At 70.9% G+C, this 907,808-nt stretch carries 844 protein-coding genes, 4 tRNA genes, 3 rRNA genes, 1 other RNA gene, 5 pseudogenes and 1 riboswitch (2 of these 858 cut by a window edge); of the genes and pseudogenes, 359 read left to right on the forward strand and 498 right to left on the reverse strand.

What is annotated here, in order from left to right:
- The 8 genes from OG432_RS10335 to OG432_RS10370 all read right to left on the reverse strand — a co-directional run.
- Positions 1-375 carry the 5' portion of a response regulator gene (locus tag OG432_RS10335; protein WP_443058362.1) on the reverse strand. Its footprint begins 231 nt before the window's first position, so only the first 375 of its 606 coding nucleotides appear in the window; it begins with the start codon at positions 373-375; its stop codon lies beyond the left edge, outside the window.
- Positions 372-1,505, reverse strand: a complete 1,134-nt coding sequence (locus tag OG432_RS10340) for a sensor histidine kinase (RefSeq protein WP_328315060.1) — start codon at positions 1,503-1,505, stop codon at positions 372-374. Before OG432_RS10340 ends, OG432_RS10335 begins: the two co-directional genes overlap by 4 nt.
- A 71-nt stretch (positions 1,506-1,576) precedes the next feature.
- Positions 1,577-2,335, reverse strand: coding sequence for an ABC transporter permease (locus OG432_RS10345; RefSeq protein ID WP_328310002.1), 759 nt, complete (start codon positions 2,333-2,335; stop codon positions 1,577-1,579).
- The gene (locus OG432_RS10350) at positions 2,329-3,267 is read right to left on the reverse strand and encodes an ABC transporter ATP-binding protein (protein WP_328310004.1); all 939 of its coding nucleotides are present in this window, start codon (positions 3,265-3,267) and stop codon (positions 2,329-2,331) included. Before OG432_RS10350 ends, OG432_RS10345 begins: the two co-directional genes overlap by 7 nt.
- A 308-nt stretch (positions 3,268-3,575) precedes the next feature.
- The gene (locus tag OG432_RS10355; protein WP_328310006.1) at positions 3,576-5,711 is read right to left on the reverse strand and encodes a hypothetical protein; all 2,136 of its coding nucleotides are present in this window, start codon (positions 5,709-5,711) and stop codon (positions 3,576-3,578) included.
- A gap of 168 nt (positions 5,712-5,879) precedes the next feature.
- Positions 5,880-6,269, reverse strand: a complete 390-nt coding sequence (locus OG432_RS10360; RefSeq protein ID WP_328315061.1) for a DUF6113 family protein — start codon at positions 6,267-6,269, stop codon at positions 5,880-5,882.
- A gap of 14 nt (positions 6,270-6,283) precedes the next feature.
- Positions 6,284-7,168, reverse strand: a complete 885-nt coding sequence (mshB, locus tag OG432_RS10365; RefSeq protein WP_328310008.1) for an N-acetyl-1-D-myo-inositol-2-amino-2-deoxy-alpha-D-glucopyranoside deacetylase — start codon at positions 7,166-7,168, stop codon at positions 6,284-6,286.
- Between the two features lie 81 nt (positions 7,169-7,249).
- Positions 7,250-7,444: a hypothetical protein gene (locus OG432_RS10370; protein ID WP_120721566.1), complete on the reverse strand. Its 195-nt coding sequence runs from the start codon at positions 7,442-7,444 to the stop codon at positions 7,250-7,252.
- A 189-nt stretch (positions 7,445-7,633) separates the two neighbouring features.
- Here OG432_RS10370 and OG432_RS10375 point away from each other — a divergent pair, with 189 nt between their 5' ends.
- From OG432_RS10375 to OG432_RS10410, 8 genes are all read left to right on the forward strand, one after another.
- Positions 7,634-9,805, forward strand: coding sequence for a S9 family peptidase (locus OG432_RS10375; protein ID WP_328310013.1), 2,172 nt, complete (start codon positions 7,634-7,636; stop codon positions 9,803-9,805).
- A 350-nt stretch (positions 9,806-10,155) separates the two neighbouring features.
- Entirely contained in the window at positions 10,156-11,193 is a 1,038-nt protein-coding gene (locus OG432_RS10380; RefSeq protein WP_328310015.1) for an ABC transporter permease, read from the forward strand.
- A gap of 29 nt (positions 11,194-11,222) precedes the next feature.
- On the forward strand, positions 11,223-13,004 hold the full coding sequence (locus OG432_RS10385; protein WP_328310017.1) for an ABC transporter substrate-binding protein: 1,782 nt from the start codon (positions 11,223-11,225) through the stop codon (positions 13,002-13,004).
- A 68-nt stretch (positions 13,005-13,072) separates the two neighbouring features.
- Positions 13,073-14,050, forward strand: a complete 978-nt coding sequence (locus OG432_RS10390) for an ABC transporter permease (protein WP_328310019.1) — start codon at positions 13,073-13,075, stop codon at positions 14,048-14,050.
- Positions 14,051-14,081: 31 nt separating this feature from the next.
- Positions 14,082-15,149 (forward strand): ABC transporter ATP-binding protein, encoded by a 1,068-nt coding sequence (locus tag OG432_RS10395; protein ID WP_328310021.1) that lies wholly within the window; start codon positions 14,082-14,084, stop codon positions 15,147-15,149.
- A gap of 20 nt (positions 15,150-15,169) precedes the next feature.
- Positions 15,170-16,300 carry an ABC transporter ATP-binding protein gene (locus tag OG432_RS10400; RefSeq protein WP_328310023.1) on the forward strand — a complete coding sequence of 377 codons (1,131 nt, stop codon included), beginning with the start codon at positions 15,170-15,172 and terminating at the stop codon, positions 16,298-16,300.
- A gap of 233 nt (positions 16,301-16,533) precedes the next feature.
- On the forward strand, positions 16,534-16,647 hold the full coding sequence (locus OG432_RS10405) for a cittilin family RiPP precursor (protein ID WP_328310026.1): 114 nt from the start codon (positions 16,534-16,536) through the stop codon (positions 16,645-16,647).
- Between the two features lie 26 nt (positions 16,648-16,673).
- Positions 16,674-18,074, forward strand: a complete 1,401-nt coding sequence (locus OG432_RS10410; RefSeq protein WP_328310028.1) for a cytochrome P450 — start codon at positions 16,674-16,676, stop codon at positions 18,072-18,074.
- A 34-nt stretch (positions 18,075-18,108) separates the two neighbouring features.
- On the opposite strand, the gene OG432_RS10415 is transcribed toward OG432_RS10410, so the two are convergent.
- From OG432_RS10415 to OG432_RS10470, 12 genes are all read right to left on the reverse strand, one after another.
- Complete coding sequence (locus tag OG432_RS10415; protein ID WP_328310030.1) at positions 18,109-19,140, reverse strand: ABC transporter ATP-binding protein; 1,032 nt, start codon at positions 19,138-19,140, stop codon at positions 18,109-18,111.
- The gene (locus OG432_RS10420) at positions 19,133-20,107 is read right to left on the reverse strand and encodes an ABC transporter ATP-binding protein (RefSeq protein ID WP_328310032.1); all 975 of its coding nucleotides are present in this window, start codon (positions 20,105-20,107) and stop codon (positions 19,133-19,135) included. Before OG432_RS10420 ends, OG432_RS10415 begins: the two co-directional genes overlap by 8 nt.
- An 11-nt stretch (positions 20,108-20,118) precedes the next feature.
- Positions 20,119-21,093, reverse strand: a complete 975-nt coding sequence (locus OG432_RS10425) for an ABC transporter permease (protein WP_328310034.1) — start codon at positions 21,091-21,093, stop codon at positions 20,119-20,121.
- A complete protein-coding gene (locus tag OG432_RS10430) occupies positions 21,086-22,009 on the reverse strand; it encodes an ABC transporter permease (protein ID WP_328310036.1) in 924 nt (307 codons plus the stop codon). The genes OG432_RS10425 and OG432_RS10430 overlap by 8 nt, the downstream gene beginning before the upstream one ends.
- 80 nt (positions 22,010-22,089) lie before the next feature.
- Positions 22,090-23,721 carry a peptide ABC transporter substrate-binding protein gene (locus OG432_RS10435; RefSeq protein WP_328310038.1) on the reverse strand — a complete coding sequence of 544 codons (1,632 nt, stop codon included), beginning with the start codon at positions 23,719-23,721 and terminating at the stop codon, positions 22,090-22,092.
- Positions 23,722-23,911: 190 nt separating this feature from the next.
- Positions 23,912-25,060 (reverse strand): ABC transporter ATP-binding protein, encoded by a 1,149-nt coding sequence (locus OG432_RS10440; RefSeq protein ID WP_328310040.1) that lies wholly within the window; start codon positions 25,058-25,060, stop codon positions 23,912-23,914.
- Positions 25,053-26,111 carry an ABC transporter ATP-binding protein gene (locus OG432_RS10445; RefSeq protein ID WP_328310041.1) on the reverse strand — a complete coding sequence of 353 codons (1,059 nt, stop codon included), beginning with the start codon at positions 26,109-26,111 and terminating at the stop codon, positions 25,053-25,055. The genes OG432_RS10440 and OG432_RS10445 overlap by 8 nt, the downstream gene beginning before the upstream one ends.
- Before the next feature lie 14 nt (positions 26,112-26,125).
- Positions 26,126-27,067 (reverse strand): ABC transporter permease, encoded by a 942-nt coding sequence (locus OG432_RS10450; RefSeq protein WP_328310042.1) that lies wholly within the window; start codon positions 27,065-27,067, stop codon positions 26,126-26,128.
- On the reverse strand, positions 27,060-27,989 hold the full coding sequence (locus tag OG432_RS10455) for an ABC transporter permease (RefSeq protein ID WP_328310044.1): 930 nt from the start codon (positions 27,987-27,989) through the stop codon (positions 27,060-27,062). Before OG432_RS10455 ends, OG432_RS10450 begins: the two co-directional genes overlap by 8 nt.
- Positions 27,990-28,129: 140 nt before the next feature.
- Complete coding sequence (locus OG432_RS10460; RefSeq protein WP_328310046.1) at positions 28,130-29,761, reverse strand: peptide ABC transporter substrate-binding protein; 1,632 nt, start codon at positions 29,759-29,761, stop codon at positions 28,130-28,132.
- Between the two features lie 500 nt (positions 29,762-30,261).
- Positions 30,262-32,169, reverse strand: a complete 1,908-nt coding sequence (gene typA / locus OG432_RS10465; protein ID WP_328310048.1) for a translational GTPase TypA — start codon at positions 32,167-32,169, stop codon at positions 30,262-30,264.
- A 324-nt stretch (positions 32,170-32,493) separates the two neighbouring features.
- A complete protein-coding gene (locus tag OG432_RS10470) occupies positions 32,494-34,830 on the reverse strand; it encodes an ABC transporter family substrate-binding protein (RefSeq protein WP_328310050.1) in 2,337 nt (778 codons plus the stop codon).
- 322 nt (positions 34,831-35,152) lie between these two features.
- Between OG432_RS10470 and OG432_RS10475 the strand changes: the two genes are divergently transcribed.
- From OG432_RS10475 to OG432_RS10490, 4 genes are read left to right on the forward strand one after another with little or no spacing between them, the layout of a single operon-like run.
- The gene (locus tag OG432_RS10475; RefSeq protein WP_328310052.1) at positions 35,153-35,446 is read left to right on the forward strand and encodes a hypothetical protein; all 294 of its coding nucleotides are present in this window, start codon (positions 35,153-35,155) and stop codon (positions 35,444-35,446) included.
- Between the two features lie 19 nt (positions 35,447-35,465).
- Entirely contained in the window at positions 35,466-36,296 is an 831-nt protein-coding gene (locus OG432_RS10480) for a hypothetical protein (protein ID WP_328310054.1), read from the forward strand.
- Positions 36,297-36,321: 25 nt separating this feature from the next.
- Entirely contained in the window at positions 36,322-38,274 is a 1,953-nt protein-coding gene (locus OG432_RS10485; RefSeq protein WP_328310055.1) for a fumarate reductase/succinate dehydrogenase flavoprotein subunit, read from the forward strand.
- Positions 38,271-39,041 (forward strand): succinate dehydrogenase/fumarate reductase iron-sulfur subunit, encoded by a 771-nt coding sequence (locus OG432_RS10490; protein ID WP_328310057.1) that lies wholly within the window; start codon positions 38,271-38,273, stop codon positions 39,039-39,041. Before OG432_RS10485 ends, OG432_RS10490 begins: the two co-directional genes overlap by 4 nt.
- Before the next feature lie 33 nt (positions 39,042-39,074).
- On the opposite strand, the gene OG432_RS10495 is transcribed toward OG432_RS10490, so the two are convergent.
- The gene (locus OG432_RS10495) at positions 39,075-40,121 is read right to left on the reverse strand and encodes a glycosyl hydrolase family 18 protein (protein WP_328310059.1); all 1,047 of its coding nucleotides are present in this window, start codon (positions 40,119-40,121) and stop codon (positions 39,075-39,077) included.
- Between the two features lie 414 nt (positions 40,122-40,535).
- Between OG432_RS10495 and OG432_RS10500 the strand changes: the two genes are divergently transcribed.
- Both OG432_RS10500 and OG432_RS10505 read left to right on the forward strand, forming a co-directional pair.
- Positions 40,536-42,194: a TPM domain-containing protein gene (locus tag OG432_RS10500; protein ID WP_328310061.1), complete on the forward strand. Its 1,659-nt coding sequence runs from the start codon at positions 40,536-40,538 to the stop codon at positions 42,192-42,194.
- 49 nt (positions 42,195-42,243) lie between these two features.
- A complete protein-coding gene (locus tag OG432_RS10505) occupies positions 42,244-42,936 on the forward strand; it encodes a PspA/IM30 family protein (RefSeq protein WP_328310063.1) in 693 nt (230 codons plus the stop codon).
- 49 nt (positions 42,937-42,985) lie between these two features.
- On the opposite strand, the gene OG432_RS10510 is transcribed toward OG432_RS10505, so the two are convergent.
- From OG432_RS10510 to OG432_RS10535, 6 genes are all read right to left on the reverse strand, one after another.
- Positions 42,986-45,523 carry a SpoIIE family protein phosphatase gene (locus OG432_RS10510; RefSeq protein WP_328310065.1) on the reverse strand — a complete coding sequence of 846 codons (2,538 nt, stop codon included), beginning with the start codon at positions 45,521-45,523 and terminating at the stop codon, positions 42,986-42,988.
- 165 nt (positions 45,524-45,688) lie between these two features.
- Positions 45,689-46,093 carry an ATP-binding protein gene (locus tag OG432_RS10515; protein WP_328310067.1) on the reverse strand — a complete coding sequence of 135 codons (405 nt, stop codon included), beginning with the start codon at positions 46,091-46,093 and terminating at the stop codon, positions 45,689-45,691.
- Positions 46,094-46,186: 93 nt separating this feature from the next.
- The gene (locus tag OG432_RS10520) at positions 46,187-46,588 is read right to left on the reverse strand and encodes a (deoxy)nucleoside triphosphate pyrophosphohydrolase (protein WP_328310069.1); all 402 of its coding nucleotides are present in this window, start codon (positions 46,586-46,588) and stop codon (positions 46,187-46,189) included.
- A 45-nt stretch (positions 46,589-46,633) separates the two neighbouring features.
- Positions 46,634-46,816, reverse strand: a complete 183-nt coding sequence (locus OG432_RS10525; RefSeq protein WP_328310071.1) for an SPOR domain-containing protein — start codon at positions 46,814-46,816, stop codon at positions 46,634-46,636.
- Between the two features lie 192 nt (positions 46,817-47,008).
- Positions 47,009-47,761, reverse strand: a complete 753-nt coding sequence (locus OG432_RS10530; protein WP_328310073.1) for a GntR family transcriptional regulator — start codon at positions 47,759-47,761, stop codon at positions 47,009-47,011.
- 156 nt (positions 47,762-47,917) lie between these two features.
- Entirely contained in the window at positions 47,918-49,240 is a 1,323-nt protein-coding gene (locus OG432_RS10535; RefSeq protein WP_328310075.1) for a DUF4190 domain-containing protein, read from the reverse strand.
- A 235-nt stretch (positions 49,241-49,475) separates the two neighbouring features.
- On the opposite strand from OG432_RS10535, the gene OG432_RS10540 reads away from it, so the two are divergent.
- Positions 49,476-49,682 (forward strand): hypothetical protein, encoded by a 207-nt coding sequence (locus tag OG432_RS10540; protein WP_328310077.1) that lies wholly within the window; start codon positions 49,476-49,478, stop codon positions 49,680-49,682.
- Positions 49,683-49,868: 186 nt separating this feature from the next.
- Positions 49,869-50,576, forward strand: a complete 708-nt coding sequence (locus OG432_RS10545; RefSeq protein ID WP_328310078.1) for a thioesterase II family protein — start codon at positions 49,869-49,871, stop codon at positions 50,574-50,576.
- Here OG432_RS10545 and OG432_RS10550 read toward each other — a convergent pair.
- Positions 50,548-51,957 (reverse strand): class II 3-deoxy-7-phosphoheptulonate synthase, encoded by a 1,410-nt coding sequence (locus OG432_RS10550; RefSeq protein ID WP_328310080.1) that lies wholly within the window; start codon positions 51,955-51,957, stop codon positions 50,548-50,550. The genes OG432_RS10545 and OG432_RS10550 overlap by 29 nt on opposite strands.
- Before the next feature lie 257 nt (positions 51,958-52,214).
- Between OG432_RS10550 and OG432_RS10555 the strand changes: the two genes are divergently transcribed.
- Together OG432_RS10555 and OG432_RS10560 are read left to right on the forward strand one after the other, a co-directional pair.
- Positions 52,215-53,723 carry an anthranilate synthase component I family protein gene (locus OG432_RS10555; RefSeq protein ID WP_328310082.1) on the forward strand — a complete coding sequence of 503 codons (1,509 nt, stop codon included), beginning with the start codon at positions 52,215-52,217 and terminating at the stop codon, positions 53,721-53,723.
- Positions 53,724-53,773: 50 nt separating this feature from the next.
- Positions 53,774-54,376: an anthranilate synthase component II gene (locus tag OG432_RS10560; protein WP_328315062.1), complete on the forward strand. Its 603-nt coding sequence runs from the start codon at positions 53,774-53,776 to the stop codon at positions 54,374-54,376.
- Positions 54,377-54,380: 4 nt separating this feature from the next.
- Here OG432_RS10560 and pdxR read toward each other — a convergent pair whose 3' ends face one another.
- Positions 54,381-55,799 carry a MocR-like pyridoxine biosynthesis transcription factor PdxR gene (gene pdxR, locus OG432_RS10565; protein WP_328310084.1) on the reverse strand — a complete coding sequence of 473 codons (1,419 nt, stop codon included), beginning with the start codon at positions 55,797-55,799 and terminating at the stop codon, positions 54,381-54,383.
- Between the two features lie 124 nt (positions 55,800-55,923).
- On the opposite strand from pdxR, the gene trpD reads away from it, so the two are divergent.
- The gene (trpD, locus tag OG432_RS10570) at positions 55,924-56,985 is read left to right on the forward strand and encodes an anthranilate phosphoribosyltransferase (protein WP_328310086.1); all 1,062 of its coding nucleotides are present in this window, start codon (positions 55,924-55,926) and stop codon (positions 56,983-56,985) included.
- 6 nt (positions 56,986-56,991) lie between these two features.
- Here trpD and trpC read toward each other — a convergent pair whose 3' ends face one another.
- On the reverse strand, positions 56,992-57,804 hold the full coding sequence (trpC, locus tag OG432_RS10575) for an indole-3-glycerol phosphate synthase TrpC (protein ID WP_328310088.1): 813 nt from the start codon (positions 57,802-57,804) through the stop codon (positions 56,992-56,994).
- Between the two features lie 418 nt (positions 57,805-58,222).
- Here trpC and OG432_RS10580 point away from each other — a divergent pair, with 418 nt between their 5' ends.
- The 17 genes and pseudogenes from OG432_RS10580 (at position 58,223) to OG432_RS10660 (ending at position 85,088) form a co-directional block, all read left to right on the forward strand.
- On the forward strand, positions 58,223-59,020 hold the full coding sequence (locus OG432_RS10580) for an AfsR/SARP family transcriptional regulator (RefSeq protein ID WP_328310090.1): 798 nt from the start codon (positions 58,223-58,225) through the stop codon (positions 59,018-59,020).
- Positions 59,021-59,236: 216 nt separating this feature from the next.
- Positions 59,237-61,807: an amino acid adenylation domain-containing protein gene (locus OG432_RS10585; protein WP_328310092.1), complete on the forward strand. Its 2,571-nt coding sequence runs from the start codon at positions 59,237-59,239 to the stop codon at positions 61,805-61,807.
- Between the two features lie 79 nt (positions 61,808-61,886).
- Positions 61,887-62,900 (forward strand): TauD/TfdA family dioxygenase, encoded by a 1,014-nt coding sequence (locus OG432_RS10590; RefSeq protein ID WP_328310094.1) that lies wholly within the window; start codon positions 61,887-61,889, stop codon positions 62,898-62,900.
- A gap of 529 nt (positions 62,901-63,429) precedes the next feature.
- A pseudogene (locus OG432_RS10595) lies at positions 63,430-63,609 on the forward strand (helix-turn-helix domain-containing protein); the annotation flags it as partial.
- A gap of 24 nt (positions 63,610-63,633) precedes the next feature.
- On the forward strand, positions 63,634-64,407 hold the full coding sequence (locus OG432_RS10600) for a LysR substrate-binding domain-containing protein (RefSeq protein ID WP_328315063.1): 774 nt from the start codon (positions 63,634-63,636) through the stop codon (positions 64,405-64,407).
- A gap of 45 nt (positions 64,408-64,452) precedes the next feature.
- Positions 64,453-64,731 (forward strand): acyl carrier protein, encoded by a 279-nt coding sequence (locus OG432_RS10605; RefSeq protein WP_328310096.1) that lies wholly within the window; start codon positions 64,453-64,455, stop codon positions 64,729-64,731.
- Positions 64,732-64,760: 29 nt separating this feature from the next.
- Positions 64,761-65,993 carry a beta-ketoacyl-[acyl-carrier-protein] synthase family protein gene (locus OG432_RS10610; RefSeq protein WP_328310098.1) on the forward strand — a complete coding sequence of 411 codons (1,233 nt, stop codon included), beginning with the start codon at positions 64,761-64,763 and terminating at the stop codon, positions 65,991-65,993.
- The gene (locus OG432_RS10615) at positions 65,993-67,090 is read left to right on the forward strand and encodes a beta-ketoacyl synthase N-terminal-like domain-containing protein (protein WP_328310100.1); all 1,098 of its coding nucleotides are present in this window, start codon (positions 65,993-65,995) and stop codon (positions 67,088-67,090) included. The genes OG432_RS10610 and OG432_RS10615 overlap by 1 nt, the downstream gene beginning before the upstream one ends.
- A 116-nt stretch (positions 67,091-67,206) precedes the next feature.
- A complete protein-coding gene (gene fabG, locus OG432_RS10620; protein WP_328310102.1) occupies positions 67,207-67,953 on the forward strand; it encodes a 3-oxoacyl-ACP reductase FabG in 747 nt (248 codons plus the stop codon).
- A gap of 82 nt (positions 67,954-68,035) precedes the next feature.
- Positions 68,036-68,749 carry a 2-hydroxychromene-2-carboxylate isomerase gene (locus OG432_RS10625; protein ID WP_328310104.1) on the forward strand — a complete coding sequence of 238 codons (714 nt, stop codon included), beginning with the start codon at positions 68,036-68,038 and terminating at the stop codon, positions 68,747-68,749.
- A gap of 155 nt (positions 68,750-68,904) precedes the next feature.
- Positions 68,905-80,178, forward strand: a complete 11,274-nt coding sequence (locus OG432_RS10630; protein WP_328310106.1) for a non-ribosomal peptide synthetase — start codon at positions 68,905-68,907, stop codon at positions 80,176-80,178.
- The gene (locus OG432_RS10635; protein WP_328310108.1) at positions 80,175-81,026 is read left to right on the forward strand and encodes an ABC transporter permease; all 852 of its coding nucleotides are present in this window, start codon (positions 80,175-80,177) and stop codon (positions 81,024-81,026) included. The genes OG432_RS10630 and OG432_RS10635 overlap by 4 nt, the downstream gene beginning before the upstream one ends.
- Before the next feature lie 25 nt (positions 81,027-81,051).
- Positions 81,052-82,293 carry a cytochrome P450 gene (locus OG432_RS10640; RefSeq protein WP_328310110.1) on the forward strand — a complete coding sequence of 414 codons (1,242 nt, stop codon included), beginning with the start codon at positions 81,052-81,054 and terminating at the stop codon, positions 82,291-82,293.
- Positions 82,294-82,486: 193 nt separating this feature from the next.
- The gene (locus tag OG432_RS10645; RefSeq protein ID WP_328310112.1) at positions 82,487-82,720 is read left to right on the forward strand and encodes a hypothetical protein; all 234 of its coding nucleotides are present in this window, start codon (positions 82,487-82,489) and stop codon (positions 82,718-82,720) included.
- Positions 82,721-82,825: 105 nt separating this feature from the next.
- Complete coding sequence (locus OG432_RS10650) at positions 82,826-83,044, forward strand: MbtH family protein (protein ID WP_267056120.1); 219 nt, start codon at positions 82,826-82,828, stop codon at positions 83,042-83,044.
- 43 nt (positions 83,045-83,087) lie between these two features.
- Entirely contained in the window at positions 83,088-84,020 is a 933-nt protein-coding gene (locus OG432_RS10655; protein WP_328310117.1) for an ATP-binding cassette domain-containing protein, read from the forward strand.
- 39 nt (positions 84,021-84,059) lie between these two features.
- Positions 84,060-85,088 carry an ArsR/SmtB family transcription factor gene (locus OG432_RS10660; RefSeq protein ID WP_328310118.1) on the forward strand — a complete coding sequence of 343 codons (1,029 nt, stop codon included), beginning with the start codon at positions 84,060-84,062 and terminating at the stop codon, positions 85,086-85,088.
- Between the two features lie 125 nt (positions 85,089-85,213).
- Here the strand turns inward: OG432_RS10660 and OG432_RS10665 are convergent, their stop codons facing one another.
- The 8 genes from OG432_RS10665 to OG432_RS10700 form a co-directional block, all read right to left on the reverse strand.
- Positions 85,214-87,775: an FtsX-like permease family protein gene (locus OG432_RS10665; RefSeq protein WP_328310120.1), complete on the reverse strand. Its 2,562-nt coding sequence runs from the start codon at positions 87,773-87,775 to the stop codon at positions 85,214-85,216.
- Positions 87,772-88,572, reverse strand: a complete 801-nt coding sequence (locus OG432_RS10670; protein WP_328310122.1) for an ABC transporter ATP-binding protein — start codon at positions 88,570-88,572, stop codon at positions 87,772-87,774. Before OG432_RS10670 ends, OG432_RS10665 begins: the two co-directional genes overlap by 4 nt.
- On the reverse strand, positions 88,569-89,357 hold the full coding sequence (locus tag OG432_RS10675; protein WP_328310124.1) for a sensor domain-containing protein: 789 nt from the start codon (positions 89,355-89,357) through the stop codon (positions 88,569-88,571). The genes OG432_RS10670 and OG432_RS10675 overlap by 4 nt, the downstream gene beginning before the upstream one ends.
- Positions 89,354-89,587, reverse strand: coding sequence for a hypothetical protein (locus tag OG432_RS10680; protein WP_267056111.1), 234 nt, complete (start codon positions 89,585-89,587; stop codon positions 89,354-89,356). Before OG432_RS10680 ends, OG432_RS10675 begins: the two co-directional genes overlap by 4 nt.
- Positions 89,584-89,913 carry an ArsR/SmtB family transcription factor gene (locus tag OG432_RS10685; RefSeq protein ID WP_267056109.1) on the reverse strand — a complete coding sequence of 110 codons (330 nt, stop codon included), beginning with the start codon at positions 89,911-89,913 and terminating at the stop codon, positions 89,584-89,586. The genes OG432_RS10680 and OG432_RS10685 overlap by 4 nt, the downstream gene beginning before the upstream one ends.
- A gap of 252 nt (positions 89,914-90,165) precedes the next feature.
- Positions 90,166-90,690 carry a flavin reductase family protein gene (locus tag OG432_RS10690; RefSeq protein ID WP_328310127.1) on the reverse strand — a complete coding sequence of 175 codons (525 nt, stop codon included), beginning with the start codon at positions 90,688-90,690 and terminating at the stop codon, positions 90,166-90,168.
- A complete protein-coding gene (locus tag OG432_RS10695) occupies positions 90,687-91,985 on the reverse strand; it encodes a cation:proton antiporter (protein WP_328310129.1) in 1,299 nt (432 codons plus the stop codon). Before OG432_RS10695 ends, OG432_RS10690 begins: the two co-directional genes overlap by 4 nt.
- A 19-nt stretch (positions 91,986-92,004) precedes the next feature.
- Positions 92,005-93,555 carry a tryptophan halogenase family protein gene (locus OG432_RS10700; protein ID WP_328310131.1) on the reverse strand — a complete coding sequence of 517 codons (1,551 nt, stop codon included), beginning with the start codon at positions 93,553-93,555 and terminating at the stop codon, positions 92,005-92,007.
- Between the two features lie 293 nt (positions 93,556-93,848).
- Here OG432_RS10700 and sbnB point away from each other — a divergent pair, with 293 nt between their 5' ends.
- The 10 genes from sbnB (at position 93,849) to OG432_RS10750 (ending at position 104,167) form a co-directional block, all read left to right on the forward strand.
- On the forward strand, positions 93,849-94,916 hold the full coding sequence (sbnB, locus tag OG432_RS10705; protein WP_328310133.1) for a 2,3-diaminopropionate biosynthesis protein SbnB: 1,068 nt from the start codon (positions 93,849-93,851) through the stop codon (positions 94,914-94,916).
- Positions 94,917-94,931: 15 nt separating this feature from the next.
- On the forward strand, positions 94,932-95,909 hold the full coding sequence (gene sbnA, locus OG432_RS10710; RefSeq protein WP_328310134.1) for a 2,3-diaminopropionate biosynthesis protein SbnA: 978 nt from the start codon (positions 94,932-94,934) through the stop codon (positions 95,907-95,909).
- A 224-nt stretch (positions 95,910-96,133) separates the two neighbouring features.
- Positions 96,134-98,368 (forward strand): MMPL family transporter, encoded by a 2,235-nt coding sequence (locus OG432_RS10715; protein WP_328310136.1) that lies wholly within the window; start codon positions 96,134-96,136, stop codon positions 98,366-98,368.
- A 219-nt stretch (positions 98,369-98,587) separates the two neighbouring features.
- Positions 98,588-99,496, forward strand: coding sequence for a hypothetical protein (locus OG432_RS10720; RefSeq protein WP_328310138.1), 909 nt, complete (start codon positions 98,588-98,590; stop codon positions 99,494-99,496).
- Complete coding sequence (locus OG432_RS10725) at positions 99,493-100,035, forward strand: hypothetical protein (RefSeq protein WP_328310140.1); 543 nt, start codon at positions 99,493-99,495, stop codon at positions 100,033-100,035. Before OG432_RS10720 ends, OG432_RS10725 begins: the two co-directional genes overlap by 4 nt.
- A gap of 29 nt (positions 100,036-100,064) precedes the next feature.
- On the forward strand, positions 100,065-101,954 hold the full coding sequence (locus tag OG432_RS10730) for a fatty acyl-AMP ligase (protein WP_328310142.1): 1,890 nt from the start codon (positions 100,065-100,067) through the stop codon (positions 101,952-101,954).
- Between the two features lie 61 nt (positions 101,955-102,015).
- Positions 102,016-102,372, forward strand: a complete 357-nt coding sequence (locus tag OG432_RS10735) for an acyl carrier protein (protein ID WP_328310144.1) — start codon at positions 102,016-102,018, stop codon at positions 102,370-102,372.
- Entirely contained in the window at positions 102,369-103,064 is a 696-nt protein-coding gene (locus OG432_RS10740; protein ID WP_328310146.1) for a 4'-phosphopantetheinyl transferase family protein, read from the forward strand. Before OG432_RS10735 ends, OG432_RS10740 begins: the two co-directional genes overlap by 4 nt.
- 80 nt (positions 103,065-103,144) lie before the next feature.
- The gene (locus OG432_RS10745; RefSeq protein ID WP_328310148.1) at positions 103,145-103,513 is read left to right on the forward strand and encodes an ArsR/SmtB family transcription factor; all 369 of its coding nucleotides are present in this window, start codon (positions 103,145-103,147) and stop codon (positions 103,511-103,513) included.
- Between the two features lie 69 nt (positions 103,514-103,582).
- On the forward strand, positions 103,583-104,167 hold the full coding sequence (locus OG432_RS10750; protein ID WP_328310150.1) for a Uma2 family endonuclease: 585 nt from the start codon (positions 103,583-103,585) through the stop codon (positions 104,165-104,167).
- Positions 104,168-104,187: 20 nt separating this feature from the next.
- On the opposite strand, the gene OG432_RS10755 is transcribed toward OG432_RS10750, so the two are convergent.
- The 11 genes from OG432_RS10755 to OG432_RS10800 form a co-directional block, all read right to left on the reverse strand.
- Positions 104,188-107,913, reverse strand: a complete 3,726-nt coding sequence (locus tag OG432_RS10755) for a tetratricopeptide repeat protein (protein WP_328310152.1) — start codon at positions 107,911-107,913, stop codon at positions 104,188-104,190.
- Positions 107,910-109,715, reverse strand: a complete 1,806-nt coding sequence (locus OG432_RS10760) for a toll/interleukin-1 receptor domain-containing protein (protein WP_328310154.1) — start codon at positions 109,713-109,715, stop codon at positions 107,910-107,912. The genes OG432_RS10755 and OG432_RS10760 overlap by 4 nt, the downstream gene beginning before the upstream one ends.
- Positions 109,712-111,598 (reverse strand): hypothetical protein, encoded by a 1,887-nt coding sequence (locus OG432_RS10765; protein WP_328310156.1) that lies wholly within the window; start codon positions 111,596-111,598, stop codon positions 109,712-109,714. The genes OG432_RS10760 and OG432_RS10765 overlap by 4 nt, the downstream gene beginning before the upstream one ends.
- Entirely contained in the window at positions 111,595-111,897 is a 303-nt protein-coding gene (locus OG432_RS10770; protein WP_328310158.1) for a hypothetical protein, read from the reverse strand. The genes OG432_RS10765 and OG432_RS10770 overlap by 4 nt, the downstream gene beginning before the upstream one ends.
- Positions 111,898-111,904: 7 nt before the next feature.
- Positions 111,905-113,452: a hypothetical protein gene (locus OG432_RS10775; RefSeq protein ID WP_328310160.1), complete on the reverse strand. Its 1,548-nt coding sequence runs from the start codon at positions 113,450-113,452 to the stop codon at positions 111,905-111,907.
- A complete protein-coding gene (locus tag OG432_RS10780) occupies positions 113,449-115,032 on the reverse strand; it encodes a hypothetical protein (protein ID WP_328310162.1) in 1,584 nt (527 codons plus the stop codon). Before OG432_RS10780 ends, OG432_RS10775 begins: the two co-directional genes overlap by 4 nt.
- Positions 115,013-117,097, reverse strand: a complete 2,085-nt coding sequence (locus tag OG432_RS10785) for an Hsp70 family protein (RefSeq protein WP_328310164.1) — start codon at positions 117,095-117,097, stop codon at positions 115,013-115,015. Before OG432_RS10785 ends, OG432_RS10780 begins: the two co-directional genes overlap by 20 nt.
- 52 nt (positions 117,098-117,149) lie before the next feature.
- Positions 117,150-117,596, reverse strand: a complete 447-nt coding sequence (locus tag OG432_RS10790; RefSeq protein WP_328310166.1) for a hypothetical protein — start codon at positions 117,594-117,596, stop codon at positions 117,150-117,152.
- A 653-nt stretch (positions 117,597-118,249) separates the two neighbouring features.
- Complete coding sequence (locus tag OG432_RS10795; RefSeq protein WP_328315064.1) at positions 118,250-118,618, reverse strand: DUF5959 family protein; 369 nt, start codon at positions 118,616-118,618, stop codon at positions 118,250-118,252.
- Entirely contained in the window at positions 118,582-119,004 is a 423-nt protein-coding gene (locus OG432_RS34920) for a DUF6896 domain-containing protein (protein ID WP_443058363.1), read from the reverse strand. Before OG432_RS34920 ends, OG432_RS10795 begins: the two co-directional genes overlap by 37 nt.
- Positions 119,001-126,200 carry a polymorphic toxin-type HINT domain-containing protein gene (locus OG432_RS10800; RefSeq protein ID WP_328310168.1) on the reverse strand — a complete coding sequence of 2,400 codons (7,200 nt, stop codon included), beginning with the start codon at positions 126,198-126,200 and terminating at the stop codon, positions 119,001-119,003. The genes OG432_RS34920 and OG432_RS10800 overlap by 4 nt, the downstream gene beginning before the upstream one ends.
- Before the next feature lie 732 nt (positions 126,201-126,932).
- On the opposite strand from OG432_RS10800, the gene OG432_RS10805 reads away from it, so the two are divergent.
- Positions 126,933-131,345: an RICIN domain-containing protein gene (locus tag OG432_RS10805; RefSeq protein WP_328310170.1), complete on the forward strand. Its 4,413-nt coding sequence runs from the start codon at positions 126,933-126,935 to the stop codon at positions 131,343-131,345.
- 430 nt (positions 131,346-131,775) lie between these two features.
- Here OG432_RS10805 and OG432_RS10810 read toward each other — a convergent pair whose 3' ends face one another.
- A complete protein-coding gene (locus tag OG432_RS10810) occupies positions 131,776-132,345 on the reverse strand; it encodes a type 1 glutamine amidotransferase domain-containing protein (RefSeq protein ID WP_328310172.1) in 570 nt (189 codons plus the stop codon).
- A 164-nt stretch (positions 132,346-132,509) separates the two neighbouring features.
- Here OG432_RS10810 and OG432_RS10815 point away from each other — a divergent pair, with 164 nt between their 5' ends.
- A complete protein-coding gene (locus OG432_RS10815) occupies positions 132,510-132,935 on the forward strand; it encodes a hypothetical protein (RefSeq protein WP_328310174.1) in 426 nt (141 codons plus the stop codon).
- A gap of 322 nt (positions 132,936-133,257) precedes the next feature.
- Here the strand turns inward: OG432_RS10815 and OG432_RS10820 are convergent, their stop codons facing one another.
- The 27 genes from OG432_RS10820 to OG432_RS10950 form a co-directional block, all read right to left on the reverse strand.
- The gene (locus OG432_RS10820; protein ID WP_328310176.1) at positions 133,258-134,517 is read right to left on the reverse strand and encodes a tyrosine-type recombinase/integrase; all 1,260 of its coding nucleotides are present in this window, start codon (positions 134,515-134,517) and stop codon (positions 133,258-133,260) included.
- Between the two features lie 36 nt (positions 134,518-134,553).
- Positions 134,554-134,736 carry a helix-turn-helix domain-containing protein gene (locus OG432_RS10825; protein WP_328310178.1) on the reverse strand — a complete coding sequence of 61 codons (183 nt, stop codon included), beginning with the start codon at positions 134,734-134,736 and terminating at the stop codon, positions 134,554-134,556.
- Positions 134,733-135,014: a hypothetical protein gene (locus OG432_RS10830; RefSeq protein ID WP_328310180.1), complete on the reverse strand. Its 282-nt coding sequence runs from the start codon at positions 135,012-135,014 to the stop codon at positions 134,733-134,735. Before OG432_RS10830 ends, OG432_RS10825 begins: the two co-directional genes overlap by 4 nt.
- A 249-nt stretch (positions 135,015-135,263) precedes the next feature.
- Positions 135,264-135,692, reverse strand: a complete 429-nt coding sequence (locus OG432_RS10835) for a hypothetical protein (protein ID WP_328310182.1) — start codon at positions 135,690-135,692, stop codon at positions 135,264-135,266.
- Positions 135,689-136,159, reverse strand: coding sequence for a hypothetical protein (locus OG432_RS10840; RefSeq protein ID WP_328310184.1), 471 nt, complete (start codon positions 136,157-136,159; stop codon positions 135,689-135,691). The genes OG432_RS10835 and OG432_RS10840 overlap by 4 nt, the downstream gene beginning before the upstream one ends.
- Before the next feature lie 57 nt (positions 136,160-136,216).
- A complete protein-coding gene (locus OG432_RS10845) occupies positions 136,217-137,104 on the reverse strand; it encodes a deoxynucleotide monophosphate kinase family protein (protein ID WP_328310186.1) in 888 nt (295 codons plus the stop codon).
- 22 nt (positions 137,105-137,126) lie between these two features.
- On the reverse strand, positions 137,127-137,483 hold the full coding sequence (locus tag OG432_RS10850) for a hypothetical protein (protein WP_328310188.1): 357 nt from the start codon (positions 137,481-137,483) through the stop codon (positions 137,127-137,129).
- Positions 137,480-137,779, reverse strand: coding sequence for a hypothetical protein (locus OG432_RS10855; protein ID WP_328310190.1), 300 nt, complete (start codon positions 137,777-137,779; stop codon positions 137,480-137,482). The genes OG432_RS10850 and OG432_RS10855 overlap by 4 nt, the downstream gene beginning before the upstream one ends.
- A 36-nt stretch (positions 137,780-137,815) precedes the next feature.
- Positions 137,816-138,385 carry a hypothetical protein gene (locus tag OG432_RS10860; RefSeq protein WP_328310192.1) on the reverse strand — a complete coding sequence of 190 codons (570 nt, stop codon included), beginning with the start codon at positions 138,383-138,385 and terminating at the stop codon, positions 137,816-137,818.
- A gap of 15 nt (positions 138,386-138,400) precedes the next feature.
- The gene (locus OG432_RS10865; RefSeq protein WP_328310194.1) at positions 138,401-138,814 is read right to left on the reverse strand and encodes a hypothetical protein; all 414 of its coding nucleotides are present in this window, start codon (positions 138,812-138,814) and stop codon (positions 138,401-138,403) included.
- A gap of 16 nt (positions 138,815-138,830) precedes the next feature.
- Positions 138,831-140,123 carry a DNA cytosine methyltransferase gene (locus OG432_RS10870; RefSeq protein WP_328310196.1) on the reverse strand — a complete coding sequence of 431 codons (1,293 nt, stop codon included), beginning with the start codon at positions 140,121-140,123 and terminating at the stop codon, positions 138,831-138,833.
- The gene (locus OG432_RS10875) at positions 140,123-140,467 is read right to left on the reverse strand and encodes a hypothetical protein (protein ID WP_328310198.1); all 345 of its coding nucleotides are present in this window, start codon (positions 140,465-140,467) and stop codon (positions 140,123-140,125) included. The genes OG432_RS10870 and OG432_RS10875 overlap by 1 nt, the downstream gene beginning before the upstream one ends.
- Before the next feature lie 73 nt (positions 140,468-140,540).
- Positions 140,541-140,837 carry a hypothetical protein gene (locus OG432_RS10880; protein WP_328310201.1) on the reverse strand — a complete coding sequence of 99 codons (297 nt, stop codon included), beginning with the start codon at positions 140,835-140,837 and terminating at the stop codon, positions 140,541-140,543.
- Positions 140,827-141,045: a hypothetical protein gene (locus OG432_RS10885; RefSeq protein WP_328310203.1), complete on the reverse strand. Its 219-nt coding sequence runs from the start codon at positions 141,043-141,045 to the stop codon at positions 140,827-140,829. Before OG432_RS10885 ends, OG432_RS10880 begins: the two co-directional genes overlap by 11 nt.
- Positions 141,042-141,278 (reverse strand): hypothetical protein, encoded by a 237-nt coding sequence (locus OG432_RS10890; RefSeq protein WP_328310205.1) that lies wholly within the window; start codon positions 141,276-141,278, stop codon positions 141,042-141,044. Before OG432_RS10890 ends, OG432_RS10885 begins: the two co-directional genes overlap by 4 nt.
- 100 nt (positions 141,279-141,378) lie before the next feature.
- Positions 141,379-141,921, reverse strand: a complete 543-nt coding sequence (locus OG432_RS10895) for an antirestriction protein ArdA (RefSeq protein ID WP_328310207.1) — start codon at positions 141,919-141,921, stop codon at positions 141,379-141,381.
- A 62-nt stretch (positions 141,922-141,983) separates the two neighbouring features.
- Positions 141,984-142,172, reverse strand: a complete 189-nt coding sequence (locus OG432_RS10900; RefSeq protein ID WP_328310209.1) for a hypothetical protein — start codon at positions 142,170-142,172, stop codon at positions 141,984-141,986.
- 21 nt (positions 142,173-142,193) lie between these two features.
- Positions 142,194-142,258, reverse strand: an RNA gene (locus tag OG432_RS10905) — hammerhead ribozyme type II.
- Positions 142,259-142,267: 9 nt separating this feature from the next.
- Positions 142,268-142,615 carry a hypothetical protein gene (locus tag OG432_RS10910; protein ID WP_328310211.1) on the reverse strand — a complete coding sequence of 116 codons (348 nt, stop codon included), beginning with the start codon at positions 142,613-142,615 and terminating at the stop codon, positions 142,268-142,270.
- 80 nt (positions 142,616-142,695) lie between these two features.
- The gene (locus OG432_RS10915) at positions 142,696-143,010 is read right to left on the reverse strand and encodes a hypothetical protein (protein WP_328310213.1); all 315 of its coding nucleotides are present in this window, start codon (positions 143,008-143,010) and stop codon (positions 142,696-142,698) included.
- A gap of 13 nt (positions 143,011-143,023) precedes the next feature.
- Positions 143,024-143,458: a hypothetical protein gene (locus OG432_RS10920; RefSeq protein ID WP_328310215.1), complete on the reverse strand. Its 435-nt coding sequence runs from the start codon at positions 143,456-143,458 to the stop codon at positions 143,024-143,026.
- Positions 143,459-143,484: 26 nt separating this feature from the next.
- Positions 143,485-143,802, reverse strand: a complete 318-nt coding sequence (locus OG432_RS10925; protein WP_328310217.1) for a hypothetical protein — start codon at positions 143,800-143,802, stop codon at positions 143,485-143,487.
- Between the two features lie 77 nt (positions 143,803-143,879).
- Complete coding sequence (locus OG432_RS10930) at positions 143,880-144,686, reverse strand: hypothetical protein (protein ID WP_328310219.1); 807 nt, start codon at positions 144,684-144,686, stop codon at positions 143,880-143,882.
- Positions 144,687-144,729: 43 nt separating this feature from the next.
- Positions 144,730-145,002, reverse strand: a complete 273-nt coding sequence (locus tag OG432_RS10935; RefSeq protein WP_328310222.1) for a hypothetical protein — start codon at positions 145,000-145,002, stop codon at positions 144,730-144,732.
- A gap of 1,257 nt (positions 145,003-146,259) precedes the next feature.
- Positions 146,260-146,964, reverse strand: a complete 705-nt coding sequence (locus OG432_RS10940) for a hypothetical protein (RefSeq protein WP_328310224.1) — start codon at positions 146,962-146,964, stop codon at positions 146,260-146,262.
- Between the two features lie 71 nt (positions 146,965-147,035).
- Positions 147,036-147,848: a hypothetical protein gene (locus OG432_RS10945; protein WP_328310226.1), complete on the reverse strand. Its 813-nt coding sequence runs from the start codon at positions 147,846-147,848 to the stop codon at positions 147,036-147,038.
- 24 nt (positions 147,849-147,872) lie between these two features.
- Positions 147,873-148,811 (reverse strand): hypothetical protein, encoded by a 939-nt coding sequence (locus tag OG432_RS10950; protein WP_328310228.1) that lies wholly within the window; start codon positions 148,809-148,811, stop codon positions 147,873-147,875.
- A 721-nt stretch (positions 148,812-149,532) separates the two neighbouring features.
- Here OG432_RS10950 and OG432_RS10955 point away from each other — a divergent pair.
- The 16 genes from OG432_RS10955 to OG432_RS11030 all read left to right on the forward strand — a co-directional run bounded on the left by OG432_RS10955 (position 149,533) and on the right by OG432_RS11030 (position 164,210).
- Complete coding sequence (locus OG432_RS10955; RefSeq protein ID WP_443058365.1) at positions 149,533-149,976, forward strand: phage terminase small subunit; 444 nt, start codon at positions 149,533-149,535, stop codon at positions 149,974-149,976.
- Positions 149,977-149,999: 23 nt separating this feature from the next.
- Positions 150,000-150,608 carry a hypothetical protein gene (locus tag OG432_RS10960; RefSeq protein ID WP_328310232.1) on the forward strand — a complete coding sequence of 203 codons (609 nt, stop codon included), beginning with the start codon at positions 150,000-150,002 and terminating at the stop codon, positions 150,606-150,608.
- 40 nt (positions 150,609-150,648) lie between these two features.
- Positions 150,649-151,650 carry a terminase gene (locus OG432_RS10965; protein WP_328310234.1) on the forward strand — a complete coding sequence of 334 codons (1,002 nt, stop codon included), beginning with the start codon at positions 150,649-150,651 and terminating at the stop codon, positions 151,648-151,650.
- Positions 151,651-151,684: 34 nt separating this feature from the next.
- Entirely contained in the window at positions 151,685-153,109 is a 1,425-nt protein-coding gene (locus tag OG432_RS10970; protein WP_328310236.1) for a phage portal protein, read from the forward strand.
- On the forward strand, positions 153,106-154,230 hold the full coding sequence (locus OG432_RS10975; RefSeq protein WP_328310238.1) for a VG15 protein: 1,125 nt from the start codon (positions 153,106-153,108) through the stop codon (positions 154,228-154,230). The genes OG432_RS10970 and OG432_RS10975 overlap by 4 nt, the downstream gene beginning before the upstream one ends.
- Before the next feature lie 3 nt (positions 154,231-154,233).
- Positions 154,234-154,731, forward strand: a complete 498-nt coding sequence (locus tag OG432_RS10980; RefSeq protein WP_328310240.1) for a hypothetical protein — start codon at positions 154,234-154,236, stop codon at positions 154,729-154,731.
- Positions 154,732-154,799: 68 nt separating this feature from the next.
- The gene (locus OG432_RS10985; protein WP_328310242.1) at positions 154,800-155,882 is read left to right on the forward strand and encodes a hypothetical protein; all 1,083 of its coding nucleotides are present in this window, start codon (positions 154,800-154,802) and stop codon (positions 155,880-155,882) included.
- 75 nt (positions 155,883-155,957) lie between these two features.
- Positions 155,958-156,416 (forward strand): hypothetical protein, encoded by a 459-nt coding sequence (locus OG432_RS10990; RefSeq protein ID WP_328310244.1) that lies wholly within the window; start codon positions 155,958-155,960, stop codon positions 156,414-156,416.
- A complete protein-coding gene (locus OG432_RS10995) occupies positions 156,413-156,748 on the forward strand; it encodes a phage head completion protein (RefSeq protein WP_099201675.1) in 336 nt (111 codons plus the stop codon). Before OG432_RS10990 ends, OG432_RS10995 begins: the two co-directional genes overlap by 4 nt.
- Positions 156,748-157,131 (forward strand): DUF5403 family protein, encoded by a 384-nt coding sequence (locus OG432_RS11000; protein ID WP_328310249.1) that lies wholly within the window; start codon positions 156,748-156,750, stop codon positions 157,129-157,131. The genes OG432_RS10995 and OG432_RS11000 overlap by 1 nt, the downstream gene beginning before the upstream one ends.
- Positions 157,132-157,629 (forward strand): hypothetical protein, encoded by a 498-nt coding sequence (locus OG432_RS11005; RefSeq protein ID WP_328310251.1) that lies wholly within the window; start codon positions 157,132-157,134, stop codon positions 157,627-157,629.
- A gap of 77 nt (positions 157,630-157,706) precedes the next feature.
- Entirely contained in the window at positions 157,707-158,447 is a 741-nt protein-coding gene (locus OG432_RS11010; protein ID WP_443058366.1) for a phage tail tube protein, read from the forward strand.
- A gap of 103 nt (positions 158,448-158,550) precedes the next feature.
- A complete protein-coding gene (locus OG432_RS11015) occupies positions 158,551-158,889 on the forward strand; it encodes a phage tail assembly protein (RefSeq protein ID WP_328310254.1) in 339 nt (112 codons plus the stop codon).
- 110 nt (positions 158,890-158,999) lie between these two features.
- A complete protein-coding gene (locus OG432_RS11020) occupies positions 159,000-159,263 on the forward strand; it encodes a hypothetical protein (protein ID WP_328310255.1) in 264 nt (87 codons plus the stop codon).
- A 3-nt stretch (positions 159,264-159,266) separates the two neighbouring features.
- Positions 159,267-163,364, forward strand: coding sequence for a hypothetical protein (locus OG432_RS11025; RefSeq protein WP_328310257.1), 4,098 nt, complete (start codon positions 159,267-159,269; stop codon positions 163,362-163,364).
- Positions 163,365-164,210 carry a phage tail family protein gene (locus OG432_RS11030; RefSeq protein WP_328310259.1) on the forward strand — a complete coding sequence of 282 codons (846 nt, stop codon included), beginning with the start codon at positions 163,365-163,367 and terminating at the stop codon, positions 164,208-164,210.
- 145 nt (positions 164,211-164,355) lie between these two features.
- On the opposite strand, the gene OG432_RS11035 is transcribed toward OG432_RS11030, so the two are convergent.
- From OG432_RS11035 to OG432_RS11045, 3 genes are read right to left on the reverse strand one after another with little or no spacing between them, the layout of a single operon-like run.
- Positions 164,356-164,724 carry a hypothetical protein gene (locus OG432_RS11035; protein WP_328310261.1) on the reverse strand — a complete coding sequence of 123 codons (369 nt, stop codon included), beginning with the start codon at positions 164,722-164,724 and terminating at the stop codon, positions 164,356-164,358.
- 9 nt (positions 164,725-164,733) lie between these two features.
- Positions 164,734-165,120, reverse strand: coding sequence for a hypothetical protein (locus OG432_RS11040; protein WP_328310263.1), 387 nt, complete (start codon positions 165,118-165,120; stop codon positions 164,734-164,736).
- Between the two features lie 53 nt (positions 165,121-165,173).
- Positions 165,174-165,569 (reverse strand): hypothetical protein, encoded by a 396-nt coding sequence (locus OG432_RS11045; RefSeq protein WP_328310265.1) that lies wholly within the window; start codon positions 165,567-165,569, stop codon positions 165,174-165,176.
- Between the two features lie 246 nt (positions 165,570-165,815).
- Between OG432_RS11045 and OG432_RS11050 the strand changes: the two genes are divergently transcribed.
- The 5 genes from OG432_RS11050 to OG432_RS11070 all read left to right on the forward strand — a co-directional run bounded on the left by OG432_RS11050 (position 165,816) and on the right by OG432_RS11070 (position 170,668).
- The gene (locus OG432_RS11050; protein WP_328310267.1) at positions 165,816-167,981 is read left to right on the forward strand and encodes a siphovirus ReqiPepy6 Gp37-like family protein; all 2,166 of its coding nucleotides are present in this window, start codon (positions 165,816-165,818) and stop codon (positions 167,979-167,981) included.
- A 16-nt stretch (positions 167,982-167,997) separates the two neighbouring features.
- A complete protein-coding gene (locus OG432_RS11055) occupies positions 167,998-169,254 on the forward strand; it encodes a tail fiber domain-containing protein (RefSeq protein WP_328310269.1) in 1,257 nt (418 codons plus the stop codon).
- The gene (locus OG432_RS11060) at positions 169,244-169,597 is read left to right on the forward strand and encodes a hypothetical protein (protein WP_328310271.1); all 354 of its coding nucleotides are present in this window, start codon (positions 169,244-169,246) and stop codon (positions 169,595-169,597) included. The genes OG432_RS11055 and OG432_RS11060 overlap by 11 nt, the downstream gene beginning before the upstream one ends.
- Positions 169,598-169,673: 76 nt before the next feature.
- On the forward strand, positions 169,674-170,441 hold the full coding sequence (locus OG432_RS11065; protein ID WP_328310273.1) for a peptidoglycan-binding protein: 768 nt from the start codon (positions 169,674-169,676) through the stop codon (positions 170,439-170,441).
- Entirely contained in the window at positions 170,441-170,668 is a 228-nt protein-coding gene (locus tag OG432_RS11070; protein WP_328310275.1) for a DUF7439 family protein, read from the forward strand. Before OG432_RS11065 ends, OG432_RS11070 begins: the two co-directional genes overlap by 1 nt.
- Before the next feature lie 49 nt (positions 170,669-170,717).
- Here the strand turns inward: OG432_RS11070 and OG432_RS11075 are convergent, their stop codons facing one another.
- Positions 170,718-170,873, reverse strand: a complete 156-nt coding sequence (locus OG432_RS11075) for a hypothetical protein (protein ID WP_328310277.1) — start codon at positions 170,871-170,873, stop codon at positions 170,718-170,720.
- Positions 170,874-171,109: 236 nt separating this feature from the next.
- Between OG432_RS11075 and OG432_RS11080 the strand changes: the two genes are divergently transcribed.
- Positions 171,110-171,661: a hypothetical protein gene (locus OG432_RS11080; RefSeq protein WP_328310279.1), complete on the forward strand. Its 552-nt coding sequence runs from the start codon at positions 171,110-171,112 to the stop codon at positions 171,659-171,661.
- A 79-nt stretch (positions 171,662-171,740) separates the two neighbouring features.
- Here the strand turns inward: OG432_RS11080 and OG432_RS11085 are convergent, their stop codons facing one another.
- Both OG432_RS11085 and OG432_RS11090 read right to left on the reverse strand, forming a co-directional pair.
- A complete protein-coding gene (locus tag OG432_RS11085; protein ID WP_328310280.1) occupies positions 171,741-172,529 on the reverse strand; it encodes an IclR family transcriptional regulator in 789 nt (262 codons plus the stop codon).
- 125 nt (positions 172,530-172,654) lie between these two features.
- Positions 172,655-173,602 carry a quinone oxidoreductase family protein gene (locus OG432_RS11090; protein WP_328310282.1) on the reverse strand — a complete coding sequence of 316 codons (948 nt, stop codon included), beginning with the start codon at positions 173,600-173,602 and terminating at the stop codon, positions 172,655-172,657.
- A gap of 295 nt (positions 173,603-173,897) precedes the next feature.
- On the opposite strand from OG432_RS11090, the gene OG432_RS11095 reads away from it, so the two are divergent.
- From OG432_RS11095 to OG432_RS11215, 25 genes are all read left to right on the forward strand, one after another.
- Positions 173,898-174,164: a hypothetical protein gene (locus tag OG432_RS11095; protein WP_099201429.1), complete on the forward strand. Its 267-nt coding sequence runs from the start codon at positions 173,898-173,900 to the stop codon at positions 174,162-174,164.
- Between the two features lie 13 nt (positions 174,165-174,177).
- Positions 174,178-175,101 carry a hypothetical protein gene (locus tag OG432_RS11100; RefSeq protein WP_328310286.1) on the forward strand — a complete coding sequence of 308 codons (924 nt, stop codon included), beginning with the start codon at positions 174,178-174,180 and terminating at the stop codon, positions 175,099-175,101.
- Between the two features lie 59 nt (positions 175,102-175,160).
- Positions 175,161-175,607 (forward strand): hypothetical protein, encoded by a 447-nt coding sequence (locus tag OG432_RS11105; RefSeq protein WP_328310290.1) that lies wholly within the window; start codon positions 175,161-175,163, stop codon positions 175,605-175,607.
- Positions 175,608-175,725: 118 nt separating this feature from the next.
- Complete coding sequence (locus OG432_RS11110; protein ID WP_328310293.1) at positions 175,726-176,163, forward strand: hypothetical protein; 438 nt, start codon at positions 175,726-175,728, stop codon at positions 176,161-176,163.
- Between the two features lie 77 nt (positions 176,164-176,240).
- Positions 176,241-177,110, forward strand: coding sequence for an AAA family ATPase (locus tag OG432_RS11115; RefSeq protein ID WP_328310295.1), 870 nt, complete (start codon positions 176,241-176,243; stop codon positions 177,108-177,110).
- Between the two features lie 12 nt (positions 177,111-177,122).
- Positions 177,123-177,515, forward strand: coding sequence for a hypothetical protein (locus tag OG432_RS11120; RefSeq protein ID WP_328310297.1), 393 nt, complete (start codon positions 177,123-177,125; stop codon positions 177,513-177,515).
- On the forward strand, positions 177,512-177,658 hold the full coding sequence (locus OG432_RS11125; RefSeq protein WP_181143720.1) for a hypothetical protein: 147 nt from the start codon (positions 177,512-177,514) through the stop codon (positions 177,656-177,658). Before OG432_RS11120 ends, OG432_RS11125 begins: the two co-directional genes overlap by 4 nt.
- Entirely contained in the window at positions 177,655-177,798 is a 144-nt protein-coding gene (locus OG432_RS11130; RefSeq protein WP_328310302.1) for a hypothetical protein, read from the forward strand. Before OG432_RS11125 ends, OG432_RS11130 begins: the two co-directional genes overlap by 4 nt.
- Positions 177,783-178,214, forward strand: a complete 432-nt coding sequence (locus OG432_RS11135; protein WP_328310304.1) for a CHC2 zinc finger domain-containing protein — start codon at positions 177,783-177,785, stop codon at positions 178,212-178,214. The genes OG432_RS11130 and OG432_RS11135 overlap by 16 nt, the downstream gene beginning before the upstream one ends.
- Positions 178,096-178,713 carry a toprim domain-containing protein gene (locus OG432_RS11140; protein ID WP_328315065.1) on the forward strand — a complete coding sequence of 206 codons (618 nt, stop codon included), beginning with the start codon at positions 178,096-178,098 and terminating at the stop codon, positions 178,711-178,713. The genes OG432_RS11135 and OG432_RS11140 overlap by 119 nt, the downstream gene beginning before the upstream one ends.
- A 104-nt stretch (positions 178,714-178,817) precedes the next feature.
- Positions 178,818-179,063 (forward strand): hypothetical protein, encoded by a 246-nt coding sequence (locus OG432_RS11145; RefSeq protein ID WP_328310306.1) that lies wholly within the window; start codon positions 178,818-178,820, stop codon positions 179,061-179,063.
- Complete coding sequence (locus OG432_RS11150; RefSeq protein WP_328310308.1) at positions 179,060-179,266, forward strand: hypothetical protein; 207 nt, start codon at positions 179,060-179,062, stop codon at positions 179,264-179,266. The genes OG432_RS11145 and OG432_RS11150 overlap by 4 nt, the downstream gene beginning before the upstream one ends.
- A 4-nt stretch (positions 179,267-179,270) precedes the next feature.
- Entirely contained in the window at positions 179,271-180,464 is a 1,194-nt protein-coding gene (locus OG432_RS11155) for a hypothetical protein (RefSeq protein WP_328310310.1), read from the forward strand.
- Positions 180,461-180,808, forward strand: a complete 348-nt coding sequence (locus OG432_RS11160; protein ID WP_328310312.1) for a hypothetical protein — start codon at positions 180,461-180,463, stop codon at positions 180,806-180,808. Before OG432_RS11155 ends, OG432_RS11160 begins: the two co-directional genes overlap by 4 nt.
- Positions 180,805-181,188, forward strand: a complete 384-nt coding sequence (locus tag OG432_RS11165) for a sigma-70 region 4 domain-containing protein (protein ID WP_328310314.1) — start codon at positions 180,805-180,807, stop codon at positions 181,186-181,188. Before OG432_RS11160 ends, OG432_RS11165 begins: the two co-directional genes overlap by 4 nt.
- A 200-nt stretch (positions 181,189-181,388) precedes the next feature.
- Entirely contained in the window at positions 181,389-181,658 is a 270-nt protein-coding gene (locus tag OG432_RS11170; protein WP_240003588.1) for a hypothetical protein, read from the forward strand.
- The gene (locus tag OG432_RS11175) at positions 181,636-182,148 is read left to right on the forward strand and encodes a DUF6879 family protein (protein ID WP_328310319.1); all 513 of its coding nucleotides are present in this window, start codon (positions 181,636-181,638) and stop codon (positions 182,146-182,148) included. Before OG432_RS11170 ends, OG432_RS11175 begins: the two co-directional genes overlap by 23 nt.
- A 26-nt stretch (positions 182,149-182,174) precedes the next feature.
- Positions 182,175-183,017, forward strand: a complete 843-nt coding sequence (locus OG432_RS11180; protein WP_328310321.1) for a helix-turn-helix domain-containing protein — start codon at positions 182,175-182,177, stop codon at positions 183,015-183,017.
- A gap of 154 nt (positions 183,018-183,171) precedes the next feature.
- Positions 183,172-183,555 (forward strand): hypothetical protein, encoded by a 384-nt coding sequence (locus OG432_RS11185; RefSeq protein ID WP_099201442.1) that lies wholly within the window; start codon positions 183,172-183,174, stop codon positions 183,553-183,555.
- The gene (locus tag OG432_RS11190) at positions 183,552-184,091 is read left to right on the forward strand and encodes an NUDIX domain-containing protein (RefSeq protein ID WP_328310323.1); all 540 of its coding nucleotides are present in this window, start codon (positions 183,552-183,554) and stop codon (positions 184,089-184,091) included. Before OG432_RS11185 ends, OG432_RS11190 begins: the two co-directional genes overlap by 4 nt.
- Before the next feature lie 394 nt (positions 184,092-184,485).
- Positions 184,486-185,286, forward strand: coding sequence for a diaminopimelate epimerase (gene dapF / locus OG432_RS11195; RefSeq protein WP_328310325.1), 801 nt, complete (start codon positions 184,486-184,488; stop codon positions 185,284-185,286).
- On the forward strand, positions 185,283-186,374 hold the full coding sequence (locus tag OG432_RS11200) for a D-alanine--D-alanine ligase family protein (protein WP_328310327.1): 1,092 nt from the start codon (positions 185,283-185,285) through the stop codon (positions 186,372-186,374). The genes dapF and OG432_RS11200 overlap by 4 nt, the downstream gene beginning before the upstream one ends.
- A 37-nt stretch (positions 186,375-186,411) precedes the next feature.
- Positions 186,412-186,933, forward strand: coding sequence for a C39 family peptidase (locus tag OG432_RS11205; protein ID WP_328315066.1), 522 nt, complete (start codon positions 186,412-186,414; stop codon positions 186,931-186,933).
- The gene (locus OG432_RS11210; RefSeq protein WP_328310329.1) at positions 186,933-187,307 is read left to right on the forward strand and encodes a glutamate ligase domain-containing protein; all 375 of its coding nucleotides are present in this window, start codon (positions 186,933-186,935) and stop codon (positions 187,305-187,307) included. Before OG432_RS11205 ends, OG432_RS11210 begins: the two co-directional genes overlap by 1 nt.
- A 9-nt stretch (positions 187,308-187,316) precedes the next feature.
- Positions 187,317-187,610: a DUF6087 family protein gene (locus OG432_RS11215; protein ID WP_328310331.1), complete on the forward strand. Its 294-nt coding sequence runs from the start codon at positions 187,317-187,319 to the stop codon at positions 187,608-187,610.
- A gap of 252 nt (positions 187,611-187,862) precedes the next feature.
- Here the strand turns inward: OG432_RS11215 and ychF are convergent, their stop codons facing one another.
- A complete protein-coding gene (gene ychF, locus OG432_RS11220; RefSeq protein ID WP_328310333.1) occupies positions 187,863-188,951 on the reverse strand; it encodes a redox-regulated ATPase YchF in 1,089 nt (362 codons plus the stop codon).
- Between the two features lie 219 nt (positions 188,952-189,170).
- On the opposite strand from ychF, the gene OG432_RS11225 reads away from it, so the two are divergent.
- On the forward strand, positions 189,171-189,779 hold the full coding sequence (locus OG432_RS11225) for a DUF6542 domain-containing protein (protein WP_328310335.1): 609 nt from the start codon (positions 189,171-189,173) through the stop codon (positions 189,777-189,779).
- Positions 189,780-190,026: 247 nt separating this feature from the next.
- On the opposite strand, the gene ppgK is transcribed toward OG432_RS11225, so the two are convergent.
- Both ppgK and OG432_RS11235 read right to left on the reverse strand, forming a co-directional pair.
- Entirely contained in the window at positions 190,027-190,785 is a 759-nt protein-coding gene (gene ppgK / locus OG432_RS11230; RefSeq protein WP_328310336.1) for a polyphosphate--glucose phosphotransferase, read from the reverse strand.
- A gap of 38 nt (positions 190,786-190,823) precedes the next feature.
- Positions 190,824-191,813 carry a 4-hydroxy-3-methylbut-2-enyl diphosphate reductase gene (locus tag OG432_RS11235; RefSeq protein WP_328310338.1) on the reverse strand — a complete coding sequence of 330 codons (990 nt, stop codon included), beginning with the start codon at positions 191,811-191,813 and terminating at the stop codon, positions 190,824-190,826.
- Positions 191,814-192,014: 201 nt separating this feature from the next.
- On the opposite strand from OG432_RS11235, the gene OG432_RS11240 reads away from it, so the two are divergent.
- The 4 genes from OG432_RS11240 (at position 192,015) to OG432_RS11255 (ending at position 195,874) form a co-directional block, all read left to right on the forward strand.
- The gene (locus OG432_RS11240; RefSeq protein WP_328310341.1) at positions 192,015-193,445 is read left to right on the forward strand and encodes an APC family permease; all 1,431 of its coding nucleotides are present in this window, start codon (positions 192,015-192,017) and stop codon (positions 193,443-193,445) included.
- Positions 193,446-193,454: 9 nt separating this feature from the next.
- A complete protein-coding gene (xseA, locus tag OG432_RS11245) occupies positions 193,455-194,669 on the forward strand; it encodes an exodeoxyribonuclease VII large subunit (protein ID WP_328310343.1) in 1,215 nt (404 codons plus the stop codon).
- Between the two features lie 10 nt (positions 194,670-194,679).
- Positions 194,680-194,910 (forward strand): exodeoxyribonuclease VII small subunit, encoded by a 231-nt coding sequence (locus OG432_RS11250; protein ID WP_328310345.1) that lies wholly within the window; start codon positions 194,680-194,682, stop codon positions 194,908-194,910.
- Between the two features lie 373 nt (positions 194,911-195,283).
- Positions 195,284-195,874 (forward strand): malonic semialdehyde reductase, encoded by a 591-nt coding sequence (locus tag OG432_RS11255; protein WP_328310347.1) that lies wholly within the window; start codon positions 195,284-195,286, stop codon positions 195,872-195,874.
- A gap of 116 nt (positions 195,875-195,990) precedes the next feature.
- On the opposite strand, the gene OG432_RS11260 is transcribed toward OG432_RS11255, so the two are convergent.
- The gene (locus OG432_RS11260) at positions 195,991-196,533 is read right to left on the reverse strand and encodes a DUF4245 domain-containing protein (protein WP_328310349.1); all 543 of its coding nucleotides are present in this window, start codon (positions 196,531-196,533) and stop codon (positions 195,991-195,993) included.
- A 126-nt stretch (positions 196,534-196,659) separates the two neighbouring features.
- On the opposite strand from OG432_RS11260, the gene glpX reads away from it, so the two are divergent.
- Positions 196,660-197,691, forward strand: coding sequence for a class II fructose-bisphosphatase (gene glpX / locus OG432_RS11265; protein WP_328310351.1), 1,032 nt, complete (start codon positions 196,660-196,662; stop codon positions 197,689-197,691).
- Between the two features lie 120 nt (positions 197,692-197,811).
- On the opposite strand, the gene OG432_RS11270 is transcribed toward glpX, so the two are convergent.
- Positions 197,812-198,165: a WhiB family transcriptional regulator gene (locus OG432_RS11270; RefSeq protein ID WP_328310353.1), complete on the reverse strand. Its 354-nt coding sequence runs from the start codon at positions 198,163-198,165 to the stop codon at positions 197,812-197,814.
- Positions 198,166-198,316: 151 nt separating this feature from the next.
- Positions 198,317-199,015, reverse strand: coding sequence for a DUF1707 SHOCT-like domain-containing protein (locus OG432_RS11275; protein WP_443058367.1), 699 nt, complete (start codon positions 199,013-199,015; stop codon positions 198,317-198,319).
- Between the two features lie 234 nt (positions 199,016-199,249).
- Between OG432_RS11275 and OG432_RS11280 the strand changes: the two genes are divergently transcribed.
- Entirely contained in the window at positions 199,250-200,914 is a 1,665-nt protein-coding gene (locus OG432_RS11280; protein WP_328310355.1) for a fumarate hydratase, read from the forward strand.
- A gap of 159 nt (positions 200,915-201,073) precedes the next feature.
- On the forward strand, positions 201,074-201,388 hold the full coding sequence (locus OG432_RS11285) for a hypothetical protein (protein ID WP_328310357.1): 315 nt from the start codon (positions 201,074-201,076) through the stop codon (positions 201,386-201,388).
- Between the two features lie 22 nt (positions 201,389-201,410).
- Here OG432_RS11285 and OG432_RS11290 read toward each other — a convergent pair whose 3' ends face one another.
- Complete coding sequence (locus OG432_RS11290) at positions 201,411-202,934, reverse strand: ricin-type beta-trefoil lectin domain protein (protein ID WP_328310359.1); 1,524 nt, start codon at positions 202,932-202,934, stop codon at positions 201,411-201,413.
- A gap of 141 nt (positions 202,935-203,075) precedes the next feature.
- On the opposite strand from OG432_RS11290, the gene OG432_RS11295 reads away from it, so the two are divergent.
- The 3 genes from OG432_RS11295 to OG432_RS11305 all read left to right on the forward strand — a co-directional run bounded on the left by OG432_RS11295 (position 203,076) and on the right by OG432_RS11305 (position 207,645).
- Positions 203,076-204,467: a class II fumarate hydratase gene (locus OG432_RS11295; RefSeq protein ID WP_328310361.1), complete on the forward strand. Its 1,392-nt coding sequence runs from the start codon at positions 203,076-203,078 to the stop codon at positions 204,465-204,467.
- 56 nt (positions 204,468-204,523) lie between these two features.
- Positions 204,524-205,201, forward strand: a complete 678-nt coding sequence (gene fomD / locus OG432_RS11300; protein ID WP_328310363.1) for a cytidylyl-2-hydroxypropylphosphonate hydrolase — start codon at positions 204,524-204,526, stop codon at positions 205,199-205,201.
- 299 nt (positions 205,202-205,500) lie between these two features.
- Entirely contained in the window at positions 205,501-207,645 is a 2,145-nt protein-coding gene (locus OG432_RS11305) for an ATP-binding SpoIIE family protein phosphatase (protein ID WP_328310365.1), read from the forward strand.
- Between the two features lie 77 nt (positions 207,646-207,722).
- Here the strand turns inward: OG432_RS11305 and OG432_RS11310 are convergent, their stop codons facing one another.
- Entirely contained in the window at positions 207,723-210,014 is a 2,292-nt protein-coding gene (locus tag OG432_RS11310) for a transglycosylase domain-containing protein (protein WP_328310367.1), read from the reverse strand.
- A gap of 280 nt (positions 210,015-210,294) precedes the next feature.
- Here OG432_RS11310 and OG432_RS11315 point away from each other — a divergent pair, with 280 nt between their 5' ends.
- Genes OG432_RS11315 through OG432_RS11330 form a run of 4 tightly spaced genes read left to right on the forward strand, consistent with a single transcriptional unit; the run spans position 210,295 to position 216,276 of the window.
- On the forward strand, positions 210,295-212,673 hold the full coding sequence (locus tag OG432_RS11315; protein WP_328310369.1) for an ABC transporter permease: 2,379 nt from the start codon (positions 210,295-210,297) through the stop codon (positions 212,671-212,673).
- A 59-nt stretch (positions 212,674-212,732) separates the two neighbouring features.
- Complete coding sequence (locus OG432_RS11320; RefSeq protein WP_328310371.1) at positions 212,733-213,257, forward strand: PadR family transcriptional regulator; 525 nt, start codon at positions 212,733-212,735, stop codon at positions 213,255-213,257.
- A complete protein-coding gene (locus OG432_RS11325; protein WP_328310373.1) occupies positions 213,254-213,946 on the forward strand; it encodes an ABC transporter ATP-binding protein in 693 nt (230 codons plus the stop codon). The genes OG432_RS11320 and OG432_RS11325 overlap by 4 nt, the downstream gene beginning before the upstream one ends.
- Positions 213,943-216,276, forward strand: a complete 2,334-nt coding sequence (locus tag OG432_RS11330; RefSeq protein WP_328310375.1) for an FtsX-like permease family protein — start codon at positions 213,943-213,945, stop codon at positions 216,274-216,276. The genes OG432_RS11325 and OG432_RS11330 overlap by 4 nt, the downstream gene beginning before the upstream one ends.
- 127 nt (positions 216,277-216,403) lie before the next feature.
- Here OG432_RS11330 and OG432_RS11335 read toward each other — a convergent pair whose 3' ends face one another.
- On the reverse strand, positions 216,404-217,342 hold the full coding sequence (locus OG432_RS11335; protein ID WP_328310377.1) for a LysR substrate-binding domain-containing protein: 939 nt from the start codon (positions 217,340-217,342) through the stop codon (positions 216,404-216,406).
- Between the two features lie 166 nt (positions 217,343-217,508).
- Between OG432_RS11335 and OG432_RS11340 the strand changes: the two genes are divergently transcribed.
- Together OG432_RS11340 and OG432_RS11345 are read left to right on the forward strand one after the other, a co-directional pair.
- Positions 217,509-218,063: a peroxiredoxin gene (locus tag OG432_RS11340; protein ID WP_328310379.1), complete on the forward strand. Its 555-nt coding sequence runs from the start codon at positions 217,509-217,511 to the stop codon at positions 218,061-218,063.
- A 3-nt stretch (positions 218,064-218,066) separates the two neighbouring features.
- Positions 218,067-218,600: an alkyl hydroperoxide reductase gene (locus OG432_RS11345; RefSeq protein WP_161251190.1), complete on the forward strand. Its 534-nt coding sequence runs from the start codon at positions 218,067-218,069 to the stop codon at positions 218,598-218,600.
- Between the two features lie 90 nt (positions 218,601-218,690).
- Here OG432_RS11345 and OG432_RS11350 read toward each other — a convergent pair whose 3' ends face one another.
- Positions 218,691-221,111, reverse strand: a complete 2,421-nt coding sequence (locus OG432_RS11350) for an ABC transporter permease (protein WP_328310383.1) — start codon at positions 221,109-221,111, stop codon at positions 218,691-218,693.
- The gene (locus OG432_RS11355; RefSeq protein WP_328310385.1) at positions 221,111-221,878 is read right to left on the reverse strand and encodes an ABC transporter ATP-binding protein; all 768 of its coding nucleotides are present in this window, start codon (positions 221,876-221,878) and stop codon (positions 221,111-221,113) included. The genes OG432_RS11350 and OG432_RS11355 overlap by 1 nt, the downstream gene beginning before the upstream one ends.
- A 111-nt stretch (positions 221,879-221,989) precedes the next feature.
- Between OG432_RS11355 and OG432_RS11360 the strand changes: the two genes are divergently transcribed.
- Together OG432_RS11360 and OG432_RS11365 are read left to right on the forward strand one after the other, a co-directional pair.
- The gene (locus OG432_RS11360; RefSeq protein ID WP_328310387.1) at positions 221,990-223,210 is read left to right on the forward strand and encodes a sensor histidine kinase; all 1,221 of its coding nucleotides are present in this window, start codon (positions 221,990-221,992) and stop codon (positions 223,208-223,210) included.
- A pseudogene (locus tag OG432_RS11365) lies at positions 223,195-223,843 on the forward strand (response regulator). Before OG432_RS11360 ends, OG432_RS11365 begins: the two are co-directional and overlap by 16 nt.
- A 27-nt stretch (positions 223,844-223,870) precedes the next feature.
- Here OG432_RS11365 and OG432_RS11370 read toward each other — a convergent pair.
- The 4 genes from OG432_RS11370 to OG432_RS11385 form a co-directional block, all read right to left on the reverse strand.
- Entirely contained in the window at positions 223,871-225,349 is a 1,479-nt protein-coding gene (locus OG432_RS11370; RefSeq protein WP_328310389.1) for an AI-2E family transporter, read from the reverse strand.
- A 169-nt stretch (positions 225,350-225,518) separates the two neighbouring features.
- Positions 225,519-226,232 carry a transglycosylase SLT domain-containing protein gene (locus OG432_RS11375; RefSeq protein ID WP_328310392.1) on the reverse strand — a complete coding sequence of 238 codons (714 nt, stop codon included), beginning with the start codon at positions 226,230-226,232 and terminating at the stop codon, positions 225,519-225,521.
- 384 nt (positions 226,233-226,616) lie between these two features.
- Positions 226,617-227,939, reverse strand: a complete 1,323-nt coding sequence (locus OG432_RS11380; RefSeq protein ID WP_328310394.1) for a PhoH family protein — start codon at positions 227,937-227,939, stop codon at positions 226,617-226,619.
- Positions 227,940-228,680: 741 nt separating this feature from the next.
- Positions 228,681-229,442, reverse strand: coding sequence for an isoprenyl transferase (locus tag OG432_RS11385; RefSeq protein ID WP_114037243.1), 762 nt, complete (start codon positions 229,440-229,442; stop codon positions 228,681-228,683).
- A 136-nt stretch (positions 229,443-229,578) separates the two neighbouring features.
- Here OG432_RS11385 and mgrA point away from each other — a divergent pair, with 136 nt between their 5' ends.
- Entirely contained in the window at positions 229,579-230,616 is a 1,038-nt protein-coding gene (gene mgrA / locus OG432_RS11390) for an L-glyceraldehyde 3-phosphate reductase (RefSeq protein ID WP_328310399.1), read from the forward strand.
- Between the two features lie 366 nt (positions 230,617-230,982).
- Here the strand turns inward: mgrA and OG432_RS11395 are convergent, their stop codons facing one another.
- Together OG432_RS11395 and OG432_RS11400 are read right to left on the reverse strand one after the other, a co-directional pair.
- Positions 230,983-232,530, reverse strand: a complete 1,548-nt coding sequence (locus OG432_RS11395) for a DUF2079 domain-containing protein (protein ID WP_328310401.1) — start codon at positions 232,528-232,530, stop codon at positions 230,983-230,985.
- A gap of 11 nt (positions 232,531-232,541) precedes the next feature.
- Positions 232,542-233,345 (reverse strand): class I SAM-dependent methyltransferase, encoded by an 804-nt coding sequence (locus OG432_RS11400; protein WP_328310403.1) that lies wholly within the window; start codon positions 233,343-233,345, stop codon positions 232,542-232,544.
- A 46-nt stretch (positions 233,346-233,391) separates the two neighbouring features.
- On the opposite strand from OG432_RS11400, the gene OG432_RS11405 reads away from it, so the two are divergent.
- Positions 233,392-233,766, forward strand: a complete 375-nt coding sequence (locus OG432_RS11405; protein ID WP_328310405.1) for a DUF192 domain-containing protein — start codon at positions 233,392-233,394, stop codon at positions 233,764-233,766.
- Here the strand turns inward: OG432_RS11405 and OG432_RS11410 are convergent.
- The 15 genes from OG432_RS11410 to OG432_RS11480 form a co-directional block, all read right to left on the reverse strand.
- Positions 233,756-234,511 carry a hypothetical protein gene (locus OG432_RS11410; RefSeq protein WP_328310407.1) on the reverse strand — a complete coding sequence of 252 codons (756 nt, stop codon included), beginning with the start codon at positions 234,509-234,511 and terminating at the stop codon, positions 233,756-233,758. The genes OG432_RS11405 and OG432_RS11410 overlap by 11 nt on opposite strands.
- A gap of 203 nt (positions 234,512-234,714) precedes the next feature.
- Entirely contained in the window at positions 234,715-235,335 is a 621-nt protein-coding gene (locus OG432_RS11415) for an OmpA family protein (RefSeq protein WP_328310409.1), read from the reverse strand.
- A gap of 7 nt (positions 235,336-235,342) precedes the next feature.
- Positions 235,343-235,891: a hypothetical protein gene (locus OG432_RS11420; RefSeq protein ID WP_328315068.1), complete on the reverse strand. Its 549-nt coding sequence runs from the start codon at positions 235,889-235,891 to the stop codon at positions 235,343-235,345.
- 81 nt (positions 235,892-235,972) lie between these two features.
- The gene (locus OG432_RS11425) at positions 235,973-236,554 is read right to left on the reverse strand and encodes a pilus assembly protein TadG-related protein (RefSeq protein ID WP_443058564.1); all 582 of its coding nucleotides are present in this window, start codon (positions 236,552-236,554) and stop codon (positions 235,973-235,975) included.
- 50 nt (positions 236,555-236,604) lie between these two features.
- Entirely contained in the window at positions 236,605-236,898 is a 294-nt protein-coding gene (locus OG432_RS11430) for a hypothetical protein (RefSeq protein ID WP_443058368.1), read from the reverse strand.
- A 71-nt stretch (positions 236,899-236,969) separates the two neighbouring features.
- Positions 236,970-237,860, reverse strand: a complete 891-nt coding sequence (locus OG432_RS11435) for a response regulator (protein WP_443058369.1) — start codon at positions 237,858-237,860, stop codon at positions 236,970-236,972.
- Positions 237,857-239,161: a sensor histidine kinase gene (locus OG432_RS11440; RefSeq protein ID WP_443058370.1), complete on the reverse strand. Its 1,305-nt coding sequence runs from the start codon at positions 239,159-239,161 to the stop codon at positions 237,857-237,859. Before OG432_RS11440 ends, OG432_RS11435 begins: the two co-directional genes overlap by 4 nt.
- Entirely contained in the window at positions 239,158-240,051 is an 894-nt protein-coding gene (locus OG432_RS11445) for a DUF5936 domain-containing protein (protein WP_328310415.1), read from the reverse strand. Before OG432_RS11445 ends, OG432_RS11440 begins: the two co-directional genes overlap by 4 nt.
- Before the next feature lie 109 nt (positions 240,052-240,160).
- The gene (locus OG432_RS11450; RefSeq protein WP_328310417.1) at positions 240,161-241,096 is read right to left on the reverse strand and encodes a type II secretion system F family protein; all 936 of its coding nucleotides are present in this window, start codon (positions 241,094-241,096) and stop codon (positions 240,161-240,163) included.
- Positions 241,097-241,110: 14 nt separating this feature from the next.
- Positions 241,111-242,448, reverse strand: coding sequence for a CpaF family protein (locus OG432_RS11455; RefSeq protein ID WP_328310419.1), 1,338 nt, complete (start codon positions 242,446-242,448; stop codon positions 241,111-241,113).
- A gap of 82 nt (positions 242,449-242,530) precedes the next feature.
- Positions 242,531-242,932: a hypothetical protein gene (locus tag OG432_RS11460; protein WP_328310421.1), complete on the reverse strand. Its 402-nt coding sequence runs from the start codon at positions 242,930-242,932 to the stop codon at positions 242,531-242,533.
- 3 nt (positions 242,933-242,935) lie between these two features.
- Positions 242,936-243,319, reverse strand: a complete 384-nt coding sequence (locus tag OG432_RS11465) for a TadE/TadG family type IV pilus assembly protein (protein ID WP_328310423.1) — start codon at positions 243,317-243,319, stop codon at positions 242,936-242,938.
- Positions 243,319-244,557, reverse strand: coding sequence for an AAA family ATPase (locus OG432_RS11470; protein WP_328310425.1), 1,239 nt, complete (start codon positions 244,555-244,557; stop codon positions 243,319-243,321). The genes OG432_RS11465 and OG432_RS11470 overlap by 1 nt, the downstream gene beginning before the upstream one ends.
- A 7-nt stretch (positions 244,558-244,564) precedes the next feature.
- Positions 244,565-245,272, reverse strand: a complete 708-nt coding sequence (gene cpaB, locus OG432_RS11475; RefSeq protein ID WP_328310426.1) for a Flp pilus assembly protein CpaB — start codon at positions 245,270-245,272, stop codon at positions 244,565-244,567.
- Between the two features lie 70 nt (positions 245,273-245,342).
- Entirely contained in the window at positions 245,343-246,278 is a 936-nt protein-coding gene (locus OG432_RS11480) for a hypothetical protein (protein WP_328310427.1), read from the reverse strand.
- A gap of 431 nt (positions 246,279-246,709) precedes the next feature.
- Between OG432_RS11480 and OG432_RS11485 the strand changes: the two genes are divergently transcribed.
- The gene (locus tag OG432_RS11485; protein WP_328310428.1) at positions 246,710-248,410 is read left to right on the forward strand and encodes a chitinase; all 1,701 of its coding nucleotides are present in this window, start codon (positions 246,710-246,712) and stop codon (positions 248,408-248,410) included.
- Positions 248,411-248,513: 103 nt separating this feature from the next.
- Here the strand turns inward: OG432_RS11485 and OG432_RS11490 are convergent, their stop codons facing one another.
- The 6 genes from OG432_RS11490 to OG432_RS11515 all read right to left on the reverse strand — a co-directional run bounded on the left by OG432_RS11490 (position 248,514) and on the right by OG432_RS11515 (position 254,771).
- Positions 248,514-249,359, reverse strand: coding sequence for a S1 family peptidase (locus tag OG432_RS11490; RefSeq protein ID WP_328310430.1), 846 nt, complete (start codon positions 249,357-249,359; stop codon positions 248,514-248,516).
- 143 nt (positions 249,360-249,502) lie between these two features.
- On the reverse strand, positions 249,503-250,804 hold the full coding sequence (locus OG432_RS11495) for a hypothetical protein (protein ID WP_328310432.1): 1,302 nt from the start codon (positions 250,802-250,804) through the stop codon (positions 249,503-249,505).
- A 118-nt stretch (positions 250,805-250,922) separates the two neighbouring features.
- On the reverse strand, positions 250,923-252,401 hold the full coding sequence (locus tag OG432_RS11500; RefSeq protein WP_328310434.1) for a GntP family permease: 1,479 nt from the start codon (positions 252,399-252,401) through the stop codon (positions 250,923-250,925).
- 123 nt (positions 252,402-252,524) lie between these two features.
- Complete coding sequence (locus tag OG432_RS11505; protein ID WP_328310436.1) at positions 252,525-252,938, reverse strand: RidA family protein; 414 nt, start codon at positions 252,936-252,938, stop codon at positions 252,525-252,527.
- On the reverse strand, positions 252,928-253,710 hold the full coding sequence (locus tag OG432_RS11510; protein ID WP_328310438.1) for an IclR family transcriptional regulator: 783 nt from the start codon (positions 253,708-253,710) through the stop codon (positions 252,928-252,930). Before OG432_RS11510 ends, OG432_RS11505 begins: the two co-directional genes overlap by 11 nt.
- A complete protein-coding gene (locus OG432_RS11515) occupies positions 253,707-254,771 on the reverse strand; it encodes a sugar kinase (RefSeq protein ID WP_328310440.1) in 1,065 nt (354 codons plus the stop codon). Before OG432_RS11515 ends, OG432_RS11510 begins: the two co-directional genes overlap by 4 nt.
- A gap of 119 nt (positions 254,772-254,890) precedes the next feature.
- Between OG432_RS11515 and OG432_RS11520 the strand changes: the two genes are divergently transcribed.
- Together OG432_RS11520 and OG432_RS11525 are read left to right on the forward strand one after the other, a co-directional pair.
- A complete protein-coding gene (locus OG432_RS11520) occupies positions 254,891-256,198 on the forward strand; it encodes an amino acid deaminase (RefSeq protein WP_328310442.1) in 1,308 nt (435 codons plus the stop codon).
- Positions 256,199-256,679: 481 nt separating this feature from the next.
- Positions 256,680-258,293 carry an N-acyl-D-amino-acid deacylase family protein gene (locus tag OG432_RS11525; protein WP_328310444.1) on the forward strand — a complete coding sequence of 538 codons (1,614 nt, stop codon included), beginning with the start codon at positions 256,680-256,682 and terminating at the stop codon, positions 258,291-258,293.
- Here OG432_RS11525 and OG432_RS11530 read toward each other — a convergent pair.
- Complete coding sequence (locus OG432_RS11530; protein ID WP_328310446.1) at positions 258,223-258,561, reverse strand: alkyl sulfatase dimerization domain-containing protein; 339 nt, start codon at positions 258,559-258,561, stop codon at positions 258,223-258,225. The two genes, OG432_RS11525 and OG432_RS11530, sit on opposite strands and share 71 nt — an antisense overlap.
- A 103-nt stretch (positions 258,562-258,664) precedes the next feature.
- Positions 258,665-260,158 (reverse strand): cellulase family glycosylhydrolase, encoded by a 1,494-nt coding sequence (locus tag OG432_RS11535; protein ID WP_328310448.1) that lies wholly within the window; start codon positions 260,156-260,158, stop codon positions 258,665-258,667.
- Between the two features lie 108 nt (positions 260,159-260,266).
- On the opposite strand from OG432_RS11535, the gene OG432_RS11540 reads away from it, so the two are divergent.
- The 5 genes from OG432_RS11540 to OG432_RS11560 all read left to right on the forward strand — a co-directional run bounded on the left by OG432_RS11540 (position 260,267) and on the right by OG432_RS11560 (position 265,562).
- On the forward strand, positions 260,267-260,794 hold the full coding sequence (locus OG432_RS11540) for a hypothetical protein (protein ID WP_328310450.1): 528 nt from the start codon (positions 260,267-260,269) through the stop codon (positions 260,792-260,794).
- A 197-nt stretch (positions 260,795-260,991) separates the two neighbouring features.
- A complete protein-coding gene (locus OG432_RS11545; protein WP_328310452.1) occupies positions 260,992-262,497 on the forward strand; it encodes a pyridoxal phosphate-dependent decarboxylase family protein in 1,506 nt (501 codons plus the stop codon).
- 215 nt (positions 262,498-262,712) lie between these two features.
- Positions 262,713-263,924 (forward strand): pyridoxal phosphate-dependent aminotransferase, encoded by a 1,212-nt coding sequence (locus tag OG432_RS11550; RefSeq protein ID WP_328310453.1) that lies wholly within the window; start codon positions 262,713-262,715, stop codon positions 263,922-263,924.
- Between the two features lie 111 nt (positions 263,925-264,035).
- Positions 264,036-264,422 (forward strand): SCO4983 family protein, encoded by a 387-nt coding sequence (locus OG432_RS11555; RefSeq protein WP_328310454.1) that lies wholly within the window; start codon positions 264,036-264,038, stop codon positions 264,420-264,422.
- A gap of 126 nt (positions 264,423-264,548) precedes the next feature.
- Complete coding sequence (locus OG432_RS11560) at positions 264,549-265,562, forward strand: YdcF family protein (protein ID WP_328310456.1); 1,014 nt, start codon at positions 264,549-264,551, stop codon at positions 265,560-265,562.
- A 178-nt stretch (positions 265,563-265,740) separates the two neighbouring features.
- On the opposite strand, the gene OG432_RS11565 is transcribed toward OG432_RS11560, so the two are convergent.
- A complete protein-coding gene (locus OG432_RS11565) occupies positions 265,741-267,564 on the reverse strand; it encodes a phosphoenolpyruvate carboxykinase (GTP) (protein WP_328310458.1) in 1,824 nt (607 codons plus the stop codon).
- 298 nt (positions 267,565-267,862) lie between these two features.
- Here OG432_RS11565 and trhA point away from each other — a divergent pair, with 298 nt between their 5' ends.
- The gene (gene trhA / locus OG432_RS11570) at positions 267,863-268,543 is read left to right on the forward strand and encodes a PAQR family membrane homeostasis protein TrhA (RefSeq protein WP_443058371.1); all 681 of its coding nucleotides are present in this window, start codon (positions 267,863-267,865) and stop codon (positions 268,541-268,543) included.
- Positions 268,544-268,737: 194 nt separating this feature from the next.
- Positions 268,738-269,397: a TetR/AcrR family transcriptional regulator gene (locus tag OG432_RS11575; RefSeq protein WP_443058372.1), complete on the forward strand. Its 660-nt coding sequence runs from the start codon at positions 268,738-268,740 to the stop codon at positions 269,395-269,397.
- A gap of 663 nt (positions 269,398-270,060) precedes the next feature.
- Here OG432_RS11575 and OG432_RS11580 read toward each other — a convergent pair.
- Positions 270,061-272,082: a thioredoxin domain-containing protein gene (locus OG432_RS11580; RefSeq protein ID WP_328310464.1), complete on the reverse strand. Its 2,022-nt coding sequence runs from the start codon at positions 272,080-272,082 to the stop codon at positions 270,061-270,063.
- Between the two features lie 219 nt (positions 272,083-272,301).
- On the reverse strand, positions 272,302-274,332 hold the full coding sequence (locus OG432_RS11585; RefSeq protein WP_328310466.1) for an N-6 DNA methylase: 2,031 nt from the start codon (positions 274,330-274,332) through the stop codon (positions 272,302-272,304).
- Positions 274,333-274,956: 624 nt separating this feature from the next.
- On the opposite strand from OG432_RS11585, the gene OG432_RS11590 reads away from it, so the two are divergent.
- The gene (locus tag OG432_RS11590; protein ID WP_328310469.1) at positions 274,957-278,166 is read left to right on the forward strand and encodes a tetratricopeptide repeat protein; all 3,210 of its coding nucleotides are present in this window, start codon (positions 274,957-274,959) and stop codon (positions 278,164-278,166) included.
- Between the two features lie 75 nt (positions 278,167-278,241).
- On the opposite strand, the gene OG432_RS11595 is transcribed toward OG432_RS11590, so the two are convergent.
- Positions 278,242-278,514: a hypothetical protein gene (locus OG432_RS11595; RefSeq protein ID WP_328310471.1), complete on the reverse strand. Its 273-nt coding sequence runs from the start codon at positions 278,512-278,514 to the stop codon at positions 278,242-278,244.
- Complete coding sequence (gene mca / locus OG432_RS11600; RefSeq protein ID WP_328310473.1) at positions 278,507-279,388, reverse strand: mycothiol conjugate amidase Mca; 882 nt, start codon at positions 279,386-279,388, stop codon at positions 278,507-278,509. The genes OG432_RS11595 and mca overlap by 8 nt, the downstream gene beginning before the upstream one ends.
- A 127-nt stretch (positions 279,389-279,515) precedes the next feature.
- Here mca and OG432_RS11605 point away from each other — a divergent pair, with 127 nt between their 5' ends.
- Complete coding sequence (locus tag OG432_RS11605; protein WP_328310475.1) at positions 279,516-279,917, forward strand: DUF4307 domain-containing protein; 402 nt, start codon at positions 279,516-279,518, stop codon at positions 279,915-279,917.
- 205 nt (positions 279,918-280,122) lie between these two features.
- Positions 280,123-280,620, forward strand: coding sequence for a transcription elongation factor GreA (greA, locus tag OG432_RS11610; RefSeq protein ID WP_100574820.1), 498 nt, complete (start codon positions 280,123-280,125; stop codon positions 280,618-280,620).
- Between the two features lie 90 nt (positions 280,621-280,710).
- Here the strand turns inward: greA and OG432_RS11615 are convergent, their stop codons facing one another.
- The 3 genes from OG432_RS11615 to OG432_RS11625 all read right to left on the reverse strand — a co-directional run bounded on the left by OG432_RS11615 (position 280,711) and on the right by OG432_RS11625 (position 281,703).
- Positions 280,711-281,049, reverse strand: a complete 339-nt coding sequence (locus OG432_RS11615; protein ID WP_328310483.1) for a histone-like nucleoid-structuring protein Lsr2 — start codon at positions 281,047-281,049, stop codon at positions 280,711-280,713.
- A 163-nt stretch (positions 281,050-281,212) separates the two neighbouring features.
- Positions 281,213-281,434, reverse strand: coding sequence for a hypothetical protein (locus OG432_RS11620; RefSeq protein ID WP_328310485.1), 222 nt, complete (start codon positions 281,432-281,434; stop codon positions 281,213-281,215).
- Positions 281,431-281,703, reverse strand: a complete 273-nt coding sequence (locus tag OG432_RS11625; protein WP_328310487.1) for a hypothetical protein — start codon at positions 281,701-281,703, stop codon at positions 281,431-281,433. The genes OG432_RS11620 and OG432_RS11625 overlap by 4 nt, the downstream gene beginning before the upstream one ends.
- Positions 281,704-281,891: 188 nt before the next feature.
- Between OG432_RS11625 and OG432_RS11630 the strand changes: the two genes are divergently transcribed.
- Both OG432_RS11630 and OG432_RS11635 read left to right on the forward strand, forming a co-directional pair.
- Positions 281,892-282,644 carry a helix-turn-helix domain-containing protein gene (locus tag OG432_RS11630; protein WP_328310489.1) on the forward strand — a complete coding sequence of 251 codons (753 nt, stop codon included), beginning with the start codon at positions 281,892-281,894 and terminating at the stop codon, positions 282,642-282,644.
- Positions 282,641-282,829: a DUF397 domain-containing protein gene (locus OG432_RS11635; RefSeq protein WP_328310491.1), complete on the forward strand. Its 189-nt coding sequence runs from the start codon at positions 282,641-282,643 to the stop codon at positions 282,827-282,829. The genes OG432_RS11630 and OG432_RS11635 overlap by 4 nt, the downstream gene beginning before the upstream one ends.
- 103 nt (positions 282,830-282,932) lie before the next feature.
- Here OG432_RS11635 and OG432_RS11640 read toward each other — a convergent pair whose 3' ends face one another.
- From OG432_RS11640 to ilvA, 3 genes are all read right to left on the reverse strand, one after another.
- Positions 282,933-283,724, reverse strand: coding sequence for an ABC transporter permease (locus OG432_RS11640; protein ID WP_328310493.1), 792 nt, complete (start codon positions 283,722-283,724; stop codon positions 282,933-282,935).
- 5 nt (positions 283,725-283,729) lie between these two features.
- Positions 283,730-284,770, reverse strand: a complete 1,041-nt coding sequence (locus OG432_RS11645) for an ATP-binding cassette domain-containing protein (RefSeq protein ID WP_328310495.1) — start codon at positions 284,768-284,770, stop codon at positions 283,730-283,732.
- A gap of 149 nt (positions 284,771-284,919) precedes the next feature.
- Positions 284,920-286,149 carry a threonine ammonia-lyase gene (ilvA, locus tag OG432_RS11650; RefSeq protein ID WP_328310497.1) on the reverse strand — a complete coding sequence of 410 codons (1,230 nt, stop codon included), beginning with the start codon at positions 286,147-286,149 and terminating at the stop codon, positions 284,920-284,922.
- A gap of 155 nt (positions 286,150-286,304) precedes the next feature.
- On the opposite strand from ilvA, the gene OG432_RS11655 reads away from it, so the two are divergent.
- Genes OG432_RS11655 through OG432_RS11665 form a run of 3 tightly spaced genes read left to right on the forward strand, consistent with a single transcriptional unit; the run spans position 286,305 to position 287,637 of the window.
- The gene (locus OG432_RS11655; protein ID WP_328310499.1) at positions 286,305-286,808 is read left to right on the forward strand and encodes a MarR family winged helix-turn-helix transcriptional regulator; all 504 of its coding nucleotides are present in this window, start codon (positions 286,305-286,307) and stop codon (positions 286,806-286,808) included.
- 33 nt (positions 286,809-286,841) lie between these two features.
- Positions 286,842-287,351, forward strand: coding sequence for a sigma factor-like helix-turn-helix DNA-binding protein (locus OG432_RS11660; RefSeq protein WP_328310501.1), 510 nt, complete (start codon positions 286,842-286,844; stop codon positions 287,349-287,351).
- Between the two features lie 34 nt (positions 287,352-287,385).
- Entirely contained in the window at positions 287,386-287,637 is a 252-nt protein-coding gene (locus OG432_RS11665) for a hypothetical protein (protein ID WP_328310503.1), read from the forward strand.
- Positions 287,638-287,672: 35 nt separating this feature from the next.
- On the opposite strand, the gene OG432_RS11670 is transcribed toward OG432_RS11665, so the two are convergent.
- On the reverse strand, positions 287,673-288,827 hold the full coding sequence (locus OG432_RS11670) for a cystathionine gamma-synthase (protein ID WP_328310505.1): 1,155 nt from the start codon (positions 288,825-288,827) through the stop codon (positions 287,673-287,675).
- Between the two features lie 95 nt (positions 288,828-288,922).
- Between OG432_RS11670 and OG432_RS11675 the strand changes: the two genes are divergently transcribed.
- Positions 288,923-290,032, forward strand: a complete 1,110-nt coding sequence (locus tag OG432_RS11675; RefSeq protein WP_328310507.1) for a hypothetical protein — start codon at positions 288,923-288,925, stop codon at positions 290,030-290,032.
- A gap of 85 nt (positions 290,033-290,117) precedes the next feature.
- Complete coding sequence (msrA, locus tag OG432_RS11680; RefSeq protein WP_328310509.1) at positions 290,118-290,837, forward strand: peptide-methionine (S)-S-oxide reductase MsrA; 720 nt, start codon at positions 290,118-290,120, stop codon at positions 290,835-290,837.
- 51 nt (positions 290,838-290,888) lie between these two features.
- Here the strand turns inward: msrA and OG432_RS11685 are convergent, their stop codons facing one another.
- Positions 290,889-291,716, reverse strand: a complete 828-nt coding sequence (locus OG432_RS11685; RefSeq protein WP_328310511.1) for a helix-turn-helix domain-containing protein — start codon at positions 291,714-291,716, stop codon at positions 290,889-290,891.
- A gap of 144 nt (positions 291,717-291,860) precedes the next feature.
- On the opposite strand from OG432_RS11685, the gene OG432_RS11690 reads away from it, so the two are divergent.
- Positions 291,861-292,298 (forward strand): VOC family protein, encoded by a 438-nt coding sequence (locus OG432_RS11690; protein WP_328310513.1) that lies wholly within the window; start codon positions 291,861-291,863, stop codon positions 292,296-292,298.
- A gap of 57 nt (positions 292,299-292,355) precedes the next feature.
- Positions 292,356-292,940, forward strand: coding sequence for a DUF4291 domain-containing protein (locus OG432_RS11695; protein WP_328310515.1), 585 nt, complete (start codon positions 292,356-292,358; stop codon positions 292,938-292,940).
- A gap of 42 nt (positions 292,941-292,982) precedes the next feature.
- Here the strand turns inward: OG432_RS11695 and OG432_RS11700 are convergent, their stop codons facing one another.
- Positions 292,983-293,537, reverse strand: coding sequence for a hypothetical protein (locus tag OG432_RS11700; protein ID WP_328310517.1), 555 nt, complete (start codon positions 293,535-293,537; stop codon positions 292,983-292,985).
- Positions 293,538-293,877: 340 nt separating this feature from the next.
- Positions 293,878-294,915 (reverse strand): NAD(P)-dependent alcohol dehydrogenase, encoded by a 1,038-nt coding sequence (locus OG432_RS11705; RefSeq protein ID WP_328310519.1) that lies wholly within the window; start codon positions 294,913-294,915, stop codon positions 293,878-293,880.
- Positions 294,916-295,072: 157 nt separating this feature from the next.
- Here OG432_RS11705 and OG432_RS11710 point away from each other — a divergent pair, with 157 nt between their 5' ends.
- Complete coding sequence (locus tag OG432_RS11710; protein ID WP_328310521.1) at positions 295,073-295,930, forward strand: helix-turn-helix domain-containing protein; 858 nt, start codon at positions 295,073-295,075, stop codon at positions 295,928-295,930.
- A gap of 86 nt (positions 295,931-296,016) precedes the next feature.
- Here the strand turns inward: OG432_RS11710 and OG432_RS11715 are convergent, their stop codons facing one another.
- Together OG432_RS11715 and OG432_RS11720 are read right to left on the reverse strand one after the other, a co-directional pair.
- A complete protein-coding gene (locus OG432_RS11715) occupies positions 296,017-297,288 on the reverse strand; it encodes a L,D-transpeptidase (RefSeq protein WP_328310524.1) in 1,272 nt (423 codons plus the stop codon).
- A gap of 290 nt (positions 297,289-297,578) precedes the next feature.
- Positions 297,579-297,905 (reverse strand): hypothetical protein, encoded by a 327-nt coding sequence (locus OG432_RS11720; RefSeq protein WP_328310526.1) that lies wholly within the window; start codon positions 297,903-297,905, stop codon positions 297,579-297,581.
- A 108-nt stretch (positions 297,906-298,013) separates the two neighbouring features.
- Here OG432_RS11720 and OG432_RS11725 point away from each other — a divergent pair, with 108 nt between their 5' ends.
- On the forward strand, positions 298,014-298,295 hold the full coding sequence (locus OG432_RS11725) for an LPXTG cell wall anchor domain-containing protein (protein ID WP_328310528.1): 282 nt from the start codon (positions 298,014-298,016) through the stop codon (positions 298,293-298,295).
- A gap of 162 nt (positions 298,296-298,457) precedes the next feature.
- Here the strand turns inward: OG432_RS11725 and hutH are convergent, their stop codons facing one another.
- The 5 genes from hutH to OG432_RS11750 all read right to left on the reverse strand — a co-directional run bounded on the left by hutH (position 298,458) and on the right by OG432_RS11750 (position 304,744).
- Positions 298,458-299,999 carry a histidine ammonia-lyase gene (gene hutH, locus OG432_RS11730; RefSeq protein WP_328315071.1) on the reverse strand — a complete coding sequence of 514 codons (1,542 nt, stop codon included), beginning with the start codon at positions 299,997-299,999 and terminating at the stop codon, positions 298,458-298,460.
- Between the two features lie 400 nt (positions 300,000-300,399).
- Positions 300,400-301,560, reverse strand: coding sequence for a GGDEF domain-containing protein (locus tag OG432_RS11735; RefSeq protein ID WP_328310530.1), 1,161 nt, complete (start codon positions 301,558-301,560; stop codon positions 300,400-300,402).
- Positions 301,561-301,658: 98 nt separating this feature from the next.
- Entirely contained in the window at positions 301,659-302,447 is a 789-nt protein-coding gene (locus OG432_RS11740; protein WP_328310533.1) for an enoyl-CoA hydratase/isomerase family protein, read from the reverse strand.
- Between the two features lie 97 nt (positions 302,448-302,544).
- Positions 302,545-303,768 (reverse strand): adenylate/guanylate cyclase domain-containing protein, encoded by a 1,224-nt coding sequence (locus tag OG432_RS11745; protein WP_328310536.1) that lies wholly within the window; start codon positions 303,766-303,768, stop codon positions 302,545-302,547.
- A 115-nt stretch (positions 303,769-303,883) separates the two neighbouring features.
- Positions 303,884-304,744 (reverse strand): biotin--[acetyl-CoA-carboxylase] ligase, encoded by an 861-nt coding sequence (locus OG432_RS11750; protein ID WP_328310538.1) that lies wholly within the window; start codon positions 304,742-304,744, stop codon positions 303,884-303,886.
- A gap of 131 nt (positions 304,745-304,875) precedes the next feature.
- Between OG432_RS11750 and OG432_RS11755 the strand changes: the two genes are divergently transcribed.
- From OG432_RS11755 to OG432_RS11770, 4 genes are all read left to right on the forward strand, one after another.
- Entirely contained in the window at positions 304,876-306,486 is a 1,611-nt protein-coding gene (locus tag OG432_RS11755; protein ID WP_328310540.1) for an acyl-CoA carboxylase subunit beta, read from the forward strand.
- A 29-nt stretch (positions 306,487-306,515) separates the two neighbouring features.
- The gene (locus OG432_RS11760) at positions 306,516-306,722 is read left to right on the forward strand and encodes an acyl-CoA carboxylase epsilon subunit (protein WP_328310543.1); all 207 of its coding nucleotides are present in this window, start codon (positions 306,516-306,518) and stop codon (positions 306,720-306,722) included.
- A 660-nt stretch (positions 306,723-307,382) separates the two neighbouring features.
- Entirely contained in the window at positions 307,383-307,511 is a 129-nt protein-coding gene (gene mmpB / locus OG432_RS11765) for a morphogenic membrane protein MmpB (RefSeq protein ID WP_328310545.1), read from the forward strand.
- 112 nt (positions 307,512-307,623) lie between these two features.
- Positions 307,624-308,235 carry a Maf family protein gene (locus tag OG432_RS11770; protein WP_328310547.1) on the forward strand — a complete coding sequence of 204 codons (612 nt, stop codon included), beginning with the start codon at positions 307,624-307,626 and terminating at the stop codon, positions 308,233-308,235.
- Between the two features lie 20 nt (positions 308,236-308,255).
- Here OG432_RS11770 and OG432_RS11775 read toward each other — a convergent pair whose 3' ends face one another.
- Positions 308,256-308,711, reverse strand: coding sequence for a hypothetical protein (locus OG432_RS11775; RefSeq protein ID WP_328310549.1), 456 nt, complete (start codon positions 308,709-308,711; stop codon positions 308,256-308,258).
- Positions 308,712-309,099: 388 nt separating this feature from the next.
- Between OG432_RS11775 and OG432_RS11780 the strand changes: the two genes are divergently transcribed.
- The 3 genes and pseudogenes from OG432_RS11780 to ectA all read left to right on the forward strand — a co-directional run bounded on the left by OG432_RS11780 (position 309,100) and on the right by ectA (position 311,872).
- On the forward strand, positions 309,100-310,854 hold the full coding sequence (locus OG432_RS11780; protein WP_328310551.1) for an acetyl/propionyl/methylcrotonyl-CoA carboxylase subunit alpha: 1,755 nt from the start codon (positions 309,100-309,102) through the stop codon (positions 310,852-310,854).
- A gap of 260 nt (positions 310,855-311,114) precedes the next feature.
- A pseudogene (locus tag OG432_RS11785) lies at positions 311,115-311,327 on the forward strand (ectoine synthase); the annotation flags it as partial.
- Complete coding sequence (gene ectA, locus OG432_RS11790) at positions 311,324-311,872, forward strand: diaminobutyrate acetyltransferase (protein WP_328310555.1); 549 nt, start codon at positions 311,324-311,326, stop codon at positions 311,870-311,872. The pseudogene OG432_RS11785 and the gene ectA, both read left to right, overlap by 4 nt.
- 20 nt (positions 311,873-311,892) lie before the next feature.
- Here ectA and OG432_RS11795 read toward each other — a convergent pair whose 3' ends face one another.
- Positions 311,893-312,858 carry a GlxA family transcriptional regulator gene (locus tag OG432_RS11795; protein WP_328310557.1) on the reverse strand — a complete coding sequence of 322 codons (966 nt, stop codon included), beginning with the start codon at positions 312,856-312,858 and terminating at the stop codon, positions 311,893-311,895.
- Positions 312,859-312,929: 71 nt separating this feature from the next.
- Between OG432_RS11795 and OG432_RS11800 the strand changes: the two genes are divergently transcribed.
- Entirely contained in the window at positions 312,930-314,276 is a 1,347-nt protein-coding gene (locus OG432_RS11800; RefSeq protein ID WP_328310559.1) for an MFS transporter, read from the forward strand.
- Positions 314,277-314,385: 109 nt separating this feature from the next.
- Positions 314,386-314,964, forward strand: coding sequence for a TetR/AcrR family transcriptional regulator (locus OG432_RS11805; RefSeq protein WP_328310561.1), 579 nt, complete (start codon positions 314,386-314,388; stop codon positions 314,962-314,964).
- Here the strand turns inward: OG432_RS11805 and OG432_RS11810 are convergent.
- Entirely contained in the window at positions 314,961-315,920 is a 960-nt protein-coding gene (locus OG432_RS11810; RefSeq protein ID WP_328310563.1) for a DeoR/GlpR family DNA-binding transcription regulator, read from the reverse strand. The two genes, OG432_RS11805 and OG432_RS11810, sit on opposite strands and share 4 nt — an antisense overlap.
- A gap of 155 nt (positions 315,921-316,075) precedes the next feature.
- Complete coding sequence (locus OG432_RS11815) at positions 316,076-317,515, reverse strand: NAD(P)H-quinone dehydrogenase (protein WP_328310565.1); 1,440 nt, start codon at positions 317,513-317,515, stop codon at positions 316,076-316,078.
- A gap of 224 nt (positions 317,516-317,739) precedes the next feature.
- Between OG432_RS11815 and OG432_RS11820 the strand changes: the two genes are divergently transcribed.
- From OG432_RS11820 to OG432_RS11835, 4 genes are all read left to right on the forward strand, one after another.
- Complete coding sequence (locus OG432_RS11820; RefSeq protein ID WP_328310567.1) at positions 317,740-318,177, forward strand: gamma-glutamylcyclotransferase; 438 nt, start codon at positions 317,740-317,742, stop codon at positions 318,175-318,177.
- A gap of 221 nt (positions 318,178-318,398) precedes the next feature.
- Positions 318,399-319,223 carry a purine-nucleoside phosphorylase gene (locus OG432_RS11825; RefSeq protein ID WP_328310570.1) on the forward strand — a complete coding sequence of 275 codons (825 nt, stop codon included), beginning with the start codon at positions 318,399-318,401 and terminating at the stop codon, positions 319,221-319,223.
- A gap of 98 nt (positions 319,224-319,321) precedes the next feature.
- The gene (locus OG432_RS11830) at positions 319,322-320,968 is read left to right on the forward strand and encodes a phospho-sugar mutase (protein WP_328310572.1); all 1,647 of its coding nucleotides are present in this window, start codon (positions 319,322-319,324) and stop codon (positions 320,966-320,968) included.
- Positions 320,969-321,148: 180 nt separating this feature from the next.
- Positions 321,149-322,384 (forward strand): hypothetical protein, encoded by a 1,236-nt coding sequence (locus tag OG432_RS11835; protein ID WP_443058373.1) that lies wholly within the window; start codon positions 321,149-321,151, stop codon positions 322,382-322,384.
- Positions 322,385-322,406: 22 nt separating this feature from the next.
- On the opposite strand, the gene OG432_RS11840 is transcribed toward OG432_RS11835, so the two are convergent.
- The 3 genes from OG432_RS11840 to OG432_RS11850 form a co-directional block, all read right to left on the reverse strand.
- The gene (locus OG432_RS11840) at positions 322,407-323,042 is read right to left on the reverse strand and encodes a PH domain-containing protein (protein WP_328310574.1); all 636 of its coding nucleotides are present in this window, start codon (positions 323,040-323,042) and stop codon (positions 322,407-322,409) included.
- Positions 323,043-323,091: 49 nt separating this feature from the next.
- On the reverse strand, positions 323,092-323,709 hold the full coding sequence (locus OG432_RS11845) for a class F sortase (RefSeq protein ID WP_328310575.1): 618 nt from the start codon (positions 323,707-323,709) through the stop codon (positions 323,092-323,094).
- 82 nt (positions 323,710-323,791) lie between these two features.
- A complete protein-coding gene (locus OG432_RS11850) occupies positions 323,792-324,910 on the reverse strand; it encodes a hypothetical protein (protein WP_328310576.1) in 1,119 nt (372 codons plus the stop codon).
- Positions 324,911-325,153: 243 nt separating this feature from the next.
- Between OG432_RS11850 and deoC the strand changes: the two genes are divergently transcribed.
- From deoC to OG432_RS11865, 3 genes are read left to right on the forward strand one after another with little or no spacing between them, the layout of a single operon-like run.
- Positions 325,154-326,110 carry a deoxyribose-phosphate aldolase gene (deoC, locus tag OG432_RS11855; protein ID WP_328315073.1) on the forward strand — a complete coding sequence of 319 codons (957 nt, stop codon included), beginning with the start codon at positions 325,154-325,156 and terminating at the stop codon, positions 326,108-326,110.
- Positions 326,111-326,121: 11 nt separating this feature from the next.
- Positions 326,122-327,567, forward strand: coding sequence for an aldehyde dehydrogenase family protein (locus tag OG432_RS11860; protein ID WP_328315074.1), 1,446 nt, complete (start codon positions 326,122-326,124; stop codon positions 327,565-327,567).
- A complete protein-coding gene (locus tag OG432_RS11865) occupies positions 327,560-328,453 on the forward strand; it encodes an aldehyde dehydrogenase family protein (RefSeq protein WP_328310578.1) in 894 nt (297 codons plus the stop codon). Before OG432_RS11860 ends, OG432_RS11865 begins: the two co-directional genes overlap by 8 nt.
- A 138-nt stretch (positions 328,454-328,591) precedes the next feature.
- Here OG432_RS11865 and OG432_RS11870 read toward each other — a convergent pair whose 3' ends face one another.
- Positions 328,592-329,002: a hypothetical protein gene (locus OG432_RS11870; protein ID WP_328310580.1), complete on the reverse strand. Its 411-nt coding sequence runs from the start codon at positions 329,000-329,002 to the stop codon at positions 328,592-328,594.
- Positions 329,003-329,136: 134 nt separating this feature from the next.
- On the opposite strand from OG432_RS11870, the gene OG432_RS11875 reads away from it, so the two are divergent.
- On the forward strand, positions 329,137-329,766 hold the full coding sequence (locus tag OG432_RS11875; protein WP_328310581.1) for an ATP-binding protein: 630 nt from the start codon (positions 329,137-329,139) through the stop codon (positions 329,764-329,766).
- Between the two features lie 177 nt (positions 329,767-329,943).
- Here OG432_RS11875 and OG432_RS11880 read toward each other — a convergent pair whose 3' ends face one another.
- Positions 329,944-330,726 carry a SigE family RNA polymerase sigma factor gene (locus OG432_RS11880; protein ID WP_328310583.1) on the reverse strand — a complete coding sequence of 261 codons (783 nt, stop codon included), beginning with the start codon at positions 330,724-330,726 and terminating at the stop codon, positions 329,944-329,946.
- A gap of 193 nt (positions 330,727-330,919) precedes the next feature.
- Between OG432_RS11880 and afsQ1 the strand changes: the two genes are divergently transcribed.
- From afsQ1 to OG432_RS11905, 5 genes are all read left to right on the forward strand, one after another.
- A complete protein-coding gene (gene afsQ1, locus OG432_RS11885) occupies positions 330,920-331,597 on the forward strand; it encodes a two-component system response regulator AfsQ1 (RefSeq protein WP_189762146.1) in 678 nt (225 codons plus the stop codon).
- A 40-nt stretch (positions 331,598-331,637) separates the two neighbouring features.
- A complete protein-coding gene (locus OG432_RS11890; RefSeq protein ID WP_328310588.1) occupies positions 331,638-333,143 on the forward strand; it encodes a HAMP domain-containing sensor histidine kinase in 1,506 nt (501 codons plus the stop codon).
- Complete coding sequence (locus OG432_RS11895) at positions 333,140-333,769, forward strand: hypothetical protein (protein WP_328310590.1); 630 nt, start codon at positions 333,140-333,142, stop codon at positions 333,767-333,769. Before OG432_RS11890 ends, OG432_RS11895 begins: the two co-directional genes overlap by 4 nt.
- A gap of 140 nt (positions 333,770-333,909) precedes the next feature.
- Positions 333,910-334,461, forward strand: a complete 552-nt coding sequence (locus OG432_RS11900; RefSeq protein ID WP_443058374.1) for a VanZ family protein — start codon at positions 333,910-333,912, stop codon at positions 334,459-334,461.
- A 94-nt stretch (positions 334,462-334,555) separates the two neighbouring features.
- Positions 334,556-334,759: a PspC domain-containing protein gene (locus OG432_RS11905; protein WP_328310594.1), complete on the forward strand. Its 204-nt coding sequence runs from the start codon at positions 334,556-334,558 to the stop codon at positions 334,757-334,759.
- Positions 334,760-334,768: 9 nt separating this feature from the next.
- Here the strand turns inward: OG432_RS11905 and OG432_RS11910 are convergent, their stop codons facing one another.
- The 3 genes from OG432_RS11910 to OG432_RS11920 all read right to left on the reverse strand — a co-directional run bounded on the left by OG432_RS11910 (position 334,769) and on the right by OG432_RS11920 (position 337,139).
- Complete coding sequence (locus OG432_RS11910) at positions 334,769-335,485, reverse strand: hypothetical protein (protein WP_328310596.1); 717 nt, start codon at positions 335,483-335,485, stop codon at positions 334,769-334,771.
- Between the two features lie 77 nt (positions 335,486-335,562).
- Positions 335,563-335,859 (reverse strand): hypothetical protein, encoded by a 297-nt coding sequence (locus tag OG432_RS11915; protein WP_328310598.1) that lies wholly within the window; start codon positions 335,857-335,859, stop codon positions 335,563-335,565.
- Between the two features lie 125 nt (positions 335,860-335,984).
- Positions 335,985-337,139, reverse strand: a complete 1,155-nt coding sequence (locus tag OG432_RS11920; RefSeq protein ID WP_328310600.1) for an adenosine deaminase — start codon at positions 337,137-337,139, stop codon at positions 335,985-335,987.
- A 114-nt stretch (positions 337,140-337,253) separates the two neighbouring features.
- Between OG432_RS11920 and OG432_RS11925 the strand changes: the two genes are divergently transcribed.
- A complete protein-coding gene (locus OG432_RS11925) occupies positions 337,254-338,018 on the forward strand; it encodes an alpha/beta hydrolase family protein (protein ID WP_328310601.1) in 765 nt (254 codons plus the stop codon).
- A 5-nt stretch (positions 338,019-338,023) separates the two neighbouring features.
- On the opposite strand, the gene OG432_RS11930 is transcribed toward OG432_RS11925, so the two are convergent.
- Entirely contained in the window at positions 338,024-338,929 is a 906-nt protein-coding gene (locus tag OG432_RS11930) for a LysR family transcriptional regulator (RefSeq protein ID WP_328310602.1), read from the reverse strand.
- A gap of 120 nt (positions 338,930-339,049) precedes the next feature.
- On the opposite strand from OG432_RS11930, the gene OG432_RS11935 reads away from it, so the two are divergent.
- Together OG432_RS11935 and OG432_RS11940 are read left to right on the forward strand one after the other, a co-directional pair.
- Positions 339,050-340,333 carry an MFS transporter gene (locus tag OG432_RS11935; protein WP_328310604.1) on the forward strand — a complete coding sequence of 428 codons (1,284 nt, stop codon included), beginning with the start codon at positions 339,050-339,052 and terminating at the stop codon, positions 340,331-340,333.
- Between the two features lie 91 nt (positions 340,334-340,424).
- Positions 340,425-341,426: a sigma-70 family RNA polymerase sigma factor gene (locus tag OG432_RS11940; protein ID WP_328310606.1), complete on the forward strand. Its 1,002-nt coding sequence runs from the start codon at positions 340,425-340,427 to the stop codon at positions 341,424-341,426.
- A 154-nt stretch (positions 341,427-341,580) separates the two neighbouring features.
- Here OG432_RS11940 and OG432_RS11945 read toward each other — a convergent pair whose 3' ends face one another.
- Entirely contained in the window at positions 341,581-342,111 is a 531-nt protein-coding gene (locus OG432_RS11945; RefSeq protein ID WP_328310607.1) for a GNAT family N-acetyltransferase, read from the reverse strand.
- A 142-nt stretch (positions 342,112-342,253) separates the two neighbouring features.
- Complete coding sequence (locus tag OG432_RS11950; protein ID WP_328310608.1) at positions 342,254-343,357, reverse strand: helix-turn-helix domain-containing protein; 1,104 nt, start codon at positions 343,355-343,357, stop codon at positions 342,254-342,256.
- A 169-nt stretch (positions 343,358-343,526) separates the two neighbouring features.
- Here OG432_RS11950 and OG432_RS11955 point away from each other — a divergent pair, with 169 nt between their 5' ends.
- From OG432_RS11955 to OG432_RS11970, 4 genes are all read left to right on the forward strand, one after another.
- Positions 343,527-343,760 carry a hypothetical protein gene (locus OG432_RS11955; RefSeq protein WP_328310610.1) on the forward strand — a complete coding sequence of 78 codons (234 nt, stop codon included), beginning with the start codon at positions 343,527-343,529 and terminating at the stop codon, positions 343,758-343,760.
- Entirely contained in the window at positions 343,757-344,020 is a 264-nt protein-coding gene (locus OG432_RS11960; protein WP_328310612.1) for a hypothetical protein, read from the forward strand. Before OG432_RS11955 ends, OG432_RS11960 begins: the two co-directional genes overlap by 4 nt.
- 465 nt (positions 344,021-344,485) lie before the next feature.
- On the forward strand, positions 344,486-344,629 hold the full coding sequence (locus OG432_RS11965; RefSeq protein WP_328310614.1) for a hypothetical protein: 144 nt from the start codon (positions 344,486-344,488) through the stop codon (positions 344,627-344,629).
- 6 nt (positions 344,630-344,635) lie between these two features.
- A complete protein-coding gene (locus tag OG432_RS11970; protein WP_328310615.1) occupies positions 344,636-345,808 on the forward strand; it encodes a methyltransferase domain-containing protein in 1,173 nt (390 codons plus the stop codon).
- Positions 345,809-345,904: 96 nt separating this feature from the next.
- On the opposite strand, the gene OG432_RS11975 is transcribed toward OG432_RS11970, so the two are convergent.
- The 13 genes from OG432_RS11975 to OG432_RS12035 form a co-directional block, all read right to left on the reverse strand.
- On the reverse strand, positions 345,905-346,231 hold the full coding sequence (locus OG432_RS11975) for an STAS domain-containing protein (RefSeq protein ID WP_328310617.1): 327 nt from the start codon (positions 346,229-346,231) through the stop codon (positions 345,905-345,907).
- A 19-nt stretch (positions 346,232-346,250) separates the two neighbouring features.
- Positions 346,251-346,841 carry a Uma2 family endonuclease gene (locus tag OG432_RS11980; RefSeq protein ID WP_328310619.1) on the reverse strand — a complete coding sequence of 197 codons (591 nt, stop codon included), beginning with the start codon at positions 346,839-346,841 and terminating at the stop codon, positions 346,251-346,253.
- Positions 346,842-346,951: 110 nt separating this feature from the next.
- The gene (locus OG432_RS11985) at positions 346,952-348,229 is read right to left on the reverse strand and encodes a thymidine phosphorylase (protein ID WP_328310621.1); all 1,278 of its coding nucleotides are present in this window, start codon (positions 348,227-348,229) and stop codon (positions 346,952-346,954) included.
- 105 nt (positions 348,230-348,334) lie between these two features.
- The gene (locus tag OG432_RS11990; protein WP_328310623.1) at positions 348,335-348,727 is read right to left on the reverse strand and encodes a cytidine deaminase; all 393 of its coding nucleotides are present in this window, start codon (positions 348,725-348,727) and stop codon (positions 348,335-348,337) included.
- A complete protein-coding gene (locus OG432_RS11995) occupies positions 348,724-350,013 on the reverse strand; it encodes an ABC transporter permease (protein ID WP_328310625.1) in 1,290 nt (429 codons plus the stop codon). Before OG432_RS11995 ends, OG432_RS11990 begins: the two co-directional genes overlap by 4 nt.
- Positions 350,010-351,134 (reverse strand): ABC transporter permease, encoded by a 1,125-nt coding sequence (locus tag OG432_RS12000; protein ID WP_328310627.1) that lies wholly within the window; start codon positions 351,132-351,134, stop codon positions 350,010-350,012. Before OG432_RS12000 ends, OG432_RS11995 begins: the two co-directional genes overlap by 4 nt.
- Complete coding sequence (locus OG432_RS12005; protein ID WP_328315075.1) at positions 351,131-352,696, reverse strand: ABC transporter ATP-binding protein; 1,566 nt, start codon at positions 352,694-352,696, stop codon at positions 351,131-351,133. Before OG432_RS12005 ends, OG432_RS12000 begins: the two co-directional genes overlap by 4 nt.
- A 228-nt stretch (positions 352,697-352,924) precedes the next feature.
- A complete protein-coding gene (locus OG432_RS12010) occupies positions 352,925-353,989 on the reverse strand; it encodes a BMP family lipoprotein (protein ID WP_328310629.1) in 1,065 nt (354 codons plus the stop codon).
- 140 nt (positions 353,990-354,129) lie between these two features.
- Complete coding sequence (locus OG432_RS12015; RefSeq protein WP_328315076.1) at positions 354,130-355,377, reverse strand: amidohydrolase; 1,248 nt, start codon at positions 355,375-355,377, stop codon at positions 354,130-354,132.
- A 229-nt stretch (positions 355,378-355,606) separates the two neighbouring features.
- Positions 355,607-356,698, reverse strand: a complete 1,092-nt coding sequence (locus OG432_RS12020) for a hypothetical protein (protein WP_328310631.1) — start codon at positions 356,696-356,698, stop codon at positions 355,607-355,609.
- Positions 356,699-356,713: 15 nt separating this feature from the next.
- The gene (locus OG432_RS12025) at positions 356,714-357,634 is read right to left on the reverse strand and encodes an N-acetylneuraminate synthase family protein (RefSeq protein WP_328310633.1); all 921 of its coding nucleotides are present in this window, start codon (positions 357,632-357,634) and stop codon (positions 356,714-356,716) included.
- Between the two features lie 40 nt (positions 357,635-357,674).
- Positions 357,675-358,907 (reverse strand): acylneuraminate cytidylyltransferase, encoded by a 1,233-nt coding sequence (locus OG432_RS12030; protein ID WP_328310635.1) that lies wholly within the window; start codon positions 358,905-358,907, stop codon positions 357,675-357,677.
- On the reverse strand, positions 358,907-360,289 hold the full coding sequence (locus tag OG432_RS12035) for a DUF6716 putative glycosyltransferase (protein WP_328310637.1): 1,383 nt from the start codon (positions 360,287-360,289) through the stop codon (positions 358,907-358,909). The genes OG432_RS12030 and OG432_RS12035 overlap by 1 nt, the downstream gene beginning before the upstream one ends.
- Positions 360,290-360,477: 188 nt before the next feature.
- Between OG432_RS12035 and OG432_RS12040 the strand changes: the two genes are divergently transcribed.
- Together OG432_RS12040 and OG432_RS12045 are read left to right on the forward strand one after the other, a co-directional pair.
- Complete coding sequence (locus OG432_RS12040) at positions 360,478-361,461, forward strand: glycosyltransferase family 2 protein (RefSeq protein ID WP_328310639.1); 984 nt, start codon at positions 360,478-360,480, stop codon at positions 361,459-361,461.
- Positions 361,461-362,819, forward strand: a complete 1,359-nt coding sequence (locus tag OG432_RS12045; protein ID WP_328310641.1) for an alpha-2,8-polysialyltransferase family protein — start codon at positions 361,461-361,463, stop codon at positions 362,817-362,819. Before OG432_RS12040 ends, OG432_RS12045 begins: the two co-directional genes overlap by 1 nt.
- Positions 362,820-362,845: 26 nt before the next feature.
- Here OG432_RS12045 and dnaN read toward each other — a convergent pair whose 3' ends face one another.
- Both dnaN and OG432_RS12055 read right to left on the reverse strand, forming a co-directional pair.
- Positions 362,846-364,009 carry a DNA polymerase III subunit beta gene (dnaN, locus tag OG432_RS12050; protein ID WP_328310643.1) on the reverse strand — a complete coding sequence of 388 codons (1,164 nt, stop codon included), beginning with the start codon at positions 364,007-364,009 and terminating at the stop codon, positions 362,846-362,848.
- 74 nt (positions 364,010-364,083) lie between these two features.
- Positions 364,084-364,731: a TetR/AcrR family transcriptional regulator C-terminal domain-containing protein gene (locus tag OG432_RS12055; RefSeq protein WP_328310645.1), complete on the reverse strand. Its 648-nt coding sequence runs from the start codon at positions 364,729-364,731 to the stop codon at positions 364,084-364,086.
- Positions 364,732-364,769: 38 nt separating this feature from the next.
- Between OG432_RS12055 and OG432_RS12060 the strand changes: the two genes are divergently transcribed.
- Positions 364,770-366,242, forward strand: a complete 1,473-nt coding sequence (locus tag OG432_RS12060) for an FAD-dependent monooxygenase (protein WP_328310648.1) — start codon at positions 364,770-364,772, stop codon at positions 366,240-366,242.
- Positions 366,243-366,467: 225 nt separating this feature from the next.
- On the forward strand, positions 366,468-367,619 hold the full coding sequence (locus OG432_RS12065; RefSeq protein ID WP_328310650.1) for an acyltransferase family protein: 1,152 nt from the start codon (positions 366,468-366,470) through the stop codon (positions 367,617-367,619).
- Here the strand turns inward: OG432_RS12065 and leuE are convergent.
- The 4 genes from leuE to OG432_RS12085 all read right to left on the reverse strand — a co-directional run bounded on the left by leuE (position 367,606) and on the right by OG432_RS12085 (position 370,481).
- Entirely contained in the window at positions 367,606-368,256 is a 651-nt protein-coding gene (gene leuE / locus OG432_RS12070) for a leucine efflux protein LeuE (protein WP_328310652.1), read from the reverse strand. The two genes, OG432_RS12065 and leuE, sit on opposite strands and share 14 nt — an antisense overlap.
- A gap of 109 nt (positions 368,257-368,365) precedes the next feature.
- Positions 368,366-368,488: a hypothetical protein gene (locus tag OG432_RS12075; protein WP_328310654.1), complete on the reverse strand. Its 123-nt coding sequence runs from the start codon at positions 368,486-368,488 to the stop codon at positions 368,366-368,368.
- 14 nt (positions 368,489-368,502) lie between these two features.
- A complete protein-coding gene (locus OG432_RS12080; protein WP_328310656.1) occupies positions 368,503-368,802 on the reverse strand; it encodes a Uma2 family endonuclease in 300 nt (99 codons plus the stop codon).
- Positions 368,803-368,900: 98 nt separating this feature from the next.
- Entirely contained in the window at positions 368,901-370,481 is a 1,581-nt protein-coding gene (locus tag OG432_RS12085; RefSeq protein WP_328310658.1) for an acyl-CoA mutase large subunit family protein, read from the reverse strand.
- A gap of 204 nt (positions 370,482-370,685) precedes the next feature.
- Between OG432_RS12085 and OG432_RS12090 the strand changes: the two genes are divergently transcribed.
- Positions 370,686-371,591 (forward strand): L,D-transpeptidase family protein, encoded by a 906-nt coding sequence (locus OG432_RS12090; protein ID WP_328310660.1) that lies wholly within the window; start codon positions 370,686-370,688, stop codon positions 371,589-371,591.
- A gap of 292 nt (positions 371,592-371,883) precedes the next feature.
- On the opposite strand, the gene OG432_RS12095 is transcribed toward OG432_RS12090, so the two are convergent.
- Positions 371,884-372,909, reverse strand: a complete 1,026-nt coding sequence (locus tag OG432_RS12095) for a hypothetical protein (RefSeq protein ID WP_328310662.1) — start codon at positions 372,907-372,909, stop codon at positions 371,884-371,886.
- On the reverse strand, positions 372,909-373,571 hold the full coding sequence (locus OG432_RS12100) for an RNA polymerase sigma factor (protein ID WP_328315077.1): 663 nt from the start codon (positions 373,569-373,571) through the stop codon (positions 372,909-372,911). The genes OG432_RS12095 and OG432_RS12100 overlap by 1 nt, the downstream gene beginning before the upstream one ends.
- Before the next feature lie 1,090 nt (positions 373,572-374,661).
- On the opposite strand from OG432_RS12100, the gene OG432_RS12105 reads away from it, so the two are divergent.
- Both OG432_RS12105 and OG432_RS12110 read left to right on the forward strand, forming a co-directional pair.
- A complete protein-coding gene (locus tag OG432_RS12105) occupies positions 374,662-375,051 on the forward strand; it encodes an ATP-binding protein (protein ID WP_328310664.1) in 390 nt (129 codons plus the stop codon).
- Positions 375,052-375,186: 135 nt separating this feature from the next.
- Positions 375,187-376,101, forward strand: a complete 915-nt coding sequence (locus tag OG432_RS12110) for an RNA polymerase sigma factor SigF (RefSeq protein WP_328310666.1) — start codon at positions 375,187-375,189, stop codon at positions 376,099-376,101.
- A 102-nt stretch (positions 376,102-376,203) separates the two neighbouring features.
- Here OG432_RS12110 and OG432_RS12115 read toward each other — a convergent pair whose 3' ends face one another.
- Positions 376,204-376,731 carry a DUF6584 family protein gene (locus OG432_RS12115; protein ID WP_328310668.1) on the reverse strand — a complete coding sequence of 176 codons (528 nt, stop codon included), beginning with the start codon at positions 376,729-376,731 and terminating at the stop codon, positions 376,204-376,206.
- Between the two features lie 272 nt (positions 376,732-377,003).
- Here OG432_RS12115 and OG432_RS12120 point away from each other — a divergent pair, with 272 nt between their 5' ends.
- Positions 377,004-377,165: a hydrophobic protein gene (locus tag OG432_RS12120; RefSeq protein ID WP_267054796.1), complete on the forward strand. Its 162-nt coding sequence runs from the start codon at positions 377,004-377,006 to the stop codon at positions 377,163-377,165.
- 238 nt (positions 377,166-377,403) lie between these two features.
- Here the strand turns inward: OG432_RS12120 and OG432_RS12125 are convergent, their stop codons facing one another.
- Complete coding sequence (locus tag OG432_RS12125) at positions 377,404-378,591, reverse strand: PP2C family protein-serine/threonine phosphatase (protein WP_328310670.1); 1,188 nt, start codon at positions 378,589-378,591, stop codon at positions 377,404-377,406.
- Between the two features lie 84 nt (positions 378,592-378,675).
- Between OG432_RS12125 and OG432_RS12130 the strand changes: the two genes are divergently transcribed.
- Positions 378,676-379,191: a MarR family winged helix-turn-helix transcriptional regulator gene (locus OG432_RS12130; protein ID WP_328310672.1), complete on the forward strand. Its 516-nt coding sequence runs from the start codon at positions 378,676-378,678 to the stop codon at positions 379,189-379,191.
- A 328-nt stretch (positions 379,192-379,519) separates the two neighbouring features.
- Here OG432_RS12130 and OG432_RS12135 read toward each other — a convergent pair whose 3' ends face one another.
- Positions 379,520-379,726 (reverse strand): hypothetical protein, encoded by a 207-nt coding sequence (locus tag OG432_RS12135; RefSeq protein WP_328310674.1) that lies wholly within the window; start codon positions 379,724-379,726, stop codon positions 379,520-379,522.
- Between the two features lie 626 nt (positions 379,727-380,352).
- Between OG432_RS12135 and OG432_RS12140 the strand changes: the two genes are divergently transcribed.
- The 6 genes from OG432_RS12140 (at position 380,353) to OG432_RS12165 (ending at position 385,150) form a co-directional block, all read left to right on the forward strand.
- Positions 380,353-381,225 carry an STAS domain-containing protein gene (locus OG432_RS12140; protein ID WP_328310676.1) on the forward strand — a complete coding sequence of 291 codons (873 nt, stop codon included), beginning with the start codon at positions 380,353-380,355 and terminating at the stop codon, positions 381,223-381,225.
- A gap of 26 nt (positions 381,226-381,251) precedes the next feature.
- The gene (locus OG432_RS12145) at positions 381,252-381,632 is read left to right on the forward strand and encodes an STAS domain-containing protein (RefSeq protein WP_328310678.1); all 381 of its coding nucleotides are present in this window, start codon (positions 381,252-381,254) and stop codon (positions 381,630-381,632) included.
- On the forward strand, positions 381,616-382,086 hold the full coding sequence (locus OG432_RS12150) for an anti-sigma regulatory factor (RefSeq protein WP_328310680.1): 471 nt from the start codon (positions 381,616-381,618) through the stop codon (positions 382,084-382,086). The genes OG432_RS12145 and OG432_RS12150 overlap by 17 nt, the downstream gene beginning before the upstream one ends.
- A gap of 61 nt (positions 382,087-382,147) precedes the next feature.
- Positions 382,148-382,477 carry a hypothetical protein gene (locus OG432_RS12155; RefSeq protein ID WP_328310682.1) on the forward strand — a complete coding sequence of 110 codons (330 nt, stop codon included), beginning with the start codon at positions 382,148-382,150 and terminating at the stop codon, positions 382,475-382,477.
- On the forward strand, positions 382,474-383,736 hold the full coding sequence (locus tag OG432_RS12160) for a PP2C family protein-serine/threonine phosphatase (RefSeq protein ID WP_328310684.1): 1,263 nt from the start codon (positions 382,474-382,476) through the stop codon (positions 383,734-383,736). Before OG432_RS12155 ends, OG432_RS12160 begins: the two co-directional genes overlap by 4 nt.
- A 214-nt stretch (positions 383,737-383,950) precedes the next feature.
- Entirely contained in the window at positions 383,951-385,150 is a 1,200-nt protein-coding gene (locus OG432_RS12165; RefSeq protein ID WP_328310686.1) for a PP2C family protein-serine/threonine phosphatase, read from the forward strand.
- A 25-nt stretch (positions 385,151-385,175) separates the two neighbouring features.
- Here OG432_RS12165 and OG432_RS12170 read toward each other — a convergent pair whose 3' ends face one another.
- Complete coding sequence (locus tag OG432_RS12170; RefSeq protein ID WP_328310688.1) at positions 385,176-385,679, reverse strand: MarR family winged helix-turn-helix transcriptional regulator; 504 nt, start codon at positions 385,677-385,679, stop codon at positions 385,176-385,178.
- A 255-nt stretch (positions 385,680-385,934) separates the two neighbouring features.
- Complete coding sequence (locus OG432_RS12175) at positions 385,935-386,585, reverse strand: type III effector protein (protein WP_328310689.1); 651 nt, start codon at positions 386,583-386,585, stop codon at positions 385,935-385,937.
- A gap of 126 nt (positions 386,586-386,711) precedes the next feature.
- On the opposite strand from OG432_RS12175, the gene OG432_RS12180 reads away from it, so the two are divergent.
- Entirely contained in the window at positions 386,712-387,146 is a 435-nt protein-coding gene (locus tag OG432_RS12180) for an Hsp20/alpha crystallin family protein (protein ID WP_328310691.1), read from the forward strand.
- Between the two features lie 133 nt (positions 387,147-387,279).
- Here OG432_RS12180 and OG432_RS12185 read toward each other — a convergent pair whose 3' ends face one another.
- Complete coding sequence (locus OG432_RS12185) at positions 387,280-388,875, reverse strand: beta-N-acetylhexosaminidase (RefSeq protein WP_328315078.1); 1,596 nt, start codon at positions 388,873-388,875, stop codon at positions 387,280-387,282.
- Positions 388,876-389,289: 414 nt separating this feature from the next.
- Between OG432_RS12185 and OG432_RS12190 the strand changes: the two genes are divergently transcribed.
- The 7 genes from OG432_RS12190 (at position 389,290) to OG432_RS12220 (ending at position 394,378) form a co-directional block, all read left to right on the forward strand.
- Positions 389,290-389,937 (forward strand): 2-oxo-4-hydroxy-4-carboxy-5-ureidoimidazoline decarboxylase, encoded by a 648-nt coding sequence (locus OG432_RS12190; RefSeq protein ID WP_443058375.1) that lies wholly within the window; start codon positions 389,290-389,292, stop codon positions 389,935-389,937.
- Positions 389,938-390,103: 166 nt separating this feature from the next.
- On the forward strand, positions 390,104-390,484 hold the full coding sequence (gene sdhC, locus OG432_RS12195) for a succinate dehydrogenase, cytochrome b556 subunit (protein WP_100574740.1): 381 nt from the start codon (positions 390,104-390,106) through the stop codon (positions 390,482-390,484).
- Positions 390,485-390,492: 8 nt separating this feature from the next.
- Complete coding sequence (locus OG432_RS12200) at positions 390,493-390,975, forward strand: succinate dehydrogenase hydrophobic membrane anchor subunit (protein WP_328310694.1); 483 nt, start codon at positions 390,493-390,495, stop codon at positions 390,973-390,975.
- A 31-nt stretch (positions 390,976-391,006) separates the two neighbouring features.
- The gene (gene sdhA / locus OG432_RS12205) at positions 391,007-392,761 is read left to right on the forward strand and encodes a succinate dehydrogenase flavoprotein subunit (protein ID WP_328310696.1); all 1,755 of its coding nucleotides are present in this window, start codon (positions 391,007-391,009) and stop codon (positions 392,759-392,761) included.
- Positions 392,761-393,525, forward strand: a complete 765-nt coding sequence (locus tag OG432_RS12210; RefSeq protein ID WP_328310698.1) for a succinate dehydrogenase iron-sulfur subunit — start codon at positions 392,761-392,763, stop codon at positions 393,523-393,525. Before sdhA ends, OG432_RS12210 begins: the two co-directional genes overlap by 1 nt.
- 101 nt (positions 393,526-393,626) lie before the next feature.
- On the forward strand, positions 393,627-393,764 hold the full coding sequence (locus OG432_RS12215; RefSeq protein ID WP_328310700.1) for a hypothetical protein: 138 nt from the start codon (positions 393,627-393,629) through the stop codon (positions 393,762-393,764).
- Between the two features lie 65 nt (positions 393,765-393,829).
- Complete coding sequence (locus OG432_RS12220) at positions 393,830-394,378, forward strand: hypothetical protein (RefSeq protein ID WP_328310702.1); 549 nt, start codon at positions 393,830-393,832, stop codon at positions 394,376-394,378.
- Positions 394,379-394,419: 41 nt separating this feature from the next.
- Here the strand turns inward: OG432_RS12220 and OG432_RS12225 are convergent, their stop codons facing one another.
- Together OG432_RS12225 and OG432_RS12230 are read right to left on the reverse strand one after the other, a co-directional pair.
- On the reverse strand, positions 394,420-395,862 hold the full coding sequence (locus tag OG432_RS12225) for a serine/threonine-protein kinase (RefSeq protein ID WP_328310704.1): 1,443 nt from the start codon (positions 395,860-395,862) through the stop codon (positions 394,420-394,422).
- A gap of 145 nt (positions 395,863-396,007) precedes the next feature.
- Positions 396,008-396,469: an Lrp/AsnC family transcriptional regulator gene (locus OG432_RS12230; protein WP_443058376.1), complete on the reverse strand. Its 462-nt coding sequence runs from the start codon at positions 396,467-396,469 to the stop codon at positions 396,008-396,010.
- A 76-nt stretch (positions 396,470-396,545) separates the two neighbouring features.
- Between OG432_RS12230 and OG432_RS12235 the strand changes: the two genes are divergently transcribed.
- Both OG432_RS12235 and OG432_RS12240 read left to right on the forward strand, forming a co-directional pair.
- Positions 396,546-397,472 (forward strand): SMP-30/gluconolactonase/LRE family protein, encoded by a 927-nt coding sequence (locus OG432_RS12235; RefSeq protein WP_328310706.1) that lies wholly within the window; start codon positions 396,546-396,548, stop codon positions 397,470-397,472.
- A gap of 82 nt (positions 397,473-397,554) precedes the next feature.
- The gene (locus OG432_RS12240; protein ID WP_328310707.1) at positions 397,555-398,298 is read left to right on the forward strand and encodes a TetR/AcrR family transcriptional regulator; all 744 of its coding nucleotides are present in this window, start codon (positions 397,555-397,557) and stop codon (positions 398,296-398,298) included.
- 39 nt (positions 398,299-398,337) lie between these two features.
- Here OG432_RS12240 and OG432_RS12245 read toward each other — a convergent pair whose 3' ends face one another.
- The 4 genes and pseudogenes from OG432_RS12245 to OG432_RS12260 all read right to left on the reverse strand — a co-directional run bounded on the left by OG432_RS12245 (position 398,338) and on the right by OG432_RS12260 (position 403,546).
- On the reverse strand, positions 398,338-398,775 hold the full coding sequence (locus tag OG432_RS12245; protein ID WP_328310709.1) for a cytidine deaminase: 438 nt from the start codon (positions 398,773-398,775) through the stop codon (positions 398,338-398,340).
- A gap of 21 nt (positions 398,776-398,796) precedes the next feature.
- A pseudogene (locus tag OG432_RS12250) lies at positions 398,797-399,533 on the reverse strand (helix-turn-helix domain-containing protein).
- 110 nt (positions 399,534-399,643) lie between these two features.
- Positions 399,644-401,863 (reverse strand): alpha-N-acetylglucosaminidase, encoded by a 2,220-nt coding sequence (locus OG432_RS12255; RefSeq protein ID WP_328310711.1) that lies wholly within the window; start codon positions 401,861-401,863, stop codon positions 399,644-399,646.
- A 120-nt stretch (positions 401,864-401,983) separates the two neighbouring features.
- Positions 401,984-403,546 (reverse strand): ABC transporter substrate-binding protein, encoded by a 1,563-nt coding sequence (locus OG432_RS12260; protein ID WP_328310713.1) that lies wholly within the window; start codon positions 403,544-403,546, stop codon positions 401,984-401,986.
- A 305-nt stretch (positions 403,547-403,851) separates the two neighbouring features.
- Here OG432_RS12260 and OG432_RS12265 point away from each other — a divergent pair, with 305 nt between their 5' ends.
- The 3 genes from OG432_RS12265 (at position 403,852) to OG432_RS12275 (ending at position 406,568) form a co-directional block, all read left to right on the forward strand.
- Positions 403,852-404,085: an SCO4848 family membrane protein gene (locus OG432_RS12265; RefSeq protein ID WP_328310715.1), complete on the forward strand. Its 234-nt coding sequence runs from the start codon at positions 403,852-403,854 to the stop codon at positions 404,083-404,085.
- A 290-nt stretch (positions 404,086-404,375) separates the two neighbouring features.
- Positions 404,376-404,726, forward strand: coding sequence for a hypothetical protein (locus tag OG432_RS12270; RefSeq protein WP_328310717.1), 351 nt, complete (start codon positions 404,376-404,378; stop codon positions 404,724-404,726).
- A 519-nt stretch (positions 404,727-405,245) separates the two neighbouring features.
- A complete protein-coding gene (locus tag OG432_RS12275) occupies positions 405,246-406,568 on the forward strand; it encodes a D-alanyl-D-alanine carboxypeptidase family protein (RefSeq protein WP_443058565.1) in 1,323 nt (440 codons plus the stop codon).
- Here OG432_RS12275 and OG432_RS12280 read toward each other — a convergent pair.
- The 4 genes from OG432_RS12280 to OG432_RS12295 are packed head-to-tail and all read right to left on the reverse strand — an operon-like array spanning position 406,537 to position 409,395.
- Positions 406,537-407,460, reverse strand: coding sequence for a YihY/virulence factor BrkB family protein (locus OG432_RS12280; protein WP_328310718.1), 924 nt, complete (start codon positions 407,458-407,460; stop codon positions 406,537-406,539). The two genes, OG432_RS12275 and OG432_RS12280, sit on opposite strands and share 32 nt — an antisense overlap.
- On the reverse strand, positions 407,448-407,912 hold the full coding sequence (locus OG432_RS12285) for a GtrA family protein (RefSeq protein ID WP_328310720.1): 465 nt from the start codon (positions 407,910-407,912) through the stop codon (positions 407,448-407,450). The genes OG432_RS12280 and OG432_RS12285 overlap by 13 nt, the downstream gene beginning before the upstream one ends.
- On the reverse strand, positions 407,909-408,859 hold the full coding sequence (locus tag OG432_RS12290) for a decaprenyl-phosphate phosphoribosyltransferase (protein WP_328310722.1): 951 nt from the start codon (positions 408,857-408,859) through the stop codon (positions 407,909-407,911). The genes OG432_RS12285 and OG432_RS12290 overlap by 4 nt, the downstream gene beginning before the upstream one ends.
- Positions 408,856-409,395 (reverse strand): phosphatase PAP2 family protein, encoded by a 540-nt coding sequence (locus tag OG432_RS12295; RefSeq protein ID WP_328310724.1) that lies wholly within the window; start codon positions 409,393-409,395, stop codon positions 408,856-408,858. Before OG432_RS12295 ends, OG432_RS12290 begins: the two co-directional genes overlap by 4 nt.
- 273 nt (positions 409,396-409,668) lie before the next feature.
- Here OG432_RS12295 and OG432_RS12300 point away from each other — a divergent pair, with 273 nt between their 5' ends.
- On the forward strand, positions 409,669-411,078 hold the full coding sequence (locus tag OG432_RS12300; protein ID WP_328310726.1) for an FAD-binding oxidoreductase: 1,410 nt from the start codon (positions 409,669-409,671) through the stop codon (positions 411,076-411,078).
- Positions 411,079-411,122: 44 nt separating this feature from the next.
- A complete protein-coding gene (locus OG432_RS12305) occupies positions 411,123-411,878 on the forward strand; it encodes a decaprenylphospho-beta-D-erythro-pentofuranosid-2-ulose 2-reductase (RefSeq protein WP_328310728.1) in 756 nt (251 codons plus the stop codon).
- A 7-nt stretch (positions 411,879-411,885) separates the two neighbouring features.
- Here the strand turns inward: OG432_RS12305 and OG432_RS12310 are convergent, their stop codons facing one another.
- The 3 genes from OG432_RS12310 to glyA all read right to left on the reverse strand — a co-directional run bounded on the left by OG432_RS12310 (position 411,886) and on the right by glyA (position 415,076).
- Positions 411,886-412,464, reverse strand: coding sequence for a 2'-5' RNA ligase family protein (locus OG432_RS12310; RefSeq protein ID WP_328310731.1), 579 nt, complete (start codon positions 412,462-412,464; stop codon positions 411,886-411,888).
- Between the two features lie 125 nt (positions 412,465-412,589).
- Complete coding sequence (gene trpS, locus OG432_RS12315; RefSeq protein ID WP_328310733.1) at positions 412,590-413,603, reverse strand: tryptophan--tRNA ligase; 1,014 nt, start codon at positions 413,601-413,603, stop codon at positions 412,590-412,592.
- 201 nt (positions 413,604-413,804) lie between these two features.
- Positions 413,805-415,076: a serine hydroxymethyltransferase gene (gene glyA, locus OG432_RS12320; protein ID WP_328310735.1), complete on the reverse strand. Its 1,272-nt coding sequence runs from the start codon at positions 415,074-415,076 to the stop codon at positions 413,805-413,807.
- A gap of 29 nt (positions 415,077-415,105) precedes the next feature.
- Positions 415,106-415,196: riboswitch (ZMP/ZTP riboswitch) on the reverse strand.
- Between the two features lie 91 nt (positions 415,197-415,287).
- Between glyA and rocD the strand changes: the two genes are divergently transcribed.
- The gene (gene rocD / locus OG432_RS12325; protein ID WP_328310737.1) at positions 415,288-416,526 is read left to right on the forward strand and encodes an ornithine--oxo-acid transaminase; all 1,239 of its coding nucleotides are present in this window, start codon (positions 415,288-415,290) and stop codon (positions 416,524-416,526) included.
- A 10-nt stretch (positions 416,527-416,536) separates the two neighbouring features.
- On the opposite strand, the gene OG432_RS12330 is transcribed toward rocD, so the two are convergent.
- From OG432_RS12330 to OG432_RS12350, 5 genes are all read right to left on the reverse strand, one after another.
- A complete protein-coding gene (locus OG432_RS12330) occupies positions 416,537-417,520 on the reverse strand; it encodes a hypothetical protein (RefSeq protein ID WP_328310739.1) in 984 nt (327 codons plus the stop codon).
- A gap of 7 nt (positions 417,521-417,527) precedes the next feature.
- The gene (locus OG432_RS12335) at positions 417,528-417,917 is read right to left on the reverse strand and encodes a hypothetical protein (protein WP_328310741.1); all 390 of its coding nucleotides are present in this window, start codon (positions 417,915-417,917) and stop codon (positions 417,528-417,530) included.
- A 1-nt stretch (position 417,918) separates the two neighbouring features.
- On the reverse strand, positions 417,919-419,715 hold the full coding sequence (locus OG432_RS12340) for a hypothetical protein (RefSeq protein WP_328310743.1): 1,797 nt from the start codon (positions 419,713-419,715) through the stop codon (positions 417,919-417,921).
- Between the two features lie 188 nt (positions 419,716-419,903).
- Positions 419,904-421,088 carry a glutathionylspermidine synthase family protein gene (locus OG432_RS12345; protein WP_328310745.1) on the reverse strand — a complete coding sequence of 395 codons (1,185 nt, stop codon included), beginning with the start codon at positions 421,086-421,088 and terminating at the stop codon, positions 419,904-419,906.
- Between the two features lie 36 nt (positions 421,089-421,124).
- On the reverse strand, positions 421,125-421,394 hold the full coding sequence (locus tag OG432_RS12350) for a hypothetical protein (protein ID WP_328310747.1): 270 nt from the start codon (positions 421,392-421,394) through the stop codon (positions 421,125-421,127).
- 206 nt (positions 421,395-421,600) lie between these two features.
- Between OG432_RS12350 and OG432_RS12355 the strand changes: the two genes are divergently transcribed.
- Entirely contained in the window at positions 421,601-422,461 is an 861-nt protein-coding gene (locus OG432_RS12355; RefSeq protein WP_328315082.1) for a hypothetical protein, read from the forward strand.
- Between the two features lie 137 nt (positions 422,462-422,598).
- Here OG432_RS12355 and OG432_RS12360 read toward each other — a convergent pair whose 3' ends face one another.
- On the reverse strand, positions 422,599-424,080 hold the full coding sequence (locus OG432_RS12360) for an aminotransferase-like domain-containing protein (RefSeq protein WP_328310749.1): 1,482 nt from the start codon (positions 424,078-424,080) through the stop codon (positions 422,599-422,601).
- A gap of 46 nt (positions 424,081-424,126) precedes the next feature.
- Between OG432_RS12360 and OG432_RS12365 the strand changes: the two genes are divergently transcribed.
- Genes OG432_RS12365 through OG432_RS12375 form a run of 3 tightly spaced genes read left to right on the forward strand, consistent with a single transcriptional unit; the run spans position 424,127 to position 425,795 of the window.
- Complete coding sequence (locus tag OG432_RS12365) at positions 424,127-424,624, forward strand: carboxymuconolactone decarboxylase family protein (protein WP_328310750.1); 498 nt, start codon at positions 424,127-424,129, stop codon at positions 424,622-424,624.
- 23 nt (positions 424,625-424,647) lie between these two features.
- Complete coding sequence (locus OG432_RS12370) at positions 424,648-425,079, forward strand: carboxymuconolactone decarboxylase family protein (RefSeq protein ID WP_443058566.1); 432 nt, start codon at positions 424,648-424,650, stop codon at positions 425,077-425,079.
- The gene (locus tag OG432_RS12375) at positions 425,067-425,795 is read left to right on the forward strand and encodes an isocitrate lyase/PEP mutase family protein (protein WP_328310754.1); all 729 of its coding nucleotides are present in this window, start codon (positions 425,067-425,069) and stop codon (positions 425,793-425,795) included. Before OG432_RS12370 ends, OG432_RS12375 begins: the two co-directional genes overlap by 13 nt.
- Positions 425,796-425,799: 4 nt before the next feature.
- On the opposite strand, the gene OG432_RS12380 is transcribed toward OG432_RS12375, so the two are convergent.
- On the reverse strand, positions 425,800-426,306 hold the full coding sequence (locus tag OG432_RS12380; protein WP_328310757.1) for a hypothetical protein: 507 nt from the start codon (positions 426,304-426,306) through the stop codon (positions 425,800-425,802).
- Complete coding sequence (locus tag OG432_RS12385) at positions 426,303-426,548, reverse strand: helix-turn-helix transcriptional regulator (protein ID WP_328310759.1); 246 nt, start codon at positions 426,546-426,548, stop codon at positions 426,303-426,305. The genes OG432_RS12380 and OG432_RS12385 overlap by 4 nt, the downstream gene beginning before the upstream one ends.
- A gap of 52 nt (positions 426,549-426,600) precedes the next feature.
- On the opposite strand from OG432_RS12385, the gene OG432_RS12390 reads away from it, so the two are divergent.
- Positions 426,601-426,942: a hypothetical protein gene (locus tag OG432_RS12390; RefSeq protein ID WP_328310762.1), complete on the forward strand. Its 342-nt coding sequence runs from the start codon at positions 426,601-426,603 to the stop codon at positions 426,940-426,942.
- A gap of 113 nt (positions 426,943-427,055) precedes the next feature.
- Here OG432_RS12390 and OG432_RS12395 read toward each other — a convergent pair whose 3' ends face one another.
- The 4 genes from OG432_RS12395 to OG432_RS12410 all read right to left on the reverse strand — a co-directional run bounded on the left by OG432_RS12395 (position 427,056) and on the right by OG432_RS12410 (position 431,215).
- Positions 427,056-428,045: a malate dehydrogenase gene (locus OG432_RS12395; protein WP_328310764.1), complete on the reverse strand. Its 990-nt coding sequence runs from the start codon at positions 428,043-428,045 to the stop codon at positions 427,056-427,058.
- Positions 428,046-428,230: 185 nt separating this feature from the next.
- The gene (locus OG432_RS12400; RefSeq protein WP_328310766.1) at positions 428,231-429,256 is read right to left on the reverse strand and encodes a helix-turn-helix domain-containing protein; all 1,026 of its coding nucleotides are present in this window, start codon (positions 429,254-429,256) and stop codon (positions 428,231-428,233) included.
- A 130-nt stretch (positions 429,257-429,386) separates the two neighbouring features.
- The gene (locus OG432_RS12405; protein WP_328310768.1) at positions 429,387-430,052 is read right to left on the reverse strand and encodes a response regulator transcription factor; all 666 of its coding nucleotides are present in this window, start codon (positions 430,050-430,052) and stop codon (positions 429,387-429,389) included.
- Positions 430,049-431,215, reverse strand: a complete 1,167-nt coding sequence (locus tag OG432_RS12410; RefSeq protein WP_328310770.1) for a sensor histidine kinase — start codon at positions 431,213-431,215, stop codon at positions 430,049-430,051. Before OG432_RS12410 ends, OG432_RS12405 begins: the two co-directional genes overlap by 4 nt.
- Positions 431,216-431,482: 267 nt before the next feature.
- Here OG432_RS12410 and OG432_RS12415 point away from each other — a divergent pair, with 267 nt between their 5' ends.
- Positions 431,483-431,851, forward strand: coding sequence for a peptidoglycan-binding domain-containing protein (locus tag OG432_RS12415; protein WP_328310772.1), 369 nt, complete (start codon positions 431,483-431,485; stop codon positions 431,849-431,851).
- A gap of 101 nt (positions 431,852-431,952) precedes the next feature.
- Here the strand turns inward: OG432_RS12415 and OG432_RS12420 are convergent, their stop codons facing one another.
- On the reverse strand, positions 431,953-432,438 hold the full coding sequence (locus tag OG432_RS12420) for a DUF3017 domain-containing protein (RefSeq protein ID WP_443058377.1): 486 nt from the start codon (positions 432,436-432,438) through the stop codon (positions 431,953-431,955).
- 19 nt (positions 432,439-432,457) lie between these two features.
- Positions 432,458-433,315, reverse strand: a complete 858-nt coding sequence (locus OG432_RS12425) for a bifunctional methylenetetrahydrofolate dehydrogenase/methenyltetrahydrofolate cyclohydrolase (RefSeq protein WP_328310774.1) — start codon at positions 433,313-433,315, stop codon at positions 432,458-432,460.
- Positions 433,316-433,521: 206 nt separating this feature from the next.
- Between OG432_RS12425 and OG432_RS12430 the strand changes: the two genes are divergently transcribed.
- Positions 433,522-434,130 carry a hypothetical protein gene (locus OG432_RS12430; RefSeq protein WP_328310775.1) on the forward strand — a complete coding sequence of 203 codons (609 nt, stop codon included), beginning with the start codon at positions 433,522-433,524 and terminating at the stop codon, positions 434,128-434,130.
- A gap of 117 nt (positions 434,131-434,247) precedes the next feature.
- Here the strand turns inward: OG432_RS12430 and purH are convergent, their stop codons facing one another.
- Complete coding sequence (gene purH, locus OG432_RS12435) at positions 434,248-435,882, reverse strand: bifunctional phosphoribosylaminoimidazolecarboxamide formyltransferase/IMP cyclohydrolase (RefSeq protein ID WP_328310776.1); 1,635 nt, start codon at positions 435,880-435,882, stop codon at positions 434,248-434,250.
- Positions 435,809-436,447 carry a phosphoribosylglycinamide formyltransferase gene (gene purN / locus OG432_RS12440; RefSeq protein WP_443058567.1) on the reverse strand — a complete coding sequence of 213 codons (639 nt, stop codon included), beginning with the start codon at positions 436,445-436,447 and terminating at the stop codon, positions 435,809-435,811. The genes purH and purN overlap by 74 nt, the downstream gene beginning before the upstream one ends.
- Positions 436,448-436,824: 377 nt before the next feature.
- On the opposite strand from purN, the gene OG432_RS12445 reads away from it, so the two are divergent.
- Complete coding sequence (locus OG432_RS12445) at positions 436,825-437,724, forward strand: hypothetical protein (protein WP_328310780.1); 900 nt, start codon at positions 436,825-436,827, stop codon at positions 437,722-437,724.
- Positions 437,725-437,805: 81 nt separating this feature from the next.
- On the opposite strand, the gene OG432_RS12450 is transcribed toward OG432_RS12445, so the two are convergent.
- Positions 437,806-439,764 (reverse strand): cell division protein PerM, encoded by a 1,959-nt coding sequence (locus OG432_RS12450; protein ID WP_328310782.1) that lies wholly within the window; start codon positions 439,762-439,764, stop codon positions 437,806-437,808.
- A gap of 155 nt (positions 439,765-439,919) precedes the next feature.
- Between OG432_RS12450 and OG432_RS12455 the strand changes: the two genes are divergently transcribed.
- Positions 439,920-441,770 carry a sigma factor-like helix-turn-helix DNA-binding protein gene (locus OG432_RS12455; protein WP_328310784.1) on the forward strand — a complete coding sequence of 617 codons (1,851 nt, stop codon included), beginning with the start codon at positions 439,920-439,922 and terminating at the stop codon, positions 441,768-441,770.
- A 116-nt stretch (positions 441,771-441,886) separates the two neighbouring features.
- Here OG432_RS12455 and sucD read toward each other — a convergent pair whose 3' ends face one another.
- The 5 genes from sucD to OG432_RS12480 form a co-directional block, all read right to left on the reverse strand.
- Positions 441,887-442,771, reverse strand: a complete 885-nt coding sequence (sucD, locus tag OG432_RS12460; protein WP_328310786.1) for a succinate--CoA ligase subunit alpha — start codon at positions 442,769-442,771, stop codon at positions 441,887-441,889.
- 22 nt (positions 442,772-442,793) lie between these two features.
- Positions 442,794-443,972 (reverse strand): ADP-forming succinate--CoA ligase subunit beta, encoded by a 1,179-nt coding sequence (sucC, locus tag OG432_RS12465; protein ID WP_328310788.1) that lies wholly within the window; start codon positions 443,970-443,972, stop codon positions 442,794-442,796.
- A gap of 232 nt (positions 443,973-444,204) precedes the next feature.
- A complete protein-coding gene (locus OG432_RS12470; RefSeq protein WP_328310789.1) occupies positions 444,205-445,395 on the reverse strand; it encodes a VWA domain-containing protein in 1,191 nt (396 codons plus the stop codon).
- Positions 445,392-448,010: a DUF5682 family protein gene (locus OG432_RS12475; protein ID WP_328310791.1), complete on the reverse strand. Its 2,619-nt coding sequence runs from the start codon at positions 448,008-448,010 to the stop codon at positions 445,392-445,394. The genes OG432_RS12470 and OG432_RS12475 overlap by 4 nt, the downstream gene beginning before the upstream one ends.
- Positions 448,007-449,329 carry an ATP-binding protein gene (locus OG432_RS12480; protein ID WP_328310793.1) on the reverse strand — a complete coding sequence of 441 codons (1,323 nt, stop codon included), beginning with the start codon at positions 449,327-449,329 and terminating at the stop codon, positions 448,007-448,009. The genes OG432_RS12475 and OG432_RS12480 overlap by 4 nt, the downstream gene beginning before the upstream one ends.
- 137 nt (positions 449,330-449,466) lie before the next feature.
- On the opposite strand from OG432_RS12480, the gene OG432_RS12485 reads away from it, so the two are divergent.
- Both OG432_RS12485 and OG432_RS12490 read left to right on the forward strand, forming a co-directional pair.
- Positions 449,467-450,840 carry an SWIM zinc finger family protein gene (locus OG432_RS12485; RefSeq protein WP_328310794.1) on the forward strand — a complete coding sequence of 458 codons (1,374 nt, stop codon included), beginning with the start codon at positions 449,467-449,469 and terminating at the stop codon, positions 450,838-450,840.
- 143 nt (positions 450,841-450,983) lie between these two features.
- Entirely contained in the window at positions 450,984-452,714 is a 1,731-nt protein-coding gene (locus OG432_RS12490; protein WP_328310796.1) for a DUF5691 domain-containing protein, read from the forward strand.
- Between the two features lie 286 nt (positions 452,715-453,000).
- On the opposite strand, the gene OG432_RS12495 is transcribed toward OG432_RS12490, so the two are convergent.
- A complete protein-coding gene (locus OG432_RS12495) occupies positions 453,001-453,414 on the reverse strand; it encodes a cobalamin B12-binding domain-containing protein (protein ID WP_328310799.1) in 414 nt (137 codons plus the stop codon).
- 388 nt (positions 453,415-453,802) lie between these two features.
- Here OG432_RS12495 and OG432_RS12500 point away from each other — a divergent pair, with 388 nt between their 5' ends.
- Together OG432_RS12500 and OG432_RS12505 are read left to right on the forward strand one after the other, a co-directional pair.
- On the forward strand, positions 453,803-454,630 hold the full coding sequence (locus OG432_RS12500; protein WP_328310801.1) for an alpha/beta fold hydrolase: 828 nt from the start codon (positions 453,803-453,805) through the stop codon (positions 454,628-454,630).
- Between the two features lie 239 nt (positions 454,631-454,869).
- Entirely contained in the window at positions 454,870-456,534 is a 1,665-nt protein-coding gene (locus OG432_RS12505) for a M23 family metallopeptidase (protein WP_443058378.1), read from the forward strand.
- 120 nt (positions 456,535-456,654) lie between these two features.
- Here the strand turns inward: OG432_RS12505 and pcrA are convergent, their stop codons facing one another.
- Both pcrA and OG432_RS12515 read right to left on the reverse strand, forming a co-directional pair.
- Positions 456,655-459,114 carry a DNA helicase PcrA gene (gene pcrA / locus OG432_RS12510; protein WP_328310805.1) on the reverse strand — a complete coding sequence of 820 codons (2,460 nt, stop codon included), beginning with the start codon at positions 459,112-459,114 and terminating at the stop codon, positions 456,655-456,657.
- Positions 459,115-459,204: 90 nt separating this feature from the next.
- Positions 459,205-459,558 carry a hypothetical protein gene (locus OG432_RS12515; protein WP_328310808.1) on the reverse strand — a complete coding sequence of 118 codons (354 nt, stop codon included), beginning with the start codon at positions 459,556-459,558 and terminating at the stop codon, positions 459,205-459,207.
- Between the two features lie 364 nt (positions 459,559-459,922).
- On the opposite strand from OG432_RS12515, the gene OG432_RS12520 reads away from it, so the two are divergent.
- The gene (locus OG432_RS12520; RefSeq protein ID WP_328315083.1) at positions 459,923-460,978 is read left to right on the forward strand and encodes a C40 family peptidase; all 1,056 of its coding nucleotides are present in this window, start codon (positions 459,923-459,925) and stop codon (positions 460,976-460,978) included.
- 36 nt (positions 460,979-461,014) lie between these two features.
- Here the strand turns inward: OG432_RS12520 and OG432_RS12525 are convergent, their stop codons facing one another.
- From OG432_RS12525 to OG432_RS12540, 4 genes are all read right to left on the reverse strand, one after another.
- Positions 461,015-462,151: an alpha/beta hydrolase gene (locus OG432_RS12525; RefSeq protein ID WP_328310810.1), complete on the reverse strand. Its 1,137-nt coding sequence runs from the start codon at positions 462,149-462,151 to the stop codon at positions 461,015-461,017.
- Positions 462,152-462,232: 81 nt separating this feature from the next.
- A complete protein-coding gene (locus OG432_RS12530; RefSeq protein WP_328310812.1) occupies positions 462,233-463,492 on the reverse strand; it encodes an alpha/beta hydrolase in 1,260 nt (419 codons plus the stop codon).
- A 75-nt stretch (positions 463,493-463,567) separates the two neighbouring features.
- Positions 463,568-464,248: a response regulator transcription factor gene (locus OG432_RS12535; protein WP_328310813.1), complete on the reverse strand. Its 681-nt coding sequence runs from the start codon at positions 464,246-464,248 to the stop codon at positions 463,568-463,570.
- The gene (locus OG432_RS12540; RefSeq protein ID WP_328310815.1) at positions 464,245-465,528 is read right to left on the reverse strand and encodes a PspC domain-containing protein; all 1,284 of its coding nucleotides are present in this window, start codon (positions 465,526-465,528) and stop codon (positions 464,245-464,247) included. Before OG432_RS12540 ends, OG432_RS12535 begins: the two co-directional genes overlap by 4 nt.
- A gap of 296 nt (positions 465,529-465,824) precedes the next feature.
- Between OG432_RS12540 and OG432_RS12545 the strand changes: the two genes are divergently transcribed.
- Entirely contained in the window at positions 465,825-467,114 is a 1,290-nt protein-coding gene (locus tag OG432_RS12545) for a PspC domain-containing protein (RefSeq protein ID WP_328310816.1), read from the forward strand.
- A 156-nt stretch (positions 467,115-467,270) separates the two neighbouring features.
- On the opposite strand, the gene OG432_RS12550 is transcribed toward OG432_RS12545, so the two are convergent.
- Both OG432_RS12550 and OG432_RS12555 read right to left on the reverse strand, forming a co-directional pair.
- Positions 467,271-467,786, reverse strand: coding sequence for a DoxX family protein (locus OG432_RS12550; RefSeq protein WP_328310817.1), 516 nt, complete (start codon positions 467,784-467,786; stop codon positions 467,271-467,273).
- A 151-nt stretch (positions 467,787-467,937) separates the two neighbouring features.
- The gene (locus OG432_RS12555; protein WP_328310819.1) at positions 467,938-469,182 is read right to left on the reverse strand and encodes a hypothetical protein; all 1,245 of its coding nucleotides are present in this window, start codon (positions 469,180-469,182) and stop codon (positions 467,938-467,940) included.
- 335 nt (positions 469,183-469,517) lie between these two features.
- On the opposite strand from OG432_RS12555, the gene OG432_RS12560 reads away from it, so the two are divergent.
- Together OG432_RS12560 and OG432_RS12565 are read left to right on the forward strand one after the other, a co-directional pair.
- Positions 469,518-470,126 carry a TerD family protein gene (locus OG432_RS12560; protein ID WP_328310821.1) on the forward strand — a complete coding sequence of 203 codons (609 nt, stop codon included), beginning with the start codon at positions 469,518-469,520 and terminating at the stop codon, positions 470,124-470,126.
- Between the two features lie 162 nt (positions 470,127-470,288).
- Entirely contained in the window at positions 470,289-470,675 is a 387-nt protein-coding gene (locus OG432_RS12565) for a hypothetical protein (protein WP_328310823.1), read from the forward strand.
- Between the two features lie 93 nt (positions 470,676-470,768).
- On the opposite strand, the gene guaA is transcribed toward OG432_RS12565, so the two are convergent.
- Positions 470,769-472,358, reverse strand: coding sequence for a glutamine-hydrolyzing GMP synthase (guaA, locus tag OG432_RS12570; RefSeq protein WP_328310825.1), 1,590 nt, complete (start codon positions 472,356-472,358; stop codon positions 470,769-470,771).
- A 321-nt stretch (positions 472,359-472,679) separates the two neighbouring features.
- Here guaA and OG432_RS12575 point away from each other — a divergent pair, with 321 nt between their 5' ends.
- Entirely contained in the window at positions 472,680-473,015 is a 336-nt protein-coding gene (locus tag OG432_RS12575) for a chorismate mutase (protein WP_328310827.1), read from the forward strand.
- Between the two features lie 328 nt (positions 473,016-473,343).
- On the opposite strand, the gene OG432_RS12580 is transcribed toward OG432_RS12575, so the two are convergent.
- From OG432_RS12580 to OG432_RS12620, 9 genes are all read right to left on the reverse strand, one after another.
- On the reverse strand, positions 473,344-474,546 hold the full coding sequence (locus OG432_RS12580) for a hypothetical protein (protein WP_328310829.1): 1,203 nt from the start codon (positions 474,544-474,546) through the stop codon (positions 473,344-473,346).
- A gap of 298 nt (positions 474,547-474,844) precedes the next feature.
- On the reverse strand, positions 474,845-476,677 hold the full coding sequence (locus tag OG432_RS12585; RefSeq protein WP_328310831.1) for a GMC family oxidoreductase: 1,833 nt from the start codon (positions 476,675-476,677) through the stop codon (positions 474,845-474,847).
- A 61-nt stretch (positions 476,678-476,738) separates the two neighbouring features.
- The gene (locus OG432_RS12590) at positions 476,739-478,367 is read right to left on the reverse strand and encodes a succinic semialdehyde dehydrogenase (RefSeq protein WP_328310833.1); all 1,629 of its coding nucleotides are present in this window, start codon (positions 478,365-478,367) and stop codon (positions 476,739-476,741) included.
- A 144-nt stretch (positions 478,368-478,511) separates the two neighbouring features.
- Positions 478,512-480,275, reverse strand: coding sequence for a serine/threonine-protein kinase (locus tag OG432_RS12595; RefSeq protein ID WP_328310835.1), 1,764 nt, complete (start codon positions 480,273-480,275; stop codon positions 478,512-478,514).
- A gap of 73 nt (positions 480,276-480,348) precedes the next feature.
- On the reverse strand, positions 480,349-482,163 hold the full coding sequence (locus OG432_RS12600) for a serine/threonine-protein kinase (protein ID WP_328310837.1): 1,815 nt from the start codon (positions 482,161-482,163) through the stop codon (positions 480,349-480,351).
- Positions 482,164-482,307: 144 nt separating this feature from the next.
- Positions 482,308-484,017, reverse strand: a complete 1,710-nt coding sequence (locus OG432_RS12605; protein ID WP_328310839.1) for a serine/threonine-protein kinase — start codon at positions 484,015-484,017, stop codon at positions 482,308-482,310.
- A gap of 203 nt (positions 484,018-484,220) precedes the next feature.
- Complete coding sequence (locus tag OG432_RS12610; protein ID WP_328310841.1) at positions 484,221-487,025, reverse strand: protein kinase; 2,805 nt, start codon at positions 487,023-487,025, stop codon at positions 484,221-484,223.
- 298 nt (positions 487,026-487,323) lie between these two features.
- A complete protein-coding gene (locus OG432_RS12615) occupies positions 487,324-489,306 on the reverse strand; it encodes a serine/threonine-protein kinase (protein ID WP_443058568.1) in 1,983 nt (660 codons plus the stop codon).
- 1,603 nt (positions 489,307-490,909) lie between these two features.
- Positions 490,910-492,616 (reverse strand): glycerol-3-phosphate dehydrogenase/oxidase, encoded by a 1,707-nt coding sequence (locus OG432_RS12620; protein WP_328310843.1) that lies wholly within the window; start codon positions 492,614-492,616, stop codon positions 490,910-490,912.
- A gap of 235 nt (positions 492,617-492,851) precedes the next feature.
- Between OG432_RS12620 and OG432_RS12625 the strand changes: the two genes are divergently transcribed.
- Complete coding sequence (locus OG432_RS12625) at positions 492,852-494,096, forward strand: nucleotide sugar dehydrogenase (protein WP_328310845.1); 1,245 nt, start codon at positions 492,852-492,854, stop codon at positions 494,094-494,096.
- Between the two features lie 157 nt (positions 494,097-494,253).
- Positions 494,254-494,769: a hypothetical protein gene (locus tag OG432_RS12630; protein ID WP_328310847.1), complete on the forward strand. Its 516-nt coding sequence runs from the start codon at positions 494,254-494,256 to the stop codon at positions 494,767-494,769.
- 86 nt (positions 494,770-494,855) lie between these two features.
- Here the strand turns inward: OG432_RS12630 and OG432_RS12635 are convergent, their stop codons facing one another.
- The 4 genes from OG432_RS12635 to OG432_RS12650 form a co-directional block, all read right to left on the reverse strand.
- A complete protein-coding gene (locus tag OG432_RS12635) occupies positions 494,856-495,980 on the reverse strand; it encodes a GuaB3 family IMP dehydrogenase-related protein (protein ID WP_328310849.1) in 1,125 nt (374 codons plus the stop codon).
- A 107-nt stretch (positions 495,981-496,087) separates the two neighbouring features.
- The gene (gene guaB / locus OG432_RS12640; RefSeq protein WP_328310851.1) at positions 496,088-497,593 is read right to left on the reverse strand and encodes an IMP dehydrogenase; all 1,506 of its coding nucleotides are present in this window, start codon (positions 497,591-497,593) and stop codon (positions 496,088-496,090) included.
- A 205-nt stretch (positions 497,594-497,798) separates the two neighbouring features.
- The gene (locus tag OG432_RS12645; protein WP_267055859.1) at positions 497,799-498,383 is read right to left on the reverse strand and encodes a sigma-70 family RNA polymerase sigma factor; all 585 of its coding nucleotides are present in this window, start codon (positions 498,381-498,383) and stop codon (positions 497,799-497,801) included.
- A 254-nt stretch (positions 498,384-498,637) separates the two neighbouring features.
- On the reverse strand, positions 498,638-499,249 hold the full coding sequence (locus OG432_RS12650; protein ID WP_003948568.1) for a response regulator transcription factor: 612 nt from the start codon (positions 499,247-499,249) through the stop codon (positions 498,638-498,640).
- A gap of 428 nt (positions 499,250-499,677) precedes the next feature.
- Between OG432_RS12650 and OG432_RS12655 the strand changes: the two genes are divergently transcribed.
- A complete protein-coding gene (locus tag OG432_RS12655) occupies positions 499,678-500,007 on the forward strand; it encodes a WhiB family transcriptional regulator (RefSeq protein WP_328310856.1) in 330 nt (109 codons plus the stop codon).
- A 139-nt stretch (positions 500,008-500,146) separates the two neighbouring features.
- On the opposite strand, the gene OG432_RS12660 is transcribed toward OG432_RS12655, so the two are convergent.
- Positions 500,147-501,040 (reverse strand): LysR family transcriptional regulator, encoded by an 894-nt coding sequence (locus OG432_RS12660; protein WP_328310858.1) that lies wholly within the window; start codon positions 501,038-501,040, stop codon positions 500,147-500,149.
- Between the two features lie 80 nt (positions 501,041-501,120).
- Between OG432_RS12660 and OG432_RS12665 the strand changes: the two genes are divergently transcribed.
- Both OG432_RS12665 and OG432_RS12670 read left to right on the forward strand, forming a co-directional pair.
- The gene (locus OG432_RS12665; protein WP_328310860.1) at positions 501,121-501,789 is read left to right on the forward strand and encodes an MOSC domain-containing protein; all 669 of its coding nucleotides are present in this window, start codon (positions 501,121-501,123) and stop codon (positions 501,787-501,789) included.
- A 276-nt stretch (positions 501,790-502,065) separates the two neighbouring features.
- A complete protein-coding gene (locus tag OG432_RS12670; RefSeq protein WP_328310862.1) occupies positions 502,066-502,839 on the forward strand; it encodes an SDR family NAD(P)-dependent oxidoreductase in 774 nt (257 codons plus the stop codon).
- Positions 502,840-502,897: 58 nt separating this feature from the next.
- Here the strand turns inward: OG432_RS12670 and OG432_RS12675 are convergent, their stop codons facing one another.
- Positions 502,898-504,760, reverse strand: a complete 1,863-nt coding sequence (locus OG432_RS12675; RefSeq protein ID WP_328310865.1) for a DUF2264 domain-containing protein — start codon at positions 504,758-504,760, stop codon at positions 502,898-502,900.
- Between the two features lie 229 nt (positions 504,761-504,989).
- On the opposite strand from OG432_RS12675, the gene OG432_RS12680 reads away from it, so the two are divergent.
- The 5 genes from OG432_RS12680 (at position 504,990) to OG432_RS12700 (ending at position 510,864) form a co-directional block, all read left to right on the forward strand.
- Positions 504,990-506,225 (forward strand): substrate-binding domain-containing protein, encoded by a 1,236-nt coding sequence (locus OG432_RS12680; RefSeq protein ID WP_328310867.1) that lies wholly within the window; start codon positions 504,990-504,992, stop codon positions 506,223-506,225.
- A gap of 192 nt (positions 506,226-506,417) precedes the next feature.
- On the forward strand, positions 506,418-507,746 hold the full coding sequence (locus OG432_RS12685; protein WP_328310869.1) for an ABC transporter substrate-binding protein: 1,329 nt from the start codon (positions 506,418-506,420) through the stop codon (positions 507,744-507,746).
- Positions 507,747-507,819: 73 nt separating this feature from the next.
- Positions 507,820-508,845 carry a carbohydrate ABC transporter permease gene (locus OG432_RS12690; protein WP_443058379.1) on the forward strand — a complete coding sequence of 342 codons (1,026 nt, stop codon included), beginning with the start codon at positions 507,820-507,822 and terminating at the stop codon, positions 508,843-508,845.
- Complete coding sequence (locus tag OG432_RS12695; protein ID WP_328310871.1) at positions 508,842-509,777, forward strand: carbohydrate ABC transporter permease; 936 nt, start codon at positions 508,842-508,844, stop codon at positions 509,775-509,777. The genes OG432_RS12690 and OG432_RS12695 overlap by 4 nt, the downstream gene beginning before the upstream one ends.
- A 58-nt stretch (positions 509,778-509,835) precedes the next feature.
- A complete protein-coding gene (locus tag OG432_RS12700) occupies positions 509,836-510,864 on the forward strand; it encodes a hydroxyacid dehydrogenase (RefSeq protein WP_328310873.1) in 1,029 nt (342 codons plus the stop codon).
- A gap of 91 nt (positions 510,865-510,955) precedes the next feature.
- Here OG432_RS12700 and groL read toward each other — a convergent pair whose 3' ends face one another.
- The 4 genes from groL to OG432_RS12720 form a co-directional block, all read right to left on the reverse strand.
- Complete coding sequence (groL, locus tag OG432_RS12705) at positions 510,956-512,578, reverse strand: chaperonin GroEL (RefSeq protein ID WP_328310875.1); 1,623 nt, start codon at positions 512,576-512,578, stop codon at positions 510,956-510,958.
- A 112-nt stretch (positions 512,579-512,690) separates the two neighbouring features.
- Positions 512,691-512,999, reverse strand: coding sequence for a co-chaperone GroES (groES, locus tag OG432_RS12710; RefSeq protein WP_004955293.1), 309 nt, complete (start codon positions 512,997-512,999; stop codon positions 512,691-512,693).
- Positions 513,000-513,343: 344 nt separating this feature from the next.
- A complete protein-coding gene (locus OG432_RS12715; protein WP_328310878.1) occupies positions 513,344-514,330 on the reverse strand; it encodes a polysaccharide deacetylase family protein in 987 nt (328 codons plus the stop codon).
- Between the two features lie 19 nt (positions 514,331-514,349).
- Positions 514,350-515,246: a polysaccharide deacetylase family protein gene (locus OG432_RS12720; RefSeq protein ID WP_328310880.1), complete on the reverse strand. Its 897-nt coding sequence runs from the start codon at positions 515,244-515,246 to the stop codon at positions 514,350-514,352.
- On the opposite strand from OG432_RS12720, the gene OG432_RS12725 reads away from it, so the two are divergent.
- Positions 515,245-516,576 (forward strand): class I SAM-dependent methyltransferase, encoded by a 1,332-nt coding sequence (locus OG432_RS12725; RefSeq protein WP_328310882.1) that lies wholly within the window; start codon positions 515,245-515,247, stop codon positions 516,574-516,576. The two genes, OG432_RS12720 and OG432_RS12725, sit on opposite strands and share 2 nt — an antisense overlap.
- A gap of 228 nt (positions 516,577-516,804) precedes the next feature.
- Here the strand turns inward: OG432_RS12725 and OG432_RS12730 are convergent, their stop codons facing one another.
- The 10 genes from OG432_RS12730 to tsaB all read right to left on the reverse strand — a co-directional run bounded on the left by OG432_RS12730 (position 516,805) and on the right by tsaB (position 525,137).
- Positions 516,805-517,170: a hypothetical protein gene (locus OG432_RS12730; RefSeq protein WP_328310884.1), complete on the reverse strand. Its 366-nt coding sequence runs from the start codon at positions 517,168-517,170 to the stop codon at positions 516,805-516,807.
- A 69-nt stretch (positions 517,171-517,239) separates the two neighbouring features.
- Complete coding sequence (locus tag OG432_RS12735) at positions 517,240-517,878, reverse strand: hypothetical protein (protein ID WP_328310885.1); 639 nt, start codon at positions 517,876-517,878, stop codon at positions 517,240-517,242.
- Between the two features lie 116 nt (positions 517,879-517,994).
- The gene (locus OG432_RS12740) at positions 517,995-518,471 is read right to left on the reverse strand and encodes a VOC family protein (RefSeq protein ID WP_328310887.1); all 477 of its coding nucleotides are present in this window, start codon (positions 518,469-518,471) and stop codon (positions 517,995-517,997) included.
- A gap of 237 nt (positions 518,472-518,708) precedes the next feature.
- Positions 518,709-519,065 (reverse strand): YciI family protein, encoded by a 357-nt coding sequence (locus OG432_RS12745; RefSeq protein WP_328310889.1) that lies wholly within the window; start codon positions 519,063-519,065, stop codon positions 518,709-518,711.
- 157 nt (positions 519,066-519,222) lie between these two features.
- Positions 519,223-521,397 (reverse strand): RNA polymerase recycling motor ATPase HelR, encoded by a 2,175-nt coding sequence (gene helR, locus OG432_RS12750; protein WP_443058380.1) that lies wholly within the window; start codon positions 521,395-521,397, stop codon positions 519,223-519,225.
- A gap of 214 nt (positions 521,398-521,611) precedes the next feature.
- On the reverse strand, positions 521,612-522,451 hold the full coding sequence (locus OG432_RS12755) for a polysaccharide deacetylase family protein (protein ID WP_328310893.1): 840 nt from the start codon (positions 522,449-522,451) through the stop codon (positions 521,612-521,614).
- Positions 522,452-522,572: 121 nt separating this feature from the next.
- Entirely contained in the window at positions 522,573-522,824 is a 252-nt protein-coding gene (locus OG432_RS12760; RefSeq protein WP_328310895.1) for a hypothetical protein, read from the reverse strand.
- Positions 522,821-523,972: a tRNA (adenosine(37)-N6)-threonylcarbamoyltransferase complex transferase subunit TsaD gene (tsaD, locus tag OG432_RS12765; protein ID WP_328310897.1), complete on the reverse strand. Its 1,152-nt coding sequence runs from the start codon at positions 523,970-523,972 to the stop codon at positions 522,821-522,823. The genes OG432_RS12760 and tsaD overlap by 4 nt, the downstream gene beginning before the upstream one ends.
- Positions 523,972-524,454, reverse strand: a complete 483-nt coding sequence (rimI, locus tag OG432_RS12770; RefSeq protein WP_328315086.1) for a ribosomal protein S18-alanine N-acetyltransferase — start codon at positions 524,452-524,454, stop codon at positions 523,972-523,974. The genes tsaD and rimI overlap by 1 nt, the downstream gene beginning before the upstream one ends.
- A 29-nt stretch (positions 524,455-524,483) precedes the next feature.
- On the reverse strand, positions 524,484-525,137 hold the full coding sequence (tsaB, locus tag OG432_RS12775) for a tRNA (adenosine(37)-N6)-threonylcarbamoyltransferase complex dimerization subunit type 1 TsaB (protein ID WP_328310898.1): 654 nt from the start codon (positions 525,135-525,137) through the stop codon (positions 524,484-524,486).
- A 145-nt stretch (positions 525,138-525,282) separates the two neighbouring features.
- Here tsaB and OG432_RS12780 point away from each other — a divergent pair, with 145 nt between their 5' ends.
- Complete coding sequence (locus OG432_RS12780) at positions 525,283-525,828, forward strand: hypothetical protein (RefSeq protein WP_328315087.1); 546 nt, start codon at positions 525,283-525,285, stop codon at positions 525,826-525,828.
- A 24-nt stretch (positions 525,829-525,852) separates the two neighbouring features.
- Here the strand turns inward: OG432_RS12780 and OG432_RS12785 are convergent, their stop codons facing one another.
- The 5 genes from OG432_RS12785 to OG432_RS12805 form a co-directional block, all read right to left on the reverse strand.
- Entirely contained in the window at positions 525,853-526,029 is a 177-nt protein-coding gene (locus OG432_RS12785) for a hypothetical protein (RefSeq protein ID WP_328310899.1), read from the reverse strand.
- A gap of 152 nt (positions 526,030-526,181) precedes the next feature.
- On the reverse strand, positions 526,182-526,691 hold the full coding sequence (tsaE, locus tag OG432_RS12790; RefSeq protein ID WP_328310901.1) for a tRNA (adenosine(37)-N6)-threonylcarbamoyltransferase complex ATPase subunit type 1 TsaE: 510 nt from the start codon (positions 526,689-526,691) through the stop codon (positions 526,182-526,184).
- Positions 526,660-527,895 (reverse strand): alpha/beta fold hydrolase, encoded by a 1,236-nt coding sequence (locus tag OG432_RS12795; RefSeq protein WP_328310903.1) that lies wholly within the window; start codon positions 527,893-527,895, stop codon positions 526,660-526,662. The genes tsaE and OG432_RS12795 overlap by 32 nt, the downstream gene beginning before the upstream one ends.
- A 31-nt stretch (positions 527,896-527,926) precedes the next feature.
- A complete protein-coding gene (gene alr / locus OG432_RS12800; RefSeq protein ID WP_328315088.1) occupies positions 527,927-529,099 on the reverse strand; it encodes an alanine racemase in 1,173 nt (390 codons plus the stop codon).
- Positions 529,100-529,176: 77 nt separating this feature from the next.
- Positions 529,177-530,241, reverse strand: coding sequence for a L,D-transpeptidase family protein (locus tag OG432_RS12805; RefSeq protein ID WP_328310905.1), 1,065 nt, complete (start codon positions 530,239-530,241; stop codon positions 529,177-529,179).
- A gap of 844 nt (positions 530,242-531,085) precedes the next feature.
- Here OG432_RS12805 and OG432_RS12810 point away from each other — a divergent pair.
- The gene (locus OG432_RS12810) at positions 531,086-532,510 is read left to right on the forward strand and encodes an NAD(P)H-hydrate dehydratase (RefSeq protein ID WP_328310907.1); all 1,425 of its coding nucleotides are present in this window, start codon (positions 531,086-531,088) and stop codon (positions 532,508-532,510) included.
- Positions 532,511-532,889: 379 nt separating this feature from the next.
- Here the strand turns inward: OG432_RS12810 and OG432_RS12815 are convergent, their stop codons facing one another.
- Both OG432_RS12815 and glmS read right to left on the reverse strand, forming a co-directional pair.
- Positions 532,890-533,258, reverse strand: coding sequence for a holo-ACP synthase (locus OG432_RS12815; RefSeq protein ID WP_328310909.1), 369 nt, complete (start codon positions 533,256-533,258; stop codon positions 532,890-532,892).
- Between the two features lie 103 nt (positions 533,259-533,361).
- Positions 533,362-535,209 carry a glutamine--fructose-6-phosphate transaminase (isomerizing) gene (gene glmS / locus OG432_RS12820; protein ID WP_328310910.1) on the reverse strand — a complete coding sequence of 616 codons (1,848 nt, stop codon included), beginning with the start codon at positions 535,207-535,209 and terminating at the stop codon, positions 533,362-533,364.
- A gap of 133 nt (positions 535,210-535,342) precedes the next feature.
- Between glmS and coaA the strand changes: the two genes are divergently transcribed.
- A complete protein-coding gene (coaA, locus tag OG432_RS12825; protein WP_267055827.1) occupies positions 535,343-536,332 on the forward strand; it encodes a type I pantothenate kinase in 990 nt (329 codons plus the stop codon).
- A 23-nt stretch (positions 536,333-536,355) separates the two neighbouring features.
- On the forward strand, positions 536,356-537,291 hold the full coding sequence (locus OG432_RS12830; RefSeq protein ID WP_328310914.1) for a DUF389 domain-containing protein: 936 nt from the start codon (positions 536,356-536,358) through the stop codon (positions 537,289-537,291).
- Here the strand turns inward: OG432_RS12830 and glmM are convergent.
- The 4 genes from glmM to OG432_RS12850 all read right to left on the reverse strand — a co-directional run bounded on the left by glmM (position 537,288) and on the right by OG432_RS12850 (position 541,683).
- Positions 537,288-538,646, reverse strand: coding sequence for a phosphoglucosamine mutase (glmM, locus tag OG432_RS12835; protein WP_328310916.1), 1,359 nt, complete (start codon positions 538,644-538,646; stop codon positions 537,288-537,290). The genes OG432_RS12830 and glmM overlap by 4 nt on opposite strands.
- 134 nt (positions 538,647-538,780) lie before the next feature.
- On the reverse strand, positions 538,781-539,299 hold the full coding sequence (rpsI, locus tag OG432_RS12840) for a 30S ribosomal protein S9 (RefSeq protein ID WP_328310918.1): 519 nt from the start codon (positions 539,297-539,299) through the stop codon (positions 538,781-538,783).
- 44 nt (positions 539,300-539,343) lie between these two features.
- The gene (rplM, locus tag OG432_RS12845; RefSeq protein WP_328310920.1) at positions 539,344-539,787 is read right to left on the reverse strand and encodes a 50S ribosomal protein L13; all 444 of its coding nucleotides are present in this window, start codon (positions 539,785-539,787) and stop codon (positions 539,344-539,346) included.
- 273 nt (positions 539,788-540,060) lie between these two features.
- Positions 540,061-541,683 (reverse strand): ABC-F family ATP-binding cassette domain-containing protein, encoded by a 1,623-nt coding sequence (locus OG432_RS12850; protein ID WP_328310922.1) that lies wholly within the window; start codon positions 541,681-541,683, stop codon positions 540,061-540,063.
- A gap of 57 nt (positions 541,684-541,740) precedes the next feature.
- Here OG432_RS12850 and OG432_RS12855 point away from each other — a divergent pair, with 57 nt between their 5' ends.
- A complete protein-coding gene (locus OG432_RS12855; protein WP_328310925.1) occupies positions 541,741-542,586 on the forward strand; it encodes a hypothetical protein in 846 nt (281 codons plus the stop codon).
- A 9-nt stretch (positions 542,587-542,595) separates the two neighbouring features.
- Here the strand turns inward: OG432_RS12855 and truA are convergent, their stop codons facing one another.
- The 32 genes and pseudogenes from truA to rpsJ form a co-directional block, all read right to left on the reverse strand.
- The gene (gene truA, locus OG432_RS12860; protein ID WP_328310927.1) at positions 542,596-543,468 is read right to left on the reverse strand and encodes a tRNA pseudouridine(38-40) synthase TruA; all 873 of its coding nucleotides are present in this window, start codon (positions 543,466-543,468) and stop codon (positions 542,596-542,598) included.
- An 85-nt stretch (positions 543,469-543,553) separates the two neighbouring features.
- Positions 543,554-544,027 (reverse strand): 50S ribosomal protein L17, encoded by a 474-nt coding sequence (gene rplQ / locus OG432_RS12865; protein ID WP_328310929.1) that lies wholly within the window; start codon positions 544,025-544,027, stop codon positions 543,554-543,556.
- A gap of 199 nt (positions 544,028-544,226) precedes the next feature.
- Positions 544,227-545,249, reverse strand: a complete 1,023-nt coding sequence (locus OG432_RS12870) for a DNA-directed RNA polymerase subunit alpha (protein ID WP_010473911.1) — start codon at positions 545,247-545,249, stop codon at positions 544,227-544,229.
- 237 nt (positions 545,250-545,486) lie between these two features.
- Positions 545,487-545,891, reverse strand: a complete 405-nt coding sequence (rpsK, locus tag OG432_RS12875; protein WP_003956432.1) for a 30S ribosomal protein S11 — start codon at positions 545,889-545,891, stop codon at positions 545,487-545,489.
- A gap of 69 nt (positions 545,892-545,960) precedes the next feature.
- A complete protein-coding gene (rpsM, locus tag OG432_RS12880) occupies positions 545,961-546,341 on the reverse strand; it encodes a 30S ribosomal protein S13 (protein ID WP_053727621.1) in 381 nt (126 codons plus the stop codon).
- Positions 546,342-546,529: 188 nt separating this feature from the next.
- Positions 546,530-546,643 (reverse strand): 50S ribosomal protein L36, encoded by a 114-nt coding sequence (gene rpmJ / locus OG432_RS12885; protein ID WP_003956441.1) that lies wholly within the window; start codon positions 546,641-546,643, stop codon positions 546,530-546,532.
- 60 nt (positions 546,644-546,703) lie between these two features.
- The gene (infA, locus tag OG432_RS12890) at positions 546,704-546,925 is read right to left on the reverse strand and encodes a translation initiation factor IF-1 (protein ID WP_003956442.1); all 222 of its coding nucleotides are present in this window, start codon (positions 546,923-546,925) and stop codon (positions 546,704-546,706) included.
- 185 nt (positions 546,926-547,110) lie between these two features.
- Positions 547,111-547,269: pseudogene (locus tag OG432_RS12895) on the reverse strand (type I methionyl aminopeptidase); the annotation flags it as partial.
- A gap of 90 nt (positions 547,270-547,359) precedes the next feature.
- Entirely contained in the window at positions 547,360-548,205 is an 846-nt protein-coding gene (gene map / locus OG432_RS12900) for a type I methionyl aminopeptidase (protein ID WP_328310933.1), read from the reverse strand.
- A 541-nt stretch (positions 548,206-548,746) separates the two neighbouring features.
- Entirely contained in the window at positions 548,747-549,403 is a 657-nt protein-coding gene (locus OG432_RS12905) for an adenylate kinase (protein ID WP_328310935.1), read from the reverse strand.
- Entirely contained in the window at positions 549,403-550,716 is a 1,314-nt protein-coding gene (gene secY / locus OG432_RS12910; protein ID WP_328310937.1) for a preprotein translocase subunit SecY, read from the reverse strand. The genes OG432_RS12905 and secY overlap by 1 nt, the downstream gene beginning before the upstream one ends.
- Before the next feature lie 237 nt (positions 550,717-550,953).
- A complete protein-coding gene (gene rplO, locus OG432_RS12915) occupies positions 550,954-551,409 on the reverse strand; it encodes a 50S ribosomal protein L15 (protein WP_328310939.1) in 456 nt (151 codons plus the stop codon).
- Position 551,410: 1 nt separating this feature from the next.
- Complete coding sequence (gene rpmD, locus OG432_RS12920; protein ID WP_053682614.1) at positions 551,411-551,593, reverse strand: 50S ribosomal protein L30; 183 nt, start codon at positions 551,591-551,593, stop codon at positions 551,411-551,413.
- Entirely contained in the window at positions 551,593-552,195 is a 603-nt protein-coding gene (gene rpsE / locus OG432_RS12925; protein WP_267055816.1) for a 30S ribosomal protein S5, read from the reverse strand. The genes rpmD and rpsE overlap by 1 nt, the downstream gene beginning before the upstream one ends.
- Before the next feature lie 46 nt (positions 552,196-552,241).
- Complete coding sequence (rplR, locus tag OG432_RS12930) at positions 552,242-552,625, reverse strand: 50S ribosomal protein L18 (protein ID WP_100578126.1); 384 nt, start codon at positions 552,623-552,625, stop codon at positions 552,242-552,244.
- Positions 552,626-552,628: 3 nt separating this feature from the next.
- Positions 552,629-553,168, reverse strand: coding sequence for a 50S ribosomal protein L6 (gene rplF, locus OG432_RS12935; RefSeq protein ID WP_328310944.1), 540 nt, complete (start codon positions 553,166-553,168; stop codon positions 552,629-552,631).
- 20 nt (positions 553,169-553,188) lie between these two features.
- Positions 553,189-553,587: a 30S ribosomal protein S8 gene (gene rpsH, locus OG432_RS12940; protein WP_328310945.1), complete on the reverse strand. Its 399-nt coding sequence runs from the start codon at positions 553,585-553,587 to the stop codon at positions 553,189-553,191.
- Between the two features lie 223 nt (positions 553,588-553,810).
- Positions 553,811-553,996: a type Z 30S ribosomal protein S14 gene (locus tag OG432_RS12945; protein WP_003948630.1), complete on the reverse strand. Its 186-nt coding sequence runs from the start codon at positions 553,994-553,996 to the stop codon at positions 553,811-553,813.
- Between the two features lie 5 nt (positions 553,997-554,001).
- Positions 554,002-554,559, reverse strand: a complete 558-nt coding sequence (gene rplE / locus OG432_RS12950; protein WP_267055814.1) for a 50S ribosomal protein L5 — start codon at positions 554,557-554,559, stop codon at positions 554,002-554,004.
- On the reverse strand, positions 554,559-554,882 hold the full coding sequence (rplX, locus tag OG432_RS12955; RefSeq protein ID WP_053727612.1) for a 50S ribosomal protein L24: 324 nt from the start codon (positions 554,880-554,882) through the stop codon (positions 554,559-554,561). The genes rplE and rplX overlap by 1 nt, the downstream gene beginning before the upstream one ends.
- Positions 554,883-554,884: 2 nt before the next feature.
- Positions 554,885-555,253 (reverse strand): 50S ribosomal protein L14, encoded by a 369-nt coding sequence (gene rplN / locus OG432_RS12960; protein ID WP_053727611.1) that lies wholly within the window; start codon positions 555,251-555,253, stop codon positions 554,885-554,887.
- Positions 555,254-555,367: 114 nt separating this feature from the next.
- Positions 555,368-555,652, reverse strand: coding sequence for a 30S ribosomal protein S17 (gene rpsQ / locus OG432_RS12965; protein WP_100578124.1), 285 nt, complete (start codon positions 555,650-555,652; stop codon positions 555,368-555,370).
- Positions 555,652-555,876: a 50S ribosomal protein L29 gene (gene rpmC / locus OG432_RS12970; RefSeq protein ID WP_003966952.1), complete on the reverse strand. Its 225-nt coding sequence runs from the start codon at positions 555,874-555,876 to the stop codon at positions 555,652-555,654. The genes rpsQ and rpmC overlap by 1 nt, the downstream gene beginning before the upstream one ends.
- Entirely contained in the window at positions 555,876-556,295 is a 420-nt protein-coding gene (gene rplP, locus OG432_RS12975) for a 50S ribosomal protein L16 (RefSeq protein WP_053727610.1), read from the reverse strand. The genes rpmC and rplP overlap by 1 nt, the downstream gene beginning before the upstream one ends.
- A gap of 5 nt (positions 556,296-556,300) precedes the next feature.
- Positions 556,301-557,143: a 30S ribosomal protein S3 gene (rpsC, locus tag OG432_RS12980; RefSeq protein WP_053727609.1), complete on the reverse strand. Its 843-nt coding sequence runs from the start codon at positions 557,141-557,143 to the stop codon at positions 556,301-556,303.
- The gene (rplV, locus tag OG432_RS12985; RefSeq protein ID WP_004571827.1) at positions 557,143-557,490 is read right to left on the reverse strand and encodes a 50S ribosomal protein L22; all 348 of its coding nucleotides are present in this window, start codon (positions 557,488-557,490) and stop codon (positions 557,143-557,145) included. Before rplV ends, rpsC begins: the two co-directional genes overlap by 1 nt.
- 43 nt (positions 557,491-557,533) lie before the next feature.
- The gene (rpsS, locus tag OG432_RS12990) at positions 557,534-557,815 is read right to left on the reverse strand and encodes a 30S ribosomal protein S19 (protein ID WP_100578122.1); all 282 of its coding nucleotides are present in this window, start codon (positions 557,813-557,815) and stop codon (positions 557,534-557,536) included.
- A gap of 12 nt (positions 557,816-557,827) precedes the next feature.
- Entirely contained in the window at positions 557,828-558,664 is an 837-nt protein-coding gene (gene rplB / locus OG432_RS12995) for a 50S ribosomal protein L2 (RefSeq protein ID WP_053727607.1), read from the reverse strand.
- A gap of 39 nt (positions 558,665-558,703) precedes the next feature.
- A complete protein-coding gene (gene rplW, locus OG432_RS13000; protein WP_053727606.1) occupies positions 558,704-559,018 on the reverse strand; it encodes a 50S ribosomal protein L23 in 315 nt (104 codons plus the stop codon).
- Positions 559,018-559,668, reverse strand: a complete 651-nt coding sequence (gene rplD / locus OG432_RS13005; RefSeq protein ID WP_328310959.1) for a 50S ribosomal protein L4 — start codon at positions 559,666-559,668, stop codon at positions 559,018-559,020. The genes rplW and rplD overlap by 1 nt, the downstream gene beginning before the upstream one ends.
- Before the next feature lie 4 nt (positions 559,669-559,672).
- A complete protein-coding gene (gene rplC / locus OG432_RS13010) occupies positions 559,673-560,317 on the reverse strand; it encodes a 50S ribosomal protein L3 (RefSeq protein ID WP_120721902.1) in 645 nt (214 codons plus the stop codon).
- A 14-nt stretch (positions 560,318-560,331) separates the two neighbouring features.
- The gene (gene rpsJ, locus OG432_RS13015) at positions 560,332-560,640 is read right to left on the reverse strand and encodes a 30S ribosomal protein S10 (RefSeq protein ID WP_003948644.1); all 309 of its coding nucleotides are present in this window, start codon (positions 560,638-560,640) and stop codon (positions 560,332-560,334) included.
- Between the two features lie 978 nt (positions 560,641-561,618).
- Here rpsJ and OG432_RS13020 point away from each other — a divergent pair.
- Both OG432_RS13020 and OG432_RS13025 read left to right on the forward strand, forming a co-directional pair.
- Complete coding sequence (locus OG432_RS13020) at positions 561,619-562,461, forward strand: helix-turn-helix domain-containing protein (RefSeq protein WP_328310964.1); 843 nt, start codon at positions 561,619-561,621, stop codon at positions 562,459-562,461.
- A 52-nt stretch (positions 562,462-562,513) separates the two neighbouring features.
- On the forward strand, positions 562,514-563,104 hold the full coding sequence (locus OG432_RS13025; protein ID WP_328310966.1) for a Uma2 family endonuclease: 591 nt from the start codon (positions 562,514-562,516) through the stop codon (positions 563,102-563,104).
- Between the two features lie 63 nt (positions 563,105-563,167).
- Here the strand turns inward: OG432_RS13025 and OG432_RS13030 are convergent, their stop codons facing one another.
- Both OG432_RS13030 and OG432_RS13035 read right to left on the reverse strand, forming a co-directional pair.
- Positions 563,168-563,377, reverse strand: coding sequence for a DUF397 domain-containing protein (locus OG432_RS13030; RefSeq protein ID WP_328310968.1), 210 nt, complete (start codon positions 563,375-563,377; stop codon positions 563,168-563,170).
- Positions 563,374-564,252: a helix-turn-helix domain-containing protein gene (locus OG432_RS13035; protein WP_328310970.1), complete on the reverse strand. Its 879-nt coding sequence runs from the start codon at positions 564,250-564,252 to the stop codon at positions 563,374-563,376. The genes OG432_RS13030 and OG432_RS13035 overlap by 4 nt, the downstream gene beginning before the upstream one ends.
- 155 nt (positions 564,253-564,407) lie before the next feature.
- Here OG432_RS13035 and OG432_RS13040 point away from each other — a divergent pair, with 155 nt between their 5' ends.
- Entirely contained in the window at positions 564,408-564,842 is a 435-nt protein-coding gene (locus OG432_RS13040) for an ATP-binding protein (protein WP_328310972.1), read from the forward strand.
- Between the two features lie 154 nt (positions 564,843-564,996).
- Positions 564,997-567,033 carry a PIG-L family deacetylase gene (locus OG432_RS13045; RefSeq protein ID WP_328310974.1) on the forward strand — a complete coding sequence of 679 codons (2,037 nt, stop codon included), beginning with the start codon at positions 564,997-564,999 and terminating at the stop codon, positions 567,031-567,033.
- A 134-nt stretch (positions 567,034-567,167) separates the two neighbouring features.
- On the opposite strand, the gene tuf is transcribed toward OG432_RS13045, so the two are convergent.
- The 14 genes from tuf to OG432_RS13115 all read right to left on the reverse strand — a co-directional run bounded on the left by tuf (position 567,168) and on the right by OG432_RS13115 (position 585,480).
- Complete coding sequence (gene tuf, locus OG432_RS13050; RefSeq protein ID WP_328310976.1) at positions 567,168-568,361, reverse strand: elongation factor Tu; 1,194 nt, start codon at positions 568,359-568,361, stop codon at positions 567,168-567,170.
- A gap of 160 nt (positions 568,362-568,521) precedes the next feature.
- Complete coding sequence (gene fusA, locus OG432_RS13055) at positions 568,522-570,648, reverse strand: elongation factor G (protein ID WP_328310978.1); 2,127 nt, start codon at positions 570,646-570,648, stop codon at positions 568,522-568,524.
- A 38-nt stretch (positions 570,649-570,686) separates the two neighbouring features.
- On the reverse strand, positions 570,687-571,157 hold the full coding sequence (gene rpsG / locus OG432_RS13060; protein WP_014154599.1) for a 30S ribosomal protein S7: 471 nt from the start codon (positions 571,155-571,157) through the stop codon (positions 570,687-570,689).
- A 2-nt stretch (positions 571,158-571,159) separates the two neighbouring features.
- Positions 571,160-571,531, reverse strand: a complete 372-nt coding sequence (gene rpsL / locus OG432_RS13065; RefSeq protein ID WP_328310980.1) for a 30S ribosomal protein S12 — start codon at positions 571,529-571,531, stop codon at positions 571,160-571,162.
- 487 nt (positions 571,532-572,018) lie between these two features.
- Positions 572,019-575,918: a DNA-directed RNA polymerase subunit beta' gene (locus tag OG432_RS13070; protein WP_328310982.1), complete on the reverse strand. Its 3,900-nt coding sequence runs from the start codon at positions 575,916-575,918 to the stop codon at positions 572,019-572,021.
- 95 nt (positions 575,919-576,013) lie between these two features.
- Complete coding sequence (gene rpoB, locus OG432_RS13075) at positions 576,014-579,499, reverse strand: DNA-directed RNA polymerase subunit beta (RefSeq protein ID WP_161244510.1); 3,486 nt, start codon at positions 579,497-579,499, stop codon at positions 576,014-576,016.
- A 623-nt stretch (positions 579,500-580,122) separates the two neighbouring features.
- Positions 580,123-580,506, reverse strand: coding sequence for a 50S ribosomal protein L7/L12 (rplL, locus tag OG432_RS13080; protein ID WP_328310987.1), 384 nt, complete (start codon positions 580,504-580,506; stop codon positions 580,123-580,125).
- 113 nt (positions 580,507-580,619) lie between these two features.
- Positions 580,620-581,150: a 50S ribosomal protein L10 gene (gene rplJ / locus OG432_RS13085; protein WP_328310989.1), complete on the reverse strand. Its 531-nt coding sequence runs from the start codon at positions 581,148-581,150 to the stop codon at positions 580,620-580,622.
- A 304-nt stretch (positions 581,151-581,454) separates the two neighbouring features.
- Positions 581,455-582,342, reverse strand: coding sequence for a DUF1396 domain-containing protein (locus OG432_RS13090; RefSeq protein WP_328310991.1), 888 nt, complete (start codon positions 582,340-582,342; stop codon positions 581,455-581,457).
- A gap of 194 nt (positions 582,343-582,536) precedes the next feature.
- Entirely contained in the window at positions 582,537-583,259 is a 723-nt protein-coding gene (gene rplA, locus OG432_RS13095; protein WP_328310993.1) for a 50S ribosomal protein L1, read from the reverse strand.
- A gap of 90 nt (positions 583,260-583,349) precedes the next feature.
- The gene (gene rplK, locus OG432_RS13100) at positions 583,350-583,784 is read right to left on the reverse strand and encodes a 50S ribosomal protein L11 (RefSeq protein WP_053731185.1); all 435 of its coding nucleotides are present in this window, start codon (positions 583,782-583,784) and stop codon (positions 583,350-583,352) included.
- Positions 583,785-583,970: 186 nt separating this feature from the next.
- Positions 583,971-584,930, reverse strand: coding sequence for a transcription termination/antitermination protein NusG (gene nusG / locus OG432_RS13105; protein WP_328310997.1), 960 nt, complete (start codon positions 584,928-584,930; stop codon positions 583,971-583,973).
- A gap of 74 nt (positions 584,931-585,004) precedes the next feature.
- Entirely contained in the window at positions 585,005-585,301 is a 297-nt protein-coding gene (secE, locus tag OG432_RS13110; protein WP_053731183.1) for a preprotein translocase subunit SecE, read from the reverse strand.
- A 106-nt stretch (positions 585,302-585,407) separates the two neighbouring features.
- Positions 585,408-585,480 (reverse strand) — tRNA-Trp (locus tag OG432_RS13115).
- A gap of 259 nt (positions 585,481-585,739) precedes the next feature.
- On the opposite strand from OG432_RS13115, the gene OG432_RS13120 reads away from it, so the two are divergent.
- Positions 585,740-586,978, forward strand: a complete 1,239-nt coding sequence (locus tag OG432_RS13120) for a pyridoxal phosphate-dependent aminotransferase (protein WP_328311000.1) — start codon at positions 585,740-585,742, stop codon at positions 586,976-586,978.
- 148 nt (positions 586,979-587,126) lie between these two features.
- The gene (locus tag OG432_RS13125) at positions 587,127-588,146 is read left to right on the forward strand and encodes an adenosine deaminase (protein WP_328311002.1); all 1,020 of its coding nucleotides are present in this window, start codon (positions 587,127-587,129) and stop codon (positions 588,144-588,146) included.
- A gap of 116 nt (positions 588,147-588,262) precedes the next feature.
- Here OG432_RS13125 and OG432_RS13130 read toward each other — a convergent pair whose 3' ends face one another.
- Positions 588,263-588,898: a TetR/AcrR family transcriptional regulator gene (locus OG432_RS13130; protein WP_328311004.1), complete on the reverse strand. Its 636-nt coding sequence runs from the start codon at positions 588,896-588,898 to the stop codon at positions 588,263-588,265.
- A gap of 88 nt (positions 588,899-588,986) precedes the next feature.
- On the opposite strand from OG432_RS13130, the gene OG432_RS13135 reads away from it, so the two are divergent.
- A complete protein-coding gene (locus OG432_RS13135; RefSeq protein ID WP_328311006.1) occupies positions 588,987-589,619 on the forward strand; it encodes an NAD(P)-dependent oxidoreductase in 633 nt (210 codons plus the stop codon).
- A 137-nt stretch (positions 589,620-589,756) separates the two neighbouring features.
- On the opposite strand, the gene OG432_RS13140 is transcribed toward OG432_RS13135, so the two are convergent.
- From OG432_RS13140 to OG432_RS13175, 8 genes are all read right to left on the reverse strand, one after another.
- Positions 589,757-590,812 (reverse strand): UDP-N-acetylmuramate dehydrogenase, encoded by a 1,056-nt coding sequence (locus OG432_RS13140; protein WP_328311008.1) that lies wholly within the window; start codon positions 590,810-590,812, stop codon positions 589,757-589,759.
- Positions 590,813-591,086: 274 nt separating this feature from the next.
- Entirely contained in the window at positions 591,087-592,547 is a 1,461-nt protein-coding gene (locus OG432_RS13145; protein WP_328311010.1) for a DHA2 family efflux MFS transporter permease subunit, read from the reverse strand.
- 87 nt (positions 592,548-592,634) lie between these two features.
- Positions 592,635-593,195, reverse strand: coding sequence for a TetR/AcrR family transcriptional regulator (locus OG432_RS13150; RefSeq protein WP_328311011.1), 561 nt, complete (start codon positions 593,193-593,195; stop codon positions 592,635-592,637).
- 85 nt (positions 593,196-593,280) lie between these two features.
- Positions 593,281-593,715 (reverse strand): MaoC family dehydratase, encoded by a 435-nt coding sequence (locus OG432_RS13155; RefSeq protein WP_328311013.1) that lies wholly within the window; start codon positions 593,713-593,715, stop codon positions 593,281-593,283.
- Position 593,716: 1 nt separating this feature from the next.
- Positions 593,717-594,169 carry a MaoC family dehydratase N-terminal domain-containing protein gene (locus tag OG432_RS13160; protein ID WP_261712236.1) on the reverse strand — a complete coding sequence of 151 codons (453 nt, stop codon included), beginning with the start codon at positions 594,167-594,169 and terminating at the stop codon, positions 593,717-593,719.
- Between the two features lie 125 nt (positions 594,170-594,294).
- Positions 594,295-594,459 (reverse strand): 50S ribosomal protein L33, encoded by a 165-nt coding sequence (rpmG, locus tag OG432_RS13165; RefSeq protein ID WP_003956487.1) that lies wholly within the window; start codon positions 594,457-594,459, stop codon positions 594,295-594,297.
- 88 nt (positions 594,460-594,547) lie between these two features.
- A tRNA-Met gene (locus OG432_RS13170) sits at positions 594,548-594,620 on the reverse strand.
- A 44-nt stretch (positions 594,621-594,664) separates the two neighbouring features.
- Positions 594,665-594,737, reverse strand: a tRNA-Thr gene (locus OG432_RS13175).
- A 231-nt stretch (positions 594,738-594,968) separates the two neighbouring features.
- Here OG432_RS13175 and OG432_RS13180 point away from each other — a divergent pair.
- Both OG432_RS13180 and OG432_RS13185 read left to right on the forward strand, forming a co-directional pair.
- A complete protein-coding gene (locus OG432_RS13180) occupies positions 594,969-596,240 on the forward strand; it encodes a hydrolase (RefSeq protein WP_328311020.1) in 1,272 nt (423 codons plus the stop codon).
- 44 nt (positions 596,241-596,284) lie between these two features.
- Entirely contained in the window at positions 596,285-596,941 is a 657-nt protein-coding gene (locus tag OG432_RS13185; RefSeq protein WP_328311022.1) for an SDR family oxidoreductase, read from the forward strand.
- 93 nt (positions 596,942-597,034) lie between these two features.
- Here the strand turns inward: OG432_RS13185 and OG432_RS13190 are convergent.
- Positions 597,035-597,116 (reverse strand) — tRNA-Tyr (locus tag OG432_RS13190).
- Between the two features lie 226 nt (positions 597,117-597,342).
- Between OG432_RS13190 and OG432_RS13195 the strand changes: the two genes are divergently transcribed.
- The 3 genes from OG432_RS13195 (at position 597,343) to OG432_RS13205 (ending at position 599,118) form a co-directional block, all read left to right on the forward strand.
- A complete protein-coding gene (locus OG432_RS13195) occupies positions 597,343-597,831 on the forward strand; it encodes a YajQ family cyclic di-GMP-binding protein (protein WP_328311024.1) in 489 nt (162 codons plus the stop codon).
- Between the two features lie 109 nt (positions 597,832-597,940).
- On the forward strand, positions 597,941-598,450 hold the full coding sequence (locus OG432_RS13200) for a methylated-DNA--[protein]-cysteine S-methyltransferase (RefSeq protein WP_328311027.1): 510 nt from the start codon (positions 597,941-597,943) through the stop codon (positions 598,448-598,450).
- A complete protein-coding gene (locus OG432_RS13205; RefSeq protein WP_328311029.1) occupies positions 598,447-599,118 on the forward strand; it encodes an alpha-ketoglutarate-dependent dioxygenase AlkB family protein in 672 nt (223 codons plus the stop codon). The genes OG432_RS13200 and OG432_RS13205 overlap by 4 nt, the downstream gene beginning before the upstream one ends.
- A 29-nt stretch (positions 599,119-599,147) precedes the next feature.
- On the opposite strand, the gene OG432_RS13210 is transcribed toward OG432_RS13205, so the two are convergent.
- From OG432_RS13210 to OG432_RS13275, 14 genes are all read right to left on the reverse strand, one after another.
- Positions 599,148-599,417 (reverse strand): GlsB/YeaQ/YmgE family stress response membrane protein, encoded by a 270-nt coding sequence (locus OG432_RS13210; protein ID WP_328311031.1) that lies wholly within the window; start codon positions 599,415-599,417, stop codon positions 599,148-599,150.
- Between the two features lie 320 nt (positions 599,418-599,737).
- Positions 599,738-600,130, reverse strand: a complete 393-nt coding sequence (locus OG432_RS13215) for a YccF domain-containing protein (RefSeq protein ID WP_267055786.1) — start codon at positions 600,128-600,130, stop codon at positions 599,738-599,740.
- Entirely contained in the window at positions 600,127-600,990 is an 864-nt protein-coding gene (gene htpX / locus OG432_RS13220) for a zinc metalloprotease HtpX (RefSeq protein WP_328311035.1), read from the reverse strand. The genes OG432_RS13215 and htpX overlap by 4 nt, the downstream gene beginning before the upstream one ends.
- Before the next feature lie 147 nt (positions 600,991-601,137).
- Positions 601,138-601,602, reverse strand: a complete 465-nt coding sequence (locus OG432_RS13225) for a large conductance mechanosensitive channel protein MscL (RefSeq protein WP_328311037.1) — start codon at positions 601,600-601,602, stop codon at positions 601,138-601,140.
- Between the two features lie 226 nt (positions 601,603-601,828).
- On the reverse strand, positions 601,829-603,421 hold the full coding sequence (locus OG432_RS13230; RefSeq protein WP_328311039.1) for an NADH-quinone oxidoreductase subunit N: 1,593 nt from the start codon (positions 603,419-603,421) through the stop codon (positions 601,829-601,831).
- Positions 603,418-604,992: a complex I subunit 4 family protein gene (locus OG432_RS13235; RefSeq protein WP_328311041.1), complete on the reverse strand. Its 1,575-nt coding sequence runs from the start codon at positions 604,990-604,992 to the stop codon at positions 603,418-603,420. Before OG432_RS13235 ends, OG432_RS13230 begins: the two co-directional genes overlap by 4 nt.
- Positions 604,993-604,995: 3 nt before the next feature.
- A complete protein-coding gene (locus OG432_RS13240; protein WP_328311043.1) occupies positions 604,996-606,996 on the reverse strand; it encodes an NADH-quinone oxidoreductase subunit 5 family protein in 2,001 nt (666 codons plus the stop codon).
- Positions 606,993-607,385 (reverse strand): NADH-quinone oxidoreductase subunit NuoK, encoded by a 393-nt coding sequence (gene nuoK, locus OG432_RS13245; RefSeq protein ID WP_328311045.1) that lies wholly within the window; start codon positions 607,383-607,385, stop codon positions 606,993-606,995. The genes OG432_RS13240 and nuoK (OG432_RS13245) overlap by 4 nt, the downstream gene beginning before the upstream one ends.
- A complete protein-coding gene (locus OG432_RS13250) occupies positions 607,385-607,999 on the reverse strand; it encodes an NADH-quinone oxidoreductase subunit J family protein (protein ID WP_328311047.1) in 615 nt (204 codons plus the stop codon). Before OG432_RS13250 ends, nuoK (OG432_RS13245) begins: the two co-directional genes overlap by 1 nt.
- Positions 607,996-608,631, reverse strand: coding sequence for a NuoI/complex I 23 kDa subunit family protein (locus OG432_RS13255; protein WP_328311049.1), 636 nt, complete (start codon positions 608,629-608,631; stop codon positions 607,996-607,998). The genes OG432_RS13250 and OG432_RS13255 overlap by 4 nt, the downstream gene beginning before the upstream one ends.
- Positions 608,631-609,599, reverse strand: coding sequence for a complex I subunit 1/NuoH family protein (locus OG432_RS13260; protein WP_328311050.1), 969 nt, complete (start codon positions 609,597-609,599; stop codon positions 608,631-608,633). Before OG432_RS13260 ends, OG432_RS13255 begins: the two co-directional genes overlap by 1 nt.
- Complete coding sequence (locus OG432_RS13265) at positions 609,592-610,707, reverse strand: NADH-quinone oxidoreductase subunit C (protein WP_328311052.1); 1,116 nt, start codon at positions 610,705-610,707, stop codon at positions 609,592-609,594. The genes OG432_RS13260 and OG432_RS13265 overlap by 8 nt, the downstream gene beginning before the upstream one ends.
- Positions 610,704-611,327: an NADH-quinone oxidoreductase subunit B gene (locus tag OG432_RS13270; RefSeq protein WP_328311054.1), complete on the reverse strand. Its 624-nt coding sequence runs from the start codon at positions 611,325-611,327 to the stop codon at positions 610,704-610,706. Before OG432_RS13270 ends, OG432_RS13265 begins: the two co-directional genes overlap by 4 nt.
- Positions 611,318-611,725 carry an NADH-quinone oxidoreductase subunit A gene (locus OG432_RS13275; protein ID WP_328311056.1) on the reverse strand — a complete coding sequence of 136 codons (408 nt, stop codon included), beginning with the start codon at positions 611,723-611,725 and terminating at the stop codon, positions 611,318-611,320. The genes OG432_RS13270 and OG432_RS13275 overlap by 10 nt, the downstream gene beginning before the upstream one ends.
- A gap of 199 nt (positions 611,726-611,924) precedes the next feature.
- Here OG432_RS13275 and OG432_RS13280 point away from each other — a divergent pair, with 199 nt between their 5' ends.
- The 6 genes from OG432_RS13280 (at position 611,925) to OG432_RS13305 (ending at position 620,864) form a co-directional block, all read left to right on the forward strand.
- The gene (locus OG432_RS13280; RefSeq protein WP_328311058.1) at positions 611,925-613,148 is read left to right on the forward strand and encodes a sensor histidine kinase; all 1,224 of its coding nucleotides are present in this window, start codon (positions 611,925-611,927) and stop codon (positions 613,146-613,148) included.
- 163 nt (positions 613,149-613,311) lie between these two features.
- The gene (locus OG432_RS13285) at positions 613,312-614,637 is read left to right on the forward strand and encodes a sensor histidine kinase (protein ID WP_328315089.1); all 1,326 of its coding nucleotides are present in this window, start codon (positions 613,312-613,314) and stop codon (positions 614,635-614,637) included.
- 220 nt (positions 614,638-614,857) lie between these two features.
- Positions 614,858-615,517: a response regulator transcription factor gene (locus OG432_RS13290; protein ID WP_328315090.1), complete on the forward strand. Its 660-nt coding sequence runs from the start codon at positions 614,858-614,860 to the stop codon at positions 615,515-615,517.
- Between the two features lie 329 nt (positions 615,518-615,846).
- Complete coding sequence (locus OG432_RS13295; RefSeq protein ID WP_328311059.1) at positions 615,847-617,781, forward strand: 2-oxoacid:acceptor oxidoreductase subunit alpha; 1,935 nt, start codon at positions 615,847-615,849, stop codon at positions 617,779-617,781.
- Complete coding sequence (locus OG432_RS13300) at positions 617,774-618,838, forward strand: 2-oxoacid:ferredoxin oxidoreductase subunit beta (RefSeq protein ID WP_328311061.1); 1,065 nt, start codon at positions 617,774-617,776, stop codon at positions 618,836-618,838. The genes OG432_RS13295 and OG432_RS13300 overlap by 8 nt, the downstream gene beginning before the upstream one ends.
- Positions 618,839-618,914: 76 nt before the next feature.
- Entirely contained in the window at positions 618,915-620,864 is a 1,950-nt protein-coding gene (locus OG432_RS13305) for an APC family permease (RefSeq protein WP_328311063.1), read from the forward strand.
- A 1-nt stretch (position 620,865) separates the two neighbouring features.
- Here OG432_RS13305 and OG432_RS13310 read toward each other — a convergent pair whose 3' ends face one another.
- The gene (locus OG432_RS13310) at positions 620,866-621,279 is read right to left on the reverse strand and encodes a winged helix-turn-helix transcriptional regulator (protein ID WP_328311065.1); all 414 of its coding nucleotides are present in this window, start codon (positions 621,277-621,279) and stop codon (positions 620,866-620,868) included.
- A 116-nt stretch (positions 621,280-621,395) separates the two neighbouring features.
- Here OG432_RS13310 and OG432_RS13315 point away from each other — a divergent pair, with 116 nt between their 5' ends.
- The 4 genes from OG432_RS13315 to OG432_RS13330 all read left to right on the forward strand — a co-directional run bounded on the left by OG432_RS13315 (position 621,396) and on the right by OG432_RS13330 (position 626,050).
- Complete coding sequence (locus OG432_RS13315) at positions 621,396-622,253, forward strand: SDR family oxidoreductase (protein ID WP_328311068.1); 858 nt, start codon at positions 621,396-621,398, stop codon at positions 622,251-622,253.
- A gap of 246 nt (positions 622,254-622,499) precedes the next feature.
- Positions 622,500-623,456 (forward strand): EamA family transporter RarD, encoded by a 957-nt coding sequence (gene rarD, locus OG432_RS13320; RefSeq protein WP_443058569.1) that lies wholly within the window; start codon positions 622,500-622,502, stop codon positions 623,454-623,456.
- A 173-nt stretch (positions 623,457-623,629) separates the two neighbouring features.
- Positions 623,630-625,294: a ribosomal protection-like ABC-F family protein gene (gene abc-f / locus OG432_RS13325; RefSeq protein WP_328311070.1), complete on the forward strand. Its 1,665-nt coding sequence runs from the start codon at positions 623,630-623,632 to the stop codon at positions 625,292-625,294.
- A 180-nt stretch (positions 625,295-625,474) separates the two neighbouring features.
- The gene (locus OG432_RS13330; RefSeq protein ID WP_328311072.1) at positions 625,475-626,050 is read left to right on the forward strand and encodes a flavodoxin family protein; all 576 of its coding nucleotides are present in this window, start codon (positions 625,475-625,477) and stop codon (positions 626,048-626,050) included.
- Here the strand turns inward: OG432_RS13330 and OG432_RS13335 are convergent.
- The 4 genes from OG432_RS13335 to OG432_RS13350 form a co-directional block, all read right to left on the reverse strand.
- Positions 626,016-626,621, reverse strand: coding sequence for a TetR/AcrR family transcriptional regulator (locus OG432_RS13335; protein WP_328311074.1), 606 nt, complete (start codon positions 626,619-626,621; stop codon positions 626,016-626,018). The genes OG432_RS13330 and OG432_RS13335 overlap by 35 nt on opposite strands.
- 144 nt (positions 626,622-626,765) lie before the next feature.
- Complete coding sequence (locus tag OG432_RS13340; RefSeq protein ID WP_328311076.1) at positions 626,766-627,671, reverse strand: ABC transporter permease; 906 nt, start codon at positions 627,669-627,671, stop codon at positions 626,766-626,768.
- On the reverse strand, positions 627,658-628,608 hold the full coding sequence (locus OG432_RS13345) for an ABC transporter ATP-binding protein (protein WP_328311078.1): 951 nt from the start codon (positions 628,606-628,608) through the stop codon (positions 627,658-627,660). The genes OG432_RS13340 and OG432_RS13345 overlap by 14 nt, the downstream gene beginning before the upstream one ends.
- 161 nt (positions 628,609-628,769) lie before the next feature.
- A complete protein-coding gene (locus OG432_RS13350; RefSeq protein ID WP_328311081.1) occupies positions 628,770-630,023 on the reverse strand; it encodes a LolA family protein in 1,254 nt (417 codons plus the stop codon).
- A gap of 316 nt (positions 630,024-630,339) precedes the next feature.
- Here OG432_RS13350 and OG432_RS13355 point away from each other — a divergent pair, with 316 nt between their 5' ends.
- Positions 630,340-630,876: a COG4315 family predicted lipoprotein gene (locus OG432_RS13355; RefSeq protein WP_328311083.1), complete on the forward strand. Its 537-nt coding sequence runs from the start codon at positions 630,340-630,342 to the stop codon at positions 630,874-630,876.
- Here the strand turns inward: OG432_RS13355 and OG432_RS13360 are convergent, their stop codons facing one another.
- Entirely contained in the window at positions 630,877-631,887 is a 1,011-nt protein-coding gene (locus tag OG432_RS13360; RefSeq protein ID WP_328311085.1) for a polyprenyl synthetase family protein, read from the reverse strand.
- Positions 631,888-632,077: 190 nt separating this feature from the next.
- Here OG432_RS13360 and OG432_RS13365 point away from each other — a divergent pair, with 190 nt between their 5' ends.
- Together OG432_RS13365 and OG432_RS13370 are read left to right on the forward strand one after the other, a co-directional pair.
- A complete protein-coding gene (locus OG432_RS13365; RefSeq protein ID WP_443058381.1) occupies positions 632,078-633,577 on the forward strand; it encodes a peptide MFS transporter in 1,500 nt (499 codons plus the stop codon).
- A 30-nt stretch (positions 633,578-633,607) separates the two neighbouring features.
- The gene (locus OG432_RS13370) at positions 633,608-635,608 is read left to right on the forward strand and encodes a CocE/NonD family hydrolase (protein ID WP_328311089.1); all 2,001 of its coding nucleotides are present in this window, start codon (positions 633,608-633,610) and stop codon (positions 635,606-635,608) included.
- Between the two features lie 183 nt (positions 635,609-635,791).
- On the opposite strand, the gene OG432_RS13375 is transcribed toward OG432_RS13370, so the two are convergent.
- Together OG432_RS13375 and OG432_RS13380 are read right to left on the reverse strand one after the other, a co-directional pair.
- Positions 635,792-637,012, reverse strand: a complete 1,221-nt coding sequence (locus OG432_RS13375) for an FAD-dependent oxidoreductase (protein ID WP_443058570.1) — start codon at positions 637,010-637,012, stop codon at positions 635,792-635,794.
- 85 nt (positions 637,013-637,097) lie between these two features.
- A complete protein-coding gene (locus tag OG432_RS13380; protein ID WP_443058382.1) occupies positions 637,098-638,348 on the reverse strand; it encodes a carboxylate--amine ligase in 1,251 nt (416 codons plus the stop codon).
- A 204-nt stretch (positions 638,349-638,552) separates the two neighbouring features.
- On the opposite strand from OG432_RS13380, the gene fahA reads away from it, so the two are divergent.
- Positions 638,553-639,779, forward strand: a complete 1,227-nt coding sequence (gene fahA, locus OG432_RS13385; protein WP_328311093.1) for a fumarylacetoacetase — start codon at positions 638,553-638,555, stop codon at positions 639,777-639,779.
- 313 nt (positions 639,780-640,092) lie between these two features.
- Here fahA and recQ read toward each other — a convergent pair whose 3' ends face one another.
- The 15 genes from recQ to OG432_RS13460 form a co-directional block, all read right to left on the reverse strand.
- Positions 640,093-641,964 (reverse strand): DNA helicase RecQ, encoded by a 1,872-nt coding sequence (recQ, locus tag OG432_RS13390; RefSeq protein ID WP_328311095.1) that lies wholly within the window; start codon positions 641,962-641,964, stop codon positions 640,093-640,095.
- Between the two features lie 163 nt (positions 641,965-642,127).
- Complete coding sequence (gene nuoN, locus OG432_RS13395) at positions 642,128-643,780, reverse strand: NADH-quinone oxidoreductase subunit NuoN (protein ID WP_328311097.1); 1,653 nt, start codon at positions 643,778-643,780, stop codon at positions 642,128-642,130.
- A complete protein-coding gene (locus tag OG432_RS13400; protein WP_328311099.1) occupies positions 643,777-645,348 on the reverse strand; it encodes an NADH-quinone oxidoreductase subunit M in 1,572 nt (523 codons plus the stop codon). The genes nuoN and OG432_RS13400 overlap by 4 nt, the downstream gene beginning before the upstream one ends.
- Before the next feature lie 4 nt (positions 645,349-645,352).
- On the reverse strand, positions 645,353-647,308 hold the full coding sequence (gene nuoL, locus OG432_RS13405; RefSeq protein WP_328311101.1) for an NADH-quinone oxidoreductase subunit L: 1,956 nt from the start codon (positions 647,306-647,308) through the stop codon (positions 645,353-645,355).
- A 15-nt stretch (positions 647,309-647,323) separates the two neighbouring features.
- A complete protein-coding gene (gene nuoK, locus OG432_RS13410; protein WP_100578793.1) occupies positions 647,324-647,623 on the reverse strand; it encodes an NADH-quinone oxidoreductase subunit NuoK in 300 nt (99 codons plus the stop codon).
- A complete protein-coding gene (locus OG432_RS13415; protein WP_328311106.1) occupies positions 647,620-648,501 on the reverse strand; it encodes an NADH-quinone oxidoreductase subunit J in 882 nt (293 codons plus the stop codon). The genes nuoK (OG432_RS13410) and OG432_RS13415 overlap by 4 nt, the downstream gene beginning before the upstream one ends.
- Positions 648,498-649,199 (reverse strand): NADH-quinone oxidoreductase subunit NuoI, encoded by a 702-nt coding sequence (gene nuoI / locus OG432_RS13420; protein ID WP_443058571.1) that lies wholly within the window; start codon positions 649,197-649,199, stop codon positions 648,498-648,500. Before nuoI ends, OG432_RS13415 begins: the two co-directional genes overlap by 4 nt.
- Before the next feature lie 19 nt (positions 649,200-649,218).
- Positions 649,219-650,571 (reverse strand): NADH-quinone oxidoreductase subunit NuoH, encoded by a 1,353-nt coding sequence (gene nuoH, locus OG432_RS13425; RefSeq protein WP_328311110.1) that lies wholly within the window; start codon positions 650,569-650,571, stop codon positions 649,219-649,221.
- Positions 650,568-653,090, reverse strand: a complete 2,523-nt coding sequence (locus tag OG432_RS13430; protein ID WP_328311112.1) for an NADH-quinone oxidoreductase subunit G — start codon at positions 653,088-653,090, stop codon at positions 650,568-650,570. The genes nuoH and OG432_RS13430 overlap by 4 nt, the downstream gene beginning before the upstream one ends.
- A complete protein-coding gene (gene nuoF, locus OG432_RS13435) occupies positions 653,087-654,445 on the reverse strand; it encodes an NADH-quinone oxidoreductase subunit NuoF (protein WP_328311114.1) in 1,359 nt (452 codons plus the stop codon). The genes OG432_RS13430 and nuoF overlap by 4 nt, the downstream gene beginning before the upstream one ends.
- Entirely contained in the window at positions 654,445-655,260 is an 816-nt protein-coding gene (nuoE, locus tag OG432_RS13440) for an NADH-quinone oxidoreductase subunit NuoE (RefSeq protein ID WP_328315093.1), read from the reverse strand. Before nuoE ends, nuoF begins: the two co-directional genes overlap by 1 nt.
- A gap of 17 nt (positions 655,261-655,277) precedes the next feature.
- Complete coding sequence (locus OG432_RS13445) at positions 655,278-656,666, reverse strand: NADH-quinone oxidoreductase subunit D (RefSeq protein ID WP_328311116.1); 1,389 nt, start codon at positions 656,664-656,666, stop codon at positions 655,278-655,280.
- The gene (locus tag OG432_RS13450; RefSeq protein WP_328311118.1) at positions 656,666-657,388 is read right to left on the reverse strand and encodes an NADH-quinone oxidoreductase subunit C; all 723 of its coding nucleotides are present in this window, start codon (positions 657,386-657,388) and stop codon (positions 656,666-656,668) included. The genes OG432_RS13445 and OG432_RS13450 overlap by 1 nt, the downstream gene beginning before the upstream one ends.
- Positions 657,385-657,939 (reverse strand): NuoB/complex I 20 kDa subunit family protein, encoded by a 555-nt coding sequence (locus tag OG432_RS13455; RefSeq protein WP_328311120.1) that lies wholly within the window; start codon positions 657,937-657,939, stop codon positions 657,385-657,387. The genes OG432_RS13450 and OG432_RS13455 overlap by 4 nt, the downstream gene beginning before the upstream one ends.
- Positions 657,940-657,956: 17 nt before the next feature.
- Complete coding sequence (locus OG432_RS13460; RefSeq protein WP_030494815.1) at positions 657,957-658,316, reverse strand: NADH-quinone oxidoreductase subunit A; 360 nt, start codon at positions 658,314-658,316, stop codon at positions 657,957-657,959.
- Positions 658,317-659,039: 723 nt separating this feature from the next.
- Here OG432_RS13460 and OG432_RS13465 point away from each other — a divergent pair.
- The 4 genes from OG432_RS13465 (at position 659,040) to OG432_RS13480 (ending at position 662,027) form a co-directional block, all read left to right on the forward strand.
- A complete protein-coding gene (locus tag OG432_RS13465; RefSeq protein ID WP_328311121.1) occupies positions 659,040-659,876 on the forward strand; it encodes a C40 family peptidase in 837 nt (278 codons plus the stop codon).
- Positions 659,877-660,022: 146 nt separating this feature from the next.
- Positions 660,023-660,565, forward strand: coding sequence for a hypothetical protein (locus tag OG432_RS13470; protein ID WP_328311123.1), 543 nt, complete (start codon positions 660,023-660,025; stop codon positions 660,563-660,565).
- A gap of 194 nt (positions 660,566-660,759) precedes the next feature.
- A complete protein-coding gene (locus OG432_RS13475) occupies positions 660,760-661,332 on the forward strand; it encodes a dihydrofolate reductase family protein (protein ID WP_328311125.1) in 573 nt (190 codons plus the stop codon).
- Between the two features lie 71 nt (positions 661,333-661,403).
- Positions 661,404-662,027 carry a hypothetical protein gene (locus OG432_RS13480; protein ID WP_328311127.1) on the forward strand — a complete coding sequence of 208 codons (624 nt, stop codon included), beginning with the start codon at positions 661,404-661,406 and terminating at the stop codon, positions 662,025-662,027.
- A 62-nt stretch (positions 662,028-662,089) separates the two neighbouring features.
- On the opposite strand, the gene OG432_RS13485 is transcribed toward OG432_RS13480, so the two are convergent.
- The gene (locus tag OG432_RS13485) at positions 662,090-663,373 is read right to left on the reverse strand and encodes a geranylgeranyl reductase family protein (protein ID WP_328311128.1); all 1,284 of its coding nucleotides are present in this window, start codon (positions 663,371-663,373) and stop codon (positions 662,090-662,092) included.
- Positions 663,374-663,474: 101 nt separating this feature from the next.
- On the opposite strand from OG432_RS13485, the gene OG432_RS13490 reads away from it, so the two are divergent.
- Positions 663,475-664,074, forward strand: coding sequence for a GNAT family N-acetyltransferase (locus tag OG432_RS13490; RefSeq protein WP_328311129.1), 600 nt, complete (start codon positions 663,475-663,477; stop codon positions 664,072-664,074).
- Here OG432_RS13490 and OG432_RS13495 read toward each other — a convergent pair.
- Positions 664,061-664,756: a demethylmenaquinone methyltransferase gene (locus OG432_RS13495; RefSeq protein ID WP_328311131.1), complete on the reverse strand. Its 696-nt coding sequence runs from the start codon at positions 664,754-664,756 to the stop codon at positions 664,061-664,063. The genes OG432_RS13490 and OG432_RS13495 overlap by 14 nt on opposite strands.
- 125 nt (positions 664,757-664,881) lie before the next feature.
- Between OG432_RS13495 and OG432_RS13500 the strand changes: the two genes are divergently transcribed.
- Entirely contained in the window at positions 664,882-665,895 is a 1,014-nt protein-coding gene (locus OG432_RS13500) for a chitinase (RefSeq protein WP_328311133.1), read from the forward strand.
- 64 nt (positions 665,896-665,959) lie between these two features.
- On the opposite strand, the gene OG432_RS13505 is transcribed toward OG432_RS13500, so the two are convergent.
- The 4 genes from OG432_RS13505 to OG432_RS13520 form a co-directional block, all read right to left on the reverse strand.
- Complete coding sequence (locus tag OG432_RS13505; protein ID WP_328311135.1) at positions 665,960-666,598, reverse strand: amidohydrolase family protein; 639 nt, start codon at positions 666,596-666,598, stop codon at positions 665,960-665,962.
- Between the two features lie 15 nt (positions 666,599-666,613).
- Positions 666,614-667,813, reverse strand: a complete 1,200-nt coding sequence (gene mqnC / locus OG432_RS13510; RefSeq protein WP_328311137.1) for a cyclic dehypoxanthinyl futalosine synthase — start codon at positions 667,811-667,813, stop codon at positions 666,614-666,616.
- Positions 667,814-667,902: 89 nt separating this feature from the next.
- A complete protein-coding gene (locus tag OG432_RS13515; protein ID WP_328315094.1) occupies positions 667,903-668,640 on the reverse strand; it encodes an A24 family peptidase in 738 nt (245 codons plus the stop codon).
- A gap of 112 nt (positions 668,641-668,752) precedes the next feature.
- The gene (locus tag OG432_RS13520) at positions 668,753-669,337 is read right to left on the reverse strand and encodes a hypothetical protein (protein ID WP_328311139.1); all 585 of its coding nucleotides are present in this window, start codon (positions 669,335-669,337) and stop codon (positions 668,753-668,755) included.
- A 144-nt stretch (positions 669,338-669,481) separates the two neighbouring features.
- Here OG432_RS13520 and OG432_RS13525 point away from each other — a divergent pair, with 144 nt between their 5' ends.
- Genes OG432_RS13525 through OG432_RS13535 form a run of 3 tightly spaced genes read left to right on the forward strand, consistent with a single transcriptional unit; the run spans position 669,482 to position 671,003 of the window.
- Positions 669,482-669,817, forward strand: a complete 336-nt coding sequence (locus OG432_RS13525; RefSeq protein WP_328311141.1) for a hypothetical protein — start codon at positions 669,482-669,484, stop codon at positions 669,815-669,817.
- 7 nt (positions 669,818-669,824) lie between these two features.
- Positions 669,825-670,406 carry a hypothetical protein gene (locus OG432_RS13530; protein ID WP_328311143.1) on the forward strand — a complete coding sequence of 194 codons (582 nt, stop codon included), beginning with the start codon at positions 669,825-669,827 and terminating at the stop codon, positions 670,404-670,406.
- A gap of 12 nt (positions 670,407-670,418) precedes the next feature.
- Entirely contained in the window at positions 670,419-671,003 is a 585-nt protein-coding gene (locus OG432_RS13535) for a hypothetical protein (protein WP_328311145.1), read from the forward strand.
- A 31-nt stretch (positions 671,004-671,034) separates the two neighbouring features.
- On the opposite strand, the gene OG432_RS13540 is transcribed toward OG432_RS13535, so the two are convergent.
- From OG432_RS13540 to OG432_RS13550, 3 genes are read right to left on the reverse strand one after another with little or no spacing between them, the layout of a single operon-like run.
- Positions 671,035-671,730 carry a hypothetical protein gene (locus tag OG432_RS13540; RefSeq protein WP_328311146.1) on the reverse strand — a complete coding sequence of 232 codons (696 nt, stop codon included), beginning with the start codon at positions 671,728-671,730 and terminating at the stop codon, positions 671,035-671,037.
- A gap of 50 nt (positions 671,731-671,780) precedes the next feature.
- Positions 671,781-672,236: a hypothetical protein gene (locus OG432_RS13545; protein WP_328311147.1), complete on the reverse strand. Its 456-nt coding sequence runs from the start codon at positions 672,234-672,236 to the stop codon at positions 671,781-671,783.
- Between the two features lie 46 nt (positions 672,237-672,282).
- Positions 672,283-674,106, reverse strand: a complete 1,824-nt coding sequence (locus OG432_RS13550; protein ID WP_328315095.1) for a serine/threonine-protein kinase — start codon at positions 674,104-674,106, stop codon at positions 672,283-672,285.
- A 284-nt stretch (positions 674,107-674,390) separates the two neighbouring features.
- On the opposite strand from OG432_RS13550, the gene OG432_RS13555 reads away from it, so the two are divergent.
- Positions 674,391-675,437, forward strand: coding sequence for an alpha/beta hydrolase-fold protein (locus OG432_RS13555; protein WP_328311149.1), 1,047 nt, complete (start codon positions 674,391-674,393; stop codon positions 675,435-675,437).
- A gap of 43 nt (positions 675,438-675,480) precedes the next feature.
- On the opposite strand, the gene OG432_RS13560 is transcribed toward OG432_RS13555, so the two are convergent.
- Entirely contained in the window at positions 675,481-676,347 is an 867-nt protein-coding gene (locus OG432_RS13560; RefSeq protein ID WP_328311151.1) for a menaquinone biosynthetic enzyme MqnA/MqnD family protein, read from the reverse strand.
- A 363-nt stretch (positions 676,348-676,710) separates the two neighbouring features.
- Here OG432_RS13560 and OG432_RS13565 point away from each other — a divergent pair, with 363 nt between their 5' ends.
- Complete coding sequence (locus OG432_RS13565) at positions 676,711-676,914, forward strand: cold-shock protein (RefSeq protein WP_003967102.1); 204 nt, start codon at positions 676,711-676,713, stop codon at positions 676,912-676,914.
- A gap of 187 nt (positions 676,915-677,101) precedes the next feature.
- On the opposite strand, the gene OG432_RS13570 is transcribed toward OG432_RS13565, so the two are convergent.
- A complete protein-coding gene (locus tag OG432_RS13570; RefSeq protein WP_328311153.1) occupies positions 677,102-678,916 on the reverse strand; it encodes an AMP-dependent synthetase/ligase in 1,815 nt (604 codons plus the stop codon).
- 94 nt (positions 678,917-679,010) lie between these two features.
- Between OG432_RS13570 and OG432_RS13575 the strand changes: the two genes are divergently transcribed.
- Both OG432_RS13575 and OG432_RS13580 read left to right on the forward strand, forming a co-directional pair.
- Positions 679,011-680,018: an AraC family transcriptional regulator gene (locus OG432_RS13575; protein WP_328311155.1), complete on the forward strand. Its 1,008-nt coding sequence runs from the start codon at positions 679,011-679,013 to the stop codon at positions 680,016-680,018.
- 185 nt (positions 680,019-680,203) lie between these two features.
- On the forward strand, positions 680,204-681,355 hold the full coding sequence (locus OG432_RS13580) for a lipase family protein (RefSeq protein ID WP_328311157.1): 1,152 nt from the start codon (positions 680,204-680,206) through the stop codon (positions 681,353-681,355).
- 117 nt (positions 681,356-681,472) lie between these two features.
- On the opposite strand, the gene OG432_RS13585 is transcribed toward OG432_RS13580, so the two are convergent.
- Positions 681,473-682,114 (reverse strand): MerR family transcriptional regulator, encoded by a 642-nt coding sequence (locus OG432_RS13585; RefSeq protein ID WP_328311159.1) that lies wholly within the window; start codon positions 682,112-682,114, stop codon positions 681,473-681,475.
- A gap of 118 nt (positions 682,115-682,232) precedes the next feature.
- On the opposite strand from OG432_RS13585, the gene OG432_RS13590 reads away from it, so the two are divergent.
- From OG432_RS13590 to OG432_RS13600, 3 genes are all read left to right on the forward strand, one after another.
- Positions 682,233-682,763: a DUF4188 domain-containing protein gene (locus OG432_RS13590; protein ID WP_328311161.1), complete on the forward strand. Its 531-nt coding sequence runs from the start codon at positions 682,233-682,235 to the stop codon at positions 682,761-682,763.
- 98 nt (positions 682,764-682,861) lie between these two features.
- Entirely contained in the window at positions 682,862-684,076 is a 1,215-nt protein-coding gene (locus tag OG432_RS13595) for an acyltransferase family protein (protein WP_328311163.1), read from the forward strand.
- Between the two features lie 161 nt (positions 684,077-684,237).
- Entirely contained in the window at positions 684,238-684,456 is a 219-nt protein-coding gene (locus OG432_RS13600) for a helix-turn-helix domain-containing protein (protein WP_328311165.1), read from the forward strand.
- 103 nt (positions 684,457-684,559) lie between these two features.
- Here the strand turns inward: OG432_RS13600 and OG432_RS13605 are convergent, their stop codons facing one another.
- The 7 genes from OG432_RS13605 to OG432_RS13635 form a co-directional block, all read right to left on the reverse strand.
- Entirely contained in the window at positions 684,560-686,764 is a 2,205-nt protein-coding gene (locus OG432_RS13605) for a hypothetical protein (RefSeq protein ID WP_328311167.1), read from the reverse strand.
- Positions 686,761-687,450: an ABC transporter ATP-binding protein gene (locus tag OG432_RS13610; RefSeq protein ID WP_328311169.1), complete on the reverse strand. Its 690-nt coding sequence runs from the start codon at positions 687,448-687,450 to the stop codon at positions 686,761-686,763. Before OG432_RS13610 ends, OG432_RS13605 begins: the two co-directional genes overlap by 4 nt.
- A 974-nt stretch (positions 687,451-688,424) precedes the next feature.
- Complete coding sequence (locus OG432_RS13615) at positions 688,425-689,768, reverse strand: dicarboxylate/amino acid:cation symporter (protein ID WP_328311171.1); 1,344 nt, start codon at positions 689,766-689,768, stop codon at positions 688,425-688,427.
- Positions 689,769-690,228: 460 nt separating this feature from the next.
- Complete coding sequence (locus OG432_RS13620; protein ID WP_328311173.1) at positions 690,229-690,525, reverse strand: DUF4229 domain-containing protein; 297 nt, start codon at positions 690,523-690,525, stop codon at positions 690,229-690,231.
- A 59-nt stretch (positions 690,526-690,584) separates the two neighbouring features.
- Positions 690,585-691,109 (reverse strand): GNAT family N-acetyltransferase, encoded by a 525-nt coding sequence (locus OG432_RS13625; RefSeq protein ID WP_328311175.1) that lies wholly within the window; start codon positions 691,107-691,109, stop codon positions 690,585-690,587.
- A gap of 10 nt (positions 691,110-691,119) precedes the next feature.
- A complete protein-coding gene (gene mqnE, locus OG432_RS13630) occupies positions 691,120-692,283 on the reverse strand; it encodes an aminofutalosine synthase MqnE (protein ID WP_328311177.1) in 1,164 nt (387 codons plus the stop codon).
- A gap of 55 nt (positions 692,284-692,338) precedes the next feature.
- Positions 692,339-692,788 carry an Lrp/AsnC family transcriptional regulator gene (locus tag OG432_RS13635; RefSeq protein ID WP_100578735.1) on the reverse strand — a complete coding sequence of 150 codons (450 nt, stop codon included), beginning with the start codon at positions 692,786-692,788 and terminating at the stop codon, positions 692,339-692,341.
- Positions 692,789-692,930: 142 nt separating this feature from the next.
- On the opposite strand from OG432_RS13635, the gene OG432_RS13640 reads away from it, so the two are divergent.
- Entirely contained in the window at positions 692,931-693,053 is a 123-nt protein-coding gene (locus OG432_RS13640) for a hypothetical protein (RefSeq protein ID WP_267057076.1), read from the forward strand.
- On the opposite strand, the gene OG432_RS13645 is transcribed toward OG432_RS13640, so the two are convergent.
- Genes OG432_RS13645 through OG432_RS13655 form a run of 3 tightly spaced genes read right to left on the reverse strand, consistent with a single transcriptional unit; the run spans position 693,050 to position 696,181 of the window.
- Positions 693,050-693,775: a UbiX family flavin prenyltransferase gene (locus OG432_RS13645; RefSeq protein ID WP_328311181.1), complete on the reverse strand. Its 726-nt coding sequence runs from the start codon at positions 693,773-693,775 to the stop codon at positions 693,050-693,052. The two genes, OG432_RS13640 and OG432_RS13645, sit on opposite strands and share 4 nt — an antisense overlap.
- A gap of 46 nt (positions 693,776-693,821) precedes the next feature.
- Complete coding sequence (gene mqnP / locus OG432_RS13650; RefSeq protein WP_328311183.1) at positions 693,822-694,724, reverse strand: menaquinone biosynthesis prenyltransferase MqnP; 903 nt, start codon at positions 694,722-694,724, stop codon at positions 693,822-693,824.
- Positions 694,724-696,181 carry a menaquinone biosynthesis decarboxylase gene (locus OG432_RS13655; protein ID WP_328311185.1) on the reverse strand — a complete coding sequence of 486 codons (1,458 nt, stop codon included), beginning with the start codon at positions 696,179-696,181 and terminating at the stop codon, positions 694,724-694,726. The genes mqnP and OG432_RS13655 overlap by 1 nt, the downstream gene beginning before the upstream one ends.
- Before the next feature lie 88 nt (positions 696,182-696,269).
- Between OG432_RS13655 and OG432_RS13660 the strand changes: the two genes are divergently transcribed.
- Positions 696,270-696,548 carry a PLD nuclease N-terminal domain-containing protein gene (locus tag OG432_RS13660; protein ID WP_328311187.1) on the forward strand — a complete coding sequence of 93 codons (279 nt, stop codon included), beginning with the start codon at positions 696,270-696,272 and terminating at the stop codon, positions 696,546-696,548.
- 269 nt (positions 696,549-696,817) lie between these two features.
- Here the strand turns inward: OG432_RS13660 and ccsB are convergent, their stop codons facing one another.
- The 7 genes from ccsB to hemL form a co-directional block, all read right to left on the reverse strand.
- Positions 696,818-697,909: a c-type cytochrome biogenesis protein CcsB gene (gene ccsB, locus OG432_RS13665; RefSeq protein ID WP_328311189.1), complete on the reverse strand. Its 1,092-nt coding sequence runs from the start codon at positions 697,907-697,909 to the stop codon at positions 696,818-696,820.
- Positions 697,906-699,609, reverse strand: coding sequence for a cytochrome c biogenesis protein ResB (gene resB / locus OG432_RS13670; protein ID WP_328311191.1), 1,704 nt, complete (start codon positions 699,607-699,609; stop codon positions 697,906-697,908). The genes ccsB and resB overlap by 4 nt, the downstream gene beginning before the upstream one ends.
- Positions 699,610-699,612: 3 nt before the next feature.
- Complete coding sequence (locus tag OG432_RS13675) at positions 699,613-700,374, reverse strand: cytochrome c biogenesis CcdA family protein (protein ID WP_443058572.1); 762 nt, start codon at positions 700,372-700,374, stop codon at positions 699,613-699,615.
- A 7-nt stretch (positions 700,375-700,381) separates the two neighbouring features.
- Positions 700,382-700,990, reverse strand: a complete 609-nt coding sequence (locus tag OG432_RS13680) for a TlpA family protein disulfide reductase (RefSeq protein ID WP_328311193.1) — start codon at positions 700,988-700,990, stop codon at positions 700,382-700,384.
- A 77-nt stretch (positions 700,991-701,067) separates the two neighbouring features.
- On the reverse strand, positions 701,068-702,291 hold the full coding sequence (locus OG432_RS13685) for a hypothetical protein (protein ID WP_328311195.1): 1,224 nt from the start codon (positions 702,289-702,291) through the stop codon (positions 701,068-701,070).
- A gap of 286 nt (positions 702,292-702,577) precedes the next feature.
- Complete coding sequence (locus OG432_RS13690; RefSeq protein WP_328311197.1) at positions 702,578-703,270, reverse strand: histidine phosphatase family protein; 693 nt, start codon at positions 703,268-703,270, stop codon at positions 702,578-702,580.
- Positions 703,267-704,589, reverse strand: coding sequence for a glutamate-1-semialdehyde 2,1-aminomutase (gene hemL, locus OG432_RS13695; protein WP_328311199.1), 1,323 nt, complete (start codon positions 704,587-704,589; stop codon positions 703,267-703,269). The genes OG432_RS13690 and hemL overlap by 4 nt, the downstream gene beginning before the upstream one ends.
- A gap of 174 nt (positions 704,590-704,763) precedes the next feature.
- Between hemL and OG432_RS13700 the strand changes: the two genes are divergently transcribed.
- The 7 genes from OG432_RS13700 to OG432_RS13730 all read left to right on the forward strand — a co-directional run bounded on the left by OG432_RS13700 (position 704,764) and on the right by OG432_RS13730 (position 713,017).
- A complete protein-coding gene (locus OG432_RS13700) occupies positions 704,764-705,366 on the forward strand; it encodes a hypothetical protein (RefSeq protein ID WP_328315097.1) in 603 nt (200 codons plus the stop codon).
- A 247-nt stretch (positions 705,367-705,613) separates the two neighbouring features.
- On the forward strand, positions 705,614-706,009 hold the full coding sequence (locus OG432_RS13705) for a TOBE domain-containing protein (protein WP_267055710.1): 396 nt from the start codon (positions 705,614-705,616) through the stop codon (positions 706,007-706,009).
- Positions 706,010-706,159: 150 nt separating this feature from the next.
- Positions 706,160-706,975: a molybdate ABC transporter substrate-binding protein gene (gene modA / locus OG432_RS13710; protein WP_328315098.1), complete on the forward strand. Its 816-nt coding sequence runs from the start codon at positions 706,160-706,162 to the stop codon at positions 706,973-706,975.
- A gap of 111 nt (positions 706,976-707,086) precedes the next feature.
- A complete protein-coding gene (locus OG432_RS13715) occupies positions 707,087-709,198 on the forward strand; it encodes an ABC transporter permease (protein ID WP_328311204.1) in 2,112 nt (703 codons plus the stop codon).
- Between the two features lie 46 nt (positions 709,199-709,244).
- Positions 709,245-709,622, forward strand: a complete 378-nt coding sequence (locus tag OG432_RS13720) for an ArsR/SmtB family transcription factor (RefSeq protein WP_328311206.1) — start codon at positions 709,245-709,247, stop codon at positions 709,620-709,622.
- A gap of 115 nt (positions 709,623-709,737) precedes the next feature.
- Positions 709,738-712,386, forward strand: a complete 2,649-nt coding sequence (mgtA, locus tag OG432_RS13725) for a magnesium-translocating P-type ATPase (RefSeq protein WP_443058384.1) — start codon at positions 709,738-709,740, stop codon at positions 712,384-712,386.
- Positions 712,387-712,432: 46 nt separating this feature from the next.
- Positions 712,433-713,017 carry a GNAT family N-acetyltransferase gene (locus tag OG432_RS13730; RefSeq protein ID WP_328311208.1) on the forward strand — a complete coding sequence of 195 codons (585 nt, stop codon included), beginning with the start codon at positions 712,433-712,435 and terminating at the stop codon, positions 713,015-713,017.
- Here the strand turns inward: OG432_RS13730 and OG432_RS13735 are convergent.
- Entirely contained in the window at positions 712,998-713,429 is a 432-nt protein-coding gene (locus OG432_RS13735; RefSeq protein ID WP_328311210.1) for a GNAT family N-acetyltransferase, read from the reverse strand. The genes OG432_RS13730 and OG432_RS13735 overlap by 20 nt on opposite strands.
- Before the next feature lie 427 nt (positions 713,430-713,856).
- Here OG432_RS13735 and OG432_RS13740 point away from each other — a divergent pair, with 427 nt between their 5' ends.
- Complete coding sequence (locus OG432_RS13740) at positions 713,857-714,696, forward strand: NAD(P)H-binding protein (protein ID WP_328311212.1); 840 nt, start codon at positions 713,857-713,859, stop codon at positions 714,694-714,696.
- A 224-nt stretch (positions 714,697-714,920) separates the two neighbouring features.
- Complete coding sequence (locus OG432_RS13745; RefSeq protein WP_328311214.1) at positions 714,921-715,673, forward strand: Mut7-C RNAse domain-containing protein; 753 nt, start codon at positions 714,921-714,923, stop codon at positions 715,671-715,673.
- A 38-nt stretch (positions 715,674-715,711) separates the two neighbouring features.
- On the opposite strand, the gene OG432_RS13750 is transcribed toward OG432_RS13745, so the two are convergent.
- The gene (locus OG432_RS13750; RefSeq protein ID WP_328311216.1) at positions 715,712-716,215 is read right to left on the reverse strand and encodes a MarR family winged helix-turn-helix transcriptional regulator; all 504 of its coding nucleotides are present in this window, start codon (positions 716,213-716,215) and stop codon (positions 715,712-715,714) included.
- Between the two features lie 151 nt (positions 716,216-716,366).
- On the reverse strand, positions 716,367-716,948 hold the full coding sequence (locus OG432_RS13755; RefSeq protein ID WP_328311218.1) for a TetR/AcrR family transcriptional regulator: 582 nt from the start codon (positions 716,946-716,948) through the stop codon (positions 716,367-716,369).
- A gap of 128 nt (positions 716,949-717,076) precedes the next feature.
- On the opposite strand from OG432_RS13755, the gene OG432_RS13760 reads away from it, so the two are divergent.
- Entirely contained in the window at positions 717,077-718,567 is a 1,491-nt protein-coding gene (locus tag OG432_RS13760; RefSeq protein WP_328311220.1) for an FAD-dependent monooxygenase, read from the forward strand.
- Between the two features lie 63 nt (positions 718,568-718,630).
- On the opposite strand, the gene OG432_RS13765 is transcribed toward OG432_RS13760, so the two are convergent.
- Positions 718,631-719,275, reverse strand: a complete 645-nt coding sequence (locus OG432_RS13765) for a hypothetical protein (protein WP_328311221.1) — start codon at positions 719,273-719,275, stop codon at positions 718,631-718,633.
- Positions 719,276-719,463: 188 nt separating this feature from the next.
- Here OG432_RS13765 and OG432_RS13770 point away from each other — a divergent pair, with 188 nt between their 5' ends.
- Positions 719,464-719,799, forward strand: coding sequence for a YnfA family protein (locus tag OG432_RS13770; protein ID WP_328311223.1), 336 nt, complete (start codon positions 719,464-719,466; stop codon positions 719,797-719,799).
- An 86-nt stretch (positions 719,800-719,885) separates the two neighbouring features.
- Positions 719,886-720,650, forward strand: a complete 765-nt coding sequence (locus OG432_RS13775) for an SDR family NAD(P)-dependent oxidoreductase (RefSeq protein WP_328311225.1) — start codon at positions 719,886-719,888, stop codon at positions 720,648-720,650.
- A 32-nt stretch (positions 720,651-720,682) separates the two neighbouring features.
- On the opposite strand, the gene OG432_RS13780 is transcribed toward OG432_RS13775, so the two are convergent.
- The gene (locus OG432_RS13780) at positions 720,683-721,876 is read right to left on the reverse strand and encodes an RtcB family protein (RefSeq protein WP_328311227.1); all 1,194 of its coding nucleotides are present in this window, start codon (positions 721,874-721,876) and stop codon (positions 720,683-720,685) included.
- A 213-nt stretch (positions 721,877-722,089) separates the two neighbouring features.
- Here OG432_RS13780 and OG432_RS13785 point away from each other — a divergent pair, with 213 nt between their 5' ends.
- From OG432_RS13785 to OG432_RS13795, 3 genes are all read left to right on the forward strand, one after another.
- On the forward strand, positions 722,090-722,995 hold the full coding sequence (locus OG432_RS13785) for a DUF3558 domain-containing protein (RefSeq protein ID WP_328311228.1): 906 nt from the start codon (positions 722,090-722,092) through the stop codon (positions 722,993-722,995).
- A gap of 34 nt (positions 722,996-723,029) precedes the next feature.
- Positions 723,030-723,809, forward strand: a complete 780-nt coding sequence (locus tag OG432_RS13790; protein ID WP_328311229.1) for a DUF3558 domain-containing protein — start codon at positions 723,030-723,032, stop codon at positions 723,807-723,809.
- Between the two features lie 103 nt (positions 723,810-723,912).
- Complete coding sequence (locus OG432_RS13795) at positions 723,913-725,370, forward strand: DUF2637 domain-containing protein (RefSeq protein ID WP_328311230.1); 1,458 nt, start codon at positions 723,913-723,915, stop codon at positions 725,368-725,370.
- Between the two features lie 117 nt (positions 725,371-725,487).
- Here OG432_RS13795 and lysS read toward each other — a convergent pair whose 3' ends face one another.
- Positions 725,488-727,239: a lysine--tRNA ligase gene (lysS, locus tag OG432_RS13800; RefSeq protein WP_328311231.1), complete on the reverse strand. Its 1,752-nt coding sequence runs from the start codon at positions 727,237-727,239 to the stop codon at positions 725,488-725,490.
- 238 nt (positions 727,240-727,477) lie between these two features.
- Between lysS and argS the strand changes: the two genes are divergently transcribed.
- Positions 727,478-729,235, forward strand: coding sequence for an arginine--tRNA ligase (gene argS / locus OG432_RS13805; RefSeq protein WP_328311232.1), 1,758 nt, complete (start codon positions 727,478-727,480; stop codon positions 729,233-729,235).
- A 45-nt stretch (positions 729,236-729,280) separates the two neighbouring features.
- Here argS and OG432_RS13810 read toward each other — a convergent pair whose 3' ends face one another.
- Entirely contained in the window at positions 729,281-730,840 is a 1,560-nt protein-coding gene (locus OG432_RS13810; RefSeq protein ID WP_328311233.1) for a helix-turn-helix domain-containing protein, read from the reverse strand.
- Between the two features lie 353 nt (positions 730,841-731,193).
- On the opposite strand from OG432_RS13810, the gene OG432_RS13815 reads away from it, so the two are divergent.
- Entirely contained in the window at positions 731,194-731,970 is a 777-nt protein-coding gene (locus OG432_RS13815; protein ID WP_328311234.1) for a DUF4232 domain-containing protein, read from the forward strand.
- 12 nt (positions 731,971-731,982) lie between these two features.
- On the opposite strand, the gene OG432_RS13820 is transcribed toward OG432_RS13815, so the two are convergent.
- Entirely contained in the window at positions 731,983-732,744 is a 762-nt protein-coding gene (locus OG432_RS13820; RefSeq protein ID WP_328311235.1) for an SDR family oxidoreductase, read from the reverse strand.
- Positions 732,745-732,945: 201 nt separating this feature from the next.
- Between OG432_RS13820 and OG432_RS13825 the strand changes: the two genes are divergently transcribed.
- Entirely contained in the window at positions 732,946-733,821 is an 876-nt protein-coding gene (locus tag OG432_RS13825; protein ID WP_328311236.1) for a helix-turn-helix transcriptional regulator, read from the forward strand.
- 110 nt (positions 733,822-733,931) lie between these two features.
- Here OG432_RS13825 and map (OG432_RS13830) read toward each other — a convergent pair whose 3' ends face one another.
- Together map (OG432_RS13830) and OG432_RS13835 are read right to left on the reverse strand one after the other, a co-directional pair.
- Positions 733,932-734,708 carry a type I methionyl aminopeptidase gene (gene map, locus OG432_RS13830; RefSeq protein WP_328311237.1) on the reverse strand — a complete coding sequence of 259 codons (777 nt, stop codon included), beginning with the start codon at positions 734,706-734,708 and terminating at the stop codon, positions 733,932-733,934.
- 239 nt (positions 734,709-734,947) lie between these two features.
- The gene (locus tag OG432_RS13835) at positions 734,948-736,468 is read right to left on the reverse strand and encodes an MFS transporter (protein WP_328311238.1); all 1,521 of its coding nucleotides are present in this window, start codon (positions 736,466-736,468) and stop codon (positions 734,948-734,950) included.
- A 118-nt stretch (positions 736,469-736,586) separates the two neighbouring features.
- Between OG432_RS13835 and OG432_RS13840 the strand changes: the two genes are divergently transcribed.
- Entirely contained in the window at positions 736,587-737,228 is a 642-nt protein-coding gene (locus tag OG432_RS13840) for a helix-turn-helix domain-containing protein (RefSeq protein WP_328311239.1), read from the forward strand.
- 62 nt (positions 737,229-737,290) lie between these two features.
- Here OG432_RS13840 and OG432_RS13845 read toward each other — a convergent pair whose 3' ends face one another.
- Both OG432_RS13845 and OG432_RS13850 read right to left on the reverse strand, forming a co-directional pair.
- Positions 737,291-738,487 (reverse strand): aminotransferase-like domain-containing protein, encoded by a 1,197-nt coding sequence (locus tag OG432_RS13845; RefSeq protein WP_328311240.1) that lies wholly within the window; start codon positions 738,485-738,487, stop codon positions 737,291-737,293.
- 135 nt (positions 738,488-738,622) lie between these two features.
- Positions 738,623-739,027 (reverse strand): ATP-binding protein, encoded by a 405-nt coding sequence (locus OG432_RS13850; protein ID WP_328311241.1) that lies wholly within the window; start codon positions 739,025-739,027, stop codon positions 738,623-738,625.
- Positions 739,028-739,140: 113 nt separating this feature from the next.
- On the opposite strand from OG432_RS13850, the gene OG432_RS13855 reads away from it, so the two are divergent.
- Together OG432_RS13855 and OG432_RS13860 are read left to right on the forward strand one after the other, a co-directional pair.
- The gene (locus OG432_RS13855) at positions 739,141-739,968 is read left to right on the forward strand and encodes a helix-turn-helix domain-containing protein (protein WP_328311242.1); all 828 of its coding nucleotides are present in this window, start codon (positions 739,141-739,143) and stop codon (positions 739,966-739,968) included.
- Entirely contained in the window at positions 739,965-740,198 is a 234-nt protein-coding gene (locus OG432_RS13860) for a DUF397 domain-containing protein (RefSeq protein WP_328311243.1), read from the forward strand. Before OG432_RS13855 ends, OG432_RS13860 begins: the two co-directional genes overlap by 4 nt.
- Positions 740,199-740,214: 16 nt before the next feature.
- Here the strand turns inward: OG432_RS13860 and OG432_RS13865 are convergent, their stop codons facing one another.
- The 5 genes from OG432_RS13865 to OG432_RS13885 all read right to left on the reverse strand — a co-directional run bounded on the left by OG432_RS13865 (position 740,215) and on the right by OG432_RS13885 (position 745,215).
- A complete protein-coding gene (locus tag OG432_RS13865) occupies positions 740,215-740,913 on the reverse strand; it encodes a DUF4232 domain-containing protein (protein ID WP_328311244.1) in 699 nt (232 codons plus the stop codon).
- Between the two features lie 629 nt (positions 740,914-741,542).
- On the reverse strand, positions 741,543-742,016 hold the full coding sequence (locus OG432_RS13870; protein ID WP_328311245.1) for a hypothetical protein: 474 nt from the start codon (positions 742,014-742,016) through the stop codon (positions 741,543-741,545).
- Positions 742,013-744,166 (reverse strand): RHS repeat domain-containing protein, encoded by a 2,154-nt coding sequence (locus OG432_RS13875; protein WP_328311246.1) that lies wholly within the window; start codon positions 744,164-744,166, stop codon positions 742,013-742,015. The genes OG432_RS13870 and OG432_RS13875 overlap by 4 nt, the downstream gene beginning before the upstream one ends.
- Positions 744,163-744,807, reverse strand: coding sequence for a LysR substrate-binding domain-containing protein (locus OG432_RS13880; protein WP_328311247.1), 645 nt, complete (start codon positions 744,805-744,807; stop codon positions 744,163-744,165). The genes OG432_RS13875 and OG432_RS13880 overlap by 4 nt, the downstream gene beginning before the upstream one ends.
- A gap of 30 nt (positions 744,808-744,837) precedes the next feature.
- Complete coding sequence (locus OG432_RS13885) at positions 744,838-745,215, reverse strand: LysR family transcriptional regulator (RefSeq protein ID WP_328311248.1); 378 nt, start codon at positions 745,213-745,215, stop codon at positions 744,838-744,840.
- Positions 745,216-745,534: 319 nt separating this feature from the next.
- On the opposite strand from OG432_RS13885, the gene OG432_RS13890 reads away from it, so the two are divergent.
- Positions 745,535-745,750 (forward strand): hypothetical protein, encoded by a 216-nt coding sequence (locus tag OG432_RS13890; RefSeq protein ID WP_328311249.1) that lies wholly within the window; start codon positions 745,535-745,537, stop codon positions 745,748-745,750.
- Positions 745,751-745,892: 142 nt separating this feature from the next.
- Here the strand turns inward: OG432_RS13890 and OG432_RS13895 are convergent, their stop codons facing one another.
- The 13 genes from OG432_RS13895 to OG432_RS13955 form a co-directional block, all read right to left on the reverse strand.
- The gene (locus OG432_RS13895) at positions 745,893-747,305 is read right to left on the reverse strand and encodes a DUF6177 family protein (RefSeq protein WP_328311250.1); all 1,413 of its coding nucleotides are present in this window, start codon (positions 747,303-747,305) and stop codon (positions 745,893-745,895) included.
- A 166-nt stretch (positions 747,306-747,471) separates the two neighbouring features.
- Positions 747,472-747,702: a pentapeptide repeat-containing protein gene (locus tag OG432_RS13900; RefSeq protein ID WP_328311251.1), complete on the reverse strand. Its 231-nt coding sequence runs from the start codon at positions 747,700-747,702 to the stop codon at positions 747,472-747,474.
- A 57-nt stretch (positions 747,703-747,759) separates the two neighbouring features.
- Positions 747,760-748,179 carry a hypothetical protein gene (locus tag OG432_RS13905; protein ID WP_328311252.1) on the reverse strand — a complete coding sequence of 140 codons (420 nt, stop codon included), beginning with the start codon at positions 748,177-748,179 and terminating at the stop codon, positions 747,760-747,762.
- A gap of 22 nt (positions 748,180-748,201) precedes the next feature.
- Positions 748,202-750,304: an EndoU domain-containing protein gene (locus tag OG432_RS13910; RefSeq protein WP_328311253.1), complete on the reverse strand. Its 2,103-nt coding sequence runs from the start codon at positions 750,302-750,304 to the stop codon at positions 748,202-748,204.
- Between the two features lie 3 nt (positions 750,305-750,307).
- Complete coding sequence (locus OG432_RS13915) at positions 750,308-750,700, reverse strand: DUF6507 family protein (protein WP_328311254.1); 393 nt, start codon at positions 750,698-750,700, stop codon at positions 750,308-750,310.
- Positions 750,701-750,752: 52 nt separating this feature from the next.
- Positions 750,753-751,064, reverse strand: coding sequence for a pore-forming ESAT-6 family protein (locus OG432_RS13920; RefSeq protein ID WP_328311255.1), 312 nt, complete (start codon positions 751,062-751,064; stop codon positions 750,753-750,755).
- Positions 751,065-751,084: 20 nt separating this feature from the next.
- Positions 751,085-751,420, reverse strand: a complete 336-nt coding sequence (locus OG432_RS13925) for a hypothetical protein (protein WP_328311256.1) — start codon at positions 751,418-751,420, stop codon at positions 751,085-751,087.
- Between the two features lie 345 nt (positions 751,421-751,765).
- A complete protein-coding gene (hemB, locus tag OG432_RS13930; protein WP_328311257.1) occupies positions 751,766-752,758 on the reverse strand; it encodes a porphobilinogen synthase in 993 nt (330 codons plus the stop codon).
- A 287-nt stretch (positions 752,759-753,045) separates the two neighbouring features.
- A complete protein-coding gene (locus tag OG432_RS13935) occupies positions 753,046-754,692 on the reverse strand; it encodes a bifunctional uroporphyrinogen-III C-methyltransferase/uroporphyrinogen-III synthase (protein WP_328311258.1) in 1,647 nt (548 codons plus the stop codon).
- Entirely contained in the window at positions 754,689-755,648 is a 960-nt protein-coding gene (gene hemC, locus OG432_RS13940; protein ID WP_328311259.1) for a hydroxymethylbilane synthase, read from the reverse strand. Before hemC ends, OG432_RS13935 begins: the two co-directional genes overlap by 4 nt.
- Complete coding sequence (locus OG432_RS13945; protein WP_328311260.1) at positions 755,645-757,246, reverse strand: glutamyl-tRNA reductase; 1,602 nt, start codon at positions 757,244-757,246, stop codon at positions 755,645-755,647. Before OG432_RS13945 ends, hemC begins: the two co-directional genes overlap by 4 nt.
- Positions 757,243-758,013 carry a redox-sensing transcriptional repressor Rex gene (locus tag OG432_RS13950; protein WP_328311261.1) on the reverse strand — a complete coding sequence of 257 codons (771 nt, stop codon included), beginning with the start codon at positions 758,011-758,013 and terminating at the stop codon, positions 757,243-757,245. The genes OG432_RS13945 and OG432_RS13950 overlap by 4 nt, the downstream gene beginning before the upstream one ends.
- A gap of 460 nt (positions 758,014-758,473) precedes the next feature.
- The gene (locus OG432_RS13955) at positions 758,474-758,758 is read right to left on the reverse strand and encodes a glutaredoxin family protein (RefSeq protein WP_328311262.1); all 285 of its coding nucleotides are present in this window, start codon (positions 758,756-758,758) and stop codon (positions 758,474-758,476) included.
- Positions 758,759-758,896: 138 nt separating this feature from the next.
- Between OG432_RS13955 and OG432_RS13960 the strand changes: the two genes are divergently transcribed.
- From OG432_RS13960 to OG432_RS13970, 3 genes are all read left to right on the forward strand, one after another.
- Complete coding sequence (locus tag OG432_RS13960) at positions 758,897-759,892, forward strand: HAD family hydrolase (RefSeq protein ID WP_328311263.1); 996 nt, start codon at positions 758,897-758,899, stop codon at positions 759,890-759,892.
- 639 nt (positions 759,893-760,531) lie between these two features.
- Positions 760,532-761,320 carry an ECF subfamily RNA polymerase sigma factor, BldN family gene (locus OG432_RS13965; RefSeq protein ID WP_053724590.1) on the forward strand — a complete coding sequence of 263 codons (789 nt, stop codon included), beginning with the start codon at positions 760,532-760,534 and terminating at the stop codon, positions 761,318-761,320.
- Positions 761,321-761,593: 273 nt separating this feature from the next.
- Positions 761,594-762,766: a DUF5667 domain-containing protein gene (locus tag OG432_RS13970; RefSeq protein WP_328311264.1), complete on the forward strand. Its 1,173-nt coding sequence runs from the start codon at positions 761,594-761,596 to the stop codon at positions 762,764-762,766.
- A 146-nt stretch (positions 762,767-762,912) separates the two neighbouring features.
- Here the strand turns inward: OG432_RS13970 and OG432_RS13975 are convergent, their stop codons facing one another.
- From OG432_RS13975 to OG432_RS14025, 11 genes are all read right to left on the reverse strand, one after another.
- Positions 762,913-764,106: a lysophospholipid acyltransferase family protein gene (locus OG432_RS13975; protein WP_328311265.1), complete on the reverse strand. Its 1,194-nt coding sequence runs from the start codon at positions 764,104-764,106 to the stop codon at positions 762,913-762,915.
- 14 nt (positions 764,107-764,120) lie between these two features.
- Entirely contained in the window at positions 764,121-765,251 is a 1,131-nt protein-coding gene (locus OG432_RS13980) for an NAD-dependent epimerase/dehydratase family protein (protein WP_328311266.1), read from the reverse strand.
- Positions 765,252-765,470: 219 nt separating this feature from the next.
- A complete protein-coding gene (locus tag OG432_RS13985) occupies positions 765,471-765,569 on the reverse strand; it encodes a 30S ribosomal protein bS22 (RefSeq protein WP_003948845.1) in 99 nt (32 codons plus the stop codon).
- Between the two features lie 121 nt (positions 765,570-765,690).
- The gene (locus OG432_RS13990; RefSeq protein WP_162952545.1) at positions 765,691-765,903 is read right to left on the reverse strand and encodes a helix-turn-helix domain-containing protein; all 213 of its coding nucleotides are present in this window, start codon (positions 765,901-765,903) and stop codon (positions 765,691-765,693) included.
- Between the two features lie 128 nt (positions 765,904-766,031).
- Positions 766,032-766,847 (reverse strand): phosphatase, encoded by an 816-nt coding sequence (locus OG432_RS13995; RefSeq protein WP_328311267.1) that lies wholly within the window; start codon positions 766,845-766,847, stop codon positions 766,032-766,034.
- A gap of 461 nt (positions 766,848-767,308) precedes the next feature.
- On the reverse strand, positions 767,309-768,484 hold the full coding sequence (locus tag OG432_RS14000; protein ID WP_328311268.1) for an acetoin utilization protein AcuC: 1,176 nt from the start codon (positions 768,482-768,484) through the stop codon (positions 767,309-767,311).
- On the reverse strand, positions 768,453-769,661 hold the full coding sequence (locus tag OG432_RS14005) for an MFS transporter (RefSeq protein WP_328311269.1): 1,209 nt from the start codon (positions 769,659-769,661) through the stop codon (positions 768,453-768,455). The genes OG432_RS14000 and OG432_RS14005 overlap by 32 nt, the downstream gene beginning before the upstream one ends.
- A gap of 43 nt (positions 769,662-769,704) precedes the next feature.
- Entirely contained in the window at positions 769,705-770,349 is a 645-nt protein-coding gene (locus OG432_RS14010) for an HAD family hydrolase (protein WP_328311270.1), read from the reverse strand.
- A 73-nt stretch (positions 770,350-770,422) separates the two neighbouring features.
- Positions 770,423-770,539 (reverse strand): 5S ribosomal RNA (rrf, locus tag OG432_RS14015).
- A gap of 90 nt (positions 770,540-770,629) precedes the next feature.
- Positions 770,630-773,754, reverse strand: a 23S ribosomal RNA gene (locus tag OG432_RS14020).
- Between the two features lie 284 nt (positions 773,755-774,038).
- Positions 774,039-775,564, reverse strand: a 16S ribosomal RNA gene (locus OG432_RS14025).
- Together the 16S, 23S and 5S rRNA genes form the textbook arrangement of a ribosomal RNA operon.
- Positions 775,565-776,365: 801 nt before the next feature.
- Between OG432_RS14025 and OG432_RS14030 the strand changes: the two genes are divergently transcribed.
- The gene (locus tag OG432_RS14030; protein WP_328311271.1) at positions 776,366-777,070 is read left to right on the forward strand and encodes a hypothetical protein; all 705 of its coding nucleotides are present in this window, start codon (positions 776,366-776,368) and stop codon (positions 777,068-777,070) included.
- Positions 777,071-777,130: 60 nt separating this feature from the next.
- Here OG432_RS14030 and proC read toward each other — a convergent pair whose 3' ends face one another.
- The 4 genes from proC to OG432_RS14050 form a co-directional block, all read right to left on the reverse strand.
- Positions 777,131-777,940 carry a pyrroline-5-carboxylate reductase gene (proC, locus tag OG432_RS14035; RefSeq protein ID WP_328311272.1) on the reverse strand — a complete coding sequence of 270 codons (810 nt, stop codon included), beginning with the start codon at positions 777,938-777,940 and terminating at the stop codon, positions 777,131-777,133.
- 135 nt (positions 777,941-778,075) lie between these two features.
- The gene (locus OG432_RS14040) at positions 778,076-778,909 is read right to left on the reverse strand and encodes a class I SAM-dependent methyltransferase (protein WP_328311274.1); all 834 of its coding nucleotides are present in this window, start codon (positions 778,907-778,909) and stop codon (positions 778,076-778,078) included.
- 339 nt (positions 778,910-779,248) lie between these two features.
- The gene (locus tag OG432_RS14045; protein WP_328311275.1) at positions 779,249-779,776 is read right to left on the reverse strand and encodes a hypothetical protein; all 528 of its coding nucleotides are present in this window, start codon (positions 779,774-779,776) and stop codon (positions 779,249-779,251) included.
- Positions 779,777-779,811: 35 nt separating this feature from the next.
- Complete coding sequence (locus OG432_RS14050) at positions 779,812-780,105, reverse strand: hypothetical protein (protein WP_328311276.1); 294 nt, start codon at positions 780,103-780,105, stop codon at positions 779,812-779,814.
- 148 nt (positions 780,106-780,253) lie between these two features.
- Here OG432_RS14050 and OG432_RS14055 point away from each other — a divergent pair, with 148 nt between their 5' ends.
- Positions 780,254-782,485 (forward strand): serine/threonine-protein kinase, encoded by a 2,232-nt coding sequence (locus tag OG432_RS14055; RefSeq protein ID WP_328311277.1) that lies wholly within the window; start codon positions 780,254-780,256, stop codon positions 782,483-782,485.
- A gap of 148 nt (positions 782,486-782,633) precedes the next feature.
- Here the strand turns inward: OG432_RS14055 and ilvD are convergent, their stop codons facing one another.
- The 3 genes from ilvD to OG432_RS14070 all read right to left on the reverse strand — a co-directional run bounded on the left by ilvD (position 782,634) and on the right by OG432_RS14070 (position 786,981).
- On the reverse strand, positions 782,634-784,484 hold the full coding sequence (gene ilvD, locus OG432_RS14060) for a dihydroxy-acid dehydratase (RefSeq protein WP_328311278.1): 1,851 nt from the start codon (positions 784,482-784,484) through the stop codon (positions 782,634-782,636).
- A gap of 616 nt (positions 784,485-785,100) precedes the next feature.
- Positions 785,101-785,922 (reverse strand): sugar phosphate isomerase/epimerase family protein, encoded by an 822-nt coding sequence (locus tag OG432_RS14065; RefSeq protein ID WP_328311279.1) that lies wholly within the window; start codon positions 785,920-785,922, stop codon positions 785,101-785,103.
- Positions 785,923-786,048: 126 nt separating this feature from the next.
- Positions 786,049-786,981, reverse strand: a complete 933-nt coding sequence (locus OG432_RS14070) for a Ppx/GppA phosphatase family protein (protein ID WP_328311280.1) — start codon at positions 786,979-786,981, stop codon at positions 786,049-786,051.
- A gap of 52 nt (positions 786,982-787,033) precedes the next feature.
- Between OG432_RS14070 and OG432_RS14075 the strand changes: the two genes are divergently transcribed.
- Entirely contained in the window at positions 787,034-787,849 is an 816-nt protein-coding gene (locus tag OG432_RS14075) for a hypothetical protein (RefSeq protein ID WP_443058385.1), read from the forward strand.
- A 24-nt stretch (positions 787,850-787,873) separates the two neighbouring features.
- On the opposite strand, the gene OG432_RS14080 is transcribed toward OG432_RS14075, so the two are convergent.
- The gene (locus tag OG432_RS14080; RefSeq protein ID WP_328311281.1) at positions 787,874-789,547 is read right to left on the reverse strand and encodes a hypothetical protein; all 1,674 of its coding nucleotides are present in this window, start codon (positions 789,545-789,547) and stop codon (positions 787,874-787,876) included.
- Between the two features lie 267 nt (positions 789,548-789,814).
- On the opposite strand from OG432_RS14080, the gene radA reads away from it, so the two are divergent.
- Positions 789,815-791,212, forward strand: coding sequence for a DNA repair protein RadA (gene radA / locus OG432_RS14085; RefSeq protein WP_328311282.1), 1,398 nt, complete (start codon positions 789,815-789,817; stop codon positions 791,210-791,212).
- A gap of 101 nt (positions 791,213-791,313) precedes the next feature.
- Positions 791,314-792,438 carry a DNA integrity scanning diadenylate cyclase DisA gene (gene disA / locus OG432_RS14090; RefSeq protein ID WP_267058701.1) on the forward strand — a complete coding sequence of 375 codons (1,125 nt, stop codon included), beginning with the start codon at positions 791,314-791,316 and terminating at the stop codon, positions 792,436-792,438.
- Between the two features lie 233 nt (positions 792,439-792,671).
- On the opposite strand, the gene OG432_RS14095 is transcribed toward disA, so the two are convergent.
- Positions 792,672-793,529, reverse strand: coding sequence for a hypothetical protein (locus tag OG432_RS14095; RefSeq protein WP_328311283.1), 858 nt, complete (start codon positions 793,527-793,529; stop codon positions 792,672-792,674).
- A 233-nt stretch (positions 793,530-793,762) separates the two neighbouring features.
- Between OG432_RS14095 and OG432_RS14100 the strand changes: the two genes are divergently transcribed.
- From OG432_RS14100 to OG432_RS14140, 9 genes are all read left to right on the forward strand, one after another.
- A complete protein-coding gene (locus tag OG432_RS14100) occupies positions 793,763-794,389 on the forward strand; it encodes a phosphatase PAP2 family protein (protein ID WP_328311284.1) in 627 nt (208 codons plus the stop codon).
- A gap of 52 nt (positions 794,390-794,441) precedes the next feature.
- A complete protein-coding gene (locus tag OG432_RS14105; protein ID WP_328311285.1) occupies positions 794,442-795,374 on the forward strand; it encodes an A/G-specific adenine glycosylase in 933 nt (310 codons plus the stop codon).
- A gap of 284 nt (positions 795,375-795,658) precedes the next feature.
- Positions 795,659-796,216: a SigE family RNA polymerase sigma factor gene (locus OG432_RS14110; protein WP_328311286.1), complete on the forward strand. Its 558-nt coding sequence runs from the start codon at positions 795,659-795,661 to the stop codon at positions 796,214-796,216.
- A 20-nt stretch (positions 796,217-796,236) separates the two neighbouring features.
- Positions 796,237-796,944, forward strand: a complete 708-nt coding sequence (locus OG432_RS14115) for a hypothetical protein (protein ID WP_328311287.1) — start codon at positions 796,237-796,239, stop codon at positions 796,942-796,944.
- A gap of 133 nt (positions 796,945-797,077) precedes the next feature.
- Positions 797,078-797,782 carry a two-component system response regulator CseB gene (gene cseB, locus OG432_RS14120; RefSeq protein ID WP_328311288.1) on the forward strand — a complete coding sequence of 235 codons (705 nt, stop codon included), beginning with the start codon at positions 797,078-797,080 and terminating at the stop codon, positions 797,780-797,782.
- A 7-nt stretch (positions 797,783-797,789) separates the two neighbouring features.
- The gene (locus OG432_RS14125; protein ID WP_328311289.1) at positions 797,790-797,927 is read left to right on the forward strand and encodes a hypothetical protein; all 138 of its coding nucleotides are present in this window, start codon (positions 797,790-797,792) and stop codon (positions 797,925-797,927) included.
- Positions 797,924-799,249, forward strand: a complete 1,326-nt coding sequence (gene cseC / locus OG432_RS14130; RefSeq protein WP_328311290.1) for a two-component system sensor histidine kinase CseC — start codon at positions 797,924-797,926, stop codon at positions 799,247-799,249. The genes OG432_RS14125 and cseC overlap by 4 nt, the downstream gene beginning before the upstream one ends.
- Positions 799,250-799,287: 38 nt before the next feature.
- Positions 799,288-799,425 (forward strand): hypothetical protein, encoded by a 138-nt coding sequence (locus OG432_RS14135; protein WP_328311291.1) that lies wholly within the window; start codon positions 799,288-799,290, stop codon positions 799,423-799,425.
- Entirely contained in the window at positions 799,418-800,629 is a 1,212-nt protein-coding gene (locus OG432_RS14140) for a low temperature requirement protein A (RefSeq protein WP_328311292.1), read from the forward strand. The genes OG432_RS14135 and OG432_RS14140 overlap by 8 nt, the downstream gene beginning before the upstream one ends.
- Before the next feature lie 595 nt (positions 800,630-801,224).
- Here OG432_RS14140 and OG432_RS14145 read toward each other — a convergent pair.
- On the reverse strand, positions 801,225-802,811 hold the full coding sequence (locus OG432_RS14145; RefSeq protein ID WP_356615499.1) for an MDR family MFS transporter: 1,587 nt from the start codon (positions 802,809-802,811) through the stop codon (positions 801,225-801,227).
- Between the two features lie 173 nt (positions 802,812-802,984).
- Between OG432_RS14145 and OG432_RS14150 the strand changes: the two genes are divergently transcribed.
- Positions 802,985-803,569, forward strand: coding sequence for a TetR/AcrR family transcriptional regulator (locus OG432_RS14150; protein ID WP_328311294.1), 585 nt, complete (start codon positions 802,985-802,987; stop codon positions 803,567-803,569).
- 39 nt (positions 803,570-803,608) lie between these two features.
- Here the strand turns inward: OG432_RS14150 and OG432_RS14155 are convergent, their stop codons facing one another.
- On the reverse strand, positions 803,609-804,274 hold the full coding sequence (locus OG432_RS14155) for a M23 family metallopeptidase (RefSeq protein ID WP_328311295.1): 666 nt from the start codon (positions 804,272-804,274) through the stop codon (positions 803,609-803,611).
- A gap of 326 nt (positions 804,275-804,600) precedes the next feature.
- On the opposite strand from OG432_RS14155, the gene OG432_RS14160 reads away from it, so the two are divergent.
- The 4 genes from OG432_RS14160 (at position 804,601) to OG432_RS14175 (ending at position 811,523) form a co-directional block, all read left to right on the forward strand.
- Entirely contained in the window at positions 804,601-807,876 is a 3,276-nt protein-coding gene (locus OG432_RS14160; protein ID WP_328311296.1) for an NACHT domain-containing protein, read from the forward strand.
- Between the two features lie 78 nt (positions 807,877-807,954).
- The gene (locus tag OG432_RS14165) at positions 807,955-808,296 is read left to right on the forward strand and encodes a trypco2 family protein (RefSeq protein WP_328311297.1); all 342 of its coding nucleotides are present in this window, start codon (positions 807,955-807,957) and stop codon (positions 808,294-808,296) included.
- Positions 808,293-808,637 carry a trypsin-like peptidase domain-containing protein gene (locus OG432_RS14170; RefSeq protein WP_328311298.1) on the forward strand — a complete coding sequence of 115 codons (345 nt, stop codon included), beginning with the start codon at positions 808,293-808,295 and terminating at the stop codon, positions 808,635-808,637. The genes OG432_RS14165 and OG432_RS14170 overlap by 4 nt, the downstream gene beginning before the upstream one ends.
- Before the next feature lie 9 nt (positions 808,638-808,646).
- Complete coding sequence (locus OG432_RS14175) at positions 808,647-811,523, forward strand: NACHT domain-containing protein (RefSeq protein WP_328311299.1); 2,877 nt, start codon at positions 808,647-808,649, stop codon at positions 811,521-811,523.
- Positions 811,524-811,619: 96 nt separating this feature from the next.
- Here OG432_RS14175 and OG432_RS14180 read toward each other — a convergent pair whose 3' ends face one another.
- Positions 811,620-814,145, reverse strand: coding sequence for an ATP-dependent Clp protease ATP-binding subunit (locus OG432_RS14180; RefSeq protein ID WP_328311300.1), 2,526 nt, complete (start codon positions 814,143-814,145; stop codon positions 811,620-811,622).
- Between the two features lie 430 nt (positions 814,146-814,575).
- Here OG432_RS14180 and OG432_RS14185 point away from each other — a divergent pair, with 430 nt between their 5' ends.
- Positions 814,576-815,211, forward strand: coding sequence for an SCO3374 family protein (locus OG432_RS14185; RefSeq protein WP_328311301.1), 636 nt, complete (start codon positions 814,576-814,578; stop codon positions 815,209-815,211).
- Here OG432_RS14185 and OG432_RS14190 read toward each other — a convergent pair.
- The 10 genes from OG432_RS14190 to OG432_RS14235 form a co-directional block, all read right to left on the reverse strand.
- Positions 815,190-815,531, reverse strand: coding sequence for a histone-like nucleoid-structuring protein Lsr2 (locus OG432_RS14190; RefSeq protein WP_328311302.1), 342 nt, complete (start codon positions 815,529-815,531; stop codon positions 815,190-815,192). The two genes, OG432_RS14185 and OG432_RS14190, sit on opposite strands and share 22 nt — an antisense overlap.
- Before the next feature lie 153 nt (positions 815,532-815,684).
- The gene (locus tag OG432_RS14195; protein ID WP_328311303.1) at positions 815,685-816,215 is read right to left on the reverse strand and encodes an amino-acid N-acetyltransferase; all 531 of its coding nucleotides are present in this window, start codon (positions 816,213-816,215) and stop codon (positions 815,685-815,687) included.
- A gap of 9 nt (positions 816,216-816,224) precedes the next feature.
- On the reverse strand, positions 816,225-816,683 hold the full coding sequence (locus OG432_RS14200; protein WP_328311304.1) for a BlaI/MecI/CopY family transcriptional regulator: 459 nt from the start codon (positions 816,681-816,683) through the stop codon (positions 816,225-816,227).
- Positions 816,684-816,804: 121 nt separating this feature from the next.
- On the reverse strand, positions 816,805-816,978 hold the full coding sequence (locus OG432_RS14205; RefSeq protein WP_328311305.1) for a hypothetical protein: 174 nt from the start codon (positions 816,976-816,978) through the stop codon (positions 816,805-816,807).
- Positions 816,979-816,991: 13 nt separating this feature from the next.
- Positions 816,992-817,579 (reverse strand): hypothetical protein, encoded by a 588-nt coding sequence (locus tag OG432_RS14210; protein ID WP_328315101.1) that lies wholly within the window; start codon positions 817,577-817,579, stop codon positions 816,992-816,994.
- A 159-nt stretch (positions 817,580-817,738) separates the two neighbouring features.
- Positions 817,739-818,545 (reverse strand): type III pantothenate kinase, encoded by an 807-nt coding sequence (locus tag OG432_RS14215; RefSeq protein WP_328311306.1) that lies wholly within the window; start codon positions 818,543-818,545, stop codon positions 817,739-817,741.
- Positions 818,545-819,570 (reverse strand): carboxylating nicotinate-nucleotide diphosphorylase, encoded by a 1,026-nt coding sequence (gene nadC, locus OG432_RS14220; RefSeq protein WP_328311307.1) that lies wholly within the window; start codon positions 819,568-819,570, stop codon positions 818,545-818,547. The genes OG432_RS14215 and nadC overlap by 1 nt, the downstream gene beginning before the upstream one ends.
- The gene (locus tag OG432_RS14225; protein WP_328311308.1) at positions 819,567-821,318 is read right to left on the reverse strand and encodes an L-aspartate oxidase; all 1,752 of its coding nucleotides are present in this window, start codon (positions 821,316-821,318) and stop codon (positions 819,567-819,569) included. The genes nadC and OG432_RS14225 overlap by 4 nt, the downstream gene beginning before the upstream one ends.
- Positions 821,315-822,406 carry a pantoate--beta-alanine ligase gene (gene panC / locus OG432_RS14230; RefSeq protein WP_328311309.1) on the reverse strand — a complete coding sequence of 364 codons (1,092 nt, stop codon included), beginning with the start codon at positions 822,404-822,406 and terminating at the stop codon, positions 821,315-821,317. Before panC ends, OG432_RS14225 begins: the two co-directional genes overlap by 4 nt.
- Positions 822,403-823,326: a Rossmann-like and DUF2520 domain-containing protein gene (locus OG432_RS14235; RefSeq protein ID WP_328311310.1), complete on the reverse strand. Its 924-nt coding sequence runs from the start codon at positions 823,324-823,326 to the stop codon at positions 822,403-822,405. Before OG432_RS14235 ends, panC begins: the two co-directional genes overlap by 4 nt.
- A gap of 131 nt (positions 823,327-823,457) precedes the next feature.
- Between OG432_RS14235 and OG432_RS14240 the strand changes: the two genes are divergently transcribed.
- Complete coding sequence (locus OG432_RS14240; protein ID WP_443058386.1) at positions 823,458-824,672, forward strand: threonine aldolase family protein; 1,215 nt, start codon at positions 823,458-823,460, stop codon at positions 824,670-824,672.
- A gap of 83 nt (positions 824,673-824,755) precedes the next feature.
- Here the strand turns inward: OG432_RS14240 and OG432_RS14245 are convergent, their stop codons facing one another.
- The gene (locus tag OG432_RS14245; RefSeq protein WP_328311311.1) at positions 824,756-824,986 is read right to left on the reverse strand and encodes a hypothetical protein; all 231 of its coding nucleotides are present in this window, start codon (positions 824,984-824,986) and stop codon (positions 824,756-824,758) included.
- 165 nt (positions 824,987-825,151) lie between these two features.
- Between OG432_RS14245 and OG432_RS14250 the strand changes: the two genes are divergently transcribed.
- Positions 825,152-826,264: a DUF5937 family protein gene (locus OG432_RS14250; protein ID WP_328315103.1), complete on the forward strand. Its 1,113-nt coding sequence runs from the start codon at positions 825,152-825,154 to the stop codon at positions 826,262-826,264.
- A 66-nt stretch (positions 826,265-826,330) separates the two neighbouring features.
- Here the strand turns inward: OG432_RS14250 and OG432_RS14255 are convergent, their stop codons facing one another.
- The 3 genes from OG432_RS14255 to OG432_RS14265 form a co-directional block, all read right to left on the reverse strand.
- Positions 826,331-827,305 (reverse strand): quinone oxidoreductase family protein, encoded by a 975-nt coding sequence (locus OG432_RS14255; RefSeq protein ID WP_328311312.1) that lies wholly within the window; start codon positions 827,303-827,305, stop codon positions 826,331-826,333.
- Positions 827,306-827,405: 100 nt separating this feature from the next.
- Positions 827,406-828,080 (reverse strand): response regulator transcription factor, encoded by a 675-nt coding sequence (locus OG432_RS14260; RefSeq protein WP_328311313.1) that lies wholly within the window; start codon positions 828,078-828,080, stop codon positions 827,406-827,408.
- A 130-nt stretch (positions 828,081-828,210) separates the two neighbouring features.
- The gene (locus tag OG432_RS14265; protein WP_328311314.1) at positions 828,211-829,422 is read right to left on the reverse strand and encodes a sensor histidine kinase; all 1,212 of its coding nucleotides are present in this window, start codon (positions 829,420-829,422) and stop codon (positions 828,211-828,213) included.
- Positions 829,423-829,620: 198 nt separating this feature from the next.
- On the opposite strand from OG432_RS14265, the gene OG432_RS14270 reads away from it, so the two are divergent.
- Both OG432_RS14270 and OG432_RS14275 read left to right on the forward strand, forming a co-directional pair.
- Entirely contained in the window at positions 829,621-830,601 is a 981-nt protein-coding gene (locus tag OG432_RS14270; protein ID WP_328315104.1) for an SAM-dependent methyltransferase, read from the forward strand.
- A 290-nt stretch (positions 830,602-830,891) separates the two neighbouring features.
- Entirely contained in the window at positions 830,892-832,034 is a 1,143-nt protein-coding gene (locus OG432_RS14275; protein WP_328311315.1) for an NADH-quinone oxidoreductase subunit D, read from the forward strand.
- A gap of 282 nt (positions 832,035-832,316) precedes the next feature.
- Here OG432_RS14275 and OG432_RS14280 read toward each other — a convergent pair whose 3' ends face one another.
- From OG432_RS14280 to OG432_RS14295, 4 genes are all read right to left on the reverse strand, one after another.
- Complete coding sequence (locus OG432_RS14280) at positions 832,317-833,372, reverse strand: hypothetical protein (protein WP_328311316.1); 1,056 nt, start codon at positions 833,370-833,372, stop codon at positions 832,317-832,319.
- A gap of 86 nt (positions 833,373-833,458) precedes the next feature.
- Positions 833,459-834,454 carry an ABC transporter substrate-binding protein gene (locus OG432_RS14285; protein ID WP_328311317.1) on the reverse strand — a complete coding sequence of 332 codons (996 nt, stop codon included), beginning with the start codon at positions 834,452-834,454 and terminating at the stop codon, positions 833,459-833,461.
- 121 nt (positions 834,455-834,575) lie between these two features.
- Positions 834,576-835,244, reverse strand: coding sequence for an ABC transporter permease (locus tag OG432_RS14290; RefSeq protein WP_328311318.1), 669 nt, complete (start codon positions 835,242-835,244; stop codon positions 834,576-834,578).
- Between the two features lie 3 nt (positions 835,245-835,247).
- Positions 835,248-835,928 (reverse strand): ABC transporter permease, encoded by a 681-nt coding sequence (locus OG432_RS14295; RefSeq protein ID WP_328311319.1) that lies wholly within the window; start codon positions 835,926-835,928, stop codon positions 835,248-835,250.
- A gap of 185 nt (positions 835,929-836,113) precedes the next feature.
- On the opposite strand from OG432_RS14295, the gene OG432_RS14300 reads away from it, so the two are divergent.
- Positions 836,114-837,268: an ABC transporter ATP-binding protein gene (locus tag OG432_RS14300; RefSeq protein ID WP_328311320.1), complete on the forward strand. Its 1,155-nt coding sequence runs from the start codon at positions 836,114-836,116 to the stop codon at positions 837,266-837,268.
- Here the strand turns inward: OG432_RS14300 and OG432_RS14305 are convergent.
- On the reverse strand, positions 837,255-838,367 hold the full coding sequence (locus tag OG432_RS14305; protein ID WP_328311321.1) for an alpha/beta hydrolase: 1,113 nt from the start codon (positions 838,365-838,367) through the stop codon (positions 837,255-837,257). The genes OG432_RS14300 and OG432_RS14305 overlap by 14 nt on opposite strands.
- 150 nt (positions 838,368-838,517) lie before the next feature.
- On the opposite strand from OG432_RS14305, the gene OG432_RS14310 reads away from it, so the two are divergent.
- Positions 838,518-840,356: a phosphatidylglycerol lysyltransferase domain-containing protein gene (locus OG432_RS14310; RefSeq protein WP_328311322.1), complete on the forward strand. Its 1,839-nt coding sequence runs from the start codon at positions 838,518-838,520 to the stop codon at positions 840,354-840,356.
- Between the two features lie 445 nt (positions 840,357-840,801).
- Here the strand turns inward: OG432_RS14310 and OG432_RS14315 are convergent, their stop codons facing one another.
- The gene (locus OG432_RS14315) at positions 840,802-842,274 is read right to left on the reverse strand and encodes an MFS transporter (RefSeq protein WP_328311323.1); all 1,473 of its coding nucleotides are present in this window, start codon (positions 842,272-842,274) and stop codon (positions 840,802-840,804) included.
- 165 nt (positions 842,275-842,439) lie between these two features.
- On the opposite strand from OG432_RS14315, the gene OG432_RS14320 reads away from it, so the two are divergent.
- The 6 genes from OG432_RS14320 to OG432_RS14345 all read left to right on the forward strand — a co-directional run bounded on the left by OG432_RS14320 (position 842,440) and on the right by OG432_RS14345 (position 845,982).
- Positions 842,440-842,895 (forward strand): MarR family winged helix-turn-helix transcriptional regulator, encoded by a 456-nt coding sequence (locus tag OG432_RS14320; protein WP_328311324.1) that lies wholly within the window; start codon positions 842,440-842,442, stop codon positions 842,893-842,895.
- 16 nt (positions 842,896-842,911) lie between these two features.
- Positions 842,912-843,784, forward strand: a complete 873-nt coding sequence (gene folP, locus OG432_RS14325; RefSeq protein ID WP_328311325.1) for a dihydropteroate synthase — start codon at positions 842,912-842,914, stop codon at positions 843,782-843,784.
- Entirely contained in the window at positions 843,781-844,242 is a 462-nt protein-coding gene (locus OG432_RS14330) for a nuclear transport factor 2 family protein (protein WP_328311326.1), read from the forward strand. The genes folP and OG432_RS14330 overlap by 4 nt, the downstream gene beginning before the upstream one ends.
- Positions 844,243-844,459: 217 nt before the next feature.
- Positions 844,460-844,819, forward strand: coding sequence for a dihydroneopterin aldolase (gene folB / locus OG432_RS14335; protein WP_328311327.1), 360 nt, complete (start codon positions 844,460-844,462; stop codon positions 844,817-844,819).
- The gene (folK, locus tag OG432_RS14340) at positions 844,816-845,430 is read left to right on the forward strand and encodes a 2-amino-4-hydroxy-6-hydroxymethyldihydropteridine diphosphokinase (RefSeq protein WP_328311328.1); all 615 of its coding nucleotides are present in this window, start codon (positions 844,816-844,818) and stop codon (positions 845,428-845,430) included. The genes folB and folK overlap by 4 nt, the downstream gene beginning before the upstream one ends.
- A gap of 72 nt (positions 845,431-845,502) precedes the next feature.
- Positions 845,503-845,982 (forward strand): DUF3180 domain-containing protein, encoded by a 480-nt coding sequence (locus OG432_RS14345; RefSeq protein ID WP_328311329.1) that lies wholly within the window; start codon positions 845,503-845,505, stop codon positions 845,980-845,982.
- Between the two features lie 114 nt (positions 845,983-846,096).
- On the opposite strand, the gene OG432_RS14350 is transcribed toward OG432_RS14345, so the two are convergent.
- From OG432_RS14350 to dacB, 7 genes are all read right to left on the reverse strand, one after another.
- Positions 846,097-847,095 (reverse strand): aldo/keto reductase, encoded by a 999-nt coding sequence (locus tag OG432_RS14350; RefSeq protein ID WP_328311330.1) that lies wholly within the window; start codon positions 847,093-847,095, stop codon positions 846,097-846,099.
- A 173-nt stretch (positions 847,096-847,268) separates the two neighbouring features.
- Complete coding sequence (gene folE, locus OG432_RS14355; RefSeq protein ID WP_328311331.1) at positions 847,269-847,874, reverse strand: GTP cyclohydrolase I FolE; 606 nt, start codon at positions 847,872-847,874, stop codon at positions 847,269-847,271.
- Between the two features lie 117 nt (positions 847,875-847,991).
- On the reverse strand, positions 847,992-850,019 hold the full coding sequence (ftsH, locus tag OG432_RS14360) for an ATP-dependent zinc metalloprotease FtsH (RefSeq protein ID WP_328311332.1): 2,028 nt from the start codon (positions 850,017-850,019) through the stop codon (positions 847,992-847,994).
- A 203-nt stretch (positions 850,020-850,222) separates the two neighbouring features.
- A complete protein-coding gene (hpt, locus tag OG432_RS14365; protein WP_120727895.1) occupies positions 850,223-850,762 on the reverse strand; it encodes a hypoxanthine phosphoribosyltransferase in 540 nt (179 codons plus the stop codon).
- Between the two features lie 74 nt (positions 850,763-850,836).
- Entirely contained in the window at positions 850,837-851,904 is a 1,068-nt protein-coding gene (gene tilS / locus OG432_RS14370) for a tRNA lysidine(34) synthetase TilS (protein ID WP_328311333.1), read from the reverse strand.
- Between the two features lie 209 nt (positions 851,905-852,113).
- On the reverse strand, positions 852,114-853,253 hold the full coding sequence (locus OG432_RS14375) for a zinc-dependent metalloprotease (protein WP_328311334.1): 1,140 nt from the start codon (positions 853,251-853,253) through the stop codon (positions 852,114-852,116).
- Positions 853,254-853,302: 49 nt separating this feature from the next.
- On the reverse strand, positions 853,303-854,742 hold the full coding sequence (gene dacB / locus OG432_RS14380; RefSeq protein ID WP_328311335.1) for a D-alanyl-D-alanine carboxypeptidase/D-alanyl-D-alanine endopeptidase: 1,440 nt from the start codon (positions 854,740-854,742) through the stop codon (positions 853,303-853,305).
- A gap of 133 nt (positions 854,743-854,875) precedes the next feature.
- Here dacB and OG432_RS14385 point away from each other — a divergent pair, with 133 nt between their 5' ends.
- Positions 854,876-855,370: an inorganic diphosphatase gene (locus OG432_RS14385; RefSeq protein ID WP_100577700.1), complete on the forward strand. Its 495-nt coding sequence runs from the start codon at positions 854,876-854,878 to the stop codon at positions 855,368-855,370.
- 277 nt (positions 855,371-855,647) lie between these two features.
- Positions 855,648-857,300, forward strand: coding sequence for a threonine/serine ThrE exporter family protein (locus tag OG432_RS14390; protein WP_328311336.1), 1,653 nt, complete (start codon positions 855,648-855,650; stop codon positions 857,298-857,300).
- Between the two features lie 65 nt (positions 857,301-857,365).
- Here OG432_RS14390 and OG432_RS14395 read toward each other — a convergent pair whose 3' ends face one another.
- The gene (locus tag OG432_RS14395) at positions 857,366-858,064 is read right to left on the reverse strand and encodes a DedA family protein (RefSeq protein WP_328311337.1); all 699 of its coding nucleotides are present in this window, start codon (positions 858,062-858,064) and stop codon (positions 857,366-857,368) included.
- A 148-nt stretch (positions 858,065-858,212) separates the two neighbouring features.
- On the opposite strand from OG432_RS14395, the gene OG432_RS14400 reads away from it, so the two are divergent.
- Positions 858,213-858,578: a YbjQ family protein gene (locus tag OG432_RS14400; RefSeq protein ID WP_328315105.1), complete on the forward strand. Its 366-nt coding sequence runs from the start codon at positions 858,213-858,215 to the stop codon at positions 858,576-858,578.
- Positions 858,579-858,678: 100 nt separating this feature from the next.
- On the forward strand, positions 858,679-860,118 hold the full coding sequence (locus tag OG432_RS14405) for a glutamate decarboxylase (protein ID WP_328311338.1): 1,440 nt from the start codon (positions 858,679-858,681) through the stop codon (positions 860,116-860,118).
- A gap of 585 nt (positions 860,119-860,703) precedes the next feature.
- Here the strand turns inward: OG432_RS14405 and OG432_RS14410 are convergent.
- The 4 genes from OG432_RS14410 to OG432_RS14425 all read right to left on the reverse strand — a co-directional run bounded on the left by OG432_RS14410 (position 860,704) and on the right by OG432_RS14425 (position 864,393).
- Positions 860,704-861,273 (reverse strand): PadR family transcriptional regulator, encoded by a 570-nt coding sequence (locus tag OG432_RS14410; RefSeq protein ID WP_328311339.1) that lies wholly within the window; start codon positions 861,271-861,273, stop codon positions 860,704-860,706.
- 18 nt (positions 861,274-861,291) lie between these two features.
- Entirely contained in the window at positions 861,292-861,828 is a 537-nt protein-coding gene (locus tag OG432_RS14415) for a DinB family protein (RefSeq protein WP_328311340.1), read from the reverse strand.
- Positions 861,829-861,954: 126 nt separating this feature from the next.
- Positions 861,955-863,412, reverse strand: a complete 1,458-nt coding sequence (locus OG432_RS14420; RefSeq protein ID WP_328311341.1) for an aldehyde dehydrogenase family protein — start codon at positions 863,410-863,412, stop codon at positions 861,955-861,957.
- Between the two features lie 81 nt (positions 863,413-863,493).
- On the reverse strand, positions 863,494-864,393 hold the full coding sequence (locus tag OG432_RS14425; protein ID WP_328311342.1) for a helix-turn-helix domain-containing protein: 900 nt from the start codon (positions 864,391-864,393) through the stop codon (positions 863,494-863,496).
- Between the two features lie 291 nt (positions 864,394-864,684).
- On the opposite strand from OG432_RS14425, the gene OG432_RS14430 reads away from it, so the two are divergent.
- Positions 864,685-865,185, forward strand: coding sequence for an ATP-binding protein (locus OG432_RS14430; RefSeq protein ID WP_328311343.1), 501 nt, complete (start codon positions 864,685-864,687; stop codon positions 865,183-865,185).
- Positions 865,186-865,260: 75 nt separating this feature from the next.
- On the opposite strand, the gene OG432_RS14435 is transcribed toward OG432_RS14430, so the two are convergent.
- The gene (locus OG432_RS14435) at positions 865,261-865,500 is read right to left on the reverse strand and encodes a DUF397 domain-containing protein (RefSeq protein WP_053724624.1); all 240 of its coding nucleotides are present in this window, start codon (positions 865,498-865,500) and stop codon (positions 865,261-865,263) included.
- A 329-nt stretch (positions 865,501-865,829) separates the two neighbouring features.
- On the opposite strand from OG432_RS14435, the gene OG432_RS14440 reads away from it, so the two are divergent.
- Entirely contained in the window at positions 865,830-866,288 is a 459-nt protein-coding gene (locus OG432_RS14440) for a hypothetical protein (RefSeq protein WP_328311344.1), read from the forward strand.
- 61 nt (positions 866,289-866,349) lie between these two features.
- Here the strand turns inward: OG432_RS14440 and OG432_RS14445 are convergent, their stop codons facing one another.
- On the reverse strand, positions 866,350-868,410 hold the full coding sequence (locus tag OG432_RS14445) for an FUSC family protein (RefSeq protein ID WP_328311345.1): 2,061 nt from the start codon (positions 868,408-868,410) through the stop codon (positions 866,350-866,352).
- A gap of 489 nt (positions 868,411-868,899) precedes the next feature.
- Complete coding sequence (locus tag OG432_RS14450; protein ID WP_443058387.1) at positions 868,900-870,051, reverse strand: DUF2786 domain-containing protein; 1,152 nt, start codon at positions 870,049-870,051, stop codon at positions 868,900-868,902.
- A 188-nt stretch (positions 870,052-870,239) separates the two neighbouring features.
- Here OG432_RS14450 and OG432_RS14455 point away from each other — a divergent pair, with 188 nt between their 5' ends.
- Positions 870,240-870,923, forward strand: coding sequence for a DUF4232 domain-containing protein (locus OG432_RS14455; protein WP_328311347.1), 684 nt, complete (start codon positions 870,240-870,242; stop codon positions 870,921-870,923).
- A 103-nt stretch (positions 870,924-871,026) separates the two neighbouring features.
- On the opposite strand, the gene OG432_RS14460 is transcribed toward OG432_RS14455, so the two are convergent.
- On the reverse strand, positions 871,027-871,536 hold the full coding sequence (locus tag OG432_RS14460; RefSeq protein WP_328311348.1) for a carboxymuconolactone decarboxylase family protein: 510 nt from the start codon (positions 871,534-871,536) through the stop codon (positions 871,027-871,029).
- 35 nt (positions 871,537-871,571) lie between these two features.
- On the opposite strand from OG432_RS14460, the gene OG432_RS14465 reads away from it, so the two are divergent.
- The 3 genes from OG432_RS14465 (at position 871,572) to OG432_RS14475 (ending at position 874,448) form a co-directional block, all read left to right on the forward strand.
- Entirely contained in the window at positions 871,572-872,153 is a 582-nt protein-coding gene (locus OG432_RS14465) for a MarR family winged helix-turn-helix transcriptional regulator (RefSeq protein WP_328311349.1), read from the forward strand.
- Between the two features lie 163 nt (positions 872,154-872,316).
- Complete coding sequence (locus OG432_RS14470) at positions 872,317-873,327, forward strand: aldo/keto reductase (protein WP_328311351.1); 1,011 nt, start codon at positions 872,317-872,319, stop codon at positions 873,325-873,327.
- 128 nt (positions 873,328-873,455) lie between these two features.
- On the forward strand, positions 873,456-874,448 hold the full coding sequence (locus OG432_RS14475) for an aldo/keto reductase (RefSeq protein WP_328311352.1): 993 nt from the start codon (positions 873,456-873,458) through the stop codon (positions 874,446-874,448).
- A 292-nt stretch (positions 874,449-874,740) separates the two neighbouring features.
- Here OG432_RS14475 and OG432_RS14480 read toward each other — a convergent pair whose 3' ends face one another.
- Complete coding sequence (locus tag OG432_RS14480; RefSeq protein WP_328311353.1) at positions 874,741-876,078, reverse strand: MFS transporter; 1,338 nt, start codon at positions 876,076-876,078, stop codon at positions 874,741-874,743.
- Positions 876,079-876,105: 27 nt separating this feature from the next.
- Positions 876,106-876,549 carry a MarR family winged helix-turn-helix transcriptional regulator gene (locus tag OG432_RS14485; protein WP_328311354.1) on the reverse strand — a complete coding sequence of 148 codons (444 nt, stop codon included), beginning with the start codon at positions 876,547-876,549 and terminating at the stop codon, positions 876,106-876,108.
- A gap of 180 nt (positions 876,550-876,729) precedes the next feature.
- Here OG432_RS14485 and OG432_RS14490 point away from each other — a divergent pair, with 180 nt between their 5' ends.
- The gene (locus OG432_RS14490; protein WP_328311355.1) at positions 876,730-876,912 is read left to right on the forward strand and encodes a ribbon-helix-helix protein, CopG family; all 183 of its coding nucleotides are present in this window, start codon (positions 876,730-876,732) and stop codon (positions 876,910-876,912) included.
- 68 nt (positions 876,913-876,980) lie between these two features.
- On the opposite strand, the gene OG432_RS14495 is transcribed toward OG432_RS14490, so the two are convergent.
- On the reverse strand, positions 876,981-878,435 hold the full coding sequence (locus tag OG432_RS14495) for an NCS2 family permease (protein ID WP_328311356.1): 1,455 nt from the start codon (positions 878,433-878,435) through the stop codon (positions 876,981-876,983).
- 209 nt (positions 878,436-878,644) lie between these two features.
- Here OG432_RS14495 and OG432_RS14500 point away from each other — a divergent pair, with 209 nt between their 5' ends.
- Together OG432_RS14500 and OG432_RS14505 are read left to right on the forward strand one after the other, a co-directional pair.
- On the forward strand, positions 878,645-878,971 hold the full coding sequence (locus tag OG432_RS14500) for a DUF2530 domain-containing protein (protein ID WP_328311357.1): 327 nt from the start codon (positions 878,645-878,647) through the stop codon (positions 878,969-878,971).
- A 106-nt stretch (positions 878,972-879,077) separates the two neighbouring features.
- Entirely contained in the window at positions 879,078-881,495 is a 2,418-nt protein-coding gene (locus tag OG432_RS14505; protein WP_328311358.1) for a cation-translocating P-type ATPase, read from the forward strand.
- A 180-nt stretch (positions 881,496-881,675) separates the two neighbouring features.
- Here the strand turns inward: OG432_RS14505 and OG432_RS14510 are convergent, their stop codons facing one another.
- Both OG432_RS14510 and OG432_RS14515 read right to left on the reverse strand, forming a co-directional pair.
- Positions 881,676-884,771: a sacsin N-terminal ATP-binding-like domain-containing protein gene (locus tag OG432_RS14510; RefSeq protein ID WP_328315106.1), complete on the reverse strand. Its 3,096-nt coding sequence runs from the start codon at positions 884,769-884,771 to the stop codon at positions 881,676-881,678.
- Between the two features lie 883 nt (positions 884,772-885,654).
- Positions 885,655-886,572, reverse strand: coding sequence for a DUF3027 domain-containing protein (locus OG432_RS14515; RefSeq protein ID WP_328311359.1), 918 nt, complete (start codon positions 886,570-886,572; stop codon positions 885,655-885,657).
- A 339-nt stretch (positions 886,573-886,911) separates the two neighbouring features.
- Between OG432_RS14515 and OG432_RS14520 the strand changes: the two genes are divergently transcribed.
- From OG432_RS14520 to OG432_RS14535, 4 genes are all read left to right on the forward strand, one after another.
- Positions 886,912-888,267, forward strand: a complete 1,356-nt coding sequence (locus OG432_RS14520; RefSeq protein WP_328311360.1) for an MFS transporter — start codon at positions 886,912-886,914, stop codon at positions 888,265-888,267.
- A 136-nt stretch (positions 888,268-888,403) separates the two neighbouring features.
- Positions 888,404-888,892, forward strand: a complete 489-nt coding sequence (locus OG432_RS14525) for a DUF2771 domain-containing protein (protein ID WP_328311361.1) — start codon at positions 888,404-888,406, stop codon at positions 888,890-888,892.
- 17 nt (positions 888,893-888,909) lie between these two features.
- The gene (locus OG432_RS14530; protein WP_328311362.1) at positions 888,910-889,656 is read left to right on the forward strand and encodes a futalosine hydrolase; all 747 of its coding nucleotides are present in this window, start codon (positions 888,910-888,912) and stop codon (positions 889,654-889,656) included.
- A complete protein-coding gene (locus tag OG432_RS14535; RefSeq protein WP_328311363.1) occupies positions 889,646-890,497 on the forward strand; it encodes a 1,4-dihydroxy-6-naphthoate synthase in 852 nt (283 codons plus the stop codon). Before OG432_RS14530 ends, OG432_RS14535 begins: the two co-directional genes overlap by 11 nt.
- A gap of 16 nt (positions 890,498-890,513) precedes the next feature.
- Here OG432_RS14535 and OG432_RS14540 read toward each other — a convergent pair whose 3' ends face one another.
- Positions 890,514-890,897, reverse strand: a complete 384-nt coding sequence (locus tag OG432_RS14540; RefSeq protein WP_323177956.1) for a cold-shock protein — start codon at positions 890,895-890,897, stop codon at positions 890,514-890,516.
- Positions 890,898-891,075: 178 nt separating this feature from the next.
- On the opposite strand from OG432_RS14540, the gene OG432_RS14545 reads away from it, so the two are divergent.
- The gene (locus OG432_RS14545) at positions 891,076-891,330 is read left to right on the forward strand and encodes a hypothetical protein (RefSeq protein WP_328311364.1); all 255 of its coding nucleotides are present in this window, start codon (positions 891,076-891,078) and stop codon (positions 891,328-891,330) included.
- A 79-nt stretch (positions 891,331-891,409) separates the two neighbouring features.
- Here the strand turns inward: OG432_RS14545 and OG432_RS14550 are convergent, their stop codons facing one another.
- Both OG432_RS14550 and OG432_RS14555 read right to left on the reverse strand, forming a co-directional pair.
- Positions 891,410-892,033: an HAD family hydrolase gene (locus OG432_RS14550; protein WP_328311365.1), complete on the reverse strand. Its 624-nt coding sequence runs from the start codon at positions 892,031-892,033 to the stop codon at positions 891,410-891,412.
- Between the two features lie 244 nt (positions 892,034-892,277).
- Positions 892,278-893,426, reverse strand: a complete 1,149-nt coding sequence (locus OG432_RS14555; RefSeq protein WP_328311366.1) for a hypothetical protein — start codon at positions 893,424-893,426, stop codon at positions 892,278-892,280.
- Positions 893,427-893,550: 124 nt separating this feature from the next.
- On the opposite strand from OG432_RS14555, the gene OG432_RS14560 reads away from it, so the two are divergent.
- Complete coding sequence (locus OG432_RS14560) at positions 893,551-896,100, forward strand: helicase C-terminal domain-containing protein (RefSeq protein ID WP_328311367.1); 2,550 nt, start codon at positions 893,551-893,553, stop codon at positions 896,098-896,100.
- A gap of 565 nt (positions 896,101-896,665) precedes the next feature.
- On the opposite strand, the gene OG432_RS14565 is transcribed toward OG432_RS14560, so the two are convergent.
- From OG432_RS14565 to OG432_RS14575, 3 genes are all read right to left on the reverse strand, one after another.
- Positions 896,666-897,850: a flotillin family protein gene (locus tag OG432_RS14565; protein ID WP_328311368.1), complete on the reverse strand. Its 1,185-nt coding sequence runs from the start codon at positions 897,848-897,850 to the stop codon at positions 896,666-896,668.
- Between the two features lie 27 nt (positions 897,851-897,877).
- A complete protein-coding gene (locus OG432_RS14570) occupies positions 897,878-898,129 on the reverse strand; it encodes a hypothetical protein (RefSeq protein WP_328311369.1) in 252 nt (83 codons plus the stop codon).
- A 130-nt stretch (positions 898,130-898,259) separates the two neighbouring features.
- Positions 898,260-898,577 carry a hypothetical protein gene (locus OG432_RS14575; protein ID WP_328311370.1) on the reverse strand — a complete coding sequence of 106 codons (318 nt, stop codon included), beginning with the start codon at positions 898,575-898,577 and terminating at the stop codon, positions 898,260-898,262.
- Between the two features lie 289 nt (positions 898,578-898,866).
- Between OG432_RS14575 and OG432_RS14580 the strand changes: the two genes are divergently transcribed.
- Complete coding sequence (locus OG432_RS14580; protein ID WP_328311371.1) at positions 898,867-900,510, forward strand: DNA repair helicase XPB; 1,644 nt, start codon at positions 898,867-898,869, stop codon at positions 900,508-900,510.
- On the opposite strand, the gene OG432_RS14585 is transcribed toward OG432_RS14580, so the two are convergent.
- Both OG432_RS14585 and OG432_RS14590 read right to left on the reverse strand, forming a co-directional pair.
- Positions 900,468-901,646, reverse strand: a complete 1,179-nt coding sequence (locus tag OG432_RS14585; protein ID WP_328311372.1) for a glycosyltransferase 87 family protein — start codon at positions 901,644-901,646, stop codon at positions 900,468-900,470. The genes OG432_RS14580 and OG432_RS14585 overlap by 43 nt on opposite strands.
- 11 nt (positions 901,647-901,657) lie before the next feature.
- On the reverse strand, positions 901,658-901,873 hold the full coding sequence (locus OG432_RS14590) for a hypothetical protein (protein ID WP_328311373.1): 216 nt from the start codon (positions 901,871-901,873) through the stop codon (positions 901,658-901,660).
- 908 nt (positions 901,874-902,781) lie between these two features.
- Between OG432_RS14590 and OG432_RS14595 the strand changes: the two genes are divergently transcribed.
- The 4 genes from OG432_RS14595 to OG432_RS14610 all read left to right on the forward strand — a co-directional run.
- Positions 902,782-904,752, forward strand: a complete 1,971-nt coding sequence (locus OG432_RS14595; RefSeq protein ID WP_328315107.1) for a HelD family protein — start codon at positions 902,782-902,784, stop codon at positions 904,750-904,752.
- 111 nt (positions 904,753-904,863) lie between these two features.
- Positions 904,864-906,036, forward strand: coding sequence for a serine hydrolase domain-containing protein (locus OG432_RS14600; RefSeq protein WP_328311374.1), 1,173 nt, complete (start codon positions 904,864-904,866; stop codon positions 906,034-906,036).
- A 514-nt stretch (positions 906,037-906,550) separates the two neighbouring features.
- Entirely contained in the window at positions 906,551-907,102 is a 552-nt protein-coding gene (locus tag OG432_RS14605; RefSeq protein ID WP_328311375.1) for a hypothetical protein, read from the forward strand.
- Positions 907,103-907,302: 200 nt separating this feature from the next.
- A protein-coding gene (locus tag OG432_RS14610; RefSeq protein ID WP_443058388.1) for a sensor histidine kinase crosses the window boundary here: on the forward strand, positions 907,303-907,808 show its beginning. Its footprint extends 622 nt past the window's final position; the window shows 506 of its 1,128 coding nt (coding positions 1-506); it begins with the start codon at positions 907,303-907,305; its stop codon lies beyond the right edge, outside the window.

A 907,808-nucleotide genomic window follows, 5' to 3' on the forward strand; every position in this document is an offset into this window, starting at 1 on the left:
GATGACCCGCTCCCCGGTCAGTACGGTGCGTACCGCGGCGGCCAGTTGGGCGGCGGGGGCGTCCTTGACCAGGAACGCGTCCGCGCCGGCCTCCATGGCGCTGCGCAGATAGCCGGGGCGTCCGAAGGTGGTCAGGATCACGATCTTCACTGCGGGCAGCTCACGGCGCAGGACGGCTGCCGCCTCGATGCCGGTGAGGCCCGGCATCTCGATGTCGAGCAGGGCGACGTCCACCGCGTGGGCGCGGGCCGCCGCCGCGACCTCGTCGCCCCGCGCCGCCTGCGCCACCACCTCCAGGTCCGGCTCCAGACCGAGCAGGGCGGCGAGGGCCTCGCGGACCATGGACTGGTCTTCCGCCAGGAGAAGTCGGATCATGATCCGGATACTAGAGGGGTTTCGGACGCGTCCGGGATCAGCGGGATCCGCGCGATCAGCGTGAAGCCCTTGCGGCCGGCCTCGGTCTCCAGGATCCCCGCCACCTTCTCCAGGCGCTCCGCGAGCCCGGTCAGGCCGTTGCCCGCGACGGGCGCGCCGGCCCCGGCCCGGCTCGGGCCGTCGTCCCGGACGCGCAGTTCGAGGAACCGGCCGTCCAGGGTCTGGAGTTCGGTGAACGTGACCGCGCAGTGCCGGGCGCCGCTGTGGCGTACGACGTTGGTCGCCGCCTCGCGCAGGACCCAGGCCAGGACCTCCTCCTCGGCGGCGGGCAGCCCGGCGGGGGCTTCGGTCGGCACGTCCGTCCGGATGCCCGCCGCGTTCAACACGGTGCGGGCGCCGGCGAGTTCGGCGGGCAGCGTGACCCTGCGATAGCCGGTCACGGCGGCCCGTACGTCGACGAGGGCCTGTCGGCTCACCGCCTCGATGTCGGCCACCTGCACGGCCGCCTGCTCGGGGTGGGCGGGCAGCATCCGTCCGGCCAGCTCGCTCTTGAGGGTGATGAGGGAAAGCGAGTGGCCGAGCAGGTCGTGGAGATCGCGTGCCATCCTCAACCGCTCCTCGTTCGCGGCCAGTTGGGCGACGGTGGCACGCGCCTCGCGCAGCTCGACCGAGGTGCGGATCAGATGGCGTACGCCGGTCATCGCGAAGCCGCCGAGCAGCGCGGGGATGGCGAGGCCCGGCAGGACGTCGCCGACGTGGGCGACGTGCGTGCCGATCACGGTCATGGTGGCGGTCGTCACGAGGATCGCCCACGTCGCGAGGGCCGGCGAGAGCGTGGCCCCGCAGGAGACGGACACGTAGACGAAGAGCACGAGCCACGAGCCGCCGAGAGTCAGCGAGAGCGCGAGGGCCACGGCCGCCAGGAGCCCGAGGAGGCTGTAGACGGTCCCGTCGGCCATCGGGCGTGCGGTGTGCCGCAGCACCAGAGCCAGGTACACGGTGACGAAGCCGGTGAGGCCGGACCAGCCGAGGACGGTGGCCACGGTGGTGTGGTTCCCGTCCAGCAGATCACTGATCGGGGCGCTCATGAAGGCCAGCCAGATGCCGACCCACATCAGCTTCTGGAGCATCTGGCGGCGCGTCTCGGGGCTGAGCCCGATCCGCACCGCCGGTGCCTTGCTGTGGCCCTGGTTCACGGCACTCACGCCTTCAGGGTGTCCTTCCGGTACAGCCATGCCGCGCCGCCCGCGAAGAGCAGGAAGTAGAGGACGAGGATGGCGAGGTCCTTGCCGTGCGGGGCGTCGCCCAGCTCGATGGCCTGTCCGAGGGCAGCGTACGCGTGGGTGGGCAGCCATTCCGCGATGTTCTGCAGCCACTGCGGGAAGACGGTGCTGGGCATCCACAGGCCGCCCAGGATCGACATGCCGAAGTAGATGATCATCGTGATGGGGCGGACCGCGTCACCGCTGGCGATGTAGCCGATGGCCACGCCGAGCGCGGCGAAGCAGAGGGAGCCCGCCCAGATGGCGACGGTCAGCGCGCCCCACTGCCAGGCCTCGAACCGTACGCCCTTGGTGACGGCGGCCACGAGGAAGACGACCACGATGCACGGCAGGGTCACGACGCCCGCGCTGGCGATCTTCGCGAGGACGTAGCCCCGGCCCGGCAGGGTGGTCAGGCGCAGCTGGCGCACCCAGCCCTTCTCGCGCTCCTTGGCGATCTTCTCGCTGTTGCCCATGAGGACGGCGGTGATCGCGCCGAAGGACGCCATCGAGACCATGTACAGGGCGGGGAAGGTGAGGTCGGTGCCCTTGACCTTGTCGGTGCTGTTCTGCGAGGCCGCGAAGAGCAGGTAGAGCGCCGAGGGGTAGACGACCGAGAAGAACATGAACTTCTTGTTCCGCAGGGTGCGGATGATTTCGAGCTTGATCAACGACCCGGAGAAGAATGTGGTCAGCATGCTGCGTTGGCCTCCTCGGCCGAGGTGATGGCGACGAAGGCCTGCTCCAGGCCGAGGCCCGCGACTTCGAGGTTGCGCGGGTAGAGGCCGAGCCCGTACACCGCGTGCATCGTGGCGTCGGCGTCGTGCGACTGGATGCGGACGGTGCGGCCGGAGACGTCGATGGTGGAGAGGAAGGGCAGCGCGCGCAGGGCGGCCTCGTCGATGGCACCCTCCAGGTCGAAGCTGACGCGGCGGGCGCCGGCCTTGGCCTTGATCTCGGCGGCGGTGCCGTCCGCGAGGAGCCTGCCCTTGTGCAGGACGAGCACGCGGTCGGCGATCGCGTCGGCCTCTTCCAGGTAGTGCGTGGCGAACAGGACCGTACGTCCCTGCGCCGCCTGCTCGCGCATGGTCGCCCAGAACGCCTGGCGGGCGGTGACGTCCATGCCGGTGGTCGGCTCGTCGAGGACGATCAGGTCGTTGGCGCCGACGGTCGCGAGCGCGAAGCGGACGCGCTGCTCCTGGCCGCCGGAGAGCTTGTTGACCTTGCGGTCGGCGATCTGGGCGATGCCCGCGCGGTCCATGACCTCGGCCACGGGGTGCGGCTTGGGGTGCAGGTCGCAGCCGAGCTTGACCAGCTCGCGCACGGTCACGTCCTCCATGAGGCCGCCGCTCTGGAGCATCGCGCCGACCTTGCCGGCGTTGATGGCCTGGGCGGGCGTCATGCCGAAGAGGCTGACCGTGCCGGAGTCGGCGTTGCGCAGCCCGAGCAGCAGGTCGAGGGTGGAGGACTTGCCGGCGCCGTTGGGGCCGAGCAGCGCGACCGTCTCGCCGGGGTGGAGCCGCAGCGACAGGTCGGCCACGGCGCGGACGTCGCCGTAGCTCTTGTTCACGTTCTCGAAGCTCACCACGGCTTGCGCGGTGCGCTCGGCGGGAGGGGCTGTCTGCGTCATGGGTCCAGGTTCGCGCGGGGCGGTCCCGCACGGCAGTGCCCCGCGTCGTGACTCCACCATGACGAATGTCATGCGCCCACCCCGGGGGGCTCCGAGCCCCGTGAGGGGCGCGGGGAACTGCGCGAGAAGCGAGCACGGTCCGCAAGCCGAACCGGGGTTCCAAGGGGCGCGGGGAACTGCGCGGGACGCGGGCACGGTCCGCGGACGAAAGCGGGGTCAGGGGCGCGGGGAACCGCGCGTGCAGCCCCCGCCGGCCCCGCACCCGGAAAGCGCACCGGATCTCACCCGGACGCGGGGTGGGCGCGGGCCTACTCGATCGTGACGGTTCGCTCGGCCGTCGTCTTGCCGCGCAGCGCCGTCTTCATCGCCGCAGCCACGTCGTCCGCCGACACCTCGTGCTTCTGACCGCCCTGACTCACCGTCACCCCCTTGAAGGTGCTCCCGATCAGCTCGGTGATCGCCGCCTTGTCGTACACCTCGACCAGCTTCCCGTCGACCGCCTTCATCGACAGGATCTTTGGCAGCGACTTCTTCGGCCCGAAGGGCAGCGACTTCCCGCCCGCCTTGATCGTCACGTTCGCCGACATCGCCGGCTTCGCGAACTCGTTCATCGCCCGGTCGATCTCGGTCTGGCTGATGGTGGGCTCGCGGACCGCGACCGGCAGCGGCACCGCGTTGGCCTTGCCGGTCTGCACCAGCGTCCGGTACGCGTCCCTGACCGCGATCATCGAGCGGTTCACGTCGAGCGACTTGCCCGCCTTGCCCGGCACGGCCACCGCATTGCCCGGCACGAACTTGATCGTGCCCTCGGTCGCCGAACCCGACGCGCCCGCGAGGTCGGTCAGCGCGACGCCGAGCTTCTCCTCGTCGACCGGGATGACCGGCTCGGCCACGCGCTTGCCGCCGAAGAGCGAACCGATCACGGACATCGGGTTGTAGTCGGTGCCCGCCGCGTCCCGCACGGTGGCCTGGCTGTCCAGGGAGAGGCCGGCGATCTCGGGCTTCAGCTCCTCCTGCTTGCCGTCGACGGTGAGGTGCAGCGGCTGGTTGGCGCGCTTCCCGAGCGTCTGGTCGAGCCGGGAGACCGCCGCCTCCTTGGTTCCGCCGCCGATGTCGACGCCGAGGACCGTGGTGCCCTTGGGGACCTCGGAGTGGTTCAGGACGAGACCCGCGCCGTACGCCACCGCCACGAGGGCCACCAGGCCGCCGCCGAGCAGCCCCAGCTTGGAGCGGCCCTTCTTGGCGGGCTTGGCCGGGGCGCCGGTCCGGGCCGGCGGCGCCGGGGGCTCGGCCGCCTCGGCCTCGGGGGCGGGCGCCGGCGGCGGAGTGAGGTGCGGGCCGCCCGCGCCGGGGCCGCCGGACGGGAAGGACGCGCCGCGGTGCTCCGGAGGAACGACCGGGATGCCGCTGGTGAGGGTGTCACCGGAGACGTGGCCGGCGGGCGCGCCCGCGGCCGGGTTGACCAGGGGGTTCGCGAGCGGGTTGCCCACCGACGACTGCGCGAACGGGCTCGGCGCGGGGACCTGCGGCGTGAGGATCGCCGTGTCGTCGGACAGCACGGGTGCCGCTTGCTGACCACCGGGAGCGAAGGGATGACCGCCGCCGGGCTCCGCGTTCTGCCGCGGGCCGTCGCCGCGCCCCATGTCGCCCCCGGGGAAGGGGGCTTGGCCCGGCTCTTGGCCCATCGCCGACTGCTGGCCCGGGTGTTGACCCGGACCCCCGACGAAGTCCGGCGTGTCGGTGTTCCAGCCGTTCTGGCCGTTCTGGCCGTTCTGGGCGACCAACGGGTTCGAGGCGCCCAACGCGTCCTGTGCACCCAACGGGTCCTGAGTACCCAGCGGGTTCTGCGCACCCTGCGCGCCGTGGTTCAGGCCCGCACGGTTGCCGACGGGCCGGGTCGGCAGCGCGGCCTGGCCGGTGACGGGTCCCGTGGTCGGGCCGGACGGCGCGGCGGGTCCGCCGGTACCCGCGGCCCCGGTGCCCGATCCGTCCGTACCGTCCGAGAAGTACGGAAGGCCGGGCGCCGCCGGGGTGCCGGAGGGCGGGGTCGCCGAAGGGGTGGACGGCGCCGGGGACTTGCGGGGCGCGAACCAGTCGCTGGTGGGCGACCCGTCGGCGGCCGGCTCGTCGGGCGCGGACTCCGGCGCGTCGGGCCTGGGCACCGAACCGGTGCGCTCGGCCGCGCCCTCCGCCTCCGGCGCCCTGCTCACGTCGCTCATCGGCGTACGCATGACGACCGGCGGAATGGGGCGCGAGCCCGGGATGTTGATCCGGATCCGCGTCGTCAGCGTGGTCTCGGTCTTCGGTTCGTCCGGCTCGGCGGCGGGTTCAGGAGCGTCCTGGCCCGCTGACGACGGAGTCCCGTACGGCGGAGTACCCGAGGGGTACCCGGCTGTGCCCCGTCCCTGGGGGCCGGAGGACGGACTGTCAGTTTCACGACTCAAGGCTGGTTCTCTCCCGATTGGCTCCGCCACCCGGTTTGGTTCGTGTGGTCCTTCTGTGCGGGCGGCTCGGCGGCGCGCACCACCATACTGAACGCCGTCGTTGCGTACGGGGCGGGCCGTGGAAGGCGCACCCCGTCCCCTTCTACTGCGTCGCGGCGCCCGCGCACGTCACTTGCCCAGTCGACCGGCCGGGCCGCCGGGTTGCGCGAATCCGCCGATCGTGGCGCAGATCACAGCGCCGACCATCCCGCCGAGGAGGAAGACGTACGAGCCGATTCCGGCGCCGAACACGAAGTCGCCCTCGGGCCGCGAGGCGGTCAGCAGGACGACGGTGACGAGCCAGCCGGCCGCGGGCGCGCCCACTCCGCCCCGGCCGCCCATGAGTTGCGTGCCGGTCCAGAAGAGGCCGACGGCGCCGGCGAGGGACAGCAGGAGGCCGCCCGGGAACCAGGCGGCCTGGAGCAGCGCCCCGGCGGCGGCGACGAGCGCGCCGAGGACGACGAGCAGCGCGTACAGCGCGATGCGGGCCGCTGTGCCGCCCGTCCTTGCGTCATCCATGGCGGTACGACTACTCACTTGTCCACACCTTCAAACAGGTCGTGCTCGCGCTGCCCGGCCGCGGCGCCGGAGACACCCGCGGCCAATTGGTAGTACTCGGTGGTGAAGACCGGCTGGCCCAGGTCGTTGGAGAGCGCGAAGTAGGGCTCCTTGAGGGCGATCTGGGTCTCGTGCGCGCGCATCGCCGCGTACTTGGCGGCCGCGTACGCGGCTCCGTCGATCTCGGCCGTGATCTGCGACTCGTCCACCACGCCCGGTACGTCGTCGATGTCCGCGACGCCCGGGAAGTCCGGGTTCGCCGCGCGCAGTCCGGCGAAGGCGCGTTCGGCGACGGGGCGGGGTACGCGGTTCCAGTAGATCTTCGCGATGGCGTGCGGCTCGCCCCCGCCGAAGTGGCCGGGATCCGCGGCCAGCTCCGCGGCGCGCATCGCGACCCGGTGCGCCTGGATGTGGTCGGGGTGGCCGTAGCCGCCGTTCGGGTCGTAGGTGATGAGCACCTGGGGGCGCACCGATCGGATCACCTCTACGAGGGACGCGGCGGCGGCGTCCACGTCGGTGTTCCAGAACGCGCCGGGGCGGTGGTTCTGCTCGACGCCCATCATCCCGGAGTCGCGAAACCGCCCGGGGCCGCCGAGGAAGCGGTGGTCGCCGACGCCCAGTTCCTTCATGGCGGCGGCGAGTTCACCGCCGCGGTACGCGCCGAGGCCGCCCTCCCGGTCGGGCGCGAGATGGGCGAGCCCCGGCGGGATGACCTCACCCTCCTCGCCGAGCGTGCACGTCACCAGGGTGACGTGCGCGCCTTCGGCGGCGTACTTGGCCATGGTGGCGCCGTTGTTGATCGACTCGTCGTCCGGGTGCGCGTGCACCAGGAGCAGACGGCGGGCGGGGAGTTCCGACATGGGGCAAGCGTACGAGGCCCCGGGCCGGCGGCGCGTGCGGCCGGGCGCCCGCGGCGCCACGGGACCGGGCGGGGGCGCCCGCTAGAACTTGATCCCCCCGATCATCCCCGCCACGTTGCTGGTGACCTGGCTGATGGTCGGGGCGATCGACGAGCTCGCCAGATAGAAGCCGAGCAGGATGCAGATCGCCGCGTGTCCGCCCTTCAGCCCGGATTTCCGGACCAGCAGGAAGACGACGATCGCCAGCAGCACCACCGCCGAAATCGAGAGTGCCACGGCGGTTCACCTCCATCTGTTCCGGTGGGCGGACGGACCCAGCAGTGCGTACAGCCAGCGGGTTGTTACCCACTGAGCGCTACGGATCATAACTATCCGTGGGAACGCATTGATCGGGGCACGGGCGCACGAGGGGCGCACGAGGCTCGTGTCCGGGCGGCTCGCGCGGTGCCGGACTAGGTTCCCCTCATGACGACCACCGCATCCCAAGACCCCACGGACCCCGGGCACCTCTCCTTCCCCCGGCACTCAGCACGCACCCAGCGCTTCACCCTCGGTGCGCCCCGCGCCTTCACCGTGTCCCCCGACGGCGAGCGCGTCGTCTTCCTCCGCTCGTCGTCGGGCACCGAACGCAGCCATCTGCTGTGGGTGCTGGACCTGGTGCGCGGTGGTGCGGAGCGCCTCGCGGCGGACCCGGGCGCGCTGCTCGGCGGCCACGATGAGCGGCTCTCCGCCCAGGAGCGCGCGCGGCGCGAACGCAGCAGGGAGGGTTCGGCCGGAATCGTCGGCTACGCCACCGACGCCGCAGTGGAGCTGGCCGCCTTCGCGCTCTCCGGGCGCCTGTTCACCGCGGAGCTGCGGGCCGGGACGGCGCGCGAACTGGCCGTGCCGGGCCCGGTGCTCGACCCCCGCCCCTCCCCCGACGGGCGCCTCGTGGCCTATGTGGCCCGGGGGGCGCTGCGGGTCGTGGGCGCCGAGGGCGAGGACGACCGCGCGCTCGCGGAGCCCGAGTCGGCCGAAGTGACGTACGGGCTCGCGGAGTTCATCGCCGCGGAGGAGATGTCCCGCTCGCGCGGCCACTGGTGGAGCCCGGAATCGGACCGCCTGCTGGTGGCCCGCGCGGACGAGGCGCCGGTGCGACGCTGGTGGATCGCCGACCCCGCCAACCCCGGCCAGGAGCCCACGCGGGTCGCCTACCCGGCCGCCGGCACCCCCAACGCCGAGGTGCGGCTCTTCCTGTACGCACTGGACGGCGCCCGTACCGAGGTCGTCTGGGACCGGACCCGCCTCCCCTATCTCGCGAGCGTGCACTGGTCGTCCGACGGGGCGCCGCTGCTCCTGGTGCAGTCCCGGGACCAGCGCACCCAGCTCCACCTCGCCGTCGATCCCGCGTCGGGGACCACCCGGACCGTGCACGTCGACGAGGACCCCGACTGGCTCGAACTCCTGCCGGGCGTCCCGGCCTGGGCGCCGGACGGCCGGCTCGTGCGGATCGCCGACGAGGGCGGGGCGCGGGTGCTCGCCGTGGGCGACCGGACCCTGACCGGGTCCCAGTTGCACGTCAGGGCGGTGCTCGACATCGGCGAGAGCGATGTGCTGATCTCCGCGTCCGCCGGGCGCGGGACATCCGCCGCCGGACCCGGCGCCTCCGAAATCGGCGAGATCCATGTGTACCGGGTCAATGAACTGGGCACGGAACGCGTCTCGGAGGGGGCCGGCGTGCACTCGGCGGTGCGGTCCGGGGCGGTGACCGTGGTGAGCTCCGCGCGGCCCGACCGGGCGGGGACGACGGCCAGGGTGGTGCGGGACGGCAAGGAACTGGCCACGATCGTGTCATATGCCGCCACGCCGGGCCTCTCGGTGCGGCTCCGGCTGACCGAAGGGGGCGCACAGCGCATCCCGTGCGCCGTGCTGCTTCCATCCCACTACCGGGACGCGGACGGTCCGCTGCCCGTACTGATGGATCCGTACGGCGGACCGCACGGACAGCGGGTGCTGGCCGCGCACAACGCGCATCTCGCCTCGCAGTGGCTGGCCGACCAGGGCTTCGCCGTGGTGGTCGCCGACGGCCGCGGCACGCCGGGCCGCTCGCCCGCGTGGGAGAAGTCGGTCAGGGACGACTTCACCGTCGCCCTCGACGACCAGATCGAGGCCCTGCACGGCCTGGCCGGCGCCTATCCGCTGGATCTCGGACGGGTGGCGATGCGGGGCTGGTCCTTCGGCGGCTATCTCTCCGCGCTCGCCGTGCTGCGGCGCCCCGACGTCTTCCACGCGGGCATCGCGGGCGCCCCGGTGACGGACTGGGAGCTGTACGACACGCACTACACCGAGCGCTACCTCGGTCTGCCCGCCGAGAACCCCGGGGTCTACGCGGCCAACTCCCTTGTCGATCAAGGCGTGTTGACACAGCCGGCGAAGCCGGCCCGGCCCCTGATGGTCATCCACGGCATGGCCGACGACAACGTGGTGGTGGCGCACTCCCTGCGCCTGTCCTCCGCGCTCCTGGTCGCGGGCCACCCCCACGAGGTGCTGCCGCTCACCGGCGTGACGCACATGACCCCGCAGGAGCAGGTCGCCGAAAACCTGTTGCTCCTGCAAGTGGACTTCCTGCAGCGTTCGTTGGGGATGGTGCGCGGCTAGAGCCTCACGTCCGACGGCCGGCCGGGCCCGCGCGAGCCGCCCGGCCGGCCGCATGACCCGCCCGCCGTACGGTGCCCATCACGGCGTGTTCGCATAGCGGGAACGTATCCGTCAAGTTGCCTGCATGTTAAGGAATTTGATGGGTATTTAGCACCAGATTCCGGATACGTCGAAAGCCTGTCAAGCACGCGTGTGCACCAAAGGCGAAAATCTTGGGCCAAGTTACCCGATGAGTTCCACTCGGCCTGCTCAAACCCCTTGACGCCCACCGCCGGACGGTTGAATCTTCCGATCAACAAAGGACGCCACTCGGCTCTGATGAAACCTTCCGGTGCGGGGGGCATTGCGAAATGACGAGTTCCACAAGAGCTGCCATGGAGCCGACCGATCCACTTTCCGAAGAAGGCGGCGGTCCCACCCCTGACAGTGGTATGGAAGTAAAGACGAGTGAACTTGTCGGGCGGTCACCCGGGCGTCTCGCGTGGGTCCGGTTCAAACGCGACAAAGTCGGAATCCTTTGCGCCTTTACGGTTCTCGGATTCGTCCTGGTCGCGGTGGCCGCTCCACTCATCTCCAAGCTGTACGGCAAGGACCCGTATCAGCTGTACGGGCAGGACCGCGGGCTGCTGAACAGCTTCGGCACGCCGCTCAAGCCCAACGGCGGGATCGACGGCGACTTCTGGTTCGGCCTCGAGCCGAGGCTGGGCCGCGACGTCTTCACGCTGCTGATCTACGGCATCCGCACCTCGCTGCTCATCGCCCTGGCGGTGACCGTGGTCGCGGTGGTCATCGGGGTCCTGGTGGGCCTGGTGCAGGGGTACCTGGGCGGCAGGACCGACTACTTCGTCGGCCGGTTCTCGGACCTGATGCTGTCCTTCCCCGCGCAGTTGTTCTTCATCGCCTTCACACCGGTGATCGTGGCCCTCTTCGTCTCCCCCACCGAAGAGGAGCCGACGTACGTCCGCGTGGTCGCGCTGATCATCGTGCAGCTGCTCCTGGGCTGGATGACGATGGGCCGGCTCATCCGGGCCCAGGTGCTCTCGCTGCGCGAACGCGAGTTCATCGAGGCGGCCCGGCTCAGCGGCGCGTCGGGGTGGCGGATCATCCGCAAGGAGCTGCTGCCCAACATCTGGTCGACCGTGCTCGTGCAGGCGACGCTGCTGCTGCCGGTCAACGTGACCGCCGAGGCCGGGCTGTCCTACCTCGGCGTCGGAGTGAAGAGCCCCACGCCCGACTGGGGGCTGCTCTTCCAGGCCGGGGCCACGTACTACGACTCCGATCTCACCTTCATGTTCTTCCCCGGCATCGCGATGGTCGTCTTCGTCGTCGCGTTCAACCTGCTCGGGGATTCGGTCCGGGACGCTCTCGACCCCAAGACCGTGCGCTGAATTCCGATCATCCTGACAGGCAGGAATCCATGAGAATAAACAAGGCGCGCCAGGTTTCCGCGGTTCTGGCGGTGGGGGCCCTGGCGCTGACGGCCGCGTGCAGCAGCGGCGGCGCCAGTGACAACGGCTCGGGCTCGGACTCGGGCAAGAAGGCCCAGGTACAGAACTTCGGTGTGGGCACCAAGGCGGACTCCACCGGCCCCGCCGTCGCCGTCGACGGCGCCAAGAAGGGCGGCACCGCCTACAGCCTCGACCAAGCGGGCTTCGACTACCTGGACCCGGGCCAGCAGTACGTGAGCGACCAGCTCTCGGTGCAGCTGCTCTACAACCGCTCGCTCACGGGTTACAAGGTCGACCCGAAGACCGGCAAGACGACCATCGTCGGCGACCTCGCGACCGATGCCGGCACCCCGTCCGACGGCTCGAAGACCTGGACCTACACCCTGAAGGACGGGGTGAAGTTCGAGGACGGCACGCCGATCACCACCAAGGACATCAAGTACGGCATCGAGCGGCTCTTCGCCGACTACCAGACGCAGGGCCCGCAGTACGTCCAGAAGTGGATCTACGGCGACAACTACCGCAAGGAGTACGCGGGTCCCTACGACGGCAAGGAGATCCCTGACGACCACATCTCCACCCCCGACGACAAGACCATCGTCTTCCACTTCCTGCAGCCGCACGCGGACACCCCGTACGCGATGGCGATGCCCAACATCTCTCCGGTCCCCAAGGCCAAGGACGACAAGCAGAAGTACAACAACCACCCCGTCGCCACCGGCCCGTACAAGATCGCGGACTACAAGCCGGGCAAGTCGCTGACCTTCGAGCGCAACCCCAGCTGGGACCCGAAGACGGACCCGATCCGCAACGCCTACCCGGACAAGTGGGAGTTCCAGCTCGGCATCCAGGAGCCGGGGCTCACCAACCGGCTCGCGGCCGACACCGGGACCGACAAGTTCGCCATCAACATGTCGAACTCGGCCGACCCGTCGAAGATGCAGTCGCTGACCACCGACGCGCAGTACAAGAGCCGGACGGTCAACGAGTACCAGCCGTACGTCGAGGTCTTCAACATCAACACCAAGCGCATCAAGGACCCGAAGGTCCGCCAGGCGCTGGCCTACGCCTTCCCGATGCAGCAGGTGCAGCAGGCGTTCGGCGGCGGCGCCCAGGGCGACCTCGGCACCACGCTGATCAGCCCGACCGTGGCCGGCTGGAAGAAGTTCGACCCGTTCGGCAAGCTCGCCAAGCCCATGGGCGACCCGCAGAAGTCGCTCGACCTCCTCAAGGAGGCCGGCGTCACCACCCCGTACAAGATCTCGCTGGCGTACGCGAACACCCCGCGCTGGGACAACGTCACGCTGACCATCCAGAACGCCCTGCAGAAGGCCGGCTTCAAGGTGGAGCGCAAGGCCATCGACCCGACCTCGTACTACACGGTGGTCGGCAAGGTGGACACCCCGTACGACATGTACCGCACCGGCTGGGGCGCGGACTGGCCGAGCGGCTCGACGGTCATCCCGCCGACCATGGACGGGCGCAACCTGGCGGACGGCACCAACAACTACTCGTTCCTGAACGACCCGAAGGTCAACTCCGAGATCGACCGCATCAACCAGATCACGGACCTGACCAAGCAGGCCGACGAGTGGCGCACGCTCTCCGAGTACGTGCTCAAGACCGACACGTCGCAGATTCCGTTCATCTTCGACAAGTACTTCAACCTGTACGGTTCCGGGCTCGGCGGCGTCACCTACAACGAGGTCTACGGGACGATCAACCCGAACACGATCTTCGTGAAGCAATAGCATCTGCGGCTCGGTTTCCCCGGCCCGGCTGGGCCGGGGAAACCGCTTAGCGACGGAAGAGTCAACCGATGTTGCGTTTCCTCGTGCGCCGCGTGCTCGGTGCCATGGTCATCCTGCTACTGATCAGCATGATCACCTATTTTCTCTTCTTCTTCCTGCCGGCCGACCCGGCCCAGCTTTCCTGCGGCAAACAGTGCAGTCCCCAAAATGTCGCCCTGATCCGCAAGAACCTCGGTCTCGACCTGCCGATCTGGACGCAGTACTGGCATTACATGGTGGGCATTTTCGCGGGCCGTCACATGCCCATCGGAGACTGCCCGGCGCCCTGTTTCGGCTACTCCTTCGCCAATCAGCAGCCCGTCTGGGGCACGATCGCCGACAGCTATCCCACGACGCTGTCGCTCGCGGTCGGCGGCGCGGCGGTCTTCCTCACCGTCGGGGTCTCGCTCGGTCTCATCTCGGCCTGGCGTCAGGGCACGGTCTTCGACCGGGTGGCCAGCTCCTTCTCCCTGCTCGGGCAGTCGGTGCAGATCTACTTCATCGGCCCGCTCGCGATCCTGCTCTTCTCCACCAAACTGCACTGGCTCAACCGGGGCCATGACGTCGACTGGAAACACGACGCGTTGGGTTCGGTCGGCGGAATGATCCTGCCCTGTCTGGTTCTCTCGGTGATCTTCTGGTCCAACTACAGCCGCCAGACACGGTCGTTGATGGTGGAGCAGCTGTCGGAGGACCACATCAGGGCGGCTCGCGCCAAGGGAATGTCGTCCCGGTACGTCTTCTTCCGCTACGCCCTGCGCGGTGCGATGGCCACCATCATCACCATCTTCGGCGTGGACCTCAGCGCGGTGCTCGGCGGCGCGATCATCACCGAGGTCACCTTCGGGCTGCACGGCCTGGGCCTGCTCTCGGTGTCGGCCGTGCTGAGCAGCGACCTGCCGCTGGAGATGGCCGTCATGCTCATCGGCGCCACCATCATCGTGCTCTGCAACATCGTCGTCGACATGGCGTACGCCTTCATCGACCCCCGGATCAGGCTCACCTGACACCCGCAGACCACCCACAGGAGAACCGCCCGTGTCCACCTTGAGCCAGACCGCCGCCATTCCGGCGGCCCGAGGGGCCTCCTCCTTCCTCTCGGTCCGCGACCTGTACGTGCACTTCGCCACCGAGGACGGCACCGTCAAGGCCGTCGACGGACTCTCCTTCGACCTGGAGCGCGGCTCCACGCTCGGCATCGTCGGCGAGTCGGGCTCCGGCAAGTCGGTGACCAACCTCGCGGTCCTGGGGCTGCACAACCCGCGCAACACCACGATCCAGGGCGAGATCCTGCTCGACGGGCAGGAGCTGACCGGCGCCACGGAGCGGCAGCTGAACCGGCTGCGCGGCAAGAAGATGGCGATGATCTTCCAGGACTCGCTGGCCGCGCTCTCGCCGTTCTACACCGTGGGCCGCCAGATAGCCGAGCCCTTCATGAAGCACACCGGCGCCAACCGCCGCGAGGCGCGGGCGCGGGCCGTGGACATGCTGCGCAAGGTCGGCATCCCGCAGCCCGAGCTCCGTGTCGACGACTATCCGCACCAGTTCTCCGGCGGCATGCGCCAGCGCGCGATGATCGCGATGGCGCTGGTCTGCGACCCGGAGCTGGTGATCGCCGACGAGCCGACCACCGCGCTCGACGTGACCGTCCAGGCGCAGATCCTCGACCTGCTCAAGGACCTCCAGCAGGAGACCGGCGCGGCGATCATCATCATCACCCACGACCTCGGTGTGATCGCCAAGACCGCCGACAACGTGATGGTGATGTATGCCGGGCGGTGCGTGGAGCGCGGCACGGTCAAGGAGGTCATGCACCACCCTCAACACCCCTACAGCTGGGGCCTGATCAGCTCCATCCCGCGCCTGGACTCCTCGGTGGAGATTCCGCTGGTGCCGATCCCCGGCTCCCCGCCGAGCCTGCTGTCGCCGCCGCCGGGATGCCCGTTCCACCCGCGGTGCGGCTTCCGTGACGAGGTGCCGGCCGGCGCCTGCACCACCGCACGGCCCTCCCTCCTGGAGGCCCAACGGCGGGGTTCGGCCTGTCATCTGACGGGAGATCAGAAGGAAACCATCTTCATCGAGCAGATCCGCCCCCGGCTGCGCTGAGAAGGATTCGGGACATCGCCATGAGTGAGAAGACCATCAGCGTCGCCAAGGACCCGGGCGCCTCGTCCGGGCCCGGCACCACGACCCCGCTGCTCGAAGTGAACGGGCTCACCAAGTACTTCCCGATCACCATGGGGTCGTTCTTCAAGCGGCACGTCGGCGACGTGCGGGCCGTCGACGGCATCGACTTCCAGATCGGCCGGGGCGAGACCCTGGGCCTGGTGGGCGAGTCGGGCTGCGGGAAGTCGACCACCGGCCGCCTGGTCACCCGGCTCCTGGAGCCGACCGCGGGCGAGATCCGCTACGCCGGCCAGGACATCACGCACGCCTCACGACGGGGGCTCGCGCCGGTCAGGTCCGAGATCCAGATGATCTTCCAGGACCCGTACGCGTCCCTCAACCCGCGCCAGACGGTCGGCGACATCATCGCCAACCCGATGGAGGTCAACGGCATCAAGCCCGCGGGCGGCACCGAACGGCGGGTCCGCGAGCTCCTGGAGACCGTGGGCCTCAACCCGGAGCACTACAACCGCTTCCCGCACGAGTTCTCCGGCGGCCAGCGCCAACGCATCGGCGTGGCACGGGCGTTGGGCCTCGATCCCAAGCTGATCGTGGCCGACGAGCCGGTCTCGGCGCTCGACGTGTCGATCCAGGCGCAGGTGGTCAACCTGCTCCAGGAGCTCCAGCGGGAGCTGGACATCGCGTTCCTGTTCATCGCCCACGACCTGGCGATCGTGCGGCACTTCTCGCAGCGGGTCGCGGTCATGTACCTGGGCCGGATCGTCGAGGTCGGCGATCGCGACTCGATCTACCGCAGGCCCCGCCATCCGTACACCCACGCCCTGCTGTCGGCGGTGCCGGAGGCCGTGGTGGAGGAGGAGGGCGAGGGCCGCGAGCGGATCCGGCTCGCGGGTGACGTGCCGTCGCCGGTCAACCCGCCGTCCGGCTGCCGCTTCCGCACCCGCTGCTGGAAGGCGCGGGACAAGTGCGCCGCCGAGACTCCCCCGCTGGTCCGCATCGAGGGCAACCGGGAGGGGCACCTGACGGCGTGCCACTTCCCGGAGGAACCGACGGTCGCGGCACGGGACGAGGACGTGGTCCTCGACCCGGCGCTGGTCGCGATCGAGGAGGCGGCACCGGACACCCATTGACCCGAGTCCGCAGCCTCCGCTCGGAAAAGGCCCGCACCCGTACACCCCAGCACCACACGGGCGCGGGCCGCTCCATGTCCGGCCTACGGCGCCTGCCTTTGGACGAATTAATTCCGGTTGCCGCAGGTGAATGGGGCGCGGACAGTAGATAGCACGGAGAAGAAAGTCAACTCTTGTTACTCCCGAGGCAATTGCTTAGTGTTCAGGGCAGATCGCGGCCCGATAACCAGATCGTGGACGCTTTGCTGAGAGGGAGAATTACCATGCGCAAGCTGATCCTGACCGGTGCCCTGTTCGCCCGCCTTTCCCGCAAGGACCGTCTCACCAAGGCGTACATCTACTACTAGGCCGAACCGGCACTAGACGTAGGTCCATGATCCGGTGGCCGGGGCGCACACGCCTCGGCCACCGGCGTTTCTCCGCCCCTCCTCGATCGTCAAGTGAGGCCGTCGTGACCGCAGTCGATACCGTAACCGGCATCCCGGGCCCGGCCGATGACTCCTACCTGGGAAATCTGCACGCCTTCTCCAGCGACCCGCTCGCATTCCTCACCCGGTGCGCCCGCGACTACGGGGACGTGGTGCGGCTCGGCGACCACAATGTACTTCTGACTGGCCCCGAACTCGTCGAGCGGATGCTGGTGGACCGGAATGGAGTATTCAGTAAGAAAGGAATTGAGGATTCCGGGAGAGCGGCCCGCGGAAGGGGTTTTCCGCGGGCCATGATGAACAGCGACGGAGCGGACTGGAAAGCGAAACGGCAGCGTATGCAGCCCGCGTTCGGCCGCACGCTCGCGGTGAAGGCGGCCGGACTCGTCGACGCACAGGGCGAACGCATGCTGGCCGGATGGCGGCCCGGCGAGCGGCGCGATCTGCACGGCGACGTCTCGGTGCTGATCCTGCGCCTGGTCACGCAGCTGATGTTCGGCGACGAGTTCACCGACCAGGACGCGGCCCTGGTCTCCCGGCTGGTCCGCCCGATCATGGAGCTGTCCACCTCGCCGCTGCTGCTGCCCGACTGGATACCCACCCCGCGCCATCTGCGGCTCAGGCGCGGCCTGCGCGACATGGACCGGCTCCTGCGCCGGCTCACCGGGAATCCGGCCGCCGTCGACGCGGAGCGCGCCCCCGTGCTGCACGCCCTCGTCACCGGCACCCCCGCGCCCTCCCCCGCGGAGCTGCGCGACGAGCTGGCGACGCTCGTCCTGTCGGCGTTCGAGACGTCCAACGACGCGGTGGTGTGGACGAGTGTGCTGCTCGCCCGGCATCCCGAGGCCGCGCTGCGGGTACGCGACGAGGCCGTCGCCGCGTTCGCCTCCACCCCGCCCGGCCTGGCCCGGATGGAGCAACTGCCCTATACCAGCGCGGTGGTTCGCGAGTCGCTGCGCCTGTACTCGCCGGCCTGGATGACGAGCCGCGACTCGACGGCCGACCTGGAGTTCGGCGGCTTCACCGTGCCGGCCGGCACCACCGTGACGGTGAGCCAGTGGGTCAACCACCGCGACCCCCGGCACTGGGAGCGCGCCGGGGAATTCGACCCGGAGCGCTGGCTGGAGGGCGGCGCCAGGAAGATGCCGCGCGGCTCCTACTTCCCGTTCGGGCTCGGCGCGCGGGCCTGCATCGGCGCCTCGCTCGCCACCACCGAGATCGTGCACATCGTGGCCGACATCTGGCGCCGCCACCGCCTTGAGCTCGTCGACCCCGAAGGCATCACCCCGCGCCCGGCGCTCGCCCTCCAGCCGATGGGCGTGCGGGTCGTACCGCGCGCGTGGTGACCGGGACCCGTACCCGAAGGCCCACTCCGCGGGCTCACTCCGTCGGCGGGACCACGCGCTTCTCCTCCGCGAAGTGGCAGGCGGAGGGGTGGTGGGCCGGGCCCTCGGTCATCCGGAACTCGGCCGGCACCGCGAGCAGCGGCACTTCCTGCGCGCACCGCTCGCGCGCCTTCCAGCAGCGGGTGCGGAAGCGGCAGCCGGACGGCGGGTTGGCGGGCGAGGGCACGTCACCGGTCAGGATGATCCGTTCGCGGCGCTCGCGCGCGGCGGGATCGGGGACCGGCACCGCGGAGAGCAGCGCCTGGGTGTAGGGGTGCGTCGGGTGCTCGTAGATCTCCTCGTCCCGGCCGATCTCCACGATCCGGCCCAGGTACATCACGCCGACCCGGTCGGAGATGTGCCGGACGATCGACAGGTCGTGTGCGATGAAGACGTAGGAGAGCGAGAACTCGCTCTGGAGGCGGTCGAGCAGGTTCACCACCTGGGCCTGCACCGACACGTCGAGCGCCGAGACCGGCTCGTCCGCCACGATGATCTCGGGCTGGAGCGCCAGCCCCCGCGCGATGCCGATGCGCTGGCGCTGGCCGCCGCTGAACTGGTGCGGGTAGCGGTTGATGTACTCGGGGTTGAGGCCGACCACGTCGAGCAGGTCCTGGACCTTGGTGCGGCGGCTGCCCTTGGGGGCGACCTCGGGGTGGATCTCGTACGGCTCCCCGATGATGTCGCCGACCGTCATGCGGGGGTTGAGGGAGGTGTACGGGTCCTGGAAGACCATCTGGATGTTGCGGCGCACGGCCTTGAGCGCCCGGCCCGACATCCGGGTGATGTCCTCGCCCTTGTACATGATCTGCCCGGCCGTCGGGCGCTCCAAGTTGACCAGCATCTTGGCGACCGTCGACTTGCCGCAGCCCGACTCGCCCACGATGCCGAGCGTCTCGCCCGCCGTCAGGCCGAAGGAGACGCCGTCGACGGCCTTGACCGCGCCGACCTGCTTCCTGAAGAGGATCCCCCGGGTCAGCGGATAGTGCTTGACCAGGTCCCTGACCTCCAGAATGGCCTCAGCCATCGAGGGTCTCCTTCCAGAAGAAGCACGCGCTCTGCCGGTCGGGGCCCACGTCGAAGAGGGGCGGCACCTCGGTACGGCAGATGTCCTGGGCCATCGGGCAGCGCGGGTTGAAGGCGCAGCCCGGCGGGATGTGCATCAGGTTGGGCGGCAGACCCTTGATCGCGTACAGCTCCCGGCCCTTCTGGTCCAGGCGCGGGATCGATTCGAGCAGGCCCTTGGTGTACGGGTGCGCGGGGGCCTTGTAGATGTCGTGCACGGGGGCCGTCTCGACGATCCGGCCCGCGTACATGACCGCGATCCTGTCCGCGACGTCGGCGACCACGCCGAGGTCGTGGGTGATCAGGATGAGCCCCATGGACAGCTCGTGCCTCAACTCGTTGAGCAGGTCCATGACTTGGGCCTGGACGGTGACGTCGAGGGCGGTGGTCGGCTCGTCGGCGATGATCAGCGAGGGTTCGAGGGCCATCGCCATCGCGATCATGATGCGCTGCCTCATGCCACCGGAGAACTGGTGGGGGTACTGGCCCACGCGTTCCTTCGCGGCCGGGATGCGCACCCGGTCCATCAGCTCGACCGCCTTGGCCTTGCCGTCCTTGCGGGACATCCCGCGGTGGACGGTGAACATCTCCGAGAGCTGGTCGCCCACGCTGAGCACCGGGTTGAGGGAGGACAGCGCGTCCTGGAAGATCATGGCCATCTCGGAGCCGCGGACCTTGCGCCGCTCGTCCTCCTTGAGCGTCAGGAGGTCCCGGCCCTGGAAGAGGATCTCACCGCCGGCGATCCGTCCGGGCGGCACGTCGAGGATGCCCATGACGGCCTGCGCGGTGACGGACTTGCCGGAGCCGGACTCGCCGAGCACGGCGAGCGTCTCGCCCGCCTCCACCGAGTAGGTGACCCCGTTGACGGCCTTGGCGACCCCGTCGCGTGTCTTGAACTCCACCTGGAGATCACGTACTTCGAGCAGCATGACGGGGCTCCTCACCGCAGCTTGGGGTCGAGGGCGTCGCGCACCGCGTCGCCGAGCATGATGAACGCGAGCACGGTGAGGGCCAGCGCGCCGGCCGGCCAGAGCAGCATGTGCGGGGCATTGCGGATGTACTGCGAGGCGGACGAGATGTCGATGCCCCAGGAGACGGTGGGCGGCTTGAGGCCGACGCCGAGGTAGGACAGCGTCGCTTCGAGGGCGATGTACGTGCCGAGCGCGATGGTCGCCACGACGATGACGGGGGCGACCGCGTTGGGCGCGATGTGGCGCAGCAGCATGCGGGAGTTGGAGGCGCCGAGCGCGCGGGCCGCCTGCACGTAGTCGTTCTGTTTGGCGGTGATGACGGAGCCGCGGGCGATGCGGGCGATCTGCGGCCAGCCCAGCAGGATCATGAAGCCGATGACCGGCCACACGGTGGAGGAGGTGACCACGGACAGGAAGACCAGGCCGCCGAGGACGACCGGGATGCCGAAGAAGATGTCGGTGACGCGGGAGAGCAGCGCGTCCCAGCCGCCGCCGAAGAACCCGGCGAGCCCGCCGACGAACGAGCCGAACAGGGCGACGCCGATGGTGGTGCACACGCCGACGGTGACCGAGGTGCGGGCGCCGTAGACGGTCCTCGTGTAGACGTCGCAGCCCTGCCCGTTGTAGCCGAAGGGGTGGCCGGGCTGTGAGCCCTCCTGTGCCTTGGCGAGGTCGCACTGGAGGGGATTGCCGTCGGCGATCAGGGAGGGCCAGATGGAGATCACGACCAGGAAGAGGATGACGAGCCCCGAGATGATGAAGACGGGGTTGCGCCGCAGGTCGCGCCAGGCGTCGGACCAGAGCGAGCGCGGCCTCTCGGACGGGCCGGTGCCCTGCGGCCCGCCGGGAGTCCGCTCCAGGGTGGTCGCCTCGCTCGCCGCGAGGTCCATCGCCCCACCGGCGCCCGTGCCGGCGATCGCTCCTTCGTCGTACGGCTCAGGCATAGCGGATCCTCGGGTCGAGTACGGCGTACAGGAGGTCGACGATGAGGTTGGCGATCAGGAAGACCAGCACGAGCACGGTCACGAAGCCGACCACCGTCTGGGTGCTCTGGCGCAGGATGCCCTGGTAGAGCTGGTAGCCGACGCCGTGGATGTTGAAGATCCGCTCGGTGACGATCGCGCCGCCCATCAGGGCGCCGACATCGGTGCCGATGAAGGTGACGACGGGGATCAGCGAGTTGCGCAGCAGATGCCTGGTGATCACCCGGCGTCGCGGCAGGCCCTTGGCGATGGCGGTGCGGACGTAGTCGGCGCGGCGGTTCTCCGCGATGGAGGTCCGGGTCAGCCGGGTGACGTAGGCCAGCGACACGGACGCCAGCACGAGCCCGGGGATGAGCAGTTCGTTGAACGGGGCCTCCGGCGAGACCGTGGGCCTGATCACCCCCCACTCGACGCCGAGGAGCAGCTGGAGCAGCAGGCCCGTGACGAAGACGGGGATGGCGATGACGATGAGGGTCAGCATCAGGACGACGGTGTCGACGGGGCGGCCGCGCCGCAGCCCGGTGACCACGCCGAGGCTGATGCCGATGACCACCTCGAAGACGATCGCCACGATGGTCAGGCGGATGGTGACGGGGAAGGCGGCGGACATCAGCTCGGTGACCTTCTGCCCGTTGAACGCGGTCCCGAAGTCGCCGGTGAACACGTTCCCCATGTACGTCAGGTATTGCTGCCACACCGGCTTGTCGAGCCCGAACTCCTTCTTGAGCTGGGCCGCGGTCGCGGGATCGCACGCCTTGTCCCCGCACAGACCGGCGATCGGGTCGCCCATCACGTTGACCATGAGGAAGATCAGCAGCGTGGCGCCGAAGAAGACCGGGATCATCTGGAGCAGACGCCGGATCACATACCGTCCCATGAGGCCCTCCGGGGGTCGTCGGAACTCTCAACGACGCCGGCCCGGCGTCCAGTTGAGCGCCGGGCCGTGCGCCTGCGGCGTCAGCTGACCTTGATCTCGTTGTAGACCGGCACGCTGAACGGGTTCAGGGCGACGTTGGAGACGCGGTCGGAGTAGCCCGCGCTGCCGTTCTGGTACCACAGCGGGATCGCCGCCATCTGGTCCCGTACGACCCCTTCGGCCTGCTGGAAGTCGGCGACCGCCTTGGCCTTGTCTGTGTCGGCGTTGGCCTGGTCGACCAGCTTGTCGAACTCGGCGTTGGTCCACTTGCCGTCGTTGGAGGAGGCGCCGGTGTAGTACAGCGGCTGGAGGAAGTTCTGGATCAGCGGGTAGTCCATCTGCCAGCCCGCCCGGAAGGGGCCGCTCATCTTGGACTGGGTGATCTGGCTGCGGAAGTCGGCGTAGGTGCCGACCGGGCCGCCGACGCACGCCTTGTCGTTGCCGAGCGCGTTGTTGATGCTGTTGCAGACGGCGTCGACCCACTCCTTGTGCGAGCCGGTGTCCGCGTTGTACGCGATCTTCAGCTGGCCGCCGGGGATGCCGCCGCCCTCGGTGATGAGCTTCTTGGCCTCGGCCGGGTTGTAGGTGCATGCGTCGCCGCAGAGCCCGGCCTTGTAGCCGCCGGCCGCGCCGAGCACCGGCGAGGTCCAGTCGGTGGCGGGGGTGCGGGTCTTCTGGAAGATGGTGTCGGTGATCTGCTGGCGGTTGATCGCCATCGAGATGCCCTTGCGGACCTTGACCGCGTCCGGGGTGTTCCAGGCCGCGTCGTAGTACGGGAAGGCGAGCGTCTGGATGATGCCGGCGGGGGTGTTGATGTACCGGTCGCCGAGGTCGGCCTTGACGTTCTTGAGCTGGGAGGCGGGTACGTCGTCGATGAGGTCGAGGTTGCCTGCCGTCAGGTCGGTGTAGGCGGTGTTGTTGTCGGTGTAGACCTTGAGATCGATGCCGCCGTTCTGCGCCTTGTCCGGGCCCATGTACCCGGCCCACGTGCGCATCGACAGCTTGGAGCCCTTGGTGTACGAGTCCACCGTGTACGGGCCGTCGCCGATGGGCTTGGAGAGCCAGGAGGCGTGGTCGTCGAAGAACGCGCGCGGCAGCGGCGCGAACGCGGGATAGCCGAGGGTGTCCGGCCAGGTGGAGAACTTCTGGTTGAGCTTGACCGTGAAGGTCTTGTCGTCGACGACCTTCAGACCGGACAGGGTGTCACTGGCCGGGGTGCCGCTCTTGGGGTGGATCTTGTCGTAGCCGTCGATGTAGGAGAACATCGACGCGTTCTTCTGGTTGTTCTTCAGGTTCGCGCCGTAGTTCCAGGCGTCCACGAACGACTTGGAGGTGACCTTCTCGCCGTTGGAGAACGTCCAGCCGTCCTTCAGGGTGACCGTGAAGTTCTGCGAGTCCGACGTGTCGATCTTGTCGGCGATCATGTTCTGGGCCTCGCCGGTCTTCGGGTCGTACCGCTTGAGACCGCGCATCAGCATGTCGAGGACCTTGCCGCCCTGCACCTCGTTGGTGTTGGCCGGCTCCAGCGGGTTCTGCGGGTCGCCCCAGGAGGAACTCACGATGCCGTCGGCTCCACTGCCGCCGCCGCTGCTCCCCCCTCCACCGCAGGCCGTCGCCGCGAGGGCGATCACGATCGCACCTGCGGCCCACTTGGCGTGCGTGGCTCCGCGCATGGAGTCCTCCTAGAATCCCACTTGAGTCCAAGTCTCACTTAGGCCCAAATATCACCCCGGAGATACGCGAACCGCACCTTTACCAGCGCCGTACGGGCGCACGGCCGGGTGGCCGCGCACACGGGCGGTCACACGAACGGGTGGGCCCGCGGTTCCGGTGAAGGAACCGCGGGCCCACCCGTGAGGTGCGTCAGGCCGCGCCGACGACGTCCTTCTCCTCGGCGAAGTGGCACGCCGACTCGTGCGCGACCGGGCTGTCCAGACCCTGGAAGCGCTCCGGGATCGCGAGCAGCGGGACCTCGGTGGAGCAGCGGTCCTCCGCCTTCCAGCAGCGAGTGCGGAAGCGGCAGCCCGACGGCGGATTGGCGGGCGAGGGGACGTCACCGGTGAGGATGATCCGCTCGCGGTGCTCGCGCGCGTCCGGGTCGGGGACCGGGACGGCGGAGAGCAGCGCCTGGGTGTAGGGGTGCGTCGGGTGCTCGTAGATCTGCTGGTCGGTGCCGATCTCGGCCATCTTGCCCAGGTACATCACGCCGACCCGGTCGGAGATGTGCCGGACGATCGACAGGTCGTGCGCGATGAAGAGGTAGGACAGGTTGAACTCGTCCTGGAGCTTCTCCATCAGGTTGATGACCTGCGCCTGGACGGAGACGTCCAGAGCGGACACCGGCTCGTCGCAGATGATGATCTCGGGGTTGAGTGCCAGGCCGCGGGCGATGCCGATGCGCTGACGCTGACCGCCGGAGAACTGGTGCGGGTACCGGTTGATGTACTCCGGGTTCAGACCCACGACGTCCAGGAGCTCCTGGACCTTGCGGCGCCGGTCGCCCTTGGGAGCCACCTCGGGGTGGATGTCGAAGGGCTCCCCGATGATGTCGCCGACCGTCATGCGCGGGTTCAGCGAGGTGTACGGGTCCTGGAACACCATCTGGATGTTGCGGCGCACGGCCTTCAGCGCGCGCCCGGACAGCTTGGTGATGTCCTGGCCCTTGTAGAAGACCTCGCCGGCGGTCGCCCGCTCCAGCGTCATCAGGAGCCGGGCGACGGTGGACTTGCCACAGCCGGACTCGCCCACGATGCCCAGGGTCTCGCCCTGGAACAGGTCGAAGGAGACGCCGTCGACGGCCTTGACCGCGCCGACCTGCCGCCGGAACAGGATGCCGCTGGTCAGCGGGAAGTGCTTGACCAGATTGCGGACCTGGAGGATCGGCTCGCCCCGGTCGACCGGGGCGTCGAGGATCGCCTCGACCTCGCTGGTCGTGGAGGCGTCCACCTTGACGACGTCGGTGACGTTGGGGGTGGCGTCCACGGCCTCGTCCTTCTTTTCGAGGTCAGCCATGGATCGTCTCCTTCCAGAAGTGGCAGGCGCTGCCGCGACCGACCAGCTCGGTGCCGTCCTGCTCGGTCACCTGGTGCAGCACCGGAACGTCCGTGCGGCACACGTCCTGCGCCATGGTGCAGCGCGGGTTGAACGCACAACCGCCGGGGATGCGCATCAGGTTGGGCGGGAGGCCCTTGATCGCGAAGAGCTCCTGGCCCTTCTGGTCGAGGCGCGGGATCGATTCGAGCAGACCCTTGGTGTACGGGTGCGCGGGGCGCTTGTAGATCTCGTGCACCGGGGCCGTCTCGACGATCCGGCCGGCGTACATGACCGCGATCTTGTCCGCGACGTCGGCGACCACGCCGAGGTCGTGGGTGATCAGGATCAGGCCCATGTTGTACTCGCGCTGCAGCTCCGCGAGCAGGTCCATGACCTGGGCCTGGACGGTCACGTCGAGCGCGGTGGTCGGCTCGTCCGCGATGATCAGGTCGGGCTCGAGGGCCAGCGCCATGGCGATCATGATGCGCTGGCGCATGCCGCCGGAGAACTGGTGGGGGTAGTCGCTGACCCGGGCCGCGGCGGCCGGGATCTTGACCTTGTCCATCAGCTCGATGGCCTTGACCTTGGCGTCCTTCTTGGACAGGCCCTGGTGGACCCGGTACATCTCGCCGAGCTGGTAGCCGACGCTGAGCACCGGGTTCAGCGCGGAGAGCGCGTCCTGGAAGATCATCGCGATCTTCCGGCCGCGGATGGCGCGCCGTTCCTCGCCGGACATCTTCAGCATGTCCTGGCCGCGGAAGAGGATCTCGCCCTGCGGGATCTTGCCGGGCGGCATGTCCAGGATGCCCATGATCGCCTGCGCGGTCACGGACTTGCCGGAGCCGGACTCGCCGAGCACGGCCAGCGTCTCGCCTGCGGCGACGCTGTAGTTGACGCCGTTGACTGCCTTGGCCACACCGTCACGGGTGTGGAACTCGACGTGCAGGTCGCGGACTTCGAGCAGCGGGCCGCCCTTGTCGTCGCCCGAACGGGGCGCGGGGACGCTCGCGGTTTCTTCGATGATGGTCACGTCGTACGCCCTCCTCAGCGCAGCTTGGGGTCGAGAGCGTCGCGCACCGCGTCACCGAGCATGATGAACGCGAGCACCGTGATGCTCAGCATGGCGCTGGGGAAGAACAGCACGTGCGGGGCGGTACGGATGACGGTCTGGCCGGATGAGATGTCGTTGCCCCAGGAGACGGTGGAGGGCGGGAGCCCGATACCGAGGAAGGACAGCGTCGCCTCCGCGGCGATGTAGCCGCCGAGCGCGATGGTGGCGACGACGATCACCGGGGCGATCGCGTTCGGCAGGATGTGCCGGAGCATGATCCGGCCGGTGCCTGCGCCGAGCGCCTTGGCGGCCTGCACGTAGTCGGCCTGCTTGACCGTCAGCACCGAGCCGCGCATGACGCGGGCGAGCTGGGTCCAGCCGAGGACGCCGAGCGCGAGCACCACGGTCCACACCGTGCGGTGGGTGAAGGCGTTCAGGACGACGATCGCGCCGAGCAGCAGCGGGATGCCGAAGAACACGTCGGTGATGCGGGAGAGCAGCGAGTCGAACCAGCCGCCGAAGTAGCCGGCCAGCATGCCGACGATTCCGCCGAGGACGGTCACGACCAGCGTCACGCAGACGCCGACGATGATCGAGGCGCGGGCGCCGAACAGGACGCGCGCGAAGATGCTGCGCCCCTGGACGTCGTAGCCGAACCAGTCCTCCTGGAAGAAGTGGCTGTAACTCGGCACGCCCAGGTAGTGCTTGGCGAGGTCCGCGTGGTCCGGGTCGACCGACGTGAAGAGGCCGGGGAAGGCCGCCACCACGAGCAGGAAGACGATCAGGACGGCGGAGATGACGAAGACGGGGTTGCGGCGCAGGTCGCGCCACGCGTCCGACCAGAGGCTGCGGGCCTTCTCCGCGGTGACCGGCACCGGGGTGACGGCCGGGGTCTCGGCGGCCCCGGCGGAAGCCTTGTTGAGGGTCTCAGGCATAGCGGATCCTCGGGTCCAGAGCGGCGTACAGCAGGTCGACCAGGAGGCTGGACAGCAGGTAGACGATCACGAGGATCGTCACGATGCCCACCACCGTGGCGTTGTCCGACTGGTTGATCGACCGGTACAGCGTGTTGCCGATGCCGTGCACGTTGAAGATGCCCTCGGTCACGATCGCGCCGCCCATCAGGGCGCCGAGGTCGGTGCCGAGGAAGGTGACCACCGGGATGAGCGAGTTGCGCATCAGGTGGATGCCCACGACGCGACGGCGCGGCAGGCCCTTGGCGATGGCGGTGCGGATGTAGTCCGCGCGCAGGTTCTCGGCGAGCGAGGTTCTGCTGAGCCGCGCGATGTAGGCGAACGAGAGGGAACCGAGGACGGCACCCGGCAGGATCAACTGCGAGATGTCGTTGGAGTCCTGCACGGTCGGGGTGACCCAGCCGAGCTGGTCCGCGAAGATCGTCTGGAAGATGAAGCCGAGGACGAAGATCGGGATCGAGATCAGCAGCAGCGTGATCACGAGCACGAGCTTGTCCCAGACCCGACCGCGGTTCAGGCCGGCCAGGAGGCCCAGCGAGAGGCCCACCACGATCTCGACGGCGAAAGCGATCAGTGCCAGCCGGATCGTCACGGGGAACGTCTCGGCCATGACGTCGATCACCTTACGGCCGGTGACGAAGCTGGTGCCGAAGTTGCCGGTGACGACGTTGCTGAGATAGTGCCAGTACTGCGCGAGGACCGGTCGGTCGAACCAGTACTCGTGGCGCAGCCGCGCCATCGCCTGCGGGTCGGCAGGTCTGTCGCCCCACAGAGCCCGGACGGGGTCGCCGGGAAGTGAGTACACCATCAGAAAGATGAGCAGAGTGGTCCCGATGAACACCGGGATCATCTGGAGCAGTCGCCTTGCGACGTAGCGCCCCATCGAGCCTCCATAGTCAGCCGCTCAGCAGCCGGCCCGCCCCGCTCCTCGTGGGAGGGGCGGGCCGGCTGCCCTGCGCGAACGGTGTGGCGCCGACGCGATGTCGGAACGCCGTGGTGAATCGACCGTCAGCGGCCAGATCGCTACTTCTTGAGAACCTCGACCGCGGTGAAGACCGGCTTGCCGAAGGTGTCGTACGTGACGCTCTTGACGTTGGCCGAGTAGCCGGCGTTCGTCTTGTAGTACCAGAGCGGGATGGCCGGCATGTCGGCGAACAGCGACTTCTCGGCGTCCTGGTACAGCTTGACCGACTCGTCCAGGGTCGCCGCCTTGTCGGCCTTGGCCGCCAGGTCGTCGAAGGTCTTGTTCGAGTAGCCGCCCTCGTTGCCCGCGGCGGTGGTGCCGTACAGGTCCTTGAGGAAGTTGGCGTTCAGCGGGTAGTCCTGCACCCAGCCCGAGCGGTAGAAGCTCTGGACCTTCTTGTTGGTGCGGACGTCCAGAGCGGTCTTGAAGTCCGCCTTGGAGTCGCTCTCGCACTTGACGCCGGTGGCCTGGGTGATGTTGGCGCAGACCGCCGTCACCCATTCCTTGTGGCCGCCGTCGGCGTTGTAGAGGATCGAGATGGTGGCGTTGGCGCCGCCGGCCTCCGTGACGAGCTGCTTGGCCTTGGTGGGGTTGTACTTGCAGACGTCACCACAGGCGTCGGCGGCGTAGCCCTTGACGGCCGGCGGCACGAAGCCGGTGGCCGGGGTACGCGAACCCTGGAGCACCGTCTTGGTGATGGTGTCCCGGTCGATCGCCATCGAGATGCCCTGCATGAACTTCGGACGGTCCTTCAGACCCGTGATCGCCGGCGCGTAGGCGGCGACGGAGATCGTCTGGATCGAGTTCTGCGGGGCGTCCACGGCGCGCTTGCCGAGGTCCTGGTGGTACGTGGCCATGCCGCTCGGGGCGACCTGGTCGAGCACGTCCAGGTTGTTGGAGACCGCGTCCTTATAGGCGGCCTCGGAGCTGGTGTAGAACTTGAAGTCCACACCACCGTTCTTCGGCTTGTCCGCACCGGCGTACTTGTCGTAGGCCTTGGTGAGGAAGTCCTGGTTGTGGTTCCACTTCACGAACTGGTACGGGCCGTTGCCGATGGGCTCTTCGCCGTACTTCTTCGGGTTGGTGTAGAACACCGACGGCAGCGGCGCGTAGGCGCTGTAGCCGAGCTTGTAGGTCCAGTACGGAGCCGGGGTGGCGAGCTCGACCTTGATGGTGTAGTCGTCCGGGGTGGACAGACCCGACATCTTGTCGGCCTTCGGGTCACCCTTCTCCGGGTGGACCTCGTCGTAGCCCTTGATGTCCGAGAACCAAGAAGCGTTCTGCTGCGCGTTCTTGGAGTTGGCGCCCCAGTTCCAGGCGTCGACGAACGACTTGGCGGTGACCTTCTCGCCGTTGTGGAACGTCCAGCCCTGCTTCACCTTGATGGTGTAGTGGCTGGCGTCGTCCTGCTTGATCGAGTCGGCGACGACGTTGGTGATCGCGCCGGTCTTCGGCTCGAAGTCGACCAGCTTGGAGAAGAGGACGTCGGTGATGCGGCCGCCGCCGGTCTCCATCACGTTGGCCGGCTGGATCGGGTGCTGCGGTTCGCTGCTCTGGTAGCTGAAGACACCTGTCGGGTCCGCAGCCGCGCCCGAGTTGTCCGTGCTGTCCTTGCCGCCACCACAAGCGGTCGCAGCCAGGGCGATGATTGCCGCTCCCGCGACCCACTTGGCGCTCGTAGCACCACGCATGGGTTTCCTCCTCATGAGTCCACTTGTCACTACAAGAGGGGTACTTCTACGCGCGCTGACACCCCTGACAGCGCTTCGACGTCAAGTACCCCGAGTGTGCTCGTGAGTCGGCACTCCCCACAGTGCGTGACCCATTGACCCGAGCTCAATGGAGCCAACTATTAAGTACGGCCGGGCTGTAAACCACACTTAAAGGGTCTCGTTTTGACAACATCAGTACCGGGCAACGGCCCGAAATCCGGACAAACTGAGCACAGACAGACACACCCGAAACGGACCGTTAACACATCTTCCGGAGAGCGACGGTCGATATCCGAACAGGATGCCCCTTAAAACAACTTGACCCTAGGGGCGATCGGCCGAAGAGGACGGGCCACTTTGGCAGGGCTTTGTACTTGATCACCCTCGCGTGTGTACCGCGCCGCCCAAACCTTCCGGCCAACGCCGAAGGCCCGGCCCCGCGATGAGCGGGAGCCGGGCCTTCGGGCGTACGGGGTACGTCAGTTCCGCTTGGCGCGCGACGCGGTGCGGCCGCGCTCCTTGGCGTCCAGGACGACCTTGCGGATGCGCACGGCCTCCGGGGTCACCTCGACGCACTCGTCGTCGCGGCAGAACTCCAGGGACTGCTCCAGGGAGAGCTTGCGCGCCGGCACCACGTTCTCGGTGTTGTCGGCGGAAGCGGCACGCATGTTGGTGAGCTTCTTCTCCTTGGTGATGTTCACGTCCATGTCGTCGGCACGCGAGTTCTCACCGACGATCATGCCCTCGTAGACCTCGGTGCCGGGCTCGGTGAACAGCACACCGCGCTCCTGGAGGTTGATCATGGCGAAGGGGGTGACCGAACCGGCGCGGTCGGCCACGAGCGAGCCGTTGTTACGGGTCGTCAGGGTGCCGAACCACGGCTCGTGGCCCTCGTGGATCGAGTGGGCGATACCGGTGCCGCGGGTGTTCGTGAGGAACTCCGTACGGAAGCCGATGAGGCCACGGGAGGGAACGACGAACTCCATGCGGACCCAGCCGGAACCGTGGTTGGACATGTTGTCCATGCGGCCCTTGCGGACGCCCATGAGCTGCGTGACCGCGCCCATGTGCTCCTCGGGGACGTCCACGGTGAGGCGCTCGACCGGCTCGTGGGTCTTGCCGTCGACCTGCTTGGTGACCACCTGCGGCTTGCCGATGGTCAGCTCGAAGCCCTCGCGGCGCATCTGCTCGACCAGGATGGCGAGCGCGAGCTCACCACGGCCCTGGACCTCCCAGGCGTCCGGGCGCTCGGTGTCGAGCACGCGGAGCGAGACGTTGCCGATGAGCTCGCGGTCGAGGCGGTCCTTGACCTGACGGGCGGTGACCTTGCGGTCCTTGACGGTCGCCTTGGCGTCCGCGCCCTTGCCGGAACCACCGCGGCCGACGAGCGGCGAGGTGTTGGTGCCGATGGTCATGGAGATGGCCGGCTGGTCGACCGTGATCAGCGGCAGCGCGATCGGGTTCTCCGGGTCGGCCAGGGTCTCGCCGATCATGATCTCGGGGATACCGGCCACCGCGCAGATGTCACCGGGGCCGGCCATCTCGGCCGGCTTGCGGGTGAGCGCCTCGGTCATCATCAGCTCGGTGATGCGGACGTTGGAGATCGTGCCGTCCCGCTTGATCCACGCGACGGTCTGGCCCTTGCGCAGCTCGCCCTGCTCGACGCGGAGCAGCGCGATACGGCCGAGGAAGTTGTCGGCGTCGAGGTTGGTGACGTGCGCCTGGAGGGGGGCGCTCTCGTCGTACTCGGGGGCCGGGACGCTGGAGAGGATCGTCGAGAAGAACGGCTCCAGGTTCTCGCTGTCGGCCGGGACGGTGCCGTCCTCCGGCTTGGTCAGCGAGGCGACGCCGTCACGGGCGCAGGCGTAGACGATCGGGAACTCGATCTGGTCCTCGTCCGCGTCCAGGTCGAGGAAGAGGTCGTACGTCTCGTTGACGACCTCGTCGATCCGGGAGTCGGGGCGGTCCGTCTTGTTGATGCACAGGATGACGGGCAGGCGCTGCTGGAGGGCCTTGCGCAGCACGAAGCGGGTCTGCGGCAGGGGGCCCTCGGAGGCGTCGACCAGGAGCACGACGGCGTCCACCATCGACAGACCGCGCTCGACCTCGCCACCGAAGTCGGCGTGGCCCGGGGTGTCGATGATGTTGATGGTGATGACGTCGCCGCCATCCTTGGGGTGGTACTTGACGGCCGTGTTCTTGGCCAGGATCGTGATGCCCTTCTCACGCTCCAGATCGTTGCTGTCCATCATGCGGTCGTCGAGCGACTCGGCGGCGTGCGCGGCGAAGGCGCCGGCCTGCTTGAGCATGGCGTCGACCAGGGTGGTCTTGCCGTGGTCGACGTGGGCGACGATGGCGACGTTACGGATGTCGTGGCGCGTGGGCATACTGACTGGCGCTTCTCTCGATCGTGGGATCAGGCGTCTGACGCGGTCGAGTCCTCGTCCGCCCGCCGGGCAGACAGGCCACGGCTGCCTCCATGGTACGGGGCGGCCGCACCTACGGCCTCCCGGGCCGACGTCGGCGATCGTGAGCGGGGGGTTCTGCGGGGGTTTCGGCAACGGTCTGCCGGGGGGTGTGTCGTAAGGAAACCCGGGTCATGGGGCGTACACGACCTTGCCCGCCGACGGGGTCGGCGGGCAAGGGACTTGAGCAGGTTCTGAGCTTGGAGCCGCACCCGCGGCCCGCTTCTGACCTGCTGGTTTGCTCTTCTAGTCCTGAGAGTTCTTCGATCCGTTGTGCGCCGTTTCCGGCTTCTTGAACCCGATGTCCTGGAAGCGCGGGGCGGCGAATCCGAAGGCTCCCGCATTGGCCACATTCGGTTTCACGGCGACCAGCTGCGGGCGCTGGTAGAGGGGAATCGATCCTGCCGCCGCCCAGATCCTGGCGTCGGCCTTGTGCACGAGGTCGCGGGCCTCGTCCTCGTCCAGCTCGCCGGCGGCCTGGTCGAAGAGCTGGTCGATGTGGTCGGTGCCGACCCGGCTGTAGTTCTGCTCGACGAGGAGCGAGCCGTCGGCCGCGGGCTCCGGCTTGGCGAAGATCGGCCGGTCGTCGGTGGCCGGGTAGGCGGTGCCGGGCCACGAGTAGAGCGCCAGGTCGAAATCGCCCGACGCGATGTGGTCCTTGAAGTAGCTGTCGTCGGCGACCTTGATGATCTCGGTGTTGATGCCGACCGTCTTCAGCATCGCCGCGACCTTGTCGCCCACGTCGCGCAACGACTGTGAGCCGGGGCCCGACGGCAGCACGAAGCGCAGGGTGAGCGGCTTGCCGTCCTTGCCGAGCGGGCCGCTCTGGGGCGCGGGCGCCGCGGTGCCCTTCGGGGCGTACGCGCCGGGGGCGCCGCCCTTGAGCCGCGCCTCGGTCTTGGTGTCCTTGCCCGCGCCCTTGTTCACCTGCTCGGCGGGCTCGCCGTCGAAGATCCGGGCCTGGCTCATGAGGGCGGCCTGCTGGAGCGCGGCGACGCGGCCCGGTGCGAGCACGTACGTACGGGAGCCGGCGCCCGACCCGGAGCTGCCGGGCTTGTCGTCGCCGACGATGTAGGTGCCCTCGTCGTCGGGGTGGTTTCCGGCCGCGGGGCGCTTGCCGTCCTCCGACTCCTGCTCGCCCTCGGGCTTGCTGCCCGCCTTCGCCGCCTCCTGCTTGGGCTTCTGCCGGGCGCCGCCGGCCGTCCATCCGGCGTCCGCGAGCAGCGCCCGCGCCTCCTGGGTGTCCTGGCTGCCGAGGGCGTCGCTGCTGTCGGTGTAGGCGTCCTGCCCAGCGAGGGCGAGGTGGCTGCCGGGAGGCTGCGCGGGCAGACCGAGCGGCTTGAGGACCGCCTCGGCGATCTCCTTGCGGTTCAGGGCGCGGGCCACCGCGCGCCGGACCCGCTCGTCGGCGAGCGGCCCGGACGCGCCGTTCAGGGCGAGCTGGGTGTACGCGGGCTCCAGGGTCTTGCGGACCGCGAAGCCCCGTAGCGCGGACTGCTCGGAGGCGTACGTGTCGACGGCGGCCAGGGTCTCCTTACGGGCCTGCCGCTCCGCCTCGGCCTTCTCCTCCTCACCGCTGTGGGCGATGGCCCAGGAGCGCAGCGCGGAGGCGGGGGTGATCGCGGCCCCCGGGCCGTGGGTGACGGCCCGGCCCTTGTCGCGTTCGGCGAGCGCGATGCGGTCGGCGTCGCCACGGTCGATCTCGGCCACGTCGACGGAGCCCGCGGCGAGCGCCGCCGCCCGCTTGTCGCGCGCCACGGCCTGCAGGACGACGGTGTCGAGCTTGGCGGGCAGGCCCCACCAGCGGGGGTTGCGCTCCAGGGTGACCGTGCCCTTGGCCCGGTCGGCCTCCTTGAGCCGGAAGGCCCCCGCGGTCGCCTTCAGCCTGGTGCGGGCGCCGTCGTTGAAGGCGTCGGGGGTGCCGGTGACGTCCTTCGGGTAGAGCGGGCTGAACAGGGAGCGCCAGTCCGCGTAGGGCTTGGCGAAGGTGACCTTGACCTCCAGGTCGTTGGCGCCCTTCTCGATCTTCTCGATGCGCTCGTACCCGGCGTTGCGCGCTGTCCAGTACGCCGAGTCCTTGCCGCTGAGGGCGCGCCACTGGGCGACGAAGTCGGGGGCGCCGATCTCGCGGCCGTCGCTCCACACCGCCTTCTGGTTGAGCTTGTAGAGCACGACCTGCTTGGGCTCGCGCTGGACGACCTCGGCGGACTCCAGGTAGTCGGCGTTGCGCTGCGGGCGGCCGTGGTCGTCCAGGGTGAACAGGGCCGGCAGCACCGCCTGGGCGACCCGCTGGGTCGTGGCGTCGGCGTCGGCCTGGAAGGTGTTGAGCGTCTCGGGCATCGCGTCGACGGCCCACTTCAGGGTGCCCCCGTCGGCGACTTGCGTCCGGGCCGCGGCCCCGATGTCCTGGGGCGCGGCGCCTGCCGCGGTCCCGCCGTCGGCGGAGCCGCAGCCGGTCAGCACGGGGAGCGCGAGCACTCCGCTGGTCAGGAGCGCGACGGAGCGCGACCGCAGAGAGGCCGCGGTCCGGATCGCCGCGACGATCCGGGGCGCCCTCCCGTTCGGGTCACCGACGTGGGACATGGCTTGTACCTCTTCGTCAGACTTATGGGGTTTGTTGGCATTTCGCGATGATCACACGTATCCCAGTCACTGAAGAGGACGCTCGCGCCCCGGGGGCGGCGACACGGCGGGACGGACCCCGAAGCCCACCCGTGCGGCCGAACGCATCCGCGAACGCGGCAGCCCGGACCACCCGGATGGCCGACACCGGCTCCCCAGGGGGCGCCCGGGGAACGTGCGACCCCACAACCCCGTGCACGCACCTTCACAACCGCGCATGTGAGGCGCGACACTTTTCGGCGCATGAACATTGCCACCCGCTCCGGCGAAAGGCAGGCAAGTCATGTCCCTGCACGACGAGTTGACGGCCACTCAGCACTGTCTGGACGACCTGGTGCGCGCCGTGGGACGCCTGGAGAAGCAGGTCGGGCACGGCCTGGACATCCGGCGGGTACGGACCGACGCCGACCACCTTCGCGAGAGCCTCGCCCTGCTCCGCGAGTCCGCACCACCCGGCGCACCCGCCCGCCCCGACCTGGTCACCATCCCCGACGCCCCGTACGACGCCTCGCTCTGGACCGACTCGGACGACGAAGGACTCGGGAGCACCCGGTCCCGCGGCCGGCGCACCCCCTGACCCTCCACGGGAGCCACTCTTGGCCACAGGCACGGAACCCTCTCCCCTGACCGGGGACGGCACCGGCGTCCACGACGCCGCACGCGCCGCGATCGCCCCCCGCCATCTGCGCACCGACCGCTGGTGGCTCGCACCGGCGGTCACCGCGGCGGGGCTGCTCGCCTTCGTCGTCTACTCGACCTGGCGGGCGTTCGCGAACGCGGACTACTACCACGCGCCCTACGTCTCACCGTTCTACTCGCCGTGCCTCGCGGACACCTGCGCGCCCATGCGGCACGGCCCGAACGCGGACGTCTTCGGCGGCTGGTGGGGCCTGTCCCCCGCGCTCCTCATCCTGATCTTCCCGCTCGGCTTCCGGCTGACCTGCTACTACTACCGCAAGGCGTACTACCGCGGCTTCTGGGCCTCGCCGCCCGCCTGCGCGGTGGCCGAGCCGCACAAGAAGTACTCCGGCGAGACCCGCTTCCCGCTGATCCTGCAGAACGTCCACCGGTACTTCTTCTACTTCGCGGTCGTGGTCGCCGGGATCCTCACCTACGACACGGTGCTCTCCTTCCGCGACGAGCACTACCGGTGGGGCCACATGGGGCTCGGCAGCCTGATCTTCCTGGTCAACATCGCGCTGATCTGGACGTACACCCTGTCCTGCCACTCCTGCCGGCACATCGTCGGCGGGCGCCTGCGGCACTTCTCCAAGCATCCGGTGCGCTACCGGCTATGGGGCTGGGTCGGAAAACTGAATGCCCGTCACATGTTGCTGGCCTGGGCGTCGTTGATCAGTGTCGCGCTCGCCGACTTCTACGTGTACCTGCTCGCGACCGGGGCGTTCGACGATCCGAGGTTCTTCTAAGTCCTTCCAAGTGAAAGCAGCGTAGATGACTCAGCTGGAACGGCAGCAGTGGGACGTCGTCGTGATGGGCGCGGGCGGCGCCGGCCTCAGGGCCGCGATCGAGGCCCGCGAGCGCGGCGCCCGCACCGCGGTGATCTGCAAGTCGCTCTTCGGCAAGGCGCACACCGTCATGGCCGAGGGCGGCATCGCCGCCTCCATGGGCAACGTGAACTCCGGCGACAACTGGCAGGTCCACTTCCGCGACACCATGCGCGGCGGGAAGTTCCTCAACCAGTGGCGCATGGCGGAGCTGCACGCACGCGAAGCGCCGGAGCGGGTCTGGGAGTTGGAGACCTGGGGCGCCCTGTTCGACCGCACCGCCGACGGCCGGATCTCTCAGCGCAACTTCGGCGGCCACGAGTACCCGCGCCTCGCACACGTCGGCGACCGCACGGGCCTGGAGCTCATCCGCACCCTCCAGCAGAAGATCGTGAGCCTCCAGCAGGAGGACAAGAAGGAGTTCGGCGACTACGAGGCCCGCCTGAAGGTCTTTCAGGAGTGCACGGTCACGCGGGTGTTGAAGGCCGCGTCCGACAGCGGTTCCGCCGCGGGTGACCGGGTGTCGGGTGCCTTCTGCTACGAGCGCGAGAGCGGCCGGTTCTTCGTCCTCCAGGCACCCGCGGTCGTCCTGTCCACCGGCGGCATCGGCAAGTCGTTCAAGGTGACCTCCAACTCGTGGGAGTACACCGGCGACGGCCACGCGCTGGCGCTGCTCGCCGGGGCGCCGCTCCTGAACATGGAGTTCGTGCAGTTCCACCCCACCGGCATGGTCTGGCCGCCGTCGGTCAAGGGCATCCTGGTCACCGAGTCGGTGCGCGGCGACGGCGGGGTGCTGCGCAACTCCGAGGGCAAGCGGTTCATGTTCGACTACGTGCCGGACGTCTTCAAGGAGAAGTACGCGGAGTCCGAGGAGGAGGGCGACCGCTGGTACGAGGACCCCGACCACAACCGCCGCCCGCCCGAGCTGCTCCCCCGCGACGAGGTCGCCCGCGCCATCAACGCCGAGGTGAAGGCGGGCCGGGGCACCCCGCACGGCGGCGTCTTCCTGGACGTCTCCACGAGGATGCCGGCCGAGGTGATCCGGCGCCGGCTGCCGTCGATGTACCACCAGTTCAAGGAGCTGGCGGACGTGGACATCACGGCCGAGGCGATGGAGGTCGGGCCCACCTGCCACTACGTGATGGGCGGCATCGCGGTCGACTCCGACTCCGCGGCGGCCCGCGGCGTGCCGGGCCTGTTCGCGGCCGGTGAGGTGGCCGGCGGCATGCACGGCTCCAACCGGCTCGGCGGCAACTCGCTCTCCGACCTGCTGGTCTTCGGCCGGCGGGCCGGGCTGCACGCGGCCGAGTACGCGCACTCACTCGCCGTACGGCCCCCGGTGGACGAGGCGCAGATCGACGCCGCGGCCGCGGAGGCGCTGCGCCCCTTCAGCGCCGAGGCCCCCGGGGACGGCTCGCCCGCCGAGAACCCGTACACCCTGCACCAGGAGCTCCAGCAGGCCATGAACGACCTGGTGGGCATCATCCGCAGGGAGGGCGAGATGCACCAGGCGCTGCGCAAGCTCGCCGAGCTGCGGGCGCGGGCCCGGCGGGCCGGGGTCGAGGGGCACCGCCAGTTCAACCCGGGCTGGCACCTCGCGCTCGACCTGCGCAACATGCTCCTGGTGAGCGAGTGCGTGGCGCGGGCCGCCCTGGAGCGCACCGAGAGCCGCGGCGGCCACACCCGCGAGGACTGGCCGTCGATGGACCGCTCCTGGCGCCGCGTGAACCTGCTGTGCCATCTGGCCGCCCCCGCCGAGGGCATGGCGCCGCCCGACCCCGAGCGCGGCCAGATCAGGCTCGTGCGCGAGGAGACCGACCCCATCCGTGCCGATCTGCTCTCCCTGTTCGAGAAGGAGGAGCTGGTCAAGTACCTCGCCGAAGAGGAGCTGAAGAGTTGAGTACGTACGATGCGAGCTTCCGGGTGTGGCGGGGGGACACCGGCGGCGGTGAACTCACCGACTTCACGGTCGAGGTGAACGACGGCGAGGTGGTCCTCGACATCATCCACCGCCTCCAGGCGACCCAGGCGTCCGATCTCGCGGTGCGCTGGAACTGCAAGGCGGGCAAGTGCGGTTCGTGCAGCGCGGAGATCAACGGACGACCCCGCCTGCTGTGCATGACGCGGATGTCGACGTTCGGCCGCGAGGACGTCATCACCGTGACTCCCCTGCGTGCCTTCCCGGTCGTACGCGACCTGGTGACGGACGTGTCCTTCAACTACGCGAAGGCACGGGAGGTCCCGGCGTTCGTGCCGCCCAAGGGGGTGGCGCCCGGCGAGTACCGGATGCAGCAGATCGACGTGGAGCGCTCGCAGGAGTTCCGCAAGTGCATCGAGTGCTTCCTGTGCCAGGACACCTGCCATGTGGTGCGCGACCACGAGGAGAACAAGACGGCCTTCGCGGGCCCGCGCTTCCTGATGCGGGTGGCCGAACTCGACATGCACCCGCTGGACGCGGCGTCCGAGGCGGGCCTCGACCGCAAGCGGGACGCACAGGACGAACACGGCCTCGGCTACTGCAACATCACCAAGTGCTGCACGGAGGTGTGCCCCGAACACATCAAGATCACCGACAATGCGCTGATTCCGCTGAAGGAGCGGGCGGTGGACCGTAAGTACGACCCGCTGGTGTGGCTGGGCAGCCGCATCCGCCGCCGCGAAGCCTGATGGTGCCTCGACACCTGACCACCTGGCGAGCCATCAGTTGCCTTCTTTGCTCCACCCTTTGCGGTAAGCGCCCCAGTCCTCGCCTCGCTCGGCGAAGTCGACGTACAGGGCGACGCCGAAGTGCTGACGGTGGCGGTCGGTGCGGGCGAGTCCGAGCCGGGCTCCGCGCACGGCCGCCTCCACGGTCTCGGCGGAGCCGTGGTGGGTCATGCTCTCGTCGTCGTAGAACGGCAGACCCATGAGCAAGTCGGTTCGCTTCGGGGTCACTTGGAGCGCGAGGGCCGTCTGCCGTGCGACATACCCGCCGTACAGACTCTGCAGGGGCATCGAGGTGTCGTACGACATCACGGCGATCTGATCGACGCGGCGGGCCACCTGGCCGAAATAGGCCTGTGACCACCACTTGCCGTGGCCGGTGAGTTCATCGGCGGCCGAGTGCAGCGCGGGCAGCGGGTCTATCTGGTGCGCGGCCACCGAGAGCAGGGCACCGCGGGGCCGGGTGAGGGCGCGCAGCGAGTCGAGCAGGGCGAGGTAGTCGCGGTCGCCCGACGGCAGGGGCTCCAGGTCGAAGTGCACGCCGTCGACGTGGGCGGTGTCGAGCACCTGACGGGCGCTGGTGACGACCGACGCGCGCGTCGCGGCGTCGTCGAGCCGCATCCCGACGGGCCCCTCGCTCGCCAGCTCGTCGCCGAGCCACGCCTGTACGCGCACGCCGGGCAGCCTGCGGTGCACGCCGTCCACCAGCCAGCGGGCCCGGGGGTAGCGGGTGGCGGGCAGGGTGCCGTCGTGGTCGAGCGGGCCGGTGTGCACGAACAGGTCCTTGATGCCGCTGCCGCGCACCTTGGCGGCGAAGGCGTCGAGGTCCTTCTCGCCCTTGCGTCCGTCGACCCAGGCGTGTCCCAGCCAGTACGCGTCCCGGTCGCGGGTCCTGGTGTCGGCGCCGGGGTCGCCCGCGTACTGGGCACGCAGGCCGACGCCTGCGGCGGCGACGGTCACGGCGAGCGTGAGGGCGGTGGTGAGCAGGGCCCTGCGGATCAGGCGCCCGCCCCGGCCGTGCCACCAGGTCCGTATCCGTGCCATGCGTACGCTTCCCCCGCCCCCTGCCCGGCTTACCGGCGCTCAGCGTAGCCGCGCCCGAGCCGGGCGGGGAGTTTGGGGCGAAGCCCCTGGAACCCCGGTTTCGTTTCGTCCGCGGACCGTGCCCGCGTCCCGCGCAGTTCCCCGCGCCCCTGAAAACCCCGGTTCGCTTTCGGGTGCGGGCCGGTGGGGGCCGGTCGCACAGTTCCCCGCGCCCCTTGGCTACTCGGGGCCGGGCAGCATGGGCCACCTCAGCCCGTCATGGGGGTGCCCCTGGCCCTTGAGGCCTTGGGGGAGAGGTGCACCCTCAAGTGGCCGCACGGGCGGGAGGGTGGGCGAACGGGCGAAATGGGGGGGCGGGGCGGAGCCCAGGGGTTCCGGTCGCGGGGGGCTGGTTCCAGCCATACGCTCGGTCGTGTGACGCCGCCCGCCAGAAGAGCCCGTGCCGCCGCCCAAGGCCTCGCGGCGTGGCCCCTGGCCGCCCACGGCGGAGCCGGGTCGAGCACGTACCTCGTGCTTCCCATCGGCGTCGTCGTCCTGGCCTGCGCGCTCGCCGCATACGCGTACGCCAGACGGAAACGGCGTACCAACGCACGGACCACACCCGCGAGTTCGGGCGTGCAGCCCCAGCCCGTCCCGCTCGCCGCCCCCGCGTTCGCCGTGCTCGACGCCGAGGTCCGCGCCGCACTGGTCGCCGCGGACGAGGCGGTCCGCACGAGCGCGGAGGAGCTGGACCGCGCGCGATCGCGGGCCGGCGCCCAGGCCGTCCGCCCGTTCGGCGAGGCCCTCGCCCACGCGCGGAGCGAGCTCGCCGGCGCGTTCCGGCTGCGGCAGGAGCTCGACGAGGGCCGGCCCGAGGACGAGGCGGCCCGGCGCCGCGTACTGGCGGAGATGGAAGCACGCTGCGAGGGGGCCGGGCGGCGCCTGGACGCCGAAGCGGCCGCCTTCGACCGGCTGCGCGGCCTCGGTCCCAACGCCGCCCAGGCCGTCGCCTCCGCCGAGGCCGCCTTCCGCGAGCTGACCACCCGTACCGGCGCCGCGGAAGCCACCCTCACCGGGCTGCTCCGGCGGTACGCCCCTTCCGCGACGGCTTCCGTGGCCCGGCACGTCGAAGAGGCGAAGGACCGTCTCATGTTCGCCACGACCAGCCTGGGCGGGGCCCGCCAGGCGCTCGACGCGGACGACGGCGAGGGCGCCGCGGTCTGGGTGCGCGCCGCCGAGGGCGCCGTCGCCCAAGTGGCCCTCCTGGTCGCATCGGTCGAGCGGCGCGAACGCGAACTGGCGGATGCGGCAGGGATGTTGCCGGACCTGCTCGCCACCTGCGAGGCCGCTCTCGCCGACTCCCGCCGGATGGTGGAGGAGGGCGGCGAGCCCTCCGCCGCCCTGCGCGAGCGGATCACGCGGGCCGAGTCCGCGCTCGCCGCCGTCCGCGAGGAGTCGACCGCCGGGCCCTACGATCCGATCGACGCGCTGCGCCGGGTCCAGGCGGCCGACACCGCCGCGGCGGTGAGCGAGGACGAGGACGCGCTCCCCCCACCGCCCGCGCGGGCGGTCCTCAATGCGGCGACGCTCGCCGCGCGGGCCTCGGTCGCGGGGGCCGGCGACCACATCGCCACCCGCCGCGGCGCCGTGGGCAGCCGGGCCCGCACCCGCCTCGCCGCGGCCCTGAGCAGCCTGGAATCGGCGCCGCCCGTCGCATCGGACCCGGTGGGCGCGCTGGACGCGGCCCGCGCCGCCGACGCCCTGGCCCGCGAGGCGCTGGCCCTGTCCGAGCAGGACGCGGCTGCGTACGGGCAGCGGGACTTCGCGGGTCGCACCGGCGACGGCGGCCTGGGCGGCGCCCTGCTCGGCGGGATCATCCTGGACGCCCCCCACGACGGCTCCTACACCGACGACGCCGATGGCTCCGACGCCTCCGACGCCTCCGGCGGCTCCGGCGGCTCCGGCGGTGACGACACCGCCGGCCGCGGATCCGGCCGCCCGTCCGGCCACGCCATCCGGGGCCGCCCCGGCGGGCCGGCATGCTTCGGCGGCCCCGCTACCCGGGCCCGCAGAGCGGGCGGCGGCCCATGGTGAGCGGCGGCGCGGCGGCGACTCCGGCCGGTCACGCGCGAGGAGACACGCCATGAGCGACAAGCAGTCCGTACTCGGCCGCGCCGTGCGCCTGTCGACGACCGACGTGGGCGCCCTCGTCGAGCGGGCCGAGGACCCGAGAGCCGTGCTCGACCAGCTCGTCCGCGACTACACCGCCGCCATCGCCGACGCCGAGCGCGCCGTCTCCACCACGCTCGGAACGCTGCGACTGCTCGAACAGGACCACGCCGAGGACGTGAAGGCGGACGGCGAGTGGGGCGCGCGGGCCCGGACGGTGAGCCGGAAGGCGGACGTGCTGCGCGCCTCCGGTTCGGACGCGGCGGCCGACGCCTTCGACCGGCTCGCCAAGGTGGCACTCGCACGGCAGCTCAGGTCGGAGCGGGAGGCGACGGCCGCGGAGCCCGCGATCGCCGCCCAGCGCGACCTCGTGGCCCGGCTCGGCGCGGCGCTCGACGGAATGCGGTCCCGGCTCGGCGAGCTGAAGTCCCAGCACGACGGGGTGCGGTCCCTGAGCCGGACGACGGGCGCCTCCGAGAGCGTCAACGCTCTCGACACCACCAGCGAGTTGAGACGTTTCGAGGACAAGGTGCGGCGCGAGGAGACCCGGCTGGCGGGCAAGGAACTCCCCGCCTCCTGCCTGGACGGCCAGTTCGAGCGGCTGGACGACCTCGGCGACACGGCGGAGGTGGAGGCCCGGCTCGCCGCCCTGAAAGCCACCACCTGAAAGCCTCCACCTTCCGGCACGTCTCCCGACAGCGTCACCTGACGTCTCGTCAGAACATGCTGAGGATCTGTTCCTCGGTCAGCTCCACCGGACCCGACTCCCCGTCCGGCAGGGCGAGTTCGAACCAGACGGTCTTGCCGCGCGGGGTGCGCCTCGCTCCCCAGGCGGCACTGAGAAGGCCGACCAGCTGGAGTCCCCGGCCGCCCTCGTCGGTGTCGCGAGCCCTGCGCCGCCTCGGCTGCACGAGCCCGGCGTCCCACACCTCGCACACGAGCGTACGGTCGCGAAGGAGCCGGAGCCTGATCTCCCCGTCGCCGTAGCGCAGGGCGTTGGTGACGAGTTCGCTGACCAGGAGTTCGGTGGTGTCGACCAGGTCGTCGAGGTCCCAGGCGAGCAGCTGGGTGCGGGCGAGTTCGCGGGCGCGGCCCACCGAACGGGGTTCGCGCGGCAGCCGCCAGTCGCCGACCGCGTCCACCGGAAGGCCCTGGATGCGGGCGAGCAGCAGCGCGATGTCGTCCTCGCCGTGCCGGGTGTCGAGCGAGCCGAGCACTTGGTCGCAGACGTCCTCGAGGGGGCGGTCCGGGTCGGTGAGGGTCTTGCGGAAGGCGTTGAGGCCCTCGTCGAGGGGGTGGTCGCGGGACTCGACGAGCCCGTCGGTGTAGAGGGCGAGCAGGGCGCCCTCGGGCAGATCGACCTCGACCTCCTCGAAGGGCTCGCCGCCGACGCCGAGCGGCAGCCCTGGCGGCACGTCGAGGAGCATCGCGGGCTCCCCCGGGTCGTCGCCCGGTTCGACCAGCAGGGGCGGCAGGTGCCCGGCGTTGGCGAACGTACATCGCCGGGTGACCGGGTCGTAGACCGCGTACACACAGGTGGCGAGGTAGACCTCGCCGAGGTCCGCGTCGCGGGACTTGTGGGCGACCCGCGAGGCCTGCTGGCTGCCGCCGGGCGCGCCGAGACCGCGGGCGATCTCGTCGAGGTGCGAGAGGACTTCGGCGGGTTCGAGGTCGAGCAGCGCGAGCGTGCGGACCGCGGTGCGCAGTTCGCCCATGGCGACGGCGGCGCGCAGACCGCGGCCCATCACGTCGCCGATGACGAGCGCGGTGCGGTGGCCGGGCAGCTCGATGACGTCGAACCAGTCGCCGCCGACTTCGGACTCGGCGCTGCCGGGGAGGTAGCGGCAGGCGATGTCGAGCCCGGCCGCCTCGGGGGCGCCGGGTGGCAGCAGGGAGCGCTGGAGGATCAGGGCACGCTCGTGCTCCCTGCGGTAGAGGCGGGCGTTGTCGATGCAGACGGCGGCGCGCGAGGCGAGCTCGGTCGCGAGCGCGCGGTCGCGTTCCCCGAACGGCTCGCTTCCCTTGGCGCGGGCGAACTGCACCAGGCCGACGACGGTGTCGTGGGCGACCATCGGGACGGCGAGGGTGGTCTGTACGAGGCCGCCGTCGGCCGCGGGCACGGTGTGGATCCGGGCGGTGCGCAGGGCGCTCGCGTACGGGGAGTGGAAGCGGTAGCGGTGGACGTCGCCGACGCCCACCTCGGGCTCGCCGCCGGCCAGCGGCCCGTCCGACACGGCGCTCGCGAAGGCGACCCTGCGCAGTTCGCCGCGCCCGTCGGAGCTTCCGGCGGCGGCGTCGTCGCCGGCGAGCAGCGACTGGTAGAGGTCGACGGACGCGAGGTCGCAGAAGCCGGGGACGGCGATGTCGAGGAGTTCGCGGGCGGTGGTCTCCAGGTCGAGGGTGTTGCCCATGCGGGCGCCGGCCTCGTTGAGCAGGGCGAGGTTGCGGCGGGCGTCCGCGGCTTCGCGGGCCGCGTTGTGACGGCGGGTCACGTCGATGCCGAGGCCGGCGACGCCGATGGGGCGCCCGGTGCCGCTGTGCACCCGGTAGAGGTTGATCGACCAGTGCCTGCGGTCGCGGCCCCCGGGCGCCGAGCCCACTATCTGCAGGTCGATGACGGACTCGCCGGTGTCCAGGACCCGCCGCAGGGCGGCGCCCATCCGGTCGGCCTCGGCACGGGAGAGGTAGTCGTGCACGGTGTGGCCGCGGTGTTCCTCGGGGGCACCGCCGAAGACGGTGGCGAACCGCCGGTTGGCGCGCAGCACCGTGAGGTCCGTACCGAACAGCAGGAACCCGTAGGGAGATTGACCAAAAATGGCCTGCGACGCGGCCAGGTCGGTCTCGATTCCGCGCAGAGCGCGTACGTCGACGACGATACAGAGCGCGGCCCGCTCGTCGGTGGCCGTTCGGCTCGGCATGACGTACAGCTCGGCGAGACCCTGCGCGCGTTCGCCGCCCTCGGGTGCCGGCACCCGGAAGGGGACGACGCCCGTCCATTCCTTGCCGTCGAGGATCTCGGCGACCCGGCGGTGACCGCGCGGGCGCAGCTCGGGGGGCATGAACGCCTCGACGGGATCGCGCCCGATCACGGCGGACGCGGCCAGGCCGAACTGCTCCTCGGCCCGTAGGCTCCACTGCTCGATCAGTCCGTCCGGGCCGATCGAGAACGAGGCGACGCGGATGTAGTCATAGATCGAGCCAGGCGGGCTGCTCTGCCACACGACATCGCCAGCCTGCTCAGGTATCTCGCTCACGCGACCGTCCCCTCCAGCTCACCGCACCGGACCGGCCTTGACCGCAGTATTCAGCACTACGGCCCCAACCGGCACGGCGTTCACGATCACATCCCGGTCTCGTTCTTTTCCAGCCGTTGTCGGCGGGTTCACGCGAGGGTTGTGATCGTCCGTCCCTCCCTCCTTCTAACCATGCAGAGCCAGCTCGAACCACACGGTCTTGCCCGTTCTGCCGCGGCGGGTTCCCCACCGCCGGGCGGAACAGGCCACGAGCTGCATTCCCCGGCCCCCCTCGTCGTCGATTCCGGCGGTTCGTTCGACGGGCGGATCCGGCAGCGGATCCGAGACCTCCACCAGGAGGGTGGTGTGGTCGGGCCGGTCCAGCCGGACCCCGATGGGCCCCTCCGCGTAGCGCAGAGCGTTGGTCACCAGCTCGCTGACCAGGAGAACCGCGACGTCGACGGCCCCGGATTCGAGGTCCCAGCCGCGCAGCGCGTCCCGGACGGCATGCCGGGCGGTCCGTACGGCCCCCGGCTCAGCAGGGAAGGTCCACTCGGCGCACTCGCCCGAGGTGTCGATCACGCCGATCACCCGCATCCGATGGTTCGGGGGGTTTAGAAACGATTAATAGGCACATACCCGGTAATTGGGACGTCCTATCCCCAAGTGGGGCGGATGGCGGCACTAATGACCCAGGTTCCCCAGAATGCGCATGGCTTCCGCGACCGCGGGACGGTCCTGGGGGAGCCAGTCGACGGCGTCCGCCTCGTCGGGCGCGAGCCAGCGCAGTTCGTCGTGGTCCTGGAGCGGGCGGGCCTCGCCGACGAGCAGCCGCGCCGTCCACGCGTGCAGGACGAGTCCGGGCCGCAGCGGCCACTCCCCGTCGATCCGTTCCATCGGCTCGGTCTCGATGCCGAGTTCCTCGCGCAGTTCGCGCACCAGCGCCTGCTGCGGGCTTTCGCCCGGTTCCACCTTGCCGCCGGGCAGTTCCCAGCGTCCGGCGAGCTCGGGCGGGGCGCTGCGGCGGGCGGCGAGCAGGCGGCCCCGGTCGTACACGGCTCCGGCCACCACCACGGTCTCGTTCATGCGCCGGAGCGTAACGCGCGCTCCGGACGGTTCCTCATGCCGCGGTCACTGCGGGGCCGGGGCTCCGATCCGCTCGACCCAGTAGAGCTGCTTGTGCCCGCGGTCGTCGAGGCTGTCCGCGATGCGCTGGGCCTCCGCCTGCGTCGCGTACTTGCCGACGCGGTACTGGTTGCCGTTGTCGTCCTGACGTATCACCAGCCAGGCGAGCACGGCGCCACTGTCGTTCATCGCATCTCTCCCGGCGTCGGCGTGCAGGTCAGTAAGGATCCCCAGGAAACCGCAATCCGCATATGCCCGAGCGTACGCCTGACCTTCACTCAGCGGATCCGACTTTGCACAAAGAGATACGAATTCGGTCAACGCGCACATGCGAACGGGGGCGCACCCCCTGGGTGCACCCCCGTGACCGGCCCGCGCCGGCTACTTCACCGGAAGGTGGTACGCGACCCGGTAGCGGTCGGCCGGAACGACGACGTCGGCCGTCTCCACCGCGAGCCCCGACGCGAAGTAGGTCCGCTCGATGACGAGGACGACATGACCGGGGACGCCGCCGAGCGCCAGGAGCTCCTCCGCAAGCCCCGGGCGCGCACCGACCTCCTCGACCACGTTGTCCACCACGACGTCGATCGCGGCCATCCGCTCCACGACCCCGCACCCGCCGAGCGGCCCCTCCTCGGGCAGCATCACCGGGGTGCGGCCGGTGACGGCCAGCGGCTCCCACGACGTGGACAGCATCATCTGCTCGCCCGCGTCACGGAACACGTACCGCGTCCGCATCACGCGGTCGCCGGGGCGGATGCCGAGCCGCTTGGCGATCTCCGGGCTCGCCTCCTCCTGCTCGCTGTTCGACTCCCACGTCCCGCGCGCCGCCTCCTCCGCCTGTTCCTGGCGGAACGGGGTGGCGCCCTTGGCCGTCCGGTAACCGGAGCGGGCGACCCGGCGCGGCACCGGGCGCTCGCGCACGTACGTGCCCGACCCGGAGCGCCCCTCGACCAGGCCCTCGGCCATCAGCACCTTGCGCGCCTCGAGCGCCACGGTGTCCGAAACCCCGTACTCCTCGCGGATCCTGGCCTGCGAAGGAAGCCGGGTGTGCGGCGGCAGCGAGCCACTCACGATCTTCTCCCGCAGATCGCTGGCTACGCGCAGATAGGCCGGCTGCTCACCGAATGTCACTGGCCACTCCCATCAGGTTGACAGACTGCAACAGCGTGGCAACCGTGGGTTGACTCCCGCAAGCAGAGGCCAAACATTCACTCGAAGTGATGACTCGCCTCTGCGCAGGGCGTACCCGCGGTACAGCGGATACGTTCTGCCCGGCCCGTGACCTTCTCAGACGCTCTTGGAACCACCGATTCCGGAACCGGTGCCGCTTCCGTCGTCGCCCCCGTCGCTGTCGCCACCGGTGCCGCCGTCCGAGCCGCCGTCCGAGCCGCCGTCCGAGCCGCCGTCCGAGCCGCCGTCGGTGGCGGGCGGGGTCGTGCTGAGGCCGAGCGCGCCGCGGGCGGTGATCTCGTCCGTCTGCTTCCGGGCCGCGTCGGCCGCTCCCGCGTGCAGGGAGAAGTCGCTCGCGTCGGTGGCGGCCGCCGCCTTCGCCCACTCCTTCTGCGCGGCCTTCAGGCCGTCGATGTACGGCTGCACCTCCGCGCGGGCCGCGGGCCGCCAGCCGTACGCGCTCAACTCGCCCGTCTGCGCGTCCAGTACGCGGCCCGTCCGGCCCGCCCACGCCTTGAACCCGGCCAGGTCGTCCTCGACCCGGTCCTCGTCGGGGGCCTTGGCCATGGCGCTCTCGACGGCGTTGGCCGCCTTCAAAAACGCGATCTGGTCGGCGTCGAGGGTGGCGGCGTCATTGCGCACCGACCCTTGGAGCTGCCCGCCCTGCGAGGCGAAGGCACAGGTCACCGTGTGATCGCCGATCGACCAGCTCTGCCGGCTGGGCGTGTAGTAGTACGGGTCCGCCTCGGCCGGCACCTGCCACCGGTCCATGGCGTACGCCTGCTCCAGGTCGAGGCAGCGCGCGTCGGCCTGGGCGTGGACCGCGTCCTGGCCCGGGTAGGCACCCCCGCCGGCGAGCCGGAACGAGCCGGAGACCTCGGCGTCGTGCTTGCCCGCGCACGGCACGATCCGCACCGTGTCGACCTCGCGCTCCAGCTTGCCGCCCGGCACGTCGAAGCAGTCGCCCTTGCGGAGGTCGAGAATGCTGCGCGAGGTGCCCGAAGAACCCGAGGAGCGGGAGGAAACAGAGCTGTTCCAGCCGTCCTTGAAGCTCTGCCAGCTGTCGCCCAGTCCGCCCGTCACGATCGAGACGACCAGCAGGATCGTGCCGATGGTGGAGAGCACGATGCCGGCGACGGCAAGACCTGTGCCGCGCTGCCCCTCCTTCTTGATCTTCCGGAGGCCGAAGGCGCCGAGGACCAGGCCGAGCGGGGGTATGCAGCACAGGATGCCGGTGACGAGGGAGGCGACGGCGAGCCCGCTCACGGGCGGTCGCTGCGGCGCCACCGGATACGGGTACCAGGGGCCGCCGTTCATCGGCTGCCCCGGATACGGGCCCGGCGCGGCCCCCGGCGCCCGATGCGGCGCCGGCCGTCCGAACCCCTGCCCCGGCCAGGGCTCCTGGGGCTGGTCGGGCGCGGGCGGCGGGGGTATCTCCACGGGAACGGTGCTCCTCATCGGGTGGTGCGAACGCGCTGCGAACGGCTGCGCGAATGCGCATCGTACGCGGGCACCGGGGACCGGCCCGGGGCTGCCGCCTCCCCCTCCCGTCACGATCCGTAATCGTTGGGAATGCGCCGGATGTTCCCTCGTGCCACGCTGGTCGAGGCCCGGAGGAGCCGAGGGAGAAACCCCGGCCCGCCGCCCCCTCACACCCCCGTAGGAGTGAAGCCAGATGGGCATCAAGGACCAGTTCCAGGACAAGGCGCAGGAGCTCCAGAACAAGGCGAAGGACGCCATGGGCTCGGCCCGCGACGAGGCGTCGGAGCGCGGGCAGCAGGCCCAGGGCAAGGGCCGGGAGCGCGCCGACGAGGCCTCGGACCGGGCCCGTCAGGACGCTCAGGACCAGCAGGACAAGTTCGACATGGACTACGACGCCTGACGCGTCGTAGTCCCCCGAACTGAAGCGGCGCACCCGCGACACCGGGTGCGCCGTTTTCGTGTGCGGGGCGAGCGCGCGGGCGCCGGGTGTCAGGCCGCTGTCAGGCCCCCGCCCGATCCTGGCGGCACGTATGACGAGCCGGCTGGAACGGGTCTTGGGGGCACAATGGTCTGGATACAACGCGTCGTGCCTCAGCCGTTCGCGGCGCGACGGGTGATCTGTTTCCCGCACGCCGGGGGGTCGCCGTACTTCTTCCGGAGCTGGGGCAAGGCGCTCGGCGCGTTTGAGGTGCACGCGGTCTGCTATCCGGGCCGGGCCGAGCGGATAGCCGAGTCACCGGCCGGCGGCTTGATACCGATGGCCCATGAAATCGCCCGCGAAGCGGCCCGGTTGATGCGTGAGGACGCGCGGCCCACCGTGTTCTTCGGACACAGCATGGGCGCCATCGTCGCGTACGAGACCGCGGTGGCTCTGGAGGGCGAGGGAATTACGCTCGATCATTTCTTCGCCTCGGGCGCCCGCGCCCCGCGTCTGATGCGTCCCGATCCCGCCGCCCGGTGGGACGACGAATCCATTGCGGCCACTTTGGTGGAATTGGGCGGCACCGATGCCGAACTCCTGCGCAATCCCGCATTCGTGGAACTCGTCATGCCGTACATCGGCGCCGATTTCCGCATGCTCGCCTCCTACGACGGCCCCCGGCACGCCCCGCTGGGCTGCGCCGTGACGGCCCTGGTCGGGGAGGCGGACCCCCGGGTCGCCCTTGCCCAGGCCGCCGCCTGGCAGGAGACGACCCGGGGTCCCTTCGAGGTGCGCACGCTGGCCGGCGACCACTTCTACCTCGCCCAGAACCCGCCGTTCCAGATCATCGAAGGGTCCGCGGCCGGGCGCTGACCCGGGGCCGCTCGCGGTACATCCGGGCCAGCTGGAAGGCCAGGTCCAGCGATTGGGTGTGGTTGAGCCGAGGGTCGCACGCCGTCTCGTAGCGGTGGTGCAGCTCCTCGGCGAGCACCGCGTTGCCGCCGCCCACGCACTCGGTGACGTCGTCCCCCGTGAGCTCCACGTGGATGCCGCCCGGGTGGCTGCCCAGCGCGTCGTGCACCTCCATGAAGCCGCGCACCTCGTCCAGGATCGCGTCGAACCGGCGGGTCTTGTGGCCGCTCGCGGCGGTGATCGTGTTGCCGTGCATGGGATCGCTGACCCAGCAGACCTGGGCACCCTCCGCGTTGACCTTCTCCACGAGGGTGGGCAGCACGTCGCGCACGCGCTCCGCGCCGGCCCGCACCACGAAGGTCAGCCGGCCGGCCTCGCGGTCCGGGTCCAGCCGGTCGAGCAGGCCGAGGACGGTGTCGGGGGTGGTGGAGGGACCCAGCTTGACCGCGATGGGATTGTCGATGCGGGAGAAGTACTCGACGTGGGCCCCGTCCAGGTCCCTGGTCCGCTCCCCGATCCACAGCAGATGGGCGCTGGTGGCGTATGTGCGCCCCGTCTCGGCCTCGGTGCGGGTCAGGGCCGCCTCGTAGTCGAGGAGCAGGCCCTCGTGGCCGACGAAGAACTCGGCGGTGCCCAGCTCCCGCGTGTCCACCCCGCACGCCTTCATGAAGGCGAGGCTGCGGTCGATCTCGTCGGCGAGCTCCTCGTACTGCTCGCCCACGTGCGAGTCGGCCACGAACCCCTGGTTCCAGGCGTGCACTTGGCCGAGGTCGGCGAAGCCTCCGGTGGTCAGGGCGCGGACCAGGTTGAGCGTGGTGGTCGACGCCTCGTACATGGTGCGCAGCCGGCGCGGGTCGGGGCGGCGCGCCTCGGGGGTGAACTCCAGGCCGTTGACCGCGTCGCCGCGATAGGACGGCAGTGTCACGCCGTCGCGCACCTCCTGGTTCTGGGAGCGCGGCTTGGCGTACTGCCCGGCCATCCGGCCGATCTTGACCACCGGCAGGGCGGTGGCGTGGGTCAGGACGACGGCCATCTGGAGCAGCGTCTTGAGCTTGCCGTGGATGCCGTCCGACGTGGTGCGCGCGAACGTCTCGGCGCAGTCGCCGCCCTGGAGCAGCACCGCCTCCCCGCGGGCGACCGCCGCCATCCGCCGGCGCAGCAGATCGCACTCGGCGGCGAAGACCAGCGGCGGCGCCTGCTCAAGACCGGTGGTGACGGCGCGCAGTTCGGCGGGGTCCGGCCAGTCGGGCTGCTGCGCGGCGGGACGCCCGCGCCAGGATTCGGCGGCCTCGGCCGCCGCGTTCTCGGTCTTCACTTCGGTGTCCCAGATGCTGTTTCTCATTACTGCCTCCGGTACGGGCGGACGGGGAGATACGGGCGGGGAGAGATGCGGGCGGCGAAAGCGCGGGGAAATCGTTCGGCGGGCCTGCAACAGATCAGCCCAATCGCCCCGCCGGGGTCAAGTGAATCCCGAGTGGTCCGTATCGGGCGTCACCGATTGGTCTGGCACCCGTGGTGCGCCCGCTGATTTGCTGATCGCGGCCGAGTGGTCCGCTTCGGCGGGAATGCCAACCGCCCCGAAAGCAGGAGGAGTTCACCATGCCGGGAATCAGCACGATCGGTGTGCGGGTCACCGATACGGCGCTGCCGCACCACGACCCTCTCGATTTGTACGTCCGGCTGCGGGAAAGCCTCGCCGCCACCGACGTGTTCCTCTTCGAAAGCGTGGACGGCGCCGATCAGGACCGCCGCTGGGCCGTCGTCGGTTTCGGCAGGCTCGCCGAGATCCGGGTGCACGACGGGTACGTCGAGATCGACGGCGCCGAGCAGGTGGCCGACGCCCTCGCCGCCCGTGCGGGTGCCGCCGGGATGGCGGAGCACGACGTCGAGGCCGGGGTGCACCGGCTGACCTTCACCACCGCCGAGCAGATGTGGGACGTGCTCGCCGGGGCGCAGGCCCTGTTCCACGTCGCCACCGACATCCCGTCGACGGCGTACGCCTTCGGCTTCCTGACGACGTTCGCCTACGAGTCGGCCTGGCACATGGAGACGCTGCCCCGACGCACCAAGACGCCGCACGGCCCCGACATCACGCTGACGCTCTTCCGCGACACCGTCTGGTACGACCTGGTCAGCGGCTCGGTGCGTCAACTGCGCGCGGAGAGCCCGGCGTTCGCCGACCGCCCCCGGGTGGCGGACGCGGTGCGGGCCGCGGGCGACGCGTGGGGCGCGGGGCGCGCGGGGGCGGCCGCGGCGCCCGAGGCGCCGGCGCCGCTCTCGGTGCGGGACAGCGTGAGCCGTGAGACGTTCCTCGGCTGGGCCGAGCAGTGCCTCGAACACATCCGGGTCGGCGACATCTACCAGATCCAGATCGGTCATCGCATCGACGTGCGGACCGCGTTGGACCCGGTCGGGGTCTACCGCAGGCTGCGCGGCCGCAATCCGTCTCCGTACATGTATCTGATGCCGCGCGCGGGCCGCACCCTGATCGGCGCCAGCCCCGAGCTGTTCGTACGGATCGAGGGCGACGAGATCACGATGCGCCCCATCGCGGGCACCGCGCGGCGCTGCGCGGACCCGGAGGAGAACGAGCGCCGCGTCAAGGAGATGCGCGAGTCGACCAAGGAGCAGGCCGAGCACACCATGCTGGTCGATCTGTGCCGCAACGACATCGGCCGGGTGACCCGGCCCAGCACCCAGCCGGTGGACCAGCTGATGGCGGTGGAGACGTACTCGCACGTCTTCCACCTGGTCTCGACGGTCACGGGACGCCTGGAGCCGGACGTCGACGCCTGGCGGGCGCTGCGCGCGACCTTCCCGGCGGGCACCATGACGGGTGCGCCCAAGGTCCGGGCCATGGAGATCATCGACTCCCTCGAACAGGAGCGGCGCGGCAGCTACGCGGGCGCGGTGGGTCTGGTCGACGTACGCGGCTGGAGCGAGCTCGCGCTCACCATCCGCACCATCGAGTACGACGGCGAGACGTACTCCACACAGAGCTCGGCGGGCATGGTCGCGCAGTCCGATCCCGCGTCCGAGTGGCGCGAGACGCTGGCGAAGATGGGGGCCGCCTACTGGGCGCTCACCGGTGAGGAGCTGTCGTCGTGAAGGACGTGAGCGGCGTGAAGGACGTGAGCGACATGAAGGACGTGAGCGACATGAAGGTGCTGCTGATCGACGCGTACGACAGCTTCGTGCACATCATCGACCAGTACCTGCGCACCCTGGGGGCGCGCACGGAGGTCGTGCGGTCCCTGACCCTCTCGCCCGACGAGCTCGCCGACCGCGACCCCGACGCGGTGGTGCTCGGACCGGGCCCCGGGCATCCCGCGCAGTCGGGCCACGTGGAGCTCGTGCACCGGTTCGCCGGGCGGGTGCCGCTGCTCGGGGTGTGCCTGGGGCACCAGGCGATCGCCCTCGCGCACGGCGGCCGGATCGAGGTCGCCGACCAGGTGATGCACGGGCGGACCAGCACGGTGCGGCACGACGGCGCCGGTCTCTTCGACGGGCTCGGCCACACCCTGGAAGTGACCCGGTACCACTCGCTGATCGTCGCCGAGCCGCTCCCCGCCGAGCTCGTCTCCACGGCCGTCGCCGTCGACCACGGCTATCTGATGGGGCTGCGCCACCGCACCCTGCCCATCGAGGGGGTGCAGTTCCACCCGGAGTCCATCACGACCACGGGCGGGCTCGTCATGCTGGACAACTTCCTTGGTTCAGCGGCCCGTTGGGGCGCCCAGAGGCGGCTCGCCGGCGTCTGATCCGTCACCAGCGGGTGGCCGCCGCCAGCTCGCGGACGGCTTCGGTCACCCCCGAGCGCGGCAGATGGGCGTGGCCGACCACGAGGGCGGGGGCGGCACGCCCCGGCCCCGCGTGGAAGGCTGCCGCGCCGCGCAACAGCACGGAGCGGCGCAGCGCCCTGGCCACCACGGCCGCCTCGTCGGTGCCCCGGGGCAGCTGGAGATAGGCGTGCAGACCCGCGCCCCTGCCCAGGACCGCGGCCCCCGGCAGATGGCGGCGCACCGCCTCCTCCAGGGACTCCCGGCGGCTGCGGCACAGCGAGTTGAGCCGGCGCAGGTGGCGGTCGAAGAGCCCGGTGCGCAGCAGCTCGGCGAAGGCCAGCTGGGTGAGGGTCTCGGTGCCGAGGTCCTGGCGCGCGCGGGCGCGCATCAGCAGTTCGAGCATCGGCTCGGGCGCCGCGAGCCAGCCCAGGCGAAGACCGGGGGCCAGCGACTTGCTGGCCGTGCCCGCGTAGACGACCCGCTCGGGGTCGGTGCGCTGCAACGCCAGGGAGCGCGCCCCGCGTTCGTACCACAGGCCTCCGTCGTAGTCGTCCTCGATCACCCAGCCGTCCACGGCGCGGGCCCAGCGGATCAGCGCCTCACGCCGGCGCGGCGAGAGCGTGACCCCGGTCGGGAACTGGTGCGCGGGGGTCACGAGCACGGCGCGGGCGCCGCTCGCGGCGAGCGCGTCGACGTCGATGCCCTCGGCGTCGACCGGAATCGGCACGGCCCGCAGCCCGCTCTCGCGCACGAACTGCCGCTGCCCGGGATGGCCCGGGTCCTCGATGGCGAGCGCGTCGATGCCGATCCGGGGCAGCACGGCGCACATCAGACCGAGCGTCTGGGCGAAGCCTGCCACCACCATCAGCTGCTCGGCGGAGGTGCGCACCCCGCGCAACCGGCCCAGACAGTGGGCGAGTTCGAGCCTGAGGCCGTGCTCGCCGGCGAGCGAGGGATAGTCGTGGTCGCCCGAGTCCGCTTCGTAGAGGACCCGTTGGTAGCAGCTGAGCCATTCGCGCCGGGGGAAGGCGGGGAGGTTGCCGCCGCCCGGCCGCAGGTCCCAGCGGACCGGTGCGGGCGGCGCCCCGGCCTCCCGGCCGTCCACCCCGGGCTGGTCCAGGAGCGCCGGCACCACCGAGAGCTCGCCGCCGAGGTGGCGTACGACGCGGGTCCCCGCGCCCTGGACCGCCTCCAGATAGCCCTCGGCGACGAGCTGCCCGTACGCCTCCACCACCACGCTGCGTGACACGTCGAGGTCGTCGGCGAGGCGCCGGCTGGACGGCAGCCGGGTGCCGGGATGGAGAATTCCCTCGGCTATCTCCCGCTTGATGAAATTCTGTATCTGCGACGTCAGGGAATTCGCGGAGTCCCTGACCACCTCCACCGCCATGTGCAGGGCCACGGCGCCTGCCCCCCTTTACTGATTGGACCGTAGTTCTCGCCGGACAGTGGTCTGGAGGGCGCTTTGCGCTCCTCACACAATGGGTTGCGCACACTTCCGATGGCGCCGTTCAAGGAGATTCCCCGTGACTGTCGAGCCGCAGGGTCGTACCTGGCCGGAATTGCTGAACTCGCTTCTGGACCGCAGGGACCTGAGCCCCGAGGACGCCGCCTGGGCGATGGATCAGGTGATGACCGGGAGCGCCGGGCCGGCCCGGCTCGCCGCCTTCGTGGTGGCGCTGCGCGCGAAGGGCGAGACCGTCGGCGAGATCGAGGGCCTGGTCGACTCGATGCGCCGGCACGCCGTGCCGCTGCACGTCCCCGGCGCCACCCTCGACATCGTCGGGACCGGAGGGGACGGCTCCAACAGCGTCAACGTCTCCACCATGTCGGCGGTCGTCGCGGCCGCGGCGGGCGCCCGCGTGGTCAAGCACGGCAACCGCTCGGCGTCGTCCGCCTGTGGCTCCGCCGATGTCCTCGAAGAGCTCGGGGTGGCGCTCGACCTCGAACCCGAGGTGGTGGCGACGGTCGCCGAGGAGACCGGCATCACCTTCTGCTTCGCCTCGGTGTTCCACCCCTCGATGCGGCACGCGGCGCCGCCGCGCCGCGAGCTCGGGATCCGTACGGTCTTCAACGCCCTCGGTCCGATCGCCAATCCGGCCGATCCGACCGCGCAGGCGGTCGGGGTCGCCGACCGGCGCCTGGCTCCGCTGCTCGCCGAGGTCCTGGCCCGCCGTGACGTGTCGGCGCTGGTCTTCCGGGGCGACGACGGGATGGACGAACTGACGGTCACCACTACCTCCACGGTCTGGTCGGTCCATGAATCCCGGGTACGGAGCGAGTCGTTCGACCCGCGCGACATCGGCATCGGCTACGCCTCGCCGGACGCCCTGCGCGGCGGCGACCGGGCGTACAACGCGCGGGTGGCCCGCGAGATCTTCGCCGGGGCGCGCGGCCCGGTCAGGGACGCGGTGCTGCTCTCGGCGGCGGCGGGGCTCGCGGCCCTCGCCCCGAGCGGGCGCCCCGTCACGGAGCGGCTCGGCGACGCAGTGGCGCGGGCCGCCGAGGCGATCGACTCGGGGGCGGCGGCGGACGTCCTGGAGCGCTGGACGAGCGTCACCGCCAAGTACGCGGCGCAGGGCGCCTAGAACGGGCTAGAGCGGGCGGGCCGGGGCGGGCGCGCGTCGGCCCGCCTCGACGAGGGCGGCGACGGCGGCGGCCGGGCTCGTACCGGTCACGACCGCCTCGCCGACCAGGACGGCGTCCGCCCCGTGCGCGGCGTACGTGATGACGTCGGCGGGGCCGCGGACCCCGGACTCGGCGACGCGCACAATGCCCTCGGGGATCCCCGGGGCCAGGCGCGCGAAGGTCGTGCGGTCGACGTCGAGGGTGCGCAGGTCGCGCGCGTTGACGCCGACCACGCGGGCGCCGGCTTCCAGGGCCCGCTCCACCTCGGCCTCGTCGTGCGCCTCGACCAGCGGGGTGAGGCCGATCTCCCGTGCCAGGGCGTGCAGTTCGCCGAGGGCGGGCGGCGCGAGGGCGGCGACGACGAGCAGGACGAGTTCCGCGCCGTGGGCCCGCGCCTCCCACAGCTGGTAGGGGTCGACGATGAAGTCCTTGCGCAGCAGCGGCACGTCGACCCGCGCCGCGACGGCGTCCAGGTCGGCGAGCGAGCCGCCGAACCGGCGCCCCTCGGTGAGCACGCTGATGGCCGCCGCGCCGCCGTCCTGGTAGGCGGCGGCGAGCTCGGCGGGGTCGGCTATCTCGGCGAACGCGCCCTTGGACGGGCTGGCCCGCTTGACCTCCGCGACGACCCGTACTCCCGCGTCGCCGCGCAGCAGGGCCGCGGCATCACGCCCGGGGCCCGCGGCGGCCGCCCGTTCCCGCAGCTCGGCGAGCGGCACCCGCCGCCTGCGCAGGTCCAGGTCCTCGCGGGCTCCCTCGACGAGCTGGTCGAGTGTGTTCATGGGTGCGTCCCTCCCGGTTCGGACGCCGAAGGCCCCGGAGCCGGTCCGGCGGGTGACCGGCGGGTGGCGCCACGTCGGGGAACACTAGGGACGGGAACCGCGCACCGACCACCTCCTTAAGACTTGGCTGAAAGTCACAGGTGGGAACTCGCCGACGAAAAGAATTCACCGGACATGGTCCTGGATGTCAGCCATATGTCAGCCCCCTAAACGCCGCTCCGACCTGCACCAACGGCACCAACTCCCCCGTATCCCCACGTTTTCTCCACGCCGCGGGGCCCCATCCCGCAAACCGGTTAGTGGGTTTTTTAAAGCCATACCATCGGCGTCCGTGGCCGAAGGACAAGTGATATTTCCCGGACCCCGACGGCGTGGCCGACAGTGGCACCAACACTTGCTGATAACGGGGGTTACTGCTGTGGAAATCAAGGTCCTGGGTGAACTCTCTCTGTCCGACGGGGACCGCTACTCCCCCGTGGCGTCGAAGCGCGCGAGCACCGTCCTGACCCTGCTCGCCATGACTCCCCAGGTCCCGGTCCTCTTCGACCAGCTCGTGGACGAGCTGTGGGCGGACCAGACGATGACCAACCCGCGCAACGCCCTCCAGGCCATCGTCAGCCGGCTGCGCAAGCTCCTGGAGTCGGTGACCGGGCTCAAGGGGGACGAGATCGTCCGCACCGGCACCAACGGTTACCTCCTCGACGTCCCGGCCGAGACGGTCGACGCCCACCGCTTCCTCGCGCTCGCCGAGCGGGGCGCGGCCCTGGTCCACCGCGACCCGGCCGCCGCCATCGTCGCCCTGGAGCAGGCGCTCGACCTGTGGCGCGGGCCCGCCCTGATGGACGCGCGGGACGGGATGCGCTGCCAGATCCACGCCGTCGGCCTCGAAGAGCGCCGCATCACCGCCTTCGAGGACCTGACGATGGCCAAGCTCGCGGTCGACGTCGAGCGGATCCCGATGTCCGAGCTGCGCCAGCTCGCCGCCGAGCACTCCGAGCGGGAGCGCCTGAGCGAGCTCCTGATGCTGGCGCTCTACCGCGACGGCCGCCAGACGGAGGCCCTCGAGGTGTTCCACGGCGCCCGACGCCGGCTCGCCAGCGACCTGGCCCTGGAGCCCGGCCCGGCCCTGCACCTGGCGTACGAGGCGATCCTGAAGCAGGACGTGGAGCTCGGCCTGCCGCGGCGGGCGCTGCTCGGCTCGGGCCGCGCGCTCTGACCGCGCGACCGCCCACCGTCCGCGCACCCGGCGCACCCCGCGTGCTCCACGTACCCCGCGCGCTCCCCGTACCCCGGGCACCCCACGCACTCCGCACACCCCGCGCGGCCCCGGCCCGCGGGCCACGTTCTTCGGCGTACCGACGCCATGTCCGGCGTGACCGGACCACCACTCAGGTCCGGCCGTGCCGGACGACCATCAGGGAGGGCAGGGCCAGTGACGGCTAGGCAGAGCGGACCCGGAGAACGACCGGAAGCGCGGCCCGCCGCGTCCGAGGCTGAGGCCCTGGCGTTCTGGCGGGAGGTCCTGACCGCCGGCCGCTTCACCCCGCTCCCCGGCTGGTGCGCCGACGTGCCGGCGCGGGACCGGATCGCGGCCCGGCGCACCCTGCTCTCACCCACCGCGTCGGCCGCCCTGCTCGGGCTCGCCGCGGGTGGCGCCGAGCCCCTCGAGACGCTCCTGATCGCCGCCGCCGCCCGGGTGCTCGCCACCGTGACCGGCGACGCGACGGTGGTCACCGGATATCTGCCGCCCGGCGCCACGGGCCCCGGCGCGGAAGCGCTGCCCTGCCCGCTGGGCATCGGCGAGGGCAGCTGGCAGCGGCTGTTCGACGCGGCCGCCGCCGCACGGGCCGCCGCCGAGCACCACCGGGGCGTCTCCCCGGAGCGCGTGCGCGGCGAACTCGGCCGTACGGAGCCCCTGTTCGACACCGTCGTGGTGGCCGGGCGCCCGCCCGAGGCGGCCGACCTCGGTCCCGGCACCGTCCTCGCCCTCGGCCTCGTGCCCCAGGGCGGGCGTCTGGAACTGGTCCTCCACCACCGCGTGGCCGCCCTGGACGGCGGCGCGGCCGGCCGGATCGCCGGCTATCTCCTGTCGGCCCTCGATCAGCTGGCCACCCGCACGGACGCGGCGCAGCACCTGTGGCACCCGGTCCCCGCGAGCGAGGCCGCGTACCTGCGGGACGCGCTGGCCGGTCCCCGGCGCCCGCTGCCCGACCGGCGCTTCCACGAACTCTTCGAGGAACAGGCCCGGTTGACGCCGGACGCGGTGGCCGCCGTGCACGAGGACCGCTCCTGGACCTACGGGGAACTGAACCGGTACGCCAACCGGGTCGCCCACGCGCTGCGCCGGGGCGGGCTGCGCGACGAGGACGTGGTGGCGGTCGTCACCGAACGGGACCTGGAGTGGCTGGCGGCGGTGCTCGCGGTGTTCAAGGCGGGCGGCGTCTACCTGCCCGTGGAACCGCAGTTCCCGGCCGACCGGATCACCGCCATGCTGACGCGCAGCGGATGCCGACGGGTGCTGACCGAGCCCGGCGCGAGCGCCGGCCTCGACGCGGCGCTGAACGAACTGGGCTCGGTGGAAGCCCAGTTCGTGTCGCGGCTGCGTACCGACGAGAGCCACCCCGGCTCCGACGCGGACCCCGGTCTCGCGATCGGCGCCGGCCGGCTCGCCTACATCTACTTCACCTCCGGCTCGACGGGGCAGCCCAAGGGGGCGATGTGTGAGCACGAGGGGTTCCTGAACCATCTCCTCGCCAAGATCGAGGACCTCGGCGTGGTGCGCGGCACCGTGGTGGCGCAGACGGCGCCGCAGTGCTTCGACATCTCGCTGTGGCAGCTCGTCGCGGCCCTCGCCGTGGGGGGCCGCACCCTCATCGTGGCGCAGCGCGACATCCTGGAGGTCCCCCGCTTCGTGGCGCTCCTGGCCGAGCGCGAGGTGGAGGTCGCCCAACTCGTGCCGTCCTATGTGGAGGTGGTCCTCGACCATCTACGCCGCGCGCCCCGGCCGCTGCCGCGCCTTCGCTGTGTCTCGGCGACCGGTGAGGCGCTCAAGAAGGAGCTGACCGAGCGCTGGTTCGCGGCGCTTCCCGACATCACCCTGGTCAACGCCTACGGCCTGACCGAGACGTCGGACGACACCAACCACGAGGTGCTGCGCCGGCCCCCGGCCGGTGCCTCGGTGCCGCTCGGCCGGCCGGTCCGCAACGTGCGGGTGCACGTCCTCGACGAGCGGCTGCGGCCGGTGCCGCTCGGCTCGCCCGGAGAGCTGGTGTTCTCCGGGGTCTGCGTCGGGCGCGGCTATGTGAACGACGAGGAACGCACCAAGGCCGCCTACCTCCCCGACCCGGAGCGCCCCGGCGGACGGCTCTACCGCTCGGGCGACTTCGGGCGGTGGCAGCCCGACGGCCGGCTCGAGTTCCTGGGCCGGCGCGACGCCCAGATCAAGATCCGCGGATTCCGGATCGAGATCGGCGAGGTGGAGAACCAGCTGCTGCGGATCGACGGCGTGCGCGACGCCGCCGTCGTGGTCGTGGGCACGGGCGACGCCCGTCGGCTCGCCGCCTTCTACGCGGCGGCCGAGCCCGTCCCGGCCGACGACCTGCGCGCGGCCCTTGCCCGCTCGCTCCCCGCGTACATGCTTCCCGGCCGCTTCCACCAGCACAAGGAGCTGCCGCTCACCCCGAACGGCAAGATCGACCGCAAGCTGCTCACCCGGCAGGCCGAGGCGGCGCCCGACCCGGCCGCCGACGCGTCCGGCGGGCCCGAGCCGCTGCGCACGCCCACCGAACACCGGCTCGCCGCACTGTGGGCCTCGACCCTCAAGGTCCCCGTGGAGAGCATCGGCCGCGGCACCGACTTCTTCGCGGCGGGCGGCAGTTCCATCGCCCTGCTTCGCGTGGTGATCGCTCTGGACCAGGTGGTGACCGCGCCGGAGCTGGCCAGGACGCCGGTCCTCGGCGAGGCCGCCCTGCTCATCGACGGCAAGTCGCCGCAGGCCGCCTGACCGGGCGCTTCGCGGACGGCACAGGAGCCCGGCCGCGCCGTCCGCGCGGCCGGGCCGATCCACACAGGGAGACAGCGCAATGACAACGGTCAATGATCCGGGGAGCGTGGTGGCCCTTTCGCCGGGCTGGCACCTGACGCACGAGGAGGGCCGCCCACCGGTGCTCGCCGCGGCGGGCGCCGTGGGCGCGGAGGGCCTGCCCGCGGCGCGGGTGCGGGCGCTGCTCGCCGAGCACGGCGCGGTCGTGGTCCGCGGCCTCGGTCTCGCGGAGCCGGCCGATCTGGCCGTCGCCGCGCGGGCGTTGGGCGTGAGCGGCACGGTCGAACGCGAGGGCTTCACGGGCCGCACGGCCCACGCCGACGGCGTCTACTCCACCTCGGAGTGGGCCGCCGAGGACCAGCTCTGCATGCATCACGAACTGAGTTACGCCGCCGTCGTGCCCTCCATCGCCCTGTTCGGCTGCCTGGTGGCGCCGGAGCGGGGGGGCGCCACCACGGTGGCCGACGGGGAGCGCGTCCTCGGGCTGCTGCCGGCCGCGGTGGTCGACCGGTTCGAGCGCGAAGGCTGGGAACTGATCCGCAACTACTACGAGTTCGGCCTCGGCTGGGCCGAGACGTTCGGCACCGGGGACCGGGCCGTGGTCGAGGAGTACGGCGCCGCCAACGCGCTGGACTGCACCTGGACCGAGGAGGGCGGCCTGCGCACCCGCCAGCGCCGTCCGGCCGTGCTGCGCCATCCCGTGACGGGCCGGCGCGGCTGGTTCAACCAGGCTGCCTTCCTGCACGAATCGGCGCTCGACCCCGTCGTCCGGGAGTATCTGGAGTCGCTCTACGGACCCGAGGGCCTGCCCTTCCGCACGACGTACGGGAACGGCGCGCCCATCCCCACCGAGGTCGTAGACACCATCAACGGGGCCTACCAGAGCGCCTGTTGGAGCGAGCCGTGGCAGGACGGCGACCTCCTCGTCCTGGACAACCTGCGCATGGCGCACGGCCGCGACGCCTACGAGGGCGAGCGCCGGATCGTGGCCCTGTTCGGCGAGCCGGTCCGCGTCGCCGGCCACGCGACACCGCCGGCCGGCGCCACCCGCTGACGCCGCGCCCACCAGATCCGCCGGACGGACCCGAGCCCGCCCGCCCCTTCGACCCCGCCCGCGGGGGCGCCGGGACGGGCGGGCTCGTCCGTGCGGGGCCGGGCTCGTCCGTGCGGGGCCGGGCTCGTCGGTGCCCGGGGGAACCGACCACGGAGCGCCCCGCCGCGGACAATGTCCGGTTTACCCGCAATAAGGTTGCACAGCATTCCGAATTTGCTTGCAGCGGGTGCAGCGCGATGGCTAAATGTTAACGTGAGTGGACAGCCTGCGATCACTCGGAGGAACGGGCCGGACGACGGAATGGAGCCTTGCCGTCGAGGGGCTCCGGCATGCCGTCAAAGCGTGCAGTCGACACCGATTGCGGGGTGGGGGTACGGGGCGGGGGCCTTGCTCATTCCGGCTGCTCCCGGCCCAGGTCGGAGACGGAATGACAAGGCCGGACCGGTGATTCGGGGGAAGGAAGGGGCGGCCTGACAGCGGGCATCATTACAATTCAGCCGCGCCAATTGAATCACGAGATTGCAGGGATATGGATCTGGAACTGAGACATGCACGGGCTGTTTCCATCATCGCAGAGGCCGGGAGCATATCCAAGGCGGCAGTCCGGCTGAATCTTCCACAGCCCAGCCTGACCGCCCAATTGCGCAGGATAGAGAAAATGCTCGGCGGGGACCTTTTCGTACGGTCGAGTTCCGGCATCGTGCCGACCCCGCGGGGAAAGCGCTTGATTCCGATGCTGGCCGACCTCGTCCAGCAGGCCGACGACGTGATCGGCGAGGCCGCCGCGAGCACCACCATCACGCTGCGTTTCGGCAACACCGAGTGGACACCGCCGACGCTGCTCGGCGCGATCCAGGCGGCGGTGCCCACCGTGGACGTGGAGACCGAGACGCTCTCGCCGGCCGCCGCCGTCGACGCGGTCCACCGCGGGGCGCTCACCGTCGCGATGGTGCCCTGCTCGGCCACCGACATGCCGGAGTCCCTGCTGCAGAAGGGACTTGAGACCAAGGTCATCGTCCGCGAGCCGATCTGGCTCGCGGTGCCGCGGGGCCATCCGCTGGCCGGCCGCCCCTTCGTGGACGGCAGCCATCTCTCCACGCTCCGCTGGGTCCACTACTCGCGGGACCACTGGTTCCACGAGATCGAGAAGAAGCTCCTCGCCAAGCTGCACCACACCGACCTCGGGGCGGCGCACTACGCCGACGGCCACCACGAGGCGATGAGCTGGGTCAGGGACGCCGACGCCGCCGCGCTGACCACCGCGACGGGCGCCACCAACGATGTGGGCCTCGTGCCGATCCGCGAGACGCAGTCCATCGCCCAGCTGCTCGTGTGGCGCCGTGACACGGTCGCGCGGGACACCCTGTGCCGGCTCGTCGACACCGTACGGCAGTACTACTGCGCCTACGCGCGCTCCATTCCCCGCTATCTCGCCTGGATCATGGAACACCCGGCGGACTTCCCGGAGTTGGAGCGCTTCCTGCCGGTGCGGGCGCAGGCGGGATGAAGGTCTGTCAGTTCGCTGTCAGGGCCCTTCGGCAGCATCGCCCGCATGACGACGACACAGCACGTGGACGCCGAGGGCCGTGCCACGATCAAGGGCATCATCTGCGACATCCTTGAGATCGACGAGGCCGAGATGACCGACACGAGCCGCTTCAAGGAGGACCACGAAGCGGACTCGATGGGCGCCATCGAGATCCTCTCCCAGCTCGAGCGCGCCTTCGGGATCGACATCGACCAGGCCGAACTGGCCCGGATGGTCAATCTCGAAGGCGTGGTCACGGTGGTCGACGAGGCCGTTGCGGCCAAGGCGGCCGCGTCCCTCTAGGCGCCGGGACCGAGTGAGGGGAGCGCAGGTTGTACGACAACGACGAGCGGCCGCGCCGAGTGGTGATCACCGGGCTCGGCACGGTCACCAGCATCGGCCTGGGCGTCGAGGCCTTCCGCGCGGGGCTGCGGGCGGGGCGCAGCGGCGCCAAGCCGATCACGGCCTTCGACACGGCGGGCTTCGCACACGCCAACGGATGCGAGGTCGACGACTTCGATCCCGCCGAGTGGATCCACCAGGTGGACCCCGAGGAGCTGGGGCGGGCCACCCAGTTCTCGGTCGCCGCCGCCAACATGGCGGTGGCGGACTCGGGCCTCACTCTCGAAGAACTCAGGCGGCGCAGGGCCCTGGTCTCGGTGGGCACCACCGACGCCGAGTCCCGCGACCTCGACACCCTGATGGGCGTCCAACTGGAGCACGGGCCGGACCGGTTGGCTCCCACGGTGGCCCGCAGGGCGCAGGCCGGACGGCTGTCCACCGGCATCATCCGCGAGCTGGGTCTGGTCGACGTCGAGGCGCTCACCATCCCCACCGCGTGCGCGGCCGGCAACTACGCGATCGGCAGCGGCTTCGACGCCATCCGTGACGGCGAGGTCGACGTGGCGCTGTGCGGCGGCGCGGACGCGGTCTGCCGCAAGACGTTCGCCGGTTTCTACCGGCTCGGCACCATCGCCCCCGAGGTGTGCCAGCCCTTCGACAAGGACCGCAAGGGCATCCTCACCGGCGAGGGCGCCGGCATCCTGCTGATGGAGAGCCTGGACTCCGCGCTGGCCCGAGGCGCCCGCATCCACGCCGAGGTCCTCGGGTACGGGCTCAACTGCGACGCGCACCACCCGGTCGCGCCCGACCGGGACAGCCTGGCCCGGTGCATGGAGATCGCCCACCGCAACGCCGGGGTCAAGCCCGAGGACATCGACTTCATCTCCGCGCACGGCACGGGCACCCGGGCCAACGACGTCACCGAGGCCGGCGCGATCCGGCAGGTCTTCGCCACTCCCCCGCCCACGATCTCGATCAAGTCGATGATCGGTCACTCCATGGGAGCCGCGAGCGCGCTGGCGTCCGCCGCCTGCGCGCTGGCCCTCACCGAGGGCTTCATCCCGCCGACGATCAACCACCGCGAGACCGACCCGGAGTGCGGCCTCGACTGTGTGCCCAACGAGGCGCGGCCCGCCGAACTGAACGTGGTCCAGAACAACGCGCTCGCGTTCGCGGGCAACAACGCCGTGCTCATCCTGGGCCGGTACCGGGAGGCCGAGTGATGTCCGAACTGGTCCTCTCCGCCTGGTCGGTGGTCTCCCCCTACGGCGTGGGAAGCGAGCCCTTCGGCGCCGGGATCGGCGCGGGGGCGAGCGCGGTCACCGAGCTCGACCGGGCCGCCTGGCCCGGCCCCTTCGACCGGTGCGGCCTGGTGCCCGACTTCACGGCCGCCGAGTACGTCGGCAAGAAGGGCACCCGCACCATGGACCGCGTGACGGCGATCGCCGTCACCGCGGTGGGCCGTCTCCTCGCGTCCTGCGGGGACGGCCTCACCGCACGGCCCGAAGAGATCGGTCTCGTCCTCGGCACCGGCTCGGGCAGCGTCCAGAGCATCATGGACTTCACCCGCGACTCCCTCGTGGGCGAGCGTCCCTACCACGTCGATCCGGCCCGCTTCCCCAACACCGTGATGAACCGCGCGGCCGGCCAGAGCGCGATCTGGCACGGCATCAAGGGACCCAACACCACGGTCGCGGGCGGCTGGCTGACCGGCCTGCTCGCCCTGAGCTACGCGGTGCGGCTGCACCGCGGCGGCCACTGCGAGCGGGTGCTGTGCGGCGCGGCCGAGGAGTACTCCACCCAGCGCGCCTGGCTCGAATGGCACGGGCGGGCCCCCGAGGAGCGGGAGACACCGCTCGGTGAGGGCGCGGCGGTCTTCCTGATGGAGACCGCGTCCGCCGCGCGCGACGCGGGCCGTACGCCGCTGGCCAGGGTCCTCGCGACGCGGTTCAGGGCGTACGCCGAGCGGGCCGACGCGCAGAAGGCGCTGGCCGAGTGCGTGGGCAGCGCGCTGGAGAAGGCGGGGGTCGCCCCCGAATCCGTGCGGCTGGTCGCGCCGCTCGGCGCGGGCGCCGAGCTCGCCGCCCTGGAGGACGCCGGGATCACGGACGCGCTCGGCGCCGCCGCACGGCCGGCGTGGCTGCGCTGCCGGCCGCTGCTGGGCGACACCTCCGCGGCCTCCAACAGCCTGCAGCTGGCCGCGGTGCTCGCCGCGGCCGGCGAGTCGGGGCTCGCCCCCGGCGAGGCGGCCCTGATCACCGGTGTCGACCGGGACGGCACGGTCGGCTGCGCGGTGCTCGGCGGCGCCGACCGCGCCTGAGGAACACCGCAAGAACCCGGAGCGAAGGTGCGGCACGAGTCTCGTGCCGCACCTTGGCGAGCCCAATTCCCTTGACACATAAGGCCGTTGGGCCACACCCATGGAGAGGAACACGCATGACCGCAAGCGAACGACGCGTCGCGCTGGTGACCGGGGGCTCCCGGGGGATCGGCCGGCACGTGGTGACCCGGCTCGCCGCGGACGGCTACGACGTGGCCTTCTGCTACCAGTCCAACAAGGAGGCCGCCGACGCGGTGGCCGCCGACGCGACCGCCGCGGGCGCCCGGGTGTACGCGGCCCAGGTCGACGTGGCCGGGCACGGCGCCGTACGCGACTTCGTCCGCGACAGCGAGAAGGCTATCGGGCCGCTGCACACCGTGGTCTCCTGCGCGGGCATCGTGCGCGACAACCCGCTGGTGATGCTGGCGGAGGCGGACTGGGACGCCGTGCTCCGGGTCAACCTGGACGGCACGTACAACGTCTGCAAGGCGGCCGTCTTCTCCATGATGAAGCGCCGCGCGGGCGCGGTGGTCACGCTGTCCTCGGTGGCGGGCGTGTACGGCAACGCCACACAGACCAACTACTCGGCGACCAAGGCCGGGATCATCGGCTTCACCAAGGCGCTGGCCAAGGAGTCCGGGCGCTACGGGATCCGGGCCAACGCGGTGGCGCCGGGGTTCATCGAGACGGACATGCTCTCGGCGCTCACCGAGGAGCACACCCGCACGATGACCGGGCGGATCCCGCTCGGCCGTTTCGGCCGCCCCGACGAGGTCGCCGACCTGGTGTCCTTCCTGGCCTCCGACCGCGCCTCGTACATCACGGGGCAGGTCTTCGGGGTCGACGGCGGCCTCGTCGTCTGACCCGGGCGCCCCGGCCCCGTCCCTTTCCCGTGCCCGCGTCCCACCGAACACCGGGCCCCCGAGATGCAGGAGTGGAACTCCCATGTCCCCAGCCGCCAAGAACAAGACGCCGCGGTTCTATTTCAATCTGCGCAGCCCCTACTCCTGGCTCGCCCACCGCGAGGTGATGAGCAACCACAAGGACCTCGTCGACCGGCTGGAGTGGCTCCCCTTCTTCGAGCCCGACGCGGAGAGCACCCGCGAACTCACCGAGCGGGGCGGCACGTTCCCGTACTCGGAGATGTCGCGCGAGAAGAACCGGTACGTCCTTCAGGACGTCGGCCGGCTCACCAAGGCGCGCGGCATCACGGTGACCTGGCCGGTCGACCGCGCCCCGGTGTGGGAGGTCCCGCACCTGGGCTATCTGGTCGCCCAGGAGCACGGCCTGGGGCACGAGTACATCGCCGCGGTGTACGAGGCCCGGTTCGGCGCGGGGTTGAACATCTGCGACCGCGCGACCATCGCGGACATCGGCGGGCGGCTCGGCATCGACCGCGATCTGATCGCCGACGCGAGCGACGACCCCGACCTGCGCGCCGAGGGCGTGCGCATCCTGCTCGACGTGTGCAAGGACGGCGTGTTCGGCGTGCCGTTCTTCGTGCACGGATACACCCGCTTCTGGGGCCTGGACCGCCTCGACGACTTCGTCGCCCACCTCGGGTCGAAGAAGGCTCCGGCGCTCTCCCTGGTGGAGCCCTCCAGCGCGGTGGGCCTGGGCCGGTCGGTCGAGGACGCGCACGCGGGCGGCTGCGGCTGAGACCCGCCCGCGCGGCCGGGCCCGTCCGCCCGGCCCCGCAACGGAGCGTGCGCACAACTGGCGTGACGTTCAGGGCAGTTGGGAGTCAGCCCGCTGTCAGCGGCTTTCTCGATGATCGACGGTGTGCACTCGGTGACCTTCGCTAGGGGATTGCTATGACTCATGTTCAGACGGGCGGCCTGCCCCTCACCGCTGGCCAGAAGGACATCTGGTTCGACGAGAAGCTCTCCGGCGGAGGCGCGACCTACAACACCGCCATCTACTGGGACATCCGCGGGCCCCTGGACCGGACCCTGTTCCGGGCGGCGCTCGCGCGCCTGGTGGAGGAGTCCGAGTGCCTGCGGCTGCGCTTCACCGAAGTGGACGGCGAGCCGCGGCAGTTCGTCGAGCCACTGAGCGAGCTTCCCCTGACGGTCACCGATGTCAGCGCCGCCGACGACCCGGCCGCCGCGGCGCTCGCCGCGATCCACGCCGATCTGCGGGTCCCCCTGTCGACCACCGCGGTCCCCCATGTGCCGCTGTTCCGGCTGAGCGTCTTCACCCTCGCCGAGGACCGCACCTTCTTCTGCCTGCTCAACCACCACCTCGTCTCGGACGGCTTCAGCTACGTCATCTACTGGCAGCGGCTCTCCGCGATCTACGAGGCGATGCTGGCAGGCGCCTCCCTCGACGAGGACCGGTTCCCCCCGCTCAGTACGCTGATCGAGGCCGAGGCCGCCTACACGGACTCCCCCCGCATGGAGCGCGACCGCGCCTACTGGGAGAAGGAGTTCGCCGACCGGCCCGCGCCGCTCAGCCTCGCCGGCCGTGACGTGGAGCCGGCGCAGACCTTCCTGCGCGAGGCGGCCGTGCTGCCCGATTCGATCGCCGAGCGGATGCGTTCGGTGGGCTGGGACGCCCGCGTGACCTGGCAGACCGTCCTCGTCGCCGCCCTCGGGGCGTACTCGGGGCGGCTCGCGGGCACCGACGACGTCCTGCTGTCGCTTCCCGTCACCGCGCGGGTGGGCGGCACCATGCAGAACATCCCCGGCATGGTCGTCAACTATCTGCCGCTGCGGCTGGCCCTGCGGCCCGCGATGACGCGGGGCGAGCTGCTCGCCACCACGTACAAGGCGTTCTCGCAGGGTCTCAAGCACCAGCGCTACCGGGTGAGCCGTATCCGGCGCGCCATGGGTCTGACCAGCGACGACCGCAGGCCGTTCGGTCCGTTCATCAACATGATGCCGCAGGTCGAACAGCTGCGGATCGGTCCCTGCGCTGCGACCATCCTGAGCCCGTCGACCGGTCTCGTCGACGACCTGGAGTTCACCGTCGCCGACAAGGGCGCCGACGGGATCGGCGTCGACCTCAGCGGCAACGAGGCCCGCTACACCCCGGACGAGGTCCGCGGGCACCTGGCCCGCTTCGTCGCCTTCCTCGACCGCTTCCTGGACGCCGGCGCCGACGAACCGCTCAGCTCCCTGGGCCTGTTCTCGGCCGGCGAGGAGGCGGAACTGGCCGCCGGTCTGACCGGGCCCCGGCGCCAGGAACCCTACGTGGGCGTCGTGGAGCGGGTGCGGGCGCACGCCGCCGAGCGGCCCGACGCCGTGGCGGTCACCGACGACGGCGGAAGCCTGACGTACGCCGAGCTGGCCGGCCGGGCCGGCGCCGCCTCCCGGCACATCGCGGCGGACGGCCTCGTGGCCGTACTGACCGAGCCGGGCCGGGACTTCGTCACCGCGGAGCTCGCCGTGCTCGGCGCGGGCGCGGCCTTCCTGCCGCTGGACCCCCGCGCCCCCCTGGCCCGTCTGACGGACCTCCTCAAGGACAGCGGAGCCGTCCAGCTCCTCGCCGACACCACCCACCGCGCACTGGCCGAACGCGCCGCGGCCGCCACCGGCTCCGCGCTGCCCGTGCACGTGCTCGACGGGGCGCGGGACGGGGCGGCCGACCTGGCGCCCGTCGTCGGCGGCCCCCTGGACCTCGCGTACGTGATCTACACCTCGGGCTCCACCGGCAAGCCCAAGGGCGCCATGGTGCAGCGCGGCGGCATGGTCAACCACCTGCTCGCCAAGGTGGAGGAGCTCGCCCTGGACGCCGCCGACGCGCTCGTCCACAGCGCGCCCGTGACCTTCGACGTCTCGGTCTGGCAGTCGCTCGCCACGCTCCTGGTCGGCGGCCGGGTCCGGGCCGTCTCGCGCGCGGACGCCGCCGACCCCGAAGCCCTGTTCGGCGTCATCGCGGCCGAGCGCCTGACCGTGCTCGAAGTCGTGCCCTCGCTGCTGCGGGCCACCCTCGACGTGTGGGACGCGGCGGGCGGCGCGCCCGCCCTCCCCGCGCTGCGCTGGATGATCTCCAACGGCGAGGCGCTCCCCGCCGAGCTGTGCGTGCGCTGGTTCGCCCGCTACCCCGGCGTCCCGCTGGCCAACGTGTACGGACCGACCGAGTGCTCGGACGACGTCACCCACGGCTACGCGCACACCGCCGCCGAGGTGACCGGCGCCTCCATGCCGATCGGCCGGCCGCTGCGCGACACACGTCTCTACGTCCTGGGCGACGATCTGCGTCCCGTCCCGCGCGGCCTGCCCGGCGAACTGCACATCGCGGGCGCCGGCGTCGGGCGCGGTTATCTCGGCGACCCGGCCCGCACCGCCATCACCTTCGTGCCCGACCCGTTCGCGGGCGACGGCTCCCGCATGTACCGCACCGGCGACCAGGTGGTGCTGCTCGCCGACGGTCAGCTCGTCTTCACCGGCCGGCGCGACCACCAGGTCAAGATCCGCGGCCAGCGCATCGAGCTGGGCGAGGTCGAGTCGGCGCTGCGCGATCTGCCGGGCGTCGCCGACGCGGCCGCCGCGACCGCCGCGGACCCGGCGGGCAACCACCGGCTCATCGGCTACGTGGTGGCCGCCGCGGGCGCCGCCTGCGACACCGTCGCGCTGCGGGACCGGCTCGCCGCCGTCCTGCCCGAACAGATGGTCCCCGCCGTCCTGTTGACGCTGGACCGGATGCCGCTCACCGCGCACGGCAAGGTCGACCGCAAGGCGCTGCCCGCCCCGCAGTTCGCGGTGACGGCCGCCGGGCGCACGGCCCGCACCCCGCAGGAGGAGACCCTGTGCCGGGTGCTCGCCGAGGTGCTCGGCGTGGACCACATCGGTGTCGACGACAATTTCTTCGCCCTGGGCGGCGACAGCATCAGCGCCATCCAGGTGGTGGGCCGGGCCCGCGCCGCGGGCCTCCTCGTCACCTCGCGCGACGTCTTCCAGCACCGCACCCCGGCCGCCATCGCCGCCGTCGCCAAGCGGGCCGACCGGGCCGTCGACCGTGCCGGGAGCGCCGTGTCCGACGGTGTCGGAGCGCTCGAACTGACCCCGGTCATCGACCAGTTGCGCGAGGACCTGGCCGATGCCCCCGAGGCGGCCGCGCAGTTCGCCCAGTACGCCACTCTCACGCTTCCCGCCGGAGCGGCCGCCGACGAGGCCCGCCTGGAGCGCGCCCTCCAGGCCGTCCTCGACCGGCACGACGCGCTGCGCATCCGGCTCACCTCGCCGGTCGCGGGCCTGTGGTCGCTGGACACCCTGCCGCAGGGCGCGATATCCGCCTCCGCCGTACTGAGCAAGGTCGAGACCGCCCCCGACGCGGACCGCGAGGCGGTACTCGCCGAGCAGATCGCCGCGGCCAGGGCGCGGCTGCGCCCCGAGGACGGCCTGCTGGTCCAGGCGGTCGTCCTGGACGAGGGCGAGCGCGGATCCGGGCGTCTGCTCCTGGTGATCCACCACCTCGCCGTGGACGGCGTCTCCTGGCGGATCCTGCTGCCCGACCTGGAGGCCGCCTGGCAGGGCGCCGAGCCCGCGCCGGTCGCCACGTCCTACCGGCGCTGGGCCACCACCCTGTCCGAGCAGGCCCGCACCCCGGGCCGGGTGGCCGAACTCCCGCTGTGGACGGACCAGTTGGCCGGAGCTTCGATCGAGCTCGGCGAGCGGCCGCTCGACCCGGCCCGCGATGTGCACGCCGAGGCGGGCCGGCTGCGGCTCGAACTGCCCACCGCGCAGAGCGCCGCGCTGCTCGGCCGGGTGCCGGACGCCTTCCACGCCGAGGTCAACGAGGTACTCCTCACCGGCTTCGCGCTGGCGCTCGCCCATCACGGCGGCGGCTCCCGCGCCCTGGTGGAACTGGAGGGCCACGGACGCGAACAGCTCACCGACGGACTCGACCTGTCCCGTACGGTCGGCTGGTTCACCAGCGTCTTCCCCGTCGGACTCGACGTGGGCGACCCGGACTGGGCGCAGGTGTGGAACGGCGGAGCCGCCGTCGGCGCCGCGCTCAAGCGGGTCAAGGAGACCCTGCGCGCCCTGCCCGACCACGGCATCGGACACGGCCTGCTGCGCCACCTCAACCCGCAGACCGCCGCGGTCCTCGCCCGCTCGGCCACCCCGCGGATCGGCTTCAACTACCTGGGCCGGTTCGCCACCGACGACACCCGCGGCGCCTGGTCGATGGAGGCGGGGGCCTTCGGCCTCACCGCCGCACCCCGGACCCCTCTGCGCCACGCCCTCGAACTGGTCGCGACGACCGAGGACCGCGCCGACGGCCCGGTCCTGGTCGCGGAGTGGATCTGGGCCGGCGCCCTCCTCACGGAGGCCGAGGTCCGCCGGATCGCGGACGACTGGTTCCGCGCGCTCACGGCGCTCGCCGATCACGCCGAGCGGCCCGAGGCGGGCGGACGCACCCCGTCCGACTTCCCGCTGGTGCCCCTCACCCAGGCGGAGATCGAGGCGTACGAGCGTGACATCGAGGGGCTCGACGACATCCTGCCGCTCTCGCCGCTCCAGCGCGGCCTGCTCTTCCAGGCCGAGTTCGACCAGCAGGGCATGGACGCGTACACGCTTCAGGTGACCATGGACGTGGACGGCCCGCTCGACCGCTCCGCGCTGCGCGCGGCCGCGGCGGCGCTGCTCGCCCGCAACCCCAGCCTGCGGGCGTCCTTCCGCGAGCGCGACGAGGGCGACCCGGTCCAGCTGATCTCCTCGGCCGTGGAGCTCGCCTGGACCGACGTCGACCTCAGGGAGTTCGCCGCCGGACGCCCCGAGGCCGAGGTGGACGCGGAGGTGCGCCGGCGCACGGAGGAGGAGTGGCTGGACCGCTTCGACGTCACCCGTGCGCCGCTGACCCGCTTCACCGTCTACCGCATCGACGACACCAGGCACCGCGTGGTGTGGACGGCCCACCACATGCTCGTGGACGGCTGGTCGCTGTCCGCGGTCCTCGCCGAGGAGCTGGTCACCCTGTGGGCCAACGGCGCGGACGGCGCGGCGCTCGCGCCGGTCGTTCCGCTGCGCGGCTACCTGGAGTGGTCGGCGGCCCAGGACAAGGAGGCGGCGCGCGAGGCCTGGCAGAAGGAGCTGGCCGGCATCGACGAGCCCACCCGGCTCGGCCCCGCCGACCGTCCCCGTGTCTCGGTGCTGCCCGGCTCCCGCTCCCTCGACCTGCCCGAGGCGCTGACCGACGCGGTCACCGTCCTGGCGACGTCGCGGGGTCTGACGATGAGCACGGTCATGCAGGGCGCCTGGGCGCTCGCGCTCGGCCGGCTGACCGGGCGCCAGGACGTCACGTTCGGCGCGGTGGTCTCGGGACGGTCCGAGGAGGTGCCCGGCATCGAACGGACGGTGGGGTCCTTCCTCAGCACCCTGCCGGTACGCGTCGCCCTCAGCCCCGCCCTGACCTTCGAGGAGATGCTGACCGCGCTCCAGGAGCGTCAGCTCGACCTGGAGCCGCACCAGCACCTGGGGCTCGCCGAGGTCCAGCAGGGCGCCGGGATCGGCGAACTCTTCGACACCGTGGTCTCCTTCCACAACTACCCGACCGGTGCCCTCGACCGGATCGGCGAGCACGTCCCAAGTCTGAGCATGCGGGCCTGGGAAGCCCGGGTCATCGCCGAATACCCCTTCGCGCTCAACGTGTTCCCGGGCAGCCGGATGCGCCTGGAGGCGCAGTACCGCCCGGACATCTTCGGCGCGGGCGAGGTCGACGAGATCCTGCGGCGCTTCGTGCGCGTCCTCGATCAGCTCGCCGCGGCGCCCGCCACCTCGCTGGGCCGCCTCGACGCGCTCGGCGACGACGAGCGCGGCCTGCTGCTCGGCGACTGGTCGGGCGCGGCCGGCGCCAAGGTCGCCTCCGGCGAGCTGACCACCAAGATCTTCGAGGCACGCGCCGCCCGCACCCCCCGCAAGACGGCGGTCTCGCTCGGCTCCGAAGAGGTCTCCTACGCGGACCTGAACGGGCGCGCCAACCAGCTGGCCCGTCTCCTCGTCGAGCGCGGCATCGGCCCCGAGCAGACCGTCGCGGTGATGCTGCCCCGCTCCCCCGAGGTGATCGTGGCGGCGCTCGCGGTGCTCAAGACCGGCGCCGCGTATCTGCCGGTGGACTCCGCCTACCCCGTCGACCGCATCTCCTACATGCTGGCCGACGCCCGTCCCACCGCGGTGCTCACCGACGAGCCGACCCGCCAACGCCTGGACTCCGTGCCGGAGTTGGCGAGCGAGCCGCTGGTGCTCGACGCGCCCGGCACCGTGGCGCGCCTGACCGCGCTCGCGGCGGCCGACCTCACCGACGCCGACCGGACCGGGCCGCTGCGCCCGGAGCACCCGGCGTACGTGATCTACACCTCCGGCTCCACCGGCCGTCCCAAGGGCGTCGTGGTGGCGCACACCGGGCTGCTGTCGATGGTCGACAGCCTCGTCGAGCGCTTCGGCCTCGACGACGAGACCCGGGTGCTCCAGTTCGCGTCCTTCAGCTTCGACGCCTCCGTCTGGGAGATCATGCTCGCGCTGCTCACGGGCGGCACCCTGGTGATCGCGGACGAGGAGTGCCGGGCCCCCGGCCGGCCGCTGGTCGACCTCATCAACCACGCCCGCGTCAACCTCGCCGGCCTGCCGCCGGTCGTGGTCGGCGGGCTGCCCGAGGGCAGCGAGCTGCCCGGCGACCTGCGTCTGGCGGTGGCGGGCGAGGCGGTCCCGGCCAGTGTCGTGGAGCGCTGGGCCGCCACGGTGCGCCTCTACAACGGCTACGGCCCCACCGAGGCCGTGGTGAGCTCGACCGTCGGCGGCCCGCTCACGGAGGCCGGCCGCCCGCCGATCGGCCGCCCCACCAGCGCCCACCGGGTGTACGTCCTCGACCACCACCTGCGGCCGGCTCCGCGCGGCGTCGTCGGGGAGCTGTATGTGGGCGGAGGTCTGGCCCGCGGCTATCTGGGCCGCCCCGACCTGACCGCGCAGCGCTTCGTCGCCGACCCCTACGGCCCCGCGGGCGCCCGGATGTACCGCACCGGAGACCTGGTGCGGTGGCTTCCGGACGGCCAGCTCGACTACCTGGGCCGCGCCGACGACCAGGTGCAGCTGCGCGGGTTCCGCATCGAACTCGGCGAAATATCCACCGCGTTGCTGGCGCAGCCCGGCGTCGAACAGGCCGCCGTCGTCGTGTCCGAGAGCGAGGACGGCGACCGTCGCCTGGTGGCCTACGTCGTCGTGTCCGAACCCGCGGTCGCCGAGGGCCTGCGCGAGCAGCTCGGCCGCTCGATGCCCGAGTACATGGTGCCGTCGGCGGTCGTCGCGCTCGACGCCCTGCCGCTCACCGCGCAGGGCAAGCTCGACCGCAAGGCTCTGCCGGCGCCGGACCTGGGGCACACCCTGAAGGGGCGCGCGCCGCGCACCCCCGTCGAGGAGATCCTCTGCGGTCTGTTCGCGGACATCCTCGGCGTGGCCCAGGTCTCCATCGACGACGACTTCTTCGAGATCGGCGGCCACTCGCTGCTCGCGACCCGGCTCGTCAGCCGGGCCCGCAGCGCGCTGGGTGTGGAGCTGCCGATCCGCGCGCTGTTCGAGGCGCGGACGGTGGTCGCGCTCGCCGGTCACGTCGAGTCGGCGGACCGGGCGAGGCCCCCGCTCGTCCCGGCGCCGAAGGACGCGACGCCGGTGCTGTCCTTCGCCCAGCAGCAGCAGTGGTTCATCAACCGCAGCCAGGAGCACACCGACGGCACGTACAACACCCCGATGGCCTTCCGGCTCACCGGAACCCTCAACGAGGCGGCGCTGCAAGGGGCGTTGACCGATCTGGTGGAGCGGCACGAGGTGCTGCGGACGGTCCTGCCGGAGACCGACGGAGTGCCGTCGGTGCGGGTCCTCGACACCGCGACGGGCGCCCCGGTGCTGCGGACGCGGACGGTGTCGGCGGCGAAGCTGGAGGCCGCGCTGGTCGCCGAGGGCGACGTCGGCTTCGACCTGAGGTCCGAACCCCCTTTGCGAGCACGGCTGTTCGCGGTCGGTGTCGACGAGTGGGTGCTGGTGCTCGTCTTCCACCACATCGTCTTCGACGGCTGGTCGATCGCGCCGATGCTCGGCGACCTGGCGGCCGCCTACCGCGCCCGGTGCGACGGCCGGGTGGCGCGGCGGACCCCGCTGCCGGTGCAGTACGCCGACTTCGCCGTGTGGCAGCGCGAGCTGCTCGGCTCGGCGGACGACCCGGACAGCCTCGCCGCCGAGCAGGTCGCCTTCTGGCGGGACGCGCTCGCCGGCGCACCCGGTGAGCTGCCGCTGCCCACCGACTTCGCACGCCCCGAGGCGAGCACGTCATCGGGCGACATGGTGATGTTCGAGCTGGATCCGGCTCTGCACACCTCGCTGACCGATCTCGCGCGCCAGACGGGAACCACCGAGTTCATCGTCTTCCAGGCCGCGCTGTGCGCCCTGCTGACCAGGCTGGGCGCCGGCACCGACATTCCCGTCGGATCCCCCATCGCCGGACGCACCGACGAGGCACTCAACGACCTCGTCGGGATGTTCATCAACTCCCTTGTGCTGCGCGGCGACACGAGCGGCGATCCGACCTTCGTCGAGCTCCTGGAGCGGATCAGGGAGACCAACCTGGCGGCCTACTCCCACCAGGACATCCCCTTCGACCAGGTGGTGGAGGCCCTCAGGCCGGCCCGCTCGCGGAGTCTGCACCCGTTGTTCCAGGTGATGCTCAGCGTGCAGAACCAGGGCAACCTGCCGCTGGACCTGCCGGGCCTGAGCGTCGTGCCCGAGTACGTGGGCTCCGACCGCGCCAAGCTCGACCTGATGCTGGAGCTGCTGCCCTGGCCGGGCGGCGGTGGCGTCCGGGGTCTGCTCAGCTTCAGCACCGACCTGTTCACTCGGGCCACCGCGGAGCGCATGGCCGAGCAGTTCCAGCGTGTGCTGCGTGCGGTCACCGCCGATCCCGAGCTGCGTCTGAGCGGTCTCGAACTGCTCACCGGCACCGAGCGCGAGCAGGTGCTGCACGGCTGGAACGACACCGCGCACGAGCTGCCCGCGGCGACCGTGACGGACCTGTTCGCCGCGCGGGTGGCCGCCACCCCGGACGCGCCGGCCGTCGGCAGCGGTGCCAAGGCCCTCACGTACGCCGAACTGGACGTGCGTGCCGATCAGTTGGCGCGCCATCTCATCGCGCAGGGAGCCGGACCCGACCGGACGGTCGCCCTCGCGGTGCCGCGCGCCCTTGAGCAGACCATCGCGGTGCTCGCGGTGCTCAAGTCAGGAGCCGCGTACGTACCGGTCGCGGCGGACGAGCCCGTCGGGCGGATCAAGGCGCTGTTCGCCGAGACCGACCCGCTGTGCCTCCTGACGACGGCGGGGCTCGCGAGCAGGCTGCGCAGCACCGGCGTCACCGCGGTGGTGCTCGACGGTCCCGAGGTGCGGCGCGGCCCGTCCGCTCCGGTCACCGACGCGGACCGCACGGCGCCGCTGCGACCCGGGCACGCGGCCTATGTGATCCGGGCGGACGACGCGGCGGGCCGGCCTCGCGGCACGGTCGTCGAGCACCGGGCGGCCGCCGGCCACCTGGCCTGGGCGCTCGCCCGCGACGAGGCACCGGCCACCGGGCTCCTCGGACCGCTGCTGTCCGGCGCCGGGGTGCGGGCGGCGGAGCCGCTGGAGCAGGACTGGGCGACGCCGCGGACGGACGCGCCGGGCAAGGCGGTGTGGAACACGCAGACGTACGTCCTGGACGAGTGGCTCGCGCCCGTTCCGCCCGGTGTGGTGGGCGAGGTGTACGTCGGGGGCGCCACGCTCGCGCGCGGCTATGCCGGCTCCCCCGGCCCGACCGCCGAGCACTTCGTGGCCAACCCCTTCGGCCCGGCCGGCTCGCGGCTGCTGCGGACCGGGGAGCGGGCCAAGTGGGCGGCGAACGGCGCGCTGTCGGCGCCCGACGCGGCGCCGGCGGGCTCCGGCTCGCAGGACGCCGGGGCGCGGACGCCCGGGGCGCCCGCCGAAGCGGTGGCCGCGACCGGCGTCGAGGAGACGCTGTGCGCCGTCGTCGCCCAGGTCCTCGGCCGTGACGGGTTCGGTGTCGAGGAGAACTTCTTCGAGACGTCGATGACCAGCATGAAGTCGCTGCGCCTGGTGGCGCTGGCCCGCAAGGCCGGCGTGGAGATCACCATCGCGGACGTCTTCGAGCACCAGACGGTGCGGGCGCTCGCGGCCGTCGCCGGGCAGGCCGGCTCCCCGGCCGAGCAGGCGGCTCCCGAACGCCGGCGAAGTACGCAGATCATGGCGGACGCCATCGAGGAGACCGGCGCCCTGGAGTACGCCGATCCGTTCGGCACGGTGCTGTGCATGAAGCCGACGGGCGATCGCCCTCCGGTGTTCTGCCTGCACAGCGGGGTCGGGTTCGCCCTGTCGTACATGCCGCTCATCCGCCATCTGGGCGCCGAGCACCCCGTGTACGGCATCCAGGCCCCGTACGTGGTGGCGGGAGCGCCGCTGCCCACCAGCATCGAGGAGACCGCGGCCGAGTACATCAGCATGATCAAGAAGGTGCGGCCCGAGGGCCCCTACCACCTGCTCGGCTGGTCGCTGGGCGGTCTCCTCGCCTACGAGATCGCCGTCCAGCTGCGCGCGGCGGGGGACGAGGTCGGCCTGGTGGCCAACCTCGACTCCTACCCGCGCACCGCGGCCGACGAGGAACAGCCCCTGCCGGACGAACAGGCCATGCTGGCCTGGCTGTTGGAGGGCATCGGGCACGACCGCTCGGAATTCGGCGACCGCGCGCTGAGCGTCGGGGACGTCATCGACACGCTGCGGCGCGACAACAGCCCGCTGGCTCAGATGGGTGAGGAACGCATGGCCCGCATGGTGAACCTGATGGCCAACCACCAGGTACTGCACAGGCGTTACACGCCCCGGGACCTCGACACGGCGATGCGGCTCTTCGTCGCCGGCCGGTTCGAGCCGGTGGCCGGCGAGACGGACCCGGCCGAGCGGTGGAAGCCGTACTTCACCGGCACGCTCGACGTCCACCGCGTCGACTCCAACCACGACGACCTGCTCAACCCCGGCCCGCTGGCCGAGATCGGCCCGGCGATCGCGGCCGAGCTGGAGCGTCACCACCTCGACCGGGACGGACGTGGACAGCGATGAGCACCCTCACCAACCCCGCCACGGCGGGCCTCGGAGCGGAGCTGCCGAGCGCCCCCGGCGGTCTGCGCTCGGCCCTGGCCGAGATGTTCGCCATCACCGGCCGGCGGCTGCTGCACCTGCGCCGCGCGCCCGGCCGGGTCCTCGGCGTCGCGATGAGCCCGCTGGTGTCGATGGTCATGGTCGGCTACCTCTTCCGGGACGCCATCGCGCTGCCGGCGGGCGGCGACTACGGCGAGTACGTCTTCGCCGGCGGCGCGGTCCAGGTGGCGCTCGCCTGCGTCGGACCGACCGCGGTGTCGGTGGCGATGGACCTCAAGGGGGGCCTGGTCGACCGGTTCAGGTCGCTGCCCATCAGCCGCTCCGCGGTGCTGTTCGCCCACACCTTCGCCGACCTCCTGGTGGGTCTGCTCGGGCTGGTCGTGGTCACCGGCGCGGGCCTCGCGCTCGGCTGGCGGCCGCACACCGACGCCCTTTCGGTGCTCGCCGGGTTCGGTCTGATCGTGGTCCTGACGTACGTGATGCTGTGGCTCGGCGTGCTGTTCGCGATGACGATGGGCAGCGTCGAGACGATCAACGTGTGGACGCCCTTCATCGTGATCGTGCTGCCGTTCGTCTCCAGCGCCTTCCTCTCCCCCGACTCCATGCCCTCCCTGGTCCGCCCGCTCGCCGAGTGGAACCCGATCAGCGCGGTCATCGCGTCCTGCCGCGACCTGTGGGGCAACCCCGCCACGACCGGTGACAGCTTTCCCGCCCAGCATCCCGGGGTGGTGATCGTGGTGACCCTCGGCGTGCTGTTCGCGGCCTGTTTCACCGTGAGTCTGCGCCGCTACCGCACCGCTGGTTCCTGACCCCGCCCCCCGGAAGGAGACCCCCATGACCACTGCTCAGGAGCAGCGCGCCGTACCGGATCCGAGCATTGTCGACCTCACCGACCCGCAGACCTTCCTCGACCACGACCCGCAGGCCCTGTGGCGCCGCTACCGCGAGGAGAGCCCGGTCCACTGGCAGCCGGTGAACGGCAGCCGCATGCCCGGGTTCTGGGCGATCACCAAGTACGCCGACGTGGTGGACATCTACCGCAACAACAAGGAGTTCACCTCCGAGCGCGGCAACGTCCTGGTGACGCTGTTGCAGGGCGAGGACTCCGCGTCGCGCAAGATGCTGGCCGTCACGGACGGCCCGCGGCACCGCGAGATCCGCAATCTGATGCTCAAGTCGTTCTCGCCCCGGGTCCTGGAACCCGTGGTCGCGGGCATCCACCGCCGCACCCGCGAACTGGTCGAACAGGCCCTGCGGCTGGGCTCGTTGGACTTCGTGACCGATGTCGCCGACCACATCCCGATCAACACGATCGGCGACCTCATGGACATCCCGGCCGGCGACCGGGAGCGGCTGGTGGAGTGGAACACCCAGACGCTGTCGCGGCACAGCTCCGAGGACAGCGCGCTCGACGAGGTGATGGCCCGCAACGAGATCCTGCTGTACTTCTCCGAGCTCGCCGCCAAGCGGCGCAGGAACCCCGGTGAGGACGTCATCTCGGCACTGGCCACGGCCACCGTGGACGGCAAGCCGCTCTCCGAGGACGAGATCGTCTTCAACTGCTACAGCCTCATCCTGGGCGGCGACGAGTCGAGCCGCATGTCGTCCATCGGCGGTCTCATCGCCTTCAGCGAGCACCCCGAGCAGTGGCGCAGGCTGAAGTCGGGCGAGGTGGGCGCGGACAGCGCCACCGAGGAGGTGATGCGCTGGACCACCCCCGCCATGCACTTCGGGCGCCGGGCCCTGGTGGACGTCCCGGTCCGCGGCCAGGTGGTCAAGGCCGGTGACGTGGTGACGCTGTGGAACAGCTCGGCCAACTTCGACGAGGACGTCTTCGCCGATCCGTACGCCTTCGACATCGCGCGCACCCCCAACAAGCACGTGGCGTTCGGGCACGGCCCGCACTTCTGCCTCGGCGCCTTCCTCGGCCGCGTGCACGTGAACGCGATGGTCGAGGCCCTGCGCACCCGGGTCGCCCGCATCGAACTCACGGGCCCGCCGCAGCGGTTGTACTCCAACTTCGTGTACGGCTACAGCGGCCTGCCCGTCGAGCTCACCCCGGAACCGGCCGTCTGACCCCCCTCGACGGCCCACGCCGGCAGCCCGTCCCGCCCTCTCCCTGCGAGGGCGGGACGGGCTGTCGGCGTTCCCGGCCGGCGCCGGGTGCGGCTGACAACCGCCTGACGCGGGGCTGACCGGTCCGGGAACCTGGATACGATCCTTGAGGCCACGGGTACAGAGGACTCAACGAACCTAAGGGGAAGCCCACATGACCGGCGCAGTCATCGCCATTGCCATCGTGTTGATCGTCATCGGCGGCATTACGGCGAGTGTGGTCGCGTACTTCAGACTGCAGCGCCACCGCGCCGACGCCGTCGCCATGGCCGAGTACCGCAGGCTCGCCGACGAGGCGGTCGCCAACCAGGAGGTCCTGCAGGGCCAGTTGGCGGAGCTCGGCGACCGCCTCAAGTCGGTCGAGAGCCTGCTGCGCAGCGTCGACTGACCGCGCGTCGGGGCTGTCAGCTCCGCGTCAGCGGACGCCGGAAGCATGCAAGGCACGGGCCGTGTGGCCCGTGCCTCCATACGACCGGATACCGGAGTTCGCGACGTGTCGAATCCTTTTGATGACCAGGACGGAACTTTTCTCGTACTGGTGAACGACGAAGGCCAGCACTCCCTCTGGCCCGCCTTCGCCGAGCAGCCCGCCGGCTGGACCGTGGCGCTCGCCGAGGGCCCCCGCGACGCCGCCCTCGCCTTCATCGAGGAGCACTGGACCGATATGCGCCCGCGCAGCCTGCGCGAGGCCGCCGAAGCCCGGGTTTCTTGAGTTCCCGTCGGTTCGCCCGCAGGCCGGAGGAACAACAGTGAGCATGGCGATTCAGGCGGATGGGCTGCGCAAGCGGTACAAGCAGCACGAGGCGCTCAGCGGTGTCGACCTCGCGGTCCCCAGCGGCACGGTGTTCGGCCTGCTCGGCCCCAACGGGGCCGGCAAGACGACCACGGTACGCATGCTGGCGACCCTCAACGAGCCGGACGGCGGCCGCGCCGAGGTGGCGGGGTTCGACGTGGTGCGCCAGCCGCACGAGGTGCGGCGGCGGATCGGTCTCGCCGGCCAGTACGCGGCGGTGGACGAGCTCCTGACCGGGCGGGAGAACCTCGTCCTCATCGGCAGGCTGCTGCACCTGGGCGGGCGGGCGGCACGCGAGCGCGCCACCCGCCTGCTGGCCCGGTTCGACCTCACCGATGCGGCGGACCGTCCCGCCCACACCTACTCGGGCGGCATGCGCCGGCGCCTCGACCTGGCGGTCTGCCTGGTCACGACGCCGTCGGTGCTCTTCCTCGACGAGCCCACCACGGGCCTGGACCCGGTCAGCCGGATGGCGCTGTGGACCGCGGTCCGCGAGCTCGTGACGGACGGCGTGACCGTCCTGCTGACCACGCAGTACCTGGACGAGGCCGACGCCCTCGCCGACCGGATCGCCGTGGTCGACGCGGGCCGGGTCATCGCCGAGGGCACCCCGGACGAGCTGAAGCGGAAGGTCGGCGACGAGCGCCTCGAAGTCGAGGTCGCGCGCCCGGACGAGGTGTCCGCCGCGGTCAGGGCGCTGCGCCGCACATCGGCGGACGAACCCTCCGTCGACCTGGAGCGGCGCCTGGTCTCCATCGCGCTCGGCGACGGGATGACCGGCATCGCCAACGCGGCCACCGCACTACGGGAAGAGGGCGTGGAGGTGGTCGATTTCGCGTTGCGCAGGCCGACGCTCGACGACGTCTTCGTAACGCTCACCGGCCAGTCGGCCTGAACGGTTTCCTTGCGAACGAGCTTATTTACGGGGGCAGTTATGCAAAGAATTCACTTCACCGCTGCCGACATAGCCAAGACGAGACTCAAGACGAGCGCCGGTCCCCTCATCGAGACGGCGTTCGCGCACAGCCTGCTCGGCCGGGGCGTCCCCCCCGCGTACGCGCGCTGGCGCAAACAGGTCGCCAAGCGGCTGCCGTCCTGGCCGCGGCTGCGGTCGGGCGGCGTCAGCGTCGTCAGCGATCCGGAGGCGCTGCTCGACCTGATCGAGCACAACGGGAGCGAGGGCGGCGCGTGCGGTGACACCGCCGACGCGGCCGGCCAGGACGCCCTGGTGGCCCAGCTGTCCGCCTACCGGGAGGCGGCCGGCCTTTCCGAGGTCTGGCAGGCCGCGATCGCGCCGTACTGGGACCACATGGAGGCGTATCTCCAGGTCGAGTGCGAGGCACGCGGACGGGTGGTGATGGCCGGCGGGGTGGGGCTGCTTCTGGCCACGCTGCACCCGAAGATCAAGTGGCGCTCGCAGGTCCTGGAGATCCCCGGCGGACCCGACGAGGACGTCTTCCTCGACCGGCGCGGCCTCGTCCTGACTCCGTCGGTGTTCCTCAACCACCGGCCGGCCCAGCTCACCGGCAAGCACAGCGAGGGCGGCGAGCTGGTGCTGGCCTTCGCCGCGCCGCCGGACGTCCAGCGCGCGGCGAACCTGTGGGACGAGCCCGACGACACCGCCCAGTCGCTGGGCGCGCTGGTCGGCCAGACCCGGGCCGCGGCGCTGCGGGTGCTGCGCGCCACGTGCACCACGAGCCAGCTGGCCCACCGGCTCGGCATCTCGGCGGCCGGCGCGAGCCAGCACACGACGGTGCTGCGCCAGACCGGCCTGATCACGACCCGCCGGATCCGCAACACGGTCCTGCACACGGTGACCCCGCTGGGTCTCGCCCTCCTCGACGGTCTGCCCGCTCCCTCCACCGCGGAGCGGGTGCCCGCGCAGGGCTCGTCGTCCGAGATGTGGCGGCACGCCCTGGACGCCATCCCCCAGCAGGCGCAGGTCGCTCAGGCCGCCTGGTGATGTTGCTCGCACGGCCCGCGGGCCGACGCGGCTGACGCACCGGCGGCGCACCGCCCATGTACGACGAATCCCCCGGCCACGGTCTTCCGTGGCCGGGGGATTCGTCGTACGTGACGCGGTCCGTGTCACTCGCGCAGGCCCACCATCGTGCCGGGCCGGCCGCGCAGGACGAGCGCGGCCGAGATCAGGGTGGTGATCAGTGTGAGGACGAAGGCGGCGGCCACCACCGTGGCGAAGATCCACGGCGAGCCCTCGGGGACGGGCGAGCCGAGCACGCTCTCGCTCAGCGGCACCAGGGTCAGCACCGCGACCAGCGATCCGAGGACGAGCCCCGCGACCGCGACCAGGATCGCCTCCACCGTCATCATCCGCAGCACCTGCCGCCGGGTGGCCCCGATGAGCCGTTGCAGCATGAACTCGCGCCGCCGCTCGGTGGTGGCCAGGACCTGCGTGTTGACCAGGGCGATCGTGGCGTAGGCGACGACCACGCCGAGCACCAGATAGGCCATCCAGGCCTGGGTGTCGTCCTCGCTCTGGTGCACCGCGCTGACCATGGCACGGGGCAGCACGCTGAGCCCGGGGTGCGCTCCGGCCAGGGCCGACAGGCTCTGCGCGAGCCGTCCGGGGTCCGTGCCCTGGGCCGCGGTCACCGTGATCTGCGGGACCAGGCCCGCGTCGGTGTGCTGGATCAGGAGCGACGCCGGGAGCAGCGCCGTCTCGTAGCCGCGCCGCGCGTCGACGGTGGCCACCAGCTTGAGGGAGGCCTCGGCGCCGTCGCCGAACCGCATCGGGACCAGGTCGCCGAGCTGGAAGCCGCCGGCCTCGGAGGCGGGCAGGGCGACGGTGTCGCCGTGCAGTGCGCCGAGGCTGCCGGTCCTCGCGTGGAAGGCGGTGGTGCCGGCCACGCCTTCGGCGGTGACGCCCTGCATCGGCATCTCGGTGGGCTCGAAGTCGCCCTCGTCGATCTCGGACTGCGAGGGCGGGGTCTTGGGCTCCAGGTAGCCGAGGCTGGAGACCTGGGCGGAGGCGGCCGCGACTCCCGGCTGCTTCCCGATGGTGTCCACCATGGACAGCGGGAGGCCGCCGGAGACGGAGGTGACCGCGAGGTCGGCCCGCATGTTGTCGCTGAACGCCTGCTGCGAGCCGCTCGACTGGGTGGTCTGGAGGTAGATCAGCGCGGTGGCGAGCCCGGTGGCGAGCATGACGGGCATCACCGCTCCGGCCATCCGTCCGATCCGCGCCTTGGCGTTGAGCGTGGCGAGGCGTCCCGCGAGTCCGGTCAGGGCGCGCAGCGGCCAGCGGAGCACGGCCGTGATGACCTTGGCGAGTCCGGGTCCGAGCAGTCCGAATCCGGCGGTCCACAGCATCGCGGCCGGGGTCGCGGTGCTGCCGGCCATGGGCCCGGACATGCTCGCGGTGACCAGGGCGAGCGCGGTGCCGCCGCCGAGGAAGAGCAGGGCGAACACGACCCGCGGGACGCTGACCCACTTGCGTTGCAGGGAGGCCTCGGCGAGTGCCTCGGTCGGCCGGGTGCGGGCCGCGCCGCGGGCCGAGATGAAGGCCGCTCCGAGCGCGGTGAGCAGGGCCGCGCCCACACCGGTCACCATGGGGATCCAGCCGGCCCGGTACGCCAGGGCGTCGGGCACCACGTCGCCGCGGGCGAACGCGGCGAGCAGCCATCTGCCGACGCGCGGTCCCGGGTAGCAGGCGAGGCCGGTGGCGATGACGGCGATGAACAGGGTCTCGCCGAGGATCAGCCGGCGCAGCTGTCCCGGCGTGGTGCCGATGGCGCGCAGCAGTGCCATTTCGCGCTGCCGCTGCTGGATGGAGAGGCCGGTGGTGCTGGACACCACGAAGACGGTGACCATCGCGGAGAGCCCGCCGAACACCGAGGCCAGGGTGACCAGTTTGGTGCCGTCGGTGATGATCGAGGGGTTCTCGGCCCAGCCGCGCCGGTCGCCGGTCAGTACGGAGACGGGGGCTTCGCCGGCCGCCTTCTCGATCTCCGACACGACCTGGCCGCGGTCGGCGCCGGGCGTGGTGAGCACGCCGATGTTGTCGACCTTGCCGGGCCGCCCGCCGACCTGCGCGGCGAGCTGGTCGGAGAGGAACAGGGTGTCGCCGTCGCCGGCGCCGGTGGCGAGCCCGGAGACGGTGAGCTCCTTGGCGCCGCCGTGGACCAGGAGCTGGATCCGCTGTCCGGCGCCGATGCCGGCCTTCGCGGCGAGTCCCGCGTCGAGCACGACCTGGCCGGGCCCGGTGGGCGCGCCGCCCGCGGTGAGGCGGTAGGGCGCGAGCCCGGCCGACGACCAGCCGTGGCCCGTGGCCTTGAGGGGAGCCGTGGCGGGTGCGGACGCGGCGCCGGACGGCGCCACGGTGGCGTCGAAGGAGAGGTCCGGCACGGCGTCGGCCACGCCGGGCAGGGTCTTGATCGTGGTCGCCAGCGAGGCGTCGAGGCGGACGCGTTCGGTGAAGACGGTCTCGCCGTGGGTGCCGGGGTGGCTCTGGTCGCCGGTCACCACGATCGGCGCGGCGCCCAGGCGGCCGGGCGGAGCGGCGCTGCGCAGCCCCGTCTCGAAGAGGCCGCCGCATCCGATCACGATGGCGGCGCCGAAGAACAGCGCGATGAACGAGGCGATGAAGCCGCCCTTGTGGAAGCGCAGGGTGCGCAGCGCGATGCGGATCATCGGGGCACCCCGTGTCCGGCGCGGATCCCGGCGGAGTCCTGGCCCCAGGCGCCGAGGCCCGTCATGCGTTCGGCGACCTGGTCGGCGGTGGGACGGTCGAGGTGACTGACGAACTGTCCGTCCGCCAGGAAGAGCACACGGTCGGCGTGCGAGGCGGCGACCGGGTCGTGGGTGACCATCACCATGGTCTGGCCGGCCTCGCGCACGGCCTCGCGCAGCAGCATCAGCACTTCGCGGGCGGCGTAGGTGTCGAGGGCGCCGGTCGGTTCGTCGCCGAAGATGACCGCGGGCCTGGTGATGAGGGCGCGGGCGATGGCGACGCGCTGCTGCTGGCCGCCGGAGAGTTCGCCGGGCCGGTTGTCCCGGCGGTCCGCGAGGCCCACGCGCGCCAGGACCTCCTCCACCGCGGCCTTCTTCGGCCGGTGGCCCGCGAGCCGGAGCGGCAGGGCGACGTTGTCGACGACGCTCAGCGCGGGAAGCAGGTTGAACGCCTGGAAGATGAAGCCGATCCGTTCGCGGCGCAGCTTGGTCAACTCGCGTTCCTTGAGCGGCGAGAGGTCCACTCCGTCGAGCATGACCTTTCCCGAGGTCGGCCGGTCGAGCCCGGCCGCGCAGTGCAGGAACGTGGACTTGCCGGACCCGGAGGGGCCCATCACCGCGGTGAAGGTGCCGCGCGGCAGGCCGAGGGTGACGCCGTCGAGGGCGGCCACCCGGTTCTTGGACCCGCCGTAGACCTTGCGTACGGATTCGAGCCGTACGACGTCCTGTCGGTACTGCGGGCTCGGCGTCCCCGTCATGAGCTGTGTCCTTCGCTGAGGGTGAGCCCGGACAGCGGGCGATTCGATACGAGCGCCAGGGGGCCGGGCTCGGTGAGGATCCGCTTGGCCCGCTCCAGCGGGTCCGGCGGGGGGCGGAGCAGGGTGTGGGCGACGGTCAGGTGCAGCCGGGCCGCGGCGACCACGAGGTAGGAGGCGTACCCGAGGACCGCGAGGCACAGGACGGCGGTGAGCAGTGCCGCGGGCCAGCTCGCGATCCACAGGCCGGGGTCGCCGTCGTCGGGCCCGCCCAGCCATACACCGCGTACCCAACTGCCGTCACTCTGGCGGGAGTTGATGCTCCAGAACCACAGCGGCAGCGAGACGCCGGCGAGGAGGCCGAGCCACACCACGAGCGCGAGGAGGTCGAGCAGCAGCAGGAAGGGGAAGAGCAGCACCAGGCAGGCGATGTCGCGGAAGGTCACGGGGTCGCCGCAGCGCGCCTTGAACTGCCCGACCAGGCCCGGCTTCTGGGCTTCCCGGTAGGCGTACGGGACGGGCTCGTCCACGAGGACGGCGCGACCGCGCTCGACCTGGGCGCAGCAGCGTACGACCCACGCCGAGCCGACGGTCAGCGCCACCGTGACGGTGAGCTGCATGAAGACGAGCCCGAGCACGAGGGCCAGGGCCCCGATCGCGAAGAGGACCGGGCCCGCCACCAGATAGCTGGCCAGGTATCCGGTCGCGCGCCAGGGGGTGGCGGAGAGGAGCATCCGCAGCGGGTTGCGCCCGGCGGGCAGCTTGCGGCCGGGCCTGAGCGCGATCATCCGACGCTCCGCAGCAGGTTCTCGATCGACTTCATCCGCTCGTCGAGCGCGCCGAGCTGGGCCTGCAACGCCAGCTGCACGCCGGGCAACTCCTCCGCCAGCTTGCGGAATTCGGCCATGGCGACCGCGTCGGCGCGATGGCGCAGCAGCCGGAAGTAGGCGACCACGCTTCCCGTGATCCCGCCCACGACGAGCAGGGTGATGGTGATGGTGATGACGGCGCCGGTCATGCCGCGGTCCCCTTCTTCATGTTGACGGGCCCTTCCGTGTCCTGGGCCATGGCCCCGACGATCGTGGCGAGATTGACGTGCAGGTCGAACGGCGCCAGCTCGAAGTACTTCAACGCCTTGCCGTCCGGGGAGAGTTCGAGGTTGCTCACGACCAGTTCGGCCTTCTCGAGCCGTTCCAGGTGCATGTAGAGCAGGGGCCTCGACATCTCCAGACGGCGGGCCAGCTCGCTCACGTACAGCCTGCCGCCCGCGAGTTCGGCGATGGCGCGGAGCCGTTGCCGGTGGCCCACCGCGGCGAGAACTGCCAGCAGATCGTCGCTCGTCATGGCTCACCCTCTCCGTCGCCCCGAAGCCTGTAAGTTGAGACTTACACATGACGATGCGTTCGGTCAAGGGTAAGCCCCGGCAGTCCGGTGGCGCCGGGCCCGGTCTCACGCCGTCCCCAACTCCCTTTCCTGGTACGCGTTTCTGGTACGAGATGCGTACGAGATGAGCGCCCCGGACCCGGGCACGCGCGAAGGTCCGACCCTCGGGGCAGGGGCGGACCTGGTGGCGCTGTGCGGTAGGGATCGGGGGGATCAGAGCTGGGACCAGGAGCGGAACTGGCGCAGCCCGTACAGGAGCGGGGGGAGCTCGTGGTGCTGGATGAGCAGGCGGGCCTCGCCGAAGACGGTGACGTGGTCGCCGGTGCGGTGCACCGCGCTCACGTCGCAGTCGGCGACGGTGTGCGCGTCGCGCACCAGGTGCGGCCCGCCCGCGTCCGCCTCCTGCTCCCAGGGGACCAGGTGGAACCGCTCGGGGTTGCCGGAGGCGAACAACTCGGCCGTGTCCCGGGCGCCTTCGTGCAGCAGGTTCACCGCGAAGGTGCCGCGTTCCAGGATGGCTTCCAGGGTCGGGCTGCCGTCGCGCAGGCAGACCAGGAGCGTCGGCGGGCTGAGCGTGACACTGCACACCGAGGAGCACGTCATGCCCCGCGGCGCCCCGTCGTCCCCGGTGGTGGTGACCACGCCGACGCCGGTCGGGAATCCGCTCATCATGGCGCGGAAGCGATCGGGCGTCGCCAGATCGGCCGGCGCTTCGACGTTGACGGCGCGTTCGGTCATCGGACACTGCTTTCTGTCGCTACGGCAAACGCCCCGGTCGTGAGGCGGCTCTCTCCCCGGTCGAGGAGATTCAGGAGCGGTCCCGTCATGGCCGTCGTCGTCAGCGCCATCACGATCAGCGCGAGGACCATGGGACCGGTCAGGATTCCGGCGCTGAGGCCGGCCTGGAGGGCGATCAGTTCGGTGAGGCCGCGGGTGTTCATGAGGACGGCGATCCGGCGCGCCGTTCCCCGGGGCCGGCCGCCCCAGCGGGCTCCCAGATAGCTGCCGATCCCCTTGCCGGCGCAGCCGAGGACGACGGCCGACGTGAGCAGCAACCAGGACGTGTCGGCGAACGAGCCGGTGAGCACGGTGACGCCGGTGACCACGAAGAAGGCGGGTGCGAGCGCCGCACCCAGCCGCGAGACGCTGCTCACCGCCCGCTCCCAGGGAGCGTCCTCGCCCCCCGGGATCGCCATGCCGACCAGAGCGGCGCCGAGGATCGCGGTCATCCCCAGGTGTTCCATCGCGAGCGCCACGGCCAGGGCCGTCGCGCCGAGGAACACCGCCGCCGTGCGCGGCGCCCGTACGCAGCCGTTGCGGGCGATCCGGGTGCGCAGCCCGTACCGTACGGCCAGCGCGCACAGACCGCCGAAGGCGAGCGCGCGCAGCGAGTGCAGTACGCCGTCGAGGCTTCCCTTGCCGAGACTGATGGCGAGGGTCAGCAGCAGCCAGCCCACCGCGTCGATCACGATGGCCGCGGCGAGCGCGGTCTGGCCTGCGGGGGTCCCGGTCCTGCCCCGGTCCGCGAGGATCCGGGCCATGACGGGGACCGCGGTGATGGACATCGACACCGCCACCATCAGGACGAAGGCGGGGAGCGGAGCGCTGCCGCGCGCCGCGTCGTCGTCGCTCGCCAGCACGAGTCCGGCCAGCGCGAGCCCGGTGAGCAGGGGCACCACGAGGGCGCCGACCACCACCCGCAGCGTGCCGCCGCGCGGCGCCGCTCCCGCGGAGGCCGCGCCCAGCTTGTGGGCGAGACCGACCAGGAACAGCACGAGCCCGGCCTGCGACACCAGCTTGATCACGTCGAACACGGGCGCCGGAAGCGCCGCGTCGAGGGCGGGGCGCCCGAACAGGGCGATCACGGCGGGCCCGGAGAGCAGCCCCACCACGATCTCCCCGATCACCTCGGGCTGACGCAGCATCCTGGCGAGTGCCCGGCCCGCCAGGGCGATGAGCAGGATGACGGCGAGTGCCAATGTGACGTGGGCGATGCGCGGCGCGTCGCCGATGAGGCTTCCCAGCGATTCCATGGCTCGGACCGTCGCCCGCTCAGTGGTGCTGCGCGAAGTATTCGTACGCCTTGGGAAGCGTCTCGGTCAGTCGGCGGGTCTTCTCGCGGATCTCCGCGAACTCCCGCTCCGCGGCCCCCGGGTCGGACAGCGCGAGCGCGGGCGACGGCTTCATTTCGATGCCGCCCATCCCGAGCAGTACGCACATGTACGAATAGGCGGGCAGGCCGTGGTAATAGGGGAAGATGCTCTCGGAGTCCGGGACCTGGGTCTTCCACATTTCCAGGCGCTCGGCGAGTGCGTCGGGAATCGCCCGGGTCTTGGTGTCCTTCCAGTACTGCGTGTCCTGGCGCTTGGCCGCGACGTAGTGCAGGACGAGGAATTCCCGGACGCCGTCCATGACGTGGGCGATGGAGCGGTTGTAGAGCGTGCGCTGGTTGGGGTTCCAGTCCTCGTTCGGGAAGTTCTTGGCTATCTGCTCGATGGCGTGGTGGATGAAGAAGATTCCGGTGGATTCGAGCGGCTCGACGAATCCGCTGGAAAGGCCGACGGCCACGCAGTTGTTGACCCAGGAATTGCGGCTGCGGCCGATGCGCATGTTGATGTGGTTGGCGCTGACGTCCGCGGCGGCGGGGCCGACGAACTCGCGCAGGGTGCGCTCGGCGTCCTCGGGCGAGAGGTAGTCCTTCGCGTAGACGTATCCGGTGCCGACCCGGCCCATCAGCGGAATCGTCCAGATCCAGCCGGCGTCCTGGGCGGTGGCGGTGGTGCAGGGCAGGATGCCGCGCTTCTCCATGTCCATCGGGACCTGGAGGGCGACCGCGCTGTCGTTGGGCAGCGTGTCCTTGTAGGAGATGAACGGCTCGTCGAGCGCCTTGTTGATGAGCAGCGCGCGGAAGCCGGTGCAGTCGATGTACAGGTCGCCGGTGATGTCGCCGTGCTCGGCGGTGGTGACGCCGCTGATCCAGCCGCGGTCGTCCAGGTTGACCTGCTTGACGTCGTCGACGATGTGCTTGACGCCGCGCTCCACCGAGTACTTGGTGAGGTATTTGGCGAGCAGCGCCGCCTCGAACTGGTAGGCGTAGGGGAACTGGGTCTTGCCCTGGTGCTCGGACATCGTCAGGCCCTGCATCTCGTCCGCGCCCTCGTCGAAGGGCTGGTCGATGAGGGTGCCGTCGAGGCGGCGCGGGCTGAGCCCGGCGTCGATGACCGAGGCCATCACGAAGCAGTCCTTGTCGAACCGGTCCGTCGGGCCCTGCTGGAGCCACCAGTCGGTGAGCGGGAAGCCGTTGACCGACCGCATCTGCTCGAAGGGGTGGTAGAAGTAGTGGCCCTTCTCGCGCCAGTTCTCGAACCTGACCGCGAGCTTGTACGTCGCGTTGCAGGCCGGCATCCAGTCCTTCTCCTTGAGTCCGAGGAACTCGAAGAAGTGACGGATGTCGCTGAACGTGGCCTCTCCGACGCCGACCGCGCCGACGTGACCCGATTCCACGAGCGTGATGTCCATGCGCTCCCCGAACGCGGCCTTCAGATACGAGGCCGTCATCCATCCTGCGGTACCGCCACCCACGATCACGACTTTGTTGAGCACTGGTGACTCCCCTGTTCGGTAGCTCGATGAGTTCCGGGCAGTGGCTCCGGCCCATGGAGGGAAAGTGCTGGGTGGCGCCACCGGGGAAAGACACTACGGCCGGGTCAAATCGGCGCACAGATCATTAAGTGATGGCCGAAAAGCGCAGGTGGGGCCGGTTGTAGGGCCAGTTGGCGGCCCCAACCCGGGGTGCCGGTCCCGGCGTCAGCCCACTGTCAGTGCCGATGAGGAGCATGAAACGCGGGGTTACCGGGTGGGAATAGCTCCGCCCGCCCGCTGCAATGGAGAGTTGGATGACAAAGGAAGAACTTGTCCCGCCGTTCGCCGTGATCCCTGGCTCGCAGGTCCACAGCATTCTCACCGGCCATGAGCAGCACACCATTGATCTGGTGGAGGCCGCCTACCGGGTGCACGGCGAGGGCGACACGGTCAACCCACCGTCGTATTTCCTGCGCTTTCCGGACCGCCCCACCGCCCGGATCATCGCGCTGCCCGCCTCCATAGGCGGCGAGACGAGGGTCGACGGGCTGAAGTGGATCTCCAGCTTCCCGGAGAACGTGGCCGCGGGAATCCCCCGCGCCTCCGCGGTGCTCGTGCTCAACGACCACGACACGGGCTACCCCCTGGCGTGCCTGGAGAGCTCGATCATCAGCGCCGCACGGACTGCGGCCTCCGCGGCGCTCGGCGCCGACCTGCTCTCCCGGACGCCGGGACGCACCCGGCCCAGGCGGGTCGGCTTCATCGGCACGGGGTTCATCGCGCGCCACATCCACACCTATCTCGCGGGCGCCGGCTGGTCCTTCGACGAGGTGGGGGTGCACGACCTGTCGGCCGAGTACGCGGGCGGCTTCCGCTCCTACCTGGAGGGCTCGGGCGAGAGCGGGCACATCACCGTGCACGAGAGCGCCGAGGAGCTGATCCGCTCCTCGGACCTGGTGGTCTTCGCCACCGTCGCGTCCGCGCCGCACGTCCACGACCCCGACTGGTTCACGCACAACCCGGTGGTCCTGAACATCTCGCTGCGCGACCTGGCGCCCGAGGTGCTGCTCGCCTCGGCGAACGTGGTCGACGACATCGAGCACTGCCTGAAGGCCGACACCTCCCCCCATCTGACCGAACAGCTCACCGGGTCACGGGAGTTCATCGACGGCACGCTGGCCGAGGTGATGGCGGGGAAGGTGGAGATCCCGGCGGACCGGCCGGTGGTGTTCTCGCCGTTCGGGCTCGGGATCCTCGACCTCGCGGTCGGCAAGTTCGTGTACGACGAGGTCCTCGCACGGAACGAACTCAACGTGATCGAGGGCTTCTTCCACGAGGTGGACCGGTATGGCCGCGCTGGCGCGACCAGCGGCCGTTCCTGAGGCGAGGGGGCCCAAGTGCCGGTGATCTCCGTCCCGGAGGACTTCCACATGGAGGATCTCTATGTGGACCTGCGGTCCGTCCTGGACGCTCCGCTGTATCTGAAGTGCGAAGGCTTCAACTTCGCCGGGTCGATCAAACTCAAGGCGGCGCGGTCGATGATCGCGGACGCCGAGCGCAAGGGGCTGCTCACACGGGACTCGGTGATCGTCGAGTCCTCGTCGGGAAACCTCGGGGTCGCCCTGAGCATGATCGCGGCGAGCCGGGGTTATTCGTTCCTGTGCGTCACGGACACCCGCTGCAACCTCAACACCAGACGGTTGATGGAAGCGATGGGCGCCCAGGTGCACACCATCACCGAGCCCGACCCCGAGAGCGGCTTCCTCGGCGCCAGACTCGACTTCGTCCGCAAGCTGTGCGCGTCGGACAGCCGCCATGTGTGGCTCAATCAGTACGCCAATCCGTGCAACTGGCAGGCGCACTACCGCAGTACGGCGCCTGCCATCGCCGAACGCTTCCCGGACCTCGACGTGCTCTTCGTCGGGGCCGGCACCACCGGGACGCTGATGGGCTGCGCCCGGTACTTCAAGGACTCGGGCCGGCCGGTCACCGTGGTCGCCGTCGACTCGGTCGGCTCGGTCACGTTCGGCGGGCCGCCCGCGCCCCGGATGATCCCGGGCCTTGGCTCCGGCGTACGGCCCCAGCTGCTCGACACGTCGTTCGTGGACGACGTGGTGCACGTGCCGGAGATCGACACGATTCGGGTCGCCCATCAACTGGCCTCGGGCGGCTTCCTGTTCGGCGGCTCCACCGGGACCGTCCTCTCGGGCGCGATCAGGTGGCTGGCCGAGAACCGGGACGGCAGGCCCTGCACGGCCGTGGCCGTCTCACCGGATCTGGGCGAGCGCTATCTCGATTCGATCTACCAGAGCAACTGGGTGAGCGAGCTCTACGGGGCTCACGCGCTGGACTTCAGTGGCGCCCAGGCGCATTGACGGGATGTGGATGACACCCCGTCAAAACAGTTGCCCTGACCGGTTTTTGGCGGCCCCCGCCCCCTGCACCGCAGGTGGTGGGGGCCGCTTGGCGTCCGCGGAAGGCGCGCCGGGAAGAGCGGCGCCGACGCCCCGCCGTTCAGGGTTGACGGTCCACAGCACCACATGTAATTCTCGACTTACACCCGTTGGGTAGCAGCGACAGCCGTAAGGAGCTGGGTTCAGTGAAGAAACAGCCAATCACCGTGAAGGTGGCGAGCTGGAGTGCCCTGCACCCAGGACGGGCCATCCTCGGTTGGTTCGTCTTTGTCGCCTTGTGCCTCGTCATCGGCGGTGCCGTCGGCACGGTCGACGCCGGGGACAAGGACTACTGGGTGGGTGAGGCCGGCCACGCCGAGTCGATCGCCACCGAGGGCAACCTCCAGCACAAGTCCGCCGAACGGATCATGATCACCGACCCGTCCGGTGCGGCACCCGGAGCGGCCGCCCGCAGCGCCGCCGAGGACGTCGCGTCCCGGATGAAGCAGCTGCCCGAGGTCCAGAGCGTCGCCGCTCCGGTGCGCTCGGCCAACGGCAAGATGCTCATGGTCGAAGTGACCATGAAGGGCCTGCGGCTCGAGGCCCAGCAGCACATCCAGCCGCTGCTCGACCAGACCGCCGAGGTGCAGAAGAAGCACCCGGACGTGAAGGTCGAGGAGTCCGGCGACGCCTCGGTCGAGATGGGCCTGGACAAGTCGCGCGACGACGACCTCTCGTCGTCGGAGATGATCACCTTCCCGATCACGCTGATCACCCTGCTGGTCGTGTTCGGTTCGCTGATCATGGTCGGTGTGCCGCTGCTGCTCGCGGTCTCCTCGATCGGCGCCGCCATGGGCCTGTCGCAGCTGATCTCGCACCTGGTGCCCGACGCGGGTGTCGGCAAGAGCGTCATCCTGCTGATCGGCATGGCGGTCGGCGTCGACTACACGCTCTTCTACCTCAAGCGGGAACGGGAGGAACGGGCGCTGGCCGGCGGCCGGCTGAGCCCCGAGGCCCTGGTGGGCATCGCGGCCGCCACCTCGGGCCGTGCGATCGCGGTCTCCGGACTCGCCGTGGCCCTGTCCACCGCCACCCTCTTCCTCGCCACCGACATCGTCTTCACCTCGCTCGCCGTCGCCACCATCGTGGTGGTCCTGGTCGCGGTCCTCAGCTCCATGACCGCGCTGCCCGCCCTGCTGGTCGTGATCGGCCGGCGCCTCGACCGCAAGAGCGCACGCGCCGCCGAGCGCGGCAAGAAGGTCAAGCGTCACAAGTCCGAGGAGACGGGCCGGATGTGGTCCGCGCTGCTGCGGCCCGCACGGACCCGCCCGGCGGCCACCCTGCTGATCTCGGTGCTCGTCATGGTCGGCCTCGCGGTCCCCGCGTTCGGCATGCACCTGCGGGTCCTGAACCTCGCCACCCAGTCCCGGCAGATCCCCGAGCTGAAGACCTACGACCGCCTCAACGACGCCTTCCCCGACCTGCTGGCCGAGCACTGGGTGATGGTGCGCGACAACAACCCCGGCGAGAAGGCCGCGGTGCAGTCGGCCCTCAAGGACCTGGCCGCCAAGGCACAGGCCGACCCGATGTTCTCCAAGAAGCCGCCGAAGCTGGAGACGACCGCCGACGGCCGGATCAGCGTCATGACCCTGTCCGTCCCCTACAACCTGAGCTCCTCCCAGGCGCACGACTCACTGAAGGAACTGCGCCAGACGTATCTGCCGCAGACGCTCGGGAAGGTGCCGGGCGCCGACTTCGGGGTCAGCGGGCCCGTGGCACAGGACGCCGACTACCTCGCCCACCAGAACGACAAGCTGCCCATCGTCGTCGGGTTCCTGCTCCTGCTGACCTTCATCCTGACGCTGTTCGTCTTCGGCTCGGCGACCATCGCCGCCCTGGGCGTCCTGCTCAACCTGCTCTCCGTCGGCGCCTCGTTCGGACTGGTCGTCGTCTTCTTCCAATGGGGCCTGGCCTCGACGGTGTTCGGCTTCGAGGACAGCGCCACCCATGCGATCGGCTCCCGCGTTCCCCTGTTCCTCTTCGTGATCCTGTTCGGCCTGTCGATGGACTACCAGGTCTTCGTCGTCAGCCGGATCAAGGAGGCGGCGCTGCGCGGAGTTCCCACCCGGCAGGCCGTGATCGACGGGATCGGGCACTCGGCCAAGGTCGTCACCAGCGCGGCGGTCGTCATGGTCACGGTCTTCGCGAGCTTCATGTTCCTGCACCTGGCGGAGATGAAGCAGATCGGCTTCAGCCTCGCGGTCGCGGTCCTGCTCGACGCCTTCATCATCCGCGTCATGATCCTTCCCGCCGCCCTGATGCTGCTCGGCAACGCCAGCTGGTGGCCGTCCCGCAAGATGCGCCGTGCCCAGGAGCACGCCGCACCCGCACCGGCCGGCGGCGCGCCGTCCCCCCACCCGGCGGCGCAGCTCTACCGCTAGCCACCGGGTCCCCCTGACGGACGTCGGACCGGAATCCCCCGCTGGTCCGGCGTCTGATCCTCCCCGCCGCCGCCCCTCGTGGGCGGCGGCGGCTTTCGTCCCGCGGTACGCGGCGGCTTCCGTCAGCTCCCTGTCAGGCCCGGCGACGACCATCGTCACCGGGTCGTCGCGACGAGGACGGTCCACTGCCACGACCAGTGAGCCGACGCGGAGGCCGGGATGAGCGTGATCAGCGCCGTGGGATCGGCGGAGGCCGTAGAACGGTCACTCCGCGCGGTCGAGGACCTCGTGCTCGACGAGGTCCTCCTGTCGTTCCCCTACAACAGCGGGTCCCAGCTGCACGAGTACTTCGGCGCGGGCCCGGCGCCACGCGCCTTCGGCGGCTCCTGCGCCTGGCAGTCCTTCGAGGCGGGGCGCCTGGTGGCCGAGATGGCGGGCCGCCAGGCCGAGTACCGCATCGACGGACGCCATGTGGGGGTCGTCCACCGCGACGCCGACTCCCTCACCGTGCTCGACCCCTATCTGCTGCACTGCCGCCCGCTCCGGCTCGTGCGGGCCGGTGCGGTGGACGGGGTGGTCCACCTCGCGGCCGAGGCCTATCCCCACCGGGTACGCGCCGACGGCTCGCCCGCGCCGAGCGGCGTACGGGTGCAGTGGCGGCTCGACGACGACTCGGTACGCCTCACCTACGTACGGTTCAGCCCGCGCCGCGGCCACAACGTGATCTCGCGTTCCTTCCTGCTCGCCGCCGACCGGACGCTCGGCGCCGTACCGCCCGACCCCGCGTGGGTACGGCCGCAGCTGCTCCACCCGGAACAGCACAGCGTGTCGGTGCGGGTGCTGCACCCCGCGGAACGCCGGCTCGCCGAGCTCGTCCTGCCCCTCGCCGGGCCGTGGCCCGCCGGCCCCGCGAGCTCGCTGCTCCCCCGGCTGATCAGCAAGAACAACCAGGGCGCCGTCGCCCGGTACGGGACCGCGGCGTTCGACCGCGACAGCGAACTCGTCGCGGACGCCGTCGCCGTGGACCGCGCCGACGTGTACGGCTTCCTCCTGGAGGCGGCGGCGCTGCACCGGGCGGCCGCCCCCGCCGGGCTCGCACTCGCCGACTACAGCCTGGAGGACGAATGACGACCACAGCGCCGCCCCGCACCGCCGAGCGGGCGCGCTCGTTCTTCCTCGCCGGCACCATGCAGGGTGCGCGGACCGGCTCCAACCTCGTCGACCAGTCGTACCGGGCGGCGCTGACCTCGGCGATCCTCGCCCACCGCCCCGACGCCGTCATCCACGACCCCGGGGCCCTGATGGCCCAGTGGGAGGCGGAGTGCCGGGGCGACGTGCGTGCCGCGCACGCGGCGCTCAGCGCGCTGCCGGCCGTCCGCCGCGACGACCTGGCACCCGAACTCCTCGCCCTGACCGAGATGTTCCACCACCTCACACGGCTCGCCGCGCGCAGCGACATCTGCGTGGCGTGGCTGCCGGGACACGAACCCAGCATGGGGACGGCCGCCGAGATGCTGTCCGCCTTCCGCGCGGGCCGCACCGTCGTGGCCATCACGGCCATGTGCCAGAACCTCGCCGTGCTGGCCTGCTCGACGGTGATCCTGCCGGACCTGCCCGCGTTCCAGGAGTGGCTCGACGACGGCGCGCTGCCCGGCCACACCTTCTGACGAGCCGCGCCGACCGAGAGGAGCCGACCGTGAACCAGCTGATCCGCACCGCACAACCGCCGTCCCCCGCAACCGTCGTGGAGGCGCTGCTGCTCCGCGCCTCGGGACCGGACGCCGCCCGCCCCGTGTTCACCGCCCTCGGCGCCGGCGGCGAGCGGGCCGACCTGGTCGATGCGACGGAGCTGCTCGGTCGGGTCCGCGCCACCGCCGCGGCCCTGCGCCCGGTGGCATCCGCCGGCGACCGGGTCATCGTGCCCGCGCTGCCCGGAGTCGACTTCCCCGTCGGTTTCCTCGCCTGCCTGTACGCGGGGCTCATCGCCGTGCCCGTACCGCCGCTGCGCACCGGCGCCCGCCCCCGCACGAGCGAGCGCGCCGACCGGCTCGCGGTGATCCGCCGGGACTGCGGCGCCGTCGCGGTGCTGGTGTCCACGGCCGACGAGGCGAGCGCGGGCGAACTCCAGGACGCGGACGCGGTCCTGGGCGCGGAGGCGGTCCAGGGCACGGGGACGGGGACGGGGACGGGGACGGTCCAGGGTGCCGGCGCGTCCCGGTTCGCGTGGATCCCCGTCGCGCGGTCGCCTTCCGCGCCCGGCAGCGACGTCCCGGCCGCGCCCTCGGCCCTCGACCCCGCGGCCGTGGCCCTGCTCCAGTACACCTCGGGATCGACCAGCGACCCCCGCGGGGTGATGGTCGCCCACCGCAACCTGGTCGCCAACCAGGTCGCCCTGCGCGACCGCTGCGACATCGACTCCGCCACCACCGTGGTCAGTTGGCTGCCCTTCTTCCACGACATGGGGCTCTGCACCGGGGTCGTCCTGCCGCTGGTGTCGGGCGCGGCGGCCGTCACGATGGAGCCCGCCACCTTCGTGCGCGACCCCATGGTGTGGCTGCGCGCGATCGAGGCCGAGGAGGACGTGTTCGCGGCCGCGCCGGACTTCGCGTACGAGCTGTGCGTGCGGCGCGTCCCGGCCGACGAGCGCGCCCGCCTCGACCTGTCGACGTGGCGGGTGGCGGCCAACGGGGCGGAGCCGGTGCGGGCCGAGACCCTGCGCCGCTTCGCGGACGCCTTCCGCTCCTCGTTCTTCCGTCCGGAGGTGTTCTCGCCGGGCTACGGGCTCGCCGAGTGCACCCTGAGCGTCACCCTGAGCCGCCCGCTGTACGAGGCTCCGGTGCGCCGGTACGACCGGGACGCGCTGGCGCGGGGCGCGGCGGTACCCGCGGAGTCGCCCGGCAGCGCGGTCGAACTGGTCGGCTGCGGCACCGCGTTGGCCGATGTGCGGATGCTCGTCGTCGACCCCGAGACCCGCCGCGCGCTGCCCGAGGGCTCGGTCGGCGAGATCTGGGTGGACTCGCCCGGCAACTGCCTGGGGTACTGGGGCCGGGAGGCGGAGTCGGCGCAGGTGTTCGCGGCGCGGCTCGACGGCGAGGACCCGGAGACCGTAGAGGACCCGGAGGCCGCGGAGGACCCGGAGGCCGCGGACCGCGCCCGGGGAACGGTCTACGTGCGCACCGGCGACCTGGGATGCGTCGAGGACGGCGAACTGTTCATCACGGGCCGGCTCAAGGACGTCCTCGTGGTGGGCGGCGAGAACTACTTCCCGCAGGACATCGAGGCGGTGGCCGGCGCCGCGCACGCCGCGTTCGCGCACCAGCGGGCCGCCGCGTGGCCGCTGGACGAGGAGCGGCCGGGGGTGGCGGTGGTCGTCGAGACGACCGAGCGCGACCCCGAGGTCCTCGCCCACGCCGTGCGTGCCGCGGGCATCGCCGTCGCGCGGGCGCTGCCCGCGCCGGTGAGCGTCTTCGCCGTGGCACGCAACCAGGTGCCCCGCACCACCAGCGGCAAGACCCGGCGCCGCGACTGCGCCAAGGACGTGCGGGCCGGGCGGCTGCCGCTGCTCGCCCAGTGGTCGAGCCGGTGAGGCGGACCGGCCCCCCGGCCGCCCCGGCCCCCGCCCCGCACAAGCGAAGGAGAGCATGCCCATGAACAGCCAGGCCCCCACCGCACCGACGGCTGCAACGGAACGCCAGGTTGCGGACCACCTCGTCCAACTCCTCGCAGAACTATTGGAGTTGGATCCCGATCTCGTCGACCGGGAGGTACCGCTCAGTGCATACGGGATCGACTCGATGACCAGCACCTGGCTGGCGGGCGAGCTCGGCGAGCGGTGCGGGGTCGAGATCGACCGCGCGGTGCTGCTCGACCGGCCGAGCGTGACGGAGGTGGCCGAGGACGTGGTGGCGACGCTGAACCGCGCGCGGCGCGAGCCCCGGACCGACCCGGGCAAGGGCACTGCCACGGACACGGGTACCGATTCCCTCACCCCGCAGCCGAGTTGATCGAAGCCGTCCTGCCGCGCGCCGTCGCCGCCGCCGAGCACTTCGCGGACACGCCGGACTCGGGCCTCTTCCCCGCCGAGCGGGCGCTGATGGCGGGGGTGGGCGCCGGACGCCGCCGGGAGTTCACCACCGTGCGGCACTGCGCCCGCCTCGCCCTGCGCGAGCTCGGGGTGGCGCCGGCCCCGCTCCTGCCGGACGCCGGGGGCGCCCCGCGCTGGCCGGCCGGGACCGTCGGCAGCATGACCCACTGCCGCGGCTACCGGGCCGCCGTCGCCGCGCCGCACACCGCGGTACGCGCGCTCGGCATCGACGCCGAACCGAACCGCCCGCTGCGCGACGGCGTCCTCGCGTCGGTGGCCCGCGCCGAGGAACGGGAGGACCAGCTCGCGCTGCTGCGCCTCGACGCGGCCGTCCACTGGGACCGGCTGCTGTTCTGCGCGAAGGAAGCCGCGTTCAAGGCGTGGTATCCCGAGGGCGCCCGCCCCGGCCTCGCCCGGCCGCGCAGCCTGCACGACATCCACGTCACCCTGCGCCCCGCGACCCCCGGCGACCGCCCCGACCGGGGCACCTTCCAGGCACGGGTACTGCCCGGCCGCCCGGAAACGGCCCGCTTCCCGGGCCGCTGGCTGGCGACGGAGGACTTCCTCCTGACGGCGGTGGCGGTGCCCGCCGTTCCGCCCAGATGCCTGTAGGCCGGGACGAACGTTTGACAGCCGTTCATTCCATGGGAAAGTCTCGGCCTACAGGTTTCCGGGATCGCTAGAGGTGGGCCATGACGAGCGAGGAGCTTCTGGCTGTACTTGCCGCCGTCGGCCATGCCCAGCGGCTGAGGGTCATCGCCGAGCTCTCCGAAGGCCGGATGTACGTCAGCGAGCTGGCCCGCCGCCTCGGCATGTCGCGCCCCCTGCTCTACATGCACCTGGAGCGGCTGGAAAAAGCCGGTCTCGTCCTCGGCAGCCTGGAGCTCTCCGAGGACGGCAAAGCCCTCAAGTACTTCGAGCTGGCCCCCTTCGACCTGCGGGTGAACCTCGCCACCATCCTCGCAGCAGTGGCGGAGGACGCCGCGGCGGGCCTGCCCACGGGCGGAACGCAAGAGCCGGAACCGGCCGCCGGGGCGAAGCCGAAACGCAAGCGCGCGTAGCTCCGAGAACGGCTCGGGAGCCCCTGATCAGCGCCTCCGGCGCGGCGTCGCAGGCGCTATCGTGAAGCCATGACCGCACTGCCCGACTGGCTACGCCCGCCGCGCGCGGAAGGCTGGTTCGCGGAGGACCTGGACCACCTCCCGGAAGCGCCGCGTCACACCGAGCTGATCGACGGTGCCCTCGTATTCATGATGTCGCCCCAGCGTTGGTGGCACGGAGCACTTGTCACCGACCTCACCGTCGCCCTGCGCACGCAGGCTCCAGAAGGTTTCGAGGTCGGTCGTGAGATGACCATTCGCCTCGATTCCCGCAACCGCCCCGAGCCGGATCTGCTGGTGACAACAGCCGGCTTCGAGGGCGACCGCACCTGGTTCACCCCGGACGAAGTGCCCCTCGTCGTCGAGGTCGTCTCCCCCGAGTCGGCCCACCGGGACCGCACGGTCAAGCTCCGCAAGTACGCCGAGGCCGGCATCGCGCACTACTGGCGCGTCGAGGACGAGGACGGGGCGCCCGTCGTGCACGTCTACGAACTCGACGGCCCGACCCGCAGCTACGTGCCCGCGGGCATCTTCCGGGGCGCTCTGCGCCGGCCCGTGCCCTTCGCGATCAGCCTCGACCTGGACTCGCTCACGCCCGGCCGCCGGGCTCGCTGAGCTCGCCGTCCGGGGGCCCGTCAAGCCCGGTCCGGGCGGACCGCGCGGAGGATCTCCTCCAGTTTCGCCCGGCGGGTCTCGTCCTTGAGGGGGCCCGCGTCGACGACTTGTTCCTGCGAACCGGCCGCGTCCCCCGCGAACCTGGCCTCTCCGGTGCCGAGGAGCGCGGTGGCGTGGTGGGCGCATTCGGCGCGGGCCAGGTCGAGCCGGTCGCGCAGGGTGCGGCGGCCCGCGCCGGCGGACGAGCGGATCTGCTCGCGGAGCTGCCAGGCCTGTGCGTACAGCGCGGTCACCAGGTGGTAGCGCGCCTCCACGTTGCCCGGATCCGCCTTCCACAGGGCGCGCAGTTCATCCGCGAGCAGGCGGGCGTCGTCGGGGCGGTCGCGGTGCGCGGCCATGGTCGCCGCCACGACCAGGACGCGGCCGCTCTGGACCGTCTCGGCGTCGCTCCACCGCGCCAGGTCCTCGGCGATGCGCCGGGCCTGCGGCACCTGCCGATCCGAGCCGATCCAGCGGTTGTACGCCTCGATCAGGAGGTAGCGCAGCCGCTCGTCGTCGGATCCGCCGTCCAGGAGCGCCCGTAGCTGGGTGACGGCCTCGGCGTACGCGCCGCGGTCGATGTCGTGGCGGACGAACGCCACCGCGAGTTTCTGCCGGCCGCGTTCGCCGAACGCCTCGCGGCGCGCCGCCGACAGCGCCTCGCGCGCCTCGTCGTGCCGGTCGAGGCTGGTGAGCAGTCTGGCCAGGGCGCGGGCGGGCCCGGTGGCGCCGGGCAGGCGTGCCACCCATCGCCTCAGCCCGGTCACGGCGGCCTCCACGACCTGCCGTTCGGCGTCGTCACCGGGCGTCGCCTTCGTCTCCAGGAGGGCGAACGCGGAGCGCGCGGAGGGGTGGTAGAGCTGCGTCGGGTCGTCGAGGAGGTCCGCGTACCGTTCGGGAACGGCGTCGCCGCCGCGCCCCCAGGAGCGGGCGGTGCGCCGGAACCGCTCGGGAAAGTCCTGGGTCGCGGCGCCCGCCGAGGTCTCCTCCGCCGCGTCGTAGATCCTGCTCAGCGCGAAGGCGCAGGCGAGCTGGGCGAGTTGGTTGTGGCGTGCGACGGTCTCGGCCGGATCGCCCGGGATGCCGAGGAGCCGGGCGGCGCGCAGCACCACCTCGTTCGCCGGGTCGAGCGGCATCGCGTCCACGAGCCGCAGGTTGGCGATGACGTCGCCCGAGTACTCGGTGAGCGGCCACTCCGCGTCCGCTCCGGTCAGCGCCCGCACGAGCCGCAGCCGCCACAGGATGCGCCCGCGCACCCACTTCTCGTGCTCCTGCTCCTCGGCCTCGTCGCCGGGCCTGCGGGTGCGGCCGTGAGTCTGGGACGCGTCCCGGTACGCGTCGTCGATCCGCTGCCGGCACAGTTTCGCGAACGGCTCCCGCACCCGGGCCGGCAGCTCGCGTACGGCCGCGTCGACGGTCCGCGTGGCGCGGTCGCGGGCGGCTGCGAGCTCGGCCTCGCCGACCGAGCGGGCGACGCCGAGCAGCAGCGTCGGTGTGCGGTGGACGAGCATGTGGTTGAGCTCTTCGAGACGCAGGTGGGCCGTGGCGATCGCGACCTTGCCGGTGCTGGCGAGGACCGGCGGCACGTCACGCGGGTCCCCCTCCAGCTCGCTGTCGGGCGCCGCACCCGCGCACAGCGGGGCCGTGCCGAACGATCCGGCCAGGACGCGGTGCACTTCGGCGCGCTCGGCGGCGCCCCTGCGGATGTCGCCGTGGGCCAGGTCGCGCAGGTACAGCGCTTCGAGATGGCGGCGCCAGGCCTGCGCGGCCGGGACCAGGTCCCCCGCGGAGGTGTGTGCCACGGCGAGGTTGCGCAGCACGCCGGGGTGGACCGGGTCGTCCTTGAGCATGGCGTTCCAGCGCCGCCGGGCCGCGGCCGTGCGGCCGAGGCGCAGGTCCGACTCGCCCTGCTGCCCGCCGAGGTAGGCGCGGAGCAGGGTGACCGCCTCGCGGTGCCGCAGGGCGGGCGGGTAGGCGTCGAGGGTCCGCCAGGCGTCGTCGAAGTTGGCGTCGAGCCGGGCCTCGGCGGCTTCGAGGGCGTGGGCGACACGCTCGCGCGGGCCGGCGTCGGCGGGCGGCGGCGCGGGGGCCGGGATCCGGTCGGCTGGCGGGCCCGGGACGGCCGCGACGGAGCCGGGCCCGGCGGACCCGGACCCGGACCCGGCCCCGGGTCCTGACCCGGCCCCGAATCCGGAGGGCTGATCCGCCTCCAGCGCCGCGAGACGCTCCCCGAGCCCCAGCCCTTCGGCGGACGGAACAGGTCCGGCCCCCGCGAACTCCCCGGCCCTGGCGGCCAGTTTGCGCTCGACCTTCTTGGTCAGGATGCCGCGCAGACTGCCCAGCGGCTGCTGGAACAGCGCCTCGCACTCCTCCACCCGGCGGCGGAACTCCTCGAACTCCATGACGAGACCGGTGGGTTCGGCGTCCTTGAACCGGTGGAGCGCGGCGAGCCACGCCTGGCGCACCGCTTCGAGGCGGACCACGAGCGCGGCCAGGATCTCCTTGTCCCCCGCGACCCGGCCGAAGTCGTCCGCGGTGCCGAGCGCGCCCTTCGCCAGGACCTTGGCGTGCACGAGCGCGTCGTCGCCGAGCCCGCGCAGGCGGGCGGCGGCCTCCTCGAACACCGCGAGCCGTTCGTCGGGCCCCGCCGGCTCCGCGGCCGCGGTCACGGCCGGCGCCGGCACGTCCCGCATCGGCTCGGGCGGCCCCGCGCCGAGCGCCTTCCGCGCGGCGTGCAGCGCCTTCTCGTGCCGGCCGGGCTCGCCGTCCGTGACGCCGTCCCTGAAGGCCCTGGCCGCCGCGTGGGCGCCGAGGTCGGGGAAGCGCAGCGGCCGCCAGAACAGCCGTTGGCGGTGGATCAGGGCGGTGAGCGTGTCGGGCAGCGAGCCGTCCGCGAGGCAGGCCGCGAGCCGGTCGGGGAGTTCGGCGCGGTCGGTCTCGAACAGGTCGCAGACCAGGTGCAACAGGCGGATCGCCGGGCCGTCCCGCTCGGGCAGGCGCTCTGCCAGACGGCGTACCGTCGCGGCCGGATAGCCGTACACCAGCCACTCCACGGCGAGCACGGTGAACGCGGCGGTGCCGCCACGGCGCCGGTCCGCGAGGCCGGCGATGTCCGCGAGTTCGACGGCCAGGACGTCCCGGCCTCGCTCAGCGGTCCGCCCGCGCAGCCTCCCGTCGGCCGCCATGTCGCGGATGCCGGACCAGCGGCACTCGCCGGGCCGCAGCAGCGGCACCAGGGGCTCGGCCTGCGGGTCGAAGTCGTCGCGGCCCGCGCGGATCGTGTCGGCGATCGTCTCCGCAAGCCTGCGGTCGTCGCCGTCGTACCCCTCGGTGCCGGCGCGGGCCTCGTCGCGCAGGCGGTGGGCGAGACTCAGATGGGCCCGGATCCGGTGATGTGCGGGAGACAGCTCGGCGGCCGCCGTCAGCCAGCGGACCGCCGCGTCCAGGCGCCCGTGGCGCAGATGGAGCAGTCCCACGTGATACGGGTGCTTGGGGTTGGCGTTGTCGAGGCGGTGCGCACGGGCCAGCAGGGTCAGCGCCTGCGCGGGCTCGGTCGAACGGTGCACGCCGATCCGGAAGAAGGCTTCGACAACCGCGTCCAACTGCCCCTGGGTGATGGGCTGTTGGCGCTCGTAGTCGGCCCACAGCTGTCCGGCCATCCGCCACAGCACATCGGGCCTGCCCTCCAGCGCCTTCGAGGACGTCATGCCCGCTCCCTCCGCGCCGGGCCGCCGCCGCCCAGTTCTTCCGGCGGCACGATCAGGATCCGTTCGCCGTCCGACACCGCGACCCGCAGCCCGTCCGCGGACAGGGCCATCGGATGCTTGGACACATAGGTCGTACGGCCGTCGCGGACCAGCGCGTGCGAGCCGTCGGGGTGGGCGAGGACGAGCAGCCGACCGCCTCGGGCGGCGGCCACCGGCCGGGCGCCCGGCACCGTGTGGAACCCGACGCGCACCGCGAGTTCGGCGTCGAAGCAGACTCCGTGGCCGCCCGCGTCGACGATGGCGGTCAGTTCCTCACCGGGCAGCGTCGCGGTGATCGCGCCGATGGGCTGGGAGACCTGGAGCAGCCGGCCGCCGGCCGGGTCGAGGCGGTGGATCCGCCGCTCGCCGACGACCAGCACGAAGTCCCGCACCCTGGCCATCGCGAGCAGCATCGGCTCCAGAACGTGCTCGGCCCCGGCCCGGCCGCCGGTGTATCGGGTGAGTCCGCCGTCCAGGCCGCCCACCAGCAGCCCGTCGCTCACGGCCGTCAACACCTGGACGCCCGACCGGTGTTCGAGCACCCGCTCCGGTGCGCCGCCGTCGAGCGTGAGGCGCCACACGGTGCCGCCCCACAGGCCGGCGTACACGGTGTCGTCGGCGTCGAAGGCCAGCGCGCCCGGCACGTTGAACCGGGCGCCGCGCCGCGCCGGAAGGTCCACGGCGCGGACCCGGCCGTCCGGGTCGGCGAGGACCACACGACCCGACCAGTCGGCGACGGCGATGAGGCGCCGTCCGCGCGCCCAGAGCCGCGGCCGCTCCCGCAACTCCGCGGTGCCGCCGGACTCGTGTGCCGCCGTGTGGACGCTCAGGGTCCGGCCGTCGAGGACGGCGAGCGCCCGGCCGTCCGGGAAGAACACCGGGCGTCCGCGCGCGGCGAGTGCGGGCCGGTCGGGCTCGTTCCAGGCGGGCGGCTCGTCGGGCGCACCGACCGGGAAGGGCGCGGTGGTGGCGGGCTCGCAGCCGGGGGCCGACGCGACGAGCCGGACCTCGGCGGCGTCGCCCCGGAACGCGAGGTCGGCGAAGACGGCCGTGTTCCCCTCGACGGGCACGGTGAGCGTGCCCGTCAGCCCGGCCCCGGCCGGCTCGGCGCTGAGGGTGACCGCGGCGTCGGCCGGCCACTGCGGGGTGCCGTCCGGTACGGAGCCGATGACGGTGACCGGCGCCAGCGTGTGGCCGACGACCGCCCCGCCGGCCTGGGCGTCGAACCGCAAGGTGGTGCGCGTCCCCGCGGTGCGCAGCCCCACGGCCCTGCGCACCTCCTCGATCCAGTGCGGCCGCGTGGTGGGGATCCAGTTGATCCGGTTCACGATGTACGGAACCTTCGCGGCGGCGCCCGGGTCGATGAGCAGCGGAATGAGCCGGCCGCCCTCGGGCGGGTTCAGCTTGTACGCCTCGTGCAGTTCCCACTGGCAGACGGGCTTGTCGAAGTACGTCTGCGAATAGAGCGCGACCACGTGGCGGCTGCCCGGCAGGGCCTCTTCGAGGAAGCTCTGCCAGTCCACGCCGAGCGGGGTGCCGCTGGTGCGGGACACGTCGAGGTAGATCTTCGGCGCCCCGCCCTCGGCGGTCACGCAGCCGTTGAGGGCGTCGTGCAGGTCCTTGGCCTGGATGTAGTCCTCGCGCGCGTAGCTGATGAACACGTCCCACTGCCCGCCGGCGGGCGGCGCCGTCACCCCGCCGGCCGTCGTCGGGGCGCCGTGTCCGGCCGAGGTCGTCGCGGCGTCGTGCCCGGCCGTCGTCATCGCAGCGTCCCGGCGATCGTCGCGATCAGTTCGTCGAGCAGTTTCTGGTCGCGGGGATCGAGGGCGTTCTTGGCGCCGCGGCGCAGCCGGCGCGCGTCTTCGAGGATCCGGGTGAGCTGACCGCGCACGAGGTGCGGATCGGGGCGCAGCCGCGCCAGGGTCTGGGACTGCTGCTCGGCCAGCTGGTTGAACCGCCGTACGAGACTGGAGACTTCGATGCTCGCCTTCACCTTGTCGACCTCTGCCCGGCGGGTTTTCACCAGGGCGGCCAGTTCGTCCAGCTGGGCGGCCGCGCCCTGCCGCGCCGTCCTGCGCGCGCCGGTGATGTCGGCGGCGACCGCGTCCAGCGCACGCCCGAGCCGGACGGCTTCCGGCGTACTGGAGATACCGCCCTTGACGGTGGACATGACGCGGTCGTACTTCTCGTAGAGATCGGCCGCCACCATGGCGTCGGCGATCTCCACGAGCCGCTGCGCGACGGCCTGCCCGAGCTCGCGGACGATCTGGACGCCCGTCTCGCCGCGGACCGCCGAGGCCAGCGCGGGCAGCACGCGTTCGAGGTCGGTCAGGCGGTGGCGCAGCGCCAGAAGGCGTTGGACGCTCACGCCGTCGCGCACGGTTTCCATCGCGGCGACGTACTCGTCCACGACGGGGTTGACGAGCGAGGCCTCCTGCCAGCTCCTGATCGCACCCAGCAACTCGCCGGCCTGGGCGATGGTCGGGTCGCGCAGCGCGGTCTCGGCGCAGGCCGCCGCGCGGTCCGGGTCGCGCAGCAGCTGGTACAGGCAGGCGGCGTACAGGAAGTTGAGCCAGGGGAAGCGCGGCACGAGGGCGAGCACATGGGCGAGGAGGCGCTCGGCCTCCTCGTGCCGGCCGGCGCGCATCAGCTCGGCGGCGCGCTGCCCGTCGGCGTCGGCGATCAGCGCGTACAGGTCGTCGGCGCGGTCGGCGGGCAGCCGGGGCTCCGGGGGCGGTGCGTACCGGTCCGCCCGGCGCAGCAGCTGGGACAGGTACGTGTCGAAGTCGGTGACGGCGACGCTGTGGCGCCACCCGGGCTCCATGCGCGTCAGTTCGCGCCGGGCGCGGTGCAGGTCGCCCGTCTTGAACGCGGAGACGGCCGGTGCGACATGGGGTGCGACCACCACGAGCAGCAGTCTGCGCGCGAGGGCGGCCACCTGCTCGCCGTCGGTGTCGGCCTGCTCCGCGCCCCGCTCCGCGGTGCCGAGCGCCAGCTCCAGGTCGCCGTCGCGGGCCTGGCCGAGCGCGAGGAGGTAGGAGAGCGTGCCCTCCTCGGGTGCCAGCTCCACGAACGCCGCCACCCGGGCGAGCGCGCCCCGCGGGTCGGTGCGCACGGTCTGGGTGTACGCGGTGATCTCCACCGGGGTGAGCCGGCGGCGCAGTTCGCGGCGCAGGTCCCCGATCCGGTCGCGCAGGTCGTCGTCGGCCGGGGGCTCGTCGCGCAGGGGCCGCAGGATCCGCAGCGCCTCCACCTGGCCGGGCCCGCCCAGGTGGTAGAGACAGTAGGCGCGCAGATAGAGCCCTTCTTGATGCCCGGGGTGCGCCTCCAGGTACTCGTCGAGCAGTTCCTGGGCGATGGCGTACTGCTGTGCGGCGGCGTTCGCGCGGGCGTCTTCGAGGAGGTCCTCGTCGCCGCTGCCGAGGTCGAGCGACATCTCCAGGAGCGCGGAGACGGGCGGCGCGAGGATCAGTGCGGTCTGCGAGGCGACGGCGGCGGCCGCCTCGCGCGCCAGCTCTTCGAGCCGCCGGTCGTGCTCGGCGAAGTCGCCGTGCCCGGCGGCCTCGGCGAACTCGAAGGCGGGCGCCCGGAGCGACTGCACGGGGCGGATCTCCTGGAACGTGTGGTCGCGGCCGGTGCCGGTCACGGGCGCTCCCCCTCCTCGGGTGCTTCGCCGGGATCGGGCACCTGGCCGAGCGCGTGCTCGGCCAGCTCCCGGCACAGCAGGTACTCGGCTTCCTGGTCCACCTTCACCAGCAGGAGCAGCACCCGTGCGAGCGAGCTCTGCTCGAAGAGCTGGTCCTCGTCCGCCGTGGGGCTGTGCTCCACCGGCGGCAGCCGGTCGAGCAGCCCCGCGTGGTCGGCCACGGGATGCTTGTGCGGCAGAAGTCGCTCGAGGCGCCCGGGAGTTGCCCCGGACCGCCGGCTCGGCAGGTTCCTGGTCATCGGTCTCCTAGGACTCCTCGGGCAGCAGGATCTCTCCCGTACGGGTGATGAGCTGCTGTTCGGCACCGTGCAGGATCTCGGCGCCCTCGGCGTACGCGCCGGAGGCCCGGTCGAGGTCGGCGAGCAGGTCGCGCAGGGCGCGCTTGGCCGGGGCGTCGTCGGGCAGGTCACGGATGCGCGGGAAGACGATCAGCTCGATCCGCCGGCGCAGCGCCCGGGAGCGGCGCCGGTGGTCGTCGGCCGCGGCCCGCTGGTGCGGAACGGCGCCGTCGGCCAGGTCGCCCGGGTCGCCGAACGGGGCGAACCTGGCTTGGAGGCGCCGGAATTGGGCCCGGTCCTCCTCGGAGCGGTCGGGGTCGTCGAGGAGTTCCGCGACGAGGGTGAGGTAGCGCGAGATGGCGTCGCCCTCACCGCCCAGCGCGCGTTCGCGTTCCATGAGGTCGAGCACCTCGGGCAGCATGACGCCCTTGGCGAGTTCGGTGCCGGCGTCCAGGGCCGCGAGGGCCTGTTCGCGCTCGGGCTGGCTGAAGGCGAAGTAGTAGCGCACGAGCCCGTCCACGAGGGCCGCGTCGCCGAGCTCGGGGTCCGCATCGCGCACCGCGTCGACCCGGCGCCGCAGCTCCTCGAAGTCGTCCGGCGCGGGCGCCCCCGACAGGGCGGGCCTGGCCAGCCACTCCCGCAGGAGCACGACGAGCCGCAGGACGGCGATGCCGGTCCGCAGTCGCTCCGCCGCGGCACGCTCCTCCTCCGCGAGGCTCTCGTCCCCGGGGTCGACCTGCTCCGCGAGCCGCGCGAGCCACGCGCCCAGCTGCGCGGGGTCACCCTCCGCCCAGTCGCAGACGAGCAGCCCCAACTCCGCCTGCACCGTGGGTGTTTCACGCGCCACCGACCGCTCCCGGGCGTCGGCGAACGCCTCGCGCGCGTCGTCGGTGCGCCCGTCGAACACGGCCTGTACGCCCTTGACGAGCTGGAGGTCGTTCACCTCGGCGGGAATGTGCTCGGTGAGCTCGCCCAGCTCCCGCACCCGGTCGAAGTGGTGCAGCGCGCCGTCCGTCTCGCGGCGCCGCCAGTGTCCCGTGGCCAGCTGGAGGTGCGCGATGGCGGCGATACGGCGGCTCTGCGGCCGGGCGTCGAGAACGTCGTGGTGTTCGGCGTACAGATCGGTGACGCGGTCGTGGTTGCCGAGCCGCGCCTGGACGTACAGCTCCAGGTAGGCGGTGTCCCTGGTGGGCCCCTCGGCGGCGGTCAGTTCGTCGAGCACGGTCGCGGCGGCGGCGTAGCGGGCCGGCTCGTACGTACCGAGCATGGCCCGCACATAGGCCTGGGCGAAGCGGATCCGGTTGAGCGCACGGCCGCGCGGTCCTTCGTTGACGGCCTGCCCCAGCAGCCGGTCGGCGCGCTCCAGGGCGTCGCGGTCGTCGCTCGCGAGCAGGCCGAGCGCCTCCTCGTACGGCAGCCGCCAGCGGCTGGGCAGCACGAGGAGGAAGTAGCCGGCGCTCGCCACGCTCGTCAGGAACAGCACGGGCAGGACGACGAGCAGCAGGATCGTGGTCATGCGGGTGCCTTCCCGTCCTGTGCGCCGTGGCCGCCGTGGCCGCTGCTGGTGCCCGGACCGCCCTGGCCCCCTGGCTCTCGCGGCGCGCCGGATCCGCCCTGCGCCGCGTGCATCCGCAGGGCGAAGTCGGCGAGCCGCATGCCGTGTTCGTGGATCTCGCCCCGGTCCATCTGGCCGTTCTCACGCACACGCCGCAGCCCCGCCCTGACCTGTTCCGCGATGTGGGCCGCGGCGTCGAGGTGGCCGAGCCCGAGGAAGGTCTCGCCGTAGTCGAGCATCAGGTCGAACCGCCACCACATCAGCGTGCCGCCGTCGTGCAGCCAGGCGTGGACGAAGGCGTTGGCCTCGGCCAGTTCGCCCTGGCCGAGCAGGCAGGACGCCATGGCGTGCGCGTGCTCGCGGCGCAGGTCGTGCGGCAGCCGGTCGAAGGCGGCGCGGGCCGTCGCCCCCAGCCGCTGGGCGAAGGAGTCGTCGGTGGCCCCGGCTAGGCGGACCTGGACGGCCGCCCAGCCGCCGATGATGGACAGCTGCGCCGCGTACGCCTCGGTGCGCTCGGGATCGCCCTGCACCGCACGGTCGAGGAGCGACAGCGCCTCCAGGGGTTCGCCCAGGTCCTGGTGGGCGATCTCGGCCGCGAGGAGCAGCAGCGCGTAGCCGGGCCGGTCGACGAGGGCCGCGTGCGCGAGGCCGACCGCCCGGCGCGGCTCGCCCGCCTCGCGCAGCGACCGTACGGCCGTCAGCGGGTCCATCGCGCGGCGCGCCCGGTCGAGGGAGTCGGTCAGGCGCCGCACCGCCGCGTCGTCGAGCGCGGCGGCCCGAGGCCCGGTGAGTTCGCCCAGCTCCTCGCGCACGATGCGTACGGGTTCCACGCGCCGCGTCCAGGACGCGAGGCGGCCCTCGCGGCGCGGCGGGGCGAACACGGCCGCGCAGGCGGCCCGTTGGAGCAGCCGCTCGGGCTCGTCGTCCGGCAGCACCTCGAAGCAGCGCAGCGCGGCGACGCCCAGGCTGTGCAGCCCGGGGTCGCGGGGCCCGGCCGGCAGGCCGCGCGCGCCCTCGGGCGTCAGGTGCGCGATCCGCTCCGGCTCGGCGAAGACCTCCCCGAGCGACGGGGTTCCCCAGGGCGGCAGCGGCAGCAGCAGCGGGCGGTGCCCGGACAGCACGATGTCGGCGGGCAGCGCCACGAGCCCGGCGCCGATCGCCTCGCGCCAGCCGGGGAACGCCCGCAGCGCGGCGGCCACCGAGGCGACCCGGTGGGCGGGCTCGTGCTCGGCGAGGGCGTCGGACAGACTGCGTCCCGCGTCGGTCTCGTAGCTGACGATCTGGAACCAGCGGTCGGCGAACTGCCGCTGTTCGCCGCGCTCTTCGCGCACCACGGGCACGAGGCCGGGGCGCCGCGGCCGGGTCTGCCAGGCCAGCAGCTCGGCCCGCTGTTCCCCGCTGACCTCCTCGACGGGGATCAGCCGGTACCAGCGCCTGCGGCGGGGCGCGCGGTAGAGCGAACCCCACCAGCCGACCCCCGCGTACTCGGCGCCCAGCTCCTCCTCGATGACCCGGGTCCGGTCACCGACGGCTGTGGTCATATGCGTCCTCTAGCCGGTCGGCGAGATCGTCCAGGGTGTCCTCGTCGACGCCGGCGCGCACCCCGTCGAGGAACGCGCCCAGCGCGTCGGTGAGTTCGGCGGGCGCCTGACCGTCCTTGGCGGCCCGCAGCGCCTTCTTGACCGTGCGGCGGTACTCGGCGGGCACGTCACCGGGGTCGGCCTCGGCGGGGGGCGCGACGGCCTGGGCGGGGACGGCGGCGGGGGTGTTCGTGGTGGGCGGGGTGGTGGGGGCGGCCGGGGTGATGGGCGCGGGGACGGTGAACGCCCCGGGGCCGGCATCGGGGCCGCTGCCGGACGCGGCTCCGCCGCCGTACCCGGGACCGGCCGCCCCCGTACGCGTACCGGAATCACCGGAGCCACCGGAGCCACCAACGGGGTTGCCGGAACCACCGGGGCCGGGGTGGGCTCCGGCGGGCCGGACGGTGGCGTACAGCTCCACCAACACACCGCGCCGCTCAGCCAGTTCGTCGACCTTGCCGATGGTGGTGCTCTGGTCGAAGGTGGCCTGGTATTCGCGTCCGGTGTTGGTGTGGGTGACCTGCACGCCGAGCAGCCCGTTCACGTCGAGCGAGAACTCGACCTCGAACTGGTGGTAGCCCTCGGGCCTCGGCTCGATCTCGTCGAGGTGGATCGTGCCGATGAGGGAGTTGTCGTAGACGTACTCGCCCTCGCCCTGGTAGATCGCCGCCTCGATGCGGTTGGCCTGCTCGGGGTTGGTGTACGTCTTCACCTGGCGGGCCGGGATCTTGGTGCCGCGCGGGATCAGCGCGTTGAACCGGCCCTGCTGGACGCCGACCCCCAGGGTGTGTTCGGTGATCAGGGTGACGGTGTAGTCCTGCTCGTCCGCGGACCGCTCGGCGCTGGGCCGGGTGGCGAGGTCGAACGCGGGCGACGGCTCGAACCGGTTGGCCACGATGGCGGCGCCCCGGGCGACCAGGGTGTCGGGGTTGGCGTCGCCGCGCACGAACCCCTCGTCCTGGTCGAAGTAGTCGAGCAGCATCTGCTTGACCCGGGGGATGCGGGTCGAACCACCCACAAGGAGAACCGCGTTGATGTGGTCGCGCTCCACACCCTTGGCGGTCCTGGCGAAGTTCAGGGCTTCGTCGACCTGGCGCAGGGAGCGGTCGAGGATGGGCTGGATCAACGCCTCGAAGCCGGCCCGGTCGAGTTCGAGGGGGCCGGCGCCGGCGCCGAGGTCGACGACGGTCGAGGACCGCAGCGACAGCTCGCGCTTGGCGACCTCGGCGGCGGCCTTGATCCGCAGCCGGTCCATGTCCTTCGGGAGCGTGTCGCCGAGGCTCTCGACGATCCACGCGGCGACGGCGTCGTCGAAGTCGCCGCCACCCAGGCGCTGGTCGCCGGCGGTCGCGATGACCTCGATCTCGTCGTCCCGGGTCTCGATGATCGACACGTCGAAGGTGCCGCCGCCGAGGTCGAAGACGAGATAGATCTGCCGCTCGGACTCGGCCCGGTCGACGCCGTAGGCGATGGCGGCGGCGGTGGGCTCGGGGATGAGCTGGCGGGGGTAGAGCCCGGCGAGCAGGGCGGCTTCCTCGGTGGCCTTCTTCTGCCGCTCCATGAAGTACGCGGGCACGGTGACGACCGCGTCGTGGATGTCGGCGCCGAGCGCCTGTTCGGCGATGCGCTTCATCCGCATCAGGACGAGGGCGCTGATCTCCTGCGGCCGCAGCCACTCGGTTCCGAGCCTGGCCCGTACGGGGTCGCCGACGGCGTAACTGCCTCCGGCGCCGAAGTGCTGGAGGAGCTCCGGCGTGAACACGGCGCCCATCTCCCGCTTGATCTCGACCAACGCGTCGCCCGCGCCCGCCTCTTGGCTGATGGCGTCCTTGGCGTCGTGGCCGACGACGAGGGCGCCGGTGGCGGGGTCGATCCGCACCACCGAGGGCGTGGCGACGGCGGCCGCGCCCTGGTGTTCCGGATCGGCGAGGATCTTGGGCGCGAAGTCGTCGGGGTCGTAGGCGGAGACGGCGGAGTAGGTCGTGCCGAGGTCGATGCCGACGACCCGGTGCAGCTCGTCTTCCATGCGGGATCCTCCGGGTTTCACTCGTCGTCAAGCGTCGTTGGCTCGTCGTCGCTCACTCGTCGGCGAAGCCATCGAGCAGGTGGGTACGGGTGAAGTCGCTGGTGAAGTCGGTACGGGTGGTGTCCATGGGGTGGTGAACGCTCTCGCCGGCGGCCGCGAGAAAGCCCTCGATCTCCCGGCGCAGCACGGTGATCCCGGCGTCCCGGTCGTCGAGCACGGGCTCCCACGTCGGTTCGAGCCGGAGCAACGGCAGCGGCGGAAACCGCGCGTCGTGCGCGGCGCGCGCCTCGGCACTCTCCAGGCTGACGGCGTGCGCGGCCACGATCTCGTCCTCGCTCGCCCCCCGCGCCTGAAGCCGCGCGTCGTACCGGGCCGCGGCCGCGCGGATCTCCTCGGCGGTGGCCTCCGGCGCGACGCCGAGACGGGCGTACTCGGTGGCCCGGGGCACCACGATGGGCAGGGCGAACAACCCGTCGCCGCCCGCGCCACCACTCACCATCGTTGAGCCCCCGCTCCCCGTACGCAGCCCGCCCGCTCCCCGTACCCGCCCACCCGCCCGACGCACCCCGACCCGACCCCGGGCCGAAGTCCCGCCCCGACCCCGGGCCGACCCCGGGCCGCCGAAGCCTCGACCCGACCCCGCCCGGAGCCCACACCGACGCCGGGCACCGGTCGACCACGTTCACCGTAATGTGGGCTCGATTGTAGGGCTGCACGCCTCAACTTGCCGCCGATCTACGACAGTTGGGGCCGGAGTGACAGATGTGGCCGAAAGTCGCGGGCCACTGAGCCCCGCCGGCTTCGCCGCTCCCCGGACCGCGGCCCGGCGCTACCCCGCCCGATCAAGACCTACCAGATGACCGATCGGCACACATGCCGGGGCGGTGCAGCGGGTCCTCGCCGAGGTGGACTTGGCGGAGCCCGACGGCACCAAGGTGCGCAAGACCTCTGGAGGCATGCGCCAACGGCTGGCCATCGCGCTGGCCGTCATCGGCGATCCGGAGTTCCTCCCTAGACCCTGTGGGTGATATCGGCCGAAACTGCGCAGTGACTTTCCCTCGGTATCACACTGCAACGCCCGCATGGCGGGCACCCTTCCACACGGAGACACTCACGGAAGACACTTCGCAAAGCACCACCCGCCAACGGTTGTCACAGGCTTCCAATGAAGCGGCGGATGCGTGCCTGATGGCTAGCAACCCACCCCTCTTCCAGGGCAATCGGGATACGGACAGTCACCATGGAGATGGACTCGTCCTCCACGACGACTTCTGGGCAATCCCGTTCGCCCTCAAGCTGGATGCTCACCGTAGGGCCGCGATCCGTCTGCATCCACGTGATGTCTTGCCCCAGAGACAGCGCTTCCAGCGCCTGGGTCCAGCTTTCGAGCTTGGGACGAGAGAGGACGAGCAGAGTGGCACCTCTGACGAAAAGGCTAGTAATCTCGATCTTCGCCTCCCAGGAAGCGTCGCCCATTGACGACTCTACGACAACCCGGACCTCGTTTTCGACCCTGGCGATGCAAGGGAGTAACCTACGCCTACTCTCCGAAGAATACCCCGATCGACGAAATCCTCACACACAGCCCTCACGTCAGAATTCCCATAGCGCGCGCCACCGGAACTCTCAAAGAGGAAGGAGATGTCATACGAGGTGAAGAAGTCGCCCTCCGGATCGCCATCAATATGCACCTGCCCGCCCGAAGGCAGCACAACCGTATATCCGGCACCATGAACAAAATACTCGCACCCGTTGACACATAGACCTTTTCGGGGAATTTCGTCACGGCGCACGGCCGACACTAGTTCGAGTGCAGTTTCCCTCGAAAAGGTACACCTCATGGCGTCTCGAGCCTCGGAGAAGTGCACCAAGGCCCCCTGAAGGAGGGTCGCGCTGAACTCGATCACAACTTTCTCCTGTTCAGTCGATTCCCCAAGAACGTCGATGCCGACTCGACCACATCATCCATATCCTTGTAGCCGAGAAATCCGCCATCGTTCAATTGGGCAGTTACGTCCCGGATGCCTACGGCATCGACATTCGCCATGCGGGCAGCCGCAAGCCTGTGGTGGCCATCCACGACGTACTGTGTCCCATCTTCGTGCGTCACGACCGAGATCGGACTCTGCTCCCAGTCGAAGTCACCATTACGCATGGCATCACGATAGGTCTTGACCTTCTTGGTTGATGCATTCCCCTCGATCTCATGAGTGGGCTTCAATGAGTGCGGGTCGGCGGTATTGCAGTTGTGAACGAGTACCGGTGTGGCCCCCGCCAGCACATAGTACGTATGCAGTTGATCGACTGTCAGGTTGTGCGTGACGACCGCGTACTCATAGTTCCGCACCACCGTCACCGTGAGCGCGGAGCCGTCGGGCCGGCGGAGGTGTTCGCCGGGGTGGAGTTCGCCGGCGTCGACCCACGCGTGGCGGGTCTCGCTCCAGTACGGGTGGTGGTGGGTGGAGGTGATCTTCGCCGGCGGGCCGCGCGGGTTGGCGTCGTCGGTCAGGGTGAGGTCGGTGAAGTCCTTGTCGTCCGGCGTGGTGATGGTGGCCGTGACCGTTTCAGGTCGTGTTTGGCCGGTCTGCGGGTCGGTCGCCAGGACCGTGTCGCCCTCATGGATGTCCTGAATCGCCTTGGTCGTGCCGTCGGCCATCATGACCCGGACGCCGGAGGGGAAGCTGTTGCACGACGCGGGAGCGTCCCTGCCTTCGCCCGCCCCCCTGGTCTCGGCGTCGGCTTCGGATCTCGCGGCTTTGGATTCGGTTCCTGCCGCGTCGGTGGCTGTCTCCTTGGCGGCTTTCTCCTCGGCCGCCTTGGCCGCGACCTTCTCGGCGGCTCGCGCCTCATCACCGGCTCTCTTCGCCGCGGCGAAGGCCCTGGCGGCCTCGGCCGCCGTGCGTTCGGCGGCCCGGATGGCGTCGTAGGTCTTGTTGATCTCCCTGTAGACCTTGAAGATCTTGATGCCGATCTTCACGGCCTTGAAGATCTTGCCCCAGGGCACCGTCCCGAGCGCGGTGTTGAGGCAGGCCATGACGTCACCCTTGGTGAAGCAGTCGCGGGCGTCGTTGTAGCCGATGAGGTCACCGACGATGTTGATGACCGTCTTCTTCAGCTCTTCGCGCTTCTGCTTCCCCTTGGCGACTGCGGTGTTGGCCTCCTCCAGGGAGTTCCCGGCGCCGATCTCCTCGTCGGTCTCACCGGCCTGCTTCTGCGCCTGTTCGGCGAGATGCTGTCCGAGACCGATGCATTCCTGCGACGTGTCGCACTTGATCGCCAAGCCATTGGCATCCGAATTGTTGACCGGACTGTTGTTCGCGTACGCGTAGGCGTTCCACTGCTGCGGGTTGTCGGCGTCAACAATCGGGTCGGGGCTGATGAAGCGCGCGGTCTTCGGGTCGTACTCGCGTGCCCCGAGGAGTGTGAAGCCGGTCGTCTTCTCCTTCGTGCCGCCGACGAAGCCCTTGTCGCCGGCCCAACTGCCGGCCGTCGGCTGGGTGCCGCGGTCGTTGCCGAAGGGGTCGGTGGGGCGGCGCGCCTCGGCGAGATCGTTCGCGTTGATCTGGACGCCGTTGGTGCCGTGCGGGTCCGATGCCTGGTACGCCAGGGTGGACTTGCCCGCCGTCGTGGTGCGGACAATGGACAGGCCACCGGGGGCCGCGTAGGTGCGGACATCGGTGAGCTTGCCGCTCGCCACGTCCAGCGTGAGCTGGTCGGCACCCAGGTTCAGAGTGGTCTGGCCCGGGTCGCGCCGGATGAGCTGGTTGCCGCTCGTGTCGTACAGATAGCTGGTGCCCGCGCTCTCACCCGTGCCGGTGATTTTGTCGAGCTTGCCCTCTCCGTTCCAGGTAAGGGTCTTGGTGCCGGGGGTGCTGGTGATCGACGCCGTGTTGCCGGTCGCGTCGTACGTATAGGTCGTCACCTGCGCACCGGACGGGCCGGTTTCGGTGGACGACATCAAGGCGTGCGGCCCGCCTGTCCCGCCGCCCGTCTTCGGGTCCGAGGACGGAGTGTTGGGGCCGGCACCGAAGGCCTGATCGACCGTTACGTCCTTCGATGTGTCACCCGTGACGTCCTTCTTGACGAGCTTGGTCCGGTTGCCGAGCTTGTCGAAGCTGTACTGCTGCCAGTACGGGGCCGGTCCGCCGACACTTGGCTTGCCCGACCCGTCGGTCGCGGGGCCGTCGCTGTTGGCGCAGCCGCCGATGCCGCGCACGCTGGGCTGCGGGGCGGTCACCTGCGTGCCGGTGTCGGTCCAGGCCTGGGTGAGGCGGCCGAGGTAGTCGTGGGTGAAGCACTGCAGGTCGGAGGCCGTACCGTCCTGGGCGTCACGGACCGAGGTGACCTGGCCGAGTGGGTTGTAGGTGTAGTCGTTGACGTCGACACCGGCGGCCGGGGAGTTCTGCTTGTCCAGCGTGGACCGGATGACGCGGCCGGTCGCGTTGTCGTAGTCCTGGGTGGAGACGACCTGGCGGCCGGTGTCACCGATCGTGGTACGGATGGCGCGCCCGTAGGGGTCGTAGCGCAGGTCCACTACGTAGGGCGTGCGTGCCAGGCCGATACGGCCGCCCAGGCTGGTCATGTTGCCGCCGACGTCGACCCCATAACTCAGGGTCTCGGCCGCCAGGCCGGCCATGGCTGGCAGCGTGCTGGTCTGCAAGTGGCCCAGCGCGTCATAGGAGTTGGTGGTCTCGTAGGTTCCGGCGAGGCCCTTTTCGCCGGCCGGGATCGTAACCTTGGTGCCCAGCGGCCGGTAGCCGGCGTCGTAACCCGTGACCTCGGACACGTACGCACTCCCGGCGGCGCCACCGACGAACCGGGTCGTGGAGGACGGCTTGCCGAGGACCTTGCTGTCGTAGGCGAATGCGCCGACCTGTTTGGCGGGGTCGATCGCGGCGCCCTCGTAGGTCGCCGTGGTGCGGCCCAGCAGGTCGACGACCGTGGTGGCGCTCTTACCGCGTGCGTCCGTGGTGGTCGTGAGGTTCTTGCTGTCGTCGTAGACGGTGGTGGCGGTCCCTGAGTCGGGGTCCGTGGTCTTGACCGTGCGCCCGAGGAGGTCATAGGCGAAGGTCCACTCGCTGCCGGTGGAGTCCTTGCGCCACAGTTCCTTGCCCTGCGCATTGTGGCCGTAGGTCGTCTCGTCGTACGCGCCGACCGGGGTGTTGCCGTGGTACTGGCGCAATGCCACCGTCTGGCCCGTGCCGTCGGTGATGGACGCGGTGGCGTAGCCGCCCTTCGCCGGGACGGAGCGCGTCTCGTCGGCACCGGGGTACTGGGTCGTGGAGCGCCACTGCTCAACGCCGTAGGACTGGAAGACCGTGGCCGTGGTGCGGCCCAGGCCGTCGTAGACCTGAAGGCTCTGGGCGGGGATCTTGCTGTCGGGGTTGACTCCGCCGTTGGGCAGGAACAACTGCCCGGACGGGGCGGACTCGTTGTTGTAGTAGGCCGAACTGGTCTTGGTCTGCCAGCCGTGCGAGTCGAAGAGCGCGTCGGTGATCAGACGCCCGTCCACACCGGACGGGGTGGACGCCTGCGTCTGACGGACCCGGCCGAGCCCGTCGTAGATCGTGAAGCTGGAGGTGTAGGCGGGAGCGTCGTCGGTCAGCGCCTGACTGAGCACGGTGGAGGGCGCGTTGCTGCCGTTCATCGCGTACGAGAATTTGCGTGTGGGCATCGACCGGACCGCGCCCGGCTCCCATACGGCGGTGACCCGGCCGAGCGCGTCGTACTCCTGCTCGGCGACGTGACCGTTCTCGTCGGTCTGCTTCAGCGGCAGAGAGCGGCCGATGTCCAGGGTGGTGGTCGACTTCCAGCCCAGCGGGTTGGTGTGGACGACCTGGTTCGGCAGGGCGCCGGTGGCCGGGCTGAACTCGGTCCTGGTGACCGCACCACCGGGGTGGGCACCGTCCGTCCTGTTCGGGTCGGTGGTACTGGTGACCCGGCCGTAGGCGTCAAAAGTGGATGCGGCGTTCTTGCGGTACACAGGCTTGCCGTCGGAGCCGTAGCTCACCAAGACCTCGGTGGCCGTCTGGTCCGCGGTCGCCCCGGCCTGCCCCAGGGGCTTGTTGTCGAAGTACGCGTGAGTATCGGCAACGGTGTTGTCGGCGTTCGGCGTCTGGTCACAGGCACCCGAGAGCGTCAGCGTGCGCGCGGCGAGGCGCGTGGGCGCGCCGCCGGGACCGTCGGCGTAGGTGAAGGCGGTGCACAGGCGCTGCTCGGGATGGTCCACGTCGCTCTTGTCGTCGACCTGCGACGGGCGGGCGGCGAGCGTGGCGTCATAGGTGGACGTGCGCTCGGCCGTTCGCCAGCTGCCGTCCGCGAGCCTGGAGTACGTGGTGACCCTGCCCGTGTTGACGGTCCGGGCGGTGATCGCGGGCATGCCTCCGGACTGGGTACGGGTCGCTGTGACCGGCCCCTGCCACGGCGTGGTGAGCTCGTCCCCGACGAGGTCACCACCATCGCTCTCGTACGTCTTGGTATCGCGGACGAATCCGGACAGCACGTTGTCGTCGGTGAGGCTCTGCACCCGCGCGGCCTTCGGCGGCGGAGCCACGTCCACCGTGACGCTGCGCTTGGAGCCATTGGCGAGGACGTCGCCGTCCATGCCCCGCATGTAGGTGATGACCGTCTTGGTCCGTGGAGCCTCGGTCAGGTTGCCATCACCGGTGAGAGCTGTGACGGTGGCGTACCCGCGGAACTGGTCCCACGTACGGGATTTGGCGTCCGTCAGCTCGGAGTCGTTGCGGTGCCAGGCGATGCCGCCGCCGTACTCGTAGTTCGTCGCCTTGCTGACGGCGGTGCCGAACGGATCCTGCTCGGTGACGCTCTGTACGACGACCTTGTTGAACCAGTCGTTCACGGGGTCTGGGTAGGACTGGCCGGGCAGGTACCACTTCACCGGCATGCACGCCATGGTGTTGCCGTCCTCCGAGGACGGCATGGTCTTGTTGGTGCGGGAGCACTCGGGTGCCCGGTAGATGACATTGATCAGTCCACCGGTCTCGGTGGTGATGGTCTGGATGCGCGGACGCTTGTAGCTGGGAGCCGAGGCCATGGTGCCGTCGGGGCGAGCCACGTTGCCGTCGACCCGGTTGGCGATCTCAATGGGCTGGAAGGAGACCGGCGGCAGGGTGACGGGCGTCTTGCCGTTGGAACCCGTGTGCTGGACCGAGTCCAGCCACAAGGACGGCGAGGTGCCGTCACCCGGGTCCTGGAAGGACTGGTTGAGGGCGAAGGAGTCGACGGAACGGTAGGACGTTCCGTCGAGGACCTCGGTGTCGATCCGTCTCAGCCGCTTGGTGGTCCAGAACGTCGGCGACAGGTTGAGGCATTGGCCGGTGCTCGCGCAGTTCTGGTCGAGCGGTGTGTCGGGCCAGTACTTGGCGTTGTCCTTGGTCCGCTGAGCCTCGGCGCAGGTGATCGCGTCCTTGGGAAGGCAGCGCTCCTCGGTACGGAACCACACCTGGGCGGCGGGCTGTGCCTTCCCCTTGGCCTCGATCTGGTCCGGCAGGCGCTGTCCGTAGCCGATCCAGGTCGGGTAACTGGCGCGCTGGTAGAGCGTGGGCGTGCCGTTGCCGTTGTTCTGGCCGCCGCCCTTGCCGTAGTAGTTGTTCTCCTGCGCGTAGCGGTAGGTGATGAGGTTCTGGTGGGGATCGACGACGTAGTCGAGGTTCCACTGCCAGCCCATCTGTGACCAGGAGCCCTTGGCCGGAGAGTCGGACCCCAGGCACTTGTCGGCATCGCCGGGCCAGTAGACAGGCACGGTGGAGACGGAGTTGGCAGCAGTGTCGGTGCCGTCGCCACCGGGCAGGTGGTTCGAGCCGAAGTAGAACTGGCTGCCGTCGTTGGTGGTGACCTTGAAGCCCTCGCCATTCCAGGCGCCGTTGGCCCGCCCGGTCAGACGCTCGACCTTGGTGCCGTCCTCGCCCTGGAGGTGCCACTCACAGGTCGTGTCGTCCCGCACGAGCTGACCGGCGTGGCCGGCCAGTGAGAGGTTGAGCAGGTCGCCGCCCCAGCACTCGTCGCCCGAGTCCTTGACGCCTGCGTCGTCACAGCTCTTGTACGTGCGGGAGATGGAGCCGGGGTGGTAGTCCCAGCCATCGCCGATCCAACTGGCCTGTGCGTTGGTGGAGGCGGTTTTGCCATCCACCGACGAGGAGTCGTAGCCGAGCGAGACGCTCGGAGCGGGGCCGGCGACGGCGGACGGTACCTCGACCGTATAGCCGTAGGTGAAGTTACCGGCGTTCGCACCGGCCTGCCAGGAGGCGGACGGGTTCAGCGGAGAGGCCTTGTAGTCGCCCGTCGCACCCGACGGGCCGGGCTCCACTGCCAGCACGACGCCTTGTGGCGCCGAAATCGCTTGAGCCAACGGCGACTTGGCCACCGCCCGCGTCATACTGAAGGGCACTTCGACATCGGCCGTCAGCCGTCCCGAGGCATCCCGCCCGGACGCCAGCGGCGTACGCGTACGGCATCCGGCGGCCTGCGGTGTGGCGAGGGCGCAGGCGGGAAGCTCCACGAGCCGGGCGCGGTCGGCCCAGTTGGCGCCCGCGTCCCTGGCCCACGCAGAGACGTCCAGAGCGACCTGGACCCTGCCGGGCGCGACCCCCTTACCGGCGTCCGTCAGCGAGACGAGGGCGCCGCTGACGCCCGTGGCCGCGGCCTTCCCGCCGTCCGCCACCTCGACGCGAAGTTGAGCATGAACCGCGTCGTCGGCAGGGCCAGTTGCGTCCTTGCCCGTATGGCTCACGTTGGGCCCGGGGGCTATCCAGACCGGCAGGCTGCCGACCCTGACAGGTGTGGCGGACGTGTGGCCGCCGCTCGTGTCTCCCGCCGGCGGGTCCGGGAGCGTGGCGGTCCCGGCCCCCGAGGGCGTGTCCACGGCGCCTGTCGGCACCCACTTGACCCCGGCAGCGGGCGGCTTGGGACGCTGCTTGAGGCTGCTGCCCTTGACCGGCGGCGCGTCGGGGAGCGGGGTGTTCGGGGGCGTCCAAACCTTCGGGGGCGCCTCCTTGGCCTCGACCGCGGGAAGCCCTAGCCCGCCGAACAGCACCGAGAGCGCGGCGACCACGGCAATGCGTGACCGTCCGGCGCTCCAGCGCATGGAAAACCCACCCCGACGCGACAACTGGATCCCCCCACAGGACACAGAAAAGTGAAGACCACCGAGTCGAACGGTGGGCCAGATCACCGGACCTTAGGGAGCATGCGTTCGATCCGTACAGGAATTATGAGAAGTTCCTTAAGTGACCAACGTCGCGCAGTGCGTTTGAGTCACCACGCCGCGCTTACAAGCCACGCCAAGGTCTATGCAGTTGACGGGTGCATGAAGTGAAGGAAATGTGCGCGTGATCTCTGTCCGCTCAAAGCCCTAGCGAGGACCTCCACCTTGAGGCCATCAACTCCTTTGTCGTGGCTAGCGAGGCCGGAAGCCTCGCGAAGTCGCCGCCCCTTCAGAAACGGCCTGCGCCCCGCGGCCGTCACAGCAGTCCTGTCCCTCGGGCTCGGCCTGCTCGCCGTACCCGTCGCGACGGCCGACAGCCCCGGCCGGGGTCACGGCCCCGCCGACACCGCTTGGCCCGCGAGCCCGGCCAAAGCACCGACCGAGAGCGAGAAGGCTCTCGAGGGCGCCCGTGCGCAGGCCAAGAGCACAGGCAAGCCAGTCGTCATCGGGGCATTTACGTCGGAGAGTTCCCAGAGCACAGCCAATCCCGACGGCACTGTCACCTATGACTCCTCTGCCTCTCCTCAGCGCGTCAAAACGACCGACGGGTCCTGGCAGAACATCGATCCCACCCTGCACGCCCGTGCGGACGGGACCGTCACCCCGTCCGCCGTGCCCTCGTCACTGGTCTTCTCCGGCGGCGGCGACGGGCCGATGGCCACCATGGCCACCGGCGACGGCAGGAAGCTGGCCATCAAGGCGCCGTTCTCCCTGCCCAAGCCCGTCCTGGACGGCGACAGCGCGCTCTACCGTGGCGTATTGCCCGATGTGGACCTGGAGTTGACCGCCACACCGCTCGGCGGCTGGCGTCAGATCCTGGTTGTGCGGACGGCCCGAGCCGCCGCCGACCCCGCCGTCAAGAAGCTCCACCTCGATGTCGTGGCCGACGGATTGCGGGTTTCCGCCGACAGCGCGGGCAATCTCAGAGCCGTCGATGCCGACGGCACGTCCCGTTTCACCGCGCCCAGTCCGGTCATGTGGGACTCCACCGCGGCCACCGCTGCGGTCTCCCAGCAAAAGGGCATGGTGTCTCGCGGCCTTGCCACTTCGCAGGCTGCCACCGCGGAAGCCACGGGCCCCTCCAGCACTGACGGACCTGGCGCCGGCGCCGTCGTGGCCCCTGTGGCCGCCACCGCCGACAGCAGCGGGATCGACCTGGTGCCCGACGCCGCACTGCTCGGCCAGGGCACCGGTCCCTGGTTCATCGACCCGGGCTGGAACCCGTCCACGGACAGCCAGGGCGTCGAGGCCTGGGCGCAGGTCCAGGAGGCTTACCCCGGCACGGACGAGTACAAGGGCACGCAGTACGGCCAGGACACTCCGGCCACCGGATACTGCGGCTACGTGGACACCGAGCACCCCTGCTCCCCCACCGGCCGCACCCGCGCCTACTTCCAGGTCGGAATCGATCCGGCCCTCCACAGGAACGGCGCCGTGGTGCTCGAAGCCCGGCTGAAGGCGACCGTCATCGCCTCGTCCAGCCCGTCCACCAAGACGCCGCTGGGCCTGTACGACACGGGCAGTATCGCCTCTCCTACCAGCTGGAACCACCAGCCGTGCGGAACCGGTTCGGTCATGGGCGGCTGCGCGAAGATCGGCACCTTTTCGGCATCCGGTACGGGGGAAATCGATTACGGCGTACGTGACACCATCAGCTCGGGAGTGGCGAACGGCTGGCCCAACTTCACGTTCGGCCTCGCCCCGGACAACGAGACCAACAAGTACTACCGCCAGCGTTTCAGCTCGAAGTCCGGCCAGGCACCCCACCTCGTCATCACCTACGACGTCAAGCCCACCATCGGCGCCCCACGGACCGGGCCGACTCCCGGATTCGCGAGCACCAGCAGCTACGCCGCCTGCGGCACGTCCTGGGACAACCCGGGGTGGCTCGGCGCGAACAGCAACACATCCTTGACGGTCGCTGCCAAGTCGCCCACGGGCGAGACCGTCAGCACCAGTTTCAAGCTCTGGGACGACGACAACGGCGGCAGCACGTCGAACTTCACCACCCCCTGGAACGCGAGCGCCGACAGTGTCACGGTCAACGCCGGTACTCTCAAGGATGGCCACAGGTACGGCTGGCAGGCCAGCGCCACGGACGGCACCCTGGCCAGTAGCAGCAGCGCCACGTGCTACTTCCGCGTGGACCGGACTCCGCCCGTCGCCACCATCACCTCGACTGATTTCCCCGCGTCCGGCACCCTCAACGCGCAGCCCAAGTACGTTGGCCAGATGGGGACGTTCACGTTCACCGGCACCGATCCCCTGCCCGAGGGCGGCAGTCGCAGCTCGGGTCTGGCGTGCGCCCGCTGGACCACCGATCCTGTCAAAGCCGCGGCAACCGGCTGGAAATGCACCGACGCCGGGGTCGTGAAGATGCAGGACGGCAAAGCCGACGTCAGCATCACACCGCCACACTGGGGCACCAACTTCGTCTATCTGCAGACCCAGGACGAGGCCGGCAACATGTCGCAGCCGGCCGTCTACAGCTACTACGCTCCCTCCAACCCGAAGGCCCCGAGCCCCGTCTTCGGCGACGTCACCGGTGATGCCGCTCCAGACGTCCTGTTGCCCGACACCTCGGGCAACCTCCGACAGATCGGCGGCGGCACGGATCCCAACACCGCGCCCAACGCCGCATTCAAGACGGGCAACGCCGAGGACCCCAAGGCGGGTATGCACGCCGCCCCCGGGGCCAACGGCTGGAACGGCATCCAAATCACCCACCGGGGCAGCCTCGGATACAAGAACGTCGACGATCTGATCGCGCACAAGCCGGGCGACGCCAAGGCCTACGTCTACCCCAACGACACCAACGGGGGCCGATTCGACGGCCAGTACAGCATCGCCTTGGCCAAGCCCACCAGCTGTGTCCAGGCGGATACGACCACTCGTGTTCCCTGCTCCGAGTACGGCTACGGCGACGACTGGTCCAAGGTCACCCAGATCGCCGCGTTCGGAGCCCTGGACGGGGATTCCGCGGTTCTCGTGACCGATACCGGCCAGTACGCCCTGCACCGGTCCTCCGTGCTCTTCATCGAGAACGGCCGGCTGTGGCTGGGGCTGCCGGGCGACCCCAACCAACTCGACTCACAGGCAGTCCTCCTCTCCGGCAACGACCAGCAGTGGGACGGCTACGACCTGATCGCGCCGGGCCGCGCCAAGGGAACCGATCTGCCGACCCTGTGGGCCCGCTCACGGGCTGACGGCACCGTTCGCGCCTTTCCCGTCACGGGGACGGCGCAGGCTCCCGTCCTGACAGGGTTCGCCACCCCGGGCCAGGGTGCAGTGCTGGGCACGGTCGACCCCGGCCGCTTTCCGCGTATCGGTTCCGACGGCGACCTGACCGGCGACGGCATACCTGACCTGTGGGCCATCGACACCAACCAGCAGCTCGTCTCCTGGAACGGCCTCGGTACCGCGCCCACCGCCCAGGCTCCGCACCCGGACGTCACGGGTCTCGCACCGGACACGACTCCGCAGGGCAACCTCAACATGCCCACCGCAGCCTGGGACTTGAACGGCCCGGCGGCCGACGGCAGCGTCGCGAGCAGGACCGGCAACCACCCTGGCACGGCGGCCGGCATCGCTTGGCCGACCGGCATCATCGGTGGCCGACGCACCGATTACGCCGCGTTCGACGGCGCGCAGTCGACCATCACAGTCAACTCGTCCGTGGTCGACACCCGCAGCAGCTTCACCCTCAGCGCGTGGGCGAAGGCCTCCGGCGCCGGAGGCGTCGTCGTCAGCCAGGACAACGCCGCTACGCAGTGGAGCGACTTCCTCCTGTACCCCGACCCGGACGGAAGCACGTGGCGCTTCGCCCTCACCAACAGGACGAAGCCGGCCGGCTGGCAGTACGACAACACGGACGCCATCAACACCCAGTCCCGCGTCAACCCCAATGTCTGGACGAGACTCACCGCCGTCTATGACGCCGTGAGCGGGAGAATGAGCCTGTACGCCGACGGGGTCCTGATCGGCTCCGGCCATCACGACAAGGCCAACAGCCCAGTACCCACTGGCCCGCTCGTATTCGGGCGCTACCAGACCACGGGCGCGCCCAGCCCGATGGGTCCTGGTCTGCATGGCGGTGTCAGTAACCTCGCCGTCTACCCGTACGCCGCCTCGGTCACCGCTCCCGGCGCTCGCGGACCCATCACCGTCACCAGCGCCGCCACCACCTGCGTCGACACAGCCGACGGACAGAACACCGATGGCACCAAGGTCCAGATCTATACCTGCAACCAGACCGCCGCCCAACAGCTCGAACTTCGCGACGACGGCAGTCTTCGTGTGCTGGGGAAGTGCGTCGAAGCCGTCAACAGTGGTACGGCCAACGGCACCCTGCTCCAGTTGATGACCTGCAAGGGCACCAGCAACCAGCAGTGGCAGGCCCGCGCGGACGGCAGTTACCTGAACGTCAACGCGCAGCGCTGCATCGACCGCGACAACGACACCTTGGCCAACAAGGCGCAGCTTCAGCTGTGGGACTGCCGGGGCGTCGACGCCCAGACCTGGACCACCCCCAGCCTCGGCACCGCCGCCCTGCCCGCGCCCTCACCGCTGCCCGACAACGGCAAGGCGCCCACACTGCCGACGGGCGGTGTGCTCCACAACGTCAACAGCAACTCCTGCCTGGAGATCAGCGATTCGAGCAAGGAGGACGGCGCGCTCGCTCAGCAGTGGGCGTGCGGCGGCCAGCCCGGTGCCCAGTGGCAGTTCCGTCCCACCGCCTCCGCGGGGGTGTACGAGATCGTCAACGCCAACAGCGGGAAATGCCTGGAAATCGCGAACTCCAACACTGCCAACGGTGCCCGAGCCCAGCAATGGAGTTGTGCCCACATTCCCACCCAGCAGTGGACCATCCAGGCCATCGGCACCACGGGCCACCTGAACATCACCAACGTCAACAGCGGCAAGTCCCTGGAAATCGCCGACTACAGCAAGACCGACGGCGCCGCGGCCCAGCAATGGACCCACGCCCCCAACCCCGACCTGCCCTCACAGAGCTGGTACACGTAATCCGCGTCCCCTACCAGTGCCCAGTCCACAGCCGGCTGCTCTCCCGCGACGGGAGGTGGCCGGCTGTCGGTCTGTCGCCTGCTCAGCTGTGGGGTTGGCGCCCCGGGTCCATCGAGCTGCCACCGGAATTCGGCGACTGGGGACCCCAAGGCCGGGAGCGGCAGCCACGTCGGCCCCGCCCGGACGTGCGGAAGCCGGACGAGCGAAAGGGTGAGCCCTGCGAGGCAACGACGTTCCATGCGACGCCGCCGCCCGATCACGGAGGGTGCGTGACCGGGCGGCGGGCCTGGTTTCTCGGGGCTGTCTCTGTGAGGGCGACACTTCCAGCCGCTATCTCGCTCTGGACGCCGTCTCATTGGACACCGTCTCACTGGAGGCCGTCTCGCTCATACCGGATGCCGGATGCGCGAGCGCATGGGCACGGGTGCCGTCAACTCGCCACGCCGGCCAGCACGGCGTCCGTCTCCGCCAGGAACTGCTTCAGGTCGTCCGGCGTACGGGAGGTGATGAGAGGCCAGCCGTTCGCGCCGCAATTGAACACCGGCTTGTCGACCCACGTGCCGCCCGCGTTGCGGATGTCCGTGGCCACGGAGGCGTACGAGGTGAGGGTCTTGCCCTCGGCGACTCCGGCCTCCACCACCAGCCACGGCCCGTGGCAGATCGCGGCCACCGGGCGGCCCGTGCTCGCGAAGGCCCGTACGGTCTCCACCGCCTTCGGCTGGAGCCGCAGGGAGTCGGCGTTGACGGTGCCGCCGGGGATGAGAAGGAGGTCGTAGGAAGCGGGGTCGACGTCCGAGAGGGCGAGCGTCACCGGGACGGTGCGGCCCGGGTCCTTGTCGCCGACGAGCGTCTGCACCGGATCCGTGGTGACGGCGGCCACGTCCACCTCGGCACCGGCCGCTCGGAGGTGCTCGACCGGGACGATCAGCTCGTCCTGCTCGACTCCGTAGTTGGTCACCATCGCGAGAACGCGACGGCCGGCCGGCGTGTGGTCTGCCATGGTCTTTTTCCTTCCGGGAGGGAGCTGTCCTTCGAGGCGCTTTCCGCCGTACTGGTCGCTTTGCCCGGTGCGTGTGGCGCAAACCGTCGACCTGCCGGGAGGTGTGTTCTGGACCGAGGTGGAAACGTGCCCCGTACGAACCCGGACGTGAGGAGCACGACCCCATGGCATCCGACGAAGGCACCGCCGACGACGTCTATCAGCCCGGTGGCACGGTCGGTGACGAGGTCCGCGAGGACGAAGGCATCCTCGACCCCGAGGACACCCTCACCGCTCGCGCCGCCGACCCGTACGACGAGGGCTGGTCGCCGCCTGAGCGCCCCCTCGCGGTGAACCACTACGGCACCACCGCGGCGGAGCAGGCCGAGGGCGAGAGCCTGGACCAGCGGCTCGCGGAGGAGGTCCGCGATCCGGCCCTGGACGCCAGGGAGGGGGAGCCCGGTGACGCCATCGATGACGTGCCCGGCACTGACCGTGAACCGCTCCCCGACACCGACGCCCAGGCCGGGCGGCTCGAAGCCCCGGACGAGGGAGCGAGCCATGACCCCGAGGACGACGCCGAACAAGACATGCGGGACGCGTCCTCATAGCGGGACGTGTCCCCTGCAGCAGCACGCACTCACCGGGGAGCCGCTCTCGGCGGGCCGAACCCCGCGCCGCGCAGCCCCCGGTTCAACAGGTCACGGCACAGCGAAAGGGCCGGACTCAGCGGAGTCCGGCCCTTCCTCTGACACGCACGTTCCGAGATCAGCGGCGCCGTGGTGGCATGGTCACCCGCTACACGTTGAACACCCGCTACACGTTGAAGCGGAATCCGTAGTACAGGGCTCCCACCTGCGGAAACGTTCCTTCTCATGATCGCATCCAGCACAGATCCAGCACGGTAGAAACCTATCCAGCACATCCAGCACATCAGGCCACCGAGCTGTACTCGGAGCGCTCCTCCACGGCCTCGCTGGGGACCTCAACGGTAACCGGGCCCATGGCCTTCTGCATGATGGCTCGGCAGCGGTCCCACGCCTCGGGAACAAGGTGCCCGTAGATGTCGACCGTGGTCTTGATCGACTTGTGGCCGAGCCAACGCGAGACCTCGTGGATCGGGATGCCGGCCGCCAGGGCGGTCGAGGCGAAGAAGTGACGAAGCGAGTGCGGGTGGTACTTCGGCTTGCCATCAGCGTCCACCAGCCCGGCCAGCCTGCACGCCTTCCTGAAGTGGTAGCTGTAGGTGTTCGCGGTCGGCATGATCCCCTTGCCGCGCTCGCGTGGCGCGAAGAACACCTCAACTTGCCGGGCCTTGCCTGCCGCGTTCTGGAAGGTGAGCGGGATCGGGTCCCACTCCTCCACGTGGGCGTCGATCTCGTCGCAGACGAACGGCGCGGCCGGCACGTCGCGGTACTCGCCCTCTTCGCGGTGCTTGAGCGGCACGAGGCGGGTCTTGCAATCCTCGCGGTGTGCCTTCGAGCTGATCTGCCAGCGCACGCGGATGACGTCGTTGCGGAGGCAGCCGGTGTGAAAGGCGAGAGCTTCACTGACTCGCAGCCCAGCCCCTGCCTGAAGCCAGACGGTGAGCTTGTACTGCGGCGACATGTGCTCGTGCAGGAGGCGGACCTCTTCGAGGGTGGGGATCTCGTCCTCGTCGACCGCGCGCGACCCAGGAGCGTTCTTCACCTCCTTGGAGGGGTCCTCCTGGATGATCTTCTCTTCCTTGGCGGACCAGAAGATGTGCTTGACCATCTTCATGCGGTCGTACACCGTGCTGGCAGCGAGTTCCTTGCTGATGGCCGCCTTGAAGTGCTCGATGTCCCGCTTGGCGACTCCGGCCATCGTCTTGCGGCCGAGTCGGGGTATCAGGTGGTTGTCGATGAATCCGCGGTAGTTCGAGAACGTCGAGTCGCCGATCACGCGGCGGCTGAGCCAGTCCTCCACGTAGGCCCGCACGGTGATCTTCCCGGCGTTGGGGTCGATGTACGTCCCTACGCTCTTGTCGTTCTCCATCTTGCTGGCGAAGCTGTCCGCCGCCGTCTTCTTGGTGAACGACTCTTCGCGCTGGCGAGCCGTGCGCCCTCCGGGCTCTCTGTACCTAACCGTCCAGTCGTGGCCGCACCGCACCTTCTCGCAGGGGTACAGCGGACTGCGCTTGTCGGTCTTGCATCTCTGGAAAACGGTAGCCATTTGGCCCCCTCATAGTGCTGGGGCAAGGCCGTGCCGTTACCCGTAGTTGTCGTCGAGGTACGCGACGATGTCGCGCTCGCGGAATCGCAGGAGGCGGCCGACCTTCTGTGGCCGCAGTCCCCACGTTCGGTACTTGTTCTTGACGGTGATCTCGCTGACCCGCAGCCAGTCGGCCACCTCTTCCGGCGTCAGCAGCCGGTTGCTCCCGCCCGCGCTCACGTCTGGTCTCCGGATTGCCGGGTCAGCTCGTGCACTGCATTCCAGGCCGTCACCGCCGAGGCGAGGGCCTGCTTGCGCTCTACCTGGAGCCTTCGGACGGCGACCGGCAGTTGGGACGGGTCGTCGATGCCGAGGAGCTTCGTGACCCGTCCGAGCAGCTCCGCCGGGTCTTCCGCCGGAGCCTGCTGGGCGGGGCGCGAGTACACCCGGCACTCCTCGCCCGAGACGCCGAGGACCCAGCCCCAGCCGTTCGCGAGCGCCTTCTCGCTGTGTTTCACGCGGCAGCTCCGAGATACTCGGAGCGGGACAGTGTGGTCAGGTGGAAGAGACCGTGTTCGCACTGGTAGTACCGGTTCTCCCGACACAAGCCGCGACGGTGACCCTTGCGTTCTCCGACGCGGTCACGCTTCGCCTGGGCTCTCCCGAGCGCCTTCGCGGCCGTGTGCTCGTCCGGGTAGGCGCGGCCGTGGCCGCACTCGCAGCTCACAAACTTGACGGCCCTAATGGTCATGTCCGGTGTCCTTGCTCTACTTGCGAAATCGGTCGCACGGGCAGGTGGGTATCTGGCAAGCGCCCCGTGCGGCGCTTGCTGCGGAGTGAGTGAAGGGGGCATGGCCGCAGTCGGGATGCTGGCAGTAGCCCTTCCAGCCCTTCTTGCCGCCGACGTTGGCGAGCATGACCCCGGGACTATGGAGCTTGACCAGTCGGCCGGACCCGCCGATGGAGACCTTTTTCGCGAAGGCTTCGGCTTCGGCGGCGCTGCCGAACGGCGCCCAGTTCAGCCCGCGGCTTCCGTCGCTCCAGGTGTGGACGAGCGCGATCCAGTCGCGCATCTGGAGGACTTCGGCGATCTCCTTGATCAGCGCCTTGGCCATTTGGTCGGCGCTCTCGAATGAGGGGTCCTCCAAGAGCGCCTTCACCACCTCGACCTCCTCCTTGCGAGGAGTGAGCCTCACTCGCTGCCCTCGGTGTCGACGAGCTGCTCCAGTCGGCTCAGAACGGCGGCGAGCTTGTTGGAGTCCTGCTCCATGTGGATGTCGTACCGGAGCTCGTCCCAGCGCCGGAGGTTGCCGCTGGGCACGTCGCCGTTCTCGTCACGGAGCTCGTCGAGCTGGTTCTCCTGGCTCGTACGCAGCGTTCGGATGTCCCCAACGACACTGCGCAGCTCGGCCATGAGGTCGGGCAGCCGCTGAAGGCCGGCGAAGTCGGCTACCAGCATTGCTGTCTCGGGCGTCGGGTTGACGACCTCGACGGGGAACCTGAACCAGTCCGGGTCCAGCGCCACCGGGAAGCCGGTCACCTTCCAGGCTCCGTCTTGCATCTTCGTGCCGGTGTCCCCGTCCGCGTCGCGTATCTGCGTGCCGGTTGGCAGTTCATCGAGGACCACGGGGTGGCCGATGCGGTATGTCGTCGTGCTGGTCACGGGCTCTCCTCCTTCGACGCCAGTGACACTATCTCAATGAATCAGTCAGATCAACTCTTACATTCGAGTGGAGAGAAGGCACGTAGCAGACTTGTGCAGATCCGCGATCGTCCCCGTGTTGAACACGATGACGTCGAACTCCCAGTCCTTCAACGCGTTCTCACTGACGTGGTCCGCCCCACTGATCAGGATCTGCTTGGGGCGGCGCACCTCAACCACTAGGCCACCCCGGTGCTTGATGGCTTGGGCTTCATTCGGGAAGCGCACGTCGGTGATGACGACAGGTGCGTCCCAGTCCTCCTCGTCCTGGAAGAGCGCGTTGACCCACACGTCGGGGCCGAGGATGTGGCGGCCCGCCTCCGTGCCGCAGCGCTGGAGGTATCCCCGGACGGCAGGGTGCCCCTCCTTCACCCGCTCCCAGCCGTACCGGTCTACCTCGTCGGCGAGTTGGTAGGAGCCATTGATCTCGTCGTCCGGGAGCCAGGGGTTGATCTGGTAGAGGAAGTCCCGCACCTTGTCAGCGAATGCCTTGCGCTGCCAGCCCCGCTCTACGAGCGCCCTCCCGAGCTCATCCTTCCCCGCGCGAGCGGCACCCGAGAGCCCGATCAGCCGAGGGGCGACGAGCGGGCGGCTCGACCCACCGCTCAACAGCCGAGGGCCGTTCGCGCAAAGGCGCGTGGCCTTGGCTGCACGCCGGGCGTCGACCGCACGACGCTTGAACTCCTCGGCTTCGACCTCCAGGGCAGCCACCCAGGCGGGCCAGAACCGGACGGCCGGCACGCGCTCGCCCGCGATGACGCGGTGCACGGTGGACTCGGCGGTGCCGATCGCTTCGGCAAGCTGCTGGAGGCCGCCCGAGCGGGGTACGTCGACCGGGAACCCCGCCGTCGCGGCGGCCCCGGTCACCCAGGCCGCGAACTTCGGGTAGTCGGCGCGCATGGTCATTCGTTGCTCCTTGTCGTTGGGGTCAGCCTTCGTGGCTGTCGATGAGGCGGTACAGGCCGGGCGCGCGGACGTGGCCCTCGCACACGTCGCAGTCGCAGTCGTGCAGGCACGTCGGACACGGGCTCTCGTCGCAATAGGGGTCCGGCCCGTGCCAGGCGTGGGATGGGTCGGGGTCGGGGCAGTCCCACGCCTCGCATGACCGGTCCTTGGCCCACGTGGGGTAGACGATGTGCTCGCGCTGCCCGAGGAACCCGTGCACCAGCGGCTCGCCGGGGCACGGGAATATCGAACGCTTGGCGGAGGCTTCGTCGATGAAGGCGGCCCGGCAACGCAGGCACTGAAGGCGCTGCTCGGGCCGCTTACGGAGCTGGTGCCTCATGCCTCGGGGAGCAGCTCGACTTCAGCACCCATGGGGAGGGACAGGGAGTTGCGGTGGGCGGGCATGGCGCCGGGCTCGTCGGAGATGTGCAGGCGCCACTTCTTGATGCGCTTGTCCCAGTCCTGGGCCATCACGCGCTTGGGCGCGGCCAGAAGACGGCCGGCCCGGGTCACGGTGTACCCCCTGGTGTCCTTGCCGGTGGCCTTGACGCGCTGGCCGGCCTTCACGTCAGCGACCTTCCGCATCTGCGGGCTCGGCTCCGAGCTGGCCGAGTTGGTGGTGGCACTGGCAGTCATGTCACTCCTAGGTAAACTCTATCAATGGGGTCTGAATTACGCGGCGAGCATCGTCTTGCTCGTATGGGCTTCGAGTGCGGCGCGGGCCTGGGCGGCGGCCCAGCCATAGCCGTAGTGCCCCCAGCAGGAGTCGACTTCTTCCCAGGTGGACATGGTGTCGTCCGCGTCCGCCCGCAGCCAGTCGACCGCCTCTTCGACGATGTAGCCGTACACGTCGCCCTCGGCCCACGCCTCGTACTCGGTGCGCTCGGCGTCGAGGTATGCCTCGGGCAGCATCCCGAGGTCTTCGGCGTCCTCGCGCAGCAGGTACCACAGGGAGACGGGGCCGCGTGCCGGCCGCGACTCGATGACGATGGCGCCGTGGAAGATGCGGGCCCAGCGGGTGAAGATCTCGACACCTCTCCACCGGTTCCAGCTCACGCGGTCCCAGGCTTCGGCGAACGGGCCGCCGTCCTTGTCGATGTGGGCGTACTGGCCCAGGTGGGTGTCGATGGTGATCACGTGAGCCAGGTGGTCGAAGTCCTCGCGCGGGTTACGGGCGTACTCGTCGGGAACCAGGCGCACGCGGAAGCGGTGGTCGGTCGTGGTCGCGATGATGTTGTCCATGTTGGTCTTTGCAGATCAGAGGGTCGGGGCGGGGAAGTGGACAAGGCAGGAGGTCCGGCGGCAGGGGTGGCCGAGGGAGGCGATGAACTCCTTGTGCGCATCGAGTGCTTCGATCAGCCAGTCGTCGCCCTCGACGAACTCGGGGCGCTTCCCGGCCCACAGTCCGCGGGCCCATGCGATGTCGCGGACTTCGTGGAACTCGCTCGCACCGTGCTGGCGGATCACATCGATCCAGGAGGCGCGGGCGCGGTCGTACGCGGCGCGGGAGTGGTTGTATCCCGTGGCGGGATCGATGTCCTCGATCGCCACACCGGACGCGACGCAGATGGCTATGCGGGCGTCAGCCATGGATGTGAGCCGGTCGGCTTCGCAGGAGGGGCAGTCGAGGGCGCTGCGGGCGTAGTGCATCAGCAGGAGGTTGGCGCGCATGTTCTCTCTTCGGTAATCAGGCCGCGAGCGCGTGCTCAGGCCGTACGGGTTCGTGGTTATAGATCTCGGCGAGGTACTGCCGGAGCTGGTCCTCCCAGTGCTGGGACAGGAGGCTGCCGATCACGACGGCGCCCATCGGAGGAGCGACCACGTCGCCGATCTGCTGCGTGCAGCTCGACCGGGAGCCGGTCCACGGATAGCCGGGGCGGAAGCCGACCAGGAGCGCGGCCTCGTCGAGGCTGAACTTCCTGTCCTTGTCGTGCTCCCAGTACCATCCGCGGATCTTCGAGGTGATGCCCGTGGCGGCCTTGTCGGCACTCCAGCAGTTCCCTCCGGCCGTCCGCCTGACGCCCCGGGTGTTGACGCGGATGCCGGCGGGCCAGTCGAGGGCCTCGGCAGCGGTCGTGGCCGGGAGGGGGGTCTTGGGGGTGAGGGCGCTCATGTCGACGTAGGAGTGGCGGGCGGCCATGAGGAAGACACGCTTGCGACGTGAGGCGAGGCCGTAGTCCACGGCGTCCAGGACGCGGTACTCCGCGCTGCACCAGTCCGCCGACCAGAGTTCCTCGCGTATTCCGTCGAGGATGTTCTCTGGCAGGGCCGAGCTCTGCTCCATGGCCAACCAGCGGAGGTTGTCCCACCGGGCGGTCAGGGTAAGAGCCCAGATCAGCACCTCGGCGAGCAGCCCGATCCGTTCGTCGGTCATCTCGGCTATTGGCGCCCGGACCTCGTCGAGGGTGAGTAGGGGCCCGGTGAAGCCGGAGTAGCCGTCCCAGTCGGGGTCGCTACAGATCAGGCAGATGTCGGCTTCATCGCAGGGGCCGCATTCAGCGCTGTCATGCCAGTGCCCGAACGTGGCCTCGAAGGCTGCGGTGAACACGTCGAGCAGCAGGTCCTGATTCCGCGGGTCCTGCCCGGCCCTCTTGCCGGCCGGGGTCCAGCACTGGCACGGCGCCGAGACGATCAGTCCCCGCACCCAGCGCAGCGCGGGGTGTTTCGGGTCGAGGGAGCGAACATCGGCGACGATCCGCCGAAACCCTGCCGCGCGGGCGGTGGCCGAGGCGTCCTTGTGCATTTCGACGCCGACGGTGTCGAGGTCGTGTTGGAGTACGTCGCGCACTCCGACGTCCCAACCTCCGGGGCCTGCAAAGAGGTTGATGACGCGCTCGGGGTCTCCCGGCTTCGGCGGGAAGAGCCAGTGGACCGGCCAAGGCGCGGCGATCTCTTCCAGCTCTTCGGGCGTCTTGTTGCTGAGGTCCAGCTCTTCGGGGGTACCGAGCGCTCCAGCCGTGTCGAGGCGGGTGAGGGACATCAGTCCACGTCCGTCATGAGCAGGTCTGGGGTGAGGTAGGGCAGGCCGGCATTGAGGGCGTCGCGGAGTTCACTCACCGCGCGGCGGTACGCACGCAGGGCTTCCTGTGCTCGGGCCCAGTCCCCCGTGGGGAAGTCGGCGATCTCCTCCATCCACGCCAGGCAGGCCGCAGGCGTGAGGTAGGAGTGCAGGATTCCGCTCTCGTCCACGACTACCACTTCCTCCGGGTGGAAGTACGCGGTGTCAATGTCGAGTTGGTGGCCGCATTCGTCGCAGCGGAAGAGGCGGTCGGGCTGGGCCCCGTAGTTGCCGAGATGGCAGTCGCGGCAGGTCATCGTGCTCATGGGTATCCTTCGGGCGCGCCCGTCCCTCCGCGACTCCAACGGGGAGGGACGGGCGCCTTCGACGTGGGGACGGTCAGCGGTCGAGGTAGACGAGGAGCTCCTTGACGAGCCGCTCCTCGTACGCGCTGAGTTGGCGCGGCGCGGGCATGGGCTTTTCCTTGAACCAGGAGGCCGGCCAGGTATCGGAGGGAAGAGCGAGGATCAGCGCTTCGGCAGCATCGGCGAGGTTCAGCCCCGCAACGTGCTCGTCTTCCCAGGACCAGCTACGGCCGTCATCGGGCTCTTGGCGCATCGTGTCGATGGCCGCGTTCAGCTCGCTAACGAGGTGCTTGAAGCGCTCGCTGGTCCGGATGTCTCGCTCAGTTGACATCGACGAGCCTCACGACTTCAGAGATCTGGATCTCCTCGTAGATGGGGTTGAGTTCGTCCACCGATTCGTTGTCGTTGATCCAGTCGCACAGGCCGGCGTCGTCGAAGACTGCGCCGTCGTCGTCGAGGAACTCCTCCGGGACGTCTATCTCCAGCTCAACGTCTCCGTGGGTGGTGCGAGCGAGGGTGAACTTCACGAGCTTCTTCACAGGTCCGTGCCGTACACGTCAGTCACGTCGCGAGTGATGTCGTGGGCGTCGTCCGTGTCAAGCTCCTCGATCCAGGCGTCCTCGTTCAGATCGAGCCAGTCCTGAAGGGCCTCGTCGTCGTAGGCGATATCGGCGGGCACCTCAACTTCGGCCTCCACGTCGGTAATCGTCGTCTCGCTTACCTCGAAGCGGATGGTCAGGCTGATCATTTCGGGCTCGGCTATGGTCGTCATCTCGCGGTCTCCAGTCGGATTCGGATACGGCAGGAAGTGCAGGTGAGGTCTTCATCGAGCAGCTCGGGCACATGGCCGCACTCGACACATGGCTCCGCGTTCAGCACGCGTGGAAGACGTAGATGCCGCCGGGCGCCCGCTTGGCGAGGAAGCCGCCCGTGAACAGCTCGTGCGAGGCGCTGTCCCAGTCGATGTCGCGGAAGGGCCACTCGGTGAGTCGGGCCACCTCCGCAGTGTCGGAGGTCTCCTCGAACCACTCGCGGGCGAAGTCGGCCTCACTGTCGTGGAATCCGCGGTAGTCGTCCCTGAACTTCTCGACCCACTGGGCCCGGCCGGACTGCTGGCCGAACATCTCAACCCAGGACGCGAAGGCCCCGGTCTCGTCCTCGGACAGGTCGGCGAGGGCCTCGGCGATCTCGGCTGCCTCATGCGGCGAGCACTCGCCTTCCAGCGCGCCGCAGAAGTTCTCGTGGTCGAAGACCCACAGTTCCTCGTGACTGGTCGTGCGACCGTGGAGGTCTTCGGGGGTGACGAGGTTCGCTATATCGGCGTCGTACCAATCCCCGGTCAGGCGACCGCCGTTGTAGCAGGACAGGCAGCCGATCCAGACGCGCGGCCGGATGGCGGTGGGCAGGGTGAACATGTTGCTCCTTGCTGAGGATCGGGGGCCGCCGGACCGTTCGCCCGGCCCGGCGACGAGACGAATTAGCGCTCGTCGGTGCGCCGGTCGACGTACTGACGCAGCGACCGGACCGCCTCCAGGACGAGGAACGCGCCGACAGTCGAAGCCGCGAACTGCACGGTGCTCGGGTCCTCGCCGACCAGGACCCAGAAGGCGCTGGTGAGGGCGACGACCATCAAGGCGTCGAGGGCCACAGGGCCGATTCGCGTCATGGTGTTACTCCTTGTGCGCGATGCGGGCTGGCATCGTCAGGGGGGAGGGGCCACCTCCCGCCGACCTCCTTCCGGAGGTTTCGCCTTTGCGTCGGTCAGGAGTGGGCGGCGAGGTGGTTGGCGAGGTCGCGTCGTACGCCCTCCCATGCCGCGATGGCGAACTCTGCGGTGGACACGTCCAGCAGTGCCATGTGGCGTCGGGTGGTGGTCCTGGCGGTCGCCTGACGCTGCTTGGCCTCGGCGAGAGCGGCTTCGAGGTCGGCGGTGATGGTCGCCTCGGGCTTGCCCTTGATACGGGCCTCGGCGAAGCCGTTCAGGATGATCGGCAGGCCGTCGCGCATGATCCGATTGGCGTCGGCTCGGCGCATGTCGCCCTGGCGGACGTAGCGGTTGACGACCTCGCGGGCAGCCTTCTCCGCCTCCGGCGTCTTGATCTTGCTCATGTTGCGCTCCTGTTTTCGGGGCGCGGCCCTCTCGGCTCCAGCGCAGGAAGGGCCGCTAGTTACACTATTACAATGGGCTGTTAGAGAGGCTTCTTGCGTGTGCCGTCGAGCATCAGCGGCGTGTACTTCCCAATCAGCAGGGCATGCCACAGCGGCTCGTCGGCGAAGGAAACTCCAGCCCTGCGGGCCCCGGTGATGATGTGGTTGAGCAGGGCGCCCACGTCCCGCCCGTCCACGAAGGGGGCGCAGATGAAGCAGGCGTTCCACAGTCCGTCGTCCACGGGCAGCGGCGCAGCGATGCCGTCGCCTGCGGCCACCAGGAGCGGGATGTTCTCCTCGGGCACCTCGTAGAGCCAGGAGGCGGCCACGGTGCCGCAGAAGTCGCAGGGTGTCATGGCTCTCCCCCGGTCAGGACGCGAGGGCGAGCTCGACAGGCTCGGACCGCTCACCCTGGTAGTGCAGGTCGTCTTCGTCGTCGTCGCCCTCGGCGTGGCACTCCAGCCAGAGATCGGCGACATCGGGGTGGTCTACAGCGCGGAAGAACGTGGCGATCCCCTCTGCCTCTGAGCAGGTGAAGCGCTCCGCGACATGACTCGCCAACATGCCGTCGTTGAACAGGGAGGCGAACTCGCAGGCCGCATTTCGGTACTGATCGAGTCGCGACTCGATGATGTCGACCGTGTCGGCGGCATACGTCAGATACAGAGTCATTGCCTCCCGCTCCGCCCGAAGGGCACCCCACGGATTCAGGGCACAGCTCAGCCGTGACCAGACGGCCGGCATGTGGCTGAGCAGAGACTTGGTGGTCGCGAAGACCGTGTTGAGACGCTCGAAGGCACGCATGATGTGTTGCTCCTGGTGGTGGGTGTCTACAGGCAGAGCAGGGGCGGGGTGATCAGGGAGAGCTCTCCCGCGACCTCTTGGACCGAGATGCCGTGGGGCTCCCAGACGCCGCATTCGGGGTCGTCCTCGCACGGGCAGTCGCGGCGGGAAGTCTCGACGAGGGCCTCGGCGCCGAGCCGAGCGAACGACAAGGCGTCACCTTCGGTCTCGAAGCGGGTCTCATCGCGGTTGTCGTGGGTGACGACGAACTCGCCGCCCTGGTCCTGCTGGATCTCCCACAGGCCAAGCAGGTCGGCGATCTCGTTCCAGACACGCACCTCGTAGGGGCGGGTGGCGGTACGCATGTGTCCTCGCATTCGCATGAGGAGCCACCCCTCCCCGAGAGGGGAAGGCAGGGAGGGGTGGCGGTTCGGGGGAAGGGTCAGGCCGGCATGAGGGCGAGCTGACCGGGGATCTCGTTGCGCATGAACTCGCGCCCGAGATTCAGGAAGTGCTCACCGCGGCCGCAGTCGTACGCGTCACGGACGTCGTCCCAGTCCGCGTAGCCGTCCGGCTCGTTGTCGGACAGGTCCCAGAGCTGCTCGGAGGCGTGCTCGACGATGCTCTGGTGGTCGGCGTCGGTGTCGTACGGGTAGTGCAGCGCGACGTCTTCGAGGGCCTCATCGAGGTTCTTCTCGAACACATCGCGGCGCTGGTCGTAGTAGTCGTCCTCGTCGAGGAACGGGTGATCGTTCTTGACGAACTCCGCCAGGGCAACGGCCTCACGGAACGCTGCGGTGTACGTGCGGCGCCCGTTGCAGTTGCCTTCGCACTCGGCGCCGTAGCACTCGTCCTCATACGGGTCGCAATCCGGCTTGCAGCCGTGGGCGTGGGTGCCGAGACAGTCGAGCGGACAGATTTCCTCGTAGACCTGGACGAAGAGCTGGGCGGTGTCCCAGGCGCTCGCCCCTCCCCCGCACTCGTAGACGTGCTCATCGGAGACCTCGGTGTCCTCGCGGCCCGTGTCGGCGGCGGTACGTATCAGGTCGCGAGCCACCTCGAAGTTGCTCTTGTCGCCGATCCACCCGGCGGCATCCTGGCGCCACCAGAACATCTCTACGTGCGTCGGGAAGTCATCGCGGGAAGACCGGCCGGTGCACCAGGAGGGCCAGGCATGGCAGTCGTCTTCGAGCCGGGCGGCGTATGCCGCCAGCGTCTCGTCGGATGGTGTGTCGAGTCCGTGTTGCATGAGCACCCTTGCAGCTAGTTACACTATTACAAACGGACGGGCGTCAGGCGTGGAGCGTCAGCCCGAGCTCCAGACGGAGGCCCACCGACAGCGCCTCCACCGTGTCGCGCAGCACCTCGTTCTCGACCGCCGTCTCGAACGACAGGCGGACCAGCTCCAATTCGAGGTCCCTGCGGACAGCGAGCTCCGCGTTCACCGCGTCGAGCTCTCGCGCCAGAATCCAGACGCGCTCCTGGAGGTTCTGGAGCTGAGCCTCCATGGACACGCCTGCCGTCAGGTCGGACACCTTCGCCAGGGACACACCAGAAACGTTCATGTTTTCTCCATTCGGGTTGCGGCGGACACGACCCGCCTTGCAGACCGCCTCACCGATCAGCGAGGCGATAGATCACGATCGCAAGTGCAGTTCAACTATTTCAAACACATCGCAATCATGGCGCCCCCCGGCGGCTTTGCACCTACGCCCTACGGCGTCCGGGAGGCCCGGCCCGTAGGCCGGATGTTCATGGTTCGAGTGATTGGGGTGGGGCTCACTCGCGGCCCCGTTCGCCGTCTATCGTTCCGCCGTACCGCGTTCCGTTTGCCTCGCTTCCGAGGTTCCCGGTCCGTTTCCGGCCGCCCGATGGACGGTGAGCCCTGACACACTCCAGTCACATTCCTGCCGACCGATCCATCTGACCTCCTGTCCACCGCACCACAGGGCATCCTGCGGGACGGCACAGCGAGTTACGCCAGTTGAATGCGGTGCCCGACTGCTACCGGCTGGATTGACCGGTACGGGCAGCGTTCCTTACACCTGGGTGGCTGTACCCGACGGGGTTCTCGGTGCCGTCCGATCGCGCTCCCATCAAGCGGCAGGATGCCCTGCCTACGTTCGCGCTCACTTCCGGGCCGTGGTCGCCCTTCCTTCACCCCCAATGCCTGCCTCACGGCGGTAGAGGGACGGTGGTCGTGCTGTCCGCGCTGCGGCATGTAGGCCAACAGGCGGGGAGTTCGAGTGCCTGCCCGGCGGACCGGGCGGCTATGGCTCCGACCCTAGCGGATCTTCGCCGTTCGGTTCAACTCTATCAATCGCGGCTGAACTCTCCGCCTCCCCCGCCGTCCGGCGGCGCCGCTCATGCGGCCCGTTCTCAGTGGCTGGTGTGGCGTTGGCTCCGACTCTAGCGAGTCCAAGCCGTTGGTTCAACTCTTGCAATCGCTTCGAGTGACCGTCCCCGCTCTGGTCTGCCTGCCTTGCGGCTGGCGTCCCGTTGCGGCGACAGGCAGAAAGCTAGCCCATCTGGTTCAACTCTTGCAAACGCGGGCTCGAAAGCGCAGGTCAGAGGCTGTTTGGTGGGGGCTCCGGGATACTGCCTTGGGGGGTGCGGGGGGTGTGCGTGGTGCAGGCATACGCGTGCGTGCGCGACCCCCCGGCGCAGGGGTGGGGGATGACCCCCGGTACACACGCGCGCGGACCGCCCTGTCATAGCAGCTCGGATTCCGCCACGGTTCCAGGGCCGCCCAGACGGCCACACCCCGCCTACCGTCTGGGCAAGCGGGGTGAGCGGAGTGCTCGACTCTAGGCTGGCCTAGGTCACTCTGCGGCGCCGAAGCGGTTGATCCCGGCGTCGGGATTCTCGATCAGCAGCTCCAGAAGGTGCCGACCGTCCACCGCGGCCGGCAACGCGACGGGGTGCCTGGCCTCGCAGACGACGCGGACTTCTCCTGCCGGTGAGCCGAAGACCGTGTGGTTCTCCTTCGCGCCGCACGTCGGGCAGGTGACCACCTCCGTGCGGTCCGGCCCTATGGCGTACGTGATCTCGCCCCGCACCGTGAGGTCGTAGCTCTCGTCGGCGGGCCAGACCCCCTTGAGCTGCTTGAGGGCGGTTGGGCGGGACATGACGCGCCCCACTCGATCGGCGATCTTGTTCTTCGACAGGCCGCCCCACCTACATGCGTCCCGCATGGCTTCCGTCAGCTCGTCCCCGGTCCGGTCGGAAGCGAGGTCGGCGACGAGCTTCGCCTCGACCGCCGTTTCGAGGGCCTGCTCTACGGGCCCGGCTGGGGTGCTGTCGTCTATGGCGGCCCAGGCGCCGTGATCGCTCGACACCTCCACGACCGCCCGCGCGTCGGCATAGCGCTCCTCGGGTGGCGCTGCCTGCCAGCGCCTCAAGATGTCGCGGCCGAGGTCGTGGGCGGTACCGGTCCAGTCGGCAACGGTGCCGCGTTGCGCCGGAGAGCCCCATCCGTCCAGGTCGGGCACAAGGATCTCGTACTCAAAGACTGGTGAGTCCGTCATGGCATCCACTGTGGCAGTCAACGGCTTGACCAGTCAAGCGCTTTACCAGTCAAACCATTGACTACCGACTCCTAGGCGGCCTGCTGTACCTCACTCAGGTACCGGTACCCCGAGCGTGGGGAGCAGCCGAGCCGTTCCGCCAGGGTCGATCCGGTGATCTTCTCCCCTGCCACCTGCATGGCGGCGACGGTGTTTTTGACGACTGCCAGCGGGACGGCCTTCCTGGCAGCGCTTTTCCGCCGGGGCTCCTGCTCCGCCTTCTCGGCTTCTACCAGGTCGCTGGTCAGCTCGTCCGCGATCTCGTCCGCTTCGGCGGCCAGCTCGTCGGCGGCGGCTGACAGCTCCTCATACGCGTTGACGATGCCGTGGCTCTTGGCGACGAGCTCGCGGCCTGCCAGGTCGAGGACTTCTGCCAGCTCGCCCGCGAGGTAGGTGGCTGCCCCCTCCAGCTCTCGCATCTGCTCGGCGGCTGTGACTTCGGCGGTCGGCATGGCTGCCATGTGGAGCATGTGCGCCACGACGAGTGGCGGCACGGCCGAGACGGCTGCCACCAGGATCGCCGACGTTGCCATGTAGCCGCGATCAATCAGGTGTGCCACCACCTGAGCTGACAGTGCCAGGCCGAGGGCGGCGCCTGCGCCGATGGTGGCAGTGACGTGGCCGGGTGCCTTGGCACGGCGGCGAATGTCGGAGATGACAGCCGCGCAAGCGGCGTAGGCGGAGACGCACACCGGCATGAGCCATGTCGTCCATCCGTGCCAGCCTGCCAGTTCTGCCATGCGGATCTCGCCAGGGACGGACATGACGAGGGCGGCGACGAGTACGAGGGGCCTGCCAGCGGTGAAGACGACACGCGCGTACCAGGGCATGTGGATCGAAGACATGTCTTGCCTTTCAGGTACGTGGGGTCAGGCGGCGATGGCGGCGCGGCAGAGCGCGCGGCCTCGGCGGGCGGTGTCAAGGTCATCGGCCTGGTCCTCGTTGGCGGTGGTGCCAGACAGGAAGGCGGCGGCTCGGTCGAGTTCCTCTCGGCAGGCTCCGCAGACGTCACCTCGGCGGCCCTGGGGGAAGGGGGCTCGACAGACGTCGCAGCGGTCGCGGGTGTCCGGTGCCGGGGGAGCCTTGGGCGTGGGCTTGGCCGGCATCTGGTTGCGCAGGCGGTAGGTGACCAGGGCCGCAGCGGAGTCGACTCGTTCGGGGAGGCGCGTGCTGAGGACGGCGGTGATCTTCATGGTGCTGTGGCCCTCGGCGAGCCACTCGGCGGCAAGGGGCGCGAGGCGGAGTACCTCGTTCGTGCTGAGCTTGAGGCGGCTGTCGATGGCGCCGAGGTGGGCGAGGGTTGTAGCTGCCTGGCCGGTCTCGGCGTCAGCCGGGGCGGTCGGGGCGTTCTTCTCGCCGGAGGCTTCATCCTCCTCCGCGTCGACCTTGGGGGCCTTGTCGGCCTGGACCTCGGTGGAGGGGTCGGGGAGGAGGTTCTTTTTCTGGTTCTTATCCCCCTTGGGGAGATCGCCGACGTTCCGAAGCCTCGGTGCACCGACCGCCGGAATGCGGCTCATCGGCAGGTCGGAGACGTGGGTCTGCGTGCCCCACAGGCCCGTCTCGGGGTCCTGGCCGCGCTCCCGGCGCAGATAGCCCGCGTCCTCCAGGGCGCTGAACGCCTTGGCTACGGCTCGCCGGCCTTCGGAGACCTGCTCCGTGACGGTGTCGATAGTGGCCTTGGCGCCGTCCGGCATGGACAGCAGCCGGACCAGAAGGCCCACGGCGGTGAGCGACAGCCGCTCGTGTCTGGCTGCGGCGTTGGGCACGACCACGAAGGCGCGGTCGTGCCGGTTACGATGCACTCGCATCGAGAGCCAACCCCTCTCGGTGACGGCCCCGGGTAGGTGTTAGCGCACCTGCGACCCGGGGCCGTTTACGTTCTGTCCTGCGCAACGTACGACATAGTGTCACTCGTTTGCAAGACTTGAACCTAGAGCTCGGGAGATGACCCCTGTGTGACCGGCGTCACGCCGAGGAGTCTTTCCGGATCGCTCCGCCGTCTCCGTATATATAAGTAGAAGGCGCTGCCGCTAAGGCTTTCCGCTTTCTTAATTGGGCCCCTCCGGGGCCCACAGATTGAAGTCTCCAATCCCTTTCCGCCGCTGCTACCACCTGCTTTTTGGTCAGCGATTGGAGGGCTTATGGCTTGGTCTACCTCAGACCGAAGGGCTCGCCTTCCAGCGAATTGGCCCCAGATCAGGATTCGCATCCTCCGGCGTGACGGACACAGGTGCACAGCCAGAGATCAGTACGGTGTGCGATGTTCCGAGCCCGCTACGGATGTCGACCACATACAACCCGGTGACGACCATCGAGAGGCCAACCTGACATCCCTTTGCGGGTGGCATCACCGGGTTAAGAGCTCAAGGGAAGGGGCCGCGGCTCAAGCTGCCGCGCGCCGCCATGCCAGACGCAGGTTCCGCCGGACAGAAAAACACCCGGGCCTGCTTTGACCGCGCAGAGCTCCAGGCCCACGCCTGTTGAGCCGCGCCGGCCCCCGAGGACCCCTTCCCTCGGGGGCCTTCTGACTTGTGGAGGTGTGAGATCCCGGGCCCCGTACCAAACCGCGAGGCGGATCTTGCCCGCCCGCGCTCCCGAAAGGGAGCCGACGTCCAGCCCGTGGCCAAGGGCCTCATGCGCGACGTGAAAGTCCCGAATGCCGACCGGAACTGGCATCCCATCGCCAAGCGCCTCTGGGACGCCCTGAAGTCCTCGGGCCAGTCGGACTTCTACCAGAACAGCGACTGGGCCTTCGCCTACTCACTGTGCGAAGACCTGTCGTATTACAAGACGGCCGGCAAGCGAAGCGGCCAGATGCTTCAGACAATTTACTCCGCCTTCGAGCGTCTCCTCGTCACCGAAGGCGACAGACGCCGCGTGCGCATCGAACTCCACGAGCCCGAGCCGGAGGAGCAGTCCGCGGCCGTGCTCGCCATCGCCGACTACAAGAAGGATCTCGGACTCGCCGAGTAGCTCCGGGGAGGTGAGCCCACAACATGAAGGCTCCCCCGCAGCTCACCAAGGAGGAGATCGACGCCCTCGAACCGAGCTTCCTCGGGCCCACGTGGCTACGCGGGCCGGACGGCTCGTGGAAGCTCCCCGAGCACACGCTCGGGTGGCAGATCGCAGGCTGGTGCGCCGAGTTTTTGCGGGCCGACGACGGCGGGCCCTGGCGCTTCACGCGCGAGCAGCTCCGCTGGGTGCTCTGGTGGTACGCCGTCGACGAGAACGGCCGCTTCACCTACCGCAAGGGCGTCTTGCAGCGCCTCAAGGGCTGGGGCAAGGACCCGCTCTTGGCCGTGGTCTCCCTGGTCGAGTTCGTCGGCCCCTCCCGCTTCTCGCACTGGCAGAACGGGCAGCCGGTCGGCATCCCCCACCCCCAGGCGTGGGTCCAGATCGCGGCCGTCTCGCGCGACCAAACGCGCAACACCATGACCGTGATGCCGGGCCTCATGAGCGACAAGCTCATTGAGACGTACGGCATCAAGGCCGGAGCCGAGCTAATCCGTGCAAACGGCGGCCGACAGCGCCTTGAGGCGGTGACAAGTAGTTATCGCGCCCTGGAAGGGGCGCGGTCTTTAGCGATCCACGTTCGTTGTTCTTAACGAAACGCATCACTGGGTCGAGGGTAATAACGGCGACAAGATGTACGCCACCATCGACGGTAATGCTACGAAAAAGGATTCGCGCTACCTAGCGATCACCAACGCATATCTGCCCGGCGAGGACAGCGTCGCCGAGCGAATGCGTGAGGCTTTCGAGAAGATTCTCGAAGGCCGGGCTGCCGACATCGGCTTCATGTACGACAGCGTAGAGGCGCATCCCGCGACTCCGCTGACGCCGGAAGCGATTCGGATTGTTCTCCCGAAGATTCGCGGCGACGCCATTTGGCTGCGAGTCGAGACAATCCTTCAGTCGATTCTCGATACGACGATCGCGCCGAGTCGCAGCCGTCGAATGTGGCTGAACCAGATCGTCGCGTCCGAGGACGCGGTGTACTCCCCCGCCGACTGGGACGTTCTGCGGGACGACTCGAAGGTCCTCCAGCCCGGTGACGAAGTCGTATTGGGCTTCGACGGCGGCCTCCGCGACGACTCGACTGCTTTGTGCGCACTCCGCGTCAGCGATGGATTCGCCTGCGTGTTGGGCCTCTGGGAGAAGCCGGACGGCCCGGCCGGCAAGGAGTGGGAAGTCCCGCGTGATCGGGTAGACAGCGCAGTTCACGAGGCGTTCTCCACCTTCAGCGTGCAGGGCTTCTACGCGGACGTGGCTCTCTGGGAGTCGTACATCTCCGAATGGTCCGCGACGTACGGCGAGGGCCTGGCCGTCAAGGCTCCGGGAAAGGACTCAATCGGCTGGGACATGAGGACCAGCCTGAAGGCGTCGACCATGGCGCACGAGCGCCTGCTCCGTTCAATCCTCGACCGGAAAATCGTCCACGATGGCGACCGAAAGTTGCGCCGCCATGTTTTGAATGCGCGACGTCGTACCAACAATTACGGCCTGAGCTTTGGCAAGGAATCACGCGAGTCTCCGCGGAAGGTCGATGCCTACGCGGCTTTGATGCTTGCCCACGAAGCCCTTTTCGACCTTCGAGCCCGAGGCCGGAAGACCCGTATGCGCACCGGGCGAGGCTATTTCCTTTAATTGATTGACATAGTTTATCTGAGGCGGTGATGTTGTGGTCTTCGCTGCCTCGCCCCTCGCGCTCGCACGAGAACTTCTGGCCATCCTGCATCGAGACGGCGACCGTCTGCGTCACATCGATGACTACCTGCACGGTCGGCACTCGGACCCCTACATGCCGCCCCAGGCCGATGACGAGTACAGGCTCCTGGCGCGGCGCGCGGTCTCGAACTGGATGCCCCTGCTTGTCTCGACCCCGGCCCAGGCCCTCTACGTGGATGGCTATCGTCCAGGTTCGGGAACCTCGACTTCGTCCGAGCCGGACTCGGAGACTCCCGAGTGGGAGCACTGGCAAAGGTCCCGTCTCGACGGCCGCCAGGCCGCCGTCTACCGGGGCGCGCTGACGTATGGGCACGCCTTCACCGTGACGGAGCGAGGCCGCTCCGGGGACGTGGTCACCAAGGGGCTCTCCGCCCTCAAGACGAGCGCTCTCTATGAGGACCCGGCCAACGACCACACACCCCATGCGGCATTGACCGTGACGACGTGGCCGCAGGGCGACCAGCCGGGCACCGCCCGGCTGTGGGATGCCAAGCGGGAGTATGTGGTCACCTTCCGGTCGCTGAGCGATGAGAAGTCGGTGCGCCTCCAGGGCGGCACCCTTCACGGTTCTTCGGAGTGCCCGGTCACGCGCTTCGCCGCCTGGGTCGACCTGGAGGGAAGGACCCTCGGCGTCATCGAGCCGATGATCTGTGTCCAGGACCGCATCAACCAGACGGTGTTCGACCTCTTGCTGGCCCAGTCCTACGGCAGCACGAAGGTGCGGACGGTCACGGGCATGGCCCCTCCGGTCCAGCGCGATCCGGAGACGGGCGAGCCGGTGCTCGACTCCCAGGGCAACCCGATCCCGGTGCGGATCAATCACAACAGTCGCCGATTCCTCTTTGCCGAGGACCCCGACGTCAAGTTCGGCTCGCTGGACGAAACCCCGCTCGGGGGCTTCATCGACAGCATCGAGATGAGCATCCGGCACCTTAGCGCCCTTGCCCAGGTGCCCCCGCAGACGATCTTGGGACAGATCGCCAACCTGTCTGCGGAGGCCCTTCAAGCCGCCGAGGTGTCCCTCAGCCGGATGATCTCCGAGGTCCGCACGGGCTTCGGCGAGTCCTGGGAGAGGGTCTTCAGGCTCGCGGGCGAACTGGCCGGCAACGCGTCCTCCGCCGAGGACTTCCGCGGCGAGGTCGTCTGGCGCGACATGGAGTCGCGCAGTCTCGCCCAGTCGGCAGACGCCCTTGGCAAGCTCCGCACTCAGCTCGGCATCCCCGAGCGCGGCCTGTGGCGGCGCGTCCCGGGCGTCACGCAAACCGAGCTGGAGGACTGGGAGCAGATGCGCGAGGACGACGACTCGGTGGGCCAGCTCGCGGGTGCCCTCAACCGCGCAACCCCCGATGAGGCGGCGCCGATCGAGACGGCGGCGTGACGCGCCCCGTCAGGCAGGCCGAGACGGACGAGGTGGCGGCGGCGTTCCACGTGGCGCTGACGCAGATCGGCGTGCAGACCACGGCCGAGGCGCTGACCCTGTGGGCGGATGTGCCGACCGATCTGCGGGCCGCCACCGCTGGGGGCTGGCTGCGGCGGGCGATCTCTCTGGTCATGGGCCGCAGGCGCCAAGCGCGGGATCTGGCTCGCGCCTACTTTCGGCTTGCCCGTGCCCTTCAGACCGGTACGACGGTCGCCGACCCGTACCACCCGGAACCGGAGCACGTCACGCTCGGCGATCTGCGCCGCGAGTTCGCTGCGCTGGCCGGCACCTCCACCCCTTCCACCCCGCGTGCGAACGAGGGCGCGACCGGCAAGTCCGGGGAAGCCTCGCAATCGCGCGGGAAGAGTCCACACCCTGTGGAGGAGGACGTCCCGGCGGCCTCGGAGAAGGACGAGCACCAGGAGCTCGACGACGGTGACGACGACTGGGAGAAGATCCTCGTCGAGGAGCTGGAGGGACTCCGGGAAGAAGAGGAGCGCATCGAGCGCGCGGCCGAAGATGAGCTGCGCACGGTGCTCGATGCCCTCGGCACGCAGAACCTGAACAGGCGACTCGCCGAGGTCGACGACCAGCAGTCAGCTAAGGCCGCCGATGCCGCTCGCGCGGAAGCACACCGGCAGGCAGGAGCCCGGCAGGCAGCCGCGGCCTCACGGGTGGCGATGAACGGCGCCCGGTCCTCGAACTGGATGCACATGCGCCGTGACCGGCGAGCCCTCGGGTACGTCCGCCTGTCGCGTACCGGCACCCCGTGCGGATGGTGCGCCATGCTCATCAGCCGAGGCCCGGTCTACAAGAGCGAGTCGGCCGCCACTTTTGCGGACGGCGACAAGTTTCACGACAACTGCCACTGCTACGCGATGCCGGTCTGGAATCGGGATCAGTACCAGTCGAGCGAGCTGACCGCGCTGTCGCGGCAGTACGAGGCCCTGTGGCCAAAGGTCACGAGGGGCCACACCGGTAAGGACGCGATCAGCGTCTGGCGCCGGTTCATCCGCCAAAAGCAACGAGCCGCAGCCCAGGAGGCGCGGCAGACCACGAACACGACCCAGGAGGCGTGACCCGTGACCGAAGAGACCAGCACCCAGGCCGAGGCGACCACGCCCGAGCAGGAACAGACCCCGGCGGCCGAGCAGCCCGTATCTACCGAGACGGCCGAACCGTCCGGCGAAGACGCCCTCCCCGAGTGGGCGCGCAAGGAACTGGCCAAGGTTCGCGGCGAAGCCGCGAACTACCGCACTCGCCTGCGGGACGCCGAGACCAAGCTCGGCGAGGCCAAGGACCCAGCGGAGATCGAAGCGGCCGTCGCCGAGCTCAAGGCGCAGAACGCCGAGCTGGAGCGCTCCATTCTGCGGTCCAGCGTCGCCCGCCGGCATGAGCTCCCCGATGATCTCGCGGACGCGCTGCGCGGCGAGGACGAAGCTGCGCTCGAAGCGCATGCGAAGGTGCTAGCCAAGTACGTCTCGGCCCCGCTTCCCCCGTCGCTCGGTGGCGGCCTGACGCCCGACGACGGAGACGGAGAGATGGACCCGCGCAAGCTCGCGCGTCTCACCCGTCGCTGATCTGAGTCCTCACCCCCATTAGCTACGCCTCCGGTTCCCGGGGGCTTTTTTATGCCCCAGGAGGCTTAGTGACAGCGGAACATCAGGTAGTCAAGCCTGAGAAGCTGATCAACACCGCTATCGGGATGCTGGAGCAGGAGCTCCTCGTGCCGAACCTCTTCACCAAGGAGGGCGTGGACCGCTTCAAGGGCGCCAAGAACGACACGATCAACGTCACGGTCGAAGGCGTCCTGCCCTTCCACGACTACGAGTGGCGTTCCGGTTCTGCGGGCAGCTCCACGCCGGGCACCCGTCAGCGTGTCGTGTTCGACGAGTACGCCGAGCGGACCATCCCCGTGACCTTCGGCGGCAACGTCTACAACGGTGTGAAGCTCACGGACGAGCAGGCCGACTTCGACATCCACCAGTGGGGCAAGCTCCTGCGCCCGCAGGTGAAGGCAATTGCGCGCGGCCTGGCCCGCCGAGCGGTGAAGACCCTGGTCGAGCAGCCCTACGCGGTGACGGTTGGCAACGCCGAGAAGTCCATGCGCAAGGCGATCATTGAAGCCCGGCGCGTGATGAACAAGTTCAACGTGCCCGAGGGCAACCGTTACATGGTCGTCGGATCGGACTTCGAGACCGTACTGCTGTCCGACCCTGACCTGAACCTTGCCTCCAACGTTGGTGACGGGCAGGCGGAATCCGCCCTGGTGAACGCCACGCTCGGCAACCGCTACGGATTCCGGTTCATCGTGGATCAGACCATCCCGGCCGACTCGGCATTCGCCTTCTCCCAGTCCGGCTTCATCTTCGCCTCGGCGGCCCCCTCGGTGCCGCAGTCTGTTCCGTTCGGCGCCACCACGAGCTTCGAGGGCCTGGCCCTGCGCTGGCTGCGGGACTACGACAGCGAGTACTTCCAGGACCGCAGCATCGTCAACTGCTACCAGGGCTTCCGCTCGGTCAAGGACGTGCTCGTCGGCTGGGACCCGGCCAAGGAGAAGGAAGTCATCTCCACGCAGGAGCACTTCGTGCGAGGTATCCGGCTGACTCTCGACGGCAAGAGCGACTACCCCGAAGTGGGCTCCGAGCTCGCGACCATCACCGGCGTCTCCGCCGCGAAGGTCTTCACCCCGACCGGCCCGGCGGCCGAGACCGACCCGGCCAACGCCTGATCGCGACACAGCGGGCCGCGTGACCTGGAAAACCAGGCGCGCGGCCCGCCGGCCTTTGCGAAAGGAGGTCGTCGGTTGGCGTACGCCACCCTCGACGAGCTCAAGACTCGTCTCGACTGGGAGCTCGACGACGATGAGCTCCGCATCGCGGCCGGTGCCCTGGAGGATGCCTCCGACCTGGCCGCCGCCCACGGCCGCGACTGGCCCGAGGAGCACCCGCCCCGGCTGGTACGCACCCTCGTCCTCAAAGCCGCAGGGCGCTACCTACGCAACCCGCATGGCTATACGCAGAGCCGGGCCGGTGACGAGACGCTCGCCTGGAGCGATGCCCACGGTCGCGACGCCGGGTCCGTGTACTTCACCCGCGAGGAGATCAAACTCCTCGAAGGGCTGGCCGGCACTCGCCCGACCCTCACGAGCGTGATCGTCTCTGCCTGGGACTCACGCGACCGGCCCAGCCGCGCGGGGCTCGTGCCCGTCGACTACGACGGAGCCCCCTTCCCCCTGTTCCCCAACGACAGGGGGCCGTGGTGAGCATCCAGCGACGGCGCGGCCAGAAGGCCCGCGTCTGGCGAACCGTCGAGGTCACCGACTCACGCGGCAACACGGTCACCATGGCCGACCCGCACGGTCCTATCGAGGTACGAGCGGCGTTCGTCCCTCAGCGCTCGGCCCGCGCCGAAGTTCCTGGCCAGCAGGAGATCAACGTGACGCGGATGATCGTGGACGCACATCTAGAAGGCGTCTCTCTATGGTCTCGCGTCGAGTACGCGGGCCGCCAGTGGGACATCGTCTCGCCGCCCGCGTATCACCACGGCGACCGCCGCACTCGGCATTGGTCGATCGACATCCGGGAGCGGCCCTGATGGCGAAGGTCTACCAGAGCGTCAATGGTCGGAAGATCGAAAAGTACATCGCCGTGAACGAGGGCGTGCAGGCCGAGTTGACGGCCCGTGCCTTCGAGATCGCCGTGCGCGCCGAGGAGATCCTCGTGCAGCACCGTGCGGACGGCCACGCCGAAATCGACGTCGAGGCAGGCGACAACAACCGGTACGTAATTCTCTCGGATGATCGCGGCCAGAAGGCTGCCCTGTCCATTGAGTACGGCCGCGCGGAATCCGTCATCGTCCGCAAGGACAAGAACGGCGGGAAGTACCTGGACGTGCTCCCGGCGATGGACGGCCTCTACATCCTTGCTACCGCCTCGAATTTGCCCAAGAAGCGGAAGGGCAAGGTGAAGCTCGACTAAGTGGCCGGCATACCCGATCACATCAAGGCCCTGGCCGAACTGTCGCCCGTCGAAGACCTGCTCCTTGCGATCCTCCGCAAGGGCCTGCCGAGCATCCGAGTGAAGTCCCTCATCGACCGCCACGAACAGTTCCCGCTGGTACTGGTGCGCCGTGACCCCACGTTTGGCCAGTGGGCGGCCGACACGCGTTTCACGGACGCGGCCCGCGTAGTCGTGAACTGCTTCGCCGAGGACCCGGACGGCGACTCCGACGCCGCGATTCTGTCCGAGGCCGTGCGCGTGGTCCTGCGGGACTCCTGGCTCAACCATGAAGTCGTTCCCGGCCGAGGCCACATCACCCGGGTCGACATGAACTCCTCCCCTCGTCGGGCGAGTGACTGGGCCACGGCAACCGGGCCCGTGCAGTACGCGGACCTACCCACGGGCGTGTGGCGCTACGAGTCGGTGTACGACATCCAGATCCGCAAGCCGCGGACGCGCCCTTTCCCCCTCCCGTAATCCATCCCGCACGCACCCCAACACGCATATGGCGATGGGGGTTTCTGGCGTGCGCGAACTAGGAGAAACGTTCCTCTTTGGCGCTCAACGACAATGCAACCCTCGTCGTTGGGAATGGCAACTATCTGACCGCCCCGGTCGGAACCGCCATGCCCGGCGACCTTCTCGTGCCCACCTCCCCCTGGCAGAACGTCGGACACACCTCGCTTGAGGATGTCTTCGGCATCACCTCCGAGGGCGGCGAGGCGACCACGATCGGCACGCTTCAGAACAAGTCCCTGCGCACGAAGTACAGCGCGCGGACCGAGTCCATCACGTTCACCCTGAACCAGTTCGACACGGCCGCACTGCGCCTGTACTTCGGCGCCAACGCCCCGCTTCTGCCTGACGGTTCCATCGGCGTTCCTGCCGACCCGCAGCCGACTCAGGCCGCATTCATGGCGATCTTCATTGACGGCGAATCGCACTTCGCCGTCTATGCCCCGAAGGCCGAGATCTACCGGGCCGACGACATGGCGATTGGCGACACCGAGTCGCTCGCCGGTCTCCCCCTGGGCGTCAAGCCGATGGTCTACGGCGCCAACTCCTGGACCTACGCCGTGACCCCGCTCGGCGGCACCGTCGCCACGGGCGCCTCGGCCGGCACGCCCGGCTCCTTCATCCCGACCGGAGCTGTCGCCCCGGCCGACCTCGCCGCTTTGGCGTCTGTGATCGCCACGCCCACCGCGAAGTGGGCCACCGGCCAGTACGTGAGCCTCGGCGACTCCTCGAAGGCGTTCTGGGACGGCTCCAAGTGGGTTGCCGGCTCGGCCTCCTGATCTCCCCCTTCGCCCCGGTGTGAGCGCGCGGACCCGTTCACGCCGGGCCCTCCCCTTCGGTCCGCTCCCCTCTTGCATTTCGACCCCGGAGGTCCGCACCCCCATGGCATCTTTCTCCCTCGACGACATCCGCAACGCCGCCGAGGCGCGATACGGCTCGACCGACATCGAGCTGGGCGACGAAACGGTCCGCCTGCTCAACCCTCTCCGCCTCCCCAGGGACACCCGCACCAAGCTCTCGCAGCTCCAGGACGACATGGGCGGTGAGGACGCGGACCAGGAGGAGCTGCTGTCCGAGGCGATCCGCCTGGTCGCCGAGCACGCGGCGGCGGCCGACAAGCTCCTCAAGGCTGTAGGCGGCGACCTCGCCGTTCTGGCCGAGATCTTCGACCGGTACGGCAAGGGCGCTCAGGTGGGGGAAGCCTCGGCCTCTGCCGCCTGATCGACGACTACGGCGAGGGCCTGTATGCCGACCTGCGCTTCTACTACGGCGTCGACCTCGCCGAGGTAATCGCAGGCCGCGGACCCTCGCCCGCCCTCGTCCTCCTTCTCGTGCAGAGGCTGCCCGACACCTCTCTGACTGTCGCCCTCGCGTCGGGCGGCAGGGAGCACTTCGGCTGGGGCCAGGACCGACATCTGGCCGCCGATCTCTTCGACGCCATCAACTCCAACACGCGGGCCACCGGCCAGTGGAGCAAGGGCAAGGCTCCGAAGATCCCGCCGTTTCCCCGCCCGCAGGCAAAGGCCAAGGCGAAGAAGCCCAGCAAGCGGCCCGCCACCGTGGCCCAGCTCTATCAGCACTTCTCTCGGAGGTAGCCCTTGTCAGCGGGCCAGATCATCGGCCGCGTCGCCGTCAAGGTCTCCCCCGACACCCGTGAATTCAAGCGGGATGCGGAGAAGCAGCTCGACCGTATCGAGCAGCAGCTCGACAAGCTCAAGGTGTCGACGACGATCGACATGAGCAGCGCGTCGAAGGAGTTCGTCGAAGAGCTCCGGAAGATCAACAAGCGCAACAAGCAGTCCGACGCTCGCAAGATCCGCTTCTACACGACCATCTCCACCGATGGCATGGCGACGGCCGTACGGAACGCCGCCAAGGAGCTACAGCGTCGGGCGAACAGCCAGAAGGTTGACTTCAAGGTCAACGACCTCAAAGCCACGGGCAAGGTCGAGCTGGAGCTCGACCAGCAGTCGGCCGACCGCGTCAAGCACAAGCTCAAGGACTGGGCCGATGACCTCAGCCCGCTGAAGATCAAGGTCGAGCCGGATCTCGCCAATGGGTTCGGCGCGCGGATCTCGGCCCGGCTTCAGGTGCTGACCCGTCCGCGCACGGTGCCGATCGTCCCTGATCTGGACAACACGGCCGTGGCGAAGGTCGGCACTGCGCTCGCCGCGCTGTCCGGCGCGCGGGTGCTGAACAACATCTTCGAGCGGCTCGGTCGGACGCTGCGCAACCTCGACAAGAGCGTGCCGATCATCGGCTCGCTTTCCCTCGCGATTGCTGGCCTCGCTGGGTGGGGCCTGTCTGCCGCGAGCAACCTCGCTGCCCTGTCGAGCTCTCTCGCCTCGATCGGCGCCACGAGCCTTCTCCTGCCCGGCCTGTTCGGCGGCATGGCGGTCGGCCTCGGTGTGAGCGTCGCGGCCTTCCGCGACTTCAACAAGGTTCTACCCGAGGTCAAGGGTGCCCTGTCCGGTCTTCAGGACGCGATCTCGGCGAACTTCTGGGAGCAGGCCAAGAGGCCCATCCAGGAACTCGTCGACGGGCTTCTCCCAAAGTTCACGGCGGGCGTCCGGCAGACGGCCACCGAGCTCGGCCAGTTCTTCGGCGCCTTCGCCAAGGGCCTCCAGGGCGCCCTGGACCCCGCGCTGAACCAGATGTTCGTCGACCTTTCCAAGTCGATCGACATCGCCACCAACGGTACGGGCGCCTTCGCGAACATCATCGCCGTCCTCGGCAAGGTCGGCACGAGCTACCTGCCGTCGCTGGCTCAGTGGTTCGTCGACATCTCGGAGCGCTTCTCCGCCTTCCTCACCAAGAGCGAGGGGAACGGCAAGCTCAAGGGCTGGATCGATGAGGGAATCCAATCCCTCAAGGATCTGGGGTCGGTCCTCTACAACGTCGGCGGGATTTTCGCCGGCATCAGTCGCGCAGCCGAAGCTGCGGGCGGCTCCTCGCTCGGCATGATGGCCGACACCCTCGAAAAGATCCACGCGACCGTGGACAGCGAGGGCTTCCAGACCGGCCTGACCAACGTCTTTGCCGCAGCCCACACGGCGATGAACGCCATCGCTACCCAGTCGGGCCCGGCGGTCAAGAACCTCTTCTCGGAGCTTGGGCAGCTCCTGACCGAGCTCCTGCCGCAGGTCGGCGAGGTCATCGGCACCGCCCTGGACGCGGTCGCCTCGGCACTGGCGCAGCCAGCTGTGACCGAGGGCGTCAAGGCGATGTTCAGCGGCATCCAGGCCGCTGTCGAAGCGCTCGCCCCGGCGATGGCCCCGCTCGGCCAGGCACTCGGCGCGCTGATGCAGGTGATCGGCGCGTTCGCCACAATGCTCGGTCCGCTGATCGCAGCCGCACTGGTCCCGCTGGCGAACGCGTTCACGGCGCTCGCCCCCTCGATCACCCCGATCATCCAGCTCCTCGGCGGTGCGCTGACGCAGGCGATCCAGACCCTCGCGCCCGTCCTCACGCAGCTCGTTCCAGTGATCGGTCAGGCGCTCAACAGTGCCTTCCAGACACTGAGCGGCGTCCTGCCGACCATCGCGGAAGCGTTCGGGCAGATCGTTACGGCGATGGCTCCGGTCATCGCCCAGCTCGTGAGCGCGCTCGCGCCGATCCTGCCGATCATCGCGCAGCTCTTCGCGCAGATCTTCGCCGCGCTCGCACCGCTCGTCTCGACCCTGGCATCCGTACTGGCACCGATCCTGCCCGTGCTGTCGGCGGCCCTTCAGCAGGTGCTCACGGCACTCCAGCCGATCATCGCTACCGCGCTTCAGATCATCACGGCGGTCATCCAGCCGCTCCTGCCGATGCTGAGCGAGGTCATCCAGTCGGTTCTTCCGCCGCTGGCTGACGCGATTCAGCGCCTGCTCGAAGCACTCCAGCCGGTGTTCGACGCCCTGCTCAAGGTCGTCAACATCTTGATGCCCGTCCTCGTGCCGGTCATCCAGTTCATCGTCGAGCTGCTGGCCAAGAGCCTGGTAGACGCCGTCAACGGCGTCGCACTCGTCTTCGAGGGACTCGTCGAGATCGTCAAGGGCGTGTGGGACACCATCGTCGGCGTCCTGAAGATCGCGTGGGGCCTGATCGAAGGGCTCTTCACCGGGAACTTCGACACCCTGAAGGAGGGCTGGTCGCAGTTCTGGTCCGGTATCTGGAGCTTCGTCAAGGGCATCTGGGACACGATCCTCGGAGCCTTCGAGACGTTCCTGAGCATCGGCATCCTCGGCGCGGCCGGCAAGGGCCTCAAAGCCATCGGCGCAGCCTTCAAGTCCGGCTGGCAGGCCGTCAAGGGATTCGGCGAGGCCGCGTGGAGCGCGATCAAGTCGGGCTTCAGTTCCTTTGGTTCGTTCCTCGCCGACCTTGGCCGCTCGATGATGTCCGGGCTCGGCAGCCTGTTCTCGGCCGGATGGTCAGCGATCAGGGACGTCGCCAGTAGGGCGATGTCCGCCCTCGGCCGCGCCATCTCGACCGGCATCACCGAGACGATCGGCTTCGTCAAGGAACTGCCCGGCAAGGCCAAGGACGCGCTGAGCGGCCTCGGCTCCACGCTTGTTGACGCCGGTAAGTCGCTCATCCGCGGCCTGATCAGCGGCATCTCGTCGATGTTCGGCGCGGTGAAGGACAAGCTCGGCGATCTGACCAGCAAGCTCACGGACTGGAAGGGCCCGGCCCCCAAGGACGCGGTGCTGCTGTACGACGCCGGACGGCTCATCATCCAGGGCCTCGTCAAGGGTCTGGAATCGGAGTTCTCCAGCGTCAAGGAGGCCCTCAACGAGCTGACGGACAAGATCCCGAAGGACGCCTCCCAGGGCCTGAAGGATCGGATCAACGCCGACCGGACCGCCATGCTCAAGCTGGCTGCCCAGTGGGACACCGGGGCCGACCGGCTCAAGGTCGCCCGCGACAAGCTCGACAAGATGCGCGAGGAAGCAGCCTCCTACGCGCAGCGGGTCACGGATCGGATCATCGACACCGGCGATGTGACCAAGGCGAAGAGCTCCTCCTTCAACGGGATCACGAGCGCCCTTCAGGCGGCCATCGACAAGGCGAAACGGTTCGCCACCGCGCTCAAGAAGCTGAAGGACATGGGCCTTGGCCAGACGGCCATGGACCAGATCGCTTCGGCCGGGCCCGATGCGGGCCTGGCTGCGGCGGAGTCGATCGCGGCGGCCGGCAAGAACGGCATCGCCGAGGTCAACCGTCTTCAGGCCGAGCTCGCCAAGTACGCCAGTCAGGCCGGCGCGACCGCCTCGGATGCGATGTACGCCAACGGCGTCCATATCGCCGAGGGCATCGTGAAGGGCCTCCAGAGCCAGCAAGCGGCGATCGAGAAGCAGATGCTCCAGATCGCCGACTCGATGGTGGCCGCCATCAAGAAGAGCCTCGGCATCCACTCGCCGAGCCGCGTCTTCGCCCAGCTCGGCAGCTACGTCGGCCAGGGCTTCGCCCAGGGCATCGAGGGCGAATCCGGGCGGGTGGCCAAGGCGGTCGACGCCATCACCGCTCGCCCCAGCTCCGCCGACTACGCCAACGCGGCGCGGTCGGTGTCCGCCGCCATCGCAGGCGGTCTCAGCCCCACTGGAGGCGGCGGCGTGACCAAGGTTCTCAACTACTACGCAGCGGCGGGAAGTTCGCTCAGCTCCCAGGAGGAGCTGTTCGCGGCGTCCCACCGCGCACGAATGGTGGGGTGGTGAGTGACTGCACTCCTGCTGGAGACCGAGCGCGATGCGCTCGACCTCAACGGGCAGGCGATGACAGGTTTTGGGTTTCAGGCCACGGCTGGCATGACCGGCCGTGGCCTGCCGGCCGTAGACGTCCAGTGGCTCACCGGGGCTGGAGACGGCGCCCGGTGGCGCGGTCAACGCGTTCAGCCCCGAGACTTGGACATCCCGCTCGACATCCTCGGCCGCGACCGCAGCCATCTGTCCGAGCTGGTATCCCGGCTCGCCCAAGCGGTCGCAGGCGAATGCCAACTCGTCCTCGTTGACGATCAGGGGGTCCGGTGGTCCACGTCGGTCTACCGCACGGGCGGCGGCGACATCACCGACGACGGCACCAGCAGCCTTCAGACCGTGATCACCTTCCGCGCCCCGGACCCGTACTTCGTGGCATCGAGCGTCTCGACCCAGTCGGTCGGGGGCGATCCCGGCAGGAGGCCCTTCCTGTCCAGCCTGGCATCACTGCCTCTCGCGGCCTCGCAGGCGATCGGTGATGTGCAGCTCGACAACACGGGCGACGTGTCGGCCTACCCGGTCTGGGAGGTGTACGGGCCGGGCCGGGACCTTACGGTCACGGCGCCGACTGGCGAGACCTTGCGCTGGCAGGGAACTCTCGCAACAGACGAGCGCCTGATCGTCGATACCCGCAATGGTTCGGTGCGGGACGGTAAGAACGTCAACCGGTACGCCGACCTCGCGGCGGCTCCGCGCTTCTGGACGGTGCCGCCAGGCACCTCGACCGCAAGCGTCAGGATGCTCGACACCACCGCGGATTCCCGCATCGTGTGTTCCTGGCGCCCCCGTAAATGGATGGTGATCTAACCAGCCCTGCGGCGATCCCAGTGGTGGCGGGCTCGAACGGGTCGATGCCGCCCCTACATGGCTCCGCCCCGGCACAGTGTCGGCGCATGTACCGGGGCGAGGTGGATGCGTACAAGTCCTACTTCACTTGTTGAAGTCCGCTTGGTCAGCGACTCGTGCGCTCGTCCGTGAGCTGGTCTACTTCGATTTGCATTGCCGACCGATCCTCCTCGGAGTAGGTCCCGTTCGCACTCTGAATGGAGAGCACACGTCCGTGCGGTGTCTCTCCTGAGTAAGTTGCCCGAATTCCAGCCGGGGCGGAGCCGCTGGCCACCAGGGCAAACGCGCGGGCAAGGGTCTCAAGTCCCTCGGATGCTTGTCCGGCTCGCTGGTCGGCAAGGAATACGGCTTCGCGGCCGATGGCTTCCACGAGCCGTTCGCGGGCTACGGCGACGGTGGGCGATTCCGTCGCGGTGGTCTGCGCGGGGATCGCACCCAAGCCGTCGGCTTCGGGCGTTGCTTCGTTCTCAGACATGCGTGATCCTCATCCCTCTGTCGGCGGCTTGGCGGTCTTACTAATGGCCGCCGACGTGTTTCCGGCGACGAAGTCCTTAGCGAACGCAACCGGGTCCGCCAAAGCCCGACCGCTGATTGCCAGATGGGGAGACGCCGGCGAGGCAGCCAGCGCCGTGGCAGGGCTGGCCACCAGGGCGAAAGCCCGCGCGAGGCTTTCGAGCCCTGCGGACGCCTGTCCGGCGCGCTGGTCGGCGAGGAAAGCGGCTTCGCGGCCGATGGCTTCAACGAGCCGTTCGCGGGCTACGGCGACGGTGGGTGACTCGGTTACGGTGACCTGAGCCGGGATGCCGCCCAAGTCGGTTACCTCCAGTGTTCCTGCGTCCTCTGACACGTCTGTCTCCTCCTTGGCCGACATGGCGTCGACCTGTGGTGTTTGTTCGGGGTCTGTACGGGGCCAGCCAATTAGGGCTAGCGCCCAAGGCTGATGGGTTTGCAGTCGGGTGTGGCACAGACGAGGTCATTCTGGTCTTCGGGGAGCAGTCGGCTGGTGATCCGCTTGGGTGCGGGGCGTGCCTCGTATTCGGCGAGGATGTTCCCGGAGCCGTCGACGACCGTGATGAGGGACGGGACGATCGTTCCGCCGGTGAGGACGAGGGTGGGTACGGACCCCTTGTACCGCACGCTGAACATGCCGATGTCTTCTTTCTTGACGTCGGCAGGTGCGACCTCGGTCAGGCCGCTCTCGCTCTCCGGATGGATCTCGGTCACCGGGATCGAGCCCAGCTCCGGCAACGCAGGGCCGTCACCGCTTCCCTGGATCGCGCCCAAGTCGAAGTTCTCGGGTGCTGCTTGCTCGTCTGCCATGTCCTGGTGTCCTTTCCTGGCCGGCACGCTGCCGCCCTGGTCAGAGCGTCTCAGGACGCAGCGTTACCGATCAATGACTCTCGGCGGAACGGCCGGTAATCGCCAGGGTGGCGCAAAGGCGCTTCCGTGAACCCTGTCCAAGCCCCGACGCGGCTCCGCCCTGGCCCCGTGTCGTCACATACGCCCAGACCCACTCTTCATGACACGAGGTGCCCAACACTGAAACTCGAAGATCTCACTGTCGAAGTGCGGGACAAGCAGCTCACCCGGCTCGGCCTGATCCGCCCCGAGGACCTGACCTTGGAGCTGACCGACACCTTCAACAACGTCGGCACCTGGAAACTCACCCTCGCCAGCGAACACCCGCTTGCCGACACCCTGCGTACCCCCGGCGCAGGCGTGATCATCACGGGGCCGGACGACGTGCTGATGTCTGGCCCTGTCACCTCCTCCGAGTACGCGGCCACCCCCGAGGACCGGCGCGGCAGCATCGCGTTCGAGGGCGTATCCGACACGGTCATCCTGTCCGACATGCTCGCGTGGCCCGAGCCCACCAATCCCGACGTGGGCAAGCAGACGACCGGGCACGACGAGCGCAGTGGGGCGGCCGAGACCGTGATGCACGGCTACGTCAACGCCAACTGTGGTCCGGCTGCCCCGGCCGCCCGGCGTCGGGCAAACCTGGTGATGGGACCGAACCCGGGCCGGGGCCCAATGGTCAAGAAGAGCGCGAGATTCCCCACGTTGGGCGAGCTGCTCACCGAAATCGCGAGCGTGGCAGGGCTCGGCTTCCGCATCGTCCAGCGTGCCAGCCAGCTCGTGTTCGAGACGTACGCGGTCGCCGACCGTACGCGGGAGGTACGCCTCGACGTCCTAGCCGGCACACTCGCTGGACAGCGCGTCTCGGTGTCCACTCCCGGTGCCACCCGGGTCATCGTCGCGGGCCAAGGCGAACAGGAAGACCGGACGCTCATCCCTGTCGACAACACCACGTCCATCAGCGCCGAGACGGACTGGGGACGCCGCATCGAGAGGTTCGTCGACCAGCGCAACACCGACGACGAGAAGGAACTCACTCAGGCTGGCAACGAGGTCTTGGCCGACGCGGGCAAGACTGCAACCGCCGTACAAGCCATCCCCGTTGAAGACTCCCCAATGGAGTTCGGCGTCGACTGGCGACTCGGCGACCGCGTGACGATCGTCGCCGGGGGCCAAGAGCTGACCGCGCCCGTTACGGGCCTGGTCATCAAGGCCGGGGAAGACGGCTTCCGCGTCGGCACTCTGCTCGGCGATCCCAGCCCGTTCGACCCGAACGCGGCAGCCACCGCGCAGGCGGCTACCACCCAGTCGCGCGTCTCCGCCCTGGAACGGACGGCCGAGGCGTCTCCGCCCGGCCCCAGGGAGGTGTGGCCAGAGTCCTTCACGCAGGCCAGCCCGCCCACCGCCTATCCCGACGGCGCGAGCATCATGATCCTGTCCGCCGAGCAGGCCACGGCAGGTGGCTGGGACTTCGGGGGAAAGTACGGGCACATCACCACGCGCAAAGAGCCGTGGGGCGACGCCTCCCAGACGTGGAGTCGCGTCCACGCCGCCACGACCCCGCACGAGGAGTGGGTGCGGGGTGGCAACGCCAGAACCGGCTGGGGTCCCTGGCGCATGATCACGTACAAGCAGATCCTCTCGACCGACACAATCAACCAAGCCACCGACCCGACTGCCTACCCGTACGAGGACTCGCGCCTGTACCTCGACTCGGCCGCATCGAAGGCCGGGGGCTGGAGCTTCGCTCCGATGGGCGGCTACGTATGGACCACCGGCACCAGTACGGGTTACACCACGCAGCGCTGGTCCCGAACCCACGGCGGCGCCGAACCGCATGAGGAGTGGGTCCGCGGCGGCTCCCCCTCGTCCGGCTGGTCACCCTGGCGACAGACCGCCTTCCGCGACAACACAGCGCGCGGCCTGGTTGCCCTCGCACCCCTGAGCGCCTCGGGCTACGTGGGCGACACCCCCACCTTGATCTACTACTGGACTTTCCCGGCCGAAGCCCGCCGCATGTACCGCTTCGGGCTGCGCATCAGCTCGGTCGACACGGATGGCACGGGCGACTCGGGGTCGGGCACCCGGTATGCGAAGCAGTCCGGCTATACAGCTGTGCGCTGGGCCTCTGGAAACTCGGTGACTGCGTCCAGCGCGATCCTCGGCGACATGCTGACCACGACCTTCAACGACGACTCGGACTCGTCCAGCGGCCTGTACGCCGCCTTCCACCTCAACGGAGCACCGCCCGGTCCGACCACCATCGGCGTCTTCTTGAACGCCCGACGCGCGGCGGCTACCTACGGGCAGGTCCGCTACCTCACCGGAGCCGGGTCGGAGCTGTGGATCGAGGACGTGGGTCCGGCCCTCTGACACAAAGGAACACCTCTTGGCAATCACGTCCTTCCCCTTCGACTCCCAGGTCGTCACAGAGAGCCAATACGGCTACCTCTTCCGGGAGTTCCAGGACTCCGGTGTCGTCGCCGCGTACGACAGTCCCGGCTTCCAGGTCAGCGCGGGCAACGGCATGGTCGTGAACGTGCAGCCCGGTCTCGCGATCCTGCGCGGTCACATGGTGCAGTCCACTGCGGCCGAGGCGCTGACCATTCCAGCGGCCGGCACGAGCACCCGGGTCGACCGGGTGGTCCTGCGGCTCGACCCTGCCTCCAACTCGATCACACTGGCGGTTAAGGCGGGCTCGGTGGGATCGTCCGCTCCCCCGGCCCTCAGCCAGACCGACACCGGCATCTACGAGATGGCGCTCGCCAACGTCACCGTGTCCGCCAACGTCACGACGATCACGAGTGCAGATGTCTCGGCGACTCGGTCGGTGGTCGGCCACCGAGTCGGCGTCTGGGCCACGGCCACACGCCCGCCCTCCCCGCGCAAGGGGCAGCTCGGCTTCAACAACACCCTGGCCCGGTGGGAGTGGTGGGATGGCTCGACCTGGGCCGATCTAGCCCCGACCGTTTCGTGGGCGTCCCTCACAGGCAAGCCCTCTTCCTTCGCGCCGTCTGCTCACTCGCACGCATGGGGGGACATCACCGAGAAGCCGACAACCTTCCCGGCGGCTGAGCACTCCCACAACTGGGACAGCGTCGTCGGCAAGCCGTCGTACTTCCCCCCGACATCCCACGGCCATTCATGGGGACAGATCTCCGACAAGCCCGGGTCATACCCGCCGTCAGGGCATTCGCACGGCGAGTACCTCACCTCCGGCAGCACGATCTCCTGGGCCAACGGGTCGAAGATGCCGCACAACAACAGCGCGAGCGGTTCCGGCACTTGGTATGCGGTGTGGGTCGAGGGCGACGGGACGTTCTGCCGGAACACGTCCTCCATCCGCTACAAGGAAAACGTCCGGGACATCGAGGTCGATCCTGCCGCCGTCCTCGCCTTGCGGCCCCGCATCTACGACCGGAAGCCGACCGAGGGCAAGCCGCAGTCACGCAAGGACGAGTACGGCCTCATCGCCGAAGAGGTCGCAGCGACACTTCCCGAAATCGTCACGTACGACGAGGAGGGACGCATCGACGCCCTCCGCTACGACCTGCTCGGCGTCGCCCTGCTGCCGGTCGTGCAGGACCAGGCCAAGCGAATCGAGCGCCTGGAGGCCCTCGTCGAGGAGCTTGCCCGTGCAGCTTGAGCCCTCCGTGCAGGTGGCTCTCGTCTCGGCTGCCGGCGCCGTCGTCGCGGCCCTCGTCGGCGTCCTCGTCGAGCTCGTACGGAGACAGGGCACTGCGCTGGCCGAGGTGCGCGAGCACGCCCAGGAGGCGCGCGAGCAGGTCTCCAACGACCACACCACGAATCTCCGTGATGACGTGGACCGCGTGATTCAGGGACTCGATCGCGTCCTCGACGGCCAGGCCCAACACAGCCGGGACATCACTGCCCTGCGCACAGACCTTGCCCACGAGAGGGCAGAACGCCTCGCAGTCGCCGAGCGACTCGATTCGCACATAACGGCTTCTGTCCCCGACCCCAACTAAGCCAAATCCGCTGCCTATTGGCCCCGTTCCGGTCCTCCGGACGGGGCCTTCGCCATGTCTCGAAGGAGCAAGTCACTTGGGCAACGCCCAGACCATCATCAACATCGCCAAGGCCGAGGTCGGCTACCACGAGGGCCGATCCAACGGGCACTGGACCAACTGGCAGAAGTACAGTCCGGCCGTCCCCGGCCTGGAGTGGAGCCAGAATCAGGCGTGGTGCGCCGTGTTCGCCTCCTGGGTCGCCATGAAGGCCGGACTCGCCAGCCTCTACCCGCGTACCGCGTCGTGCGCGACGGGGGTCGAGTGGTTCAAGAGCCGTAACCGCTGGAGTGCCTATCCGGCAGTTGGCGCCCAGGTCTTCTACGGATCGGGCGGCGGCACCCACACCGGCATCGTGTACGCCTACGACTCCACGTACATCTACACCGTCGAGGGCAACACCAACGCGGACGGCTCGGCCGAGGGCGATGGTGTGTACCTGAAGAAGCGCGAGCGCCGCAGCTCGTACGTGTATGGCTACGGCTACCCGGCCTTCGCCGAGGGCATCGACTCTGCGGACCCGGCATGGAAGAGCAGCAAGGACAGGGGAGACAGCACCCCGTTCCCGGGCCGGCAGGCATTCCGTCTCGGCCAGTCCCACCCCGCCGTGACCGTCCTGGGCAAGCGACTCGTCGCGCACGGCTTCGGCCGCTTCTACTCCGAGGGTCCGGACCCCCGCTTCACGGAAGCAGACCGCAAGGCAACCGAGGCGTTCCAGCGGGCGCAGGGCTGGAGCGGTGCGGACGCGGACGGCTACCCGGGTCCGTCGACCTGGTCCCGCCTGATGGCGCCGGCAGGTCGCTGATGAGCAAGATGCTGATGCCCGGTTCCAAGCCCATCTCGCTGGTGAGCCTGCTGCCTGTCCGCTACCGCACGCGCGTCGGTGCGGTGCTTTCCGCGGTGGGTGTGGCGGTGTCCATCGCCGCCATCGTCTACGCCGACAGTCCGGAGGTGGCCGTCATCGTGCAGATCCTCACGGCGCTCGGCGTGGTTGCCCCGAGCGAGGACGACTCCCTGGAGGAGTCGCAGTAACCCCATCCCCCCGCCGGCCCATGTGGTCGGCGGGGGGCTTCACTGCGTTTCACGCCTTGTCGGCTTCCTTGGAGCGGTTGATCTCCTCGACGGTCGTCACCGTGGTACGCCTGCGCTTGCGGGAACCGCTGTCGGACGCCTGGGGCTGCGGCGCGGGTGCCGACTTGGACGCCTTCGCCCTGTTGATCTCCTCGACGGTCGTCACCGTGGTACGCCTGCGGGCCCGGTTCGTCGAGCGCCGATCGTGCTGGGTCAGTGCGGTCTCGAAAGGTTCGGCGTGATCGGCGCAGCGGTCGGCCTCACCCTTGCGGCCGTCCTCCGCTGTAATGGTGTACCTGACTACTGGTAGACCGGGACGGCGACAAACACCACAGACAGTAGTTGTTCCATCTCCCACAACCATTGCCTCCACTCGATCGTCTTGACTGGTTCAACTCTTACATGTCACTGTTGGGCTGTGCGCCTTGCGACCACAGGGTGTCACGCATAAGGGAGGACGAACGCGAGGAAGGGCCACACATGCCGCCGAGGAGCAAAGTACAGAATCACGACGAAGCCAAGCGCTGGCTCCTTGAAGGCAAGTCGTACGCCTGGATGGTCAAGACGTACCGGGAGAAATACAACATCGAGACCTCTCCCGGGTACTGGGCCACGTATGCCAATCGAGCGGACCTCCCGCTCCGGCTTGTTCGCGATACCGCGCTCATTCCGTGGAAGGTCGCGAAGCAGCACCGCTGGAACTACAACCTCGTCATGCTGCGCTGTGAAGCCCGCGAGCGAGCCGGGGAAAAGCTGAACGACGAGGAAGCCTCCAAGTTGGCGAGCTGGAAGAAGTGGCTCGAAGAGGACAAGCTCGTCATCTACTACGACCCCGAGACGAAGGACGGCTTCTACGCCGTCCCCCGAGAAGACCGGGATACGGATCTCATTCGAGTACCGGACAATCCCGCACTCCTGCGCAGTAAGTCGACGCGCACTAAGAGCGCTACCTAGCCCGCCTTTACCGTTTCTTGGCATGCAATAACGGCTACGAGCCGCTTCCCTCTACGCGAAGGGAAGCGGCTCGTGCGCGTTAGGCCACGGACTCCGGCGCCCACGGCATCGAAGCCAAGCGGCTCAGCATTTCGGCAGCGGTCATCGTTGCGGCTACAAGCCGGCTCGGGTCCTCGGGCATTTTGTCGACGTGCACCCACAGCAGGAGGGAGCCATGAATGGTGTCCCCCCACATGACGGGGACGGCCACCGAATCCCAGCCGGCCATGCACTCCTGTCGTCCGATGGCGAATCCCATGGCCCGGATGTCCTTCAGGGACTCGATGAGGGCCTCGTTGTCCCGGATCACTCCCGGGCCGACGCCTTCAGGCACGGATTCGGCGAGAACCTTCTCCTGGATGGGCGGCGGCATGTGGGCCAGGATGACCCTGCCCGACGCTCCGGTACGCAGGGAACGGCTGTACTTGACCAGCTCGAAGGGGTCGATGCCGATGCTGCGCGGGTCGAAGTCGCCGATCGCATAGTCGGTGCAGATACGTCGGGCGCCGACGACGGCGTAGTAGGCGACCAGGCCGCCAGTCACCCGCTGGAGCTTGTCGAGAACCGCCTGCGTGGCCTCGGGGTCGGGCGTCTGCGACAGGGCCTGCATCGAGAGCCGGAAGGCTCCCGGCCCCAGTCGGTACCGTCCCCCGGCCTCCTGCACGAAGGTGCCGTCCGCCAAACCGTCTTGGAGGATGCGGTACACGGTCGCCGCATCAAGATCCGTTTGTTTGGCGATGGCTGTGGGGCCGTGACTGTCTCCTTCGAGATCAGCGAATGCACGCTGAACCAGGAAGACTTTCTTTCCGTGTGCTGTTCCTTTGCCCATGACTTCCCTGAACGTCCGCCGCACGCGCACACGGCGGCACGACGAGAGCCTGATTTAACCGGTTCACGCCCTCTTCCCCGTAGGCGGACCGAACAGAGAGGTTACTACCCGAGTCGGACTTGTTACTACCGAGTTGTCTTGATCGTCACTTTACCCGTGGTCTTGCGGCTTTCGAGATCAGAGTGGGCCTGGGCCGCGTTGCTGAGTGCGTAGCACGGACCGATGACCGGGCGAAGATCACCGCGAGCGGTTGCCTCGAACAGGGCCTTGATCGAGTCCCGCAGTGCGTACCGGACGCCGTAGAGGTTCGGGAGCCAGAAGCCTGAGACGGTCTTGGATGCCTGCATGAGTTGGGCAACAGGGGCTTCGCGCTGGTCGCCCGAGACGCAGCCGTAGACGGCCATGTGGCCCCGGGGCGCGAGTGCGGCGAGCGTGGCGTCGAACACCTCGCCGCCAGTCATCTCCAGCGCGCGCGTGACAGGGCCCTCGTTCGCGTCGAGGATGCGGGCCGTCAGGTCCTGATGCGTGGATGAGTCAAGGACAGCGTCCGCGCCCAGGCCGCGGACAAGGTCTGCCTTCTCGGAGCTGCCGGCCAGCGCGATCACGCGGGCACCAGCGGCTTTGGCGAGCTGGACGGCGAGGGAACCGACACCGCCGGCCGCCGCAGGGATGAGAACTGAGTCTCCCTTGCCGACCTGGAGCACCGTGTGCAGCAGGTGCCAGGCGGACTGGCCCTGGAGAGCGAGGGCTACGGCCTGCTCATCGCTGATTTCGTCGGGCACCTCCCACGTAACTGCGCGATGCACCAGGGCCTGTTCGGCATATCCGCCACCACGGCTTAGTGCAACCACCCTGCGGCCATCGGCGAGAGTTCCCATGACTTCATTGCCGGGCGTGACGGGGTATTCGACCGGTGCCAAGTAGCCGTTTTCTCGCAGGTGAATGTCTGCGTAGTTCACTCCAGCCCGTGAGACCTTCACCACATGATGCCCGGCGATGGGCGCAGGTGCGGGCACTTCCTGGACCTGAAGCACCTCCGGCCCGCCGGGTCTGGCTATGACAATTGCGCGCATGATCATTCCTTGTGGGTGTCGCTGGAGCGATCAACTCTAGGGTGCTGAGCGCACCCCTCCGCACCTCTTTTCACCTCACGAAATGATCATGCCCGGGTTGACGGAAACCGCAGATCAGCGCCGTGTTGGGGCTCATTTCGCGTCGTGAAATCCGATCACGTGGACGCTGTGACTCCGGATACGGTTTGAAAGGGTTGACCCGATGTTGACCACCAGGCAAGATCCTGGAGGTGTCGCACGCATGTTCGATCGACTGGCGCGGAGGATGCCAGTCCGGGGAGAGGGGAGCTAGCGCATGACACACGACTGGCCGGTGGCCGCCACTGAGGACGAGGCGATCAGGACGGTCGAGCTCGTCTCCCTTCCTGGGGTCACGCTTCACGTAGACCACGACGACTGGGACTACCACATCACCGTGAGCCCTGACCACGCTCCCGGCCACCTGCGACGCATCATTGCGGCTGCCCAGAGCCGCGGCCTCGACCTGCTGGACCAGGACGCCTGCGTTCCCGTCCTCCTTGCCGACGACTCGGTCCGCCTCTACCTACAGTCCACATCCTGATCTTGGAGCTCGCTTGCCCATCACTCTCGTCGATCTCCCCGCACGAGCCCTTGGCGTGCCCCGTGACCGCTGGGGGCGCCCGCTCGTCATCCCGAGGGGTGGCGGTAGGCCGCGCGGGCTCACGCGGGTCACCACCTTCATCGATGCCATCGAAGACAAGAGCGCGCTGACCGCCTGGGGCAAGCGCATGACGCTCCTCGGCGCGGCCCGCGAGCCCGCTCTGCTGGCCGCTTTGCAATACTTGAACCCCGAGACTCGCGAGGGGAAGGCGGCCCTCGACCAGCTCGCCGAGCGGGCGGTCACCGCCGCCGGAGCCAACGCGAAGCGGGAGCGGGGTACCCACCTGCACAGCCTGTCCGAGCTGGTGGACCAGGAAAGAGCGCTGCCGCCTGGCACGTCCGCTTCGGATGCCGCAGACATGGCGGCATACAAGGCCGCCACCGCGATGTTCGATGTGGTGGCGATGGAACAGTTCGTCGTGGTCGACGAGCTGGGCACCGGAGGGACCTTCGACCGCCTGCTCCGATACACCGGCCCCGGCCCTGACGGGCGCCTCATCGACGGACTGATCATCGGCGACCTGAAGACCGGCAGCGTCCAGTACGGGGCCCTGAAGATGTCCTCGCAGCTCGCGGTCTACTCGCGGGGCGAGCTGTACGACCACACGGCGTTTCCCGTGGATGCCGAAGATGCCGGAGAGCTGGCGGCATGGAAGAAGCGTGAAGTGCCGGCGAACGTCGCCGCGACGGCCTACTCACGCATCCCCGACGTGAATCAGGACTGGGGCGTGATCATCCACCTTCCTGCGGGCGAGGAGTGCTGCACGCTCTACTGGGCAGACCTGCGAGTCGGTTGGGACGCCGCGCGCCTGGCGCTGGATGTCCGCCGCGCGAGGGTGACCAAGAATGCGCTGGTTCCATTCAGCCCGATCGATTGATATAGTGTATCCAGAGCGAGGGGCGGTTCACCTCTCGCATCGAAGGAAGGGGTTCACTAGTGACCGGCGAAGGCCGATCCGTCACCGTCACCATCAAGTGCGGAGCAGCACAGGAAGACCCGCAGCTCTCGTTTCGAGGGCCGGGCGCCGAGGTCCAAGAAGACATCGCCGCCTGTTTCGGCTTCGATCGTAAGAGTGTATCTGGATTGACTCTCCATGAGCTCGTCGCAGAGGCGAACCAGCTCGCGCAGGGCGCCTCGACTGTCATGCGGGGCTTCCCTGGCGCCCGCGTCGTCCCGCAGGGCGATAAGCGGAGCGAGAGCGCCCAGAGCAACACGCCCCCGGCAGGCCACCAGGAGACGGAGAACCCGCTCCTCGAACAGATCACAGCTTGTGCCACCGCCGACGACCTCCGTCGCCTGTGGGCCACCAACCAGCACGCCTTTACCGACCCGGCGGTGATGGACGCGTGGAAGGCCCGAGGCCGGGCCCTAGCGGGTTCGTGATGAAGAACCGCCTTCTCGGCGCGGCCATCGCCGTAGCCATCGCAGCGGGCACCCTCAAGGGCCGCGCCCCAGTCCGCCGCACCCCCTACCCCGTTCACCGACAGAGTGGAGATCAGTAGTGCCGCTGAACCTGAAGGACATCCCTACCGCCAACGGCGGATGGTTCAAGCCGAAGGAAGCCGCAGAGGCCATGGCCATCCTCGTAGAGGTCAAGGACTACGAACGCCAGCGCCCCACGCCCAATGGGCCGAAGGACAGCGCACTGTGCGATGTGACCGTCTTCAAGACCCCGGAGCAGCTCGACCGGCTCGCGCCCGAGGTCTCGAAGGGGCAGCGCATCGAACAGACGGTCCTCGCCCGAGACCTGGCGACGCTCATCGGCAGCGCCGTCCTCGTCACCGTCACCCAGGTCCCCGCAACCAAGCCCGGCGCCCACCCGGCATGGGTCTGGAAGCAGATCACCGACATGGGCATCCGCAACAAGGTCATCGCGTACGCCGAGCAGCGTGACGCGGCAGTCGACGCGGCCGTGGCCGCCGCCCCGTCCTTCGACTGACCGCACCCGACCTCCGCTGGGCAGGGGCGGCTTTCATGGCCGCCCCTGCCTGGCGGGTGATGAGGAGGAGCTCACGCTTGCTCAGCCCTGCACGATCCCTGACCCTGCACGCCGAGTCCGGCAAGGAGCTGCCGCGGATCGACGCCTTCGAGCCGCTCTACAACATCGGTTGCCGTCCACGTCACGGCGAGGTCGTGATGATCGCCGGTCGGTCCGGCACCCAGAAGTCCGGCCTGGCGCTCTTCTGGGCCGCCCAGATGAACTTGCCGACGCTCTACTTCAGCGCGGACATGAGCGCATTCACGGCGTCGTCCCGGCTGACCAGCATGATGACCGGCGACACCACGACGATGGTCGAGGCCGGCATGGCCGCTGGCGGCCGGTACCGCGAGGAGTACCTCGCCGCGCTGGCGCACCTGAACATCACCTTCAGCTTCGGCAGCCCGATCACCTGGAAGGCGGTGGACGAGGAGCTGGAGGCGTACGTCGAACTGTGGGACGCCTATCCGGCCGTGATGGTGTTCGACAACCTCATGGACTTCGACTCGGCGGAATCCGACTACACCGAACAGATGGCTGTGATGTCGGGCCTGACCGAACTCTCCCGCGCGACCGGCGCGACGGTGATCGTCCTCCACCACGCCAGCGACAAAAGCTGGGAGGCGAAGAGCGACCCGTGGGCTCCGCCCTCCCGAGACCAGGTCAAGGGCGGGTTGAGCGAGAAGCCCGAGCTGTCGCTGTCCGTGGCCCTGGACCCCACGTCGATGGAGTTCCGGATCGCGGTGATCAAGCAACGAATGGGGGCCTGCGATCCAACCGCGAAGCGGTACGCGACCTTGCGGTGCCAGCCCGAGTACACCCGCTTCACCAAGCCTGAACCTCGCATCTCCCCCCTTCCCCCGGCCGCACCACGACAGTGGTCGCCGCTCGACGCCCTGAAGCAGTGAGGATTGTAAGAGTTGAACGACATTACGGCGCGGAACCGCCGGAACAAGCGAGCAGGGGCACGGTGGGAGACCGAGTTCCGCGATCAGCTCCGCCAGGCTGGGTTCGACATCGAGCGGCTACGGCTCACCGGAGTCGAGGATGAGGGCGACCACGTCATTCGCCGACAGCCCGTGCGGCACCGCCCCTTCCTGATCACCGAGACCAAGAACGCCAAGTTCGAGCCCGGGACCTTCATCAAGGAAGCCCTCCGCGAGCGCGACAACTACGCGAAGCACCGGGGCCTCGATCCGCGGGACGTAGACGTGGCTGTGATCGTCCGGCGCAGGGGTGCAAGTTGGCGCCAGGCGTACGTGCTGAGCACGGTCGAGGAATTCTTCGACCTCCCGCCGGAGACGGACTCGTGAGGCAGTACGAGGAGATGGAAGAGCAGGCCCGCATCTGTCGCGAACTCGGCGAGCTGATGGACGACTTCACCACTCCCCAGGGACTTCGCGAGATCGGCTATGACCCGTACGCCCGCTTCTTCCGGGGGGAGCGCGTCGCGTGATGCCGGCCGAGGAGGTCTGCGGGTTCGAGGCGTTCCTCGACTGCCTCAACGATCCCGACTTCGACGGCCAACTCCTCATGGAGTTGGAGGAGTTCTTCGAGATCCCTGTACATGACCTCGACGAATGGATGCTGCCGTGAACCTGGCGCGTCTCCGGAACGACTTCGAGGACCAGGAGCACGAGAAGCCCACCCTGGCGGCCGTCCTCGATCACTACGAAATCGACTACAACCCCGAGCGCACGTCGGGCATGGCCCCGTGCCCCCTCCACGAGGACAACACACCGTCGTTCTCGTACCACCTGGACCGTGGCCTGTGGAAGTGCCACTCCTGCGGCGAGGGAGGGGACAGCTACACGCTGATCATGAAGAAGGAGAAGACCACCTTTGCCGGAGCACGAACCCTTGCGGCCTCTCTCGCCCTCGCAACGGGCGATGCTGGAGGAGGCGACCGCCACCTATCAGGCAGCGCTTACGGCGGACGCCGCTCAGTACCTTCTCGGGCGCGGGATCACCGAGGACGAGGCGGCTACGTACCGGCTTGGCGTCGTAGCTAACCCCCTCCCTGGACACGAGCGCCAGGCCGGGCGGCTCGCCATTCCCTACCTCGGGCACGACGGACGCGTCCTGACCATGCGGTTCAGGTGCCTCGAAACGCACAGCCACCGCGACTTCGGGCACGGCAAGTACAACTCGCTCAAGGACGATCCGCCACGCCTGTACGGCATTGACGCGATCCATGCAGCGGGCGATGAGATCCACGTGACGGAGGGCGAGCTCGACGCCATCACCCTGCGGCGGGTCGGCCTCCACGCAGTGGCGGTTCCCGGGGCAGCCCTTTGGCGTCCGCGCCATCGCCGGATGCTCGCAGGCTTCTCGCGAGTGTGGGTGTGGGCCGACCCGGACGAGGCCGGCGCCGAACTTACGACCCGCGTCTGCCGCTCTTTGCGATCAGCCCGAGGGGTCCGCCTGCGCGACGGCGATGTGACCGAGACCTACATGAAGGAGGGCGCGCAGGCCCTTCTCGACCTGATCGGCGAGGGGGGTCAGCAGTGACCGAGGGCAAGATGACGCGGCGGCCGGCAGGCCGAAGGCCCGACCCCGCAACGGCGATCTTCACTGAGGTGAGGGCGGCTCGCAAGCTCCTCGGGGACAAGCCCATGCCCCTCGCCGGAGGCCAGCGCCCCACCAAGGGACGAGCCCACCACCAGCGCGAGGCGAATCGATGGCGGTCGATCGAGACGAGCCGCCAACTCGCTAGCACCCCCGGCTGGGACTCCACGCTCCTGGCGGCCTGCTTTGAAGCCTTCGCCGAGCAGGACACCCAGCACTCTCGTGACCGGCTCGTCCGCCTGGCCGCCCTCGCCGTGGCAGCCGTGGAGTCCATCGACCGGGAGGCCGCGTGAGCGAAGGACTGCCCGGCAACCCCGGCCCCACCCTCCAGCGCATCTACGACGAACTGGAGCCCGACGAGCGCGAGTCCGTAATGATCCGCCTCCTCGACGGCTCCTCCGCCGAGCGCCTTGCCCTCGTCCTGCGCAGACATGGGCACGCCGTCTCCGCGTCCACCATCCGCACGTACCGTCGATCCCTTCAGGAGACCGCGTAAGCCCGTGACTACCTCTCTACTGACTGACCTTCTGGCCACACCCACCCCTCCACCCATACCTGCCCGCCAGACCGACCCTGACCGCGACTACACGAGGCAGATCGAGGTCTCCGGCAACGCGGCCGAGGTCACCGTGCGCGGCCCAGTTGAGATGGACCCGGACTCCTCGGCCGTCGAGGTGCTGCGCGCCCATCAGCTCGACCCGGCCGACTGGGACGTCAAGGCGTTCCGCAGCTCCGAGTGGACTCTGCCGAACGGTGAGCTCGGGGTGTCCGCACGCTTCACCTTCGCCCGGCGGCAGGACGCCGAGGCCGAGCGCCCGAACCTCGACGAGCTCCTGGCCCTCGTCGACCGCTACGACCCGCCCCGCCTCTCGACCGCCCAGCGTCAGGGCGACCACACCCTGATCGTCGCGCTCGGAGACATGCAGTTCGGCAAGGCAGACGGCGACGGGGTGGCCGGCACCCTCCAGCGGACGATCGCCTGCATCGACAAGGCCGCGGCTCTCCTGCCCGAATACCGGAAGCGGTTTGCGATCGGACATGTCCACCTTGCATGGCTCGGGGACCATATCGAGGGCTACCAGTCCCAGGGCGGCGCAAACGCCTGGCGGACCTCGCTGACGCTGACGGAGCAGATTCGCCTCACCCGCCGCGTGATGGCCCATGCCGTCCTGCGACTCGCCCCACTGGTCGAGCGCCTCACCGTGGCGGCCGTCCCCGGCAATCATGGCGAGGCCGTCCGGTTCAACGGCAAGGGCGTCACGCGGTACGACGACTCCCACGACACCGACGCCCTCGTTGCCGTGCAGGAGGCAGTCTCGCTGGCCCCGGAGGAGTTCGGGCACGTGGAGTTCTTCGTGCCTGATACCGACGAGCTGACCGTCGTGGTCGAGTGCTCGGGGAGCGTGATCGCCCATGCCCACGGCCACCAGTGGAGGTCGGGCAAGCACTTCGAGTGGTGGAAGGGCCAGAGCTTCAACAAGGCCAGCGCCATGCACCAGGCGGACGTGCTGCTGGCCGGCCACCTGCACCACGAGTTCGTGGACACCGACGGCCCGAGGACGTTCATCCAGGTGCCGGCCATGGAGTCCGAGTCGACGTGGTGGCGCCACCGCACGGGCACCCGAGGAGCCCCCGGCCTGATGATCATGATCACGAAGGACGGCGAGGTCCCGGTGAAGGAGGTCGTTCGATGACCATCACGCTCCAGGACATCGAGCATCCACCGCAGACCGCCACAGCCGACTGGGCTGTCTTGGCCGAGCCGCAGGTGGACAGCGTCTGCCGCGCCGTGGCGCGAGGCTTCTCACGCGACTACGGGCTGACGTTGGAGTACGAGGACGCCTTGCAGGAGTCGGTCATCATCGCCGCCGAGCGCGCCGCTTACGTGCGCCAGCTCGTCGCCGAGGGCGGGGCCGGGCTGCTGCACCGCTGGCTCTCGCAGAGGCTCCGCGACCGCTGGCTGACCGAGGCGAAGCGCCGGTCCGCACACGTGTCGTACGAGGTCGCACGCACCGTCGCCGAAAGCGGGGGCCGGTGACCGGATATGACCGGGCCCTGGTCGAGCATCTGCTTCCGGCGGTATGGGATGACGAGGCGGCCTACGGCATCCGCAACTTGCAGGCCCCGGACGCCGACATGCCCAAGGGCAGCGTCGATCCGAAGGCGGCGAGCCTGTTGTTCGCCCACCTCGCCGACATCCGGCGGGGTTGGGTAACTGCACCGCTCACCCCCGGCGAGCGCCAAGCCATCGTCCTGCGGTACGGCGCCGATCTCCCCGACGCGGAGGCCGCCACCCTCCAGGGCGTGACGGACCGAGCCGTCCGATACCGGCTCGAACGTGGGGTCGGAAAGATCGCCGCGCACCTGAACGGCAGGCCCTACGTGGACGGCTACGACGGCTTGGCGGAGGCGGCATAGCCCTGGACGCGAAGTCGATCAGTCCAATTCGGCCAATCCAGCGCTCCGCGAACGGCTGATCGACTTCTCGTCCCCCGCTCGTCTGCGCGCCTACAGTCACCCGTGAAGTGCTGGCAAGTTCGGGCAAGTTCCTCGCGTTCCAACGGGGGCGGGGGCAAGCTCTGGCATGGGAAGCATCACCCGCATCCGAGGAGGACATCATGGCCCTGCGCATGCTCGGTAAGGACCCCAACAGCCCTGACGGCAACTCGCCTACGATCTACGTGGACGACGAGACCGACAGGTACCTCGTCCAGGGGTTCAAGGTCCTGGACGAGGAGCGGCTCAAGCAGCTGAACCTCCCCCCGCACGAGGGGGCGGTGGAGATTCCCCGCTATATGGCGCAGTTCTTCCTGGCAGAGGACAGGGAGGCCGCTACCAAGGACACCGAGCCGGAGGTGGAGAAGGGTGTCGAATCCCCCGACGTTTAAAGAGCTGTTCCGCGACTGCCAGCGGACAGCCGTCCACCTGGAAGCCCGCGACGCCTACAGCAAGACGCACTCGACCTTCGTCGACTGGAAGGCCGGCAGGCAGATCGACCCGGCCGAGCGCTGGTCCGCATGGCACTCGATCGTCTCGGAGGCGGTCTCGCGAGGTGTCGAGGTGCGTCGAGCCCGCATCGTCTCGACGCCTGTGAGCGAGTACATCCGCTTCGAGCACGAGGTGACCGAGGGGCTCAACATCGCGGCGGGCGAGCAGGTGCGGTGGCTCCCTCGGCGGAACGCTTCGGATCTACTCGTGCCGGGCAACGACTTCTGGCTGTTCGACTCCCGGCTGCTGTACCTGAACCACTTCGACGGGGAAGGCGAACCCACAGAGCCCGAGATCACCGAAGACCCGGAGATCGCGAAGCTCTGCGAGTCGGCCTTCGATGCCATCTGGAGCAGGGCGATCCCGCATGCCGAGTTCGAAGCCCGCTAGGCACCACGCATAGGACCGTCACTCCCATGGAATCGGCATCTTCGAGCGCCCAGGAAGCACGCAAGGCGCTCGGGAAACGCCTCGCAGAGATCCGGGTTGCGGCCGGACTCACCAAGCGAGCCCTTTCTGAAAAACTGGAGTGGCACGAATCGAAAGCATCGCGCTTCGAGAGCGCCAAACGCGCGCCCTCGGAGCGCGATCTTCGCGAATGGTGCAGCGCATGCGGTGCTGACGACCAAGCGGACCTTCTCGTCCAGACTGCCCGCCGCATCGAGGGCATGTACGTCCAGTGGCAACAGTTGGAGAGCGGCGGGCTCAAGCAGGCCCAACAATCAGCCCTTCCCCTTTGGGATCGGACTCAGCAGTTCCGCTTTTACTCGCCGTGGCTGATCCCTGGACCGGTGCAGACGGCCTCCTACATCAAGGCGTTGCTGACCTCCATCCGCGACCGTCGCAACACGATCGACGATGTTGACGCGGCTGTTGAGGTCCGCCTTGAAAAACAGAAGATCGTATACACGCAGCGCACATTCGCCATCCTCTTGGAGGAGAGCGCCCTCTACAACCGGATGGGCGGCACCGATGTGATGGTGGGCCAACTCGGCTACCTGCTCAGTGCCATGGCCCTCCCCAGAGTGGCTATCGGGATCATTCCCCGCCACATCGAGCGACCGCTCATGCCCGTCGAAGGCTTTTTCATGTTCGACGACCACACAGTCAAAGTCGAACTCGTCTCAGCCCACCTTACGGTCGAGCAGGAGCCTGAACTCCGCATGTATGCACAGACCTTCGCCGAGCTTTACGAGATGGCCGTGTTCGGCTCGGCTGCTCGGGAAATAATCACTACTGCCATCGAATCGTTCGGGTGACCGACTGGCAAGTCCGGGCAAGTTCCGCTTGAGCGCGGCAAGTTCCGGCACGTTTCACTACCTCCTGGCAAGTGCGGGCAATTTCCTGGTGCTCCGGATATCTCCATCCGTAGCTTGATGCCACGGCTCCAGAACTTGCCCGGAGGAGGCTGGGATGGCTTTGGCAAGTACCGGCAAGGCGTTGGGGGCGGCCGAGGAATCGGCCGAGAATCCCCCCGTCGACACCGAAGGAATTTCCTTACGCACGGATTCGATCCTCGCGATGCGGATGGGGTCCACGACCCGCGAGGACATCGACGAGGTCACGCCGGCAGTCGTCCAACACCTGAACCTCCTGCTCGACCAGGACCTGGGGGCGGACGAGGACGCCGAGGTTCAGCAGCTCGTCCGCAAGGGTCTTACCCTGATCGACTCCAAGGAGCGCCCGACCGCGGAGACGCCGACCTTCGGGGCGTGGCTCTACGCCCGGGACGTCGCTACGCTCACGCGGCGGCTGCTCTGGGTCTACACCGAGCGCAACGGGCTGGGCGCGCCATGAGCGTCAAGGAAGACCAGATCATCCGGGAGCTCTCCCACTATCTCCACGAACACCCCGGCGACCAGATGGCGTTGATGCCGGTGTACGACGCCGCCCTCGACCACTCGCGGCGCCAAGCCTGCACGCACGACCAGCGCTGTCCGCTCGTGATGACGGCGGCCGTCGTCGTCGACGAGCGGGACCGCGTCCTGTGCCTGCGGCACCAGGGCGGCTACGCCCTCGCGGAGGCCGAGCCGGAGGATCAGGACGACTCACTCAGCGAGGCGGCCCTCCGCCTGCTGGTCGAGGAGGTCGGCATCCGGGACGTGTGGACGCAACCCGGAAACGAAGGCCCCTTCCTGGTCGACGTGACGCCCGCGAGTCAGCACGCGTATGGCCCCCGCCTCCGGGTCGGCATTCGTTACCTCTTCCGGGCACACGCAAGCGCCGTGCACTCGTCGGTGCTGGAAGCGGGCGCGGCGGCCTGGGTGCCGCTGTCCGAAGTCAGCATGCCGCCGCTCCGCGGCCGTCTGGAGAGCCTCCTGATCGGAACCTGATGAGCCCCCGAAACGAACAACTCGCCTACCTTGCCAGCCTTGTGATGCTCGGCGGCACCCTCCTCTACGCCATCTGGAGGGGCTGATGCACAAGCGCAAGGCTGCGGAATTGCAAGCCAAGCCGACTCCCCCTGTCGGGACAGTCGAGCAGCGGAACAGGCCGCCGGGCGATGTGCGCATAGGCGACTTCCTGTACCTCGATGGAGCGTTCCAGCGAGTCCGGGACATGAGGGCCGCCGGCACATCAGCCCACCGCGTCTTGCACTTCACCGGGCGCGCCCCGGTGATCATGCGCGAGCCCCGGACTATCTACCGGCCCCTCGAACTTCTCTGACCCAAAACCCATCCGATTATCTCTCGACCCTTCTCACCTCACGCCGCGAGGAGCTTCGCCATGCGCTTCCGCAAGATTCACGGGGCCGGCAACGACTTCGTCCTGCTTACCGACCTCGGCCCGGCCGACAAAAGGGAGTGGCCGAAGGAGGCCGAACGCCTCTGCGCCAGACGTACTGGCATCGGTGCGGACGGCCTTGTCATCAGCAGCCGGGTCAGCGATGAGCCGACCGTTCTCGAAGTCGACTGCTTCAACGCGGACGGCTCGGTCGCCACGATGTGCGGCAACGCGCTGCGCTGTGCGGCGTGGGCAGCCCAGTGCGATCAGGGCTTCCGGACGATGCAGCTTCGCATGGCAGGTGTCCTGCACGAGGCAACCGTCGACACCGACTCCGTATGGGTCACAGCCGAAGTGGGTGCCATCCAGCCCCGCGTCTTACAGACGATCATCAACGGCAGGCCAACGTGGTTCGACAGCGCGCACACCGGCACGGAACACGTCGTCGCCGTCGTGGACGACGTGGACGCCATCCACGCGGAAGTGGTCGGCCGAGTCGTTCGGCACCACAAGAACGTGGCGCCGATCGGCACGAACGTCAACTTCGTCCAGCGCCTCGGCCGTCAGGCGCTCAAGATCCGCACCTACGAACGCGGTGTCGAAGCCGAGACGCTCTCCTGCGGCAGCGGGGCCGTCGCAGCCGTTGTCGTCGCCACCATGCGCGGCCTCGTCGCCAAGCGCGAAGTCACCGTTCACAACCGGGCCGGTGAACCGCTCACCGTCCGTCCGCACCACGACCGCCCGGAACGGGCCGCCTGGGTTGGCGGACCGGTCACCCAGACCTTCGAAGGGGTATTCGCATGACCGTCTTTCTCGACTCGACCTCGAAGCAAGCGGCGCAGAACGCCGCCGAGAAACTCCGCGAGTGGGGGCGAGGCCGGCAGGGCCTCGGCGTCGCCCTCATTTACGGACCGGTGTCCGCCGAAGACAGGCTCTACCACTCCGAGTGCCCAGTCGAGCAGCGATCCGTGACCGCGCTGGGCAAGGCCCTCGAAGAGATCGGCGCGCGGTGGAACGTGCTGGACCCCACCCAGCCCGACTTCATCAGGGAGCTGGTCTCGTACGACGTGGCCCTCTCGAACCTGCACGGCCCCTACGGTGAGGACGGTCGTCTTCAGGGCCTGCTCGACTACCTTCGCGTGCCCTACTGCGGCAGCGGGGTGCAGGCATCCGCGGTGGCCGCTGACAAGATCCTCTGCAAGCGGGTCATGCTGACCCTCGGCGTCCCGACGCCCGGTTGGCGCGTCTGGTCCGGCGGACCGGTGAACTGGGGCACCCGGGACGTCATGGTGAAGCCGCCCTTCGGCGGGTCCAGCGTGGGCATGAGTCTCGTCCGTGACGCAGCCAACCTGCCCCGCGCCCTGTCGGAGGCCGCTGGCGAAAGCGGCGACGAGGTGCTCGTCGAGGACTACGTCGTCGGTACCCCCGTGACCGTGGGAATGCTGGAGCTTCCGGGCGGCTCGGTGATCGTCTTCCCGCCGCTGACCACCGAGGCGACCGATGCCGAGTTCTACGACGCCGACACCAAACTCGACGTGGACTCGAAGGGCGCCGTCACCGTCCGGGCCGCCGAGCTGGAGCCCGTAGCGATGAACCGGATCGCCAGGGATGCCCGGACCCTGTGGGATGGGATCGGACTACGCGGCTCGGCCCGCATCGACTTCATCGTCACCGAGAAGGACGACGCGTACGTGCTGGAGGTCAACAGCACGCCGGGCATGTCCCGTGACAGCAACTTCGCGGTCGGGGCGGCGATGGTCGGGCTCACGCACACGGATGTCGTGCTGGCGATGCTTCATGAGGCCCTGGCCCGGTCGCCGTACGATGTCCCCCTGCCCACTCCCGTGTTCTCCAGCACCACGGTGACGCGGGAGGCTGCCGTCTCCCTGTAGGAGCAATGCCACTGTGCCGCGCGCCCACGAAGTCCCCATGTGCCGACAGCTCATCACCCCCGCCGAATGGGATCTCCACGGAGGATGGGCACTGGGAGACAGGATCGAGTGGTCCAACCGGGCGTGCGGCCTGGCGTCACTGAGAATGATTTTGCTGGCCTACGGGTGCGAGGCACCAACGGTGACGGAACTCCTGAAGCTCGCCGTAAAGCACGAGGTTTTGACCCCGCGTGGAGCGCTTCACGCGGGGATCGCGAACCTGGCGACCGAGCTCGGAGTTCACTCCCAGGCGGAAGCCGTCCCCGTTGAAGGTCTGCTCGGCCGCCTCGACGACGCTCCGCTCATCGTGTCCGTGACCGAGCAATTCCCCGAGGACGGCCGCAAGGGCGGGCACCTCGTCATCCTTCGCGGCTACGAGAGCGGCCCGGACCCAACCATCCACTTCCGCGACCCATCGGCCTGGGGCCAGGAGAACGACCAGGTACCGCTCAGTCGCCTCTCCCACTCATACACCGGACGCGCGATCACCTTCGCGCCCCTAAACAACGGAGACTCTTGATGACCGAGGCAGACGGCGGAACGCGCCCGGCCGAGGGCGGCCGGACGATCGCCGTACTCGGAGAGATGCTCGAACTGGGCGACGACTCACTTGAGGCCCATCGCGAGATCGGGCGCTACGCAGCCGAGCAAGGAGTCGAGATCCTGCTCGGTGTCGGCAACAGCCCCAACGTGAAGCAACTCGTCCTCCACGCGGGCGCGGCCGGCGTACCCAACCTTGCCCTCGTTGCTGACAACGAGACCGCCGCCGACTTCCTGGAAAAGATCCTCGTGCCCGGCGACAAGGTGCTCATGAAAGCCTCACGAGGCGGCATGCTCTGGCAGATCGCCCAGCGACTCACCGGACAGCCCGTCACAGGGCTCGGGGACCACTAGGTTGGCAGGATGAACGACGAGCCACTGGAGGAGTGGGCGGAGCGCCGCGAAGCGAAGATCGGCCGACTTCGCGCTGTCCCCATCGTCACCGGCGACGGCCCCAGAGGGGCGCACCTGAACCCCGACGCACCGCGCGCCATCGAGCGATGGAACGGCTACTTCTGGGAGCCGTACGCCTTCGCGGCCAGCCTCGCAGAGGCGAAGCGCATCCTGTACCCCGAGGCCAATACTCCCGCCGTTAGCCCGCCCGGCCTCGCGGGGCAGCCACTCGCCCCGGGCAGGGGCAGACACCGAAAGCCGTAGGCACCTCAAGGCCCCGGCTCGTTCCCTCACCCGAGGTGGATGAGCCGGGGCTCTCTCATGCGGTGGAGGCCCCTGAGAATCCAGCACGAATCCAGCACGGTGCGGATGACGAGGGGTGATGACAGGTGACGAGCCGTCAGATTATCCAGCACCGATCCAGCACGGGAAAAACTAAGGGGCCCGTCTCAAGAGAGTCGGACCCCTTCTGACCTGCATGTTTGCCAGATCAGCGAAGTGGTGGTATGTCACCCACTACACGTTGAAGCGGAACTCCACCACATCCCCGTCCTGCATCACATACTCCTTGCCCTCCATCCGCGCCTTGCCGCGCGAGCGGGCCTCGGCCACGGAGCCGGCGTCGATCAGGTCGGCGAAGGAGATGACCTCCGCCTTGATGAAGCCCTTCTGGAAGTCGGTGTGGATGACACCGGCCGCCTCGGGGGCCGTGGCGCCCTGGGGGATGGTCCAGGCGCGGGTTTCCTTGGGGCCGGCCGTGAGGTAGGTCTGGAGGCCCAGGGTGGCGAAGCCGACGCGGCCGAGGGTGGCGAGGCCGGGCTCCTCCTGGCCCATGGACTGGAGGAGTTCGAGCGCCTCGTCGTCGTCGAGCTCGATCAGCTCGGACTCGATCTTCGCGTTGAGGAAGATCGCCTCCGCGGGGGCGACCAGGGCGCGCTGCTCGTTCTTGAAGTCCTCGTCGACCAGCTCGTCCTCGTCGACGTTGAAGACGTACAGGAACGGCTTCGTGGTCAGCAGGTGCAGCTCGTGCAGCAGGTCGCCCTGCTCGGTGCCCTTGGTGATGCCGTGCGAGAAGAGGGTGTCGCCCGCCTCGAGGATCTTCTGGGCCTTCTCGACCGCCGCCAGGACCGCGATCTTGTCCTTCTGGAGACGGGACTCCTTCGTCAGGCGCGGCACCGCCTTCTCGACGGACTGGAGGTCGGCGAGGATCAGCTCGGTGTTGATCGTCTCGATGTCGTCCTTCGGGGACACCTTGCCGTCGACGTGGACGACGTTCTCGTCCTTGAAGGCGCGGATGACCTGGCAGATCGCGTCCGACTCGCGGATGTTCGCGAGGAACTTGTTGCCGAGGCCCTCGCCCTCGCTCGCGCCGCGCACGATGCCTGCGATGTCGACGAAGTCGACGGTGGCGGGCAGGATCCGCTGGGAGTTGAACACCTCGGCGAGCTTGGCAAGGCGGGCGTCGGGGACGCCGACGACGCCGACGTTCGGCTCGATGGTGGCGAACGGGTAGTTGGCCGCCAGTACGTCGTTCTTGGTCAGGGCGTTGAACAGGGTCGACTTGCCGACATTCGGCAGACCGACGATTCCGATCGTGAGCGACACGTGGCGACTTCCCGGTACGAGGGCGGTGGACGGTCCGGAGGGTGGACCGCCCACCAGTTTACGGGCGCGCGATCCGGGCGGTGACGGCCCCGGCCACCACCCTCGATCCCGCCCGTCCCGCCTCGCGACCGGGCCCACGCCCTCGAACGTGTGGGCAAGCTCGGCCAAAGGGCGTGTCCAATGGTCGGTTACTCCCCCGCGGCGACCTACGTTGGTGCGGTGGAGCAATACAGGACACGCACCCCGCAGCGCGGACAGCGACCCCGGACACCGGGGCCGGCGGCTTCCCGGGCGCCCATCGGCGGAGCCGCCGGGGCCGCCGGGGCGGCGGTGAGCGGTGAGAGCGCCGCCGTCTACCGGGCGGCCGGCCGCACCAGGCCGGTGCCCCCCGTCGTCCTCGCGCTGCGCAGACTGCCCTCCCCCCGCCTCACCGGGCTCGGCGGCGGCCTGCTCGCCGCGGCGCTGATGTTCGCGCTCGGCGGCCTGGACTGGCTGCTCCTCGACGGCTCACCCGCGGTGTACGGGGTGCTGTTCCTGCTGGTCAGTGCGGTCACCGCGTTCTGGGTACGGCCCGCCGACCTCGTCACGGCGCCGATCTGCGTACCGATCGCCTTCGCCGTCGGGATCGTTCCCATCGCGGGCGGCGCCGGCGGCTTCGGCGGGCAGACGATGGCCGTGGTGACGGCGCTCGCCCTGCACGCGGGCTGGCTCTACGCCGGGACGCTGGTGGCCGGCGTCATCGCGACCGTAAGGAGGGTCCGGCTGATGAGGAGCCGGCGCACCCTCAAGAAGTCCGGAAGCGGCAGCGGGCCCGGCGGCCGGCGCTAGTCGGGTACGGCACGCGAGACCGGCCCGGTCCACTCCGGCCCGGTCCGCTCCGGCCCGGTCCACTCCGGTCCGGCCCGCTCCGGCCCGGTCCGGTCCAGTCGGGTCCGGCCCGCTCCGGTCCGCTCCGAGTACGCGTACGGGAGCAAGGCGGCGCCCCGGGCGGAAGCCCACAAGCCACGCACCCACAAGCCGTGCACTCGCAAGCCACGCCCCCACCCACCGCCGGCCCCGGCCCCGCGCCCGCCCCCTACCGTTCCGCCGCGGCCGCCACCATCGCCGCCCCCACGATCCCCGCGTTGTTCTGGAGCTCCGCCGGGACGATCTCGGCCGTGATGCCCTCGATCAGCGGGATGAACTTGTCGGCCTTGCGGCTGACGCCGCCGCCGATGATGAACAGCTCGGGCGAGAACAGCATCTCCACGTGGGCCAGGTACTTCTGGACCCGGCGCGCCCAGTGCGGCCAGCTCAGGTCCTTGTCCTCCTTGACCTTGGTCGACGCGCGCTTCTCCGCCTCGTGGCCGTTGAGTTCCAGGTGGCCGAGCTCGGTGTTGGGGACGAGACGGCCGTCCACGAAGAGCGCGCTGCCGATCCCCGTACCGAAGGTCAGCAGGATCACCGTGCCGTTGCGGCCGCGGCCCGCGCCGAAGTTCATCTCGGCCACACCCGCCGCGTCCGCGTCGTTCACGACCGTGACCGGCAGGCCGCCGAGGCGGTCGGCGACCAGGCGGGCCGCGTCGACGCCCACCCACTTCTCCGCCACGTTCGCGGCGGTCCGCACGGTGTTCGCGGTGACCACCCCGGGGAACGTCATGCCGACGGGGCCCGACCAGCCGAAGTGGCCGACCACCTCCGCGATGCCGTCCACGACCGCCTCCGGGGTCGCCGGATGCGGAGTCAGCACCTTGTGGCGCTCCTGCGCCACGTCCCCGCGGGCCAGATCGACCGGGGCACCTTTGATGCCGGTTCCGCCGACGTCCACTCCGAACACGTTCCTCATGGCGTTCATGAGATCCACGGTACGGGTGGACGGGCGGACCGGCGGGGCTACTCGCCCGAGAGCCCGGCCGCTTCGGCGCGCAGGTCGCGGCGGAGTTCCTTGGGGAGCGAGAAGGTGATCGACTCGTCGGCCGTCTTCACCGTCTCGACGTCGCCGTAACCGCGCTGGGCCAGCCATTCCAGGACGCCGTCCACCAGCACGTCCGGTACGGAGGCGCCCGAGGTCAGGCCGACCGTGGTGACGCCCTCGAGCCAGGCCTCGTCGATCTCGTCGGCGAAGTCCACCAGGTGGGCGGCGGGGGCGCCCGCGTCCAGGGCGACCTCGACCATGCGGATCGAGTTCGAGGAGTTCTTGGAGCCGACGACGATGACGAGCTGCGCGTCCTCGGCGAGCTTCTTCACGGCCACCTGGCGGTTCTGCGTGGCGTAGCAGATGTCGTCGCTGGGCGGCGAGAGCAGGTTGGGGAACTTGTTCTTGAGCGCGTCGACCGTCTCCATCGTCTCGTCGACGGAGAGCGTGGTCTGGGAGAGCCAGACGACCTTCGACTCGTCGCGGACCTCGACGTTCGCCACGTCGTCCGGGCCGTCGACCAGGGTGATGTGGTCCGGGGCCTCGCCCGAGGTGCCGATGACCTCTTCGTGGCCCTCGTGGCCGATCAGGAGGATGTCGTAGTCCTCCTTCGCGTACCGCACGGCTTCCTTGTGGACCTTGGTGACCAGCGGGCACGTGGCGTCGATGGTGGCGAGCTTGCGCTCGGCGGCCTCCGCGTGGACGGTCGGGGCGACACCGTGCGCGGAGAACATCACGATGGAGCCCTCGGGCACCTCCGCGGTCCGCTCGACGAAGATCGCGCCCTTCTTCTCCAGGGTCTGCACGACGTACTTGTTGTGGACGATCTCGTGCCGGACGTAGATGGGCGCCCCGTACTGCTCCAGGGCCTTCTCCACGGCGATCACGGCACGGTCCACGCCCGCGCAGTAGCCGCGGGGAGCGGCGAGCAGGACCCGGCGGGCAGCTGTAGCAGTCATGCCGTCCATGGTAGGGGCACGCGCCGACAGCCCCGCCGCACCCGTCGACCGCCCGGCCCGGCGACCGCCGGGTCCGTCAACCGTCCGACCCGGCAGGTCAAGCGTCCGACCCGCCGATGAAGCGACCCTTCGCACCGGCCCGGGTGCGCCCCTGCGCCCGACTGGCTTGCCCGGCGGGCCAAAGGGCGCCCGGCCGGTGAGACTGGCCGCATGAGTGGCGTACGAGGGGAACGCGAGCAGCACGCGGACGACGTGGCCGAGGAGGCCGGGCAGCTGCGGCGGAGCCTCGGGTTCCGGGACCTGGTGGTCTACGGGCTGCTCTTCATCGCGCCCATGGCCCCGGTCGGCATCTTCGGCACCCTGGACGCCAAGTCGCACGGCGCGGTCGCCCTGGTCTACCTGGTGGCGACCGTCGCCATGGGGTTCACCGCGTACAGCTACGCGCAGATGGTGCGGGTCGTGCCGCTGGCCGGATCGGTGTTCGCGTACGCGCGCAAGGCGCTCGGCGAGGGGCCGGGATTCATCGCCGGGTGGATGGCGATGCTCGACTACCTGCTCATCCCGGCCGTCGCCTACCTCTTCTCCGGCATCGCGATGAACTCCCTGGTCCCGTCGGTCTCGCGCTGGGTGTGGACGGCGCTCGCCGTGGTGCTCACCACCCTCCTGAACCTGTGGGGCGTGCGGGCCGCGGCCCGGGTCGGCTTCGCGGTGCTGGCCATGGAGATCGTGGTGCTGCTCGTCTTCGTCGTGTCCGCGGTGGTCGTGCTCGTACGGGACGGGGCGCAGCGCGGCTGGCTCTCGCCGCTGAGCGGGGACGCCGGGTTCACGCTCGGCGCGGTCCTCGGCGCGGTGTCCGTCGCCGTCCTGTCGTACCTGGGCTTCGACGCGATCGCGACGTTCGCCGAGGAGGTGACCGGGGGTTCGGCGAAGGTGGCGCGGGCCGTGCTGTTCTGCCTGGTCCTCGCCGGGTCCCTGTTCATCGTGCAGTCCTATCTGGCGGCGCTGCTCGAACCGATGTCGTCGGCGCAGCTGGCGGCCGATCCGGTCAAGCAGGGTTCGGCCTTCTACGACACCGTGGAGACCTCGGTCGGCGGCTGGCTGCACACCCTGGTGGCGGTCAGCAAGGCGATCGGTGCGGCGTTCGCCGCGCTCGCCGGGCAGGCCGCGGCGGGCCGGCTCGTCTTCGCGATGGCCCGCGACCGGCGGCTGCCCCGCGTCCTGTCGCACACCGGCTCCGGGGTGCCGCGGCCCGCGCTGCTGCTCGCCGCGGTGGTCACGCTGGTCGCCGCGGTGTGGGCGGCCCGGCGCGACGACGGCATGGACCACCTCGTCTCGGTCGTCGACATGGGCGCGCTGACCGCGTTCTTCCTGCTGCACGTCTCGGTGATCGCCTGGTACGCGGTGCGCCGCATGGAGGGCGCCTTCAGCTGGCTGAGCCATGTGGTGGTGCCGGTGCTCGGCGCGGCCGTCATCGTCGCGGTGGTCTGGGAGGCGACGGCCACCGCCCAGCTGGTCGGTCTCGGCTGGCTCGCGGTGGGCCTGGTGGTGCTCGCCATGCAGTGGGGCCGCCGCTCGGGCCCCGGCCCCGGCCCGGACTCCGAGCCGCCCGCGCGGGGCGGAAGTGTCGGTGGCGCGGGCTAGCCTGCGTACATGGCTCTGAATACGAGTGCGGACGCGCCGCTCCCGGTCGGCGAGGTGTCGCGCCTCATCGGGGGGTGGATCAACCGTCTCGGGGCGGTCTGGGTGGAGGGGCAGATCACCCAGCTCTCGCGGCGGCCCGGCGCGGGCGTGGTCTTCCTGACCCTGCGCGATCCCTCGCACGACATCTCGGTGGGCGTCACCTGCTACCGCCAGGTCTTCGACGCGGTCGCCGACGTGGTGTCCGAGGGTGCGCGCGTCGTCGTCCACGCGAAGCCCGAGTGGTACGCGCCGCGCGGCCAGCTCTCGCTGCGGGCGGTGGAGATAAAGCCGGTCGGCATCGGTGAACTGCTCGCCAGACTGGAGCAGTTGAAGCGGAGCCTGGCGGCGGAGGGGCTGTTCGCCCTGGACCGCAAGCGTCCGCTGCCCTTCCTGCCGCAGCTGGTCGGGCTCGTCGTGGGCCGCGCCTCCGCGGCCGAGCGCGACGTCCTGGAGAACGCGCGGCGGCGCTGGCCCGCGGTCCGTTTCGAGGTGCGCAACGTGGCGGTGCAGGGGGTGCACGCGGTGCCGCAGGTCGTCCGGGCGGTGCAGGAGCTCGACGAGCTGCCGGAGGTGGACGTGATCATCGTGGCGCGGGGCGGCGGCAGCGTGGAGGACCTGCTCCCGTTCTCGGACGAGGAGCTCGTGCGGGCGGTCGGCCGGTGTCGTACGCCGGTGGTGTCGGCGATCGGGCACGAGCCGGACGCCCCGCTCCTCGACCTGGTCGCGGACGTGCGGGCATCCACGCCGACGGACGCGGCGAAGAAGGTCGTACCGGACGTCGGCGAGGAGCTGGACCGGGTCCGGCTGCTGCGGGACCGCGCGCGGCGCCATGTCGTGGGCCTCGTCGACCGCGAGGAGCGGGGGCTTGCGGGGGTGCTCGGGAGGCCCTGGATGGAGCGGCCCCAGCGGATGGTGGACGACCGGGCGGACGAGGTGGACGCGCTGCTGCACCGCTCGCGCCGGGTGCTCGGCCACCTCCTGGACCGGGCCGACTCCGAGCTCTCGCACACCCACGCCCGGGTGGTGGGGCTCTCCCCCGCGGCGACGCTGGAGCGGGGGTACGCGGTGCTCCAGCGGGCGGGCGGCGAGGTGGTCCGCTCCTCCGGGGAGGTCGAGCCCGGGGAGGAGCTGCGGGCGCGGGTCGCCGAGGGCGAGCTGCATGTCACTGTCGTACCGCGGACATAGGGTGGAGCGCATGGCCAAGACGGACGAGGCGGCGTCGGGTGACGCGGCACTGGGGTACGAGCAGGCGCGGGACGAGCTGATCGAGGTCGTACGGCGCCTTGAGGCGGGGGGTACGACGCTGGAGGAGTCCCTTGCGCTCTGGGAGCGGGGGGAGGAGCTGGCCAAGGTGTGCCGGCGCTGGCTGGAGGGCGCCCGCGCCCGCCTCGACGCCGCCCTGACCGCCCCCTCCGACGAAGCCTGACCCCCTCAACCCCCTGGGGCTCCGCCCCAGACTCCGTAGCGCGTCGTAGGGCGCTCGTCCTCGATCTCCCCCAATGCCTCAAGGGCCCCGGGGGGACCCATGACGGGCTGAAGATGCCCATGCCGCCCGGCACCGAGTAGTTGCGGCGCGCGGGGAACTGCGCGGGAGGCGGGGCACGGTCCGCGGGCAAAAGGGGGTTTGGGGGCGCGGGGAACTGCGCGGGGAACTGCGCGAGCAGCCACGCACGGCCCGCATCCGAAGGCGCACCCCCTGTGACCCTGATCACCCACTGCCGCATTTAGTTGAAAGTTAACCTAAACCTGCCGTACCGTCGGAGACATCGGTTGATCAGTAGCCCGGAAGGTAATTCCAGATGTCTCTCGTTCTTGACCCCGCCGCGCAGGACCTCCTCTTCCGCGAGGCCCGCACCGCCAACACGTTCACCGACGAGCCGGTGACCGACGAGCAGGTCCAGGCGATCTACGACTTGGTCAAGTACGGCCCGACCGCCTTCAACCAGTCGCCCCTGCGCGTCACCCTGGTCCGCTCCCCCGAGGCCCGCGAGCGCCTGGTCAAGCACATGGCCGAGGGTAACCGCCCGAAGACCGCCGCGGCCCCGCTTGTCGCGATCCTCTCCGCCGACAACGAGTTCCACGAGGAACTGCCGACCCTCTTCCCCCACTTCCCCGCCGCCAAGGACGCCTTCTTCTCGGAGCGCCCGGTCCGCGAGGGTGCGGCCCTGTTCAACTCCGCGCTGCAGGCCGCGTACTTCATCGTCGGCGTCCGCGCCGCCGGCCTGGCCGCCGGCCCGATGACGGGTTACGACGCCGCCGGCGTCCAGAAGGAGTTCCTGGACGACGACCACACCCCGCTGATGGTCGTCAACATCGGCAAGCCCGGCGACGACGCGTGGTTCCCGCGCAGCCCGCGCCTCGCTTACGAGGACGTCGTGACCACGGTCTGAGCGACGCCTGAGCGGCGTCTGAGCGGCGACTGAGCCACGGACCGCTCACAGACGTACGGCGAGGGCCGCCGCACCCACCCGGTGCGGCGGCCCTCGCCGTATGTGTCCTGCCCGCGTCAGACCGTCGTCTTCTTCGACTCCAGCGCCCCCGCCATCACCACCAGCTGCTCGTACGGCGCCGTGCCCGTGACCACCGTGGTGGAGGCCTTGTCCTGGCGGACCAGCGCGTCGTACTTGGGGCCGTCCCAGAACGTCCAGGTCGCTCCGGCGATCTGCTGCGTCTTCTCGGTCCTCTTCGCCCTCTTGCTGACCTCGGTCACGAACTTCTCCGAGGGCGCGGTCGACTGCTCGACGGCGATGTACTGCTCCTCGGGGTCGAGGAAGCCCAGGTGCCAGGCGTTGTCCTTGGTTCCGTCGTACGAGACCGAGGTCGCCTTCCACTTGTCCTGGTCGGGCAGGCCGACCGGGGCCGCCACCGGATAGGGCGCGGCCCGGCGCACGGTCGTGAGCTCGACCGTGTAGTTGACCGCCTTGAGCGGGGGAGCGTCCGATTCGTCGTGCGGGATGAACACATAGATCACAGCCGCCGCGATGCCGATCACCGCCAGCGACTGCAGCATGTTCCGGACTGTCTGCTTGCTGCTGCGCGTTCCTGCCACGACCCTATGTTCTCAGGTCATGTCGGCGCTCATACGTGGGCCCCTCTGCTCAATTTGTCGACGTGCCGATAGAGTCCTAGCACCCTCTTACCTTGCGGCCGTCGCCGTACAGAAAGGTGCGCTCCGATGACCGAGCATCATCTGCCGTCCGAACTCGAGGTCTCCCCCGAGGCTCCCGACCGCAACCTGGCCCTTGAACTGGTCCGGGTCACCGAGGCCGCCGCCATGGCCGCCGGCCGCTGGGTCGGCCGCGGGGACAAGATCGGCGCGGACGGCGCCGCGGTCAACGCCATGCGGACCCTCGTCTCCACCGTCTCGATGAACGGCATCGTCGTCATCGGTGAGGGCGAGAAGGACGAGGCCCCCATGCTCTACAACGGGGAGCGCATCGGCGACGGCACCGGCGCGGAGGTCGACATCGCCGTCGACCCCATCGACGGCACCACCCTGAACGCCAAGGGCATGCCGAACGCGATCGCCGTGCTCGCCGCCGCCGACCGCGGCGCCATGTTCGACCCGTCCGCGGTGTTCTACATGGACAAGCTGGTCACCGGCCCCGAGGCCGCCGACTTCGTCGACATCAACGCCCCGGTATCGGTGAACATCCGCCGGGTCGCCAAGGCCAAGAACTCCTCGCCCGAGGACGTCACCGTGGTCATCCTGGACCGCCCCCGCCACGAGGGCATCGTCAAGGAGATCCGCGAGACCGGCGCGCGCATCAAGTTCATCTCGGACGGCGACGTCGCCGGTTCGATCATGGCCGTGCGCGAAGGCACCGGCGTCGACCTGCTCATGGGCATCGGCGGCACCCCCGAGGGCATCATCTCGGCGTGCGCGATCAAGTGCCTGGGCGGTGTGATCCAGGGCAAGCTGTGGCCCAAGGACGAGGCCGAGCGTCAGCGGGCGATCGACGCCGGGCACGACCTGGACCGTACGCTCTCCACGGACGACCTGGTCAGCGGCGACAACGTGTTCTTCGTGGCCACGGGCATCACCGACGGCGAGCTCCTGCGCGGGGTGCGCTACCGCGGGGAGACCGCTACCACCCAGTCGCTCGTCATGCGCTCCAAGTCGGGCACCATCCGCCAGATCGACTCCACGCACCGCCTGTCCAAGCTGCGCGCGTACAGCGCGATCGACTTCGACCGGGCCAAGTAGCCCCGGAAGCACGGCAGTTGAGCAGTTCGGCAGTTCAGTAGTTTGACAGTTCGACAGCTCGTACGTGAATGAAGGGGCGTCCCCGTTGTGCGGCGGGGGCACCCCTTCACTCACGCAGAGCTACGCGGCGGACGCGGACTTCTTCAGGTCGACCTCGCGCCGCCGGCGGCGGGCGATCACGACGCGGCGCTCGGCCGCCGTCAGGCCGCCCCAGACCCCGTACGGCTCGGGCATGAGCAGGGCGTGCTCGCGGCACTCCACCATGACCGGACAGCGGGCACAGACGCGCTTGGCCGCTTCCTCGCGGGAGAGCCGCGCGGCCGTCGGTTCCTTCGAGGGGGCGAAGAACAGGCCCGCCTCGTCCCGGCGGCAGACCGCCTCGGCGTGCCACGGACCCGCCTGGTCCTCCCTGGCTTGACCACGCTGCGGCGGAACGGCGGCGACCTGCAGGGGATGATGCGGCGGATGCAGCACGGTCTACTCCTGACGACGGCTTCGCGAGCGAGCGACGATGGCACAGTCCCTACCCGCTGTACGCGGGCCTATGCACTGAGTTCCGACAAGCGGAACTCCGCTCGGGCGCCCGATGGCCTGAACCCGCCGTCGCCTCAGGCCGGTTCCGCGGTCAGGATTCGAGCCGCTTGCGCAGCCGCTGATGCAGGTCGGCGATGAGCTTGCCCCGCTTCGGCTTGGCCTCGATGTTGCCGAAGACCGAATATCCATGGACGACGACGACCGGCGCCTCGGGATCGTCGGACTCCAGGGTGTGCACCTCGAAGTTGCCGAAAATTCCGGTGCCGCTGCCGCGCAGGCTCAGATTTTCCGGGACCCGCACCTCCACATTGCCGAAAATCGCGGTCGCGTTGATGACGGTCAGGCGCTGCTCGAAGAGCGCCTCGGTGAGGTCGATCTCCACGCTGCCGAAGAGGGAGAAGACGTTGGTGCGCCGGCCGACGCGCCAGCGACCCTTGCGGGTGGAGGCGGAGAACACGGCGACGAGGTTCTCGGCGTCGACCGGCGCGTCCGTCTCCGCCGTCTCGCGCGGGGCGGGGGCGGCCGCCGCGCGGGGGCGGGCGCCGCTCGCGGGCAAGTCCTTGACCAGCGGCTCCAGTTCGGCCACGGTCTTGGCGCGGTAGACCGCGTCGATCCGCTCGGAGTGCTCGGCCGCGTCCAGGCGCCCCTCGGCCAGCGCGTCGCGCAGGATGTCGGCGATCCGGTCCCGGTCGGCGTCGGAGGCCCGCAGCGCCGGGGGCTCGGCGTGCTGGGTGAGGTCGGCCTTCACGGGCTTGGCGGGCTCCGCCTTGGCGTGCTTTTCGAGGTCCACGGAGGCAGCGTACCCAAACGCGATAGATCGCGACTAGTCGCGGGAGGGTGCGAGCTCGGCCACCGAGCCGTCCCGGCCACGGACCCGCCCCGGCCAAGGGCCGGCCATCGGCCACGGGCCCGCCCCGCAACTGAGCCTTACCTCACAGGAACGGCGCCCACGGCGCGGCATACGCTGGAGGGCGCTGTGCCAATGGAGGTCCAGCAGCTGTCTGCCGAGTGAGGAATGGCCGCAATGCCAGAGTTTCAGTACTCCGATCTGCTCCCCCTGGGAGAGGACACCACGCCCTACCGCCTGGTGACCGCCGAGGGTGTCTCCACCTTCGAGGCCGACGGCCGTACGTTCCTCAAGGTCGAGCCGGAGGCGCTGCGCACACTGGCCGCCGAGGCGATCCACGACATCCAGCACTACCTCCGCCCGGCCCACCTCGCCCAGCTGCGCAAGATCATCGACGACCCGGAGGCCTCGGGCAACGACAAGTTCGTCGCGCTCGACCTCCTGAAGAACGCGAACATCGCCGCGGCGGGTGTCCTGCCGATGTGCCAGGACACCGGCACCGCGATCGTCATGGGCAAGCGCGGCCAGAACGTGCTGACCGAGGGCGGCGACGAGGCGGCCCTCTCGCGCGGTATCTACGACGCGTATCTGAACCTCAACCTGCGTTACTCGCAGATGGCCCCGCTGACCATGTGGGACGAGAAGAACACCGGCTCGAACCTGCCCGCGCAGATCGAGCTGTACGCGACCGACGGCGGCGCCTACAAGTTCCTCTTCATGGCCAAGGGCGGCGGCTCGGCCAACAAGTCGTTCCTCTACCAGGAGACGAAGGCCGTCCTGAACGAGGCCTCCATGATGAAGTTCCTGGAGGAGAAGATCCGCTCGCTCGGCACCGCCGCGTGCCCGCCGTACCACCTGGCGATCGTGGTGGGCGGCACGAGCGCCGAGTTCGCACTCAAGACCGCGAAGTACGCCTCCGCGCACTACCTGGACGAACTCCCCTCCGAGGGGTCGGAGTTGGGCCACGGCTTCCGGGACGAGGAGCTGGAGAAGAAGGTCTTCGAGCTGACGCAGAAGATCGGCATCGGCGCGCAGTTCGGCGGCAAGTACTTCTGCCACGACGTGCGCGTGGTGCGCCTGCCCCGGCACGGCGCCTCGCTGCCCGTCGCGATCGCCGTGTCCTGCTCGGCCGACCGCCAGGCCGTCGCGAAGATCACCGCCGAGGGCGTCTTCCTGGAGCAGCTGGAGACCGACCCGGCGCGCTTCCTGCCGGAGACCACCGACGAGCACCTGGACGACAGCGACGTCGTACGCATCGACCTCAACCAGCCGATGGACGCGATCCTGGCCGAGCTGACCAAGTACCCGGTCAAGACCCGCCTCTCGCTGACCGGCCCGCTGGTCGTGGCCCGCGACATCGCGCACGCCAAGATCAAGGAGCGGCTCGACGCGGGCGAGGAGATGCCGCAGTACCTGAAGGACCACCCGGTGTACTACGCGGGCCCGGCCAAGACGCCCGAGGGCTACGCGTCCGGTTCGTTCGGCCCGACCACGGCCGGCCGGATGGACTCCTACGTCGAGCAGTTCCAGGCGGCGGGCGGCTCCAAGGTGATGCTGGCCAAGGGCAACCGCAGCAAGCAGGTCACCGACGCGTGCGGCACGCACGGCGGGTTCTACCTCGGCTCGATCGGCGGCCCGGCCGCGCGGCTCGCGCAGGACTGCATCAAGAAGGTCGAGGTCGTCGAGTACGAGGAGCTCGGCATGGAAGCGGTGTGGAAGATCGAGGTCGAGGACTTCCCGGCGTTCGTCGTCGTCGACGACAAGGGCAACGACTTCTTCCAGGCGCCGGCCGAGCCGCCGACGTTCCTGAACATCCCCCTGCGGGGCGCCGCGCAGGCCTGATCCGACACCGGCCCGGTCCGGCACCGGCCCCCCGCAAACCGGTGGGCGAATAGGGTCCAAAGGCCCTAAGGGCCTGGTGAATTGGCCGCCTATCCTGGCATGTGTCCGCAATCGCACCGGCCGCCGCGATCGGCCGGTGCGGTTCAACCACCAGGAGGGGTGGCTCAGTTGGGGTGGTTCAGCGAGCCCGGCGGGTTACTCGCGGGGCTCGAACGGTCCTTGCTCCGGCGGCGCCGCGCGAAGGCCTCGCCGACGGCCGCCGCGATGATCGGCGCGGCCGGGCGCGTGGTCACCCCGATTCCCCGGGGCGGCTACGGCGAGGTCGTCTTCTGTGTCCACGGCCGGCCGCTCAAGTACGCGGCGCGGGCCCGCGTCCCGCTCGACTCCGGCGCGCGTGTGCGGGTGTCGGCGGCCCTGTCCCCCTCCGCCATCGAGGTGGCGCGCCTCGGCCCCGCCGCGGACGCGTGTCCGTGACGGGGCCGGGTTTCCGTGCCGGTCAGGCGAAGCGCTGGCTCGCGGTGCCGTCACAGGCGCGCAGGGTGAGCGGGTCCTTGGCGGCGCCCAGGGTGGCGCACAGACTGGTGGCCGCGGCCGGGCGCAGGGTGCCCGAGGCGCGCACCCACTCCTGGTTGGCCGAGCCCGAGCAGTTCCAGATGATCAGTTTGGCGCCGGCGGTGTAGTTCGCCCCCGGCACGTCCAGGCAGCGGTCCTGGGTGAGCTGGGTGTGGACGGACTTGCGGCCGGCGTCGTACCACCAGCCCTGATTGCGTCCGCCGTGGCAGTCCCAGCCGATGACGGCCGTGCCGTCGGCGCTGGTGGAGGCGGTGACGTCGAGGCAGCTGCCGGTCGCCTCGTTCTTCAGCGGCCGGTAGGCGTCGTCCCAGGCGAGCGGGTAGAGCGCCGGGGTGCCGGTGGAGGCGGGGTCCGCGCAACTTCCTTCCTGAACACCGGAGTTGTAGAGCTGGGTGAGGCAGGAGGCGAAGGCGCCGTGGCCCCGGTAGTTGGGGTGGAAGGACTGGCGGACCGAGTTCTCGTCCGGCAGTCCGGGCTTGGAGAGGTCGATGTAGAGGCCGCGTGCCCAGGTGTCCTCCATGCACACCTCGTGGCCGTTGAAGAGGCGCGAGTCGTCGAGGTAGGTCGCGCCGGTGGCCTCGGCGGCCTTGCGCATGCCGATCTCGAAGGCGGGCACCGCGGTGTTGCGGCCCCACACGGTGTCGGAGTCGTAGCCGAGCCCGCCGCAGACGAGCTTGCCGGGGAAGTCGGGGTTGTCGTGGAAGTCGGGGCCGATCGGGCTCGGGTAGCCCATCACGACGAGCTTGTACGAGCCGTCGGCGTACCCCGCGTCGCGCATCACGGTCTTGAGGTCGCTCACGGTCTGCTCGACCTTGGGCACGAGCGCGTCGACCCGGGCCTGCCAGCCGGGCTCGTACTTGGACTGGCACGGGCCCTGGAGCAGCAGGTAGCGCTCGACGCAGTCGGTCATGACCGGGCCGAACTGGAGGTCGTCGTTGGCGCCCGCGACCAGGAGCACCATCTTGATGCGGGTGTTGCGCGCCTTGATGGCGAGGCTGTCGCTCTGCACGAGTTCGTCGGCGTACTGCTTGGTGCCGCCGATCCTGATGTTGCCGGTGTACGCGCCGGAGCAGGCGACGTTGTACGTCTCGTCGGCCGGGATGCCGGTGCGGTGGATCGCGGAGTCGGGCGAGCGGTGGCACCAGTTGTCGGGGCCGTTGGTGCCCGCCTCGTAGGTGCCGACGCCCTCACCGGAGATCTCGCTGTCCCCCAGCGAGATCAGTCCGGTCCTGCGGTCCGCCATCGGCCGCTCGGCCGGGTCGCCGTACAGCTGGGTGGCCTCCGACGCCCGGATCTTCTCCAGGTCGGGCGGGAGCGGGGTGGACTGGACGGACGGTGCGGACGCGGCCTGCGCCGTGGCCGTCCCGGCCGCCATGCCGCCGAACGCCGCCGCGGCGGCCGCCACCGCCGCGAACGTACAGCGGAGTCTGTGCCTGGTGCGCCTCATTACGCCTCCCTGGTGGGCTCCGGGGGTACGGGGGTCGTCCCGCCGGAAGAATGCAGCCCACCGGTATTTACTGGCCGGTAAGGCGTGTTGGGAATAGGTAGAACAAGACAACTGCTCAACTTTTGCAGGAGGTTCCATCCCATGAACGACAGCGAGTACCGGACCGAGCACGATTCGATGGGCGAGGTGCGGGTCCCCGCGCACGCCAAGTGGCGGGCCCAGACCCAGCGGGCGGTGGAGAACTTCCCCGTCTCCGGGCAGCGCCTGGAACGCGCCCACATCGAGGCGCTGGCCCGTATCAAGGCGGCCGCCGCCAAGGTCAACGCCGAGCTCGGGGTGGTCGACAAGGACATCGCGGGCGCCGTCCAGGAGGCGGCCGGCGAGGTCGCGGAGGGCCGCTGGGACGAGCACTTTCCGGTCGATGTCTTCCAGACCGGATCCGGCACCTCGTCGAACATGAACATGAACGAGGTCGTGGCCACCCTGGCCACCGAGAAGCTGGGCCGCGACGTCCACCCCAACGACCACGTGAACGCCTCGCAGTCCTCCAACGACGTCTTCCCCTCCTCCATCCACATCGCCGCGACCGCCGCCGTCACGGGCGATCTGATCCCCGCGCTCGACCACCTTGCGACCGCCCTTGAACGCAAGTCGTCCGAGTTCGCGGACGTCGTCAAGTCGGGGCGTACGCATCTGATGGACGCCACCCCGGTCACCCTCGGCCAGGAGTTCGGCGGGTACGCGGCGCAGGTGCGCTACGGCGTCGAGCGGCTGCGCTCCGCCCTGCCCCGCCTGGCCGAACTCCCGCTCGGCGGCACCGCGGTGGGCACCGGCATCAACACCCCGCACGGCTTCTCGGCGGCCGTGATCGCCGAGGTCGCGCGCACCACCGGGCTTCCGCTCACCGAGGCCCGGGACCACTTCGAGGCGCAGGGCGCGCGCGACGGCCTGGTGGAGACCAGCGGGCAGCTGCGCACCATCGCGGTCTCGCTCACGAAGATCTCCAACGACCTGCGCTGGATGGCCTCGGGGCCGCGCACAGGATTGGCCGAGATCAGCCTTCCCGACCTCCAGCCGGGCTCGTCGATCATGCCCGGAAAGGTCAATCCGGTCATTCCGGAGGCCGTTCTCATGGTCGCGGCGCAGGTGATCGGCAACGACGCGACCGTGGCGACGGCGGGCGCGGCAGGCAACTTCGAGCTCAACGTGATGCTGCCGGTGATCGCCAAGAACCTCCTGGAATCGGTGCGGCTGCTCGCCAACGTCACACGGCTGCTGGCCGACCGCACCGTCGACGGCATCACCGCACATGTGGAAAGGGCCCGCGAATACGCCGAGTCCTCGCCGTCGGTGGTCACCCCGCTCAACAAGTACATCGGGTACGAGGAGGCCGCCAAGGTCGCCAAGAAGTCCCTCGCCGAGCGCAGGACGATCCGTGAGGTCGTCCTCGAATCGGGGTACGTCGAGCGCGGCGACCTGACGGTCGAGCAGCTCGACGAGGCGCTCGACGTGCTGCGGATGACCCGGCCCTGAGCATGTCGTGATCCACGTCGCAGCGGGGTCTTGACCTCACTCCGTAATATCTGCACATGGCAGGCACAGGAGGCGGCACCCCACACTGGGCGCCGGGGGACCAGATCCTCTGGCGCTATCGCGACCATGCCCCCGGCGGGAAGCGGCGGGTGCACATCTGCCGTCCGGTCACGGTCGTGCAGGACACCGACGAGCTGCTCGCGGTGTGGATGGCGCCCGGCACGCGGTGCGTGCGTCCGGTGCTCGCGGACGGCCGACCGCTGTACCAGGAACCGCTGGCCACCCGCTACACCGCGCCGCGCACCACGGAGCGTTCCCAGTGGTTCGGCACCGGCGTGCTGAAGCTGGCCCGCCCCGGCGAGCCCTGGTCGGTGTGGCTGTTCTGGGAGCGGGGCTGGCGTTTCAAGAACTGGTACGTGAACCTGGAGGAGCCCCGCGCGCGCTGGTCGGGGGGCATCGACTCCACGGACCACTTCCTCGACATCTCGGTCCACCCGGACCGCAGTTGGCGCTGGCTGGACGAGGACGAGTTCGCCCAGGCCCAGCGGGTGGGCCTGATCGACGACGAGCAGGCGCGGCGGGTCCGGGCGGCCGGGCACGCCGCGGTCGAGGTGATCGGGGCGTGGGGCCGGCCGTTCTCGGACGGCTGGGAGGCCTGGCGCCCGGATCCGCTGTGGCCCGTGCCCGCGCTCCCGGTGGACTGGGATCGCACTCCGGCGCACATGACGTCGTGAGACCCTTGATGCGCCCCCGGGGTTCAAACGTAGGATCGTCCTCCGCGGGGCCGTGCAGGGTCGACCCGCACCAATCGGCGGTACCGGTGCAAGAATTGACCGTATGTCACCACAGGGGGGTGGAGCATGCCCGGTGTCGCTGCCGCCCGGACGGGATCTGCCCCGCACCCCAAGGACCTGGGGGAGGGAGCCGCGCGTGAGGCGACCGCTTCGCGCGCCCCTGCCCCGCCGATGCCGCTTCCACTGCCGCCGCTCGCGGCAGGGCGGATGTCTCATCCCGGACGGACGGAACCCGACGCGTGACGGAGCCCCAGCCCACCTCGCACGAGAGCCGGCACAAGGAACGCGCCCGGCCCTCCGAGCAGACCCTTCCTCACGCTCTTGAGGAGCAGGGGAGGCCTCATGCAGACCCATCGGCCGCCGCGGCGGCGGGCGCCGACCCGCGCGCCGGGCACGGAGGCGCTCATGCCGCCGCGCCCGAGGGCCAGGACGCCGCGCGCGGCCCCGGCCGGCGCGGCCGGCTCAACGCCCGCGCGGGCGACCGGAGCGGCGGCGTGACCGCCTCCGTGCCGGGCCAGCCCGAGCGCGGCGGCCGGGACGCGGCGGCCGCATCGGCCGTGCCCGGGGTCGGCGCGCAAGGAGCCGGCGCGCCCGGCGTCGACGCATCCGGTGAAGGCCTCTCGGGCGGCGGGTCCGGCGCCGCGGTTTCCGCCGACGGCGCCGACGTGGCGCGGCGCGAGGGCGACCGGCTGCGATTCGTGGGGGCCGCGACCCGCCGCATCGCGCGCGGCATAGACCTCGACGAGATCGTGCTCGGCCTGTGCCGGGCCACCGTGCCGACGTTCTCCGACGCCATCCTGGTCCATCTGCGCGACCCGCTGCCGGTCGGCGACGAGCGCCCGGCGACCCCGTTCGTGCTGCGCCTTCGCCGCACCGACCGGCTGCGTTTAGTAGACGAGGCGCTGAGCGAGAGCGCGGAGGCCGAGGGCCTCACGGTGCTCGGCGGCGCAGGCCCCGACCTCACCCCCGCGTCCGAGCTGTGCGAGGTGCGCACCGGAGGCGAGCTCAACGAGGTCCTGCGCGGGGTGCGCCCGGTCTTCGCGGAGTCCCCCGCCGCCCGCGCGGCGCTGGCCGAGCTGCTCGGCCCCGACCGTACGGTGCCCGGCGGGCGTCGGGCGATACTCGCCCCGCTCCGCGGCCGTCGCCGGGTGATCGGCGCCGCCGTCTTCGTGCGCGGCCCCGAACGGCCCGCTTTCGAGGCCAACGACCTTCTGGTGGCAGCCCAGTTGGCCACCCACACCGCGCTCGGCATCGACAAGGCGGTGCTCTACGGACGCGAGGCGTACATCGCCGACGAGCTCCAGCGCACCATGCTGCCCGACAGTCTCCCCCAGCCCACCGGCGTGCGGCTCGCCTCGCGCTACCTCCCGGCGGCCGAGACGGCCCGGGTCGGCGGCGACTGGTACGACGCGATCCCGCTGCCCGGCAGCCGCGTCGCCCTCGTCGTCGGTGACGTCATGGGCCACTCGATGACGTCCGCCGCGATCATGGGACAACTGCGCACCACCGCCCAGACGCTGGCCGGCCTCGACCTGCCGCCCGCCGAGGTCCTGCACCACCTCGACGAGCAGGCCCAGCGGCTCGGCACCGACCGCATGGCGACCTGTCTGTACGCGGTGTACGACCCGGTCGCGCATCGCATCACCATCGCCAACGCCGGCCACCCGCCACCGGTCCTGCTGCACCTCGGCGGCCGCGCCGAGGTCCTGCGGGTGCCGCCGGGCGCTCCGATCGGGGTCGGCGGGGTCGACTTCGAGGCGGTCGAGCTGGACGCACCCGCGGGCGCCACTCTGCTCCTCTACACCGACGGCCTGGTCGAGTCGCGGCTGCGCGACGTGTGGACCGGCATCGAGCAGCTGCGCGAACGGCTCGCCGCCACCGCCCAGTTGACCGGCCCCGACCACTCTCCGCCGCTCGAAGCGCTCTGCGACGACGTGCTCGACATGCTCGGCCCCGGCGACCGCGACGACGACATCGCGCTGCTCGCCGCCCGCTTCGACGGGATCGCGCCGAGCGATGTGGCGTACTGGTTCCTCGACCCGGAGGAGACCGCGCCCGGCCGGGCCCGGCGCCTCGCCCGCAGGGCCCTCGAGCGCTGGGGTCTTGAGGAGCTGACCGACTCGGTGGAGCTCCTGGTGAGCGAGGTCGTCACCAACGCGGTGCGCTACGCCGAGCGGCCGGTCACGCTGCGGCTGCTCAAGACCGACGTCCTGCGCTGCGAGGTCGGCGACGACTCGCCGCAACTGCCGCGCCAGCGGCGGGCCCGCGAGACCGACGAGGGCGGCCGCGGCCTGTTCCTCGTCAACCGCCTCGCCCGCCGCTGGGGCGCGACCCGCCTCTCCGGCGGCAAGGTGGTCTGGTTCGAGCTGCCCACCCGCCCCTGAGGGGGCGTGGGCGGCCGCCCACGACGTACGGCGGCCCCCGCCCCGGGAAACCGGGGCGGGGGCCGCCGTACGTCGTGTCAGTTGGGGTTGGCCGGGTCGAACGGATCGTCCGGCAGACTCGGCCCGCCCGAATTCGTCGGCGTCGGCGACGTCGACTTCGTGGGACGGTGCGAACTCGTCCCGCTCGGCGTGCCGCTGGGCGACTTCGACGGGGTGCCGCTGGGCGACTTCGACACCGTGGCACTGGGCGACTTCGACACCGTGGCACTGGGCGATTTCGACACCGTGGCGCTCGGCGACTTCGACGGCGTGTAGGCGGGCTCCTTGGCCGCGCCCTGGTCGGTGTCCAGGTCGAACTTGTCGGCGCCGTTCTTGACCGCGTCGAAGGTGTACGCGGCCCATATGCGGGCCGGCACGGAACCACCGTTGACACGGCCGTCCTCGCCGGCGCCGTTGAGCATCGTGACCTGACCGCCCTTGGGAATGTGGACGTCCTTGCCGTCGACCTTCACGACGCGCGGGGTGGCTGCCTCGCCCCACATCCCGACCGAAGTGACCAGGTCCGGGGTGTAGCCGGTGAACCACGCCGACTTGTTGTCGTCGGAGGTACCGGTCTTGCCCGCGACCTGCTTGCCGTCACGGTTGTCGGCGTCGGCCACCGACAGTTTGGCCGTACCGTCGTCGACCACGCCGGTGAGCACCGAGGTGACGGCGTCGGCCGCGTCCCTGCTGATGACCTGGCTGCCGATCGGGTCGGGCTTGTCGTACTTGTGGTCCTTGTGCACGGCCGTCTTCACGATCGACGGCGTGACCTTCTTGCCGTGGTTGTCGAGCGTGGCGTACACGGCCGCCATCTGGAGCGGGCTCGCGCCGAGGGAGCCGAGGGTCATGGAGGGTACGGGGGCCTTGCCCTTGATGGACGTCATGCCCATCTCCACGGCGGTGTCGCGCACCTTGGACAGGTCGGCGTCGACGCCCATCTGCGCGAAGACGGAGTTGATCGACTTGTTCATCGCGACCTGGACGCTGACGGGGCCGTAGCTGACGTCGTCCTCGTTCGGCGGGGCGAAGGCGATCTTGCTGCCCTTGACCGGCCGCCTGTTCTTGCCGTCATAGACCGTGTTCGCCTTGATCGGCTGGCCGTCCTGTGTCTCGGCGCCCTGGTTGAGGGCGGCCGCGAGGATGACCGGCTTGAAGGTCGAGGCGGGCTGGTAGGTCTCGTTGGTGGCATTGCTGAGCTGGTGCTTGGGGTAGTCCTGGCCGCCGTAGAGGGCGACCACCGAGCCCGTCTTCGGGTCCACCGACGCCGCGCCGGCCTGGAGGTCGGCGTCGACCTTGCGCTTCTTCGGGTCGAGCTTGTCGGTGAGCTTCTCCTTGACCGCGCTCTCCAGGAGCTTCTGCTTGGCGGGGTCGATGTTGAGCGTGATCGTCCAGCCGCCGCGGGCCAGCAGGGCTCGGCTGAGGCCATTGTCGTCCAACTCGGCATTGGCGGCATCGATCAAGTAACCGGTCTGCCCCCCCATGCCCGGCGCGACCTTGGCGTCCATGGGCGGCTCGAACTGCGTGTTCTTGCGATCCTCCGGGGTCAGCCACTTCTTCTCGACCATGTTGTCGAGGGCCTTGTTCCAGCGGCCCTCCACCAGCTGCTTGCCCACCGGTCCCGCCGTCTGCCAGTCGTACTGGCTGGGGGCCTGGAGCAGCGCCGCGAGGTAGGTGCCCTCCGACAGCGTCAGCTTGGAGACGTCCTTGCCGTAGTACGCCTGCGCCGCGGCCTGGATGCCATAGGCGTTCCGGCCGTAGTAGCTGGTGTTCATGTACCCGGCGAGGATCTCGTCCTTGCTGTAGCGCTGGTCCACCTTGAGGGAGATCACGATCTCCTTCAGCTTGCGGCTGACCGTCTGCTCCTGCGTCAGGTAGTTGTTCTTGACGTACTGCTGGGTGATCGTCGAGCCGCCCTGGGCGCCCTTGCCCATCAGGGTCTTGAGGATGCCGCGGGTGGTGCCCTTGAAGTCGACGCCCTTGTCCTCGTAGAACGTCTTGTTCTCCAGGGCGACGAAGCTGTGCTGGATCGACGGCGGGACCTGGTCGAGGTCGACGTTCTCCCGGTTGACCGTGCCGGTGCGGGCGAGCACCTGGCCGTTGGAGAGCTTGTAGACGTTGCTCTCGAGGTGGGCGTCGGCGTTGTCCTTGGGGATCTGCACCATCAGGTAGATGGCGTAGAACGCGCCCATCGCGAGGAGGCAGAGTCCGAAGAAGGCGCCGAGCAGCTTCTTCCAGGTGAAGAACCGGCGTATGCCCTTCTTCTTCACCTTCTGTTTGCCCCGGCGCGCCCCGCCCTGCCGGGCGCGCCGCTCTTCCGCTCGGCCCATAACCTCAGTCGCTCGCCTTCATATGACTCAACCAGACTCACCGGACTCGCCAGATCAGCTCAGAAAACTAACACCGCACCTATGGACATAGCGGATCCGATCACGTCTTTTCCGTACGTGAGAATCAGCACCTGCCCCATGGGAACCGACGATCGAATCGTCCCAAGGGTTGCGAGAGTTCCGGACACCGCCCCTTTATGTCCCGTAATGACAGAGCTTCGCGGCGCTATGCACCCCGGGTATACACAGGAGGTATACCTCGTGCGTATAGTGCTGCCTCATGAAGCGACGCCTCCACGATCTGGGCCTCGGCATCCGGTTCGCCGTCGGCGGCGGCCGCGAGGGCTGGGTCCGCACCCTGCTGACCGCGGTCGGTGCCGGACTCGGTGTCGCCCTGCTCCTCGGCGCCGCCTCCGTGCCGCACCTGGGCGACGCGCGGGCGGACCGCATCCACGACCGGCAGCCCTACGCGGCCGACTCCGACCGGAACGCCGCACACCGCGGGGTCTCGCTCCTCTATGCCGTCGCCGACACCGAGTACCGCGACGACACCATCGGCGGGAAGGTGCTGCGCCCGGCCGACGCCGACCCGGTGCTGCCGCCCGGCCTCACCTCGATGCCCGCCGCCGGCACCATGGCCGTCTCCCCCGCCCTGCGCGATCTGCTGGCATCCCCCGAGGGTGAACTGCTGCGCCCGCGGCTCCCGTACAGGATCACCGCGACGATCGGGGACGCGGGCCTCGTCGAGCCCTCGGAGCTCTACTACTACGCGGGCGACGCGGCCCTTTCCACCGACGCCGGCGCCTTCTCGTCGGCGGGCTTCGGCGAGGTCGGCGAGACGCAGCCGCTCGATCCGATGCTGGTCGTGCTCGTCGTCCTGAGCTGTGTCGTCCTGCTGATGCCCGTCGCCCTCTTCATCGCGACGGCCGTACGGTTCGGCGGCGAGCGCCGCGACCGGCGGCTCGCGGCCCTGCGTCTGGTCGGCGCCGACGCCCGCACCACCCGCTGGATCGCCGGCGGCGAGGCGCTGACCGGAGCCGTGCTCGGCCTCGCCGTCGGCGCCCTGCTCTTCCTCGGCCTCGCCGAACTCATCGGCCCCCTCGGCCTGTGGAGCTTCGGCTTCTTCCCCGGCGACCTGAGGCCGCTGCCCTGGCTCGCGCTGCTGGTCGCCGTCGCGGTGCCGGCCCTCGCGGTCGGCGTGACCCTGGCCGCGATGCGTTCGGTGACCGTCGAGCCCCTCGGTGTCGTACGGGGCGGACGCACCCGGCGCCGCAGGCTGTGGTGGCGCCTCGCGATGCCCGGCCTCGGCGTGGTGCTGCTCCTGGTGTCCCAGAGCCCGGACGCGCGCACGGCGCCGGGGTCGGCGGCGTCTCCCGGCATCGTGGTCCGGCTGCTGGACGCGCTGGGCCCCGTGGTCATCGCCGCGGGCGCGACCCTGGTCCTCGTCGGTCTCATCACGCTGCTGCCCTGGCTGGTGGAGGCGGTGGTGGGTCTGCTGCGCGGCGGCGCGCCGTCCTGGCAACTGGCCGTGCGGCGGCTCCAGTTGAGAAGCGGCGCCGCCTCGCGTGCGGTCGGCGGGATCACCGTGGCGGTCGCCGGTTCGGTGGCGCTCCAGATGTTCTTCGTCGGCATCCACGACGACTTCAACGAGGTGACGGGCGCGGACGCGAGCCGCGCCCAGTACACGGTGCTCGTCGACCATCCCGACGCCGCGCTCGCCGCGCGCATGAGCGGGGCGTTCCGCGGGACGCCGGGCGTGAGCAAGGTGATCGGCTCCGTCGACAGTTATGTGACGCGGCCGGGACCGGTCGCTCCCGACGACATCCGGCCCACCACCCAGTTGACCCTCGGCGACTGCGCGACCCTGCGCGAGCTGGCCCGCATCGATGCGTGCGAGGACGGCGACACCTTCGTGGTGCACCCGTCCGATCCCGAGCGGGCGGCCTGGGTGGACCGCACGGCCCGGCCGGGTGAGCCCGTCAACACCGCGTCGGACGAGGACGGTGTCCCGCCGAAGCTGTGGACGCTGCCCGCCGCCACCCGCACCGTCGCGGGGCGCCCCGACCCCACCGGCCAGGTCCGGGAGGGCATCTTCGTCACACCCGGCGCGATGGACGTCTCGCTGCTCACCTCGGGGGCCCGCACCTCCGCGATGCTCACCGTCGACCAGCGGGTACCGGACGCCGCCGAGCACATCCGCAACACCGCGGCCGGCCTCTCCCCGCTGCTGCGCGTCGCGACCGTGCGCACCATCGAGCGCGACCGGCAGTACGCCGGGATCCAGACCGGGCTCCAGGCCGCGTCGCTCGCCACGCTCGGCCTGATCGCGGCCGGCATGCTCGTCTCGCAGGTGGAGCAACTGCGCGAGCGCAGACGCCTGCTCGCGGCCCTGGTCGCCTTCGGCACCCGGCGCTCCACGCTCGCCGGATCCGTCCTGTGGCAGACCGCGCTGCCGGTGCTCCTCGGGATGGTGCTCGCCGTGGCGGGCGGCACCGCGCTCGGAGCGCTCATGCTGCGGATCATCGGCAAGACGGTCACCGGCTGGTGGCTCTTCCTGCCGCTCGCCGGGGCCGGCGCCGCGGCGATCCTCGCGGTGACCCTGCTGAGCCTGCCGGTCCTGTGGCGCCAGATGCGCCCGGACGGCCTGCGCACCGAATGACTTTCCCCCAACCCCTTTGTTCATCGCGGCAGTTGACGTTGATAAGGAAGGAACATCCCATGTCCATCGGCCACACCCTCCTCGGGCTCCTCGAGTCGGGACCCCGTCATGGGTACGACCTGAAGCGCGCCTTCGACGAGAAGTTCGGGCACGACCGGCCCCTGCACTACGGGCAGGTCTACTCGACGATGTCCCGGCTCCTGAAGAACGGCCTCGTCGAGGTCGACGGAGTGGAGGCCGGCGGCGGTCCCGAGCGCAAGCGGTACGCCATCACCGAGGCCGGCGTCACCGACGTCGAGACGTGGATCAGGCAGCCCGAGAAGCCCGAGCCCTACCTCCAGTCGACCCTCTACACCAAGGTCGTCCTCGCGCTGCTGACCGGCCGCGACGCGGGCGACGTCCTGGACACCCAGCGCGCCGAGCACCTGCGCCTGATGCGCGTGCTCACCGACCGCAAGCGCCACGGCGACCTCACCGACCAACTGATCTGCGACCACGCCCTGTTCCACCTGGAAGCCGATCTGCGGTGGCTCGAACTGACCGCCGCCCGTCTCGTCCAGCTCGCCTCGGAGGTACGCCCATGACGCCCGCCGGCTCCCTGCTCGTCGCCCAGGACCTGCACAAGGTCTACGGCTCCACCCCGGCCCTCGACGGCGCGGCGTTCTCCATCCACCCCGGCGAGGTCGTCGCGGTGATGGGCCCGTCCGGCTCCGGCAAGTCGACGCTGCTGCACTGCCTCGCCGGGATCGTCACCCCGGACTCGGGCACGATCCACTACGACGGCCGCGAGCTGTCCGCGATGCCGGACGCCGAGCGCAGCGCGCTGCGCCGCACCGAGTTCGGCTTCGTCTTCCAATTCGGCCAGCTGGTTCCCGAGTTGACGTGTGTGGAGAACGTGGCGCTGCCGCTGCGTCTGACCGGCGTCAAGCGCAAGGAGGCCGAGCGCAGGTCCCTGGAGTGGATGGAGCGCCTGGAGGTCGCCGACCTCGGGAACAAGCGCCCCGGCGAGGTGTCCGGCGGTCAGGGCCAGCGGGTGGCCGTGGCCCGCTCGCTCGTGACCCGGCCCCGCGTCGTGTTCGCCGACGAGCCGACCGGCGCGCTCGACTCCCTCAACGGCGAGCGCGTGATGCAGCTGCTCACCGAGGCGGCCCGCTCCACCAACGCCGCGGTCGTCCTGGTCACCCACGAGGCGCGGGTCGCCGCCTACTCGGACCGCGAGATCGTCGTCCGCGACGGAAAGTCCCGCGACATGATGCTGGAGCACTCCGCATGAGCCTGCTGCGCGACCTCGCGTTCGGCGCCCGGTTCGCCCTGGCGGGAGGCCGCGAGGGCTGGACGCGCACCCTGCTCACGGCGGTCGGCGTGGGTCTCGGCGTCGCGCTGCTGCTCGGCACCACCGCTCTGCCCGGCGCCCTGAACGCCCGTACCGCGCGCGACGACGCCCGTAACGACTACGGGGCTTCGGTCAACAGCGGCCCCGCCGCCGACACGTTGCTGATCGGCCGCGTCGACACACAGTTCCAGGGCGCCGACGTACGGGGCCGGCTGGTCCAGCCGGAGGGCCCCCGGGCTCCGCTGCCGCCGGGCGTCTCGGCGCTTCCGGCACCCGGCGCCATGGCCGTCTCGCCGGCCCTGCGCGATCTGCTCGCCTCGTCCGAGGGCGCGCTGCTGCGCGAACGCCTCCCGTACACGATCACCTCGACGATCGCCGACAAGGGCCTGATGGGCCCGCACGAACTCGCCTACTACGCGGGCAGCGACCTGCTCGCGGCGCGCAAGGCGGTCGTGAGCGACCGCGCCGAGGTGCTGCGGGTCAAGGCGTTCGTCGACGCGGCGCCGCAGCAGAAGCTCGACCCGGTCCTCGCACTGCTCATCGTGATCATCTTCGTGGTGCTGCTCATGCCGGTCGGCGTGTTCATCGCGGCCGCCGTACGTTTCGGCGGCGACCGGCGCGACCGACGGCTCGCGGCGCTGCGCCTGGCGGGCGCCGACCGGCGGATGACGCGCTGGATGGCGGCCGGCGAGGCACTGGCGGGAGCCGTGGTCGGCGTCGTGGTCGGCGCCCTGTTCTTCGTGATCGGCCGCCAGTACGTGGGCGACATCTCGATCGCGGGGCTCAACGTCTTCCCCGCCGACCTCGATCCGAGCCCGCTGCTCGCGGTGGGCGTGGCCCTGGCGGTGCCCGCGTCGGCGGTCGCGGTGACCCTGTTCGCGATGCGCTCGGTGGTCGTGGAGCCCCTCGGCGTGGTGCGCACCTCGGTGCCGCGCAGGCGGCGCATGTGGTGGCGGTTGCTGCCGCCGCTGGCCGGGCTCGGCCTGCTCGTCCCGCTGATGGGCCACGGCCGCGACCGCGGGACCTTCAACCAGGTCCAGGTGATCGGCGGCACGGTCCTGCTGCTCATCGGCGTGACCGCGCTGCTCCCCTGGCTGGTGGAGGCGGTCGTACGCAGGCTCGGCGGCGGTTCCGTCGGCTGGCAACTGGCCGTCCGCAGGCTCCAGTTGACGTCCGGTTCGGCGGCCCGCATGGTGAACGGCATCGCGGTCGCGGTGGCCGGCGCGATCGCGCTGCAGATGCTGTTCGGTGCGGTCGAGGGCGACTACGTGAAGTCGAGCGGCGAGGACACCAGCCGCGCCCAGCTGTACATTCCGCTCGGCGACTCCACGCCCGGCCAGCTGGCCCGTGAGGTCGGTTCGCTGAAGAGCGTCGCCGGCGTGACGGGCGCGGCGGTCCTCGGCTCACTGGACGCCGGCGAGAAGGCCAAGGAGCCGCAGCACTACATTCCCGTCACCGTCGGCGGCTGCGACGATCTGCGTCAGGCCGCCACCCTGCCGTCCTGCAAGGACGGCGACACCTTCATCGCGACCGGCGGCGCATGGGCTCCCGAGTTCGCCACGCCCCCGGGCAGCACGATCTACCTCGACCCGGCCAACGGCGGCTCCGACACCAAGGGCGTGGCGGCCCGCTGGACCGTTCCCGCGGCCACCCGCGAGGCGGCGTCCCGCCCCGATCCCATGGGCCAGCGCCGCCCCGGCCTGTTGGTCACGCCGGGCGCGCTGCCGCAGGGGGTGAGCCTGCCGATCCACTCCACGGTGTTCGTCTCGACCGCTCCGGGCGACAACCTCGCCAAGGAGCGGGTGCTGAACCGGGCCGCCAAGGCCGACCCGCTCACCGCGGCGCGCTCCTTGAACGACGTCCAGACCTCGGCCCGGTTCGCCGGTATCCGCAAGGGCCTCTACATCGGGGCCGCGGCGGTCCTGATGCTGATCGGCGCGAGTCTGCTGGTGTCGATGCTGGAGCAGCTGCGCGAACGCAAGAAGCTGCTGTCCGCGCTGGTCGCCTTCGGCACCCGGCGCTCCACGCTGAGCCTGTCGGTCCTGTGGCAGACCGCGGTGCCGGTGGCACTGGGTCTGGCACTCGCGGCGGTGGTGGGTCTCGGGCTCGGCTCGGTGCTGCTGCGGATGGTGGGCCGCCCGGTGAGCGTGGACTGGGTCCCGGCGGTGTCGATGGTGGGCATCGGCGCGGGCGTGGTCCTGCTCGTCACGGCCCTGTCCCTGCCGCCACTGTGGCGGCTGATGCGGCCGGAGGGCCTGCGCACGGAATAGCCCGCACGAAGCGGGCCGAACCCCGAACTCCCCTGTGAACAGCGGGAGTTCGGGCAGCGAGCCCGCGCGGCCCACTCGGCCCGCTCCGGGCCGTTCCGGGCCGTTCCGGGCCCCCGGGCCCCCGGGCCTACGTCGACACCCGCACCGGAAGGTCGCGCAGCGCCCCGCGCAGGGCCGCCGCGAACTCCTCGAACTCGCCCTGGCGCGCGGCACCCGTCCGCATCGCCAGGGCGATCGTGCGCGAGGGCGCGGGCTCGGCGAAGTACCCGGTGACCAGGCGGTCGTTGCGGCCGGTCTCGATCTCGACGGCGGTACGGGGCAGCAGCGTCACGCCGAGTCCGCCCGCCACCAGCTGCACCAGGGTGGAAAGTCCCGCCGCGGTCGTCGTCACCGGCGCCCCGTCGGTGCGCCCGGCCTCCCGGCATATGTCGAGCGCCTGGTCGCGCAGGCAGTGCCCCTCGTCAAGGAGCAGCAGACGCAGCTCGCGCAGCGCCTCGCGCGGGATCCCGCTGCGACCGCCGAGCCAGTGGTCCTGCGGTGTGACGAGTACGAAGTCCTCGTCGAACAAGGGGAGTTCACTGACCCCGGGCACGCCGAGCGGCACGGCGAGCAGGAGCAGGTCGAGCCGCCCGGCGGCGAGCCCTTCCAGCAGTGAGGACGTCTGCTCCTCGTGGACCTGGAGGTCGAGCTCCGGGTAGCGCTCGTGGACGAGGCGCAGCACGGCGGGCAGCAGATAGGGCGCGACGGTCGGGATCACGCCGAGCCTGAGCACTCCGGTGAACGGGGCCCGTACCGCCTCGGCCTCCTCCATCAGCCCGCCGACCGCGTCGAGCACCGCCTTGGCTCGCACCGCGAGCCGCTCGCCCGCCGCGGAGAGCAGCACTTTGCGGGTCGTGCGCTCCAGGAGCTGGACCCCGAGCGCCTCCTCCAGGGCCGAGACCGCGCCGGACAGGGCGGGCTGGCTCATTCCGATCGCGGCGGCCGCGTCGCGGAAGTGCAGGTGCTCCGCGACGGCGGCGAACGCCCGCAGCTGGGCGAGGCTGGGCTGCTTGGCCCGGGTGTTCATGCCCCTATTACTCATGGCCACTGATAGGCACCTCCGATCACGGTGACCCAGTCTAGCTATTTCCCTGATCAATAACGCCTGTGCCAGGATCGGCAATCCGTCCAACCCCGCAGGAAGCTTCCCGAATCCGCTCGATTCGGACTTCCTCGTTCTGCAAGGAGAGCGCGTGCTCACTGTTGGTGACCAGTTCCCCACGTACGACCTGACTGCCTGTGTGTCGCTGGAGAGCGGCAACGAGTTCCAGCAGATCGACCACAAGACCTACGAGGGCAAGTGGCGTGTGGTCTTCGCGTGGCCCAAGGACTTCACCTTCGTCTGCCCGACCGAGATCGCCGCCTTCGGCAAGCTGAACGACGAGTTCGCCGACCGTGACGCCCAGATCCTCGGCTTCTCCGGTGACTCCGAGTTCGTGCACCACGCCTGGCGCAAGGACCACCCGGACCTCACCGACCTGCCGTTCCCGATGCTGGCCGACTCCAAGCACGAGCTCATGCGCGACCTCGGCATCGAGGGCGAGGACGGCTTCGCGCAGCGCGCCGTCTTCATCGTCGACCCGAACAACGAGATCCAGTTCACGATGGTGACCGCCGGTTCCGTGGGCCGTAACCCCAAGGAGGTCCTGCGGGTCCTCGACGCCCTGCAGACCGACGAGCTGTGCCCGTGCAACTGGACCAAGGGCGAGACCACCCTCGACCCGGTCGCCCTCCTGGCCGGTGAGTGACCCATGTCCCTCGACGCGCTGAAGTCCGCCGTACCGGACTACGCCAAGGACCTGAAGCTGAACCTCGGCTCGGTCATCGGCAACTCCGAGCTTCCGGCCCAGCAGCTGTGGGGCACGGTGCTCGCCACCGCCATCGCCTCGCGCAGCCCGATCGTGCTGCGTGAGCTGGAGCCGGAGGCCAAGGCCAACCTGTCGCCCGAGGCGTACACGGCGGCCAAGGCGGCCGCCGCCGTCATGGCGATGAACAACGTCTTCTACCGCACCCGCCACCTGCTCTCCGACCCGGAGTACGGCACGCTGCGGGCCGGTCTGCGGATGAACGTCATCGGCAACCCGGGCGTGGAGAAGGTCGACTTCGAGCTGTGGTCGCTCGCCGTCTCCGCGGTGAACGGCTGCGGCCAGTGCCTCGACTCGCACGAGCAGGTGCTGCGCAAGGCCGGTGTCGACCGCGAGACGATCCAGGAAGCCTTCAAGATCGCCGCGGTGGTCCAGGCCGTGGGCGTCACCCTCGACTCCGAGGCCGCGCTGGCCCAGTAGGCCGCGCACCGAGTAACACGAAGCAACGAGAAGGGTCCCGCCGGTGGTTCACCGGCGGGGCCCTTCCGCATGCCCGTGCGCGCTCGGCGATCACGGGCCGGGCGTGCCGGCCGGATCTGGCCGGCGCGGGGTCGTCGCGCTTCCCGCGCGCAGGGTCCGCCAGGTGACGGCCACGTTCGCCGTGACCGCAAGGACGAGGGAGCCGAGGATCACCGCGGCGATCGCGGACAGGTTCAGGTGCAGCCCGACCCGCGCGGAGGTCGCCTGGGACAGGCCGGATGCCATGCCGGCCAGCGGGCCGAGCGAGACCAGGACGCCGAGGGCGGCGCCGACGGCGACGACGAGGGCCGTCTCGACGACGGAGCACAGCAGGAGCTGTCGTACCGTGCCGCCGACCGAGTTCATGACGGCGAAGTCGCGGCGCCGGCTGTGCGCGGTCATGGCCATGCTGTTGGCCACGGCGATCCCGCTGTAGCCGACGGCGATGACGATCAGCATGGCGGCAAGGCTGTCGGTCAGCTTCGAGTCGGTGGCGTAGTCGTCGAGCGCGAACCGCACCGCGTCGTGCACCGTCGTGCCGGGCACGACCGAGGCGGGCTTCGCCTTCCCCGGCACGAAGATGTCGTCGGTGAGCGCCGCCGGGTCGTGCTCCCGCACCAGCTGACGCGCCATCACGAAGTCTCCCCGGGCGGGATCCTCGGGCAGGACCCGAGCGATGCGCACCGTCACCGTGGCACCGTCGGCGAACCTCACCGCGTACGCGTCACCGGCCCGTACGCCCAGGAAGTTGGCCATCCTCTCGCCGAGCACCGCCTGGCCCGGTCTGTCCCAGCGGGCGTCGCGCGAGCCGAGCGCGTCGATGACGGTGAGCGTGCCGTCCTTGCCGCGGACGAAGGCCCGGGTCGGCAGCGCGGCCCTGCCCACCGGGTTGGCGGCGACCACCTCGTCGGTGTTGCCCGGGGTCTTGTCCGGCGTGACGATGACCTGCCCTGCGAGCTTGAGCGCGTCGCCCGCCGGGTACGCCACGCGCATCGTCTCCACCATGCCGCTGAGCAGGACGGCGAAGCCGACCGCGGCGATGACGGGGGCCGCGAGTGCCGCGGCCCGGCGGGGGTGGGAGCCCAGCTCGGCCCGCACCAGAAGCAGAGCGGCCGACCCGGACCGCTTGAACGGGGCCGTGAGCGCCCGGCCCACGGGTCCGGCGAACACCGGGGCGAGCAGCGCCGCCGCCACGATGAGCGCCATGGTCGCGAAGATCGCCACGTTGATCCGCGTATCGGCGCCGACCGTTGCGGTGCCGATCGTGAGCGCCCCGCCGAGGCCGAGCACGGTGAGGCCGCCGACCCAGCGGGCACGGGTCATCGTCCGGCTCGTCCTGCTCTCCAGGAGGGCCTCGACCGGCGCCACCCGCGCGGCCGTGCGGCAGGCCGACGCGGCGGCCAGGACGCTGATGCCGACGCCGATCGTGGCCGCCGTGAACAGCGGCCACATCGCCACCCGCACGGTGAGTTCCGGCGGCGTCACGCCGAGGCCCTGCACAATGCCGCGGAGCAGGGGCGCGGCGGCGATGCCCGCCAGGCAGCCGGCCAGCGAGCCCAGCAGACCCATGAGGGCCGCCTCGCCCAGGATCATGCGGCGCACCTGGCGCGCGGACGCGCCGATCGTGCGCAGCAGGCCGATCTCCCGGCACCGCAGCCCGGTCGCGAGGGCCAGCATGGACGCGACGACGAACACCGTGGTGAACAGGGCGAGCGTCGCCATCGCTCCGATGAGCTGCGTGCCGAGGAACCGCTTGTGCTCCACATATGCGGGCTGGAGCGCGGAGCGCCCCTCCCCGCTGACCACGGCGCCCCGGTCGCCGACGACGTTCTCGGCGCCCGCCGTGATGTCACCGGCGGACGCGCCCTTGGCGGCGAGGACCGCGATGGCGCCGACGCCCGGCTGCTGCGTCGCGGCGAAGCCGTCGGTGAAGTAGTAGCCCGGCCCGTCGACGGTGCCGACCACGCGGAACGCGGTACGCCCCTTGGCGATGTTGACCGTGAGCTTCTCGCCCGCGGTCACGCCGAGTCCCCCGGCCACGACGACCTCGTCGGCCGCGGCCGGCGGCCGCCCGGTGACGAGTCGGTACGGGGCGAGGCGTGTGCTCGACCAGCCGTGGCCCGCCACCAGCGCTCCTTCGTCCTCGGCCGGCTCGCCGTCGAGGAACGCCTGCGCGTAGAACGAGCGGTCCGCCACCACGGAGGCCACTCCCGGCACCGCGCTCAGCCCGTCGATCAGCGGCCGGGCCTCGTCGGCGCTCCACGGCACCCGGTCCTGCGGAGTCCGGTCCTGGTCGACCGCCTGACGGGGGAGGGCGAGCGCGGCGGCGGCCGAGAGGCGGGACTGGACCCGGGGGCGGGAGGAGTCGTAGATGATCAGGGTGGTGGTGATGAGTGCCACGCCGACGAGCACGGCGACGAAGGCCGCCAGAAAGCCGGTCCAGCGTTCACGGACGTTCGCGAAGACCAGCATCACGCCTCCAGGCCCGTCATGTGCGCGGCGATCGAGGCCGCGTTGCCGCCGTCCACGTCACGGCCCAGGCCGATCCGGTCCGCGATGCGGCCGTCCTTGAGGAACACGACCACGTCGGCGAACACGGCGGCCACCGGGTCGTGGGTGACCATGAGCGTGGTCTGGCCCTCCTTGTCGACCAGGAGGCGCATCATCCGCAGCACCTCACGCGAGGTGGTGGTGTCCAGGGCTCCGGTGGGCTCGTCGGCGAACAGGACGTCCGGCCGCGTGACGAGGGCGCGGGCGAGCGCGACGCGCTGCTGCTGGCCGCCGGACAACTCGCTGGGCCGATGGCCGGCCCGCTCCGCGAGCCCGACCGCGGCGAGCGCGGCACCGACCTGCTCCCGGCCGACTCCGCGCCCGGCGAACCGGGACGGAAGCTCCACGTTCTGCGCCGCGGTGAGCGATTCGACCAAGTTGAACGCCTGGAACACGAACCCGATGTGGTCGCGCCGCAGTTCGGTGCGCCTCTTCTCGCTCTCCTGGCCGATGTCGACGCCGGCCAGCATCACCCGTCCCTCGGTGGGCCGGTCCAGGCCGGCCGCACACTGCAACAGCGTGGACTTGCCGGAGCCGGACGGGCCCATGATGGCGGTGAACGTCCCGCGCGGAAACCCGATGGAGACGCCGTCCAGCGCGGCGACCGAGCGGTCTCCGGTCCCGTAGATCTTCCGGACGCTCAGCAACTGAACCGCGTCCGCCGTGGATGTCTGCCTGGTAGTGGTCACGGGGTCGACTTCAGCGGACCGGCCAGGTCAACCACATTGATCCGCGCACTACTTCAGGAGTAGAGCCAGCTCTACCGCGGGGGAGCGAGCGCCTGACATACCGTTGGCCCCATGCGTCCCAGAACGGCTTGGCAGGCGATGGCTCAGCGTCCGCTGAGCTTCCTGACCTCCAGTTGGCCATGGCGGTCCCTGGCCTATCTGGCCACCGGTGTCGTGGTCGGCGCCGCGGCCGTCGCGGTGTTCGTGACCGGACTCGTGGCCGGGCTCGTCCTGCTGGTGGTTCTGGTCGGCGCGGCGCCCCTGGTCGGCGTCGTCCTGTCCTCGATCACCGTGGCGGCGGTCGAGCGGCGCCGGCTGCGGCTCATCGACCTCGACGCGATGGCGAACCCGCACCGGAGCGTGGCGGAGCCCGGTCCGCGCGCCTGGGTGTCGGCCCGTCTGACCGAACAGGTCACCTGGCGCGAGCTGCTCTTCACGCTCATCTCCGCGGCGGCGCTGTGGTGGCTCGACCTGCTGGTGCTCGCCTTCTCCTTCGGTCTGCCCGCGCTGACCTTCGCGTCGGCCGACCGGAGCAGCTGGCCGTGGGCGGTCTTCGGCGCCGTGGTGCTGCTGGCCTCGCCGTACACCGTGACATCGTGGGCCGGTGCGCGCGCGGCGCTCGCCCGGACCTTCCTCGCCCCCCGCGACGGCGAGCTCGGCGAGTCGCTGCGGGAGGTGCACGCGTCGCGGGCCCGGCTCATCGACTCCTTCGACGCGGAGCGCGTACGCATCGAACGCGACCTGCACGACGGCGCGCAACAACGGCTGGTCGCGCTCGGCATGACGCTCGGTCTGATGCGCCTCGACATCCCCGAAGGGTCCCCTCTCACCGCCCAGCTCACCGAAGCCGAGCATCAGCTCTCGGTCGCACACCAGGAGTTGCGCGGCCTGATCCGCGGGCTCAATCCACCGGTCCTCGCGGATCACGGCCTGGTCGCCGCGGTCGAGGACCATGCGGGCCGTTTCCCCATTCCCGTCACCGTCGATCTCCGGCTGCCGGGACGGCTTCCACGGCAGGTGGAGACCGGCGTGTACTTCCTGATCAACGAGGCCATGACCAATATCGCGCGACACAGCGGCGCCCGGAACGCCACCGTGCACGGCCGCTACCACTCAGACCTCTTGGTCCTGGAGATACGGGACGACGGGCTCGGCGGCGCGGATCCGGCCTCCGGCACGGGCCTGACCGGCCTGGCCGACCGGCTGACCGCCCTGGACGGCCGGATGCGGGTGTCCAGCCCGCCGGGCGGCCCGACCCTTCTGCACGTGGAGATTCCATGCCACTTCGGGTGATCGTCGCGGAGGACGCGGTCCTGCTGCGTGAGGGTTTGATCGGTCTGCTCCAGCGGTTCGGGCACGAGACGCTCGCCGCGGTGGGCGACGCCGACGCGCTCGTCGAGGCCGTCCACCGGGACCGGCCGGACCTGGTGATCACGGACGTACGGATGCCGCCCGCGAACGCCGACGACGGGCTGCGTGCGGCCGTCGCCCTGCGCGAGGCGCACGAGGGGGCTGCCGGTCCTCGTGCTCAGCCAGTACGTCGAGCGGTCGTACGCCGTCCGGCTGCTCGACTCGTGCGGCGGCGCCGGGGTGGGCTACCTGCTGAAGGAACGGGTCGGCGCGGTCGCCGACTTCATGACGGCCCTCGAACGCGTCGCGACCGGCGGGACCGTGGTGGATCCCGAGGTGATCCACCAGCTCGTCAGTCTGCGCCCCGACCCGCTGGAGCGGCTCAGCGCCCGGGAGAAGGAAGTGCTGAGCCTGATGGCGGAGGGGAGGTCCAACGCCAACCTCGCGGCGCACCTGTTCGTCAGCGAAGCCGCCATCAACAAGCACATCGGCAGCATCTTCACCAAACTCGATCTGCCGGTGTACACGGAAGGTCATCGCCGGGTCCTGGCGGTACTGGCGTTCCTGAGAGCCTGACGCGGCGGCCGTACGGGGACCGGCCGCCTACTCCCGCTCGCCTCCGGTCGCGGCGGGCACCGGCGCGGCCGGCGGGCCCTCGACGGCCTGGGCGCTGCGCAGGGCGTTGTCGCGGGCGTACTTGCGCAGGTAGCCGACCACCGTGTTGGTGACCGCGACCAGCGGGACCGCGACGACGGCGCCGCCGATGCCGCCCACCAAGCCGCCCGCAGCCACCGAGAGGACCACGGCGAGCGGGTGCACCCGCACCGCGCGGCCCAGGATGAAGGGCTGAAGCACGTGGCCCTCGATCTGCTGCACGGCCAGGACCACGAGCAGCACCATCAGGGCGTTGAACACCCCGTCGGTGACCAGGGCGACCACCACGGCGAGCGCGCCCGAGACGACCGCGCCGACCAGCGGGATGAAGGCGAACAGGAAGATGAACACGGCGAGCGGCACCGCCATGGGCACGCCCAGGAAGTAGATGCCGATGCCGATGCAGATCGCGTCGATCAGGGCCACTATCACCGTGCCGCGCACATAGGCGGTGAGGGTGCGCCAGGCCTTGGGGCCCGCGCCCGCGACGCCCGGCCGGGCCGCCGCCGGGACCAGGTTGAGGACCCACTGCCAGATCTTCGGGCCGTCGTACAGCAGGAACAGCGTCGAGAACATCGCGAGCAGTATGCCGGTGAGCACCTCGACGAGGACCGTCACGCCTTGGAGCCCGGCCGAGGTGATCTCGTTGGTGTTGGCCCCGATGGTGTCGCTGAGGTTCTTGGCGATCTGGTTGATCTGGTCCTCGGTGACGTGGAAGGGGCTGTTCAGCGCCCAGCGCTTGAGCTCCTCGATGCCGGCCCGCACCTTGCTCGACAGGTCGTCGAGGTTGTCCATGACCTGCCACACCACGAACCAGCCGACGAGGCCCATGATGACGAACCCGGAGATCGCGGTGACCGCGGTGGCCAGGCCCCTCGGCAGCCCCATGCGCTTGAGCCGCGCCACGGTCGGCTGGAGCAGCGCTGTGATCAGCAGCGCCGCGACGAACGCCAGGACCACCAGGCTGACCGCGCTGATGATCTGCGTCAGTACGTAGATGGCCCCGGCCAGCACGAGCAGCCGCCAGCCGACGGCGGCCGCGACCCGCATGCTCCACGGCACGGCGTCGACCGGATCGGGCCGGGCGGCGACCGCTGGCGCGTACGAGGGCGGCGGCGGTACGTGTTCGGGGGCCTGCTCGTCCGACGCGTCGGGCCCGGCCGACGCATCGGCCCCTTCGGCCACCGGGTCCGGGGCGGGGCCGGCCTGCACGGGAGCGGAAGGCGGGACGGCCGAAGGGCCGGGAGGCGACGGCCGAGGACCGGACGGCCGGGCGTGGGACGGCGCGGGGTCGGTCGGCACGGGTTCGGGGATCACCGAGTCGGGCCCGGTGTCGGCTTCCGCCTCCGCCCGGCGCTCCTCAAGGCGCTCCCCCATCCGCGTGAGACCGGCGCCGAGCCGTCCGAGCAAACTGGGCACTCTCGACATGATCCCGCCGTTTCCCTTGTCCCCGCAGTTGAGTCTCCCCACCGCCTACCCCCGAACCGTGCAGCTGACCGTACACGGACGGAGCCCCGCACCGAAGGACGGTGCGGGGCTCCGGAAGGTTGAGCGGTCCCGGGCTGTTTCTGTGCCGGGCCGGCCTACCGAACGATCTCTAGTACCAGCTGTGGGACTGCCAGTACGACCAGGCGCCGCAGGGGCTGCCGTAGCGGTCGTTCATGTAGTTGAGACCCCACTTGATCTGCGTGGCCGGGTTGGTCCGCCAGTCGGAACCCACGGAGCTCATCTTGGAGCCGGGCAGCGCCTGGACGAGGCCGTAGGCGCCCGAACCCGAGTTCGTCGCCGTGTAGTTCCAGCTCGACTCGTTGTTCACGATGTGGCTGAAGCACTGGAACTGGCCCGCCGGCACTATCTGCCGGGCGATCGACTGGATCTCGGAGATCGAGTAGGAGCTCTTGACCGCGAAGTCGGTCCGGTCGGCGGAACGGCTTGCCGCCTCCTCGGTCTGCAGTTCGCGGGCCTTGGCGTCCTTTTCGGCCTTGTCGGCCTTCTCCTTGTCCGCGGCGTCCTTCTTGGCCTTGGCGTCCTGCGCGGCCTGAACGCGCGCGGTCTCCTCGGCGGACTTCTTGGCCGCGGCACTGGCCTGGGCGGACTGCGCGTCGGCCTGCTGCGTCAGGGACGCGGTCTGAACCTGCGCCTGCTGTCCTGCGGGGATGTCCGCCAGGAGCGTCGAATCGGCGGCGGTGGCCTCGAAGTTGTCGTTCGAGGCGGCGGCGGGGCTGCCTGCGGCAACGCCGACGACGGCGCCAACGGTGGTAACCGCAGTGGCAGACGCCACCGCGAACCCCCGGACCGAGATCCGGCTCACACGGTTTCCTTCCAGCAGCGCCCGCACGGGTGACCTCGCGGACGCAATCGTGCCCCTGGCTCTCTCCTCCCAACTGCTGGGTCACGGGAGGATCTGACCCGGTGGGCAACTCCCTTGCGGGAAGTGCCGCGTGATACGCGGGCGGCATACGGCTCAGCTATTGAGTTGCGTGGGTACCGGGGTACCCGGATACAAGGGTGCCGTATGCGGGGCCTGACGGATGCAAGACTCTGCCGGAAGCCGGCACCGCGAAGCAATTCCCGATCGCGTGGGAAACCTCACACCGCGTTCACCCCTCGAATTAGCCCCGATCACCCGCACATGAAGGCGCCGCCCGGCTAAGCTGCTGCGCTTGCCCGGCGGCGCCAACTGGTGCGTACAGCCTCAGATGGAGACGTCCTCCAGCATTTCGGTCACCAGGGCGGCGATCTGCGAGCGCTCGGACCGGGTGAGGGTGACATGCGCGAACAGCGGGTGCCCCTTGAGCTTTTCGACGACCGCCACGACACCGTCGTACCGGCCGACCCTCAAGTTGTCGCGCTGGGCCACGTCATGGGTGAGCACCACCCGCGAGTTGGCCCCGATCCTGGACAGAACGGTCAGCAGGACGTTCCGTTCCAGCGACTGCGCCTCGTCCACGATCACGAAGGCGTCGTGCAGGGAACGCCCCCGGATGTGGGTGAGCGGCAGGACTTCGAGCATGCCGCGCGAGGTGACCTCCTCGATGACCTCACGGCTCGTCACCGCGGACAGCGTGTCGAAGACGGCCTGGGCCCAGGGGCCCATCTTCTCGGCCTCGGACCCCGGCAGGTAGCCGAGTTCCTGGCCGCCCACCGCGTACAGCGGCCGGAAGACCATCACCTTCTTGTGCTGCCTGCGCTCCAGGACCGCTTCCAGGCCCGCGCAGAGCGCGAGCGCCGACTTGCCCGTACCGGCCCGGCCGCCCATCGAGATGATCCCGATCTCGGGGTCGAGCAGCAGGTCGAGCGCGATGCGCTGCTCGGCGCTGCGGCCGTGGATGCCGAACGCCTCGCGATCGCCCCGCACGAGCTTGACGTTGCCGTCCGGCGAGACCCGGCCGAGCGCCTTGCCGCGCTCGGAGAGCAGCACGAGGCCGGTGTGGACGGGAAGCTCGGCCGCCTCGGGTACGTAGAGCGTCTCCTCCTCGAAGAGCAGATCGACCTGTTCGCCGCTGAGCGGCAGTTCGGCCATGCCGTTCCAGCCGGAGTCGGTGATGGCCAGTTCCGCGCGGTACTCCTCCGCGAGCAGCCCCACCGACGACGCCTTGATCCGCAGCGGCAGGTCCTTCGACACGACGGTGACGTCGTATCCCTCCGCCTGGAGGTTCCGGGCGACGGCGAGGATCCGGGAGTCGTTGTCCCCCAACCTGTAGCCGGCGGGCAGTACGCCGGGATCGGAATGGTTCAGCTCGACACGGAGGGTGCCGCCGAGCTCCCCCATGGGGATGGGGGCGTCGAGGCGTCCGTACCGGACCCGGAAGTCGTCGAGCAGGCGCAGGGCCTGCCGGGCGAAGTAGCCGAGCTCGGGATGGTGCCTCTTTGCCTCCAGCTCCGTGACCACGACGATGGGGAGCACCACTTCGTGCTCCTCGAACCGGGTCATCGCGTTGGGGTCGGCCAGCAGGACGCTGGTGTCGAGGACGTAGGTGCGCCGGTCGGGCATGCGGCGCTTTGTGCTGGTCACCACGGAAGGACGTACCCCCTCGTAAGAGGCGCATGAGAACGAGGTGCGACGGCGTCGCGGAAACGGGGACCGGGCTTCGACCGCGCTGCGCGGGCCGAGCTCCGGCCCTCCACGTCGCCCGCGCGCGATGCGCGGTCGTCCTGGTGCAAAGGGCCTCCCGGGCGGGTGGCGTTGCGGCCACCCACTGAGATCCGACGCCCGTGGGCCGGGCGTCGACCTGGGAGGGTTATGCCCTCGAACAAGCGAAGCCACACCCGCCCCGCACCCGAAACCCGGGCCCCCGGGGCTCTGCCCCGGACCCCGCTCGCGCGTTTTCCCACCCACCCACCCGTGCGGCAACTCCGAAGGTGCGGCCCCCCTGGTGCTCCGCCCCAGCCCCCGACACGTTCACCCACCCACCCGCCCGTGCGGCAACTTGAGGGCCTCGGCTCCCTGGGGGCTCCGCCCCCAGACCCCCGTTCGCGCCTGAAGGGCGCTCGTCCTCAATCTCCCCCAAGGCCTTAAGGGCCAGGGGGGACCCCCATGACAGGCTGAGGATGCCCATGCGGGCCGGCACCGAGTAGCTAAGGGGCGCGGGGAACTGCGCGAGAAGGGGGCACGGTCCGCACCCGAAAGCGAACCGGGGTTTTAGGGGCGCGGGGAACTGCGCGGCCAGCCGTCCACGGCCCGCGGACGAAAGCGGGGTCAAGGGGCGCGGGGAACTGCGCGAGCGAGCCTCCACGACCCGCGCCCGAAGGCGCACCCTCAGGTGCCGTACCTCCGATGCCGCGCAGCGTAGTCGCGCAGGGCGCGCAAGAAGTCGACCTTGCGGAAGGCCGGCCAGAAGACCTCGCAGAAGTAGTACTCGGAGTGCGCGGACTGCCACAGCATGAAGCCGGACAGACGCTGCTCACCACTCGTGCGGATCACGAGATCGGGATCGGGCTGCCCCCGCGTGTACAGGTGCTCCGAGATGTGCTCGACATCGACGATCTCCGCGAGCTCCTCGAAGGACGTGCCCTTCGCCGCGTGCTCCAGCAGCAGGGAGCGGACCGCGTCCGCGATCTCCTGGCGCCCGCCGTAGCCGACGGCGACATTGACCAGTATCCCGTCGATGTCGTGCGTGGCCTGCTCGGCCTCCTTGAGCACCGCCTGGGTGTGGCCGGGAAGCAGATCCGCGTTGCCGACGTGGTGCACCCGCCAGCGCCCGTCCGCCGCCAAGTCCCGTACCGCGTCCTCGATGATGCCGAGCAGCGGGATCAACTGGTCCTCGGGGCGGTCCAGGTTGTCGGTGGAGAGCAGCCAGAGGGTGACGACCTCGACGTCCGTCTCGGCACACCAGCCGAGGAGTTCCTGGATCTTGCTGGCGCCGGCCTGGTGGCCCTGCTCGGGGCTGCGCGCCGATGCCTTGGCCCAGCGCCGGTTGCCGTCCAGAATGACGCCGATGTGCTTGGGCACCTGGTCGTGGTCGAGGCGGCCTTCCACCCGGCGCGCATAGAGCCTGTAGACCAGGTCGCGCAAACTCACCGATTTCACCCTCTCGTTGCCTTCCGGGGGCCCGCCGCCGCCCCGCACACCGGCCGCCCCAGGGAAAGCACAGTACTGCGCACGGGTCATGGCGGCCCAACTCGGTCTGTCACAAGTCCGTGATAAGCAGGGAAACGTGACTGAATCGCTCCGCTTCCTCGCCGCCGCCGACCGCTACGACTCCATGGAGTACCGCCGCACGGGCCTCAGCGGCCTCAAGCTGCCCGCCGTGTCGCTCGGCCTGTGGCACAACTTCGGTGACGACCGCGCCCTCGAAACCCAGCGCGCGATCCTGCGCCGCGCCTTCGACCTGGGCGTCACACACTTCGACCTGGCCAACAACTACGGCCCGCCGCCCGGCTCGGCCGAGCTGAACTTCGGCAAGATTTTCGGCCAGGACTTCGCTCCGTACCGGGACGAGCTCGTCATCTCCACCAAGGCCGGCTATCTGATGCACCCCGGGCCGTACGGCGAGTGGGGTTCGCGCAAGTACCTGATGTCGTCGCTGGACGCATCGCTCAAGCGGATGGGTCTCGACCACGTCGACATCTTCTACTCGCACCGCTTCGATCCCCACACTCCGCTGGAGGAGACGATGGGCGCGCTCGCCTCCGCCGTCCAGCAGGGCAAGGCGCTGTACGTGGGCGTCTCCTCCTACAACAGCGAGCAGACCGGGCAGGCGGCGCGCCTGCTGCGGGAGATGGGGGTGCCGGCCCTGATCCACCAGCCCTCGTACTCCATGATCAACCGCTGGACGGAGCAGGACGGCCTGCTCGACACCCTGGAGGCGGCCGGCATGGGCTGCATCTCCTTCGCGCCGCTCGCCCAGGGCCTGCTCACCGACAAGTACCTCTCGGGCATCCCGGAGGGCTCGCGCGCGGCCCAGGGCAAGTCCCTGGACCCGAACCTGCTCTCCGATGACGTCGTACGCCGTCTGCGCGGCCTGAACGACATCGCCGCCCGGCGCGGCCAGTCGCTCGCGCAGCTGGCGCTGACCTGGGTGCTGCGCGATCCGCGCATGACGTCGGCGCTGATCGGCGCGTCCAGCGTGCGGCAGTTGGAGCAGAACGTGGCGGCGCTGGCCGGACCGGCGCTCACCGACGCGGAGTTGAAGGAGATCGACACCTTCGCCGTGGACACCGAGGGCACCAACATCTGGGCCGGACGCGGCTGACGCACTGCTGCCGCGCGGGGCGGCGCGGGGCGCCGGAAATGAAAAAACGGGCCGGTCCGTGGGGGGGATACGGACCGGCCCGAGGGGGGGTTTCCACCATAACCCTTCGTAAGTACTCCTGGGTGCCACGGCGCTCCAGAACTACGCTCCGAAACCGGGCCAGTACGGTTTCGCGGTCCCTCGCAGGGGTGACCCGGACCCCGGACCCGGCTTGACCGTGCAGGTCACAGGGGTTGCCGCCGCGCGAAGGCGGGGCCGGCGGCCGCGTCGGCGGGGTGAGAATTCGCTCCGGGTGTGCTTCACCCCACTGGCGCAAGGGCGGCGGCGCCGCGTGACTGTGCGGTGCCACCCCGTACACGACAGCGCTTACTTCGCGGGCCCTCGGGCCGCCGCGCGACGCAGCAGCGAGATCCCGTCCGCCTGTGCCACCCGTACGTATCCGTACCGGGCGAGCGCGAGGGCGTACTCCCGTTCCTGACGGTCCGCCGGATAGGGCCAGGTGCCGGGCGGGTACGGCCAGGACGGCGCGGGACGGCGGTCGTAGGCGATCCACTGTGCCGTGGGGCGCGGGACGGAGCGGTCCTTCTCGTACAGCTTGCCCGCCACCGGGAACGTCGGGAACAGGACGACCGTTGCGCGCGAAGTGAGCTGGGGCGCAAGGCGGTTGGAGGCGGCGACGGTCGCGCCGTCGGGGATGTGCCGCAGCAGGCCGCGTACGGCGAGGACGTGCGGGTCGGTGCGCCAGGTGGAGCGGTGGGCGACCTGGGCCAGGGGGAACGACGGCGCGAGGACCAGGGTGACGGCGGCGACGGTCGCGAGCGAGGCCCGCACATGGCGCCGGGCGAGCGGATCGCCGGCGGCGGCGTAGGGACGCAGGGCGTCGACGAGGGCCGCGAACACGACGGGCATCAGGACGGCCGTGTAGTGGAAGGCGGTCCCCCAGTGGAAGGCGTTGGTCGACAGCATCCGCCAGCCGAGCGTGGGCGCGGCGATCAGGGCGAGCGGCGAGCGCAGGGCGATGAGCGCGGCGGGCGCGAAGACCAGAACGAGGGTCGTCGCCTTCACCTCCGGGCGCACCGCGTCCAGCGGCGCGAGCAGGAGCGTGGTGAGGAGCGAGTGGTGGGCGGGTGCGAGGTTCGCGGCGTGTGCGTAACCGCCCGCCGGGTTGAAGAAGGGCAGCGCCACCTTGAATTCGAGGGCGCTGCCCAGGAGGCCGAGCGCGGCGGTGGCCAGGCCGAGGCGGCGCGGTCCGCGCCAGGCCACGTACGCCCCGATCGCGGCCAGCGTGAGCCCGAGGTCCTCCTTGACCAGGAGCAGCGGCACGCCCCAGGCGACCGCGCGCCGCCAGTTGCGGCGGGCCAGCGCTTCGAGGGCGTACGAGACGAGCGGGACCGCGAAGCAGACCTCGTGGAAGTCGAAGCCGACCGCCGAGGCGATGCCCCAGCTCAGCCCGTATCCGAAGGCGATGACGTGGGCGGCTCCGCGGCCGATGACCCGCGCGGCCTGGCGCGCGAGCGGCACCACGGCGAGCGCGAGCAGCGCGGCCTGCGCGAGGAGCAGCGTGTACGGGGAGGGGGCGAGGCGGTACAGGGGGGCGAGGACGGCGAGGACGGGGTGGAAGTGGTCACCGAGGAGGTTGAAGCCGTCGCCGCGCAGCGGGGCGACGGGCGCGTCGAGGCGGGCGTAGGCGCGCACCGCCTGTTCGAAGATGCCGAGGTCGTAGCCGGTGGTGCGGACCAGCGCCTGGCGGCGGGCGGAGACGGTGGCGTACAGGAGGAACAGCGCGGCGGCCCACCCCCACCACAGGAGGGCGGGCCGGCCGACGCGTACGCGCGGGATGCGGAAGGCGACGGGCAGAAGCGTGGTCGGCGACTGGATACGCCGCTCTACCCTTTGGTCAGCAATTGTCCCCATATGGCCCGATGCTAGGCAGTGCGGGACGGCCTCAGGGGCTTCCGTGCCTCGATCAGGAAGCGTGTCGTGTGCGCGACGAAGGGGCCTTCGGTACGGATCTGCTCGTCGAGCGCCTTCAACTGGTCGCGGTACTCCTCGACGGTGAAGCCGGGCACCATCCAGATCACCTTGCGCAGGAAGTAGACGACGGCGCCGATGTCGTTGAACTCGGTACGCAGCTTCTCCAGCCGCAGGTCGACGACTTCGAGCCCGGCGCTCTCGGCCTCCTTGCGCGCCTTGCCGGGGTCCCGCCCGCCCCGCACTTCGGGCGGCTGCGGGCCCAGGAAGTACTCGACGAGCTCGAACACACTGGCCGGGCCCACCTGTTGGGAGAAGTACGTGCCCCCGGGCGACAGCACTCGGGCGATCTCCGACCACCAGGTGGTGACCGGATGCCGGCTGACCACCAGGTCGAAGGCGCCGTCGGCGAACGGCAGCGGCGGCTTGTCCTCGTCGGCGACGACCGCCACTCCACGTGGGTGGAGCAGGCCGGTGGCGCGGGCGACGTTGGGCGGCCAGCCCTCCGTGGCGACGGCGAGCGGCGGCAGCTGGGGCACGGCGGCGAGGACTTCGCCGCCGCCGGTCTGGATGTCGAGGGCGGCGGTCGCCTTCGCCATCCGGCCGGCCATCGCACGGGCGTACCCCCAGGACGGCCGCTCTTCGCTGGCCCGGCCGTCGAGCCAGGAGAAGTCCCAGCCGTCGACGGAGACGGACGCGGCCTCGTCGATCAGTTCCTCGAAGGGGCGGTTGTTGTGGTTCCTGATGTTTCGGCCCATGTTGCGGACCCTACGCGGCGGCCCCGCGAGCCACTACCGTTTATCCATGGGCCGATGGAGGGACGGAACGGGCGTGTTGAGCGTGCTCGACGGCGCCGGGGCGGCGGTCGCGCTGGAGATCGCGGCGTCCTACCGGGCCCGTACGCGGGGCCTGCTCGGCCGGGACGGCATCGACGGCGTGATCCTCCTCACTCCCGCGAGCAGTGTGCACACCTTCCGGATGCGCTTCGCGATCGACGTGGCCCATCTGGACCGGCATCTGAGGGTGATCGCGGTACGCACCATGGCGCCGGGCCGGCTCGGCGCGCTCCGGCCGCGCGCGCGGCACGTCCTGGAGGCGGAGGCGGGCGCGATGGCCGGGTGGGGACTGCGGCCGGGCGTCGTCGTGTCGGTCGCGACCGGTCAGGGTCTCAGGACTTGAGCTTGGCCGCCTGCGCAACGGCGAGCTCGGCGGGGATCTGGGGCGTGTCGTCCCCGGTGACGTCGACGGCGTAGTACGTCACCACGGTCGTCCCGCTCCGCACCACCAGGAAGACCATCGGCACGGGGTCGCCCTGGGCCACGCCCATCAGCTCGTACGCGATGGCCTCGTCGCCCGCCTTCGGCGCGGGCAGCTCCCTGACCTCGGTGAAGGCCGACGGCTCCAGGTCTCCGCCCTTGGTGGTGAACCCGTCCGCGCAGGCTTCGATGGCGGCACGCAGCCGGGGCAGCACCTCGGTGGCGCCGGAGGGGTGGGCGCCGAGCACCTCGGTGACGACAGTTTGGTCGGCCTGCCCGTCCTCGGTGGTGTTGGTGAGCCGCCGGAAGACGGTCGCGGAGGGGGCGGGCTGGGGCGTGCCGTTGATGACGGACACGAAGGGCATGCAGGCGGCCTTCGAAGTGCGCGAGCTGCCGGTGGGGGTGCCGCCCTCCATGGGCTCGGCCGCGAAGTCCTTCACGTCGCCCGTCACGAGCGCGGCGGCGGCGAGCCGCCCGCTGTCGAGCGCTCCCGGCGCCGCCTTGACCTGCGTGGACGCGCTCGCACCGGGCGCGACCCCGGTCTCACGCACCGAGCCCCCCTCGCCCCCGGCCCCCGCGTCGGCGGGCCCGCACGAGGCCGCGGCGGCAAGCGCGACGAGACACACCCCGGCCGTCGCCGTACGGCTCCGTAGCAGCCTTGGCTTCATACCCAGCACCGTAACAACCACTCCTGTGGATTGGCTGGGTCCCGCCCACCCATTTCCGCCCGCGCATCCGCGCCGCGCACGCCGTGTGGGGGGCGGGTACCCGGGCCCGGCGAGGCTTAACTCCTGCCGGCGGCCCGGCGATTGGCGAGCGCACCATTCGACCGCACCATTCGGGGGGAGGCGGAGCAGCACACCCCCGCCTCCTAACCGCCGCTCCGGGTGAAGCTGACCTCCACGCGGCGGTTCTTCTTGCGGCCGTCCTCCGTGGAGTTGTCGGAGATCGGGTAGTCCTCTGCGTAGCCCCGGATCTCGAACGTGACGTCGGGGCCGAGGGAGAGGGAGAGCGCCTTCTGTACGGCGTCGGCCCGTTCCTTCGACAGGACCACGCCGTGCTCGTGCGTACCGAGGTTGTCCGTGAAGCCGAAGACTCGGACGCTCGTCGCCTTCTGCTTCTTGATCTCCGCGGCGATGCCCTGGATGCGGTCGTTGGCATCGGGTGACAGGGCCGCGCTGTCCATCGCGAACAGCACCTCCGCCTGCAGCGCGAACGTCACGTTCGTGTTGGTGTCGGAGCGCCGCTCCTCGCCGCCCTGGTCCTCGACGATCGACTTGATGTCCAGCACCTTCGGCGCGGCGAGCGTGCCGCCCTCGGGGAGCTTCAGGTTCGGCGAGGTCCCGTCGACCTTCATCGAGGGATCACTCGTCGCCTCGGTGCCGGGCAGCGGGGGGCTGCTGGGCGTCTCGTCGGCGTATGCGGTGCTGGTGCCGGCGGCAAGAACTAGCGCGGCGGCGAACGCTACGGCTGCGTGCCGGGTTCTGGTCATGGCGTGATCACCCGGAGACGGGAACGGTCATGGTGGGGAAGGTGGGGAGTTGGAAGTCGACTTGCTGAGTGCCGTTCGGAGGGGCGGGGAACTGGGCGAAGAAGGGGATCGTCTGCCCAGCCTTCACTCCTACGATGCCCATCGTGCAGAGGCATTTCCCGCCCGTGTCCCTCAGCACGTAGTAACGCTTCTTGCCCACCTTGTCGATCAAAGTCGCTCCAGCCACCGAGTCACCGCTGGCCAACACATCCTTCTCGGTACCGACCCAACCGGACGTGTCGACGAAGTTCTCCGAGCCAGGATTCTTCAGTTGGCCGGACACGGTGACGAACCCGCCGGAGTCCCGCGCCACACTATTGATGGTGAGGACGATCCCACCCTGCCCCGTGGACTCCGCGATTTTTGTTGCCGGAGAGGGACCGGGCGACGCAGCGCCAGACTGTTGGCCACCTCCGGACGTAGTCTTGGACTGCGAACTGCCCTTCGTGGCACCGGACTTGTCGCCCTTGCCGTCGCTGCCGCATCCACCGACAGCCAACGCCAGGGACACAGCCATCGCCGCCACTGCCGCCCCCCTACGGGCTCTCAACGTATGCCGAACGCTCATCGGTGCCAATCCTCTGCTTGTCACTTGCGGTCAGTCGACCAATTTCACGGTGAACAACTCTTCCGGAGCGGGCATGGGATCGGTGGGCAAGTCCTTGCCGCCACAGGTGATCGTGCCCGGAGACGGCGGCGTAGACGTGGGCGTGGGTGTCGGTGTCGGTGTCGGTGCCTGGCTGGAGCCGGCGACACCGCCGGGTGGCAGGCTGCACCGCAGCTCGACTACCGCCGTGGCGGCGGCAGTGCCATGATCCTGTTCAGTGCCGGGGATGACCGACTTGCCCACCGTGTACTGGGTCTTGACGATTGCCTTGAAAGTGAACCGGCCGACACCGTCGGGGCGAGGATCCAACGTCTGCAGGTCGGCGTGGTTCTTCGCCGCAAAGTTCGCGGCTTCGGCGTGCGCGTCCGCGAGGACAACTCCGTCGTCAAAGATGGTCTCGAGACCGCCGGACGTCATGAGCGCAGCCAGAACCTTCGGCGCCACCTCCTCGCGAGCACGCTGCGCCGCCGCCAGTGCGGCCGAATCGGCCGCTCCCTGCGCGCCGTTACGGGTTGCCGAGGCCTGGCCGACCGCGAAGAAGGCGAACGCGAGAAAGAGCAGGCCCGCCACCATCACCACATAGATGGGGAAAGCCTGCCCTCGATCCTGACGAAGACCTGTGATCAGCCGCCAGCCTTGATCTTGTCGATCTGCTCCTTGATCTTGTTGGTGATGGACGTCCCGATCCCCGTCGCCATAATCCCGCCAATAATCGCCACCACCACCAAAATGATCCCCAGATACTCGAACGAAGTCTGCCCCCGGTCGCGCCCCGCCGTCGCGTACCGGCGTCGGATGCGGGCGATGGACGTGTCCCTCCAGCCGCTCACCCGCATCTGCGCAGCGACGGCGGTCTTCAGCAGCGTGTCCTGCGGCATTTCGCGGCTCTCCTCCGGTTGCGGCATCGCGTACGTCACCGGGAACGTAGGCCGGGGCCCCGGTCCGTGCCGAGGGCCCAGGGGCCCAAATGCGGGCCCAAACCGCGAGGTTACGCATCGCTCGCCCCCAGCCAGCGCGCGATCGCCTCGCCGCGGGTCGTCGCGTGCAGCTTGGCGAAGATGCGGTTGATGTGGTTCTTGACCGTCTTCTCGCTGATGAAGCACGTGGCCGCGATTTGCTGATTGCTCATGCCCGCAGCGATCAACTCCATCACCTCGGCCTCCCGCGAACTCAGCCTGGAATCTTCCCTGTTGCGCATGGGCGCCGCCCGTCGTGCAGTTGAAGACTGTGCCACAACCGGTTGCAGTTGCGAAAGGGATTGTGCGGAAATGGTGGAGAGCGGATCCGGGCCGACAACCGGGGGCGGGTGCTCGCGTACGTGGGCCAGCAGGGCGTTCGCCGCCGTGGCGGTGAACGCGGCCCTCCCCTGGCTCATCCCCCTTACCGCCGCGACCAGTTCGTCCGCCGTGAACTCGCCGTGGACCAGGTATCCCCCGGCTCCCAGGCGGAGCGCCGCCCGCACGATCTCGCTCTCGCGGCTGTACGTCAGCATCATGACCGGAGCGAGGCGCACCAGGTGCGGGAGCGCGGTCATGCCGTCGACGCCCGGCATGCGGACGTCCAGCAGGATCACGTCCGGGCGGTGGCGCACCGCGGCCTCGTACGCCTCGTTGCCGTCGGCGGCCTCTCCGGCCACCTCGATGTCGTGCCGGCCGTGCAACAGTGCCGCGAGGCCCGCCCGTACGACCGGGTTGTCGTCCGCGACGACGACGCGCAGCGGGTCGCGCGACGGTCGGAGCGGGTGCGGGGGCGAGGCCGGCTGCGGAGGCGGGCACGGGGGCGGGGTCACGTCCGGGATGGCGGCACCTCCTGTCCAGGGATGCGTCACGGCACCACTCGTGCAGGGATCCGTCGCGGCACCACTCGTCCAGGGATTCATGGCATCGCCCCGCTCGACTCATGCCTCCCGGCCAGCGGGAGTTCGACCCGTACCTCCGTGCCCGACGGCGCCGTCCCCCGGCCGATCCTGATGCGCGCGCCCATCGACGCGGCCCGCTCCACCATGCCCACCATGCCGAAGTGGCCCGTACGTTTCAGGGCGTCCAGGGTGGTGCCGGGCGGCAGGCCGCGGCCGTCGTCCTGGACGCTGAGGCGGAACACGGCCCCTTCGACTCCCGCGGTCACCTCCAGGCGGGCGGCCGGCCCGGCGTGCCGGTGGGCGTTGTCCAACGCCTCGCTCGCGATCGTCAGGAGCTGGCGAGCCGCCCCGGCCGGGAGCGTCACGTCCGACGTATCCCCCAGTGCCGTCCACCGCGCGGGTCTGCCCGTGCGCACGGTGACGTCCTGCACCAGGGTGGCCAGTTCGGGCATGACCGCCACCTCCCCCCTGGTGCGCCGCAGGTCACCCAGCAGGTCCCGGGACTCCGCGGCCGCCCGGCGCGCGGCCCGTGCCACGAGCTCGGCCTGGTGGCGTACGGCGGGCGGGTCCATGTCGTCGGCGGAGGCGGCCAGGCCGTCCGCGGCGAGGGCCAGCCCGTGCAGGGTCTTCGCCACCGAGTCGTGCATGTCCCGGGCCAGGCGGGCCCGCTCCTCCTCCACCGCGTCGTGCACGGCCAGGCGCGCCCGGGTCTCGGTGAGGGCCTGGCTCGCGGCGCCGAACCGGAACAGGAGGTTGCGGATCGTCACGCCGATCGCGCCGACGATCACGCAGAAGCCGGGGAGCAACAGGGCGGAGGTGTCGTCCAGTTGGTGGCGGGGGCCGGTCGCGTACACCAGGGTCAGGATGGCGACCTGGAGACCCGCGAAGAGGCCGGCGCCGCGCCAGCCGTAGACCAGGCCCGCGAGCAGCGGGGTGCAGATGGTGACGTAGCCGAGCGGGGACTCCGGGGTCGCCGTGATCAGGAGCAGCGCCCCGAACACCGCGTCCACGGCGAGCAGCCACGGGTGGTTGAGCAGCAGTGGCCCGAAGCGCTCCCAGTCCCGGAACAGGACGTACGAGCCCATGAAGGTGACCAGGACCGCCGCCCCCACCAGTACACCGGGCGCCCCTTTCGCGGCGCCGGCGAGCGCGAAGGGGGCGCCTATGGCGATCATCGCCAGGCGGAAGCCGAACACCTGGCGACACATCGCCTGGAGCGCGTTGATCTGGAGGGCGAGGGTGGGGGCCGGCACTGGCGGCACCGCCCCGCGCAGACCGGGCATGGTCAACCCCCTGGAATGTACGGCTAATTGGAGGGTCATTTCGGGCCTCCCAGGAAGCCGCCGAAGTCCAGGTTCGCGCCGTACACGAAGCCGACGCTGAGCAGGATCAGGGTGCCCGGCAGGAGGAAGGTCGTCACGGCGAAGGTCGCCTTGGGGACGGCGCGGGCCGCCTTGCGGCGGGCGTTCTGCGCGTCGGTGCGCCGCATGTCGGCGGCGATCGCTATCAGCGTCTCGACGATGGGCGCGCCCAGCTCCTCGCCCTGCTGGAGGGCGGTCACGAACATCGCGACCTGCTCGGAGTCGTTGCGTTTGCGCAGCTCCTCGAAGGCCTGGCGGCGGCTGACGCCCATGTCCATCTGGCGCAGCGTGATGCGCAGTTCGTCGGCCCAGGGCCCCTCGTACTTGTCGGCGACCCGGTCCAGGGCCTGGCGGAAGCCCAGGCCCGCGCTGACCACGACGGCGAGGACGTCGAGGAAGTCGGGCAGGGTGCGTTCGATGTGGTCGCGGCGCACCCGGACCGCCGACCAGATGCCGGCCTCCACCCAGAACAGGGCGAACGCCACCATCACCAGAGCGATGATCCAGTGCCCTTCGAGCAGCATGATCAGCGCCGCCGTCGCACCGAGCAGGCCGTACACGGCACGGCGGGCCGCGTACCGGTCGACGGTGAGGCCCCCGGGGTTGCCCGCGAGGTCGATCTGGCGGCGTTTCCTGCCGACCCGCTCGGGGCCCATCATCCGCAGCACGGCGGGCGCCCAGCGCATGCCGAGCCGGTCGACGGCCGACCCGACGGCCGTGGTGCGCGTGGCGCCGACCTCAAGGGCCACCGAGAGGTCGCTCGGGAGCTTCACCTCGGCCCGGTACATGCGGATGCCGAGGAACATCCCGTACACGCTCAGGCCCGTCAGGGCCGCGAAGAGCAGTCCCATGTGTCGCTCACTCCCCTCTCTCGTGCCGGTGGATTCTCATGTGGCGGTGGATTCTCACGTGCCGGTGGTTCCGGCTCGTACGTCGATGCGGGTCGTACATCGATGCGGGTCATACGTCGATACGGGACAGGCGGCGGACCACGAAGAATCCGAGGGCGTACAGGGCGATCGAGACCAGCACCGCCACCTGGCCGATGAAGGCGCCCGTCATGCGGTCGAGCGCGCCCGGCATCACCGCGTTCAGCATGAGCAGCGCGGCCATGCCGAAGCCGGGCACGGCGTATGCGGTGACCGTCACCTGGGCCAGGGTCGTGCGCACCTCGCGCCGGGTCTCCTTGCGCTCCTCCAGGGTGGTGGTGAGGTTGCGCAGGCTGCTGACGACGGTGCCGCCGGCGCGGTTGGCGAGCACCAACGTCGTGACGAGGACGACGAGTTCGCGCGACGGCAGGCGCTCGGCGATCTCACCCAGGGCGTCCTCGAGGGACTCGCCGACGGCGAGCCGGTCGGTGACCCGTCCCAGCTCCTCGCCGGCCGGCGCCTCCATCTCCTCGGCCGCCATCGCGATGGCGGTACGCAGCGCGAGGCCGGCCTGGGTGGCGTTGGCGAGGATGCGGGAGAGTTCGGGCAGCTGGTTGATGAAGCGCTCGATGCGTTTCTGGCGCTGCCAGTTGAGGAAGGAGTTGGCCCCCCACAGCCCCGCGAGGCCCGCGAGGGGGCCGAAGAACGAGGCGAGGACCGACGCGGCGATCAGCCACAGGGCGGCCACCCCGGCCAGCATGTAGACGAAGAACTCGCCGGGCGTGAGATCGAGGCCGGTCGCGGCCAGCTTTCCTTCGATGCGGCGGCCCAGCTTCGTGCCGCGCAGCCTGCGGTCCACGCCCCCGAACGGCCGGTGCCGCCCGCTCCCGGCCGGGGCGCCGGGGTTGCTGAGCCGGTCGATGAGGGCTTCGCGCTGGGCGCGGCCCGCGCCGTAGGAGCGCAGCCCCAGGACCGCCAGCACCCCGGCGAGCAGGGTGACGCCGAGCGTGAGGAAGGAGAGGTTCATCTGCGCGTTCCCTGTCAGTTGGCGTGGCGGACGGCCAGTTGTTCCGCGCTCGACGCGACCCCGTACGCCTGCGGGACGGGCTGGCCCGCGAGGTAGAGGCGGTCGGCGACACGGCGGGGCAGCGGGTAGTAGTGGAAGCGGCCGTGGATGAGGCCGTCGGCGGCCATGGGCTGGGCGTCGAAGCGGCAGACGGTGGTGATGCGGTACGGGTCGCGGCCGTGCGATTCGAGGATGGCGATCTCGGTGATCTTGCGGGCGCCGTCCGCGTGCCGGGTGAGCTGGACGATGACGTCGACGGCCGAGTTGATCTGGTCGTGCAGCGCCTCGAAGGGGACCTCCACCTCGGACATGGACGCGAGCGTCTGGAGCCGCATCAGGGCGTCTTCCGCGCTGTTGGCGTGGACGGTGGCCAGCGAGCCGTCGTGACCGGTGGACATCGCCTGGAGCATGTCGAGCGACTCGCCGCCACGGACCTCGCCGACCACGATGCGGTCGGGGCGCATGCGCAGCGAGTTGCGTACGAGGTCGCGGATGGAGATGTGGCCCTTGCCCTCGACGTTCGGGGGCCGCGACTCCAGGCGGATGACGTGGGCCTGCTGGAGCTGGAGTTCGGCGGAGTCCTCGATGGTGATGATGCGTTCGTGCGGCGGGATCAGGCCGGACAGGGCGTTGAGCAGGGTGGTCTTGCCGGTGCCGGTGGCGCCCGACACGATGATGTTGAACCGGGCCTGCACGAGCCCGGCGAGCAGCAGCAGCATGTGCTCGTCGAGGGAACCGAAGGTGATCATCTCCTGGAGGGTGAACGACCGGGGGAAGCGGCGGATGGTGAGCGTCGCGCCGGTCAGGGACAGCGGCGGGATGATCACGTTGACGCGCTCGCCGGACGGGAGGCGGGCGTCCACCATCGGGTTCGACTCGTCCACGCGCCGGTTGACCGTCGACACGATCCGTTCGATCGTCTGCATCAGCTGCTCGTGCGAGGCGAACCGCAGCGGCAGCTGCTCCACCCGGCCGCCCCGCTCGACGAAGATCTGGTCGGGACCGTTGACCATGATCTCGGTGATGGAGGCGTCCTCCAGGAGCGGTTCGAGGATGCCGAGTCCGAGCGCCTCGTCGACGACCCGGCGGATCAGCTGGGCGCGTTCGGCGGTGGACAGGACCGGGCCCTCGCGGCTGATGATGTGCCCGAGCACCCGCTCCAGGCGCGCCCGGCGCTCGGCGGCGGCGAGCGAGGACATCTCCGCGAGGTCGATCTCCTCAAGGAGCTTGGCCCGGTAGGAGGCGACCAGGTGGCCGTCCTCGCGGCTGGGGCCGCTCTCCTCGGGAGCGGCGATCCGTGCCCGCAGACTCATGTCTCGTCTCCAGTCCAGTCGTCTCGGGTCGGGTCAGGCGGTCGGGTCGGGTCGGTCAGGTCGGGTCGGGCGGTCGGGTCGGTCAGTTCGGGTGCTGGAGCTTCGGCATGGTGGAGGTGCGGGTGGTGGTGCCGAAGTCGCCGATGCCGGGGATGACGCTGGGAATCGTGATGGTGACGGTCCAGGCCACCGCGTCACCGCCCCCGCCGGCGGAGGCGACGTCGGGCTTGAGCCAGCCGCTCACCGCGGCCCTGCCGGCGGCCGCCGGGTCCGGCGCCGGTTCGCCCGGCCGCGGCTGGTCCAGGCTCGCCGCGCGCGCCGCCGCCCGTGCCCCCGTGCCCGCCTGGTTCGCCGCGTACGCGGCGATCCCGAGCTGGATGGCGGCGAGGCCCACGAGGAGCAGGATCGCGACGAAACCGATGTATTCCAGGGCCACTTGACCCCGGTCGTCCCGGTCGCGCCCTCGGTGCGTACGGATGCGCACGGCTCAGCGCTCCTTCACGTGGGCGGCGCTGCCCTCGACGGGGAAGCCGTTGAGGACGCCCGGGATCAGGAGGGGAACCTTGAGGGTGACGGTGACCCGGTACATCCCGCCGTCACCGCCGCCGGGGCAGGCGGGGTCGCCGTCGAAGGACGACGGCAGCTCGTGCAGCGCCGCCGTGCGGCACGCGGCCCCCGCGTCGCCCTCCGCCGCCGCCCCCGCCCGCGCTCCCTCGTCCGCCGCGTTGCCCGCGAGGACGAAGGCGTAACCGACCAGGGCGCACTGCCACAGCGCGACGAGCAGGAGCAGGATCAGCGGGACCACGCCGATGAACTCGATCACGGTCTGCCCCCGGTCCCGCTCGCCCGCGGGAATCCGCACCCGGTTCATCAGCCGCCCCTGCGCCGCAGGACGAGCCCGGAACCACGGGCGGCCCGCGCCTTCGCTCTGCCCTCGGGAGCCTTGAGGAGGCCCAGCTCACCGGCCAGCGCCCACAGGGCCTGCTTGACCGTGCTCTTGTGGTCGAGGTCGTGCAGCCGGCCCGCGTCGACGACGGACTGCAACTCCTTGAAGTGGGCCGGCACGGAGGTCTGGGCGACCCGGGTGCCGGTGATCTTCTGGACGAGCGGGGGCTGGATCTCGGTGGTGCGGGTGTGCCGGTTGACCACGGTGGTGGTCTCCTCGGCCTTGCGGATCTGGAGCCGGTCCCACATGCGTACGGTCCGCTTGGCACCGCGTACGGAGATGACGTCGGGGGTGGTGACGAGGAGCGCAACGTCGGCCATTTCGACGGCGGCCGCGTTGGCGGCGGTGGTCTGGGTGCCGCAGTCCACGACGACGGCCTCGTAGCGGGTGCGCAGGGCGCCGATGATCTGGCGGGCGGACCGGTCGGTGACCTCCTCGCCGCGTTCGCCCTCGCCGGGGGCGAGCAGCAGGGCGAGACCGCTCTCGTGGTTGAAGACGGCGTCGGCCAGGACACGCGGCGAGATGTCGGTGATGGAGGCGAGGTCGGCGATGGAGCGGCGGAACTGGACGTCCAGGTAGGAGGCGACGTCGCCGGCCTGGAGGTCCAGGTCGAGCAGCACGGTGGTGCGGCCCGACGCCCGTGCGGCGAGGGCGAGTTGAACGGCGACGAGCGTGGTTCCGACGCCTCCCTTGGCCCCGGTGACGGTGGTGACGGTGCCGCCCGGCCCGGTGAAGACGTCGAGGCTCGCGCCCAGGTGACGGCGTACGCCCGCGGACCACTGGGCCGCCGCCTGGACGCGTACCGCGAGCTCTTCGTACGACAGGGGCAGCGCGACCAGGCCGCGGGCGCCGGAGTCCATGGCGGCGGAGAAGACGGCGGGCCCGGCGTCGGAGGAGATCAGGACGACGCCGACCGCCGGGAAGCGCAGCGCGACCTCCCGGATCAGTTCGAGGGCCGGGAGCGGGCCGATGCGTTCGTGGACCAGGACGACTTCGGGGAGCTCGTCGAGGGATTCGCCCGCGAACCTGGCCAGGGTGTCGAGCAGCTGGGTGGAGTCGCCGACGGGCATGGCCGGTTCGGCGTCGGGGAGCTGGCTGAGCAGGGTGGTGACGGATCGGGCGGCGTCCGCGTCGGCGACGGCCGGAAGGATGCGAGTGGTCATCCGCGCCTCACTGGTCCTTTTCGAGCCGGTACGTACGGTCACCGGGCGGGATCGTGGTGTCGCCGTTGCCGCGGCCGACGAGCGCGAGGCGGACGTGGGTGGCGAACGACTCGGCGTAGGCGACCCGTTGGGCGTCGAGGGTGCCGAGGGCGAAGGTGATCGGGACGGCCTGGGTGGTCTGGTTCTTGTCGGACGCGCTCGGGGTCAGGGCCTGGACGGCGCCGACCTGGATCACGCGGGCGCCCGCGACGATGAGCTTGGACTCGGGGGTGTCCCCCTGTTTGGTCGCGGCGAACGTGGCGAAGATGTTGACGCTGTCGTTCCCGTTGATCTTTCCGGCGACGCCGGTCGACGCGTCGATCATGATGGCGATCTCCTGTTCACCGGGCTTGAGTTGGGGCCGGTCGGTGAACATGCCGGCCTGGAGCAGCGAGCCCTTGGTGAGGTGGGTGGCGGCCATTTTCCCGATGACGTCGGAGAGGTCGGTGACGGCGCCCTGGGAGAGCCATCGTTTGGGCATGCTGGTCTTCTCGAACTGATCGGACGCGAGCGTCGCGTAGGCGTCTATGTCGTCCTTGAGCTTGTACGCGGTCACCTCGGGGCCCACCTTGGAGTCCACGTCGCTGATCACCGTGAACACCCCGGCGAAGGCGCCGAGGGCGCACAGGGCCGAGAGGAGGAGAAGGATGATGCCGCGGCGCTGGCGGGAGTTCATTGACCGTACGACCTCGTTCGCTGACGTGGGGCAGAGCGGGCAAGTGGCGGACTGCTGACGCGCGTTGGGGTCAGGGGCCCGGGGCGATGGCGCGGCGGCGCTGGGCCCGGGTGAGGGGCCGGGCGCGGTAGGCGGATGCGGGGACGGGGCCGAGCGCGGAGGGGCCGTACGCGGTGGCGGGCGCGTCGTCGGCCGGCTGGCGCGACGCGCAGAATCCGCAGCGGTCGCCGATGAGCTCCATGGCGCACCACCGGCACTGCTCGCGCCGCACGGAGGCGACGAGCTGGTAGAGGACCGCGATGTCCGGGAGGTAGGCGACGAACTCGGTCAGCTTGCCGGTGCCCCACCAGGCGGCCGAATCGGCGGGCGGCGCGGCGTCCTGCACGGCGCCGGCCTGCCAGGCGGGGGCGAGGGTGCCGGTGACCCAGTCGGCGCCGACGGAGCCCTTGGCCACCAGGAGGTGACAGGCGAAGTCGGGGCCGGTGAGGGTTCCCGCCGAGCCGACCTTGACGAGCTCGGGCCGCGGGTTGGCGAGCACCGCGAACTGGCTTCCGGGCACCCAGGACCTGGCGTGCGCGGTGAGGCCGACCGGGATGCGCTCCAGGCGGGTCACGGAGTTCAGGACGGCGCCCGCGTAAATGTAGTGGGAGAGGAGCCGGGCCGCCGACGCGATGACGCCGGGGCTGAAGTCGCAGACCGAGAGCTGTCGCAGCTGGCGCACGAGAACCGCGAGTCCGAGCGGCGGGAGCGGGGATTTGATGAGCGTGATCCGGTCGGTTTCCAGAAGCGAGCGAACGGTGTGCAGCCGGCGTTCGTGCGCGGCGGAAAGGGACGCCGGATAACAGGCGACGACGTAACCGTGCTGTTCCAGGAGACGGCTCATGTCGACGAGCGCCGCGTCGAGGGGCTGGGCCTGCGGCGACTGGAGCAGCGCCGCGAGCGGCGTCTGTGGATCGGTCGGCGCCAGCACCAGATCGGGGCTGGTGACAGCTATCGCGGTCGGCATGGCGCGGGCCCCCGTTCACTGATCGCGGTCGCCACCTTGCGGCCCCCGGTTCCCTCGGACGGGAGGGCCTGTGCGAGCCCCCACGACCGCAACTGATCACTGCGTTTCCCACCTGCCTCAGCACTTTATCCACGACATACCGGCGGGAGAACCGTCTTCTGCTTTCCTATGTGCCCCCGCGGCCGGATTTGGTACCGGTGGGACGGGAGTTGCGTGCAAAGTCGGCCAGTCGCGCGGCCTGAATTGATCCTTCGACCGATGTGCTCGGCCGACGGCGCCCGGGGCCGGGGCGCGCGCGGTGTCCGCGTGCGGGTCTCCGCGCGAAGTCTTGACAACCCAATTGGTCTGGACCATGTTGTGCGACCAGGGCGCCCCACCCCACTTGTCCGTCCCACCCCTCACCCTCCCCACTCCCCTCCCGGAGGCAGCAAGTGAACCGCGCGAGACATGCAAGGCTCGGCCTGGCCGTGGCCGCGGCCGGCGCCCTGTCCATAGCCGGGCTCTCCGGCACCGCCCATGCGGCGGACGTCAACAACGCCAAGAACGCCGGGTTCGAGTCGGGCCTCGGCAGCTGGACCTGCTCGGCCGGCAGCGGCGCCACCGTCTCCTCCCCCGTCCACGGTGGGACCGCCGCGCTCAAGGCGACCCCCTCGGGCTCGGACACCGCCCAGTGTTCGCAGACCGTCGCGGTCAAGCCCAACTCGACCTACACGCTGAGCGCCTGGGTCCAGGGCAGTTACGTCTACCTCGGCGCCAGCGGCACCGGCACGACCGACACCTCGACCTGGACGCCCGGCACGGGCAGCGGCTACGGCCAGCTGACCACCACGTTCAAGACCGGCGCCTCGACCACCTCGGTGCAGATCTACACGCACGGCTGGTACGGCCAGGCCGCGTACTACGCCGACGACATCTCCGTGTTCGGGCCCGACGGCGGCGGGGGCGGCGACCCGGCCCCGACCGTTCCCGCGGCGCCCGGCGGCCTCGCGGTCGGCGCGGTCAGCTCGTCGTCGGTGAACCTGTCGTGGGGCGCGGTGTCCAACGCGACCGGGTACAACGTCTACCAGGGCGGCACCAAGGTGCAGTCGGTGACGGGAAGTTCGGCGAGCGTGACCGGGCTCAGCGCGTCGACCGCGTACCAGTTCCAGGTGACCGCGACCAACGCCGCGGGCGAGTCCCCGAAGTCGGCGGCGGTGACCGGCACCACCTCGGCCTCCGGCGGCACCCCGCCGAGCGGCGGCGGCACCGTGCCCAAGCACGCGGTGACCGGCTACTGGCAGAACTTCAACAACGGCGCGACCGTCCAGAAGATCAGTGATGTGCCGGCGAACTACGACATCATCGCGGTGGCCTTCGCGGACGCCACCACCACGCCGGGCGCGGTGAGCTTCACGCTCGACTCGGCGGGTCTCGGCGGCTACACCGTCGACCAGTTCAAGGCGGACATCGCCGCCAAGCACGCGGCCGGCAAGTCGGTGGTCATCTCGATCGGCGGCCAGAACGGCACGATCTCGGTCAGCGACTCCACCTCGGCGAACAACTTCGCCAACTCGGTCTACTCGCTGATGCAGACGTACGGCTTCGACGGTGTCGACATCGACCTGGAGAACGGCCTCAACTCCACCTACATGACACAGGCGTTGAAGTCGATCGCGGCGAAGGGCGGAGCCACGACCGTCATCACGATGGCCCCGCAGACCATCGACATGCAGTCCCCGTCGAACGAGTACTTCAAGACGGCGCTCAACATCAAGGACATCCTGACCGTCGTCAACATGCAGTACTACAACAGCGGTTCGATGAACGGCTGCGACGGCAACGTCTACGCGCAGGGCACGGTCGACTTCCTGACCGCGCTCGCCTGCATCCAGCTCCAGGGCGGCCTCGACCCCTCACAGGTCGGTCTCGGTGTGCCGGCCTCCACGTCCGGCGCGGGCAGCGGCTACGTCTCGCCGTCCGTGGTGAACGCGGCGCTCGACTGCCTGACCAAGGGCACGAGCTGCGGCACCTTCAAGCCCTCGAAGACCTACCCGACGCTGCGCGGCGCGATGACCTGGTCCACCAACTGGGACGCGAAGTCGGGCAACGCCTGGTCGAACGCGGTGGGCCCGCACGTTCACGCCCTGCCGTAACCCGCACGACCCGCACGAAGGCGGCGCCCCCCGTTCCCCCGGGAGGCGCCGCTGTCGCGTGGTGGCGCGTTCTGTCATGTGCCGGCGTGTGCCGACCAGCGGATCACGGCTTGGGCAGGGTGCAGCCCGCGCGGCTCAGGTCGATCTTGTTGCCGGCACCGATGCAGGGGACGATGATGTACGTCTCCTCGGCGTAGTTGATGCCCTGGCGGACGGTGACGTTGCCGTTCTGGTCGACCTCGCACGGGTTGTTCTCCGTGCACCGCTCGCCGTCCTCGTTACCGGTGTTGTTGACGGCGACGACCTTGCCGGTGGTCGTGTCGATCACCGGGGAGCCCGAGGTGCCGCCGATGGTGTTGCACGACGAGGTGTAGCGGACCGAGTCCTTCCAGGTCCAGTCGCCCTCCTTCAGGCGGTAGACGAAGCCGTCCACGTTGCAGCTGTACGTGCGCTTCCAGTACCCGGAGACGACCTTGATCGCGGAACCCTGGGTCGGGTGCGCGTCGTTGAGGGTCAGCGCGGCGATCCCGTACTGGCTCTGGATCTGGGCGTAGGTCGTGTTGAGCTGGTAGATCGATATGTCCGTGTCGGTCATCGTGGCGTACGCGACCTTGCTGGCGCGCAGGGTGGCGACCTTCGAGCCCGAGGCGTTCAGGAGCGAGAACGTGCGGGACGACGCCTGGTTGGTGATGACTTCGCCGGGGCCGGGGAATCCGGTTTCGAGGCAGTGGCCGTTGGAGAGCACGAGCGCGGGGTCGCTCGGCTGCGAGCTGGGCGTGCGGACCACGGAGCCGGAGCAGTTGCTCAGCGCCACCGTGCCGGCGAAGGTGACCGCCTTGACGGCGGGCTTGGCGGGCGCGGGTGTCGCCGTCTGTGCGGCCAGGGCCGGGGCTGCGGAGGCTCCGACGAGGAGCAGGCCGAGCAGCGCGCCGACGAGAGGCTTCTTCATGTGGGGGTTCCCCTCTGAATGACGGTGCCGAAGATCTTTCGACTTGTCATGGGCACCGCCATTCTTGGGGGCCTTCGCGCCAACGGGCAAGTGGGCGGACCCGGTTGACCGTCGACGTACGAGGCCATCCATCGCCGCTCGCCCTATGCGGGACCGAGCCATTGCGCGAGGAACCGGGCGGGAGTGGACACCCAGGGGCCGAGGGACGCGGGCAGGCACAGTCCGTAGATGAGCACCAGGCACGCGAGGGTCGTGTAGACGGTCATCTTGGTGCTGAAGTCGTGATCGCCGTCCCAGCCCCCCACCACGAGAATCATGGTCTTCAGGAAGAACCCCAAGAAGTAACCGACCACGAGGGAGACCAGGACGTAGGCCAGCCCCCACAGGACCGCCGGGCCGTGCGGGCCCCCGTACACCTCGCGGATGCTCGCCCCGACGAGCAGCGGCGGGGCCATGGAGACCAGGAACCCCAGAGTCGTCATCCTCAGGCCGATATGGCCGGCCTCGGCCGGCGGGGCGTCCGATGCGGCCGGGGCCGCCGCGTCGAGGGTGTCGGAGCCCACGGCCTCGGAGCCCACGGCCTCGGAGCCCTCGGCGTCGTGAACCGGCAGCGGTGCGGTGTGGGCGGCCGGGCCGGGCAGCGTCGACCTCGGGTCGCGCATCTCCTCGTCCCGGAAGCGGTCTTCCGCCTCGGCCGGATCCCCCTGGGAGACAGGGTGCCCCGGCGTCTCCTCCCCGGCCGACGCCGGGACCGATGACGATGCCGGGCCCGGGGCCGATGGCGATGCCGGGGCAGGGGGCAGCGGGCCGGCCGGGGGCTCCCCCGCCGCGCCGCCCGGATCGACGACTTCCCCCGCCACCATGCGGCCGCCGCCCTCGCCCCCGTCGGCCCGCAGCGACATCTCGTCGCCGAGCCGCTCCAACGAGGTTCGCAGGGCGGCGAGTTCGGCGTCCGCCGTGTCGATGAAACGGTCGTAGTCGCCGAGGGTGGGGCCCGTCTCCTGCACGGGCTCGTCCGGCGGCTCGGGGGCGGCCTGCCGGCGCCGCAGCTCCTCGGCCTCCCGGCGGTACTCCTCCGCCGCGCGACGCGCTTCGGTGAGCAGCCGCTCGGCCACCTCGCGATCCTGCTGCGCCTCCTTCAACTTGCCCTGGACGCGGCGCAGTTTGAGGCCCGAGGCCTGGAGCTCGGCCTGGATCTCGGCGTACGCCTCGGCCCGCCCGGCGGCGCGGGCGCGCACGGACTTGCGTTCCAGCGCCTCGCACCGCTCCTCCAGGGAGCCCACCGCGTGCAGCAGGACGGTGACGATGCGGTCGGCCTCCCCGCGGTAGGTCTCCGCGTCGGCGCCCCGGTCGAGGAAGACGTTGAGGGTGTAGTCCCGCTGCTCGATCCGCTGATCGCGGCGCGCCTGGTACACGCGCCCGTCGTCGGATGCCTCTCCGCGCATTCCGCCGGCCCCCCGAGTCCCATCGGATCGAACACAGCACTTTAGCGCTCTCGGCGGTTCAACGCCGCTCGGGATCAAGCGAGTTGAGGGCGGAACGCGGTTCGGACCGGGTCCGGTCCTAGATGACGAGGCTGAGCAGGGCCGCCACCACGAAGCCCGCCACCGACAGGACCGATTCCAGGACCGTCCAGGACTTCAGGGTGTCGCGCTCGGTGATGCCGAAGTACTTGGCGACCATCCAGAAGCCGCCGTCGTTGACGTGCGAGGCGAAGATGGAGCCCGCCGAGATCGCCATGATGATCAGGGCCAGGTGCGCCTGGGAGTAGCCGGAGCCCTCCACCAGCGGGACCACGATGCCTGCCGTGGTGACGATGGCGACCGTCGCCGAGCCCTGGGCCACGCGCAGGACGACCGAGATCAGCCAGGCCAGCAGAATCACCGGGAGGCCGACGCTGTGGAAGGTGCTGGCGAGCGCGTCCGCGATGCCCGACGCCTTCAGGACCGCGCCGAAGATGCCGCCCGCGCCGACCACGAGCAGGATGTTGCCGACCGGCTTGAGGGACGAAGTGGACACCGTCTCCAGGGACTTGCGGGACCAGCCGCGCCGGATGCCGAGCAGGTAGTAGGCGAGGACCAGGGCGATGGTCAGGGCCACGAACGGGTTGCCGAAGAACTCCAGGACCGAGCGGAGCGTGGAGGGGTCGAGCGCGATCGAGGAGAACGTGGCGGCCAGGATCAGGATCAGCGGGGTGCCGATGATGGCGAGCACCGCGCCGAGCGACACCGGCTCCTCGCGCGGGGTGACGCCGGAGGCCTGCTGTTCGGCGGCGACGGCGGCCTTCGCCTCCTCGGCGGCCTCGACCATGTCCTGCGGGACCGCGACGAAGATGCGCTTGCCGATCCAGGCCGCGTACCCCCAGGCGGCGAGCACCGACGGGATGCCGACGAGGGCGCCCATCAGGATGACCCAGCCGAGCGAGACGTGGAACAGACCGGCGGCGGCGACCGGGCCGGGGTGCGGCGGCAGGAAGGCGTGGGTCATGGACAGACCCGCGAGCAACGGCATGCAGTAGAGCAGGATCGACTTGCCGGAGCGCTTGGCGGCGGCGTACACGATCGGCGCGAGGACGAAGATGCCGACGTCGAAGAAGACCGGGATGCCGAAGATCAGGCCGGTGAGGCCCATCGCGAGGGGAGCGCGCTTCTCGCCGAAGAGCGTGAGCAGGCGGGTGCTCAACACCTCTGCGCCGCCGCTGACTTCGAGGATCGCGCCGAGCATGGTGCCGAGCCCGATGATGATCGCGACGTGTCCGAGGATGCCGCCCATGCCGGACTCGATGACCGAGACGGCGGCGGACTTCTGGACGGTGCCGAAGAGCTCGGTGACCGAGAGCCCGGCGCCGAGGCCGACGGCTATGGAGACCGCGAGCAGCGCCACGAAGGGCTGGAGCCTGACCTTGATGATCAGGAAGAGCAGCAGGGCTATGCCCAGGACGGCGACGGTCAGCAGACCGGCGGTGCCGCCGATGAGGGGGAGGATGCCGCCCGTGTGTACGGGGGGTGGTGGGGCGGCGGCCGCGACAGCGTGGAACAACATGTGCCAACTCCGTTGTCAAGCAGGGGGGTTCCAGGGCAGGGGGGACCGCGGCACGGCGCCCCGGCGGTCCGGGGCGCCGCACCGTGCGGCGGGTCGAGCGGTGTGGCTAAGGCGGTCAAGGAATTACGCGTCCAGGACCGCGAGGGCGTCGATCTCGATGAGCAGGCCGGCCGGCAGGCCCACGTACACCGTGGTGCGGGCGGCGGTGGGGGCCGTGAGGCCCTGCTCCTCGAAGTACGCGTTGTAGATCTCGTTCATCTCCGCGAAGTGGTCCACGTCGGTGAGGTAGACGCGCATCATCATCACGTCGTCCCAGCTCGCGCCGCCCTCCTCCAGGATCGCCTTGACGTTGGCGAAGGTCTGGAGGGTCTGCTCGCGCAAGGTGGGGCCCGCCGGGGTCGGCGCCTGGCCCTCGACCGCCGGCAGGAAGCCGACCTGGCCCGCGACCTGGAGGATGTTGCCCTTGCGCACGCCGTGCGAGAACTTGGCGGGCGGGGTGGTGTGCGTGGCCGGGGTGATGGCGGTCTTATCGGTCATCGGAACGTCCTTGTGCGGATGGGGTGTTGGGTGCGGTGCCGGAATACTCGCGGCTGATCGCTTCCGCGGTGCGGCGCACCTGGGGAAGCAGGGTGAGGAGTTCCTCGGCCGTGACGACGACGTTGGGCGCGGACACCGACATGGCGGCGACGACCCGGCCGTCCGCACCGTGGATGGGGGCCCCGACGCAGTTGATGGACTCCTCGTGGCCACCGAGGTCGGTGGCCCAGCCCTGTTCGCGCACCGTCGCCAGTTCCTTGAGGAAGGCTGCGGCGTTGGGTGTCGAACGGGACGTGTAGGTGGGGTAGTCGAGCTTCTCCGCGACGGCGCGGCGCTCGGCCTCCGGCAGGTCGGCGAGCAGCAGCTTGGCCACGGCGGCCACCGTGATGGCGACGGGCTTGCCGATGCGGGAGTACATCCGCACCGGGTAGCGGCTCTCGACCTTGTCGATGTAGAGGACCTCGCCCTCCTCGTGCACGGCGAGGTGGACGGTGTGCCCGATCCGTTCGTTGAGCGCGACCAGGTGCGGGTGGGCGATCTCGCGGACGTCCAGGTTCTCGACGGCTTCCTGCGCGAGGGCGAAGAGGCGGGCGCCGAGCCGGTAGCGCTGGTCCTCCTGGCGGTAGACGAGCCCGTGCTCGTGCAGGGTGCGCAGGAGCCGCAGCGCGGTGGACTTGTGCACCCCGAGCCGGTCGGCGACCTGCCCGAGGTCGGCGGGGCCCTGCGCGAGCAGCGGCAGGATGCTCAGCGCCCGGTCGACGGTCTGGCTCATGGCGTACGTACCTCCTGGTCGTCCCCCGTCCACCCGGGGCCGAGACGAAGTCTCCCCCAGGCGGTGTCGTCCAGGGCCACGAGCCGGTCGGCGTGGGCGCGCGCCGGGGGCTGGGTGAGGTCGCCGGGGACGGTGAGCACGGCGGCGGCCATGAGGTGCCCGTGCCGGATGCGGTCGCGCAGGGGCAGGTCGCGCAGGGTGGCGCTGAGGAACCCGGCGGCGAAGGCGTCGCCCGCGCCGACGGGGGCGACCACGTCGACGCGCGGGGAGGGCGCGAAACACCCGGGGGCCCCCGTGACGGCGGCCGGATCCTGCCCGGCGAACACGGTGGCGCCCGCCGCGCCCTGCTTGACCACGAGTACGCCCGGCTCGGGAAGAGCGGCCCGCACGGCGGCGGCGCCGCGCAGGCCCCAGGCGGCCTCCGCCTCGTCCTCGCCGACGAAGACGATGTCCGCGCCCCGGGCGAGGTCGAGCAGGACGCGCGGCCCGGCCGCGTCCCGCCACAGGCCCGGCCGGTAGTTCACGTCGAACGAGACCAGGGGGCGGCCGGGGCGGTGCATCAGGAGGTCGCGCATCAGGGCGAGGCAGTCGTCGGACAGGGCCGCGGTGATCCCGGACAGGTGCAGGATGCGGCCCGTCCACAGATCGCGGTACGGGACGGTCGCCGGCGACATCGCGGAGGCGGCGGATCCGGCGCGGTAGTAGAGCACCTCGTGCCCGTCGGCCGCCCGGTCGTCGGCGGTGCGGAAGTAGATGCCGGTGGGCCGGTCCGGGTCGCGGGCCACCGCCCGCACGTCGACGCCGTACGAGCCGACCGCCTCGACGAGGTGGTCGCCGAAGCCGTCCGCGCCGACCCGGCTGACCCAGCGTGTGCTGTGTCCGGCGGCGGCGAGCGCGCAGGCCACGTTCGACTCGGCGCCGCCGATCGCCCGCTCGAAGGCCGGAACATCGGCGAGGCGGCCCGGCAGCGCGGGCAGGAAGGTGACCATGGACTCGCCGAGGCAGACGACGTCGACGGGGGTGTCGGCGTCGTCCGTGACGGCTGGGGATCCGGTGGTCACTGCTGGCTCCTCGCTGCTGGGCGGCCGGGGCCGGTCATTGACCCGGCGCTGGCCCGGATGTTAGACAGCATCAAGCGATATACGCAATGGGTGTTGCAGATGTTGCAACACCCTTCTCGATGGAGGGTGAGGTTTCCGTGGCAGCCACCGATCGCGAAGACAGGCTTGCGGCGCTGGGCGCCGAACGCGTCGACCACCGCTTCAAGGGCCTGCCGCCGGACGCCGAGGGACTCACCGTGGCCGAGCTGGCCGCCGAGCGCCGCGACCTGTTCACCGGCGGCTTCACCACGCCGGTCCTGACCTTGTCGGCGGAGGCCGTCGAGCACAACCTCTCTCTCCTGGAGACGTACGCGGAGCGCCACGGCCTCGCCTTCGCGCCGCACGGCAAGACCTCGATGGCGCCGCGGCTCTTCGCCCGCCAGATCGAGCGCGGCGCCTGGGGCATCACCCTCGCGGTGCCCCACCAGGTGCGCGTGGCACGGGCGTTCGGGATCGAGCGGATCTTCCTGGCGAACGAGCTCGTCGACGCGGCGGCGCTGCGCTGGGTCGCCGGGGAGCTGGAGCGCGACCCGGCGTTCCGCTTCATCTGCTACGTCGACTCCGTACGCGGCGTCGAGCTCATGGACGAGGCACTGCGGGGCGCCGCCCGGCGGGTGGACGTAGTGGTGGAACTCGCGGCGGGCGAGGGCGCGCGCACGGGGGTGCGTACGGAGGCGGAGTGCGCGGAGGTCGCCGACGCGGTGGCCGGCACGTCCACGCTGCGGCTCGTGGGGGTCGCCGGATACGAGGGCGAGGTGCCGTCGGCCGACCCCGAGCGGGTCCGCGCCTACCTCGCCCGGCTGGTCTCGCTGGTGGCGGACTTCGACAGGGCGGGACGGTTCGCCGGGCTCGGGGACTGCGGGATCGTGCTCAGTGCGGGGGGCTCCGCGTGGTTCGACGCGGTGGCGGACGTGTTCGCGGCCGTGCCCGAACTGTCGCTGCCCGTACTGAAGTTGCTCCGCTCCGGGGCGTACGTCTCGCACGACGACGGGCACTACCGGAAGCTGACCCCCTTCAACCGGGTGCCCTCCGAGGGCTCCCTCCAGCCGGCCTTCCGCCTCTGGGCCCAGGTCGTCTCGCGCCCGTCCCCCGAGCAGGCCTTCGTCAACGCGGGCAAGCGGGACGCGGCGTACGACCTCGATCTGCCCGAGGCGCAGGTGGTGCGGGACGCGGCGACGGGGGTGGTGCGGGACGCCGCGGGGATCTCCGTGACCGGGCTCTCCGATCAGCACGGGTGGCTTCGCACGGAGCCGGGGGTTTCGTTGTCCGTCGGGGACTGGGTGGGGATGGGGCTCTCGCATCCGTGCACGGTGTTCGACAAGTGGGGGCTGGTACCGGTGGTGAGCCCGGACGGCTCGGTAGCGGACTACCTCCGCACCTACTTCTGACCCTCCACCCCGCTGGGGCTCCGCCCCAGACCCCGTTCGCGCGTTCTCCCACCCTCCCGCCCGTGCGGCTACGTGAGGAGTGCGGCTCCCTGGGGCTCCGCCCCAGACCCCGTATCGCGCCTCAAGGGCGCTCGTCCTCAAACTCCCCCAAGGCCTCAAGGGCCAGGGGGGACCCCCATGACGGGCTGAGATGGCCCATGCTGCCCGGCACCGGACACCTAAGGGGCGCGGGGCTGTGACATGGCGCGGCTCCGCCGCGGTGGGCGCGAGCCATCGGCGCCGGGTGCCCTACAGGGGCGCGGGGAACTGCGCGGGACGCGGGCACGGTCCGCACCCGAAAACCGGCCCTTCAAGGGGCGCGGGGAACTGCGCGACCAGCCGTCCACGGCCCGTATCCGAAAGCGAACCGGGGTTTTCAAGCGGCGCGGGGAACTGCGCGAATGGCCGCGGGGGAAAGCCCACCACACACGAGAGGCCCAGCATGGACCTGGTCATCCGGGACGCCCGCGTCATCGACGGAACAGCCACCCCCTCCTACCGCGCCGACCTCCACCTCAGCAACGGCAGGATCGCCGAGATCAGACGCCCCGGCGACCCCTCACTGACCGGCGCCGCACGGCACACCCGCACCCTCGACGCCCACGGCCTCGCCCTCGCCCCCGGGTTCATCGACATGCACGCCCACTCCGACCTCGCCCTGCTCCGCGACCCCGACCACAGCGCGAAGGCCGCCCAGGGCGTCACCCTGGAAGTCCTCGGCCAGGACGGGCTGTCGTACGCGCCCGTCGACGACCGCACGCTGGCCGAGGTCCGCCGGGCCATCACCGGGTGGAACGGCGACGGCGGCGACATCGACTTCGACTGGCGCACCGTCGGCGAGTACCTGGACCGCCTCGACCGCGGCATCGCCGTCAACGCCGCCTACCTCGTCCCGCAGGGCACCGTACGGATGTACGCCGTCGGCTGGGACGACCGGCCGGCCACGCCCCGACAGCTCGACCACATGCGCCAGTTGGTGGCCGAGGGGCTCGAACAGGGCGCGGTAGGAATGTCGTCCGGGCTCACCTACACGCCCGGCATGTACGCCACCGACGCCGAGCTCGCCGAGCTCTGCCGCGTCGTCGCCCGGTACGACGGCTACTACTGCCCCCACCACCGTTCCTACGGAGCCGGCGCCCTTGAGGCGTACGAGGAGATGATGCGGCTCACGCGGGACGCGGGGTGCGCGCTCCACCTCGCCCACGCCACGATGAACTTCGGCGTGAACGAGGGCCGCGCGCCCGACCTGCTCGCACTGCTCGACGGCGCCCTGGCCGACGGCGCCGACATCTCGCTCGACACCTATCCGTACACCCCCGGGTGCACGACTCTCGTGGCGATGCTGCCCAGTTGGGCCGGGGAGGGCGGACCGGAGGCGATTCTCGCGCGGCTGCGCGACGACGACGGCGCCGAACGCATCCGGCACCACATGGAGGTCGTCGGCGCCGACGGATGTCACGGCGTGCCCATCGACTGGAGCACCATCGAGATCTCGGGCGTGAGCCACCCCGCGCTCGCCGGATGCGTCGGCAGGACCGTCGCCGAGTCCGCCGCCCTGCGCGGCGAGACGCCCTGGGCCACCGCGCGCCGGCTGCTCATCGACGACGAGCTGGGCTCCACCATCCTTCAGCACGTCGGCCACGAGGAGAACGTGCGGGCCATCATGCGCCACCCCGCGCACACCGGGGGCAGCGACGGCATCCTCCAGGGGGTCAAGCCGCATCCGCGCGCCTACGGCACGTTTCCGCACTATCTCGGGCACTACGCACGGGAGTTGGGCATCCTCCCGCTCGAAGAGATGGTCGCCCACCTCACCTCGCGCCCGGCCGCGCGCCTGCGGCTGCCCGACCGGGGCCTGATCCGCGAGGGCTATCGCGCGGACCTCGTCCTGTTCGACCCGGACACCGTCGCGGCGGGCTCCACCTTCGCCGCGCCGCGCACCCTGCCCGTCGGCATCCCGTACGTCCTGATCGACGGCCGGTTCGTCATCGAGGACGGCAGGCGGACCGGCGTGCTGGCGGGCCGCTCGGTGCGGCGGACGCCCGCGGCCCGCTGAGCGGGCCCGTCGCCAGTTCGCGTGCCGCCGTCAGATAGACGGTGCGCAGCGGGCCGTAGTCGGCCGAGTAGGCGAGCTGGGTGAGGGCGAGGGCCTGGAGGGCCTTCGCGCTGCGCAGCGCGGCGCCGGGCACCGCGGCGCCCACCACCTGGTCGAGCAGCTCGATCACCCGGTCGTAGTGGGGAGCCGGGGCGTCGTACTCGCGCCGCGCGGCGGCGAGCAGCCGCCGCCAGCGCAGCCGTCCAGGGGACCGGTCGGTCACGGGCATGGCCACTGCCTCCAGGTGCGTACGGAGCGACGGACGTGCGGCCGCGCACAGGACGCTAGGAACACCCCGCGCCCCGGCACAACACCGCGGGACCGGACGTGGCTCAATCCGCTCCGGCGCCCGCGCGCGGGCGGATCCGTACGGTGACCGTCCCCGTGCCCGCGTGCGGCGAAGTGACGTGCAGGATGCGCGAGTCGGCCTCCCACTCCCCCGCCTCGGCGCCGGTGACCGCGGCGCCGCGCGGGAAGAACCGGGCGGGCAGATACACCTCGGTGTCCCCCCGCACGCCGGGCTTCGGGCGCCAGCTCACCGTGAGCGTGCGGTGCGGTTCGTCCCAGCCGTACGCGACCGGGTCTCCGGCGATCGCCCGTGGCTGCGGGCGGTCGAGGACAGGGAGCAGCGGGGTGGGGTGCAGGCTCCGGTCCCAAGGGGCCCAGGATCCTGGGTCGTTGGACCAGTAGGCGGTGCCCGCGCCCATGGCGTCGGCGAGGGCGCGCACCGCGGTGACGTAGTCCAGCGCTCCGGGCAGGGTCGCGTCGAGTCCGTACTCGCCGATCAGGACCGGCGCGCCGAGCCGCCGGGCGGTCCTCTCGGTCTGCTCGCGCCAGGAGGCGAGGGTGCGGTCGACCCACCTGCCGGTGTCTGCGGTGTAGCCGCCGCCGAGGTCCATGGGGAGCGGGTAGAGGTGGGGCGCGTACGCGATGCGGGCCGCCTCGCCGGCGCCGCGCGGGTCGGCGAGGTACGGAAGTCCGCTCGGCAGGCCCCAGTTGGCGCTGACCGCCTCCGGTTCCACGAAGATCCAGGAGTCGTGGTCGACGGCGCGGACGGCGGCGATGGTCTGCCGGTAGAGCGCGGCGAGCGGTCCCGCCTCGAAGGCGGGCCCCTGCACACTGCCGCCGAAGGGCTCGTTCATCAGGTCGTAGCCGAGGACGGCGGGGTCGTCGGCGAACCGCGCGGCGACGTGCGCCCAGGCGGCCGCGTAGTGCGCCCGAAGGTCGCGGCTCGCCCGGCGCGTACCCCAGAAGTGGTCGAAGGCGCGCACGGTGCCGGGCTCGATGTACGTCAGCTCCCACGGGTCCCGCCCGGCGACCGGGAGCCCGTCGGTCTCGGTCGCCCAGGCGGGCGCGCCGTTGCCCTTGACGGCGGGGCCGTAGACGTCCTGGTGCAGGTCGAGCATGACGTGGAAGCCGCGCGCCCCGTACCAGCGCACCCGCTCGGCGATCCCCGCGAGGTAGCCGTCGTCGTACACGCCGGGGCTCGGTTCCACGTTCCGCCACTGGATGAGCAGGCGTACGAAGTCGGAGCCGAGCTGGTCCGCTTCGCGCCGCACGTCCGCCTCCTGGATCCAAGGCAGGCCGTCGGGGCGGGACTTGGCGCTGCTCGCGGTGTTGAGACCGGTCAGGACGAGCGCGCGGCCCCGGTCGTCGGTGATCCAGCGGTGGCCGGTGGCCGTGTGCGCGGGGCCCGCGCCGGCCGGGCCGACGGCGATGAGGAGCGCCGCGGCGGCGAGGAGTGCGGCGACCGCGGCGACCGCCCTGCCGAGCGCCGTCCCCCCGATCGCCCATGGCGTCGTCCATGGCGTCGTCCGTGGCCGCATGGCCGGACTCTAGGGGCTCGGGGACGCACTCGACACCCCTGTTCACAGCCTTAGTTGAGACTTGTTCAGCATCTTCTCATCGGAGGACGCGTCCTCTAGGGTCCGGCCATGCGTCTGCCCAGAATCGCTCCGGCGGTGGCCGCGGCGGCCGGGCCCTGCCTGCTGCTCGCCCTGCTCCTCGGCCTTGCGCCGGTCCTGACCGCGCTCACCGCGCACGCGGGGTGGGCCCTGGTCCCGAGCGCGCTCGGGGCGCCACTGGCCCTGCCGCCGCTGCGCGCGGTGCCGCTGGGCAGTACGGGCTGGACCCAGCTGCTGTGCGAGGACTTCGCGGTGGCGGTCCTGGTGACGGCGGCGGCGCTGCGCATGCGCCGCCATGTCCGACTGCGCCCGAAGGCGGGCCCCGGGCGCCGCGCCCTCGCGGGCTGGACGTCGTTGGTGGCGGGCGGCGCGGCGTCGGGCCTGTGGCGCGGCCTGGTCACGGCCCGCATGACCGACGCGGGTCCGGTGGGCTGGCTTGCGTACGGGGCGGTGGGCGCGGTGTCCGGAGCGGCCTGGGGCCTGTGCCTCGGCTGGCTGCCGGGCCTGGCGTCGTCCCTGACGGCCCGGCGCGCACCCGGTCCTGCGCGGGAGGGGTAGCGCCCTCGAGGGGCGAGCGGGGCCGGGGCGGACCGGTCGACCTCCGAGTCCGGCCGGCCGGATGGCCATGGACCTACGAGCTACGGGCTCGACGGGCCATGGTGCGGGGAAGCGACGGCGCGTTACCTTCACACAGAGGCGTCGTTCTGGATCATGGCCATCCGGCCGAGCCACCCGAGCGAAGGCGCAGCCGCCCCATGTCTACATCGCCAGAGATCGACCGCCCGTTCCAACCGGCCGCACACCAGGCCGAGTTGGGTGGCAGTGCCGGTCCGTTGGCCGTGGCGCCGAAGGTCTTCCGGGACGAGCTGGCAGCCGCCGCCGAGTGGGTTGCCGCCTATCTCCAGGGGATCGGACAGCGTCCGGTGTCCCAGCCGATGCCGCAGGCCCACCGGCAGGCCATGGCCACGGGGTCGCTGCCGCAGGACGGCCAGGATCTCGGCGCCCTGCTGGAGTTCGTCGACCGGGCCATCGCCCCGTACCCGACCGGCAACGGTCACCCCGCCTTCTTCGCGTGGATCAACTCGCCGCCGTCCCCGGCCGGGGTGATCGCCGAGCTTCTGGCGACCGCGGTCAACGCGACCTGCGGCATGGGCGAGCACGCCCTGATGGATCTCGAACGCGGAGTGCTCCGGGACCTGGCCTCGCTGGCCGGCCTTGCGCCGACCGCGGGCGGAGTGCTGACCAGCGGCGGCTCGATGGCCAACCTGCTCTGTCTGGGCGCTGCCCGCACCTGGTTCCTGCGGCGGCACGGCGCGGCCGCGGGCCCCGCCCACGACCAGGCCCACGCGCGTCTCGTCGCCTACCACAGCGACCAGGCCCACATGTCGGTCGCGAAGGCCGCGGCCGTGATCGGCCTGCCGCCCTGGCGGCTGCGCGCCGTGCCCACCACGCCGGACCGGTCCATGAACGTCGAGGCCCTGCGGGCGATGGTCGACGCCGACCGCACGGCCGGCCTGCTGCCGTTCTGCGTCGTCTCCAACCTCGGCAGCACCGCGACCGGCGCCATCGACCCGATCGAAGAGATCACCCAGGTGTGTCGCGGGGCGGGCCTGTGGCACCACGGCGACGGCGCCTGGGGCGGGCTCGGCGCCCTGGTCCCCGAACTGGCCCCCCTCTACCGGGGGGTCGACGGCTTGGACTCCCTCACCGTCGACCCGCACAAGGCGCTGTCCGTACCGGTCGGCTGCGGCGCCGCCCTCGTCACCGACCCCTCCCGGCTGCGCGATGCGTTCGCCTTCCGCGCCTCCTACCTCGACGGCGACCAGGACTGGCCCTGGATGTCCGACTACACGATCGAACTCACCCGGCCCGGCACCCGCGCCCTCACCCTCTGGGCCACCCTGCGCCACCTCGGCCGATCCGGTGTGATCGCCCTCCTCCAGCACTACCAGGACCTCGCCCAGCACCTGCGCCGACGCGTCCGGGAGCATCCTCTGCTGGAGCTGTGCGCGAGCGGCCCGCTGCCGGTGATCTGCTTCCGCCTGGCCGCGCGACCGGACGTCCGGCAGGGGCGGACGGACCCGCACGCGGCGGTGGCCTCGCGCGTCCAGGCCCGCGGCCGCGCCTATGTCGCCACGGTGCACCACGACGGGGAAACGGTCCTGCGCGCCTGCGTCTGCAACTACCTCACCACCGTCGACGACGTGGACACCCTCATTCGCGAGGTCCTGGCCGCCGCCGAAGACCTGCGGACCGCCTAGCCCCCGCCCGGCGCCCTTGCGGGGAATGGGTGGGGAACGTCTCACCCCGGTCCGCACGGACCCGCATTCCAAGGCCCTTCCCACCCCCTCACCCCCCATTCCCCCACCCCACCCGACCCCGCCGCATTGCGATGGAAGCCGACCGCACGGGCCCCCCACCCGGGCGGCCCCAAAACGCTGGGCGCCCCGCGAAACGCGCCCGTAAGGTGGCCGTCATGCAGGTGATCCAGTCGACGAAGCTCGCGAATGTCTGTTACGAGATCCGGGGCCCGGTGCTCGAAGAGGCCATGCGCCTCGAAGCGCAGGGCCACCGCATCCTCAAGCTGAACACCGGCAATCCGGCGGCGTTCGGCTTCGAGTGCCCGCCCGAGATCCTGGAGGACATCCTCCGCAATCTGTCGGGCGCGCACGGCTACGGCGACGCGAAGGGCCTGCTGTCCGCGCGCCGCGCGGTGATGCAGCACTACCAGACCAAGGGCATCGAGCTCGGGGTCGAGGACGTCTACATCGGCAACGGCGTCTCCGAGCTGATCCAGATGTCGATGCAGGCCCTGCTCGACGACGGCGACGAGGTGCTCGTACCGGCCCCGGACTACCCGCTGTGGACGGCCTCCGTCTCACTGGCGGGCGGCACCGCGGTGCACTACCGCTGCGACGAGCAGGCCGACTGGATGCCGGACCTCGCCGACATCGAGCGCAAGGTCACCGACCGCACCAAGGCCATCGTCATCATCAACCCGAACAATCCGACGGGCGCGGTGTACGACGACGAGATGCTGCGCGGGCTCACCGAGATCGCCCGCCGCCACAACCTGGTCGTCTGCTCGGACGAGATCTACGACCGCATCCTGTACGACGGCGCCACGCACACCCCGACCGCGGTGATCGCCCCCGACCTGATGGTGCTCACCTTCAACGGTCTCTCCAAGAACTACCGGGTGGCCGGCTACCGCTCGGGCTGGCTCGCGGTGTGCGGGCCGAAGGCCCACGCCTCGTCGTACATCGAGGGTCTGACCATCCTCGCGAACATGCGCCTGTGCGCGAACATGCCGTCCCAGCACGCGGTGGCGACCGCGCTCGGCGGCCGGCAGTCGATCGATCAGCTGGTGCTGCCGGGCGGCCGCCTCCTGGAACAGCGGGACACGGCGTACGACCTCCTCACCAAGATCCCCGGCGTCACCTGCGTGAAGCCGAAGGGCGCCCTGTATCTGTTCCCGCGCCTCGACCCGGACGTCTACAAGGTCAAGGACGACCGGCAGATGGTGCTCGACCTGCTCAGGGCCGAGAAGATCATGGTGGTGCACGGGTCCGGATTCAACTGGCCCGAGCCCGACCACTTCCGGATCGTGACGCTGCCGGCGGCGAAGGATCTGGCCGACGCGGTGACACGGATCGGGACGTTCCTCGAGGGCTACAGCCAGATGTAGCCAGAGCCGCCCGCCGCCCGGCCACTACCGGCCACCACGACTGGGCCGGGCTCAACTTTAGACAGAATCTAAGCTAGGATGGCTTCCTGAAACGTTCAGGAGGCCATTCCCATGTACGAGCCGATCCGCACCAAGTCGGTCCACCGCACCGTGGCCGCCGACAGCGAGCGCATCCCGCACCGCTCCCGCGAGGACGAGCTCGACATCCAGCTGGCCGGCCACCTCTCCGCGCTGCTCGCCGTGACCGACGAGCTCGGACTCACCGAGGCCGGCGACGCCATCGCCCGCCAGGTGGCCCGGCTGCGCGGCGGTCTCCCCCCGGTGCGGCACGCGGGGCTCAGCGGCGCCGATGCGAGCGCCCTGCACGCGCGCGCCCACGCGCTGGCCGGCCGCGCTCTGGTCGTCGCCGCCTCGCGCGCCGACACCGCGTCGGCGATCCTGGCCGCGGAGCGCATGGACGCCCACGCCGCCGCCGGCGCTCTCACCGCCGCCTCCTGAGCGGCCCCTGATCGGCCCCGGTCCGCGAGCCGCGGAGGTCTGCGGACCGGGTGCCCCTGAAGTGCGGGGGGGGGCGGGCTTCGGCCCGGCCCCGCGCAACTCCCCGGCGCTGCCTACGATGTGGGCGTGTTCGCCTATGCCCTCGCGGCTCTGTTCCTCCTCCTGTTCGTCATCGGCGTCCTGCGGGACCGCCGCCGCTTCAGCAACGCCGTCTACCTCGGCCTCGCCATCGTCTTTCTGACCCTCGCCCTGCTCGTCCTGGTCGACGACACGACCGGCCCCGCGCACCCGGTCCTGAAATGGGCCACGATCGCGCTCCTCCTCGTGCCGGTGGCAGGCGCGTGCGCGCTGCCGTTCCTGCTGCTCTCCAACGGCATGAAGATGATCCGCAGGGAGGGCCGCAGCCCGGCCAACCTGCTGTCCTTCCTGGCCGGCCTCGGCATCCTCGGCCTCGTCGCCCTTCTCATCGCCGCCGTGGTGAGCGGCTCCCGCACCCTGGCGATCGCCGGCGTCACCCTGACGCTGATCGTCGGCTACGTGTCGTTCCTGTTCTTCTGCTTCATCGGGTACGCCTTCCTCTACGGGCGCCTCCAGCCGCGCAAGAACCTCGACTACGTGGTCGTCCTCGGCTGCGGACTCACCGGCGGCGACCGGGTGCCGCCGCTCCTGGCCAGCCGTCTCGACCGCGGACGGCGGATCTACGAGGGTCAACGCGACCGGGGCAAACGCCCGTTGCTCCTCGTCTCGGGCGGCCGGGGCTCCGACGAGAAGCTGCCCGAGGCGCATGCCATGGCCGCGTACCTGACCTCGCGCGGCGTTCCGGCCGGGGACATCCTGCTGGAGGACCGCTCCGCCACGACGGAGGAGAACCTGCGCTACAGCGCGGAGCTGATGGCCGCCGGTGCGCCCGACTACACGTGTGTGATCGTGACCAACAACTTCCACGCCTTCCGGGCGGCACTGACGGCGCGCGCCACCGGCGTCGACGGGCAGGTGGTGGGGTCGCCCACGGCGGCGTACTTCTGGCCCAGTGCGACGCTCCGCGAGTTCGCGGCGATCTTCCTCGCGCACAAGGGCGTCAACCTGACGGTCTGCGGCGTCCTGGCCGCCATGGGAGCCGGAGCCTGGCTGCTGAGCTGAAAAGGTCCTGCCCCCGGAGCCGTGAGGGGGCTCCGGGGGCCGGACGGGGCGCGGCGGGTCACGTGTGACCCCCACAGGTCAGGGCGGATGTCGAACCGGCCCGCCGCGTACACCTCCGGCCCGGCCGTGCCAGGACAGGCGGCCGGCCAGGACCGGAGGGGGTTTCGAAGGGGCCGGTTCAGCCGAGGCGGGAGACCAGGGCGCGGTACTCGTCCCACAGCTCCTTGGGCGCGTGGTCGCCGAAGGTGTTGAGGTGCTCGGGGACCAGCGCCGCCTCCTCGCGCCAGATCTCCGTGTCGACCTTGAGCAGGAAGTCGAGGTCGGCCTCCGGCAGGTCGAGGCCGTCGGTGTCGAGGGACTCCTTCGTCGGCAGGATGCCGATGGGGGTCTCGACGCCGTCCGCCTTGCCTTCGAGGCGCTCCACGATCCACTTCAGGACGCGGCTGTTCTCGCCGAAGCCGGGCCACACGAACTTGCCGGCGTCGTTCTTGCGGAACCAGTTCACGTAGTAGATCTTCGGCAGCTTGGCGGCGTCGGCGGTCGCGCCGACCTTGACCCAGTGGGCCATGTAGTCGCCCATGTTGTAGCCGCAGAACGGCAGCATCGCGAACGGGTCGCGGCGCAGTTCGCCGACCTTGCCCTCGGCGGCGGCGGTCTTCTCGGACGCGACGTTCGCGCCGAGGAAGACGCCGTGGTTCCAGTCGAAGGACTCCGTCACCAGCGGCACCGCGGAGGCGCGTCGGCCGCCGAAGAGGATCGCCGAGATCGGCACGCCCTTGGGGTCCTCCCACTCCGGCGCGATGGTCGGGCACTGCCCGGCCGGCACCGTGAAGCGGGCGTTGGGGTGGGCGGCCGGGGTGTCGGAGGCGGGCGTCCAGTCGTTGCCCTTCCAGTCCGTGAGGTGCGCGGGCGCCGTCTCGGTCATGCCCTCCCACCACACGTCACCGTCGTCGGTGAGCGCGACGTTGGTGAAGACGGAGTTGCCCCACAAGGTCTTCATGGCGTTGGCGTTGGTGTGCTCGCCGGTGCCGGGCGCGACGCCGAAGAAACCGGCCTCCGGGTTGATCGCGTACAGCTGGCCGTCCTCGCCGAAGCGCATCCAGGCGATGTCGTCGCCGATCGTCTCGACCTTCCAGCCGGGGATCGTCGGCTCCAGCATGGCGAGGTTGGTCTTGCCGCAGGCGCTCGGGAAGGCCGCCGTGACGTACTTCGCCTCACCGTTCGGCGGGGTCAGCTTCAGGACGAGCATGTGCTCGGCGAGCCAGCCCTCGTCGCGCGCCATGACGGAGGCGATGCGCAGCGCGTAGCACTTCTTGCCGAGCAGGGCGTTGCCGCCGTAGCCCGAGCCGTAGGACCAGATCTCGCGCGACTCGGGGAAGTGCGAGATGTACTTGGTGGTGTTGCAGGGCCACGGCACGTCGGCCTCGCCCTCGGCGAGCGGGGCCCCCAGGGTGTGGACGGCCTTCACGAAGAAGCCGTCGGTGCCGAGCTCGTCCAGGACGCGCTGTCCCATGCGGGTCATGGTGCGCATCGAGACGGCGACGTACGCGGAGTCGGTGATCTCGACGCCGATCGCGGACAGCGGCGAGCCGACCGGGCCCATGCAGAACGGGACGACGTACATGGTGCGCCCGCGCATCGAGCCGCGGAAGATGCCCTTCTCACCCGCGAAGATGTCCTTCATCTCGCCGGGGGCCTTCCAGTGGTTGGTCGGGCCCGCGTCCTCCTCCTTCTCGGAGCAGATGAAGGTGCGGTCCTCGACCCGGGCGACGTCGCGCGGGTCGGACGCGGCGTAGTACGAGTTGGGGCGCTTGGCCTCGTCCAGCTTCTTGAACGTGCCCTTGGCGACGAGCTCTCCGCACAGGCGCTCGTACTCGGTCTCGGATCCGTCGCACCAGACCACACTGTCCGGCTGGGTCAGTTCCGCGATCTCGTTGACCCACGAGATCAGTTCCTGGTGCTTGGTGGGGACAGAGAGGGGAGCCGCGATATCGCGCGCCACGATCGCTCCTAGATGAGGTCTTCGGGAGGGTTTGACGTACTACTTCATTGCCGCCCCGTGGGGGCTGCGACCCGGATGCTTGACCCCGTGGATCCTCTTGGCGCTCATCCGGTGCCGACCGCACTCATCTGATCTTCCGCGTCGTTCGCCCATATGTCCAGGGGGCCTCTCACGTGAGCATCACCACTTACCGCCTTCTTAACTGCCATTTGCCGTTCACTTACCCGACGACCACCCGACGTTGAGTAACAAGCCGTACCTATGCGTAACTTACGGAGCCGTAGGTAGCATGCGGACCATGACTGATCAGGTGATGGCTCACGCGATCGACCCGGTGACCCAGATGGTGAAGCCGAAGATGCGCGGCTGGCTGCACGCCGGGATGTTCCCGGCCGCGCTGGTCTCGGGCCTGGTACTGACCGCGTTCGCGGGCTCCACCAAGGCTCGGATCGCCTGCGGGATCTTCGCCCTGACCGCCTGTCTGCTCTTCGGGGTCAGCGGCCTCTACCACCGGGGGAACTGGGGCCCGCGCGGCGAGGCGATCCTGCGCCGCCTCGACCACGCCAACATCTTCCTCATCATCGCGGGCACCTACACCCCGCTGACCCTGCTCCTGCTGCCCGGATCCACCGGCCGGGTCCTGCTGTGGGCGATCTGGGCGGCCGCGGTGGCCGGCATCCTGTTCCGGGTGTTCTGGATCGGCGCCCCGCGCTGGCTCTACACCCCGTGCTACCTGGCGATGGGCTGGGCCGCCGTCTTCTTCCTGCCCGACTTCATGCGGGCCGGCGGCGTGGCGGTACTGGTCCTGGTGATCGTGGGCGGCCTGCTCTACAGCGCGGGCGGCGTCATCTACGGCCTCAAGCGTCCGAACCCGTCCCCGCGCTTCTTCGGCTTCCACGAGGTGTTCCACTCGCTGACGCTCGCGGCGTTCGTCGTGCACTACGTGGGGATCTCGCTCGTGGCCTACCAGCACGGATAGCACGGACGGCACGGATAGCACGGACGGTACGGACGACTCTCGGATCGGCCGTCCCAAGGGCCACGGCGCAGCGCGCGCCGGGGCCGCGTCCGAATGCGCGTCCGACGGCGTGGGCGGTGCAGTGGGCCGTGACGTGGGCCGTGACGTGGCCGGGGCCGCATCCGGGCCGCGTCCGACGGCGGACAATGACGACCATGGCCGCCACGTCCCGCACCAGCCCCGCCGCCGACCCGGCCGGTTCCGCCGGCTCGTTCGCCGAGAGCCTCCACCCGCAGCTGAGCCTGCGTGAACGCAAGAAGGTCAAGACGCGCATCGCGATTCGCCGGGCCACCTACGGGCTGATCGCGGAGCAGGGCTACGAGGCGACGACGGTCGAGCAGATCGCGGAGGCGGCGGAGGTGTCCCCCTCCACGGTGTTCCGCTACTTCCCTTCCAAGGAGGACATCGTCCTCACCGACGAGTTCGACCCGGTCCTGCTGCGGGAGATGCGGTCCCGGCCGGCCGGGGAGCCGCCGCTACAGTCGCTGCGGTACGTGGTGACCGAGGCGATGCGGCTCTCGCTGGTCGACGACCGCGAGGAGGTCGTGCAGCGGACGCGGCTGATGGCCGAGGTGCCGGCGCTGCGGGCCCGCATGATGGAGTCGATGACCTCGACGAGCCGGCAGCTCTGCGAGGTGCTCGCGGAGCGGAGCGGGCGGGGGGAGGTCGACCTTGCGGTGCGGGTGTTCGCGATGGCGGTGTTGGGGGCGTTGCACGAGACGACGGTGTACTGGGCGGAGCGGGGCCATGAGGACGACGTCCTGATACTCATCGGCCAAACCCTGGACACCCTGGAGGCGGGCCTTCCCCTGTAGGGGCCCGGCCCCGGACCCCGTGGACCGCGTCCGGGCGGGGTCGACGCGGTCGACTGCGAGCCGGTGGGGCCGTTCGCGCAGTTCCCCGCGCCCCTTGAAACCCCGGTCGCCCGCGGGCCATGCGTGGCTGGTCGCGCAGCTCCCCGTGCCCCTCACCCCGCCCTGCGGGTGCGGACCGCGCCCGCTTCTCGCGCAGTTCCCCGCGCCCCTTGAAACCCCGGTTCGGCTGCGGACCGTGCGTGGCTGGTCGCGCAGTTCCCCCGCGCCCCTTGGGCATCCGGTGCCGGACGGCGCGGACAGCCTCGGCCCCGCCCGGCTGCTCGACACAGGCCCACATGGGCATCCTCGGCCCCGCCCGGCTGCTCGATGCCGGCCAGGAGAGGCAACCTCAGCCCGTCCAGCTGCTCGATGCCGGCCAGCAGAGGCATACCCAGCCCGTCCGGCGTTTGAGGACGAGCGCCCTTTAGGCGCGAACGGGGGTGCAGGGGGCGGAGCCCCCGCCGGGGTTGGAGGGGCGGAGCCCCTCGGGGGGTCCGGGGCGCAGCCCCGGGGAGCCGCACCTTCGGAGTTGCCGCACGGGCGGGAGGGTGGGAAAACCCCCCGGGGTCCGGGGCGCAGCCCCAGGGAGCCGGGGCCGGCCCCGGTCAACTCCCCGCGGCGGGGCTACGTCAGGGCCTCGGCCAGGTCCTCCGGGGTCGTGACCGGCGCCTCACACGTGAACCGGCGACACACATACGCCGCCGGCCCCCCACCCACCAGCCCCCGCCCAGCGAGCAAAGGAAACTCCCCCTCCGGCACCCCCACCGCCACCACCGCCCCCGGCGCCGCCGAAAGCAACGCCGTACGGTGCAACGCCCCCGTGAGGGGATCCGTGGGCGCGCCCACGACCGCGACCTCCCGGGGCCCGTCGAGCACCGCCTCGGCCGCCGCAAGCCCCCACCCGATGAACCGCGGCGCCCGCGGCCCGAGCGCCCGGACCACCCCCAACGCCCCCTCCGCCGCCTCCCGGTGCGCCGAGGACCCGGTGTGTGCGGCATAGCTCAGCAGGGCCGAAGCCGCCGCCGTCCACCCGGAGGGCGTCGCGTTGTCGGTCGGGTCCTGGGGCCGCCGGATGAGCTTCTCCGCGTCGTGTGCGGTGTCGTAGAGCACACCCTCCTCGCCGACGAACTGGTCGAGGACGATGTCGAGCAGGAAACCCGCGAACTCCAGCCACACCCCCTCCCCCGTAACCGAGGCCAGCGCGAGGAAGCCCTCGGCGACATCGGCGTAGTCCTCCAACACGCCGCCATGCAGGCTGACTTGGCCGTCCTTGGACGTACGGGAGAGCCGCGCGTGGGCGTCCATGTGGATGCGCACCACGACGTCCGCCGCCTCGGTCGCGCGCTCGACCAGGTCCGGCCGGTCGAAGAGCGCGCCCACCTCGGCGAGCGCCGCGATCGCCAGGCCGTTCCACGCCGCGACCAGCTTGTCATCCCGCCCCGGACGCACCCGCAGCCCACGCGCCGCGAGGAGACGATCACGTACACCATCCGCCAACTCACCCTCACCGTGCGGGAGTTGAAGCACGGACGCTCCCTCCTCGAACGTGCCCTCCTCGGTCACCCCGAAGTGCCGCGCCGCCGCCTCGCCGTCCCGCTCGCCCAGCACCTCGGCGAGCTGCGCGGGCGTCCACACATAGAACGCGCCCTCCACATGGCGACCCGCACCGTCGTCGCTGTCGGCGTCCAGCGCGGAGGCGTACCCGCCCTCGTTGGTGCGCAGCTCGCGCACCATGAAGTCGGCGGTCTCCAGGGCTACGCGGCGCGCGAGTTCCGACCCGGTGACCCGCCACAGGTGGGCGTAGACGCGACACAGCAGGGCGTTGTCGTACAGCATCTTCTCGAAGTGCGGCACGAGCGTGGCCCCGGGACGCGGGCGCAGGACGTAGCGGTGGAAGCCGCCGCCGAGCTGGTCGTAGAGGCTGGAGCGGGCCATCGCCTCGCAGATGCCCTCGGCCATCTCCAGGGCCGCCTCGGATCCGGTCCGCACGTGGTGGCGCAGCAGGAACTCGATGACCATGCTCGGCGGGAACTTGGTGTCCCCGGCGCCGAGCCAGCCGCTCCCCGGGTCGTACTCCCGCGTGATCCCGAGCAGCGCCTGCGCCAGCTCGTCCTCGCCGGGCAGCCCGCCCGCGCCGTGGTCGAGCTCCCGCGCGGCCAGATCCCGGGTGATCTTCCCTGCGACGTCGGCGACCTCGTCCCGCCGGTCGGCCCACGCGCTGTGGACGCCTTCGAGCACCTGCCGGAACGACGGCATGCCGTGCCGCGGCTCGGGCGGGAAGTACGTACCGAAGTAGAACGGCTCGCCGTCCGGCGTCATGAACACGGTCATGGGCCACCCGCCCTGCCCGGTCGCGGCCTGCACGGCCTCCATGTACACGGCGTCGACATCGGGCCGCTCCTCGCGGTCCACCTTGACGCTCACGAAGTGCTCGTTGAGATAGGTGGCCGTGGCGTCGTCCTCGAAGGACTCGTGCGCCATGACGTGGCACCAGTGGCAGCTGCTGTAACCAACACTTAGCAGCACCGGCACCCCGCGCTCGCGGGCCTCCTCGAATGCCCCGGGCGACCAGGGCCGCCAGTCGACGGGGTTGTCGGCGTGCTGCAGGAGATAGGGGGACGTCTCATGGGCCAGGCGGTTCGGCATGGACCCCATCCTCGCGCACGACAGTGACCGAGTCCCCCTGCGGCACAGCCACGTCGCCCCGGTCTGGGCCGAAACGGCCCGCTGCGGGCCTCCGGCGAACTCGCTCCGGATCGGTCGCCGGGGTTGACCAGCAATGTCACCGAGGCAGTCAAGCACCCGTTCGGAGACGGCCCTGCGCACCCGAATGCCGGCGGTACTTCCGGGCAGGGTTCCACGTCCTCATCTCGCCAGGTAGCTGTTCAGGGCCTGACTGCGCATCTCGCGTGTCATCGCCAGTTGGTCCAGCAAGCGCCGCTCATGGGCGTCGAAGCTCGTCATGGCTTCGCCGATGGACCGTTGGACGTCGAGATCGGGAAGGGCGATGGGCAGCATCCCGAGCACGTCGAGCGAGATGGTCCGCAGAGCCAGACTCCCGGTCGCGTGGGTGTCGAGCCACGCGCGAGCTCCGGGGCTGCGCAGGAACGCCGCCAAGTAGCGGGGGTCGACGGTGCCGGGAGGACTAATCACGAAGCAGCCGGTGCCGCAGAGCCAGCCCTGCTGCTCTTCTCCGACCACGGCGCATCGCCCGAGGTCGCCCCTTCGGGCGACCACGATGTCCCCGGGATGCAGCCGGAAGCGGTCGAGTCGTTCGGCGTGCCGCTCGGAGATGTACTTGATGCCGTCCTCGACGAAGCCGGTGTCCGAGATGTCCTTCGGCATGACAACGGGCACCCCTCCGGCCTCCACGTAGTCCTGAGCGCGGACCAGGCTTCCCGAAGGCCCTGCGAGCAGCCGCACGGGACGACCGCCGGCTGTCGACCCGCCGCTCACCACGTTCTTCAACGGCAGCTTCTGGTATCGAATGCCGTCCGGCTCCTGCGCGCCGGCGATCCGCGCCAGTTCCACCCCGAACTCTGACGTCTCGCGGTTGCGCCGCTCGAAATCGGCCAGCATGGCGTTCAGATCTGTGGCCTCGCCCGGACCGGTCTCCGTCCACAGATAGGCCCGCGGGTCCAAGTTGCCCGCGTTCTCGATGAGTTCGGCGTAGGCGACCGACCGGGAGAATCCCGGCTCGTCGACCTCCTCCGAGCCTGTGGACCAGAGCCGGAAACGGTCCGCGATGCGATCGACGGTCTCGGCGGACAGTAGGCGGGGGCGCTCCGACGACCGGCCCCCGGTGCTGCGCGCATCGATGAACATCACGGAGTCACGCCGGCGCTCCGGACGGGACCGGCCTCGACCGAGGACCCAGACATGCACGGCGATGTTGGTGCCCGCGAAGAGATGCGCGGGCAGAGCGATCACCGCGAGAACCGCGGCTTGGGCCATCATCTGACGACGTATCAGTGCCTCTGCGCCTCCCGCCCATGCCGCTCGCGCAGGCATCACGACCGCCGCGACGCCTCCTTCTTTGAGCTGGGACCAGGCGAGCTGCAGCCAGGCGAAATTGGCGCTCGACTCCGGCGGCGCGAGGAATTGCCGTTGTCCCCACCCCTCGATCCGCTGGTGGAACGGCGGGTTGCTCAGCACCCGGTCGGCACGGCCCAGGTTCCGGTCCCGCAACAGCGTCTCCGGGTCTGCCAGTTCGACCTGCGGCACACTCACCCCGTGCAGGGCCAGGTTCAACATCGCCGGGCGCACGTTGTTCCGATCCACCGCGTACGCCTCGAACGAGCTGTCACCCAGCGGCCCCCGTTCGGCAAGGTGCCGAACGGCGGCCGCCAGCACGCTTCCGGTACCGCAGGCCGGATCCATGATTCGATCCCCCGGGCAGGGGTCGGCCAGCCGCACGAGCAGATCAGCGATCCCACGCGGCGTGTAGAACTCTCCCCCCGACAAAGCCCCTTCTGCGGCGTGGCGTTGAAGCAGCTGCTCACATACGTCGGACACCGCGACCTCTCCGAGGCCGGGGCCCCGGTCGAGCGCCGCGACGAAAGCCGTCATCCAGGCGGCGTCGTCCGGCCCGGCCCCGAGGTCGAGGTCGGCCGACCAGGGCAGTGGAAAGCCCGGTCGCCCGGCCGCCTCCTGCAAGGCTGCCCGCAGGCCGGCCACCGGCGAGAAGCCGACGGCAGCCTCCGCCGAGACTCGCTTCCACCGCTTCACGAAATCGCTCTCGAACCGGCCTTCCGCCTCCACAAAGGCGGCCAGCACCAGAATCGCCAGCATCGCGTCGAGGTCTCCGGCCGTGCCGCGGCCGCGCCTATAGGGCGCGTACGCCCGCCACAACCGCTCGGCCACCTCTGCTGCCCGGTCTGCCGCTTCTGTGATCACCGATGCCTCTTCCTCTAAGTCCCTCGCGTCCTACTTCACCTGACTGACGAAGTACGCCCCGGCGGTGACCGTGATCAACAAGCACAGTCGCAACGTCGCCCCGGTGTTCTGCATCGCCTTGCCCAGCAATTCGATGAACGCCTTCATGATGCCCGACTCCTTCGATGAAGAATGTATGCGCAGCATCACTGCGCACTCTCAACTATCCTTGCCAACTGCCAAGTTGACGCTCCGACAGTTCGAACTGATGCTCAGATTAGCGGCAAGTCACCGCGAGCAAAGGAGGTCGTCACGCCGGATGGAAGCCGAGCAGTTTTGTGCGCAGCATCGCTGCGCATCGTCGCTCGCATCGATGCGCAGCTCCAGGCGTCGAACCACCGGGTGGGGTTGTGGCGACAAAGCCCCAGCGGAAATGCAGTGCGTGACTCACGTCACAGTCCGTGATGCCCAGTTCGGGTCCTCCGACGCCGGCCGGCCCCGCGGCTCCCCGATCCGGCGCTGGAACGCCATGGCCGCCCCCCTGTCCCCCACAAGCGAGATGATCCGCCGACTCCCTCGCGCCCAGCCCCCTCACCCACGACACTGGACACACGCGGACGACGGGGCTCTCGGAGGGGGACGTATATGCGGGACAGCCATCGGGCCGAGGCCGAGAGGCTGTTGGTGCGTGCCGTGGAGGAAGAGGTGCGGCGCTCCGGAGGGCGGTCCGACGGCAGCGCGCTGCTCTCGCGTGGCCGGGGTGCGCTCGACGCGCTGGCGCAGAGCGCGGCGGAGGAGTACGCGGCCTACACCCACGCCTTGGACGAGGCGGCAGTCGGGCAGCTCTCGTTCGGGGAGCGGTTCGGGCGCGACGGCGGCACAACGGGCCTGCTGGCCACCGGGGTTGGGGCGCTGGCCGCCGTGGTCGTCGACCTGGCGCTCGGGCTCGGCGCGGGCGGCGCCGTCGGCGCGGGGGCGGCCGTGCTGGTGGCCGGGGCCGCCGCGACGGTCGCCAAGGTGACCCTGTCGCACCTGCCGGCCGCGCACCACAGGGCCGGGGCGCTCGGCCAGCCCGGCGGCCTCGAACAGCTGCGGCTGCAGTGGCTGACCGCGCTGGAAGTGCGGGGCATCCGGCCCTTCCTGGACCAGCAGCGGGCGGTGAGTCCCAAGCCGCAGCAGAAGAAGAAGGTGCCGACGCAACTGCGCGGCACCGACAAGAGCGCGGCGGCGCGGCGCAGGTCGGTCCTTGAGCAGTCGTTCGGCCATCTGCCCGATCCGCAGGGCCCGTTCGCGGGCCGACGGGCCGAGCTGGCGCGGATCGGGCAGTGGGTGCAGGCGGCCCGCGCCTCGACCGAGACCCGCCCGGTGGTGGTGGTCCTGCACGGCGCGCCGGGGTCGGGCCGCAGCACCCTGGCGCTGCGGGCGGCGCACGGCCTTCGCGACCAGTTCCGCGGCGCCTGCCTCGTCGACATGCGCGGCGGCGGCCTCGCGGGCGAGCACCCGCTGCCCACCCGGGACGCACTGCTGCACCTGCTCAACCGGCTCGGGGCGCCACGCGAACAGCTCCTGTTCCGGGAGAGGTCCTCGCCCGAGCAGCAGGTGCGCCGCCTCGCCGAGCTCTACCACCAGCATCTGACCGGCCTCGCCGTCACCGTCGTCCTGGACGACACCGACGACGCCGAGCAGGTGAGCACGCTGGTGCCGCAGCGCTCCGAGGGCCTGGTCCTCGTCACCTCCTCAAGGCCGCTCGCTCTGCCCGACGACTTCCCGGCGTGGGTCCACCACCTGGCGGTCGAGCCGCTGGACGCGGCGGGCGCCGAGGAACTGCTGCGGGAGGCCGCCGAGGAGAAGGAGACCGGCCCCTACGACGCCGAATCGACCGCTCTCGTACGGCAGTTGTGCGGTGGGCTGCCGCTGGCGCTGCGCGTCGCCGGGTCCTCGCTCGGGCCGCGCTCCGCGCGGGCGCTCGCCGCCGATCTGGGGGCGTACGGCCCGGTGGCGCCCACCGAGCGGGCCCTGTGGCTGCGGTACACCGATCAGGCCGAGCCGGCCCGCCGCCTCCTGCGCCGGCTCGCCCTCGCCGGCCGGGCCTCGCTGGGCGCGGCCGCCGCGGCGGCGCTGCTCGGCGCCGACGAGCAGGAGGCGCAGCGCCAGCTCACCGCGCTCGCCGCGGCGGGCCTCATCGACCATGTGCGGGGCAGCCGCTACCGGCTGCACGACGTCGTACGGGCCTTCGCGGAGGCCCGTCTCGCCGACGAGGAGGAGCAGGCCGAGCGGGTCGCCGCGCAGGAGCGCCTGATCCGCAACTACGCGGAGCTGGCCGACGCGGTGGGCCGCATGGTCGACGGCAAGATGTCGACCCGGGCCGGCCAGTTCGGCGGGCACGGCTTCCCCTCGCTCGACGCGGCACTGCGCTGGCTGGACGACGAGTCGAGCTTCATCACGGCGGCGCTGCGCCAGGCCGAGGGGGTGGATCAGGAGGCCGTGCTCAGCCTGCTCGGCGCGCTGTGCGACTACTGCCTGCTGCGCGGCGACCTCTACCGCCTGGGCGAGATCAGCGAGTTGACGCAGGCCGTCGACCAAGGGCTGCTCGTACGTTCCGTGCAGTGGCGTACCGGCATCGCGGCCCGCCAGCTCGGCGAGCTGGACACGGCGCGTACGACGCTGTCCTCGGTGGTCAACCTCTACCGGGAGGCACAGCACGACGCGGGCCAGGCCCTCGCGCTGTGCTCGCTCGGCATCACCCTGCACCACCAGGGCAATCTGATCGAGGCGGCGGCCCGGCTGCGGGAGGCGATCGATCTCCAGGCGGGCGAGGAGCTGGCCGGCGACCGCGCGTGGTCGCTGCACGCGCTCGCCGCCGTCGAGCGGGACCGTTCGAACCTCGCCACCGCGCGCACCCTGCTGGCCACCGCCCTGGAACTGCACGGTGAGAACGAGTCGCTGCACGGTGAGGCGTGGACCCACTTCCAGCTCGGCCAGCTGCACTTGCGCACCGGTGAAGTGCCGCGTGCGGAGGGCGAGTTGCGTACCGCGCTCGATCTGTACGGGCGGACCCGCGACGGCCGCGGCGAGGCGTGGGCGCTGACCCAGCTGGCGCGGGCCCGCCTCGTCGAGGGCGACGCGTCGGCCGCGGTCGACGGACTGCGCCAGGCCCTGTCGCGCCACCGGGAGCAGGAGGACGCGCGGGGCGAGGCGTGGACGCTGTACTACCTGGGCCAGTCTCTCGAGGAGCGCGGCGACCGCGACCAGGCGGTGCGCGAGCTGGAGCGGGCCCGCACGATGTTCTCGCGCATGCGCGACGTGTACGGGCTCGCCTGCGCCCGCCACCACTCGGGCCGGGTCACCCGCGACCAGCGGGCCGCCCAGACCGGCAATCTGCGCAACTCCGGCTTCGCCCGGCAGCTCCTGGTCGACGCGCGCGCCGACTTCCACCGCATCGGGGTGGCGCACGGCGAGGCCTGGACCTGTCTGGAGCTCGCGCTGATCGACGCGGGCAACAACCGGCCGGGCCCGGCGCTCGCCCTGTGCGACGAGGCGACCGCACTGTTCGCCTCGTACGACGACCGGCGCGGCGGCGACTGGTCCCGCTTCCTGCGCTGCACGCTGCTGCCGTACGCGGGCGCCGGCGGTGTGGACGTCGGGACCGCGGTCGCGCAGGAGGAGGTGGCGCAGTTGCTGCGCGCCGCCCACGACGCCCGCGACGGCAAGCTGGAGGACTGCGCGGAGGCCTTCGCCCTCGTGCTGGAGCGCGGTGTCTCCCTGGAGACGGGCTGGCAGGCCTGGCACCTGGGCATGGTCCCGGACCGGCACGCCCGTGAGGTCATGGGGGTGCCGGCGGGGTCGGGACGCTGACGCCCGGGACGCGGCCGTGCGCCGCCCGCCCCGCGTCCTCCGCGGGCACGGCGGGGGCGTTCGGCGGACCGGGGGTCAGGCCTTGTTCGGCGCGCCCTTGGCCGAGGCGGCCGGAGCCGGGGCCGAGGCCGCCGGGGCCGCCGGGGTGTCCGCGGACGGGTCCGGGGCCTCCTCGAAGTCGACCTTCCGCATGTGGCGGTTCATCGACTTCATCAGCATCCACACCCCGAGGGCGAGTGCCGCGAAGACGATGAACCCGAGGACGCCGGGCGTCACCTTGTCGTCGTTGATTTCGTCGGCCAGCGGGACCAAGTGCGTCATTGCCAGGCTTGCGCTCATATCAGGCATTGTCGCGTACGCCCGCGAAGAGGTCGTCCTCGGGGAGGGAAGTGTCCACGAGCGACTTTGCCAGCTCGTACTCCTCGGTCGGCCAGACGTCCTTCTGGAGGTCGAGCGGAACGCGGAACCAGCCGCCGTCGGGGTCGATCTGGGTGGCGTGCGCGATCAGCGCCTTGTCCCGGATCTCGAAGAACTCCGCGCAGGGAACGTGCGTGGTCAGGGTGCGTTCGGCGCGGCCGAACTCCTTCCAGCGCTCCAGCCACTCGCCGTAGGGGGAGTCCATGCCGCGGGCGAGGAGCGCCTCGTGCAGGGCGACCGTGCGCGGCTTGTTGAAGCCCTGGTTGTAGTACAGCTTCCGCGGCTGGTAGGCCGGGCCGAACTCGGCCTCGGGGAACCTCTCGGTGTCGGCCGCTCCGTCGAACGCCACCATCGTGATCTTGTGGGTCATGATGTGGTCGGGGTGCGGGTAGCCGCCGTTCTCGTCGTAGGTCGTGATGACCTGGGGACGGAAGTGACGGATGGAACGGACCAGGCGGCCGGCCGCGACATCGACGTCCTCCAGCGCGAAGCAGCCCTCGGGCAGCGGCGGCAGCGGGTCGCCCTCGGGCAGGCCCGAGTCGACGAATCCGAGCCACTCCTGGCTGACGCCGAGGATCTCGCGGGCCTCGTCCATCTCCCTCTTGCGGACCTCGTGGATGTGCTCCTCGATGTAGGCGTCGCCCTGGAGCTTGGGGTTGAGGATGGAGCCACGCTCGCCTCCCGTGCAGGTCACGACCAGCACGTCCACCCCCTCGGACACATACTTCGCCATGGTGGCCGCGCCCTTGCTCGACTCGTCGTCGGGGTGGGCGTGGACGGCCATCAGTCGCAGCTGCTCAGTCAAGACTCGATCCTCGGTGACTCAGTAAGTAAACGGGGCGCCCTCTGTGATCCGCGCACGGGGCGGCTTCTATAGTGACCGAATCGGGGGACGGAAAATTCCGGGTATCCCCACCAGCAGGAGGACGATCATGGCCGCTGTGCGCGAGCAGCTTCCCCAGGGGCGCTACGGGCGTTCGGCGGACCAGCGCGCGGACCGCAAGCTGAAGATCGTCGGCTCGGTGCTGGGCGTCGCGCTGCTGGGCGTGGTCGCCTGGATCGGCTTCGACTACGTGGGCGGGCAGTCGCTCTCCGCGCAGGTGATCAAGTTCAAGGTGGTCTCGGACACCAAGGTCGAGGTGCACCTCGAAGTGACCAAGGACAAGGACGCCAAGGGCACCTGCACCCTGCGTGCCCAGCAGACCAGCGGGGACGACGTGGGCCGGGCGGACTTCCGGTTCGACGAGCCGGTCAAGCAGGTGGACAAGGTCCTCACGATCACCACGACCTCGCGGGCGACCTCCGCCAATCTGGTCGGCTGCCAGTCCGGCTGAGCCCTCCACGCCGCCGGACGTCCGAACGGGCCTCGGGCAACAGCGCCGACGCATGGTTTCTGACCTGCGTTGATGAAGTTCTAGCGGTTTATGTCCTCCCCCTGGGGCACCGGAATTGTTAGGCTCGTGGTTTCGCCCACCCAACCAGGCACATGCTTCTGGGTAGGGCGATGCTTTGTATATCCAGTACCGACGAGGAGCACCTGTGACCCAGACCAGCGACAACGTCACCTGGCTGACCCAGGAGGCGTACAACCAGCTCAAGGCCGAGCTGGAGTACCTGTCTGGTCCCGCGCGCACGGAGATCGCCGTAAAGATCGCGGCGGCCCGTGAGGAGGGTGACCTCCGGGAGAACGGCGGGTACCACGCGGCCAAGGAGGAGCAGGGCAAGATGGAGCTCCGGGTGCGCCAGCTGACCCAGCTCCTCGAACACGCCAAGGTCGGCGAGGCCCCCGCCGCGGACGGCGTGGTGGCTCCCGGCATGCTCGTCACGATCGCCTTCGACGGCGACCCGGACGACACCCTGGAATTCCTGATGGCGTCGCGCGAGTACGCCTCGACGGAGATCGAGACGTACTCGCCGCAGTCGCCGCTCGGCTCCGGCGTGAACGGCAAGAAGGTCGGCGAGGACGCCGAGTACGAGCTGCCCAACGGCAAGAAGGCCTCGGTGAAGATCCTCGCGGCCGTCCCGTTCAACGGCTGACGTCCGCGGCGCACAGAACGCGCGCACGCACGCACCAGGAAGCCCCCGGCCGCCTTCGAGCGGCCGGGGGCTTCGTGTCGTGCACCCGTGCTACTTCGCGGCCTTCTCGTAGGCCTCGCGGACCTCGGCGGGGACGCGGCCGCGGTCGTTCACGTGGTGGCCGTTCTCCTTGGCCCACGCCCTGATGGCCGCGGTGTCGTTGCCGCCGGCGCCGTTCGACCGGGCGGGCGCCGCCTTCGCCTTGCCGGAGCGGACCCGACGGCCGGCCTTGGTGAAGGGGGCCACCGCTTCGAGGAGCTTGTCGTAGCTCTCCGGAGCGAGGTCGATCTCGTAAGCCACGCCGTCGATGACGAGCTGGTGCGTGGCCGCCTCGGTGGTTTCTTCACCCGTGAGGTCATCGGTGTAGATGGTGACGATCTTCTGTGCCATGGAGGGAGTCTAGGCGCGTTTCCGGTCACCCCCGTCCCCCATGAGAGACGGGGGAGGACCGGCCCTCGGCGGCCGGAATGCCGTTTCGGTGTTCATCCGTACCGGCCCGCGTACTGGACGGCCATCGCGGCGCAGAAGGCGCCGGCGGCCAGGGCCGTGAGGATCAGGGTCGCCACCGCGAGAACGAGATGACGCGGATGGCTCCGCCGGGGGTGAGGGACGCGGCCTCGACGGGGCTTGCGGGCCTGCACTGGTCGGCCTCCTGCTCCCACACACCCCGGCCCTCCGAGCGCGCCAGGGTCAGTACGGTGTGGCGGACATCCATGACCTGGCCCGCCAGGTTCCGCGCCATGTCCACGACGACCTCGCCCTTTCTGTACTTCACTTCGGCTGCCTCCGCGCGGACCGGCAGAGGTCGGTCAGTTTCCTGGCCCCGGCGATCGTGACCCGGCCGAACCGGATGGTGTGGAGGTCGACATGGCGTCCGGCGGCGGGGTCCCAGGCCTGCGCGCACTCCAGCGTGAGCTCCCCCACGTCGACCCCGGCGTCCTCCAGCGCCGCCCGCAGGTCCAGATAGACCTCGTCCACGATCTCGGCTCCGCGCGGGATGAAAGGGGTTTCTCTTGTCGGCATGGGCATGTTGCTGGCGAACATGTATTCGTCCTTCCTCGACTCAACTCCGTTGCTCGATAGAAGAGTTGCTGGTCGTGGGTACGCTCACCAGTAGCTGAATACCGGAGTACGACAGAGGTAAAAGGCATATGCCAAGAACGCGTGAACTGGAGCCGGGCGACAGCCTTGAGCAGTACATCGGGCACCTTGTCCGGGAAGCTCGCGCCGCCATGGACAAGGCCGAGGGCAGAAAGCTCTGGACCCAGACGCACCTCGCCGAGCGCGTGTTCGTGAGTCAGACCCGGATCTCCGAGGTCGAGCTCGGCGAAGTACCGCCGGACCGGCGCCTGGCCGAGAAGATCGAGCGGACGCTCACCATGCGATCGGGATCACTGGTCGATCTGGTCAAGTTGCTGGAGCGGGAGAACGTTCGCGACTACGCCAGACCGTTCGTGCGCCGACAGGAGGAAGCCCGGCTGATCCACGACTTCAGGCTGACCGTCCCCGCACTCCTCCAGACCCGCGACTATGCACGCGCCCTGCTGGTCACCGGTGACGCGGACCCCAAAGTGATCGACACGTACGTCGAGCAACGCATGGAGCGGCGGCGGATTCTGAACCAGGACGATCCTCCGTGGTTCGCGGCGATCGTGGATGAAGCGGTGCTCCTGCGCGGCACCGGTTCGGGGCCCATCATGGCTGCGCAGCTCAAGGTGCTGCTGGAAGCCCAGGAAGTCCCGACCACCAGCATCCGGATACTGCCGCTCGGATCACCCCATGTCATCGCCGGTTCGTTCACGCTCGTCACCCTGGCCAACGGGGTCCGCGGCGCGTACACCGAGGGGTTTTCAACCGGTAACTACACCGAGGAGTTCGCCGAGGTGATGACATACCAGAGGGTCTATGATCGGCTCGCCGCCAGCGCGCTGACAGCCGAGGCGTCCACAGCCCTGATCTACGAGGCGATGGAGAGGTTCACGTGAACGAAGCACCGAACTGGCACAAGTCCTCGTACTCCGGGGGCAACACCAACGACTGCGTCGAGGTCGCGGACAACCAGCCACGCGTCCTGGTCCGTGACACGAAGGACCACAGCAAGGGCACTCTGATTCCGTCCCGCCCCGCCTGGGACGCCTTCGTGACGTACGCCAAGCGAGCCGCGGGGTAACGGCACGCCGCCTCGACCGAGCGACAGCGCATGCCGGGGCCCCCTCTCCAGGCTTCGCGGAGAGGGGGCCCCGGCACGTCGGGCGCACCCAGAACCCGGCGTATCAGCCGGCGGCACGCCGGTACTTGCGGACCGCGAGCGCGCGGAAGACGACCAGGATCAGGAGCGACCACAGCACCGACGCGAGAATCGCGTGCCGCATGGGCCAGGCGTCGGGGGTCTGGAAGCCCGGGGGCAGGTTGCCGAACAGTTCCCTGGCCGCCTGGACCGTGGTGCTGAACGGGTTCCACTCCGCGATGTGCCGGAAGAACGTCGGCAGGTTGTTGGAGTCCACGAACGCGTTCGAGATGAAGGTCAGCGGGAACAGCCAGATGAGCCCGCCGGACGTGGCCGCCTCCGGGGTCCGTACGGACAGGCCGATCAGGGCGCCGATCCAGGAGAACGCGTACCCGAGCAGGAGCAGCAGGCCGAACGCGGCGAGGGCCTTGGGGACGCCGTCGTGGATGCGCCAGCCGATCAGCAGGGCGACCCCGGCGAGGACGACCAGGGTCACGGCGGTCTGCGCCAGGTCCGCCAGGGTGCGGCCGGTGAGCACCGCCCCGCGGGCCATGGGCAGCGAGCGGAAGCGGTCGATGAGGCCCTTGTGCATGTCGTCCGCGATGCCGGCGCCCGCGCCCGCCGTCGCGAAGGTGACGGTCTGCGCGAAGATGCCGGCCATCAGGAACTCGCGGTAGCTCTGCTGCGAGAGCGAGCCTCCGACCTGGATGGATCCACCGAAGACGTAGGTGAACAGGACCACGAACATGATCGGCTGGATCAGGCCGAACAGGACCACTTCGGGGATCCGCTTCATGCGGATCAGATTCCGCTGGGCAAGGACCAGGGAATCGCTCATGGCACTCACCGTGTCTGCTCCTTCTGTGCGTCGGGCCGCTGTGCGCCGGAGCGCTGTGCGTCCTCGCCGTCCGGGCCGGCTTCCGCGTCGGCCTCTTCGGCGGCGGTCTCGGCCGCGTGGCCGGTCAGCGAGATGAAGACGTCGTCGAGGGTGGGGCGGCGCAGGCCGATGTCGTCGATCTCCACTCCCCTGGCGTCGAGTTCGCGGATGACCTCGGCGAGCAGCTTGGCGCCGCCGGTGACCGGCACGGTGAGGCGCCGGGTGTGTTCCTCGGACTTGACCTCGCCCTTGCCGAAGCCCGCGAGGACGCCGCGGGCCGGGGCCATCTGGTCGCCCTGGTGGACGACGACCTCGACGCGCTCGCCGCCGGTACGGGCCTTGAGCTGGTCGGAGCTGCCGCGGGCGATGACCTTGCCGTGGTCGACGACGCAGATGTCGTGGGCCAGGCGGTCGGCCTCCTCCAGGTACTGCGTGGTGAGCAGCAGGGTGGTGCCGCCGGCCACCAACTCCTGGATGACTTCCCACAGTTGCTGCCGGTTGCGCGGGTCGAGGCCGGTGGTCGGCTCGTCCATGAACATGACGGGCGGCGAGACCACGAGGGCGGCCGCGAGGTCGAGGCGGCGGCGCATGCCGCCGGAGTAGGTCTTGGCGGGGCGGTCCGCGGCGTCGGCGAGGTTGAAGCGCTCCAGCAGTTCGCCCGCCCGCACCTTCGCGGCCTTGGCGCTCATCTGGTAGAGCCTGCCGACCATCCGCAGGTTCTCGCGGCCGGTGAGGTATTCGTCGACGGCGGCGAACTGGCCGGACAGGCCGATCGCGCGCCGCACCTCGGTGGGGTGCTTCAGGACGTCGATGCCCGCGACGACCGCGGTGCCGCGGTCGGGCTGGAGCAGGGTGGTCAGGACACGTACGGCGGTGGTCTTGCCGGCGCCGTTGGGGCCGAGCAGGCCGAGAACGGTGCCCTCGGGGACATCGAGGTCCACGCCGTCCAGAGCCGTTACGTCGCCGAAAGTCTTCACCAGGCCTTCGGCATAGATGGCGCCTGGCATGTGAGTACCCCCAGTGTGGGTGTGACTTCCTGGACAAATCCTAGATTTGCCGGGCGGGGAACGCCCGGTGGAGCCCTCGCGGGCCCGAAGGAGCCACACCCTAACGCGATACATCGCGTCCTGTCAGCGGTTCAGCCGGATCAGCCGGATCACCCCAGGACGATGTAGCCCGCCTCCCCCAGCGCCGCGGTCACCTCGGCGCAGTGCTCGGGCCCCTTCGTCTCCAGGTGCAGCTCGACCTCCACCTCGGTGAGACCGAGCCGGGGATCGGTCCGTATGTGGCTCACGTCCAGGACGTTGACGTCGAGCACCGTCAGCTCCCCGAGCAGCGAGGCCAGCGCGCCGGGGCGGTCCTTCAGACGCAGCCGCACCGACAGATAGCGACCGGCCGCCGACATGCCGTGCCGCAGTATGCGCTGCATCAGGAGCGGGTCCACATTGCCGCCCGACAGCACCGCGACCACCGGCCCGCGGAACGACCCGGGGTCACTGAGCAGCGCGGCCACCGGGCTCGCCCCCGCCGGCTCCACCACCAGCTTCGCCCGCTCGAGGCACAGCAACAGCGCACTGGCGAGCTCGTCCTCGGAAACCGTACGCACCTCGTCCACCAGCTCGCTGACCAGCGAGAACGGTATGTCGCCCGGCCGCCCCACCTTGATCCCGTCGGCCATCGTCGGCGACGTCTCGACGGCGACCGGACGGCCCGCCGCAAGGGAGGGCGGATACGAAGCGGCGGCCGCCGCCTGCACGCCCACGATCCTGACGTCGGGCCGCAGCGCCTTCACCGCGACGGCGATGCCGGCCGCGAGCCCGCCGCCGCCGATGCCGACGACGATGGTGCGCACCTCGGGACACTGCTCCAGGATCTCCAGGCCCACCGTGCCCTGCCCCGCGATGATGTCCGGGTGGTCGAAGGGGTGGATGAACACCGCGCCCCGCTCGTGCGCGTAGGCCTGGGCGGCGGCAAGCGTCTCGTCGACGACCGTGCCGTGCAGGATCACCTCAGCGCCGTAGTGCCGCGTCGCCGCCACCTTGGGCAGCGGCGCCCCGATCGGCATGAACACCGTGGAGTGCACCCCGAGCAGCGAGGAGGCGAGGGCCACGCCCTGCGCGTGATTGCCGGCGCTCGCCGCGACGACCCCGGCCGCCCGCTCCTCGGGCCGCAGCCCCGCGATCCTCACGTAGGCGCCGCGCAGCTTGAACGAACCGGTCCGCTGGAGGTTCTCGCACTTGAGGTGGACGGGGGCGCCCACCAGCGACGACAGGTGGCGCGATCCTTCCATCGCGGTGGCGCGGGCCACCCCCGACAGCATCTTCTGCGCGCCGCGGACGTCATCGAGGATCAGGTGGTGCAGGGGACTGGGCGTACCGAAGCTCATGTCCTCAAGTCTCGCAGCTCACCCCCGTCGCGGCCGTCCGGATTCCGGGCGGCCGGGCAGTTGTCCACAGGATTGTGCACCGCCGGTACGTACGCCGGTCGGGCCGCGTACTCTGTCCCCCACCAGACCGACACCCGCACGAGAGAGCCCCGGCCATGCCCCCAGTTCAGGACATGACTCCTCCGCTCGAACCCGGCCTCCTCGATGCCCTCCAGCACCAGGTGGCCGTGTTCGCCCGCCGCGCAGAGCAGACCAGGCTCGGCGGCGTCGGACAGGTCCGCAACTCGATGGACCGGGCGGCCTACCTGCTGCTCAACCGGCTCGACCTGGAAGGCCCGATGGGCGTCAAGGCGCTCGCCGCGGGCATGGGGATCGACTCGTCGACCGTGACGCGTCAGGTCGCGCCGCTCGTCGACACCGGCCTGGTCAAGCGCACCTCCCACCCCGAGGACGGGCGGGCTGTCGTGCTGCAGCTGTCACCGCGCGGCCAGTCCCGCCTCGAAGAGGTGCGCTCCTCGCGGCGCGAGCTGATGGCGCAGGTCACGGACGGCTGGACGGACGAGGAGCGGGAGTCGTTCTGCGCGCTCCTGACCCGCTTCAACTCGGCGCTCTCGGCCCGCCAGTCCGCCACGCAGGAGCCGGTGGCTCCGACCTCTTGACCCGGGGCTCGCGCCTGCCCTCATATGAGGCTCATGCGCGAGCGGCAGTTCACCCGACACCGCCGCCGCACCCGGGAGTTCGAGGCATTCGTGGCGGGCGCGGGGGGCCGGCTGCTCCATGCCGCCACCCTGCTGACCGCCGAGCCGCCCGACGGCAACCCGCGCGCCCGGGGCCTGCTGACGGCCGCCCTCGCCGAGACGTACGCCCGATGGCACCGGCTGCGCGGCGAGGACCCCTACGACCGCACCCGCCAGGAACTCGCCGCCCGTTTCGCCCGCACCGCCTGGCGCCACCACCGGCCGGCCGTACCCGGCATGCCCCGGCCCGCCGCCGACGCGGGACTCCTCGCCCGGCTGACCCCGCAGGAACGCCTGATCCTCGTCCTGCGCCTGTACGAGGGGGTCGCCGAGGAACAGACCGCGGCGCTCGTCGGACTGCCGGTGGACCGCGTGCGCGCCATCTGCACCCGGGCCGTCACCGCGATGCGCAGCGCCCCGAAGCCGGCCGCGCCCGCGACCCCCGCTCCCGAGGCGTCCCCGTGACGCGGCGGCCCCGCGGCGAGGGGCAGGCCCCGCGATGAGCGCGCCCGACCGCAAGACCGCCGAGGTCCGCCGGCTCCTGGAGAGCGCGGGCCACCCGGCCGTACCCGCCGAACTCGCGGACAGGGCAGCCGAGTTGGGCCTTCGGATGCTGCGCAGACGGCGCGTGGTGCGGCGGCTGCTGTGGCTGCTCGTCGCGGCGGCCGCGGTCGTGTTCGTGGTCTGGGCCTCGATCGCCCAGCCCTGGGTGGCGCCACCGTCCACGGTGACGCCACCCGTCGGGATCTAGGGCCTCCCGGCCCGTCTCCCGGCCGTTCGCCGCCGCTAGCCCAGCGCCTGCTGAAGGTCGGCGAGCAGGTCGTCCGCGTTCTCGATGCCCACCGAGACCCGGACCAGGTCCGCGGGGACTTCGAGGGCGGAGCCCGCGACGCTCGCGTGCGTCATCAGGCCCGGGTGCTCGATCAGCGACTCGACACCGCCGAGGGACTCGCCGAGCGTGAACAGCTTCGTACGGTTGCAGACCTCGACGGCCGCCCGCTCGCCGCCCTCGACGCGGAAGGAGACCATGCCGCCGAACGCGCGCATCTGCTTGGCCGCCACCTCGTGGCCCGGGTGATCGGGCAGTCCCGGGTACAGGACGTGCGTGACCTTGGCGTGCCGGGACAGCATCTCGGCGACCTTGCCCGCGTTCTCGCTGTGCCGGTCCATGCGGACCGGAAGCGTCTTGATGCCGCGCAGCACCAGCCAGGAGTCGAAGGGCCCGGCGACCGCGCCCATCGCGTTCTGGTGGTACGCGAGCTCCTCGCCGATCTCCGCCGAGTCGGTGACCAGGGCGCCGCCCACGACGTCGGAGTGGCCGCCCATGTACTTGGTCAGCGAGTGCACCACGATGTCCGCCCCGAGCGAGAGGGGCTGCTGGAGGTAGGGGCTCGCGAAGGTGTTGTCGACGACGAGCCTGGCCCCCGTGTCCGCGGCCACCTGCGCCACGGCCGCGATGTCGGTGATGCCGAGCAGCGGGTTGGACGGCGTCTCGACCCAGATGACCTTCGTGCGGTTGGTGACCGCGGCCCGCACCGCCGCCGGGTCGGAGGTGTCGGCGACCGACCACTCGACGCCCCAGCGCGAGACGACCTTCGCGAACAGCCGGAACGTGCCGCCGTACGCGTCGTTCGGAATCACCACGTGGTCACCGGGCGCGAGCAGCGTACGCAGCAGGCAGTCCTCGGCGGCGAGACCGGAGGCGAACGCGAGTCCGCGGCGGCCGCCTTCGAGGGCCGCCAGGTTCTCTTCGAGGGCGGTCCTGGTCGGGTTCGCGCTGCGGCTGTACTCATAGCCGCCGCGAAGCCCGCCGACGCCGTCCTGCTTGTACGTGGAGACCTGGTAGATCGGGGGTACGACCGCACCGGTCAGCGGATCCGCGGTGTTCCCGGCGTGGATCGCGAGGGTCTCGAAGCTCTTGTCGTGGTGCTCGTGGCTCATGGACGCAGAGCCTAGTTCGTCGGCAGCACAGGTTCGCCCCATACGGCGACGCTCCGGTTCGCGGTATGCGGGCACGGTCTGGTTCGCTGGTGGTCATGGAGATTCTGTGGACCCTGATCGTGCTGTGCATGATCGTCGCGATCCTCGGCCGGTTCGTCCTTGGACGCGGTGGCGGCGGCATCCGCCTGTCCCGGCCCGGTGCGCCGGACGCCGCGGACCCGGCGGCGTACGGATTCGTACGCCAGGAGGAACTCGACGTGCGCCTGCCGGGGCCCGACCAGGATCTCCTCGACGTACTCGCGGTGGTGCAGGGCACCCAGGACTGGAAACCGGCCCAGCGCCTCCTCGCCGCGACGCCCAAGGAGGGCGAGCGGCGCTGGCAGCGCGTCCAGGCCTTCGCGGGCGCGGCCTCGCTCGAACTGGCCCGGCGGCCGGGCGTCGGCGGGGCGTGGTTGCGCAACTGGCGCTCGGAAGCACCCAAGGACGCGGGGGCGGCGCAGGTGCACGCCGAGTTCCTGGTCCAGCAGGCGTGGCGCTCCTCGTCGGTGGGCCGGGACGACTTCCGCATCATCCTGGAGGAGGCCCGCACGGTCTGCGGCGAGGCCGCCCTGCTCGCCCCGGGCGACCCCGTGCCCTCCATCGTCGAACTCGCCGTGGCCCGCGGACTCGCCTACCCGCGCCCGGAGTTCGACCAGCTGTGGGCGAAGGTCCTCGACCGCGCCCCGCAGCACATGGGGGCGCACGTGGCGGCGCTGCACTACCACTGCGAGAAGTGGCACGGCTCGCGCGCCCAGGCCGACGAGTTCGCGACGGCGTCCGCGGCCCGCGCCCCGCGCGGCGCCCTGCTCTCGGCCCTTCCCCTGTTCGCGGTGTACGAGCACATGCCCGACATCGTCCTGGTCAGCGACTTCCACCGCACAGCCGTGGTGAGCCGGGCCATGGAGGGCGCCCTGCACGCCGTCCACCACGCCCGCCCCGACGACCCGGCCCTGCCGCTCGTCCGCCACCTCCTGGTGTCCTTCCTCGTGCCGGCCCAGCGGTGGGCGGAGGCGATGGAACAGTTCGTCGCCCTGGACGGCCATGTGGGCGCCGTCCCCTGGACGGTCTCCGAGGACCCGGCGGCGCAGTACGCCCTGCACCGGGCGCTGGCGGTGGCGGGCTACGAGTCGAACGGCGGCAGCCCGGCGACGCTGGGGCGGCTTTGACGGCAGCTTCCGCGGCGCGCGGCGGAATCTCCGGGCCCGGCCGTACGTTCACCCTAGGCACCCGAACCTCTCCGAGGAGCCCACGATGATCTTCGGCCGCCGCCCGCCCGAGCTGCCCACCCCCGAGCAGGCCCTCAAGGGCCGTCCGGAGCCCGAATTCACCCTGCCCGAACGGCACACGGTCCTCGGCAACCCGCTGGCCGGCCCCTACCCCGAGAACCTGGAGGTCGCGGACTTCGGGATGGGCTGTTTCTGGGGCGCGGAGCGCAAGTTCTGGCAGACGCCGGGCGTCTGGACGACGCTCGTCGGCTACCAGGGCGGCAGCACCGTGAACCCGGCGTACGAGGAGGTCTGCTCCGGCCTGACCGGGCACACCGAGGCGGTCCGGGTGGTCTACGACCCCGCCCTCGTCCCGTACGCGCAGCTCCTGAAGGTGTTCTGGGAGAACCACGACCCGACGCAGGGGTTCCGCCAGGGCAACGACGTGGGCACGCAGTACCGCTCGGCGATCTACACCCACAGCCCCGCCCAGGCGGCCACGGCCCAGGCCTCCCGCGAGGCCTACCAGGAGGTCCTCACGGCCTCGGGCCACCGCGCGATCACGACGGAGCTGCTGCCGGCGCAGGGCCGCCCGTTCTACGCCGCGGAGCCCTATCACCAGCAGTACTTGGACAAGAATCCGGCCGGGTACTGCGGCATCGGCGGCACCGGCGTCAAGCTCACGGCCCCCTTCGAGACGAACTGGGGCGCGTCCTGCCCGACGGGGATCGCTCCGGCACCCGAGGTCACGGAAACGACCAAGTAGCCGCGGCCCGGTCCGGTCCGAACCGGGCCGGGCCGGACCGGACCGGACGCCCTAGCGCCGCTCCAGGCGCTGGACCAGGATCGAGTCGGTGCCGGACGCCGTTCCCGGATAGAGGACGGTCATCGTCGAGCGGAGCGGGGGCGCGGGCGGGGCGGGGACCAGCTCCACCGTGCGGGAGGCGAAGTCGCCCACGGAGCGGCAGGACCACCAGGCGTCCAGGTCGGGCCGCGTCTCGCGCAGGCGGGCGGTCAGACGGCGGACCCGGGCGTCGTCGGGGCTGCGGTCCGCGCGGCCGCGGAAGTGCCGGTGCAGATCCATCGCGACCGGCTCCCAGGTGGGCAGCAACCGCTGGTGGGCCGGGTCGGTGAGCAGCAGCAGGAGCAGATTGCGGTCCGCGACGGGTACGCGTCCCGGATCGGGCCACAGACCCGCGTACGCCTCGTTCCACGCGGTGATGAACAGCGCCGGGTCCAGGGAGAGGGCCGGAGTGTCGGCCCAACTCTCCATCAGGGCACGGGTGTTGGGGTCGGGTGCCGCGAGCGGCTCAGGAGCCGCGTACCCCGCGAGGGTCAGGACGTGGGCGTGGGACGTCGCGTCCAGGCGCAGGGTGCGGCTCACCGCGTCGAGGACCTGCCGTGATGTCTCCACCCGCCCCTGTTCGAGCCAGGAATACCAGGCCACGCCCACCCCGGCCAGGGCGGCGACCTCCTCGCGGCGCAGGCCCGGTGTGCGGCGCCGTGCGCCCGGGGGCAGGCCCAGGTCGGCGGGGCGCAGGCGTTCGCGGTGGGCGCGCAGGAAGCCGCCGAGTTCGCGCCGCCGTGACGCGTGCCCCGCTCCCGCGCGGGTGTCCGCGTCCGTGTCCGTGCCCGTGTCCGTCACGATCTGCACCCTCCTCGGCGGGCACGACTCCCGCACCCTGTTGCCGCGCCGCGCGGCCTCTTGCCCGCCCCTCAGCCTATGACCAGCACTCACCGCATCAACCGGGACCTGGCTGGGGGGCCGTCGGGGGCGGAGGCTGCCGTCATGACGAATCAACAGGACACCGCACCTCTGGTACGGCGGCGCAGCAACGACTCCTCCGCCCTCACCGCGCCACGCGCCTTCATCCGCGTCTTCACCCCGCCCGGCACCCTGGAGCGGCTCACCCGCTTCTACGAGGAGGTGCAGGGCGTCGAGCGGGACATGTGGATCACCTATCCGGCCAAGGGGCTCGTGCTGGCGGCGGTCGGCGGTTTCCTGATCATCGAGGGGTCCGAGGAGGCCGTCGCGCCGTTCCTGTCCGCCGCAGGGACCCTGCTCGTCGACGACGCGTCCGCGCATCTGGCCCGCCTGACGGAGCGCGGCGCGAAGATCGTCGTCCCTCTGCACGAGGTGCCGACCGGCGCCGCCTTCTACGCCCGGCACCCGGACGGCACGGTGGTCGAATACGTCGAGCACCGGCCGACCCCCGGCGGCGATTAGCCCACGCGCTCCGGATATTCGCTGGTCACCCGGGCCCCGTGGCGTCACGCTTGCCCCATGGAAGCCCAGACCACGCTCCCGCCGCGGCGCCGGATCCGCGCCCTGCACACCGCGTCGACGATCACCGTCTACCAGGCGTACGCCCCGGCGCTCGGGCTGGCCGCCGCGCGGGACGGGCGGTTTCCCGCGGCGTGGAAGCGCGAGCGGATGACCTGGATCAAGCCGTCGTTCCTGTGGATGATGTATCGCTCGGGGTGGGGCACGAAGGAGGGGCAGGAGACCGTGCTCGCCGTCGAGATCCGGCGGGACGGGTTCGACTGGGCTCTCGAACACGCCTGCCTCTCGCACTACGACCGCGAGGTGCACGGTGAACCGGGCGACTGGAAGCGGGAGTTGAAGCGGGCGCCGGCGCGGGTGCAGTGGGACCCCGAGCGCGACCTGCACCTCCGGGCGCTTCCGTACCGGTCCTTGCAGCTGGGGCTCGTCGGGGAGGCGGCGCGGCGGTACGCGGACGAGTGGATCGTGGATGTGCGCGATGTGACGCCGCTCGCACATCGCGTACGCGACCTCGCGCGCGGCGGCCAACTCGCCTCCGCGCAAGCCCTGTTGCCCGAGGAGCGGGTCTATCCCGGGCCCGAGTAGCCGTTCGCGGCCCGCCCGGTCGCCGCGGCCCGCACCCCACGGTCACACAATGGCCGGGGGCGCGCCGGGCCGGGTCCGCCGGCCCTCCCTGACCGCGGCCCGGCACCCCATCGCGACGTACGCGACGGCTCCGGCCAGGGAGAGCAGCAGCACCGGGTCGACCCAGGACGGGACGAGCTGCACCGTGGCGCCGTCCGGCCAGGTGCAGAGCACCGACGGGGGGAGGGGCCGGCTGTCGATGGTGATGCCTGCGTCGGCTGCGTAGTGGTAGGACCGCACGGCGTCGTGACCGGTGCGTGCCGTGACGCAGGCCCGTGTGGGCCGGGTGTCGAACCCGCTGAGGTTTCCGACGGCGAGCGTGACGACGAACACGCACAGGCACAGCGTGGCCGCCTCGCCGCAGCGGCCGGGGCGGGTCCTGGCGTACCCGACGCGCCGGGTCGCGAGCAGGTGGACGGCCTTGGCCGCGAGGAGGACGGCGGCGGGCAGGGTCAGGAGGAGGATGGCGGCGTAGAGGATGGTGCGCTCCGGCGGGTGGCGGTGGCGTGCGGTCGCGGCCGCACGGCCGCGCACACGGCCCGGCCCGGCCGGAACCATCCTCCCCCACACGGCAGTTGAGCCTGCGGGCCGTCCCGGGTTACCCACGATGGGTCCGGCCTCCGGCCTCCGGCTTTCGACTGCGGGCCGTGCCTGGCTGGTCGCGCAGTTCCCCGCGCCCCTGGCGGGGCGGCCCTTGGCAGGGTGCCCAGCAGAGGCAACCTCAGCCCGTCCGGCGATTGAGGACGAGCGCCGTTCAGGCGCGAACGGGGTCCGGGGCGGAGCCCCGGGGAGCCGGGCCGAAGCAACCCCGCCGCACGGGAGGTGGGTGGGAGAACGCGCGGACGGGGTCCGGGGCGGGGCCCCGGGGGGACCCCCGGGGCTCCGCCAGGGCCCGGGGTCAGATCGTGGCGGTGTCGATCACGAAGCGGTAGCGGACATCACTCGCCAGCACCCGCTCGTACGCCTCGTTGATCTGGTCCGCACGGATCAGCTCGATCTCCGCACCCAGCTCGTGCTCGGCGCAGAAGTCGAGCATCTCCTGCGTCTCGTCGATGCTGCCGATCATCGAGCCGGCAAGGATCTTGTTGCCGCCGATGAGGCCGAACATGTTGAGCGAGTTCGGCTCCTCCGGGGCGCCCACGTTGACGAACGCGCCGCCCGTCTTCAGGAGCGCCAGGTACGCGCCCAGGTCCAGCGGCGCGGAGACGGTGGAGACGATGAGGTCGAAGGAGCCGGCAAGCTCCTTGAACGTGGCCTCGTCGCTCGTCGCGTAGTAGTGGTCCGCGCCCAGCTTGAGCCCGTCGTCCTTCTTGCGCAGCGACTGGCTGAGCACGGTCACCTCGGCGCCGAGCGCGTGCGCGATCTTGACGCCCATGTGGCCGAGGCCGCCGAGCCCGAGGATGGCGACCTTCTTGCCGGGGCCGGCCTGCCAGCGCTTGAGCGGCGAGTACAGGGTGATGCCGGCGCACAGCAGCGGGGCCGCGACGTCGAGCGAGATGCCTTCGGGGATGCGCAGGGTGTGGTCGGCGTCCACCACGACGTGCGTGGAGTAGCCGCCATAGGCGGGCTTGCCGTCCCGGCCGGTGTCGTTGTACGTCGAGACGCCGTCCTTGCAGAACTGGTTCTGCCCCGACCGGCAGGCCTCGCACGTGCCACAGGAGTCGACGAAGCAGCCGACGCCCGCGTGGTCGCCCACCTGGAACGTGGTGACGTCCGAGCCGACCTCGGTGATCACGCCGGCGATCTCGTGGCCGGGCACCATCGGGAAGATGCCCTGGCCCCAGCCCTCGTTCACCTGGTGGATGTCGGAGTGGCAGATGCCGGCGTACTTGATCTCGATGAGCACGTCGTTCGCGCCGACCGGACGGCGCTCGATGGTGGTGCGCTCCAGGGGAGCCTTCGGGGCGGGTGCGGCGTAGGCGGCGACGGTGGTCATGCCGTTCTCCTCAGATCTTTGGGGTACCTGATCAGCCTGCCCGAGTTCCTGCCTGTCACCCAGGCCTCTGTTCTGCCTACGACCAGCGTGCGTACTACTGGCAGGGACAGGCTCCCGGTCGTACGTCCACGCCGCCGAGCACGGATACTGGGGTGTCATGGACCAGCGCGCCGAACTCAGCGAATTCCTCCGCTCACGCCGGGCACGGCTGAAGCCCGAGGACGTGGGGCTGCCCGACCACGGGCGCCACCGCAGGGTGCCGGGCCTGCGCCGGGAGGAGCTGGCGCAGCTGGCCGGGGTGTCGGTCGCGTACTACACGCGCCTGGAGCAGGGCAACGCGCAGAACGTGTCGGCGGAGGTCCTGGACGCGATCGGGCGGGCGCTGCGCCTCAACGACATCGAGCAGGACCACCTCACCCACCTCGCCAAGGGCAAGGCGAAGAAGAAGCGCGCGGCGGCCTGCAAGCCCCAGCAGGTGCGCCCGGCGCTCCAGCAGCTGATGGACTCGATGGACCACGTGCCCGCCCATCTCATCGGCCGCCGCCTCGACATCCTCGGCTGGAACCGGATGGCGGCCGCGCTACTGGGCGACATGTCCCAACTTCCGCCGCAGGAGAGGAACTTGGCGCGCCACGTGTTCCTCGATCCGGCCTCCCGGTCGCTGTACGTGGACTGGCACGGGAAGGCGATCGACGTGGTGAGCATCCTGCGGCTGTGCGCCGGCTGCTACCCCAACGATCCTCAACTGACCGCCCTGGTCGGCGAGTTGTCGGTCAAGAGCGAGGACTTCCGCACCATGTGGGCGGCCCACACCATCGCCGACAAGGGCCATGGCGTCAGGCGGCTGCGTCATCCGGTCGTGGGCGAGCTGACGCTTGCGTACGAGACGCTGAAGCTGCCGGAGGAGCACGACCTGTCCCTGGTCACCTTCCACGCGGAGCCGGGCTCGGCGTCCGAGGAGTCGCTGCGCCTGCTCGGCAGCTGGAGCGCCGACCAGCCGGTCCGGACGGGCTGAGAAGAGGCGGCGGAAAGGCCGCGGAAAATGCTGCGGGGGCCCCGAAGGGCCCCCGAGCGGATCAGGCGGTCACACCGTCGAGCGGGTCAGGCGGCCGAGCCGGCCTTCCACTGGTCCCAGCTCATGTTCCAGCCGTTGAGGCCGTTGTCGGGCTGGACCGTCTTGTCGTGGGAGTTCTTGATGATCACGACGTCACCGGTGATGGAGTGGTCGTAGAACCAGGCGGCCGTGGTGCCGTCGTCGTTGGCACCCTTGGTGTCCGACAGGCCGACGCAGCCGTGGCTGGTGTTGGCGCTGCCGAAGATGGACTTCGCGCCCCAGTAGTTGCCGTGGATGAAGGTGCCGGACGCGGACAGGCGCATGGCGTGCGGCACGTCCTTGATGTCGTACTCGCCCTTGCCGTCGTCGTCCGTGAAGCCGACCGTCGCACCGTTCATGCGGGTCTCCTTGTACTTCTCGGAGATCACCATCTGGCCGTTGTAGGTCGGGTGCTCGGGGGAGCCCGCGGAGATCGGGATGCTCTTCACGGTCTTGCCGTCCTGGGTGACGGTCATGGTGTGGGTGTTCGCGTCGACGGTGGAGACCTGGTTGCGGCCGATCTTGAAGGTGACCGTCTTCTCCTGGACGCCGGTGATGCCGTTGGCACCCTGGACGCCGTCGAGGTCCATCTTCATGGTGACGGTCGAGTTCTCCTTCCAGTACTCCTGCGGGCGGAAGTCGATGCGCTGCGAGCCGAACCAGTGCCCGACGACTTCCTGACCGCTGCTGGAGGAGACCGTGATCTTGGCCTGCACATCCTTCTTGTTGGTGATCGCCTTGTCGAAGTTGATGGACACCGGCATGCCCACGCCGACGGTGGAGCCGTCCTCGGGCGTGAAGCTGCCTATGAAGCTGTTCTTCGGGGAGACGGTGCTGAAGGAGGCGTTCTCGTGCGCCTGACGCCCCTTGGCATCCGCCGCGGTCGCGGTGATCTTGTACGTGGCCGAACGCTTCAGCGCCTTCTCGGGGGCCCAGCTCATCCCGTCCGCGGATATCTTCCCGTCGACCTTGGTGCCCTCGGGGGAGGTCATCGTCACATCGGTCAGCTTGCCGTCGGCGACGGTGACCTTGGTGTCGCTGTTGATGCCGACGTTGGTGGCGCCGTTCTTCGGAGTGATGGCGATCTTGGCGTCGGAGGTGTCCTTCTCGGCGGCCTTGTCCGCCGCCGCCTGCGCCGATGACGAGCTGTCGGCCTTGGCGGCACCCTTGTCGCCGCCCCCGTTGCAGGCAGAAAGGACCAGTACGCCGCCGAGCACCGCGCACGCCGCCGCGAGACCCTGCTTGCGCCGCTTACTCTCCGTCTTCACACGCTTCTCCATCGTCGCCGTCCCCCACGTCATCACAACTAGAACATCAGACTGCTCTGTCCAGTTCCGCAGTGGGGGTGAATGTGGGGCACACCACGCGTCCGAGGACGGGTCGGGGCGGGACGGTACAAGATCGCCAAATGGTGCCGCTCGGTGCCGTCCCGGCCCCGCCCCACCGCCGCCCGGCCGGGCGGGCGTGCCCGTCAGGTCATGGCCGCCGCCGGTCCCCGCCGGTCCCGTGAGATCCGCCGACCCCGCCGGGACTGCCGGGACTGCCGGATCTGCCGGATCTGCCGGATCTGTCAGTCCTCGTCATTGCTGTCCTCCTCGTCGAGGTCCCACTCCTCGTCGTCGGGGTCGTATCCGACGCGCTCGCTGCTCCAGGAGGCCTGGACCAGCTCCGCGCCGGGCAGCGCCTCCACGAGGCCGACCGGGTCCACCAGATACGCGAGGGCCTCCGCTCCGTCTTCCCGTACCGCCGCCTCGGCATGCGCGCGTTCCTCGGGGCGCATCGCCGGATCCTCCGCGACGCGGGTCAGCGCGGCCGCCGCCAACCGGCCCGCATCCTCGATCTCCAGGACCAAATCGACGCGGAGCCGCACATACCGTGATGTCTCTTCTTCGCTCATGCGAGGGAGCGTAGGGCTCAAGCCATCCGCGACTTTCCCGCGACCCGCTACTTTCACTAGCATCAGCGCATCCCGTCAATTCGACGTACTCGCAAGGGGATCGCTCACTTGTCCGTCGCTCGTCGTCCCCTGCTCACCGCCACCGCGGCGGGGACTCTGCTCTGCGCTCTGTGGTTCGTGCCGTCCGCCAACGCCACGGATGAACACCACCCCTCCACCACCACCGCGCACTCCGCCTACCGGACCGGTCCGGCCCCCGACGAGGCCCCGATGGCCCTCGCCGACACCGGCGGCGCGGACACCTCCCCCTATCTGGTCGGCGGCACGCTGTTCCTGGGGCTGGGAGCGGGGTTCGTGATGTATTCGGTCCGCCGCTCCCAGCCCTGTTGATCCATCCTGTTGATCCGATTGATCCAAGCCCTTTTGAACCGAGCCCTGTTGAACCCCGCGGGCTCGCGTACGGGAACCTGTTGAAACCCGCGGGCTCGCGTACGGGAAAGGGCCGCCCGGGATGCGACATCCCGGGCGGCCCTTCCGTACGTCGGGGGCGGGTCAGGCGAGCCGGCCCGTCACCGTCTCCACCGCCGCGACCAGCTTGCCCTCGCGTACGAAGGCGTCCGCGGCGGCCAGGTCGGGGGCGAGGAAGCGGTCCGGTCCCGGGCCCTGGACGCCGGCCGCGCGGGCCGCGGTGATGGCGGCCTGCGAGGCGGGGGCCGGGGTGAGGCCCTTGCGCAGCTCGATGCCGCGGGTCGCCGCGTACATCTCGACGGCGATGATGCGGGTCAGGTTGTCGACGGCGGTGCGCAGCTTGCGCGCGGCCGACCACCCCATGGAGACGTGGTCCTCCTGCATGGCGGACGACGGGATGGAGTCGGCGGAGGCCGGCACCGCGAGCCGCTTCATCTCGCTGACCAGGGCGGCCTGGGTGTACTGGGCGATCATCAGGCCCGAGTCCACACCGGCGTCGTCGGCGAGGAACGGCGGCAGGCCGTGGCTGCGGTTCTTGTCGAGCAGCCGGTCGGTGCGGCGCTCGGCGATGGAGCCGAGGTCGGCGGCGGCGATGGCGAGGAAGTCCAGGACGTAGGCGACCGGGGCGCCGTGGAAGTTGCCGTTCGACTCGACGCGGCCGTCGGCCAGGACCACCGGGTTGTCCACGGCGGAGGCCAGCTCGCGCTCGGCGACGGTCAGGGCGTACGCGATGGTGTCGCGTCCGGCGCCGTTGACCTGGGGGGCGCAGCGCACCGAGTACGCGTCCTGGACGCGCGGCGCCTCTTCCTCCTGGAAGTGGCCGGTCAGGCCCGAATCCTTCAGCACGGCGAGCATGTTGGCGGCGGAGGCGCCCTGACCGGGGTGCGGGCGGATGGCGTGCAGCTCGGGCGCGAGCACCTTGTCGGTGCCGAGCAGTGCTTCGAGGGAGAGGGCCGCGGTGATGTCGGCGGAGGTGTAGAGCTTCTTCAGGTCGGCGAGGGCCATGCACAGCATGCCGAGCATGCCGTCGGTGCCGTTGAGGAGGGCGAGGCCCTCCTTCTCGCGCAGCTCGACGGGCTCGATGCCGGCCGCGGCGAGCAGTTCGCCCGCGGGCTTCACGACGCCGTCGGGGCCCTCCGCGTCGCCCTCGCCCATGAGCGTGAGGGCGCAGTGCGACAGCGGGGCGAGGTCGCCGGAGCAGCCGAGCGAGCCGTACTCGTGGACGACGGGGGTGATGCCGGCGTTGAGCACGTCGGCCATGGTCTGGGCGACGGAGGGGCGTACGCCGGTGTGCCCGGAGGCGACGGTCTTCAGGCGCAGGAACATGAGCGCGCGCACGACCTCGCGCTCCACTCGCGGACCCATGCCGGCGGCGTGCGAGCGCACGATGTTGCGCTGGAGCTGGGCGCGGAGTTCGGGGCTGATGTGCCGGGAGGCGAGCGCACCGAAGCCGGTGGAGACGCCGTACACCGGCTCCGGCTTGGCGGCCAGCGCGTCGACGATCTCGCGTGCGCGGGCCAGTGCGGCGAGGGCCTCGGCGGAGAGCTCGACCTTCGCGTTGGCGCGGGCCACGGCGATGACGTCCTCGGGGGTGGTCCCGGAGGTCCCCACCACGACAGTGTGCATATCCATATTCAGCACCCTACGGATTGAATCGCCAAGTGTCACTAGCCCTGGCCCCCTGGGGCTCCGCCCCAGACCCCGTGTCGCGCCTCAAGGGCGCTCGTCCTCAAACTCCCCCAAGGCCTCAAGGGCCAGGGGGGACCCCCATGACGGGCTGAGGATGCCCATGCCGCCCGGCACCGAGTAGCTAAGGGGCGCGGGGCTGTGACATTGCGCGGCTCCGCCGCGGTAGGCGCGACCGTTCGGCGCCGGGTGCCCTACAGGGGCGCGGGGAACTGCGCGGGACGCGGGCACGGTCCGCAGTCGAACCAGGGTTTTTCGGGGCGCGGGGAACTGCGCAATTCGGGCCCCCGCCGGGCGGGGGTGGGGCGTGGGGGCGCCCCGGGGCGAGGGGGCACGGGGGTCAGCTCCGGCCCCGGAAGCGGCGGCGGTCGTGCGGCGGGGTCGGGGGATTCTCGGCGAGGGCCAGGACCGCCCCGTCCCGCCCCGCCACCACCGGCTTCGCCGACCGCGCCGCCTTCGCGCGGTACTGCGCCGCGTCCGCGAGGCGGAACAGACGGCGGGCCGAGCGCACCTCGCCGATGGGATCACCCGTGGAGGCGATCCCGCACGCGACCCCTTCGCCCAGCTCCAACTCCCCTGCGCGCAAGCAGAGTTGCTCGCCCACCGTGACGACCTCGTCGGCGCGGGGACCGACGGCGAGAAGGCAGAACTCGTCGCCGCCGAGCCGCGCGGCCAGCGCGCCGGGCAGCATCGCCCCGCAGAGGGAGAGGACCGAGCCGAAGCGTTCGAGAAGACGGTCCCCGACCGCGTGCCCCAGCGTGTCGTTGACCCGCTTGAGTCCGTTCAGGTCGCACACGACGAGGCTGACGACGGAGCCGTCCGCCCGGTGCCGCTCGATCGCCTCGTCGAGGTGCATGTCGACCGCGCGCCGGTTGGCGAGCCCGGTGAGGGGGTCGGTGAAGGCGAGGCGGCGCACCTCTTCGAGGCGTTCGGTCTGGGCGATACCGGCCGCCACGACCGACGCGAGGACGGTCGCGAAGTCGGCGTCGGCCGTGGCGAAGACCGGCGCGCCGACCGGCCGCGCCACGTAGAGCTCGCCCCAGGCCCGCCCGTGCAGCACGATCGGAGCGACCACGCAGCAGCCCCGCCCGCGGCGGCGCAGCGCGGTCACCCTCCCCCAGCTGCCGGTGGGAGGCGCCCCCAGGTGGCGGTGGCCCGCGTCGTCCGCGGGAGGCGCGACGGCGGTCTCGACCCAAGCGTTGGGCTCGCCCCCGCCCGCCCACCGCTCGTGCAGGAACTCGGTGATCTCGGGGAACTGGTGCACCGGGTACGTCTCGTCGTCGGGGAACTCCTCCTCCCCGTCGGCCCGTTCACCCTCGTTCACCAGGACCCGCAGGCGTCCCAGTTCTCGCTCCCACACCGAGAGCGCGGCGAAGGTGCCGCCGAGCGCGTCCCGCGCGCCGAGCGCCGCGGCGCGCCAGGACTCGCGCGGCGTGTGGGCCGCGGCCATGGCCTGTGCCAGCGAAACCACGGCCCGCAGCCGGGCATCCTCTCCACCCATTCCTCCAGCTTAGGGAGGTTTGGGTGGTTTTGACCCATGGAGGCGCCGACGCGCATCCGCTCACACCCGACGGCGGACCTCGCACCAACCCCAGCGGGTCACTGGCCGGGCCACTCCGGCTTGCGCTTCTCGTTGAACGCGGCCACGCCCTCGGCACGGTCCCCGGAGAACGCCACCGACCGCCAGGCCGCGTCCTCGACCTCAAGACCGGCCCGCAGGTCGAGCCCGTGCCCGAGCCGCATCGCCCGCTTCGCCGCACGCAGCCCGACGGGCGAGTTGGCCGCCATCCGTCCCGCGAGCGCGAGCGCTTCCGTACGGGCGTCGTCGGCCAGGACGTCCACGAGCCCCAACTCCCTTGCCTCCACGGCCTCGACGCGCCGGGCGGTGAAGACCAGCTCGGCCGCGCGGGCCGCGCCGACCCGGCGCGGCAGGAGCTGCGTACCGCCGCCGCCGGGGATGACGCCGACCGACACCTCGGGCAGCCCGACCACCGCGGTCGCGTCGGCCACGATCACGTCGCAGGCGAGGGCGAGCTCGAAGCCGCCGCCGAGCGCGAAGCCGTGCACGGCGGCGACGGTCGGCATGGGCAGTTCGAGCACGCCGGTGTAGGCGGCACGGGCGGTGGGGCGCTGGCGTACGAGCTCGGCGTCGCTGAAGGAGTTGCGTTCCTTCAGGTCCGCGCCGACGCAGAAGGCGCGTTCGTTCGTCGACGTCACCACGGTGACCCGGGCGTCCGGGTCGGCGCCGAGCGCGTCGCAGGCGGCGGCGATGGAGCGGGCCATCTCCGTCGACACCGCGTTCATGGCCTTGGGCCGGTCGAGCACCAGCTCGGCGACATACCCCTCGCGCCGTACGACGACGAACTCCCCGAACCGCTGCTCAGCCATGGCGACCCCTCCGTTAACGAACGTTACGTCGGGGCCGATCCTAGGCCGTGCCCCGGCCCTGCCCACGAGAGCCCCGGGACAGACTCCCGGCCAGGCTCTAGGACAGGCCCTGGGTCTCGCGGCGGTGCAGGAGCCACGGCTCGACCACGCCGAGGCCGCGCACCGGTCGCTGCCACATGGGCTGGAGCGCGAAGCGGTACTTCGCGGGCGGGGCGGGCTCCTCGCCCTCCTTCTCGGCGGCCAGCGCGTCCTGGGCGGCCTGCGCCTCGGAGACGGGGGCGTCGCCGGCGCGGGCCAGCTCCTCGGCGAAGGCGCCGTCGACCAGGACGGCGTCCTTGGGGGCTATCGAGGTGAGCCGGCTCGCGAGGTTCACGGTGGTGCCGAACACGTCGCCCATGCGGGTCGTGACGGTGCCGAAGGCGATGCCCACGCGCAGCGCGGGCATCGTCTCGTCGCCGGCCATCGTCTCGATGAGCCGCAGCGAGATCTCGGCGGCCGTGCCCGCGTCGTCCGCGGCGAACAGGACCTCGTCGCCCAGCGTCTTGATGAGCCGCCCGCCGTGGGCCGCGACCAGGTCGGCGGCGGTCGTCTCGAAGGCCTCGACGAGCTCGCCGAGCTCCTCCTCCTCCAGGCGCCGGGTGAGCCGGGTGAAACCGACGAGGTCGGCGAAGCCCACCGCGAGGCGCCGGTCGACCATCTCCTCGTCGTCGGCCGCCTGCACCACGCGCCCGGTGGCTGCCGCCAGCTGGCGCCGCCACACGTAGACGAGGAACTCCTCCAGCTCCGGCAGCAGCAGCTCGACCAGGGGGTACGTGACCTCGGTGCGGGTCATGCCGGGCTCGGGGGGCTCGGTCAGGCCCTCCAGAAAGGAATCGATCTGCCATTCGGCCAGCCGGGCGGTGGTCTGCCCCGTGGACCGCGCGACCTGCACCGCCATCGGCTCGCTGAGCAGCCCCGCCTCCACGAGACCGGCGAGCCGGCGCAGGGCGAGGACGTCGGCCTCGGTGAGCGCCTTGGCCTGCCCGATGTCGGCGAACCCCATGGCCCGCCAGAACCGGGACGCCAGCTCCATCGACACACCGGCGGTACGGGCCGCCTGGAACGGCGTGTAGCGCCGGTCCGCACCGAGGATGAGCTGTTCGAGACGGATCGCGAGCGGGTCGTCGGTGGGCTCGGCGGTGTGGTCGACGGCGTGGTGCGGCGTCGGGTACGCGGACGGCGCGGGTTCGGCGGGGGTACGTGAGCCGCCCTGGGCGGCGCCGGAGTCACCGCCGGTACCGCCATCGCCATCCGCACCGGACCGTGTCTCGTCGACGGTCACCGGCCGCCTCCTGCCCGTTGCCTGCGCACTGCCCTGCCGATCTGTCGCTGGATCGGGCTCCACGATACGGCAGGTGTGCCGTAGCTCACGTCGCGGGAGCGTGTCCTGGCCGGGCTTACGGCGCGTCCGGGCGCAGGTGGACGATGTCGCCCGCCGCCACCGGGCGCTGCACGCCCTCCTCGGTGGCCAGAACCAGGCGCCCGTCGCCGTCGACGGCCACCGCCTCACCCCGTACCGACTGCCCGCCGGGCAGCTCCGCCCGCACCGTGCGGCCCAGGGTCGCGCAGGCCGCCGCGTACGCCTCCTGGAGCCCGGACCCCGCGGGATCGCCCGAGGCCGCACGCCAGGTCCCGTACCACTGTTCGAGCGAGCGCAGCACGGCCCGCAGCAGGGTGTCGCGGTCCGTGGAGACGGCTCCGGCGAGCGCGAGGGAGCCGGCGCCGGGCACCGGGAGCTCGGCCGCGCGCAGCGTCACGTTGAGGCCGATGCCGATGACGACGCCGTCCGTGCCGGCCCGCTCGGCGAGGATGCCGCCGGCCTTGCGTTCCTCCCCGCCCACCGTGACGAGGAGGTCGTTTGGCCACTTCAGGGCGGTGTCGACGCCTGCCGCCCGCGCCAGCCCGGACGCCACCGCGACGCCGGTGAGCAGCGGCAGCCACCCCCACCGCTCCACCGGAACCGCCTCGCCGGGTTTCAGGAGCACGGAGAAGAAGAGCCCCGAGCGGGCCGGCGCCGACCAGCGCCGGTCGAGACGGCCGCGCCCCGCGGTCTGCTCCTCGGCGACCAGGACCGCCCCCTCGGCGTGCGCGTCCGCCTTCGCCGCGAGGTCGGAGTTGGTGGAGCCGGTCGCCGTGACCACGTCCAGGGACGTCCACAGCGCGTCGGGTCGCAGCAGGGCGCGGCGCAGCGCGGTGGCGTTGAGGGGCGGCCGGTCGAGGTCGGACCAGCGGCTGTCGGAAGCGTCCGGGGGTGTCATGCAGCCAGGTTAGGCGGCAAATGCAAGGCCCTCCGGGTGTGGCCAATGCCGCACTGCCGAACCGTATCGGCACCACTACCCTACGAGTCAGTAGCCACCATCCCCGTGACCAGGCAGGGAGCCGCATCCCGATGTCCGAGCCGGAAAACGCCCAGAGCGACGCCACCGTCGACATCCACACCACCGCCGGAAAGCTCGCGGATCTTCAGCGCCGCATCGACGAGGCGACCCACGCCGGCTCCGCGCGTGCGATCGAGAAGCAGCACGCCAAGGGGAAACTGACGGCCCGTGAACGGGTCGAACTCCTTCTGGACGAGGGCTCGTTCGTCGAGCTGGACGAATTCGCCCGGCACCGCTCGACCAACTTCGGCATCGAGAAGAACCGCCCGTACGGCGACGGCGTGGTGACCGGGTACGGAACGGTCGACGGCCGCCCGGTGTGCGTGTACTCGCAGGACTTCACCATTTTCGGCGGGTCGCTGGGCGAGGTGTACGGCGAGAAGATCGTGAAGGTCATGGACTTCGCGATGAAGACCGGCTGTCCGGTCATCGGCATCAACGACGGTGGCGGCGCCCGCATCCAGGAGGGCGTGGTCGCGCTCGGCCTGTTCGCCGAGATCTTCCGGCGCAATGTGCACGCCTCCGGTGTCGTGCCGCAGATCTCGCTGATCGTCGGCCCGTGCGCCGGCGGCGCGGTGTACTCCCCCGCGATCACCGACTTCACGGTGATGGTCGACCAGACCTCGCACATGTTCATCACCGGGCCCGACGTCATCAAGACGGTCACCGGCGAGGACGTCGGCTTCGAGGAGCTGGGCGGCGCCCGCACCCACAACACCACGTCGGGCGTGGCGCACCACATGGCGGGCGACGAGAAGGACGCGATCGAATACGTCAAGTCCCTTCTCTCCTACCTGCCGTCGAACAACCTGAGCGAGGCGCCGGCCTTCCCCGAGGAGGCCGACCTGGAGACCTCGGACGAGGACCGCGAGCTCGACACGCTCATCCCGGACTCCGCGAACCAGCCGTACGACATGCACACGGCGATCGAGCACGTCCTGGACGACGGTGAATTCCTGGAGACCCAGGCCCTGTTCGCGCCGAACATCATCACCGGCTTCGGCCGGGTGGAGGGCTTCCCGGTCGGCATCGTCGCCAACCAGCCCATGCAGTTCGCCGGTTGCCTCGACATCGACGCCTCCGAGAAGGCCGCGCGCTTCGTGCGCACCTGCGACGCCTTCAACGTGCCGGTCCTGACCTTCGTCGACGTCCCCGGCTTCCTCCCCGGCGTCGACCAGGAGTACGGCGGCATCATCCGGCGCGGCGCCAAGCTGATCTACGCCTACGCCGAGGCGACGGTCCCGCTGATCACCGTCATCACCCGCAAGGCGTTCGGCGGCGCGTACGACGTGATGGGCTCCAAGCACCTGGGCGCCGACCTCAACCTGGCCTGGCCGACGGCGCAGATCGCGGTGATGGGCGCGCAGGGCGCGGTCAACATCCTGCACCGCCGCACGATCGCGGCGGTCACGGACCCCGAGGAGGCGGAGTCGACCCGGGCGGAGCTGATCACGGCCTACGAGGACACGCTCCTCAACCCGTACATCGCGGCGGAACGGGGGTACGTGGACGCGGTGATCATGCCGTCGGAGACGCGGGCGCACATTGTGAAGGGCCTGCGGCAGCTGCGCACCAAGCGGGAGTCCCTGCCCCCCAAGAAGCACGGCAACATCCCCCTCTAACCGACCGTCGAGCCGAGTCAGGAGCCGCTGTGATCAAGGTAGTTCGGGGCAACCCGACCCCGGAGGAGCTGGCTGCCGCGCTCGCGGTCGTCCAGGCGCGGGCCGCGGCGACGGCCGCGGGCGCGGCCGGGGCGCCGCAGCCGCCCGAGGGCTGGTCCGACCCCGCCCGCATCGCGCGGCGCGCGCTGCCGAGGCCGGGGGCCCGGACCTGGGCCCGCACGTACTGGCCGGCGTAGCCCCACTCCCCCACCCCGGCCGGCCGCGGACACCCGCCCGCGAGCCGCCCGGGGCCACCCCACGCAGTTCCCCGCGCCCCCAACCCCGCTTTCGCCTGCGGACCGTGCTGGCGTTCCGCGCGGTTCCCCGCGCCCCTGAAACCCGCCTTCGGCTGCGGACCGTGCATGGTTGCTCGCGCAGTTCCCCGCGCCCCCAACCCCGCTTTCGCCTGCGGACCGTGCCCGCGTCCCGCGCAGTTCCCCGCGCCCCCAAAAAACCCGCCTTCGTGTGCGGACCGTGCCCGCGTCCCGCGCAGTTCCCCGCGCCCCTGTAGGGCACCCGGCGCCGGACGGCTCGCGCCCACCGCGGCGGAGCCGCGCAGTGTCACAGCCCCGCGCCCCTTAGCTGCTCGGTGCCGGGCGGCATGGGCATCCTCAGTCCGTCATGGGGGTCCCCCTGGCCCTTGAGGCCTTGGGGAGTTCGAGGACGAGCGCCCTTCAGGCGCGATACGGGGTCTGGGGCGGAGCCCCAGGGGCTCTTCACCCCCGGAGGGTTGCGGGAAGGGGCGGGGTGGGGCGGCTCCCGGGTTCTGGGGCGGAGCCCTGGGGAGTTCGATTGAGGGGGTAGCTGAGTACCCATACTCAGGCGCGGCTGCACGGCCCCGCCGCACTATCGGTTGCATGCTGTCGTCGGACCCGAAGAACGAACCCCCCAAGGAACTGCGCGACGCCCAGGCGATGATGCGCCGGGCGGGCCTCCTCCTCGCCCTCGCCATGGTCGTCGCGATGGTCGTGGTCGGCCTCCACTGAGGCACGGACCGAGCCCCGGCCAGAGGCACGGACCGAGCCCCGGGCGGGCCCCCGGACCGAGACCCGGACCGAGATCCGGCCTCCGCTCGGGCGCCGGCGCACGGCGCCTACGATGGCGCCCATGACTGCTCAGCGCCGCCTCGTCCTCGCCTCCCAATCCCCCGCCCGGCTCGGGCTGCTCCGGCAGGCCGGGTTCGCGCCCGAGGTGATCGTCAGCGGCGTCGACGAGGACGCCCTGACCGCACCGAGCCCCGCCGAACTCGCCCTCGTCCTCGCCGAGGCGAAGGCCGATGCCGTGGCGGCCCGCCCCGAGGCCGCCGGCGCCCTCGTCATCGGCTGCGACTCCGTACTCGAACTCGACGGCCGCGCCCTCGGCAAGCCCGCCGACCCCGAGGACGCGACGGCCCGCTGGCAGTCGATGCGCGGCCGGTCCGGCGTCCTCCAGACCGGCCACTGCGTGATCGACACGGCGACCGGTGAGCGCGCCGCGCGCACCGCGTCGACCGTCGTACGGTTCGGCGAGCCCACCGACGCGGAGATCGCGGCGTACGTGGCGAGCGGTGAACCCCTGTACGTGGCGGGCGCGTTCACGCTCGACGGCCGCTCGGCGCCGTTCGTCGACTCCATCGAGGGCGACCACGGCAACGTCATCGGGCTCTCGCTGCCGCTGCTGCGCAAGCTGCTCGCCCAGCTCGGCCTCTCCGTCACCGACCTCTGGGCGTAGGAGCGCAAGGGCGCGGGACGTCAGGCGGCGGCCGGGGCCCCGCCGGGGGCATCGCCCGGCTCCGGCTCCCGCTCCGGCCCCGGGCGCTCCTTCACGTACGCGAGGAGGACGAAGACGAGCAGCGCGAGCACGACCATCAGGGCGGCGAACGCCGACCAGCCGACCAGGCCCACCAGGAACGCGCCGAGCACCGCGTGCACCACCGCGCAGGCGATCACCGCGATGCGCGCGACCCGGCCGGGCGCCCGGTCGCGCACGGCCATGACCAGCAGCACGATCCCGCACACCACGAGGAAGACCCCGAAGAGCCCGCCCGCGATCCACGCGCCGGTGGAGATCGCCTTCGGATCAATGCCGGCGAGGGACATGTGCTGGCTCGCCGCGAACCTCCCCAGCAGCCAGTTGACGACCACGATGGCGCAGGCCTCGGCGAAGAGAACGAGCGCGGCCACGATGGCGATCAGTCGTCGCAGCACGGCACGACCCCCTGTTACCCCTAGTACGTATGTGGCGCGCACGCTACTAACCAGTAATGGTTCGTACAAGGGTCCGGGCAACAATGGCGGCGCTCCCGGGGCCGCCCACCCCGTCGCGCGGCCTTCCGGTCGCAAAGAATCATTCGGCCGTTCGTAGGGACCCCACAAAGAAACGCGGGGACCTGCTGGCGCCCGAGACAGAGACCTTGACCACACCCCACCGCTACTGTGCGGTACGGGAGCCCGGCGTACCGTGGTGCGACAAGGGATTTCGCGACTTGAGCGTGCCTCGAATCACACTCCGTGTGGGCAAGCTCACCATTGGGGACGGGTCGTAAGCCAGTGTGCGGCTTCCCTAAACTCAGCTTGTTTCAAGGAGGGAGCCATCGTGCGCAAGGTGCTCATCGCCAACCGAGGCGAAATTGCTGTCCGCGTTGCTCGGGCCTGCCGGGATGCCGGAATCGCGAGCGTAGCCGTCTACGCCGATCCGGACCGGGATGCACTGCATGTCCGGGCGGCGGACGAGGCATTCGCCCTGGGCGGTGACACCCCGGCGGCCAGCTATCTGGACATCGCCAAGGTGCTCGCGGCCGCGGCCGACTCGGGGGCGGACGCCGTCCACCCGGGTTACGGATTCCTCTCCGAGAACGCCGAGTTCGCCCAGGCGGTGCTCGACGCGGGTCTGACCTGGATCGGACCGCCCCCGCAGGCCATCCGTGACCTCGGCGACAAGGTGGCGGCCCGTCACATCGCCCAGCGCGCCGGCGCCCCGCTCGTCGCGGGCACCCCGGACCCGGTCTCGGGCTCGGACGAGGTGGTCGCGTTCGCCAAGGAACACGGCCTGCCCATCGCCATCAAGGCGGCCTTCGGCGGCGGCGGGCGCGGCCTGAAGGTCGCCCGCACCCTCGAAGAGGTGCCCGAGCTCTACGACTCGGCCGTCCGCGAGGCCGTCGCCGCCTTCGGCCGCGGCGAGTGCTTCGTCGAGCGCTACCTCGACAAGCCGCGCCACGTCGAGACCCAGTGCCTCGCCGACACCCACGGCAACGTGGTCGTCGTCTCCACCCGTGACTGCTCGCTCCAGCGCCGCCACCAGAAGCTGGTCGAGGAGGCCCCGGCGCCGTTCCTGACGGAGGCCCAGAACGCGGAGCTGTACGCCGCGTCCAAGGCGATCCTGAAGGAAGCCGGCTATGTCGGCGCGGGCACCGTCGAGTTCCTCGTCGGCGTCGACGGCACGATCTCCTTCCTGGAGGTCAACACCCGTCTCCAGGTCGAGCACCCGGTCACCGAAGAGGTCACCGGCATCGACCTGGTCCGCGAGATGTTCCGCATCGCGGACGGCGAGGCGCTCGGCTACGGCGACCCCGTCATGCGCGGCCACTCCTTCGAGTTCCGCATCAACGGCGAGGACCCGGGCCGCGGCTTCCTGCCCGCCCCCGGCACCGTCACGGTGTTCGCGCCGCCGTCCGGCCCCGGTGTCCGCCTCGACGCGGGCGTCGAGTCCGGCTCGGTCATCGGCCCCGCCTGGGACTCGCTGCTCGCCAAGCTGATCGTGACGGGCGCGACCCGTGAGCAGGCGCTCCAGCGTGCGGCGCGTGCGCTGGCGGAGTTCAACGTCGAGGGCATGGCCACGGCGATCCCCTTCCACCGCGCGGTCGTCGTCGACCCGGCGTTCACGTCCGACCCGTTCACCATCCACACCCGGTGGATCGAGACGGAGTTCGTCAACGAGATCCCGGCGTTCACGGCGACGGCCGACGCGGAGACGGACGAGGAGCCGGGCCGCGAGACGGTCGTCGTCGAGGTCGGCGGCAAGCGGCTCGAGGTCTCCCTGCCGTCCTCCCTCGGCATGACGCTGGCGCGGACCGCCGCGGCCGGTGGCGCCAAGCCCAAGCGCCGCGCCGCCAAGAAGGCCGGCTCGGCCGCCTCCGGCGACACCCTCGCCTCGCCCATGCAGGGCACGATCGTGAAGGTGGCGGTCGAGGAGGGGCAGGAGGTCAAGGAGGGCGACCTCATCGTCGTTCTTGAGGCCATGAAGATGGAGCAGCCGCTGAACGCGCACCGTGCGGGGACGGTCAAGAGCCTCGCGGCGGAGGTCGGCGCGTCCGTCTCCTCCGGCGCGGCGATCTGCGAGATCAAGGACTGACCTCCGGTCGTACCCAGGAGCCCCGGCCGCCGTGCGGCCGGGGCTCCTGTGCGTCGTGGGCCCGCGGCGCCGCGGGAAGCCCCGAGGGCGTCCCTCAACAGCCCCTCCTCGTAACGGCGTTGGCCCGGTGTGCGGGGCGCCGGATGCCCGAGCCCGGCGCCCCGCACACCGATCGGGCCCGCTCCGTGTCCGCGCGGTGATCGTTTTCGGCCATCGTGAGTCGACAGCTATCCCGGCGGGGACGGTACCCATGCCGCCGATCCGGACATGCCCGGTATCCGACGACGTACGGATCTTCGCGCGTGCTGATCACCCCCGGCACGATGTACCTCCTCGACGGACACGAGAAGCACACCCTGCGCCCCCGGGTCGACTCGACGTTCGTCTGCGTCTTCAACCCGCCCGTCACCGGACGCGAGGACCACGACGCCGACGGTGTCTACCCCCTGCTCACCGAGGAGGCCACCGCATGACCACCGCGACCACCACCCGGGTCCGCCCCCACTTCCGCACCCCGCGGGTGGAGGACGCCCACACGCTCTGGCAGATGGTCGACGAGAGCGACGCCCTGGACAACAACAGCCCCTACTACTACGCGCTGTGGTGCCGGGACTTCGCCTCCACCTCCCTCGTGGCCACCGTCGAGGACGACGTCGTCGGCTTCCTGACCGGCTACTTCCGCCCGGAGGCACCCGACACCTATCTGGTCTGGCAGGAGGCCGCGATGCCCTGCCACGGCATCCCGTTCCTCGGCGTGAAGCTGTTCGAACAGGCCGCCGACCGCGCCGTGGCCCAGGGCGCCCGCTACATCGAGGCCACCGTCTCCGCCGACAACAAGGCCATCATCATGGTCCTGAAGAAGGTCGCGAAGCGGTACGTCGCCGAGGTGGAGACCCGGGTTCTCTTCTCCGGCGACCTCTTCCCGGACGAGCACCACGACGAGGTGCTGTACCGGATCGGGCCCCTCGTCCCGGACGCTGCCGGGGCGACCCCCGGCGGGGCGGGCCCCGCCCGGTGACGACGGCGCGCGCGTACCGCTCAGTCCGTTCCACGGAACGTGTTGCGGTACGCGCGCGGCGACACCCCCAGGCTCTCCCGGAAGTGCAGGCGCATCGCCGTGCCGGTGCCGAAGCCGGCTTCCGCGGCGATCCGGTCCACCGGTTCGTCGGTCCCTTCCAGCAGCCGCCGCGCGTGCTGCAGCCGCTGCTCGGCGAGCCAGCGCATCGGTGTCGTGCCGGTCTCCGATACGAAGCGCCTGCTCAGCGTCCGTACGCTGACCGCCGCCTTGCGGGCCAGATCGTCGAGGGTCAGCGGCTCCCCCAGGCGGGAGAGCGCGTAGGAACGGGCGGCGGCCGTCGCACTGGCCCCGGGCTCGGGCACCGGCCGCTCGATGTACTGGGCCTGCCCGCCTTCCCGGTGCGGCGGGACGACCGTGCGCCGCGCGACCGTGTTGGCGACCTCGGCGCCGTGGTCGGACCGGATCATGTGCAGGCACAGATCGATGCCGGCGGCGACGCCCGCGGAGGTGAGCACGCCGGGATCGACGTGCACCTCCGGGTACAGGGTCCGCAGTTCGTCGCACGACTTCCAGTGGGTCGTCGCCCGCCGGCCCGCCAGCAGCCCGGCCGCTGCCAGCACGAACGACCCCGTACAGATCGACGCGATCCGCGCCCCCGCCGGAACGCGTGCCAGTGCCCGGCGCACCGGTTCCGCCAACCGCCCCCGCTCCTGCGGCTCGTAGTCCTCCACGGCGGCCGGCACGAGCACGGTGTCGGCGGCCTCCAGGGCTTGCGGACCGAGGGCGACGTTCACGGTGAAGTCCGCGTCCGTGGTCAGTTCGCCGGGCTCCGTCGCGCAGGTCACCACCGAGTACAGCGGTCCGCCACTTGCGTCGAGCGCGGTCCCGAACAGCCGGTGGACGATGCCCAGTTCCATCGGCAGCAGCCCGGGACGGACCAGGGTGACCACGCGGTGCGGGCGCTTCTCCTCGCGCAGGCCTGTCATGGCCAGATGCTTTCACTTCGCGTCCAGCAGGCCAGTGGTCGGGGTCGATCTCTTCACGAAGGATGGAACACATGGGTAAAGCGACCACCGAAGACCTCCGGGAACGCCGTCAACAACTCATCGACGACCACTCCTCGCCGGCTCCCCGGCGCGGGCCGACGGGTCACCGCGCCTGGTGGGTGGCGGCCGCCGCGGCGCTCGCGATCGTGGTCGCCGGTTCCTTCTCGACGATGCCCGGCATCCTCCAGGACCCGCTCCAGCAGGACTTCCACTGGTCGCGCGGGAGCATCGGCGTCGCCTCGTCGCTGAACATGGTCCTCTACGGGCTCACCGCGCCGTTCGCCGCCGCGCTCATGGACCGCTTCGGCATCCGGCGGGTGGTCGTCGCGGCCCTGACCACCGTCGCGGCCGGCGCCCTGCTCACCACGGTGATGAACGCCTCCTGGCAGTTCACGCTCTTCTGGGGGCTGCTCGTCGGGATCGGCACCGGCTCCATGGCCATGGCCTTCGGCGCCACCGTCACCAACCGCTGGTTCACCACCCGGCGGGGCCTCGTCACCGGAATCCTCTCCTCGGGCAGCGTCTTCGGGCAGATGGTGTTCCTGCCCGCGCTGTCCTGGACCATCGACCACTACGACTGGCGTCCCGCCCTGGTCAGCCTCGCGCTCGCCGCCCTGGCAGTGGCGCCGCTGGTGTGGCTGATCCTGCGCGACCATCCCGCCGACATCGGTCAGAAGCCGTACGGCAGTGAGGAGTTCGTGCCCAAGCCGGCGCCGGTCACGGGCGCGGCCCGCCGCACCCTCGTCGTGCTCCGGGACTCCGTACGCACCGCGCCCTTCTGGCTTCTCGCGGGCGCCTTCGCGATCTGCGGCGCGACCACCAACGGGATCATGTGGACCCACTTCACCCCTGCCGCCCACGACCACGGCATGGCCGTCACGACGGCGTCGACGCTGCTCGCCGCGATCGGCGTCTTCAACGTGGTGGGCACGATCGCCTCGGGCTGGCTCACCGACCGCATGGACGCGCGGCGCCTGCTCGCGGCGGCCTTCACCCTGCGCGGTCTGCTCCTCGTGCTGCTGCCCCTGATGATGGCGGCGACCGTCAACCCGGCGATGATGGTCTTCGTGGTCGCCTTCGGCCTGCTGGACCTCGCCACGGTGCCGCCCGTCATCGCCCTGTGCCGCACTTTCTACGGCGAGGACAGCGCGATCGTCTTCGGCTGGGTGAACGCGGCGCACCAGGTGGGTGCGGCGCTGGCGGCGCTGCTCGGAGGTGTGGCGCGGGACGTGTTCGGCAGCTACGACCCGGTGTGGCTCGTGCTGGGGGCGGCGTGCGCGGGGGCGGCGCTGGTGTCCCTGCTCATCCGCAAGCCCCGCCCGGCGGAGCCCCGCCGGGCCGTGCCGGCCGGGGCATGACCGCCCCGGCCCCCTCGTACGGCACCCGGCTCCGCCGCGCCCACCGCGGCGGAGCCGGGGGCAGGGGTACGGCCCCCGCACCCCCGGCAGGGGGTGGCATGCTGGTGGCATGGATGGGAAAACGGGTACGGGGGCCCGCCCCCTGCGCGCCGATGCGCGACGCAATCACGACCGCCTCCTCACCACCGCCCGCACCGCCTTCGCGGAACACGGCACGGACACCTCCCTGGAGGACGTGGCCCGCCGGGCCGGCGTGGGCATCGGCACCCTGTACCGGCACTTCCCCACCCGGCACGCCCTGCTGAGCGCGGTCTTCCAGAGCGAGGTGGACGTACTGCTCGCGCGGTCACGGGAGTTGCTCCATGCCGAGCAGCCCTGCACCGCGCTCATCGAGTGGCTGCGCGAGATCATCACGCACGCCGGCCTGTACCGCGGACTGGCCCGCGCCCTCATGTCCGCGTCGGGCGACGCGAGTTCCGCGCTCGCGCGGTGCAGCGAGCCGATGCGGCAGGCGGGCGACGCCCTGCTCGTACGGGCCCGTGACGCCGGTTCCGTACGCGCCGACGTCACCATCGCCGACCTCATGCAGCTGACCAACGCCATCGCGCTCGCCGCCGAACAGACCCCGGACGACCCGGAGTTGGCCGACCGGCTGCTCGCCCTCACCTACCGGGGCCTCAAGGCCTAGCGCCGTCGCAGGTCCGCGACCCTCGCCCGCTCCGCGGGGCCCTGCGGCTCGCCCATCGCCGCCGCGCTGCGCAACTGCGGCCCCGTACCGGGCGCGTGGGTGCGGCGCTGGCCGGGGAGCGGCATGTCGCGGCGCGGGGGGCGGCCGGGCGCGGGCTCACCGGCCGGGGTGCCCGAGGCGCCCGCCACGGCGATCTGCACCCCCTGGTCGGCGAGCGCCTGCAACTCCGTGGCGGCCCGGTCGTCGTGACCCGGGGGCTCGTCGGTGACGAGGCGCGTGATCACGTCCGTCGGCACCGTCTGGAACATCGTGTCGGCGCCGAGCTTGGTGTGGTCGGCCAGGACCACGACCTCGGCCGCCGCCTGGACCAGGGCGCGGTCCACGCTCGCGGAGAGCATGTTGGAGGTGGACAGGCCGCGCTCGGCGGTCAGACCGCTTCCGGACAGGAAGGCGCGCGAGACCCGCAGGCCCTGGAGGGACTGCTCGGCTCCGCTGCCCACGAGGGCGTAGTTGGAGCCGCGCAGCGTGCCTCCGGTCATGACGACCTCGACGCGGTTGGCGTGGGCCAACGCCTGCGCCACCAGAAGGGAGTTGGTGACGACGGTCAGCCCGGGGATCCGCGCGAGCCGGCGGGCCAGCTCCTGCGTGGTCGTCCCAGCGCCGACCACGATGGCCTCGCCCTCTTCGACGAGGCCCGCGGCGAGGTCGGCGATGGCCGTCTTCTCCGCGGTGGCTAGATGGGATTTCTGCGGGAAGCCGGACTCGCGGGTGAACCCGCCCGGCAGTACCGCACCGCCGTGCCGGCGGTCGAGGAGTCCTTCGGCCTCCAGCGCCCGCACGTCCCGCCGTACGGTCACTTCGGAGGTCTGGACGACACGGGCGAGCTCACGGAGCGATACCGCCCCGTTGGCGCGCACCATTTCGAGGATCAATTGGCGACGTTCTGCAGCGAACACGAAACTGACAGTAACCTGGGCGGCCGAATCTTCTCAGCAGTTTCCGCCGAATAACGGAAGGTGCACCCAAAGGGGGTCACCGAGTGGTATACGGGCCCCGAGCGCCCTCCGTCGGTCCGCTCCGCACTCGCCAACCCCCTGTCCCACCAGGGGTGTTACGCCTCTCCGGCCTTCTTGCGGGTGTGCAGCTGCCGCGCCACTTCGGCGATCGATCCCGACAGCGACGGGTACACGGTGAACGCATTCGCGATCTGTTCCACCGTCAGGTTGTTGTCGACCGCGATCGAGATCGGGTGGATCAGTTCGCTGGCGCGCGGCGCGACGACGCAGCCGCCGACGATGATGCCGGTGCCGGGGCGGCAGAAGATCTTCACGAAGCCGTCCCTGATGCCCTGCATCTTGGCGCGCGGGTTGCGAAGGAGCGGGAGCTTCACGACCCGGGCGTCGATCTTGCCCGCGTCCACGTCGGCCTGGGTGTAGCCGACGGTGGCGATCTCGGGGTCGGTGAAGACGTTGGAGGAGACGGTCTTCAGGTTCAGCGGGGCCACCGCGTCGCCCAGGAAGTGGTACATCGCGATGCGGCCCTGCATGGCGGCGACCGAGGCGAGCGCGAAGATGCCGGTCACGTCGCCGGCCGCGTACACGCCGGGGGCGGAGGTGCGCGAGACCTTGTCGGTCCAGATGTGGCCGGACTCCTTCAGGCGTACGCCCGACTCCTCCAGGGCCATGTTCGCGGTGTTGGGGATCGCGCCGACCGCCATCAGGCAGTGGCTGCCGCTGATGACCCGGCCGTCGGAGAGGGTCACCTCGACGCGGTCGCCGACGCGCTTGGCGGACTCGGCGCGCGAGCGGGCCATGACGTTCATGCCGCGGCGGCGGAACACGTCCTCCAGGACGGCGGCCGCGTCCGGGTCCTCGCCGGGCAGCACCCGGTCGCGGGAGGAGACCAGGGTGACCTTGGAGCCGAGCGCCTGGTAGGCGCCGGCGAACTCGGCGCCGGTGACGCCGGAGCCGACCACGATGAGCTCCTCGGGCAGCTCGTCCAGGTCGTACACCTGCGTCCAGTTGAGGATCCGCTCGCCGTCGGGCTGCGCGTCGGGCAGCTCGCGCGGGCTGCCGCCGGTGGCGATCAGGACGGCCTCGCAGGTGAGGATCTCCTCGGTGCCGTCGGCGGCCGTGACGATCACGTCGCGCGTGCCGTCGATGCCCTGCGGTCCGGCGAGCCGGCCGCGGCCGCGCATGACGCGGGCGCCCGCGCGCGTCACGGAGGCGGTGATGTCGTGGGACTGGGCGAGCGCGAGGCGCTTGACGCGGCGGTTGACCTTGCCCAGGTCCACGCCCACGACCCGGGCGGCCTGCTCCTCCGGCGGGGTGTCGTCGGCGACGAGGATGCCCAACTCCTCGTACGAAGAGTCGAAGGTCGTCATCACCTCGGCCGTCGCGATCAGGGTCTTCGACGGTACGCAGTCGGTGAGCACCGACGCCCCGCCCAGACCGTCGCAGTCCACGACGGTCACCTCCGCGCCGAGCTGGGCGCCCACCAGGGCCGCCTCGTATCCGCCCGGTCCGCCACCGATGATCACGATCCGCGTCACGAAAAAGTCCGCCTCGTAGTGTCGATCCCGGCCTGCCTGCCCGCCCGGCCGGGGGTCCGGGGCGGGGCCCCGGGGGAACGCAGTACGTACCTCATTGTCCCGCACGCTTCAAGTGTCTTCGCCCCGGGGGCGCCATTCGGCCGCGGTGGCGGATTCCGGCGTGGCCGCGGTGTGGGCGGGCGGCGCGAAGTGCCCCCGCGGGCCACTGTCGTACCCTCGACACCATGTCGCTCTACGCCGCGTACGCCGGCAACCTGGATCCGCGGCTGATGACCCGCCGCGCCCCGCACTCTCCGCTGCGCGGCACCGGCTGGCTCAACGGCTGGCGCCTGACGTTCGGCGGGGAGCAGATGGGCTGGGAGGGTGCCCTCGCGACGATCGTCGAGGCGCCCCGCTCGCAGGTCTTCGTCGCCCTGTACGACATCGCGCCGCCCGACGAGGAGTCGATGGACCGGTGGGAGGGCGTCGGGCTCGACATCTACCGCCGGATGCGGGTGCGGGTGCACACCCTGGACGGCGAGGACGCGGCCTGGCTGTACGTCCTGAACGGCTACGAGGGGGGCCTGCCCTCGGCCCGGTACCTCGGTGAGCTGGCCGACGCGGCCGAGTCGGCGGGCGCGCCGCACGACTATGTGATGGAGCTGCGCAAGCGCCCCTGCTGAGACCCGCCGCAGGTCACAGGCGCCCGGCCACGATGCGTGGCCGGGCTTTCGTGTGAAGCCACAAACGGATCGGACAGTTCCGTTATCCTGCACATCTACGCGCGTAGGACTTCACCGGTTACGCTCGTGCGCGTACTTCTTCTTTACCGGGGGAAAACCCCTCGGACCCGGCCGGACAGACACCGGGCGGGACGACGTTCCTTCGCGAGGCGAGAGACCCAGTGAACGCATCTGCCATCCCGGACCTGCTCCAGGACGACCCCCACTCCGCGGCCGACGCCGCCGCCGCGCGCCTGCGCGAGCTCACCGGCGCCGAGACCCACGACGTCGCCCTGGTGATGGGCTCCGGCTGGGCCCCGGCCGTCGACGCCCTCGGCACCCCCGAGGCCGAGTTCCCCGTGACCGAGCTGCCCGGCTTCCCGGCGCCGGCCGTCGAGGGCCACGGCGGCAAGATCCGCTCGTACAAGATCGGCGCCAAGCGCGTGCTGGTCTTCCTCGGCCGTACGCACTTCTACGAGGGCCGTGGCGTCGCCTCCGTCTCGCACGGCGTGCGCACCGCCGTCGCCGCCGGCTGCAAGACCGTCGTCCTGACCAACGGCTGCGGTGGTCTGCGCGACGGCATGCGCCCCGGCCAGCCGGTCCTCATCAGCGACCACATCAACCTGACGGCCACCTCGCCGATCATCGGCGCCAACTTCGTGGACCTCACCGACCTGTACTCGCCGCGACTGCGCGCGCTGTGCAAGGAGGTCGACGAGACGCTGGAAGAGGGCGTCTACGTCCAGTTCCCCGGCCCGCACTACGAGACCCCGGCCGAGATCAACATGGTCCGCGTGCTCGGCGGCGACCTCGTCGGCATGTCCACCGTGCTCGAAGCCATCGCCGCCCGCGAGGCCGGCGCCGAGGTCCTCGGGATCTCGCTCGTCACCAACCTCGCCGCCGGCCTGACCGGCGAGCCCCTCAACCACGAAGAGGTGCTCCAGGCCGGCCGCGACTCTGCGGCACGCATGGGCGAGCTGCTCACCCGGGTGCTCGACCGCATCTGAGCCGCACCGCGGCGCTTCCCCGCAAGCACTCCAGCACCGCAGCACCGCAGCACCGCAGCACCGCAAGCACCGAAAGCCCTCCCCGAAAGGCTGACAACGTGACGCAGGATCTGATCGCGCGGGCCCAGGCCTGGCTGGCCGAGGACCCCGACAGCGAGACGCGCGACGAGCTGGCCAAGCTCATCGAGAGTTCGGCCGACGCCGAGCACGCCGCGGAACTGGCCGCGCGGTTCAGTGGCACGCTCCAGTTCGGCACCGCCGGGCTCCGCGGCGAGCTGGGCGCCGGGCCGATGCGGATGAACCGCTCCGTCGTCATCCGCGCCGCCGCCGGCCTCGCCGCGTACCTGAAGGCCAAGGGGCAGGGCGACGGGCTCGTCGTCATCGGGTACGACGCCCGTTACAAGTCCGCGGACTTCGCGCGGGACACCGCGGCCGTCATGGTCGGCGCCGGGCTGAAGGCGACGGTCCTTCCGCGGCCGCTGCCGACGCCCGTACTGGCCTACGCCATAAGGCACTTGGGCGCCGTCGCCGGTGTCGAGGTGACGGCCAGCCACAACCCGCCGCGGGACAACGGCTACAAGGTGTACCTCGGCGACGGCTCGCAGATCGTGCCGCCGGCCGACGCGGAGATCGCCGCCGAGATCGCCGCCGTCGCCTCGCTGCACGACGTGCCGCGGCCCGAGAGCGGCTGGGAGGTGCTCGGGGACGAGGTCCTCGACGCCTATCTGGCGCGTACGGACGCGGTGTTGACCCCCGGGTCGCCGCGCACCGCGAACGTCGTCTACACGGCGATGCACGGCGTCGGAAAGGACGTACTGCTGGCCGCGTTCGCGCGGGCCGGGTTCCCCGAGCCGGTGCTGGTGGCCGAACAGGCCGAGCCCGACCCGGCGTTCCCGACGGTGGCCTTCCCCAACCCGGAGGAGCCGGGCGCGATGGACCTGGCGTTCGCCACGGCCCGCCGCACCGACCCCGACATCGTGCTCGCCAACGACCCGGACGCCGACCGGTGCGCGGCCGCGGTCAAGGACCGCGACGGCCAGTGGCGGATGCTGCGCGGCGACGAGGTCGGCGCACTGCTCGCCGCCCACCTCGTCTCCAAGGGCGTGACCGGCGTGTTCGCCGAGTCGATCGTGTCGTCCTCGCTGCTCGGCCGCATCGCCGAGGCGGCGGGGCTCGGCTACGAGGAGACGCTCACCGGGTTCAAGTGGATCGCCCGCGTGGAGGACCTGCGCTACGGCTACGAGGAGGCGCTCGGCTACTGCGTCGACCCCGAGGGCGTGCGCGACAAGGACGGCATCACGGCCGCCCTGGCCTTCGCCGAGCTGGCCTCCATCCTGAAGGAGCAGGGCCGCACGGTCCTCGACCTCCTCGACGAGTTGGCCCTGGAACACGGGCTGCACGCCACCGACCAGCTGTCGGTCCGCGTGGAGGACCTCACGGTGATCTCGGACGCGATGGCGCGCCTGCGCGAGCAGCCGCCGACCTCGCTGGCCGGCCTCGCGGTGACGAGGGCGGAGGACCTGACGGAGGGCACCGAGCAGCTGCCGCCCACCGACGGTCTGCGGTACTACCTGGAGGGCGCCCGGGTGATCGTGCGCCCGAGCGGCACCGAGCCGAAGCTCAAGTGCTACCTGGAGGTCGTCGTTCCGGTCGCCTCCGCCGACGAGCTGGACGCGGCCCGCGCCAAGGGCGCCGAGCTGCTCGCCGGAATCAAGAAGGACCTGGCGGCGGCCGCCGGAATCTGACGCACACGGGCAGCAGGACCGGGGCGGTGGTCAATCGACCACCGCCCCGGTCCTGCTTTCGGGTGATTTCGTACGGCAGTTGACGCAACGGTGCCGCATCCGGCCGGGGCGCGCGAGAAAGGGTGACCCGTACCTGGTGACCCGTACCTTTCGCCGCGCCCGAGCCAAGGAGCTGTCGCAGTGCCCCCGACCGCCCCGTCCCCAGCGACGGCCACGGGCCGTCGCGGACCCGTCCCCGCCGCCCGCCGCCGGGCCGCCCCGCGCGGCACGGCCGCCCGGCCCCCCGCCCGGGAGCGGGCCCGCACCGCTCTTCGGTACGCGGGGCCCGCCCTGCTCGGCTACCTCGCGGTGCGCCTCTTCGGGGTACTCGTCCTCGCGAAGTGGGCGCACGTGCGCCACCACGGCCTGTGGCCGGTCCTCGCGAAGTCCTGGGACTCCAACTGGTACCTCGGCATCGCGAACCACGGCTACGTGCTCCCCTCCGACCCCCACGAGCCGAGCGACCTCGCGTTCTTCCCGCTGTATCCGGCCCTGGTGAAGGCGGTCGCCGCTGTCACGCCGGGCTCGCGGGCCAGCGTCGGGCTGCTGCTCGCCGTCGCGTTCTCGCTGGTGGCCGCCTGCGGGGTGTTCGCGGTCGGCGACCGCCTGCACGGCCGGCGCGCGGGCACCCTGCTAGCGGTGCTGTGGGCCGCGCTGCCGGTCGGCGTGGTGCAGTGGATGGGCTACACCGAATCCCTGTTCACCGCGCTGACGGCCTGGTCCCTGTACTGCGTGCTGACCGGGCGCTGGGTCGTGGCGGGCTCGCTCGCGGCGCTCGCGGGCCTCACCCGCCCCACCGGCGTCGCGCTCGCGGCCGCGGTCTCGCTCGCCGCGCTCACGGCCCTCGTACGCGACCGGCGCGGCGCGGGGCGACCGGCGCGGGGAGCCGTCCTGGGCGCGGTGCTGGCCCCGGCCGGCTGGTGCGCCTACGTGGCCTGGGTGGGGGTGCGGGTCGGGCGCTGGGACGGCTACTTCGCGGTGCAGAAGGTGTGGGAGAACCAGTGGGACGGCGGCGTCGGCACCCTGCGCGACATCCGCGGGCTGCTCGTGTACGCGAACCGGCCACCGCTGTTCCTGGTCCTGGTGACCGTGATCCTCATCGGGTCCTGCGCCCTGTACCTGCTCTGCCTCGCCGACCGCCAGCCGCTGGTGCTGCTGGCCTTCACGGGCGCCCTGCTCGTGGTCGTGCTCGGCAGCGGCGGGGTCTACTTCCCGCGGGCCCGCTTCCTGGTGCCCGGTTTCCCGCTGCTGCTCCCGGTCGCGCTCGCCCTGGCGCGGGCCCGGCGCACGACGACCGTCCTGGTGCTCGGCGCGGCCACCCTGTCCTCGGCGTGGCTCGGCGCGTACATGCTGCTGGTGTGGCCGGGCCCGCCGTGAGGGCGGCCGGCCGGCGGCGCGGTCAGCCGATGGCCAGCAGGACCACGAAAAGGACCGCGCCGACGGCCGCGGGCACGATGATCTCGTACGCCCAGCGGATGCCCACCGTGCCCTGCGCACTCTCGCGCGAGGCGCCCTGTTCGGCGAGTTCGCGCAGGTCACGGATGTTCTGGTCGGTGGAGGCCATCCGGGCCTTGGTGTCGGTGACGTCGGCGAACACGGACGCGTTCCGGCCCGTGTCGAGCGAAGCGTCCCTGGCCTGACGGCGGGCGGCCCGCTTGCGCTGGCGCAGCGACACGGGGATCGCCCACAGCTGGTACTTGCCGCCCGACTGGTCGAAGACCTCGCTGGAGTATCCGGCCCGTACGTCCGCGACACACGCCCAGGGCAGGGTGATCGTGCGGAACGGGTTGCGCACCAGGAGCCGGTCGCCGCTCGCGAAGACCGCGGGGCGCAGGCTGAAGCCGACGATCAGCGGCACCACGCAGAGCAGCACGGCGAGCGCGAGCCAGGGCGCGTTGCCGTGGCCCTGGACCACGGCGTCGATGCCGAGCCAGAGGCCGAGCGCGAGCAGCAGCGCGCCGCCTGCGATGCCGGCGGGTGAGCGGTAGATCCGGTCGGCGTAGGCCGGCTCTGCGGGCGGCGTGGGGCTCGTCATGGCCCGATTCTGCCTCACGTCCACCGCGCGCCCCTTCGGCCGGTCCTCCTCAGCCCACCAGATCCGCGTACACGATGATGTTGTCGGGCCGGTGGCCCCCGGTCAGCCGGCCGCCGCAGGTGATGATCCGCAGCTCGGGGCGGTCGGTGTTGCCGTACACCTTCGCGGTCGGGAAGGTCTTCTTGTCGACCTGTTCGAGGGCGCGGACCGCGAACTCGGCGGTCTTGCCGTCGGCGCGCGTGACCGAGACGGTGTCGCCGACCTTCACCTGGGAGACGTTGCGCAGGACGGCCGGGCCCTTGACGGTGTCGAAGTGTCCGATGAGCACGGCGGGCCCGGTCTGGCCCGGGGTGACCCCCTTGTCGTACCAGCCGATCCTGTCCGCGTCGGCCACGGAGGGCACCTCCACGCTGCCGTCGGCGGCGAGCCCCAGATCGAGGATCGGGCTCGCGTCGACCCCGGCCGCCGGGATCCGCACGCGCACCGGCTTGGAGGCGGGCAGCGCGGTCGCGGCCTTGGCGGCGGCGGGGGCACTGGAGGGGGCGGAGATGTTCGGCGGGGGCGTGGCGGGCTTCGCGGCGTCGGAGCCGCAGCCGACGGCCGAGGTCCCGAGGGCGAGCAGGAACAGGGCGGCGGCGGCCGAACGGGCGGCGCGGCTACGGGACATGAGGTGCTCCGGGAGCAGAAGGGCGGCGGGCCTCCGTTCGGGGAGGCCCACCGTGGACGAGCCGTGGACGAGCCGTGGACGATCAGATGCGCGCGGCCGACCGGCGCCGCAGCGCGACGAACCCGATCCCGCCGGCGGCGGCGGCCGCGGCCCCGCCCGCGATCAGCGCGCCCTTGTCGCTGCCGCCCTGCTTGAACTCGGCACCGGCCGCGACCGCGCCCTTGGGCACGACGGTGGTCTGCCCGCCGTTCTGGACCGGGGAGTTGACCGGACTCTGCGCCGGGGTCTTGGCGGGCGTGGTGTTCACGCAGCCGGCCGGCAGCTTGGGGAATGCGGTGTAGCCGTAGGGGGTGTTCCCGCCCTGGGTGCGCTGGCCGAGCCGGGGGGTGGCGCCGTTCGCGCCGTCGATGATCACGCCGAGCGCCTTGTCGTTGGGGTGGGCGCGGTCGACGGTGGAGATCGTCTTGAACTGGGAGTCCCGCAGGACCGCCTTCGGACCCTGAGGGCTGTTGGTGAGCTTCACCGACTCGCCGGCGCGGTAGACGCTGGTGACGACCGTGGTCACCGTGCAGCCGGAGCGGCCCGAGGTGTACTCGGAACGCACCGCGCCCGTCGTGGCGTTGAGGGTCAGGTGCATCCCGCGGAAGAACCCGTCCACGTCCTCCCCCTCGGTCTGGAGCACCGTCACCGTCTTGCCCCCGGTGACGACGTCGGCGCGGTAACGGCCCGGGGCGGTCCTGCTCACCTTGACCTTCTCGCCGTCGGCCAGCGTGTAGGTGCCGGAGACGAGGCAGGACGCGGGGACCTCCGGGAAGGGCTGCGACTTCCAGGATTTGTTCCCGCTCTCGCTGCGCTGGAAGAAGGTCACCTTGCCGTCCGTGCCCACCTCGAGCCGGATGCCGTGGCCGTAGTCCATGGGGTGGGCGCGGTCGACGGTGGCGACGACGTTGCCCTTGGCGTCCAGGAGCTCCGCCTTGGGGCCCTTCGCCAGGTCGTCACTGAGGACGACGGTCGTGTCCGGCAGCTGCGACGGGACGGTCTTGCTGACGTGGCAGGGGGCGGCGGCCGGCGCCGTGGCAGAGGTGGCCGCGAACGCGGTGGCCGGGGTGAGGAGGGCTCCGGCAAGGGCGGCGACGGCGATCGCGGCGCGAAGGGAAGTGCGGAGCGAGGTGCGGAGCGAGGTGCGGGCGTAGGTCGACATGAACGACTCCATGGCACGGGGCGGCCGAGTGGCCGGAGAAGGAAGAAGTGGAGGTCACATGCCGCCTCCTCTGCCGGGTGGGGCCGTTGAGGCTGGGCGGGGCTGCAAGAAGAAATCTAGGGAACACCTGTGTGGGAAGCGTCCGCTCACTGTCACGGGCGCGTGACAGAACTCACCCCCTCCCACCTGCACCCCCAGGGCTGTACAGGCAGCTACGCGCGTAGATATGCTCATCTGGTGACCATGCCCACCAATGCACCTTCTGCTGCCCTCGCCGACGCGACCGCGTCCGACGGCGCGCTGCGTCGCTTCCTCCACGGGCTCCCCGGCATCGACCCGGTGGGCCTGGAAGCGCGTGCCGCGTCCCTCGGCACCCGCTCGATCAAGACTTCGGCCAAGGCGTACGCCATCGACCTGGCCATTTCGATGATCGACCTGACGACGCTGGAAGGCGCGGACACCCCGGGCAAGGTCCGGGCGCTCGCCGCCAAGGCCGTCAATCCCGACCCGACCGACCGCTCCGCCCCCCACACCGCCGCCGTCTGTGTCTATCCGGACATGGTGGCGACCGCCAAGGAGGTGCTGAAGGGCTCGGACGTCAAGGTCGCGTCCGTCGCCACCGCCTTCCCGGCGGGCCGCGCCGCCCTTCCCGTGAAGCTCGCCGACGTGCGGGACGCGATCGCGGCCGGGGCCGACGAGATCGACATGGTGATCGACCGGGGCGCGTTCCTCGCCGGTCACTACCTCAAGGTCTACGAGGAGATCGCGGCCGTCCGCGCCGAGTGCGGCGAACAGGCCCGCCTCAAGGTCATCTTCGAGACCGGCGAGCTGTCGACGTACGACAACATCCGCCGCGCCAGCTGGCTCGGCATGATGGCCGGCGCCGACTTCATCAAGACGTCGACGGGCAAGGTCGCGGTCAACGCCACCCCCTCCAACACCCTCGTCCTGCTCGAAGCCGTACGGGACTTCCGCGCGCAGACCGGGACGCAGGTCGGCGTGAAGCCGGCCGGCGGCATCCGCAACACCAAGGAAGCCATCAAGTTCCTGGTCCTGGTCAACGAGACCGTGGGCGAGGACTGGCTGGACAACCGCTGGTTCCGCTTCGGCGCCTCCTCGCTGCTCAACGACCTGCTGATGCAGCGTCAGAAGCTGGCGACCGGCCGCTACTCCGGCCCCGACTACGTGACGGTGGACTGATCACCATGGCAATGGAAAACAAGACGGCCGCGTTCGCGTACGCGCCCGCGCCCGAGTCCCGCTCGGTCGTCGACATCGCGCCGTCCTACGGCCTGTTCATCGACGGCGAGTTCACCGAGGCCGCCGACGGCAAGGTCTTCAAGACCGTCTCGCCGTCCACCGAGGAGGTCCTGTCCGAGGTCGCCCGCGCCGGCGCCGAGGACGTGGACCGCGCCGTGAAGGCCGCGCGCAGGGCGTTCGAGACGTGGTCGGCCCTGCCCGGCTCCGAGCGCGCCAAGTACCTGTTCCGCATCGCCCGGATCATCCAGGAGCGCAGCCGCGAGCTGGCCGTCCTGGAGACCCTGGACAACGGCAAGCCGATCAAGGAGACCCGCGACGCGGACCTCCCCCTGGTCGCCGCGCACTTCTTCTACTACGCGGGCTGGGCCGACAAGCTCGACCACGCCGGGTGGGGCGCGAACCCGCGCCCGCTGGGCGTGGCCGGCCAGGTCATCCCGTGGAACTTCCCGCTCCTGATGCTGGCCTGGAAGATCGCCCCGGCGCTCGCCACCGGCAACACGGTCGTCCTGAAGCCCGCCGAGACCACGCCCCTCTCGGCGCTGTTCTTCGCGGACATCTGCCGACAGGCGGGCCTGCCCAAGGGTGTCGTCAACATCCTTACGGGCTACGGCGACGCGGGCCAGGCCCTGGTCGAGCACGCGGACGTCAACAAGGTCGCCTTCACCGGCTCGACCGCCGTCGGCAAGGCCATCGCCCGCTCGGTGGCCGGCACCGACAAGAAGGTCACCCTTGAGCTGGGCGGCAAGGGCGCCAACATCGTCTTCGACGACGCCCCCATCGACCAGGCCGTCGAGGGCATCGTCACCGGCATCTTCTTCAACCAGGGCCAGGTCTGCTGCGCGGGCTCGCGCCTGCTCGTCCAGGAGTCGATCCAGGACGAGCTGCTCGACTCGCTCAAGCGCCGTCTGTCCACGCTGCGCCTCGGTGACCCGCTGGACAAGAACACCGACATCGGCGCCATCAACTCCGCCGAGCAGCTGGCCCGTATCACCGCGCTCACCGAGACGGGCGAGGCGGAGGGCGCCGAGCGCTGGTCCGCCCCGTGCGAACTGCCCTCGGCCGGTTACTGGTTCGCCCCGACGCTGTTCACCAACGTCACCCAGGCGCACACCATCGCCCGCGACGAGATCTTCGGCCCGGTCCTTTCCGTGCTGAGCTTCCGCACCCCGGACGAGGCCGTCGCCAAGGCCAACAACAGCCAGTACGGCCTCTCGGCCGGCATCTGGACGGAGAAGGGCTCGCGCATCCTCGCGGTCGCGGGCAAACTCCGCGCCGGAGTGGTGTGGGCCAACACGTTCAACAAGTTCGACCCGACCTCGCCGTTCGGCGGCTACAAGGAGTCGGGCTTCGGCCGCGAGGGCGGCCGGCACGGCCTGGAGGGCTACCTCGATGTCTGAGACTCCGACGCGGCTGAGCGTCTTCAAGACCTACAAGCTGTACGTGGGCGGGAAGTTCCCGCGTTCCGAGAGCGGCCGGGTGTACGAAGTGGTCGACAGCAAGGGCAAGTGGCGGGCCAACGCGCCCCTTTCGTCCCGCAAGGACGCGAGGGACGCGGTCGTCGCGGCCCGCAAGGCGTTCGGCGGCTGGTCCGGCGCGACCGCCTACAACCGCGGCCAGATCCTCTACCGCATCGCCGAGATGCTGGAGGGCCGCAAGGGCCAGTTCGTGCACGAGGTCGCCGACGCCGAGGGCCTCTCCAAGTCCAAGGCGGCCGCCGTCGTCGAGGCGGCGATCGACCGCTGGGTCTGGTACGCGGGCTGGACCGACAAGATCGCCCAGGTCGTGGGCGGCGCCAACCCGGTCGCGGGCCCCTTCTTCAACCTCTCCACGCCCGAGCCGACCGGCGTGGTCACGGTCCTCGCCCCGCAGGAGTCGTCCTTCCTCGGCCTGGTCTCGGTCGTCGCGCCCGTCATCGCGACCGGCAACACCGCGGTCGTCATCGCCTCCGAGCAGGCCCCCCTGCCCGCGCTCTCACTGGGCGAGGTGCTCGCCACCTCCGACCTGCCGGGCGGCGTGGTCAACATCCTGTCCGGGAAGACGGCGGAGATCGCCGCGCCGCTCGCCGCGCACCAGGACGTCAACGCGATCGACCTGACGGGCGCGGGCGCCGAGCTCGCGCGCGACCTGGAGATCGCCGCGGCGGACAACCTCAAGCGCGTGCTGCGCGCCAAGGCCGTCGACTTCACCGCGGACCCGGGCACCGAGCGTCTCACCGCGTTCCTGGAGACCAAGACGGTCTGGCATCCGACGGGTTCGCTGGGCGCGTCCGGCTCCGCGTACTGACCGCGTACTGACCGCGTGCTGAGCGCGTGCTGAGCCGTCGTACGGCACGGAGGGCGGCGTACGTCACGGAGGCCGCCGAGCCGTGCTGAAGGGCCCCGCCGAGAACGGCGGGGCCCTTCTTGCGTGTCCTTCGGCCGGTCAGCCCGGCAGCGCGCCGGTGACCCCGCCCACCACGGGGAGGTCCTTGAGGGCGGCGCCGCTCGTCAGGACGCCGGTCGCCGCGGTCGTCGACACCGGCTTGAAGTCGGCGACCTGGGTGGCGACTCCGTTGGTCAGCGGGTCGACGCCGGTGTTGGCCAGCGGGTCGAGCCGCAGACCCGTCAGCGGCCCGACGGCGTGGCCGACCGACCCGGTCAGGCCCTGCACGCCCGCCGCGAGGTCGTTGGCGGTCGCGCTGTGGCCGAGCGCGGACGCGGGGAGCGGCGCGGCCTGGGCTGCCGTGCCCGCGCCGGCGAGGGCCGCGCCGGCCGCGGTGACGGTGAGCCCGGCGCGCAGCAGTGCCCGGCGGCGCCGGGCGCCGGCCGGGTTGGGGGCCTCGTGATGTCCCATGGGGTTCCCACTCACTCTCGTACGGTGTGGAGCGTAATCACGCGATCGCGAAGCGTAGTTGAGATGTGATGCTCGATACCAACGGCGTCCCGGAGGGGTCCCACGCACGGGTGCATGGCCCACACTGGTGACCCGTGAGTTCATCTGCCATTGTGACGCGCGTCGTTCTGCTCTCGGGGCCCTCCGGCTCCGGCAAGTCGTCCCTCGCGGCGCGCGCGGGCCTGCCCGTACTGCGCCTCGACGACTTCTACAAGGAGGGCGACGACCCGACCCTGCCGGTGGTGACGGGCAGTTCGGACATCGACTGGGACTCCCCGCTGTCCTGGGACGCCGACGCGGCGGTCCGGGCCATCGTCGAGCTGTGCGACACGGGACGCACCGCGGTGCCCGTCTACTCGATCGCGACGAGCTCCATCACCGGCGCCACCGAGCTCGGCATCGGCCGCACCCCGCTCTTCGTCGCGGAGGGCATCTTCGCCGCCGACATCGTCACCCGCTGCCAGGAACTCGGGGTGCTCGCGGACGCGATCTGTCTGCGCGGCCGCCCTTCCACGACCTTCCGCCGCAGGCTGCTGCGCGATCTGCGGGAGGGCCGCAAGTCGGTGGCGTTCCTGCTGCGCCGCGGCTGGCGCCTCATGCGCGCCGAGCGTGCGATCGTCGCCCGCCAGTCGGCGCTCGGCGCGCACCCCTGCGACAAGCGGGAGGCGCTCGGCCGCATCGCCGGGGCGGCCGCGGGCCGCTCCCGCACGGCGGCCGCGGCCTAGGTCGTGTCGTCGAAGTCCCGCCCGGCCGGCTCCGCCCGCATATACAGATCCGCCCGCATCCGTGCGGGCACGACGAAGCGGCGGGGCCGATGGCCCCCCCGCTTCCCCCCGTACCCCCCGTACCCCGCGCGGGGTCCCCGTGTCCCCCGTGGACCCCGCGTCCCCTCCCCCGGGCCTTCAGGCCACCAGCTCGCCGAAGGACTCCTCCTCGTCACGGCCGAAGCTGAGGACGTCGTCCTCGCGCAGCCGGCGCAGCGAGCGCCAGATGCTGGACTTCACCGTGCCGACACTGATGTCCAGTATGTCCGCGATCTCCGGGTCGGTACGCCCCTCGTAGTAGCGCAGGACCAGCATCGTGCGCTGCGTCTCGGGAAGGCGGGCCAGCGCCTGCCAGAGCACCGCGCGCAGTTCGGTGCCGCGCATCGCGTCCGTGTCGCCCGCCGTCTCGGGCAGCTCCTCGGTCGGGTACTCGTTGAGCTTGCGCCGGCGCCAGGCGCTGATGTGCAGATTGGTCATGGTGCGGCGCAGGTAGCCGCCGACCGCCGCCTTGTCACTGATGCGGTCCCAGGCGCGGTAGGTGGAGAACAGCGCGCTCTGCAGCAGGTCCTCCGCCTCGAAGCGGTCGCCGGTCAAGTGGTAGGCGGTGGCGTACAGGGAGGCGCGGCGCTCCTGGACGTAGGCGGTGAACTCCGCCTCCGACGCGGTGGCCGGCTCCCCCGAGCCCTCCCGGTACGCCGCCTCCCCGGTTCCCCCCGGATTGTTGCCCGCGGCCGGAACCGCGGGAGCGTCGAGCACCGTCATGTAGGGCACGAGCCCCTGCTGTGCCGACGACGAGTGCTGACGTCCGGCGCTGCGAGCGCACCCCCGCATGCTCGCGGCACCGGACTTCTCGGTGCTCCGTACGACGTCGTGGAGACGCGTCACAACTGCGCCGGAGTTGGTGCTGTGCAGTGCGTTCATCTCGCGCCCCCCGTCGGGTGGAGTCTGTGTTTCATCGGCGTGCTTGGTTACGAGGAAGAGCCTGCACGGGCAGTTTCATGGGGTTGTCCGCCAAGTGTCACGAGCCTGTCACAGGGGCCTGTGAACGGGGTGGCGCGGGTCAGGGGCCGGACGGGGGTCGTGCTCATCTCCCCCATGGGCCAGAATGACCTCCGTGCCTTTCCTGTTGCTGATCGAGGACGACGACGCCATCCGCACGGCCCTCGAACTCTCCCTGTCACGCCAGGGCCACCGTGTGGCCACCGCGGCGACGGGAGAGGACGGTCTGAAACTGCTGCGCGAGCAGCGGCCGGACCTGATCGTGCTGGATGTGATGCTGCCCGGGATCGACGGTTTCGAGGTGTGCCGCCGGATCCGGCGCACCGACCAGCTGCCGATCATTTTGCTGACCGCGCGCAACGACGACATCGATGTGGTGGTGGGCCTCGAATCCGGGGCCGACGACTACGTTGTCAAGCCGGTCCAGGGGCGGGTGCTCGACGCCCGGATCCGGGCGGTGCTGCGCCGCGGAGAACGGGAGGCCACCGACTCGGCGGCGTTCGGCAGCGTGGTGATCGACCGGGCCGCGATGACCGTCACCAAGAACGGCGAGGACCTCCAACTCACGCCCACCGAGCTGCGGTTGCTGCTCGAACTGAGCCGCAGGCCCGGCCAGGCGCTGTCCCGTCAGCAGCTGCTCAGGCTCGTCTGGGAGCACGACTACCTCGGCGACTCCCGGCTCGTCGACGCCTGTGTGCAGCGGCTGCGCGCCAAGGTCGAGGACGTGCCGTCGTCGCCGACCCTGATCCGTACGGTCCGCGGCGTCGGCTACCGCCTGGACACCCCGTCGTGAATCCGTCGCACCGTCCCCGTCCCCCCGAGAAGCAGGGCAAGTGAAGCGAGCCGTACTCGCCGGTCTGCGCTGGACCAGTCTGCGTCTGCGGCTCGTCGTCGTGTTCGCGCTCGTCGCGCTCACCGCCGCCGTCTCCGCGTCCGGCATCGCGTACTGGCTCAACCGCGAAGCCGTACTGGTCCGTACGCAGGACTCGGCGCTCAATGACTTCCGCCAGGGCATGCAGAACCGGGCCGCCTCCCTTCCGCTCCAGCCGACCGAGCACGACCTCCAGGTGGCCGCGCAGCAGATGGCGGACAGCTCCAACTCCCGTTACAACGTGGTGCTCGTGGACGAGCGCGCGCCGGGCAAGCCGATCGTGGGCGCCTCCAGCCTCGACGACTTCACGCTCGACGACGTCCCCGCGTCCTTGCAGGAAGCGGTCACGAAGAAGCAGAAGGTCACCCAGGCCAACGCCTACCCGTACCACCTGTTCTGGCAGCGGATCACCCTGCACGGCCGTCCGTACCTGGTCGGCGGCACGAAGGTCATCGGCGCCGGTCCGACCGGCTACATGCTGGCCCCGCTCGACCAGGAGCGGCGCGACCTCAACTCCCTCGCCTGGTCCCTCGGCATCGCCACCTTCCTCGCACTGCTCGCCTCCGCGCTGCTCGCGCAGGCCGCCGCGACCACCGTGCTGCGGCCCGTCCAGCGGCTCGGGGACGCGGCGCGCCGGCTCGGCGAGGGCAAGCTCGACACCCGTCTGAGGGTCTCCGGGACCGATGAACTCGCCGATCTGTCAAGGACGTTCAACCGCACGGCCGAGAACCTGGAGAAGAAGGTCACCGACATGAGCGCGCGCGAGGAGGCGAGCCGCCGTTTCGTCGCCGACATGTCGCACGAGCTGCGTACGCCGCTGACCGCGCTGACCGCCGTCGCCGAGGTCCTCGAAGAGGAGGAGGACAGCCTCGACCCGATGATCGCGCCCGCGGTGCGGCTCGTGGTCTCCGAGACGCGGCGGCTGAACATCCTGGTGGAGAACCTGATGGAGGTGACCCGCTTCGACGCGGGCACCGCCCGCCTCGTCCTGGACGACGTGGACATCGCCGATCAGATCACCGCCTGCATCGACACCCGGGCCTGGCTGGACGCCGTCGAACTCGACGCGGAGCGCGGCATCATGGCCCGCCTCGACCCGCGCCGCCTGGACGTGGTGCTCGCCAACCTGATCGGCAATGCCCTCAAGCACGGCGGCTCCCCGGTGCGGGTCGCGGTCCGTGTCGAGGGCGATGAGCTGGTCATCGCGGTACGCGACCACGGACCGGGCATCCCCGAGGACGTGCTGCCGCACGTCTTCGACCGGTTCTACAAGGCCAGCGCCTCGCGGCCGCGCTCGGAGGGCAGCGGGCTCGGCCTGTCCATCGCGATGGAGAACGCACACATTCACGGCGGCGACATCAGCGCCGCCAACTCGCCCGAGGGCGGCGCCGTTTTCGTGCTGCGCCTTCCCCTGGACGCCACCCCGCCCGCCGGCCCCGAGACGCCGGAAGGAGGCACGGAGCAGTGAGAGGACGTGTCCACCGGACAGCCGCCGTGCTGGCCGGGCTGCTCGCGCTGACCGCCACCGGCGGCTGCGGCATCCGCCCCACCTCCGTGCCCGTCGACGCGGGCCCGGCTCCGTCGAGGGTGGCGTGCACGGTCCCGCAGAACGCCATGACCCCGCAGTTCGAGGGGGTCACCGTCGAGGTCTATCTGGTGTGCGGCGCCCAGTTGGTCACGGCGGAGCGTTCGGTGCGCGTCCCCGAGAACAAGGGCACGGCCGACCGGGTGCGCTTCGCGCAGACGCTGCTGGACGAGCTCATCGCCCAGCCGTCGGACGCCGAGAAGGACGCCGGGTACACCACGGAGGTCAAGGGCCCGCTCACCGTCACCGCGGCCCGTGCCCATGACCCGGCCGGCGCCCTGCGGCTGAGCCGCGAGCCCGACGACCTGTCGGCGCTCGCGCTGTCGCAGGTGGTGTGCACGTACGCGGAGAACACCCCGGCCGCGCCCGGCACCCAGCAGGTGCTGCTCGGCGGCCCCGGCGAGGACCCGGCGCGCGGCTACACCTGCACCTCCGAGATGAAGTCCCGTCCGGACAACGCGGCCACCCTCGGCGAGATCCCCGCGCCCCTGCGGTCGCCGGGCTCCTAGGATCGGTACGGCGGCCGTGCGCGGGGCGGGGGCGGCCGCCGTCGACGTGGCGGCCCCGGGCGCGGGTGTGACGCGTCACGCACCCGGAATCTCCCGGGACCGGCGGAACCGTTCGCGGCGCGGGCCGCGTCTTGGGCAGCGTGCAGCAGCATCATGGTCAGGACGGCAGCGCCGTCATCCGGTTCCGCGTGGCGGGATGTGTGCTCCTCCTCGCCCATCTGCTGCTCGTGGCATGGGTCACGCTGAGGCCGCGGGACGTGATGTGGGTGACGGCCACCAATCTCACGCCGTTCGCCGGCATCAAGGCCGACCTCGCGCTCGGCCCCCTGGAGGCGGCCCACCGGATCGGCGAGGGCCTGCTGCTCCTTGCCCCGCTGGGGATACTGCTCCCCCTGGCCGGCGGGCGGCTCTCCGTCTCGCCGTTCGCCTCGCTGGTACGCACCGTCCTGGCCGGGGCGCTGATCTCGCTCGGCATCGCGCTGCTCCAGACGTCGGTGCCGGGGCAGGTGCCCGATGTGGACGCGCTGCTCCTGAACACGGCGGGCGTGGCCCTCGCGCACCTCGCGGTGGTGCCGGCGGGCCGGCGGGGCATCCGCCGCAGGAACCAGCGCGTGAGCCCCGCGCCCGTCCTTCGGGAGGACTCCCCTCAGGGACGTACCCCGACGATTCCCAGGGTCGGTATCGCCCCGTAGCCCGACGCCCCGTGCGGCGGCGGGCGCGACCATGGACACATCGCGAGGGAGTCCACGCAGAGCGGCTCCCCTCCAGCTCCCGAAGGAGCCTTCCATGAGCGCCCCTCTCATCCGCCCCACCGAAGGCCGCAGGATCGGCGGGGTGTGCGCCGCACTGGCACGGCGCTTCGGCACCTCCGCCACGACGATGCGCGTGATCTTCCTCGTGTCGTGCCTGCTGCCGGGACCGCAGTTCGTGGTCTATCTGGCGATGTGGGCGCTGATCCCCGCCGAGAAGTCGCCGCGCGCCGCCTGGTAGTGCCGGCGCTCAGCCCGGCGGCGTCCGGGAGAGCTTGGTGAGCTGCGCGTCGGCCACCTCGTGCGGCACGGTGACCGTCGAGGGCGCCCGCTCGGACAGGTCGATCGCCATGAACCGCACGACGGTCGCGCCGCGGCGCACCACGACGATGTGCACGGGTGCGCTCTCGCCCTGGCCGAGCACCGACGCCGTCCAGCTGACCGATTCCTCGCCCGCGACGGCGTACGGCAGGCTCCGCACGTTCCGGTAGGCGGCCGCGTGGCCGTCGAGCACGGTGCCGAAGCCGGCGCCGCAGCGGGTCACGGCGGTGCGCAGCCGGGCGAGCAGGTCCCGGGCGTCGGGGGCGGCGTAGTCGGAGAGCGACGCGGACACGGCGAGACCCGGGGTGTCGTGCGAGCCGAGCCCGCGGCTCACGGTCGCGCGGGCGCGGTCGTCGGGCCGTTCGCCCATCACCTCGGCCAGGGGCGCGCAGGCGTCGCGATCGGCCCGCGGGGTGCCCCGGGTGTCGTCGGGCGCGGGATCACCGGAGACCTGGTAGCCCGGTACGTCGCCCGCGGCGAGCGCGGCGCGTTCCAGGGCGGCCTGGGCGGCCGACGGCCGGGAGGCGCCGGCGACGGATTCGACCGGCCCGTCCGGTCCGGTGCAGGCGGCCGCGGCGAGCAGCACGGTCAGGGTGAGCACCGCCGCTCGGGCGGATGCCTTGGCACGCGTGACCCGGAGCCGCATGATCCCGACCCTACTCACACGCCGCGGGGGCGCGCACCCGGCTCATGGGTGTGCGCCCCCGCGGGGGTCGGCGTGGGTCAGCCGGAGAGGCCGGGCAGCCCGCCGCCGGCGAGGTTGCTCGCCACGGGGCCGGTGGGCAGGCCGCCGAGCAGCCCGGCGACGGGGTCGGAGCTGGTGCCCTTCTGGCCGCCGGCCAGCGCCTCGGGGGAGGCCGCGGGCAGTGCCCGGGAGACGAGGCCGAGCGGGGTCCCGGCGGTCACGGTCGACAGCGTGCCCATCGGGAGCGCGGGGGCGGCGGACGCCGTCCCGGCGGCAGCGGCGGCGAAGGCGGCACCGAGGGCAACGACACCGAGCGTCCTGGCAGACTGCTTCATCAGAAATTTGTCCTTGGGGTGGGGAGGGTGAGCGGCTCGCCAAGTTAGTCAGCGAAACGTCCTGGCCGCAAACACCCGAAAACGGCCGGTCGTTCACACGTCCGGCCGTTCTACGCTCCCCGCAATCAGCCGCCCGTGACCGCGGAACCGCTGGTCGTAGCGGTCTGCTGGAACAGCCATTCGGACTTCAACTCGGCATAACCGGGCTTGATCACGTCATTGATCATGGCCAGTCGTTCGTCGAAAGGAATGAATGCTGATTTCATCGCATTGACCGTGAACCACTGGATGTCATCGAGCGTGTAGCCGAAGGCATTCGCCAGGTGCTCGAATTCCTGGCTCATGCTGGTGCCCGACATGAGACGGTTGTCCGTGTTGACCGTCGCGCGGAAATGCAGCTTGCGCAGCAGCCCGATGGGGTGGTCGGCGTACGAGGCCGCGGCGCCGGTCTGGAGGTTGGAGGTGGGGCACATCTCCAGCGGGATCCGCTTGTCGCGCACGTACGAGGCGAGCCGGCCGAGCTTCACGCCGCCGTCCTCGGCGACCTCGATGTCGTCGATGATGCGTACCCCGTGGCCGAGCCGGTCGGCGCCGCACCACTGGAGGGCCTGCCAGATCGACGGCAGGCCGAAGGCCTCGCCGGCGTGGATGGTGAAGTGGTTGTTCTCGCGCTTGAGGTACTCGAAGGCATCGAGGTGACGGGTGGGCGGGAAGCCCGCCTCCGCGCCCGCGATGTCGAAGCCGACGACGCCCGAGTCCCGGTAGGAGTTGGCGAGTTCGGCGATCTCCAGGGCGCGGGCGGCGTGCCGCATCGCGGTGAGCAGCGCGCCCACCCGGATGCGGTGGCCGCCCGCGCGAGCCCGCTTCTCCCCTTCGCGGAAGCCCGCGTTGACGGCCTCGACGACCTCGTCGAGGGTGAGGCCCTGCTCCAGGTGCTGCTCGGGCGCGTACCGCACCTCGGCGTAGACGACGCCGTCCTCGGCGAGGTCCTCGGCGCACTCGGCGGCCACCCGGAACAGCGCGTCGCGGGTCTGCATGACGGCGCAGGTGTGCGCGAAGGTCTCCAAGTACCGTTCCAGGGAGCCCGAGTCGGCGGCCTCGCGGAACCAGATGCCCAGCTTGTCGGGCTCGGTCTCGGGCAGGCCTTCATAGCCTGTGTCGCGGGCGATGTCGATGATGGTCCCGGGACGCAGGCCGCCGTCGAGGTGGTCGTGGAGCAGCACCTTCGGGGCACGGCTGATCTGATCCGGGGTGGGCACGGATGCGGTCTGGCTCGTCATCCGGGCACTCTAGCCCCTACGCGCGTAGATCGCCGGGTGTCCGAACGCCGCCGATACGTAACAGTGACCGTGCGGACGGGTGGCGTACACCCCGGCTTCTGAGACTGTTCTGCCATGGCACAGCAAGCGATTCCCCTGCCTGCTGCCCGGCTGGGACGGGCCGTCGGTGCGACCGGCACCGGCGCGACGGTCAGCGGCGTGGTCCTCGTACTGCCGGACGGCGACCCCGTCTCGGTACGGCGGCCCTCCCCCGTGGCGTACGCGGCCGCGCTGCCGCTGGCCCGCAGACTGGCGCGGGACGGACGAGCAGCGGGTCTGGTGGCGCACGGCGTGCACTACCGCGGCAACGGCTGGAACGGCGGCGACGCCCGGCTCGCCCTGGACGCGGAGTGGGCGGCCGACGAGGCCGTGCGCCGCTACGGAGACGTGCAGGTGTGCCTGGCCGGGCACGGCATGGGCGGCCGGGCCGCGCTGCGGGCGGCGGGCCATCCCGCCGTCAACTCCGTTCTCGCACTTGCCCCTTGGATCCCGTCGGACGATGTGGCGGCCGATCCGGAGCCGGTGAAGCAGCTGGTGGGGCGGCGCGTGATGATCGTGCACGGCACCAATGACGCGCGCTGCGATCCGGAGCTGTCCTTCCGGCTCGCCGAGCGCGCCAAGAAGGCCAACCGGGACACCTGCCGTTTCGAGGTCCACTCCGACGGCCACGCGATGCGCCAGCACCGCCCCGAAGTCCACGCGCTGGCCGTGGACTTCGTGCTCGGCACGCTGCTCTCGCGCCCGTACGCCCGCCCGGTCGAGGACGCCTTCGCCGCGCCGCCGCCGCTGGGGCTGCGCATGCCGCTGGCCTCGGGATTCGGCAAGTCCCTTCGCCCCTGAGGGAGTTACTCGGGGATCAGCTTGCCCCGCCGGGAGAGCAGAAAGGCCTTGAACGCGGCCACCGGCGGGGTGTCGGGATGCCCGTCGAGCCACGCCACGCCGATCTCGCGCACCGCGCGCGGCGCGGTGACGGTCAGCTCGACGACGCCCGGCCGCGCCACCGCGGGCGGCGGAAGCAGGGCCACGCCGAGCCCGGCCGCGACCAGGCCCCGCAGGGTCTCGGCCTCCTCGCCCTCGAACGCGATCCGCGGCGCGAACCCGGCCTCCGCGCACAGGTCGTCGGTGATGCGGCGCAGGCCGTAGCCGGGTTCGAGGGTCACGAAGGTCTCGTCGGCGGCCTCCGCGAGCCGCACCCGCTTGCGCCCCGCGAGCCGGTGGTCGTCGGGTACCACCAGGCGAAGACGCTGCTCGTCGAGGCGCCGGGCCACCAGGTCGGGCGCGTCGGGCACCGGCGAGGTCAGACACAGGTCGAGCCCGCCCGCGCGCAGCCGCTCGATCATCGCCTCGCCGTAGTTCTGTACGAGGGTGAAGCGGATGCGGGGGTGGTCGGCCCGGAAGGCGCGGATGAGGCCCGGCACGGTCTCGGAGCCCATGGTGTGCAGGAAGCCGAAGGCGACCTTGCCGGCCGCCGGGTCGGCGTCCGCGCGGACCGACTCGGCGGCCCGGCCGACCTCCGCGAGCGCCCGCTCGGCGGAGCCGAGGAAGGTGCGGCCCGCGGCGGTCAGCGCCACGGTGCGGCCCTTGCGCGCGAACAGGGCGACACCCAGGTCCTCTTCGAGGCGGACCATGGCGCGCGAGAGGGTCGACTGCGGCACGCCCAGCTCCTGAGCGGCGCGGGTGACGTGCTCGTGCCGGGCCACCCCGACGAAGTACGCGAGCCGCGGCGCGAGCGCCAGCGCGGCGTCTTCCATGGATTCTTCGTAACTGTTCAATGACACGCGCGCCTCTGAACTGGGCTGATGCAGGAGTGGATCGATTATCCCCCATCTGTGCATTGGACGCATAAATGCAGGCGGGCCTACGGTCTTGGCATGCCTCCCGCCAGTACCGGGGCGTCCACCACCGTGGCCGCCTCGACCTCGCCGTCCCCGCTCCAGCTCACCCCGGGCGCCGCCGGTTACCGCCGGATGAGCTTCGCGCTCTTCGCCGCCGGTGTCGCCACCTTCGCCCTCCTCTACTCCACGCAGGCCCTGCTGCCGCTGATCTCCGCGGACCTCGGGGCCACGGCGAGCGCGGCCAGCTGGACGGTGTCGGCGGCCACCGGCGCGCTCGCCCTGTTCGTGCTGCCGCTCAGCGCCCTGTCCGAGCGGTTCGGGCGGACCCGGATGATGACGGTGTCCCTCGCGGTCGCGGTCCTGGTGGGCCTGCTCGTCCCGTTCGCACCGAACGTGGGCTGGCTGGTGGCGCTGCGCGCGGTCCAGGGCGCGGCGATCGCGGGCCTGCCCGCGTCGGCGATGGCGTACCTGGCGGAGGAAGTGAAGCCGAAGGCGCTGATCGCGGCGATCGGCCTGTTCGTCGCGGGCAACTCGATCGGCGGCATGAGCGGACGCATCCTGACCGGCTGGGTCGCGCAGGCCTGGGGCTGGCGCGCGGCACTGCTCTCGGTGGGCGCGCTGGCCGCGGTGTGCGCGGTCGTCTTCAAGCTGCTCCTCCCCAAGGCCCGCAATTTCACGCCGGGTTCGCTGAACCCGCGGGCCCTGGCCCGCACCGTGCGCGGCCACCTCACCGACCCGCTCCTGGTCCGCCTGTATGTGATCGGCGCGCTGTTCATGACGGTGTTCGGCGCGGTCTACACGGTGATCGGCTACCGGCTCACCGCGGCGCCGTTCAACCTGCCGCAGGGCCTGATCGGCTCGATCTTCCTGGTCTACCTGGTCGGCACGGTCTCCTCGGCCACCGCCGGCAAGCTGGTGGCCCGGGTCGGCCGGCGCGGCGCCCTGTACCTGGGCGTGTCCACGACCGCGGCGGGCCTGCTGCTCTCCCTCGCCTCCTCCCTGCCCGCGATCCTGGCCGGCCTCGTCCTGATCACCGCGGGTTTCTTCGTGGGCCACTCGGTGGCCTCCTCCTCGGTCAGCCACACCGCCAAGCAGGGCCGCGCCCAGGCGTCCGCGCTCTACCAGTCCGCCTACTACCTGGGCTCCAGCGCGGGCGGGACGCTCGGCGCGGTCGCCTTCCACGCGGCGGGCTGGCCGGCCACGGTGCTGCTCGGGCTCCTCGCGGTCCTGGGCGTCGTCTCGGTCACCCTGTACGGATCGCACGCGGCCCGCGCCGAGCGCCGCAGCCACGGCCTGCACCTGGCACACGCCCGCCACTGACCTGCGCCTTCTTCGGTAACCGCGCGATTGTCAGTGGGGTCCGGTAGCTTCCGAAGTGCTGGTATCGCGCGGCACGACACGGGGTGGACCGATGAGTGATCTGGTTACGGCGGCGGACCTGGACGTACGCCTCGAAGAGCACCGCAGAGAGCTGACGGGGTACTGCTACCGGATGCTCGGCTCGGCCTTCGAGGCGGAGGACGCGGTGCAGGACACGCTGGTGCGGGCGTGGCGCAGCATCGACAAGTTCGAGGGCCGCTCCTCGCTGCGCTCGTGGCTGTACCGCATCGCGACCAACGTGTGCCTGGACATGCTGACCGCGGGCAACAAGCGGGCCCGCCCCATGGACCTGACCGCCGCCACCCCGGTGGCCAACGCCCAGCTCAACTCCCGCCCGGAGGTGACCTGGCTTGAGCCGGTGCCGGACGGGCGGGTGCTGCCCACGATCGAGGACCCGGCGGAGGCCGCGCTCGCCCGCGAGTCGGTGCGGCTCGCCTTCGTCGCAGCCCTCCAGCACCTGCCGCCCAAGCAGCGGGCGGTGCTGATCCTGCGCGAGGTGCTCGCCTGGAAGGCGGCGGAGGTCGCCGAGCTGCTCGACACGACGGTCGCCTCGGTCAACTCGGCGCTCCAGCGGGCCCGTTCGACGCTGGCGGAATCGGAGCCCAAGGAGACGGACGCGGCGGACCCTCTCGACGACGAACAGCAGAAGCTCCTGGACCGGTACGTGGCGGCCTTCGAGGGCTACGACATGACGGCCCTGACCGCGCTCCTCCACGAGGACGCCACGCTGTCCATGCCGCCGTACGACCTGTGGCTGCGCGGCCACGACGACATCGTGGGCTGGATGCTGGGCGTGGGCTCGGTCTGCCGGAATTCCCGCCTCGTGCCGACGGTGGCCAACGGGACCCCGGCCTTCGCCCACTACCACCCCGATCCCGCGGGCGGGTTCACCCCCTGGGCGCTGATGGTGATCGAAACGACCGGGGGCAAGATCTCCGGCATCACGTCCTTCCTGGACACGTCCCGCTGGTTCCCCCTCTTCAACCTCCCGGCCCGCCTCGACGAGGACGGCGACCCGGCCCCGGCGCGCTGAAGGACAGGGCGTCCGGGCGGCACCAACAGCCGACAGCTGGACAAGATTGCTCTCGTCCACCAGGCGGGTCCGGCTCCGTCCTCGCGCCTGACACGACTCCCTGATCAAGTCACCGATGGCCATGTGGTCAGCGGAGGCGCCCCTCGGGCCGCAGTCACCGAGACCCGGCGGCCGGTCCGCAAGCCTTCTCCAGGAGGGTGAACGACTTGGGTGCACCGCCCGGCTGCGGTTTGTCCGCCGTGTGGCCGACGACCTGGTAACCAGCGTTCAGGTAGTAGGAGTTCAGGCGCGCGTTGCCGGCCAGGCAGTCCAGACGCGCGAATGCCCGCCCCGTCGCCGCTATGCGATGCTCTGCGGCACGCAGCAGGAGCCGCCCCGTCCCCGGCTGCACGTTGCTGCGGGCGATCGTCAGCCGATGCACGTAGCCGGCCACCGGCGGCTGCGGTCCCCAGGCGTCCTCGTCCTCCCACCACAGCTCCCATGCCCCGGCCACGCGGCCATCAGCCTCGGCGAGCCAGACCTCACCACCGGCCATGGTCCTGCGGAAGTGATCCTGGTCGAGCTGACCGGGCTCCCACTGGCCGGTGATGCCTTGAGCGAGCATCCAGCGGGCGGCGTCGTCACGCAGTCGGACCAGAGTGGCGAGGTCGGTCTCCTCGGCGAGGCGGAAGCGCAGATCGTTCACGTCGCGATCCTCCCATGGGCTCCCACGGGCGCTCGATCTCACTGGTCGTTGACGCGGAGGTCGTCGGTTGCACCGCCGACGGCACCTGCCTTCCAGTTGAGCGGGAGGCCCGGCGCTTCAGGGGGTAGGGGCGGGCTTCCCCTCACCGCTGAATCTCGCGCATGAGCATGCGCAGAGTAAGACTGTGCTTTTCGGGTGGCAGAGCATCCATGGCCGCCTGTGCGTAAGCAGTGCCGCCCTCCTGATCGCCGGCACGCGCCAACATCAACCCTCGGTGCAGTTCCAAGTGCGTGGCGAACCGTGGCAGTTCTGGGGGGAGTTCCGCGCGGGCCGCGTCCTGTGCTTCAACCGCTCCGCGCTCATCACCGAGCCGGGCCAACAGCAGCGAACGGAATACGTTCAGCCGCCAGTGAGGGACCGCATAGTCCGAAGTTTGCGCATGCGACCCCGCCTTGTCGAAAATGCGTCGCCCCTGCGTGTCCAGTTGGAGGGCCGTTTCACGGTCACCCCGGAGCGCCGCCGCGTGCGCCTTGCCATAGATCGCGTTCAGGAGCCCCAGCGAGGGTTTGTCGCTGATCTCCAGAGCCTGTTGCGCGAGCACGTCCGCGACGCCCAGCGAAGCCCCTTCGTAGCCCAGGGCGATAGCCGCACGGCCCCGCACCCACACTCGGGTCGCACCATCCCCCGACTGATCGGCGGCCCTCGCGGCCATGCGGTACCAGTGAACTGCCTTGGACCCGTCTGATCCCGGAAAGGTCTTGGCGTAGAGCGTCATGAGCCGCGAAGCCACTGACCAGAGGTGCGGCGTATCGAGTTGTTGCTGCACCACCACCAGCTCGCCGGAGATCCGGCGTTGAATGTCCGCGGCGCCGAGCGACATGTACTCGGTGCCGTACGTGGCCAGCTTGCTCTCCCAGGCATCCGCCGTGGGCCCACCCGTCAGACGGGCGGCGAACCCCGCGGAGAGGAGGTCAGAGGCGATCACAGGGGCTATGGCAGCTCCGGCAGCATCCGTCAGAAACGTGCGTCGATTCACTTCACCCTCAAGGACGGCTAGCGGCACGTCGAGAACAGCCGACAGCTTGGCAAGGTAGAAGGCCCTGGGCGTGACCTTGCCGCGCCACCATTTGCTGACGTACTCACGGGTCAGGTTCGTGCCATACCGCTCATTGATCTCGTCCGCCAGGCGGGTCTGGCTCCATCCTCGCGCCTGACACAACTCCCTGATCACGTCACCGATGGCCATGGGCCCATGGTGCCCCAGAGAGACCCTGCCGTCCTGTAACTCCGGTCAGCGAAAACGTACTTGCCCCTACTTATGCCCCTAGTCGGCACCCTTCCCGACCGCGACAGTGTCCGAGCAGTGACACACCGCAATGAAGAGGTGACCTCATATGACAGTCGAGCCACCGGTCGTGGCCATCCGAACCGAGGTGTTCACCGAGGGGACCGCCGAGTACGTGGTGGACACGGCGAACGGCAACAAGATCGGCGCAGTGCAAGAACGCTTCGAGGGGAGCGTGTACCTCCGCCCGCCGGGTGGCGGTGTCGAGTGGACCACCCCGCCCGAGGCTCTGCGCCACCTGTCGGCCGCCGAACTCACTCAGGCACGCGTATGCGATACGCCGGTTGAGGGGCGGCGCCGATGAGCAGCGAGAGCACAGCGCGGTTCGCGCGCTACTCGGTCGCGGCGCTCCCGGACGCAGCCTTCCGCGTCTCGGCCACGTGCACGAACGGGGCGTGTCACTACGTGGTCCTGCCGACGGCAACGACCGACGAGGTGAGCCAAGCCATGCGGGAGCACACGGCTCGCACCGGTCACGCCATGTTCTCCCGCACGATCCAGGACGCGGCCGTCGTAGTGCCGGCCGACCGGGCCGAGCAGGCCGAGGCAGAAGGCACCGAGTAGCCACCGCACGCGTCCAGCAGTGACGGCAAGTGGCGCGAACTGTTCGGCGGGGTAAGGGTGTTGGCCCCGGCCAGGCCGGCCCGCATCCACTGTGCAGGCAGGAAGTCGACCATGTGGCGAGCGAAGAGGCTGGAGAGTGAGCATGGAAGACAAGTCCGCTGCCAAGGCGGTCCAGTTCGAGTACGTGACCTACACGGTGAAGCGCGAGACATGCCCGGCCTGTCACCAACCGATCCCCCTCCACCTGCCCGCCCGGCGGGGCTTGCTCGCCGACAGGGACGGACCGCCCGGTGTCGCCTATTGGCACCCTCGGTGCGCTGAGGACGACGGGACCCGGCGGTGAGGTCCGTAACCGGCACGCGCAGCACATCGCCGTCATGGATCGGGTCGACAAGACCCCCACACACTCCCACCCCGCCAGGGTGGGGCAGCATCCCCCCACCATCACGAGTGAAGGAGCATCACATGTCGAAGCACGGCGGCGGTACCGGAAGCGGCCAGGGCGGCAGCCAGCAGGATGACGGCAGCAGCGGACGCGGGCACGGTGGCGGCGGTTCCGAGACGAGCGGTGGCAACTCCTCCGACGGCTCCGGCCCCGCGAAGAAGTAGCACCGGATGATCACGCGCACAGAGGGGGCGGGCCCTGCGGGGCTCGCCTCCGCGCTCGTTGCCTCGGGCGCCCTGCAACCGGACTGGCTGCCCGCCTTCCGCGCGGTTCCCCGGGACTTGTTCGTCCCTGACCGCATCTGGCCGGGCATCTCCGACGGCACCCGGCAGAACCCACTGATCGACCGCAGGAAGGACCCGGACGCGTGGCTCCGGGCGGTGTACTCCGACATCCCGCTGACTACGCAATGGGACGACGGCAGCCACACCGGGGATGGCCTGGGCAGGACTCCGTCGAGCTCCAATTCCCAGCCCCGCATGGTGTTCTCCATGCTGGCCGATCTCGACGTGCGGGACGGGCTCCGGCTCCTGGAGATCGGGACGGGAACTGGCTGGAGTTCGGCCCTGCTCGCTCACCGGCTCGGCAAGGGGAACGTCGTCTCCGTCGAGTACGACCCCGAGGTCGCGAAGGCGGCCGGAGAGCGTCAGCGCAGAGCCGGGCTGTCTCCCTTGGTGATCGTCGGAGACGGACAGCTCGGCCACGCGGGTGGGGCCCCTTACGACCGGATCATTGCCACCTGTTCAGTCGGATGGGTTCCGGGAGCGTGGGTGGACCAGACACGCGTCGGCGGGCTGATCGTGGCTCCCTGGGGGACGCTGTACGGGGGTGAGGCCATCGTCAGGCTGAGCGTGGAGGGCGACGGGACCGCCGGCGGGCGGTTCACGCGCTCCAGTGCGTTCATGCGGCTTCGGCAACAGCGCCCTGGCCTGCCCCCGCATGACGCTTTCCTCAAGGGCGAGGCGTGGCCGGCCGACGGCGCCGCGACCACGACCGGGCTTTCCCCCGCCAAGGTGGGCGGCTGGGTGGAACAGTTCGCCATCGGGCTCCAGATGTCCGGGGCGTTCTGGAGCGTGGAGCGCTACGGCGACGGCTCGTACACGCTGTGGACGTACAGCACCGACCTGCTGTCGTGGGCGTCCGCCGATTACGAGCCGGAGGCGGACTCCTTCGCGGTGGTGCAGAGCGGGCCACGACGCCTGTGGGACGAAACGGAGGCCGCGTATCTCTGGTGGGAGGCGCGGGGCCGGCCGGGGTTTGACCGGTTCGGGCTGACCGTGGGTGGCGACGGTGAACGGGCCTGGCTCGACTCCCCGGACAACCCCGTTCCGGCGGTGAGCTGACGGCCCGCACTGGAACCCGCGCAGGAAGGTGCACGCACGGGAAAGTGAGGCAAGGGGCGCGGCCAGCCGCGCACCGACTCGCAGCCGAGGGCGGGTTCACGGCGCCTCCGCCCCCAGCCCCGCCAGCTCCAGCAACGCCACAAGCCCGGCCCCGGCGCCCCGCATCCGCAGACGCCCCCCGGCCCGCCGGGCGGTCAGCCGCAGCCGGGCCACCGCCTCGACCGCGGCGAGGTCGGCCCGGGTGAGCGCCGCGAGGTCGCACACGACCTCCCTCGCCCCACCCCCGTACAGCCCGCGCAGCCGCTCGCAGAGGAGGGGAACGTCGGCGAAGGTGAGCGGGTCGGGGAGGACGAGGACGGCGTGCTGCTCCGCGGGGTCGGTGGCTTCCACACCGATGAGACCGGCGCGGGGTGCCGAACTCATCGGTGGGGATGCGGGAGGGCTAGCGAACCGGGAAGCCTCCGGTGTCGATTTCCAGGTCGAAGGGGGCGGGCAGCGACAGCTTCTCGCCGTATTCGACCGTGGCGAGCACCCGGTAGGTGCCGTCGTGCGGTTCGCCGTAGAGCGTCGCGGTCGGTCGGCCCGAGTGCCAGGGGTCGAGCAGCAGGTACAGCGGCACACCGGACTTGGCACAGCCGTGGGTCTTCATCACCCGGTCGTGGTTCGCGTTGCTCTTGGAGGTGATCTCAACGACGAGCTCGGCGTCCTCCGCGGCGGTACGGCCGTCCGGTCCTTGGCGCAGCCGCGCACGCGGCATCACCAGCAGATCGGGCACGTAGAGGCCCGCGCTCTGCTGGAGGACGACCCCCAGCGTCTGGTAGATCGCCCAGCCGTCCGGCAGCACGGTGAGGAGCTGCTGCTGCACGAGCCAGGCGGTGTCATTGTGTTCTTCGGACGGTGCCGGCGACACGGTGACGATCCCCTCGATGATCTCCACCTTGCAGCCCTCGGGTGCGTCCGTCCCCTCCCAGATCCGGACGATGTCGTCCCACTCGTGGCCGGTGCCGGAGTGGTCGACGGTGGGTGCGCTCACGGCGGTCTCCCTGCGTCGGTTCGTCACGCAGTCCAGCATGCCGAACGGGACCGGCGGAGGTCCACCGATCCCGTTCACCCGTACGAGGGTCCAACCAAAAGAACCCCAGCTCAGGCGATACGTTCCCGCACGATCGGCGTCGCCGAGAACGCCGTGCCGGCCGGCGCCACGTCGTAGGATCCGGACACCGACTCAAGCGCGTACTCGAACTTCTCCGGCGTGTCCGTGTGCAGGGTCAGCAGGGGCTGGCCCGCGGTGACCGTGTCGCCGGGCTTGGCGTGGAGTTCGACGCCCGCACCCGCCTGCACCGGGTCCTCCTTGCGGGCGCGGCCCGCGCCGAGGCGCCAGGCGGCCACGCCGATGTCGTACGCGTCGAGGCGGGTCAGGACGCCCGAGGAGGGGGCGGTGATGACGTGCTGCTCGCGGGCGACCGGGAGCTTCGCGTCCGGGTCGCCGCCCTGCGCCGCGATCATCCGGCGCCACACGTCCATCGCGGAGCCGTCGGCGAGGGCCTTCGCCGGGTCGGCGTCCTTGATGCCCGCCGCGTCCAGCATCTCGCGGGCGAGCGCGATGGTGAGCTCGACGACGTCGGCGGGGCCGCCGCCCGCCAACACCTCGACGGATTCCCGCACTTCGAGGGCGTTGCCGGCGGTCAGGCCGAGCGGGGTGGACATGTCGGTGAGGAGCGCCACCGTCTTGACGCCGCTGTCGGTGCCCAACGCGACCATCGTGGAGGCGAGTTCGCGCGCGTCCTCGATGTTCTTCATGAACGCGCCGGTGCCGACCTTCACGTCCAGGACGAGCGAGCCGGTGCCTTCCGCGATCTTCTTCGACATGATCGAGCTGGCGATGAGCGGGATGGCTTCGACCGTGCCGGTCACGTCGCGCAGCGCGTAGAGCTTCTTGTCGGCCGGGGCCAGGCCGTCGCCCGCCGCGCAGATGACCGCGCCGGTGGTGTCGAGGACGTTCAGCATCTCCTCGTTGGAGAGCAGCGCGCGCCAGCCGGGGATGGACTCCAGCTTGTCGAGCGTGCCGCCGGTGTGGCCGAGGCCGCGGCCCGAGAGCTGCGGCACGGCCGCGCCGCACGCGGCGACCAGCGGGGCGAGCGGCAGGGTGATCTTGTCGCCGACGCCGCCGGTGGAGTGCTTGTCGGCGGTCGGGCGGGAGAGCGAGTCGAAGTTCATGCGCTCGCCGGAGGCGATCATCGCGGCGGTCCAGCGGGCGATCTCCGTGCGGTTCATGCCGTTGAGAAGGATCGCCATGGCCAGGGCGGACATCTGCTCGTCCGCGACCACGCCGCGCGTGTAGGCGTCGATGACCCAGTCGATCTGCTCGGGAGACAGCTCGCCCCGGTCTCGCTTGGTGCGGATGACGGAGATGACGTCCATGGCATTCCTTCCGGCTTGGTGCACGTTGGTACATACGCGACTCTACGCGCATAGAGGGGAGTTGAAAGTGCGGCCCCCGCACGGACAGTGCGGGGGCCGCGGAGGTTACTTCAGGTGGTCCGGGCCGAAGGCCTGCGGCAGCATCTCGGCCAGCGTCAGGATGCCCTTCGGGGTCTCCAACACGAGCTCGGGACCGCCGAATTCGAAGAGCAGCTGGCGGCAGCGGCCGCACGGCACGAGCACGTCGCCGTGGCCGTCGACACACGTGAAGTGCGTCAGCCGGCCGCCGCCGGACAGCTGGAGCGCCGAGACGAGCCCGCACTCGGCGCACAGGCCGATGCCGTACGAGGCGTTCTCCACGTTGCAGCCGGTGACGGTGCGCCCGTCGTCGACCAGGGCGGCCGCCCCGACCGGGTAGCCCGAGTACGGCGCGTACGCGCGGGACATGGCCTCGCGCGCCGCCGTGCGCAGCGCCTCCCAGTCGGGCGTCGGCGTCACTTGCCCTGGCCCTTCCGGTAGCGCATGCCGTCCGCCTTGGGCATCCGCAGACGCTGGGCGGAGAGCGAGAGGACGAGCAGCGTCACGACGTACGGCGTGGCGCCGACGAAGTCGCCGGGCACGTCGTCGGTGACCAGGTACCAGACCAGGATGAGCGCGGCCATCACCGCGCTGATCACGGCCTGGATCATCGCCTTCTTGTACGCCTTCCAGCCGGCCAGCGCCGCGAGCAGCACGACGAGCAGGAGCAGCAGGGCGTGCACGGTGGTGCCGCCGTTGCGCAGCTGGAGCGCGTCGGAGAAGCCGAACAGGCCGGCGCCCATGGCGAGTCCGCCCGGACGCCAGTTGCCGAAGATCATCGCGGCGAGGCCGATGTAGCCGCGGCCGCCGGTCTGGTTCTCCAGGTAGATGTGCGAGGTGACCAGGGCGAGGAAGGCGCCGCCGAGGCCGGCGAGGCCGCCGGAGACGGCGACCGCCGCGTACTTGTAGGAGTACACGTTGACGCCGAGCGACTCGGCCGCGATCGGGTTCTCGCCGCAGGAGCGAAGGCGCAGGCCGAAGGCGGTCTTCCACAGCACCCACCAGGTGCCGACGAAGAGGCCCACGGCGATGACGGTGACCCAGGAGACCTCGGTGACCAGGCCGCCGATGATGCCGGCGAGGTCGGAGATCAGGAACCAGTGGTGGTTCTGGAGGGATTCGAGACCGGAGGACAGACCCGGGATGGAGAAGCTGGGCAGTGCGTCCGCGGGCGGGGACTGCTTGGGGTTGCCGCCCTTGACCTGGGCTTCGCCGCCGTTGAAGAACAGCTTGGCGAGGTACTGCGTCACGCCGAGCGCGAGCAGGTTGACCGCGACACCGGAGACGATGTGGTCGACGCCGAAGGTGATGGTGGCGACCGCGTGGATCAGACCGCCGAGGACGCCGAAGCCGATGCCCGCGAGCAGGCCGAGCCAGGGGCTGGACTGCCAGCCGATCCAGCCGGCGCCGAAGGTGCCGAGGATCATCATGCCTTCGAGGCCGATGTTGACCACGCCGGCCCGCTCGGACCACAGACCGGCGAGGCCCGCGAGCCCGATCGGCACGGCCAGGCCGAGCGCGGCGCTGATCTGGCCCTCGCTGGTGAGCTGGTCGGCGCCGGTGATCATGCGTACGGCGGAGACGAGGATCAGCGCACCCGCGATGATCATCAGGACCTGCGCGAGGGAGAACTTGCGCTTGGCGTTGCCCCGCTTGACCCCGGCCGGAGGCGGTGGGGTCGTGGTCGTTTGGGTCGTGACGCTCATGCCGTCACCTCCGTCTCGGTCTTGGCGGCCTGGGCCGCGAGCTCGGCGCCGACGCGCTGTTGCTGGCGCTTGAGGCCGTAACGGCGGACGAGTTCGTAGGCGATCACGACGCACAGGACGATGACGCCCTGGATCACGCCGAGGATCTCCTTGTCGTAGCCGATCACTTCGAAGTGGCCGGTGGTGCGCTCCAGGTAGCCCCAGAGCAGCGCGGCGAGCGCGATGCCCACCGGGTGGTTGCGGCCGAGCAGGGCGATGGCGATGCCGGTGAAGCCGAGCCCGAGCGGGAAGCTGTTGTCGAACTGGTGGCTGTCGTTGAGCAGCGTCGGCATGCCGACGAGACCGGCCACCGCACCCGAGATGATCATGCTGGTGACGATCATCTTCTTGACGTTGGCGCCGCTCGCGGCGGCCGCCGACTCGGACTGGCCGACGGCCCGCAGGTCGAACCCGAAGCGGGTGCGGCCGAGCGTGAACCAGTACGCCACGCCGACGAGCACGGCGACGACGATGAAGCCCCACAGCTGTCCTGCCGGGCCCATGTCGATGGTGAAGAACCAGGACGACGTCGGCAGCGGCTTGGTGGAGACCAGCGTGCCGGCCTCGTCGAGCTGGCCGAGCCGGTCGGGCTGGAGCAGATAGGCGATGATCGCGGTCGCGATGGCGTTCAGCATGATGGTCGAGATGACCTCGCTGACGCCCCGGGTGACCTTGAGGATGCCCGCGACCGCCGACCACATCGCGCCGACGAGCATGGCGACGATGATGATGACCGGGATCTGCACGATGCCGGGCAGGCTCATCGCGCCGCCGACGACGGCCGCGAGGAACGCCGCGAGGCGGTACTGGCCGTCGACGCCGATGTTGAAGAGGTTCATGCGGAAGCCGATGGCCACCGCGATGCCCGCCAGGTAGTACGTCGTCGCCTTGTTGAGGATGTAGACCTGGCTATCGCTCGCCGAGCCGTACGACAGCATGTCGTTGAAGGCCGGGAACGGGTTCTTGCCGGTGGCCAGGATGATCAGGGCGGTGACGACAAGGGCCGCGACGAGCGCGAGCACGGGGGCCGCGATCGCGAGGAGCAGCTTCTCCTTGTCGATCCGGGAGGTGAGCTTCTTCATCGGTCCTCTCCCCCAGCGTTCTCCTGGTGCTCCAGGTGGCCGGTGGCGGCACCGGTCATGGCGGAGCCCAGTTCCTCGGGGGTGATCGTGGCGGGGTCGGCGTCGGCGACCAGACGGCCCCGGTACATCACCCGCAGGGTGTCGGACAGGCCGATCAGCTCGTCCAGGTCGGCGGAGATGAGGAGCACGGCGAGGCCCTCACGGCGGGCCTCGCGGATCTGGTCCCAGATCTGCGCCTGCGCGCCGACGTCCACGCCCCGGGTGGGGTGCGCGGCGATCAGCAGCTTGGGGTTGTGGCTCATCTCGCGGCCGACGATCAGCTTCTGCTGGTTGCCGCCGGACAGCGACGCCGCGGTGACCTCGATGCCGGGGGTGCGCACGTCGTACTCGCGCACGATCCGCTCGGTGTCGTGGCGGGCGGCCTTGTTGTCGAGGAGGGCGCCCTTGGAGTTGGGCTTCTCGGTGACGTGTCCAAGGATGCGGTTCTCCCACAGCGGCGCTTCCAGGAGCAGGCCGTGGCGGTGGCGGTCCTCGGGGATGTAGCCGACGCCGGCCTCGCGGCGCTTGCGCGTCGGGGCCGTCGAGATGTCGGCGGCGCCGAGCGTGATGACACCGCCGTCGGGGATGCGCATGCCCATGATGGCCTCGACGAGCTCGGCCTGGCCGTTGCCCTCGACACCGGCGATGCCGAGCACCTCACCCTTGTGGATGGTGAAGCTGACCGAGGACAGCACCTCGCGCACCATCCCGTCGGGGTCGGTGGCGGCCAGGCGCAGGCCGTCGACCTGGAGCATCGGCGTCGTGGTGACGGTCGACTCGCGGGTCTCGGGCGAGGGCAGCTCGCTGCCCACCATCAGTTCGGCGAGCTGCTTGGTGGTGGTCGTGCGGGGGTCGGCGGTGCCGACGGTGGTGCCGCGCCGGATCACCGTGATCTCGTCGGCGACCGAGAGGACCTCGCCCAGCTTGTGCGAGATGAAGATGACGGTCAGGCCCTCGGCCTTGAGCTCGCGCAGGTTGTCGAAGAGCGCCTCGACCTCCTGGGGGACCAGGACCGCGGTCGGCTCGTCGAGGATGAGCGTGCGCGCGCCGCGGTAGAGGACCTTGAGGATCTCCACGCGCTGGCGGTCGGCGACTCCGAGGTCCTCGACCAGGACGTCCGGGCGGACGCCGAGGCCGTACGCGTCGGAGATCTCCTTGATCTTGGCGCGGGCCTTGGAGCCGATGCCGTGCAGCTTCTCGCCGCCGAGGACGACGTTCTCCAGGACGGTCAGGTTGTCGGCCAGCATGAAGTGCTGGTGGACCATGCCGATGCCGAGCGCGATGGCGTCCGCGGGGCTGGAGAAGGAGGCCTGGGTACCGTCGATGGTGATGGTGCCCTCGTCCGGCTTCTGCATGCCGTAGAGGATCTTCATCAGGGTCGACTTGCCGGCGCCGTTCTCACCGCACAGCGCGTGCACGGTGCCCTTGCGGACGGTGATGTCGATGTCCTTGTTGGCGACGACACCGGGGAATCGTTTGGTGATGCCGCGCAGTTCGACGGCGGGAGGGCTGGACGCGTTGATGGCGCACTCTCCTCGTGGGCAGGAGCAGGGGGGCGGGGAGCTTCCGGGGAAGCCGGGAAGCGTACTGATGTGCCACGCCGGGCCTCCGGCGTAGTAGTTCAGCACACTCACGGTGCGCCAACTCCGGCCTACGCGCGTAGAGTTGACACTTCGTTACGGCCCGGTGAGCAGGGCGGTCCCTGCTCACCGGGCCGGTTCGCGACGGGGGCGGTCAGCGACCGCCGTGGGTCACGGGGTCGTCTTGACCTTGATGGAGCCGTCGACGATCTTCTTCTGGGCCGCGTCGAGCTGCGGCTTCAGGTCGTCGATGAAGCCACCGCTCGTGGCGAGCGAGACGCCGCCCTTGGCCAGCGGGTAGCTGTTGGTGCCGACCAGCGGCTTGCCGTCCTTGATCGACTTGATCAGGTCGTAGACGCCGATGTCGACGTTCTTGACGACCGAGGTCAGGATCGCGTTCTTGTACTTGGACAGCGAGGCCTGCTGGTACTGGTCGGAGTCGACCCCGATCGCCCAGGCACCCTTCTTGCCCGCGACGGCCTCGATCGCACCGGTGCCGGAGGAGCCGGCGGCGGTGTAGATCACGTCGGCGCCGTTGTCGAGCATGCCCTGCGCGGCTTCCTTGCCCTTGTCGGGGCTGGCGAAGCCGGAAGTGTCCGAACCGTGCGACAGGTACTGGTTGTCGACCTTGACGTCCGGCTTGGTGTCCTTGACGCCCTGGTTGAAGCCCGCCTCGAACTTCTTGATGAGGGGAACGTCGACGCCGCCGATGAAGCCGACGTGGTTGGTCTTGGTCTTCAGCGCCGCGGCGACACCCGCGAGGTAGGAGCCCTGCTCCTCGGTGAAGACGATGTTGTCGATGTTCTTCGGGCCCTCGACGACGGAGTCCACGATGCCGAACGTGACGTTCGGGTACTTGACCGCGACCTTCTTCATCGAGTTCGCGTACGCGTAGCCGATGCCGATGACCGGGTTGTAGCCCGCGCCCGCGAGGTCGGTCAGCCGCTGCTCGCGGTCGGCCTCGGTGTCGGTGGTCTTGGCGGTCAGCTCCTTGACGTCACCGCCGAACTCGGCCTTGGCCTTGTCGATGCCGCGCGCGGCGGAGTCGTTGAACGAGTGGTCACCACGGCCACCGACGTCGTACGCGACACCGATCTTGACGCCCTTGCCGCCCGCGGAGGACGACGAGGAGGTGCCCGAGTCCTTCTGGGAGGACGTGGAGCCACAGGCGGTGGCGGAAAGCGCGAGCGCGGCGGTGGCGATACCTGCCGCAGCGATCTTGGATACCCGGCGCAAGAGGAGGTCCCTTCAAACCTGAACCGAGGCGCCCCTACCGGCGCTGGTTTCGCGTCGGATCGTAACGCGCGTAGATGTCGCGTAAAGCCCTGTTCGGAAGCCGTTATCGAATCGCCGCGAACAGGGGATGAAGTGTCCGGTTACGCGCGGTTGCCATCGAGGAGCGCCGCGGCGGTGAAGAGCTCCACGCCCACCTTGATGGCGGCCTCGTCCGCGTCGAAATCACCCCGATGGAGGTCAAGCCGGGCATGGGAGCCGGGCGTGCGGACCCCGAGACGGGCCATCGCCCCTGGTACGTGCTCCAGGTACCACGAAAAGTCCTCGCCACCCAGCGACTGTTCCGTGTCCTCGACGGCGAAGGGGCCGCGGCGGGCCGTCATGGCGTCGCGCAGCAGCTCGGTCACGGCCGGATCGTTGACGACCGGGGGCACCCCGCGGACGTAGTTGATCTCCGATTTGGCCCCGTGCAGGGTGGCGACTTCGTCGATCGCGGCGTGGACAAGGTCGGGCGCGTCGCGCCAGGCGTCGAGGTCGAGGCAGCGCACCGTGCCGGCCAGCTCGGCGTGCATCGGGATGACGTTGCAGGCGTGGCCCGACTCGATGCGGCCCCAGGTGAGGGCGAGCCCGGCGCGGGCGTCGATGCGGCGGGCGAGGAGCGCCGGCACGTCGGCGGCGACGCGCGCGACCGCGGTCACCAGGTCGGTGGTCAGGTGGGGGCGCGCGGTGTGGCCGCCGGGCCCGTCGAGGAAGACCTCCAGGCGGTCGCAGGCCGAGGTGATGGGGCCGGGCCGCAGCCCGATCCGACCGGCGTCCACGCGCGGGTCGCAGTGCACGGCGATGATCCGGCCCACGCCGTCCAGGGCCCCGGCCACGATGGCGTCGGCGGCGCCGCCGGGCAGCACCTCCTCGGCGGGCTGGAACAGCAGCCTTACGGGAGCGGGCAGCCGGCCCTCGCGGTGCAGCTCGGCAAGGACGAGGCCGGTGCCGAGAACGGTGGTGGTGTGCACGTCGTGGCCGCAGGCGTGCGCGCGGTCCGGGACGGTGGAGCGGTAGGAGATGCCCGCCTTGGCGTCCGGGATGGGCAGGGCGTCGATGTCCGCGCGGATGGCGAGCACGGGACGCGCGGCGCCGCTCTGCGCCGAGCCGCGCGCCGGGGTCGTGCCGATGTCGCAGATGAGCCCGGTGCCGCCCGGCAGGACGCGGGGTTCGAGGCCGGCCGCTTCGAGGCGCGCTCTGATCGCGGCGGTGGTCCTGAACTCTTGATTGCCCAGCTCGGGGTGCATGTGCAAGTCCCGCCGGAAGGCGATGAGTTCGGCACACAGGGCCTCGCTCAGCTCACCGGGCAGCGGTGCTTCGCCGGGCAGATCGGCTTCGGACTCACGGGACATCAACTGGTTCACTCGTTGAGGGTAGGCCTTTTCGAGGCTCAACTCGCTCGCGATCAACAAAAGTTCAGCCGCATAGGGGAAAGAAAGCCGGTCGCATGGCGCATGTCGATCGCTTCGACTGGGTAAGGTATTTCGTCCTTCTGCCCGATGCGCAGAACTGACGTTCTACGTCGGCGGTCCGCGCGGGTGCTTCGGCCTGCGGTCCGGTCCTGCGGTCCGGGCCGGTGCCCTACGCCGCCACCGTCGCCAGCCCGTGGGCCTTGCGGGCCGCCCCCGTCACGCCGTCGAGGAAGCCCTGGGCCCGGGGCGAGGCCCGTTCGGTGAGCCACCGCGGGTCGATGTCGCAGACCACGACGGTCACACCCGTGCCGGCGAGCGCCAGCGGCAGGGTGTGGACGACGGTGGAGGGGAAGCTCAGGACCGTACGGCCGACCGGCCCCCGGCGCGCGATGAGTTCGAGCGGCAGATCGGGCCGGACGATTTCGAGCCCGGTCCGGGCGTGCAGCGTGTGCAGTTTGTCGGCCGATTCGCGGCGGTGCGCGAAGTAGCGGGTCACGCCGTGCGTACGGGCCAGCAGGCCGACCGCGTCGAGGTAGCGCTCGGGGTCGACCACGCCGGTCTCCACCAGCGATGTCCCCACCAGGTCGGCGCCCTTGGTCAGGCGCGGCGGGCCGAAGTGCGCCCGTGTCCAGCCGAAGGTGTTGGGCGTGACCGTGACGCCTTCGGGCGCCTCTATGGGCATCGCGCTGAACACTTCCACGGCGCGGCGCCGCGCGGGGGTGAGCCGGCGCCGGGCCGCGGCGGCGACGGGGGCGAACAGGAGGTCGCGCGCGCCGGCCCTGCTGCCCCGCCGGTGCCAGCGCACCAGGCGCTCCCCGCGGGCGAGTTGGGCGACGAACTCCATGGTGGCGGTCCCGTCGTCGACGACCACCAGGTCCCGGGCGCGGGCCACGGTCAGGAGCAGCTGTACGTAGCGCGAGAAGGGGTCGCCCATGACGATGCGTTCCGCGCGCCGCAGCATCGGGGTGAGCCCGGCCACGGTGTGCAGCGGGGCGGTGGGACCGCCCCTGGCCTCCTCCCACCGCACCGTCGCGCCCGCGTCCCGGGCCAGCTCCGCCATCCGGCGCAGCTGGCCGCGCGACATGGGGTCGGTCGGCGAGAGCACCACGACGGTGAGGCCCGCGAGGTCCGGCGCCGCGGACCGCTGCTGTGCGGGCACGCCGTCGAGCAGCGGGCCGGGCGCGTGGGCCCACTCCAGGACGTTGAGCAGCTGGACCGGGCTCTCCACGAAGGCGACGGTGTCGGTGGTCTCCCGAGGCACGGCGGGTACGTCCTCTCAGACCGCGGCCGGAGCGCGGTCGCCGGTGGCGGCGACGACACCGGCGACGCGGCGCAGCTTCTTCATGGGGGCGAGCTCGGAGTCGTAGACCTTCTTGACGCCGTCGCCGAGCGCCGCCTCGATGGTGCGGATGTCGCGGACGAGGCGGGTGAGGCCGCCGGGTTCGACGGAGGCGGCCTGGTCGGAGCCCCACATGGCGCGGTCGAGGGTGATGTGGCGCTCCACGAAGGCGGCGCCGAGCGCGACGGCGGCGAGCGTGGTCTGGAGTCCCGTCTCGTGGCCGCTGTAGCCGATGGGCACGTTCGGGTACTCGGCCATCAGGCTGTTGATCACCCGCAGGTTGAGCTCGTCCGCCTTCGCCGGGTACGTCGAAGTGGCGTGGCACAGAAGGATGTTGGCGCTGCCGAGCACCTCCACGGCGTGGCGGATCTGCTGCGGCGTGGACATGCCGGTCGACAGCACGACCGTACGTCCGGTGGCGCGCAGGGCCCGCAGGAGTTCGTCGTCGGTGAGCGAGGCGGAGGCGACCTTGTGGGCCGGCACGTCGAACTTCTCCAGGAAGGCGACGGCCTCGGTGTCCCACGGGGAGGCGAACCAGTCGATGCCGCGCAGGGCGCAGTGCGCGTCGATCGCGCGGTACTCGTCCTCGCCGAATTCCACCCGGTGGCGGTAGTCGATGTACGTCATCCGGCCCCACGGAGTGTCCCGCTCGATGTCCCACTGGTCGCGCGGGGTGCAGATCTCGGGGGTGCGCTTTTGGAACTTGACGGCGTCGCAGCCGGCGTCGGCGGCGACGTCGATCAGGGCGAGCGCGGTGTCGAGGTCGCCGTTGTGGTTGATGCCGATCTCGCCGGTGACGTACACGGGGTGGCCCGGACCTGCGGTGCGGCTGCCGAGGGTGCGCAGACGGTTGCTCATGAGGAAGTTCCTTAGCTGTGCGGGGGTGTGGTGGGGAGCGTCACGGGGTGTACGGGGTGTGGTGGGTCGTGGGTGCGGGCGGGGTGCGGTCGAGTTCGGGTCCCAGGAGCCAGCCGGCGATCTCGCGGACGGCTCCTTCGCCGCCGGGGGCGGCGGTGACGGCACGCGCGGCGGCGCGCACCGCGTCGTGGGCACTCGCGACGGCGACGGGCCAGCCGGCGAGCGCGAAGCAGGGCAGGTCGTTGACGTCGTTGCCGGCGTACAGCACGCGCTGCGGGTCGACGTTCTCGTCCTCGCACCACTGCTTGAGTGCGAGGTCCTTGCGGTCGATGCCGTGCAGGACGGGGATCTTCAGCTTGTGGGCGCGGGCGGCGACGACGGGGTTCTGCTCGGTGGACAGGACGAGCAGTTTCAGGCCGGCCCGGCGCAGGGCGGCGATGCCGAGGCCGTCGCCCCGGTGCACGGCGACGAGTTCGCGTCCTTCGGAGTCGATGAGCACCTTGTCGTCGGTCTGGGTGCCGTCGAAGTCGAGGACGACCGCGTCGACGTCGTCGAGGGTGGGGCCGGGCGCGTGGTCGACGAGGGGGGCGAGCGCGCGGGCCCGTGCCAGGTCGTGCGGTTCGTCGATCTCCAGGACCCGGGCCGGGTCGGTGCGGACGAGCGCGGTGCGGCCGAAGAAGCGGTGCTTGTGCGTGCGGAACCCGGCCGCGTCCATGGCGTACGCGGCGCCGGTCTCCAGGAAGTCCTGGGGGCGGTCCTGTCGGCGCGGCCGGACCGTCTTGTCGTGGCCCATGCCCTGGCCGCAGGCGGCTCCGTCCTCGATGGACTCGCGCCACAGGAACCCGTGGAAGGGGGCGACGGTGACGGCGGTGTCGGCTCCGTCCTCGACGACCGCGGCGGCCACGCCCTCGACGTCCTCGCGGGTCAGGAACGGGCTGGTGCACTGCACGAGCAGCACGGCGGCGGTGTCCGGGTAGGCGTCGAGGGCGTGCAGGACGGCGGCTTCGCTGGAGGCGGTGTCGCCCGCGATGGCGGCCGGGCGGACGACCACGTCGGCGCCGGCGGCCCGCGCCGCGGCGGCGATCGCCGGGTCGTCGGTGGAGACGGCGACGTCGGTGACGTGACGCGCGGCCCGGCAGGCGAGCACGGCCCGTACGACGAGCGGGACGCCGGCGACGGGGGCGAGGTTCTTGCCGGGCACGCCCTTGGAGCCGCCCCGTGCGGGGATCACGGCGAGGACCCGGAGGGCGGGGGCGGCGGTCGCTGCGCTCATCACAGTTCTCCCATCCGGCGGATCACGGGCGCGACCCGCTGTACGCCGTGGCGGTAGGCGCCGCGCGCCGCGTCGCGCACGGCGTCCCTGATCAGCCGGCGCAGGCCGGTCGGCTCGTGCGCGGGGGCCGCGCCCGGCAGCGGGGTGCCGTCGGGGGCGAGGTGGTGCCGGGCGAGGAGGCCCGGCAGGTGGCCGGGGGCGGTGGTGGCGGTGTAGTACGGCGCGATGGGCGGCAGGCTCTCCTGCCCGAGGAGCGCGCCCAGCCGCTCGCGTGCGAGGTCGAAGGCGCGCTGGTACGCCTCGCCCGGCGCGACGCCCTGGGCCGCGAGCCACGCCGCGTCGGGCTCGGGCCGGTGTCCGGCGTCGAGCCGGTCCCAGGAGGTCAGGCAGCCGGAGCCGAGGAAGTGGTGGTTGCCGAGGACCTCGCGTACGCCGAGGTCGGTGAGGACGGCGGTCGGGACCGAGCGGTGCAGGGATTCGAGTGCGGCGGTCGAGGAGACGGTCACCAGGAGGTCGGCGCGGTCCAGGACCTCGCCCATGTTTCCGTACGCGAGACGGACGTTGGGCGGCAGGTCCATGCCGCGGGCGAGCCGCTGGTAGGGGTGTTCCTCGATGTGGGTGGTGTGCTCGCCGGGCTTGGAGCGGAGCTTGAGGACGACGTCCCGCCCGGGGTGGCGCCGGGCGTGCCCGGCCAGGCGCCGCAGCAGGTACTGCCGGTCGGCGCGGCTCTCGGGCACCGACGGCTGGGCGGCGAAGACGACCGTGTCGCGGCCGGCCTCGGGCCGGTAGGCGGCCCCGCCGAGGAAGGGCAGCGCGGCCTCGGTGACGGCGCGGGAGCCGGCGCCAACGCCCTCGTACACCGCGCGGAAACGCAGCGCGTCGTGGCGGGAGTTGGCGAGCACGATGTCCGCGCCGTGCCGCAGCAGCAGACCGTCGGCGAGCTTCTCGTAGACGACGCCGACATAGCCGGTGACGACGACGGGCCGCCGTGCGTGGCCCCGCCACCGTGCGGCGAGTCCGTGCAGCGCCGCCTGGGCGGCGCCTCCGACGAGTGCGAGCACGATCACGTCGTACGCCCGGTCGCCCCGCCCTTCGTGCGCGGCGGGCCCCAACGCCTGTGCGTGGTCCAGGAATTGGGCCAGCGTCACTTCGCGCAGGCTGTCCGCGCCCGCTCCGACCTCGTCGAGCTGACGCGGGGTGGGGGTGGCGCGGCCGCGCAGCAGGAAGCCGTCGAGGTCGGGGGAGGCGGGCCGGGGCTCGGCGGTGTCGGTCCCTGGCACCCGTTCGGCGAGACGGCGCGCGGTGAGCGCGCCCCATTTCCACCGGGTGTCCGAATCCGCGAGAACCGCGATCCGCAGCCGTGAGTCGGTACGTGATGGCACGCCGTAGAAACTAGGAAGCCGTGCGGGTTCGCGGCCCAACTCGGCTGCAACAACGGGTTAACAGCGTGACTACGAACGGCGTGCGGGGCTGTCGGGCGGGCCGGTTAACGGTCCCGCCGTCCGTCGTTCATCCGGCATCCGGCCGCCGGACAGGACGAAGGACGCGCGGCGCCCCTAGCGTCACCGCCGTGGTCAAGCTCTCCGTCATCGTGCCGTTCTACAACGTGCGCCCGTACGCACCCGACACCCTGCGAAGTCTGCGCGCGAACGCCCGTGACGACTTCGAGTTCCTCCTCGTCGACGACTGCTCGTCGGACGGCACGGTCGAGCTGCTCGAACGCGCCGAGCGCGAGCTGCCCGGGGCGGTGCTGCTGCGGCACGCCCGCAACGGCGGCCTCGCCACGGCCCGCAACACCGGCCTGGACGCGGCCCGCGGCACCTATCTGGCCTACCTGGACGGCGACGACTGGGTGGCACCCGGATACTTCGCCCAACTCCTTTCCTCTATCGAGGAGTTGGGCTGTGATTTCTTGCGCACCGATCACGTCCAGGTGACCGGCCAGGAGCGTACGGTGCACCGCGTGCCGCACGGCAGGCGCGGCGAGGTGATGTCGCCGCGGGACGCCATACTGCCCGCCACCCGTTCCACGTCGGTGGACTACGCGTACGCCTGGGCCGGGATGTACCACCGCAGGCTCGCCGACCGTGGGCTGCTGCACTTCACCGACGGCCTGCGCACCGCGGAGGACCGGCCGTGGATCTGGCGGCTGCACCGCGAGGCGGAGTCGTTCGCCGTCACGGGTCAGCTGGGCGTCTTCTACCGGCGCGGGGTCGCTTCCTCGCTCACGCAGATCGGCGATGTGCGTCAGCTCGACTTCATTCGCGCGTTCGACCAGGTGATCGAGGAGACGGCGAAGGACCGCGACGCCGCCGAGCTGCTCCCCAAGGCGGTACGGACGTACTGCGCGATCATTTCCCACCACATGAGCAGCATCGAGAGGTTCGAACCCGCCGTGGCCAGACAACTGCGCTCCCTCACCGCGGGCGCCCTGAGGCGGCTGCCGCAGGACCACCTCAAGGAGGCGCTGGGTTCCATGGACGCGCGCCGCGCCGCCAGGCTGCGCAGGCTGCGCCGCCGGCCGGCCGGGGCCTCCGCGCAGGCGGTCGCCTGATGCGTACGGCACCCGGTCCTCGCACGACGCAGGTCTTCGCCGCGTCCACCCTGTACGGGGTGGCCACCCTGGCGGCCGCGCTCGACAGCGGCTGCTTCCCGACGGCGGACCGGCGGCTGCTGCTCCTCAGCAACAACGCCTACGCGCCGGAGACATCGGCGCCGCTCGACACCGTGCCGGGGTTCGAGCACCTGCGGGACCGCTTCGACGGCGTGCTCTCCTGGAACGACACCATCGCCCCCTTCCACCCCGGCGGCTGGTCCCCGCGTCCGGACGACGCGCCTTTGTGGGAGCGGCAGTTGAGGACGGTGTGGGGTCTCGGCGACGACCGGATCGAGCTCGCCCTGGAATCCATCCAGGTGAACCCGGCGCAGGCGGTGGCCCAGCTCTTTCCCGACGCGCCGATCACGGTGTACGCGGACGGCCTGATGACGTACGGCCCGACGCGCAACAAGCTCGACCCGCTGATCGGCGGCCGGGTGCGCAGGGTGCTCCACCTGGACCTGGTGCCGGGTCTCGAACCGCTGCTCCTCGGCGAGTTCGGGGTGCCGTCCGAGCCGGTACCGACGGCCGCCTTCCGCAAGGTCGTCAGCGAACTGGCCTTGCAGGACGTCGAGTTGGTGCCACGGGCCGACGGCGAACCGGTGGCGCTCCTGCTCGGCCAGTACCTGTCCGCGCTGTCCATCCTCACCCCGGAGCAGGAGGAGGAGCTGCATCTGCGGATGGTGCGGGGCGCGGCGGCGCGGGGGCACCGTCACCTCGTGTTCAAGCCGCACCCCTCGGCGCCGCCCGCCGGGGCGCAGGCCCTGGTGCGTGCGGCGGCGGAGCTGGGCGCCCAACTGACCGTGCTGGACAGCCCGTTGCTCGCCGAGGTCCTGTACGAGCGGCTCTCCCCCGCGCTCGTGGTGGGCTGCTTCTCCACCGCGCTGCTCACGGCGTCGGCGTTCTACGGACTGCCGGTCGCCCGGGTCGGCACCGAGCTGCTCCTGGACCGGCTCGCGCCGTACCAGAACAGCAACCGGGTGCCGGTGACCATCGCGGACGCGCTGCTCCCGCCCCTCGATCCGGGCCCGGACGCACCGTCCGCCGACCTTCCCGGGCTGCTGGGCGCGGTGGGGTACGCCATGCAGCCGGAGCTGCGGCCGGACCTGCGGGGCGCGGCCGAGCGGTATCTCGCGGGGTCGCTCGACGCGTACACGTGGCGCTACTTCAAGCGGCGGCGGCTGACCGTGCTGGGGCTTCCCGGCGCGGTCCCGGCGCGGCTCGGATTCGTCCCGCGCAACGCGACGGTGCGCAGGATCGCCCGCCGCGCCCGCACCCTGGCCCGCACCCGCACCCGCACCCCGGCCCACCGCTGATCCCGGCGCGGCCGGCCCGGCTCAGCTCAGCTCAGCTGCCGTACGGACATCAGCAGGTGCCGGTGGTCGTCACGGACCGGGTCGCCCTCGCCCTCGCCGTCGGTGTCCGGGGCCGCGCCGAGCAGGGTCCGCTGACCGGGGCCCAGGAGTTCGAAACGGACCCGGGGCGCGCGGAAGGAGGCGAGGGCGTCCAGCAGGTACGCCGGGTTGAAGGCCACGGCCACGTCACCGGCGCCGGTCAGGGTGGTGGCGAGGCGCTGCGAGGCGACGTCGTCCTCGTAACCCGCCTGGAGGAGCACCGTCCCGTCGGCGTGGAAGTCGAGCCGCACCGGGCTGTTGGGTTCCGCGACGACCGCGACCCGGCGGACCGCGTCGGCGAGCGCCTCGCGCCCGGTGACGGCCACGGCCGGGTTCTCCAGCGTGAACAGCTTGTCGTAGCGGGGCAGGCGTCCGTCGATGAGCCGCAGGGTGGTGCGCATCCGGGAGCCCTCGAAGGCGATCAGGCCCGCACCCGAACCGGGCCGGTCCGCGGGCCCGTTGAGACCGACCCGGATCGTCCCCGACTTGGCGAGGGAGCGGGAGAGCTCGGTGAGCCGGCGCCCGGGAACCACCACCTCCACCGGCTGCGCGCCCTCGTCGTCCGGCTGCCACGGCAGGGTGCGCACGGCGTAGCGGTAGCGGTCGGACGCGGCCAGGGTCATGGCGGCGCCGTCCAGGCGGAGCTGGATGCCGGTGAGTACCGGCAGCGCGTCGTCCCGGCCCGCGGCGACCGCCACCTGCGCGACCGCCTCGGCGAACCGCGCCGCGTCCACCGACCCGCGCGGCGCCGGGAGTCCGGGCAGCGCCGGGTACTCCCCCACCGGCAGGGTGGACAGGCCGAAGCGGGTTCCGCCGCCCTCGATAGTGAAGCGTGAGCCTTCCTGGGCGCAGGTCACCGTCGACTCGGGCAGCACCTTGCAGATGTCGAGCAGCCTGCGGCCAAGGACCAGGACCTGCCCTGCGGCCCCGGTCCCGGCCGCCACCTCGATGTGCGCGGACGCCTCGTAGTCGAACCCCGACAGGGCGAGCCGCCCGTCTCCCGCCGTCAGGAGGAGGCCGCCGAGGACCGGCACCGGTGACCGCGCGGGCAGCGACCGGGCCGCCCAGGCGACCGCTTCGGCCAGCGCGCCCCGCTCGATACGAAACTCCATGCGGACGTCCCCGTTCCCTCGCCGGCTGTGGTGCGCGCACGCTATCCGGCACCTGACAACGGGCGGCGCCCGCGCTACCCGTGCGGGCGGTAGGTGGCCTCGATGCCGGCCACCAGCACGGTCAGGCCCTCCTCGAAACGCTCGTCGTACGACGTGAAGAGGTGCGGTCCCGCCGCCGCGGCCAGCGGGTAGGCGGCGAGGCGCTCGGCGCGCGCGGCGACGTCGAACGGCTCGCCCCGCTCCTCCGGCCGGGGCGCGCTGCCCTGCTCCTCGGCGACGAAGCCCATCGTGTAGGCGTAGGCGAGCGTCCCGGCCCGTACCGCGTCGCGCAGCTCCCAGCCCTCCTGGCACATCCGGCCGAGGTAGAGCTCAAGGGACTCCGCATGGTCGGTGCCGGTGAAGCGGGCGCCTCCGTACACCTTCGCGCCGTCGCGGTGGCTGAGCAGCATCGCGCGCAGGGCGCGGTTGACGGCGCACAGCTGGTCCTGCCAGGTGGGCTCGTCCGCTCCGGGCGGCCCGTCGGCGGCCATCCGCCGGTACATGACCGTCGCCATCTCGTCGAGCAGCGCCTGCTTGTTCTTGAAGTGCCAGTAGAGCGCGGGCGCCTGGACGCCCAGTTCCTTCGCGATCGCCCGCAGCGTGAGGCCGTCGAGCCCCACCTCGTTCAGGAGCCTCAGCGCGGTGTCGGCGACCTGCGCGCGGTCGATCTTCGTCGTAGCCACCTTGACAATTTAACACCGTTAAGCGCACTCTTCCGAGCATGGAACTTAACGGCGTTAAGGAGCCCGTGCCGGTCGCCACCACCGACGTTCTCGTCGTCGGGGCGGGCCCCACCGGCCTCGTGCTCGCGATCGACCTCGCCCGCCGCGGCGTCCCCGCCCTGCTCGTGGAGAAGTCCGACCGCCTCTTCCCCGGCTCGCGCGGCAAGGGCATCCAGCCCCGCACCCTGGAGGTCCTCGACGATCTCGGGATCGTCGACGCCGTCCTGCGGGCCGGCCGCGCCTACCCGCGCATGCTCAGCTGGGAGGGCCCCGACGGCACCGAGCGCGGCCACGAGTGGGACATGATCGAGCGCGCGACCCCCACCGAGCAGGAGCCCTACGCCAACGCCCTGCTCATCGGCCAGTCCCGCTTCCAGGACCTGCTCCACGCCCGTCTGCGCGCCCTCGGCGGCGATGTCGTGTTCGACTCCGAGGTCTCGGGGCTCGTTCAGGACGCCGACGGCGTCACCGCCGCGTTCGCCGACGGGCGCACCGTCCGCGCCCGCCACCTCGTCGCCGCCGACGGCGGCCGGTCGGCGGTGCGGCGCGCGCTCGGCATCGCCATGGAGGGCGAGAGCGTCGACCCCAAGCCGATGCTCGTCGCGGACGTCCTGCTCACCCCCGACGCCATCGTCGACGACCTCAACTGGCATGTGTGGCGCACCGCGACGGACAGCGGCGCCGTCCTCTGCCCGCTGCCCGGCGAGCCCGGCCTCTACCAGCTGATCGTCCGGTTCGACGACGAGAACGCGGTGCCCGACACCAGCGACGCCGGCGTCGTCGGCCACCTCACCGCGCACACCCCGGTCACCGGCGACCAGGTCACCAAGGTCGTCTGGGCCTCGGACTTCAGGCCGCGCGCGGCCCTGGCCACCCGTTACCGCGCGGGCCGGGTCCTCCTCGCGGGCGACGCCGCGCACATTCACTCCCCGGCCGGCGGACAGGGCCTCAACACCAGCGTCCAGGACGCCTACAACCTCGGCTGGAAGCTCGCCCAGGTGCTCCGCCACGGCGCGTCCGACGCGCTCCTCGACACCTACGAGGACGAGCGGCGGCCCATCGCGGCCGGGGTGCTCGGCATGAGCACGCGGCTGCACCGTCACCGCCTCCTGAGCCAGGACGGCCACGCCCGCGCGCAGACCCGCCAGCTCGGCCTCGGCTACCGCGGCGGCCCGCTCTCCACCGGCCGGGCGGGCGCCCTGGAGGCCGGCGACCGCGCGCCCGACGGCCGACTCCCCGAGGGCCGCGTCTTCGACCTTCTGCGCGGCCCGCACTTCACCCTCCTCGCCTTCGGCACCCCGGCCCCGGCGATCGCCTCCGCGCGGCTCCACGTCCACGAACTGGGCGCGTACGAGGCGTACGGACGCGGCCTGTTCCTGGTCCGTCCCGACGGCTACGTCGGCTGGGCGGGCGAGGACACGACCGGGCTCGACGCCTACCTGGCGGCCGTCGGATGCGCCGAACGGCCTTGATGCTGCGACGAGTCGAGCCGCGCGTTCTCTTCGGCCCGGGTTCGGGTGCGAGCCCGCCCCCGGGGAAACCGACGTCCGGGCAAACGCGTCGCTGCGCCGGATGAACATGCCGCGTCGGGCGCGGGAACTCCCGGGCGGCGGCGCCTTTTCCGGCTCGCGGCGGTCCTACTCTGTCGACGCCGGGGCCCACCGGGCCGCAGCACGACGCCGGGCAAGAGGAGAACCGTGTCCAACACCCTGCCGCGGGTACGCACCACCACCGGCCACCGGCCGCACCCGCCGACGGACGCGCACACCCCGGTCGCGGCCCCCGTCTCCCGGCTCGGCGCACTCGACGGCCTGCGCCTCGTCGCCGCCCTGATGGTGGCGCTCTACCACTACGGCGGGCGCTCCGGCGACATCAGCAAGGGCTGGGGCGCCTCGCCCAAGAAGCTGTTCCCCACCGCCCACGAGTGGTTCTCGTACGGCTGCCTCGGGGTGCAGATCTTCTTCGTCATCAGCGGCTTCGTCATCTGCATGAGCGGCTGGGGGCGCCCGCTGCGGTCCTTCTTCGCCTCGCGCGTCTCGCGGCTCTACCCGGCGTACTGGGCGGCGCTGATCATCGTGACCGCGGTGTTCGCGCTGCCCTGGGTGGTCTACAGGACGGTCACGCCCAGCGAGTTCGTGGTGAACCTGACCATGCTCCAGATGCCGGTCGGCGTGCACCGGGTGCTCGGGGTGTGCTGGACGCTCTGGGCCGAGCTGCGCTTCTACGCGCTGTTCGCCGTCTGCGTGGTGCTGCCCGGCGCGACCCGGCGGCGCGTCGTGCTGTTCTGCGCGGGCTGGACCCTGGCCGCCGCGCTCACCGCGACGACGAAAGTCCCGTTCCTGGATGCCGTGTTCATGCCCCAGTACGCGTCCTTCTTCATCGGCGGCATGGGCCTGTACCTGCTCCACCGCAACCGGCGCGACGTGACCGCGTGGGGCATCGTCGCCGTCAGTTGGGCCATCGGCCAGCACTGGGCGGTCGCGGGCCTGTGGCACAAGCCCAATCCGGCGGCCTTCTCCAACCGGCACGCCTCGGTGATCATCGTCATCGTCACGCTGGGCTTCGTGCTGGTCGGCGCGATCGCGCTCGGCCACCTGCGCTGGGCGAACCGGCGTTGGCTCACCGTGGCGGGCGCCCTCACCTACCCGTTCTACCTGGTCCACGAGCATCTGGGCTGGGTCGTCGTCGGCGTGCTCCACCGCGGCCTGCACATCCCCGCGCCGGTCACCTTCGCCCTCACCATCGCGGCGATGCTGTTCCTGGCGTGGCTGCTGAACCGCTACGTGGAACGCCGGGCGACGCCGCTGCTGCGCGGGGCGCTCGCGCGGCGGCCGGTCACACCCCGCTGAGCGACAGCTTCACCGCGAAGCCGAGGAAGAGCACACCCGCCGCCGACGAGGCGCCCGCCGAGAGCCGCTTGCGGCGACGGAACGCGGCCGCGAGGCGCGTGCCGCTGAAGATGAGCGTCGACAGGTAGAGGAAGCTGCCGAGCTGGAGCAGCGCGCCGAGCAGCAGGAACGACAGGGCGGGGTAGGCGTAGTCGGGCCGCACGAACTGCACGAAGAACGAGATCATGAAGAGGATCGCCTTCGGGTTGAACAGGCTCAGCATCAGCGCCCGCCGGTAGGGCCGCTCGCCCGCCACCTCCTGGGTGGCCGCCCGCTCCTGCGTCTTGTCGTGCCGCGAGCGCCACATCGCCACCGCCTGCCGCAGCATGCCTATCGCCATCCAGGTCAGATAGCCCGCGCCCGCGTACTTGACGACGGCGAACAGCAGCGGCGTCGTCTGCAACAGCGAGGCCGCGCCGACCGCGGAGAGCGTCATGAGCACCGTGTCGCCGGTGAAGACACCGGCGGCGGCAGCGTAGCCGTCCCGCACCCCGCGCCGGGCGGCGACGGACAGCACGTACAGCGAGTTGGGCCCCGGCAGCAGAATGATCAGCACGAGGCCGGCGAGATAGGTCGGAAGATCGGTCACACCCAGCATGCGGCCGAGTCTCGCACGCGGGTACGACAGGGGTCACATGGGTTTCACGGAGCGGAATGGGGTGTTCCGGTGTGCACGGAGCGTCCCCCCCTCCCGCGTCGGCGTCCCCTCAGTCCCCATCCCCGTCGAGCAGGACGTCCACGGGGATCTGCAGGTCCACCCCGACCGAATCCGGGAGCACCACCGTCGCACCACGCTGGTACTCGGAGCGGGTGCGGTAGGAATCGCCCATCGGACCGGTGTACATCAGCACTGTGCCGTGCTTCCGGTCGGCAACGAGGTGATGGCCCAGTCGGGCTGCGCGAAGTCGTCGGGACCCGTGCCGAGCCAGAGACCGATGCCCTGGAGCGACTTGAGGCCGCCTTTTCTGCCGCCTGCCTGCCGAAACCGGAAGGCGATTTCGTCCAGAATCTCTTGATGCGGGCCATCCGGCGGTGGTGTCACCATGATGCTCCCCTTGAGGACCTCCACACGATGTCCGGGCAGCGCCTCGGAGAGACGGTCGGCTGCTTCCCCGATCGTCATCTCGCACAGTGTTACGGCCACGGCATCCTCCGTTCGGGAGACCACGCTCTACGAGCGCATCCCGGGCTGCCGGCACAGGCCCGGGATCACCCGTTCGGGGACACACCCCGGCGCGCCCCTCAGAACGCGTCCGTCGGCACGTACGTCCCCCACACCTCCCGGAGCGCGTCACAGACCTCGCCCACCGTGGCGCGGGCCTTCAGCGCGTCCTTCATCGGGTACAGGACGTTGTCCTCGCCCGCCGCCGCCTTCTTCAGCCCGGCCAGGGCCGCGTCCACCGCCGGCTGGTCGCGTTCGGCGCGCAGGGCGGCGAGGCGGGCCGCCTGCTGGGCCTCGATGGCCGGGTCGACGCGGAGCGGCTCGTACGGGTCCTCGGTCTCGACCTGGAAGCGGTTGACGCCGACCACGACGCGCTCGCCGGAGTCGGTCTCCTGGGCGATGCGGTAGGCGGAGCGCTCGATCTCACCCTTCTGGAAGCCGTGCTCGATCGCGTCGACCGCGCCGCCCAGGTCCTCCACACGCTCCATGAGGCCGAGGGCCGCCGCCTCCACCTCGTCCGTCATCCTCTCGACCACGTACGACCCGGCGAAGGGGTCGACGGTGGCGGTCACGTCGGTCTCGTACGCGAGGACCTGCTGGGTGCGCAGGGCGAGCCGGGCGCTCTTGTCCGTCGGCAGGGCGATCGCCTCGTCGAAGGAGTTGGTGTGCAGCGACTGGGTGCCGCCGAGGACGGCCGCGAGGCCCTGCACGGCGACGCGGACCAGGTTGACCTCGGGCTGCTGGGCGGTGAGCTGCACGCCCGCGGTCTGCGTGTGGAAGCGCAGCATGAGCGACTTGGGGTTCTTCGCGCCGAACTCGTCCCGCATCACGCGGGCCCAAATGCGGCGCGCGGCACGGAACTTGGCGACCTCTTCGAGGATCGTCGTGCGGGAGACGAAGAAGAAGGACAGGCGCGGGGCGAAGTCGTCGACGTCCATGCCGGCCGCGACCGCGGTCCGTACGTACTCGATGCCGTCGGCCAGGGTGAACGCGATCTCCTGCGCGGGCGAGGCGCCGGCCTCGGCCATGTGGTAGCCGGAGATCGAGATGGTGTTCCACCTGGGGATCTCGGCCCTGCAGTACTTGAAGATGTCGGCGATCAGCCGCAGCGAGGGCTTCGGCGGGAAGATGTAGGTGCCGCGCGCGATGTACTCCTTCAGCACGTCGTTCTGGATCGTGCCCGTCAGCTGGTCGGCGGCAACTCCCTGTTCCTCGCCGACCAGTTGGTACATCAGGAGCAGCAGCGCCGCCGGGGCGTTGATCGTCATCGACGTCGACACCTTGTCGAGCGGGATCCCGCCGAACAGGATGCGCATGTCGTCGACGGAGTCGATGGCCACGCCCACCTTGCCCACCTCGCCGGAGGCGATCGCGGCGTCGGAGTCGTGGCCCATCTGGGTCGGCAGGTCGAAGGCGACCGAGAGACCCATGGTGCCGTTGGCGATCAGCTGTTTGTAGCGGGCGTTGGACTCGACGGCGGTGCCGAAGCCCGCGTACTGCCGCATGGTCCACGGGCGGCCGGTGTACATCGACGGGTACACGCCGCGGGTGAAGGGGTACGCGCCGGGCTCGCCGAGCTTCTCGGCGGGGTCCCAGCCGGAGAGGGTGTCCGGCCCGTAGACCGGCTCGATGGGCAGACCGGATTCGGACTCGCGCGTCATGTGCTGTGCCTCCCGTTGGAGCTCTGCTGCTCATTACTCACTGGTACGCAACCCTCGCGACGGACTGTAGCGGCGGGGGCGCTACGGGTGGACGGGCGCACGCTGGGAGCTTGCTCACAACTTTCGCGATACGGCCTGCCGCTTTTGCAACCGTTCGCCGCGGGAATCTGTCTCTGGGGACACAGAGAATCAGGGGGGCGACCGATGCGCCGGAACCACCGCACCACTGTCATAGCCACATCCCTCGCCGCGACCGCCGTCGTCGCCGTGACCGCCGTCGGCTGCGGGCCGCAGAACGCCAAGGCCGTCCCGGCCACTCCGGCCGCCCCCGGATCGCCCTCGGGCCCGGCGGCGTCCGCCGCGCATTCGCCGTCGGCGTCCGCGTCGGCTTCCACCGACGACAAGCCCGCCGCCAGGCCCAGCGCGTCGTCCGCCGCCACCAGGACCGCGGCCAAACCCGCCACGAAGCCCGCGCCCAAGGTCTTGATGGCGAACGGCTCCAAGGGCGCCCAGGTCAAGGAACTCCAGGCGCGGCTCGCCCAGATCGGCTGGTTCGACGACACCCCGACGGGCACGTACGGCGCCGCGACCACCGCAGCCGTCAAGGGCTTCCAGGGCAAGCGCGGGCTCGCGGCGACGGGGAAGACCGACAGCGTGACCTGGGACAAGCTGCTCGGCATGACCACGAAGCCCACGGCGCAGGAACTGGCGGGCCGCGCCGTCAACAAGCCGGTCGCCAAGCTCGACCCGCGGTGCATGACGGGCCGCGCGATCTGCATCAGCAAGACGAGCCGCACGCTGTCGTGGGTGGTCAACGGCACGGTCCAGTCGACGATGGACGTCCGCTTCGGCTCGCAGTACACGCCGACCCGCGAGGGCGTCTTCAAGGTCTTCGAGAAGAGCCGTGACCACGTGTCGACGATCTATCACACGGCCATGCCGTACGCGATGTTCTTCAGCGGCGGCCAGGCCGTGCACTACTCGTCGGACTTCGCGGCGCGCGGCTACAACGGTGCCTCGCACGGCTGCGTCAACGTGCGCGACAAGGGCAAGGTCGCGGCGCTCTTCGACCAGGTGAAGATCGGCGACAAGGTCGTCGTCTACTGGTGAGGTCGTCTCATGACAGTGGACGTCCACGGGATGAGGACGTCCACTGGTGAGTGAGCGGCAAGCTCGTGGGGTGGGCCGGCCGGGGCGTGCCCGGCCGGTCAAGTGGGGGGCGCGGGCGGGACCGGGGGAACGTGTCCCGCCCGCGCCATTCGCGCGGAGCCGTGGGTACGGGGGGAACCCCGGCTCATCTGCGCCGCCGATGACCAGTCGGCTCACTCAGTACTGCGCCGCCGTCTCAAAAAACGTTACTGCTGGTCCTGGGCGGCGTTTCCGTCCGTGTGACCGGCTGCGCTCACGAGTGCGCGGGCACGGCGGGCCCGAGCCGGTCGAGGAGACCGTCGGGCCGGGTCACCGAGCTCTGCCTGCCGCCGCCACCGCCGCCCGTCTTGTTCCCGGGGCCGTCGCCCTTCCCTTTGCCCGAGCCGTCCGAACCGCCGCCGTCCGGGCCCCCGGACTTGCCGCCCTTGCCGCCGTCGTCGCCGCCCTTGCCGCCCTTGCCGTCGAGCAGCAGATCGCAGAACGCCTTCACCGCGGCCGGGCCGTGCGCGGCCGACTCCAGGGTGCGGCGCTTGTTCTGGTCGAGCCGGCCGGAGCGGTAGTCGCGGCAGTCGTCGGCCGTATTCGCGAGCCACTGCTGCTTGCCGCCGGTGTCCTCGCCGGGGGGCGGGCCGCCCTGCTGGGTGCCGTCCCTGTGACCGGGTCCGGTGCCGGGGTCCGCGCTCGGACCGCCCGGGGTGGGCGCGTACGAGGGGTCGCCGCCGGGCGTGCCCGGCGCCGACGACGGCTCGTGCCGGTCGGGCGCCGGGGTCGGGGAGCCGGGCGGCAGGGCGTGCGAGGGCGACGTGTCGACGGGCCCCGGGGTCATGTCGGCGGACACGGTCGACGCGGGGGCGGGGTCCTGCTCGTCGAAGGCGAAAGGCCCCGGCAGCACACCGGTGCCCGCGGCGACGGCGACCCCGCCGAGCGCACAGCAGGCCAGCGCCGCGGCGAGGCCCAGGCGCACGGGCGCGAAGCGTCTGCGCCGGGGGGCATCGGAAAGCCGCGCCGCGTGTCCGACCCGGACGACACCTCCGACCCGGACGACACCGAGGGCTTCGCCGGGCGCGTCATCGGCGCGGGCCTTGCGGAAAGCGGCCAGCGCCGCTTCCTCGCCGCGGAGTTCGGTGGTGGCCGGTCCGGCGGGGCCGAGGGAACGCAGCAGGTCAGCGAGGTGGGCGGCCTCGGCCCGAGCGCGCTCGTCACCGGACTCGACGCCTTCGCCGCGCAGCAGTCGCTCGGCGGCATCCCCGTCAAGCCACTCGTGCCGCTCGTCAGCCATCACATGTCCTTCTGCGTCCGGGCGCGTGATTGCGTCACACCGCGTTCCGGCGCGCGCTGCGACGGCACGGCGTCCAGCTCCTCCGCGTCCTGGGCCACGTCCCCCACGGAGCCGTCCGCGCCCAGCAGTTCAGCAAGCCGCTTCAGGCCCCGGTGCGCGGCGGTCCGCACCGCGCCGGGCCGTTTGCCCAGGGTCTGCGCCGCGCTCTTCGCGTCGAGGCCGACCACCACGCGCAGCACCACGGCCTCGGCCTGGTCCTGCGGGAGCTGGGCGATGAGCGCCATCGTACGTCCGGTGCCGAGCGCCTCCATCGCCTCGTCGGCGGTGTCCGACTCGGCGGGGCGGGCGGTCAACTCGCTCTCGTCGCCGCCGACGGCGGGCCTGCGGCCGCGCATCCGAACGTGGTCGAGGGCGCGGTTGCGGGCGATGCGGGCGGCCCAGCCGCGGAAGCGGTCGGCGTCGCCCTCGAACCGCTGGAGGTCACGGGCGATCTGGAGCCAGGCCTCGGAGGCCACGTCCTCGGTGTCGGGTTCGCCGACCAGGGTGCGGATGTAGCCGAGCAGGCGCGGGTGCACGGCGCGATAGACGGCACGGAAGGCGTCCTCGTCCCCGTCCTGCGCCCTGAGCACCGCGGCGGTCAGCTCCGCGTCGTCCCCCAGCAATCCCTGCACCCTGTCTTGACTGACTGTCCCGATGTCACCGCTGGTCATCACGGTCGCATCGCCGTACGCGAATCAGCACGCTACGGCCTAGGTGCCCCTTACGTCCACGCCTTGTACAACCTGCAACTATCTCCTGACACAGCGCGGTGTGACAGAAAACGCACGCTCGGCGCTGAAGGGAGTACGGGGTCGCCACAACGACCCCGCCGGAAGACGGCCGGGGCCTCTCCTGTGGGGGGTGGCGGCCCCGGTCGTCCTCCGCACCTTCAGACCTCGTGGCACGGGAACGCGCTTGAGGGGCCCGGGTGCCATGTGGCACCCGGGCCCCGAAGGAAACTGCTCACACCATCTGCCGGCCCTGATTCCGCGCCGGCCTTCTGGGTCCGCACGTCCACCCGTGAGAGGGCGGGAAATGCGGGGATCGCGGTTGCTTGACCGGAGACCACCTCACTATCGATGTCCTGCGGTACCCGGACCGGTGATGACGTCCGGGCGATCCTGATGGCGTCGCGTTCCTCCGTTCTTCCCTCTGGATGAGCTGCCTGCTGAACTGCGTACTGCTGATACCGCTGATACCGCTGAACTGCGTACTGACTGAACTGCGTACCACGGGTGATGCGAACCGCCCGGTGCGCGCGTCCGCAGCCGACGCCTTCACCGGGGTACCGCTCACTGACTTCACTGCGGGGTTCTGCACTTACCGGTACTTCTCCCGGCGGCCCCTGATCACTGCGGGCCGCCCGGTGCGGTGGTCAGCCCCGTCGCCGTCCTGCAACAACCCTGGCTTCGACACTCCACCACCGCACCGTTCAGCGAACTGCAACTGCGGTACTGCTGCCCGGCAGTTCGTCTCTGCCGGTCCTGCGGTCCTTCTTGGCTACGACAGGAACCATACCCACACCACAACCCAATGTCTACTCTCGCCAGTACAGATTTCTATGCGCGTGACGGAGAGGTAATGGGTATCGAACAGTGGAGCGAGCGGAGGGCGAACCGGGCGTGGTGATGGTTGAGGGGCCAGGGTGGGGGGCATGAGGCCTGCCAAGAAGGACCCGGGCATGGACGAACCAGAGACCAGGTGGTGTGACCGATGGACACGATGGGCCTCAATGCCGCGATCATCAGCACCCCGGCATCCCTCGCCGACGCACGCGACAGCGCCCGGAACTTCGTCGCAGGGCTCGCGGATCCGGTCGCGGCCGACGCGGCCGACACCGTGGTCCTGGTCGTGTCGGAGCTCGTCACCAACTCCCTGCGCCACGGTGGAGGCACCTGCACCCTGGACCTGACCGAACACCCGGGCAGCATCGAGGTGGCCGTGCACGATCGCAGCACGCGCGCTCCGCTGATGCGCCGCCCGGACCTGCACGACGGCACGGGCGGGTTCGGCTGGCCGATGGTCAACCGCCTGGCCCACGCCACCTACGTCACCCACAGCAGCGCCGGCGGCAAGACCGTCAGCGCCTTCCTGCCCCGTTAGCACCCGAGCCCACCGCCTGCGCCACCGCCCCGCCGGGGGTTTACGACGTGACGTGGGTCGCAGGGCGCATGCTTCCGGAAGGTCGGGGTATGCGGCTGGCCGATCGAGATCGGCGAGGGTGAGGGAGTGGTTCCGATGACAGTGGTGACGGGACCGGAGCTGCTGGACCGGACGACGGCCGGCACAACGGGGTCCAGCGCTGCGGCGGCTGTGACGGGTGAGCTGCCGTGGGTGGAGGACGCGGGCAAGGTGGCCCCCAAGGACGCCCGAGCGCTGTCGAAGGTGTTCTTCGATCAGCTCCAGGTCCTGGAGGAGGGAACGCCCGCATACCAGTACGCGCGGAACACGTTGATCGAGATGAACCTGTCCCTGGTCCGCTTCGCGGCCAGCCGGTTCCGCAATCGCGGTGACGGCGAGATGGAGGACATGATCCAGGTCGGCACGATCGGCCTGATCAAGGCCATCGACCGTTTCGACCTGTCCCGCGAAGTCGAGTTCACCTCTTTCGCGATCCCCTACATCGTCGGCGAGATCAAGCGCTTCTTCCGCGACACCACCTGGGCCGTCCACGTCCCCCGCCGCCTCCAGGAACTGCGCACCGAGATCGCGAAGGCGAAGGAGCACCTCTCGCTCCGGCTCGACCGCGACCCGACCGTCAAGGAACTGGCCGCGCACCTCAAGCTGGACGAGGACGAGGTCATCGACGGGATCGTCGCTTCCAACGGCTACACGGCGGGCTCGCTCGACATGTCCGCCGACACGGTGGAGCCGGGCCAGTCGGCCGGCGCCAAGGCCCGCACCCTGTCCGATTTCATCGGCGAGGAAGACCCCGGCATGGAGAAGGTCGAGGACCTCCACGCCCTGGCGCCCCTGATGGATCAGCTCGACGAACGCGAACGCCGCATCGTCAGCATGCGCTTCGGACACGAGATGACGCAGGCCCAGATCGGCGTCGAACTCGGCATCTCCCAGATGCAGGTCTCCCGGCTCCTGACCAGGATCATCGCCAAGCTGCGTACCGGCATGCTCGACGGACTCGGCGCCGTCTAAGGACTGTCCCGTAAATGATCTCCGAGCTGCCTACGGCGGTTCTGGACGGTCCGGTCTCACCGAACCTTGAGCGGCGCTCCTCACAGGCCCCGGTGACCTGAGTCAGTCGAAGAGGACAACGAGTCCGTTCACCCAGATCGCGAGGAACACAAGGACCGCCGTCAGGCAGCCGACGCCCGCCAGCACACCGCCGACCGTCCACGGCGCGGAGGGCGCCTCGTACTCCCCTTCCAGGTCGTCCCGGTAGGAGGCGGGGTCGTCCCAGTCGACGGGGTGCCCCAGCTCCTCGGCGCAGGCGGTCCGCACCGCGACCAGCTGCCCCTTCGCGAAGGCAGTGGCCGCCTTCGTCTCGGGGCCGGGCCAGGCGAGGGCCTTCATCCGCCACCCGGGAGACCCGTACCGCGCCTCGAAGGTGGCGGTCTCGTCGGCATTCCGGTCCTCTTCGAGGTACATCCAGCGTCCAGCCTCGGCGGCGTCGCCGTAGAGCCGGTACACCTCGGCCAGACGACGGCGGAGCGTCAGGTCGTGCGGGAAGGACGAGATGAGACCGCGCAGGCGCTGGCGCGCGACGGGAACCCGGCCGGCGGCCAGGTCTGCATCGACTCGGGCAAGGGTCTCTCTCAGGGACATGAACGCATGATCGGATACCGCACTGACCTACGTCGACCTGGTTTTGCCGCTTGGCACCGCTCGCTCTCGACGGCATCGGCTGAACCTCACTGCGACGGGGCACCGCCAGTTACGGGACAGCCCTCAGGCGAAGCGGTACTGGTGGTCACCCGGCGCATTCCACCAGCGAAAAGCCAAAAACAATTGCCCGGATAAGAAATTTATAAACAGTCGCACCGGGACCGTGTAACCCCGCTGCGGCGGGGCATTCGCTGGCTCGGAGGTTGATAACTATGGTTCCCCTGCTTCTCGTTCTTCTGCTGGCTCTGATCCTCTTCGGTGCGGGCTTCGCACTGAAGGCCCTGTGGTGGATCGCGATCATCGTGCTCGTCGTGTGGCTGGTCGGGTTCATCGCCCGTCCCAAGGGAGGAAGCGGCCGCTGGTACCGCTGGTAGACGCCGGCCGCGCGGACTCGACGCAGGGGGCTCCCCGCCCACAGCAGGGCGGGGAGCCCCCTCCGTATGTCCGCATGCGTATCGAGAAATTCAGGAAGCGCGGGTCGTGTGCCGATCGCCGGGTACACGGATCCCATGGCCGTGGCGTCGGCCTCCGCGCACCGGAACCACGCCTCCAGGAATCCGCCGCCACGGCCCTCGAACGAGGTTCTCGGCCACGGCGCCGCGGCGGGCGCCGTTACGGGTCGGACCGGACTCGTTGATCGCGGCCTCTCCAGTCGAGGCAGACAAGCATGGCGTCGTCGTCGGCGTCGATGGGGCCCCGGTGCCCCGCGAGTTCCTGCAGTACGGCCCGGGGGACCTGGGAGGCGGGCAGGAGGCGGGTGTTGGTGAGCGCTCGCATCAGGGCCTTCTCGCTGTAGCGCTCGCCGGCGGGGGAGGCGACGTTGTAGATGCCGTCGCTGACGAACACCAGGCGGTCCCCGGGCTCCACCTGGAAGGGTTCGGAGGTGTAGGGGGTTTCCTCGAACATGCCGAGCGGCATCAGGGCCTCGGGCTGGATCCGTTCGGCCTTGCCCTGCCGCAGGCGCCACATACGGGGAGATCCCGCATCGACGATCTGCGTGTTCCCGGTGTCGAGGTCGAAGCGGAGCAACAGCGAGGAGAGGTAGACCCGGCCCTGATAGTGGCCGTAGACGGCCTGGTCGGCCAGACAGGCCTGGTCGGACAGGGACAGGCCGGCGCGGCGCGCGTTCCGCAGCGCGTTGACGGCCAGGTTGGTGAGCAGGGCCGCTTCGATTCCTTCGCCCATGCCGTTGGTGATGACGAGCGTCAGGTGGTCGGCGGAGGAGGACCAGTCGAAGTTGTCGCCGTAGATGGCGTACGCGGGCTCGAGCTGGGCGCCGATGTCGTACTCCGGACGGGAGCAGGAACGGCCCGGCAGGAGCTGCCACTGCATCTCGGCCGCCAGGGTCAGGCGGCTGGCCCGGCGCGCCTGGAGGTAGACGTCTGTGTCGCGCTCGGCCACGACGATCTCGTGTCCGAGTACTTCGGCGATCTCCCAGAATTCACGCTCGGTGACGGCGTCGTAGGCGTTCCGGTCCAGGCCGACGGTGAGGACTCCGAGGCGGTCGCCGCGCACGCTGATGGGGAGATGGGCGTTCAGCAGGCCGGTTCGGTCGTCGGTCTCCACGTAGGGTTGCTGCGCTCCGAAGGCGCGCCCTGCTGGACTGCTGTGGACAGGGATCGGTTCTCCGGTGTAGGGGAGTTCGCTGACCGGTTGCAGTATGGTCATCGCGTAGTCGGCCATCAGCAAGTCGACGGAGACGGCCCCGTAGTGCGTGGTGAGGGTGTCCTGCACCGCTTGCAGCAGAGCGTGCGGCGCCGCTTGGCGCAGTGCGCGTTCCGCAGCCGTGAATCTGTCCACCGTTCGGTGACCGCCTGTTCGGGAGGATGAAGAGGAGTGGAAGGGTCTCTTGTGTCTCAGCGACTGCCAAGACGGCTGACGACCGTGACCGTTGAGAGCGGACACTCCGACGGCGCCGAGGCCCACGGCCAGGGGGCCGCCGCGTTCGCGGCGGGCGAGGCCATCGAAGTGCTCGAGGTGCTGTGGGGCCAGAGCCGCGACCTGGCGTCGATCGCTCCCGTCTCGACCTCTCAGCTGAGGGTTCTGTACATTCTCGCCGACCGGGACGGAATCAACCTGCGGGCCCTGGGCGACGAACTGGGTTCGGCTCCCTCTTCCGTAAGCCGCATGTGCGACCGGCTTCACGCGCTCGGTTTCATCGAGCGGACCCCCAGTTCGGCCAGCCGCCGGGAGGTCGAGCTCGGCCTTTCGGGCAAGGGCGTCCAGTACCTCAGTGATCTGCGGAGGCGTCGTGAAGCCGCGCTGGCCGATGTCGTGGCCATCATGACTCCCGCGGAACAGGGCGCCTTCGCTCAGGGGCTCGCCTGCTTCCGTACGGCGGTGCGGCGCGGGGGGAGCGCCGCCGGGCCGAGCCGAAACGAGGCGACAGGCACCGAGTGACGCCGCCGCTCGGGCGGTACGTCAACAGGTTCACGTGGGTCAGACCTCCACCGGGCTCGATGCCCACGTCCGACCGTGAGCCGCGTCTAGATTGCGACCGCACGGCATTGTTGTCAAACAGCAAGTGTTTCCCTGCGGCACGTGTGAGTCCGCCTCTTCTGGGCCCGCTCCCGTCACCGGCCGGTCAGGGCACACGGCCACCCCGGCGCAGGGCACACGGCGCGGTCGGCGCGGTGGACGCGTGGCCCGTCCGCAACCGTTGCGTGGCGGTCCGGCCGGGAGGGCGACGGCCGCGGACGCGCACAGAAAACCTGCCCGGTGCGCCGGGTCAGACCACGGGGATCTCGCCCGTCAGCTTTTCCAGGCGCAGCAGGTCATGAGGATTGAGGCCGGAGAGCGCGCAGATGGCGTCTACGGCCCCGCCGCCGCGAAGAGCGGCCACGGCCTCCAGTTCGGCGTCGGCGCGCGCCGCGTCCAGGGCTTCCTCGGCATCACGCAGGCGGTGGACGGCCAGTTCCAGTGCAACGAGTTCCATGCGCGGATGATGCCACGAGCCTGCCCGCCCTCCCCCGCCCGCGCCGGAGACGCGCCCGTCGCCCGTGACGCGGGTCCGTCCGTCTCCGCAGGCCGCGCCGTCGCCTCCCCTGAGAACCCCCAGGACTCGAACGCGGGAGCGCCCCCTTCTTCTACCCCTTCAGGCGCCACGCGCGCCGTGCGTTGACGCGCGACGGCAGCACGCGCGGCGGCAGCGCCATCTCCCTGGGGCACCGCCAATCCCTTCGCGACGGCCGCGGCAGCCGCGCCGAGGCGCCCGAGCGCGACTCCGTCCCATGACGGGACCGGCACCGGGTCCCTCGCGGAGTGAGATGTCGCACAGGTGTACATCGCCGGCGGTTCGCCGGGCAACTGGCCCACGGGGCTGGGTCGTTGAGACGGCCCGGCCGGCGGCGCCCCTCGGCGCCGGGGCGCGCTCGGGCAGGTGCCGCTTCGACTGTCCGGTTTGCCGGGGGGGGCGACCCGGGTGGCCGGAGGCTGGCCTTTCATGTCCGTTGTACGCGTGCGTATATTTGCCACACGACAATAGTTAGCGTGCGGGAGGTATTCGGCAGACGACATGCGCGAGTTCCTGTCGCGCGGGCCGTACGGATGGAAGGGGCCCGAGTGGGTGTCACGGAGACCATGGTGCGCCGACGTGTGGTGAAGGCGCTGCGGGAGAGCTCTCACGCGGTGGCCGACCGGTGGGTTGAGCTGCAACTGGCGCAGGCCGGGCCGAGAGCGGGTTTCGACGGGCGCGAGCTGCGTGAAGAGGCCGACGCGCTGATCACCGCTCTGGCCGGTGGACTGGACTCCGACCTGCCCGTGCATCAGGTGGTGAACTCGCATCAGGAGCTGCGCCGGGCGGTGGTCGACCTGTCGCTGCGCCGGGTCCGCGAAGGAGCCACTCCGACGGCGACGTCACTGGCCGTCCTGGCGCTGAAGGAGGCGGTCCTTGAGACGCTGCAGGCCGCGACGGACGACGCGGCCGAGCTGTACACCGCCGCTCTGCTGATCAACCGGCTGCTGGACGCGGCAGGCGCTTTGTCCTTCGACACCTATGTCGAAGGACGCGAAGAGATCATCCGCAGACAGAGCCGGCAGCTGCTCGGGCTCTCCACGCCCGTGGTACGGCTGTGGCGGCACGTCCTGGCGGTTCCGCTCATCGGCACGCTCGACTCCGCGCGCACCCAGGTGGTGATGGAGAACCTGCTGGAGGCGATCCAGCAGGATCAGGCGAAGGTCGCGATCATCGACATCACCGGTGTACCGACGGTCGACACGGCCGTGGCCCAGCACCTGATGCAGACGGTCAACGCCGTGCGTCTCATGGGCGCGGACTGCGTCATCAGCGGCATCCGCCCGTCGACCGCGCAGACCATCGCGCAACTGGGCATCGATCTGTCGAAGATACTCACGCGCGCCCGCCTGGCCGACGCCCTGGCCGAGGCCATCCAACTGACCGGGGAGCCGGTCCACGAGGCGGCGGTGCCGCGGTGAGGGCGCAGGCGGGCGGCGGATTCCCCATGCTCCGGCTGGGCGATGTTCTGATCACCGGGCTGCTCAACGAGCTGGACGACCGATCCGCCCGGATCTTCGCCGACGAGCTCACCCACCGCATATCGGCCGAGGGGGCCGGCGGTGTCCTGATCGACATCTCCCGCCTGGAGATGGTCGACTCGTTCGTCGCCCGCATGCTGATGGAAACGACGTCGATGGCCCGTCTGCTGGGAGCACGCGTCATCGTGGCAGGACTGCGGCCCGCCGTGGCCATCACGCTGGTCGAACTGGGCCTTGAGCTCGACGGCGTGGAAACGGCCCTGAACACCGAACAGGGCATGGCGGCTCTCGGATGGCACGAGAGCCCCAGGCCCCCGGGAGGGGCACGACATGACCCGACTCGCTGAGAGTGACACCCCCACGGCCCATGCGGCCCCGTACGCGCAGGAGTCCGAACCGGAAGGCGCCGAACGAATCGTCCTGGACACGGAGGAGGAACTCCTGACGGTCCGGCACGCGGTGCGCGCGGCCACCGTCACCGCGGGGTTCGGCATCGTCGACCAGACCCGCATCGTGACAGCGGCCAGCGAACTGGCCCGCAATGCCTACGTCCACGGCGGAGGAGGCACCCTCACCATCGAGTACCCCTCCCGCGGCGCAGGCAAGGGACTGCGGCTGACCATACGGGACGACGGCCCAGGCATCCCCGACCTCGACGCCGCCCTCACGGACGGATTCACCACGGGTGCCGGGCTCGGCCACGGCCTGGGCGGCGCACGACGGCTCATGCACGACTTCGCCGTGCACACCGAGGTGGGCAAGGGCACGACCGTGATCGCCACCCGGTGGACCGGCCCGTGAGGCCGGCCGGCACACCGGCCGCCCACGTCCGCATCGACAGCCCGGTGTCGTGGGACGGCGCATGCCCACCCCCAAGACCCACACCCTCCCGCTGCCCGCCGGCACAACAGTCGTTCTGCATACCGACGGCATCAACTCCCGCTGGGCTCAACCCCCTTCGCCGTTCGTGCTGCGCATGCCCACCCCCAAGACCCACACCCTCCCGCTGCCCGCCGGCACAACAGTCGTTCTGCATACCGACGGCATCAACTCCCGCTGGGCTCAAGCCCCTTCGCCGTTCGTGCTGCGCCTGCCCCCACAGCTGTTCACCGCATCGGTGACGCACCACTTCCGCAGCACCCGAGACGACGCGACGGTCCTCGCGGTCAGACCCCACCAAAGGCACTCATGACCGGCACCTTCTACGACCTGCCCGCCCTGCGCAGCGCAGCCCGGCGCGCCGCCCACCGCTACGGACTGCCCGCCGAGACCCGCGCCCGCCTCGTCCTGTCCGTCGCCGACGTGGCCGCGGCCGAATTCACCGCCCGCAGGCCCGCCCTGTTCACCACCGAGATCGACACGGGCCAGGACCAGGGAGCCGCCGTCCTCGTCGCCACTCTGAGCGCCCCCCAGGCCCCCGGGCCGCTCATCCGGGCCGGCCTGCCGCTGCCCCCCGCCCCGGCGGTCGCAGCCACCTCGGTCAGCTGGCGCATCCCCCTCACCGAAGACACCAAGGCCCGGCCCGGCAGCCGCTTCCGGGCGGGCGGCGGCGCCGTACAGAGCGAGACGGAGGCCGCCGACGAGGAACTGCGCGCCGCGCTCGCGCTGGCCGATGCGCTCAAGGGGGAGCACCGTCGTCTCAAGCACGAGCTGGCCGAGACCAACGGCGGCGTCCTCGCCCTGTATGTGCAACTCGAAGAACACGAGGAGCAGTTGCGCAACGCCCACGGCTTCATGCTCCAAGAACTCGAAGACGCGCTGCGCCCCGCTCCGCTGCACGTCGAAGGGCTTGAGCTCTCCGTCCACTACGAGCCGGCCGATCCGCACGCCCCCACGGGAGGCGACCTCTACGACTGGTTCCTCCTGCCGGACGGCACGCTCCACATCACCGTCGTCGACGCGCTCGGCCACGGGGTGCGCAGCACCAGAAGCGCCCTCGACGTCACCCATGCCGTCCGCACCCTCGCCCTTGAGGGACACCCGCTGCAGTCCATTCTGGCCCGCGCCCACGAACTGCTCATCCCGATGGCTCCCGCGCTGATGGCCACCGCCCTCCTCGCCCGGATCGACCCCCTGACCGGCGACGTGGAGCTGGCCAACGGAAGCCACCCACCCGCCCTCCTGCTCCAGGCCGACGGCAGCGCCCGCTACCTGCAGGTCCGCGGCAGAGGCATCGGCTTCCCCCTTCCGGGCAGCGAAGGGGTTCTGCGGACCCGGCTCGACCCGGGCGACCTGCTCGTGCTGTACACCGACGGTCTGACCGAGAGCCGGAGAAACCCCTTGGAGGGCGAGGAACGACTCGTCGAAGCGGCACGACGGCACGCGTCCGAACCGCTGGCGGGCATTCCCGCCGCCATCGCCGCCGACATGCGCAGCCTTGTTCTCCACCCCGATGACACCCTCGCCCTGGCCATCCGCATTCCCCACCCGTCCCCCGGAACGCCCAGGTAGTGACGCGCGGGCGAGGCCGGCCCACCCAGTCAGGGGAATACGCTCACCGCCGCGGAGCGGGACGCCGACACGGGACGGTGGCAAACTTCCCCTTGGGGATGTTCCGGGGCCGGCAAGGGAGTCCGGAACAGGGGAAGAACGAGACGGCCGCCGATCGTGCGGCACCATCCGGGTTCTCTTGGCGGGACCGTTCGCGTGACAAGGGAAGAAGACCATGGAACGTCCCTCGACAGGCTGGCTGGGCATCGCGGAAGGCGCTTTGCGTCAGGCAGCCCCGACAGCATTGCTGTCCACGGCCCGCTCGCTGCTGGCCGACTACGTGCAAGCCCGCGATGTGACGCTCCTGCTCGCCGACTACGGCCTGACCGTCCTCCAGCCCGTGACCAACCTGCCCCACACCGGTGAGGCGACAGCCGTCCGGGACGGAAGCGCCGCGGGCCGTGCGTTCACAGCCGAAGCACCCGTCATCGAAGCGGCGGACGAACCGGGCACGGTACGGGTACATCTGCCGGTCACCGTGCGCGGAGACAGGAAGGGCATTCTGTCCGTCCACCTCCCCGAGCCCGCCGTGCAGGGCGCCTCCGGCGTGCTCGAACTCGCCGCTTTCGCCACCGCCCTGGGACACGAGCTGCTCGTCGCCGAACGCGACACCGACCTCTACCTGCAGGCCCGCCGTCGCAGACGCCTCACCCTCGCCGCGGAAATGCAATGGCAGCTCCTGCCCGGCCGGGGCTTCGCCCGCGACGAATTCACCCTCGGCGCCCACCTCGAACCGGCGTACGCCGTCGGCGGCGACAACTTCGACTGGAGCCTCGACGACGACGCCCTGACCCTCACGGTCACCGACGGCCAGGGGCACGGCATCCAGGCAGCGCTGCTGACCAGCCTCACCGTCAACGCCCTGCGCAACGCCCGCCGCGCCGGCACCTCCCTCGCCGACCAAGCCTGCCTCGCCGACCAGGCTGTCTACGGCGAATACACCGGCCAGGTGTCGGCGCCCACCCTGCTGCTGCGCATCGACTTGGCGACAGGGCGGACGGAGGCGGTGGATGCCGGCTCCCCCCAACTGTTCCGGATGCGCCACGGCACCGTCGAACAGATCCAGCTCGACGCACAGCTGCCGCTCGGCATGTTCGAGGAAACCGAATACCGTGCGGAACAGTTCGCCCTCGCCCCCGGCGACCGGTTGATCATCGTCAGCAGCGGTGTCCACGCGGCCAAAGCACCCGGCGCCAACGCCTTCGGCGTGCAGGCCCTGCGCGAGACGATCGCCGCCGCCCGCAGCGCGTCGACCCACGAAACCGCGCGCGCCGTGGTCGACGGACTGCTGCAGTACCACGGTGAAGGAGCCCTGTCCGCCGACGCGGCCGTCGTCTGCTTGGACTGGCGCGGACCACGGGCGAGGCAGGAGTGACCGGCCCGGCCGGCCGCTCCACGCCTCAGTCGCCCGAGCCCGGGTCGGCAGCCCTCTTCGTGGCCTCGGCAAACGCGACCAAGCCGCTACGGAGCGCTTCGCGCTGATCGACGGGCACATGCCGAAGCACCTGGTTGATGGCCGCCAGGCGCCGCTCGGCCAGGTCCTCCAACATGGCGAGCCCCTGGGGCGTGAGGATCAGCCCGATCTCGCGGCGACTGGTCGTGCCGCGGCGGCGCTCCAGCAGCCCCGCTGCCTCCAGCCTGTCGCACAGCCGGCTGGCCGTGGGGGGCGCGGCACCCACGCGTTCCGCCAGACCTGTGAGATTGATACCCGGGGACCGGCGGGCGACCGTCAACGCCTGCAACTGCAAACTCGACAGACGAGGCAGCGCACCCTGCGCCGCCTCGTTCCACGTCACGATCAGGGTTTCCGCGGCCTCGAGCACCTGCTGGACAAGGTCGTCCGGGGAATCGGCCGAAGATCCCGCACGGTCCATCTGGCCGTCACTCCCACTGAGCAGGTACATGTCCCATCAGGAGGCTATCGCCGCGCCCCACGGCGCTCCCCGAACGGTCACCCTCAAATATGCCCTCAGCGACGAATCTATGCCTGTCCACGCATCTTCCGCACCTGAAGCCTGGAAAGGCTACATATCTCCCCCGGCGGTCCGGTGCGGAGGATGCCGTGGGCGGCAGGGGCATCTGCCGCCCACGGCGATGCGCGCCCGCGGGGCGGCGGCGCAAACACGTGAAGCTTCGCCATGGCGTACGGCCTCCACGGCTCAGCGGGGCTCGTGGCCGGCTCGGCGGAGCCGGTCGGCGTGGTCCGTGATGCTGGTGACGCGTGCCGCGAGGTCGGGGTGGCCGGCTTCGAGGTGTACGCGGGTCTCGGCGAGGGGGGCGATGAGGCGGGCGGCGTCGTTGTCGGCGAGCGTCTCGGTGAGGTTGGCGAGCGGTGTGCGCGCGCGTGCCGGGAGATCGGTGAGTGCGGTGATCTGGCCTGCCAGCTGACGCAGTTCGCCCGCGTTGGTCCGGGCCCAGGCGGTGACGGTGCGGTCGGCGGCGCGGCGGTCGCGGGTGGCCTGGACGCGCTGCTCACCCGTCTCACCGGGGGCGCCCGGCCGCACCCGCAGATAGCGGCGCTCGGCGGCCTGCCGACTGGCCACACCCAGCGGGCCGGCGAGATCGGCCCAGCTGGAGCCCGCCGCTCGGGCCGCCTCGATCAGGCCGGGCTCCCATCCGGCCAGCTGGTCGCGCAGTTCCCGCAGCATGAGCAGAGCGGCCAGCGCCTGGTCCGAGCTGGCCTGCCCGTCCTGTCGTGCCGTCGCGGCCTGCGGGGTCTGGGCGGTGCGTACGGCTTCGTTGATCGTGTCGAGCGCCGCCGCGGCGGCGAAGAACGACGTGGGATCACGGGGCTCCGGGGAGACGCGCACGAGGACACTCCTTCTAGTCACTGTTCGGATGACGTCGAAACTTGTCATCGTTTCGATGACATGTTACAACGGTGTCAGACCCAGCGCATTGGCAGGTTCTGCCAGACCAATGGAGGTGTTTTCGCGATGTTGATGCGCACCGACCCGTTCCGCGAGCTCGACCGTCTCGCCCAGCAGCTCACCGGCACCACCGGCACGTGGTCCAGGCCCTCGGCGATGCCGATGGACGCCTACCGTGAAGGCGAGGAGTACGTGATCGCCCTCGACCTGCCCGGTGTCGCGAAGGACGCGATCGATATCGATGTCGAGCGGAACATGCTCACCGTCAGGGCCGAGCGCCGCCCCGCCGTCAAGGCCGACGACGTGCAGCTGGAGCTTTCCGAGCGGCCCCTGGGCGTCTTCTCCCGCCAGCTGGTGCTGGCCGACACCCTCGACACCGAGCGCATCACCGCCGACTACGAAGCGGGCGTCCTGACCCTGCGCATTCCGATCGCCGAGCGCGCCAAGCCCCGCAGGATCGCCATCGGCGGACAGGCCGAACACGGGCAGATCAGCGGCTGACCAGCCGGTTCTCTGGCCGCACGGACGGCAGCCGCACCGACGGCAGGGGACGGGCCCTCCCCCTCGGATCCCGTCCCCGCACGTCCTGCCCGCACGTCCACCCCGCCGTCCCCCGCATCACCGGCCCCTCGGCTCACCCCAGCCGGTCCGCCAGGGACTTGAACTCTTCCCAGGCCATGGACGGCGCGCGCGTGTCCCACAGTTTCTGCGCCGTCGCGCGCAGCGGCATCCGGATGCCGCGGGCCACCTGCTCCTCGGTCTGGGCGCTCGGGATGTCGCCCCAGACCGCGAACCGGCCGCCCAGGATCTGTCCGGCGTACTTGGCGTCCACCGGCTTGGTCCCGCGCAGCACCAGCGGGGTCCACTCCTCGTAGATCCGCTTGCCCGTCGGGTACTTGAAGGTGTTCGGCTCGCCCAGCACGTAGTAGAGGTACTCGTCGTTGAGGTTGACCACCTTGCGCCCTTCGGCGAGGTAGTCCTCGGGCGGGCGGGCCCCGATCTCCTTGCCCGTCCAGTACTCGACCTCGCGGCCGGGGTCGGCGGAGACCTGGCCGCCGGAGAAGAACCCGTCGTTCCACGCCTTCGACGTGCGGCCCGCGCTCGCCGCGTCGACCGTCTCGGCGCGGTCGTTGAGCCAGCCCGTCGCCAGGTCCTTGATGTCGCCCTTGGAGCCGTACTTGTCGCGGGCGGCGGCCGCGAGACCCGGATAGGTGGATTCCGGGGTCGCCGGCGCCTTCACCACGAGCGCCTGGTACTCGTCGCCGCCCAGGTGCCAGTACGGCCCGGGGAAGAGGTCCGCGTACTCGCGCAGCAGGTCGTCGACGATGCGTGCGGAGTCGGGGTTGGCGATGTCGATGGCGCCCTTGACCGCCTTGCCGTCCTTGTCGCGCAGCTGGAGGTCGGGATGGGCGGCGATCACCGCGCCGAGGTGGCCAGGCGAGTCGATCTCGGGCACCACCGTGATGTGCAGCTTGGTGGCGAGGGCGACGATCCGCTGGACGTCGCGCTTGCTGAGGTGGTCGCGCGAGACGATCTCGGGGTGGCTCTGCGACTCGATGCGGAAGGCCTGGTCGTCGGAGAAGTGCAGCCCCAGCTGGTTCATCTTGAGGTCGGCCATCTGCCGCAGCTGGCCCTCGATCCAGGTCTCGCTGTACGGCTTGCGCGCGATGTCGAGGTTGAGCCCCCGCTGCGGCTTGTCAGGACGGTCCTTGACCACGCCCTCGGGCATCACCCCGCCGCCCTTGAGGGCCTGCTTGAGGGTGCGGGTGCCGTAGAACACCCCGGCATCGTCGTCACCGGTGATCCGCACCCGCCGGTTGGCGGTGGTCAGGGTGTACCCCTCGGGCACGGGCTTCTGCCCCGCGGCCGGTGTGGTCAACGCCAGCTCGATGTCGCCCGCGCCCGGCTTCGCGCCGGTGGTGTAGCCCACGCCCAGCTCCTGCGCGAACAGCTTCCCCTCGTCGGCGAGACTCTCGCTGCCGGTGGCCACGATCACCCGGGTCGAGCCGACCGGCCGGAAACCCGGCCCGCGGGCCGCCCGGTGTTCACGCACGGAGGGGATCGTGCGGGGCGGCGAGGAGATCGGGTAGATCGGCGAAGGGGCGGGCAGTGCCGACGAGGCGCGCCTGGTGTCGACCGGGCCGCCGTGGCCGCCGTGGGTGTCGTCGTCGGGCCAGACCGCGATGACCAGCGCGAGCGCCGCGAGGCAGGCGAGGCCCACCCTCAGCATCAGCGCGCGCCGGCCGCGCGGCCGGTGCAGCCAGGCGGGCCGTGCCCACGCGCGCGGCTGGGAGGCGCGCGCCTCGGACGACGGCGACGACGGCCCCTTCGGGTCGCCGGACCGCGACGTCCGGGCCCGTGACATCCTGAAACGCGACATCACTCAGTAACCTCCCGTCGCACAAGGGTAAGGGCCAACCCGGCTCCCGCGCCTGTCGGGCGGGCGGCCCGGCGACGGGGCGCCGAAGTGCCGGGGAAGTCGTCCACCACGCGTGACCCGGCGCTCACGTCCGGGTGAAATTTCGCGCAACCGTCGGGCGACTCCCGCTCCACGTCGATAGCGTGGCGGCACTCCCACCTCCCTTTCCCCTCCAGTCTCCGCGCTCCGAGCCCGTCCGTCCCGCACTGCACCGTCCCGCGCGGTGTGTTCGAGGAGCCCACGCTGTCCAGCGATTCCCACACCGGCCCCCGGAAGCGACCGCCGACACTCCATCACACTCCTCGTGCCCAGGGGCGAGCGGCCATACCGAATCAGGTACGGGGCACATCCGTTCCGGCCGCCCCGCCGCGCCTGGGCGGACTCGACCGGTTCAACCACGCGCCGGCCGGCGCCGCCGAGACCGCCCTGCTCGCGTGCTGTGCGAGCAGGCGCTGGGCGCTGCGGATCGCCGCCCACCGCCCCTACCCCGACCTGGGCTCCCTGCTCGCCGCGGCCGACGAGGCCAGCTACGACCTGAGTGCGGCCGACCTCGCCGAGGCGCTGGCCGACGAGTCGTCCCCCGGCCTGCACGAGAGCGCTCCCCAGGCGGCCCACACGGCGCTCGCCGCCGCGCACGCCGCGTACGAGAGCAGCTTCCGGCACGCCTTCGTGATCTGCCTCGACGGCGTCGAACCGGCCGAGCACCTCGACCGGGTGCTGACCGGGATCCGGGTCCGGATGAACAACGAGCAGGACGAGGAGCGCTCGATCGCCGCCGACGAGCTGCGCCGGCTCGCCCGCGCACGGCTCGCCCATCTCGTGGCAAGCCAGTCCGAACCGGATGCCCCGAGCGCCGCGCACGGCGTCCTCTAGGCCGTACGAGCCTGTTTGATTGCCTGTTTGATCACACCTATGGACCCGGCGCGAGGGAACCGACAACTCGTCGCTACGATGACCGGGGCCGGTGGACCGTACCCGGCCGGGTCAGACCGACACTGAAGCCGGCCGGCCCTTCACACCGCTCCCGGAGGGTTCTTCCGTGCCGGCTGGAACGCTGTACCGCGGCCGGGAAGGAATGTGGTCCTGGGTGGCTCATCGAGTCACCGGCGTCCTCATTTTCTTCTTCCTGTTCGTCCACGTCCTCGACACCGCTCTCGTGCGTGTCTCCCCCGAGGCGTACGACAAAGTCGTGGCGACCTACAAGACGCCCATCGTCGCGTGTCTGGAATACGGCCTGGTGGCCGCGATCCTGTTCCACGCGCTGAACGGCCTGCGCATCATCGCCGTCGACTTCTGGGCCAAGGGCCCGCGCTACCAGAAGCAGATGCTCTGGACCGTCGTCGGCGTCTGGGTCGTCCTGATGGTGGGCGCGCTCTACCCGGTGCTCGGCCACGCCGTCCGTGAACTGTTCGGGAGCTGAGGACTGAGATGTCTGCCGAAACCTCTTCCGCTGCCGCCATCGGTGAAGTCGAGGGCGCGAGCCTGTACGACACCGACCACCCGGCCCCGCTCATCGAGGCCCCGCGCCAGCGGACCAAGAAGACCCCCAAGTCGACGCGTACGAACTTCGAGCTGTACGGCTGGATGTTCATGCGGCTGTCCGGCATCGTGCTGGTCGTCCTGGTCCTCGGTCACCTGCTGATCCAGCTCGTCCTCGACGGCGGCGTCTCCAAGATCGGCTTCGCGTTCGTCGCGGGCCGCTGGGCGTCCCCGTTCTGGCAGATCTGGGACCTGGCCATGCTGTGGCTGGCCATGCTGCACGGCGCCAACGGCCTGCGCACCGTCATCAACGACTACGCGCAGCGGGACAACACCCGCTTCTGGCTGAAGATGCTGCTCTACACCGCCACGGTGTTCACCATCCTGCTGGGCACGCTGGTGATCTTCACCTTCGACCCGAACATCCGCTAGGCCACGGGCTGAGGGACTGAGGAATTCTCTGATGAAGATCCACAAGTACGACACCGTCATCGTCGGCGCCGGCGGCGCCGGCATGCGCGCGGCCATCGAGTCGACGAAGCGCAGCCGCACCGCCGTGCTGACCAAGCTCTACCCCACCCGCTCCCACACGGGCGCGGCGCAGGGCGGCATGGCCGCCGCGCTCGCCAACGTGGAGGAGGACAACTGGGAGTGGCACACCTTCGACACGATCAAGGGCGGCGACTACCTGGTCGACCAGGACGCCGCCGAGATCCTGGCGAAGGAGGCCATCGACGCGGTCCTCGACCTGGAGAAGATGGGCCTGCCGTTCGGCCGCACGCCCGCCGGTGAGATCGACCAGCGCCGTTTCGGCGGTCACTCCCGCAACCACGGTGAGGCCCCGGTCCGCCGCGCCTGCTACTCGGGCGACCGCACCGGCCACATGATCCTCCAGACCCTCTACCAGAACTGCATCAAGGAGGGCGTGGAGTTCTTCAACGAGTTCTACGTCCTCGATCAGCTCCTGGTCGAGGAGGACGGCGTCAAGAAGTCCGCGGGCGTCGTCGCCTACGAGCTGGCGACCGGCGAGATCCACGTCTTCCAGGCGAAGTCCGTCGTGTACGCCTCGGGCGGCACCGGCAAGTTCTTCAAGGTGACCTCCAACGCGCACACCCTGACCGGTGACGGCCAGGCCGCGTGCTACCGCCGCGGGCTGCCCCTGGAGGACATGGAGTTCTTCCAGTTCCACCCGACGGGCATCTGGCGCATGGGCATCCTGCTGACGGAGGGCGCCCGCGGTGAGGGCGGCATCCTCCGCAACAAGGACGGCGAGCGCTTCATGGAGAAGTACGCGCCGGTCATGAAGGACCTCGCGTCCCGTGACGTCGTCTCGCGCTCCATCTACACGGAGATCCGCGAGGGCCGCGGCTGCGGTCCCGAGGGCGACCACGTCTACCTCGACCTGACGCACCTCCCGCCGGAGCAGCTCGACGCCAAGCTCCCGGACATCACGGAGTTCGCGCGCACCTACCTGGGCATCGAGCCGTACACGGACCCGATCCCGATCCAGCCCACCGCGCACTACGCCATGGGCGGCATCCCGACCAACGTCCAGGGTGAGGTCCTCAGCGACAACACCACGGTCGTGCCGGGTCTGTACGCGGCCGGCGAGGTCGCCTGTGTCTCCGTGCACGGCGCCAACCGTCTGGGCACCAACTCGCTCCTGGACATCAACGTGTTCGGCAAGCGCGCGGGCATCGCCGCCGCCGAGTACGCGCACACCACCGAGTTCGCGGAGCTTCCGGAGAACCCGGCGGCGCTGGTCGAGGCGCAGGTGGCGAACCTGCTGTCGGCGACCGGCACGGAGCGCGTCGCGGTCATTCGCAAGGAGCTGCAGGAGACCATGGACGCCAACGTCATGGTCTTCCGCACCGAGCAGACGATCAAGACGGCGGTCGAGAAGATCGCCGAGCTGCGCGAGCGCTACCTGAACGTGTCCGTCCAGGACAAGGGCAAGCGGTTCAACACCGACCTCCTGGAGGCCATCGAGCTGGGCAACCTGCTCGACCTGGCCGAGGTCATGGCCGTCTCGGCCCTGGCGCGCAAGGAGTCCCGCGGCGGTCACTACCGCGAGGACTACCCCAACCGCGACGACGTCAACTTCATGCGCCACACCATGGCGTACCGCGAGGTCGCGGACGGCGGCAAGGACTCGATCCGCCTCGACTACAAGCCCGTCGTCCAGACCCGCTACCAGCCGATGGAGCGTAAGTACTGATGGCAACCCCGACGATGGACAAGCTGCAGGAGCTCGAGGCGGACAACGGCTCGCACCTGATCACGGTCACCTTCCGCATCCGCCGCTTCAACCCGGAGATCTCCGAGGAAGCGACGTGGGAGGACTTCGAGCTGGAGATCGACCCGAAGGAGCGCGTGCTCGACGGTCTCCACAAGATCAAGTGGGAGATGGACGGGTCCCTGACCTTCCGCCGCTCCTGCGCCCACGGCATCTGCGGTTCCGACGCCATGCGCATCAATGGCAAGAACCGCCTCGCCTGCAAGACGCTGATCAAGGACATCAACCCGGCCAAGCCCATCACCATCGAGGCCATCAAGGGCCTCACGGTCCAGAAGGACCTGGTCGTGGACATGGAGCCGTTCTTCCAGGCGTACCGCGACGTGATGCCCTTCCTCATCACGAAGGGCAACGAGCCGACGCGCGAGCGTCTGCAGTCCCCCGAGGACCGCGAGCGCTTCGACGACACGACCAAGTGCATCCTGTGCGCGGCGTGCACGTCGTCCTGCCCGGTCTTCTGGAACGACGGCCAGTACTTCGGCCCGGCCGCGATCGTGAACGCGCACCGCTTCATCTTCGACAGCCGTGACGAGGCGGGCGAGCAGCGCCTGGAGATCCTCAACGACAAGGACGGCGTGTGGCGTTGCCGCACCACGTTCAACTGCACCGACGCGTGCCCCCGTGGCATCGAGGTCACCAAGGCCATCCAGGAAGTGAAGCGCGCCCTGATCACGCGCCGCTTCTGACCGTTCCTGCAAGGGCCCGAGCCTGTAAGGGCCTGAGCCCCTACGGGCCTGCCGAGGGCCCCGCACCTGGAAGTTCGCTTCCGGGGGCGGGGCCCTCTCGCATGTACGGGGGAACGCCCCTGAGCGCCGAGGGCCCCGGCGAACTCGTGACGCTGCCCGAGCCGATCGGCGCGAAGGCCACCCTGGACGTGGCGGAGATCCTCGCGTCCGCACAGCCCAAGGGCCGCCAGGAGTCCTGACCCGTCGGCTGTGCGAGGATCTCCCCCGCAGCACATGCGAGCGCGCCGAATTGAAGCGGGGAGAAATGAGCGAGCCGAATCCGTACGGGACCGAGGGCCGGCAGTGGGGGCCCCAGGGAAGCCAGCCGCCCAACTCCGGGCCCGGCTACGGCTACCCGGCCGGCGCCCCGCAGGGCGGCCAGGTCCCCAACTCCGCTCCTGGCTACGGGTATCCGGGCGGCGCCGCCCCGCAGTGGGGGCCGCCGCAGAACCAGCCCGTGATGGGCGGCGGGGTCCCGGTCCTCTCGCTCGGCGACATCACCGTGGTCAACGGCTCGATCATGACCCCGGCCGGCGCCCTCCCGCTCAAGGGCGCGGTGTGGAACGCCACCGACATGTCCCGTACGGAGGAGAAGATGCCGACCGTCGCCATCGTCCTGGCGGTCATCTTCTTCATCTTCTGCCTGCTGGGCCTGCTCTTCCTCCTGATGAAGGAGAAGAAGACGACCGGCTTCGTCCAGGTCACCGTGAACAGCGGCGGCCGCCACCACTCCACCATGATCCCCGCCACCGACGCCGGCACGTTCCAGTGGGTGATGGGTCAGATCAACTACGCCCGCTCGCTCAGCATGTGAGCACGGCGTGTGAGCACGGCGTGTGAGCACGGCGCCGGACCCTACGGCGCCGACAGCACCGTGCCGAGGTCGATGAGGGACGCGAGTGCGAGCGCGGCGTGCGTCACCAGCGGGAACAGGGCACTGACCTGAAGCAGCCCGGACCCCACCCGCCGCGACTCGGTCCGTGACGCCGCCCCGCCCTTGCCCGCGAGCCAGAATCCGCAGGCGGAGGACGCCAGGGGCAGCACCACGAGCCCTCGGGGGATGTCCGCGCGGTACAGCAGGACGTCGAGCAGCAGCGTCAGCACGACGAGCCCGTACGAGCGGCCGATCAGTCGTCGGCGCTCGCGAAAACCGCGGGGCGCCTCGGGCAGCGCCGGTCCGCCGAAGGGCGTGGTCGGCGGCAGGACGTGCGCGGGCGCGGGCAGGAGGTGCGCGGGCGCGGGCAGGAGGTGCGCGGGCGCGGGCGGCGGTGCGGGCGCCGCGGGCTCGGGGTGCCCCGATGCGGCCTGTCCCGGCCGGCCGCCGCCCCACGCCCCGACGCCGGTCCGGGTGCGGGCCGCGTGCAGATCGCCCTCGTGCGGCGCAGCAGTGCCGTTGCGCACGGTCGGGCGGTAACCACCCTCCTCCTCAAGGCGTTTGGGCAGCAGCCGCTCCACCGCGAGCCGCATCGTCCGGGCGTCCGGGAAGCGGTCCTGCCGGCTCTTGGCCAGCGCCCGCGCGACGATGTCCTCGACCGTCGAGGGCACGTCGGCGCCCGCATCGGCGAGGGTCGGCGGTGTCATCGTGCAGTGCTGGTAGCCGATCGCGTTCCCGGTGTCCGCGTCGAACGGGACGGTGCCGGTGAGGAGTTCGAAGAGCATCACACCCACCGCGTACAGGTCCGCGCGCTCGTCGACACCGCCGCGCCCCTCGAACTGCTCGGGCGCCATGTAGTGCGGGGTACCGATGACGATGCCGGTGCCGGTCAGTGCCGTGCCGGCGCCGTCCTGGCCGAGCGCCCGCGCGATGCCGAAGTCCGTCACCTTGACCGAACCGTCGTCGGCCACCAGGACGTTGGCGGGTTTGATGTCGCGGTGCACCATGCCCTGGGCGTGGCTCGCGGCGAGCGCCATCAGCACGTCGGCGGTGATGCGCAGCGACCGGTCGAGGGAGAGCCCGCCGGGCCGGTCCCGCAGGCACGCGCCGAGGTTGCGTCCGCGTACGTGCTCCATGACGAAGAAGGGGACCGGGGCGCCGCCCAGGGTCTCCTCCCCCACGTCGTGCACCGCGACCACATGGGGTTCGCTCAGCCGCGCCATCATCCGGGCCTCGCGTCGGAAGCGCTCGCGGTTGCCGGGGACCGAGGCCACGGCCGCGTTCATGGTCTTCACCGCGACGACCCGGCCCAACGAGGTGTCCATGGCCCGGTACACCACGGCCATGCCGCCTTCGCCGATCAACTCCTCAATGACATACCGCCCTTGGGCCAGTTCCTGGCCCGCCCCGAGAATCGCCGCCACCGCCGGATCACCCTCCCCTGTCCGACGGCCACGCTACAACGGGCTGCCCGTGGTGATCTCGGCGCGTGCCCGGTCGACCCCGCTCGGCGACGACGCGACGAAGCGGGGCGCGACGAAGCGGTGGCGCGGTCCGGATCCTGTCGCGTCACGCCTCGGCGGGCGGCAGCGGGGAGAGGGGGCGTTCGAAGAACGTCTCCAGGGACACGGTCGCGTGGGTGCCGCTCACTCCGTCGATCGCGTACAGACGGCGCAGCACGTCCTGGAGTTGTTCGGTCGTGGTCGTGCGCACCTTGACCAGGACCGAGGCGCTTCCCGCGATCACGTGGGCCTCCTGGATCTCGGGTATCGCGGCGAAGGCCGCCGCCGAGTCGCCCATCCACGCGGTCGAGTCGACCATCACGAAGGCCAGCACGCCCTGGCCTAGCGCCGACGGGTCCACCTCGACGGTCGTGCGCCTGATCACTCCGCGCTCGCGCAGCTTGCGCACCCGCTCGTGCGCGGCCCCGGCCGAGAGGCCCACCGCCTTGCCCAGCGCCGCGTACGCCGTGGTCGCGTCCTGCTGGAGCAGGGAGATCAGCTTGCGGTCGATGTCATTCACGTGAGCCATGGCGCAACCATATCTCGTTCTGTCATAGTCACCGAGGAACGAATGTAATTCTGTGATGTTGCGCGAAGGGGAGATTGTGTCCGATCAGCTGCGTGCTCCGTTGTACGAGATCCTGGACGAGCGATTCCGCACCGGGCGCTGCGCCGCCGGGGACGACCGGCTCGACGTGCTCCACGACGGCTGCCGCTGGGCCGAGGGCCCGCTGTACCTGCCGGCCTGGCGGCAGCTCGTCTGGAGCGACATCCCCAACGACCGGATGCTGCGCTGGGACGAGGAGACCGGCGCGGTCTCCCTCTTCCGCTCCCCCGCCGGGCACCCCAACGGCAACACGATCGACCGCGAGGGGCGGCTCATCACCTGCGAGCAGGGCAATCGCCGGGTCACCCGCACCGAGCCCGACGGGCGGCTCACCGTGATCGCCGAGCGCTTCGGCGGCAAGCGGCTCAACAGCCCCAACGACGCGGTGGTGCGCTCGGACGGATCCATCTGGTTCTCCGACCCGGACTTCGGCATCACCAGCGACTACGAGGGCTTCCGCGCCGACCCCGAGATCGACGGCTGCCACGTCTACCGGGCAGATCCGTCGACCGGCGAGGTACGGCTCGTCGCGGACGGGTTCGGGGCGCCCAACGGCCTCGTGTTCTCGCCGGACGAACGGCAGTTGTACGTGTCCGACACCCGGGGCGGACGCATCCGCGTCTTCGAGGTGAGGGCGGACGGCACGCTCGACGACGGCAGGGTCTTCGCCGAGGTCGCGGACGACGAGAGCCGGTTCGACAACATCCGCTTCGACGACGGCGGCAGGCTCTGGGCCGCCGCCATGGCGGGCGGAGTGCACTGCTACGACCCCGACGGCACGCTCATCGGGCGGCTGCGCGTCCCCGAGCCCGTCTCCAACATCGCCTTCGGCGGACCCAAGAACAACCGCCTCTTCATCACCGCGACCACCTCGCTGTATTCGCTGGTCATGAGCGTGACGGGGCTGCCGCGCGTACGGGTGTGACCCACGGCGGCCGGGCCGCCCCGCCCGTCGGCGGCCGCGACCCTGTCGGCCCGGCCGGACCCCGTCCGATTAGGCTCGTGACGTGCCAGCACAGAACGCGCCCGAAGAGACGGCCCCCGACGCGGACGGGGCCCGCCCCGCCAAGGGCGAGCAGACCCGCACCCTGATCCTGGAGACCGCGATGCGGCTCTTCCAGGAGCGGGGGTACGACAAGACCACGATGCGGGCCATCGCCCAGGAGGCCGGGGTCTCGGTCGGCAACGCGTACTACTACTTCGCCGGCAAGGAGCACCTGATCCAGGGCTTCTACGACCGGATCGCCGCACAGCACCACGAGGCGGTGCGCGAGGTGCTCGACACCGAGACGGATCTGGAGGCCCGGCTCGCCGGGGTGCTGCGGGTCTGGCTCGACATCGCCTCGCCGTACCACGAGTTCGCGGCGCAGTTCTTCAAGAACGCGGCGGATCCGGACAGCCCGCTCAGTCCGTTCTCGACGGAGTCGGAGCACGCGCGCGAGGCCGCTATCTCCGTGCACCGGGAGGTGCTGGCCGGCACGAAGAGCAAGGTACCGGCCGAACTCGCCGACGTACTGCCCGAGTTGATGTGGCTGTCGCAGATGGGGCTCGTCCTGTACTGGGTGTTCGACCGGTCGCCGGGCCGCGAGCGCAGCTACCGTCTCGCGGCACGGGGCGCCAAGCTCACCACCCGGGGGGTCGCGCTCGCCCGGTTCCGGGTGCTGCGGCCGCTCGTGCACGAGGTCCACGAGCTGTTCACGGACTTCCTGCCGGGGATGTCCCAGGCGGCGGCCTCCCGCAAACGGAGCTAGTGCCGTAGCAGGCAACGTTTGCCCTGTAACCGCCGGGGGTCAGCTCGTGCTGAGTGGTGCGCTCTCCTCGGCGTCGAGCTGGTGGTCCGCCCAGATGTAGCTTTCGGGAAGCAGGTCGGTGACGGGCACCATCCGGAGGCTGTCGTTCGTCCCGACGATGACGTTGAGGGCGGGGAAGTAGTCAAGAAGGACCTGGCGGCAGCGGCCGCATGGGGGTACGACGCCTCGGTCGCGGTCACCCACGGCGACGATGGTGTCCAGGTCGTAGGCGCCCTGGGCGGCAGCAGCGCCGATGAGGACCAGTTCCGCGCAGGGGCCTCCGGTGAAGTGATAGGCGTTCACCGCGGTGACGATCCGGCCGTCTCGGGCGCGGGCCGCGGCCGCCACGGTGTGGTTGTCGCCCCGGCAGCGTGTGGCCGCGATGTGCGCCGCTGCCCGGATCAGTTCGTGGTCGACACGGTCGGTCTGTGTGGTCATCTTCTCTGCCTTCATGCGGTTTCAGGCGACGTTGGCCCTGTGGACGACAGCGCGTAGGTGCTTGTCGTCGGCGTGGCGGTTTCGCCGGATGATGTGGCGGCGGATCATGCTGCCCCGCTCCTTGTGGCCGGCGTGGGCGGTGCCGTCGAGGGTGAAGTAGCGCAGGGCGGTGAACTGGGCTTCGACGCGGTTGAGCCAGGAGCTGTTGGCCGGGGTGCAGGCGATTTCGACATTGTTCGCCGCCGCCCAGGTGCCGACCCGCTGGCACTTCTTCGTCAGGGGTCGCGGGAGGTCTTCCAGGTCTTCAGGCGTGGAAAGGAGACGCCTTCCTCGCGGAGCAGGATGCGCAGGCCCTCGTGGCTGATGTCGTCGACCACCCCCTCGGCGGCCAGGAAGTCGGCCAGCTTGGTCAGGCTCCAGGTCGAAAAGGGCAGGTGGTGTTCGGTCGGCTTGGACTTCGCGATCTTCTTGATCTCGCGCCGCTCGGGCAGGGTGAAGGTCTTGGGCCGGCCGCCCTTGTACTTCGGATACAGGGAGTCGAAGCCGTCGGCGTTGAAGTTGTGGATCACATCCCGGACCCGGTCATCGCTGGTGAAGGTGACCTCGGCGATCTTCGCCACCGGCATGCCCTGGGCGGACAGCAGGACCATCTGGGCACGCCGCCAGGTCACCACCCACCCGGCGCCCCGGCGGACGATCCGAAGCAGCCGTCTGCCTTCGCCATCGTCGATCTCGCGTACACGTACTCGTTCTGCCACCCGGACAGGGTGACGGCCACGCGCCGCCCGGCACAGCACAGCACCCGGACGGCGCGTCACATCACAACAGGGCAAACGTTGCCTGCTATGGCACTAGCGGGAGGCGGGAGTCACAGCCCGAGGGCCCGGGTCACCTCCCCCGCCACCTTCACGATGTCGCCGCTGGGCTCCGTCGCGAACGGCGGGTGGGTGCGCACCCACGCGTCCTCGAGGGCGAACCAGTCGACGGGGGCCGGGGGGCGGCCCGTGGTCAGGGACGTGGCGAGCGTGTCGAAGCAGGTGCGCCAGCGCAGCGTGTAGAGGCCGCCCACCAGGCCGGACCACTCCCGGTTGGCGTAGTCCCGCAGATGCCCGCCGTCGGCGGCCGCGCGCGGGCCCCACACCGTGAGGAGCGTCAGCAGGTCGTACTCCAGGCGGTCCTTCTCCTGCGCCGTCGCGCCCCACGACCGGGCGTCGGCGAGCCGGCGTCCCAGCAGGTGATTCCGGTCCGTGGTGACGACCCGTTCCAGGAGGGCGAGGTCGCGCATCCACTGCTCCGTCAGGCTCGCGAACCGTGCCGTGTCCTTCGCCTGGTAGGCGGTACGGATGTCCGGGAGCAGCAGCCGGGACCGGTTGGAGAGGGTCTGGCGGGTCACGTCGAGGAGGTCGTACCGGTAGGCCGACGAGGTCCGCAGGGCCGGGGCCACGGCCAGGAGCTCGGGCAGCGCCTTGGCGAACTCGGCCGCGTCGTAGCGCAGTTGACGGGGCGACCAATATCCCGCCGACAGGGCGTTCAGGTCGGGCCGGGCGCCGAACAGGCCGTCCGCGCCCTCGCTCCAGGAGTCGGCGCGCGTGGTGCCGTACGCGGTGCGGCGCAGCACGTCCCAGGCGCGGGCCGCGTGCGCGTCGTCGGCGCCGTACCGGTAGCGCGGCCACTGCCGGAACCACTCCTCCAGGTCGAGCGTCCCCTCCGTCCAGGGCAGGTCGGAGAAGAGGGCGAACGCGGCGGGATTGTTGTCCGCGCCCTCCGGCATGAGCGCGATGCCGTCGAGCGCGCTGTCGGGCTTGGTGCGCCAACGCTCGTACAGGGAGGCCCAGTCGGGAGTGTTGGCACCCATCACCGTGTGGCCGCCGAAGTTCCAGATGGAGCCGAACGCGTACGGCGTGCCCTCCCAGGTCTCCTCGCGGTCGGTGACCGAGGGGAAGCGGTCGGAGAGGCCGTCGACGATGAACAGCCTGGCCTTGTCGACGGCTTCGACGATCTCGCGGTGCGGGTTGTTCTGCCAGCCCAGGATGGTCCAGAGCGCCCCAGGACGCGCCGTGCGCAGCGCGCTCTCGACGGCCCGCGCGGCGTCGCCGATCGGCACGTCGCCGGGGGTGCCGCCTTCGTGCAGCAGGTCCATCTTGTACGAGGGGGCGGCGCCGAGCAGCTCGTTCTGTACGTCGTAGAACGTACCGGCGACGCGGCCGAAGGCGTCGCAGCGGGGGTCGAGCCAGTCGGGCCGGGGGAAACCGCCCCACACGCCCTGCGGCACCACGCGGGCACCCGGCTCGCGGTCGGTGAAGCCGGGCGGGACGGTCCCGAAGTAGCCGGGCAGCACCGGACTCATGCCGAGTTCGCGCAGCCGGGTCACGACGCGGACCGCCAACTCGGCCCTTTCGTGGAGGAGTTGTCGGGACAGGGGGCCGCCGAATCCGGACATGTTCTGGAGCAGCCACCAGGGCTGATGCGCGGGCCCGGGGAGCCAGGCGCGCAGCTCGGTGTCGTCGTAGCCGTGCTGGAGGAAGGTGCGGTGGTAGACGGTGTCGGCGCCGAGGTAGACCAGCACCTCGTTGTATCCGTGCAGGGCCAGGACGTCGAGCTCGCGCTCCCAGTACGTCCAGTCGTGGTAGGGGCCGGTGTAGCCGTCGTTGGTGTCGTTGAAGGCGAAGCGATGGGTGACGCCGGCCGTCTTCTCGATGGGCGCGGGCACGGCGGGCAGCGTGGCGGGCAGGCCGGTCTGCTCGCCCGTCCAGGAGATGTGGGCGTGGGCCACGTGCCGCAAGTACCAGTGGAATCCGGTGAGTTGAACGGCCGGGGTGCTGCCCTCGACGAGGATCCGCCCGGCGCCGCCCGAGACGCGGAAGCGGTCGCTGTCGCGGCCGGCCGCGCGGGGCGCGATCGCGCGGGGCGTGGCGCGGAAGGTGACCTGCCCCGCGTGGCGGGGCAGCAGCCGGGCCAGTGCCCGTGCGGCCGGGTCCGGCGCGGCGGGGGCGCCGGCCTGGGCGGCGTGCCCGGTCCCGGTGCTCGCCCCGAGGGCGAGGGCCGATCCGGCGAGTGAGCTCAGGAGCGTACGGCGGGAAAGGCGCATCCTTCGACGGAAGCAGCGACTCCGGGCGCGGTCAATGGAGCAGAACCGGTGGCGCCTTGGACAGAAGCCCTTTGGGTGAACCCCACCGGTTCACATCCGCCCCCGCGGCCCCACCCGGGCTCAGATCCAGCCCAGCTCCCACAGCCGCCACACGCCCGTGCCGTCGGAGAGGTACTGCGAGCCGCTGATGTCCTTGCTGCCGAGCACATAGTTCTTGCCCTGCCACAGCGGGATCAGCGGAACGTCCTCGGCGACCTTCTCCTGGAGCGCCTTGAAGTCGTCGGCGGTGCGTCCGCGGTCGGTGTACTCCTGGGTCTGGCGGATGAGTTCGTCCGCCGTCTTGTCGGAGTAGTTGTTGTGGAGGCTGTTGCCGGTACCGACGAGCGGCTGGCTGAAGTTGTCGGGGTCGGGGAAGTCGGCGAGCCAGCCGGCCGTGTACGCGTCGTACTTGCCCTCGGCGTAGTTCTGCTGCATCTTCCGCCAGTCGGCCTCGGCGATCAGGTTGACCTTGAACAGGCCGTCCTTTTCGAGCTGCTTCTTGATCTCCTCGGCCTCCGCGCCGTTCGCGCCGAGCTTGCGGTAGGCCAGGTCGAAGCGGACCGGGAGCTGCTCGCCCTTCAGGAGCGCCTTCGCCTTGGCCGCGTCGGGCTGCGGGTAGGCGTCGAAGAACGCGGTGCTGTGGCCGGTGAAGCCCTGCGGGATCACCGAGTACAGGGGGTCGACGGTGCCGCTGTAGACGGCGTTGACGAGCGCCCCGCGGTCGATGAGGGAGGCGGCGGCCTGACGGACCTTGACCTTGGAGACCGGGCTCGACGACTTGAGGTTGAAGTTCACCGCGCGGATGTCGTAGCCGGGGGAGGTGGTGATCCGCAGATCGGGTCCCGGCGACAGCTTGGCGAGGACCTGCGGCGGCATCTCGCGGTGGGTGACGTCGATCTGCTTGGCCTGCCAGGCGTCGTTGAGCTGGTCCGCCTCGGCGAAGTAGCGCACCGTGACGGGCAGCCCCCTCTTGGTCACCGCGCCGTGGTAGTGGGAGTTGGGCTCCAGGCTCGCGCTGACCGGGCGCCCCGAGGAGTCCTTCGTGTACCCCTTGAGCACGTACGGACCCGAGCCGGTCACCGAGTCGCCCTTGCGCAGGGAACCCGCGGGGTAATCGGTGCTGTCGACGATCGAGCCCGCGCCGGTGGCGAGCTTGGAGGGGAAGGTGGCGTCCTTGGTCTTCAGGTTGAAGGTGACCGTGTTCCCGTCGGCCTTCACCGAGCCGATCATGGCGAACAGCGGCTGGGGACCCAGATCGGAATTGATCTTGAAGATCCGGTCGAAGGAGAACTTCACGTCCTCGGCGGTCACCTTGCGCCCGCTGGAGAAGGTGAGGTCGTCCCGGAGCACGCACTGGTACGTCTGGAGCTTCTGCCCGACGAAGGTGCAGCTCTTCGCGGCGTCCGGGACCGGCGTCGCGCTGCCTTCGCGGAAGGTCATCAGCGACTGGTAGACGTTGTTGTAGATCGCCCAGGATCCCGCGTCGTAGGCACCCGCCGGGTCGAGCGAGGTGATCACGTCGGTCGTCCCGACGGAGATGGGGTCCTTCTTCGCCTGATCGGACGGCAGCAGCTGCCAGCCCCCCACGCCGGCGACCACCACCGCCGCGCCTATTGCCACCATCCGCATACGGATCGACCGCATCGCCGTGCTCTCCTCGGAACGCCCCACCCTTGCCGAACGCGCGGTGTCGGCACGCTGCGCCCGTGATGGGGCTCACCCAATCACACGACCTTCACATTGTGGAAGGGACAACCTTTTTCTCACAGCCACTCGTTAGCCGAGCGTGACGGAACCCTCCGTATCCGCCTGTTCACGGCGAAGTGTGCGCGGCGAGAGGAATCCGAGCGTCCGCAGGTTCTTCACAGAGCCCCCGCCCACCGGGCCCGGCGAGGCCGGCTCGATACTGGCTGGGAACGCCGTGCCCGACCCCCCGAAGGACTCCCCTCATGAAGCTCAGCCGTCGCGTCTCCTGGTTCCTGCTCGCGTTCGGGGCCTGGTCCTGGGTGGTCTGGGTGACCTTCGCCAAGAACCTGTGGGCCGATGCCAGCGGACTCGCCTTCGACCACGGCCGGCCCACGGCGTACTTCTGGGTCCACCTGACGCTCGCCATCGTCTCGTTCATCCTCGGGACGATCATCGGCGTCATCGGGCTTCGGGGCGTTCGGGCGAACCGCACGTAGAAGCCCCGGCCGTGCTCGACGGGAAGGGGAAGCGTACCGACGGGGCGGCCTACGGGTGGAGCGGACAGCCGGTTCCGGGGGCGCAGGGGCCCCCTCCCGGCAGGGGCGGGCGGGCGTGGGGGTCCGGGCGTGGGGGTCCTCCACGTGGCGGTAGAGGTATCGCTTCTGCGCCCTCCCTACGGGTGGCTTCCGCCGCCGAGGATGTATCGGAGCTGGCCACGCAATCCTGAGAGGGAGGCCCCAGACCTCGGCGCCCACATCCCCAACCCCCTGCCCCCTAGCAGCACTTCGTGCGTTTCCGCCATACGGTCGGCGCCGCCCTCGGCGCCCTCGCCCTCGTCGTCACCCTGCCCACCTCGGCCAACGCGGTCGACGGCTATGCCACCTACTCGTGGGGCACGGCGGAGAACCCGAAGTTCGGCAAGCTGGACCACCCGGAGGGAAGGGTCTGCATCAACATCCCCGAGGTCGAATCCGGTAAGAGCGCTTACGCCTGGAACTTCAAGAACAACACCCACTCGAACCTGTTCCTCTTTCCCGACGCCGAATGCCAGGGTGACCACACCTCTGTGAACGCCGGTGGAAAGCCTGATTCCAAGATCAAGTTCAAGTCCGTGTACTTCCGCCTGACCAACACCTGACCCACCGTCCAAGCCCTGGCTCATCGCCCCGGCGCAGCGTCAACGCCGCGCCGGGGCGGAGTCGTGTCACGCCACGCGAGCGGCCCCGAACTCCGTACGCGACGTGAGCCGATGGCAGCCGTAAGCCAATCCCGCATTCGCAGCCGCGTAAACCGGTCAGGGGGCCGCGGTGACGGTCGCTCCGGCCGCCGGCATCGTGGCCTTCGCCGCCACCTGGTCGCTGGTGACCTTGGCGTCCGCGGAGACGTCAGCTGACACGCAGGGGCTCACTGCCCTCTCACCTGCTCATTTCTGTCAGCAAGCCTCCACTGGTCAGTTGTCTGTGGAAGGTGATCCGGATGACCCAGCTCCACGCGCCGAAGGCGAGCAGGAACGAGGAGAGGGGGGCGGCTGAGTTTCATGGCTCCCCTACCGGCGCCACTCTCCGCGCACCTCCGGCCGGGTGGAGGCTCTCGGCGGGTCATCCGTACGATGATCGGTTCGGTGGACGCAGCATGTACGTTCTCGAACGTGCCTCCCGTGAACGTGATCAAGAGCGCCCTGCCTCTTCGACTCCCCGCGTCGCCTGCGCGCGCGCCGAAGCGAGCCGCCGGGCTCGCCCTGTCCGTCGCCGTGGCCGGCGCCGCCGTGCTGCCCGCGCTGGCCGCGGTCCCCGCCGCCGCGGTGCCCCGGGACGACAAGCCGGCCGCCTCCGCGACGCCCGGCGCCCCCGGCCAGCGCAACGACGCGCCGCCGACCGCCATGTCGAAGGTCGGTGGGGACCAGCTCGGCGAAGCCGGCACGCAGGTGCGTCTGGGCACCGGCGCGCCCGTGCTGCCCAAGGACGTGACCGGACGGTCCTGGATCGTCGCGGACGCCGAGAGCGGCAAGGTGCTCGCCTCGCACAACGCGCACTGGCGGCTGCCGCCCGCCTCCACCCTGAAGATGCTGTTCGCCGACACCGTGCTGCCCAAGTTCCCCCGGGACGAGCAGCACCTGGTGGTCGCCAAGGACCTGGCCGGACTCGGCGCCGGCAGCAGCCTGGTCGGGGTGAAGGAGAACCTGTCGTACTCGGTGCACGACCTGTGGCTCGGGGTCTTCCTGCGCTCGGGCAACGACGCCGTGCACGTGTTGTCGTCGATGAACGGCGGCGTGGCCCAGACCGTCACGGACATGCAGCACAAGGCCGACGACCTCCAGGCCCTCGACACCCGGGTCGTCTCGCCGGACGGCTACGACATGCCGGGCCAGGTCTCCAGCGCCTACGACCTGACGCTGTTCGCCCGCTCGGGGCTGCAGAACAAGGACTTCCGCGAGTACTGCGCGACGGCGACGGCGAAGTTCCCCGGCGCCGAGAACAAGGACAAGAAGCGCGAGGCGTTCGAGATCCAGAACACCAACCGGCTGCTCACCGGCGACTTCGGGCTCAACCCGTACAAGGGCATCGCGGGCGTCAAGAACGGCAACACCACCAACGCGGGCGCCACCTTCACCGGGGTCGCCGAGCGGGACGGCAAGGTGCTCCTCGTCACCGTCATGAACCCCGACTCGCGGGAGAGCCAGGCCGTCTACAAGGAGGCCGCGCGGCTGCTCGACTGGGGGTTCGCGGCCGGCGGGAAGGTCACCCCGGTCGGTGAGCTGGTCCCGCCGAAGTCCGCGACGGCCACGAGCCCCGCGGGCACGGGCGCGAGCGCCGGAAGCGTGCAGGGCGGCGCCAAGAACCGCCCCGATCAGGCGGGCGCCGCCAAGGGGAGCGAGAGCGGCGGCGCCGGCATCGCGCTGGGGATCATCGGCGGCGCGCTGGTCCTCGTCGCGGGCGCGGTCTTCCTGATCAACCGGCGCTGGCCGCTCCGGAGGCGGTGACCTCCGGTCCTTCGTCCTCGGTGAGAGCGGGGTCGTCCTCCTTGGACGGGGTGGCCGTCCACGCCGCGCAGAACAGGAGCAGCTTCGCCGTGAAGTTGATCCACAGCAGCAGCGCGATGGGCACCCCGAAGGCGCCGTACATGCTCTTGGCCGCGACGCCCTTCATGTAGCCGCCGAGCAGCAGCTTCAGGAGTTCGAAGCCGATCGCGAAGACCAGCGCGGCCACGAAGAGCCGGCGGCGCGGCGGGCTCACGCCGGGCAGCAGCGTCAGGACGTACAGGAGCAGCAGGAAGTCCGCGACGACGGCGACGGCGATCGCCGCGACGCGCAGCAGCACCCCGCCCGCGCCGCCCTCGTCGATGCCGAGCCTGTCGGCGGTCCAGCCGACGGCGGTGGAGCCGATGGAGGAGGCCGCCCAGGAGGCGAGTCCCGCGGCGCCGAGGCCGAGCAGGATGCCGCCGTCCTTGAGCTTGCGCAGGACGGGGTTCTCGTCGGCGTCGGCGTCCTCGGCCTCCCACACCACGCGCAGGCAGCCGCGCATCTGGGAGACCCAGCCGATGCCGGTGAACAGCAGCAGGGCTCCGGCGACGATGCCGACGGTGCCCGCGTTGTCGATCAGCGCCTGGAGGTCGAGCTGGTCGGAGATGCCGGGGACCTGCTCGGCGATGGTGTTCTGCAGCTTGTGCACCTGGTCGCCGGAGAGCAGCGCGGCCGCGATGGCGGCGCCGACGGTGAGCAGCGGGAACAGCGCGAGGAAGCTGATGAAGGTGATGGCGGCGGCCAGCCTGGACCAGTAGACGCGGTCGAGCCGCTCGTAGGAGCGCCAGGCGTGGGTCCGCATGAGGCGGGTGATCCAGGGCCCCACGACGGGAAGTTTCTTCAGCCAGTCCATGACGTACGACTACCCTCTCCGGCTCGACTGTGTCCGTGCGGAGGCAATCCTTCCGGTCCACCGCCGAAGACCAGCGTTCTCGTTCCCCAAAAGCGCAAACAGGTCGCGAGAGCCATGCCGAAGACGGCTCCGGAGAGGGTGTCGGCGCGCGGGGAGGTGAACCCGAGGCCGTAGTGCGAGACGGCGATGCACAGGACCTGCACGAGGGCGCCCGCGAGGTTCACGGCGAAGAACACGGCGTACTCGCGCCGGCCGGCCCGGCGCCCCCGGTAGGTACCGAAGGCGTTGCCGAGGTAGGCGACCGTGCAACCGGCCACGAACGAGAGGGACTTGGCGGCGACCGGGTCCCAGTCGAGGCCCGAGCGCAGCCATACGAACAGGCCGAGGTCGGTGACGTACGCGCAGACGCCGGCCAGCGCGAAGCCGATCAGCTCGGACCGGGAGACGCTCACAGGTCGGTCACCGCGAGCGCGTACATGGCGATCCAGACGAGGCCGATGACGGCGAGGGCGCGGTCGTGCAGCACCACGTCCTCGGGCGCGCCCGCGCCGCCCCGGTCGGCGAAGACGGCGTAGCGCAGGATCGCGCCGATGAACGGCACCATCGACAGCTGCCGCCAGGGCAGCAGCGCGCCGTTGGCGACGCCGCCGGCCTCCAGCGCCCACATGCAGTAGGCGAGCACGGCGACGCCCGCGGCGAGCTGCCACACGAAGCGCAGATAGCCGGTGGTGTAGGCGTCGAGGAGCGCGCGGGTGGCCGCGCCCCGGCCCTCCATCTGGAGCGCCTCGGAATACCGCTTGGCCGACACCATGAACAGGGCGCCGAACCCGGCGGTGATGAGGAACCAGCGGGAGAGGGGGATGCCGAGCGCGACCCCGCCGGTCATCGCCCGCATCAGGAACCCGCTGGTGACCACGACCAGGTCGACGACGAGGACGTGCTTGAGCTTGACGCAGTAGGCGAGCTGCATGACCACGTAGCAGGACAGGAGCGTGGCCGTCATCGCGTTGCAGGTCAGGGCGGCGCCCAGCGGTGCGAGCACGGCGAGGATCCCGCCGGCCGCGTAGGCGGTGGACACGGAAACCTGTCCGGCGGCGACCGGGCGGCGGCACTTGTCGGGGTGGGCGCGGTCGGCCTCGGCGTCACGGGCGTCGTTGATGAGGTAGACGGCCGAGGCGGCCGCGGTGAACAGGAAGAAGACCAGGGCGAGTTGGGTGATGTCTCGTGGGCTCGACAGTCGCCCGGCGGCGGCCGGCGCGGCCGCCACGAGCACGTTCTTGACCCACTGCCGTGGCCGGGCGGTGCGGATGAGCGCGCCGGGCAGGGCGAGCAGGCGGCGGGGCGCGGAGGCCGCGCCCGCCCCGTGTTCGTCGAGGAGCACGACACCGGGCTCGGTCATCGGCGCGTCCTTTCGAGGGTGCCCAGCATCCAGGCCGCGCCGGCTCGCGCGGTGACACCGCCGAGCAGCGCGCCGGCCGCGATGTCGCTCGGGTAGTGCACCCCGGCGACGAGACGCGAGACGCACATCGCGGCGGCGAGCGGCGGCACGAGGTGGGCGCCCGCGGGCCGCAGCGCCCCGTACGCGACGGCCGCGGCGGCCGCGGAGCTGGCGTGCGAGCTGGGGAAGGAGTGCCGCCCCGCGGTACGCACCAGGGGTTCGGCCGCCGCGAGCAGGGGGCGCGGCCTGCGCACCAGGCGCTTGACGCCCATGCTGGCCAGGTGGGCGGCGGCGACCAGGGCGGTGCCCCGCAGCCAGGCCCCGCGCCGGTCCCGGTCGACGGCGGCCCCCGCGAGCCCGGCCGCCAGCCAGAGCGCGCCGTGCTCACCGGCCCAGGACAGGGTGCGGGCGGCGGCTGCCACCCGCGGGTCCGCACCGCAGTCGCGCAGCGCGGCCAGGAGCCGCTCGTCGGCGTCGGTGCACGACGGCTTCTGCATCTTCCACCCCTCTTCCGTGACGTCGTCGGCCCGCCAACTGGCCGCAGGCCACCGGCGACTCTCCTGCGCCCGGCGAGTGGAATACGGGATAAATGGGACTGACACACAGGTAATCACCCATTTCGGTGAATGATTATCGGGATGGACGCCGCATCGACCGCGCTCCGCTCCGGACGTCGACACAGGGGCGCGAAGGCGGGGCGCGAACGTGGGCGCGCGCATGGGGCGCGTGACTCGGGCAAAGCGGACGACCAAGGCGATACGGTCACATTCATGTCTGCCGACACGACACCCGATACGGCGCCCCCCACGGCGCCCGCCGCCGCGCCCGCCCCCACCGGGGTGCCGACGTCCGTGAGCGGCTGGGGCCGCACCGCCCCCAGCACGGCCCGCGTGCTGCGCCCGCGGAGCTACGCCGAGGCCGCGGACGCCGTGCGGGCCTGCGGGGCGCGCGGCACCATCGCCCGCGGGCTCGGCAGGGCGTACGGGGACGCCGCGCAGAACGCGGGCGGCGCGGTCCTGGACATGACGGGGCTCGACCGCATCCGCACCGTGGACGTCGAGGCCGGCGTGGTCGTCTGCGACGCGGGCGTCAGCCTGCACCGACTGATGGAGGTGCTGCTGCCGCTCGGCTGGTTCGTGCCCGTGACCCCCGGCACGCGCTACGTCACGGTCGGCGGGGCGATCGGTGCCGACATCCACGGCAAGAACCACCACGTCTCGGGCTCCTTCACGCGCCACGTCCTCGACCTCGAACTGCTCACGGCGGACGGCACGGTACGGACCGTCTCCGCGGACAGCGCGCTGTTCGACGCGACGGCCGGCGGGATGGGCCTGACCGGAGTGATTCTGCGGGCCACCATCCAACTCCTGCCGGTGCAGACCTCGTTGATGGCGGTCGACACCGAACGCGCGGTGGATCTGGACGACTTGATGACCCGGCTCGAATCGGGTGACCATCGCTACCGGTACTCGGTGGCCTGGATCGACCTGCTCGCGCGGGGCGCCGCGACCGGCCGGTCGGTGCTGACCCGCGGCGAGCACGCGCCGCTCGACATGCTGCCGCCCCGCGCCGCCCGCAGCCCGCTCGCCTTCCGGCCGCGCCGGCTGCCGGCCGCCCCTTCCTTCCTGCCCGAGGGACTGCTCGGCCGCGCATCGGTCACCGCGTTCAACGAACTCTGGTACCGCAGGGCGCCCAAGCACCGCACGGGCGAACTCCAGCGCATCTCGACGTTCTTCCACCCCCTGGACGGGGTGCCGCACTGGAACCGCGTGTACGGGCGCGGCGGCTTCGTGCAGTACCAGTTCGTCGTCGGGTACGGCCAGGAGGAAGCCCTGCGCGCCATCGTGCGCCGCATCTCACGGCACGGCTGCCCCTCCTTCCTCGCCGTGCTCAAGCGCTTCGGCGAGGCCGACCCCGGCTGGCTGTCCTTCCCGCTCCCCGGCTGGACCCTCGCACTCGACATCCCCGCGAACCTGCCGGGCCTCGGCGCCCTCCTCGACGACCTGGACGAGCAGGTGGCGGGCGCGGGCGGCCGCGTCTACCTGGCGAAGGACGCGCGGATGCGCCCGGAGATCGTGGAGCGCATGTATCCGATGCTGCCCCAATTCCGTTCCCTGCGCGCCGAGTTGGACCCCCGCGGAGTCTTCACCTCGGACATGGCCCGGCGCCTGGGCCTGTAGCCCCCACCCATTTCTCTTCTTCCGCTAGCCCTCAAGGAGCCCTGATGAAGGACGCGTTCGGCACCCCGCAGTCGCTGCTCGTGCTCGGCGGTACCTCCGAGATCGGCCTCGCCACCGCCCGCCGCCTGGTCGCCCGCCGCACCCGAACGGTCTGGCTCGCGGGCCGCCCCTCCCCCGCCCTGGAGTCGGCGGCGGCCGGCCTGCGCGAGCTCGGCGCCGACGTCCACACCCTCGCCTTCGACGCGCTCGACTGCGCCGGGCACGAGGTCGCGCTCGGCAAGGTGTTCGCCGAGGGCGACATCGACATGGTGCTGCTCGCCTTCGGGGTGCTCGGCGACCAGACCCACGACGAGGGCGAGCCGCTCGCCGCGGTGCGGGTCGCGCAGACCAACTACACCGGCGCGGTCTCGGCCGGCCTCGTCTGCGCCAAGGCGCTCCAGGCCCAGGGCCACGGCTCGCTCGTCGTGCTGTCGTCGGTGGCCGGCGAACGCGGCCGCCGCAGCAACTTCATCTACGGATCGAGCAAGGCCGGGCTCGACGCGTTCGCCCAGGGCCTCGGCGACGCGCTGCACGGCAGCGGGGTGCACGTCATGGTGGTACGCCCCGGATTCGTCCGGACGAAAATGACGGCCGGCCTCGCCGAGGCGCCGCTCGCCACCACGCCCGAGGCGGTGGCCCTCGCCATCGAGACGGGGCTGCGTCGGCGGGCGGAGCTGGTGTGGGTGCCCGGGGCGATGCGCCTGGTGATGTCGGCGCTGCGGCACGTGCCGCGCGGGGTGTTCCGGCGGCTGCCGGTATGAGGCGGAACTAGCGCAGGGAGGGGTGGTCCAGGCAGGCGCCCTGCGCGGGGACGCCGAGCGCCCCGATGCCGAAGGGGTAGTCGCGCAGCTTGCGCCACACCCCGTCGGCGCCCTGCTCGTAGAGGGCGAACCCGCCGCACGTCCAGGACGCGGAGAATCCGGCGAGGGACTCGTGCGCCACGTCCATCGCCTCGTCGGAGATGCCGTGCGCCACGGTGACATGGGGGTGGTACGGGAACCGGAGCTCGCGCACCAGCGGGCCCGCCTCGTCCCGCACCCGCTGCTGGAGCCACGCGCACTCGCCCGCGCCCTCCGCCACCTTCACGAAGACGACCGGGGAGAGCGGGCGGAACGTGCCCGTGCCGCCCAGCCGCATCGTGAACGCGCGGCCCGCCGCCGCGACCGAGGCCAGGTGCGCCTCGATGTCCGGCAGGCACGCCGCCTCGACCTCGTGCGGCGGCAGCAGCGTGACGTGCGTGGGGATGCCGTGCGCGGCGGGGTCACCGAAGCCCGCGCGCCGCTCCTGGAGCAGGCTGCCGTAGGGCTCCGGGACCGCGATCGAAACGCCGAGCGTTACGGTCCCCACGTCGTTCTCCTCCGTGCTGTGGTGTCGATGCTGTGGTGTCGATGGTGTGCAGTGTGACGGGCCGGACGGCCGCTGACCAGAGGCCCGGGGCGAGCTCCGGCCACGCCGTCCCGATCCGGACCCGGTCAGTGCTTGGCGGGCAGCATGCCGACCTTGTCGTACGCCGTCGCCAGCGTCTCGGCGGCGACCGCGCGGGCCTTCTCGGCGCCCTTGGCGAGCAGCGAGTCCAGCGTCTCGGGGTCGTCGAGGTACTGCTGCGTACGGGCCCGGAACGGGGTGACGAACTCCACCATCACCTCGGCGAGGTCGGTCTTGAGCGCGCCGTACATCTTGCCCTCGTAGTCGGCCTCCAGATCGGCGATCGTCCTGCCGGTGAGGGTCGAGTAGATGGTGAGCAGGTTGGAGACACCCGGCTTGTTCTCGGTGTCGTACTTGATCACCGTGTCGGTGTCGGTGACCGCGCTCTTGACCTTCTTCGCCGTCGTCTTCGGCTCGTCGAGCAGGTTGATGAGGCCCTTCGGCGTCGACGCCGACTTGCTCATCTTGATCGACGGGTCCTGAAGGTCGTAGATCTTCGCCGTCTCCTTGAGGATGTACGGCTCCGGGACGGTGAACGTGTCACCGAAGCGGCCGTTGAACCGCTCGGCGAGGTCGCGGGTGAGCTCGATGTGCTGGCGCTGGTCCTCGCCGACCGGGACCTGGTTGGCCTGGTACAGGAGGATGTCGGCGACCTGGAGGATCGGGTACGTGAAGAGGCCGACCGTGGCGTTGCCGGCGCCCTGCTTGGCCGACTTGTCCTTGAACTGGGTCATCCGGCTGGCCTCGCCGAAACCGGCCAGGCAGTTCATGATCCAGGCGAGCTGGGCGTGCTCGGGCACGTGGCTCTGCACGAACAGGGTGCAGCGCTCGGGGTCCAGACCGGCGGCGAGCAGCTGCGCCGCGGCGAGCCGGGTGTTGGCGCGCAGCTCGGCGGGGTCCTGCGGGACGGTGATCGCGTGGAGGTCCACGACCATGTAGAACGCGTCGTGGGTCTCTTGCAGCGCCACCCACTGGCGGACCGCGCCGAGGTAGTTGCCGAGGTGGAACGAGCCTGCGGTGGGCTGGATTCCGGAGAGCACGCGCGGACGATTCAGGGCCATGCTCAGCATTCTCTCAGGTGGGCGCGCCCACCCGGAAACCCCGAGCTTGTGACCGGCCCCACAAGGTGACCCAGCACGCCGGGGGCTGCCGCCCCCGAAGCCCTCCGCGCCCGTGGCAGGGTGCCCGTCCTCAGCCCGTCCGGCGTTTGAGGACGAGCGCCCTTCAGGCGCGACGCGGGGTCTGGGGCGGAGCCCCGGGGGCTAGTCCAGGGGGAGGCCCGGGGCGGGGTGGGCGGAGAGGAGGTCTGCCACCTCCGCACGGATCACGGACAACGTGTCCTCGTCCCCGGCCCGCGCCGCGGCCACCCCCCGGTCCAGCCATTCGGCCACCCGCGCCATGTGGTCGACCCCCAGCCCCCGCGACGTCAGGGACGGCGTCCCGATCCGGATCCCGGAGGGGTCGAACGGCTTGCGGGGGTCGTACGGCACGGTGTTGTAGTTGACGACGATCCCCGCCCGGTCGAGCCCCTTCGCCGCGATCTTGCCCGAGACGTCGCGCGACGTCAGGTCCATCAGGATCAGGTGGTTGTCCGTGCCGCCCGACACGAGGTCGAAGCCCCGCTCCAGAAGCGCGTCCGCGAGGGCCTTCGCGTTGGCCACGACCTGGTGCGCGTACGCGCAGAACGCCGGCTGCGCCGCCTCGTGCAGCGCGACCGCGATCGCCGCCGTGGTCTGGTTGTGCGGGCCGCCCTGGAGCCCGGGGAAGACCGCCTTGTCGAGGGCCTTCGCGTGCTCCTCGCGGGACATCAGCATCGCGCCCCGCGGCCCCCGCAGGGTCTTGTGCGTGGTGGTCGAGATGACGTCGGCGTACGGCGCGGGCGAGGGGTGCGCGCCGCCCGCGATCAGGCCCGCGATGTGCGCGACGTCCGCGACGAGCACCGCGCCGGCCTCCTTCGCGATCTCCGCGAACGCGGCGAAGTCGATCGTGCGGGGCAGCGCCGTACCCCCGCAGAAGATCAGCTTCGGCCGCTCCTTGAGGGCGATCTCGCGCACCTCGTCGAGGTCGACGAGCCCGGTGTCGGCGCGCACCCCGTACTGCACGCCCCGGAACCACCGGCCGGTCGCCGAGACGCCCCAGCCGTGCGTGAGGTGGCCGCCCATCGGCAGCGCCATGCCCATCACGGTGTCGCCCGGCTCGGCGAAGGCGAGGTACACGGCGAGGTTGGCGGGCGAGCCCGAGTACGGCTGGACGTTGGCGTGCTCGACGCCGAAAAGGGCCTTGGCGCGCTGGACGGCGAGCCGCTCGACCTTGTCGATGTTCTGCTGGCCCTCGTAGTAGCGCCGGCCCGCGTAGCCCTCGCTGTACTTGTTCTGGAGCACCGTCCCCGACGCTTCGAGGACGGCCGTCGAGACGTAGTTCTCGCTGGGGATCAGGCGCAGGGTGTCGGACTGGAGCCGCTCCTCGGCGGCGACCAGGCCGGCCAGCTCGGGGTCGGCGGCCAGTAGGGCGGGGTGGGAAAGGGGAAGGCTCATGGCGTCCTCCGGGGTCCGGTGTCGGGTTCCCGGGGTGCCCAGGCGGGCGGCACCTCGTGCGGCAGGCCGCGCACGGCTTCCCCGGGGTCGTTTCCCCGCTCGCCAGTCGCCGCGCGTACCGAACACCCTACCGGCCGCCCGGAACGGCAAGGTTTCTTCGTCCGGCATCCGAGCGACGATAGAAAAGGGCACCATCGACGCCCCAAGCCGCATGACGATCGGAGAACCCGTGTCGACCCACGCAGCGACCGAAGACGCCATCCGTTCCGCCGAGGCCCACAGTGCGCACAACTACCATCCCCTGCCCGTCGTGGTCGCCTCCGCCGAGGGCGCCTGGATGACGGACGTCGAGGGCCGGCGCTATCTCGACATGCTGGCCGGCTACTCGGCGCTCAACTTCGGCCACGGCAACCGCCGTCTCATCGACGCGGCCAAGGCCCAACTGGAGCGCGTCACCCTCACGTCGAGGGCGTTCCACCACGACCGCTTCGCCCAATTCTGTACGGAGCTCGCCGAGTTGTGCGGCAAGGAGATGGTGCTGCCCATGAACACGGGGGCGGAGGCGGTGGAGACCGCCGTGAAGACCGCCCGCAAGTGGGGCTACAAGGTCAAGGGCGTACCGGACGGGCAGGCGAAGATCGTGGTCGCCCGGGACAACTTCCACGGCCGTACGACCACGATCGTCAGCTTCTCCACCGACCCGGAGGCCCGCGCGGACTACGGGCCCTACACGCCGGGCTTCGAGATCGTCCCGTACGGCGACCTCACCGCACTGCGGGCCGCGGTCACCGACAACACCGTGGCGGTGCTGCTTGAACCCATCCAGGGCGAGGCCGGCGTGCTGGTCCCGCCGGCCGGATACCTCGCGGGCGTACGGGAGTTGACGCGCGAGCGGAACGTGCTGTTCATGGCGGACGAGATCCAGTCCGGGCTCGGCAGGACCGGCAGGACGTTCGCGTGCGAGCACGAGGACGTGGTGCCGGACGTCTACATCCTGGGCAAGGCGCTGGGCGGCGGCGTGGTGCCGGTGTCCGCGGTGGCCGCCTCGTCGCAGGTGCTCGGCGTGTTCCGGCCGGGTGAGCACGGCTCGACGTTCGGCGGGAACCCGCTGGCCTGCGCGGTGGCCCTTGAGGTCATCGCGATGCTGCGCACCGGCGAGTACCAGCAGCGCGCTGCCGAGCTCGGCGACCATCTGCACCACGAGCTCGGGCTGCTGACCGGCGGCACGGGCCCCGTCGAGGCGGTCCGGGGGCGCGGCCTGTGGGCGGGCGTGGACATCCGTCCCTCGTACGGCACGGGGCGCGAGATCTCGGAGAAGATGATGGGCCGCGGGGTCCTGGTCAAGGACACCCACGGCTCGACGATCCGGATCGCCCCTCCCCTGGTCATCAGCAAGGAGGACCTGGACTGGGGGCTCGACCAGCTGCGCGAGGTCCTCGCGCAGCGCTAGCCGCCTTCCGTCAACGTGCCGGCCGCGACGGGCAGTCGGAGCCGGCACAGAAGACGGTGAGCGCCGTCCTGAGCGTGTCCTCCTGTTCCGGCCACGCGTCGGCGGGGGCGGCGGACAGGACGGCGTACTGCTCGCCGCCGGGCGTCGGGAAGGCGTAGTCCGCCACCTGGCGCCGGTGGCCGAGCTGCTGGTTGTCGTAGGCGTACACGAGGCGCGCGACCGGCCCGGTGATGCCGGGCACGGTGGCGTCGCCGGTGAGGCTGATCTCCTGGTACCCGGGGTTCTTCGCGAGCTCGCCCGAGGTCTGCTTGAGCGCGTCGTACGGGCTCAGACCGGCCTCGGAGACCGGGTACACCTGGATCAGCCGGGCTCCGTCCGGTGCGTTGTAGAAGACGCCCTTGGCGCCCTGGTCCCGACGGGTCCAGCCCGTCGGCACGTACATCCTGAACCCCCGTGGATCCTGGACCAGTTGGAAGCCGGCGGGCACGGTGGCGCTCGGCGACGCCGATGCCGAGGGCGACGGTGTCGGGCCGCCGCCACCGGTGCGCTCGGCCGTGCCGGAGGGCAGGGGCGAGGGCGGCGCGGAGGGTGAGGCGGCGGCCTTCGGGTGGTCGGAGCCGCCGCGGGCCAGGAACCAGCCACTGCCCGCGCCGGCCGCGGCGACGACGACCAGCGCGATCACCACGGCGACCGGCACCCGCCGGGCCCGGCGCGGCTCGGGGTACGGCGGGGGTTCGGGGTACAGCGGGGACTCGGGGTACGCAGGAGACTCGGGGAACGGCTGGGGTTCCGCGTGCGCTCCCGTCGTCGGGTGCGCACCCGTCGTCTTCGGGTACGGGTCCGGATCCGGTGTCCGGGGCGGCATCGCCGGAAGCGGCGGGGGTGCGGGTGGCGCGGTCGGCACCGGGGGCGCGGGCGCCCCGGAGCCCTCTTCCACCGTCTCCCACTTCTGGGTCGCCGCGTTCCAGCGGACCTCGCCCGTGCCCCCGCTCACCGCGGCCTCACATCCCGATCAGTTCGCGGACCCGCTGCACCAGCGTCTCGCCGGAGGCGAGCAGGCCGGTGAGGGCGGTGGCGCCGGCGAGCAGCTCGCCGAGGCGGGCGAGCCGTCCGGGGCTCGCCTGCCCCTCCGCGCGGATCTCCTCCTCGGTGTCGGCGAGTTCCGCGTCCAGGACGCGGGTCTGGTCGTTGCCCACGAGCTGGGCGAGTCCGGCCCTGAACTCCGTGATGGCGTCGAGGAGTTGGAGCTGGGCCTCGTCGGAGGCGCCCGCGCGGTAGACGCTGGACACCTTGTTGTGGTCGCCGACCGAGACGGACCCGGTCACTCCGCTGATGTGCACGGAACGCTGCGCGCCGCCCCGCTGTGTGCTGTCGTCACCCGGCATGGTCATCTCAGCCCTCGTTGTTGACGGTGTTGTGGTCGCCGACGCTGATCGCCCCTCGGGCGTTCTCGATCATGACGCCGCCCTGGGCGACGTTGACGATCTTCTGCTCGAACTGTCCGGTGTCGTAGCCCGCTTCGTAGAGCGCGTCGCGCACACCGGTGGTCACCCGGTCCTCGATGGACTTCACGTAGCGCCGGTAGTCCATGGCCTGGAACAGGGAGGTGCCGGGCGCCGCCGCCAGTTCGCGCACCGAGCGCGCCGGGCCGTCGGGCAGCGCCCCTGCGTGCCCGCCGGTGAGCCGGCGCCACAGGGAGGCGACGGCACGCACCAGGACGGCGAGGGCCTCGATCAGGGACCTCGGCGTCCGCTTCAGCGCCCACGCCGCCTTGCCCACCGGGGTGAGGCAGGCGAAGTTCCGGGCGGTGTGGTCCGCGCGCAGGAAGTCCTCGCGCAACGGCGGCAGGACGTGCGGGGCGATCTCCAGGACCAGCATGCCGCCCTGGGTGTGGACGCGCACGAACACGGTGGTGACGAGGTGCTCCTCCCAGCCGCCCACCCGGATCCGCAGGAAGTGCCGGCGTGCCTCGCCGCCCTCCTCAAGCGCGGCGGCCCGGTGCTGCTCGAACGCGTCGTCGCGGTAGGGCGCGTGGGTGCGCGAGGGCAGCCCGTCGACCGGCAGGAAAACGTACTCGGACACTTCGAGCTGGCGCAGCCGGTCGCGTACGGCCGCCGCCTCGGCGGGCGCGGTCGGCGCGGGCACGCGGAGCCGGGTGACCAGGGGTTCGACGATGCGCAGGATCTCGGCGTTGCTGACCCGGGCCGGGCTGCGGTCGCCCAGGGACTTGCGCGGGCGCAGCTGGATGGAGACCGACCAGGGCTCGAAGGGGTCGCCCGCGCCGCGGAAGGGCGCGTCGGAACGGTAGACGGCGAGCGGGGCGTGCTGCTCGGCGCGGATCGTGGCGGCCAGGCGCTGGAACCTGCCGTTGTCGCCGCGCTGCGCGGGGTCGGCGGCGAAGTCCTGGAAGCCCCGCGGGGAGAGCTCGGCCGCCATGGTCCGGGCGAACTGGAGGCGCTGGAGTCCGACGCAGAGCGCGATCACGGCGAAGCAGCCGACGATCCCCCAGCCGAGCCCCGGGCTGAGCCCCCGGTCCGCCAGGCCGACGGTGCCGCCGCCGAACACCAGGGCGGGGCCCGCGACGACCGGCGGGACGGTGTTCCCGCCGGCGGCGGCGTCGCCGAAGGCGTCGTATCCCCCGCTGCCCGAGCTTGCGTAGCCGCCGTAACTCCCGTACCCGGACGAGTAGGTGTGCGCGGAGGTGTCGTAGCCGCCGAACAGCGAGACCAGCAGGACGGCGGCGAACAGGGCGAGCACCAGCCGCGCCCACCAGCGCAGGAAGAAGGCCGGCACCGCGCGGTACCAGGGCGCGGTCCTGGCCCCGCCCCGGACGAGGCGGGCGAGGCCGAGCTGGAGGCAGGGGCCCACGAGGATCAGGAGGGCGTAGTCCGTGACGACCACGGCGAGCACCCAGAGCACGACGATGCCGACCGACCAGGCGATCTGCAGGTTGCGGGCGCGCAGCGCGTAGGCGAGGACGCGGGCCGCGTCGAAGCCGAGCGAGGGCGCGACGACCCGCTCCTCGTGGACGTACAGCTCGTCGATGACGGCGTCGCGGTACTCGTCGTCGAGATAGGTGCCGGCGGCCATCAGGCGGGTCGCCTCGCTGAGCGAGGGATGCACCGGCGGCAGTCCGCCGGCCGGCGCTCCCGTCGGCTGCGCCTGCTGCGGCACCTGACCCTGCGTCATGTCCTGCTCCCCCGGGACGGTGGGCGGACGCCTGACCTCAACTGGGCTCAACGGAAGGGGTGTTCGAGGCGCCGCCAGGGTGAACATGGTAGCGGCGCGCCATGGGCCGCGCCGCCCCGTTCACCGTGCGCACACATCACGTCGTCGGCGGGGCAGCGGCCGCCACCGGGGGCGCCCGGCCCCCGCGTTCAGCGGATCACATGGGGGACGAACCTCGCGTACTCGTCCGTCACCAGCCCCGCCGACTCCCGGATCCCGAGCCCGGCCGCCTCGTCCTCCACGACCCACGCCCCCAGCACCACCCGGTTGCCGTCGAAGTCGGGCAGCGGCGCCAACTCCTGGTAGCAGCAAGCCTCTTCGGGCCGGGGCGCAGGACCGGACCCCGGCGGGTGCAGGGTGACACCCGCGCCCTCCCGGCCGAGCAGGGGCTTCGCCACGTACCCCCGCCCGGAGGCGAGGTCGCGGGGGCCGTCCAGGTAGGCGGGGAGCAGGTTGGGGTGGCCGGGGTAGAGCTCCCACAGCACCGCGAGCAGCGCCTTGTTGGAGAGCAGCATCTTCCAGGCAGGCTCGATCCAGCAGGTCGCGCCCGTGCCGCCCCCGTTGTCGAGGGTGTCGAGGACCTGCGGCCCGAAGGGGTCGGAGGCCAGCCACTCCCACGGGTACAGCTTGAAGCAGGCCCGGATGAACCGGAGGCGGTCGTCCACGAAGCGGCCGGTGATGCTGTCCCAGCCGATGGTCTCGACGGAGAGCGCCTCCGTGTCCAGCCCCGCCTGCTCGGCCGTCTCGCGCAGATAGGCGACGGTCATGAGGTCCTCACCGAGCTCGTCGCCGTCGGAGTGGGCGAAGTGCACGGGGCCGGGCGGCAGCAGGCGCGCCTGGCGCCGCCAGGCCTCGACGAGGCGTTCGTGCAGCGAGTTCCACTGGTCGGCGCCGGGGAAGCGGTCCTCCATCCAGAACCACTGGGCGCTCGCCGCCTCGACGAGCGAGGTCGGGGTGTCGGCGTTGTACTCCAGCATCTTGGCGGGGCCGTCACCGTCGTACCGCAGGTCGAACCGGCCGTACAGGGAGGGGAGTTCGGAACGTCGGCGCCAGGACTCGGCGACCAGGTCGGCGAGCCGGCCGTCCAGGATGCCGAGGTCGGCGAAGCGGCCCTTCTCGACGATGTGGGCGGCCGCCGCCAGGCACATGCCGTGCAGTTCCTCGACGGTCTCCTCGAGCGCCTCGACCTCGGGCAGCGTGAAGGAGTAGTAGGCGCTCTCGTCCCAGTAGGGCCGCAGCGAGCCGTCGGGATAGCGGGTGAGCGGGTAGATCACACCCTGTTCCTCGACGGTCCGCTGCCAGTCGGGGCGCGGCTGTATGTGATGGCGTTCCATGTCTTCGCCCTACGTCGTTCCTGTGCCCGTGGTCCCTCAGCCGCCGCTGCTGCCGCTGCCGTGGCCGATACCGCCGCGCGAGACGCCGGACTTGTCGAAGGAGCCGCCGGAGACCTTGCCGCCCCGGCTGGTCCCGCCGTAGTAGTACGTGCCGCTGCCGCCGCTCTTGCACTCGTACTTCGGCAGTTCCTTGTACGTGACCGGGTTGACGCACCGCTTGTCCGGCTCGTCGCTGCACGCGGTGAGCGTGGCCGCGAGCATTCCCATCCCGCCGAGCACCACGGTCGTGGACCTGAACCTGCGCATCGTGCGACCTCCCCCATTCACCTGCTGGCTTCGCGTACTGGCTTCGTACGCGGACCGACTTCGTGCGCGTACCGACTTCGTGCGTGTACCGACTTCGCTGTGGGACGCGTTTCGGCCACACCCTAGTTCCCGCCCTGCGGCGAGCCACTCCCGGGCTTTCCCCCGCCCTCGCGGCCTGCGACTACAGTCCCTGTGTGTTCCTCGGAATGATCTGCGCGCTCGCCTCCGCCGTCTGCTTCGGCACGGCCACCGTCCTCCAGGCCGCCGCGACGCGTGCCGCCGAGCCCGGCACGGGGGCCGGCGCCGGTTCCGGTGTCGACGCGGCGCTGCTCCTGCGGGCCGTACGCCAGTGGCGCTATGTCGTGGGCCTCGCGCTCGACGGGCTCGGCTTCGTCTTCCAGATCGTGGCCCTGCGCTCGGTGCCGATCTACGCGGTCGGCGCGGCGCTCGCCGCCTCGCTCGCGGTGACGGCGGTGGTCGCCTCCCGCGTCCTGAAGGTGCGGCTCTCCGGTACGGAGTGGACGGCGGTCGGCGTGGTGTGCGCGGGCCTGGCCATGCTGGGCCTGTCCTCCGGCGCCGAGGGCACCGAGCCGGGCCCGGCCTCGCTGCCCTGGTGGCTGCTCGGGGTGGCCGCGGCGGTGCTCGCCGCGGGCATGGCCGGCGGGCGGCTGCCGGACCGGTCGCGGGCGCTGGTCCTCGGGCTCGGTGCGGGCTGCGGCTTCGGCGTGGTGGAAGTCGCCGTCCGCCTGATCGACGACCCCTTCGACTTCACCAACCCCGCCCTGTACGCGCTGCTGCTCGGCGGCGGCGCGGCGTTCCTGCTGCTGACCTCGGCCCTGTCGCGCGGCTCGGTCACCACCGCGACGGCCGGCATGGTCATCGGCGAGACCATCGGCCCCGCACTGGTCGGCGTCGCCTGGCTCGGCGACCACACCCGCGAGGGCCTCGGCTGGCTGACCATCACCGGCTTCGCGGTAGCGGTGGCGGGCGCCCTCGCCCTGGCCCGCTTCGGCGAGGCACCGACGGCCCAGGCGGAGGCGGCGCCGGGGACGGGACAGCGCCGCTGAGGCGTGGTGCCGGGTGACGCTTGGGCCCGGGGCCGGGCAGGTTTCCCTTTCAGCAGCCAGGCTCCGCTCGCGTCAACCAGACCGGCGCCGCCTCCGCAAAGGCTTCGACGGGAAAGGCTTCGACGGGCCGGCCCCCTTCACTCCTCCACCGCCGACAGGACGTCCAGCAGAACGTCCAGCGTGCCCGCCCACGCGGAGTCGGACGGCGTGCCGTAGCCCACCACCAGGCCGCCCCACTTCGCGGACGTCGCGTCGGGATGGCGGAACGCCCCGAGTCCCTGGATGGCCAGGCCTCGCCAGTTGGCCGCTCGGACCACGCTGCGCTCGTCCAGGCCCGGCGGCAGGCTCAGTACGACGTGGAGGCCCGCGGCGAGGCCGGTCACCCCGATGTGCGGCGCGTGTTCGGCCAGGGCCGCCACCAGTTCGTCGCGGCGGCGGCGGTAGCGCAGCCGCATTCCGCGGACGTGACGGTCGTACGCGCCGGACCGGATGAACTCCGCCAGCGTCAGCTGGTCGAGGGCTCCGCACGAATCTCCGGCGCCCTTCGCCTCCGCCACCTCCGTGACGAGGGACTCCGGCAGCACCATCCAGCCCAGACGCAGCGCCGGCGCGAGGGACTTGCTGGCGGTACCCATGTAGACGACCCGGTCGGGGTCCAGTCCCTGGAGGGCGCCCACCTGCCCCTTCCAGTACCGGACCGGCTTCCCTCGGGGTTGCAGGGGTGCGGGGGCCGTCGGGTGGCGGTCGTAGCGGAACTCGCCGTCGTAGTCGTCCTCCAGGATCAGGCCGCCGGTGGCCCGCGCCCAGTCGATGGCGGCCGCGCGCCGGTCGGGCAGCAGCGGAAGCCCGATCGGGAACTGGTGCCCGGGGGTCATGAGTACCGCACCCACGCCCCGGTGGTCACTCAACTCCCCTGTGTACGTGCCGAGTTCGTCGATAGGCAGGGCCGGGGTGCGCAGCCCCGCGTCGGTGAGCAGCTTCCAGTGGAAGTCGAGCCCGTACGACTCGACAGCCACGTCACGCACCCGGCGCGCCCGCAGCACCCTGCTCATCAGCGCCAGACCGTGCACGAACCCGGAGCAGACGACGATGCGCTCCGGCGAGGCGTACACCCCGCGGGAGCGGGCCAGATAGTCCGCGAGGACCGTGCGCAGCTCGACGCGGCCGCGCGGATCGCCGAACCCGAAGGCCTCGTGCGGGGCGGCCGCGAGCGCCCGGCGGGCCGCCTTGAGCCACTCGGCGCGCGGGAAGGAGGCGAGGTCGGGCGAGCCCGCCATCAGGCTGTAGGTGGGCTTGCCGCGGGCCGGCGGGCGGTGGGCGTGGGCGCGGTCCCGGCGGGCCTCGGCCCGCTGGGCCACCCGCGTCCCGGAGCCCTGGCGCGCGGTGAGCCAGCCCTCCGCCACCAGTCCCGCGTAGGCGTCGGCGACGGTGTTGCGGGCGATCCCCAGGTCCGCGGCGAGCGTGCGCGAGGACGGCAGACGGGTGCCGGGGGTGAGCCGTCCGCTGCGCACGGCCTCGCGCAGGGCGCCCATGAGGCCGGAGCGCAGGCCGGCGCCGCCCAGGTCGATGTGCAGGTCGACACCGAGCGTCTCCGGGGAAGTGGCCCAAGGTTTCACCATGGAAATGGACCATACCCGTGTGCCACACGAGACGTACGGTCGTTCCATGACGACGAACGAGAACACGAACTACGCGCCCGAGCACACCCCCCGCCTCCAGTGGGCCAAGGCCGCGCCCGAGGTCTACAAGGCCATGATCAAGCTGAACGCCGCGGCCGAGCAGGGTCTGGACCCCACGATCGCCGAGCTGGTGAAGATCCGCGCCTCGCAGCTCAACCACTGCGCCCTGTGCCTGGACATGCACACCAAGGACGCGCTGGCCGCGGGCGAGTCGGTGGAGCGGATCATCCAGCTCAGCGCCTGGGAGGAGTCCGCGCACTTCTACACCGCGAAGGAGCTCGCGGCCCTGGAGCTGACCGAGGCGATCACCGTCCTCACCGACGGCTTCGTACCGGACGACGTGTACGAGAAGGCCGCCAAGCAGTTCGACGAGGCCGAGCTCGCGCACCTCATCGCGACGATCACCGTCATCAACGCCTGGAACCGCTTCGGCGTGACCACCCGCGGCGTCCCGGGCCACTACACCGCGGGGATGTACAAGTGAGCACCGCGGCACGGGAGTTCCAGATTCCCGAGACGGTCCATCTGAGCCTCGCGGGGCTCGGCGCCGCCGCCAAGCGGGGCCTGGGCGACCCGGCCCTCGCCGAGCTCGTCATGGTGCGGGCGTCGCAGCTCAACCACTGCGCGTTCTGCCTCGACATGCATCTGGCCGCCGCGCGCGAGGGCGGCGAGTCCCAGAAGCGGCTCGACCTCCTCGGCGCGTGGGAGGAGGCCGGTGACGTCTTCAGCGAGCGGGAGCGCGCCGCGCTCGCCCTCACCGAGGCGATCACGGTCCTGACCGAGGGCTTCGTACCGGACGACGTGTACAAGAGCGCCGCCGCGCACTTCACCGAGGCCCAACTCGCCCATCTCGTCGCGGCGATCACGGTCATCAACAGCTGGAACCGGCTGATGGTGACCCGCCGCACCGCACCAGGAGAGACCCAATGGCACAGCTGAACCCCGCCGCCGTCTTCCGCGCCCTGCACCAGGGGCGCGCCGCCGGTGACCCGCTGATCCTGCCGGGGCCGTGGGACGCGGCCAGCGCCCGGGTCTTCGAGGAGGCCGGTTTCCCGGCCCTTGCCACGCCGAGCGCGGGCGTCGCGGCGTCCCTTGGGTACGAGGACGGGTCGACCCCCGCGGAGGAGATGTTCGCCGCGGTCACGCGGATCGTCCGGTCCGTGTCGATCCCGGTGTCGGCGGACATCGAGGGCGGGTACGGGCTGGCACCCAAGGAGCTGGTGGACCGGCTCCTGGAGACCGGAGCGGTCGGCTGCAACCTGGAGGACTCCGCCGACGGAGCCCTGAAGGACCCGGCCCGGCACGCCGACTACCTGGCCGAGGTGCGGGCCGAGGCGGGGACGCGGATCTTCGTCAACGCCCGCGTCGACACCTACCTGCGCGGCCGGCCCGAGCGGGACGAGACCATCGCACGCGCCCGCGCCTACGTGGCGGCCGGCGCGGACGGTGTCTATCCGATCGCGGCGCTCCCTGAGCACCTCCCGGAGATCGCCGCGGCCGTGCCGGTGCCGGTCAACATGGCGGCCCGGCCCGACGGCCCGACCCCGCGGCACCTGGGCGAACTGGGCGCGGGACGCATCACGTTCGGACCGGGCCTGCAGATCCGCGCGACCCAGGCCCTGCGCGACATCGCCCGCCAGGTGCGCGAGCTGTAGGCGCTCAGTCCTCCTCGGGCTCGTCCTGGACACGCAGGGCCGCCACCCACCTCGGCATCAGCCAGTGCGTGACCAGGGCGCCGACAAGCACCGGGAGCGTCACGGCCGTCGGGGACCGGCCCGTGGTCCCGTAGGCGCCGACGGCCACGGCGGTGGCGAGCAGCAGAACGGTGGTGATCCGGTGGGCCCGCGCCAGGACCTCGCTGCGCTCGGCGCGCTGGCGCTCGTCGAGGGCGCGGCGGCGCAGTTCGAGCAGGCCGCGGGTGGCGGCGTTGATGGCGCCGGTGGCGACGCACCACGGCAGCACCAGGGCGAGCATCGCCCAGGCCGCGGTGGTCGACGGGCCGGTGATCGTGGCGAGCCAGGCCGTCACGGTCGCTGCGCTCAGCGCCATGTGCGCGACGACGAGCACCCGCCTGCGGGCCGCGGTCGCGTACAGCGGCGCCGCCTCGCGCCGGTTCATGGTCCGGTGCATCCACCGGTCGTAACGCGTCAGCCGCGCGTCGCTCACTGGTTCCTCCCATAGGCCTCGTCGGTGAGCGGGCGGAACGGTGTCAGGGAGAACAGCGCCTCCACCGGGAGCCCGAAGTGCTCCGCGATCTTCAACGCCAGATCGAGGCTCGGGTTGTACTGCCCGCGCTCGATGTAGCCGATGGTCTGGTAGTGGACCCCCACCGCCTCGGCGAGGCTCTGCCGCGACACCTTCCGTTCGGCCCGCACCATCGCCAGCCTGTTGTGCACCTGCTCGCTCATGTATAAGAAGTACTACATTGATGAGCAGGTGCACAACGATTGGGGAGTTCACATGTCGAGCGGGGATTTCGATCTGTTCGGCCGTCGCAAGAAGCTGGCGGTCCTGGTGCTGCGCGACGCCAACGACATCGCGCGGGCGCTGCGTCAGGCGCTGGAGGACGCCGGGGAGGCGGAGCGGCCCGGCCTTGAGGCGGCGCTGCGGATCGCCGAGGAAGCGGTGGCCGTACCGGACCGGGAGCTGCGCGGGCGCTGGGTGCGCGAGCAGCGGGCCTCGGTCGGCTACCCGGGCCCGGACGACGAGTCGGTGCACGCCGTCAAGGCGCTGCGCAAGGCCCAGCCGGAGCTCAGCCTGCTCTCCGCGGTGCAGCTGACGCGGGACGCGGTGCGGGACTAGGCGGGGCCGGTCGGGACCGGTCGGGAGCAAGCGGCGTAAGCGGAAACGGGCGAAGCCCCGGCAGTGGCTGCCGGGGCTTCGTCACGGGTGCTTCAACAGGCGTCCGGACGGGCTCAGATGAGGCCGAGCTCGCGGACCGCGTCGCGCTCCTCGGTGAGCTCCTTGACGGAGGCGTCGATGCGCTTGCGGGAGAACTCGTTGATGTCCAGGCCCTGGACGATCGAGTACGCGCCGTCCTTCACGGTGACCGGGAAGGAGGAGATGATGCCCTCGGGGACGCCGTAGGAGCCGTCCGACGGGATGCCCATCGAGGTCCAGTCGCCCTCGGCGGTGCCGTTGACCCAGGTGTGCACGTGGTCGATGGCGGCGTTGGCGGCCGAGGCGGCGGAGGACGCGCCACGGGCCTCGATGATCGCCGCGCCGCGCTTGGCGACGGTCGGGATGAACTCGTCGGCCAGCCACTGCTCGTCGCCCACGACCTCGGCGGCGTTCTTGCCGGCGATCTCCGCGTGGAAGATGTCGGGGTACTGGGTCGCCGAGTGGTTGCCCCAGATGGTCAGGCGCTTGATGTCGGAGACCGTGGTGCCGGTCTTCTTCGCCAGCTGCGAGATCGCCCGGTTGTGGTCGAGGCGGGTCATCGCGGTGAAGCGCTCGGCCGGAACGTCCGGGGCCGAGGCCTGCGCGATGAGCGCGTTGGTGTTGGCCGGGTTGCCGACGACGAGGACCTTGATGTCGTCCGCGGCGTTGTCGTTGATGGCCTTGCCCTGCGGCTTGAAGATGCCGCCGTTGGCGGAGAGCAGGTCGCCGCGCTCCATGCCCTTGGTACGCGGGCGGGCGCCGACGAGCAGGGCCACGTTGGCGCCGTCGAAGGCGACGTTGGCGTCGTCGGTGATCTCGATGCCCCGAAGGAGCGGGAAGGCGCAGTCGTCGAGCTCCATGGCGGTGCCCTCGGCGGCCTTCAGGGCCGGGGTGATCTCCAGGAGGCGCAGGTTGACCGGCACGTCCGGGCCCAGCAGGTGACCGGAGGCGATGCGGAAGAGCAGCGCGTAGCCGATCTGGCCGGCCGCGCCGGTGACGGTGACATTCACGGGAGTGCGGGTCATGGCGATCTCCGTTGGAAACAGCGGGTGGTGGGGGGTTGCCCCTCGGCTCCGGGCACCCCGTAAACGCCGGGAACCTGACGTGCGACCGTCTGAATCTTGACGTGAAGAGATGTCCAGCGGTCAGGCTATCCGACCCGGGGGGTTCTACACCCCCGCCGCCCTGTGGGACGGCTCACGCTGATCGATCATCGGCCGGTTGCGGCCGTGCCCGCCGCACAGCCGCCCCTGCCGTCCTTCAGCGTGGCGCAGGCCTTCGCGGCCGCGGGCCCGTCGACGGCGAGCATCTTCGTGTAGACCTCGCGGCGGGCGGCCGCCACCACCGCCTCCTGCGCCGCGGCGCCCGCGCCGATCCGCACCCGGTCGCCGGGGGCGGCCTGCAGGAGCCGCGCCCAGGCGGCCTTGCACGTCACGCTGTAGCGCACCTCGACGACCGCGGCGCCGGCCTTGGCGCTGCCCACGGTGCGGACCAACCGGTCGGTGCAGTGCATCAGTTCGGGGTCCCGGCCGGCGCACGAGGCGGCGACGCACTTCACGCCCGCGGGCAGCGGGACCGCAGGGGACGGACGGCTCGGCGACGGCGGCCCGGCCGGCACGGGCGCCGTGCCGCTCGCGCCCGGATCGGCGCTCCTGCCCGAGTTCTCGCTCTTGCCCAGACCGGTCAGCAGGACGGCAGAGGCGATGACGAGGAGCGCGCCGACGACCCCGCCCACGAACATCACGATCCGGCGCCCGCGCCCCGGCCCTCCGGGCGGCCCGCCCGCCGCGGGCGCTCCGCGGACCCGCCCCGCCCTCCCCGGGTCCGGTGGACGGTCGGCGAGCCCCGCGCCCGGCGCCTGCGCGCGGGCCGTACCCGGCGGCGGGCCTTCGAGACCGGCCTCCTCCGGCGCGGCCCGCGCCCGGTCGGCCCGCATCGCCTCCACGGTGCGCTCGCGGCGCTGCTCGGAGCGGCTCCAGGCCCGCTCGGCCAGCTCCCACATCGTGGTCAGATGGACGGGGTTCGCGCCGGTCACTTCGGCGAGCGCGACGACGGCCGCCCTGGGGGCGAGCAGCCGGCCGCCGAGATACCGCTCCCACGACGTCCTGTCGTACCCGGTGCGGTCGGCGACCGCCGCGACACTGAGCCCGCTGCGGTCCACGAGCCGGCGCAGCTGACTCGCGAACTCCCTTACCTGCGGGTCGAGTTCATCCGGCAGCGCCTTCCAGCGAGGCATCGCTTCCCCCAGAGTCGTCGCGTCCCCCGGCGTGCTCGGCACGCGCCGGTCCAGGATGGCAGTTCCGGGGGTGGTGCGCACCGGCGCGCGACCCCGGGCGGGCCCCGGCCGGCGGGGTGGCCTGCGGTGGTCAGGGCCGGGGACCGCCCGGGGTGACCAGGCCGGTCTCGTACGCCATGACCACCGCCTGGGCCCTGCTGGCCAGGTCCAGTTTGCTCATGGCGCGGTTGAGGTGGGTCTTGACCGTTGCCTCGCTGATGAACAGCCGGTCCGCCATCTCCAGGTTCGACATGCCGCACGCGGTCAGCCGCAGCACCTCGGTCTCGCGGGCGGTGAGGGCGTCGAGCCGGGCCACCGGGCCGGTCTCGGGCCGGCGGGCGAAGGCCTCGACGAGACGGCGGGTGACGCTCGGCGCGAACAGGCCGTCGCCACCGTCGACCGCTGCGACCGCGGCCAGCAGCCGCTCCGGCCCCGAGTCCTTGAGCAGGAACCCGCAGGCTCCGGCCCGCAGCGCGTCGTAGACGTACTCGTCGAGGTCGAACGTGGTCAGGACCAGGATGCGCGGGGCGGGGTCGGCGGCTTCGGCCAGGATGCGCGCGGTGGCCTCGATGCCGGTCATGCCGGGCATCCGGACGTCCATGAGGATCACATCGGGCCGGGTCGCTGCGGCCTCGCGCACCGCTTCGACGCCGTCGGCCGCCTCCCCCACCACCTCCACCCCGGGGGCGGCCCGCAGCAGCCCGACCAGGCCGGCCCGGATGAGGAACTGGTCGTCGACGACGAGCACCCTGGTCATCCCGATGCGTCTTCTTCCCCCGGAGCCGGCGCTGCGGAGGTCGGCAGGGTCAGGGTCACGGCGAACCCGCCTCCGCTCCGCGGGCCGACGCTGACCGACCCGCCGTAGAGCTTGGCCCGCTCCCGCATGCCAATCAAGCCGTGACCGCCGCCCGTGCGCACTCTGTCCTGAATCACCTCCTCCCGCGCTGCGCCGTTGCCCCCGTTGACGACGGAAACCACCAACTGACGCCGTTCGTACCGCAGTTCCACGTCTGCCCGGGTGTCCCCCGCATGCTTGAGTACGTTGGTGAGGGCCTCCTGCACCACGCGGTACGCGCACAGCTCGACCCCGGGCGGCAGCGGGCGCGGAGTGCCGGCGACGCGCAGGGCGACGGGAACGCCGGCCGCGCCGATGCGGTCGGTCAGCTCGCCCAGGCGGCCGAGGCCGGGCATCGGGGCACCGGGCGGCTCGTCCTCCGCCTCGCGCAGCACCTGGAGCATCCGGCGCAGTTCCTCCAGCGCCTCGGCGCTGGTGCCGGAGATGGTGGAGAGCGCGGCGCGCGCGGTGGGCGGATCCGAGGCGAAGACGAACCCGGCGAGCCCGGCCTGCACGGAGATCACCGACATGTGGTGGGCGACCACGTCGTGCAACTCCCGCGCTATCCGCCCGCGTTCGGCGAGGACCTCGCGCCTGGCCCGGTCGGCCTGTTCGACGCGGAGCCGGCGCGCGAGCTCCGTGGAGCGCCGGGCCAGCACCCCGAAGCGGAGCAGCACGACCACGAAGACGAGGGCCTGTGTGACGACGGACGGCATGGCGCTGTGCGGGCTCGCCACCCCGGCGTACATCCAGGCCGCCGCCATGAGGACCCCGCAGGCGACCGCCGTCCGCAGGGGGCGCAGCGAGGCCACCGTGTACATCGAGAGCATCGGGCCGAAGCTGGTGACCACCGGCCAGTACCCCGAGGCCACGTACACGACGAAGACGAGGTGCGCCCAGAGCAGTACCGCGACCGGCGCGCGGACGCGGAACGCGAGCGGCAGCCCGGCGAGCGCGGCCAGCGCGTACCCCCGGGCGTCCAGCGCGTCCCACCCCTGCCGCGCCGACTCCTGCCCGAGCACCACGGAGGCACACGTCAGCGCCACGGCCATGAGCGCATCGGCGAACTGGGGGCGGATCCGCATCGTCGCAGCGTAGCCGCGGTGCGACCGGCGGGCGTCAACTTCACGACGTACCACGGGAGTTGCAGTTCCACATGGCCTACTGCCCCTGTAGGGGCGGGAGTTCAACCCGTCGCGGGACGCGCCGGACCGGGCGCCGGCCGTAGTTTCTTGGCCCAGCGGCACCGCGGAACCGGCCGACCACCGGGGCCGCGTGCACAGGCACCACGGGCCAATTCGGGGGACCCAACGGGGGGACCCGGCCCGTCCCGGGAAGGGAAACCACCACCCATGAACGTATCCGAGCGTCTCGTCCTCGCCATGGCGACCGCCGCCCTCGGCACCGGACTCGCCGTCGCACCGGTGGCTTCTGCGGCGCCGGCCTCCGCGAGCGTCGTCGGCGCGTACGGCTGCAAGTACACCGACAAGCAGCCGCAGATCAGCCGGGGCAGCTCCGGGCTCCCGGTGCAGGAGGCCCAGTGCCTGCTCAAGTACTGGAACGTCAACATCGGCCGGTACGGCGTCGACGGTCGGTTCGGCGCCGACACCGACCACGCCGTGCGCGAGTTCCAGAACCGGGTGAAGACCATGTGCCACATGCCCGTCGACGGGATCGTCGGGCCGAAGACGTGGAGCGCCCTCAAGCACAGCGGCTGCTGAGCCCCTTCAGGAACGACGGCCCGCACTCACCCGGGGGAGAGTGCGGGCCGTCCCGCGTTCCGGGCGGGCACGGCACGGTCCGAAGGAGAGGACCTGCCCGGTTAGCGCACGGTGAAGTGCACCGCGTCCTCCAGGAACGGCACGTTCAGCCAGGGGCGGGGCTGGGCCATGAGGGCGAGCAGCACGATGGCCACGCCGAGCACCCCGTAGGTGGAGATGTCGGTGAAGCGGGACCTGACGGCGAGCATCCCGACCGACGGCAGGGTCCAGCGCAGCGCGGCGCCCGCCATGAGGGCGGCGCCGATGATGACGAGCCCGACCCGGAAGGCGCTGCCGAACGGCTCGATCGCCACCATGAGCAGCCCGAACCCGACCGCGAGCAGCACGGAGAGCAGCGGCCACTGGCGGGCGGGCGCGGGCGCGTCGCCCGCCGCGGCCCGGCCGCCGCCCTCGGGGCGCGCGGTGTCCCGGGTGACGGAGGGAGGCCGCCGTGAACCGGCGGCACGCGCGGGTGCGTCGGGCTCGCCCTCCGCGGGCGCGGAAGGCTCCGCGTCCTTGGACGGCTCGTGACTCGTACCAGCACCCATGGGGTCAGGCCCTTTCGTGTCAGCCCGCGGCGGCGAGCTCGGCCGCTTCGACGACGTTGACGAGCAGTTGCGCGCGGGTCATCGGGCCGACGCCGCCCGGGTTGGGCGAGAGCCAGCCGGCGACCTCGGCGACGCCGGGGTGCACGTCTCCGAGGATCCTGCCGGTCTCGTCGCGGCTGACGCCGACGTCGAGCACGGCCGCGCCCGGCTTCACGTCCTCGGGCTTGATGAGGTGCGGGACACCGGCCGCCGCGATGATGATGTCGGCCTGCTTCAGGTGCTTCGACAGGTCACGGGTGCCGGTGTGGCACTGGGTGACCGTCGCGTTCTCGGAGCGGCGGGTGAGCAGCAGCGGCATCGAGCGCCCGATGGTGACGCCGCGTCCGACGACCACGACCTCGGCGCCGTTGATCTGCACACCGTGCTTGCGGAGCAGCTGGATGATGCCGTACGGGGTGCAGGGCAGCGGGCCCGGCTCGTTCAGGACGAGGCGCCCCAGGCTCATCGGGTGCAGTCCGTCGGCGTCCTTCGCCGGGTCCATCAGCTCAAGGACGCGGTTCTCGTCGATGCCCTTGGGCAGCGGCAACTGGACGATGTAGCCGGTGCACTCGGGGTTGTCGTTCAGCTCCCGCACCACCGCCTCGATCTCGTCCTGCGTCGCGGTCGCGGGCAGTTCGCGCTGGATGGAGGCGATGCCGACCTGGGCACAGTCGCGGTGCTTGCCCGCGACGTACTTCTGGCTGCCGGGGTCCTCCCCGACGAGCACCGTCCCCAGACCGGGGGTGATGCCCCTCTCCTTCAGGGCCGCCACACGGACGGCCAGTTCGGACTTGATCGCTGCGGCGGTGGCCTTGCCATCGAGAATCTGGGCGGTCATGTTTCCCATTCTTTCAGGACGACGCTTGATCGCCCAAGTTGCACTTGCACAACACATCCAGCGTTCAGCTGGACAAACTTATGTCTTATTTAGAACGATGATCCGCGTAGTGCCGCGGGCAGTGCCGGGGGGCGATCCGCTCAGAACAGTTCATCCTCCGCTCGGGCCGCGTCGTCCCCGCACAATCCAACGGAGGAAAGTCCGCCATGAGCTTCGGCGACCCGAACAACCCCTACGGGCAGCAGCCCCAGCAGGGCGCCAACCCGTACGGCCAGCAGCCGGGCGAGCAGCCCGGCTACGGCTACCCGCAGGGCCAGCAGGCCCCGCAGGGGGTGCCGCAGCAGGGCTACGGATACCCGCAGCAGCAGTACGGCGGTGCCCCCACGGGCCCGCAGACGATGCCGGGAACCGTCTCCGCGGCCCGCGTGATGCTGTGGGTCATCGCCGGCCTCCAGGCCATCGGTGCCGTCGTGATGACGATCGGCGCTGTCGGCATGAGCGCCGCCAAGGACCGGGCCCAGGCGAGGGACGACGTCCAGTTCCAGCAGCTCGCCGACTACCCGGTGGGCGTGCTCTACCTCATAGCCGCCTTCGCGGTGGCCTGGCTCGTTTTCGCCATCGTGCTCGCCGTGAAGTTCGGCAAGGGCGGCAACGGGGTGCGCGTCACCACGATGGTTTTCGCCATCGTGACCGCGGTGCTCGGCATCTACCCGTTCGTCATCGTCGGCCTGATCCACACCGTGCTCGCCATCCTGGTGGCCGTGTTCGTCGGCAAGGAAAGCGGCGCCCAGTGGTTCAAGCGTCCGCGCTACTGAGCCGGTGAGCTTCGGAGCGCCGAGCTCCGAACGCCGACCACGAGGGCCGCATCCCGCACGGGGTGCGGCCCTCTTGTTTCCCGGGGTCGGCGGATCAGCGGGTCAACGGGTCAGCGTTCAGTGGAAGAAGTGGCGCGTGCCGGTGAAGTACATCGTCACGCCCGCCTTCTTCGCCGCCTCGACCACCAGCTCGTCGCGGACCGAACCGCCGGGCTGGACCACGGCCTTGACCCCGGCGTTCGCGAGGATCTCGAAGCCGTCGGGGAACGGGAAGAACGCGTCGGACGCGGCGTACGAGCCCCGCGCGCGCTCCTCGCCCGCCCGCTCCACCGCGAGCTTCGCGGAGTCGACCCGGTTGACCTGGCCCATGCCGACGCCGACGGAGGCGCCGTCCTTGGCGAGCAGGATCGCGTTGGACTTGACGGCCCTGCAGGCGATCCACGCGAAGGCGAGTTCCTTCAACTCGCCCTGGCTCAGAGCCTCGCCGCTGGCCAGCGTCCAGTTCGCGGGGTCGTCGCCCTCGGCTTGGAAGACATCGGTGTGCTGGAGCACCGCGCCGCCCGAGACCGCCTTGAGGTCGCCCGGCTGGTGCGGGGTGCCGTCCACCTTGAGCACCCGGATGTTCTTCTTGCGGGCCAGCACCTCGACCGCGCCGTCCTCGTAGTCCGGGGCCGCGATGACCTCGGTGAAGATCTCGGCGACCTGCTCGGCCATCGCCACGGTCACCGGCCGGTTGACCGCGATGACGCCGCCGAACGCGGACAGCGGGTCGCACTCGTGCGCCTTGCGGTGCGCGGCCGCGAGGTCCGCGTCGACCGCGATGCCGCACGGGTTGGCGTGCTTGATGATCGCGACGCAGGGCTCGTCGTGGTCGTAGGCGGCGCGGCGCGCGGCCTCGGTGTCCACGTAGTTGTTGAAGGACATCTCCTTGCCGTGCAGCTGCTCGGCGTTGGCGAGCCCGCCCGGCTGCCCGTCGGTGTAGAGGGCGGCGGCCTGGTGCGGGTTCTCGCCGTAGCGCAGCGTCGACTTGCGCTCCCAGGTGGCGCCGAGGAACTCGGGCAGCTGGGCGTCGCCCTCCTCGGGCGCGTATACGTTGGTCATCCAGGACGCCACGGCCACGTCGTACGCGGCGGTGTGCTGGAACGCTTCTGCGGCCAGGCGCTTGCGGGCGGTCAGGTCGAAGCCGCCGTTCTTGACGGCGTCCAGGACGGCCGCGTACCGCTTTGGGCTGGTGACGACCGCGACCGAGGGGTGGTTCTTGGCGGCGGCGCGGACCATGGAGGGGCCGCCGATGTCGATCTGCTCCACGCACTCGTCGGGGCTCGCGCCGGAGGCGACGGTCTCCTTGAACGGGTACAGGTTCACCACGACCAGCTCGAAGGGGTCCACGCCGAGCTCGTCGAGCTGGGCCCGGTGGGCGTCGAGGCGCAGGTCGGCGAGGATGCCCGCGTGGACCTTGGGGTGCAGTGTCTTGACCCGCCCGTCGAGGCACTCGGGGAACCCGGTGAGCTCCTCGACCTTGGTGACGGGGACCCCTGCGGCGGCGATCTTCGCGGCGGTCGACCCGGTGGACACCAGCTCGACGCCGGCCGCGTGGAGCCCTTGCGCCAGCTCCTCCAGACCCGTCTTGTCGTAGACGCTGACCAGCGCCCGCCGGATGGGCTTGACGGTGTCCGTGTTAACCGAGTTCACCGATCTGAACCTTTCGTCCCTCAATGCGGTAGCCGTTACGGGCCAGGCGCCCCACGACATCGACGAGCAGCGTGCGCTCGACTTCCTTGATCCGCTCGTGCAGAGCGGCTTCATCGTCCTCGTCCCGGATCTCGACCACGCCCTGGGCGATGATCGGGCCGGTGTCGACGCCGTCGTCGACGAAGTGGACGGTGCACCCGGTGACCCTGGCGCCGTACGCGAGCGCGTCGCGTACGCCGTGGGCTCCGGGAAAACTGGGCAGCAGCGCGGGATGGGTGTTGACCACCCGGCCGCCGAACCGGGCGAGGAACTCCTTGCCCACGATCTTCATGAACCCGGCCGAGATCACCAGGTCCGGCGCGTGCGCCCCGGTGGCGGCGGCGAGCGCCGCGTCCCACTCCTCGCGCGAACCGTGGTCCTTGACCCGGCACACGAAGGTGGGGATCCCGGCCCGCTCGGCGCGCTCCAGGCCGACGATGGCGTCCCGGTCGGCGCCGACGGCCACGATCTCGGCACCGTATCCGGCCGGATCGGCCGCGATGGCGTCGAGCAGGGCCTGCAGATTCGTACCGGAACCCGACACCAGCACCACGAGCCGGGCCGGGCGGGTGCTCACGGGTGGGATTTCGTCGGGAGAGGCGGACGCGGAGGGGGGCGGGGAGGCCACAGCGGGGCTCTTTCTCGCGGTCGTACGTCTTTGTATGGTCGTACGAACGAATCGCGCCCCTCGATACGGGGAACTCTACGAAAGCGCCGACCGTCAGCAACGATACCGGCACACCGGACGGCCCCCACGGGACGGGGGCCGGACCGCCAGGTAGCGTCTGCGAGGACGCCGCGAGACGAGACCCGCCCCCGTGTGGGCGAGACCGGGAACAACACCGGCCTCACCTACGTGTTCCACGTGTTCGACTACTTGACGTACTTGTTTCACTTACATGCGAGATGCGACCCCCTGGCCCGACCGGCCGGTCGCGGGTCCGAGGGGAAGACGTTCACCAGATGCCGGACCGACGCCACCAGCTGTTCGCAGCCCGCCAGTCCTCCTCCCCCGGCTCCTCTCATTCGACGGACCCGGAGGACTCGGGACCGCAGGGCACGGGGAACGGCACCGGAGCGGGCCCCGCCGACGACAACCCCTTCGCCCCGCCGCCCGAGGGCAGGCCCGACCAGCCCTGGCGGCCGCGTCACCCGGTGCGGGGAGGCCAAGGGGGGCAGGGCGGTCAGGGTGACGGCCAGGGCGGCCCCGGTCACGGTTCCGGTCAGGGCCACGGTCCCGGCCAGGGTTCGCCTTGGGGCAGCCAGTGGAGCGACCGGCAGCCGGGGCGCGCGCAGGGCGGGTTCGGGCAGCGGCCGGAGCGGCCCGAGGGCGGCTCGGGCCAGACCCCGCCGCCCGCGCCCGGCCTGCGCTGGGACCCCACCGACCCGGCACAGCGCCGCGCCCGTTACGCCCTGCTCTCCGGAATGTGGGCGTTCTTCTTCGCCCTGTTCGACATGCCGGAGATCGCGCTGCTGCTCGGCGCGCTCGGCCTGTACTGGGCGATCAGCTCCCTGCGGGCCAAGCCGAAGCCGCCGCAGGAGTCGTCGGCCGCATCCGCCACGGGGACCGCGGCCACCCCGCCCGGCGTCCCGGCGGCGCCGCCCGTGCCGCAGTCCGCGCCGCGGCCCGCGGGCCCGCCCGCGCCCCGGGTCGCGCCGGGCAAGCCGCAGGTGACGGCGGCGGTGACCGGCCTCGTGACGGCGGTGCTCGCGCTGACGGTGGTGGCGTCGAGTTTCACGATGCAGATCGTGTACCGCGACTACTACAGCTGTGTGGACGACGCCCTGACCAAGACGGGCCAGCTCTCCTGCAACGACCTGCTGCCGAAGAAGCTGGTCCCGCTGTTCGGTGTGAAGGAGTAGATCCCGCGCCGATTGCGGGCGAGCCGCTTCGGACCGGATCCCGGGCGGCCGCGGCCCTCCTGGTCGCTCCGGGTAGGCCGGTCAGCCCGCCGGGGGCTGCTGCTCCCCGGGCCGGTCCTCGGCCCCGGGTAGGGGACCGGGACCGGGCGCGGCACCCTGTGGGGGCGGGTTGTGCGGCGGCCGTGATTCGGGGGCGGGTTCGGGTGCTGGTTTCGATGCGGATTCCGGTGCGGATTCCGACCGGGATTCCGGTCGCGGCTCCGGTGCGGATTCCGGTCGCGGCTCCGGTACGGGGTCGCGGTCCGGCCGGGGTTCGGGGGCCGGGGCCTGCGGCAGGTTCCCCTCGGCGCCGGGCGGGGGCGCGCCCTCGGCCCGCAAGGGATGCGGGGGTGCGGGAAGGTCCGTCGTAGCGGGGATGTCCGCCATCAGGCCGCCCGACGCCTCCTTGAGCGCGGCCCAGCGGGCCTCGCGCGCGCCGTCCTCGTGCCACAGCCCGGCCCCGCCGACCGGCAGGAAGTCGTACGCCTCGTCGTCGCCACCGTCGGACCCCGCGAACCCGTCGTAGCCGCCGTAACCGTCACGTCCGCTGTTACCGCCGTCATATCCGCCGGCCGTGGCCGCGACCGTGGCCGTGGACACCGGTGTCGTGTCCGGTGTCTTCCCGCGTCGGGCCGGCCGCCACGAGAACACTCCGGCGATGCGGGCCCGTACGGTGGCCCGCGCGGATCCACTCCCGGATTCCGGGGAGGTGCCGGCCCGCTCGGGGGCCGCCGCCCGCAGGCGCACGCCCCGCAGGAGCACCGCGCACGGCGCGCCCACGATCGCCGTCCACAGCAGCGCCGCGCCTGCGGTACGCCACCACACCGGGCCCAGCGAGGCGAGGGCCCCGCTGCCCAGCGGTCCGCTCGCCAGGGCCGCGAGGGCGGCGAGGGCGCAGCCGCACAGGGCCGCGCCGAGCAGCGTGTTCCGCGCGGTCTCCCGGCGCCCCCACCCCTCGGTCGCGGCCGCGCGGGCGGTGAACCGGCCCAGGACCGCTCCGGCCGCGACCGGCACCGCGGCGGCCGCCCAGTTCCACCAGGAGCCGTGTCCGCCGACGGGCACCGCCGCGAGCAGCGGGAAGTGCGGCAGGGCGGGGGCGCCCGCCACGCCGAGCGGGTTCGCCACCGCTCCCGCGCCGACGGCGAAGCCGGGGCCCAGCCCGTACGCGGCGCCCCACACCGCGGCGTTCGGCACCAGCGCGAGGGCGAGCAACAGGACCGCGATCCGCCCCGACCAGTCCTCCGCGAGCCGGAGGAACGCGTCCTCCGCCACCCCGATGTGCCACGCGAGCCCGGCGGCGGCCAGGAGCGCCCCGCCGCCGACCAGCGTCGCGGCGGCGGCACCCGCGGCGCGTGCCGCGGCGCTCGTACGGACGTCCAGAAGGGCGGTGCGCACACGGGCCGGGACGCGGGCGGGCAGCGGCCCGAGCGGGCGGCCGTGCGCGGTCCACACCCCGGCGGCGGTCGCGAGCACCACGGCGAGCGGCAGGTGCAGGGCGGCGCTGAGCGGGTCCGCGGGGAGCGGGCCCGCGGAGGCGTACAGCACGGTGGCGCCCGCGACCACGAGGTAGCCGCAGCTGACGGCCGCGAGCACGAGCCACCCCGAGGGCAGCGGGGCCGCGTCCTCCGCTTCGTACGCGTCGTCCTCGTCGGGCATCAGCGCGTCGCGGGCGGCGCGGTGCGCGAGCCAGACCGGCAGGGCCACCAGGAGGAGCGGAACGATGCCGACCGGGGCCGGGGTTCCGGTCAGCGTTTCTGGTCTGACCAGCTGCGTTCCATGGGCGAGCAGCCAGAGCGAGGCCGCGGTGCGCAGGGCGCCGCCGGGTCCGCTGTCGGGGTACGGGGAGCTGATCCACAGCACCATCACGAGCACGGCCAGGGCGCCGAGCCCGAGCCCCGCCGCGATCGCGCCGCGCAGCAAGCAGGTGGCGAGCACGGAGGAGCGCGCCTGGACGGAAAGCAACGGCAGGCCGCGGTCGGTCACTTGGGTCACGCGGCCCATGCTGCCAACGACACGCGCTTTCTCCGCGTAATAGGCGAATGACCGATGTGTCGCCCAATATACGGTTATGTACTTTTCATCCGGGTCATATCGAGCCGCCTCGCCCCGGATGCACGCGCCGACACGGCCTTCGCGGGGAGTCCTGGGAGCCCTTGATGACACAGAGCACGGCCGGTACCGATGAAAGCGATGCCATGTCCCCCCTGCCCACCCCCAAGGAGCGGCGCCGGCTGCGCGAGGCGAAGGCGCTGAGCGAAGCGCAGGTCGCGACGGCCCTCGGCGTCACGCGAGCGACCGTCCGTTCCTGGGAAACCGGCCGCACCACGCCGCGCGGGCGCAGGCGCGCCAGTTACGCGAGGCTGCTGGCCGCCTACGAGGCAGAAACGTCACCGCAGTCGGCCGCGCAGCCGGCCGCGGACTCGGCGGGGGCGCCCGGGGTGCCGCCCGCGGCCCCGGCCGAGCCGTCGCCGGTCGCGCCGTCGGCCCAGTCGGCCGGCGGGGCCGGAACGCCCGAGGTGACCGTCGAGGACGAGGCCGCCCACGTCAGCGGCAAACCCGGCGCCACCCATGACAGCGCCCCGAACGCCCACGCCGGCGATGACGACGCCCCGAACGCCCGCGCCGCCGACACCCGCGCCGCCGACGACCACGCCACCGACCCCGACCCCGACAACAAGCCCGGCGACGACCAGCGCGGCGGCGAGCACGCGGCCGACCGGCCCGCCGCCGCCCGCGCGCAGTCGGCGAACCCGGCCAAGCCGCCGGCCAGACCGCACGCGGTGAACACCCGGCCCAAGCCCGCCGCCGACGGGGCCGCCCCCAAGTCCTCGCGGCCCGGGGGAAGGACCGCGAGGCCCTCAGCGGCGCCGCACCCGGCGCCGGCTCCCGCCGCACCAGGCGCCTCCGTCACCGTGCCCGAACCCGCCAAGGAGGCGCCGAAGTCCACCGCCCTGACGGGTGCGGGAGCCGCGGCCACGGGTCACCTCCGTACCCTTCCCGAGCGTCCGCCGGAGGCCGGCGACGAGTCCTGCCCGGCCACGCCCGGCGAACCCCACGGCGGCACCACCCCCAAGAGGCGCACCGCGCCGGCCCCCGACGCCTCCGTCCCGGACGCCTCCGCCGTGGACGCGCACACCGCGCCCGCCGCGCACACCGAGCCCTCGTCCGCCGCCTCCGCGGGGCTCACCCCCGCCGAGGCGTTCGACGCGCTGTACGCGGCCACCGCCCCCGCGCTCGCCCAGCAGACGTACCTGCTGACCGGGCGCACCCGGCTCGCACGGGAGTCGGTGGCGCGCGCCTTCCACCTGGCATGGGAGAACTGGCCCCAGGTCGCCACCGACCGTGACCCGGCGGGCTGGGTGCGGACGGCGGCGTACGAGTACGCGATGGCGCCCTGGCACCGCTTCCGGCGCACTCACAAGCACCCCGACCAGCCGCCCGTGGAGCCTGAACGCCGGCAGCTGCTCGACGCGCTGCTCGCCCTGCCGCCCGCCTACCGCCGCACGGTGCTGCTCTACGACGGGCTCGGGCTCGACCTGCCGGAGACGGCGGCCGAGACGGAGGCCAGCACCCCGGCCGCCGCGAGCCGGGTGATCCAGGCGCGCGCCGCCATCGCCGAGCGGGTGCCCGCGGCGGGCCACGCCAAGACCCCGCAGGCCCTGTCGTCGGTGCTGCGCGATCGCATCACCGACCTCGCGCAGGCCGGGCCCGCCTCGCTGACCGCGCTGCCGGCGGCTCGGGTCGTACGGGTCGGTGGCGAGCGGCGCCGCCGGTTCTGGACCCGGGCCGCGATCGCCTTCACCACGCTGATCGTGGGCGCGACGGCCTTCACCGTCGTGACCGTCCCCCACCACCACGTGCGCCCGGTGCCGGTCGGCGCGCGGGTCGGCGGTGTGCCCGTCAACAGCGGCCCTCAGCGCCTGACCGGCGAGGACATCGAACTGCGCGACAAACTCCGCACGAACCCGGCCCGCGGCCCGCACCGCCTGGTCCTCGACATCCGCTGACCGCGCCACGCCGAGCCACGCCGGTCCGCGGCCCGGCACGCACGAGGGCCCGCACCCCCAGTGGGGTGCGGGCCCTTCATGCGTGCTCGCGGAGGCCGGCTCCGCGAGGCGGGTGCTCAGCTGCCGAGGATGGCGCGCGCGAGCTTGGCGGTCTCGGTCGGCGTCTTGCCGACCTTGACGCCGGCGGCCTCCAGGGCCTCCTTCTTCGCCTGCGCGGTGCCGGAGGAGCCGGAGACGATGGCGCCGGCGTGGCCCATGGTCTTGCCCTCGGGCGCGGTGAAGCCCGCGACGTAGCCGACGACCGGCTTGGTGACGTTGGCCTTGATGTAGTCGGCCGCACGCTCCTCGGCGTCGCCGCCGATCTCGCCGATCATCACGATCAGGTCGGTCTCGGGGTCGGCCTCGAACGCGGCGAGCGCGTCGATGTGCGTGGTGCCGATGACGGGGTCGCCACCGATGCCGACGGCGGACGAGAAGCCGATGTCGCGCAGCTCGTACATCATCTGGTAGGTCAGCGTGCCGGACTTCGACACCAAGCCGATACGGCCCGGCTTGGTGATGTCGCCCGGGATGATGCCGGCGTTGGACTGGCCCGGCGTGATGAGACCGGGGCAGTTCGGGCCGATGATGCGGGTCTTGTTGCCCTTGGAGTTCGCGTACGCCCAGAAGGCGGCGGAGTCGTGGACCGCGATGCCCTCGGTGATGACGACGGCGAGACCGATCTCGGCGTCGATCGCCTCGACGACGGCGGCCTTGGCGTGGGCCGGCGGCACGAAGAGGACGGAGACGTCGGCGCCCGTCTTCTCCATCGCCTCGGCGACGGAACCGAAGACCGGGACCTCAGTGCCGTCGAAGTCGACGGTCGTGCCGGCCTTGCGCGGGTTCACGCCGCCGACGATGTTGGTGCCGTCGGCCAGCATGAGCTTGGTGTGCTTCATGCCCGTGGCGCCGGTCATGCCCTGGACGATGACCTTGCTGTCCTTGGTGAGGAAGATAGCCATGGTGGTGTCTTAACCTCTTCCCTTACTTCGCAGCCGCGAGCTCGGCGGCCTTGTCGGCCGCGCCGTCCATGGTGTCCACGCGCTGCACCAGCGGGTGGTTGGCGTCGCTGAGGATCTTGCGACCCAGCTCCGCGTTGTTGCCGTCGAGACGGACGACCAGCGGCTTGGTGACCTCTTCGCCCTTGTCGGCGAGCAGCGCCAGAGCCTGGATGATGCCGTTGGCGACCTCGTCGCAGGCGGTGATGCCGCCGAAGACGTTGACGAACACGGACTTGACGTCCGCGTCGCCGAGGATGATCTCCAGGCCGTTCGCCATCACCTGGGCGGACGCGCCGCCGCCGATGTCGAGGAAGTTGGCCGGCTTCACGCCGCCGTGGTTCTCACCGGCGTACGCGACGACGTCCAGGGTGCTCATGACGAGACCCGCGCCGTTGCCGATGATGCCGACCTCGCCGTCGAGCTTCACGTAGTTGAGGTTCTTGGCCTTGGCGGCCGCCTCGAGGGGGTTGGCCGCGGCCTTGTCCTCAAGGGCCTCGTGGTCGGGCTGACGGAACTCGGCGTTCTCGTCGAGCGACACCTTGCCGTCGAGGGCGAGGATGCGGCCGTCCTTGGTCTTCACCAGCGGGTTGACCTCGACGAGGAGCGCGTCCTCGGCGACGAAGGTCTTCCACAGGGTCACCATGGCCTCGGCGACGCCCTCGGCGACCTCGGCCGGGAACTTCGCCTGGGCCACGATCTCGCGGGCCTTCTCGATGTCGACGCCGTCGACGGCGTTGACCGGGACCTTCGCGAGGGCCTCGGGGGTCTTCTCCGCGACCTCCTCGATGTCCATGCCGCCCTGCACCGACGCCATGGCGAGGAAGGTGCGGTTGGTGCGGTCGAGGAGGTACGAGACGTAGTACTCCGCCTCGATCTCCGGAGACAGCTCGGCGATCATCACCTTGTGGACCGTGTGGCCCTTGATGTCCATGCCGAGGATGTCCGTGGCGCGGGCGACGGCCTCGTCCGGCGTCGCCGCCAGCTTGACGCCGCCGGCCTTGCCACGGCCACCGACCTTCACCTGCGCCTTGACGACCGACTTGCCGCCGAGACGCTCAGTGGCCTCGCGCGCCGCCTCAGGCGTGTCGATCACTTCACCGGCCAGCACCGGTACACCGTGCTTGGCGAAGAGGTCCCTCGCCTGGTACTCGAACAGGTCCACGCGCGTCCGTCCCTTTTCAGTGGTATCGCGGTTGCGTTGTCTGCTGGGCGTGCCGCGAAGGGCAACGTGACGGCGCTGTCACTGAGGGAGGCGTACACGGTGTCCGAGTACGCGGCATGTCCGTCTCGCAGGTTATCTCCGAGGGACGTAGGTCCCTAAATCGCAGATCACACCTGGGCGGTGATACCTGTCACAGATCACCTGCTCGGGGCGCGCCCCGGTATGACCTCCCTCACGCCTCGGGTATCGGCAGCGGCCTGCGCTCGATCGCCGCGGCCATCACGTCGGGGAACAGGTCCGGGGTGCAGGCGAAGGCCGGGGCGCCGAGGGCGGCGAGCGCCGCGGCGTGCTCGCGGTCGTAGGCCGGGGCGCCCTCGTCGGAGAGTGCCAGCAGGGCCACGAACTGCACGCCCGCGGCCTTCATCGCGGCGACCCTCTTCAGCATCTCGTCCCGTATCCCGCCCTCGTAGAGGTCGCTGATCAGCACGACCACGGTGTCGGCGGGACGGGTGATCTGCGACTGGCAGTACGCCAGGGCCCGGTTGATGTCGGTGCCACCGCCGAGCTGGGTGCCGAACAGGACGTCCACGGGGTCGTCGAGCTGGTCGGTGAGGTCGACGACGGCGGTGTCGAAGACGACCAGGCGGGTCGCGATGGAGCGCATCGAGGCGAGCACGGCGCCGAAGACGGAGGCGTAGACGACGGACGCGGCCATCGACCCGGACTGGTCGACGCAGAGCACGACGTCCCTCTTCACGCCCTGCGCCGCCCGCCCGTACCCGACGAGCCGCTCGGGCACGACCGTGCCGTGCTCGGGCAGGTAGTTCTTGAGGTTGGCCCGGATCGTGCGGTCCCAGTCGATGTCGCGGTGGCGGGGCCGGCTGACGCGGGCGCCGCGGTCGAGGGCGCCGGTGAGGGTGGCCCGGGTGCGGGTGGCGAGCCGCTTCTCCAGGTCCTCGACGACCTTGCGCACCACGGCTCGGGCGGTCTCCCGGGTGGTCTCGGGCATCGCCTTGTTGAGTGACAGCAGGGTGCCGACGAGGTGCACGTCGGCCTCGACGGCCTCCAGCATCTCCGGTTCCAGGAGCAGCGCGGCGAGACCGAGCCGCTCGATGGCGTCGCGCTGCATGACCTGCACGACGGAGCTCGGGAAGTACGTACGGATGTCGCCGAGCCAGCGCGCGACGGACGGCGCGGACGCCCCGAGCCCGCCGCGGCTCTTGGCCCCGCTCCGGGCCGCGCCATCGGCCGCGTTCTGTGCCGTGTTCTGTGCGCCGCCGTAGAGGGCGGCCAGCGCGCCGTCCATCGCGGCGTCCTGTCCGGTGAGCGCGCGGCCGGTTCCCTCGGCGCCCGGCTCCCCGCCGAGCACCAGCCGCCAGCGCCGCAGCCGCTCGTCGTCACTTGGTCGCATGCTGGTCGTCATCTGCCCACCCCCACAGGGTTGTTGGAGCCTTCAAGGTTGCTCGGGCCATCGAGGTCGCCGGGTCCGTGGGGGCCGTCGGGTGGGGCAAGGGCGTCAATCCCCTTCATGTCGCCGGGAGTCACAGAGGGAGTCGTAGTGGGAGTCGTGGAGGGAGTCGTAGTGGTGCCGGTCCGGCCGAGGAGGAGGCCGATGAGCGGCAGTACGGCGTCGGCGCGCGCGGCGTCGAGGCCGGCGCCGAATCCGGGGGCGGCGGCGTCACCGGGCGCGGTGCGCGGCGCGGGGCCGCGCCGCACCAGCTCTCCCAACGTGCGCCGCACGCCGGCCTCGTAGGCGGCGAACGTCCGCCGCAGCAGCGGCAGTACGTCGGTGAACGCCTCCGGTGCCACGCTCGTGAGCCAGCCGTCCACCAGGGCCCGCAGCCGGTCGTCGTGTACCAGCAGCATGCCGCCGGAGGCCGCGCCGACGAACCCTTCGATCCACGCGGCCGCGTCGGCGGGCGCCGTGCCCGGCGAGAGCGCGAGCCCCATGTACCGGGCCGCTTCCTCGCTCTCGATGCGTCCGTCGTCCAGCAGCAGCCGTGCCGCGCGGCCGCGGATCACGCCGGGCACGGTGTCCCGCGCGGCGAGCCGGGCGAGCGTCGTGGCCCAGCGGCCGCGCAGCCCGGCCGCTGCCGACCCGGGCGGATCCGGGAGGAGACCCATCGCGGCGTGGACGGCGTCGAGGTGCGTACGCATCTCGGCCGCGCCGTCCGCGTCGAGGCCGGCGCAGGCGGGCGGCAGGCCCACGCAGATGCGCTCGGCGAGGCCCGCCGCCACCTCGGCGAGGCCGGCGGCGGGAGTGCCGCGGACGTCGCCGTAGCGCAGGGTGCGGGCGAGGGCCGGCAGGGCCTGCGCGAGGTGGGCGACGTCCGTGTCGAGCGCGGCCCGGTCGGCCAGGGCACGCATCACCACCCCCAACGCGTCCGGCAGTTCGGCCGCGAGACAGCGCTCGGCGAGCATGGCGATCGCACCGAGGGAGGTCGTGGCGACCGCGTCCGACTCCGCCTTCGCGGTGGCGGCGGCCCGCACGGTGGTGCCCCACACTCCGGCTTCGGCGACCCGCACCGACAGCTCGGGCTCCCAGCGCAGCCGCCAGCTCTCCCGGAAGGTGCCGGTGGAGCGGGCCTGGGTCCGCTCGCCCCAGCCGATGCCGAGCAGCCGCAGCCGGTGCAACAGCCTGCTGCGCCCCGCATCGGTCTCCTTGCGCAGATCGAGCTCCACCTCCCGCTCCAGCGCTTCCGGTTTGAGCCGCAGGCTCCGCTGCGTCCGCACGAGGTCGCGCTGGAGCGGGACGGCGGGCGCCGCGTCGGGCACCTCGCCGAGCACGTCGCCCACGACGAGGCGGTCCTGGACCAGGGCGAGCGGCACGTCGGAGCCGTCGCACATCACGGCCCGCACGGCGTCCGTGGTCTCGGCGAGACCGGGCAGCGGGCGGCCTCGCATCGCGGCGAGCGTCCCCGCGAGCCGGACGGCCTCGATGACGTGGGCCGGCGAGACTTGGCGGTCCTCCGCGCGGAGCAGCCCCGCCACCTTGGTCATCCACCGCTCGACCGGCCGGTCGGGGGCGCTGAACAGATGCCCGTACCAACCGGGCGAGTCGATCCCCGCGCCGTAGCCGCTGCGCCTGGCGAGCCTGCGGTGCGTCCAGGGCACCCAGGTCATGTCCGCCTTCACCTTGGGCAGCCCCTTGAGCAGGGCGCGGTCGGCGGCGACGGTGAACCTTCCGGCGAGGGCAGGCACATGCCAGGCCCCGCAGACCACGGCGACCTCGCCGGACCCGAACTCCCTTGTCGCAGCGCGCAGTTGCTGCCGCATGTAGGCCTCGCGGACGAGGTCGAGCGGGTGGCCTCCGTCGCCGTACGCCTCGCGCAGCGCGGTCATGGCCTCGCCGAGCGCGGCGAACGGGGCCCGCGGGTCCCCCACGGCGTCCCGGTGCTCGACGACGTCCTCCCACCAGCGCTCCGGGTCGTCGTATCCGGCGGCCTCGGCGAGCACGCCGATCGGGTCGACGAGGTGGGCGGGGTGGGCGGTATCGATCAACGGGCCGCTCCCGGCGGGCGCGGAGGCCGGCGGACCTGCGGGGGCAGCGGCCTCGGGCGCTCCGGGAGCAGGTGCTGCGGGGGCGGGTGCTGCGGGGTCCGGGGCATCCGTGGGCTGCACCCGGCCGTCCCCGCCCTCGGGGTCCTGACCGCTTGCGGGGCCCGCCGGCGGTTCGGCCTCCATCGCGAGCGAGTGGGCGGCGGGCAGATCGATGAAGCGAACCTGTGCACCGTGGGCCAGGGCCCATCGGATGGCCACCCACTCCGGGGAGAACTCGGCCAGCGGCCAGAACGCGGCCCGCCCCGGATCGTCGACGACGTGGGCGAGCAGCGCGACCGGCGGCCGCATGGCCTCGTCGGCGGCGAGGGCCAGCAGGGCGTCACCCTCGGGAGGGCCTTCGACGAGGACGGCGCTCGGCCGTGCGGCGTCCAGCGCGGCACGCACCGCCCGCGCGGAGCCGGGCCCGTGGTGGCGCACCCCGAGCAGCAGCGGCCCCGCCCCGCGCGGCGGGACGGTGCCCGGCACGGGCGTGGTCATACGGACACCTCGCGGCAGGCCCGGTAGAAGTCCTTCCAGCCGTCCCGCTCGCGGACCACCGTCTCCAGGTACTCCTGCCAGATGACACGGTCCGCCGCCGGGTCGCGCACCACGGCGCCGAGGATGCCGGCGGCCACGTCGCCGGACCTGAGCACCCCGTCGCCGAAGTGGGCGGCCAGCGCGAGGCCGCCGGTCACGACGGAGATCGCCTCGGCCGTGGAGAGCGTCCCCGAAGGGGATTTGAGTTTGGTGCGGCCGTCGGTGGTCACCCCGTCCCGCAGTTCACGGAAGACGGTGACAACGCGGTGGATCTCCGCCATGCCGTCGGGGACGGCCGGCAGGTCGAGCGAGCGGCCCAGCTGATCGACCCGGCGCGAGACGATGTCCACCTCGGCGTCTGCGGTGGCGGGCAGCGGCAGCACCACCGTGTTGAAGCGGCGCCGCAGGGCGCTGGAGAGGTCGTTGACGCCGCGGTCGCGGTCGTTGGCGGTGGCGATCAGGTTGAAGCCGCGCACCGCCTGCGTCTCGGACCCCAACTCCGGGATCGGCAGCGTCTTTTCGGACAGGATCGTGATCAGCGTGTCCTGCACGTCGGCCGGGATGCGGGTCAGCTCCTCGACGCGCGCGGTCATGCCCTGCGCCATGGCCCGCATGACGGGGCTCGGCACCAGCGCGTCCCGGCTCGGGCCGTGGGCCAGCAGCTGGGCGTAGTTCCAGCCGTAGCGGATCGCCTCCTCCGGGGTGCCGGCGGTGCCCTGCACGAGAAGGGTCGAGTCGCCGCTGACGGCGGCCGCGAGATGCTCCGACACCCAGGTCTTGGCGGTGCCGGGCACGCCGAGCAGGAGCAGGGCCCGGTCGGTGGCGAGCGTGCTGACGGCCACCTCGACGATGCGCCGCGGGCCCACGTACTTGGGGGTGATCACGGTGTCGTCGGGCAGGGAGCCGCCGAGCAGATAGGTGGCCACGGCCCACGGCGAGAGCCGCCAACGGGCCGGGCGCGGGCGGTCGTCGGCCGCGGCGAGCGCCGCGAGCTCGTCCGCGAAGGCGTGCTCGGCGTGCGGACGCAGGGCCTCCTGCGCCGCCGCCTCCCCACGCGATACGTCCTCCCCACGCGACGTGGGACGCGCGGCGGCACGGGAGTCGGCGTGCGGCTCGGCGTCGGAATCGGCGTGCGGCTCGGCGTCGGAATCGGCGTGCGGCTCGGCGTCGGAATCGGCGCGCGGCTGGACATGGGAATCGGCGCGGTACGCGACAGGGAAATCGGCGCGGGCGGGCTCGGTTTCGGATGCTGCCGCGGACCCGTTTTCGGACACGGTCATGGCTCCCCCTCCAGATCGTTCGACACGTTCGACCGGCTTGTGTTCCAACCGTGCACCACGCCACTGACAATCAGCGCCCGAGAGGGCTTTCCCGCAGGTCAGGGGCGATTGTCAGTGGTCGCCCGTACCTTCGGAACATGACTCAGCAGGGGGTCCGCTGGACGACGGAGCAGGTGCTCGCACTGGCACCTGACGATGCGTCACGCACGGCGGGAAGCAGGCTCGGCGCCGCCGGGTCGTGGTCGGGGAGCGGATGCGACGGATCGGGGGCGGTGTGGGGCCTGTGCAAAGGCAGCGGCAGCAAGCCGTACCGGACGGTGGTCGACACAAGTGGCCCCGCCTACATGTGCAGTTGCCCGAGCCGGAAGTTCCCGTGCAAACACGCGCTGGGGCTGCTGCTGCGCTGGTCGGAGGGCGCCGAGGGGGTGGTGCCGGACGGGGCGCCACCGGAATGGGCGGAGCAGTGGCTCGCGCGGCGCGGGCGCGCGGGGGCGGGCGGCACGGGCGACAAGAGGGAACCGGACACAACGGCCGCGGGCAGCGGTGTCGTTGATCCCGAGGGGGCACGGCGCAGGGCCGAGAGGCGGGCGGAGCGCATCACCTCGGGGTCGGTCGAGCTGGAGCAGCGGCTCTCGGATCTGCTGCGCGGTGGGCTCGCCACGGCGGAGCGGCCCGGGTACCGCCTGTGGGAGGAGACGGCGGCCCGGATGGTCGACGCCCAGGCACCCGGACTCGCGGTGCGTGTAAGGGAGTTGGGCGCGATACCGGGCTCGGGCACGGGGTGGCCGACGCGGCTGCTCGAAGAGTGCGCCCTGCTGCATCTGCTCGACCGGGCCTGGCTCGGCCGGGACGCGCTGCCCGAGCCCCTCGCCGCGACGGTGCGTTCCCGGGTCGGCGCGCCCACCGCGCCCCGGGGCCCCGCGATCCGCGACAGCTGGCAGGTCCTCGCCCAGTACGACACGGCCGACGCGAAGCTCACCACCCGCCGGATCTGGCTGTACGGAAGGGAGTCGGGCCGCTCGGCGCTGATCCTGGACTTCGGCGCCGCGGGCCGGGCCCCGGCGATCGCGCTGCCCGTCGGCCGGGCGATCGATGCCGACCTGACGCCGTACCCGGGCGCGGGCCGGGTGCGGGCCGCTCTCGGCGAGCGGCACGCGGACCCGGTCGCGGCCGACGGTCCGCCACCGGGCGGCACGACGGCCGAGGCGATGGAGCGGTACGGCCGGGCGCTGCTGGACGACCCCTGGCTCGAAGCGTGCCCGGTGACCCTGACCGAGGTGATACCGGTGCCGCCGGAGAACGATCGCGACGGGTGGCAACTGGCTGACGCCAAGGGCGACTTGGCGCTGCCGGTGACTCCGTCGTCGGGGCCGGCCCGCACCGGCCCGTGGAAGCTCTTGTCGGTGTCCGGCGGCGCGCCGGTGACGGTCTTCGGCGAATGCGGACACCGGGGCTTCACGCCGCTGGCGGTGTGGCCCGAAGGCGGGGTGGAAGCGGTGGCGTTGACGTGAAGGGCCGGGCCGCGGGGCGAGCCGGAAACGGCGGGGCGGCGCAGGCCCCAGCCGCCGAGAGGCCGGCCGGCCTCTCCGCCGACGGCCGAGAAACGGAGACGAACACGGAGACGGACACGGACACGGACGGAACGAGGGAGCCCATGACCAGCACCACCACGATCAGCGACGTCGACACCGATACCGCCGATACGGCTGACGCCCATGGCACCGATGCCCACGCCACTGACGCACACGCCGCTGACGCACATGCCGCTAACGCACACGCCGCTGACGCACACGCCGGAACCGGTGATGCCGACGCGGGCTCCTGCTCGTGGGACGAGCTGGTGACGGCGGCGCTCCTCGGGACCGATCGGCGCCCGGCGACCGGCGCTCCGGAGGAGCTTCTCGGGGCCGCGGCGAGGCAGACCGTACGGCGCAGGGCGGGACTGCTTCCGGCGACGGCCGCCGGTCGCCCGACCCCCGCACCGCCCGACGGGCGCCCCGCACTGCCGGACGCGGCCCGGCGCCGCCTGGCGCTGCTTCTCGCCGACCGCTCCGCGCCCGCCCACGCCGGAGGCCGGCGCGGGACCGCGCCCGATCTCGGCGAGCTCCTCCCGCAATGGCTGGCCATCGCCAACGAGCGGGGCCTGCGCCCGCCGGCGGCGCTCATGCCGGCGCTGCTCGACGCGGCACGCGCCCGCACCGATCTGCGTCCTCAGGCGCTCGCCTTCGCGGGGCCGTACGGCCTGTGGCTGGCCAGGTTCAACCCGGAGTGGCGCTTCGCGCTGCGGGGCACGTCGGGCGGCGCGGCCCTGCCCGACCCCGGGGACACCGGCGCCGTACAACTCCTGTGGGAGGAAGGGCTGTTCGCCGAGCGGGTGACGCTGCTTGCGGCGGTACGGGCACACGACCCCGAAGCGGGGCGGGTGCTGCTCGCCGGGACATGGACGACGGAGCGGGCCGAGGACCGGCTGATGTTCCTGGATTCGCTGCGGGGCGGCCTCTCCGCGTCGGACGAGCCGTTCCTGGAACGGGCGCTGGCCGACCGGAGCCGCAACGTACGGGCGACCGCCGCGGAGCTGCTCTCGGCGCTGCCCGGCTCCGCGCTGGCGGGACGGATGGCACGGCGCGCGGCGTCCTGCGTGTCCCTGGACCGGACGGGCGACGGGGCGGCGATATCGGTGGAGGCACCGCACGAGTGCGACGCCGACATGCAGCGGGACGGGATCGCTCCCAGGCCTCCGGCCGGGCGGGGCGAACGGTCTTGGTGGCTCGGTCAGTTGGTGGAGTGCGCCCCGCTCGACAGCTGGCCGGCCCGGCTCGGCGGACGGGCGGCCGACGCGATCGTGGCGCTGCCCGTGGCCGACGACTGGGGTGCGGAGCTGCACGCGGCGTGGTGCCGGGCGGCCGTGCGGCAGGGGAACGCGGAGTGGTCCCGCGCGCTGCTCGGTGCCCCGTCGGCGCCGCCCGGCGAGGGCGCCGGCACGGGCTCCCTGGCCGAGCGGGCCAAGCTCCTGTCCGTCCTTCCGCGGGACGAACGGGCGGACTGGGTGGCCCGGTTCATATCCGCGCACGGGTTGTCGGAGGCGTTCCAGTTGCTCGGGGGCTGTGTGGTCCCGTGGGCCGGGGCGCTGGGGCGGGCCGTGGTGGACGCGCTGGAGATCGCGCGGGATGCGGGCAGTTACCCGTGGAGCTTCAGCGGGGTCATGGGCTTGGCGGAGCGCTGCCTCGATCCCTCGGAGTCGCCCCGGCTCGAGGCGCTGACGGCTACGCCGCCGGAGGAGGAGGGGGCGTCGCCGGGGGCCGGGGGGTATTGGGCGGAGGCGTTTCAACGGTTGGTGGCTACGTTGTCGCTGCGGGCGGCGATGCGGCGAGAACTCGGCGCGTAACCCCCGGCCCTTCCCGGCCCGTGCCGCGCGCCCCTGAACCCGCCGTCGTGTGCGGACCGTGCCCGCTTCCCGCGCAGTTCCCCGCGCCCCTGACGGGGCTCGGCAGAGGCAACCTCAGCCCGTCATGGGGTCCCCCCCTGCTCATGAGGAGCTTGGGGGAGGGTGGGCGAACGCGTCGGGGGCCGGGGCCGCCCGATCCCGGGCAGCTGGGTTACGCCCCTGCCGGCTGGCGGCAGGGTGGGCGAACGCGTCGGGGGCCGGGGCCGCCCGATCCCGGGCAGCTGGGTTACGCCCCTGCCGGCTGGCGGACGTTCGCGTTCACCCAGCTCACGATCGACGTCGTAGTCGCTCCGGGAGTGAAGATCTCCGCCACACCGAGTTCCTTCAGCGGCGGGATGTCCGCCTCAGGAATGATCCCGCCGCCGAACACCTTGATGTCCTCCGCGTCCCGCTCCTTCAAGAGCTCCAGCACCTTCGCGAACAGCGTGTTGTGCGCCCCCGAGAGGATGGAGAGGCCGATCGCGTCGGCATCCTCCTGGATCGCGGTGTCCACGATCTGCTCGGGCGTCTGGTGCAGCCCGGTGTAGATGACCTCCATGCCGGCGTCACGCAGCGCCCGCGCGATGACCTTGGCCCCGCGGTCGTGACCGTCGAGCCCCGGCTTGGCCACCACCACGCGGATCGGACCAGTTACACCCATCACTGCCTCCACATGTCCCACCTGCGCACCCCGCGCCAAAGAGCCGGGGAAGTGAACGAACGTTATCCACAGCATCCCGCAACCCGCCGTTTCGCGGTGGGGAGGGAGGGGGAAATCACACGTGGGACACGTTCGTTTTGCACCGTACCCGCACGAGTCGGCCCTCGGCAGCAGTCGGCGGGCCGTTCCGTCCGGTCGGGCACGGCGCAAGGGGAGCCGCTACGAAGGCGCCGCACCACCGTGCTGCCAGCCGCGCAGCACGGTGGTCCGGCCCTCGCTCTTTGGGGCCGGTCCGGCTGCGGCCCTTCTCCCGCGGAGCCCCATGACGGCATACGGGGGACGGAGTGGCCTTCCGTATGTCATTCGGGAGGTCGCCGCCGTGCCGGTCATGTCGCTCTTACCGCTCGCCCTGCCGCCGCTCCTGCGCCGCGCCTGGCTGTCCGCGGCGCTGATCCGGGCCACCGCGCTCGACCTGGCCGTGCTCGCCGGGCACCTGCTCCTCTATCCGTCCGGCCTGACCCCCGAGCGCCACCCCGTGGCCGATCCCGCGGCCACCCCTCAGCTGCCGACATCCGGCAGGTCGCACCCGCCCGTGATCCTGCTGCACGGCTTCATCGACAACCGGTCCGTCTTCGTGCTGCTGCGCCGCTCGCTGGCCCGGCACGGCTGGCGGCATCTCGAATCCCTCAACTACTCGCCGCTGACGGTCGACATCAGGGTCGCCGCCGAGCTGCTCGGCCGGCACGTCGAGGAGATCTGCTCCCGCACCGGCCACCGCGAGGTGGACGTGGTGGGGCACAGCCTGGGCGGCCTGATAGCCCGCTACTACGTGCAGCGCCTGGGCGGGGACGCCCGGGTCCGTACGCTGATCACCCTGGGCACCCCGCACTCAGGGACGCGCTCGGCGCACCTCGCGCCCGCGCATCCGATCGTGCGGCAGATGCGTCCCGGCTCGGACCTCGTCGAGGAGCTACGCGCTCCCGCGCCCGGCATCCGTACCCGCTTCGTGAGCTTCTGGAGCGACCTCGACACGCTGATGATCCCGGTCGGAACGGCCCGCGTCGACCACCCCGATCTGCTCGTCCAGAACGTCAGGGTGACGGGAATCGGCCACCTGGCCATGCCGGTTCACCCGGCCGTCGCCGCGGGAGTGCGGCAAGCGCTGACCGCGGGGGAGCCGGAATCGGCCGACCAGGACGCGTTCTCGGTGGCCTGAGCACACCACCCCCAGGCCCGGGGCCCGCCGGGCCTCGCCGCCGCGTGGCCTGATCGCATCCCGAACACATCGCCCACATCTCGAACGTCCCTCGAACGCAGGGCCAAGGCTCTGCCCATAGTCCGCCGAAAGGCGGCCGATTGCCCGTTTCCCGCAAGCGCGAAGCCCCCCGAAGATTGTCGCTGTCGCGTACCGCCGGGTACAGTCACGCCACTGCTGCCCCCGGGACCCCCACCCCCATGGGGACCCCGGCCGCAGGTTCTGTTGCCGAGGCGAGAGAGAAGTTGGTGACTGACCAGCACGCCCACGCCGGGTACGTCGGACACGACGGTTACTTCAGCGGCAGCAACGGCCCTGGCGGCAACGGCCCCCACGCGCCGAGCACGCACAGCACCGGCGGTTTCGACGTCGATCCCCTCTTCGGCGCGATGGGGAACCCCTCCCCCGGTCCGGCCGGGCCCGCCGCGCAGAACGGCTACGCGACAGGCCGGGCAGGCCAGTTCGACACCGGCGCCTTCGCCACCGATGCCTTCGCCTCCCCGTACGACAGCACCGGCCAGTGGACGGTTCCGGCCCAGGCGACGGCGTACGAACCGGACGGCGCGACCGGCACGTTCGACACGAGCACGTTCGACACCGGCACGTTCGACACGAGCGGTTTCAACACCGGGGCCCTGCACGCCGGGACCACGGACAACACCGGCGCCTTCCCCAACGGTGCGTTCCACACGAGTGCCACGCACAGCAGCGCCACGCACACCGGCGCTTTCGACACCGGCCAGTTCGACACGGGCAGCTTCGACACCACGGGCCAGTGGGACGCGGGTGCCTGGACCCAGGCGCAGGACACCGGCCCGTACGATGCCGGCGTCTTCGCCTCCGCGTACGACACCACCGGCCAGTGGGCGGTGCCCGGCACCCACGCCGACACCGGGGCCTACGACGCCACCGCGTGGAACGCCACGCCAACCGCCCCGACACCCCCCGACGCCCCGGCCGCGCAGCCCGCCGCGCCCCAACTCCCGCACGAGACCGCCCAGTTCCCCCAGGTGGAGCTCGGTGACGCGGTCGACGAGGGGACCGGCGCGACCAACGGGCCCGACGAGAGTGCGGAGCTTCCCGCCGTGACGGTCGCGGCTTCACGGGCCGAGGCGCGGCGCGCCGGCAACCGTCGGCGGCGTACCCCCGCCAAGCGTTCGGCGCTGCTGACCGTCGCGGTGCCGTCGGTGTGCGTGATGGGGGTCGCCGGTGTCGCGGTGGCCTCGGTGGGCGGGCTGAGCGGCGGCAAGGACGAGGGCTCCGCCGTGGCGGCCGCGTCCGACCCGGCCTCGGTCAAGCCGGTCGCCGCCAACAAGAACCTCGACACCCAGCTGGCCAATCTCAGCGCCGACGCGAGCAGTTTCGCCGACCGGGCCAGCCGGACGCAGGAACGTATCGACCTGAAGGCCCGCCAGGACGCGGAGAAGAAGAAAAAGGAAGAGGCGGCCGCAGCCAAGGAGGCCGCGCGCCCCAAGTTCGTCCTGCCGGTGACGCAGAAGGGGCTGAGCGCCTACTACGGGCAGGCCGGCGTCAACTGGATGTCGGTGCACACCGGCATCGACTTCCCGGTCTCGTTCGGCACGCCGGTGATGTCGGCGATCGACGGCACGGTGCGCACCCAGTGGAACAGCGCCTACGGCAACATGGCGATGGTGACGGGCGCCGACGGCACGGAGACCTGGTACTGCCACCTGTCCAGCACCAAGATCCGTTCGGGTCCGGTGAAAGCCGGCGAGGTCATCGCGTACTCGGGCAGCTCCGGCAACTCCACCGGGCCGCACCTCCACTTCGAGGTGCGACCGCACGGCGGTTCGTCGATCGACCCCCTGCCGTGGCTGCGCAGCCACGGCCTGGACCCGACGTAGACGGCCCGGACCGACGTGGACGGCCCGGACCGACGTGGACGGCCCGGACCGACGTGGGTGGACGACCCGGACCCGACGTAGGCCGGGAAACCCCGGCCCGCCCCGCCTACGACCTCTCGACTACAGCTTCTCGACCGGCGCGTACCGCAGCAGCAGCTTCTTCGGGCGTTCGTCGCCGAAGTCGATCGTGGCCTGCGCGTCCGAGCCGGAGCCCGTCACCGTCATCACGGTGCCCAGGCCGAACTGGTCGTGAGTGACGCGGTCGCCGACCGACAGGGCGATCACCGGCTTGTCGGCGCCGCCGCGCCGGGTCGCGAAGCCCGAGGGGCCCGACTTGGAGCGCGAGGACGACAGCGAACTGCCGATGCCGCCGCCGAGCGACTTGCTGGACATCGGGCCGGCGGGCGCGGCCATCGGCCCGGTCCGCTTCCACTCCAGGTGCGCCGCAGGGATCTCTTCGAGGAAGCGCGACGCCGGGTTGTACGAGGGCTGGCCCCAGGCGCTGCGCATCGAGGAGCGGGTGAGGTACAACCGCTCGCGGGCGCGCGTGATGCCGACGTACGCGAGGCGGCGCTCCTCTTCGAGTTCCTTGGCCTGACCGAGCGCGCGCATGTGCGGGAAGACGCCGTCCTCCATGCCGGTGAGGAACACGACGGGGAATTCGAGGCCCTTGGCGGTGTGGAGCGTCATCAGGGTGATGACCCCCGAGCCGTCCTCGTCCTCGTCGGGGATCTGGTCGGAGTCGGCGACCAGGGCGACCTTCTCCAGGAACTCGGCGAGGGTGCCCGTGCCCTCCTCCTCGCCGCGCTCCTGCTCGAACTCCAGGGCCACGGCGGCCAGTTCCTGGAGGTTCTCGATGCGGGTCTCGTCCTGCGGGTCGGTGGAGGCCTGCAACTCGGCCAGATATCCCGTGCGTTCGAGGACCGCTTCGAGGACGACCGCGGGCCCGGCGCCGGAGTCCACGATCGTACGGAGCTCCTCCATCAGCGTGTTGAAGCGCTTGACGGCGTTGGCCGAGCGGGCCGCCATGCCGTACGCCTCGTCGACGCGGCGCAGCGCCTGCGGGAAGCTGATCTTCTCGCGCAGCGACAGCGCGTCGATCATCGCTTCGGCGCGGTCGCCGATGCCGCGCTTGGGCACGTTGAGGATGCGGCGCAGCGGGACGGTGTCCTCGGCGTTGGACAGGACGCGCAGATAGGCCAGGACGTCCCTGACCTCCTTGCGCTCGTAGAAGCGGACGCCGCCGACGACCTTGTAGGGCAGGCCGACGCGGATGAAGATCTCTTCGAATACGCGGGACTGCGCGTTGGTGCGGTAGAAGACCGCGACGTCACCCGCCTTGGCCTCGGCCTTGTCGGTGAGCCGGTCGATCTCGTCGGCGACGAACTGCGCCTCGTCGTGTTCGGTGTCGGCGACGTAGCCCGCGATCTGGGCGCCCGGTCCCGCGTCCGTCCACAGGTTCTTGGGGCGGCGGCCCTCGTTGCGCTCGATCACCGCGTTGGCGGCGGACAGGATCGTCTGGGTGGAGCGGTAGTTCTGCTCCAGGAGGATCGTCGTCGCGTTCGGATAGTCCTCCTCGAACTGGAGGATGTTGCGGATCGTCGCGCCGCGGAAGGCGTAGATCGACTGGTCGGCGTCGCCCACCACGCACAGCTCGGCCGGGGCCTGCGCCTCGCCGGAGGGGCCCACCAGTTCCCGTACGAGCGTGTACTGGGCGTGGTTGGTGTCCTGGTACTCGTCGACCAGGACGTGCCGGAAGCGGAGCCGGTAGTGCTCGGCGACGTCCGGGAAGGCCTGGAGCAGGTGGACCGTGGTCATGATGATGTCGTCGAAGTCGAGCGCGTTGGCCTCGCGCAGGCGCGCCTGATACAGCGTGTAGGCCTGGGCGAGCGTCTTCTCGAACCCGTCCGCAGCTTGGCCCGAGAACGTCTCTTCGTCGATCAGCTCGTTCTTCAGGTTGGACACCTTGGCGCTGAACGCCTTCGGCGGGAACTTCTTCGGGTCCAGGTCGAGGTCGCGGCAGACCAGGGCCATCAGGCGCTTGGAGTCGGCGGCATCGTAGATCGAGAACGACGAGGTGAAGCCCAGCTTCTTCGACTCGCGGCGCAGGATGCGCACGCACGCGCTGTGGAAGGTCATGACCCACATCGCGTTGGCGCGCGGCCCGACGAGCTGCTCGACGCGCTCCTTCATCTCGCCGGCGGCCTTGTTGGTGAAGGTGATCGCGAGGATCTGGCCGGGGTGCACACCGCGGGTCGCGAGCAGGTGGGCGATGCGGTGGGTGAGCACCCGGGTCTTGCCGGAGCCGGCGCCTGCGACGATGAGCAGCGGCGAGCCCGCGTGCACCACGGCGGCGCGCTGCTGCTCGTTCAGCCCCTCCAGGAGCGCCGCCGCGTCGATCGCGGGACGCGGGGCGCCGCCGCGGTAGTACGCGTCGCGGTCCACGGGTGCGTCGAACCGGCCCCCGAACAGGTCGTCCGGCACCGGCTCGGGTGCGTGCGACTCCTCGGGGGGCGGCGGGTGCTCCTCCTGCGAGGGCTGGAGGTCCGCCAGGAAGCTGTCGTCAAAGAGGCTGCTCATCGTCTCCCGAGTCTAGGCCGCCCCTCTGACACCGTGCCCCCGCCTTCGGGAACCCGGGCGTGAACCGGGTCTCGGCGCCGGAGGAGCGTCTCAGTGCCAGAGCAGCGCGATGAAGATGTTCACCACGGTGAGGGCACCGACCGCGCCGAAGACGCCCTTCTCGATCCTCTCGTCGTCCCGCTTCACATAGACGAGGCCGAGGATGACGATCAGGACGGCGAGCTTCACACCGATCTTGAGGGTGTTCACCGTCTCGCCGTTGGCCTGGCTCAGTCCGACCAGGGCGACACCGGTGACCAGCATGGTCAGGGCGCCGTGCAGCATCCCGGGGACGAAGCGTGCGGTGCCCGCGCTCATCGCCTTCATCTGCGTGAGGAATCCGCCGAGCAGCGCGGCGATGCCGATGATGTGCAGGCCGACGACGACATTGATGAGTACGTCCATGGGCCGGAGCCTAATTCCCGCTTATCAGGCTCTCTGCGGCGGGTGGGGCCCAACGGGCACTTCGGTCACAGCAGGCGCACAGTCCGGGGGCCAACGCCCCGGCTCCGGTCAAAAGTGGTCAGCGCAGCGCCGGAAAGCGGCACTTCCCGTCATGACCTCGCTGGGCCGTGTCGCCCAGGTTTAGCGTCCTCCCCCAGGTGGCCGACTCCCCACCGCCGTCGCACCACTGGGCGGCTGTCGGTCACCCCGCCGAAAGGTCCGGCGGCGGGCCGCTCCCCCTGTGCGGTCCGTCGTCGGAACGGGTTCCCCTCCCGGGGTGCCGCAGCCCGGAAGCACCGCCGTACGGAAGGACGTGAAGGCCCTCGTGGCTGCGCACCGCAAGCCCAGGCAGCATCCGCTCACCGGTCCCGCCGCCCGCACCGCCGCGACGCTCGCTCTGGCGTCCGCGGCCACCGCGACCCTCTTCGAGGGGTCCGGGCACGCGGATCCGAAGCTCACACCGGCGCAGGTGAAGGCCAAGGTCGACCAGCTGTACCACGACGCGGAGGTCGCGACGGAGGCGTACGACGGGACGAAGCAGAAGGCGGACGCGGCCGAGCGCGCGCTGAACGCGCTGCGGGACGAGGCGGCGCGCAAGACGGAGCAGCTCAACACCGCGCGCACCGCGCTCGGCTCCCTCGCGGCCGCGCAGTACCGCAGCGGGACCGTCGCTCCTGAGCTCCAGCTCTTCCTGTCGTCCGACCCGACGCGGTACCTGGACGACGCCGCGCTCGCCCAGCACGCCGGGGACCGGACCGCGATCGCGGTCGCCGGGGTGCGCAAGCAGCTCTCCGAACTCGACCGGCTGCACTCCACGGCCGACACCAAGCTCACCGAGCTGCGCGGGCAGCAGTCGACGCTGCGACAGCAGAAGAGCGACATCCAGTCGAAGATCACCTCGGCCGAGGATCTGCTCGCCCAGCTGAGCAAGCCCGAGCGGGCCGCCTACGAGGGGGCCGACGCGGCGCCCGCCGACGTCCGGGCCAGCCGGGCGTCCGACCTCCCGCGCGGGCCCGTCGTGGCCGCACCCAGCTCGCGCGCCGCGGCCGCCGTCGCCTTCGCCTACGGCGCCCTCGGCAAGCCGTACGTCTGGGGCGCGACGGGCCCCTCGTCCTTCGACTGCTCGGGGCTCACCCAGGCCGCCTGGCGCTCGGCGGGGGTGCAGCTGCCGCGGACCACGTACACGCAGATCACCGCGGGCTCCCGGGTCTCGCGTTCCGATCTCGCCCCGGGCGACCTGGTCTTCTTCTACGCGGGAATCAGCCACGTCGGGCTCTACATCGGCGGCGGCAACATGATCCACGCGCCGCATCCGGGGGCTCCGGTGCGGGTCGCGCCGATCGACGAGATGCCGTTCGCCGGGGCGGTACGGCCCGCGTGACGCGACTCGCGGACCGACTCGGTACCTGACGATCCGTCAGACCCCGCGTCCGACGGCCGGTCGCGCGCCTGCGCCCATCTCCTTGGTCAGCCAGCGGAAGACGTCCGGGACCTGGGCCTTCCACACCGCGCTCGCGTGGCCGCCGCCGTTGAGCTTGACCGCCGTCACCGCGGTGGGCGCCTTGGCGGCCTTCTTCAGGGCGAGCCCGTCGCTGTAGCCGTCACTCTGCTCACCGGAGACGAACAGCGAGACGCGGGGCGGGGCCGCCGCGTGCTTGAGGATCCACAGCGGGTTGGACTCCTCGCGGAGCTTGGGGTCCTTCGCGGTGATCGAGTCCTTCTCCGCGGCCGGATCGTTGTAGCCGGACAGGTCGACGCCGGCCCGGTAGCGGTCGGGGTGCTCGATGGCGAGCTTGGCCGCGCAGTGGGCACCCGCCGAGTACCCGGCGACGGCCCAGCCGTCGGCGCCGGGGGTGGCGCGGAAGTTGTCGGTGACCATCTTGCGGACGTCCACGCTCAGCCAGGTGTCGGCGTTGACGACGCCCGGCACATTGGCGCAGCCGGTGTCCTTGCCGCTCAGGAGCGTGGTGCGCGGCGAGACGAGGATGAAGGGCGCGACCTCGCCCCGCTCCATCAGCGGCGTGAGCTGCTCCTGCGACTTCAGGGTGCCGAACCAGGCGCCTATCGACCCCGGGTAGCCGGGCAGCAGCTCGACGACGGGGAAGGTCTTGCCCTGGTAGGCGGGGTCGTCGTACTGCGGCGGCAGCCACACCGCCACCTCGCCCTCGACCCCGGAGACCTGCCCCTTGAGCGTGGTCTTCATGACGCCCTTGCCGACCTTGTTCGTGTACGGCACGAACTTCTGCTTCACCTTGGGCTCGGTCGCCGTGTTCATGCCGCCGGTGCCGTCGGGGCCGAGGTCGGGGGCCGCGTTGACGTGGTCGCCGCCGCCGAGCAGGTCGTCCCAGGTGTCGTACAGGCCGTTCGCGTTGTTGACGAGCAGGAAGACCACGAGGATCGCGGTGACCTGGGCGAAGCCCAGCATGAGGAGCCGCGAAACCCAGCGCACGAGGGCCGGACCGCCGATCCTGGTCCACAGGAGGAGGGGCAGCAGCAGGGCGGCCGCGGCCGCGAGGATCGCGGCCACGAAGAAGGGGGTTCCGGTCAGGCTCATCACGCCCCCGAAGAGGGCAGGCCGTGAACACCAGTTGCCCTCTTTGCCAGCGTTTTACCAAAAGGTGATGCCTCGCGCCCTTTACTTCTCGGCGTGCCTCTCAGCGGGCTTCTCAGCGGGCTTCTCGGTCGGCGCGCTGCGGACGCCCGTCCCGGGGTCGGCGCCCGCCCCGGCCCGGGACCTTCCCGCGTCCCGGGGTGCGGCGGCCCTGACCCCGCCCACCTGGCCGGACAGCCAGCGGAACACGCGCGGCACCAGCGGCTTCCACACCACGTTCAGATGGCCCCCGCCGGTCTTGCGCACCCACACCTCGGTGGGCGGCTTGGCGGCGGCGTGCAGCGCGAGCCCGTCCTCGTAGCCGTCGCCCGGCTGGCCGGTGAGGTAGAGGGAGGTGCGCGGCGCGCGGCCGGCGTGGGTGAGCAGCCACAGCGGGTCGCTCGTGCGCCGCAGCACCGGATCGCCGGCGGTGATCGAGTCGGGCTCGGCGGCCGGGTCGTTGTAGCCGGACAGCGCGACGCCAGCGCGGTAGCGGTCGGGGTGCTCGACGGCGAGTTTGGCCGCGCAGTGCGCGCCGGCCGATATCCCGGCGACGGCCCAGCCGTCGGCTCCGGTGACGGCACGGAAGGTGTCGGTGACCATTTTGCGGACGTCCACGCTCAGCCAGGTGTCGGCGTTGACGACACCCGGCACGTTGGCGCAGCCGGTGTCCTGCCCCCCGGCGAGCAGCGCGGTGCGCGGCGCGACCAGAATGAACGGCTTGACCTCACCGTCCGCCATCAGCGGTCGGAGCTGCTCGGCGACATCGAGATTGGTGAACCAGTCCCGGGCCGAACCGGGATGACCGGGCAGCAGCTCGGCCACGGGGAAGTCCTTGTTCCGGTACGCCGGGTCGTCGTACTGCGGCGGCAGCCACACGTACACCTCGCCTTCCGCCCCGGAGACCCGGCCGGTCAGCCGCGTGACCTGGACACCCGGCCCCATGTCCGGGTCGCCGGCCGGCGCGAAGGCCTGCTTGACGCGGGGCTCCTGGGCGATGCGCCGCCCGCCGGTGCCGTCGGCGCCGAGATTGGGGGCGGCGGCGACATGGCTGTCGGTGCCGAGCAGGTCGCCCCATGTGTCGTAGAGGCCGTTGGCGTTGTTGACGGCGACGAACACCACGAGGACCGCCGTCGCCTGGGCGACGACCACCATGAAGAGCCGGACGGCTCCGCGCACCACGACCGGCCCGCCGACCCGGTGCCACATGAGCAGCGGCACCAGCACGGCGAGCGCGGCCACCACGATCGTGGTGACGAAGAAGGGCGTTCCGGTCAGGCTCATCACGTCCGGCAAGAGTGACATGAGCGCGCCCGGGTTGCCGGTTTTGCCATGGTTTTACGCGGGTGAACCGCAGGCTCCGATCGGCCGATCAGCCGGTCAGACCAGTCGTCGTGCCGTCGCCCACCGGGTCAGCTCGTGGCGGTTGGAGAGCTGGAGCTTGCGCAGCACCGCCGAGACGTGCGACTCGACCGTCTTGACGGAGATGAACAGCTGCTTGGCGATCTCCTTGTAGGCGTATCCGCGGGCGATCAGGCGCAGCACCTCGCGCTCGCGCTGAGTGAGGCGGTCCATGTCCTCGTCGGCCGGTGGCGCGTCCGTGGAGGCGAACGCGTCCAGGACGAAGCCCGCCAGGCGCGGCGAGAACACCGCGTCGCCGTCCTGCACGCGGAAGATCGAATCCACGAGGTCGGCGCCGGTGATGGTCTTGGTGACGTAGCCGCGGGCGCCGCCGCGGATCACCCCGATCACGTCCTCCGCCGCGTCCGAGACGGACAGGGCGAGGAAGCGCACCGGGTTCTCGGCGTCGGCCATCATCGCCGCCGAGCGGCGCAGCACCTCGACGCCGCCGCCGCCGGGCAGATGGACGTCGAGCAGCACGACCTCGGGGCGGGTCGCGGTGATGACCGTGACCGCCTGGTCGACGTCGGCGGCCTCGCCGACCACCTCGACGCCCGTGGTCGCGGTCTGGCCGATCTCCGCCTGGACCCCGGTGCGGAACATCCGGTGGTCGTCGACGAGGACCACCCTGACGTGGCGGCCTGTCGTTTCCTCGGTCATCCCTGTGCCCTCTCCATCTCCAACTCGACCTCCGTGCCCCCGCCGGGCACCGAACGCAGCCTGGCCGTACCGCCGTTGCGCTGCATCCGGCCGATGATTGATTCTCGTACGCCCATCCGGTCGCCGGGCACCGCGTCCAGGTCGAATCCGGGTCCCCGGTCGCGCACCGAGACGAAGACCGTGCGGCCCTCGACCTCCGCGTACACCTGGACGGCGCCTCCCTCGCCACCGTACTTGGCCGCGTTCACCATGGCCTCGCGTGCGGCCTGCATCTGTGCGGACAGGCCGTCGTCCAGCGGGCAGTCGCCGACGACGACCACCTCGATGGGCACGCCGTGCTTGTCCTCGACCTCGGCCGCCGCCTTCTTCACGGCCTCGGCGAGCGTCTGGGGCTCCTCCTCCTTGTCCTTGCCGGTGCCCTCCGGCTTGTAGAGCCAGGCCCGCAACTCCCGCTCCTGGGCGCGGGCCAGGCGCCGCACCTCTCCGACGTTCTCCGCGTTGCGCTGGATCAGGGTCAGGGTGTGCAGCACCGAGTCGTGCACGTGGGCGGCGACTTCGGCCCGCTCCTGGGCCCGGATGCGCATGAGGCGTTCCTCGGACAGGTCCTGAGTCATGCGCACCAGGTAGGGCCCGGCGAGCAGCGCGATGCCGGCGAGGACGGCTATCGCCGCGGTCAGGACGTTGCCGAGCTGGGCGGCCGAGCCGTTGACCACGACGAAGCCGGTCAGGCCCGTGCCCACCAGGGCGACCCCGGCGAGCCCCCGGGCCACCGGGAGCCACCGGCTGCGGCGGGCGCCCTCGGTCCAGCGGGCCCGGCGCGCGTTGTCGGCCTGGCGCCACACCAGGATCACGCCGACGCCGATGAGGAGGCTGGGCAGGACGTACGGGTTGGCCCAGCCGCCCACGTCCACCTTGGAGGCGAAGATCGTGGCGCCGAAGACCAGCGCGATCAGCGCGACGATCTGCCCCTTGTCGGGCTTGCGCAGTCTGCGCCGGCCGTCCGCGCTCACCTCGAACGCGGAGCGCTGCCCGGTCGTGGTGCCGCCGAGCCCCAGCGGCACCACGAACCAGAACGCCGCGTACAGGAGCGCCCCGAGGCCGTTGACCGACAGCAGCCCGAGGAAGACGATCCGCACCCACACCACCGGAAGGCCGAGGTGCCCTGCGAGCCCGCGCGCGACGCCGCCGAGCATCCGCCCCTCGGCGGAGCGGTACAGCTTGCGGACCGGCGCTTCGTCGGCCTCGGGCGGCGACGACAGGCGGGGGGTGGCGACTGGCATGCCCCGATCGTCACACGGCCACGGCCACCGGAGCATCAGGGTTGGCCCCCAGGCTTCCCTGAGGCCGGCCCCCGCACGAGGGGGAGGCCACCTCCCCCTCCCGGGGGACACCCTCTCCCCCGGGGGCCGGCCTCAGCCGCGGGCCGGCCCGACCCGTCGCGGGCCGGTCTCTCCCCTCCCGGGCCGGCCTCTCCCCTCGGGGGCGAAATCAGGGTGAGGCCAGGGTCGGGGCGGGTGCCGTGTGCCGCGCGGGGCCGTCACCATGTACGTATGAGCACGCCGACCGAGGTGTCCGTATGAGCACGCCGACCGAGACGCCCCCCGCGCCGCCCGACCCGGCCCCCGCGCCCCCGCAGCTGCGCCGCAGCAGCCGCAACAAGGTCATCGGCGGCGTCTGCGGCGGGCTCGGCCGGTCCTGCGACCTCGACCCGGTGATCTTCCGCATCGCGCTCGGCGTGCTCGCGGCCACGGGGGGCCTCGGCCTGGTCCTGTACGGATTCGCCTGGCTGCTGCTGCCGCTCGACGGCGAGGACGAGAACGAGGCCCGGCGCCTGCTCACCGGCCGCGTCGAGGGCGCGGCGCTCGTCGCCGTCCTGATGGCCCTGGCCGGCTGCGGGATCTTCCTGACGATGCTGAGGAACGGCCCGGTGATGACGTTCGCCGTGCTGCTCGTCCTGCTCACCGCGGGCGCGGGCGTCTGGTCGCAGCGCCGCTCCGCGGCCCCGGCGGACACCCCGCTCGACCCGGTCGCCGCCCAGGCCGCGGCGGACGCGCCGCCCGAGACGAAGGCTCCGCCCGCGCCGTCCCCGCCGTCCTGGTGGCGGGACCCGATCATCAAGGACGGCACCACGGGGCCGGTCGCCACGGGCTACCTGTGGGGCCCGGCGGACACGTTCGCGGTGCCGGCCCCCAAGGCCGGCAAGGCCGCGAAGGCGGCTGTCCGCGCCGGCCGCGGACCGCGCCCCATCGGCGGCCTCCTCTTCCTCGCGGCGCTGCTCGCCTTCGGCGCGGGCCTCGGCGCCCGTTGGGGCCACCAGCCGCTCGGCACCGGCCTCCAGACCGGGTTCGCGGCCGCGCTCGCCGTGTTCGGGCTCGGCCTGCTCCTCAGCTCGTTCCTCGGCCGTACGGGCTTCGGCACCCTGTTCCTCGCGGTGCTCACGGCCGCCCTGCTCGCCGGCTCCGCCGCGCTCCCCAAGACCATCGACGCGCACTGGGTGCGCACCGGGTGGGCGCCGGCCGCGATCGGCGAGGTGCGGCCCGAGTACCGCCTCGGCACCGGCGTCGCCACCCTCGACCTGAGCCGGATCGCCGTGCCCGCGGGCCGGACGCTCACGACCCGCGCCGAGGTCGGCGCCGGCCGCGCCAAGGTCGTCGTACCGAAGGACGTGACCGTGAAGGTGACCTTCGACCTGGGCCTCGCCGACATCCGGCTGCCCGGCGAGAAACCGGACGACCTGCGGGTCTCGGCGGACGACAAGCGCACGACGACGCTGGCACCGCCGGCCGGCGCCGCGGCCGCCGGCACCCTGGATCTGCATCTCGCGGTCGCCGTCGGCCAGGCGGAGGTGGACCGTGCAGCGTCATGAGTTCCGCCCCGGCCGGGTCGTCGCAGGGCTCGCCCTGATCGCCACCGCCGTGCTGTTCGCCGGGGACGCGGCGGGCCGGTGGAACACACCGTCGCCGGTGGTGATCCCGTTGATCTGCGGCGGGCTCGGGATCGCGTCGCTGGTGAGCTGGGTGGACTACGGGTTCCGGCGGCGCCGTCTGGCGAGGAAGGCGTCGGCGGACAGCAAGGGTGTCCCGGCCAGCACCAGCGGCAGCCAGGCCATCAAGTAGGCCAGGTCGTTGCCGTAGTAGTACGGGGTCGTCTGCCAGCTCACCGTCAGCCACAGGGAGAGCGAGATGAGGGCCCCGCCCAGCGCGGCGAGCCGCCCGAACAGGCCGAGCAGCGTGCCGATGCCGACGGCCAGCTCGCCCAGCGCGATGGCGTACCCGAAGCCGACCGGGCTCTTGAGGGCGAGGTCGACGAGCGCGGGGATCGCCGAGCTGTCCCGCACCCCGTGCATCAGCTCGCCGATGGAGCCGGTCCCGCTCGCGTGCAGGAACGCGCTGTCCGTGAGCTTGTCGAGGCCGGCGTAGATGAACGTCACCCCGAGGAAGACGCGCAGCGGCACCAGCGCATACGTGCGGGCCGTCGCTCGCCACCCCTGGGCCCGGTCCGCCCCGGTCCGCACCCCGGTCGCATGTCCATGAGCCATGGCTGATCCCGCCTCCATCCGATTCACCTGTCACCAGACGATACGGACGGGGGGAACGCGTGTCTCAATCCCGCACCGGTAGCCTCCCGCGCGCCGCGGCGCGGGGCCGGGGCGGACCGTGGCAGGAGCGGCGCCGGGCAGGGCCGGGCCGCTATTCCGCGACCTCCACCAGCACCCCGTTCGTCTCCACTCCCGCGGCCGTCACCACCCGCACCTCCACCCGCCCCGCCTCGACGTCCACCGGCACGGGCACGGTCAGCAGGGTGTCCGTCGGGTTGGCGAAGCCGCCGGGGACCGGGATCAGCGGGACGTGGACGTGGACGGCGCCGATGCGCACCACCATCCGCGCGAGCCGGTCCGGGGTGCCGGCGCCCGGCGGCACGAAGCCCACGCCCCGGATCTCGATGTCGTCCCCGGTCCTGATGGGCGCGTCCAGATCGCCCGCCTCCCGGGCCCGTACGACGGACAGGACCACCGGGCGGCCGCCCTCCGCGTACTTCGCGGCGAGGTACGTCGCGGCCGAGACCACGACGAGAACCGCCAACCCCCAGGGCAGGTCCGGGAGTTGCTCGGGCCGACGTGTCAGGCGTACGACCGCGAAGAGGAGCGCGACCAGGCTCACCGCCACGTACTGGGCGTCCGCGAGGCTGCCCCTGCCCGCGTCGTCGGCCAGGAGGTCGGCGCCGCGCGGGCGGTCGGCCCGCACCTTCTGGAGGCGCTGCCCGTGGATGCGCACGGTCACGACCCGGCGGACGAGGACCGCGATCGACGAGGTGAGGAAGACGACGGTCAACAGGCCGCCGCAGCGCGCCAGTTCGAGACCGTGCAGAACCCTGGCGCGCTCGGCGGCCTCCGATGCGGCGGCCAGCCGCAGGGCGAGGACCAGCGTCGTGAAGAGCGCGAGCAGGACCCAGGCCGCGGCGACCGCGCGCGAGGTGGAAAGGCGGTTGTCCTCCCCGAGCACCGGGGCGAGCAGGCCGCCGCCCGAGCGGTACAGGTGGGCCGTGACCGTCAGGAGCACGGCGACGGCGAGGGCCGCCAGGAGCCCGGCGGTGCGGGCCGGCGTCCATCCCGCTCCGACGGCGGTGGACGCCTCGGCGAGGGCGAGGGCGACCACGCCGCCCCAGACCGTCGCGAGGGTGGCCCGCCACACGCGGTCCGGCCAGCTCAATCCGGCTTCGCGGCCGCGTTCGGCGACCGCTCGGGCGGACTGGGTCAACTCGTCGGACACCCACTGCCGCGAGGCCCCGGCGGAATGGGCGAGGGCGGCGGGCAGCCCCTCTCCGGCGGCGAGCCCGTCCCGCTGGGCGAGGAACGCCGCCACCGCGCGCCGGTGCCCGTCCCGCGCGCCGTGCACGCAGTCACCGCCGCATTGCCGAGCCTCCTGGACCGCCACTTCGGGACTCCGCCTTCCGTCAAACCCCTTGGACCGTGGGAGGAATTGTCGCGCACGAATCCGGCCCGGATGCGGGCACTGCCCGGTCCTGAGGGTGATTGGCTAACCATCAAATTGACGTACTACGACACGAGTTCGGTACGGCACGCGAGGGCCGGCACGCTCGACGGCCCTCGGAACCACCTCCCCCGGGTGAGGCGTGTGCGAAGGAGGAGGCCGGTGACGCTTCATGACGGTGTGGCACCGACCCTGCCGTTTTAACCCATCCGGGTGGTTGAATAGCGCACATCACGTCACGTGACTTGACAAATCAGACACTGGAAAGGTTTCACATCATGACCACTCCGCCCACACCCAGCGTCCTCACCCTGACCAAGGAGCACGGCGCCGCCGACCTCGACGGTGTGACGAAGATGGGCATCGGCGCTTCCTGGGACACCACCTCCGGCGGGAGCGGCGCACTGCTGGGCGCCCTGCGCAAGGCGCGCGGCACCGACCTGGATGTGTTCGCCATCCTCATGAACGGCAAGGACCCGGTCCGTTTCGCCGGCCTGGACGTGACCGACCCCCTGCAGAACGGCGCCGTGACGTCCACCGGTGACAACCAGACCGGGCGCGGGGACGGCGACGACGAACTGATCGAGGTCACCTTCGACCGGGTGCCGCCCCAGGTCACCAGCATCGTGTTCATCTGCGCCGCCTACAAGAAGGGCAGCGACTTCCGGAAGGCCGCGAACGTGTCCTTCAAGGTCTACGACAGCACCGGCGGCACCACCCAGCAGGTCGCCGACATATGGCCCTCGCTCCTGGGCAACGGAAACGCCATCGCCGTCGCCAAGGCCTACCGCGTGGGTGCGTCCTGGAAGCTGGAAGTCATCAACACGCGCGGCACGGTCAAGCAGGGCGACCAGGACAGCCTGCTGCGGTTCGCGGTCAACAAGTAACCGTCGACGCATGACGGTCAACACGTGACGGGCGCCAAGTGGCGGTCACCCGGCAACGGCGCCTCGGCGGCCCGCCGTTGGGGGCCTTCCGGGGCGGCCGGTGCACAGATCTTCTCGTCTTCGCCGGCTCGTGCGATCGTGACCTGACGACATGTCAGACGCATGTCGGACACCGGACTCTGCGAGTGGGAGGTCACCGACGTGGCGCAGGACTGGACGGCGGTCTATCTGGCGCACCGGGAGACGTACGCCGCGTTCTTGACCGCGACGGACATGGAGGCCCGGGTGTCGTGGCATCGCTGGCGCGGCGAGTACGAGGACCGGCAGCAGGCGCTCGCCGCCACCGATGCCGCCTTCTCGACGACGCAGGCCGCCTTCAACATGATCGACCTGGAGGCCGTGGGCGCGGCCGCGGAGGCCGCGGCGCTCGTGGCGGCGATCCGGGCGATGCACGAGGCCGACGAGGAGCCCGCCGGCGTCTGGGAGGAATTCACCAGGCTGCGCACGGAGTTCGTCGCGGCGGCACGCGAACACCTCAAGGCCCATTGAGCCCGGTACGTCCATGGCGTCGCCCCTCGCGAGGGGCGACGCCATGGGCCGAGCGGTGGAGCTACTTCCCGTGCCGGGTCTCCCCGTGCCGGGTCACTCCCATTCGATCGTCCCCGGCGGCTTGCTCGTCACGTCGAGCACGACGCGGTTGACGTCGGCGACCTCGTTGGTGATGCGGGTGGAGATCTTCGCGAGCACGTCGTACGGCATCCGCGTCCAGTCCGCCGTCATGGCGTCCTCGGAGGAGACCGGGCGCAGCACGATCGGGTGGCCGTAGGTGCGGCCGTCGCCCTGGACGCCCACCGAGCGCACATCGGCGAGCAGCACGACCGGGCACTGCCAGATCTCGCGGTCGAGCCCGGCCGCGGTCAGCTCCTCGCGGGCGATCGCGTCGGCCTCGCGCAGCAGGTCCAGGCGCTCCTTGGTGACCTCGCCGACGATGCGGATGCCGAGGCCGGGGCCGGGGAACGGCTGGCGCTGGACGATCTCGTCGGGCAGGCCGAGCTCCTGGCCGACCATGCGGACCTCGTCCTTGAACAGCTTGCGCAGCGGCTCGACGAGCTCGAACTCGATGTCGTCGGGCAGGCCGCCCACGTTGTGGTGCGACTTGATGTTCGCGGTGCCGGTGCCGCCGCCGGACTCGACGACGTCCGGGTAGAGCGTGCCCTGCACGAGGAAGGCGACCTCGGGGCCGTCCTCCTGGAGGATCTCCAGCTGGGCCTGCTCGAAGACGCGGATGAACTCGCGCCCGATGATCTTGCGCTTCTCCTCGGGATCGCTGACCCCGGCCAGCGCGTCGAGGAACCGCTCCTGCGCGTCGACGACCTTCAGGTTCGCACCGGTCGCGGCGACGAAGTCCTTCTCGACCTGCTCGGTCTCGCCCTTGCGCATCAGGCCGTGGTCGACGTACACGCAGGTCAGCTGGGAGCCGATGGCCTTCTGCACGAGGGCCGCGGCGACCGCGGAGTCCACGCCGCCGGACAGGCCGCAGATGGCGCGCTTGGTGCCGACCTGCTCGCGGATGAGGGCGACCTGCTCCTCGACGACGTTGTGCGTCGTCCACGTCGGCTCGATGCCCGCGCCGCGGTAGAGGAAGTGCTCAAGGATCTGCTGGCCGTGCGTGGAGTGCAGCACCTCGGGGTGGTACTGGACGCCGTACAGCTTCTTCTCGTCGTTCTCGAAGGCCGCGACGGGCACGACGTCCGTGGAGGCCGTCACCGTGAAGCCCTCGGGGGCCGCCGAGCAGGCATCGCCGTGCGACATCCACACCGACTGCTCGGCCGGGGTGCCCTCGAAGAGGGTGGAGCCCATCTTGGAGACGGTCAGCGGCGTGCGGCCGTACTCGCGGGCGCCGTTGTCGTCGACCGTGCCGCCGAGCGTGGTCGCCATCAGCTGGAAGCCGTAGCACATGCCGAAGACCGGCACCCCGGCCTCGAAGATCGCGCGGTCCAGGCGCGGGGCGCCCTCGGCGTACACGGAGGACGGGCCGCCGGAGAGGATGATCGCCTTGGGGTTCTTGGCCAGCATCTCGGCCACGGGCATGCTGCTCGGGACGATCTCGCTGTATACCCGGGCCTCGCGGACGCGGCGGGCGATGAGCTGGGCGTACTGCGCGCCGAAGTCGACGACCAGGACGACGTCCGGGTTGTTGTCGGGCGCGGCTGCGGAGGGTGCTGCTGGCACGGGTGGCGGCCTTCCGGCGGTGGGAGGGGGTCGATGTTTGTCGATTCTACCGGGGCGGGCGGTGGCCGGTTCGTCTCACCATCCGAACCCGGATTGGTCCCCGCTGCGGGCGCCGGTCCATACTGTGCGCATGCGCGAGCACCAGACCTTCGTCTTTACCTATGGCACCCGGCCCGCCGGGCGCCATGGGTTCGTGGGTTTCGCCGCTTGAGCGACTGACACACACTTCCCAGAGCGCCCCGGGCCGACAAGGCCCGGGGCGCTCTGCGGTTTCCGGTCCTTGCCGATCCGGGGCGCCGCATCCCTCACCAGGAGCCCCCCATGAGCAGCACGACCGTCACCGGCACGACCCTCGCCGGCGCGCCCCTCACCGGCCCGGACGTCGCCGAGAGGACCGGCGCGCGCACCGACGAGGCCGCCGCGGTGATCACCGGCGCACGCGAGCGCATCGACGCGCTCGACGACCGCATCATCGGCCTGATCCAGGAACGCATGGCCGTGTCCGCCGTCATCCAGGAATCCCGCATCGCCTCCGGCGGCCGCCGGGTCAACCTCAACCGCGAGATGGAGGTCCTGGCCCACTTCCGCGACGCCCTCGGCAAGCCCGGCACCGCCCTCGCGATGACGATGCTGGAGCTGTGCCGGGGCCGTATCTGAGTTCGGGCGCTCCTCACCCGTACGGCGCCGTGACCGTCCCCGGCCCGGCTTCGTTGGTGGGGTGTCCGCGCCAGCCAGGGGCGGGCCCGAAGAAACCACGCGTGGCTCCGCTGGGGCGTGTGACGTATCTGCAAGTACGTCGTGGGACCTCGCCCCAGTGTGCGTGACCGGACGGCAGGGGACAGCAGCCCGGTCACACCCAAGAGCGGTCGGTTCCGGGGACGCCCGGAACCGACCGCATCCGGTCGGACGACCGCCCAGGTCGCGACCCTTCTCCTTGCTTCACTTCACCTTTCACCCACGGCAGTTGTGCCGTGTTCCCTCACACTCAGGTGCGGCTGACGACGCCGCATCCCTTCTGGCGCTCCGCGTCCAGCTGCTTGCTGCGGTCGTACGGGTCGACGGCGGAGCCGCTCGGCGAGGGGCCCGCGGGCGCGTCGCCGAACTGGGGATGCACGTATCCGTCGTAGACGTCGCACGCCGAGTTGGCGATGTTCTCGTCGTACGCGCCGATCCAGAGCCTGCCGCCGGTGGAGGCCTCGCCGGCCGGTCGTGCGACCTCGACGTCCAGGATCCGGCGCACGATCGTGCGGGCCACCTCCGTCGAGCCGGGCGCCGTCTTCGCCAGCGGATAGACGAAGGTGTAGTCGGCGTGCACGAGGACTCCCCCGCCGGACTTGGCGCTGAACGTCATGCGGCCCCGGGTCTTGACCACGCTCCCCACCAGCGCGACCTCCTTGGGGTCGAACCGCGTGAAGAAGGTCAGCGGGTCGTGGCCCTTGTCCGGCTCGGCCAGCGCGGTGGTGAGGTGGCCCAGGAAGTCCTTCTCCCGCGGGTCGATCAGCGCGAGCGCCGCCTCGGGACGGCCGCCGGCCAGGGTCACCGGGTTCAGGTCGGCGTCGATCAGCAGGGCGCGCGTATCGGCGAGGGCCGCGGCCACTCGCTCCTTGGAGAGTCCCCCGACCGCGGTGGCCCCGGGCACCTCGATGCCGGCGGCGCCGTCCGCGTACTGCGCCGCGGGAGAGCCGCGGAACGGCTCCTTGAGAGTGGGCTCGTCCGGGTCGAAGGAGGGCGGGGCGCCGGTGGGGGCCGCGGTCTCCGCCGGGAGCGGGGTGGCGGCCGTGGCCGTGTCGTCACCGCTGTCGTCACCGGTCAGCACGGACAGGGCGCGGGCGGGGTTGAGCGCGACCAGCAGGAGGCCCGCACACAGGAGGATGCCCAGCACGCCCCACGTGCGGCGCCTGCGCCCGGCCCGGCCGTCCATCTCCTGCCACGCGGGCCCGGACCGCCAGCCCTGGGGCTCGGCGGGCCGCCGCTTGCCCTTGCCGCCGCGGCCCCGGCCTGCGGCCTCGGCGGCCTCCCGCTCCTTGCGCAGCCGGTCGGTCACCAGCCGGGCGCGCGCCGAGGGCTCCTTGGGCGCCGCTGACGCCTTGATGTCCAGCTCGCTGTCGCGGACGAACCGCTCCCAGACCTCGTCCGGCACCGCGTCGTCGCCCGACGTCCCTCCCGAGGCCGGCTGCTTCTCGCTCACGTGAATCCCCTTGACGTGTCCTGGGCGGCACGGGCGGCCGCGGCAGCCGTTCGACAGGCGGAACAGCGCGATAGTTGCCCCGCCGGCGAAGTGGCGTGGATCACATAAGGATTTCGTGAAGACGGACAACCATTCACGTGAGTCGCAGGTCATGCAGACGGAACCAACAGCCTCGCCCGTGCTCTGTTCACGCCTGCGGGGCTCCACCAGGTCTCCGCGTTCGCGAGAGGCGCTGCACTCGGAGGGGGGTGCAGCGCCTCTCGCGTGTCCGGGTCTGCCGCACGGCAGCGGCGGCCGCCTACGCCTTCGGCTTCGTCGCCGGCCGCGCCCCCTGCGGCTTCGGCGGGACCGGCGGCAGGCCGAGGAACGGCAGCTTCAGCGCACCGAACGCCTCCGCCGGAACCGCCGGCGCCTTCGGCTCGACCGGAGCGAGCCGCACATAGGCCGCACCCTGCGCCGGGCGGGGGTCCTCATCGCCCTTGTTCGGCCACAGCGACATCGCCCGCTCGGCCTGCGCGGTGATCGTCAGGGACGGGTTCACGCCCAGGTTGGCCGAGACGGCCGCGCCGTCGACCACCGAGATCCCCGGGTGCCCGTAGAGCCGGTGGTACGGGTCGATCACGCCGGTCTCGGCCGAGTCGCCGATCGGACAGCCGCCCAGGAAGTGCGCGGTGAGCGGGGTGCCCATGAGCTCGCCGACGTTCGAACCCGCGAAGCCGTTGATCTCCGCCGCGATCGCCGCGGCGCCCTGCGTGGCCGCCCTGATCTGCTTGGGATTGGGCGCGCCGTGCCCCTGCTCCGCGGTCAGCAGGCCCTTGCCGACGCCGTCCCGCTTGAGGTGGGTGGTGAGCGAATTGTCGAGCGACTGCATGACCAGACCGATGATCGTTCGCTCGGACCAGTGGTGGTTGCTGATCGAACGTGCCAGGAGCAGGGGGTGCTTGGCGGCGTTGCCGAGCCAGTTGCGTACCCGGTTGACGCCGTAGGGCACCTGGAGGATCGACATGCCGCCCATCGCGTTCGAGCCCTTGCCGTAGCGGACGGGCTCGATGTGGGTGTTGTCGTCCGGGTGGATCGAGGAGGTGATGGCGACACCCCGGGTGAAGTCCACCTTGGGCACGCCGTGCCGTTTGCGGTAGCGGCGGGGGGTGGTCTGCGCGCCGACGAGCGCCTCCGAGTTGGTGCGGGTCAGCTCGCCCAACCTCTTGGATATGTAGGGGAGTTGCCCGCCCGCCTTCATGCGGTGCAGCAGCGTCTGGGTGCCGTAGGTGCCGGCCGCGACGACGACGTGGCGCGCGGTGAAGAGCCGGCCAGGGGCGTCCTTGCGGTCGGTGGGCAGCGTCGCGACGGCGTGGCCGCCGCGCGAGTCGCCGGTCACCGAGACGACGGTGGTCATGGGGTGGACGACCGCGCCCGCCTTCTCGGCGAGGTAGAGGTAGTTCTCGTTGAGGGTGTTCTTCGCGCCGTGCCGGCACCCCGTCATGCACTCGCCGCACTCGGTGCACGCCTTGCGGGAGGGGCCCGCGCCACCGAAGTACGGGTCGTCGACCGCCGTGCCGGGCCGCGCCTTCGCCGTGCCGTCACCGTCCTGGCCGTCGCCGAAGAAGACCCCGACGGGCGCCATGTGGAAGGTGTCGCCGACGCCCATGCGCTGGGCGGCGGCCTTGAGGTGGACGTCGGAGGGGGTCATCGTCGGGTTGAGGCGCACGCCGAGCATGCGCCGCGCCTGGTCGTAGTAGGGCGCCAGCTCGTCCTGCCAGTCGGTGATGGACTTCCACTGCGGGTCGTCGAAGAACTGTTTCGGCGGCACGTAGAGGGTGTTGGCGTAGTTGAGCGAGCCGCCGCCGACACCGGCGCCGCCGAGCACCATCACGTTGCCGAGCAGGTGGATGCGCTGGATGCCGTACAGGCCGAGCTTCGGCGCCCACAGGTAGTTCTTGATGTCCCAGGAGTTCTTCGGCAGGGTCGCCGCGGTGAAACGCCGGCCCGCTTCGAGCACGCCGACGCGGTACCCCTTCTCCGTGAGCCGCAGCGCCGTCACCGAGCCGCCGAAGCCCGAGCCGACCACGACGACGTCGTAGTCGTACCCGCCGTCCTCGTCCGGATTCTGCGCTGGGGGTACCTGGGACATGGCTCTCCTCGTGCACGGGGTCAAAGTGAACTTGGGCGGGGGCGAGCTTCGAAGAGACGGCCTAGCGCAGGCGCAGCGCCTTCATCGCCTTGAGGCTGAGGGTCATGAAGGCCGCGTACTTCTCGTCGTCCATGCCGAAGGAGGGGGCGAGCGGGATGACGCGCTGCTGGGCGACGGTCTGCGCCTCGGTGTACTTGAGGATGCCCTCGGAGCCGTGGCGGCGGCCGAGCCCCGAGTCCTTCATGCCGCCCATCGGCGACTGGACGCTGCCGTACGCGGGGGCGTACCCCTCGTTGATGTTGACCGTGCCGGTGCTCAGCTTGGCCGCCACCTCGTGGCCGCGGCGCGAATCCTTCGTCCAGACCGAGGAGTTGAGGCCGTACGGCGTGCCGTTGGCCTGCTCGATCACCTCGTCCTCGTCCGTGAAGCGGTAGACGGAGACGACCGGCCCGAAGGTCTCCTCGGTGCACACCGCCATGGGCGCCTCGACGCCGTCCAGGATGGTGGGCTCGTAGAAGAGCGGGCCGATGTCGGGGCGGGCGACGCCGCCGGCGACGAGCGTGGCGCCCTTGGCGACGGCCTCCTCGACGTGCCGGGTGACGGTCTCCAGCTGACGCTCGCCGACCAGCGAGCCCATGTCCGCCCCGTACGCCAGCGACCGGCCGAGCCGCATCGCCTTCGTCCGTGCGGCGAACCGGTCGAGGAACGCGTCGGCGATCGACGCGTGCACGTACAGCCGCTCGATCGAGATGCAGAGCTGTCCGGCCGAGGAGAAGCAGGCGCGCACCGCGCCCGCCGCCGCCTTCTCCACATCGGCGTCGTGCAGCACGAGCATGGCGTTCTTGCCGCCCAACTCCAGCGACACGCCCACCAGTCGGGCCGCCGCGCCCTGGGCGACCTCGCGGCCGGTGCGGGTCGAGCCGGTGAAGGAGACGTAGTCGGCGTGCTTGACCACCTCGGGGCCGACGACGGGACCGTCACCGAGCACGACCTGGAAGACCTCGGCCGGAAGGCCCGCCTCGATCAGCAGGTCGCGCGCCCACAGCGCGGTCAGCGCGGTCTCGGTGTCGGGCTTCATCACGACGGCGTTGCCGGCGACGAACGCGGGCAGCGCGTCGCCCACCGACAGCTCCAGCGGGTAGTTCCAGGGCGCGATCTGCCCGACCACCCCGCGCGGCTGGCGCAGCTCGGTGACCTTGGTCAGGGTAGGCACGACTCCCGTGTGCCGCTTGGGCTTCAGGTAGGCGGGGGCCTTGCGCCCGTAGTGGCGGGCGGCGACGGCGACCGCCTGCACCTCCTCGTGCGCGTGCAGGCGCGCCTTGCCCGTCTCCAGCTGGATCAGGTCGAGCACCTCGGCCTGGCGCGCGAGCACGAGATCGTGGAAGCGCAGCAGCACCGCGGCCCGGGTACGGACCGGTGTCGCGGCCCAGGCGCGCTGCGCCGTGCGGGCGCGGGCGAACGCCTCGGCGACGTCGTCGGGCGTGGACTCGGGCAGGTCGGCGAGCTTCTCCCCGCTGAACGGCGTGTGGTTGGCGGTCCGCCCCGAGCCGACCACACCCCGCGTGAGCTGGGCGACCAGCTGCGCCGTGACGACGTCTGCGGCGGTGCGCGCCCCCGCCGGGGCGGGGGCCACCGGATTGGTACCGGCGGGCGTGAGGGTGGTCGTGGGCGAGGCCTGCGAGTCCGTCATGGGGGGAGCGTATGCCGGGAAGGGCACTTTCGGTACCCGTCGGTAACAGCTTTTCGGGGCCCGCCGATCATGCCAGCGATCACTGGCCGCATAAGTGCTGATCAGCGACTTGTGCGGTCGACGACGGATCGGACACGGACCGGATCACAGGTCGTGGATCTTCAGGCCTCCGGAGACTTCGGCGAAGAGTGCCTCGCCGTCCTTGGCGCCCTTGCCCGCCGCCGGCATCGAGACGCGCAGCCGCCAGTAGGCCGTGCCCTTACCCGGCACGAGCAGCTCGTGGTAGCGGTAGCGGACCGGATTGGTCCTGGAGGAAGCCGAGTTCGGGGTGTAGTCGGTGACCAGGTCGTACGCCTTCTTGCCCTGGTGCTCGACGGTCGCGGTGGTCACCTTGCCGTCCTTGAACTCGATACCGTCCTTGCCGCCCTTCTCGTAGTACGCCTTCCAGGTCGCGGGGTCGGCGGGCAACGTGGCGCCGGTCTTGTCCGTGGCCGGGTCGAGCCGGTCGGCGTAGATCGTGAAGACGGCACTCGGGTCGTCGTACGTGACGCTGTCGCCGTCGCTGCTCTGGGTGCGGGCGTAGTCGTCGGGGACCGTCATGTCCGCCTTGAGCACCTCGTTCTCCGGCCTGACCTGCCAGCCGTCGGGAAGGCCACCGCCGCCGAACGGGTCCGCGAGGAGCAGCACGAGCGCGGCCGCCACGGCCACGAAGCCGCCGCCGAGCCCGTACCGCGCACGGCGGCTCTCGGCGAGGACGGGCGGCAGCCAGCGGTTCGCGCCGGGTGCGCTCCCGCCCGCGGACCGCCCGGCCGCGGCACGTCCGCCGGCGGACCGCCCGCCGGGCCGTCCTGCCGCGGACTGCCCGTTCGTCGTGGACGCGGCCGGTTCGGGGGCGGCCACGGCCTCCAGGGTGGCCCGGACCTCCGCCGAACTCGGCCTGGCCGCAGGGTCCTTGCGCAGCAGCTGCATGACGAGCGTGCCGAACGCGCCGGAGCCGCGGGCAGGCATCTGCGGCTCCGCGGACAGCACCGCCTGGAGGGTCGCCGGGGTGTTGCTCCGGCGGTAGGGCGACATGCCCTCGACGGCCGCGTACAGGACGACGCCGAGCGACCACAGGTCCGACTCCGGGCCCGGACGCTGCCCCAACACCCTTTCCGGAGAGATGAATTCGGGCGAGCCGACGAAGGCACCCGTCTCGGTCAGGCCCTGTTCGCCCTCGACCTGGGCGATGCCGAAGTCGGTGAGCACGACCCGGTCGCCGCGCCCGAGCAGCACGTTGTCCGGCTTGACGTCACGGTGCAGGACACCGGCCTCGTGCGCCGCCGCGAGCGCGCCGAGGACGGCGAGACCGGTCCTGGCGGCCTCGCGGACGTCGAGCGTGCCCTCCTGGAGCCGGTCGGCGAGCGACTGGCCGCGCACGAGTTCCATCACGATCCACGGCTTGCCGTCCTCCCCGCCCTCCATGACGACGTCGTGCACGGTGACCACGGACGGATGGTCGATGCGGGCCGCGGCGCGGGCCTCGCGCCGCATGCGCAGATGGACGGTGGACCGCTCGCGATCGCCCAAGTGGTCCGGCACGCGCGGCTCCTTGACCGCCACGTCACGCTCGACGACCTCGTCGCGGGCCCGCCAGACCGTGCCCATTCCTCCGTGCCCGAGCCGTGCGACCAGCCGGTAGCGCCCGCCGAGCAGCCGGCCGGTGCCGTCGTCGACGGGTTGCTGCGCCGGGCCGTGGTGCTGCGTCGGCTCGTGGGCCGCCGGGTCGTGCGGCCGCGCCGGCTCGTGCGGTGCCGGATCGTGCGGCCGCGCCGGCTCGTGCGGCTGCTGCCGCGGCACCGGGGCGGGCTGCGGGGGCCGCAGGGCGTAGCTGGTGGGCTCGTCCGCCCGCCCTCCATCGTTCGTCATGACCACATCCTGACGAACGGCGCCGCCCGGTGCCACGCCGGGCCCGGTGCGGATGCAGAGCCGTGACACAAGTTCAGAGTTCGGGTACGAAGGAGTCGAGCGCGGTGTCGAAGGTCCGCTTGGCCTCGTCGAGCCGGCCGACCGGCGCCGACACCCACACGTCGTACATCCGCCCCAGGGCGTCCCAGCTGATGTCGTAGGTGTGCCGGGCTCCCTCGGTCTTGGTGAAGCCGTTCCAGGTGAACTCCCACAGCGCGGCGTCGTGCCCGCGGTGCGTGGTGGCGGTGACCTTGCCGTCGCGGTATCCGGGGTTGCTGACAGGCCCGGCAGCGGCCTCCTGCCGCATGACGCCGAGCGGCCCCGCGGGCACGGTGTGCTGCGTCCGGATCCCCACTTTCAGGGCGCCGTCCGGGGAGTTGTAGAACACGCGCTGCGCGTCGGTGGTGCGTACGTAGCCCTCGGGCAGCGCGAGCCCGAAGCCGTCCGGGTCACGCACGAAATGGAATCCGGCGGGGATCGGCGGCGGGCCGGCCCGCCGCGGGGGCGGCGGAGGCGGCGGAGGCGGCCGCCGTGGCGCTTCGCCCTGCGCCGCGGACGCGGTGGTGACCGGGGACGCGGGCGCGCCGGCGACCATGCTCGGCACGGACCGCTCCCCCGCGTCGCGACCCGTTTCCAGGCCGCCGAGCGCGAACACCGCGACGGCCGCGCCCGCCCCTGCCAGGACGAGCACGAGGGCGGCCCCCGCCAGAAGGCTCCGGGCCCGCCACGGCCGGGCGACGGACACGGTCGCGGCGCCGGGGGTGCCGGGCGGATCGGAAACGGCGGCCCGCTCGGAAACGGCGGCCCGCTCGGAGCCCTCGGGCGGCTCGGAGAGCTCGGGCCGCTCGGGGCCGGTCCACCCCGGGACGGGCGACTCGGCGGACGGGGATACGACGGATGGCGATACGGCGGGCGGAGACACGGCGGGCGGCGGGGTCGTCGCGGAGGGGATGCGGTCGGCCGGCGTGGGGCGCGGCCACGGTGTGCTGCCCGTGGCGATGAAGACGCGCAACAGCGATTCGGCCTCGGCCGCGCCGATGCGGCACGCCGGGTCCCGCTCCAGGAGACCCTGGACGACGGGCAGCAACGGCCCCGCGGCGGCGGGCGGCCGGATCTCGTCCACGACGACGGCGTGCAGGACTCCGCCCAACGAGTCCCGGTGGAAAGGCGATTCACCACTGAGGGCCGCGCAGAGCAGCGCGCCGAGCGACCACAGGTCGGAGGCGGGCCCGGCCCCGGCGCCCTGCATCCGTTCCGGCGCGGTGTACTCGGGCGAGCCGACGAACGCGCCCTCCTCGCTGATCGTCGCGGCACCGGGCACCTGGGCGATGCCGAAGTCGGTGAGCACGACGCGCCCGTTGTCCTCCTCGATGAGGACGTTGGCGGGCTTGAGGTCGCGGTGGAGCACACCCCTGGCGTGCGCGGTGGCCAGCGCACCGAGGAGCGCCACCCCGATCCGCGCGGCCTCGTCGGCCCCGACGGGCCCCTTGGTGGCGAGGCGGTCGGCGAGCGAGCCGCCGTCGACGAGTTCCATCACGATGTACGAACGGCGGGCACCGGCCGCGTCGTCGGGCGGGCGGTCCTCGACGACGTCGTGCACGACGATCACGTGCGGGTGTTTGATCTGGGCGACCGCACGGGCCTCGCGCAGCGCCGCGGTGGCCGGGGCGCCGCCCTCGGGGTGGAGTTCCTTCACGGCGACCTGGCGGCCGAGCAATTCGTCGTGCGCCCGCCACACCGTGCCCATCCCGCCCCGCCCCAGCCGCCTCCCCAGGCGGTAACGCCCGGCGATCAGGCGGGAGTCGGGCCGGTCACGAGGTGCGCCTGGATCCTGCTCTGCTGTGGGCATGGGGTTCCCCCTCGATCTCCCCGCACGCGTGAAGGCCCATCATGCCGCACCCCGGCGGCCTCCGGCGGCGTTCGCCACACGTAGGGAAACCGGCCGCTCGCGCGCCGCTCGGCCGCCCGCTCGGCCACCCGGCGGGCCGCCCGCTCAGCCGCCCGAGGCCGAGGGCTGCCAGCTCTGGAGCACCGTGTCGAACTGCTGGCGGATGGTCGCCCAGTCCTCTTCGGGGCCCGACATGTAAAGGGCGTACTCGGGCTTGCCGCCGTCGCCGTAATACATCTGGTCGATGGCGTGCCGCTTGCCGGGGAAGTCCTGCTTCTCCGTGTAGGTGAACTCCCAGAGGGAGGACTTCACCTGGTCGCGGTAGTTGTTGCTGTGCAGGGTGACCCGCTTGTACAGGGGCAGCCGGTCCTTGAGCGACTTCTCCATGTTGAGCATGTGCATGTACGGGTTCTCGAAGTCCGGAACCTTGTCGATGCTGATGCGGATGCGGTGCTTGCCGTTGTCCGGGGTGTAGTCGATCTCGGTGCCGTCCATCTGGCGCTTCCAGCCCTTGGGCACGAGCAGGGTGAAGCCGGCCCTGTCCGTGACCCGCTGCCAGCCGGCGGGCACCGACTGGTCGCCCCCGCTGGGCTGTCGGCCGGCCTCCGGGGACGAGGGCGCGGCGGACCCGGTCGCACCCGGCCCCGCTCCCGTGCCAGAACCGCCCCTGCCCTCCTGGTACTTCAGGTAGGCGAACCCGGTGCCCACGCCGACCACGGCGGCCAGCGCGACCACCAGCGCCACGGTGCGCCAGCGCCGCCTGCGGGGCGCCGGTGCCTGAGCCGGAGCCTGCCCCTGCCCGTGCCCCTGCGTCGGCACCCGAGGCGGCTGGGGCGCTTCGGGGGCCGGCTGCGGGCGCGATGCGGCGTTCGCCACGGTGGGCCCGGTCTGCGCGCCCGCGGCCGAGCGCAGCTCCGCCGCGGAGAGCGGCCCCGTCGGCACATGGGCCTGGGCGGCCAGGGACGCGCGGCCCTCCATCGCGTCGAGGAACATCCGCTCGGCCTGCTCCACCGAGGGCCGTTCCTCCGGCGACTTGCGCAGCAGCGCGATGATGACGGGCCCCAGCGCTCCGGCCCGGTCCGGCGCCGGAGGCTCCTCCTCCACCACGGCCTGCATGGTGGAGATCGGCGAGTCCCTCCGGAACGGCGACTCGCCCTGCACCGCGGCGTACAGGGTGGCGCCGAGCGACCACAGGTCGGAGGCGGGCCCCGGGTGGGCTCCCTGGACCCGTTCGGGCGCCAGATAGTCGATGGAGCCGACGAGTTCACCGGTCCTGGTAATGGTGACGTCGCCCTCGATGGCGGCGATCCCGAAATCGGTGAGCAGTACCCGGCCGTCCCGGGCGAGCAGCACGTTGCCCGGCTTCACGTCCCGGTGCAGGACACCGGCCGTGTGCGCGGCACGCAGCGCGCCGAGGACGTGCAGCCCGATGCGGGCGGCTTCGCGCGCCTCGATGCGGTGGCCGTCGGCCTCCTTGACGGCGTCGGCGAGCGAGGGCCCGTCGACGTACTGCATGACGATCCAGGGCCGGTTGTCGTGGTCGAGGACGTCGTGGACGGTGACCACGCCGGGGTGGGTGATGCGGGCGGCGGCCCGCGCCTCCTTCTGGGTGCGGGCGTGCAGTACCGCCCGGTCGGCCTCGGCGACGTACAGGGCGGCGGTCAATTCCTTGACGGCCACGGTACGGTGCAGGACCTCGTCGTGGGCGCGCCAGACCTTGCCCATGCCGCCGCGGCCTATCGCGTCTCCGAGCCGATAGCGCCCGGCCAGCAACAGCCCCGCTCCGGAGCCGCTCGTGCTGTGAGTGTTTTCCACGTCCCCCGCCCACCCAGACCTTTCCTACGGAGCCAGATTACGGAGCGGAATCCGGCCAGGGAACCTCGGGGGCACCCAACCGTGACCCCGCGAACCGTCCTTACCGCGATGACCTGGTCTTTCACCGGAGCAACGCAATCCGCACACACGTGGAATCCCGTGCCGGCGGGGCGATTTCGGAGAGTGCGGAGCGTGACCGGCCGTCAGCGAGCGGCCCGGTAGGCGCCGGTGGCCTGCCCGAAGATCTCTGTCACCTTGTCACGCTGGGACTCGGGTCCGATCACCTGGACCACGTGATATCGGCCATTGACAATGAGGGCGAGATTGCGGACGTACACCTGCCGTCCGCTGCTGTCCCGCCAGGTGAACTGCCCCTCGGCCATGGTCTGCTGCCCCACGTCGATGCGCCGCAGTCCCGTCGACGTGGACCAACTGGAGTCCCGGAACGGCTGGAGTTCGCGCTCCTTGTCCGCCTGGTAGGCCAGCGGATCGGAGCCGTCGGCCTGCACGGTGTCCCGGCCCGGAACGACGATCAGCGTGAAGTCGCCCCCGACATACCGGACTTGCCCGGCATCGTTCATGGGCTGCCGCTGCCAGCTCCTGTCGACGCCGACCTGGAACCCCTCGGGGTCCTTGCGTACGACGTAGCCGGCGGCCGGCGCGGAACTCGTCCCGCCGGGGCCGGTGGTCTGCGTCTGCTGGGACGGCGGCGTGCCGCTGGGCGTCGGCGCACGGGGGCTGTCCGCCGACGAGCCGGGGCTCTGCTGCCCGCCGGATCCGGTCGGCCGGGCGCCGCCCGTGTCCTGCGCCGAGTCGGAGCGGGGCATGAACAGCACGGCGTACGCGATCGCGCCGGCCAGCAGCAGCAGGACGAGGACCAGCAGCAGCCGGCCGAGCGACCTCGGCCTTCCGCTCGGCGCCGCGGCCTGGCGGTGCCGGTGCCGGCCGTGCTCGGCGGGGGGCGCGGCGGGTTTCCTTCTGCGCCGCACCAGTTCGCCCCTGCGGCGCACGATGGGGAGCTTCTTGTCGTCGGGGACGATCACCGGGGCAACACGGATGCCGGCCTCGGGTTCGGGTGCGGAGCGCACCAGCGAGCGCAGCCAGCCGCGCAGCTCCTCGAACTCGGGCCGCTCGGTGGGGTCCTGGCGCAGCAGCGATTCCACGACGGGCCGCAGCGGCCCGCACTCCTCGGCGAACGCGGGCGGCTCTCCGCACACCATCTGTACGAGCTCGGCCGCGCTCTCCTCCGGGTACGGGGCGTGTCCCTGGACCGCGCGGAACAGCAGGGCGCCCAGGGCCCACAGATCGGTGGCCGGGCCGATCGGCGGGGCGAGGCGCCAGTTCTCGTGTATGGGTCCGGCCTGCTCGGGCGCCCACCGCTCGGTGACCGCCCCGACGACGGCCATGCGGGTGTGCCGGGCCCGCTCGGCGGCGAGCCGGTTGGCGGGACCGCGATAGGGCGCGGTGCGGCCCTCGGGGGCGGGGTGCCGTTCGGGGGCGGGGTGCCGTTCCGAGGCGGGGTGCCGCCGAGCCTCGGGGGTCCGTTCCTGGGAGGGGGCAGGCACGGGTGCGGAAGGAGCCGGGTGCGGCAGGCGCTGGGAATCGGCGCGGAAGGCATCGGCGCGGAACCCCGGCGGCAGCGCGGGCGTCCTGGGCGCGGGGGCCTGGGCGCGGGACGGTTCGTAGCCTTCGGGGCGAGCGGGCCGGGCGGACCGGGCGGGTCCGGTGGGCGCGTCGGCGCCGTTGTGCGGGCGCGGCGCTTCGGGGTGCGGGACCGGTGCGTCGGGGCGCGGGGCCAGTGCCTCGGGGCGCGGGGCCTCCTCGGTCGGGCGCCCGGCGGAGCGCGGCACCCAGCGACCCGTCACGGGGTCGTACTGGCGGCGGGTGCGGCCGGAGTCGGGGCCCTGGTCATCGGCGTAGGGGCTGGCGCCTCCGCTCGGCACCCGCACCCCGCGCACGGGGTCGTACATGCCCTGATCGGTGCCGGCCCCGCCCTCCTCGGCTTCGCCCCGCTCCGCCCGGCCGGGCGGAGCGGCCTGGCCGGGCAGAGCGGCCTGCTCGTGCTCCGGGTCCGGCCGCTGCTCCGCGTCCGGCCGCTGCTCCGGCAGGGAAGCGTCCGTCGCGGCGCGCGCGGCCGCCCTGGCACCCGCGCGGTACGCCGCGATCACCCCGGCCCGCCCGGCGGCACCGGGCGGCGCTGCGGGGGCTCCCGACGGCGCGGGGTGCGCTTCGGACGGGGGGCCGGTGGCGGTCCCCGTAGCGGGGTCCGGTGCCGAAGTGCCGTGCGGGGGCGCTTCGTCGAGCTCGTACGCGGTCGTGGGCCGCGGCGCGCCGCCGAATCCGTCGTCGTCCGAGGAGAGCGGCACGGGGGCGTATCCACACAGCGCCTCCTGTGCGGCGCCCACCGCGAGCCCGGTCAGGACGACCCGCCCGTCGTCGCATATCAGGACGGTGCGGGCCGTGATGTTGCGATGCGTCCAGCCGTGCGCGTGCAGCACCCGCAACGCGGTCAGCACGTCGGAGGCGACCTCCGCGGCACGAAAGGGGTTGAGCGGACGGTCGGCGAGGAGCGCGGACAGCGGGCGCGCGGCGATCAGTTCGCTGACGATCCACAGCGAACCGTCCTGCGCGAACACGTCGAAGACCTGGTCGAGGCGCGGATGATCGGGGATCTGCGCGGCCGCCTGGGCCGCCTCGACGGCGCGCCGCACGGCCGGCTCGGCGGGCCTGCGGGTGGTGCGCCCATACCCGGGAGCCTCGCCGTATCCGCTCCCGTCGCCGTACCCGGCGTCGTCGCCGCCGCGCATGTAGGCGTCGGGGGTCCCGTACGCGTCGTCGCCTTCGAGCACTTCCGCGTCGACGATCTCGGGCAACGGGATCTGACGGACCAGTACTTGCTGCCCGCTGTAGGTGTCGAAGGCGCGTGTCTCGACGAGATCGTAGGTGTCGTCAAGAGGCAACGGCAGCCGATAGCGGTCGGCAAGCACCCGACCCGCGTAATCGTCCACGACGCCTCCCCACAGCGCGCTGTTCCCCCGGATCACGGCACTCACTCCCGCCGCGACCCGTCAATTCCGGTCGTTTACCGGCCTGTTGCGGATGCGTACCGTCCGCGAGCTCTCACGATACGTGGCCTCGGCGCGTCACGTCCGGGGGATACCCCGTTTCCCCGGCGGCCCCGCAACAGCCCGTTCACAGGGGCAGGCGGGCACAGGGGGTAGGGCGGGCACAGGGGGTAGGGCGGGCACAGGGGGTAGGGCGGGCACAGGGGGTAGGGCGGGCACAGGGGGTAGGGCGGGCACAGGGTCAGGCGGGCTGGAAGGTGGCGAAGAGCGCGGCCAGCGTCTGCTGCGTCTGCGGCTTCGACCAGTCCTCGTCCTTGGCCGAGAACATGATGCCGTAGCCCCGGCTCGTGCTGACCACGAAGCCGCGGTCCACGGAGTGGTACTTGGTGCCGCTGTCGTCGTAGGTGAACTCCCAGTCGGCCGCGGGCCAGCCGCGGTAGCTCACCGCGGCTATCTTCACCCGCTTGTAGCCCGACCTCGTCATGGACGACTCCTGGTTCATCCAGTCGGCCACCGGGTTCGACTTGGGGGTGTCGGTCCAGCCGATCAACAGGCGCTGCCCGTCGGGGCCGGTGAAGCGGGCGCCCGCGTCGTCGGTCGACTTGTACGACCAGCCCGCGGGCAGCCCTATGGAGAAGCCCTGATCCGACTTGTAGGGCGTGGTGGCCACGGAACCGTCGCCACCGCCCTTGCCGCCGTCACCGGTGCCCGAGCCGTCCCCCGTGTTCGTGTCGTCGCCGGTGCCCTTGCCGTCGCCCTGCCCGGCCGACGAGCCCTGGCCGGCCGTGGAGCCCTGGCCGCTCGTCGAACCCTGCCCCGACGGGGTGCTCCCGCCGGACGACGTCCGACCTCCGCCGCCCTTCTTGCTGCTCGCGGGAGATCCCCCGGCCGCGGGCCCGCTGGAGGCGGCCTTGTCCCCCTTGGGCTTGCCCGACGTGTCGTCCCCACCGCTGAGCGTGACGGCGAGCACCGTGCCGAGTATGGCGAGCGCGGCGACCACCGCGATGATGATCAGGGTGCGGCGCGGCACGACATCGGTGAGCGAAGCGCGCGGCGGCGGGACCGGGCCGGAGGGCGAACCGGTCCTCGACCGCGGCGCGGGCACCCCCTTGGAGCGGACGTCCCGCGCCTCGCGGGCGCCTTGTGCCTTCTCCTTGGCCGACGCCTTGGCCTCGGCGGCCGCGTTCCGTACGGACTTCAGCGCGCCGCGCATCCGCTCGGCGGCCGCGTCGGTCTTCGGCTCACGGGGCAGCGGGGGCAGCGGAACCACCCGGGTCGCCTCGGACGACACCGGCTCGGGCGCGGGCTCCGGGCGCTCGGGCGCGTTGAGCACCTCGGTGAGCAGTTTGCGCGCGGCCGCGTTGTCCAGCCGCTGCGCGGGGTCCTTGGCGAGCAGCCCGTAGATGACCTGCTCAAGCAGCGGCCCGGCGTTCTTGGGCGGATCGACCGGCTCGGTCATCACAGCGGTGAGCGTCGCGATCGCCGAGCCCTTGTCGTACGGCGGTACGCCTTCCACGCTCGCGTACAGCAATCCGCCGAGGGACCAGAGGTCGGCGGCAGGACCCGGCTTGTGCCCGCGGGCCCGCTCCGGCGAGATGTACGAGGGCGCGCCGACGAGCATGCCGGTGGAGGTGATGGAGGGGTCGCCCTCCACCTGGGCGATGCCGAAGTCGGTCAGGACGACCCGGCCGTCCTCGGCGATCAGCACGTTGGACGGCTTCACGTCACGGTGCAGGATGCCCTCGCGGTGCGCGGAACGCAGGACGTCGAGGATCGCGAGGCCCACCTCGGCGGCTCGGCGGGGCGTCAGGGTGCCGTCCTCGCGGACCGCTTCGGCCAGAGACTTGCCCTCGACGAGTTCCATGACGATCCAGGGCCGGTCGTCCTCGTCCACCACGTCGTAGACCGTCACGGCGGCGGTGTTGCGGATCCGGGCGATCGCCTTGGCCTCACGCAGGGTGCGCGTGATGAGGCGCCGCTTCTCGTCGTCGTCGATGCTGGAGGGGAAGCGGAGTTCCTTGACGGCGACGGTCCGCCCGAGCGTCTCGTCGACGGCGCGCCAGACGGTGCCCATACCGCCCCGGCCCAGAACGCCACCGAGCCGGTACCGGCCGGCGAGCAGCCGGCCTTCCCCACCACCCGCATCGCTCTCGGCCCCGGCCCCGGCCCCGGCAGCAACTGCCGCGACCCCCGCGCCGGATGAGCCTCCCTTGCCAAGCCCCACACCGCTCCTACCCCCGCCCCCACTCCTACCGCCCGCCGCACCGGGCTTGGCGTCGGCGGCCTGGAGGCCCGACTTGGCGCCGGGAACCTGGGGAGCCGGCTCGGCATCGGCGAGTTGAGAGCCCGCCTTCACGGCCGGCTTACGGTCGGCAGGACCGGAAGCCTGCCTGGCGCCGGCAGCCTGGGGGTCCGGCTTGGCACCGGAGGCCCGGGGATCCGGCTCGGCATCGGCGAGTTGAGAGCCCGCCTTCGGAGCCGGAGTGCGGTCGGCGGGACCGGAGTCCGACGTGGTGTCGGCGGGCTGGAGGTTCGACGTGGTGCCGCTTCGCTTTGCGTCGGCGGGACCGGAGTCGGGCTCGGCATCCGCGGACCGGGAGCCGGACTTGGCGTCCTCCGCCTTACCGGTGGCCTTCGCCGCCCCTCCCGCATCGGCCGACTTGGCCTTCGGCGCGGGGGCGGCCCGCTCGGCACCCGCCGCTTCCGCAGCGGACTTGGCGACCGACCTCCTCGGATCGGGCCGGCCGGGGGCCGCATTCGACGCCTCACCCGCACGCGGCTCGGCCGCGGAGGTCAGGTCCGGCTCGGCGGCACGCGAAGCCGGGCCCCGACCGGGCTCGGCCGTCGGGTCGGCCGCGGATGCGGCGTCCGCCGCATCCGCCTGGCGCCGCCCGGACTTCGTACCCGCCTCGCCCGAGGCGGATTCTGCGGGCGTCGACGACGCCCCCGGCTCCTGTCGCTCGTCCCGCTCGGGTTCCCGCGACTGCTCCGCCTCCGACATGCGTCCCCTCTGCGATTCCTGATCTTCGCCCGCGCCGGCCTCGGCCCGCGGCCCGCCGCGACCTGCCTCATGGAGGCGGCCCGGCTCACCGCTCCGACCTGCTTGCCCTGCCGGGTACCGGACCCGCCCGGAGCCGTACTCGAACCCGGCGTCCGCGCGAGGCCCGTAACCCGCCCTGGCAGAGCCCCCATTGTCCCTCACGCCGGGACCGGCGATGGTCCCGGGTCCGTCGGCCGCCAAGTTGGCGGCGGCGTAAGGGAAGCCCAGCGTGCCGAGGCTTCGGAGCCCGTTCGTTGCAGCGATGACGACAGCACTGTGTGTCATCGACACGGCGTCAAAACCCGGCAAAGCGGGCCCTTCCAGCGTCGAGCAACGCCCGAGCACCGTCCGGGCAAAGCCCGGTCGGCGCCGCCGACGCACGGCCCGGCCCGGCCCCGGCCCACGGCACCAGCCACGACATCGGCCGGTCGTCGGACGACGGTCTCCCGCCACCCGGCACCACACCCCGAACCGCACCGCACCGCACCGCACCGCACCGCACCGCACCGCACCGCACCGCACCCGAGAGCGCACCCTGCGCCGCAACCGCCGAACACCTCACTCGCCGACAGCCGCCACACCGGCGAGGACCTTCCCCACCCGGGCGAGCGGCATCGCCAAGTCGTTCGTGGCCACCGTAGTACCGCGACGGGCCGCTGAGTACCGAGCCGGAGTACGGAGGCCGCGTACGCGGCCCCGCCAACTCCACCCCGTACGAAGCCTCTCCGGTCCCGCACGGCCCTGGCAGGCCGTGCGCGCCTCAGACCGGTGCGATGTCCGGCCCGCCTCAGACCGGTGCGATGTCCGGCGCCCCGAGCCGGGCCGCGTCCGCCGTCAGGTCGTCGGGCTGGCGCTGCGACTCCCGCTCGGCCTCCACCCGCTTCTCGTAGTGCTCCACCTCCTTCTCGATCTGCTTGGTGTCCCAACCGAGGACCGGCGCCATCAGCTCCGCGCACTCCCGGGCCGAGCGGGTGCCGCGGTCGAAGGTCTCGATGGAGATCCGGGTCCGGCGGGTCAGTACGTCGTCGAGGTGGCGGGCTCCCTCGTGCGATGCCGCGTACACGATCTCGGCGCGCAGGTAGTCGTCCGCCGCGGCGAGCGGTTCGCCGAGCGCGGGGTCGGCGGTGATCAGCTCCAGGAGGTCCTCGGCCATCGAGCCGTAACGGTTCAACAGGTGCTCCACGCGCACCACATGGAGCCCGGTCCTGGCCGCGATCCTCGCCCTGGCGTTCCACAGGGCCTTGTAGCCCTCGGCGCCGAGCAGCGGCACGTCCTCGGTGACGCAGGCCGCCACCCGCTGGTCGAGCGCGTGCACCGCCTCGTCGACGGCGTCCTTCGCCATCACCCGGTACGTCGTGTACTTGCCGCCCGCCACGACCACGAGACCGGGCACCGGGTGCGCGACGGTGTGTTCGCGCGAGAGCTTGCTCGTCGCGTCGGACTCCCCGGCGAGCAGCGGCCGCAGGCCGGCGTATACGCCCTGGACGTCGTCCCGGGTCAGCGGCACCGCGAGCACCGAGTTGACGTGTTCGAGCAGGTAGTCGATGTCGGCGCTGGACGCGGCGGGGTGCGCCTTGTCCAGGTCCCAGTCGGTGTCGGTGGTGCCGACGATCCAGTGCCGGCCCCAGGGGATCACGAAGAGCACGGACTTCTCGGTCCGCAGGATCAGGCCGGTATTCGAGTGGATCCGGTCCTTGGGCACGACCAGGTGGATACCCTTCGAGGCCCGTACATGGAACTGCCCCCTCTCCCCGATCAGCGCCTGGGTGTCGTCGGTCCACACCCCGGTCGCGTTGACCACCTGCTTGGCGCGGATCTCGTACTCTCCGCCAGCCTCTCCGTCCTGCACCCGGGCGCCGACGACGCGTTCGCCCTCGCGCAGGAAGCCCACCACCCGGGCCCGGTTGGCGACCTGTGCGCCGTACGAGGACGCGGTGCGCACCAGGGTGGTGACATAGCGGGCGTCGTCCATCTGCGCGTCGTAGTACTGCAACGCTCCGACCAGCGCGTCCTTCTTCAACGCGGGCGCCACCCGCAGGGCGTGGCGGCGGCTCAGGTGACGGTGTGTCGGCAGGCCCCTGCCGTGTCCCGACGACAGGGACATCGCGTCGTAGAGCGCGACGCCGGATCCCGCGTACAGCCGCTCCCAGCCCTTGTGCTGCAGCGGGTAGAGGAAGGGGACGGGTTTCACCAGGTGCGGGGCGAGCCGTTCCAGCAGCAGGCCCCGCTCCTTGAGTGCTTCGCGCACGAGGGCGAAGTCGAGCATTTCCAGATAGCGCAGCCCGCCGTGGATCAGCTTGCTCGATCGGCTGGATGTGCCCGACGCCCAGTCCCGCGCCTCGACGAGGCCGGTGGCGAGGCCGCGGGTCGCCGCGTCGAGTGCCGTGCCCGCGCCGACCACCCCCGCGCCCACGACCAGCACGTCGAGCTCGCCTTCCGCCATGGCGGCGAGCGCCTGTGCGCGCTGCTCGGGTCCCAGTGTCGCTGTCCTCACGGCATGCCTCCGGTTGGTCGGGGTTGGTCCCGCAGACCGGGTGGTCTGGCTCACACACTCGATTCTGGACGGGACCACCGACATCGGCCACCGCCTGTGGACAACACTCGCTCCCCCACACCCTCCCAATGCCGCAAATCAGTCATATTTCCTCTTAGTCTGACATTCCGCACGCCCATTCTGTCCACAGGGCTTGCGCTCCATGTCCCCTCCGGCTAAGGGAAAGGACGGTCACATGCCCGCAGACCTCGCCGTCATCGGACTCGGCCACCTGGGCCTGCCCCTCGCCCAAGCCGCCGTCGCCGCCGGCATCCAGACCGTCGGCCACGACACCGATCCACACGCCGTCGCCGAACTCACCGCGGGGCGCACCCCCGTCGACGGCTCGCTCACCCCCGCCGATCTGCGCCGCATGCTCGCGGGAGGCTTCCGCGCCACGTCCGACCCCGCCGAACTGGGCCGGGTCCGTACCGCCGTCATCTGCGCCCCCACCACCCTGGGCGCCGACCGCACCCTCGACCTCGGCGCGGTGGGCGACGCCGCCCGCGCGCTGGCCGGCCGGCTGCGGCCGCACACCACCGTCATCCTGGAATCGGCCGGATACCCCGGAACCACCGAGGAATTCCTGCGCCCGCTCCTCGAAGAGGGCTCGGGCCTGCGGGCCGGGCGGGACTTCCACCTCGCCTGCTCCCCGAGCCGCATCGACCCCGGCAACCGCACCCACAGCTTCGCCGCGACCCCCAAGGTCATCGGCGGGCTCACCCCGGCCTGCACGGAATCCGCCGCCGCGTTCTACGGCCGCCTCACCGACAAGGTGGTGCGCGCCCGGGGGCTGCGCGAGGCCGAGATGTCCAAGCTGCTCGAAACCAACTTCCGGCACGTCAACATCGCCCTGGTCAACGAAATGGCCGTGCTCTGCCACGACATGGGCGTCGACCTCTGGGACGTCATCCGCTGCTCAGAGACCAAGCCGTTCGGCTTCCAGGCCTTCCGGCCGGGCCCCGGCGTCGGCGGTCACGGCATCCCGCTCGACCCGGCCCCGCTGCCCTACGCGGGCCTGCGCATGGTGGGCCTCGCCCGCGAGATCAACGCGCACATGCCCAGCTACGTGATCCAGCGTTCCACCACGCTCCTGAACGAGCACGGCAAATCGGCCCGCGGCGCCCGTGTCCTGCTCCTCGGCGTGACCTACAAGCCGGACTCCGCCGACCAGGAGGGCTCCCCCGCCCGCGAGATCGCCGGGCGCCTGATGGACCTGGGCGCACAGATCACCTACCACGACCCCCACGTGCCGACCTGGCGTGTCCGCGACCAGCCGGTGCCGCGCGCCGACTCGCTCTACGAGGCCGCCGCCCACGCCGATCTGACGGTGCTGCTCCAGCACCACCGCACCTACGACCTCCAGGGCCTCGCGGTCAAGGCGCAGCTCCTCCTGGACACCCGTGGCGCGACTCCGGCGGGAGCCGCGCACCGGCTGTGATTCCGGTGCGGTCCCAGTGTGATCTCGGTGCGGTTCCAGTGTGATCCCAGCGCTTATTTATCCCCTACGTGCACGCGGACGCGGCTGTTACTCTTCGGGGCCGCTCAATCGCACAGTCGTGCGCTTGTCCATGTTTGTTTCCAGGGGGAACGCGAAGATGAGCCAGTCCTTTCCGCCGCCGCAGCAGCAGCCGCAGCCCGGCCCGTACGACCAGGGCCAGCCGCCGCAGGCCGGCTTCGGCTACCCGGCGGCGCCGCCGGCCGCTCCGGTGCGGAACAACTTCGCGCTCGGCCTGATCGCCGCGATCGTCGCCGCTGTCGTCACCGCCGGCATCTACGGCGCGATCATCGGCGCCACCAAGCATGAGATCGGCTATGCGGCCGTGGCGGTCGGCTTCGTCGTCGGCTTCGCCACCGGCAAGCTGGGCGGCCGCAACCCCGCCCTGCCCGTCCTCGGCGCCGTGCTCTCGCTGATCGCCGTCTACTTCGGCCAGCTCCTGGGCGAGGCGATCATCATCTCCAAGCAGCTCCCGTTGAGCGTCACGGAGCTGTTCACCCAGCACTTCAGCGACCTCAACCACGTCTGGAAGGACGACGCCGACCCGCTCACCTTCCTCTTCTTCCTGATCGCGGCCGTCGCCGCCTTCTCGGGCGCCAAGAAGGCTTCCGCCTGAGCATTGCGTCGAACGCACGCGAACACGAACATGCCGAAGGGGCCCGGATCGTCAATCGATCCGGGCCCCTTCGGCGTGTACGGGATTCAGCGCTTGTGCTGCGCGTCCGCCACCGTGACCTCGACCCGCTGGAACTCCTTGAGTTCGCTGTAGCCGGTCGTCGCCATCGAGCGGCGCAGGGCGCCGAACAGGTTCATCGAGCCGTCCGGGGTGTGCGAGGGACCGGTGAGGATCTCCTCGGTGGTGCCCACGATGCCCAGGTCGACTAGCTTGCCGCGCGGCACGTCCTCGTGGACGGCCTCCATGCCCCAGTGGTGGCCGTGGCCCGGCGCGTCGGTCGCGCGGGCCAGCGGGGAGCCCATCATCACCGCATCGGCGCCACACGCGACGGCCTTGGGGATGTCGCCCGACCAGCCCACGCCGCCGTCCGCGATGACGTGCACGTAGCGGCCGCCGGACTCGTCCATGTAGTCGCGGCGGGCCGCGGCGACATCGGCGACGGCGGTGGCCATCGGAACCTGGATGCCCAGGACGTTGCGCGTGGTGTGCGCGGCGCCGCCGCCGAAGCCCACCAGGACGCCGGCCGCGCCGGTGCGCATCAGGTGCAGGGCCGCCGTGTAGGTGGCGCAGCCGCCCACGATGACCGGAACGTCCAGCTCGTAGATGAACTGCTTCAGGTTGAGCGGCTCGGCCGCACCCGAGACGTGCTCGGCCGAGACGGTGGTGCCGCGGATGACGAAGATGTCGACCCCCGCGTCCACGACCGCCTTGGAGAACTGGGCGGTGCGCTGCGGGGAGAGCGCGGCGGCGGTGACGACACCGGAGTCGCGCACCTCCTTGATGCGCTGCCCGATCAGCTCTTCCTTGATGGGCGCCGCGTAGATCTCCTGGAGGCGGCGGCTCGCGGTCGCCTCGTCGAGATCGGCGATCTCGTCGAGCAGCGGCTGCGGGTCCTCGTACCGGGTCCACAGACCCTCGAGGTTGAGCACGCCGAGGCCGCCGAGCTCACCGATGCGGATCGCCGTCTTCGGCGAGACCACGGAGTCCATGGGGGCGGCCAGGAAGGGCAGCTCGAAACGGTAGGCGTCGATCTGCCAGGCGATCGAGACCTCCTTCGGGTCCCGGGTACGCCGGCTCGGGACGATGGCGATGTCGTCGAACGCGTACGCCCTGCGGCCGCGCTTGCCGCGCCCGATCTCGATCTCAGTCACGTTGTGTGGGCCTTTCCCTCTACGTCTGCATGCTCCAGTATCCCCGACACACGGGCGAGGGGCGGCCCCGGGAACTCCGGGACCGCCCCTCGGGCGTTCTGCGGGCGTCAGCGCTTGTTGTAGTTCGGCGCCTCGACCGTCATCTGGATGTCGTGCGGGTGGCTCTCCTTGAGGCCCGCCGAGGTGATCCGGACGAACTTGCCGTTGGCCTGGAGCTCGGGCACGGTGCGGCCACCGACGTAGAACATCGACTGGCGCAGGCCGCCGACGAGCTGGTGGACGACGGCGGAGAGCGGGCCGCGGTAGGGCACCTGGCCCTCGATGCCCTCGGGGATCAGCTTGTCGTCGGTGGAGACGGTCTCCTGGAAGTACCGGTCCTTGGAGAACGAACGCTGGTCGCCGCGGGACTGCATCGCGCCGAGCGAGCCCATGCCGCGGTACGACTTGAACTGCTTGCCGTTGATGAAGAGCAGCTCGCCGGGCGACTCCTCGCAGCCCGCGAGCAGCGAACCGAGCATCACCGTGTCGGCGCCCGCGACGAGGGCCTTGGCGATGTCGCCCGAGTACTGCAGGCCGCCGTCGCCGATGACGGGGACGCCCGCGGCCTTGGCGGCGAGCGAGGCCTCGTAGATCGCGGTGACCTGCGGGACGCCGATGCCGGCGACGACGCGGGTGGTGCAGATGGAACCGGGGCCCACGCCGACCTTGATGCCGTCGACGCCCGAGTCGATGAGCGCCTGGGCGCCGTCACGGGTGGCGATGTTGCCGCCGATGAGGTCGACGCCCGAGGAGTTCGACTTGATCTTGGCGACCATGTCGCCGACCAGGCGGGAGTGCCCGTGCGCGGTGTCCACGACGATGAAGTCGACGCCGGCGGCGATCAGCGCCTGGGCGCGCTCGTAGGCGTCGCCCGCGACGCCTACGGCCGCACCGACGAGCAGCCGGCCGTCCTTGTCCTTGGCGGCGTGGGGGTACTTCTCGGCCTTGACGAAGTCCTTGACCGTGATGAGGCCCTTGAGGATCCCGGCGTCGTCGACGAGCGGCAGCTTCTCGATCTTGTGGCGGCGCAGCAGCTCCATGGCGTCCACGCCGGAGATGCCGACCTTGCCGGTGACGAGCGGCATCGGCGTCATGACTTCGCGCACCTGGCGGCTGCGGTCCGACTCGAAGGCCATGTCGCGGTTGGTGACGATGCCGAGCAGCTTGCCCGCCGAGTCGGTCACCGGGACGCCGCTGATGCGGAACTTGGCGCACAGCTCGTCGGCCTCGCGCAGCGTGGCGTCCGGGTGCACGGTGATCGGGTCGGTGACCATGCCGGACTCGGAGCGCTTCACCAGGTCGACCTGGTTGGCCTGGTCCTCGATGGAGAGGTTGCGGTGCAGCACGCCGGCGCCGCCCTGACGGGCCATGGCGATGGCCATGCGCGCCTCGGTGACCTTGTCCATCGCCGCCGAGAGCAGCGGGACGTTCACCTTGACGTTCTTCGACAGATAAGAGGAGGTGTCGATCTGGTCGGGCGCCATGTCGGACGAGCCCGGCAGGAGCAGGACGTCGTCGTATGTCAGCCCGAGCGTCGCGAACTTCTCGGGCACTCCGTCGACGTTTGCAGTCATGACACCTTCCCCAATGGCCTTGATCGGTGCGGATGTCCATGCTAACGGGCTGTGCGGGTGTCTCATTCCACGAGCAAGATCATCGGGATTCTTTGTACGTTCACACGTGGAGCCGGGGGGTCGCGCGGCTCCGCGTGCCCATGGTCCGCATGCCGATGGTCCGCATGCCGATGGTCCGCTCGCGTCGGTCCGCCTACGGCTCGGCCTATTGCTCGGCCAGGGCGCGCAGCCGGCTCAGGGCGCGGTGCTGGGCGACACGGACCGCGCCCGGCGACATGCCCAGCATCTGCCCGGTCTCCTCGGCGGTGAGCCCGACGGCGACCCTCAGCACCAACAGCTCCCGCTGGTTCTCCGGCAGGTTGGCGAGGAGCTTCTTGGCCCAGGCGGCGTCACTGCTGAGCAGCGCGCGCTCCTCGGGTCCGAGCGAGTCGTCGGGCCGCTCCGGCATCTCGTCGGAGGGCACGGCCGTCGAGCCCGGGTGGCGCATCGCGGCCCGTTGGAGGTCGGCGACCTTGTGCGAGGCGATGGCGAAGACGAAGGCCTCGAAGGGGCGCCCCGTGTCGCGGTAGCGCGGCAGCGCCATCAGGACGGCGACACAGACTTCCTGGGCGAGGTCCTCGACGAAGTGGCGAGCATCACCCGGCAGCCGGTTCAGGCGCGTGCGGCAGTAGCGCAGCGCGAGCGGGTGGACATGGGCGAGCAGATCGTGCGTGGCCTGCTCGTCGCCGTCGACAGCACGGTGAACGAGGGCACCGATGACCCCTTGCGCCGTAGCCTCGTCGTCGCGCATCGGTCCATGGTGCCCCGGGGCCGTCCCGTCCGCGGCACCGCGTCCGTAGTTGTGCACTGAAGCGTTATGAGCGGGTGCGCCGGAACCCATCCCCTGCACCCCCCTCCCGCTCGACCGACCTGTCCCCGAGGAACTCCACACCTACAAGGATGCGGCATCGCGGCGGAAGCAACACCTACTGCTGCCGTTCGCGGGGCGACCGGGCCCGTCCGCCGGGTGGCGGACGGGGCTCCGACCGGCTGTCTCACCTGCCGTCAGCGCACCAGGCCCCAGCGGAAACCGAGCGCGACGGCGTGCGCGCGGTCCGAGGCGCCGAGCTTCTTGAAGAGCCGCCGGGCGTGCGTCTTGACCGTGTCCTCCGAGAGGAAGAGCTCGCGGCCGATCTCGGCGTTGGAGCGTCCGTGGCTCATGCCTTCGAGCACCTGGATCTCCCGCGCGGTGAGCGTGGGCGCCGCGCCCATCTCGGCCGACCGCAGTCTGCGCGGGGCGAGCCGCCACGTCGGGTCGGCGAGCGCCTGGGTGACGGTCGCGCGCAGTTCGGCACGCGAGGCGTCCTTGTGCAGGTAGCCGCGGGCGCCGGCGGCGACCGCGAGCGCGACCCCGTCGAGGTCCTCGGCGACCGTGAGCATGATGATCCGGGCACCCGGATCCGCGGACAGCAGCCGACGGACGGTCTCCACGCCGCCCAGACCGGGCATGCGTACGTCCATCAGAATCAGATCCGAGCGGTCGGCACCCCAGCGGCGGAGGACTTCCTCGCCGTTGGCCGCCGTCGTCACACGCTCGACGCCGGGCACGGTCGCAACCGCGCGGCGGAGCGCCTCGCGGGCAAGCGGGGAGTCGTCGCAGACGAGGACTGATGTCATGGCCGCCCTCCGCAGCTGATGCGCGTCACCTTGAGCCTCCAGGCTGGGTACATGGGTCACCTGAGCGATTGGCGCTCTCGGACACTTGCCCGAGCGCTTGTTCTTTCAATCGCCTCCGCACTCTCAACGACGGTCACTCGAAAGAGTTACGGGTCCGGCGGGCACGTTCGGCACTCTACGTGAGGAAGCGTGCACACAGGAGAGTGTGGCGCGCCGCGGGCCCAGGTTTTGCTGCTATGCCCCATTTAGCGGCTTTTCTTCACTTTTGCTGGTGTCTGTGGCTACATTCCCAATGAGTCATATTTACATCTACTTACACAGGAGATGTACCTTCGTCGGTACGTACGTGTTCGGATGAGCCCTCGCGCGCACCCGTCCCGTACTGGCCCGCCCATCCGCCTCAGCACGGTTTCAAGGGGACAAGAGCAATGGCAGATTTCTCCCGCCTTCCCGGACCCAACGCCGATCTGTGGGACTGGCAGCTACTAGCGGCCTGCCGTGGAGTCGACAGCTCGCTCTTCTTCCACCCGGAGGGGGAACGCGGCGCGGCGCGGAGTGCGCGCGAGAGTTCGGCGAAAGAGGTGTGCATGCGCTGCCCGGTCCGGGCGCAGTGCGCGGCCCACGCCCTCGCCGTACGAGAGCCCTACGGAGTCTGGGGAGGGCTCACCGAGGACGAGCGCGAAGAGCTCATGGGCCGGGCGCGCAACCGCCTGGTGTCGGCCGCGGCTCCCATGGCGGGCGGCATGGAGGCGCCTTGACGGCTCGCGGAGCGAACCGGATCAGAAGAAACGTTCCTGCGCCGTTTGGCCCAGCGCCGCCCACCAAGTGACGGCTTGAGGCCGCATCCCCGGGCCGCATCCCGGGCCGCGTTCCCGTGGCCGCGCGCCACGGCGGCGGCTAGTCGCGCGACGCGGCCCTCGCCAACTGGTCCAGGGTGGCCTCGACGGCCGGGACCCGGGCCAGGTCGGGCAGCGTGAGCGCGACGATCTCCCGCTCGACGGCGGGCTCGACGGTGACCGTACGCGCACCCTTGGGCCGTACGGACTCGATGGCGAGCTCCGGCATCACCGCGACCCCCAGGCCTGCGCCCACGAGCCCGATCACCGCCGGATAGTCGTCGGTCGCGAAGTCGATCCGCGGCGTGAAGCCGGACTCCTCGCAGACCTCCACCAGTTGACGGCGGCAGCGCGGGCAGCCCGCGATCCAGGACTCCTCCGCAAGGTCCCCGATGGCGACGGCCCCGGCCTCGGCCAGCGGATGCCCCTGCGGGACCAGGCCGACCAGCCGGTCGACGAGGAGCGGGCGCACCACCAGGTCGTCCCACTCGGTGGCGTTCGAGCCGTAGCGGAAGGCGAGCGCGATGTCGCAGTCGCCCTCGCGCAGCATCTCCACGGAGCGCGGCGGTTCGGCCTCCACCAGGGAGACCCGGGTGCCCGGGTGGGCGGCGCGCAGCGCGGCGAGCGCGGTCGGCACGAGCGTGGAGGAGCCGCTCGGGAAGGAGACCAGGCGCACCCGGCCGGCGCGCAGGCCGGCGATGGCCGCGACCTCCTCCTCGGCCGCGGTCAGCCCGGCCAGGATGCCGGAGGCGTGCCGGACCAGGACCTCGCCGGCCTGGGTCAGACGCATCTCGCGGCCGGTGCGGATGAGCAGGGGGGTCCCCGTGGAGGATTCGAGGGCCTTCATCTGCTGGCTGACAGCGGGCTGGGTGCAGCCCAGCTCGCGGGCCGCCGCCGAGAAGGAACCGGTGGCGGCGACGGCGCGCAGGACGCGGAGATGACGGGCCTCGATCATTCTTCGAGCATAAGCGCATTTTGGAGTCATCGAGAAAAATTCGATCGCGTCTTTGAGTTCGATTCGGCTAGCGTTCCGCCATGGAGCTTCTGTCTGTGAACGTGGGCCGCGCGAGGGCCGCCGCCTACACCGATGCCGAGAGCGGCCGCACGGGCGTGGACAAACGCCCGGTGAACACCGCCGTCCGGGTGTTCGCGCCCGGCCCGCGCGGCGTGGGCGCCAGCGGCGTGGAGGGCGACGACGTCTGCGATCTGCGCTTTCACGGCGGCGACCACCAGGCCGTCTACGCCTATGCCCGCGAGGATCTGGACGCCTGGGAGAAGGAGCTCGGCCGCGCACTGCCCAACGGCTCGTTCGGCGAGAACCTCACCACGTCCGGCGTCGACGTGAACGACGCCCGGATCGGCGAGCGCTGGCGGGTGGGGCGCTCCGCGGTCCTGGAGGTCGCCTCCGGACGCATCCCCTGCCGTACGTTCGCGGGCTGGCTCGATCAGAAGGGCTGGGTCCGGCGCTTCACACAGGCGGCGGTGCCCGGCGCGTACTTCCGGGTGATCCAGCCGGGCGAGATCCAGGCGGGTGATCCGGTCGAGGTGATCGAACGACCGGATCACGAAGTTTCGGTCGCCTTCTGGTTCCGTGCGTTCACGACGGAACGGACGCTGATGCCGCGCGTTCTCGCGGCGGGCGACGCCCTGGAGCCCGATGCGCACGACATGGTGCGGACATACCTCGCGAAGCACGGTTCCTAGCGGGTTCTCGGCGGGTTCTCGGCGGGCTCCCGGCGAGTTCCCGGCGAGGTCGCGGCGGGTTCCCGGCAGGAAGCGGCGCTTCGGGTCCGGCTCGGGGCGGCCGGAGCCCCGGCGAACCGGTGCGGAGCGGTGAAGACCTGCCGGAGGGATCGGTCACGGCCCGTGAAGACCGGCGAAGAAGCGCCGCTATTGCGGCAGTTCATGGCGGTCGACACCAGTTCGGCGGCGGGGCGGGGCCGGTCATCGGGCGCTGAGCGGGGGCATTAACGTGCGCCTATGACGACTGCACTGATTACGGGAGCGACGGCCGGCATCGGTGCCGCGTTCGCGCGGCGCCTCGCGGCCGATGGGCACGATCTGGTGCTGGTGGCCCGGGACGGCAAGCGGCTGAGCGAGCAGGCCACCGAACTGCACGACCGGCACGGCATCGAGGCCGAGGTGCTGAGCGCCGACCTGTCCACGGAGGACGGCATCGCCGCGGTCGAGGAGCGGCTCTCCCAGCCCCGCCGGCCGGTCGATCTCCTGGTCAACAACGCCGGGTTCGGCAACAAGGGCCGCTATCTCGAAGTGCCCATGGCGGACGAGCTGACCATGGTGAAGGTACACATCGAGGCGGTCCTGCGGCTGACCTCGGCGGCGACCGCTTCCATGCGCGAGCGCGGCCGCGGCGGAGTCGTCAACGTGGCGTCGGTCGCGGCGTTCGTACCGCGCGGCACCTATGGCGCGTCCAAGGCGTGGGTCGTGCAGTTCACCCAGGGCGCGGCCCGGGACCTGGCCGGGACCGGCGTGCGGCTCATGGCGCTGTGCCCCGGGTTCGTGCGGACCGAGTTCCACCAGCGGGCCGGCATGGGCACCGACAACATCCCGGGCTGGATGTGGCTGGACGCCGACAAGCTGGTGGCCGCCGCCCTCACCGACCTCGCGCGCGGCAAGTCGCTCTCGATCCCCGACCCGCGCTACAAGGCGCTCATGGGCGCGGTGAAGCTGGCGCCGCGCGGCCTGCTCGGCGGGATCACCTCCAAGACGGGCCGCAAGTACGGCCCCCAGTAAGCCGCGCGACAACCCGGCCTGGTCCCACCCGGGAGGCCGCGCGGCACCCCGCGTGGTCTCACCCGCCCTCGTCCATGCGGACCGCCGGACCGGCGGGGTCGAGCACGAGCGTGCAGGTCGTCCCGTCCGGCCAGCTCACGGCGACGGTGTGGCCGGTGACCTCGATGCCGGCGAGGGTGTGGGCCGGTGCGGGCTCCGGTTCCGCCGTGAGGGAGGCGAGCGCGACGAACAGGGAAGGCGCGGTTCCCGTTGCGCCGTGGAGCGCCCGGACCTGTGAGCCGTGGCCGAACAGGGTTGATCCCGCGGCCAGTTGGCACGGCTCGCCCGCGTACCCGTGCACGGGATGGAGCTGTGCGGTGTGCCCGGGGGTGACGGCCCAGCCGGTCTGGCGGACGGGGGTGCCGGGGACGGCGCCGACGACCAGATGGGCGCGGACCTCGGCGCGCCCGTGCGCGAGGGTGACCGAGACGATCCGTACACCGGGCGGGCCCGGCCGTGGCTCGGACAGCGATGCGGCCCAGCCCGGTCCGTGGCCCAGCGGGACGGCGGGGCCCCGGGTGGTGGACGCGCCCTGAGACAACAGCCCGAAGTGGTTGTCGGGCACACCCTGCGAGGTGGGGCCGGTGCGGGTCGAGTAGGCGAAGCGGGCATAGCAGGGGTCCTCCTCCTTGCCGCCGCCCACATGGTTGTTGCTGCCGTGGTTGTGGAGGCGGACCAGGCCGTCCGCCGCGGTCGACTGGATCAGCAGGCCGGGCGGGCCGAGGGTGCGGGTGGCGTCCTCGGTCTCGGCGGGCAGCGGCTCCTCGACCGCCGTCCAGGCCGGATGCTCGGGCGGCAGGAGCAGGCCGAGGTAGCCCTTGGCGGCCCAGTACGGCGATGCCGGTCCCGAGTAGTGCTGGATCACCGGCGGATACGGGCCGTGCCAGCCCAGCGTGAGCAGGCCCGCCGTGTCGGTGGCGCCTTCGCCGGCGGGGCGGTCGAGGAAGTACTTCAGGGTCCCCGAGGCCAGACGGCGGGTGGCGCCGGGGCTGAGCGGGGTGTGGCCGGTGAGCGTACCGAGCCAGGGTGCGGCGGCGGCCGCGAAGCGGTAGGTGAGCGAGCGCCCGTACGGCATCGGTGCGCCGTCGGCACCGAACAGGCGGCTGTGGGCGTCCAGTTGGTCGTGCAGGCGGGGGCCGTAGCGGGCCAGGAGGTCCTGGTCGCCGGCGAGATGGGCGTGCAGAACGGGATAGAAGTGCAGGGCCCAGGCGTTGTAGTGGTCGAAGGAGCGGTTCGGCCCGTCGCTGTACCAGCCGTCGCCGAGGTACCACTGGTCGATCCGTTCCAGGGCGCGCTCGATGGTGGCCGCGGCCCGGTCGGTCTCGATGCCGGCGTCCTGGAGGAATCCGGCGACGGTGAGGCCGAACAGCCACCAGTTGTTGTCGACCGGGGACGGGCCGAGGGTGGGCAGCAGCCAGTCGACGGCCCGTTGGCGGACGCGGTCGTCGAGCCCGTCCCAGAGCCAGGGGCGGGTGAGCCGCAGCCCCAGGGCGACGGAGGCCGACTCGACGACGGCCTGCGGGACCTGGGTGGGCTGCGGCCAGGCGTCGGGAGACGCCGCGTCCAACGCACCGCTGGGAAGCGGGTGCCGGGTGCCCGAGGCCAGGCCGTCGGCGTACCGCTCCAGATGACCGTGGGGATCCTCGCCCCCGGCGCCGGCCACGCGGAAGGCGGCCAGCAGCCAGGTGCGGGCGTACCCTTCGAGCCCGTCCGAGCGCGGCCCCGACCAACTCGGCCGCGCGCCGGGCAGGTTGATCAGACCCAGACCGGGCGATGCGTGGGGGCGTACGGCCAGCAGGAGCCGGTCCGCCGACCGCTCCCAGTGCTCGCGGGTCCAGCCGGTGTACGGGCTGAGCGCACGGTTCTCCGGCGCGACGGGCATGGTGCGATGCTCCTCGGTGGCGGGGCGGGGGCGGTGGCGCACGGGCGGGGCCGGGCGAGGTGGGGGCCGGGTCGGGGTCATCGGGTCCGCGCGAAATATCTGGGAACTTAGAACCCGATTTGATCGAACGTCAATGGATCAGACCGAATGATCGAAACTCCCGTCGTTCGATCACGCCGTACTAGGGTCATGGCCCACCGGGCCACCACACCGCGAAGGGGATGCCGCCGTGCGTGAAAGCGCTGCTGAACGTCATGACCGACTGCTGGACGTGGTGCGCCGGCACGGCTCGGCCCGGGTCTCCGAGCTCGCCGTCCACTTGGGGGTCTCGCCGGTGACCGTGCGGCGGGACGTGGAGTTCCTGGCCACCGAGGGGCGGCTGGACCGGGCGCACGGTTCGGTGTCCTGGCCGGGCGCGGGCGAACCCGGCCCGACGGCCGCCCGGCCCCCGGCCACCCCGCACCACGACCGCGCCCCGGCCACCGGCGCCGCCCCCGCCACCGGCTTCCGCTCGCGCTCCGGCTCCGGCTCCGGCTCCGGCTCCGGCTCCGGCTCGCGCGAGCTCGTCATCGGCATGCTGGCGCCCAACGCCACGTACTACTTCGCCGAGGTCATCCGGGGCGCGCACGAGGCGGCGGCCGCGGCGGGGGCGCGGCTCGTCCTGCGGATCTCGGACTACCGGCCGCAGGAGGACGCGGGCCGGGCGGCCGGGCTGCTCGCGGCCGGGGCCGACGGCCTGCTGATCGCGCCGGGCTGGAAGGAGCCGGGCGACCCGGTCGAGCACGGGGCCTGGATCGCCGGACTCCCGGTGCCGACCGTGCTCCTGGAGCGGCGCGGGGTGCCGGGACGCGAGCTGGACGACCTGGACCGGGTCTGCTCCGACCACAGCCACGGCGTGCTCATCGCGGTGCGCCACCTGCTGGGCCTTGGACACCCGACGCCCCTGCTCGTGGCGCGGTCCGACAGCCCCACCGCGATCGCCGTGCGGGCCGGATACCGGTACGCGCTCGGCGCGCTGGGCCTCACGTCGCCGCTCCCGGTGATCGATTCGGTCTCGGCGGAGGCCGATCCGAACGGCTTCGAGGGGGCCGTGCGGGCACTGCGCGGCGCGGTCGCCGACGGCCGGGCCACGGCGGCGCTCGTCCACAACGACGTGGACGCCATCCGGATCGTGCAGCGCCTGGCCGAACTGGGCGTGCGGGTGCCGGACGACCTGGCCCTCGTGGCGTACGACGACGAGGTGGCGGCCCTCGCGGACATCCCGCTGACCGCGGTGGCCCCGCCCAAGCACGAGGTCGGGCGGTACGCGGCCGAGCTGCTGATCGAGCGACTGCGCGGCGCCGCGGTGGACGGCGCAGGTGTCGGCGTCGGCGAGGGCGCTCCGCGGCGCCATGTCGACCTGCTGCCGAGGCTGCGGGTACGCGCCTCGTGCGGGGCTCCCCCCGAGCCCCTGCGCGTCCCGTGAGCACCTCGGGGCGTCCCGGGAGCACCGGGGGAGCGCCCCGAGGGCACCCATGAGCGTTCAATCCTGACGCACGACCATTCAATCTTTCTCTGATCTTTTTTCGATCAATCGAACTTTCGCTCTTGACTTCGGTCAGAACTGGGCCAAGGATCGCGGCCATCGCCTCGTCCCCTCCCGTTCAGGAGCCGTTCCGTGAGCCGCAGTTGGACCAGATCGACCTCCGCCCTCGTCGGTACCGCCACCGCTCTCGCCGTGCTCACGGCCTGCGGCGGCGGGGACAGCAAGACGAGCGATGCGGGCAAGGGCACCGCCGACAAGCCCGTCACCATCACCTTCTGGGCCTGGCAGAAGGGTTCGAAGGATGTGGTGGACGCCTTCAACGCCTCGCACAAGAACATCAAGGTGAAGTTCGAGGAGATCCCCTCGGGCAACGCCGGCGGCTACGCCAAGATCTCCAACGCGGTGAAGGCCGGCAATGCGCCCGATCTCGTGACCGTCGAGTACCCGATGCTCCCCGAGTTCGTCAGCCAGGGCTCGTTCCAGGACATCAGCACGTACGTCACCGACGACGTGAAGAAGCAGTTCCTGCCGCAGGCGATCCAGCAGACCACGCTCGGGGGCAAGAACTGGGCGATCCCCTTCGACGCGGCGCCGCAGGCGTACTTCTACCGCAAGGACTTCTTCGACAAGAACCACATCGAAGTCCCCAAGACCTGGGACGAGTTCAAGGCGGCCGCGCAGAAGGCCAAGGCCGCCGACCCCAAGGCCCGCATCGGCACGTTCTTCCCCGACGACCCGACCACGTTCGAGGCGATGGCCTGGCAGGCCGGCGCCCAGTGGTTCAAGGCCGACGGCGACACCTGGAAGCTCAACACGGCCGACGCGGCCACGAACAAGGTCGCCGACTACTGGCAGGGCCTGCTCGACGACAAGCTGGTGCAGAACGCGGTCTCCTTCAGCCCCGAGTGGACGGCCTCCCTCAAGGACGGCTCCACCGTCGGCTACCTCGGCGCCTCGTGGGGCGCGGGCGTGCTCGGCGGGACCGTGCCGGACCAGAGCGGCAAGTGGGCGGTGGCCCCGGTCCCCACCTGGGACGGCAAGCCCGCCAGCGGCATGCTCGGCGGCTCCACCTGGGCGGTGACCAAGGGCAGCACCAAGACGACGGCCGCCCTCGAATTCGCCCAGTGGATGTCGACCACCGAGGCGGGCATCGACGCGCGCATCAAGTCCGGTACGTCGAGCGCCTTCCCGGCCGACATCGCGCTGCGCCCGGCCGCCAAGAAGGCGTTCGACGCGAAGTTCTACACCGGCCAGGACGTCTACCAGCTCTTCGACGCCGCGGGCGGCTCGATCAACGCCAACTGGGGCTGGGGCCCGAGCATGGGCACCACGAACACCACGCTCAAGGACCAGCTCGGCAAGGTCGCCGGCGGCTCCGTCACGATCAAGGACGCCATCAAGGCCGCCCACGACGCCACGGTGACCGAGCTGAAGAAGCGCGGGCTGAAGGTCGAGGGCTGACCGGATGAGGACGAAGCGGCGTCCCGCGCAACGCGCCGGGGCGGAAGGCGGAGCGGAAAGCGGGACCCGGCGCGTGCCGGACCCGACGGGCGAGGAAGGCCACCGTCCGGCCCCGGCGGACGAAGACGGCACGGCAACCCCCCGCGCCGCGGCCGCCGGTACGCCCGGGTCCGGCCCGGCCGGCCGCAGGGCCCTTCGCGTCCGCGGGGCGCGCAGCCGTACCAACGCGGCCGCCGGCGTGCTGCTCGGCCCGTTCTTCGTCCTGTTCACCGCCGTGACGCTGGTGCCGATCGGGTACGCGATCTGGCTGAGCCTGTTCACGGAGAAGCAGTCCGGTCTCGGCTTCGGCGGCGCCACATCCGTGTTCAGCGGGCTCGACAACTACACGGCGGCGCTCGGCGACCGGGCGTTCCGCGAGGGCTTCTGGGTCCTCGCCGGCTACTGCGTCGTCTACATCCCGCTGATGGTCGGCGGCGCCCTCGCGCTCGCGCTGCTGCTCGACTCGACGCTGGCCCGCGCCCGGCGCTTCTTCCAGCTGGCCCTGTTCCTGCCGCACGCCGTGCCCGGCATCATCGCCGCGCTGGTCTGGGTCTACCTCTACACACCGGGCCTCAGCCCGGTCGTGAAGGCCATGAACTCCGGCGGCATCGGCTTCGACTTCTTCTCCTCCAGCGGCACGCTCCCCTCCGTGGTCAACATCGCCCTGTGGGAATGGCTCGGCTACAACATGGTCATCTTCTACGCGGCGCTCCAGGCCATCGACCGTTCCGTCCTGGAGGCGGCCACCGTGGACGGCGCGGGCGAGTGGCGCACCGCGTTCGGCATCAAACTCCCGCTGATCCGGAGCTCGTTGGTGATGGTGGCGCTGTTCACCGTCATCGGCTCGCTCCAGCTCTTCACCGAACCGCTGATCCTCAACCAGGGCGGCAGCTCGACGGTCACCACCACCTGGACGCCCAACATGTACGCCTACACCGCCGCGTTCAGCCGCAACGACTACGGCCTCGCCGCCGCCGCGGCCGTGCTCCTCGCGCTCGCCGCGGCCCTGCTCTCCTTCGTCGTCACCCGCCTCACCAACCGGAAGGGGGCCACGGCATGACCTCCCCCACGGCAACCGAAGCGAACGCCGCCCCGAGGACCGCCGGGCACACGGGGGCCGCCACCCCGCCGCGTACCGCGACGCCGGACCGGTCACCGAGCCGCTGGCTGTCGCGCACCGCGGTCAACGGCGCGCTGCTGCTGTCCGTCCTCTACACGCTCTTCCCCCTGGTGTGGCTGGTCACGGCCGCCACCAAGGACACCGGAAGCCTGCTGTCCGGCGAGGCCTTCTCCTTCAAGGGCTTCGACCTGGGCCACAACCTGTCGCAGCTGGCGTCCTACAACGACGGCGTCTACTTCCGCTGGTACCTCAACTCCCTTCTCTACGCGGGCGGCGGCGCGGCGATCTGCGCACTGGTCTCCGTCGCCGCGGGGTACGCCTTCGACAAGTACGCCTTCCGCGGCAAGGAGAAGCTGTTCGGTGTCGTGCTGCTCGGCGTGCTCGTGCCGACCACGGCGCTCGCCCTGCCCATGTATCTCCTGGCCAGCAAGGTCGGCCTCGTCAACACGTACTGGTCGGTCCTGATACCCGTTCTGGTCAACCCGTTCGGGGTGTATCTGTCGCGCGTGTTCAGCGCGAGCTACATCCCGGGCGAGGCGCTCGAAGCCGCCCGTATCGACGGCGCCGGCGAGCTGCGCACGTTCTGGTCGATCGGCCTGCGCATGGTGATGCCGGGCTTCGTGACCGTCTTCCTCTTCCAGTTCACCGCGATCTGGAACAACTTCTTCCTCCCCCTGGTCATGCTCAGCGACCAGAAGCTCTTCCCGCTGAGCCTCGGTCTGTACGCCTGGAACAGCAACACCCATGCCGAGCCGAGCTATTACCCTCTCGTCGTCACCGGCTCCCTCCTCGCCGTCATCCCCCTGATCGTCGCCTTCGTCTCCCTCCAGCGGCACTGGAAGGCCGGGCTCACCGCCGGCAGCCTCAAATGACCGGCCCGGACACCCAGTTACCCCCGGCCAGCGCCTCGTGAGGAGCCCGAGTCCCACCATGCACCACACCACTGACAATCGGCCCGCCCTGCTGCTCGCGATGGGCCCCGGCATCGCCGGCCGGCTCCTCACCGAGCACCACCGCACCCGGCTCGCCGCCCTCACCCGCACCGACCCGCACCTGGTCGCACACGAGCTGGCGGCGCCCGCGGGCCCGGTCGCGGAGGCCCTCGCCGAGGCCGAGGTGCTGCTCACCTGCTGGGGCGCTCCCCCGCTCACCAAGGACGTCCTGGAAGCGGCCCCGCGGCTGCGCGCGGTCGTCCACGCCGCGGGCTCCGTCAAGCACCACATCACCGACGCCTGCTGGGAGCGCGGCATCGCGGTGACGTCGGCCGCCGCGGCCAACGCCCTCCCGGTCGCCGAGTACACGCTGGCCGCGATCCTCTTCGCGGGCAAGGAGGTGCTGCGCTCCGCCCAGCGCTACGCCGAGCTGCGCACCGCTCCCGCGTGGCTGAGCGAGACCGAGCACACCGGCAACTACCGGCGCACCGTCGGCCTGGTCGGCGCGTCCCGCATCGGACGGCGCGTGATCGAGCTCCTGCGCCCCTTCGACTTCGAGGTCCTCCTGTACGACCCGTACGTCGGCGGAACCGAAGCGGCGGCCCTGGGCGTTGAACAGGTGTCCCTGGACGAGCTGTGCGCCCGCAGCGGCGTCGTCTCCGTCCACGCGCCCCAGCTCCCCGAGACCCGCCACATGATCGACGCCCGCCGGCTCGCCCGGATGCCGACGGGTGCCACGCTGATCAACACCGCCCGCGGCTCGCTGGTGGACGAGCCGGCCCTGCTGGCCGAGCTGCTCTCGGGCCGCCTGCACGCGGTCCTGGACGTCACCGACCCCGAACTGCCGCCCCGGGAGAGCCCGTTGTACGACCTGCCCAACGTCCTGCTGACCCCGCACATCGCCGGCTCGCTCGGCAACGAGCTGTACCGGATGGCGGACCTGGCCCTGGACGAGGTGGAGCGCTTCGCCTCCGGCCTGCCGTTCGCGGACCCGGTCCATCCGATGTCGCTGGGGCACTCGGCGTAGGCGGTCCGGCGTACGCACATGCCGAAGGCCCGGCACCCCCCGAAGGGGATGCCGGGCCTCTACCGCGTGCGGCTACCGCTGACGGGGTGCGTCAGTGGGAGTGGCCGTGGCCGTGACCGGCCTCGGGCTCCTCCTCGGCCGGCTTCTCGACGACCAGGGTCTCGGTCGTGAGCAGCAGGGACGCGATGGAGGCGGCGTTCTCCAGGGCGGAGCGGGTGACCTTGACGGGGTCGATGACGCCGGCCTTGACCAGGTCGCCGTACTCGCCGGTCGCGGCGTTGAAGCCGAAGCCCTTGTCGAGCTCGCTCACCTTGGAGGTGATGACGTAGCCCTCGAGGCCGGCGTTCTCGGCGATCCAGCGCAGCGGCTCGACGACGGCGCGGCGCACGACCGCGACACCGGTGGCCTCGTCGCCGGTCTTGTCGAGGTTGCCCTCGAGGACCTTGGCGGCGTGCACCAGGGCGGAGCCACCACCGGAGACGATGCCCTCCTCGACCGCGGCGCGGGTCGCGGAGATGGCGTCCTCCAGACGGTGCTTGCGCTCCTTGAGCTCGACCTCGGTGGCGGCACCGACCTTGATCACGCACACGCCGCCGGCCAGCTTCGCGAGGCGCTCCTGGAGCTTCTCGCGGTCCCAGTCGGAGTCCGTGGCCTCGATCTCGGCCTTGATCTGGTTGATCCGGCCCTCGACGTCGCCGCTGTTGCCGCCGCCGTCGACGATCGTGGTGTCGTCCTTGGTGATGGTGACGCGGCGCGCGGTGCCGAGCACCTCGAGGCCGGCCTGGTCGAGCTTGAGGCCGACCTCTTCGGCGATGACGGTCGCACCGGTGAGGGTGGCGATGTCCTGGAGCATGGCCTTGCGGCGGTCGCCGAAGCCCGGGGCCTTGACGGCCACGGCGTTGAACGTGCCGCGGATCTTGTTGACGACCAGGGTGGAGAGCGCCTCGCCCTCGACGTCCTCGGCGATGATCAGGAGCGGCTTGGAGGCGCCGGCCTGGATGACCTTCTCCAGGAGCGGCAGCAGGTCCTGGATCGAGGAGATCTTGCCCTGGTTGATCAGGATGTACGGGTCGTCGAGGACGGCCTCCATACGCTCCTGGTCGGTGACCATGTAGTGGGAGAGGTAGCCCTTGTCGAAGGCCATGCCCTCGGTGAACTCAAGCTCCACACCGAAGGTGTTGGACTCCTCGACGGTGATGACACCGTCCTTGCCGACCTTGTCCATGGCCTCGGCGATGAGCTCGCCGATCTGCTTGTCCTGGGCGGACAGCGCGGCGACGGCGGCGATGTCGGTCTTGTCCTCGATGGGACGGGCGGTCGCGAGGAGCTCCTCGGACACGGCCTTGACCGCGGCGTCGATGCCCTTCTTCAGGGCGGCCGGGGAGGCGCCGGCGGCGACGTTGCGCAGACCCTCGCGGACGAGCGCCTGGGCCAGGACGGTCGCGGTGGTGGTGCCGTCACCCGCGATGTCGTTGGTCTTGGTCGCCACCTCCTTGACGAGCTGGGCGCCGAGGTTCTCGTACGGGTCGTCGAGCTCGACCTCGCGGGCGATGGTCACGCCGTCGTTGGTGATGGTGGGGGCGCCGAACTTCTTGTCGATGACGACGTTGCGGCCCTTGGGGCCGATCGTCACCTTCACCGTGTCGGCAAGCTTGTTGACGCCGCGCTCAAGGGCGCGACGGGCGTCCTCGTCGAACTTCAGGATCTTCGCCATGGGAGCGGTTCAGCCCTCTCGAAAACTCGGGTTAATGACACTGCGCCCCTCGCCGCCCGGCAATCAGCGGGGTGACCAGGGGCGCAGCTCTCAAAGCATTCGCTTCGGTGAATTACTTCTCGATGATCGCGAGCACGTCGCGAGCCGAGAGGACGAGGTACTCGTCGCCGTTGTACTTCACCTCGGTGCCGCCGTACTTGCTGTACAGCACGACGTCGCCGACCTTGACGTCGAGCGGCAGACGCTCGCCGTTCTCGAAGCGGCCCGGACCCACGGCGAGGACGGCGCCCTCCTGGGGCTTCTCCTTCGCGGTGTCCGGAATGACCAGGCCGGAGGCCGTGGTCTGCTCGGCGTCGAGCGGCTGGACCACAATGCGGTCCTCAAGCGGCTTGATGGCAACCTTGGAGCTGGCGGTCGTCACGATCCGGTCTCCCCCTTCGGAGATCTCACGGGGTTAACTGTTTGGGGTGGCGACCAGGTGGATCCGTCGTCGCGGGTGCCGGACCTGCCCGTCGCTGTGTTGGCACTCTCCGGTGGGGAGTGCCAGAAGCGAGACTAGGACGGCGGTTAGCACTCGGTCAAGCGGAGTGCCAATCTCGCGCCTGCGCGCCGGATCACCCCGAGAGCGCCGGGCCGTCGGCTCCGTACACGGAACACGAGCTTCGGACCGTCAACCGGCTTACAGAGGGCGCGAGTTGACCCGCGAGGGGCGCGGCCGCCGACGGGCGAGCTGTGGGTGACGAGGGGCCGGGCGCCCGGAAACGGTCAGAGATAGTCCTCGATGCGGCCCACGGTGAAACCCCGCGACCGGATGTGTTCAAGGACCTGCGTGGTCATGCGGGTGAGGCCGGCGCTCCGGCCGGGTCCCCGCAGCTCGGCCCGCACGATGTCACCGGGACGCAGGACCCGGGCGCCCTCGGCGTACCGCAGGCCGTCGGCCGTCATCGTGACGCGGGCCAGCACCATCGCGCTCAGCCCACACTCCTTCGCGGCGCGTACGGTGCGCGCGTCGTAGGACCCGTACGGCGGCCGGAACAGTCTCGGGCGCCGCCCGTAGCGCGCGGCCAGCCGGTCCTGCTGGCCGCAGATCTCCGCCCGCTGGCGCCCGTAGGTCAGGGTCCGCAGATCGGGGTGGCCGAGGGTGTGGTTGTAGATCCCGGCACCCAGGGCGCGCAGGGCGTCGATCCGGGCGCGGGCGGACACGGCGGCGGCCGCCGCACCGGTGTCGGCGGCGGTACCGGCGTCGGCGGCGGGAGCGACACCCCGGTCGAGGTCGGCACCCCGGTCGAGGTCGGCACCCCGGTCAAGATCGGTACCCCGGCCGGAACCGGCACCCCGGTCCGCCCCGGCACCCCCGTCGGCGCCGGTGAGGAACAGGGCGACGGGCAGCTTGAGGTCGCGGATCATGCGGGGGAAGGCGGGGTCCGTGACCGGCCCGTCGTCGAAGGTCAGGAACACGACCTTGGCCCGCACCGGGACGCGGTCGACGACGAAGGGCACCCCGGGCCCGCCCCGGGGCGCCACCGGCCGGGGCGCGGGCGCCAGGGGGGCGGCGAGGCCCCAGCGCCGGGCGGCGACCGTGCGCGCGTCCGACCCGGGGGGCGGCACGGCGTGCTGGGCGGCCTTGCGCCCGAGCCGTTTGAACGGGGCGACGGGCGCGGTCGGTTCCGAGCACCCGGCCAGCGGCCCGAGCAGCGCGCCGGCCGCGAGCAGTCCGGCCAGGGCGGCCCGGAACCGGCGCGCCCGCGTCACCTCGGCTCCCCGGACCCGCTCACACGTAGTCCTCCAGCCGGGCCACGGCGTACCCCTTGTCCGTGACCACCTTCATGACCTGGCGGACCATGTCGGCCATGGTCCCGTTCCAGTCCGCGTGTCCGCGGAAGTGGGTCAGGATGATGTCGCCGGGGTGCAGGTCGCGGTCCCACTCGCGCCACTCCATGTGGTCGGTGAACGCCTCTTCCGCCCACAGGGGGGCGGCCGTGATCCCGCACGACTTGGCGGCCTTGAGGGTGTCCTCGTTGTAGTTCCCGTACGGCGGCCGCAGCAGCCGGGGACGCTTGCCGGCCCACTGGCCGATCTTGTCCTGCTGGTCGCAGATCTCGTGCCGCTGCTCCTCGTAGGAGAGCGCCGGCATGTAGCGGTGGTTGAGGGTGTGGTTGTTGAGCGTGACCCCGAGGCCCTGCATCTTCTTGAAGTACTCGTGGTCGTCCTTGACCAGGTAGTCACTGAGGAACGCGCTGTAGGGGATGCGCAATTCCTGCATCATCTTCAGGAAGGCCGGGTCCTTCTCGGCGCCGTCGTCGATCGTCAGGAAGACGATCTTGTCCTTGGTGGGGACGGTGGTGAAGACGGGCGGCAGCGAGTCGCCGCCGTCGGTCTCGAACCCCGGCCGGTTGGTGATCTTCGGCTTGATCGCGGGCGCCGGCGGGGCCAGCAGCGGCGGCTTGGCGAGCCCCCACTTCTTGACCGCGGCGAGCCGGGCTACTTCGGCGCGCTTGGCCTGCTCGGCCTGACTGAGGGCTCCGGCTGCCCCCTGCTTGGCGGCCTGCGGACCCGGCCTGCCCGCGTCCTCGGAGGAGCAGCCGGAGGCGAGCAGGGCGGCGGCGAGGGCCAGAACGGCGCAGGCGGCCTTGGTTCTGATTTTTCCCTTTTGTCGTACTAGTTGCATGGCGCCGCATCCTGTCAGGCGCGGCCCCCGCGACCCGTACGACACCGCCGTCACGGCCGCACCATCGCCCGCCTGGCCCACAGCGAGCCCACGACTGGACGACAATGACGGGGTGAACGACCTCGACACCTTCTCCCTCCTGCTGGCCGACGAGGGCCGCGCCCTGCTCGCATCCCTGCGGGAGTACGACCCGTCCCAGGAGCTCGCGGTCGCCACCCGGCTGCGCCGCGAGCACGACGCGGGGCTCGTGTCGGCGGCGCTGGGGCAGGCGCGGCTGCGGCAGCGGGCGGTGGCGAAGTTCGGGGCGGCGGACGCGCACCGGATGTACTTCACGCCCAACGGTGTCGAGCAGTCGACCCGCACCTCGGTCGCCACCCATCGCGCGCGGGCCTTCGCGTCCCGGGGCGTACGCAGCGTCGCGGACCTGTGCTGCGGCATCGGCGGTGACGCGCTGGCGCTCGCGCGGGCCGGGATCTCGGTCCTCGCGGTCGACCGGGACCCGCTCACGGCGGCGGTGGCACGGGCCAACGCGGAGGCTCTGGGCCTCGCGGACCTCATCGAGGTGCGGTGCGCGGACGTGACGGACATCGACACGTCCGGGTACGACGCGGTGTTCGTGGACCCGGCGCGCCGCGGCGGGCGGGGCCGCATCTTCGACCCGGAGGCCTACTCGCCACCCCTGTCGTGGGCGACGTCGGCGGCCCTCGCCGCGCCCTTCGCCGCGCTGAAGATCGCCCCGGGCATCCCGCACGAGGCGATCCCGCCGCAGGCCGAGGCGGAGTGGATCTCGGACGGGGGTGACGTGAAGGAGGCGGTGCTGTGGTTCGGCACCGGCGTGACCCCGGGCGCGGTCCGCGCCACCCTGCTGCCGTCGTCCGCCTCACTGCGGTCGGCGGCGCCGCTCGCCGCGCCGCCGGTGGGGGCGGTGGGGCGCTATCTGTACGAGCCGGACGGCGCGGTCATCCGCGCGCATCTGGTCGCCGAGATCGTCGAGCGGTGCGCGGGGCGTCTGATCGACGAGACGATCGCGTACGTGACGAGTGACGAGCGGTACGTGTCGCCGTACACCTCGGCGTACGAGATCACCGATCAACTCCCGTTCAACCTGAAGAAGTTGAAGGCGTTGTTGCGGGAGCGGGGGGTGGGGGTGCTCACGGTGAAGAAGCGGGGGTCGGCGGTGGAGCCGGAGGAGATCCGGCGCCGCGTCAAGCCCTCCGGGCCCGGTGCGGCGACGGTCTTCCTGACCCGCGTGGCCGGCGCCCCCACCATGCTGATCGGCCACCCCCTCCCCCCAACCGGGGCTCCGCCCCAGACCCCGCTCGCGCCTTGAGGTCGCTCGTCCTCAATCTCCCCCAAGGCCTTAAGGACCAGGGGACCCCCATGACGGGCTGGGTATGCCTCCACCGAGCCCCGTAAGGGGCGCGGGGAACTGCGCGAGAAGCGGGCACGACCCGCACACGAAGGCGGGTTTCAGGGGCGCGAGGAACTGCGCGGGAAAGCGGGCACGGCCCGCAGACGAGAACGGGCCTTAGGGGCGCGGGGAACTGCGCGGGGTGGGTCAGGCCAGGTCCGTGAGGTCTTCCGCGTAGATCTGGGCGAGGGGCTGAGGCCCCACATAGCGCTGGCAGTTGCACTGCCCCGATTCGAACCGCAGCGGCTTCTTGTTCTCGTCCCAGGCGACCGGAACCTCAACCCGCTCATGACACTTCCCCGCCTTGTCATGCTTGGCCAAGTGGTGCGTGCACCCGCACACCGGCTCGGGCGCCTTGTGCGCGGCCTCCACGGCGAGCCGCTCCTGCTTCGCCGCCTCCAGCCGCTCCATCTTCCGCTCGTGCCGAGTCCGCAGCGCCGTCCGGGCGTTGTCGATCGCCCAGCCGAATCCGCCCATCCAGAAAACGATCAGGAACCACCAGTACCAGGCCATGACGGCCGTCCTTCCCCCGGGCCGCGCCCCAGCACGACGCGGCGATGCTCCAGGATAGAGCGCACTGTTTCAGCGCGCCCGCGCACCCGCACCCGCCCCCGCACCCACCAGCGAGCGCTGCACCCAACGCCGGTACGCCGCTGCCTTCGCCACGCCGACGAGCCCCGTGAGCCAGCAGATCAGGCCGAGCCCCATGCCGTAGACGACGAGGGCGTACGTGTCGTGGCCCGGCTCAGCGGTCGCGGGCAGCACCAGGCAGACGGCGAGCCCCGCCCCGCACAGGACGACCGAGGGCACCAGCCAGGCGAGGCTCAGGCCCGGCCTTCGCAAGTTGCGGTCGAGCACGGGATCGCGGTCCAACTCGGCCCATTGGCACAGGAGTTGACGTATCCGGCGATCCTTGCGCAGACCGAACCCCACGGCGAGACCGGCGGGAACCATCACGCCGAGGCCGAGCAGCAGCAGGAGTCCGCCCACGATCGCGGTGAGGACGTCGGTGAGCGAGGTGAGCGCCGCGCCGACCAGCGACCAGCCCAGCGCCAAGAGCGCCGCCCACAGCCAGAGCAGGCCGAGCCGCCCGGCCCCCAAGTACCCCTTGACCAGGGCCTCCAGAGCCTGAGCTCGGTCGGCGAGCAGCGCGTTGCGGTCGCGCCAGGCGCGTATCTCGACCGGCGGGGGCGAGGGAGGGAGCGGCGGACGGGACGACATGCGCCAGAGGCTATCCGGGGCGCCCCCGGGTTGGGCGGCCGACCTGGGTCATGTTCACAACAGTCGACCGAATCCCTTCCCTCCGGGCGCCGGCCCGGCTCCGCGCGATCCGCCCGTCACGCGTCCCGGAGCGTCTGGAGGTCGAGCTTCTTCATGCCCATGACCGCCGCCATGACCCGGTCGGTCTTCTCCGCGCCCTGGCCGAGCAGCTCGGGCAGTTCGGCCGGAACGATCTGCCAGGACAGTCCGTACTTGTCCTTCAGCCACCCGCAGGGGCCTTCCTCGCCGCCTTCGCCGAGCTTGGTCCAGAACCGGTCGATCTCCTCCTGGTCCTCGCAGGCCACCGCGAGCGAGAGGGCCTCGGTGAAGGTGAACTGCGGGCCGCCGTTGAGGGCGATGAAGTGCTGGCCGGCGAGGTAGAACTCGACGGTCATGACCGTGCCGGTCTCGCCCGGCGCCGAGGCGGCGTAGTGGGTGATCCCCGCGACGCGCGAGTCGCCGCCGAAGACGGAGATGTAGTGGTTGGCGGCTTCCTCCGCCTCGCTGTCGAACCAGAGGAAGGGGGTGATCTTCTGGGTGATCTTCGCGGTCATCGTCGGCCTCCTAGCCGTCGCCGGTCCCCTTGTGGGCGGCTACACCAGGGAGACCGGCCCCGCGTGCGGAACTCATCGCGGTACGGCCGGGAAACACCGCCTTTTCCTACGGACCGGCCGTACCAGCACATCACCGCGGACAACGGGCGGCAACATGTGACCGTGGCGGGGTCCCCCGGCCCCGCCCGCGTCCGGCACGATCAGCCGCGTCGCCGGCACGATCCGCCCGGACGGGCCCTAGCCCTCCGCGATCTCGCGCACCTCCGACGTGATGTCCCACTCCTTCTCGTGGGTCCGGAGGAAGCGCTTGGTCCACTCCAGCGCCTCCGCCTTGTCCTTGGCCTGGATGATCGCGTATCCCCCCACGACCTCCTTGGACTCGGTGAACGGGCCGTCGGTGACGGTCATTTCACCGCCGTTCCAGCGGACCCGGGTGCCCTCGGCGGCCCCGGTGAGCCCGGCGGTGTCCAGGAGGACCCCGGCCTTGGTCATTTCCTCGATCAGCTCGCCCATCCGCTGCATGAGCTCGGCGCTCGGGCCGCCCTCGGGGGCGTTGTTCTCGTCGATGCGGAGCATCGTCAGGTAGCGCGGCATGGCCGGTCTCCGTTCGGTTCTGTGCGGGTCTGCGTGCGTGACGCGGGGAGGTTTTCCCCACCTCTCACTCCTACGTCGAACGGGAGCCGCCCGGATCGACACCACCCCGGAGAAATCTTCCGAATTCCCGCGGCCCGCGTTTTCACCGGTCAGGACCTCAGGACGTCAACACCACGAGCCGCTGGGTCGCCCTGGTCATCGCGACATAGCGGTCGACGGCCCCCTCGATGCCGGTGCCGAACCCCTCCGGGTCGACGAGGACCACCAGGTCGAATTCGAGCCCCTTGGACAGCTCCGGGCTGAGCGACCGCACCCGGGCCGTGGCACGGAAACCGGGATCTCCGATCACGCAGGCGATCCCGTCCGCGTGCGCGGCGAGCCAGGTCTCCAGGACCGAGTCCAGGTCCGCGACGGACCCGTGAGCGACCGGAATGCCGCTGCCGCGCACGGAGGCCGGCACGTTGGCGTCGGGCAGGGCGGCGCGAATGACCGGTTCGGCCTCCGTCATCACCTCTTGAGGGGTGCGGTAGTTGATGCTCAGGGAGGCCACCTCGGCCCGGTCGAGTCCGATCCGCTCCAGGCGTTCGGTCCACGACTCGGTGAATCCGTGCCTGGCCTGGGCGCGGTCGCCGACGATGGTGAAGCTGCGCGAGGGGCAGCGCAGCAGCAGCATCTGCCACTCCGCGTCGGTGAGCTCCTGGGCCTCGTCCACGACGACGTGCGCGAACGGCCCCGCGAGCGGGTCGGGCTCGGCCGTGGGCAGGGCGCTGTCGTCGATCAGGGTGTCCTGGAGGTCCTTTCCGCGCAGCATCCTCAGCGCGCCCTCGCTCTCGTCGCCCGCCGAGTTGAAGTCGGATGCCGAGATGATCTCGGCGATGACGCCCGACATCCGTTCCCGCTCCGTGGCGACCACCGCGTCGTGGCGCCGCCTGCGCCGCTCCGTCTCCGGGTCGCCGAGCCGCTGGCGGGCCGCGTCCAGGAGCGGCAGGTCGGACACCGTCCAGGCCCGCGCGTCCGCACGTCGCAGCCTGCGTACGTCGTCGGGGCCCAGCCAGGGCGCGCACATCCGCAGGTAGGCCGGGACCGACCACAGGTCGCCGACCACGTCGGCCGCTTCGAGCAGGGGCCACGCGCCCGCGAGGGTGTCGGTCAGCTCGCGGTCCAGGCGCAGCGCCTGGCGGAACTCGTCGAGGGTGACGTCGTCGCCGTCGTACCGGTCGAAGAGGATCGCAACGAGCGCCTCCCAGACCTGTTCGCGGCCCTCGTTGTGCGGGGTGCCGGGGCCGGGCGCCCCGAAGGCCTCGGCCCAGTCGTCGGCGGTCAGGCGCAGGTCGCACCAGGGGGTGGTGACGGTCACGGTCCCGGTGGGCGGCTCCTCGTAGAAGGCGACGGCCTTCTCGATCGCCCCGACCATGTCCGCGGTCGACTTGAGCCGGGCCACCGCCGGGTCGCCCTCCTCCTCGGCGTCGGCGCCCTCCGTGACGAGGTCGCGCAGGATGCACGTCCGTACGCCCTCCTCGCCCAGGCTGGGCAGTACGTCGGCGACATAGTCCAGGTAGGGGCGGTGCGGGCCGACGAACAGGACGCCGCCGCGCCGGTGGCCCAGGCGCGGGTCGGAGTAGAGCAGGTAGGCGGAGCGGTGCAGGGCGACGACGGTCTTGCCGGTGCCGGGGCCGCCGTCGACGACGAGCGCGCCCCGCGAGCCCGCGCGGATGATGGCGTCCTGGTCGGCCTGGATGGTGGACAGGACGTCGTGCATCCGGGCCGAGCGGTTGGTGCCGAGGCTCGCGATGAACGCGGACTGGTCGTCCAGAGCCGCGTGTCCTTCGAGTCCGTCCGCGCTGAACACTTCGTCCCAGTAGTCGCTGATCCGGCCCGCCGTCCAGCGGTAGCGGCGGCGGCTCGCCAGGCCCATCGGGCCGGCGTGGGTCGCCGCGAAGAACGGTTCGGCGGCCGGGGAGCGCCAGTCGGTCAGGAGGCGGCGGCCCTCGCTGTCGGTGAGCCCGAGGCGGCCGATGTAGAGCGGCTCGGGGTCGTCGGCGGCGACGATGCGCCCGAGGCACAGGTCGAGGCCGAAGCGGCGCAGGGTGCGCAGCCGGCCGGTGAGCTGGTGGACCTCGATGTCGCGGTCCATGGCGGCCCGGCCGATGCCGCCGGGTGCCCGGCGCAGCTCGTCGAGACGGCCGGAGAGTTCGGTGATCGTTTGGTCGAGGGTGCGGGCGATGGCGGCGAAGTGCCGCTCGTCGCCTCCGATCAGCGCCGGATCGGCCTTGGCGGCAAGACGGTCGGGAAGGTCGAACGCGCTGGAGGATCCAGATACCGACAACTGCACACGCACTTCGTGAAACTCCCATTTCCGCAGGTACTGGCCCGAGGCCAGTGATTCTGCGGCACGATGGGGGCCTTGCCGCAAGCCCCCCAGTGCGCTATATCTTGATAGTGGCGAGGAGAGCACGTACTCCTCGCCTTTTTGTTTTCCCGCCCGCGCGATGATTACGGTTGCGGACTCCCGGCCTGCGAACTCCCGACCTGCGGACTCCAGGCCTTTAGACGTAATCCTCCAGGCGGGCCACCGTGAAGCCCTGTTCCTGTATGTGGCGCAGCATGTTCGCCGTCATCTGCGTCATGGACGTGCCCTTGAGTTCCTTGGGGCCACGGAAGTGCGCCAGGATGATGTCGCCGGGGTGCAGCTTCTTGTCGCCGCGCTGGTACTGCATGTTGGTGATCTGCATCGACTCGCGCCACAGCACCATCGCCCGGATGTCACAGGACTTGGCGGCCGCGCGCGTGTTCTCGTTCCAGTTGCCGTACGGGGGCCGGAAGAGCCCGGGTGCCGTGCCGTACTCCTTGCCCAGCTTCTTCTCCTGGGTGCATATCTCGTTCTTCTGCGCGGCCTCGCCGAGCGTGCGCAGATTGGGGTGCGAGAGCGTGTGGTTCTCTATGGAATTGCCGAGGCCCTGCAGCGGTTTGAAGTAGCCGTAATCGCCGCGGATGATGTCGTCGGTCAGGAACATCGTGAAGGGGATCTTCAAGTCCCGCATCATGTCGACGAACTTGGGGTCCTTCTCGGCCCCGTCGTCGAACGTGACGAAGACGATTTTCTCCTTGGTGGGTATGTCGCTCACCACCGGCACCTCGCCCGGCTTGCCCTTCACCGGCTTCTCGGCCGGCGGCGCGGGCAGCGCCGCGAAGGGCTTGAGTCCCCACTTCCGGTACGCGGCCTCGATGGCAGCCGCGTCGTCGCGCGGGGACGACGACGCCGGGGGCGCATCCCCGTTCTTGCCGTCCGGAGTCGCGCCGGCCGCAGCGCCACCGCCGCCGCCCGAGGAACAGCCCGCGATCATCAGAAGACCGAAGAGAGCCGCACCGACAGCCTTCTTGCGCACGACAACCCCGCCCATCACTGGCCCTGTCCGTCATCAACTTACGCACAGGTGGATGACATAAAGGGTCACAGGGTTGCCTCAAACGATCGACCAGCGACAGTCGCGCCGCCCGGAGCTGCGCTCAGCCGACCGACTCGAAGCGCCAGCGGTGCACCGGCCGGGCCACCAACCCGCCCGCAGGCTCCGGGAGTTCGGGCAGCTCGGCGTCGTAGGGCGCGTCCCACCAGGTGATGACGAGCACCCGGTCGCCGTCCGCGCGCAGGATCTCGCGGCGCAGCGGCGAACCGGCCACCGGGTGCTCCCGCACCCAGGCGAGCAGATCGCCGCCCCGGCCCTCGGCGGCCCGCGCCTCCCACATCAGGGCGACGGTCATGAGTACAGGTTCTTCTCGCCGACCTCGTGCACGTGATCGTGGCCGTGCGCGTGGGAGTGCGCGTGGGAGTGCGCGTGGGAGTGCGCCCCGCCCGGTGCCCCCGCCTCGCCCGGTACGTGCGGCTCGGTCACCGGCAGCGAGGAGTCCGCGGAGAGCTCCAGGTCGGAGGCGGGCCGGTTCCTGGCCACCATCTCGGCGCCGAGCGCGGCGACCATCGCGCCGTTGTCGGTGCACAGACCGGGCCGCGGCACCCGCAGCCGGATGCCGGCCTTCTCGCAGCGCTCCTGGGCGAGCGCGCGCAGCCGGGAGTTGGCGGCCACGCCGCCGCCGATCATCAGATGGTCGACGCCCTCGTCCTTGCAGGCCCGTACGGCCTTGCGGGTCAGCACGTCCACCACGGCCTCCTGGAAGGACGCGGCCACGTCCCGCACCGGCACCTCCTCGCCCGCGCTCCGCTTGGCCTCGATCCAGCGGGCCACCGCGGTCTTCAGGCCGGAGAAGGAGAAGTCGTACAGCGGGTCGCGCGAGCCGGTGAGGCCGCGCGGGAACGCGATCGCCTTCGGGTCGCCCTCGCGCGCGAGCCGGTCGATGACCGGGCCGCCGGGGAAGCCGAGGTCGAGCACCCGGGCGATCTTGTCGAAGGCCTCGCCCGCCGCGTCGTCGATGGTGGCGCCGAGCGGGCGGACGTCCGCGGTGATGTCGGGGGCGAGCAGCAGCGAGGAGTGGCCGCCGGAGACGAGCAGCGCCATCGTCGGCTCGGGCAGCGGCCCGTGCTCCAGCTGGTCGACACAGATGTGCGAGGCGAGGTGATTGACCCCGTACAGCGGCTTGTTCAGGGCGTACGCGTACGCCTTGGCGGCCGAGACGCCGACGAGCAGCGCGCCCGCGAGACCGGGGCCCGCGGTGACCGCGATGCCGTCGAGGTCGCGCGCGGAGATCCCTGCGGTCTTCAGGGCGCGCTCGATGGTCGGCACCATCGCTTCGAGGTGGGCCCGCGACGCGATCTCGGGGACCACGCCGCCGAACCTGGCATGGGTGTCCACGCTGGAGGCCACGGCATCGGCGAGCAGCGTCGTCCCGCGCACGATGCCGACGCCGGTCTCGTCGCAGGAGGTCTCGATGCCCAGTACGAGCGGTTCGTCAGCCATCAGTCAGTCTCTTCTGTTCCTTGGACGTATTCCTGGACGGTCAGTCGCATCACGAGCGCGTCCACATTGCCCGGCTGGTAGTAGCCGCGCCGGAACCCGATGGGCTCGAAGCCGAAGCGCTCGTAGAGCTTCTGGGCCCGGGTGTTGTCCACGCGCACTTCGAGCAGGACCTCGTCGCACTCGAAGGCGGTGGCGTGCTTGAGGAGATCGGTCAGGAGGCGGGCGCCGAGCCCGGTGCCCCACTGGTCGCGGGCGGCGGCGATGGTCTGGACGTCGCCAAGGTCACCGGCGGCGGCGAGCCCCGCGTAGCCCACGAGCCGCCGCTCCCCGTCGTCGAAGGTCTCGGCGACCACGTAACGGCGGGTGGCGCCGGGGCCCCGGGCATGGGCGAGTTCGGACCAGAACATCCCCTCCGACCAGGCGTCCTCGGGGAAGAGTTCGTGTTCGAGGTCGAGCACGGGCGCGATGTCCCACCAGCGCATCTCGCGCAGGACGGCCCCGGTCGCTTCGGTCACTTCGGGGTGACCACCTTGTAGTTCTTGGGCACCTGCGCGTCCGGCCGGCGCAGGTACAGCGGCGTCGGCGGCAGGAAGGGCGTGCCCTCGGCGAGCTTCTCGGCGGCGAGCGAGGCGAGCGCGCCGGCCGACTGGTGCTCGGGGCCGAGCGCCTTCGGGAACGCCTCCGGGTAGAGCACCGCGCCCTGGCCGACGACGGGCAGGCCGCTCAGCTCCTCCGCGATGTCGGCGGGCCGGTCGACCCCGGGATCGCCCGCGCGCGTACGGAAGTCGTCGTAGCGGGCCCAGTAGACCTCCTTGCGGCGGGCGTCCGTGGCGACGACGAACGGTCCTTCGATGCCGGAGGCGTAGGCGAGTCCGTCCAGGGTGCACAGACCGTGGACGGGCACGCCGAGCACCGAGCCGAAGGTCGCGGCGGTGACCAGGCCGACGCGCAGTCCGGTGTAGGGGCCGGGACCGACCCCGACGACCAGGTCCGTCACGGTGTCCAGGGCGAGACCGGCCTCGGCGAGCACCCGGTGGACGGCGGGCAGCAGCAGTTCCCCGTGCCGGCGGGCGTCGATCTGGCGGGCCTCGGCGACGACGGAGGAGCCGTCGTGCAGGGCGACGGTGACGGCGGGGGTGGCGGTATCAACGGCGAGCAAGAGCACGCGAACAGCCTACGACCAAGGCGGCGGGGGCACGGCGTCCCGCCCGAGCCGTCACCTGCTGCTACCGTCAGCCGCAGGTATGACCGTAGACATGCACGTACGTACGAAAGGGGAAGCCCAGGTGGCAAGGAGCAGCACGGGATTCGTGGCCGGGCTCACCGCGGCCGCTCTCGCGGTGGTCGGCTTCCTCGCCTATCAGGCTTCGGCGAGCGCGCCTCCGGCCGCCGACCTGGCGGCCCCCAGCAGCAGCGCGTCCGCGTCGGCCAAGCCGTCGCACCTGCCGCCCGCGGGCTCCCCCGCCGTCAAGCCCGACCTGTCGGTGCCGGCCAACTCGGGCACCGGGGTGCGGGTCGTGTACTCGCTCGGCGCCAAGCGGGTGTGGCTGGTGGGCGTCGCCAAGACGCCGCGGACCTTCGCCGTCGTACCGTCCGCGATCAGCCCGAAGCCGGGCACCTACATCGTGACCTCGCGGACCGGGCACACCACGGGCTCGGACGGGGTGGCCATCGAGCACGTCGTGGTGTTCACGACCAGCAAGAACGTGGTGGTCGGCTTCAGCGCCGCGGTGAACGACTCGATGTCGAGCCCCAAGACGGAGAAGAAGACCGGCGGGATCCGCATGAAGCGGGCCGACGGCGACGCGATGTGGGCGTTCGCGACGCACAACTCGAAGGTCGTCGTCGTCCCGTAGCCCGCGCGACGCCACTCGATGGGACTACGCGGCGTCCTGGCGGGCGTCACCCTCGTCGGCGGCCGGAGCGCTCTCGCGCGGCGGGGTCGACACGGCGCTCGCCGCGGCGCACGAGGCGAGCAGATCGTGTATCGACACCCCGAGCGGTGCCGGGACGCCCCGCGGGGCCTGTGGCTTCGCTTCGCGTTCCGGCACGGTCATGGCGGCCTCCTGGGGCTGCGGAAGAAGGCGCGGTTAGGCAGACCTAACCAGGTCTCTTACTCCATGTGACCACGCCTGGTGCGACCGGCGCAACATTTTGCCGACGTCTTGTCGGAACGTACGGTGCGCTCCAGCCGCGCGCGGCCGCCGCCTCAGAGATTCTCGACCCCGGCGCCCGCCCAGCGGGATCCGATTCCGGTGACGGTCACCGTCCTGCGGTCGTCGTCGCTCTCGCCCACGGCCCGGTCGATGAGCACCTGGAGCCGGTCGTCGGAGAGCTCCTCGACCTTGCCCTCGCCCCATTCGACGACCACCACGGACTCGGGCAGCTCCACGTCGAGGTCGAGGTCCTCCATCTCGTCGAGCCCTCCGCCGAGCCGGTAGGCGTCCACGTGCACGAGGGCGGGGCCGCCGACGAGCGAGGGGTGGACCCGGGCGATGACGAAGGTGGGCGAGGTCACGGCGCCGCGCACGCCGAGGCCCTCGCCGAGACCGCGGGTCAGGGTCGTCTTCCCGGCGCCGAGCTCCCCGGTGAGCATCACGAGGTCGCCGGGGCGGAGCAGTTTGGCGATGCGGCGCCCCAACTCCTGCATTTCGGAAGGTGAGTCGAGGGTGAGGATGGTGCCGGCGTCAGCCGCCGGGCTGCTGTGCGGTGCTTCCATACGTCCCAACGTTAGCGGCCTGCGGCACCGCACCGACCCGGGCCAGGAGGTCGGCGAGACGGTCGGTGACCGTCTCGGGGTGCTCCAGCATCACCAGGTGGCCGCCGTCCGGCACGATGACCAGCTCGGCGTCGGGGAGCAGATCCGCGATGGCCTCGCTGTGCGAGCTGGGCGTGACCAGGTCGCGGTCGCCGGCCAGGACCAGGACGGGGACCTCCGCGAAGATCGCGAGGGCCGCCGTCTTGTCGTGGTCGGAGAAGGCCGGGTAGAACTCCGCGACCACGTCGATCGGGGTGCTCTCGATCATCCGCTCGGCGAACCGGGCGATCGCCGGGTCGACGTCCTTCGAGGAGAACGAGTACCGCTTGATCATGCCCGCGAACAGGTCGGCCGTGGCCCGCCGCCCGCGCTCCACCAGCTCGGCCTGCGAGCCCAGCGCCTTGAGCACGCCGGGCAGTACCCGCCGCACCGCGTTGACACCGGCGACCGGAAGCCCGTAATTGACCTCGCCCAGCCTGCCCGAGGACGTACCGACGAAGGCGACGCCCACGACGCGGTCGCGGATCAGCTCGGGGTACTGGTCGGCAAGCGCCATGATCGTCATGCCGCCCATGGAGTGGCCGACCAGGACGAGCGGGCCCTCGGGCGCGGCCGCGTCGATGACGGACTTCAGGTCGCGGCCCAGCTGGTCGATGTCGATGGGCACGCCGTCGCGCTGCGCCTTGCCGCGGTCCGAGCGCCCGTGGCTGCGCTGGTCCCAGTGCACCGTGCGCAGCACGCCGCGCAGCGCCGCCCGCTGGAAGTGCCAGGAGTCCTGGTTGAGGCAGTAGCCGTGCGAGAAGACCACGGTGACCGGGGCCGGCACCTTGCGCCCGAACAGCCGGCGCTTGCGCGAGCCGTGGGCGCCCGCCTCCGGCTCCACCTCGTCGCACTCGTAGTGCAGGACCGTCCCGTCGTCGGCGACCGCCCTGCCCGGTGTGCCGCGCAGTGCCCCGTAGGGCCCGGACGCGTCGAGGGCGAGCCTCGCCTTCCTGCGCATGCCGCGCCCGACGGTCAGCCGCTCCATGGCCACACCCGCCGCCGCGCCCGCGGCGACCACGCCTATCGCGGCGCCCGCGATCGAGGCCAGACGCCAGGTGCCCGCCGCCGACTGGACGTCCCGGACCGCGGATACGACGGCGTCCCCCGCACTGGTCTCGCTCACCGTGCCGCTCCGCTCCTGCTCGTCGCCGCTCTTACCGTTCCCGACCCGTGTCCGTGTCCGTGACTGCGTGCTCGTGCTCGTTGACGTAGACGCGGGGAACCCGCGCACCGATGCGCGTCACGATCTCGTAGGCGATGGTGTCCGCCGCCCGCGCCCAGTCCTCGGCCGTCGGCTCCCCCCGGTCGCCCGGCCCGAACAGCACGGCCCGCGCACCCGCCTCGACGGTGTCCCCTTCAAGGTCGACCACGAACTGGTCCATGGCAATGCGGCCCGCCGCGGTCCGCACCTTTCCACCCACCAGGACCGGGCCCCGCCCCGAGGCGTGCCGCGGAATGCCGTCGGCGTATCCGAGCGGGACGAGACCGAGGGTGGTCTCGCTCCTGGTGACGTACTGATGCCCGTAACTGACACCGTGACCCGCCGGTACGTGCTTGGACAGGGCGACCGACGCCGAGAGCGTCATGACCGGCCGCAGCCCGAGCTCCCGCGCGGTGCCGAGCTCGGGCGCCGGAGAGACGCCGTACAGGGCGATGCCGGTGCGGACGAGGTCGAAATGGGACTCGGGGAGGGTGAGGGTGGCGGGCGAGTTGGCGATGTGCCGCACCTCGGGGGTGGCGCCCGCCTTCTCCGCGTACGCCGTCATCTCCTGGAACACCGAGAGCTGGGCCGCGATCGAGGGGTGGCCGGGCTCGTCGGCGCACGCGAAGTGCGACCACAGGCCGGTGACCTCGACCCCGGGGGCGGCGAGCGCCGCGTGCACCAGTTCCGGCCAGTCGGCGGGCTGGCAGCCGTTGCGGCCGAGCCCGGTGTCGGCCTTGAGCTGAACCCTGGCCGTGCGTCCGGCGGCGCGGGCCGCGTCGGTGACCTCGCGCAGCGCCCACATCCCGCTCACCGAGACGTCGATGTCCGCCTCGATCGCCTCGCGCCAGGGGTCGCCCGGCGTCCACAGCCAGCACAGCATCCGGCCCTCGACGCCGGCCGCGCGCAGGGCCAGCGCCTCGTGCGGGGTGGCGGTGCCGATCCAGGTGGCGCCGGCCTCCCGTGCGGCCCGCGCGCACGGCAGCGCGCCGTGCCCGTAGCCGTCCGCCTTCACCACGGCCATGAGCTGCGCGCCCGGTGAACAGGCGCGCAGCGTCCGGACGTTGGCACGCAGCGCGCCCAGGTCGATCTCGGCGCGGGCGCGCCCGGCGGGGTATTGAGTCATCGCGGTCATCGCGCCAAGTCTCTCAGAGCGTACGAGGACCGTACGCGGACCCGGATTGTGCCGCGGGACACACCCGCTCAGGTGCCCTCGCGGTGCCCCCACACGTAGACGGCGTCTCCGGTGCGCAGGGCGCCCCAGAGGCTGCGCGCGTCGGCGAGCGTGAGGTTCACACAGCCCTGGCTGCCGACGGTGGTGTAGACGCTGTGGTAGATCGCGTGGAAGGCCTGGCCGCCGTCGAAGAACTGGGCGTAGGGCATGGACTGGTGGTAGATCGTCGACCAGTGGTTCTTGTGCCGCCAGTAGACCTTGTGCCAGCCGGCCCGGGTGGGGAGCGAGGCCCGCCCGCTGCGGATCGGCACCGGACCGTACGTCACCTTCGTTCCGGTCTGCACCCACATCAGCTGCCGCGCGAGGTCGACGCAGGCCACCCGCGTCTTCTTGACGGGGCACTTGTGCGCGGCGTTGGGGTTCTTGCGGGCGGACAGGAACTGCATCCGCGACCAGGTGACCGGTCCTGCGAAGCCGATGGTCGGTGAGATGCCCTGCGCCTGCTGGAACTTGCGGATCGCCGCACAGTCGGCGGGTGACTGCCGTCCGTCCGCCCTGAGCCCGAGCCACTTCTCGACCTGGCGCTGGTGCGGCCCTGTCTTGGCGGTGCAGCTGCCCGGCTTGGCGGCGACCTCGCTGAGCGGTACGTACTCGACGAGCCGGTACGTGCCGGCGGGAGCCTCGGCGGGCTCGGCCCGGTCCTCGTCGGCGCCGGGCTGGTACACGAGCGGCGGCAGCACCTGGTCCGGCGTGTCGAGCGGCCCCGCCTCCCCGCCGACCGGCACCCCGGGCACGAGCGCCTCGCTGGCGCCGGGCGCGGCGTTGCCCGGGGCGGGCGGGGCGGGGGGTGCGGGGGTGACGGGCCTGAGGCTCGGCGGGGGCGGGTCACCCGGCCCGGGGGCGTCGCCCGTTCCGGGGGCGGTTGTTCGGGGTGTGGTGGGGCCCGTTCCGGGTGTGGTGGCGCCCGGGGCGGTGGGGCCCGTTCCGGGGGTGGTGGGGCCGGGGGCGGCGGCGCCCAGCGTGAGCGCGGCCGCGAGTACGAGACCGCAGGTGCCCCATTTATAGCGTTTACTAGGTGTTCGTCCATGGCTCATGCCCCCAGCGAACCCCCCACCCCCGGCGTGTCGCGGAAGCCGCGCGGCAGGTGTCACCCCGGGGGTGTGTTCGCCTTGGCCGGGCGGGGCGGGCGGGCGGGCTGTTCCCCGCGCCCCTAACCCCGCTTTCGTCTGCGGACCGTGCCCGCGCCCCGCGCAGTTCCCCGCGCCCCTAAAACCCCGTTTTCGCCTGCGGGCCGTGCGTAGTTGCTCGCGCAGTTCCCCGCGCCCCTTGAACGGCGGGTTTTCGGGTGCGGACCGTGCCCGCGCCCCGCGCAGTTCCCCGCGCCCCTGAAACCCGCCTTCGGCTGCGGGCCGTGCCCGCTTCTCGCGCAGTTCCCCGCACCCCTTGAACGGCGGGTTTTCGGGTGCGGACCGTGCCCGCGTCCCGCGCAGTTCCCCGCGCCCCTGAAACCCGCCTTCGGCTGCGGGCCGTGCCCGCTTATCGCGCAGTTCCCCGCGCCCCTGTAGGGCACCCGGCGCCGACGGCTCGCGCCCACCGCGGCGGAGCCGCGCGATGTCACAGCCCCGCGCCCCTAGCTACTCGGTGCCGGCCCGCATGGACACCCTCAGCCCGTCATGGGGGTCCCCCCTGGCCCTTAAGGCCTTGGGGGAGATTGAGGACGAGCGCCCTTCAGGCGCGAACGGGGGTCTGGGGGCGGAGCCCCCAGGGAGCCGCACCCCTCAAGTAGCCGCACGGGCGGGAGGGTGGGTGGGAAAACGCGTCGGGGGCTGGGGCGGAGCCACAGGGAGGGGGGTCGTCCCAACCCCGCCGCACGGGCTGGGCCGGGCTCCGGCGGAGCCAGGGGATTGGGGGTGGAAGGAATCGGGGAGAGTGGGCGGCATGCGTACCGCCTACCGCGTTGAAACCGTCCGCGCCGCCGAGGCCGACCTCATGCCCCACCTCCCCCACGGCACCCTCATGCAACGAGCCGCCGCCGGCCTCGCTGCAGCCTGCGCCGACATCCTCGGCCGGGTGTACGCCGCAAGGATCGTGCTGCTCGTAGGCAGCGGGGACAACGGCGGCGACACGCTGTACGCGGGGTCCCGCCTGGCCCGCCGGGGCGCCGCCGTCCACGCCGTACTGCTCAGCCCCGACCGCACCCACCCCGAAGGCCTCGCCGCGCTGAAGCGGGCCGGCGGCCGGGTCGCCGACGACCCCTTCGAGGTGCTGGCCGCCGCCGACCTCGTACTCGACGGCATCACCGGCATCGGAGGCCACGGCGGGCTGCGCCCCGACGCGGTCCCCGTAGCCCGCGCCGCCCGCGGCTCGGGCGCGGTGGTCGTCGCCGTCGACCTGCCGAGCGGCGTGGACGCGGACACCGGCGAGGTGGCGGGCGAGGCGCTGCGGGCCGACGCGACGGTCACGTTCGGGACGTACAAGCCGGGCCTGCTCATCGACCCCGCGCGGGAGTACGCGGGCGCGGTGCGGCTGATCCCCATCGGGCTCGACCTGCCGTCCGTACCGGAGGTCGAAGCCCTCCAGCACGCCGACGTGGCGGACCTGTTGCCCACCCCGGCCGGGGAGAGCGACAAGTACCGCAGGGGTGTCGTCGGGGTCGTCGCCGGCTCGGCCCGCTATCCGGGCGCGGCGGTCCTCGCGGTCGCCGGCGCGCTGCGGGGCGGCGCGGGCGCGGTGCGGTACGTCGGGCCGGGCGGGGACGCGGTGCTCGCCCGCTTCCCCGAGACCCTGGTCTCGGACGGCCCGCCCGCCAAGGCCGGGCGGGTCCAGGCGTGGGTGGTGGGCCCGGGGCTCGGCGACGGGCCCGGCGTGGACGACGTGCTCGCGTCGGACGTCCCGGTCCTGGTGGACGCGGACGGGCTGCGCGGGCTCGACCCCCGTACGGTACGGGCCCGCTCGGCGGACACCCTGCTCACTCCGCACGCGGGTGAGGCGGCGGCGCTGCTCGGGGTGGCCCGCGAGCGGGTCGAGGCGGAACGGCTCGCCTCGGTACGGGAACTGGCGGAGCGGTTCGGGGCGACGGTGCTCCTGAAGGGCTCGACCACGCTGGTCGCGGGGCCGGACGGGCCGGTACGGGCCAACGCGACCGGGACGCCCTGGCTAGCCACGGCCGGCAGCGGCGACGTGCTGTCCGGGCTCGCGGGGTCGCTGCTCGCGGCGGGGCTCGGTGCGCGGGACGCGGCGTCGGCGGCGGCCTACTTGCACGGGCTCGCCGGACGGCGGGCAGCCCAGGGTGCGCCGACGACGGCATACGCGGTGGCCGAGGCGCTGCCGGCGACCTGGCGCGACATCACCCACCCCGCCTGACCCGGGGCTCCGCCCCAGACCCCGTTCGCGCGTTTTCCCGCCCCCCGCCCGTGCGGCAACTCTGAAGGCGCGGCCCCCCTGGGGCTCCGCCCCAGACCCCGTTCGCGCCTTAAGGGCGCTCGTCCTCAATCTCCCCCAAGGCCTTAAGGGCCAGGGGGGACCCCCATGACGGGCTGAGGATGCCTCCACTGAGCCCCGTAAGGGACGCGAGGAACTGCGCGAGCAACCGTCCACGGTCCGCACACGACAACGGGGTTAGGGGCGCGAGGAACTGCGCGAGAAGCGGGCACGGTCCGCACACGACAACGGGGTTAGGGGCGCGGGGAACTGCGCGAGCAACCCAGCACGGCCCGCACCCAAAACCCCCCGGAGGGAATCGTCACCCCTCCGCAATCACCACCGCGGACGCGACCCCCGCATCATGGCTCAGCGAAACGTGCCAATGCCGAACCCCCAGCTCCCCCGCCCGAGCCGCGACGGTGCCCCGGACGCGGAGCCGTGGCTGCCCGCTCCCCTCCACGTACACCTCCGCGTCCGTCCACAGCAGCCCCGCCGGCGCACCCAGCGCCTTCGCGAGGGCCTCCTTCGCCGCGAAGCGGGCGGCCAGCGAGGCGACGCCACGCCGCTCGCCGCTCGGCAGCGTCAACTCGCTCTCCACGAAAAGCCGTTGGAGCATCGCGGGGGTCCGTTCGATGGACGCCCCGAACCGCTCGATCTCGGCCACGTCGATGCCGACCCCGATGATCACTCGACCCCTCCCTCACTCACGCACCGCTCCACCCTCGCCCACCCACTCATCCACTCGCTCGCCCACTCGCCCCCCCGACCGCCTCACTCCACCTCACTCCACCTCACTCCACCGTCACAGACTTGGCCAAGTTTCGCGGCTGGTCCACCTCGTTGCCCCGGGCCGTCGCCAGCTCGCAGGCGAAGACCTGGAGCGGCACCGTCGCCACCAGGGGCTGGAGCAGGGTGGGTGTGGCCGGGATGCGGATGAGGTGGTCGGCGTACGGGACGACCGCTTCGTCGCCCTCCTCCGCGATCACGATGGTCCGCGCCCCGCGCGCCCGGATCTCCTGGATGTTCGAGACGATCTTGTCGTGCAGGACCGACCGGCCGCGGGGCGAAGGGACGACCACGACCACCGGCAGGTCCTGCTCGATCAGCGCGATCGGACCGTGCTTCAGCTCGCCCGCCGCGAACCCCTCCGCGTGCATGTACGCGAGCTCCTTGAGCTTGAGCGCGCCTTCGAGGGCGACGGGGTAGCCCACGTGCCGGCCGAGGAAGAGCACCGTGTCCTTGTCGGCGAGCGAGCGCGCCAACTCCCGTACCGGCTCCATGGTTTCGAGGACGCGGTCGACCTCGGTGGCGATCTCGGCGAGGTCGCGCACGACGTCCCCGATCTCGTCGCCCCACTTGGTGCCGCGCACCTGGCCCAGGTACAGGGCGACGAGGTAGCAGGCCACCAGCTGGGTGAGGAACGCCTTCGTGGAGGCGACGGCGACTTCGGGGCCGGCGTGCGTGTAGAGGACCGCGTCGGACTCGCGCGGGATCGTCGAGCCGTTGGTGTTGCAGATCGCCAGCACCTTCGCCCCCTGCTCACGGGCGTGCCGCAGCGCCATCAGGGTGTCCATGGTCTCGCCGGACTGCGAGATGGCGATGACCAGGGTGTGCTGGTCGAGGATCGGGTCCCGGTAGCGGAACTCGCTGGCCAGCTCCGTCTCGCACGGGATCCGCGTCCAGTGCTCGATGGCCAGCTTCGCGATCATGCCCGCGTGGTACGCCGTGCCGCATGCCACGACGACGACCTTGTCGATCTCGCGCAGCACCTTGTGCGGGATGCGCAGTTCGTCCAGGGTCAGCGAGCCCGCCCCGTCGATCCGGCCGAGCAGCGTGTCGGCGACGGCCTTGGGCTGCTCGGCGATCTCCTTGAGCATGAAGTAGTCGTAACCGCCCTTCTCGGCGGCGGAGGCGTCCCAGTCGACGTGGTACGAGCGGGTCTCGGCCGGCGCCCCGTCGAAGTCGGTGACGGTGACGCCGTCGCGGCGCAGCTCGACGACCTGGTCCTGGCCCAGTTCGATCGCGGAGCGGGTGTGCGCGATGAACGCGGCGACGTCGGAGGCGAGGAAGGCCTCGCCCTCGCCGACGCCCACCACGAGCGGCGAGTTGCGCCGCGCGCCCACCACGACGTCCGGCTCGTCGGCGTGCACCGCGACCAGCGTGAACGCGCCCTCGAGGCGTCCGCACACCTGACGCATGGCCTCCGCCAGGTCCTGGCAGGAGGAGTAGCTCTCGGCCAGGAGGTGCGCGACGGTCTCGGTGTCCGTCTCGGACTCCAGCCGGTGCCCGCGTTCGGCGAGCTCGGCCCGCAGCACGGCGAAGTTCTCGATGATCCCGTTGTGCACGACGGCGACGCGCCCGGCGTTGTCCAGGTGCGGATGCGCGTTGACGTCCGTCGGCCCGCCGTGCGTGGCCCACCGGGTGTGCCCGATGCCGGTGGCCCCGGCGGGCAGCGGCGCTTCCAGGAGCGCCTTCTCCAGATTGATCAGCTTGCCGGCCTTCTTCGCCCCGGCAAGACCGCCGTCGGCGAGCACCGCGACGCCCGCCGAGTCGTAGCCGCGGTACTCGAGCCGCTTCAGCCCCGCGAGCACGACGTCCAGCGCCGACTGCCCGCCCACATAACCCACGATTCCGCACATGGCGGCAGCCTACGACCGGCGCCCCCCATTTCCGTCTCACCCGCGCGTGCGACCCTTCGTCCGCATTTCGCGGCTTACGGCAAGTGACCCACCCCACCCCCCACGCACGTCATACAGCCGCAACAATGGAGTCGTGATCACTTCGCCGCCACGGAGCGCCCACCGCAAGCCGGAGGCGACTCCCTATGTGGACCTGACACGCGCAGAGTGGAGCGCGCTGCGTGACAAGACGCCGCTGCCGCTGACCGCCGACGAGGTCGAGCGCCTGCGCGGACTCGGCGACGTCATCGACCTCGATGAAGTGCGCGACATCTATCTGCCGCTGTCCCGGCTGCTCAACCTGTACGTGGAGGCGACCGCTCATCTGCGCGGCACCCTCAACACGTTCCTGGGCGACGCGGGCAACGGGCACGGCACCCAGCACGGCACCCCGTTCGTCATAGGGGTCGCCGGGTCGGTGGCCGTGGGCAAGTCGACGGTGGCCCGACTGCTCCAGGCGCTGCTCGCCCGCTGGCCCGAGCACCCGAGGGTCGAGCTGGTCACCACCGACGGCTTCCTGTATCCGATGGCGGAGCTGGAGCGGCGCGGCCTGATGTCGCGCAAGGGGTTCCCCGAGTCGTACGACCGCCGGGCGCTGACCCGGTTCGTCGCGGACATCAAGGCGGGCAAGGACGAGGTCACCGCGCCCGTCTACTCGCACCTGATCTACGACATCGTGCCGGACGAGCGGCTCGTGGTGCGCCGCCCGGACATCCTGATCGTGGAGGGCCTCAACGTCCTTCAGCCCGCCCTGCCCGGCCAGGACGGCCGCACCCGGGTGGGCCTCGCGGACTACTTCGACTTCAGTGTGTACGTCGACGCCCGTACCGAGGACATCGAGACCTGGTACCTCAACCGGTTCCGCAAGCTGCGCGAGACGGCCTTCCAGAACCCGTTCTCGTACTTCCGCAAGTACACCCAGGTCTCCGAGGAGGAGGCCCTGGACTACGCCCGTACGACCTGGCGGACCATCAACCGGCCCAACCTGGTGGAGAACGTGGCGCCCACGCGCGGCCGCGCCACCCTCGTCGTGCGCAAGGGACCCGACCACAAGATCCAGAAGATCTCCCTGCGCAAGCTCTGACGCTCCGACCCCCACGAGGAACCGTGCTGCACCTGCGTCTGATCGTGCCCGCCGACCGCACCGACGAGGTGGTCCGCACCGTGGAGTCGACGGTGGGCACCGCCCACCTCGTGGTGCTGCCGGGCGCGGCCCGCAACCCGGTGGGCGACCTCGTGCTGTGCGACGTGGCCCGCGAGGCCGGTGACACGCTCATCTCCGCCCTGCGGGCGATGGGTCTCGACCGCGACGGCTCGATCGCCGTCGATCACATCGATCTCTCGCTCTCACGGCGCGCCGACAAGGCCGAGGCGGATGCCCCGGGCGAGGGCGCCGACGCGGTCCTGTGGGAGTCGCTGACCGACGCCACGCACGAGGAGTCGACGCTGTCGGTGACCTACGTGGCGTTCCTCGCCCTCGCGACGATGCTCGCGGCGTGCGGTGTGATGCTCGACAACGCGATCCTGATCGTGGGCGCCATGGCGGTGGGCCCCGAGTTCGGGCCGCTCGCCGGAATCTGCACCGCCCTGGTGCGGGGCGCCCCGCGCCTCGCGTGGCGCTCCCTGGTCGCGCTGGTGGTGGGCTTCGCCGCCGCCATGCTCCTGACCGCCGGGTTCGGGTGGCTGATGGAGCTGCTCGGCCTCTTCGACCAGTCGATGATCGAGGCGCCCCGGCCCAACACCGCGTTCATCTTCCAGCCCGACTGGATGTCGTTCGTGGTGGCGTTCCTGGCGGGTGTCGCGGGAACGCTCTCTCTCACCTCGGCGAAGTCCGGTGCGCTGATCGGCGTGGCGATCTCGGTGACCACGGTCCCGGCCGCGGCCAATGCCGCGATGGCGTTCAGCTACGAGGACTACGGCCAGGCCTGGGGCTCCAGCTGGCAACTGCTCGCCAACCTGGGCGGCATCGTCCTGTCCGGGACGTTCACGCTGCTCGCCCAGAAAGCCCTCTGGGCGAGACAGCGCAAGCGTCGACCGGCCTAACCCAGCGTCGACTTGACCACGTCGGCGAGCCGGCCCGCGACCGAGCGGGCGTGCTCGATGTCGGCGGCCTCGACCATCACGCGGACCAGCGGCTCGGTGCCGGAGGGGCGCAGCAGCACCCGCCCGGTGGCGCCCAGCTCGCGCTCGGCCTCGTTGACGGCGACCCCCAGTTCGGCGCAGGTCGCGACGCGGGACTTGTCGACGTCGGGGACGTTGACCAGGACCTGCGGCAGGCGCGTCATCACCCCGGCGAGGTCGGCCAGGGTGCGGCGGGTCGCGGCGACGCGGGCGGCCAGCATCAGGCCGGTCAGCGTGCCGTCACCGGTGGTCGCGTGGTCCAGGATGATCACGTGGCCGGACTGCTCGCCGCCGAGCGCGTACCCGTGCTCCTTCATCGACTCCAGGACGTAGCGGTCGCCGACGCCGGTCTGGACGAGCTGGATGCCCTCGCCCTCCATGGCCAGCTTGAAGCCCAGGTTGGACATCACGGTGCCGACGACGGTGTTGCCGCGCAGCGTGCCCGCCTCGCGCATGGCGAGCGCGAGCACCGCGAGGATCTGGTCGCCGTCGACCTCGTTGCCCTCCGCGTCCACGGCGAGGCAGCGGTCGGCGTCGCCGTCGTGCGCGATGCCGAGGTCGGCGCCGTGCTCCACGACGGCCGCCTTGAGGAGGTCGAGGTGGGTGGAGCCGCAGCCGTCGTTGATGTTGAGCCCGTCCGGCTCGGCACCGATGGTGACGACCTCGGCGCCGGCCCGCGCGAACGCCTCGGGCGAGACCCGGGCGGCCGCGCCGTGCGCCTCGTCCAGGACGACCTTCAGGCCGTCGAGGCGGTTGGGCAGCACCCCGATGAGGTGGGCGACGTACCGGTCGAAGCCCTCGCCGTAGGAGCGGATGCGGCCCACGCCGGCGCCGGTCGGCCGCTCCCACGGGGCGCCCGTGCGGTGCTGCTCGTAGATCGACTCGATGCGGTCCTCCAGCTCGTCGGCGAGCTTGTGGCCGCCGCGCGCGAAGAACTTGACACCGTTGTCCGGCATGGCGTTGTGGCTGGCCGAGAGCATCACGCCGAGGTCGGCGCCGAGCACGCCGGTGAGGTACGCCACCGCGGGGGTGGGCAGCACACCGACCCGCAGGACGTCCACGCCCGCGCTCGCGAGGCCCGCGACGACCGCGGCCTCGAGGAACTCTCCCGACGCCCGGGGGTCACGCCCGACCACGGCGGTCGGCCGATGCCCCTCGAAGGTCCCCGCTTCGGCGAGCACATGTGCCGCCGCGACCGACAGGCCGAGCGCGAGCTCCGCCGTCAGATCCGAGTTGGCGACACCGCGCACGCCGTCCGTGCCGAAGAGTCGTCCCACGTCTGTCCTCCGAAAACCTGAAAATGCGGGGTAGATAACTGCGGGGTAAATAACTGCGGGGTGGATAGACGAACGCCCCGGCAGCACGGAAGGTGCTGCCGGGGCGAACGAGAGCCGTAGTGGCAGGCGCGGATTTAGCGCTTGCTGTACTGCGGAGCCTTGCGGGCCTTCTTGAGACCGGCCTTCTTGCGCTCGACCGCACGGTCGTCGCGGGAGAGGAAGCCGGCCTTCTTGAGGGTGGCGCGGTTGTTGTCCACGTCGGCCTCGTTCAGCGCGCGGGCCACGCCGAGGCGCAGGGCGCCGGCCTGACCGGACACGCCGCCACCCGAGATGCGGGCGATGACGTCGTAGCGGTTGTCGAGCTCGAGCACCTTGAAGGGCTCGTTGACTTCCTGCTGGTGGACCTTGTTCGGGAAGTAGTCCTCGAGCGTACGCCCGTTGATCTTCCACTTGCCGGTGCCCGGAACGATCCGGACGCGGGCGATGGCGTTCTTGCGACGGCCCAGGCCGGCGGCCGGCTGCGGGTCGCCGAAGCGGGACGCCATCGACTCGGTGGTGTACTCGCCCTCGACGGGGACCTCGGACTCGAAGGTGGTGACCTCCGCGTAGGTCTCTTCGCCCTCGACGGGGGTCTCGACAGTGGTCTCGGCCACGATGCTCCTCAGATTCTTTTCTGTCTTAGGGGGTGTGGCCGGAACTACTGCGCGACCTGGGTGATCTCGAACGGCACCGGCTGCTGGGCAGCGTGGGGGTGCTGGTCGCCCGAGTAGACCTTCAGCTTCGAGAGCATCTGACGGCCCAGGGTGTTCTTCGGGATCATGCCCTTGATGGCCTTCTCGACGGCCTTCTCCGGGTTGTTCGCCAGGAGGTCGTCGTAGCGCACCGCGCGGAGACCGCCCGGGTAGCCGGAGTGGCGGTAGGCCATCTTCTGGGTCTTCTTGTTGCCGGACAGGTGAACCTTGTCGGCGTTGATGATGATGACGAAGTCACCCATGTCCATGTGGGGCGCATAGACGGGCTTGTGCTTGCCGCGGAGGAGGTTCGCGGCGGTGGTCGCCAGACGCCCCAGGACGACGTCCTGGGCATCAATGACGTGCCACTGGCGAGTGATGTCGCCGGGCTTGGGGCTGTACGTACGCACTTCGTAGCCTTCGCTTCTTAGTGGATGGGGTCCAAACACATTTGCACCCTGAAGCGATCATGCAGCTGGGACTCACAGTGCCGGGGACACTGCCCGTATGCGAGTCACTGGTAACTGCTCCAGAGAACCTGCGTAAGAGCTCATCGCGTGAGAACGACCTAGCCAATACGCATAACAAACCAGAAGACTACCCGGGCGCACCCCGGCGGGTCAAAACCGCCCGGCGCCACCTGCCCGGGTTCGCCCCTCACGGCCTCTGGCCTGCGCGAACGTCTAGCGCGCCCGCTCCACGCGGCGCTCGTCCCACACCGGCTCCGGCGTCTCGCGCACCACTCCGTCCGAGCCGAAGACCAGATAGCGGTCGAACGACTTCGAGAACCAGCGGTCGTGCGTGACCGCGAGCACCGTCCCGTCGTACGACTCAAGACCGTCCTGGAGCGCCTCGGCCGACTCCAGGTCCAGGTTGTCCGTCGGCTCGTCGAGCAGCAGCGCGGTGGTGCCGGCCAGCTCCAGGAGCAGGATCTGGAAGCGGGCCTGCTGGCCTCCCGAGAGCTTCTCGAAGGGCTGGTCGCCCTGCCGCTCCAGCTCGTAACGGCGCAGGACCGACATCGCGGCCCCGCGGTCCTTGGCGTGCTCGCTCCACAGGATGTCGACGAGGGTCCGCCCGAGCAGCTCGGGGTGGGCGTGGGTCTGCGCGAAGTGCCCGGGAACGACGCGCGCCCCCAGCTTCCAGTTCCCCGTGTACGCCACCGACGGGTCCCCCGCGAGCATCCGCAGGAAGTGCGACTTCCCGGAGCCGTTGGAGCCGAGGACCGCGACCCGCTCGCCGTAGAAGACCTCCAGCGAGAACGGCTTCATCAGACCGGTCAGCTCAAGGTTCTCGCAGGTCAGGGCGCGCACACCGGTACGGCCGCCGCGCAGCCGCATGGTGATCTCCTGCTCGCGCGGCGGCTCCGGGGGCGGCCCCGCGTCCTCGAACCGCTTGAAGCGCGTCTGCATCGCGTGGTAGCGCGACGCCATGTCGGGGCTGATCGCGGCCTGGTTGCGCAGCCGCAGGACCAGCGCCTTCAGCCGGGCGTGCTCCTCGTCCCAGCGCCGCTTGAGCTCCTCGAAGCGCGCGAACCGCTCGCGCCGGGCCTCGTGGTACGTGCCGAATCCGGCGCCGTGCACCCACACGTCCGTCCCCGCCGGGCTCGGCTCCAGGCTCACGATCCGCTCGGCGGCCCGCGAGAGCAGCTCCCGGTCGTGCGAGACGAACAGGACGGTCTTGCGGGTCTCGCGCAGCCGCTCCTCCAGCCAGCGCTTGCCCGGCACGTCCAGGTAGTTGTCCGGCTCGTCCAGGAGCAGCACCTCGTCGGGCCCCCGAAGCAGCGCTTCGAGCACGAGTCGCTTCTGCTCGCCGCCGCTGAGCGTGCGTACCTCGCGGAACTGGGCCTTGTCGTACGGCATCCCGAGCGCGGCCATGGTGCACATGTCCCACACCGTCTCGGCCTCGTACCCGTGCGCCTCGGCCCAGTCGCTGAGCGCCTGCGCGTAGCGCATCTGCGCGGCCTCGTCGTCGACCGTCATGATCAGGTGCTCGGCCGCGTCGACCTCCGCGGCGGCCTCCTTGATCCGCGGCTGGGCCACGGAGACCAGCAGGTCACGCACGGTCCGCTCGTCGCGCACCGAGCCGACGAACTGCGGCATCACCCCGAGCCCGCCGCTCACGGTCACCGAGCCGCCGTGCGCCTGGAGCTCGCCGGAGATGATCCGGAGCAGCGTCGTCTTGCCGGCTCCGTTGGCGCCGACCAGGGCCACCACCGAGCCCTCCGCCACCCGGAACGACGCGTCGCCGAGCAGCACCCGCCCGTCCGGCAGGTAGTACTCCAGGTGTGCAGCCTCTAGATGTCCCATGCTGCGGATTGTCGCCCAGTCCCTACCCCCCTGAACAATCGAATTAGGATGCGCGGCATGAGCTTTGGGCAAGGGGGACCCGGGTGGGGCCCGGGGGATCAGCAGACACCGGACTGGGCGGCCCTGGCCGACGCGTCGGCCACACGCAACCGGCGCCGCAAGTGGCTGTACATCGGCGGCGGCGCGCTCGCCACGGCGGCGGTCGTCGCGGTGGTGGCCACCGTCATCGTCACCGCGGGGTCCAAGGACGACGGGAAGTCCGCGAGCGCGCTGCCCTCTCCCCCGGCGCTGCCCAGCGACAGCGCCCACCCGCAGCCCTCGTTCTCCAAGGTGGCCCCGCCGCCACCGCCCAACCCGCACGACTTCATATCCGACGCGAAGAAGGACACGGCCCCGCTGAGCGTCGACACGCTCTTCCCCGGCAAGTCCCTGACGGCGGGCGACCGTACGTACACCAAGGGCGCCACCGCCCGGACCGCCAACTGCGCCTCCGCCACCCGCGGTTCGCTCGGCTCCACCCTGACCGCCGACGGCTGCGACCAGGTCTTCCGGGCCACCTACGTGCGGGACGGCGTCGCGGTGACCATCGGCGTGGCCACCTTCCCGACCGAGGCCAAGGCGCTGCACGCCAAGCAGCAGGCGGGCATCGGCCTCGCCCCGCTGGCCGGCTCGGGCGTCCCCGGATTCTGCGACGGCGGCCACGCGGTCTGCCGCAACCTGTTCAACTCCTACGGCCGGTACGCCTACTTCAGCATCAGCGGCTACACCAACGGCAAGAGCGTCACCAAGGACGACAAGAACGCCTTCGCCGCGGGCGACGACCTGGCCGAATTCACCTTCCGTCAGATCGTCGCCCGCGGCCAGTCCGAAGCCCAGGCAGCCGCGACGGCCCCGGCGGGGTGACGGTTCCCGTCAGCAGCACCCGCCCGCAGCCCGGCCCGAACTCCCGGGCAGCGTACGGACGTTGCGTGCCTCCTTGCTGCGCGCGGCCAGCAACGCGTCGGCCGGGTAGCCGACTTCCTCCAGGGTGAGGCCGTGCGGCTTCACCACGTGGACGGAGGAGTCGCGCACCGCGGCCGCGAGGACCGCGCCGGGCCACTCCACGGCCCGGTGCCCGTCGCCCACGTGCAGGAGCGCACCCACCAGGGAGCGCACCATGTTGTGGCAGAAGGCGTCCGCGCGCACGGTCGCCGTGACGATCCCGTCGTCGCCGCGCACCCAGGACAGCTCCTGAAGCGTACGGATCGTGGTGGCGCCCTCGCGCTTCTTGCAGTACGCCGCGAAGTCGTGCTCGCCCAGCAGCGGCGCGGACGCCGCGTTCATCGCGTCGACGTCCAACTCCCAGTCGTGCCACAGCACATGACCGCGCAACAGCGGGTCGACGCCGCCCACGTCGTCCGTCACCCGGTACGCGTACCGGCGCCAGATCGCCGCGAACCGCGCGTTGAACCCGCTCGGCGCCTCGGCCACCCGCCAGATCCGGACATCGTGCGGAAGCCGCCCGGCCAGGCGCCGCAGCAGCTTCTCGCGGTGCTCGGCCCACACCTGCTCGGGCAGGTCCACGTGCGCGACCTGGCCGCGCGCGTGCACCCCGGCATCGGTGCGGCCGGCGACCGTCAGGGCGTACGTCACGTCCGACCGGGTCACCGTGCGCAGCGCGTCCTCGATCTCGCCCTGCACGGTCCGGCGGCCGAGCGGCTGCCGGGCCCAGCCGGAGAAGTCCTTGCCGTCGTACGACAGGTCAAGACGCACCCGGACGTGGCCGGGCTCCACCTCATCGCTCACGTAAGCGTTCCTCTCAGAGCATCCACACAGCGGAACGGGCCCGCCCCCCGAAGGGAACGGGCCCGTCCACAGCCTTCAAGAACGCTTACGCGTCCTTGGCCTCGTCGTCGGCCGGCTTGGTGTCCTCGGCCTTGGCCTCGGACTCCTTGACGGCGCGCACGGTGGCGGCCTCGGCCTCGGCGACGGTCGCCTTCTTGGCGATCTCGCCCTCGACCAGCTCGATCACGGCCATCGGCGCGTTGTCACCACGACGGTTGCCGATCTTGGTGATACGGGTGTAGCCACCCGGACGCTCCTCGTAGCGGGGCGCGATCTCGGTGAAGAGGGTGTGGACGATGCCCTTGTCGGTGATCGTCTGCAGCACCAGGCGACGGTTGTGGATGTCGCCCTTCTTCGCCTTGGTGATCAGGCGCTCGGCGACGGGACGCAGGCGACGGGCCTTGGCCTCGGTCGTCGTGATCCGGCCGTGCTCGAAGAGCGACTTCGCCAGGTTGGCGAGGAGCAGCTTCTCGTGCGCGGCGCTGCCGCCGAGACGAGCACCCTTTGCGGGACGCGGCATGGTGATTCTCCTAGTGATCTGCACCGGCCGTACGAGGTACCGATGTCAGTGTCCGAGCAGGCGGTTACCTGTCGGAGATCCAAGCCCCCGAAGGGGCTTGGAAGGGGCGCGGGGAAGAGTCGATGTGCGACTCCGTCGCGTGGGCGCGCCCAGCCGGAGCCGGGCCCGCAGAAGCAGTACAGCCTCCCCGCGGAGCGTCTTAGTACTGCTCGGTCTCCACGAAGCCGGCGTCGGCATCGTCGTCCGCGCCGAACGCGTCGGCCGCGGCGGTCGGGTCGAAGCCGGGAGGCGAGTCCTTCAGCGCGAGGCCCATACCGGCCAGCTTCGCCTTGACCTCGTCGATCGACTTCGCACCGAAGTTGCGGATGTCGAGCAGGTCCGCCTCGGAGCGCGCCACGAGCTCACCCACGGAGTGGATGCCCTCGCGCTTGAGGCAGTTGTACGACCGAACGGTGAGCTCGAGCTCCTCGATCGGCAGGGCGAGATCGGCGGCGAGGGCGGCGTCCGTCGGGGACGGGCCCATGTCGATGCCCTCGGCGTCGATGTTGAGCTCGCGCGCCAGGCCGAACAGCTCGACCAGGGTCTTACCGGCCGACGCCATGGCGTCACGGGGACGCATGGCCTGCTTGGTCTCGACGTCGACGATCAGCTTGTCGAAGTCGGTGCGCTGCTCGACACGGGTCGCCTCGACCTTGTACGTGACCTTGAGCACCGGGGAGTAGATGGAGTCGACCGGGATGCGGCCGATCTCCTGGCCCAGCTGCTTGTTCTGCACCGCGGAGACGTAGCCGCGACCGCGCTCGACGGTCAGCTCCATCTCCAGCTTGCCCTTGCCGTTGAGCGTGGCGAGCACCAGGTCGGGGTTGTGCACCTCGACACCGGCCGGCGGGGCGATGTCAGCAGCGGTGACCAGGCCGGGACCCTGCTTGCGCAGGTACATCACGACCGGCTCGTCGTGCTCCGAGGAGACGACCAGCTGCTTGATGTTCAGGATGAGGTCGGTGACGTCCTCCTTGACGCCCGGCACGGTGGTGAACTCGTGCAGGACACCGTCGATCCGGATGCTGGTGACAGCGGCACCGGGGATCGAGGAGAGGAGCGTACGACGCAGGGAGTTGCCGAGCGTGTAGCCGAAACCGGGCTCCAGGGGCTCGATGACGAACCGCGAGCGGTACTCGTCAACAACCTCTTCGGTCAGCGAAGGGCGCTGAGCGATAAGCATGGGGAGATCCTTCAGTCATGGGCACCCACTATTTGATGCCCTGCTGGGTACTGCGTACTGCAAGGGTACGGGCGGCACGGCCCGAATGAGCCGTACCGCCCGAGCCTTCAAGGCAATCCTTGAAGCAGCCGTGCGTCAGACGCGGCGGCGCTTCGGGGGACGGCAGCCGTGCTGCGATATCCCGGGGGATAACCCCCGGACCCCCAGCCGACCGCCGAGCCGATGCCCAGCCGTGCGTCAGACGCGGCGGCGCTTGGGCGGACGGCAGCCGTTGTGCGGCGTCGGGGTGACGTCCTGGATCGAACCGACCTCGAGGCCAGTGGCCTGGAGGGAGCGGATCGCGGTCTCGCGGCCGGAGCCCGGACCCTTGACGAAGACGTCAACCTTGCGCATGCCGTGCTCCTGCGCGCGGCGGGCGGCCGACTCGGCGGCCATCTGCGCGGCGAACGGAGTCGACTTGCGGGAGCCCTTGAAGCCGACGTGGCCGGCGGACGCCCAGGAGATCACGTTGCCCGAGGGGTCCGTGATCGAGACGATGGTGTTGTTGAACGTGCTCTTGATGTGCGCGTGGCCGTGAGCGACGTTCTTCTTTTCCTTGCGGCGCACCTTCTTGGCAGCGCCCTGACGACCCTTGGGGGGCATGTCTTACTCCAGATGGAGGGGAGGTGATCGGTCCTACAGCGAAGACCGCTGAAAAGCGTCCGCTGTGGACTACTTCTTGCCCGGCTTCTTCTTACCGGCGATGGCGCGACGCGGGCCCTTGCGGGTACGAGCGTTCGTGCTGGTGCGCTGGCCGTGGACCGGCAGACCACGACGGTGACGCAGACCCTGGTAGCAGCCGATCTCGACCTTGCGGCGGATGTCGGCGGCGACCTCACGGCGAAGGTCACCCTCGGTGCGGAGGTTGGCGTCCACGTACTCGCGGATCTTGACCAGGTCCTCTTCGGCCAGGTCACGAACGCGGGTGTTGGGGTTCACGCCGGTCGAGGCGAGGATCTCCTTGGACCGGGTACGCCCGATACCGAAGACGTAGGTGAGTGCGATCTCCACGCGCTTTTCGCGCGGGATGTCGACACCGGAAACGCGTGCCATTTACTGGCTCCAGTTGTTTTCGGGGGTCTTCCACAGCACCGCTCCCGACCGCCGTACTAGGTACGTTTCGGGTCCCCGGCCCCCGCCGGAGGTGTCACCAGCCGGGGAAACCGGCCAGGTGGGCGCTGCGTATGTACGTTTGCTCGCGTCGCTCGAAGAACTGCGGAGTGCAGGTCGGTCGGCGTGCGTCAGCCCTGGCGCTGCTTGTGGCGCAGGTTGTCGCAGATGACCATGACCCGGCCGTGACGGCGGATCACCTTGCACTTGTCGCAGATCTTCTTGACGCTCGGCTTGACCTTCATGGGATGTCAGGTTCTCCGGGTCAGTGCCACCGCCGCCCGTAAAGGCGACGTGGGCAAGATCTACTTGTACCGGTAGACGATCCGGCCACGCGTCAGGTCGTACGGAGAGAGCTCCACCACGACCCGGTCATCCGGGAGGATACGGATGTAGTGCATCCGCATCTTGCCGCTGATGTGCGCGAGGACTTTGTGACCGTTCTGAAGTTCCACCTTGAACATGGCGTTCGGGAGGGACTCGATCACGGTGCCCTCGATTTCGATGGCACCTTGCTTCTTGGCCACGCTTCGCCTTTCGAATCGGCTACCTTGATCGACTCCCGCAGCCGTGTGTGGACACACGGGTACACGAGAGCCGACGCATCAGTCTACGACAGGCCACTCGAAAAGACGAATCCGGGGAGTTTGCCCGCCATCGTAGATCCTTAAGCGGCCTGACGTACGTGTCTGGCACAGCGGGTCGCGCGCGCTCAGCCCAGCGGGTCCGGCGCCGTCGTGACCCCGTACTCCGCCAGCTTCGCCCTGCCACCGTCCGGCATCGTCAGAACCAGCGGACCACTTTCCGTCAGCGCCACCGAATGCTCCCAGTGCGAGGACCACGAACCGTCCGTCGTGATGACGGTCCAGTCGACCTATCCCCCACGCCGCTCTCGCGGGCTCGGCGCCGGGGCGCCTCACAAGCTTCGAGCCGGCTGCGCCGGCCTCCGGCCGGCAACCCCTCAGCCCAGCGGGTCCGGCGCCGTCGTGACCCCGTACTCCGCCAGCTTCGCCCTGCCACCGTCCGGCATCGTCAGAACCAGCGGACCACTTTCCGTCAGCGCCACCGAATGCTCCCAGTGCGAGGACCACGAACCGTCCGTCGTGATGACGGTCCAGTCATCCTCCAGGACCTCCGTGCGGGCAGTGCCGAGGGAGACCATCGGTTCGATCGCGAGGCAGAAGCCGGGGATGAGCTTCGGGTTGTGGCGGCCGAGCATGCGGCGCTTGTCGACGTAGTTCAGGAGGTGCGGGTCCATGTGCATCTCGGACCCGATGCCGTGGCCCCCGTAGTCCTCGACGATCCCGTACTTGCCGGTCGAGGGGCGCGGCTGGCGCCGGATGTACGACTCGATCGCGCGCGAGACGTCGACGAGCTTGTTGCCCTTCTTCACCGCGGCGATGCCGGCCCACATCGATTCCTCGGTGACCCGGGAGAGCTCGATCAGCTCGGGCGCGTGCCCGGAGCCCACGAACGCGGTGTACGCGGCGTCGCCGTGCCAGCCGTCGATGATCGCGCCGGCGTCGATGGAGATGATGTCGCCGTCCTTGAGGACGGTCTTGTCGTCCGGGATGCCGTGCACGACGACCTCGTTGACCGAGGTGCAGATCGTGGCGGGGAACCCGCCGTACCCCAGGAAGTTCGACTTCGCGCCGTGCTCGGCGATCACCTTGCGGGCGACCTCGTCCAGGTCCTTCGTCGTGGACCCGGGCACCGCGGCCTCGCGGGTGGCGGCGTGGATCGCGGCGACGACCAGCCCCGCCTCGCGCATCTTCGCGATCTGCTCGGGGGTCTTGATCTCCACCATGTGCGGCTCACGCCTTTCTGGACGGCTACGGGTCACCCACAACGATACGGCGTCCCCGGTCGCGCCCGGATCCCCATGGGCTCGCCTCCAGCTGCGGCCAGCGCGCAGTTCCCCGCGCCCCTAAAACCCCGGTCCGCCTTCGCGTGCGGGCGCGAGCCCGTACGTGCTTGCCCGCGCAGTTCCCCGCGCCCTAAACCCGCCTTCGTCCGCGGACCGTGCCCGCGTCTCGCGCAGTTCCCCGCGCCCCTCAGGTATCCGGTGCCGGCCAGCATGGACATCCTCAGCCCGTCATGGGGGTCCCCCCTGGCCCTTAAGGCCTTGGGGGAGATTGAGGACGAGCGCCCTTCAGGCGCGAACGGGGTCTGGGGCAGAGCCCCAGGGAGCCGAGCCTCTCAACTCCCCGCACGGGCGGGTGGGTGGGAAAACGCGCGATACGGGGTCTGGGGCGGAGCCCCAGGGAAGTGGCCAGGGACGCGAAACGGCCGCGGCACCCCCCGTGAGGGGCACCGCGGCCGCAAGCAGCACGCACCGACCGCGAGAACTACGCCGCTTCGCGACGCAACGCGTCCATCGCCTTCTGAGTGACCGCGTTCACCTTGCCGAGCGCGGTGATCGTGATGACCAGCCCCTGCGCCCGGTAGTAGTCGATGATCGGCTCGGTCTCGCTGTGGTAGACCTCGAGCCGCTTGCGCACGGTGTCCTCGGTGTCGTCAGCGCGCTGGTACAGCTCACCGCCGCACTTGTCGCAGACACCGTCCTGCTGCGGGGCGTTGTACGCCACGTGGAAGACGTGCGCGCTGTCCTTGCGGCAGATCCGCCGGCCGGCGATCCGCTTGACGACCTCGTCCTCCGGGACTTCCAGGTCGAGCACCGCGTCGAGCGTGACGCCGTCCGCCTTCAGTACCTTGTCGAGCGCCTCGGCCTGCACCACGTTGCGCGGGAAGCCGTCGAGCAGGAAGCCGTTCTCGGCGTCCGGCTCGGCCATGCGGTCCTTGGCCATCCCGATGGTGACCTCGTCCGGCACCAGCTGGCCGTCATCCATGAAGGCCTTGGCAGCCTTGCCCAGCTCCGTGCCCTGGCTGATGTTGGCACGGAAGAGGTCGCCCGTGGAGATGTGCGGGATCGCCAGGTTCTGGGCAAGGAACGCGGCCTGCGTTCCCTTGCCTGCACCGGGCGGTCCGACGAGGACGATTCGCATCAGCGGAGGAACCCTTCGTAATTGCGCTGCTGAAGCTGGCTCTCGATCTGCTTAACGGTTTCCAGACCCACACCCACGATGATCAGGATGCTCGTCCCGCCGAGCGGGAAGCTCTGGACGCCGCCGAAGATGATCAACGCCATTGTCGGTACGAGCGCGATCAGCCCCAGATACAGCGACCCCGGCCAGGTGATCCGGTTGAGTACGTAGCTCAGGTACTCAGCGGTCGGTCGGCCAGCCCGGATGCCCGGGATGAAGCCACCATACTTCTTCATGTTGTCGGCGACTTCCTCGGGGTTGAACGAGATCGCCACGTAGAAGAACGCGAAGAAAACGATCAGCAGGAAGTAGCTGACGATGTAGTAAGGATGGTCGCCCTTGGTCAAATTGTCCTTGACCCAGGTCGCCCAGCCGGCCGTCGAGTTCGAGAACTGGACGATCAATGCCGGGATGTAGAGCAGCGACGAGGCGAAGATGACGGGGATCACACCGGCCTGATTGACCTTCAGCGGAATGTAGGTCGAGGTTCCGCCGTACGACCTGCGGCCGATCATGCGCTTCGCGTACTGCACCGGGACGCGCCGCTGTGCCTGTTCGACGAAGACCACGAGCCCGACCATGACCAGGCCCACCAAGAGCACGGTGCCGAACTCGATCCAGCCGCCGGCCAGGTGGCCCTGCTTCTTGATGGCCCACAGGGAGCTCGGGAAGCTGGAAGCGATCGAGATGAACATCAGGATGGACATGCCGTTGCCGATGCCGCGGTCGGTGATGACCTCACCGAGCCACATGACACAGGCGGTACCGGCGGTCATCGTGATGACCATCGTGATGGTGGTGAAGATCGAACGGTTCGGGATGATCTCGGTGGCGACCTGGCACCCGTTGAAGAGGGCGCCGCTGCGGGCCGTGGCCACGAGACCGGTGCCCTGGAGGATCGCCAGCGCCACGGTCAGATAACGCGTGTACTGCGTGATCTTCGCCGTGCCCGCCTGGCCCTCCTTCTTGAGGGCTTCCAGGCGCGGGATCACCACGGTCAGCAGCTGCAGAATGATGCTCGCCGTGATGTACGGCATGATGCCGAGCGCGAAGATCGTGATCTGCAGCAGCGCGCCGCCGCTGAACATGTTCACCAGGCCGAACAGACCACTGTTCTGCTGAGCCTGGTCCACACAGGTCTGCACGTTCTTGTAGTTCACGCCGGGCATCGGCACATGCGTGCCGAGCCGGTAGATCACGATGATGCCGAGTGTGAAGAGCAGCTTCTTGCGCAGGTCAGGCGTCTTGAACGCCTGGGCGAACGCGGTGAGCACGGTGCCTCCTGCGACCCCCGCGCACGTGCGTCAGGGTGACGGTCTTGAGGTTCGACGAATAAGGGATTGAAGGTCTTGATCTGCCAAAAATCCGTGCCGTAGCCGTCCAGGCACACAGCACGGAACTTAGACAGTGCACGCCACCTTACCGGCGACCGTGCCCCCCTAGGAACGACCAACCGGGGATGCCCCATTTGAGAGGCATCCCCGGTCGGATGTTCAAGCCATCAAGCTGTCTCAGACGAGCTCGGTGACGGTGCCGCCGGCGGCGGCAATCTTCTCCTTGGCGGAGCCGGAAACGGCGTCAACCGAAACCTGCAGCGCCACGGAGATCTCGCCCTGGCCCAGGACCTTGACGAGGCTGTTCTTGCGAACCGCGCCCTTGGCGACCAGGTCGGCCACCGTGACCTCTCCACCCTCGGGGTAGAGAGCGCCGAGCTTGTCCAGGTTCACGACCTGGAACTCGGTGCGGAACGGGTTCTTGAAGCCCTTCAGCTTCGGCAGGCGCATGTGGAGGGGCATCTGGCCACCCTCGAAGCGCTGCGGAACCTGGTAGCGGGCCTTCGTACCCTTGGTACCACGACCTGCGGTCTTACCCTTGGACGCCTCACCACGACCCACACGGGTCTTGGCGGTCTTGGCGCCCGGAGCAGGACGGAGGTTATGGGCCTTCAGCGGGCTGTTCTCACCCATGTCAGTCGACCTCCTCAACCGTCACGAGGTGGCGGACGGTCTGCACCATGCCGCGGAACTCGGGGCGGTCCTCCTTGACAACCACGTCGTTCAGGCGCTTGAGCCCGAGCGAACGCAGGGTGTCGCGGTGGTTCTGCTTGCTGCCGATGTACGACTTCGTCTGCGTGATCTTGAGGCGGGCCATTAGACACCCGCTCCCGCACGAGCACGGAGCAGAGCCGCGGGGGCGACGGCCTCGAGGGGCAGACCGCGGCGGGCCGCGATCTCCTCGGGACGCTGCAGGCCCTTGAGGGCCGCCACGGTCGCGTGCACGATGTTGATCGCGTTGGAAGAGCCGAGCGACTTCGACAGGATGTCGTGAACGCCGGCGCACTCCAGAACGGCGCGCACCGGGCCACCGGCGATAACACCGGTACCGGGGGCGGCCGGCTTCAGAAGCACGACGCCCGCGGCACGCTCGCCCGTGATCGGGTGAGGGATCGTGCCCTGGATGCGCGGAACCTTGAAGAAGTTCTTCTTGGCTTCCTCGACACCCTTGGCGATGGCCGCGGGAACTTCCTTGGCCTTGCCGTATCCGACACCTACGGTGCCGTCACCGTCGCCCACCACGACCAGCGCGGTGAAGCTGAAGCGGCGACCACCCTTGACAACCTTGGCAACGCGGTTGATCGCGACGACGCGCTCAACGTAAGCGGTCTTCTCGGCGGCAGCGCCACCGTCGCGACCCTTCCGGTCCCGCCGCTCGCCGCCACCGGCACCGCTTCCGCGGCGCTGGGGTCCAGCCATTGGATTTACCTCTCTCTGTTACGTCCGTTAGTCCCGGAACCGGGGCTTAGAACTTCAGCCCGGCTTCGCGGGCGGCGTCAGCCAGAGCGGCAATGCGCCCGGCGTACCTGTTGCCACCACGGTCGAACACGACGGTCTCGACGCCGGCGGCCTTGGCGCGCTCGGCGACCAGGGCGCCGACCGACTTGGCCTGCGCGGACTTGTCGCCCTCGCCACCACGGATCGACGCGTCCAGAGTCGACGCCGACGCCAGGGTGTGACCCTTGAGGTCGTCGATGACCTGAGCGGTGATTCCGCGGTTGGAACGCGTCACGACGAGGCGCGGACGCTCCGCCGTACCCGACACGTGCTTGCGGATGCGGACGTGGCGACGTGCCTTGGCGGCACGCTTGTAAGCGTCGCCCTTGGCGATCTTCACACCGTATGCCATGGCTTACTTACCAGCCTTTCCGACCTTGCGGCGGATGACTTCGCCGGCGTACTTGACACCCTTGGCCTTGTACGGGTCGGGCTTCCGCAGCTTGCGGATGTTCGCGGCGACCTCGCCGACCTTCTGCTTGTCGATGCCCTCGACCGAGAACTTCGTGGGCGACTCGACCTTGAAGGTGATGCCTTCGGGGGCCTCGACGGTGATGGGGTGGCTGTATCCCAGCGCGAACTCCAGAGTGGAGCCCTTCGCCTGGACGCGGTAACCGACACCGCTGATTTCGAGCGCCTTGATGTACCCCTGGGTCACACCGGTGATCATGTTGGCCACCAGCGTGCGGGACAGGCCGTGCAGGGCCTTGTTCTGACGCTCGTCGTTGGGGCGGGTGACGTTCAGAACGCCGTCCTCACCCTTCACGATCTCGATGGGAGCCGCAACAGCGTGCGTGAGGGAACCCTTGGGGCCCTTCACGTGGACCGTGCGGCCATCGATGGTGACGTCCACACCGGCGGGAACCTGGATGGGGAGCTTGCCGATTCGCGACATTGCTTTTCCTCCGTTCCCGACTACCAGACGTAGGCGAGGACTTCCCCACCTACGCCCTTCTTGCCTGCCTGCTGGCCGGTGAGCAGACCGTGGGACGTGGAGATGATCGCCACGCCCAGGCCGCCGAGCACCTTCGGCAGGTTGGTGGACTTCGCGTACACACGCAGACCGGGCTTCGAGATCCGCTTGATGCCCGCGATGGAGCGCTCACGGTTCGGCCCGAACTTCAGCTCGAGGACGAGGCTCTTGCCGACTTCGGCGTCCTCGACCTTCCAGCCAGTGATGAAGCCCTCCTGCTGGAGGATCTCCGCGATGTGCGACTTGATCTTGCTGTGCGGCATCACGACGGAGTCGTGGTACGCCGAGTTAGCGTTGCGCAGACGAGTGAGCATGTCTGCGATCGGGTCAGTCATGGTCATGAATCGGCCTTCGGCCTCTCTCGCCGCGGTTTCCTGTATGCGCCATCCCTCTCCCCACTCAGTGGCGGGACGGGTGCGGTGCGGGGACCTACGGCGTAGTAAGTCGTTATGGGCGGCGGACGCCCAACCCCACAAGCCTACGGCATGGGGAGTCGGGCCTCCGCCGACCAGATACTTACCGAGAGCGTCCGGAAATTCCCAAGTCCCTAAGGACAGCGGGGAATTACCAGGAGCTCTTGGTCACGCCCGGCAGCTCGCCACGGTGAGCCATCTCACGGAGGCACACGCGGCACAGGCCGAACTTGCGGTAAACGGAGTGGGGACGACCGCAACGCTGGCAGCGCGTGTAACCGCGCACACCGAACTTGGGCTTGCGGGCAGCCTTCGCGATGAGAGCCTTCTTCGCCATCTCGCTTACGCCTCCTTGAAGGGGAAGCCGAGGTGACGAAGGAGGGCGCGGCCCTCGTCGTCGTTGGTCGCCGTGGTGACCACGGTGATGTCCATACCCCGGGTACGGTCGATCTTGTCCTGGTCGATCTCGTGGAACATGACCTGCTCCGTGAGACCGAAGGTGTAGTTGCCACGGCCGTCGAACTGCTTCGGCGACAGACCACGGAAGTCACGGATACGCGGCAGCGCGAGCGACAGCGTACGGTCCAGGAACTCCCACATGCGGTCACCACGGAGGGTGACGTGGCAGCCGATCGGCTGACCCTCGCGCAGCTTGAACTGCGCGATGGACTTGCGGGCCTTGGTGACGGCCGGCTTCTGTCCGGTGATCGTGGTGAGGTCGCGAACCGCGCCGTCCATCAGCTTGGAGTCGCGGGCGGCGTCGCCCACACCCATGTTGACCACGATCTTCACGAGGCCGGGGATCTGCATGACGTTCTCGTACGAGAACTCGTCACGCAGCTTGCCCGCGATCTCCTCGCGGTACTTCGTCTTGAGACGCGGAGTGGTGGTGGTAGCCATCAGATGTCCTCACCCGTCCGCTTGGCAACGCGGATCTTGTTGCCCTCGTCGTCGAAGCGGAAACCGACGCGGGTAACGACCTTGTTGCCGTCCTTCTCCACGACGAGCTGAACGTTGCTCACGTGGATCGGGGCCTCGGTCGTCACAATGCCACCGGTCTGCGAACCGCGAGCGGTCTGGCCGGCCTTGGTGTGCTTCTTGACCCGGTTGACACCCTCGACCAGGACGCGGTCCTCGCGGGGGAAGGCCGCGATGACCTTGCCCTGCTTGCCCTTGTCCTTACCGGTGATGACCTGAACCAGGTCGCCCTTCTTGATCTTCATGCTTACAGCACCTCCGGCGCGAGCGAGATGATCTTCATGAACTTCTTCTCGCGCAGCTCCCGGCCCACCGGGCCGAAGATGCGGGTGCCGCGGGGGTCGCCATCGTTCTTGAGGATGACGGCCGCGTTCTCGTCGAAGCGGATGTACGAGCCGTCCTGACGACGACGCTCCTTGACGGTGCGCACGACGACAGCCTTGACGACGTCGCCCTTCTTCACGTTGCCACCGGGGATCGCGTCCTTGACGGTAGCGACGATGACGTCACCGATACCCGCGTAGCGGCGACCGGAGCCACCGAGCACACGGATGCAAAGGATTTCCTTCGCACCAGTGTTGTCGGCGACGCGCAGTCGCGACTCCTGCTGGATCACGTCTATCTCCTGATCGTCTGCCGGTTCCCGGCGGGGGCCACGGACCTCTTACGAGGTGCGGCCCCCACCGAGCCTGGCGGAACCACTCTGAGGGAAACCCCCCAGAGAATTTCCTTACTTGGCCTTCTCGAGGATCTCGACGATGCGCCAGCGCTTGCTCGCCGACAGCGGACGCGTCTCCATGATGAGGACGCGGTCGCCGACGCCGGCAGCGTTCTGCTCGTCGTGCGCCTTGAGCTTGTTCGTACGGCGGATGACCTTGCCGTACAGCGCGTGCTTCACACGGTCCTCGACAGCGACGACGACGGTCTTGTCCATCTTGTCGCTGACGACCAGACCCTCACGGGTCTTGCGGAAACCGCGCGCTTCAGTCGTCTCAGTCACATTCTTCTCGCTCATCAGGCGCTCTCCACCGTCTCGATGCCCAGCTCGCGCTCGCGCATCAGGGTGTAGATCCGGGCGATGTCCTTACGGACGGACTTGAGCCGACCGTGGTTCTCGAGCTGGCCCGTCGCCGCCTGGAAGCGGAGGTTGAACAGCTCTTCCTTGGCTTCGCGGAGCTTGTTGAGGAGCTCCTCGTCGCCCAGCTCGCGCAGTTCGGACGCCTTGGTTCCGGCCGACATCACGCCTCACCTGCCTCGCGCCGGACAATGCGGCACTTCATCGGGAGCTTGTGAGCGGCTCGCGTGAGCGCCTCACGAGCAATCTTCTCGTTCGGGTAGGACAGCTCGAACATCACCCGGCCCGGGTGAACGTTCGCGACCCACCACTCCGGAGAACCCTTACCGGAACCCATGCGGGTCTCGGCAGGCTTCTTCGTCAGGGGGCGGTCCGGGTAGATGTTGATCCAGACCTTGCCGCCACGCTTGATGTGGCGGGTCATCGCGATACGAGCCGCCTCGATCTGGCGGTTGGTCACGTACGCCGGCGTGAGGGCCTGAATGCCGTACTCGCCGAACGCAACCGTCGTACCACCCTTGGCCATACCGCGGCGCTTGGGGTGGTGCTGCTTGCGGTGCTTGACCCTACGGGGGATCAGCATTTCGGTCAGGCCTCCGTTCCGGTGCTCTCAGCCGGAGCGGCGGCGGCGGGAGCCTCGGCCTTGGGGGCCTCGGCAGCCGGCGCAGCCTGCTGCGGCTTGCGGCCGCGACCGCCACGCTCGCCGCCACGTCCACCGCGGCCACCGGCCGGACGGTCGTTGGCGCCACCACGGGCCGGGCGGTTACCCGCACGGGCCGCTGCGTTCTCGGCGCGAACCTCGGCGATGTTCTTGACGTCGCCCTTGTAGATCCAGACCTTCACGCCGATGCGGCCGAAGGTCGTCTTGGCCTCGAAGAAGCCGTAGTCGATGTTCGCGCGCAGGGTGTGCAGCGGCACACGGCCTTCGCGGTAGAACTCCGAGCGGGACATCTCGGCGCCGCCGAGACGGCCGCCACACTGGATCTTGATGCCCTTGGCGCCGGCCTTCATGGTGCCCTGCATGCTCTTGCGCATGGCACGACGGAAGGAGACGCGGGAGGAGAGCTGCTCGGCAACGGCCTGAGCGACCAGCTGAGCGTCCATCTCGGGGTTCTTGACCTCGAGGATGTTCAGCTGGACCTGCTTGCCCGTGAGCTTCTCGAGGTCGCCGCGGATGCGGTCGGCCTCGGCGCCACGGCGGCCGATGACGATGCCGGGACGCGCGGTGTGGATGTCCACCCGCACGCGGTCACGGGTGCGCTCGATCTCAACCTTCGAGATGCCGGCGCGCTCCATGCCGGACGTCATCATCCGACGGATGGCGACGTCTTCCTTGACGTAGTCCTTGTACAGCTTGTCGGCGTACCAACGGGACTTGAAGTCCGTGGTAATGCCGAGCCGGAACCCGTGCGGGTTTACCTTCTGGCCCATTACCGGGTTCCTTCCTTGCTGCTGACGACCACGGTGATGTGGCTGGTCCGCTTACGGATCCGGTAGGCACGGCCCTGAGCACGCGGACGGAACCGCTTCAGGGTCGGGCCCTCGTCCACGTACGCCTCGCTGATGACCAGCGAAGAGGCGTCGGTGTGGTCGTAGTTGTGCGCGGCGTTGGCAATGGCGCTGTCCAGCACCTTGCCGACCGGCACGCTCGCGGCCTGCGGGGCGAAGCGCAGGACCGCCTGAGCCTCCGTGGCATCCATGCCACGGATAAGGTCCACCACGCGGCGGGCCTTCATGGGCGTGACGCGGATGTACCGCGCCTGGGCCCTGGCTTCCATGGTTGTCCCTTCGGTGTAAGTCATAGTCGTTACCCACCCCGCGTTAGCGGCGCTTCGACTTCCGGTCGTCCTTGACGTGGCCGCGGAAGGTGCGAGTCGGCGAGAACTCGCCGAGCTTGTGGCCGACCATCGACTCGGAGACAAACACCGGGACGTGGGTCTTGCCGTTGTGCACCGCGATCGTGTGGCCGAGCATGGCCGGGATGATCATCGAGCGACGGGACCAGGTCTTGATGACGTTCTTGGTTCCAGCTTCGTTCTGAGCGTCCACCTTCTTTACGAGGTGTCCGTCGACGAAGGGTCCCTTCTTGAGACTGCGCGGCATCTAAACCCGCTCCTAGCGCTTCTTGTTCGTCTTGCGGCGGCGGACGATGTACTTGCTCGATGCCTTCTTCGGCGAGCGAGTACGACCCTCCTTCTGACCCCACGGGGAGACCGGGTGGCGACCACCACTGGTCTTGCCCTCACCACCACCGTGCGGGTGGTCAACCGGGTTCATCGCGACACCGCGGACGGACGGGCGAACGCCCTTCCAGCGCATACGGCCGGCCTTGCCCCAGTTGATGTTCGACTGCTCGGCGTTGCCGACCTCGCCGATGGTGGCGCGGCAGCGGGCGTCGACCAGGCGAATTTCGCCGGACGGCATACGAAGGTGGGCCATCGTGCCCTCCTTCGCCAGCAGCTGCACCGAAGCACCCGCGGAGCGGGCGAACTTCGCACCGCCGCCGGGACGCAGCTCGATGGCGTGGATGGTCGTACCGACCGGGATGTTGCGCAGCGCCAGGTTGTTGCCCGGCTTGATGTCGGCCCCGGGGCCGTTCTCAACGCGGTCACCCTGGCTCAGGCCACGGGGCGCGATGATGTAGCGCTTCTCGCCGTCTGCGTAGTGCAGGAGCGCGATGCGCGCGGTGCGGTTCGGGTCGTACTCGATGTGAGCGACCTTCGCCGGGACGCCGTCCTTGTCGTGACGACGGAAGTCGATCACGCGGTAGGCACGCTTGTGGCCACCGCCCTGGTGACGGACGGTCACACGACCGGTGTTGTTACGGCCGCCCTTGCTGTGCAGGGGGCGGACCAGCGACTTCTCCGGCGTGGACCGCGTGATCTCGACGAAGTCGGCGACGCTGGAGCCACGACGGCCCGGAGTCGTCGGCTTGTACTTGCGGATACCCATTTCTCAGTCCTCGTCCGATATTCGGACCAGGGCGCTCCGTTAGGAGGCCTGGCCGAAGATGTCGATACGGTCGCCCTCAGCAAGGGTCACGATGGCGCGCTTGGTGTCGGCGCGCTTGCCGAAACCGGTCTTCGTGCGCTTGCGCTTGCCCTGGCGGTTGATCGTGTTGACCCCGGTGACCTTGACCGAGAAGACCGCTTCCACGGCCTGCTTGATCTGGGTCTTGTTGGAGCCCGGCTTCACGATGAACGTGTACTTGTTCTCGTCGAGCAGCGCGTAGCTCTTCTCGGACACAACCGGCTTGACAAGAATGTCGCGCGGGTCCGTGAAGGTCTTGCTGGTGATCTCGGCCATCAGGCCTCGCTCCCCTCGTTGTCATCGGCCTTGGGGCCAGACACGAAGGACTCGAAAGCGGCCTGGGTGAAGACCACGTCGTCGGAGACGATCACGTCGTACGTGTTCAGCTGGCCCGGCTCCAGGATGTGGACCTGGGGCAGGTTGCGGGCGGACAGCCACGCGGCCTCGTCGGCGCGCTCGACGACCAGGAGCAGGTTGGCGCGCTCCGAGATCTTGCCGAACAGCGTCTTGGCGGCCTTGGTGGAAGCCGTTCCGTCGACCACGCCGGTGACGACGTGGATGCGGGAGTGGCGCGCCCGGTCGGAGAGGGCACCGCGCAGGGCGGCGGCCTTCATCTTCTTCGGGGTGCGCTGCGAGTAGTCACGCGGCTGCGGGCCGTGGACGACGCCACCGCCGGCGAACTGCGGCGCACGGGTCGAACCCTGGCGCGCGCGGCCGGTGCCCTTCTGGCGGTACGGCTTGCGGCCACCACCACGGACTTCGCCGCGGGTCTTGGTCTTGTGCGTGCCCTGACGGGCAGCAGCCAGCTGCGCGACAACGACCTGGTGGATCAGCGGAACGCTGGTCTTCGCGTCGAAGATCTCCGCGGGGAGCTCGACGGTACCGGCCTTGTCGCCTGCCGGCGAAAGGATGTCAATGGTGCTCATTACCTCAAGCCCCCTTGGCCGCGGTACGGACCAGGACGAGGCCGCCGTTCGGACCGGGGACCGCGCCCTTGATGAGGAGCAGACCCTTCTCCGCGTCAACCGCGTGGATGGTCAGGTTCTGGGTGGTGACACGCTCGTTGCCCATGCGGCCCGCCATGCGGACGCCCTTGAACACACGGCCAGGGGTGGCGCAGCCACCGATGGAACCGGGCGAGCGGTGCTTGCGCTGGACGCCGTGTCCGGCGCCGAGGCCCTTGAAGTTGTGACGCTTCATGACACCGGCGAAGCCCTTGCCCTTGCTCTTGCCCGTGACGTCGACCTTGACGCCGGACTCGAACACCTCGGCAGTGATCTCCTGGCCCAGCGTGTACTCGCTGGCGTCAGGGGTGCGGAGCTCCACCAGGTGGCGGCGGGGAGTCACGTCGGCCTTGGCGAAGTGACCCTTGAGGGGCTTGTTCACCTTGCGCGGGTCAATCTCGCCGAAGGCGATCTGGACCGACTCGTAACCGTCGACGTCGTTCGTGCGGACCTGCGTCACGACACACGGCCCGGCCTTGATGACGGTGACCGGGACAACCCGGTTGTTCTCGTCCCAGACCTGGGTCATGCCGAGCTTCTCGCCCAGGACGCCCTTGATGTTCTTGCTCATCTCGGCCCGTCCCTTCAGAGCTTGATCTCGATGTCGACACCGGCCGGAAGGTCGAGGCGCATCAGCGAGTCAACCGTCTTCGGCGTGGGGTCGAGAATGTCGATGAGGCGCTTGTGCGTGCGCATCTCGAAGTGCTCGCGAGAGTCCTTGTACTTGTGCGGCGACTTGATGACGCAGTACACGTTCTTCTCAGTGGGCAGCGGCACCGGGCCCGCGACCGACGCACCAGTGCGCGTCACCGTCTCGACGATCTTCTTCGCCGAGGAGTCGATGACCTCGTGGTCGTAGGCCTTGAGCCGGATGCGGATCTTCTGTCCCGCCATGGCTACCTAGTAGTCCTTTGTCTCGTAACGCTCTGGAACCCGGGGGTTCTACTGACTTCCGTCTCCGACCCACGCGGTCGGGCGTGTCGCACTCCCTCTACGCAGAAGTCCCATACGGGATTTCCCAACCAAGGGGATGCGGGCCACAAGACCTCGCAATCGGGGGCAGAACACCCACCGGACGCCTGGCCGGAGCCCCGCTGACACTTCCCGGAAGATTCCCGTACGTCCGCCCCATCAGGGGCGACGAGTACTGTGGGACTCGCTTCCGGTCCTCCCGGCGGGAGACGCGCAGCATCGGCACTCAACCGAGCAACCCCGACAGTCTGCCACACCCGCCCATGGCCTGGCCAATCGCAGCCGGGAAGCGTACCCCACGTCACATGCGCTCACGCATTCGGCACGCGTGCCGGGCCGCCCCGGCCCGGGACACGGCTCTCCGACCCCGAGCGTGCCCGGCCTCCGTATTGGGGACGCACGCCCTTCAGACGACCCCAGGGGCCGGCCTTCGACTGCGGACCGTGCCCGCGTCTCGCGCAGTTCCCCGCGCCCCTAAGACCTCGGTCGACTGCGGACCGTGCCCGCTTGCTCGCGCAGTTCCCCGCGCCCCTGACGGGGCTTGGCAGAGGCATCCTTAGCCTGTCCGGCGATTGAGGACGAGCGCCCTTCAGGCGCGAACGGGGTCTGGGGCGGAGCCCCCCGCGACCCGGGACGCGGGACACCGGGACCCGGCGTTCCCCGACGTCAAAAGCCTTTCAAGCCCCAAAGGGCAAACCCCCACCCAACCCCTCCAGCCTCCCGTCACTCACACGAGTGACATCGCTCAACTCGGCTGGATTTACCGGCAGTTGACTGGCATATGCTCGCGCCGACAGCCTCGGACTCCGGGGCGACGACAACCCCACACATGCATCGGCCCCCGGCCGGGACTGGCATCCCGATCGAGGGCCTGACCAACTAGGAAGCACAACCTTCCCGATGGCTCTTCAGAACCCTAGCGCGCCCTCGCGCGCCTCGTCCCGCGTTCCCGACGGCACCTCCCACTCCGGTGTCATTCACGCCAACACCCGGCACACCAGCCGGTACACGGTCGTCGGCAATCACCTCGCCCAGCACCGCGAACTCTCCCTGCTCGCGATCGGCCTCGCCGTCCACATCCAGTCCCTGCCGGCCGGGGCCCGCATCGGCATCAAGGTCCTCGCCGACCGCTTCCCCGAGGGCGAGACCCGCATCGCCGCGGCGCTGCGCGAGCTGGAGGCGTACGGATACCTGCGGCGCAGCCGGGAGCGGCTGCCCAGCGGCCGGGTCGTGACCCGTACGGTGTCCTGCAACCAGCCCGGACCGGGCCGACCGTCGCGCTGCGGCCCACCAGGAACGATCCGCACGGCACCCACAGCCCGCACGCCCCGCAGATCCACGCCCTCGCCGGCGGCGCCCGCGGAACCCCCACCCACCGGGGCGGAAACCCACCCCGAGGCAGCGGCACTCCTCGTCGCACTACGCCGTCACGAACCCCGGCTCCTGCTCGCCGAACGGGACGTCCACCGTCTCGCCCCGCTCGTCGCCGCCTGGCTCGACCGCGGGGCCGATCCCGATGCCGTACACCGCACCCTGACCGCGAACCTCCCCGAGCCGCTGCACCACCCGGCGTCCCTGCTGGCCCACCGCCTGGCCGCGCTGCTGCCCCCGCCCCTGCCGGCCCGCCCCGTGCGGACGCGCCCGGATCCCCTCCAGACCTGCGAAACCTGCGACCGGGCGTTCCGCGGCCCGGCCCCGGGCCACTGCCGCGACTGCCGACCCGACCTCCAGGAGGCCGCCTAGCATGAACGTGACGACCCTTGCCCCCGGGCAGACACCACAAGGAGCGCACGCCATGAGCATCGCCCCGGACGACGCACGGCGGGACACGCAGCACCTCTACCGGACGATGCGGGAGTTCGTTCAGTCGATGGACGACACGCTTCCCGGCAAGTTCGAGATCACCAAGGAAGGGATCGTCCACGACATGATGTCGCCCGTGAAGCAGCACGAGCTCACGGCTCTGCGCCTGCGCAAGCGCCTTGAGGGCGTCATGCCGGACAAACTCGTCGCCCACACAGGAACCCCGGATGTCGAGGACGCACCCGAGGGAGTCATGCGCCACCCGGACGTGATGCTGATCTCCGAGGCGGATATGGAAGGCGACGGCTCCTTCGACCCCCGCACCCTCATCGCCGCCATCGAAATCGTCTCCCGCTCCAACCCCGACAACGACTGGGTCGGCAAGATGCGGGACTACCCCCTGCTCGGCATCCCGGTCTACGCGATCTTCGATCCCCGCACGGGGACCGGTGCCGTCCTCTCCGACATTCACCCCACCCCCGCGGGCCCCCGCTACGCGACCCGCAAGGACTTCGTCTACGGCGAGGACGTCACCATCGCCCAGTGGACCATCTCCACCGATTCGCTGCCCCGCTACCCATAGCGCATACGCCGAAGCGCCCCGCTTCCGGCATCAACCAGGCGTGGGGCGCGAGCAGTTGAAGAGTCAGCTCCCCGACGCGTACGCCACGAAGTTCGCCCACGTGTTCCGCGCCAGCGCAAGCTGGGGGCCACCCACGCTCTTGGAGTCACGGACGTGGACGGCGCTGGGGGCGATCGCGATCTCGACGCAGGAGTCGCCTTCGCTGCTGCTGCTGTAGCTGCTCTTGAACCACGCCAGGTCGGAGGCGCCCCCGGCCCAGGTGTTGCGGATCATGTTTCCCCCAGCAGGTGCTCGATAAAGGCGGTGGACTCACGCGGCGTGAGAGCTTGCGCCCGGATGATGCCATAGCGCAGCTCAAGGATACGGAGCTGCCTGAGATCAGAGACCGGCCGGCCGTTGGCCACGGCTGACGAACGTCCCACCGCCGAGCCGTCAGCGAACTTCAGCACCTCGATGCCCCCAGCCAGTCCGGCGTGCTCCACAAGGTTCACCGGCATCACCTGAAGCTCGACGTTCCGCAACTGCCCAACCACCAGCAGATGTTCCAGTTGGCGGCGCAAAACCGCCTCCCCGCCGAGCGGGCGCCGAAGCGTCCACTCCTCCAGGACGAAACTGAGTTCTGGCGTCTGCTTACGCTCGAAGACCACTTTGCGGGCCACGCGCGCGGCAATGAACCGCTCCACCTCGTCCTCGGTATAGGCGGGGCGTCGCATCAGGAGAAGCCCGCGTGCGTACTCCGGCGTCTGCAACAAGCCGTGAATGTTCAAGGGGTCGTACAGCTGAAGCTCGACCGCCTTCGCCTCGCTGTCCCCCAGTTCCCGAACCTTCTTCGGATACCGAACCTTCGCCACGTCCTCCTTCATCGCCGAGATGAGCCCGCCCGCCCCCAGGACCTCGTCCGCCTTGTCCAGATACTCAGGCTGGGGGATCCGCTTGCCTCCCTCGATCTTGTAGACCATGTCCTCGCCGTACCCCACCGCCTCCCCGAACTCGGCGGCCCGCATCCCCTTCGCCTCGCGCCGCAGCCTCAGCTGCCGCCCGACCGTCGCGACGACCGCCACACCCCAGTCGTCGTCCGGATCCACCTCCCACCCCGGCTCGTCCGCCTCACCCTTGAGCCGGCCCGTGTCGCCGTCCACCTGCCGCATCCCGCACCCCTCCGTCGTACGTCCACGCCGCACCGCCCCATACCCGTACCGCCCGTGCCGACAGCCACGACAACACCGGACAAACTCCGGACAGTCACCGTACGGACCGGCTAAGTCACTGTTCACGGTACGCACACGCCGCCACGCTCAGTCACGTGAACCAGGGAAACTCCACCCAACCCCTCGCCCCTGCCCGGCACTTCAGCGTCCTGCTGTCCTCCACGCCACGCGGCGCCCACCTCGCCCGCTTCCTGGCCACGGAGTGGCTGCGCACCTGGGGCCTGCCACCCGGCATCATCGGCACCGCCGAACACCTCGTCGCCGAGCTCGCCGCAAACGCCGCCACGCACGGCCGGCTCCCCGGACGGGACTTCCGACTTGCCCTCCACGCCACCACCGAGGCGCTCCGCATCGAAGTGACGGACACCCGGGGCAGCGACCTCCCCCGGTACCAATTCCCGTCCCCGGAAGCCGTATCGGGGCGCGGCCTGGTCCTCGTGGACGCGCTCGCCGATCGCTGGGGTGTCGAACTCGGACCCGTCCCCCGAAAGACCGTCTGGACGGAACTCGACCTTCTTCCCGTGGAATGATCCGCGGGACCGGAGCACAGCGGTCCACTCCGGCCCCGCACCTCCCATAGCCGCTACCCCGGGCACGCAACCCCGCCCCCCACTCCCCCATCTCACTGGGCGCGCGATCCCGCCGGATCGCGGAGACCGGGCGAGTGAGGGAGACAGGGCGCACGTGGACGAGCGAGCTAGGCCCGCCGGGCCGGGGCGAAGGGTCGTGCTCGGGGGTGCCGCCGTCGCGGGGCTCACCCTCGGTGTCGCGGGGTGTTCCGTTCCGCCGGCGGGGCGGGCCGAGAAGCCGGCCCCGGTCGGCGCGCTCGGCGCCACCCCCCGCAAACCCCTCCTGCTCCAGATCCTCGCCCACCCCGACGACGACCTGTACTTCATGAACCCGGACACCCAGCACACCCTCGACTCCGGTGTGCCGCTCGTCAGCGTGTACGTCACCGGCGGCGAGGCCAACGGGGACAACCGGGTCGTCAGTGACACCACCCCGCGCGTGTACGACAAGGCCGCCTATTCGTCCGCTCGGCACCAGGGGCTGCGGCAGGCCTACGCCACGCTGCTCGGGCTCGACAAGTACACGCCCTGGGAGAAGTCCGTCGCCGAGCTCCGCGGCGGCCACCGCGCCGAGGTCAACCGGCTCCAACACCGGGGCCGCAGCGTGGAGTTGGTGTTCCTCAACACCGCGATGCACACTCCGCTCGGGGGCAGGATGGGGCTGCCCAGCCTCTGGGAGGACCATCACCTCCGGCTCCCCGTCGTCATCGCCGAAGGGTCGCCGCTCACCCGGGCCGAGGCCTACACCTACGACGACCTGCTGGACGTACTGGAAGGGCTCCTCGCCGCGTACTCCCCCACCCTCGTCCAGACCCTCGATCCCGACCCGGACATCCAGCACAGCTCTCCCCAGAACCGCGCGCACGACTCCGAGCAGCCGGGGTACTCCGACCACGCCGACCACACCGCCGCCGCCTCCTTCGCCTGGGCCGCGATGATCCGGCACGCCGAGCGGGGCAACGCCTTCCTCGCCACCGCCTACCGCGCGTACTACAACCGGCACTGGCCGAAGAACCTCCCCGCCGGCGTCCTCGCCGAGAAGGCCGCGCACCTCGTGCCGTACGGCGGCGACAAGGGCTGGGAGTGTGGGAACCCGGGCGGCTGCGGCGACTACAACGTCGGCGGGAAGCGGCCGCTCACCAACTGGAAGGGGTGGGTGCGTTCCACCCACTACCGCCACCCGGGACCACGGCTGCTCGTGTCCGACGACGGCGCCCACGCCTATGGCGTCCTCGGGCTGCGAGCCGTGCGCTGGAGCCGGGGCGCCGACGACCGATGGGGCGCCCCGCAGGACCTCGGTGGCGGCCCGCTCGCCCCCGTACTCGCCGGCGCCACCCTGCCCGACGGCCGGCAGCTCCTGTTCGCGCTGCGCTTCTCCTCGCTCCAGGGGCGCGCCGGCGCCAACACCCGCGAGGTCGTGATGGCCGAACAGACCGCGGCCGCCGGGGAGTTCACCGTCTGGAAGGGGCTCGGCAACCCCGAGCGCGGGGACGACCGGGGGCGCCGGATCGGGCCGCCGGTGGCCGTCGCCGCGCCGGACGGGCGCGTCCACCTGTTCGTGCGCACCGCCGACCGCGGCGTCAGCACCCGGGTGCGTGAGGCCGGCGGCGCCTGGTCGCGGTGGCGCGATCTGGGCGGCGAGTCCGTGCAGGAGGGGCTGAGCGCGGTCGTGGACGGGCGCGGGCGCGTGCACCTGTTCGCGGCGGGTGCCGACACGGTCCACCACTGGACGCAGAGCGCCCCGGGCAAGCCGCTGACCCCCGTACCGTCCCGGCTTCCGCTCGCCGTGGACGCGGTGGCCCCGGTCCCGCTCGGCGACGGCGTGCAGCTGTTGTACCGCACCTCGGCCGACCCGGGGAGGGCGCTCAAGGACCCCGGCTCCCCCGCCTCGCCGCACCTCACCTCCGTACGGACGGACGGCGGCCCGGCGCGGCCGGTGGCGCTCGACGGGTACGGTCCGGTCGCCGCGGCCGGCGACTTCGTGCTGGGGACGGACGAGCACGGCCAGGTCCAACTCGCCGGAGCGGGGCGGGTGTCGAAGCGGGCCGGCGGCGTCGTCCCGGTCGGCCCGCCCACCCTGTACGTCCACGGCGGACGGGCACTCGCGGTGGGCCTCGGCGTCGACGCGGCCCCCTGGAGCTGGCGGCCCTGACGCCTCGCGGGCCCCCGCATGGCGGCCCCGACGCTTCGCGGGACCCCCGCACGAACGGCGAAGAGCCCCGCACCTCGAAAGGTGCGGGGCTCTTCTGACAGCTCAGTGAGCTACCAGGTCAGACAGTCAAGTACTTACTTGACGATCTTGACGACCTGGCCGGCGCCCACGGTCCGGCCACCCTCACGGATGGCGAACTTCAGGCCCTCTTCCATGGCGACGGGCTGGATCAGCGCGACGTTCATGGAGGTGTTGTCGCCCGGCATGACCATCTCGGTGCCCTCGGGGAGGGTGACGACGCCGGTCACGTCCGTGGTACGGAAGTAGAACTGCGGGCGGTAGTTGTTGAAGAACGGCGTGTGACGGCCACCCTCGTCCTTGGACAGGATGTACGCCTGGGCCTCGAACTCGGTGTGCGGGGTGACCGAACCGGGCTTGATGATGACCTGGCCGCGCTCGACGTCCTCGCGCTTGATGCCACGAAGCAGCAGACCGACGTTCTCACCGGCCTGGCCCTCGTCGAGCAGCTTGCGGAACATCTCGATGCCGGTGACCGTGGTGGTGGTCTTCTCGGTCTTGATACCGACGATGTCGACGGTCTCGTTGACCTTCAGGACACCACGCTCGATACGACCGGTGACGACGGTGCCACGACCGGTGATCGTGAAGACGTCCTCGATCGGCATCAGGAACGGCTTGTCGACGTCACGCTCGGGCTGCGGGATCGCCTCGTCGACGGCGGCCATCAGGTTCAGGACCGACTGGCCCCACTCCTTGTCGCCCTCGAGCGCCTTGAGCGCCGAGACCTTGACGACCGGCAGGTCGTCGCCCGGGAACTCGTACTCGGAGAGGAGCTCACGAACCTCGAGCTCGACGAGCTCCAGGATCTCCTCGTCGTCCACCATGTCGGCCTTGTTCAGGGCGACGACGATGTAGGGAACGCCGACCTGGCGGGCCAGGAGCACGTGCTCCTTGGTCTGCGGCATCGGGCCGTCGGTGGCGGCAACCACGAGGATCGCGCCGTCCATCTGCGCGGCACCCGTGATCATGTTCTTGATGTAGTCCGCGTGACCGGGGCAGTCGACGTGGGCGTAGTGACGCGACTCGGTCTGGTACTCGACGTGCGCGATCGAGATCGTGATACCGCGCTGGCGCTCCTCAGGAGCCTTGTCGATCTGGTCGAAGGCCGAGGCCTCGTTCAGGTCCGGGTACGCGTCGTGCAGCACCTTGGTAATGGCGGCCGTGAGGGTCGTCTTACCGTGGTCAATGTGACCGATGGTGCCGATGTTGACGTGCGGCTTAGTCCGCTCGAACTTTGCCTTCGCCACTGGGGTCCTCCTGCGGAGTGGTTCTGGTACGCCTTACTCATCGGCGCCAGGTGATCTTTGCTGGGATGCCGGGGCCCGGGGCATTCACCGTAAACCCGATGGTTTACGCCGAATGCCCCAGGAGCTCCGGTGACAAGCCTAAAGCGTGAACTCGGGAGAGTTACTCGCCCTTGGCCTTCGCGATGATCTCCTCGGCGACGTTCCGCGGAACCTCGGCGTAGGAGTCGAACTGCATCGAGTAGCTTGCGCGACCCGAGGTCTTGCTGCGGAGGTCTCCGACGTAGCCGAACATCTCCGAGAGGGGCACGAGGCCCTTCACGACGCGGGCGCCGCTGCGCTCCTCCATGGCCTGGATCTGGCCACGGCGAGAGTTGATGTCACCGATGACGTCACCCATGTAGTCCTCGGGCGTGACGACCTCGACGGCCATCATCGGCTCGAGGAGCACGGGCGAAGCCTTGCGCGCGGCCTCCTTGAAGGCCTGCGAACCGGCGATCTTGAACGCGAGCTCGGAGGAGTCCACCTCGTGGTAGCCACCGTCGAGCAGGATCACGCGGACGCCGGTCAGCTCGTAGCCGGCCAGGATGCCGAACTGCATGGCCTCCTGGGCACCCGCGTCCACCGACGGGATGTACTCCCGGGGGATGCGGCCACCGCTGACCTTGTTCACGAACTCGTACGACGCCTCGCCGCCCTCGATGGGCTCGATCGCGATCTGCACCTTGGCGAACTGACCGGTACCACCGGTCTGCTTCTTGTGGGTGTAGTCCACGCGCTCGACGGCCTTGCGGATCGTCTCGCGGTACGCGACCTGCGGCTTGCCGACGTTCGCCTCGACGCGGAACTCGCGACGCATGCGGTCGACGAGGACGTCGAGGTGAAGCTCGCCCATACCACCGATGATGGTCTGGCCGGTCTCCTCGTCCGAGTGAACCTGGAAGGAGGGGTCCTCCTCCGCGAGGCGCTGGATGGCGACACCCAGACGCTCCTGGTCACCCTTGGACTTGGGCTCGATGGCGACCTGGATCACCGGCGCCGGGAAGTCCATGGACTCCAGGATCACCGGGTTCTTGTCGTCACACAGCGTCTCACCGGTGGTGGTCTGCTTCAGGCCCATCACGGCGACGATGTCGCCGGCGCCCACCGCCTCGATCTCCTCACGCTTGTTCGCGTGCATGCGGTAGATCTTGCCGATGCGCTCCTTCTTGCCCTTGACGGAGTTCAGCACCGCGGTGCCGGCCTCCAGGCGTCCGGAGTAGATCCGGATGAAGGTGAGCTTGCCCAGGTGCGGGTCGCTCGCGATCTTGAACGCCAGCGCCGACAGGGGCTCGTCGTCGGACGGCTTGCGCTTGACGACCGCCTCCGGGTCCTTGACGTCGTGGCCCTCGATGGCCTCGACGTCCAGGGGAGAAGGCAGGTAGCGGATGACCGCGTCGAGCAGGGGCTGGACGCCCTTGTTCTTGAACGCGGTGCCACAGAACACGGGGGTGACGGTGGTGTCGCCGCCCTTGCCCGACGCGATGGTGATACGACGCACCGCGGCGTACAGCTGCTCCTCGGTGGGCTCGATGCCCTCGAGGAAGAGCTCCATGATCTGGTCGTCGTTCTCGGCGACGGTCTCGACCAGCTTGCCGCGCCACTCTTCAGCGGCCTCGGTGTGCGTGGCCGGGATGTCGACGACGTCGTACATCTCGCCCTTGGTCGCTTCCGCGGACCACACGAGGGCCTTCATGCGGACCAGGTCCACAACGCCCTCGAAGTTGGCCTCGGCACCGATCGGCAGCTGCATGACGATCGGGGTCGCGCCGAGGCGGTCCACGATCATGTCCACGCAGCGGTGGAACTCGGCGCCGGTACGGTCGAGCTTGTTGACGAAGCAGATACGCGGAACGCCGTAACGGTCGGCCTGACGCCAGACCGTCTCGGACTGCGGCTCCACACCGGCGACACCGTCGAACACGGTGACCGCACCGTCGAGGACGCGGAGCGAACGCTCCACCTCGACCGTGAAGTCCACGTGGCCCGGGGTGTCGATGATGTTGATGGTGTGGTCGACGTCCTCGAGCGGCCAGTGGCAGGTCGTCGCGGCGGACGTAATCGTGATGCCGCGCTCCTGCTCCTGCTCCATCCAGTCCATCGTGGCAGCGCCGTCGTGGACCTCACCGATCTTGTACGACACACCGGTGTAGAACAGGATCCGCTCGGTGGTGGTCGTCTTGCCCGCGTCGATGTGAGCCATGATCCCGATGTTGCGGACCTTGGCCAGGTCAAGTGAAGTGGTAGCCATATCGGCTCAGTCTTCTCTCGGTCTCGATGTGGGTGCGACTACCAGCGGTAGTGCGCGAAGGCCTTGTTGGACTCGGCCATCTTGTGGGTGTCCTCACGCTTCTTGACCGCAGCGCCGAGGCCGTTGGAGGCGTCGAGCAGCTCGTTCATGAGGCGTTCGGTCATGGTCTTCTCACGGCGGGCGCGGGAGTAACCCACGATCCAGCGAAGCGAGAGGGTGGCGGCGCGACCGGGCTTGACCTCGATCGGCACCTGGTAGGTGGCGCCACCGACACGGCGGGACTTGACCTCAAGAGACGGCTTGACGTTCTCAAGAGCGCGCTTCAGCGTGATGACCGGGTCAGCACCGGTCTTCTCGCGGAGGCCCTCCATGGCGCCGTAGACGATGCGCTCGGCGGTGGAGCGCTTGCCGTCCAGCAGGATCTTGTTGATCAGCGAGGTGACAAGAGGAGAGCTGTAGACCGGGTCGATGATGACCGGGCGCTTCGGGGCGGGGCCCTTACGAGGCATTCTTACTTCTCCTTCTTGGCGCCGTAGCGGCTGCGGGCCTGCTTGCGGTTCTTGACACTCTGCGTGTCGAGCGAGCCGCGGATGATCTTGTAACGAACACCCGGCAGGTCCTTCACACGGCCACCACGCACGAGCACGATCGAGTGCTCCTGCAGGTTGTGTCCCTCACCCGGGATGTAGGCCGTGACCTCGATGCCGGAGGTCAGACGCACACGCGCGACCTTACGGAGCGCCGAGTTCGGCTTCTTCGGGGTGACTGTGAACACACGCGTGCAGACGCCGCGACGCTGGGGCGAACCCTCGAGCGCGGGCGTCTTGTTCTTCTCGACCTTGTCCTGCCGGCCCTTCCGGACCAGCTGCTGGATCGTAGGCACTACTTCTCCGGTTTCTGTGTGCCGTAGTAAAACTAACCTGAAACACGTCGCCGACCCACGCGGTCGGGTGTGTCGAATACTGCAGACCCTGCCCTAGGACAGAAGAAGCGCAGATTGCGGTGGCCGGTCCAGAAGCTCCACTGCGGACGTAGGCACGCAGCCGAGCCCAGGCACACCCCAGGCACAAGGTCTGAGCGTACCTACCGCATCGACTTGGGTCAAAACAAATGGCCACGCACGCGGCCCCACGGGCAGTGGGACATGTCACCGCATACCCCACCGGGCTCCACGGTGAGACGAACCGTCTCACCAGGCGGGCCTCCGCGGCCTCCTCGGGAGCCGCGAAACCTCTCCCGGATCGAGCCGATCCGCACGGCTCCGGGACCCTTCCGGACCCTTCATGCCCCTTCCGGCCGGCGAAAACCCCGAAGGGCGCCCGCCCCGCGCGAAGCGGAACGGGCGCCCTTCGGTACCTCTGACGTACGCCTTACTGGTTGTACGGACCGTAGTCGTAGTCCTCCAGCGGAACGGCCTGGCCGGAGCCGGTGCCGAACGGCGAGTAGTCGATGTCGTCGTAGCCGACGGCCGAGTACATCGCGGCCTTGGCCTCTTCGGTGGGCTCGACCCGGATGTTGCGGTAGCGGGACAGACCCGTACCGGCCGGGATGAGCTTACCGATGATGACGTTCTCCTTGAGGCCGATGAGGCTGTCGGACTTGGCGTTGATCGCCGCATCCGTCAGGACTCGGGTCGTCTCCTGGAAGGAGGCGGCCGACAGCCAGGATTCCGTCGCCAGCGAGGCCTTGGTGATACCCATCAGCTGCGGACGGCCGGAGGCCGGGTGGCCGCCTTCCGTGACCACACGACGGTTCTCGGTCTCGAACTTCGAGCGCTCGACGAGCTCGCCCGGCAGCAGCTCCGCGTCGCCGGACTCGATGATCGTCACGCGGCGCAGCATCTGCCGGATGATGATCTCGATGTGCTTGTCGTGGATCGACACGCCCTGCGAGTTGTAGACCTTCTGGACTTCGCCGACCAGGTGGACCTGGACCGCACGCTGACCGAGGATCCGCAGCACGTCGTGCGGGTTGGTGGCACCGACGGTGAGCTTCTGGCCCACCTCGACCGCGTCGCCCTCGCCGACCAGGAGACGGGCACGCTTGGAGATCGGGAACGCCGTCTCCTCGCTGCCGTCGTCCGGGGTGACGACGAGCTTCTTGGTCTTCTCGGTCTCCTCGATGCGGACGCGTCCCTTGGCCTCCGAGATCGGCGCGACACCCTTGGGCGTACGGGCCTCGAAGAGCTCGACGACACGCGGCAGACCCTGCGTGATGTCGTCACCGGCCACACCACCGGTGTGGAAGGTACGCATCGTCAGCTGGGTACCGGGCTCACCGATGGACTGGGCGGCGATGATGCCGACCGCCTCACCGATGTCGACCAGCTTGCCGGTGGCGAGCGAGCGTCCGTAGCAGAAGGCACAGGTGCCGACCGCGGACTCACAGGTCAGGACCGAGCGGGTCTTGACCTCCTCGACACCCGCACCCACGAGGGCGTCGATGAGCACGTCACCGAGGTCCACGTTGGCCGGCGCGATGACCTTGCCGTCGACGACGACGTCCTCGGCGAGCATGCGGGCGTAGACGGAGGTCTCGACGTCCTCGGTCTTGCGCAGCACGCCGTCGGCGCCCCGCTCCGCGATCTTGAGCTTGAGGCCGCGGTCGGTGCCGCAGTCCTCCTCGCGGATGATGACGTCCTGCGAGACGTCCACCAGACGACGGGTCAGGTAACCCGAGTCGGCGGTACGCAGGGCGGTGTCCGCCAGACCCTTACGGGCACCGTGCGTGGAGATGAAGTACTCCAGAACGGTGAGGCCCTCACGGAAGGACGCCTTGATCGGACGCGGGATGGTCTCGTTCTTCGCGTTCGACACCAGACCACGCATACCGGCGATCTGACGCATCTGCATCATGTTTCCTCGGGCACCCGAGTCAACCATCATGAAGATGGGGTTCGTCTTGGGGAAGTTCGCGTTCATCGCCTCGGCAACCTCGTTGGTCGCCTTGGTCCAGATCGCGATGAGCTCCTGCGTGCGCTCGTCCTTGGTGATCAGACCGCGCTCGTACTGCTTCTGCACCTTCTCGTCCTGGGCCTCGTAGCCCTGGACGATGGCCTTCTTGGCCTCCGGCACGACGATGTCCGAGACGGCGACGGTGACGCCGGAACGGGTCGCCCAGAAGAAGCCGGCCGCCTTCAGGTTGTCGAGCGTCGCCGCCACGATCACCTTGGGGTAGCGCTCGGCGAGGTCGTTGACGATCTCGGAGAGCTGCTTCTTGCCGACCGAGTAGTCGACGAACGGGTAGTCCTCGGGCAGCAGCTCGTTGAAGAGCGCGCGGCCCAGGGACGTCCGCAGACGGAACGAGTCGCCCTGCTGCCAGGTCGTCTCGCCGTCCTCGTCGAGCGGCGGGGTCCAGCCGCGCGGCGGGACGGTGCCGATCGGGAAGCGGATGTCGATCTTCGCCTGGAGCGAGAGCTCCCGGGCGTCGAACGCCATGATCGCCTCGGCGGTCGAGTTGAAGGCGCGGCCGGCGCCCTTCACCTCGCGCTCCTCCTCGTCCGTGGTGAGGAAGAAGAGACCGAGCACCATGTCCTGGGTCGGCATGGTGACGGGACGACCGTCGGCCGGCTTCAGGATGTTGTTCGAGGACAGCATCAGGATGCGGGCCTCGGCCTGCGCCTCCGCGGAGAGCGGCAGGTGGACGGCCATCTGGTCACCGTCGAAGTCCGCGTTGAACGCGGTGCAGACGAGCGGGTGGATCTGGATGGCCTTGCCCTCGACCAGCTGGGGCTCGAAGGCCTGGATGCCGAGGCGGTGCAGCGTGGGCGCACGGTTCAGCAGAACCGGGTGCTCGGCGATGACCTCTTCGAGGACGTCGTACACGACCGTGCGGCCGCGCTCGACCATCCGCTTGGCGCTCTTGATGTTCTGCGCGTGGTTCAGGTCGACCAGGCGCTTCATCACGAACGGCTTGAAGAGCTCCAGCGCCATGGCCTTCGGCAGACCGCACTGGTGGAGCTTGAGCTGCGGGCCGACGACGATGACGGAACGCGCGGAGTAGTCCACACGCTTGCCGAGCAGGTTCTGACGGAATCGACCCTGCTTGCCCTTGAGCATGTCGGACAGCGACTTCAGCGGACGGTTGCCGGGGCCCGTGACCGGGCGACCACGACGGCCGTTGTCGAAGAGCGCGTCGACGGCCTCCTGAAGCATGCGCTTCTCGTTGTTCACGATGATCTCGGGGGCGCCGAGGTCAAGGAGTCGCTTCAGGCGGTTGTTGCGGTTGATCACGCGGCGGTACAGGTCGTTCAGGTCGGAGGTCGCGAAGCGGCCACCGTCCAGCTGCACCATCGGACGCAGGTCCGGCGGGATGACCGGCACGCAGTCGAGCACCATGCCCTTGGGGCTGTTGCTGGTCTGCAGGAACGCGGAGACGACCTTGAGGCGCTTGAGCGCACGGGTCTTCTTCTGGCCCTTGCCGGTGCGGATGATCTCGCGGAGGCGCTCGGCCTCCTCGTCGAGGTCGAAGGTCTCCAGGCGCTTCTGCAGGGCAGCGGCACCCATCGAGCCGTCGAAGTACGTGCCGAAACGGTCACGCAGCTCGCGGTAGAGCAGCTCGTCGCCCTCGAGGTCCTGGACCTTGAGGTTCTTGAAGCGGCTCCACACCTCGTCGAGACGGTCGATCTCGCGCTGCGAACGGTCGCGCAGCTGCTTCATCTCGCGCTCGGCACCCTCGCGCACCTTGCGGCGCACGTCGGCCTTGGCACCCTCGGCCTCGAGCTCGCCGAGGTCGCTCTCGAGCTTCTTGGCGCGGGCTTCGAGGTCCGAGTCGCGACGGTTCTCGATCTGCTGACGCTCGACGGAGACGTGAGCCTCCAGCGACGGCAGGTCGCGCGTCCGGCGCTCCTCGTCCACGAACGTGATCATGTACGCGGCGAAGTAGATGACCTTTTCGAGGTCCTTCGGCGCGAGGTCGAGCAGGTAGCCAAGACGCGACGGAACGCCCTTGAAGTACCAGATGTGGGTCACGGGAGCGGCAAGCTCGATGTGGCCCATCCGCTCGCGGCGCACCTTGGCACGCGTGACCTCTACGCCACAGCGCTCACAGATGATGCCCTTGAAGCGGACGCGCTTGTACTTGCCGCAGTAGCACTCCCAGTCCCGGGTAGGACCGAAGATCTTCTCGCAGAAGAGTCCGTCCTTCTCGGGCTTGAGGGTGCGGTAGTTGATGGTCTCCGGCTTCTTGACCTCACCGTGTGACCACTGACGAATGTCGTCAGCAGTGGCGAGGCCGATCCGCAGCTCGTCGAAGAAGTTGACGTCGAGCACTTGTCGTCAATCCCTCTTTCGGGGTCGATTCTTCAAGATGGTCTGAGGGGGGTCCTGGGACGGTGGGGGCTCTTAGCGAGCCCCCACCAGACCCGTCAGACCTCTTCGACGCTGCTCGGCTCGCGCCGGGACAGGTCGATACCGAGCTCCTCCGCAGCGCGGAAGACGTCCTCGTCCGTGTCGCGCATCTCGATGGACATGCCGTCCGAGGACAGCACCTCCACGTTGAGGCAGAGCGACTGCATTTCCTTGATGAGCACCTTGAAGGACTCGGGAATGCCGGGCTCGGGAATGTTCTCGCCCTTGACGATGGCCTCGTAGACCTTCACACGGCCGGTCACGTCGTCGGACTTGATGGTCAGCAGCTCCTGGAGTGCGTACGCGGCGCCATAAGCCTCAAGCGCCCACACCTCCATCTCACCGAAGCGCTGGCCACCGAACTGGGCCTTACCACCCAGCGGCTGCTGGGTGATCATCGAGTACGGACCGGTCGAACGAGCGTGGAGCTTGTCGTCGACCAGGTGGTGCAGCTTCAGGATGTACATGTACCCGACCGAGATCGGGTCCGGGAACGGCTCGCCGGAGCGGCCGTCGAACAGGTTGGCCTTGCCCGAGGGCTGGACCAGCCGGTCGCCGTCGCGGTTGGGGATCGTGGCCTCGAAGAGACCGGTGATCTCGTCCTCGCGGGCGCCGTCGAAGACCGGGGTCGCGACGTTGGTACCGGCGGCGACCTGGTCGGCGCCGATGGCCTGAAGACGCTGGGCCCAGTCGTCGGCCAGACCGGAGACGTCCCAGCCGCGGCTGGCGAGCCAGCCGAGGTGGATCTCCAGGACCTGTCCCGGGTTCATTCGGGACGGGACACCGAGCGGGTTGAGGATGATGTCGACCGGAGTTCCGTCCTCGAGGAACGGCATGTCCTCGATCGGAAGGATCTTCGAGATAACACCCTTGTTGCCGTGACGGCCGGCGAGCTTGTCACCGTCCGTGATCTTGCGCTTCTGCGCCACGTAGACACGAACCAGCTGGTTCACGCCCGGCGGCAGCTCGTCGCCCTCTTCACGGTCGAAGACGCGGACGCCGATGACCTTGCCGATCTCGCCGTGCGGCACCTTCAGCGAGGTGTCACGCACCTCGCGGGCCTTCTCGCCGAAGATCGCGCGCAGCAGGCGCTCTTCCGGCGTCAGCTCGGTCTCACCCTTGGGCGTGACCTTGCCGACGAGGATGTCGCCGGCGACGACCTCGGCACCGATACGGATGATGCCGCGCTCGTCGAGGTCGGCGAGGACCTCCTCGGAGACGTTCGGGATGTCCCGGGTGATCTCCTCCGGGCCGAGCTTGGTGTCACGGGCGTCGACCTCGTGCTCCTCGATGTGGATCGAGGAGAGGACGTCGTCCTGCACGAGGCGCTGCGACAGGATGATCGCGTCCTCGTAGTTGTGACCCTCCCACGGCATGAACGCCACGAGCAGGTTCTTGCCCAGCGCCATCTCACCCTGCTGGGTGGCGGGACCGTCGGCCAGGACCTGGCCCTCGATCACGCGGGCGCCCTCGTCGACGACGACCTTCTGGTTGACCGAGGTGCCCTGGTTGGAGCGGGCGAACTTGGCGATCCGGTACGTGGTGTACGTGCCGTCGTCGTTGGCGACGGTGATGTAGTCCGCGGAAACCTCCTGGACGACACCCGCCTTCTCCGCCTTGATGACGTCACCGGCGTCGACCGCGCAGCGGTACTCCATGCCGGTGCCGACGAGCGGCGCCTCGGACGTGATCAGCGGCACGGCCTGACGCATCATGTTCGCGCCCATGAGGGCACGGTTGGCGTCGTCGTGCTCGAGGAACGGGATCATGGCGGTCGCGACCGACACCATCTGGCGCGGCGAGACGTCCATGTAGTCGACCTCGGTGCCGGGCACGTAGTCGACCTCGCCACCACGGCGGCGAACGAGGACGCGCGGCTCGGTGAACCGCATCTCGTCGCTGAGCGCGGCGTTGGCCTGCGCGATGACGAAGCGGTCCTCCTCGTCGGCGGTGACGTAGTCGACCTCGTCGGTGACCTGGCCGTCGACGACCTTGCGGTACGGCGTCTCGATGAAGCCGAACGCGTTGACGCGGCCGTACGAGGCGAGCGAACCGATCAGACCGATGTTCGGGCCTTCGGGCGTCTCGATCGGGCACATGCGGCCGTAGTGCGACGGGTGCACGTCACGGACCTCGAAGCCGGCCCGCTCACGGGAGAGACCACCCGGGCCAAGCGCCGACAGGCGGCGCTTGTGGGTGAGGCCCGACAGCGGGTTGTTCTGGTCCATGAACTGCGACAGCTGCGAGGTGCCGAAGAATTCCTTGATCGACGCCACGACCGGGCGGATGTTGATCAGGGTCTGCGGCGTGATCGCCTCGACGTCCTGGGTCGTCATGCGCTCACGCACGACGCGCTCCATACGAGCCAGACCCGTACGGACCTGGTTCTGGATGAGCTCGCCGACGTTGCGCAGACGACGGTTGCCGAAGTGGTCGATGTCGTCGGTCTCGACGACGATGTTCCGACCCGACTCGCCGACGGTCTCGGTCTCACCGGCGTGCAGCTTGACCAGGTACTTGATGGTCGCGATGACGTCGTCGGTGGTGAGCACGCCGGCGTCCAGCGGCTCGTCCGCGCCGAGCTTCTTGTTCACCTTGTAGCGGCCGACCTTCGCGAGGTCGTAGCGCTTGGGGTTGAAGTAGAGGTTCTCGAGCAGCGTCTGAGCGGCCTCGCGCGTCGGCGGCTCGCCCGGACGCAGCTTGCGGTAGATGTCGAGCAGCGCGTCGTCCTGGCCCTGGGTGTGGTCCTTCTCCAGGGTGGCGCGCATGGACTCGTACTCGCCGAACTCCTCGAGGATCTGCTCGGTGGTCCAGCCGAGAGCCTTCAGGAGGACGGTGACGGACTGCTTGCGCTTGCGGTCGATGCGGACACCGACCATGTCGCGCTTGTCGATCTCCATCTCGAGCCAGGCACCCCGGGAAGGGATGATCTTGGCCGTGAAGATGTCCTTGTCGGACGTCTTGTCGATGTTGGAGTCGAAGTAGACACCCGGCGAGCGGACCAGCTGCGACACGACGACACGCTCGGTGCCGTTGATGACGAAGGTGCCCTTGTTGGTCATGAGCGGGAAGTCGCCCATGAAGACCGTCTGGGACTTGATCTCGCCGGTCTCGTTGTTGGTGAACTCGGCGGTGACGAAGAGCGGGGCCGCGAACGTGAAGTCGCGCTCCTTGCACTCGTCGATCGAGTTCTTGGGCGGCTCGAAGCGGTGGTCGCGGAAGGTCAGGGACATCGACCCGGAGAAGTCCTCGATCGGGGAGATCTCTTCGAAGATCTCCTCCAGACCGGACTTGGTGGGGACGTCCTGTCCGCTCTCGAGAGCGGCCTCGACGCGGGACTTCCAAGCGGCATTGCCGAGCAGCCAGTCAAAGCTCTCGGTCTGCAGCGCAAGAAGGTTCGGAACCTCAAGAGGCTCCTTGATCTTTGCAAAGGAGATGCGCAGCGGGGCGGTGCTGGCGCCGTTGTTCGTATTGGCGGTCGAGGCGTTGCGCGAGGCGGCCAAGAGGGGGTCCTTCCGAGGGCTCGGACTCACTACGCGCGTACCGGTCCCACGTGGGCACAGAGAGAGACGTTTCCGATTCGGCCGCGAAGGCCAAGGTCAGGGCGGTTCAATCCGAGGTGCTCAAGCGAGGGCATGCCCCTGGTGACGGGCAGGGGACAGCTAACAGGCAGCGCAAAGGGACAGTGTAGCCACTCGGCTCACTGATGTCCAGGGCGGATTCTTCGACACCCGCGTTGCTCTTCTCAAGTACCTCGGTACCTCGGTTGGCCGTGCGCCGCGCAGACGCAGATTAGTACTGCCCTCTTCGCCGTCGATCCATGCCTCGGATGCGGATCGTTGTGACGACGCGTCCTGAGAATTGCGCGCTGCGTGCGGTTCGTCAAGACCCCTCCGCTCCCCGGAGATGGCCGCGGGAGTTGTTACGGAGCCTGCGCCTGCGTTCTCACCAGCAGACGGCGAAGATCACCATACTCCCCGAGGGGCCCCGTGCAAGGCAGGCGTCGCTAGGCGTCGCGGGTACGCCGAAGGGCGACCACCCGGATGGGTGATCGCCCTTGGCGGTGCCCAGCGGCGCGCGAGCGCGCCTGCCGGACGGGTGCGGGCCCGTGAGGACCCGCGAGGTGTTACTTGACCTCGACGGAGGCGCCGGCGCCCTTGAGGGACTCGGCAGCCTTCTCCGCGGCCTCCTTGGCGACCTTCTCGAGGACGGGCTTCGGAGCGCCGTCGACGAGGTCCTTGGCCTCCTTCAGGCCCAGGGAGGTCAGCTCGCGCACGACCTTGATGACCTGGATCTTCTTCTCGCCGGCACCGGTGAGGATGACGTCGAACTCGTCCTGCTCCTCGACGGCCTCGGCGGGGGCGCCCGGACCGGCGGGGCCGGCAACGGCGACGGCCGCGGCGGCGGTGACGTCGAACTTCTCCTCGAAGGCCTTCACGAACTCGGAGAGCTCGATGAGGGTCATGTCCTCGAACTGGGCGAGCAGGTCTTCCTGGCTGAGCTTCGCCATGATGGGCGATCCTTCCACTAATTCGGCGGGTGCCGGATGTACATGAAGGCGGGCGTACGTTCGGCCCGCTGCGACCGTCGCCCTAGCGGGCGGCGGTCATTGCGCGAGCCGAGTTACTCGGCACCGCCCTGCTCGGCGAGCTTGACGCGAAGCGCTTCCGCGGTGCGGACGAACTTCGACGGCAGCGCCTGGAAGAGCGAGGCAGCCTGGGACTGCTTGCCCTTGAACGCGCCGGCCAGCTTGCTGAGCAGAACCTCGCGGGACTCGAGGTCCGCGAGCTTCTTGATCTCATCGGCGGACAGCGCCTTGCCATCAAGGACACCGCCCTTGATGATCAGGTTCGGGTTCTCCTTGGCGAAGTCACGAAGACCCTTCGCCGACTCCACCGGGTCACCGGTGATGAAGGCAACCGCCGTCGGACCAGTGAACTGGTCGTCCAGCGAAGTGATCCCGGCCTCGTTGGCCGCAATCTTGGTCAGCGTGTTCTTCACCACGGCGTACTGGGCGTTCTCACCGAGCGAACGACGCAGCGTCTTGAGCTGCGCCACGGTGAGACCCCGGTACTCGGTCAGCACGGCGGCGTTCGAGCTGCGGAACTGGTCCGCGAGCTCGGCTACCGCGGCAGCCTTGTCGGGCCTTGCCATAGAGCGTCGGCCTCCTTCCGGGTGATGAGGACCGCTCAGAAGGGGCCGAACAATACGAAACGCCCCGGCGCAGGCGCACGGGGCGTAGCTCAACCAGAATGAATCCTGGGAACTTTCCACGGTCACCTGCGCGGGTCGTCCGCATTCAGCGGATCCTTCGGCCACCGCCCCTTCGGATGAAGGCACGGCAACGACCAGCGGTCTTTGGCTTCTGGGAGAGCGTACGGTACGGCGTCCGTGTCAAGCAAATCCGCTCGAACGGACCCCGCGCGGACCGGCTTCGAGCCGGGGCGCCCGGGGGCCCTCAGGCGCTCTTCGAGCCCGCGGACGAGCCCTTCATCATCTCGGCGAGGTCCGTGACCTGGTCCGCCGGCGGGGCCTGCACGGTGACGGGCTTGTTGTAGTCCCGGAACTTGACGGTCATGTCCAGGGGGCCCTTGGGGGACGCGGCCTGCGTCCGGAACTGCTTGGTGTGGTCCTGTCCGTCGATCCACATGTCCATCTGCAGCGAGCGGATGCCCCACTCCTCGTACTGCGTCAGGGACTTCTCCGCGCGCTTCCTGGCGGCGGCGTCCTTCCCCTTGAGGCTGTCCCGCAGCTGGTCGAGGGTGACGGTGCCCGCGTAGTGCGTGGTCTTCACACCGTCGACGGTCTCCTCGCCGATCTTCTTGAGGTCCTTGGCCGCGGTCAGGTTGTTGGACTCCTCGGCCGGGTTCTTGTCCGCCTGGTTGCCCAGACCGGCCAGTGGGTCGCCGCCGCCCTGCTGCCCCAGGGCGGACAGGTCGAACTTGATCCAGGACTTGCCGTCCGCCCGTTCGCCGCCGCTCATGTACATGACGTTGTTGACGAAGCGGATCTCGAACGCGCCGGACTCCGCCCCGGCGCCGCCCTTGGCCTTCATCTGCATCGCGAGCGGCTTCATGCTCATCGACGCGGTCGCCTCGATGGTGCCGGCCTCGGGCGTCTTCCCGGCCATCGTGTACGAGAGCGACGTCAGCCCGCTGTTCTTGGCGGCGGCGCGCTTCACGGCCGCCGCGAACGTCGCCTCGGCGGGCCTGCCGGCCGCCTGGCCCGTGGAGCCGTCGCCGGCCGTGCCCGCGGCCGGCTTGTCGCCCCCCGAACAGGCCGCGAGGCCGGTGACCAGAACCCCGGCCAGCACGGCGGTGGCGGCATTGCGATACAGGTGACGCATGTGGATCCCCCCAGGATCTGCTGGTGCCGCACATCGGTAATGATTCGGCAAACTCCGATGATCGTAACGGTTGCCACTGGTAAGTCGCACACGAAAAAAACCGGCCCCCGCCCCTCCGAAGAGGTGCGGGGGCCGGTCTCGCTACGCGGCGTACGTCTCGTACGCGAACCCGCGACTGCCGGTGATCCGTGGGATCAGACGGCGGCCGGGTCCTCCTCGACGAGGAGGTTGCGGGTGCGGTTCTGGTCCAGGGTGATACCGGGGCCCATCGTGGTGGCGAGGGTCGCCTTCTTGATGTAGCGGCCCTTGGCGGCGGACGGCTTCAGACGGAGGATCTCGTCCAGAGCCGCACCGTAGTTCTCCACCAGCTTGGTGTCGTCGAAGGACACCTTGCCGATGATGAAGTGCAGGTTCGAGTGCTTGTCGACGCGGAACTCGATCTTGCCGCCCTTGATCTCCTCGACCGCCTTGGCGACGTCGGGGGTGACCGTGCCGGTCTTCGGGTTCGGCATCAGACCACGGGGACCGAGCACGCGGCCGAGGCGGCCGACCTTGCCCATGAGGTCCGGGGTGGCGACGACGGCGTCGAAGTCCAGACGGCCCTTCGAAACCTCGTCGATGAGCTCGTCGGAGCCGACGATGTCGGCGCCCGCGGCAAGCGCGGCCTCGGCACGGTCGCCGGTCGCGAAGACCAGGACCCGGGCGGTCTTACCGGTGCCGTGCGGGAGGTTCACGGTGCCACGGACCATCTGGTCGGCCTTGCGCGGGTCGACACCCAGGCGGAAGGCGACCTCGACGGTGCCGTCGAACTTGGTCGTGGAGGTTTCCTTGGCGAGACGGACGGCCTCGAGCGGCGCGTACAGCTTGTCCGCGTCGATCTTCGCGTCCGCAGCGCGGAGGGTCTTGCTGCGCTTCACTTCAGCTCCTGTATTGATGTCAGGCATGGAGTCGTGGTGCGGGCCAGCGCTTGGCCCTGCCACTGGAGGTCAGACGGGGGTGAGCTGAGATCAGCCCTCGACCGTGATGCCCATGGAACGGGCGGTGCCAGCGATGATCTTCGACGCGGCGTCGAGGTCGTTGGCGTTCAGGTCGGCGAGCTTCGTCGTGGCGATCTCGCGCACCTGGGCCTCGGTGATCTTCGCGACCTTGGTCTTGTGGGGCTCGCCGGAGCCCTTCTCGACACCAGCGGCCTTGAGGATCATCTTCGCGGCCGGCGGCGTCTTGGTGATGAAGGTGAAGGAGCGGTCTTCGTAGACCGTGATCTCCACCGGGATCACCCAGCCACGCTGCGACTCGGTCGCGGCGTTGTAGGCCTTGCAGAACTCCATGATGTTGACGCCGTGCTGGCCGAGCGCGGGGCCGACCGGCGGAGCCGGGTTCGCCGCACCGGCATTGATCTGGAGCTTGATAAGCCCCGTGACCTTCTTCTTCTTGGGAGGCATTGCTCTCTCCGGGTCCTAGTGAGAGTGAACCGCCTTCATCCGATCAACCGGATGGAGGCATACCGCACAACGATAACGGGTATAGCTGCGCGGCTAAAAACCGAGCAGGTCAGAGGGGCTGCGAGAGCTCCTCTGACCTGCTCGGAAGTGCTGGTTCCAGAAAGCGTTCCAGGGTGCCCGGAAGCGTCAGTTCTTCTGGATCTGGTCGAAGCTGAGCTCGACCGGGGTCTCGCGGCCGAAGATCTCGACGAGGCCCTTGACCTTCTTCGAGTCGGCGTTGATCTCGTTGATGGTCGCCTGCAGCGTCGCGAACGGGCCGTCGGTGACGGTGACCGAGTCGCCCACCTCGAAGTCCAGGACCTGGACCTCGACCTTGCGCTGCGGAGCCGGCTTGCCCTCGGCCTCTGCGGCCTCGCGGGCGGCCTTCTCCTCGGCCTCGGGGGCGAGCATCTTGACGATCTCGTCGAGGGTCAGCGGGTACGGGTCGTAGGCGTTGCCCACGAAGCCGGTGACGCCGGGGGTGTTACGGACGACGCCCCAGGACTCGTTCGTCAGATCCATGCGGACGAGAACGTAACCGGGCAGCTTGTTCTGCCGGACGTTCTTGCGCTCGCCGTTCTTGATCTGGACGATCTCCTCTTCGGGGACCTCGGCCTGGTAGATGAACTCCTCGACGTTCAGCGAGACGGCACGCTGTTCGAGGTTGGCCTTCACACGCTTCTCGTAACCGGCGTACGTGTGGATGACGTACCACTCGCCGGGCAGGAAGCGGAGCTCCTGGCGCAGGGCCTCGACGGGGTCGACCGGGGCGGCGGGCTCCGCCGGCTCCTCGGTCTCGTCCTCGTCGGACGCGGCGGGCTCAGCGGACTCGTCGGTCTCATCGGCGTCGGCGGACTCGGTGAGTTCCGCGGACTCCTCGTCGGAAGCCTCGTCGTCGGAGGCGTCGCTCGCCTCGGCGGACTCGACCTCGTCGGTCGCGGGCTCGGCGTCGTCGGACTCGACGTGCAGGGCAGCCTCTTCGGCCGCTTCGCCCGCAGCGGCGTCGGCAGCCTCGGCCTCGTCCTCGTCGGCCGCCTCGACGATGTCGAGCTCGTCCTCGACGGACTCGACCGACTCGATGGCGTCGTTCAGGTTCGGGTCAGACACGGTGGCTGCTTCTTCCTGGCTACAGATGGGGTGGAACATGCGAAAGGGGCGCCAAAAGGGGCGCCCTTCGCGGATCAGCCGAAGACGTACTTGACTACCTGCGAGAAGCCGGAGTCAATCAACGTCACGATGCCAATCATGATGACGACGAACACGATCACCACGGAGGTGTATGTCGTCAGCTGGCTGCGTGTCGGCCAGACAACTTTACGGAGTTCGGCGACGACCTGCCGGTAGAAGAGCGCGAGACGGCCCAGAGGGCCCTTCTTTCCGCGCTTACCGCCCTTGCGGGCCTTCTTCTTCGAATCCTTGGACTCCGCTGCCTCGTCCTGGGCATCAGGCATGTCGATGGAGCCCACGGCGTCCGTCACGCTTCTCACCTGATTCCGGGTCGTGGCCGTGCCGCGCCCGGTGGAGCCGCACGGCGGTGCATTGAAGTACGTACATGCGCACACATCCTGGCGAAGGTGTGTGTAGCAGGGCCGGAGGGACTTGAACCCCCAACCGCTGGTTTTGGAGACCAGTGCTCTACCAATTGAGCTACGACCCTTTGTGGTTCCCCCAACCTACCGCATGCGGTGGTGTGGTCGGTGAGGGCCAACAGGCAGTGAGTGTACGTGGTCGGCGGCCCGGCGTCGAACAGCTTCCCCCTGAACACCCCCCGGACGTCCCCGTACCGTCGCCGCGCCGTCACCGCTCCGCCGCCGCGGCACGGGCGCCCGGCGCCCGGCTCGGACGCCTGTCCACATGCTGACCGGTCCGTGAAACGCGGGTGCTCCCGCCGCGCGAGGTCTGGGACCATGGCCGGCATGAGCGCTGCAACTCCCTCGTCCTCCTCCCCCACCGAGCGCCGGGTCTCCGCGCGCATCGGCGCGATCTCCGAGTCCGCGACCCTCGCCGTCGACTCCAAGGCCAAGGCCCTCAAGGCCGCCGGGCGCCCGGTCATCGGCTTCGGCGCGGGCGAACCCGACTTCCCGACGCCCGACTACATCGTCGACGCCGCGGTCGAGGCCTGCCGCAACCCGAAGTACCACCGGTACACGCCGGCCGGGGGGCTGCCCGAGCTCAAGGCCGCGATCGCCGCGAAGACGCTGCGCGACTCCGGGTACGAGGTCGACGCCTCGCAGGTCCTGGTGACCAACGGAGGCAAGCAGGCGATCTACGAGGCGTTCGCGGCGATCCTCGACCCGGGCGACGAGGTCATCGTGCCGGCCCCGTACTGGACCACCTACCCCGAGTCGATCCGCCTCGCGGGCGGTGTCCCGGTGGACGTGGTGGCCGATGAGACGACCGGCTACCGCGTCTCGGTGGAGCAGCTGGAGGCGGCGCGCACGGAGCGTACGAAGGTCGTCCTGTTCGTCTCCCCCTCCAACCCGACCGGCGCCGTCTACAGCGAGGCCGACGCCGAGGCGATCGGGCGCTGGGCCGTCGAGCACGGGCTGTGGGTCATGACGGACGAGATCTACGAGCACCTGGTGTACGGCGGCGCCGCGTTCACTTCACTGCCCGCGATCGTGCCCGAGCTGCGCGACAAGTGCATCGTGGTCAACGGTGTCGCCAAGACCTTCGCGATGACCGGCTGGCGGGTCGGGTGGATCATCGGCCCGAAGGACGTCGTGAAGGCCGCGACCAACCTCCAGTCGCACGCCACGTCCAACGTGTCCAACGTGGCCCAGGTCGCGGCCCTCGCCGCCGTCACCGGCAACCTGGACGCCGTGGCGACGATGCGCGAGGCCTTCGACCGCCGGCGCACGACGATGGTGCGCATGCTGAGCGAGATCGACGGGGTGGTCTGTCCGACGCCGGAGGGCGCGTTCTACGCCTACCCGTCGGTGAAGGGCCTGCTCGGCAAGGAGATCCGCGGCAAGCGCCCGCAGACCTCGACGGAGCTCGCCGCCCTCATCCTGGACGAGACCGAGGTCGCCGTCGTCCCCGGCGAGGCCTTCGGCACCCCGGGCTACCTGCGGCTCTCGTACGCGCTGGGCGACGAGGACCTCGTCGAGGGCGTCTCGCGGATCCAGAAGCTGCTGGCGGAGGCGCGGGACTAGGCCTTCCGTTGGTACGGGGGCGACTGTACGGGGGCGACCCCACCTACCGGTCTCGGTAGGTGGGGTCGCCCCCGTTCTTGCGTTCGGGCAAGCCCACGTTCAGGGAAAGCCCTACCGGTGCGGCGGTGGCGTGCGGCAGGATCTTGGGATGGAGCACGTTCGCGACGTACGAGACCTGCCGAAGGCCCATCTGCACCTGCACTTCACCGGATCGATGCGGCCCGCCACCCTGCTGGAGCTCGCCGACAAGTACGGCGTGCGGCTGCCCGACGCGCTGACCGGCGCGGAGCCGCCGAAGCTGCGGGCCACCGACGAGCGCGGCTGGTTCCGCTTCCAGCGCCTGTACGACACGGCCCGGTCGTGTCTGCGCGCCCCCGAGGACATCCAGCGCCTGGTGCGCGAGGCAGCCGAGGAGGACGTCAGGGACGGCTCCGGCTGGCTGGAGATCCAGGTCGACCCCACCTCGTACGCCCCGCTGCTCGGGGGGCTGATCCCGGCCCTGGAGATCATCCTGGACGCGGTCGACTCGGCCTCGCGCGAGACCGGGCTCGGGATGCGCGTCGTGGTCGCGGCGAACCGCATGAAGCACCCCCTCGACGCGCGCACCCTGGCCCGCCTCGCGGTCCGCTACGCCGATCGCGGCGTGGTCGGTTTCGGCCTGTCCAACGACGAACGCCGGGGCATGGCAAGGGACTTCGACCGCGCCTTCGCGATCGCCCGCGAGGGCGGGCTCCTCGCGGCCCCGCACGGCGGCGAACTGTCCGGCCCCTCCTCCGTACGCGACTGCCTCGACGACCTGCACGCGCGGCGGGTCGGGCACGGGGTGCGGGCCGCGGAGGACCCCCGGCTGCTGCGTCGCCTCGCAGAGCGGGGCATCACCTGCGAGGTCTGCCCCGCCTCCAACGTCGCGCTCGGCGTCTACGAGAAGCCCGAGGACGTGCCGCTGCGGGTGCTGTACGACGCGGGGGTTCCGATGGCCCTGGGCGCGGACGACCCACTGCTCTTCGGCTCGCGCCTGGCCGCGCAGTACGAGATCGCCCGCCAGCACCACGGCTTCACCGACCCCGAGCTCGCCGAACTGGCCCGCCAGTCGATCCGCGGCTCGGCCGCACCCGGGGACACCCAGGAGAAGCTCTTGGCCGGGGTGGAGCAGTGGCTGTCGGCCTGAGCCCGCCAAGCACGGAAGCGGCCCCATGAGGGGCGCGGGGAACTGCGCGAGCAGCCACGCACGGTCCGCAGCCGAAGGCGGGCGGGCGACGCCTCCGGCTCGGCGCCCTGCCGAGGTCAGCCGACCCCGCGCAGCACCGTCCGCGCCACGCCCCGCGCAAACTCCTCCAGCCCCTGCGGCGGCACCCCGCTCTCCGTCATGTCGTACGCGAACGCCCGCTGCGCGCACGCCCCGAGCAGCAGACACGCCGCCGCATACGTGTCCGCGTCCGCGTCGATCCGCCCCGCCCGCCGCTCCGCACGGAGATACGCGTCGACCCCCTCGATCGGCGCATGGGGCCCCGAACCGAGTTTCCGCAGCGCCTCGTCGTGGCGGCGCTTGAGCTGGGGGTCGGCGTACAGCGACGCCGCGATCGGGAAGCTCTCCGCGTAGAACAGCGCCGCCTGGCGCGCGATGTCGGTCAGGTTCTCCTCCACCGAGCGTTCGCCCGGCTCCGCGGTCAGCCGTTCGACCAGCGGTCCGAGCTGGGGCAGCCGCTCCTTCAGGACCGTCACGAAAAGGTCCTCCTTGCTCGCGAAGTGCTTGTAGAGCGCCGCCTCCGAACACCCCGCCGCCTTCGCGATCTCCTTCGTCGTGGCCCGCGCGAGCCCGATGGTGTGCATCAGCTGGTGCGCGGCGTCGACGATGCGGACGCGAGCGGGCTGCGGCTGCGGCTGCGGCTGCGACTGCGACTGCGACTGCGACGACTGCATGGACGCTCCAACGAGGCTTGACGCAAGGGCGGGTACCTCCCCACTCTAGGGGTGAGTGAATACTTACCCACCCCAGGAGGGTGAAGCGATGAGGCTCACGGTCTTCGGTGCCACCGGCGGCATCGGCCAGGAAATCGTCAAGCAGGCCCTGGTCTCGGGCCACGAGGTCACGGCGGTGGTGCGCGACCCGGCCCGGTTCGCCGTGACCGGTCCGGGCCTCGACGTCGTACGGGCCGACCTCACCTCCCCCGAACCCCTGCGCGCGGCGGTCGCCGGGCGGGACGCGGTGCTGTCCGGCCTGGGCGCCCGCAAGCGTTCGGACGCGGGAATCACGACCCCCCTCACCCGGGCGGTACTGGCCGCGATGGAGGCCGAGGGGGCGCGGCGCATCGTCGTCGTGAGCGCGGCACCGGTCGGACCCGAGGCCCCCGGCGACGGGCTGCTCGACCGCGGCATGCGGTCCATGATCGGCACGATCCTGAAGGACGTGTACGTCGATCTGCGGGCGATGGAGGCCGCGTTGGCGGCCAGCGCCACGGACTGGACGTCCGTACGTCCGCCCAAACTCACCGACAAGCCGCTCACCGGCGTGTACCGCCGCGTCGTCGGCGGCAACCCCACGGCCGGGCGGACCATCGCCCGCGCGGACGTGGCGCACGCCATGCTGGGGTGTGTCGAGGACCCCTCGACGGTCAAGCAGGGCGTGGGGGTGGCCTACTGAGGGCGGAAGCCGCCGAGGAGTCGAAGGGGGCGGCGGGGCGGGGAGGCCCCGGGCCGGGTCGAAAGGGAGCGTCACGGGGCGCTTCCCTTCGACCCGGCTCGGTTCGGGCCGGGTCGGTTCTCCCCGGCTCGGCTCCGCTACAGCTCCACGCCCACGCCCACCGGCTCGTTCACCAGCGTCACCCCGAAAGCCCGCTCCACCCCCGCGACGACCTCGCGGGCGAGCGCCAGCAGGTCTTCGGTGGTGGCGCCGCCGCGGTTCGTCAGCGCGAGGGTGTGCTTGGTGGAGATGCGGGCGGGACCGGTGCCGTACCCCTTGGTGAACCCCGCCTTGTCGATCAGCCAGGCCGCCGAGGTCTTCGTACGGTCGGTGCCCGCGGGCCACGCCGGGGGTGTCACGTCCGCGCCGAGCCGCTCCCGCGCGCGGGCGAGGAAGGCGTCGTACGCCTCGTTGGGGAGGATCGGGTTGGTGAAGAACGAGCCGGCCGACCAGGTGTCGTGGTCCTCGGGGTCGAGCACCATGCCCTTGCCTGCGCGCAGCTTGAGGACGGTCTCGCGGGCGGTGGCGGCGGGCACGCGGTCGCCGGGCTCGACGCCCAGGGTGCGGGCGGTCTCGGCGTACTTGACCGGCGCGGACAGCCCGTCCGCGTCCTCAAGCTCGAAGACGACGCGCAGCACGACGTAGCGGTCGGGATGCTGCTTGAAGCGGCTGTGCCGGTACGAGAAGTCGCACGCGGCGTTGGTCAGCGTGACGGTGGCGCGGTCGAGGCGGTCGTAGGCGACGACGTGGGTGATGGTGCTGGAGACTTCCTGGCCGTACGCCCCCACGTTCTGGATCGGGGTCGCGCCGGCCGAGCCGGGGATGCCGGCGAGGCACTCGATGCCGGCGAGCCCGGCCTCGACGCTGCGGGCCACGGCGTCGCTCCACCCTTCGCCGGCGGCGAGTTCGAGCCGGGTGCCGTCGAGGTGGAAGCCGCGGGTCGCGATGCGCAGGGCGGTGCCGGCGAAGCCCTTGTCCCCGATGAGCAGGTTGCTGCCGCCACCGATGACCAGCAGCGGGGTGCCGCTGTCGTCGGCCTCGCGGACGGCGGCGACGACCTCGTCGTCGGTGGTCGCGGTGACCAGGCGGTCCGCCGGGCCGCCGAGGCGGAGGGTGGTCAGGGGGGCGAGGGGGGCGTCGTGAAGTTCCTGCACGGGGTCCAGCGTACGGGTGCGGATGGGAGGGGTGCGCCGCCCTGCGGTCGGCCGTGCGGGCAGATGCGGTGGGCCGGGGCGTGGCATCACCGGCATGTTGCGCATTCCCCGGGGGTGGGGGTGTGGACACGGCGGGGTCACCTCCTCATACGTCGCGCCGTGCGGCCCCGCCCCAAGGAGCCCGGAACCGGCGCTCCTCCTTGCGGGGCACCCCGCCACGTCCCCACCCGACCGGACCGCGCCCGTCCGTCGTGGACGGCCGCGGTCCGAGCCCTCAGCCCACCAGCTCCCGCTCCGCCTCGAACACCGCACCCTCGGCGCGCCGCCCCGCGGAAACGCGAGGAAGCAGTGCCGCGGCCACCGCCGCCGCGCCCACCGCCCCCGCGCCCACCCACAGCGCCGGGCCCAGGCCGTCGACGAAGGCCTGCGCCGATCCGTAGCCGCCCTGCGCGGAGAAGACCGAGGCGAGTACGGCGACGCCGAGCGCGCCGCCGACCTCCCGGAGCGCGTTGTTCGCGCCCGAGGCGATGCCCTGTTCGGAGGGCCGCACGCTCGACATCACGAGGTTCGCCGCCGGCGCGAAGTACAGGCCCATGCCGACCCCGCTGATGATCAGCGCGGGCAGCTGCTCCGCGTACGACATCTCCGGCGAGACGATCACGGCGAACCAGGCAAGTCCCGCGGCCTGGAGCGCGAGGCCCGCCGCCACGACCGGCCGTCCGCCGATCCTGTCGGACAGGTAGCCCGCGATCGGCGCGGCGATCATCGGCATGCCCGTCCACGGCAGCATGCGCAGACCCGCCTCGGTGGGCGAGTAACCGATGACGTTCTGCAGGAACTGGCTGAGCAGGAAGATCGAGCCGAACATGCCGACGAACATCAGCAGGCTCGCCGCGTTGATCGCGGAGAACGCCCGGCTGCGGAACAGCCGCATCGGCAGCATCGGGTTCGCGGCCCGCGTGCCGTGCACCACGAAGCCGGCCAGCAGGACGGCGCCGAGTATCAGCCCGGTGAGTACGGTCGCGCTCGTCCAGCCGTCCGGGTTGCCGCGGATCAGCGCGTACACGATCCCGAAGAGGCCGCCGCTGGCGAGCAGCGTGCCGAGGATGTCCAGCGGAGCGCCCGTGCCGTGCGACTCGTTCAGGCGCAGCCGGGCCAGCGGCAGGACGATCAGGCCGAGCGGAACGTTCAGCCAGAAGATCCACTGCCAGGACGCGTGTTCCGTCAGGCTGCCGCCGATCAGCGGGCCGGATGCGACGGCCAGGCCGTTCACCGCGCCCCAGATCCCGTACATCAGGCCGCGTTTGGCGGCGGGCACGGCCGCGGTCAGCAGCGTGAGGGTGAGCGGCATCATGATCGCGGCGCCGACGCCCTGGATCGCGCGGGCCGCGATCAGCCCGTCGATCCCGGACGAGAGCGCCGCGCCCGCCGAGGCGCCGGTGAAGATCGTCAGTCCGGTGATGAACAGCCGCCTGCGCCCGAACCGGTCGCCGAGCGCCGCCCCGAACATCAGCAGCACCGCGAAGGTGAGGGTGTACGCGCTCACCGTCCATTCGAGGTCGTCGAGGGCTCCCCCGAGGTCGTCGCGGATCGAGGGCAGCGCGGTGGTGACCACCAGGTTGTCGAGCGCCGCCATGAACCCCGCGACGCTGGTGACGGCCAGCGCCCAGCCCGCGCCCCAGCGTTGTCCACCCCGCTGTTTCGGCTGCTCGCGGTTCTGTGGGTGCTTCGGCATCGTTTCCCCCTTGACGTGCATCTTTGGATTAGTTATTGATCACTAACTTTTTGGGGCGACCGTCGGCCCCGACGGCGGCCCCCGCGGCTACCCGCCGCACATCCCCTGCAGGCCGCTGAGCCCCTTCCACATCCGGTCCTCGGGCGGGAACCCCAGTGCCACCAGGGTGTTGATGAGCATCCCGCAGGCCAGGAACGTCGTCGCTCCGGCCGCGTCCGCTCCCAGCGCCAGCAGGATCGTGTCGTAGAGCTCCGTCCACCCGGCCCGCGCCGCCTTGCCGAACTCGTGGTCGCCGGCCGCCTCCGCGGCGGCCGCGGTCACATAGATCTGCATCTGGAGGAGCAGCTTGTCGCGGTCCTCGGTGATCAGCCTCTGATAGGCGCTGCCCATCGCCCCCAGGGCCTCCTCGCCCTGAAGGCCCTCGGCCGCGTCCCGGAAGACCGCGACGATCTCGTCGATGCACCGGCCCGACGCCGCGAGGAAGATGGCCTGCTTGTTGGGGAAGAGGCGGAAGAGGTACGGCTGCGAGACGCCCACGCGCTTGGCGATCACCTCGGTGGAGGTGCCGTGATAGCCGTTGCGCGCGAATTCGACCATCGCCGCACGGACGACGCTCTCGCGCCGCTCTTCTGCGCTCATCCTGACCATGGACAGTAAGTTAGTGGCTGATAACTAACTTGGTCAAGGGGGGACGCGCGGGACCCCGGGGCGCGGCCCCGGAGTCCCGTGGCCGTCAGGCCAGGCGCACGACCGCCCGGGACATCCCGAGCACCTTCTGGCCGGCGCTCGTCGCGGTGAGGTCCACGCGGACCGTGCGGGCGTCGTCGTCGAGCTTCGCCGCCACCTTCGCGGTGACCTCGATCAGGGCGCCGGTGTCGTCGTTGGGGACCACGACCGGCTTGGTGAAGCGGACGCCGTACTCGGTGACCGCACCCGGGTCGCCGGCCCAGTCGGTGACCACGCGGACCGCCTCGGCCATGGTGAACATGCCGTGCGCGATGACGTCGGGCAGCCCGACCTCCTTCGCGAACTTCTCGTTCCAGTGGATCGGGTTGAAGTCGCCGGACGCGCCCGCGTACCGCACGAGCATGGCGCGGGTCACGGGGAAGGACGCCGCCGGCAGCTCGGTGCCGGGCTCGACGTCCTCGTAACGGATCTTCGCGGTCATCTCAGGCCCCCTCGGCCGCTCGGGACACCAGCTTGGTCCAGGCGGTCACGACGTGTTCGCCCGCCTCGTCGTGGACCTCGCCCCTGATGTCCAGGATGTCGTTGCCCGCAAGGGACTTGATCGCCTCGATGGTCGAGGTGACGGTCAGCCGGTCGCCCGCGCGGACGGGACGGCTGTACGCGAACTTCTGGTCGCCGTGCACCACCCGGCTGTAGTCGAGGCCCAGCTGCGGGTCCTGGATGACCTGGCCGGCCGCGCCGAACGTGATGGCGAACACAAAGGTGGGCGGCGCGATCACATCGGTGTGCCCCAGGGCCTTGGCCGCCTCCGGGTCGGTGTAGGCCGGATTCTCGTCCCCGACCGCCACGGCGAACTCGCGGATCTTCTCGCGGCCGACCTCGTACGGGGCAGTGGGCGGGTAGGTCCGCCCCACGAAGGACTGGTCGAGCGCCATCGGCTGGCTACCTCCTGTTGATCAGGAATGAAGGGTGCATCAGGGATGAACGGTGCAACGCCGAGAGGCCGCTCCCCGGTGTGGGGAACGGCCTCTCGAACGAGCCTGAGTGCCAGACGCCGTGGTTAGCGGGTCTCGCGGTGCGCAGTGTGCGAGTTGCAGCGCGGGCAGTGCTTCTTCATCTCCAGTCGGTCCGGGTTGTTACGCCGGTTCTTCTTGGTGATGTAGTTCCGCTCCTTGCACTCCACGCAGGCCAGCGTGATCTTCGGGCGGACGTCGGTGGCAGCCACGTGAGTGCTCCTTGACGGACGGGTTGACGGATGAACGCATAAAAGAGTAGCCGATCGAAGGACCGACCCCACAATCGGCTACTGTGTGTAGCGGTGACCGGACTTGAACCGGTGACACAGCGATTATGAGCCGCTTGCTCTACCGACTGAGCTACACCGCTTTGATACGGAGTCCCTCACCCGAAGGTGAGGGCTTCCGCACCAGAGCCCCAATACGGAATCGAACCGTAGACCTTCTCCTTACCATGGAGACGCTCTACCGACTGAGCTATTGGGGCGAGCGAGGAAGACATTACACGCACTCTCGCCGATCGCCCAAATCCGTTTCGTGCCGCCCTCGGACGCCCCTCTCGGGACGCCGTCCCACCGGTCCCGTAGGCCACTCAGGGCCACACCGGTACGACTATTCCGCTCCTCCTCGATGCGCGCCGCGGCCGCCCCTAGGCTCGCCTCACGCTGCGTGATCATGCCCGCCCGAGCCCGATCACCCGAGCCCGATCAGGAGCGCGATGTCCGACAGCCACCAGCAGCCGGCCCACTCCCCCGGCACCGGCGAAGGCCCCGACCCCGCCTCCGGTTCCTCGTTGCTGCTGTGCGGCGCCAGGCTCGCCGACGGCCGGAGCGTGGACGTGCGGCTGGGCGGCGGCCGCATCGAGGCGGTGGGCACCGCGGGCAGCCTGGCCGCACACGGCTCCGCACGCGTCGACCTGGACGGCTTCCTGCTACTGCCCGCGCCCGCCGAGCCGCACGCCCACGGCGACACCGCGCTGACCGCCCTCAGCGCCGAGGGCCCCGTCGCGTACGCGGTCGAGGAGGTCCAGCGCCGGGCCACCGAGGCCGCCCTGCTGCAGCTCGGCCACGGCGCCACGGCGCTGCGCTCGCACGTACGCATCGACGAGGTCAGCGGGCTCGACCCGCTGGAGGCGGTGCTCCAGACCCGGCGCTCCCTGCGCGGCCTCACCGAGCTCGCGGTGGTCGCGGTGCCGCGGCTGCTGACGGGGGTGGCCGGCGCGGACGGGCTCGCCATGCTGCGCGACGCGGTCAAGATGGGCGCCTCCGTGGTGGGCGGCTGCCCCGATCTCGACGCCGACCCGGCCGGCTACGCCGAGGCCGTCCTCGAACTCGCCGCCGAGCACGGCTGCGCGGTCGACCTGCACACCGACGCCGCCGACCCGGCGCGCCTCGCCCGCCTCGCGGCGATGTCCGGCGGTCTGCGCCCCGGCGTCGTCATCGGCCCGTGCGGCGGCCTGTCCCGGCTCCCCCGCGAGACCGCGGCCCGCGCCGCCGACCAACTCGCCTCCGCCGGGGTCGCGGTGACCTGCCTCCCACAGGGCGGCTGTGGCATGACGGACCGTCAAGGAGCAGCTCCGGTAAGACTGTTGAGGTCGGCCGGGGTGCGACTCGCGGCGGGGAGCGGCTCGTTGCGCGACGTCTCCAACCCGGTCGGCCGCGGCGACCCGCTGGAGGCCGCCTACCTGCTCGCCTCCCAGGCCGGCCTGCGTCCCGAGGACGCGTACGCGGCGGTGAGCACGGTGGCCCGCGAGACGATGGGGCTGGCCGAGGTGCGCGTGGAGGCGGGCTTCCCCGCCGAACTGCTCGCGGTGCGCGGCGAGCGCATCGCGGGCGTCCTCTCCCTCGCCTACAGCCGCATCGTCATCCACCGGGGCCGCGTGGTGGCCCGTACGAGCGCGGTGCGCGAGTACTGCGACTCGGCCGCGGCGGTCGCCCTCGACCTGCCCCGCCAGGGGCGGTCGGAGTCCGGTCGCGGCGAGCCCGGCTGACACTCCACCGGCGAGCGGCGCGATCTCCGCGTACCGTCGTGACCATGCGCATTGTCATTGCTGGAGGTCATGGTCAGATCGCGCTGCGGCTCGAAAGGCTGCTCGCGGCGCGGGGCGACGAGGTGGCGGGCATCATCCGCAAACGGGAACAGGCGGACGACCTGCGGGAGGCCGGCGCGGAGCCGGTCGTGCTCGACCTGGAATCGGCGACGGTCGACGCGGTCGCCGATGTGCTCGGCGGCGCGGACGCCGTGGTGTTCGCGGCGGGCGCGGGCCCGGGGAGCGACGCCGCGCGCAAGGAGTCGGTGGACCGGGCGGCGGCCGTGCTGCTGGCCGACGCGGCGGAGCGGGCGGGCGTGCGGCGCTATGTCATCGTCTCGTCGATGGGCGCGAGTTCCTCCCACGCCGGCGACGGCGTCTTCGACGCCTACCTGCGTGCGAAGGGCGCCGCCGATGACGCCGTACGCTCCCGGACGGCCCTGGACTGGACGGTTCTGCGGCCCGGATCGCTGACCAACGACGCGGGCAAGGGCCTGGTCTCGCTCGCCGCGTCGACGGGATGCGGCACCATCCCCCGCGACGACGTGGCGGCGGTCCTTGCCGAGCTCCTGGACTCCCCGGCCACCGCGGGCCTGACCCTGGAGCTGATCAGTGGCTCGGCGCCGGTGACGGTGGCGGTGAAGGGCGTGGCGGGGAACTGACCGCGTCCCTCGGGACGGGCTCGGCCGGGCCACGGCGGCACAACGAAGAAACCCCGGGTGACCTTTTCAGGTCACCCGGGGTCTCACCCAGTGTGGCGGCGCCAGGATTCGAACCTGGGTAGGCAGAGCCGACGGATTTACAGTCCGTTCCCATTGGCCACTCGGGCACACCGCCATGGGATGTCGCCCTTGGTTTCCCGCCTTGCGGCGGTGCTCCGTGGCAACGACGTAAACGATACCCGATGCCCAGGGGTGGTCCGCCACCCCATTGATCAGCGCTGCGCCGGGCGGGGGGTGGCTAGGCTTTGGGGCGGTGGTTCGGCAGTGGGGCCGGGTCGCCGCGCGCTCGGCCACCGGTTCGTGCGCACCCCGACACACCCCGACCCAAGGAGCCACAGGACATGGCCGACTCCAGTTTCGACATCGTCTCGAAGGTCGAGCGGCAGGAGGTCGACAACGCCCTCAACCAGGCCGCGAAGGAGATCTCGCAGCGCTACGACTTCAAGGGCACGGACGCCTCGATCTCGTGGTCCGGCGAGAAGATCCTCATGCAGGCGAACGGCGAGGAGCGGGTCAAGGCGATCCTCGACATCTTCGAGACCAAGCTGATCAAGCGCGGCATCTCCATGAAGTCGCTGGACGCGGGCGAGCCGCAGCTGTCCGGCAAGGAGTACAAGATCTTCGCCTCCATCGAGGAGGGCATCTCCCAGGACAACGCCAAGAAGGTCGCCAAGGCAATCCGCGACGAGGGGCCCAAGGGCGTCAAGGCGCAGGTGCAGGGCGACGAGCTGCGCGTCTCGTCCAAGAGCCGTGACGACCTCCAGGCCGTCCAGGCCCTGCTCAAGGGCAAGGACTTCGACTTCGCGATCCAGTTCGTCAACTACCGCTGACCCGGTCCGCACCGCTCGCGGGACGCCTGGCCACGGTGTCCGATTTCCGCCAGCGCGGGACGCTCGGGGGTCGCAGACTCGATGTCGTACACGAAGAAGGGAATGTGCGATGACTGTCTACGCGACCCTCGACAGCCCCCTGGGTGAGCTGTTGCTCGTGGGTGAGGAGTCGGCGACCGCGCCGGGCGGGACCGCGCTGGTCTCGCTGTCGGTGCCGGACCAGAAGGGCGGCGCCGTCGTCCAGGACGGCTGGGTGCGCGCGCCCGAGGCCTTCGCGGGGATCGCCGCACAGCTGCGGGCGTACTTCGCCGGTGAGCTGACCCGGTTCGACATCGAGTACGCGGCCGGCTCTCCCGGCACCGAATTCCAGCGCCAGGTCTGGGCCGAGCTGGACGCGATCGAGTACGGCACGACGACCTCGTACGGCGAGATCGCCCGGCGGATCGGCGCCTCGGCCGTCCTCGTGCGGGCGGTGGGCACCGCGATCGGGCGGAACCCGCTGCTCGTGGTGCGGCCCTGTCACCGCGTGATCGGCTCCGACGGCTCCCTCAAGGGCTACGCGGGCGGCCTCGACCGCAAGCAGGCCCTGCTCGGGCTCGAAGGCGCCCTGGCGTCATGAGCGAGGGGCTGTTCCGGCTGCCCCGGCCCGAGCGGGTCGAGGTCGCGCCCGGCGCGGTCCACGTGCCGGGGTGGCTCCCGCCGGGGCGGCAGCGCGAACTCGTCGCGGCCTGCCGGGAGTGGGCCCGCGGGCCCGTACCGATCCGTCACACCGAGCTGCCCGGCGGCGGCGTCATGTCGGTGCGGACGGTGTGTGTCGGATGGCATTGGCAGCCCTACCGGTACACGCGGGTCGCGGGCGATGTGAACGGGCTTCCCGTCGCGCGGTTCCCCGACTGGCTGGCCGAGTTGGGGCGGTCCGCGGTGACCGCCGCCTACGGTGACGCGGACGCGGCCGCGCGGTACGCGCCCGATGCCGCGCTCGTCAACTTCTACGACGACACCGCGAAGATGGGGCTGCACCAGGACAAGGACGAGAAGTCCGACGCGCCCGTCGTCTCGCTCAGCATCGGCGACAGCTGCGTCTTCCGGTTCGGCAACACCGAGAACCGCGGGCGGCCCTACACCGATGTGGAGCTGGTCTCCGGCGACCTGTTCGTTTTCGGCGGTCCGTCCCGGTTCGCGTACCACGGCGTGCCCAAGGTGCTGCCGGGAACGGCCGAGCCGGCCACGGGCCTGGCTCGCGGCCGGCTCAACATCACGCTGCGCGACACCGGCCTCGCCGGCTGACCAACCGCCTTGGTGGGCGGCCCCGTCGCTCAGCGGCTGCGCGAATTGCCGAACAGGATGCGGTAGATGATCAGCAGGACGAGCGAGCCGCCGATCGCCGCCGCCCAAGTGGCGCCGTCGTAGAAGTGGTTGGCGATCGGACGGTCCAGCCAACGCGACGATATCCAGCCGCCGACGAACGCGCCCGCGATGCCGATGAGGGTCGTGCCGATCGGGCCGCCCGGATCGCGGCCGGGGAGCAGGATCTTGGCGACCGCCCCCGCGAGCAGGCCGAGAATGATCCAGCTGACGATGCCCATGCCGGGACCTGCCTTTCGTACACGCACACTGAGCGGGGTGCGTCTGCCGTATGCGGAGACACCGGCCTCCGGCCCCGCGACCGTTCGGTTCGTGAGGGAGGACGCCCCGGTGGCGCGCACGGTTGCGGCCCGCGGCGGGATGCGGCCCAGGACACAGACCGTGGCACGGGGACGCGGCCCGGGTCGGCCCGGGTCAGGCCGGGTCGGGTCGGGTCAGGCCGGCCCGGGGCGGGTCGGGTCGGGTCAGGCCGGCCCGGGGCGGGTCGGGTCGGGTCGGGTCGGGTCGGGTCGCCCAGGGCACTGGGCCGCGCTCCCTTCGCTCAGCGTGCGGCGAACGGCTCGTCCGTACGGACGATTTCCTTGCCCAGGGGCAGCAGCGACACCGGGATCAGCTTGAAGTTGGCGAGGCCCAGCGGGATGCCGATGATCGTGACGCACAGGGCGATGCCGGTGACGATGTGGCCGAGCGCAAGCCACCAGCCGGCCAGGACCAGCCACAGGACGTTGCCGACGCAGGACGGCGCGCCCGCGCCCCGCCGGTCGACGACGGTGTAGCCGAACGGCCAGAGGGCGTACATGCCGATGCGGAAGGCCGCCACGCCGAACGGGATCCCGATGATGGTGATGCACAGCAGCAGACCCGCGAGCAGGTAGCCGAGGAACATCCAGAAGCCGCAGAGAATCAGCCAGATGACGTTCAGGATTGTCTTCATGGGCGGCGACCTGCCATCTGTTCGAGTCGGGCGATGCGTTCCGCCATCGGCGGGTGGGTCGAGAACAGTTTGGACACTCCCTGACCGGGGCGGAAGGGGTTGGCGATCATCATGTGGCTCGCCGTCTCGATCCTGGGCTCGGGCGGCAGCGGAAGCTGCTTGGTGCCCGCCTCCAGCTTGCGCAGCGCGCTGGCCAGGGCGAGCGGGTCACCGGTGAGCTGGGCGCCGGACGCGTCGGCCTCGTACTCGCGGGAGCGGCTGATCGCGAGCTGGATCACCGAGGCGGCGAGCGGGCCGAGGATCATGATCAGGAGCATGCCGAAGATGCCGGGGCCCTCGTCGTCGTCGGAGCGGCCGATCGGGATCAGGATGGCGAAGTTGACGAGGAACATGATCACCGAGGCGAGGGCGCCGGCGACCGAGGAGATCAGGATGTCCCGGTTGTAGACGTGGCTCAGCTCATGGCCGATCACGCCTCGCAGCTCGCGCTCGTCGAGGATCTGGAGGATCCCGTCCGTGCAGCACACCGCCGCGTTGCGCGGATTGCGGCCGGTCGCGAAGGCGTTCGGCGCCTGGGTGGGCGAGATGTAGAGCCGGGGCATGGGCTGGCGCGCCTGCGTGGAGAGCTCGCGGACCATCCGGTAGAGCTCCGGGGCCTCGAACTCGCTCACCGGGCGCGCCCGCATGGCCCGCAGCGCCAGCTTGTCGCTGTTCCAGTACGCGTAGGCGTTGGTGGCAAGGGCCACCACAACGGCGATGATCAGCCCGGTGCGGCCGAAGAAGCCGCCGATGACGATGATGAGCGCGGACAGTCCTCCGAGGAGGACGGCGGTCCTCAGCCCGTTGTGCCGGCGGTGCACGGTACGCCCTCCAAATGGTGCGGTGGGGAGCCTTCGCTGGGTGGTCCTTCCGATGTCCAGTGGACTCTCCCGTACTGGTCAACGCCAGGCGAGGGACGCTGGTTCCCTTGTGCGCGCTGGAGGGCGCGTTACTCCGTTCGGGGCGCGTCAGCGCGGGGCGGGCAGCCCGGCCATCTCCAGCGCCCTCGGGTCGGGCTCGATCTCGCTGGTGCAGTGCGAGCAGCGGGTCGCGATTCCGGGGATCTGGGAGTAGCAGCGCGGGCAGTCGCGCAGGGCGGCCTTGATGTCCACCGGCTTGTTGCTGTCCCGCCGGTCGAAGCGGGCCTGCACCTTCATCATGGGCACGACGACGATGAAGTAGAGCACCGCGGCGGTGATCACGAAGGCGATGGCCGCCCCGACGAACTTGCCGTAGGGGAACGTGACGCCTTCGGCGGTGAAGGTCGCCGTGCTGAAGTCGCCGGTCGAGCGGGTGGCCATGCCGATCAGCGGGGTGATGAAGGCGGTACTGAATCCCGTGACCACCGCGGTGAAGGCCGATCCGACGGCCAGACCGACCGCCATCGTCACTATGTTCCCGCGCAGGATGAAGTCCTTGAACCCGCTCAGCACCGCTCTGCTCCTTGATGTGTCTCGTCTGGTTCCGCGCCGTCGCACGTGCGTGCACGCCCGGATGTGCGCGTACGACAGTGCCTTCTCAAGGCCGTACGCACCAAACCGTGCCCTGGCGCCGGGGTCGCCGAAACGCGCGAGCGGCCGCATTGGGGGCGCGCACGGAGCCGGCCGGGACTGCTCCGGCTCTCGCGCACCTACCGCGGCCGCGGGGGGAGGCGCGTCCTCAGAAGAGGGTCACCGTGGCGAAGTGCAGGGCCAGTTGGGGAAGGCCGGACAGGACGACCCCGGCGGCCGCGGTGAGCCCGATGGCGACCGCGAGCGGAACCGGGACACGGGGGCGCACGGGCCGCGCGGCGGCGGTGCCCCCGGCGCTCCCGGCGCTCCCGGCGCTCCCGGCCGGGCCGGATTCCTCCGCTTCCTCCGCGCCCTCGGGCGAGCGGAACAGGATCGCGGTCCAGCGCAGGTAGTAGTAGAGCGCGACGACCACGTTGACCGCCATGACGACCGCGAGCCAGCCGAGACCCGCGTCGACGGCCGCCGAGAACACGGTGACCTTGGCGAACAGGCCGATGATGCCCGGCGGGAGGCCGGCCAGGCACAGCAGGAAGAAGGCGAGCGCGAGCGCCGCCAGGGGGCGCTCGGCGTACAGCCCCCGATAGTCGGTGAGACGGTTCAGAGGACGGCTGCGCGCCACCAGCGCGGCGACCGCGAAGGCGCCCAGGTTCACGACGGCGTACATGAGGGCGTACGCGACGGTCGCGCCGACCTTGTTGTCGCCGGAGTAGGCGGCGGCCGCGATCGGCACCAGGAGGTAGCCGGCCTGGCCCACCGAGGACCAGGCGAGCAACCGGACCGCGCTGTGGGCGCGGGCGGCGGACTGCCGCAGGGCCGCCGCGTTGCCGATGGTCATGGTCAGAGCGGCGAGCACCGCGAGCGCCGGGCCCCACACGTCGGCGTACGCCGGGAAGGCGACGACGGTCACCAGGATGAGCCCGGAGAAGCCGACCGCCTTGCCGACGACGGAGAGGTAGGCGGCGATGGGCAGCGGCGCGCCCACATAGGTGTCGGGCACCCAGAAGTGGAAGGGGGCCGCGGCTGTCTTGAAGGCGAAGCCGACGAGCGTGAGGACGACGCCCGCCTCGGCCACGGTCTCCAACTGGCCGGGAACGGTGGCCAGTTTGGTGGCGAGCTCCGTGAGGTGCAGGGTGCCCGTCGCCGCGTACACGAAGCTGACGCCGAGCAGCATCACGGCCGTCGCGGTCACCGACGACAGGAAGAACTTGAGGGCCGCCTCGGAGGACAGCCGGTCGCCGCGCTTGAGGCCGACGAGCGCGAACGCGGGCAGCGAGGCCACTTCCAGGGCGACGACGAGGGTGGCCAGGTCGCGGGAGGCGGGCAGCAGGGCCGCGCCGGCCGCCGACGACAGCAGCAGGAACCAGAACTCGCCCGCGGGGAGGTTCTCCTCGGCGTCCTTCATCGCGAGCAGCGCGGTGAGCAGGGCGCCGCCGAGGACCAGCGCCTGGATGACGAAGGCGAACTGGTCGACGGTGTAGCTGCACGCGTCCGGATTGGCGGTCAGGCAGAACGTGGAGCGGCTGCCGGTGCGCAGCGGCACCAGCGAGGCGAGGGCCGCGACCAGGCCCGCGACGGTGATCCAGCCCAGCAGCGGCTTGCGCCTGGGCGGCAGGAACAGGTCGGCGAGCAGCACGACGAGGGCGACGGCCGCGGTGATCAGCGGCGGCGCGATCGCGACCCAGTCGACGGACTGGACCAGGCTCGCGGTGCCGGCCGCCGCGGTGGTGACGTCGGGGGTCACGACTTGCCTCCTGCGAGGAGCTTCTGGACGGCCGGGTCGGTCAGGCCGAGGAGGACCGCGGGCCAGAGCCCGGCGAGGACGGTGAGCGCGACGAGCGGGCTCCACGCGGCGAACTCGTAGCCCTGGATGTCGGCGAGCTGCGGGCCCTCGGCGGGCTTGCCGCCCATGCAGACCCGGCGCACGACGACCAGCAGGTACGCGGCGGTGAGCAGGGTGCCGAAGGCCGCGATCGCCACGAAGGTGAGGAACGCGGGGCGGCTGAGGCCGGCCGCGGGGTCGAACGCGCCGAACATGGCGAGCATCTCGCCCCAGAACCCGGCGAGTCCGGGCAGTCCGAGCGAGGCGACGGCGGCGAAGGCGAGGAGACCGCCCAGCCGCGGGGCGCGGCCGTAGAGGGCGGCACCGGTGGCGCCGGCGAGGGTGTCGAGGTCGGCGGTGCCGTACCGGTCCTTGAGCGCGCCGACCAGGAAGAACAGCAGGCCGGTGATGAGGCCGTGGGCGATGTTGGCGAAGAGCGCGCCGTTGACGCCGGTGGGGGTCATCGAGGCGATGCCGAGGAGCACGAAGCCCATGTGGCCGACGGAGGAGTACGCGATGAGCCGCTTCAGGTCGCCCTTGTTGCCCTCTTTGGCGAGGGAGAGGCAGGCGAGGGATCCGTAGATGATCCCGGCGACGGCGAAGGCGGCCAGGTAGGGCGCGAAGGTGTGCATGCCGTGCGGCGCGATGGGCAGCACGATGCGGACGAAGCCGTACGTGCCCATCTTCAGCAGGACGCCGGCCAGGAGCACCGAGCCGACGGTCGGGGCGGCGGTGTGCGCGTCCGGGAGCCAGCTGTGCAGGGGGAACATCGGGGTCTTGACCGCGAGCCCGATCCCGATCGCCAGAACGGCGATGACCTGCACGGACGTCGTCAGCCCACGGCCGTTGTCAGTGGCGAGTGCCACCATGTCGAATGTGCCCGCCTTGACCCCGATCAGGAGCAGGCCGAGCAGCATGACGACGGAGCCGAGCAGGGTGTAGAGGATGAACTTCCAGGCGGCGGCGGTCCTCCCGGCCCCGCCCCAGCGGGCGATCAGGAAGTACATCGGGATGAGAACCATCTCGAACGCGAGGAAGAACAGCACGAGGTCGAGGACGGCGAAGGTGGCGAGGGTGCCGGACTCCAGGACGAGCAGGAGCGCGACGAACGCCTTCGGGCCGGGGCCCGCAGGCATCTTGAAGTAGGAGTACAGCGCGCAGAGGAAGGTCAGCAGCGCGGTCAGGACGAGGAGGGGGAGCGAGATGCCGTCGACGCCGAGGTGGATGTGGACGTTGAGCGCCGGGATCCACTGGATGTCCGTCGTGGCCTGCATCTTCGACGGGTGGCCGTGGTCGAAGCCGAGCGCGAGGACGATCGCGGCGAGCAGGATCACGCCGGTCACGGTCACGCCGTGGCGGAGCACGGCCTGCTCGGGGCTCCTGCCCTTCAGGCCCGGCGGGGCGGGCAGCAGGGCCGCCACGGCGCCGATGAGGGGGACGACGACGATGAACGCCAGAAGGAACTGCATCACGGACTCGCTGATATCGATCACGGCTCAGGACCCCGCGGTGACGTTGGCAAGGACGACCACGGCGGCCGCCAGGACGAGTGAGCCGGCCAGCAGCGCGCCGAGGTAGCTCTGCACATTGCCGTTCTGCGCCCGGCGCACGGCCCGGCCGAGCCAGCGCGGCCCGGCGCTCGCAGCGCGCACGTACGTCTCGACGACCTCCCGGTCAAGGAAGCGGACCAGGTCGGCCGCGGCCAGGGCAGGGCGCACGAACAGGGCGTGGTAGACGGCGTCCAGGTGGAAGCCGGTGGCCGCGTGGCGGTGCAGCGGGCCGAGCAGGAACCGGCCCGGGTCGGCCGGGTCGGGGGCGGACGCGATGGAGCCGTAGACCTCGGTGTGGCTGGCGATGGCCTCCTCCTCGACCAGGCTGCCGTCGCCCTCGGGGTGCGCGGCGACGGCGCCCATCGGGGTGCGGGCGGCCAGGGCCGAGGTGTGGCGCCAGGCGGCGTAGGTGACCAGGCCGCCGACCACGGCGACGCCCGTGGACAGTACGGCGGTGGTGACAGCCGGGGTGAGGGCGCGTCCGTCGAACCAGTCGCCGAGGTAGCCGGTGGTCAGTCCGAACGCGAGGGAGGGGATGGCGAGCACCCACAGGACGGCGTTCATGACGATGGGCTGACGACCGTGGTCCGGGGCTTCGGCTCCCCTGCCGCGGAAGGCGAGCAGCCACAGGCGCATCGCGTACGCGGCGGTGAGCAGGGCGGCCAGGAGTCCGGCGATCAGCACGGTCCAGCCGGCGCCCGGCGGGGCGACCTGGCTCTCGCCGAGCGCGGTGTGCTCGGCGGCGGACAGGACGGCTTCCTTGGAGAAGAAGCCGGCGAACGGCGGGATCGCGGCGAGCGCGAGCAGGGCGACGGTCATCGTCCAGAACGCGTCGGGGATTTGCTTGGCGAGGCCGCCCATGCGGGACATGACGGTCAGGGAGTTGGTGCCGGTCGCGTGGATGACCACACCGGCGGCGAGGAAGAGCAGCGCCTTGAAGGCGCCGTGCGACAGGAGGTGGAAGACGGCGGCCCCGCGGTCGCCGACGGCCAGGGCGCCCGACAGATAGCCGAGCTGGCCGATGGTCGAGTAGGCGAGGACGCGTTTGATGTCGTCCTGGGCGAGCGCGGCAAGACCCGAGCCGACCATGGTGATCGCGGCCATCACGGCGAGCACCGTCATCGCGGCGGCGGACGCGGCGAAGACGGGGAGCAGCCGGGCCACGAAGTAGATGCCGGCGGCGACCATCGTCGCGGCGTGGATCAGCGCGGAGACCGGGGTCGGGCCGGCCATCGCGTCGGGCAGCCAGGTGTGCAGCGGGAACTGGGCGGACTTGCCGGCCACGCCCGCGAGCAGCAGCAGGGCGATGAGGGTGGGGTGGTCGATGCCGCCGGTCAGGGCGGCCTGGACGACGCCGGTGATCCGGAACGTACCGGCGTCGGTGGCGAGCGCGAACAGACCGATGAGGAAGGGGACGTCGCCGAGCTTGGTGACCAGGAAGGCCTTCAGGGAGGCGGCCCGCGCCTCGGGGGTCTCCCAGTAGTGGCCGACCAGGAAGTAGGAGCAGATGCCCATGACCTCCCAGCCGACCAGGAGCACCATCAGGTCGCCGGAGTAGACGACGAGCAGCATCGCGGAGGTGAACAGGGACACGAGCGCGGCGTACGAGGTGTAGCGCGGGTCGTCGCGGAGGTAGCCCGTCGAGTAGAGCTGCACGCAGGTGGCGACCAGGCCGACGAGGACGGCGACGAGGACGGCGAACCCGTCCAGGTGGAGGGCCAGTTCGATCGGCACCGAGCCGGTCGGCGTGAGCCGGGTGGCCGCGTCGATCGCCTTGCCGCCGCCCTGGTCGACGGCGACGACGACGGCGAGGACGAACGCGGCGAACGTGGGGAGCACCGCGAGCGGGCGGACGAAGCCGGGGGCGCGGCGGCCGAGCAGCAGGCCGGCCGCGGCTCCCAGGAACGGAAGGAGCGGAACGAGGACGGCGAGGGTCGTGGTGGTCACGCGGCGGCCTCAGCCTTCTGTGCCGGGGCGGCGGGGTCTTCGGGACCCTCGGGGTCTTCGGGGCCGGCCGGGTCGGGGCCGCGGCCCTCGGCGGTGTCACGGAGCTTGTCGATGTCGGCGGTACCGCGGTTGCGGTACACGGCGAGCACGATCGCGAGGCCGATGCCGATCTCGGCGGCGGCGATGGCGATGGTGAACAGGGTGAGCGCCTGGCCGGCGTGGAGGCTGTCGCGCAGCCAGACGTCGAAGGCGACGAGGTTGAGGTTGACGGCGTTGAGCATCAGCTCGACGGACATCAGGACCAGGATCGCGTTGCGTCGCGCGAGCACACCGTAGAGGCCGGTGCAGAACAGGAGGACGGCGAGCACGGCGGGATAGGCGAGGTGCATCAGCGCGACTCCGTCTCACGGGGGGCGGCGGCGTCCGCGGAGGTGTCGCCGGTGCCCGGGGTGCCGCTCTTGCGGGACAGCACGATCGCACCGACCAGCGCCGCGAGGAGCAGGACGGACAGCGCCTCGAAGGGCAGCACCCAGTGCCGGAAGAGAATCTCTCCGGACACCTTGGTGGAGCCCTGGGCGGGTCCGTCCAGATCGATCCAGCTCGTGCGGAAACCGTCCACGACGACCCAGACGAGGGTTCCGGCCGCGGCGACGGCCACCGTGAGCGCCACCCAGCGGTTGTTGGAGTCGGCGTCCGGGGAGCGGCCGATGGGGGCCCTGGTCAGCATCAGTCCGAACAGGAGGAGCACCACGATCGAGCCGACGTAGATGAGGACCTGCACCCAGGCGATGAACTCGGCGGTGAGCAGGAGGTATTCGACGGCGAGGCCGCCGAGCGCCACGACGAGCCACAGGGCGGCGTGCACCAGCTGCCGGGTCGTGACGGTCATGACGGCCGCGCCGAGGGTGGCGATGCCGACGAGGAGGAAGGCGATCTCCACGCCGGTCGGCGACAGGAAGCCCTGCGGCGCGGTGAGGGCCGCCTGGGCGAGGATCGCGCTCATGCCCGACCTCCCTCGGGGCCGGAGTCCGGGTTCGGGGCGGGGTCCGTGGGAGCGGCGCCGTCGGTGCCGGCCTGCGCGCCCTCGCTCCCGGCCTGCGCGGCTTCGGCTGCCTGGGCGGCGGCCAGTTTGTCGGCGGCCTTGCGGGCGGCGACGACTTCCTTGGGCTCCTCGGCGCCGGGGTCGAGCGCGGGCGGGGCCGGGACCGTCCACATCCAGTCGCGCAGCTTGTCGCGCTCGTGGGTGAGCTCGTGGATGTCCGTCTCCGCGTACTCGAACTCGGGGGACCAGAACAGCGCGTCGAAGGGGCACACCTCGATGCAGATGCCGCAGTACATGCAGAGCGAGAAGTCGATGGCGAACCGGTCGAGGACATTGCGGCTGCGTTCGCGGCCGCCCTCGACGGCGGCGGGCACCGTCTCCTTGTGGGAGTCGATGTAGATGCACCAGTCGGGGCACTCGCGGGCGCACAGCATGCACACCGTGCAGTTCTCCTCGAACAGGCCGATCACGCCCCGGCTGCGGGGCGGGAGTTCGGGCTGGACATCGGGGTACTGCGCGGTGACGGTCTTCTTCGTCATCGTGCGGAGTGTGACGGCGAGGCCCTTGGCGAGGCCGGAACCGGGGACAGCCATTAGCTGATCGCCACCTTCACGATGCCGGTGAGCGCGATCTGGGCGAGCGCGAGCGGGATGAGTGTGGTCCAGGCGAGCTTCTGCAGTTGGTCCTCGCGGAGGCGGGGGTAGCTGACCCGGAGCCAGATGACGACGAAGGCGAGCACGGCCGTCTTGAGCAGGGTCCAGACCCAGCCGAGGCCGTCGGCGCCCCACGGGCCGTGCCAGCCGCCGAGGAACAGAACGGTGGTGAGGCCGCACAGGACGACGATGCCGGCGTACTCGGCGAGCAGGAACAGCGCGAAGCGCAGGCCCGTGTACTCGGTGTACGCGCCGAAGATGATCTCGGAGTCGGCGACGGGCATGTCGAAGGGCGGGCGCTGGAGTTCGGCGAGACCGGCGACGAAGAAGACGAGCGCGCCGGTGATCTGCCAGGGCAGCCACCACCAGTGGAAGGCGTTGAGGATGCCGGGCAGCGAGACCGTGCCGGCGGCCATCGCCACGGAGGCGGCGGCGAGCAGCATCGGCAGCTCGTACGCGAGGAGCTGGGCGGCGGTGCGCAGTCCGCCCAGGAGGGAGAACTTGTTGGCCGAGGCCCAGCCCGCCATGAGCGAGCCGAGCACGCCCACGCCCATCACGGCGAGCACGAAGAAGATGCCCGCGTCGACGGCCTGGCCGACCGCGCCCGCGCTCGGGCCGATGGGGACGGCCACGAGGACGAGGAGGTAGGGCAGCAGGGCGACGGCGGGGGCGAGCTGGAAGATCCGCCGGTCGGCCGCGGCCGGGACGATGTCTTCCTTCTGTGCGAACTTCACGCCGTCCGCGACGAGTTGGGCCCAGCCGTGGAAGCCGCCGGCGTACATCGGGCCGAGCCGGCCCTGCATGTGCGCCATCACCTTGTGCTCGGCCTGCCCCACGACCAGCGGGAGGACGAGGAACACGACGAAGACGACGACCAGCCTGATGGCGACGTCGAGTGCGTCATTCACGCGGGTCGCCTCCGGCGGGGTCGTTGGGGTGGGCGGGTTCGTTCGGTCCGGCGGGTTCGTTCGGTCCGGCGGGTTCGTTCTGTTCGGCGGGTTCGTTCGGTCCGGCTTCACCGGTTCCGGCATCCGGGGCGGGTTCCGCCTCCGGTCCCTCGTCGGCGAAGGCGGGTTTGGGGTGGTGCCAGGGGGCGTCGGAGCTGCGGGTACGCGGCCGCGCGGCGGCCCCGCCCGGCCCGGACTCCTCCGCCGCACCCGGAGCCGCTTCCGTCCCCGGGGTCACCGGAGTCGCCCCCGCATCCGGAGTGGCCGGGTTCGCCGGACCGGCCGGAGTCGCCCCCGCATCCGGGGTCGCCGGAGTGGTCGGGGCGGCCTCCGTCGCCTGCGAGGCCGAGCCCTCCGATGCCGTGCGGGCCCGCCGCACCGGACGGTCGCCCGCCGCGCGCACGGGACGCTCCCCCGCCGCGCGGGCCGGGCGGTCGCCCGCCGCGCGTGGGGTTCGGGCCGGGCGGGACGGGGCCGGGGGGAGCTGGCCCTTCAGGGGGCCCCACTCGTTGGGGTCGGGGACGCCGGGCGGAAGCATCTGACGGCGCTTGGGCCCGCCGTGTGCCGCACCCGCCGCGGGCTCGCCGGGCTCCTTCGCTCCCGGCCACGCCTTCGCGACGCGCGCCGCGAGGACGAAGTCCTTGCGCAGGGGGTGGCCCTCGAAGTTCTCGGGGAGGAGCAGCGGCACCAGGTGCGGATGGCCGGCGAATTCGACACCGAACATCTCGTGGGTCTCGCGCTCGTGCCAGGCCGCGCCCGCGTACACGTCGATGGCCGAGGGCAGCGCGGGGGCCGTGTGCGGGACGGTCGTGCGCAGGAGCAGGCGGCGGACCGTGCCGTCGGCCAGGGCGACGACATGGGCGCAGACCTGGAAGCCCGCGTCCGGTTCGTCGACCGCGCTCAGCCAGTCGAAGTAGGTGCAGCCCAGCTGGTCGCGGGCGGTCTGGAGCGCCGCGATCCAGGAGTCGGCGGGCACGTCGACGGTGAGCAGGCCGTACGCCCGCGCCGCCGTGGCCTGCTCGCCGAAGACGTCGGTGACGCCGTCCGGCAGGGTGTCGTACGCGTTCACGCCCGGCCCTCCCCGGGGGTCGGCGGCGCGGCGACGAGCCCGCTGGTCAGCTGGGCCGGGGTGGCCGCGTTCGCGTACCGCTCGCCGAGCGATTCGCGGGCGATCTTCTCCTGGAGCTTGAGGATGCCCTGGAGCAGCGCCTCGGGCCGGGGCGGGCAGCCGGGCACGTACACGTCGACCGGGATGATCTGGTCGACGCCCTTGGTCACCGAGTACGAGTCCCAGTACGGGCCGCCGCAGTTGGAGCATGCGCCGAAGGAGATGACGTACTTGGGCTCGGGCATCTGCTCGTACAGCCGCTTGACCGCGGGCGCCATCTTGTCCGTCACCGTGCCGGAGACGATCATGAGGTCGGCCTGGCGCGGTCCGGGCGCGAAGGGGATCACGCCGAGCCGGATGAAGTCGTGGCGGGCCATGGAGGCCGCGATGAACTCGATGGCGCAGCAGGCGAGGCCGAAGTTGAAGACCCACAGGCTGTAGCGGCGGCCCCAGTTGAGGACCACCTTCATCGGCGCGGGGGCCAGCCTCGACAGGACGCCGAGCCGCTGCGGTTCGGGCAGCAACTGGGGGTCGGGCAGCGGCTGCGGCTCGGGCACCTGCTGGGGGTTGGTCACGTCCATTCCAGGACGCCCTTCTTCCATGCGTAGAGCAGTCCCAGGGCCAGGAAGCCCAGGAAGATGAACATCTCGACGAGGGTCGTCGCGCCGAAGCCCGCGGCCGCGAAGACGGTCGCCCAGGGGAAGAGGAAGATCGAGTCGACGGCGAAGATCACGTACAGGAAGGCGTAGACGTAGTAGCGGACCTGGGTGTGGGCCCAGCCCTCGCCGACCGGGTCGACTCCGCACTCGTACGTCAGCAGCTTCTCCGGCGTGGGCACGGCGGGCCGCAGCAGCCGCCCGGCCCCGAAGGCCACGGCGACGAACAGCACTCCGATCACGGCGAGGAGGCCGACGACCGAATAACTGTGGAAGTAGTCGGCAGCCAACGCCGGCGTATGGCGCACGGTCGGTTCCGGCACGTCGCGCCCCTCGTTCCTGGCCTCGATGGTCTCGTCGCGCCCCGTTCGACGCTGTGTACGGTCGGGAGTCTAGGCCCTGCTAAGGGCCCCCTTGGAAGGCGCGTCTCGCGGGCTGGGCCGCCGGGGTGGGGTTTTCCCCCGTACAAGAGGGTGCGGCACCCCATGGCGCCGCCGATCCCGGCCCGGCACCCTGGGGACCATGACCAGGACCCTCCGCGACCAGCAGCGGTACGCAGCACCACCCGCAGGCGGCCCCGCCGGCGCCGGCACGGACGCGCCGCCCGTGGTGCGGTTCGCCTACGACCGGCACACGTGGAAGGAGGTCGTCCACCTCCTCGCCGACCTCCCGATGGGGATCTTCGGATTCGTCTACGTCGTCGTGATGGTCGTGCTGGGGCTCGGTCTTTCCGTCACCGTGATCGGTCTTCCGCTGCTCGCGGCGGGCCTGCTCGGCGCGCGTCAGCTGGGTAAGGCGGAGCGGGCCAGGGCGCGGGGTCTGCTCGGGGTGAGCGTCGAGGAACCCACACCCATCCCGGCGAGCCCGAGCAGGCACGGCGGGTTCTTCCCCTGGCTGTGGACGAGCCTGCGGGACCCGGTGGCCTGGCGCAATGTGCTGTACGAGTTCGTGCGGCTGCCCTGGGGGATCCTCACCTTCGCCGTGACACTGGTCTCACTCGTCGTGGCCTGGCCGGTGCTCGGGTTCGTCGTGCGCGGGCTCGCCAACGTCGACCGGATGATGGTGCGCGCCCTGCTCTCGCCCTCCGACAGCCTTGAGCGGCGGATCGCCGAGCTGGAGTCCGACCGGGGCGTGGTCGTGGACACGGCCGCCGCCGACCTGCGGCGCATCGAACGGGATCTGCACGACGGGGCGCAGGCCCGTCTGGTGGCGCTCGCCATGGGGCTCGGCCTGGCCAAGGAGAAGCTGCTCGAAGACCCGGACGCGGCGGCCGTCATGGTCGACGAGGCGCACGGCGAGGTGAAGCTGGCCCTCCAGGAGCTGCGCGACCTGGCCCGCGGCATCCATCCCGCGGTCCTCACCGACCGCGGCCTGGACGCGGCCCTGTCCTCCGTCGCCTCGCGCTGCACGGTCCCGGTGAAGGTCGCGGTCGACCTGCCGGCCCGGCCGGCCCCCGCCATCGAGGGCATCGCGTACTTCACGGTCTCCGAGCTGCTCCAGAACGTCAGCAAGCACAGCAGGGCGCGGGCCGCGTCGGTCGAGGTGTGGCGCAGCGCCGAACGGCTGCTGATCCAGGTCGAGGACAACGGTGTGGGCGGCGCGCGGCTCGACGGCGGCAGCGGCATGGCGGGGCTCGCTGAGCGGCTCGGGGCGGTGGACGGGCTGCTCGTCCTCGAATCGCCCGTCGGCGGCCCGACCGTCGTGACGGCCGAACTGCCGTGGCGCGACCGGGGACCGAAGGACTGATTCCGCTCCCTGGCCGCCCGGAGGTAGGGAAAACCCCCGGCCGAAGAGGGTGACCGGCTCCATGGTCGCGGGCGGCGCCGGACGCGAAGCTGGTGTTCAAGAGGGGCCGCGGTCACGACGGCGGCCGCATCACGAGTGAGGGACGGGGACAGGACCGATGGCCATGGAGACGGAGTACGGGTACGGCGGGGCGCACTCCCGGGAGCCGCGGCGGCACTTCCTTCCGCCGGTGCTGCGCGCCCCGTTCGAGGGCCGGACGTTCCGCGAGTTCGGCTACCTCCTGCTGAGCATGCCGATCAGCGTGGTGCTGTTCTGCTGGGCCGTCGTCATGGTGTCGATGAGCGCCGGGCTCCTGGTCACCTTCGTCGGCATTCCTCTCATGGCGGTCAGCCTGCTGGGCTGCCGCGCCTTCGGGGTGATGGAGCGGGCGCGGGCGCGGGCGCTGCTCGGGGTGGAGATCGCCGAGCCGCGGTCGGTGCGCTCGCGGGGCGGCGTCATGGCCTGGGTCGGCGGGATCCTCAAGAGCGGGGTCTCCTGGCGCCACCTGCTCTACTCGGTCGTGCACTTCCCGTGGGCGCTCTTCGCCTTCATCACCTCGGTGACGACGTGGACGGTGGGCTGGACGCTGCTGTCGTACCCGCTGTGGCAGTGGGTGTTCCCGGCGTACACCAACCAGGACGGCATTCAGGTCTACGGCGGCGACAAGCACAACGTCTACCTGGACACTCCCGCCACGGTCGCCCTGACGGCGGCGGTCGGGCTGCTGATCACGCTGGTCGTGCCGTGGCTGATCCGGGCGCTCGCCGCGATGGACAAGGTGCTCGTGGTGGGTCTGCTCGGCCCGTCCCGGCTGGAGGAGCGGGTGAGCGAACTGGAGTCGGACCGCGGCGTCGTGGTGGACACCACGTCGGCCGACCTGCGGCGCATCGAGCGGGATCTGCACGACGGGGCGCAGGCCCGTCTGGTGGCGCTCGCCATGGATCTGGGTCTGGCCAAGGAGAAGCTGACCGAGGACCCGAAGGCGGCGGCCGCGATGGTCGACGAGGCGCACGGCGAGGTCAAGGTCGCGCTCCAGGAGCTGCGCGACCTGGCCCGCGGCATCCATCCCGCGGTCCTCACCGACCGCGGCCTGGACGCGGCCCTGTCCTCCGTCGCCTCACGCTGCACGGTCCCGGTGAAGGTCGAGGTGGACCTGCCGGCCCGGCCGGTCCCGGCGATCGAGGGCATCGCGTACTACACCGTCTCCGAGCTGCTCCAGAACGTCAGCAAGCACAGCGGTGCGAGCCGGGCGACGGTCGATGTGTGGCGCGCCGGCGACCGGCTGATGCTCCAGGTCGGTGACAACGGGCGCGGCGGGGCCGACGCCTCGGCCGGCTCGGGGCTTGCGGGACTCGCCGAGCGGCTGGACGCGGTGGACGGCATCCTGGCCGTCGACTCGCCGCCCGGCGGGCCGACCACGATCACGGCGGAGCTGCCGTGGCGGGCGTAGGGCCGCCCCCTCGCTCCTGACGGCCCCCCGGCCCTCGACCCTCGGTCCCCAAACACGGGGCCGGGGGTTTTTGCCTGGCGGGGGCGGATTCTTGCCCGAATGCTGGGATGCTGGGTGGGCACAACGCCACGGCTCGCACAGGGCCGTGGGGCGGGCCCCGACGGGAGCCCGCCCGGAGAAGCAACGGAGCACGGGGGGCTGCAAAGTCGTGGAGGACAGGGTGCGGGTGGTCATCGCCGAGGATTCGGTGCTGCTCAGGGAGGGCCTGACCCGGCTGCTGACCGACCGGGGGCATGACGTCGTCGCGGGTGTGGGCGACGGCGACGCGCTGGTCAAAACGGTGGGCGAGCTGGCCGAAGCGGGCACGCCGCCCGACGTGGTGGTGGCGGACGTACGGATGCCGCCGACGCACACCGACGAGGGCGTGCGCGCCGCCGTGCTGCTGCGGGCGCGGTACCCGGGGATCGGGGTGCTGGTGCTCAGCCAGTACGTGGAGGAGCAGTACGCCACGGAGCTGCTCGCCGGGTCGAGCCGGGGCGTCGGGTATCTCCTGAAGGACCGGGTCGCCGAGGTGCGGGAGTTCGTCGAGGCCGTGGTGCGGGTCGCCCGGGGCGGCACCGCTCTGGACCCCGAGGTCGTGGCCCAGCTCCTGGGGCGCAGCCGCAAGCAGGACGTGCTGGCCCATCTGACGCCGCGTGAGCGGGAGGTGCTCGGCCTGATGGCGGAGGGGCGGACGAACTCCGCGATCGCCAAGCAGCTGGTCGTCAGCGACGGAGCCGTCGAGAAGCACGTCAGCAACATCTTCCTGAAGCTGGGGCTCTCGCCGAGCGTCGGGGACCACCGGCGCGTCCTCGCGGTCCTGACGTACATCAACTCATGACCGTGTGGCGCCCTGTCGGGGATCGAGCGGGACCCTGCCGCCGGGGGCGAAAGTCGGTCACCGGGCCGGATCGGGTCACCCCTCGCGGGGACCCCCGGCGCGGCGCGGCCCGGCGGACTCCCCGAGCAACCGGCGAGGGAGTCCCGGGCGTCTGAGAGAAGGGTCCGGGGGCGAACAGATCGTGGCAGTTCAGGGCAGTGAGGCGTCTCAAAAGAGCGTCCAATATGTGAGCGGTCCAGGGAAGGCCACCCTTACCGACGTAGGGTGGGCCTTGGCGCTACCGGTCGGCCGGATGCGCCCGAGCAGCCGCCCGAGGGAGGTCCAGTTCAGTGACCAGCCAGGTCAGTAGCCCAGCCGAGCAGGCCGACGGAGCCGATGAGGCTCTCGTCGGGGAGCAGCGCAGGCCCGCCGAGAAGGAAGTGCGGCGCCTCGACCGCGTCATCATCCGCTTCGCGGGTGACTCGGGCGACGGCATGCAGCTCACCGGCGACCGGTTCACTTCGGAGACCGCGTCGTTCGGCAACGACTTGTCGACGCTGCCGAACTTCCCGGCCGAGATCCGGGCACCTGCCGGAACGCTGCCGGGCGTCTCCAGTTTCCAGCTCCACTTCGCCGACCACGACATCCTCACGCCGGGCGACGCGCCCAACGTGCTGGTGGCGATGAACCCGGCGGCGCTGAAGGCGAACCTTGCGGACGTGCCGCGCGGCGCCGACATCATCGTGAACACGGACGAGTTCGCCAAGCGCGCGATGGCCAAGGTCGGTTACGACACCTCCCCCCTCGACGACGGCTCGCTCGCGGCGTACAACGTGCACCCGGTGCCGTTGACGACGCTGACGGTCGAGGCGCTCAAGGAGTTCGGGCTCTCCCGCAAGGAGGCCGAGCGCTCGAAGAACATGTTCGCGCTCGGGCTGCTGTCGTGGATGTACCACCGGCCCACGGAGGGCACGGAGAAGTTCCTGCGGGCCAAGTTCGCGAAGAAGCCGGCGATCGCCGAGGCGAACGTGGCCGCGTTCCGCGCCGGGTGGAACTTCGGCGAGACCACCGAGGACTTCGCGGTGTCCTACGAGGTCGCGCCGGCGACCACGGCCTTCCCGGCCGGCACCTACCGCAACATTTCGGGCAACCTTGCCCTGTCGTACGGTCTGATCGCGGCGGGGCGGCAGGCGGACCTGCCGCTCTACCTCGGCTCGTACCCGATCACGCCGGCCTCCGACATCCTGCACGAGCTGTCGCGCCACAAGAACTTCGGCGTGCGCACCTTCCAGGCGGAGGACGAGATCGCGGGTATCGGCGCGGCGCTCGGCGCGGCGTTCGGCGGCTCGCTCGCCGTCACCACCACCTCAGGGCCGGGCGTGGCCCTGAAGTCCGAGGCGATCGGCCTTGCCGTCTCGCTCGAACTGCCGCTGCTGATCGTGGACATCCAGCGCGGCGGCCCCTCCACGGGCCTGCCGACCAAGACCGAGCAGGCCGACCTGCTCCAGGCGATGTACGGCCGCAACGGCGAGGCGCCCGTGCCGATCGTGGCGCCGAAGACGCCCGCCGACTGCTTCGACGCGGCGATGGACGCGGCCCGCATCGCGCTGGCCTACCGCACCCCGGTCTTCCTGCTCTCGGACGGCTACCTGGCCAACGGCTCCGAGCCGTGGCGGATCCCCGAGACCGACGAACTGCCCGATCTGCGCGTGCAGTTCGCGTCCGGCCCCAACCACACCCTGGCCGACGGCACCGAGGTGTTCTGGCCCTACAAGCGCGACCCGCAGACCCTGGCCCGCCCCTGGGCGATCCCTGGCACCCCGGGTCTCGAACACCGCATCGGCGGCATCGAGAAGCAGGACGGCACGGGCAACATCTCCTACGACCCGGCCAACCACGACTTCATGGTCCGCGTCCGCCAGGCCAAGATCGACGGCATCGAGGTCCCCGACCTGACGGTGGACGACCCGGACGGCGCCCGCACCCTCGTCCTCGGCTGGGGCTCCACCTACGGTCCCATCACCGCCGCCGTCCGCAGACTGCGTGCCCAGGGCGAGCCCATCGCCCAGGCCCATCTTCGGCACATCAACCCCTTCCCGAAGAACCTCGGCGAGATCCTGGCCCGCTACGACAAGGTCGTCGTGCCGGAGATGAACCTGGGCCAGCTCGCCACCCTGATCCGCGCCAAGTACCTGGTCGACGCACAGTCCTACAACCAGGTCAACGGCATGCCGTTCAAGGCGGAGCAGCTCGCCACCGCGCTCAAGGAGGCCATCCATGCCTGACGCTCACAGCAACGAGCTCCTGCAGCTGGTCCCCAGGGCCGAGGGCAAGCAGACGATGAAGGACTTCAAGTCCGACCAGGAAGTGCGCTGGTGCCCCGGCTGCGGCGACTACGCGGTCCTGGCCGCCGTGCAGGGCTTCATGCCCGAGCTCGGCCTGGCCAAGGAGAACATCGTCTTCGTCTCCGGCATCGGCTGCTCCTCCCGCTTCCCGTACTACATGAACACGTACGGGATGCACTCCATCCACGGCCGCGCCCCGGCGATCGCGACCGGCCTCGCCTCCTCGCGCCGGGACCTGAGCGTGTGGGTGGTCACCGGTGACGGCGACGCCCTGTCCATCGGCGGCAACCACCTCATCCACGCGCTCCGCCGCAACGTGAACCTCAAGATCCTGCTGTTCAACAACCGGATCTACGGCCTGACCAAGGGCCAGTACTCCCCCACCTCCGAGGTCGGCAAGATCACCAAGTCGACGCCGATGGGGTCGCTCGACTCGCCGTTCAACCCGGTGTCCCTGGCGATCGGCGCGGAGGCGTCGTTCGTCGCGCGCACCGTCGACTCCGACCGCAAGCACCTCACCGAGGTGCTGCGCCAGGCCGCCGAGCACCCGGGCACCGCGCTGGTGGAGATCTACCAGAACTGCAACATCTTCAACGACGGCGCCTTCGAGGTCCTCAAGGACAAGGAGCGGGCGGAGGAGGCCGTGATCCGCCTGGAGCACGGGCAGCCGATCCGGTTCGGCGCCGACGGCGCCAAGGGCGTGATCCGCGACGCGGCCACCGGCGACCTCGTGGTCGTGCCCGTCACGCCCGAGAACGAGGCGGACATCCTGGTCCACGACGCGCACAACGCCTCGCCGACCACGGCGTTCGCGCTGTCCCGTCTCGCCGACCCGGACACCCTGCACCACACCCCGATCGGTGTCTTCCGTTCCGTGGACCGTCCGGTCTACGACACGCTGATGGCCGATCAGCTCGACACGGCCATCGAGCAGAACGGCAAGGGCGACCTGGGCGCGCTGCTCGCGGGCAAGGACACCTGGACCGTCGTCGGCTGATCCAGTGGCATGAGCGCCGGGTGCCCGGCCGGGGAGTCTGCGCGGACCCCGGGCCGGGCACCCGTACTCATGGGTCATGGACCGTCTCACCTACCGCGTCAAGCGGCGCCTGCTCGGCAGGCCCCTCACCACGGAACGCGCCGGCGACCAGAGGCTGAGCAACCGCACGGCGCTCGGGGTCCTGGCGTCGGACTGCATCAGCTCGTCGGCGTACGGCTCCGAGGAGATGCTCCGGGTGCTGGTCCCGGTGGCGGGGGCGGCCGCGTTCTCGCTGCTCATGCCGGTGACCGGGGCGATCCTGCTCGTTCTGCTCCTGCTGACGCTCTGCTACAGCGACGTCGTCATGATCTACACCCGGGCCGGCGGTTCCTACGTCGTGGCCCGCGAGAACTTCGGCCCGACCGTCGCGCAGATCGCCGCGGTCGCCCTGCTCGTCGACTACATCGTGACGGTCGCCGTCCAGGTCTCGGCCGGCACCAGCGCGATCGTCTCCCTCGCCCACCTGGCCGGCGGCGGCCCCACCGCGATGGACCACCTCCAACTCCCGCTCTCCATCGGGGTGATCCTGGTCCTCGCGTACGGAAACCTGCGTGGGCTGCGCGAGGCGGGCCGGCTGTTCGCGCTGCCCGCCTACCTCTTCATGGCCGCCGTGGGCCTGATGCTCGCCGTGTCCGCCGTGCGCGGCCTGACCGGCGGGCTGCCCCGGGCCGACCTGCACGCGGCGGGCGTGGTCCCCGTCGGCACCCCGGGGAACGGCTGGCTGTACGGGGCCTCGCTGTTCATCGTGCTGCGCGCCTTCGCCAACGGCGGCTCCTCGCTGACCGGCCTGGAGGCGATCTCCAACGGCGTCTCGGTGTTCCGCGATCCCCAGGGCCGCAACGCCCGCCGCACCCTTCTCACCATGAGCTGTGTCCTCGGCGCCCTCGTCCTCGGCGTCTCCGCCCTCGCCCACGTCACGCACGCGGTCCCCTACGCGGACGGCACCCCGACGGTGATCGCGCAGGAGGCCCATTTCGCCTTCGGCGGCGGGGTGCTGGGGACGGTGGGTCTGGCCTTCGTGCAGCTGGCGACGGCCCTCGTGCTCTACACCGGCGCCAACACCCCGTTCACCGGTTTTCCGTTCCTGGCGAGCTTCGTCGCCGAAGACCGCTTCCTGCCACGCCTGTTGACCCGGCGTGGACACCGGCTCGCCTTCTCCAACGGGATCATCGCGCTGACCGCCGTCTCCCTGGCCCTGCTGATCGCGACCGGCGCGAACGTGGACAGGCTGGTGGCGCTGTACGCGATCGGGGTGTTCACGGCGTTCACGATGGCCGGGGCGGGGCTCACCGCGTACCACTGGCGCCGTCGCGAGCGGCACCGGCGCCTCAAGCTCGGCGTCAACACCCTGGCGGCCGTGGTCTCCGCCGCCGTCGTCGTGATCTTCGCCGTCACCAAGTTCACGGAGGGCGCCTGGCTGGTGGTGGTGATCTTCCCGCTCGGGGTGTGGGCACTGACCCGGATCAACCGCGAGTACCGGCGCGAGGCCGCGGCGCTCACCACCCTCCAGGCACCGGGCGCCGATCGGCGGCCGCCGGGGCGGCACGTGGTGTTCGTCCTCGTCGAGACGCTCGACCTGGCCACCCTCAAGGCGCTGCGGTACGCGCACGAGGTGCGGCCCGACGACATCAGGGCCGTCCACTTCGCGGTCGACGAGCCGCGTGCGCGCGAACTCGCGGCGGCCTGGGAGGCGACGGCGGCGACCTCGGTCCCCCTGGATCTCTTCGCGTGCCCCGACCGGCGCCTGCGCCACGCCATGGTGGAACTGGCCGGCCGCACCACCGAGGACGGCGCGACGTCCCTGACCGTCATGGTCCCCCGGCGTCTCTACGGCAACGCGCTGGGCAAACTGCTGCACCGCGGCACGGCCGAGCAGATGGCGAAGGCTCTGGAGCACCTTCCGTCCGTAGCCGTGACGATCCTGCCCTTCGACGTGTCCCGCGCGCTGCGCCTCCTGGACGCCGGCCACGCGCCCCAGCCGGACTGATCTACGCGGACTTGGCCTCCCGAGCGGCGTCGTAGGCGGCCCGCGCCCGCTGCACGTCCTCCATCCGCACCCCGGTCCACCGCGCCAGCGCCCGCACCTGCTCGGCGGCCTCCCGGCCGAGCGGGGTGAGCGAATAGTCGACGCGGGGCGGGATCACCGGCTTGGCATCGCGGTGCACGAAGCCGTCGCGCTCCAGCGTCTGGAGGGTCTGGGCCAGCATCTTCTCGCTGACCTTGCTGACCTCGCTGATGCTGCCGATCGCGCGGCGCAGTTCGCTGAAGCGGTACGAGCGCTCCAGGAGCGCGTCAAGGATCAGGACGCCCCACCGGCTGGTCACGTGCTCAAGGACGAGCCGGTGCGGACACATGCCCTCACGCCGGGCCCACTCGCCACGGGTCCACTCACTTACCGCCATAGCAGTACCTTACTTCAAGGTGGGTACTTACGAGAAGTTAGCACTAACCGTACGGTGGAGAGAGCCGGAGGCACCCCATCCGCGACCCTCCCCCCGTCCCACCAAGGAGATCCACCATGAGCATCGTCATCACAGGAGCCACCGGAGCGCTGGGCACCCTCGTCGTGGAGGAGCTGCTCGCCCGGGTACCGGTGAGCGAGGTCGTCGCCGTCGTCCGCGACAGGGAGAAGGCGGCCGGGCTCGCCGAGCGGGGCGTCGAGCTGCGGGTGGCCGACTACGACGAGCCCGCCACGCTGGCCGGCGCCTTCCGGTCCGGCGACCGGGTGCTGCTGATCTCGGGCAGCGAGGTCGGGCGCCGGGTGCCGCAGCACACGGCGGTGATCGAGGCGGCGAAGGCCGCCGGCGTGGCCCAGCTCGCCTACACGGGCATGTTCGGCGGCCCCGACGCCGACCTCGCGCTGGCCGACGAGCACAAGGCGACGGAGCGGCTGATCCTCGACTCGGGCCTGCCGTACACGTTCCTGCGCAACGGCTGGTACACCGAGAACTACACGGCCAACCTCGCCCCGGCCCTCGAACACGGAGCGGTCCTCTCCAACGCGGGCGAGGGCCGGGTCGCCTCGGCCGCCCGCGCGGACTACGCCGCCGCCGCGGCGGTGGTGCTGACCGAGGACGGCCACCTCGGCCGGGCCTACGAGCTGAGCGGTGACGTGGCGTACTCCTTCGCCGAGTACGCGGCCGAGGTCGCCGCCGCGTCGGGCAAGCCGGTCACCCACACCTCGGTCGCCCCCGAGGCCCACCTCGCGGTGCTGACCGGCGCGGGCGTGCCGGCCGCATTCGCGGAACTCCTGGTCGACGTCGACCACGCCATAGAGCGGGGCCTGCTGTCCGGCACCCCGGGCGACCTCGCCCGCCTGATCGGCCGCCCGACCACCCCGATGGCCACGTCGGTCCGCGCCGCCCTGGCGTCGTAACCCGGCGCCCGCCGCGTCCCGCACCCCGCGGCCCGCGGCCGTCAGGACCATATTGCGGTACGCACATGACACCCTTCCCGGTTCGGCGCTACCTTCAGCGGGATCCAGCGCGCACCGGGAGGGCCAGTGGCCGAGGAACCAGCGGGACACCAGGCGGGACGCCTGACAGACCTGACGGAACAGGAGTCGGGACAGCAGGCGGGACAACAGCGGGCCGGCCTGCTGTACGGGATCGGCGCGTACGGGATGTGGGGGCTCGTCCCCCTGTTCTGGCCGCTCCTCGAACCCGCCGACGCCCTGGAGATCCTGGCCCACCGCATGGTGTGGTCCCTCGTGCTCGTGGCGGCCGTCCTGATCGTGCTGCGCCGCTGGGCGTGGATCGGCGAGCTGGTGCGCCGGCCGCGCAGGCTGGCGCTCATAGCCGTCGCCGCCGTCGTGATCACCGTCAACTGGGGCGTCTACATCTGGTCGGTCAACTCCGGCCATGTGGTGGAGGCGTCGCTCGGCTACTTCATCAACCCGCTCGTCACCATCGCGATGGGTGTGCTGATCCTCAAGGAGCGCCTGCGGCGGGCCCAATGGGCGGCGGTCGGGATCGGTGTGGCGGCCGTGGTGGTCCTGACGGTGGGCTACGGCCGGCCGCCGTGGATCTCCCTCACGCTGGCGTTCTCGTTCGCGACGTACGGCCTGGTGAAGAAGCAGGTGAACCTCGGCGGGCTCGAATCGCTGGCCGCGGAGACGGCCGTGCAGTTCCTGCCTGCCCTCGGTTACCTGATCTGGCTGAGTGCCGAAGGGCGGTCCACGTTCGCGACCGGGGGCGCGGGGCACGCGGCGCTGCTCGCCGCGACCGGTGTGGTGACCGCGATTCCGCTGGTCTGTTTCGGCGGCGCGGCGATCCGGGTGCCGCTCTCGACGCTCGGCCTGCTCCAGTACCTGGCACCGGTCTTCCAGCTCCTGCTGGGCATCGTGTACTTCCACGAGGAGATGCCGCCGGAGCGCTGGGCGGGCTTCGCGCTGGTGTGGCTCGCCCTGACCCTCCTGACCTGGGACGCCCTGCACACCGCCCGGCTCTCCCGCAGGGCCCTCACGGCAGCGGTGGCCAACGCGCCGGGCCGCGCCGGGCCGCTGGACCTGATCCCGCCCCCGAGCCTGGCGCCGGAGGCGCCGTCCGCCCCGAGGACCCCGCCTGCGCCGACGGCCTGAGGGGCGGCCCCGGGGAAAAGGGCGAGACACCCCCGCCCCGCCCCCGCTACCCTCGCCCCATGCCCACGTACTCGTACTACTTCTTCCGCTGACACCCCCGCGGCCGCACTCCCGCAGCCGCGCCATGCCCTCAGCCAGGAAGAAGCCCGTACCGAGTACCCCAGGGATCCCCCATGCGCCCACGCGCCCAACACCCGTCGCACCCGTCGCACCCCTCCCAACTGACCCTCACCGCCGTCCGCAAGGCCTACGGCGACCGCACCGTCCTCGAAGACGTGTCGTTCGCGGTCCGCCCCGGCGAGCGCGTCGCCGTCATCGGCGAGAACGGGTCCGGCAAGTCCACCCTGCTGCGGCTGCTCGCCGGCGCCGAGCGGCCCGACAGCGGCGAGGTCACCGCCGTCTTCCCGGGCGGCACCGGCCACCTCGCCCAGACCCTCGGCCTCGCTCCCGACCGCACCGTCCAGGACGCCGTGGACTTCGCGCTGTCCGACCTGCGCACCCTCGAAGCGGACATCCGCACGGCGGAAGCCCGCCTCGCGGACGCGTCCGAGGCCCAACTCGCGGCGTACGGCGATCTGTTGAGCGCCTACGAGGAGCGCGACGGCTACCGCGCCGGAGCCCGTACCGACGCCGCACTGCACGCGCTCGGCCTCGCCCACCTGACCCGCGACCGCGCGCTCGGTTCGCTGTCCGGCGGCGAGCGGTCCCGCCTCGCACTGGCCTGCGTACTGGCCGGCGCTCCCGAGCTGCTGCTGCTCGACGAACCGACCAACCACCTCGACCGCCACGCCGTCGACTGGCTGGCCGGACAACTGCGCACCCACCGCGGCACGTTGATGGTCGTCACCCACGACCGCGCCTTCCTCGAACGCGTCTCCACGACGATCCTCGAAGTGGACCGGGACCTGCGGACGGTCGTCCGGTACGGAGACGGCTGGGCCGGATACCGCACGGCGCGGGCCGCGGCGCGCCGCCGCCGGGAGCTGGCGCACCAGGAGTGGGCCGAGGAGCTGACCCGTACGCACGAACTGGTCGAGGCCGCGGGCCGTCGCCTCGCGGCCGCCGGAAGGGACCCGGGCCAGGGCTTCGGCAAGCACCGCCGCTCCTCGGAGGCGAAGCTGTCCGGGCAGGTCAGGGCGGCCAGGACGCGCCTGGACCAATTGCGGCGCGAGCCGGTCGCGGCGCCGCCGCCACCCCTGCGCTTCAGCGCCCGCCTCACCACGGCGGCGAACGCCGCACCCGAGGGCCCGCTCGTCGAGCTGACGGACGTGAGGGTGGGCGACCGCCTCGACGTGCCCTACCTGGCCGTCAAGCCGGGGCAGCGCCTACTGGTGTCCGGACCCAACGGCGCGGGCAAGACCACGCTGCTCCGCGTCGTGGCCGGCGACCTCGTTCCGGACACGGGCGGCGCAAAGCGGATGAGTCGTCATATCGGTTATCTGGCACAGGAGTTGCCCGCAGAACGGGAGGCGGCCGCGACTCAGGGGATGACCCTTCTCAGTGCGTACGCCGCCGGACGCCCCGGCCTCCCCGACGAGTACGCCGACGAGCTGCTGACCCTCGGCCTGTTCCGGGAGGAGGACCTCGCCGCGCCGGTCGCGGCGCTCTCCGTCGGTCAGCGGCGCCGGCTGGAGCTGGCCCGTCTGGTGACCCGCCCCGCCGATCTCCTCGTCCTGGACGAGCCGACCAATCACGTGTCGCTCGCACTGGTCGAGGAGGTGGAGGAGGCGCTGGCCGGCTACCCGGGCGCGATCGTCGTGGTCTCGCACGACGAACGCTTCCGGTCGTCCTTCACCGGCGACCGGCTGGAACTCCGCGCGGGCAGCCCAGTGAGCTGACGAAGCGCCATTCATTTCCCGAAGACTCACTGACGCCCCCTGGAGCCCCCTGAAGGCTCGGGGACCTCCCAGGGGAGCCTCCTCGAAGATTCCCCGGAGACAACAAGCATGCACATGCATATACTGCATGTGCATGCTTCTTTGGGCCACGACAGGCCTGGGCTACGTACGGAGGGGACCATGGCTCGCGACTTCCTTTTCCTGCTCGGCAGCACCCGCGAGGGCGGCAACACCGAGGCACTCGCACGGCAGGCCGCGGAGCAGTTGCCCGCGGGCGACACCGCCCGCTGGCTGACCCTGACCGACCTCGAACTCCCGCCGTTCCGCGACACCCGCAACACCGAGGGCCGCATACCGCCCGCCCCCACCGGCGATGCCGCGATGCTCATGGAGGCGACCCTGGCCGCCACCGACCTGGTGATCGTCTCGCCCCTGTACTGGTACAGCGTCTCGACCCCGGTCAAGCACTACCTCGACCACTGGGCGGACTGGCTCCACCACCCCGAACTCGACTTCAAGGAACGCATCTCCGACCACACGTTGTGGGGCGTGACCGTGCTGGCCGGAGCCGACCACTCCGTGGCCGACCCCCTGGTGGGCACCCTGCGCCACTCGGCCGCGTACCTGAACATGCGGTGGGGCGGTGTGCTCCTCGGCACCGCCGGCCGGCCCGGCGAGATCGAGGGCGACCTCGGCGCCCTCACCCGCGCGAAGACCTTCTTCAGCTCGACGCCGGTGCCCGCAACGCACGCATGACATGAGCCACCAGCTCGTCCACCCGATCCCTCGTGGGAAGCGGGCGGCGCAGCGCATGGCGGTAGTAGAGCGGGCCGTAGAGCATTTCGACAGCCAGCGGCAGATCCGCGTCCGGGGGCAACTGGCCCTGCTCCTGGGCGCGTTGCATGCGCTCGTAGACCAGCGCGACGCGCGGGATGACGAACCGCTCGTTGACCGTCGTGGCCAGCCGCTCGTCGTGCAGTACCTCGGAGAGGATCCCGGTGTACGCGGGGCCGGCCACGGGCGCGCTGAACAGGTGCACCAGGCTGTTGATGTGGGTGCTCAGGTCGGCGTCGATGACGCCGGTGTCGGGGAACGGCGTGTCACTGACCACGAGTTCGGTCACCGCGTCGAGCAGGACGGCGCCCTTCGTGGGCCACCAGCGGTAGATCGTCTTCTTGCTGACCCCGGCGCGCGCCGCGATGGCCTCGATGGTGACCTTGCCGTATCCGTTCTCCGTGCACAGGTCGAGCGCGGCCGACAGGGTCGCGCGACGCGACTTCTCGCTGCGCCGCCGTGAGTTCGGGGCGGACTCGGACGGGGTGATCATGTCCTCACTCTACGAGCAGGCCCGGAACCGGATTGACACCAGAACGTACGGCTCCAACAATGACACGGGAAACGGAACGTGTCGTGTCGAGCCGTCACGGGGGTGGGCTCGACGCGACCGTACCGCTTCCCCCTCGCGCCGGGTTCAGGCGCTGATGTCCTTCGTCGTGAAGCGTGCCCACGCGGCCGAGCCGAACACCGCCACGTACAGGGCCTGGAGTTCGAGGTTCTTCACCAGCTGGTCCCAGTAGACGGGTTCGCGCAGGACGTCCGCGAAGGACAGCCAGTAGTGCGGGAACAGGTACGGTCCGACCGCCTGCAACTGCGGTATCTGGCCCAGGATCTGCACCGTGATCAGCAGCCCGACGGTCGAGGCCATCGCCGCGATCCCGCTGTTGGTCAGCGTCGAGATGAACAGGCCGAGCGCGGCCAGCCCGGACAGCGAGACGGCGACCACCCCGGCGACCGCGGCCGCCCGCAGCAGCCCGTCCACGAACGAGATCTGTGTGCCGGAGATCGTCGTGACCTCGCCCAGCGGGAAGAGCAGCGCGCCGACCGCGAGCGCGGACGCCGCGACCACCAGCGTGGCCGTCAGGCAGAACACGAGCACCGAGGCGTACTTGGCAAGCAGCAGCCGGGTGCGGCCGGCCGGGGCGACGAGCAGATAGCGCAGGGTGCCCGAGCCGGCTTCGCCCGCCACGGCGTCCCCCGCCACCACGCCGACCGCCATCGGCAGGAAGACCGGCAGGGTGGCCGCGAGGGCCGCGAAGACCAGGAAGAGCCCGTTGTTGGTGATCTGCGAGACGAAGGCGGGGCCGTCGCCGCCCCTGCCGCCGCCACCTCCGCCGCCGCCCGTCTCGATCCGTACCGCGATGCCGATGAGGACCGGCACCGCGGCGAGCACCCCGAGCAGTGCGAGCGTGCGCCAGCGGCGCAGCACGGTGACGATCTCGGAGCGGAAGAGGCCGAGCGACCACAGGACGCTCGGCTTGCGCGCGGCCGCCGGCCGCGGATCCCGGTCCGTCACGCCCACCGCCTCAGCCCGCGACATCGAAGCCCTCCCCGGTCAGTGCGACGAACGCGTCCTCCAGGGAGGCCCGCTCGGCCGCGAATCCCCGCACCCGCACCCCCGCCCGCACGAGCTCGGCGTTGATGTCCGCCAACTCCACGTCGTCATGCGGCAGTTCGCCTGTTACGCGGTCCTCTCCGGCCACCGTCACATCGGCGATCCCGCGCTCTTTGAGGAGGCGGGCCGCCGCCCCGGTGTCCGGGGTGGTCACCGCGAGCCGCCCGCGCGCGCCGCCCGCGAGTTCGGCCACCTCGCCCTGGACGACGAGCCTGCCCTGGTTCATCACCGCGGCATGCGAGCAGACCTGCTCGATCTCGTCGAGGAGGTGCGAGGAGAGGAAGACGGTCGTGCCGTCGTCCGCCAACTCCCTGATGAGGGAACGGATCTCACGCATGCCCTGCGGGTCGAGACCGTTGGTCGGCTCGTCCAGGACGAGCAGGTCCCTGCGCTGGAGCAGGGCCGACGCCAGACCGAGGCGCTGCTTCATGCCCAGGGAGTACGCCCGCGCCTTCTTGCCCGCCGTGACCGTGAGTCCCACCCGGTCGAGGGCCGCCGCCACCCGGGCGGCGCGGGTGCGCGGGTCGGCGGTGGGGTCGGCCGCGTCGTAGCGCAGCAGATTGTCGCGGCCCGACAGGAACGGGTAGAGGGCCGGCCCCTCGATGAGGGCGCCGACCCGGGGCAGCACCGTGCGAGCGCCCCGCGGCATGGGCCGGTCGAGGACCCGCGCGGTGCCGGACGTCGGTTCGATGAGCCCCATCAGCATGCGGATGGTGGTGGTCTTGCCGGAGCCGTTGGGGCCGAGGAAGCCGAAGACGCTGCCGCGGGGCACGGTGAGGTCGAGCCCGTCCACGGCCAGCTGACCGCCGCGGAACCGCTTGCTCAGGCCCCGCGTCTCGATGACCGCCGAACTGTTGCCCACCGCGCCCCTTCCCGAACCGGAGGCCGAACCTCCGGGCTCCGCCCACGCCCGAAAGGCTCCAGACCTCTGAAAGGCCCGCCAGACCCCTGGAGGGGCCGGGCCCGGCCCGGGAGGGAAGCCGGTCGCTCCCTCCCCCGAACCGCTCGTCCCCCGTTACCGGCTTACTTGTTGGAGTTGGCCGCCGCGATCAGCGCGTCCTTGGTCACCGCACCCACGTACACCTTGCCGTTGTCCGTGATCAGGGCGTTGACCAGGCGGGTCTTGAAGACCGTGCCCGTGCCGAACGAGCCGGACGCCTTGTCGCCGAGGGAGTCGAGGAACTTCTGCGCGTCCCCGCCTCCCTTGCCCTGCTCCGCCTTCGACATGCCCTTGCCGCCGGTGTCGAACGCGGCGATGGCGGTCCAGCCCTTCCCGATCACCTTGGCGTTCTTGCCGTTCTTGACGTCGCCCAGGCCGCCGAGCCCGCCGGGCAGGCTCTGCTCGGGCTTGAACGTCTGCTTCTTGCCGTCGTCCTCGGTGACCTTCGCACCCTTGGGCGGGGTGAAGGTGAAGGTGCTCGCGGACGGCTTCGAGAAGTCGACCTTGGTGAAGCCCGCGTCGACCACGGCCTTGCCGCCCGCGCTCGACGAGAGCGTGAACTTCAGCGGCACACCCGTCTTGGCGTCGACGGCTATGCGGACCGAACCGATCGTCGAACCGGACTGCTTGGGCTTGATCAGGAGCTGGTACGCGTCGTGCCCGGCCACCTGGGCCGTGCCGTCGACCGACACCGCGGTGGTCGGGTCGACGTTCTTCAGGAACTCGTCGGCGAGCGCCTTCGGCGTGGTCGGAACGCCCGCGCCGGGGGTCTTGTCGCCGTGCTCCTTGCTTCCGTGCTCCTTCGCGCCGTGCTCCTTGGCCGCGTCGGCCGCGGAACGCTGCGCGTGGTACGCCTGGTTGGAGCCGCTGTCGTACGCCCAGACGTCGTTGCCGTTGTGGATCAGGCTGTACTCGGCCGCGTCCTCCAGGATGGACACCTTCTGGCGGTCGGGGCCGTCGGCCGCGACGCGCAGGGTGTGGGTGCCCGAGGCGAGCTCGGTGAGCTTGGCCTGCGGTGCGGCCGACTTGTCCGAACCGCCGCCCCTGGGGGCGAGCGAGCCGAGGCTGTCCAGGCCGGGCAGGCCCAGGTCGGTGCTGATCTTCACCGTGCCGGAGAGCTGCTGGGTGTCCGACGCGGCGATCTTCTCGATGAGCTGCTGTGCGCTGATCTTCGGCAGACTGGGGTCACCGGCCGCGGCGAGCGCCGGGACCAGTCCGATGGTCGCGGCCGCCACGCCCGCTACCGCGACCGGGACGATGTAGCGCGCCGCCTTCCGGCGGCCCGCGCCCGGCTCCTGGCCCTCGTCGGTGGCCTGTGCGCTGTCGTTCGGTGCCATGTGTGCCCTACCTCCGTGGTCGGCGGCGTCCGTCCGTCGTGCTCAGTTCCACCCCGCGCCGCCATTCTCACCCGAATTGGTCAGGAGTGGTGATATCCATTCGACCAAAATGCACGGCCCCGCGCGTCAGCCCCCAGGAGCAACCCGGCGTACCTCTCTGGGATGACGGAACCCGGCACCGCCGGTCCCGCCCCGTAGGGGTACCCCGTCACCCGACCGGGCAACATGCCCGAAAGACCCCGTTTGGCGTGAGTGCGGAGCCTCCCGAATCCGTATCCGGAGGTGAGAGCACGTCACACTTCGAAGGGGGTTCGCCATGCTCAGGACCCAGCGCTACGCCGTGGGCACCGTCGCGGGGGCTTTCGTTCTCGCCCTGGCAATCAGCGGCTGCGGCAGCAGCGGCACCGGCTCCGCCCCTGGCCCGTCGGGGAGCTCGACCAGCTCCGCCCGGCCGGCCGCGGCCACCTTGTCCACCGCGAAGGTCGACAAGGTGGGCACGGTCGTCGTCGACGGCAAGGGGTTCGTGCTCTACCGCTTCGACAAGGACACCGCGAAGCCGGCGTCCAAGTCGAACTGCTACGGCACCTGCGCCACCCAGTGGCCGCCCGCCCTCACGACGGGCAGCGTCAATGTGAAGGGCATCGACAGGTCCCTGGTCTCCACGGTCACCCGCGCCGACGGCAGCAAGCAGCTCACCCTCGCCGGCCGGCCGCTCTACCGGTATGCCGAGGACAACGCCCCGCACGAGGCCTCCGGTCAGGGCGTGGGCGGCATCTGGTTCGCGGCCACGCCGACTGGCGCGAAGGCCGCGACCGGCGCCGGCGCCACCTCGGGAGGCGGCTCCGGCTACTGATCAGCCGGCCCGGTGCACGACCGCGTCGCAGAGCTCTTCGAGCGCGGACTTGGCGTACCCCGAGGGCAGCGGCGCGAGGGTGGCCCTCGCCTCCTGCGCGTACCGCACGGTGTCCCTGCGCGCCTGCTCCAGGGCCGGGTGGACGCGCAGCCGGCGCAGCGCCTCCGCGTGCCGTGCGTCGTCGCTGAGGTCGCCGTCGAGCAGCGCCACCAGCTCCAGGTCCTCCGCGCGCCCGTCCTTGGCGGCCCGCGCCCGCAGGTGCAGCACCGGCAGCGTGGGGATGCCCTCGCGCAGGTCGGTGCCCGGGGTCTTGCCGGACTCGTGGGAGTCGCTCGCGATGTCCAGGACGTCGTCGGCGAGCTGGAAGGCGGTGCCCAGGCGCTCGCCGTACTGCGTGAGGATGTCGACGACCGACTCGTCGGCGCCGGACATCATCGCGCCGAACCGGCCGGAGACCGCGACCAGCGAGCCGGTCTTGCCGGCCAGCACGTCGAGGTAGTGGTCGACCGGGTCGCGCCCGTCGCGGGGGCCCGCGGTCTCCAGGATCTGTCCGGTGACGAGCCGTTCGAACGCCTCGGCCTGAATCCGTACGGCCTCGGGGCCGAGATCCGCCAGTATGTGCGACGCGCGCGCGAAGAGAAAATCACCCGTGAGGACCGCGACGGAGTTCCCCCAGCGGGTGTTGGCGCTGTCCACGCCGCGCCGCACGTCGGCCTCGTCCATCACGTCGTCGTGGTACAGCGTCGCGAGGTGGGTGAGCTCGACGACCACGGCCGAGGGCACGACGCCCGGCGAGTAGGGATCACCGAACTGGGCGGCCAGCATCACGATCAACGGCCGGAACCGCTTGCCACCTGCACGGATGAGGTGTTGCGCGGCCTCCGTGATGAACGGGACCTCGCTCTTGGTGGCATCGAGCAGCCCCGCCTCGACAGCTGCCAATCCGGTCTGGACATCGGCTTCAAGTGCCTGGTCCCGCACGCTCAGCCCGAACGGCCCGACGACGGTCACGAGGGGTACTCCTGTCTGCTGACGATCACACGGATTGTCGATGTGTCGCTGCCTTCACTCAAGTCAGCGTATCGGGTCGCTGTTCGATCACCATGGGCGCCTTCCCGTCGCCCCTCGCGCACACTCCCCCGTACCCCGGTATGTTCTTGATCAGCTCATACGATCAGGAGTGGAGCTTTTGTCCGAAACGATGGCTGAGACCCCCGAAGAACCGGCCGCGGACCAGCCGCCGCCGCAGGACGACCACGCCCTTTTCGGTCAGCCCCGCGGCCTGGTCACCCTCTCCGGTCTGGAAGTCTGGGAGCGTTTCTCGTTCCTCGGCATGCAGGCGATCCTCGTCCTGTACTTCGCCGACTCCGTCGCGCACGGCGGCATGGGCATGTCCGCGGGCACCGCGGCCTCCGTGTCGGCCGCGTACGGCACGCTCGTCTATCTGGTCTCCGTCGCGGGCGGCTGGCTCGCCGACCGCATCCTCGGCTCCTACCGCGCGGTCCTGTACGGCGGCATCCTCATCGCCTGCGGCCACTACGCGATGGCCGTGCCCGCCTCGGTGATGACCTGGGTCGGCCTCGGCCTGATCAGCGCGGGCACCGGCCTGCTGAAGCCCAACGTCGCCACCATGGTCGGCAAGCTCTATCGCACCGACGACGAGCGGCGCGACGCCGGATTCGCGCTCTACTACATGGGCATCAACATCGGCGCCTTCCTCGGCCCGCTGGTCACCGGCTGGCTCGGCGACCACGAGGGCTGGCACTGGGGGTTCTCGGCGGCCGCGATCGGCATGACGTTCGGCCTGATCCAGTACGTCCTCGGCCGGCGCCACCTGGCCGGACGCAAGCACGCGGCCGAATACGCCCTGCCGCCCGAGGGCCTGCGCCGCGCGGTGCGCCTGATGGTCCTCGGCGCCGTGATCGTGGCGGCGCTCGCCGTGCTCCTTTCGCTCGGCGGCTGGCTGACGATGGGCCGCTTCGTCGACCTGCTGACGCTGATCTCGGTGATCGCTCCGGTGGTCTACTTCGCGGTGATGTTCGCGAGCCCCCGCGTGAGCGCCGAGGAACGCGGCCGCCTTCGGCCGTACGTGGTCCTGTTCCTGGCCTCGGTCGCCTTCAACTTCATCCTGTTCCAGGCCTACTCGACGATGATGCTGCTGGCCTCCACCAACGCCGAGACGACCATCCTCGGTTTCCACTTCCCGGCCAGCTGGTACGCCTCCGCGCTCGGCGCGTTCGAGGTGGCGCTCGCGCCGGTGGTGGCCGCCGTGTGGGCCCGCATGGGACCGCGCCAGCCGCACGCCTCGAACAAGATCGCCTTCGGTGTCGTCCTGGGCGGCCTGTCGTTCCTGCTGATGGTCCTGCCGACCTCGGGTCACTCCAGCGACACGTACAAGATGGCGGCCTGGTGGATCGTCGGCTCGTACCTGCTGCTCGGACTCGGCGACATCCTGCTCGAAACCTCCGGCATGTCGGCCACCACCAAGCTCGCCCCGCGGGCCTTCTCCAGCCAGACGATGTCGCTCTGGTTCCTCTCCCTCGCGCTGGCCAACGGCATCCAGGCACAGACCGTGAAGGTGTACGGAAAGGTCTCGAACCCGGCGTACTTCGGCGTCAACGGCGCCATCGCGGTGCTCGTCGGCATCGCGGTGATCGTCGCCGCCCCCTGGCTCAAGCGCACCATGCACCCCGTCCACTGAGCACGCACCCTGTTCTCCGAGGTCGTCGCCATGCACATCCGCATCGAATTCCCGTACGAGACGCAGCGCGAGGATGTCCGGATCCCGCTGCCCGACGGCACGCTCCTGTACGCGCGCGTCTGGCGCCCGGTCACCGACGAGCCCGTGCCGGCGCTGCTCGAATACCTCCCCTACCGCCTCACCGACTGGACGGCGCCGCGCGACTGGCAGCGCCACCCCTGGTACGCCGGGCACGGCTACGCCTCCGTACGGGTCGACGTGCGCGGACACGGCTGCTCCCAGGGGCTGCCCGGTGACGAGTACGACGCGACGGAGCTCGCCGACGGTGTCGCGGTCGTCAACTGGCTGGCCCGGCAGCCCTGGTGCACCGGCAAGGTCGGCATGTTCGGCATCTCGTGGGGCGGCTTCAACAGCCTCCAGATCGCCGCGCTCGCGCCCGAACCGCTGAAGGCGATCGTGACGGTCTGCTCGGCCGACGACCGCTACGACAACGACGTGCACTACATGGGCGGTTCGGTGCTCGCCGTGGACATGCACGCCTGGGCGGCGACGATGCTGGCCTTCGTCGCGCGCCCGCCGGACCCCGCGTTCGTCGGGGAAGAATGGCGCGAAATGTGGCTGGAACGGCTCGAAGCGGTGCAGCCGTTCATCCACACCTGGCTCGCCCACCAGACCCGGGACGCCTACTGGAAGCACGGCAGCGTCTGCGAGGATTACGGGGCGATCGACGCGGCCGTCCTCGCGGTGGGCGGCTGGCACGACCCGTACCGCGACACGGTCCTGCGTCTGGTGGAACACCTCCCCGCCGATCGCGTACGCGGTCTCATCGGACCCTGGTCGCACCAGTACCCGGACCGCGGGCTGCCTCCCGGGCCCGCGATCGGCTTCCTCCAGGAGACCCTGCGCTGGTGGGACCACCACCTCAAGGGCGAGGAGACGGGCGTCATGAAGGAGCCGCTGCTGCGCTCCTGGATCAGCGATACGCACCCGCCGGCCACGGTCTACGCGGAGCTTCCGGGGCGCTGGGTGGGCGACCCCGCGTGGCCCTCGCCGCACGTCGCCCCGGTGTCGTACGCGCTGGGCGGCGAGCCGGTCCAGGTGCGCTCGCCGCAGCACACCGGGCTGGACGCCGGGCGCTTCTTCCCCTTCGGCAACGACGCCGACCTGCCTCCGGACCAGCGTGCCGAGGACGCCCACTCGGCCGCCTTCGACTTCCCGGTACCGGCCGACGGCGGCCCCCTGGACATCCTGGGCCGCCCGCGCGTCACCCTCCGCCTGCGCATGGACGTGCCCTTCGGCCAGGCGATCGCGCGCCTGTGCGATGTGGCTCCGGACGGCTCGTCGACGCTGGTCACCCGGGGCGTCCTCAACCTCTCCTCCCGGCACGGCCGGGACCGCGCGGACGCGTGGCCGCTGGGCGCCACGGAAGACGTGGCGTTCCCGCTGAACGGCATCGGGCACGCCTTCCCGCCGGGTCACCGCATCCGGCTCGCGGTGTCCTCGGCGTACTGGCCGTGGATCTGGCCGCAGGCCGACTCGGTGGGCTTCACCCTCGACCCGGCCGGCTCCTCCCTCCAACTCCCCGTACGGGAAAGGACGCCGGACGACACGATCGCCTTCGCCGACCCCGAACAGTCCGAGCCGCTCGGCGTCTCCTACCCGGCCCCGCTGGACGAGCCCCGGCCGGAGCGGCTCGTCGTACGCGACGTGGCGAAGGGCGAGTGGCGCCTCGAAGTCGACCCGCGGTACGGCGGGACCCGGGTGTACCCGGACGGCCTCGAATTCACGGAGGACGCGCAGGAGACGTACGTGATCGAGTCGGACGACCCGCTGTCCGCCCGCACGCGCTCCCAGTGGCACGTGCGGTTGCACCGGCCGGAGCTGGGGTGGGACGTGAGCGTCGACACGCGGTCGGAGATCACGTGCGACGCGGCGGATTTCGTGACGTCGGACGAAGTGGTGTGCCGGGAGGGCGACGAAGTCGTCTTCCACCGCACCTGGCAACGCCGAATCCCCCGCGAAGCGGGCTGACGCCGGACCACCTACCAGGGGCGCGGGGCCGTGACATTGCGCGGCTCCGCCGCGGTGAGCGCGACCGGACGACGCCGGACGAGCGCGACCGGTCGACGCCGGACCACCTACCGAAGGCACAGGGAACCGCGCGGACGGCCCCCGGCGGGTTTCGGGAAGGGGCGGGGCGGGGCGGGGGGAAACTCAGGCCGTCGCGATCGACGCGGCCAGCCTCGGGGACGCGTACGTCGTGCCGCACACGAACCGCATCACCGGCCCGAACGACGCCGCCGCGGGCAACCCCGTGAAGTAGAGCCCCCGCACCGAGGACTGATACCCCGCATCCAGCACCGGCGCCCCCCGTGACGTCAGGAGCCGAGCCCGCACCCCGTGCCCCAGGAAGTCCAGCGCCGCCACGTCCATGCGATACCCCGTCGCCGCCATGACGTGGTCCGCCGACAGCTCCCGCTCGGGCCCCGCACCCCCGCTCAGCGTGAGCACCGGCCGTCCCCCCTCCACCCGGGCCCGTACGATCCGCCGCCCGTCGCTCACCGCGACCCGCCCGGTGAACCGCTCGCGCAGCCACCACGCGCCCAGCGGGCCCAGCACGTTGCGGACCAGGTAGTGCCGGGCGGCGGCGGGCAGATGGCGTACGTGGGTCGCGTGGTTGGAGAGGGCGTACAGCGACCACGCCCTGCCGAAGGGCGAGCCGGGGCTGAACCGGGGCTGCCCGTCCGGCGGCACGCCGAAGCCGACGGCGCCCGCCCGCCGCGCCACGACCCGTACGCTCGCCCCCGCCTCGGCCATCAACACCGCGTTCTCCAGGGCGGATTGACCCGCCCCGACCACCAGCACCTCGCGTCCCGCGAAGCCGGACAGGTCGCGGTGCTGGGCGGCGTGCGAGACGGGCCCGGCCGCGGAGGGCCCGTCGGGTATCGCCTCGGCCAGTTCGCGCGGCATCCGGGCGAGGCCCGTGAGCCCGGTGGCCACGACGACCGCGCGCGCCCCGAAGCTCTCCCCCGAGTCCAGCTTCAGGGCGAACCCGCCGCCCGGCGCCCGGTCCACCGAGACGACCCCGACCCGCTCCAGATCGGGAAAGAGCTTCGCGGCGAACCACTGCCCGTACGCGGCGAAGTCCTCCACCGGTATCAGGTCCCACTCCGATTCCAGGCGCCGCGTGCCGGTGTCCGCGCAGAAGTCCAGCAGTCCGTGGCCCCGCTGCGGCGCGTCGATGACCGAGGCGGCCGGTGTCGACTTGAGGAGCATGCCCGCCGGCATGTGCTCGCGCCAGCTCACCATCGGCGAGCCGAAGATACGGACCGGGACGCCCCGGGCGCGCAGGTGGGCGGCGGCGGACAGACCGAACGGCCCCGCCCCGATGACCGCCACCGGAGATGTCGTCGTACGCGCTGCACTCACTCGCAGTCCCCTCTCGGTTCCCGGGCCCGGCCGAATCCGGCCCCGGACGAACGTCAACAGCGGTGCGCCACCCGCTGGTTCGGCCCGGACGTCATCCGGCCGACGCGCGCCGGGAGCTGCGCCAGAGCCGGTACAGGTGCCGCGCCCCGGGCCGCACGAAGCGGGCCAGCATCGTCAGGAAGGGCCAAGGGTCGTCCCGCGCGATCCAGGCGAGCTCGGTGCCGGCCGGACGGCCGGGCGCGTGCGGGGTGGAGTAGCCGCTGCGCCGGTAGGCGAGCAGCGCGGGCAGATCGATGTTCTCGACCACATAGCGGCGCCCGGCGCACTGTTCGCCCTCCGGCACCCGGCGGCCCGTGAGGTGGAGGTGCTGGGCGCGCACGACATCGACGCCCGCCTCGCTCTCGAAGAGGCGGAACTGGGCGCCCATGCGCGGGTTGAAGTCCAGAAGCTTGTACCGGCCGTCGCGGCGGTCGAAGCGCAGATCGAGGTCGACGATGCCGGTGAACCCGATCCGCTTCACGAACTGCTTGGCCAGCGCGGCCAGTTCGGGGTTGTCGACGACGTACGCACTGGCCGTCATCCCGGCGTGCGGCGGCCAGGACCGCACCTTCACGCCGGTGAACAGCGCGAGCGGCGCGCAGTTCTCGTCGAAGTAGGCGTGCACGATCCAGTCCTCGGCGTGCTCGCGCGGCAGGTACTCCTGGAGGATCACGCCAGGCCGCTCGCCCCAGCGACGGGCCAGCGCGAGCAGGTGCGGCCGGTTCTCGATCCGGGTGGTCCCCGCCACCGCGGGGTTGCGGCGCCGCACGAACGCCTCGCGGTTCTTGGCCACCACCGGGAAGAGCGCGTGCTCGGCGAAGTCCTCGACGTCGGCGTACGTCTCGGGGAAGGCGGCAGCCGGGGACGGCACACCGTGCTCCACGCACAGTTCGTGCAGCCCCTGCTTGCTGGCGAGGCGCCGGGGCAACTCCGGTGCCACGGGCGGGAAGAGGAAGAGGTCCGCGAGCTCCTTCTGGTGCTCGGCGATCAGCACCGCCGCCTCTTCGTCGGTGGGGATCAGAACGGCGGGCCGCCCGATCCGTCTGCCGACGGCGAGCAGCCCGTCGACCAGCGCGGCCGGCTCCTCGGCGCCGGTCGTCGGCCAGGCGAAGGCCCGCGTGAGATAGCGGGAGTGCGCCGCGGGTGTCCTGCGGTCCTCGGTGATCGCGTACATCGGCACACCCAGTCTGCCGAGACTGCGGATGGCGCCGACCCCTCCGTGGTGCAACGGATAGTTCCCGAACTTCACGATCAGTCCGGGCACGTCCCGGTCCGCCCTGAACAGCACGCCACTGCCCGCCACCAGCCCCCCTCGGGACAGAAAGCCCCACAGCCCGACAGGGCGCGCGGCCCCCTCGCCGGTCCCGCCCCGGACACAGACGCTAGGCGGAAACGACCTCCATCGGAGACGGCGTTTCCGGACATTGCGAACTCTTTAGGCACTGCCGCGCCGCGCACCGTCCACGTAACGTGTAGCCCACACCCGTGGAAAGCGAGGCAGGCACCGATGTCCGAGCAGAGCCCGCTCGACGTGGCCGAGGGCGACCCCTTCGGCCCGCACAACCTCCCGTACGGCGTCTTCTCCACGCCGGACCGCCCGGCCGACCGCAGGGTCGGCGTCCGCATCGGCGACCACGTCGTGGACGCGGGGGCGGCGGCGCACGCGCTGGGCTCCCCGTACGCGGCGCTCCTCGCCAAGCCGAGCCTCAACCCGCTGCTCGCGGCGGGGCGCACGGCCTGGCGCGATGTGCGCCGGGCGCTCACCGCCTGGGTGACGGTGCCCGCGCACCGCCCGGTGATAGAGCCCCTGCTGCATCCGCTCGCCGAGGTCGAGATGCACCTTCCGTACGAGGTCGCCGACTACGTCGACTTCTACGCGAGCGAACACCACGCCACCAACGTCGGCCGGATCTTCCGTCCCGACGGCGCGGCGCTCACCCCCAACTGGAAGCACCTGCCCATCGGTTACCACGGCAGGTCCGGCACGATCGTGGTCTCGGGCACGGAGGTGCGCCGCCCCCAGGGCCAGCGCAAGGCCCCCGCAGACCCGGCGCCGGTGTTCGGGCCGTCCGTCAAACTGGACATCGAGGCCGAGGTGGGCTTCGTGGTGGGCACGCCGTCCGCGCTGGGCGAACCGGTGGACCTGGCCTCCTTCGACGACCACGTCTTCGGCCTGTTCCTGCTCAACGACTGGTCGGCGCGGGACATCCAGGCCTGGGAGTACGTGCCGCTCGGCCCCTTCCTCGGCAAGTCCTTCGCGACGTCGGTCTCGGCATGGGTCACCCCCCTCGAAGCCCTGACGGCGGCCCGCGTCGCCCCGCCGGCCCGTGACTTCCCGCTCCTGCCCTACCTGGACGACTCCGCCGAGGAGGTACCGGGCGGGTTCGACCTGCGCATCACGGTCTCGATCAACGGCACGGCCGTCGCGGAGCCGCCGTTCTCCTCGATGTACTGGACGGCCGCGCAGCAGCTGGCCCACATGACGGTGAACGGCGCGTCGCTGCGCACGGGGGACGTGTTCGGCTCGGGCACGGTCAGCGGGCCCGAGCGCGGCCAGCGCGGATCGCTCCTCGAACTGACCTGGAACGGCACGGAGCCGCTGGAACTGCCCGAGGGCAAGCGGACGTTCCTGGAGGACGGCGACGAGGTGACCCTCACGGCCTGGGCGGCCGGCCCGCACGGCGTGCCGGTCGGCCTGGGCGAGGTCCGCGGCCGCGTCACCCCGTCGCCGTAACGGTTCCCCTCCCGGGGGCGCGGCTTCCCTGCGGGGCGGGGCGCGGCTTCCCACACCCCCGGTTCGCCGTCGAGTGCGGGCCGGCGGGGCCGTTCGCGCAGTCCCCCGCGCCCCCTAACCCCGCCTTCGGGTGCGGACCGTGCCCGCCTCTCGCGCAGTTCCCCGCGCCCCTGCGGGGCTGACCTTGGCAGGGTGCCCGGTGCAGGCATACCCAGCCCGTCATGGGGTCCCCCCTGGCCCTCAAGGCCTTGGGGGAGTTTGAGGACGAGCGCACTTCAGGCGCGATACGGGGCCCGGGGCGGAGCCCCAGGGCTTAGGGGGTGTCGGACAGGACGGACAGGACGGCTTCGCCGTACTTCGAGCGCTTGGCCTCCCCCACCCCACTGACCGTGGCAAGCTCCTCCAACGACCCAGGCCGAACCGTCGCGATCTCCCGCAACGTCGCATCGTGGAAGATGACGTACGCCGGAACCCCACCCTCCTTCGCCTGCGCCGCCCGCCACACCCGCAGCGCCTCGAACACGGCAAGCGCCTCGGGCGGCAGGTCGGCCGCGGCCGCGCCGGCCCCGCCCCCGGACTTCTTCGCCGAGCTCCGCCCCGCCCGCACCGGCTTCTCCGGCTCCGTTCGCATCCGGACCTCGCGCCGCCCCCCGAGCACCTCCCCACTCGCCTCGGTCAGCACCAGCGTCCCGTACTCCCCCTCCACCGCGAGCAGCCCCTGCGCGAGCAACTGCCGTGCCACGCCCCGCCATTGGGCTTCCGAGAGGTCCTCCCCGATGCCGAAGACCGACAGCGCGTCATGGTCGAACTGAATGATCTTCGCGGTCCTGCGGCCGAGCAGGATGTCGATGATCTGGCCGGCGCCGAACTTCTGGCCCCGCTCGCGCTGAAGGCGTACGACCGTGGAGAGCACCTTCTGCGCCGCCACCGTGCCGTCCCACGTCTTGGGCGGGGTGAGGCAGGTGTCGCAGTTGCCGCAGTTCTCGGCCGTGGCCTCCTGGCCGAAGTAGCCGAGGAGTTGGGCCCGTCGGCAGGAGGCGGTCTCGCAGAGCGCCAGCATCGCGTCGAGGTGCGCGGCGGCCCGGCGCCGGAACGCCTCGTCGCCCTCGCTGCCCTGGATCATCTTGCGCTGCTGGACGACGTCCTGCAGTCCGTACGCCATCCAGGCCGTCGACGGCATCCCGTCACGCCCGGCACGGCCGGTCTCCTGGTAGTAGCCCTCGACCGACTTGGGCAGGTCGAGGTGGGCGACGAACCGGACGTCCGGCTTGTCGATGCCCATGCCGAACGCGATGGTCGCCACCACCACCAAGCCCTCCTCCCGCAGGAAGCGGGACTGGTTGCCGGCGCGGGTGCCGGCGTCGAGCCCCGCGTGGTACGGGACGGCCTGCACGCCGTTGTCGCTCAGGTACTGCGCGGTCTTCTCGACCGAGGCGCGCGAGAGGCAGTAGACGATGCCCGCGTCGCCGTCGTGCTCCTCCTTGAGGAACGAGAGGAGCTGCTTCTTCGGGTCGCTCTTGGGCACGATCCGGTACTGGATGTTGGGCCGGTCGAAACTGGCCACGAAGTGCCGCGCGTCCGGCATGACGAGGCGCTGGGTGATCTCGCGGTGGGTGGCGTCGGTGGCGGTCGCGGTGAGCGCGATGCGGGGCACGTCGGGCCAGCGCTCGCCGAGCAGGGACAGGGCGAGGTAGTCGGGCCGGAAGTCGTGGCCCCACTGGGCGACGCAGTGCGCCTCGTCGATCGCGAAGACGGAGATCTTGGCGCGGGAGAGCAGGTCGAGAGTGGCCTCCACGCGCAGCCGCTCGGGCGCGAGGTAGAGCAGGTCGAGCTCGCCGGCGAGGAGCTCGGCCTCGACGGTGCGGCGCTCGTCGAAGTCCTGCGTGGAGTTGATGAATCCGGCGCGCACGCCGAGCGCCCGCAGGGCGTCCACCTGGTCCTGCATCAGGGCGATGAGCGGGGAGACCACGACGCCGGTGCCGGGCCTGACCAGCGCGGGGATCTGGTAGCAGAGCGACTTGCCGCCGCCGGTGGGCATGAGGACGAGGGCGTCGCCGCCGGCCACGACGTGCTCGATGACGTCGCCCTGCGCGCCGCGGAAGGCGTCATAGCCGAAGACTCTGTGCAGTGTCGCCAGGGCCTCGCTCTCGGCGCCCATCGTCTGCGTTCCGCCGGTTGCGCTCATCGCTCTGTCCCCCGTACTGGTCCGTCGGCTGCCTCACCCTTCACGCAAGCAACGATAGGCGCCCCCACCGACATCCCACGAAGTTGTCCACAACCCCCGGGGCGGGGACACAAAAGGGCCCCGGCGCCACCCACCCGCGCCGAGGCCCCCTCGCGACAACCCGCTACCGGACGAACACGCTCGCATGGTGCGCCAGGTCGAGGAAGTACTGCGGCGCCACACCGAGCACCAGCGTCACGGCCACCCCCACCCCGATCGTCGTCATCGTGAGCGGCGACGGCACCGCCACCGTCGGCCCGTCCGCCTTCGGCTCGCTGAAGAACATCAGGACGATCACCCGGATGTAGAAGAACGCCGCGACGGCGGAGGAGATCACACCGACCACGACCAGCGCGCCCGCGCCTCCCTCCGCCGCCGCCTTGAACACGGCGAACTTTCCGGAGAACCCGGAGGTCAGCGGGATGCCCGCGAAGGCGAGCAGGAAGACCGCGAAGACCGCCGCCACCAGCGGCGAGCGACGGCCGAGGCCGGCCCACTTGGAGAGGTGCGTCGCCTCGCCGCCCGCGTCCCGCACCAGCGTGACGACCGCGAACGCGCCGATCGTCACGAAGGAGTACGCCCCCAGGTAGAAGAGGACCGAGGAGATGCCGTCCGCGTTGGTGGCGATGACACCGGCCAGGATGAACCCGGCGTGCGCGATCGAGGAGTACGCGAGGAGCCGCTTGATGTCGGTCTGGGTGATCGCGACGACCGCGCCGCCCAGCATCGTGATGATCGCGACGCCCCACATGACCGGCCGCCAGTCCCAGCTCATGCCGGGCAGCACCACGTACAGGAGGCGGAGCAGCGCGCCGAAGGCCGCGACCTTGGTGGCCGCCGCCATGAAGCCCGTGACCGGGGTGGGCGCGCCCTGGTAGACGTCCGGGGTCCACATGTGGAACGGCACCGCGCCGACCTTGAACAGCAGGCCCATCAGGAGCATCGCGCCACCGATGAGCAGCAGCGCGTCGTTGCCCATGGTGCCGGCGAGCGCGGGGTCGACGTTCTGGACCGAGCCGCTGACGACGTCGGCGATCGTGGCGTACGAGACGGAGCCCGCGTAGCCGTACAGGAGCGCGATGCCGAAGAGCAGGAAGGCCGAGGAGAACGCGCCGAGCAGGAAGTACTTGACCGCCGCTTCCTGCGACATGAGCCGCTTGCGCCGGGCAAGCGCGCACAGCAGGTAGAGCGGGAGGGAGAAGACTTCCAGGGCCACGAACAGGGTCAGCAGGTCGTTCGCCGCCGGAAAGACCAGCATCCCGGAGACGGCGAACAGGGCGAGCGGGAAGACCTCGGTCGTGGTGAACCCGGCCTTGAGCGCGGACTTCTCGCTGTCGCTGCCGGGCACGGACGCCGCCTGGGCGGCGAACGAGTCGACCCTGTTGCCGTGGGTCTCCGGGTCGAGGCGGCGCTCGGCGAAGGTGAAGACCGCGACGATGGAGGCGAGCAGGATCGTGCCCTGGAGGAACAGCGCGGGGCCGTCGACCGCGACCGCGCCCATGGCCGCGATGTGTGCCTTGGTGGTGCCGTAGCCGCCGGCCGCGAGGCCGACCACCGCCGCGAAGGCGGCGGCGAGCGCGACCACCGAGAGGAACACCTGCGTGACGTAGCGGGCGCGGCGCGGGACGAAGGCCTCCACGAGGACGCCGATGACCGCCGCGCCCACCACGATCAGCGTGGGCGCGAGCTGCGCGTACTCGATGTGCGGCGCGGGGATCTTGTCCAGCTTTCCCTCGGCCGCCGTGGTCCACAGGCTGTGGACAGCTGATGAGCTCACTTGGCCGCCTCCACCGCAGGGTTGGGGTCCTTCTTGTGTACGTCCGACATCGTGTGCCGCACCGCCGGGTTGACGATGTCCGTCAGCGGCTTCGGGTAGACACCGAGGAAGATCAGCAGCGCGATCAGCGGGGCGACCACGAGCAGCTCGCGGACCTTGAGGTCGGGCATGCCCTGGACCTCCGCCTTGACCGGTCCCGTCATCGTCCGCTGGTAGAGGACGAGGACGTAGAGCGCGGCAAGGACGATGCCGAGGGTCGCGACCACGCCGGCCACCGGATAGCGGCTGAACGTGCCGACCAGGACCAGGAATTCACTCACGAACGGAGCGAGGCCCGGCAGGGACAGGGTGGCGAGACCGCCGATCAGGAACGTACCGGCGAGCACCGGCGCGACCTTCTGGACGCCGCCGTAGTCCGAGATGAGGCGGGAGCCACGGCGCGAGATCAGGAAGCCGGCCACCAGCATCAGGGCGGCCGTCGAGATCCCGTGGTTGACCATGTAGAGCGTGGCGCCGGACTGGCCCTGGCTGGTCATCGCGAAGATGCCCATGACGATGAAGCCGAAGTGCGAGATCGACGCGTACGCCACCAGGCGCTTGATGTCGCGCTGGCCGACCGCGAGCAGCGCCCCGTAGATGATGCTGATCACGGCGAGCACCACGATCACCGGCGTCGCCCACTTGCTGGCCTCCGGGAAGAGCTGGAGGCAGAAGCGCAGCATCGCGAAGGTGCCGACCTTGTCGACGACCGCGGTGATCAGGACGGCGACCGGCGCGGTGGCCTCGCCCATCGCGTTGGGCAGCCAGGTGTGCAGCGGCCACAGCGGGGCCTTCACCGCGAAGGCGAAGAAGAAGCCGAGGAACAGCAGGCGTTCGGTGTTGGTCGCCATGTGGAGCGAGCCGCTCGCGCGGGCCGCGGCGATCTCGTTCAGCGAGAACGAGCCGGCCACCACGTACAGACCGATGACGGCGGCCAGCATGATGAGCCCGCCGACCAGGTTGTAGAGCAGGAACTTGACGGCCGCGTAGGAGCGTTGGGTCGCCGCAGCCTCGTCGCCCTGTGCGTGGGCCCGGTCGCCGAAACCGCCGATGAGGAAGTACATCGGGATGAGCATGGCTTCGAACAGGATGTAGAAGAGGAAGACGTCGGTGGCCTCGAAGGAGAGCACCACCATCGCCTCGACGGCGAGGATCAGGGCGAAGAAGCCCTGGGTGGGCCGCCAGCGACTGCTGTGGGTCTCCAGGGGGTCGGCGTCGTGCCAGCCGGCCGCGATGATGAACGGGATGAGCAGCGCGGTGAGCCCGATGAGGGCGACCCCGATGCCGTCGACGCCCAGTTCGTAGCGGACTCCGAAGTCCTTGATCCAGGCGTGGGATTCGGTCAACTGGTAGCGGGCGCCGCCCGGTTCGAAGCGGACGAGCTGGATCGCGGCGAGCACCAGGGTGCCGACCGAGACCAGGAGCGCCAGCCACTTGGCGGCGGTGCGCCGTGCCGCCGGGACGGCCGCGGTGGCGACGGCGCCGAGCGCCGGGAGGGCGGCCGTGGCGGTGAGGAGGGGGAAGGACATTGCGTTACACCGCCCTCATCAGCAGAGTCGCGGCGATGATCACCACAGCACCTCCGAACATCGAGACCGCGTAGCTGCGGGCGAAGCCGTTCTGCAGCTTGCGCAGGCGGCCGGAGAGCCCGCCGACCGAGGCGGCGGTTCCATTGACGACTCCGTCGACCAGGCTGTGGTCGAGGTAGACGAGCGAGCGGGTGAGGTGTTCGCCACCGCGGACCAGGACCACGTGGTTGAAGTCGTCCTGGAACAGGTCGCGGCGGGCGGCCCGGGTGAGCAGCGAGCCGCGCGGGGCGACGGCCGGCACGGGCTTGCGGCCGTACTGGGCGACCGCGAGGCCCACGCCGATCAGCAGGCAGACCATGGTGGCCGCGGTGACCGTCCACTCCCCCACCGGCGAGTCGCCGTGGCTGAAGGAGGTGACCGGCTCCAGCCACTTCACGAAGCGGTCGCCGATGCCGAAGATGCCGCCGGCGAAGACCGATCCGAAGGCGAGGACGATCATGGGGATCGTCATGGTCTTCGGGGACTCGTGCGGATGCGGTTCGGCGTGGGCGCCGTGCGTCTCGGCGGCGGGCTCCACGCCCGGCTCGGCCGGCGATGCGGTCTTCGCGTTCTTCCAGCGCTCCTCGCCGAAGAAGGTCAGCACCATCACACGCGTCATGTAGTACGCGGTGATCGCGGCGCCGAGCAGGGTGACCGCGCCGAGGATCCAGCCCTCGGTGCCGCCCTTGGCGAACGCCGCCTCGATGATCTTGTCCTTGGAGAAGAATCCCGAGAGACCCGGGAAGCCGATGATCGCCAGGTAGCCGAGGCCGAAGGTGACGAAGGTGACCGGCATGTACTTCCGCAGGCCCCCGTACTTGCGCATGTCGACCTCGTCGTTCATGCCGTGCATGACCGAGCCGGCGCCGAGGAAGAGCCCGGCCTTGAAGAAGCCGTGCGTCACCAGGTGCATGATCGCGAAGACGTAGCCGATCGGGCCGAGGCCGGTGGCCAGGACCATGTAGCCGATCTGCGACATCGTCGAACCCGCGAGGGCCTTCTTGATGTCGTCCTTCGCGCAACCGACGATCGCACCGAACAGGAGCGTGACCGCGCCGATGACCACGACGACCGTCTGGACGTCGGGCACCGCGTTGAAGACCGCGCCGGAGCGGGTGATCAGGTAGACGCCCGCGGTCACCATGGTCGCCGCGTGGATGAGGGCCGAGACCGGGGTCGGGCCCTCCATCGCGTCACCGAGCCAGGACTGGAGCGGGACCTGCGCCGACTTGCCGCAGGCCGCGAGCAGCAGCATCAGGCCGATCGCGGTGTCTCGGCCCGAGCTCGCCTGGCCGGCCCCGCCGAGGACGGTGGAGAAGGCGAAGGAGCCGAACGTCGTGAACATCACCATGATGGCGATGGATAGCCCCATGTCGCCGACCCGGTTGACCAGGAAGGCCTTCTTCGCGGCGGTCGCCGCGCTGGGCTTGTGCTGCCAGAAGCCGATGAGCAGGTAGGACGCGAGGCCCACGCCTTCCCAGCCGACGTACAGCAGAAGGTAGTTGTCGGCGAGGACCAGGAGCAGCATCGCCGCGAGGAACAGGTTCAAGTAGCCGAAGAAGCGCCGGCGGTTCTCGTCGTGCTCCATGTAGCCGATCGAGTAGATGTGGATCAGCGTGCCCACACCGGTGATCAGCAGGACGAAGGTCATCGACAGCTGGTCGAGCTGGAAGCCGACGTTGGCCTGGAAGCCCTCGACAGGGATCCAGCTGAACAGGTGCTGGGTCGCCGTCCGCTTGTCGGCGGCGCGGCCCAGCATGTCGAAGAAGAGCACCGCGCCGATGACGAAGGACGCGGCCGCGAGCAGGGTGCCGATCCAGTGGCCGGCCCGGTCGAGGCGCCGGCCGCCGCACAACAGGACGGCCGCTCCGAGCAGGGGCGCCGCGATGAGCAGCGCGATGAGGTTCTGTGTGTTTCCCACGGTTGCAGCGACCCCTTACAGCTTCATCAGGCTGGCGTCGTCGACCGAGGCCGAGTGGCGGGAACGGAAGAGCGACACGATGATCGCGAGTCCGACCACGACCTCCGCGGCGGCGACGACCATCGTGAAGAACGCGATGATCTGGCCGTCGAGGTTGCCGTGCAGCCGGGAGAAGCAGACGAAGGCGAGGTTGCAGGCGTTGAGCATCAGCTCGACGCACATGAAGACCACGATCGCGTTCCGCCTGATGAGCACCCCGGCGGCGCCGATGGTGAACAACAGGGCTGCCAGATAGAGGTAGTTCACCGGGTTCACTTGGCGGCCTCCTCTTGGTCGCGCCCGAGGTCGTGGTCGCGCCCGGCATCGCTGCCGTGCCCTGAGTCGTTGCCCCGGCCGAGCCGGCCTTCCGAGCGCTGCTCCAGTGCCTTGAGGTCGGCGAGCGCCTCCCTCGACACGTCGCGGATCTGGCCGCGGCCGCGGAGCGTCTGGTTGACGGTGAGCTCGGAGGGGCTGCCGTCGGGAAGCAGGCCCGCGATGTCCACCGCGTTGTGCCGGGCGTAGACGCCGGGGGCGGGCAGCGGGGGCAGGTGCTTGCCGCGTACGCGCTCCTCGGACATCTCGCGCTGGGTCTTGGCGCGCTCGGTGCGCTCCCGGTGGGTGAGCACCATCGCGCCGACCGCCGAGGTGATCAGCAGGGCGCCGGTGATTTCGAAGGCGAAGACGTACTTGGTGAAGATGAGGGTCGCGAGGCCCTCCACGTTGCCGTTGGCGTTGGCCTGGCCGAGCCCGTTGAAGCTCTTCAGGGAGGCGTTGGCGATGCCCGCGATCAGGAGCACCCCGAAGCCGAGCCCGCAGGCCGCGGCCCACCAGCGCTGGCCCTTGATGGTCTCCTTCAGCGAGTCGGCGGCGGTGACGCCGACCAGCATGACGACGAAGAGGAACAGCATCATGATCGCGCCGGTGTAGACGACGATCTGGACGACGCCCAGGAAGTACGCCCCGTTGGCGAGGTAGAACACCGCGAGGATGATCATGGTTCCGGCGAGGCACAGCGCACTGTGCACGGCCTTCTTCATGAGGATCGTGCACAGGGCGCCGATCACGGCGACCGTGCCGAGCACCCAGAACTGGAAGGCCTCGCCGGTGGAGGTGTGCGAGGCCGCCGCGGCGAGCAGCTCGGTGGGCGCGCTCATGCCCCCACCGCCTTGCCGGACGCCGGCTCGTCGTCACCGAAGGTGGAGGCGCCCTCCTGGGGCCGCTCCCCCTTGCTGAGCGCGACCTGGCGGACGGTGCCGGGCGCGGCCTCGGTGACCAGGCCGCGGTAGTAGTCCTGCTCGTCCATCCCCGGGAAGATCGCGTGCGGGCTGTCGACCATGGTGTCGTCGAGGCCGGCGAGGAGCTGTTCCTTGGTGTAGATCAGGTTCTCGCGCGAGGAGTCGGCCAGTTCGAACTCGTTGGTCATCGTGAGCGCCCGGGTGGGGCAGGCCTCGATGCACAGGCCGCACAGGATGCAGCGGGCGTAGTTGATCTGGTAGACGCGGCCGTAGCGTTCGCCCGGCGAGTAGCGCTCCTCTTCCGTGTTGTCGGCGCCCTCCACATAGATGGCGTCGGCGGGACAGGCCCAGGCGCACAGCTCGCAGCCGATGCACTTCTCCAGGCCGTCGGGGTGCCGGTTGAGCTGGTGGCGGCCGTGGAAGCGCGGCGCGGTGACCTTCTGCTGTTCCGGGTACTGCTCGGTCAGCCGCTTCTTGAACATGGCCTTGAAGGTCACGCCGAAGCCGGCCACCGGGTTGAGGAACGTGTCCTGCGACCCCTGCGGCTCCTGTGACTTGTGCGACCCGGCCGGGTTCTTCCCGGCCTTCGCCGGGGCCTTGCTCGAAGACTTGCTCAATGACTTGTCGGATGGCGTGTCAGACACCGTCGCCCTCCCTTCCTTCTCCGTCACTCTGAGTATCCGCCCCACCACTGACAATCAACTCGCGCTCCTGGCGCGGCCGTCGGCGGGGTACGGGCGGAAGGGTCTGACCGGGCAGCGGCGGCACCGGGAATCCCCCGGCCATCGGGTCGAAGGCGGCGGGCGGCGTCTGCGCCTGCTCGTCCTCCTTCTTGCTCCGGAACACGTCCACGACGAAGGAGAGCAGCAGCAGCGCGACGACGGCACCGCCGACGTACAGCACGATCTTCGAGAAGCCGTAGCCCTCGTTGTGCAGCGCCCGTACGGTCGCGACCATCATCAGCCAGACCACGGAGACCGGGATGAGGACCTTCCACCCCAGCTTCATCAGCTGGTCGTAGCGGACCCGGGGCAGCGTGCCGCGCAGCCAGATGAAGAAGAAGAGCAGCAGCTGGACCTTGATGACGAACCAGAGCATCGGCCACCAGCCGTGGTTCGCACCCTCCCAGAACGTGCTGATCGGCCAGGGGGCACGCCAGCCGCCGAGGAAGAGGGTGACCGACACGGCCGAGACGGTGACCATGTTGACGTACTCGGCGAGCATGAACATCGCGAACTTGATGGACGAGTACTCGGTGTTGAACCCGCCGACCAGGTCGCCCTCGGACTCCGGCATGTCGAACGGCGCCCGGTTGGTCTCGCCGACCATCGTGACGATGTAGATGATGAACGAGACCGGCAGCAGCACGATGTACCAGCGGTCGCCCTGCGCCTCCACGATCTTCGAGGTCGACATCGACCCCGAGTAGAGGAACACCGAGGCGAACGCCGCGCCCATCGCGATCTCGTAGGAGATCATCTGCGCGCAGGAGCGCAGGCCGCCGAGGAGCGGGTACGTGGAGCCGGACGACCAGCCCGCGAGGACGATGCCGTAGATGCCGACCGAGGCGACGGCCAGGATGTACAGCATGGCGATCGGCAGGTCGGTGAGCTGCATCGTGGTGCGGTGACCGAAGATCGACACCTCGTTGCCGGCGGGCCCGAACGGGATCACGGCGATCGCCATGAACGCGGGGATCGCGGCGATGATCGGGGCCAGGACGTAGACGACCTTGTCGGCCCGCTTGACGATGACGTCTTCCTTCAGCATCAGCTTGATGCCGTCGGCGAGCGACTGGAGCATGCCCCACGGGCCGTGCCGGTTGGGGCCGATGCGCAGCTGCATCCAGGCGACGACCTTGCGCTCCCACACGATGGAGAACAGCACGGTCACCATCAGGAACGCGAAGCAGAAGACGGCCTTGACGACGACGAGCCACCAGGGGTCGCGGCCGAACAGGGAGAGGTCCTCCGCAGCGAGCGTGATCACGCCTCCACCACCTCCGAGGGGGCATCCGTAACGGCCGGTCCGATGCGGACGACCTGTCCGGGGACCGCGCCGGTGTCGGCGGCGACCCCGCCGCCGACGGAGTTCAGCGGCAGCCACACCACCCGGTCGGGCATGTCGCTGATCCGGAGCGGGAGGCGGACGGTGCCGGCCGGTCCCGCGACCTGGAGCAGGTCGCCGTCCTTGACGCCGGACTCGGCCGCGGTGTCCGCCGAGAGCCGGGCCACGGCCGCGTGCCGGGTGCCGGCCAGCGCCTCGTCGCCCGCCTGGAGCGAGCCCTGGTCGAGCAGCATCCGGTGACCGGCGAGGACCGCTTCGCCCTCGGCGGGCCGGGGCAGCGCCAGCGCCGTCTCCAGGGGCTCGCTCGCGCGCGGCCCGTCCCAGGTGCCGAGCCGCGTCATCTCGCGCCGCACGGCGTGGACGTCGGGCAGGGCGAAGGTGCCGCCGTCGGCGCCGGTGGCGCCCGCGACCGCGTCGGCCAGCATGTGCAGGACCCGCGCGTCCGTGGGCGCCAGGGTGCGGGTCATCTGCTCCGGCTTGAGCGCGGCCTCGAACAGGCGCGCCCTGCCTTCCCAGGTGAGGAAGGTGCCGGACTTCTCGGTGACGGACGCGACGGGGAAGACCACGTCGGCTTGGGCGGTGACCGCGCTCGGCCGCAGTTCGAGGCTGACCACGAAGGCGCCTTCGAGGGCCTGACGTGCGCGCGCCGGGTCCGGCAGGTCGGCCGGGTCGACGCCCGCGACGAGCAGCGCGCCCAGTTCGCCGGTGACGGCGGCCTCGACGATCTGACCGGTGTCGCGGCCGTAGCGGTGCGGGAGTTCGCGTACGCCCCAGGCGTCCGCGACCTCCTCGCGGGCCCGCGGGTCGGTGGCCGGGCGGCCGCCGGGCAGCAGCGACGGGATCGCGCCCGCCTCCACCGCGCCGCGCTCGCCGGCCCGGCGCGGGATCCACACCAGGTCGGCGCCGGTCGCAGCAGCCGCGCGCACCGCGGCGGTCAGCGCGCCGGGCACGCCCGCGAGCCGCTCGCCGACGATGAGGACGGCGCCCGGGGCTCGCAGCGCCTCGGCCGCCTTCGCGCCGTCGTCGTCCAGGCCGACGCCGCCCGCGAGCGCGTCGAGCCACTCGGTCTCGGTGCCGGGTGCGGCGGGCAGCAGGGTGCCGCCCGCCTTCGCGAGGCCCCGCGTCATGTGGGTGGCGAGCGAGAAGGTGCGCTGGCCGTGCTTGCGCCAGGCCTTGCGCAGCCGCAGGAAGACGCCGGGCGCCTCCTCCTCCGACTCGAACCCCACCAGGAGGACGGCCGGTGCCTGCTCCACGGACGCGTAGGTCGCGCCCCGCCCGTCGAGGTCACGGCCGCGGCCCGCGACACGGGCGGCCAGGAAGTCGGCCTCCTCCGCGGAGTGCGTACGGGCCCGGAAGTCGACGTCGTTGGTGTCGAGGACGGTCCGCGCGAACTTGGCGTAGGCGTACGCGTCCTCGACGGTGAGCCGTCCGCCGGCGAGCACCCCGGCCCGGCCGCGCGCGGCGGCGAGCCCCACGGCCGCCGCCTGAAGCGCCTCGGGCCAGCTAGCCGGTTCGAGGTCGCCGTCGGCGTTGCGCACCAACGGCGTGGTCAGCCGGTCGTGCTGCTGCCCGTAGCGGAAGGCGAACCTGCCCTTGTCGCAGATCCACTCCTCGTTGACCTCGGGGTCCTCGGCCGCGAGGCGCCGCATGACCTTGCCGCGCCGGTGGTCGGTGCGGGTCGCGCAGCCGCCCGCGCAGTGCTCGCACACCGACGGCGACGACACCAGGTCGAAGGGGCGCGAGCGGAAGCGGTACGCGGCCGAGGTCAGCGCGCCGACCGGGCAGATCTGGATGGTGTTCCCGGAGAAGTACGACTTGAACGGGTCGCCCTCGCCGGTGCCGACCTGCTGGAGCGCGCCCCGCTCGATCAGCTCGATCATCGGGTCGCCGGCGATCTGGTTGGAGAACCGGGTGCAGCGGGCGCACAGCACACAGCGCTCGCGGTCCAGGAGCACCTGGGTGGAGATCGGGACCGGCTTCTCATAGGTGCGCTTCTTGCCTTCGAAACGCGAATCCGCGGAGCCGACCTGCATCGCCTGGTTCTGCAGGGGGCATTCGCCGCCCTTGTCGCAGACCGGGCAGTCCAACGGGTGGTTGATGAGCAGGAGTTCCATCACTCCGCGCTGGGCCTTCTCGGCGACCGGCGAGGAGAGCTGGGACTTGACCACCATGCCGTCGGTGCAGGTGATGGTGCAGGACGCCATCGGCTTGCGCTGGCCCTCGACCTCGACGATGCACTGGCGGCAGGCGCCGGCCGGGTCGAGCAGGGGGTGGTCGCAGAACCTCGGGATCTCGATGCCGAGCTGTTCGGCGGCGCGGATCACCAGGGTGCCCTTGGGGACGCTGATGCCGACGCCGTCGATGGTCAGCGAGACGAGATCCTCCGGCGGCACGGCCGCCTCGCCGCCCCCGGAGGAAGCGCTACTCGTCGTCACAGTCATGCGGTCACCTCCGTGCTGTCGTCCGCCCAGGCGGTGGACCTGGCGGGGTCGAAGGGGCAGCCCTTGCCCGTGATGTGCTGCTCGTACTCGTCGCGGAAGTACGTGAGCGAGGAGAAGATCGGCGAGGCGGCGCCGTCGCCGAGCGCGCAGAACGACTTGCCGTTGATGTTGTCGGCGATGTCGTTGAGCTTGTCGAGGTCGTCCATCGAGCCCTTGCCGGCCTCGATGTCGCGCAGCAACTGGACCAGCCAGTACGTTCCTTCTCGGCAGGGCGTGCACTTGCCGCAGGACTCGTGGGCGTAGAACTCGGTCCAGCGGGTGACCGCCCGCACCACGCAGGTGGTCTCGTCGAAGCACTGGAGCGCCTTGGTGCCCAGCATCGAGCCGGCCGCGCCCACTCCTTCGTAGTCGAGGGCCACGTCGAGGTGTTCGTCGGTGAACATCGGCGTCGAAGAGCCGCCCGGCGTCCAGAACTTGAGGCGGTGGCCCTTGCGCATCCCGCCGCTCATGTCGAGCAGCTGGCGCAGCGTGATGCCGAGCGGCGCCTCGTACTGGCCGGGGCTCGTGACGTGCCCGCTGAGCGAGTACAGCGTGAAGCCCGGGGACTTCTCGCTTCCCATCGACTTGAACCAGTCCTTGCCCCGGTTCAGGATCGCGGGAACCGACGCGATGGATTCGACGTTGTTCACCACAGTGGGGCACGCGTACAGACCGGCCACAGCGGGGAAGGGGGGTCGCAGCCGGGGCTGGCCGCGACGGCCTTCGAGGGAGTCGAGGAGTGCGGTCTCCTCGCCGCAGATGTACGCGCCGGCGCCCGCGTGCACGGTGAGTTCGAGGTCCAGACCGCTGCCGAGGATGTCCTTGCCGAGGAAGCCCGCCTCGTACGCCTCGCGCACGGCCTCGTGCAGCCGCCGCAGGACGGGGACGACTTCGCCGCGCAGATAGATGAAGGCGTGCGAGGAGCGGATCGCGTAACAGGCGATCACGATGCCCTCGATGAGGGAGTGCGGGTTGGCGAAAAGGAGCGGGATGTCCTTGCAGGTCCCCGGCTCGGATTCGTCGGCGTTGACGACGAGGTAGTGCGGCTTGCCGTCGCCCTGCGGGATGAACTGCCACTTCATCCCGGTGGGGAAGCCGGCGCCGCCGCGGCCGCGCAGACCGGAGTCCTTGACGTACGCGATGAGGTCGTCCGGCGTCATGGCGAGCGCCTTGCGCAGGCCCTCGTAGCCGTCGTGTCGCCGGTAGGTGTCCAGGGTCCACGATTCGGGCTGGTCCCAGAAGGCGGAGAGGACGGGTGCCAGGAGCTTTTCCGGGCTCCCGTTGCCGTTTCCTTCGATCTCGGTGGCCAAGGTCATCACTCCCCCTCCTCGGAGACCGGGCCCGCCGGGTGCTCGGGGTCGGAGGCCGAGGTCTGCTGCGGTGCGTCGTGCGAGCTCAAGTGGTGCGAGCCCGGCTGGGGCCGGTCGTGCGTGTCCTGGCCGCCGCGCGGGTGCACCACGCGCGCGCCCGGCGTCTCGCCCTTGGCGAGCCGCAGTCCGGCGAGCGAGGCGGGGCCGGCGCCGCCGGTCGCGGCGACCGCGCCGGGGCGCTCGTCGGGGAAGCCGGCCAGGATGCGCGCGGTCTCCTTGTACGTGCACAGGGGCGCGCCCCTGGTCGGCTCGACGGGGCGGCCGGCGCGCAGGTCGTCGACGAGGCGCTTGGCGCTCTCGGGGTCCTGGTTGTCGAAGAACTCCCAGTTGACCATCACGACGGGTGCGAAGTCGCAGGCGGCGTTGCACTCGATGTGTTCGAGCGTGACCTTGCCGTCGTCGGTGGTCTCGTTGTTGCCGACCCCCAGGTGCTCCTTCAGCTCCTCGAAGATGGCGTCGCCGCCCATCACCGCGCAGAGCGTGTTGGTGCAGACGCCGACCTGGTACTCGCCGGACGGCTTGCGCCGGTACATGGAGTAGAAGGTGGCGACCGCGGTGACCTCGGCCGTCGTCAGCTCCAGGAGGTCCGCGCAGAAGGCCATGCCGGTGCGCGAGACGTATCCCTCCTCCGCCTGGCAGAGGTGGAGCAGCGGCAGCAGCGCGGAGCGGCTGTCGGGGTAGCGGGCGACGATCTCCTTGCCGTCCGCTTCGAGGCGGGCGCGCACATCGGCCGGGTAGCCGGGCGCGGGCAGTTGGGGCATGCCCAATTGAATGTCGGTCACCGGTCGACGCCTCCCATCACGGGGTCGATGGACGCGACGGCGACGATGACGTCGGCGACCTGGCCGCCCTCGCACATCGCCGCCATGGCCTGGAGGTTGGTGAAGGACGGGTCGCGGAAGTGGACCCGGTAGGGGCGGGTGCCGCCGTCGGAGACGACGTGCACGCCGAGTTCGCCCTTGGGCGATTCGACGGCCGCGTAGGCCTGCCCGGCCGGCACCCGGAAGCCCTCGGTCACCAGCTTGAAGTGGTGGATGAGGGACTCCATGGAGGTGCCCATGATCTTCTTGATGTGGTCGAGGGAGTTGCCGAGTCCGTCCGGGCCGAGCGCGAGCTGCGCGGGCCAGGCGATCTTCTTGTCCTCGACCATGACCGGGCCCGGCTCGAGCCGGTCCAGGCACTGCTCGACGATCCTGAGCGACTGGCGCATCTCTTCGAGGCGGACCAGGAAGCGGCCGTAGGAGTCGCAGGTGTCGGTGGTCGGCACGTCGAACTCGTAGTTCTCGTAGCCGCAGTAGGGGTCGGTCTTGCGCAGGTCGTGCGGGAGGCCGGCCGAGCGCAGGATGGGGCCGGTGGCTCCGAGCGCCATGCAGCCGGTCAGGTCGAGGTAGCCGACGTCCTGCATGCGAGCCTTGAAGATGGGGTTGCCGGTGGCGAGCTTGTCGTACTCCGGCAGGTTCTTCTTCATGGTCTTCAGGAACTCGCGGAGCTGGTCCACCGCGCCCGCCGGCAGGTCCTGGGCGAGGCCGCCGGGGCGGATGAACGCATGGTTCATGCGCAGCCCGGTGATCAACTCGTAGAGGTCGAGGATGAGTTCACGATCCCGGAAGCCGTAGATCATGATCGTGGTCGCACCCAGCTCCATGCCGCCGGTGGCGATGCACACCAGGTGCGAGGAGAGCCGGTTGAGCTCCATGAGCAGCACGCGGATGACCGAGGCCCGGTCGGGGATCTGGTCGGTGATGCCGAGGAGCTTCTCGACGCCGAGGCAGTAGGCCGTCTCGTTGAAGAACGGCGTCAGGTAGTCCATGCGTGTGACGAAGGTGGTGCCCTGCGTCCAGGTGCGGAATTCGAGGTTCTTCTCGATACCGGTGTGCAGATAACCGATTCCGCAGCGGGCCTCGGTGACGGTCTCGCCGTCGATCTCGAGGATCAGCCGGAGCACGCCGTGCGTGGAGGGGTGCTGGGGGCCCATGTTGACGACGATGCGCTCGTCGTCGGCCTTGGCCGCGGACTGCACGACGTCGTCCCAGTCGCCGCCGGTGACCGTATATACGGTCCCCTCGGTCGTCTCGCGGGCGGACGAGAAGGGGGTCCCGGAGGGACTCGTCGAGGGGTGGTGGCCGGGCGACGGGTGGGCGTGCGGCGTTCCGTGTGAAGTGGACATCAGGTGTACGACCTCCGCTGGTCCGGAGCCGGGATCTGGGCGCCCTTGTACTCGACCGCGATGCCGCCGAGGGGGTAGTCCTTGCGCTGCGGGAAGCCCTGCCAGTCGTCCGGCATCATGATCCGGGTCAGCGCGGGGTGGCCGTCGAAGACGAGACCGAAGAAGTCGTAGGTCTCGCGCTCGTGCCAGTCGTTGGTCGGGTAGACCTCGACGAGCGAGGGGATGTGCGGGTCGGCGTCCGGAGCGCTGACCTCCAGCCGGATCAGCCGGCCGTGCGTGAGCGAGCGCAGATGGTAGACGGCGTGCAGCTCACGCCCCTTGTCACCGAGGAAGTGCACGCCGCTCACGCCCGTACAGAGCTCGAAGCGCAGGGCGGGGTCGTCGCGCAGGGTGCGGGCGACGCGTACGAGGTGCTCGCGCGCGATGTGGAAGGTGAGTTCGCCGCGGTCGACGACCGTCTTCTCGATGGCGTTCTCGGGGAGCAGGTCCTGCTCCTCCAGGGCGCCTTCGAGCTCGTCGGCGACCTCGTCGAACCAGCCGCCGTAGGGACGCGAGGTGGCGCCCGGCAGGGTGACGGTCTTGATGACGCCGCCGTAGCCGCTGGTGTCACCGCCGTCGGCGGCGCCGAACATGCCCTTGCGTACGCCGATCACGTCGCCGGTGTTCTCGCGCGGGGCGGGGACGCCCTGTTCGGGAGTGTCCGGAGTGTCGGGAGAGCTCACCGCAGCAGCCCCTTCATCTCAATGGTGGGGAGCGCCTTGAGAGCCGCCTCCTCCGCCTCGCGGGCCGCTTCCACCTGGTTGACCCCGAGCTTGGAGCCCAGGATCTTCTGGTGGAGCTTGAGGATCGCGTCGATCAGCATCTCGGGGCGGGGTGGGCAACCGGGCAGATAGATATCAACCGGAACAATGTGGTCAACGCCCTGAACAATTGCGTAATTGTTGAACATTCCGCCCGACGAGGCGCAAACCCCCATGGAAATGACCCACTTGGGGTTGGGCATCTGGTCGTAGACCTGCCGCAGGACGGGCGCCATCTTCTGGCTGACCCGCCCCGCCACGATCATCAGGTCGGCCTGGCGCGGGGAGCCGCGGAAGACCTCCATGCCGAACCGGGCCAGGTCGTAGCGCCCGGCGCCCGTCGTCATCATCTCGATGGCGCAGCAGGCGAGGCCGAAGGTTGCGGGGAAGACGGATGACTTGCGCACCCAGCCCGCGGCCTGCTCAACAGTGGTCAGTACGAAGCCGCTAGGCAGTTTCTCTTCGAGTCCCATAGGTGCCCCTCAGCCCCTCAGTCCCATTCCAGACCGCCGCGCCGCCACACATACGCGTAGGCGACGAAGACGGTGAGCACGAAGAGCAGCATCTCCACGAGCCCGAAAAGCCCCAGGGCGTCGAAGGTGACCGCCCAGGGGTAGAGGAAGACGATCTCGATGTCGAAGACGATGAAGAGCATCGCCGTCAGGTAGTACTTGATCGGGAAGCGACCGCCGCCGGCCGGCGTGGGAGTCGGTTCGATGCCGCACTCGTACGCCTCAAGTTTGGCCCGGTTGTACCTTTTTGGGCCGATAAGCGTGGCCATGACCACGGAAAAGATCGCAAACCCTGCCCCGAGGGCGCCGAGCACGAGGATGGGCGCGTAGGCATTCACGCTCCTCGCTCCTTCCAGTCGTCCTTGACCGTTGGACCGCACAGCGGGCCCTGCGAACGCCTCGGCCTTCCTCATGCATCGCGCGAAGATCGCGTACATGTGAGGCAGTTCACAAGCCCGACTGCCCCGCATCCTATGCCCGCCGGTCTGTGATCTGCGACACGGGGTGCGTCAACGCCTTTGTGATCTCCACCACCTGACGAAGGATCATGAAGTCGGATGAGCGGTGATCTTCATACGCGAAGCGCCTGAGTGATCACGAGACGTGACATTCGATGGTGTTACCGCTGGTCGGCGGCGGTCTGGCATTATCAAGGGATGTGCGCTACAGGCAAATTGGCAAGGAAAGCCCGTCAGTGATAAATGGCCCCCGCTCACCCGCGCGAGGGACTTCGCCGCCCAAAGGTGGACGCGTGCACCCGTTCACGAGACCCGCACGCACATCACGTCCGGCCGGATCCCTTCACACTGTGACCTGCGTCACGTACCAACGGTCGTGAAATCAACGGGGCTTGGCCATCGACGTGAGGGGATGGTAAGCGCCGGGCAATTCGGGCGTTTCATGGAAAACGCATGATCACAGCCCTGATTGGGGCTGCCGGGTTTGTCCGTTACGGCGTCAATAAGTGCCGCCACGAAGCGGATTCACAGCTTCCGAGGTCAACTGTGGCGCAGCCCACGTTTCTTGAAGGGAACCCTGAACCCCTGATAGCGGTTATTCCCATGTCCCACACCGCTCACATACCCAGCCACCGGAAGCCCCGCCGCAGCGCCTCGAAGGTCTCGCTCCGGGCCGGAGTTGCCGGTGGCGTACTCAGCACCATCGCGCTGGCAGGTGCGGCCGCCCCGGCCATCGCCGCTCAGCCGGTCACCGAGACCATCGAGATGCCGACGCTGACGGGCGACCTCGCGACCACCGCGGCCGCTTCCGCCCAGGCCACCAAGGCAGTTGCCGCCGACCTCCAGCTCCAGGCCGCTCAGGACGCCGCCGCGTCCACCGCCGCCAAGGACGCCAAGAAGGCCAAGGACGACGCCGAGGCCAAGGCCAAGGCCGCCGAAGCCAAGGCGAAGGCCGAAGCCGAGGCCAAGGCCAAGGCCAAGGCCGACGCCACCGAGCGCGCCTCCCGCTCCGCCGAGCGCACCACGCTCAAGTCGACGTCCGCCAAGTCCGCCGGCACGACCTCGTTCAAGGCGTCCAACGCCACGGGTTCCGCCGCCGCCATCGTGAACTTCGCCCTGGCCCAGGTCGGCAAGGCGTACGTCTCGGGCGCCACCGGCTCCAGCGCGTACGACTGCTCAGGTCTCGTGCAGGCCGCCTACCGTCAGGTCGGCGTCGACCTGCCGCGCGTCTCGCAGGACCAGTCGACCACCGGCACCGACGTCTCGCTGTCCAACCTCCAGCCGGGCGACATCCTTTACTGGGGTGGCAAGGGCTCCGCCTACCACGTGGCGATCTACGTGGGCGGCGGCAACTTCGTCGGCGCGCAGAACCCCTCCACCGGCGTCGTCGAGCGCAGCCTGGACTACGACGCCCCCTCGGGCGCCGTCCGCGTTCTCTGAGCCACACAGCGGCCTTCTGAGCCGTACCCGCACCGCCTGCAAGGGCCGTTGCTCCCCCGCTCGGGAGCAACGGCCCTTCGGCGCGCCCGGAATGTGTTGAACTCTGCCCGTATCCGGGCAGCATCCACCTATCAGGGGGTGGGCGCATGGACGAGCAGGTGCGGGACGCGGAACCGCAGCCCTACGAGGTCTACGCCGACGGGCTCGGCATGTTCGCCGCGATCGGGATCGTGTTCATGGTGCTCGGCCTGTGGATGCTGACCGGCATCCGGCCCTGGCAGGGTCCGGTCGACTGGTCCAAACTCGCCTTCGGGTGGGGATTCGCCCTGTTCGTCATCGGCGCCGGCGCGTTCTTGGTCATCGCCTGCGTGTACGGGGCGCTGCGGCCCGTCATCCGCGCGGACGTGACGGGAATACACCTCGCCACGCGGTTCGACGCGCCCTGGTCGCAGGTGCGGGAGATCGAGGTCGGCACGGTGGCGATCTGGGAACTCGGGGACGAGGGCACGGCCGGCGGCTACGAACACCACCGCGCGGTGTGGGTGACGCTGCACGACGGCAGACGCCACGAGTACGTGGCCCGCCGCCAGAACGGCGGCCTCTCCCCGGACGAACTGCGCACCGGTCTGTCCCGGTTCGCCGGGGAGGTCCCGGTGCGGTGGACGGACGAGGTGGAGCGGCGCAGCTGACAGGTCTTCGCACCGGCCGGCCCGGACCAACCCGAACCGGCCTGACACGCAGGGGCGGTGCGGCGCGGAGCGATGAGTTTTCGCGTGACCCGGGGTCAGAATGCGTGGTCGGTGGGGCACGGCAGCACGCGTGGCTGCGGTTCGCACCGTACCGAACCCACCCGGAACGGGATACGAGAAACCGAGGCACCCCCATGCGCACCCTGATCAGCACCGCGTTCATCTCGCTCGACGGCGTGATGGAGGCTCCCGGCGGCGAGCCCGGCTACCGCAACTCCGGATGGACCTTCAAACACGCCGAGTTCCTGCCGGAGGCGTTCGAGATCAAGGGCCGCGAGCAGGAGGAGGCCTCGGCGATGCTGCTTGGCCGCACCAGCTACGAGGCGTTCAGCCCGGTGTGGCCCGGTATGGAGGACTTCGCCGGCTACAAGGCGATGCCGAAGTACGTCGTCTCCACCACCCTCACGGAGGACGACCTGGTGTCCAACTGGGGCGACACGACGATCCTGCGCTCCCTCGACGACGTGGCCGCCCTGAAGGAGACCGAGGGCGGCCCGGTCATCATGCACGGCAGCGCCGCCCTGAACCACGCCCTCTCGGACGCCGGCCTGATCGACCGTTACCACCTGCTCGTCTTCCCCCTCCTGCTGGGCGCGGGCAAGCGCCTGTTCAGCGCGACCGACAAGGACGCGCAGCGGCTGAGGCTCGTCGAGCACGAGGCGTACGCGAACGGGCTCCAGAAAAACGTGTTCGACGTGGTGCGCTGACCGAGGCCTAGGATCCTTGAGCCGGCGATCGGCGCGGTGTGAGGTGCTCAGCGAAAGGATTCACCCCGGGGATGCTCATATCTTCGAAGTCCCGCAAGGCCGTGGTGCTCGGCGCCGCCGCGCTGATGCTGACCGCGTGTTCACAGGGTTCGGACAGCGGTGCGCCGAGCGTGGCCTGGATCAAGGAGAAGGCGAGGGTGGCGGGCGCCGCCGGTGCGTCGAAGTGCCCGGTGCCGTTCGACATCGCCGCGGCGGCCAAGGCCGCGGGGTACAACGGCGGGGCGGGGGCCGGCACCGAGCACCCCGCCGCGACGGGATTCGTCGACGGCGCGCCCGACACCCCGACCAGCCAGGCCGACGGAGCGATGCTCGAATGCGTGTACCGCCTCGACTCGCGGACCCTGCACGTCTACACCGTCGGCGCGGGCAAGGGGCCGGCAGTGGGTCTGCTGTACCCCCGCCTGGCGGCGGACGCCGGAATGACATCGGCCGAGATGACGCCCTGGCTCAACAAGGCGGTCGTGGCGGATCGCGGCCGGACGGTGCCCATGCCCGGCCGGACGGTCGTGACGGAGCGGCTGCCCATGGAGGGAGCGGGCGACGTGGCCCTGACGCTCAGCCTTGGCGAACACGCGAAGGCGGACCCTCTGTTGGAGCGCCTGACCAAGGAACTGGCGGCCCAGGCGAAACCCTGAGCCGCCCGCCCCGCACCGGGCCGGCACCTACCGTCGTCGGATGACGCGTTGCGACCGGCCGGTCAAGCCTTCGGGGCCACCTTCGACAACCCGTTGATGATCCGGTCCATCGCGTCCCCGCCCGTCGGGTCCGTCAGGTTGGCCAGCATCTTCAGCGTGAACTTCATCAGCAGCGGGTGGGTGAGACCGCGCTGCGTGGCGATCTTCATGACCTTCGGGTTGCCGATGAGCTTCACGAAGGCACGGCCAAGGGTGTAGTAGCCGCCGTAGGTGTCCTTGAGGATCTTCGGGTAGGCGTGCAGGGCCAGTTCACGCTGGGCGGGGGTCGCGCGGGCGTGGGCCTGGACGATGACGTCCGCGGCGATCTGGCCCGACTCCATCGCGTACGCGATGCCCTCGCCGTTGAACGGGTTGACCAGGCCGCCCGCGTCACCGACGAGCAGCAGGCCCTTGGTGTAGTGCGGCTGGCGGTTGAAGGCCATGGGCAGGGCGGCGCCGCGGATCGGGCCCGTCATGTTCTCCGGGGTGTAGCCCCAGTCCTCCGGCATGGACGCGCACCACGCCTTGAGGATCTCGCGCCAGTCCAGCTCCTTGAAGGCGGAGGAGGAGTTGAGGATGCCGAGGCCGACGTTGGACGTGCCGTCGCCCATGCCGAAGATCCAGCCGTAGCCGGGAAGCAGCCGCTCCTGCGGGCCGCGCCTGTCCCACAGTTCGAGCCAGGACTCCAGGTAGTCGTCGTCGTGGCGGGGCGAGGTGAAGTACGTGCGTACGGCCACGCCCATCGGGCGGTCCTCGCGGCGGTGCAGGCCCATCGCGAGGGAGAGCCGGGTCGAGTTGCCGTCGGCCGCGACCACGAGCGGGGCGTGGAAGGTGACCGGGGTCTTCTCCTCGCCGAGCTTGGCGTTGACGCCGGTGATGCGGCCGGTGCGCTCGTCGGTGATCGGGGCGCCGACGTTGCAGCGCTCGTACAGCCGCGCACCCGCCTTCTGCGCCTGCCGGGCGAGCTGCTCGTCGAAGTCGTCGCGCTTGCGCACCAGTCCGTAGTCCGGGTACGAGGCGAGGTCCGGCCAGTCGAGCTGGAGGCGGACGCCGCCGCCGATGATCCGCAGGCCCTTGTTGCGCAGCCAGCCGGCCTCTTCGGAGATGTCGATCCCCATGGAGACGAGCTGCTTGGTGGCGCGCGGGGTCAGACCGTCGCCGCACACCTTCTCGCGCGGGAAGGCGGTCTTCTCCAGGAGCAGCACGTCGAGTCCGGCCTTGGCCAGGTAGTACGCGGTCGTCGAACCGGCCGGGCCGGCGCCGACGACGATCACGTCCGCGGTGTGTTCGGAGAGCGGCTCGGTCACAGCGGGATCTCCCGAAGACTCGAATTTGCGTGCCGAGAAGCACAGGACACGTGCAGTCTATGGGTGGCCGTTGATCGACATCGCGAAGGGTTGCCCCCGCCATGAGCTCTGTGTCCCCCGAGTCCCCGAAGCCCCGGGTACCCGAGAAGTCCCTGCCCGTCGTGCGGCTTCGGGTGCCCACCGAGGAGGACGCGTACACCTGGCACCGGGTGTTCGACGACCCGGACGTGATGGAGTTCCACGGCGGCCGCGCGGCCGAGGTCTCGGTGTACGAGGAGCTCACCGCCCGCCAGCGCAAGCACGACGCCGAACACGGCTTCTGCCTGTGGACGATGCTCGACGAGGACGACGAGGTCATCGGCTTCACCGGCGCGCAGCCGTGGCCGCTGGACGACTGGGGCCCGGTCGGCGAGATCGAGATCGGCTGGCGCCTGGCCCGCACCCACTGGGGCCGCGGCTACGCGACCGCGGCCGCCCGCGCCACCCTGGCCCGCGTCCGCGCCGCGGGCGTCCCGCGTGTGGTGGCGATGGTCCACCCCGGGAACGTCCGTTCGGTGGCGGTCACGGAGCGCCTCGGGATGACGCTCTCCACGACGTACCCGTCCCGGAAGCTGGGGGTGGACGCGCTGTGCTTCCGCCTGGAGCTGGAGGCCCGACCCGAGACCCCGCTCGGTGACCGGGCCGAGCCTAGGCGGCCTTGAACCCCCGGTGCAGTGCGACGACGCCGCCCGTCAGGTTGCGCCAGGCCACCTTCGACCAGCCCGCCCCTTGCAGCCGCGCCGCGAGCGCGTCCTGGGCGGGCCAGGCGCGGATGGACTCCGCGAGGTACACGTACGCCTCCGGGTTGGAGGACACCGCCGTCGCGACGGGCGGGAGGGCGCGCATCAGGTACTCCGTGTAGACCGTCCGGAACGGCTTCCACGTCGGCTGTGAGAACTCGCAGATCACGACCCGGCCACCCGGCTTGGTCACCCGGTACATCTCGCGCAGCGCGGTGTCCGTGTCCTGGACGTTGCGCAGCCCGAAGGAGATGGTCACCGCGTCGAACGTGTCGTCGCGGAACGGCAGCTTCGTCGCGTCGCCCGCCGTGAACGGCATGTGGGGCTGGCGCCCCTTGCCGACCTTCAGCATGCCGAGGGAGAAGTCGCAGGGCACGGTGTACGCCCCGGCCGCGGCGAAGGGCTGCGACGAGGTGGCCGTGCCGGCCGCGAGGTCGAGCACCTTCTGCGCGGGCCGCGCGTCGACCGCCTTCGCGACCTCCTTGCGCCACAGGCGGGCCTGGCCGAGGGAGAGCACGTCGTTGGTGAGGTCGTAGTGTGCCGCGACGTCGTCGAACATCGAGGCGACTTCGTGCGGCTGCTTGTCCAGGGATGCGCGGGTCACGCTTCCCATTCAAGCAGTACGCGGCCGGGCCCCGGGCGCCCGGCCCTCACCGGCCCGGCCGGGCCACGTACATTCTCCTTTCGGTGCCACGGGGGCGCACATTCACGAGAGCGGGTGCACACGACGTGCGGAGTTTCCTGAGAGTGCCGGTCGCGGGGGCCGGCGTCCTGGCCGCGCTGGTGTGCGCGGGGTGCTCCGCGTCCCCGGACGCGCCGGCCGCGACCGGCACCCCGGCCGCCCCGGCCGCGACGGGCCCGCTGAGCGTCACGTACTCCCCTTACGTCAGCGCCACCACCGCCGCGCCGACCGACGCCGTGGGCTCGCCCTCCGTCTACAACCTGGCCTTCGTCGTCGCCCACGGCTCCACCTGCCGCGCCGTGTGGGACGACGACACCGCGATCGTGGACAGGGACGTCAAGGACCGGGCGACGGCCCTGAAGAAGTCGGGCGCCGCGGTACGGGTGTCCTTCGGCGGGCAGGCCGGCAAGGAACTCGCGCTCACCTGCCGCACCCCCGCCCAGCTCGCCGCCGCCTACGGCACGGCGCTCGACGCGGCGGGTGCCACCGAGGCGGACTTCGACATCGAGGGCGCGGCCCTGACCGACCCGGCCGCCCTCACCCGGCGCTCCGAGGCGATAGCCCTGTTGCAGAAGCAGCGCGCCTCGCTCAAGGTGACCTTCACGCTCGCCGCGATGCCGACGGGGCTGACGCCCGAGGCGACGGCGCTGCTCACGGCGGCCAAGGGGCACGGTGTGAAGGTGTCGGCCGTCAACGTCATGGCGATGAACTACGGCACGTCGTTCGGCGGGAACATGGGCGACTACGCGGTGCGGGCGGCGACCGCCGCGCAGGGTCAGCTCAAGCGGGTGCTCGGGCTCTCCGACCGGGCGGCCTGGCAGGGGCTCGGGATCACGCCGATGATCGGCGTCAACGACGTCAAGGGCGAGACGTTCACGCTCGACGACGCGGCGAAGGTACGGAAGTTCGCCCGCGACAAGGGCGTCGGGCGGATCTCGATGTGGGTGTCCTACCGCGATCAGAAGTGCGGCGACGGGATCAAATCGGCTGTGGCACAAGCCGGTTGCAGCGGGGTGGACCAGGAGCCGGGCGCCTTCGCGAAGGCGCTGTCGGGGAGGTGAGCGGGGCGAGGGCGAGGGCCGACGGCGGCAGCGGGGCCGACGGCGGGCGCCGGGAAGACACCACCTAGCGGCGCCGGTGCAGCAGGCGCCCGCCGATGACGGTGGCGATGCACGTCCCGGCCCCCCGCTCGGCGAGCGCGACCGCGTCCGGTACCGCGAAGACCGCGAACCGGGCCGCGGCGCCCACCGCGAGCGGGGCCCGGAAGGCGTCGGCGGGGTCGGCGCCGACGAACGGGTCGAGGGTGGCCGGGCCCTCCGCGTCGGGGATCGGCACGACCTCAAGTCCCGCCCGGTGCACGGCGGTTCGCACCGCCGGGGTGGTGAGCCGCACCGCCACCGCCACCACGCCGCGCGCGAGGAGCTTCTGGGTGCAGCGGCGCGCGCTGTTGCCCTTGCGGGACTCGCTCGGCGCGAGGTCCGCGAGCGCGGCCCCGGTGAGCGGCTCGCCGCCCAGCTCGTCGAGCTCGAAGGGGTCGTCGGGGAAGTAGGTGTGCTCCAGGAGCGCCGTGCCGTGCCGGTTGACGAGCCCCGGCGTCAGCACTCCGGGCCAGCGGCGGACGCGGGCCGCGGGGTGCGCGGCCGCGACGTCCTCGTACGGCCCGATCGCCGCGATCCGGTCGCCGTCGACGAGCACCGCTCCGCCCGGGACCGGCTCGTCGCCGGCCCCGGTCAGTAGCAGCTCTGCGGCGTGGATCGTCAACACCTCAGGATCACGGCCTCAGTTGGACGCGAGGAGCTTGAGCTCCGGGTGGGCCGTGCCGCCCTCGATCGCGGTGGAGGAGATGTGCGACTGGACGCGGGCGTCGACCGGGTCGTCGGCCGGGTCGTCGTGCACGACGAGGTGCTCGTAGGTGGTGGAGCGCTGGGCGGGCACCCGGTCTGCCGTGCGGATCATGTCGATCATCTCGCGGAGGTTGGAGCGGTGCTTGGCACCGGCCGACGAGACGACGTTCTCCTCCAGCATGATCGAGCCGAGGTCGTCCGCGCCGTAGTGCAGGGTGAGCTGCCCGGCCTCCTTGCCGGTGGTCAGCCAGGAACCCTGGATGTGGGCGACGTTGTCGAGGAAGATCCGCGCGATGGCGATCATGCGCAGGTACTCGAAGATGGTCGCCTGGGTGCGGCCCTTGAGGTGGTTGTTCTCGGGCTGGTAGGTGTACGGGATGAACGCGCGGAAGCCGCCCGTGCGGTCCTGTACGTCGCGGATCATGCGCAGGTGCTCGATGCGCTCGGCGTTGGTCTCGCCGGTGCCCATGAGCATGGTGGACGTCGACTCGACGCCCAGGCCGTGCGCGGTCTCCATGATCTCCAGCCACCGCTCGCCGGACTCCTTGAGCGGCGCGATCGCCTTGCGCGGCCGCTCCGGGAGGATCTCCGCGCCGGCGCCCGCGAACGAGTCGAGCCCGGCGGCGTGGATGCGGCTGATGGCCTCCTCCACACTCACCTTGGAGATGCGGGCCATGTGCTCGACCTCGGAGGCGCCGAGGGAGTGGATGACCAGCTGCGGGTAGGCCTTCTTGATCGCCGAGAAGTGCTCTTCGTAGTACTCGACGCCGTAGTCGGGGTGGTGCCCGCCCTGGAACATGATCTGGGTGCCGCCGAGCTCGACGGTCTCCGCGCAGCGGCGCAGGATGTCGTCGAGGTCGCGCGTCCAGCCCTTGGCGGTGTCCTTGGGCGCGGCGTAGAACGCGCAGAACTTGCACGCCGTCACGCAGACGTTCGTGTAGTTGATGTTCCGCTCGATGATGTACGTCGCGATGTGCTCGGTACCGGCGTACCGGCGGCGGCGCACCGCGTCGGCGGCGGAGCCGAGCGCGTGCAGCGGCGCGGAGCGGTACAGGTCGAGCGCTTCCTCCGGGGTGATCCGCCCACCCTCGGCGGCGCGGTCGAGAACGGACTGGAGATCGGCCTTCTCAGTCACCGGGGGTGTCCCTTTCGGAAGGGTTACGGGCGGACCGATCCAGCGTACGGCAGCGGCCCTGCCCCGCTGATCGGGGGCCGCGAACCCGGCTAGGCGGTGGCCGCGCCGAGCAGCAGCCCGCAGAACGCTCCGGCGGTCAGGAACGGGCCGAGCGGGAAAGCCTCCTTGCGGCTCGCGCGGCGCAGCAGGAGGAGCCCGAGCCCGTACAGCGCGCCCAGGACGAGACCGAGCAGCGCGCCGGTCAGCAGGCACGGCAGGCCGTACCAGCCGAGCATGACGCCGAGGCCGAGCGCGAGCTTCACGTCGCCGAAGCCGAGTCCTGCCGGGTTGATCAGGAACAGCACGCCGTATCCGCCGCCGAGCGCGAGCCCGCCGAGCAGGGCGGCCGGCCAGGCACCGGCGTGCCCGGGGACGAGCGAGGCCGGCCCGAGCAGCACGACCGCGGCGCCGGCCAGCGGGAGGGTGAGGACGTCGGGCAGCCGGTGAACGGCGAGGTCGACGAGACAGAGCAGCACCGCGATCGGGGCGAGCAGCAGCCAGACCACGAGTTCGGGGCGGGGCCCGGTGGCGGCGGCGAGGGCGGCGCAGACGAACGCGGTGACCAGGCCCGTGGTGAGCGGCCGCGCGTGACCGGCCGCATCGCCGCAGGTCCGGCACCGGGCAGGCCCCAGCCATCCTTCCCAGGCGCCCGCCAAGGGGTGCCCGGCCGGACAGTCGGCATGCCAGGTCCTGTCGGGTGCGACGGCGAGCCGGTACGCGGGCCGCGGCAGAAGCCGCCCCACGCCCGCGCCCCACCCGGCCGCCACGGCGATCAGCGTCGCGTCCACCGTTGTGGTCACCGTTGTGTTCACCGGACCAGGGTGCCCGCAGGCCCCTGGCCGCCGCTGCGAAACGGGTGTCACGGAGCCGATCCGTGTGCGGCCGGACGGCGCGGGCGCGTCACACGGTCCTGCCGTCCCCCCGGGTGTCACGGAAGCCGAGGATGCCGATCGACGCGTCGAGGAGGGTGCCGGCCCGGGTGAGCGCGGACGTGTCGGCCGGTTCGAGGACGAGGGCGACCGCCAAGTCCGTGGCGTCGACGGAGCCTTCCGCCGTGCCGGTGCGTTCGATGCCCAGGTGTCCCACGGCCCGCCGGATCGTGACGACGGCCCCCGGTCGCCGGAGCGTCACGTCCCTGCCCGGCCCGGACGGCCCGGTGGAACGGTAGACGTAACTCCGCTCGCCACACCGGACGTCGAGCCACCGTGACGCCTTCAGGAACCCTTCGCCCCGGAGGTCGAGGGCCACCTCCGTACCGTCCAGGGTGAGCCGTCCGCCGGGCAGCGCGGGGCGGCCTCCCTCCCGGCCGCTCGTGAAGACGGCCCGCGGGAGGCGGTCGCCGTCGACCACGACCTGGTTCCTGCACCCGCTCTGTTTCGTCACCTCGGCGCACACGGTGACGGCGCCGAACGGACCCATCAGGCCGCGGTATCCGTGCACGGTGGCCGAATGGATCGGGGTCAGATCGAAGGTGAACGGTTCCATCACCCCTTTCTCTCACGCCACTCGGCGACGGGGACAACCGGTACCGGGGAGCGGAACGGTCCGCCGGCCGGGACTGGCGAAATCGCGTACCGCCTGGTTAGCGTCGTCCTGCTCGACGCCACGACCACAGCTCCAGGAGTACGTATGAGCCGCCCCACCACACCGACGGCCCTCGGGGCGACCGGTGTGTACACCGAGAAGGTCCCCATGGCCTGGTCGGGCAGCTGCGTCGGCGGCTGCCTCGCCGCAGTCGCGTACATGGGCGTGGACTCGATACCCCAGGACACCGGTGTGTGGCTGATCGTGTCCGCGCTCTTTCTGCTCCTCCCGCTGCCCCGTCTGGCGGTCCCGATCTCCAGGGCGATCCACAACCGGATCAGCGTCGGGATCCGTGCGCGCCAGGGCGAGCCGCTCCGCATCGCCACGCGTGACCGCGGGGCCTTTCTCGGGACGTTCGCCGGCGCCACGGCTGTGCGGTAGGCGACACGTGCCCACCTTCGCCTTCGAGCTGCGCACGTTCAGGAACAGAAGAGAGACCGGCCGCAGGGGAACCGTCGGACCGTTCGGCGAAGTCACCACGAGGCGGCCGAAGACGACGTTCTGGCGCGGCGCGGACATTCCCGGATTCGGCGAAGTACGGCTGGAAAGTGAAGGCCTGCCGGACACGCGGTACCGCTTCGGCGCTTCGAGCGCCGACCACGACGTGGATCGTGGGCACCTTTTCGTCGAGGGCACCGAGATGTCCTTCGACTACGACCGACGGGCCTTCAGGAACAGATCCCGAGCGCTGACCATCCACGGGGAGCACCGCGACTACACCTACTCCGTACTCCAGGTGCATCGCCGCGTCGTCCTCGAACGTCCAGGGATACGCGTCGGTTTCGAACGCGGGAAGAGTTCCACGGGAAAGGGCGGCAGCAGCTTCGGCGTCGCCACAGGTGATGTGGACGCCCTGGACATGGCGCTGGCCATCATTTTCGAAGAGGTCAACACGTCTGCTCTGACATCCATGGGTGCCACCTCAGCCATGATCAACAAGATTGCCAACCTTCCCCGGTCCAATGAGTAAGCGGCAGGAAAAATGAGCGACGTCACCTTCGAGCTGCGCAGCTACTGGACGAAGACGCACCTCGGTATCGCGGGACCCGCGGGGCCGTTCGGCGAGGTGTCCACGAGAGAGTCGAGGCCCCGACTTCGCTCCAAGCTTCAACTCCCGTACCAAGGGGTCGAATTGCTAGGCGACGCCATGCCGGAAGCGGCGTACCGCTCACCCGGCACGAAGACCGAATGCACGCCGGACAGCACGCTCACCGTCGACGGGGTGGCGGCGGAGTTCGACTTCAACAGGCGCGCCCTGCGCAACACCTCCCGGGCCCTGCACATCGCCTGGGGAGAACGCCGCTACACCTACACCGTCCTGCGGGTCTTCCGCAGCTTCGCGCTGGAGCGCGACGGCGTGCGGGTCGCCTTCCAGGAGCGCACCGAGGGCAAGGAGCGGGTGCACGCGGGGAGCATGACCGGCGCGGCGGACGCGGTCGACCTGGCCATCGCCGTTCTGCTCCAGCGCGTCGACACCTCCGCGCTCACCTCGGTCGGTGCGGTGTCGATGGCCCTGGACGCGGTGTTCTCGCGGGGGAGCGGCGAGCCGGTCGACTGCTCCGACTGATCCGACCGACCCGGGCCGTGGCCGCGCGCCCTCAGCCGTCCCCCAGGAACGCGTACGCGAAGGCCAGGCGGCGGTCCAGCCAGTCCTGCTCGACCCTCAGGAGCTTGACGCTCTCGGACACCATCACCGCATCGCCGTCCGCCACCCATTCCAGCGTCCTGGCCTTGCGCTGGGGGCCGTGGGAGTCGTCGGGCCCCAGGCCCGTCACGATGTTCAGCACCTCGGGAACGAAGTTCTCCGCCGCCCGGTGGGCCAGCCGCGCGGGGTGCCACTGGTTGCGCCCGACGACGTCCGGGTGACCGGGCTGGTGCATCCGCCAGGTGTGCTTGAAGAGCCTTCCCGACGGCGGGATCCGCCGCAGGGTGCCGATGGGCCGGTGTTCGGCGTCGTACACCTCGTAGCGGCTTTCACCGTCCGGGAGTTCCCGTGCCACGAGGTAGCACAGCAGGCGCTGGGATTCCGCGTCCTCGTAGAGGCAGCGGTCCATGGCGGTCGGCGGGACCGGGGGTGTGGAGCGGGCGACGTAGGCGCAGGGGGCGAACACCTGCCCGTCGCCGCTGCCCGCCGGTACGCGGATGGCGCGCGGGCCGCGCACCGGGCGGGGGCGCCTCTTCGTGGCGGGGCGCTCCATCGAGCCGATGGTGAACTCCCGCACCCCCGCCCACGCGACGGGCGCCACCGGCGCCTCCTCGCGCGTCTCGCGGCCCTCGCGTCGCCTGAAGGCCACGTCCGCTCTCCTTTGATCGCCGGTGATTACGTGCCGCCGTCCGACCGCCGCTAGGACAGGTGCGGCTGCGTGTAGACGAGGACGGGGACGTGCGGCGCGAACGCGTCGACCGCGGCCTGGAGGCGTTCCGGGTCGAGGCGCCAGAAGTTGATGGGCCGGCTGGCCTTGAGCAACTCGTAATCGACGTGCGGGACCAGCGTCGCGGCCCTTTCACGGCTCATACGGCTGTTCATGCCGGGCAGCGGGGGCGCGCCGGCCTTCCTCTGCACACCGATGTGGTTGATTCCGTTGCCGGCGGTCAGCTGGCGCCACACCACCATGGCCGTGATGTCCTGCCAGGGCACGAAGGCCAGCTGGCTCTCGTACCGCGCGGGGGCTCCCCCCAGCAGGACGCCGTCGGCGTCGACGCGGAACGCGACCAGCCTCTTCCACTTGTGGCCGCCGAGGAGCTGGAACGGCGTACGCCTGAAATGGGCTTCGTATACGGGCGCGTTCTCATCGTTCATGACGCGGTTCAGCCTAATGCGGCAGCCGAGCGGGGCGCCGGGTGGGCTACTGCTTCGTGAGCGTCCCCGTCGGGCGGCCCGCGGCCGCCTCCTGCGACGCGAAGCGGAGCCTGCCGTCCGGCTGGAGGGTGTACGTCATCGTCGCGGTGGCCCCGGTGCAGCCGAAGGTCGACCGCTGCGCCGGGTCGGTGCGTTCGGTGATGTGCAGCACCGTGGCGGTGGCGGAGTCCAGAGCGCCGACACCGTGGCACTCCAGGGGACCGACGGTCGTGGTGGTGCGCACCACGTCCGTTCCCTTCGCGCCCTTGGTGATCACCGCGGTGTACTCGTACCCCGAGGTGCCGTTGTCCTGGGTGAGTACGCCTTTCCAGGTGCCGACGAACTCACCTGCCACGGAGCCCAGTCGACTCTCCCCCGCGGGCGGCGACGCGGCCGGTGTCGGGGCGTGCGAACCGGTCGCCGCCGGGGCCGAACTCGCGGGATTGGCGCCGGTGTTGGCCGTGCGGCCGCCCGGCAGCAGGTCGTAGAGGAACGCCGCGCCGACCGTCACCGTGGCCAGCGCTCCGGCCACCGCGAGCGCCACCGTGCAGCTGATCCTCCGGCCGCGGCCGCGTTCGCCCGGTTCGGCGGCGGTCGCCACGGACAGGGCCACGCGCGGGCCGCGGTCGGCGGGGCTCGGCGGGGCGGAGGGCCGCGGGGGCGTGCGGGGGCCGGGGAACGGGCCCGGTTCCGCGTGGCCGGACGAGTCCGCCTCCGTGAGGTCGGGCGAGCCTGGTTCCGCAGACCGCGGGCCCGGTTCGGCCCGACCGTACGAGGCGTCCGGCGGGCCGAAGACACCGGCCCCGGAGCCCGAGCCGGAGCCCGAGCCGGCCGGATGGCCGTCCCCGGGGGTCCCCGCCTCGCCGCCGAGCGCCGGGCCGCCGATCGCCGCGCTGCTGAACGGGATCGGGCCCGAGCCGGAGACCGCGTCCTTCGGCTCCAGGTCGAGCAGCCGCACCGCCGAGCGGCTGACCTCCTCGACGAGGGGGCCCGGCAGCCAGCCCCCGCGCACCAGCTCCGCCGCGCCGGCCGGGGCGAGACGGGCCGCGAGGGCGGCCGGGGCCGGGCGGTCGGCGGGCGCCTTGGCCAGGCAGGCCGCGACCGCCTCGCGCACGTCGCCCGCGAGGGCCGCGCCCAGTTCGGGCGGCTCGTGCACGACCTTGTAGAGGAGCGCGGCCGAGGAGTCGCCGGGGAAGGGCGGCTCGCCGGTCGCCGCGTACGCGAGGACGGCACCCAAGGAGAAGAGGTCCGCGGCGCCGGTCGCTCCCCGGCCGAGGATCTGCTCCGGCGCCATGTAGCCGGGCGATCCGATGGAGACGCCGGTCGCGGTGAGCGAGGCCGTGCCGTCGGTGGCGCGGGCGATGCCGAAGTCGATGAGCCGGGGGCCGTCGAGGGTGAGCAGCACGTTGGACGGCTTCACGTCGCGGTGGACGAGGCCGAGCGCGTGGACGGCGGCCAGCGCCTCGGCGAGCCCGGCTCCGAGGGCGCGTACCGCCCGTTCGGGCAGCGGGCCGTGGTCCAGGACGGCCTGGGTGAGCGAGGGGCCTGCGACATAGCCCGTCGCCACCCACGGAACCGGCGCCTCCGGGTCGGCGTCGAGCACCGGCGCGGTCCACTGGCCGCCCACCCTGCGGGCCGCCTCGACCTCGTGCCGGAACCGCGCCCTGAACTGTTCGTCGAGCGCGAAGTGGGGGTGCACCACCTTGACCGCGACGGTGCGGCCGCCCGCGCTGCGCCCCAGGTACACGCGGCCCATGCCGCCCGCGCCGAGCCGGCCCAGCAGCCGGTAGGAGCCGATCGTGTGCGGTTCGCCCGCTTCCAGCGGCTGCAACGACTGCATCGCGGTGCTCCCCCCACGCCCACCAGTTCAAGCCGGTCGCACAGCAGCGTAGAGGCGTACGTGCTCGGGATCACCCCCGGCCGGGAGGGATCCCGGCCGGCGCGAGCGAACCGAACGGCGCGTTCCGCACTCTTGACTGGCGTGGTTCGTGGCCGATCGCCCACAATTCCGCACGGGCCGCGCCCGCCCACCCCAAGCGTCCCCCACCCCTGGTCCCCGGCCCCCCGGCCCCCAGATCCACCGATCCACCGATCCCAGATGCACGGAGCCCCCGAATGAACCGTCGCCGTCCCGCCGCCCTGATAGGAGCCGCCGTCATCGGCTCGATCGTGCTGGTCACCGGCTGCTCGGACGAGGGCAAGCCGGTCAGCTTCGACTCGGGGCCGAGCGGCCCGTCCGCCCAGGCCTCGATCCAGGGCGGACAGAAGAACGGTGAGGCCTCCGCGAAGAACGGCGCCGGCGCGCAGACGCTGCTGCCGACCGGGCCGAAGGCCGAGTTCACCACGCAGAGCTCGCTCGGCGACGGCACCAAGATCGGCGTGACGACACTCAAGGGCGCGAAGTCGGGGTTCACGGGCAAGGTGTGGGTGTGGGCGCCCAAGCAGTACTTCGACGCCAAGTACCGCGACAGCGGCTTCCCGGTGCTCATCGCGCTGCCGGGCGGAAACGGTTACCCCAAGAACTACTGGATGGGCACCGACCTGAAGCTGCAGAGCAGCATCAGCGAATGGTCCAAGACCGGCAAGAGCCTGCCGTTCATCGTCGTCATGCCGGTCCTCAACCCGGACGCCAAGCACTACTACGACGGCAGCGACATTCCGGGGCAGCCGAAGATGGGCACCTGGATGACGGAGGACGTGCCGGACCTGGTGCGGGCCAACTTCCGCACCTTCAAGTCCCGCGACGGCTGGGCCTTCATGGGCTCCTCGTCGGGCGGCTTCGTCGGCCTGAAGTCGGTGCTCAAGCGCCCCGACCTGTTCAAGGCCGCGATCGCCTCCGGCCCGGACATCGTGCCGGACTCGCCGCTGTGGGCCGGCCACGACGCCGAGAAGCAGGCGAACAACCCGGAGAAGCTGGCGCAGGACCTCATCGACAGGAAGGGGCCCGAGGTCGCCCTCGCCTTCCAGGTCGGCACCAAGGAGACCACCGTCGTGCCGAAGGTCGAGCAGTTCATCAAGACGTACGGCAAGGGCCCGGTGAAGACCCGCCTCCAGACGATCCAGGGCGGCACCCACAACGCCCACACCTACGTGACGGGCATGGGCGAGGGGACCATGGAGTGGATCAGCAAGCAGATGCTGGCCCCGGTCCCGTCACCCTGACCGCGTCCCGAGCGCGTCCCGCTTCCCGAACCGGGACGGGCCGTTACGGAGCGAGCAGCTCCACGCCCACCTCGGCGGGGAAGCCGGTCGTCGGCCCGGTCCGCCGCGCGAACTCCCGTACGCCTTCGAGCTGTTCGGCGCCGAAGCGGAAGTCGAGCGTCGTGAAGTAGCGCTCCAGGAGGTCGGCGTCGAAGACCTCCCAGCGGGCCGCCTGCTCGGCCACCTTGGTGACCTCCTCCAGGGAGAGGTCCCGCGAGGCGAGGAACGCCTCGTGCACCTGCCGGACGAGGGCGGGCTCGCGGGCCAGATAGTCCTTGCGGGCCGCCCACACGGCGAAGACGAACGGAAGGCCCGTCCACTCCTTCCACATCGCGCCGAGGTCGTGGACCTGGAGCCCGAGCCGGGGCGCGTCGTGCAGCGAGGCCCGCAGGGCGGCGTCCCCGATCAGTACGGCTGCGTCGGCCTCGCGCATCATCAGGCCGAGGTCGGGCGGGCACGTGTAGTAGTCGGGGGTGACCTTGTACCGCTCGGCGAGCAGGAGCTGCGCGAGGCGTACGGAGGTCCGGGAGGTGGAACCGAGCGCGACGCGCGCCCGGTCGAGGTCTTCCAGCGGGCGCTGCGAGACGATCACACAGGACATGACCGGCCCGTCGCAGCCGACCGCGATGTCCGGGAAGGCGACCAGGTCGTCGGCGTTGCGCAGGAACTCGACGAGGGTGATCGGCGCGATGTCGAGGGAGCCGTTCACCAGCTGCTCGCTGAGCTTCTCGGGGCTGTCCTTGGTCAGCTCCAGGTCGAGCAGGGTTCCGGTCCGCGCCAGGCCCCAGTACAGGGGCAGGCAGTTGAGGAACTGGATGTGGCCGACGCGCGGCCGGCCGCCGTGGTGCTGGGGGCTGGTTGAATTGTCCACATGCCGAGGCTAGACCCGTCCCACTGCGTGGACGGCGCCGGGCCTCCCGGGGGTCGCGCGGGCCGCCCGGACGGATGCCTCGCGCGGGGCGTTGCGCGGGGTGCTCTGCGGGGCGTCGTGCCTGGTCCGGCGCTTGCCCGGTCGACCACCCCGTCACCTGCCCGGCGGACGGACAAACGTACGAGCGAAGTGATCTTTCCCTCTACCGCGGCACGCGAGCTGCGTGCTACGCTCAGCGCAAGTTGCAGTTTGGTTTCCCTTGCAGTACAGAGCCTGCGGAGCATGTAACCCGCAGGCTTTTGTAGTTTTCAGACTTGTTTGCAGGTTCTGGAGCAGGGCAACCCTTTGGCCCAAGGAGGGCTTATGGCTACCGGAACCGTGAAGTGGTTCAACGCTGAAAAGGGCTTCGGCTTCATCGCCCAGGACGGCGGCGGCCCGGATGTCTTCGTCCACTACTCCGCGATCAACGCGTCTGGTTTCCGCTCCCTGGAGGAGAACCAGGTCGTGAACTTCGACGTCACTCAGGGCCCGAAGGGCCCGCAGGCGGAGAACGTCACCCCGGCCTAACTTCTCCGGGTTGGCGATCGCTGACTTAGCAGTACCCAAGGAGCCCCGTCCTGCCGGACGGGGCTCCTGCCTTTGCCCCGCCCGGCGCCGGGCGGGGGCCGTTCGCGAGAAGCGGGCACGGTCCGCGGACGAAAGCGGGGCCGGGTGCGCGGGTGAACTACGCACAAGGAGCTGGGTCGCGCCCCGCTCAGTCGTACAGGGCCGCTATCTCCGACGCGAACCGCTCAAGCACCACCTTCCGCCGTACCTTCAGCGTCGGCGTCAACTCGCCCCCCTCCACCGTGAAGTCCCGCGGCAGCACCGCGAAGGCACGGATCCGGGCGGGCCGGGACACCTGTTCGTTGGCCTCGGCCACCGCACGCCCCACCAGCTCGCGCACCTCCGCCGCGTCACGCCCCGCCGCGGCCTCCGCCTCCACCGTGATCAGCGCGACCGGATACGGCCGCCGGTCGCCCGCCATCACCGCGTGCGAGACGAACCGGGACCGTTCGATGGCCAGCTCGACGTGCGAGGGCGTCAGGTTCTTGCCGGCGGACGTGATGATCAGGTCCTTCTTGCGGCCGGTGATCGTCAGATAGCCGTCCGCGTCGACCGCGCCGAGATCCCCCGTGTGCAGCCACCCCTCCGCGTCCAGCGCCTCAGCCGTGCCGAGCGCGTTCGCGTGGTAGCCCGGGAAGACCATCGGGCCCCGGGCGAGCACCTCCTCGTCGTCCGCGATCCTCACCTCGCACCCCAGGACCGGCCGCCCCACCGTGCCGTACCGCACCGCGCCGGGGTGGTTGAGCGAGATGACGCCCGCCGACTCGGTCATCCCGTACCCCTCGAAGACCTGGATCCCGCAGGCCCGCAGGAAGTCGAGGACCGCCGGGTCGATCGGGGCGCCGCCCGTCAGGGCCCAGCGAAGGCGCCCGCCGAAGGCGGCCCTGACCAGGCTGAACAGCGAGGCGTCCGCGGCTTCGTAGGCGGCGCGGCGCTCCGGCGGAAGCGCGTCGTCCGCCGCGAGGACGCCGACCGCGACCGCCGCGTCGAACCGCTCGCCGCCGCCCTCCTCCGCCTCGGCGAGCGAGCGCACCACCGAGTAGACCTTCTCGAACAGGCGGGGTACGGAGGGCAGATGGGTCGGCCGCGCCTCGGCCAGCTCGCCGACGACGTCCTCGATCCGGCCGCCGAAGTAGCAGAGCTCGCCGCCGTACAGGAGCGTGGAGAACTGGATCAGCTGGGCGAGCAGGTGGGCGAGGGGCAGGTAGAGGTAGGTGCGGTCGCCCGGACCGCCCTGGATGAGGTGCAGCGTGGCGTCCTGGACGGCGCCGAGATTGCCGTGGGTGAGCCGGCAGCCCTTGGGGAGCCCGGTGGTGCCGGAGGTGTAGACGAGTTCGGCGTCGTCCTCGGGGCGCACCGCTTCGGCGCGGGCCAGCAGCTCGTCGAGCGGGGCGGCGAGTGGGGCAGCGGGTGAGGCGGCGGGTGAGGCGGCGGAAGCATCCGCCGCCCCGGCCGGCCCGTCGCGGCCCGCCATAGGCATCGGCATAGGCATCGGCATAGGCATCGGCAGGACGTGGGCGAGCGCGGGCAGTTTCGGGCGCAGCTCCTCCACGCGGGCCGCCTCGGCGGGCCCCTCGCAGAAGACCGCCTTCGCGGCGGAGTCGGACAGCACCCACGTGGTCTCCTCGTCGCCCGCTGTCGGGTACACCGGCACCACGACCGCGCCCACCGCGAGGCAGGCGAAGTGCGCGTACGTCCACGCGGGCCGGGTCTCGGAGAGGATCGCCACCCGGTCGCCCGCCCGGATGTCGAGCGCCAGAAGGCCGCGCGCGGTGTGGCGCACGGTGTCGCGCAGCTCGGTGTACGTCACGGAGACCCACGCCCCGTCCGCGGCGCGGAAGCGGAGCGCCGGGCGGTCCGGGTGGCGCCGCGCCGCCCACTCGGTGAACAGGGCGAGCGTGCGGGGACGGCTGGACGGCTCCTGGTGTTCGGCGCTCTCGCGGTGCTCACTCTGTGGGGTCATGACCCGACGGTAGGTACGTTTGCCGGCCGCGGGGGATGACGGGAAACGTCACCCCGGCTGACCTCAACGCTCAACCCCGCTACCGTCGTTGACCATGGCGACGCCGACGATCACCGTGCACCACGTGCGGGCCGTGCTGCGCGGCGCCGAACGGCACGGCATCGACACCGTGCCCCTGCTCCAGGCGTCCGGCATTCCCCCGCTGCTGCTGGGGGACGACCGGGCGCGGGTCACCCCCGCCCAGTTCGCCCATCTCTTCCGTGCCCTGTACCGGGCGACGGGCGACGAGTTCCTCGGGCTCGGTGGGGCGCCGAGCCGCCCCGGTACCTTCGCGATGATGTGTCATGCCGTGCTCGGCTGCCGCGACCTCGGTGGTGCCGTGCGCCGGGGCACCGCCTTCTACGGGCTGTTCGCGAACGGCCCCGATCTCGCGCTCGACGTGAGCGGCGGGGACGCGGTGTTCACCGTGCGCGGCGATCTCGCGGGCCAGGACGAGGACCGGTTCCTGACCGAGTGCCTCGTGATCATCTGGCACCGGCTGTGCAGCTGGCTCGTGGGCCGCCGCATCCCGCTCGCCCGCGCCGCCTTCGGCTATCCGCCGCCCCGGCACGGGGACGAGTACGAGTCGCTGTTCGGCTGCCCGGTCCGCTTCGGCGGCACCCGCACCGAGGCGGTGTTCGACGCGCGCTGGCTGACCGCCCCCCTCGTGCGGGACGAGGCGGCCCTGGGCCAGATGCTGCGCCGCTCGCCCTTCGAACTCCTCAGCCGGCACACCTACGGCACGACGGTGGCGGAGCAGGTGGGCCGGGCCCTCGCGGGCGCCCTGCGCGCCTCGCCCCGGCTGCCCACCCTGGAGGAGACGGCGGCCAGGCTCGCCATGTCGCCCGCGACCCTGCGCCGCCGCCTGGCACGCGAGAGCACCTCGTTCCAGCAGCTCAAGGACGCGGTCCGGCGGGACGCGGCGATCGCGGGGCTCGCCGAGGGCCGCGAGCCGATCGCGGAGATCGCGGCGCGCCTCGGCTTCTCGGAGGACACCAGTTTCCACCGCGCCTTCCGCCGCTGGACGGGGACGACGCCGGGCTCGTACCGGCTCGGGCACTGAGCCACCGGCCTGCGCGAGGCCGGCACCGTGCCGCGGGCCCGCGCGAGGCCGGCACCGCAGCGCCGGGCCTGCCCGAGGTCCGCCCGGGTCAGTGAAGGTGAGCGGTACGGTCAGCTCCGTACCTACCGGTCAGTCACTACCTTCTCCTCAACTGCCCGACCCCACCGGACCGTTGGGAGAGCCGCATGCACGTCCGTACAAGAGTCGCCGGCGCCGTAGCCGCCGCACTCCTCCTCTCGGCAGCCACCCCCACCGCATTCGCCGACGACGCCTCCTCCCCCGCACCGGGTGACGTCGTCACCCAGTCCCCCACCGAATTCCATCCGCTGCCCGGCCAGTGGACCAACACCCTTGCCTGGCACGTCACTTACCGTTCCACCAACGCCAAGGGCGGCCCGAACACCGTCTCCGGCACCGTCATCGTGCCCAACGACGGACACAAGGGCCCGCGCCCCCTCGTGACGTACGCCGTCGGCACGGTCGGGCTGGGCGACTCCTGCGCGCCGAGCGCCAACTTCCCGTACGGGACGGCCGTCGAGGCCACCCTGATCAACCAGGTGGTGCAGCGGGGCTGGGCCGTCGCGGTCACCGACTACGAAGGGCTCGGCACTCCCGGCGACCACACCTACACGGTCGGCCGGGCCGAGGGCACCGCCGTCCTGGACGCGGCCCGCGCCGCCGAACGGCTCGGCATTCCCGGCGTCGACGCCGGCTCCCCCGTGGGGATCATGGGCTACTCGCAGGGCGGCCAGGCCAGCAGCTGGGCGGCCGAACTGCACGATTCCTACGCTCCCGACCTCAAGGTGAAGGGCACCGCTACCGGCGGCGTGCCGGCCGACCTGATGAAGGTGGCCGCCTCCAACGACGGCGGACTCGGCTCCGGCCTCATCCTCATGGCGGCGGCCGGCCAGGACGCGGCCTTCCCCGAACTGAAGCTGGGCTCGTACCTGAATCCGGCGGGCAAGGCGCTGGTCGACTACTTCAAGAACAACTGCGTGGCGGTCGACACCACGGTGGGCTCGTTCAAGCACATCACCGACGTGACGGTGAAGAATCCGCTCGAACAGCTTGACTGGCAGGCCCGGTTGGCCGAGTCCAAGCTCGGCACCCACCGCCCGGACGCACCGGTGTACCTGTACCACGGCACGATCGACGAGCTCATCCCCTACGCGGTCGGGCAGCAGCTCCGGTCCGACTGGTGCGCCGGGGGGACGGACGTGGAGTGGCACGCGCTGCCGCTGCTCGGCCACATCGGCGGGGTGACGGTGGGCGGGATCCCCGCCGCGAACTGGCTCGCGGACCGCTTCGCGGGCAAGGCCACGCACCCCAACTGCTAGCACACGCACGGTCATTGACGCCACGCCCGTTCCGGCACGCCCGGTGCGGGCGCGGCCCGTAAATGCACCCCGGCGCCCCCGGCGGGCGCGGCCCGCATGCGCGCCCCTCCCGCCGCCCTACAGGCCGTACCGGCGCGCGGACTCCTCCTGCTGCGCGAGGCGGTGCAGGGCGCGCAGCACCGGCTCGAAGAGGACGGTCGCCGCGACGGCGGTCTCCACCTTCTCCTCCTCGGAGGGGTGGCTCTCCACGAAGTCCAGGTCACGGACGGCCGCCTGGTGCATCAACTGGGCGTAGGGCGCCATGAGTTCGGCGTCCCAGGGGTAGCCGAGACGGTTGAGCGTCGCGACGGCGACGATCAGCGCCCGGTGGTCGGGCGAGAGATCTCCCAGCTCGCGCCCCGTCGACCAGCCCAGCAGGTCGAGGAGCCGGCCGACCTCGGTGCGGGCGGCGGCCACGCAGGGGTCGCCGTCGTCGGGGTCCGGGCCGTGCGGCAGCGCCCACAGGGCCGCGCCGAGGCGGATCGTACGGTCCAGGGAATCGTCGTCGACGTACCCGATCACCTCCTTGGCCGTCGCCACCGGCAGCCGGCCCACCTCGATCAGCGCGCGCACCAGACGGAGCCTGCGCAGATGGCTCTCGTCGTACGCGGCGGTGGTAGCGCCGACCTTGCGGCCGGGCGCCAGCATCCCCTGCCGCAGGTAGTACTTGATCATCGCGGTGGAGACCCCGCTCCGCTCGCTGAGCTCCGCAAGCCGCATCTCTTGCGCCCTCCCTCGGACAACGCCATTATCCAAGGAGCCACCCATGGATAACTCCATTATCCAACAAGGGAGTTGTCCGATCCGGGGCCATGCCGACGAAGGAGCTGGAGGCACGATGTCCGCCAAGCCGATCCCGGGCCGTACGACCGCCGCCGCCGAGGGCGACGCGGTGGTGCTGCTCATCGGGATGCGCGTCAACCACTTCTGGGCCGTGCACCAGTGGATCCCCGTGGCCCTCGCCATGCTCCGGATGCTCCGCGAGCTCTCCGCGGACAGGAGCCACGGGCACCTCGGCCACGTCCTGCTCACCGCCTCCCCGCGGACGTACTACGTCGTCCAGTACTGGGAGTCGAAGGAGAAGCTGTACGCCTACGCGCACTCGCCCGCGATGTTCCACCACAGGGCCTGGGCGATCCTCAACCGCAAGGAGCGCAAGGGCGCGATGCGCGGGCACGTCGGGCTCTGGCACGAGACGTACATCGCCCCCGAAGGGTCCTACGAGTCGATATATGCCGACATGCCGCCGTTCGGCCTCGCCGCGGCGACGGGCGTCCTGCCGATCGAGAGCCGGGGACGCCGGGCGAAGGACCGCCTGGCCCACCGCTCGAAGGCCCGGACCGATTCGAACGTACGGGGTATGCACTAGCGTGCAGCGGGAACCAAGGTCATCACACCCCCGTACACAGCGCCGTCCCCGAACTGACCGGAAGGGCCGCGACCGGCTCCCCGGCTAGGATCCTCGCCTTGTCAGACACAGCTCTGCGTTCCACGCTCCCCAGCCCCCGCACGGTACGGCCGCCGCTTCCCGCGCCGCCGGGCCCCAGGGGGAGACCACCGCGGCTCTACGTGCTCGACGGACTGCGGCTGATCGCGGCGCTCATGGTGGTGGGGTTCCACTTCGCCGGCTACGACCGGTACGGCGACCACGGGGCGTGGGGGCGGAGCACCGCGACGCTCTTCCCCGGCGTGCACGGCATCGCGAGTTACGGCTGGCTCGGCGTCGAGCTGTTCTTCCTCATCAGCGGATTCGTCATCTGCATGAGCTGCTGGGGCCGCACGCCGCGGGACTTCTTCATCTCCCGGGTGGTGCGCCTGTACCCGGCGTTCTGGGTCTGCGTCACCGCCACCGCGCTCGTGCTGTGGTTCTGCGGCGACCGCACGATCACCCTGTCCCGCGTGCTGACCAACCTCACGATGGTCCACGAACCGCTGGGCGTCGCCCACGTGGATCCCTCGTACTGGTCGCTCTGGGCCGAAATGCGGTTCTATCTGCTGTTCGCGGTCGTCGCGTACAAGGGCCTCACCTACCGGCGCGTGGTCACCTTCTGCGGCCTGTGGCTGCTCGGCGCCATACTGGCGCCCACCTCGGGGATCCCGCTCCTGGCCGTCGTCTTCCAGCCGCAGTTCGCCCCGTTCTTCGTCGGCGGCATCGTGCTGTACCTCATGCACCGGTTCCGGCCCGCGCCGCTGCTGTGGCTCCTCCTCGGCGCATCGTGGCTGCTGGCCCAGCAGCAGCTGGTCCGGCTCGTCAAGGACGAGAACTGGGCCGGCCTGCACCCCTCGTGGCCGGTGGCACTGACCGTCGTCACCGCCTTCTACGCCGTCCTGCTCGCCGTGGCCCTGGGCAAGGCCGACTTCCTGAACTGGCGCAGGCTCACCACGGCCGGCGCCCTGACGTACCCGCTCTATCTCCTGCACGAGTCCATAGGCTGGGCCGTGATCGAGCGCCTCCACACCCGCATCCCGGCCCACCTCCTGATGGCCGGCCTCGTCGCCGCCCTCCTCGCGGCCGCCTGGGCGGTGCACCGCTTCGTGGAACGTCCGCTCGCCCGCCGCCTCAAGCACTGGCTCAACGGCAACCTGGCCACCCCCCGCCCGACCCCGGTCACGGGGTCCCGCACGACCCCGGCCCCGGGCTCCGTCGCCGCCCGCCAGGACGTGATGCCGCCACCGCGCTGAGGGCGCTGAGGACACTCAGGCCGCGACGGGCGCGGACACGCGGACGGCCTGGGCCGGCAGTTGGACGCCACAGGCGCAAAGGTATGCGTCGTCGAACGACGGCCAAGGCGCTGGCTCAGCGGTCACGGATGGTGCTGGAGTGCGCGGGGGGCCATTCCTTGATGGAAGTGTCGCGCCGGCTGCGGATCGCTCCGGACACGGTCCGCACCCGGCGGCGGCGCTTCATCGAGCACGGCCTGGACGGGCTGGGCGACGAGCCGCGGCCGGTGTCCCTCGGAAGATCGTTGAGCGGTGGCTCGCCGAGCTCACCCAGAAGAAGCCCAAGCGCGCAGTCCACCGCTCCGTCCAAGCCCTCGAACGCGACATCCGGTCATGGCTGACCGACCGGAACGATCAGCCCAGGCCCTTCGTCTGGACGAAGTCAGCCGACGAGATCCTGGACAAAGTCGCCTCGTACTGCCACCGAATCTCTGACTCAGGTCACTAGTCCGCTCTCGGTTTCCACGTTCTCGCTTCTCGCAGGGCTGTGGTGCGTGCGGTCCATACCATTGTCACGGAGAGCAGCGCAGTGAGCATCAGGAAGATCAGACAGAGTGCTCCCGACAGCTCAGCCCCTTCGGTGCCACTGCTGATGGGCTGTGCCAGGAGGACGTAGGCGGCGGTGCCCGCGGCGCCTGCCGCAAGTGTCGGCAGGCCGAGTGCCCAGGTGGCCGTAGCGCCAAAGACTTGGGCGTGGCCAGTCAGGACGGTGACGGGTGCCAGGCCACGCGAGAACCGCAGGAATTCGGAGAGCGCGGAGAACGTCATCGCCAAAGCGATGACGAGGGTGCCGACGGTGCCGAGGAAGGGAAGCCAACGCGCATGGTAGCCAAGGGTGTAGGACTGGTTTCCCTCAGCCAGTGGCCTGATCACGGCGTCGGTGCTCAGTGTCAGCCGTGCCGTGCGCTTGACCTCCGGGATGTCGAGGGTCGTCCCTTTCGCTGTGAACACGACGAGCCAGGTGTCCTGCGGATCGAGTCGTGTGGTCACTCCGGTGCGGACGGTGGCCGCGGTATTGCCGAAGTAGGTGTACGTCGTGGCCTTGAGTCGCCGGTCAAGCTGGTCGTAGCCGAGCTTGGCAGTGGCGTTGGGGGCGGGGCAGGGCAGGTTGAGCGCGGCGAGATCCGGGCACGGCGCTTGGATGATCCTTCCGCTGCTTGAACCGTCGGACTGGAGGTCGGCATGCCCGAGGGACACGACATGAACGCCCGGGGGAAGAGCGTCCCTGAACTCCTGACTGGGACGCGCTCGGTCGGCGGCCTGCACCATGGCCATGCTTCGGCCTTCGGCCGAGTCGAGCACTTTGGTGTCGCCCGAGCGGTTGTCGAACATGCTGGTGACCAGCTGCGTTTCACCGATCACACCGATCGCGATGACCAGCGTGGAGACGAGGCGCACGACCACTCCTGGGCGTGCGGCCAGCGACCGGGCAGCAATCAGCTGTCCGGGACTCCCCCTTCGGCGGGCGGTGTTGGCCAACCGGGGCGCGACACGGGCGATGAGCAGACCGATGGCCGAGGGCAGGGTGGCGAGTGCGCCGACGACTGCTATCAGGTAGAAGACCGGTGACTGGCTTCCCTGGCGCGTCGTGCCGGTAAGTACGGCCAAGGCCAGGAAGCAGGGACAGGCGACCAGAGCCGTCTTGCGCAGGAGTCCGCCGGTCGCCACCAGACTGCGGGACGTCTTCCTCCGTCGGTTGGCGGAGGGCTGAATCAGCAGAGTGATGGCGAGTACCACCAGTCCCGCGCCAAAGACCACGCTCAACAGGGTTCTGACTGCATGACGGAGGTCCGCCGCTGCCAGCGTGTAGTCGATCCACGGCAGCGTGGCGTTCCACAGCAGAGCGGGTAGGAGGGCCAGTACTGCGAGGACGGTGCCGAGGGCAACAGGGGGACCTGAGGCTCCCAGGTCCATCCAGATCCGGGATCGTCTGCTCACACCCAGAATGTTCAGCAGCCGTGCACGCCGGTCGTAGCCGTGTGCACCCAGGCGTGCGGCTGCGACGGCCAGAGTCGCGGACGGCAGGCCGAGCAGCAGCGCCACGACCATTCCGAGCTGCCTCTCCTCCCCGTCCCCGATGACTCGGACGTCTCCGAACGAGGGGCCGGGTGAGCCGAATCCAGTGATCCCGTCGAGGTAGCTGGTGTTCAGCATGGTCGCGCTGGGGCGGGTATAGACGAGGCGTTCACCCGGCGTGGCCAGTCCACTCTCGCCGATGCGGCCAGCCACCTTCCCGTACCGGGCCGCGTAGTTCTCGGAGGCGGGTCCGTCCGCCAGCGCGGGGGACAGAAAGGCCTGGCCCGGTGCAGGCCAGTGGTCGAGTCCAGGCGGTAGAGGGGCATCTTCGGCCAGCGGCGCGATCACGATCACGCTGTATTGGCGGCCGTGTTCGCTCTCCCAGTACCGGCTCCACAGTGCCTTCGCCGGCTGCCCCTTCTCGGCCATGACCGGGTTGCGCGCCAGTCCTCGTGTCTCACGCCCCTCGAACGTCGCGCTGGAGGCAACGAAGGCGGCGGCGCACAGAGCGGCCACCAGCGTGGCCAGGGCCAGCGCGATCAGACGGGTCCGTCCGCTCTCGGCCCGGCGTGCCGCCTCCCGCCCGACGCGGACGAGCTGCCACCACAGGGGTGCTCCTGATGTGTTCTTCACATGTCACCCGCACCGGGCGCATCGACCAGACGCCCCTGAGCCAGATGCAGGACACGGTCGGCCCGCGCTGCCACGGCCGGGTCGTGCGTGACCAGCAGCATTCCGCAACCGGTATCCCTCGGAACCTGGAAGAGAACCTCGGCGACCTGGTCCCGGGCTTGCTCGTCCAGAGCCCCCGTCGGCTCGTCTGCCAGGAGCAGTGACGGCTCGGCCATCAAGGCCCGAGCCACGGCGGCGCGTTGCCTCTCGCCACCGGACAGATCGGATGTCGCAACTCCGTCTGCCCGAACGCCCAGGTCAGTTAGCAGTCTGTGGGCCCGAAGGAAGGCGTCCGCGCGTCCGCTACCCGACAACAGCGCTGGCAGGGCGACATTCTCTACCGGAGTCAGTTCCGGCAGGAGTTCCCCGAATTGGAAGACCATGCCAAGGTGACGCTGGCGCCATCGGGAGAGCTTGCTCCCCCTGAGGGATGCCATGTCTGCCCCAGCCACCCCTAATTGCCCGGCATCGGCCTTGGTCAGACCGAGAATGAGGGACAGCAGCGAGCTCTTCCCCGAGCCCGACGGCCCCATCACGGCTACTGACTGCCCCGACCGCACCACCAGGTCCAGGCCGACCATCAGCTTCCTGCCGCCGACTTCATAGTCGAGCCCGCGCACATCCAGCGGGACCTCAACTGGCGCCATCCCATCCACCCCTTTCCCGCAACTGGCCCACCACCAAGCAAGACGGGCGCAGAGTGCGCACCGTTGACCGCCTTGAACACCCCGGTGGGGGCACGCCCGTTCGGCATGCCCCCACCGTTGTCACATTCGGACCGCGTCGGCTCCAGCCGTGCGCGTGGTTGTCCGTCCACCAGTCGCTGCAGTTGTCGGGCTCGTACGGGTATGAGGTGCAGGCCTGCATGTCCCAGATTCGGCCACCACTGTTGCTGTGGGCAGTGGTTCCCTTCCCCGACTTGTTCCACAGCGTGTAGACGTCGCTGTCCGGGTAGTTGCGGTTGTACTTCGTGTAGACGGGGTTGCCGTCAGCATTGGTGTCCATCACTCCGGCCACATGCTTCCATCGGGTCACGCAGGCCTCACGGCACCTTGTCTGAATCCGATGCGAGTATCGAACGTTGAACCAAGGCGCTACGACATCGATGTCTACGGCAATCGGAACCCCACGAAACTTGGCACCGTTCCCACAGCTTTGGACCGAGACAGCCAAGCGGAACGGGCTTCCGCTGGAGCGACAAGACAGCGTCGTTCTCCCCATTGGCTACTGTTCCCAACTCGCAATTGGCGGGATCTTGAGCGCGAACCGCCGAGAGTGGGCTAGCCGTGAAGCACGGCTTGGCGCGGTCGGCGAGGTAACTGTCCACTACGGCCGGCAGCTGTTGGCCGTATGCGGCCAAGGCGTGCCGTTGATCGAGGGTGACTCCGGGACCCGAGAAAGCAGCCGATCAGACGCACTCAGTCGGCGTTGAGCTCTACGTGCACAGAGCCCTCACCGCCCCGGATGGGAGACTTCCCTCGACGATCACGCGTGGCGCGAGCATGCCAGAGCTCCCGCTCTGATCCGTCCCCGGCGTGCTCAGCCCCGCTTGCAGTTGAACGAACGACGCCGCCCGCACCCCCAGCAGCGCGGGGGCGCGGACGGCGTCCACGTGTGGTGCTTACGCGGCAGCCGGAACGGCCACCTTCTGGTCCGGCTCATGCGTGGCGACCGTGTCGTCCACCGGGGAGGCGGACGCCCTGTTGAACGCGTCGACATCCAGGATCTTTTCCCGGGCCGAGACGATGACCGGCACCAGAGCCTGGCCCGCCACATTCGTCGCGGTGCGCATCATGTCCAGGACCGGGTCGATGGCCATGAGCAGGCCGACGCCCTCCAGGGGCAGGCCGAGGGTGGAGAGGGTCAGGGTCAGCATGACCGTGGCGCCGGTCAGGCCGGCCGTCGCGGCGGAGCCGATGACCGACACGAAGGCGATCAGGACGTAGTCGCCGACACCGAGGTGCACGTCGAAGATCTGCGCGATGAAGATCGCCGCGAGCGCCGGGTAGATCGCTGCACAGCCGTCCATCTTGGTGGTGGAGCCGAACGGCACGGCGAAGGAGGCGTACTCCTTGGGGACGCCGAGGCGTTCGGTGACCTTCTGGGTCAGCGGCATCGTGCCGACCGAGGAGCGGGAGACGAAGGCCAGCTGGATCGCGGGCCAGGCGCCCTTGAAGAACTGGATCGGGTTGACCTTGGCGACGGTGGCGAGCAGCAGCGGGTACACGCCGAACATCACCAGGGCGCAGCCGATGTAGACGTCGGCGGTGAAGGTGGCGTACTTGCCGATGAGGTCCCAGCCGTAGTCGGCGATGGCGAAGCCGATGAGGCCGAGGGTGCCGAGCGGGGCGAGCCGGATGACCCACCACAGGGCCTTCTGGAGGAGTTCGAGGACGGCTTCGCTGAGCGTGAGGATCGGCTTGGCCTTCTCGCCGAGCTGGAGCAGGGCGATGCCGGCGACGGCGGCCATGAAGACGATCTGCAGGACGTTCAGCTCGGTGAAGGGCGTGATCACGTCCGTCGGGATGATGCCCGTCAGGAAGTCGAGCCAGGAGCCCGTGTGCTTGGGGAGCTTGCCGTCCTTCGGGGTGAGGCCGGTGCCCGAGCCGGGGTTGGTGAGCAGGCCGATGGCGAGGCCGATGGCCACCGCGATCAGCGACGTGATCATGAACCAGAGCAGGGTGCGCGTGGCGAGCCGGGCGGCGTTGTTGACCTTGCGCAGGTTGGTGATCGACACCAGGATCGCGAAGAAGACGAGCGGCGCGACGGCCAGCTTCAGGAGCTGGACGAAGATGTCGCCGATCTGACCGAGGGTGTCCTTGAGCCAGCCGATGTCCTGGCTGCGGGCGAGCCAGCCGAGCAGGCCGCCGAGGACGAGGCCGGCGATGATCTGGGCCCAGAAGGGGAACTTCGAGGATATGGAGAAGCCGGACTTGGGCTTGTCCGGAGCGGTCGCGGAGGACACGGAAACACTCCCGGGTGAGCGGAGACGGGGACTGATCGACGTTCAGAGGTGAGCGCGGCGCCCGTTCACGAGGGACTGGTCGCGTGGACCGGTCACGTAAGCCTGGGGACACCGCCGCATGATGCCGGGGTCAGACGTCGCGGCAACAGACCGCGGACATGCAGCGGCAGAGGTCGACATGCAGGCGCGCCACGAGCGGAACGGATCCGCCGGTGGGGTGCTGGTGCACAGCTGCTGTCGTCATGTCGAACACGTTAACACTTGAACTTTGAGAACCTCAAAGCAGTTCTTTTACCCCGGGATGACCAGTGGGACGACCGAGGGGATGACCGGGGGATGACCAAGGGATGCCCAGGGCGCCGGGAACGGCGACGGCCCGGTCCCGCAGCGGTGAGCTGCGGGACCGGGCCGGCCGGGGTGGTGTGAGGAACGCGACGCGGGACTGCGGGACGACGCGGGACTACTGGACGACGCCGTCCTCCTGCGAACGGTTCGCCTCCAGCTTCGCCTTGGCGCTCTCCACCTTGCTGACGATCTGGGCGGACATCGCGTCGCGCTGCTTGCGCAGCAGTACGTAGCTGAGCGGCGCGGAGATGACGAGGGCGAGCAGGACGACCCAGATGAGGTTCGAGTTGCCGTTGCCCTTGGGCACGATGCCGAACTGGACCAGCAGCCCGACGAAGACCAGGCTGCCGATGAAGATCCCCACGCGCAGCATCGTGTACCAGATGGTGGCGCTCGGCTTTGCGGCGTTCACGGCTGACCTTCTCTCTACGGCGGCACCTGCCCGACTAGTGAAGCACGCCCACAAATGGATCAGTTCAGCGGGAGCAGCATGATGATGTCGTCCCGGTCGTCGTCGGCGGCCACCCGGATCGCGCCGGGCACCCGGCCGACCTCCTTGTAGCCGCAGGAGGCGTAGAAGCGGTCGACTCCGGTGCCGCCGCGGCAGGTGAGCCGGATCGCCTCGATGCCGTCGAGCGCCCGTACCGCGTCGGCGGTCGCCCCCATGAGGTCGCGGCCGTAGCCCTTGCCCTGGTGGGCGGGGTGCACCATGACGGTGTAGAGCCACACCCAGTGCGTCATGAGGCGGTGGGTGTTGTACGCGATGAACGCGGTGGCGGCGACCCGTCCGTCCTCGTCGAACCCGACGAGCAGCCGCATCCGCCCCTCGCTCATGGCCAGGAGGTGCTTGACCAGTTCGGGGCGTACGTCCTCGACGGTGACCGGCGGCACGAAGCCGACGGCCCCGCCCTCGTCGGACACCTCGGCCCACAGGGCGAGGAGTCCGTCCCGCAGGGCGGGGGTGACCGGGGGGTCGAGCCGGAACGTCAGTGCCACGCGACCGCGCTCAGAAACGCATGAGCTGCGGCGTCTCGCGCAGCTCGGTGTCCGGGCCCGGGTACTCGCGGATGATCTCGTACCGGGTGTTGCGCTCCACGGGGCGGAAGCCGGCCTCGCGGATGAGGTCGAGCAGGTCGTCCCGGGTCAGCTTGTTCGGCGTGCCGTAGTTGTCGGCGTCGTGCGTGATCTTGTACTCGACGACCGAGCCGTCCATGTCGTCGGCGCCGTGCTGGAGGGCGAGCTGGGTGGTCTGGAGACCGTGCATGACCCAGAAGCACTTCACGTGGGGCACGTTGTCGAAGAGCAGGCGCGAGACCGCGAAGGTCTTGAGCGCCTCGGCACCGGTCGCCATCGTGGTGCGCGCCTGGAGCTTGTTGCGGACCTTGCCGTCCTGCATGTCCACGAAGTCGTGCTGGTAGCGCAGCGGGATGAAGACCTGGAAGCCGCCGGTCTCGTCCTGGAGCTCGCGCAGGCGCAGCACGTGGTCGACGCGGTGGCGCGGCTCCTCGATGTGCCCGTAGAGCATGGTCGAAGGGGTCTTGAGCCCCTTCTCGTGCGCCAGGCGGTGGATGCGCGACCAGTCTTCCCAGTGCGTGCGGTGGTCCACGATGTGCTGGCGGACCTCCCAGTCGAAGATCTCGGCGCCGCCGCCGGTCAGCGATTCGAGGCCGGCGTCGATGAGCTCGTCGAGGATCTCGGAGGCGGTCAGTCCGGAGATCGTCTCGAAGTGGTGGATCTCGGTCGCCGTGAACGCCTTGAGCCCGACGTTCGGCAGGGCCTCCTTGAGGGCCTTGAGCGAGCGCGGGTAGTAGCGCCAAGGGAGCGTCGGGTGGAGCCCGTTGACGATGTGCAGCTCGGTGAGGTTGTCGTTCTCCATCGCCTTGGCGAGGCGGACGGCCTCCTCGATGCGCATCGTGTACGCGTCCTTCTCGCCCGGCTTGCGCTGGAACGAGCAGTACGCGCACGACGCCGTGCACACGTTGGTCATGTTGAGGTGACGGTTGACGTTGAAGTGGACGACGTCGCCGTTCTTGCGGGTGCGCACCTCGTGGGCGAGGCCGCCGAGCCAGGCCAGGTCGTCCGACGCGTACAGCGCGACGCCGTCCTCGCGGCTGAGCCGTTCACCGGCCCGGACCTTCTGCTCCAGCTCGCGCTTGAGTCCCGCGTCCATCAAGGCCGCCTCCCATATGTGTGTCTTTCAGGCTCCACCCAAGGTACGCCCCGCCCTACTCGGGAAGTTCCCCGACCCGGTTCTCCCACTTCGTGGAGAGCACGATCGTGGTACGGGTGCGGGAGACGCCCTTGGTCGAGCCGAGGCGGCGGATCGTCTTCTCCAGGCCGTCCACGTCTCCGGCCCGGATCTTGAGCATGTACGAGTCGTCGCCGGCGATGAACCAGCAGTCCTCGATCTCCGCGAGGTCACGCAGGCGGCGGGCCACGTCCTCGTGGTCGGCGGCGTCGGAGAGGGAGATGCCGATCAGCGCGGTGACGCCGAGACCGAGCGAGGCGGAGTCCACCGTGGCGCGGTATCCGGTGATGACACCGGCCGCCTCCAGGCGGTTGATGCGGTCGGTGACGCTGGGGCCCGAGAGCCCGACGAGCCGGCCCAGTTCCGCGTACGAGGCCCTGCCGTTCTCCCGCAGTGCCTGGATGAGCTGCCTATCGACGGCGTCCATATGCCTGAAGCCTTCCATTGTTCAGCGATACCGCGAGTTTACGTGTAGAATCTAAGGCATGCAGGGGAGACACCCTGCGAATCATTCAGCTGTGTGGATAAATTTCCAGCAGATCAAAGACGATCTTTCAGGAGTTGTCACCGTGTACACGATCGAGATGGCCTATGCCCGCATGCGCGAGCTTCAGGACCTGGCCAACCGGTCCCGTGCCCACCAGACCGCGACGAAGCCCCGCGCCCCCAAGCGCGCCGCCAAGAAGCGCTAATCCCCGCGAGAGCCTCCTTCGAGGTCGCGGCCGCGCCCACCCGGGGCGTGCCCCGATCCGAGCTCTCCCTCCCAGCGGCGGTACAGGCCGTGCGGCACCCCCGCCGCGTCCAGCACCCGCCCCGCGACGAAGTCCACCAGATCCTGGATGTGCGTCGCCCCCGCGTAGAACGCCGGAGAGGCGGGCAGCACCACGGCGCCCGCCTCGTCCAGCGCCACCAGGTGCTTGAGGGTCTGTCCGCTCAACGGCGTCTCGCGCACCGCGACCACCAGCCTGCGCCGTTCCTTGAGCGTCACGCTCGCGGCCCGCTGCAACAGGTCCTTCGAAAGCCCGAGCGCGACCCCGGCCACACAGGCCGTCGACGCCGGCACGATCAGCATCCCCTTCACCGCGTACGACCCCGACGAGGGCCCGGCGGCCAGATCCCCGGCCGCCCAGTGCCGTACGTCCGACACGTCCACGGCGCCGAAGGTGTCCGGCTTGCCGTCCGCGCCCCGCGCCAGCCACGCCCGCAGGTCGTCCCGCCAGTGGGCGTCGCGGAACGCGATGCCCGTCTCGTCGAGCAGCGTCAGTCGCGAGGCACGCGAGACCACCAGGTCCACGCTCTCCCCGGCCGCGAGCAGCGCGCGCAGCACCGCGGCCGCGTACGGCGTGCCCGAAGCACCGGACACCCCCACGACCCACGGCGTGCGCTGCTGACTGTGTACGTTCACGTGCTCCACGTGTCCGAGCCTATCCGCCGCCCCGTGGGCGAGGCGGCGCCAGGTACTAGACCGTCAGCCCCCGCACCACCAGGTCGAGCAGCGCGCACACGAAAAGGGCGATCCCGATGAAGCCGTTGACCTGGAAGAACGCCCGGTTGAGCCGGGAGAGGTCGTGCGGCTTGACCAGGGTGTGCTCGTAGAGGAAGGCGGCGAGCACGATGACGAGACCCAGCCAGAAGAAGGCCCCGGCGCCGGTCGCCAGCGCGTACCAGACGAGCAGCGCCATCGTCACGGTGTGACAGCCGCGCGCACCGTAGATCGCCGCCGGGATGCCGAAGCGGGCCGGCACCGACTTCACGCCGTGGCCGCGGTCGGCCTCCACGTCCTGGCAGGCGTAGATCAGGTCGAAGCCGCCGATCCAGATGCCGATGGCCAGGCCCAGGATCACCGCGTCCCACGACCACGAACCCGTGACCGCGATCCACGCGCCGACCGGGCCCATCGCCTGCGCGATGCCGAGGATCGCCTGCGGGAAGTTGGTGAACCGCTTCCCGTACGGATAGACCACCATCGGGATCACCGCGACCGGCGCGAGCGCCAGGCACAGCGGGTTGAGGGCGGCCGCCGCGCCGAGGAAGACGACGAGCGCGATGGCCGCGCCCGTCCAGGCGGAGCGCACCGACACCGCGCCGGTGACCAGCTCGCGGCCCGCGGTGCGCGGGTTACGGGCGTCGATCTCGCGGTCGATGATCCGGTTGCACGCCATCGCGAAGGTGCGCAGACCAACCATGGCGACGGTGACCAGGAGCAGCCGCCCCCAGTGGATGTTCTTGTCGAGCTGGAACATCGCGGTGAGCGCCGCGGTGTAGGCGAAGGGCAGCGCGAAGACCGAGTGCTCGATCATCACGAGGCGCAGGAAGGCTTTGGTGCGGCCCGGCTGGGGCACCGCTGCGGCTGAGGCACTCACTAGAGCCCGTACTCCTTCCAGCGGCGGTCGACCTTCGCCGCCGTATCCGCGTCCGACTCGACCATCGCGGGCCAGCCGCCGTCGCGCGTGTAGCCCTCCTCGGGCCACTTCGCGGTCGCGTCGATGCCCGCCTTGCCGCCCCAGAACTGCTGGTAGGAGGCATGGTCGAGGTGGTCGACCGGGCCTTCGACAACGGTCAGGTCGCGGGCGTAGTCGGTGTTGCCGAAGGCCCGCCAGGACACTTCGTGCAGGTTGTGGACGTCGCAGTCGGCGTCCACGATCACGATGAGCTTGGTCAGCGACATCATGTGCGCGCCCCAGATGGCGTGCATCACCTTCTGCGCGTGCTTGGGGTACTTCTTGTCGATCGAGACGATCGCGCAGTTGTGGAAACCGCCCGACTCCGGCAGGTGGTAGTCCACGATGTCCGGCACGATGATCTTGAGGAGCGGCAGGAAGAACCGCTCGGTGGCGCGGCCGAGGGGTCCGTCCTCGGTCGGCGGGCGGCCGACCACGATGGACTGGAGCAGCGGGCGCCTGCGCATCGTGACGCAGTCGATCGTCAGAGCGGGGAACGGTTCCTGCGGGGTGTAGAACCCGGTGTGGTCGCCGAACGGCCCCTCGGGCAGCGTCTCGCCCGGCTCCAGCCAGCCCTCGATGACGACCTCGGCGTTGGCCGGGACCTGGAGCGGCACGGTCTTGCAGTCGACCATCTCGATCCGCTTGCCCTGGATGAACCCGGCGAAGAGGTACTCGTCGATGTCGCCCGGCAGCGGCGCGGTCGAGGCGTACGTGACGGCCGGCGGGCAGCCGAAGGCGATCGCGACCGGCAGCCGCTCGCCGCGCTTGGCGGCGACCGCGTAGTGGTTGCGGCTGTCCTTGTGGATCTGCCAGTGCATGCCGATGGTGCGCTTGTCGTGGCGCTGGAGGCGGTACAGCCCGAGGTTGCGCACGCCCGTCTCGGGGTGCTTGGTGTGCGTGAGGCCGAGGTTGAAGAACGAGCCGCCGTCCTCGGGCCAGGTGAACAGCGCGGGCAGCTGGTCCAGATCCACGTCGTCGCCGGTGAGCACGACCTCCTGGACGGGGGCCGCCTCCTGCTTCACCTTCTTCGGCGGTACGTGGACCATCGAGCCGAGCTTGCCGAAGGCCTCGCGGATGCCGACGAAACCCTGCGGGAGTTCGGGCTTGAGCAGGCCGCCGATCTTGTCGCTGATCTCCGCGTACGACGTGAGGCCGAGCGCCTTGAGCAGGCGGCGGTCGGTGCCGTACACGTTCATGGCCAAGGGCATGGAGGCGCCCTTGACGTTCTCGAAGAGGAGGGCGGGGCCGCCGGCCTTGTTGACCCGGTCGACGATCTCGCCGACTTCCAGATACGGGTCGACCTCGGCCTTGATGCGCTTGAGGTCGCCCTCGCGCTCCAGCGCCCTGAGCAGCGATCGGAGATCGTCGTAAGCCATGGGGTCCAGTATCGGGCACCGGATACCCTGGGCCGGTCACCGGGGCCGAGGCACGGCCCGCAACCGTTCCCGGGGGGACCGTTAGAACATGCTCAGGTATCTGCCGTTCCTGCTGGTCCTGGCGCTGTGGATCTACGCGTTCATCGACTGCCTCAACACCCCTGAGTCGGAGGTCAAGGGCCTCCCCAAGGTGGTGTGGATCATCATCGTGCTGCTCTTCGGGGAGGTGCTGGTGGGGCCGGTCGCGTGGCTCGTGGCGGGCAAGGTCCGCCGGGGCCCTGCGCGGTGGACGGCGCCGGACGACAACCCGGAGTTCCTCGCGTCCCTTGAGGACCGCAAGCGGCGCGACTTGGGCGAGGAGGCGTAGCCGTCCGGGTTGCCGGGGCTCGGCCCCGGGCCCCGATTTCACCTGCGGACCGGTTGCTCGCGCAGTTCCCCGCGCCCCCAAAAACCCGGTTCGCCTTCGGGTGCGGGCCTTGCCCGCCTCCCGCGCAGTTCCCCGCGCCCCTGACGGGGCTCGGTGGAGGCCACTTCAGCCCGTCCGGCGATTGAGGACGAGCGCCCTTAAGGCGCGAACGGGGTCCGGGGCGGAGCCCCAGGAGGCCCGCCCCAGCCGTGCCGCGCACCTACAACCGATCAGACGCCGGCGTAGGAGTGCTTGCCGTTGACGAAGATGTTCACGCCGTAGTAGTTGAACAGCCAGCACCCGAACGCGATCAGCGCGAGCGTCGCCGCCTTGCGGCCCTTCCAGCCGGCCGTGGCGCGTGCGTGCAGGTAGCAGGCGTACGCGACCCACGTGATGAAGGACCAGGTCTCCTTCGGGTCCCAGCCCCAGTAGCGGCCCCACGCGTCGCCCGCCCAGATCGCGCCCGCGATGATCGTGAACGTCCACAGCGGGAAGACCGCCGCGTTCACGCGGTAGGCGAACTTGTCGAGCGAGGACGCGGCGGGCAGACGCTCCATGACCGACGTCGCGAACGTGCCCGGCTTGCCGCCCTCGGCGAGCTTCGCCTCGTACCGGTCGCGGAAGAGGTACAGGATCGTGGCGACCGCGCCCACGTAGAACACCGCGCCACAGAAGATCGCGGTGGAGACGTGGATCCACAGCCAGTACGAGTGGAGCGCCGGCACCAGCTGGTCGCTCGCGGTGTACAGCACGGTGACGGCGAGGCCGAGGTCGAGCAGGACCGTGGTGACCAGCGGGAGGCCGAGCCAGCCGACGTTCTTCTTCAGGGCGAGCAGCGCCAGGTACACGCCGACCGCGACCGTGGAGAAGGTCAGGTTGAACTCGTACATGTTGCCCCACGGCGCCCGCTGCACGGACAGCGCGCGAGCGAGCACACCGCAGAACTCGATGAGGAAGCCGAGCACCGTCAGGGAGACGGCGATGCGGCCGTAGAGGTCACCCTTCTCGTCTCCGCCCGAAGCGCCGGGTCCGTCCGGCACGTCACGCGTTCCGGCGACCGAGCGGGTCACGACCTTGGGGCGCTCCAGGACCGCGGTGCCACCGTTCTTCGTGGCGACCTCGACCTTCACGGTGCCCGCGTCCTTGGCCTGCTGACCGGTACCGGTCAGCGCGGCCGCCGTACGGGCGACCTTGCTGCGGCTGCCGAAGAGCCACTCGGCCATGTTGGCGAAGAAGGCCAGCAGGTACACGGCCATCGCGGAGTAGATGAGGTAGTTGCTGGTGTGCGCCAGGCTCTCATTGGTGGTGGCGGCGAGATTCACTTCTCAGCCCCTTCGGCAGGAACGACTGACGGTTCGGGTTCGGGATCCGGCGCGGTCGGCGCCTGCGGGATGAGCGTGACCGCGAGATCGGCCAGCTCCTCGGGAAGCTTCGCGGACTCGCTGCGGCCGAGCCCGGCCATCTCGACGACGGTCACTCCGTCGTCGCCCCGGACGGCCCGGACCCAGATCCGGCGCCGCTGGATGAACAGCGAGCCGGCGAGTCCCGCGATGGCGCCGATCGCGCCGGTGAGGGCGAGACCGTTGCCGGGCTGGTGGGAGATCTGGAAGCTCGCCCACTGCTTGATGGGGCCCTTGTCGAAGGTGATCGACCCGGCGCCGTCGGGGAGTTGGAGGCTTTCGCCCGGCAGCAGCAGCTTTTTGAGGATCTTGCCCTGGTCGTCCTTGAAGGGCTTGATCGAGGGGCTGCTGGTGTTCAGCTGGTACACGTTCTGCGGCAGCCCCGAGTTGACCCCGAGGTCGCCGTGGTAGGCGCCGATGTTGAGCACCGGGAAGTCGGGCGCGGGGAACTTCGAGAACATCTGGGTCGCGCCGGTGCCCTTGCCGCCGAACGTGGGCACGAAGAACGCGGCGAAGCCGAGCTGGTCCTTGTTGCCCTTGGCGTCGCGGTAACCGTCGAGCACCTTGATGGCGCCGCTCGAGGTCAGGTTGTTGTCCATCGGCAGCAGCGGCGTGGCGCCGTGGAAGACGACGTTGCCCTTGCCGTCCTTCACGGTGACCGACGGCGCGTAGCCGTGCGAGAGCAGGTAGACCTTCGAGCCGTCGACCACGAGGGGCTTGTTGACCTCGACGGTCTTCTGCTGCGACCGGCCCTGGGCGCCCTCGGCGTACGTCAGGTGCGCCTTGAACTCCCGGGCCGTACCCAGCTCGGGGCCGCTGCGCTCGTACGACGCGTCGAAGCGGTCCAGGGTGAAGCTGAAGGGCGCCAAGTCCTCGGTGTCGAAGAGCGAGCCCGAGCGGAAGTCGTCGTACTGGGTGAGGGTGTTGGAGAACCCGTCGCCCTGCACGATGAGCTTGCCGCCCTCGGACTTGAAGAGCTGGCCGGTGGCGAACGCCACCAGGATCACGATCAGCGAGACGTGGAAGATCAGGTTGCCGGCTTCGCGCAGATAGCCCTTCTCCGCGGCGACGGCGTCACCGCTGATCCGGGAGCGGAAGCGGCGCTTCTTGAGCATCGCGAGCGCGGCCTCGCGGACCTGCTCGGGCTCGGCGTCGGTGCGCCACGTCGTGTACGCGGGCAGCCGGGTCAGGCGGCCGGGAGCGGCCGGCGGGAGTCCGCGCAGCTGGCCGACGAACTGCCAGGTGCGCGGCACGATGCAGCCGATGAGCGAGACGAACAGCAGGATGTAGATCGCGGAGAACCACACCGAGCTGTAGACGTGGAACAGGCCGAGCTTCTCGTAGATCGGCGTGAGGGTGTCGTGCCGCTTCTGGAAGTCGGCGACCTTCATCTCGTCGACGCTGGTCTGCGGGATCAGCGAGCCGGGGATGGCGCCGAGCGACAGCAGGAACAGCAGGATGAGGGCGACCCGCATCGACGTCAGCTGCCGCCAGAACCAGCGGAACCAGCCGATGACGCCGATGCCGACGGGTCCGTTGGACCGTTCCTCGGTGGGGGCGGTGGAGAGCTGTGCCCCGGCCTCGCCGAGGTCGGGCTCCGGAGTCGATTCGGTCTTGCTCATGCGTCAGACACCCACCTGAAAGCCTTGGGACCAGCCCTGTACCTGCTGGACGAGCTCCGCCCAAGCGCCGGTGAGCAGCAGCACGCCGGTCACGATCATCATGCCGCCGCCGATCCGCATCACCCATACGTAGTGCTTCTTGACCCAGCCGAAGGCGCCGAGCGCCTTGCGGAAGGCGACCGCCGCGAGCACGAACGGCAGCCCGAGGCCGAGACAGTACGCGACCGTCAGTATCGCCCCGCGGCCGGCACTCGCCTGGTCCATCGCCAGCGCGTTGACCGAGGTGAGCGTGGGGCCCAGGCACGGCGTCCAGCCGATGCCGAACAGCGCGCCGAGCAGCGGCGCTCCGGCGAGACCGGTCACCGGCCGCTTGTGGACGCGGAATTCGCGCTGGGTCATCCACGGCATGAGGCCCATGAAGAAGACGCCCATGAGGATCATCAGGACGCCGAGGACCTTCGAGAGCGTGTCGCCGTAGTCCTGGAGGTTCTTGCCGAAGTAGCCGAACAGGGCGCCGCCGGAGACGAAGACCGCGGTGAAGCCGAGGACGAACAGGCTGGCGCCCGCGACCATCCGGCCGCGCCGCGCCTCGGCCAGGTCGGTGCCGGTGACCCCGGTGACGTACGAGAGGTAGCCGGGGACCAGGGGCAGTACGCAGGGCGAGAAGAACGAGACGAGGCCGCCGAGCACGGCGACCGGCAGGGCCACGAGAAGGGCCCCGCTGAAGACCGTCTCGTTCATCGAGCCGACGGCGGCCAGTGCCATCACGCGATCACTTCTCCGCGATCAGCGGGTCGATCATCTGGTGCAGTTTGGTGTCGTCGAGTGCCATGAGGGCGCGGCCGGCGATCTTTCCGTTCCGGTCGAGGACGATCGTCGACGGAATGGCCTGCGGATTCAGGCTGCCCTTCGGGAAACGCAGAATGAGCTTGCCGATCGGGTCGTACAGGCTCGGATAGTCGACGCCGAATTCCTTCTCGAACTGCTGGGCCGGGCCCTTGTCCGTGTCGCGGGTATTGATCCCGACGAACTCGACCCCCTTGGCCTTCGTCTCCTTGGAGACCTTGGCCAGATACGGCGCCTCGGCCCGGCACGGGGCGCACCAGGAACCCCACACATTCAGCACGACGATCTTGCCCTTGAGGGACGCGACGTCGAGCTGCTTGCCGTCGACGGTCGCACCGGACAGCTCGGGGGCCGCCTGGCGGTTCCCCCGGGCCACGGTGGCGATGCCGCCGGTGCCGGTGACGAACTTCGTGTCACCGGAACCACCGGACGTACCACCGGAACCGCAGGCCGTCAGGGTCAGCGCACCGGCGGCCACGGCAGCCGCGGCCAGCGTCAGGGTGCGACGGCGTCGGAAAGCAGGACTCACGGACATGTGAAAAGTTTCGCATGGCGGATTCGGGGATCTTGCGCGCCCCCCTGCATGCCCGTAAAGCCCCTTGTCAGGAAGGCCTAAACGGACTTCATGAACGTGTTCCAGCCACCGGCAGGAGCCTGCCCCACGCCCAGCGTACGGAGCTTGGCGAGCACCTTCGGGTCCTGTACGTCGAGCCAGTCGCAGTACTGCTTGAAGGAGACGAGCCTCACATCCTTCTTCGCGTCCCGCTGCGCCACGATGCCCTTGAAGGCCTCTTCGACGGCGTCCATGTAGATGCCACCGTTCCACTGTTCGAAGTGGTTTCCGATGTAGAACGGCGCGCGATTGGATTCGTAGGCGCGCTTGAATCCGGCGAGATATGCCTCGGTGGCCTGCTTGCGCCAGCCCGGGTAGTTGGCCGGCGGCGCCTTGGTCGAATTCTTGGACTGGTTGGCGAGGATGTTGTAGTCCATCGACAGGACCTGGAACGAGTGCCCGGGGAAGGGTATTTGCTGGAGCGGCAGGTCCCACAGGCCGTGCCGCTTGACCGGCCACACCTGGGTGCCGCCGGGCGAGGAGGCGTCGTAGCGCCAGCCCAGCTTCTGCGCGGTGGGCAGCAGGTTGTCCTGGCCGAGCAGACAGGGGGTGCGGCCGCCGGCGAGTTCGCGCTTGTAGTCGAACGGGAGCGGGTCCTCGTCCGTCCAGCCGGTGTTGGTCTTCCACTGGGTGACGAAGTCGATCGCCTGGTCTATCTCGCTCTGCCACTGGGCGGCGGTCCAGTGCTCGACCGTGCCGCGTCCGGTGCAGAAGTGACCGTTGAAGTGCGTGCCTATCTCGTGGCCGTCGGTCCAGGCCTGGCGGACGTACTTCAGCGTCTCCTTGATGTGCGGGTCGGAGAGGTAGCCGATGTCGGAGGCGCCGACGGCGTTGTTCGGCGGCCGGTAGAGGCGCTTCTTGGCCTCGGGCAGCAGATACAGGCCGGAGAGGAAGAACGTCATCCCCGCGCCGTGGTCCTTGGCGAGCTGGAGGAAGCGGGGGAACAGGCCGTTGCCGACCTCGCCCGCGCCGTCCCAGGAGAAGATGACGAACTGCGGCGGGGTCTCGCCGGGCTGGAGCGGGACGGGCTTGTCGGGCTGGTGCGGCTGCTTGCCGGTGTCGGCGGTGGAACCGTCGCCTATCAGTTTGGCGTCGGCCTTCTTGGCGGCCGGATCGCCGCCCTTGTCGCCCTTGCCGCTGTCGCCGCCCGAGCCGCTGCCGCCCGAACTGCCGCATCCGGCGAGGCCGGCCGCCGTGGCGGCTCCCAGTCCCAGTCCCAGCATGCCCCTTCGGCTGAAGTTCCGTCCGTTCTCCCGCATACGCCCGTCCGTTCCCATCGCGTCGCACCGTCGTCTCGTCGTCCTCGAACCCAAGCGCGTCACCGCAGTTGGGCGATGTGTGAGATGCCAGGAGAAACCGGGGTGGTTCCCCACAGCTCGCACAAATCTTCGTAAACCGTACGAGATGAGGAGTGCGGGTCGAGGGGGCGGGGGGTGGGGATCGCGTGAACACCGGGGCGGACGGGGTGGTCCGGCGGGCCGGCCGGAGCACTCCGGCCGGCCGCGGACGTCAGGCGCCGAAGGCCTTCGACGTGCCCTTGACCGGCTTGGCGCCGGCCAGCAGATGCGCCGGTACGAGATCGCGCGCGGGTTCGCTGTAGCCCACGGACACGATCCGGTCGCCCTGATAGGTGAAGCTGGTCAGCGAGGCCAGCGTGCACTGCCGCTTGCGGGGGTCGTGCCACAGGCGTCGCTTCTCGACGAAGCTACGCAGGATCCAGATCGGCAGCTGGTGACTGACGCACACCGCCTCGTGGCCGCGGGCCGCGTCCCGCGCCGCGTCGAGCGCGCCCATCATCCGGACGACCTGCTCGACGTAGGGCTCGCCCCACGACGGGCGGAACGGGTTGGTCAGGTGCTTCCAGTTGGCGGGCTTGCGCAGGGCGCCGTCACCTACTCCGAAGGTCTTGCCCTCGAAGACGTTGCCCGCCTCGATCAGACGCGGGTCGGTGCCCAGGTCGAGGCCGTGCGCCTTGGCGATCGGGGTGGCCGTCTCCTGGGCGCGCTCCAGCGGGGAGGCGACGACATGGGTGATGTCGCGGCCGGCCAGGTGCTCGGCGACCCGGTCGGCCATCTCGCGGCCGAGTTCCGAGAGGTGGTAGCCGGGGCGGCGCCCGTAGAGCACGCCGTCCGGGTTGTGCACCTCGCCGTGGCGCATCAGGTGAACCACGGTCAGTTCGTTTCCTGCGGTGTTCTCGCTCATGCCGTGGCCTCCGCTGCGGCGCGGGCCGCTGCGGGCAGCGCAGCCGCGATGCGCTCGATCGCGCGCTCGTCGTGGGCGGTCGACACGAACCAGGACTCGAACGCCGAGGGCGGCAGATAGACGCCCTGCGACAGCATCGAGTGGAAGAACCCGTTGAAGCGGAAGGACTCCTGCTTCTTCGCGTCGTCGTAGTTGCGGACCTCGTCGGCCGTGAAGAAGACGGAGAACATGTTGCTCGCCGTCTGCAGCCGGTGGGCCACGCCCTCCTTGCTGAGCGCGCCGGTGACGAGCCCCTGGATCTCCCGCGAGACGGCGTCGACCTTCACGTACGCCGCGTCGTCGAGCAGCCGCAGCTGGGCGAGGCCCGCGGCGGTGGCGATCGGGTTCCCCGACAGGGTGCCCGCCTGGTAGACGGGGCCCGCCGGAGCGAGGTGGCCCATCACATCGGCGCGGCCGCCGAACGCCGCGGCCGGGAAGCCGCCGCCCATGACCTTGCCGAACGTCATGAGGTCCGGCGTGACGCCGTCGATCCCGAACCAGCCCGCCTTCGAGGTACGGAAACCGGTCATCACCTCGTCGGAGATGTAGAGCGCGCCGTTCTTGGCACAGGCCGCCTTGAGACCGGCGTTGAAGCCGTCGGCGGGCGGGACGACGCCCATGTTGCCGGGCGAGGCCTCGGTGATCACACAGGCGATCTCGCCCGGGTTGGCGTGGAACGCCGCGTGCACCGCGTCCAGGTCGTTGTAGGGCAGCACGATCGTGTCGCCGGCCTGGGCGCCGGTCACCCCGGGGGTGTCGGGAAGGCCGAAGGTGGCGACCCCGGAACCGGCGGCGGCGAGCAGCGCGTCCACATGACCGTGGTAGCAGCCGGCGAACTTGATCACCTTGGCGCGGCCCGTGAAGCCGCGGGCCAGGCGGATCGCGGACATGGTCGCCTCGGTGCCCGAGGACACCAGACGGACCTGCTCGACCGGCTCGATCCGGGCCACGATCTCCTCGGCGAGCGCGACCTCTCCCTCGCCGGGCGTGCCGAAGGAGGTGCCGCGGGCGACGGCCTCCTGCGCGGCTGCGACGACCTCGGGGTGCGCGTGCCCGAGGATCATCGGGCCCCACGAGCACACCAGGTCGACGTATTCGCGCCCGTCGGCATCGGTCAGGTAGGGCCCCGTACCGGACACCATGAACCGGGGCGTACCGCCCACGGCCCGGAAGGCTCGGACGGGGGAGTTCACACCGCCGGGCGTCACGGCGGACGCACGGTCGAAGAGGTTCTGCGAAACTGGGGCGTCGTATTCGTACGGATAGCTCACACCCGCCATGGTGGCAGAGGCCCGGACGTTCTTGCGGACCGGTGTTTCACCGCACCCGCGCTGGGGAGGTCAGTGACACGATGATCCGCAGATGATCGAGTTGCATCGGCGGATGATCGGGTTGCGCGGTGGGGCGCGCGCCGCATACAAAGCAGTCGGGCTACAAGCAGTCGGGTGAAGGATATGCATCGCGGTGGCGGACTGGGCGAAGGGACCGACGACCGGGGTCCCGAGCGCGCCCACCGTCGGGGACGGCACCGGCGACGCGACGCCCAGGACCGGCTCGACCGGGTCGCTGGCGCCGCAGGAGCGGGGAACGCCGCAGGGGCGGGGAACGGAAGTGGCCGGATGGGGGTGACCTACAAGTACTTCGGCGCGCCGGACGGCGCGACGGCCGCCCGGGTGCCCGTCACCATGCGCCCCGAGGAACTCGGCGGTGACGAACTGGGCATGGGCGGCATGTTCACCAAGATCAAGCCGGAGACGATGGCCGCGATGGTCCTCACCGGCATTCAGGGCATACCCCTGCACAAGGTCCCACCCCTGGAACTCGTCGTGCTCCACCCCGACTACGCGGTGGTCAAGCTCCCCATGACGGTCGTCGACCCGCTGCGCGGCGTCGGGGAGGAATCGGTGGGCGCCGCCGCCTTCATCTGGTCCACGGTCCCCGACCGCGGCGGCCCGCGTGACGCCTACAACGTGTACCAACTCCTGCACGAATGGCAGGACTTCTCGCACCGGCTGCACGAGGCGGGGCACCAGCCGTACTGCCTGGTCTGGCCCTGACCCTCCGGAGCCGTCCGCCGTACGGTCGCCCCAGCGGCGCTACCGAGCCGCAGGCGCCCGGCCTGCGGGAACGCCCCGAGGGGCGCGGCGAGGGCCCGGCCGAGGGGTTTGGTGAGGGGCTGGGCGAGGGGACGGGCGAACCGCTTGGCGACCGGCTTGGACCTTCGTCCATTCGGGCCCTCAAGTGCGGTGTACTTTCCGACGGACTCTTTGTATATGCGGCGTGAAGGCGCCTATCTTGTCGCACATGCAGTCCTACACCATCGGCCAGGCAGCGCGTCTGCTCGGCGTCAGCCCCGACACCGTGCGCCGCTGGGCCGACGGCGGCCGCGTCACGACCCATCGTGACGAAGGCGGCCGCCGACTCATCGACGGGCGGGACCTGGCCGCTTTCTCCATCGAGGTCGGCCAGTCCTCCAACGGCGAGGAGGAGGTGCCCTACACCTCCGCCCGCAACGCCTTCCCCGGCATCGTCACCGCCGTCAAGCTCGGTGACGTCGCCGCCCAGGTCGAGATCCAGGCCGGCCCGCACCGCCTGGTCTCCCTCCTGACCCGGGAGGCCGTCGAAGAGCTGGGCCTTGAGGTGGGCATGCAGGCCATCGCACGCGTGAAATCCACCAACGTGCACATCGACCGCACCTAGGTCGAGAACAGGCCAGTCACGTACGTCCCCGCGGCGTCGCCCCTTCCCCCCGCTTCCACGGGCATCCGGCAACGGAGATCCGGTCAGGGGAAGCCCTCACCTCCCGGCGCGGCTCGTCAAGCATCCGAAGGAGCTCCACCCATGTCCGTCATGGCTCTCAGCGCACAGCGCCGCCGCGCCGCCGCGGCCGTCGTCTCCGCCGCCCTGCTCATCCCGCTCGCCGCGGCCTGCGGCAGCGACAAGGACAGCGGGAGCGGCACGACCGCCTCGCCGTCCGGCAGCGCCGCCTCCACCCCGAAGGCCGCGCAGCTGACCGTGCTCGCCGCGTCCTCGCTCACGGACGTCTTCAAGGCGGCCGGTGCCGCCTACGAGAAGGAGCACCCGGGCACCAAGGTGACGTTCTCCTTCGCCGGTTCGCAGGAGCTCGCAGCCCAGGTCAAGCAGGGCGCTCCCGCCGACGCCCTGGTGACCGCCGACACCAAGACCATGGACGGCCTCAAGGCCGATGTGAACGACTCGTCGATCATCGCCAAGAACCGTCTGGTCATCGCAACCGACAAGGGCAACCCGAAGAAGGTCGAGGGCCTCAAGAACCTGTCCGACACCAACCTGAAGGTCGTCCTCGCGGCCCCCGAGGTTCCCGTCGGCCGCTACAGCAAGCAGGTTCTCGACGCGCAGCACCTCACGGTGAAGCCGGTCTCCCAGGAGCCCAACGTCCGCGCCGTGCTGTCCAAGGTGGAACTGGGCGAGGCCGACGCCGGCATCGTCTACAAGACCGATGCCGCCTCCGCCAAGGGCAAGGTCGACACCGTCGACATCCCCGACGCGCAGAACGCCGTGGCCCAGTACCCCGCCGCCACCCTCAAGACGTCGAAGAACGCCGACGCCGCCGCCGCGTTCGTGAAGTGGCTGTCCTCCCCCGAGGCCCAGAAGATCCTCGCGGACGCGGGCTTCCAGAAGCCGTAACCGGCCCGCTCCCCTGGCCGCTCCAGCTCCATCTCCCTTGCGGGGCCCGCCCGTTCGCCGCCCGTCCGCAGCGGGCGGGCGGGCCCCGCCATCAGGACTCCGGGGAACCCCATGACGCGCAGTCGCTCCCGCCGCCCACGCCCGCCCGTCGCGCTTGCGCTGCCCGCGCTGCTCGCCATCGCGTTCCTGCTGATGCCGCTCCTCGGTGTGCTGGCCCGCACCTCCTGGGGCGAACTCGGCGGTGACCTGACGAGCCCCGAGGTCACCGAGGCGCTCCGGCTCTCGCTCGTCGTCTCCTTCTGGGCGCTCGGCCTCTCCCTCCTTCTCGGCGTGCCGCTGGCCTGGCTGCTGGCCCGCGTCGACTTCCCCGGCAAGGCCCTGGTGCGCTCCCTGGTGCTGCTCCCGATGGTGCTGCCGCCCACGGTGGGCGGCGTCGCCCTGCTGCTCGGCTTCGGGCGGCGCGGACTGCTCGGGCCGTGGCTGGAGAACACCTTCGGGATCACGCTGCCGTTCCACACCTCCGGCGCCGTGGTGGCGGCCACCTTCGTCGCGATGCCGTTCCTCGTCATCAGCCTGGAGGGCGCGCTGGGCGGCCTTCGTCCCCGCTACGAGGAGACCGCCGCCTCGCTCGGCGCCTCCCCGGTCCGTGTCTTCCTCACGGTGACGCTGCCCATGGTCGCGCCCGGCCTCGCCGCGGGCGCGGCGCTCACCTGGGCCCGCGCGCTCGGCGAGTTCGGCGCCACCATCACCTTCGCCGGCAACCTTCCCGGCACCACCCAGACCCTGCCGCTCCAGGTCTATCTCCTGCTCCAGGACTCCCCCGAGGCGGCGACCTCGGTCTCCCTGCTCCTCCTCGCCATCGCGATGGCGGTCCTGGTGGCGCTGCGCGGCCGCTGGACCGGCGCCGCGTCGGTCCGCAGCGGCGCGCCCGCCACGGCCGCACCCACGGACACCGACGCCGCCCCCGCCTCGGACCCGAACGCCCCGGGACGGACGACCCCGACCGCCCCCGGCGACCCGCTCCGTCCCGGCGGCCCTGATGACCCCGACGGCCCCGACGGCCCCGACGATTCCGACGGCTCTGACGGCTCTGACGGCCCTGACGGCCCTGACGGCTCTGACGGCTCTGACGATTCCGGCCGCTCCGGCAGCCCCCTCGATGGCACCAACTCGGCGCCATTCAAGGCGAGTTGGCCCCTGCGGGCCGAGGTGACCGGGTTCAATCAGCTGACGCTCGACGCCGACCCCGGCACCACCATCGCCGTCGTCGGCGAGAACGGCGCCGGCAAGACCACCCTGCTGCGGGCCCTGCTGGGCCTCACCCCGCGCGCCCATGCCGAGCTGCGCCTGGGCGACCTCGACGTCACCGCCCTGCCGCCCCACAAGCGCGGCGTCGCCTGGGTGCCGCAGGACGGCGCCCTGTTCCCTCATCTCACCGCGCTCACGAACACGGCGTACGGGCTGCGCGCCCAGGGCACTTCGCGCGCCGAGGCACGCGCAACAGCCCAGCACTGGCTCGACCGCCTGGGCGTCGGCCACCTCGCCCAGCGCAAGCCCGCCCAGCTCTCCGGCGGCCAGGCCCAGCGCGTGGCGCTCGCGCGGGCGCTCGCCGCCCGGCCGCGCCTGCTCCTGCTCGACGAACCCCTGGCGGCCCTGGACCAGACCACCCGCGCCCGCGTCCGCCACACGCTGCGCACCCACCTGGCGGGCTTCACCGGCGTCTGCCTGATCGTCACCCACGACCCCGTCGAAGCCCTCTCGCTCGCCGACCGTGTCCTCGTCCTCGATCACGGCCGCACCCTTCAGGACGCGCCACCCACCGAGGTCACCCGGCACCCCCGCTCGCCGTGGGTGGCCCGCATGCTCGGCCGCAACGCGTGGCCCGGCACCGCGACCACCGACGGCCTCCTCCTGGCCGGCGGCGGGCGGATCGTGGCGGCCGAACAACTGCCGGACGGCAGCAGGGCATTGGCGATCATCACGCCGGAGTCGGTGTCCCTGCACCGCACGCGGCCGGACGGCAGCCCCCGCAACGTCTGGCCCGGCACGGTCCGCGAGGTCACCGCGAGCGGCAGCAGGCTGCGGGTGCTCATCGGGTCCGCCGAGTCGCCCGATCTGATCGCGGAGATCACCCCGGAGGCCGCCGCCGAGCTGGCCCTGGTGGAGGGCGTGACCGTGTGGTCGAGCGTGAAGGCGACCGAGGTGACTCTCGTATCGCTGTGAGCCGGCGCCCCTAGACTGGCTGCCCGGGGCGACAGGCACGGCCACCATGCCGGGGAGAAGACGGGAGACGACGGTGACGACGAGCGGCATCGACCCGTCGACCGAGGTGCTCGGCGAGGCAGCGGGCGTCTTCGGACTCCTTGCCTCGCCCGCGCGGCTGCACATCATGTGGGCGCTGAGCCACGGCGAGTCCGATGTGTCGGGTCTGGCCGAGAGGGTCGGCGGTGCGCTGCCGGCCGTCAGTCAGCATCTGGCGAAGCTGAAGCTCGCGGGACTCGTGCGGTCACGGCGGGAGGGACGCCGCGTGGTCTATCTCGTGGACGATCCGGATGTGGCCCAGATGGTGCGCTGGCTGGTCGCGCGGCTGGGCGGGGGCGTCAAGCTGCCGGGACCGTCGGGGCTCGTCCGTGACCTGGGCGCCTGAGCGGGTCACTCCGCCGCATCCGGCGCGCTCTTCTCGTTCTCCGCGGTCTTCGGCGGGTTTCTCGTCGCGCTCTTCGTCGCGCCCCGCTCATCTTTCGCGTACGCGTTCTCTGCAGTTGTCAAGGAGCACTCCGCTGGAGCTGCTGCGTTCACTCGGCACGAGCCCACGGGGACTGGTGGAGTCCGATGCCGAGAAACGACTCCTGCGTTATGGGGAAAACGTCCTTCCCGCGCGTCGAGTTCCGTCCCTGCCGATCATTTTTCTGCGCAGTCTGCGCGACCCGTTCACGGCCGTACTCGCCTCGCTCGCGCTGGTGTCGGCGCTCGTCGCCGCGTGGGCCACGGCCGCGGTCATCGCGGTTCTCGTGGTGGTGAGTTGCGGGCTGCGGGCGGCCGGCGAGCACCGCGCCGACCGTTCGGCGGCGGGGCTGCGGCAGCTGGTGGCCGGCACGGCGACCGTGCTGCGCAGGGCGACCCGGGAAGCGGCGCCGGTGGCGCGCGAGGTCCCGGTGGACCAGGTCGTGCCGGGCGACGTGGTACGCCTCGCGCCGGGTGATCTCGTACCGGCGGATCTGCGTCTGCTGCGGGCCACGGGATTGACGATGCATCAGGCGGCGCTGACCGGGGAGACCCTGCCGGTCCCCAAGTACCCGGTGGACGACCCCTCGGCGTGGCGGCCAGCACCGACCGGGCCCCAAGCCGAGCCGCCGGCCGGACCTCCGCCCCCCGACCCGTCCGCGGCCCCCGGCACCGGCCCGTCCCCGGACACCCCCGATCCGGCCGGCGACTTCGACCGGCCCGAACTCTGCTTCCAGGGCAGCAGCGTGGCCTCCGGCAGCGGGACCGGTGTGGCGATCGCGACCGGGGCCGGCACCCGGTTCGCGACGGCCGACATGACGCCCGGGAACGACCGGCGCACGACCGCCTTCGACCGGTCGGTGTACGGCATCTCCTGGATCCTGATCCGCTTCATGCTGCTCACCCCGCCGCTCGTCCTGATGGCCAACGCGGCGCTCCGCGGCCGCGGCATCGAGACCCTGCCGTTCGCGGTGGCCGTCGCGGTCGGGCTCACACCCGAAATGCTGCCGGTCATCGTGACGACCACGCTCGCGCGCGGCGCGTCCGCGCTGGCCCGCACCCATCAGGTGATCGTCAAGCGGCTGCCCGCACTGCACGACCTGGGCGCCGTCGACGTCGTCTGCCTGGACAAGACGGGCACCCTGACCCAGGACCGCCCGGTCGTGGAGTGCTCCCTCGGCGCGGGCGGCGCTCCCGACGACTCCGTGCTGCACTGGGCCGCCGTCAACAGCCTGTGGACTGTGCGCCTCGCAGAAGTACCCAGTGCCGACGCCCTGGACGAGGCCATCCTCGACGCGGCGGAGAACCGCTCCCCCGACGGGGCGGACGCCCTGGAGTACGACCCCGTCACCGCGCTCCCCTTCGACCCGGTACGCCGCCTGTCCACCGCCGTCATCAGGAGCCCGCGCCGGCTCGGACACCACACCCTGGTGGTGAAGGGCGCCGCCGAGAGCGTCCTTGAGCGGTGCGCGCTCGACGGCGAGGAACGCCGGCGGATCGCCGCGCTCGCCGACCGGATGGCCGCCGACGGGCTCCGCGTCCTCGCCGTGGCCCGCGCCGAACGGCCCGCGGCCACCCGCCCGTACACCCCCGCCGACGAGCACGGCCTGACCCTCACCGGCCTGGTCGGGCTGCGGGACGCTTCGGCGGACACGGCCGCCGAAGCGCTCGACGCGCTGCGGCGCAGGGGGATCGCCGTGAAGGTGCTGACCGGCGACCATCCCGGCACGGCGGCCCGCGCCTGCCGCGACCTCGGCCTGCCACCGGGCGAGGTGGTCACCGCATCGGCCACCGACGCGCTCAGCGACGCCGACCTGGGCGGACTCGCCGACAGGAGTACGGTCTTCGCGCGCTGCTCCCCCGAGCACAAGGCCCGCATCGTGCGCGTCCTGCGCGAGCGCGGACATGTCACGGGATTCCTCGGCGACGGGGTCAACGACCTGCCCGCCCTGCGCGCCTGCGACGTCGGCATCTGCCCGCCCGAAGCGGTGGACGTGGCCCGTGAGGCGGCGGACGTCGTCCTCGCGGCGAAGGATCTGACCTCGCTCGATCATGCCGTCATGGCGGGGCGCGGCAGCGGCGCCGCCATCGCCGGATACCTGCGGATCACCCTCTCCTCGAACCTCGGCAACGTCATCGCGATGCTGACCGCCGGTCTGCTGCTGCCGTTCCTGCCCATGCTCCCGGCGCAGGTCCTCGTCCAGAACCTGTGCTTCGACGCGGCCCAGTTGGCCTTCGCCTACGAGTGTCCGCGGGCCGGCGCGCTGCGGCACCCGCTGAAGCTGCGCCCGCGCGAAGTCCTCGCCTCCGTGACCGGGTTCGGGGTGCTGAACGCCGCCGCCGACCTCGCGACCTTCGCGGTACTGGCCTGGGCGGTCAGCGACGCCCGGTCCGAAACCGCCTTCCACGCCGGCTGGTTCACCGAGAACCTGCTGACCCAGGCCCTGGTGATGGTCCTGCTGCGCACGGGCCGGGGCGGCGGCGTCCCGGCCACCGCGGGCGTCCTCGCGCTGACCGGCCTGCTCCTGCCGCTCTCGCCGCTCGGCCCGCTGATCGGCATGGCCGCGCTGCCCCTGGCGTACTACCCGCTGCTCGCCCTCGTGCTCACGCTGTACGCGGGCGCCCTGCACTGGCTCACCCGGCGAACGGGGCGCCCGGAGCACCAAGGGCACCCGACCCCCGCGTAACGCCTGGTCAGGGGCATTGTCAGACCCGGCGCCTACAGTTCTGGACATGAGCGACACAACCCGTGAACTGCCCCCGCGCATCGGCCTGGTGGCCTGGTCGGCAGGCGATCTCGGCCTGCTGCGCAGATCGAACGCGCCGGAGATGACCGAGCACCTCGGCGGCCCGGAGTCCGAGGAGAAGGTGCTGTCCCGGCACGCCAGGTACACCGCCATGAGCGCCCGCCCCGCCACCGAGGGCCGGATGTTCAAGGTCGTCCTCGCCGACACGGGCGAGGCCGTCGGATCGGTCGGGTACTGGCCCCACATGTCGCAGGGCGCGGAGGCGTACGAGACGGGGTACGGCATCCTGCCCGAGTTCCGGGGCCGCGGCCTGGCCGTCGCGGCGCTGCGGGCGGTCGTGGCCGAGGCCCGCGCCGCCGGCGGTCCGCGCACGCTGCACGCCTATCCGTCCGTGGACCACGCGGCATCCAACGCCACCTGCCGCGGGGCCGGATTCGTGTGCGCCGGCGAGGTCGCGTTCGAGTACCCGCCGGGCACGCCGATCCGCTCTCACGACTGGTGGACCGAACTGGGGGACGGGGTCGGTCCGGACGGGCTCGGTCCGGACGGGGTCAGTCCAGCGGCTTGTTGAAGTTGAAGGCGGTCACCGCCATGCGCTCACGGAAGTAGAAGCGGTGCGCGTCGGTGCGGTGCGTGTTCGAGTCGAGGTTGAGGGAGGTGCAGCCCGCGGCTCTTGCGTGGCCCTCCAGGTGTGCGAGGAGGGCGTGGCCCACGCCGGTGGAGCGGACGGCGGCGGCGGTGACCAGGTCGTCGACGTACAGCTTGCGCACCGCACCGGTGTTGACGACGATCCGCCACCCGGCGGCGCCCACACAGACTCCGTCGTCGTTGTACGCGGCGGTGAAGCGCAGCCCCTGGGCGTGCCCCTCGCCGTAGATCTCGGCGAAGAGCTCTTCGGTGAGGTGGGGGCGGAGTTCGCTGAGTACCGGCAGCAGGTCGTCCGTCAGACGCGGGTCGCCCGGCTCAAGGTCGATGATCTTCATACCGGGAAGGGTAGAGGGAGTGCCCCCGGCCCGCGAGCTCCCGGCCGGCGGGATTCCGGCCGGCGGGATTCCGGTCGGCGAGGCCCTTGCCCGAGCTCCCCCGCTCGGGCCGCCCTGGCCGGCGCACCCTGCCGACGCACCCTGCCCGGCACCCCGTTGCTCGTCGATGTGGGCTCAATACCGTCGTTGCGCGCTCGACGCTCGCCATACGCGCTTGACGTCCGCGGCACCGGCGAGGATATTTATCTGCGTCACGCAGCTTCTGCAGCATGCAGCGTATGGTCCCGAGGGCGCCCGCACCGCACCGCACCCCGATGCAGGCTCGATGACGCAGGCTCGATCCCCGTACTCCGCCACGCACCTGCGCCGCCCACCCCGCACCTCCGCACCCCCTCTCAACTCCCCTGATCCGAAAGGTATTTCCACCATGACGGTTCTGATCACCGGCAGCCGCGGCAAGGTCGCCACCACCCTCATCCCGCTCCTGCGCGAGCACGGCATCGCCGTGCGTGCGGCCTCCGCGAGCCCCGACAAGCTGACCGTTCCCGCCGGCGTGGAGCGCGTGGTGTGCGACCTCGACGACCCGGCGACGTTCCCGGCCGCCCTGGCCGGCGTCGAGTCGGTCTTCCTCTACGCCAACCCCCATCACATCGAGGCGTTCCTCGCCGCCGCGAAGGCCGCAGGCGTCCAGCACATAACCGTGCTCTCCTCCAGCTCGATCCTGGAGCCCGGCGCCGACACGAACGCCATCGCGGCCATGCACAGCGCCGTCGAGCGCGGCATCGAGCGGTCCGGCATCGAGGCGACGTTCCTGCGGCCCGGCGCGTTCGCGGGCAATGCGCTGGGCTGGTCGTGGACAGCGAAGTCCGCCGGTTCCGTGGATCTGCCGTACCCCGAGGCCCAGTCGAGCCCGATCCACGAGGCGGACATCGCGGAGGCTGCCTTCGCCGTCCTCACCCGGCCCGAACTGCGCGGCCGCGCCTACCACCTCACCGGCCCCGCGTCCCTGACCGCGGCCCAGCAGGTCGCGATGCTCGCCGAGGCCACCGGGCGTCCGCTCACCGTCAACCCGGTGAGCGCCGAGGCCTGGAAGGCGTCGACGGCCGAGTTCATGCCCGCGACCGTCGCGGACGCGCTGCTCGGCTACTTCGCCTCCCACGAGGGCCACCCCGACGCCGTCACCCAGGACGTCGACGAGCTCACCGGCCACCCGGCCCGCACCTTCGCGTCCTGGGCCGGCGAGAACGCGGACGCCTTCCGGCCCTGAGGAGCAGCGGGCCGGGCCTCGCCAGGTCCGGGTACCCCTGAGGGGCGCGGGGAATTACGCGACCGACCACGCACGGCCCGCGCCCACACCCACACCCCCACCCACACTCGCACCCACGCCCGCACCCGCTAACCGGCCATCGGTGGGCTCGGCGTCACGAAGCCTCGGCGTCGTGCGCCATGAATTCCGTGGCCGGAGCGCGGCGGCAGTGCGATCCTGGCGGCGTGAACGGACCGGAGATCCAGATCGACTTCGCCCCTGAGCTGCACGTCTTCGTAGCGGCGAAGCGCCGCCAGGGGCGCAGCGCCGTCGTAACGGACGGCGCGTCCACCCTCGGCCATGTCGTCGAATCGCTGGGCGTGCCGCTCACCGAGGCCGGCCGGCTGCTCGCCGACGGCCGCGAGGTCCCCGTCTCGCACCTCCCGGTGGCGGGCGAGACCGTCGAGGTGCGCCCCGTCGACCGTCCGCAGGCGGTGCCGGGCGCTCCCCTCCGCTTCCTGCTCGATGTCCATCTCGGCACGCTGGCACGGAGGTTGAGGCTGCTCGGCGTCGACGCCGCGTACGAGAGCGAGGACATCGGCGACCCGGCGCTCGCCGCGCTCTCGGCGCGCGAACAACGCGTCATGCTCTCGCGGGACCGGGGGCTGCTGCACCGCAGGGAGCTGTGGGCCGGGGCGTACGTCTACAGCCATCGCACCGACGAGCAACTGCGGGACGTACTGGGACGGTTCGCGCCCGCCCTCGCGCCCTGGACGCGCTGCACCGCCTGCAACGCGCCGCTGCGCGAGGCCGACAAGGAGTCGGTGGGCGACCGCCTGGAGCCCGGCACCCGCAGCACGTACGAGATCTTCGCCGAGTGCGGCTCCTGCGAGCGGGTCTACTGGCGCGGGGCCCACCATGCGAGCCTGGAGGCGATCGTCGACGAGGCCGTCCGCGAGTTCGGACGGGCCGATCCCCAGTCGCACAACACCGCCTGACGCAAAATCAGAGACGCAAAATCAGATCGGACCGTTGATCAGATCAGCCCGCCCCTGAGGTGTTCGCACTGGACGGTGCTGAGGGCGATCGTGCGGCGCATGTGCGTGGCGATGAGCGCGATCTCGTCGTCCTCGTACGCGTCGAACATGTCCCACCAGGCGCCGTTGAGCCGGGCCCAGACGGCGCCGAGCTCCGCCATCCGCTCGGGCACCACCTCGACGAGCACCCTGCGGCGGTCCTCGGTGTCGCGGCGTCGCGTCACGTACCCGGACTTCTCCAGGCGGTCGACGAGCCGGGTGGCGGAGCCGGTGGTGAGCCCGGTCAGCTCGGCGATCCGCCCCGTGGTGACGGGACCAGGTTCGAGCCCCAGCAGGTTGAGGCACTGCAAGTCCGTCGGGTGCAGGCCCAGATGGTCGGCGAGCGCCTGGTTGAAGAGCGCGTACGACGCCATGTAGCGGCGGGCCACCGCGCCCAGGTCACGCAGCAGATCGGCTCGCGGGCCGCGGCCGGGAACCCCGCCGGCGCTCTTCTTCTGTGCCATGCAGAGAGTGTACGGCGCAGGGGTTGCCCTCGGTTAGCCGTCGCAGCGCGACAACGAGCCCGCGCACGACAACAGGCCGGGCGCGGCAACAAGCCCGCGCACGACATCAAGCCGCGCGCGACAACGGACCCGCCCGCCGGGGCGCCGGCGGTCAGGCCCCCTCGGCCGTCAGATAGCGCTGGACCGTGGGGGCGAGCCACGCGACGACCTCCTCGCGGGACATCGCGGCCGCGGGCGGGAAGCGCAGCACGTAGCGGGTCAGGGCCAGGCCCAGGATCTGCGCGGACACCAGGGCGGCCCGGCGCGGGGCGTCGTCCGGGTCGGGGCAGACGGCGGCGGCGAGCGGCACCATCTGCTCGGAGAAGATCGCCCGCACCCGCTCGGCACCGGTCGCGTTGGTGACGCCCACCCGGAGCAGGGCGGTCAGCACGTCGTCACCCTCCCAGCGGTCGAAGAAGTGGGCGACGAGCGCCGCGCCGAGGCCCTCGGCGGGCAGGGTGCGCGGGTCCGGGAACCCCAGATCGATCTCGGACGCGGCCGCGAACAGGCCCTCCTTGTTGCCGTAGTACCGCATCACCATCGACGGGTCGATCCCCGCGTCCCGGGCGATGGCGCGGATGGTCGCGCGTTCGTAGCCGTCGGCCGCGAAGCGCTCGCGGGCGGCTTCGAGGATCGCGGCCTTGGTGGCTCCGGAGGTGCGTCGGGGGCCACCGGCGGGGGCTTCGGTCGTCATGCCAACAAATGTAGGCCAACGGTTGTTGACACGCCAGTTCCGACGGTTCTACATTTGCCAACAAGCGTTGACCCACAGCCGTTGACCACAGGCGTCGGCCCATCGCGGCCGGCACCCAGGAGGCAGCCATGAACGACTCCAGCGACTCCAATGACTCCATCCACACGGCCGATCCGGCGTTAACCCCGGACGTCCTCGTCGTCGGCTCCGGCCCGACGGGGCTGCTCCTCGCGGGAGACCTGGCCGCCGCGGGCGTGCCCGTCACCGTCGTCGAGCGCAGGCCGCGCGGAATCAGCAACATGACGCGCGCGTTCGGCGTCCACGCGCGCACCCTGGAAATGCTCGACGCCCGCGGCCTCGCGGACGAGCTCATCAAGGGGGGCTCGGCCATCGATCACATGGACATGTTCGGCCACGTGACCCTCGACCTGACCCGGCTGCGCTCACGCTTCCCGTTCCTGCTGGTCTCCCCGCAGTACGAGATGGAACGCCTCCTGGAGCGGCGGGCCGTGGCCGAGGGCGTCCAATTCCTTTATGGGACCGAGCTGCTGAGTCTGCGTCAGGATCACGACGGGGTCACCGCCGACCTGCGCGAAGCCGACGGCGGGCGGCCGCTGACCGCCCGGTCCCGTTACCTCGTCGGCACCGACGGCGCGCGCAGCGGGGTCCGCGAGTCCCTCGGGGTGCCGTTCCCCGGCGCGGCCGTGATCCGCTCGATCGTGCTGGCGGACGTGCGCCTCGACACGGAACCGGACGTGATGCTCACCGTCAACGGCTCGGGCGACTCCTTCGCCGTCATCGCGCCGTTCGGCGACGGCTACTTCCGGGTCATGGGGTGGAACCGCAACCACCAGGCCCCCGACACCGCCCCCGTCGACCTCGACGAGCTGCGCGGCATCGCCCGCGAGGCCCTCGGCGCCGACCTCGGGCTGCACGACCCCCGCTGGATCTCCCGCTTCCACAGCGACGAACGCCAGGCCCCGTCCTACCGGGTCGGCCGGGTCTTCCTCGCCGGGGACGCCGCGCACGTCCACTCCCCCGCCGGCGGCCAGGGCATGAACACCGGCCTCCAGGACGCCGCGAACCTCTCCTGGAAGCTCGCCGCCGCACTGCGCGGCCGCGTCGCCGACCCCGAGGCGCTGCTCGACAGCTACGAGACGGAGCGCCACCCGGTCGGCGCGTCGGTGCTGCGCAGCAGCGGGGCCCTGGTGCGGCTCGCGATGGCCCACACCCCCCTTCAGCGCGCGGTCCGCTCGCTGGCCACCCGCTCCCTCAAGGCCGTCCGCCCCATCGCCGACAAGGCGCTCGGGATGATCAGCGGCGTCGGCATCTCCTACCGGGCGGAGCGCGGATCACACCCGCTCACCGGACGGCGCGCCCCCGATCTGGGCCTCGCGGACGGCCGCCTCTACGAGGCGCTGCGGCGGGGCGAGTTCGTCCTCGTGACACCCCGGGGCGCCCGGAGTGCGGCGCCCGAGGGCGTGGTGCGCGCGCACTGGAGGAGCGGGCGCGGCAGCACGCTGCTCGTGCGGCCGGACGGATACGTGGCCTGGGCGAGCGACAACCCGGACCCGGCCGGGCTCCACGCGGCGCTCGATCGCTGGACGGGGCACGCTTAACGGCGGATGCCGGCCCGGCCGTTCGGGGCCGGGCATCCCAACTGGCAGAAAATGAAGCTTTGTTCAGAACGCGTACGCGTCGCCCGTGGCCAGGGCCAGGACCCGGTGGGTGTTGTTGACCAGGTTGCGGTCGCTGATGCCGCCGTTCCATACGGTGTCGATGTCGACGCCCACCTCGTTGGGAGTGCCGACGGTCGCCACGTCCAGCGCGAGCCGCACACCGCTGCCCGCGCCCCGCATCGCGCCGGTGCCGCAGTGCAGTTCCGCGGGGCCGGTGCGCAGACAGCTGGGCGGCAGGGTGGCGTCCCGGTCGAGCGGCACCGAGAAGCGCAGCCGCACCGTGGCCCCGGCTACCGGCGCGGGGCCGTGGTTGGCCGTCGCGAGCCACACGCCGATCCGGCCGTTCCACAGGGAGACATGGCCGTGGTACGACACGTCCGCCTCGATCCCGGCGTCGGCGGCGCCCGCCACCGGGCCCGAACTCCCCGCCGTCGCACCGTCGTCGTCGCCGGGGCCGGGGCCGGCGGCCCCGCTCGGCGTGCCGGTGGCGATCAGCGTCGCCGCGACCAGGACGGCGACGGCGACGGTCGCCAGGGTTCCGCGCACCCGACCCGGCCGGGCGCTCGCGGCCCCGGCCGCGCCTCCCGCCTCGCCCGACCCGCACGCCCGACGCGCTCCGCCCAATCTGTTCATCACACGAACGACCATGGGCGAAAGGTACCTTTCACCCCGCATTTCGCCGGGACGCCACCCCGAGCGCTCCCGAGCACTCCCCCCGAGCACTCCCCCCCGAGCCCTCTCCGTAACGCCGCATCGTCCGGGGCCGCAACGCCCTTTCGTCCGGCGCCGGGACTACGCACGGTCCGGCGCCGGACCGTGCGTGCCACCCTGTCCCCATGCTCGTCGCCCGCTCCGTGCTCCTGTTCGTCCTGGCCGCCCTGTTCGAGATCGGCGGTGCCTGGCTCGTGTGGCAGGGCGTGCGGGAGCACCGGGGCTGGATCTGGATCGGCGCCGGTGTGCTCGCGCTCGGCGTCTACGGCTTCGTGGCGACGCTTCAGCCGGACGCCGAGTTCGGCCGGATCCTCGCCGCGTACGGCGGTGTCTTCGTGGCGGGCTCGATCGCCTGGGGCATGGTCGCGGACGGCTACCGCCCGGACCGCTGGGACGTCACCGGCGCCCTGATCTGCCTCGCCGGGATGGCCGTGATCATGTACGCGCCGCGGGGCCGCTGAGCGCGCGGGCCCCGGCCGCCGGAGCGGACCCCCGGCCGCCCCGCCTATCCTGGCGGCGTACTCACCACACGCGCGAGGAGCACGACATGACTGCCGCCGGGACCCCGATCGCCGTCGTCACCGGAGCGAGCGGCGGGATCGGTGCCGCGACCGCGCGCGGGCTCGCCGCCGCCGGCTACCGCGTGGTGCTGACCGCCCGCCGCAAGGACCGCATCGAGGCGCTCGCGGCCGAGATCATCGAGGCGGGCCACCAGGCGACGGCGTACCCGCTGGACGTGACGGACCGTGCCGCCGTCGACGAGTTCGCCACCGCGTTCCGCACCATCGGGGTCCTCGTCAACAACGCGGGCGGCGCGCTCGGCGCCGACCCGGTCGCGACCGGCGACCCGGACGACTGGCGCCAGATGTACGAGACCAACGTCATCGGCTCGCTCAACGTCACCCAGGCCCTGCTGCCCGCGCTCGAAGCGTCCGGCGACGGCGCGGTCGTCATCCTGTCCTCCACGGCCGGCCACGCCACCTACGAGGGCGGCGGCGGTTACGTGGCCGCGAAGAACGGCGCCCGCGTGCTCGCCGAGACGCTCCGCCTGGAGATCGTCGGCCGCCCGGTGCGCGTCATCGAGATCGCGCCCGGCATGGTGAAGACCGACGAGTTCGCCACCACCCGCTTCCGCGGCGACACCGAGAAGGCCGCCAAGGTGTACGCGGGCGTCGCCGAGCCGCTCAGCGCCGAGGACGTCGCCGACACCATCACCTGGGCGGTCACCCGGCCCAGCCACGTCAACATCGACCTGCTGGTGGTCCGCCCCCGCGCCCAGGCCTCCAACACCAAGGTCCACCGCGAGCTGTGAGCGGCGGGGCCGGGAAGACGGCCCCGGCCCACTCACCCCTTGACGCAGATGACCTGCTTGAGCTTCGCCACGACCTCCACCAGGTCGCGCTGCTGATCCATCACCTTCTCGATCGGCTTGTACGCGGCGGGGATCTCGTCCACGACGCCGGCGTCCTTGCGGCACTCCACGCCCCGCGTCTGCTCGGCCAGGTCGCGCGTGCTGTACGCCCGCTTGGCCGCGCTCCGGCTCATCCTGCGGCCCGCGCCGTGCGAGGCCGAGTTGAAGGACGCCTCGTTGCCGAGCCCCTTCACGATGTACGAGCCCGTGCCCATGGAGCCCGGGATGATCCCGAAGTCCCCCGAGCCCGCCCGGATCGCTCCCTTGCGGGTGACCAGCAGGTCCATGCCGTCGTACCGCTCCTCCGCCACGTAGTTGTGGTGGCAGGAGATGACCTCCTCGAAGGCGACCCGGGCCTTCTTGAACTCCTTGCGCACGACGTCCTGGAAGAGGGCCATCATGACCGCCCGGTTGTACTTGGCGTACTCCTGCGCCCAGAACAGGTCGTTGCGGTACGCCGCCATCTGCGGGGTGTCCGCGACGAAGACGGCGAGGTCACGGTCGACGAGGTTCTGGTTGTGCGGCAGTTCGCGGGCCACGCCGATGTGGAAGTCGGCGAGCTCCTTGCCGATGACGCGCGAACCGGAGTGCAGCATCAGCCAGACCGCGCCCGACTCGTCCAGACAGAACTCCACGAAGTGGTTGCCGGAGCCGAGCGTCCCCATCTGCTGGGCTGCGCGCTCCTCACGGAACCTGACCGGCTCGGCGATCCCCCCGAACCGCTCCCAGAGCCCGTTCCACCCCGCCACCGGGAAGCCGTGCAGGCGGCCCGGGTCCACCGGCGAACGGTGCAGGCCCCGTCCCACCGGAATGGCCTGCTCGATCTTGGAGCGGAGCCGGGAGAGGTCGCCCGGCAGGTCGTTGGCGGTCAGCGAGGTCTTGACCGCGGACATGCCGCAGCCGATGTCGACGCCCACGGCGGCCGGACACACCGCGCCGTGCATGGCGATGACCGAGCCGACCGTGGCGCCCTTGCCGTAATGCACGTCCGGCATCACCGCGAGCCCCTTGATCCACGGCAGGGTGGCGACATTGTGCAGCTGCTGCATCGCGCCCGCGTCGACGGACGCCGGGTCGGTCCACATCCTGATGGGCACCCGAGCACCGGGCATCTCCGTGTACGACATAATTCTGCGATCCCCCGTGAGTGAAAACGTAAGCGAAAAGCGGCACCAGGGCCCAAAACGGCACGTATGGCAAAACTGGTACCAACGCCCACAACCAGGACAGTGGACCGGCGTTCACAGGTGCACGTGCGATACACATTGTGTCCGGCCACCGCCCTGCGGCGGCAACCCGTTTTCCCTCACCGCCGTCCTGCTGGAAGGAGCCTTCGAACCGTGCAGCGAAAGGCGTACGTGCCTGGTCTCGCACTTCTGGTGGCGCTCGCCTCCGGCTGTTCCGCGGCCTCCGGATCCGACGGATCGAGCACCGACTCCAAGGGCGGCGTGACCAAATCCGCCGTCGCGCCGCCCGGCAAGTACCGCACCCTGCCCGAGCCGTGCCACGCGGTGAGCCAGAGCGCGCTCAAGGACATGCTGCCGGGCGCGGCCGCCCTCCCCGAGGCCGACGCAACCAAGGAGTACGCCGGCTCCGCCGACCTGACCTACGACACCGACCGCAGGGTCGGCTGCCGCTGGAAGGACGAGACGGCCGACGGTGTGCGAAGGCTCACGGTCGACTTCGAGCGGGTGGTGTCGTACGACCCGACGGTGAGCGACGACGACCAGACGCAGGAGCTGTACGCGAAGAAGGAGACGGCGGCGAACCTGCCCGCTCCCCGCAGCTCCGCGCCGGCCGCGTCCGCGTCCCCCAGCCCGTCCGGCTCGCCCGCCTCGGGCGCCCCCGGTTCGCCCGCCCCGGGCGGCTCCGGCGCCCCGGTCACCCCGGGCCACACGGCCTCGCCGTCGAGCGGCGCCCCGTCGCCCGGCGGCACCCCCTCCGCGGGCGGCACGGGCGCGCCGAGCCCCTCCGGCGGCGCCGGCCCGGACGGCCTCCAGCCGCGCAGGCTCAGCGGTCTCGGCGACGCGGCGTTCATCGACGACGTCTCGTCACCGGCCGGCACCGGCGGCGGGGCGGGCGCCGGACAACGTACCGTCACAGTGGTCTTCCGTACGTCCAACGTCATCGTGACCATCGAGTACACCGCCCAGGCCATGGCATCCGCCACGGTCCCCGACAGCAAGGAGCTGCAGGAGCAGGCCCAGGCCATGGCCGGCAAGCTCGTCGAGCAGTTCAACGAATAGCGCGCCCGCGCGAAGAACGAAGAGCGAAGGAATCATGCACCGATCAGCCCCGGCCACCCCCGAAAAGGCGCACGCCCCGGCCCCGCGCATCCGGCTCGCCCGTGTCCTCGCCTGTGCCGCCGTCCCTGTGATGCTCGTCGCAGTGGGCTGTTCCTCCGACTCCGGGGACGCGAAGAAGAAGACGGACTCGACGACGTCGTCCTCCTCGTCCTCCTCCGCGTCCGGCGGCAAGCAGGCGAGCGCCTCGCCCTCCCTCGCGCCGGCCAAGCTCACCAAGCTGCCCGAGGCGTGCCAGTCGATCGCCGAGAAGTCGATCGACACCTACGTGCCCAAGGCGAAGACGAAGGCCGGCGAGGTCGGCAAGACCTCGGACCCGCAGTCGCAGGCCAGCTGCACCTGGAACGGCCTGGAGGACAAGGGCGTCGACGGCTCGAACTACCGCTGGCTCGACATCGACTTCAAGCGCTACGACTCCACGCGGGGCCTCGGCACCGGCGACTCGCTCGCGCAGAAGCAGTTCGACCGGGCGGTCTCGGCGGCCCAGTCGACGGGCGACGCGAAGAACGTGAAGACCGCGCCGGTCTCCGGCCTCGGCGACCAGGCGACCGCCCTCGTCTTCGACCTGAAGAAGGGCGACGCGGACTTCCGCTACGGCATCGTGGTGGTGCGCACCGCCAACGCCGTGGTCGCCGTCGACTACAACGGCACCGGCTACCAGGGCGCGGACGCCCCGGACAGCGGCGACGTCCTGGACGGCGCGACCGCCCTCGCCAAGGAGGCGGTGGCGGCGGTGACCGCCGCCAACAACAAGTAACGCTCGCGCAACCGTACGGAGTCCGGCCTCCCCTGTGGGCCGGACTCCGTACGTATGTGCCAGGCTGTGCCCGCCAGTTGCTTGACAAGGGGAGGGGACGCGGGTGGCCGCGACTCAGCTGACACGGACGCACCGCATTCTGATCGGGGTGGTGGTCGCGGGTGCCGTGGTGATCGCCGGGATCGGTTTCGCGGGTTCGTATGCCGCGGTCCGCGAGCTCGCGCTGCAGAAGGGATTCGGGAACTTCTCCTACGTCTTCCCCGTAGGCGTCGACGCGGGCATCTGTGTGCTGCTCGCCCTCGACCTGCTGCTGACCTGGATGCGCATCCCGTTCCCGCTGCTGCGCCAGACCGCCTGGCTGCTCACCGCCGCGACGATCGCCTTCAACGGCGCCGCCGCCTGGCCGGACCCGCTGGGCGTGGGCATGCACGCGGTGATCCCGGTCCTGTTCGTCGTCTCCGTCGAGGCGGCACGGCACGCGGTCGGCCGGATCGCCGACATCACCGCCGACAAGCACATGGAGGGCGTCCGCCTCACCCGCTGGCTGCTCTCGCCCATTCCGACGTTCCGCCTGTGGCGGCGGATGAAGCTGTGGGAGCTGCGCAGCTACGAGCAGGTCATCAAGCTCGAACAGGACCGGCTGGTCTACCGCGCCCGCCTCCAGGCCGTCTACGGCCGCGCCTGGCGCCGCAAGGCGCCCATCGAGTCGCTGATGCCGCTGCGGCTCGCCAAGTTCGGCGTGCCGCTCGCCGAGACCGCGCCCGCGGGCCTCGCCGCGGCCGGCATGGAACCGGTGCTGCTGCCGCCCCCGCCGGTGGCCGCGCGCCCCGAGCCGCAGCCGGAACTTCCTCCCGCGCACGCGCACACCCCGCCCGACGAGCCCCCGCTCGCGGCCCGGCAGCCCCAGGCCCCGGCGCCCCAGGAGCAGCAGGCGTACGCCGGACCGGAGCAGCCGACCACGCACGAGAGCCCGTGGTTCGCCGCCCAGCACGTCTCGCCCGAGGAGTACGCGGGCACGTACGACCCGGCCTTCCCCGACGCCGGCCCCGAGCAGGCACCGGGACCGGAGCAGGCGCCGGGACGCAGCCAGGCGCAGGGGCCCGGCCCGGCACAGGCCCCGCAGCAGGCATCGGCCGCTCAGCAGGCACCCGGTCCGCAGCAGGCGCCCGGTCCGCAGCAGACGCAGGGCCCCCAGCAGGTGCGGGACGCCGAGCAGGCGCCGGAGCCCGTGATGGTTCCCTCGGGGCCCGGCCGCGAACGCCCCCTCGGCGTGCCGGCCCCTCGCGCGGGCGTACCGCAGCCCGCGCCGGAGCCGGACCCCGTCGTCGAAGCGACCCCGACGGAGGACGAGTTCGCCCAGTTCGCGGACCTCGCCTACGACGTCTTCCGCCAGCACGTGAACACCGAGGGCGACTACCCGACCGTCGAGGCCCTCGACATAAAGCTCACGGACGAGCACCGGGTGAGCTACCCGAACAGCGCCGCCGTGCTGCGCCAGCTGCACCCCCAGTTCAAGCGGCACTTCGAGGCGGCCCGCGCCGCCGAGGACCACATCGCCTGACACATCACGTGCGCACTGCCTGACGCCACGTCAATACGCATACGCGCAAGGCCACTTGAGACAGCCGAAGGGCCGTCACCCGGAGCGGGGTGACGGCCCTTCGGCCCTGCGTGACGATCAGGCGGCGAGCAGCTTGCGCACCCGGTCGGCGCCCACGGCGAGCAGCAGCGTGGGCAGGCGCGGGCCCGTCTCGCGGCTCACCAGGAGCGTGTAGAGCAGCGCGAAGAACGAGCGCTGGGCGACCTTCAGCTCGGGCGTCGGCTTGGCGTCCGGCGCCAGACCCGCCATCACCTTCGGCACGCCGTAGACGAGCGTCGTCAGCCCGTCGAGCGACCAGTGCGTGTCCAGGCCCTCGACGAGCAGGCGCAGCGACTCGCGGCCCTCGTCGTCGAGCGAGGCGAGCAGCTCGGTGTCGGGCTCCTCGCGGACCAGGGTGCGCTGGTCGGCCGGGACCTGGGTGGTGATCCAGTTCTCGGCGCGGTCCAGGCGCGGGCGCACCTCGTCGAGCGAGGTGACCGGGTTGGCCGGGTCGAGTTCGCCGAGGATGCGCAGGGTCTGGTCCTCGTGGCCGGCCGTCACGTCGACGACCGAGGCGAGCGTGCGGTAGGGCAACGGCCGTGCGGTGCGCGGCAGTTCACCGGCGGCGGTGCGGGCGGCCCGGGAGTGGGCGGCCGCGTCGGCGGGCAGCGCCGAACCGTCGGCGACCTTCGCCTCCAGCTTGTCCCACTCGTCGTAGAGCCGCTGGATCTCCTGGTCGAAGGCGATCTTGAAGGACTGGTTGGGCCTGCGGCGCGCGTACAGCCAGCGAAGGAGCTGCGGCTCCATGATCTTCAGCGCGTCGGCCGGGGTCGGCACGCCGCCCTTGGACGAGGACATCTTGGCCATGCCGCTGATGCCGACGAAGGCGTACATCGGGCCGATCGGCTGGACTCCGTCGAAGATCGACACGATCTGGCCGCCGACCTGGAAGGAGGAGCCCGGCGAGGAGTGGTCGACGCCGGACGGCTCGAAGACCACGCCCTCGTACGCCCAGCGCATCGGCCAGTCGACCTTCCAGACCAGCTTGCCGCGGTTGAACTCGCTCAGCCGCACGGTCTCGGAGAACGCGCACGCCGAGCAGGTGTAGGTCAGCTCGGTGCTGTCGTCGTCGTAGGCGGTCACGACCGTGAAGTCCTTGCCGCAGCCCCCGCAGTACGGCTTGTACGGGAAGTAGCCCGTGGAGCCGGTACCGTCGTCCTCGGCGGCTGCGCCCGAGCCCTCGGCGGCCTCCACCTCGGCCTCGTCGAGCGGCTTCTGCGACTTCTTGCCCGGGGCCTTCTTGGTGCGGTACTGCTCCAGGATCGCGTCGATGTCCGCGCGGTGCTTCATCGCGTGGAGCACCTGCTCGCGGTAGACGCCCGAGGTGTACTGCTCGGTCTGGCTGATGCCGTCGTACTCGACGCCGAGCTCGTCGAGGGCCGCGGTCATGGCGGCCTTGAAGTGCTCGGCCCAGTTCGGGTACGCCGAGCCGGCCGGAGCCGGCACCGAGGTCAGCGGGCGGCCGATGTGCTCGTTCCACGACTCGTCCACACCGGGGACGCCGTTCGGCACCTTGCGGTAGCGGTCGTAGTCGTCCCAGGAGATCAGGTGCCGGACCGTGTAGCCACGGCGGCGGATCTCGTCGGCGACCAGGTGCGGCGTCATGACCTCGCGCAGGTTGCCCAGGTGGATCGGGCCGGAGGGCGAGAGGCCGGACGCGACGACGACCACCGGGGCTTCGGCGGGAGATTTCGCAGCGTCAGGCGCACGTCGCTCCGACTCGGCGATGACATCGTCCGCGAAACGGGAGACCCAGTCGGTCTCGGTGCTGCTCTGAGCCACGGTCGGCACGTCCTTCTTTCTCGTAATGCCTTCGTCTGCCTGAGAGAGGCCGGCGGGCCCATTCTCCCAGACGGAACGAGCGCCTCCGGGGTTGCCCGTGTCCCGGGGGAAAGGGCGGCCCCTGCCCGGGAGAAACGCCGGAGGAATCGCGGGCGGAATCGCGGGAGGAATCTCAGGAGAGACGGGCACAGGTCGCGTGGGACAATCGGAGCACAATCGTCCTCACTCCCGACAGGAACGGCACCTCATGGCCTCGGTCCATTCCCTCGCTTCCACTGTCCAGCAGCGCCTGGCGGACGCCCTCTCGGCTGCCCTGCCGGAGGCCGGCTCCACCGACCCGCTGCTGCGCCGAAGCGACCGGGCCGACTTCCAGGCCAACGGGATCCTCGCCCTCGCGAAGAAGCTGAAGGGCAACCCGCGCGAGCTCGCGACCAAGGTCGTCGACCGGGTCGACGGCGACGTGATCAAGGAGATCGAGGTCTCGGGCCCCGGCTTCCTCAACATCACGCTCGCCGACCGGGCGATCATCGAGACCCTCGCCGCCCGCGCCGCCGACGACCGGCTCGGCGTGCCGCTGAAGAGCGACCCCGGCGTCACGGTCATCGACTACGCGCAGCCCAACGTGGCCAAGGAGATGCACGTCGGCCACCTGCGGTCGGCGGTCATCGGCGACGCGCTGCGCGCCATGCTCGACTTCACCGGCGAGCGGACGATCGGCCGGCACCACATCGGCGACTGGGGCACCCAGTTCGGCATGCTCATCCAGTACCTGATCGAGAACCCCGGTCAGCTGGCCCCGGCCGAGGAGGTCGACGGCGAGCAGGCCATGTCCAACCTGAACCGGGTGTACAAGGCGTCGCGCGCGGTCTTCGACTCCGACGAGCAGTTCAAGGAGCGGGCCCGCAAGCGGGTCGTCGCGCTCCAGTCCGGCGACAAGGAGACCCTGGAGCTGTGGCAGCAGTTCGTCGACGAGTCGAAGGTCTACTTCAACTCGGTCTTCGGCAAGCTGGACATGGACGTGCGGGACGACGAGATCGTCGGCGAGTCGGCGTACAACGACCTGATGCCGGAGACGGCCCGGCTCCTGGAGGAGTCCGGCGTCGCCGTGCGTTCCGAGGGCGCGCTCGTGGTGTTCTTCGACGAGATCCGGGGCAAGGACGACCAGCCGGTCCCGCTGATCGTGCAGAAGGCCGACGGCGGCTTCGGCTACGCGGCCTCCGACCTCTCGGCGATCCGCGACCGGGTCACCGAGCTGCACGCCACGTCGCTGATCTACGTCGTGGACGTACGGCAGTCGCTGCACTTCAAGATGGTCTTCGAGACGGCCCGCCGGGCGGGCTGGCTCGGCGACGACGTCACCGCGCACAACATGGGCTACGGCACGGTGCTCGGCGCGGACGGCAAGCCGTTCAAGACCCGTGAGGGCGAGACGGTCAAGCTGGAGGACCTCCTCGACGAGGCCGCCGAGCGGGCCACCGCCGTCGTGCGCGACAAGGCCGACAAGGTGGGCCTGACCGAGGAGGAGATCGTCGAGAACGGCCGGTACGTCGGCATCGGCGCGGTCAAGTACGCGGACCTCTCCACCTCCGCGAACCGGGACTACAAGTTCGACCTGGACCAGATGGTGTCGCTCAACGGCGACACGTCGGTGTACCTCCAGTACGCGTACGCCCGGATCAAGTCGATCCTCCGCAAGGCCGGGGCCGCCTCGCCCGCCGCCCACCCCGAGCTCGAACTGGCCCCGGCGGAGCGGGCGTTGGGCCTGCACCTGGACGCGTTCGGCGACACGGTGTTCGAGGCCTCGGCCGAGTACGCGCCGCACAAGGTGGCCGCGTACCTGTTCCAGCTGGCGTCGCTGTTCACGACCTTCTACGACCAGTGCCCGGTCCTGAAGGCCGACACCGAGGCCCAGGTCGAGAACCGCCTCTTCCTGTGCGAGCTGACCGCCCGGACGCTGAACCGGGGCATGGCCCTGCTCGGCATCCGCACCCCCGAGCGGCTGTAGTCGGCGGCAGCACTCAGATCCAACTCCCGTGTGGGGCCGCCCGGTTCACCCGACGTCCAGGTGGTCCCACACATTGGTGTCCAGGCGGTACTCGAACGCCGGGCGCCCCTTGACCGCACTGGTGTGGAACGGCTTCCCGTTGTCGTCCACGCGGATCTTGTCCGACCGGTCGCCGCTGCTCCAGCTGACCTCCAGGTACCAGGTGACGTCGTGCGCCTCGGTGTGCACGTCCAGGTCGAGGACCTCGGGGTCGCTCGTGGACACCTTGAAGGGGAAGTCCTTCGCCGGCACCTTCTCGTCGCCCTGATGACCGGCGACCGGTTTGCTGACGGGCTGGGCCGCGTCCAGGTCGATGTCGAAGGTCTGCGGCACGACACCGCCGCCGCAGCCCGAACCCATCGAATACGCCGTCCAGTCCAGCGGCGCCTGGCGGCCCACCACCCGCACGTCGACCCCCGTGATCACCACCGACTCCTGGCGCTTGCCGGTCGCGGTCAGCTCCAGCTTCAGGTTCCCGCCGTCGACGCCGCCCAGCGCCCGCGCCCACGACAGCCGGTCCTGCACGCTGGACGGGGGCGGCGGCACCGCGCCCGGCTTCTGGTCCAGCAGATAGAACTTCCCGCACGGCGTGTCCCAGTCGTACGAGCTGATGCCGACGCTCAGCGGCGCGGGCCCCGGCGCCACCTGCCTCTTCTCGCTCTTGGGACTGGGGGCGCCCGAAGAGGAGCGCGCGGAGGGTGAGCCGGACGGGCCGGTGCTGCCGCTCGGGCTCGGGCTCGGGCTCGCGCTGGTGCTGGGCGACGGCCGGAGGGTCTTCGCGGCCGGTGTCGTACTCGCCTTGGCATCGGCGACGGTCTCGCTTCCGGCCGGGCCGCCCGACAGCGTGACGACGGCCGTCGCCGAGACGGCGAGCGCGACGACGCCGGCCCCGATGAGCGCGAGCCGCGTCTTCCTCGTGCCGAACCGGCCCCCCACGACCGGCCCTGAGCCGCGCCCGCGTTCCGGCGCGACCGGGCCGACGACGGGCAACTCGTCCTCCCCTGCCGGACCGGCCTCTTCGCCCCCGGGCGTGACGGCGACAAGCCGGGACGTTCCGGCGGCGGCGTCCTCGGCGGCGCGCGAATCGGCGACGGAGGGGGCGTACTCCCCGGATTCCGCGCGCTCCCCGGATTCCGCGCGCTCCCCGGCTTCCTCGGGATCCCCGGAATCCTCGGGATCCCCGGAATCCTCGGGCTCCGGGCGTTCACCCGCCGGCACGGGCACGACCCCCGACCCGGACGCGGGCTCGGTCCCCGACGCGGACGCGGACCCGGCCGCAGCCCCGGCCGCGGAGCCCGAGTTCGCCGCGCGCGAGCGGCGGCGCGCCTCGTCCGCCAGGATCCAGCGCCGGTGCAGTTCGACGGACTCCTCGGGGCCCGCCCCGCACAGCCGGGCGAGCCGCTCGACAGGTGCGTACTCATTCGGCACCGCGTCCCCGTTGCAGTACCGGTGGAGCGTGGACGTACTCATGTGGAGTCGCCCGGCGAGGACTCCGTAGCTGCGTCCCGAACGGTCCTTCAACTCCCGCAGCAGCGCCGCGAACTGCTCGGACTCGGTTGTCGCCATGCCCCGGTTCCCTCCCCATCCATCCCAGGAACGCATTCCAGGGACAGGTCGTTTCCCCAGGTCAAAGGGTGTTCCAGCGTTCCAGCTTCCCCCATTGTCCCTTGCTCGTTGCCCAGTTGCCCGACCGGCCCGCAAGGTAGGTGCAGCAAGCAGCCGAACCGCTCGTTCCGGGGAGCAGCACATGCGATTCCGCATCCGGTTCAACGTGGCGGACTCCCTGGCCGTGGTCGTCCTGGCCGTGTCCATCGCCACCCTCATCACGCTGATCCACCGCTACCGCCCCTGACGCGTCCACGCCGTCGGCCAGGCAGCACCCACGACCAGCACCTACTCACACGGGGAGCACCATCACCATGCGCAGCACCTTCCGCATCGCCGCCGCCGCCACTTCCACCCTCGTCGCCGCCCTCGCCCTGACGGCCTGCGGCGGCGACGGCTCGGGCGGCTCGACCGCGGCCGACAGCCCGTCGACTCCGTCCCCCGTCTCCGTCCCGGCCACGGACCACACGGGCTCCGGCACGGGGTCGGGTACGGGGTCGGGTACGGGGTCGGGTACGGGGTCCGGTACGGGTACGGGTTCCGGCAAGAGCGGGGGCTCGGCCTCCGCCCGGCACACCGGGAGCGGCACGGGGTCCGGCAGCGGCTCCGCCGCGAACTCGGCCGGCAAGTCGGCGAAGAAGCCCGGGTCCGGGGGCGGCACCGGCGACGCGTCGTGCACCGGCGCCAATGTGAAGCTGACCGCGACGCCGGTCACCCGCCCGATCAACCACGTCCTCCTGACGGTCACCAACACCGGATCGACGCTGTGCAACGCCTACTACGCGCCGGCCGTCGCGTTCTCCGACGACCAGCAGTCGCCGATCGCGGTGGACAAGGACACGGTTCCGCAGGCGGTGGTCTCGCTGTCGCCCGGCGCCTCCGCGTACGCCATGGTGCGGACCCTGGGCGAGGACGACGGCGGCGCGTCGTACGACTCCCGCAAGGTCAGTGTGTACTTCGAGGGCCGGGACGGCGGCGGGTCCACGGGTCCGGCGGCGCGCGCCACCCTGGCCAAGAGCGTGGCCGTCGTGGACAGCCAGGCCAAGGTCACGTACTGGCAGTCGGACCTGTCCACGATCGACACGTGGTAGGGGGCGACGAGGTCAGCCCGCGCGGCCGGGGAGCATGGCCAGGGCCCGGGAGCGCTGTGCGACGAGGTCGTCGTAGGTGCCGTCGCGCTCGGCCCAGCGATGCATGAGGACTCCCTCCACCAGGACTTCGCGGGGGGTGGGGTCCTTGGAGAGCAGGTGCATGACCTCGGTGACGAAGGCGTCGAGCGGCAGCGCGTGCGGGTTCACCTTCTCCTGGCCCGCTGTGGCGACGGCCGGCGGGACGAGTTCGGTGACGCCGACGCCGGTGCCGTCGAGTTGCGCGCGCAGTGCCTCGGAGTACGCGTGCACCGCGGCCTTCGACGCGGCGTAGGCGGGCATGGGCGGGAAGGGCAGGAAGGCGATGCCGGAGGTGACGGTGATGAAGGTGCCGGAGCCCCGCCGAACCAGGTGCGGGGTGAAGGCGTCGATCATGCGGATGGTGCCGAGAAGGTTCGTGTCGATCGTCGTGCGCGTCGCCTCGAAGTGCGCGGGGTCGCGCAGGTCTTCCAGGAGCATGACGCCCGGCATGGTCACCACGGTGTCCAGCCCGGGGTACCGGGCGAGCACCGCGTCCCGGGCAGAGGCGACGGAGGCGGGGTCGGTGACGTCGACGGTGAACGTGCCGAAGCCCTCTCCGGCGAGTTCCAGGAGTGCCTCCGGGCTGCGGCCGCCCACGGCCACGGTGCTGCCCGCCGCCTTGAACCGGCGGGCCAGCTCCCGCCCGATGCCCGAGGTACCGCCGACGACGAGAACGGTGCGGTTGGAGAGATCCACGAGGTCTTCCCTTCGATCCAGAACGCCGACGCCGTTCAGGCCCGCGGCGCACGCGTTGATGTTCCGTGGCGATGTTCCGTGGCCATCGCGGAACGCCGCTCTCGCAGTCTTGGCGGATTCCGCCGGGCGGGAAAGAGTCCCCGTCTTCCCTGGTCCTGGCAGGGCCCCTCTGCGTCACCGACACCGCATTACGGTGTCGGTGTGAAGGAAGACGAGGAGTCCGCCAACCGGCTCGGTGACTACCTGCGCGCCCGGCGCGAGCTGATCTCACCGGCACAGGCAGGAATTCCGCCCGGCGGCAACCGCCGCGTGCCCGGCCTGCGCCGTGAGGAAGTCGCCCTGCTCGCCGGCATCAGCCCCGACTACTACCTGCGGCTGGAACGCGGACGCGACACGCACCCCTCACCCCAGGTCCTCGAATCCCTCGCACGTGTCCTGCGCCTCGACGACGTCGAGCGGACGTATCTGCTCGGCCTCTCGGCAGCACGCCCCAGGGCTCCGCGCCGCAAGCGACCCGAGCACGTACCCGCACGGGTGCACCAGCTCCTCGCCCATCTTCGGATTCCCGCGTTCGTCGAGGGGCGCACCTTCGACGTGCTGGCCTCCAACCCCATGGCCGTCGCGCTCTCCCCGCGCCTGCGGCCCGGCGAGAACCGGCTTCGTTCCCTCTTCCTCGATCCCGAGGAACAGGCCTTTCACCAGGACTGGCCCGAAGCCGCCGCCGGCTTCGTGGCCGCTCTGCGCACCACCATCGGGGACGACACCGACAACCCCCGTTTCGTCGAACTCGTCGGAGAACTCGCCCTGTCCAGCCAGCGGTTCCGCACCCTGTGGGCCCGGCACGACGTCCGCACCCTCGACGGCGGCACCACCACCGTCCACCACCCCGTCGTCGGCGAACTGCGGCTGCACCGCGACAAACTGCCCATCGACGACGTCATCCTCGTCGTCTACTACCCCGACAAGGACAGCGACAGCGACGAAAAGCTGCGTCTGCTGGCCGCACTCGCACAGACCGGACCCGCCGACACCGCGCACACCGGGCCGGCAGACGCCCGGCACCCGAAAGCACCCTGACAGCACCGGCCCCGGCAGTACCGCCACAACGGCCGTGCCACGACGGCCGTGCCACGACGTTCCGGCCGGGGGAATCCGGCCGGGAGGGAATTCGGTCGGCGGCCTCGGCGCTATCCCGCTTGCGGGCGGGTGAGGATTTCGGCTCCGGTGTCGGTGATGGCGATGGTGTGCTCGCTGTGCGCGGTCCGGCAGCCGGTCGCGCTGCGCAGCGTCCAGCCGTCTGCGTCGGTGACGAGTGCGGCGGTGTCGGCCATGACCCAGGGCTCCAGGGCGAGCAGCAGTCCGGGGCGCAGCTTGTATCCGCGGCCGGGCCGTCCGGTGTTCGCGATGTGCGGGTCCTGGTGCATGGTCGAGCCGATGCCGTGGCCTCCGAACTCGGTGTTGATCGGATAGCCCGCTTCGCCGAGGACCGTGCCGATGGCGTGGGAGAGGTCACCGATGCGAGCCCCGGGTTTGGCGGCGGCGATGCCGGCGGCGAGTGCGCGTTCGGTCGTCTCGATCATCGCGACGCTCTGCGCCGGCCTCGCCTTGCCGACCAGGAAGCTGATCGCGGCGTCCGCGGCGACCCCGCCCCTGCTTACGGCGAGGTCGAGAGTCACCAGATCCCCGTCTGCCAGGGCGTAGTCGTGGGGCAGACCATGGAGCACCCCGTCGTTGACGGACGTGCAGATGTAGTGGCCGAACGGGCCGCGTCCGAAGGACGGCGCGTAGTCGACGTAGCAGGACCGAGCCCCTGCCTCGGTGATCATCTCCTTGGCCCACTGGTCGATGTCCAGCAGGTTCGTGCCGATCGTGCTGCGCTGTTTCAGCGCCTCCAGGATGGTTCCGACCAGCGCGCCGGTGCCCCTCGCCCGCTCGAGCCGCGCGGAGTTCAGGATCTCAATCATGGGGACCTCTCACCTACGTCCAATAAATATACCGGCCTAACTATACCGGTATGAGAATGACCCCACCCTCGCACCGACACCCCGGGGCTCCGCCCCAGACCCCGTTCGCGCCTCAAGGGCGCTCGTCCTCAAACTCCCCCAAGGCCTCAACGGACAGGGGGACCCCGACGACGGGCTGAGGATGTCCATGCTGGCCGGCACCGAGCAGTTGAGGGGCGCGGGGAAGTGCGGGAGAGGCCTCACCGGCCCGCACCCGCGTGCGACCCGGGGTTCGCCGGCCCCCCGCGCCGGCCGAGCGCCCGCCCAGCCCCCGCAACCCCCAGCGCGAGCAACACCAACCCCGCCGCCACGGCGAACGTCACCCGCATCCCCGTCGCGACGGCCCCCGCCCCCGCACCCGCAACATCCGTGCCCGAGCCCGCCGCGAACACCGCCCCCATCACCGACGTCCCCGTGATGAGCCCGAGGTTGCGCGACAGGTGGAGCATCCCGGAGGTGACACCCCGGCGGTCCGGGGCGACATCCGCCAGGACCGCCGTGTTGTTGGCCGTCTGGAACACCGCGTACCCCCCGGTGACGACCACCAGCGGCACGACGTACCCGAGCACGCCCAACACCGCCGGCGTCACGGCGAGGAGCACACAGCCCCCCGCCGACGCGACGAGCCCGCCCAGGGTCGTCCGGTATGCGCCGAACCGGTCCACGAGCCGCCCTGCCGGCACCCCGGACAGCGCGGCGACGAGCGGCCCGGCGGACAGGACGAGCCCCACCAGGGCGTCCTGGAGGCCGAGCCCACGCGAAAGGTAGAACGGCCCGACCACCAGCGTCGCCATCATCACCGTGGAGACGAGCGCACTCATGACGAGGCTCGCGCTGAGCGCCGGATCGCGGAACACGGCCGGCCTGATCAGCGGCGACACCGCCCGCGCCTCGACCCGTACGAAGACGGCGACCCCCGACCCCGCGGCCCCGAGCAGCACCAGGCCGAGCACACCGATCCGGCCGTGCCCCAGCGTCATGGCCAGCGCGTACGACGTGAGCGTGAGGGCGAGCAGCACCGTGCCCACCCGGTCGAACCGCGCACCCGGGGTGCCGGTCCGCTCCCGGCCGGCGGGCACGTACCGGTGGACGAGGAGCAGGCTCACGATGCCGAGCGGCACACCGACGAGGAAGACCGACCGCCAGCCGAACCCGGAGATCAGGACGCCGCCGAGCGACGGGCCGAGCGCCGTACCGGTCGCGGACATCGTGCCGAGCAGCCCCATCGCCCGGCCGGTGCGCGCCTTGGGCACCGTCTCGCCGACGAACGCCAGGGTGAGCGCCATCATCACCGCCGCGCCCAGCCCCTGTGCCGCCCGCGCGGCGATCAGCACCCCCAGCGTGGGCGCGGCACCGCACAGCAGCGAGGCCGTCGTGAACAGCAGGATCCCCGCGAGGAGCAGCCGTCGCCGGCCGAGCAGGTCACCGAGCCGCCCGGCGCCCACGACGAGGGCGGTGACGGCGAGCAGATAGGCGAGGACGACCCACTGCACCTGCTGGAACGAGGCGTTGAAGGCGTGGGCCAGGTTCGGCAGGGCGACATTGGCGCTGCTGGTGCCGAGCGAGGACAGCAGCATCGACAGCGAAAGCCCGCCCAGCACCCACCGAACCGCCCCCGACCCCGACACCGGCTCCGACCCCGGCCCCGATCCCGCCTGCGCCGCGCGCTCCCCCGCCGCCCCGGGCACCCCGGGCACTTCTCTGTCGATGGACGTCACCATGAACCCCGCTCTCCGGCCGGAGCCCACCCAAGGGGCTCATGCCGAGGAAGGTGCGCCCCCGGGGCCGGAACGGCAACCTCTGTTGCCAGTTCCGGGACGGCCGGGGTGGAATGCCCCCATGCCGCAGCACATGGAACAGCCCGAAGCCGCGCCGCCGACCACACCCCCCTCGCCCCCCTCACCCCCCTCGCCCCACCAGGCCGTACTGGACGAAGTCGGTCCCCGGCTCAAGCGGCTGCGCGCGCGGCGCGGGCTGAGCCTGGCCGCGCTCTCCGCGACGACCGGGATCTCCAAGAGCACGTTGTCCCGCCTGGAGTCCGGCCAGCGCCGCCCCAGCCTCGAACTCCTGCTCCCGCTCGCCACCGCGTACGCCGTGCCGCTCGACGACCTGGTCGGCGCGCCCGAGGTCGGCGATCCCCGGGTGCGGCTCAGCCCGCGCCCGTTGCCGCACGGCGGCACTTTCGTCCCGCTGACCAAGACGCCGGGCCCCCTCCAGGCGTACAAGCTCCTCATCCCGCACCGAGGCACCGAGCCCGACCTGCGCTCGCACAAGGGCTACGAGTGGCTGTACGTCCTCGACGGCAGGCTGCGGCTCGTCCTCGGCGAGCACGACCTGGTGCTCGGTCCTGGCGAGGTCGCCGAGTGGGACACGAAGGTGCCGCACTGGTTCAGCAGCGCGGACGGCCGCCCGGTGGAGGTGCTGAGCCTGTTCGGCCGGCAGGGCGAGCGGATGCACGTGAGGGCGAAGCCGAAGGGGTGAGGCTCCGTCATGTCTCTCTCAAATACCGTGTCTTATAGCAGAGTTGACCGGCCGAGCCTCCCCTATCCCTTCAGCGCGCGACCGAGCCGGGCGAGCCCTTCCCGGATCTCGTCCGGGGCCGAGGTGACGAAGCAGAGCCGCAGGGAGGCGACGTCGGGGGTACCGGCGAAGAAGGGCGCGCCGGGGACGTAGGCGACGTCGTGCTCAACCACCTTGGGCAGCAGGGCCGTTGCGTCATGGCCGGCCGGAAGCCTGACCCACAGGAACATGCCGCCCCGGGGCCTGTTCCAGGTGGAGCCCTCGGGCAGCGCGTCGGCGAGGCCCGCGAGCATGGCGTCCCGGCGCTCACCGTAGGCGGCCCGGATCAGGGCGAGGTGGGCGTCGAGGTCGCGGTCCGCGAGGTAGCGGGCGGCGGCGAGCTGGTTGACGGTCGGCGTGTGCAGGTCCGAGGCCTGCTTGGCTATGACGCAGGCGCGCAGCAGGTCGTGCGGAGCGCGCATCCAGCCGATGCGCAGACCGGGAGCCATGATCTTGGAGTAGCTGCTGAGCAGCACGGTACGGTCGGCGGCGTCCTCGTACGAGGAGATCCACGGCACGTGCTCGCCCTCGTAGCGCAGCTCGCCGTACGGATCGTCCTCCACGATCCACAGCCCGCGCCGCACGGCGACATCCGCGACGGCCCGGCGCCGCGCGGCGGTCATGGTGCGGCCGGTCGGGTTCTGGAAGGTGGGCACGGAGTAGAACAGCTTGGGCCGCTCGCTCGCGACGAGCGCGTCGAGCGCGGCCGGGTCGGGGCCGTCCTCGTCGCAGGGCACGGCGACGACGCGCGCCCCGGCGAAGCCGAAGACCTGCAACGCGGCGAGGTAGCAGGGGTCTTCGACCAGGACGACATCGCCGGGTTCGAGCAGCGCGGCGGCGAGGAGGGTGAGTCCCTGCTGGGAGCCGGTGGTGATGAGCAGGTCGTCGGCGTCCGTGGCGAGCCCGCGCTTGGTGACCCGGTCCGCGGTGGCGGCCCGCAGCGCCGGGCTTCCCTCGGTCGTGGAGTACTGGAGCGCGGTGGCCGCCTGCTCGTCGAGCACGGCCCGGAACGCGGCGGCCATGCCCGCGCCGTCGAACATCTCGGGTGCGGGCAGGCCACCGGCGAAGGAGATCACCTCGGGCCGTGCGGTCAGCGCCAGGATCTCCCGTACGGGGGAGGCACCGACGGACGCGGCACGCGCGGCGAGCGGGGGCACGGCGGCCGAAGAGGCGGCGGGCATGGGGCGGCTCCTGTCGGTTTGCTCGGACGTCCTACTACCCGGCACCCTACGCAGCGCCCCATGGCCGACATCCGGCCATTCCACCATCCGGTCACCCGTCTCGGCATGCGGTCGCAGGGAGGCGCGGCGCGCGGCTCAACTCGGCCCAGGGCAAAGGAATGCGCACCACACCGTCTTGCCGGGGTCGCGCTCCCCCACCCCCCACTTGTCGGCCACCGCCTCGACGAGCAGCAGCCCGCGCCCGCCCTCGGCCCCCGCGTCCGCCCCCTTCGCGATCCCGGGCACCCCGGCCCCGCTGTCCTGCACCTCGACCCGCAGCACGGCCCCGTCGCACAGCCCCATCCGCAACAGGAACCCCCGCCCCGGCGGCACCCCGTGCAGCAGCGCGTTGGTGACGAGCTCGCTGACACACAGCAGCACGTCGTCGCGCCGGTGCGCGAACCCCCAGTCGGAGAGGGCCTCCTCGGCGAACTCCCGCGCGGCGGGCACGGATTGGCGCCGCCGGGCGTAGAAACGTTCGCGGATTTCGTTCTCGGTCATGAGGGGAGGGTTGCGGGAGGGGCGGGCCGGGGTGCAGTGCGCCGACCCGTACAACAATTCTGTACGGGTCGCGAAGGCGTAACGTACGGGCGGGCATGGGGAGTTGGTGGAACATGCGACGCCCAAGGAAGCGGTCCCGGAAGAACACGTCGGCGATGAAACTGGTCGGCGCCCTCGTGGCGAACTTCAGGGAAGCCGCCGGCATGACCCAGAAGGAACTCGCCCATCGTGCCCTCCTTCACCTGGAGATGATCGCGTCGATCGAACAGGGTCGCCGCCTCCTCAAACCCGACCTGGCCCGCCTGCTCGACCGCATCCTCGACACCAAGGGCGCCCTGGAGACGGCGGTGGCCAACATGCCGGAGATCGATCTGATCCCGGCGTGGGCGGAGGAGTACATGGACCTGGAGCGGGAGGCCGTCGCGCTGTCCTGGTTCGAGAACCAGGTCCTGCCGGGCCTGCTCCAGACGGAGAACTACGCGCAGGCGGTGTTCCTGAGCAAGGTGCCCGCGATGAGCGAGGACGAGATCGTCGCGCAGACCGCGAAGCGGTTGGAGCGGCAGGAGATACTGCACCAGAAGGAGCCGCCGACGATCAGCTTCGTCATCTCCGAGGCCATCCTGCGGGACCGCTTGGGCAGCGACGCGGTGTACACCGAGATGTTGCGACACCTGCGTGTGTGCGCCTCCCTGCCGGGCCTCACCCTCCAGGTGATGCCACTGGGAAGGCATACCCATGCCGGACTCGACGGCCCGTTCATCCTGGTGGAGACTCCGGATCACCAGCACTTGGGCTACGCCGAGACCCAACGGGGTAGCCAGCTCGTCTCCGAGCCCGACGAGGTCAGTATCCTCGCGCAGAAATATGCGATGCTGCGGACGCAGGCCCTCAACTCCGAGCAGACGAAGGGCTTGTTGGACCGGCTACTAGGAGAGCAATGAGCATCGCACTTGCGTGGTTCAAGTCCAGCTACAGCGGTGACGAAGGCGGCGCCTGCCTCGAAATCGCCTGCGACTGGCACAAGTCCAGCTACAGCGGCAGCGAGGGCGGTGCGTGTGTGGAGGTGGCGACCCACCCCTCAGCGGTCCACGTCCGGGACTCCAAGAACCCGGAGGGCCCGGCGCTCACCCTGAACCCCACGGCGTGGCACGGTTTCGTCAGCGCGCTCTGAACCAGCTCCGCCAGGGTCAGACGTTGTGCGTGGGGTAGACCTCGACGTCACCGTACGAGCCCTTGACGTTACCCGCACCCGAGGGCCAGTTCAGCGTGATGGTGTGGGTCTCGTTCGGCGGCGTCACCAGGATGTTGGTGGGGTGCGAGAGGCTCTTGCCGCTGGCGTCGATGGTGTACGCGATGTCGAAGACGGCGGCGTCGCCGGGCTTCAGGGTGGTGATGCGGGGCTGGGCCTGACCACGGGTTATGGGGTTCGAGGTGTGGTCGGCGTCCTTGATGTCGACGCCCGCGAAACCGGTGGCGGAGCAGGTGGTGGAACCGCGGTTGATCATCGTGATGTTGATGCGGCCGGAGGTCTTGTCGGGCGCGGCGTTCTGGGCGTCGATGGCCAGGTCCTGCGTCTTGCAGAACGTGGTCTTGCCGTCACCCTTGCCCGTACCGTTCACGGCGCCGTTGGCGGAGCCCTTGGCGCCGCCGGACTTGCCACTGCCGGAGGTGGAGCCGCCACCGCCGGAGGTCTTCGCGCCGCCGTTGGACGCGGCCGAGCCGGAGGAGTCGGAGGAGCCGGGGTCGGCGGTGGCCGGGGCGGGCGCGGCCGAGGAGGACGAACCGGCGGCCTGACCGTTGGAGGAGTCGTCGCCGTTGCAGGCGGTGAGCGAGAACGTGGCGGCGACACCGAGGGCGGCGAGCGCGGCGATGCGGGTGAGCTTCATGGTTCCCCCAGGGAGAGGCGTTCGGTCGTTCGGTCAGAACTATTTGTAACTCGCAGCGAGTTACGAGCGGTCTCCCACAAGGTCTTCGTTCTGTCACAGGCGCCGCACATGAACAGCGTTCAGGACGGGCCGCATTGGCCGGAACCCCACGGTTGCGTTACTACCGCACAAGGCACGGCAGTTGGGGCTCGACTCACGTTGCAGCTCACAACGGTCCGGGCGCTCCGCCCACGAGTAGAAGCCGCCGGTGGGAAGGACGGCCTGGGTTCCGTAACTCCGCCGGACTGAGCCATCCACCGCGAGTACTGGCGCTCGTCGGCGTGCGCGCCGCCGGCCGACCGGTCAGCGCCGTCCGCAGCCGTTCAGCATCCACGCGGTCACGGCCCCGGCGCCGTACAGGGCTCTGGACCGCGCTGGCAATTGTGCGCCGATACCAAGTCCGCCGACGTCCCCACCAGCCCGTCGCTGTGCAGCACCGCGTCCGCGAATTCGACCAGTGGGCCGCGCCGCCCCGTCAGGCACTAAGCCGAGGCGAATCCTGGCCTGACCCGGTCAGGGGACGCGCTGTTCAAGTCCAGCCCTGGTTCCAGAGTTACGGGCTCGGGCTGAACGGCCGTGGAAACGGCACATCAGAGTGGACTGTCGGGTTCCTTCGTCCACTCAGCCTGAAGGTCAACGGCACGTACAGTAATTGAAGCGTCAGTCAAGGCGATCTCGTGAGCGAAGCCGTTTTCGTCGACCGGGAGGATCTCATCGAGGAGGACGGTCTCGACGTCCATCCAGTCGATGGAGTGCGCATAGTCGATGGCGAAGTGGGTCACACCGAGATACTTGAGGCGCAAGCCTGCATCATGCTTCCAGCGATTCGGCGAGAATTCCAGGACAAGGCCCCCACTCTTGTCGGTGGCCACCTGAACTCCGGACAGCTCAAGATCTTTCACGCAGCGAGTATTGCCGTGACCCATATCATAATGCGCTGGATCTGATGCAAAAGCCCAGGCGCCGGGGGGCAACTTGTCGCGCAGCTTGGGGAGTTCCTCCAGGTAGGCCATTGGGTCGAGATAGAACCCGCCAGACTCCCAGACCGCCGTGACGTACTTCATTTGCACCCTTCCGCTGCGAGAGGCGGTCGCCTCCACTTGTCTCCTGTGATGTCTTCCGTCCCCTTCTCCCCAATGCGGTGGACGTTGCGGAGCTCCTCGATCATTCGCCCCTTGATGGCATTCTCCACAGCTGGCGGCACCTCGACGTCTGAGCCCTTGATGCCGTGCTTGTTGAACCATCCCTGGCTGTTGAACACCCCGACCTCGCGCATGGACTTATCATAGACGTGGATCTCCACATCCCTTCCCTTGTTACCCACGGGCCAAGTATCCCGTCGCCCCGTGTACCCATGCCCGAAGTTCAGCGGGTTCTTCGGCCCCGATGGCCCCTTACCGGACAGGCCCAGGGGGTCACGCCAGCCCAACGGGTTCAAGACGTAACCGTGGTGATCCGGAGCCGGGTCAAGCCCTAGAGGGTCAGGGCTGAGGTAACGAGCTGTTTCAGGGTCGTAGTAGCGGAAATGATTGTAATGCAGGCCCGTTTCCGAGTCGGCGTACTGGCCCGGAAAACGCAGAGGGCAACCATCACCGGATGAATCGTCCGGATCCGAGAGCGTGTTACCCCAGAGTGTCGTGCGTCGCTGCCAGACTATTTCCCCGCATGCTGTGATCAGCTCGGTTGGAGTGCCGAGAACATCTGTGATCAGGGCCTGCTGCACCGGAATGACCTCGTCAACCGTATCGTCAGCCAGCTGCGCCAGGAAGGAATCGTTCGCGGACGCGGCCCGTGCTCGATGACTGGTTTGGGAGACAGGCCGGTGGGGGTCATCGGGCGCGTAATCCCACGTCGTAATCTGCCCGTCGGGCTCTATTTGTTCGACGAGGTGTACCCCCGACCACACGAATTCCGTACGCGTGCTCTCCTCGGCGGCTCCCGAGACTCTTTGTTTCGAGATCCGCCGGCCGAGTGGGTCATAGGCGTACTGCCATCGCTCAGCGTTCGGCGTGGTCACTTCGATGAGACGGTCTTCGGCGTCCCAGCTGTAAGTCCAGACGCGGCGCCGGCCGTTGAGCAGCTTGCGGGTCTTCCGGACGAGGCGTCCTTGAGCATCATGTTCGTAGCGTGTACACCCGGCGCGGCGGATGAGCGTCCCGTCGAACTCGCGTGCCTCTGAACCCCCGCCACCCGGTGCGGCAGCATGAACCAACGCGCCCGACGCGTCGTATGCGTACTGCTCACCCCATCCATGCGCCCGCACGCTTTTGACTCGGCCTGTGGAGTCGAGGTCGTAACGACGGGTGCCGGCGGTGAGTTCGCGAACTTCCGTGATGACGCCATCGGCACGGTGCCGGTACGCACGGTGCTGCACAAGGCGGCCCCTGCCGACCTCGTCTGCGTTCACGGAGAGGGCCTGAGTGATCAGCAGCCCCTCCGGCGCCCACTCCTGCCGAAGAGTGACGGAATCGCCGATTCGCCTCTCGACCTCTCGTCCTGCGGCATCAAATTCAAAGGTCGATGGCCCTGCCACCGAGCGCAACTCAACTGGGCGTCCAGCCGGGTCATATGTCCAGTGTGAGGACCATCCGGATGCCGTCGTGCGGCGGGTACGCTGCCCAAGGACATCGTGGGCGTGTGTGACTCGCATCCCATTGGTGCTCTCTGCCACTGTCCGTCCGACGGAATCTCGCTCAAGCACAATTTCCGCATGCGCGTTCACGGCACGCCCTAGGTTGCCGTCCCGTCCATACTCGAACGTCGTGGCAATATCGCTTCCGGAGCTCTGTTTCGTAACTCGTCCCAGCGAATCGCGTTCAAACTGAACCGTCTCGCCCGCACCGTTGGTTCGCGTAACCAAATGACCGGCAGCGTTGTGGCTGTAGGTAGTGGTGCGCCCATTGAAGTCCGTCTCAGCCGAGACTCGACCGCACGCGTCATAGCTGAGGCGCAAACCGGCATCGTGCTTCCAGGGATTCGGCGCGAACTCCAGGACGAGACCCCCGCTCTTGTCGGTCGCCACCCGTACGCCGGCAAGCTGGAGATTCTTCACGCATCTCTGGTTGCCGTGCCCCATGTCATAGTGACCGGGATCGGAAGCGAAGGCCCAGGCACCGGGAGGCAACTCGGCCTGTAGGCGCGGCAATTCATCGATGTAGGGCCTGGGGTCGATGGAGAAGCCGCCGTCCTCCCAGACGACCATGGCGTACTTCATGCGCAACCTTCCGCTGCGATGGGGACGGGGGAAGCGGTCGCCTCCACGCGCCCGGGTGCTGCCCTGGGGATGGTCCAGGAGAGGGCCCTGGGGATGCGTCCCACCGAGCCCGGGGCGGCCCCGGACCGGCTGCCCTCCCCGCTCAGCGGGCCGGCGCGCGGCCCTCGAGCACGGCGATGGCGGCCTCGCTGAAGGCCTGGACCCGGGCGGTAGCGCCGCCCGGTGGGCCACACCAGTCCCCACTCGACCGGCGCGGCGCCCTCCAGGTTGACGTACGCGACATCGGGACGGGCGAAGTATCTCCTGACGTGGGCTCCCACGACGAAAACGCCCTCGCCCGCACCCACGAGCGTGAGCGCCTCGTTGAAGGTCGCCGTCACCGGCCCCGGCGTCACCGGCTTGCCGGCGGGCGTGCGGGGCGGTGCGATGTCCTCGCGCAGCGAGTCCGGAAGGGATTCGGGCACCCGCAGTACCGTCACGCGGGCCAGATCCTCCGCCGTCACCGTCCGGCGGCGCGTGAAGGGATGGCCGGTGGGCACCGCGAGCATCCGCGCCTCGCACACGAGCACCGGTCCCGTGGCTAGGTGCGGCGACGTCATCGGGTGGCGGGTCAGCGCGAGATCCACCTCGGCGGAGCTCAACCACGCCAGAACATTGGCCAGTTGAGCCTCTCAGATCTGTACGTCGCAGTCGGGGTGGCGGGCGCGGAACTCCTGGGCCGCAGCGACAAGCAGCTGGCCGGCGGCGCGGCCCGTGAAGGCCACCCGCAGCGTCCCGGTCACGCCCCTCCCGGGCTCGACCGCTCGCACGACCGCAGCGCTGATGCGGTCCCAGGCCGGCCGCACCTCGTCGTACAGGTCACGCCCGAGCGGGGCCAGCTCCACCCTGTGGCTGGTGCGGTGGAAGAGCGGGGCGCCGACGCGCCGCTCCAGCTTGGCGATCGTCTGACTCACCCGGGCCGTGGAGACGTGCAGCCGCTCGGCGGTACGCCCGAAGTGCAGCTCCTCGGCGAGCGCGAGGAACACCTCCATCTCGTGTCGCTCCAGCAAGCCGCCCACCCGCCCTGTTCGCTTTGATCCGTGCCGCACGGAGCGCTGCCGCATGGAGCCCTGCCGTGGGGCACCGTGCCACTCATCGTTAACCGTGACTTCACGATCGTGCACATACGCGCATTGATGGCCCGAGCCACCGGCACCAGTATCGACCTCGTACCCGCCGCCCGACCTGCAAGGAGCCCATCAACTACTCACTTCCGACCGCGCACTCGGCGCCTCCGCCCGCACCCCCTCCCTCCCCCATCACGCCGCCGACGCCGCCCGCGCCGTCGCCGACATCGCCGCGGGCCCCCCGCTGCTCGGCATCCGCGACGTGGTGGGCCCGGAGGTCATCGCCCTGGACGACATCGGCCGCCTCACCCTCGCGGCCCGCGGTGACTACCGCACAGTGACCACCGACGCCACGGCCGGCCCCTTCGCCCTGGCCCCCGCGGACGCCCTGACGGGCCGGGACGACGCACTGATCTGCCGCACGCGCTATGGCGATTGGCTCGCCGCCGCCGGCCAAGTCTGCAGGGTCTGCCGATGACCGCATCGGCGACGTCCCGCCCTCGACCGTCGACGATGTCGGGCGCCGCGAGCCCGTACCCCTCCGCCCTTCCGCAGGACGTCGGCTCGCCGGGCTGCACATCGAGTAGTGCGTCCATTGGAGCGGGTGAACGCCGCACCGGCTACTGCACCTGCGGGTTGAGCGCCCGGGTCACTTGCTTCAGCCTGCTCCAGGACTCTGGTCGGGTGCCGTCGCCGAGGGTGTAGTGAAGTGCGCCGGCGGTGGTGGGACCGAGGCGCAGGGGCGCCAGGTGCGGGGCGGGCGCCTCGTCGTGCGCGAGGCCTGCTCGACGCACCGCATCAGGGCCGAGCGTGAAGGACACTGGCACGGGGAGCGACTCGAAGTGCGAGGGAGCGGTCAGGTCACTTCGACCCGTACGCAGCGTGGCAAGCATGGTGGCAACGCCGTGGCGGGCGGTGAGCAGGCGGGCCAGTTCCGGGAGGGCGTCCAGCGGCGGGGCGATCCCGGGGGCGTACCCGAGGGCGAAGGTGGTGTCTTCCTCGATGCCGGCCTGGGTGTGCAGGACTCGCGTCGTGGCGATGGCCGGGTGTTCCGGACCCCCGATGGCGAAGAGCCAGGTGGACTGGGACCTCTGCGCGCGAGTACGGGCGAAGGCGGTCAACTGGCGTCTGGACCACGGCAGATTGACTGGCTCGGACGAGCCCCAGCCGATGGGCGGGGCCCCGGTCAGATGCTGCCAGGCCGTTTCGAGCGCGCCGCCGAGAAGCAGCTCTTCGGTCGCGGGTTGGATGGTGCGTATGGAGAGCAGTAGCTGATGCCCGGCAGGGCCCTGATCGGGCTTGAAAGGCTCCGCGATGCGAGCGCCGCCCTCGCCCAATGCGGGCACAAAGGCACTCGCCCGCCAACGGAGTTGAACGCCAGAAATGCCGTCGTAGTAGCCGTGTTCGGGGTGCTGGACGACCCAGCGGTTGGGGTGGGTGCCGAGTGCGGTGCGGGCCGGCTGGGTGAGGCGGCAGGTGGGAGGGGTGACGAGTTGCAGAGCGCGCCCGTCGGCTGCCGCTGCACCCAGAGCGCCCGAGAGCCAGGTCGTCAGCGCGATGACCGGGCGGTCCTGAAGGATGACGGAGGCGCGCTCGGTCTGGATGTCCACGGCCGGCGGCAGGTCGCCGGGAGGCGTGGGCAGGGTGAGACCACTGGTGGGGACGACATCGGTGTGCGCGACATGGGGTGGCCAGACGGTGCCGCCCAGCAAAGTGGCCACACGTCCGGCAAAGGATGCGGCGAGGCGCTCGCTCTCGGGTGCGGCGGTGGTCGCACGTGCCTCCGTCCACCAGAACGGGCCGTCCGGCAGCGGAACTTGGTCGCCGAGCAGCCGACGAACCTCACCCGGATGATGAATCAACTGCGGGGCCTCGACGGAAATGAGGGGGGCTCCGCCGGCGGTGCACAGCTGGAGCACCGCCCCGTCGGCAACGGCATTGACACGCAGATCGGGACCTCCCGCGTACAGGCCGGCCATCAGGGCGGCTGGCTCGGGCATGCCGGGGGTGAGGGCGATGACGTCCTTGGTCACTGATGCTCTGTTCCGTCGGGAAAAGGTGGGTGCCTGAAGAGGGCCGATGGACGCCGGGTGCCGGAGTCCGACGCTTCAGCTCCTGTGCGTGTACATGGTCCTTTGCCCGCTCGGCCAGCCGAGCATTGCGCAAGGCGCTGGCATCGGTCCGAGGCTAGTGGCAGCCCTACTGCGCACCGACAAGTCGAACCTCGATGAGAACCGCATCGGTGAACCATGCATTTGAGAAATCCCCGCCCGAGAGGTCGGCTCCCCGGAAATCACGCTGCATGCCATTGAGGTCGTACTCGTCCGAGGCGAGCCATTCCAGCAGTTGCTGCGCCGCTGCCTCATCGCTCGGAAACGCGGCGGGATTCCAGTTCTTACGGATGTCGAATACCGCAAACTCCCCGGGCATTCGAGTCCCCCTCACCGTCGAGTCGCACACAGAGGCTGTCAGTCCAAGGGCAGAGCGTCACGTACCGAGGAAATCACGGATTCCAATCAGCGGATCGTGGCCATTTTCCTCGGCGTACTGCCGTCGGCGCGCATCGACCTTCTCGGGATGCGCCTGACAGCAGTAGTCCCAGAAGTCGACCAAAATGCGGAACGTGTCATCGAGAGTGAAGTCACCCCGAACGTGCTCGACGAAGTGATTCTCCACCCTCACGCCCTGCGGGCTGATCGTGGCGGTGTGCGCGTTTCCATCCAGATCCTCCGGCACGAATCCCGAATCGGCCCTCGCTTGGGCCACTAGGTCGATGGCCTCCAGAACGGACAGCGGCGAAAGCTGAATGTCAGCCGTCACCCACTGGCCCAGGATGCTCAGCTCGCTAGAGCCGGAGAACTCCGGCCCCCCGAACGCGTCCTGCACGTAGTACTGAGTGCGGATCACTGCACTGTTCTCCTTTTGCCCGTTACGGCATGAGCGGGTAAATGGTCTTGGCGTCACCCGTAATAGGATCGAAGTAACCTTCGAACTGGATACCTTTCCAGTTTCCACGCCATCTGTTGGTGACAGGATCGACCACCCGACCATTCTTGAATGCCTTTTCCATCGCACGCCTGACCTGTTTCTCCGTCCAGCCCGGAGGGAAGAAGGTCGTCTTGGCACGCTTCCTGAACATCAACCCGCTTCGCGGATCACGCATCCACACGTTTCCCGTGGTCAAGCCCGTCTTGTGATCGATTTCAATAACCTTCGGCACCTTCACCATGTGAGGGTTCAGATCGCGGCCGCCAGGGCGGAAATGGTATCCCACCACCTTGGGGTCTCCATTGCGATCGTACTTGAGCTCCCCTTGCAGCACGTGCTCAAAGGTGTGTTCAGGGATACGACCGCCTTCCGGCAGTCGAGGTAGCTTCGGCGGGCCCTGATGGGGGGTAGGTGGGCCGCCAGGCCCCGAACCGGTAGCCGGCTGGCCCGTGCCAGAGTGGGTGGGGCTCTGGGACGTCTGGCCATGGGGGTGGCCACCGGAACCGTGCCCTGTGGGGCTGTGCGCGTGGCCAGCGCCGGACGAGCCATGGCTGCTGGCACCCGATGCCGGAGTATTACCGTGACCGCCGCCACTGGGAGGGGTGTGCGGACCCGCACCGCGGCCCGAGCTGCCGCTCGACGCAGGGTGGGGCGGCTGCGAAGGTGAGTGTCGCCGCTGCGCACTGGCCTCCGGCCCCCGCGCCCCCACCCCGACCGGTTGACGTTCGGGGATGCCCGGGTGGGCGTCCGGCGTCGTCGGCTGGGGAGCGGCCCCGTCCGCCGGCGCCGGCTTGGTGATCGGCTTGCCGTCTTTGTCGTACGGGATGAACTTGTCGTCCTTGACGACGACTTTGCGGCCGTCGTCAAGCTGCCACACGGTACGCAGGTGATCGGCGTCGGAGCCGAGGCGGACACGCATGCGGGAGGCGAGTTCGCTAACCGTGGGCATCTCGCTGACGAGCTTGCCGCCCACCTTCAGGCCCACCGTGACGGGGTCGAGGTAGGTGCTGAGGTTGGCCGCGGCCTTGACCGCTTTGCTCGCCTTCGAGGCGGCCTCACCGGCCTCACCGGCCTTCCCCAGCCCCCGCAGAACCCCGGTTACGCCCCCGACGTTGAAGGTGACGGCACCTGCGGCCCTGGAGGGATTGTCGTGCCAGTCGTCCCAGGCGACCAATCCCTTGAATGCCTCGCGGAGGGCTGTCTTCTCGCGTTCCTCGTCGGGATCGGGGGCGTCCGGACCGATCGTGTGGTCCATCACCCAGTCGTACGGCCAGAGCAGATACAGGCCGATCCCACCGAAGACGTCCCCCACGCCGCTCCAGGCGTCGCCGGCCGAGCCCCCGATACCGACCAGATGGCCGAGGCCCTTAAGGGTGCCGAAGGCTCCGTCGACCACGTAGCCGTCCCATAGGTAGTTCTTGGCGAAGTAGCCGATCTCCCAGGGGTGGTGGGATTCGGATTCGGGCGTGCCCCAGGGAAGTTTGTCGGCGTGCTCCAGGTCGTCGAGGGCGTAGCCGTACATCACGGTCTGGGCATTCGAGGTGTGGCTGCCGTCGTCGTACACAAACTTGGGACCGCCGACGATGGCCGAGATTTTGCTCGCCGCCCGGTTTTCGGCGTCCCTGAAGGCACTTTCGGCGGCGCTCACGCCGTCCATGAGGTCCTTGTGCCGGCTGACCTTGTCCTCGTCGTACGTCCAGTCGTCACTGCCCCCGGCAGCGTCGACGAACGCGATGGCGTCAGTCTTGAGCTGGGCCAGCTGCTTGGCAAGCGGTCGGGCCTCGACGGAGAACGTCTCCAGTGCGTCGGCCACCGTCTCCAGGTTCTGGGCGAAGATCTCGGCTTTGTCCAGCACCGGTCGCGTGGTGCCCAGGAGTTGTTCGGCCTCTGGTGCCTTGTAGACCCCCGCCAGGGCCTGGAAGCGGGAGTGCACGTCTTTGCCGCCGTTACGGATGCCCGTGGCATCCGTGCGCAGCGCTGACACGTCCTTCTCCAACTGGTCCAGGTTGCCCAGGAATTGGGGTATGCCGGACGGCTCGATCATGTGTTACTTCTTCCCGCCCTGCGGGCCGCCCGACGTGGGCAGCTTGACCTCCGGCGCGGCGAGCGCCGAGTGCTCGGCGTTCGCGGCCAACCCGAGGTCTCCGGCGACGTAGTACGCGGTCGCCTGGCGCGCGCCGTTCACGGACTTGGCCGCGCGTGCGCCGAGGAACAGCACATCGCCCGCGGTCTTCTCCACGAACAGATCCAACGCCGCACCGATCGGCCCGGTGGGCGTGCCCACGCCGCAGTAGGCACCGCTGATCGTGCCGGCGGAACTCGCGGCGCTGGTCACGTTCGTCCCGTACGACGTGACGCTCTTGGCCACGTCATCCATCGCCACCCCTACCAGCGAAGTCACCGACTCCACCCCGGACGGTGAGACATCCCACCCCGACATGCCACATCCCCGTTTCTGCGTCCCCGTGTATTAAAGACTTGCTGCGCTGTGGTCAGCCGATGGCGTCGACGGCTGCTTTCGCCTTGGAGAGGGTGGAGTGGGCGGTGCCGTCGTTGAGTTCGAGGGTGCCGCGCACGAGGCGGATGATCTCGCGGACTTCGGCGGCCGCCTTGTTCCAGCGCAGTTCCTTGCCGTGGTACTCGTCGGAGACACCGTCCGCCGTGAACTCCGCCATCGCGGCCTTCACGGCCCGGTCGCGGTCGTTGAGGACGCGCTCCAGGTTGCCGATGATCCCGGCGAGGCCGCCCTGTACTTCGGTGGAGGCGCCGGTGTCGTAGCTGCGCCGGTCCAGATTCTGACCCATGTTGTTCCGTCTCCCCCGGGTTAGTGGCGTGCGCCGAAGCGGGCGGCGTCGAAGTTGGCCGACGACATGTTCTGGTGCGCGTTGGACTCCTGCTCGTGGTCACCGGCACCGAACGCGTTGTCCATACCGGACTGGCCGCCCAGAATGTCCTGCAACGACCCGTTCAGGTCGTTGGTGATCTCGTCGGCGTGATTCTTGAACTGGTCGAACGCGGCCTTCCCGGCCCCGTTGAACTTGCCTTCCAGCGGATCGGCCGCAGCGATCAACTGCCGGATCAGCGAGCCCAGATCACTGCTGGACCCGCCCGTGCTCCTGCCCAGATCGGACAGAGTCGTGGACCCCATGTCGAACTTCACGCACACACCCCCGCATCGCCAGCCCCCATCAGGACGCCCCGCCGGCGACGCGGTCACCCGCGTCCCGCACGTCCCACCGATCAAGTGCAATTTTTATCGAACAAGAGTTGCAGCCGCAACGCGGTTCCCAGCCAAGAGCTCAACACCGGCCATGCCCCGGTCGGGCTCGCTGGTTAGGTACTTCATGTCCGGGCGAGGTCTTCCCTTCGTCGCACTTCAGAAAGGGCATGGGGTGCCGCGTTCTCAGAACTGAACATCGGCGAACCGAACACCGGGGAAGCGCAACACCGCCCCGCCTGCCCTCGGGCGGCAGGCGGGGCGGGCAGCGGGGCGGGTGTGCCGGGGTCAGAGGTGGTCTCGGGCTACCTCGGTGGCCCAGTACGTGAGGATCATGTTCGCCCCGGCCCGCTTGATGCCGGTCAGGGTTTCCAGGATGGCCCGGTCGCGGTCGATCCAGCCCTTCTCCGCCGCCGCCTCGACCATCGCGTACTCGCCACTGATCTGGTACGCCGCGACCGGCACGTCCACCGACTCGGCCACCTTCGCCAGGATGTCGAGGTACGGGCCGGCCGGCTTCACCATCACCATGTCCGCGCCCTCGGCCAGGTCGAGCGCCAACTCCCGCATGGATTCGCGGGTGTTGGCCGGGTCCTGCTGGTACGTCTTGCGGTCGCCGCGCAGGGAGGAGCCGACGGCCTCGCGGAACGGGCCGTAGAACGCGGAGGAGTACTTCGCGGTGTAGGCCAGGATCGACACGTCCTCGTGGCCGGTCTGGTCCAACGCATCCCGGATCACGCCGACTTGACCGTCCATCATGCCCGAGGGACCCACGACGTGGACGCCCGCGTCGGCCTGGACCTGGGCCATTTCCGCGTAGCGCTCCAGGGTGGCGTCGTTGTCGACCCGGCCGTCCTCGTCGAGCACGCCGCAGTGGCCGTGGTCGGTGTACTCGTCCAGGCACAGGTCGGACATGATGACCAGGTCGTCGCCGACCTCCTCGCGCACGGCGCGGATGGCGACCTGGAGGATGCCGTCCGGGTCGGTGCCCGCGGTTCCGGCCGCGTCCTTCTTCTCGTCGTGCGGCACGCCGAACAGCATGATCCCGGCGACGCCCGCGCCGACCGCCTCCACGGCGGCCTTCCGCAGGGTGTCCAGGGTGTGCTGGACGACGCCCGGCATCGCCTGGATCGGGACGGGTTCGGTGATCCCTTCCCGTACGAAGGCGGGGAGGATGAGGTCGGCGGGGTGCAGCTGGGTCTCCGCGACCATGCGGCGCATGGCGGGGGTGGTGCGCAGCCGACGGGGCCGGGCCCCGGGGAAGGATCCGTACTCAGTCATGTCGTACACGCTACGCCGGTGCGCGGGGCGGTTTTCCCCACCCCGCCCCTTCCCGAGACCCTCCGGGGGTGAAGGCTCCCGGGGCTTCGCCCCGGACCCCGTTCGCGCCTGAACGGCGCTCGTCCTCAAGCGCCGGACGGGCTGTGGAGGCCTCGCCGCCGCGCCCGCCACGGATCAGCCCCGCCAGGGGCGCGAGGAACTGCGCGAGAAGCGAGCACGGCCCGCACCCGGGTGCAACGGCTCCGGGGTTCCGGGGCGGAGCCGCGGGTGGGCCCGCCCCGGCCGGATTACGTCGTGCGGCGGCGCCTCGCGCCCGGACGGCGCTCGCTCGGGCGGGTGACGTGCTCGCCCGCGGAGACCGCCGCGTCACGACGGGCCGCCCCGAAGTCCGCCAGCGCCTGGGCCAGCTTGTGGACGGACGGCTCCGGAGCCATGACGTCCACCCGCAGCCCGTGCTCCTCGGCGGTCTTCGCCGTGGCGGGACCGATGCACGCGATGACGGTGACGTTGTGCGGCTTGCCCGCGATGCCGACGAGGTTCCGCACCGTCGAGGAGGACGTGAAGAGCACCGCGTCGAAGCCGCCGCCCTTGATCGCCTCACGGGTGTCGGCCGGCGGCGGCGAGGCCCGCACGGTCCGGTAGGCCGTGACGTCGTCGACCTCCCAGCCGAGCTCGATCAGGCCCGCCACCAGCGTCTCGGTGGCGATGTCGGCGCGCGGCAGGAAGACGCGGTCGATCGGGTCGAAGACCGGGTCGTAGGGCGGCCAGTCCTCCAGGAGGCCGGCCGCGGACTGCTCACCGCTCGGCACGAGGTCCGGCTTGACGCCGAACTCGACCAGCGAGGCCGCTGTCTGCTCGCCCACCGCGGCGACCTTGATCCCCGCGAACGCGCGCGCGTCGAGCCCGTACTCCTCGAACTTCTCGCGCACCGCCTTCACCGCGTTGACGCTGGTGAACGCGATCCACTCGTAGCGGCCCGTCACCAGGCCCTTGACCGCGCGCTCCATCTGCTGGGGCGTGCGCGGCGGTTCGACGGCGATCGTCGGCACCTCGTGCGGCACGGCCCCGTACGACCTGAGCTGGTCGGAGAGCGAGGCGGACTGCTCCTTCGTACGCGGTACGAGCACCCGCCAGCCGAACAGCGGCTTCGACTCGAACCACGACAGCTGGTCCCGCTGAGCAGGTGCGCTGCGCTCGCCGACCACGGCTATGACGGCCTGGTGCCCGTCCGGCGAGGGGAGCACCTTCGCCTGCTTGAGCACCTGGGCGACCGAGCCGAGCGTCGCGGACCAGGTCCGCTGGCGCGTGGTGGTGCCCGCGATCGTCACGGTCATCGGGGTGTCGGGCTTACGGCCCGCCGACACCAGCTCGCCGGCCGCGGCGGCGACCGTCTCCAGGGTGGTGGAGACGACGACCGTGCCGTCGCTCGCGCCGACCTCCGTCCAGCACCGCTCGGAGGCGGTACGGGCGTCGACGAAGCGGACGTCCGCGCCGCTCGCGCCGCTCAGCGGAACACCGGCGTACGCGGGCACGCCGACCGCGGACGCGACACCGGGCACCACCTCGAAGGGGATGCCCGCGGAGGCGCAGGCCAGCATCTCGCCGGCGGCGTCGCCGTCGAGGCCCGGGTCGCCGGAGACCGCACGGACGACCCGCCTGCCGGAGCGCGCGGCCTCCATGACAAGATTGGCGGCGTCCCTCAACACAGGGATCCCGGCGGTTGTTGACGCCTCGTCAATGACCGTCAGCTGAGGTGTGTCCACACCTGCCCGCGCATGCGCGCGAACAACGTCGAGCACAGCGGGCTCGGCGATCAGGACGTCCGCCGACGCCAGCGCCTCCACGGCGCGCAGCGTGAGCAGTCCGGGGTCACCGGGACCGGCACCGAGGAAGGTGACGTTTCCGGCTGCGGTGGGGTGGGTCGTGGGGCTCAAAGTGCTCGCTCCCCCATAAGACCGGCCGCACCCTTGGCGAGCATCTCGTCCGCGAGTTCGCGTCCGAGGGCCATCGCTTCGTCGTGCGACGTGGGTACGGGACCGGTGGTGGACAGCTGCACCAGCGAGGAACCGTCGGTGGTACCGACAACTCCGCGCAGGCGCATCTCATGAACAGCCTGTCCGTCGTCCAGGAAGTCGGCCAGCGCGCCCACAGGTGCGCTGCAGCCGGCCTCCAGGGCGGCGAGCAGGGATCGCTCGGCGGTCACGGCGGCCCGCGTGAGCGGGTCGTCGAGCTCGGCGAGCGCGGCGGCGAGGCCGGCGTCGGCCGCCGGGCACTCGATCGCCAGGGCCCCCTGGCCGGGGGCGGGCAAAACGGTGTCGACCGAGAGGGACTCGGTCACGACGTCGCTGCGTCCGATGCGGTTGAGCCCGGCGGCGGCCAGGACCACCGCGTCGAGCTCGCCCTTGGTGACATAGCCGACCCGGGTGTCGATGTTGCCGCGGATCGGCACCGTCTCGATCGTCATCCCGTGGCTGCGGGCGTACGCGTTGAGCTGCGCCATCCGCCGCGGCGAGCCGGTGCCCACGCGGGCGCCGTCCGGGAGTTCGGCGAAGGTCAGTCCGTCGCGGGCGACCAGCACGTCACGCGGGTCCTCGCGGACCGGGATCGCGGCGAGCGTCAGGTCGGGGTGCTCGGCGGTCGGCAGGTCCTTCAGGGAGTGCACCGCGAAGTCGACGTCGCCGCGCAGCAGCGCCTCGCGCAGCGCCACGACGAACACACCGGTGCCGCCGATCTGCGCGAGGTGCTCGCGGGAGGTGTCCCCGTACGTGGTGATCTCCACCAGCTCGACCTGACGGCCGGTCAACTGCCGTACGGCGTCGGCCACATGGCCGGACTGGGCCATGGCGAGCTTGCTGCGCCTGGTCCCGAGTCTCAGTGCTTTCTCGGTCATGACCGCCCTCGGTTCTTGACATCGGCGTCGTTCAGATCGGCCCGGGAGACGGCGGCCACCGCGTCCGGGTCGAGGTCGAAGAGAGTGCGCAGCGCGTCCGCGTACCCGGCGCCACCCGGTTCCGCGGCGAGCTGCTTGATCCGCACGGTCGGTGCGTGCAGAAGCTTGTCGACGACACGGCGCACGGTCTGGGTGACCTCGGAGCGCTGCTTGTCGTCGAGGCCGGGCAGCCGGCCTTCGAGGCGGGCGACCTCACCGGCCACGACCTCGGCGGCCATGGCGCGCAGCGCGACGACGGTGGGCGTGATGTGCGCGGCCCGCTGGGCGGCGCCGAACGCGGCGACCTCGTCGGCGACGATGGAGCGCACCTGGTCCACATCGGCGGCCATCGGGGCGTCCGCGGACGCCTCGGCGAGCGACTCGATGTCGACGAGACGCACTCCGGGCACCCGGTGCGCGGCGGCGTCGATGTCCCGCGGCATGGCGAGGTCGAGCAGCGCGAGCCGCACGGGCCCGGCCGGTACGGGAATGTCGCGGCGCTCCCGCGACATCCTGCGCTCGGTGTTCTCGGCCCAACTCCCGTGCAGCTCAAGGGAGTCGGCATCGGCACCCGGGGTCACGGCGGCCGCCCCGTCGGCCCTGAGCGCCCCGTCGACCACCCCGAACCCGGCCATCGCGGCACCCGCGGCCGCCGTGCCGGGGAAGTCCACGGGACAGCCGAGGGCGGCGGCGCTCTGCGCGGGAGCGGCCGGGGCCGGCTCGGTGAGGCTCTCGCCGACCGCGTGGGCGACGGCCTCGCCGGTCAGCACCAGGCCGGTGGCGCCGGTGCAGGAGACCGCGATGTCGACTCGTGTCAGTTCCCGTGCGACGTCGGCCATCGCGACGGCCCGCGCGGCCGTGCCCGACTCGCCGAGGATCTCGACGAGCCGCTCGGCGCGGGCGTGCGTGCGGTTGGCGACGACGACCTCGTCGATGCCGGTCCTCGCGAGCGTCGCCGCCGCGAGCGAGGACATCGAACCGGCGCCGATGACCAGCGCCCGCTTGCCCTTCGCCCACCCCTCTACGGAAGCGCCCGCGGCGAGCTGCTCCAGACCGAAGGTGACGAGCGACTGCCCGGCCCGGTCGATGCCGGTCTCGCTGTGGGCGCGCTTGCCGACCCGCAGCGCCTGCTGGAACAGGTCGTTCAACAGCCGCCCAGCGGTGTGCAGTTCCTGACCGAGGGCGAGGGTGTCCTTGATCTGGCCGAGGATCTGGCCCTCGCCGACGACCATCGAGTCGAGGCCGCAGGCCACCGAGAAGAGGTGGTGAACGGCCCGGTCCTCGTAGTGCACGTACAGATAAGGGGTGAGCTCTTCAAGGCCCACGCCGCTGTGCTGGGCGAGCAGCGTGGAGAGCTCGGCGACACCGGCGTGGAACTTGTCCACGTCCGCGTACAGCTCGATGCGGTTGCAGGTGGCGAGCACCGCGGCCTCGGCGGCGGGCTCGGCGGCGAGGGTGTCGTGGAGCAGCTTGGCCTGCGCGTCCGCGGAGAGGGAGGCCCGCTCCAGGACGCTGACGGGGGCGCTGCGGTGGCTGAGGCCGACGACCAGGAGGCTCATGCCGGCATCACGGCGGGCAGATCCCCGTCCGGTCCCTTCCGGCCATTGCCCGCGGCGCGCACGGGCGGCACCACGGCGGCGGCGGCCTCGGCGACGGCGGCTTCCTCGCCGGCCTTGCGCTGCTCGTGGAAGGCGAGGATCTGGAGCTCGATGGAGAGGTCGACCTTGCGCACGTCGACACCCTCGGGCACCGACAGGACGGTCGGCGCGAAGTTCAGGATGGAGGTCACCCCGGCCGCGACCAGACGCTCGCAGACCTGCTGGGCGGCGCCCGCGGGGGTCGCGATGACCCCGATCGAGACGCCGTTCTCGCTGATGATCTTCTCCAGGTCGTCGGTGTGCTGCACCGGCATCCCGGCCACCGGCTTCCCGGCCATCGCGGGGTCGGCGTCTATCAGGGCGGCGACCCGGAAACCGCGCGAGGCGAAGCCGCCGTAGTTGGCGAGGGCCGCGCCGAGGTTACCGATACCGACGATCACAACCGGCCAGTCCTGGGTCAGACCCAGTTCCCGGGAGATCTGATAGACGAGATACTCGACGTCGTACCCGACACCGCGGGTGCCGTACGAGCCCAGGTACGAGAAGTCCTTGCGCAGCTTCGCGGAGTTGACCCCCGCGGCGGCCGCGAGTTCCTCGGAGGAGACCGTCGGCACGGAGCGCTCCGAGAGTCCGGTGAGCGCTCGCAGATACAGCGGAAGCCTGGCGACGGTGGCCTCGGGGATTCCTCGGCTTCGGGTCGCCGGTCGGTGAGTTCGGCCAGTTGCCACGGTGCTCCTGCGGGATGAGCGGGGCTGCAGGCGGCCACATGTCCCAGGGCCGCCCCGTCGGATGCAGGCTATGTCTTTGTGAACGCGTGCACAAAGATGGTGTCCGCTTTGTCCGAGCAAAGTGACCGGGCTCACGCAAGCCGGGGACGGAATCGCGGAACCGCAGACGGGTTCGGTCCGTTCAGGACCCGAAGGGGGCAAAGCCGCACACTCTCCTCACAGCGATACCCCCGAACCACAGCAAAACGCCCCTGATGGTAACCGCAACCATCGCGATACCCCTCATTTGGCTGCTCAGCCGACCACGACCCCGGAGGAGCCGACCGCGCCCCCGGAGGAGCCGACCGCGACCCGTAAGAGGGAGATCGCGGCCCGCAGGACGAGGGCTCGGCCCGGACGGGGAGGGCTGCGGCCGGGAAGAGGGGGTTCACGGCTCGGACGAGGACGACCGCGGGGGACCTCAGCCGGTCAGCGCGGCCCTGAGGCGCCCGGCATCCACGCGCCAGAAGGTGTGCTGCTCGCCGTCGACCAGGACGACCGGGATCTGCTCCCAGTACTCCTTGTGCAGCGCCTCGTCCCGCGTGATGTCCTTCTTCTCCCAGGCCGCGCCCGTCTCGGCGCACACGGCCTCGATCACCTCCTGGGCGTCGTCGCACAGATGACAACCGGGCTTCCCGATCAGCGTGACCACCCGGTCGGCAGGGTTCCCGCCCGGCTTCTTCGTACGTCGCAGCAAGGGACTCATGCCTTCCATTCTCCAGCCCCGGGCAGCTCGCGGACCCATAAGCCCGGATCATCCGTTTAACGTGACGTCCGCGCAGAGTTCACGCCATCGCACCCCGGCGCGTCGGGGACCCTCCAACCGACTGGCTATGCTCACGGCATGGCCGCACTGGGATGGCTCACCCGTCGTAGGCGCTCGGCGACAGCACGCAGCGTGCTGGCCGGCGAGGCCGCAGCCGAGGCAGCCCGCAAGTCGTCGCAGGAACTCGCGGAGCTGGCGCAACGCGCCGTGCTGGCGGAACAGGCCGCACGGGCGGAGCGGGCCGAGCAGGCGGACACCCAGGCGGCCGAGACTCCGCCGGAGCCCGAATTCCCCGTGGTCGGTGACGATCTCGCCGCCGCGTTCTTCGACCTCGACAACACCGTGATGCAGGGCGCCGCGCTCTTCCACTTCGGGCGCGGCCTCTACAAGAGGCAGTTCTTCCAGCGCCGCGAGCTGGCCCGCTTCGCCTGGCAGCAGGCCTGGTTCCGGCTCGCCGGGGTCGAGGATCCCGAGCACATGCAGGACGCCCGCGACAGCGCGCTGTCCATCGTCAAGGGCCACCGCGTCTCCGAGCTGATGTCCATCGGTGAGGAGATCTACGACGAGTACATGGCCGACCGCATCTGGCCCGGCACCCGCGCCCTCGCCCAGGCGCACCTCGACGCCGGCCAGAAGGTGTGGCTGGTGACGGCCGCGCCGGTCGAGACCGCCACGATCATCGCCCGCCGGCTCGGCCTGACCGGCGCGCTCGGCACGGTCGCCGAATCCGTCGACGGCGTCTATACGGGGCGCCTGGTGGGCGAGCCGTTGCACGGCCCCGCCAAGGCCGAGGCGGTACGTGCCCTTGCCGCGGCCGAGGGCCTCGACCTCTCCCGGTGCGCGGCGTACAGCGATTCGCACAACGACATCCCGATGCTGTCGCTCGTCGGGCACCCCTACGCCATCAACCCCGACGCGAAGCTGCGCAGGCACGCGCGGGAGAGGGAGTGGCGGTTGCGGGACTATCGGACCGGGCGCAAGGCCGCGAAGGTCGGCATCCCGGCCGCGGCGGGGGTCGGTGCGCTCGCCGGCGGCACGGCGGCCGCGGTAGCCCTCCACCGCCGCCGCCGCTGACCCCCACCCACACGGTTCCCCGCGCCCCCCAAAAACCCCGGTTCGCTTTCACCTGCGGACCGTGCCCGCTTCCCGCGCAGTTCCCCGCGCCCCTTAGGTATTCGGTGCCGGCCAGCATGGGCATCCTCAGCCCGTCCGGCGTTTGAGGACGAGCGCCCTTAAGGCGCGAACGGGGTCTGGGGCGGAGCCCCAGGGAGCCGCACCCCTCAAGTAGCCGCACGGGCGGGAGGGTGGGAAAACTCCCCGGGGCCCGGGGCGGAGCCCCGGGGGCTGGGCCTTACCAACCCCGCCGCATCCTGGCCGCCACTGTCCGCAGCCACCCCCCGCCGCAATATCCGATCGCGGGGGTTTCGGCCCACCCCCCACGGCCCGCCTGCCCCGTTGCCCGTACCCGGCCACAACAGATCCCCGTCGCGGACAGATCCGAAAGCAACTCGATCAACTTCCGGCCACCATGCGTGCCCTGAACAGACGCATAGACGTAACAGAAGCGACGGAATCGACGATTTGAGCAACTGGGTGTAGCGCTCCCTGCACGAAGCGTTATTCTCCTCAGACGCAATCCGGAACCCGCACATCGCCACGATGGGTGAACAGTTCCGCACTGCACGTGATGGAAGCTCTGCCTCTGGGAGTCCCGTGTACCCACACGTCGGGGTTGACGCCTCGGGCCTGGCTACGCTGCGCGGGGCGGTCGTCGACCGCCTGCGCGTCTTCGTCCCCACCGCGTACGCCGGCGCCCCTGCCTTCGCCACCGCAACACCTGTCGGGCCCTGCTATGCCCTGGCCGACGGTGGTGCCGCGGTCGGTAGACGGAGCGGCGGCCGCAGCACGGGCACGTCCGCGACGCCCACCGCCCGCCGGCCCACCGCCGACAGCGACAGCGCCCGCATGATGGATCTCGTCGAGCGCGCACAGGCCGGCGAGGCCGACGCCTTCGGGCGGCTCTACGACCAGTACAGCGACACGGTCTACCGCTACATCTACTACCGCGTCGGCGGTAAGGCGACGGCCGAGGACCTCACCAGCGAGACGTTCCTGCGCGCCCTGCGCCGGATCTCCACCTTCACCTGGCAGGGCCGCGATTTCGGCGCCTGGCTGGTCACGATCGCGCGCAACCTGGTCGCCGACCACTTCAAGTCGAGCAGGTTCCGGCTCGAAGTGACCACCGGCGAAATGCTCGACGCCAACGAGGTCGAGCGCTCACCGGAGGACTCCGTCCTGGAGTCGCTCTCCAACGCCGCGCTGCTCGAAGCCGTACGCAAGCTCAATCCACAGCAGCAGGAGTGCGTCACCCTGCGCTTCCTGCAAGGCCTCTCGGTCGCCGAGACCGCCCGCGTCATGGGCAAGAACGAGGGCGCGATCAAGACCCTCCAGTACCGGGCCGTACGCACCCTGGCCCGGCTCCTGCCGGACGACGCACGCTGACCGTCCGGCCCTTCCGGTCACCACCCGCCGACCCGCCCCCAGGCGGGTCCAACTCACCATCCGTGAGCACTCGATGACGCTGTGGTCCGATCATCTTTCGTCTCATCTTTCGTCCGTAACCCAAGTGCCGCGTCCGTCGTTGTGCGGGATGCAGGCTCCCTGTGGTCACGTCATGGCCACGGCCACTCACTCGATCGTGTGGACGTGCTCAAGGCGTGCAACCTTCCAGGCCCCTTGGGGAGTCGACCGTGATGACGAGAGGAGGTGCCGCCAGTGATCGCGAACGTATCGGCGCACCGGCGGGCGAACGCCTTCGCCCAGGCCCTGGAAGAAGCCTCGGCGGCCGACCAGGAGACACCCGAGACCGGTCCGGCCGAACAGGCCGAAACGGGCAGGCTGTTGACCCTGGCGGGTGGGCTCGGCGAATTGCCGAAACCGGAGATGGACCCGCAGGTGAAGGTCGAGCAGCGGGCGCTGCTCATGGCCGAGATGGAGCGCATGTTCGCCGGCGGTGTCGCCGACCCTCAGGTGCCCGAGCAGCGGACCGGCCGCGGCGCCCACCGGGCGACGTCGCTCCGGAAATTGCGACCCCGCTCCCGCTGGTCCAAGGGCATTGCGGCGGGCGGGCTCAGCATCGGTGTGGCCGCGGGAGCCTTCAGCGGCGTGGCCGCTGCCAGCTCCGACGCCCTCCCCGGTGATTCCTTGTACGGGCTGAAACGCGGCATGGAGGACCTCAAGCTCGGCATGGCCGACGACGACGCCAGCCGGGGCGAGCTCTACCTCGACCAGGCCTCGGCCCGGCTCTCCGAGGCGAGACGCCTCATGGAAAGAGGCCGCTCGGGCGACCTCGACCACGAGCAGCTCGGCGAGGTCCGGCGCGCCCTCAGCGGCATGGAGCACGACGCGTCCGAGGGCCACCGCCTGCTGCACCAGGCCTATGCGAAGGACGGCTCGCTCGGCGCCATCGCCGCGCTCAACTCCTTCTCCCAGGCGCACCGCGAAAGCTGGAGCAAGCTGCGGGGCAAGCTGCCCGCCCAGCTGACCGACGTCGGCGACAAGGTGAACTCGGTCTTCACCGCCATAGACCAGGAGGTCGGGCCGCTGCAGTCGCTGCTGCCCAAGACGTCGTCCAAGACCCACACCCGGCAGGACACCTCGCACCCGGGCACCCCGGGAGCGACGCACCCGTCGGCTCCGTCGTCGTCCTCCGCCTCCCGTCACGGCGCCCCCGCCACCAGCGGAAAGCCGCAACAGCCCTCCACCTCGCCCTCCAACGAGGGGCTCCTGGGCGGCAATACGGGCGGCCTGTTCGAGCCGGGCACGGGAAGCAGCTCCCCCGCGCCGTCGGGCAAGGCGTCCAAGCCCCCGGTCCCGGACGTCACACTGCCCCCGCTCCTGCCGGGCCTGCTGCCGGGCCTGGGCATCGACACGGACAAGGCGGAGTAGCCGAGCAGCCGAGCAGCGGAACAGAAGACCCGATACACGCGTGAAGGGAGGGGCCGGAGCGACCGGCCCCTCCCTTCACGCGCTCGGAAACCCCTCGGAAACCCCTCAGAAGACCCGGAGAGGAACGAACCCGGAGAAGAACGGACTCAGAAGAACACGGACCGCCGCTGCACGAGCAGCTTGTACAGCGTGTGCTGGATCTGTTCCCGCACCTGGTCGGTGAGGTTGAACATCAGCATCGGGTCCTCGGCGGCCTCCGGCGGATACCCGTCCGTCGCGATGGGCTCGCCGAACTGGATGGTCCACTTCGTCGGCAGCGGCACGAGTCCCGCGGGCCCGAGCCAGGGGAACGTCGGCGTGAGCGGGAAGTACGGGATGCCGAGGAGCCGGGCAAGGGTCTTGGAGTTCCCGATCATCGGGTAGATCTCCTCGGCCCCCACGATCGAGCACGGCACGATGGGCGTGCCGGCCTTGAGCGCGGTCGACACGAACCCGCCCCGCCCGAAGCGCTGGAGCTTGTACCGCTCGCCGAAGGGCTTCCCGATGCCCTTGAACCCCTCGGGCATCACCCCGACGACCTCGCCCCGCTCCAGCAGCGCCTGCGCGTCCTCGGAGCACGCGAGCGTGTGGCCGGCCTTGCGGGCCAGCTCGTTGACGACCGGCAGCATGAACACCAGGTCGGCGGCGAGCAGCCGCAGATGGCGCCCGGCGGGGTGGTGGTCGTGCACGGCCACCTGCATCATCAGGCCGTCGAGCGGCAGCGTCCCGGAGTGGTTGGCGACGACGAGGGCCCCGCCCTCGGCGGGGATGTTCTCGACGCCCTTCACCTCCACCCGGAAGTACTTCTCGTAGAACGGCCGCAGGATCGACATCAGGACCTGGTCGGTGAGTTCCTCGTCGTAGCCGAACTCGTCGATGTCGTACTCGCCGGTGATCCGACGCCGCAGGAACGACAGACCGCCCGCGATCCGCTGCTCCCAGCCCGCACCGCTCCGCTCGCCCCGCTCGCCCTGTGCACCCCGCTCGCCTTGCTCGGCGCGCGCGGCCGCACGCGCGGCCGTACCGGCGTCCGCGCCGGACGGCGTCGCCTCGCGGACCCGCCCGTCGGACGGCGTCCCCGTACGGTTCGGTGCGTCGGATGCGGCGTCCTTCCCTCCGGAAGGGTGCTCCGTGGCCCCTTGCTGGCCCGGCAGGGAGCTCACCGGGGCCGTGGGGCCCGGGACCGGCTGGGTGCCCGGTTCGGCCGTGCGGCGGCCCGCTGCGGGGCGCCTGCGGCCGGGCCGCTGCCCGCCCTGGCGCGAGCGGTCGTCGTCGAACGGGATGACCTTGGCGTCCGCCATCGTTGGTGCGCTCCTCATTCCGCGTTCGAAGGGGTGGTGACCCCGGTGACGGAGCCGCCGGAAGACGGCGCGAACGCCGGCCCAGCCGTGGGGTCCATCATCCGGTCGGCCATGCGGTCGGCCATCCGGTCGGCCACGCGGTCCACCGCCCTGGCCAGCGAGTCCGGCGGCAGCAGGCCGGGCCCTCGGCTGCGGGCGAAGTCCGCGAACGTCTCGACGGTCGTGTACTTGGGTTCGTAGCCCAGTGTCTCGCGCATCTCGGTGGTGCTGACCACCCTGCCGTGCGTGAGCAAACGAATCTGCTCCGGCGAGAAGTCGGTCACCCCCACCGTCCTCAGCGCGGTCCCGACCCAGCGCACCGCCGGAAGGAGCACCGGCACCGTGGGCCGGCCGAGCCGCCGCGAACACTGCGACAGGAGCAGCACGCCCTCGCCCGCGACATTGAACGTCCCGCTGTTGAGCGTCCCGCGCCGGGCCTCGCCCGAGGCGATCCGCAACACGTCGATCACATCGTCCTCGTGGACGAACTGGAGCCGCGGGTCGTAGCCGAGCACCGTCGGAAGCACCGGCAGCGAGAAGTATTCGGCGAGCGGCGAATCGGCGCTCGGCCCCAGGATGTTGGCGAAGCGGAGCACGCACACCGCGACGTCGGGACGGCGCCGGGCGAAGCCGCGCACATATCCCTCGACCTCGACGGCGTCCTTGGCGAAGCCGCCGCTCGGCAGAGACTTGGCCGGCGTCGTCTCGGTGAACACCGCGGGGTCGCGCGGCGCCGACCCGTACACGCTCGTACTCGACTTCACGACGAGCCGCCTGACCGTCGGCGACTTCTGGCAGGCGCCGAGCAGCTGCATCGTGCCGATGACGTTGGTCTCCTTGACCGTGGTGCGCCCGCCGCCCGAACCGAGCGGCGTGCCGGTCACATCCATGTGCACCACGGTGTCCACGCCGTACTCGGCGAGCACCTTCGCGATCGCCGGCTGACGGATGTCCGCCTGGACGAAATCCGCGCCACCCAGACGGTGCCCCGGCCTGACCACATCGACCCCGACCACCCGGTCGACCTCGGGATCGCGCTGGATGCGCCGCACGAGACGGCCCCCCAGCTGCCGGGCCACTCCAGTGACGAGCACGACCTTCCCCAAGATCAGCGCCTTCCTTCGGCCTTCGGTACGCCCCTCAGCCCTGTGCCCGGACGCCCTGTGCCCGCAACCGTAGCGGCTGGAGGGAGCGCGGCGGCGGTCACGGACGCGCTCGTGGCCGAGAAACCGCGTCCGCTCACCCGCGGGAGCCGGTCCGGGTACGCCACAGCCCTCCCGCCGGCAATGCGGCGGGAGGGCTGTGATCTCACGAACTGCGTTCGCTTACTTCTTGTTGCGACGCTGAACGCGCGTGCGCTTAAGCAGCTTGCGGTGCTTCTTCTTGGCCATCCGCTTGCGCCGCTTCTTGATAACAGAGCCCACGACTACCCTCGCTCACTTCTTCTCACTTGGTGCGGGGCGTCTGGGCCCACACGACCTACGTCGGCCTAGCCTACCTGCCGCCGAGTGAGGGACGTAATCCGAGGGGAGCGCGCGGCTCCACTCAGGCCGTCTCCACCCCCACAAAGGACTCGCGGAGATACTCGTGAACTGCTTGCTCCGGGACCCGGAAGGACCTGCCCACCCTGATCGCCGGCAGATGACCGCTGTGCACCAAGCGGTACACGGTCATCTTCGACACTCGCATCACCGAGGCTACTTCCGCCACGGTCAGGAACTTGACCTCGTTGAGAGGCCTGTCACTCCCAGCAGTCATGACCCACCTGTACCTTCCGCACCGAACGCGCACCGGCTTCCCCTCCGGTGACTCAACGTCGCTGTGCGCTCACTCCCCAGACTAGGGGCGGGTGGTGCGAGTGGGGAAGAGGAGCCCCGATCGGCCGCCTACTGTGACAGACACGCTCGATTGAGTACATAGCGAGTAAGCGGCCGGTAGTAATCGGACCGCACGGCGTCATCAAGCGGAACGGCCACGGCCACCCGCCCCTCGGCCTCGCCGACGAACAGCGCGGGGTCGTCGGTGTCGGCGAGCCCGACCGCCTCAATGCCCAGCTGACCTGCTCCGCAGACCCATCCGTGGTCCCCGATCACAAGATCGGGAACCCTCCCCGAGCACCCCGCGGAGACCCCCAGGGCCAGCCGAACCGGGAGGGGTGAATGGGTGTGCGCGCCGGTCTCGCTCCCGGCGACCCGTGCGCCCGGTTCCCGCACCAACGCGACTCCTCGTACGTAGTCAAGGTTGTACGTGCGTACGCCGAACCGGGTCGTTATGTCGACAGAGCTACCCTGCGCGGGGGTGAGGACAGGACATCCCGCCGCCGACAAAGCGTCCGCAAGGGCGGCGTAGAACCCCAGCAGCCGGTGCGGGTGCCCGGTCCCGAGCAGCACAGCGCCGCGCCGCGAGGCCACGTCCCCGAGCCGCGCCGCGAAGGCGTCGAGCCCGGCGAGGGTTCGCTCGGGGTCGATGACGTCGGGCCCGCTCACATGGGCCGGGTCGTCGCTGACCCCGCACTTGTCCGCCATGAGCCGCAGCAGATCGCGCTCGCCCCAGCCCCGTTGGGGGTCGAGCCCGAGCAGGACCCGTGGATCCCGGGCCGCGAAGAGCCGGTAACTCCTCAGGCTCGCCTCCCGCGAGGTGGCCACCGGCCCGGCCAGCCTGGCCGCCAGAAGATGCGCCCGCAGCGCCCCGATGCTCAACACCCGACGATGCTCCCGCAGACCACCCCGCCCCGCCCCAATTTCCCGCCGGTACCCCACAGTTGGCGTAACGCCCCCAACCCGCCACCCCGCGGCCCTACGCCCCGGTTCACCTCCGGCTGCGGACCGTGGAGGCTCGCTCGCGCAGTTCCCCGCGCCCCTTGAACGGCCGGTTGTCGTGTACGGGCCGTGCGTGGCTGGTCGCGCAGTTCCCCGCGCCCCTGAAATCCGCTTTCGTGTGCGGACCGTGCCCGCGTCTCGCGCAGTTCCCCGCGCCCCCTTAGCTACTCGGTGCCGGGCGGCATGGGCATCCTCAGCCCGTCATGGGGGTCCCCCTGGCCCTTGAGGCCTTGGGGGAGATTGAGGACGAGCGCCCTCAAGGCGCGATACGGGGTCTGGGGCGGAGCCCCAGGGAGCCGCACCCTTCAGAGTCGCCGCACGGACAGCGGGGCAGGGGGAACCCCCTACGCCAGCAACCCCCGGAGGGGAAACGCCGCCCGCCGAGCCGCGAGCACCGCCTGGTCGAGCCGATCAGCGGGGTCGTACCCCGCATCCCACGACCGCCACGACACCACCCGCCCATCCGTCATCCGCCCCGGCCCCAACTGCCGGGTGCGCGCGAACACTTCGTCCCGCCAGGACGAGGGAATCACCGACTCGGGATCGATGGGCGCATGCCCGGCGATCCCCACCAGATGCGTCCAGGACCGCGGCACCACATCGACCACCGCATACCCCCCACCCCCGAGCGCGACCCACTTCGCCCCCTCGACGTACTCGTGCGCCAGCGAGTGGCACGCCGCCTGGACCTCCCGCTGCGCATCGAGCGAAACGGCCAGGTGAGCCAGCGGGTCCTCGAAGTGCGTATCGGCCCCGTGCTGAGTGACGAGCACCTGTGGCCGGAAATCGGCGATGAGCTCCGGCACCACCGCGTGGAACGCCCGCAACCATCCCTCGTCCCCCGTCCCGGCCGGCAACGCGAGATTGACCGCGGACCCCTCACCGGGACCGTCCGCCCCGGTCTCCTCGGGCCACCCCGTCCCGGGAAAGAGCAGCCGGGGATGCTCGTGCAGCGAGATCGTCAGGACGCGGGGGTCCTCCCAGAACGCCGCCTGCACCCCGTCGCCGTGGTGCACGTCGACGTCCACGTACGCGACCCGCTCCACTCCCAGCTCAAGGAGCCGCGCGATCGCGAGCGCGGCATCGTTGTAGACGCAGAACCCGGCCGCGCCGCCCGGCATCGCGTGGTGAAGGCCGCCCGTGAAGTTGACGGCGTGCGAGGCCTCCCCCGCCCACACCGCCTCGGCCGCCGCGACCGACTGCCCGGCGATGAGCGCGGACGCCTCGTGCATCCCGGCGAACGCGGGATCGTCCACCGTCCCGAGCCCGTACGAGGCGTCGGCCGCCGCGGGGTCGGCGGAGGCCGCCCGCACGGCGTCGATGTAATCCTGCCGGTGCACCAGTCGGAGCGTGGAGTCCCCCGCCGCCGGCGCGGCGACGACATCGACCCGCTGCTCGAGCCCGTACGCCCGCACCAGACCCATGGTCAGCGCGAGCCGTACCGGGTCCATCGGATGGCTCGACCCGAAGTCGTAGCGCGTGACAGCTTCATCCCACATCAACAGTGCGCGGCCGCTCATGCCCGCCACCGTATCGGGCGCCCGCGGAGCCGAACGAGCGGGCGTACACGAGCGTCAGCAGCACCAGGACCATCGGCACCAGCATGGCCCCGCGGTAGCTCCACGCGTCACCGAGCGCACCCACGAGCGGCGAGCCGACGAGGAACCCCACGTAGTTGAAGATGTTGAGCCGGGCGACCGCCGCGTCGCTGCTGTCAGGGAACAGCCGCCCCGCCGCGGCGAACGTCTGCGGCACGATCACACAGAGCCCGAACCCGAGAAGCGTGAATCCGGCCATCCCCACCCAGGGTCCCGGCGCCACCGCGACCACACCGAAGCCGGCCGCCGCGAGCACCGTCCCGAACCGCACGACGGCCGCCGCCCCGAACCGTCGCACCCCGAAGTCCCCCGCGGCCCGTCCGAGCAGGGTGGTGACCATGTAGACGTTGTACGGAACCGTGGAGAGCTGCTCCGAGCTGCCCAGCGTGTCCTGGAGGTACTTCGCGCTCCAGTTGGAGACGGTCGAGTCCCCGATGTACGCGAAGCTCATCACCAGGCACAGCGGCAGCAACAGCCGGAAGACGACGGGCTTGCCCCCGGCCACGGCCGCGGCGCCCGGCGCCACCTCGCCGGCCGGCTCCCCGTCCACGTACCACCGGCTCGCCACCAGGCACACCGGCAGCAGCACCGCCACGACGGGCAGGTACGAGACGAGCAGCGACTGATGCCAGTGCGCCCCCACCCACGCGAGCGAGGCGCCCCCGATCCCGCCGAGACTGTACGAGGCGTGGAACCCGAGCATGATGCTGCGCCCGTACGTCCGCTGGAGACTGACCCCCAGCATGTTCATGGACGCGTCGAGCGCCCCCACCGAAAGCCCGAACGCGCCGAGCGACAGCGCGGCCTGCCACATCTGCCCGCCCGCACCGGCGCCGAGCAGCGCCAGGAGAACGGCGGGCTGGGCGAACCGCAGCACCACGCTCGGCCGGACCCGCTTGATCAGCTGCTCGGTGCAGACGCTGCCGGCCCCCGCGAGGATCGGCACGGCCGCGAGGAAGACGGGCAGCAGCCCGTCCGATATCCCGTACTGGTCCTGGATCGCCGGTATTCGGGTCACCAGGAGAGCGAAGGCCATCCCTTGGGCGAAGAAGCTCACCGCCAGGGAGGCCCTGCCGTGCCGCAGGCGTGCGTCTGTCATGGCCGCACAGCCTAGGGCCGTCACCTACCGCTGGGTAGATGGATCACCTGAGCAATTCGAGCAGCTCTCCCATGTCGCCGAAGGAGCCGGTGGCGCCGGCGAGCCGCTCGGCCGGTGTCATCGCCGTGAACCCGTACACGTCCATCCCCGCGGCCCGCGCCGCCTCCACCCCGAGCCGGCTGTCCTCGACGACGACGCACCGCTCGGGCGCGACACCCATCCGCTCGGCCGCGTGCAGGAACAGGTCCGGCGCCGGCTTGCCCCGCCCGACGTCCTCCGAGGAGAACACCCACTCGTCCTCGAACCACTCGTCGAGCCCGGTCCTGAGGTGCCCCACCCTGATCCGCTCATGGGTCCCGGACGACGCCACGCAGTACGGCACCCCGTCCGCCACGAGCTTCCCGAGGACGTCCGTGACGCCCGCGACGGGCTGCAATTCCCGCTCGAAAGCGGCGAAGATCCTGGCGTGCAGCGTCTCGTCGAAATCCGCCGGCAGCCTCTGTCCGGTCCGCTCCTCGATGAGGTCGTGGACGCGGTGGACAGCGGCCCCCATGTAGTCGCGGAGGGAATCCTCGTACGAGGTGGCATGGCCGAGCTCCGTGAGATACCCGGAGAGGATGGTGTTCGAGATGGGCTCGCTGTCGACGAGCACGCCGTCGTTGTCGAAGATGATGAGGTCGTAGCGCATGACTCGACCTTAAACGCAGAAAAGCCCCGCACCACGACCCTGAAGGTCCGGTGCGGGGCTTTTCCCAAAATTTGTTCGGCGGCGTCCTACTCTCCCACAGGGTCCCCCCTGCAGTACCATCGGCGCTGAAAGGCTTAGCTTCCGGGTTCGGAATGTAACCGGGCGTTTCCCTAACGCTATGACCACCGAAACACTATGAAGTTGAACTCGACCAGCACACACCCAAAGAGGCATGCGGGAGTTCATTGCTTCAGAACAAACACAGTGGACGCGAGCAACTGAGGACAAGCCCTCGGCCTATTAGTACCAGTCAGCTCCACCCGTTACCGGGCTTCCACATCTGGCCTATCAACCCAGTCGTCTACTGGGAGCCTTACCCTCTCAAGGAGGTGGGAACACTCATCTCGAAGCAGGCTTCCCGCTTAGATGCTTTCAGCGGTTATCCTTTCCGAACGTAGCCAACCAGCCATGCCCTTGGCAGGACAACTGGCACACCAGAGGTTCGTCCGTCCCGGTCCTCTCGTACTAGGGACAGCCCTTCTCAATGTTCCTGCGCGCGCAGCGGATAGGGACCGAACTGTCTCACGACGTTCTAAACCCAGCTCGCGTACCGCTTTAATGGGCGAACAGCCCAACCCTTGGGACCGACTCCAGCCCCAGGATGCGACGAGCCGACATCGAGGTGCCAAACCATCCCGTCGATATGGACTCTTGGGGAAGATCAGCCTGTTATCCCCGGGGTACCTTTTATCCGTTGAGCGACGGCGCTTCCACAAGCCACCGCCGGATCACTAGTCCCGACTTTCGTCCCTGCTCGACCCGTCGGTCTCACAGTCAAGCTCCCTTGTGCACTTACACTCAACACCTGATTGCCAACCAGGCTGAGGGAACCTTTGGGCGCCTCCGTTACTCTTTAGGAGGCAACCGCCCCAGTTAAACTACCCATCAGACACTGTCCCTGATCCGGATCACGGACCGAGGTTAGACATCCAGCACGACCAGAGTGGTATTTCAACGACGACTCCACAACCACTGGCGTGGCCGCTTCAAAGTCTCCCACCTATCCTACACAAGCCGAACCGAACACCAATATCAAACTGTAGTAAAGGTCCCGGGGTCTTTCCGTCCTGCTGCGCGAAACGAGCATCTTTACTCGTAGTGCAATTTCACCGGGCCTATGGTTGAGACAGTCGAGAAGTCGTTACGCCATTCGTGCAGGTCGGAACTTACCCGACAAGGAATTTCGCTACCTTAGGATGGTTATAGTTACCACCGCCGTTTACTGGCGCTTAAGTTCTCAGCTTCGCAACCCCGAAAGGTCACTAACCGGTCCCCTTAACGTTCCAGCACCGGGCAGGCGTCAGTCCGTATACATCGCCTTACGGCTTCGCACGGACCTGTGTTTTTAGTAAACAGTCGCTTCTCGCTGGTCTCTGCGGCCACCCCCAGCTCAGAGAGTAAATCTCATCACCGGTGATGGCCCCCCTTCTCCCGAAGTTACGGGGGCATTTTGCCGAGTTCCTTAACCATAGTTCACCCGAACGCCTCGGTATTCTCTACCTGACCACCTGAGTCGGTTTAGGGTACGGGCCGCCATGAAACTCGCTAGAGGCTTTTCTCGACAGCATAGGATCATCCACTTCACCACAATCGGCTCGGCATCAGGTCTCAGCCTTAATGTGCGACGGATTTGCCTACCGCACGGCCTACACCCTTACCCCGGGACAACCACCGCCCGGGTTGGACTACCTTCCTGCGTCACCCCATCGCTTACCTACTACCACCTTGGGTCAGCGGCTCCACCACTCCCCTCAACTCCGAAGAGATCAGGGCGGCTTCACGGCCTTAGCATTAATGGGCTCGATATTGGGCGTTTCAAAGCGGGTACCGGAATATCAACCGGTTGTCCATCGACTACGCCTGTCGGCCTCGCCTTAGGTCCCGACTTACCCTGGGCAGATCAGCTTGACCCAGGAACCCTTAGTCAATCGGCGCACACGTTTCTCACGTGTGTATCGCTACTCATGCCTGCATTCTCACTCGTGAACCGTCCACCACTAGCTTCCGCTGCAGCTTCACCCGGCACACGACGCTCCCCTACCCATCCCAGCCCCCGTTGGGGGTATGTGCTGGAATGACACGACTTCGGCGGTACGCTTGAGCCCCGCTACATTGTCGGCGCGGAATCACTTGACCAGTGAGCTATTACGCACTCTTTCAAGGGTGGCTGCTTCTAAGCCAACCTCCTGGTTGTCTCTGCGACTCCACATCCTTTCCCACTTAGCGTACGCTTAGGGGCCTTAGTCGATGCTCTGGGCTGTTTCCCTCTCGACCATGGAGCTTATCCCCCACAGTCTCACTGCCGTGCTCTCACTTACCGGCATTCGGAGTTTGGCTAAGGTCAGTAACCCGGTAGGGCCCATCGCCTATCCAGTGCTCTACCTCCGGCAAGAAACACACGACGCTGCACCTAAATGCATTTCGGGGAGAACCAGCTATCACGGAGTTTGATTGGCCTTTCACCCCTAACCACAGGTCATCCCCCAGGTTTTCAACCCTGGTGGGTTCGGTCCTCCACGACCTCTTACAGCCGCTTCAACCTGCCCATGGCTAGATCACTCCGCTTCGGGTCTAGAGCGTGCAACTCAATCGCCCTGTTCGGACTCGCTTTCGCTACGGCTTCCCCACACGGGTTAACCTCGCTACACACCGCTAACTCGCAGGCTCATTCTTCAAAAGGCACGCAGTCACGACTGTATGTGCAAGCACATACAGCGACGCTCCCACGGCTTGTAGGCACACGGTTTCAGGTACTATTTCACTCCGCTCCCGCGGTACTTTTCACCATTCCCTCACGGTACTATCCGCTATCGGTCACCAGGGAATATTTAGGCTTAGCGGGTGGTCCCGCCAGATTCACACGGGATTTCTCGGGCCCCGTGCTACTTGGGTGTCTCTCAAACGAGCCGTTGATGTTTCAGCTACGGGGGTCTTACCCTCTACGCCGGACCTTTCGCATGTCCTTCGCCTACACCAACGGTTTCTGACTCGCCTCACAGCCGGCAGACTGTGAAAGAGAGATCCCACAACCCCGCATGCGCAACCCCTGCCGGGTATCACACGCATACGGTTTGGCCTCATCCGGTTTCGCTCGCCACTACTCCCGGAATCACGGTTGTTTTCTCTTCCTGAGGGTACTGAGATGTTTCACTTCCCCTCGTTCCCTCCACATACCCTATGTGTTCAGGTATGGGTGACAGCCCATGACGACTGCCGGGTTTCCCCATTCGGAAACCCCCGGATCAAAGCCTGGTTGACGGCTCCCCGGGGACTATCGTGGCCTCCCACGTCCTTCATCGGTTCCTGGTGCCAAGGCATCCACCGTGCGCCCTTAAAAACTTGGCCACAGATGCTCGCGTCCACTGTGCAGTTCTCAAACAACGACCAACCACCCATCACCCCCACCATTCAGTGGAGTTCACTGGGGCCGGCGACCGAAGACACAACCATGACGGCCGTACCTTCAGATACCCAACAGCGTGCCCGGCCCAGCCAGTCGATGTGTCCGCTTTCCACGCCGAAGCAGTACTCGCAAAACTCATCCAACTGAACTGTGCCGAATAGTCAACGTTCCACCCATGAGCTGACCGTGCAGAACATTTGTCTGCAGACGGTGCTGTGCTCCTTAGAAAGGAGGTGATCCAGCCGCACCTTCCGGTACGGCTACCTTGTTACGACTTCGTCCCAATCGCCAGTCCCACCTTCGACAGCTCCCTCCCACAAGGGGTTGGGCCACCGGCTTCGGGTGTTACCGACTTTCGTGACGTGACGGGCGGTGTGTACAAGGCCCGGGAACGTATTCACCGCAGCAATGCTGATCTGCGATTACTAGCAACTCCGACTTCATGGGGTCGAGTTGCAGACCCCAATCCGAACTGAGACCGGCTTTTTGAGATTCGCTCCGCCTCGCGGCATCGCAGCTCTTTGTACCGGCCATTGTAGCACGTGTGCAGCCCAAGACATAAGGGGCATGATGACTTGACGTCGTCCCCACCTTCCTCCGAGTTGACCCCGGCAGTCTCCTGTGAGTCCCCATCACCCCGAAGGGCATGCTGGCAACACAGAACAAGGGTTGCGCTCGTTGCGGGACTTAACCCAACATCTCACGACACGAGCTGACGACAGCCATGCACCACCTGTATACCGACCACAAGGGGGGCACCATCTCTGATGCTTTCCGGTATATGTCAAGCCTTGGTAAGGTTCTTCGCGTTGCGTCGAATTAAGCCACATGCTCCGCTGCTTGTGCGGGCCCCCGTCAATTCCTTTGAGTTTTAGCCTTGCGGCCGTACTCCCCAGGCGGGGAACTTAATGCGTTAGCTGCGGCACCGACGACGTGGAATGTCGCCAACACCTAGTTCCCAACGTTTACGGCGTGGACTACCAGGGTATCTAATCCTGTTCGCTCCCCACGCTTTCGCTCCTCAGCGTCAGTAATGGCCCAGAGATCCGCCTTCGCCACCGGTGTTCCTCCTGATATCTGCGCATTTCACCGCTACACCAGGAATTCCGATCTCCCCTACCACACTCTAGCTAGCCCGTATCGAATGCAGACCCGGGGTTAAGCCCCGGGCTTTCACATCCGACGTGACAAGCCGCCTACGAGCTCTTTACGCCCAATAATTCCGGACAACGCTTGCGCCCTACGTATTACCGCGGCTGCTGGCACGTAGTTAGCCGGCGCTTCTTCTGCAGGTACCGTCACTTTCGCTTCTTCCCTGCTGAAAGAGGTTTACAACCCGAAGGCCGTCATCCCTCACGCGGCGTCGCTGCATCAGGCTTTCGCCCATTGTGCAATATTCCCCACTGCTGCCTCCCGTAGGAGTCTGGGCCGTGTCTCAGTCCCAGTGTGGCCGGTCGCCCTCTCAGGCCGGCTACCCGTCGTCGCCTTGGTAGGCCATTACCCCACCAACAAGCTGATAGGCCGCGGGCTCATCCTTCACCGCCGGAGCTTTTAACCCCTCAAAATGCTTTGAGGAGTGTTATCCGGTATTAGACCCCGTTTCCAGGGCTTGTCCCAGAGTGAAGGGCAGATTGCCCACGTGTTACTCACCCGTTCGCCACTAATCCACCCCGAAGGGCTTCATCGTTCGACTTGCATGTGTTAAGCACGCCGCCAGCGTTCGTCCTGAGCCAGGATCAAACTCTCCATGAATGTTTACCCGTAATCGGGTGCACACATCACGTAAGAGCGGGACGGAACCACCGGAATAAGGCGGCCCGTCCACAGCGTCCTCGCTGTGTAATCGCCTGCCGGCCACAAGGACCGACAGGACTTTTCAAAGGAACCTCGCTCCACCGAAATGGAGACGGGGTTGTCAATCTGGCGTTGACTTTTGGCACGCTGTTGAGTTCTCAAGGAACGGACGCTTCCTTTGTACTCACCCTCTCGGGCTTTCCTCCGGGCGCTTCCCTTCGGTATTTCGTGTTTCCGACTCTACCAGACGCTTTCGTGTCCGATTCCCTCGGTGCCTTTCAGGTTCTCCCTCTCGGGTTTCCCTTTCCGGCGGCTCCGACTCTATCAGATCCTTTCGGGCCCGATTCCCGGTCTCCCGGGGCCAAGTCGGCTTGTCTTCCCGGCTGTTGGGCCGTTCCGACGAGTGAGACATTAGCGGAATCCTGGGCCCCGACGCCAATCGGGGTGCGTCCTCGAACGCGGATTCCTCATTTCGCAAAAGCGCACGAAAAACGAGACGACGAGGTGTCGTTCATGAGAAGTGGTTGATGCGGAATGGCTGTCCGGGGACCGACCGGGGTCGGCGCTCACATCGGACAACTCGGAGAACACTACGTATCGGGGAGAGGCGTGTCAACCCTCGACAGGGGGGTACGAGGGATGGTTCCGGCGCGTTCCTGTTGAACGGGTTCGTACGGCCCTGACCTCGTACTTTCGGCCGGGACGAGGGTGGCAGGACGGCCGATCTCAGGGGCCGGACCGCGCCCTAGCTTGGCAGCCATGAGGTCTCCACTCCGGATCGTCGCAGCCGTCGCCACCCTTCTCGTACTCGGGTCGGTCGCCGCGCCAGGGGCTGCCTACGCCGAAAGCGGCGACCGGCGCGTCGCGCAGATGCGGCTCCGGGTCGTGGAGGCGGTCAACCAGGGGACGCTGGGCGAGATCGAACGCGTACGGGCGTGCGCGGGTGAGGACTTGTGCGGCGAGGTGGCCCGGCTGGAGGCGAAGTTGCGGGACGGGTGCCGGCTTGCCGCGGATCTACGGCACGTGCGGGGGGTCGTCCGGCATCGGGCCGTCCCCTCGGTGCCGGTGCGCGTGGAGACCCCCGTCGAGACGGGCGCCCGTGGTGCCGGGTGGACGCCGGGCGGCGCGGATGTACCCGCGGAGCCTGCCGAGATCCCCGCTGAGCCCGCCGGCGGATCGGCCGGGGCGGCCGACGCATCAACCGACGGATCAGCCGACGCATCAGCCGAGGCCCAGACCGGGGTTTCGACCGGGCTTTCGGACGGGGCCTCGGCCGGCGGGGGCGAGGCGGGCGGTGAGGAGACCGTCTTCCAGGCGGCCCGCTCTGCTGTTCCGCACACCCCCGTCGGCGTGCTGTGCGTGCTCTCCGGGGGCGGGCTGGCCCTGGTCGGAGGAGGGCTGGCGGCCGCCGCCGTGCGGCGCCCCGGCACGGGGGCCACGCGGCGGCTCTACAAGAGGGGCTAGCCGAGGGACGTAATGGGTCCCGCGTGAGGGCCCGGTGGGAGGGGCGACCGGAGGGTGGTGTCAGTTGGTGCCGGAGGCCAGTTCGCGGCTGCGGTCGCGGGCGGCTTCGAGGGCCGCGATCAGGGCGGCCCGTACCCCGTGGTTCTCCAGCTCCCGGATCGCGCTGATCGTCGTACCCGCCGGGGACATCACGGCCTCGCGCAGCTTCACCGGGTGCTCGCCGCTGTCGCGGAGCATCACCGCGGCGCCGATCGCGGACTGCACGATCAGGTCGTACGCCTGGGCGCGCGGCAGGCCGAGCAGGATTCCGGCATCCGTCATCGCCTCGACCAGGTAGTAGAAGTAGGCCGGGCCCGAGCCGGAGAGGGCCGTTGCCGCGTCCTGCTGGGACTCCGGTACGCGCAGTGTCTTGCCCACGCCGCCGAAGATCTCCTCCGTGTGGGCGAGGTGGTCCGGGGTCGCGTGGCTGCCGCCGCTGATCACCGACATGCCCTCGTCGACCAGGACCGGCGTGTTCGGCATGACGCGGACGACCGGGGTGCCGGCGGCGAGGCGGTCCTCGATGAAGGAGCTCGGGATGCCCGCCGCGGCGCTGACCACCAGGCGGTCGCTCGTGAGGTACGGGGCGAGCTCGTCCAGGAGCGTGCCCATGTCCTGGGGCTTGACCGCGAGGATCAGGGTGTCGGCACGCTTGGCGGCTTCGGCGTTGGTGACCGCGTCCACGCCGTAGCGGGTGCGGAGTTCCTCGGCGCGTTCCGGGCGGCGGGCGGTCACGAGGAGGTTCGCCGGGTGCCAGCCGGCTCGGATCATTCCGCTGAGGAGGGCCTCGCCGATCTTGCCGGTGCCGAGGACTGCGACGGTCTGGGTCATGCGGTCACCCTCCAGGTGGTGCGGGGTTCGTGACGTCATCCTCGCACCGGGGCGGGGGTGGAGAGGGGGGGTGTCCGATGGGCGGTACGGGGGTGGGGGCGCGGCACGTGGTGTGCGGTGCGTGAGGCGCGGCGGTCAGTTCAGGGCCAGTCGCAGGTGGACGACGTACTGCTCCTCCACCGTGCCGTCGGGGAAGATCTCGCTCAGCACGGCCTGCTCACTCGTCATGAACTCCTTCGTCGGCTCCTCGCCGAGCACCAGGAACGCCGAGTGGCTCGCCAGGTTGGCGAGGTGGGTGGCGAGGGGGACGTTACGGGTGTGGGGGATGCGGCGCTCCGTGAAGTCGAGGCCGGGGAGGTCGGTCGAGGGAGGGCCGACGCGCTCGGCGGGGCCGTTGGCCGGGTCGGCGGCGGCGCTGCCGCTCGTGGTGGCGGCCGCGCGTTGCTCGGCGGAGCGGTCGACTCCCAGGAAGTCGCGGATCCGGGCGTCCTGGGCGGCCAGCCACGGCGCCGAGTGGTCGGCGATGTTCCACCACAGGGCCAGCGCGCCGCCCGGCCGCAGCACGCGACGGGCCTCCGGGGCCGCCTTCGCCGGGTCGGTCCAGTGCCAGGCCTGGGCGTACGTGATGAGGTCCGTGGAGGCCGTGGCCAGGGGCAGGCTGTTGCCGTCGCCCCGCACCAACGGGATGCCGGGGTTGCCCGCGCGGAACTGTGCGGCCATGCCCGCACCGGGCTCGATCGCGGTGACCCGCGCGCCCCTGGCGTGCAGCAGGGCGCTGGCGATGCCGGTACCGGCGCCGACGTCGGCGACCCGGGCGCCCTTAAGGGGGCGACCGGTCAGTTCCTCCAGCGCGTCGAGGAGCCGCGGGGGGTACGAAGGGCGGTTCGCGGCGTACAGGGCCGCGGCGGCGTTGAAGGACTGTGCGCGGGCAGCGACGCCAGGAGTGGTGTGAGCGGCCGGAGTTGTCATACGGCAAGTCTGCCGCGCGGGGTGAGCGGGGCAATCATGTTTTCAGTCCGTCCGCGCGTCCCGACGGGCGGGCGGCGGGCGGCGGGCGGCGGAGGCGCCACGATCCGACCCGGCGAGGCAGAACCCGTTCCAGCGGCCGGGGCTTTGTCCCCGCCGCGCAACTGGGCCCGCCAGCACGGGACTTGTGCTCCGCGCTGCGACCAGGTCCCGCGGATGCGGCCAGGGTCCCGCAGGCGCGGCCAGGCAAGGGTTCCCCGGAAATGAAGGCCCCGCGGTCGTGCTCGGCGAGAGGAAGGGGAGGGGAGGGGACGGGAGGGGACGGGAGGGGACGGGTGTGGGCTACTTGCGCTTCGGTTTTTTGCGGGCCGACGGGTTGCCCGTCCTCGTGCCGCGGCGGCGTTCGTACTGGGTGCGGGCCGTCTCGTACTCCTTGCGGTGCAGCCCCTCCCCCGGGGCCTCCGTGAAGGTGCGGAAGAAGTACGCGAGGAGCGAGCCGATGAAGCCGATCGCCTTCAGGCCCTGGAGGGAGCGGTCCGCGTCCGGGTCGGCGGGGCGGGCCGAGTAGCCCTCCCAGGTCTTGCGGAAGGCCAGCGCGCTGCAGATCGCGAACATCACGACGACCAGGACGCTCACGAAGGCGCCCGTGTCGGCGATCTGCAGCCCCTCGTAGGCGAAGCGCAGGACGAAGCAGGCCGCCGCGGCGGCGACGAGCGAGCCGATCGCGGTGCCGGCCCTGCGCAGGCCGTAGCCCTGGTCGTGCTCCACCCAGCTGGTGCCGAAGAAGCGGATCGGCTCGGGCCGGGGGCCGCCGGCCACCGCCTCGGCGTCCCGGCCCGCCGCGGCGCTGTCGCCCGTGTTCTCGCTCATGGGGACGATTATCCCCGTGGCGGGCGCTTCCCCGGCTATCCGCAGCGCTGCGCCACGTACCCGTCACTCCCCGTCTTCACATACGCGTCGGCGACGTAGCGGCCGTTGCCGATGTTGTCCCAGATGTTCGACGTGCCGTACGGGCCCGTGACGCGCGTGCCGGGGGTCTGGCAGTTCACCGGGACCGAGGCGCCCAGGTCCAGGGTGTCGACGATCGTGTAGTTGGTGCCGGGACCACTGCGCACGTTCAGTTCGCACCCCGGGGCCACCGGGTAGCGGCGCGCCCCCAGCGACGCCGATGCGCTTGTTTCAGCCGATTCCGTTGTCATCTCGGTCTCCCCCACGGGGCCCCGCTCGGGTCCCCCCTTGGCTTCACTCTGTGTGCAACACGCAGGCTAGCAAGCCCCATCGGGCGGGCACGTGCCATCGACTAGGCTCCGTCGGAGCGCGCGTACAACGGACACACGGGGGTCGGCCATGGCGTCGCCGCGCAATATCGGCTTCGGGGCGCCGGGCTCCGAGGATCCGGAATCCGTCGGTGCGTACCGGCTCGAATCCGTCCTCGGCGCGGGGGGTATGGGGGTGGTGCATCTGGCCACCTCGCCTTCCGGCATGCGGCTCGCCGTCAAGATCGTGCACGCGCAGCACGCGGCCGATCCGGAATTCCGGGCGCGGTTCCGGCAGGAGGTGTCGGCGGCCCGCCGGGTCAGTGGTGCCTTCACCGCCTCCGTCGTCGACGCCGACCCGGACGCCGAACGGCCCTGGATGGCCACCGTGCACATTCCCGGACCCACGCTCGCCGAGCGCGTCAAGGACAGCGGCCCGCTGCCTGCCGCGGAGGTGCGCCGGCTCGGCGCAGGGCTCGCCGAGGCGCTGCGCGACATCCACCGGGCGGGAGTGGTCCACCGCGACCTGAAACCGAGCAACGTGCTGCTCGCCGCCGACGGGCCCCGGGTCATCGACTTCGGCATCTCGCGTCCGTCCGACAGTGATCTGCGCACCGAGACCGGCAAGCTCATCGGCACCCCGCCGTTCATGGCGCCCGAGCAGTTCCAGCGGCCGCGGGAGGTCGGGCCCGCCGCCGATGTGTTCGCCATGGGCGCGGTGCTGGTGCACGCCGCGACCGGCCGGGGGCCATTCGACTCCGAGTCGCCGTACATCGTGGCCTACCAAGTGGTGCACAACGAGCCCGACTTGGGCGGTGTGCCCGAGGACCTCGTGCCCGTGCTGCGCGGCTGCCTCGCCAAGGACCCCGGCGCACGGCCCACGCCGGACGAGCTGATGACGTCGCTGCGGTCGGCGGCGTACGGGTCCGAGGCGTCCATCCCCACGCAGCAGTTCCGCAACCCGGTCCGACCCCGGTCGGGGGACGGCGGCAGCGCCGACGAGGGTGACGGCGGGCCGACGGCGGGTGATGCCGGGGGCGACGGGCCGCCGTCGGGCCGTTCCCCCTCCGGCCGCCGGGTCCGTTGGGGCCTCGCCGCGCTCGGGCTCGCCGCCGTGCTCGGCGGGACCGTGGTGGCCGTTCAGGCGATGCCCGACGGGACCGGGGCCGTGGCCGCGTCGGAGCAGACGGGCGCGCCCGGCATCCCCGGCGGTCCCCAGTTCCGGCCCTGGCAGACCCGATTGGGGCCGGGCGCAGCGAACGGCGGCGAGGACCGCACGGCCTTCTGCTCGGCCGGCGACGACGGGAACGGCAACGGGAACGGCGGCGCGAACGGGAACGGCGGCGGCGCGCTGTACTGTTCCGCGCCCGGGGTCGCCCTGACCAGGCTCGACGCGGTCAGCGGGAAGGTCGTGTGGTCGGTTCCGGGCCCGGGTGGCCAGTCGCTCTCGGACGACTACGCCCCGATGGTGGCGGGCGGGCGGGTGCTCGCGCGGGCGCCCGGCGGGCCGCTGCGGGCGTACGACCCGGAGAGCGGGAAGCAGGTGTGGTCCGCCGACGTGTCCGCGTACACGGGGGTGCGCCCCGCGGGTGCCGTCGTGCTGCTCACCACGGCGGACGGGCACGTCACCGCCCTCGACTCCGCCACCGGCAAGGAGATGTGGCGCAAGCCGCTCGGCGGCGCCCGCGCCCAGTGGGTCGTGGCCGGCGACGGCAGAGCCGCCTACGTCGTCACCCCCGGCCCCGACGGCGGCTCGACCTCCGTGGCCGCCGTCGATCCCGCCACCGGCGCCCAGCGGTGGCAGGCACGGGCGGAGGGCCGGCTGCGGCCCGTCGCGGCGCGGGCGAACGCCGTGTTCCTCCTGGCCACCGATGCGGGCGGCTTCACCTCGGCGGTCGTACGCGTCGACACCGCCACGCACACGGTGCGGCGCTCACTGCTCGCGGCCCCGCTCGACCAGGCGCAGGCCGGGGTCGATGGGGACAGCGTCTATCTCTTCGGGGCGGGCGGGACGCTGGCCGCGGTCGACGCGGCGCTCGGGAGCGAGGCCTGGCGGCTCGACACCGGGCTCGCCCGCGCCTCGCGGCCGGTCGCATCGGGCGGCCGGGTGTATCTGACCGGCGCCGACGGCAGGCTGCTCGTCTTTGACGCGCACGCACACCAGGGCGTACTCGCGGGGCAGACCAACCCCCGTATGAACGGCGGGCGTTACACGTTCACGCCGGCCCTTCCCGCACCGCTCGTCGTCGGTGGGCGGGCGTACGCGGCCTCGCCGGACGGGTCGGTCTTCGGGGTCGATCCCGGGGACGTCGGGAATTGGTGACGCCCCGTCAGGCGGGGGCCTGGCGGGGCGTCTGAGGCCGGGGGCCGGGGGCCGGCAAGACTCTGCGGGGCCGAGCGGTGCGAGCGACCCGAGTGGTCCTGGGCGGCCCGATCGGGTCCGAGTGGCCCGAGCGCGGGTCGGAGTGGTGTCAGCCCAGCTTCGACACGTCGCGGACCGCGCCGCGGTCGGCGCTGGTGGCCATCGCGGCGTAGGCGCGCAGCGCGGCGGACACCTTGCGCTCGCGGTTCCTCGGGGCGTACACGCCGTTCAGCGCGTCGCGCCGGGTCGCCAACTCGGCTTCGGAGACGAGGAGTTCGATCGAGCGGCCCGGGATGTCGATCCGGATGCGGTCGCCGTCCTCGACGAGCGCGATCGTGCCGCCGGACGCCGCCTCGGGCGAGGCATGGCCGATGGACAGGCCCGAGGTGCCGCCGGAGAAGCGGCCGTCGGTGATCAGCGCACAGGTCTTGCCGAGGCCGCGTCCCTTGAGGAACGACGTCGGGTACAGCATCTCCTGCATGCCGGGGCCGCCCTTGGGGCCCTCGTAGCGGATCACGACGACGTCGCCGTGCGTGATCTCCTTGCGGAGGATCTTGTCCACGGCGTCTTCCTGCGACTCGCAGACCACGGCCGGGCCCTCGAAGGTCCAGATCGACTCGTCGACACCGGCCGTCTTCACGACGCAGCCGTCCTCGGCGAGGTTGCCGCGCAGGACGGCGAGACCGCCGTCCTTGCTGTACGCGTGCGCCGCGTCGCGGATGCAGCCCTCGGCGGCGTCGGTGTCCAGGGTGTCCCAGCGCTCGGACTGCGAGAAGGCGGTCGCCGAACGGACGCAGCCGGGCGCGGCGTGCCACAGCTCGACGGCCTCGGCGGAAGGAGAGCCGCCGCGCACGTCCCACGCGTCCAGCCACTCCTTGATGGAGCGGGAGTGGACGGTGTGGACGTCCTCGTTGAGCAGGCCCGCGCGGTACAGCTCGCCGAGGATGGCGGGGATGCCGCCGGCGCGGTGCACGTCCTCCATGTAGTACGTACGGTTCTTGCCGACGTTCGGTGCGACCTTGGCCAGGCACGGGACGCGGCGGCTGACGGCGTCCATGTCGCTGAGCCCGTAGTCGAGCTCGGCCTCCTGCGCGGCGGCGAGCAGGTGCAGGATCGTGTTGGTGGAGCCGCCCATCGCGATGTCGAGCGCCATGGCGTTCTCGAAGGCGGCGCGGGTCGCGATGGAGCGGGGCAGGACGGTGTGGTCGTCCTGCTCGTAGTGCCGCTTGGTGATGTCGACGACCGTGCGGGCCGCGTTCTCGTACAGCGCCCGGCGGGCGGTGTGGGTCGCGAGGACCGAGCCGTTGCCGGGGAGGGAGAGGCCGATGGCCTCGGTCAGGCAGTTCATGGAGTTGGCCGTGAACATGCCGGAACAGGAGCCGCAGGTGGGACAGGCGTTCTCCTCGATGCGGAGGATGTCCTCGTCGGAGATCTTGTCGTTGACGGCGTCCGAGATCGCGTCGACCAGGTCGAGCGTGCGGACCGTGCCGTCCACCAGGGTCGCCTTGCCGGCCTCCATCGGGCCGCCGGAGACGAAAACGGTGGGGATGTTGAGGCGCAGCGCCGCCATCAGCATGCCGGGGGTGATCTTGTCGCAGTTGGAGATGCAGATCAGGGCGTCGGCGCAGTGGGCTTCGACCATGTACTCCACGCTGTCCGCGATGAGGTCGCGGGAGGGGAGGCTGTAGAGCATGCCGCCGTGGCCCATCGCGATGCCGTCGTCCACGGCGATGGTGTTGAACTCGCGGGGCACGGCGCCGGCGGCCAGGATCGCCTCGCTGACGATGCGGCCGACCGGGGCGAGGTGGGTGTGGCCCGGCACGAACTCCGTGAAGCTGTTCGCCACGGCGATGATCGGCTTACCGATGTCCTCGCTCGCTACACCGGAGGCCCGCATCAGGGCGCGGGCGCCCGCCATGTTACGGCCGTGGGTGACTGTGCGGGACCTCAGCTCGGGCATCGTCGCTCGTCTCCTAGGTATGGGTGGGCCTTGGTGTGAGCCTACGCCGTGGCTCCAGGATCTGGACAGGGTGTCCGAATGGCGGGACTCGGGGTTCGCCATGTGGCCCTTCCCTGCGGGGTCGCGTGGCGGGGCGGGGCGGGGCGGGTGCGGGTGCGGGTGCGGGTGCGGGTGCGGACCGTGCGTGGTTGCTCGCGCAGTTCCCCGCGCCCCTAACCCCGCCTTCGTCCGCGGACCGTGCCCGCGTCTCGCGCAGTTCCCCGCGCCCCTAGTAGGGCACCGGCGCCGAACGGCTCGCGCCCACCGCGGCGGAGCCGCGCAATGACACAGCCCCGCGCCCCTAGTAGGGCACCGGCGCCGAACGGCTCGCGCCCACCGCGGCGGAGCCGCGCGATGTCACAGCCCCGCGCCCCTAGTAGGGCACCCCGCCGTCGTGCAGTCGCGCCCACCGCGGCGGAGCCGCGCAATGACACAGCCCCGCGCCCCTAGTAGGGCACCCCGCCGTCGTGCAGTCGCGCCCACCGCGGCGGAGCCGCGCAATGACACAGCCCCGCGCCCCTGTAGGGCACCCCGTACTGACCGCGGGTCCGGGGTGGGGCCGTGGTCGGAGCGGGGGTCAGGCGCGGTGGGCTGGGGCGGAGGCCAGGTGGAGGCGGGTGAAGGCCAGGGCTTCCGCGAGGTCGGCCTCGCGTTCGGCGGCGGACATGGCCCGGCGGGTGTTGACCTCGATGACGACGTGGCCGTCGAAGCCGGTCAGGGCGAGGCGCTCCAGCAGCTCCGCGCACGGCTGGGTACCCCGGCCGGGCACGAGGTGCTCGTCCTTGGCCGAACCGCGCCCGTCCGCGAGGTGCACGTGGGCGAGCCGGTCTCCCATGCGGTCGACCATGGCCATCGCGTCCGCACGGGACGTCGCGGCGTGCGACAGGTCGACGGTGAAGTGGCGGTAGTCGTCCTTGGTCACGTCCCAGTCCGGCGCGTAGGCGAGCATCTCGCGGTCCCGGTAGCGCCACGGGTACATGTTCTCGACGGCGAATCTGACGTCGGTCTCGTCCGTCATCCGCCAGATCCCGTTGACGAAGTCGCGCGCGTACTGGCGCTGCCAGCGGAAGGGCGGGTGGACCACCACGGCGGACGCGCCGAGCTTCTCGGCCGCCGCCCGCGCCCGCTGGAGCTTCACCCAGGGATCGGTGGACCAGACCCGCTGGGTGATCAGCAGACACGGGGCGTGGACGGCCAGGATCGGCACCTGGTGGTAGTCGGAGAGTCGCCGCAGGGCTTCGATGTCCTGGCTCACGGGGTCGGTCCAGACCATGACCTCGACGCCGTCGTAGCCCAGGCGTGCCGCGATCTCGAAGGCCGTCGCTGTCGACTCCGGATAGACCGACGCCGTGGACAGGGCGACCTTCGCATCCGGGATGCGCACCACTGGTTCTGCCACGCAGACAGCGTACGGGCCGTCACCGCCGGGCGGGGAGGCGGTCCGGCGAGACCGACGAACGTCACACTCGCCGGTAACTCCGCGGCCCGCGCTCCCCCGCGCTCGCCCCGGCGCCCCTCCCGCCCCTCAGCTCACCGGCAGGTGGTCGAGGTGGCGCAGGATCACACCCTCGCGCAGCGCCCAGGGGCAGACTTCCAGCTCGTTCACGCCGAACAGGTCCATCGCGCCCTCCGCGACGAGCGCCCCGGCGAGCAGCTGCGGCGCCCGGCCCACCGAGACGCCGGGCAGCGAGGTGCGCTGCTCGGCCGTCATCGCGGCGAGCTTGGGCACCCACTCCTCCAGTGATGTTCGACTCAGGGTGCGCCGGACGTACGCGCCCTCGCTCGACCGCGCGGCCCCCGCGATCCGCGCGAGCTGCTTGAACGTCTTGGAGGTGGCGACCACGTGGTCGGGCCGTCCCGAGCGGGTGAACTCGCCGACCGTTCCGGCGATCTGCGCCCGTACGTGCCGGCGCAGCGCCCGTACGTCGGACGGGTCGGGCGGATCGCCCGGCAGCCAGCCCGCGGTCAGCCGCCCCGCGCCCAGCGGCAGCGAGACCGCCGCGACCGGCTCCTCGTCGATGCCGTACGCCACTTCGAGGGAGCCCCCGCCGATGTCGAGCAGGAGCAGCTTTCCCGCCGACCAGCCGTACCAGCGGCGGGCCGCGAGGAAGGTGAGGCGGGCCTCCTCCTCGCCGGAGAGCACGCCCAGGTCGACCCCGGTCTCGTCGCGGACCCGCGCGGTGACGAGGTCGACGTTGCTGGCCTCGCGGACCGCGGAGGTCGCGAAGGGCAGCAGTTCCTGTACGCCCTTGTCCTCGGCGGCGAGCAGCGCCTCGCCGACCGTGGCGACGAGCCGGTCGATGCCCTCGGGGCCGATCGCGCCGTCCTCGTCGAGGAGTTCGGCGAGGCGCAGCTCGGCCTTGTGCGAGTGCGCCGGCAGCGGCGCGGCACCGGCGTGCGCGTCCACCACCAGCAGATGAACCGTGTTCGACCCCACGTCGAGGACTCCGAGTCTCATGGACCGAACGCTACTGCGCCTGCGAAGACGCCCTCCGACATACGCTTGAGGTGTGCCAAAGACGAAAAAGGCGAAGCCGGGCAAAGCCAATGCCGCGAAGAACCCCGCCCCTCCGGTTCAGGACGAGCAGGGGATCGACTTCCCGCGCGCCTGGGTCGAGTTCCCCGACCCCGCCGACGACGAGCAGGTCTTCCGCTGCGACCTGACCTGGCTCACCTCGCGGTGGACCTGCATCTTCGGCAGCGGCTGCCAGGGCATCGAGGCGGGCCGGGCCGACGACGGCTGCTGCACGCTGGGCGCCCACTTCTCCGACGAGGACGACGAGAAGCGGGTGGCCGGGCACGTGGCGCGGCTCACTCCCGACCTGTGGCAGTTCCACGACGTCGGTACGGAGACGGGCTGGATCCAGACGGACGAGGACGGCGACCGCCAGACCCGCCGCTGGAACGGGTCGTGCATCTTCCAGAACCGGCCGGGTTTCGCGGGCGGCATGGGCTGCTCGCTCCACATCCTCGCCCTGAAGGAGGGCAAGGAGCCGCTGGAGACCAAGCCGGACGTCTGCTGGCAGCTGCCGGTGCGCCGGACGTACGACTGGATCGAGCGGCCCGACGACACCAAGGTGCTGCAGGTCTCGATCGGCGAGTACGACCGCCGCGGCTGGGGACCCGGCGGTCATGACCTGCACTGGTGGTGCACGTCGGCGACCTCCGCGCACGGCGCGGGCGAGCCCGTGTACGTCACGTACAAGCCGGAGCTCACCGAGCTGATGGGGCCGCGGGCGTACGCCGTCCTGGTCGAGCAGTGCGAGGCGCGGCTCGCCTCGCTGCTTCCGCTGGTCGCACCGCACCCGGCGGACCCGGAGCGGTAACTCGCGCGCTCCGCAGGGGAGTTGTCAGCCGCTCTGGGTCGGCGAGGGCGGCGTCGGGGTGGGGGTCGGGGTGTCGGCGGGCGGCGTCGGGCTCTGGCTCGGTGGCGTCGGGGTGGGCGTGGGCGTGGGGCTGCTCGGGCTCTGGGTGGGCGGGGTCGAGGCGGGCGCGCTGGAACCGCCGGGACCGGGATGGCCCGTGGTGCCGGGGTCGGGCGAGGACGGCGTCACGATCGGGGTGCCGTCGCCGCTGATCCGTACCGCGGCGCCGGTGGGGGCCACCTCGACCCGCGCCGACCAGGCGTGGTGGGGCTCCCGGCCGTGATCGACCCGGATGTAGACGGTGACGGCGGTGCCGGGCGCCAGCCTGCCGGCGCTCTGGCTGAAGACGAGCCAGCCGGCTCTGCTGCGCAGCGACCAGTCGGCGGGAGCGCCGCCGGTCGAGGTGAGCGTCAGGACGGTGGTGTCGCCCGCGGAGCTCGCCGCGACCGCGAGCCCGGGGGCGCCGGGGCCCGCGGGGGCGGTGGTGGGGCTGATGACCTCGACCGAGACGTCGGGCGTGCGGCTGCCCTCGGTGAAGCGGGCGTCGGGCGCGTTGCGGGCGTTGCCCGCGTTCTCGTAGCGGTCGGACGGGCGGCCGTCGAGCCCGCCGGGGTTGTCGGCCTCGCTCGCGGTGACCTTCGCGCCGCTCTCCGGTTCGCCGGTGGCGGGCGCGCCGCGGTAGGCGGCCCAGAGCGCGAAGACGGGAGCCGCGACGACGGTCGCGACGACCGTGGTGGTCACGGCCCTCGCGCGCAGCCGGTCCCGCCGGGCGGCCCGGTCCTTGGGGTCCATCGGGAACCCGGCGCGGTCGAAACGCGGGGCAACGCCGCGCGCCCGCGGCACGTGCAGCATCGCCGCCAGCGCTGCGGCCCGCGGCGCCTCGGCCAGCGGCAGCGCGGCCGGCGTGACGGTCGAGCCCGGCCAGGGGCCCGAGGCGCCCGCGCGTTCGGCGGCGCGACGGCAGCGGGGGCAGTCGTCGACGTGCCGCACCAGTTCGCGGCGGAGCGCGGCGGAGAGCAACACCTCGTGGTCGCCGGTGAGTTGGGCGACCGCGGGGCAGCCGCCCATCTCGACGACGGCGAGCGCGGCCCGGGTCCGCTCGACCTCGCAGGCGCCCGCGGCGAGCAGCTCGCGCGCGGCCGGGTAGTTCATGCCGAGCACGGAGGCGACCTCGCGGGCACCGAGCTGGTGGCGGACCGCGAGTTCGAGCGCCTCGCGCTGCTCGGGGGTGGTGCCGGCGGCCTCGGGCCAGGCGAGCAGGGCCAGTTCGCGGCGGCGGCGCTCCCGCTCCTCGTCGGAGACCTCGACGGCGGGGGCCGCCTCCGGGGTGCGGCCGGTGTGCGCGCCCTGGCGGTTGCGCCTGCGCTCGGCGAGCCCCCGCAGACAGGCCCAGCGGGCCAGCGCGTACAGCCACGCCCTGCGTTCGGCCTCGCCCGCGGGGCAGCGCGCGTACTGGCGCTCGGAGACGGCCAGCATGTCACCGAGAGCGGCGGTCGCCTCGTCGTGGTCGCACAGGACGGAGAGGCAGTACGTGAACAGGCCGTCCAGATACGCCTCGTAACGCGCGGGCGGGCGCTGGGCCAACGTACGGGGCGCACGGCGCTGCGCCCGGTGTGCGCCGGTGTTGTGCGCTGGTTGATCCAGTCTGCTGCTCGTCACGCGTGCGACCGTAGGCGCAGCATGAGGGGTTCTTCGTACCGGTTGAACACATTTAATCCTTACGGGTGAACGTATCCCTCAAAAGGGGACAGGAATCGGGAATTCCACGGCATTCCATGGCAGACCCATCACGCACTGTGCAAACGGGCGCAAGCGAGCGGGGCGACGCGCCCCCGGCGGCATCCACCCGAACGGCGGGGCGCGGACAACCCGGGGCATGTGCGGCCGCCCGGCGGGATTGTCAGTGGGCCCCTATACGGTGACGCCATGGCTGCCCGTACGAAATCCGCGAAGGACCGGCCGTCCTACCGCTGCACCGAATGCGGCTGGACCACCGCCAAGTGGCTCGGCCGTTGCCCCGAGTGCCAGGCGTGGGGGACGGTCGAGGAGTACGGCGCGCCCGCGGTCCGCACCACGGCGGCCGGCCGGGTCTCCACCGCCGCGCTGCCCATCGGCGAGGTCGACGGCCGGCAGGCGACCGCCCGCACCACCGGCGTCGCCGAGCTCGACCGGGTGCTCGGCGGCGGCCTCGTGCCCGGCGCGGTCGTGCTGCTCGCGGGCGAGCCCGGCGTCGGCAAGTCCACGCTGCTCCTGGACGTGGCGGCCAAGGCGGCGAGCGACGACCACCGCACCCTCTACATCACGGGCGAGGAGTCCGCGAGCCAGGTCCGGCTGCGCGCCGACCGCATCAAAGCCCTCAACGACCACCTCTATCTGGCCGCCGAGACCGACCTGTCCGCGGTCCTGGGCCACCTCGACGCGGTGAAGCCGTCCCTGCTCGTCCTCGACTCCGTACAGACCGTCGCCTCGCCCGAGATCGACGGCGCCCCCGGCGGCATGGCCCAGGTCCGCGAGGTCGCGGGCGCGCTGATCCGCGCCTCCAAGGAGCGCGGCATGTCCACGCTGCTCGTCGGCCACGTCACCAAGGACGGCGCGATCGCGGGCCCCCGTCTCCTGGAGCACCTGGTGGACGTGGTGCTGTCCTTCGAGGGCGACCGGCACGCGCGCCTGCGTCTCGTACGGGGCGTCAAGAACCGTTACGGGGCGACGGACGAGGTCGGCTGCTTCGAGCTGCACGACGAGGGCATCACCGGACTCACCGATCCCAGCGGCCTGTTCCTGACCCGGCGCGACGTCGCGGTGCCGGGCACCTGCCTCACCGTCACGTTGGAGGGCCGCCGCCCGCTGGTCGCCGAGGTGCAGGCGCTCACCGTCGACTCGCAGATCCCGTCCCCGCGCCGCACCACCTCGGGCCTGGAGACCTCCCGTGTCTCGATGATGCTCGCCGTGCTCGAACAGCGGGGCCGGATCACGGCGCTCGGCAAACGCGACATCTACAGCGCGACGGTGGGCGGCGTGAAGCTCTCCGAGCCCGCGGCCGACCTCGCGATCGCCCTCGCGCTCGCCTCCGCGGCCAGCGACACTCCGCTGCCCAAGAACCTCGTCGCGATCGGCGAAGTCGGCCTCGCGGGCGAGGTCAGAAGGGTCACCGGGGTGCAGCGCAGGCTCGCCGAGGCGCACCGTCTGGGCTTCACCCACGCCCTGGTGCCGACCGACCCGGGGAAGGTCCCGGCCGGTATGAAGGTCACGGAAGTCGCCGACATGGGGGACGCGCTGCGGGTGCTGCCACGCGGGCGTCGCGCACAGGCCCCACGGGAGGAGTAGCCGCGCCGGTAGACTTTGCCCTGGTCTCGCCCGTCCGTACGAGCGGTACGCAAGCAGCTCGCGAGCAGTACGCGCCGTATGAGCAACACCGGAGGAGTGCAGTGGCAGCCAACGACCGGGCATCATCACCCGGAAAGTCCGGCACAGGCTCCGGTAACGAAGCACTGATGCGTGCCGCGCTGAGCGCCGTCGCGCCCGGCACCGCGCTCCGCGACGGCCTGGAGCGCATCCTGCGCGGCAACACCGGCGGTCTGCTGGTGCTGGGCCTCGACAAGACCGTCGACTCGATGTGCACGGGCGGCTTCGTCCTGGACGTCGAGTTCGCCGCCACCCGGCTGCGCGAGCTGTGCAAGCTCGACGGCGCGCTCGTCCTCGACAAGGACATCACCAAGATCCACCGGGCCGGTGTGCAGCTCGTGCCGGACGCCGGCATCCCCACCGAGGAGACCGGCACCCGCCACCGCACGGCGGACCGCGTCTCCAAGCAGTGCAACTACCCGGTGGTGTCCGTCAGCCAGTCCATGCGGCTGATCGCGCTGTACGTGAACGGGGAGCGCCGGGTCCTCGAGGAGTCGGCGGCGATCCTGTCCCGCGCGAACCAGGCGCTCGCGACCCTGGAGCGCTACAAGCTCCGCCTCGACGAGGTGGCGGGCACGCTGTCCGCCCTCGAAATCGAGGACCTGGTGACGGTCCGGGACGTGACGGCGGTGGCCCAGCGTCTGGAGATGGTGCGGCGCATCGCGACGGAGATCGCCGAGTACGTGGTGGAGCTGGGCACGGACGGGCGCCTGCTCTCGCTCCAGCTGGACGAGCTGATCGCCGGGGTCGAGCCGGAGCGGGAGCTGGTGGTACGGGACTACGTGCCCGAACCCACGGCCAAGCGCTCGCGGACGGTGGACGAGGCGCTGCGCGAGCTCAACGACCTCACCCACGCGGAGCTGCTCGAACTGCCCATAGTGGCACGGGCGTTGGGCTACAGCGGCTCGCCCGAGACGCTGGACTCGGCGGTGTCCCCACGGGGCTACCGGCTCCTCGCGAAGGTGCCGAGGCTGCCGGGGGCGATCATCGAGCGTCTGGTCGAGCACTTCGGGGGGCTTCAGAAGCTGCTGGCCGCCTCGGTGGACGACCTCCAGACGGTCGACGGGGTCGGGGAGGCGCGGGCGCGGAGCGTGCGGGAGGGCCTGTCGAGGCTGGCCGAGTCCTCCATCCTGGAGCGCTACGTATAGCCCCCAGCCCCAGCCCACCCCTGGGGCTCCGCCCCAGACCCCGATTCGCGCCTGAACGGCGCTCGTCCTCAATCGCCGGACGGGCTGAGGTGGCCTCCACCGAGCCCCGTTAGGGGCGCGGGGAACTGCGCGAGAAGCGGGCACGGTCCGCGGATGAAGGCGGGGTTGGGGGCGCGAGCCAGCAGGCATGGGCCGTGGCCGGGGAGGAATCCCGTGGCGAACCCCCGGGGGGGCTAGTCCTTGGCCAGGGCGAAGGACGCTCGGGCCACCGGAAGGCCGGGGAAGTGCGCCTCGACCAAGTACGTGCCGGGCTCGACCGCCCCCGCCGGCGGAGTCGCACACCCCGGCGCGGACTTCGACCGGTCCCACTCCACGGTGTGCGTGATCGACGAGGCCCCCGGCACCTGGAAGAAGGCCCCGGCGTCACCCGGCGCGCAGTCCTCCGTGGACCACACCCGGTCGTTGCCGGTGGAGGTCACCGTCACCACCGCCCCCTTCGGCCCGAGATCCGCCTTGCACGCGGACGTCGCGTTGTTCTTCAGGACGACCTCGATGCGCGGCTTCTCACCGGGCTCGTACGACGTCTTGGTGCTGCGCAGCACCAGGCTCAGCGAGCCCGGCGCACAGGTCGGCACGCTCGACCCGGCCGGCACCCGGACCCCGGTGTCGCCCGCGCCGCCGCCCCCGCCCGAACTCCCGCCGCCCGAACCGGAGTCGGAGCCGGCCGAGCCGCCCGAGCCCGTACTCGTACCACCGTCGCCGGAGTTGGCCCCGCCGGAACCCGCAGAGCCCGCAGAACCCGCCGAGCCTCCCGAACCGCCGGAACCCGACCCTCCCGAGCCGCCCGACGCGTCGCGACCGCCCGGCGCCGTGCTGATGGCGGGGCCCGAGCCGGAGGGACCCGGGGTGATCGACTGCGTGGGATCGGGGCCCTTGTTGGTGCCGCCGCTTCTGTTACCGCTGCCGCCACCGGAGATGACGGCCCACAGGACGAGGACGGCGAGCAGCGCGATCAAGGACAGCGCGACCGCCCTCCGTCGCCAATAGATGGAGGAGGGAAGCGGCCCGACCGGATTGCGCAGAGATCCCACGCACCGAACCTTACGAGAGATCGGCCCCAACTCCCGCCCCACCCGCCGCTACTCCGGGCAAGTTTTGCGGATCATCATCCCGGAACGGCGTGCCGGCGCTTCGGAGGCGTCGCCCGATGACCGCCCCACGACCGCCCGGCGGTCGCCCGGCAGTCGCCCGGCGGTTCATCGGGCGGCCATCGGGCGGTCGGCTCGTGGTCGCCCCTCCTTCATCATTCATACTGTCCGTCACCATGGATAGTGAGCTCTACCGCAACATCACCGACTTCGCCCACGACATGCCGTCCTGGGTGCAGAGCTTCGTCGAGGTCTGGACGGAGCTCGGCCTGCTGCTGTTCGGCGTGCTGTTCGTCTGCGCCTGGTGGCGGGCCCGCCGCCGGGACACGACGTCGTTCGCCCTCGCCCTGCTGGCGCCGCTGGCGACGGCGGCCGCCTACCTGTGCAGCGAGGTGATGAAGTCGCTGATCGACGAGGAGCGGCCCTGCCGGGCGGTGTCGGGCGCGGCGGCCTCGCTGATCGCCTGCCCCACCCACGGCGACTGGTCGTTCCCCTCCAACCACGCCACCATCGCGGGCGCCGCGGCCGTCGGCCTGGCCCTCGCCTGGTCGCGGATCTGGATGCTCACCGTGCCGATGGCGCTCGCGATGGCCTTCTCGCGGGTCTTCGTCGGCGTGCACTACCCGCACGACGTGGCGGTCGGCCTGGTGCTCGGCTCCCTGATCGCGCTGCTCGTCGTCAAGGCGGGCACCCGGCCGGTGCGGGCGCTTGCCGAGTCGATGCGTACGAGTGACGTGTCGGCGGTCGCCTGGTTCGCGGGACCCGGCGCACGCGTGCACGCGCGGCAGCACGCACGCCGCTGAGGGGCACCGCGCGCCCCCCTCGAAGGCCGGTCGTGCCAGGATCGGCTCTGCGATGAACATTCTGCCGACGACGCCCCCCGTGTCCACCGTGTCCACGAACGAGACGACCGAGCCCGCCGTCCTCCACGAATCCGTCATCGGATGGTTCGGCGAGCACGCTCGCGACCTGCCCTGGCGCCGCCCCGAAGCGGGCGCCTGGGGCGTGATGGTCAGCGAGTTCATGCTCCAGCAGACCCCCGTCAGCCGGGTCCTTCCGGTGTACGAGCAGTGGCTGGCCCGCTGGCCGCGCCCGGCCGACCTGGCCGCCGACGCACCCGGCGAGGCGGTGCGCGCCTGGGGCCGGCTCGGCTATCCGCGCCGCGCGCTGCGTCTGCACGGCGCGGCCCTCGCCATAACGGAACGGCACGGCGGCGACGTGCCGGCCGACCACGCCCAGCTGCTCGCGCTGCCCGGCATCGGCGAGTACACGGCGGCCGCGGTCGCCTCGTTCGCGTACGGGCAGCGCCACGCGGTCCTCGACACCAATGTGCGCCGGGTCTTCGCGCGCGCCGTCGCCGGCGTGCAGTACCCGCCGACCGCGACCACCGCCGCCGAGCGGCGCCTGGCGCGTGCCCTGCTCCCCGAGGACGAGGTGACGGCGGCCCGCTGGGCGGCGGCGTCCATGGAGCTGGGCGCGCTGGTGTGCACCGCGAAGAACGAGACGTGCGTACGCTGCCCGATCGCCGCGCAGTGCGCCTGGCGGCTGGCGGGGAAGCCCGCACACGAGGGTCCCGCGCGGCGCGGCCAGACGTACGCGGGCACCGACCGGCAGGTGCGCGGCCGGCTGCTCGCGGTGCTGCGGGAGGCCACCGGTTCCGTGCCGCAGGCGGCGCTCGACGCGGTGTGGCACGAGCCGGTGCAGCGGGCCCGCGCGCTCGACGGCCTGGTCGCGGACGGTCTCGTCGAGCCGCTGGAGGGCGGCCTGTACCGGCTGCCGCAGTCCTGATCCGGTCCTGACAGCCACCCGCCGGGCTCCTCGTGAGCCCCCGACACGTCGTCCGACATCGTTGCCGACAGCGTTGTCCGACTGCGCCCGTAACGTCCGGAAGAGCGGCGTTACCCCTGGAAAACAGCGGTAAACCTCGGCTGTTACACAACCGATGGCTCACCGTGCGTCGGCCGACGGCTGCTCCGCACAGGCCCGTGACAAGTCCTCCGTAGCTTCAGTCCCGTAAGCGACCAGCAGGGACGAGCGGGACCAGCTCACGGGGACGACGGAGGCGGTTGGGTATGGCGCAGGGCGAGGTGCTTGAGTTCGAGGAGTACGTACGCACCCGGCAGGACGCGCTGCTGCGCAGTGCCAGGCGACTGGTTCCGGACCCGGTGGACGCGCAGGATCTCCTCCAGACCGCGCTGGCCCGCACCTACGGCCGCTGGGACGGCATCGCCGACAAGACGCTCGCCGACGCCTATCTGCGCCGCGTCATGATCAACACCCGGACCGAGTGGTGGCGGGCGCGCAAGCTCGAAGAGGTGCCGACCGAGCAGCTCCCCGACGCCCGCGTCGAGGACGGCTCGGAGCAGCGCGCCGACCGCGCCCTCCTGATGGACGTCCTGAAGGTGCTCGCCCCCAAGCAGCGCAGCGTCGTCGTGCTGCGACACTGGGAGCAGATGAGCACCGAGGAGACGGCCGCGGCCCTCGGCATGTCGGCCGGCACGGTCAAGAGCACGCTGCACCGGGCGCTGGCCCGGCTCCGCCAGGAGCTGGAGAGCCGCGAACTGGACTTCCGTGCGCTCGGACACGGCAACGCCGGCGACGTAAAGGGGCGGGAGCGGTGCGCGGCCTGAGCAGGCACAGGGGGAGCGCTTTGACGGCGGGGACCACGGCACTGGCCGGGATCTCCGCCCTCGGGCTGTTCATGACCGGCTGCTCCACGGGCGGCACCGGCACCCGGGACGAGGGCGAGGCCGCACAGCCCGACAAGGCCGCCCACGCCACGCCGTCGCCGAGCGCGTCGAGCCCCGCGCCGTTCCAGAAGGTCGACCCGGTACGGCTGCTCAAGAGCGACCCGAAGGTCAGCACCCGCGTCAAGGCGCAGCTCAAGCCCTGCACCAAGGACGAGTACCCCATCGACGTGACGTACGGGCACCTGACCGGCGCGACCGGCCAGGACGTCATCGTGAACGTCATGAACTGCGCCGACGCCGTGGGTCTGGGCTCCTACGTGTACCGCGCCACGACCGCGTCCGGCTCCCCCGATGCCTCCGCCTCATCGGGCTCCTCCACTCCCTCCGGCTCCTCCGCTCCCTCCGCCTCCGGTTCCTCGTACGAGAACGTCTTCACCGCCGAGGAGACGCCCGTATACGCGGAGATCGACCGGGGCGATCTGGTGGTGACCCGGCAGATGTACGCGCCCGGCGACAAGCCCGCCTTCGCCTCAAGCGAGGTCGTGACCACCTATCACTGGTCGGGCGGCGCGAGCGGTAAGTTCGCCCAGCAGAGCCAGGTCGAGAACGACTACAGCAAGGCGGTCGGCGATGGCGGGTCCCCCGCGCCCGTGCCCGCCACCCCCTGACCGGGTCGCCGGGCCGGGCGCCGGATCGGCCGGCGGCGGGGCTCGTATGCCGCAGACTGGGTACGGCGCCCGGCCCCCGAGCCCGACCGCCGGACGCCGGAACAGACCGCCGGAGAACTGAGAGAGCAGCGCGATGGCCGAAACCCATGTCCTGTTCGTCGAGGACGACGACGTCATCCGTGAAGCCACCCAGCTCGCCCTCGAGCGGGACGGCTTCACCGTGACCGCCATGCCCGACGGGCTCTCCGGCCTGGAGGCGTTCCGCGCCGACCGGCCGGACATCGCCCTGCTCGACGTGATGCTGCCGGGCCTCGACGGGGTCAGCCTCTGCCGCCGGATCCGCGACGAGTCGACCGTGCCGGTCATCATGCTGTCCGCGCGCGCCGACTCCATCGACGTCGTCCTCGGCCTTGAGGCCGGCGCGGACGACTACGTCACCAAGCCCTTCGACGGTGCGGTCCTGGTCGCCCGGATCCGCGCCGTGCTGCGCCGCTTCGGTCACGCCGGCGGCCCCGGCGCCGCCATCGACACCTCCGACGAGCCGCCCGAGCGCGGGGTGCTCGCCTTCGGCGACATCGAGATCGACACCGAGGGCATGGAGGTCCGCAAGGGCGGCGAGACCGTCGCCCTGACGCCCACCGAGATGCGGCTGCTGCTCGAGTTCTCCTCGGCGCCCGGCACGGTCCTGTCCCGCGACAAGCTCCTTGAGCGGGTCTGGGACTACGGCTGGGGCGGCGACACCCGGGTCGTGGACGTCCACGTGCAGCGGCTCCGCACCAAGATCGGGCAGGACCGGATCGAGACCGTCCGTGGCTTCGGCTACAAGTTGAAGGCGTGAGGCCCCGATGAGGCGCTTCGCCCTGCGCACCGGCGTCCGCCGGCCGCATCACCCGGGGGCCACCCCCCGGGCCCCCGGCCACCGTCCCGCCGAAGCCGACGCCGCCGCCGCCGCCGCCGACGCCGAACAGGAGCACGCCGCATGAGGCGCTTCGCCCTGCGCACCGGCGTCCGCTGGAAGATCAGCATCGCGATCACCGCGGTCGGCGCGCTCACCGTGATGGCGCTGAGCCTCGTCGTGCACAACGCCGCCCGGGTCTCCATGCTCGACAACGCCCGCGACGTGCAGATGGAGCGGCTCAACTTCGCGCAGAACTACTACGAGACCAGCAACAAGCGGGTCCGCTTCGGCACCAAGCTGAACGATCCCGCCCTGCCGGCCACCCTGAAGACCAAGGCCCTCCAGGGACGCAAGGTCTCCTCGGTGCAGGAGCGCGGCAGCGGCCCGCCCGACATCTGGGCCGCCGTGCCCGTGGGCAACGGCGACGTCCTGTCGCTGCACTCCACCTTCACCGACCGCAGCTCCAACGTGATGGCCGACCTGGACCGCGCCCTGGTCATCGGCTCGGTCGCGGTCGTCTTCGGCGGCTGCGCGCTCGGCATCCTCATCGGCGGCCAGATCTCGCGCCGGCTGCGCAAGGCGGCCGACGCGGCGGGCAAGGTGGCCGAGGGCAACACCGACGTCCGGGTGCGGGACGCCATCGGCGGCTTCGTACGCGACGAGACCGACGAGCTCGCCCGCGCCGTGGACGCGCTCACCGACGCCCTCCAGGAACGCATCGAGGCCGAGCGCCGGGTCACCGCGGACATCGCGCACGAGCTGCGCACCCCGGTCACCGGGCTGCTCACCGCCGCCGAACTGCTGCCGCCGGGCCGCCCCACCGAGCTGGTGCGCAACCGGGCGCAGGCCATGCGCACCCTGGTCGAGGACGTCCTGGAGGTCGCCCGGCTCGACAGCGCGTCCGAGCGGGCCGAGTTGCAGGACATCGCGCTCGGCGAGTTCGTCAGCCGCCGGGTCGCGGCCTTCGATCCCGAGGTGAGGGTCAGGGTCGTCCACGAGTCGTGGGTCAGCACCGACCCGCGCCGCCTGGAGCGCATCCTGGGCAATCTGCTCGGCAACGCCGCCAAGCACGGCGGGGGTCCGGTGGAGGTCACCGTCGAGGGCCGGGTCGTACGGGTCCGCGACCACGGGGCGGGTTTCCCCGAAGCGCTGCTCCGCGAGGGGCCCAGTCGGTTCCGCACCGGGTCGAGCGACCGGGCGGGCAACGGGCACGGCCTGGGTCTGACGATCGCCGCGGGCCAGGCCAGGGTGCTCGGCGCCCGGCTCACCTTCCGCAACGTCGCGCCCGAGGCCCTCGCCGGCGGCGCGGGTTCCGGCGGCGCGATCGCCGTGCTCTGGCTCCCCGAGCACGCGCCGACCAACACGGGCACCTTCCCCGTCCAGCCGCCGGGAAAGAACGGCCGCTAGGCGTAGGGGCCCCGGGCCGGCGGACCGCATGAATCCTCATGGTCCGCTCGATCCTCATGGTCCGCTCGATCCTCATGGTCCGCGCGATCCTCATGATCCGCGCGATCCTCATGATCCGGTCCGTCGGCGGGCAGACGTCAACAGCCGAACGGGGCAACACTGTTGACCATGCATGAGGCCCACCACCCTTCGCCGTCCGCCGTCCTGCCCGCGCAGCAGGAGCGCCCGCGGCCCCCCGAGTCCGGGGAGGCGGAACGGCGGGCCACCTGGTTCGAGTTGTTCTGCGACCTCGTCTTCGTCGCGGCCGTCGGCCAGGTCACCCGGCGCATCGGCGCCGCCCCCGGCCTCGGTTCGGTGGCCGCGGCGGCCGCCCTGTTCGTGCCGCTGTGGTGGACGTGGGTGCTGTACGCGGTACGGGCCAACCGAGCGGACCGCGACATCACTTCGCACCGGCTGCTCACCATGGCGGGGCTCGTGGCGGTGTGCGGTCTCGCGGTGTTCGTGGGCGGCGTGGGAGCCTCCGACGCCGCCGACACCGGCTTCGCCCTGTCGTATCTGGGTGCCCGGCTCGGCGTCGCCGCGCTGTATGCGCTGGAGGCCCGCCGCGACCGCGGGCTGGCCCCGCTGCTGACCTCGTTCGCCGCCGGGTCGCTCTGCTCGGCGCCGTTCTGGGCGGGCGGCGCGCTGCTGGCTCCGGCGGGGCCGGTCCGGTACGGGATCTGGGCCGGCGGGATGCTGGTCGACCTGGCCGTCCCGCTGCTCTCGGGCCGCCGGATCGCCAAGGCGGGGCACCACGCCGAGCATCTGCGCGAACGCTTCGGCCTGTTCACCATCATCGTGCTCGGCGAGTCGGTGCTGGGCTTCACCAACGGGCTCGTCCAAGCGCGCACGGCGGGTCCCGCGCTGGTGACCGGGGCCGCGGCCTTCGTGCTGTGTGCGTGCCTGTGGTGGTCCTACTTCAGCGCCAGCGGGTCGCGTCCGGGCGCGCATGCCGAACTCGCCGACGATCCAAGGCTGTTGAACATCTACGTCTTCGGTCATCTGCCCGTGCAGCTGGGGCTCGCCGTGACGGGCGGCGCGATCGGCACGGCGGTGCTCGGCTCGGGCGGCCGGCTCAGTACGGCGCTCGCCCTGTGCGTGCTGGGTGGGGTCGCGCTGTTCCTGCTGGCCACGGCGGTGGTGCGGGCCGCGTTCACCGGGGTACGCGATGGGGTGGTGCGGGTGCGGCTGGGGACGGCGGGGTTGGTGGTTTCGCTCGTTCCCGCGGCGGGGCGGGTGCCGGCCTGGGCGATGCTGGTGGGGCCGGCCGTGCTGCTCGCGCTGTCCGTGGCCGCGGAAACCCCGGCCCACCGAACCCGCCCACCCGCGCGGCGGGGCTGAGCCGTCCCACCTCCCTGGGGCTCCGCCCCAGAACCCGGGGAGTTTTCCCACCCTCCCCCAAGCTCTTAATGAGCAGGGGGGACCCCCATCCCGTGCGGCTACTTGAGGGGTGCGGCTCCCTGGGGGCTCCGCCCCCAGACCCCCATTCGCGCCTGAAGGGCGCTCGTCCTCAATCTCCCCCAAGGCCTTAAGGGCCAGGGGGGACCCCCATGACGGGCTGAGGATGTCCATACGGGCCGGCACCGAGTAGCTAGGGGCGCGGGGAACTGCGCGAGACGCGGGCACGGCCCGCAGGCGAAAGCGGGTTTCAGGGGCGCGGGGAACTGCGCGAGACGCGGGCACGGCCCGCAGGCGAAAGCGGGTTTCAGGGGCGCGGGGAACTGCGCGAGACGCGGGGACGGTCCGCAGACGTAAGCGGGGTTAGGGGCGCGGGGAACTGCGCGACCAGCCACGCACGGGCCCGCGCCCGAAAGCGAACCGGGGTTCCGGGGGGGGGACAGCACCGCGCCTCCCCCGCTCGCCCGGGAGGGCAAAGCGCAGGGAGGCGCAGGTATCCGGCACGAAGAGGCGTCCGGCAAGAAGAGGGAGGTCGGGGCTACAGCGCCGGCTCCGTGAGGGGCGCGTCGCCCTCGCCCGGCGCCGGGGCGGACCCGCGCAGCGGGACCTCCTTGACGAAGAGCGCCGCCACGAACATGGCCACCGCGATGATCGAACCGACCAGGAACGTCCCGTGCGTACCGGAGGAGACGGCGTACTGGTACGCCTCCCGGACCGGCGCCGGCAGCTTCAGCAGACTCGCGTGGTCCAGCTGCGCCGACGCCAGGTTGCCGGCCCCGGCGGAGGCCGCCTTGCCGAGGCGGTGGGTCATCTCGTCGCCGACCCGGTTGGTGAAGATCGCGCCCATGATCGAGACGCCGAAGGACGAGCCGAGCGTACGGAAGAGGGTCGTGGACGACGAGGCGACGCCCATGTCCTTCATCTCGACGCTGTTCTGCGCGACCAGCATCGTGATCTGCATCAGGAAGCCCATGCCCGCGCCGAGCACCGCCATGTAGACGCCGGACATGAACCGGGTCGTGGTGGTGTCCATCGTGGAGAGGAGGAACAGGCCGACCACGACGAGCGCGCCGCCCAGGATCGGGAAGATCTTGTACTTGCCGCTGCTGGTGGTGACCCGGCCCGCGATCAGCGAGACGGCCATCATGGAGAGCAGCATCGGCAGGAGCAGCAGCCCGGAGTTGGTGGCGGAGGCGCCCTGCACGGACTGCTGGTACAGCGGCAGGAACAGCATCGCGCCGAACATCACGAAGCCGGTGAGGAAGCCGATCCCGGACATGAGCGAGAAGTTGCGGTTGCGGAAGATGTGCAGCGGCACGATCGGCTCGGCGGCCTTCTTCTCCACGAAGAGGAAGCCGATGATCGCGGCGACGCCGAGCGCGATGAGCTCCATGATGATCGCGGAGCTCCAGGCGTACTGCGAGCCGCCCCAGGTGGTGACGAGGACGATCGAGGTGATGCCGACGGTCAGCAGGATGGTGCCGAGGTAGTCGATCCGGCCGCGGGCCCGCTTCTTGGGCAGGTGCAGGACGGCGGTGACCATGGCGAGCGCGACCGCGCCGAGCGGGATGTTGATGTAGAAGGTCCAGCGCCAGCCGAGGTGGTCGGTGATGGCGCCGCCGACCAGCGGGCCGCCGATCATGGCGAGCGCCATGACGCCGGCCATCATGCCCTGGTACTTGCCCCGGTCGCGGGGCGGGATGAGGTCACCGATGATCGCCATGACGCCGACCATGAGGCCACCGGCGCCGAGGCCCTGGATCGCGCGGAAGCCGATGAGCTGGCTCATGTCCTGGGCCATGCCGCTGAGCGCGGAACCGGCCAGGAAGATCACGATGGACGTGAGGAAGGCGCCCTTGCGCCCGTACATGTCGCCGAGCTTGCCCCAGATCGGGGTGGAGGCGGCGGTCGCCAGGGTGTAGGCGGTCACGACCCAGGACAGGTGCTCCAGGCCACCGAGCTCGCCCACGATCGTCGGCATCGCCGTGTTGACGATCATGTTGTCGAGCATGGCGAGCAGCATCGCGATCATGAGCGCGAGCAGCACGACCCGCACGCTGCGCGGCTGTGGCCCTTCGGACACCTCCGCCTCTGCCACCGTCTCTTGTGATATCCCCGTCGCCATCGTCCCCAACTCCCTGAAGCCTGCCGTCCACCGCGCGGGGCACTTACTTGCCGCCCGGCTAGTTACCACTACACTGGGGAAGGTAGACCCAAACTAGCCGGGCGTCAAGCAAGTTAATGGTGTACCGGCACGGCCACCGGGGGACGGCGGCCGTATGCATTCGGGAGAGCGGCATGGCCAGAGGAAACACCCGCCAGCGGATCCAGGACGTTGCCCTGGAGCTCTTCGGTGAGCAGGGGTACGAGAAGACCTCGCTGCGCGAGATCGCCGAGCGCCTCGGCGTGACGAAGGCCGCGCTCTACTACCACTTCAAGACCAAGGAAGACATCATCATCAGCCTCTTCCAGGACCTCACCAGGCCCATGGACGAGCTGATCGAGTGGGGCAAGGACCAGCCGCACACCCTGGAGATCAAGCAGGAGATCCTGCACCGCTACAGCGAGGCGCTCTTCGGGGCCGAGCCGCTGTTCCGGTTCATGCAGGAGAACCAGGCGACCATGCGCGAGCTGAGCATCGGCGAGATGTTCAAGGAGCGGGTGCACGCGATGGTCGACCTGCTGACCGACCAGGACGCCTCGATGTCGGACCGGATCCGCTGCTTCACGGCGCTCCTGTCGATGCACGCAGGGCTTTTCGTCCTCAAGGACGTCAAGGGCACCCCCGAGGAGAAGCGCGCCAGCATCCTCGAAGTCGCCAACGACCTGGTCGTCCGGGCCCACCACAACACGCAGGCCCACCACCACACGCGGGGCCGGTAGGCCGCGAGGGAAGCGGGCGGGCAGCGGGCCCGCGGTGCGTCAGACGGTGACGCCCACCGTCCGCAGGAAGGCGACCGGGTTGACCGCCGAGCCGTAGTGCGGCGTCGTACGGATCTCGAAGTGCAGGTGCGGGCCGCTGGAGTTGCCGGTGCTACCGGACAGCGCGATCCGCTCGCCGGTGGCCACGCTCTGGCCGATGCGCACATTGATCTTCGACAGGTGGGCGTACTGCGAGTACGTGTTGTTGGCGTGCCGGATCACGACGGCGTTGCCGTACGCGGGACCGTCACCGCCGCCGATCGGACCGGCCTTGACGACGGTGCCGGCGTGCGCGGCGGAGACGGGCGTGCCGGTGGGCACCGCGAAGTCCTGCCCGGAGTGCTTGTGCGACCACATCGTGCCGCCCAGGCCGAAGGAGGCGCTCAGCGTGTAGCGCTGCACCGGGTGCACCCAGGACGCGGCCTTGGCGGCAGCGGCCCGCTTCGCCGCGGTGGCGGCCTTGGCCTGCGCCTTCGCCTGGCCCGCGACCGCACTCGTGGTGGCGGCGGCCGGAGTGGGCGTGGCGGACTTCGCCTGGTCGGCGAACGCGGCCCCGCCGCCGAGGAGCGTGGCGGCCCCCATCGCGGTGGCGACGGCGGCGACCGAGGCGGTACGCAGCGGGAACAGGGACGGGCGGGCGGAGCGGGACGGGGTGCGCCGGAGCATGCGGAAGCTCTTCCATGAGGGGACGGTGATCGCTGCCGGGCGGGGAGGTCCGAGCGGAGCCCCTGCGGCATGCGAGGACCCGGCACGCGGAACGGCACACCAGGTCGGCCTCACCTTGGTAACCCGAACCCCCATCTCCACCCAAAACACCCATCTACTAACGAAAGCCGTAACGATCAGACGGGGAATACCCGCGGTGCCCGCGCAACGCCCCCTAACCCGCCTAGTAGGTCCTCGCCGCGCTGTGCGCCTTGTCACCGCGGCCCGGACCCCCGGCCCTCCGTTTCGGGACCAAGGTCCCCCGGTCCTCGCTAGGCTGACGCGTCGTGGATCCCGCGCAGATAGGCATCAAGCTCGCGACGAGCGTCGTCGGCCCGCTCGTCAAGAAGCTCTTCGTGACCGAGGGCCCCGGCGCCGGCCTGGTGGAGCGCCCCGTGCGCCTCTCCGGGTACGTCTCCTTCCACGGCGAGAAGCGCACCCTGGCCGGGCCGGATCTGCGCAAGCTCGCGGCCGCCCTGGTCGAGGAGGGCCTGCGGAGCCACGAGCGGGCCGTGCCGCGCGACGAGGAGCAGGCCGTCGTCGACGCGCTCGCCACCACCCTGTACGCCCTCGGCGCGCTGAGCCTCAGCGACGTCGAGGCGGTCGCACTCGGCCACGAGGCGCTCGCCCGCGAACTGCGCCGGGCCGGCAGCCACCCCGAGCGCCACCTCTCCGCCGACGCCACCCACTTCTACGACCGCCTCCTGGTCGCCACCTGCCTGCACATCCTGCACTTCTTCACCCAGCGCACGACCTTCGTCGCCTCCACTGTCGTCCAGCAGAGCCGCCGTCAGGCCCAACTCGACGCAAAAATGGACGAGTTGATGACACGAGTGCCGCGGGCCGATGCCCGCGACGCCCCCTTCGAGCGCCGCTACCTCGATCATGTCGCCCACAAGCACGGCACGTTGACGATCTACGGACTCGACCTCGCCAACTCCCCCGGCATCTGGCCGCTGGACGCCGCCTATCTGAGCCTGGAGGCGACCGACGCCGGTCCGCGCACCGAGCTCGTCGAGCGGCTGCGCACCTCCGCCGCCCGCTACGACCAGCATCCGGGCCTGCTCGCCGCCCGCATCGACCGCTTCCCCGAAAAGCCGCCCGAGCCACCCGCCCCCTGCCTGCCGATGCCCGCCGATCAGGCCCTGGCCGGCCGCGAGCGCGTCCTGCTGCGCGGCGAGGCCGGCTCCGGCAAGACGACCCTCGTGCAGTGGCTCGCCGTCAGCGCGGCCCGCCGGGGCGCCGGGGCAGGCGAGGACGCGGACCCGGCCGACCGCATGACGTATCTGCGCGACCGCATCCCCTTCGTCCTGCCGCTGCGCACCCTGACCCGGCACGGCGAGCGGCTGCCCGCCCCCAAGGACTTCCTCACCGCCGTCGGCTCACCGCTGGCCGGGGAGCAGCCGCACGGCTGGGAGTCCCGGGTCCTTTCGGCGGGCCGCGGCCTGATCCTGGTGGACGGCATCGACGAGATCCCCGACGCCGAACGCTCGCGCACCCGCGCCTGGCTCCGCGACCTCACCGGCGCCTTCCCCGGCAACCGCTGGCTCGTCACGTCGCGCCCCTCGGCCGTCCGCGAGGACTGGCTGGGCGACGAGGACTTCGCGGAGCTGACCCTGTCCGCCATGAGCCCGTCGGGCGTGGCCGCGTTCATCGGCCGCTGGCACACCGCCGCCCGTGCCGGCACCGGCACCGGCGACGACACGACCCTCGCCGCGTACGAGGCGCAGCTCCTGGATTCCGTACGCACCAAGCCCGACCTCGGCCGGCTCGCCACCAACCCGCTGATGTGCGGCCTCATCTGCGCCCTGCACCGCGACCGCCGCGGCTTCCTGCCGTACGGCCGCAAGGATCTGTACGACGCCGCCCTCACCATGCTCCTGACCCGCAGGGACCGCGAGCGCAGCATGGACGGCCTGCCCGAGCTGCGCGAGGAGCCGCAGCTCCAGCTGCTCCAGCGCATCGCGTACTGGCTGATCCGCAACGGCCGTACCGAGATGGACCGTTCGCGCGCCGAGCAGATCATCGGCGAGCTCCTCCCCGCGATCCCCGAGATCGCCCGCATCGGCGACGCGGCGGCCGTCTACGCCCACTTCCTGCACCGCAGCGGGCTGCTGCGCGAGCCGGGCCCCGGCACCGTCGAATTCGTGCACCGCACCTTCCAGGACTTCCTCGGCGCGCGGGCCGCGGTCGAGGAGGGCGCGTGGGGCGAGCTGGTGCGGCACGCCGCCGACGACCAGTGGGAGGACGTCGTACGGATGGCCGTCGGCCACGCCCGGCCGCGCGAACGCCGGGAACTCTTCGGGGAGTTGCTCGCCTTCGGCGACGACCACGACTCGCCCGCGGTCACCATGCGGGTGCACGTGCTGGCCGCGACCTGTCTGGAGCACGCGGCGGAGCTCGATCCGGCGGTACGGGCCGCGGTCGAGCGCCGCACCGCCGTGCTGATCCCGCCCACCAGCTCCCGCGCGGCGCAGAGCCTGGCACAGGCGGGCCCGCTGATCCTGGACCTGCTGCCGGGACCTGACGGGCTGTCACCCATGCTCGCCGAGCACGTCGTGACCGCGGCCTCGCACACCGGATCCGACCGGGCGATCCCGTTCATGGCCCGCTTCGCGCGCCATGCGCGGCTCGCGATCAGGCGCCAACTCGTCTGGTCCTGGGGCCGTTTCGACACCCACCGGTACGCCGACGAGGTCATCGCCCACCTCGACCCCACCGACCTGTACTTCTGCGTGACGACCGAGGAGCAGCTGGAGGTGCTGCACGGGCTGGGACCCCGGCCGCTCCTGGAGGTACGGGGCGATGTGCCCGTGCCGGCGCTGCGGGAGTATCTGCGCGGCGCCCGGCTCGAAGGCCTGCGGATCCGGGAGAACGAGACCCTGCGGGACCTCTCGTTCCTCGCCGGACAGGACGCACTGGCCGACCTGACGATCACGAGGTGCCCGAGGCTCGACGACCTCAGCCATCTGCCGGGGCTCCCCCTGCGCACGCTGGCCCTGGATCTGGCGGACGTCTCCGACCTGGCGCCGCTCGCCGCCCTGAACGGCCTGGAGGAGCTCGGCCTCGCAGGCGCGGCCGGGCCGTGGAGTCTGTCCGACCTCCCCGCCGATGCGCCGCTGCGGGAACTCACTCTGACCGGGGCCGGGGGGCCGGACGGTGATTTCGCCGGCATCGACCGGTTCCAGAGCCTGGAACGGCTCGTCCTCGGCCCGAACCGCGGCCCGAAGGACCGCGCCGACTGGGACGCCCTCGCGCGGCTGCCGCGGCTGCGGTCGCTGCACCTCTCGGGCCGGCTGCTCGGTACCGCACCGCCGTCGGCCCGGCTCCTGTCGCCTACGTCGATCGTCCTCCCCGGCGGGACGGGCCAGACGGCCATCGACCGCCTTCCCCAGCTCTTTCCCGCCATGGAAACACTCATGGTCCGCTCCACCCCGTCGGACCTCGACCTCACTCCGCTGGCCGCGTCCCGCCATCTGCGACGGATATGGCTGACAAATCTGGGCGGCGCGCTGCACGGGGCCGACGCGCTGCACCCCGGCGTCACGGTCACCGTGGGGTGATAACGCGCGGCCGCGCCCCACCCCTGTCCCAACTACCCACCCCGGCACGACAATTGGTGCGAGCCGAGGGGGCGCACCATGACCGACGACAGCCACGCGTGGGACGGCATCGAGCTGGCCGACGCCATCGAGTCCGTACGCGATCAGCTCACCGAGGCCGCCGCGCGGGCGACCGGGCAGCCGCTGGTCTTCGAACTCGGCGACATCCAGATGGAGTTCACGCTCGAACTGCGCAAAGAGGTCAAGGGCGGCGCCAAGGTGCGGGCCTGGGTGGTGGACGCGGGCGCGGACGCCGCGCGCATCACCGGACGTACCCACAAGGTGTCCTTCACCCTCAAGCCGCACACCGCACCGGACGGCTCCGCCTGGAAGGTCGGCAACGACCGGCCCGGCGGGCGCTTCGGGGCCGGGCCGCGGTGAGTACGGGGCTGCCCACGACCGCCGACCGGGTCGTGGCCGTCCTGTCCGACGGGCGTCAGGGCAGCGGCGTCGTCGTGTCGCCGTGGCTGGTGCTGACCTGCGCCCACAATCTCGCCGGCGCGCCGCCCGTCCGGCTCCTGCACCCCTCCATCGGCGAGGTCAGCGCCCAAATCCTGTGGCAGGACGCAGAGTTGGACGCCGCACTGCTCTACAGCGACGAGGAGCTGCTGTCCGGGACGCTGCGGCTCGGCTCCGTGGACACCGCGCAGTCGCTGCCCGGCTGCGAGATCATCGGGTTCCCCGACATCCAGCGCTACGGCGCCGACCACCACCTGGACTAGGACCAGTTCGTGGGGACCGTCCTGCCGGTCGCGGGGAGCCTGCGCGACGATCTGGTGTGTGAACTGCACCGGCCTCCCGCCACCGAGCGCGCCGACGGCAGCTCGCCGCTCGCGGGCCTTTCCGGCGCGCCGCTGTTCGCGGGGGCGACCCTGCTCGGCCTGGTCAAGGAGATCCCGCGCGGCCGCGGCCACCGCAGGGTGGTGTGCGTGCCGCTGCGCTCCGTCTTCGCCGTGGAGGGCTTCCGCGCCGCGTTCGCCACGCTCGCCGCCGTCACCGTCCTCGACCTGGTCACCGGCGTACCCCCGGAGGACCAGCGCTACGAGCAGGAGTACGCGGAGGCCATCGGCGCCGCGTACCGCAAGACGAAGATCTTCGGCTTGGACGAGCTGAACAAGCGGGACTCCGAGTGGGACCTGGACACCGCCTACCTCAGCCTGGAGGCACGACCGAAGGCCAGCGATCCGCCGCAGGCGGGCAGGACCTTGACGGACAGCGCGCCGCAGCGCATCGACGCCCTGCTCGCCTCCCGCCCCCGGGTCCTCATCCGCGGCGAGGCCGGCGCGGGCAAGACCACCCTGGTGTGGTGGCTCGCGGCGCACGCGGCGGCCGGGCGGCTCGGCCCCGGGCTCGCCGACCTCAACGCGCTCGTCCCGTTCGTGGTGCCGCTGCGCAGCCTGCGCGCCCAGGGCGCCACGTTCCCGCTACCCGCCCAACTCCCCACCGCCGCACGCCTCGTGGTGGACGCGGCGCCCGAGGGCTGGGCCGGGCGGGTCCTGAGGACGGGGCAGGCGCTGCTCCTCGTCGACGGCCTGGACGAGGTGCCGCAGGAGGACCGCGAGGAGGCGCACCGCTGGCTCGCCGCCCTCCTGGACCGCTATCCCCGCACCCGCTGCGTGGTGACGGTGCGCCCGATGGCGGTCGAGCCGGACTGGCTGAAGTACGCCCGCTTCGAGGAACTCAGGCTGCTCCCGATGAACGACGAGGACATCACCGCGTTCATCGCCGCCTGGCACCGCGCGGCCCGCCTCGACAGCGGCCCCCACGAGGACCTGGACGAGCTGGAGCGCGACCTGTCCGAGCAGTTCAAGCAGAACAGCAACCTCAAGGGCCTGGCCCGCACCCCGCTCCTGTGCGCCGTCATCTGCGCCCTGCACCGGCTGCGCCAGGGCTTCCTGCCCGACACCCGCTGGAAGCTGTACGAGGCGGCGCTGCGGATGCTGCTCGGCAATCGGGACCAGCAGCGCAAGGTCGAGGCGCCCGAAGGCATCGAGATCAGCGCCGAGGAGTGCACCGAGCTGCTCCAGCGGATCGCGGTGTGGCTGGTGCGCGAGGGGCAGTCGGAGTTCACCCGCGAGCAGGCGCTGCGCCGCCTGGAGCGGGCCCTTTCCGGAATGGAGAACGTACGGGCCCAGGGCGGCGCCGACGATGTGCTGCGGCATCTGCTCAACCGCAGCGGGCTGCTCCAGGAACGCGCCGACAACGTCTTCCAGTTCACCCACCGCACCTTCCAGGACTTCCTCGCCGCGAAGGAGTTCGTGGACGACGGGCATCTGGGCGAACTCCTGAGGCACGCCTCGGAGGAACAGCAGTGGCAGGACGTCATCCTGCTCGCCGCCGGGCACTGCGGCCGCCGCGACCGGGCCGCGCTGGTCAACGGCCTCCTCGACGCCGCCTCCCGGCAGCGCGGCCACCAGGACAGGGCGAAGATAGAGGTGCTCGCGGCGCGCTGTGCGCAGAACACCGCCTACTTCGACGAGAGCACCAGCCGCCGCGTCGGTGACCACATCAAGGCGCTCCTTCCGCCGCGCGACGTGGAGGCCGTGACGCTCCTGGCCCGCCTCGGCCCACCGGTGCTCGGGCATCTGCCGGCCCCGGCCGACACGCCCCGCGAGGCGCTGGCCGATGTAGTCGCGCTCATCAACCGGGTCGGTGGCGCGGAAGCCATCGAGCATGCCGGGGCCTGGGCCGCGGCCCACCCCGGCACCGTCGACCTGTTCACCACCGAGTGGTCGCGCTATCCCGCCGAGCGCTATGCCCGCGAGGTGCTCGCCCGGCTGGATCTGCGCGAGGCGCGGCTGCACGTGGAGACGCGGTGGCAGCTCGCGCAGCTTCCGCACGTCCCGGACGCCCAGCGGCTGTGGATCACCGTCCCGCCCGACCTCACGGCGGTCGAGCTCCACCGGGCTCTGCGCGGGCGCACGATGACGGCGCTGCGCCTCAACAGCACCGAGCGCCTGTCCGATCTCGCGTTCCTGCGGGACAGCGCGGAGCGCCTGGAAGACCTGGAGGTGCTGCGGGGTTCGGGCCTGCGCGACCTGTCGCAGATCGCCCTGCTGCCGCGGCTCGCCTCGCTCGGGCTGCTCGACGTGGCCGCCCAGGAGGTCGACCTGAGCCCGCTCGGCTCGGCGCCCGCCCTGCGCACCCTGCTCTTCGGCAGCAGCACCGACCTGCACCTCGCCCAACTGCCCGTCCTGCCCGGTGTCAGCACGCTGCACCTGGAGGCCGATCAGGTCGCGGGATTCGACGCGCTGAGCCGCTGGCCCGCCCTCGGCCATCTGGAGCTCGCCCCGTCCTCGTCGGCCACCACCAGACGGCTGCTCGCGTATGTGCGCGGGCGCCCCGGCATCGGCCGGCTCGGGGTGGCGCTGAGCTCGGTGGCCGCCCTGGCCGGGGTCGCGCCGCTGCCCGGGGTGCGCCACCTCGACCTGTGGCTGGCCAATTCCGACGGCGACCTCGGCGCCGTCCTCGCGGTGTTCCCCGCCCTGACGACGGTGGACCTCGCGGTCGGCACCGTCCAGGCCGGCTCGTGGAACCCGGCGGCCCTGCTGCGCCGCCCCGGCCTCACCGTCACCGTCAACGGCGGCCCGCTGGCCCCGCAGGCGTAGACCGTCGGGCCCACGCACAAGGGCCGGCCCGGCTCGTACGGTGCGTACGAACCGGGCCGGCCCTTCAGGCAGTTGCGGCGAGTCCTCCGGGGAGGGCTACGCCTCCTTGCTCAGGTTCGGGCCGCCGCCGGCGGCCGCGTCCTCGATCGGGGGGACGTCGGGCAGCGCCGACTTCTCCTCGCCGCGGAAGGTGAACTTCTTCGCCTCACCCTCGCCCTCGGTGCCGATGACCACGATGTGACCGGGGCGCAGCTCACCGAAGAGGATCTTCTCGGAGAGGATGTCCTCGATCTCCCGCTGGATCGTCCGGCGCAGCGGCCGGGCGCCCATGATCGGGTCGTAGCCCTTCTTCGCGAGCAGCGACTTGGCCTCGGCATTGAGCTCGATGCCCATGTCGCGGTCCTTGAGGCGCTCGTCCACCTTGTCGATCATGAGGTCGACGATCTGGATGATGTCTTCCTCGGTCAGCTGGTGGAAGACCACCGTGTCGTCGACACGGTTGAGGAACTCGGGGCGGAAGTGCTGCTTCAGCTCCTCGTTGACCTTGGCCTTCATCCGGTCGTACCCGGTCTTGACGTCACCCTGGGCGGCGAAGCCCAGGTTGAAGCCCTTGGAGATGTCCCGGGTCCCGAGGTTGGTCGTCATGATGATGACCGTGTTCTTGAAGTCCACGACCCGGCCCTGGGAGTCGGTCAGCCGACCGTCTTCCAGAATCTGGAGCAGGGAATTGAAGATATCGGGGTGGGCCTTCTCGACCTCGTCGAAGAGGACGACGGAGAACGGCTTGCGGCGCACCTTCTCGGTGAGCTGGCCGCCCTCTTCGTAACCCACGTAACCGGGGGGCGAACCGAAGAGGCGGGAAACCGTGTGCTTCTCGCTGAACTCCGACATGTCGAGGGAGATCAGCGCGTCCTCGTCACCGAAGAGGAATTCCGCCAGCGTCTTCGACAGCTCGGTCTTACCGACACCGGACGGACCGGCGAAGATGAACGAACCACCGGGACGCTTCGGGTCCTTCAGACCGGCACGCGTACGACGGATCGCCTGCGAGAGCGCCTTGATGGCGTCCTTCTGGCCGATGACGCGCTTGTGCAGCTCGTCCTCCATGCGGAGCAGCCGCGAGGACTCCTCCTCGGTGAGCTTGAAGACCGGGATGCCCGTGGCCGTGGCCAGCACCTCGGCGATCAGCTCGCCGTCGACCTCGGCGACGACGTCCATGTCGCCGGCCTTCCACTCCTTCTCGCGCTTGGCCTTCGCGGCGAGCAGCTGCTTCTCCTTGTCGCGGAGAGACGCCGCCTTCTCGAAGTCCTGGGAGTCGATGGCCGACTCCTTGTCGCGGCGCACGCCCGCGATCTTCTCGTCGAACTCGCGGAGGTCCGGCGGCGCGGTCATCCGGCGGATGCGCATCCGGGAACCGGCCTCGTCGATCAGGTCGATCGCCTTGTCCGGCAGGAAGCGGTCCGAGATGTACCGGTCGGCCAGCGTCGCGGCCTGGACGAGGGCCTCGTCCGTGATCGAGACGCGGTGGTGGGCCTCGTAGCGGTCGCGCAGACCCTTGAGGATCTCGATGGTGTGCGGCAGCGACGGCTCGGCGACCTGGATGGGCTGGAAGCGGCGCTCGAGAGCGGCGTCCTTCTCCAGGTGCTTGCGGTACTCGTCGAGCGTGGTGGCACCGATGGTCTGGAGCTCACCGCGGGCCAGCATCGGCTTGAGGATGCTCGCCGCGTCGATCGCGCCCTCGGCGGCACCCGCACCCACCAGGGTGTGGAGCTCGTCGATGAACAGGATGATGTCGCCGCGGGTGCGGATCTCCTTGAGGACCTTCTTCAGGCGCTCCTCGAAGTCACCGCGGTAGCGGGATCCGGCGACCAGGGCGCCGAGGTCCAGCGTGTAGAGGTGCTTGTCCTTGAGCGTCTCGGGCACCTCGCCCTTGACGATCGCCTGGGCCAGACCCTCGACGACGGCGGTCTTGCCGACGCCGGGCTCGCCGATGAGGACCGGGTTGTTCTTCGTACGGCGCGACAGGACCTGCATGACGCGCTCGATCTCCTTCTCGCGCCCGATGACCGGGTCGAGCTTGGATTCGCGAGCGGCCTGCGTCAGGTTGCGGCCGAACTGGTCGAGCACCAGGGACGTGGAGGGGGTGCCCTCCGCAGGGCCGCCGGCGGTGGCGGCTTCCTTGCCCTGGTAGCCGGAGAGCAGCTGGATGACCTGCTGCCGCACCCGGTTGAGATCGGCGCCCAGCTTCACCAGGACCTGGGCGGCGACGCCCTCGCCCTCGCGGATCAGGCCGAGCAGGATGTGCTCGGTGCCGATGTAGTTGTGGCCGAGCTGGAGGGCCTCGCGGAGCGACAGCTCCAGGACCTTCTTGGCGCGAGGGGTGAAGGGGATGTGCCCGGACGGGGCCTGCTGGCCCTGACCGATGATCTCCTCCACCTGCTGGCGGACCGCCTCGAGCGAAATCCCGAGGCTCTCCAGGGCCTTAGCGGCGACACCCTCACCCTCGTGGATCAGTCCCAGGAGGATGTGCTCGGTGCCGATGTAGTTGTGGTTGAGCATCCGGGCTTCTTCCTGAGCCAGGACGACAACCCGCCGCGCGCGGTCGGTGAACCTCTCGAACATCGTTAATCGCTCCTCAGAGCGGTCGGGCAGTTAGGGGGCGGTCCCCTCCCTGTCCTTCCGCATGCTAGTCCCGCAGGGCGGGACAGCTCATTCCAACTGCCGACACCCGTTCAATGCCTCCCGGCCCGAACAGCCGACAACTGCTCCAACCCGATGGTGCGAGACGATGTTCCCGCAGGCCAGACAGATACCCCTGTCTCCAGTACGCCGATGGCGAACGTGAGACCGCCTGACGAGCGTGTCGCCCCTCCCCACTAGGAATGTCTTACCCGCCCGGACCGACACTCCATGCGAAAGACCCCGGTTCCGTAAGCTACGGGCGAACAGCCTTGCGCCTGCACCCGCGTCCGGACGCCTGGAATTCGGCGACGGAACGGATTGGTCCGGGAACCCAGCGTAACTTGGCGCCGTTTCATCAGTTGCTCCGGGCATGGCCTTCACCGTGCCGGCACCCCGCGCCCCCCTGGATGGCCCGCTCGCGCACTGGTACGAGCGCGAGCTAGGCTGGGCCGTGTCCGCCGGGCCCCCCGTCCATCTGCTCACGGGGCTGCGCTTCGACGTCCTCGAACTCCCGGCGACCGCCGGGTTCGCCCTCCTCGCGCGGTACGCGAACACCGGCCCGGTCGCCCTGATGGGACACCGGATGCGGCTGCTCGTCGCCGCGGGGAGCGCGGACGAGCTGCCGGGGCTGCTCGACTGGCTCGAATGGGGCGGGGTCGCCCTCGACCTGACGGCGATCGGCGCCGGGGGCCGGATCACCGCCCCCGTGCCACCCGGCTGGGCCGGTTCGCGAGGGGCCGCCGTATGGCTGCGGCCCCCCGAGCCGGGGTGCGAGGTGGAGGCGGGGCTCCCCTCCTTCACCGGAATCACCCAGTGCGGCGGAGCCGGTGAGAGGAGTGCTCGCGAAAGCCCGGGGACCGCCCTTGCGGACGGCCGCTCCACGGGTCTCGGCCTCGTGCCGCTGGTGGCCGCGGCGGCGACGGAATGCCACCGGGCCCGGTTGTTTCACGCTAAATCCCCAGGTGGTGCGGGGAACGCGGGAACTCAGCCGTTCTGCTTCTCGTAGGCTTCACGGATTTCGGCCGGGACGCGGCCGCGGTCGTTCACGTTGTAACCCTGCTCCTTGGCCCACTTGCGGATCTCCGCAGTGTTCTGGTTGCCGGTGCCGAGCAGCGCACCACGCGCCTTGCCACGGCCGCCCGCCGCGCGGCCACCGGTGCGCCGGCCGCTCTTGAGGTAGGGCTCAAGGAGACCCCGGAGCTTGTCCGCGTTGGCGGTGGTGAGGTCGATCTCGAAGCTCTTGCCGTCAAGAGCGAACGTCACGGTCTCGTCAGCCTCGCCACCGTCGAGGTCATCGACAAGAAGGACCTGAACCTTCTGTGCCACCGGATTTCCTTTCATCGAAAATGCAGTACGCGGAAAGGAAACCGCTTTTGACTGGAAAACACAAACCCCCAGGAGAGGTTCAGGATCCTTGCTCCGCGGGAAACGTACGCGATTCGGACATAGGGATCCGACAGCTTCCCGCCGCTTCCCCGATCACAGGTGCAGAAGCATCCGGGTGTTGCCCAAGGTGTTCGGCTTCACTCGTTCGAGACCGAGGAACTCCGCGACGCCCTCGTCATAGGAGCGCAGCAGCTCGCTGTAGACATCTGTGTCAACGGTATCGACGGGAGTCTCCTCGATCTCCGTGAACCCGTGCTTCGCGAAGAAGCCGACTTCGAAGGTGAGGCAGAAAACCCGGCGCACTCCGAGCCAACGGGCGGTCTGGAGCAGCTTGCCGAGCACCAGATGTCCGATGCCCGCACCCTGGAACTCCGGGTCCACCGCGAGAGTACGCACTTCGGCGAGGTCTTCCCACATCACGTGCAGCGCCCCGCACCCCACCACCCGCGCGTCCGAGTCCCGTTCGGCGACCCAGAACTCCTGGATGGACTCGTAAAGAGTGACGGTCGCTTTGTCGAGCAGGATCCCGTCGTCGACGTACGCGTCGAGAAGGCCTCGCACGGCCCGTACATCGCCGGTCCTGGCGCGGCGGACGGTGACGGCATTAGCGGCGGGATAAGACATGCCTGGACGCTATCGCCCCGTGCTGTCGCCGGGCACATCGCCCTCTTCGGATCCCTGTTCGGGTTCGGGTTCGCGGGCCTGTTCGGGTTCGCGGCCCCGTTCGGGTTCCGGCTCCTGCACCATGCGCACGGCATCGCGCAGCGCTTCGCGCTCCTCGGGGGACATCATGCCGAAGAAGGCGACGAGAGCGGCCGCCCGGTTGTCGCTCTGGGACCAGGCTTCGTTCATGAGGGCCGCGGCGTACGCGGCCCGCGTCGAGACCGCCGTATATCGATAGGCCCGCCCGTCGACTTCCCTGCGGACCCAGCCCTTCTGATGGAGATTGTCCATTACGGTCATGACCGTGGTGTAGGCGATCGACCGTTCCTGCTGAAGGTCTTCGAGGACTTCCCGGACGGTCACCGGACGGTTCCACTGCCAGACCCGGGTCATGACGGCGTCTTCCAGCTCTCCCAATTGACGGGGCACATCTGCACCATAGTGGGAGATGTCGCGAATGGCTGGTTATTTGCCGTGAGGGCGCAGCAAAAAGGGCGCACGAAGGGAAATACCCCGTGCGCCCTGCCGTACGTGCCCGCCCGGAACCGGGTCAGGAGGCGGCGTGCTTCTGCTGTGCGGCCTCGGCGCGCGCGAGTGCGCTGTCCACGGCCGCGTCCTCCTTGCCCTTGTTGGGACCGCCCTGGCTCTTCACGATCGTCACGACGAGCGCGATGAAGAAGATGGCCATCACCACGGGGGGCAGAAGCGCGGAAACGTAGTCCATGGGGACAGACTAGCTAGCCGGCCCGCCGTTCCTCCGGCGGGGGCACCGGACGGCGGCGTGGCGGGAACGCCTCGGAGGGCTTCGGCACCGGCCGGCCGGGCGCCGGGTGTCCGGGCGCCGCCGGGCGGGCCGGGGTGGCCGGGCGGGGCTCGGCGGCCTTGTCCTTGTCGGCCGCGCTGCCGCCGACCAGCGTGAGGAGCCGGGTGCGCGGGCCGGGCGCCGAGACCGCGCGGCCGGCGAGACGGGCCCGCACCGATCGCTCCGCGATCCGGCGGCAGCGCTCCAGGAGGGCCGCGCAGACCGGGTCGGAGCGCAGGGCGCGCAGGGCGGCCAGGTCGTCGGGCCCGGGGTCGTAGCCGGCCGCCAGGGCGTCCTGGAGCAGCTCGGTGTAGCCGGGCAGCGAGCCGGGGAGCGCGTCGCGGTAGCGGACGAGGTCGGCGAGCAGGAAGGCGCGCAGCCGCTCCCCCTCGCGCACGGCCTCGTCGACGGAGTCGGCCAGGCGCAGGCAGTCCTTGACGTCCTCGTCCTGGGCGGCGCTGGGGTGGAGGGCGATGGCGAGGGCGCGTCGGAGCACACGCAGCTCGTCCGCACCGAACGCCATGCCGCCGCGGGATCCGTATGGCGTGGGCATGCGGCGACGATACGTCCTAAAGGGACAAAATCCTCTTAACAGGCTGATGCCGGGCGCGTTGGCGGGAGGGGCCCTTGTGACGGCGGGCCGTCCTCCCGCGCGCCCGGCCGCCGTCGAACCCGGCGGCCCTCAGGACCGCGCCACGTTGCGTTCGTACACGAGGCGAAGGCCGATCAGGGTCAGCCACGGCTCGTGCTCGTCGATCTCCTCGGCCTCACCGAGCACCATCGGCGCGAGGCCGCCGGTGGCGATGACCGTGACGTCGTCGGGGTCGCCGTCCGGGCCGACCAGCTCGCGCTTCATGCGCCGCACCACGCCGTCGACCTGCCCGGCGAACCCGTACACGATGCCGGACTGCATGGCCTCGACGGTGTTCTTGCCGATCACCGCACGGGGGCGGGCCACCTCGATCTTGCGGAGCTGGGCGCCCCTGATGCCGAGCGCGTCGACCGAGATCTCGATGCCGGGGGCGATCACCCCGCCGGTGTACTCGCCGCGCGCGGTGACCGCGTCGAACGTCGTGCCCGTGCCGAAGTCGACGACGATCGCCGGGCCGCCGTACAGCTCGACGGCGGCGACCGAGTTGACGATGCGGTCGGCGCCGACCTCCTTCGGGTTGTCGGTCAGGACCGGCACGCCCGTCTTGACGCCGGGCTCCACCAGGATCGCCGGGACGTCGCCGTAGTAGCGGCGGGTCACCTCGCGCAGCTCGTGCAGGACGGAGGGCACGGTCGCGCAGATCGCGATGCCCTCGATGCCGTCGCCGAGCTCCGCGCCGAGCATCGGGTGGGTTCCCATCAGGCCGTTGAGCAGGACGGCCAGTTCGTCCGCGGTGCGGCGGGCGTCGGTGGAGATCCGCCAGTGCTCGACGACCTCCTCGCCGTCGAACAGGCCGAGGACGGTGTGGGTGTTGCCGACGTCGATGGTGAGCAGCATCAGATGCGGCCCTCTCCGGCCGCGCGCAGGTCCAGGCCGATGTCGAGGATCGGCGAGGAGTGGGTGAGGGCGCCCACCGCCAGGTAGTCGACGCCCGTCGCCGCGTACGCGCGGGCGTTGGCCAGGGTCAGGCGGCCCGAGGATTCGAGCATCGCGCGGCCCGCGACCAGGGCGACCGCCTCGGCCGTCTCGGCGGGGGTGAAGTTGTCGAGCAGGATCAAGTCGGCCCCGGCGTCGAGGACTTCGGTGACCTGGGCCAGGGTGTCGACCTCGACCTCGATGGCGAGGTCGGGGAAGCGGTCGCGTACGGCCTTGAACGCCTCGGCCACGCCGCCGGCCGCGACCACGTGGTTGTCCTTGACCAGCGCCGCGTCCGACAGGGACATGCGGTGGTTGACGCCGCCGCCGCAGCGCACCGCGTACTTCTCCAGGGCGCGCAGGCCCGGCGTGGTCTTGCGGGTGTCGCGGACCTTGGCGCCGGTGCCTTCGAGGGCGTCGGCCCAGGCGCGGGTCGCGGTCGCGATGCCGGACAGGCGGCACAGCAGGTTCAGCGCGCTGCGCTCGCCGGTCAGCAGGTCGCGGGTGCGGGTGGTGACGCTGAGCAGCTTCTGGCCGGCCTCGACGCGGTCGCCGTCGGCGACGTGCCGCTCGACCTCGAACTCCTCGGTGCACACGATGGACAGGATCGCCTCGGCGACCCGCAGGCCCGCGACCGTGCCGGCCTCGCGGGCGGTGAAGTCGCCGGTGGCGACGGCGTCCTGGGGGACGGTCGCGGCCGACGTCACGTCGACGCCGCCGTCCAGGTCCTCCTCGATGGCGAGGTGCGCGATGTCCTCGACCTGGACGGGGTCGAGACCCGACTCGGCGAGCAGCGCGGCGAGCGCGGGGTCGAGCCCGCACTCGTACACCTCGTCACCGCCGCCGCAGCCGCAGTCGTCGCCGCAGCCGCCGCCCTGGACGGGCGCACCGATCTGGATCAGGGGGACGTCCACCGGCTGGGGACGGAGTTCCTCGGGCGTGCTCACGGTGACGGCTCCAGGGGGGTGGCGGCGACGGTCGGGGGGAAGGTGGCGGTGCCGGTGGGACGGATGTCCAGGGACCGCTCGGGGGTGAGGCGGACGACGAGGTGGCGCTGCCAGGCCGCGTCGTCGCGGTCGGGCCGGTCCTCGCGCCAGTGGCAGCCGCGGGTCTCGGGGCGGGCGGCCGCCGCGGCGACCAGGACCCGGGCGACGAGAAGCAGGTTGGTGGTCTCCCAGGCCTCGACGCCGGGCACGGCCGCCTTGCGGTCGTCGGCGCGGATCGCTTCGAGGCGTTCGGCGGCCTCGGCGAGGCTCGCGTCGGAGCGCAGCACCCCGGCGCCGTTGGTCATGATCCGCTGGATGTGGATGCGGGCGGCCGGATCGAGCAGCGGCACGGGACCGCCGGGCGGGGCGTCCCGGCCGACCGCCGGGTCGACCGCCGCACTCCGTACGGGAGTTGGGGCACCCCCGCTGCCGGCCTCCACGATGTCCGCCGCGATGTTCTCCGCGAAGACCAGGCCTTCGAGCAGGGAGTTGGAGGCGAGCCGGTTGGCTCCGTGCACGCCGGTGCAGGCGACCTCGCCGCACGCGTACAGGCCGGGCACCGTGGTGCGGCCGCGCAGGTCGGTGCGGATGCCGCCGGAGGCGTGGTGTGCGGCCGGGGCGATCGGGATCGGTTCGGTCACCGGGTCGATGCCGTGCGAGCGGCAGGCGGCCAGGACCGTCGGGAAGCGCTGCTCCCACATCTCGGCGCCGAAGTGCCGGGCGTCCAGGTACATGTTGTCGGCGCCCTGGGCCTGCATCTGGCGGGTGATGGCCTTGGCGACGATGTCGCGCGGCGCGAGCTCGGCCAGCTCGTGCTGCCCGACCATGAAGCGGGTGCCGGCCGCGTCCACGAGGTGGGCGCCCTCGCCGCGTACCGCCTCGGAGACCAGCGGCTGCTGGCCCTCGGAGTCGGCGCCGAGGAAGAGCACCGTGGGGTGGAACTGGACGAATTCGAGGTCGGAGATCTCCGCACCCGCGCGCAGCGCGAGGGCCACGCCGTCGCCGGTGGCCACCGACGGGTTGGTGGTCGCCGAGAACACCTGGCCCATACCGCCGGTGGCGAGCACCACCGCGGGAGCGCGGACCGCACCGACGCCGTCGTGCTGGCCCTCGCCCATGACGTGCAGGGTGATGCCGGCGGTGCGGCCGTCCGCGTCCTTGAGGAGGTCGAGGACGAGCGCGTTCTCGATGGTGCGCACCGCCTGGGTGCGGACCGCCTCGACGAGCGCGCGGGAGATCTCCGCTCCCGTCGCGTCGCCGCCCGCGTGCGCGATGCGCCGGCGGTGGTGGCCGCCCTCGCGGGTCAGCGAGATCGTGCCCGTCTCGTCGGTGTCGAAGTGGGCGCCGGTGCCGATCAACCGCCGTACGGCGCCGGGGCCTTCGGTGACCAGGAGGCGTACCGCGTCCTCGTCGCACAGTCCTGCGCCCGCCACCAGGGTGTCGTCCAGGTGCTGCTCGGGGGTGTCGCCCTCGCCGAGCGCGGCCGCGATGCCGCCCTGCGCCCAGCGCGTGGAGCCGTCGTCCAGGCGGGCCTTGGTGACGACGACGGTGGCGAGGCCTGCCGCGGTGCAGCGCAGCGCCGCGGTCAGGCCGGCGACGCCGGAGCCGACGACCACGACGTCCGCGTCGATGGCCCAGCCCGCGGCGGGGGCGTCCAGGCGTATGCCGGTGTCGGGCACCGCGGTGCCTGCCGTGCCGGTGCTTGTCATTCCGGTGCTCCGAACGTGAGCGGGATGTTGTCGATGAGGCGCGTGGTGCCGACGCGGGCGGCGACCGCGAGGATCGCCTCACCGCCGAACCCCTCGGGTGCCTCGCGGAAGGTCGCCGGGTCGACAAGGGCCACGTAGTCGGCGACGACCGGGGGGTGAGCCTTGGCCGCCTCGTCGAGCAGGCCCTGGGCCACGGCCCTGACCGACGCGGGGGACGGCGCGGCCGCGGCGACCGCGTGCGCGTCGGCCGCGGCGCGGGCCTCGCCGATCGCGGTGAGGGCACCGGCCCGGCCGGAGACCGCGCCGCCCGCCGCGGCGCGCGCGTGCAGCGCGTGCTCGGCGGCGAGCCGGTCGCGGGCCGCGAACAGGGCGCGGGAGAGCGCGAGGGCCGCGGTCCGCTCGGCCGGCGCGAGGTAGCGGTTGCGGCTGGACAGGGCGAGCCCGTCGTCCTCGCGCACCGTCGGTACGCCGACGATCTCCACGGGGAAGTTCAGATCGCGCACCATGCGCCGGATCAGGGCCAGTTGCTGGGCGTCCTTCTGGCCGTACAGGGCGACGTCGGGCGCGGTCAGGTGGAGGAGCTTGGCGACGACGGTCAGCATGCCGTCGAAGTGGCCGGGCCGCGTGGCGCCTTCGAGGAGCTCGCCCATGGGGCCCGCGGTGACGCGCACCTGGGGCTCGCCGCCGGGGTACACCTCGTCGGTGGCGGGCGCGAACACCGCGTCGGCGCCCTCCCGTTCGGCGATCGCACGGTCCGCGTCGAGGGTGCGCGGGTAGCGGTCGAGGTCCTCGCCCGCGCCGAACTGGAGCGGGTTGACGAAGACGGTGACCACGACCTGCCCCTCGGGGCCCGCGAGCCGCCGTGCGGTACGGATCAAGGTGGCGTGGCCCTCGTGCAGGGCGCCCATGGTCATCACGACGGCGCGGCGGCCGGTCCTGGTGAGCGCCGCGAGCTCCGCGGCCGTACGCACCAGGGCGGGCGGGGCCGTCCGGGCCTGCTCGCCGGTCCGCTCCTGCGGGGCCGCCTGGGCCTGCGGGGGCGCCTGGGCCTCCTGGGCCTGCTGGGCCTGCTGGGCCTGGGGCTTCATCGGGACTCTCCTTCGGCGAGCACCCCGAGCAGGTCCTGGGCGAGCTCCGGCTTGAGCAGGCCGTGGGCGAGCGCACGGTCGGCGGTCGTACGGGCCATCGCGAGATATCCGGCGACCGTGCCCGGCGCGTGCTTGCGCAGCTCGGCGACGTGGGCGGCGACCGTGCCGGCGTCGCCGCGCGCCACCGGGCCGGTCAGGGCGGCGTCGCCCGAGCGCAGTGCGTTGTCGAGGGCCGCGCCGAGCAGCGGGCCGAGCATGCGGTCGGGCGCGGCGACACCGGCCTGGCTCAGCAGCTCCATCGACTGGGCGACCAGCGTGACCAGGTGGTTCGCGCCGAGCGCGAGGGCCGCGTGGTAGAGCGGGCGGGCCGCCTCCTCGATCCACTCGGGCTCGCCGCCCATCTCGATGACCAGGGCCTCCGCGGCCAGGCGCAGCTCCTCGGGCGCGGTCACGCCGAACGAGCAGCCCGCGAGGCGCTGCACGTCGACGGCCGTGCCGGTGAACGTCATCGCCGGGTGCAGGGCGAGCGGCAGCGCGCCGGCCCGCCGCGCGGGGTCGAGGACGGCCGTGCCGTAACGCCCCGAGGTGTGCACGAGGAGCTGGCCCGGCCGGATCGCGCCGGTCTCCGCCAAGCCCTCGACCAGGCCGGGCAGGGCGTCGTCGGGGACGGTGAGCAGGACGAGGTCGGCGCGCTCGAAGACCTCGGCCGGCGGGACCAGGGGCACGTCCGGCAGAAGGGCGGCGGCCCGGCGCACGGACGCGTCGGAGACGCCGGAGACCGCGACGGGGCGGTGCCCGGCGAGCTGGAGCGCGGCGGCGAGCGCGGGCCCGACCCGGCCCGCGCCGACGACGCCCACGGCGAGGCGGGCGGGGCGGTCCGCCGGGCTGTTCTCGTGGCGGTGCTCTGATGGTGCGTTCACGCGGTGGGGCCTTCCGTTCCAGTCCGCGAGGGGTACCGGACGCCAAACCAATTTCAAACGGCCCCGTCATGCTACGCCCCGGGCACGGAAACCCCTTGGGTTGTCCACAGGCTGTGGGCGATCATCACGCCATGGCAGATACCGAGAGCGGCCCCGTGAGCGAACCCGGCCCCGGCAGCGCGGACGCGGCCGCGGAACAGCCCCCGCGACAGGACGCGGAGGAGGCGCGGCGCCGCCGCATGGCCGTCTTCCGCGGCGCCGAGCACAAGCTGGCGGACCAGTCGGTCGACCGTACGCTCGGTGAGCGCCTTGCGGCCCTCTTGGCGGACGCGGGCGAGGCCTTCGACCTGGACGCGACGACCGACGTCTACGGCGACGGCGTGGTGGCCGAGCTGGAGCGCCGCACCGCCGAGGTGCTCGGCTTCCCGTCCGCCGCCTTCTTCCCGAGCGGCACGATGGCCCAGCAGGTCGCGCTGCGCTGCTGGGCGGCCCGTACCGGCAGCCCCATCGTCGCCCTGCACCCGCTCGCCCACCCCGAGGTCCATGAGCGCGGAGCGTTCCACCAGGTCAGCGGGTTGCGTACGGTCCATCTGACGGCTGGACCGAGGCTGCCGGACGCGGCGGAGGTACGCGACTTCGACGAGCCCTTCGGCGCCCTGATGCTGGAGCTCCCGCTGCGCGACGCGGGCTATGTCCTGCCGACCTGGGACGAGCTGGTCGACGTGGTGGCCGCCGCCCGCGAACGGGACGCGGTGGTGCACTTCGACGGCGCGCGGCTCTGGGAGACCTCCGCCCACTTCGGCCGTCCCCTGTCGGAGATCGCGGGTCTCGCGGACAGCGTGTACGTGTCGTTCTACAAGTCGCTCGGCGGGCTTTCGGGCGCCGTCCTCGCGGGCCCCGAATCGCTGATCGCCGAGGCCCGCACCTGGCGCCACCGCTACGGCGGCCAGGTCTTCCAGCAGTTCCCGGCCGCCCTCGCGGGCCTGATCGGCCTGGACACGGTGCTGCCCGAACTGCCGTCGTACGTGGCGCACGCCAAGACCGTGGCGCGGGCGCTCGCGCGGGGCTTCGCCGAGGCGGGCGTGGCGTGGTTCCGGGTCAGCCCCGAGGAGCCGCACACCCACGAGTTCCAGGTGTGGCTGCCGTACGACGCCGACGTGCTCGACGCGGCCGCGCTCCAGCAGGCCGAGGAGAGCGGGGTGTGCCTGTTCCGCCGCTGGTTCCCGAGCCCGTCGGGCCCGTCCGGGCTCGCGTACACGGAGGTCACCGTCGCCCGGCCGGGCCTGAAGTGGAGCGCCGACGACGTACGGGCCGCGGTGGCCGACTTCGTACGGCGGCTGCCGTAGCGCCACCGCCCCGGGGCGGGCGGCTGCGCTGGGGCCGACGTCCCGGGCGGGCGGCTGTGGTGGGGCCGCCGCGCGGGGCGGGTTCAGTGGCAGGCCGGCGGGTGGCGGTGGGAGGGCCGGGGGGCGATCAGGTGGGCCAGGGCGGCCCGCAGCCGGCCGGTGGCGAGGCGGCCGGAGAGGACTGCCTCGAAGCGGCGGTAGTCCCGCAGTTCTCTCAGGACCGCCACGTCGTGGGTGCCGGGCAGGGGTGGCGCGGGCCGGCCGAGCCGGGCCGCGCGGTAGGTGTCGATCATGTGCTGCTGCATCGCGTCCATGTCTCCACGGTGACCCCGTCCGGCCCCCGCGTCGCGTCGATTGACGAGCGGCGTCAAACGGGGCCCGGAAACACTTGGGAACCTTGGAGGAACCGCGTCGATTGACCGGGAACGTCAATCGGCGGCGGCCCTGTCAGTGGCCCGGTGCACCATGGGGCCATGAGCGTGACCATCGACATCACGGGCCTCGCGCCCGACCGCATCGACTTCGCGATCTCGCCGCTGGCCGAGCTGGGCCTGGCCCTGCACGCGCTCTCCGAACCGGGCCACCACCCCGGCCTGCACGGCTGGGCGACCGCGACCGCCGCCGCCCTCAAGCCCGACCTCGCGGACCGGTTGCACGAGGCCGAGTTCCTGTGGCGCAACACCTTCTCCGACGTGTTCATGCCGTTCGCGGGCATACCCGGCCACGACGGCACCCCCGGCGCCACGCTCGCCGAGGACCTCGACCTGCTCGACCGCCTCACCGACGAGCGGTTCACCTCCGCCGCCCTGGAGTTCACCTGCTCCAGCCTGTACGGGGTCAAGACGCCGTCGCCACTGCACGATCCGGCGATGCGGATCCGGGCGCTGGACATGGCGGCGACCCGCGGACCACGTCAAGTGGAGTTCACCAAAACCCTGTTGGACGATCCCGCTTCCGTACGGGCCTGGGTGCGGCGCCTCCTGGAGGACTGCGACCAGGCGTTCTTCGCGGACACCTGGCAGCGGGTGCGGGTCCAGCTGGCCGCCGACGCGCGGCACAAGGCGGAGCTGCTGCGCCGCAAGGGTCTCGACGAGGCGATCGGGTCTGTCTCGGCCGCGCTCGGCGTCGACCCGGGCGGCACCCGGATCACCATCGACAAGCTGACCGAGGGCCACACCCTGGCGACCGACCCGGAACCGGGCGCCGGGCTCACCTTCGTGCCCACCTCGTTCGGCTGGCCGCATCTGATGGTGCTGCACGCCCCGGGCTGGCGGCCGGTGATCCACTACCCGGTGCACGGCCCCGAACTGCCGTCGCCCGCCTCGGTGGAGACGCTCAAGCTGCGCATGGAGGCGCTGGCCCACCCGATGCGGATGCGCCTGTGCCGCAATCTGGCCCGCTCCCCGTACACCACGAGCGAGCTCGCCGAGGCGCACGGGATCACCGCGCCGGAGGTCTCCCGCCACCTGGCCGTCCTGAAGAAGGCCGGCGTCATCACCACCCGGCGCCGCGGCCGGTACGTACTGCACCAGCTGGACCTGACCGTCGTGGCCCGGCTGGGCAGCGACTTCCTGGAGGGGGTGCTGCGTTAGCGCGGGGGGGGGCTGCGTTAGCGCGGGGTGCTGCGCCGGCGCCCCCTCCCGCTCCTGCGGGAAGCGCTACGCCACCTTCAGGAGCAGCTTGCCCGTCGAGGTGCGGCTCTCCATCAACCGGTGGGCGGAGGCGGCCTCTTCGAGGGCGAACTCGGCGGTGACCGGAAGCTCGACCTTCCCGCTGATGGCCAGGGCCAGCGCGCGGTCCGCGATCGCGCGCAGTGCCCCGGGGTCGTCGGCCGCGAGGCCCAGGACGGAGAAGCCCGAGACGGTGCGCCCCCGCGGATACAGCTCGCTCTGGCCGACCTGCCAGGCGTCCTCGCCGCTCGCGTTGCCGTACGAGACGAGCCGGCCGAACAGGGCGAGCGAGGCGAGGCCGCGGCGCAGGGTCTCGCCGCCGACGGGGTCGAGCACCAGGTCCACGCCCCTGCCGCCGGTGGCGCGCAGCACGTCCGCGTCGAAGGCGCCGGTCAGGAAGGCGTCGTCGTATCCGTGGTCGCGGGCGTACGCCGCCTTGGCCTCGCCGGAGACCACCCCGTAGACCGCGCCGGCCCCGGCGAGCTTGGCGAGCTGCCCGGCGACGGTGCCGACGCCGCCCGCGGCGCCCTGCACCAGGACGCTCTCGCCCGGCTGGAGCCGGCCCACCTCGTGGATCAGGGCGTGTGCGGTGGGCAGCACGGTGGGCAGGGTCGCGGCGGTGCGCAGGCTCATGCCGGCCGGCAGCGGGAAGACGGTGGCGGCGGGGGCGACGGCCACGTCCGCGTAGGCGCCGCCCTCGGTCATCGCGGCGACCTCCTGGCCGGCCGCGAACCCCTCCACACCGTCGCCGACGGCCCGGACGCGGCCGGAGAGTTCGAGACCGGGCACGAACGGGAGCGCGGCGACCCGGTATCCCACCGAACGCGCCTTGAGATCGGCGAAGTTGATGCCGGTGTACGCGACGTCGATGCTCACCTCGCCCGGCCCCGGCCGCGGAACCTCCGCCTCCACGAGCCGGAGCACCTCGGGACCGCCGAACTCGTCGAACCTGATCGCACGCATGACGCCACTTCCCCGTCCATCGACCGCACAGGACTTCCGAACGGACCCATAGTACGACACTCGTCGTACTATCGTCGGCGAGCGCCGGACTCCGGGCGGTTCAGGCCGCGCCGCCGCCCGCCCGCACCAGCCCGGTCTCGTACGCGAGGACCACGACCTGGACGCGGTCGCGGAGCCCCAGCTTGGTCAGGATGCGGCCCACGTGCGTCTTGACGGTGGCCTCCGACAGGACCAGGCGCGCGGCGATCTCGCCGTTGGAGAGACCCTGGGCGACCAGCAGCATGACCTCGCGCTCCCGCTCGGTCAGCTTCTCCACGTGCTTGTGCTCGGGCTCCTTGCCCCCGCTGGGCAGCAGCGGCGCGAACCGGTCGAGCAGGCGCCGGGTGGTCGACGGCGCGACCACCGCGTCCCCGCTGTGCACCGAGCGGATCGCGGCGAGCAGTTCGGCCGGCGGCACGTCCTTCAGCATGAACCCGCTGGCGCCCGCCTTCAGGCCGGAGAAGGCGTACTCGTCGAGGTCGAAGGTGGTCAGGATCAGCACCTTGGGCGGGTTCGGCGCCTCGCAGATGCGCCGGGTGGCCTCCACCCCGTCCAGGCGCGGCATGCGTACGTCCATCAGGACGACGTCGACGGCGGTCGCGCGCAGGATGCCGATCGCCTCCGCGCCGTCGCCCGCCTCCGCGACGACCTCCATGTCCGGCTGGGCGGCGAGCACCATCCGGAACCCGGTGCGCAGCAGCACCTGGTCGTCGACGAGCATCACGCGGATCGTCATCGTTCCCTCTCCGTCACGCCGTATCGCGCCGTATCGCGCGGTACGGAAGCGGAAGGCCCCGTACGGACATTCACCCGTACCGGCGCCGTCCGCGCAGGACACCAACCCGTACAGAAACCCGTACGGAACGTCAATGGGCCGGCTTCAGCGGCAGCAGGGCGCTGATGCGGAAGCCACCGCCGGGGCGGGGCCCCGCGTCCAGGGTGCCGCCGACCATGCCGATCCGCTCGCGCATCCCGATCAGGCCGTGGCCCCGGCCGTCGGCGCCGCCGTCCTCGTACATCTCGTGTGCGGCGCCCCGGCCGTCGTCCTCGACGAGCAGGCCGAGCCCGTCGTCGAAGTACACCAGTCGCACGCTCGCCCCCGCGTCGGGACCGCCGTGCTTGCGGGTGTTGGTGAGGGCTTCCTGCACGATGCGGTACGCCGTCAGCTCGACGCCGCTGGGCAGCGGGCGCGCGGTGCCCTCGATCTTGAAGTCGACGGTGAGGCCCGCGTTCCTGACCGTCTCGACCAGGACCTCGATCTGCTCGACGTCCGGCTGCGGCACGTACTCCCCCGCCTCCTGGTGCTCGCCGGTGCGCAGCACACCGAGCAGTCGGCGCATCTCGGCGAGCGCCTGACGCCCGGTCGTCGAGATCGTCTCCAGTGCGGTCCTCGCCTGGTCCGGCGAGGTGTCCATCACGTACGCCGCGCCGTCGGCCTGCACGACCATCACCGAGACGTTGTGCGCGACCACGTCGTGGAGCTCGCGGGCGATCCGGGCCCGCTCGGCCGCGACCGCCACCTTGGCCTGCGCCTCCCGCTCCCGCTCCAGGCGCGAGGCGCGCTCCTCCAGCTGCGCGAAGTACGCCTTTCGGGTGCGCATCGAGTCGCCGAGCACCCAGGCGAGCACGAAGGGGACGGTCATGATGACGACGAAGAACACCTTCTCCGCCGCGCTGTTCACCCCGGGATCGGACTGCATCCAGCGCACATGGGCGAGCGGCGCCGCGCACAGCCCGCCGATGAGCGCGACCCGCGAGGCCCAGCTCCGGCCCGCCGAGGCCACCGTGTAGACGACCACCAGCATCGCGAAGTCCTGGACCTGCGGCTGCACGTCGAGCGCGAGCTGGACCAGGCCCGTCGCGATCACCAGCAGCAGCGTCTTCTCGGGGATGCGCCGGCGCAGGGCCACGGCCGTGGCCATTCCGAGCGCCACCACGACGTGGACGGGCCAGCTCGCCTGCTTCGGGTCGTCCGCCGCCGCCACGATCTGCAGGCAGGAGAACCCGAAGAGGATGACGGCCCAGAAGGTGTCGACCCCGGTCGGGTGTCTGCGGATGAAGTCGTAGAGGCGCTGCACGTAACCCAGCGTAGGGAAGCCGGACAGGTGTAGGGGTCAACCGCCGGGGCGATCCTGTCGCCGACGGCGTACTCCGCAAGGTGGAGACTTGACCCCGTGACGGATGAGACGTGTCAGTACTCCCCCGGCGACTCCCCGGGACACTCCTCCGGCGGCTCCCCCGGTGCCTCCCCCGGCGGGAACGGCCCGGAGCGTGCCCTGGACGCCGGGTTCACCGGATGGCGCGAGGCCACCGAGCGGGCGCTCTACGGTGACGGCGGGTTCTATCTGCGGCCCGAGGGGCCCGCCGGACACTTCCGCACCTCGGTGCACGCGTCACCGCTGTTCGCGGGCGCCGTCGCCCGCCTCCTCGCGCAGGTCGCCGCCGGACTCGGCCCCGGGCCCGTCGACCTCGTCGACGTCGGCGCCGGGCGCGGGGAGCTGCTGACCGGGGTACTGGCCGCCCTGCCCGCCGGCTTCCCCGTCCGTGCGTACGCCGTCGAGCGCGCGGCCCGCCCCGCCGGGCTCAGCGAGCGGATCGACTGGCGCGCCGACGTGCCCTCGGGCGTACGGGGCCTGCTCTTCGCCAACGAATGGCTCGACAACGTGCCGGTGGACGTGGCCGAGGCGGACGAGGACGGCGTGGCCCGGCTCGTTCTCGTACGCCCCGACGGTACGGAGGTGCTGGGCGAGCCGGTGTCGGGCGCGGATGCCGCGTGGCTGGCCCGCTGGTGGCCGCTGACCGAGCCGGGCACGCGGGCCGAGATCGGGTGGCCGCGGGACGCGGCGTGGGCCGCGGCGGTGGGCGCGCTCGACGCGGGGCTCGCGGTGGCCGTCGACTACGCGCACACGCGGGAGGACCGGCCGCCGTTCGGCACGCTGAGCGGGTTCCGTGGCGGGCGGGAGGTCGCGCCCGTGCCGGACGGGTCGTGCGACATCACGGCGCATGTCGCGCTCGACGCGTGTGCGCTGCCGGGGGCGGAGCTGCTGTCCCAGCGGGAGGCGCTGGGGCGGCTCGGCGTCTCGGGCCGGCGGCCCCCGCTTTCCCTCGCGGGGGCGGATCCGGCGGCGTACGTGCGGGGGCTTGCGGCGGCGGGCGAGGCGGCCGAGCTCACCTCCCGGCCCGGCCTGGGCCACTTCACCTGGCTGACCCAGCCCGTCCCCCCTGGGCCTCCGCCCCAGACCCCGTTCGCGCCTTAAGGGCGCTCGTCCTCAAACTCCCCCAAGGCCTCAAGGGCCAGGGGGGACCCCCATGACGGGCTGAGGATGCCCATGCCGCCCGGCACCGAGCAGCTAAGGGGCGCGGGGAACTGCGCGAGAAGCGAGCACGGCCCGCAGCCGAAAGCCGGTTTAGGGGCGCGAGGAACTGCGCGACCAGCCGTCCACGGCCCGCGGACGAAAGCGGGGTGAAGGGGCGCGGGGAACTGCGCGACCAGGGGCCCGTGGGGGCTGGGCCCCGGGGCACGGGGGCCCAGGGGATACTGGCCACCATGACGGAGACGACGGTCGGCATCGGCGGCGGAGCGGAAAGCACCGACATGGTGCTCAACATCGGCCCCCAGCACCCCTCCACCCACGGAGTGCTACGCCTCAAACTCGTCCTCGACGGCGAACGCATCCAGCAGGCCGAGCCGGTCATCGGATACATGCACCGCGGCGCCGAGAAGCTCTTCGAGGCCCGCGACTACCGCCAGATCGTGATGCTGGCCAACCGCCACGACTGGCTCTCCGCGTTCTCGAACGAGCTCGGCGTCGTCATGGCCGTGGAGCGGATGCTCGGCATGGAGGTCCCCGAGCGCGCCGTATGGACCCGCACCCTGCTCGCCGAGCTGAACCGCGTCCTCAACCACCTGATGTTCCTCGGCTCGTACCCGCTGGAGCTCGGCGGCATCACCCCGGTCTTCCACGCCTTCCGCGAGCGCGAGGAACTCCAGGCCGTGATGGAGGAGGTCTCCGGCGGCCGCATGCACTACATGTTCAACCGCGTGGGCGGCCTGAAGGAGGACCTGCCCCTCGGCTGGCTCGGCCGGGTCCGGCACGCCGTCGCCTCGGTGCGTTCGCGCATGGACGTGTACGACCGCCTCGTCCTCGGCAACGAGATCTTCCGCGGCCGCACCAGGAACGTCGGCGTGCTGTCCGCCGAGGCCGTCCACGCGTACGGCGTGAGCGGCCCGATCGCCCGCGCCTCCGGCGTCGACTTCGACCTGCGCCGCGACGAGCCGTACCTCGCGTACGGGGACCTCCAGGACACCCTCAAGGTCGTCACCCGCACCGAGGGCGACTGCCTCGCCCGCTTCGAGTGCCTCCTGGAGCAGACCCACAACGCGCTCGACCTCGCCGACGCCTGCCTCGACAGGATGGCGGATCTCGCGCCCGGCCCGATCAACCAGCGGCTTCCCAAGGTCCTCAAGGCACCCGAGGGACAGACCTACGCCTGGACCGAGAACCCGCTCGGGATCAACGGCTACTACCTCGTCAGCAAGGGCGAGAAGACGCCGTACCGGCTGAAGCTGCGCTCGGCCTCGTTCAACAACATCCAGGCCCTCGCCGTGCTGCTGCCGGGGACACTCGTAGCCGACATGGTGGCGATCCTCGGGTCGCTGTTCTTCGTCGTGGGCGACATCGACAAGTAGCGCCGCCCCGCACCCCCTCGGGCGAGGGGAGCGTGCCCGTCGCGGGGGCGGTCGGTGGGGGCGGCCGTGGCGCGCGCGGAACCGGGCGCGTGGCCGTGCTCTGCTCCCGTGCCCCCTGGTAAGTCGGCGGGCCCCCGAACACCATGGTCCCGCGGGCCCGCTCGGGGGGAGGGAGCCCGCCCGGATGCCGGTCGCTCCGCGCATCCGGACTCTGCGGCCGGTACCGACACTCGCCCCGATGCGGCGGCCTCGGTACCGGACGCAGAACCCCGACCGTGACGGCTACGAGATCGCGGTGCGCAGTTCCGCCAGGTCCAGCTGCTCTGTCTCGTCGTGCGCGGTCAGGTCGATGACCTCGCCGACGACCTTCTCCGGGCCCTGCTGCGCCCGGCTCGCCAGGACCTCCTCGCCCACGACGTCCGCGAGATCCTCGTCCTGCACGGCCTCGATCGCGGCGGCCGCCGACTGCCGGGCAGCCTCGGCCTCCTGGACGTCCTGGACGTCCTGCGCGCCCCCCGTGCCGAAGAAGTCGAAGCTGCCTTCGGGGCGTGCCGCGCGGCGTGCGAGGTAGGGGACCACGGCCGACGCCACCGGCGCGGGCGCCGCGGGGAGTTCGGCCCGGCGGAGCGTGGCGGTGAGGGCGGCCGACGGGCGGGTGTGCTCCCCGCTGCCGAGGACCGCCGCGGGCTTCCCCTGCGGCTCCTCCGCCTCCCCGGCACCGGCCCCGGCCCCGGCCCGCGACGCGTCCGCGCCGGACTGGGCCTCGGCCCGTGCCTTCGCCTGGCGTTCGGCGCTGAGCGAGAGACATTCGAGGGCGCGGGCCGCCGCGAGGTAGGACGCGGGCGTCGGCGTACTGCCCGACCGCAGGAGCGCCTTGGGCCCGCTCGCCTCAAGGGCGAGCCGGCGCCTGCCCTCGAGCGCGCTGGCCCGCTCGGTCTCGGCGTTGGCGTAGCGCCGCAGCAGCGCCGCGTGCTCGCCGCGCAGCCCGGCCAGCTCCTTGCGCTTGGCGCGCAGCTTGGCGTCGAGGCGGCCGCGCAGCTCGCGCGACTCCTCCAACTCGGTCTCCAGCTCGGCGATCCGCTCCTCGGTGCGCCACTGGTCGGCCGCGCGCGAGCGGGTCAGCTCGGCGACGCGGCGGCCCGCGGCACGGTCCCAGGAACGCATGAGCACCGAGCCGGTGACGCAGGCCGCCGCGGCCGCGGCGGCCAACGCCCGCAGCACGGCGGGTTGATCGAAGAGCCAGGCGCCACCGGCGCAGATGACCGAGACGCCGGCGACGGCCGACGGCTGGAGGAGCCGGTGCAGCGGAGGGGAATGACGGTGGCGTCCACGTGGCATGGCCTGAAATTTACCGTGCGTAGACCTCATATGGACCCTCGCCCGCCAATCTGTTCCCCTGTAGTTACTCCGATCGCCAAATTCGGCTACTTCTTGATCAGTCCCTTCGACTGGAGATACTGCTTCGCGACATCGGCCGGCTTGGCCCGCTCGGCATCGACCTTGCGGTTGAGGCCGACCAGATCATCGGTCGTCAGGGCCTTGGTCAGCTTGCCGAGCGCGTCGGCTATCTCCGGCGCGCCCGCGTCCTTCGCATTGACGACCGGCAGCACGTTGTCCGCGTTCTGGAGCTTCTTGTCGTCCTGGAGCAGCACCAGGCCGTAGGTGTCCAGGGTCGCGTCGGTCGTGGTGGTCAGCACCAGCTGGTCCACCCCGTCCTTGACGGCCTGCTTGGCGCCGGGGGTGCCGACGCCCTTGGGGTCGATGCCGGTGACGTCGATGCCGTACGTGGACGTCAGGCCCGGCTCGCAGAACGGCCGGACCTTGCACTCGTCACCCGCGGCGATCTTCACCTTCGTCTTCGACGCGCCCAGGTCCGAAAGGGACTTGAGGTTGTTCTTGGCGGCGAATTCCTTGGTCACCGCGAACGCGTTCTGGTCGACGGCGCCGCCGGCCGGCAGCACCTTCAGGCCGCGCGGCCCGGCGAGCTTGGTCAGTTCGCCGAGTGTGGCGGAGACATCGCTGGAGGCGAGCGGCTTGTCCTTCGCCTTGTCGCCGTTGACCTTGGCATTGAGGAATTCGGTGAGCGTGGCCGCGTATTCCGGAACGACGTCGATCTCGCCCTTCTCCAGGGCGGGTTCGTACAGTTCCCGGTTCTTGACCGTGGTCACCGACGTCGCGTACCCGGCGTCGGACAGGACCTGCGCGTACAGCTCCGCGAGCACCGCCGACTCGGTGAAGCCGGCCGCGCCGATCACCAGCGAGCCCTTCTTGCCGCCGCCCGTACTGCTCGAACCGCCGGTCGTGCTTGAACTGCTCTTGTCCTTGCTCTTCTCCAGGCTGTCGCCGCCACACGCGGCGAGCGTGCCGGCCAGTGCCAGCGTGCCGAGGACCGCACCGGTCGTACGAAGGATCTTGCTCATGGAAGTTCACCAATCCGGAAGGCATCGCGGGAAGACGGGTGTTGCGGACATCGAGGGGACGTGGGGGAGAGAAAGGAAAGCAAGCAAGGGAGAGGAAGAGAGGAAGACGCGGCGGCCGGGGTCACGAACGCTTGCGCAGCGGGCTGAAGAGACGGTCGACCGCCACCAGAGCCCCCTCCACGAGCAGGGCGAGCGCCGCCACGAGCAGCGCGCCCGCCACCACCTGCGGGGTGTCGTAGACCGCGAACCCCTCGGTGACGATCCGGCCGAGGCCGCCGAGGCCGGCCATCGCCGCGATGGTCGCGGTGGCGATGATCTGCACCGCCGCCGAGCGGAGCCCCGTCATGATCAGCGGATAGGCGAGGGGCAGTTCGACCTGGAGGAAGAGCTGGCGGCCCGACATGCCCATGCCGCGCGCCGCCTCCACCGCCGCCCGGTCCACCTCGCGCATCCCGACGTACGCGTTGGTCAGCAGCGGCGGCACCGCGAACAGCACCAGGGCGATCACGGTGGGCAGGTAGCCCGCGTTGCGCAGCGGCGTCACCATGAACAGGGCGAGCACCGCGAAGACGGGTATCGCCCGGCCGATGTTGGAGAGGTTGACGGCGAGCGCACCGCCCTTGCCGATGTGCCCGAGCCACAGCGCGAGCGGCAGGGCGACCAGGCAGGACACGACGAGGGCGAGCGCGCTGACGTACACGTGCTCCCCGAGCCGGTGCCAGGCGCCGTCCTCCCCCGACCAGTTGGCGCCCGTGGTCAGCCACGTCCAGGCCTGTGTGAAGACTCCCATCGCTCAGACCGCCTTCGCCGTACGGATACGAGTCCACGGGGTGAGCAGCCTCTGGACGCCGAGGAGCAGCAGGTCGGCGGCGATCGCGAGCACCACGCACAGCACGGACGCGGTGAGGATCTGCGCCTTGAAGAAGGTGGGCAGGCCCTGCTCGATGAGGTTGCCGAGGCCCCCGTGGTCGACGAGGGAGCCGATCGTGGTCAGCGCGACGGTGGCGACCGTGGCGATCCGCAGCCCGGCCATCAGGGCGGGCAGCGCGAGCGGCAGCTCGACCTCGAACAGCAGCCGTATGCGCCCGTATCCCATGCCGCGGGCCGCCTCCAGGGCGTCGGACGGCACCGATTCGAGCCCGGCCAGGATGTTCCGCACGAGGATCGTCAGCGAGTACAGCACAAGGCCCGTGATCACCAGGCCGGCCGAGAGGCCGAACACCGGGAGCAGCAGGGCGAACATGGCGAGCGAGGGCACCGTGTAGAGCACGGTCGTGAAGCCGAGGACGGTGGCCGCGACGCCCTTGCGCCCACGCGCGAGCAGCGCGAGGGGGAAGGCGACCAGCAGGCCCACGAGGACCGACACCGCGGTGATCCAGATGTGCTGGACCGTCGCGTCGGTCAGCTCCTGGCTGCGGGAACTGACGTACTCCCAGCAGATCCAGTCGTTCGCCGCAAGACAGCTCTGCGCCACTCCCCCACCTCCCTCGCACCGCTCCGGGTGCCCCGCTCCTCACGGGCCCCACACCCACCTGCCCGGATGCCCCGAACGTACGTACCAAACCCTATCCCCGGCCACTGACAATCGCCGTGGGCCTTTGCAGTACAGCAACATGGCATTCACACAAGCGCGCACGCCAGCCATCACAATGGGGACCCATGATCCGGTTCGAGCACGTCACCAAGCGGTACGCCGACGGCACCATCGCCGTGGACGATCTCTCCTTCGAGGTGGCCGAGGGTGAACTGGTCACCCTGGTCGGCCCCTCGGGATGCGGCAAGACCACCACGATGAAGATGGTCAACCGCCTCATCGAGCCGACCGGCGGGCGGATATTCGTGGACGGCGAGGACATAGCGGCGGTCGATCCGGTCCAGCTGAGGCGCCGCATCGGCTATGTGATCCAGCAGGTCGGGCTCTTCCCGCACAAGACGGTCCTGGAGAACACAGCGACCGTGCCGCACCTGCTCGGCGTCAAGAAGGCGAAGGCCCACGAGCGCGCGGCCGACCTGCTCGACCTGGTGGGGCTTGACCCGAAGACGTACGGGTCTCGCTACCCGGAACAGCTCTCCGGTGGACAGCGTCAACGGGTGGGCGTGGCACGGGCGTTGGCGGCCGATCCGCCCGTGCTACTGATGGACGAGCCGTTCGGCGCGGTCGACCCGGTGGTGCGCGAGCGACTCCAGAACGAGTTCCTCAAGCTCCAGTCGCAGGTGCGCAAGACCGTCCTGTTCGTCACCCACGACATCGAGGAGGCCGTCCGCCTCGGCGACCGCATCGCCGTCTACGGGCAGGGCTCCATCGAGCAGTTCGACGCACCCGCCGCCGTGCTCGGCACCCCCGCCACCGACTACGTGGCGGACTTCGTCGGCGCGGACCGCGGCCTCAAGCGCCTGTCGGTGACCCCCATCGAGGAGAGCGACCTCGACCAGCCGCCCGTGGTCCACCTCGACGACCCGCTGCCGGCCGACATCGCGCGCTGGGCGGTCGTCCTGGACGGCGACGACCATCTGCACGGCTGGATCTCCGGCGAGCAGGCCCGCCGCGGCACGGGCACGGTCCGCGAGCACGCCCGGCGCATGGAGGCCTGGCTGCCGGTCGGCGCCTCCCTCAAGCAGGCCTTCGCCACGATGCTCCAGCACGACGCCGGCTGGATCGCGGTCATCGACCGCGAGGAGCGCGGCCGCTTCCTCGGCGTGCTCACCCCGGCGCGCCTCCACGAGGCGCTGCGCCGCTCCATCGACGCGGACGCCAACGCGGTCCCCCGTACCGCGGTGAAGGTCGAATCGGTGGAGTCGGTCAGCTCGCGCTGAGCCGGCCGCTGATCCACTCCAGCGTCGGCGGGATCTCGCGCCGCCAGGTGTTGAAGTTGTGCCCGCCGCTGTCGAGCGTGATGGACGAGACGCGGCCGGGCGCCTTCACCTTCCTGATGAAGGCCTGGGTCGGCTTGAAGTTGTCCTCGCCCGATTCGGAGCTGGTCACCAGGAAGGACGACTTGGCCGGCGGCAGGTGGTCCAGGCTCCACAGCAGGTTGGCGCGGTTCTGCTCGTGCTTGTCGCCGTGGAAGAGATCGCCGGTCGTCGGGTCGTCGGCCGCCTTGTAGTACGCGGAGAGGCCCGCACTCGCGGCGAATTGCTCCGGGTGGTGCATGCCGATCTTCAGGGCACAGTAGCCGCCGGTCGAATTGCCGATGAAGCCCCAGTTCCGGGCCTTGGTGCCGACCCGGTAATGCGCGGAGATCGCGCCCGGAACGTCCTTGGCGAAGAACGTCTCGGTCTGCGGTCCCTTCGGTATGTCCACGCACTCGGTGTCGCGCTGGCCCGCCACCGTGGGGCGCATCATGACCAGGATCATCGGCTGCATCTTCTTCTGCTTGGACTGCGCCCAGGCCGTCTTCGGATAGCGCAGCCCCTTGAGCAGGTTCTCGGCGGTGCCCGGGTAGCCGGTCAGTACGACCGAGGCGGGAAACGTCTTGTTCTCGTACGCCTTCTGGAAGTACTCGGGCGGCAGGTAGACGTAGGCGGGGCTCGTTATCCCCGACTTCTCGCCGGACAGCACGATCTTCTGGATCTCTCCCCCCAGCTGCGGCTTTCCCGCGCCGGGGGTGTCCGGCTTCTGCTTCGCGACGACCTGGACGTCCTTGCCGCCCGCCGAGTGGTCGACGACCTTGCCCATGTCCTGTTCCTGGCCGAACAGGTCCGCCCAGGATCCGTAGAACAGGAACGAGTTGTTGGCGGCGAGTCCGACCGAGGCGAAGATCGCCAGCTGGGTCGCGAGCAGCAGCCCGATCCGGCCCGTCACGGCCTTCCAGCTGCGACGCGCCAGGCGCGGCCACAACCAGACGGTGACCGCGAACAGCACCACCGCCAGGAACACGGCGAGTGCCAGGACCTTGTTGCTCGTGAGACCCATGAGTCGATGAAACTTTCTGGCTGAGATTTTCCTGAGAGGGAGGGAACCCACCCCCCACAAGTCCCGTCCTAGAGGGCGCAAATTGTCCGGCTGGACGGTGCGGACGCCGTCCCCCGGCCAACTGAATCTCTCGCGGAGTCACGGGAAGCGATGTCTGTCAGGATAGATGGGGACAAAAACGGATCGGTTCCGACTCGTGTACGAAAGGTCCTCCGCGGGCCGCGCCCCGAGTCGGTTCCCAAGCTGGTCGGTACGGCCTGCACGATCGTGGGCCTCCTGGACGTCGCGGCCGGAGTCTTCGATCGCGTCCGGCACAGTCGGTTCCACACCGTCAGCGAGGTGCTGCCGGGCACCTTCGGCCCCTTCGCGGCGGCCGTGGCGCTCAGCGCCGGCATCCTGCTGCTGCTCCTCGCGCACGGCCTGAAGCGCCGCAAGCGGCGCGCCTGGCGGGCCGCCGTGGTGCTGCTGCCCATCGGGGCGGTGGCCCAGTTCTGGTACCGGCACTCCGTCGTCGGCGTGCTGATCTCATTGGTACTTCTCACGCTGCTCGTCCGCCACCGGAGCGAGTTCAACGCGCTGCCCGACCCGCGCAGCCGCTGGAAGGCCGTGGCGAACTTCTTCCTGATGGGAGCGGGGTCGCTGGGCCTCGGCCTGGTCATCGTGAGCGTCCACCCGCACCGCACGGTGGGCAATCCGAGCATCGTGGACCGCATCCAGCACGTGATGTTCGGCCTGTTCGGCGTGGAGGGGCCGGTCGAGTACCAGGGCAAGACCAGCTGGACCGTCGGGTACTCGCTCGGCGCGCTCGGCCTGCTCACCGCGATCACCACGATCTACCTGGCGTTCCGCCCCGAGCACCCGGCCGCGCGCCTCACCGAGGACGACGAGCACAAGCTGCGCGAGCTGCTCGCCAGGCACGGCGCCCGTGACTCGCTCGGCCACTTCGCGCTGCGCCGCGACAAGGCCGTCGTCTTCTCGCCCAGCGGCAAGGCGGCCGTGACCTACCGCGTGGTCTCCGGTGTGATGCTCGCCTCGGGCGACCCGATCGGTGACGTCGAGGCCTGGCCCGGCGCCATCGAGCGCTTCATGGACGAGGCCAAGGCCCACTCGTGGACCCCGGCGGTCGTCGGCTGCTCCGAGACCGGCGGCGAGGTCTGGACCCGCGAGACCGGGCTCGACGCGCTGGAGCTGGGTGACGAGGCGGTGGTGGACGTCGCGGATTTCTCCCTCGCCGGACGCGCCATGCGGAACGTACGCCAGATGGTCAAGCGCATCGAGCGCAATGGCTACGAAACCCGCGTGCGGCGCGTTCGTGACCTCTCCGACGGGGAGCTGGAGCGCATCCGCCGGGCCGCGGAGGACTGGCGCGGCACCGACACCGAGCGCGGCTTCTCGATGGCGCTCGGCCGCATCGGCGACCCGAACGACGGGGACTGCGTGATCGCGACGGCCCACAAGGCCGACGACGAGGGCACCGCGCCCTCCCCCTACGGCGACCTGAAGGCCATCCTGCACTTCGTCCCCTGGGGCAAGGACGGAATGTCCCTGGAGATGATGCGCCGCGACCGTGCGGCGGACCCCGGCATGAACGAGCTCCTGATCGTGGCGTCGCTCCAGGCCTGCGAGAAGATCGGCGTGAAGCAGGTCTCCCTCAACTTCGCGATGTTCCGCTCGGCGCTGGCGCGCGGCGAGAAGATCGGGGCGGGGCCGGTGCTGCGCCTGTGGCGCGGCCTCCTGGTCTTCCTCTCCCGCTGGTTCCAGATCGAGTCCCTCTACAAGTTCAACGCGAAGTTCCAGCCGCGGTGGGAGCCGCGCTTCATGGTGTACCGGGCCCATGCCGACCTTCCTCGCATCGGGTTCGCCGTGATGCAGGCGGAAGGCTTCGTGAACCTGGGTCTGCCGGCGCCGCTCGCTCGCCTCACGCGGGCCGCGCGGCGCGAACGGGCCTGCGCCCACGCCCCGAAAGAACCCGGCGTACGCCCGGCCTGACCCGGCCCCGCCCCCGCCCGAACCCCGGCGCCGTTTCCCCCTGCGGGGGGGGCGGGCCGGGGTTCCGCGTTCCCCCCACGGGGCTCGGCTGCGCGCAGATCCCCGCGTCCCTCGAAGGGTCGTCATCAGGGTGCGGGCCGCGGAGACCTGCCCGCGCAGTTCCCCGCGCCCCTTGAACGGCCGGTTTTCGGGTGCGGGCCGTGGACGGCTGGTCGCGCAGTTCCCCGCGCCCCTCAGGTATCCGGTGCCGGGCAGCATGGGCATCCTCAGCCCGTCATGGGGTCCCCCCTGGCCCTTAAGGCCTTGGGGGAGATTGAGGACGAGCACCCTTCAGGCGCGAACGGGGGTCTGGGGGCGGAGCCCCCAGGGAGCCGAGGCCCTCACGTAGCCGCACGGACGGGAGGGTGGGAAAACTCCCCGGGGTCCGGGGCGGAGCCCCAGGGGGCTAGGCCTGCTGGAGCTCGGGATCCGGGGTCTTCGAGGACGCCGCGACCCGCCGCGCACGCAACCCGTCGGACGACAACCCCACCAAGGCCACACCCACCACCAGCACGAACGCCACCCCGGCCAGCGCGAACGACAGCGTGAACTGGCTCTCCGCCGGCAGCGGCGGCACCCCGGCCGGCAACCCGGACAGCACCTTCGACGCGAGCAACGACGTGATCACCGCACTGGCGATCGCCGAACCGACCGACCGCGAGATCGAGTTGATCCCGTTCGCGATCCCCGTCTGGTGGTGCGGGACACTCGCCACGATGAGTGCCGGCATCGCCGCGTACCCGAAGCTGATCGCGGCACCGATGAGCATGCCCGCGAGGATGACGGACGACGTCGAGTCGTGCGCCCCGGTCAGCCAGGCGAAGCCGAGCACGCCGAAGGCCGCACCCGCCGCGAGGGTGAAGCGCGCCCCGATCCGCCCCACGAGCAGCCCGCCGAGCGGCGCGGCGATCAGCGAGACGAGGGTGGTGGGCAGCAGGTACTCGACGGACGCGCGCAGCACCGAGGCGGAGAACCCGTACCCGGTGAGGCGGTCCGGCATCTGCACCAGGTAGGAGACGCCGATGAACTGGGAGAACATCGCGAAGCCGAGGAGCAGCCCGGCCAGGTTGGTGAAGAGCACCGGCCGGTGCGCGAACATCCGCATGTCGACCATGGGCGCGGCGACCTTGCGCTCGACGAGGACCCAGACCGCGGCCATCACGACCGCACCGACGAAGAACCCGACCGTACGACCGGAGGACCAGCCCCACTCGTGGCCCTGCGAGATGGGCAGCAGGAGCATCACGAGGAAGGCGGCCAGGGTGGCGGCGCCGAGCCAGTCGGTGCGTCCGCCCGTCTTCGTACGGGAGGCCGGCACGACCACGACGACGGCGATGAGGGCGACGACCGCGAGGATCACGGCGAGCCAGAACACCCGGTGGTAGTCGGGGTGCGAGCCCTGCGTGAGCAGGCCCGCGCCGACGAGGGCGAGCCCGCTGCCGAACGCGAGCGTGCCGCTGACCAGCGCCATCGCGCCGTGGAGCTTCTGCGGCGGTATCTCCTCGCGCAGGACGGAAAGAGCCAGCGGGAAGATCGCGGTGGCCGCGCCCTGGAGCACCCGGCCGACGATCAGCAGCACGAGCGAGCTGGTGGTGGCGGCGAGCACGGAGCCCACGACCATGACCACGAGCACCCCGATCAGGGTCGGCTTCTTGCCGTGCATGTCGCCGAAGCGGCCGAGCAGCGGGGTGAAGACGGCCGCGGAGAGCAGGGTCGCGGTGGTGACCCAGCTGACGCCGGACGTGGTGGTGCCGAGGTCGCTCTGGATGGTGCCGAGGATCGGCACCACCAGGGTCTGCATCATCGAGACGACCATGGCGGCGAGTCCGAGGACCAGGACGAGCCCGGTGCCGCCGCTGGGGCGTTGGTTAGTGGTCACTTTTTCTTCCGTACGGCAGGAGTAGGCACCCCCGAGCACTCAAGGGCACTCGGGAGCAGGTACTTGAACACATGGAAGCTTGATTACCTCAAGCAACTGAATGAAGGTAAACATCGAAGGTTGAGGTAGTCAAGTTTTGCTCGGGGCGCGGGTACAGTGGGCGGCATGCCTGGAACCCGCCCCACCGCCGTCAGCAACCTCACGCTCATGGACGCCATCTGGGACTCCCTGGCCGGCTTCTACGGCGACTTCACGTCGGCCGCCGCCGACCAGGGCCTCACCTCCAGCCAGGCCAAGACCCTGACCGTGCTGCGCCGGGGCCCCGCCTCCATGCGCTCGCTCGCCACCACGCTGCACTGCGACGCCTCCAACGTGACCGGGATCATCGACCGCCTCGAAGCACGCGCCCTGGTGCGCCGCGAGCCGAGCCCCACCGACCGGCGCGTCAAGAACGTCGTCCTCACCGACGACGGGACGCGCATCGTGGAGACGGTCAGGACGGGCATGCTCGCCACCCACGCCGCGCTCGACTCGCTGCCCGACGCCGACCGCGTCGCCCTGCACGACCTCCTGGAGCGCCTCTTCCCCGCCCCCGGGCATGGTCCGGTTACTCCTGCCTGACGCATACGCTTGACGCATGAGTACGTTGAACGGGCTGCCGAACGGGCGGGGGACCGTCGCCGGGCTGCCCGCGTGGGACCGCTGCGCGGTCATGGGCGTGGTCAATGTGACGCCCGACTCCTTCTCCGACGGCGGCCGGTGGTTCGACACCTCGATCGCCGTCAAGCGCGGCCTCGACCTCGTCACCGAGGGCGCCGACCTCGTGGACGTCGGCGGCGAGTCGACCCGCCCCGGCGCCTCGCGCGTGGACGAGGCCGAGGAGCTGCGCCGCGTCGTCCCCGTCGTGCGCGGCCTGGTCGCCGAGGGCGTCACCGTCTCCGTCGACACCATGCGTGCCCGCGTCGCCGAGCAGGCGATCACCGCCGGCGCGGTCCTGGTCAACGACGTCAGCGGCGGCCTCGCGGACCCCGCGATGATCCCCGCCGTCGCCGACACCGGCGCCCCCTTCGTCGTCATGCACTGGCGCGGCTTCAGCCAGGACATGAACAGCCGCGCGGTCTACGCCGACGTGGTGAGCGAGGTCGTCGCCGAGCTGCGCCTGCGCGTGGAGGCCGTCATCGAGGGCGGTATCGCCCCCGAGCGCCTCGTGATCGACCCCGGCCTCGGCTTCGCCAAGCAGGCCGGCCACGACCTCGCGCTCGTCGCCCACCTCGCCCGGCTCCGCGCGCTCGGGCACCCCGTCCTGGTCGCGGCCTCCCGCAAGCGGTTCCTCGGCCACGTCCTGGCCGGCGAGGAGGGTGCGCCGCCGCCCGCCCGCGAGCGCGACGCGGCCACCGCCGCCGTCTCCGCCATAGCCGCTCACGAGGGCGCCTGGGCCGTGCGCGTCCACGAGGTCCGCGCCACCGCCGACGCCGTCCGCGTGGCCCGCGCCGTCGAGGGAGCCCGGTGAGCCCCCGTACGGACGCCGAGGCCGTCGAGCGCGCCAATACGGCGTTCTACGAGACCCTGGAGCGGGGCGACTTCGACGAACTGTCCGAACTCTGGCTCAGCGCCACCGAGGCCGGCGACACCGGGATCTCCTGCGTCCACCCGGGCTGGCCCGTCCTGTCCGGGCGCGGCGAGGTGCTCCGCTCGTACGCGCTGATCATGGCGAACACCGAGTACATCCAGTTCTTCCTGACCGATGTGAAGGCCGTCGTGCTCGGCGACACCGCCCTGGTCACCTGCACCGAGAACATCCTCAGCGGCGGTCCCGCCGAGGAGAGCGGCGAACTGGGACCCCTCGTCGGCCAGCTCGTGGTCGCCACCAATGTGTTCCGCCGCACATCCGAGGGCTGGCGGCTCTGGTCCCACCACGGCTCTCCGGTCCTCGCCGAATCGGGCGACGAGGAGCCGGACGAGGCCTGACGGGGCCTGGGGAGGACTGAATCCGGGCACGATCGGGGGCTTTTGAGGATTGAACCCGGAGCCATCGGGTAGGGGCGGCTACCAGGCCTGTCAGGATCTGTCCATAGCCCCCATGGGCGAGCACTGTCAGTGCCCGCAGGTAGATTCGATTGTGGGCACCGTGCCGCCCGCACGCGGCCGCATGTCCGTCTGACCAACGACAGCAGGAGTGATTCGCGTGGATCGTGTCGCGCTGCGCGGCCTCAAGGCCCGTGGGCACCATGGCGTCTTCCCCCGGGAACGCGAGGAAGGCCAGACCTTCATCGTGGATCTGGTGCTCGGCCTCGACACCCGCCTCGCGGCGGCCGACGACGACCTGGCGAAGACCGTGCACTACGGCGTGGTGGCCGAGGAAGTCGTGGACGTCGTCCAGGGCGAGCCCGTCGACCTGATCGAGACGCTCGCCGAGCGGATCGCCCAGCAGTGCCTCAAGCACGAAGGCGTCCACGAGGTGGAGGTGGTCGTCCACAAGCCCGACGCGCCGATCACCGTCCCGTTCGACGACGTGACCATCACCATCACCCGGAGCCGAGTATGAGCGTGTATCCGCAGGGGGCCGCGCAGAGCGACCCGACCGTACAGCCGGTGCCCACCTCCGTGGTCGAGCAGGTCGACGCGGCCGACATGACGCTCTCCAACCCGCGCCGCGCGGTCATCGCCCTCGGCTCCAACCTCGGCAACCGCCTGGAGACGCTCCAGGGCGCCATCGACGCCCTGGAGGACACCCCCGGGCTGCGCGTCAAAGCCGTCTCCCCGGTGTACGAGACCGAGCCCTGGGGCGTCGAGGAGGGCTCCCAGCCCTCCTACCTCAACGCGGTCGTCGTCGTGAAGACCACACTGCCGCCGGCCTCGCTCCTGGAGCGCGGCCACGCCATCGAAGAGGCCTTCGACCGCGTCCGCGAGGAGCGCTGGGGGCCGCGCACGATCGACGTGGACATCGTTGCCTACGCCGATGTCGTCTCCGACGACCCGGTCCTGACGCTCCCTCACCCGCGCGCCCACCAGCGTGCCTTCGTGCTCGCCCCCTGGCACGACGTGGAGCCCGGCGCCCAGCTGCCCGGCCACGGCACGGTCGCCGACCTGCTGGGCGGTGTGGGCCACGACGGCGTGCTGGCCCGCGCCGACCTGGAACTCCGTCTGCCCGAGTAGTCGTTACGCTTCTGGGCGTCGCGGCACACCGGCTTCGACCTGACCACCTAGAGACGCGAAGGGCACTACTCCGTGAAGCAACTGCGGCTTGGCGTGCTGGCCGGACTGTTCGTCATCGCCGGAGTGCTCTCCTGGGCGGGCGCCCGGCTGTGGGACGCGGTCGCCACCCTGCCGAGCGTGCCGATCGCGGCCCCCATCGTCCTCGCGGTGATCGCCGTCATCCTGCTCGCCACCGCCCTGTCCATCCGCTCCCGGCTGCGCGCCCAGCGCGAGCGCCGGCCGGGTGCCAAGGGCGTGGAGCCCCTGATGGCGGCGCGCGCGGTGGTCTTCGGCCAGGCCAGCGCCCTGGTCGCGGCCCTGGTGTGCGGGATGTACGGCGGCACCGGCGTCTATCTGCTGAGCTACCTCGACGTGCCGTCCCGCCGCGACCAGGCGATCTACGCCGGCTTCTCGGTCCTGGCCGGCATCGCCGTGGTGGCCGCCGCGTTCTTCCTCGAGCGCGTCTGCAAGCTCCCCGAGGACGAGGACGACACCACGGCCCCGGTCACCTGACACCACGCGGCCGGGCACCACGCGCCGACGCACCGCGGCGGCCGGGCACCACGCGACCGGTCCTCCGCGGGTCCGCTCGCGGCGGACACCGCGCGGCCTCCGCCCGCGCGCCGGCTACAGCAAGGTGCCGCCCTCGACGCGGGTCCGCGCCAGGATCTCGTCCAGCCGCGCGAGCACGGCCGCCGACAGCTCGATCCGCGCGGCCGCGAGATTCTCCTCGATGTGGGCGGGGGTGCGGCTGCCCGGGATCGGCACCGTGTGGTCGTACTGGTGCAGCAGCCAGGCCAGCGCCAGCTGCGCCGCAGTGATGCCGAGTTCCTCGGCGACCCCGCGCACCGGCGCGAACCGGTCGTTGTTGGCCTTCAGGTTGGCCGCGTCGAACCGGCCCATGTGCTGCCGGAAGTCGCCGTCGCCCACCGCCTCCACCGTGCCGCCGAGGAAGCCCTGCCCCAGCGGCGACCACGGCACGATACCGACACCCAACTCCCGTGCCACGGCGAGCAGTTCGGGGGCGATCGGCCGCCACATCGACCATTCGACCTGCACGGCGGCCACCGGGTGCACGGCGTGCGCCGCACGCAGCTGGTCGGACGTCACGTTGGACAGGCCGAGATGGCGCACGAGCCCCGCCTCGACGAGGTCGGCCACCGCGCCCACCGTGTCGGTCAGCGGCACCTGCGGGTCGGGAAAGTGCGGGTAATACAGGTCGATGTACTCCGTGCCGAGCCCCCGCAGGCTCGCCTCCGCATAGCCCCGTACGTGCTTCGGGTCGGCGTTGACCGCCAGCTCGCCGAACGCGTAGCCGACCGGGAAGGGGTGCGGCTCGGCTCCCTCGGGGATCCGGAAGCCGAACTTGGTTGCCACGACGGCCTGTTCGCGCCGCCGCCCCTTGAGCACCCTCCCGACGAGCCGCTCGTTGTGACCGTCCGCGCCGTAACCGTCGGCCGTGTCGATGAAGGTCGTGCCGGCGTCGAGCGCCGCCCGCAGCGCACGCTCGCCCCGCTCGTCGTCGATGTCGCCGTAGATTCCCGGCGAGAGGACCATGGCGCCGAAGCCCAGTGCGGATACTTCCAGTTCACCGAGGGTGCGGGCCGGGAGTGTCTGTTCCGTCATCCTCCGAGCCTGTCACGGCCCTCACCCAACCGACAGGCCCGTATTGGGAGTTGGACACCTCCCCCGAGCGCCTCGACCGAGCAACTCGACCAGATCCCGCACCCGGGGCCCCACCCGGACCACCCTCGGCCCCCGGACCCCGGACCCCGGCGTCGGACGCGATACGCGGGCGGTCAGCGGGCCATGATCAGGCTCATCGCCTCACTGCGCGTCGCCGGGGCGCGCAGCTGCCCCCGCACCGCCGAGGTCATGGTCTTCGCGCCGGGCTTGCGGATGCCGCGCACCGACATGCACATGTGCTCGGCCTCGATCACCACGATGGCGCCGCGCGCGTCGAGGATGCGCATCAGCGAGTCGGCGATCTGCGTGGTCAGGCGCTCCTGCACCTGCGGCCTGCGGGCGAACACGTCCACCAGGCGGGCCAGCTTCGACAGACCGGTGATCTTGCCGGATTCGGCGGGGATGTAGCCGACGTGGGCCACGCCGTGGAACGGCAGCAGATGATGTTCACAGACCGACACGATCTCGATGTCCTTCACCAGGACCATCTCGTCGTGCCCCAGGTCGAACGTGGTCGTCAGGACGTCCTCGGGCTCCTGGCGCAGACCCGCCAGGATCTCCTTGTACGCCCGCGCCACCCGGGCCGGCGTCTCCTTGAGGCCCTCGCGGTCCGGGTTCTCGCCGACCGCTATGAGGAGCTCGCGCACAGCGCTCTCGGCCCGCTTCTCGTCGAACTCGCCGATCTTGGCCTCGCCGTCCAGCGTCACCGGGTCGGTCATCTGTGCCTCGTTCCTCGACTGTCGTTCATGGCGCGTGGCCGGAAAACACCCGCGCCCCCACAGGCTAAAACCTGGGGGGCGCGGCATGCATTCCGGGGCCGGTACGGGCCCCGTTGCTCAGGCCTCGGGACGGTCCTCGGGGGCCGGCAGGGCCTCCGTGGGGGTGTCCAGGGGCGCGGAGCCGTTGGCGCTCGTGGTGGCACCGTTGGTCAGGGCCAGCTCCTTCGGCGAGAGCACCGGCGGCCTCGTCGACGGCGTACGCCGCGAGGAGCCGGTCCAGGCCGGACGGGCCGGACGCTTGACGATGCCGGAGAAGACCTCGGCGATCTGCTCCTTGCTGAGGGTCTCCTTCTCCAGGAGTTCGAGAACCAGCTTGTCGAGGATGTCGCGGTTCTCGACCAGGATTTCCCAGGCCTCGTTGTGCGCCGTCTCGATGAGCTTCTTGACCTCTTCGTCGACGAGGGCCGCGACCTCTTCCGAGTAGTCGCGCTGGTGCCCCATCTCACGGCCGAGGAACGGCTCGGTGTTGTCGCCACCGAACTTGATCGCGCCCAGACGCTCGGTCATGCCGTACTGCGTGACCATCGCGCGAGCGGTGGACGTGGCCTTCTCGATGTCGTTGGCCGCGCCCGTCGTCGGGTCGTGGAAGACGAGCTCCTCGGCCGCGCGCCCGCCCAGCATGTAGGCCAGCTGGTCGAGCATTTCGTTGCGCGTGGTCGAGTACTTGTCCTCGTCCGGCAGGACCATGGTGTAGCCCAGGGCCCGGCCGCGCGACAGGATCGTGATCTTGTGGACCGGGTCCGAGTTGGGGGAAGCCGCGGCGACCAGGGCGTGACCGCCCTCGTGGTACGCGGTGATCTTCTTTTCCTTCTCGGACATGATCCGCGTGCGCTTCTGCGGACCCGCCACGACACGGTCGATCGCCTCGTCCAGCGCGTGGTTGTCGACCAGCTTCTTGTCGCTGCGCGCCGTCAGGAGCGCCGCTTCGTTCAGCACGTTCGCCAGGTCGGCGCCGGTGAAGCCGGGGGTGCGCCGGGCGACGGCCGACAGGTCGACGTCCGGGGCGACCGGCTTGCCCTTCTGGTGGACCTTGAGGATCTCCAGACGGCCCTGCATGTCCGGGCGGTCGACCGCGATCTGGCGGTCGAACCGGCCGGGCCGCAGGAGGGCCGGGTCGAGGATGTCGGGCCGGTTGGTGGCGGCGATCAGGATGACGCCGCCCTTCACGTCGAAGCCGTCCATCTCGACGAGCAGCTGGTTGAGCGTCTGCTCGCGCTCGTCGTGACCGCCGCCGAGACCCGCACCGCGGTGCCGGCCCACGGCGTCGATCTCGTCGACGAAGACGATCGCCGGGGCGTTCGCCTTGGCCTGCTCGAAGAGGTCGCGGACACGCGAGGCGCCGACACCGACGAACATCTCGACGAAGTCGGAACCGGAGATCGAGTAGAAGGGAACACCGGCCTCACCCGCGACGGCGCGGGCGAGCAGCGTCTTGCCGGTGCCGGGCGGGCCGTAGAGCAGCACGCCCTTGGGGATCTTGGCGCCGACGGCCTGGAACTTCGCCGGCTCCTGGAGGAACTCCTTGATCTCGTGGAGTTCCTCGACCGCCTCGTCGGACCCCGCCACATCGGCGAAGGTCGTCTTCGGGGTGTCCTTGGTGATGAGCTTGGCCTTGGACTTCCCGAAGTTCATGACTCGGGAGCCGCCGCCCTGCATCTGGTTCATCAGGAACAGGAAGACCACGACGATGAGGACGAAGGGGAGCAGCGAGAGCAGGATCCCGAGGAACGGGTTCTGCTTGTCGGGCGAGACGGTGTAGCCCTTGGGGATGTCACCGGCCTTGACGCTGCCCTGCAGCTGGTCGGCGAGCGAGCTCGCCTGGATGTCCCCGATGTAGTTCGCCTGGACCTTGCTGCTGCCCTTGACCTTCTGGCCGTCCTTCAGGTCGATCTTGATGACCTGACTGTCACCTGTGGTGATCTTGGCCTGTTCGACCTGCTTGTTGCTGATCGCCTGAACGACATCGGATGTGTCGACCGTCTTGTAGCCGCCACCCGAGCCGACGACCTGCATCAGCACGACCACGGCGAGGACGGCCAGCACGATCCACATGACCGGCCCACGGAAGTATCGCTTCACGTCCATCCATACGGAGCGAGAACGCCCCGTCCCTCCTGCCCGTAGGTAAATGCTGCTGTGACTGTGACTAAGACTGTGTGTAAAGACTGTTCTTCGGACGGTACCCCAGCATTGTCACCCGTGGTCGCACGGTACGGCTGACAAAGGGCCCTTCCCCTGCTCCAACGGAGCGGGACGGGCTGTGGTTCCCCGAAACGGAACGGGTTGCCTCAGCCGCCGTACACGTGCGGCGCGAGCGTCCCGACAAAGGGGAGATTGCGGTACTTCTCGGCATAGTCGAGGCCGTAGCCCACGACGAATTCATTCGGAATGTCGAAACCGATCCACTTCACGTCGATCGCGACCTTTGCGGCATCCGGCTTACGGAGCAGCGTGCACACCTCCAGGGAGGCGGGCTCGCGCGAGCCGAGGTTGGACAGGAGCCACGACAGGGTCAGGCCCGAGTCGATGATGTCCTCGACGATCAGGACGTGCTTGCCCTTGATGTCGGTGTCGAGGTCCTTGAGGATCCGCACGACGCCGGAGGACTGGGTGCCCGCACCGTACGAGGAGACGGCCATCCAGTCCATGGTGACCGGGGTGGACAGCGCGCGGGCCAGATCCGCCATGACCATGACGGCGCCCTTGAGGACACCGACGAGGAGCAGGTCCTTGCCCGCGTACTCCGCGTCGATCTTCCCGGCCAGCTCCGCCAGCTTCGCGTCGATCTCTTCCTTGGTGATGAGCACCGACTGGAGGTCGGTGCCCATGTCCTTCTCGTTCACCCGGGCCGCTTTCTTGGGGGTTTCTGTTGTCGTGCGCGAGCCGAGTTACGTGCGTGGGCTCAGCTCTGCCGAATGACCAGTCTGCCACCCTGCCGACGCGCGACGACGCGGCCCGGGAGATTGATGGCCCGCTGACCGCGCCAGCTGGTGATCAGCTTGTCGATCTCCTCCACATGGCGGGCGAAGAGTGAGCCGGCGGGCGAACCCGCCCCGATGACCTCGCGGCGCACGATCCGGCGCCGCACGGCGGGCGGCAGAGCGAAGAGCTTCGCGCAGTCCAGGAGCCCCGCGTCGTCCCGCACGGAGGCGTCGGCCTGGAGGGCCCAGGCGTCCAGGGCGTCGGCGTCGTCACGCGAGAGCTGGGCGGTGCGGGCGAGCGCCTCGACGACGCCCTTGCCGAGCGCCTTCTCCAGGGCGGGCAGGCCCTCCTGGCGCAGCCGGGAGCGGGTGTAGGCGGGGTCGGCGTTGTGCGGATCGTCCCAGACGGGCAGCGACTGGACCATGCAGGCCTTGCGCGCGGTCTGGCGGTCGAGCTCCAGGAAGGGGCGCCGGTAGCGGCCCGCCGCCCCCGAGACGGCGGCCATGCCGGACAGGGAGCGCGTGCCGGAGCCGCGGGCGAGGCCGAGCAGGACGGTCTCGGCCTGGTCGTCACGGGTGTGCCCGAGCAGGATCGCGGCGGCGCCGTGCCGCTCGGCGGCGGCGTCCAGGGCGGCGTAGCGGGCGTCGCGGGCGGCGGCCTCGGGGCCTCCCTCGCGGCCCACGCGCACGGCGACGGACTCGGCGGGTTCCAGGCCGAGGCCGGTCATGCGGGAGACGACCTCGGCGGCGCGCAGGTCCGAGCCGTGCTGGAGGCCGTGGTCGACGGTGATGCCGCCGGCGCGCAGCGAGAGCTTGCGGGACTCGAAGGCGAGGGCGGAGGCGAGCGCCATGGAATCGGCGCCGCCCGAGCAGGCCACGAGCACGAGGGGCTCGGGCGCGGTGCGAACGCCTGCGCCCCGACCGGCGGGGGCCCCCGCGGTCACGGCCGTCTCGGCGCTCTGGTGGTCGCGGGAGTGTTCGTTCAGTACGTCGTGGAGTACGCGGCGAACCGCCAGGCGTATCGCTGCGACCGCAGGATGGGGACCCATGTCCGGTGCCCTTCGGTGAAGTTGGGGGTGCCTCTGGCGCGGAGAGGATGCGGGGGATCAGGAGGAGCAGGAGGGCCGTTCAGTCACACAGAGTGCGTAGATGGTGACAGAACAGAGCCGTTACCCGAGCATTGCACGCCTACCCATGCCCCACGGTCCCTCGGATGGGTGATTCCCGCGTTGACACCCGCCACCGGCGGGCCTTCAGGTCAGGAGTCCGCCTTGCGGTGCACGCGCGCGACCCACTCCGCCGGCTTGGCGATCTCGGCCTTCGTCGGAAGGGTGTTCGGAGAAGTCCACACGCGATTGAAGCCGTCCATGCCGACCTCCTCCACCACGGCGCGCACGAAGCGCTCGCCGTCGCGGTACTGGCGCAGCTTGGCGTCCAGGCCGAGGAGCTTGCGCAGCGCCACGTCGAGCCGGGATGCGCCCTTGGCCCTGCGCTCCTTGAACTTCTCGCGGATCTCCGCCACCGAGGGCACGACCTGCGGCCCGACCCCGTCCATCACGTAGTCGGCGTGCCCCTCCAGGAGGGACATCACGGCGGTGAGCCGGCCGAGGATCTCGCGCTGTTCCGGGGTCTGCACCAGCTCGACGAGGGAGCGCCCCCCGTCGTCCTCCTCGCCCTCGGGCCGGCCGCCGGCCAGGGACTGGGCCGCGTCGCGCAGCCGCTCCAGGACGGTCATGGGGTCGACCTCGGTGGCGCCGAGGAACGACTGGATCTCGCTCTCCAGGTGGTCGCGCAGCCACGGCACGGCCGTGAACTGGGTGCGGTGGGTCTCCTCGTGGAGGCAGACCCAGAGCCTGAAGTCGTGCGGGGGGACGTCGAGTTCGCGCTCCACGTGCACGATGTTGGGCGCCACGAGCAGCAGCCGTCCGCCGCCGCCGGGCCCGGCCGGCAGGTCCCGGCTCGCGGGCGCGAAGGTCTCGTACTGCCCGAGGACCCGTGAGGACAGGAAGCTCAGGAGCATGCCGAGCTCGACGCCGGTGACCTTGCCGCCGACCGCGCCGAACACGGCGCCCGCGGGGGTGCTGCCGCGGCGCTCCTGCATCTTGTCGAGCAGGGGCCGCAGGACCTCGCGGAAGCCGGCCACGTTGGCCTTCACCCATCCGGCCCGGTCCACGACCAGGACCGGGGTGTCCTCCGGTTCGACGCCCTCCGGGATCATCCGGGTGAACGTCCGTACGTGTTCTTCGGCGGCCTTGGCGTGCCGACGGAGCTCGGCGACGATCTCTCGCGCCTCGTCACGGCTCACGTCGGGGCCCGGCCGCACCAGTCGGGTCGCGGTCGCGACCGCGAGGTTCCAGTCGACCATCCCAGAGGTACCTGCACCGCCGATGCCAGTCATGCGTCAACCGTACGTTGTCGTCCCCGCAAGGGAACCCGGTCGGCGAAGGTCAGTGCGCCGTGAGCCGCGTGGCGAGCCGGTCGAGGGCCCGCTGCGCGGGCGCCGGGTCCGCGCCGGGCGTGCCCGCCGAAAGGAACGCGAACGCCAGGAGGTGGCCGCTCGCGTCCACGACGGTGCCCGCCAGGGTGTTGACCCCGGCGCCGCCGAGCGTGCCGGTCTTCGCCCTGACCAGGCCGGTCGCCGCGGACGTCGCGCCGTAGCGGGTGCTGAGGGTGCCGGTGAAGCCGGCGACGGGCAGGCCGGTGAGGATCGGCCGCAGTTCGGGGTGGGCCGGTCCTGCGGCGTCGGCGAGGAGCCGGGTGAGCAGGCGCGCGGTGACCCTGTCGGCGCGATTGAGCCCGCTGCCGTCGGTGAACACGCTTCCGGCGGAAGGGAGTCGGGCCTTTTCGAGCTGGGCGGCCACGGCCGCGGCGCCGCCCTCGAAGCTCGCGGGCTTCCCGGTGGCGATCGCGGTCTGCCGGGCGAGGGCCTCCGCGATGTCGTTGTCGCTCTCGGTCAGCATCCGCTCGACGACCTCGGTCAGCGGCGCGGAGCTCGTGCTCGCCAGCACGGTGGCGCCCGCCGGCCGGCCGCCCGCGACCGGGTCGTCCGCCCGCACCCCGCGGTCCCGCAGCAGCCGGGCGAAGGCCCGCGCGGTGTCGCCCGCCGGGTCCGCGGTGCGCGCGCCGGGCCCGCTCTCCTCGGCGTCGGACGAGCCGGAAGCGCCGGATGAGCCGGAGGGGACCTGCGTACGCCCCTCGTCCGTCATCAGGGCGACGACCGGCGCGAGGTTCTCGTTCGGCCCGATCGGATGCACCGCGGTCCCGCTGAACAGCGAGGCGTCGTAGGTCAGACGTACGTGGTCGAGGGCGCGGGCCCGCAGCGCGCGGGCGGTGTCGTCGGCGAGCGCGGCCAGGCGCGCCCGGTCGAGGGTCGGGTCGCCGCCCCCGACGAGGGTCAGCGCCGAACCGTCGGCCGACGCCGCCACGGCGGTGGTGAAGCGGTGGTCGGCCGGGAGTGCGGTGAGGACCGCGGTCGCCGTCGCGATCTTGATCGTCGACGCCGGAGTCATCGCGACGTCCGCGCGGGAGGCGTACACCTCACGGCCGGTGGCGGTGTCGAGGACCGAGGCCGCCGGATGCGGGCCGAGCGCGGGGTCGGCCAGCAGCGGGGCGAGGGCGGCCGGAAGGGCGGCCGTGACCGGCGCGTCCCCGGCCGCGCCGAGCGCGGCGAGCACGCTGGGCGCGCTCGGGGCCGGAGCCGGAGCGTCCGGATCCGCGGGGCGCTGGTGATGTGCGCCACCCCTGGCGTCCCGCGATGCGGCCCGTGCGCGCTCGGCCGTACGCTGACCTGAGTCCCACGGTCCCGCCAGGGCCACGGCCCCGGTCGCCAGTGCCAGGCCGACCGCCGCCGCACCCGCTGTGAGCTGCCATGTCTTGGGTCCCGGCACCGAGGACCAGCCCCTTTCGCGATCACACACCTGCGTGAGGGACACTTAATCACCAGAACTGCGTCCCGCCGCGAACATGGCGGTCGACGCAGGCCCGTCCGATGCATGTGCTGATCATGGAGGAGAGCCACCCGTGGAGTTCGACGTCACCATCGAGATCCCGAAGGGATCGCGGAACAAGTACGAGGTCGACCACGAGACCGGCCGGATCCGTCTGGACCGTCGACTCTTCACCTCGACCAGCTACCCGGCCGACTACGGCTTCGTCGAGAACACCCTCGGCGAGGACGGCGACCCGCTGGACGCCCTGGTCCTGCTCGACGAGCCGACCTTCCCGGGCTGCGTCATCAAGTGCCGCGCGATCGGCATGTTCCGGATGACCGACGAGGCCGGCGGCGACGACAAGCTGCTGTGCGTCCCGGCGTCCGACCCGCGCGTCGAGCACCTGCGCGACATCCACCACGTCTCCGAGTTCGACCGCCTGGAGATCCAGCACTTCTTCGAGGTCTACAAGGACCTGGAGCCCGGCAAGTCCGTCGAGGGCGCCGACTGGGTCGGCCGTGTCGAGGCCGAGGCCGAGGTCGAGGCCTCGTACAAGCGCCTCGAGGCGCAGGGCGGCGCGCACTGACGCGCGTTTCTCCGTAGCGAACGGGCGGCGCACCCTCGGGGTGCGCCGCCCGTCGTCGTGCGGGCGCGTCCCCCGTCGTCGTGCGGGCGCGTCCCCCGTCGTCGTGCGGGCGCGTCCCCCGTCGTCGTGCGGGTGTGTCCCCGTCGTCCTGCGGCCGCCCGCGCGGGGGTTGTTCACGGGGGTGGTTCACGGCGGGCCGCCCCTTGTCGTGCCACCTCATGTCGCCCCACATACTGGGCACACGCACCCGAAGTGGCTGGAGGGAGGCAGGGGACCAGTGGTGTCCGAGCAGCACGACACGGTCGAGGACCGCAAACCGCAGTCCGACGAGGCACGCAGCGCCTTCGCGCCCCCCGAGGGCGTGGAGCAGCCGCAGGTGCCCGAGGAGGACTCGCCGACATCGGAGTTCGCACTGCCCGCCGGCCTCGCCACGCCGGTCGTCGAGTCGCCCGCCGAGCAGCCGGCCTCCGCGTTCACCACCCCGAGCGCGTACACGGCCCGTGAGACGCCCAACCCGATGACCACTACCGGCTCCATGCCGTTGGTACGCCTCTCCAAGGACGCGCCCTGGCAGGACCGGATGCGCACCATGCTGCGGATGCCGGTCGGCGACCGGCCGGTCGCCGAGCCGATCCAGAAGCACGACGACGCTGGCCCGGCGGTCCCCCGCGTGCTCGACCTGACGCTGCGTATCGGCGAGCTGCTGCTCGCGGGCGGCGAGGGCGCCGAGGACGTCGAGGCGGCGATGTTCGCGATCTGCCGCAGCTACGGCCTGGACCGCAGCGAGCCCACGGTCACCTTCACGATGCTCGGCATCACCTACCAGCCGTCCCTCGTGGACGACCCGGTGACGGCCAACCGCACGGTGCGCCGCCGCGGCACCGACTACACCCGTCTGGCCGCGGTGCACCGACTGGTCACGGACATGACCAGCGAGGACCACGAGGTCTCCCTCGAAGAGGCCTACCGGCGCCTGGCGGAGATCCGCCGAAACCGCCACCCCTACCCCGGCTGGGCCCTGACCACCGCCTGCGGGCTGCTCGCCGGAGCGGCCTCCGTCCTGCTCGGCGGCGGCATCACGGTGTTCCTGGTGGCGGCGGTCGGCGCGGTGCTCGGCGACCGGCTCGCCTGGCTGTGCGCGTCGCGTGGGCTGCCGGAGTTCTACCAGTTCGTGGTGGCCGCGATGCCGCCCGCCGCGATGGGTGTGGCGCTCAGCCTGCTCCAGTGGGAACTCAGCTCGTCCGCGGTCATCACCGGTGGCCTGTTCGCCCTGATTCCGGGGCGGGCCCTGGTGGCGGCCGTCCAGGACGGTCTCACCGGCTTCTACGTCACCGCGGCGGCCCGGCTGCTCGAAGTCGGGTACTTCTTCGTCGCGATCGTCGTCGGCGTCCTGACCGTCCTGTACGGCGGGCTGCAGATCCACGCCAAGCTCAACCCCGAGGGCACCTTCCAGCCGACCGACCGGCCGATCCTTCAGACCCTCGCGTCGATCGTGCTGTGCCTGACCTTCGCGGTGCTGCTCCAGCAGGACCGCTCCACCGTGCTGATCGTGGCCGCGAACGGCGGCGTCGCCTGGGTGGTGTACGCCGCGATCGCGGTCACCGCGAAGGGCTCGCCGATCATGGCGACGGCCGTCGCGGCCGGCCTGGTCGGCCTGTTCGGGCAGCTGCTCTCGCGGTACTGGAACACCTCGGCGCTGCTGTACGTGACCGCCGCGATCGGCCCGCTGCTGCCCGGTAGCGCCACGTACTTCGGGGTCCTGTCCATCGCGCAGAACCACCTGAACACGGGCGTCGCCTCGCTCGCCAAGGCCATCGCGCTCGCCCTGGCCATCGCGATCGGCGTGAACCTCGGAAACGAGATCGCCCGACTCTTCCTGCGCTCCCCAGGACCGGGCCGCGCCGCGGCCAAGCGCACCCGCGGCTTCTGACGCCGGGCGCTCGGCCCGGCGTTCAGCGCTTGGTATTCAGCGCTTGACGCTCGGCTGCTTCGCGCTCAGCGCTTGGCGTGCCGTCCGCCGCGCTGCGGGGTCCGGCCCGCGCCGCCGTCGCCCTCGGCCGCCGCCGGGTTCTTCCGCGCCTTGGACCGTGCCCGCAGGAACTCGATCGCGATCGGGATCACCGAGACGAGGACGATCGCGACGAGGATCAGCTCGATGTGCTGGTGCACGAACTCCACGTTGCCGAGCGCCGCGCCGAGCAGCGTCACGCCCGCGCCCCACAGGCTGCCGCCGATGACGTTGAACGTGACGAACGAGCGGTAGTGCATCCCGGAGACGCCCGCGATGATCGGCGTGAAGGTGCGCACGATCGGCACGAAGCGGGCCAGGACCAGCGACTTCGGGCCGTACTTCTCGAAGAATTCGTGCGCCTTCTCGACGTTCTCCTGCTTGAAGAGCTTGGAATCGGGCCGGCTGAAGAGGGACGGACCCACCTTCTTGCCGAACAGATAGCCCACCTGGTCGCCGAGGACCGCGGCGAGCACCACCAGGACGCAGACCAGCCACAGCGGGGTGTCCAGTTTGCCCGTGGTGACGAGCAGGCCCGTGGTGAACAGGAGCGAGTCGCCCGGCAGGAAGAAGCCGATGAGCAGGCCGGACTCGGCGAACACGATGATCAGCAGCCCGGCCAGGCCGAAGGTTCCGAGCAGATAGTCGGGGTCCAGCCAGCTCGGCCCGAGGGCAAGGGAAGTCACGGGTACCGGGCTCCTGGGTGTGGGTGTCGGGCGGGCTGTCTGCCGTCGGCAGCCAAAACTATCAACGTAACGCGCGAAAGCGTGGTTCCAGGGGCAGGCTGGAGGAGGCCGGCAAGGGCCGGCCATGGGCTACGGGAAGGCGGACCACATGGGCATCGAGGAGTACGGCGGCGGACAGGGCGCGCAGTCGGACGTGCTGGTGGTGACCACGAACGACGTGCCCGGGTACACCGTGCAGCAGGTCATCGGGGAGGTCTTCGGCCTGACGGTGCGCTCGCGCCATCTGGGCAGCCAGATCGGCGCCGGCCTCAAGTCGATGATCGGCGGTGAGCTCAAGGGGCTCACCAAGACGCTGGTCGAGACCCGCAACCAGGCGATGGAACGCCTGGTGGCCCAGGCGAAGGCGCGGGGCGCCAACGCGGTCCTGATGATGCGGTTCGACGTGACGGAAGCCGCGGACGTGGGTACGGAGGTCTGCGCGTACGGCACCGCGGTGATCATCGCCCGCACCTGACGCCGGGCCCCCTGAGCGTCCCTCCCGAACTCCCCTCTCCCCGGACCTCCCCGGACCTCCCCGACCTCCCCGACCTCCCCGGAAAGGAACGCGGCTCTCCATGGCACTTCACCGCGGCGGCAGCAAGAAGGAGCACTACGAAGACGGGGAGGAGAAGGAGTTCGGGCGGCTCGCGCTCAACCCCTTCTTCGGGGAGGCGGACCCGATCGGCTCGATGACCTCCGCGCCGCCCCGGCACCGGCTGCCGGACCGGCCGCTGCCCCCGGCGACCGCGTACCAGCTGGTCCACGACGAGCTGATGCTCGACGGGAACTCCCGGCTCAACCTGGCGACCTTCGTCACCACCTGGATGGAGCCGCAGGCCGGGGTGCTGATGGCGGAGTGCCGGGACAAGAACATGATCGACAAGGACGAGTACCCGCGCACCGCCGAGCTGGAGCGGCGCTGTGTGGCCATGCTCGCCGATCTGTGGCACGCGCCCGACCCCAACGCCACGGTCGGCTGCTCGACGACCGGGTCGAGCGAGGCGTGCATGCTGGCGGGGATGGCGCTCAAGCGGCGCTGGATGAAGCGCAACGCGGACCGCTATCCCTCGCGCGACGCCCGCCCCAATCTCGTCATGGGTGTGAACGTGCAGGTCTGCTGGGACAAGTTCTGCACGTTCTGGGAGGTCGAGGCGCGCCAGGTACCCATGGAGGGCGACCGTTTCCACCTCGACCCCCAGGCCGCGGCGGCGCTCTGCGACGAGAACACGATCGGCGTCGTCGGGGTGCTCGGCTCGACCTTCGACGGGTCGTACGAGCCGATCGCCGAGCTGTGTGCGGCGCTCGACGATTTGCAGGAGCGTACGGGTCTGGACATCCCCGTCCATGTCGACGGGGCGTCCGGGGCGATGGTCGCGCCCTTCCTCGACGAGGACCTCGTGTGGGACTTCCGGCTCCCCCGGGTGTCCTCCATCAACACTTCCGGGCACAAGTACGGGCTGGTGTATCCGGGGGTGGGCTGGGCCCTGTGGCGCACGGCGGAGGCGCTGCCCGAGGAGCTGGTCTTCCGGGTGAACTACCTCGGCGGCGACATGCCGACGTTCGCGCTCAACTTCTCCCGGCCCGGGGCGCAGGTGGTGGCCCAGTACTACACGTTCCTGCGGCTCGGCCGCGAAGGGTACCGGGCGGTGCAGCAGACCACGCGGGACGTGGCGAGGGGGCTCGCGGAGCGGATCGACTCGCTCGGCGACTTCCAACTACTCACGCGGGGCGAGGAGTTGCCGGTGTTCGCCTTCACGACGGCGCCGGACGTGGACCGGTATGACGTGTTCGACGTGTCGAGGCGTCTTCGCGAGCGGGGCTGGCTGGTGCCGGCGTACAGCTTCCCGAAGAACCGGGAGGACCTGTCGGTGCTGAGGGTGGTGTGCCGCAACGGCTTCTCCTCCGACCTGGCGGGGCTCCTCATCGAGGACCTCAGCCGGCTGCTCCCCGAACTCCGCCGGCAGGCCGCTCCGCTGGGCCGCGACGAATCCGAAGCCACGGCCTTCCACCACTAGCCCCGGGCTCCGACGCGCGTTTTCCCACCCACCCGCCCGTGCGGCGAGTTGCGAGGCCCGGCCCCCTGGGGCTCCGCCCCAGACCCCGTATCGCGCCTGAAGGGCGCTCGTCCTCAAACTCCCCCAAGGCCTCAAGGGCCAGGAGGGACCCCCATGACGGGCTGAGGATGCCCATGCCGCCCGGCACCGAGCAGCTAAGGGGCGCGGGGCTGTAACACTGAGCGGCTCCGGGCGCCCTACAGGGGCGCGGGGAACTGCGCGAGAAGCGGGCACGGTCCGCAGACGTAAGCGGGTTAGGGGCGCGGGGAACTGCGCGAGACGCGGGCACGGTCCGCACACGAAGGCGGGTTTTTTTGGGGGCGCGGGGAACTGCGCGAGACGCGGGCACGGTCCGCAGACGTAAGCGGGTTAGGGGCGCGGGGAACTGCGCGAGACGCGGGCACGGTCCGCGGACGAAAGCGGGGTTGAGGGGCGCGGGGAACTGCGCGACCAGCCGTCCACGGCCCGCACCCGAACCGGGGTTTAGGGGGCGCGGGGAACTGCGCGGGCGGTGCCCGGCGGTGGGCCGGGGTCGGGGGCCCGGGGTCAGGGGGGCGGGTCGGCCGCGAAGCGGTACGCGCCGCCCTCGACCCGCCCAATGAGCCCCCGCGTCCACTCCGCCCCCGCATCGGAAGAGTGCACCCACATGTTCATGATCTCCCCGATGTGCCCGAACTCCTCCGCCCCCTTGCCCCCCAGGTAGTACTCCGTCACCGACTCCCGCCACCGCGCGAGCTTCTCCAGGCGGGCCCGCAGCAGGGCGACGACCTCCGCTCGGGGCAGGTCCACCATGAAGCCGATCGCCGCCGACATCACGTCCGGCTTCTGGTTGTACGAGGACAACGCCTCACGCAGCAGCCGGAGGTATTCGGCCTCGCCCTCGGCGGTCAGCTCGTACTCCGTGCGCGGCGGCCCCCCGGCCGTGCTGGGCGCCACCTCGTGGGCGAGGAGCGCGCCCTGCTTCGCCATCTGCTTGAGCGCGTGGTAGATCGAACCCGGCTTGGCATTGGACCACTCGTGGGCGCCCCAGTACTCCAGGTCACTGCGCACCTGGTAGCCGTGGGCCCGGCCGTTCTGGCGTACCGCGCCGAGAACGAGGAGGCGGATGGTTGACATGGCCGCCAGCCTATGACCTCACCCGTTTGCGAGCGCCACCAGCTCGAACGCCGTCTTGCCGTCCAGCGACTCGCGGACGATGTCGGCGTGTCCGGCGTGCCGGGCGAACTCCTCCACCAGGTGGATCATCAGCCAGCGCATCGAGACCTGGCCGTCCTTCGGGAACCACGGCGCCTCGGGCAGCGGAAACGTGTCGTCGAGCGAGGGCACCTTGCGGATGAACTCCTCGGTCTCAAGGGCCACTTCGTCCCAGAAGGCCAGCGTTCCCTCGATGCTCTCGTCCCCGACGAGCCGGAAGCTCTCGTGCCAGTTCGACTGGTCGCGCTGCCGCGCGTTCGGTCGCTGCTGAGCCATCCGCAGCCAGTTCAGCTCGCACTCCGCGACGTGCTTGAGCAGCCCGGACAGGGACAGCGCGCTCGCGCTGGGACGGCTCGCGGCCTGCTCCTCGGTGAGCCCGATGACCGAGCGTCGTACGGCGCCGCGCTGCGCCTCCACGAAGAGGAGGAGCGCCCCGCGCTCGTCGCCGTGCGCCGCGGAGGGAACGTGCGTAACCATGGTCAAACCGCCTTCGTTCGGGACTGGTTGAACCACGGTAGGCGGGTAACAGGTCAGATCCTGTCCGCTATCCCGTATCCCGTCGGCCCCCGTCAGAACCCGGACCCCGTCAGAACCCGGACCCCCTCAGAACGGGAACGGGCTCCGCTCGTGCTGCACCGAGATCCACTTCTGCGTGGTGAACGCCTCGACCGTGGAGTCTCCGTTCAGCCGCCCGAGCCCCGAGTACTTCTCGCCGCCGAACGCGACCAGCGGTTCGTCCTGGATCGTGGAGTCGTTGACGTGCATCATCCCCGTCTCGATCCGCTTGGCGAACCGCACCCCGCGCTCCACGTTGGCCGTGTGCACGGCCCCGCTCAGGCCGTACGGGCTGTCGTTCGCCATGCGGACGGCCTCCTCCTCCCCGTCGAAGGGGATGAGCAGCGCCACGGGACCGAAGATCTCCTGGCGCAGCACCGAGGAGTCGGCGGGCAGCCCCGTGAGGACGGTGGGCTCCACCAGGTTGCCGCGGGTCGTGCCCCGTACCAGCGCGGTGGCGCCCTCGGCCAGGGCCTGGTCGACCAGCGAAGTGAGCGCGTCCGCCTGGAAGTTGTTGATGACCGGGCCGATGTCGGTGGCCGGGTCCGCCGGGTCGCCCGTGTTGAGCGAGGCCACCTTCGCGAGGAACTTGGCCGTGAACTCCTCTTCCACCGACCGGTCGACCAGGATCCGGTTGGCCGCCATGCAGACCTGGCCCTGGTAGACGAAGCGGCTGAAAACCGCCGCGTCCACCGCGTAGTCGAGGTCCGCGTCGTCGAGAACGACGAGCGCGCTGTTGCCGCTCAGCTCCAGGATGACGCGTTTGAAGTGGCTGCCGGCGACGGAGGCGACGTGCCGGCCGGTGCGGTCGGAGCCCGCGAAGGAGATGACCTTGGGCACGGGGTGCTCTATCAGCGCGTCGCCGATCTCGGCGATGTCGGTGACCAGGACGTTCAGCAGGCCCGCCGGGAGTCCGGCGTCCTTGAAGATCTTCGCGATGAGTCCGCCGCCGACGACCGGCGCGTTCTGGTTCGGCTTGATGACGACCGCGTTGCCCAGCGCCAGTGCGGGGGCGATCGACTTGATGGTGACCAGGAACGGGAAGTTGAACGGGCTGATCACACCGATCACGCCGACCGGCAGCCGGTAGACGCGGTTCTCCTTGCCGTCGACCGGCGACGGCAGGATGCGGCCCTCGGGGCGCAGCGCCAGCTGGATCGCCTCGCGCAGGAACTCCTTGGCGAGATGGACCTCGTAGACCGCCTTGAGCCGGGTGCCGCCCAGCTCACTGATCATGGCCTCGATGATCTCGGCCTCGCGCTCCTCGGTGATCCGCAGGGCGCGCTCGAAGACGAGTCGGCGGGTGTAGGGGTTGGTCTCGGCCCACTCGCGCTGGGCGCGCTGGGCGGCGCGGTAGGCCTCGTCCACCTCTTCGACGGTGGCCACGGTGATGGCGGCGAGCTTCTCCCCGTTGTAAGGATCGAAGTCGATGATGTCCCACGACCCGCTGCCGGTGCGCCACTGGCCGTCTATGAACTGGTGGGCGAGGTCGGTGAAGAAGGACATGCCATCCCCTACTGCTGTGTCCGCCGGCTCCGCGCGGTCAACCGCGTAACTGGCCTGATGTGACGTCATCCTACTGATGAGTCAGCTGAGTTGAAGGAGTCCGCGCAGAAGATCGCGGCTTTCCTCGGGGCCTGGGCTGTCCTGTTGCAGTCGGGCCATGGCGCGTTCGTACTGGGCGACCTCTTCCGCCTTGTCCAAATACAGGGCGGAGGTGAGCTGTTCGAGATAGACGATGTCCGACAGGTCCGACTCGGGGAACCGCAGCATCGTGAAGGCGCCGCTCTCACCCGCGTGCCCGCCGAAGCTGAACGGCATCACCTGGAGGTGGATGTTGGGCTGCTCCGACATTTCGATGAGGTGCCTCAACTGGCCCCGCATCACTTCGCGTTCGCCGTACGGGCGGCGCAGCGCGGCCTCGTCGAGGACCGCGTGGAACTGGGGGGCCCGCTCGGACACCAGGGCCTTCTGCCGTTCGAGACGCAGCGCGACGCGCTTGTCGATCTCTGCGGCGGGAGCCCCGTGCATGCCGCGCGACACGACTGCGTGGGCGTACGCCTCGGTCTGCAACAGGCCGTGCACGAACTGGACTTCATAGGTACGGATCACCGAGGCGGCGCCCTCCAGACCGATATATGTCTGGAACCAGCCGGGCAGCACATCGCCGAAGCTGTGCCACCAGCCCGCGATGTTGGCCTCCTTGGCGAGGCCGAGCAGTGACATGCGCTCGGATTCGTCGCCGACGCCGTAGAGCGTGAGCAGGTCCTCGACATCCCTGGCCTTGAAGCTCACGCGCCCCAACTCCATACGACTGATCTTGGACTCGGACGCCCGGATCGAGTACCCGGCAGCTTCCCGCGTGATGCCGCGCGACTCGCGCAGGCGCCTGAGCTGAGATCCCAGCAGAATGCGCCGGACCACGGAGCCTCCGCCGGCCTCGACTGCGCTCGGCCGGGGGGATCCCCATGCCTCCCCTGCGGTCACTTCGCCGTCCTCCCCATCCAATGGTGCGGTGCAGTCTGCCATCAAAACGCTTCACCCCGTACCCGCGCGATTACGGAAATGGTCAAGGAGTGAAATCGGCCTGAGGAACTTCTGAGGAAGAAATGAGCAAGAAACGGCACGGTCGGGGACAGGTCGGTCACGTGCACGTGCATCTGCCCTTGCATCGGGCCGAAGCATTCGGAACCATGGTCCTCGCGCACCTGCGTGCTCAACTGCGTCTAGTCGCTTGCGTCCTGTACCGCCACGGCCGCGAACCCGGGAGTGCCTCGCATGGGGACGAATGGATCGACCATGCTGGAGCCTTGCCAGCCCTTAAGGCAGGCGCTTCCCCCCTTCGACCCCTCGACCGTGGCCGGTTCCGCCTCGTGCGCGCTGCCCGCCCGCTTCGAAGCGGTGGGCGGGGCACGGAAGTTCACCAGATCCACGCTGACGCAGTGGGACCTCACGGACTGTTTCGACGACGTCGCCCTGGTCGTCTCCGAACTCGTCACCAACGCCCTGCGCCACGCGCTGCCCGCGGACACCCCGCGCGAGACCGAAGTGCCGGTACGCCTGCACCTCATGCGCTGGACGAGCCGGCTGGTGTGCGCGGTGCGCGACCCCAGCGACGACAGCCCGGTCGAGCGCGAGCCCGACGACTTCGGCGCGGAATCCGGCCGCGGCCTGTTCCTGGTCGAGTCGTTCGCCGACAGCTGGGGCTGGCACCCGCTCACGGGAGCGGTCGGCGGCAAGGTCGTGTGGGCGCTGTTCCGCCTCCAGCCGGCCGAGTGAACACGGGGCCGCGCACCCCCGAGCCGGTCCGACGCCGCTCCGCCGGTCCGCCGCCGGGCCGCGCTCAGGCCGCCGTCAGTCCGCTATCAGGTGGTCGAACTCCCCGTCCTTGATCCCGAGCAGCATCGCCTCGATCTCCGCCCTGGTGTAGACCAGGGCAGGCCCGTCGGGGTGGCGTGAGTTGCGTACCGCCACCCCTCCCCCCGGCAGTTTGGCGAACTCGACGCAGGACCCCTGCGAGTTGCTGTGCCGGCTCTTCTGCCACGCGGCACCCTGAAGCTCCGCTGCCGCCATGCCGTTGTACGCGTGGTGCAAGGTCGCTCCCGGGAATGTGCAGACGTGCAACTGTGAATGGTCAACTGACCCGGATCATAGCTGTGTTCATGTGCGCCTGCATGGGAAGATGCACGTGCACGCGGGGTACCCGGGCGGTTACAGCCGCATCCCCGCGCACGCGAATCGCGCTTCCCCACGTTCCTCTCCGTGTTGCTCGCCCCGAGGAAGAGACGCCGTCAGGCCCTGTCTGGTTCAAGCCCCCGCCCGATCGCCCGCACGTCCGGCGGGACGAAGCACCCCGACTGGTAATTTGTCGCGTTCCTGGACGCCGTTCAGGGACGCGACCGTTCACAGGGGGAAGACACACCGTGCACAGACACATCCCTACCGCCGGACTCACGGCGGTAGGGCTCGCGGCCGCGCTCGTTCTGACAGGTTGCGGCAGCGGCGACAAGAGGACCGATCCGGCCTCGGTCGCCACGGGGGCCGCCGCATCCGGATCGGGCGGCAACGGCACGGCGACGAAAGGCGGCGTCCTCAGGGGGGTGTGGACTTCTGACGCCGACAAGGAGGTCGTCCTCCTCTTCACCTCTCAGCACACCGTCACCCTTACCGGCAGCCACTTCTGCGCCGGTAGGTTCAGCGAAGTGGCGGGCACGACGATGGTCAAGATGATCGCGTGCGGCGAGGGCGACAAGGAGCGCTCCCAAGGCATGCTCACGTTCAAGAACGCCGACGTCCTTGAGGTCGACTGGGAAGGCTTCACGAGGGAGACCTTCCGCCGTACCACGAACGGGACACTGCCGACCGACGCACCCTCCCTGTAACCCCCGCCCCCACACACAACTCCCTTGTGCACCCCGGGTGATGGGCGCGGAGGCGGACGCATCACGCCTGCGGCGAGTCCGGCACGGTCAGGGCGTCGGTCAGGTCGTCGAGGCAGTGCAGGACGAGGCTCGCGCCGCTGCGTACGACGCGGTCGGGCACGCCCTCGCCGTCCCAGGCGGCCAGCGCCTGCTCGACCTCCTCCCACTGCGGAACCCGCCGCTCCCGTACCGCCTTCGCCCCCCGCTCGGTCGCCTCGCGCAGCGCCTCGGCGAGTTGCGCGGCGGCCGGCACCGGCACCGCGTCCCCTTCCGGCAGGTGCGCCTCCATCAGCATGGCCGTACGCCCCAACTGGCCGAGCGCATGGGCGGCTTCCTCGGCCGAGGAACGCGAGAGCCCGCGGTGGCGCACCGGCTCGTGGGTGGCCTTGTCGAGCGCTTCCTGCCAGGCGATGCGGGCCGCGCGGGTGTCGAGCAGCGCCTGGCGGACCTCGCGAGAGCCGCGGCCCGGGTCGGCGTAGTGGGCGACGACCGCCGAGGCGTAACGCCCGCTCGCGGCAAGCCAGTCGGCGAGGCGGGTGCGCAGGCGCGGGGTCTCCCAGGCCGGGTAGACGGCGTACGAGACCATCGCGAGCGCGCCACCGATCAGCGTCAGGAAGACCCGGTCGGGCACGGTCTGGGTCCACTGGAGGCCGCCCATGCCGAGCAGGAAGACGACGTACGCGGAGACGCAGCCGCTCAGCACCGCGTATCCCGTACGCATCAGCAGGTAGGCCAGGAACGCGCAGGTCACCGCGATGGCGGCGGAGAGCCCGGTGTCGGGGTGGGTAAGCTGCACGATGCCGGTGGCGAGCGCGACGCCGACGAGGGTGCCGCCGAAGCGGGCGACCGCTCGCGCGTAGGTGAGCGAGAAGTCCGGGCGCATCACCATCACCGAGGCCATCGGGGCCCAGTAGCCGTGCCCGAACGGCAGGACGTGGCCGAGCAGATAGCCGGCCGTGGCGACCGCGCAGACCCGGACGGCGTGCCGGAAGACCGGCGAGTGCCGGTTGGTGGCTTCGGCGCGCATGGTGCGCAGGGCCAGCGGGACCAGACGGGGCAGGGTGGGCCTGAGCAGGGGCTCGGCTCCCGCGCCCGTGCCGCCGCCCTGTGCGGTTTCGACGACGTCCGCGAGCAGCGCGATGAGCCGGGCCGCGGCGCGGCGGGCGGGGCCGGTGAGAATGGCCCCGGTGTCGGGGGTGGCGAGCGCGGCCTCGGCGGCGGGCGGGATGACGGCGGCCTCGCCGTGCCGCACGGCGCGGGCGGCGGCATCGAGGACGGTGGCCGCGGCGGCGAGCAACTCCCGTACGCGGTCGCGCTCCACGCCCTCCTCGGGGACGCCGAGCGCCGGGTCGGCGAGCGAGGCGAGCACGGGCCTGATGCGCTCGGCGACGCCACGGGAGCCGTGGAGCTGGGAGGGGCGGCGGCGGGCCTCGCGCGGGGTGACGGCGGCGGCGAGCCGGGCGGTCATGAGGGGCTGCGGGTCGAACGGGGCGACCGGGTCGTGCCGCAGCCGCCGCGCGTAGTCGGCCTCCGCGGCAAGCGCGTCCGCGAGCGCGTCGCGCTGCGCGCCCCACCGGCGGATGGGGAACAGGACGACGAGAGCGGCCTGTACGACCCCGCCGAACGCGATCATCGCGGCGTGCCCGGCGGCTTCGGCGAGCGAGCTGGGCAGCGTGACGGTGACCAGCATGATCGCCACGTTGGACGAGGCGATCACGCCGACGGTCGGCCCGACCGCCCACGCGAGGCCGGCCAGGAACGTCCAGAGCGCGAGCAGCAGCAGGAAGAAGGGGGAGTGCGTGCCGACGAGGTAGCCGAGGAAGGTGGAGATCGCGAGGGAGAGCCCGGAGGCGAGGGCGAGTGCGGGGCGCGGGCGCCAGCTGCGCTGATACGTGGCGATGGCGCCCTGGAACGCGCCGAACGCGGAGCTCGCGGCGACGGAGGGGCCGAAGAGGGTGAGGCTGATCCCTACGACTACGGCGAGGCCGGCGGCGCCGCGCAGTGCGACGAGGGGTTCGAGGCGTCGTGGCTCCACCTTCAGCCCCGAACGGGCGGTCTCCTTCAACGCCCGGAGCCAGCTCATGATCCCGAGCGTAACGTCATCCCCACCGAGCGGGCCGCTCCGCGCAGTTCCCCGCGCCCCTGAAAAAACCCGGTTCGCTTTCGGGTGCGGGCCGTGCGTGGCTGGTCGCGCAGTTCCCCGCGCCCCTGTAGGTGACCCGGTGCCGACCAGTCGCGCCCACCGCGGCGGAGCCGCGCAAGTGTCACAGCCCCGCGCCCTGTAGGTGACCCGGCACCGGCCCGTCGCGCCCACCGCGGCGCAGCCGCGCAAAGGTCACAGCCCCGCGCCCCTGTAGGTGACCCGGTGCCGACCAGTCGCGCCCACCGCGGCGGAGCCGCGCAAGTGTCACAGCCCCGCGCCCCTGTAGGTGACCCGGTGCCGACCGGTCGCGCCCACCGCGGCGCAGCCGCGCAAAGGTCACAGCCCCGCGCCCCTGCAAGTGACCCGGTGCCGACCGGTCGCGCCCACCGCGGCGCAGCCGCACAAAGGTCACAGCCCCGCATCCCTCAGCTACTCGGTGCCGGGCGGCGTCAAGGTGCGATCGGGGTGGGGGGTGGAGCCCCCCGGGGGGCGGTGGGCCTGGTCGGCGGCGGCTCGGCCGTCGCGCCAGCCGGACTCGTCGGACACACCCCGCACCCGCGTCGAGACGGTCCGCGGGAACATCTCCTCCGCCCGCCCCGCGACAGCCACCGCCCGCGTCGCAAGGACGGGAAGGAGCTCCCCCGCGAACTCGGCCTCCACATGCCGCGCCGTCGCGGACAGCAGGTCGCCGAGCCGCCCCGCGTACGCCAGCAGGAACGACTGCCGGAACGTCTTCGTGCGCTTGCGTCCCCCCGCCCGCTGCGCCGCCTCGGCCTTCGTCATCGCCGCCGTGCCCTGCACGAGCAGCGAGGTGTACAGCAGCTCGACCGCCTCCAGGTCACCCTCGAAGCCGACGACCGTCGTGAAGCCGAGCTCGGAGTTCCACACCGCCCGGCAGTGGTTGGCGGAGGCGACCGCGTCGAGCAGGATCGCCTTCGCCGTCTCGTACGGCGCGTCCACCCCGATCCGGCACGCCCCCGGCGCCTCCCCGCCGGTCCCGCGCGCCGCGAGCAGCGCCTCGTCCACGCTGTGCCGCGCCATCAGTTCCTGCGCCTTGGTGCTGAGCGCCTCCGCCTCCTCGGGGAACCCGGTCGCCTCGGCCTTGGCGAGCAGCGCCCGGATCCGGGCCAGCGCCTTCGGTTCGCCGTGCACCGGCGGCCCGAGCACGGAGGCACCGGGCACCGGCCCGGCCGGCTCGATCGCGGGCAGCGCGAGCAGCAGCCGGTACAGCTCGAGGACGGCGGTGGCGTACGAGAAGCGGTCGGCCCGCCACGCCTCGCGCGGCAGCTCGTCGACCTGCCCCTGCCAGCGCGCGGGCAGCCGCTCGTAACGGGCCAGCTCGTCGCGGACCAGGCCGCCGAGGATGCGTACCTGGGGCTCGTCCAGGTCACGCCGTACGATCCGCGCGACGTCGGCGGGCTGCCAGCCCCGCTCCCAGGCCCGCCGCACGAACTCCCGCCCGCGCAGGGCGAGTTCGGCGTCGGCGTCGGGCGCGGCGGCGAGCAGAGAGGCGCCGGTGTCGAGGGCGGCGTCGCCCTCGATGTACAGCGCCGCCGCGAAGGCCCGGTCCACGGCCCCCATCACCGCACCGCACCGCGTACGCGCGACCGGCTCACCGTCACCGCGCTGGGCCCCACCGACATGGACGTCTCTCCTCAACGAATCTTCGCGCCACAGACCCGACAATCGTCCCAGCTGTCCGACGGAACCACGAAACGCGGGCCGCCCCACCGGCCCCCGGAACCGGCCCGCCCAACGAAAGGATCGCCGTGCCGCATCTGCGCACCGCTCCCCTGGCCGCGATCATCGCCCTCAGCGCCGGCCTGACCCTGACCGCCTGCGGCGGCGATGGCGACGGCTCCGGCCGGGTCGCCACCGACACCCCGGGCAACACCGCCACCGGCAGCACCGGAACAGCATCCGGCTCCCCCGGTGCGGACGGCGGCCGCACCATGGCCCCCTCCGGCGGCGGCACCGGCGGCGGCACCAATGCGGGAACCGGAACCGGCACCGGAACCGGAACCGGTCCTGACGGCGACCGCTGCCGGACGTCCGGGCTCGCCTTCGCCGTCGCCCCCGGCAGCGGGGCCCAGTCGAAGGGTTCGCAGGGCGCCGTCACCATCACGCTCACCAACAAGGGCACCAAGTCCTGCGTGCTGAAGGGCTATCCGGGCGTCGACCTGGTCGGCGGCACGACCAGGTGGTCCCTGACCCGCCAGACCTCCCAGTCCCCCGCGACGGTCACCGTACGGCCCGGCGCGACGACCACCTTCACGATCTTCTACCTGCCGTTCGACCAAGGCGACGGACAGGAGTTCCAGCCGAAGTCGATCGTTATCACCCCGCCGGACGAGACCCATGCGCACACCCTGCCGTGGACCTTCTCCCCTGTCCTGCTCCAGGACGGCGCGACCCACCCCGGCACCTATGTGAGCCCCGTCGGCTCGAAGTGACCGACGCGAGGTGACCACCTCCGTTCACAGTAACCACCGCGATCCGATCACCTCGACGTGGTCACCTCGACGTGGTCACCGCAACGTGGTCACCTCGACGTGGTCACATGGCCGCGCCGGTCAGGCGGTTCGCGAAGGTGGACAGCGTGTAGGTGCCGATGCCGAGCACCACTTCGAGGGCGTTCTGCTCGGTGTACCCGTACGACAGAAAGTCCTTGACGGTCTCGTCCTCGACTCCGCCGGCCTTTTCGAGGACCGCGAGGGTGAAGCGGCGTACGGCATCCAGCTCCGGGTCGGCGAGCGGGCGGCGCTCGTTCAGGGCGGCCACCAGCTCTTCGTCGGCGCCCAGCGCGCGCAGCCTTCCGGTGTGCATCGCCACGCACACGTGGCACTCGTTGCGCACCGCCACCGTCATGACGAGGACCTCGCGCGCGACCGGCTCCAGGGTGGTCTGCTCGAAGATGCCGTTCAGCTTGAGGAAGCCGTCGAGGAGGTGCGGGGAGCCGGCCATCTTGGCGGCGGCCGGGGCGATCCGGCCCAGGTGGCGGGCGACTGCCTCCAGCGACTTGCGGGCGGCGGCCGGGGCCGTTTCCAGGGTGTGCTCGGTGAACATGGTGAAGCCCTTCATTAGTACGGCCGGGGACTAGAATGGACAACGTGGTTGACGAAAAAAAGGTAAACCAGGTTGTCGATTCACGCAACGTCGGTGCGCACGAGGCCGCTGCGCACGAGGCCGGCTCCGCGCCCCGCCGCGCCGCCGCGCCGCCCCCCGACGCGCCCGGATACGAGCTCCCGCTGCTCCTCCTCGCCGGGTTCCGCTCGCTCATCGACCGGCTGCACGCCGAACTCGCCCGCCAGGGCCACCCCGACCTGCGCCCGGCCCACGGCTTCGCCCTCCAGGCCATCGGGCTTCCCGGGTCGACCGCCAGCGAGATCGGCCGCAGGCTCGGCGTCTCCAAGCAGGCGGCCGGCAAGACGGTGGACCGCCTCATCGCGCTGGGCTACGCCGAGCGGGCCGACGACCCCGGCGACGCCCGGCGCAAACTGGTCCGGCTCACCCCGCACGGTCTCGACGCGCTCGCGCGCTCGGCGGCCGTGTTCGACGAGCTCCGGGCGAGCTGGGGCGAGACCCTGGGCCACGACCGGCTGCGCGAGCTCGAAGCGTCGCTGCGCACGGCCGTGCCGCCGGAGGCCTTCCGCCTCGACGCCTCCAGCTGGTTGGGCAGTTGAGGCACGGCAGTTGAGGCACGGGGGCTGAGGCACGGCAACTGGGGCACGGCAGTTGAGACCGGATGGGGGCCGGACGGGGGCCGGACGGAAGGCCGCACGGACGACCCGACGGCCTCACCCCGACCCTTGCTTCGAGCCCACACGAACAGGCTTTGATGGGGCCATGAAGTACACACAGCTCGGACGCACCGGACTCCAGGTCAGCCGTCTCGTCCTCGGCACGATGAACTTCGGCAGCGAAACCGACGAGGCCGGCAGCCACGCCCTCTTGGACGCCGCCCTGGAGGCGGGCATCAACTTCGTCGACACCGCCAACATCTATGGCATCGACGAGGACAAGGGACTCACCGAGAAGATCCTCGGCTCCTGGTTCGCCCAGGGCGGCGGCCGCCGCGACAAGGTCGTCCTGGCCACCAAGATGTACGGGGACATGACGCCCGGCAAGCGGTGGAGCAGCGAGGCCTGGCCCAACCACAACAAGCTGTCGGCGGTCAACATCCGCCGCTCGGTGGAGGCTTCGCTCAAGCGCCTGCGCACGGACCACATCGACATCTACCAGTTCCACCACATCGACCGCCTGACCCCGTTCGAGGAGATCTGGCAGGCGATCGACGTCCTCATCACCCAGGGCAAGATCCTCTACGCCGGCTCGTCCAACTTCCCCGGCTACAAGATCGCCCAGGCCAACGAGATCGCCGCCCGCACCGGACGCCTCGGCCTCGTCAGCGAGCAGTGCCTCTACAACCTCGCCGAACGCCGCGCCGAAATGGAGATCATCCCGGCCGCCCAGGAGTACGGGCTCGGGGTCATCCCGTGGTCGCCGCTGCACCAGGGGCTGCTCGGCGGCGCACTGCGCAAGGAGCGCGACGGCACGGGCGCACGCACCACCAGGACCGGCCGCTCGGCCGCGGGCCTGGCCGACCCCGCCGTGCGGGGCCGGGTCGAGGCGTACGAGAACCTGCTCGCCAAGCACGACCTCGACCCGGGCGAGGTGGCGCTTGCCTGGCTGCTGTCGCGCCCCGGCGTGACCGGGCCCATCGTCGGCCCGCGCACCCCCGCCCATCTCGAATCGGCGCTGCGCGCCGTGGAGTTGGAGCTGAGCGAGGAGCTGCTCGGCGCTCTCGACGAGATCTTCCCCGGCCCGGGTCCCTCGCCGGAGGCCTTCGCCTGGTAGGCCACCTGCGCCGGGGGCCGGGCCCGGTGCGCGAGGAAGCGGGCCCCGTGTGCCGGTGTGGGGCGAGGTCCGAAAGCCCCGCCCGGCCCCTTGCCTTGAGCGCGCTCGAAGACGTTGCCTTGTCTTCCATGAAGTACACGCAGCTCGGACGCACGGGTCTCCAGGTCAGCAGGATCGTCCTGGGGACGATGAACTTCGGACCGCAGACCGACGAGGCGGCAAGCCACGCGATCATGGATGCCGCGCACGGCGCCGGCATCAACTTCTTCGACACCGCCAACGTGTACGGCTGGGGCGAGAACAAGGGCCGTACCGAGGAGATCATCGGCAGCTGGTTCGCCCAGGGCGGCGACCGGCGCGACAAGACGGTCCTCGCCACCAAGCTCAACGGCAACATGGCGGCGGGCGAGGCCTGGCCCAACCACCACAAGCTGTCGGCGGTCAACATCCGCCGCTCGGTGGAGGCTTCGCTCAAGCGCCTGCGCACGGACCACATCGACGTCTACCAGTTCCACCACATCGACCGCCTGACCCCGTTCGAGGAGATCTGGCAGGCGATCGACGTCCTCATCACCCAGGGCAAGATCCTCTACGCCGGCTCGTCCAACTTCCCCGGCTACAAGATCGCCCAGGCCAACGAGATCGCCGCCCGCACCGGACGCCTCGGCCTCGTCAGCGAGCAGTGCCTCTACAACCTCGCCGAACGCCGCGCCGAAATGGAGATCGTCCCGGCCGCCCAGGAGTACGGGCTCGGGGTCATCCCGTGGTCGCCGCTGCACGGCGGCATGCTCGGCGGCATCCTGCGCAAGGAGCGCGAGGGCACGGCGGGCCGGTCCAAGGGCGGCCTCGCCGCGCAGGCCCTGTCCGTCCCGGCGGTACGGCAGCAGGTGCAGGCGTACGAGGAACTGGTCGCCAAGCACGACCTCGACCCCGCCGAGGTGGCGCTGGCCTGGCTGTTGACGCGGCCGGGCGTCGCGGGTCCGATCGTCGGCCCGCGTACGGCGGACCAGCTCGACGCGGCGGTGCGGGCGGTCGAGATCGACCTGCCCGAGGAGTTCCTGACCGCGCTCGACGACATCTTCCCCGGCCCCGGGCCGTCCCCGGAGGCCTTCGCCTGGTAGGCCACGGGCCCGTAGGCCACGCGCGAGGCGTACGCGCGACGGGACGGGCCGTACACCGCGAGCGGGTCGTACGCGAGGGTGGAGTGGGGGTCAGCCGACGGCGGCCGCCACCGCCACCACGACGAACATCAGCACGAGCACACCGGCCATGATCCGGTTCCTGGTCTTCGGGTCCACCCCTTGAGCGTAACCGCCCGAGCCGAACGCCCCGCGAGCGGGCGACCGCCTCGCACATCGCGCACGACGGCCCGGCCCCCTGGGGGGCCGGGCCGTCGTGCGGGGCGTCAGGACGTCAGGCGGCTGCCACCAGCGTCCGGTCGCGGGGCACGAACTCCAGGTGCCGGTGTCCGGGGCGCACATCGACCTTCAGGCGCAGGTTGGCCGCGCGGGCCAGCATCAGACCCACGCCGACCGCCGCCGCACCGCAGATGAGGCCGCCGAGCGCGAGGCTGACGCGGACGCCGTAGACGTCGGTGAGCCAGCCGAAGAGCGGACCGCCCAGCGGGGTGCCGCCGGTGAAGACCATCATGAACAGGCTCATCACACGGCCGCGCATCTCGGGGTCGGTGGCCATCTGCACCGAGGCGTTGGCGGTCACGTTCACCGTCAGGCCGAGGATGCCGACGGGGATGAGCAACGCCATGAACACGCCGATGTCGGGCGAACCGGCCGCGACGATCTCAAGGAGCGCGAACAGCACGGCGGCGCCGGCCAGCATCCGCAGCCGGGTGGTGGAGCGACGGGCCGCGAGCAGCGCGCCGACGAGCGAGCCGATCGCCATCAGGCTGTTGAACAGGCCGTACATGCCGGAGTCGCCGTGGAAGACGTCGGAGGCGAACGCGCTCAGCCAGATGGGGAAGTTGAACCCGAAGGTGCCGACGAAGCCCACCAGGACGATCGGCCAGATCAGCTCGGGCCGCTCGGACACGTACGCGAGCCCTTCCTTCAGCTGGCCCTTGCCGCGCGGGGCGAGCTTGGTCGGCTGCAGGTCCTTGGTGCGCATCAGCGTCAGCATGATCAGCGGCGCGGTGAACGACAGGCCGTTCGCGAGGAACGCCCAGCCGGGTCCGACGGCCGCCATCACGAGGCCGGCGACGGCGGGGCCGACGAGCCGGGCGGACTGGAAGTTCGCCGAGTTGAGGCTGACGGCGTTGCGCACCCGGTCGGGCCCGACCATCTCGGAGACGAAGGACTGCCGCGTCGGGTTGTCGACGACGGTGACCAGACCGGTGAAGAAGGCCGTGAGATAGACGTGCCACACCTGGACGTGCCCGGACAGGGTCATCACGGCGAGGAACAGCCCGCCGAGCCCCATCGCCGCCTGCGTCACGAACAGGATGTTCCGCTTGGCGAACCGGTCGGCTATGACGCCGCCGTACAGGCCGAACAGGAGCATCGGCAGGAACTGCATGGCGGTGGTGATGCCGACCGCGACCGAGGATCCGGTGATGGTCAGGACCAGCCAGTCCTGGGTGATCCGGGCCATCCAGGTGCCTACGTTGGACACGATGGCGCCGGAGAAGAACAGCCGGTAGTTACGGACGCCCAGCGAGGAGAACGTCCCCCCGCCGCGCTTGTTGTAGGTAGGGGTAGGTGCGGGGGCGGAGTCTGCTCCGGATCCCGTACTCAAAAGGGCTCGCCTCCTTGCGATGCGCGTTTACAGATGTGCGAGCTTCTCCAGGACCGGGGCGGCCGCGCGCAGCTTCGCCCATTCGTCCTCGTCCAGACCTTCCGCGAGGGAGGCCAGCCAGGCGTTGCGCTTGCGGCGGCTCTCTTCGAGCATCGCCTCGGCCTCTTCGGTCTGGCTGACCACCTTCTGGCGGCGGTCATCGGGGTGTGGCTCCAGCCTGACCAGGCCCTTCGACTCAAGCAGTGCGACGATCCGGGTCATCGACGGCGGCTGTACGTGCTCCTTGCGGGCCAGCTCACCGGGGGTGGCCGAGCCGCAGCGGAAGAGTGTGCCGAGCACCGACATCTCGGTCGGGCTGAGCGATTCGTCGACGCGCTGGTGCTTGAGGCGCCGGCTCAGCCGCATGACGGCCGAGCGCAGGGAGTTCACGGCGGCGGCGTTGTCGCCTGTGCCGTGGGGCAGGTCAGACATGTTTGTTAGCGTAACTCATTACTCTGGCTAAATACCACTGGATGAAGCGGGGGTGTCCAGCGCCACACCGGCGTGTTCGCGCCCCAGCCCGCCCGGGGGTCACGGGGACTATCACCCGAACGAGTGAGTAGTCGGCGAAAAGCGACGCGCGGGGCCCCGGCGGGCGGCCACCCTCGCTCCATGGGGACCAGCGTGCTCAGCCTGCGCATAGACGGTGAGCTGCTCGAACGGCTCAAGCGGCATGCCGCGAAACGCGGAATGAGCGTCCAGGACTATGTGGTCCGGACGCTCATGCGCGACGACTTCGACGAGCGGTTCAAGGCGGCGGTCGACGAGACGGAGAGGTTTTACGGGGCGGCGTAGGCCTGCCTCCTGAGGGCCGGCTTTCCGGACACGGCCGTGAACGGGGTCCGGGGCGGAGTCCCAGGGGGTCAGGTCAGGCCCAGGGCCGGCATCAGGTAGTAGAAGGCGAACACCGCCGACACGATGTACATCGCGATGGGGATCTCCCGAGCCCGCCCGGCCACGAGCCGCAGCACCGTGAAGGCGATGAAGCCCATACCGATGCCATTGGTGATCGAGTACGTGAACGGCATCATCAGCATCGTCACGAACGCCGGGATCGCAATGGTCCAGTCCGCCCAGTCGATCTCGCGGATCGAACCGGAAAGGATCAGGAAGCCCACCGCGAGCAGCGCGGGCGTGGCCGCCTGGGACGGCACCATCGTGGCGATCGGCGTGAGGAAGAGCGCCACGGTGAAGAGCCCGCCCGTGACGACGTTCGCGAGCCCGGTCCGCGCCCCCTCGCCGACCCCCGCCGTGGACTCCACGAAGCACGTCGTCGCGGACGAGGACGACGCCCCGCCCACCGCGACCGCGATGCCGTCGACGAACAGCACCCGGTTCATGCCCGGCATGTTCCCCTCGGCGTCGGTGAGCCCCGCCTCGTCGCTGATGCCCATGATCGTGCCCATCGCGTCGAAGAAGCACGACAGCAGCACGGTGAAGACGAAGAGGATGCCGGTCAGGAAGCCCACCCGGGAGAACCCGCCGAAGAGACTGACCTGGCCGACCAGCCCGAAGTCCGGGGCATCCACGGGGTTGCCCGGCCACTTCGGGGTCGTCAGACCCCAGGAGGGCACGGTCGCCACCGCGTTGATGATCATCGCGAGGACGGTCATCGCGACGATGGAGATCAGGATCGCGCCCGGCACCTTGCGGACCATCAGCGCGAGCGTGAGCAGCACACCGAGGACGAAGACCAGGACCGGCCAGCCGAGCAGGTGACCGTTGCCGCCGAGCTGGAGCGGAACCGTGGTGTGCGCGGCGTCCGGCATCCGCGAGACGAAGCCGGAGTCCACGAGGCCGATCAGCATGATGAACAGGCCGATGCCGATGGCGATGCCCTTGCGCAGCCCGAGCGGCACCGCGTTCATGACGCGCTCGCGCAGCCCGGTGGCGACCAGGAGCATCACCACGAAGCCGGCCAGGACGACCATGCCCATGGCGTCGGGCCAGCTCATCCGGGGCGCCAGCTGGAGGGCGACCACGGTGTTGACGCCGAGCCCCGCCGCGAGCGCGATCGGCACGTTGCCGATGACGCCCATGAGCAGCGTGGTGAAGGCGGCGGTCAGCACGGTCGCGGTGACCAACTGGCCGCCGTCGAGCTGGTGCCCGTACATGTCCTTCGCGCTGCCGAGGATGATCGGGTTCAGCACGATGATGTACGCCATCGCGAAGAAGGTCGCGAACCCGCCACGGATCTCGCGGGAGAACGTCGAACCCCGCTCGGAGATCTTGAAATAGCGGTCGAGTCCGTTGACCGGCGGGGTGGGTGCCGGCGGCTGAGCTGCGGCGTCGACCGTGTCGGGGGCCGAGGGGGGCATGCGGGACCTCAGTCGTGGAGGGGCGGGAAAGGGAACGGCACGTACCCGAACTTCTTTGGACGTTCTACCGAACAGAATGAGTCAGCCGTAAGCAGTTTCAGTATGAATACATAGGTCGAAGATCACCATCTCCGCGCGTAGATCCAAGGGCCGACCGGGCCTGCCCCAGGGTGGGATCCCGCCAAAAGGCCGCGCCCTACACTGATCGCATGGCGAAGTGGACACCCCAGCACGAGGCGCCGGAGCCCCTTGAGGGCCCCGTGGTCGCCACCATCACCGGAGGCACGATCCTCTGGTTCGTCCTCTTCCTCGTCCAGCTCCCCTTCTACGGCTGGTTCGACGACCACGGCCACGTGTGGTGGGTGTGGACCTGCCTGGCCGGCGGCGGCCTCGGTCTCATCGGCATCTGGTACGTCCGGGGCCGCGACGCCGCGCTCAAGCGGCACGCCGCCGAGCAGGCGGCCGCCGGCGCCGGCGACGGCGGCCGCGACAACGGGGCCGACGGCGCGGGCGGCGCAAGGGCCGAAGGTCGCTGACCTCCGGGACCCGCGTACGGCCCAGGGACCATTCGCCTCCTCCCGGAGTCGGAGGTTGGGCCGCCCCGGCAGGTGAAGCGCCCATTCCCCCCGTACCGTCGAAAACATGACGCAGCGCGCCAACATCGACGCCGGGGCGGAACTCGACCCCGTCCACCCCATGCGGCTCCCGGAGCGGGCCCGGCCGTCCGGCGGCCTGACCACGGCCGAGGTCGCCGAGCGGGTGGCGCGCGGCGAGGTCAACGACGTTCCCGTGCGCAGCAGTCGCTCCACCGCCGAGATCGTCCGGGGCAACGTCTTCACCCGGTTCAACGCGATCATCGGCGTGCTCTGGGCGGTCATGCTCGTGGTGGCGCCGATCCAGGACAGCCTCTTCGGCTTCGTGATCATCGCCAACACCGGCATCGGCATCATCCAGGAGATGCGCGCGAAGAAGACCCTGGACAGCCTCGCGGTCATCGGCGAGGCGCGGCCCACGGTGCGACGCGACGGGGCCGCGACGGAGATCGCCACGTCCGAGATCGTGCTCGGCGACGTCATCGAGCTCGGGCCCGGCGACAAGATCGTGGTGGACGGCCAGGCGGTCGAGGCGGACGGCCTGGAGGTCGACGAGTCGCTCCTGACCGGCGAGGCCGACCCGGTCCTGAAGAAGCCCGGCGACACCATGATGTCGGGCGCCTTCGTCGTGGCGGGCGGCGGAGCGTTCACCGCGACCAAGGTCGGCCGGGAGGCGTACGCGGCTCAACTGGCCGAGGAGGCCAGCCGGTTCACGCTCGTCCACTCCGAGCTCCGCAGCGGCATCTCCACCATCCTCAAGTACGTCACGTGGATGATGATCCCCACCGCGCTGGGCCTGGTCATCAGCCAGCTGGTGGTCAAGGACAACAACATCAAGGACTCCATCGCCCGCACCGTGGGCGGCATCGTCCCGATGATTCCCGAAGGGCTCGTCCTGCTGACCTCGGTCGCCTTCGCGATCGGCGTCATCCGCCTCGGCCGCAAGCAGTGCCTGGTCCAGGAACTCCCCGCGATCGAGGGCCTGGCCCGCGTCGACGTGGTGTGCCTCGACAAGACGGGCACGCTCACCGAGGGCGGCATGGACGTCACGGAGCTGCGGCCCCTGAACGGCTCGGACGAGGCGTACATACGCACCGTGCTCGGCGCGCTCGGTGAGTCCGACCCCCGGCCCAACGCCTCCCTCCAGGCCATCATCGACGCCTACCCGGACAGCGAGGCGTGGCGCTGCACCGAGTCACTGCCGTTCTCCTCGGCCCGCAAGTACAGCGGCGCCGCGTTCAGTGAGGGCGACGGCGAGAACAGCACCTGGCTGCTCGGCGCACCGGACGTGCTCCTGAAGCCGGGCGACCCGGCGCTCTCCGAGATCGACGCGCTCAACGAGCAGGGCCTGCGCGTGCTGCTGCTCGCCCGCGCACCGCGCGAACTGGACGACCCCGCCATCGCCTCCGACGCCGAGCCCGCCGCCCTGGTCGTCCTCGAGCAGCGGCTGCGGCCCGACGCGGCCGACACCCTGCGCTACTTCGCGGACCAGAACGTCAAGGCCAAGGTCATCTCCGGCGACAACGCGGTGTCGGTGGGCGCCGTGGCCGGAAAGCTCGGCCTGCCCGGCGCGGCCGACACCGTGGACGCGCGCCAACTCCCCACCGAACAGGCCGAGATGGCCGACATGCTCGACGCCAACTCCGTCTTCGGCCGGGTCACCCCGCAGCAGAAGCGCGACATGGTGGCAGCCCTCCAGTCACGCGGGCACACGGTCGCGATGACCGGCGACGGAGTCAACGACGTGCTCGCGCTCAAGGACGCGGACATCGGCGTGAGCATGGGCTCGGGCTCCGAGGCGACCCGGGCGGTCGCCCAGATCGTCCTGCTGAACAACAGCTTCTCGACGCTGCCGTCGGTGGTCGCGGAGGGCCGCCGCGTGATCGGCAACATCACGCGCGTGGCCACGCTGTTCCTCACCAAGACGGTGTACTCGGTCCTGCTCGCGGTCCTCGTGGTCTGCTTCCAGGTCGAATACCCCTTCCTGCCACGGCACTTGACCCTCCTGTCCACCTTCACCATCGGCATCCCGGCGTTCTTCCTGGCCCTCGCGCCCAATAAGGAGCGCGCCAAACCGCACTTCGTGCGGCGGGTGATGCGGTACGCGATCCCCAGCGGAGTCATCGCGGGGGTGGCCACGTTCGTGACGTACATGATCGCGCGGGCGTACTACACCGGCCCCGGCGATCTGGACGCGGAGACCAGCGTCACCACGCTGACCCTCTTCCTGGTCTCGATGTGGGTCCTGGCGATCATCGCCCGCCCCTACACGTGGTGGCGGATCGCCCTGGTCGTCTCCATGGGCGTGGCGTTCCTGCTGGTCCTCGCGGTGCCGTGGCTGCAGAACTTCTTCGCGCTGAAGCTGGTCGGGTCGGTGATGCCGTGGACCGCCGTCGGCATCGCGATCCTGGCCTCGGCCCTGCTCGAACTGGTATGGCGCCGCGTGACGCTCCGCTACCCGGACTAGGGCCGCCGGCCCCGGCCCCTGGGGACCCCCATGACGGGCTGGGATGCTCGCGCGGGCCGGCACCAATACCGCTAGGGGCGCGGGCAACTGCGCGAACGGCCCCTACGGTCCACAGCCGGACCAGGGGGCCCGGGGCGCAGCCCCGGACGCCCCCCCCGCCCCCGGAGCCGACGCGGCCCGCTAGTCGAACCAGCGGGCCGTCGCGAGCTCGGCCGTGCGGGACGGGTCTTCCAGCAACGCCGCCACCTCGAAGCGACGGGGCCACTGGGACGCCGCCCAGGCGAGGCCCGCCGCCACGCCCTCCAGAGTGGACGCGTGGACCGTGCCGTCGGCCGAGCGCCGCCAGTCCAGCTCCACCCCGCCCGCCCGCAGCTCCTCGTGCTCGACGTACGTCGACGGCGCACCCGGGCCCAGCAGGGCCCGCACCGCGTCCGGCACCGCGTGTTCGGCGCCCTCGGACGTGACCTCCGCGTCCGCCGCCTCACCGAGCCGCCCCACCTGGAGCAGCTCCGCGAGCTCGGCAGCGCGGGCCGGCGCGACCGGAAGGAGCGGGCGCCCGGCCGCGAGCGGCAGCAGGTCAGGGGCGTCCGCCACGACCGCGTCCGCCGCGTCGACCACCCGCACCTCCCCGTCCACCACCACCCGCAGCTCGTCGGGCAGGGTCACCTGCTCGGGGTCGAGGTCCGCCAACGCCGTGTAGAGCGCGTGCAGTTGGGACGCGGAGACCGGACGGTCCCCGTCGGCGAGGCGGCCGAGGAGTTCCGCCGCGCCGCCCGGCTCGTCGAGCAGCGCGGGCACCGAGGTGCGTACACCCAGGGCCCGCAGGACCTGCGCGTCGTCGAAGCCGGTCGCGTCCACGGACTCGTACAGACCGGCCAGGAGGGGGTCGGAGCCGGCCGCGCGCAGGCCCGCGGGGCGACGCCCGGCCAGCACCGGGTGGTCGCGCAGCCACCACGCGGTGTAGGGGCGTACGGATTCCGTCGTGCCGTCGGGCAGCAGGACCCGCACCGGCTGGATCAGGGCGTCCCGCAGCGGCGGCCGGGCCAGCAGGGCGAGCGCCTGCGGCCAGGCGTCGTCGTCGACCAGGTCGAGGTCGCGGACCGCGACGATCTCCGTGGCGACCGGCGGGACCGGCGATTGGGGCAGCCGGTCCAGGACGTCCTCGCACCACACGTCGACCGCGTCGAGCAGCCCCGCGTCGTCGGGCTCGGCGAAATCCCCGTCGCGGGGCTCCAGTTCGTCGGGGTCGAGGACGACATCGGTGGCCCGTACGAGGGCGAACGTGGCGAGCACCCCGCACGCGGTGAGTGGCTGCTCTCCCCAGCGGTCCGCCAACTCCCGCTCCACTTCGGCGAGTTCACCTTCGCGGATGACGGCGGCGAAGGGCGATCCCGGCAGGACGAGTTCACCGGCGGGGGCGAGTTCGCCGTCCTCGTCGGGCAGCGCGAGCGCGCCGAGCCAGGGCTCGTCTCCGGGTTCGAGGTTCGCCTCACGGACCAACGTCAGGACGGTGTCGGCGAGTTCGTCGGCGTCGAGGCCGCCGTCCTCGTCCCAGATCTCCCCGCTGTCGAGCGAGGCCGCGACGGCGGCCCGCACCTGAGGCGTCGTCAGGACGGCGCGGGGCGTCGCGGGCAGTGCGCCGAGCCGTTCGAGCAGAGGGTGGGTCGCATCCGGGTGTGCGACCTTCAGGCCGAGTCGCCCCAGGTCGGCGGGGGTGTCGGCGAGGGGCAGCAGGACCTGGCGGGGTCCGATGGCGGTCCGTCCGCCCACGAGCGGGACCGGGAGCCCGGACAGCCGGTCGGGGTCGACCCCGGCGAGCGTGTCGTACAGCCGGTGCCACCACTCGGGGTCCCGCTCCGCCCCCGCGATCCGCTCGATGGCGTCACCGAGCGAGAGTCGCCCGACCTCCAACGCCCGCAGTTCCGGGCGGCGTTCGAGACCGGCGGGCAGCAGCGTGGGCAAGACCTCGGCGAGCACGCGCACGGTGTCCGCACCCGCGCCCTCGACGACCTCCGCCTCGAAGGGGCGCAGCGCCAGGAGTTCCTCGGTGGGTGCGGCCGGCGCGAGGAACGCGACCCGGGGCAGCCGCTTCAGCACGGCCGCACGCAGGGCACCGTCCAGCTCGCCCCGCCCGAGCGGCCCCGGCACCAGGTCGACGGTGCCGGTGGCCACCGGCCGCCAGGCGCCGAGGAGTTCGGCGTACGCATCGGCCGCGCGCTGCACAAGGAAGTCGGTGAGCGGGCCGGGCGCGGGGTGGCGGCGCGCGGTGTCCAGGGGGAAGGAGGCGATGAGCAGCGCGGGGATGCCGAGCGGTTCGTCGGTGGGGGTCGGCGCGTGCACCACGGCGGCGGTACGGGGACGTTCGGGCGCGCCGTCCTCGTCGACCGGGACGGCCCACGTCACCGTCCAGTGCGGCCGGAGCCGCTCCTCGACGGGCCGGTCGGCGAGCAGGTCCTTGCCGAGGGGCCCGTGACGACTGACCGTCCGCCAGCGGTGGATGGATTCGTCCCGGCTGTCGTCGATGTGCACATACGCGTCGTGCACGGACCGCCTCAACACCCGGGTGGCGTCCGGCGTTTCGACGACGATCTCCGTCAGGCCGGGGAGGGTGAGCAGCAGGGCGTCGTCGATGCCGTCGAGGAGACGGCGCACGAGGTCCTCGGCGGTGCCGTCGCGCAGGGGCAGCACCACGACGGTGTCGTAGCCCTCGGGGGCGGCGCCCTCGGCGGGCAGCGGCAGCCTGAGCAGCGGTACGTGTCCGTCGCGGCGGCGCAGCTCGTCCCCGAGGCCGGGGCTGGCGAGGGACGCCTGGGCGGCCAGCTCGCGGGCCTCGGCGAGCGACCAGCGCACGCCGCCGGTACGGCCCACCACGGCGGGCTCGTCGCTGACGGCGAGCACCGCGGCGAACCCGACGCCGAAGCGGCCGACGGCCACCTCGGTGTCGGCGCGCTTGGCGCTGGCGCGCAGGGTGGAAAGCGACTCGACGCCGATGGCGTCCAGGGGGGCGCCGGTGTTCGCGGCGGCGAGGACGGCGGGGGTGTCCTGGGTCGCGGGGTGCAGGGTCAGCCGCAGCCGGCCTGTGGTGTTCGCCCTGGCCGCGGCGTCGGCGGCGTTCTGGGCGAGCTCCACGACGAGGCGGTCGCGGTAGCCGCCGAGGGCGAGGTCCTCCTCGGCGTTGGCGTCCTCGCGGAATCTGGCGGGACCCGCGCCCCAGGCGTTCAGGACGCCTCGCCGTAGCCGCGCCGTTCCGAAGGGGTCGGCCCCTTCGGCCGCCATCGCCTTGACGATCACGCCGTGCTCCGCTCTGTCCGGCCCCGCGTCCCGGGACTGCGGCCCGAAGGTACCGCGCGGGCCTCGAAGGGTCGTCTTCAGGGTGCGGCCGCGGAGGGGTGCTCGCGCAGTTCCCCGCGCCCCTTGACCCCGCTTTCGTGTGCGGACCGTGCCCGCGTCCCGCGCAGTTCCCCGCGTCCCTCGAAGGTTCGTCTTCAGGGTGCGGGCCGTGGAGGGTTGCCCGCGCAGTTCCCCGCGCCCCTTGACCCCGCTTTCGTGTGCGGACCGTGCCCGCGTCCCGCGCAGTTCCCCGCGTCCCTCGAAGGTTCGTCTTCAGGGTGCGGGCCGTGGAGGGTTGCCCGCGCAGTTCCCCGCGCCCCTAAACCCGCCTTCGTGTGCGGACCGTGCCCGCGTCCCGCGCCGTTCCCCGCGCCCCCCAAAAAAACCCCGGTTCGTGTGCGGACCGTGCCCGCGTCTCGCGCAGTTCCCCGCGCCCCTAGTAGGGCACCCGGCGCCGACGGCTCGCGCCCACCGCGGCGGAGCCGCGCAATGTCACAGCCCCGCGCCCCTAGTAGGGCACCCGGCGCCGACGGCTCGCGCCCACCGCGGCGGGGCCGCGCAATGTCACAGCCCCGCGCCCCTAGCTACTCGGTGCCGGGCAGCATGGACACCCTCAGCCCGTCCGGCAATTGAGGACGAGCGCCCTTCAGGCGCGAACGGGGGTCTGGGGGCGGAGCCCCCAGGGAGCCGCACCCCTCAAGTAGCCGCACGGGATGGGGGTCCCCCCTGCTCATTAAGAGCTTGGGGGAGGGCGGGAAAACGCGTCGGGGTCCGGGGCGGAGCCCCAGGGGGCTGGGGCGGGGCAACCCCGGGCGACGAGTGGCCCCAGTTACGAGTGGCCCAGATCCTCCGTCGCGTCCGGCGCATCCGGCACGGACCCGCCCCGCACGGGCCGAAGGACCAGCGGATCCGGCACCACCGTGTCGAGCACCGTAGGAGCCGGCCGCGGCGGCTTCGGCATGACCGCCGCCTCGGAGTGCCCCCCACAGCCGTAGTCGAACGCCACGACACGCCCGTCCGCAGGACCGAATTCGTTGGCGCAGATCCCGAACGCCTGGGACAGCGATCCCGCGATCGGGACGAGGAACGCGCAGGACACGCAGGAGGCCGGCGCCGCCTGAGCCATCGCGGTCTTGCCGCCGAAGGACTCCTCCCACCGGTCGGCCGCGGCGTGCAGCCCGTACCGCGAGAGGACCCGCGCCCGGCGCATGCCGAGCTCGTCGGCGACGGACGCGATGGAGCCGCGCGCGGTGCCGGCGGGCACGGCGTCGGACCGGTCGGCCAGCTCGGCGTCCTCCGCGTCGACCCGCTCGGCCAGCTCCTCGGACACCACCGAGTTCGGCGGCGGCGCGTCCTCACCGGTGTAGCCGGGTTCGAGGCGCAGGTCGTCGGCCTCGGTGGGCAGCAGGTCGCCGGGGCCCATGTCACCGGGGCGCAGCCGCTCGCTCCAGGGCACCCACTCGGGGGCCTGGAGGGCGTCGGGTCCGGGCAGCAGCACCGTCTCGTCGAGGGTGACCAGCTTGGCGCGGGAGGCACGGGCGACGGTCACCGCCCAGCGCCAGCCGCGGTAGCCGAACTCCTTGCATTCGAAGAAGTGCGTGACGACCCGGTCGCCCTCCGACACCAGGGCCACATGCTCGCCGACCACACCGGGCGCGGCGGCTTCCTCCGCCGCCCCGCGGGCTAGATCGACCGCCTCGGCGCACAGGCGGTCAGGGGTACGGCTTCGCGTCGTCGCAGCACTCACAGGTCTCGCTTCTCTCCTACGCCGTCTCACGGGTGCGCCGGGGAGCCGAATGCGTACGGGTGGCGGGCGGAGCGGACCAGGGGGCCGCGTCAACGTCCGCGCCCCGGGCTATCAACTGCCCAGCGGCTGTCCAGTTTCACTGACCAAGGGGGTCCCCCCTGCTCCGTATGAGCCTGGAGGCGCACCTTCTGCAACCCATTCTGCGGGATCACGGAGAGGCGCGCGGCCTTGGGCAGCCGCGGGCGGCGCGCCTGTCACGCTACCCCCTTCGGGGCCCCCGGCCCACCTGCACGTCCGAATCCTGGTTCGGGTCGGACGGGGTTGGGGCACTATGGCGGGGTGACAACCGCGAGGTCGTCGGGGTCTTGGGACGGGTCGGGCCGCCTCCGCAGGGCGGTGCGGGCGGTCGGTCACGCCCTGCGCCTCCCCTTTTCGGGCACGGCGCGTTCGATCAGAAAAGCCACCCATGCGCACGGCGCCGGTGAGTCGGGGCTCGGCAAACTGATCGAGCTGCACGCGGTGAACGGCGCCGGTGACGTCCTGATCACCGTGGCGCTCGCCTCGACCGTCTTCTTCTCCGTGCCGACCGATCAGGCCCGCGGCCGTGTCGCTCTCTATCTCGCGATCACGATGGCGCCGTTCACCCTTCTGGCGCCCGTGATCGGCCCGCTGCTCGACCGGATGCCGCACGGCCGGCGCGCCGCGATGGCCGGGGCGATGCTGGCCCGCGCCGTGCTGGCCCTCACGATGTCCGGCGCGGTCGCCACCGGCGGCCTTGAGCTCTACCCCGCCGCGCTGGGCGTGCTGGTCGCCTCCAAGGCGTACGGCGTGGTGCGCAGCGCCGTGGTGCCGCGGCTGCTGCCACCGCGCTTCTCCCTGGTGAAGGCGAATTCGCGGGTCACCCTCGCCGGTCTCCTCGCCACCGGCGCCGCCGCCCCGATCGGCGCGGGGCTCTCGCGCATCGGACCGGCGTGGCCGCTCTATGCGGCGTGCTGTGTCTTCGCCGGGGGCACGTTCCTCGCCTTCACGCTGCCCCACAAGGTCGACTCGGCGAAGGGCGAGACCAAGGCGCGGCTGCTGGACCGCGAAGGCCGCAGGCCCAGCCTGCGGACGGTCGGCGTGTCCGTGCAGAACGGTCTGTACGCCAACGCCGCGCTCCGCGCCCTGTCCGGGTTCCTCATCTTCTTCCTGGCGTTCCTGCTGCGCGAACACCCGCTGGCCGGGCAGAGCGCCGCGGTCTCGCTCGGCATCGTGGGCGTCTCGGCGGGCGTCGGCAACGCGCTGGGCACCGCGGTCGGCTCGCTGCTCAAGGCGCGCGGGCCCGAGGTCCTGATCGTGACGATGCTGGCCATCGCGCTGGGCGCCGCGGTCCTGGCCGCGGCCCTCTTCAGCGGGGTGATGGTGGCGGTGCTCGGCGCGACGGCCGGGTTCACGCAGGCGCTGGCCAAGCTGGGCCTGGACGCGATGATCCAGCGCGACGTGCCGGAGGAGGTCCGTACGTCCGCGTTCGCCCGCTCGGAGACGCTGCTCCAAATGGCGTGGGTGCTCGGCGGGGCGATCGGCATCGCGCTGCCGCTCAACGGAATCCTCGGCATGTCGGTGGCGGCGGCGCTGCTGGCGCTGGGCGCCGTCATTTCGGTGCGGGGCCTGCTGGGCGCCGCGCGCCGCGGCGCACCCCGCCCGCGGGTCGCCTGACCCACCGGGCCCGGGTGCCCGGACGCCACGCGCTCCGGGTCGACACCGGCGCGGCACGCCACACCCCCGCGCGGCGTGGCCGGGGGCGACCGATAGCCTTCGCTCCATGACCGTTGCCCCGCGGCGGAGCCGCACCATGTCACTTCATTCCGGTAGGACCCGCCGGGCCGGCGTCGCATTCGCCGCCGCCTCCGCCGGACTCCTCGTCCTCTCCGCCTGCGACAAGCCGACGCCTCTCGCGACCGTGACGGTCGGTACGAACTCCGTCAGCACCGAGGCGTCCTGCCGCGGCGACGGCAAGCCGCTCGCCGACGACAAGCTCACGAGCTGCCTCAGCGGCGTCAAGGATGCCAAGACGATCGACTACGCGCCCGGCTCGACCCTGCGCCTCGGCGTGGACCCGAAGGTCGTCGAGAACGGCAGCAAGTGGATCGCTCTGCTCGACGGCAGCCCGATCACCGAGGCCTCCGCGCAGACCTACCGGAGCTTCCCCAACGCCGACGTCTTCTCGACCGGCGGGCAGGGCGTCGCGCCGAAGGAGAAGAAGGTCAGCATCCTTCAGGTCAACAAGGACAACAAGCCCGAGTCGGTCTGGAGCTTCACGCTCAAGCGCACGGGCTCCTGACGCGTGGGTCCCGCCTGATGCGCATCCTGGTCGTGACGGCGGTGGCGGCGGAGGCCGACTCCGTCGCCGCCGGTCTCGCGCTGGCCGGGTACGCGCGCCTCGGTGAGGAGCGCGTCCGGAGCACCCTGTTCCAAGGGCCCGGGGACGCTCCGGCGCCGCTGGCCCGGTACGGCCGCGCGGGGCACGAGATCCATGTCTATCCGGCGGGCGTCGGCCCCGCCGCGGCCGCCGCGGGCACCTCCCTCGCCCTGGGCCGCGGCCCCGGCTACGACCTGGTGGTCTCGGCCGGCATCGGCGGCGGCTTCCCCGGCGTCGCGCCGCTCGGCTCGCTCGTCGTGTCCTCGCTCATCGTCGCCGCCGACCTGGGCGCCGGTTCCCCCGAGGGCTTCATCCCCGTCACCGAGCTCGGCTTCGGCCGCGACGAGGTGCACGTGCTCGGCTCGCTCGGCCGCCATGCCGTGCGCGCCCTCGGCGCCGCGTGCGGGACCATCCTCACCGTCACCACCGCCACCGGCACCGCCGAGCGCGCCGCCGAACTCCTGGCCCGCCACCCGCGCGCCCTCGCCGAGGCGATGGAGGGTTTCGGCGTCGCCGAGGCCGCCGACCAGTACGGCCTTCCGGCCTTCGAAATCCGCGCGATCTCCAATGAGGTCGGCCCGCGCGACCGTTCGGCCTGGCGGATCGGCGACGCGCTCGCCGCCCTCACCGAGGCCTTCGGGAAGCTGCCACCCCTATGGGAGAGTTGGACGACACGTGAGCACTGAACCGGCGCTGAAGATCGCCTTCTCCCCCTGCCCGAACGACACCTTCGTCTTCGACGCGTGGGCGCACGGCCGGGTGCCGGGCGCGCCCGCCCTCGACGTCACGTTCGCGGACATCGACATCACCAACGGCATGGCCGAGCGCGGCGAGTTCGACGTGCTCAAGGTGTCGTACGCGGTGCTGCCGTGGGTCCTCGACGAGTACGCGCTGCTGCCGTGCGGCGGCGCGCTCGGCCGGGGCTGCGGCCCGCTGGTCCTGACCCGGGACGCGGGAGCGGAACTCACCGGCAGGACGATCGCCGTGCCGAGCGAGAAGTCGACGGCCTATCTGCTGTTCCGGCTGTGGGCCGCGGACGTCGTGCCGGGCGGGGTCGGCGACGTCGTCGTCATGCCGTTCCACGAGATCATGCCCGCGGTGCGCGACGGCAAGGTCGACGCCGGGCTCGTCATCCACGAGGCCCGCTTCACCTACCAGGACTACGGCCTGCACTGCCTCGCCGACATGGGACAGCACTGGGAGGCGACGACCGGGCTTCCCATCCCGCTCGGCGCGATCATCGCCAAGCGCTCGCTGGGCGCGGACACACTGCGGCTGCTCGCCGACTCCGCCCGCGCCTCCGTACGGCTCGCCTGGGACGACCCCGAGGCGTCCCGGCCCTACGTGCGCGAGCACGCCCAGGAGATGGACCCGACCGTGGCCGACCGCCATATCGGGCTCTACGTCAACGAGTTCACCGCCGACCTCGGCGAGGACGGCTACGCCGCGGTGCGCGGGCTGCTGACCCGCGCCGCGGCCGAGGGACTCGTCCCCGCGCTGGGCCGCGACGCGCTGTCGTTCGACTGAACCGGGCCGTACGGGGTCAGACGTCCAACTGGTCGGCGACCGCGCGCAGCAGGCCGCCGATCTTCTTGCCGGCCGCCTTGTCGGGGTAGCGGCCCTTCTCCAGCATCGGCGTGATGTTTTCGAGCAGGGTGGTCAAGTCCTGGACGATGGAGGCCAGTTCGTCGGGCTTGCGGCGCTGGGCCGCGGCCACCGAGGGGGCCGGGTCGAGGACCGTGACGGAGAGGGCCTGGTCGCCGCGCTGCCCGGCGACGACGCCGAACTCGACGCGCTGTCCGGGCTTGAGCGCCTCGACCCCGGCGGGGAGCACGGAGGAGTGGACGAAGACGTCGCCGCCGTCGTCCCGGGAGAGAAAGCCGAAGCCCTTCTCGCTGTTGAACCACTTGACCTTGCCGGTAGGCACGTCTGTCCTCGTCCTCGTACTCGTCGTTGGGTGCGGGGCGCCGAAAAACCGAAGAAACGGCTCTGGATAGCACAGCAGCGGGCCGTTGGCCGACCCGCCGACACCCAGGCTAATCGCCCGGGGGCTGCTGACAAGACGTCCCGGCCTGTCCTTACGTGCTGGGAACTACCCTGGCGGGGTGAGTACCGAAACCCAGGCCAAGACCGACCGCTCCGCCCTCACCACCGGTGATCGGCTGGTTCGCGTCGGCGCCGTCGTCTTCTTCGTCGGCGCGCTCGCCACGCTCGTCACGGTGGCCCCGCTGTTCCTGCACACCAGCCCGTTCCCGTCCATCGCCTACCTGATCTGCATGCTGATGGGCGTCGGCTTCCTGATCGCGGGGGCGGGCGTGCTCCTGACCATCGCGGAGCAGCGCCGCCGGGCCCGCGCCTGAACGACGCGTTCCGCCTCCCCGGGGCGCCGATCCGCCCCCCACAGCGGCCAGGACCGTACGAAAGTGCGAGGCCGGGCTGTCAAGCACGTTCGGCGGCGTAACCCTTCAACCAGGCCGGAAATGACGTCAGATCGTCGAGGACGACGTCCGCCCCGGCCGCGCGCAGCTCGTCCGCGCCGATCGGACCGGTCGGCACGGCCACGGACAGGGCGCCCGCGGCGTGCGCGCCCAGCACATCGCCGAGGTGGTCGCCGACGTACACCGCCGCCCCGTGCTCGCGCAGCGCTATCGCCTTCGCCTCCGCCCACAGGCCGCCCACGACCTCGTCCGGCTCGATGCCCAGGTGGTCGAGGTGCAGCCCGGCCTGCGGCGCGTTCTTGGCGGTGACGACGACGGCCCGGCCGCCGAGCTCCTGGACCGCGCGCACCGCGTCGGCGGCGCCGGGCAGCGCGGGCGTCGGCAGGATGGCGCGTGTGGGGTAGATCTCACGGTAGGCGCGGACCATCTCCGCGATGAGCTCCTCGGGGAACCAGTGCCGCAGCTCCCAGTCGAGCGGCGGCCCCAGCCGGCTCACGGCCTGGTCGGCGTCGATGTACGTCCCGGTCGCGGCGGAGAGCTCCTGGTAGACGGCGCGGATGCCGGGCCGGGAGTCGATGAGGGTCATGTCGAGGTCGAAGCCGACCGTGAGCGCGTCCTGGGGCATGCGGCCATTGTGCCCAGACGGGCACGCCCCCCTTACCTCCGAGCAACCGTCCACCGGGCCCGCGGACGGAAGCGGGTTCCAGGGGCGCGGGGAACCGCGCGAGCGGCCACGCACGGTCCGCACCCGAAGACGAACCGGGGCCTGAGGGGCGCGAGGAACCGCGCGAGCGGCCACGCACGGTCCGCACCCGAAGCGCAGGCCCCCGGAGGGTTGAGGGAAGGGGCGGGGTGGGGAAACCGCACCCTCAGCGACGACCCCGCTGGGACCGCCACACCACGAACCCCGCCGACCCCACCGCCGCCACCCGAATCACCCAGGGCCACACCCCCGACAGCGCATCTCCCATCTCCCCCTGCGCGATCGGATCGCCCCACCGCCCGTCCTGACGACCCCAGAGCCAGACAAGACCCCCGGCCACCGCCAGCCCCGGCACACCGAACACCGCCCACTTCGACTCCGCCGGGCTCAGCCTCCGCGACGCGTACGCGAGGAGCCAGCCCGCGCCCAGCGCCGCCCACAGGCCGAACAGGGCGCCCGCCACGAGCAGCGCGGCCGCCAGCAGGAGGAGCGGGTTCGACAGGCCGGGCCGGGCGGCGGCCCGCACCCCGGAGACACCCCGCCGCGGGCGGCGCAGACGCAACCCGCGCCGCACCGGCCCGGCCTCGACAAGGTCGGCGTCCTCCCCGAGCCCGCCGCCCCCGCCACCCCCTCCGGCCTCGCCGTCCTCCCCGGATTCCTCGCCGTCCTCCCCGTCCTCGCCCTGCTCCTCGTCGAGTTCCGCCTCGTCCCCCGGCGGCCGCAGTATCTCCGGGATCTCCACCCCGCCCACGAACCCGGGCACGACATCGCCCCCGAGCGAGCCGGACGGCCCGACCCGCCACCAGTCGGGTTCGTCGCCCTGCTTGCCGAGTTCGTCCATGCCCGCCAGATGCGGCGGCGCCGGCCACGAGGGCGCGGGCTGCCCCTCGTCGGCGGCCCGCTGACGTGACCGCGACCGTGGGCCCGGACGCGGGCGCGGCACGCGTTTGCCGCGCCCGGGGAACAGCCGGTCCCGCTGAGCCGGCACCGCACCGTCCGCCGACGCGCCGTCCGGCGCAGGCCCGTACGAACCGCCGGACCCCGAGGGCGACGCGGAACCGAAACCGAAACCGGAACCGGATCCCGCCCCGGCCGCGGCCCGCTCCACGACCTCCTCCGGCGACCCGAACCGCCCGAGCACGCGCCGCACCGTGGCCGGCGTCTCCGTCCCGTACTTCGCCCGCTGCTTGTCGATCTCGTCGCGCAGCGACGACACCAGGCGCATCCGGTCCCCGGAGGGCAGTTGCCGCTGCTGAGCCAGGTCGCCGACCCGGCTCAGGTAGTCGTAGACCAGCTGGTCGCTCTCGATCCCCACGCGCGTTTCCCCTCCGCGAGCCCGCCCCGCGGCCACCCCGAGGGCCGCCGTCCGCCGGTCCGGTCGCGTTTCGGACACCGGCTACGGGTCCTGACGGTAGCGCGCACGGGCTACCGTGGGGCGGATGGGGACCGGCGAGCGCAATCAGGAGGCGCACGTGCCCGAAGGAACGACCGGCGCGACGAACAGAGCGGCCTCGGCGGCGGGCGCCGCCGCCTCGGCACCCCGTACCCCGGCACCGGCATCCGCCCCGGCCCCCCGCACCCTCGCCGAGTCCCTGCGCGCCCGCCCCGACGATTCCCTCGCCGCGCTGCTGCGGGCCCGCCCCGATCTGCTCTCGCCCGTGCCGGGCGACCTCACCCAGCTCGCGACCCGCGCCGGCACCCGGGCCTCCGTCGTACGCGCCCTGGAACGGCTCGACCGGTTCGCGCTCCAGACCGCCCAGGTCCTGGCCGTGGCGCCGGACCCGGCCCCGTACGACGCGGTGCTCGCCCTGCTCGCCGGCGACGACGGGGACCCGGACGTCGAGGCCGCGCTGCCCGGCGCGCTCGCGGCGCTGCGCGAGCAGGCCCTGGTGTGGGGCGGCGACGACCGGCTGCGCCTGGTGCGCACCGCCCGCGAACTGCTCGCCCCCTCGCCGAACCACCCTTCCCCCACCGGCCTCGGCCCGACCGTCGCCGAGGCGACGTCGGGGATGTCGCCGGGCCGCGTCCAGGAGATCCTGCGGGCCGCCCAGCTCCCGGCGACACACGACCCCGTGTCCGCGGTCGCCGCGCTGACCTCGCTGTTCACCGACCGCGCGAGGATGACGGAGCTGCTCGACTCCGCTCCGTCCGACGCCCTGACCGTCCTGGACCGCCTGGTGTGGGGCCCGCCGTACGGCGAGGTGTCGGCCGATCCGCCGCCCCCGGTGCGCTGGCTGCGCGACCACGGTCTGCTGCTCCCCGCGTCCGCGCGCACTCTGGTGCTGCCGCGCGAGGTCGCCCTGCATCTGCGCGCCGGGCGCGCGCACCGCACCACCGAGCCGGTGGCACCCGCCGTCGCGCCGCTGCGCGAATACCGTCCACAGGCTGTGGACGCGGCCGCCGCGGGCCAGGCCTTCACCGCGCTGACCACCGTCGAGGACCTGCTCGCCGAGTGGAACGAGGGCGGCCCCGCAGTGCTGCGCTCCGGCGGCCTGTCCGTACGCGACCTCAAGCGCACCGCGACCGCCCTCGACCTGCCCGAGCCCACCACCGCGTTCTGGGTCGAACTCGCTTACGCGGCAGGCTTGTTGGCGTCCGACGGTGAGGCGGACGAGCGGTACGCGCCGACGCCCGAGTACGACGACTGGCTCGACCTCGCGCCCGCCGAACGCTGGGCGCGGCTCGCGGTGGCCTGGCTGGCCGCCACCCGCACCGCCGGGCTCGTCGGCGAGCAGGACACCAAGGGCCGCACCCTCTCCGCGCTCGGCCCCGACCTCGACCGCTCCCCCGCGCCCGAGGTCCGCCACCGCGTCCTGACGCTGCTCACCACGCTGCCCGAGGCCACCTCGCCCGAGCCGGGCTCGCTGCTCGCCCGGCTGCGCTGGGAGCGCCCGGCCCGCAGCGGGCCCGACGACCTGCGCTCCCGTCTGGCCGAGTGGACGCTGTCCGAGGCGGAGTTGCTGGGCGTGACCGGCCGCGGCGCGCTCACCACCCACGGCCGTCTGCTCCTCGCCCCGGCATCCGGCGCCGCCGAACGCGAGGCGCTCGGCCTGCTCGCCGCGCAGGCCCTGACGCCGCACCTGCCCGAACCCGTCGACCACGTACTGCTCCAGGCGGACCTCACCGCGGTCGCACCGGGACCGCTGCGGCGGCCGCTCGCCGCGATGCTCGGGGTGCTCGCCGACATCGAGTCCAAGGGCGGCGCCACCGTCTACCGCTTCACGGCGGGCTCCGTGCGCCGCGCCCTGGACGCCGGCCAGACCGCCTCCGACCTCCAGGCCTTCCTGACCGAGCACAGCCGTACGCCGGTGCCGCAGCCGCTCAGCTACCTCATCGACGACGTGGCCCGTCGCCACGGCCACCTCCGGGTGGGCGCGGCTTCCGCGTACGTACGCTGCGACGACGAGGCGATGCTGGGCGAGATCCTCGCCGACAAGCGCAGCCAGGCCCTGCGCCTGCGCCGCCTCGCCCCGACGGTCCTGGCCACCACGGCCGAGCCGGCCGCGCTGCTCGACGGGCTGCGCTCCATGGGGTACGCGCCGGCCGCGGAATCCGCCGAGGGCGACGTCCTGATCACCCGCGCCGACTCCCGCCGCACCCCGCGCCGCACGGCGCCCGTACCGGTCCCCGACGGTCCTCCGCACCCCGACGAGACGCTGCTCGACGCGGCGGTCCGGGCGATCCGCGCGGGCGACACGGCGGCGACGGTCGTCCGCAAGGACCAGCCCGCGTCCGCCCGCGCCGGCGGTTCCCTGCCGCGTACGTCGTCGGCGGAGACGCTGGCGACGGTGCAGGCCGCGGCGATGACGGGGTCGGCGGTGTGGATCGGTTACGTCAACGCGGAGGGGGCGGCGAGTCAGCGGGTCATCGCGCCGGTGCGGGTGGAAGGGGGGTTCGTCACGGCCTACGACCACACGGCGGACGAGGTCCGCACCTACCCCCTCCACCGCATCACGGGCGTCTCCGAACTGGCCGAAGACCCGGCCTGACCCCCGGGGCGCGTTTTCCCACCCACCCGCCCGTGCGGCAAGTCGAGAGGCTCGGCCCCCTGGGGCTCCGCCCCAGACCCCGTATCGCGCCTGAAGGGCGCTCGTCCTCAATCTCCCCCAAGGCCTCAAGGGCCAGGGGGGACCCCCATGACGGGCTGAGGATGCCCATGCGGGCCGGCACCGAGTAGCTAGGGGCGCGGGGAACTGCGCGAGCAACCACGCACGGCCCGCACCCGACAACCGGCCGTTCAAGGGGCGCGGGGAACTGCGCGAGAAGCGGGCACGGTCCGCACACGAACCGGGGTTTTTAGGGGCGCGGGGAACTGCGCGAGAAGCGGGCACGGTCCGCACACGAACCGGGGTTTTTAGGGGCGCGGGGAACTGCGCGAGAAGCGGGCACGGTCCGCACACGAACCGGGGTTTTGGGGGCGCGGGGAACTGCGCGAGCAACCACGCACGGCCCGCACCCGACAACCGGCCGTTCAAGGGGCGCGGGGAACTGCGCGACAGCTCCCGGCTCGCCCCGGTCGGCCCGGTCGCCCCGGCTCGCCCCGGTCGGCCCGGCCTAGTCGATGTTCACCGGCCCATCCCCCTTGCCCTCCGCCTTCCCCGACAACAGCCCCGGCAGGGACAGTTGAGCCCCGCTCTTGGAGTCCATCGACCCCGCCCCCGACCCGCTCAGGTTCTGCCGAACCGAGTCGAGGATCGTCAACCCCTGCCCCACGAGCCCCGCCGCGATCTCGCCAAGCCCGTCCGCCCCGTTGAGGACATTGACGTTCGCCCCCGCAAGGCCCCCCGCCGCTTCCTTCACGATCTGCGGCAGCTGGTCGATGAGCATCCGGTCGAGCGCGACCCGGTCGTACGACGCCGCGGCCTCCGCCTGGATCTTCATCCGCTCCGCCTCGGCGATCGCGAGCACCTTGATGCGTTCGGCCTCGGCCTGCGCCGGCTTGACGATCTCGGCGACCAGCTGCTGCTGGCGCAACTCCGCGGCCCGCTGGGCGAGTTCGGTCTGGGCCGCCAGCACTTCCTGCTGGGCGTGGGCCTGGGCGAGCGGCCCGGCCTGCGCGGCGTGCGCCTGGACACGGTCGACCTCCGCGGAGTACTCGGCCTTGACGACCGCCGTCTGCCGCGCGTACTCCGCCTGGTTGCGCGCCGCGACCTGCTCCGCCTCGACCGACGCCTGCGTCGCCTGCGCCTGCGCGATCTGCGCGGCCCGGTGGATGGCCGCCTTGTGCGGCGCGGACATCGCGTCGATGTAGCCGACGTCGCCGTCGTCGATCGACTGGATCTGGAGCGAGTCGACGATGAGCCCGATCTTCGCCATCTCCGTCTTGGAGGTCTCAAGGACCTCAGCGGCCAGCTTCTGCCGCTCGGTGACGATCTCCTCGACGGTCATCGAGCCGATGATGGACCGCAGGTGGCCCGCGAAGATCCGGCCGGTCAGGACGGACATCTGGTCCTGGTCGGACAGGAAGCGCTGCCCGGCGTTGACGATGGACTCGGTGTCGTTGCCGACCTTGAACGCGATCACGGCGCGCACGTGCAGCGCGATGCCCTGCTTGGTCACGCAGGTCTCGGTGACCTCCGCCTCGCACATGGAGAGCGTGAGGAAACGGGTCTTGCGAAAGACCGGCAGGACGAACTTGCCGTGGCCGGTCACGACACGGAACGGGGCACCCCCGAGACCGCGCCTGCCACCCGAGATCAGCATCGCCTCGTCGGGGGCGGGCACCCGGTAACCGAACATCCTTTGTCTCCTTAGAAACGAAAACGTCTAGCCGGCGGCGGCGGGACTGCCGCCCAACGCGTCCAACGGATCGGCCCACTCGATGACGTCCACTTGGCGGGTGCCACGGGATCCGATCACGAGCACGGTCGCCCCCTTCGGCAGGGGTTCATCCGACCAGGCGAGGAAGGCCTCCGTGCCGCCTCGGACGCTCACCACGACCTCGCCGGGAGCGGCGGGTCCGCGGGTGGCGACGAGCAGCACTCCGGGGCGGCCGATCACGTCATCGTCCTGTTCCACGGCCTGGCGCCCCCCATCGTTCTGGTCCTGGATTTCAGACCTTAGACCCGCGGGGATCAACCGCCTATCCTCGGGCCCCCTTGTGTTGGAGCCCCGCGTCGAGAACCCGGGCCCGGGGCCCTGAGAAGCTCTAGTCGTGGAGGTTCGCGCCCCACATCAGTCCGAAGCACATGAGCAGCAGCAGAAGGGCCGCGAAGAGAAGCTTCGCGATCAGGAAACCCAGGGTGAAGCCCCCCGCTCCCAGCCAGATCCGCAGGGCCCGCAGCCTGCGCCGGTGCGGGATCAGCCAACTGCTGAGGACCAGCCCGGCCGGGACCACGTAGAGCATGCCGAGGAATCCCTCCCGCCCCATCCCCGGCAGGGTCACGGCGTCGATCCAGACCGACAGGACGAGACCGAGGGTGCACGCCGCCGGCGCGACCCACCACCGCTTGTCCGGCCCGTCCACCTTCCCCCACCGCCGGGCGGCAGTCCCCGCCCGCCACTGCCCCGGCCCCGGCCCCGGCCCCGGCCCCGGCCGCCACTGTCCCGGCCCCGGCCCCGGCCCCCGGTACGGATCCCACCGTGTCGTCGTCATGCCCCCCATCCCACCGCCCGGCCCGCCCTCGCCGACACCGTCCGCGTACTCAGGGAGCTACTCATCTCGGGCCCCGCACTCACACCTGTGCCGAATGCGGCAGACTGGAAGTTTGCCCGCCCCTCCCGGGTGGCCATCCGTCGGAAGGGACATCCCCCAGGTGACCGGACCTCTCATCGTCCAGAGCGACAAGACCCTGCTCCTTGAGGTCGACCACGATCAGGCCGACGCCTGCCGTCGTGCGATCGCGCCCTTCGCCGAGCTGGAGCGGGCGCCCGAGCACATCCACACCTACCGTGTGACGCCGCTGGGCCTGTGGAACGCGCGGGCCGCGGGGCACGACGCCGAGCAGGTCGTCGACGCGCTGGTCGAGTACTCGCGCTACCCGGTCCCGCACGCCCTCCTCGTCGACATCGCCGAGACGATGGCCCGCTACGGCCGCCTCACCCTCTCCAAGCACCCCGTCCACGGCCTGGTCCTGACCTCCACCGACCGGCCCGTGCTCGAAGAGATCCTGCGGTCGAAGAAGGTCGCCCCGCTGGTCGGCGCCCGCATCGACCCGGACACGGTCGCCGTGCACCCCTCCGAGCGCGGCCAGATCAAGCAGACCCTGCTGAAGCTGGGCTGGCCCGCGGAGGACCTCGCCGGGTACGTGGACGGCGAGGCGCACCCCATCGAGCTCGCCGAGGACGGCTGGAGCCTGCGCCCGTACCAGAAGCAGGCCGTCGAGGGGTTCTGGCACGGCGGCAGCGGCGTGGTCGTGCTGCCCTGCGGCGCCGGCAAGACCCTGGTCGGCGCCGGCGCGATGGCCGAGGCGAAGGCGACCACGCTGATCCTGGTCACCAACACGGTCTCGGCGCGCCAGTGGAAGCACGAGCTGGTGAAGCGCACCAGCCTCACCGAGGACGAGATCGGCGAGTACAGCGGCACGAAGAAGGAGATCCGCCCGGTCACGATCGCCACGTACCAGGTGCTCACCACCCGCCGTAAGGGCGTCTACGCGCACCTGGAGCTGTTCGACTCGCGCGACTGGGGCCTGATCGTCTACGACGAGGTGCACCTGCTGCCGGCGCCGGTCTTCAAGTTCACCGCCGACCTCCAGGCCCGCCGCCGGCTCGGCCTGACGGCGACGCTGGTGCGTGAGGACGGCCGCGAGTCGGACGTGTTCTCGCTGATCGGACCCAAGCGGTTCGACGCGCCGTGGAAGGAGATCGAGGCGCAGGGCTACATCGCGCCCGCCGACTGCGTCGAGGTCCGGGTCAATCTGACCGACGCCGAGCGCCTGGCGTACGCGACCGCCGAGACGGAGGAGAAGTACCGCTTCTGTGCGACGACCGCCACCAAGCGGAAGGTCACCGAGGCGCTGGTACGGAAGTTCGCGGGCCAGCAGATCCTCGTCATCGGCCAGTACATCGACCAACTCGACGAGCTGGGCGAGCACTTGGACGCGCCGGTCATCAAGGGCGAGACGTCCAACGCGCAGCGCGAGAAGCTCTTCGGCGCGTTCCGCGAGGGCGAGATCAGCGTGCTTGTGGTGTCCAAGGTCGCCAACTTCTCGATCGACCTGCCGGAGGCGACGGTCGCCATCCAGGTGTCGGGCACGTTCGGTTCGCGCCAGGAGGAGGCCCAGCGGCTCGGCCGCGTGCTGCGCCCGAAGGCCGACGGCCACCAGGCGCACTTCTACTCGGTGGTCGCCCGCGACACCATCGACCAGGACTTCGCCGCCCACCGCCAGCGCTTCCTGGCCGAACAGGGCTACGCCTACCGGATCATGGACGCGGACGAACTCCTCGCGGGGAACTGACCGACGGCCCCCGGGCGGACCACCCGGGGGCGACGGCGCGCCGCGGCGCCCGCCCACCCCACCACCGCGAGCCCGAGCAGTGGGTAGGGGGACGCCAACGGCTGTTGCCAAAGCGGCAGTCGGAGATCGAGGTCCCCGGCGTGCGGCACGAGCCAGAGGGTGCGGGCGGTGAAGACGGCGGCGAGCAGAGCGGCCGTACGCGGCCGCCCCTCGGCCGCCATCAGCACGATCAGCGGGACGCACCACACCCAGTGGTGCGACCAGCTGATGGGGCAGATCAGCAGGGCGGTGAACGCGCTCGCCAGCAGCGCCCACCGTTCGTCGGCGCGGCGGGCGGCCCAGAGCCCGCCGGCGCCGACGGCCCCCGCGCACACGACCCACACCGTCCCGGGCGCGGGGGTGTGCAGGAGCCGCGCGAGCAGCCCCTGCAACGACTGGTTGTCGACGATCCACGCCTTGCCGACGCGGCCGGTCTCGAAGAGCCGCCGAGTGAAGAACTCGACGCTTGCGGCAGGCAGTACGAGCGCCCCGAGCAGCACGGTCGACCCGAACCCGGCCAGCGCGACGGCGGCGTCGCGGCGCTGCCCGCGCACGAGCAGATGCAGCACGAAGAACAGCGGCGTGATCTTGATCCCGGCGGCGACGCCGACCCCGAACCCCTTGCCGAAGGCACCCGCCGGCCGGGAGAGGTCCCAGAGCACGAGGCAGGTGAGCGCCAGGTTGATCTGCCCGAAGAGCAGGGTCTGGAAGACGGGTTCGAGCCACAGGGCGAGCGCGGTGGCGGCGAGGACGTACGCGGCCCGTGGTCCGGTCCCCGCGAACCGGCAGGAGAGCATCACGAGAACCCCGGCCAGCACGCTGTTGCCGGCGCCGAAGGCGAACCGGACCACATCCGGCGACGCGTGGGCCGCGGGCAGGAACAGCAGGGCGGCGAACGGCGGATAGGTGGCGGGCAGCTGCCACGCGGTGACGGTGAACCCGTACAGGGAGGTGCCGCTCGCGACGGCCGCGCCTTCCGCCCGGTAGACCAGGGCGTCCGCCATGGGGATCCGCAGGGCGACGCAGAGCGCGGTGAGCGCGGCGAGCGAGAGCGCGAGGAGCACGCAGGCCGCGGCGCGCGGTGAACGGTCGGTCACATGACGTGACCCTAGCGGCGCGGCCGGTGAACTCCGGCCTCCTCCGCGAACTCTCCCATCACGACCACGCTGAACGCGGCACCGGCCAGGACCTTGGCGGCGCGGACGGCGTTGCCGAGCTTGTGGGTGCGGTGGGGGGCGGCGCCGGACGCGGTGGCACCGCGGGGCACTTTGACGCCGGGGCCGGGGCCGGAGGACGGGGCTGGGGTGAAGGTCGCTGTACTCATACCTCCATGATGGATTCCGGACATCCCAGGCACATCGGTCCCTGGGCTGAACCCGCCGGCCCTCCACGTACTCCTCTGGTCCGACCCGGTCCCCTACGGGACGGACCAAAGTCCCGACATCCCCCCCGCCCCTCGACCCCGCTTTCGCCCGCGAGCCGTGCGTGGCTGGTCGCGCAGTTCCCCGCGCCCCTGAAAACCCCGGTTCGTGTGCGGACCGTGCCCGCTTACTCGCGCAGTTCCCCGCGCCCCTGAAAACCCCGCTTTCGCCCGCGGGCCGTGGACGGCTGATCGCGCAGTTCCCCGCGCCCCCAAAAACCCGCCTTCGTCTACGGACCGTGCCCGCTTCTCGCGCAGTTCCCCGCGCCCCTGTAGGGCACCCGGAGCCGCGCAATGGCACAGCCCCACCCCCCTCAACTACTCGATGCCGGCCAGCATGGACACCCTCAGCCCGTCATGGGGGTCCCCCCTGGCCCTTGAGGCCTTGGGGGAGTTTGAGGACGAGCGCCCTTCAGGCGCGAACGGGGGTCTGGGGGCGGAGCCCCCAGGGAGCCGCACCCCTCAAGTAGCCGCACGGGATGGGGGTCCCCCCTGCTCATTAAGAGCTTGGGGGAGGGCGGGAAAACGCGTCGGGGTCCGGGGCGGAGCCCCAGGGCGTTGGGGACGGCCGGTACCGCCACCGCACCCCCCGCAGGGGGAAATCCATTCGCCCCGCCCCCACCACCTGGCTAGAATCCCCACCCCCCGCCTCCCCCGTGGAGCGCCGCCCCCCGTCCGGAAACCGGGAGGCAGCCCCGTACACCCGTGCCCAACCCCGCCGGAGGCAACCCGTGCCCGCGCACGCCAGCGACCCCAACCCCCTCCTCCACGAACGCACCCACCTGGCCGCGTCCCGCGCGGCCCTCCGCGCGATGCGCGAGGACGTCGAGGCCCTCGACATCAGGGACGTCACCGCGAACTGGGTGAACGCCGCCGTCCTGCAACGCCAGATGGACGACCGCATCAAGGCCCTGGCGGACCTCTCCCACACCCCCCTCTTCTTCGGCCGCCTGGACTACCTCCACGCCCCCGGCGTCGACCTCGCCGAAGGCGCCGAGGGGGAGCGGTTCTACATCGGCCGGCGCCACGTCCACGACACCGACGGCGACCCGATGGTGATCGACTGGCGCGCCCCCGTCTCGCAGCCCTTCTACCGCGCGTCGAAGAAGGACCCGCTGGACGTCGCGCTGCGCCGCCGATTCGGTTACACGGGCGGCGAGTTGACGGCGTACGAGGACGAACACCTCACGGACCCGACGGAATCGGCGCAGACCAGCAAGCTGCTCCAGGCGGAGATCGAGCGCCCCCGCGTGGGCCCGATGCGCGACATCGTCGCGACGATCCAGCCCGAGCAGGACGAGATCGTACGATCGGGTCTGAGCGGCAGCGTCTGCGTGCAGGGCGGCCCCGGCACCGGCAAGACCGCCGTCGGCCTGCACCGTGTCGCCTACCTCCTCTACGCGCACCGCGAGCGCCTGGCCCGCACCGGCACCCTCGTCATCGGGCCGAACAGGTCCTTCCTGCACTACATCGAGCAAGTGCTGCCCGCACTGGGCGAGTTGGAGGTGAAGCAGGCGACGGTGGACGACCTCGTGGCGAAGGACGTCGAGGTACGCGGCACCGATCCCGCCTCCGCCGCCGTGGTCAAGGGCGACGCCCGCATGGCCGAGGTGCTGCGCCGCGCGGTGTGGTCGCACGTGACGACGCCCACCGAGCCCCTGGTCGTGGTGCGGGGTTCGCGCCGCTGGCGGGTGCCGGCGTACGAACTGGCCGAGATCGTGGAGCAGTTGACGGACCGCGACATTCGCTACGGTGCGGCTCGCGAGGCGCTTCCGCAGCGGATCGCGCACACCGTCCTGGTACGGATGGAGCAGGCGGGCGAGGCCCCCGACGACCGGGTGCAGGACGCGGTGGCCCGCAACACCGCCGTGAAGGCGGCGGTCAAGGCGATCTGGCCCCCGGTGGACCCGGCGAAGCTGGTGCTGCGCCTGCTCAACGAACCGGGCTTCCTGGCCGCCCACGCCGAGGGCGTCCTCACCGCCGACGAGCAGGAGGCGATCCTCTCCCCCAAGCCGGCGCGCAGCGTGAAGTCGGCGAAGTGGACGGCGGCGGACGCCGTCCTCATCGACGAGGCGAACGACCTGGTCGCCCGCACCCACTCGCTCGGCCATGTCGTGCTCGACGAGGCGCAGGACCTCTCCCCCATGCAGTACCGCGCGGTCGGCCGGCGCTGCACGACGGGTTCGGCGACCGTCCTCGGCGACCTGGCGCAGGGCACCACGCCCTGGGCGACGGCGAGTTGGGCCGAGGCGCTGCGTCACCTCGGCAAGGCGGAGGCGGTCGTGGAGGAGCTGACGGCCGGTTTCCGCGTGCCGCGCGAGGTCATCGCGTACGCCTCGAAGCTGCTGCCCACGATCTCGCCCGGCCTCGCGGCGGTGGAGTCGGTGCGTGAGACGCCGGGCTCGCTCGACGTCCGCGAGTCGGCGGACCTGGACGCGGACGTGGTGGCCGCCTGTGTGGCGTCCCTGGCGCACGAGGGCTCGATCGGTCTGATCGCGGCCGATGCCCGCGTTCCCGTCCTGGCCAAGGCGCTGGAGACGGCCGGCCTGCCCTGCCTGGCACCGGGCGAGGAGACCACGTCCGAGTCCCGCCTGACCCTGGTCCCGGCCTCGCTCGCCAAGGGCCTTGAGTACGACTACGTGGTCCTGGACGAGCCCGCCGCCGTGGTCGCGGGCGAGCCCGACGAGCGCACCGGACTGCGCCGCCTGTACGTGGCCCTGACCCGCGCGGTCTCGGGCCTGACCGTCCTGCACGCCTCCCCGCTGCCGCCCCAACTCGCCTAGGGCCCACCGATGATTTCCCGCGCCCCGCGCCGGTCTTTTCTTCGAGCAGGCCTCGGCGTCCGGACCCGAACGACGGACGTCGAGGACAACGGACCTCGAAAGGGCGGACGCATGAGCACCTTGCGAAAGATCCTGGACGCGCAGGTCGCCGACGGGACCGTGCCGGGCGCGGTCGCTCTGGTGGCCCGGGGCGACGACGTGGAGGTGGCGGTCGCGGGCTCCACGGCACTCGGCGGCGCCTCCCCGATGACCAGGGACTCGCTCTTCCGGCTCGCCTCGGTCAGCAAGCCCGTGACCGCGGCGGCGGTCATGATGCTGATCGACGACGGACGGCTGGCGCTCGCCGACCCCATCGCCACCTGGCTGCCGGAGCTGGCCGCGCCCCTGGTGGTCCGCACGCCGTCCTCCCCGGTCGACGACGTCGTCCCCGCCGAGCGCCCGATCACGGTGGCCGACGTGCTCGACTTCCGCGCCGGGTACGGATTCCCCTGCGACTTCTCGCTGCCCGCCGTCCAGCCGCTCTTCGCCGAGCTGCACCAGGCGCCGCCCCAGCCTCAGGCGGTACCGGCGCAGGACGAGTGGCTCGCGCGGCTCAGCCGCGTCCCCCTGCTGCATCAGCCCGGCGCGGCCTGGCTGTACAACACCTGCTCCGACCTGCAGGGGCTTTTGATCTCCCGGGTGTCCGGGCGCACCCTGCCGGAGTTCCTGTCCGAGCGCCTCTTCGAACCGCTCGGCATGACCGATACCGGGTTCTCGGTGCCGGAGCGCCATCTGGAGCGGTTCACCACTTTCTACGGGACCCGTCCGCAGGGCGGCCTGGAGCTCCTCGACGGCCCCGAAGGACAGTGGAGCACGCCGCCCGCCTTCCCGTCCGGCGCGGGCGGGCTCGTCTCCACCGTCGACGACGTGCACGCCTTCGCCCGCTTCCTGCTCGCTGAGGGCACCGTCGCGGGGCGGCGCCTCCTGTCGGCCGAGGCGGTGCGGCGGATGACCACCGACCACCTCACGCCCGCCCAGCGCGCCGCCGCCACACTGTTCCTGCAGGGCCAGGGCTGGGGGTACGGCGGCGCGGTCGACATCGAGCGCGTCGATCCGTGGAACGTGCCCGGCCGGTACGGCTGGGTGGGCGGCACCGGCACCTCCGCCCACATCGTCCCGTCCACCGGCGCCGTCACCATTCTGCTGACGCAGGTGAGCCTGACGGGTCCGACCCCGCCGACCCTGATGAACGCCTTCTGGCAGTACGGCGCCGACGCGACCCCGCACGCGGGCCGCCCCGCCTGAGCCCGACCCGGCCCGACCCGGCTCTCGGGCAACTCGCCCAGTACGGGGGCGACTTGATCAACGCGCCGAGGAGCCCGGGAAGACGGGCGTCGAGGTCGTCGCGCCGCAGCCCCACATGGCGGTTGCGGCGGCGGGCAGCGCGGCCATCGCGGCCGTGGGCGACCGCTGGTCCCGCTCGCCTCAACCACCCTGCCTCTGGCGGTCGTTGGTGCGTCCCACCCGACGACCCGGGCCCCGCGCACCCGAGCGCTCCCCGCGGCCGGGCTGGACCTGAGGGCCGGCCGGACCTGATCCGGGCCGGACTGCGCGTCGGGCACCTGCTGGAGCGCCTCCCGAACCCGGGCTCGACCCGGCCCCGGGCCGGCCCTGAACCCGGGCCCGCGCGCCCCACCGGGTGGACCCGGAACCGGCCCGAGTGCGCCCCGGGGTGGAGCCCGGCCGGGGGCGCATCTCCACCCCGGCCTCCACCCATGGGTCCAGGCGCTTACGCCCTGCTGACAGCAGTCTTAGGGGCATGACAACGACCGACTGGCTCACCGACATCGCACTCGTCCTCGTCGTCTTCCGGCAGCTGCGGGAAGGCCGTCTGGACCTCAAGACCTTCCTGATCCCCCTCGCGATCGTCGCCTTCGTGGCGCAGAGCTACCTCACCTCCATCCCGACCGCCGGCAACGACCTCGTCCTCGTCGGCGCCCTGGTGGCGGCCGGCGCCGTGCTCGGCGTCGCCGGCGGCATCTACACCCGGATCCGCGTCTCCGGGGAGCACCTCCTGATCAAGGCGGGCTTCGTCTCCGCCGCGCTGTGGGTGCTCGGCATGGGCGCCCGGATGGGCTTCCAGGTGTGGGTCGACCACGGCGGCGCGAGCACCGTGGCCCGGTTCAGCGCCACCCATGACATCACCACCGCGGACGCCTGGGTCGCCGCGTTCGTCCTGATGGCGGTCACCGAGGTGGTCACCCGGGTCGCCACGATCTTCATCCGGAGCCGCATGGTCGCCGCCCGGCGCCGGCAGGTCGCGGCCCCCGAGACGTACGCCGCCGTCCGCACCCTCGACCGTACGGTCTGACCGTGCGCCCTCTCCTCCACCCCGGCCGGGTCGCGGACCCCCGCGGCCCCCGCCGCCCGGCGCGGCCCGTCGGCTATGGTCGCGCCGTGCCCGAAGCCCAGCCCGAGCCTCGACCCGAAGCCCATCCGGAACCTCAGCCCGAAGCCCAGAGCGTCCCGCCCCACGGGCCGGCCCCGCACCAAGGGTCCGGCCCGCGGGTCGTGCCCGGTCAGGACCCGCGTACGCACTGGATCCCGACCCTGCTCGTCGTCGCGTCGGCGATCTGGACGATCCAGCCGCTCGGCCTCAGCGGCCGCGGCCTCGCGTGCGCCGTCCTGGTCCTGGTCAACTCCCTGACGCTGGCGGTCCGTCACGTCCCCGAAGCCAGGATCTCCCCGCGTCTCACCCTCGCCTGGCTGACGTTCGGCGTCCTCGCCGCGGTCGCCCTGATCGGCGTGAGCACCGCGGGCGCGAGCTACCTCTTCGCGTACTTCATCGTCGGGCACATCGGGTTCCGCCTGGAGCCCCGTGCGGCTCTCACGCTCGCCCTGGCGTGCGGCGTGCTCTGCATGGTGGTGCTGTACTTCCGCTTCGGTGTCGGCCAGGACCTGCTGCCCTGGACGCTCGGCTTCACCACCGCGGCGCCCGCCCTGATCGGCATGCTCAACCGCAGCCGCCACCGCGCGGTCGTGGCGGCACTCGACGCCGCCGAGTCAGCGGAGCGCGC

Source organism: Streptomyces sp. NBC_00442 (assembly GCF_036014195.1).
In the GTDB taxonomy this organism is placed as follows: Bacteria; Actinomycetota; Actinomycetes; order Streptomycetales; family Streptomycetaceae; genus Streptomyces.

Excerpts from the sequence above, each read along its gene's own strand:
- OG432_RS12600 (WP_328310837.1), bottom strand. The coding sequence starts at position 482,163 with ATGCCCACAGCAGAGCAGGATCCAGGCGCACCTCGTGACCGGCCCGAC.
- OG432_RS13750 (WP_328311216.1), bottom strand. The coding sequence starts at position 716,215 with ATGGCACAGAAGAAGAGCGCCGGCGGGGTTCCCGGCCGCGGCCCGCGA.
- OG432_RS10630 (WP_328310106.1), top strand. The coding sequence starts at position 68,905 with ATGACTCATGTTCAGACGGGCGGCCTGCCCCTCACCGCTGGCCAGAAG.
- OG432_RS12390 (WP_328310762.1), top strand. The coding sequence starts at position 426,601 with ATGTCGAGCGGGGATTTCGATCTGTTCGGCCGTCGCAAGAAGCTGGCG.
- OG432_RS12340 (WP_328310743.1), bottom strand. The coding sequence starts at position 419,715 with ATGACGCAGGGTCAGGTGCCGCAGCAGGCGCAGCCGACGGGAGCGCCG.
- recQ (WP_328311095.1), bottom strand. The coding sequence starts at position 641,964 with ATGAGCGCAACCGGCGGAACGCAGACGATGGGCGCCGAGAGCGAGGCC.
- OG432_RS13415 (WP_328311106.1), bottom strand. The coding sequence starts at position 648,501 with ATGAGCGCGCCCACCGAGCTGCTCGCCGCGGCGGCCTCGCACACCTCC.
- OG432_RS13020 (WP_328310964.1), top strand. The coding sequence starts at position 561,619 with ATGGCTCTTCAGAACCCTAGCGCGCCCTCGCGCGCCTCGTCCCGCGTT.
- OG432_RS10345 (WP_328310002.1), bottom strand. The coding sequence starts at position 2,335 with ATGCTGACCACATTCTTCTCCGGGTCGTTGATCAAGCTCGAAATCATC.
- OG432_RS10750 (WP_328310150.1), top strand. The coding sequence starts at position 103,583 with ATGACCGCACTGCCCGACTGGCTACGCCCGCCGCGCGCGGAAGGCTGG.
- OG432_RS10870 (WP_328310196.1), bottom strand. The coding sequence starts at position 140,123 with ATGTCCCTCACCCGCCTCGACACGGCTGGAGCGCTCGGTACCCCCGAA.
- OG432_RS13740 (WP_328311212.1), top strand. The coding sequence starts at position 713,857 with ATGACGGTTCTGATCACCGGCAGCCGCGGCAAGGTCGCCACCACCCTC.
- OG432_RS13775 (WP_328311225.1), top strand. The coding sequence starts at position 719,886 with ATGACTGCCGCCGGGACCCCGATCGCCGTCGTCACCGGAGCGAGCGGC.
- OG432_RS10435 (WP_328310038.1), bottom strand. The coding sequence starts at position 23,721 with ATGCGCGGAGCCACGCACGCCAAGTGGGCCGCAGGTGCGATCGTGATC.
- OG432_RS10590 (WP_328310094.1), top strand. The coding sequence starts at position 61,887 with ATGACAACGGTCAATGATCCGGGGAGCGTGGTGGCCCTTTCGCCGGGC.
- OG432_RS12545 (WP_328310816.1), top strand. The coding sequence starts at position 465,825 with ATGAGCACGCCGACCGAGACGCCCCCCGCGCCGCCCGACCCGGCCCCC.
- OG432_RS13280 (WP_328311058.1), top strand. The coding sequence starts at position 611,925 with ATGACCAGGACCCTCCGCGACCAGCAGCGGTACGCAGCACCACCCGCA.
- OG432_RS10965 (WP_328310234.1), top strand. The coding sequence starts at position 150,649 with ATGTACGCCACCATCGACGGTAATGCTACGAAAAAGGATTCGCGCTAC.
- OG432_RS10820 (WP_328310176.1), bottom strand. The coding sequence starts at position 134,517 with ATGGCTACCGTTTTCCAGAGATGCAAGACCGACAAGCGCAGTCCGCTG.
- OG432_RS13285 (WP_328315089.1), top strand. The coding sequence starts at position 613,312 with ATGGAGACGGAGTACGGGTACGGCGGGGCGCACTCCCGGGAGCCGCGG.
- OG432_RS13525 (WP_328311141.1), top strand. The coding sequence starts at position 669,482 with ATGAGCCGCCCCACCACACCGACGGCCCTCGGGGCGACCGGTGTGTAC.
- OG432_RS10540 (WP_328310077.1), top strand. The coding sequence starts at position 49,476 with ATGGGCATCAAGGACCAGTTCCAGGACAAGGCGCAGGAGCTCCAGAAC.
- OG432_RS13815 (WP_328311234.1), top strand. The coding sequence starts at position 731,194 with ATGCGCAGCACCTTCCGCATCGCCGCCGCCGCCACTTCCACCCTCGTC.
- rpmC (WP_003966952.1), bottom strand. The coding sequence starts at position 555,876 with ATGTCGGCCGGAACCAAGGCGTCCGAACTGCGCGAGCTGGGCGACGAG.
- OG432_RS14280 (WP_328311316.1), bottom strand. The coding sequence starts at position 833,372 with ATGCCACGTGGACGCCACCGTCATTCCCCTCCGCTGCACCGGCTCCTC.
- OG432_RS11145 (WP_328310306.1), top strand. The coding sequence starts at position 178,818 with ATGCCCCTCGCCGGAGGCCAGCGCCCCACCAAGGGACGAGCCCACCAC.
- OG432_RS11280 (WP_328310355.1), top strand. The coding sequence starts at position 199,250 with ATGCCAGAGTTTCAGTACTCCGATCTGCTCCCCCTGGGAGAGGACACC.
- typA (WP_328310048.1), bottom strand. The coding sequence starts at position 32,169 with ATGCCCACGCGCCACGACATCCGTAACGTCGCCATCGTCGCCCACGTC.
- OG432_RS13545 (WP_328311147.1), bottom strand. The coding sequence starts at position 672,236 with ATGAACGATGAGAACGCGCCCGTATACGAAGCCCATTTCAGGCGTACG.
- OG432_RS13255 (WP_328311049.1), bottom strand. The coding sequence starts at position 608,631 with ATGGCTGTCCCCGGTTCCGGCCTCGCCAAGGGCCTCGCCGTCACACTC.
- OG432_RS13730 (WP_328311208.1), top strand. The coding sequence starts at position 712,433 with ATGAGCGACACAACCCGTGAACTGCCCCCGCGCATCGGCCTGGTGGCC.
- rocD (WP_328310737.1), top strand. The coding sequence starts at position 415,288 with ATGACGATCGGAGAACCCGTGTCGACCCACGCAGCGACCGAAGACGCC.
- OG432_RS12365 (WP_328310750.1), top strand. The coding sequence starts at position 424,127 with ATGACGACGAACGAGAACACGAACTACGCGCCCGAGCACACCCCCCGC.
- OG432_RS12650 (WP_003948568.1), bottom strand. The coding sequence starts at position 499,249 with ATGACATCAGTCCTCGTCTGCGACGACTCCCCGCTTGCCCGCGAGGCG.
- OG432_RS12425 (WP_328310774.1), bottom strand. The coding sequence starts at position 433,315 with ATGACCGCCCAGATTCTCGATGGCAAGGCCACCGCCGCAGCGATCAAG.
- cpaB (WP_328310426.1), bottom strand. The coding sequence starts at position 245,272 with ATGAACTCCCGCCAGCGCCGCGGCATCATCCTTCTCCTCCTCTCGGCC.
- OG432_RS12660 (WP_328310858.1), bottom strand. The coding sequence starts at position 501,040 with ATGATCGAGGCCCGTCATCTCCGCGTCCTGCGCGCCGTCGCCGCCACC.
- OG432_RS12430 (WP_328310775.1), top strand. The coding sequence starts at position 433,522 with ATGAGCTTCGGCGACCCGAACAACCCCTACGGGCAGCAGCCCCAGCAG.
- OG432_RS10625 (WP_328310104.1), top strand. The coding sequence starts at position 68,036 with ATGTCCCCAGCCGCCAAGAACAAGACGCCGCGGTTCTATTTCAATCTG.
- OG432_RS13565 (WP_003967102.1), top strand. The coding sequence starts at position 676,711 with ATGGCTACCGGAACCGTGAAGTGGTTCAACGCTGAAAAGGGCTTCGGC.
- OG432_RS14375 (WP_328311334.1), bottom strand. The coding sequence starts at position 853,253 with ATGACTGGCATCGGCGGTGCAGGTACCTCTGGGATGGTCGACTGGAAC.
- OG432_RS10495 (WP_328310059.1), bottom strand. The coding sequence starts at position 40,121 with ATGGCACGGATACGGACCTGGTGGCACGGCCGGGGCGGGCGCCTGATC.
- OG432_RS12530 (WP_328310812.1), bottom strand. The coding sequence starts at position 463,492 with ATGTCACTCTTGCCGGACGTGATGAGCCTGACCGGAACGCCCTTCTTC.
- deoC (WP_328315073.1), top strand. The coding sequence starts at position 325,154 with ATGCCCACCAATGCACCTTCTGCTGCCCTCGCCGACGCGACCGCGTCC.
- OG432_RS10460 (WP_328310046.1), bottom strand. The coding sequence starts at position 29,761 with ATGCGTGGTGCTACGAGCGCCAAGTGGGTCGCGGGAGCGGCAATCATC.
- OG432_RS12695 (WP_328310871.1), top strand. The coding sequence starts at position 508,842 with ATGACCTCCCCCACGGCAACCGAAGCGAACGCCGCCCCGAGGACCGCC.
- OG432_RS13675 (WP_443058572.1), bottom strand. The coding sequence starts at position 700,374 with ATGGCACTGGCCGCCGTCGGCTCGATGAACGAGACGGTCTTCAGCGGG.
- OG432_RS12170 (WP_328310688.1), bottom strand. The coding sequence starts at position 385,679 with ATGTACCTGCTCAGTGGGAGTGACGGCCAGATGGACCGTGCGGGATCT.
- nuoK (WP_328311045.1), bottom strand. The coding sequence starts at position 607,385 with ATGCACCTCGCCTATCCCGCCGTGCTCGCCGTCCTCCTGTTCTGCACC.
- rpmD (WP_053682614.1), bottom strand. The coding sequence starts at position 551,593 with ATGGCCCGCCTCAAGATCACGCAGACGAAGTCGTACATCGGCAGCAAG.
- OG432_RS11865 (WP_328310578.1), top strand. The coding sequence starts at position 327,560 with ATGTCTGAGACTCCGACGCGGCTGAGCGTCTTCAAGACCTACAAGCTG.
- OG432_RS13300 (WP_328311061.1), top strand. The coding sequence starts at position 617,774 with ATGCCTGACGCTCACAGCAACGAGCTCCTGCAGCTGGTCCCCAGGGCC.
- radA (WP_328311282.1), top strand. The coding sequence starts at position 789,815 with ATGGCTGCCCGTACGAAATCCGCGAAGGACCGGCCGTCCTACCGCTGC.
- OG432_RS11330 (WP_328310375.1), top strand. The coding sequence starts at position 213,943 with ATGAGCCTGCTGCGCGACCTCGCGTTCGGCGCCCGGTTCGCCCTGGCG.
- OG432_RS12220 (WP_328310702.1), top strand. The coding sequence starts at position 393,830 with ATGAGCGAGCCGAATCCGTACGGGACCGAGGGCCGGCAGTGGGGGCCC.
- OG432_RS13155 (WP_328311013.1), bottom strand. The coding sequence starts at position 593,715 with ATGACCGCGAAGATCCGTTACGAGGACGTCGAGCCCGGCACCGAGCTG.
- OG432_RS13585 (WP_328311159.1), bottom strand. The coding sequence starts at position 682,114 with ATGCGGCTTGCGGAGCTCAGCGAGCGGAGCGGGGTCTCCACCGCGATG.
- OG432_RS14500 (WP_328311357.1), top strand. The coding sequence starts at position 878,645 with ATGGCGAAGTGGACACCCCAGCACGAGGCGCCGGAGCCCCTTGAGGGC.
- OG432_RS11770 (WP_328310547.1), top strand. The coding sequence starts at position 307,624 with ATGGCGCCCATGACTGCTCAGCGCCGCCTCGTCCTCGCCTCCCAATCC.
- OG432_RS11235 (WP_328310338.1), bottom strand. The coding sequence starts at position 191,813 with ATGGACGGCATGACTGCTACAGCTGCCCGCCGGGTCCTGCTCGCCGCT.
- OG432_RS11490 (WP_328310430.1), bottom strand. The coding sequence starts at position 249,359 with ATGAAGAAGCCTCTCGTCGGCGCGCTGCTCGGCCTGCTCCTCGTCGGA.
- OG432_RS12505 (WP_443058378.1), top strand. The coding sequence starts at position 454,870 with ATGGGGACCCCGGCCGCAGGTTCTGTTGCCGAGGCGAGAGAGAAGTTG.
- folE (WP_328311331.1), bottom strand. The coding sequence starts at position 847,874 with ATGACCGACCCGGTGACGCTGGACGGCGAGGCCAAGATCGGCGAGTTC.
- OG432_RS13355 (WP_328311083.1), top strand. The coding sequence starts at position 630,340 with ATGCTCAGGACCCAGCGCTACGCCGTGGGCACCGTCGCGGGGGCTTTC.
- OG432_RS13840 (WP_328311239.1), top strand. The coding sequence starts at position 736,587 with ATGCCGCAGCACATGGAACAGCCCGAAGCCGCGCCGCCGACCACACCC.
- sbnB (WP_328310133.1), top strand. The coding sequence starts at position 93,849 with ATGACAAAGGAAGAACTTGTCCCGCCGTTCGCCGTGATCCCTGGCTCG.
- rplJ (WP_328310989.1), bottom strand. The coding sequence starts at position 581,150 with ATGGCAAGGCCCGACAAGGCTGCCGCGGTAGCCGAGCTCGCGGACCAG.
- OG432_RS11345 (WP_161251190.1), top strand. The coding sequence starts at position 218,067 with ATGTCCCTCGACGCGCTGAAGTCCGCCGTACCGGACTACGCCAAGGAC.
- OG432_RS11660 (WP_328310501.1), top strand. The coding sequence starts at position 286,842 with ATGCGCGAGCGGCAGTTCACCCGACACCGCCGCCGCACCCGGGAGTTC.
- OG432_RS12160 (WP_328310684.1), top strand. The coding sequence starts at position 382,474 with ATGACCGGCACCTTCTACGACCTGCCCGCCCTGCGCAGCGCAGCCCGG.
- OG432_RS14310 (WP_328311322.1), top strand. The coding sequence starts at position 838,518 with ATGTCTGTCAGGATAGATGGGGACAAAAACGGATCGGTTCCGACTCGT.
- OG432_RS10940 (WP_328310224.1), bottom strand. The coding sequence starts at position 146,964 with ATGACGGACTCACCAGTCTTTGAGTACGAGATCCTTGTGCCCGACCTG.
- OG432_RS10655 (WP_328310117.1), top strand. The coding sequence starts at position 83,088 with ATGGCGATTCAGGCGGATGGGCTGCGCAAGCGGTACAAGCAGCACGAG.
- OG432_RS11295 (WP_328310361.1), top strand. The coding sequence starts at position 203,076 with ATGAACGACAGCGAGTACCGGACCGAGCACGATTCGATGGGCGAGGTG.
- OG432_RS10960 (WP_328310232.1), top strand. The coding sequence starts at position 150,000 with ATGAAGGCTCCCCCGCAGCTCACCAAGGAGGAGATCGACGCCCTCGAA.
- OG432_RS14485 (WP_328311354.1), bottom strand. The coding sequence starts at position 876,549 with ATGTCTGACCTGCCCCACGGCACAGGCGACAACGCCGCCGCCGTGAAC.
- rimI (WP_328315086.1), bottom strand. The coding sequence starts at position 524,454 with ATGCGCTGGTGGGACATCGCGCCCGTGCTCGACCTCGAACACGAACTC.
- OG432_RS13555 (WP_328311149.1), top strand. The coding sequence starts at position 674,391 with ATGAACCGTCGCCGTCCCGCCGCCCTGATAGGAGCCGCCGTCATCGGC.
- OG432_RS10690 (WP_328310127.1), bottom strand. The coding sequence starts at position 90,690 with ATGACCGAACGCGCCGTCAACGTCGAAGCGCCGGCCGATCTGGCGACG.
- OG432_RS12375 (WP_328310754.1), top strand. The coding sequence starts at position 425,067 with ATGGCACAGCTGAACCCCGCCGCCGTCTTCCGCGCCCTGCACCAGGGG.
- OG432_RS13850 (WP_328311241.1), bottom strand. The coding sequence starts at position 739,027 with ATGACCGAGAACGAAATCCGCGAACGTTTCTACGCCCGGCGGCGCCAA.
- OG432_RS14510 (WP_328315106.1), bottom strand. The coding sequence starts at position 884,771 with ATGGCGGCCGAAGGGGCCGACCCCTTCGGAACGGCGCGGCTACGGCGA.
- OG432_RS13370 (WP_328311089.1), top strand. The coding sequence starts at position 633,608 with ATGCACATCCGCATCGAATTCCCGTACGAGACGCAGCGCGAGGATGTC.
- OG432_RS11975 (WP_328310617.1), bottom strand. The coding sequence starts at position 346,231 with ATGAGTTCGGCACCCCGCGCCGGTCTCATCGGTGTGGAAGCCACCGAC.
- OG432_RS10605 (WP_328310096.1), top strand. The coding sequence starts at position 64,453 with ATGACGACGACACAGCACGTGGACGCCGAGGGCCGTGCCACGATCAAG.
- OG432_RS14305 (WP_328311321.1), bottom strand. The coding sequence starts at position 838,367 with ATGGGTCTCACGAGCAACAAGGTCCTGGCACTCGCCGTGTTCCTGGCG.
- OG432_RS13685 (WP_328311195.1), bottom strand. The coding sequence starts at position 702,291 with ATGCTGGGACTGGGACTGGGAGCCGCCACGGCGGCCGGCCTCGCCGGA.
- OG432_RS11445 (WP_328310415.1), bottom strand. The coding sequence starts at position 240,051 with ATGGGACTGCTCTTCGCGGCCCTGACGGGCCTGAGCGTGTACGGGATG.
- sdhA (WP_328310696.1), top strand. The coding sequence starts at position 391,007 with ATGAAGATCCACAAGTACGACACCGTCATCGTCGGCGCCGGCGGCGCC.
- OG432_RS14000 (WP_328311268.1), bottom strand. The coding sequence starts at position 768,484 with ATGAGCGGCCGCGCACTGTTGATGTGGGATGAAGCTGTCACGCGCTAC.
- OG432_RS12145 (WP_328310678.1), top strand. The coding sequence starts at position 381,252 with ATGCTCCGGCTGGGCGATGTTCTGATCACCGGGCTGCTCAACGAGCTG.
- hemB (WP_328311257.1), bottom strand. The coding sequence starts at position 752,758 with ATGACTGAGTACGGATCCTTCCCCGGGGCCCGGCCCCGTCGGCTGCGC.
- rpsC (WP_053727609.1), bottom strand. The coding sequence starts at position 557,143 with ATGGGCCAGAAGGTAAACCCGCACGGGTTCCGGCTCGGCATTACCACG.
- OG432_RS10950 (WP_328310228.1), bottom strand. The coding sequence starts at position 148,811 with ATGCGAGTGCATCGTAACCGGCACGACCGCGCCTTCGTGGTCGTGCCC.
- rpsH (WP_328310945.1), bottom strand. The coding sequence starts at position 553,587 with ATGACCATGACTGACCCGATCGCAGACATGCTCACTCGTCTGCGCAAC.
- OG432_RS12415 (WP_328310772.1), top strand. The coding sequence starts at position 431,483 with ATGAACGTATCCGAGCGTCTCGTCCTCGCCATGGCGACCGCCGCCCTC.
- OG432_RS10880 (WP_328310201.1), bottom strand. The coding sequence starts at position 140,837 with ATGTCAACTGAGCGAGACATCCGGACCAGCGAGCGCTTCAAGCACCTC.
- rplD (WP_328310959.1), bottom strand. The coding sequence starts at position 559,668 with ATGAGCACCATTGACATCCTTTCGCCGGCAGGCGACAAGGCCGGTACC.
- OG432_RS12075 (WP_328310654.1), bottom strand. The coding sequence starts at position 368,488 with ATGGGCGATTCCTACCGCACCCGCTCCGAGTACCAGCGTGGTGCGACG.
- OG432_RS13200 (WP_328311027.1), top strand. The coding sequence starts at position 597,941 with ATGACTGTCTACGCGACCCTCGACAGCCCCCTGGGTGAGCTGTTGCTC.
- OG432_RS14300 (WP_328311320.1), top strand. The coding sequence starts at position 836,114 with ATGATCCGGTTCGAGCACGTCACCAAGCGGTACGCCGACGGCACCATC.
- hutH (WP_328315071.1), bottom strand. The coding sequence starts at position 299,999 with ATGCACACTGTCGTGGTGGGGACCTCCGGGACCACCCCCGAGGACGTC.
- OG432_RS10800 (WP_328310168.1), bottom strand. The coding sequence starts at position 126,200 with ATGCGCTGGAGCGCCGGACGGTCACGCATTGCCGTGGTCGCCGCGCTC.
- OG432_RS11985 (WP_328310621.1), bottom strand. The coding sequence starts at position 348,229 with ATGGACGTCATCTCCGTCATCCGCACCAAGCGAGACCGGGGCGAGCTG.
- OG432_RS12360 (WP_328310749.1), bottom strand. The coding sequence starts at position 424,080 with ATGGTGAAACCTTGGGCCACTTCCCCGGAGACGCTCGGTGTCGACCTG.
- OG432_RS11350 (WP_328310383.1), bottom strand. The coding sequence starts at position 221,111 with ATGCTGGTCTTCGCGAACGTCCGTGAACGCTGGACCGGCTTTCTGGCG.
- OG432_RS10390 (WP_328310019.1), top strand. The coding sequence starts at position 13,073 with ATGTTGCGTTTCCTCGTGCGCCGCGTGCTCGGTGCCATGGTCATCCTG.
- dnaN (WP_328310643.1), bottom strand. The coding sequence starts at position 364,009 with ATGGAGTTTCGTATCGAGCGGGGCGCGCTGGCCGAAGCGGTCGCCTGG.
- OG432_RS10745 (WP_328310148.1), top strand. The coding sequence starts at position 103,145 with ATGACGAGCGAGGAGCTTCTGGCTGTACTTGCCGCCGTCGGCCATGCC.
- OG432_RS11310 (WP_328310367.1), bottom strand. The coding sequence starts at position 210,014 with ATGGGCCGAGCGGAAGAGCGGCGCGCCCGGCAGGGCGGGGCGCGCCGG.
- OG432_RS13810 (WP_328311233.1), bottom strand. The coding sequence starts at position 730,840 with ATGGCGACAACCGAGTCCGAGCAGTTCGCGGCGCTGCTGCGGGAGTTG.
- OG432_RS11935 (WP_328310604.1), top strand. The coding sequence starts at position 339,050 with ATGCCTCCCGCCAGTACCGGGGCGTCCACCACCGTGGCCGCCTCGACC.
- OG432_RS13975 (WP_328311265.1), bottom strand. The coding sequence starts at position 764,106 with ATGGCGGACGCCAAGGTCATCCCGTTCGACGACGACCGCTCGCGCCAG.
- OG432_RS12210 (WP_328310698.1), top strand. The coding sequence starts at position 392,761 with ATGGCAACCCCGACGATGGACAAGCTGCAGGAGCTCGAGGCGGACAAC.
- OG432_RS10920 (WP_328310215.1), bottom strand. The coding sequence starts at position 143,458 with ATGCGTGCCTTCGAGCGTCTCAACACGGTCTTCGCGACCACCAAGTCT.
- OG432_RS11690 (WP_328310513.1), top strand. The coding sequence starts at position 291,861 with ATGACGAATCAACAGGACACCGCACCTCTGGTACGGCGGCGCAGCAAC.
- OG432_RS11750 (WP_328310538.1), bottom strand. The coding sequence starts at position 304,744 with ATGACACCCCCGGACGCTTCCGACAGCCGCTGGTCCGACCTCGACCGG.
- OG432_RS12200 (WP_328310694.1), top strand. The coding sequence starts at position 390,493 with ATGTCTGCCGAAACCTCTTCCGCTGCCGCCATCGGTGAAGTCGAGGGC.
- OG432_RS11965 (WP_328310614.1), top strand. The coding sequence starts at position 344,486 with ATGTCGAAGCACGGCGGCGGTACCGGAAGCGGCCAGGGCGGCAGCCAG.
- OG432_RS13680 (WP_328311193.1), bottom strand. The coding sequence starts at position 700,990 with ATGTCCGTGAGTCCTGCTTTCCGACGCCGTCGCACCCTGACGCTGGCC.
- OG432_RS13205 (WP_328311029.1), top strand. The coding sequence starts at position 598,447 with ATGAGCGAGGGGCTGTTCCGGCTGCCCCGGCCCGAGCGGGTCGAGGTC.
- OG432_RS11925 (WP_328310601.1), top strand. The coding sequence starts at position 337,254 with ATGGCACAGCAAGCGATTCCCCTGCCTGCTGCCCGGCTGGGACGGGCC.
- OG432_RS12405 (WP_328310768.1), bottom strand. The coding sequence starts at position 430,052 with ATGACCAGGGTGCTCGTCGTCGACGACCAGTTCCTCATCCGGGCCGGC.
- OG432_RS12350 (WP_328310747.1), bottom strand. The coding sequence starts at position 421,394 with ATGCGCAGGTTCAGGTCCACGACCGTGGTGCTCGGCGGGATGGGAATG.
- OG432_RS12670 (WP_328310862.1), top strand. The coding sequence starts at position 502,066 with ATGACGACTGCACTGATTACGGGAGCGACGGCCGGCATCGGTGCCGCG.
- OG432_RS12805 (WP_328310905.1), bottom strand. The coding sequence starts at position 530,241 with ATGAGCCATGGACGAACACCTAGTAAACGCTATAAATGGGGCACCTGC.
- OG432_RS12725 (WP_328310882.1), top strand. The coding sequence starts at position 515,245 with ATGGCGCCGCATCCTGTCAGGCGCGGCCCCCGCGACCCGTACGACACC.
- OG432_RS14125 (WP_328311289.1), top strand. The coding sequence starts at position 797,790 with ATGAGGCGCTTCGCCCTGCGCACCGGCGTCCGCCGGCCGCATCACCCG.
- OG432_RS10675 (WP_328310124.1), bottom strand. The coding sequence starts at position 89,357 with ATGATCGCGCTCAGGCCCGGCCGCAAGCTGCCCGCCGGGCGCAACCCG.
- OG432_RS12305 (WP_328310728.1), top strand. The coding sequence starts at position 411,123 with ATGAAGGACGCGTTCGGCACCCCGCAGTCGCTGCTCGTGCTCGGCGGT.
- OG432_RS11480 (WP_328310427.1), bottom strand. The coding sequence starts at position 246,278 with ATGCCGACCGCGATAGCTGTCACCAGCCCCGATCTGGTGCTGGCGCCG.
- OG432_RS14030 (WP_328311271.1), top strand. The coding sequence starts at position 776,366 with ATGAGGTCTCCACTCCGGATCGTCGCAGCCGTCGCCACCCTTCTCGTA.
- OG432_RS11930 (WP_328310602.1), bottom strand. The coding sequence starts at position 338,929 with ATGGAAGACGCCGCGCTGGCGCTCGCGCCGCGGCTCGCGTACTTCGTC.
- OG432_RS13915 (WP_328311254.1), bottom strand. The coding sequence starts at position 750,700 with ATGTCGGGGTGGGATGTCTCACCGTCCGGGGTGGAGTCGGTGACTTCG.
- OG432_RS12745 (WP_328310889.1), bottom strand. The coding sequence starts at position 519,065 with ATGCCGCGCTACCTGACGATGCTCCGCATCGACGAGAACAACGCCCCC.
- OG432_RS14260 (WP_328311313.1), bottom strand. The coding sequence starts at position 828,080 with ATGACGATCCGCGTGATGCTCGTCGACGACCAGGTGCTGCTGCGCACC.
- OG432_RS12730 (WP_328310884.1), bottom strand. The coding sequence starts at position 517,170 with ATGGCCTGGTACTGGTGGTTCCTGATCGTTTTCTGGATGGGCGGATTC.
- OG432_RS13990 (WP_162952545.1), bottom strand. The coding sequence starts at position 765,903 with ATGACTGCTGGGAGTGACAGGCCTCTCAACGAGGTCAAGTTCCTGACC.
- OG432_RS12025 (WP_328310633.1), bottom strand. The coding sequence starts at position 357,634 with ATGAGCAACCGTCTGCGCACCCTCGGCAGCCGCACCGCAGGTCCGGGC.
- OG432_RS13340 (WP_328311076.1), bottom strand. The coding sequence starts at position 627,671 with ATGTCGCGGGCTGAGGCGGTGGGCGTGACGGACCGGGATCCGCGGCCG.
- OG432_RS12410 (WP_328310770.1), bottom strand. The coding sequence starts at position 431,215 with ATGCGGATCCGCCCCCAGTTCGCCGATGCGCTCATGGCCGTGGCGCTG.
- hpt (WP_120727895.1), bottom strand. The coding sequence starts at position 850,762 with ATGGGCACCGACCTCCAGTCGGTGCTCATCACCAAGGAAGAGATCGAC.
- rplR (WP_100578126.1), bottom strand. The coding sequence starts at position 552,625 with ATGGCATACGGTGTGAAGATCGCCAAGGGCGACGCTTACAAGCGTGCC.
- OG432_RS12450 (WP_328310782.1), bottom strand. The coding sequence starts at position 439,764 with ATGGGCCGCGTGACCCAAGTGACCGACCGCGGCCTGCCGTTGCTTTCC.
- fomD (WP_328310363.1), top strand. The coding sequence starts at position 204,524 with ATGGCAGGCACAGGAGGCGGCACCCCACACTGGGCGCCGGGGGACCAG.
- OG432_RS10385 (WP_328310017.1), top strand. The coding sequence starts at position 11,223 with ATGAGAATAAACAAGGCGCGCCAGGTTTCCGCGGTTCTGGCGGTGGGG.
- OG432_RS11860 (WP_328315074.1), top strand. The coding sequence starts at position 326,122 with ATGGAAAACAAGACGGCCGCGTTCGCGTACGCGCCCGCGCCCGAGTCC.
- OG432_RS13635 (WP_100578735.1), bottom strand. The coding sequence starts at position 692,788 with ATGGACGCCGTCGATAGGCAGCTCATCCAGGCACTGCGGGAGAACGGC.
- OG432_RS13715 (WP_328311204.1), top strand. The coding sequence starts at position 707,087 with ATGACGCGCAGTCGCTCCCGCCGCCCACGCCCGCCCGTCGCGCTTGCG.
- OG432_RS12595 (WP_328310835.1), bottom strand. The coding sequence starts at position 480,275 with ATGACGAACGATGGAGGGCGGGCGGACGAGCCCACCAGCTACGCCCTG.
- glmS (WP_328310910.1), bottom strand. The coding sequence starts at position 535,209 with ATGTGCGGAATCGTGGGTTATGTGGGCGGGCAGTCGGCGCTGGACGTC.
- OG432_RS14275 (WP_328311315.1), top strand. The coding sequence starts at position 830,892 with ATGACGGAGACGACGGTCGGCATCGGCGGCGGAGCGGAAAGCACCGAC.
- hemC (WP_328311259.1), bottom strand. The coding sequence starts at position 755,648 with ATGACCGAGAAAGCACTGAGACTCGGGACCAGGCGCAGCAAGCTCGCC.
- OG432_RS11415 (WP_328310409.1), bottom strand. The coding sequence starts at position 235,335 with ATGACCAGAACCCGGCACGCAGCCGTAGCGTTCGCCGCCGCGCTAGTT.
- OG432_RS11095 (WP_099201429.1), top strand. The coding sequence starts at position 173,898 with ATGACACACGACTGGCCGGTGGCCGCCACTGAGGACGAGGCGATCAGG.
- OG432_RS14055 (WP_328311277.1), top strand. The coding sequence starts at position 780,254 with ATGGCGTCGCCGCGCAATATCGGCTTCGGGGCGCCGGGCTCCGAGGAT.
- OG432_RS11540 (WP_328310450.1), top strand. The coding sequence starts at position 260,267 with ATGCGTCTGCCCAGAATCGCTCCGGCGGTGGCCGCGGCGGCCGGGCCC.
- OG432_RS13305 (WP_328311063.1), top strand. The coding sequence starts at position 618,915 with ATGGACCGTCTCACCTACCGCGTCAAGCGGCGCCTGCTCGGCAGGCCC.
- OG432_RS13330 (WP_328311072.1), top strand. The coding sequence starts at position 625,475 with ATGGCTCGCGACTTCCTTTTCCTGCTCGGCAGCACCCGCGAGGGCGGC.
- nuoF (WP_328311114.1), bottom strand. The coding sequence starts at position 654,445 with ATGACCTTGGCCACCGAGATCGAAGGAAACGGCAACGGGAGCCCGGAA.
- OG432_RS13135 (WP_328311006.1), top strand. The coding sequence starts at position 588,987 with ATGAGGCTCACGGTCTTCGGTGCCACCGGCGGCATCGGCCAGGAAATC.
- OG432_RS13310 (WP_328311065.1), bottom strand. The coding sequence starts at position 621,279 with ATGGCGGTAAGTGAGTGGACCCGTGGCGAGTGGGCCCGGCGTGAGGGC.
- xseA (WP_328310343.1), top strand. The coding sequence starts at position 193,455 with ATGGCTCTGAATACGAGTGCGGACGCGCCGCTCCCGGTCGGCGAGGTG.
- OG432_RS13185 (WP_328311022.1), top strand. The coding sequence starts at position 596,285 with ATGCGCATTGTCATTGCTGGAGGTCATGGTCAGATCGCGCTGCGGCTC.
- OG432_RS11185 (WP_099201442.1), top strand. The coding sequence starts at position 183,172 with ATGGCTTTGGCAAGTACCGGCAAGGCGTTGGGGGCGGCCGAGGAATCG.
- OG432_RS11190 (WP_328310323.1), top strand. The coding sequence starts at position 183,552 with ATGAGCGTCAAGGAAGACCAGATCATCCGGGAGCTCTCCCACTATCTC.
- OG432_RS13945 (WP_328311260.1), bottom strand. The coding sequence starts at position 757,246 with ATGAGCCTCCTGGTCGTCGGCCTCAGCCACCGCAGCGCCCCCGTCAGC.
- OG432_RS14560 (WP_328311367.1), top strand. The coding sequence starts at position 893,551 with ATGGGGACCGGCGAGCGCAATCAGGAGGCGCACGTGCCCGAAGGAACG.
- OG432_RS12945 (WP_003948630.1), bottom strand. The coding sequence starts at position 553,996 with ATGGCGAAGAAGGCTCTCATCGCGAAGGCTGCCCGCAAGCCCAAGTTC.
- OG432_RS10340 (WP_328315060.1), bottom strand. The coding sequence starts at position 1,505 with ATGCTCCAGAAGCTGATGTGGGTCGGCATCTGGCTGGCCTTCATGAGC.
- mshB (WP_328310008.1), bottom strand. The coding sequence starts at position 7,168 with ATGTCGGAACTCCCCGCCCGCCGTCTGCTCCTGGTGCACGCGCACCCG.
- OG432_RS12295 (WP_328310724.1), bottom strand. The coding sequence starts at position 409,395 with ATGCAGAAGCCGTCGTGCACCGACGCCGACGAGCGGCTCCTGGCCGCG.
- OG432_RS14415 (WP_328311340.1), bottom strand. The coding sequence starts at position 861,828 with ATGGTTACGCACGTTCCCTCCGCGGCGCACGGCGACGAGCGCGGGGCG.
- dapF (WP_328310325.1), top strand. The coding sequence starts at position 184,486 with ATGCGCTTCCGCAAGATTCACGGGGCCGGCAACGACTTCGTCCTGCTT.
- OG432_RS12495 (WP_328310799.1), bottom strand. The coding sequence starts at position 453,414 with ATGGGTGTAACTGGTCCGATCCGCGTGGTGGTGGCCAAGCCGGGGCTC.
- OG432_RS14470 (WP_328311351.1), top strand. The coding sequence starts at position 872,317 with ATGAAGTACACACAGCTCGGACGCACCGGACTCCAGGTCAGCCGTCTC.
- OG432_RS14445 (WP_328311345.1), bottom strand. The coding sequence starts at position 868,410 with ATGAGCTGGCTCCGGGCGTTGAAGGAGACCGCCCGTTCGGGGCTGAAG.
- OG432_RS11605 (WP_328310475.1), top strand. The coding sequence starts at position 279,516 with ATGGCCGCTGTGCGCGAGCAGCTTCCCCAGGGGCGCTACGGGCGTTCG.
- resB (WP_328311191.1), bottom strand. The coding sequence starts at position 699,609 with ATGAGCAAGACCGAATCGACTCCGGAGCCCGACCTCGGCGAGGCCGGG.
- OG432_RS11590 (WP_328310469.1), top strand. The coding sequence starts at position 274,957 with ATGCGGGACAGCCATCGGGCCGAGGCCGAGAGGCTGTTGGTGCGTGCC.
- OG432_RS11210 (WP_328310329.1), top strand. The coding sequence starts at position 186,933 with ATGACCGAGGCAGACGGCGGAACGCGCCCGGCCGAGGGCGGCCGGACG.
- OG432_RS11695 (WP_328310515.1), top strand. The coding sequence starts at position 292,356 with ATGGAAGCCCAGACCACGCTCCCGCCGCGGCGCCGGATCCGCGCCCTG.
- mmpB (WP_328310545.1), top strand. The coding sequence starts at position 307,383 with ATGCTGTCGTCGGACCCGAAGAACGAACCCCCCAAGGAACTGCGCGAC.
- OG432_RS10410 (WP_328310028.1), top strand. The coding sequence starts at position 16,674 with ATGATCCGGTGGCCGGGGCGCACACGCCTCGGCCACCGGCGTTTCTCC.
- rpsJ (WP_003948644.1), bottom strand. The coding sequence starts at position 560,640 with ATGGCGGGACAGAAGATCCGCATCCGGCTCAAGGCCTACGACCACGAG.
- OG432_RS12345 (WP_328310745.1), bottom strand. The coding sequence starts at position 421,088 with ATGGAACGCCATCACATACAGCCGCGCCCCGACTGGCAGCGGACCGTC.
- OG432_RS14245 (WP_328311311.1), bottom strand. The coding sequence starts at position 824,986 with ATGGACGCGATGCAGCAGCACATGATCGACACCTACCGCGCGGCCCGG.
- OG432_RS13035 (WP_328310970.1), bottom strand. The coding sequence starts at position 564,252 with ATGCGGCAGGTGGACGGCGACACGGGCCGGCTCAAGGGTGAGGCGGAC.
- OG432_RS11625 (WP_328310487.1), bottom strand. The coding sequence starts at position 281,703 with ATGTTCGCCAGCAACATGCCCATGCCGACAAGAGAAACCCCTTTCATC.
- OG432_RS14350 (WP_328311330.1), bottom strand. The coding sequence starts at position 847,095 with ATGACGGAACAGACACTCCCGGCCCGCACCCTCGGTGAACTGGAAGTA.
- OG432_RS11630 (WP_328310489.1), top strand. The coding sequence starts at position 281,892 with ATGGACAAGGCCGAGGGCAGAAAGCTCTGGACCCAGACGCACCTCGCC.
- OG432_RS10505 (WP_328310063.1), top strand. The coding sequence starts at position 42,244 with ATGAGCGACAAGCAGTCCGTACTCGGCCGCGCCGTGCGCCTGTCGACG.
- OG432_RS11615 (WP_328310483.1), bottom strand. The coding sequence starts at position 281,049 with ATGGCACAGAAGATCGTCACCATCTACACCGATGACCTCACGGGTGAA.
- OG432_RS12540 (WP_328310815.1), bottom strand. The coding sequence starts at position 465,528 with ATGCCAGTCGCCACCCCCCGCCTGTCGTCGCCGCCCGAGGCCGACGAA.
- OG432_RS13875 (WP_328311246.1), bottom strand. The coding sequence starts at position 744,166 with ATGAAGTACGCCATGGTCGTCTGGGAGGACGGCGGCTTCTCCATCGAC.
- OG432_RS11530 (WP_328310446.1), bottom strand. The coding sequence starts at position 258,561 with ATGCCCGTGACCGACCGGTCCCCTGGACGGCTGCGCTGGCGGCGGCTG.
- OG432_RS10930 (WP_328310219.1), bottom strand. The coding sequence starts at position 144,686 with ATGCAACACGGACTCGACACACCATCCGACGAGACGCTGGCGGCATAC.
- OG432_RS10895 (WP_328310207.1), bottom strand. The coding sequence starts at position 141,921 with ATGTTCACCCTGCCCACCGCCATCCGGCCGCGCGTCTGGATCGGCTGC.
- OG432_RS12185 (WP_328315078.1), bottom strand. The coding sequence starts at position 388,875 with ATGCTGAGGGTGGGCCTCGCCTGCCTCGCGGCGCTCGCGCTGGTCATC.
- tsaD (WP_328310897.1), bottom strand. The coding sequence starts at position 523,972 with ATGGCTGACGAACCGCTCGTACTGGGCATCGAGACCTCCTGCGACGAG.
- OG432_RS13790 (WP_328311229.1), top strand. The coding sequence starts at position 723,030 with ATGCACCGATCAGCCCCGGCCACCCCCGAAAAGGCGCACGCCCCGGCC.
- OG432_RS13660 (WP_328311187.1), top strand. The coding sequence starts at position 696,270 with ATGCTCAGGTATCTGCCGTTCCTGCTGGTCCTGGCGCTGTGGATCTAC.
- OG432_RS10850 (WP_328310188.1), bottom strand. The coding sequence starts at position 137,483 with ATGAGGCACCAGCTCCGTAAGCGGCCCGAGCAGCGCCTTCAGTGCCTG.
- OG432_RS10550 (WP_328310080.1), bottom strand. The coding sequence starts at position 51,957 with ATGAGAAACAGCATCTGGGACACCGAAGTGAAGACCGAGAACGCGGCG.
- OG432_RS14285 (WP_328311317.1), bottom strand. The coding sequence starts at position 834,454 with ATGAGCAAGATCCTTCGTACGACCGGTGCGGTCCTCGGCACGCTGGCA.
- OG432_RS14145 (WP_356615499.1), bottom strand. The coding sequence starts at position 802,811 with ATGGCGACGGGGATATCACAAGAGACGGTGGCAGAGGCGGAGGTGTCC.
- OG432_RS12000 (WP_328310627.1), bottom strand. The coding sequence starts at position 351,134 with ATGAAGAAGCTCACCTCCCGGATCGACAAGGAGAAGCTGCTCCTCGCG.
- OG432_RS10455 (WP_328310044.1), bottom strand. The coding sequence starts at position 27,989 with ATGGGGCGCTACGTCGCAAGGCGACTGCTCCAGATGATCCCGGTGTTC.
- OG432_RS13490 (WP_328311129.1), top strand. The coding sequence starts at position 663,475 with ATGAGCTCTGTGTCCCCCGAGTCCCCGAAGCCCCGGGTACCCGAGAAG.
- OG432_RS14505 (WP_328311358.1), top strand. The coding sequence starts at position 879,078 with ATGACGCAGCGCGCCAACATCGACGCCGGGGCGGAACTCGACCCCGTC.
- OG432_RS13430 (WP_328311112.1), bottom strand. The coding sequence starts at position 653,090 with ATGACTGTGACGACGAGTAGCGCTTCCTCCGGGGGCGGCGAGGCGGCC.
- OG432_RS11970 (WP_328310615.1), top strand. The coding sequence starts at position 344,636 with ATGATCACGCGCACAGAGGGGGCGGGCCCTGCGGGGCTCGCCTCCGCG.
- OG432_RS11370 (WP_328310389.1), bottom strand. The coding sequence starts at position 225,349 with ATGTCGAGAGTGCCCAGTTTGCTCGGACGGCTCGGCGCCGGTCTCACG.
- OG432_RS11915 (WP_328310598.1), bottom strand. The coding sequence starts at position 335,859 with ATGAAGCAGTCTGCCAGGACGCTCGGTGTCGTTGCCCTCGGTGCCGCC.
- OG432_RS13610 (WP_328311169.1), bottom strand. The coding sequence starts at position 687,450 with ATGGCGCCAGTTGAGGTCCCGCTGGATGTGCGCGGGCTCGACTATGAA.
- OG432_RS11255 (WP_328310347.1), top strand. The coding sequence starts at position 195,284 with ATGTCTCTCGTTCTTGACCCCGCCGCGCAGGACCTCCTCTTCCGCGAG.
- OG432_RS14240 (WP_443058386.1), top strand. The coding sequence starts at position 823,458 with ATGGCAGATACCGAGAGCGGCCCCGTGAGCGAACCCGGCCCCGGCAGC.
- leuE (WP_328310652.1), bottom strand. The coding sequence starts at position 368,256 with ATGCTGGGTGTGACCGATCTTCCGACCTATCTCGCCGGCCTCGTGCTG.
- trhA (WP_443058371.1), top strand. The coding sequence starts at position 267,863 with ATGACTGATCAGGTGATGGCTCACGCGATCGACCCGGTGACCCAGATG.
- sucD (WP_328310786.1), bottom strand. The coding sequence starts at position 442,771 with ATGGCTATCTTCCTCACCAAGGACAGCAAGGTCATCGTCCAGGGCATG.
- OG432_RS12335 (WP_328310741.1), bottom strand. The coding sequence starts at position 417,917 with ATGACCATGCCGGGTGACGACAGCACACAGCGGGGCGGCGCGCAGCGT.
- OG432_RS12215 (WP_328310700.1), top strand. The coding sequence starts at position 393,627 with ATGTACGGGGGAACGCCCCTGAGCGCCGAGGGCCCCGGCGAACTCGTG.
- OG432_RS13180 (WP_328311020.1), top strand. The coding sequence starts at position 594,969 with ATGTCCGACAGCCACCAGCAGCCGGCCCACTCCCCCGGCACCGGCGAA.
- OG432_RS11240 (WP_328310341.1), top strand. The coding sequence starts at position 192,015 with ATGAGTGGCGTACGAGGGGAACGCGAGCAGCACGCGGACGACGTGGCC.
- OG432_RS11545 (WP_328310452.1), top strand. The coding sequence starts at position 260,992 with ATGTCTACATCGCCAGAGATCGACCGCCCGTTCCAACCGGCCGCACAC.
- OG432_RS13120 (WP_328311000.1), top strand. The coding sequence starts at position 585,740 with ATGAGCGCTGCAACTCCCTCGTCCTCCTCCCCCACCGAGCGCCGGGTC.
- OG432_RS10375 (WP_328310013.1), top strand. The coding sequence starts at position 7,634 with ATGACGACCACCGCATCCCAAGACCCCACGGACCCCGGGCACCTCTCC.
- OG432_RS13955 (WP_328311262.1), bottom strand. The coding sequence starts at position 758,758 with ATGAGTCCCTTGCTGCGACGTACGAAGAAGCCGGGCGGGAACCCTGCC.
- OG432_RS13445 (WP_328311116.1), bottom strand. The coding sequence starts at position 656,666 with ATGTCCACTTCACACGGAACGCCGCACGCCCACCCGTCGCCCGGCCAC.
- OG432_RS10360 (WP_328315061.1), bottom strand. The coding sequence starts at position 6,269 with ATGGATGACGCAAGGACGGGCGGCACAGCGGCCCGCATCGCGCTGTAC.
- OG432_RS11465 (WP_328310423.1), bottom strand. The coding sequence starts at position 243,319 with ATGAACCGGGTGCGGATTCCCGCGGGCGAGCGGGACCGGGGGCAGACC.
- OG432_RS11495 (WP_328310432.1), bottom strand. The coding sequence starts at position 250,804 with ATGCGCGGAGAGGCATCCGACGACGGGCGCGTGTACCAGGCGCGCCGC.
- cseB (WP_328311288.1), top strand. The coding sequence starts at position 797,078 with ATGGCCGAAACCCATGTCCTGTTCGTCGAGGACGACGACGTCATCCGT.
- OG432_RS10785 (WP_328310164.1), bottom strand. The coding sequence starts at position 117,097 with ATGGAAGACGAGCTGCACCGGGTCGTCGGCATCGACCTCGGCACGACC.
- rpsQ (WP_100578124.1), bottom strand. The coding sequence starts at position 555,652 with ATGAGCGAGAAGAATGTGACTGAGACGACTGAAGCGCGCGGTTTCCGC.
- OG432_RS11595 (WP_328310471.1), bottom strand. The coding sequence starts at position 278,514 with ATGCCTGATATGAGCGCAAGCCTGGCAATGACGCACTTGGTCCCGCTG.
- pcrA (WP_328310805.1), bottom strand. The coding sequence starts at position 459,114 with ATGAGCAGCCTCTTTGACGACAGCTTCCTGGCGGACCTCCAGCCCTCG.
- rpsK (WP_003956432.1), bottom strand. The coding sequence starts at position 545,891 with ATGCCCCCCAAGGGTCGTCAGGGCGCTGCCAAGAAGGTGCGCCGCAAG.
- rpsS (WP_100578122.1), bottom strand. The coding sequence starts at position 557,815 with ATGCCGCGCAGTCTCAAGAAGGGACCCTTCGTCGACGGACACCTCGTA.
- OG432_RS11505 (WP_328310436.1), bottom strand. The coding sequence starts at position 252,938 with ATGACCGATAAGACCGCCATCACCCCGGCCACGCACACCACCCCGCCC.
- rplO (WP_328310939.1), bottom strand. The coding sequence starts at position 551,409 with ATGGGTGAGAACAGCCCGCTGAAGGCCCATAACCTCCGTCCTGCTCCG.
- OG432_RS14525 (WP_328311361.1), top strand. The coding sequence starts at position 888,404 with ATGTCACTTCATTCCGGTAGGACCCGCCGGGCCGGCGTCGCATTCGCC.
- OG432_RS10735 (WP_328310144.1), top strand. The coding sequence starts at position 102,016 with ATGAACAGCCAGGCCCCCACCGCACCGACGGCTGCAACGGAACGCCAG.
- OG432_RS14225 (WP_328311308.1), bottom strand. The coding sequence starts at position 821,318 with ATGACAAGCACCGGCACGGCAGGCACCGCGGTGCCCGACACCGGCATA.
- OG432_RS12445 (WP_328310780.1), top strand. The coding sequence starts at position 436,825 with ATGCCGGACCGACGCCACCAGCTGTTCGCAGCCCGCCAGTCCTCCTCC.
- OG432_RS13210 (WP_328311031.1), bottom strand. The coding sequence starts at position 599,417 with ATGGGCATCGTCAGCTGGATCATTCTCGGCCTGCTCGCGGGGGCGGTC.
- OG432_RS10915 (WP_328310213.1), bottom strand. The coding sequence starts at position 143,010 with ATGACACCCTGCGACTTCTGCGGCACCGTGGCCGCCTCCTGGCTCTAC.
- OG432_RS10660 (WP_328310118.1), top strand. The coding sequence starts at position 84,060 with ATGCAAAGAATTCACTTCACCGCTGCCGACATAGCCAAGACGAGACTC.
- OG432_RS10350 (WP_328310004.1), bottom strand. The coding sequence starts at position 3,267 with ATGACGCAGACAGCCCCTCCCGCCGAGCGCACCGCGCAAGCCGTGGTG.
- OG432_RS11425 (WP_443058564.1), bottom strand. The coding sequence starts at position 236,554 with ATGGTGGCGGGCCTGCTCTTTCTCGCGTTCGCCTTCTTCGCGGTCGGC.
- OG432_RS10755 (WP_328310152.1), bottom strand. The coding sequence starts at position 107,913 with ATGACGTCCTCGAAGGCGCTGGAGGGCAGGCCCGATGTGCTGTGGCGG.
- fahA (WP_328311093.1), top strand. The coding sequence starts at position 638,553 with ATGTCCGAGCAGAGCCCGCTCGACGTGGCCGAGGGCGACCCCTTCGGC.
- OG432_RS11205 (WP_328315066.1), top strand. The coding sequence starts at position 186,412 with ATGTGCCGACAGCTCATCACCCCCGCCGAATGGGATCTCCACGGAGGA.
- OG432_RS10890 (WP_328310205.1), bottom strand. The coding sequence starts at position 141,278 with ATGACGACCATAGCCGAGCCCGAAATGATCAGCCTGACCATCCGCTTC.
- OG432_RS14180 (WP_328311300.1), bottom strand. The coding sequence starts at position 814,145 with ATGTTCGAGAGGTTCACCGACCGCGCGCGGCGGGTTGTCGTCCTGGCT.
- OG432_RS14255 (WP_328311312.1), bottom strand. The coding sequence starts at position 827,305 with ATGCGTGCGATCAGGTTCGACGAGTTCGGCGGTCCCGAGGTGCTCCGG.
- OG432_RS14495 (WP_328311356.1), bottom strand. The coding sequence starts at position 878,435 with ATGCCCCCCTCGGCCCCCGACACGGTCGACGCCGCAGCTCAGCCGCCG.
- OG432_RS11665 (WP_328310503.1), top strand. The coding sequence starts at position 287,386 with ATGAGCGCGCCCGACCGCAAGACCGCCGAGGTCCGCCGGCTCCTGGAG.
- OG432_RS10900 (WP_328310209.1), bottom strand. The coding sequence starts at position 142,172 with ATGACGCGAATCGGCCCTGTGGCCCTCGACGCCTTGATGGTCGTCGCC.
- OG432_RS11470 (WP_328310425.1), bottom strand. The coding sequence starts at position 244,557 with ATGACCACTCGCATCCTTCCGGCCGTCGCCGACGCGGACGCCGCCCGA.
- OG432_RS13700 (WP_328315097.1), top strand. The coding sequence starts at position 704,764 with ATGCATCGCGGTGGCGGACTGGGCGAAGGGACCGACGACCGGGGTCCC.
- OG432_RS12535 (WP_328310813.1), bottom strand. The coding sequence starts at position 464,248 with ATGACCGAGGAAACGACAGGCCGCCACGTCAGGGTGGTCCTCGTCGAC.
- OG432_RS12395 (WP_328310764.1), bottom strand. The coding sequence starts at position 428,045 with ATGACCCGCACTCCCGTGAATGTCACCGTCACCGGCGCGGCCGGCCAG.
- trpS (WP_328310733.1), bottom strand. The coding sequence starts at position 413,603 with ATGGCCCTGAATCGTCCGCGCGTGCTCTCCGGAATCCAGCCCACCGCA.
- OG432_RS13520 (WP_328311139.1), bottom strand. The coding sequence starts at position 669,337 with ATGGAACCGTTCACCTTCGATCTGACCCCGATCCATTCGGCCACCGTG.
- OG432_RS13215 (WP_267055786.1), bottom strand. The coding sequence starts at position 600,130 with ATGAAGACAATCCTGAACGTCATCTGGCTGATTCTCTGCGGCTTCTGG.
- OG432_RS14290 (WP_328311318.1), bottom strand. The coding sequence starts at position 835,244 with ATGGGAGTCTTCACACAGGCCTGGACGTGGCTGACCACGGGCGCCAAC.
- OG432_RS10475 (WP_328310052.1), top strand. The coding sequence starts at position 35,153 with ATGTCCCTGCACGACGAGTTGACGGCCACTCAGCACTGTCTGGACGAC.
- OG432_RS10420 (WP_328310032.1), bottom strand. The coding sequence starts at position 20,107 with ATGCTGCTCGAAGTACGTGATCTCCAGGTGGAGTTCAAGACACGCGAC.
- rplB (WP_053727607.1), bottom strand. The coding sequence starts at position 558,664 with ATGGGTATCCGCAAGTACAAGCCGACGACTCCGGGCCGTCGTGGCTCC.
- OG432_RS10415 (WP_328310030.1), bottom strand. The coding sequence starts at position 19,140 with ATGGCTGAGGCCATTCTGGAGGTCAGGGACCTGGTCAAGCACTATCCG.
- mqnE (WP_328311177.1), bottom strand. The coding sequence starts at position 692,283 with ATGGACGCGGGACTCAAGCGCGAGCTGGAGCAGAAGGTCCGGGCCGGT.
- OG432_RS10925 (WP_328310217.1), bottom strand. The coding sequence starts at position 143,802 with ATGCGTACCGCCACCCGCCCCTACGAGGTGCGTGTCTGGAACGAGATC.
- OG432_RS12855 (WP_328310925.1), top strand. The coding sequence starts at position 541,741 with ATGAGCTTTGGGCAAGGGGGACCCGGGTGGGGCCCGGGGGATCAGCAG.
- OG432_RS11960 (WP_328310612.1), top strand. The coding sequence starts at position 343,757 with ATGAGCAGCGAGAGCACAGCGCGGTTCGCGCGCTACTCGGTCGCGGCG.
- OG432_RS11320 (WP_328310371.1), top strand. The coding sequence starts at position 212,733 with ATGTCCATCGGCCACACCCTCCTCGGGCTCCTCGAGTCGGGACCCCGT.
- OG432_RS11090 (WP_328310282.1), bottom strand. The coding sequence starts at position 173,602 with ATGCGCGCAATTGTCATAGCCAGACCCGGCGGGCCGGAGGTGCTTCAG.
- OG432_RS14045 (WP_328311275.1), bottom strand. The coding sequence starts at position 779,776 with ATGAGCGAGAACACGGGCGACAGCGCCGCGGCGGGCCGGGACGCCGAG.
- OG432_RS11715 (WP_328310524.1), bottom strand. The coding sequence starts at position 297,288 with ATGGAGAAGCGTGTGAAGACGGAGAGTAAGCGGCGCAAGCAGGGTCTC.
- OG432_RS12625 (WP_328310845.1), top strand. The coding sequence starts at position 492,852 with ATGCCCGCAGACCTCGCCGTCATCGGACTCGGCCACCTGGGCCTGCCC.
- OG432_RS12290 (WP_328310722.1), bottom strand. The coding sequence starts at position 408,859 with ATGACCGAGCCCGGTGTCGTGCTCCTCGACGAACACGGGGCGGGCGCG.
- OG432_RS11360 (WP_328310387.1), top strand. The coding sequence starts at position 221,990 with ATGCGTCCCAGAACGGCTTGGCAGGCGATGGCTCAGCGTCCGCTGAGC.
- OG432_RS11710 (WP_328310521.1), top strand. The coding sequence starts at position 295,073 with ATGGACCAGCGCGCCGAACTCAGCGAATTCCTCCGCTCACGCCGGGCA.
- OG432_RS12905 (WP_328310935.1), bottom strand. The coding sequence starts at position 549,403 with ATGCGAATCGTCCTCGTCGGACCGCCCGGTGCAGGCAAGGGAACGCAG.
- OG432_RS14135 (WP_328311291.1), top strand. The coding sequence starts at position 799,288 with ATGGTCCGCTCGATCCTCATGGTCCGCTCGATCCTCATGGTCCGCGCG.
- OG432_RS14110 (WP_328311286.1), top strand. The coding sequence starts at position 795,659 with ATGGCGCAGGGCGAGGTGCTTGAGTTCGAGGAGTACGTACGCACCCGG.
- OG432_RS13465 (WP_328311121.1), top strand. The coding sequence starts at position 659,040 with ATGTCCCACACCGCTCACATACCCAGCCACCGGAAGCCCCGCCGCAGC.
- OG432_RS11395 (WP_328310401.1), bottom strand. The coding sequence starts at position 232,530 with ATGGGGACAATTGCTGACCAAAGGGTAGAGCGGCGTATCCAGTCGCCG.
- OG432_RS10555 (WP_328310082.1), top strand. The coding sequence starts at position 52,215 with ATGCCGGGAATCAGCACGATCGGTGTGCGGGTCACCGATACGGCGCTG.
- OG432_RS10760 (WP_328310154.1), bottom strand. The coding sequence starts at position 109,715 with ATGACGACGGCCGGGCACGACGCCGCGACGACCTCGGCCGGACACGGC.
- OG432_RS13835 (WP_328311238.1), bottom strand. The coding sequence starts at position 736,468 with ATGGTGACGTCCATCGACAGAGAAGTGCCCGGGGTGCCCGGGGCGGCG.
- OG432_RS13335 (WP_328311074.1), bottom strand. The coding sequence starts at position 626,621 with ATGATCACCCCGTCCGAGTCCGCCCCGAACTCACGGCGGCGCAGCGAG.
- OG432_RS10400 (WP_328310023.1), top strand. The coding sequence starts at position 15,170 with ATGAGTGAGAAGACCATCAGCGTCGCCAAGGACCCGGGCGCCTCGTCC.
- OG432_RS13960 (WP_328311263.1), top strand. The coding sequence starts at position 758,897 with ATGGCCGCACTGGGATGGCTCACCCGTCGTAGGCGCTCGGCGACAGCA.
- OG432_RS11135 (WP_328310304.1), top strand. The coding sequence starts at position 177,783 with ATGGATGCTGCCGTGAACCTGGCGCGTCTCCGGAACGACTTCGAGGAC.
- OG432_RS10645 (WP_328310112.1), top strand. The coding sequence starts at position 82,487 with ATGACCGGCGCAGTCATCGCCATTGCCATCGTGTTGATCGTCATCGGC.
- OG432_RS13705 (WP_267055710.1), top strand. The coding sequence starts at position 705,614 with ATGCAGTCCTACACCATCGGCCAGGCAGCGCGTCTGCTCGGCGTCAGC.
- OG432_RS12760 (WP_328310895.1), bottom strand. The coding sequence starts at position 522,824 with ATGACCGTCGCCCTGATGTGGGAGGCGCGGGCCGCCGAGGGCCGGGGC.
- OG432_RS10770 (WP_328310158.1), bottom strand. The coding sequence starts at position 111,897 with ATGACCAGGAACCTGCCGAGCCGGCGGTCCGGGGCAACTCCCGGGCGC.
- OG432_RS12110 (WP_328310666.1), top strand. The coding sequence starts at position 375,187 with ATGACAGTGGTGACGGGACCGGAGCTGCTGGACCGGACGACGGCCGGC.
- tsaE (WP_328310901.1), bottom strand. The coding sequence starts at position 526,691 with ATGGAAGCACCGCACAGCAGCCCGGCGGCTGACGCCGGCACCATCCTC.
- OG432_RS11290 (WP_328310359.1), bottom strand. The coding sequence starts at position 202,934 with ATGAGGCGCACCAGGCACAGACTCCGCTGTACGTTCGCGGCGGTGGCG.
- OG432_RS10910 (WP_328310211.1), bottom strand. The coding sequence starts at position 142,615 with ATGAGCAAGATCAAGACGCCGGAGGCGGAGAAGGCTGCCCGCGAGGTC.
- OG432_RS11500 (WP_328310434.1), bottom strand. The coding sequence starts at position 252,401 with ATGTTGTTCCACGCTGTCGCGGCCGCCGCCCCACCACCCCCCGTACAC.
- OG432_RS13735 (WP_328311210.1), bottom strand. The coding sequence starts at position 713,429 with ATGAAGATCATCGACCTTGAGCCGGGCGACCCGCGTCTGACGGACGAC.
- OG432_RS12550 (WP_328310817.1), bottom strand. The coding sequence starts at position 467,786 with ATGGCTCATGGACATGCGACCGGGGTGCGGACCGGGGCGGACCGGGCC.
- OG432_RS11905 (WP_328310594.1), top strand. The coding sequence starts at position 334,556 with ATGAGCGCCCCTCTCATCCGCCCCACCGAAGGCCGCAGGATCGGCGGG.
- OG432_RS11080 (WP_328310279.1), top strand. The coding sequence starts at position 171,110 with ATGTCACTGTTGGGCTGTGCGCCTTGCGACCACAGGGTGTCACGCATA.
- rplK (WP_053731185.1), bottom strand. The coding sequence starts at position 583,784 with ATGCCTCCCAAGAAGAAGAAGGTCACGGGGCTTATCAAGCTCCAGATC.
- OG432_RS11455 (WP_328310419.1), bottom strand. The coding sequence starts at position 242,448 with ATGAGTCTGCGGGCACGGATCGCCGCTCCCGAGGAGAGCGGCCCCAGC.
- OG432_RS10485 (WP_328310055.1), top strand. The coding sequence starts at position 36,322 with ATGACTCAGCTGGAACGGCAGCAGTGGGACGTCGTCGTGATGGGCGCG.
- OG432_RS11950 (WP_328310608.1), bottom strand. The coding sequence starts at position 343,357 with ATGGCCATCGGTGACGTGATCAGGGAGTTGTGTCAGGCGCGAGGATGG.
- map (WP_328311237.1), bottom strand. The coding sequence starts at position 734,708 with ATGATTGAGATCCTGAACTCCGCGCGGCTCGAGCGGGCGAGGGGCACC.
- OG432_RS12045 (WP_328310641.1), top strand. The coding sequence starts at position 361,461 with ATGCGTACGGCACCCGGTCCTCGCACGACGCAGGTCTTCGCCGCGTCC.
- OG432_RS13590 (WP_328311161.1), top strand. The coding sequence starts at position 682,233 with ATGTCCGCCAAGCCGATCCCGGGCCGTACGACCGCCGCCGCCGAGGGC.
- OG432_RS11840 (WP_328310574.1), bottom strand. The coding sequence starts at position 323,042 with ATGACGAGCCCCACGCCGCCCGCAGAGCCGGCCTACGCCGACCGGATC.
- rpsE (WP_267055816.1), bottom strand. The coding sequence starts at position 552,195 with ATGGCTGGACCCCAGCGCCGCGGAAGCGGTGCCGGTGGCGGCGAGCGG.
- OG432_RS11035 (WP_328310261.1), bottom strand. The coding sequence starts at position 164,724 with ATGTCTGAGAACGAAGCAACGCCCGAAGCCGACGGCTTGGGTGCGATC.
- OG432_RS11410 (WP_328310407.1), bottom strand. The coding sequence starts at position 234,511 with ATGAAGCCAAGGCTGCTACGGAGCCGTACGGCGACGGCCGGGGTGTGT.
- OG432_RS14530 (WP_328311362.1), top strand. The coding sequence starts at position 888,910 with ATGCGCATCCTGGTCGTGACGGCGGTGGCGGCGGAGGCCGACTCCGTC.
- OG432_RS11720 (WP_328310526.1), bottom strand. The coding sequence starts at position 297,905 with ATGAGCGAAGAAGAGACATCACGGTATGTGCGGCTCCGCGTCGATTTG.
- OG432_RS13090 (WP_328310991.1), bottom strand. The coding sequence starts at position 582,342 with ATGCGTCACCTGTATCGCAATGCCGCCACCGCCGTGCTGGCCGGGGTT.
- OG432_RS12085 (WP_328310658.1), bottom strand. The coding sequence starts at position 370,481 with ATGACGCGCGAGTCCGAATCCGGTCTGCCCATCGAGCCGGTCTACGGG.
- OG432_RS12500 (WP_328310801.1), top strand. The coding sequence starts at position 453,803 with ATGTCGCTCTTACCGCTCGCCCTGCCGCCGCTCCTGCGCCGCGCCTGG.
- OG432_RS14040 (WP_328311274.1), bottom strand. The coding sequence starts at position 778,909 with ATGACAACTCCGGCCGCTCACACCACTCCTGGCGTCGCTGCCCGCGCA.
- OG432_RS11640 (WP_328310493.1), bottom strand. The coding sequence starts at position 283,724 with ATGAGCGATTCCCTGGTCCTTGCCCAGCGGAATCTGATCCGCATGAAG.
- OG432_RS11555 (WP_328310454.1), top strand. The coding sequence starts at position 264,036 with ATGTACGAGCCGATCCGCACCAAGTCGGTCCACCGCACCGTGGCCGCC.
- OG432_RS10440 (WP_328310040.1), bottom strand. The coding sequence starts at position 25,060 with ATGGCTGACCTCGAAAAGAAGGACGAGGCCGTGGACGCCACCCCCAAC.
- rarD (WP_443058569.1), top strand. The coding sequence starts at position 622,500 with ATGTGGGGGCTCGTCCCCCTGTTCTGGCCGCTCCTCGAACCCGCCGAC.
- OG432_RS13855 (WP_328311242.1), top strand. The coding sequence starts at position 739,141 with ATGCGACGCCCAAGGAAGCGGTCCCGGAAGAACACGTCGGCGATGAAA.
- OG432_RS12485 (WP_328310794.1), top strand. The coding sequence starts at position 449,467 with ATGACTCAGCAGGGGGTCCGCTGGACGACGGAGCAGGTGCTCGCACTG.
- OG432_RS12480 (WP_328310793.1), bottom strand. The coding sequence starts at position 449,329 with ATGACCGTGTCCGAAAACGGGTCCGCGGCAGCATCCGAAACCGAGCCC.
- OG432_RS14070 (WP_328311280.1), bottom strand. The coding sequence starts at position 786,981 with ATGAGACTCGGAGTCCTCGACGTGGGGTCGAACACGGTTCATCTGCTG.
- rplP (WP_053727610.1), bottom strand. The coding sequence starts at position 556,295 with ATGCTGATCCCCCGTAGGGTCAAGCACCGCAAGCAGCACCACCCCAAG.
- OG432_RS11200 (WP_328310327.1), top strand. The coding sequence starts at position 185,283 with ATGACCGTCTTTCTCGACTCGACCTCGAAGCAAGCGGCGCAGAACGCC.
- OG432_RS11520 (WP_328310442.1), top strand. The coding sequence starts at position 254,891 with ATGGAGGGTGAGGTTTCCGTGGCAGCCACCGATCGCGAAGACAGGCTT.
- OG432_RS14140 (WP_328311292.1), top strand. The coding sequence starts at position 799,418 with ATGCATGAGGCCCACCACCCTTCGCCGTCCGCCGTCCTGCCCGCGCAG.
- OG432_RS13195 (WP_328311024.1), top strand. The coding sequence starts at position 597,343 with ATGGCCGACTCCAGTTTCGACATCGTCTCGAAGGTCGAGCGGCAGGAG.
- OG432_RS12475 (WP_328310791.1), bottom strand. The coding sequence starts at position 448,010 with ATGACCACGCCCGTGCCGGGCACCGTCCCGCCGCGCGGGGCGGGGCCG.
- argS (WP_328311232.1), top strand. The coding sequence starts at position 727,478 with ATGGCCTCGGTCCATTCCCTCGCTTCCACTGTCCAGCAGCGCCTGGCG.
- OG432_RS10470 (WP_328310050.1), bottom strand. The coding sequence starts at position 34,830 with ATGTCCCACGTCGGTGACCCGAACGGGAGGGCGCCCCGGATCGTCGCG.
- OG432_RS14450 (WP_443058387.1), bottom strand. The coding sequence starts at position 870,051 with ATGGGGGCCGTGGACCGGGCCTTCGCGGCGGCGCTGTACATCGAGGGC.
- OG432_RS13480 (WP_328311127.1), top strand. The coding sequence starts at position 661,404 with ATGCTCATATCTTCGAAGTCCCGCAAGGCCGTGGTGCTCGGCGCCGCC.
- OG432_RS11880 (WP_328310583.1), bottom strand. The coding sequence starts at position 330,726 with ATGAACGCACTGCACAGCACCAACTCCGGCGCAGTTGTGACGCGTCTC.
- OG432_RS14165 (WP_328311297.1), top strand. The coding sequence starts at position 807,955 with ATGACCGACGACAGCCACGCGTGGGACGGCATCGAGCTGGCCGACGCC.
- OG432_RS13690 (WP_328311197.1), bottom strand. The coding sequence starts at position 703,270 with ATGAGCGAGAACACCGCAGGAAACGAACTGACCGTGGTTCACCTGATG.
- OG432_RS13600 (WP_328311165.1), top strand. The coding sequence starts at position 684,238 with ATGGAAGTGTCGCGCCGGCTGCGGATCGCTCCGGACACGGTCCGCACC.
- OG432_RS11180 (WP_328310321.1), top strand. The coding sequence starts at position 182,175 with ATGGAATCGGCATCTTCGAGCGCCCAGGAAGCACGCAAGGCGCTCGGG.
- OG432_RS10720 (WP_328310138.1), top strand. The coding sequence starts at position 98,588 with ATGAGCGTGATCAGCGCCGTGGGATCGGCGGAGGCCGTAGAACGGTCA.
- OG432_RS10860 (WP_328310192.1), bottom strand. The coding sequence starts at position 138,385 with ATGGACAACATCATCGCGACCACGACCGACCACCGCTTCCGCGTGCGC.
- OG432_RS11550 (WP_328310453.1), top strand. The coding sequence starts at position 262,713 with ATGCAGGTGATCCAGTCGACGAAGCTCGCGAATGTCTGTTACGAGATC.
- OG432_RS11070 (WP_328310275.1), top strand. The coding sequence starts at position 170,441 with ATGAGCAAGATGCTGATGCCCGGTTCCAAGCCCATCTCGCTGGTGAGC.
- OG432_RS12675 (WP_328310865.1), bottom strand. The coding sequence starts at position 504,760 with ATGCCCGTCGCGCCGGAGAACCGTGCGCTCAGCCCGTACACCGGCTGG.
- OG432_RS12105 (WP_328310664.1), top strand. The coding sequence starts at position 374,662 with ATGGACACGATGGGCCTCAATGCCGCGATCATCAGCACCCCGGCATCC.
- folK (WP_328311328.1), top strand. The coding sequence starts at position 844,816 with ATGAGCGTGTATCCGCAGGGGGCCGCGCAGAGCGACCCGACCGTACAG.
- OG432_RS10695 (WP_328310129.1), bottom strand. The coding sequence starts at position 91,985 with ATGGAATCGCTGGGAAGCCTCATCGGCGACGCGCCGCGCATCGCCCAC.
- OG432_RS12870 (WP_010473911.1), bottom strand. The coding sequence starts at position 545,249 with ATGCTTATCGCTCAGCGCCCTTCGCTGACCGAAGAGGTTGTTGACGAG.
- rpsM (WP_053727621.1), bottom strand. The coding sequence starts at position 546,341 with ATGGCACGCGTTTCCGGTGTCGACATCCCGCGCGAAAAGCGCGTGGAG.
- OG432_RS11820 (WP_328310567.1), top strand. The coding sequence starts at position 317,740 with ATGTCGCTCTACGCCGCGTACGCCGGCAACCTGGATCCGCGGCTGATG.
- OG432_RS10635 (WP_328310108.1), top strand. The coding sequence starts at position 80,175 with ATGAGCACCCTCACCAACCCCGCCACGGCGGGCCTCGGAGCGGAGCTG.
- OG432_RS13765 (WP_328311221.1), bottom strand. The coding sequence starts at position 719,275 with ATGGTCGTTCGTGTGATGAACAGATTGGGCGGAGCGCGTCGGGCGTGC.
- OG432_RS14215 (WP_328311306.1), bottom strand. The coding sequence starts at position 818,545 with ATGCTGCTCACCATCGACGTCGGCAACACCCACACCGTCCTCGGCCTG.
- OG432_RS14205 (WP_328311305.1), bottom strand. The coding sequence starts at position 816,978 with ATGGACTACGTTTCCGCGCTTCTGCCCCCCGTGGTGATGGCCATCTTC.
- OG432_RS12810 (WP_328310907.1), top strand. The coding sequence starts at position 531,086 with ATGCGTACCGCCTACCGCGTTGAAACCGTCCGCGCCGCCGAGGCCGAC.
- OG432_RS14155 (WP_328311295.1), bottom strand. The coding sequence starts at position 804,274 with ATGCTCCGGCGCACCCCGTCCCGCTCCGCCCGCCCGTCCCTGTTCCCG.
- OG432_RS12120 (WP_267054796.1), top strand. The coding sequence starts at position 377,004 with ATGGTTCCCCTGCTTCTCGTTCTTCTGCTGGCTCTGATCCTCTTCGGT.
- OG432_RS13130 (WP_328311004.1), bottom strand. The coding sequence starts at position 588,898 with ATGCAGTCGTCGCAGTCGCAGTCGCAGTCGCAGCCGCAGCCGCAGCCG.
- rplF (WP_328310944.1), bottom strand. The coding sequence starts at position 553,168 with ATGTCGCGAATCGGCAAGCTCCCCATCCAGGTTCCCGCCGGTGTGGAC.
- OG432_RS12740 (WP_328310887.1), bottom strand. The coding sequence starts at position 518,471 with ATGACCGCGAAGATCACCCAGAAGATCACCCCCTTCCTCTGGTTCGAC.
- OG432_RS14600 (WP_328311374.1), top strand. The coding sequence starts at position 904,864 with ATGAGCACCTTGCGAAAGATCCTGGACGCGCAGGTCGCCGACGGGACC.
- OG432_RS14210 (WP_328315101.1), bottom strand. The coding sequence starts at position 817,579 with ATGGCGTTCGGTGCGGACGAGCTGCGTGTGCTCCGACGCGCCCTCGCC.
- OG432_RS11160 (WP_328310312.1), top strand. The coding sequence starts at position 180,461 with ATGACCATCACGCTCCAGGACATCGAGCATCCACCGCAGACCGCCACA.
- OG432_RS13160 (WP_261712236.1), bottom strand. The coding sequence starts at position 594,169 with ATGGCGCTCGACCAGTCCTTCGTGGGGCGGACCTACCCGCCCACTGCC.
- rplQ (WP_328310929.1), bottom strand. The coding sequence starts at position 544,027 with ATGCCGCGTCCCGCAAAGGGTGCTCGTCTCGGCGGCAGCGCCGCGCAC.
- OG432_RS14460 (WP_328311348.1), bottom strand. The coding sequence starts at position 871,536 with ATGTTCACCGAGCACACCCTGGAAACGGCCCCGGCCGCCGCCCGCAAG.
- rplL (WP_328310987.1), bottom strand. The coding sequence starts at position 580,506 with ATGGCGAAGCTCAGCCAGGAAGACCTGCTCGCCCAGTTCGAGGACATG.
- OG432_RS12060 (WP_328310648.1), top strand. The coding sequence starts at position 364,770 with ATGGAACTTAACGGCGTTAAGGAGCCCGTGCCGGTCGCCACCACCGAC.
- OG432_RS11805 (WP_328310561.1), top strand. The coding sequence starts at position 314,386 with ATGGATGGGAAAACGGGTACGGGGGCCCGCCCCCTGCGCGCCGATGCG.
- OG432_RS10790 (WP_328310166.1), bottom strand. The coding sequence starts at position 117,596 with ATGGTGAGTGGTGGCGCGGGCGGCGACGGGTTGTTCGCCCTGCCCATC.
- OG432_RS14595 (WP_328315107.1), top strand. The coding sequence starts at position 902,782 with ATGCGCGAGGACGTCGAGGCCCTCGACATCAGGGACGTCACCGCGAAC.
- groL (WP_328310875.1), bottom strand. The coding sequence starts at position 512,578 with ATGGCGAAGATCCTGAAGTTCGACGAGGACGCCCGTCGCGCCCTTGAG.
- OG432_RS14050 (WP_328311276.1), bottom strand. The coding sequence starts at position 780,105 with ATGACAACGGAATCGGCTGAAACAAGCGCATCGGCGTCGCTGGGGGCG.
- OG432_RS12150 (WP_328310680.1), top strand. The coding sequence starts at position 381,616 with ATGACCCGACTCGCTGAGAGTGACACCCCCACGGCCCATGCGGCCCCG.
- rplX (WP_053727612.1), bottom strand. The coding sequence starts at position 554,882 with ATGAAGATCAAGAAGGGCGACCTGGTTCAGGTCATCACCGGTAAGGAC.
- OG432_RS13270 (WP_328311054.1), bottom strand. The coding sequence starts at position 611,327 with ATGGACGTGACCAACCCCCAGCAGGTGCCCGAGCCGCAGCCGCTGCCC.
- OG432_RS12575 (WP_328310827.1), top strand. The coding sequence starts at position 472,680 with ATGAGCAGCACGACCGTCACCGGCACGACCCTCGCCGGCGCGCCCCTC.
- OG432_RS12700 (WP_328310873.1), top strand. The coding sequence starts at position 509,836 with ATGCACCACACCACTGACAATCGGCCCGCCCTGCTGCTCGCGATGGGC.
- OG432_RS12230 (WP_443058376.1), bottom strand. The coding sequence starts at position 396,469 with ATGGCTCACGTGAATGACATCGACCGCAAGCTGATCTCCCTGCTCCAG.
- OG432_RS14550 (WP_328311365.1), bottom strand. The coding sequence starts at position 892,033 with ATGCCCCAGGACGCGCTCACGGTCGGCTTCGACCTCGACATGACCCTC.
- OG432_RS14100 (WP_328311284.1), top strand. The coding sequence starts at position 793,763 with ATGGATAGTGAGCTCTACCGCAACATCACCGACTTCGCCCACGACATG.
- rplW (WP_053727606.1), bottom strand. The coding sequence starts at position 559,018 with ATGGCCGAGATCACCAGCAAGACCTTCACGGACCCGCGCGACATTCTT.
- OG432_RS11705 (WP_328310519.1), bottom strand. The coding sequence starts at position 294,915 with ATGACCACCGTCGCCGCCTACGCCGCACCCGCCCCGAAGGCTCCCCTG.
- OG432_RS12735 (WP_328310885.1), bottom strand. The coding sequence starts at position 517,878 with ATGTCGTCCCGTCCGCCGCTCCCTCCCTCGCCCCCGCCGGTCGAGATA.
- OG432_RS12155 (WP_328310682.1), top strand. The coding sequence starts at position 382,148 with ATGCCCACCCCCAAGACCCACACCCTCCCGCTGCCCGCCGGCACAACA.
- nuoE (WP_328315093.1), bottom strand. The coding sequence starts at position 655,260 with ATGCCCCAACTGCCCGCGCCCGGCTACCCGGCCGATGTGCGCGCCCGC.
- OG432_RS10525 (WP_328310071.1), bottom strand. The coding sequence starts at position 46,816 with ATGAACGACAGTGGCGCCGTGCTCGCCTGGCTGGTGATACGTCAGGAC.
- OG432_RS12260 (WP_328310713.1), bottom strand. The coding sequence starts at position 403,546 with ATGCGGTCGATCCGTATGCGGATGGTGGCAATAGGCGCGGCGGTGGTG.
- OG432_RS10685 (WP_267056109.1), bottom strand. The coding sequence starts at position 89,913 with ATGACGAGCGACGATCTGCTGGCAGTTCTCGCCGCGGTGGGCCACCGG.
- OG432_RS12515 (WP_328310808.1), bottom strand. The coding sequence starts at position 459,558 with ATGGACGTACTCATCAATGTCGTCGTCGGCCTGCACATCATCGGCATC.
- OG432_RS11000 (WP_328310249.1), top strand. The coding sequence starts at position 156,748 with ATGGCGAAGGTCTACCAGAGCGTCAATGGTCGGAAGATCGAAAAGTAC.
- OG432_RS13470 (WP_328311123.1), top strand. The coding sequence starts at position 660,023 with ATGGACGAGCAGGTGCGGGACGCGGAACCGCAGCCCTACGAGGTCTAC.
- OG432_RS11215 (WP_328310331.1), top strand. The coding sequence starts at position 187,317 with ATGAACGACGAGCCACTGGAGGAGTGGGCGGAGCGCCGCGAAGCGAAG.
- OG432_RS13125 (WP_328311002.1), top strand. The coding sequence starts at position 587,127 with ATGGAGCACGTTCGCGACGTACGAGACCTGCCGAAGGCCCATCTGCAC.
- OG432_RS11580 (WP_328310464.1), bottom strand. The coding sequence starts at position 272,082 with ATGCCGAACCGCCTGGCCCATGAGACGTCCCCCTATCTCCTGCAGCAC.
- OG432_RS13770 (WP_328311223.1), top strand. The coding sequence starts at position 719,464 with ATGCTCGTCGCCCGCTCCGTGCTCCTGTTCGTCCTGGCCGCCCTGTTC.
- OG432_RS13860 (WP_328311243.1), top strand. The coding sequence starts at position 739,965 with ATGAGCATCGCACTTGCGTGGTTCAAGTCCAGCTACAGCGGTGACGAA.
- OG432_RS11655 (WP_328310499.1), top strand. The coding sequence starts at position 286,305 with ATGCCCCCAGTTCAGGACATGACTCCTCCGCTCGAACCCGGCCTCCTC.
- OG432_RS12135 (WP_328310674.1), bottom strand. The coding sequence starts at position 379,726 with ATGGAACTCGTTGCACTGGAACTGGCCGTCCACCGCCTGCGTGATGCC.
- rplV (WP_004571827.1), bottom strand. The coding sequence starts at position 557,490 with ATGGAAGCCAGGGCCCAGGCGCGGTACATCCGCGTCACGCCCATGAAG.
- fabG (WP_328310102.1), top strand. The coding sequence starts at position 67,207 with ATGACCGCAAGCGAACGACGCGTCGCGCTGGTGACCGGGGGCTCCCGG.
- ilvD (WP_328311278.1), bottom strand. The coding sequence starts at position 784,484 with ATGCCCGAGCTGAGGTCCCGCACAGTCACCCACGGCCGTAACATGGCG.
- OG432_RS11335 (WP_328310377.1), bottom strand. The coding sequence starts at position 217,342 with ATGAACACCCGGGCCAAGCAGCCCAGCCTCGCCCAGCTGCGGGCGTTC.
- OG432_RS12590 (WP_328310833.1), bottom strand. The coding sequence starts at position 478,367 with ATGACGGACTCGCAGGCCTCGCCCACGACCACCCTCACGCCCGCCGGT.
- OG432_RS10380 (WP_328310015.1), top strand. The coding sequence starts at position 10,156 with ATGACGAGTTCCACAAGAGCTGCCATGGAGCCGACCGATCCACTTTCC.
- OG432_RS12015 (WP_328315076.1), bottom strand. The coding sequence starts at position 355,377 with ATGTCCCGTGAGTCCGAAGCCGATCTGCCCGGCGAAGCACCGCTGCCC.
- OG432_RS13025 (WP_328310966.1), top strand. The coding sequence starts at position 562,514 with ATGAGCATCGCCCCGGACGACGCACGGCGGGACACGCAGCACCTCTAC.
- OG432_RS12665 (WP_328310860.1), top strand. The coding sequence starts at position 501,121 with ATGGAGCTTCTGTCTGTGAACGTGGGCCGCGCGAGGGCCGCCGCCTAC.
- OG432_RS11700 (WP_328310517.1), bottom strand. The coding sequence starts at position 293,537 with ATGGTTCCGGCCGGGCCGGGCCGTGTGCGCGGCCGTGCGGCCGCGACC.
- OG432_RS12470 (WP_328310789.1), bottom strand. The coding sequence starts at position 445,395 with ATGACGACCAGCATGCGACCAAGTGACGACGAGCGGCTGCGGCGCTGG.
- OG432_RS10665 (WP_328310120.1), bottom strand. The coding sequence starts at position 87,775 with ATGATCCGCATCGCGCTGCGCACCCTGCGCTTCCACAAGGGCGGCTTC.
- OG432_RS12455 (WP_328310784.1), top strand. The coding sequence starts at position 439,920 with ATGACACAGAGCACGGCCGGTACCGATGAAAGCGATGCCATGTCCCCC.
- OG432_RS12585 (WP_328310831.1), bottom strand. The coding sequence starts at position 476,677 with ATGTCCCAGGTACCCCCAGCGCAGAATCCGGACGAGGACGGCGGGTAC.
- OG432_RS12420 (WP_443058377.1), bottom strand. The coding sequence starts at position 432,438 with ATGGGTGCTGGTACGAGTCACGAGCCGTCCAAGGACGCGGAGCCTTCC.
- OG432_RS10560 (WP_328315062.1), top strand. The coding sequence starts at position 53,774 with ATGAAGGTGCTGCTGATCGACGCGTACGACAGCTTCGTGCACATCATC.
- OG432_RS13865 (WP_328311244.1), bottom strand. The coding sequence starts at position 740,913 with ATGAAGCTCACCCGCATCGCCGCGCTCGCCGCCCTCGGTGTCGCCGCC.
- OG432_RS13400 (WP_328311099.1), bottom strand. The coding sequence starts at position 645,348 with ATGTCCTTCCCCCTCCTCACCGCCACGGCCGCCCTCCCGGCGCTCGGC.
- OG432_RS11645 (WP_328310495.1), bottom strand. The coding sequence starts at position 284,770 with ATGCCAGGCGCCATCTATGCCGAAGGCCTGGTGAAGACTTTCGGCGAC.
- OG432_RS13845 (WP_328311240.1), bottom strand. The coding sequence starts at position 738,487 with ATGCCCGCCGCCTCTTCGGCCGCCGTGCCCCCGCTCGCCGCGCGTGCC.
- OG432_RS14590 (WP_328311373.1), bottom strand. The coding sequence starts at position 901,873 with ATGAGTACAGCGACCTTCACCCCAGCCCCGTCCTCCGGCCCCGGCCCC.
- OG432_RS11510 (WP_328310438.1), bottom strand. The coding sequence starts at position 253,710 with ATGAGCCAGACCGTCGACCGGGCGCTGAGCATCCTGCCGCTGCTCGCG.
- OG432_RS11085 (WP_328310280.1), bottom strand. The coding sequence starts at position 172,529 with ATGGGCAAAGGAACAGCACACGGAAAGAAAGTCTTCCTGGTTCAGCGT.
- OG432_RS13755 (WP_328311218.1), bottom strand. The coding sequence starts at position 716,948 with ATGACGACCGAAGCCCCCGCCGGTGGCCCCCGACGCACCTCCGGAGCC.
- OG432_RS10600 (WP_328315063.1), top strand. The coding sequence starts at position 63,634 with ATGCTGGCCGACCTCGTCCAGCAGGCCGACGACGTGATCGGCGAGGCC.
- OG432_RS12655 (WP_328310856.1), top strand. The coding sequence starts at position 499,678 with ATGGCAGATTTCTCCCGCCTTCCCGGACCCAACGCCGATCTGTGGGAC.
- OG432_RS10780 (WP_328310162.1), bottom strand. The coding sequence starts at position 115,032 with ATGACCACAGCCGTCGGTGACCGGACCCGGGTCATCGAGGAGGAGCTG.
- OG432_RS13900 (WP_328311251.1), bottom strand. The coding sequence starts at position 747,702 with ATGCCCGGGGAGTTTGCGGTATTCGACATCCGTAAGAACTGGAATCCC.
- modA (WP_328315098.1), top strand. The coding sequence starts at position 706,160 with ATGGCTCTCAGCGCACAGCGCCGCCGCGCCGCCGCGGCCGTCGTCTCC.
- OG432_RS12180 (WP_328310691.1), top strand. The coding sequence starts at position 386,712 with ATGTTGATGCGCACCGACCCGTTCCGCGAGCTCGACCGTCTCGCCCAG.
- OG432_RS14405 (WP_328311338.1), top strand. The coding sequence starts at position 858,679 with ATGGCACTTCACCGCGGCGGCAGCAAGAAGGAGCACTACGAAGACGGG.
- OG432_RS11740 (WP_328310533.1), bottom strand. The coding sequence starts at position 302,447 with ATGGCTGAGCAGCGGTTCGGGGAGTTCGTCGTCGTACGGCGCGAGGGG.
- OG432_RS12255 (WP_328310711.1), bottom strand. The coding sequence starts at position 401,863 with ATGCGCCTTTCCCGCCGTACGCTCCTGAGCTCACTCGCCGGATCGGCC.
- OG432_RS12785 (WP_328310899.1), bottom strand. The coding sequence starts at position 526,029 with ATGACCGTGCCGGAACGCGAAGCGAAGCCACAGGCCCCGCGGGGCGTC.
- OG432_RS11250 (WP_328310345.1), top strand. The coding sequence starts at position 194,680 with ATGGCCAAGACGGACGAGGCGGCGTCGGGTGACGCGGCACTGGGGTAC.
- OG432_RS10875 (WP_328310198.1), bottom strand. The coding sequence starts at position 140,467 with ATGAGCACGATGACCTGCCGCGACTGCCATCTCGGCAACTACGGGGCC.
- OG432_RS11910 (WP_328310596.1), bottom strand. The coding sequence starts at position 335,485 with ATGCGGCTCCGGGTCACGCGTGCCAAGGCATCCGCCCGAGCGGCGGTG.
- OG432_RS12300 (WP_328310726.1), top strand. The coding sequence starts at position 409,669 with ATGTCTGCCGACACGACACCCGATACGGCGCCCCCCACGGCGCCCGCC.
- OG432_RS13250 (WP_328311047.1), bottom strand. The coding sequence starts at position 607,999 with ATGAGCGCGATCCTCGCCCAGGCGGCCCTCACCGCGCCGCAGGGCTTC.
- OG432_RS11675 (WP_328310507.1), top strand. The coding sequence starts at position 288,923 with ATGGAGATTCTGTGGACCCTGATCGTGCTGTGCATGATCGTCGCGATC.
- OG432_RS11015 (WP_328310254.1), top strand. The coding sequence starts at position 158,551 with ATGGCATCTTTCTCCCTCGACGACATCCGCAACGCCGCCGAGGCGCGA.
- alr (WP_328315088.1), bottom strand. The coding sequence starts at position 529,099 with ATGACTCAATACCCCGCCGGGCGCGCCCGCGCCGAGATCGACCTGGGC.
- OG432_RS14005 (WP_328311269.1), bottom strand. The coding sequence starts at position 769,661 with ATGACAGACGCACGCCTGCGGCACGGCAGGGCCTCCCTGGCGGTGAGC.
- cseC (WP_328311290.1), top strand. The coding sequence starts at position 797,924 with ATGAGGCGCTTCGCCCTGCGCACCGGCGTCCGCTGGAAGATCAGCATC.
- OG432_RS12645 (WP_267055859.1), bottom strand. The coding sequence starts at position 498,383 with ATGCGCGACGACGAGGCTACGGCGCAAGGGGTCATCGGTGCCCTCGTT.
- OG432_RS12565 (WP_328310823.1), top strand. The coding sequence starts at position 470,289 with ATGTCGGACACCGGACTCTGCGAGTGGGAGGTCACCGACGTGGCGCAG.
- OG432_RS13920 (WP_328311255.1), bottom strand. The coding sequence starts at position 751,064 with ATGGGTCAGAATCTGGACCGGCGCAGCTACGACACCGGCGCCTCCACC.
- OG432_RS14320 (WP_328311324.1), top strand. The coding sequence starts at position 842,440 with ATGCCTGGAACCCGCCCCACCGCCGTCAGCAACCTCACGCTCATGGAC.
- OG432_RS14400 (WP_328315105.1), top strand. The coding sequence starts at position 858,213 with ATGGGCATCGAGGAGTACGGCGGCGGACAGGGCGCGCAGTCGGACGTG.
- OG432_RS12385 (WP_328310759.1), bottom strand. The coding sequence starts at position 426,548 with ATGAGCGAGCAGGTGCACAACAGGCTGGCGATGGTGCGGGCCGAACGG.
- fusA (WP_328310978.1), bottom strand. The coding sequence starts at position 570,648 with ATGGCTACCACTTCACTTGACCTGGCCAAGGTCCGCAACATCGGGATC.
- OG432_RS11850 (WP_328310576.1), bottom strand. The coding sequence starts at position 324,910 with ATGTCGACCTACGCCCGCACCTCGCTCCGCACCTCGCTCCGCACTTCC.
- OG432_RS14475 (WP_328311352.1), top strand. The coding sequence starts at position 873,456 with ATGAAGTACACGCAGCTCGGACGCACGGGTCTCCAGGTCAGCAGGATC.
- OG432_RS13780 (WP_328311227.1), bottom strand. The coding sequence starts at position 721,876 with ATGTCGTACACGGAGATGCCCGGTGCTCGGGTGCCCATCAGGATGTGG.
- OG432_RS13455 (WP_328311120.1), bottom strand. The coding sequence starts at position 657,939 with ATGGGACTCGAAGAGAAACTGCCTAGCGGCTTCGTACTGACCACTGTT.
- OG432_RS10430 (WP_328310036.1), bottom strand. The coding sequence starts at position 22,009 with ATGGGACGGTATGTGATCCGGCGTCTGCTCCAGATGATCCCGGTCTTC.
- OG432_RS11735 (WP_328310530.1), bottom strand. The coding sequence starts at position 301,560 with ATGGGTGGAGAGGATGCCCGGCTGCGGGCCGTGGTTTCGCTGGCACAG.
- OG432_RS14420 (WP_328311341.1), bottom strand. The coding sequence starts at position 863,412 with ATGTCCTTCTTCACCGACCTCGCCCACCAGTTCATAGACGGCCAGTGG.
- OG432_RS12090 (WP_328310660.1), top strand. The coding sequence starts at position 370,686 with ATGCGCCGGAACCACCGCACCACTGTCATAGCCACATCCCTCGCCGCG.
- OG432_RS11995 (WP_328310625.1), bottom strand. The coding sequence starts at position 350,013 with ATGAGCGTCACGACCCAAACGACCACGACCCCACCGCCTCCGGCCGGG.
- OG432_RS11755 (WP_328310540.1), top strand. The coding sequence starts at position 304,876 with ATGTCCGAGCCGGAAAACGCCCAGAGCGACGCCACCGTCGACATCCAC.
- OG432_RS14565 (WP_328311368.1), bottom strand. The coding sequence starts at position 897,850 with ATGTTCGGTTACCGGGTGCCCGCCCCCGACGAGGCGATGCTGATCTCG.
- panC (WP_328311309.1), bottom strand. The coding sequence starts at position 822,406 with ATGAAGCCCCAGGCCCAGCAGGCCCAGCAGGCCCAGGAGGCCCAGGCG.
- map (WP_328310933.1), bottom strand. The coding sequence starts at position 548,205 with ATGGTGGAGATCAAGACCCCCGAGCAGATCGCGAAGATGCGCGAGGCG.
- OG432_RS13535 (WP_328311145.1), top strand. The coding sequence starts at position 670,419 with ATGAGCGACGTCACCTTCGAGCTGCGCAGCTACTGGACGAAGACGCAC.
- guaB (WP_328310851.1), bottom strand. The coding sequence starts at position 497,593 with ATGACTGCAAACGTCGACGGAGTGCCCGAGAAGTTCGCGACGCTCGGG.
- OG432_RS13145 (WP_328311010.1), bottom strand. The coding sequence starts at position 592,547 with ATGCCGAAGCACCCACAGAACCGCGAGCAGCCGAAACAGCGGGGTGGA.
- glpX (WP_328310351.1), top strand. The coding sequence starts at position 196,660 with ATGACCGAGCATCATCTGCCGTCCGAACTCGAGGTCTCCCCCGAGGCT.
- OG432_RS12030 (WP_328310635.1), bottom strand. The coding sequence starts at position 358,907 with ATGAGCGCAGCGACCGCCGCCCCCGCCCTCCGGGTCCTCGCCGTGATC.
- OG432_RS11170 (WP_240003588.1), top strand. The coding sequence starts at position 181,389 with ATGGCCCTGCGCATGCTCGGTAAGGACCCCAACAGCCCTGACGGCAAC.
- OG432_RS11535 (WP_328310448.1), bottom strand. The coding sequence starts at position 260,158 with ATGCGGCCACGGACGACGCCATGGACGACGCCATGGGCGATCGGGGGG.
- OG432_RS12400 (WP_328310766.1), bottom strand. The coding sequence starts at position 429,256 with ATGCCTCGCTGGAAGGCGCTGCCGGATGAACTCGACCCGCAGGTAAGG.
- OG432_RS11435 (WP_443058369.1), bottom strand. The coding sequence starts at position 237,860 with ATGAATCCCTGGACGAGTGGTGCCGCGACGGATCCCTGCACGAGTGGT.
- OG432_RS12280 (WP_328310718.1), bottom strand. The coding sequence starts at position 407,460 with ATGGACTGGCTGAAGAAACTTCCCGTCGTGGGGCCCTGGATCACCCGC.
- OG432_RS11450 (WP_328310417.1), bottom strand. The coding sequence starts at position 241,096 with ATGAACCTCTCCTTCCTCACGCTCGGCGTCACCCTGCTCGCCGGGGTG.
- OG432_RS13655 (WP_328311185.1), bottom strand. The coding sequence starts at position 696,181 with ATGGCTTACGACGATCTCCGATCGCTGCTCAGGGCGCTGGAGCGCGAG.
- OG432_RS10865 (WP_328310194.1), bottom strand. The coding sequence starts at position 138,814 with ATGCGCGCCAACCTCCTGCTGATGCACTACGCCCGCAGCGCCCTCGAC.
- OG432_RS13870 (WP_328311245.1), bottom strand. The coding sequence starts at position 742,016 with ATGAAGTACGTCACGGCGGTCTGGGAGTCTGGCGGGTTCTATCTCGAC.
- OG432_RS12525 (WP_328310810.1), bottom strand. The coding sequence starts at position 462,151 with ATGAGCCTGACCGGAACCCCCTTCTTCGTGGCCGCGATCCTCGCGGCC.
- OG432_RS10775 (WP_328310160.1), bottom strand. The coding sequence starts at position 113,452 with ATGACCACGATCCTGCTGCTCGTCGTCCTGCCCGTGCTGTTCCTGACG.
- OG432_RS10450 (WP_328310042.1), bottom strand. The coding sequence starts at position 27,067 with ATGCCTGAGACCCTCAACAAGGCTTCCGCCGGGGCCGCCGAGACCCCG.
- ppgK (WP_328310336.1), bottom strand. The coding sequence starts at position 190,785 with ATGAACGCCATGAGGAACGTGTTCGGAGTGGACGTCGGCGGAACCGGC.
- OG432_RS11400 (WP_328310403.1), bottom strand. The coding sequence starts at position 233,345 with ATGGGCCGAAACATCAGGAACCACAACAACCGCCCCTTCGAGGAACTG.
- OG432_RS13570 (WP_328311153.1), bottom strand. The coding sequence starts at position 678,916 with ATGACCCCACAGAGTGAGCACCGCGAGAGCGCCGAACACCAGGAGCCG.
- OG432_RS13150 (WP_328311011.1), bottom strand. The coding sequence starts at position 593,195 with ATGGTCAGGATGAGCGCAGAAGAGCGGCGCGAGAGCGTCGTCCGTGCG.
- OG432_RS12720 (WP_328310880.1), bottom strand. The coding sequence starts at position 515,246 with ATGCAACTAGTACGACAAAAGGGAAAAATCAGAACCAAGGCCGCCTGC.
- OG432_RS12165 (WP_328310686.1), top strand. The coding sequence starts at position 383,951 with ATGGAACGTCCCTCGACAGGCTGGCTGGGCATCGCGGAAGGCGCTTTG.
- OG432_RS13365 (WP_443058381.1), top strand. The coding sequence starts at position 632,078 with ATGGCTGAGACCCCCGAAGAACCGGCCGCGGACCAGCCGCCGCCGCAG.
- OG432_RS10855 (WP_328310190.1), bottom strand. The coding sequence starts at position 137,779 with ATGACTGCCAGTGCCACCACCAACTCGGCCAGCTCGGAGCCGAGCCCG.
- OG432_RS10615 (WP_328310100.1), top strand. The coding sequence starts at position 65,993 with ATGTCCGAACTGGTCCTCTCCGCCTGGTCGGTGGTCTCCCCCTACGGC.
- OG432_RS10640 (WP_328310110.1), top strand. The coding sequence starts at position 81,052 with ATGACCACTGCTCAGGAGCAGCGCGCCGTACCGGATCCGAGCATTGTC.
- OG432_RS12355 (WP_328315082.1), top strand. The coding sequence starts at position 421,601 with ATGATCTGCGCGCTCGCCTCCGCCGTCTGCTTCGGCACGGCCACCGTC.
- OG432_RS11940 (WP_328310606.1), top strand. The coding sequence starts at position 340,425 with ATGAGTGATCTGGTTACGGCGGCGGACCTGGACGTACGCCTCGAAGAG.
- OG432_RS14605 (WP_328311375.1), top strand. The coding sequence starts at position 906,551 with ATGACAACGACCGACTGGCTCACCGACATCGCACTCGTCCTCGTCGTC.
- OG432_RS14010 (WP_328311270.1), bottom strand. The coding sequence starts at position 770,349 with ATGCGCTACGACCTCATCATCTTCGACAACGACGGCGTGCTCGTCGAC.
- OG432_RS14185 (WP_328311301.1), top strand. The coding sequence starts at position 814,576 with ATGGCCTTCACCGTGCCGGCACCCCGCGCCCCCCTGGATGGCCCGCTC.
- OG432_RS13720 (WP_328311206.1), top strand. The coding sequence starts at position 709,245 with ATGCCGGGGAGAAGACGGGAGACGACGGTGACGACGAGCGGCATCGAC.
- OG432_RS10945 (WP_328310226.1), bottom strand. The coding sequence starts at position 147,848 with ATGTCTTCGATCCACATGCCCTGGTACGCGCGTGTCGTCTTCACCGCT.
- rpsG (WP_014154599.1), bottom strand. The coding sequence starts at position 571,157 with ATGCCTCGTAAGGGCCCCGCCCCGAAGCGCCCGGTCATCATCGACCCG.
- OG432_RS11525 (WP_328310444.1), top strand. The coding sequence starts at position 256,680 with ATGGACCTGGTCATCCGGGACGCCCGCGTCATCGACGGAACAGCCACC.
- msrA (WP_328310509.1), top strand. The coding sequence starts at position 290,118 with ATGATCTTCGGCCGCCGCCCGCCCGAGCTGCCCACCCCCGAGCAGGCC.
- OG432_RS10815 (WP_328310174.1), top strand. The coding sequence starts at position 132,510 with ATGGCATCCGACGAAGGCACCGCCGACGACGTCTATCAGCCCGGTGGC.
- OG432_RS10935 (WP_328310222.1), bottom strand. The coding sequence starts at position 145,002 with ATGAACGTTTCTGGTGTGTCCCTGGCGAAGGTGTCCGACCTGACGGCA.
- OG432_RS12630 (WP_328310847.1), top strand. The coding sequence starts at position 494,254 with ATGAGCCAGTCCTTTCCGCCGCCGCAGCAGCAGCCGCAGCCCGGCCCG.
- hemL (WP_328311199.1), bottom strand. The coding sequence starts at position 704,589 with ATGGCGGGTGTGAGCTATCCGTACGAATACGACGCCCCAGTTTCGCAG.
- OG432_RS12265 (WP_328310715.1), top strand. The coding sequence starts at position 403,852 with ATGAAGCTCAGCCGTCGCGTCTCCTGGTTCCTGCTCGCGTTCGGGGCC.
- OG432_RS14490 (WP_328311355.1), top strand. The coding sequence starts at position 876,730 with ATGGGGACCAGCGTGCTCAGCCTGCGCATAGACGGTGAGCTGCTCGAA.
- OG432_RS12245 (WP_328310709.1), bottom strand. The coding sequence starts at position 398,775 with ATGACCACACAGACCGACCGTGTCGACCACGAACTGATCCGGGCAGCG.
- OG432_RS11800 (WP_328310559.1), top strand. The coding sequence starts at position 312,930 with ATGGGTAAAGCGACCACCGAAGACCTCCGGGAACGCCGTCAACAACTC.
- OG432_RS13910 (WP_328311253.1), bottom strand. The coding sequence starts at position 750,304 with ATGATCGAGCCGTCCGGCATACCCCAATTCCTGGGCAACCTGGACCAG.
- OG432_RS11420 (WP_328315068.1), bottom strand. The coding sequence starts at position 235,891 with ATGGCTGTGTCCCTGGCGTTGGCTGTCGGTGGATGCGGCAGCGACGGC.
- OG432_RS13475 (WP_328311125.1), top strand. The coding sequence starts at position 660,760 with ATGCGCACCCTGATCAGCACCGCGTTCATCTCGCTCGACGGCGTGATG.
- OG432_RS10725 (WP_328310140.1), top strand. The coding sequence starts at position 99,493 with ATGACGACCACAGCGCCGCCCCGCACCGCCGAGCGGGCGCGCTCGTTC.
- OG432_RS11325 (WP_328310373.1), top strand. The coding sequence starts at position 213,254 with ATGACGCCCGCCGGCTCCCTGCTCGTCGCCCAGGACCTGCACAAGGTC.
- OG432_RS10845 (WP_328310186.1), bottom strand. The coding sequence starts at position 137,104 with ATGACCATGCGCGCCGACTACCCGAAGTTCGCGGCCTGGGTGACCGGG.
- OG432_RS11315 (WP_328310369.1), top strand. The coding sequence starts at position 210,295 with ATGAAGCGACGCCTCCACGATCTGGGCCTCGGCATCCGGTTCGCCGTC.
- rplC (WP_120721902.1), bottom strand. The coding sequence starts at position 560,317 with ATGAGCAAGAACATCAAGGGCGTCCTGGGCGAGAAGCTCGGCATGACC.
- ectA (WP_328310555.1), top strand. The coding sequence starts at position 311,324 with ATGACCACCGCGACCACCACCCGGGTCCGCCCCCACTTCCGCACCCCG.
- OG432_RS13760 (WP_328311220.1), top strand. The coding sequence starts at position 717,077 with ATGAACGACTCCAGCGACTCCAATGACTCCATCCACACGGCCGATCCG.
- OG432_RS10520 (WP_328310069.1), bottom strand. The coding sequence starts at position 46,588 with ATGAACGAGACCGTGGTGGTGGCCGGAGCCGTGTACGACCGGGGCCGC.
- OG432_RS10680 (WP_267056111.1), bottom strand. The coding sequence starts at position 89,587 with ATGACCGGCGCCGTCATCACCATCACCATCACCCTGCTCGTCGTGGGC.
- OG432_RS11045 (WP_328310265.1), bottom strand. The coding sequence starts at position 165,569 with ATGGCAGACGAGCAAGCAGCACCCGAGAACTTCGACTTGGGCGCGATC.
- OG432_RS11040 (WP_328310263.1), bottom strand. The coding sequence starts at position 165,120 with ATGTCGGCCAAGGAGGAGACAGACGTGTCAGAGGACGCAGGAACACTG.
- OG432_RS11870 (WP_328310580.1), bottom strand. The coding sequence starts at position 329,002 with ATGGGACATCACGAGGCCCCCAACCCGGCCGGCGCCCGGCGCCGCCGG.
- OG432_RS13315 (WP_328311068.1), top strand. The coding sequence starts at position 621,396 with ATGAGCATCGTCATCACAGGAGCCACCGGAGCGCTGGGCACCCTCGTC.
- OG432_RS14105 (WP_328311285.1), top strand. The coding sequence starts at position 794,442 with ATGAACATTCTGCCGACGACGCCCCCCGTGTCCACCGTGTCCACGAAC.
- OG432_RS11670 (WP_328310505.1), bottom strand. The coding sequence starts at position 288,827 with ATGAGCCACGAGCACCACGACAAGAGCTTCGAGACCCTCGCGATCCAC.
- tilS (WP_328311333.1), bottom strand. The coding sequence starts at position 851,904 with ATGGGTCCCCATCCTGCGGTCGCAGCGATACGCCTGGCGGTTCGCCGC.
- OG432_RS13350 (WP_328311081.1), bottom strand. The coding sequence starts at position 630,023 with ATGGCACCGAACGACAGCGCACAGGCCACCGACGAGGGCCAGGAGCCG.
- glyA (WP_328310735.1), bottom strand. The coding sequence starts at position 415,076 with ATGAGCCTTCCCCTTTCCCACCCCGCCCTACTGGCCGCCGACCCCGAG.
- trpC (WP_328310088.1), bottom strand. The coding sequence starts at position 57,804 with ATGAACACACTCGACCAGCTCGTCGAGGGAGCCCGCGAGGACCTGGAC.
- proC (WP_328311272.1), bottom strand. The coding sequence starts at position 777,940 with ATGACCCAGACCGTCGCAGTCCTCGGCACCGGCAAGATCGGCGAGGCC.
- OG432_RS14430 (WP_328311343.1), top strand. The coding sequence starts at position 864,685 with ATGGGGACGAATGGATCGACCATGCTGGAGCCTTGCCAGCCCTTAAGG.
- OG432_RS11920 (WP_328310600.1), bottom strand. The coding sequence starts at position 337,139 with ATGACGAGCCAGACCGCATCCGTGCCCACCCCGGATCAGATCAGCCGT.
- OG432_RS14465 (WP_328311349.1), top strand. The coding sequence starts at position 871,572 with ATGGACAACGTGGTTGACGAAAAAAAGGTAAACCAGGTTGTCGATTCA.
- OG432_RS10670 (WP_328310122.1), bottom strand. The coding sequence starts at position 88,572 with ATGACGGGGACGCCGAGCCCGCAGTACCGACAGGACGTCGTACGGCTC.
- OG432_RS10810 (WP_328310172.1), bottom strand. The coding sequence starts at position 132,345 with ATGGCAGACCACACGCCGGCCGGCCGTCGCGTTCTCGCGATGGTGACC.
- OG432_RS11845 (WP_328310575.1), bottom strand. The coding sequence starts at position 323,709 with ATGTCCCGTAGCCGCGCCGCCCGTTCGGCCGCCGCCGCCCTGTTCCTG.
- OG432_RS11440 (WP_443058370.1), bottom strand. The coding sequence starts at position 239,161 with ATGACCCTCCAATTAGCCGTACATTCCAGGGGGTTGACCATGCCCGGT.
- OG432_RS12115 (WP_328310668.1), bottom strand. The coding sequence starts at position 376,731 with ATGTCCCTGAGAGAGACCCTTGCCCGAGTCGATGCAGACCTGGCCGCC.
- OG432_RS13575 (WP_328311155.1), top strand. The coding sequence starts at position 679,011 with ATGGCGACGCCGACGATCACCGTGCACCACGTGCGGGCCGTGCTGCGC.
- OG432_RS13030 (WP_328310968.1), bottom strand. The coding sequence starts at position 563,377 with ATGATCCGCAACACCTGGGCCGGGGGCGCCTCCGACCTGGCGTGGTTC.
- abc-f (WP_328311070.1), top strand. The coding sequence starts at position 623,630 with ATGCGCCCACGCGCCCAACACCCGTCGCACCCGTCGCACCCCTCCCAA.
- OG432_RS14150 (WP_328311294.1), top strand. The coding sequence starts at position 802,985 with ATGGCCAGAGGAAACACCCGCCAGCGGATCCAGGACGTTGCCCTGGAG.
- OG432_RS12850 (WP_328310922.1), bottom strand. The coding sequence starts at position 541,683 with ATGGGACATCTAGAGGCTGCACACCTGGAGTACTACCTGCCGGACGGG.
- OG432_RS12095 (WP_328310662.1), bottom strand. The coding sequence starts at position 372,909 with ATGGCTGACGAGCGGCACGAGTGGCTTGACGGGGATGCCGCCGAGCGA.
- OG432_RS13580 (WP_328311157.1), top strand. The coding sequence starts at position 680,204 with ATGCACGTCCGTACAAGAGTCGCCGGCGCCGTAGCCGCCGCACTCCTC.
- OG432_RS11795 (WP_328310557.1), bottom strand. The coding sequence starts at position 312,858 with ATGACAGGCCTGCGCGAGGAGAAGCGCCCGCACCGCGTGGTCACCCTG.
- OG432_RS11405 (WP_328310405.1), top strand. The coding sequence starts at position 233,392 with ATGGGCCGATGGAGGGACGGAACGGGCGTGTTGAGCGTGCTCGACGGC.
- folP (WP_328311325.1), top strand. The coding sequence starts at position 842,912 with ATGAGTACGTTGAACGGGCTGCCGAACGGGCGGGGGACCGTCGCCGGG.
- OG432_RS14410 (WP_328311339.1), bottom strand. The coding sequence starts at position 861,273 with ATGTCAACCATCCGCCTCCTCGTTCTCGGCGCGGTACGCCAGAACGGC.
- ilvA (WP_328310497.1), bottom strand. The coding sequence starts at position 286,149 with ATGAGCTTCGGTACGCCCAGTCCCCTGCACCACCTGATCCTCGATGAC.
- OG432_RS12560 (WP_328310821.1), top strand. The coding sequence starts at position 469,518 with ATGACCACTCCGCCCACACCCAGCGTCCTCACCCTGACCAAGGAGCAC.
- ftsH (WP_328311332.1), bottom strand. The coding sequence starts at position 850,019 with ATGGACGTGAAGCGATACTTCCGTGGGCCGGTCATGTGGATCGTGCTG.
- purH (WP_328310776.1), bottom strand. The coding sequence starts at position 435,882 with ATGTCGTGGGGCGCCTGGCCCGTAACGGCTACCGCATTGAGGGACGAA.
- OG432_RS10425 (WP_328310034.1), bottom strand. The coding sequence starts at position 21,093 with ATGCCTGAGCCGTACGACGAAGGAGCGATCGCCGGCACGGGCGCCGGT.
- rplE (WP_267055814.1), bottom strand. The coding sequence starts at position 554,559 with ATGGCTACCACCACCACTCCGCGTCTCAAGACGAAGTACCGCGAGGAG.
- OG432_RS11575 (WP_443058372.1), top strand. The coding sequence starts at position 268,738 with ATGGCCGCCACGTCCCGCACCAGCCCCGCCGCCGACCCGGCCGGTTCC.
- rpmJ (WP_003956441.1), bottom strand. The coding sequence starts at position 546,643 with ATGAAGGTCAAGCCGAGCGTCAAGAAGATCTGCGACAAGTGCAAGGTG.
- OG432_RS12490 (WP_328310796.1), top strand. The coding sequence starts at position 450,984 with ATGACCAGCACCACCACGATCAGCGACGTCGACACCGATACCGCCGAT.
- OG432_RS14195 (WP_328311303.1), bottom strand. The coding sequence starts at position 816,215 with ATGTCTTATCCCGCCGCTAATGCCGTCACCGTCCGCCGCGCCAGGACC.